The 890,880-nt window shown below is 68.6% G+C and carries 798 protein-coding genes, 3 tRNA genes, 1 other RNA gene, 3 pseudogenes and 1 riboswitch (1 of these 806 only partly in view); of the genes and pseudogenes, 439 read left to right on the top strand and 366 right to left on the bottom strand.

The window, feature by feature from the left end:
* Together ACOYR3_RS21590 and ACOYR3_RS21585 are read left to right on the top strand one after the other, a co-directional pair.
* Positions 1 to 292: the 3' end of an SGNH/GDSL hydrolase family protein gene (locus tag ACOYR3_RS21590; protein ID WP_422844352.1), read on the top strand. 854 nt of this gene lie to the left of the window's left edge; only the last 292 of its 1,146 coding nucleotides appear in the window; its start codon lies beyond the left edge, outside the window; its stop codon occupies positions 290 to 292.
* Between the two features lie 38 nt (positions 293 to 330).
* On the top strand, positions 331 to 1,002 hold the full coding sequence (locus ACOYR3_RS21585; RefSeq protein WP_422844351.1) for an OmpW/AlkL family protein: 672 nt from the start codon (positions 331 to 333) through the stop codon (positions 1,000 to 1,002).
* Positions 1,003 to 1,096: 94 nt separating this feature from the next.
* Here the strand turns inward: ACOYR3_RS21585 and ACOYR3_RS21580 are convergent, their stop codons facing one another.
* From ACOYR3_RS21580 to purE, 4 genes are all read right to left on the bottom strand, one after another.
* Positions 1,097 to 2,053, bottom strand: a complete 957-nt coding sequence (locus ACOYR3_RS21580) for an SGNH/GDSL hydrolase family protein (protein WP_422844350.1) — start codon at positions 2,051 to 2,053, stop codon at positions 1,097 to 1,099.
* Between the two features lie 229 nt (positions 2,054 to 2,282).
* Positions 2,283 to 3,296 carry an L-threonylcarbamoyladenylate synthase gene (locus ACOYR3_RS21575; protein ID WP_422844349.1) on the bottom strand — a complete coding sequence of 338 codons (1,014 nt, stop codon included), beginning with the start codon at positions 3,294 to 3,296 and terminating at the stop codon, positions 2,283 to 2,285.
* 2 nt (positions 3,297 to 3,298) lie between these two features.
* Complete coding sequence (locus ACOYR3_RS21570; RefSeq protein WP_422844348.1) at positions 3,299 to 4,468, bottom strand: 5-(carboxyamino)imidazole ribonucleotide synthase; 1,170 nt, start codon at positions 4,466 to 4,468, stop codon at positions 3,299 to 3,301.
* The gene (purE, locus tag ACOYR3_RS21565; RefSeq protein ID WP_422844347.1) at positions 4,465 to 4,959 is read right to left on the bottom strand and encodes a 5-(carboxyamino)imidazole ribonucleotide mutase; all 495 of its coding nucleotides are present in this window, start codon (positions 4,957 to 4,959) and stop codon (positions 4,465 to 4,467) included. Before purE ends, ACOYR3_RS21570 begins: the two co-directional genes overlap by 4 nt.
* Before the next feature lie 160 nt (positions 4,960 to 5,119).
* Here purE and trxA point away from each other — a divergent pair, with 160 nt between their 5' ends.
* Positions 5,120 to 6,028 (top strand): thioredoxin, encoded by a 909-nt coding sequence (gene trxA / locus ACOYR3_RS21560; protein WP_422844346.1) that lies wholly within the window; start codon positions 5,120 to 5,122, stop codon positions 6,026 to 6,028.
* Between the two features lie 162 nt (positions 6,029 to 6,190).
* Here trxA and ACOYR3_RS21555 read toward each other — a convergent pair whose 3' ends face one another.
* A complete protein-coding gene (locus ACOYR3_RS21555; RefSeq protein ID WP_422844345.1) occupies positions 6,191 to 7,111 on the bottom strand; it encodes a phosphoribosylaminoimidazolesuccinocarboxamide synthase in 921 nt (306 codons plus the stop codon).
* Positions 7,112 to 7,490: 379 nt separating this feature from the next.
* Between ACOYR3_RS21555 and hpf the strand changes: the two genes are divergently transcribed.
* The 3 genes from hpf (at position 7,491) to hprK (ending at position 9,417) form a co-directional block, all read left to right on the top strand.
* Positions 7,491 to 7,826, top strand: coding sequence for a ribosome hibernation-promoting factor, HPF/YfiA family (gene hpf / locus ACOYR3_RS21550; protein ID WP_422844344.1), 336 nt, complete (start codon positions 7,491 to 7,493; stop codon positions 7,824 to 7,826).
* A 114-nt stretch (positions 7,827 to 7,940) separates the two neighbouring features.
* Positions 7,941 to 8,408, top strand: a complete 468-nt coding sequence (locus ACOYR3_RS21545; RefSeq protein WP_291489923.1) for a PTS sugar transporter subunit IIA — start codon at positions 7,941 to 7,943, stop codon at positions 8,406 to 8,408.
* A 52-nt stretch (positions 8,409 to 8,460) separates the two neighbouring features.
* Positions 8,461 to 9,417: an HPr(Ser) kinase/phosphatase gene (gene hprK / locus ACOYR3_RS21540; protein ID WP_422844343.1), complete on the top strand. Its 957-nt coding sequence runs from the start codon at positions 8,461 to 8,463 to the stop codon at positions 9,415 to 9,417.
* 169 nt (positions 9,418 to 9,586) lie between these two features.
* Here hprK and fur read toward each other — a convergent pair whose 3' ends face one another.
* Positions 9,587 to 10,006, bottom strand: a complete 420-nt coding sequence (fur, locus tag ACOYR3_RS21535; protein ID WP_422844342.1) for a ferric iron uptake transcriptional regulator — start codon at positions 10,004 to 10,006, stop codon at positions 9,587 to 9,589.
* 89 nt (positions 10,007 to 10,095) lie between these two features.
* Here fur and bamE point away from each other — a divergent pair, with 89 nt between their 5' ends.
* The 6 genes from bamE (at position 10,096) to lptE (ending at position 16,218) form a co-directional block, all read left to right on the top strand.
* Positions 10,096 to 10,656 carry an outer membrane protein assembly factor BamE domain-containing protein gene (gene bamE / locus ACOYR3_RS21530; RefSeq protein ID WP_422844341.1) on the top strand — a complete coding sequence of 187 codons (561 nt, stop codon included), beginning with the start codon at positions 10,096 to 10,098 and terminating at the stop codon, positions 10,654 to 10,656.
* Positions 10,657 to 10,831: 175 nt separating this feature from the next.
* Complete coding sequence (gene dapB, locus ACOYR3_RS21525) at positions 10,832 to 11,596, top strand: 4-hydroxy-tetrahydrodipicolinate reductase (RefSeq protein WP_422846633.1); 765 nt, start codon at positions 10,832 to 10,834, stop codon at positions 11,594 to 11,596.
* 133 nt (positions 11,597 to 11,729) lie between these two features.
* Entirely contained in the window at positions 11,730 to 12,431 is a 702-nt protein-coding gene (locus ACOYR3_RS21520) for a MotA/TolQ/ExbB proton channel family protein (RefSeq protein ID WP_422844340.1), read from the top strand.
* A complete protein-coding gene (locus ACOYR3_RS21515; RefSeq protein WP_422844339.1) occupies positions 12,428 to 12,883 on the top strand; it encodes an ExbD/TolR family protein in 456 nt (151 codons plus the stop codon). Before ACOYR3_RS21520 ends, ACOYR3_RS21515 begins: the two co-directional genes overlap by 4 nt.
* Positions 12,884 to 12,996: 113 nt before the next feature.
* Positions 12,997 to 15,690 (top strand): leucine--tRNA ligase, encoded by a 2,694-nt coding sequence (gene leuS, locus ACOYR3_RS21510; RefSeq protein ID WP_422844338.1) that lies wholly within the window; start codon positions 12,997 to 12,999, stop codon positions 15,688 to 15,690.
* 24 nt (positions 15,691 to 15,714) lie between these two features.
* Positions 15,715 to 16,218: an LPS assembly lipoprotein LptE gene (gene lptE, locus ACOYR3_RS21505; protein WP_422844337.1), complete on the top strand. Its 504-nt coding sequence runs from the start codon at positions 15,715 to 15,717 to the stop codon at positions 16,216 to 16,218.
* Positions 16,219 to 16,456: 238 nt separating this feature from the next.
* Here the strand turns inward: lptE and rocF are convergent, their stop codons facing one another.
* On the bottom strand, positions 16,457 to 17,407 hold the full coding sequence (rocF, locus tag ACOYR3_RS21500; protein ID WP_422844336.1) for an arginase: 951 nt from the start codon (positions 17,405 to 17,407) through the stop codon (positions 16,457 to 16,459).
* A gap of 234 nt (positions 17,408 to 17,641) precedes the next feature.
* Here rocF and holA point away from each other — a divergent pair, with 234 nt between their 5' ends.
* A complete protein-coding gene (holA, locus tag ACOYR3_RS21495; protein ID WP_422844335.1) occupies positions 17,642 to 18,697 on the top strand; it encodes a DNA polymerase III subunit delta in 1,056 nt (351 codons plus the stop codon).
* Between the two features lie 18 nt (positions 18,698 to 18,715).
* On the top strand, positions 18,716 to 19,378 hold the full coding sequence (locus ACOYR3_RS21490; RefSeq protein WP_422844334.1) for a DUF6998 domain-containing protein: 663 nt from the start codon (positions 18,716 to 18,718) through the stop codon (positions 19,376 to 19,378).
* Between the two features lie 65 nt (positions 19,379 to 19,443).
* On the opposite strand, the gene ACOYR3_RS21485 is transcribed toward ACOYR3_RS21490, so the two are convergent.
* Positions 19,444 to 19,728, bottom strand: coding sequence for a hypothetical protein (locus ACOYR3_RS21485; RefSeq protein ID WP_422844333.1), 285 nt, complete (start codon positions 19,726 to 19,728; stop codon positions 19,444 to 19,446).
* 74 nt (positions 19,729 to 19,802) lie between these two features.
* Between ACOYR3_RS21485 and ACOYR3_RS21480 the strand changes: the two genes are divergently transcribed.
* The 5 genes from ACOYR3_RS21480 (at position 19,803) to ACOYR3_RS21460 (ending at position 27,804) form a co-directional block, all read left to right on the top strand.
* Positions 19,803 to 21,083, top strand: coding sequence for a glutamate-5-semialdehyde dehydrogenase (locus ACOYR3_RS21480; protein ID WP_422844332.1), 1,281 nt, complete (start codon positions 19,803 to 19,805; stop codon positions 21,081 to 21,083).
* A gap of 78 nt (positions 21,084 to 21,161) precedes the next feature.
* Complete coding sequence (trkA, locus tag ACOYR3_RS21475) at positions 21,162 to 22,658, top strand: Trk system potassium transporter TrkA (protein WP_422844331.1); 1,497 nt, start codon at positions 21,162 to 21,164, stop codon at positions 22,656 to 22,658.
* 15 nt (positions 22,659 to 22,673) lie between these two features.
* Entirely contained in the window at positions 22,674 to 24,140 is a 1,467-nt protein-coding gene (locus ACOYR3_RS21470; RefSeq protein ID WP_422844330.1) for a TrkH family potassium uptake protein, read from the top strand.
* A 98-nt stretch (positions 24,141 to 24,238) separates the two neighbouring features.
* On the top strand, positions 24,239 to 25,534 hold the full coding sequence (gene gshA, locus ACOYR3_RS21465) for a glutamate--cysteine ligase (protein WP_422844329.1): 1,296 nt from the start codon (positions 24,239 to 24,241) through the stop codon (positions 25,532 to 25,534).
* Between the two features lie 401 nt (positions 25,535 to 25,935).
* Positions 25,936 to 27,804, top strand: a complete 1,869-nt coding sequence (locus tag ACOYR3_RS21460; RefSeq protein WP_422844328.1) for a potassium transporter Kup — start codon at positions 25,936 to 25,938, stop codon at positions 27,802 to 27,804.
* A gap of 140 nt (positions 27,805 to 27,944) precedes the next feature.
* On the opposite strand, the gene ACOYR3_RS21455 is transcribed toward ACOYR3_RS21460, so the two are convergent.
* Positions 27,945 to 30,155: a malate synthase G gene (locus tag ACOYR3_RS21455; protein ID WP_422844327.1), complete on the bottom strand. Its 2,211-nt coding sequence runs from the start codon at positions 30,153 to 30,155 to the stop codon at positions 27,945 to 27,947.
* A 2-nt stretch (positions 30,156 to 30,157) separates the two neighbouring features.
* Here ACOYR3_RS21455 and ACOYR3_RS21450 point away from each other — a divergent pair, with 2 nt between their 5' ends.
* The 3 genes from ACOYR3_RS21450 to ACOYR3_RS21440 all read left to right on the top strand — a co-directional run bounded on the left by ACOYR3_RS21450 (position 30,158) and on the right by ACOYR3_RS21440 (position 32,275).
* Positions 30,158 to 30,391 carry a hypothetical protein gene (locus tag ACOYR3_RS21450; protein WP_422844326.1) on the top strand — a complete coding sequence of 78 codons (234 nt, stop codon included), beginning with the start codon at positions 30,158 to 30,160 and terminating at the stop codon, positions 30,389 to 30,391.
* Between the two features lie 229 nt (positions 30,392 to 30,620).
* Entirely contained in the window at positions 30,621 to 31,607 is a 987-nt protein-coding gene (locus ACOYR3_RS21445; RefSeq protein WP_422844325.1) for a LysR family transcriptional regulator, read from the top strand.
* Complete coding sequence (locus ACOYR3_RS21440; RefSeq protein WP_422844324.1) at positions 31,604 to 32,275, top strand: response regulator; 672 nt, start codon at positions 31,604 to 31,606, stop codon at positions 32,273 to 32,275. The genes ACOYR3_RS21445 and ACOYR3_RS21440 overlap by 4 nt, the downstream gene beginning before the upstream one ends.
* A gap of 129 nt (positions 32,276 to 32,404) precedes the next feature.
* Here the strand turns inward: ACOYR3_RS21440 and ACOYR3_RS21435 are convergent, their stop codons facing one another.
* The gene (locus ACOYR3_RS21435) at positions 32,405 to 35,086 is read right to left on the bottom strand and encodes a PAS-domain containing protein (protein ID WP_422844323.1); all 2,682 of its coding nucleotides are present in this window, start codon (positions 35,084 to 35,086) and stop codon (positions 32,405 to 32,407) included.
* 216 nt (positions 35,087 to 35,302) lie between these two features.
* Here ACOYR3_RS21435 and ACOYR3_RS21430 point away from each other — a divergent pair, with 216 nt between their 5' ends.
* Positions 35,303 to 36,673: a dicarboxylate/amino acid:cation symporter gene (locus ACOYR3_RS21430; RefSeq protein ID WP_422844322.1), complete on the top strand. Its 1,371-nt coding sequence runs from the start codon at positions 35,303 to 35,305 to the stop codon at positions 36,671 to 36,673.
* Positions 36,674 to 36,858: 185 nt separating this feature from the next.
* Positions 36,859 to 37,305 carry a DUF2214 family protein gene (locus ACOYR3_RS21425; RefSeq protein ID WP_422844321.1) on the top strand — a complete coding sequence of 149 codons (447 nt, stop codon included), beginning with the start codon at positions 36,859 to 36,861 and terminating at the stop codon, positions 37,303 to 37,305.
* 99 nt (positions 37,306 to 37,404) lie between these two features.
* Here the strand turns inward: ACOYR3_RS21425 and ACOYR3_RS21420 are convergent, their stop codons facing one another.
* The gene (locus tag ACOYR3_RS21420; RefSeq protein ID WP_422844320.1) at positions 37,405 to 37,797 is read right to left on the bottom strand and encodes a PsiF family protein; all 393 of its coding nucleotides are present in this window, start codon (positions 37,795 to 37,797) and stop codon (positions 37,405 to 37,407) included.
* Positions 37,798 to 38,042: 245 nt separating this feature from the next.
* On the opposite strand from ACOYR3_RS21420, the gene argS reads away from it, so the two are divergent.
* The 9 genes from argS (at position 38,043) to ACOYR3_RS21375 (ending at position 46,697) form a co-directional block, all read left to right on the top strand.
* The gene (gene argS / locus ACOYR3_RS21415; RefSeq protein WP_422844319.1) at positions 38,043 to 39,752 is read left to right on the top strand and encodes an arginine--tRNA ligase; all 1,710 of its coding nucleotides are present in this window, start codon (positions 38,043 to 38,045) and stop codon (positions 39,750 to 39,752) included.
* A 9-nt stretch (positions 39,753 to 39,761) separates the two neighbouring features.
* Entirely contained in the window at positions 39,762 to 40,457 is a 696-nt protein-coding gene (locus tag ACOYR3_RS21410) for an SPOR domain-containing protein (protein ID WP_422844318.1), read from the top strand.
* A 67-nt stretch (positions 40,458 to 40,524) separates the two neighbouring features.
* A complete protein-coding gene (locus tag ACOYR3_RS21405) occupies positions 40,525 to 41,181 on the top strand; it encodes a thiol:disulfide interchange protein DsbA/DsbL (RefSeq protein WP_422846632.1) in 657 nt (218 codons plus the stop codon).
* Between the two features lie 109 nt (positions 41,182 to 41,290).
* On the top strand, positions 41,291 to 41,944 hold the full coding sequence (gene lptA, locus ACOYR3_RS21400) for a lipopolysaccharide transport periplasmic protein LptA (protein ID WP_422844317.1): 654 nt from the start codon (positions 41,291 to 41,293) through the stop codon (positions 41,942 to 41,944).
* Positions 41,945 to 41,964: 20 nt separating this feature from the next.
* Positions 41,965 to 42,753, top strand: coding sequence for an LPS export ABC transporter ATP-binding protein (gene lptB / locus ACOYR3_RS21395; protein ID WP_422846631.1), 789 nt, complete (start codon positions 41,965 to 41,967; stop codon positions 42,751 to 42,753).
* Between the two features lie 31 nt (positions 42,754 to 42,784).
* On the top strand, positions 42,785 to 44,374 hold the full coding sequence (locus ACOYR3_RS21390) for an RNA polymerase factor sigma-54 (RefSeq protein ID WP_422844316.1): 1,590 nt from the start codon (positions 42,785 to 42,787) through the stop codon (positions 44,372 to 44,374).
* An 85-nt stretch (positions 44,375 to 44,459) separates the two neighbouring features.
* Entirely contained in the window at positions 44,460 to 44,897 is a 438-nt protein-coding gene (locus ACOYR3_RS21385; RefSeq protein ID WP_422844315.1) for an acyl-CoA thioesterase, read from the top strand.
* 38 nt (positions 44,898 to 44,935) lie between these two features.
* Positions 44,936 to 46,228, top strand: coding sequence for a THUMP domain-containing class I SAM-dependent RNA methyltransferase (locus ACOYR3_RS21380; RefSeq protein ID WP_422844314.1), 1,293 nt, complete (start codon positions 44,936 to 44,938; stop codon positions 46,226 to 46,228).
* Positions 46,218 to 46,697 carry a putative toxin-antitoxin system toxin component, PIN family gene (locus ACOYR3_RS21375; RefSeq protein ID WP_422844313.1) on the top strand — a complete coding sequence of 160 codons (480 nt, stop codon included), beginning with the start codon at positions 46,218 to 46,220 and terminating at the stop codon, positions 46,695 to 46,697. Before ACOYR3_RS21380 ends, ACOYR3_RS21375 begins: the two co-directional genes overlap by 11 nt.
* Positions 46,698 to 46,891: 194 nt before the next feature.
* Here ACOYR3_RS21375 and ACOYR3_RS21370 read toward each other — a convergent pair whose 3' ends face one another.
* Positions 46,892 to 47,737, bottom strand: coding sequence for a hypothetical protein (locus ACOYR3_RS21370; RefSeq protein ID WP_422844312.1), 846 nt, complete (start codon positions 47,735 to 47,737; stop codon positions 46,892 to 46,894).
* Positions 47,738 to 47,939: 202 nt separating this feature from the next.
* Between ACOYR3_RS21370 and ACOYR3_RS21365 the strand changes: the two genes are divergently transcribed.
* Positions 47,940 to 48,794: a UPF0149 family protein gene (locus tag ACOYR3_RS21365; RefSeq protein ID WP_422844311.1), complete on the top strand. Its 855-nt coding sequence runs from the start codon at positions 47,940 to 47,942 to the stop codon at positions 48,792 to 48,794.
* A gap of 233 nt (positions 48,795 to 49,027) precedes the next feature.
* Here ACOYR3_RS21365 and ACOYR3_RS21360 read toward each other — a convergent pair whose 3' ends face one another.
* The 8 genes from ACOYR3_RS21360 to ACOYR3_RS21325 form a co-directional block, all read right to left on the bottom strand.
* Positions 49,028 to 49,435: a GFA family protein gene (locus ACOYR3_RS21360; RefSeq protein ID WP_422844310.1), complete on the bottom strand. Its 408-nt coding sequence runs from the start codon at positions 49,433 to 49,435 to the stop codon at positions 49,028 to 49,030.
* 40 nt (positions 49,436 to 49,475) lie between these two features.
* Positions 49,476 to 49,964, bottom strand: coding sequence for a nuclear transport factor 2 family protein (locus ACOYR3_RS21355; RefSeq protein WP_422844309.1), 489 nt, complete (start codon positions 49,962 to 49,964; stop codon positions 49,476 to 49,478).
* A 51-nt stretch (positions 49,965 to 50,015) separates the two neighbouring features.
* Positions 50,016 to 51,893, bottom strand: a complete 1,878-nt coding sequence (locus tag ACOYR3_RS21350; protein ID WP_422844308.1) for a cyclic nucleotide-binding and patatin-like phospholipase domain-containing protein — start codon at positions 51,891 to 51,893, stop codon at positions 50,016 to 50,018.
* Positions 51,894 to 52,120: 227 nt separating this feature from the next.
* A complete protein-coding gene (locus tag ACOYR3_RS21345; protein WP_422844307.1) occupies positions 52,121 to 52,648 on the bottom strand; it encodes a CinA family protein in 528 nt (175 codons plus the stop codon).
* Positions 52,648 to 53,157, bottom strand: a complete 510-nt coding sequence (locus tag ACOYR3_RS21340) for a phosphatidylglycerophosphatase A (protein WP_422844306.1) — start codon at positions 53,155 to 53,157, stop codon at positions 52,648 to 52,650. Before ACOYR3_RS21340 ends, ACOYR3_RS21345 begins: the two co-directional genes overlap by 1 nt.
* 128 nt (positions 53,158 to 53,285) lie before the next feature.
* Positions 53,286 to 53,756: a universal stress protein gene (locus ACOYR3_RS21335; protein WP_422844305.1), complete on the bottom strand. Its 471-nt coding sequence runs from the start codon at positions 53,754 to 53,756 to the stop codon at positions 53,286 to 53,288.
* Between the two features lie 61 nt (positions 53,757 to 53,817).
* A complete protein-coding gene (locus tag ACOYR3_RS21330; protein WP_422844304.1) occupies positions 53,818 to 55,530 on the bottom strand; it encodes a DUF4139 domain-containing protein in 1,713 nt (570 codons plus the stop codon).
* A gap of 114 nt (positions 55,531 to 55,644) precedes the next feature.
* Positions 55,645 to 56,532 (bottom strand): LysR family transcriptional regulator, encoded by an 888-nt coding sequence (locus ACOYR3_RS21325; RefSeq protein ID WP_422844303.1) that lies wholly within the window; start codon positions 56,530 to 56,532, stop codon positions 55,645 to 55,647.
* Positions 56,533 to 56,801: 269 nt separating this feature from the next.
* On the opposite strand from ACOYR3_RS21325, the gene ACOYR3_RS21320 reads away from it, so the two are divergent.
* Positions 56,802 to 57,698, top strand: a complete 897-nt coding sequence (locus ACOYR3_RS21320; RefSeq protein WP_422844302.1) for an epimerase — start codon at positions 56,802 to 56,804, stop codon at positions 57,696 to 57,698.
* Positions 57,699 to 57,735: 37 nt separating this feature from the next.
* On the opposite strand, the gene ACOYR3_RS21315 is transcribed toward ACOYR3_RS21320, so the two are convergent.
* On the bottom strand, positions 57,736 to 59,817 hold the full coding sequence (locus ACOYR3_RS21315; protein ID WP_422844301.1) for a molybdopterin-containing oxidoreductase family protein: 2,082 nt from the start codon (positions 59,815 to 59,817) through the stop codon (positions 57,736 to 57,738).
* A gap of 126 nt (positions 59,818 to 59,943) precedes the next feature.
* On the opposite strand from ACOYR3_RS21315, the gene ACOYR3_RS21310 reads away from it, so the two are divergent.
* Positions 59,944 to 61,092, top strand: coding sequence for an ABC transporter substrate-binding protein (locus ACOYR3_RS21310; protein ID WP_422844300.1), 1,149 nt, complete (start codon positions 59,944 to 59,946; stop codon positions 61,090 to 61,092).
* Positions 61,093 to 61,203: 111 nt separating this feature from the next.
* Here ACOYR3_RS21310 and argE read toward each other — a convergent pair whose 3' ends face one another.
* Entirely contained in the window at positions 61,204 to 62,376 is a 1,173-nt protein-coding gene (argE, locus tag ACOYR3_RS21305; RefSeq protein ID WP_422844299.1) for an acetylornithine deacetylase, read from the bottom strand.
* Positions 62,377 to 62,453: 77 nt separating this feature from the next.
* Here argE and ACOYR3_RS21300 point away from each other — a divergent pair, with 77 nt between their 5' ends.
* The 4 genes from ACOYR3_RS21300 to ACOYR3_RS21285 all read left to right on the top strand — a co-directional run bounded on the left by ACOYR3_RS21300 (position 62,454) and on the right by ACOYR3_RS21285 (position 67,856).
* A complete protein-coding gene (locus ACOYR3_RS21300; RefSeq protein WP_422844298.1) occupies positions 62,454 to 63,665 on the top strand; it encodes a M20 aminoacylase family protein in 1,212 nt (403 codons plus the stop codon).
* 99 nt (positions 63,666 to 63,764) lie between these two features.
* Entirely contained in the window at positions 63,765 to 64,862 is a 1,098-nt protein-coding gene (locus tag ACOYR3_RS21295; RefSeq protein WP_422844297.1) for a M14 family metallopeptidase, read from the top strand.
* Positions 64,863 to 65,041: 179 nt separating this feature from the next.
* Positions 65,042 to 66,037, top strand: a complete 996-nt coding sequence (locus ACOYR3_RS21290; protein ID WP_422844296.1) for a response regulator transcription factor — start codon at positions 65,042 to 65,044, stop codon at positions 66,035 to 66,037.
* Between the two features lie 181 nt (positions 66,038 to 66,218).
* A complete protein-coding gene (locus ACOYR3_RS21285) occupies positions 66,219 to 67,856 on the top strand; it encodes a tannase/feruloyl esterase family alpha/beta hydrolase (RefSeq protein WP_422844295.1) in 1,638 nt (545 codons plus the stop codon).
* A 67-nt stretch (positions 67,857 to 67,923) separates the two neighbouring features.
* Here the strand turns inward: ACOYR3_RS21285 and ACOYR3_RS21280 are convergent, their stop codons facing one another.
* Complete coding sequence (locus ACOYR3_RS21280) at positions 67,924 to 68,391, bottom strand: DUF1348 family protein (RefSeq protein ID WP_422844294.1); 468 nt, start codon at positions 68,389 to 68,391, stop codon at positions 67,924 to 67,926.
* A gap of 89 nt (positions 68,392 to 68,480) precedes the next feature.
* Here ACOYR3_RS21280 and ACOYR3_RS21275 point away from each other — a divergent pair, with 89 nt between their 5' ends.
* A complete protein-coding gene (locus tag ACOYR3_RS21275; RefSeq protein ID WP_422844293.1) occupies positions 68,481 to 69,098 on the top strand; it encodes a TetR/AcrR family transcriptional regulator in 618 nt (205 codons plus the stop codon).
* A gap of 53 nt (positions 69,099 to 69,151) precedes the next feature.
* Here ACOYR3_RS21275 and ACOYR3_RS21270 read toward each other — a convergent pair whose 3' ends face one another.
* Entirely contained in the window at positions 69,152 to 69,691 is a 540-nt protein-coding gene (locus tag ACOYR3_RS21270) for a DUF922 domain-containing Zn-dependent protease (RefSeq protein ID WP_422844292.1), read from the bottom strand.
* Between the two features lie 50 nt (positions 69,692 to 69,741).
* Positions 69,742 to 71,355: a wax ester/triacylglycerol synthase family O-acyltransferase gene (locus tag ACOYR3_RS21265; protein ID WP_422844291.1), complete on the bottom strand. Its 1,614-nt coding sequence runs from the start codon at positions 71,353 to 71,355 to the stop codon at positions 69,742 to 69,744.
* A gap of 149 nt (positions 71,356 to 71,504) precedes the next feature.
* Between ACOYR3_RS21265 and ACOYR3_RS21260 the strand changes: the two genes are divergently transcribed.
* Positions 71,505 to 71,759 (top strand): acyl-CoA-binding protein, encoded by a 255-nt coding sequence (locus ACOYR3_RS21260; protein ID WP_422844290.1) that lies wholly within the window; start codon positions 71,505 to 71,507, stop codon positions 71,757 to 71,759.
* Between the two features lie 64 nt (positions 71,760 to 71,823).
* Here the strand turns inward: ACOYR3_RS21260 and ACOYR3_RS21255 are convergent, their stop codons facing one another.
* Positions 71,824 to 72,744 carry a hydroxymethylglutaryl-CoA lyase gene (locus ACOYR3_RS21255; RefSeq protein ID WP_422844289.1) on the bottom strand — a complete coding sequence of 307 codons (921 nt, stop codon included), beginning with the start codon at positions 72,742 to 72,744 and terminating at the stop codon, positions 71,824 to 71,826.
* A 225-nt stretch (positions 72,745 to 72,969) separates the two neighbouring features.
* Here ACOYR3_RS21255 and ACOYR3_RS21250 point away from each other — a divergent pair, with 225 nt between their 5' ends.
* On the top strand, positions 72,970 to 74,031 hold the full coding sequence (locus ACOYR3_RS21250; RefSeq protein WP_422844288.1) for an ornithine cyclodeaminase: 1,062 nt from the start codon (positions 72,970 to 72,972) through the stop codon (positions 74,029 to 74,031).
* A 19-nt stretch (positions 74,032 to 74,050) separates the two neighbouring features.
* Here the strand turns inward: ACOYR3_RS21250 and ACOYR3_RS21245 are convergent, their stop codons facing one another.
* Positions 74,051 to 74,428: a polyhydroxyalkanoic acid system family protein gene (locus ACOYR3_RS21245; protein ID WP_422844287.1), complete on the bottom strand. Its 378-nt coding sequence runs from the start codon at positions 74,426 to 74,428 to the stop codon at positions 74,051 to 74,053.
* Positions 74,421 to 75,617, bottom strand: coding sequence for an aminopeptidase (locus tag ACOYR3_RS21240; RefSeq protein ID WP_422844286.1), 1,197 nt, complete (start codon positions 75,615 to 75,617; stop codon positions 74,421 to 74,423). The genes ACOYR3_RS21245 and ACOYR3_RS21240 overlap by 8 nt, the downstream gene beginning before the upstream one ends.
* Before the next feature lie 82 nt (positions 75,618 to 75,699).
* Here ACOYR3_RS21240 and ACOYR3_RS21235 point away from each other — a divergent pair, with 82 nt between their 5' ends.
* Entirely contained in the window at positions 75,700 to 76,368 is a 669-nt protein-coding gene (locus ACOYR3_RS21235; RefSeq protein WP_422844285.1) for a DNA-3-methyladenine glycosylase I, read from the top strand.
* Positions 76,369 to 76,422: 54 nt separating this feature from the next.
* A complete protein-coding gene (locus ACOYR3_RS21230; RefSeq protein ID WP_422844284.1) occupies positions 76,423 to 76,788 on the top strand; it encodes a hypothetical protein in 366 nt (121 codons plus the stop codon).
* A 20-nt stretch (positions 76,789 to 76,808) separates the two neighbouring features.
* Here the strand turns inward: ACOYR3_RS21230 and ACOYR3_RS21225 are convergent, their stop codons facing one another.
* The 5 genes from ACOYR3_RS21225 to phnF are packed head-to-tail and all read right to left on the bottom strand — an operon-like array spanning position 76,809 to position 80,579.
* Positions 76,809 to 78,008, bottom strand: coding sequence for an MFS transporter (locus tag ACOYR3_RS21225; RefSeq protein WP_422844283.1), 1,200 nt, complete (start codon positions 78,006 to 78,008; stop codon positions 76,809 to 76,811).
* A gap of 39 nt (positions 78,009 to 78,047) precedes the next feature.
* The gene (gene arsC / locus ACOYR3_RS21220; protein ID WP_422844282.1) at positions 78,048 to 78,470 is read right to left on the bottom strand and encodes an arsenate reductase (glutaredoxin); all 423 of its coding nucleotides are present in this window, start codon (positions 78,468 to 78,470) and stop codon (positions 78,048 to 78,050) included.
* Between the two features lie 9 nt (positions 78,471 to 78,479).
* A complete protein-coding gene (gene phnN / locus ACOYR3_RS21215) occupies positions 78,480 to 79,085 on the bottom strand; it encodes a phosphonate metabolism protein/1,5-bisphosphokinase (PRPP-forming) PhnN (protein ID WP_422844281.1) in 606 nt (201 codons plus the stop codon).
* Positions 79,082 to 79,810 (bottom strand): DUF1045 domain-containing protein, encoded by a 729-nt coding sequence (locus tag ACOYR3_RS21210; RefSeq protein ID WP_422844280.1) that lies wholly within the window; start codon positions 79,808 to 79,810, stop codon positions 79,082 to 79,084. The genes phnN and ACOYR3_RS21210 overlap by 4 nt, the downstream gene beginning before the upstream one ends.
* Positions 79,800 to 80,579 carry a phosphonate metabolism transcriptional regulator PhnF gene (phnF, locus tag ACOYR3_RS21205; RefSeq protein WP_422844279.1) on the bottom strand — a complete coding sequence of 260 codons (780 nt, stop codon included), beginning with the start codon at positions 80,577 to 80,579 and terminating at the stop codon, positions 79,800 to 79,802. The genes ACOYR3_RS21210 and phnF overlap by 11 nt, the downstream gene beginning before the upstream one ends.
* 75 nt (positions 80,580 to 80,654) lie before the next feature.
* Here phnF and phnG point away from each other — a divergent pair, with 75 nt between their 5' ends.
* The 12 genes from phnG to ACOYR3_RS21145 all read left to right on the top strand — a co-directional run bounded on the left by phnG (position 80,655) and on the right by ACOYR3_RS21145 (position 90,421).
* Positions 80,655 to 81,167 (top strand): phosphonate C-P lyase system protein PhnG, encoded by a 513-nt coding sequence (phnG, locus tag ACOYR3_RS21200; RefSeq protein ID WP_422844278.1) that lies wholly within the window; start codon positions 80,655 to 80,657, stop codon positions 81,165 to 81,167.
* The gene (gene phnH, locus ACOYR3_RS21195) at positions 81,164 to 81,823 is read left to right on the top strand and encodes a phosphonate C-P lyase system protein PhnH (protein ID WP_422844277.1); all 660 of its coding nucleotides are present in this window, start codon (positions 81,164 to 81,166) and stop codon (positions 81,821 to 81,823) included. Before phnG ends, phnH begins: the two co-directional genes overlap by 4 nt.
* A 2-nt stretch (positions 81,824 to 81,825) precedes the next feature.
* Complete coding sequence (locus tag ACOYR3_RS21190) at positions 81,826 to 82,938, top strand: carbon-phosphorus lyase complex subunit PhnI (RefSeq protein WP_422844276.1); 1,113 nt, start codon at positions 81,826 to 81,828, stop codon at positions 82,936 to 82,938.
* The gene (locus ACOYR3_RS21185) at positions 82,935 to 83,855 is read left to right on the top strand and encodes an alpha-D-ribose 1-methylphosphonate 5-phosphate C-P-lyase PhnJ (protein ID WP_422844275.1); all 921 of its coding nucleotides are present in this window, start codon (positions 82,935 to 82,937) and stop codon (positions 83,853 to 83,855) included. Before ACOYR3_RS21190 ends, ACOYR3_RS21185 begins: the two co-directional genes overlap by 4 nt.
* Positions 83,852 to 84,313, top strand: a complete 462-nt coding sequence (locus tag ACOYR3_RS21180; RefSeq protein WP_422844274.1) for a GNAT family N-acetyltransferase — start codon at positions 83,852 to 83,854, stop codon at positions 84,311 to 84,313. The genes ACOYR3_RS21185 and ACOYR3_RS21180 overlap by 4 nt, the downstream gene beginning before the upstream one ends.
* Positions 84,310 to 85,098 carry a phosphonate C-P lyase system protein PhnK gene (phnK, locus tag ACOYR3_RS21175; protein WP_422844273.1) on the top strand — a complete coding sequence of 263 codons (789 nt, stop codon included), beginning with the start codon at positions 84,310 to 84,312 and terminating at the stop codon, positions 85,096 to 85,098. Before ACOYR3_RS21180 ends, phnK begins: the two co-directional genes overlap by 4 nt.
* Positions 85,095 to 85,829, top strand: a complete 735-nt coding sequence (phnL, locus tag ACOYR3_RS21170; protein WP_422844272.1) for a phosphonate C-P lyase system protein PhnL — start codon at positions 85,095 to 85,097, stop codon at positions 85,827 to 85,829. Before phnK ends, phnL begins: the two co-directional genes overlap by 4 nt.
* A complete protein-coding gene (locus ACOYR3_RS21165; RefSeq protein WP_422844271.1) occupies positions 85,826 to 86,980 on the top strand; it encodes an alpha-D-ribose 1-methylphosphonate 5-triphosphate diphosphatase in 1,155 nt (384 codons plus the stop codon). Before phnL ends, ACOYR3_RS21165 begins: the two co-directional genes overlap by 4 nt.
* A 110-nt stretch (positions 86,981 to 87,090) precedes the next feature.
* Positions 87,091 to 87,951: a phosphonate ABC transporter ATP-binding protein gene (gene phnC, locus ACOYR3_RS21160; RefSeq protein WP_422844270.1), complete on the top strand. Its 861-nt coding sequence runs from the start codon at positions 87,091 to 87,093 to the stop codon at positions 87,949 to 87,951.
* 63 nt (positions 87,952 to 88,014) lie between these two features.
* On the top strand, positions 88,015 to 88,962 hold the full coding sequence (phnD, locus tag ACOYR3_RS21155; RefSeq protein ID WP_422844269.1) for a phosphonate ABC transporter substrate-binding protein: 948 nt from the start codon (positions 88,015 to 88,017) through the stop codon (positions 88,960 to 88,962).
* A 39-nt stretch (positions 88,963 to 89,001) separates the two neighbouring features.
* The gene (phnE, locus tag ACOYR3_RS21150) at positions 89,002 to 89,808 is read left to right on the top strand and encodes a phosphonate ABC transporter, permease protein PhnE (RefSeq protein WP_422844268.1); all 807 of its coding nucleotides are present in this window, start codon (positions 89,002 to 89,004) and stop codon (positions 89,806 to 89,808) included.
* 13 nt (positions 89,809 to 89,821) lie between these two features.
* The gene (locus ACOYR3_RS21145; protein ID WP_422844267.1) at positions 89,822 to 90,421 is read left to right on the top strand and encodes a phosphonate degradation HD-domain oxygenase; all 600 of its coding nucleotides are present in this window, start codon (positions 89,822 to 89,824) and stop codon (positions 90,419 to 90,421) included.
* 39 nt (positions 90,422 to 90,460) lie between these two features.
* Here ACOYR3_RS21145 and ACOYR3_RS21140 read toward each other — a convergent pair whose 3' ends face one another.
* On the bottom strand, positions 90,461 to 90,922 hold the full coding sequence (locus tag ACOYR3_RS21140; RefSeq protein ID WP_422844266.1) for an Lrp/AsnC family transcriptional regulator: 462 nt from the start codon (positions 90,920 to 90,922) through the stop codon (positions 90,461 to 90,463).
* A 97-nt stretch (positions 90,923 to 91,019) separates the two neighbouring features.
* On the opposite strand from ACOYR3_RS21140, the gene ACOYR3_RS21135 reads away from it, so the two are divergent.
* Positions 91,020 to 91,964 (top strand): EamA family transporter, encoded by a 945-nt coding sequence (locus ACOYR3_RS21135; RefSeq protein ID WP_422844265.1) that lies wholly within the window; start codon positions 91,020 to 91,022, stop codon positions 91,962 to 91,964.
* A 218-nt stretch (positions 91,965 to 92,182) separates the two neighbouring features.
* Here ACOYR3_RS21135 and ACOYR3_RS21130 read toward each other — a convergent pair whose 3' ends face one another.
* The 6 genes from ACOYR3_RS21130 to ACOYR3_RS21105 all read right to left on the bottom strand — a co-directional run bounded on the left by ACOYR3_RS21130 (position 92,183) and on the right by ACOYR3_RS21105 (position 99,312).
* Positions 92,183 to 92,593, bottom strand: coding sequence for a RidA family protein (locus tag ACOYR3_RS21130; RefSeq protein ID WP_422844264.1), 411 nt, complete (start codon positions 92,591 to 92,593; stop codon positions 92,183 to 92,185).
* Positions 92,590 to 94,245 (bottom strand): AMP-binding protein, encoded by a 1,656-nt coding sequence (locus ACOYR3_RS21125; RefSeq protein WP_422844263.1) that lies wholly within the window; start codon positions 94,243 to 94,245, stop codon positions 92,590 to 92,592. Before ACOYR3_RS21125 ends, ACOYR3_RS21130 begins: the two co-directional genes overlap by 4 nt.
* A 4-nt stretch (positions 94,246 to 94,249) precedes the next feature.
* Complete coding sequence (locus ACOYR3_RS21120) at positions 94,250 to 95,446, bottom strand: acyl-CoA dehydrogenase family protein (protein ID WP_422844262.1); 1,197 nt, start codon at positions 95,444 to 95,446, stop codon at positions 94,250 to 94,252.
* A gap of 162 nt (positions 95,447 to 95,608) precedes the next feature.
* Positions 95,609 to 96,463 carry an enoyl-CoA hydratase family protein gene (locus ACOYR3_RS21115; protein WP_422844261.1) on the bottom strand — a complete coding sequence of 285 codons (855 nt, stop codon included), beginning with the start codon at positions 96,461 to 96,463 and terminating at the stop codon, positions 95,609 to 95,611.
* Positions 96,460 to 96,951, bottom strand: a complete 492-nt coding sequence (locus ACOYR3_RS21110; RefSeq protein WP_422844260.1) for a MarR family winged helix-turn-helix transcriptional regulator — start codon at positions 96,949 to 96,951, stop codon at positions 96,460 to 96,462. Before ACOYR3_RS21110 ends, ACOYR3_RS21115 begins: the two co-directional genes overlap by 4 nt.
* A 9-nt stretch (positions 96,952 to 96,960) precedes the next feature.
* Positions 96,961 to 99,312 (bottom strand): bifunctional salicylyl-CoA 5-hydroxylase/oxidoreductase, encoded by a 2,352-nt coding sequence (locus tag ACOYR3_RS21105; RefSeq protein WP_422844259.1) that lies wholly within the window; start codon positions 99,310 to 99,312, stop codon positions 96,961 to 96,963.
* 138 nt (positions 99,313 to 99,450) lie between these two features.
* Between ACOYR3_RS21105 and ACOYR3_RS21100 the strand changes: the two genes are divergently transcribed.
* Together ACOYR3_RS21100 and ACOYR3_RS21095 are read left to right on the top strand one after the other, a co-directional pair.
* Positions 99,451 to 100,788, top strand: coding sequence for a class I SAM-dependent methyltransferase (locus tag ACOYR3_RS21100; protein WP_422844258.1), 1,338 nt, complete (start codon positions 99,451 to 99,453; stop codon positions 100,786 to 100,788).
* Positions 100,749 to 101,075: a DUF1840 domain-containing protein gene (locus ACOYR3_RS21095; RefSeq protein WP_422844257.1), complete on the top strand. Its 327-nt coding sequence runs from the start codon at positions 100,749 to 100,751 to the stop codon at positions 101,073 to 101,075. Before ACOYR3_RS21100 ends, ACOYR3_RS21095 begins: the two co-directional genes overlap by 40 nt.
* A gap of 59 nt (positions 101,076 to 101,134) precedes the next feature.
* Here the strand turns inward: ACOYR3_RS21095 and ACOYR3_RS21090 are convergent, their stop codons facing one another.
* From ACOYR3_RS21090 to ACOYR3_RS21050, 9 genes are all read right to left on the bottom strand, one after another.
* Entirely contained in the window at positions 101,135 to 102,151 is a 1,017-nt protein-coding gene (locus ACOYR3_RS21090; RefSeq protein WP_422844256.1) for a Bug family tripartite tricarboxylate transporter substrate binding protein, read from the bottom strand.
* A gap of 210 nt (positions 102,152 to 102,361) precedes the next feature.
* Complete coding sequence (locus tag ACOYR3_RS21085; protein ID WP_422844255.1) at positions 102,362 to 103,354, bottom strand: tripartite tricarboxylate transporter substrate-binding protein; 993 nt, start codon at positions 103,352 to 103,354, stop codon at positions 102,362 to 102,364.
* 281 nt (positions 103,355 to 103,635) lie between these two features.
* The gene (locus ACOYR3_RS21080) at positions 103,636 to 104,883 is read right to left on the bottom strand and encodes a phenylacetate--CoA ligase family protein (RefSeq protein ID WP_422844254.1); all 1,248 of its coding nucleotides are present in this window, start codon (positions 104,881 to 104,883) and stop codon (positions 103,636 to 103,638) included.
* 231 nt (positions 104,884 to 105,114) lie between these two features.
* Complete coding sequence (locus tag ACOYR3_RS21075; protein WP_422844253.1) at positions 105,115 to 105,930, bottom strand: ABC transporter ATP-binding protein; 816 nt, start codon at positions 105,928 to 105,930, stop codon at positions 105,115 to 105,117.
* 305 nt (positions 105,931 to 106,235) lie between these two features.
* Positions 106,236 to 107,564, bottom strand: a complete 1,329-nt coding sequence (locus ACOYR3_RS21070; RefSeq protein ID WP_422844252.1) for an ABC transporter substrate-binding protein — start codon at positions 107,562 to 107,564, stop codon at positions 106,236 to 106,238.
* A gap of 48 nt (positions 107,565 to 107,612) precedes the next feature.
* Positions 107,613 to 108,689, bottom strand: coding sequence for a branched-chain amino acid ABC transporter permease (locus ACOYR3_RS21065; protein ID WP_291490052.1), 1,077 nt, complete (start codon positions 108,687 to 108,689; stop codon positions 107,613 to 107,615).
* Positions 108,690 to 108,726: 37 nt separating this feature from the next.
* Positions 108,727 to 109,656 (bottom strand): branched-chain amino acid ABC transporter permease, encoded by a 930-nt coding sequence (locus ACOYR3_RS21060; RefSeq protein WP_422844251.1) that lies wholly within the window; start codon positions 109,654 to 109,656, stop codon positions 108,727 to 108,729.
* A gap of 16 nt (positions 109,657 to 109,672) precedes the next feature.
* Positions 109,673 to 110,458 carry an ABC transporter ATP-binding protein gene (locus tag ACOYR3_RS21055; RefSeq protein WP_422844250.1) on the bottom strand — a complete coding sequence of 262 codons (786 nt, stop codon included), beginning with the start codon at positions 110,456 to 110,458 and terminating at the stop codon, positions 109,673 to 109,675.
* A 35-nt stretch (positions 110,459 to 110,493) separates the two neighbouring features.
* Positions 110,494 to 112,440 carry an AMP-dependent synthetase/ligase gene (locus ACOYR3_RS21050; RefSeq protein ID WP_422844249.1) on the bottom strand — a complete coding sequence of 649 codons (1,947 nt, stop codon included), beginning with the start codon at positions 112,438 to 112,440 and terminating at the stop codon, positions 110,494 to 110,496.
* A gap of 239 nt (positions 112,441 to 112,679) precedes the next feature.
* Between ACOYR3_RS21050 and ACOYR3_RS21045 the strand changes: the two genes are divergently transcribed.
* The 3 genes from ACOYR3_RS21045 to ACOYR3_RS21035 are packed head-to-tail and all read left to right on the top strand — an operon-like array spanning position 112,680 to position 115,924.
* Positions 112,680 to 114,401, top strand: coding sequence for an AAA family ATPase (locus tag ACOYR3_RS21045; protein WP_422844248.1), 1,722 nt, complete (start codon positions 112,680 to 112,682; stop codon positions 114,399 to 114,401).
* Between the two features lie 5 nt (positions 114,402 to 114,406).
* On the top strand, positions 114,407 to 115,270 hold the full coding sequence (locus ACOYR3_RS21040) for a general secretion pathway protein GspB (RefSeq protein ID WP_422844247.1): 864 nt from the start codon (positions 114,407 to 114,409) through the stop codon (positions 115,268 to 115,270).
* Positions 115,271 to 115,306: 36 nt separating this feature from the next.
* Complete coding sequence (locus ACOYR3_RS21035) at positions 115,307 to 115,924, top strand: LuxR C-terminal-related transcriptional regulator (protein WP_422844246.1); 618 nt, start codon at positions 115,307 to 115,309, stop codon at positions 115,922 to 115,924.
* Between the two features lie 20 nt (positions 115,925 to 115,944).
* Here the strand turns inward: ACOYR3_RS21035 and ACOYR3_RS21030 are convergent, their stop codons facing one another.
* Positions 115,945 to 117,726 carry a hybrid sensor histidine kinase/response regulator gene (locus tag ACOYR3_RS21030; protein ID WP_422844245.1) on the bottom strand — a complete coding sequence of 594 codons (1,782 nt, stop codon included), beginning with the start codon at positions 117,724 to 117,726 and terminating at the stop codon, positions 115,945 to 115,947.
* Positions 117,727 to 117,990: 264 nt separating this feature from the next.
* Here ACOYR3_RS21030 and ACOYR3_RS21025 point away from each other — a divergent pair, with 264 nt between their 5' ends.
* Together ACOYR3_RS21025 and ACOYR3_RS21020 are read left to right on the top strand one after the other, a co-directional pair.
* A complete protein-coding gene (locus ACOYR3_RS21025; RefSeq protein WP_422844244.1) occupies positions 117,991 to 118,692 on the top strand; it encodes a hypothetical protein in 702 nt (233 codons plus the stop codon).
* Between the two features lie 52 nt (positions 118,693 to 118,744).
* Positions 118,745 to 121,150, top strand: a complete 2,406-nt coding sequence (locus ACOYR3_RS21020; protein ID WP_422844243.1) for a glycosyl hydrolase family 18 protein — start codon at positions 118,745 to 118,747, stop codon at positions 121,148 to 121,150.
* A 36-nt stretch (positions 121,151 to 121,186) separates the two neighbouring features.
* Here the strand turns inward: ACOYR3_RS21020 and ACOYR3_RS21015 are convergent, their stop codons facing one another.
* Positions 121,187 to 122,389, bottom strand: a complete 1,203-nt coding sequence (locus tag ACOYR3_RS21015; protein ID WP_422844242.1) for an ABC transporter substrate-binding protein — start codon at positions 122,387 to 122,389, stop codon at positions 121,187 to 121,189.
* 221 nt (positions 122,390 to 122,610) lie between these two features.
* Here ACOYR3_RS21015 and ACOYR3_RS21010 point away from each other — a divergent pair, with 221 nt between their 5' ends.
* A complete protein-coding gene (locus tag ACOYR3_RS21010) occupies positions 122,611 to 123,336 on the top strand; it encodes a Crp/Fnr family transcriptional regulator (protein WP_422844241.1) in 726 nt (241 codons plus the stop codon).
* A 79-nt stretch (positions 123,337 to 123,415) separates the two neighbouring features.
* Here ACOYR3_RS21010 and ACOYR3_RS21005 read toward each other — a convergent pair whose 3' ends face one another.
* A complete protein-coding gene (locus ACOYR3_RS21005; protein ID WP_422844240.1) occupies positions 123,416 to 125,119 on the bottom strand; it encodes a methyl-accepting chemotaxis protein in 1,704 nt (567 codons plus the stop codon).
* A 780-nt stretch (positions 125,120 to 125,899) separates the two neighbouring features.
* On the opposite strand from ACOYR3_RS21005, the gene ACOYR3_RS21000 reads away from it, so the two are divergent.
* On the top strand, positions 125,900 to 126,628 hold the full coding sequence (locus tag ACOYR3_RS21000; protein WP_422844239.1) for a pseudouridine synthase: 729 nt from the start codon (positions 125,900 to 125,902) through the stop codon (positions 126,626 to 126,628).
* A 65-nt stretch (positions 126,629 to 126,693) separates the two neighbouring features.
* Here the strand turns inward: ACOYR3_RS21000 and ACOYR3_RS20995 are convergent, their stop codons facing one another.
* Positions 126,694 to 128,808: an InlB B-repeat-containing protein gene (locus ACOYR3_RS20995; protein ID WP_422844238.1), complete on the bottom strand. Its 2,115-nt coding sequence runs from the start codon at positions 128,806 to 128,808 to the stop codon at positions 126,694 to 126,696.
* Positions 128,809 to 129,238: 430 nt separating this feature from the next.
* Between ACOYR3_RS20995 and ACOYR3_RS20990 the strand changes: the two genes are divergently transcribed.
* Positions 129,239 to 130,174: an exopolyphosphatase gene (locus ACOYR3_RS20990; protein WP_422844237.1), complete on the top strand. Its 936-nt coding sequence runs from the start codon at positions 129,239 to 129,241 to the stop codon at positions 130,172 to 130,174.
* Positions 130,175 to 130,246: 72 nt separating this feature from the next.
* On the opposite strand, the gene aqpZ is transcribed toward ACOYR3_RS20990, so the two are convergent.
* Positions 130,247 to 130,984, bottom strand: coding sequence for an aquaporin Z (gene aqpZ / locus ACOYR3_RS20985; RefSeq protein ID WP_422844236.1), 738 nt, complete (start codon positions 130,982 to 130,984; stop codon positions 130,247 to 130,249).
* 186 nt (positions 130,985 to 131,170) lie between these two features.
* Between aqpZ and htpG the strand changes: the two genes are divergently transcribed.
* Positions 131,171 to 133,153 (top strand): molecular chaperone HtpG, encoded by a 1,983-nt coding sequence (htpG, locus tag ACOYR3_RS20980; protein WP_422844235.1) that lies wholly within the window; start codon positions 131,171 to 131,173, stop codon positions 133,151 to 133,153.
* Positions 133,154 to 133,264: 111 nt separating this feature from the next.
* Here the strand turns inward: htpG and ACOYR3_RS20975 are convergent, their stop codons facing one another.
* From ACOYR3_RS20975 to ACOYR3_RS20960, 4 genes and pseudogenes are all read right to left on the bottom strand, one after another.
* Positions 133,265 to 133,600, bottom strand: coding sequence for a hypothetical protein (locus ACOYR3_RS20975; RefSeq protein ID WP_422844234.1), 336 nt, complete (start codon positions 133,598 to 133,600; stop codon positions 133,265 to 133,267).
* 89 nt (positions 133,601 to 133,689) lie between these two features.
* Positions 133,690 to 134,373 (bottom strand): hypothetical protein, encoded by a 684-nt coding sequence (locus ACOYR3_RS20970; RefSeq protein ID WP_422844233.1) that lies wholly within the window; start codon positions 134,371 to 134,373, stop codon positions 133,690 to 133,692.
* A 200-nt stretch (positions 134,374 to 134,573) separates the two neighbouring features.
* Entirely contained in the window at positions 134,574 to 135,272 is a 699-nt protein-coding gene (locus ACOYR3_RS20965; RefSeq protein ID WP_422844232.1) for a response regulator transcription factor, read from the bottom strand.
* Positions 135,273 to 135,611: 339 nt separating this feature from the next.
* Positions 135,612 to 135,872: pseudogene (locus tag ACOYR3_RS20960) on the bottom strand (serine/threonine protein kinase); the annotation flags it as partial.
* A gap of 202 nt (positions 135,873 to 136,074) precedes the next feature.
* Between ACOYR3_RS20960 and ACOYR3_RS20955 the strand changes: the two are divergent.
* Positions 136,075 to 137,199 (top strand): IPTL-CTERM sorting domain-containing protein, encoded by a 1,125-nt coding sequence (locus ACOYR3_RS20955; RefSeq protein ID WP_422844231.1) that lies wholly within the window; start codon positions 136,075 to 136,077, stop codon positions 137,197 to 137,199.
* A gap of 30 nt (positions 137,200 to 137,229) precedes the next feature.
* Here ACOYR3_RS20955 and ACOYR3_RS20950 read toward each other — a convergent pair whose 3' ends face one another.
* The 9 genes from ACOYR3_RS20950 to ACOYR3_RS20910 all read right to left on the bottom strand — a co-directional run bounded on the left by ACOYR3_RS20950 (position 137,230) and on the right by ACOYR3_RS20910 (position 145,085).
* Positions 137,230 to 138,279 (bottom strand): serine/threonine protein kinase, encoded by a 1,050-nt coding sequence (locus ACOYR3_RS20950; RefSeq protein WP_422844230.1) that lies wholly within the window; start codon positions 138,277 to 138,279, stop codon positions 137,230 to 137,232.
* Positions 138,280 to 138,324: 45 nt separating this feature from the next.
* Positions 138,325 to 139,419, bottom strand: coding sequence for a DUF2855 family protein (locus tag ACOYR3_RS20945; RefSeq protein ID WP_422844229.1), 1,095 nt, complete (start codon positions 139,417 to 139,419; stop codon positions 138,325 to 138,327).
* Between the two features lie 184 nt (positions 139,420 to 139,603).
* On the bottom strand, positions 139,604 to 141,043 hold the full coding sequence (locus ACOYR3_RS20940) for a protein kinase domain-containing protein (protein ID WP_422844228.1): 1,440 nt from the start codon (positions 141,041 to 141,043) through the stop codon (positions 139,604 to 139,606).
* 45 nt (positions 141,044 to 141,088) lie between these two features.
* Entirely contained in the window at positions 141,089 to 141,847 is a 759-nt protein-coding gene (locus tag ACOYR3_RS20935; protein ID WP_422844227.1) for a metallophosphoesterase family protein, read from the bottom strand.
* Between the two features lie 150 nt (positions 141,848 to 141,997).
* The gene (locus tag ACOYR3_RS20930) at positions 141,998 to 142,372 is read right to left on the bottom strand and encodes a DUF1304 domain-containing protein (RefSeq protein WP_422844226.1); all 375 of its coding nucleotides are present in this window, start codon (positions 142,370 to 142,372) and stop codon (positions 141,998 to 142,000) included.
* Between the two features lie 3 nt (positions 142,373 to 142,375).
* Positions 142,376 to 142,792, bottom strand: a complete 417-nt coding sequence (locus ACOYR3_RS20925) for an organic hydroperoxide resistance protein (RefSeq protein WP_422844225.1) — start codon at positions 142,790 to 142,792, stop codon at positions 142,376 to 142,378.
* Between the two features lie 76 nt (positions 142,793 to 142,868).
* Positions 142,869 to 143,333: a MarR family winged helix-turn-helix transcriptional regulator gene (locus tag ACOYR3_RS20920; protein ID WP_422844224.1), complete on the bottom strand. Its 465-nt coding sequence runs from the start codon at positions 143,331 to 143,333 to the stop codon at positions 142,869 to 142,871.
* Between the two features lie 238 nt (positions 143,334 to 143,571).
* The gene (locus tag ACOYR3_RS20915) at positions 143,572 to 144,390 is read right to left on the bottom strand and encodes a crotonase/enoyl-CoA hydratase family protein (RefSeq protein WP_422844223.1); all 819 of its coding nucleotides are present in this window, start codon (positions 144,388 to 144,390) and stop codon (positions 143,572 to 143,574) included.
* 152 nt (positions 144,391 to 144,542) lie between these two features.
* Entirely contained in the window at positions 144,543 to 145,085 is a 543-nt protein-coding gene (locus tag ACOYR3_RS20910) for a PadR family transcriptional regulator (RefSeq protein WP_422844222.1), read from the bottom strand.
* A gap of 140 nt (positions 145,086 to 145,225) precedes the next feature.
* Between ACOYR3_RS20910 and ACOYR3_RS20905 the strand changes: the two genes are divergently transcribed.
* Together ACOYR3_RS20905 and ACOYR3_RS20900 are read left to right on the top strand one after the other, a co-directional pair.
* Complete coding sequence (locus tag ACOYR3_RS20905) at positions 145,226 to 147,319, top strand: FAD-dependent oxidoreductase (protein WP_422844221.1); 2,094 nt, start codon at positions 145,226 to 145,228, stop codon at positions 147,317 to 147,319.
* 29 nt (positions 147,320 to 147,348) lie between these two features.
* Positions 147,349 to 147,789: a nuclear transport factor 2 family protein gene (locus ACOYR3_RS20900; protein WP_422844220.1), complete on the top strand. Its 441-nt coding sequence runs from the start codon at positions 147,349 to 147,351 to the stop codon at positions 147,787 to 147,789.
* 107 nt (positions 147,790 to 147,896) lie between these two features.
* Here the strand turns inward: ACOYR3_RS20900 and ACOYR3_RS20895 are convergent, their stop codons facing one another.
* Positions 147,897 to 148,745 carry a 3-hydroxybutyryl-CoA dehydrogenase gene (locus ACOYR3_RS20895; RefSeq protein WP_422844219.1) on the bottom strand — a complete coding sequence of 283 codons (849 nt, stop codon included), beginning with the start codon at positions 148,743 to 148,745 and terminating at the stop codon, positions 147,897 to 147,899.
* A 113-nt stretch (positions 148,746 to 148,858) separates the two neighbouring features.
* Here ACOYR3_RS20895 and ACOYR3_RS20890 point away from each other — a divergent pair, with 113 nt between their 5' ends.
* Both ACOYR3_RS20890 and ACOYR3_RS20885 read left to right on the top strand, forming a co-directional pair.
* A complete protein-coding gene (locus ACOYR3_RS20890; protein WP_422844218.1) occupies positions 148,859 to 150,448 on the top strand; it encodes a GMC family oxidoreductase in 1,590 nt (529 codons plus the stop codon).
* Positions 150,449 to 150,627: 179 nt separating this feature from the next.
* A complete protein-coding gene (locus ACOYR3_RS20885) occupies positions 150,628 to 151,365 on the top strand; it encodes a hypothetical protein (protein ID WP_422844217.1) in 738 nt (245 codons plus the stop codon).
* Positions 151,366 to 151,368: 3 nt separating this feature from the next.
* On the opposite strand, the gene ACOYR3_RS20880 is transcribed toward ACOYR3_RS20885, so the two are convergent.
* From ACOYR3_RS20880 to ACOYR3_RS20870, 3 genes are read right to left on the bottom strand one after another with little or no spacing between them, the layout of a single operon-like run.
* Positions 151,369 to 152,721 (bottom strand): GAF domain-containing protein, encoded by a 1,353-nt coding sequence (locus ACOYR3_RS20880; protein ID WP_422844216.1) that lies wholly within the window; start codon positions 152,719 to 152,721, stop codon positions 151,369 to 151,371.
* Positions 152,718 to 153,224 carry a hypothetical protein gene (locus ACOYR3_RS20875; RefSeq protein ID WP_422844215.1) on the bottom strand — a complete coding sequence of 169 codons (507 nt, stop codon included), beginning with the start codon at positions 153,222 to 153,224 and terminating at the stop codon, positions 152,718 to 152,720. The genes ACOYR3_RS20880 and ACOYR3_RS20875 overlap by 4 nt, the downstream gene beginning before the upstream one ends.
* Positions 153,221 to 154,060, bottom strand: a complete 840-nt coding sequence (locus ACOYR3_RS20870) for an ABC transporter permease (protein WP_422844214.1) — start codon at positions 154,058 to 154,060, stop codon at positions 153,221 to 153,223. The genes ACOYR3_RS20875 and ACOYR3_RS20870 overlap by 4 nt, the downstream gene beginning before the upstream one ends.
* A gap of 80 nt (positions 154,061 to 154,140) precedes the next feature.
* Here ACOYR3_RS20870 and ACOYR3_RS20865 point away from each other — a divergent pair, with 80 nt between their 5' ends.
* From ACOYR3_RS20865 to cynS, 6 genes are all read left to right on the top strand, one after another.
* On the top strand, positions 154,141 to 155,349 hold the full coding sequence (locus ACOYR3_RS20865) for a PAS domain S-box protein (RefSeq protein WP_422844213.1): 1,209 nt from the start codon (positions 154,141 to 154,143) through the stop codon (positions 155,347 to 155,349).
* Positions 155,346 to 156,038: a response regulator gene (locus ACOYR3_RS20860; RefSeq protein ID WP_422844212.1), complete on the top strand. Its 693-nt coding sequence runs from the start codon at positions 155,346 to 155,348 to the stop codon at positions 156,036 to 156,038. Before ACOYR3_RS20865 ends, ACOYR3_RS20860 begins: the two co-directional genes overlap by 4 nt.
* Before the next feature lie 148 nt (positions 156,039 to 156,186).
* Positions 156,187 to 157,593 carry a CmpA/NrtA family ABC transporter substrate-binding protein gene (locus ACOYR3_RS20855; RefSeq protein ID WP_422844211.1) on the top strand — a complete coding sequence of 469 codons (1,407 nt, stop codon included), beginning with the start codon at positions 156,187 to 156,189 and terminating at the stop codon, positions 157,591 to 157,593.
* A gap of 148 nt (positions 157,594 to 157,741) precedes the next feature.
* Positions 157,742 to 158,611, top strand: a complete 870-nt coding sequence (gene ntrB, locus ACOYR3_RS20850; protein ID WP_422844210.1) for a nitrate ABC transporter permease — start codon at positions 157,742 to 157,744, stop codon at positions 158,609 to 158,611.
* The gene (locus ACOYR3_RS20845; protein ID WP_422844209.1) at positions 158,601 to 159,473 is read left to right on the top strand and encodes an ABC transporter ATP-binding protein; all 873 of its coding nucleotides are present in this window, start codon (positions 158,601 to 158,603) and stop codon (positions 159,471 to 159,473) included. Before ntrB ends, ACOYR3_RS20845 begins: the two co-directional genes overlap by 11 nt.
* A gap of 243 nt (positions 159,474 to 159,716) precedes the next feature.
* The gene (gene cynS, locus ACOYR3_RS20840) at positions 159,717 to 160,160 is read left to right on the top strand and encodes a cyanase (RefSeq protein ID WP_422844208.1); all 444 of its coding nucleotides are present in this window, start codon (positions 159,717 to 159,719) and stop codon (positions 160,158 to 160,160) included.
* A gap of 245 nt (positions 160,161 to 160,405) precedes the next feature.
* Here the strand turns inward: cynS and ACOYR3_RS20835 are convergent, their stop codons facing one another.
* The 5 genes from ACOYR3_RS20835 to ACOYR3_RS20815 all read right to left on the bottom strand — a co-directional run bounded on the left by ACOYR3_RS20835 (position 160,406) and on the right by ACOYR3_RS20815 (position 166,403).
* Positions 160,406 to 161,707: an FAD-dependent oxidoreductase gene (locus ACOYR3_RS20835; protein ID WP_422844207.1), complete on the bottom strand. Its 1,302-nt coding sequence runs from the start codon at positions 161,705 to 161,707 to the stop codon at positions 160,406 to 160,408.
* Positions 161,704 to 162,861 carry an acyl-CoA dehydrogenase family protein gene (locus tag ACOYR3_RS20830; RefSeq protein ID WP_422844206.1) on the bottom strand — a complete coding sequence of 386 codons (1,158 nt, stop codon included), beginning with the start codon at positions 162,859 to 162,861 and terminating at the stop codon, positions 161,704 to 161,706. The genes ACOYR3_RS20835 and ACOYR3_RS20830 overlap by 4 nt, the downstream gene beginning before the upstream one ends.
* Before the next feature lie 52 nt (positions 162,862 to 162,913).
* Positions 162,914 to 163,483, bottom strand: coding sequence for an OsmC family protein (locus tag ACOYR3_RS20825; RefSeq protein ID WP_422844205.1), 570 nt, complete (start codon positions 163,481 to 163,483; stop codon positions 162,914 to 162,916).
* Between the two features lie 103 nt (positions 163,484 to 163,586).
* On the bottom strand, positions 163,587 to 164,492 hold the full coding sequence (locus ACOYR3_RS20820; protein WP_422844204.1) for a sulfurtransferase: 906 nt from the start codon (positions 164,490 to 164,492) through the stop codon (positions 163,587 to 163,589).
* A gap of 270 nt (positions 164,493 to 164,762) precedes the next feature.
* Positions 164,763 to 166,403 (bottom strand): sigma-54 interaction domain-containing protein, encoded by a 1,641-nt coding sequence (locus tag ACOYR3_RS20815; protein ID WP_422844203.1) that lies wholly within the window; start codon positions 166,401 to 166,403, stop codon positions 164,763 to 164,765.
* 90 nt (positions 166,404 to 166,493) lie between these two features.
* On the opposite strand from ACOYR3_RS20815, the gene purT reads away from it, so the two are divergent.
* A complete protein-coding gene (purT, locus tag ACOYR3_RS20810) occupies positions 166,494 to 167,696 on the top strand; it encodes a formate-dependent phosphoribosylglycinamide formyltransferase (protein WP_422844202.1) in 1,203 nt (400 codons plus the stop codon).
* Between the two features lie 105 nt (positions 167,697 to 167,801).
* Here the strand turns inward: purT and ACOYR3_RS20805 are convergent, their stop codons facing one another.
* From ACOYR3_RS20805 to ACOYR3_RS20785, 5 genes are all read right to left on the bottom strand, one after another.
* Positions 167,802 to 168,743: an ATP-binding cassette domain-containing protein gene (locus tag ACOYR3_RS20805; protein WP_422844201.1), complete on the bottom strand. Its 942-nt coding sequence runs from the start codon at positions 168,741 to 168,743 to the stop codon at positions 167,802 to 167,804.
* A gap of 99 nt (positions 168,744 to 168,842) precedes the next feature.
* Positions 168,843 to 169,979, bottom strand: a complete 1,137-nt coding sequence (locus ACOYR3_RS20800; protein ID WP_422844200.1) for a GGDEF domain-containing protein — start codon at positions 169,977 to 169,979, stop codon at positions 168,843 to 168,845.
* A 58-nt stretch (positions 169,980 to 170,037) separates the two neighbouring features.
* Positions 170,038 to 171,519 (bottom strand): AMP nucleosidase, encoded by a 1,482-nt coding sequence (locus ACOYR3_RS20795; protein WP_422844199.1) that lies wholly within the window; start codon positions 171,517 to 171,519, stop codon positions 170,038 to 170,040.
* Positions 171,520 to 171,556: 37 nt separating this feature from the next.
* Positions 171,557 to 173,650: a putative bifunctional diguanylate cyclase/phosphodiesterase gene (locus tag ACOYR3_RS20790; RefSeq protein WP_422844198.1), complete on the bottom strand. Its 2,094-nt coding sequence runs from the start codon at positions 173,648 to 173,650 to the stop codon at positions 171,557 to 171,559.
* Between the two features lie 181 nt (positions 173,651 to 173,831).
* A complete protein-coding gene (locus ACOYR3_RS20785) occupies positions 173,832 to 175,547 on the bottom strand; it encodes a methyl-accepting chemotaxis protein (protein ID WP_422844197.1) in 1,716 nt (571 codons plus the stop codon).
* A 237-nt stretch (positions 175,548 to 175,784) separates the two neighbouring features.
* Here ACOYR3_RS20785 and ACOYR3_RS20780 point away from each other — a divergent pair, with 237 nt between their 5' ends.
* Positions 175,785 to 176,471, top strand: a complete 687-nt coding sequence (locus tag ACOYR3_RS20780) for a response regulator transcription factor (protein ID WP_422844196.1) — start codon at positions 175,785 to 175,787, stop codon at positions 176,469 to 176,471.
* 42 nt (positions 176,472 to 176,513) lie between these two features.
* Here the strand turns inward: ACOYR3_RS20780 and ACOYR3_RS20775 are convergent, their stop codons facing one another.
* Positions 176,514 to 177,647 (bottom strand): ATP-binding protein, encoded by a 1,134-nt coding sequence (locus ACOYR3_RS20775; RefSeq protein WP_422844195.1) that lies wholly within the window; start codon positions 177,645 to 177,647, stop codon positions 176,514 to 176,516.
* A 91-nt stretch (positions 177,648 to 177,738) separates the two neighbouring features.
* On the opposite strand from ACOYR3_RS20775, the gene dbpA reads away from it, so the two are divergent.
* From dbpA to ACOYR3_RS20740, 7 genes are all read left to right on the top strand, one after another.
* Entirely contained in the window at positions 177,739 to 179,142 is a 1,404-nt protein-coding gene (gene dbpA, locus ACOYR3_RS20770; protein ID WP_422844194.1) for an ATP-dependent RNA helicase DbpA, read from the top strand.
* A gap of 216 nt (positions 179,143 to 179,358) precedes the next feature.
* Positions 179,359 to 180,102, top strand: coding sequence for a GntR family transcriptional regulator (locus ACOYR3_RS20765; RefSeq protein WP_422844193.1), 744 nt, complete (start codon positions 179,359 to 179,361; stop codon positions 180,100 to 180,102).
* Between the two features lie 27 nt (positions 180,103 to 180,129).
* Positions 180,130 to 181,143: a tripartite tricarboxylate transporter substrate binding protein gene (locus tag ACOYR3_RS20760; RefSeq protein ID WP_422844192.1), complete on the top strand. Its 1,014-nt coding sequence runs from the start codon at positions 180,130 to 180,132 to the stop codon at positions 181,141 to 181,143.
* 2 nt (positions 181,144 to 181,145) lie between these two features.
* On the top strand, positions 181,146 to 181,967 hold the full coding sequence (locus ACOYR3_RS20755) for an amidohydrolase family protein (RefSeq protein ID WP_422844191.1): 822 nt from the start codon (positions 181,146 to 181,148) through the stop codon (positions 181,965 to 181,967).
* 135 nt (positions 181,968 to 182,102) lie between these two features.
* Positions 182,103 to 183,056, top strand: a complete 954-nt coding sequence (locus ACOYR3_RS20750; protein ID WP_422844190.1) for a cation diffusion facilitator family transporter — start codon at positions 182,103 to 182,105, stop codon at positions 183,054 to 183,056.
* Complete coding sequence (gene dtd, locus ACOYR3_RS20745) at positions 183,053 to 183,511, top strand: D-aminoacyl-tRNA deacylase (protein ID WP_422844189.1); 459 nt, start codon at positions 183,053 to 183,055, stop codon at positions 183,509 to 183,511. Before ACOYR3_RS20750 ends, dtd begins: the two co-directional genes overlap by 4 nt.
* A 199-nt stretch (positions 183,512 to 183,710) precedes the next feature.
* Positions 183,711 to 184,910 (top strand): MFS transporter, encoded by a 1,200-nt coding sequence (locus tag ACOYR3_RS20740; protein ID WP_422844188.1) that lies wholly within the window; start codon positions 183,711 to 183,713, stop codon positions 184,908 to 184,910.
* Between the two features lie 42 nt (positions 184,911 to 184,952).
* On the opposite strand, the gene ACOYR3_RS20735 is transcribed toward ACOYR3_RS20740, so the two are convergent.
* The 3 genes from ACOYR3_RS20735 to ACOYR3_RS20725 form a co-directional block, all read right to left on the bottom strand.
* Complete coding sequence (locus tag ACOYR3_RS20735) at positions 184,953 to 185,696, bottom strand: sulfite exporter TauE/SafE family protein (RefSeq protein WP_422844187.1); 744 nt, start codon at positions 185,694 to 185,696, stop codon at positions 184,953 to 184,955.
* Positions 185,697 to 186,021: 325 nt separating this feature from the next.
* Positions 186,022 to 186,483, bottom strand: coding sequence for an rRNA maturation RNase YbeY (gene ybeY / locus ACOYR3_RS20730; RefSeq protein ID WP_422844186.1), 462 nt, complete (start codon positions 186,481 to 186,483; stop codon positions 186,022 to 186,024).
* 81 nt (positions 186,484 to 186,564) lie between these two features.
* A complete protein-coding gene (locus ACOYR3_RS20725; RefSeq protein WP_422844185.1) occupies positions 186,565 to 187,518 on the bottom strand; it encodes a PhoH family protein in 954 nt (317 codons plus the stop codon).
* A gap of 47 nt (positions 187,519 to 187,565) precedes the next feature.
* Between ACOYR3_RS20725 and ruvA the strand changes: the two genes are divergently transcribed.
* From ruvA to ruvB, 3 genes are all read left to right on the top strand, one after another.
* A complete protein-coding gene (gene ruvA, locus ACOYR3_RS20720; protein ID WP_422844184.1) occupies positions 187,566 to 188,141 on the top strand; it encodes a Holliday junction branch migration protein RuvA in 576 nt (191 codons plus the stop codon).
* Between the two features lie 72 nt (positions 188,142 to 188,213).
* Positions 188,214 to 190,136: a trypsin-like peptidase domain-containing protein gene (locus ACOYR3_RS20715; protein ID WP_422844183.1), complete on the top strand. Its 1,923-nt coding sequence runs from the start codon at positions 188,214 to 188,216 to the stop codon at positions 190,134 to 190,136.
* Positions 190,137 to 190,146: 10 nt separating this feature from the next.
* Positions 190,147 to 191,211 (top strand): Holliday junction branch migration DNA helicase RuvB, encoded by a 1,065-nt coding sequence (gene ruvB / locus ACOYR3_RS20710; RefSeq protein WP_422844182.1) that lies wholly within the window; start codon positions 190,147 to 190,149, stop codon positions 191,209 to 191,211.
* Positions 191,212 to 191,249: 38 nt separating this feature from the next.
* Here ruvB and ACOYR3_RS20705 read toward each other — a convergent pair whose 3' ends face one another.
* The gene (locus tag ACOYR3_RS20705) at positions 191,250 to 193,061 is read right to left on the bottom strand and encodes a lysoplasmalogenase family protein (protein ID WP_422844181.1); all 1,812 of its coding nucleotides are present in this window, start codon (positions 193,059 to 193,061) and stop codon (positions 191,250 to 191,252) included.
* Between the two features lie 493 nt (positions 193,062 to 193,554).
* On the opposite strand from ACOYR3_RS20705, the gene ACOYR3_RS20700 reads away from it, so the two are divergent.
* Together ACOYR3_RS20700 and ACOYR3_RS20695 are read left to right on the top strand one after the other, a co-directional pair.
* Complete coding sequence (locus ACOYR3_RS20700; protein WP_422844180.1) at positions 193,555 to 194,919, top strand: ATP-binding cassette domain-containing protein; 1,365 nt, start codon at positions 193,555 to 193,557, stop codon at positions 194,917 to 194,919.
* Between the two features lie 22 nt (positions 194,920 to 194,941).
* On the top strand, positions 194,942 to 195,346 hold the full coding sequence (locus ACOYR3_RS20695) for a hypothetical protein (RefSeq protein WP_422844179.1): 405 nt from the start codon (positions 194,942 to 194,944) through the stop codon (positions 195,344 to 195,346).
* A 59-nt stretch (positions 195,347 to 195,405) separates the two neighbouring features.
* Here ACOYR3_RS20695 and ACOYR3_RS20690 read toward each other — a convergent pair whose 3' ends face one another.
* The 6 genes from ACOYR3_RS20690 to ACOYR3_RS20665 form a co-directional block, all read right to left on the bottom strand.
* Positions 195,406 to 196,575: a DSD1 family PLP-dependent enzyme gene (locus tag ACOYR3_RS20690; RefSeq protein ID WP_422844178.1), complete on the bottom strand. Its 1,170-nt coding sequence runs from the start codon at positions 196,573 to 196,575 to the stop codon at positions 195,406 to 195,408.
* A complete protein-coding gene (locus ACOYR3_RS20685) occupies positions 196,559 to 197,209 on the bottom strand; it encodes a histidine phosphatase family protein (RefSeq protein ID WP_422844177.1) in 651 nt (216 codons plus the stop codon). The genes ACOYR3_RS20690 and ACOYR3_RS20685 overlap by 17 nt, the downstream gene beginning before the upstream one ends.
* Before the next feature lie 39 nt (positions 197,210 to 197,248).
* Positions 197,249 to 197,929, bottom strand: coding sequence for a DUF4136 domain-containing protein (locus ACOYR3_RS20680; protein ID WP_422844176.1), 681 nt, complete (start codon positions 197,927 to 197,929; stop codon positions 197,249 to 197,251).
* A gap of 62 nt (positions 197,930 to 197,991) precedes the next feature.
* A complete protein-coding gene (ttcA, locus tag ACOYR3_RS20675) occupies positions 197,992 to 198,933 on the bottom strand; it encodes a tRNA 2-thiocytidine(32) synthetase TtcA (RefSeq protein ID WP_422844175.1) in 942 nt (313 codons plus the stop codon).
* A gap of 96 nt (positions 198,934 to 199,029) precedes the next feature.
* Positions 199,030 to 199,413 (bottom strand): dihydroneopterin aldolase, encoded by a 384-nt coding sequence (locus ACOYR3_RS20670; protein WP_422844174.1) that lies wholly within the window; start codon positions 199,411 to 199,413, stop codon positions 199,030 to 199,032.
* A 25-nt stretch (positions 199,414 to 199,438) separates the two neighbouring features.
* Positions 199,439 to 200,224 (bottom strand): SDR family oxidoreductase, encoded by a 786-nt coding sequence (locus ACOYR3_RS20665; protein WP_422844173.1) that lies wholly within the window; start codon positions 200,222 to 200,224, stop codon positions 199,439 to 199,441.
* Between ACOYR3_RS20665 and ACOYR3_RS20660 the strand changes: the two genes are divergently transcribed.
* On the top strand, positions 200,223 to 201,356 hold the full coding sequence (locus tag ACOYR3_RS20660) for a class I SAM-dependent methyltransferase (RefSeq protein WP_422844172.1): 1,134 nt from the start codon (positions 200,223 to 200,225) through the stop codon (positions 201,354 to 201,356). The two genes, ACOYR3_RS20665 and ACOYR3_RS20660, sit on opposite strands and share 2 nt — an antisense overlap.
* Positions 201,357 to 201,534: 178 nt before the next feature.
* Here the strand turns inward: ACOYR3_RS20660 and eutC are convergent, their stop codons facing one another.
* From eutC to ACOYR3_RS20630, 6 genes are read right to left on the bottom strand one after another with little or no spacing between them, the layout of a single operon-like run.
* On the bottom strand, positions 201,535 to 202,338 hold the full coding sequence (gene eutC / locus ACOYR3_RS20655; protein ID WP_422846630.1) for an ethanolamine ammonia-lyase subunit EutC: 804 nt from the start codon (positions 202,336 to 202,338) through the stop codon (positions 201,535 to 201,537).
* A gap of 26 nt (positions 202,339 to 202,364) precedes the next feature.
* Positions 202,365 to 203,762, bottom strand: coding sequence for an ethanolamine ammonia-lyase subunit EutB (locus ACOYR3_RS20650; protein ID WP_422844171.1), 1,398 nt, complete (start codon positions 203,760 to 203,762; stop codon positions 202,365 to 202,367).
* Positions 203,763 to 203,789: 27 nt separating this feature from the next.
* Positions 203,790 to 204,566, bottom strand: a complete 777-nt coding sequence (locus ACOYR3_RS20645; RefSeq protein ID WP_422844170.1) for a DeoR/GlpR family DNA-binding transcription regulator — start codon at positions 204,564 to 204,566, stop codon at positions 203,790 to 203,792.
* Between the two features lie 10 nt (positions 204,567 to 204,576).
* A complete protein-coding gene (locus ACOYR3_RS20640) occupies positions 204,577 to 206,250 on the bottom strand; it encodes an ABC transporter permease subunit (RefSeq protein ID WP_422844169.1) in 1,674 nt (557 codons plus the stop codon).
* Positions 206,247 to 207,254 carry an ABC transporter ATP-binding protein gene (locus ACOYR3_RS20635; RefSeq protein ID WP_422844168.1) on the bottom strand — a complete coding sequence of 336 codons (1,008 nt, stop codon included), beginning with the start codon at positions 207,252 to 207,254 and terminating at the stop codon, positions 206,247 to 206,249. The genes ACOYR3_RS20640 and ACOYR3_RS20635 overlap by 4 nt, the downstream gene beginning before the upstream one ends.
* 39 nt (positions 207,255 to 207,293) lie before the next feature.
* Positions 207,294 to 208,319 carry an ABC transporter substrate-binding protein gene (locus ACOYR3_RS20630; protein ID WP_422844167.1) on the bottom strand — a complete coding sequence of 342 codons (1,026 nt, stop codon included), beginning with the start codon at positions 208,317 to 208,319 and terminating at the stop codon, positions 207,294 to 207,296.
* Between the two features lie 209 nt (positions 208,320 to 208,528).
* Between ACOYR3_RS20630 and hisN the strand changes: the two genes are divergently transcribed.
* Together hisN and ACOYR3_RS20620 are read left to right on the top strand one after the other, a co-directional pair.
* A complete protein-coding gene (hisN, locus tag ACOYR3_RS20625) occupies positions 208,529 to 209,314 on the top strand; it encodes a histidinol-phosphatase (RefSeq protein WP_422844166.1) in 786 nt (261 codons plus the stop codon).
* Between the two features lie 53 nt (positions 209,315 to 209,367).
* Entirely contained in the window at positions 209,368 to 209,562 is a 195-nt protein-coding gene (locus ACOYR3_RS20620) for a DUF2905 domain-containing protein (RefSeq protein ID WP_422846629.1), read from the top strand.
* Between the two features lie 3 nt (positions 209,563 to 209,565).
* Here ACOYR3_RS20620 and otsA read toward each other — a convergent pair whose 3' ends face one another.
* Positions 209,566 to 210,948: an alpha,alpha-trehalose-phosphate synthase (UDP-forming) gene (otsA, locus tag ACOYR3_RS20615; protein WP_422844165.1), complete on the bottom strand. Its 1,383-nt coding sequence runs from the start codon at positions 210,946 to 210,948 to the stop codon at positions 209,566 to 209,568.
* Positions 210,949 to 211,077: 129 nt separating this feature from the next.
* Complete coding sequence (gene otsB, locus ACOYR3_RS20610) at positions 211,078 to 211,830, bottom strand: trehalose-phosphatase (protein WP_422844164.1); 753 nt, start codon at positions 211,828 to 211,830, stop codon at positions 211,078 to 211,080.
* 153 nt (positions 211,831 to 211,983) lie between these two features.
* On the opposite strand from otsB, the gene trxC reads away from it, so the two are divergent.
* On the top strand, positions 211,984 to 212,421 hold the full coding sequence (gene trxC / locus ACOYR3_RS20605; protein ID WP_422844163.1) for a thioredoxin TrxC: 438 nt from the start codon (positions 211,984 to 211,986) through the stop codon (positions 212,419 to 212,421).
* Positions 212,422 to 212,438: 17 nt separating this feature from the next.
* Here the strand turns inward: trxC and ACOYR3_RS20600 are convergent, their stop codons facing one another.
* The 4 genes from ACOYR3_RS20600 to ACOYR3_RS20585 are packed head-to-tail and all read right to left on the bottom strand — an operon-like array spanning position 212,439 to position 214,860.
* Entirely contained in the window at positions 212,439 to 212,915 is a 477-nt protein-coding gene (locus tag ACOYR3_RS20600) for a DoxX family protein (protein ID WP_422844162.1), read from the bottom strand.
* Positions 212,912 to 213,715: a DNA-binding domain-containing protein gene (locus ACOYR3_RS20595; RefSeq protein WP_422844161.1), complete on the bottom strand. Its 804-nt coding sequence runs from the start codon at positions 213,713 to 213,715 to the stop codon at positions 212,912 to 212,914. Before ACOYR3_RS20595 ends, ACOYR3_RS20600 begins: the two co-directional genes overlap by 4 nt.
* Positions 213,706 to 214,548 (bottom strand): DUF692 domain-containing protein, encoded by an 843-nt coding sequence (locus ACOYR3_RS20590; RefSeq protein WP_422844160.1) that lies wholly within the window; start codon positions 214,546 to 214,548, stop codon positions 213,706 to 213,708. Before ACOYR3_RS20590 ends, ACOYR3_RS20595 begins: the two co-directional genes overlap by 10 nt.
* Positions 214,549 to 214,569: 21 nt before the next feature.
* The gene (locus ACOYR3_RS20585) at positions 214,570 to 214,860 is read right to left on the bottom strand and encodes a DUF2282 domain-containing protein (protein ID WP_422844159.1); all 291 of its coding nucleotides are present in this window, start codon (positions 214,858 to 214,860) and stop codon (positions 214,570 to 214,572) included.
* Between the two features lie 208 nt (positions 214,861 to 215,068).
* On the opposite strand from ACOYR3_RS20585, the gene ACOYR3_RS20580 reads away from it, so the two are divergent.
* Complete coding sequence (locus ACOYR3_RS20580) at positions 215,069 to 215,614, top strand: sigma-70 family RNA polymerase sigma factor (protein WP_422844158.1); 546 nt, start codon at positions 215,069 to 215,071, stop codon at positions 215,612 to 215,614.
* A complete protein-coding gene (locus ACOYR3_RS20575; RefSeq protein ID WP_422844157.1) occupies positions 215,611 to 216,252 on the top strand; it encodes an NrsF family protein in 642 nt (213 codons plus the stop codon). The genes ACOYR3_RS20580 and ACOYR3_RS20575 overlap by 4 nt, the downstream gene beginning before the upstream one ends.
* A gap of 63 nt (positions 216,253 to 216,315) precedes the next feature.
* Here the strand turns inward: ACOYR3_RS20575 and ACOYR3_RS20570 are convergent, their stop codons facing one another.
* On the bottom strand, positions 216,316 to 217,578 hold the full coding sequence (locus ACOYR3_RS20570; protein ID WP_422844156.1) for a multifunctional CCA addition/repair protein: 1,263 nt from the start codon (positions 217,576 to 217,578) through the stop codon (positions 216,316 to 216,318).
* Between the two features lie 48 nt (positions 217,579 to 217,626).
* Between ACOYR3_RS20570 and ACOYR3_RS20565 the strand changes: the two genes are divergently transcribed.
* A complete protein-coding gene (locus ACOYR3_RS20565) occupies positions 217,627 to 218,082 on the top strand; it encodes a hypothetical protein (RefSeq protein WP_422844155.1) in 456 nt (151 codons plus the stop codon).
* Positions 218,083 to 218,145: 63 nt separating this feature from the next.
* Here the strand turns inward: ACOYR3_RS20565 and ACOYR3_RS20560 are convergent, their stop codons facing one another.
* The gene (locus ACOYR3_RS20560; protein WP_422844154.1) at positions 218,146 to 218,454 is read right to left on the bottom strand and encodes an NIPSNAP family protein; all 309 of its coding nucleotides are present in this window, start codon (positions 218,452 to 218,454) and stop codon (positions 218,146 to 218,148) included.
* Between the two features lie 8 nt (positions 218,455 to 218,462).
* Entirely contained in the window at positions 218,463 to 219,158 is a 696-nt protein-coding gene (locus ACOYR3_RS20555; protein ID WP_422844153.1) for a glutathione S-transferase family protein, read from the bottom strand.
* A gap of 255 nt (positions 219,159 to 219,413) precedes the next feature.
* Here ACOYR3_RS20555 and ACOYR3_RS20550 point away from each other — a divergent pair, with 255 nt between their 5' ends.
* Positions 219,414 to 221,228 carry a diguanylate cyclase domain-containing protein gene (locus ACOYR3_RS20550; RefSeq protein ID WP_422844152.1) on the top strand — a complete coding sequence of 605 codons (1,815 nt, stop codon included), beginning with the start codon at positions 219,414 to 219,416 and terminating at the stop codon, positions 221,226 to 221,228.
* Positions 221,229 to 221,813: 585 nt separating this feature from the next.
* Here ACOYR3_RS20550 and ACOYR3_RS20545 read toward each other — a convergent pair.
* A complete protein-coding gene (locus ACOYR3_RS20545; protein WP_422844151.1) occupies positions 221,814 to 222,386 on the bottom strand; it encodes a 5-formyltetrahydrofolate cyclo-ligase in 573 nt (190 codons plus the stop codon).
* A gap of 14 nt (positions 222,387 to 222,400) precedes the next feature.
* On the opposite strand from ACOYR3_RS20545, the gene ACOYR3_RS20540 reads away from it, so the two are divergent.
* Complete coding sequence (locus ACOYR3_RS20540; RefSeq protein WP_422844150.1) at positions 222,401 to 224,386, top strand: transglycosylase SLT domain-containing protein; 1,986 nt, start codon at positions 222,401 to 222,403, stop codon at positions 224,384 to 224,386.
* A 304-nt stretch (positions 224,387 to 224,690) separates the two neighbouring features.
* On the opposite strand, the gene ACOYR3_RS20535 is transcribed toward ACOYR3_RS20540, so the two are convergent.
* From ACOYR3_RS20535 to ACOYR3_RS20495, 9 genes are all read right to left on the bottom strand, one after another.
* Positions 224,691 to 225,623 (bottom strand): MBL fold metallo-hydrolase, encoded by a 933-nt coding sequence (locus tag ACOYR3_RS20535; RefSeq protein ID WP_422844149.1) that lies wholly within the window; start codon positions 225,621 to 225,623, stop codon positions 224,691 to 224,693.
* Positions 225,624 to 225,731: 108 nt separating this feature from the next.
* Complete coding sequence (gene rbsD / locus ACOYR3_RS20530; protein WP_422844148.1) at positions 225,732 to 226,121, bottom strand: D-ribose pyranase; 390 nt, start codon at positions 226,119 to 226,121, stop codon at positions 225,732 to 225,734.
* Positions 226,118 to 227,062 (bottom strand): ribokinase, encoded by a 945-nt coding sequence (locus ACOYR3_RS20525; protein WP_422844147.1) that lies wholly within the window; start codon positions 227,060 to 227,062, stop codon positions 226,118 to 226,120. The genes rbsD and ACOYR3_RS20525 overlap by 4 nt, the downstream gene beginning before the upstream one ends.
* Positions 227,059 to 228,078 (bottom strand): LacI family DNA-binding transcriptional regulator, encoded by a 1,020-nt coding sequence (locus ACOYR3_RS20520; RefSeq protein ID WP_422844146.1) that lies wholly within the window; start codon positions 228,076 to 228,078, stop codon positions 227,059 to 227,061. Before ACOYR3_RS20520 ends, ACOYR3_RS20525 begins: the two co-directional genes overlap by 4 nt.
* Positions 228,079 to 228,121: 43 nt before the next feature.
* Positions 228,122 to 229,114 carry an ABC transporter permease gene (locus ACOYR3_RS20515; protein WP_422844145.1) on the bottom strand — a complete coding sequence of 331 codons (993 nt, stop codon included), beginning with the start codon at positions 229,112 to 229,114 and terminating at the stop codon, positions 228,122 to 228,124.
* Entirely contained in the window at positions 229,111 to 230,772 is a 1,662-nt protein-coding gene (locus ACOYR3_RS20510; RefSeq protein ID WP_422844144.1) for a sugar ABC transporter ATP-binding protein, read from the bottom strand. Before ACOYR3_RS20510 ends, ACOYR3_RS20515 begins: the two co-directional genes overlap by 4 nt.
* Before the next feature lie 183 nt (positions 230,773 to 230,955).
* Entirely contained in the window at positions 230,956 to 231,909 is a 954-nt protein-coding gene (locus ACOYR3_RS20505) for a sugar ABC transporter substrate-binding protein (protein ID WP_422844143.1), read from the bottom strand.
* 391 nt (positions 231,910 to 232,300) lie between these two features.
* Entirely contained in the window at positions 232,301 to 233,986 is a 1,686-nt protein-coding gene (locus tag ACOYR3_RS20500) for an AMP-binding protein (RefSeq protein WP_422844142.1), read from the bottom strand.
* A gap of 137 nt (positions 233,987 to 234,123) precedes the next feature.
* Positions 234,124 to 234,873, bottom strand: a complete 750-nt coding sequence (locus ACOYR3_RS20495) for an FFLEELY motif protein (protein WP_422844141.1) — start codon at positions 234,871 to 234,873, stop codon at positions 234,124 to 234,126.
* A gap of 118 nt (positions 234,874 to 234,991) precedes the next feature.
* On the opposite strand from ACOYR3_RS20495, the gene ACOYR3_RS20490 reads away from it, so the two are divergent.
* On the top strand, positions 234,992 to 235,888 hold the full coding sequence (locus tag ACOYR3_RS20490) for an esterase/lipase family protein (protein WP_422844140.1): 897 nt from the start codon (positions 234,992 to 234,994) through the stop codon (positions 235,886 to 235,888).
* A gap of 971 nt (positions 235,889 to 236,859) precedes the next feature.
* Here the strand turns inward: ACOYR3_RS20490 and phhA are convergent.
* From phhA to ACOYR3_RS20465, 5 genes are all read right to left on the bottom strand, one after another.
* Complete coding sequence (gene phhA / locus ACOYR3_RS20485) at positions 236,860 to 237,699, bottom strand: phenylalanine 4-monooxygenase (RefSeq protein ID WP_422844139.1); 840 nt, start codon at positions 237,697 to 237,699, stop codon at positions 236,860 to 236,862.
* Between the two features lie 62 nt (positions 237,700 to 237,761).
* Complete coding sequence (locus ACOYR3_RS20480) at positions 237,762 to 238,730, bottom strand: Bug family tripartite tricarboxylate transporter substrate binding protein (protein WP_422844138.1); 969 nt, start codon at positions 238,728 to 238,730, stop codon at positions 237,762 to 237,764.
* Positions 238,731 to 238,813: 83 nt separating this feature from the next.
* A complete protein-coding gene (hppD, locus tag ACOYR3_RS20475) occupies positions 238,814 to 239,932 on the bottom strand; it encodes a 4-hydroxyphenylpyruvate dioxygenase (protein WP_422844137.1) in 1,119 nt (372 codons plus the stop codon).
* Between the two features lie 500 nt (positions 239,933 to 240,432).
* Positions 240,433 to 241,428 (bottom strand): lipase secretion chaperone, encoded by a 996-nt coding sequence (locus ACOYR3_RS20470; RefSeq protein WP_422844136.1) that lies wholly within the window; start codon positions 241,426 to 241,428, stop codon positions 240,433 to 240,435.
* Positions 241,425 to 242,357, bottom strand: coding sequence for an esterase/lipase family protein (locus tag ACOYR3_RS20465; protein WP_422844135.1), 933 nt, complete (start codon positions 242,355 to 242,357; stop codon positions 241,425 to 241,427). The genes ACOYR3_RS20470 and ACOYR3_RS20465 overlap by 4 nt, the downstream gene beginning before the upstream one ends.
* Positions 242,358 to 242,520: 163 nt before the next feature.
* Between ACOYR3_RS20465 and ACOYR3_RS20460 the strand changes: the two genes are divergently transcribed.
* The 6 genes from ACOYR3_RS20460 to fabB all read left to right on the top strand — a co-directional run bounded on the left by ACOYR3_RS20460 (position 242,521) and on the right by fabB (position 248,611).
* Positions 242,521 to 243,003, top strand: a complete 483-nt coding sequence (locus ACOYR3_RS20460) for an Lrp/AsnC family transcriptional regulator (RefSeq protein WP_422844134.1) — start codon at positions 242,521 to 242,523, stop codon at positions 243,001 to 243,003.
* 205 nt (positions 243,004 to 243,208) lie between these two features.
* On the top strand, positions 243,209 to 243,946 hold the full coding sequence (locus tag ACOYR3_RS20455) for a GNAT family N-acetyltransferase (RefSeq protein ID WP_422844133.1): 738 nt from the start codon (positions 243,209 to 243,211) through the stop codon (positions 243,944 to 243,946).
* Between the two features lie 99 nt (positions 243,947 to 244,045).
* Positions 244,046 to 244,921 carry an HlyC/CorC family transporter gene (locus ACOYR3_RS20450; protein WP_422844132.1) on the top strand — a complete coding sequence of 292 codons (876 nt, stop codon included), beginning with the start codon at positions 244,046 to 244,048 and terminating at the stop codon, positions 244,919 to 244,921.
* The gene (lnt, locus tag ACOYR3_RS20445; RefSeq protein ID WP_422844131.1) at positions 244,921 to 246,540 is read left to right on the top strand and encodes an apolipoprotein N-acyltransferase; all 1,620 of its coding nucleotides are present in this window, start codon (positions 244,921 to 244,923) and stop codon (positions 246,538 to 246,540) included. The genes ACOYR3_RS20450 and lnt overlap by 1 nt, the downstream gene beginning before the upstream one ends.
* Positions 246,541 to 246,866: 326 nt before the next feature.
* A complete protein-coding gene (gene fabA / locus ACOYR3_RS20440; RefSeq protein ID WP_422844130.1) occupies positions 246,867 to 247,391 on the top strand; it encodes a 3-hydroxyacyl-[acyl-carrier-protein] dehydratase FabA in 525 nt (174 codons plus the stop codon).
* Positions 247,388 to 248,611 carry a beta-ketoacyl-ACP synthase I gene (fabB, locus tag ACOYR3_RS20435; protein ID WP_422844129.1) on the top strand — a complete coding sequence of 408 codons (1,224 nt, stop codon included), beginning with the start codon at positions 247,388 to 247,390 and terminating at the stop codon, positions 248,609 to 248,611. The genes fabA and fabB overlap by 4 nt, the downstream gene beginning before the upstream one ends.
* 22 nt (positions 248,612 to 248,633) lie before the next feature.
* Here fabB and ACOYR3_RS20430 read toward each other — a convergent pair whose 3' ends face one another.
* The 4 genes from ACOYR3_RS20430 to ACOYR3_RS20415 form a co-directional block, all read right to left on the bottom strand.
* Complete coding sequence (locus ACOYR3_RS20430; protein ID WP_422844128.1) at positions 248,634 to 249,587, bottom strand: N-carbamoyl-D-amino-acid hydrolase; 954 nt, start codon at positions 249,585 to 249,587, stop codon at positions 248,634 to 248,636.
* A gap of 86 nt (positions 249,588 to 249,673) precedes the next feature.
* Positions 249,674 to 250,912 (bottom strand): Zn-dependent hydrolase, encoded by a 1,239-nt coding sequence (locus ACOYR3_RS20425; RefSeq protein ID WP_422844127.1) that lies wholly within the window; start codon positions 250,910 to 250,912, stop codon positions 249,674 to 249,676.
* A complete protein-coding gene (locus ACOYR3_RS20420) occupies positions 250,909 to 252,141 on the bottom strand; it encodes a diaminopropionate ammonia-lyase (RefSeq protein WP_422844126.1) in 1,233 nt (410 codons plus the stop codon). The genes ACOYR3_RS20425 and ACOYR3_RS20420 overlap by 4 nt, the downstream gene beginning before the upstream one ends.
* 78 nt (positions 252,142 to 252,219) lie before the next feature.
* Positions 252,220 to 253,101: a MurR/RpiR family transcriptional regulator gene (locus tag ACOYR3_RS20415; RefSeq protein ID WP_422844125.1), complete on the bottom strand. Its 882-nt coding sequence runs from the start codon at positions 253,099 to 253,101 to the stop codon at positions 252,220 to 252,222.
* A gap of 330 nt (positions 253,102 to 253,431) precedes the next feature.
* On the opposite strand from ACOYR3_RS20415, the gene ACOYR3_RS20410 reads away from it, so the two are divergent.
* The 4 genes from ACOYR3_RS20410 to ACOYR3_RS20395 all read left to right on the top strand — a co-directional run bounded on the left by ACOYR3_RS20410 (position 253,432) and on the right by ACOYR3_RS20395 (position 256,554).
* On the top strand, positions 253,432 to 254,229 hold the full coding sequence (locus tag ACOYR3_RS20410; protein WP_422844124.1) for a transporter substrate-binding domain-containing protein: 798 nt from the start codon (positions 253,432 to 253,434) through the stop codon (positions 254,227 to 254,229).
* A 117-nt stretch (positions 254,230 to 254,346) separates the two neighbouring features.
* Positions 254,347 to 255,009 carry an amino acid ABC transporter permease gene (locus ACOYR3_RS20405; protein ID WP_422844123.1) on the top strand — a complete coding sequence of 221 codons (663 nt, stop codon included), beginning with the start codon at positions 254,347 to 254,349 and terminating at the stop codon, positions 255,007 to 255,009.
* A gap of 10 nt (positions 255,010 to 255,019) precedes the next feature.
* On the top strand, positions 255,020 to 255,670 hold the full coding sequence (locus ACOYR3_RS20400) for an amino acid ABC transporter permease (protein WP_422844122.1): 651 nt from the start codon (positions 255,020 to 255,022) through the stop codon (positions 255,668 to 255,670).
* A 65-nt stretch (positions 255,671 to 255,735) separates the two neighbouring features.
* Positions 255,736 to 256,554, top strand: coding sequence for an amino acid ABC transporter ATP-binding protein (locus ACOYR3_RS20395; RefSeq protein WP_422844121.1), 819 nt, complete (start codon positions 255,736 to 255,738; stop codon positions 256,552 to 256,554).
* A gap of 36 nt (positions 256,555 to 256,590) precedes the next feature.
* Here the strand turns inward: ACOYR3_RS20395 and ACOYR3_RS20390 are convergent, their stop codons facing one another.
* On the bottom strand, positions 256,591 to 257,514 hold the full coding sequence (locus ACOYR3_RS20390) for a LysR family transcriptional regulator (RefSeq protein WP_422844120.1): 924 nt from the start codon (positions 257,512 to 257,514) through the stop codon (positions 256,591 to 256,593).
* Positions 257,515 to 257,691: 177 nt separating this feature from the next.
* On the opposite strand from ACOYR3_RS20390, the gene ACOYR3_RS20385 reads away from it, so the two are divergent.
* The 7 genes from ACOYR3_RS20385 (at position 257,692) to ACOYR3_RS20355 (ending at position 265,458) form a co-directional block, all read left to right on the top strand.
* Entirely contained in the window at positions 257,692 to 258,801 is a 1,110-nt protein-coding gene (locus ACOYR3_RS20385; protein ID WP_422844119.1) for a type II asparaginase, read from the top strand.
* A gap of 481 nt (positions 258,802 to 259,282) precedes the next feature.
* Entirely contained in the window at positions 259,283 to 260,188 is a 906-nt protein-coding gene (gene glyQ, locus ACOYR3_RS20380; protein WP_422844118.1) for a glycine--tRNA ligase subunit alpha, read from the top strand.
* A gap of 20 nt (positions 260,189 to 260,208) precedes the next feature.
* Positions 260,209 to 262,350 carry a glycine--tRNA ligase subunit beta gene (gene glyS, locus ACOYR3_RS20375; RefSeq protein WP_422844117.1) on the top strand — a complete coding sequence of 714 codons (2,142 nt, stop codon included), beginning with the start codon at positions 260,209 to 260,211 and terminating at the stop codon, positions 262,348 to 262,350.
* Positions 262,351 to 262,440: 90 nt separating this feature from the next.
* Positions 262,441 to 263,055, top strand: coding sequence for a D-glycero-beta-D-manno-heptose 1,7-bisphosphate 7-phosphatase (gmhB, locus tag ACOYR3_RS20370; protein ID WP_422844116.1), 615 nt, complete (start codon positions 262,441 to 262,443; stop codon positions 263,053 to 263,055).
* Between the two features lie 53 nt (positions 263,056 to 263,108).
* Complete coding sequence (locus tag ACOYR3_RS20365) at positions 263,109 to 263,894, top strand: lysophospholipid acyltransferase family protein (RefSeq protein ID WP_422844115.1); 786 nt, start codon at positions 263,109 to 263,111, stop codon at positions 263,892 to 263,894.
* 42 nt (positions 263,895 to 263,936) lie between these two features.
* A complete protein-coding gene (locus ACOYR3_RS20360; RefSeq protein ID WP_422846628.1) occupies positions 263,937 to 264,932 on the top strand; it encodes a M48 family metallopeptidase in 996 nt (331 codons plus the stop codon).
* A 103-nt stretch (positions 264,933 to 265,035) separates the two neighbouring features.
* A complete protein-coding gene (locus tag ACOYR3_RS20355; RefSeq protein ID WP_422844114.1) occupies positions 265,036 to 265,458 on the top strand; it encodes a rhodanese-like domain-containing protein in 423 nt (140 codons plus the stop codon).
* Between the two features lie 200 nt (positions 265,459 to 265,658).
* Here ACOYR3_RS20355 and lysM read toward each other — a convergent pair whose 3' ends face one another.
* A complete protein-coding gene (gene lysM, locus ACOYR3_RS20350; protein WP_422844113.1) occupies positions 265,659 to 266,144 on the bottom strand; it encodes a peptidoglycan-binding protein LysM in 486 nt (161 codons plus the stop codon).
* Positions 266,145 to 266,307: 163 nt separating this feature from the next.
* On the opposite strand from lysM, the gene ACOYR3_RS20345 reads away from it, so the two are divergent.
* Complete coding sequence (locus ACOYR3_RS20345; RefSeq protein WP_422844112.1) at positions 266,308 to 267,075, top strand: type III pantothenate kinase; 768 nt, start codon at positions 266,308 to 266,310, stop codon at positions 267,073 to 267,075.
* Positions 267,076 to 267,108: 33 nt separating this feature from the next.
* Here the strand turns inward: ACOYR3_RS20345 and ACOYR3_RS20340 are convergent, their stop codons facing one another.
* The 3 genes from ACOYR3_RS20340 to ACOYR3_RS20330 all read right to left on the bottom strand — a co-directional run bounded on the left by ACOYR3_RS20340 (position 267,109) and on the right by ACOYR3_RS20330 (position 269,417).
* The gene (locus tag ACOYR3_RS20340) at positions 267,109 to 267,885 is read right to left on the bottom strand and encodes a hypothetical protein (protein ID WP_422844111.1); all 777 of its coding nucleotides are present in this window, start codon (positions 267,883 to 267,885) and stop codon (positions 267,109 to 267,111) included.
* A gap of 54 nt (positions 267,886 to 267,939) precedes the next feature.
* A complete protein-coding gene (locus ACOYR3_RS20335) occupies positions 267,940 to 268,608 on the bottom strand; it encodes a TetR/AcrR family transcriptional regulator (RefSeq protein ID WP_422844110.1) in 669 nt (222 codons plus the stop codon).
* A gap of 221 nt (positions 268,609 to 268,829) precedes the next feature.
* The gene (locus ACOYR3_RS20330) at positions 268,830 to 269,417 is read right to left on the bottom strand and encodes a phasin family protein (protein ID WP_422844109.1); all 588 of its coding nucleotides are present in this window, start codon (positions 269,415 to 269,417) and stop codon (positions 268,830 to 268,832) included.
* A gap of 222 nt (positions 269,418 to 269,639) precedes the next feature.
* Here ACOYR3_RS20330 and ACOYR3_RS20325 point away from each other — a divergent pair, with 222 nt between their 5' ends.
* The 35 genes from ACOYR3_RS20325 to ACOYR3_RS20155 all read left to right on the top strand — a co-directional run bounded on the left by ACOYR3_RS20325 (position 269,640) and on the right by ACOYR3_RS20155 (position 304,588).
* Positions 269,640 to 271,625 carry an SDR family oxidoreductase gene (locus ACOYR3_RS20325; RefSeq protein WP_422844108.1) on the top strand — a complete coding sequence of 662 codons (1,986 nt, stop codon included), beginning with the start codon at positions 269,640 to 269,642 and terminating at the stop codon, positions 271,623 to 271,625.
* 110 nt (positions 271,626 to 271,735) lie between these two features.
* The gene (gene rfbB / locus ACOYR3_RS20320) at positions 271,736 to 272,839 is read left to right on the top strand and encodes a dTDP-glucose 4,6-dehydratase (protein ID WP_422844107.1); all 1,104 of its coding nucleotides are present in this window, start codon (positions 271,736 to 271,738) and stop codon (positions 272,837 to 272,839) included.
* Positions 272,836 to 273,726: a dTDP-4-dehydrorhamnose reductase gene (gene rfbD / locus ACOYR3_RS20315; protein ID WP_422844106.1), complete on the top strand. Its 891-nt coding sequence runs from the start codon at positions 272,836 to 272,838 to the stop codon at positions 273,724 to 273,726. The genes rfbB and rfbD overlap by 4 nt, the downstream gene beginning before the upstream one ends.
* Positions 273,727 to 273,742: 16 nt before the next feature.
* On the top strand, positions 273,743 to 274,627 hold the full coding sequence (rfbA, locus tag ACOYR3_RS20310) for a glucose-1-phosphate thymidylyltransferase RfbA (RefSeq protein ID WP_422844105.1): 885 nt from the start codon (positions 273,743 to 273,745) through the stop codon (positions 274,625 to 274,627).
* A gap of 11 nt (positions 274,628 to 274,638) precedes the next feature.
* Positions 274,639 to 275,184 (top strand): dTDP-4-dehydrorhamnose 3,5-epimerase, encoded by a 546-nt coding sequence (rfbC, locus tag ACOYR3_RS20305; RefSeq protein WP_422844104.1) that lies wholly within the window; start codon positions 274,639 to 274,641, stop codon positions 275,182 to 275,184.
* Positions 275,181 to 276,362, top strand: coding sequence for a DUF1972 domain-containing protein (locus ACOYR3_RS20300; RefSeq protein WP_422844103.1), 1,182 nt, complete (start codon positions 275,181 to 275,183; stop codon positions 276,360 to 276,362). The genes rfbC and ACOYR3_RS20300 overlap by 4 nt, the downstream gene beginning before the upstream one ends.
* Positions 276,359 to 277,300 (top strand): glycosyltransferase family 2 protein, encoded by a 942-nt coding sequence (locus tag ACOYR3_RS20295; protein WP_422844102.1) that lies wholly within the window; start codon positions 276,359 to 276,361, stop codon positions 277,298 to 277,300. Before ACOYR3_RS20300 ends, ACOYR3_RS20295 begins: the two co-directional genes overlap by 4 nt.
* A gap of 44 nt (positions 277,301 to 277,344) precedes the next feature.
* A complete protein-coding gene (locus ACOYR3_RS20290) occupies positions 277,345 to 279,033 on the top strand; it encodes a GspE/PulE family protein (protein ID WP_422844101.1) in 1,689 nt (562 codons plus the stop codon).
* A gap of 19 nt (positions 279,034 to 279,052) precedes the next feature.
* Positions 279,053 to 280,234, top strand: a complete 1,182-nt coding sequence (locus ACOYR3_RS20285) for a type II secretion system F family protein (protein WP_422844100.1) — start codon at positions 279,053 to 279,055, stop codon at positions 280,232 to 280,234.
* A 26-nt stretch (positions 280,235 to 280,260) separates the two neighbouring features.
* Positions 280,261 to 280,704, top strand: a complete 444-nt coding sequence (gene gspG, locus ACOYR3_RS20280) for a type II secretion system major pseudopilin GspG (protein WP_422844099.1) — start codon at positions 280,261 to 280,263, stop codon at positions 280,702 to 280,704.
* Positions 280,705 to 280,727: 23 nt separating this feature from the next.
* Entirely contained in the window at positions 280,728 to 281,252 is a 525-nt protein-coding gene (locus ACOYR3_RS20275) for a GspH/FimT family pseudopilin (RefSeq protein WP_422844098.1), read from the top strand.
* Positions 281,249 to 281,707: a type IV pilus modification PilV family protein gene (locus tag ACOYR3_RS20270; RefSeq protein WP_422844097.1), complete on the top strand. Its 459-nt coding sequence runs from the start codon at positions 281,249 to 281,251 to the stop codon at positions 281,705 to 281,707. The genes ACOYR3_RS20275 and ACOYR3_RS20270 overlap by 4 nt, the downstream gene beginning before the upstream one ends.
* Complete coding sequence (locus ACOYR3_RS20265; protein ID WP_422844096.1) at positions 281,704 to 282,315, top strand: PulJ/GspJ family protein; 612 nt, start codon at positions 281,704 to 281,706, stop codon at positions 282,313 to 282,315. Before ACOYR3_RS20270 ends, ACOYR3_RS20265 begins: the two co-directional genes overlap by 4 nt.
* Positions 282,312 to 283,235: a general secretion pathway protein GspK gene (locus ACOYR3_RS20260; RefSeq protein ID WP_422844095.1), complete on the top strand. Its 924-nt coding sequence runs from the start codon at positions 282,312 to 282,314 to the stop codon at positions 283,233 to 283,235. Before ACOYR3_RS20265 ends, ACOYR3_RS20260 begins: the two co-directional genes overlap by 4 nt.
* On the top strand, positions 283,169 to 284,233 hold the full coding sequence (locus ACOYR3_RS20255) for a PilN domain-containing protein (RefSeq protein ID WP_422844094.1): 1,065 nt from the start codon (positions 283,169 to 283,171) through the stop codon (positions 284,231 to 284,233). The genes ACOYR3_RS20260 and ACOYR3_RS20255 overlap by 67 nt, the downstream gene beginning before the upstream one ends.
* Positions 284,230 to 284,784, top strand: coding sequence for a type II secretion system protein GspM (gene gspM / locus ACOYR3_RS20250; protein WP_422844093.1), 555 nt, complete (start codon positions 284,230 to 284,232; stop codon positions 284,782 to 284,784). The genes ACOYR3_RS20255 and gspM (ACOYR3_RS20250) overlap by 4 nt, the downstream gene beginning before the upstream one ends.
* On the top strand, positions 284,781 to 285,296 hold the full coding sequence (locus ACOYR3_RS20245; RefSeq protein WP_422844092.1) for a hypothetical protein: 516 nt from the start codon (positions 284,781 to 284,783) through the stop codon (positions 285,294 to 285,296). Before gspM (ACOYR3_RS20250) ends, ACOYR3_RS20245 begins: the two co-directional genes overlap by 4 nt.
* 33 nt (positions 285,297 to 285,329) lie before the next feature.
* Positions 285,330 to 287,711 carry a type II secretion system secretin GspD gene (gene gspD, locus ACOYR3_RS20240; protein ID WP_422844091.1) on the top strand — a complete coding sequence of 794 codons (2,382 nt, stop codon included), beginning with the start codon at positions 285,330 to 285,332 and terminating at the stop codon, positions 287,709 to 287,711.
* 75 nt (positions 287,712 to 287,786) lie between these two features.
* Complete coding sequence (locus ACOYR3_RS20235; RefSeq protein ID WP_422844090.1) at positions 287,787 to 288,233, top strand: hypothetical protein; 447 nt, start codon at positions 287,787 to 287,789, stop codon at positions 288,231 to 288,233.
* Between the two features lie 172 nt (positions 288,234 to 288,405).
* Positions 288,406 to 289,305 carry a hypothetical protein gene (locus ACOYR3_RS20230; RefSeq protein ID WP_422844089.1) on the top strand — a complete coding sequence of 300 codons (900 nt, stop codon included), beginning with the start codon at positions 288,406 to 288,408 and terminating at the stop codon, positions 289,303 to 289,305.
* Positions 289,306 to 289,728: 423 nt separating this feature from the next.
* Positions 289,729 to 290,547, top strand: a complete 819-nt coding sequence (locus tag ACOYR3_RS20225) for an FG-GAP repeat domain-containing protein (RefSeq protein WP_422844088.1) — start codon at positions 289,729 to 289,731, stop codon at positions 290,545 to 290,547.
* Positions 290,544 to 291,464: a peptidylprolyl isomerase gene (locus ACOYR3_RS20220; RefSeq protein WP_422844087.1), complete on the top strand. Its 921-nt coding sequence runs from the start codon at positions 290,544 to 290,546 to the stop codon at positions 291,462 to 291,464. The genes ACOYR3_RS20225 and ACOYR3_RS20220 overlap by 4 nt, the downstream gene beginning before the upstream one ends.
* Before the next feature lie 163 nt (positions 291,465 to 291,627).
* Positions 291,628 to 292,605 carry a glycosyltransferase family 2 protein gene (locus tag ACOYR3_RS20215; protein WP_422844086.1) on the top strand — a complete coding sequence of 326 codons (978 nt, stop codon included), beginning with the start codon at positions 291,628 to 291,630 and terminating at the stop codon, positions 292,603 to 292,605.
* Positions 292,606 to 292,607: 2 nt separating this feature from the next.
* Entirely contained in the window at positions 292,608 to 293,831 is a 1,224-nt protein-coding gene (locus ACOYR3_RS20210) for a glycosyltransferase family 4 protein (RefSeq protein ID WP_422844085.1), read from the top strand.
* Positions 293,831 to 294,751, top strand: a complete 921-nt coding sequence (locus tag ACOYR3_RS20205) for an NAD-dependent epimerase/dehydratase family protein (protein WP_422844084.1) — start codon at positions 293,831 to 293,833, stop codon at positions 294,749 to 294,751. The genes ACOYR3_RS20210 and ACOYR3_RS20205 overlap by 1 nt, the downstream gene beginning before the upstream one ends.
* Entirely contained in the window at positions 294,748 to 295,578 is an 831-nt protein-coding gene (locus ACOYR3_RS20200) for an ABC transporter permease (RefSeq protein ID WP_422844083.1), read from the top strand. Before ACOYR3_RS20205 ends, ACOYR3_RS20200 begins: the two co-directional genes overlap by 4 nt.
* Before the next feature lie 4 nt (positions 295,579 to 295,582).
* The gene (locus ACOYR3_RS20195; protein WP_422844082.1) at positions 295,583 to 296,818 is read left to right on the top strand and encodes an ABC transporter ATP-binding protein; all 1,236 of its coding nucleotides are present in this window, start codon (positions 295,583 to 295,585) and stop codon (positions 296,816 to 296,818) included.
* Complete coding sequence (locus ACOYR3_RS20190; RefSeq protein ID WP_422844081.1) at positions 296,815 to 297,714, top strand: lysophospholipid acyltransferase family protein; 900 nt, start codon at positions 296,815 to 296,817, stop codon at positions 297,712 to 297,714. The genes ACOYR3_RS20195 and ACOYR3_RS20190 overlap by 4 nt, the downstream gene beginning before the upstream one ends.
* A complete protein-coding gene (locus tag ACOYR3_RS20185; protein ID WP_422844080.1) occupies positions 297,711 to 298,721 on the top strand; it encodes a class I SAM-dependent methyltransferase in 1,011 nt (336 codons plus the stop codon). The genes ACOYR3_RS20190 and ACOYR3_RS20185 overlap by 4 nt, the downstream gene beginning before the upstream one ends.
* 18 nt (positions 298,722 to 298,739) lie before the next feature.
* Positions 298,740 to 299,390 (top strand): acyltransferase, encoded by a 651-nt coding sequence (locus ACOYR3_RS20180; protein ID WP_422844079.1) that lies wholly within the window; start codon positions 298,740 to 298,742, stop codon positions 299,388 to 299,390.
* Complete coding sequence (locus ACOYR3_RS20175) at positions 299,387 to 300,094, top strand: lytic transglycosylase domain-containing protein (RefSeq protein WP_422844078.1); 708 nt, start codon at positions 299,387 to 299,389, stop codon at positions 300,092 to 300,094. Before ACOYR3_RS20180 ends, ACOYR3_RS20175 begins: the two co-directional genes overlap by 4 nt.
* A gap of 148 nt (positions 300,095 to 300,242) precedes the next feature.
* A complete protein-coding gene (locus ACOYR3_RS20170; protein WP_422844077.1) occupies positions 300,243 to 301,346 on the top strand; it encodes a glycosyltransferase family 4 protein in 1,104 nt (367 codons plus the stop codon).
* Between the two features lie 105 nt (positions 301,347 to 301,451).
* Positions 301,452 to 302,342, top strand: a complete 891-nt coding sequence (gene argB / locus ACOYR3_RS20165) for an acetylglutamate kinase (protein ID WP_422844076.1) — start codon at positions 301,452 to 301,454, stop codon at positions 302,340 to 302,342.
* 11 nt (positions 302,343 to 302,353) lie between these two features.
* Entirely contained in the window at positions 302,354 to 303,052 is a 699-nt protein-coding gene (locus tag ACOYR3_RS20160; RefSeq protein WP_422844075.1) for a response regulator transcription factor, read from the top strand.
* Between the two features lie 84 nt (positions 303,053 to 303,136).
* On the top strand, positions 303,137 to 304,588 hold the full coding sequence (locus ACOYR3_RS20155; protein WP_422844074.1) for an ATP-binding protein: 1,452 nt from the start codon (positions 303,137 to 303,139) through the stop codon (positions 304,586 to 304,588).
* A 12-nt stretch (positions 304,589 to 304,600) separates the two neighbouring features.
* On the opposite strand, the gene ACOYR3_RS20150 is transcribed toward ACOYR3_RS20155, so the two are convergent.
* Positions 304,601 to 305,923: an IS4 family transposase gene (locus tag ACOYR3_RS20150; RefSeq protein ID WP_422843399.1), complete on the bottom strand. Its 1,323-nt coding sequence runs from the start codon at positions 305,921 to 305,923 to the stop codon at positions 304,601 to 304,603.
* 287 nt (positions 305,924 to 306,210) lie between these two features.
* On the opposite strand from ACOYR3_RS20150, the gene slmA reads away from it, so the two are divergent.
* From slmA to ACOYR3_RS20060, 18 genes are all read left to right on the top strand, one after another.
* Entirely contained in the window at positions 306,211 to 306,873 is a 663-nt protein-coding gene (gene slmA / locus ACOYR3_RS20145; protein WP_422844073.1) for a nucleoid occlusion factor SlmA, read from the top strand.
* 141 nt (positions 306,874 to 307,014) lie between these two features.
* A complete protein-coding gene (locus ACOYR3_RS20140) occupies positions 307,015 to 307,752 on the top strand; it encodes a TetR/AcrR family transcriptional regulator (RefSeq protein WP_422844072.1) in 738 nt (245 codons plus the stop codon).
* Positions 307,753 to 307,757: 5 nt separating this feature from the next.
* Positions 307,758 to 309,554: an acyl-CoA dehydrogenase C-terminal domain-containing protein gene (locus ACOYR3_RS20135; RefSeq protein ID WP_422844071.1), complete on the top strand. Its 1,797-nt coding sequence runs from the start codon at positions 307,758 to 307,760 to the stop codon at positions 309,552 to 309,554.
* A gap of 45 nt (positions 309,555 to 309,599) precedes the next feature.
* The gene (locus tag ACOYR3_RS20130; RefSeq protein ID WP_422844070.1) at positions 309,600 to 310,037 is read left to right on the top strand and encodes a DUF2147 domain-containing protein; all 438 of its coding nucleotides are present in this window, start codon (positions 309,600 to 309,602) and stop codon (positions 310,035 to 310,037) included.
* Between the two features lie 66 nt (positions 310,038 to 310,103).
* Positions 310,104 to 312,506, top strand: a complete 2,403-nt coding sequence (locus tag ACOYR3_RS20125; RefSeq protein WP_422844069.1) for a 3-hydroxyacyl-CoA dehydrogenase NAD-binding domain-containing protein — start codon at positions 310,104 to 310,106, stop codon at positions 312,504 to 312,506.
* A gap of 13 nt (positions 312,507 to 312,519) precedes the next feature.
* Positions 312,520 to 313,032, top strand: coding sequence for a DUF4442 domain-containing protein (locus ACOYR3_RS20120; RefSeq protein WP_422844068.1), 513 nt, complete (start codon positions 312,520 to 312,522; stop codon positions 313,030 to 313,032).
* A 15-nt stretch (positions 313,033 to 313,047) separates the two neighbouring features.
* A complete protein-coding gene (locus ACOYR3_RS20115) occupies positions 313,048 to 314,247 on the top strand; it encodes an acetyl-CoA C-acyltransferase (RefSeq protein ID WP_422844067.1) in 1,200 nt (399 codons plus the stop codon).
* A gap of 323 nt (positions 314,248 to 314,570) precedes the next feature.
* Positions 314,571 to 315,464 (top strand): alpha/beta fold hydrolase, encoded by an 894-nt coding sequence (locus tag ACOYR3_RS20110; RefSeq protein WP_422844066.1) that lies wholly within the window; start codon positions 314,571 to 314,573, stop codon positions 315,462 to 315,464.
* A 27-nt stretch (positions 315,465 to 315,491) separates the two neighbouring features.
* A complete protein-coding gene (locus ACOYR3_RS20105; protein WP_422844065.1) occupies positions 315,492 to 316,352 on the top strand; it encodes an acyl-CoA thioesterase in 861 nt (286 codons plus the stop codon).
* A 7-nt stretch (positions 316,353 to 316,359) separates the two neighbouring features.
* On the top strand, positions 316,360 to 317,139 hold the full coding sequence (locus ACOYR3_RS20100; protein WP_422844064.1) for an enoyl-CoA hydratase: 780 nt from the start codon (positions 316,360 to 316,362) through the stop codon (positions 317,137 to 317,139).
* A 1,281-nt stretch (positions 317,140 to 318,420) separates the two neighbouring features.
* A complete protein-coding gene (locus ACOYR3_RS20095) occupies positions 318,421 to 319,197 on the top strand; it encodes a TetR/AcrR family transcriptional regulator (RefSeq protein WP_422844063.1) in 777 nt (258 codons plus the stop codon).
* A gap of 1 nt (position 319,198) precedes the next feature.
* Positions 319,199 to 320,179, top strand: a complete 981-nt coding sequence (locus ACOYR3_RS20090; RefSeq protein WP_422844062.1) for an SDR family oxidoreductase — start codon at positions 319,199 to 319,201, stop codon at positions 320,177 to 320,179.
* Complete coding sequence (locus ACOYR3_RS20085; RefSeq protein ID WP_422844061.1) at positions 320,176 to 321,789, top strand: acyl-CoA carboxylase subunit beta; 1,614 nt, start codon at positions 320,176 to 320,178, stop codon at positions 321,787 to 321,789. The genes ACOYR3_RS20090 and ACOYR3_RS20085 overlap by 4 nt, the downstream gene beginning before the upstream one ends.
* Positions 321,790 to 321,844: 55 nt before the next feature.
* Positions 321,845 to 323,020, top strand: coding sequence for an acyl-CoA dehydrogenase family protein (locus ACOYR3_RS20080; protein ID WP_422844060.1), 1,176 nt, complete (start codon positions 321,845 to 321,847; stop codon positions 323,018 to 323,020).
* Between the two features lie 396 nt (positions 323,021 to 323,416).
* On the top strand, positions 323,417 to 324,229 hold the full coding sequence (locus ACOYR3_RS20075; RefSeq protein ID WP_422844059.1) for an enoyl-CoA hydratase/isomerase family protein: 813 nt from the start codon (positions 323,417 to 323,419) through the stop codon (positions 324,227 to 324,229).
* On the top strand, positions 324,226 to 326,160 hold the full coding sequence (locus ACOYR3_RS20070) for a biotin carboxylase N-terminal domain-containing protein (RefSeq protein WP_422844058.1): 1,935 nt from the start codon (positions 324,226 to 324,228) through the stop codon (positions 326,158 to 326,160). The genes ACOYR3_RS20075 and ACOYR3_RS20070 overlap by 4 nt, the downstream gene beginning before the upstream one ends.
* The gene (locus ACOYR3_RS20065; protein ID WP_422844057.1) at positions 326,157 to 327,329 is read left to right on the top strand and encodes an acyl-CoA dehydrogenase family protein; all 1,173 of its coding nucleotides are present in this window, start codon (positions 326,157 to 326,159) and stop codon (positions 327,327 to 327,329) included. Before ACOYR3_RS20070 ends, ACOYR3_RS20065 begins: the two co-directional genes overlap by 4 nt.
* Before the next feature lie 18 nt (positions 327,330 to 327,347).
* Positions 327,348 to 328,241 (top strand): 3-keto-5-aminohexanoate cleavage protein, encoded by an 894-nt coding sequence (locus ACOYR3_RS20060; RefSeq protein WP_422844056.1) that lies wholly within the window; start codon positions 327,348 to 327,350, stop codon positions 328,239 to 328,241.
* 90 nt (positions 328,242 to 328,331) lie between these two features.
* Here the strand turns inward: ACOYR3_RS20060 and ACOYR3_RS20055 are convergent, their stop codons facing one another.
* Entirely contained in the window at positions 328,332 to 328,673 is a 342-nt protein-coding gene (locus tag ACOYR3_RS20055; protein ID WP_422844055.1) for a hypothetical protein, read from the bottom strand.
* A 120-nt stretch (positions 328,674 to 328,793) separates the two neighbouring features.
* On the opposite strand from ACOYR3_RS20055, the gene ACOYR3_RS20050 reads away from it, so the two are divergent.
* Entirely contained in the window at positions 328,794 to 329,369 is a 576-nt protein-coding gene (locus ACOYR3_RS20050; protein ID WP_422844054.1) for a hypothetical protein, read from the top strand.
* A gap of 15 nt (positions 329,370 to 329,384) precedes the next feature.
* Here the strand turns inward: ACOYR3_RS20050 and ACOYR3_RS20045 are convergent, their stop codons facing one another.
* Together ACOYR3_RS20045 and ACOYR3_RS20040 are read right to left on the bottom strand one after the other, a co-directional pair.
* The gene (locus ACOYR3_RS20045) at positions 329,385 to 331,556 is read right to left on the bottom strand and encodes a 3-hydroxyacyl-CoA dehydrogenase NAD-binding domain-containing protein (protein WP_422844053.1); all 2,172 of its coding nucleotides are present in this window, start codon (positions 331,554 to 331,556) and stop codon (positions 329,385 to 329,387) included.
* A gap of 281 nt (positions 331,557 to 331,837) precedes the next feature.
* On the bottom strand, positions 331,838 to 333,043 hold the full coding sequence (locus ACOYR3_RS20040) for an acetyl-CoA C-acetyltransferase (protein ID WP_422844052.1): 1,206 nt from the start codon (positions 333,041 to 333,043) through the stop codon (positions 331,838 to 331,840).
* Between the two features lie 191 nt (positions 333,044 to 333,234).
* Here ACOYR3_RS20040 and ACOYR3_RS20035 point away from each other — a divergent pair, with 191 nt between their 5' ends.
* Positions 333,235 to 333,537 carry a hypothetical protein gene (locus tag ACOYR3_RS20035; RefSeq protein WP_422844051.1) on the top strand — a complete coding sequence of 101 codons (303 nt, stop codon included), beginning with the start codon at positions 333,235 to 333,237 and terminating at the stop codon, positions 333,535 to 333,537.
* Between the two features lie 73 nt (positions 333,538 to 333,610).
* Here the strand turns inward: ACOYR3_RS20035 and ACOYR3_RS20030 are convergent, their stop codons facing one another.
* The 7 genes from ACOYR3_RS20030 to ACOYR3_RS20000 all read right to left on the bottom strand — a co-directional run bounded on the left by ACOYR3_RS20030 (position 333,611) and on the right by ACOYR3_RS20000 (position 342,023).
* Positions 333,611 to 334,774, bottom strand: coding sequence for an acyl-CoA dehydrogenase family protein (locus ACOYR3_RS20030; RefSeq protein WP_422844050.1), 1,164 nt, complete (start codon positions 334,772 to 334,774; stop codon positions 333,611 to 333,613).
* Positions 334,775 to 334,986: 212 nt separating this feature from the next.
* Positions 334,987 to 336,153, bottom strand: coding sequence for an ABC transporter substrate-binding protein (locus ACOYR3_RS20025; RefSeq protein WP_422844049.1), 1,167 nt, complete (start codon positions 336,151 to 336,153; stop codon positions 334,987 to 334,989).
* Between the two features lie 224 nt (positions 336,154 to 336,377).
* Positions 336,378 to 338,234, bottom strand: a complete 1,857-nt coding sequence (locus ACOYR3_RS20020; protein ID WP_422844048.1) for an AMP-dependent synthetase/ligase — start codon at positions 338,232 to 338,234, stop codon at positions 336,378 to 336,380.
* Between the two features lie 6 nt (positions 338,235 to 338,240).
* Entirely contained in the window at positions 338,241 to 339,059 is an 819-nt protein-coding gene (locus ACOYR3_RS20015) for an ABC transporter ATP-binding protein (RefSeq protein WP_422844047.1), read from the bottom strand.
* The gene (locus ACOYR3_RS20010) at positions 339,056 to 339,895 is read right to left on the bottom strand and encodes an ABC transporter ATP-binding protein (protein ID WP_422844046.1); all 840 of its coding nucleotides are present in this window, start codon (positions 339,893 to 339,895) and stop codon (positions 339,056 to 339,058) included. The genes ACOYR3_RS20015 and ACOYR3_RS20010 overlap by 4 nt, the downstream gene beginning before the upstream one ends.
* Positions 339,896 to 340,061: 166 nt before the next feature.
* On the bottom strand, positions 340,062 to 341,138 hold the full coding sequence (locus tag ACOYR3_RS20005; RefSeq protein WP_422844045.1) for a branched-chain amino acid ABC transporter permease: 1,077 nt from the start codon (positions 341,136 to 341,138) through the stop codon (positions 340,062 to 340,064).
* Positions 341,139 to 341,147: 9 nt separating this feature from the next.
* Positions 341,148 to 342,023 (bottom strand): branched-chain amino acid ABC transporter permease, encoded by an 876-nt coding sequence (locus ACOYR3_RS20000; protein WP_422844044.1) that lies wholly within the window; start codon positions 342,021 to 342,023, stop codon positions 341,148 to 341,150.
* A gap of 208 nt (positions 342,024 to 342,231) precedes the next feature.
* Here ACOYR3_RS20000 and ACOYR3_RS19995 point away from each other — a divergent pair, with 208 nt between their 5' ends.
* The 3 genes from ACOYR3_RS19995 to ACOYR3_RS19985 all read left to right on the top strand — a co-directional run bounded on the left by ACOYR3_RS19995 (position 342,232) and on the right by ACOYR3_RS19985 (position 344,390).
* On the top strand, positions 342,232 to 343,029 hold the full coding sequence (locus ACOYR3_RS19995; RefSeq protein WP_422844043.1) for a crotonase/enoyl-CoA hydratase family protein: 798 nt from the start codon (positions 342,232 to 342,234) through the stop codon (positions 343,027 to 343,029).
* 107 nt (positions 343,030 to 343,136) lie between these two features.
* Entirely contained in the window at positions 343,137 to 343,622 is a 486-nt protein-coding gene (locus ACOYR3_RS19990; RefSeq protein ID WP_422844042.1) for a thioesterase family protein, read from the top strand.
* A gap of 216 nt (positions 343,623 to 343,838) precedes the next feature.
* Positions 343,839 to 344,390 (top strand): bactofilin family protein, encoded by a 552-nt coding sequence (locus ACOYR3_RS19985; RefSeq protein ID WP_422844041.1) that lies wholly within the window; start codon positions 343,839 to 343,841, stop codon positions 344,388 to 344,390.
* A gap of 76 nt (positions 344,391 to 344,466) precedes the next feature.
* On the opposite strand, the gene ACOYR3_RS19980 is transcribed toward ACOYR3_RS19985, so the two are convergent.
* Entirely contained in the window at positions 344,467 to 345,180 is a 714-nt protein-coding gene (locus ACOYR3_RS19980; RefSeq protein WP_422844040.1) for a hypothetical protein, read from the bottom strand.
* A gap of 154 nt (positions 345,181 to 345,334) precedes the next feature.
* On the opposite strand from ACOYR3_RS19980, the gene ACOYR3_RS19975 reads away from it, so the two are divergent.
* On the top strand, positions 345,335 to 346,318 hold the full coding sequence (locus ACOYR3_RS19975; RefSeq protein WP_422844039.1) for a response regulator transcription factor: 984 nt from the start codon (positions 345,335 to 345,337) through the stop codon (positions 346,316 to 346,318).
* 28 nt (positions 346,319 to 346,346) lie between these two features.
* Here ACOYR3_RS19975 and ACOYR3_RS19970 read toward each other — a convergent pair whose 3' ends face one another.
* Entirely contained in the window at positions 346,347 to 346,781 is a 435-nt protein-coding gene (locus ACOYR3_RS19970; RefSeq protein ID WP_422844038.1) for an acyl-CoA thioesterase, read from the bottom strand.
* A 131-nt stretch (positions 346,782 to 346,912) separates the two neighbouring features.
* Here ACOYR3_RS19970 and ACOYR3_RS19965 point away from each other — a divergent pair, with 131 nt between their 5' ends.
* The 3 genes from ACOYR3_RS19965 (at position 346,913) to ACOYR3_RS19955 (ending at position 350,153) form a co-directional block, all read left to right on the top strand.
* Complete coding sequence (locus ACOYR3_RS19965; RefSeq protein ID WP_422844037.1) at positions 346,913 to 348,727, top strand: ABCB family ABC transporter ATP-binding protein/permease; 1,815 nt, start codon at positions 346,913 to 346,915, stop codon at positions 348,725 to 348,727.
* Positions 348,728 to 348,775: 48 nt separating this feature from the next.
* Complete coding sequence (locus ACOYR3_RS19960) at positions 348,776 to 349,708, top strand: 2-hydroxyacid dehydrogenase (protein ID WP_422844036.1); 933 nt, start codon at positions 348,776 to 348,778, stop codon at positions 349,706 to 349,708.
* Between the two features lie 106 nt (positions 349,709 to 349,814).
* Positions 349,815 to 350,153 (top strand): nucleotide pyrophosphohydrolase, encoded by a 339-nt coding sequence (locus ACOYR3_RS19955; RefSeq protein WP_422846627.1) that lies wholly within the window; start codon positions 349,815 to 349,817, stop codon positions 350,151 to 350,153.
* Between the two features lie 140 nt (positions 350,154 to 350,293).
* Here ACOYR3_RS19955 and dld read toward each other — a convergent pair whose 3' ends face one another.
* The 7 genes from dld to ACOYR3_RS19920 form a co-directional block, all read right to left on the bottom strand.
* A complete protein-coding gene (gene dld / locus ACOYR3_RS19950; protein WP_422844035.1) occupies positions 350,294 to 352,048 on the bottom strand; it encodes a D-lactate dehydrogenase in 1,755 nt (584 codons plus the stop codon).
* Positions 352,045 to 353,184 (bottom strand): FMN-dependent L-lactate dehydrogenase LldD, encoded by a 1,140-nt coding sequence (lldD, locus tag ACOYR3_RS19945; RefSeq protein WP_422844034.1) that lies wholly within the window; start codon positions 353,182 to 353,184, stop codon positions 352,045 to 352,047. The genes dld and lldD overlap by 4 nt, the downstream gene beginning before the upstream one ends.
* Positions 353,181 to 353,963, bottom strand: coding sequence for a transcriptional regulator LldR (gene lldR, locus ACOYR3_RS19940; RefSeq protein WP_422844033.1), 783 nt, complete (start codon positions 353,961 to 353,963; stop codon positions 353,181 to 353,183). Before lldR ends, lldD begins: the two co-directional genes overlap by 4 nt.
* Positions 353,964 to 353,987: 24 nt before the next feature.
* Entirely contained in the window at positions 353,988 to 355,679 is a 1,692-nt protein-coding gene (gene lldP / locus ACOYR3_RS19935; protein ID WP_422844032.1) for an L-lactate permease, read from the bottom strand.
* Positions 355,680 to 356,177: 498 nt separating this feature from the next.
* On the bottom strand, positions 356,178 to 357,215 hold the full coding sequence (locus tag ACOYR3_RS19930; RefSeq protein WP_422844031.1) for a DctP family TRAP transporter solute-binding subunit: 1,038 nt from the start codon (positions 357,213 to 357,215) through the stop codon (positions 356,178 to 356,180).
* 78 nt (positions 357,216 to 357,293) lie between these two features.
* Positions 357,294 to 358,592 (bottom strand): TRAP transporter large permease, encoded by a 1,299-nt coding sequence (locus ACOYR3_RS19925; protein ID WP_422844030.1) that lies wholly within the window; start codon positions 358,590 to 358,592, stop codon positions 357,294 to 357,296.
* The gene (locus tag ACOYR3_RS19920) at positions 358,589 to 359,149 is read right to left on the bottom strand and encodes a TRAP transporter small permease (protein ID WP_422844029.1); all 561 of its coding nucleotides are present in this window, start codon (positions 359,147 to 359,149) and stop codon (positions 358,589 to 358,591) included. The genes ACOYR3_RS19925 and ACOYR3_RS19920 overlap by 4 nt, the downstream gene beginning before the upstream one ends.
* Positions 359,150 to 359,396: 247 nt before the next feature.
* Between ACOYR3_RS19920 and ACOYR3_RS19915 the strand changes: the two genes are divergently transcribed.
* The 6 genes from ACOYR3_RS19915 to ACOYR3_RS19890 all read left to right on the top strand — a co-directional run bounded on the left by ACOYR3_RS19915 (position 359,397) and on the right by ACOYR3_RS19890 (position 364,849).
* Positions 359,397 to 360,329 (top strand): LysR family transcriptional regulator, encoded by a 933-nt coding sequence (locus ACOYR3_RS19915; protein WP_422844028.1) that lies wholly within the window; start codon positions 359,397 to 359,399, stop codon positions 360,327 to 360,329.
* 178 nt (positions 360,330 to 360,507) lie between these two features.
* Positions 360,508 to 361,404 (top strand): amino acid ABC transporter substrate-binding protein, encoded by an 897-nt coding sequence (locus ACOYR3_RS19910; protein WP_422844027.1) that lies wholly within the window; start codon positions 360,508 to 360,510, stop codon positions 361,402 to 361,404.
* A gap of 115 nt (positions 361,405 to 361,519) precedes the next feature.
* The gene (locus ACOYR3_RS19905; protein WP_422844026.1) at positions 361,520 to 362,419 is read left to right on the top strand and encodes a transporter substrate-binding domain-containing protein; all 900 of its coding nucleotides are present in this window, start codon (positions 361,520 to 361,522) and stop codon (positions 362,417 to 362,419) included.
* Between the two features lie 110 nt (positions 362,420 to 362,529).
* Positions 362,530 to 363,288 carry an amino acid ABC transporter permease gene (locus tag ACOYR3_RS19900; RefSeq protein WP_422844025.1) on the top strand — a complete coding sequence of 253 codons (759 nt, stop codon included), beginning with the start codon at positions 362,530 to 362,532 and terminating at the stop codon, positions 363,286 to 363,288.
* 1 nt (position 363,289) lies between these two features.
* Positions 363,290 to 363,958, top strand: coding sequence for an amino acid ABC transporter permease (locus tag ACOYR3_RS19895; RefSeq protein WP_422844024.1), 669 nt, complete (start codon positions 363,290 to 363,292; stop codon positions 363,956 to 363,958).
* A 153-nt stretch (positions 363,959 to 364,111) separates the two neighbouring features.
* Positions 364,112 to 364,849, top strand: coding sequence for an amino acid ABC transporter ATP-binding protein (locus ACOYR3_RS19890; RefSeq protein ID WP_422844023.1), 738 nt, complete (start codon positions 364,112 to 364,114; stop codon positions 364,847 to 364,849).
* A gap of 218 nt (positions 364,850 to 365,067) precedes the next feature.
* Here ACOYR3_RS19890 and ACOYR3_RS19885 read toward each other — a convergent pair whose 3' ends face one another.
* Complete coding sequence (locus tag ACOYR3_RS19885; protein WP_422844022.1) at positions 365,068 to 365,988, bottom strand: MurR/RpiR family transcriptional regulator; 921 nt, start codon at positions 365,986 to 365,988, stop codon at positions 365,068 to 365,070.
* Between the two features lie 99 nt (positions 365,989 to 366,087).
* Between ACOYR3_RS19885 and ACOYR3_RS19880 the strand changes: the two genes are divergently transcribed.
* The 5 genes from ACOYR3_RS19880 (at position 366,088) to htpX (ending at position 371,374) form a co-directional block, all read left to right on the top strand.
* Positions 366,088 to 367,260, top strand: a complete 1,173-nt coding sequence (locus ACOYR3_RS19880) for a M20 family metallopeptidase (protein ID WP_422844021.1) — start codon at positions 366,088 to 366,090, stop codon at positions 367,258 to 367,260.
* 58 nt (positions 367,261 to 367,318) lie between these two features.
* Positions 367,319 to 368,320, top strand: coding sequence for a Bug family tripartite tricarboxylate transporter substrate binding protein (locus ACOYR3_RS19875; protein WP_422844020.1), 1,002 nt, complete (start codon positions 367,319 to 367,321; stop codon positions 368,318 to 368,320).
* A gap of 142 nt (positions 368,321 to 368,462) precedes the next feature.
* Positions 368,463 to 369,515 carry a dihydroorotase gene (gene pyrC, locus ACOYR3_RS19870; RefSeq protein ID WP_422844019.1) on the top strand — a complete coding sequence of 351 codons (1,053 nt, stop codon included), beginning with the start codon at positions 368,463 to 368,465 and terminating at the stop codon, positions 369,513 to 369,515.
* Positions 369,500 to 370,282, top strand: coding sequence for a DUF3025 domain-containing protein (locus tag ACOYR3_RS19865; RefSeq protein ID WP_422844018.1), 783 nt, complete (start codon positions 369,500 to 369,502; stop codon positions 370,280 to 370,282). The genes pyrC and ACOYR3_RS19865 overlap by 16 nt, the downstream gene beginning before the upstream one ends.
* Before the next feature lie 210 nt (positions 370,283 to 370,492).
* On the top strand, positions 370,493 to 371,374 hold the full coding sequence (gene htpX / locus ACOYR3_RS19860; protein WP_422844017.1) for a protease HtpX: 882 nt from the start codon (positions 370,493 to 370,495) through the stop codon (positions 371,372 to 371,374).
* 88 nt (positions 371,375 to 371,462) lie between these two features.
* On the opposite strand, the gene ACOYR3_RS19855 is transcribed toward htpX, so the two are convergent.
* Positions 371,463 to 372,503: a zinc-dependent alcohol dehydrogenase family protein gene (locus ACOYR3_RS19855; RefSeq protein WP_422844016.1), complete on the bottom strand. Its 1,041-nt coding sequence runs from the start codon at positions 372,501 to 372,503 to the stop codon at positions 371,463 to 371,465.
* 137 nt (positions 372,504 to 372,640) lie between these two features.
* Here ACOYR3_RS19855 and ACOYR3_RS19850 point away from each other — a divergent pair, with 137 nt between their 5' ends.
* Positions 372,641 to 373,117 (top strand): Lrp/AsnC family transcriptional regulator, encoded by a 477-nt coding sequence (locus tag ACOYR3_RS19850; protein ID WP_422844015.1) that lies wholly within the window; start codon positions 372,641 to 372,643, stop codon positions 373,115 to 373,117.
* Between the two features lie 26 nt (positions 373,118 to 373,143).
* Here ACOYR3_RS19850 and ACOYR3_RS19845 read toward each other — a convergent pair whose 3' ends face one another.
* Positions 373,144 to 374,229 (bottom strand): GlxA family transcriptional regulator, encoded by a 1,086-nt coding sequence (locus ACOYR3_RS19845; protein ID WP_422846626.1) that lies wholly within the window; start codon positions 374,227 to 374,229, stop codon positions 373,144 to 373,146.
* Positions 374,230 to 374,349: 120 nt separating this feature from the next.
* Between ACOYR3_RS19845 and ACOYR3_RS19840 the strand changes: the two genes are divergently transcribed.
* Complete coding sequence (locus ACOYR3_RS19840; RefSeq protein ID WP_422844014.1) at positions 374,350 to 375,693, top strand: amidohydrolase; 1,344 nt, start codon at positions 374,350 to 374,352, stop codon at positions 375,691 to 375,693.
* 21 nt (positions 375,694 to 375,714) lie between these two features.
* Here ACOYR3_RS19840 and ACOYR3_RS19835 read toward each other — a convergent pair whose 3' ends face one another.
* Positions 375,715 to 376,548 (bottom strand): dienelactone hydrolase family protein, encoded by an 834-nt coding sequence (locus ACOYR3_RS19835; protein WP_422844013.1) that lies wholly within the window; start codon positions 376,546 to 376,548, stop codon positions 375,715 to 375,717.
* 84 nt (positions 376,549 to 376,632) lie between these two features.
* Here ACOYR3_RS19835 and ACOYR3_RS19830 point away from each other — a divergent pair, with 84 nt between their 5' ends.
* A complete protein-coding gene (locus tag ACOYR3_RS19830; protein ID WP_422844012.1) occupies positions 376,633 to 377,547 on the top strand; it encodes a LysR family transcriptional regulator in 915 nt (304 codons plus the stop codon).
* A 10-nt stretch (positions 377,548 to 377,557) separates the two neighbouring features.
* On the opposite strand, the gene ACOYR3_RS19825 is transcribed toward ACOYR3_RS19830, so the two are convergent.
* The 10 genes from ACOYR3_RS19825 to ACOYR3_RS19780 form a co-directional block, all read right to left on the bottom strand.
* Positions 377,558 to 379,270 (bottom strand): NAD(P)/FAD-dependent oxidoreductase, encoded by a 1,713-nt coding sequence (locus tag ACOYR3_RS19825; protein WP_422844011.1) that lies wholly within the window; start codon positions 379,268 to 379,270, stop codon positions 377,558 to 377,560.
* Positions 379,271 to 379,411: 141 nt separating this feature from the next.
* Positions 379,412 to 380,425 (bottom strand): lysylphosphatidylglycerol synthase domain-containing protein, encoded by a 1,014-nt coding sequence (locus ACOYR3_RS19820; RefSeq protein ID WP_422844010.1) that lies wholly within the window; start codon positions 380,423 to 380,425, stop codon positions 379,412 to 379,414.
* A 4-nt stretch (positions 380,426 to 380,429) separates the two neighbouring features.
* Entirely contained in the window at positions 380,430 to 381,671 is a 1,242-nt protein-coding gene (gene clsB / locus ACOYR3_RS19815) for a cardiolipin synthase ClsB (RefSeq protein ID WP_422844009.1), read from the bottom strand.
* Positions 381,668 to 382,453: an endonuclease/exonuclease/phosphatase family protein gene (locus ACOYR3_RS19810; RefSeq protein WP_422844008.1), complete on the bottom strand. Its 786-nt coding sequence runs from the start codon at positions 382,451 to 382,453 to the stop codon at positions 381,668 to 381,670. Before ACOYR3_RS19810 ends, clsB begins: the two co-directional genes overlap by 4 nt.
* Before the next feature lie 188 nt (positions 382,454 to 382,641).
* On the bottom strand, positions 382,642 to 383,559 hold the full coding sequence (cysK, locus tag ACOYR3_RS19805) for a cysteine synthase A (RefSeq protein WP_422844007.1): 918 nt from the start codon (positions 383,557 to 383,559) through the stop codon (positions 382,642 to 382,644).
* Positions 383,560 to 383,688: 129 nt separating this feature from the next.
* Positions 383,689 to 384,741 (bottom strand): RNA 3'-terminal phosphate cyclase, encoded by a 1,053-nt coding sequence (gene rtcA / locus ACOYR3_RS19800; protein ID WP_422846625.1) that lies wholly within the window; start codon positions 384,739 to 384,741, stop codon positions 383,689 to 383,691.
* Positions 384,728 to 385,504 (bottom strand): hypothetical protein, encoded by a 777-nt coding sequence (locus tag ACOYR3_RS19795; RefSeq protein WP_422844006.1) that lies wholly within the window; start codon positions 385,502 to 385,504, stop codon positions 384,728 to 384,730. Before ACOYR3_RS19795 ends, rtcA begins: the two co-directional genes overlap by 14 nt.
* Positions 385,505 to 385,650: 146 nt before the next feature.
* On the bottom strand, positions 385,651 to 386,868 hold the full coding sequence (locus ACOYR3_RS19790; RefSeq protein ID WP_422844005.1) for an RtcB family protein: 1,218 nt from the start codon (positions 386,866 to 386,868) through the stop codon (positions 385,651 to 385,653).
* A 31-nt stretch (positions 386,869 to 386,899) separates the two neighbouring features.
* Entirely contained in the window at positions 386,900 to 387,400 is a 501-nt protein-coding gene (locus ACOYR3_RS19785; protein WP_422844004.1) for a hypothetical protein, read from the bottom strand.
* A gap of 44 nt (positions 387,401 to 387,444) precedes the next feature.
* Entirely contained in the window at positions 387,445 to 388,578 is a 1,134-nt protein-coding gene (locus tag ACOYR3_RS19780; protein WP_422846624.1) for a slipin family protein, read from the bottom strand.
* Positions 388,579 to 389,281: 703 nt separating this feature from the next.
* Here ACOYR3_RS19780 and rtcR point away from each other — a divergent pair.
* Positions 389,282 to 390,841: pseudogene (rtcR, locus tag ACOYR3_RS19775) on the top strand (RNA repair transcriptional activator RtcR); the annotation flags it as partial.
* Positions 390,842 to 391,003: 162 nt separating this feature from the next.
* On the opposite strand, the gene ACOYR3_RS19770 reads toward rtcR, so the two are convergent.
* Positions 391,004 to 391,606 (bottom strand): class I SAM-dependent methyltransferase, encoded by a 603-nt coding sequence (locus ACOYR3_RS19770; protein ID WP_422844003.1) that lies wholly within the window; start codon positions 391,604 to 391,606, stop codon positions 391,004 to 391,006.
* Between the two features lie 52 nt (positions 391,607 to 391,658).
* Positions 391,659 to 392,918 (bottom strand): HD-GYP domain-containing protein, encoded by a 1,260-nt coding sequence (locus tag ACOYR3_RS19765; protein WP_422844002.1) that lies wholly within the window; start codon positions 392,916 to 392,918, stop codon positions 391,659 to 391,661.
* 133 nt (positions 392,919 to 393,051) lie between these two features.
* On the opposite strand from ACOYR3_RS19765, the gene rnpB reads away from it, so the two are divergent.
* Positions 393,052 to 393,491, top strand: an RNA gene (gene rnpB / locus ACOYR3_RS19760) — RNase P RNA component class A.
* A gap of 40 nt (positions 393,492 to 393,531) precedes the next feature.
* On the opposite strand, the gene ACOYR3_RS19755 is transcribed toward rnpB, so the two are convergent.
* From ACOYR3_RS19755 to ACOYR3_RS19735, 5 genes are all read right to left on the bottom strand, one after another.
* On the bottom strand, positions 393,532 to 394,683 hold the full coding sequence (locus ACOYR3_RS19755) for a M48 family metallopeptidase (RefSeq protein WP_422846623.1): 1,152 nt from the start codon (positions 394,681 to 394,683) through the stop codon (positions 393,532 to 393,534).
* A gap of 149 nt (positions 394,684 to 394,832) precedes the next feature.
* Positions 394,833 to 396,095 carry a DUF898 family protein gene (locus tag ACOYR3_RS19750; RefSeq protein ID WP_422844001.1) on the bottom strand — a complete coding sequence of 421 codons (1,263 nt, stop codon included), beginning with the start codon at positions 396,093 to 396,095 and terminating at the stop codon, positions 394,833 to 394,835.
* A gap of 250 nt (positions 396,096 to 396,345) precedes the next feature.
* Complete coding sequence (locus ACOYR3_RS19745; RefSeq protein ID WP_422844000.1) at positions 396,346 to 397,131, bottom strand: rRNA pseudouridine synthase; 786 nt, start codon at positions 397,129 to 397,131, stop codon at positions 396,346 to 396,348.
* Positions 397,132 to 397,305: 174 nt separating this feature from the next.
* A complete protein-coding gene (locus ACOYR3_RS19740; protein ID WP_422843999.1) occupies positions 397,306 to 398,985 on the bottom strand; it encodes an MBL fold metallo-hydrolase in 1,680 nt (559 codons plus the stop codon).
* Between the two features lie 16 nt (positions 398,986 to 399,001).
* Positions 399,002 to 400,204, bottom strand: a complete 1,203-nt coding sequence (locus tag ACOYR3_RS19735; RefSeq protein ID WP_422843998.1) for an MFS transporter — start codon at positions 400,202 to 400,204, stop codon at positions 399,002 to 399,004.
* A 128-nt stretch (positions 400,205 to 400,332) separates the two neighbouring features.
* Here ACOYR3_RS19735 and ACOYR3_RS19730 point away from each other — a divergent pair, with 128 nt between their 5' ends.
* A complete protein-coding gene (locus tag ACOYR3_RS19730; protein ID WP_422843997.1) occupies positions 400,333 to 401,217 on the top strand; it encodes a LysR substrate-binding domain-containing protein in 885 nt (294 codons plus the stop codon).
* Positions 401,218 to 401,252: 35 nt separating this feature from the next.
* Here the strand turns inward: ACOYR3_RS19730 and ACOYR3_RS19725 are convergent, their stop codons facing one another.
* Positions 401,253 to 401,450 carry a hypothetical protein gene (locus ACOYR3_RS19725; protein WP_422843996.1) on the bottom strand — a complete coding sequence of 66 codons (198 nt, stop codon included), beginning with the start codon at positions 401,448 to 401,450 and terminating at the stop codon, positions 401,253 to 401,255.
* A 152-nt stretch (positions 401,451 to 401,602) separates the two neighbouring features.
* Positions 401,603 to 402,313 (bottom strand): glutathione S-transferase N-terminal domain-containing protein, encoded by a 711-nt coding sequence (locus ACOYR3_RS19720; RefSeq protein ID WP_422843995.1) that lies wholly within the window; start codon positions 402,311 to 402,313, stop codon positions 401,603 to 401,605.
* A 129-nt stretch (positions 402,314 to 402,442) separates the two neighbouring features.
* On the opposite strand from ACOYR3_RS19720, the gene dapF reads away from it, so the two are divergent.
* The 4 genes from dapF to lepB all read left to right on the top strand — a co-directional run bounded on the left by dapF (position 402,443) and on the right by lepB (position 405,895).
* Complete coding sequence (dapF, locus tag ACOYR3_RS19715; RefSeq protein ID WP_422843994.1) at positions 402,443 to 403,336, top strand: diaminopimelate epimerase; 894 nt, start codon at positions 402,443 to 402,445, stop codon at positions 403,334 to 403,336.
* Positions 403,333 to 404,037 carry a DUF484 family protein gene (locus ACOYR3_RS19710; protein ID WP_422843993.1) on the top strand — a complete coding sequence of 235 codons (705 nt, stop codon included), beginning with the start codon at positions 403,333 to 403,335 and terminating at the stop codon, positions 404,035 to 404,037. Before dapF ends, ACOYR3_RS19710 begins: the two co-directional genes overlap by 4 nt.
* A 95-nt stretch (positions 404,038 to 404,132) precedes the next feature.
* The gene (locus ACOYR3_RS19705) at positions 404,133 to 405,098 is read left to right on the top strand and encodes a tyrosine recombinase XerC (protein ID WP_422843992.1); all 966 of its coding nucleotides are present in this window, start codon (positions 404,133 to 404,135) and stop codon (positions 405,096 to 405,098) included.
* A 116-nt stretch (positions 405,099 to 405,214) separates the two neighbouring features.
* Entirely contained in the window at positions 405,215 to 405,895 is a 681-nt protein-coding gene (gene lepB, locus ACOYR3_RS19700; protein ID WP_422843991.1) for a signal peptidase I, read from the top strand.
* 21 nt (positions 405,896 to 405,916) lie between these two features.
* On the opposite strand, the gene ACOYR3_RS19695 is transcribed toward lepB, so the two are convergent.
* From ACOYR3_RS19695 to ACOYR3_RS19675, 5 genes are read right to left on the bottom strand one after another with little or no spacing between them, the layout of a single operon-like run.
* The gene (locus tag ACOYR3_RS19695; RefSeq protein WP_422843990.1) at positions 405,917 to 407,683 is read right to left on the bottom strand and encodes a sensor histidine kinase; all 1,767 of its coding nucleotides are present in this window, start codon (positions 407,681 to 407,683) and stop codon (positions 405,917 to 405,919) included.
* The gene (locus tag ACOYR3_RS19690; protein ID WP_422843989.1) at positions 407,680 to 410,178 is read right to left on the bottom strand and encodes a PAS domain-containing protein; all 2,499 of its coding nucleotides are present in this window, start codon (positions 410,176 to 410,178) and stop codon (positions 407,680 to 407,682) included. The genes ACOYR3_RS19695 and ACOYR3_RS19690 overlap by 4 nt, the downstream gene beginning before the upstream one ends.
* A 23-nt stretch (positions 410,179 to 410,201) precedes the next feature.
* On the bottom strand, positions 410,202 to 411,020 hold the full coding sequence (locus tag ACOYR3_RS19685) for an ABC transporter substrate-binding protein (RefSeq protein WP_422843988.1): 819 nt from the start codon (positions 411,018 to 411,020) through the stop codon (positions 410,202 to 410,204).
* Positions 411,017 to 411,778, bottom strand: coding sequence for an HD-GYP domain-containing protein (locus ACOYR3_RS19680; RefSeq protein ID WP_422843987.1), 762 nt, complete (start codon positions 411,776 to 411,778; stop codon positions 411,017 to 411,019). The genes ACOYR3_RS19685 and ACOYR3_RS19680 overlap by 4 nt, the downstream gene beginning before the upstream one ends.
* The gene (locus tag ACOYR3_RS19675) at positions 411,775 to 412,158 is read right to left on the bottom strand and encodes a response regulator transcription factor (RefSeq protein WP_422843986.1); all 384 of its coding nucleotides are present in this window, start codon (positions 412,156 to 412,158) and stop codon (positions 411,775 to 411,777) included. Before ACOYR3_RS19675 ends, ACOYR3_RS19680 begins: the two co-directional genes overlap by 4 nt.
* Before the next feature lie 71 nt (positions 412,159 to 412,229).
* Between ACOYR3_RS19675 and ACOYR3_RS19670 the strand changes: the two genes are divergently transcribed.
* Both ACOYR3_RS19670 and ACOYR3_RS19665 read left to right on the top strand, forming a co-directional pair.
* Positions 412,230 to 412,952, top strand: a complete 723-nt coding sequence (locus ACOYR3_RS19670; RefSeq protein ID WP_422843985.1) for a response regulator — start codon at positions 412,230 to 412,232, stop codon at positions 412,950 to 412,952.
* Between the two features lie 61 nt (positions 412,953 to 413,013).
* The gene (locus tag ACOYR3_RS19665) at positions 413,014 to 413,754 is read left to right on the top strand and encodes a response regulator (RefSeq protein WP_422843984.1); all 741 of its coding nucleotides are present in this window, start codon (positions 413,014 to 413,016) and stop codon (positions 413,752 to 413,754) included.
* Positions 413,755 to 413,877: 123 nt separating this feature from the next.
* Here ACOYR3_RS19665 and ACOYR3_RS19660 read toward each other — a convergent pair whose 3' ends face one another.
* Both ACOYR3_RS19660 and ACOYR3_RS19655 read right to left on the bottom strand, forming a co-directional pair.
* On the bottom strand, positions 413,878 to 415,518 hold the full coding sequence (locus tag ACOYR3_RS19660; protein ID WP_422843983.1) for a methyl-accepting chemotaxis protein: 1,641 nt from the start codon (positions 415,516 to 415,518) through the stop codon (positions 413,878 to 413,880).
* A 39-nt stretch (positions 415,519 to 415,557) separates the two neighbouring features.
* On the bottom strand, positions 415,558 to 416,067 hold the full coding sequence (locus ACOYR3_RS19655) for a chemotaxis protein CheW (RefSeq protein WP_422843982.1): 510 nt from the start codon (positions 416,065 to 416,067) through the stop codon (positions 415,558 to 415,560).
* 165 nt (positions 416,068 to 416,232) lie between these two features.
* Between ACOYR3_RS19655 and ACOYR3_RS19650 the strand changes: the two genes are divergently transcribed.
* From ACOYR3_RS19650 to ftsZ, 21 genes are all read left to right on the top strand, one after another.
* On the top strand, positions 416,233 to 417,486 hold the full coding sequence (locus ACOYR3_RS19650; RefSeq protein ID WP_422843981.1) for a class I SAM-dependent rRNA methyltransferase: 1,254 nt from the start codon (positions 416,233 to 416,235) through the stop codon (positions 417,484 to 417,486).
* A 148-nt stretch (positions 417,487 to 417,634) separates the two neighbouring features.
* Positions 417,635 to 418,693, top strand: a complete 1,059-nt coding sequence (locus ACOYR3_RS19645) for a CobW family GTP-binding protein (RefSeq protein ID WP_422843980.1) — start codon at positions 417,635 to 417,637, stop codon at positions 418,691 to 418,693.
* A 173-nt stretch (positions 418,694 to 418,866) separates the two neighbouring features.
* On the top strand, positions 418,867 to 419,655 hold the full coding sequence (gene dksA / locus ACOYR3_RS19640) for an RNA polymerase-binding protein DksA (protein ID WP_422843979.1): 789 nt from the start codon (positions 418,867 to 418,869) through the stop codon (positions 419,653 to 419,655).
* Between the two features lie 48 nt (positions 419,656 to 419,703).
* A complete protein-coding gene (locus ACOYR3_RS19635) occupies positions 419,704 to 421,452 on the top strand; it encodes an STAS domain-containing protein (protein ID WP_422843978.1) in 1,749 nt (582 codons plus the stop codon).
* Between the two features lie 142 nt (positions 421,453 to 421,594).
* Positions 421,595 to 422,158: an ATP-dependent protease subunit HslV gene (gene hslV / locus ACOYR3_RS19630; RefSeq protein WP_291484286.1), complete on the top strand. Its 564-nt coding sequence runs from the start codon at positions 421,595 to 421,597 to the stop codon at positions 422,156 to 422,158.
* A 95-nt stretch (positions 422,159 to 422,253) separates the two neighbouring features.
* Entirely contained in the window at positions 422,254 to 423,579 is a 1,326-nt protein-coding gene (gene hslU, locus ACOYR3_RS19625) for an ATP-dependent protease ATPase subunit HslU (protein WP_422843977.1), read from the top strand.
* A gap of 261 nt (positions 423,580 to 423,840) precedes the next feature.
* A complete protein-coding gene (gene mraZ, locus ACOYR3_RS19620; protein ID WP_291484288.1) occupies positions 423,841 to 424,269 on the top strand; it encodes a division/cell wall cluster transcriptional repressor MraZ in 429 nt (142 codons plus the stop codon).
* A gap of 3 nt (positions 424,270 to 424,272) precedes the next feature.
* Positions 424,273 to 425,199, top strand: coding sequence for a 16S rRNA (cytosine(1402)-N(4))-methyltransferase RsmH (gene rsmH / locus ACOYR3_RS19615; RefSeq protein WP_422843976.1), 927 nt, complete (start codon positions 424,273 to 424,275; stop codon positions 425,197 to 425,199).
* Between the two features lie 132 nt (positions 425,200 to 425,331).
* Positions 425,332 to 425,652: a cell division protein FtsL gene (gene ftsL, locus ACOYR3_RS19610; RefSeq protein WP_422843975.1), complete on the top strand. Its 321-nt coding sequence runs from the start codon at positions 425,332 to 425,334 to the stop codon at positions 425,650 to 425,652.
* Positions 425,649 to 427,397 (top strand): peptidoglycan D,D-transpeptidase FtsI family protein, encoded by a 1,749-nt coding sequence (locus ACOYR3_RS19605; RefSeq protein WP_422843974.1) that lies wholly within the window; start codon positions 425,649 to 425,651, stop codon positions 427,395 to 427,397. The genes ftsL and ACOYR3_RS19605 overlap by 4 nt, the downstream gene beginning before the upstream one ends.
* Entirely contained in the window at positions 427,394 to 428,905 is a 1,512-nt protein-coding gene (locus tag ACOYR3_RS19600; RefSeq protein ID WP_422843973.1) for a UDP-N-acetylmuramoyl-L-alanyl-D-glutamate--2,6-diaminopimelate ligase, read from the top strand. Before ACOYR3_RS19605 ends, ACOYR3_RS19600 begins: the two co-directional genes overlap by 4 nt.
* Entirely contained in the window at positions 428,902 to 430,383 is a 1,482-nt protein-coding gene (locus tag ACOYR3_RS19595) for a UDP-N-acetylmuramoyl-tripeptide--D-alanyl-D-alanine ligase (RefSeq protein ID WP_422843972.1), read from the top strand. Before ACOYR3_RS19600 ends, ACOYR3_RS19595 begins: the two co-directional genes overlap by 4 nt.
* A 54-nt stretch (positions 430,384 to 430,437) precedes the next feature.
* Positions 430,438 to 431,616, top strand: a complete 1,179-nt coding sequence (gene mraY, locus ACOYR3_RS19590; RefSeq protein ID WP_422843971.1) for a phospho-N-acetylmuramoyl-pentapeptide-transferase — start codon at positions 430,438 to 430,440, stop codon at positions 431,614 to 431,616.
* Positions 431,613 to 433,685, top strand: a complete 2,073-nt coding sequence (locus tag ACOYR3_RS19585) for a Mur ligase family protein (RefSeq protein ID WP_422843970.1) — start codon at positions 431,613 to 431,615, stop codon at positions 433,683 to 433,685. Before mraY ends, ACOYR3_RS19585 begins: the two co-directional genes overlap by 4 nt.
* Entirely contained in the window at positions 433,682 to 434,950 is a 1,269-nt protein-coding gene (gene ftsW / locus ACOYR3_RS19580) for a putative lipid II flippase FtsW (RefSeq protein WP_422843969.1), read from the top strand. The genes ACOYR3_RS19585 and ftsW overlap by 4 nt, the downstream gene beginning before the upstream one ends.
* A gap of 79 nt (positions 434,951 to 435,029) precedes the next feature.
* Positions 435,030 to 436,100, top strand: a complete 1,071-nt coding sequence (gene murG / locus ACOYR3_RS19575) for an undecaprenyldiphospho-muramoylpentapeptide beta-N-acetylglucosaminyltransferase (protein ID WP_422843968.1) — start codon at positions 435,030 to 435,032, stop codon at positions 436,098 to 436,100.
* Positions 436,097 to 437,530: a UDP-N-acetylmuramate--L-alanine ligase gene (gene murC, locus ACOYR3_RS19570; protein ID WP_422843967.1), complete on the top strand. Its 1,434-nt coding sequence runs from the start codon at positions 436,097 to 436,099 to the stop codon at positions 437,528 to 437,530. The genes murG and murC overlap by 4 nt, the downstream gene beginning before the upstream one ends.
* The gene (locus ACOYR3_RS19565) at positions 437,527 to 438,543 is read left to right on the top strand and encodes a D-alanine--D-alanine ligase (RefSeq protein WP_422843966.1); all 1,017 of its coding nucleotides are present in this window, start codon (positions 437,527 to 437,529) and stop codon (positions 438,541 to 438,543) included. Before murC ends, ACOYR3_RS19565 begins: the two co-directional genes overlap by 4 nt.
* Positions 438,540 to 439,361 carry a cell division protein FtsQ/DivIB gene (locus tag ACOYR3_RS19560; protein ID WP_422843965.1) on the top strand — a complete coding sequence of 274 codons (822 nt, stop codon included), beginning with the start codon at positions 438,540 to 438,542 and terminating at the stop codon, positions 439,359 to 439,361. The genes ACOYR3_RS19565 and ACOYR3_RS19560 overlap by 4 nt, the downstream gene beginning before the upstream one ends.
* 102 nt (positions 439,362 to 439,463) lie before the next feature.
* Positions 439,464 to 440,693 carry a cell division protein FtsA gene (gene ftsA, locus ACOYR3_RS19555; RefSeq protein ID WP_291484300.1) on the top strand — a complete coding sequence of 410 codons (1,230 nt, stop codon included), beginning with the start codon at positions 439,464 to 439,466 and terminating at the stop codon, positions 440,691 to 440,693.
* Positions 440,694 to 440,844: 151 nt separating this feature from the next.
* Entirely contained in the window at positions 440,845 to 442,083 is a 1,239-nt protein-coding gene (ftsZ, locus tag ACOYR3_RS19550; protein ID WP_422843964.1) for a cell division protein FtsZ, read from the top strand.
* 149 nt (positions 442,084 to 442,232) lie between these two features.
* Here the strand turns inward: ftsZ and ACOYR3_RS19545 are convergent, their stop codons facing one another.
* Complete coding sequence (locus ACOYR3_RS19545) at positions 442,233 to 444,020, bottom strand: methyl-accepting chemotaxis protein (protein WP_422843963.1); 1,788 nt, start codon at positions 444,018 to 444,020, stop codon at positions 442,233 to 442,235.
* Positions 444,021 to 444,231: 211 nt separating this feature from the next.
* Between ACOYR3_RS19545 and lpxC the strand changes: the two genes are divergently transcribed.
* From lpxC to ACOYR3_RS19525, 4 genes are all read left to right on the top strand, one after another.
* The gene (gene lpxC / locus ACOYR3_RS19540; protein ID WP_291484018.1) at positions 444,232 to 445,155 is read left to right on the top strand and encodes a UDP-3-O-acyl-N-acetylglucosamine deacetylase; all 924 of its coding nucleotides are present in this window, start codon (positions 444,232 to 444,234) and stop codon (positions 445,153 to 445,155) included.
* A gap of 7 nt (positions 445,156 to 445,162) precedes the next feature.
* On the top strand, positions 445,163 to 445,345 hold the full coding sequence (locus tag ACOYR3_RS19535) for a hypothetical protein (RefSeq protein ID WP_422846653.1): 183 nt from the start codon (positions 445,163 to 445,165) through the stop codon (positions 445,343 to 445,345).
* A 35-nt stretch (positions 445,346 to 445,380) separates the two neighbouring features.
* Positions 445,381 to 445,511, top strand: a riboswitch (TPP riboswitch).
* A gap of 93 nt (positions 445,512 to 445,604) precedes the next feature.
* Positions 445,605 to 447,494 (top strand): phosphomethylpyrimidine synthase ThiC, encoded by a 1,890-nt coding sequence (thiC, locus tag ACOYR3_RS19530; RefSeq protein WP_422843962.1) that lies wholly within the window; start codon positions 445,605 to 445,607, stop codon positions 447,492 to 447,494.
* 168 nt (positions 447,495 to 447,662) lie between these two features.
* The gene (locus tag ACOYR3_RS19525) at positions 447,663 to 449,324 is read left to right on the top strand and encodes a methyl-accepting chemotaxis protein (RefSeq protein ID WP_422843961.1); all 1,662 of its coding nucleotides are present in this window, start codon (positions 447,663 to 447,665) and stop codon (positions 449,322 to 449,324) included.
* Between the two features lie 124 nt (positions 449,325 to 449,448).
* On the opposite strand, the gene ACOYR3_RS19520 is transcribed toward ACOYR3_RS19525, so the two are convergent.
* The 10 genes from ACOYR3_RS19520 to gspG (ACOYR3_RS19475) all read right to left on the bottom strand — a co-directional run bounded on the left by ACOYR3_RS19520 (position 449,449) and on the right by gspG (ACOYR3_RS19475) (position 459,329).
* On the bottom strand, positions 449,449 to 450,837 hold the full coding sequence (locus tag ACOYR3_RS19520) for a GspE/PulE family protein (RefSeq protein ID WP_422843960.1): 1,389 nt from the start codon (positions 450,835 to 450,837) through the stop codon (positions 449,449 to 449,451).
* Between the two features lie 28 nt (positions 450,838 to 450,865).
* Positions 450,866 to 453,463, bottom strand: a complete 2,598-nt coding sequence (gene gspD / locus ACOYR3_RS19515) for a type II secretion system secretin GspD (protein WP_422843959.1) — start codon at positions 453,461 to 453,463, stop codon at positions 450,866 to 450,868.
* A gap of 4 nt (positions 453,464 to 453,467) precedes the next feature.
* Positions 453,468 to 454,304: a type II secretion system protein N gene (gene gspN, locus ACOYR3_RS19510; protein ID WP_422843958.1), complete on the bottom strand. Its 837-nt coding sequence runs from the start codon at positions 454,302 to 454,304 to the stop codon at positions 453,468 to 453,470.
* On the bottom strand, positions 454,301 to 454,861 hold the full coding sequence (gspM, locus tag ACOYR3_RS19505) for a type II secretion system protein GspM (protein ID WP_422843957.1): 561 nt from the start codon (positions 454,859 to 454,861) through the stop codon (positions 454,301 to 454,303). The genes gspN and gspM (ACOYR3_RS19505) overlap by 4 nt, the downstream gene beginning before the upstream one ends.
* The gene (gspL, locus tag ACOYR3_RS19500; RefSeq protein ID WP_422843956.1) at positions 454,858 to 456,138 is read right to left on the bottom strand and encodes a type II secretion system protein GspL; all 1,281 of its coding nucleotides are present in this window, start codon (positions 456,136 to 456,138) and stop codon (positions 454,858 to 454,860) included. The genes gspM (ACOYR3_RS19505) and gspL overlap by 4 nt, the downstream gene beginning before the upstream one ends.
* 82 nt (positions 456,139 to 456,220) lie before the next feature.
* Complete coding sequence (gene gspK, locus ACOYR3_RS19495; RefSeq protein ID WP_422843955.1) at positions 456,221 to 457,228, bottom strand: type II secretion system minor pseudopilin GspK; 1,008 nt, start codon at positions 457,226 to 457,228, stop codon at positions 456,221 to 456,223.
* Positions 457,225 to 458,019, bottom strand: coding sequence for a PulJ/GspJ family protein (locus ACOYR3_RS19490; protein WP_422843954.1), 795 nt, complete (start codon positions 458,017 to 458,019; stop codon positions 457,225 to 457,227). The genes gspK and ACOYR3_RS19490 overlap by 4 nt, the downstream gene beginning before the upstream one ends.
* Positions 458,019 to 458,408 carry a type II secretion system minor pseudopilin GspI gene (gene gspI, locus ACOYR3_RS19485; protein ID WP_422843953.1) on the bottom strand — a complete coding sequence of 130 codons (390 nt, stop codon included), beginning with the start codon at positions 458,406 to 458,408 and terminating at the stop codon, positions 458,019 to 458,021. Before gspI ends, ACOYR3_RS19490 begins: the two co-directional genes overlap by 1 nt.
* The gene (locus tag ACOYR3_RS19480) at positions 458,405 to 458,923 is read right to left on the bottom strand and encodes a prepilin-type N-terminal cleavage/methylation domain-containing protein (RefSeq protein WP_422843952.1); all 519 of its coding nucleotides are present in this window, start codon (positions 458,921 to 458,923) and stop codon (positions 458,405 to 458,407) included. The genes gspI and ACOYR3_RS19480 overlap by 4 nt, the downstream gene beginning before the upstream one ends.
* A gap of 28 nt (positions 458,924 to 458,951) precedes the next feature.
* Positions 458,952 to 459,329: a type II secretion system major pseudopilin GspG gene (gene gspG / locus ACOYR3_RS19475; RefSeq protein WP_422846622.1), complete on the bottom strand. Its 378-nt coding sequence runs from the start codon at positions 459,327 to 459,329 to the stop codon at positions 458,952 to 458,954.
* Positions 459,330 to 459,457: 128 nt separating this feature from the next.
* On the opposite strand from gspG (ACOYR3_RS19475), the gene ACOYR3_RS19470 reads away from it, so the two are divergent.
* On the top strand, positions 459,458 to 459,913 hold the full coding sequence (locus ACOYR3_RS19470) for a type II secretion system protein N (protein WP_422843951.1): 456 nt from the start codon (positions 459,458 to 459,460) through the stop codon (positions 459,911 to 459,913).
* Here the strand turns inward: ACOYR3_RS19470 and ACOYR3_RS19465 are convergent.
* From ACOYR3_RS19465 to ilvA, 3 genes are all read right to left on the bottom strand, one after another.
* Complete coding sequence (locus ACOYR3_RS19465) at positions 459,903 to 460,538, bottom strand: histidine phosphatase family protein (RefSeq protein WP_422843950.1); 636 nt, start codon at positions 460,536 to 460,538, stop codon at positions 459,903 to 459,905. The genes ACOYR3_RS19470 and ACOYR3_RS19465 overlap by 11 nt on opposite strands.
* Positions 460,538 to 461,344, bottom strand: a complete 807-nt coding sequence (locus ACOYR3_RS19460; protein ID WP_422843949.1) for an adenosylcobinamide-GDP ribazoletransferase — start codon at positions 461,342 to 461,344, stop codon at positions 460,538 to 460,540. The genes ACOYR3_RS19465 and ACOYR3_RS19460 overlap by 1 nt, the downstream gene beginning before the upstream one ends.
* A gap of 82 nt (positions 461,345 to 461,426) precedes the next feature.
* Complete coding sequence (ilvA, locus tag ACOYR3_RS19455; protein ID WP_422843948.1) at positions 461,427 to 462,986, bottom strand: threonine ammonia-lyase, biosynthetic; 1,560 nt, start codon at positions 462,984 to 462,986, stop codon at positions 461,427 to 461,429.
* Between the two features lie 338 nt (positions 462,987 to 463,324).
* On the opposite strand from ilvA, the gene ACOYR3_RS19450 reads away from it, so the two are divergent.
* A complete protein-coding gene (locus ACOYR3_RS19450) occupies positions 463,325 to 463,774 on the top strand; it encodes an OsmC family protein (protein ID WP_422843947.1) in 450 nt (149 codons plus the stop codon).
* Between the two features lie 186 nt (positions 463,775 to 463,960).
* On the opposite strand, the gene coq7 is transcribed toward ACOYR3_RS19450, so the two are convergent.
* Positions 463,961 to 464,578, bottom strand: a complete 618-nt coding sequence (gene coq7, locus ACOYR3_RS19445) for a 2-polyprenyl-3-methyl-6-methoxy-1,4-benzoquinone monooxygenase (RefSeq protein WP_422843946.1) — start codon at positions 464,576 to 464,578, stop codon at positions 463,961 to 463,963.
* 315 nt (positions 464,579 to 464,893) lie between these two features.
* On the opposite strand from coq7, the gene ACOYR3_RS19440 reads away from it, so the two are divergent.
* The 9 genes from ACOYR3_RS19440 (at position 464,894) to ACOYR3_RS19400 (ending at position 477,504) form a co-directional block, all read left to right on the top strand.
* Positions 464,894 to 465,940, top strand: a complete 1,047-nt coding sequence (locus ACOYR3_RS19440; protein ID WP_422843945.1) for a porin — start codon at positions 464,894 to 464,896, stop codon at positions 465,938 to 465,940.
* Positions 465,941 to 466,313: 373 nt separating this feature from the next.
* Positions 466,314 to 467,894, top strand: coding sequence for an ABC transporter substrate-binding protein (locus tag ACOYR3_RS19435; protein WP_422843944.1), 1,581 nt, complete (start codon positions 466,314 to 466,316; stop codon positions 467,892 to 467,894).
* Positions 467,895 to 468,049: 155 nt separating this feature from the next.
* Positions 468,050 to 469,030, top strand: a complete 981-nt coding sequence (locus tag ACOYR3_RS19430; RefSeq protein ID WP_422843943.1) for an ABC transporter permease — start codon at positions 468,050 to 468,052, stop codon at positions 469,028 to 469,030.
* Complete coding sequence (locus tag ACOYR3_RS19425) at positions 469,030 to 470,247, top strand: M20 aminoacylase family protein (RefSeq protein WP_422843942.1); 1,218 nt, start codon at positions 469,030 to 469,032, stop codon at positions 470,245 to 470,247. Before ACOYR3_RS19430 ends, ACOYR3_RS19425 begins: the two co-directional genes overlap by 1 nt.
* 79 nt (positions 470,248 to 470,326) lie before the next feature.
* On the top strand, positions 470,327 to 471,913 hold the full coding sequence (locus ACOYR3_RS19420) for an ABC transporter substrate-binding protein (protein ID WP_422843941.1): 1,587 nt from the start codon (positions 470,327 to 470,329) through the stop codon (positions 471,911 to 471,913).
* A gap of 117 nt (positions 471,914 to 472,030) precedes the next feature.
* Positions 472,031 to 472,942 (top strand): ABC transporter permease, encoded by a 912-nt coding sequence (locus ACOYR3_RS19415; protein WP_422843940.1) that lies wholly within the window; start codon positions 472,031 to 472,033, stop codon positions 472,940 to 472,942.
* Between the two features lie 21 nt (positions 472,943 to 472,963).
* Complete coding sequence (locus ACOYR3_RS19410) at positions 472,964 to 473,950, top strand: ABC transporter ATP-binding protein (RefSeq protein ID WP_422843939.1); 987 nt, start codon at positions 472,964 to 472,966, stop codon at positions 473,948 to 473,950.
* Positions 473,947 to 474,990 carry an ABC transporter ATP-binding protein gene (locus ACOYR3_RS19405; RefSeq protein WP_422843938.1) on the top strand — a complete coding sequence of 348 codons (1,044 nt, stop codon included), beginning with the start codon at positions 473,947 to 473,949 and terminating at the stop codon, positions 474,988 to 474,990. The genes ACOYR3_RS19410 and ACOYR3_RS19405 overlap by 4 nt, the downstream gene beginning before the upstream one ends.
* A gap of 333 nt (positions 474,991 to 475,323) precedes the next feature.
* On the top strand, positions 475,324 to 477,504 hold the full coding sequence (locus ACOYR3_RS19400) for a hypothetical protein (RefSeq protein ID WP_422843937.1): 2,181 nt from the start codon (positions 475,324 to 475,326) through the stop codon (positions 477,502 to 477,504).
* A 31-nt stretch (positions 477,505 to 477,535) separates the two neighbouring features.
* Here the strand turns inward: ACOYR3_RS19400 and ACOYR3_RS19395 are convergent, their stop codons facing one another.
* Positions 477,536 to 478,381, bottom strand: a complete 846-nt coding sequence (locus ACOYR3_RS19395; protein WP_422843936.1) for a MurR/RpiR family transcriptional regulator — start codon at positions 478,379 to 478,381, stop codon at positions 477,536 to 477,538.
* 170 nt (positions 478,382 to 478,551) lie between these two features.
* Between ACOYR3_RS19395 and tal the strand changes: the two genes are divergently transcribed.
* Positions 478,552 to 479,499 carry a transaldolase gene (tal, locus tag ACOYR3_RS19390; protein WP_422843935.1) on the top strand — a complete coding sequence of 316 codons (948 nt, stop codon included), beginning with the start codon at positions 478,552 to 478,554 and terminating at the stop codon, positions 479,497 to 479,499.
* A 157-nt stretch (positions 479,500 to 479,656) separates the two neighbouring features.
* Here tal and ACOYR3_RS19385 read toward each other — a convergent pair whose 3' ends face one another.
* Positions 479,657 to 481,093 carry a sensor histidine kinase gene (locus tag ACOYR3_RS19385; protein ID WP_422843934.1) on the bottom strand — a complete coding sequence of 479 codons (1,437 nt, stop codon included), beginning with the start codon at positions 481,091 to 481,093 and terminating at the stop codon, positions 479,657 to 479,659.
* 139 nt (positions 481,094 to 481,232) lie between these two features.
* On the bottom strand, positions 481,233 to 481,949 hold the full coding sequence (locus ACOYR3_RS19380; protein ID WP_422843933.1) for a response regulator transcription factor: 717 nt from the start codon (positions 481,947 to 481,949) through the stop codon (positions 481,233 to 481,235).
* A 175-nt stretch (positions 481,950 to 482,124) separates the two neighbouring features.
* Between ACOYR3_RS19380 and ACOYR3_RS19375 the strand changes: the two genes are divergently transcribed.
* From ACOYR3_RS19375 to ACOYR3_RS19345, 7 genes are all read left to right on the top strand, one after another.
* Positions 482,125 to 483,378, top strand: a complete 1,254-nt coding sequence (locus tag ACOYR3_RS19375) for an ABC transporter substrate-binding protein (protein WP_422843932.1) — start codon at positions 482,125 to 482,127, stop codon at positions 483,376 to 483,378.
* Positions 483,379 to 483,513: 135 nt separating this feature from the next.
* Complete coding sequence (locus ACOYR3_RS19370) at positions 483,514 to 484,632, top strand: carbohydrate porin (RefSeq protein ID WP_422846621.1); 1,119 nt, start codon at positions 483,514 to 483,516, stop codon at positions 484,630 to 484,632.
* A 141-nt stretch (positions 484,633 to 484,773) separates the two neighbouring features.
* Positions 484,774 to 485,661, top strand: a complete 888-nt coding sequence (locus ACOYR3_RS19365) for a carbohydrate ABC transporter permease (protein WP_422843931.1) — start codon at positions 484,774 to 484,776, stop codon at positions 485,659 to 485,661.
* Positions 485,651 to 486,520 carry a carbohydrate ABC transporter permease gene (locus ACOYR3_RS19360; RefSeq protein WP_422843930.1) on the top strand — a complete coding sequence of 290 codons (870 nt, stop codon included), beginning with the start codon at positions 485,651 to 485,653 and terminating at the stop codon, positions 486,518 to 486,520. The genes ACOYR3_RS19365 and ACOYR3_RS19360 overlap by 11 nt, the downstream gene beginning before the upstream one ends.
* Before the next feature lie 15 nt (positions 486,521 to 486,535).
* Entirely contained in the window at positions 486,536 to 487,603 is a 1,068-nt protein-coding gene (locus ACOYR3_RS19355) for an ABC transporter ATP-binding protein (RefSeq protein WP_422843929.1), read from the top strand.
* Between the two features lie 184 nt (positions 487,604 to 487,787).
* Positions 487,788 to 488,768: a glucokinase gene (gene glk / locus ACOYR3_RS19350; RefSeq protein ID WP_422843928.1), complete on the top strand. Its 981-nt coding sequence runs from the start codon at positions 487,788 to 487,790 to the stop codon at positions 488,766 to 488,768.
* A complete protein-coding gene (locus ACOYR3_RS19345) occupies positions 488,765 to 489,181 on the top strand; it encodes a VOC family protein (RefSeq protein WP_422843927.1) in 417 nt (138 codons plus the stop codon). Before glk ends, ACOYR3_RS19345 begins: the two co-directional genes overlap by 4 nt.
* A 3-nt stretch (positions 489,182 to 489,184) precedes the next feature.
* Here ACOYR3_RS19345 and ACOYR3_RS19340 read toward each other — a convergent pair whose 3' ends face one another.
* The 4 genes from ACOYR3_RS19340 to ACOYR3_RS19325 all read right to left on the bottom strand — a co-directional run bounded on the left by ACOYR3_RS19340 (position 489,185) and on the right by ACOYR3_RS19325 (position 493,393).
* Positions 489,185 to 490,186, bottom strand: a complete 1,002-nt coding sequence (locus ACOYR3_RS19340; protein ID WP_422843926.1) for a tripartite tricarboxylate transporter substrate binding protein — start codon at positions 490,184 to 490,186, stop codon at positions 489,185 to 489,187.
* A gap of 54 nt (positions 490,187 to 490,240) precedes the next feature.
* Positions 490,241 to 490,606, bottom strand: a complete 366-nt coding sequence (locus tag ACOYR3_RS19335; protein WP_422843925.1) for an NIPSNAP family protein — start codon at positions 490,604 to 490,606, stop codon at positions 490,241 to 490,243.
* A complete protein-coding gene (locus tag ACOYR3_RS19330) occupies positions 490,596 to 492,365 on the bottom strand; it encodes an FAD-dependent oxidoreductase (protein ID WP_422843924.1) in 1,770 nt (589 codons plus the stop codon). The genes ACOYR3_RS19335 and ACOYR3_RS19330 overlap by 11 nt, the downstream gene beginning before the upstream one ends.
* 158 nt (positions 492,366 to 492,523) lie before the next feature.
* Positions 492,524 to 493,393, bottom strand: a complete 870-nt coding sequence (locus ACOYR3_RS19325; RefSeq protein ID WP_422843923.1) for an SDR family NAD(P)-dependent oxidoreductase — start codon at positions 493,391 to 493,393, stop codon at positions 492,524 to 492,526.
* A gap of 126 nt (positions 493,394 to 493,519) precedes the next feature.
* Between ACOYR3_RS19325 and ACOYR3_RS19320 the strand changes: the two genes are divergently transcribed.
* Positions 493,520 to 494,431: a helix-turn-helix domain-containing protein gene (locus ACOYR3_RS19320; protein WP_422843922.1), complete on the top strand. Its 912-nt coding sequence runs from the start codon at positions 493,520 to 493,522 to the stop codon at positions 494,429 to 494,431.
* A gap of 51 nt (positions 494,432 to 494,482) precedes the next feature.
* Here ACOYR3_RS19320 and zwf read toward each other — a convergent pair whose 3' ends face one another.
* Entirely contained in the window at positions 494,483 to 495,937 is a 1,455-nt protein-coding gene (gene zwf / locus ACOYR3_RS19315; RefSeq protein WP_422843921.1) for a glucose-6-phosphate dehydrogenase, read from the bottom strand.
* A 183-nt stretch (positions 495,938 to 496,120) separates the two neighbouring features.
* On the opposite strand from zwf, the gene pgi reads away from it, so the two are divergent.
* Positions 496,121 to 497,701 carry a glucose-6-phosphate isomerase gene (pgi, locus tag ACOYR3_RS19310; protein WP_422843920.1) on the top strand — a complete coding sequence of 527 codons (1,581 nt, stop codon included), beginning with the start codon at positions 496,121 to 496,123 and terminating at the stop codon, positions 497,699 to 497,701.
* 37 nt (positions 497,702 to 497,738) lie between these two features.
* On the top strand, positions 497,739 to 498,965 hold the full coding sequence (locus ACOYR3_RS19305; protein WP_422843919.1) for an AGE family epimerase/isomerase: 1,227 nt from the start codon (positions 497,739 to 497,741) through the stop codon (positions 498,963 to 498,965).
* Between the two features lie 27 nt (positions 498,966 to 498,992).
* Here the strand turns inward: ACOYR3_RS19305 and ACOYR3_RS19300 are convergent, their stop codons facing one another.
* The 3 genes from ACOYR3_RS19300 to ACOYR3_RS19290 all read right to left on the bottom strand — a co-directional run bounded on the left by ACOYR3_RS19300 (position 498,993) and on the right by ACOYR3_RS19290 (position 500,842).
* Positions 498,993 to 499,394 carry a carboxymuconolactone decarboxylase family protein gene (locus ACOYR3_RS19300; RefSeq protein ID WP_422843918.1) on the bottom strand — a complete coding sequence of 134 codons (402 nt, stop codon included), beginning with the start codon at positions 499,392 to 499,394 and terminating at the stop codon, positions 498,993 to 498,995.
* On the bottom strand, positions 499,321 to 499,800 hold the full coding sequence (locus ACOYR3_RS19295; RefSeq protein ID WP_422843917.1) for a MerR family transcriptional regulator: 480 nt from the start codon (positions 499,798 to 499,800) through the stop codon (positions 499,321 to 499,323). Before ACOYR3_RS19295 ends, ACOYR3_RS19300 begins: the two co-directional genes overlap by 74 nt.
* A 112-nt stretch (positions 499,801 to 499,912) precedes the next feature.
* A complete protein-coding gene (locus tag ACOYR3_RS19290; protein ID WP_422843916.1) occupies positions 499,913 to 500,842 on the bottom strand; it encodes an SMP-30/gluconolactonase/LRE family protein in 930 nt (309 codons plus the stop codon).
* Positions 500,843 to 501,213: 371 nt separating this feature from the next.
* Here ACOYR3_RS19290 and edd point away from each other — a divergent pair, with 371 nt between their 5' ends.
* The 3 genes from edd to ACOYR3_RS19275 all read left to right on the top strand — a co-directional run bounded on the left by edd (position 501,214) and on the right by ACOYR3_RS19275 (position 504,232).
* Positions 501,214 to 502,983, top strand: a complete 1,770-nt coding sequence (edd, locus tag ACOYR3_RS19285; RefSeq protein WP_422843915.1) for a phosphogluconate dehydratase — start codon at positions 501,214 to 501,216, stop codon at positions 502,981 to 502,983.
* 68 nt (positions 502,984 to 503,051) lie between these two features.
* A complete protein-coding gene (gene eda / locus ACOYR3_RS19280) occupies positions 503,052 to 503,681 on the top strand; it encodes a bifunctional 4-hydroxy-2-oxoglutarate aldolase/2-dehydro-3-deoxy-phosphogluconate aldolase (protein ID WP_422843914.1) in 630 nt (209 codons plus the stop codon).
* A gap of 251 nt (positions 503,682 to 503,932) precedes the next feature.
* On the top strand, positions 503,933 to 504,232 hold the full coding sequence (locus ACOYR3_RS19275) for a DUF805 domain-containing protein (protein WP_209817738.1): 300 nt from the start codon (positions 503,933 to 503,935) through the stop codon (positions 504,230 to 504,232).
* A gap of 107 nt (positions 504,233 to 504,339) precedes the next feature.
* Here the strand turns inward: ACOYR3_RS19275 and groL are convergent, their stop codons facing one another.
* The 4 genes from groL to argC all read right to left on the bottom strand — a co-directional run bounded on the left by groL (position 504,340) and on the right by argC (position 510,429).
* Positions 504,340 to 505,986 (bottom strand): chaperonin GroEL, encoded by a 1,647-nt coding sequence (gene groL / locus ACOYR3_RS19270; protein WP_422843913.1) that lies wholly within the window; start codon positions 505,984 to 505,986, stop codon positions 504,340 to 504,342.
* A gap of 82 nt (positions 505,987 to 506,068) precedes the next feature.
* A complete protein-coding gene (locus tag ACOYR3_RS19265) occupies positions 506,069 to 506,359 on the bottom strand; it encodes a co-chaperone GroES (RefSeq protein ID WP_011804151.1) in 291 nt (96 codons plus the stop codon).
* Positions 506,360 to 506,699: 340 nt separating this feature from the next.
* A complete protein-coding gene (locus tag ACOYR3_RS19260) occupies positions 506,700 to 509,177 on the bottom strand; it encodes an IPTL-CTERM sorting domain-containing protein (RefSeq protein ID WP_422843912.1) in 2,478 nt (825 codons plus the stop codon).
* A 313-nt stretch (positions 509,178 to 509,490) separates the two neighbouring features.
* A complete protein-coding gene (gene argC, locus ACOYR3_RS19255) occupies positions 509,491 to 510,429 on the bottom strand; it encodes an N-acetyl-gamma-glutamyl-phosphate reductase (RefSeq protein WP_422843911.1) in 939 nt (312 codons plus the stop codon).
* Positions 510,430 to 510,529: 100 nt separating this feature from the next.
* Here argC and ACOYR3_RS19250 point away from each other — a divergent pair, with 100 nt between their 5' ends.
* The gene (locus ACOYR3_RS19250) at positions 510,530 to 511,417 is read left to right on the top strand and encodes a LysR family transcriptional regulator (RefSeq protein WP_422843910.1); all 888 of its coding nucleotides are present in this window, start codon (positions 510,530 to 510,532) and stop codon (positions 511,415 to 511,417) included.
* 14 nt (positions 511,418 to 511,431) lie between these two features.
* Here the strand turns inward: ACOYR3_RS19250 and ruvC are convergent, their stop codons facing one another.
* From ruvC to ACOYR3_RS19215, 7 genes are all read right to left on the bottom strand, one after another.
* On the bottom strand, positions 511,432 to 511,980 hold the full coding sequence (gene ruvC, locus ACOYR3_RS19245; protein ID WP_422843909.1) for a crossover junction endodeoxyribonuclease RuvC: 549 nt from the start codon (positions 511,978 to 511,980) through the stop codon (positions 511,432 to 511,434).
* A gap of 59 nt (positions 511,981 to 512,039) precedes the next feature.
* A complete protein-coding gene (locus ACOYR3_RS19240; RefSeq protein ID WP_422843908.1) occupies positions 512,040 to 513,032 on the bottom strand; it encodes a phosphatidate cytidylyltransferase in 993 nt (330 codons plus the stop codon).
* 15 nt (positions 513,033 to 513,047) lie between these two features.
* The gene (locus ACOYR3_RS19235; RefSeq protein WP_422843907.1) at positions 513,048 to 513,809 is read right to left on the bottom strand and encodes a lysophospholipid acyltransferase family protein; all 762 of its coding nucleotides are present in this window, start codon (positions 513,807 to 513,809) and stop codon (positions 513,048 to 513,050) included.
* Between the two features lie 806 nt (positions 513,810 to 514,615).
* On the bottom strand, positions 514,616 to 515,350 hold the full coding sequence (gene mtgA, locus ACOYR3_RS19230; protein WP_422843906.1) for a monofunctional biosynthetic peptidoglycan transglycosylase: 735 nt from the start codon (positions 515,348 to 515,350) through the stop codon (positions 514,616 to 514,618).
* A gap of 42 nt (positions 515,351 to 515,392) precedes the next feature.
* Complete coding sequence (aroE, locus tag ACOYR3_RS19225) at positions 515,393 to 516,235, bottom strand: shikimate dehydrogenase (protein ID WP_422843905.1); 843 nt, start codon at positions 516,233 to 516,235, stop codon at positions 515,393 to 515,395.
* A 124-nt stretch (positions 516,236 to 516,359) separates the two neighbouring features.
* A complete protein-coding gene (locus ACOYR3_RS19220; RefSeq protein ID WP_422843904.1) occupies positions 516,360 to 517,220 on the bottom strand; it encodes an energy transducer TonB in 861 nt (286 codons plus the stop codon).
* A gap of 31 nt (positions 517,221 to 517,251) precedes the next feature.
* Positions 517,252 to 519,324, bottom strand: coding sequence for a ribonuclease catalytic domain-containing protein (locus tag ACOYR3_RS19215; RefSeq protein WP_422843903.1), 2,073 nt, complete (start codon positions 519,322 to 519,324; stop codon positions 517,252 to 517,254).
* Positions 519,325 to 519,420: 96 nt separating this feature from the next.
* Here ACOYR3_RS19215 and ACOYR3_RS19210 point away from each other — a divergent pair, with 96 nt between their 5' ends.
* Entirely contained in the window at positions 519,421 to 520,992 is a 1,572-nt protein-coding gene (locus tag ACOYR3_RS19210; protein ID WP_422843902.1) for a PglL family O-oligosaccharyltransferase, read from the top strand.
* A 72-nt stretch (positions 520,993 to 521,064) separates the two neighbouring features.
* Here ACOYR3_RS19210 and ACOYR3_RS19205 read toward each other — a convergent pair whose 3' ends face one another.
* On the bottom strand, positions 521,065 to 521,652 hold the full coding sequence (locus ACOYR3_RS19205) for a YqiA/YcfP family alpha/beta fold hydrolase (RefSeq protein WP_422843901.1): 588 nt from the start codon (positions 521,650 to 521,652) through the stop codon (positions 521,065 to 521,067).
* Positions 521,653 to 521,752: 100 nt separating this feature from the next.
* On the opposite strand from ACOYR3_RS19205, the gene ACOYR3_RS19200 reads away from it, so the two are divergent.
* From ACOYR3_RS19200 to ACOYR3_RS19150, 11 genes are all read left to right on the top strand, one after another.
* The gene (locus ACOYR3_RS19200) at positions 521,753 to 524,152 is read left to right on the top strand and encodes a protein kinase domain-containing protein (protein WP_422843900.1); all 2,400 of its coding nucleotides are present in this window, start codon (positions 521,753 to 521,755) and stop codon (positions 524,150 to 524,152) included.
* A gap of 51 nt (positions 524,153 to 524,203) precedes the next feature.
* On the top strand, positions 524,204 to 525,376 hold the full coding sequence (gene rodA, locus ACOYR3_RS19195; protein WP_422843899.1) for a rod shape-determining protein RodA: 1,173 nt from the start codon (positions 524,204 to 524,206) through the stop codon (positions 525,374 to 525,376).
* A 102-nt stretch (positions 525,377 to 525,478) separates the two neighbouring features.
* Positions 525,479 to 526,963 carry a metalloprotease TldD gene (gene tldD / locus ACOYR3_RS19190; protein ID WP_422843898.1) on the top strand — a complete coding sequence of 495 codons (1,485 nt, stop codon included), beginning with the start codon at positions 525,479 to 525,481 and terminating at the stop codon, positions 526,961 to 526,963.
* Between the two features lie 88 nt (positions 526,964 to 527,051).
* Complete coding sequence (locus ACOYR3_RS19185) at positions 527,052 to 528,272, top strand: sialate O-acetylesterase (protein WP_422843897.1); 1,221 nt, start codon at positions 527,052 to 527,054, stop codon at positions 528,270 to 528,272.
* A gap of 58 nt (positions 528,273 to 528,330) precedes the next feature.
* Entirely contained in the window at positions 528,331 to 530,160 is a 1,830-nt protein-coding gene (locus tag ACOYR3_RS19180) for a carbamoyltransferase (protein WP_422843896.1), read from the top strand.
* A 4-nt stretch (positions 530,161 to 530,164) separates the two neighbouring features.
* Positions 530,165 to 530,578, top strand: a complete 414-nt coding sequence (locus ACOYR3_RS19175) for an SxtJ family membrane protein (protein WP_422843895.1) — start codon at positions 530,165 to 530,167, stop codon at positions 530,576 to 530,578.
* A complete protein-coding gene (locus tag ACOYR3_RS19170) occupies positions 530,578 to 530,730 on the top strand; it encodes a DUF5989 family protein (RefSeq protein WP_291489566.1) in 153 nt (50 codons plus the stop codon). Before ACOYR3_RS19175 ends, ACOYR3_RS19170 begins: the two co-directional genes overlap by 1 nt.
* Before the next feature lie 4 nt (positions 530,731 to 530,734).
* A complete protein-coding gene (locus tag ACOYR3_RS19165; protein WP_422843894.1) occupies positions 530,735 to 531,883 on the top strand; it encodes an SGNH/GDSL hydrolase family protein in 1,149 nt (382 codons plus the stop codon).
* A 96-nt stretch (positions 531,884 to 531,979) separates the two neighbouring features.
* Positions 531,980 to 532,531 (top strand): hypothetical protein, encoded by a 552-nt coding sequence (locus ACOYR3_RS19160; RefSeq protein WP_422843893.1) that lies wholly within the window; start codon positions 531,980 to 531,982, stop codon positions 532,529 to 532,531.
* Positions 532,532 to 532,833: 302 nt separating this feature from the next.
* Positions 532,834 to 533,955, top strand: coding sequence for a 3-deoxy-7-phosphoheptulonate synthase (locus tag ACOYR3_RS19155; RefSeq protein ID WP_422843892.1), 1,122 nt, complete (start codon positions 532,834 to 532,836; stop codon positions 533,953 to 533,955).
* A gap of 114 nt (positions 533,956 to 534,069) precedes the next feature.
* On the top strand, positions 534,070 to 534,381 hold the full coding sequence (locus ACOYR3_RS19150; protein WP_422843891.1) for a hypothetical protein: 312 nt from the start codon (positions 534,070 to 534,072) through the stop codon (positions 534,379 to 534,381).
* A gap of 52 nt (positions 534,382 to 534,433) precedes the next feature.
* Here ACOYR3_RS19150 and mpl read toward each other — a convergent pair whose 3' ends face one another.
* Complete coding sequence (mpl, locus tag ACOYR3_RS19145) at positions 534,434 to 535,858, bottom strand: UDP-N-acetylmuramate:L-alanyl-gamma-D-glutamyl-meso-diaminopimelate ligase (RefSeq protein WP_422843890.1); 1,425 nt, start codon at positions 535,856 to 535,858, stop codon at positions 534,434 to 534,436.
* 171 nt (positions 535,859 to 536,029) lie between these two features.
* Between mpl and ACOYR3_RS19140 the strand changes: the two genes are divergently transcribed.
* The 7 genes from ACOYR3_RS19140 (at position 536,030) to ACOYR3_RS19110 (ending at position 543,040) form a co-directional block, all read left to right on the top strand.
* Positions 536,030 to 536,629 (top strand): hypothetical protein, encoded by a 600-nt coding sequence (locus ACOYR3_RS19140; RefSeq protein ID WP_422843889.1) that lies wholly within the window; start codon positions 536,030 to 536,032, stop codon positions 536,627 to 536,629.
* Positions 536,626 to 537,222 (top strand): TlpA family protein disulfide reductase, encoded by a 597-nt coding sequence (locus ACOYR3_RS19135; RefSeq protein WP_422843888.1) that lies wholly within the window; start codon positions 536,626 to 536,628, stop codon positions 537,220 to 537,222. The genes ACOYR3_RS19140 and ACOYR3_RS19135 overlap by 4 nt, the downstream gene beginning before the upstream one ends.
* Positions 537,223 to 537,370: 148 nt before the next feature.
* Positions 537,371 to 537,832, top strand: coding sequence for an acetyl-CoA carboxylase biotin carboxyl carrier protein (accB, locus tag ACOYR3_RS19130; RefSeq protein ID WP_422843887.1), 462 nt, complete (start codon positions 537,371 to 537,373; stop codon positions 537,830 to 537,832).
* Between the two features lie 168 nt (positions 537,833 to 538,000).
* Positions 538,001 to 539,350 (top strand): acetyl-CoA carboxylase biotin carboxylase subunit, encoded by a 1,350-nt coding sequence (gene accC / locus ACOYR3_RS19125; protein ID WP_291489575.1) that lies wholly within the window; start codon positions 538,001 to 538,003, stop codon positions 539,348 to 539,350.
* 150 nt (positions 539,351 to 539,500) lie between these two features.
* The gene (gene prmA / locus ACOYR3_RS19120; protein WP_422843886.1) at positions 539,501 to 540,409 is read left to right on the top strand and encodes a 50S ribosomal protein L11 methyltransferase; all 909 of its coding nucleotides are present in this window, start codon (positions 539,501 to 539,503) and stop codon (positions 540,407 to 540,409) included.
* 107 nt (positions 540,410 to 540,516) lie between these two features.
* On the top strand, positions 540,517 to 542,097 hold the full coding sequence (locus tag ACOYR3_RS19115; protein ID WP_422843885.1) for a DUF3426 domain-containing protein: 1,581 nt from the start codon (positions 540,517 to 540,519) through the stop codon (positions 542,095 to 542,097).
* 46 nt (positions 542,098 to 542,143) lie between these two features.
* Positions 542,144 to 543,040 carry a carbohydrate kinase family protein gene (locus ACOYR3_RS19110; protein ID WP_422843884.1) on the top strand — a complete coding sequence of 299 codons (897 nt, stop codon included), beginning with the start codon at positions 542,144 to 542,146 and terminating at the stop codon, positions 543,038 to 543,040.
* Positions 543,041 to 543,261: 221 nt separating this feature from the next.
* Here ACOYR3_RS19110 and ACOYR3_RS19105 read toward each other — a convergent pair whose 3' ends face one another.
* The 8 genes from ACOYR3_RS19105 to ACOYR3_RS19070 all read right to left on the bottom strand — a co-directional run bounded on the left by ACOYR3_RS19105 (position 543,262) and on the right by ACOYR3_RS19070 (position 553,793).
* Complete coding sequence (locus ACOYR3_RS19105; protein WP_422843883.1) at positions 543,262 to 543,855, bottom strand: histone; 594 nt, start codon at positions 543,853 to 543,855, stop codon at positions 543,262 to 543,264.
* Positions 543,856 to 544,040: 185 nt separating this feature from the next.
* Positions 544,041 to 545,237, bottom strand: coding sequence for a ribonucleotide-diphosphate reductase subunit beta (locus tag ACOYR3_RS19100; protein WP_422843882.1), 1,197 nt, complete (start codon positions 545,235 to 545,237; stop codon positions 544,041 to 544,043).
* A gap of 135 nt (positions 545,238 to 545,372) precedes the next feature.
* Positions 545,373 to 548,318, bottom strand: a complete 2,946-nt coding sequence (locus ACOYR3_RS19095; protein WP_422843881.1) for a ribonucleoside-diphosphate reductase subunit alpha — start codon at positions 548,316 to 548,318, stop codon at positions 545,373 to 545,375.
* Between the two features lie 543 nt (positions 548,319 to 548,861).
* Positions 548,862 to 549,503 carry a 1,6-anhydro-N-acetylmuramyl-L-alanine amidase AmpD gene (ampD, locus tag ACOYR3_RS19090; RefSeq protein ID WP_422843880.1) on the bottom strand — a complete coding sequence of 214 codons (642 nt, stop codon included), beginning with the start codon at positions 549,501 to 549,503 and terminating at the stop codon, positions 548,862 to 548,864.
* Positions 549,487 to 551,016: a sigma-54-dependent transcriptional regulator gene (locus ACOYR3_RS19085; protein ID WP_422843879.1), complete on the bottom strand. Its 1,530-nt coding sequence runs from the start codon at positions 551,014 to 551,016 to the stop codon at positions 549,487 to 549,489. Before ACOYR3_RS19085 ends, ampD begins: the two co-directional genes overlap by 17 nt.
* An 11-nt stretch (positions 551,017 to 551,027) precedes the next feature.
* Positions 551,028 to 552,704: a two-component system sensor histidine kinase NtrB gene (locus tag ACOYR3_RS19080; protein ID WP_422843878.1), complete on the bottom strand. Its 1,677-nt coding sequence runs from the start codon at positions 552,702 to 552,704 to the stop codon at positions 551,028 to 551,030.
* A gap of 58 nt (positions 552,705 to 552,762) precedes the next feature.
* Positions 552,763 to 552,999: a PP0621 family protein gene (locus tag ACOYR3_RS19075; protein WP_422843877.1), complete on the bottom strand. Its 237-nt coding sequence runs from the start codon at positions 552,997 to 552,999 to the stop codon at positions 552,763 to 552,765.
* On the bottom strand, positions 552,996 to 553,793 hold the full coding sequence (locus tag ACOYR3_RS19070) for a cytochrome C assembly family protein (protein WP_422843876.1): 798 nt from the start codon (positions 553,791 to 553,793) through the stop codon (positions 552,996 to 552,998). Before ACOYR3_RS19070 ends, ACOYR3_RS19075 begins: the two co-directional genes overlap by 4 nt.
* Positions 553,794 to 553,893: 100 nt before the next feature.
* Between ACOYR3_RS19070 and ffh the strand changes: the two genes are divergently transcribed.
* Positions 553,894 to 555,273 (top strand): signal recognition particle protein, encoded by a 1,380-nt coding sequence (ffh, locus tag ACOYR3_RS19065; protein WP_291489587.1) that lies wholly within the window; start codon positions 553,894 to 553,896, stop codon positions 555,271 to 555,273.
* A 139-nt stretch (positions 555,274 to 555,412) separates the two neighbouring features.
* Here the strand turns inward: ffh and mdoH are convergent, their stop codons facing one another.
* The 12 genes from mdoH to ACOYR3_RS19005 all read right to left on the bottom strand — a co-directional run bounded on the left by mdoH (position 555,413) and on the right by ACOYR3_RS19005 (position 569,851).
* On the bottom strand, positions 555,413 to 557,413 hold the full coding sequence (gene mdoH / locus ACOYR3_RS19060; protein ID WP_422843875.1) for a glucans biosynthesis glucosyltransferase MdoH: 2,001 nt from the start codon (positions 557,411 to 557,413) through the stop codon (positions 555,413 to 555,415).
* Positions 557,386 to 558,957, bottom strand: coding sequence for a glucan biosynthesis protein G (locus ACOYR3_RS19055; protein ID WP_422843874.1), 1,572 nt, complete (start codon positions 558,955 to 558,957; stop codon positions 557,386 to 557,388). Before ACOYR3_RS19055 ends, mdoH begins: the two co-directional genes overlap by 28 nt.
* A 181-nt stretch (positions 558,958 to 559,138) precedes the next feature.
* On the bottom strand, positions 559,139 to 560,554 hold the full coding sequence (locus tag ACOYR3_RS19050) for a sigma 54-interacting transcriptional regulator (protein WP_422843873.1): 1,416 nt from the start codon (positions 560,552 to 560,554) through the stop codon (positions 559,139 to 559,141).
* A 63-nt stretch (positions 560,555 to 560,617) separates the two neighbouring features.
* A complete protein-coding gene (locus ACOYR3_RS19045; RefSeq protein WP_422843872.1) occupies positions 560,618 to 561,325 on the bottom strand; it encodes a hypothetical protein in 708 nt (235 codons plus the stop codon).
* On the bottom strand, positions 561,315 to 562,775 hold the full coding sequence (locus tag ACOYR3_RS19040; protein WP_422843871.1) for an ATP-binding protein: 1,461 nt from the start codon (positions 562,773 to 562,775) through the stop codon (positions 561,315 to 561,317). The genes ACOYR3_RS19045 and ACOYR3_RS19040 overlap by 11 nt, the downstream gene beginning before the upstream one ends.
* 48 nt (positions 562,776 to 562,823) lie before the next feature.
* Positions 562,824 to 564,185 carry a tRNA (N6-isopentenyl adenosine(37)-C2)-methylthiotransferase MiaB gene (gene miaB, locus ACOYR3_RS19035; protein WP_422843870.1) on the bottom strand — a complete coding sequence of 454 codons (1,362 nt, stop codon included), beginning with the start codon at positions 564,183 to 564,185 and terminating at the stop codon, positions 562,824 to 562,826.
* Positions 564,186 to 564,304: 119 nt separating this feature from the next.
* The gene (locus ACOYR3_RS19030) at positions 564,305 to 564,748 is read right to left on the bottom strand and encodes a hypothetical protein (RefSeq protein ID WP_422843869.1); all 444 of its coding nucleotides are present in this window, start codon (positions 564,746 to 564,748) and stop codon (positions 564,305 to 564,307) included.
* 221 nt (positions 564,749 to 564,969) lie between these two features.
* Positions 564,970 to 565,046, bottom strand: a tRNA-Met gene (locus ACOYR3_RS19025).
* A 25-nt stretch (positions 565,047 to 565,071) separates the two neighbouring features.
* Positions 565,072 to 565,851 carry an enoyl-CoA hydratase gene (locus tag ACOYR3_RS19020; RefSeq protein WP_422843868.1) on the bottom strand — a complete coding sequence of 260 codons (780 nt, stop codon included), beginning with the start codon at positions 565,849 to 565,851 and terminating at the stop codon, positions 565,072 to 565,074.
* 125 nt (positions 565,852 to 565,976) lie between these two features.
* Positions 565,977 to 567,839, bottom strand: a complete 1,863-nt coding sequence (locus ACOYR3_RS19015; protein WP_422843867.1) for a M61 family metallopeptidase — start codon at positions 567,837 to 567,839, stop codon at positions 565,977 to 565,979.
* A 92-nt stretch (positions 567,840 to 567,931) separates the two neighbouring features.
* Positions 567,932 to 568,666: a DsbC family protein gene (locus ACOYR3_RS19010; RefSeq protein ID WP_422843866.1), complete on the bottom strand. Its 735-nt coding sequence runs from the start codon at positions 568,664 to 568,666 to the stop codon at positions 567,932 to 567,934.
* A 48-nt stretch (positions 568,667 to 568,714) separates the two neighbouring features.
* Positions 568,715 to 569,851, bottom strand: a complete 1,137-nt coding sequence (locus ACOYR3_RS19005) for an FAD-dependent monooxygenase (RefSeq protein WP_422843865.1) — start codon at positions 569,849 to 569,851, stop codon at positions 568,715 to 568,717.
* Positions 569,852 to 569,955: 104 nt separating this feature from the next.
* On the opposite strand from ACOYR3_RS19005, the gene ACOYR3_RS19000 reads away from it, so the two are divergent.
* The 3 genes from ACOYR3_RS19000 to ACOYR3_RS18990 all read left to right on the top strand — a co-directional run bounded on the left by ACOYR3_RS19000 (position 569,956) and on the right by ACOYR3_RS18990 (position 573,406).
* Positions 569,956 to 570,825, top strand: a complete 870-nt coding sequence (locus ACOYR3_RS19000) for an MOSC domain-containing protein (protein WP_422843864.1) — start codon at positions 569,956 to 569,958, stop codon at positions 570,823 to 570,825.
* Positions 570,826 to 570,905: 80 nt separating this feature from the next.
* Positions 570,906 to 572,000, top strand: coding sequence for a redox-regulated ATPase YchF (ychF, locus tag ACOYR3_RS18995; protein WP_422843863.1), 1,095 nt, complete (start codon positions 570,906 to 570,908; stop codon positions 571,998 to 572,000).
* A gap of 242 nt (positions 572,001 to 572,242) precedes the next feature.
* Positions 572,243 to 573,406: a diguanylate cyclase gene (locus tag ACOYR3_RS18990; RefSeq protein ID WP_422843862.1), complete on the top strand. Its 1,164-nt coding sequence runs from the start codon at positions 572,243 to 572,245 to the stop codon at positions 573,404 to 573,406.
* Between the two features lie 19 nt (positions 573,407 to 573,425).
* On the opposite strand, the gene ACOYR3_RS18985 is transcribed toward ACOYR3_RS18990, so the two are convergent.
* A complete protein-coding gene (locus ACOYR3_RS18985; protein ID WP_422843861.1) occupies positions 573,426 to 573,908 on the bottom strand; it encodes a YqaA family protein in 483 nt (160 codons plus the stop codon).
* Between the two features lie 182 nt (positions 573,909 to 574,090).
* On the opposite strand from ACOYR3_RS18985, the gene ACOYR3_RS18980 reads away from it, so the two are divergent.
* The 4 genes from ACOYR3_RS18980 (at position 574,091) to purH (ending at position 577,837) form a co-directional block, all read left to right on the top strand.
* Entirely contained in the window at positions 574,091 to 574,669 is a 579-nt protein-coding gene (locus tag ACOYR3_RS18980) for a D-Ala-D-Ala dipeptidase (protein ID WP_422843860.1), read from the top strand.
* A 190-nt stretch (positions 574,670 to 574,859) separates the two neighbouring features.
* Complete coding sequence (dusB, locus tag ACOYR3_RS18975) at positions 574,860 to 575,906, top strand: tRNA dihydrouridine synthase DusB (RefSeq protein ID WP_422843859.1); 1,047 nt, start codon at positions 574,860 to 574,862, stop codon at positions 575,904 to 575,906.
* Positions 575,903 to 576,136 (top strand): Fis family transcriptional regulator, encoded by a 234-nt coding sequence (locus ACOYR3_RS18970; RefSeq protein WP_015015597.1) that lies wholly within the window; start codon positions 575,903 to 575,905, stop codon positions 576,134 to 576,136. Before dusB ends, ACOYR3_RS18970 begins: the two co-directional genes overlap by 4 nt.
* Positions 576,137 to 576,232: 96 nt before the next feature.
* Entirely contained in the window at positions 576,233 to 577,837 is a 1,605-nt protein-coding gene (gene purH / locus ACOYR3_RS18965; protein ID WP_422843858.1) for a bifunctional phosphoribosylaminoimidazolecarboxamide formyltransferase/IMP cyclohydrolase, read from the top strand.
* A gap of 172 nt (positions 577,838 to 578,009) precedes the next feature.
* Here the strand turns inward: purH and pobA are convergent, their stop codons facing one another.
* On the bottom strand, positions 578,010 to 579,200 hold the full coding sequence (pobA, locus tag ACOYR3_RS18960; protein WP_422843857.1) for a 4-hydroxybenzoate 3-monooxygenase: 1,191 nt from the start codon (positions 579,198 to 579,200) through the stop codon (positions 578,010 to 578,012).
* Between the two features lie 216 nt (positions 579,201 to 579,416).
* Between pobA and ACOYR3_RS18955 the strand changes: the two genes are divergently transcribed.
* Positions 579,417 to 580,196, top strand: a complete 780-nt coding sequence (locus ACOYR3_RS18955; RefSeq protein ID WP_422843856.1) for an IclR family transcriptional regulator domain-containing protein — start codon at positions 579,417 to 579,419, stop codon at positions 580,194 to 580,196.
* Between the two features lie 36 nt (positions 580,197 to 580,232).
* Here the strand turns inward: ACOYR3_RS18955 and ACOYR3_RS18950 are convergent, their stop codons facing one another.
* From ACOYR3_RS18950 to thiD, 3 genes are all read right to left on the bottom strand, one after another.
* Positions 580,233 to 581,981: an alkaline phosphatase D family protein gene (locus ACOYR3_RS18950; RefSeq protein ID WP_422843855.1), complete on the bottom strand. Its 1,749-nt coding sequence runs from the start codon at positions 581,979 to 581,981 to the stop codon at positions 580,233 to 580,235.
* 306 nt (positions 581,982 to 582,287) lie between these two features.
* Positions 582,288 to 583,598 carry a glutamate-1-semialdehyde 2,1-aminomutase gene (gene hemL / locus ACOYR3_RS18945; protein WP_422843854.1) on the bottom strand — a complete coding sequence of 437 codons (1,311 nt, stop codon included), beginning with the start codon at positions 583,596 to 583,598 and terminating at the stop codon, positions 582,288 to 582,290.
* Entirely contained in the window at positions 583,582 to 584,532 is a 951-nt protein-coding gene (thiD, locus tag ACOYR3_RS18940) for a bifunctional hydroxymethylpyrimidine kinase/phosphomethylpyrimidine kinase (RefSeq protein WP_422843853.1), read from the bottom strand. The genes hemL and thiD overlap by 17 nt, the downstream gene beginning before the upstream one ends.
* 94 nt (positions 584,533 to 584,626) lie before the next feature.
* On the opposite strand from thiD, the gene ACOYR3_RS18935 reads away from it, so the two are divergent.
* From ACOYR3_RS18935 to ACOYR3_RS18905, 7 genes are all read left to right on the top strand, one after another.
* Positions 584,627 to 584,800: a rubredoxin gene (locus ACOYR3_RS18935; RefSeq protein ID WP_291489611.1), complete on the top strand. Its 174-nt coding sequence runs from the start codon at positions 584,627 to 584,629 to the stop codon at positions 584,798 to 584,800.
* Between the two features lie 66 nt (positions 584,801 to 584,866).
* Positions 584,867 to 585,265 carry a response regulator gene (locus tag ACOYR3_RS18930; protein ID WP_005796099.1) on the top strand — a complete coding sequence of 133 codons (399 nt, stop codon included), beginning with the start codon at positions 584,867 to 584,869 and terminating at the stop codon, positions 585,263 to 585,265.
* Positions 585,265 to 585,630, top strand: a complete 366-nt coding sequence (locus ACOYR3_RS18925; protein WP_291489612.1) for a response regulator — start codon at positions 585,265 to 585,267, stop codon at positions 585,628 to 585,630. The genes ACOYR3_RS18930 and ACOYR3_RS18925 overlap by 1 nt, the downstream gene beginning before the upstream one ends.
* 15 nt (positions 585,631 to 585,645) lie before the next feature.
* Positions 585,646 to 586,173 carry a chemotaxis protein CheW gene (locus ACOYR3_RS18920; protein WP_422843852.1) on the top strand — a complete coding sequence of 176 codons (528 nt, stop codon included), beginning with the start codon at positions 585,646 to 585,648 and terminating at the stop codon, positions 586,171 to 586,173.
* Positions 586,174 to 586,194: 21 nt separating this feature from the next.
* Entirely contained in the window at positions 586,195 to 588,474 is a 2,280-nt protein-coding gene (locus ACOYR3_RS18915) for a methyl-accepting chemotaxis protein (protein WP_422843851.1), read from the top strand.
* Between the two features lie 46 nt (positions 588,475 to 588,520).
* Positions 588,521 to 594,823 carry an Hpt domain-containing protein gene (locus ACOYR3_RS18910; protein WP_422843850.1) on the top strand — a complete coding sequence of 2,101 codons (6,303 nt, stop codon included), beginning with the start codon at positions 588,521 to 588,523 and terminating at the stop codon, positions 594,821 to 594,823.
* Positions 594,824 to 594,931: 108 nt separating this feature from the next.
* Positions 594,932 to 596,104, top strand: coding sequence for a PilT/PilU family type 4a pilus ATPase (locus ACOYR3_RS18905; protein ID WP_422846620.1), 1,173 nt, complete (start codon positions 594,932 to 594,934; stop codon positions 596,102 to 596,104).
* A 54-nt stretch (positions 596,105 to 596,158) separates the two neighbouring features.
* Here the strand turns inward: ACOYR3_RS18905 and ACOYR3_RS18900 are convergent, their stop codons facing one another.
* Complete coding sequence (locus ACOYR3_RS18900; protein WP_422843849.1) at positions 596,159 to 597,643, bottom strand: cryptochrome/photolyase family protein; 1,485 nt, start codon at positions 597,641 to 597,643, stop codon at positions 596,159 to 596,161.
* Between the two features lie 21 nt (positions 597,644 to 597,664).
* Between ACOYR3_RS18900 and ACOYR3_RS18895 the strand changes: the two genes are divergently transcribed.
* From ACOYR3_RS18895 to ACOYR3_RS18865, 7 genes are all read left to right on the top strand, one after another.
* Positions 597,665 to 598,264, top strand: coding sequence for a YqgE/AlgH family protein (locus ACOYR3_RS18895; RefSeq protein ID WP_422843848.1), 600 nt, complete (start codon positions 597,665 to 597,667; stop codon positions 598,262 to 598,264).
* Entirely contained in the window at positions 598,261 to 598,695 is a 435-nt protein-coding gene (gene ruvX, locus ACOYR3_RS18890) for a Holliday junction resolvase RuvX (RefSeq protein ID WP_422843847.1), read from the top strand. Before ACOYR3_RS18895 ends, ruvX begins: the two co-directional genes overlap by 4 nt.
* On the top strand, positions 598,692 to 599,219 hold the full coding sequence (pyrR, locus tag ACOYR3_RS18885) for a bifunctional pyr operon transcriptional regulator/uracil phosphoribosyltransferase PyrR (RefSeq protein ID WP_422843846.1): 528 nt from the start codon (positions 598,692 to 598,694) through the stop codon (positions 599,217 to 599,219). Before ruvX ends, pyrR begins: the two co-directional genes overlap by 4 nt.
* A 2-nt stretch (positions 599,220 to 599,221) precedes the next feature.
* Complete coding sequence (locus tag ACOYR3_RS18880; RefSeq protein ID WP_291489621.1) at positions 599,222 to 600,184, top strand: aspartate carbamoyltransferase catalytic subunit; 963 nt, start codon at positions 599,222 to 599,224, stop codon at positions 600,182 to 600,184.
* A gap of 198 nt (positions 600,185 to 600,382) precedes the next feature.
* Positions 600,383 to 601,678: a dihydroorotase gene (locus ACOYR3_RS18875; protein WP_422843845.1), complete on the top strand. Its 1,296-nt coding sequence runs from the start codon at positions 600,383 to 600,385 to the stop codon at positions 601,676 to 601,678.
* Between the two features lie 34 nt (positions 601,679 to 601,712).
* The gene (locus ACOYR3_RS18870; RefSeq protein WP_422843844.1) at positions 601,713 to 602,450 is read left to right on the top strand and encodes a lysophospholipid acyltransferase family protein; all 738 of its coding nucleotides are present in this window, start codon (positions 601,713 to 601,715) and stop codon (positions 602,448 to 602,450) included.
* Positions 602,451 to 602,737: 287 nt separating this feature from the next.
* Positions 602,738 to 603,970, top strand: coding sequence for a Yip1 family protein (locus ACOYR3_RS18865; protein ID WP_422843843.1), 1,233 nt, complete (start codon positions 602,738 to 602,740; stop codon positions 603,968 to 603,970).
* 120 nt (positions 603,971 to 604,090) lie between these two features.
* On the opposite strand, the gene ACOYR3_RS18860 is transcribed toward ACOYR3_RS18865, so the two are convergent.
* Positions 604,091 to 605,158 carry an ABC transporter ATP-binding protein gene (locus ACOYR3_RS18860; protein ID WP_422843842.1) on the bottom strand — a complete coding sequence of 356 codons (1,068 nt, stop codon included), beginning with the start codon at positions 605,156 to 605,158 and terminating at the stop codon, positions 604,091 to 604,093.
* A gap of 119 nt (positions 605,159 to 605,277) precedes the next feature.
* Here ACOYR3_RS18860 and ACOYR3_RS18855 point away from each other — a divergent pair, with 119 nt between their 5' ends.
* On the top strand, positions 605,278 to 606,903 hold the full coding sequence (locus ACOYR3_RS18855) for an ABC transporter permease (protein WP_422846619.1): 1,626 nt from the start codon (positions 605,278 to 605,280) through the stop codon (positions 606,901 to 606,903).
* Positions 606,904 to 606,946: 43 nt separating this feature from the next.
* Here the strand turns inward: ACOYR3_RS18855 and ACOYR3_RS18850 are convergent, their stop codons facing one another.
* From ACOYR3_RS18850 to ACOYR3_RS18805, 10 genes are all read right to left on the bottom strand, one after another.
* Positions 606,947 to 608,527 carry a PepSY domain-containing protein gene (locus ACOYR3_RS18850; RefSeq protein ID WP_422843841.1) on the bottom strand — a complete coding sequence of 527 codons (1,581 nt, stop codon included), beginning with the start codon at positions 608,525 to 608,527 and terminating at the stop codon, positions 606,947 to 606,949.
* A gap of 19 nt (positions 608,528 to 608,546) precedes the next feature.
* Positions 608,547 to 610,814 carry a TonB-dependent receptor gene (locus ACOYR3_RS18845; RefSeq protein ID WP_422843840.1) on the bottom strand — a complete coding sequence of 756 codons (2,268 nt, stop codon included), beginning with the start codon at positions 610,812 to 610,814 and terminating at the stop codon, positions 608,547 to 608,549.
* A gap of 140 nt (positions 610,815 to 610,954) precedes the next feature.
* A complete protein-coding gene (locus tag ACOYR3_RS18840; RefSeq protein WP_422843839.1) occupies positions 610,955 to 611,314 on the bottom strand; it encodes a DUF2946 family protein in 360 nt (119 codons plus the stop codon).
* 141 nt (positions 611,315 to 611,455) lie between these two features.
* Complete coding sequence (locus tag ACOYR3_RS18835) at positions 611,456 to 612,838, bottom strand: HAMP domain-containing sensor histidine kinase (RefSeq protein ID WP_422843838.1); 1,383 nt, start codon at positions 612,836 to 612,838, stop codon at positions 611,456 to 611,458.
* The gene (locus tag ACOYR3_RS18830) at positions 612,822 to 613,517 is read right to left on the bottom strand and encodes a response regulator transcription factor (RefSeq protein WP_422843837.1); all 696 of its coding nucleotides are present in this window, start codon (positions 613,515 to 613,517) and stop codon (positions 612,822 to 612,824) included. The genes ACOYR3_RS18835 and ACOYR3_RS18830 overlap by 17 nt, the downstream gene beginning before the upstream one ends.
* Positions 613,517 to 614,362: a MipA/OmpV family protein gene (locus tag ACOYR3_RS18825; protein ID WP_422843836.1), complete on the bottom strand. Its 846-nt coding sequence runs from the start codon at positions 614,360 to 614,362 to the stop codon at positions 613,517 to 613,519. The genes ACOYR3_RS18830 and ACOYR3_RS18825 overlap by 1 nt, the downstream gene beginning before the upstream one ends.
* A 605-nt stretch (positions 614,363 to 614,967) precedes the next feature.
* Positions 614,968 to 616,407 carry an aldehyde dehydrogenase family protein gene (locus ACOYR3_RS18820; RefSeq protein WP_422843835.1) on the bottom strand — a complete coding sequence of 480 codons (1,440 nt, stop codon included), beginning with the start codon at positions 616,405 to 616,407 and terminating at the stop codon, positions 614,968 to 614,970.
* Between the two features lie 71 nt (positions 616,408 to 616,478).
* Positions 616,479 to 617,429: a 2-hydroxyacid dehydrogenase gene (locus ACOYR3_RS18815; protein WP_422843834.1), complete on the bottom strand. Its 951-nt coding sequence runs from the start codon at positions 617,427 to 617,429 to the stop codon at positions 616,479 to 616,481.
* A gap of 92 nt (positions 617,430 to 617,521) precedes the next feature.
* On the bottom strand, positions 617,522 to 618,850 hold the full coding sequence (locus ACOYR3_RS18810) for an enolase C-terminal domain-like protein (RefSeq protein ID WP_422843833.1): 1,329 nt from the start codon (positions 618,848 to 618,850) through the stop codon (positions 617,522 to 617,524).
* Positions 618,851 to 619,014: 164 nt separating this feature from the next.
* Entirely contained in the window at positions 619,015 to 619,749 is a 735-nt protein-coding gene (locus ACOYR3_RS18805; protein WP_422843832.1) for a FadR/GntR family transcriptional regulator, read from the bottom strand.
* A gap of 121 nt (positions 619,750 to 619,870) precedes the next feature.
* On the opposite strand from ACOYR3_RS18805, the gene ACOYR3_RS18800 reads away from it, so the two are divergent.
* The 7 genes from ACOYR3_RS18800 to ACOYR3_RS18770 all read left to right on the top strand — a co-directional run bounded on the left by ACOYR3_RS18800 (position 619,871) and on the right by ACOYR3_RS18770 (position 627,234).
* A complete protein-coding gene (locus ACOYR3_RS18800; RefSeq protein ID WP_422843831.1) occupies positions 619,871 to 620,689 on the top strand; it encodes an NAD-dependent epimerase/dehydratase family protein in 819 nt (272 codons plus the stop codon).
* A 20-nt stretch (positions 620,690 to 620,709) separates the two neighbouring features.
* Complete coding sequence (locus tag ACOYR3_RS18795) at positions 620,710 to 621,594, top strand: SMP-30/gluconolactonase/LRE family protein (RefSeq protein WP_422843830.1); 885 nt, start codon at positions 620,710 to 620,712, stop codon at positions 621,592 to 621,594.
* 53 nt (positions 621,595 to 621,647) lie between these two features.
* The gene (locus ACOYR3_RS18790) at positions 621,648 to 622,625 is read left to right on the top strand and encodes a TRAP transporter substrate-binding protein (protein ID WP_422843829.1); all 978 of its coding nucleotides are present in this window, start codon (positions 621,648 to 621,650) and stop codon (positions 622,623 to 622,625) included.
* 71 nt (positions 622,626 to 622,696) lie between these two features.
* On the top strand, positions 622,697 to 623,185 hold the full coding sequence (locus ACOYR3_RS18785; RefSeq protein ID WP_422843828.1) for a TRAP transporter small permease: 489 nt from the start codon (positions 622,697 to 622,699) through the stop codon (positions 623,183 to 623,185).
* A gap of 52 nt (positions 623,186 to 623,237) precedes the next feature.
* Entirely contained in the window at positions 623,238 to 624,533 is a 1,296-nt protein-coding gene (locus ACOYR3_RS18780; protein WP_422843827.1) for a TRAP transporter large permease, read from the top strand.
* Between the two features lies 1 nt (position 624,534).
* Entirely contained in the window at positions 624,535 to 626,109 is a 1,575-nt protein-coding gene (gene garD / locus ACOYR3_RS18775) for a galactarate dehydratase (protein WP_422843826.1), read from the top strand.
* A gap of 192 nt (positions 626,110 to 626,301) precedes the next feature.
* Positions 626,302 to 627,234 (top strand): DMT family transporter, encoded by a 933-nt coding sequence (locus ACOYR3_RS18770; protein ID WP_422843825.1) that lies wholly within the window; start codon positions 626,302 to 626,304, stop codon positions 627,232 to 627,234.
* Positions 627,235 to 627,309: 75 nt separating this feature from the next.
* On the opposite strand, the gene ACOYR3_RS18765 is transcribed toward ACOYR3_RS18770, so the two are convergent.
* Positions 627,310 to 628,257, bottom strand: a complete 948-nt coding sequence (locus tag ACOYR3_RS18765) for a LysR family transcriptional regulator (RefSeq protein ID WP_422843824.1) — start codon at positions 628,255 to 628,257, stop codon at positions 627,310 to 627,312.
* A 142-nt stretch (positions 628,258 to 628,399) separates the two neighbouring features.
* On the opposite strand from ACOYR3_RS18765, the gene ACOYR3_RS18760 reads away from it, so the two are divergent.
* The 5 genes from ACOYR3_RS18760 to ACOYR3_RS18740 all read left to right on the top strand — a co-directional run bounded on the left by ACOYR3_RS18760 (position 628,400) and on the right by ACOYR3_RS18740 (position 634,242).
* Complete coding sequence (locus ACOYR3_RS18760; RefSeq protein WP_422843823.1) at positions 628,400 to 629,191, top strand: SDR family oxidoreductase; 792 nt, start codon at positions 628,400 to 628,402, stop codon at positions 629,189 to 629,191.
* An 80-nt stretch (positions 629,192 to 629,271) separates the two neighbouring features.
* The gene (locus ACOYR3_RS18755; protein WP_422843822.1) at positions 629,272 to 630,807 is read left to right on the top strand and encodes a DegQ family serine endoprotease; all 1,536 of its coding nucleotides are present in this window, start codon (positions 629,272 to 629,274) and stop codon (positions 630,805 to 630,807) included.
* A gap of 250 nt (positions 630,808 to 631,057) precedes the next feature.
* Positions 631,058 to 631,717, top strand: a complete 660-nt coding sequence (locus tag ACOYR3_RS18750) for a response regulator transcription factor (protein WP_422843821.1) — start codon at positions 631,058 to 631,060, stop codon at positions 631,715 to 631,717.
* Complete coding sequence (locus ACOYR3_RS18745) at positions 631,717 to 633,108, top strand: ATP-binding protein (RefSeq protein WP_422843820.1); 1,392 nt, start codon at positions 631,717 to 631,719, stop codon at positions 633,106 to 633,108. The genes ACOYR3_RS18750 and ACOYR3_RS18745 overlap by 1 nt, the downstream gene beginning before the upstream one ends.
* Positions 633,109 to 633,249: 141 nt before the next feature.
* The gene (locus ACOYR3_RS18740; RefSeq protein ID WP_422843819.1) at positions 633,250 to 634,242 is read left to right on the top strand and encodes a 2-dehydropantoate 2-reductase; all 993 of its coding nucleotides are present in this window, start codon (positions 633,250 to 633,252) and stop codon (positions 634,240 to 634,242) included.
* A gap of 17 nt (positions 634,243 to 634,259) precedes the next feature.
* Here ACOYR3_RS18740 and ACOYR3_RS18735 read toward each other — a convergent pair whose 3' ends face one another.
* A complete protein-coding gene (locus tag ACOYR3_RS18735; protein WP_422843818.1) occupies positions 634,260 to 634,769 on the bottom strand; it encodes an Lrp/AsnC family transcriptional regulator in 510 nt (169 codons plus the stop codon).
* Between the two features lie 96 nt (positions 634,770 to 634,865).
* Here ACOYR3_RS18735 and ACOYR3_RS18730 point away from each other — a divergent pair, with 96 nt between their 5' ends.
* From ACOYR3_RS18730 to ACOYR3_RS18720, 3 genes are all read left to right on the top strand, one after another.
* Positions 634,866 to 635,777, top strand: coding sequence for an EamA family transporter (locus tag ACOYR3_RS18730; RefSeq protein WP_422843817.1), 912 nt, complete (start codon positions 634,866 to 634,868; stop codon positions 635,775 to 635,777).
* Between the two features lie 230 nt (positions 635,778 to 636,007).
* The gene (locus ACOYR3_RS18725) at positions 636,008 to 636,232 is read left to right on the top strand and encodes a hypothetical protein (protein WP_422843816.1); all 225 of its coding nucleotides are present in this window, start codon (positions 636,008 to 636,010) and stop codon (positions 636,230 to 636,232) included.
* Between the two features lie 317 nt (positions 636,233 to 636,549).
* Positions 636,550 to 638,316, top strand: coding sequence for a kelch repeat-containing protein (locus ACOYR3_RS18720; RefSeq protein WP_422843815.1), 1,767 nt, complete (start codon positions 636,550 to 636,552; stop codon positions 638,314 to 638,316).
* A gap of 133 nt (positions 638,317 to 638,449) precedes the next feature.
* On the opposite strand, the gene ACOYR3_RS18715 is transcribed toward ACOYR3_RS18720, so the two are convergent.
* The 7 genes from ACOYR3_RS18715 to ACOYR3_RS18685 form a co-directional block, all read right to left on the bottom strand.
* Positions 638,450 to 638,524 (bottom strand) — tRNA-Arg (locus tag ACOYR3_RS18715).
* A 64-nt stretch (positions 638,525 to 638,588) separates the two neighbouring features.
* The gene (locus ACOYR3_RS18710; protein WP_422843814.1) at positions 638,589 to 642,965 is read right to left on the bottom strand and encodes a translocation/assembly module TamB domain-containing protein; all 4,377 of its coding nucleotides are present in this window, start codon (positions 642,963 to 642,965) and stop codon (positions 638,589 to 638,591) included.
* Positions 642,965 to 644,947: an autotransporter assembly complex protein TamA gene (locus ACOYR3_RS18705; RefSeq protein ID WP_422843813.1), complete on the bottom strand. Its 1,983-nt coding sequence runs from the start codon at positions 644,945 to 644,947 to the stop codon at positions 642,965 to 642,967. The genes ACOYR3_RS18710 and ACOYR3_RS18705 overlap by 1 nt, the downstream gene beginning before the upstream one ends.
* Positions 644,948 to 645,092: 145 nt before the next feature.
* Entirely contained in the window at positions 645,093 to 646,280 is a 1,188-nt protein-coding gene (locus ACOYR3_RS18700) for a vWA domain-containing protein (protein ID WP_422843812.1), read from the bottom strand.
* A gap of 18 nt (positions 646,281 to 646,298) precedes the next feature.
* Complete coding sequence (locus tag ACOYR3_RS18695) at positions 646,299 to 646,901, bottom strand: GNAT family N-acetyltransferase (protein ID WP_422843811.1); 603 nt, start codon at positions 646,899 to 646,901, stop codon at positions 646,299 to 646,301.
* A gap of 14 nt (positions 646,902 to 646,915) precedes the next feature.
* Complete coding sequence (locus ACOYR3_RS18690; RefSeq protein WP_422843810.1) at positions 646,916 to 647,152, bottom strand: hypothetical protein; 237 nt, start codon at positions 647,150 to 647,152, stop codon at positions 646,916 to 646,918.
* Positions 647,153 to 648,001: an AAA family ATPase gene (locus ACOYR3_RS18685; protein ID WP_291489657.1), complete on the bottom strand. Its 849-nt coding sequence runs from the start codon at positions 647,999 to 648,001 to the stop codon at positions 647,153 to 647,155.
* 100 nt (positions 648,002 to 648,101) lie between these two features.
* Between ACOYR3_RS18685 and ACOYR3_RS18680 the strand changes: the two genes are divergently transcribed.
* A complete protein-coding gene (locus ACOYR3_RS18680; protein ID WP_291489658.1) occupies positions 648,102 to 648,764 on the top strand; it encodes a c-type cytochrome in 663 nt (220 codons plus the stop codon).
* 177 nt (positions 648,765 to 648,941) lie between these two features.
* Positions 648,942 to 650,204 carry a putative Na+/H+ antiporter gene (locus tag ACOYR3_RS18675; RefSeq protein ID WP_291489659.1) on the top strand — a complete coding sequence of 421 codons (1,263 nt, stop codon included), beginning with the start codon at positions 648,942 to 648,944 and terminating at the stop codon, positions 650,202 to 650,204.
* A 22-nt stretch (positions 650,205 to 650,226) separates the two neighbouring features.
* Here ACOYR3_RS18675 and ACOYR3_RS18670 read toward each other — a convergent pair whose 3' ends face one another.
* Positions 650,227 to 650,661 carry a DUF1841 family protein gene (locus tag ACOYR3_RS18670; protein WP_291489660.1) on the bottom strand — a complete coding sequence of 145 codons (435 nt, stop codon included), beginning with the start codon at positions 650,659 to 650,661 and terminating at the stop codon, positions 650,227 to 650,229.
* A gap of 198 nt (positions 650,662 to 650,859) precedes the next feature.
* Between ACOYR3_RS18670 and ACOYR3_RS18665 the strand changes: the two genes are divergently transcribed.
* Positions 650,860 to 651,084 (top strand): hypothetical protein, encoded by a 225-nt coding sequence (locus ACOYR3_RS18665; protein WP_291489661.1) that lies wholly within the window; start codon positions 650,860 to 650,862, stop codon positions 651,082 to 651,084.
* A 33-nt stretch (positions 651,085 to 651,117) separates the two neighbouring features.
* Here the strand turns inward: ACOYR3_RS18665 and ACOYR3_RS18660 are convergent, their stop codons facing one another.
* Complete coding sequence (locus ACOYR3_RS18660; protein ID WP_422843809.1) at positions 651,118 to 651,939, bottom strand: IclR family transcriptional regulator domain-containing protein; 822 nt, start codon at positions 651,937 to 651,939, stop codon at positions 651,118 to 651,120.
* A 91-nt stretch (positions 651,940 to 652,030) separates the two neighbouring features.
* Here ACOYR3_RS18660 and ACOYR3_RS18655 point away from each other — a divergent pair, with 91 nt between their 5' ends.
* The 5 genes from ACOYR3_RS18655 (at position 652,031) to ACOYR3_RS18635 (ending at position 656,568) form a co-directional block, all read left to right on the top strand.
* On the top strand, positions 652,031 to 652,732 hold the full coding sequence (locus ACOYR3_RS18655) for a 3-oxoacid CoA-transferase subunit A (RefSeq protein ID WP_422843808.1): 702 nt from the start codon (positions 652,031 to 652,033) through the stop codon (positions 652,730 to 652,732).
* 8 nt (positions 652,733 to 652,740) lie between these two features.
* Entirely contained in the window at positions 652,741 to 653,424 is a 684-nt protein-coding gene (locus ACOYR3_RS18650) for a 3-oxoacid CoA-transferase subunit B (RefSeq protein ID WP_422843807.1), read from the top strand.
* Positions 653,425 to 653,456: 32 nt separating this feature from the next.
* Positions 653,457 to 654,668: a 3-oxoadipyl-CoA thiolase gene (gene pcaF / locus ACOYR3_RS18645; RefSeq protein ID WP_422843806.1), complete on the top strand. Its 1,212-nt coding sequence runs from the start codon at positions 653,457 to 653,459 to the stop codon at positions 654,666 to 654,668.
* Positions 654,669 to 654,670: 2 nt separating this feature from the next.
* On the top strand, positions 654,671 to 655,405 hold the full coding sequence (locus tag ACOYR3_RS18640; RefSeq protein WP_422843805.1) for an SDR family NAD(P)-dependent oxidoreductase: 735 nt from the start codon (positions 654,671 to 654,673) through the stop codon (positions 655,403 to 655,405).
* A 149-nt stretch (positions 655,406 to 655,554) separates the two neighbouring features.
* The gene (locus ACOYR3_RS18635) at positions 655,555 to 656,568 is read left to right on the top strand and encodes a Bug family tripartite tricarboxylate transporter substrate binding protein (protein ID WP_422843804.1); all 1,014 of its coding nucleotides are present in this window, start codon (positions 655,555 to 655,557) and stop codon (positions 656,566 to 656,568) included.
* A gap of 97 nt (positions 656,569 to 656,665) precedes the next feature.
* Here ACOYR3_RS18635 and ACOYR3_RS18630 read toward each other — a convergent pair whose 3' ends face one another.
* Entirely contained in the window at positions 656,666 to 657,268 is a 603-nt protein-coding gene (locus tag ACOYR3_RS18630) for a short chain dehydrogenase (RefSeq protein ID WP_422843803.1), read from the bottom strand.
* A gap of 128 nt (positions 657,269 to 657,396) precedes the next feature.
* On the opposite strand from ACOYR3_RS18630, the gene ACOYR3_RS18625 reads away from it, so the two are divergent.
* Positions 657,397 to 658,347 (top strand): LysR family transcriptional regulator, encoded by a 951-nt coding sequence (locus ACOYR3_RS18625; protein ID WP_422843802.1) that lies wholly within the window; start codon positions 657,397 to 657,399, stop codon positions 658,345 to 658,347.
* Here the strand turns inward: ACOYR3_RS18625 and ACOYR3_RS18620 are convergent.
* The 7 genes from ACOYR3_RS18620 to ACOYR3_RS18590 form a co-directional block, all read right to left on the bottom strand.
* Positions 658,307 to 658,780 (bottom strand): PaaI family thioesterase, encoded by a 474-nt coding sequence (locus ACOYR3_RS18620; protein WP_422843801.1) that lies wholly within the window; start codon positions 658,778 to 658,780, stop codon positions 658,307 to 658,309. The two genes, ACOYR3_RS18625 and ACOYR3_RS18620, sit on opposite strands and share 41 nt — an antisense overlap.
* Positions 658,777 to 659,469: a transglutaminase-like domain-containing protein gene (locus ACOYR3_RS18615; protein WP_422843800.1), complete on the bottom strand. Its 693-nt coding sequence runs from the start codon at positions 659,467 to 659,469 to the stop codon at positions 658,777 to 658,779. Before ACOYR3_RS18615 ends, ACOYR3_RS18620 begins: the two co-directional genes overlap by 4 nt.
* A 109-nt stretch (positions 659,470 to 659,578) precedes the next feature.
* Entirely contained in the window at positions 659,579 to 660,226 is a 648-nt protein-coding gene (locus tag ACOYR3_RS18610) for a trimeric intracellular cation channel family protein (RefSeq protein WP_422843799.1), read from the bottom strand.
* Positions 660,227 to 660,322: 96 nt separating this feature from the next.
* Complete coding sequence (locus ACOYR3_RS18605; protein ID WP_422843798.1) at positions 660,323 to 660,685, bottom strand: hypothetical protein; 363 nt, start codon at positions 660,683 to 660,685, stop codon at positions 660,323 to 660,325.
* The gene (locus ACOYR3_RS18600; RefSeq protein ID WP_422843797.1) at positions 660,682 to 661,482 is read right to left on the bottom strand and encodes a hypothetical protein; all 801 of its coding nucleotides are present in this window, start codon (positions 661,480 to 661,482) and stop codon (positions 660,682 to 660,684) included. The genes ACOYR3_RS18605 and ACOYR3_RS18600 overlap by 4 nt, the downstream gene beginning before the upstream one ends.
* 55 nt (positions 661,483 to 661,537) lie before the next feature.
* Positions 661,538 to 662,683 (bottom strand): PepSY-associated TM helix domain-containing protein, encoded by a 1,146-nt coding sequence (locus ACOYR3_RS18595; RefSeq protein ID WP_422843796.1) that lies wholly within the window; start codon positions 662,681 to 662,683, stop codon positions 661,538 to 661,540.
* Between the two features lie 135 nt (positions 662,684 to 662,818).
* The gene (locus ACOYR3_RS18590; protein ID WP_422843795.1) at positions 662,819 to 665,002 is read right to left on the bottom strand and encodes a TonB-dependent siderophore receptor; all 2,184 of its coding nucleotides are present in this window, start codon (positions 665,000 to 665,002) and stop codon (positions 662,819 to 662,821) included.
* A 309-nt stretch (positions 665,003 to 665,311) separates the two neighbouring features.
* On the opposite strand from ACOYR3_RS18590, the gene ACOYR3_RS18585 reads away from it, so the two are divergent.
* Positions 665,312 to 666,001 carry a hypothetical protein gene (locus ACOYR3_RS18585; protein WP_422843794.1) on the top strand — a complete coding sequence of 230 codons (690 nt, stop codon included), beginning with the start codon at positions 665,312 to 665,314 and terminating at the stop codon, positions 665,999 to 666,001.
* Between the two features lie 171 nt (positions 666,002 to 666,172).
* Here ACOYR3_RS18585 and kefC read toward each other — a convergent pair whose 3' ends face one another.
* Entirely contained in the window at positions 666,173 to 668,086 is a 1,914-nt protein-coding gene (kefC, locus tag ACOYR3_RS18580; RefSeq protein ID WP_422843793.1) for a glutathione-regulated potassium-efflux system protein KefC, read from the bottom strand.
* 399 nt (positions 668,087 to 668,485) lie between these two features.
* Between kefC and ACOYR3_RS18575 the strand changes: the two are divergent.
* The 5 genes and pseudogenes from ACOYR3_RS18575 to ACOYR3_RS18555 all read left to right on the top strand — a co-directional run bounded on the left by ACOYR3_RS18575 (position 668,486) and on the right by ACOYR3_RS18555 (position 672,994).
* Positions 668,486 to 669,800 (top strand): annotated as a pseudogene (locus ACOYR3_RS18575) (IS4 family transposase).
* A 50-nt stretch (positions 669,801 to 669,850) separates the two neighbouring features.
* Positions 669,851 to 670,489, top strand: a complete 639-nt coding sequence (locus tag ACOYR3_RS18570; RefSeq protein WP_422843792.1) for a LysE family transporter — start codon at positions 669,851 to 669,853, stop codon at positions 670,487 to 670,489.
* A 115-nt stretch (positions 670,490 to 670,604) separates the two neighbouring features.
* Positions 670,605 to 671,222 (top strand): AAA family ATPase, encoded by a 618-nt coding sequence (locus tag ACOYR3_RS18565; protein WP_422843791.1) that lies wholly within the window; start codon positions 670,605 to 670,607, stop codon positions 671,220 to 671,222.
* A 105-nt stretch (positions 671,223 to 671,327) separates the two neighbouring features.
* The gene (locus tag ACOYR3_RS18560; RefSeq protein WP_422843790.1) at positions 671,328 to 671,792 is read left to right on the top strand and encodes a MaoC family dehydratase; all 465 of its coding nucleotides are present in this window, start codon (positions 671,328 to 671,330) and stop codon (positions 671,790 to 671,792) included.
* A gap of 257 nt (positions 671,793 to 672,049) precedes the next feature.
* Positions 672,050 to 672,994: a LysR family transcriptional regulator gene (locus tag ACOYR3_RS18555; protein WP_422843789.1), complete on the top strand. Its 945-nt coding sequence runs from the start codon at positions 672,050 to 672,052 to the stop codon at positions 672,992 to 672,994.
* 84 nt (positions 672,995 to 673,078) lie between these two features.
* Here ACOYR3_RS18555 and ACOYR3_RS18550 read toward each other — a convergent pair whose 3' ends face one another.
* Both ACOYR3_RS18550 and ACOYR3_RS18545 read right to left on the bottom strand, forming a co-directional pair.
* A complete protein-coding gene (locus ACOYR3_RS18550; protein WP_422843788.1) occupies positions 673,079 to 673,606 on the bottom strand; it encodes a tRNA (cytidine(34)-2'-O)-methyltransferase in 528 nt (175 codons plus the stop codon).
* 62 nt (positions 673,607 to 673,668) lie between these two features.
* Complete coding sequence (locus tag ACOYR3_RS18545; protein WP_422843787.1) at positions 673,669 to 674,397, bottom strand: phosphoribosyltransferase family protein; 729 nt, start codon at positions 674,395 to 674,397, stop codon at positions 673,669 to 673,671.
* Positions 674,398 to 674,432: 35 nt separating this feature from the next.
* On the opposite strand from ACOYR3_RS18545, the gene ACOYR3_RS18540 reads away from it, so the two are divergent.
* From ACOYR3_RS18540 to ACOYR3_RS18505, 8 genes are all read left to right on the top strand, one after another.
* Positions 674,433 to 675,350 carry a biotin synthase gene (locus ACOYR3_RS18540; RefSeq protein WP_422843786.1) on the top strand — a complete coding sequence of 306 codons (918 nt, stop codon included), beginning with the start codon at positions 674,433 to 674,435 and terminating at the stop codon, positions 675,348 to 675,350.
* A gap of 151 nt (positions 675,351 to 675,501) precedes the next feature.
* On the top strand, positions 675,502 to 675,978 hold the full coding sequence (locus ACOYR3_RS18535; protein ID WP_422843785.1) for a DUF2244 domain-containing protein: 477 nt from the start codon (positions 675,502 to 675,504) through the stop codon (positions 675,976 to 675,978).
* Between the two features lie 55 nt (positions 675,979 to 676,033).
* A complete protein-coding gene (coxB, locus tag ACOYR3_RS18530) occupies positions 676,034 to 677,203 on the top strand; it encodes a cytochrome c oxidase subunit II (RefSeq protein ID WP_422843784.1) in 1,170 nt (389 codons plus the stop codon).
* Positions 677,204 to 677,232: 29 nt separating this feature from the next.
* A complete protein-coding gene (gene ctaD, locus ACOYR3_RS18525) occupies positions 677,233 to 678,867 on the top strand; it encodes a cytochrome c oxidase subunit I (RefSeq protein WP_422843783.1) in 1,635 nt (544 codons plus the stop codon).
* A 17-nt stretch (positions 678,868 to 678,884) separates the two neighbouring features.
* Positions 678,885 to 678,995 (top strand): cytochrome oxidase small assembly protein, encoded by a 111-nt coding sequence (locus tag ACOYR3_RS18520; protein WP_422846618.1) that lies wholly within the window; start codon positions 678,885 to 678,887, stop codon positions 678,993 to 678,995.
* 13 nt (positions 678,996 to 679,008) lie between these two features.
* Positions 679,009 to 679,647 carry a cytochrome c oxidase assembly protein gene (locus tag ACOYR3_RS18515; RefSeq protein WP_422843782.1) on the top strand — a complete coding sequence of 213 codons (639 nt, stop codon included), beginning with the start codon at positions 679,009 to 679,011 and terminating at the stop codon, positions 679,645 to 679,647.
* Positions 679,644 to 679,868 carry a DUF2970 domain-containing protein gene (locus ACOYR3_RS18510; RefSeq protein ID WP_422843781.1) on the top strand — a complete coding sequence of 75 codons (225 nt, stop codon included), beginning with the start codon at positions 679,644 to 679,646 and terminating at the stop codon, positions 679,866 to 679,868. The genes ACOYR3_RS18515 and ACOYR3_RS18510 overlap by 4 nt, the downstream gene beginning before the upstream one ends.
* Positions 679,869 to 679,932: 64 nt before the next feature.
* Positions 679,933 to 680,814, top strand: a complete 882-nt coding sequence (locus tag ACOYR3_RS18505; protein ID WP_422843780.1) for a cytochrome c oxidase subunit 3 — start codon at positions 679,933 to 679,935, stop codon at positions 680,812 to 680,814.
* Between the two features lie 80 nt (positions 680,815 to 680,894).
* Here ACOYR3_RS18505 and ACOYR3_RS18500 read toward each other — a convergent pair whose 3' ends face one another.
* Positions 680,895 to 681,119, bottom strand: coding sequence for a twin transmembrane helix small protein (locus ACOYR3_RS18500; protein WP_422843779.1), 225 nt, complete (start codon positions 681,117 to 681,119; stop codon positions 680,895 to 680,897).
* Between the two features lie 15 nt (positions 681,120 to 681,134).
* Between ACOYR3_RS18500 and ACOYR3_RS18495 the strand changes: the two genes are divergently transcribed.
* The 6 genes from ACOYR3_RS18495 (at position 681,135) to ACOYR3_RS18470 (ending at position 687,526) form a co-directional block, all read left to right on the top strand.
* A complete protein-coding gene (locus ACOYR3_RS18495; RefSeq protein WP_422843778.1) occupies positions 681,135 to 681,947 on the top strand; it encodes an SURF1 family protein in 813 nt (270 codons plus the stop codon).
* Complete coding sequence (locus ACOYR3_RS18490; protein ID WP_422843777.1) at positions 681,889 to 682,632, top strand: hypothetical protein; 744 nt, start codon at positions 681,889 to 681,891, stop codon at positions 682,630 to 682,632. Before ACOYR3_RS18495 ends, ACOYR3_RS18490 begins: the two co-directional genes overlap by 59 nt.
* A gap of 3 nt (positions 682,633 to 682,635) precedes the next feature.
* Complete coding sequence (locus tag ACOYR3_RS18485; protein ID WP_422843776.1) at positions 682,636 to 683,820, top strand: COX15/CtaA family protein; 1,185 nt, start codon at positions 682,636 to 682,638, stop codon at positions 683,818 to 683,820.
* The gene (cyoE, locus tag ACOYR3_RS18480) at positions 683,817 to 684,719 is read left to right on the top strand and encodes a heme o synthase (RefSeq protein ID WP_422843775.1); all 903 of its coding nucleotides are present in this window, start codon (positions 683,817 to 683,819) and stop codon (positions 684,717 to 684,719) included. Before ACOYR3_RS18485 ends, cyoE begins: the two co-directional genes overlap by 4 nt.
* Positions 684,720 to 684,724: 5 nt before the next feature.
* Positions 684,725 to 685,336 carry an SCO family protein gene (locus ACOYR3_RS18475; protein ID WP_422843774.1) on the top strand — a complete coding sequence of 204 codons (612 nt, stop codon included), beginning with the start codon at positions 684,725 to 684,727 and terminating at the stop codon, positions 685,334 to 685,336.
* Positions 685,337 to 685,726: 390 nt separating this feature from the next.
* Positions 685,727 to 687,526 (top strand): putative bifunctional diguanylate cyclase/phosphodiesterase, encoded by a 1,800-nt coding sequence (locus tag ACOYR3_RS18470; protein ID WP_422843773.1) that lies wholly within the window; start codon positions 685,727 to 685,729, stop codon positions 687,524 to 687,526.
* Positions 687,527 to 687,540: 14 nt separating this feature from the next.
* On the opposite strand, the gene ACOYR3_RS18465 is transcribed toward ACOYR3_RS18470, so the two are convergent.
* The 7 genes from ACOYR3_RS18465 to ACOYR3_RS18435 form a co-directional block, all read right to left on the bottom strand.
* Entirely contained in the window at positions 687,541 to 688,254 is a 714-nt protein-coding gene (locus ACOYR3_RS18465; protein ID WP_422843772.1) for a Crp/Fnr family transcriptional regulator, read from the bottom strand.
* Positions 688,255 to 688,413: 159 nt separating this feature from the next.
* Positions 688,414 to 689,430: a Bug family tripartite tricarboxylate transporter substrate binding protein gene (locus ACOYR3_RS18460; RefSeq protein WP_422843771.1), complete on the bottom strand. Its 1,017-nt coding sequence runs from the start codon at positions 689,428 to 689,430 to the stop codon at positions 688,414 to 688,416.
* 120 nt (positions 689,431 to 689,550) lie between these two features.
* Positions 689,551 to 690,492 carry an RNA polymerase sigma factor RpoH gene (rpoH, locus tag ACOYR3_RS18455; RefSeq protein ID WP_422843770.1) on the bottom strand — a complete coding sequence of 314 codons (942 nt, stop codon included), beginning with the start codon at positions 690,490 to 690,492 and terminating at the stop codon, positions 689,551 to 689,553.
* 204 nt (positions 690,493 to 690,696) lie between these two features.
* Positions 690,697 to 691,089, bottom strand: a complete 393-nt coding sequence (locus tag ACOYR3_RS18450; RefSeq protein ID WP_422843769.1) for a RidA family protein — start codon at positions 691,087 to 691,089, stop codon at positions 690,697 to 690,699.
* 152 nt (positions 691,090 to 691,241) lie between these two features.
* The gene (locus ACOYR3_RS18445) at positions 691,242 to 691,934 is read right to left on the bottom strand and encodes a class I SAM-dependent methyltransferase (protein ID WP_422843768.1); all 693 of its coding nucleotides are present in this window, start codon (positions 691,932 to 691,934) and stop codon (positions 691,242 to 691,244) included.
* A 51-nt stretch (positions 691,935 to 691,985) separates the two neighbouring features.
* Positions 691,986 to 692,606 carry a hypothetical protein gene (locus ACOYR3_RS18440; protein WP_422843767.1) on the bottom strand — a complete coding sequence of 207 codons (621 nt, stop codon included), beginning with the start codon at positions 692,604 to 692,606 and terminating at the stop codon, positions 691,986 to 691,988.
* A 13-nt stretch (positions 692,607 to 692,619) separates the two neighbouring features.
* Positions 692,620 to 693,576, bottom strand: coding sequence for a glycosyltransferase family 2 protein (locus tag ACOYR3_RS18435; protein ID WP_422843766.1), 957 nt, complete (start codon positions 693,574 to 693,576; stop codon positions 692,620 to 692,622).
* 333 nt (positions 693,577 to 693,909) lie between these two features.
* Between ACOYR3_RS18435 and ACOYR3_RS18430 the strand changes: the two genes are divergently transcribed.
* Complete coding sequence (locus tag ACOYR3_RS18430; RefSeq protein ID WP_422843765.1) at positions 693,910 to 696,963, top strand: hypothetical protein; 3,054 nt, start codon at positions 693,910 to 693,912, stop codon at positions 696,961 to 696,963.
* A gap of 71 nt (positions 696,964 to 697,034) precedes the next feature.
* On the top strand, positions 697,035 to 697,895 hold the full coding sequence (locus ACOYR3_RS18425) for a UbiA family prenyltransferase (protein WP_422843764.1): 861 nt from the start codon (positions 697,035 to 697,037) through the stop codon (positions 697,893 to 697,895).
* On the opposite strand, the gene ACOYR3_RS18420 is transcribed toward ACOYR3_RS18425, so the two are convergent.
* From ACOYR3_RS18420 to ftsY, 3 genes are read right to left on the bottom strand one after another with little or no spacing between them, the layout of a single operon-like run.
* On the bottom strand, positions 697,878 to 698,288 hold the full coding sequence (locus ACOYR3_RS18420) for a hypothetical protein (RefSeq protein ID WP_422843763.1): 411 nt from the start codon (positions 698,286 to 698,288) through the stop codon (positions 697,878 to 697,880). The two genes, ACOYR3_RS18425 and ACOYR3_RS18420, sit on opposite strands and share 18 nt — an antisense overlap.
* A complete protein-coding gene (locus ACOYR3_RS18415) occupies positions 698,276 to 700,732 on the bottom strand; it encodes a glycosyltransferase (protein WP_422843762.1) in 2,457 nt (818 codons plus the stop codon). Before ACOYR3_RS18415 ends, ACOYR3_RS18420 begins: the two co-directional genes overlap by 13 nt.
* 59 nt (positions 700,733 to 700,791) lie before the next feature.
* A complete protein-coding gene (ftsY, locus tag ACOYR3_RS18410; RefSeq protein ID WP_422843761.1) occupies positions 700,792 to 702,117 on the bottom strand; it encodes a signal recognition particle-docking protein FtsY in 1,326 nt (441 codons plus the stop codon).
* A gap of 28 nt (positions 702,118 to 702,145) precedes the next feature.
* Between ftsY and ACOYR3_RS18405 the strand changes: the two genes are divergently transcribed.
* The 4 genes from ACOYR3_RS18405 (at position 702,146) to coaD (ending at position 706,292) form a co-directional block, all read left to right on the top strand.
* On the top strand, positions 702,146 to 703,579 hold the full coding sequence (locus tag ACOYR3_RS18405; protein ID WP_422843760.1) for a M16 family metallopeptidase: 1,434 nt from the start codon (positions 702,146 to 702,148) through the stop codon (positions 703,577 to 703,579).
* A gap of 21 nt (positions 703,580 to 703,600) precedes the next feature.
* Positions 703,601 to 704,950 (top strand): M16 family metallopeptidase, encoded by a 1,350-nt coding sequence (locus ACOYR3_RS18400; protein WP_422843759.1) that lies wholly within the window; start codon positions 703,601 to 703,603, stop codon positions 704,948 to 704,950.
* Positions 704,947 to 705,630, top strand: coding sequence for a 16S rRNA (guanine(966)-N(2))-methyltransferase RsmD (gene rsmD, locus ACOYR3_RS18395; protein WP_422843758.1), 684 nt, complete (start codon positions 704,947 to 704,949; stop codon positions 705,628 to 705,630). Before ACOYR3_RS18400 ends, rsmD begins: the two co-directional genes overlap by 4 nt.
* Positions 705,631 to 705,791: 161 nt before the next feature.
* A complete protein-coding gene (gene coaD / locus ACOYR3_RS18390) occupies positions 705,792 to 706,292 on the top strand; it encodes a pantetheine-phosphate adenylyltransferase (protein ID WP_422843757.1) in 501 nt (166 codons plus the stop codon).
* Positions 706,293 to 706,362: 70 nt separating this feature from the next.
* On the opposite strand, the gene ACOYR3_RS18385 is transcribed toward coaD, so the two are convergent.
* Complete coding sequence (locus ACOYR3_RS18385; RefSeq protein ID WP_422843756.1) at positions 706,363 to 707,301, bottom strand: LysR family transcriptional regulator; 939 nt, start codon at positions 707,299 to 707,301, stop codon at positions 706,363 to 706,365.
* A gap of 107 nt (positions 707,302 to 707,408) precedes the next feature.
* Between ACOYR3_RS18385 and lysA the strand changes: the two genes are divergently transcribed.
* Positions 707,409 to 708,653: a diaminopimelate decarboxylase gene (gene lysA / locus ACOYR3_RS18380; RefSeq protein ID WP_422843755.1), complete on the top strand. Its 1,245-nt coding sequence runs from the start codon at positions 707,409 to 707,411 to the stop codon at positions 708,651 to 708,653.
* 410 nt (positions 708,654 to 709,063) lie between these two features.
* Here lysA and ACOYR3_RS18375 read toward each other — a convergent pair whose 3' ends face one another.
* The 4 genes from ACOYR3_RS18375 to ACOYR3_RS18360 all read right to left on the bottom strand — a co-directional run bounded on the left by ACOYR3_RS18375 (position 709,064) and on the right by ACOYR3_RS18360 (position 711,610).
* Positions 709,064 to 710,077 carry an NAD(P)H-dependent glycerol-3-phosphate dehydrogenase gene (locus tag ACOYR3_RS18375; RefSeq protein ID WP_422843754.1) on the bottom strand — a complete coding sequence of 338 codons (1,014 nt, stop codon included), beginning with the start codon at positions 710,075 to 710,077 and terminating at the stop codon, positions 709,064 to 709,066.
* A 217-nt stretch (positions 710,078 to 710,294) separates the two neighbouring features.
* The gene (gene secB / locus ACOYR3_RS18370; RefSeq protein WP_422843753.1) at positions 710,295 to 710,753 is read right to left on the bottom strand and encodes a protein-export chaperone SecB; all 459 of its coding nucleotides are present in this window, start codon (positions 710,751 to 710,753) and stop codon (positions 710,295 to 710,297) included.
* Positions 710,754 to 710,864: 111 nt separating this feature from the next.
* Positions 710,865 to 711,125 (bottom strand): glutaredoxin 3, encoded by a 261-nt coding sequence (gene grxC, locus ACOYR3_RS18365; protein WP_422843752.1) that lies wholly within the window; start codon positions 711,123 to 711,125, stop codon positions 710,865 to 710,867.
* Positions 711,126 to 711,202: 77 nt separating this feature from the next.
* Positions 711,203 to 711,610, bottom strand: coding sequence for a rhodanese-like domain-containing protein (locus ACOYR3_RS18360; RefSeq protein WP_422843751.1), 408 nt, complete (start codon positions 711,608 to 711,610; stop codon positions 711,203 to 711,205).
* 87 nt (positions 711,611 to 711,697) lie between these two features.
* On the opposite strand from ACOYR3_RS18360, the gene gpmA reads away from it, so the two are divergent.
* The 4 genes from gpmA to ACOYR3_RS18340 all read left to right on the top strand — a co-directional run bounded on the left by gpmA (position 711,698) and on the right by ACOYR3_RS18340 (position 715,364).
* Positions 711,698 to 712,441, top strand: coding sequence for a 2,3-diphosphoglycerate-dependent phosphoglycerate mutase (gpmA, locus tag ACOYR3_RS18355; protein WP_422843750.1), 744 nt, complete (start codon positions 711,698 to 711,700; stop codon positions 712,439 to 712,441).
* A gap of 121 nt (positions 712,442 to 712,562) precedes the next feature.
* Positions 712,563 to 713,999, top strand: a complete 1,437-nt coding sequence (locus ACOYR3_RS18350) for a S41 family peptidase (RefSeq protein WP_422843749.1) — start codon at positions 712,563 to 712,565, stop codon at positions 713,997 to 713,999.
* Between the two features lie 76 nt (positions 714,000 to 714,075).
* On the top strand, positions 714,076 to 714,825 hold the full coding sequence (locus ACOYR3_RS18345) for a HesA/MoeB/ThiF family protein (protein ID WP_422843748.1): 750 nt from the start codon (positions 714,076 to 714,078) through the stop codon (positions 714,823 to 714,825).
* 116 nt (positions 714,826 to 714,941) lie between these two features.
* Positions 714,942 to 715,364, top strand: a complete 423-nt coding sequence (locus ACOYR3_RS18340; RefSeq protein WP_422843747.1) for a response regulator — start codon at positions 714,942 to 714,944, stop codon at positions 715,362 to 715,364.
* 74 nt (positions 715,365 to 715,438) lie between these two features.
* Here the strand turns inward: ACOYR3_RS18340 and ACOYR3_RS18335 are convergent, their stop codons facing one another.
* Positions 715,439 to 716,071 (bottom strand): response regulator, encoded by a 633-nt coding sequence (locus tag ACOYR3_RS18335; protein WP_291489756.1) that lies wholly within the window; start codon positions 716,069 to 716,071, stop codon positions 715,439 to 715,441.
* A 125-nt stretch (positions 716,072 to 716,196) separates the two neighbouring features.
* Here ACOYR3_RS18335 and ACOYR3_RS18330 point away from each other — a divergent pair, with 125 nt between their 5' ends.
* From ACOYR3_RS18330 to ACOYR3_RS18305, 6 genes are all read left to right on the top strand, one after another.
* Entirely contained in the window at positions 716,197 to 717,606 is a 1,410-nt protein-coding gene (locus ACOYR3_RS18330) for a CHASE3 domain-containing protein (RefSeq protein ID WP_422843746.1), read from the top strand.
* Positions 717,607 to 717,906: 300 nt separating this feature from the next.
* Positions 717,907 to 718,071 (top strand): DUF1328 domain-containing protein, encoded by a 165-nt coding sequence (locus ACOYR3_RS18325; RefSeq protein WP_010463174.1) that lies wholly within the window; start codon positions 717,907 to 717,909, stop codon positions 718,069 to 718,071.
* Between the two features lie 87 nt (positions 718,072 to 718,158).
* Positions 718,159 to 718,554 (top strand): hypothetical protein, encoded by a 396-nt coding sequence (locus ACOYR3_RS18320; protein WP_422843745.1) that lies wholly within the window; start codon positions 718,159 to 718,161, stop codon positions 718,552 to 718,554.
* Positions 718,555 to 718,712: 158 nt separating this feature from the next.
* On the top strand, positions 718,713 to 719,030 hold the full coding sequence (locus tag ACOYR3_RS18315) for a BON domain-containing protein (protein WP_291489759.1): 318 nt from the start codon (positions 718,713 to 718,715) through the stop codon (positions 719,028 to 719,030).
* 171 nt (positions 719,031 to 719,201) lie between these two features.
* On the top strand, positions 719,202 to 720,311 hold the full coding sequence (locus ACOYR3_RS18310; RefSeq protein ID WP_422843744.1) for a zinc-binding metallopeptidase family protein: 1,110 nt from the start codon (positions 719,202 to 719,204) through the stop codon (positions 720,309 to 720,311).
* 72 nt (positions 720,312 to 720,383) lie between these two features.
* Positions 720,384 to 721,136 (top strand): alpha/beta fold hydrolase, encoded by a 753-nt coding sequence (locus tag ACOYR3_RS18305; protein ID WP_422843743.1) that lies wholly within the window; start codon positions 720,384 to 720,386, stop codon positions 721,134 to 721,136.
* A gap of 67 nt (positions 721,137 to 721,203) precedes the next feature.
* Here ACOYR3_RS18305 and panC read toward each other — a convergent pair whose 3' ends face one another.
* A complete protein-coding gene (gene panC, locus ACOYR3_RS18300; RefSeq protein WP_422843742.1) occupies positions 721,204 to 722,055 on the bottom strand; it encodes a pantoate--beta-alanine ligase in 852 nt (283 codons plus the stop codon).
* A 58-nt stretch (positions 722,056 to 722,113) separates the two neighbouring features.
* Positions 722,114 to 723,007 carry a 3-methyl-2-oxobutanoate hydroxymethyltransferase gene (panB, locus tag ACOYR3_RS18295; RefSeq protein ID WP_422843741.1) on the bottom strand — a complete coding sequence of 298 codons (894 nt, stop codon included), beginning with the start codon at positions 723,005 to 723,007 and terminating at the stop codon, positions 722,114 to 722,116.
* A 203-nt stretch (positions 723,008 to 723,210) separates the two neighbouring features.
* On the opposite strand from panB, the gene ACOYR3_RS18290 reads away from it, so the two are divergent.
* From ACOYR3_RS18290 to ACOYR3_RS18265, 6 genes are all read left to right on the top strand, one after another.
* Positions 723,211 to 723,747, top strand: a complete 537-nt coding sequence (locus ACOYR3_RS18290; RefSeq protein WP_422843740.1) for a MarR family winged helix-turn-helix transcriptional regulator — start codon at positions 723,211 to 723,213, stop codon at positions 723,745 to 723,747.
* Between the two features lie 85 nt (positions 723,748 to 723,832).
* A complete protein-coding gene (locus ACOYR3_RS18285) occupies positions 723,833 to 724,369 on the top strand; it encodes a VOC family protein (protein WP_422843739.1) in 537 nt (178 codons plus the stop codon).
* A gap of 20 nt (positions 724,370 to 724,389) precedes the next feature.
* Positions 724,390 to 725,703 carry a fumarylacetoacetase gene (fahA, locus tag ACOYR3_RS18280; RefSeq protein ID WP_422843738.1) on the top strand — a complete coding sequence of 438 codons (1,314 nt, stop codon included), beginning with the start codon at positions 724,390 to 724,392 and terminating at the stop codon, positions 725,701 to 725,703.
* A gap of 61 nt (positions 725,704 to 725,764) precedes the next feature.
* A complete protein-coding gene (gene nadC / locus ACOYR3_RS18275) occupies positions 725,765 to 726,637 on the top strand; it encodes a carboxylating nicotinate-nucleotide diphosphorylase (protein ID WP_422843737.1) in 873 nt (290 codons plus the stop codon).
* A 113-nt stretch (positions 726,638 to 726,750) separates the two neighbouring features.
* Positions 726,751 to 727,869 (top strand): quinolinate synthase NadA, encoded by a 1,119-nt coding sequence (gene nadA, locus ACOYR3_RS18270; protein WP_422843736.1) that lies wholly within the window; start codon positions 726,751 to 726,753, stop codon positions 727,867 to 727,869.
* Between the two features lie 62 nt (positions 727,870 to 727,931).
* The gene (locus ACOYR3_RS18265) at positions 727,932 to 729,755 is read left to right on the top strand and encodes a chorismate-binding protein (RefSeq protein WP_422843735.1); all 1,824 of its coding nucleotides are present in this window, start codon (positions 727,932 to 727,934) and stop codon (positions 729,753 to 729,755) included.
* A 44-nt stretch (positions 729,756 to 729,799) separates the two neighbouring features.
* On the opposite strand, the gene ACOYR3_RS18260 is transcribed toward ACOYR3_RS18265, so the two are convergent.
* The 5 genes from ACOYR3_RS18260 to ACOYR3_RS18240 form a co-directional block, all read right to left on the bottom strand.
* Entirely contained in the window at positions 729,800 to 730,159 is a 360-nt protein-coding gene (locus ACOYR3_RS18260; protein WP_422843734.1) for a 5-carboxymethyl-2-hydroxymuconate Delta-isomerase, read from the bottom strand.
* A gap of 72 nt (positions 730,160 to 730,231) precedes the next feature.
* On the bottom strand, positions 730,232 to 730,906 hold the full coding sequence (gene bioD / locus ACOYR3_RS18255) for a dethiobiotin synthase (protein WP_422843733.1): 675 nt from the start codon (positions 730,904 to 730,906) through the stop codon (positions 730,232 to 730,234).
* A 38-nt stretch (positions 730,907 to 730,944) separates the two neighbouring features.
* Entirely contained in the window at positions 730,945 to 732,531 is a 1,587-nt protein-coding gene (gene nadB, locus ACOYR3_RS18250) for an L-aspartate oxidase (protein WP_422843732.1), read from the bottom strand.
* 144 nt (positions 732,532 to 732,675) lie between these two features.
* On the bottom strand, positions 732,676 to 733,539 hold the full coding sequence (locus tag ACOYR3_RS18245) for a segregation and condensation protein A (protein ID WP_422843731.1): 864 nt from the start codon (positions 733,537 to 733,539) through the stop codon (positions 732,676 to 732,678).
* Positions 733,540 to 733,601: 62 nt separating this feature from the next.
* Positions 733,602 to 733,808 (bottom strand): DUF3460 family protein, encoded by a 207-nt coding sequence (locus ACOYR3_RS18240; RefSeq protein WP_422843730.1) that lies wholly within the window; start codon positions 733,806 to 733,808, stop codon positions 733,602 to 733,604.
* A gap of 42 nt (positions 733,809 to 733,850) precedes the next feature.
* Between ACOYR3_RS18240 and ACOYR3_RS18235 the strand changes: the two genes are divergently transcribed.
* Positions 733,851 to 734,363 carry an outer membrane protein assembly factor BamE gene (locus tag ACOYR3_RS18235; protein WP_422843729.1) on the top strand — a complete coding sequence of 171 codons (513 nt, stop codon included), beginning with the start codon at positions 733,851 to 733,853 and terminating at the stop codon, positions 734,361 to 734,363.
* 34 nt (positions 734,364 to 734,397) lie between these two features.
* Here ACOYR3_RS18235 and ACOYR3_RS18230 read toward each other — a convergent pair whose 3' ends face one another.
* Positions 734,398 to 736,083, bottom strand: a complete 1,686-nt coding sequence (locus ACOYR3_RS18230; protein WP_422843728.1) for a SulP family inorganic anion transporter — start codon at positions 736,081 to 736,083, stop codon at positions 734,398 to 734,400.
* A 182-nt stretch (positions 736,084 to 736,265) separates the two neighbouring features.
* Here ACOYR3_RS18230 and ACOYR3_RS18225 point away from each other — a divergent pair, with 182 nt between their 5' ends.
* Positions 736,266 to 736,889 (top strand): YitT family protein, encoded by a 624-nt coding sequence (locus ACOYR3_RS18225; RefSeq protein ID WP_422843727.1) that lies wholly within the window; start codon positions 736,266 to 736,268, stop codon positions 736,887 to 736,889.
* Between the two features lie 45 nt (positions 736,890 to 736,934).
* Here ACOYR3_RS18225 and ACOYR3_RS18220 read toward each other — a convergent pair whose 3' ends face one another.
* Together ACOYR3_RS18220 and ACOYR3_RS18215 are read right to left on the bottom strand one after the other, a co-directional pair.
* Positions 736,935 to 737,300, bottom strand: a complete 366-nt coding sequence (locus ACOYR3_RS18220; protein WP_422843726.1) for a hypothetical protein — start codon at positions 737,298 to 737,300, stop codon at positions 736,935 to 736,937.
* A 255-nt stretch (positions 737,301 to 737,555) separates the two neighbouring features.
* Positions 737,556 to 739,022 carry an efflux transporter outer membrane subunit gene (locus ACOYR3_RS18215; RefSeq protein WP_422843725.1) on the bottom strand — a complete coding sequence of 489 codons (1,467 nt, stop codon included), beginning with the start codon at positions 739,020 to 739,022 and terminating at the stop codon, positions 737,556 to 737,558.
* An 89-nt stretch (positions 739,023 to 739,111) separates the two neighbouring features.
* On the opposite strand from ACOYR3_RS18215, the gene ACOYR3_RS18210 reads away from it, so the two are divergent.
* From ACOYR3_RS18210 to ACOYR3_RS18185, 6 genes are all read left to right on the top strand, one after another.
* On the top strand, positions 739,112 to 739,729 hold the full coding sequence (locus ACOYR3_RS18210) for a TetR/AcrR family transcriptional regulator (protein ID WP_422843724.1): 618 nt from the start codon (positions 739,112 to 739,114) through the stop codon (positions 739,727 to 739,729).
* An 89-nt stretch (positions 739,730 to 739,818) separates the two neighbouring features.
* On the top strand, positions 739,819 to 740,940 hold the full coding sequence (locus ACOYR3_RS18205) for an efflux RND transporter periplasmic adaptor subunit (RefSeq protein ID WP_422843723.1): 1,122 nt from the start codon (positions 739,819 to 739,821) through the stop codon (positions 740,938 to 740,940).
* Complete coding sequence (locus tag ACOYR3_RS18200; RefSeq protein WP_422843722.1) at positions 740,937 to 744,017, top strand: efflux RND transporter permease subunit; 3,081 nt, start codon at positions 740,937 to 740,939, stop codon at positions 744,015 to 744,017. The genes ACOYR3_RS18205 and ACOYR3_RS18200 overlap by 4 nt, the downstream gene beginning before the upstream one ends.
* A 35-nt stretch (positions 744,018 to 744,052) precedes the next feature.
* Complete coding sequence (locus tag ACOYR3_RS18195) at positions 744,053 to 744,859, top strand: oxidoreductase (protein WP_422843721.1); 807 nt, start codon at positions 744,053 to 744,055, stop codon at positions 744,857 to 744,859.
* A gap of 47 nt (positions 744,860 to 744,906) precedes the next feature.
* On the top strand, positions 744,907 to 745,464 hold the full coding sequence (locus ACOYR3_RS18190; protein WP_422843720.1) for a PaaI family thioesterase: 558 nt from the start codon (positions 744,907 to 744,909) through the stop codon (positions 745,462 to 745,464).
* Between the two features lie 63 nt (positions 745,465 to 745,527).
* Entirely contained in the window at positions 745,528 to 746,232 is a 705-nt protein-coding gene (locus ACOYR3_RS18185; protein WP_422843719.1) for a Crp/Fnr family transcriptional regulator, read from the top strand.
* A gap of 108 nt (positions 746,233 to 746,340) precedes the next feature.
* Here ACOYR3_RS18185 and metG read toward each other — a convergent pair whose 3' ends face one another.
* From metG to ACOYR3_RS18170, 3 genes are all read right to left on the bottom strand, one after another.
* Positions 746,341 to 748,440: a methionine--tRNA ligase gene (gene metG, locus ACOYR3_RS18180; RefSeq protein WP_422843718.1), complete on the bottom strand. Its 2,100-nt coding sequence runs from the start codon at positions 748,438 to 748,440 to the stop codon at positions 746,341 to 746,343.
* A gap of 83 nt (positions 748,441 to 748,523) precedes the next feature.
* Positions 748,524 to 749,795: a patatin-like phospholipase family protein gene (locus ACOYR3_RS18175; RefSeq protein WP_422843717.1), complete on the bottom strand. Its 1,272-nt coding sequence runs from the start codon at positions 749,793 to 749,795 to the stop codon at positions 748,524 to 748,526.
* A 164-nt stretch (positions 749,796 to 749,959) separates the two neighbouring features.
* On the bottom strand, positions 749,960 to 750,538 hold the full coding sequence (locus ACOYR3_RS18170; protein WP_422843716.1) for a restriction endonuclease: 579 nt from the start codon (positions 750,536 to 750,538) through the stop codon (positions 749,960 to 749,962).
* A 118-nt stretch (positions 750,539 to 750,656) separates the two neighbouring features.
* On the opposite strand from ACOYR3_RS18170, the gene apbC reads away from it, so the two are divergent.
* The 15 genes from apbC (at position 750,657) to ACOYR3_RS18095 (ending at position 768,911) form a co-directional block, all read left to right on the top strand.
* Positions 750,657 to 751,748: an iron-sulfur cluster carrier protein ApbC gene (apbC, locus tag ACOYR3_RS18165; RefSeq protein ID WP_422843715.1), complete on the top strand. Its 1,092-nt coding sequence runs from the start codon at positions 750,657 to 750,659 to the stop codon at positions 751,746 to 751,748.
* A 159-nt stretch (positions 751,749 to 751,907) separates the two neighbouring features.
* On the top strand, positions 751,908 to 752,855 hold the full coding sequence (locus ACOYR3_RS18160) for a LysR substrate-binding domain-containing protein (RefSeq protein ID WP_422843714.1): 948 nt from the start codon (positions 751,908 to 751,910) through the stop codon (positions 752,853 to 752,855).
* Between the two features lie 194 nt (positions 752,856 to 753,049).
* The gene (locus ACOYR3_RS18155) at positions 753,050 to 754,948 is read left to right on the top strand and encodes an NAD(P)H-dependent oxidoreductase subunit E (RefSeq protein WP_422843713.1); all 1,899 of its coding nucleotides are present in this window, start codon (positions 753,050 to 753,052) and stop codon (positions 754,946 to 754,948) included.
* Positions 754,945 to 757,911 (top strand): molybdopterin-dependent oxidoreductase, encoded by a 2,967-nt coding sequence (locus ACOYR3_RS18150; RefSeq protein ID WP_422843712.1) that lies wholly within the window; start codon positions 754,945 to 754,947, stop codon positions 757,909 to 757,911. The genes ACOYR3_RS18155 and ACOYR3_RS18150 overlap by 4 nt, the downstream gene beginning before the upstream one ends.
* A gap of 66 nt (positions 757,912 to 757,977) precedes the next feature.
* Positions 757,978 to 758,544 (top strand): DUF3305 domain-containing protein, encoded by a 567-nt coding sequence (locus ACOYR3_RS18145; protein ID WP_422843711.1) that lies wholly within the window; start codon positions 757,978 to 757,980, stop codon positions 758,542 to 758,544.
* Positions 758,537 to 759,292 carry a DUF3306 domain-containing protein gene (locus tag ACOYR3_RS18140; RefSeq protein WP_422843710.1) on the top strand — a complete coding sequence of 252 codons (756 nt, stop codon included), beginning with the start codon at positions 758,537 to 758,539 and terminating at the stop codon, positions 759,290 to 759,292. The genes ACOYR3_RS18145 and ACOYR3_RS18140 overlap by 8 nt, the downstream gene beginning before the upstream one ends.
* Complete coding sequence (locus ACOYR3_RS18135; RefSeq protein ID WP_422843709.1) at positions 759,252 to 761,324, top strand: 4Fe-4S dicluster domain-containing protein; 2,073 nt, start codon at positions 759,252 to 759,254, stop codon at positions 761,322 to 761,324. Before ACOYR3_RS18140 ends, ACOYR3_RS18135 begins: the two co-directional genes overlap by 41 nt.
* The gene (locus ACOYR3_RS18130; RefSeq protein ID WP_422843708.1) at positions 761,321 to 761,974 is read left to right on the top strand and encodes a TorD/DmsD family molecular chaperone; all 654 of its coding nucleotides are present in this window, start codon (positions 761,321 to 761,323) and stop codon (positions 761,972 to 761,974) included. The genes ACOYR3_RS18135 and ACOYR3_RS18130 overlap by 4 nt, the downstream gene beginning before the upstream one ends.
* Before the next feature lie 145 nt (positions 761,975 to 762,119).
* Entirely contained in the window at positions 762,120 to 762,335 is a 216-nt protein-coding gene (locus ACOYR3_RS18125; RefSeq protein ID WP_422843707.1) for a formate dehydrogenase, read from the top strand.
* A gap of 14 nt (positions 762,336 to 762,349) precedes the next feature.
* Positions 762,350 to 765,319: a formate dehydrogenase subunit alpha gene (locus tag ACOYR3_RS18120; RefSeq protein WP_422843706.1), complete on the top strand. Its 2,970-nt coding sequence runs from the start codon at positions 762,350 to 762,352 to the stop codon at positions 765,317 to 765,319.
* A gap of 10 nt (positions 765,320 to 765,329) precedes the next feature.
* The gene (gene fdh3B / locus ACOYR3_RS18115) at positions 765,330 to 765,953 is read left to right on the top strand and encodes a formate dehydrogenase FDH3 subunit beta (RefSeq protein WP_291489791.1); all 624 of its coding nucleotides are present in this window, start codon (positions 765,330 to 765,332) and stop codon (positions 765,951 to 765,953) included.
* Entirely contained in the window at positions 765,950 to 766,189 is a 240-nt protein-coding gene (locus ACOYR3_RS18110) for a hypothetical protein (protein ID WP_422843705.1), read from the top strand. Before fdh3B ends, ACOYR3_RS18110 begins: the two co-directional genes overlap by 4 nt.
* An 8-nt stretch (positions 766,190 to 766,197) precedes the next feature.
* Positions 766,198 to 767,388, top strand: coding sequence for a formate dehydrogenase subunit gamma (locus ACOYR3_RS18105; RefSeq protein ID WP_422843704.1), 1,191 nt, complete (start codon positions 766,198 to 766,200; stop codon positions 767,386 to 767,388).
* 23 nt (positions 767,389 to 767,411) lie between these two features.
* The gene (locus ACOYR3_RS18100) at positions 767,412 to 767,813 is read left to right on the top strand and encodes a hypothetical protein (RefSeq protein ID WP_422843703.1); all 402 of its coding nucleotides are present in this window, start codon (positions 767,412 to 767,414) and stop codon (positions 767,811 to 767,813) included.
* A 171-nt stretch (positions 767,814 to 767,984) separates the two neighbouring features.
* Entirely contained in the window at positions 767,985 to 768,911 is a 927-nt protein-coding gene (locus ACOYR3_RS18095) for a formate dehydrogenase accessory sulfurtransferase FdhD (protein ID WP_422843702.1), read from the top strand.
* Here the strand turns inward: ACOYR3_RS18095 and ACOYR3_RS18090 are convergent.
* Entirely contained in the window at positions 768,908 to 769,363 is a 456-nt protein-coding gene (locus ACOYR3_RS18090; protein WP_422843701.1) for a MerR family transcriptional regulator, read from the bottom strand. The two genes, ACOYR3_RS18095 and ACOYR3_RS18090, sit on opposite strands and share 4 nt — an antisense overlap.
* 95 nt (positions 769,364 to 769,458) lie before the next feature.
* Between ACOYR3_RS18090 and ACOYR3_RS18085 the strand changes: the two genes are divergently transcribed.
* The 6 genes from ACOYR3_RS18085 to ACOYR3_RS18060 all read left to right on the top strand — a co-directional run bounded on the left by ACOYR3_RS18085 (position 769,459) and on the right by ACOYR3_RS18060 (position 776,466).
* A complete protein-coding gene (locus ACOYR3_RS18085; RefSeq protein WP_422843700.1) occupies positions 769,459 to 770,376 on the top strand; it encodes an MBL fold metallo-hydrolase in 918 nt (305 codons plus the stop codon).
* Between the two features lie 87 nt (positions 770,377 to 770,463).
* Complete coding sequence (locus tag ACOYR3_RS18080) at positions 770,464 to 772,983, top strand: ABC transporter permease (protein WP_422843699.1); 2,520 nt, start codon at positions 770,464 to 770,466, stop codon at positions 772,981 to 772,983.
* Positions 772,984 to 773,052: 69 nt separating this feature from the next.
* Positions 773,053 to 773,481: a group II truncated hemoglobin gene (locus tag ACOYR3_RS18075; protein ID WP_422843698.1), complete on the top strand. Its 429-nt coding sequence runs from the start codon at positions 773,053 to 773,055 to the stop codon at positions 773,479 to 773,481.
* A gap of 59 nt (positions 773,482 to 773,540) precedes the next feature.
* Positions 773,541 to 774,020: a RidA family protein gene (locus tag ACOYR3_RS18070; protein ID WP_422843697.1), complete on the top strand. Its 480-nt coding sequence runs from the start codon at positions 773,541 to 773,543 to the stop codon at positions 774,018 to 774,020.
* The gene (locus tag ACOYR3_RS18065) at positions 774,017 to 774,250 is read left to right on the top strand and encodes a DUF7661 family protein (protein ID WP_422843696.1); all 234 of its coding nucleotides are present in this window, start codon (positions 774,017 to 774,019) and stop codon (positions 774,248 to 774,250) included. Before ACOYR3_RS18070 ends, ACOYR3_RS18065 begins: the two co-directional genes overlap by 4 nt.
* Positions 774,251 to 774,396: 146 nt before the next feature.
* On the top strand, positions 774,397 to 776,466 hold the full coding sequence (locus tag ACOYR3_RS18060; protein WP_422843695.1) for a bifunctional 2',3'-cyclic-nucleotide 2'-phosphodiesterase/3'-nucleotidase: 2,070 nt from the start codon (positions 774,397 to 774,399) through the stop codon (positions 776,464 to 776,466).
* 90 nt (positions 776,467 to 776,556) lie between these two features.
* On the opposite strand, the gene ACOYR3_RS18055 is transcribed toward ACOYR3_RS18060, so the two are convergent.
* The 3 genes from ACOYR3_RS18055 to radC all read right to left on the bottom strand — a co-directional run bounded on the left by ACOYR3_RS18055 (position 776,557) and on the right by radC (position 779,291).
* The gene (locus ACOYR3_RS18055) at positions 776,557 to 777,228 is read right to left on the bottom strand and encodes a Smr/MutS family protein (RefSeq protein ID WP_422843694.1); all 672 of its coding nucleotides are present in this window, start codon (positions 777,226 to 777,228) and stop codon (positions 776,557 to 776,559) included.
* Between the two features lie 60 nt (positions 777,229 to 777,288).
* Positions 777,289 to 778,485, bottom strand: a complete 1,197-nt coding sequence (locus ACOYR3_RS18050) for an esterase-like activity of phytase family protein (RefSeq protein WP_422843693.1) — start codon at positions 778,483 to 778,485, stop codon at positions 777,289 to 777,291.
* Between the two features lie 92 nt (positions 778,486 to 778,577).
* Positions 778,578 to 779,291 carry a RadC family protein gene (gene radC, locus ACOYR3_RS18045; RefSeq protein WP_422843692.1) on the bottom strand — a complete coding sequence of 238 codons (714 nt, stop codon included), beginning with the start codon at positions 779,289 to 779,291 and terminating at the stop codon, positions 778,578 to 778,580.
* 90 nt (positions 779,292 to 779,381) lie between these two features.
* Between radC and ACOYR3_RS18040 the strand changes: the two genes are divergently transcribed.
* Both ACOYR3_RS18040 and ispH read left to right on the top strand, forming a co-directional pair.
* The gene (locus tag ACOYR3_RS18040) at positions 779,382 to 779,846 is read left to right on the top strand and encodes an FKBP-type peptidyl-prolyl cis-trans isomerase (RefSeq protein ID WP_422843691.1); all 465 of its coding nucleotides are present in this window, start codon (positions 779,382 to 779,384) and stop codon (positions 779,844 to 779,846) included.
* Positions 779,846 to 780,841 carry a 4-hydroxy-3-methylbut-2-enyl diphosphate reductase gene (gene ispH / locus ACOYR3_RS18035; protein ID WP_422843690.1) on the top strand — a complete coding sequence of 332 codons (996 nt, stop codon included), beginning with the start codon at positions 779,846 to 779,848 and terminating at the stop codon, positions 780,839 to 780,841. The genes ACOYR3_RS18040 and ispH overlap by 1 nt, the downstream gene beginning before the upstream one ends.
* A 91-nt stretch (positions 780,842 to 780,932) precedes the next feature.
* On the opposite strand, the gene ACOYR3_RS18030 is transcribed toward ispH, so the two are convergent.
* Positions 780,933 to 781,652, bottom strand: coding sequence for an HPP family protein (locus ACOYR3_RS18030; RefSeq protein ID WP_422843689.1), 720 nt, complete (start codon positions 781,650 to 781,652; stop codon positions 780,933 to 780,935).
* Between the two features lie 223 nt (positions 781,653 to 781,875).
* Here ACOYR3_RS18030 and ACOYR3_RS18025 point away from each other — a divergent pair, with 223 nt between their 5' ends.
* The 4 genes from ACOYR3_RS18025 (at position 781,876) to mnmH (ending at position 786,460) form a co-directional block, all read left to right on the top strand.
* A complete protein-coding gene (locus tag ACOYR3_RS18025; protein WP_422843688.1) occupies positions 781,876 to 782,817 on the top strand; it encodes a threonine/serine dehydratase in 942 nt (313 codons plus the stop codon).
* Between the two features lie 32 nt (positions 782,818 to 782,849).
* The gene (gene serS / locus ACOYR3_RS18020) at positions 782,850 to 784,169 is read left to right on the top strand and encodes a serine--tRNA ligase (protein ID WP_422843687.1); all 1,320 of its coding nucleotides are present in this window, start codon (positions 782,850 to 782,852) and stop codon (positions 784,167 to 784,169) included.
* A gap of 105 nt (positions 784,170 to 784,274) precedes the next feature.
* Positions 784,275 to 785,336 carry a selenide, water dikinase SelD gene (gene selD / locus ACOYR3_RS18015; protein ID WP_422843686.1) on the top strand — a complete coding sequence of 354 codons (1,062 nt, stop codon included), beginning with the start codon at positions 784,275 to 784,277 and terminating at the stop codon, positions 785,334 to 785,336.
* Between the two features lie 2 nt (positions 785,337 to 785,338).
* Positions 785,339 to 786,460 carry a tRNA 2-selenouridine(34) synthase MnmH gene (mnmH, locus tag ACOYR3_RS18010; RefSeq protein ID WP_422843685.1) on the top strand — a complete coding sequence of 374 codons (1,122 nt, stop codon included), beginning with the start codon at positions 785,339 to 785,341 and terminating at the stop codon, positions 786,458 to 786,460.
* Between the two features lie 77 nt (positions 786,461 to 786,537).
* On the opposite strand, the gene ACOYR3_RS18005 is transcribed toward mnmH, so the two are convergent.
* Positions 786,538 to 786,627, bottom strand: a tRNA-Ser gene (locus ACOYR3_RS18005).
* Positions 786,628 to 786,851: 224 nt separating this feature from the next.
* Between ACOYR3_RS18005 and ACOYR3_RS18000 the strand changes: the two genes are divergently transcribed.
* Positions 786,852 to 789,410, top strand: a complete 2,559-nt coding sequence (locus tag ACOYR3_RS18000; protein ID WP_422843684.1) for a choice-of-anchor U domain-containing protein — start codon at positions 786,852 to 786,854, stop codon at positions 789,408 to 789,410.
* 391 nt (positions 789,411 to 789,801) lie between these two features.
* On the opposite strand, the gene ACOYR3_RS17995 is transcribed toward ACOYR3_RS18000, so the two are convergent.
* Entirely contained in the window at positions 789,802 to 791,388 is a 1,587-nt protein-coding gene (locus tag ACOYR3_RS17995) for an Ig-like domain-containing protein (RefSeq protein WP_422843683.1), read from the bottom strand.
* Between the two features lie 430 nt (positions 791,389 to 791,818).
* A complete protein-coding gene (locus ACOYR3_RS17990) occupies positions 791,819 to 792,604 on the bottom strand; it encodes a glycosyltransferase (protein ID WP_422843682.1) in 786 nt (261 codons plus the stop codon).
* Here ACOYR3_RS17990 and ACOYR3_RS17985 point away from each other — a divergent pair.
* Genes ACOYR3_RS17985 through ACOYR3_RS17970 form a run of 4 tightly spaced genes read left to right on the top strand, consistent with a single transcriptional unit; the run spans position 792,599 to position 796,194 of the window.
* Positions 792,599 to 793,507, top strand: a complete 909-nt coding sequence (locus tag ACOYR3_RS17985) for a galactosyltransferase-related protein (RefSeq protein WP_422843681.1) — start codon at positions 792,599 to 792,601, stop codon at positions 793,505 to 793,507. The genes ACOYR3_RS17990 and ACOYR3_RS17985 overlap by 6 nt on opposite strands.
* Positions 793,504 to 794,184 (top strand): hypothetical protein, encoded by a 681-nt coding sequence (locus ACOYR3_RS17980; protein ID WP_422843680.1) that lies wholly within the window; start codon positions 793,504 to 793,506, stop codon positions 794,182 to 794,184. The genes ACOYR3_RS17985 and ACOYR3_RS17980 overlap by 4 nt, the downstream gene beginning before the upstream one ends.
* 1 nt (position 794,185) lies before the next feature.
* Complete coding sequence (locus ACOYR3_RS17975; protein WP_422843679.1) at positions 794,186 to 795,367, top strand: hypothetical protein; 1,182 nt, start codon at positions 794,186 to 794,188, stop codon at positions 795,365 to 795,367.
* Positions 795,364 to 796,194, top strand: a complete 831-nt coding sequence (locus ACOYR3_RS17970) for a glycosyltransferase (protein WP_422843678.1) — start codon at positions 795,364 to 795,366, stop codon at positions 796,192 to 796,194. Before ACOYR3_RS17975 ends, ACOYR3_RS17970 begins: the two co-directional genes overlap by 4 nt.
* A gap of 75 nt (positions 796,195 to 796,269) precedes the next feature.
* Here ACOYR3_RS17970 and ACOYR3_RS17965 read toward each other — a convergent pair whose 3' ends face one another.
* From ACOYR3_RS17965 to ACOYR3_RS17925, 9 genes are all read right to left on the bottom strand, one after another.
* Entirely contained in the window at positions 796,270 to 797,166 is an 897-nt protein-coding gene (locus tag ACOYR3_RS17965; protein WP_422843677.1) for a hypothetical protein, read from the bottom strand.
* Positions 797,163 to 798,404 carry a glycosyltransferase gene (locus tag ACOYR3_RS17960; RefSeq protein ID WP_422843676.1) on the bottom strand — a complete coding sequence of 414 codons (1,242 nt, stop codon included), beginning with the start codon at positions 798,402 to 798,404 and terminating at the stop codon, positions 797,163 to 797,165. The genes ACOYR3_RS17965 and ACOYR3_RS17960 overlap by 4 nt, the downstream gene beginning before the upstream one ends.
* Positions 798,405 to 798,876: 472 nt before the next feature.
* A complete protein-coding gene (locus ACOYR3_RS17955) occupies positions 798,877 to 801,207 on the bottom strand; it encodes a CHASE2 domain-containing protein (protein WP_422843675.1) in 2,331 nt (776 codons plus the stop codon).
* A gap of 64 nt (positions 801,208 to 801,271) precedes the next feature.
* On the bottom strand, positions 801,272 to 803,002 hold the full coding sequence (locus ACOYR3_RS17950; protein WP_422846617.1) for a FecR domain-containing protein: 1,731 nt from the start codon (positions 803,000 to 803,002) through the stop codon (positions 801,272 to 801,274).
* An 89-nt stretch (positions 803,003 to 803,091) separates the two neighbouring features.
* Positions 803,092 to 803,790: a response regulator transcription factor gene (locus tag ACOYR3_RS17945; protein ID WP_422843674.1), complete on the bottom strand. Its 699-nt coding sequence runs from the start codon at positions 803,788 to 803,790 to the stop codon at positions 803,092 to 803,094.
* Between the two features lie 69 nt (positions 803,791 to 803,859).
* Positions 803,860 to 804,945 (bottom strand): formylglycine-generating enzyme family protein, encoded by a 1,086-nt coding sequence (locus ACOYR3_RS17940; protein WP_422843673.1) that lies wholly within the window; start codon positions 804,943 to 804,945, stop codon positions 803,860 to 803,862.
* A 37-nt stretch (positions 804,946 to 804,982) separates the two neighbouring features.
* Positions 804,983 to 805,252, bottom strand: coding sequence for a hypothetical protein (locus tag ACOYR3_RS17935; protein ID WP_422843672.1), 270 nt, complete (start codon positions 805,250 to 805,252; stop codon positions 804,983 to 804,985).
* A gap of 251 nt (positions 805,253 to 805,503) precedes the next feature.
* A complete protein-coding gene (locus ACOYR3_RS17930; RefSeq protein WP_422843671.1) occupies positions 805,504 to 806,808 on the bottom strand; it encodes a tryptophan--tRNA ligase in 1,305 nt (434 codons plus the stop codon).
* Between the two features lie 55 nt (positions 806,809 to 806,863).
* Complete coding sequence (locus ACOYR3_RS17925; RefSeq protein ID WP_291489831.1) at positions 806,864 to 807,532, bottom strand: site-2 protease family protein; 669 nt, start codon at positions 807,530 to 807,532, stop codon at positions 806,864 to 806,866.
* 275 nt (positions 807,533 to 807,807) lie between these two features.
* Between ACOYR3_RS17925 and ACOYR3_RS17920 the strand changes: the two genes are divergently transcribed.
* The gene (locus tag ACOYR3_RS17920) at positions 807,808 to 808,962 is read left to right on the top strand and encodes a methyl-accepting chemotaxis protein (RefSeq protein WP_422843670.1); all 1,155 of its coding nucleotides are present in this window, start codon (positions 807,808 to 807,810) and stop codon (positions 808,960 to 808,962) included.
* Between the two features lie 22 nt (positions 808,963 to 808,984).
* Here ACOYR3_RS17920 and ACOYR3_RS17915 read toward each other — a convergent pair whose 3' ends face one another.
* Together ACOYR3_RS17915 and ACOYR3_RS17910 are read right to left on the bottom strand one after the other, a co-directional pair.
* Positions 808,985 to 809,620, bottom strand: a complete 636-nt coding sequence (locus ACOYR3_RS17915) for an L-threonylcarbamoyladenylate synthase (protein WP_422843669.1) — start codon at positions 809,618 to 809,620, stop codon at positions 808,985 to 808,987.
* Between the two features lie 34 nt (positions 809,621 to 809,654).
* On the bottom strand, positions 809,655 to 810,464 hold the full coding sequence (locus ACOYR3_RS17910) for a 3',5'-nucleoside bisphosphate phosphatase (protein WP_422846616.1): 810 nt from the start codon (positions 810,462 to 810,464) through the stop codon (positions 809,655 to 809,657).
* A gap of 202 nt (positions 810,465 to 810,666) precedes the next feature.
* Between ACOYR3_RS17910 and ACOYR3_RS17905 the strand changes: the two genes are divergently transcribed.
* On the top strand, positions 810,667 to 812,457 hold the full coding sequence (locus ACOYR3_RS17905; RefSeq protein ID WP_422843668.1) for a methyl-accepting chemotaxis protein: 1,791 nt from the start codon (positions 810,667 to 810,669) through the stop codon (positions 812,455 to 812,457).
* A 106-nt stretch (positions 812,458 to 812,563) separates the two neighbouring features.
* On the opposite strand, the gene recJ is transcribed toward ACOYR3_RS17905, so the two are convergent.
* Positions 812,564 to 814,279 (bottom strand): single-stranded-DNA-specific exonuclease RecJ, encoded by a 1,716-nt coding sequence (gene recJ, locus ACOYR3_RS17900; protein WP_422843667.1) that lies wholly within the window; start codon positions 814,277 to 814,279, stop codon positions 812,564 to 812,566.
* Positions 814,276 to 815,229, bottom strand: a complete 954-nt coding sequence (locus ACOYR3_RS17895) for a phosphoglycerate mutase (protein ID WP_422843666.1) — start codon at positions 815,227 to 815,229, stop codon at positions 814,276 to 814,278. The genes recJ and ACOYR3_RS17895 overlap by 4 nt, the downstream gene beginning before the upstream one ends.
* Before the next feature lie 82 nt (positions 815,230 to 815,311).
* On the opposite strand from ACOYR3_RS17895, the gene ACOYR3_RS17890 reads away from it, so the two are divergent.
* The gene (locus ACOYR3_RS17890; RefSeq protein ID WP_422843665.1) at positions 815,312 to 816,565 is read left to right on the top strand and encodes a lipoprotein-releasing ABC transporter permease subunit; all 1,254 of its coding nucleotides are present in this window, start codon (positions 815,312 to 815,314) and stop codon (positions 816,563 to 816,565) included.
* Positions 816,558 to 817,247: a lipoprotein-releasing ABC transporter ATP-binding protein LolD gene (gene lolD / locus ACOYR3_RS17885; protein ID WP_422843664.1), complete on the top strand. Its 690-nt coding sequence runs from the start codon at positions 816,558 to 816,560 to the stop codon at positions 817,245 to 817,247. Before ACOYR3_RS17890 ends, lolD begins: the two co-directional genes overlap by 8 nt.
* Positions 817,248 to 817,345: 98 nt before the next feature.
* Here the strand turns inward: lolD and ACOYR3_RS17880 are convergent, their stop codons facing one another.
* The 4 genes from ACOYR3_RS17880 to ACOYR3_RS17865 all read right to left on the bottom strand — a co-directional run bounded on the left by ACOYR3_RS17880 (position 817,346) and on the right by ACOYR3_RS17865 (position 821,528).
* Positions 817,346 to 818,389: a VWA domain-containing protein gene (locus ACOYR3_RS17880; protein WP_422843663.1), complete on the bottom strand. Its 1,044-nt coding sequence runs from the start codon at positions 818,387 to 818,389 to the stop codon at positions 817,346 to 817,348.
* A 36-nt stretch (positions 818,390 to 818,425) separates the two neighbouring features.
* Positions 818,426 to 819,484, bottom strand: coding sequence for a DUF58 domain-containing protein (locus ACOYR3_RS17875; protein ID WP_422843662.1), 1,059 nt, complete (start codon positions 819,482 to 819,484; stop codon positions 818,426 to 818,428).
* Positions 819,465 to 820,460 (bottom strand): AAA family ATPase, encoded by a 996-nt coding sequence (locus ACOYR3_RS17870; RefSeq protein WP_422843661.1) that lies wholly within the window; start codon positions 820,458 to 820,460, stop codon positions 819,465 to 819,467. Before ACOYR3_RS17870 ends, ACOYR3_RS17875 begins: the two co-directional genes overlap by 20 nt.
* Before the next feature lie 135 nt (positions 820,461 to 820,595).
* Positions 820,596 to 821,528 (bottom strand): S1C family serine protease, encoded by a 933-nt coding sequence (locus ACOYR3_RS17865; protein WP_422843660.1) that lies wholly within the window; start codon positions 821,526 to 821,528, stop codon positions 820,596 to 820,598.
* Between the two features lie 176 nt (positions 821,529 to 821,704).
* Here ACOYR3_RS17865 and ACOYR3_RS17860 point away from each other — a divergent pair, with 176 nt between their 5' ends.
* Positions 821,705 to 822,538 carry a TatD family hydrolase gene (locus ACOYR3_RS17860; RefSeq protein ID WP_422843659.1) on the top strand — a complete coding sequence of 278 codons (834 nt, stop codon included), beginning with the start codon at positions 821,705 to 821,707 and terminating at the stop codon, positions 822,536 to 822,538.
* A gap of 89 nt (positions 822,539 to 822,627) precedes the next feature.
* Here ACOYR3_RS17860 and ACOYR3_RS17855 read toward each other — a convergent pair whose 3' ends face one another.
* From ACOYR3_RS17855 to ACOYR3_RS17830, 6 genes are all read right to left on the bottom strand, one after another.
* Complete coding sequence (locus ACOYR3_RS17855) at positions 822,628 to 823,281, bottom strand: hypothetical protein (RefSeq protein WP_422843658.1); 654 nt, start codon at positions 823,279 to 823,281, stop codon at positions 822,628 to 822,630.
* Positions 823,282 to 824,151 carry a hypothetical protein gene (locus ACOYR3_RS17850; protein WP_422843657.1) on the bottom strand — a complete coding sequence of 290 codons (870 nt, stop codon included), beginning with the start codon at positions 824,149 to 824,151 and terminating at the stop codon, positions 823,282 to 823,284.
* Positions 824,148 to 824,693, bottom strand: a complete 546-nt coding sequence (locus ACOYR3_RS17845) for a hypothetical protein (protein WP_422843656.1) — start codon at positions 824,691 to 824,693, stop codon at positions 824,148 to 824,150. Before ACOYR3_RS17845 ends, ACOYR3_RS17850 begins: the two co-directional genes overlap by 4 nt.
* Complete coding sequence (locus ACOYR3_RS17840) at positions 824,690 to 825,322, bottom strand: hypothetical protein (protein WP_422843655.1); 633 nt, start codon at positions 825,320 to 825,322, stop codon at positions 824,690 to 824,692. Before ACOYR3_RS17840 ends, ACOYR3_RS17845 begins: the two co-directional genes overlap by 4 nt.
* A 24-nt stretch (positions 825,323 to 825,346) precedes the next feature.
* Positions 825,347 to 826,003 carry a hypothetical protein gene (locus ACOYR3_RS17835; RefSeq protein ID WP_422843654.1) on the bottom strand — a complete coding sequence of 219 codons (657 nt, stop codon included), beginning with the start codon at positions 826,001 to 826,003 and terminating at the stop codon, positions 825,347 to 825,349.
* Between the two features lie 136 nt (positions 826,004 to 826,139).
* Complete coding sequence (locus tag ACOYR3_RS17830) at positions 826,140 to 828,314, bottom strand: hypothetical protein (RefSeq protein ID WP_422843653.1); 2,175 nt, start codon at positions 828,312 to 828,314, stop codon at positions 826,140 to 826,142.
* Positions 828,315 to 828,810: 496 nt separating this feature from the next.
* Here ACOYR3_RS17830 and ACOYR3_RS17825 point away from each other — a divergent pair, with 496 nt between their 5' ends.
* The 8 genes from ACOYR3_RS17825 to ACOYR3_RS17790 all read left to right on the top strand — a co-directional run bounded on the left by ACOYR3_RS17825 (position 828,811) and on the right by ACOYR3_RS17790 (position 836,895).
* A complete protein-coding gene (locus ACOYR3_RS17825) occupies positions 828,811 to 829,389 on the top strand; it encodes a DNA-deoxyinosine glycosylase (protein ID WP_422843652.1) in 579 nt (192 codons plus the stop codon).
* A 10-nt stretch (positions 829,390 to 829,399) separates the two neighbouring features.
* Positions 829,400 to 830,167 (top strand): spermidine synthase, encoded by a 768-nt coding sequence (locus tag ACOYR3_RS17820; protein ID WP_422843651.1) that lies wholly within the window; start codon positions 829,400 to 829,402, stop codon positions 830,165 to 830,167.
* Positions 830,168 to 830,206: 39 nt separating this feature from the next.
* Complete coding sequence (locus ACOYR3_RS17815) at positions 830,207 to 832,000, top strand: GspE/PulE family protein (RefSeq protein ID WP_422843650.1); 1,794 nt, start codon at positions 830,207 to 830,209, stop codon at positions 831,998 to 832,000.
* 189 nt (positions 832,001 to 832,189) lie between these two features.
* On the top strand, positions 832,190 to 832,678 hold the full coding sequence (locus tag ACOYR3_RS17810; protein WP_422843649.1) for a tripartite tricarboxylate transporter TctB family protein: 489 nt from the start codon (positions 832,190 to 832,192) through the stop codon (positions 832,676 to 832,678).
* An 18-nt stretch (positions 832,679 to 832,696) separates the two neighbouring features.
* Complete coding sequence (locus ACOYR3_RS17805) at positions 832,697 to 834,208, top strand: tripartite tricarboxylate transporter permease (RefSeq protein WP_422843648.1); 1,512 nt, start codon at positions 832,697 to 832,699, stop codon at positions 834,206 to 834,208.
* Between the two features lie 126 nt (positions 834,209 to 834,334).
* Positions 834,335 to 835,639 carry a DUF3422 family protein gene (locus tag ACOYR3_RS17800; RefSeq protein WP_422843647.1) on the top strand — a complete coding sequence of 435 codons (1,305 nt, stop codon included), beginning with the start codon at positions 834,335 to 834,337 and terminating at the stop codon, positions 835,637 to 835,639.
* 106 nt (positions 835,640 to 835,745) lie between these two features.
* Positions 835,746 to 835,943 carry a hypothetical protein gene (locus ACOYR3_RS17795; protein ID WP_422846652.1) on the top strand — a complete coding sequence of 66 codons (198 nt, stop codon included), beginning with the start codon at positions 835,746 to 835,748 and terminating at the stop codon, positions 835,941 to 835,943.
* A 22-nt stretch (positions 835,944 to 835,965) separates the two neighbouring features.
* Complete coding sequence (locus ACOYR3_RS17790) at positions 835,966 to 836,895, top strand: DMT family transporter (RefSeq protein ID WP_422843646.1); 930 nt, start codon at positions 835,966 to 835,968, stop codon at positions 836,893 to 836,895.
* 50 nt (positions 836,896 to 836,945) lie between these two features.
* On the opposite strand, the gene ACOYR3_RS17785 is transcribed toward ACOYR3_RS17790, so the two are convergent.
* Both ACOYR3_RS17785 and ACOYR3_RS17780 read right to left on the bottom strand, forming a co-directional pair.
* Entirely contained in the window at positions 836,946 to 837,932 is a 987-nt protein-coding gene (locus ACOYR3_RS17785; protein ID WP_422843645.1) for a M48 family metalloprotease, read from the bottom strand.
* Between the two features lie 17 nt (positions 837,933 to 837,949).
* Entirely contained in the window at positions 837,950 to 838,567 is a 618-nt protein-coding gene (locus tag ACOYR3_RS17780) for an SH3 domain-containing protein (RefSeq protein WP_422843644.1), read from the bottom strand.
* A gap of 220 nt (positions 838,568 to 838,787) precedes the next feature.
* On the opposite strand from ACOYR3_RS17780, the gene ACOYR3_RS17775 reads away from it, so the two are divergent.
* From ACOYR3_RS17775 to ACOYR3_RS17765, 3 genes are all read left to right on the top strand, one after another.
* Entirely contained in the window at positions 838,788 to 839,618 is an 831-nt protein-coding gene (locus ACOYR3_RS17775; protein WP_422843643.1) for an SDR family oxidoreductase, read from the top strand.
* Positions 839,619 to 839,903: 285 nt separating this feature from the next.
* Positions 839,904 to 841,025 carry a TRAP transporter substrate-binding protein gene (locus tag ACOYR3_RS17770; protein ID WP_422843642.1) on the top strand — a complete coding sequence of 374 codons (1,122 nt, stop codon included), beginning with the start codon at positions 839,904 to 839,906 and terminating at the stop codon, positions 841,023 to 841,025.
* Positions 841,022 to 843,736, top strand: coding sequence for a bifunctional diguanylate cyclase/phosphodiesterase (locus ACOYR3_RS17765; protein ID WP_422843641.1), 2,715 nt, complete (start codon positions 841,022 to 841,024; stop codon positions 843,734 to 843,736). The genes ACOYR3_RS17770 and ACOYR3_RS17765 overlap by 4 nt, the downstream gene beginning before the upstream one ends.
* 33 nt (positions 843,737 to 843,769) lie before the next feature.
* Here ACOYR3_RS17765 and ACOYR3_RS17760 read toward each other — a convergent pair whose 3' ends face one another.
* Complete coding sequence (locus ACOYR3_RS17760; protein WP_422843640.1) at positions 843,770 to 844,669, bottom strand: DMT family transporter; 900 nt, start codon at positions 844,667 to 844,669, stop codon at positions 843,770 to 843,772.
* Positions 844,670 to 844,763: 94 nt separating this feature from the next.
* On the opposite strand from ACOYR3_RS17760, the gene ACOYR3_RS17755 reads away from it, so the two are divergent.
* Together ACOYR3_RS17755 and ACOYR3_RS17750 are read left to right on the top strand one after the other, a co-directional pair.
* Positions 844,764 to 845,750, top strand: a complete 987-nt coding sequence (locus ACOYR3_RS17755; protein ID WP_422843639.1) for a quinone oxidoreductase family protein — start codon at positions 844,764 to 844,766, stop codon at positions 845,748 to 845,750.
* Positions 845,747 to 846,565: an NUDIX hydrolase gene (locus ACOYR3_RS17750; RefSeq protein WP_422843638.1), complete on the top strand. Its 819-nt coding sequence runs from the start codon at positions 845,747 to 845,749 to the stop codon at positions 846,563 to 846,565. The genes ACOYR3_RS17755 and ACOYR3_RS17750 overlap by 4 nt, the downstream gene beginning before the upstream one ends.
* A gap of 132 nt (positions 846,566 to 846,697) precedes the next feature.
* On the opposite strand, the gene ACOYR3_RS17745 is transcribed toward ACOYR3_RS17750, so the two are convergent.
* The 11 genes from ACOYR3_RS17745 to ACOYR3_RS17695 form a co-directional block, all read right to left on the bottom strand.
* Positions 846,698 to 848,803: a hypothetical protein gene (locus ACOYR3_RS17745; RefSeq protein WP_422843637.1), complete on the bottom strand. Its 2,106-nt coding sequence runs from the start codon at positions 848,801 to 848,803 to the stop codon at positions 846,698 to 846,700.
* 518 nt (positions 848,804 to 849,321) lie between these two features.
* On the bottom strand, positions 849,322 to 850,974 hold the full coding sequence (locus ACOYR3_RS17740; RefSeq protein ID WP_422843636.1) for a Na/Pi cotransporter family protein: 1,653 nt from the start codon (positions 850,972 to 850,974) through the stop codon (positions 849,322 to 849,324).
* 326 nt (positions 850,975 to 851,300) lie between these two features.
* The gene (locus ACOYR3_RS17735; protein WP_422843635.1) at positions 851,301 to 852,137 is read right to left on the bottom strand and encodes a phosphodiesterase; all 837 of its coding nucleotides are present in this window, start codon (positions 852,135 to 852,137) and stop codon (positions 851,301 to 851,303) included.
* Positions 852,134 to 853,219, bottom strand: coding sequence for an ABC transporter ATP-binding protein (locus ACOYR3_RS17730; protein ID WP_422843634.1), 1,086 nt, complete (start codon positions 853,217 to 853,219; stop codon positions 852,134 to 852,136). Before ACOYR3_RS17730 ends, ACOYR3_RS17735 begins: the two co-directional genes overlap by 4 nt.
* Complete coding sequence (locus ACOYR3_RS17725) at positions 853,209 to 854,006, bottom strand: ABC transporter permease (RefSeq protein WP_422843633.1); 798 nt, start codon at positions 854,004 to 854,006, stop codon at positions 853,209 to 853,211. The genes ACOYR3_RS17730 and ACOYR3_RS17725 overlap by 11 nt, the downstream gene beginning before the upstream one ends.
* Positions 854,007 to 854,017: 11 nt before the next feature.
* On the bottom strand, positions 854,018 to 854,842 hold the full coding sequence (locus tag ACOYR3_RS17720) for an ABC transporter permease (protein ID WP_422843632.1): 825 nt from the start codon (positions 854,840 to 854,842) through the stop codon (positions 854,018 to 854,020).
* 20 nt (positions 854,843 to 854,862) lie between these two features.
* The gene (locus tag ACOYR3_RS17715) at positions 854,863 to 855,876 is read right to left on the bottom strand and encodes an ABC transporter substrate-binding protein (protein ID WP_422843631.1); all 1,014 of its coding nucleotides are present in this window, start codon (positions 855,874 to 855,876) and stop codon (positions 854,863 to 854,865) included.
* An 18-nt stretch (positions 855,877 to 855,894) separates the two neighbouring features.
* Complete coding sequence (locus tag ACOYR3_RS17710; protein ID WP_422843630.1) at positions 855,895 to 856,935, bottom strand: LacI family DNA-binding transcriptional regulator; 1,041 nt, start codon at positions 856,933 to 856,935, stop codon at positions 855,895 to 855,897.
* Between the two features lie 139 nt (positions 856,936 to 857,074).
* A complete protein-coding gene (gene lspA / locus ACOYR3_RS17705) occupies positions 857,075 to 857,578 on the bottom strand; it encodes a signal peptidase II (protein ID WP_422846615.1) in 504 nt (167 codons plus the stop codon).
* Positions 857,578 to 860,460 (bottom strand): isoleucine--tRNA ligase, encoded by a 2,883-nt coding sequence (gene ileS / locus ACOYR3_RS17700; RefSeq protein ID WP_422843629.1) that lies wholly within the window; start codon positions 860,458 to 860,460, stop codon positions 857,578 to 857,580. The genes lspA and ileS overlap by 1 nt, the downstream gene beginning before the upstream one ends.
* 103 nt (positions 860,461 to 860,563) lie before the next feature.
* On the bottom strand, positions 860,564 to 861,601 hold the full coding sequence (locus tag ACOYR3_RS17695; RefSeq protein WP_422843628.1) for a bifunctional riboflavin kinase/FAD synthetase: 1,038 nt from the start codon (positions 861,599 to 861,601) through the stop codon (positions 860,564 to 860,566).
* A gap of 167 nt (positions 861,602 to 861,768) precedes the next feature.
* On the opposite strand from ACOYR3_RS17695, the gene ACOYR3_RS17690 reads away from it, so the two are divergent.
* Positions 861,769 to 862,326, top strand: a complete 558-nt coding sequence (locus tag ACOYR3_RS17690; RefSeq protein WP_422843627.1) for an HNH endonuclease — start codon at positions 861,769 to 861,771, stop codon at positions 862,324 to 862,326.
* A 20-nt stretch (positions 862,327 to 862,346) separates the two neighbouring features.
* Here the strand turns inward: ACOYR3_RS17690 and ACOYR3_RS17685 are convergent, their stop codons facing one another.
* Positions 862,347 to 864,419 carry an ATP-binding protein gene (locus ACOYR3_RS17685; RefSeq protein WP_422843626.1) on the bottom strand — a complete coding sequence of 691 codons (2,073 nt, stop codon included), beginning with the start codon at positions 864,417 to 864,419 and terminating at the stop codon, positions 862,347 to 862,349.
* A gap of 79 nt (positions 864,420 to 864,498) precedes the next feature.
* Here ACOYR3_RS17685 and ACOYR3_RS17680 point away from each other — a divergent pair, with 79 nt between their 5' ends.
* From ACOYR3_RS17680 to ACOYR3_RS17670, 3 genes are all read left to right on the top strand, one after another.
* Positions 864,499 to 865,185 carry a response regulator transcription factor gene (locus ACOYR3_RS17680; protein WP_422843625.1) on the top strand — a complete coding sequence of 229 codons (687 nt, stop codon included), beginning with the start codon at positions 864,499 to 864,501 and terminating at the stop codon, positions 865,183 to 865,185.
* A 347-nt stretch (positions 865,186 to 865,532) separates the two neighbouring features.
* Positions 865,533 to 868,568: an IPTL-CTERM sorting domain-containing protein gene (locus ACOYR3_RS17675; RefSeq protein ID WP_422843624.1), complete on the top strand. Its 3,036-nt coding sequence runs from the start codon at positions 865,533 to 865,535 to the stop codon at positions 868,566 to 868,568.
* Between the two features lie 83 nt (positions 868,569 to 868,651).
* Positions 868,652 to 869,302, top strand: a complete 651-nt coding sequence (locus ACOYR3_RS17670) for a DUF3617 domain-containing protein (RefSeq protein ID WP_422843623.1) — start codon at positions 868,652 to 868,654, stop codon at positions 869,300 to 869,302.
* Between the two features lie 13 nt (positions 869,303 to 869,315).
* On the opposite strand, the gene ACOYR3_RS17665 is transcribed toward ACOYR3_RS17670, so the two are convergent.
* The 4 genes from ACOYR3_RS17665 to ACOYR3_RS17650 form a co-directional block, all read right to left on the bottom strand.
* Positions 869,316 to 870,704 carry an alpha/beta fold hydrolase gene (locus ACOYR3_RS17665; protein ID WP_422843622.1) on the bottom strand — a complete coding sequence of 463 codons (1,389 nt, stop codon included), beginning with the start codon at positions 870,702 to 870,704 and terminating at the stop codon, positions 869,316 to 869,318.
* Between the two features lie 136 nt (positions 870,705 to 870,840).
* Positions 870,841 to 871,956, bottom strand: coding sequence for an acyl-CoA dehydrogenase family protein (locus ACOYR3_RS17660; RefSeq protein ID WP_422843621.1), 1,116 nt, complete (start codon positions 871,954 to 871,956; stop codon positions 870,841 to 870,843).
* Positions 871,957 to 872,086: 130 nt separating this feature from the next.
* Positions 872,087 to 873,268 (bottom strand): acyl-CoA dehydrogenase family protein, encoded by a 1,182-nt coding sequence (locus ACOYR3_RS17655; RefSeq protein WP_422843620.1) that lies wholly within the window; start codon positions 873,266 to 873,268, stop codon positions 872,087 to 872,089.
* 46 nt (positions 873,269 to 873,314) lie between these two features.
* Positions 873,315 to 874,013, bottom strand: coding sequence for a YceH family protein (locus ACOYR3_RS17650; RefSeq protein WP_422843619.1), 699 nt, complete (start codon positions 874,011 to 874,013; stop codon positions 873,315 to 873,317).
* A 123-nt stretch (positions 874,014 to 874,136) separates the two neighbouring features.
* On the opposite strand from ACOYR3_RS17650, the gene purN reads away from it, so the two are divergent.
* Positions 874,137 to 874,736, top strand: coding sequence for a phosphoribosylglycinamide formyltransferase (purN, locus tag ACOYR3_RS17645; protein ID WP_422843618.1), 600 nt, complete (start codon positions 874,137 to 874,139; stop codon positions 874,734 to 874,736).
* 6 nt (positions 874,737 to 874,742) lie between these two features.
* Here the strand turns inward: purN and ACOYR3_RS17640 are convergent, their stop codons facing one another.
* Entirely contained in the window at positions 874,743 to 875,297 is a 555-nt protein-coding gene (locus tag ACOYR3_RS17640) for a hypothetical protein (RefSeq protein ID WP_422843617.1), read from the bottom strand.
* Positions 875,298 to 875,531: 234 nt separating this feature from the next.
* Complete coding sequence (locus ACOYR3_RS17635; RefSeq protein WP_422843616.1) at positions 875,532 to 875,789, bottom strand: DUF1653 domain-containing protein; 258 nt, start codon at positions 875,787 to 875,789, stop codon at positions 875,532 to 875,534.
* Positions 875,790 to 875,844: 55 nt separating this feature from the next.
* Between ACOYR3_RS17635 and ACOYR3_RS17630 the strand changes: the two genes are divergently transcribed.
* From ACOYR3_RS17630 to ACOYR3_RS17620, 3 genes are all read left to right on the top strand, one after another.
* Entirely contained in the window at positions 875,845 to 877,695 is a 1,851-nt protein-coding gene (locus tag ACOYR3_RS17630; protein ID WP_422843615.1) for a M48 family metallopeptidase, read from the top strand.
* Positions 877,696 to 877,742: 47 nt separating this feature from the next.
* Positions 877,743 to 879,017: an RsmB/NOP family class I SAM-dependent RNA methyltransferase gene (locus ACOYR3_RS17625; RefSeq protein WP_422843614.1), complete on the top strand. Its 1,275-nt coding sequence runs from the start codon at positions 877,743 to 877,745 to the stop codon at positions 879,015 to 879,017.
* Between the two features lie 133 nt (positions 879,018 to 879,150).
* Entirely contained in the window at positions 879,151 to 880,365 is a 1,215-nt protein-coding gene (locus tag ACOYR3_RS17620; protein ID WP_422843613.1) for a DesA family fatty acid desaturase, read from the top strand.
* Between the two features lie 64 nt (positions 880,366 to 880,429).
* Here the strand turns inward: ACOYR3_RS17620 and ACOYR3_RS17615 are convergent, their stop codons facing one another.
* Complete coding sequence (locus ACOYR3_RS17615; RefSeq protein ID WP_422843612.1) at positions 880,430 to 880,600, bottom strand: hypothetical protein; 171 nt, start codon at positions 880,598 to 880,600, stop codon at positions 880,430 to 880,432.
* A 502-nt stretch (positions 880,601 to 881,102) separates the two neighbouring features.
* Here ACOYR3_RS17615 and ACOYR3_RS17610 point away from each other — a divergent pair.
* Positions 881,103 to 882,617, top strand: a complete 1,515-nt coding sequence (locus ACOYR3_RS17610) for a PLP-dependent aminotransferase family protein (RefSeq protein WP_422843611.1) — start codon at positions 881,103 to 881,105, stop codon at positions 882,615 to 882,617.
* 86 nt (positions 882,618 to 882,703) lie between these two features.
* Here ACOYR3_RS17610 and rpmG read toward each other — a convergent pair whose 3' ends face one another.
* The 3 genes from rpmG to trxB form a co-directional block, all read right to left on the bottom strand.
* Positions 882,704 to 882,874 (bottom strand): 50S ribosomal protein L33, encoded by a 171-nt coding sequence (gene rpmG / locus ACOYR3_RS17605; protein ID WP_005797189.1) that lies wholly within the window; start codon positions 882,872 to 882,874, stop codon positions 882,704 to 882,706.
* 11 nt (positions 882,875 to 882,885) lie between these two features.
* Complete coding sequence (gene rpmB, locus ACOYR3_RS17600) at positions 882,886 to 883,119, bottom strand: 50S ribosomal protein L28 (protein WP_005797187.1); 234 nt, start codon at positions 883,117 to 883,119, stop codon at positions 882,886 to 882,888.
* Between the two features lie 188 nt (positions 883,120 to 883,307).
* The gene (gene trxB, locus ACOYR3_RS17595) at positions 883,308 to 884,261 is read right to left on the bottom strand and encodes a thioredoxin-disulfide reductase (protein WP_422843610.1); all 954 of its coding nucleotides are present in this window, start codon (positions 884,259 to 884,261) and stop codon (positions 883,308 to 883,310) included.
* 184 nt (positions 884,262 to 884,445) lie between these two features.
* Here trxB and ACOYR3_RS17590 point away from each other — a divergent pair, with 184 nt between their 5' ends.
* The 3 genes from ACOYR3_RS17590 to lolA all read left to right on the top strand — a co-directional run bounded on the left by ACOYR3_RS17590 (position 884,446) and on the right by lolA (position 888,227).
* On the top strand, positions 884,446 to 885,123 hold the full coding sequence (locus ACOYR3_RS17590; protein WP_422843609.1) for a Crp/Fnr family transcriptional regulator: 678 nt from the start codon (positions 884,446 to 884,448) through the stop codon (positions 885,121 to 885,123).
* A gap of 96 nt (positions 885,124 to 885,219) precedes the next feature.
* Positions 885,220 to 887,550 carry a DNA translocase FtsK gene (locus ACOYR3_RS17585; RefSeq protein WP_422843608.1) on the top strand — a complete coding sequence of 777 codons (2,331 nt, stop codon included), beginning with the start codon at positions 885,220 to 885,222 and terminating at the stop codon, positions 887,548 to 887,550.
* A 44-nt stretch (positions 887,551 to 887,594) separates the two neighbouring features.
* A complete protein-coding gene (lolA, locus tag ACOYR3_RS17580) occupies positions 887,595 to 888,227 on the top strand; it encodes an outer membrane lipoprotein chaperone LolA (RefSeq protein ID WP_422843607.1) in 633 nt (210 codons plus the stop codon).
* Between the two features lie 33 nt (positions 888,228 to 888,260).
* On the opposite strand, the gene ACOYR3_RS17575 is transcribed toward lolA, so the two are convergent.
* The gene (locus ACOYR3_RS17575; protein ID WP_422843606.1) at positions 888,261 to 889,256 is read right to left on the bottom strand and encodes a prenyltransferase; all 996 of its coding nucleotides are present in this window, start codon (positions 889,254 to 889,256) and stop codon (positions 888,261 to 888,263) included.
* A 113-nt stretch (positions 889,257 to 889,369) separates the two neighbouring features.
* On the opposite strand from ACOYR3_RS17575, the gene ACOYR3_RS17570 reads away from it, so the two are divergent.
* Positions 889,370 to 890,698, top strand: coding sequence for a replication-associated recombination protein A (locus ACOYR3_RS17570; protein ID WP_422843605.1), 1,329 nt, complete (start codon positions 889,370 to 889,372; stop codon positions 890,696 to 890,698).
* Positions 890,699 to 890,880 lie beyond the last annotated feature (182 nt).

Below are 890,880 nucleotides of genomic sequence, written 5' to 3'. Positions count from 1 at the left end.
CTACGCGTCCTTCAAGGACCAGGTGAACAACCCTGCCCAGTACCAGCTCTCCAACGCCACCACGCCGGCGTGCCCCGCCACGGGCGTGGGCGCGGACGGCCTGCCCACCTACAACTTCCCCACCTGCACCGCCTCGGCCCTGTCGGCCATGACGCCGCCGGCCGGCGCGACAGGGGGGGCAGACTGGTGGAAGAGCTATGGCTTTGCCGACAGCTTCCATCCGACGCCCTACGGGCACCAGCTGATGGGCCAGCTCGTATCGCGCTCGCTGTCCCGTGCGGGCTGGCTGTGAGCCACCGCGCCGCATTGCATCCCCACCAGGAGTACTTCATGCACCATTTTTCCAAGGCAGGTCTCGCGGCGGCAGCGCTGCTGCTGGGCACAGGCGCCATGGCGCAGGTCGCCGGCACGTTGAGCGCGCGCGCGGGCTTCACCCACATCGCGCCGCAGGTGGACAGCGGCAACCTCAGCGCCCCCGCGTTCCCCAACACCAAGGTGGACGTGGACGCCGCCACGTCGCTGTCGGGCGGCATCAACTACATGGTGACCGACCACTGGGCGGTGGACGTGCCGCTGGCCCTGCCGTTCAAGCACGACATCACGGGAGACGGCGCCATCGCGGGCGTGGGCAAGCTGGGCGAAACCAAGGTGCTGCCCTTCACGGTGTTCGCGCAGTACCGCTTCGGCGAGGCTGAGGCGCGGTTCCGCCCCTATGTGGGCGTGGGCGTGACCTACAGCCGGTTCTTCAAGAACCGCACCACGGCCACGCTCAGCGGCCTGACGGGCGGCACGCCGAGCCACCCCACCACGGCGTCCATCGACAACAAGTGGGGCATTACCCCGCAGATCGGCTTTGTGTGGAAGATCAACGACCGCTGGTTCGTTGATGCGGCCTACTACAAGAGCTTCCTCAAGACCACCACCCACCTGTCGTCGGGCCAGTCGATCACCACGCGGCTGAACCCCAACGTGATCGCCGTGGGCATCGGCTACCAGTTCTGACGTCCGGCCCGCCCGGCCCGTCCGGCTGGCGCGATCCATGCAAAAAGGCCGCCCGAAGGGGCGGCCTTTTTTTGCGTGCGGGGCGCGGCGGGGCTTACCAGCGCGCGCGCAGGCGGTCGTACGCGTAGGTGCCGAACTGGCGCTGCGCGGACGGGGTCAGGTACACCGGGTCGGCAAAGACGTAGGAGGTCTGGCTTGCGCCCGGCAGCAGCGTGGACGGCGAGCACAGGGCCGAATTGACCTGGCCCGCGCCGATGCCGATGCCGTTGGTCGCGTCCACCGAGGTGCACACGCCCGTGGTGGCGTTGTTGAAGCCGTAGTTGGCGGGCACGCTGGTGTACAGGTTCACGTAGTAGGCGGAATCCACGTACAGCACATTGCCGCCCAGGTCCACGATGCCCACGAGCAGGCCTTCGTTGAAGCGGGCGCTGGCATCGGCGAGCAGCGCTTCGCGGCCGATGGTCTTGGCCCAGGGCGTCTTGCTCAGGTCGTAGGTGCCGGTGACCACCACGTACTTGGCGCCGGCCGTGACCAGGCGGCGCACCTGCGCGGCGAAGTCCTCGCCCGCCTGGCGGGCCGCAGCCACCATGGCGGCCTCGGTCTGGGTGCCGCCTTGCACGGCCGCCATGCCGGCAATCACATCGCTGATGCCGCCGCTCAGGAACACCACGTCCTTGCTCCCGAACGTGCCGCCACCCGCCAGGAAGGTATCGATCTGCTCGGTGATGGTGGGCGTTGCGGCATTGCCGGCCGCGTCGGGCTTGAGCTTGATGCGCGCATTGCCCACGGCATAGCTCGTGCCGCCGGCCGAAACCGCCGCCAGCGGCTTGCCGTAGTTGGCAGCCACCTGCAGGGTCCAGTTGTTCACGCTGCCGTCGTTGACGGTATAGCGCGTGCCCTTTTGCCCCACGTCGCTGTGGGCATCGCCAAACGCAAGGAAGCGCTCGGGCGTGATGGCCGATTCGGTGGTGCTCGAACCACAAGCCGCGAGCAACGCGGCCGATGCAACTGCGGCGACCAGGGCGGTGCGGCGCATCCAATTAGCTGCCATGTATTTCTCCAGAAAAGGTGGCGGGTAGTTTAGCGGCGCCACGTCAACGCATGTAAAGCCGCCGGCCAGTGCAGGTTTGTCAATTTCGGCGTAGCGGTCACATTGGCACGATCCCAGGCCAGCGGCCGCCGCGCACGGGCCGCCCCGCCGCGCTGGCGGCGTCCCCCTGCCCGCAGAGCGCAGCTCTGCGAGAGCGGGGGGAAGGCGCGCAGCGCCTCAGGGGGGTGCCTCAGGATGCAGCGCGCTGCAAGCGGTCGCGCACGCCCTCCCATTCGGGCGTGGCGGGCGGGGTTTCGATCCAGATGAGTTTCACGCCATCGTCGTCAAAGCCGCGCAGCACGGCAAACAGCTGCTGGGCGGTGGCGGCGGCGTCGTCGGGCATGCGGCGCATCACGAGCCGGGACGATTTTGTGCGCAGCGGCGCGCGCGCGTACACCGCGATGTGCGCGGCCTCGGCGCCCAGCAGGTCCAGGCCCGTCTGCAGGGCCTTGGCGTCCATCAGGCGCACCTTGGCGGCGGGGGCGTAGTGCGACTCCAGTGTGCCGGAGGCGCGGGGCGTGTGCTCCGGCAGCTCCTCCTTGGACAGGGGCGCCATGCCGCAGGCCTGCGCAATCTGCTCGCGCGTGATGGCGCCGGGGCGCAGCAGCACGGGCACGCCGCGCGTGCAGTCCACGATGGTGCTCTCGATGCCCACCTGGCAGGGGCCGCCGTCCAGCACCAGCAGCTCGTCTCCCAGTTCGTCCTGCACATGCTGCGCGGTGGTCGGGCTCACGCGGCCGAAGCGGTTGGCGCTGGGCGCGGCCACGCCCCACACGGGCGGGCCGCCGGCCTCGGGGCCGTCGCCGGGGGCTGCGCAGGCCGCCAGCAGGGCATGGGCCACCGGGTGCGCCGGGCAGCGCAGGCCCACGCTGTCCTGCCCGCCGGTGGCGGCCGTGGCCACGCCGGGCAGGCGCGGCAGGATCACGGTGAGCGGGCCGGGCCAGAAGGCGTCCACCAGCTTTTGCGCAAATGCGGGCACCTCGCGGGCGAAGTGGGCAATGCCCTGGGCATTGGCCACGTGCACGATCAGCGGGTGGTCGCTCGGGCGTCCCTTGGCCGCAAAAATTTGCGCCACGGCCGTGTCGCTCGTGGCGTCGGCCGCCAGGCCGTACACCGTTTCCGTGGGCAGGCCCAGCAGGGCGCCGCTGCGCACCGCACGGGCCGCGGTGGCGATGGCCTGGGGGTCGTTGCCGTCAAGGACCATGGTCAGAACGGCGCGATGCCGAGCAGCCCGGCGGCCTTGAGGGCCGTGGCGCGCGCGGCCTCGGGCGTGGCAGCGGTGATGTTGAGGTGGCCCATCTTGCGGCCGCGCTTGGCGTCGCGCTTGCCGTACAGGTGCAGGTGGGTGCCAGGCAGGGCCAGTACCTGGGCCCAGGGCGGAGTCTGCGCCGTGTCGCCGCCGTGGGCAAACCACAGATCGCCCAGCAAATTGAGCATGACGGCCGCGCTGTGCTGGCGCGGCTGGGTGAGCGGCAGGCGGGCCAGGGTTCGCACCTGCAGCTCGAACTGCGACACGTCGCAGGCGTTCTGGCTGTAGTGGCCGCTGTTGTGCGGGCGCGGGGCGATCTCGTTGACCACCAGGCTGCCGTCCTGCAGCACGAAGAATTCGACGCAGAGCACGCCCACGTACTGCAGGCCTTCTGCTACAGATTTCGCAGCTGCCACCGCTTGTGCAGCAAGCGCTGGAGGCAGATTATGCTCATATACCTCGGTCACGGCCAGGATGCCGTCCCGGTGCAGGTTGCGCTGCACGGGCAGGTGCACCATGGCGCCGTCCGCGCCGCGCGCCACGATCACCGAGCATTCGAGCGCCAGCGGCAGCATCTTCTCCAGCACGCAGGGCACGCGGCCGACGGAATCCCAGGCGGCGGCCAGCCCGGCGGCGGTCTTCACGCGCACCTGGCCCTTGCCGTCATAGCCCATGCGGGCGGTCTTGAGGATGCCTGGAAGAAGATCCGTGGGCACCGCAGCCAACTGCTCCGTCGTCTCGATCACCGCATACGGCGCGCAGGGCACGCCGCAGCCTACGAAGTGGGCCTTTTCCCGGGCACGGTCTTGCGCCACGGAGACGGCGCTGGCGGCTGGAGACACGGGCCGTTGCGCGGCCAACGCGGCCAGCGCGGCGGCCGGCACGTTCTCGAACTCGGTGGTCACCGCGTCGGCCACGCGGGCCAGCTCGGCCAGGCCGGCCGGGTCTTCGTAGCCGGTGCGGATGTGATGGTGGCTCACCAGCCCGGCGGGGCTGTCGGGGTCGGCGTCGAGCACGGCCGTGAAGTAGCCCATGGCCTGGGCGGCGTGCACGAACATGCGGCCCAGCTGGCCGCCGCCGAGCACGCCCAGCGTGGACCCGGGCAAGAGGGGTTGGCTGGAAGTCATGCGGCGGGCGGCAGGGTCATGTTGCGTGCCACCTCGGTCTGCTCGGCGCGGAAGGCTTCCAGGCGCTGGCGCAGTTCCGGGTCTTCATTGGCCAGCAGGGCCACGGCAAACAGGGCTGCGTTGGCCGCCCCGGCGGTGCCGATGGCAAACGTTGCCACGGGAATGCCCTTGGGCATCTGCACGATGCTGTGCAGCGAATCCACGCCCTGCAGGTGGCGGCTGGCCACCGGCACGCCCAGCACGGGTACGGGGGTCTTGGCGGCGATCATGCCGGGCAGGTGGGCGGCGCCGCCCGCGCCCGCGATGATGGCCTTCAGGCCCCGGCCGGCGGCGGCCTCGGCGTAGGCGAACATGTCGTCGGGCATGCGGTGGGCCGAGACCACGCGGGCTTCGTGGCCAATGCCGAACTGCTCAAGAATCTGCACTGCATGCTGCATGGTGTCCCAGTCGCTGCTGGAACCCATGACCACGCCGATCTGGATGGTTTTCATGGTGGTTGCGGGTGCGCGGCAGCGGGGGCGCCCGCCGCACGGCTGTAGGTGGAACCCGCGATTTTACTTTTTGCGCTCCGCAACACGGCGCCAGCGTGCCGCCATGGGCCAAAATAGCGCCGACCCACAGTTGCACCGTTGGCTTCGGCCCCGACTCACCATGATTGACGTCACCGTAGAAAATTTTGAAACCGAGGTGATTGCCGCCTCGATGAACGTGCCCGTGCTGGTGGACTTCTGGGCGCCGTGGTGCGGCCCTTGCAAGTCGCTGGGCCCCGTGCTGGAGAAGCTGGAAACCGAATACGCCGGCCGCTTCAAGCTCGTCAAGATCGATTCCGACCAGGAACAGCAGCTGGCCGGCATGTTCGGCATCCGCAGCATCCCCACCTGCGTGCTGCTCATGAACGGCCAGCCCGTGGACGGCTTCATGGGCGCGCTGCCCGAGGGGCAGGTGCGGGCCTTCCTCGACAAGCATGTGCCCACCGCCGAGGAAATGGCGGCCGAGGCCCAGGAAGAAGAAGCCCTGGAAGCCCTGGCCGATGGCGACACCGACACCGCGCTGGAGAAGCTGCAGCACGCCGTGGTCACCGACCCGTCCAACGACGACGCGCGCTTCGACTACGTCAAGCTCCTGCTCCAGCTGGGCCGGGATGACGACGCCAAGGTGGCATTCGCCCCGGTGATCGCCAAGGCCGGCACCTCGCGCAAGCTGGGCGCCCTGAAGGCGTGGATGGATGCTATTGATTTTGTAGCTGTTGGCGCTTATGGGGAGGGCGCTGGAGCCGAATTTGATGCAAAGATCGCCGCCAACAAGCGCGACTTCGACACCCGCTACGCCAAGGCCCGCTGGCTGCTGGTGCGCCAGCGCTGGACGGACGCCATGGACGAACTGCTGGAAATCCTCATGCGCGACAAGGGCTGGAGCGACGAGGCAGCGCGCAAGACCTATGTGGCGATCCTGGAAATCATCGAGCCACCCAAGGTGAAGGTGGCCGACGGCCAGATTCCGCCGGACGATCCGCTGGTGGCCACGTACCGCCGCCGCTTGTCGAGCGTGGTGCTGAGCTGAGGTTTCCGCTTCTGCCAGGGGCGCTCACTTGAAAACTGGCGTGGTTCACGCCAGTGGCCACCGCGCAAGGGCTGCCCCGCCGCGCTGGTGGCGTCCCCCTTCCCGCATCGCGCAGCGAGGCGAGAGAAGGGGGAAGCGGCGCAGCCGCTCAGGGGGCCGTCTTCAACCTGTGAGCCGCTCCAGGGCTTCGCGGTACTTGGCAGCGGTCTTTTCGATCACTTCGCGCGGCAGGCGCGGCGCGGGGGCGGTCTTGTCCCAGGGCTTGCCGTTGACCTGCGCCTGCTCCAGCCAGTCGCGCACGAACTGCTTGTCGTAGCTGGGCGGGTTCTGGCCGGCGGCCAGCGCGGCCTGGTAGCCCTCCACCGGCCAGTAGCGCGAGCTGTCGGGCGTGAGCACCTCGTCCATCAGCACCAGCGTGCCGTCGGGCGCCAGGCCGAACTCGAACTTCGTGTCGGCAATGATCATGCCCTTGGTGAGCGCGATCTCGGCGGCTGCCTTGTAGATGGCGATGCTCAGGTCGCGGATGCGGGTGGCGAGGTCGGCGCCGATCATCTCCACCGTGCGCTCGAAAGTGATGTTTTCGTCGTGCTCGCCCACGGCGGCCTTGGCGGCCGGCGTGTAGATGGGCTCGGGCAGCTTGGCGGCGTTGGTCAGGCCCTCGGGCAGCGGCACGCCGCACACCGAGCGGCTCTCCTGGTACTCCTTCCAGCCGCTGCCGGCCAGGTAGCCGCGCACCACGGCCTCCACCGGAATGGGCTTGAGGCGCCGGACCAGCATGGAGCGGCCGCGCACCTGGGCCACCTCGTCGGGCTGCACCACGCTCTCGGGGGCCTCGCCCGTCAGGTGGTTGGGGCAGATGTGGCCCAGCTTGTCGAACCAGAACAGCGCCATCTGCGTGAGCAGCTCGCCCTTGCCGGGGATGGGCTCGCCCATGATCACGTCGAAGGCCGAGAGGCGGTCGCTGGCCACCATGAGGATGCGGTCGTCACCCACGGCATAGTTGTCCCGCACCTTGCCGCGGGCCAGCAGGGGCAGCGAAGTCAGGGCAGAGGTGTGCAGGGCGTGGGAGCTGGGCTGGTTCATGGTGTGGTCGGTCGGTTTTGCGCCGGCAAGGGGCCGCGGGGCGGCTGGCAGATAGATGGCGGCGGGGACAGGCGTGCGGGGGATGGGGGTCGATCAGGCGGCAAGCGCGCAACCCCGCAATTTTACGCGGAGGCCGGCGCGGCGCCCGCCCGGGCGGAGGACGGGCGGGAGGGGAGGCAACTCGCCCATTGTGCGTGGTTTTGGGGCGCTTGGCACCCCGGCGGCCATAACCCAGCAGGCCGGGGCGGAATGGGATTGCATTTCGGGGGAGCCCGGCGCATAGTGACTTCACGTCAACGGGATGCATCCAAGTTCGCCGGGCCGCCCTCTGACCCAGGGTGGCGTTTCTTCCACAGAGCGTGTTACAGGAGACTTATTTATGAACTTGACGATCAGCGGTCACCACCTCGAAGTTACCCCCGCCCTGCGCAGCTACGTGACCACCAAGCTGGACCGGATTACCCGCCATTTCGATCAGGTGGTCGACGTCAAGGTTCTGCTGACGGTAGAAAAGCAGAAGGAAAAGGAAAAGAGACAGCGAGCGGAATGCAATATCCACGTCAAGGGAAACGACCTGTTTGCGGAAAGCTCCCATTCCGACCTGTATGCGGCCGTGGACGAGTTGGTCGACAAGATGGATCGCCAGGTCGTGCGCCACAAGGACCGTTTGCAGGACCACCACCACGACGCCGCCAAGCGCGAACTGCACGCCTGATGCGCCAGCCCTGAGCCTGGCAGCCGCAGCCGCCCCCACCGGGCGGTTTTTTTGTGGCCTGCCGCGCGGCACTCAGGGTTTTCGCCGACATGTGCATAATTGTTACCCTTGACCATGAACCGACTCGCCTCCATCCTGCCCCCCGCTCAAGTGCTCGTGAGCGTGGACGCCACCAGCAAGAAGCGTGCTTTTGAAGAAGCGGGTCTGCTGTTCGAGAGCCAGCACGGCCTCTCCCGGGCATTGATCACCGACAGCCTGTTCGCGCGCGAGCGCCTGGGCTCGACGGGCCTGGGCCATGGCGTGGCCATCCCGCACGGGCGCATCAAGGGCCTGAAGGCGCCCATGGCTGCCGTGTTCCAGCTGCTGCACCCCATCGGGTTCGATGCGCCGGACGAAGCACCGGTCGGGCTGCTGATCTTTCTGCTGGTGCCGGAAGCGGCCACGCAAAAGCACCTGGAAATCCTGTCCGAGATCGCCGAACTGCTCAGCGATTCGGCCCTGCGCGAAAAGCTCAAGGCCTGCACCGACGCCCAGGAGCTGCACGGCATGATTGCCGGCTGGCAGTCCACCCAGGCCGCCTGAGCATTTTCCCTTCCCCCGGTACCGCCTTCTGCGCCACGTTGCGCCATTTGCCGTGAAACCCAATGTTGTCAGCGCCGATGTCCTGTTCGAGGAATTCCGCGGCCTCCTGAAATGGGAATGGGTCGCCGGGCTGGGTGCCTCCGAGCGGCGTTTTGACGAGGTGGCCGTGCGCTCGGCACGCTCCGGCGCCGATCTGGTGGGCTACCTCAACTACATCCACCCCTACCGCGTCCAGATCCTGGGCGAGCGCGAGATTGCGTACCTGGGCACGGCCTCTGCCGAGGACTGCAAGCGGCGCATCGCCCGCATCGTGACGCTGGAGCCGCCGGTGCTGGTGCTGGCCGACAACCAGACCGCGCCGGACGAGCTGGTGTCGATGTGCGAGCGCGCCCAGATCCCGATGTTCTCCACCCACGAGTCGTCGGCCTTTGTCATCGACGTGCTGCGGGCCTACCTGTCCAAGCATTTTGCCGACCGCACCACCATGCACGGCGTGTTCATGGACATCCTGGGGCTGGGGGTGCTCATCACGGGCGAATCGGGCCTGGGCAAGAGCGAACTGGGCCTGGAGCTGATCTCGCGCGGCAACGGCCTGGTGGCCGACGACGCGGTCGACTTCTACCGCATCAACCAGACCACCATCGAGGGCAAGTGCCCCGAACTGCTGCAAAACCTGCTGGAGGTGCGCGGCATCGGCCTGCTGGACATCCGCGCCATCTTTGGCGAGACGGCCGTGCGCCGCAAGATGCGGCTCAAGCTCATCGTCCACCTGGTCCGCAAGGAAACGCTGGAGCGTGAATACGAACGCCTGCCCTACGAGCCGCTCACCCAGGATGTGCTGGGCGTGCCCGTGCTCAAGGTGGTGATCCAGGTGGTTGCGGGCCGCAACATCGCCGTGCTGGTGGAAGCCGCCGTGCGCAACACCATCCTGCAGCTGCGCGGCATCGACACTTACCAGGAGTTCGTCGAGCGCCACCGCCGCGCCATGGAGCGCGACACCGGCGGCTAGTGCTGCATATTTGATAGCTGCCGGCGCTTGATGCGCAAGCGCTGGAGCCTCATTTGGATCGAAACTGCCACAACCGGCGCGGCCTCAGGCCAGTGCACCCGTGGAATCGGCTTTGCCGGGCCACCGGGTGCGTCCCCCTCTGGGGGAAGGCGCGCAGCGCCTCAGGGGGTTAGCTCTTTCCAGCGCAGGAAGCGCATTGCCCGTACAGCGCCATCGTGTGGTCCTGCACCACCCAGCCCTTGGCCTTGGCCACGGCGTGCTGGCGCTTTTCGATATCGGGGTCGTAGAACTCCTCCACCTTGCCGCACGAGGTGCAGATGAAGTGGTCGTGGTGCTGTCCCTCGTTGAGCTCGTAGACCGCCTTGCCGCTCTCGAAATTGCTGCGGATCAGGATGCCGGCCTGCTCGAACTGCGTGAGCACCCGGTACACGGTGGCCAGGCCGATGTCCGAACGCTCTTCCAGCAGCACGCGGAACACGTCTTCGGCCGTCATGTGGCGCTGTCCGCCTTTCTGGAAGATCTCCAGAATTTTCAGGCGGGGCAGCGTGGCCTTGAGACCCGTGCTTTTGAGTTCGTCAATGTTCGTCATGGCATGCTCTTTCCGGTTGCGTGGGGCCGTTCTCCTGGCAAAAGGCCTGCCGCTACAATGGGGCGATCATATCCTCAGCCTTTTTACCCATGCCCGTCAAAGCCCGTTGCAGCGCCCGCCTGGGCCTGGTCCTTTTGGCCGGTGCCGGCTTGGCTGCCCTGGCCGGCTGCAGCAGCCTGGATGGAGCCAGCACCCGCATCGCCAGCATCGTCACGCCCTACAAGGTCGACGTGGTGCAAGGCAACTTCGTCTCACGCGAGCAGGTCGAGGCCCTGCAGCCCGGCATGAGCCGGCAGCAGGTGCGCGAGATCCTGGGAACCCCGCTCGTCACCAGCCTGTTCCACGCAGACCGGTGGGAATACGTGTTCACCCTCAAGCGCCCCGGCGAGGACGCCCAGACGCGCAAGCTGACCGTGTACTTCAAGGGTGACGAGCTGGAGCGCTCCGAAGGCGACCCCATGCCCACGGAGACCGAATTCGTGGCCACCCTGGGAACGCGCGGCGCCAAGGGCAAGGTCCCCGTGCTGGAGGCTACGCCGGAGCAACTGGCCCGCTACCCCGCATCGCCCCGCCCGACCACGCCGCCCACCGCAGCGCCGCTGGAGCCCGCGTCGGTGAGCTACCCCCCGCTGGAATCGCCCGCGCGCTGAGCCCGCCCCGCAGCGGCCGGCCGGCTGGCGGCCGCAGGTTGTTGGCCCAGGCCGGCCGGATCCACCCCATACCAACCACAGGAATCTCATGACAGGGACACTCCCGCCCGCCGCCCCCCGCGCCTACACCCCCGAGAACCCTTGCCGCGTGGCCGTCGCCGGCGCATCCGGCCGCATGGGCCGGATGCTGATCGAGGCGCTGCGCGCTGCGGACGACTGCGTCCTGGCGGGCGCACTGGATGTGCCGGCCAGCCCGGCCATCGGCTCGGATGCCACGGCCTTTCTGGGCCACGCCAGCGGAGTCGCCATCACGTCCGACGTGGCGGCAGGCCTGAAGAACGCGGAGGTGCTCATCGACTTCACGCGCCCCGAGGGGACGCTGGCCCACCTGGCGGTGTGCTCCGACCTGGGCGTGAAGGCCGTGGTGGGCACCACCGGCTTTTCCGAAGCGCAGAAGGCCGAGATCGCGGCACTGGCGCGGCGCACGGCCATTGTCATGGCCCCCAACATGAGCGTGGGTGTCAATGTCACGCTCAAGCTGCTGGAAATGGCCGCCAAGGCCCTGGCCACGGGCTATGACATCGAGATCATCGAGGCCCACCACCGCCACAAGGTGGATGCCCCCTCGGGCACCGCGCTCAAGATGGGCGAGGTGATTGCCCAGGCGATGGGCCGCGACCTCAAGGACTGCGCCGTGTACGCCCGCGAAGGCGTGACCGGCGAGCGCGACCCGTCCAGCATCGGCTTTGCCACCATCCGGGGCGGCGACATCGTGGGCGACCACACCGTGCTGTTTGCAGGGGTGGGCGAGCGCATCGAGATCTCGCACAAGTCGTCCAACCGCGCCGGCTACGCCCAGGGCAGCCTGCGGGCCGTGCGGTTCCTGGTGTCGCACAAGACGGGCATGTTCGACATGTTCGACGTGCTGGGCTTGAAGTGACGCAACCCCTGAGATGCCTTGCGTCTGTCCCCTCCGGGGGACGCCACCCCGGGCCTGGCAAGGCCGGCTCCCCGGTGGCACGGATTTCGGCTGCACCCGTTGCGGGCCAAGCGCCAGGTAGCAGGAGGGCTTGATGGACGCGCTTCACTGGTGGCGCCAGGGCGATGCGGTCACCCAGGGGGCGGCTCTGGTCCTGCTGGTCATGTCCGTGGCCAGCTGGGTGGTCATCCTCTGGAAGCTGTGGCTCATGCACCGCGCCAGCGCCGACGTGGCGCGCAGCACGGCCGCGTTCTGGCAGGCCCCCTCGCTGGAGCTGGCCGTGCAGCGGCTGCAGTCCTTTGACCGCCCGGCGCTGGTGCTGCCCCTGGTGAGCGCGGCAAACGCCGTGGCCCGGGATGGCCAGCACGGCACGCTGGCCGGTGCCGGCAGCCTGTCGCAGCGGCTGACCCGCGTGCTGCGCGATGCCTTGCACGGGGTGTTGGGCCGGCTGCAGTTCGGCCAGGTGCTGCTGGCCACGGTGGGTTCCACGGCCCCCTTCGTCGGGCTGCTGGGCACCGTGTGGGGCATCTACCATGCGCTGACGGCCATGGCCGGTGCTGGCCAGATCACCATCGACCGCGTTGCGGGCCCCGTGGGCGAGGCCCTGGTGATGACCGCAGCCGGGCTGGCCGTGGCGCTTCCGGCCGTGCTGGCCTACAACGTGTTCGGCCGCCTGGTGGGCCGCATCGAGGCCGATCTGGAAGGCTTCGCGCGCGATCTGCGCGAATTGCTCATCGATGCGGCCCCTGCCACGGCCCCGGTGGAAACCGATCGCCCAAGCGGAGCGCGGCCATGAGCTTTGGCCGGCTGGAGCGCACCTCCGGTCCCCAGCCCATGAGCGACATCAACATGACGCCGCTGGTGGACGTGATGCTGGTGCTGGTGGTGATCTTCATCCTCACCGCGCCGCTGATGGCCAGCTCCATCCGGCTGGAGCTGCCGCGCACCCCGGGCGCCACGCCGGCAGGGACGCCGCCATCGGTGACGGTGGTGATCAACGCCGCCGGCCAGGCCTTCGTGCAGGACGAGCCGCTGTCCCAGGCAGCGCTGGCCGAGCGCCTGCGCCGCATCGGCGCCGAGCGCCCCGACACCGAAATCCAGCTGCGCGCCGATGCCGCCGTGCCGTACGGCCGCGTGGTCGAGGTCATGGGGGCGGCGCACCTTGCGGGCCTGCAGCGCATCGGCTTCGTGGCCGAGCCGCAGGACCCGGCGGCAAAGCCCGCCGCTGCGGCCGCACCCACGCGCTGACGCGGCTGCGCAGTATCCCGGCGCAGCGTGCGCTGCTGCGGTATTCCGGGCGCAGGGTCGCCTAAAATCTGCGCAGCGCGGCCCGCGGCTGCCCACTTCCCATCCCCCTGCCCATGCAAGACAAATACTCTCCCCAAGACGTCGAGCGCGCCGCGCACGACCACTGGACCGCACGCGACGCCTACCGCGTGACGGAAGACGCGAACAAGAAGAAGTTCTACGCCTGCTCCATGCTGCCGTACCCCAGCGGCAAGCTGCACATGGGCCACGTGCGCAACTACACCATCAACGACATGCTCACGCGCTACCTGCGCATGAACGGCTACAACGTGTTGATGCCCATGGGCTGGGACGCCTTCGGCCTGCCGGCCGAGAACGCGGCGCTCAAGAACGGCGTGCCACCGGCCAAGTGGACGTACGAAAACATCGCGTACATGAAAAAGCAGATGCAGGCCATGGGCCTGGCCATCGACTGGAGCCGCGAAGTCGCCACCTGCGATCCCGAGTACTACAAATGGAACCAGTGGCTGTTCCTGAAGATGCTGGAAAAGGGCATTGCCTACCGCAAGACCCAGGTGGTGAACTGGGACCCGGTGGACCAGACTGTGCTTGCCAACGAGCAGGTGATCGACGGCCGCGGCTGGCGCACCGGCGCGCTGGTGGAAAAGCGCGAGATCCCCGGCTACTACCTCAAGATCACCGACTACGCCGAGGAACTGCTGGGCTTTGTGACCGGCGACCAGCTGCCCGGCTGGCCCGAGCGTGTGAAGCTGATGCAGGAGAACTGGATCGGCAAGAGCGAAGGCGTGCGCTTTGCATTCACGCACGACATCAAAGGTGACGATGGCGTGCTGATCGGCGACGGCAAGATGTACGTGTTCACCACGCGTGCCGACACCGTCATGGGCGTGACCTTCTGCGCCGTGGCGCCCGAGCATCCGCTGGCCGCGCACGCTGCCAAGAGCAACCCGGCGCTCGCCGCCTTCATTGAAGAATGCAAGACCGGCGGCACCACCGAGGCTGAACTGGCCACGCAAGAGAAGAAGGGCGTGCCCACGGGCCTGTACGTGACGCACCCACTCACCGACGAAAAGGTGCAGGTCTGGGTCGGCAACTACGTGCTGATGGGCTATGGCGACGGCGCCGTGATGGGTGTGCCGGCGCACGACGAGCGCGACTTCGCATTCGCCCTCAAGTACGGCATCGAGATCAAGCAAGTGGTGCTGGTGGACGGCGAGACGTTCAACTACCACCAGTGGCAGGACTGGTACGGCGACAAGCAGCGCGGCGTGACCATCAACTCCGACAGCTTCAGCGGCCTCTCCTACAAGGACGCCGTGAACGCCGTGGCCCACGCGCTGCAGCAAAAGGGCCTGGGCGAGAAGAAGACCACCTGGCGCCTGCGCGACTGGGGCATCAGCCGCCAGCGCTACTGGGGCACGCCGATCCCGATCATCCACTGCGATGAACACGGCGCCGTGCCCGTGCCCGAAAAGGACCTGCCCGTGGTGCTGCCGCAGGACTGCATCCCCGACGGCTCGGGCAACCCGCTGCACAAGCACGAAGGCTTCCACGCGGGCGTGACCTGCCCCGTGTGCGGCAAGCCTGCCCGCCGCGAGACCGACACCATGGACACCTTCGTGGACAGCTCGTGGTACTTCATGCGGTATTGCGACCCCAAGAACGCGGACGCGATGGTGGCCGGGGGTGCGGATTACTGGATGCCGATGGACCAGTACATCGGCGGCATCGAGCACGCCATCCTGCACTTGCTGTACGCCCGCTTCTGGACCAAGGTGATGCGCGACCTGGGCCTGGTCAAGGTCGACGAGCCCTTCACCAAGCTGCTCACGCAGGGCATGGTGCTCAACCACATCTACAGCCGCCGCACCGCCAAGGGCGGCAAGGACTACTTCTGGCCGCACGACGTGGAGCATGTGCTCGATGAAGGCGGCAAGATCATCGGCGCCAAGCTCAAGAACGAAGCCACGAGCGGCGACGGCCTGCTGCCCGTGGGCACGCCCATCGACTACGAGGGCGTGGGCACCATGTCCAAGTCCAAGAACAACGGCGTGGACCCGCAGGACCTGATCGAGAAGTACGGCGCCGACACCGCCCGCCTGTACACCATGTTCACCGCCCCGCCCGAGGCCACGCTGGAGTGGAACGACGCGGCCGTGGAAGGCAGCTACCGGTTCCTGCGCCGCGTGTGGAACTTCGGCGTCAAGCTGTCTGCTATGGATATGGAAGCTGCCTGCGCAAGCGCAGCAAGCGCCGGCAGCCTGAAAGATGTGGAATTTGGCAAAGAGGCCAAGGCCCTGCGCCTGGAGATCCACACCGTGCTCAAGCAGGTGGACTACGACTACCAGCGCATGCAGTACAACACCGTGGTCTCCGGCGCGATGAAGATGATCAACGCGCTGGAAGACTTCAAGGCCACCGACTCGGCCGGCGCCCAGGTCGCGCTGATCGAAGGCTTCGGCATCCTGCTGCGCTGCCTGTACCCCGCCACGCCCCACATTGCTCACAGCCTGTGGCAGGGCCTGGGCTACGCCGGCGTGCTGGGCGACCTGCTGGACACGCCCTGGCCGCAGCCCGACGCGAGCGCGCTGGTGCAGGACGAGATCGAGCTCATGCTGCAGGTCAACGGCAAGCTGCGTGGCTCCATCCACGTGCCCGCGCAGGCCGACAAGGCCGAGATCGAGCGCATCGCGCTGGCCAGCGATGCCTTCACCACGCACGCCGCGGGGGCCGCGCCCAAGCGCGTGATCGTGGTGCCCGGCCGCCTGGTCAACGTTGTTGTCTGACCCTCAACCCACGGAGTGAAGACGATGCGCAAACGCACGCTGCTGCTGACCCTGGCCCCGGCCGCCCTGCTGGCCGCCTGCGGCTTTCGCCTGCGCGGCGTGCCCGAGTTCGGCTTTGACACGCTGTACATCGCCGCCCCCACGACGTCGGCCCTGGCGCGGGAACTGCAGCGCACGCTGGAGGGCTCCGGCGGCAAGCTGCAGGTGCTGCGCGACCCCGCGTCGCTGCCCCAGGCCCAGGCCATCCTCGATGTGCTGCAAGAGCAGCCCGAGCGCGTGGTGGTCGGCCTCAACGCCTCGGGGCAGGTGCGCGAACTGCAGCTGCGGCTGCGCATCCGCTTCAAGCTGCGCACGCTCGAAGGCACCGAGCTGATTCCCGAAACCGAGCTGCTGCAGCAGCGCGACATCAGCTACAACGAAACCATCGCGCTGGCCAAGGAGGCCGAAGAAGCGCTGCTGTACCGCGACATGCGGACCGACCTGGTGCAGCAGCTCATGCGGCGGCTGGCCGCGGCCAAGCGCTCCTAGAGCGCCTTGGATGGACGCTTCCAGGAGAGCAAGGTCTGGCGGCGCGAGGCTTCGACAGGCCCAGCCCGAATGGTGATGGAGGACGGCGCGCGTGCATTCGGATGCATGGCGCCTGTCCGTAAAAACTGGCGCGATCTAAGGCCAGTGCAGCCGCGCAAGGGCCGCCCCGACGCGCTGGCTGCGTCCCCCTTCCCGAATCGCATCGCGATTCGAGAGAAGGGGGAGGGCGCGCAGCGCCTCAGGGGGATCGCCGCATCAGCGTGCTCTTGCCAAACAGCGACTCCACCAAATCCACCGCCAGCTCGGCCGTGCGGTTGCGCACGTCCAGGGCGGGGTTCACTTCCACGATGTCCAGCGACGCCAGGCGGCCGCTGTCGGCAATCATCTCCATGCACAGCTGGGCCTCGCGGTAGGTCGGCCCGCCGGGCACCAGCGTGCCCACGCCGGGGGCGATGTCGGGGTCCAGAAAATCCACGTCGAAGCTCACGTGCAGGTGGGTGTGCTCGTCCACCCCGGCCAGCGCCTGCAGCATGGTCTGGCGCATGCCCACCTCGTCGATGTAGCGCATGTCGAACACCTCCAGCCCCTGTTCGTGCACAAAGCGCTTCTCGCCCGGGTCCACGCTGCGGATGCCGATCTCGCGGATCTGCGAAGGGTGCAGCGCGGGGCCGCCGCCGGGCATGCCGGCCAGGTGCGTCAGCTCCCGCGGGCCGAAGCCACACAGGCAGGCCACCGGCATGCCGTGCACGTTACCGCTGGGCGTGAGCGCGCTGGTGTTGAAGTCGGCGTGGGCATCCAGCCACAGCACGCGCAGCTTCTTGCCCGCCTCGGCGCAGTGGCGGGCCACGGCGCTGATGCTGCCCAGGCCCAGGCAGTGGTCGCCGCCCATCAGCAGGGGCAGGTGGCCGCGCTGCAGTTCGGCATACACGGCGTCGAACACGCGCTGGTTCCACGCCACCACCTCCTGCAGGTGGCGGTACCCCTGCTCGGGGGGCTGCCAGGGGTTGGCGGGGCCGCTCAGGTTGCCGCGGTCGAAGACCGTGAGGCCGTGGCTCTCCAGTGCAGGCTGCAGGCCCGCCACGCGCAGCGCCTCGGGGCCCATGGACGCGCCCCGCGCCCCCGCCCCGACGTCGGTGGGGGCGCCGATGAGGCAGACGGCGGGTGCCGCAGAGGTCAGGGGAGCATTCATGGGCAGAACCTTCGGGAGAGAAGACGGTAAGAAAGCCGGGGCGGCCGCGCCGCAGGGGCGCAGGTGGCGGCATTGTCGGCGCGGCGAATGCCAATGCAAAGTCGGACAGCTGCGCAATTCCCGGTTCCGTTTGCGCAAAGCGTGCGGTGGCGCTGCCGATGTGTGCAGCGCCGGGGCGGCATGCGGGTCGGCGTGCGGGGCGGCAGGCCGCAGCCCCGCGATAAACTTTGCCACATGCAAGTTGCCCTGGCCCAACTCTCTTCCCATCTCTCCCGGGGCCTGGCGCCGCTGTATGTGCTGCACGGCGACGAGCCGCTGTTGCAGCAGGAGGCGGCCGACACCATCCGCGCCACCGCCCGCGCCCAGGGCTATACCGAGCGCAGCAGCTACACCGTGGCGGGCGCCCACTTCGACTGGAGCGCCGTGCTGGCCGCCGGCGGCAGCTTGAGCCTGTTTGCCGAAAAGCAGATCGTGGAGATCCGCATCCCCTCGGGCAAGCCCGGCAAGGACGGCAGCGTGGCCCTGCAGCAGGTGGCCGACTCGGCCCGCGGCAACGACAGCACGCTCACGCTGGTGATGCTGCCGCGGCTGGACAAGGCCACCAAGACCGGCGCCTGGTTCGCCGCGCTGGAGGGCAGCGGCGTCTCGATCCAGATCGACCCCATCGAGCGCGGCATGCTCCCCCAGTGGATCGCCCAGCGCCTGGCCGCCCAGAGCCAGCGCGTGGTGGCGGGCGAAGAGGGCCAGCGCACGCTGCAGTTCTTTGCCGACCGCGTGGAAGGCAACCTGCTGGCCGCCCACCAGGAGATCCAGAAGCTTGCGCTGCTGCACCCGGCGGGAGAACTGACCCAGGCCCAGGTGGAAGCCGCCGTGCTGAACGTGGCCCGCTACGACGTGTTCAAGCTCTCCGAATCGGTGCTGGCCGGGCACACGGCCCGCGTGCAGCGCATGCTCGACGGCCTGCAGGCCGAGGGCGAGGCCGAGGTGCTGGTGCACTGGGCCCTGGCCGAGGACATCCGCGCCCTCAAGCGCGTGAAAGACGCCATGAACGCCGGCCGTCCCCTGCCCATGGCCCTGCGCGAGAACCGTGTCTGGGGCGCCAAGGAAAAACTGTACGAACGCATCCTGCCCAAGGCCAGCGACGCCGCGCTGGCGCGCCTGCTGCAGTCGGCCCACATCGTGGACGGCATCGTCAAGGGACTCAAGCAACCCGATTGGCCGACGGACGGGTGGCAGGCGCTGCAGAGGCTGGCGCTGCAGGTGTGCCGGTTGACGCAGGCGGCGCGGTGAGGCTTACGGGAGGAAGTGATGAGGAGCGCTGAGTACTTTTCGCTGTTTGCTTCAGAGGGCGATTTTTCGGTCGAAGCACGGCTGCAGGGGAGCGGGGCGGTCGCTGGGCGAAGGGCTGACGCCGGGGTGCTTTCGAGCCTGCTGAAGGCTCCGCCCTGCTCATTGACGTTCGACGATCATCCCCATGATGTCGTGCGCTACGAAATAGACCCGACCAACAAGAGGCTGCTGATACACGCCCGGCCACAGGGCGCTGCGCTGAGCAAAAACCAGCTGCTTTACGACAGATACCTGGAACTGGTGCGCTCGGAGATTGAGGAGTTTGGGGTCAAGCCCACGGCCATCCCGCATCTGATAGGGCGGCTGGGCGAGCTTCATTGCGCGTTGGCGGTGCAAGGCACGCTGGCGGATCTGACCAATCAGCCAGGGTTCGACGTAAAGTCGCCCGGCGGCAAAAAGATCAGCGTCAAAACGACCGCGCAAGTGTCGGGTTTCGTTTCCATTTCGGCGAGCACGTTGCTGAAGGCCGATGAGCTGATGCTGGTGCAATATTCGAACGGGCAGACGTCCACGATCTTTCACGGCAGCGTGCACAAGGCGGTCGCGGGCACTCGCATGTACGAAGGCCGGTACGAACTGGACATCGGCCGGGCCCGGAAGCTCGCAGCGTTGCCGGACTGAACGCCAGCCCTGCAGCAGGGGCAGGGGAGCCCACGGGCCATCGCAGCCTTGGCGCTGCGGGCAGCTCAGCCTTCGGCCAGTGCCCCCCGCGCCTTCTCCACCCACATCCCCAGATTCGCCACCAGATCCTTCTGGCTGAACGAGCAGCTCTCCTCCGAGAACAGCGCGCTCGATTCCAGCCGGTCCAGCAGGTTCAGCAGCACCTCGCCGTAGCGCGCGGGCAGGGCGGCGAGCAGGGCGGTCTGCTGGCGGGCCAGGGTGCCCAGGGCGGCGGCGGTGTGCTCGCCGCGCTCGAAGGCCTGCAGGGCCTGGGCGAAGGTGGCGAACTGGGCGGAGGCGGTGTCGGTCATGGGGAAAAGCGTACGGGCGCGCGGGTGGAAGGGCCAGGCTGCAAGGGTAAGGCCAAGTGCGGCAAAATCGGCGGATGAACGCCCTCAACGTCGCCGAATACACGCAAACCCTTGGCCTTCAGGCAAAAACAGCCTCTGCGCTGATGGCCAAAGCGCCGGCAGCTATCAAAAACAAAGCACTCAAGGCGCTGGCCCGGCTGCTGCGCGAGCAGACCGCGGCGCTGCAGGTGGACAACGCCCGCGATCTGGAACGCGCCCGGGCCGCCGGGCTGCCCGAGCCCATGGTGGACCGCCTCAAGCTCACGCCCAAGGTGCTGGAGACCTGCGCCCAGGGCTGCGAGCAGCTGGCGGCCATGCCCGACATCATTGGCGAGATCCTTGGCATGAAGCAGCAGCCCAGCGGCATCCGCGTGGGCCAGATGCGCGTGCCCATCGGCGTGTTCGGCATGATCTATGAGAGCCGGCCCAACGTGACCATCGAGGCCGCGTCGCTGTCCATCAAGAGCGGCAACGCCTGCATCCTGCGCGGCGGCTCGGAAGCCATCGATTCCAACAAGGCGCTTGCCAAGCTGGTACAGCAGGCGCTGGCCGAGGCCGGCCTGCCGCAGGACGCCGTGCAGCTGGTGCAGACCACCGACCGCGAGGCCGTGGGCCAGCTCATCGCCATGCCGCAGTTTGTGGACGTGATCATCCCGCGCGGCGGCAAGGGCCTGATCGAGCGCATCAGCCGCGATGCCAAGGTGCCCGTCATCAAGCACCTGGACGGCAACTGCCACACCTACGTGGACGACCCCTGCGACATCGCCATGGCCGTGAAGGTGGCCGACAACGCCAAGACCAACAAGTACAGCCCCTGCAACGCGAGCGAAGGCCTGCTGGTGGCGCGCGGCGTGGCGGCCGACTTTTTGCCCAAGATCGGCACCGTCTACGCCGCCAAGGGCGTGGAGATGCGCGGCTGCCCCGAATCGCTGGCCCTGCTGCAGCCGGTGCCCGGTGCCAAGCTGGTGCCCGCCACCGAGCAGGACTGGAGCGAGGAGTACCTCGCGCCCATCATCAGCATCAAGGTCGTGGCGGGCGTGGACGAGGCCATCGCCCACATCAACCGCTATTCCAGCCACCACACCGACGCCATCCTGACGCGCGACCACATGCACGCCCAGCAGTTCCTGCGCGAGGTGGACTCGGCCAGCGTGATGGTCAACGCCAGCACGCGCTTTGCCGATGGCTTCGAGTACGGGCTGGGGGCGGAAATCGGCATCAGCACCGACAAGTTCCATGCCCGCGGGCCGGTGGGCATCGAGGGGCTCACCTCGCTCAAGTACGTGGTGCTGGGCGAAGGCGAAGTGCGCGGCTGAGATTGCTCACGTTTTGATAGCTGCTTGCGCTTTTCCGGCAAGCGCTGCAGCCTAAAACAGTCTCAAGCCCTGTAGCCCATGAAAATCATCATCCTCGGGGCGGGCCGCGTGGGGGAGACGGTGGCCGACAGCCTGGTGTCCGAGCGCAACGACATCACCGTCATCGACACCGACGCCGAGCGCCTGCGCGATCTGGAGTCGCGTTTTGACCTGCGCGGTGTGGTGGGCAACGGCATCGAGCCGGCCGTTCTGGCCGAGGCCGGCGCGCAGGACACCGACCTGCTGATCGCCTGCGCCGCGCAGGACGAGACCAACCTGGTGTGCTGCAAGATCGCGCAGCTGCTGTTCAACATTCCCACCCGCATTGCGCGGGTGCGCTCCACCGGGCTGGAGGGCGACGAGCGCCTGCTGGGCAACGAGGGCTTTGCGGTGGACCGCATCATCTGCCCCGAGGAATCGCTCACGCGCTACATCGGCAAGCTCATCGACTACCCCGAGGCCATGCAGGTGCGCGAGTTTGCGGGCGGGCGCGCCTGCCTGGTCTCCGTGCGCGCGCGGCTGGGTGCGCCGATGGTGGGCGGCACCATTGCCGAGCTGCGCGCCGGCGCGCCGGATGTGGCGGTGCGGCTGGTGGCCATCTACCGCCGCTTTCCCGACGAACCCGACCGCTTCGTGGCCTGCGCGGGCGATACGCGCATCGAACCCGGCGACGAGGTGTTCGTGCTGGCCGCGCAGGAGCACATCGCGCATGTGCTGTCGGCCCTGCACCGGCGCGATGGGGCACAGGCCTCGCCCGTGCGCCGCATCATGATTGCGGGGGGCGGGCGCGTGGGGCTGCGCCTGGCGCAGCAGCTCGGCCAGCAGCAGGGGCGGTTCCACCTGAAGGTGATCGAGTCCGACCCGCAGCGCTGCGTGGAGCTGGCCGCGGTGCTGCCGCCAGACGTGCTGGTGCTGCAGGGCGACACCACCGACGAGGACCTGCTGGGCGACGAGGGCGTGGAAGAGGTGGACCTGTTCCTGGCCCTGACGGACGACGATGAGGACAACATCATGTCCTGCCTGCTGGCCAAGCGCATGGGCGCCAGCCGCGTGCTGGCGCTCATCAACCGCCGCAGCTATGCCGACCTGATGCACGGCACGCAGATCGACATTGCGCTGTCGCCCGCGCAGGCCATGCTGGGCGAACTGCTGGCCTTTGTGCGCCAGGGCGACGTGCAGGCCGTGCACAGCCTGCGCCGGGGCGTGGCCGAGGCGCTGGAGATCGTGGTGCGCGGCGACCGCAAGAGTTCGCGCGTGGTCGGCCGCAAGGTCAGCGAGCTGACCCTGCCGCGCGACGTGCACATGGGGCTCATCGTGCGCGGCCTGCCCGACGGCGCCCAGGCCGCGAGTGAAGTCGGTGAAGCGGGCGAAGGGCATGAAGCCGCCCAGGCGGCCGGCCTGCCCGCGCCGCAGGTGATCATCCCGCGCAGCGACACCGTGCTGGAGCGCAACGACCACGTGGTCTTCTTCCTGCCGCACAAGCGCCTGGTGCGCGACGTGGAAAAGCTCTTCCGCGTGAGCGCCACGTTTTTCTGACGCAGCGGGGCCGCCATGGTGGACATGTTTCCCGTGCTGCGTGTGCTGGGCATTCTGGTGATGACCTTTGCCTCTGCCCTGGCGCTGCCCCTGGCCGTGTCGTGGTGGACGCAGGACGGGCTGTGGTTTGTCTACCCGCAATGCATGGCGGCCACGGCCTTTGCCGGGGGCTGGCTGTGGTGGAGCTTTCGCGTCTTCCGGCGGGAGCTGCAGCCGCGCCACGGGGTGATGCTGGTGTCGCTGGTGTGGCTGCTGCTGCCGCTGTTTGCGGCGTTGCCGCTGATGCTGGCGGGGCACACCATCGGGCGGCCGATGTCGTTCACGCATGCGTACTTCGAGGCTGTCTCGGGCCTGACCACCACGGGTTCCACCGTCCTGAGCGGGCTGGACACGCTGCCCGTTTCCATCAATATCTGGCGCACCTTTTTGCAGTGGCTGGGCGGCATGGGCATTCTCATCCTGGCGGTGGCCGTGCTGCCGCTGCTGGGCGTGGGCGGCAGTCAGCTCTTCAAGGCCGAGGCCGCCGGGCCGGTGAAGGATGCCAAGCTCACGCCCCGGATGACCGGCACGGCCAAGGGGCTGTGGGGCGTGTACGCGCTGTTCTCGGTGGCCTGCGCCCTGGCGTACTGGCTGGGCGGCATGGCGCCGCTGGATGCCGTCATGCACATGTTCACCACGGTGAGCCTGGGCGGGCTGTCGCCTTACGAAGCGAGCTTTGGACACTTCCAGTCGCCGCTGCTCGAAGCCATCGCCATCGTTTTCATGCTGGTGGCCAGCTGCAACTTTGCGCTGTACTTCGTGGCGCTGCGCAAGGGCGACTGGCAGGGCTTCTGGCGCGACCCCGAGCTGCGCGCCACGCTGGGCACGCTGGTGGGCGGCGGGCTGGTGGTGTCGCTGCTGCTGTGGGCCAAGGGCGTGTACGAACCCCTGCAGGCCCTGCGGCACGGCATGTTCAACACCGTTTCGCTGGCCACCACCACGGGCTATGCCACGGTGGACTACCTGGGCTGGCCGGTGTTTGCGCCGGTGCTGATGCTGCTGCTGTCGAGCGTGGCCACCAGCGCGGGCTCCACCGGCTGCGGCATCAAGATGGTGCGCATGCTCATCCTCGTCAAGCAGGCCCGGCGCGAGATGACGCGGCTGGTGCACCCGCGCGCGGTGCAGCCCGTGCGGCTGGGCAGCAGCGTGGTGGACAACCGCGTGATCTTCTCGGTGCTGGCGTTCATGCTGGTGTACGGCGGCACCGTGATCGGCCTCTCCATGGTGCTGCTGCTGACCGACCTGGACCCGGTGACGGCGTTTTCTGCCGTGCTGGCCAGCGTGAACTGTGCCGGGCCCGGGCTGGGCGGCGTGGGCCCGGCGTCCAACTTCGCCGTGCTGACGGACTTCCAGGTGTGGGTGTGCACGCTGGCCATGCTGCTGGGCCGGCTGGAGATCCTGAGCTTCATGGCGGTGCTCACCCCGGCGTTCTGGCGGCGATAGGTGCGCGGGCGAGGGGGCCGGCGGCTTGCGAAACGCGGGCGCGGCCCCATCTTGTCATCTCTCTACAATCCGTCGCAATCGCTTCCCGAGGGCTTTCCATGGTTCCGCATCTCATCACGGCCCTCACGGGTCCGATCAACGAACTCGAACAGCGCATCCTTGACTCGATGCCCGCCATCGAGCGCTGGTTCCGGCTGGAATGGATGGAGCACACGCCCCCGTTCTACACCTCGGTGGACATCCGCAACGCGGGCTTCAAGCTGGCCCCGGTGGACACCAACCTGTTTCCCGGCGGCTGGAACAACCTGACCAAGGAAATGCTGCCCCTGGCCGTGCAGGCCGCCATGGCCGCCATCGAGAAGATCTGCCCCGAGGCGCGCAACCTGCTCATCATCCCCGAGAACCACACGCGCAACACCTTCTACCTGGCCAACGTGGTGCAGCTGCAGCGCATCTTCAACATGGCCGGCCTGAACGTGCGCGTGGGCTCCATCAGCCCCGAGATCAAGAAGCCCACGCTGATCGAGCTGCCCAATGGCGACTCGGTCACGCTGGAGCCCGTGATCCGCACCAAGGGGCGCCTGGGCCTCAAGAACTTCGACCCCTGCACCATCCTGCTGAACAACGACCTCTCGGCCGGCGCACCGGGCATCCTGGAAGACATCCACGAGCAGTACCTGCTGCCCCCGCTGCACGCGGGCTGGAGCGTGCGCCGCAAGAGCACGCACTTCAAGAACTACGAAGAGGTGGCCAAGCGCTTCGGCAAGATGCTGGGCATCGACCCCTGGCTCATCAACCCGCTGTACAGCCAGGTCGACGGGGTGGACTTTGCCGAGGACCAGGGGCTGGACAAGCTGCAGTCCTCGGTGGATGCGCTGCTGACCAAGGTGCGGCGCAAGTACAAGGAATACGGCATCAATGAAAAGCCGTTCGTCATCGTCAAGGCCAACAACGGCACCTACGGCATGGGCATCATGACCGTGCGCGACGCCAAGGAGCTCGATGCCGTCAACCGCAAGACCAAGAACAAGATGTCCGTCATCAAGGACGGCCAGCCGGTGCACGACCTGATCATCCAGGAAGGCGTGCTGACCCAGGAGCGCGTGCACGAGGCCGTGGCCGAGCCCGTGGTCTACATGATGGACCGCTACGTGGTGGGCGGCTTCTACCGCATGCATGCCGAGCGCGGCGTGGACGAAAACCTCAATGCGCCGGGGGCCAGCTTCGTGCCGCTGGCCTTCGAGCACAGCACCCACATGCCCCAGCCCGGCGTGCGCCCGGGCGTGAGCGCCCCCAACCGCTTTTACATGTACGGCGTGGTGGGGCGTCTGGCCATGCTGGCCGCCAGCTACGAGCTGGAAGCCACCAACCCGGACGCCGAGGTGTACGACTGAGAGCGGCTAACACAACCCCCCTGGCGTCGTTGTCCCGTCTTGTCGTACTGCTTGTACTGCCTGCGACGGAACGCCTAGCCAGGGCCGCTTCGCTGGGTTCTGTTAGCCGCTCTAAGTCGCAGGTCCGGGCCTGTTCACATGATTTTTGCTTGGTCAACCTAATGTGAACAGCCCGTGGCCGCACCCGGGGAGCGGCCGCCAGCCGCGCCTCCTCTCCCCGGGGAGGCGCCGCCCGCCGCGCAATTCCGGGCGCGCATGCCATGCCCGCGGCAGGTTGCCAAGGGCGAGTTGTTGCGCTGCAACATGGGGTTTTGCCTCCAGACGCTTGACCGGGGGCAGGCGCAAAATAGCGGTCTCAAACAGTAACGGAACCCTGCCAGGCACGGCCGCGGGGGTGGTCAGTGCAAAGCTCCAAGTCATCGCTCGCAGCGCTTACGCTGGGCGCCATCGGTGTGGTTTACGGCGACATCGGCACCAGCGTGCTGTACGCCGTCAAGGAAGTCTTCGGGTCGGGCCATGTGCCTTTCACGCAGGACAACGTCTACGGCATCCTGTCCATCTTCTTCTGGACGCTGACGGTCATCGTTTCGCTCAAGTACGTGGTGCTGGTGCTGCGCGCCGACAACCATGGCGAGGGCGGGCTGATCGCCATGCTGGCCCTGGCCTCCCAGGCCGTGAAGGACAAGCCCCAGCTGCGCGGCCTGCTGCTGGCCGTGGGCATCTTCGGGACCTCGCTCTTCTACGGCGACGGGGTCATCACCCCGGCCATCTCCGTGCTGTCCGCCGTCGAGGGCCTGGAGGTGGTGTCGCCCCACTTCAAGCAGTACGTGATTCCCATCACCCTGGTGGTGCTGTTTTGCCTCTTTGCCGTGCAAAAGCGCGGAACGGGCGGCATCGGGCGGTTTTTCGGCCCCATCACCCTGGTGTGGTTCGTCAGCATCGCGCTGCTGGGCATCTCGCACATCGTGGGCCATCCGGAGATCCTGTGGGCCCTGAGCCCGCACCACGCGCTGGGCTTCCTGTGGGCCAACCCGGGCATCAGCTTCGTCATCCTGGGCGCCGTGGTGCTGTGCGTGACCGGGGCCGAGGCGCTTTACGCCGACCTGGGGCACTTCGGCAAGCGGCCCATCCGCCTGGCCTGGTTCGGGGTGGCCATGCCGTCGCTCACGCTCAACTACTTCGGCCAGGGCGCGCTGCTGCTGGCCGAGCCCGAGGCCGTGAAGAACCCGTTCTACATGATGGCGCCCGACTGGGCGCTGATCCCGCTGGTGGTGCTGGCCACCATGGCCACGGTGATCGCTTCGCAAGCGCTCATCACCGGGGCCTTCAGCGTGACCAAGCAGGTCATCCAGCTGGGCTACCTGCCCCGCCTGAACATCCAGCACACCAGCGTGCGGGACACGGGCCAGATCTACATGCCGCTGGTGAACTGGGGGCTGTTCGTGGCCATCGTGCTGGCCGTGGTGATGTTCCGCTCGTCCAGCAACCTCGCGGCGGCCTACGGCATCGCCGTCACGCTGGACATGCTCATCACCACCACGCTCACGTTCTTCGTCATCCGCTATGGCTGGGGCTACCCGCTGGCGCTGTGCATCGCGGCCACGGGCTGTTTCTTCGTGGTGGACCTGGCCTTCTTCGCGTCCAACCTGCTCAAGCTGTTCCAGGGCGGCTGGTTCCCGCTGATGATCGGCGGCATCGTGTTCTCGCTCATGATGACCTGGAAGGAAGGCCGCCGGCTGCTCAACGACAAGCTGCGCGCCGATGCCATCGACCTCAAGGTCTTCCTGGAGTCTGTGTTCATCAGCCCGCCCACGCGGGTGGACGGCACCGCCGTGTTCCTCACGGCCGAGACCGGGGCCGTGCCCAACGCCCTCCTGCACAACCTCAAGCACAACAAGGTGCTGCACCAGCAGAACCTGTTCGTCACGGTGCACAACCACGAAACCCCGTGGATCGGGCTGGACAAGCGCCTGCAGGTGGAATCGCTGGGCCACGATTGCTGGCAGGTGGTGATCCACTACGGCTTCAAGAACGATCCCGACGTGCCCCGCGCCCTGGAGCTGCTGCGCGGCCGGGGCTGCGAGCTGGAGTCCATGACCACCAGCTACTTCCTGTCGCGCGACACCGTGATCCCCACGATGGGCGGCGGCATGGCGCCCTGGCGCGAAAAGCTGTTCGCCCAGATGCACCACAACGCCAGCGGCGCGGCGGACTTCCTGCACCTGCCCAACAACGCGGTGGTGGAGCTGGGGTCGAAGATCGAAATTTGATCTCTCGGCAGTCAGTCAGCCAGTCAGTCAAATTTCCAATAAAAATAGCTGCCAGCGCTTGTGGGACAAGCGCTGGCAGCTATTGTTTTATGAGCGCCAGACTGCAGGCTTGCAGGGCTGGCGCTGTCCGGTCGCCCCGCTCAGGCGGCTTGCGCGGCCTTCAGCTTCAGGCGCCAGGCGTGCAGCAGCGGCTCGGTGTAGCCGCTGGGCTGTTCCTTGCCCTTGAAGACCAGGTCGCACGCCGCCTGGTAGGCCATGCTGGTGTCGAAGTGGCCGGCCATGGGGCGGTACAGCGGATCACCGGCGTTCTGCTTGTCCACCTTGGCGGCCATGCGCTCGAAGGTTTCGCGCACTTGCGCCGCGGTCACCACGCCGTGGTGCAGCCAGTTGGCCATGTGCTGGCTGCTGATGCGCAGCGTGGCGCGGTCTTCCATCAGGCCCACGTCGTTGATGTCGGGCACCTTGGAGCAGCCCACGCCCTGGTCCACCCAGCGCACCACGTAGCCCAGGATGCCCTGCGCGTTGTTGTCCAGCTCCTGCTGCTTCTCGGCGTCGGTCCAGTTCGGGTTGGCGGTGACGGGGATGGTCAGCAGGCCGGTCAGCAGGTTGTCGCGCTCGGCGTTGGCGTCGGTCTTTTCCAGTTCGATCTGGATGTCCTGCACGTTCACCTGGTGGTAGTGCAGGGCATGCAGCGTGGCGCCCGTGGGGCTGGGCACCCAGGCGGTGTTGGCGCCCGCCTTGGGGTGGCCGATCTTCTGCTTGAGCATCTCGGCCATCAGGTCGGGCATGGCCCACATGCCCTTGCCGATCTGCGCCTTGCCCCGCAGGCCGCAGGAGAGGCCCACCAGCACGTTGCTCTTCTCATAGGCCTGGATCCAGGCGCTGGTCTTCATGTCGCCCTTGCGGATCATGGGGCCGGCCAGCATGGCGGTGTGCATTTCGTCGCCCGTGCGGTCCAGGAAGCCGGTGTTGATGAACGCCACGCGGCTGGATGCCGCGGCGATGCAGGCCTTCAGGTTGACGGAGGTGCGGCGTTCCTCGTCCATGATGCCCAGCTTGACGGTGCTGTCCGGCAGGCCCAGCAGCTTCTCGACGCGGCCGAACAGCTCGGCGGCAAAGCCCACTTCTGCGGGGCCGTGCATCTTGGGCTTGACGATGTAGACGCTGCCCTTGCGGGAGTTGCGGATGCCGTCCTTGCCATGGCCTTGCAGGTCGTGCAGGGCGATGGCGGTGGTGATGACGGCGTCCATGATGCCTTCGGGAATCTCGCGCACCGCGCCCTGGGCGTCGGTCCAGAGGATGGCCGGGTTGGTCATCAGGTGGCCCACATTGCGCAGGAACATCAGCGAGCGGCCGTGCAGGCGCACTTCGCCGCCGTTGGGGGCGGTGTAGATGCGATCTGCGTTGAGGCCGCGGGTCAGCTGCTTGCCGCCCTTTTCAAAGGTCTCCACCAGCGTGCCCTGGATGATGCCCAGCCAGTTGCTGTAGCCCAGCAGCTTGTCGTCGGCATCCACCGCCGCCACGGAGTCTTCCAGATCCAGGATGGTGGACAGGGCCGCTTCCAGCACCACGTCGCTCACGCCCGCGGCATCGCTCTGGCCGATGGGGGTGGCGCGGTTGATCTGGATGTCGATGTGCAGGCCGTTGTGCTGCAGCAGCACGGCGCTGGGGCTGGCGGCATCGCCCTGGTAGCCCTTGAACTGGGCGGGGGTCTTGAGGCCGGTGGTGGTGCCGTTGTTCAGGGCCACCACCAGCTGGCCGCCTTCCACGCGGTAGCCGGTGGCATCCTTGTGCGAGCCGCTGGCCAGGGGCGCGTTGTCGTCCAGCACCTGGCGGGCAAACGCAATCACCTTGGCGCCGCGCACGGGGTTGTAGCCCTTGCCCTTTTCCGCGCCGTCGGTCTCGGGAATCACGTCGGTGCCGTACAGCGCGTCGTACAAAGAGCCCCAGCGCGCGTTGGCCGCGTTCAGCGCATAGCGCGCGTTCAGGATGGGCACCACCAGCTGCGGGCCGGCCTGGGTGGCCAGCTCATCGTCCACGTTGGCGGTGGTGGCCTTCACCTCGGCCGGCTGGGGCACCAGGTAGCCGATCTTTTCCAGAAAGCTGCGGTAGGCCACCATGTTCTGGATGGGGCCGGGGTTGGCCTTGTGCCAGGTGTCCAGCTCGGCCTGCAGGCGGTCGCGCTCGGCCAGCAGGGCGATGTTGCGGGGGGCCAGGTCGGCCACGATGGCGTCAAAGCCCTTCCAGAACGCTTCGTTGCTGATGCCGGTGCCGGGCAGCACCTGGTCTTCCACAAAGCGGTACAGGTTGGTGGCCACTTGCAGGCCGTGGACGGTGGTGCGTGCAGTCATCGATGAAAAGCCTCGGTGAAGATGAAAAAAGCAGGAAAACAGGGGAGCGGCGGGGCCAGGGCGGCCAGCTTGAAAGCCACTGTATTGCAAATTTTTATGCCTATAAATGGCCGAAAAATCTCAAAACCAGTGACTTTTACGCAAAGGTGACGCAGGGCAAGGCGCAGGGTGATCAAGATTGCTTCAATTTTGATAGCTGTTTGCGCTTGTCTATAAAGGGCTGGAGGCCGATTTGACCTGATCTCAGATACCACTCCATCCGTTCGGGCTGAGCCTGTCGAAGCCAGGGCTTGCAGCGCGCGTGCAAGGCTTCGACAGGCTCAGCCCGAACGGGTGGGGAAGAGAAAGCGTCTGAGGTAGGTCGCTAATCAGGCAATTTGATCTTGAAACGGCCTGGCGTTTTCCCTGGCGGCCGCTGCACCGTGACGCCCGGGCCGGGCGCCCCCGCGCTCCATAATCCGCCCCATGGACAAACTCAAGGCCTTCGAATCCTTTGTGTCCGTGGCCACGCGCGGCAGCCTCACGGCCGCGGCCAAGGCCGAGGGCGTGGCGCCCGCCATCATGGGGCGGCGGCTCGACGCGCTGGAGGAGCACCTGGGGGTGAAGCTGCTGGTGCGCACCACGCGGCGCATTTCGCTCACGCACGAGGGGGCGGCGTTTCTGGAGGACTGCCAGCGCCTGCTGTCCGACGTGGCCAACGCCGAGGCCAGCGTGTCCGAAGGCGGGGTGAAGGCCACGGGCCACCTGCGCATCACCGCCCCGGCAGGGTTCGGCCGCCGCCATGTGGCGCCGCTGGTGCCGCGCTTTCGCAGCGCCCACCCCGACGTGACGATCTCGCTGAACCTGAGCGACCGCGTGGTGGACCTGGCCGGCGAAGGCTATGACTGCGCGGTGCGCGTGGGCGACCTGCCCGACTCCTCCCTGGTCAGCGTGCGCCTGGCCGACAACCGGCGCCTGTGCGTGGCCACGCCAGCCTACCTGCAGCGCCACGGCACGCCCCAGCACCCGTCCGACCTGCTGCAGCACGACTGCCTCACGCTGTCGAGCGAGGCCTCGCAGACGCGCGGCTGGGCGTTCCGCCTGCCGCGCGGCCGGGCGCGGGACCCGGAGCGGCTGCTGGCGGACGCGGGCCTGCCCGCGGAAGGCAGCTCGGAGGTGATGTTCCTCAAGCCCGGCGGGCCGCTGGACTGCTCGGACGGGCAGGTGCTGCACGACTGGTGCCTGGCGGGCTACGGCATCGCCTGGCGCAGCACCTGGGAGGTGGAGGCCGAGATCGCCGCCGGCCAGCTGGTGCCCGTGCTGGAGGACTTCGCCGCGCCGCCCAACGGCATCTTCGTCGTGTTCCCACAGCGCAAGCACATGCCGCTGCGCGTGCGGCTGTGGATCGACTTCCTCAAGCACCACTACGCCCAGCCCGCGTTCTGGGGCCGTCCGGACCCGAGCGCCCCATGACCGACGCCGCCCCTGCGCCTGCTGAGCCCGGCCCCACGCTGCTGGTGGCGGACGACCACCCGCTGTTCCGCGCCGCCGTGCTGCACGTGCTGCAGGGGCGCCTGCCGCAGTACCGCACCCTGGAGGCCGCCAGCGCCGCCACGCTGGGCGCGGCGCTGCAGGAGCACCCGGAGGTGGAACTGGTGCTGCTGGACCTGAGCATGCCCGGCACGCGCGGCTTCTCGGCCCTGCTGCATGTGCGGGGCGAGTACCCCGAGCTGCCCGTGGTGGTGATCTCGTCCAACGACCACCCGCGCGTCATCCGCCGCGCGCAGCAGTTCGGCGCGGCCGGCTTCATCCCCAAATCGGCCCCGGCCGAAGCCATGGGCGAGGCCATCGAGGCCGTGCTCGACGGCGGCAGCTGGTTTCCGCCCATGGCGGCCGAACGCTCCGAGGCCGACGCCGAGCTGGCGGCGCGCCTGGCCCAGCTCACGCCCCAGCAGTTCCGCGTGCTGCTGTGCCTGGCCGACGGCCTGCTCAACAAGCAGATCGCCGCCGAGCTGGGCCTGGCCGAGAACACCGTGAAGGTGCACGTCACGGCCATCCTGAAAAAGCTGGCGTGCTACAGCCGCACGCAGGCGGCGGTGCTGGTCAAGAGCCTGGAGACGGAAGAGGGCGGCGCCGGGTAGGCGGCCGTCCTGGCGTGCGGGCCGGGACGGAGCATTTGATCAAAATGGTCTCCAGCGCTTTGGCCGCAGGCGCTGGCAGCTATCAATTTTGAAGCAATCCTGGCGCGGGGCGGTTTCCTGTGCACCGCTTCAGGAGGGCGGGCTTTCCTGCAAGCGCAGCAGCGTCTGGCTCACCAGCGCCCGCAGCGCGGGCGCGCGCACCGGCTTGGCCAGAAAGCCCCAGCCCCGCTCGGCGGCCTGGCGGCGCAGCGTGGCATCGCGCTCGGCGGTGACCAGGATCACGGCGGGCGCCTGGCCCCAGCGCTGGCACAGCTCGGTGTAGACCTCGGGGCCGTGGTGGCCCGCGCCCAGGTGCACGTCCAGCAGCACCAGCTGCGGCGCATTGCCGGGCTGGGCCTGGGCCAGGGCTTCGGGCGCGCCGCCGGCCAGGGGCACGGTGCAGCCCCAGCGCTGCAGCAGGGCCTGCGTGGCGGCGCGGGTTTGCGGGTCGTCCTTGATCACCCAGGCGCTGCTGCCGTGCAGCGGCGTGTCGTCGGCCTGCTCGGGCGAGGCGGGCGGCGGCCCCAGGGCGGACACCGCGGCCGGGTTGCCCAGCGGCACGCGCACCCAGAACACGCTGCCGCGCCCCAGCTGCGAACGCAGGCCGATGGCGTGGCCCAGCAGCCGGCCCAGCCGTTCGACGATGGCTAGGCCCAGGCCGGCGCCGCGGTCGCCGTCCCCACCCTGGTCGAGGCGGCGGAACTCCTCGAAGATCTCCTTCTGCAGCGCTTCGGGAATGCCCGGGCCCTGGTCGTGCACCTCGATGCGCACATGGTCCGGGCCGTCGCGCCGGCAGCCCACCACGATGCGGCCGTGGCGGGTGTAGCGGATGGCGTTGGAGACGAAGTTCTGCACGATGCGCCGCAGCAGGTTCTCGTCGGTGCGCACCACGTGGTGCGTGGGCACGCAGCTGAGCTGCAGGCCGCGCTGCTCGGCCAGCACGCCGAAGTTGTGGCCCAGCACCTGCAAGAGCGGGCCCAGGGCCACGTCGTGGATGCGCACGTCCAGCTGGCCGGACTCCATGCGCGAGATGTCGAGCAGGCTGTTGAGGATGGCGTCCTGCGCGGCCAGTGCGCCGTCGATGCTGTCGGCCACGCGGCGGCCCGTGTCGTCGTGCAGGTGGCTGCGCAGCAGCGACGTGAACATGCGCGCGGCGTTCAGCGGCTGCAGCAGGTCGTGCACGGCGGCGGCGACGAAGCGGGTCTTGTAGCGGTTGGCGCGCTCGGCCTCCTGCCGGGCGGCGTCCAGGTCGCGGGTGCGGTCGGCAATGCGGCGCTCCAGCGCGTCGGCCAGCGAGCGCAGCTCGCGCGCGGCGTTCTTGTAGCTGGTGATGTCGGCGTAGCTGGTGACGAAGCCGCCCTCGGGCAGCGGGTTGCCGCGGATCTCCAGCACCGTGCCGTCGTCCTTGGCGCTTTCGTGCAGGTGGGGCGTGCCGCTGCGCAGGTGCGCCAGGCGGCGCTCGATGGCATCCTCCACCGGGCCGGGGCCCAGCAGGCCGCGCCGCGCGTTGTGCCGCAGCAGGTCGGCAATGGGCTGGCCCACGCGCATCAGGTCCGCCGGGTAGCGGAACAGCGCCACGTAGCGCGAGTTCCAGGCCACCAGGTTGAGCTGCGCGTCGATGATGACCACGCCCTGGGGCAGGTGCTCCAGGCTGCGCGAAAGGCCGGTGTCCGTGCGCTGCGCCGCCTGCTGGGCGGCCTGCACGATGCCGTCCTGCGCGGTGCGCAGCTCCTGCGCGTGCTGGCGCAGCACGGTTTCCAGCTCTTGCCGGCTGCGCTGGCGCAGGGCGGCCAGGCGCTGGCGCTGGCGCGCGAACAGCACCAGCAGCGACAGCGCCAGCCAGCCGCCGGCGCCGGCGGCCGCGGCCCAGCGGCTGTCGGCCAGGCTGCCCTGGGTTTCGTGCACCAGGTGCAGTTGCCACGGGGTGCCCGGCAGGGGCTGGCTGGCCCACAGCAGGCGGCCGGGCGGGGCCGGCAGGTCTGGCGTCTGCACGCGCACCAGGCGGCCGCCCTGCGCCAGCTGGTCGTCTACGCGCACGTCCAGGGGCCGCAGCGGCTGGTCGGCGTACTGGCGCGTGGCGTTCAGCTCGCGGCGTTCCGTGTCGGACAGCGGCGCCAGCAGCCGGTACCGCCAGGCGTCCTGGCTGGCCAGGAAGACCACGCCGTGCGCGTCCGAGGCCAGCACCGTGTCGGGCGTCTGCAGCCACTCGCGCTCCAGCTCCTGCAGCGCGATCTTGATAGCCACCAGCCCCAGGGGCTCGCCGTCCGGGCCGCGGATGGCCTGCGAGAGGAAGTACCCCGGCTGGCCCGTGGTCACGCCGATGCCGTAAAAGCTGCCCAGCCCCTGCGCCAGCGCCTGCTGTACGTAGGGGCGGAAGCTGTAGTCCACGCCCACGTTGCTGGTGGCCGTGCGCCAGTTGCTCGCCGCCACGGCCCACCCGTCGCGGTTGAGCAAGGTCAAGGTGGAGGACTGGCTGGCGCCGTTGGCCTGCTCCAGCTTGCGGTTGAGCTGCTCGACCTCCGCCGCCGTCAGGGGGCGGCGCAGCGCCTCCTGCAGCTGCGTGTCCAGGGCCAGCACCTCGGGCAGGGTGCGGTAGCGGTCGATGCGCTGCGCCAGCGCCTGGCCGTACAGCGCCAGCTGGCGCTGCACGCTGGTGTTTTCCGCCTGCAGCGAGCGGTGCCAGGCCCATTGGCTGGCCGCGAACATGCTGGCGGCCGTGCCGGCCAGCAGGATCAGCAGGGTGCGTAGTTTGCGCAGGCGCGGCGGGGTCATGGCGGAAAAGGGCAAAGGCGGTGCGTGGCGGCGGGGAGGGGCGTGGGCCTGCCCGCTCGGAGACTAGGTATTTTCCCTAGGTTGGGGCAGTTCGCGCCCTGGGGTGGGGCGTTCGTCTAATACCAATAGGTTATCGGCTCCAAAAGCGTGCAGCGGTACAAACGGCGCCTCGACGCACCCTTGGCGGTGCCGTCCCCTGATCTTTGGAGACCGTCCATGCATCCCCTGCCCGCCCCCACCGCCGCAACCCTGCGGCTGCCTTTCTACCGGCAACTGTACTTCCAGGTCGTTTTCGCCATCGTCCTGGGCGTGCTGCTGGGGCATTTCTACCCGTCCTACGGCGAGGCGCTCAAGCCGCTGGGTGACGCGTTCATCAAGCTGGTGAAGATGATCATCGCGCCGGTGATCTTCCTGACCATCGTGACGGGCATTGCCGGCATGTCGCAGCTCAGCAGCGTGGGCCGCGTCTTCGGCAAGGCCATGGCGTACTTCCTGTTCTTCTCCACGCTTGCCCTGGTGGTGGGCCTGGTGGTGGCCAACGTGGTGCAGCCCGGTGCGGGCATGAACATCAACCCCGCCGACCTGGACCAGACCGCCGTCAAAGGCTACGTGGCCAAGTCGCACGAGATGACGCTCACCGGCTTCGCGCTGGACATCATTCCCAAGACGCTGGTCAGCCCCTTCGTGGGCGACAACATCCTGCAGGTGCTGCTGGTGGCCGTGCTGTTCGGCGTCGGCCTGGCCCTGGTGGGCGACGCGGGCCGTCCCGTGCTGCACTTCCTGGACGCGCTGACCACGCCCGTGTTCAAGGTGGTGGGCATCGTGATGAAGGCCGCCCCCATCGGCGCGTTCGGCGCCATGGCCTTCACCATCGGCAAGTTCGGCCTGGGCTCGCTGGTCAACCTGGCGTGGCTGGTGGGCTCGTTCTACCTCACCTCGCTGCTGTTCGTGGTGGTCATCCTGGGCTTTGTGGCGCGCCTGTGCGGCTTCTCGGTGCTCAAGCTCGCCCGCTACCTCAAGGCCGAGCTGATGCTGGTGCTGGGCACCTCGTCGTCCGAATCGGCGCTGCCCTCGCTGATGGAAAAGATGGAGAAGGCCGGCTGCAGCAAGTCGGTGGTGGGCCTGGTGGTCCCCACGGGCTACTCCTTCAACCTGGACGGCACCAACATCTACATGACGCTGGCCGCGCTGTTCATCGCCCAGGCCACCAACACCGAACTGTCGCTGGGCCACCAGGTGGCGCTGCTGCTGGTGGCCATGCTGTCGTCCAAGGGCGCGGCAGGCGTGACCGGCGCGGGCTTCATCACGCTGGCCGCCACCCTGGCCGTGGTGCCGGAAGTGCCCGTGGCGGGCATGGCGCTGATCCTGGGCGTGGACCGCTTCATGAGCGAATGCCGCTCGCTGACCAACTTCATCGGCAATGCCGTAGCCACGGTGGTCGTGTCGCGCTGGGAAAATGCGCTGGACCATGAACGCCTGGACGCCGCGCTCAACGGCAAGGCGCTGCCCGCACCGGCCGCAGCCACGCCCGCCGCCGCGATGGCCGAGGTGCCGGTCGGCACGCCGGCCGTCCGCACCGCGGCCTGAGCGCCCGGCCGCAGGCCTGCGCACAGCGCGCGCCCGGGTGGCGCGCGCTTTCTTTTTGCGGCCGGCCCCGGGCGGCGGCCCCTGCGCGCCCCGGCGCGGCCCCGGCGCAACTCAAGCACAATGGAGCGGTCCGGGAACCTGTTGCGCACAGCCCCGCAGAACCGCCCCCCAAGGATGTATTGCCCATGACGCTTGAAGCCTTCCTCGCCGCTTTCCACCTGCTTGCCGTGCTGACCCTGGTCGTGTTTCTGACCAGCGAAGCCGCGCTGTGCCGCTCCGACTGGATGAACCCCGCCGTGGTCCAGCGCCTGGCGCGGCTGGACCTGATCTACGGCATCACGGCGGTGGTGCTGCTGGCCAGCGGGCTGGCGCGGCTGTATTTCGGGGTGAAGGGGGTTTCCTGGTACGTGTCGCAGCCCCTGTTCCACGTCAAGATCACCCTGTTCGTGCTGATGGGCCTGCTGTCCATCAAGCCGACGCTCACCTTCCGCCGCTGGCTCAAGGCCCTGAACGCCACCGGCGCGCTGCCGGCCGAGGCCGAAGTGCGCAGCACCCGCCGCTGGGTCATGGTGCAGTCCCACATCCTGCCCATCGTGGCCGTGATCGCCGTGTACTGGGCCCGGGGCTGGTAGCACGGGCGCCCTGCGGCACCGCCAAACAAAAAAAGCCCGCCAGGCTGGTGCCTGGCGGGCTTTCTTGTGGCGCGGCGGTTGAGGCCGCCGCTGGAGTTCTTACTTCTTGAGGCACTCGCTCATGAAGGACTTGCGTTCGGCGCCCTTGAGCGTCTTGGCCGTGGCATCGGCGTTGCAGGTCTTCATCTTTTCCTGCTGCGAGGCGGACTTGTTGCTCAGGCAGGTCTTCATGAAGGCGCGGCGCTCGTCACCCTTCTTGTCGCCCGCCTCGGTGTTGCAGGTGGCCATCTTGGACTGCTGCTTGGTGCGCGCACCGGCCGGTGCGGACGCCGGTGCAGCGGCGGCAGGCGCTGCAGCAGGCGCGGCGGCGGGTGCTGGAGCGGCCTTGGCAGCAGGGGCTGCGGCCGGAGCTGCGGCGGGGGCATCGGCTGCGTGGGCTGCGCTGAACGAAAGGGCCAGGCTCACGGCAGTCAGGGAAAGAAGCTTTTTCATAGGGGCTCCAGTAAGTGGATAAACATCACAACAACCAATCCGGTGCAGATGGTAGGGTTTTTAACGGCACTTGCGTGCGACGCGCTGACAAAACCGCTAGGGCGTGCACTTCTGTTACTTTTGGTTGCCAAAGAGGCGACGGAGCGCGCCGCTGGCACTGCGCAGTGTGCCGTGGGGCTGGGTTGCTGCAGGCATTGCGCGCCCCGCGCCCGGCCGGGCGCAGGGCCGCCCCGTAAAATCCGCCGATGCTCTCCGTCAAAAACGAACTGCTCGCCGCGCTCGCGGCCGAGCTGGAAAAACTCTCCCCCGGCTCGGGCGCCAAGGCCGCGTTCGAATCGCCCAAGGTGGCTGCCCATGGCGACTTCGCCTGCACGGCCGCCATGCAGCTGGCCAAGCCGCTCAAGCTCAACCCCCGTGCCTTGGGCGAGCAGCTCAAGGCCGCGCTGGAGGCCACGCCCGCCTACCAGCGCTGGGTGGACGCCATTGAAATCGCCGGCCCCGGCTTTTTGAACATCCGCCTCAAGCCCAGCGCCAAGCAGGAAGTGGTGCGCGAGGTGCTGGCCGCCGGCGACCGCTTCGGCTTTCAGCCAGCCAATGGCCAGCGCGTGCTGGTGGAGTTTGTCTCGGCCAACCCCACCGGCCCGCTGCACGTGGGCCACGGCCGCCAGGCGGCGCTGGGCGACGCGATCTGCAACCTGTTCAGCACCCAGGGCTGGAGCGTGCACCGCGAGTTCTATTACAACGACGCGGGCGTGCAGATCGACACCCTCACCAAGAGCACGCAGCTGCGCGCCAAGGGCTTCAAGCCCGGCGACGACTGCTGGCCCACCGACAGCGACAACCCGCTGGCCAAGAACTTCTACAACGGCGACTACATCGCCGACATCGCCGAGGCCTTCAAGGCCCAGGCCACCGTGAAGGCCGACGACCGCGAGTTCACGGCCAATGGCAACGTGGAGGATTACGACAACATCCGCCAGTTCGCCGTGGCCTACCTGCGCAATGAGCAGGACAAGGACCTGCAGGCATTCAACCTGCACTTCGACCAGTACTACCTGGAGTCCAGCCTGTACACCAGCGGCCGCGTCGAGGCCACCGTGAACAGGCTCGTGGCCAACGGCAAGACCTACGAGCAGGACGGTGCGCTGTGGCTCAAGAGCACGGACTATGGCGACGACAAGGACCGCGTCATGCGCAAGCAGGACGGTACGTACACCTACTTCGTGCCCGATGTGGCCTATCACATCGCCAAGTGGGAGCGCGGCTTCACCAAGGTCGTCAACATCCAGGGCACGGACCACCACGGCACCATCGCCCGCGTGCGTGCCGGCCTGCAGGCGGCCGACGTGGGCATCCCGCAGGGCTACCCCGACTACGTGCTGCACACCATGGTGCGCGTGGTGCGCGGCGGCGAAGAGGTCAAGATCAGCAAGCGCGCGGGCAGCTACGTCACGCTGCGCGACCTGATCGAGTGGACGAGCAAGGACGCCGTGCGTTTCTTCCTGCTCAGCCGCAAGCCCGACACCGAGTACACCTTCGATGTGGACCTGGCCGTGGCGCAGAACAACGACAACCCGGTGTACTACGTGCAGTATGCGCATGCGCGCATCCAGTCGGTGCTGCGGGCCTGGCAAGAGGCCGGCGGTGGCGGCGTGGCCGCGCTGAAGGATGTGGACCTGTCGGCGCTGGAAGGCCCGCAGGCCCAGGCGCTGATGCTGCAGCTGGCCAAGTACCCCGAGATGCTCACCGCCGCCACCGACGGCGAGGCGCCCCACGACGTCACGTTCTACCTGCGCGACCTGGCGGCCAGCTACCACAGCTATTACGACGCCGAGCGCATCCTGGTGGACGACGAGGCCGTGAAGAAGGCGCGCCTGGCCCTGGTCGCCGCCACCGCCCAGGTATTGCACAATGGCCTGGCCGTGCTGGGCGTGTCGGCTCCGGCCAGAATGTAAGCAGTTACTATGAAGAAACAACAGACGGGTGGGACCATCATCGGCTTCATCGTCGGGGTCATCGTGGGCCTGGGCGCCGCGCTGGCCGTGGCGGTGTATGTGACCAAGGTGCCGGTGCCCTTCCTGAACAAGGGCAATGGCCGTGGCGCCGACCTGGACGCCGCCGAGTCGCAGAAGAACAAGAACTGGGACCCGAATTCGCCGCTGTACGGCAAGAATCCGGCCCGTGCGCCGGTGGCCGCCGCGTCGGCGGCGGCATCAGCCCCGGTGGCAGCGGCGCCCGCACCCGCACCGGCGGCGGCCCCCGAGGTGCGGGCCGCGGCGCCTGCGGCGGCCGCCAGCAGTCCCGCCCCCGCGGCCAAGCCCGGCGCCAGCAAGCCCGAGCCGGCCAAGGCCGAGACCAAGCCGGGCTCGGATCCGCTGGGCGACCTGGCGGTGGCCAAGGCCGCGGCCAAGGGCAATGTGGATCCGTTTGACTACTTCGTGCAGGCCGGCGCGTTCCGCACCCAGGCCGACGCCGACGCGCAGCGTGCCAAACTGGCCATGCTGGGCTGGGAGGCGCGGGTCAGCGAGCGCGAGCAGAACGGCCGCCCCGTCTTCCGCGTCCGCGTGGGGCCGTTCACCAAGCGCGATGATGCCGAGCATCTCAAGGAGAAGCTGGACGGCGCCGGCGTGGAATCGGCCCTGGTGCGCGTGCAGCGCTGACGGTGGCTGAACTTTTTGCCGGGGCATGGCTCCATTCCCCCAACACCTGAACAGGAGAGTCTTTGTGATGAAACGCCGTGAGTTTTCTTTGTCCGCCGCATCGGCGGTCGCCGCTTCCGCCCTGGCGCTGCCCGTGGCCACCCCTGCGCTGGCCCAGCCCCGCCAGTTCAAGGAAGGCAAGGACTACAAGCGGCTGGACAAGCCCGTGGCGCCTGACGCGCCGGCCGGCAAGGTCGATGTGATCGAGTTCTTCTGGTACAGCTGCCCCCACTGCAATGTCTTCGAGCCCACGCTGGACGCCTGGGTGAAGGCCGCGCCCAAGGACCTGTCCATCCGCCGCGTGCCCGTGGCGTTCAACGCCAGCTTCGTGCCGCAGCAAAAGCTGTACTACACGCTCGAAGGCATGGGCAAGCTCGACGCCTTGCACGCCAAGGTCTTCCGCGCCATCCACGCGGAAAAGCAAAAGCTGGCCAAGGACGACGAGATCTTTGCCTGGGTGGCCCAGCAGGGCGTGGACGCTGCGAAGTTCAAGGAGGTCTACACCTCGTTCACCGTGTCGAACCAGGTGCGCCGCGCCTCGCAGCTGCAGGACGCCTACGGCGTGGAAGGCGTGCCTTCGATGGGCGTGGCCGGCAAGTACTACACCGACGGCACCATGGCCGGCAGCATGCAGAACGTGCTGCAGGTGGTGGAACACCTGGCCGCCACGGCGCGCAAAGCCTGACGCTTTTCCGCCCCGCGCGCAATCCCTCGGCCAAAAGCCCGCATGTGCGGGCTTTTTTCATGGAGGAACGCCAAGGCGTGGCTACAATCGTTTGCAAGATTCGTGCCCTATGAACCACCGCCTTTTTCCGATCCTCCTGCTCGCGGCCCTGGCCGGCGCCTTCGGTGCGGCCCATGCTGAAAAGGCCGACCGCGCCAAGCCCATGAACATCGAGGCCGATGCCCTGCGGCATGACGAGCTCAAGCAGACCAGCGTGTTCACCGGCCGCGTGGTCATGACCAAGGGTTCCATCGTGCTGCGCGGCGCGCGGCTGGACGTGCGCCAGGATGCCGAGGGCTACCAGCACGGCGTGGTCACGGCCGAGCCCGGCAAGCGGGCGTTCTTCCGGCAAAAGCGCGACACCCTGCCCGGCGCCCCCGACGAGTTCATCGAAGGCGAAAGCGAGGTCATCGAGTACGACGGCCGCTCCGACAACGTGCGCTTCGTCACCCGCGCGGAGTTGCGCCGCTACCGGGGCGCCGAGCTGAGCGACGAGATCACGGGTGCGGTCATCGTCTACAACAACCTCACCGACGTCTTCACGGTGGATGGCAAGCGCAACGCCGCGGGCGCGTCCGGCGAGACGCCGGCCCCGGGCAGCCGCGTGCGCGCGGTGCTGGCGCCCAAGGACCCGCCGGCGGCCAAGGCGCCGCCAGCCGCCGCAGCACCGGCTTCGGCGCCGGCGCTGCGGCCCAGCAACAGCCTTGGTGGCGGCTCCCAGTGAGCGAGGCCGCCGTCAACACCATCCCCGGCGCATCCGCGGGGAGCCGGTCCGGGCCGGACACCGCGGCGGGCAGCCGCCTGGAGGTGCAGCACCTGGCCAAGTCCTACGGCAGCCGCAAGGTGGTGCAGGACGTTTCGCTGGTCGTGCAAAAGGGCGAGGTCGTGGGCCTGCTGGGCCCCAACGGCGCGGGCAAGACCACCTCGTTCTACATGATCGTGGGCCTGGTGCGCAGCGACGCGGGCGACATCCGCATCGACGGCCAGTCGGTGGCGCACATGCCCATCCACCGCCGCTCGCGGCTGGGGCTGTCGTACCTGCCGCAGGAAGCGTCCATCTTCCGCAAGCTCAGCGTGGAGGAGAACGTGCGCGCCGTGCTGGAGCTGCAGCGCGGCGACGACGGCCAGCCGCTGTCGCGCGGCGCCATCGAAGAGCGGCTCACGGCCCTGCTGCAGGAGCTGCGCGTGGACCATCTGCGCGCGTCGCCGGCCCTGGCGCTGTCCGGGGGCGAGCGCCGCCGTGTGGAGATCGCCCGCGCGCTGGCCACGCAGCCGCGCTTCATCCTGCTGGACGAGCCGTTCGCCGGCATCGACCCGATCGCGGTGATCGAGATCCAGCGCATCATCGGCTTTCTCAAGGCGCGGGGCATCGGCGTGCTCATCACCGACCACAACGTGCGCGAGACCCTGGGCATTTGCGACCACGCGTTCATCATCAGCGACGGCCGCGTGCTGGCGCAGGGCACGCCTTCCGAGATCGTGGACAACGCCGAGGTGCGCCGCGTCTACCTCGGCGAACATTTCAGGATGTAGGCATGGCCTCCACGCTGGTCCTTTCGTGTCAATGAAACCGGGTCTTTCGCTGCGCGTCTCGCAGCATCTCGCACTCACGCCGCAGCTGCAGCAATCCATCCGGCTGCTGCAGTTGTCCACCCTGGAGCTGTCGCAGGAAGTCGAGCAGATGCTCGACGACAACCCTTTCCTCGAGCGCACCGCGGACGAGGCGCCGCGCGAGGAGTTCGGCCTGGACGCGGAGAACACCCCGGCCCAGCCCGACGACTACAGCGCCGAAGATGCTATCTATTCAGGAGCTGCCAGCGCAAGCAGCACCAGCGCGGAAGCCCCCTCGGAGTCCGAATCCCCGAGCGCTTCCGCCGAAGAGCCGGACTGGAGCGGCGACGGCACGGTGGACATGGCGCCCAACGACGCGGAGTGGGGCGGTGACGCACCGCCGCGCACGCGCAACGACGCGGAGGGCGACGAGGCCGACGCCACCGAACTGGCCCGCAGCCACGAATCGCTCACGGCCTTCCTGCACCGCCAGGCGCTGTCCCTGCGGCTGTCGGAGGTGGACACGGCCGCGCTGCGCTTCCTGATCGAATCGCTGAACGACGACGGCTACCTGGAAGACCCGCTGGAAGAGCTGGCCACGAGCCTGGCCGGCCCGGACGACCTGGAGCAGATCGAGGAGCTGGTGCACCGCTTCACCGTGGCGCTGCGGCTGCTGCAAAGCCTGGAGCCGGTGGGCGTGGGCGCGCGCAACCTGGCCGAATGCCTCACGCTGCAGCTTGCCGCGCTGGCCGCCGACGAGGACAGCGATGCCGATCCGGCCACCGTGCAGACCGCGCTGCGCATCTGCCAGCAGCCGCTGGAGATGCTGGCCCGCCGCGACATCCGCCGCCTGACGCAGCTGTGCGGCGATACCGAGGAGCGCACGCGCGCCGCCATGGCCCTCATCGCGCGGCTGGAGCCGCGGCCGGGCCGCCGGTTCGCCGACGTGGAACGCAACATCATCGTGCCCGACGTCATCGTGCGCAAAGCCGGGCGGGCCAACGGCAGCAGCGGGCAGCAGAACTTCATCGTCACCCTCAACCCCGACGTGATGCCGCGCCTGCGGGTGCACGACATCTACGCCGGCGCCTTGCGCGGCCACAAGGGCGGCGAGGGCCACCAGGGGCTGCAGCAGCGGCTGCAGGAGGCGCGCTGGTTCATCAAGAACATCCAGCAGCGCTTTGACACCATCCTGCGGGTCTCGCGCGCCATCGTCGAGCGGCAAAAGAACTTCTTCACCCACGGCGAGCTGGCCATGCGGCCGCTGGTGCTGCGCGACATCGCCGACGAGCTGGGCCTGCACGAGTCCACCATCAGCCGCGTGACCACCTCCAAGTACATGGCCACGCCCGTGGGCACCTACGAGCTGAAGTACTTCTTCGGCTCGGGCCTGGGCACCGAGACCGGCGGCAACGCGTCGAGCACGGCCGTGCGGGCGCTCATCAAGCAGTTCGTGGCGGCCGAGAACCCGTCCAAGCCCCTGTCGGACAGCCAGATCGCCGAGATGCTCAAGGAGCAGGGCATCGAATGCGCGCGCCGCACCGTGGCCAAGTACCGCGAGGCGCTCAAGATTGCGCCGGCCAACCTGCGCAAGGCGCTGTAGCCGGCCTTCGCGGCCTGGGCGCGCCGGCGGATTGGCTCCGTGCGCCGCAGCCGGACTTCTTTGATTTCACCGACCGTACGTCTCCATGGCCCGCATTGTTTTCGACCTTCCCGCCCACTTCGGCTTTGCCACCGAGCTGCAGATCTACATCAGCCACGTGAACCAGGGCGGGCACCTGGACAACGCCCAACTGCTCAGCCTGGTGTCCGAAGCGCGGGTGCGCTTCTTCCAGTCGCTGGGCTACCCCGAGGCGGACGTGGGCGGCCTGTCCATCGTGGTGGGCGATATCGTGGCCCAGTACAAGTCCGAGGCGTTCCACGGCGAAACCCTGCGGGTGGACATGGCGCCGGCGGACTTCAACCGCTATGGTTTCGACCTCGTGTTCCGCATGGCTGAAAAGGCCTCCGGCCGCGAAGTGGCGCGCGGCAAGATCGGGATCGTGTTCATTGGCCAGGCCGACCGCAAGGTGGCGCCGATTCCCGAATCCATCCGCCAGCTCCTGCTGGCGCGCGCGGCAGCCTGACCCCCCGCGCCTGCCGAGCGCGTATCCTCGCCTTTCCCATGAACCAACTCCAACTTTTTCTGCCTTGCGCTGCCGGCGTGGAAGGCTTCCTGGCCGACGAGGTGCACGGCATCACCGGACTCACGGGCCAGGACCTGCTGGTGGGCCGCGGCGGCGTGCTGCTGCGCGCCTCGTGGCGCGACGCGCTGCTGCTGAATCTGCACAGCCGCCTGGCGCAGCGCGTGCTGGTACAGCTGGCGCACCGGCCCTACCGCTCCGAAAACGACCTGTACGCCCTGGCCAGCGACGTGGCCTGGGAAATCTGGTTCACCACGCGCCAGACCTTCAAGGTGGAAGTGACGGCCCAGCACAGCCCGCTGACCAGCCTGAACTTTGCCGGCCTGCGCGTGAAAGACGCGGTGGCCGACCGCTTCCGCCACAAGAGCGGCGTGCGCCCCGACGTGAACACCCAGTGGCCCGACGTGCGCATCCACCTGCACCTGACCACCGACGAGGCCACGCTGTACATCGACACCAGCGGCGAGCCGCTGTTCAAGCGCGGCTGGCGCGAAGACAAGGGCGATGCCCCGCTCAAGGAAACCCTGGCCGCCGCCATGATCGCCGCCAGCGGCTGGGACCCGCACGGCGACGACCCCCGGCCGCTGTACGACCCCTGCTGCGGCAGCGGCACCATCGTCGTGGAGGCCGCGCAGATCGCCTGCCGCATCCCGGCGGGCCTGCAGCGGCGCTTTGCGTTCGAGAAGCTGCTGCCGTTCCAGGCCCATGTCTGGACTGCTATTAAAAATGAAGCTGCCGGCGCAGTGCAGGCAAGCCCCGTCCCCATTTTTGGCAGTGATGTGGCCTTCCGCATGGTCGACTTTGCCCAGCGCAATGCCGAGCGTGCCGGCGTGGCCCAGGCCGTGCAGCTGCGCGGCGGCGACGCGCTGCAGCGCATGCCGCCCTGCGATCAGCCCGGCGTGATGCTGCTGAACCCGCCCTACGGCGAGCGCATTGCCGCCGCCGGCAGCGCAGGCCGCAACGCCAGCGAACGCGCGGCCGACCGCGCCCGCGGCGAAGCCGTGGGCCGCGAAGCGGCGCAGACCGAGGACGGCGGCGAGTTCTTCAGCCAGCTGGCCGCGCACTGGAAGAAAAACTACAGCGGCTGGACGGCCTGGATGCTCACGCCCGACCTCAAGCTGCCCGGCAAGATGCGCCTGAAGGAGTCGCGCCGCGTGCCGATGTGGAACGGCCCCATCGAATGCCGCCTGTTCCGTTTCGACATGGTCAAGGGCGCCGTGCGCGAACGGGCTGCCAAGCCTGCCCCCGACGGCGGCCCGCGCCATGAAGGTTGAACTGCGCCTGCCCGCCGAGGCGCAGGCGAACGAGCCCGCGCGCCCCGTGGTGGTGGACACCAACGTCGCGCTGGACCTGCTGATCTTCAGCGACCCGCGCACCGCCCCCCTGTGCGCCCTGCTGGCCGCGGGGCGGCTGGCGTGGATTGCCACGCAGGTCATGCGTGATGAGCTGGAACGCGTGCTGGCCTATCCCCACATCGCAGAGCGCATGGACTACTACCGCGTGGGTGCGGCGCAGGTCCTCGCCGCGTTCGACGCGCAGGCGCACCTGGTGGACACCGCCCCCAAGGTGGCCTACGTGTGCAAGGACGCCGACGACCAGAAGTTCATCGACCTGGCGGCGGCGCACCAGGCGATCCTGCTGAGCAAGGACAAGGCAGTGCTGTGCATGCGCAAGCGGCTGGCGAACCTGGGGGCGGATGTGGCGACGGAGGTGGTGCTGGAGATGGGCGAGGCGCTCGCGTGAATTATGTCCACAGCGAGAGCTTGCCCCTGGGCCCGTACCGGAGTTTTTGAGCGGCGGCGCGTTTTGGCGTCTGTCACGGCCCCGACGCCGCCGTAGGTCGGGTTAGCGCAGCGTAACCCGACGCTTCTTTCCTGTATCAGCGTTGTACCGGCGGCCCGTCGGGTTGCGCCCCGCGGCCCCTCAGGCCTGGGGCCTCAGGCCAGCAAGTCATACGCCGCCCGCACGCGCTGCAGGTCCCGCCCCAGCTTGCGGCTGGGGGGCAAATGCCGCATCCAGGCCAGGCGCCGGACGCTGGTCGCCAGCACGGCGCGCATCTCGGCGCTGCCTTGCGCCGCCCAGGCCGCCCAGCGCGCGCGGCCTTCGTCCAGCGTGCCGCTGGCGTGCAGGTAGATGGCCGTGGAATGCGCGTAGCACAGCGCATCGCGCGCGTGGCACACCGGCAGCGGCAGCACGGCGGCAGGGTCGTCTTCAAAGTCGATGCAGGCCACCTCGCCGTCGGGGCAGCGCACCAGGTTGCGGGCGAAGGCCTGGCTGAGGCAGGCGCCCTCGCGGTGCACATGGGCCAGGGTGTCCAGCCCCTGCTGCCACAGGGCCAGCACGGCGGCCGGGTCGCGGGCCTGCACGGCGTGGTCGATCTCGTTGCCCAGCGAATGCGTTTCCTCGCCGGCGCGGCCCAGGTGGCGCATGGCAAAGCCCCGGGGCAGGGCGGCCAGCACCACCGGCACGCGGATGCCGCGCGCCGCAAGGTCGCGCAGGCGGCGCACTTCGGTGGCGATGGCGGCCTCGCCGCCCGGGTTGGGCACGGGGCGCAGCACCTCCAGGCGCAGCAGGCCGGCCAGCAGCGCCATGGCCCGGTAGCGGCCGGGGCCATGGGGTGCGCCCGCGCGCTTGATCCAGAGCTGCTCGTCCCCCAGCAGGTGGGGCATCACGCTGTGCGGCTGGTCCGCCAGCCGCGCCTGCAAAAAGGCGTCGTAGCGGGTTTGCGGCCCGGCCCGCCCGGCCTGCGGCGGTGGGCGGGGGGCGTCGTTCGGAGGGTGCATGGCGCGGGGCGAAGGGCTTGGAAAAATGCGGGCAGCGGGCGGGGCTACACTGCCGCCTTTGGGTATTGCCGGGTGTTGGCCCAGCGTGCGAGCGGCCGTTTCGGGTCCGCGCATCATAAAAGGTCGCAGTCTCCCGCCCGCCGCAGACCCCGTTGCTCTCCCCTTTCTCTCTTCTCTTTCTGGCCTGACGACAGGAGCCCTCATGACCCCCACCCCCTCCACCCCCCCTTCGGACGCTGCGGCCGGCGACGTGCCGGCGGCGCCCGCGCCCGCGCTCGGCCTGGACGAGCTGGAAGAGATCGACAACCTCCTCGACGACCTGCGCACGCGCGGCGAAGAAATCCCGCAGTGGGAGTTCTGCGACGGCTTCATGGCGGCCGTGATCTGCAGCCGCCGTCCCATTGCGCCCGCCGAGTACCTGCCCATGCTGCTGGGCGACGGCGCCGAACTGGAGGTGGCCGATGGCGAGCCGCTGCCGCTGCTGCCCGCGTTTGCCGATGCCGCCCAGCAGGCGCGCTTCCTGGAGCTGTGGGACCGCCGGTGGAACGAGGTCGTGGCCCAGCTCGACGCGGACGTGAAGACCCTGGACGATGACCGCACCTACCAGCCCGAGGCCATGGACATGCGCGGCGCGGTGGCCAGCCTGCCCGAGGCAGAGCGCGCCGAGATGGAAGGCCAGGAAGTCCCGTCCTTCGGCCAGGTGTGGGCGCTGGGCTTCATGTTCGCGGTGGAGAACTGGCCCGAGGACTGGGCCACCCCGCGCGACCAGGAGGCCGCGCAGTGGCTCGACGATGCGCTGGACCGCATCGTGGCGCTGACGGAGGACGACACCGGCAAGCCCGAGGTCTGCATGTACAGCGAGGACGGCCCGCCCAGCACCAGCCAGGCACGCGTGGAAGCGTTTGGCGAAGCCATCTGGGCGGTGTACGACCTGCGCCAGCTGTGGAAGAGCCTGGGGCCGCGCGTGGAAACGGTGCGCAAGGCGCCGGAGCCGGGGCGCAACGACCCGTGCCCTTGCGGCAGCGGCAAGAAGTACAAGAAGTGCCACGGCGCGTAAGCACGCCCAATAGCTATATTTTTGATAGCTGTTTGCGCTTGATGGTAGGGATGCTCTGCACGAATCGAGCGGCAAGTGGGCGCTGCGGATCGGGATGGGCTGCAAGACGCAAAGCGCAGCAATAGCCGGGCTATTGCGAGCATTTGCAACGCAGCAGACCGCCCGAGCCCGCAGATGCACACGGCGCGACGATTCGTGCAGAGCATCCCCAGGGCGCTGGCGGCCGGGGGGCGCTACGGTTGTTCGTCGAACGTGTCGGTGCCTTCGGGCAGGGCGACCCACGCGAGGCGCCTCCGCGTCCAGATCTGGCGCTGCGGCGCGCCCAGCGCGTGCCGCTGCGTGATGGTTCCGAGCCGCAGGGAGTAGGCCTGTGGGTTTTCGGCCGCGCAGGCATACAGCGAGCTGCCGCAGACGTCGCAGAAGGCCAGCACGCGCCGGTTGCCGCTGGCCGCCGTCTTGATGTACGTGCGGGGTGTGCCGCGGGTGAGCCGAAAGTCCGCCGCCGGCGCCTGGATGTTGGTCCGGAAGGCGGAGCCGGAATGCGCCTGGCAATCCGTGCAATGGCAGACCGTCGCCGTGCCGGGCTCCACCTGCGCTTCATAGGCGATTGCGCCGCAATAGCATTGGCCTTGCACCTGCATGGCTTCTCCTTGTGTGTTGTGTCCGCCGGCTGGCGGGGCATTAGCCCTGCGCCAGGAATTTCTTCAGATTGGCCGCCGCGGTGCTGCGCACCTTGCGCTTGAGGGATGGCGACCAGCCCAGCAGCAGGCCCGGGGCGCCCAGTGCCTGCCGTGCCCAGCGCCAGAAGTTGAAGCGGTCACGGTGCGTGGCGATCAGCCCCTCGGGCGTGAAGGTGAAGCGGCCGTCCACGATGTTGTGCACCGTGCGCCCGGTGGCGCTGAAGAGGTAGTGCGCCTCCCAGTGCGCCGTGCCGGCCTGGTCGTCGGCCTCGATGCCGCTGAAGGTGAGCTTCCAGTGCTCGGCCGCGCCCGGCCGTTGCGTGGCGGTGCACAGCATGCGCCACATGCCGGCCACCTGCTCGCGGCCGCGCAGCGAAAACGCCTCGTCGTCGAAGGTGGCGCCGGGTGCGTAGCACGCGGCCATGGTGGCGTGGTCCAGTTGCGCAAAGGCCGTGTAGAAGCGTTGCAGGGTCTGGGCGTTGGGGTGCATGGGGTGGTCTCCTCCGGGGCAGCCATGCTACACGCCCCGGGGCCGGGGTGCTCACGCAGGCCGCAGGCCGCCGATGCGCCGCCGGGCCTGGGCGTCCAGCCCATCCAGCACCTGGATGCCGTGCGCATAGCCCTGCTGCACGATCTGCTCGAAGCGGTTCCACTGCAGCATGCCCACGCGGTCCATCGGCGGGTTGAAGTACAGGTCGGTGAGCTGCTGCGACTGGCGCTGGCGCGACATGCTGTACAGGATGGTGACCTGCATCAGGTAGCTGGCGAGCGAGGGCAGCTTGTAGCGGCGCTTGGCGCGCGGGCGCAGCTTGTCGCGCAGCAGCGCCCAGCCGGTGGGCACGTCGTCCAGGTCGATGCGGCGCGGCTTGCGGAAGTTCAGGTCCACGCCGATCACCGTGCCCACGCCGCGCAGGCCGCGCATCACATCCACGGGAAAATTGTTGAACGTGCCGCCGTCGCACAGCAGGTCGCCCTCGTGCACCACGGGCGGCAGCGCGCCGGGAATGGAGATGCTGGCCAGCAGCGATTTCACCAGGCTGCCGCGGCGCACCACCTGCTCGCTGGCCTTGGAGTAGTTGGTGGCCACGCAGTAATAGTTCTTCCACAGGTCCTCGACCTGGGCGGGAAAGCCCACCAGCTGGCCCACGGCCTGCTGCAGGATGTGGCGCAGGCGGCGGCCCTTGATGAGCGACAGCAGGGGCAGCAGGCTCCAGTCGCCCGTGGGGTTGGTGCGGAACGCCTCGCGCGCGTTGGCCATCACCACGTCCAGCGGCCGGTCCGACGCCACGTATGCCGCCATGACGGAGCCGATGCTGGTGCCGCCCACGCAGTCGATCTCCACGCCCTCTTCCTGCAGCGCGCGGTAGATGCCCAGGTGGGCAAAGCCGCGCGCACCGCCGCCGGCCAGCACCAGGCCCACGGCGGTGCGGCTCTGGATGCGGGCCAGCCGCGCCATGTCGCGGTCCAGCGTGGGACGCACGTGCACGTGGTCGGCCACCGGGCGGCGCTGCAGCCACTGCTGCGTGCCGCGCGGGCACAGGGTGTCCGCCGGGTGCAGCAGCACCAGGATCTCGGCGGCCTCGGCCAGCGGGGCGCGGCGCATCAGGCAGTGTTCCTCGATGGGGTGGATGGCCGGCTCGGCCTGCGCGTCGGCCAGCAGCAGCAGTTCGTCGCAGTGCCGGCTCACGCGCCGCGTCCAGGGCGTGGGTTCGGGGTCGGCCAGCAGCAGCACGAAGTCGTTGCGGGCCTCGATCTCGTCCAGCAGCATGGCAATGCGCCGGTTGGCCGTGGCGTCGGCCCCTTCGCGCTGGGCGATGCCGGGCTCGTGCAACTCGGCGTCCACCGTGGCGGAGTCCACCACGCGCACGCGGCCGATGGCGCCCAGCTGGCGGGCCAGGCTCTGGCCGAAGTCCTGCAGGTCCACGCCGCCGGTGATGGGCAGCAGGCCCATGGCCACGGGCCGCTCCTGCGCGGCCACGGTGCCGGTGGTGCCGGACTGCAGGCGCTGGATGATCTGGCGCGTCAGGGCAATCGACACCTGGGCGCTGCCGGCCAGCAGGGTCTTGAAAACGCTCTTGGTCAGCCGCACCAGCACCGAATCGCGCACCGCCACGACGGTCGCGGAGCGGGGCGCGTCGGTGAACAGGCTGATCTCGCCGATCACCTGGCCGCGCCCCATGTCGGCCACGCGGCGCTGCTGGCCGTCGTCGCCGCGCACATAGGCGCGCAGCCGGCCGCTCACGGTGAGGTACATCGACTCCCCCGGCTCGCCCTGGGCCATCAGGGTACTGCCACCGGGCACTTCCACCCATTCCAGATGGGTGCGCAGCAGCTCGAGCGCGTCGGGCTCGATGCCTTGCAAAAAGCTGCGCAGGTGTTCGGTGAGCAGTTGGTTCTGGCTGGCGGTAAAGGCGTGCATGGTCGGGGCGCGGAATCGGCAGTCGGGTGGCAGGCGTGTTGCGGCCGCCGGCCCGGCTTTGGGCGGCGTGCACTGCACGGCGTGCGAAGGGGCGGATTCTAGGAACGCCGCCAGGCCGTGGCGCGCCATGGCCGGCACGCAGGCGCGGTGCGCGTGAACAAATGCACGGCGCCCGGAGCCCGTTGACGGCTCGCGGGGCCAGGCAGGGGGCGGTGACCGGCTGCGGCTCAGGCCGGCAGCCAGCCCAGCAGCCGCTGCAGCGCGTAGCGCACCGTGGCCGCGCGGATGGCGGCGCGGTCGCCGGCGAAGTGCTGCACCTCGCTGTGTGTGGCGCCGCCCACGCACCAGGCGAACCACACGGTTCCCACGGGCTTGGCCTCGCTGCCCCCCGTGGGGCCGGCCACACCTGTCACGGCCAGGCTGACCTGGGCCTGCGAGTGGGCCAGGGCGCCATCGGCCATGGCGCGGGCCACGGCTTCGCTCACGGCGCCTTCCTGCTCGATGAGCGCGGCGGGCACGCCCAGCATCTGGGTCTTGGCCGCGTTGGAATAGGTGACGAAGCCGCGCTCGAACCACTGGCTGGAGCCCGGCAGGTCGGTGCAGGCGGCGGCGATCATGCCGCCCGTGCAGCTTTCGGCGGTGGCCAGCATCCGGCGCTGCTGCAGCAGCCGCAAGGAGATTTGGGTCAAATTGGCCTCCAGCGCTTGTGCATCAAGCGCGGGCAGCTCACTTTTTGATAGTGAAACGGTTGCCATCAAAAAAACCTCCACAGCGCGATGACCAGCAAGGTGCAGAAGGCTGCCACAAAGTCGTCCCACAAGATACCCCAGCCGCCGCGCCAGCCAAAGCCCTTGAAGAGGCCGTCGGCCCAGCCCACCGGGCCGGGCTTGGCCGCATCAAAGAAGCGAAACAGCGCAAGGGCCACCAGCTGGCCCCAGAAGCCCATGGGCATGGCCAGCCACAGCACCGCCCAGAAGGCCACCACCTCGTCCCACACCACGGCGCCGGGGTCGGCCACGCCCAGGTGGCGCGCGGTGGCGGTGCAGGCCCACCACCCCACCAGCGTGCTGGCGGCGATCACCGCGCCCATCTGCAGGGGGGACAGCCACTGCTGCAGCACCAGGTAGCTGAGCCAGGCCCACAACGTGCCCACCGTGCCCGGCGCCTTGGGCGCCAGGCCCGCGCCAAACCCCAGGGCGATGAAATGGGCCGGGTGGGCCAGCAGGAAGCGCACGCTGGGGCGCAGGAGGGGAGAGGCGGACATGGCGGGGGGCGGGTGCAGAGAGAGTCGGGGCGAGGGGTGCGCGGAAGAAAAGGCTGCCCAATGGGCCGTGCGGACGGGCAGCGGGGTGCCTGCGGGTGCGGCGGCGTGGGGCTTGGCGGGGCCCGGCGTCAGGCCTGCCCGGCCTGCGCCGCCTGCTGGCGCACCAGCAGCACCGGCACGGGCGCGGTGCGCGCGATCTGTTCGGCGTCGCTGCCCATCAGCACGCGCGCCAGGCCGCGGCGGCCGTGCGTGCCCAGCACGATCAGGTCCGCGCCCCAGCTGCGGGCATGGTCCACCACCAGCTCGGCCACCCGCGCGTCCAGGTTCTCGAGCAGCACCGTGTCCACCGGCACGCCGCGTCGCGCCACCTGGGTGCGGGCGGCGTCCAGCAGGGCTTCGCCGGCGCGGCGCAGCCGGGGCAGCACCTCCTGCTGGTAGACCTGCGGCTGTTCAAAGCCGCTGATGTGGGCGATCGGGTCCATCACGTTCAGCAGCCGGACGCGCCCGCCCGTGGCCTGCGCGAGGTCCGCGGCCTGGGCAACGGCCTGGTCGGCGGTGGGGCTGCCGTCGACGGCGACAAGGATGTGTTGGTAGCTCATGGCAGTGGAGGTGGGAGTGGGGGTGAGGGTGGGAAGGGAAGAAGCGGGCGGCGCGGCGCCGTCACTGGCGTTCCCGCAGCTCGATGTCCTTGGGGTAGCGCAGCGTGTGCTCGGCGGTGAACTGCGCCATGGCGCCCGCCGCCAGGGGCTGCTGCCAGGCCACCATGCCGGGCGTGCGGTTCCAGGCCGTGTCGGCGGGCTCGGGCTGGTAGCGCGATTCGACCTCGATCTTCTCATGGCGCGACACCGGGGCCGCGTGCAGCACCTGCAGCGTGATGGCGCTCTTGTGGTGGTTCTCCACGCTGTAGGTCCGGCGGGTCTTGCGCTCGGTGCGCGCGCCGGTGAATCCGGCGCTGCCGGTGAGATCCTGCGGCGCCTCGGCGCGCACGGCCACCAGCTCGTCCCGCCCGAACGACAGGCTGGTGCTGCCCTGCGGCGCCCCGGCGCTGGGCGTGCCAAAGTCCACGCGCCCGTTGCCGACGAAGGCGCCGTCGCGGTACAGGCCCGCCGGGCCCGCAGGCCACACCCCGGGCGGCTGCGCCAGGTGGGCCACCAGATAGGCCGCCTCTTCCACGGCGGGTGCGGCGCGCGTGAGCAGCGTGGCGGGGGCCGTGAGGCTGCCCAGGGCCAGCGTCACGCGCTGGCCGCTGGAGGGCACGGTGATGCGCTGCGGCACGGCGAATTCGGTGGCAAAGCCTTTGTCGAAGGTGCTCACGTCAAAGGAGGGCAGGGGCTCGTCGGCCGCATTGCGCGCCCGCGCCAGCGGGGCGGGGGCCGGGACGGCCTCCAGCGCCATGGCGGGCGCGGCGGGCCTGGCCTGCGGCACGGGGGCCTCCACGTCCAGCGTCCAGGGGCGCGGCAGCCGGCCTTGCGTGGCGCGGCCCGGCTGGCCGGTGGACAGGGCCAGCTGCACATTGCTCCAGTCTTCGCCGCTGTTCTGGGCCACCAGGGCCTGGCGCTCGATCAGCACGGTGGACTTGGCGGCGTCCAGCGTGGCGCGGTAGGTGGGCTGCCACCCGGGGCCGCGCACCTGGTAGGACAGGCGCAGCTCGGCCTCGCGCTCGGTGGCGAGGTTGATGGTGACCGACACCACCCGCGCGCGCTGGCTGGCCACGCGGTCGCGCTCGGCCACCAGGGGCTTCAGGGCCAGCTCCAGCGCCTGCTGCTTGCGCTGGAGCTGGTGGGTGCGGGCGAAGGCGTCCTGCCCGGACTTGCGCAGCACCTCGGCCGTGGCGGTGATCTGCGCGGCCCCCGGCGCGGGCGTGCTGCGGGCCGGCGCGGCATCGTCCGGCACGTGGCTGCCGGCCACACTGCGCAGGTAGCTGTCCACCAGCTGCAGGGCGGAGACCTCGGCCTTCACGCCGGCAATCTGGTCCTCCAGCTCGCGGATGCGCCCGTCGAGCGGGCTGGCGCAGGCGCTCACCACGTCGCGGTCTTCCGTGAGCACGTTGAACTCGCCCACGCGCACGGCCGGGTCCGCGTTGATCTGCAGGCTTTGCGCGTCCAGCGAGGCCGGCAGGCAGGCCAGGGTGAGGCTGCGCGCCCCCGCCGGCACCCGGGCCACCCGCTCCACGGTGGCGCTGCCGGGGTAGACGGTGACGCGGGCGATGCGCGAGCTGTCCTGGGCCAGCACCGGTGCGGCGGCGCTGCACAGCAGGGCCAGGCCGGACAGGGCCACGGGCCGCAGCGGGGCGCCCGGGAGCAGGCGCGTCAGGGGGGACGACAGAGGGTTCACGGGGCTTCCTTGGGCGCGGTGGACAAAGGGAACCGGCATGCTAGCAGCCGTAGAGCCGTAGAGCCGTAGAGCCGTAGAGCCGCAGAGCCGCAGAGCCGCAGAGCCGCAGGCCGGCTTAAGGTGTGAGGCCGGGGTTGCGCAGGGGCGGTGCCGTCACAACCCATGCGGCACCTCCTGCGCCAGAAAGTCGTACACCGCCCGGATCTTGCGGCTGGTGCGGATTTCGCGGTGCACGGTCAGCCAGATGGGCAGCTCCGGCAGGGGCAACTGGGGCAGCACCGGCACCACGCCGGGGTCGGTGCGCGCCACGTAGTCGGCCACGAAGCCAATGCCCAGCCCTGCGCGCACGCCTTCCCAGTAGGCGATGAGGTCGTCGGTGCGGAACGCAAAGTGCTGGCGCTCCACGGCCGTGCCCAGGGCCATGAAGCCGCGCAGGATGTCCTCATTGCGGTCCGCGCCCACCAGCTCGTGCTGCAGCAGATCGGACGGCTGCCGGGGCGTGCCCTTGCGGCGCAGGTAGTCGCGGTGAGCGTAGGCGCCCAGCGTCACGGTGCCGATGCGCCGGGCCACCAGGCTGGCCTGGCCGGGGCGCACCATGCGCAGGGCGATGTCGGCCTCGCGGCGCAGCAGGTTGGCGACCTCGTTGCTGGCCACCAGCTCCACCTGCACGTCGGGCAGCGCCTGCCGCATGCGCGCGAGCACGGGCGGCAGCAGCACGCAGGCCACGGGCTGGCTGGCCGTGATGCGCACCGTGCCCGCCACGCCCGCTTCGGCACCCGACACGCTGCGCGCCAGCTGGTGCGCCCCGGCCTCCATGGCCCGTGCGGACTCGGCCAGTTGCAGGGCCACGGGCGTGGGCTGCAGGCCCCGCCCGGTGCGTTCAAACAGCACCACGCCCAGCTGGGTTTCCAGTTCCGCGATGTGGCGGCCCACGGTGGGCTGGCTGGTGCGCAGCACGCGCGCCGCCCCCAGCAGGCTGCCCTGGTCCAGCGCGGCCAAAAACGATTGCACCAGGCTCCAGTTGAAAGGCGAAGTGTTCATGCGGGCCCCGGAGGGAGGTATATGAATCTGAATACCTGTTATGGGAAGTTAGGCGATTGTGTGACCGCCCGGGGCTTTCCACAATGACGCCTGTGCTGCCGCGTGCAGTCCCTCATTTCTGGAGAACCCGCCATGCCTTCCACCCCGCTCCCGCACGACAACGCCCAGACCGTGCTGATCCTCGGCGGGGGGGGGGGGGGGGGGGGGGGGGGGGGGGGGGGGGGTTTGCGCAGGCCGGGTGGCAGGTGCTGGCCCAGGTGCGGCCGGGCGTGCGCAGCCAGGTCCTGCCGGCCGTTGCCGGCGTGTGGTGGCTGCCGGCCGAGGTGCACGACACCGCGGCCCTGGCCGCCCAGGCGCGCGGCGCCACCGTGGTGGTGCACGCGCTCAACCCGGCCTACACGCACAAGGCCTGGCGCGCGCAGGCGCCGGGCCTCATGGACGCGGCGATCGCCGTGGCCCGGCAACTGCACGCCACGCTGATGCTGCCGGGCAATGTCTACAACTTCGGCGAGGCCATGCCGCCCCTGCTGCGGGAGGGCACCCCCCAGGCCGCCACCGGATTCATGGGCCGCCTGCGGGTCACGCTGGAGCAGCGCCTGGCCGAGGCCACGCGCGACGGGCGCATGCGCGCGGTGGTGCTGCGCGCGGGCGATTTTTTCGGCAGCGGCACCGGCAGCTGGCTCGACCTGGCCATCGCCAAGGACCTGCCGCGCGGCCGCGTCACCTGGCCCGGCCCGCTGGACGTCGCCACGCCCTGGGCCTACCTGCCAGACCTGGCACGCGCCTTTGTACGGGTGGCGCAGGAACGGGACCGTCTGGCGCCCTTTGAGTGCCTGCACTTTGCGGGCCACACCGTCACGGCGCAGCAGTGGCTGCAGTGCTTTACCGCTGTGGCTGCCGAGCAGGGGTGGCTGCCGGCGTCAGGGGCGCTGCGCGTGGGCCGCATGCCCTGGCCGCTGCTGCGCCTGGCGGGGCTGGCCGTGCCCACCCTGGGGGCACTCGCGGCGATGCGCTACCTGTGGCGCACCCCGCACCGGCTGGACAACACCCGCCTGTGCGCCTTGCTGGGCGAGGAGCCGCGCACCCCGTTCGATCAGGCCGTGCGCCAGGCGCTTGCAGACCTGGGCCTGCTGGCGGGGCCAACGCCCCGCGCCGCCGTGGCATGAGCGCCGATGAACGCCGCGCCCCAGGGCCCCGGGGCGGCTAGGCGCCAGCGTGCGCCTGCACCTCGACCAGGCAGTCGTAGAACGTGGGGGCGCGGCCCAGGTCGGTGAGGGCCTGGCTGGTCACCTCGTTCACGTTGGTGCCGTTCAGCCCGAACTTGCGCCACCAGATCCCCAGGCCGTTGACCACGCCGGGCCGCGCGCGGCGCGAGACCACCGCGTGGCACAGGTAGCTGCCCCGGTCGTTGAACACCCGCACCACGGCATCGTTGCCAATGCCGCGGGCCTCCGCGTCGTCGGGGTGGATCTCCAGCACCGGACGGCCTTCGAGGGTGCGCAGGCTCTGCACGTTCACGAAGGTGGAGTTCAAGAAATTGCGTGCGGGCGGCGAGATCATGGCCAGCGGGTAGCGGGCGTCGGTGCCCTGCAGTTCGTGGTTGGGCAGGTGGCCGGGCAGGCCGTCCAGGCCCTGGGCGGCCAGGCGGGCGCTGTAGAACTCGCACTTGCCCGAAGGCGACGGGAAGTTGCCTTCGGCAAACGGCGCGTCGGGCAGCGCCAGCGTGGCAAAGCCTTGCGATTGCAGCAGCGCGTAGTCCACCGCGTCGCCAAACGCCTGGCGGCACAGGGCCTCGTCGCTGTCGGCAAAGCAGGGCTCGGTGAAGCCCATGCGCGCGGCCAGGTCGCGGAAGATCTGCGCGTTGCTGCGCGCCTCGCCCAGCGGCGCAATCGCCGGGCGGTTGAGCAGCACGTCGGTGTGGCCGTAGGAGAGGTGCACATCCCAGTGCTCCAGCTGCGTGGTGGCGGGCAGGATGTAGTCGGCGTAGTCAGCCGTGTCGGTGCGGAAGTGTTCCAGCACCACGGTGAACAAATCCTCGCGCGCAAAGCCTTGCACGACCTTGCCGGAGTCGGGCGCCACCGCCACGGGGTTGCTGTTGTAGACCACGATGGCCTCGACCTGGGGGCCGAACGCGGGCGAGGCCTCGCGCAGCAGGTCGTCGCCAATGGTGGACATGTTGATGGTGCGCGGCACCGTGCCTGCGGGGAGCAGGTCGGGCCGCTGCAGCACGCCCCGCTGCGCCGGGAACTGCCCCGAGCTGGACAGCAGCACGCCGCCCGCGCGGTGGCGCCACGCGCCCGTCAGCGCCGGCAGGCAGGCCACGGCCCGCACCGCATTGCCGCCGCCGCGCACGCGCTGCATGCCGTAGTTCAGGCGGATGGCGGCGGGCTTCGTGGTGCCATAGTCCCGGGCCAGTTGCCGGATTTGCTCTGCGGGAATGCCGCACACCTCGGCCGCGCGCTCGGGCGGCCACTGCAGGGCGCGTTCGCGCAAGGGCTCCCAGCCCAGCGTGTGGCGGGCGATGTAGTCGTGGTCCAGCCAATCATTGGCGATCAGCTCGTGCATCAGCGCCAGGGCCAGCGCCGCGTCGGTGCCGGGGCGCAGTTGGATGTGCTCGTGGCACTTGTCGGCCGTCTCGCTCTTGCGGGGGTCGATGCACACCAGCCTGGCGCCATTGCGCTTGGCCTGCTGGGCGTAACGCCAGAAGTGCAGGTTGCTGCCGATGGAGTTGCTGCCCCAGATGAGGATGAGCTGCGCCTCGGCAAAGAACTCCACCTTCATGCCCACCTTGCCGCCCAGCGTCTGCGTGAGTGCCTCGGCGCCCGCCGACGCACAGATGGTGCGGTCCAGCTGCGAGGCGCCCAGCTTGTGGAAGAAGCGGCGGTCCATGCTCTCGCCCTGCACCATGCCCATGGTGCCGGCGTAGCTGTAGGGCAGGATGGCCTCGGGGGCGCGGGCGGCAATCGCCTGCAGGCGCTGCGCGATGTCGCCCAGCGCGTCGTCCCAGCTCACGGGGGTGAACTGGCCGCTGCCCTTGGGGCCTGTGCGCTTGAGCGGCGTGAGCACGCGCTCGGGGTGGTAGGTGCGCTCGGTGTACTTGCTGACCTTGGCGCACAGCGCGCCGTCGGTGTGGCGGTGGTCGGGGTTGCCCTGCACGCGGGTGGCCACGCCGTGCTCGTCCACGGTGGTGAGCAGGGCGCAGGTGTCAGGGCAGTCGTGCGGGCAGGCGCCGCGCACCTGTGTCGGGGCGGTGTGCAGGGCTATTGCGGGGCGGGACGTGGGCATTTTTGTGTCTTGATCGTAAACTGCCGCCAGGGTTGGAACGGGCGTTCATAGGTGGGCACCGTCCGCGTGCCTGCCTATCCGGCGGCGCGGGGGATGCCCTCGATTCACAAGAGCAGGGATTTCACCATGAACCAAGCGGGTTGGGGACGCAGGCAGTTTTCCGTGGGCCTGGGCGCGGCAGCGCTGGCAGGGGCCGGGCTGGTGCGCGCGCAGGGCGAGGGGCGCATCGTGCTGGGCCAGTCGGCGGCCTTTACCGGCCCCGCGGCGCAGCTGGGGGTGCAGTTCCACCAGGGAGCCCAGCTGTTTTTTGACCAGCTGAACGCCCAGGGCGGGGTGGGCCGGCGCATGGTGGAAATCCGCACGCTGGACGACGGCTATGAGCCCGACCGCTGCGCCGAGAACACCCGCAAGCTGATTGCCGAGGACGTCTTTGCGCTGTTCGGCTACATCGGCACACCCACCAGCATGGCGGCGCTGCCGCTGTTCACCAAGGACAAGGTGCCGTTCTTCGGGCCGTTCACGGGGGCCGAGTCGCTGCGCCAGCCATTCAACCGGCTGATCTTTCACGTGCGCGCCTCGTACTACGACGAGACGGCGCTCATCGTGCGCCAGCTCACCAACCTGGGCCTGCGAAAAATCGCGGTCTTTCACCAGAACGATGCCTATGGCAAGGCGGGGCTGGACGGCGTGATGCGTGCGCTGACCGAACTGAAGCTGACCCCCGTGGCCACGGCCACGGTGGAGCGCAACTCCACCGACGTGAAGGCCGCGGTGGAGAAGCTGGCGCCCGCGGCGCCCGACGCGGTCATCCAGATCACGGCCTACGCCTCGGCCGCGGCCTTCGTGCGGGCGGCGCGCAAGGCGGGCTACGGCGGCACCTTCTACAACGTGTCGTTCGTGGGCACGCAGGCCCTGGCCGACGCGCTGGGCAAGGACGGCGCGGGCGTGGTCGTCTCGCAGGTGGTGCCCTCGCCCTACCAGCCTTCGCGGCCCATCACACGGGAATTTCTGGACGCCATCAAGAAGGGCGGCGACAAGGTGCAGCCCAACTACTCCAGCATGGAAGGCTACCTGGCGGCACGCATCTTTGCGGAGGGCCTGCGCCAGGCGCAGGCCAGCGGCAAGATCACGCGCGAGAGCTTCATCGCCGGCACCGAGGCCCTGGGCAGCCAGGTCATCGCGGGCTTTCCGGTGTCGTTCAGCGCCACCAGCCACGCGGCATCGAAGTTCGTGGAAATGTCGATGCTGACCGGCGACGGGCGCGTCAGGACTTGAGTCTCCCTGAGGCGCTGCGCGCCTTCCCCCAAGGGGGCGCCACCCGTGGCCTGGCGGAGCCCGTTCCATGGTGGCCCTGAGCCTGGGTTGCGCCGGTGGCGGCCCACGGACTCAGTCAATGGATGCGGTGCGCGCCAGCCCCTGCATGAAGGCTTCGCACCGCGCGAGCTGCTCCAGGCTCACGTACTCGTCGGGCTGGTGCGCCTGGCGGATGCTGCCGGGGCCGCACACCACGGTGGGGATGCCGGCGTTCTTGAACAGGCCCGCTTCGGTGCCAAAGGCCACCAGCGTGGTGCCTTGCTCGCCCGAGAGTTTCTGGGCCAGGCGCGTCACCGGGTCGTCCGGGCGGCCCAGGAAGCTCGGGATCTCGCAGATGGTCTCGAAGTCGAAGCCCGCCGCGGGCGCCACCTTCTTCATGGCCGGCTCCAGCGATCGGGCGTAGGCCACCACCTCGGCCTGCATCTGCGCGGCGTTGGCCGTGGGCAGGTCGCGGAATTCGTAGCGGAACTCGGCATCGCGCGGCACCACGTTGTCGGCGATGCCGCCGTGGAACTGGCCCACGCTGGTGGTCGAGAACGGCACGTCAAAGCCCTCGAACCGCGGCTCCTCGCGCTCGAAACCTTCCCCCATGTCCCGCAGGCGGCCCACCACGCGCGCCGCCATCTCGATGGCGTTGACCGAGTGCGGCGTGAGCGAGGAGTGCGCCTCCTTGCCGCGCACGCAGCACTTGTAGCGGTACACGCCCTTGTGCGCGATGGCGGGCACCATGCTGGTGGGCTCGCCCACGATGCAGGCCAGCGGCTGGATGCCGGCATCGCGCAGGTCGGCAATCAGTTCCCGAACGCCAAAGCAGCCGATCTCCTCCTCGTAGCTGAAGGCGTAGTGGATGGCGAAGGGAGCATTGCTGTTCAGGAACTGCTCGGCCTGCGACACGGCGATGCCGATGAAGGCCTTCATGTCCGCACTGCCCCGCCCGTAGAGGCTGGGGCCCTCCGGGCCTTCCTTCACCAGGGCGCTCAGCGGGTCCATGGTCCAGTCCTGGCCGTCCCAGGGCACGGTGTCGGTGTGGCCCGAGAGGATGACGCCGGCGGGCTTGCCTTCGCCCAGCGTGGCGAACAGGTTGGCCTTGGTCTTGCTTTCGTTGAAGGTCAGGTGGCTTTTCACACCAAGCTTCGCGAGGTGGTCGCGCAGGAAGTGGATCAGCTCCAGGTTCGAGTTCTGGCTGACGGTGTTCATGCGCACCAGGGTTTGCGCAAGTTCAAGGGCGTGCGGGGAAAGCGTCATGTTGCAGTGCAAATAAACCCGGGGTGGCGCAATGCTGGGCCGGCGGGCTAGACTCTGAGATCGTAAGGATGCATATCATGAACGTTATTGATTCCATCGTCACGCAGGCCGCGGGTATCGCTGCGGTGCGCCGGGACATTCATGCCCACCCCGAGCTGTGCTTTGAAGAGGTGCGCACGGCCGACGTGGTGGCGCAAAAGCTCACCGAATGGGGCATTCCCATCCACCGCGGCCTGGGCAAGACGGGCGTGGTGGGCATCGTGCAGGGCCGCGACGGCGGCGCCTGCGGCCGCGCCATCGGCCTGCGGGCCGACATGGACGCCCTGCCCATGCAGGAGTTCAACACCTTCGCCCACGCCAGCCAGCACGCCGGCAAGATGCACGCCTGCGGCCACGACGGCCATGTGGCCATGCTGCTGGCTGCGGCGCAGCACTTTGCCAAGCACCGCGACTTCGACGGCACCGTGTACCTGATCTTCCAGCCGGCCGAAGAAGGCGGCGGCGGCGCCCGCGTGATGATCGAGGACGGCCTGTTCGAGCAGTTCCCCATGGAGGCCGTGTACGGCATGCACAACTGGCCCGGCATGCCGGTGGGCACCTTTGCCGTGAGCCCCGGCCCGGTGATGGCATCGACCACCGAATTCAGGATCACCATCCGTGGCAAGGGCGGCCACGCGGCGCTGCCGCACACGGGCATCGACCCGGTGCCGATCGCCTGTGGCATGGTTCAGACCTTCCAGACCATCATCAGCCGCAACAAGAAGCCCGTGGACGCGGGCGTGATCTCGGTCACCATGATCCACGCGGGCGAGGCCAGCAATGTGGTGCCCGACAGCGTCGAGCTGCAGGGCACGGTGCGCACCTTCACCACCGAGGTGACGGACCTCATTGAAAAGCGCATGCGCCAGATCGCCGAGCACCACTGCGCCGCGCACGACGCCACCTGCGAATTCGAGTTCGTGCGCAACTACCCGCCCACCGTGAATTCGCCGGCCGAGGCCGAGTTTGCGCGCAAGGTGATGGCCGGCATCGTGGGCGAGGACAAGGTGCTGGTGCAGGAGCCCACCATGGGCGCCGAAGACTTTGCCTACATGCTGCAGGCCAAGCCCGGGGCGTACTGCTTCATCGCCAACGGCGACGGCGCCCACCGCGAGATGGGCCACGGCGGCGGCCCCTGCATGCTGCACAACCCGAGCTACGACTTCAATGACGACCTGATCCCGCTGGGGGCCACCTACTGGGTCCAGCTGGCCCAGGCGTGGCTGGCCCAGCCGGCCCGCGCGGCGTAAGCCCCACACCGCCCCGGGGGCACGAGCGGGCACGCCCGGCGCGGCCCGTGCCCCGGTTTTCCCGCTTCCTCCGCAACCCACCCGAAGAAAGCCCTGCCCATGACCGGTATCGCCGAAGCCTTTTCGCCCACCTACGCCCGCGCGCGCACCCAGTTCCTGGAGGCCGCGGCCACGGCGGGGTTGCCGATCGAGACGCACCTGCACCCTCTCAAGGGGCGCGACGGCGAAGACCTGGCCATGGACGTGGTCCTGGACGGGCCGCCGCAGGCCGAGCGGCTGCTGATCGTGAGCAGCGCCTGCCATGGCGTCGAGGGCTACTGCGGCAGTGGCGTGCAGGTCTATGCGCTGCGCGATGCCGAGTGGCGCGCCAAGGCGCGGGGGGCGGGTGTCGCCACGCTGTACATCCATGCGCTCAACCCGTACGGGTTCTCGCACCTGCGGCGCTTCACCCACGAAAACGTGGACCTGAACCGCAACTTCCAGGACTTCTCGCGCCCGCTGCCGGTGAACGAGGCCTACCGCGAGGTGCATCCGCTGCTGCTGCCGCCGCACTGGCCCCCGGGCCCGGAGAACGCCGCGGCCGTGCAGCAGTACATCGCCACCCGGGGCGAGGCCGCGTGGCAGGCCGCCATTTCGCGCGGCCAGCATGAGTTTCCGGACGGCCTGTTCTTTGGCGGCACCGAGCCGACCTGGAGCAACCGCACGCTGCGCCAGGTGCTGCGCCGCCATGGCGCGTCCGCGTCGCGCATTGCCTGGATCGACCTGCACACGGGCCTCGGCCCCAGCGGCCATGGCGAGCGCATCTACGCCGGCCGCGACGACGATGCGGCCGTGGCCCGCACCCGCCGCTGGTGGGACGGCGGCGGCGCCACGCCCGTCACGTCGATCTACGACGGGACGTCCACCTCGGCCTTTCTCACCGGGCTGATGTGGGGCGCCATCTACGACGAATGTCCCCACGCCGAATACACCGGCATCGCCATGGAGTACGGCACCGTGCCCGTGCTGGAGGTGATGGACGCGATCCGCGCAGAGCAGTGGCTGAACCTGCACCCCGAGGCCCCCGCCGAACAGGCCGCCCGGATCAAGTCGCACATGCTGGCCGCCTTCTACACCGACACGCCGCAGTGGAAGGGCCAGATCATCAGCCAGGCGCGCCAGGCCCTGTTCCAGGCCGTGGACGGCCTGGCCGGGTGAGCGGGACCGCCCCTGCGCCCGGTCGGGAGACGCTTCCGGCTTTTTTAATGAAATATGCCTCCAGCGCTTGTGCAGCAAGCGCAAGAAGCTATTGATTTAATAGCATTTGCGGGGCGGCTGGCGCCGCGCCGGCGGCAGGCTGTGGCCGCTACCATGTCCGGAAAAAATCTGGAGACACCATGGTCGTTGCCGAACCCGACGGATTGCGCAGCCTGCGCACCTTCAGCCGCAGCCTGTTGCGGCTGCTGGAACTTGCCCAGCAGGCCCCGCCGCAGGAACTGCTGCACCAGGCTTTGCAGACCCTGCGCGGCCTGGTGCCGTTCGACGCGGCCTGGTGGGGCGAAGTGTCGGCGGGCGGCGTGGAAGGCGGGCCCCGCAACTGGCTGCACGGCAGCATCGGCCTGAGCCGCAGTTTTGCCGAGGAGTGGAACGCGCTGGCGGCGGTGGACGTGTTCGGACAGCAGTCCATGCGGCAATTGGGCGTGGTGATCCGTGAGCGCGACGTGATGGACCATGCCCCCGAGCATCCGCAAGTCACGGCCTTCAGCCAGCGCCACGGCCTGCACCACTGCATGGCCCTCACGGCCGAGCTGCCGCACAGCGGACTGATGTTCTTCGTCTCGGTGTACCGGCCGCAGCAGCGCCCCGGTTTCTCGGATGCGGAGACGGTGCTGTTTGGCGAGTTTGTCGCCCACCTGCTGCAGCACTGGCACCTGCTGCTGCAGCGCCTGCAAAGCGGCGCGCCCGGCCGTCCCTGGGACAGCTTTGCACTGGCCGAGCCGTCCGGCGAACTGCTGTTTGCCGGCCTGCGCATCAGCCGGGCGCTGGGCGAGGCCTACCCCGGCTGGAACGGCACGCGCCTGCCGCCGCCAGTGGTGCAGGCGCTGGCCGGCGCCCCGTGCAACCTGGCCGCCGGCAGCAAGCCCTGCCGGCTGCGGCTGGAGCCCTGCGGGCCGCTGGTGGCCGTCAGCATGGCCTCGCGCCACGCCAAGTCCCCGCTGGCGCCCCGCGAGCTGAGCGCGGCCATGCTGTACGCACACGGCCGCTCGCACAAGGACATCGCGGCCACGCTGGGCCTTACGCCCGCCACGGTGCGCACCTACCTGCGCACGGCCTACGCGGCGCTGGGGGTGCGCAACAAGCTCGAGCTGGTCGCCGCACTGCGCGCCGCGTAGCCGCGCCGGCTCGGTAGTTTCCCGGGCCCTCTGCATTTGCAGAGGCTGCAACGGCGCCCCCTTTTCCTATCGTCCGCACCGGAGCCCGCAAGCCTGTCCGCACAGGCCCTGCGGTCTGCGGCGGCGGTACGGCGGCCGCAGGCCGGGCTCCTGAAAAACACCATTCCAGGAGACTTTTGCAATGTTCCCGAACCCTTCCCGCGCCGCCGTGGCGCAACGCCTTGGCAACCCGCCGGTCCCGCGTGGCGGATACCAGCGCACCGGCGCCCTGAGCCTGCTGGCCGCGCTGGCGCTGACCGCCTGCGGTGGCGGCGGCGATGCCAGTCCTCCGCTGGCCAGCAAGCCCCTGGCCGAAGCCTGCGCGGCCTACACCTCCACCGCGCTGCCTCACGGCGCCAAGGTCACGGGCACCGAGCTGCGCAAGGCCGAAGGCACGCTGCCCGATGTCTGCATCGTGCGCGGCCAGATCGTTTCTTCGCCGGAGTCCACCATCCGCTGGGCCGTGGAGCTGCCCACGCTGGCGCAGTGGAACGGCAAGACGCTGACCATCGGCGGCGGCGGCTTTGACGGCTTCATCCCCACCGACGACCCGTGGTACCAGCAGCTGGTGGGCCCGTCCGCCAACCCGTTCGTGAAGATCAGCTCCGACTCCGGCCACCAGGTCCGCGGCTTTGCCTGGGGCCAAAGCGATGTGGCGCTGCGCAATCACGCGTTCGATGCCAACCACTTCGTGCTGGAGGTCGGCACCGCCATCGCCACCGAGTTCTACGGCCGGCGCCCCGTGCGGCGCTACCACATGGGGCACTCCAACGGCGGGCGCTCGGGGCTCATCTCCACGCAGAAGTACCCCAAGGACTACGACGGCGTGGTGGCCATGGAGCCCGCCATCGCCCAGCAGGCGCACCAGGTCAACCTGGGGCCCACGGTGCTGCGCCACATCTTCAAGAGCCGCGACAACTGGATGAGCCCCGCCAAGATCGCGCTGTATGCCAAGGCCGAGGTGGCGGCGTGTGATGGCCTCGATGGCCTGAAGGACGGCATCATCGGCAACATCGAAGCCTGCCACTACGTGCCCACCGACCTGCTGTGCCAGGGCGCCGACAACGACAGCTGCCTCACGGCCGGCCAGATCGAATCCATCCGCCTCATCTACAGCGACCACCAGACGCCTGTGACCCTGTCGCGCGGCGCCGTGGGCTACCCGCGCTACGGCCGGGGCGGTGCGTCCACCTCGGACTGGCAGTCGTACATGTTCGGCACCAGCTTTGATGCGCCCGACTCGTTCAACCACATGGCCGTGACCGAAGCCGCGCGCCTGGTGGAGGGCAACCCCAACGCCAACATCCTCACCCACGACCCCACGCAGTACCAGGCCCAGTACCAACGCCTGGCCGAGATGATCGACGGGACGGACCCCGACATCTCCGCCTTTGCCGACAACGGCGGCAAGCTGCTGATCTGGTATGGCCTGGGGGACACCTGCGTGTCGCTGTACCGCACGGCAGACTATTTCGACTCGGTGAAGCAGCGCCTGGGCGCCAGCAAGGTGCAGGGCTTTGCGCGCATGGTCACCTCGCCCTCCAACGGCCATGACCTGGACGGCGCTGGCACCGAGCCACGCTCCATCGACCTGCTGGCCGCCATGGACGCCTGGGTGGAAAAAGGCACGGCCCCCGACAAGCTGGTGGCCACCCGGTTCGCTCCCGGCACCACCACGCCCGTGGCCCAGCGCCCGGTGTGCGAGTACCCCAAGTTCCCGCGCTACAACGGCGCGGGCGACCCGGCCAAGGCCGAGAGCTTTACCTGTTCTGCGACCTGAGCGCGGCGGGTGGAGCACGGGCACGCCTGCGGGCGTGCCGTGTGGCCGCTGCACGCGGCCTGAGGGCTTACAGCCCCAGGTCGCTCAGCCCCGGGTGGTCGTCGGGCCGCCGCCCCAGGGGCCAGAAGAACAGCCGGTCCGCGGCCTGGATGGGCCGGTCGTTGATGCTGGCGTGGCGCACGGCCATCAGGCCGGCGTCGTTGAACTCCCAGTTCTCGTTGCCGTAGCTGCGGTACCACTGGCCTGCGTCGTCATGCCATTCGTAGGCAAACCGCACGGCGATGCGGTGGCCGCTGAACGCCCACAGCTCCTTGATGAGGCGGTAGTCCAGTTCGCGCGCCCACTTGCGCTCCAGCAGCTGCCGGGCGGCCTCGCGGCCCACGGGGAACTCGGCGCGGTTGCGCCAGCGTGTGTCCTCGGTGTAGGCCAGGGCCACGCGGGCGGGGTCGCGCGAGTTCCAGCCGTCTTCGGCCAGGCGCACCTTCTGGACGGCGGTGGGGTGGGTAAAAGGTGGCAAAGGCGGGCGTGTTTCCATGGGGGTCTCGGTGGGTTGAAATGAATGTAGACAGATCTGTCTACGCGCCATCATAAAGCTGTGTAGACAGAATTGTCTACAATCGGCGAATGACCTTTGATCCCCTCCCCCCCGGCTGGAAGGACCTGCCCGCCCGAGATCGTCTGCTGCACACGGCGCACGCGCTGTTCTACCGGGACGGCATCCGTGCCACGGGCATCGACCGGGTGATTGCGGAGTCCGGCGTGACCAAGGTTACTTTCTACCGGCACTTCCCGAGCAAGAACGACCTGATCTGCGCGTACCTCGAGTACCGGCACACGGGCTGGATGGCCTGGTTTGGCGATGCGTTGCAGCGCTACGCGCACGCGCTGCCCGCAGGGGCTGATCGCACGCGGGCCTTGGCCCCCGCCCTGGCGGAGTGGTTGGGCAGTGCGCACTTTCGCGGCTGCGCCTTCATCAACAGCGTGAGCGAGCTGGGCGACACCGTGCCGGAGGTGCTGGAGATCGCGCAGCGCCACAAGCGCGACTTGACGGGGTTGCTGGCCACCCTTCTGCCCGCGTCCGTCCAGAAGGCCCAGAAGGCGCAGGATGCGCAGGCGCTCACCCTGGTGGTGGAGGGCGCCATCGTGCGTGTGCAGATGGGCGAACCCGTGGCGGCGGTGGTGGCCGCGGTGTCCCGCCTGGCGGATGCGCTGGCGGCTGCGCCTCTTCAGCGCAAGGGGTGAGCCTGGTCGGCCGATAGGAAAGGTGGGAGCGCTTCTGGCGGCCGCCCGCGCGGTCAGTCCAGCCGCGCGCCTTGTGTGGCGCCGTGGCGGGTGCGCTGGTCGTATTGTTCTTCGCGTGCCACATGGTCCTGCAGCAGTCGGCGCCCCAGGGCATTCGCCTCGCGTTCCAGCGTGGCGCAGTCGGGTGCCGCAGGCATCTGGCGGATGCCCTGGTCAATGGCCTGCGCTGCATCGCGGCCGATCTGCACATGGCCTTGTTCGTGGTCGGACAGGGCCCGCAGGTACCGGTCAAAGACTGCTTGCTGCTCCGGGCTCGCGGCCTGCAGCTGCGGCAGCTGCACCTCGGTGTGCAGCCGGGTGGTGACCTCGGTGATCGCGCAGCGGCCGGAGGCTTCCCGCCACCAGCGGAAGGTCCAGCGCACGTTCCAGCGGGTATAGCCGTGAAAACGCTGCCCACCCACCGCAATCGGAGTGGCGGCATGCAAGGCCGTCCACAGGCTCTCACCGGGCTGGGCGTGCACCACGTAGGGCCGCCGGGTGGCTTCTTCCTGCACCGCCGCGTGCACGCCGCAGGTGCCCAGCAGCAACGCCATCACCCACGCCCGGTGTGCCCAGGCGCGCAGCGGCAATGGTGCCCCGCCTGTCATTCGCCCCACGGCAGCATCAGCGTGAGCAGTGACAGCTGCGCGAACTCCGGCGCAAAGGCGTCGATGATCTGCTGGGGTTCGGGGCACAGCGTGGTGTCGGTGATCACGCCGAACTGCACGCCGCCGCCGTAGCTCAGGATGGACACCCCCAGGCCGATGTCGCCCGACTGCGGCACCCAGAACATGCATTGCGTGACGCGCGCGCCGCACAGCGTGAGCGCTTCCTTGGGCCCGGGCACGTTGGTCATCACCGCGGTGGTCTTGCGGCCGAACAGGTTGAGCAGCGCGTCCTGCGCGGGCTTGATCATCAGCCCCGCCGCCGCCAGCATGGCGAACGCCAGCAGGGGCTGGGTGCTGCCCTTGAGGGCATTCATCCGCTCGCGTACCGCGTACACCCGCTCGATGGGGTTGGCCACGCCGATGGGCAGCACCAGCGGCACCAGCCCGAAGCGGTTGCCCAGCTTCCAGGCCTCTTCCATCGGGCGCAGGTTGACCGGAATCATCGCGCGGATCTCCTGGCCCGTGGGGTCGTCCCCCAGGCTGCGCAGGTAGCCGCCGATGGCCCCGGCCACGCAGGACAGCAGCACGTCGTTGACCGAGCAGTTCAGTGCCTTGCCAATGGCCTTGACCTCGTCCAGCGGAATGGGCGGGCACCAGGCCACGCGCTTGGCGCGGCCGGGCCGGCCCTTCAGGCGGGTGGTGGAGTCGTCGGGCATCAGCGCCAGCGCCGCCGCGTCGCTGACCAGCTGGTAGGCCACGCGCGCCATGTCCGCCGTGCCGGACAGGCCGTGGTGCACGGCCTTTTCAGGCGCGGCCAGCAGCTTGAACGAGCGCGCCGCCCCGTCGCCCGCCAGGTCGAGCGCCTTCACCGTCAGGCCGGTGAAGGGCTTGATCAGGGCGTCGGCAATCCAGTCCTCGGCCGTCGCGGCGTTCTGGCCCGCACGGGACTTGCGCTGGGGGGGCTCCGCCCCCCCATCGACCAGGGACAGGGTGACCGAGATCAGCGCGATGCCGTCGGCAATGCAGTGGTGGATGCGCACGATGAGCGCGCTGCCCGCCTGGCCGTCCTCGCCCACGAAGTCTTCCACCAGGTGCATCTGCCACAGCGGGCGGCGCGGGTCCAGCGGCTGCACGGCCAGTTCGCCCACCCGGTCCTGCAGCGCGCGCTGCATGCTGCGGCCCTTGCGGTGGGGCAGGGTCTCGCGCAGCACATGGGCGCTCAGGTCGAAGTGGCGGTCCTCCACCCAGGTGGCGCCGGCCGCGTCTTCCAGCACGCGCTGGCGAAAGCGCGGGTACTGCAGCAGCCGCTGCTCCACCCGCTCGCACAGGGCCTCCCAGGTGATGCCCGGCGCCAGGGTCCACACCCCGTTGATCATCATGAGGTTGCTGGCCGAGTCCATGCGCAGCCACGCGGTGTCGACCTTGCTCATGCGCTCGCCCGAGAGGCCCAGCATGCCGGTGGCGGCGCGCCGCACGTTCTTTTGCACGGCGGTGGCGGCTTTGCGGGCGGCGGGCGGCAGGCCGGGGGTGCGCGGCGGGCGGGCCGCAGCTGCGGCGGTCGCGTGGGTGCCGTGGGCGCCTTGGGAAGCGGCTGGGATGCGGGTCACCATCGGATCTACACCTGTTGTGGTTGTTTTTGGGGGCTTGCCTCTATGGACGGCGCCGCTGAGAGCGGGGCGCAGCCCGTAAGATACAACGCAGCAAACGCTTGCCGACACCGTTCTTTCCCTCCCCCACCCGAACCCAAGGAGCAACCGACATGGCCGACCTGAACGCCACCTTCGAAGCCGCTGTGGCCAATTCCAAGAACCTCAGCGAGCGTCCCGACAACGCCACGCTGCTCAAGATCTACGCCCTGTACAAGCAGGCCACCGTGGGCGACAACAGCGAGAAGAAGCCCAGCTTCTCCGACATGGTGGGCCGCGCCAAGTGGGACGCATGGGAAAAGCTCAAGGGCACCGACGCCGACGCGGCCAAGCAGCAGTACATCGACCTGATCACCTCGCTGAGCTGATACGGCGGTTCTCTCCCAAGAAAAAGGCGACCGAGGTCGCCTTTTTCCTTGCGCTGCCGGTGCGTCAGCGTTGGGTCCAGCCCTTGGGCAACCCCGCCTCGGGCGTCATGCCATAGATCGGCTCGCCCGGCAGCCCGGCCTGCAGCGGCGCACGCGCCGCCAGGAGGCGCCCCAGGTCCACCCCGGTCGCAACGCCCATGGCCTCGAACATGAACACCAGATCCTCCGTCACCACATTGCCCGAGGCCCCGGGCGCATAGGGGCAGCCGCCCAGCCCGCCCAGCGAGGCGTCGAACGTGCGCACGCCCACATCGTAGGCGGCCAGGCAATTGGCCAGCCCCAGGCCCCGCGTGTTGTGCAGGTGCGCGGCCCCCGCCAGGTCGCCCAGCTCGGCGCGCAGGCGCGTGAACAGGCGGCGCACCTGCGCCGGGTTGGCCATGCCGGTGGTGTCGGACAGCCCGATCTCGTCCGCGCCTGCCTCCGCGCACAGCCCGGCCAGCCAGAGCACATCGTCCTCGGGCACCTCGCCCTGCAGCGTGCAGCCGAAGGCCGTGGACAGGCCCACCTCCACCCGCATGTCCGGCGCCCGCTCATCGCGCAGGCGGACCACGGCGCGCACCTCCTCGACCATGGCTTCCCGCGTCTTGCGCACGTTGGCCAGCGAATGGGCGGCGCTGGCCGACACGGGCAGCGTGACCTTGTGCACGCCCGCCGCCAGCGCCGCTTCGGCGCCACGCAGGTTCGGGGCCAGGGCCATCACGGTGATGCCGGGGTGGGTGAGCGCGTGGCGCACCACCTCGGCCACATCGGCCATCTGCGGCAGGAGCCGGGCGGGGACGAAGGAGCCGACCTCGATCTCGCGCAGCCCTGCCGCCACCAGGGCGTCGATCCACCGGAGCTTGTCCGCCGTGGGCATGGTGGCCTTCACGGACTGCAGTCCGTCGCGCGGGCCGACTTCGCTGATGAGAACTTGCGGAGATTGCATGGTTGGGGGGGCCGGAGAGGGCTGGGGGGCGGGAGGTGCGAAGAATAGCGCGGCCCGCCGCCCCATCGCCGTCTGCCATCCCTGGGCCGCTATCCCGCCCCGCGCAAAGTGGCAGTTTGCGCTGGCACAGCGCCCAGGCGGCGGCGCAGTGTGCGCACATTGGGCGATTCCCCTTGCTGCGGCGGCTGGCGACACTGTGTTCAACCCGATCCGGAGACACCTGCCATGCCTTCCCATGCCCCCGCCCACACCCTGTACCTCAGCACCCACGACGTGGCCGAACTGGTCCGCCGCCGGGGCCTGGAAGCCTGCCTGCGCGCCATTGCCGACAACCTGCGCGCCGACTTCCTGCGCTGGGAAGCGTTCGACAAATCGGCCCGGGTGGCCAGCCATTCGCGCGACGGCGTGATCGAGCTGATGCCCGTGGCCGACGCGCACCGCTATGCCTTCAAGTACGTCAACGGCCACCCCAAGAACCTGCAGCACGGGCTGCCCACGGTGATGGCGTTCGGCGTGCTGGCCGACGTGGCGACCGGCCTGCCCGTGCTGCTCAGCGAGCTGACCTTCACCACGGCCTTGCGCACGGCCGCCATGTCGGCCGTGGCCGCCCAGGCCCTGGCCCGGCCGGGCAGCCGCACCCTGGCCCTCGTCGGCAACGGCGCACAGGCCGAGTTCCAGGCGCTGGCGTTCCACCACCTGCTGGGCATCGACACCCTGCGCCTGTACGACACCGACCCCGCGGCCACCGCCAAGCTGCGCAGGAACCTGCAAGGCACCGGCCTGCGCACCGTGGCCTGCCGCAGCACCGCCGAAGCCGTGCGGGGCGCCGACATCGTGACCACGGCCACGGCCGACAAGGTGCACGCCAACCTGCTGACCGCCGGCATGCTCGCGCCGGGCCAGCACATCAATGCGGTGGGGGGCGACTGCCCGGGCAAGACAGAACTGCACGCCGATGTGCTGCGCCAGGCGCAGGTGTTTGTCGAATACGCCCCGCAGACCCGGGTCGAGGGCGACATCCAGCAGCTGCCAGCCGACTTCCCGGTGACCGAGCTGTGGGAGGTGCTCGCGGCCCGCCGCCCCGGCCGCACGGCGGATAGCCAGATCACCGTGTTCGACTCGGTCGGCTTTGCGCTGGAGGACTACGCGGCGCTGCGCTTCCTGCACGACGCCGCGGCCGAGCTGGGCCTGGGCCAGCGGATCGCGCTGGTGCCGGCGCTGCCCGACCCCAAGGACCTGTTTGGCGCCCTGCAGTCGCACGGGCCGCGGCTGCGCGCTGCCGCGTAGGCGGCCTGCGCCCGCCGGTTCAGGCCTTGCGGGGCTTGGCGGGCGGGGCAGCCTTGGCGGGCGCGCTGCGGGCCGCGGGTTTTTTGGCGGCGGCCTTGGCGCTGGCGGCAGGGCTCAGCAGTGCGTCCAGCTGCTCGCCGATCTCGGATTCGATGCGGTCCTTGAACGCGCTGAACAGAAAGCCGAGCTGGGCCTTCATCTCGAACTGGCGCGCATCCACCAGCAGCGTGCCCTTGACGCCCGAGCGGGTGAAGGTGAGCAGGTCTTCGGTGTCGCCCTCTTCGTAAACGCATTCCATGTCGAACTTTGCCTCGGCCTTCTCGGCCCACGTGAAAGCGATCTTGCGGGCCGCAGGCAGGCCCAGATGGTGTTCGCGATGGATATGGATGTCAGACACCGGGGCTCTCCTTGGGGCGGGGGGTGGTGATGGTGGTGGTCGTGGGGCCAGGGGGCTGCAGTGCGCGCAGGGCCTCCTGGCGCGCTTCGCGCGGCTGCCGGGCGAGCTGCCGCACGGCATCATAAAACCGGGCGAAGTCGCCGCCCTCGCGCTCGAACAGGGCAAGGAAAGCCGGAACCTGTCCGTCGTAGGCCGCCTGGGCGGCGAAGCTGGCATTGTTGGCCCGCGCCACCCAGCGGTCGTACCCCGCCACCTGGGCCGTGGTGGCCTGCGGCGCGCCCCCGTCTTGCGGCGCCAGCCACTGCGCGCGCAGCGCGGCGTAGTCGCTGTGAAAGCGCTGCATTGCTTCTTTTTTCATAGCTGCCAGCGCTTGCTCAGTAAGCGCTGGAGCCTCTTTTTGTTCATAAATCTGCGCCAGGCGCTCGCGGGTCGCACGCGTGAGGGCGCGGAACGCGCTGCGCCGTGCCTCGCTGGTGGCGTAGGCCGCGCGCGCCGCCGGGGTGGCGTTCGCCCCCAGCCAGCGCGCCACGCCGATGCGTTCGACGGCCGTGGCAAACGACTCGTTGAACAGCGTGTCGTCCTTGGCATAGGCCACCTGGTGCGCCAGCTCGTGGAACAGCAGCCGCACGAAGTCGCCCTCGGGCCAGCCGATGAAGGTGGACAGCAGCGGGTCGCCGCCGGCCCAGTTCATGTACCCCAGCGTGGAGTACGCGGGCACGCCGTACACCTCCACCTCCAGCCCCTGCTGCGCCAGCTGCGCGGCCTCGGCCTGGGCGCCCGCTTCGGTGAAATAGCCGCGGTAGCCAATGCAGCCCGTGATGGGAAAGCACCAGGTGTGCAGCGTCAGCGCATACGGCGGGGCCGCCACCACGTTCCATACCGCGGCGGAGCGCTGGAGGTCCGCATAGCGGCGGTAGCTGGCGTTGTCGGGGAGACCCAGCTCCCGGACTGCAAAGCTGCGGGCGCGCTGGGCCAGCAGCAGGCGCTCGCGCAGCGCGGGCGGGGTGTCCGGGCGCGCCACCCAGCGGTCGATGGGTTCGGCCGCCTGCATGAGCTGCACGTGCCCCCGCAGCGACTGCCAGTAGTAGCCCAGCGAGCCCACGGTGCTGGTGGTGCTGGCGCAGCCGGCCAGCACCAGGCAAGACATCAGGCTGAAAGCGGCCCGCAGGCGGGAAGGTGGCTGGCGCATGCGGTGCAGTTTATGGGCAGATCGAACCCTGTGCTTTCGTCCTGTCAGCAGCCTGGCTGCCGTGGTTTCTAGAATGCCGCGCATGACCCCTCCCACCGCTTCTGATCCTGCCCACCCACCCGCGCGGGCCGACGGCCTGTTTGCCGACGAGGCCGGGTGCCCGCGCTGCGCCTGGTGCCAGGCCACGCCGCTGTACCGCCATTACCATGACCACGAATGGGGCTTTCCAGTGGCGGACGACCGGCGGCTGTTCGAGAAGATCTGCCTGGAGGGCTTCCAGTCGGGCCTGAGCTGGCTCACCATCCTGAACAAGCGTGAAGGTTTTCGCGCCGCGTTTGCCCACTTCGATGCCGAGCAGGTCGCTGCCTTCGGCCCCGCCGACGTCGAGCGCCTGGTGCAGGACGCAGGCATCGTGCGCCACCGGGGCAAGATCGAGTCCACCATCAACAACGCGCGGCGCGTGCTGGAGCTGCGCCGCGAATTCGGCTCGCTGGCGCACTACGTGTGGCGCTACGAGCCCGATGCCGCCGACCGGCCCGAGCGCATCACCCGCGAGGTGGCGCGCACGTTGTCCACGTCCGCCGCGTCCATCGCAATGTCCAAGGACCTCAAGAAGCGCGGCTGGAGCTTTGTCGGCCCCACCACGGTGTACGCCTTCCTGCAGGCCATGGGCCTGGTCAACGACCACCTGGAGGGCTGCCATGCGCGCAGCGCAGCGCTGCAAGCCCGTACCGACTTTGTGGTTCCTTGACAGCCGCCGTACTGATCTGCTGTCATGGCGAATACCCCACTCGCCCCTGCGCTGATGAAACACCGATGCCCCCATTGCCAGAAGCCCGGCGTCACCCACGCCGCGCTGCGCTGGTCCACGCGCGAAAACCCGGCGCAATGCAGCTATTGCGGCGGGCTGTCGCATGTGCTGGCCAGCACGTCCAGCGGCATCGGCGTGTTCACGGGGATGGCGCTGATCGTGGGATGCACGCTGGCCGTGGTGCTCGCGTCCTGGCCCATCGCAGCGCTGGCCGTGCTGGTCGCCATCGGGGGCAACATGGCGCTGTGGCCGCGCTGCGAGCTGTTTCCAACCGATCGAAAAACCGCCCAGACAGCGAACCGCGTGGGGTGGGCGGCCGAAGCTGCGGCCTGGTTGATTATGCTGACGGGTCTGGGGTGAGCCAGGCGCGGCCCAAGCGATCACCCCTGCCGTGCCACCGGCCGCAGCGCCCACAACGCCGCCAGCGCTGCCAAGCCCAGTAGGGCGGTGGCCCACAGGGCGGCAGCGCCTGCGGCATCCAGCAGCAGGCCGAAGAGCACCGGCGCAAACGCCTGGGCCACGCGGGCGGGCACCATCATCAGGCCCTGGCGCGCGCCATAGCCCGCCGGCCCGAACAGCACCAGCGGCAGCGTGCCCTTGGCAATGGTCAGGATGCCGTTGCCCGCGCCGTGCAGCACGGTGAACACCGCCGCCGCGGGCCCGCCCAGCACCATCAGCAGCACTGCGCCCAGCGGGTGGGCGGCAGCGGCCAGCTGGGCCGACAGCAGCGGGTGCAGGCGGCGCAGAAAGCCAAACTCCAGCAGCCGCGCCGCCACCTGCGCCGGGCCCACTAGCGCCGCCAGGGCCACGGCAGTCTGCAGCGTGGTCCCGCTGGCTTGCAGCAGGCGCGGCAGATGGGCCGCCATGGCCGTGCTGGTGAACCAGGTGACGGCGAACACGAACGACAGCAGCACCGTGGTGCGCAGCGCGTGCTGCGGCTCGGGCGACGGCGAATGCGATGTTGCCGCGCTGGCGGGTGCACCTGACAGCGGCGGAGCCGGGGCGCGGTCTTCGCCTGCGACGCGCGGCAGCCAGGCGTTCAGTGGCACCCCCATCAGCAGGTGCAACACGGCCCAGCCCGCGCACGCGCCGCGCCAGCCCCACTGCGACTCCATCCAGGCCGACAGCGGCCATCCCACGGTGCTGGCAAAGCCCGCAATCAAGGTGATGCCGGTGATGGCGCCGCGCGCGCCCTGGCCGTACAGGCGCACCAGCGTGGCAAACGCTGCCTCGTACAGGCCCGACCCCATGGCCACGCCCATCAGCACCCAGGCCGCAAACAGGCCCACCGGGCCTTGCGCCAGGGCCATGCCTGCCAGAGCCGCCGCAAACAACAGGTTGGTGCCCACCAGCACCGGGCGGCCGCCGTGGCGGTCGATGGCACGGCCCGCGACCGGCCCCAGCAGGGCCGACACGACAAGCGCCACCGAGAACGCGGCGAACACCGTGGGCGTGGCCACGCCCAGGTCGCGCGCCATGGGCACGGCCAGCATCGCGGGCAGGTAGTACGACGAGGCCCAGGCCAGCGTCTGGGCCGTGCCCAGGCGCGCCACGGTCCAGCGCTGGGAGGGCGCGCTCATGCCGGGCCAGGGGCCACGGCGTGGCGGTGGGCCCGGGCGTCAGGCACGCTGGCCCTGGGCATTGACCACCACTTCGCCGTCTTCCTTGGTGAAGGCGCCTTGCTGCGGCGCGGGCAGGATGTCCAGCACCTTCTCGGACGGGCGGCACAGGCGCGTGCCCAGCGGCGTCACGACGATGGGGCGGTTGATGAGGATGGGGTGCTCCAGCATCGCGTCGATGAGCTGCGCGTCGGTCACGCCCGGCGCGTCCAGGTGCAGCTCGGTGAAGAGCGCTTCCTTGGTGCGCACGGCGTGGATCACCGGCTCGCCCGTGGCGGCAATCAGGGCCTCCAGCGTGGCGCGATCGGGTGGCGTCTTGAGGTATTCGATGACCTCGGGCTCCACGCCGCTGTTGCGGATCATGGCCAGGGTGTTGCGGGACGTGCCGCACTTGGGGTTGTGGTAGATGGTGATGGTGGACATGGGGAACGCTCAGGAACAGGCGGATGGCAGGGCCGAAAGTTTGCCACCGCGCGCAGGCCAGCCCGGCAGCTGCTCCAGCGCGGTCAGCAGCTGCTCGCCGGCATCGCCCAGCGCGCTGTCGTTGTGCACCTCCAGGCGGGCCGCGCCGGGGGGCGGCGTGTAGGCGAGCGCGCGCTGCACCCGGGCCTCCACTTGCGCGGGTGTCTCGCGGCGCCGCGACAGCAGCCGCGCGCGCAGCACCGCCGGGCTGGCGGTGATGTGCACGGCCACCAGGTCGGGAAATTGCACCAGGGCCTCGGGCAGGTAGGCGCGCGAGCCGTTGAGCAGCACCCATCGGCCCTGCGCCAGCGGCGCCAGCTGCGCATGCCGGATGCCATAGCCCAGGCCGTTGGCCTGCCAGTGCAGGGCAAACGCCTGGGCCTGCCGCAGCGCTGCAAACGCCTCGGGCGACACGACTTCATGGGCTTCGCCACCGGACGTGGCGGCGCGGCTGATGGTGCGCTGCGCCCAGTGCACGGGGCAGGGCGCGGGCAGGTGCGCGCGCAGCCAGTCCAGCAGGCTGTCCTTTCCCGCGCCGGAGGGGCCCATGCAGTAGACCAGCCGGCCCGCGGTCATGCGCCCATCTCCAGGTGGTCCAGCAGCACGAAGTCCGCGCCGGGCGTGGGCTCGGCAAAGATCGCGAGGCTGTTGAATTTCAGCGGCGGCAGGTCGGCAAAGAACTGCTGCGCCGCGTCCAGCACCAGCGCCTGCGTGGCCTCGTCCACCAGGCTGAGCGGGCCGGTCAGCGACAGGTGGAAGCGGAACTCCTCCAGCACGAACGGGTAGCCCCAGCGCTGCAGCAGCGCGTCTTGCCGGGGTGTGAGCCCGGCCGCGCGCCGGCGCGCAAGGTCGGCATCCGACAGGGGCGCGGCCAGGGGCTGCAGCGCCGTCACGCAGGTGGCGGCAGCCTCCTGGATCGCCGCATTGGCGGGGTGGTGCGGGGTGGGCACCAGCGCCAGGAAGTCGTCGATGCGCTGCACTTCCAGCGGCGGCATTGCAAAGGGGCGGAGGCCGCAGGCGATCTGCTGCACCGCGTGGTGCAGCGCGAGCCAGTCGGCGCCGGGCGCCAGCGCGAACGGGGCCTTCAGCGTGGCGTGCCAGCCGTAGCGGCGCGGTGCGGCGGTCAGGCGCTGCAGGTCGGCGGCGGCCACGCCGTGGATGTCCAGCTGCGGCAGGGGCTGCAGCTGGGCGGCGCAGCGGCCCAGCCAGTGGCTGCCAGCCAGCCAGCCCAGGGTGCCGGGGTGGGGCGCGTAGTACACCGCGTAGCGGTGGGCGGTGGCGGTGGTGGGTTCAGTCGGCATGGTGGTCAATGGTGAGTTTCACGCGGTCGCCAGCGAACCAGGCGCGGGCCCATTCGATGGGGGTGCCGCTGGTGTCCACGTTCAGGCTTTCCACCTGCAGCACGGGCCGCGCCGCGGGCTGGCGCAGCAGCTGCGCCACGTCGGGCGTGGGCAGCTCGGCGGTGATGCGGCTTTCGCGGCGGGTGTAGTCGGCCACGCCGTGGGCAGCAAAGCCGGCGGTGATGGAGCCCGTCTCGCGCACCACGTCGGCCAGGTGCTCGAAGCGGGGCAGGGGAAAGTACCGGTCGCTCACGTGCAGCGGCTGGCCTTCGGCGTCGCCCCGCACGCGCAGCGCCAGCAGCGGGCTGCGCGCGGGCACCTGCAGCGCCTTGGCCAGCGCCGCCGTGGCGCGCGTGGTCTGTGCCTGCAGCACCACCAGGCTGCCGCGCAGCCCCGCCTGCGCCAGGCCCTGCTGGTGGCGCGTGCGCTTGCCCAGAACCAGGTCCACGGCGAAGTCTTCCACATAGGTGCCGCTGCCCTGCGTGATGCGCACCAGGCCCTGGCTGCACAGGCTGGCGAGCGAGCGGCGGATCGTGTGGCGGTTCACGCCGAACTGCTCGGCCAGCGCGTGCTCCGAGGGCAGGCGCTGGCCCGGGGGGTAGACGCCGCTGCCGATGGCCTCGGCCAGCTCGGCGGCAATGCGTGTCCAGAAGCTGTCGCGCGCGGGGCGCAACGGTGGGGCGTGCGGGCCCTGCAAGGGGGCCGTGAGAGAAGTGGTGCTGGCTGTCATGAAACCTACATGCGCGCTCTTTAAGCTGGCGCCAGTTGTTCAATTTGTCTATACAACTTTCAGGGTACCACTTCCATGTTTCAAGCCTTTGACAACCCGGGGCCGGACCGCCCCCTCGGTCGCGCGCAGTGGATGGCGCTGCTGGCCCGGGCGCCGCTGGGGCTGCTCGAATCGGCCTTGCAAGAGCATGCCACGCGCCCCGCGCGCTGGCTGCGTGCGCCCGAGACCGGTCTGATGATGGTGCAGGGCCGCGCCGGGGGCTCGGGCGAGCGCTTCAACCTCGGCGAGGTCACCGTCACCCGCTGCGCGCTGCGCGTGGCTGACGCATCGGACGCTGCAGAGGCCACTGTGGGCGTGGCCTATGTGCTGGGCCGCTCGCACCGCCAGGTGCAACTCGCGGCCCTGGCCGATGCGCTGCTGCAAGACCCCGCACAACAACCGGTGCTGGACGCCCAGCTGCTGGAACCCATCCGCGCCCACCTGCGCACCACCCAGGCCGAGCGTCAGGCGCGTGCCGCCAGCACCAAGGTGGACTTTTTCACCGTGGCGCGCGAGAGCGGTACCGACAACGACGAGGACACCGAATGAGCGCGACCCCGATGACCCCAGTGACCCCTTTGGCATCCCTGGGTGCCGGATTCTCGAACGAAGCCTTCGGCAGCCAGGCGGTGTTCCGCGCCGTGCTGCAGGCGCTGTCGCACCCTGGTCGGACGGTGGCGGTAGAACACGACGCGCAGACTCCCGCCGTGGGGCATGCGGCATCGGCGGCCGTGCTGCTGGCGCTGCTCGACAGCGACTGCACGCTGTGGCTTTCGCCGCGCCTGGCGGCCGGTGATGCGGGTGCCTGGCTGCGCTTTCACACGGGCTGCACCCTGGTGAGCGAGGCCGCTCAGGCTCGCTTTGTGTGGGTGGCGCAGGGCGACTTGGTGCCGCCGCTCGACAGCCTCGCGCCGGGGTCCGACATCTACCCGGACCAGTCCGCGACCTGCGTGGTCGATGTCGTGCGCGCCACCGCCACCACGAAAGATTCCGAAGGTGCTTGGCAATTGCGCGGCCCTGGCATCCAGGAAGTGGCGGCCTTGCAGGTCGAGGGCCTGCCCGACGACTTCGAGGCCCGGTGGGCCGCCAACCACGCGGTGTTTCCGCGCGGCGTGGATCTGTTGCTGGCCACGGCAGGCCACATCGTGGGCCTGCCCCGCACCACGCGGGCGGCGCGCGTTGCCCCCGCCCTTCAGGAGGCCTGAGCATGTACGTTGCCGTCAAGGGCGGAGAAGCCGCCATTCTCAACAGCTACCAGTTGCTGGCCCGCCAGCGCCGGGGCGATGCCGCAGAGCCCGAACTCTCGGTGGCGCAGATCCGCCAGCAGCTCAAGCTGGCCGTGGACCGGGTGATGACCGAGGGCTCGGTGTACGACCCCGAACTCGCGGCCCTAGCCATCAAGCAGGCGGCGGGCGATCTGGTGGAAGCCATCTTCTTGCTGCGCGCCTACCGCGCCACGCTGCCGCGCCTGGGCACCACCTGCCCGCTGGACACCAGCCGCATGGCGCTGGACCGCCGCATCTCCGCCACCTTCAAGGACCTGCCCGGCGGCCAGGTGCTGGGCCCCACCTACGACTACACGCAGCGCCTGCTGGACTTCAAGCTGCTGGCCGAAGGGCCGCTGGCGCCCTCTGCGGTTGCGGCCGCTGTGGCAGCTGCGGTGCCGCCCGGCCCCACGCCGCGCGTGGTGGACCTGCTCAACCAGGAAGGCCTGATCGAAACCCGCCCCGTGCCCCCGGGCGACCCCGCGCCCACCGACCTGACCCGCGAGCCGCTGCGCTTCCCCGCCAACCGGGCCACGCGCCTGCAAAACCTGGTGCGCGGGGATGAGGGCTTCCTGCTCGCCATGGCGTATTCCACGCAGCGCGGCTACTCGCACTCGCATCCCTTTGTGGGCGAGGTGCGCCTGGGCACGGTGGCGGTGGAGATCGTGCCGGAAGAGCTGGGCTTTGCCATCGACATCGGCGACATCGAGATCACCGAGTGCGAGATGGTGAACCAGTTTGCCGGCAGCAAGAGCCAGCCCCCGCAGTTCACGCGCGGCTACGGCCTGGCGTTCGGCCACAGCGAGCGCAAGGCCATGGCCATGAGCCTGGTGGACCGCGCCCTGCGCGCCGACGAACTGGGCGAGCCGGTCGAGTCCCCCGCCCAGATGCAGGAGTTCGTGCTGGGCCACAGCGACAGCCTGGAGGCCTCGGGCTTCGTGCAGCACTTGAAGCTGCCGCACTACGTGGACTTTCAGTCCGAACTGGAGCTGGTGCGCAAGATGCGCGCCGCTGCCGCCCACCCCACCACCCCCGCCGAGGAGGACGCCGCATGAACGCGCCCATGGAACCCGCCGTGATGGGCCTGCCCGCCGACGCCGCGCCGGTGGACGGCCACTTCAACTTCGCCTACCTGGACGAGCGCACCAAGCGCATGATCCGCCGCGCCATCCTCAAGGCCGTCGCCATCCCCGGCTACCAGGTGCCGTTTGGCTCGCGCGAGATGCCCCTGCCCTACGGCTGGGGCACGGGCGGCATCCAGGTCACCGCGTCCATCATCGGCCCAGAGGACTGCCTCAAGGTCATCGACCAGGGCTCGGACGACACGGTCAACGCCGTCAACATCCGCCGCTTCTTCGAGCGCACCACGGCCGTGGCCACCACCACCCGCACGCGCGAGGCCACGCTGATCCAGACGCGCCACCGCATCCCCGAGACGCCGCTGACCGAAGGCCAGGTCATCGTCTACCAGGTGCCGGTGCCCGAGCCCATGCAGCGCCTGGAACCGCGCGAGACCGAGACACGCACCCTGCACGGCCTGGCCGAGTACGGGCTCATGCACGTCAAGCTCTACGAAGACATTGCGCGCTACGGCCACATCGCCACCACCTACGACTACCCGGTGTTGGTGAACGGCCGGTACGTGATGGCACCGTCGCCCATCCCCAAGTTCGACAACCCCAAGATGCACATGAACCCCGCACTGCAGCTGTTTGGCGCGGGCCGCGAGAAACGCATCTACGCTGTGCCGCCTTACACGCCGGTGGAAAGCCTGGGCTTTGAGGACCACCCCTTTGAAGTGCAGCGCTGGGATGCCGCCTGCGCGCTGTGTGGCGCTACGGACAGCTTTCTGGATGAGGTCATCACCAACGACCAGGGTGGGCGCATGCATGTGTGTTCCGACTCGGACTACTGCCAGGAGCGCCAGGCGCAGCAGGCTGAATCGGCGGTGGAACAAGGCGGCGCAGCATGAGCGCCGTGCAGATCCGCGAAGCCCGGCAGGCCGACCTGGAGGACGTGCTGGGCCTGTACGCCGCCATTGAAGACAGCCCCGCCGACGTGCTGGCGCTGGAAGAAGCCCAGGCCGTATGGGCCCAGTTTGCGCGCTACCCCAGCTACCGCCTGTGGGTCGCTTGCGACCCCGCGCAGCACGGCGCGGTGGTGGGCAGCTATGCGCTGCTCGTCATGCACAACCTGGCGCACCGGGGCGCGCCCTCGGCCATCGTCGAAGACGTGGTGGTGGCACAGCACCAGCAGGGCCGTGGCATTGGCCGCCAGATGATGGCCCACGCCATGCAGCAGGCGCGTGAGGCGGGCTGCTACAAGCTCGCGCTCTCGTCCAACGCCCGCCGCAAGGGCGCGCATGCCTTTTATGAATCCCTGGGCTTTGCACAGCACGGCCTGAGCTTTGTCGTCGAGAACCTTCCATGAATTACCCCGAATCTGCTGCGCCGCTGCTGAGCGTGCGCAACGTCAGTAAGCGCTATGGCGACCGCGTGGCGCTGCAAGGCGCGTCCTTTGACCTGTGGCCCGGCGAGGTGCTCGCCGTGGTGGGCGAGTCGGGCTCCGGCAAGTCCACCCTGCTCAACGCCATTGCGGCGCGCAGCGCCCCGGACGCAGGCACGGTGCAGTTCCGTCAGCGCAGCGGCGAGCTGCAGGACATCTACGCCATGACCGAAGCGCAGCAGCGCTTGCTGGCCCGCACCGACTGGGGCTTTGTGCACCAGAACGCGGCGGATGGCCTGCGCATGGAGGTGTCGGCCGGTGCCAACGTGGGCGAGCGCTTGATGGGCCTGGGCGAGCGCCACTACGGCCGCCTGCGCGCCACGGCCGTGGAATGGCTGCAGCGTGTGGAGATCGATGCGGCGCGCATTGACGACGCGCCGCGCACGTTTTCGGGCGGCATGCGCCAGCGCCTGCAGATCGCCCGCAACCTCGTCACCCAGCCCCGCCTGGTGTTCATGGACGAGCCCACCTCGGGCCTCGATGTGTCGGTGCAGGCGCGCCTCCTGGACCTGCTGCGCCAGCTCACGCGGCAGATGCAGCTGGCGGCCATTGTGGTCACGCACGACCTGGCCGTGGCGCGCCTGCTGGCGCACCGCATGGTGGTCATGCAGCGCGGCCGCGTGGTCGAGGCGGGCCTGACCGACCAGGTGCTTGACGACCCGCAACACCCCTACACCCAGCTCCTCGTTTCTTCGGTACTGCAGCCATGAACCAGCCTCCTTCCGTTGCGCCCATCCTCCAGATGCAAGGGGTGGCCAAGCGCTTCACCCTGCACCACCAGAACAGCATCGAGCTGCCCGTGCTCGCCCAGGTGGACCTGGCCGTGCAGCCGGGCGAGTGTGTAGTGCTTGACGGCCCCTCGGGCATGGGCAAGAGCACGCTGCTCAAGATGATCTACGCCAACTACCGGGCCAATGCCGGCCGCATCACGGTACGCTCGGCCGATGGCACCGTGGTGGACGTGACGCAGGCCACGCCGCGTGCGCTGGTGCAGCTGCGGCGCGACACCGTGGGCTATGTGAGCCAGTTTCTGCGGGTCATCCCGCGCGTGTCGGCGCTCGATGTGGTGGCCGAGCCGCTGGCCGAAGACGCGGGCGACGACGCCGCAGGTATCGAGGCCGCCCGCGAGGCCGCCCGCCAGTGGCTGACCCGCCTGCGCATCCCAGAGCGACTGTGGCACCTGCCGCCCGCCACCTTCTCGGGCGGGGAGCAGCAGCGCATCAACATCGCCCGCAACATGATCAAGCCCAAGCCGCTGTTGCTGCTGGACGAGCCCACCGCATCGCTGGATGCGGCCAACACCGAGACGGTGATCGCCATGATCCGCGAAGCCGTGGCGCGCGGCGCAGCCCTGGTGGGCATTTTTCACGACACCCAGGTGGGCGCCGCGGTGGCGACGCGCCGCGTGAACGTGGGCGACTTCCGGGGAGCATCGGCATGACCGCGACCGTGTTCAAGAACGCCCGCATGGTGTTGCCGGGCGAAGTGGTGCAGGGCAGCTTGCAGATGGAGGGCGGGTGCATCGCGTCGCTGGACAGCGGGGCCACCGCGGCCCTGCAGGGCATCGATCTGGGCGGCGACTACCTGCTGCCGGGCCTGGTCGAAATCCACACCGACAACTTCGAGCGCCACCTGATGCCCCGCCCCAAGGTGCAGTGGGCCGAGATGCCCGCGCTGCTGGCGCACGACGCCGAGATTGCGGCCGCAGGCATCACGACGGTGCTGGACGCGCTGGGTGTGGGCGAGGCCGATGTGGACAGCCTGCGCGGCAGCGCCTGGAACCGCGTGCTCGACACCATCGACACCTGCACCGAGCGCAACCTGCTGCGCGCCGACCACCACCTGCATGTGCGCTGCGAACTGCCCGCGCCCAACACCATTGATTTGTTCGAGCCCTTCCACGGCCACCCGCGCCTGTCGCTGATCTCGCTGATGGACCATACCCCCGGCCAGCGGCAGTGGGAGAACATCGAGCAGGCGCGCACCTACTACACCGGCAAAAAGGGCTGGAGCGCCGAGAAGTTCGAGCGCCAGGTGGAGCACGCCGCAACGCTGCAGGCGCAGTACGCCGAGCCGCACCGTGCGTACTTTGTGGACTACTGCCGAACGCACGGCATCTCGCTGGCCAGCCACGACGACACCACGGTGGCGCATGTGGAGCAGGCCCATGCCGAAGGAGCCGCGATGTCGGAGTTCCCGACCACGCTGGCTGCCGCCCAGGCCGCGCACGAGCGCGGACTGCTCACCGTGATGGGCGGGCCCAATGTGGTGCGGGGCGGTTCGCACTCGGGCAACGTGGCGGCGGCCGACCTGGCGCGCCGGGGGCTCTTGGACATCCTCTCCTCCGACTACGTGCCCGGCAGTTTGCTGAGCGCGGTGATGCGGCTGGTGCAGGACGACATCCTGCCCCTGCCGCAGGCCGTGGCCACCGTCACCCGCAACCCGGCCCAGGCCGCGGGCATGGCGGACCGGGGCGCGCTGGCGCCGGGCCTGCGCGCCGACCTGGTGCAGGTGCACCTGGCCGAACTGCCCGGTGGCGGCCGCCAGGCCGTGGTGCGGGGCGTGTGGCGGGAAGGGCAGCGGGTGCTGTAGAGCGCGTGCAAGTCTGTGCCTGACATCCAAACTTCTCCCAACTGTCAAAGCCCTGTCACGCCGGATCACCACACTCCGGTTGTCTAGACGACTTAACCCAGGAGGCCGCCATGACCGCCGCACTGCACATCCACCAACTGAACAAGCATTTCGCCAACGGCAAGCATGCCCTGCGCGACATCAACCTCACCCTGCAGCGCGGCGAGATGGTGGCGCTGATCGGTGCCTCCGGCTCTGGCAAGTCCACCCTGCTGCGCCATGTGGCGGGCCTGGTGGTGGCCGATGCGTCCAGCAACTCGCTGATCGAGGTCGATGGCCGCTGCGTGCAGCAGGGCGGCCGCATCCACGGCGACATCCGCAAGGTGCGTTCGCAGGTGGGCTTTGTGTTCCAGCAGTTCAACCTGGTGGACCGCCTGCCCGTGCTGATGAACGTGCTGGTGGGCCTGCTGCACCGCACGCCCTGGTGGCGCGGCTGGCTGCGGATGTTCAGGCCGCACGAGCGTGCGCTGGCGCTGGAGGCGCTGCACCGCGTGGGCATTGCCGAGTGCTATGGTCAGCGCGCGTCCACCCTGTCGGGCGGGCAGCAGCAGCGCGCCGCCATTGCCCGCACGCTGGTGCAGGGCGCCAAGGTGGTGCTGGCTGACGAGCCCATCGCCTCGCTGGACCCTGAATCGTCGCGCAAGGTGATGGAGATCCTCGCGCGCATCAACCGAGAAGACCGCTGCACCGTGGTCGTGTCGCTGCACCAGGTCGACGTGGCCATCAAGTACTGCCCCCGCGTGGTGGCGCTGCACCAGGGGCAGGTGGTGTACGACGGCCCTTCGGCCGCCCTCACGCCGGCACTGCTGCGCAGCCTGTATGGCGTGCAGGCCGACGAGATCCTGGCCGACGCGGCGGCCGCGCCCGCCGTGCCGGTGGCGGCCCCGGTGCCTGCGCCGCAGTGGGCGCCTGCCATGGTGCAGGCCGCCTGAGCTGTCTTTCGACTTCCCCCTTTCTTCTTCCCTTCCTACCCTTTCCTCTCTGGAGCTTTCCCCATGTTCAAGAAACTGTTTGCCGCCCTGACCGTCGGGCTGGGGCTGACCACGGGCGCGTTGGCCCAAGACATCAACTTCGGCATGATCTCAACCGAGGCTTCGCAAAACCTCAAGGCCGACTGGCAGCCGCTGCTGGACGACATGGCCAAGCAGACGGGCCTGAAGATCAACGCCTTCTTCGCGTCCGACTACGCGGGCCTGATCGAAGCCATGCGCTTCAACAAGATGCAGGTGGCCTGGCTGGGCAACAAGTCGGCCATGGAAGCCGTGGACCGCGCGGGAGGCGAAGTCTTCGCGCAGATGGTGAACGCCGACGGAACGCAGGGCTACTACTCGCACCTCATCGTGCACAAGGACAGCCCCCTGGCCAGCCTGGACGATGTGCTCAAGAACGGCAAGTCGCTGAGCTTTGGCAACGGCGACCCCAACTCCACCTCGGGCTTCCTGGTGCCCGGCTACTACGCCTTTGCACAGAACAAGGTGGATGCCAAGACGCATTTCAAGGTGGTGCGCAGCGCCAACCACGAGACCAACGCCCTGGCCGTGGCCAACAAGCAGGTGGATGTGGCCACCAACAACAGCGAGAACCTGGAAAAGATCAAGGAACGCCAGCCCGAGAAGTTCAAGGACATCAAGATCATCTGGACCTCGCCCCTGATCCCCCTGGACCCGCTGGTCATGCGCAAGGACCTGCCCGAGGCCACCAAGACCAAGATCCGCGACTTCTTCTACAACTACGCCAAGACCGATGCGCGCGAGAAGGAGATCGTCATGAAGATCTCCAAGCTGTCGGGCTTCAAGCCTTCCAGCAATGCGCAGCTCACGCCCATCCGCCAGCTGGACCTGTTCGGCAAGCGCAACAAGATCGAGGCCGACGCCACCCTGGCCGAGGCCGACAAGAAGACCCGCCTGGCCGAGATCGACCAGCAGCTGGCGTCGCTGAAGTAATTCATCCCATCGGTTGGTTGTTGTGGCCCGGGTGTCCCCATGTCCTCTGCTTTGAATCCTTCGCTGGCCACGCTGGCCAGTACCACCGCGCCCAAGCGCAGCCTGGCCTGGTACCTGTCGTGGGGCACCTTGCTGGTGCTGCTCGCGGCGTCGTGGAAGGGCGCCGACATGCGCCCGCTCGACCTGTGGAACGACTCGGGCAACATGGTGCGGTATGCGGCGGAGTTCTTTCCGCCCAATTTTTCGCAGTGGCAGATCTATGTGCAGGAGATGCTGGTCACGCTACAGATCGCGCTGTGGGGCACGGCCCTGGCCGTCATCACAGCGGTGCCACTGGCCCTGCTCGCGTCGTCCAACATCGTGCCCTGGTGGGTGTACCAGCCGGTGCGCCGCGTGCTGGACGCCTGCCGCGCCATCAACGAGATGGTGTTCGCCATGCTGTTCGTGGTGGCCGTGGGCCTGGGGCCCTTTGCCGGTGTGCTGGCGCTGTGGATCCACACCTCGGGCACGCTGGCCAAGCTGTTCTCCGAGGCCGTGGAGGCCATCGACCCGCAGCCCGTGGAGGACATCCGCTCCACCGGCGCCAGCGCGCTGCACGAGATCATCTACGGCGTGATCCCGCAGGTGATGCCGCTGTGGATCTCGTACACGCTGTACCGCTTCGAGGCCAACGTGCGCTCGGCCTCGGTGGTGGGCATGGTGGGGGCCGGCGGCATTGGCGTGGTGCTGTGGGAGATCATCCGCGGCTTCCAGTACGCCGAGACCTGTGCGGTGATGCTCATCATCGTCGTCACCGTGAGCGCGATCGACCTGGTGTCGGCCCGCATCCGCAAAGTCCTGATCTGACCGGAGGACCGCCATGGCGCTGACCCTGGAAGAGATCGAGCACGTGCTGGTTGCCCAAGGCCCCCACCAATACGGCCGCGAGGCCGTGAGCCAGCTGGAGCACGCCCTGCAGTGCGCGCAGCTGGCGGAGCAGGCGGGCGAGGCCCCCGCCACCGTGGCCGCATGCCTGCTGCACGACCTGGGCCACCTGCTGGCGCCGGGGGGCGAAGCGGATGCGCAGGCTGGGCGGGACGACCTGCACCAGTACGTGGCGCTGCCGTTCTTGCGCGGCCTCTTGCCGGATGAGGTGCTGGAGCCCATTCGCCTGCACGTGGATGCCAAGCGGTATCTGTGCGCGACGGAGCCTGGCTATTGGGAGTCCTTGTCGCCCGCTTCGCAGCACAGCCTGGTGCTGCAAGGCGGGGTGCTTTCCGGCCTGCAGGCGGAGCGCTTTGCCAGCCAGCCCTTTGCGCAGGAGGCCATCCGGTTGCGCCGCTACGATGACCATGCCAAGGTGCCGGGCCTGGCCACGCCCCCGCTGGCGCACTACCTGGGCACCGTGCGCGCCCTGGCGGGCCAGACGCTGCCGTCTCCAGTGGATGAATGCGCGGCTTGCGCCGCGCCCGCGGCGTAACGCGCATTGCGGGCGCGGCAGGCCGCGCCGCCGCTGCGTTCAATCGTTCTTGGCGGCGTTCATCCAGCCCAGGTCCAACGGCCGGTCCTCGAACTCGGTGTTCAGCACCACCGTGCTGGTGGTGCGGGCCACGCCGGCGATCGCCTTGATCTGGTAGAGCACGTCTTCCAGCCCGCGCGCGTGGGTGGTGCGGATCTTGGCCAGGAAGTCGTACTCGCCCGCCACGCTGTGCAGCTCTTCCACCTGGGGCATGGCCCGCAGTCGCGGCGCCACGTCGCGGCAGTGCACGCCGCCATCGTTGCGGATGGCCACGAACGCCGTGAAGTTCAGGCCCACGCGCTCCGGGTCCACGCTGATGGAAAAGCGGCGGATCACGCCCTTGTCCAGCAGCTTCTTCACCCGTTCGTGCACGGCCGCGGTGGACAGCCCGACCTCGGCCCCCACGTCGGCGTACGAACGCCGCCCGTCGGCCCCCAGTGCCGAAATAATTCTGGCGTCCATGTCATCTGTCTGAATATTTGCTTGCATAGTCGCCTGACTTTGGTAAGAATTCCGAAAACCTCGCGGTCTCCATCAATTTTTCGGTGAAGTGAAGAATATGCCGACAATTTTCCATGCGCAAGCGCGCACGCCCGCGCCGTGGGCCCTGGCAGCTGCCTTGGCGTTGGTCTACGTGGTGTGGGGCACCACGTATTTCGCCATCGGCATCGCGCTCACCAGCATGCCGCCGCTGTTGATGAATGCGCTGCGGTTCCTGTGCGCGGGTGGCGTGATGCTGCTCATCGCCCTGTGGCAGGGGCAGGCGCTGCCCACCGCCCGGCAATGGCGCAACGCGGCCCTGGTGGGCGGGTGCATGGTGTTCCTGGCCATGAACCTGACGGGCTTCGCGCAGAAGCTGGGCATTGGCTCGGGCCTGATGGCCACGGTGGTGACCACCATGCCCATGTGGCTTGCGCTGTGGTCGCGCCTGGGCGGCGAGCGCGTGCCCGCCACCAGCTGGATCGGCCTGGCGCTGGGCGTGGTGGGGGCTCTGCTGCTGGCGCTGGAGGGCGATTTCTCGGCCACCTGGCTGGGCGCGCTGCTGGCCTTTGGCGCGCCCCTGGCCTGGAGCGTGGGCTCGTACGCCTCGCGCAAGCTCTCGCTGCCCGCGCCCGCCATGGCCTCGGCCGCGCAGTGGCTGGTGGGTGGCGCCCTGGGCCTGCTGGTGGCGCCGTGGTTCGAGCCGGTCTCGTCCCTGGCCCAAGTGAGCGCCAAGTCCTGGGCGGCCTGGAGCTATCTGCTGGTGTTTGGCACGCTGCTCACGCTCAATGCCTATCTGTGGCTGCTGCAGAACACGTCGCCTGCATTGGCGGGGAGCTATTCGTTCGTGAACCCGGCGGTGGCCTTGGTGGTAGGGGTGGCGCTGGGGGGCGAGGTGTTGACGGGGTGGGTGTTTGCGGCGTTGCCGTTGATTGGGGCGGCGCTGGGGTTCATCTTGTATGGGCGGGTGCTGCAGGCGTGGTGGGTGGGGCGCAGGGGGGTGGTGGCACGGCCGGTGGGTTGAGGGGTTCGAGGCCTGAGTGGGCCAACGCGGGGCATTGACGTGAACTGTTCCGGCTGAGCTTGTCGGAGTCTTGGTGCGCTCGTCCGCAGGTTGGGGGCGCATGCTTGGTTTATGTGCGGAGGCCGGGCCGAGACCCGGCCTCCGACCTCAACTCCAGCATGCTTTTCGAACCAGCACGCCCGAGCTTCGCCAGACTCAGCCCGACCGGTGCAGCGCATTCACCCACCATCCGGCACCACCGCCGTCGCCTCAATCTCCACCTTCGCCCGCTCCTCCATCAACCCCGCCACCTGCACGCACGCCATTGCCGGAAAGTTCTTTCCCAGCACCTCGCGGTACACCCCCCCCAGTTCCTTCAGCCGCGCGTTGTATTCCTTGCGGTCCAGCACGTACCACGTCAGCCGCACCAGGTGCTCGGGGCCCGCGCCGCCCGCTTCCAGCACGGCCCGCACGTTCAGCAAGGTCTGCCGGGTCTGGTCGATGAAATCGTCGCTCTCGAACTGCTGCTGCGCATTCCAGCCGATCTGGCCGCCGGTAAAGACCATCGTGCCGCGCGCGGCCACGCCGTTGGCGTAGCCCTTGGGGGGCACCCAGCCTTCGGGCTGCAAAAGGGTGTGCTGGATCGTCATGGGGTGGCTTTTGAAGTCGGAGTGGCGGGAGCCACCGCCGCGCCCTGGCGCAGCTTGAAGCGCTGCAGCTTGCCGGTCTCGGTGCGGGGCAGCGCGGTGGCGAACTCCACGATGCGCGGGTATTTGTAAGGGGCGATGGTGGCTTTCACATGGTCTTGCAGCGCGCGCACCAGGGCGGCGTCGCCGGTGTGGCCGGGCTTGAGCACGCACACGGCCTTCACTACCATGCCGCGCTCTTCGTCCGGCACGCCGATCACGCCGCACTCGGCCACGGCCGGGTGGCGCAGCAGGGCGTCTTCCACTTCGGGGCCGCCCACGTTGTAGCCGGCGGTGATGATCATGTCGTCGTCGCGCGCCTGGTAGAAGAAATAGCCGTCGGCGTCCTGCACGAAGGCGTCGCCCGGGTAGTTCCAGCCGTCCTTCACATACTTGGCCTGGCGCGGGTCGTCGAGGTACTTGCAGCCCGTGGGGCCGATCACCGCGAGCTTGCCAACGGTGCCGCGCGGCACTTCGTTGCCCGCGTCGTCCACCACCTTGGCGGTGTAGCCGGGCACCACCTTGCCGATGGCGCCGCGGCGCACTGCATCGCCGGCCGACGAGATGAAGATGTGGAACATCTCCGTGGCGCCGATGCCGTCGGTCATCTCGATGCCCGTGGCGTCTTTCCACAGCTGGCGCGTGGCGTCCGGCAGGCCTTCGCCCGCGCTCACGCTGATGCGCAGCTGCGGCAGGCCGATCTTCTTGGCGAACGGCGCCATCTGCCGGTAGAAGGTGGGCGCGGTGTAGCTGATGGTGACGCCCGCGTCGCGCATCAGCACCACCATGGTCTCGGGCGTGTAGGGCTGGTCCGGAAAGTACACGCTGGCCCCGGCCCACATCGGAAACACCAGCAGGCCGCCCAGCCCGAAGGTGAACGCCAGCGGCGGCGAGCCCGCCACGACGTCGTCCGGCGTGGCCTTGAGCACATGGCGCGGCCAGGCCTCGCAGCCTGCCAGCACATCGCGGTGCGTGTGCACGGCGGCCTTGGGCGCGCCCGTGGTGCCGGAGGTAAACGCCATCAGCGCAATGTCATCCGCCGCCGTGGGGCAGGGCGGCGTGGTGCCGGGCTTGTCCCCGGCGCGCTGGAGCAGGTCGGCCGCATCGGGCGCGGTGTGGAAGGGCACGAGGGTGGCCAGCACCGGCTGCTGCGTTTGCGCGGCCTGCAGCTCGGCCAGCAGGCGGCCGTCGCACAGCGCCAGCGTGGGCTGGGCGCGCTCGATGATGCCGGCCAGCTCGCCCGCGCGCAGCAGCGGCATGGTGGCCACCGCCACCAGCCCGGCGTAGACCACGCCCAGCCAGGCCAGCGCCATCTCCACCGTGTTGCCGCCGCGCAGCAGCACGCGGTTGCCGGGCACCAGGCCGTGGTCTTGCGTCAGCACCTCGGCAATGCGCGCGGCTTCTGCGCGGGCCTCGCGGTAGGTGTAGGTGCGGTGCGGGCCGCGCAGCAGGGGGCGGTCGATGTTGCCGGCGCGCTCGGCCTGGTCGAACAGCGCCTGGACCAGGTTGGCCTGGTCGGGGATTTGCAGCTCGGGCAGTTCGTACTGCAGGGTGGGCCAGGCCTCGGGCGGCGGCAGGCGGTCGTGCACAAAGTGGTCGGGCTGGGCGGACTTCATGAAATCACTCCTGCAAGAGGCTTTTGCCGATGATGAGCTGCTGCACCTCGGTGGCGCCTTCGTAGATGCGCAGCGAGCGGATGTCGCGGTACAGCGACTCGACCTTGCTGCCCACCTCCACGCCGCGCCCGCCGTGCAGCTGCAGCGCCATGTCGATGACGCGCTGGGCGTTTTCGGTGGCGGTCATCTTGGCCATGGCTGCTTCTGCGGTGACGCGCGCCTGGCCGGTGTCGCGCAGCCAGGCCGCGCGGTAGGTGAGCAGCGCGGCGCTGTCCACCAGCGCCGCCATTTCGCCGATCTTGGCCTGGGTGAGCTGAAAGTCCGCGAGCGTCTGGCCGAACATGCGGCGCTGGCGTGCGTGGTGCACGGCCTCGGCCAGCGCACGGCGCGCCATGCCCAGGGCCGCGGCGGCCACGGAGGCGCGAAAGATGTCCAGCGTGCGCATGGCCAGCTTGAAGCCACCGTGCAGCTCGCCCAGCAGCGCGCTCGCGGGCACGGTGCAATCGGTGAACTGCAGCGTGGCCAGCGGGTGCGGCGCCATCACGTGGATGTGGCGCGAGGCGTCCAGCCCCGGCGTGTTCGCATCGACGATGAAGGCGCTGATGCCGCGGGTGCCGCCGGCCGGATCGGTCTTGGCGAAAACGCAATAGAAGTCGGCGATGCCGCCGTTGCTGATCCACGTCTTGGTGCCGTTCAAGCAAAAAGTGCCTGCAGCGCTTGCTGGGTCTACGCTGGAAGCTATGGTTTGCATAGCGCCCACGTCGGACCCTGCCTCGGGCTCGGACAGCGCGAACGCCGCAATCAGCTCCCCGTGCGCCACGCCCTGCAGGTAGTGCGCCTGCTGCGCGGGGCTGCCCGCCAGCGTGATCGCACCGCTGCCCAGCCCCTGCATCGCGAACGCAAAGTCCGCCAGCGGCGAGTGGTAGGCCAGCGTCTCGCGCAGCAGCACCAGCGCGCGCGAATCCAGCGCCGGCAGCGCGCCGCCGTGCGCGGCCGGCACGCAGTAGCGCAGCCAGCCGCCCGCGCCCAGGCGCTGTACCCAGTCGCGGCAGGCGGCGCGGTCGTCGGTTTCATCCACCTCTTGCGCGGCCGCCCAAGGCACCAGACCCTTGGCGAGTGCGCGGTGGGCATCGTCAAAAAATGGCAGGGCCAGGTGTGCCGTCGAAGGCGGGCAAGGGGCGGGGGGGGTCGCAACGTGCATGGTGGGTGAGTGGGCCTGTTTGAGTTTCACACCCGTTCGGGCTGAGTCTGTCGAAACCTTGCGCAGCGCTTCGACAGGCTCAGCGTGAACGGTTCGGTAGGTGCATTCCAGATCCGTAGGCGGTGGTAACGAGCTTCATGGGCTTTTGCACCCTCTTCATTCCTAATCTCCCTGGAACACCGGCTTCTGCTTGGCGGCAAACGCCTCGTACGCACGCCGGAAATCTTCCGTCTGCATGCAGATCGCCTGCGCCTGCGCCTCGGCCTCGATGGCCTGTTCGATCGTCATGCTCCATTCCTGCCCCAGCATGGTCTTGGTCATGCCGTGGGCAAACGTCGGGCCGTCGGCCAGCGCGCGCGCCGTGGCCTGCACGTTGGCCAGCAGGTCGGCGCTTTCATACAGGTCGTTGAAGAAGCCCCAGGCCAGGCCTTCGTGCGCCGTCATCGCGCGGCCGGTGAACAGCAGCTCGCTGGCGCGGCCCTGGCCGATCATGCGCGGCAGCAGCGCGCAGGCGCCCATGTCGGCGCCGGCCAGGCCCACGCGGGTGAACAGGAAGGCGGTCTTGGTGGACTCGGTGCCGTAGCGCATGTCGCAGGCCAGCGCCATCATCGCGCCGGCCCCGGCGCAGATGCCGTCGATGGCGCCCAGCACGGGCTGCGGGCAGACGCGCATGGCCTTGACCAAGTCGCCCGTCATGCGCGTGAACTCCAGCAGCTCGGGCATGGTCATGGTGGTGAGCGGGCCAATGATCTCGTGCACATCGCCGCCCGAGCAGAAGTTGCCGCCCGCGCCGGTGACCACGATGGCCTTCACATCGGTGGCAAACCGCAGCGCGTAGAAGAAGTCACGCAGCTCGGCATAGCTCTGGAAGGTGAGCGGGTTCTTGCGGTCGGGCCGGTTGAGCGTGACGGTGCCCACGCCGCCCGCAAAGCTCCAGCTGAAATGCTCCGCCACGTAGCTGGCCTGCGGGTTGAACTGCTCGCGCATGGGGTTGCTCGCCCCGATGTAGTGCTTCATTCGGCTGTCTCCAGAGAGTTATGTTGGGTGTGTTCCTTCACCTTGCCGAGCAGCCGGTACAGCGTGGCAATGTCGCGCTCGCCCAGCGTGGCAAAGGCTTCGACGATCCATTGCTCGTGCTGGTGCGCCATCTCGTTGAATTGCGCACGGCCCTGGGGCGTGAGGCGCACGCGGTAGGCGCGGCGGTCGCCCTCCACGTCCGTGCGCTCGACCAGCCCTTCGGCCACGAGCTGGTCGGTGATGCCGGTGATGTTGCCGCTGGTCACCATCATGCGGCGCGAGAGTTCCTTCATCTTCATGCCGTCCGGCGCGCGCTCCAGCTGCGCCATCAGGTCGAAGCGCGGCAAAGTGGTGTCGAACTGCGCGCGCAGGTGGCTGCGCACCTGCTTTTCGATGAGCTGCGTGCAGGTGAGCAGGCGCAGCCACAGGCGCAGGGCCTCGGGATGTTCGCTGGGGGCGGCGCCATGCAGGCGGGCTTCAAGATCCATAGGTGGGGTTTACTCGATTGCTTCAATTTTTGTAGCTACTTGCGCCGTACTGGAAAGCGCTGCAGCCTGTTTTTGTTTGGATATCTCGCGCAGCATCTGGTCGCGGCCGCTCCAGTACTGCACGGGCCAGTCGGTCTGCGCTGCGGCCACGGGGCTGAGCTGCGCGGCGGCGTGCAGCGTCCAGGCCGGGTCGGCCAGGTGGGGACGGGCGATGGCGCACAGGTCGGCCCGGCCGGCGGCGATGATGCTGTTGGCGTGGTCCGCCTCGGTGATGGCGCCCACGGCCATGGTGGCAATGCCCACCTCGTTGCGGATGCGGTCGGCAAACGGCGTCTGGTACATGCGGCCATAGACCGGGCGCGAGTCGCGCGTGGTCTGGCCGGAGGACACGTCGATCAGGTCGGCCCCCGCCGCCTTGAAACGCCGCGCGATGGCGATGGCGTCGTCGGCGGTGTTGCCATCGGGCAGCCAGTCGTGGGCCGAGATGCGCACGCTCATCGGCTTGTCGGCCGGCCACACGGCGCGCAGCGCGGTGAACACTTCCAGCGGGTAGCGGCAGCGGTTGTCCAGGCTGCCGCCGTAGTCGTCCGTGCGCTGGTTGGTGGCGGGGCTCAAAAAGCTGGCCAGCAGGTAGCCGTGCGCGCAGTGCAACTCCAGCCAGTCAAAGCCGCAGGCCACGGCGCGGCGGGCGCTGTCCACAAAGGCGGCGGTCAGGCGGTCCATGTCGGCGCGGGTCATGGCGGCAGGCGTCTGGTTCTGCGCGCCGTAGGCGATGGGGCTGGCGGCCAGCAGGGGCCAGTTGCCCGTCTCCAGCGGCTCGTCCGTGCCTTCCCAGCCCACGCGCGTGGAACCCTTGGGGCCGCTGTGCCCCAGCTGGAGGCCGATCTTGGCGGTGCTGCTGCCGTGGACAAAGTTCACAATGCGTGCAAAGGCGGCTTGCTGCGCATCGTTCCACAGCCCCGTGCAAGCGGGGGTGATGCGGCCCTCGGGCGTGGGGCTGGTCATCTCCACCATCACCAGCGCGGCTCCGCCCAGGGCGCGCGCGCCCAGGTGCACCAGGTGGAATTCCTGCGGCACGCCATCGACCGCGCTGTAGGTGGCCATGGGCGAGACGACGATGCGGTTCTTCAGCGTGAGGCCTTTCAGTGTGAAAGGCGTGAGCATGGGCGGAATCGCCGCCTTGCCACCTGCGAGCCATGCCTCGTAACCCTCCAGCCACGCCGCATCGCGCAGCCGCAGGTTCTCGTGGCTGATGCGCTGGCTGCGCGTGAGCAGCGAATACGTGAACTGCTCGATGGGCATGCCGGCGTAGCGCGCCACGTTTTCAAACCATTCGGTGCTGTTGCGCGCGGCGTTCTGGATCTTGAGCACCTCCACGCTGCGGCGCGCCTCGTAGTGCGTGAGCACCTCGTCGATGGGCAAGCCGGTCGCAAACTCGTTGGCGAGGTCGATGGCGTCTTCCAGCGCCAGCTTGGTGCCGCTGCCAATCGAGAAATGCGCGGTGTGCGCCGCGTCACCCATCAGCACGATGGGCACCTGCTTGCCGCCAATCGCTTCGCGGTGCACCCAGGTGTTGCAGATCACGCGCGGAAAGCGGATCCAGTTGGCCGAGCCGCGCAGGTGCGTGGCGTTGCTGATGAGGGCGTTGCCGTCCAGGTATTTCGCAAACAGCGTTTCGCAGAACGCAATCGCCTCGGGCTGCTCCATCTGGTCCAGGCCGTGGGCCTTCCACACGGCCTCGGGCGTTTCGACGATGAAGGTGGAGGTGTCGGCGTCGAACTGGTAGGCATGCGCCTGGAACCAGCCGTGCTCCGTCTGTTCGAAGGCAAAGGTGAATGCGTCGAACTTTTTCTTGGTGCCCAGCCACACGAATCGGCATTGGCGCAGGTCGATGTCGGGCTGGTAGGTGCTGGCGTAGCGCGTGCGGATGCGGCTGTTCAGGCCGTCGCTCGCAATCACCAGGTCCGCGCCGTACTGCGCGGCGAGCGCCTGGTCGTCGGCCACGTCGGTCTCGAACACCAGCTCCACGCTCAGCGCCAGGCAGCGGTCCTGCAGGATGTTGAGCAGCCGCTTGCGGCCGATGCCGCAAAAGCCGTGGCCGGTGGAGCGCACGCTGCGGCCCTTGAAGAACACCTCGATATCGTCCCAATGGTTGAACGCGTCGCCGATCAGCGCCGCCGTGGGCGCGTCGGCTGCGCGCAGGTTGGCCAGTGTCTGGTCCGACAGCACCACACCCCAGCCGAAGGTGTCGAACGGCCGGTTGCGCTCCACCACCGTGATGCGGTGCGCCGGGTTCTGCTGCTTCATCAGCAGGGCGAAGTAGAGGCCTGCGGGGCCGCCGCCGATGCAAAGGATGTTCATGTCAAAATAGTTTAGACCTAAACAAAGTGGTGTCAATGGGGCCGCCCCGGTGCCGTGGCGGGCCCTTGCTTGTAGGACACCGCCGCCTCCGCTGGCGCGGTGGTTGACGCGGCCCGGCTGCCCTCCAAAAATGCGGGCATGAAGCACCTGCTCCACTCCCTGGAGGGGCGGCTGGCAGCCTTGCCGGTGCCGCTGGCGGTGGAGCTGCCGGCAGGGCGGCAACTGGGCGCGCCCAACCCCGCGGTGACGCTGCGCTTTCGCGACCGGCTGGCGCTGGTGGCGCTGGCGACGGGCGAGATCGGCCGCGTGGGCGCCGCCATCGTCGAAGGCCGCGTGGCGCTGGAAGGCGGCATGCGCGACCTGATGGCCGGCGCGGCGGGACTGCTCACGCGCGACCCCGCCCGCGACGAGCACCACGGCTGGTGGCACCGCGTGCTGGCGCGGGCGCGCTCCATGGCGGCGCACACGCTCGCGCACGACGCGCGGCATGTGCAGTTCCACTACGACCTGTCCGATGCGTTCTACGCCCTGTGGCTGGACCCGCGCCGGGTGTACTCCTGCGCCTACTTTCGCAGCCCGGATCTCTCGCTCGCCCAGGCGCAAGAGGCCAAGCTGGACCACATCTGCCGCAAGCTGCGCCTGGCGCCTGGCGAGCGCTTCCTGGACATTGGCGCAGGCTGGGGCGCTCTGCTGCTCTGGGCGGCGGAGCACTACGGCGTGGACGCCACGGGCATCACGCTGTCGCGCAACCAGCATCAGCATGTGCAGCAGCTGATCGAGGCGCGCGGCCTGCAAGGCCGGGTGCGCGTGCAGCTGTGCGACTACCGCGAGCTGCAGGTGGTTGAGCCCTTTGACAAGATCGCCTCGGTCGGCATGTTCGAGCACGTGGGCCGCGCGCAGATGGAGCGCTACTTTGCCACCGTGGCGCGCCTGCTGCGCCCCGGCGGCCTGGTGCTCAACCACGGCATCACCGCGGGCGGCGTGGACAACGCCCAGCTGGGCGCGGGCATGGGCGAATTCGTGGAGCAGTACATCTTCCCCGGCGGCGAGCTGCTGCACGTGAGCACGGTGCTGCACGACATGGCCCGCGCCGGCCTGGAGATGGTGGACACCGAGAACCTGCGCCCCCACTATGCACGCACCCTGTGGGCCTGGTCGGACGGGCTGGAGGCCCAGCTGCCCGCGGCGCGCGCCGTGCTGGCGGCATCTGCCGGCGACAGCGACGCCGAGAAGATCCTGCGCGCCTACCGCCTGTACCTCGCGGGCAGCGCCCTGGGCTTTGAGCGCGGCTGGATGGCCCTGCACCAGATGCTGGCCGCCAAGCCCCACGGCGACACGGCCGCAGGCCCGGTGGCCGGGGCACAATCGGACTATCCGTTCACGCGCGACTACATGTATGGCGCGCCTTCCCGACCCGACCTTAACGCCGCAACCGCATGCTCTACAAATTCAAATCCCGCGCCGCCGCCGACCTGATCATGCTGGAACCCCAGGGCCGGCAAGTCGTCACCCTCATGGGCAAGACCCCCGGCGCCAGCGGCATCGTGACCGTGGCGCAGATCCCGGCCGCCATTGCCGCGCTGGACGCCGCCGTGGCCGAAGAGGAGGCTCGCCTGCAGGCCCAGGCGGCGGAGGACGGCGGCGACGAAGACGCGGCCGATGCCGGCAAGGACGCCGTGCGCCTGCGCCAGCGGGTGGTGCCGTTGATCGACATGCTCCAGCGCAGCGCGGCGGCCGGGGTCGACGTCGTCTGGGGCGTGTAAGAAGGCGTTCTCAGCCCCTCGCGCAGGGGGGGCGCAGCTGGGCTGCCGCCCCCCACCTTTCAGTCCACCTTGGCGCCCGAGGTCTTCACCACCTGCGCCCACTTCTTGTGCTCGCTGTCGATGTGCTTGGCGAACTCGGCCGGCGTATTGCCCCCCGGGATGGCGCCCTGGGCCACCAGCCGCTCCTTCATGGCCGGCGTGGCGAGCGACTTGGCCACTTCCTGCTGGATGCGGTTCACGATGTCCTGCGGCGTGCCGGCGGGTGCCAGCAGGCCAAACCAGGAGCTGGCCTCATAGCCCTTGAGCGCAGGGCCGCCGGCTTCCTCCACCGTGGGCACATCGGGCAGCGCGCTGGAGCGCGTGGAACTGGTCACGGCCAGCGCGGTGAGCTTGCCGCCCTTGATCTGCGACAGCGCCGACGGCAGGTTGTCGAACATCACGTCCGCATTGCCGCCCACCATGTCCATCAGGGCCGGGCCCGAGCCGCGGTAGGGCAGGTGCAGCATGTAGGTGCCCGTCATGCTCTTGAACAGCTCGCCCGCCAGGTGGATGGACGTGCCGTTGCCGCTGGAGGCCATGTTGAGCTTGCCGGGGTTGGCCTTGGCCACGCGGATGAAGTCCTGCACGTTGTGCACGCCCATGCTCTTGGCCTTGTCCGCGTTCATCACCATCACGTTGGGCACGGCGGCCACCAGGGTGATCGGGACAAAGTCCTTGATGGGGTCGTAGGGCAGCTTGGCATACAGCGCGCGGTTGATGCCGTGCGTGCCCACGGTGCCCATGAGCAGGGTGTAGCCGTCGGGTGCGGACTTGGCCACCACCTCCGCCCCCACGTTGCCGCCCGCGCCGGCGCGGTTGTCCACGATGAACTGCTGGCCAAACGCCCGCGAGAGCTCCGGCGCCATGGCGCGCGCGAGGATGTCGGTGGTGCCGCCCGGCGCAAAGGGCACGACGATGCGCACGGGCTTGGTGGGCCAGGGGGCCTGCGCGTGGGCTGAGGACAGCAGCGTGGCGCAACCCAGTGCGGTGCACAGCAGCAGGGCTGCCGCGCGGCGGCTGGCGATAGGGGACGTCATAGGGCGGTTTTCCTTTCGGGGAGGCTTCGTATGCATGCAAAGCTTTTTACGCGGCCGGCCGTGTTCCGTGCAGGTGGATTACCCCAAGGCTGCAGCGCTCCCTTCGCCGTAGGGCACCCAAAAAAAAGGCCGCAGGGCCTGAGCCCTGCGGCATGTGCTGGAGTCCCGCAGCGCGGGCCCGCAGACGTGGCGCGTGCGCAGCGGCGAAGCTTAGTCCGCGTAAGAGCCGGCGGCCTTGATCACGGCGCCAAACTTCTCGGTCTCGGACGCCACGAACTTCTTGTGTTCGGCGGACTCGATGCGCTTGTCGGTGGCCACCACGGCGCCCAGGCCTTCCTGCTTCTTGATGAATTCGGGGTCCTTCAAGGCCGCCTTCAAGGCGTCGTTGAGCTTGGCCACCACCGGTGCGGGCGTGCCCTTGGGCGCGTACAGGCCGTGCCAGATGGTCACGCTGAAGTCCTTCACGCCCGATTCCGCGAGCGTGGGCAGGTCCTTCAGGGCCGGGGTGGTCAGACGCTTGCTGGTGGTCACGGCATAGGCCTTGACCTTCTTGCCCTCGATTTGCGAGGTGGTGTTGGTGGTCTGGTCGCACAGCAGGTCGATCTGGCCGCCGATCAGGTCGGTGATGGCGGGTGCCGTGCCCTTGTACGGCACCGGGGTCATGTCGATCTGCAGCGCGCTCTGGTACATCAGGCCGCACAGGTGCGACGCCGAGCCCTGGCCGGCGTTGCCCAGGTTGATCTTGCCCTTGTTCTGCTGCAGCCAGGCGGACAGTTCCTTGTAGTTGTTCGCGGGCATGCTGGGGCGCGCGATCAGCGTCATGGGCACGTCATTGACGATGCCCAGGTACTCGAAGTCGTTGGCCACGTTGAAGGCCAGCTTGCGGTACATGGTGGGCATGGTGGCCATGCTCACGTGGTTCAGCAGCAGGGTGTAGCCGTCGGGGTTGGCGCGGGCCACCTTGGCGGTGCCGATGGTGCTGCCGGCACCGGCCGAGTTGTCGATGACCACGCTCACGCCGCCCAGGGGCTTGCGCATGGCCTCGGCCAGGTCGCGGGCCACGCGGTCGGTGGGGCCGCCCGCTGCGTAGGGCACCACGATCGTGATCGTCTTGTCCTTGGCCGGAAAATCCTGCGCGCTGGCGCCCATGGCTGCCGCGGCTGCGGCGGTGGCGACGAGCGCGAATTTCAGCACTTTTTTCATGGTGTCTCCTGTGAATGACGGCGCCATGATAGCCACGGGGGAGAGCCCAGGTATTGCGGATATTACGTAGCTGGATGCCACCATGTTCTTCAAGGTGAAAAGCCCTCCAGCACCCATCAATAAAGCGGTGAATGCTATGAATTCAGAAGCATTGGCCTAGGGTAAACACTGCGATCGCCCTCGCCGCCACGTGGGCATCTCTTGCGCTGGCGCAAGTGCGGGCCGCGGGTGAAAGCCTGCCGTCAGCGTGCGCGGGGCCGCAGCTGCGCGGCCCCCGGCTCCTACCGGTAGCTGCGCGCGTCCTCGATCACCTTGCCGTCGTTGGGTAGGGTGCCGGGCGGCACCATCTGCACCTCGCCGCGCAGCTTGGTCACCTCGCGGATGGCGTCGCTGAGCTGCCGTGCCAGGCCTTCGGCCGTTTCGGCGGTTTCCACCTGCAGCACCATCTGGTCGTTGGCCATCTCGCCGCTGACCACCAGGCGTGCGCGCAGCACCTGGGGAAAGCGCTTGGCAACGGCGGCCACCTGGCCCGGGTGCACGAACATGCCGCGCACCTTGGTGGTCTGGTCGGCCCGGCCCATCCAGCCCTTGATGCGGGTGTTGGTGCGGCCGGTGGGGCAGGCGCCGGGCAGCACGGCGGACAGGTCGCCGGTGCCAAAGCGGATGAGCGGGTAGTCGGGGTTGAGGGTGGTGACCACCAGCTCGCCCACCTCGCCCTCGGGCAACGGGTCGCCGGTGCCGGGGCGCACGATTTCGACGATCACGCCCTCGTCCAGCACCAGGCCCTCACGGGCGCTGGTCTCATAGGCAATCAGCCCCAGGTCGGCCGTGGCGTAGCACTGGTAGCCCGCGATGCCGCGCTCGGCGAACCAGTCGCGCAGGCTGGGCGGGAACGCCTCGCCCGAGACGAGCGCCTTGGTCACCGTGGGCAGGGCCACGCCCAGTTCGGCGGCCTTCTCGACAATGATCTTGAGGAAGCTGGGCGTGCCGATGTAGCCGGCCGGCTTCAGCTCGGCCATGGCCTGCACCTGCTGCTCGGTCTGGCCCGTGCCGCCGGGAAACACGGTGCAGCCCAGCGCGTGCGCGCCGGTTTCCATCATCGAGCCCGCCGGCACGAAGTGGTAGCTGAAGCTGTTGTGAATCAGCTCCCCGCGCCGAAACCCTGCCGCGTAAATGGCCCGGGCCATGCGCCAGTAGTCCGGCCGCGTGCCTTCGGGTTCGTAGATGGTGCCGGGGCTGGCAAACACGCGCGTCATGCCCGGCCCGAAGCCCAGCGCGCTGAAGCCGCCGAACACGTTGGCGGCCCGGCCCGCCTGCTGTCGCTCCAGCAACTCGTACTTGCGCGTCACGGGCAGCTGCGCCAGGGCCGCGCGGCTGGTGATGGCCGCCGCATCCACGCCCGCCAGGATGCTGGCAAACGCCGGCGACGCCGTCTGGGCATGGCCGATCTGCTGCGGCAGCGCCGCTATCAAGGCCGCTTCGCGCTCGGCGGGGCTGCGGGTTTCCAGGGCGTCATAGAACGTGCTCATGCCTGGGGTTCCTTGTGAGGTGGTGGTTTTGAATCAAATCGGCCTCTGGCGCTTATCCATAAAGCGCAAGCAGCTATCAAATTAAGAGTAAATTCGTCTGGCGTCTGCAAAGGATGACCGCCCTGGTCGCCCGCGCTGCCGAAGGCCAGCGCCACCGCGCAAGGGCCGCCCCGCCGCGCTGGTGGCGTCCCCCTGGGGGGGGAAGGCGCCGACGGCGACACAGGGGGCTTCTCAGGCCAGCCAGCGCTTGCGCCGCTTGTAGCTTTTGACATCCTTGAAACTCTTGCGCTCGCCGCCGCCCATGCCCAGGTAGAACTCCTTGACGTCCTCGTTGCTGGCCAGGTCGCTGGCGGCGCCGTCCATCACCACGCGGCCGCTTTCCATGATGTAGCCGTAGTCGGCGTACTTCAGGGCCATGTTGGTGTTCTGCTCGGCCAGCAGGAAGGTGACCTTCTCCTTGGAGTTCAGGTCCTTCACGATGTTGAACACCTCTTCCACGATCTGCGGCGCCAGGCCCATGGAGGGCTCGTCCAGCAGCACCATGCTCGGGTTGGCCATGAGCGCGCGGCCGATGGCGCACATCTGCTGCTCGCCGCCCGAGGTGTAGGCTGCCTGCGAGGTGCGCCGCGTCTTTAGCCGCGGAAAGTAGTTGTAGACCTTCTCCAGGTTCGCCGCGATCTCGGCCTTGCTGCTGCGGGTGTAGCTGCCCGTCATCAGGTTCTCTTCAATGGTCAGGTGGGCAAAGCAGTGCCGCCCCTCCATCACCTGCACCACGCCGCGCTGGACCAGGTCGGCCGGCGAGAGGTTTTCGATGCGCTCGCCCCGCAGCTCAATGCTGCCCTTGGTCACCTCGCCGCGCTCGCCCTTGAGCAGGTTGGAGATGGCGCGCAAGGTCGTCGTCTTGCCCGCCCCGTTGCCGCCCAGGATGGCCACGATGGACCCCTCGCGCACCTGCAGCGAGACGCCCTTGAGCACCAGGATCACATGGTTGTAGATGACCTCGATGCCGTTGACGTTGAGAACGATGTTGCTGTTGGAAGAGTCCATGGTGTTCCTTCGCTGTGCCAATCCAAAGAGCTGCCGCAGGTCGCAACTCTTTGGATTGGCGGTTGCCTGAAGGCAGGCAGCCGCCCCGTCACGGGCCCCTGAAACGGTCGCTGCGCTATCGCCAGTGACACCGTGGAACTGGCTTTGCCAGGCCACTGGTGTCGTCCCCCTTCCCGAATCGCGCAGCGCGAAAAGAGAAGGGGCTGAGGGCCGCGGCTCCAAGCCTGCCTGCGCAGGCTTGGACGGCCCCGAAGAGCTGCCGCCTCCGGCGGCTGCACCGAGCGGCGCCGCTCAGGGGGATGTACTTAGCTCTGGCAATCGGCCGCCTCGCGACGGGCCATCTTCTTGTCCGCCAGGTACTTGTCGGCCCCCGCCTTGATCATGGGCTTGAGGATCTGCTCATCGGCCTGGTACCAGTCGGACGAAAAGTTCCACTTGCTGCCGTCCCAGGTGTGCACGCGGGCCCAGGTGGAACCCATGTGGTCGGCGCAGCTGGTGGACAGGGGGCGCATCACGCCGCCAAAGCCCAGCGCGTCCAGCTTCTTCTGGTCCAGGGCCAGGTTTTCCATGCCCCAGCGCACTTGTTCGCCGGTCATGACCTTGCCCTTGCCAAAGCGCTCCTGCGCGCGGCGCACCGATTCGACCGCCAGCATCTGGATGATCACGCCGCGCGTGTACAGCACCGATCCCACTTCGTCCTTGGGACCCGTGCCCTGGCCTTTTTCATGCACGTGCTTCAGGATGTCCTGGATCACCTTGGGCTGCTGGCCCGAGGTGTTGAGCGCCAGCGCGTGGTAGCCCTTCGCGCCTTCGCCCACGTCGCGCACATCGGGCTCGGCACCGGCCCACCACACGCCATACATCTTGTCGCGCGGGTAGCCGGTGGCCTGGGCTTCCTTCAGGGCGGTGGAGTTCATCACGCCCCAGCCCCACAGCAGCACGTAGTCGGGGCGGCTCTGGCGCACCTGCAGCCAGGTGGCCTTCTGCTCCACGCCGGGGGCCGTCACGGGCAGCATCTGCAATTCAAAGCCGTGCATCTTGGCGCGCTCCTGCAGCAGCGGGATGGGCTCTTTGCCGAACGGGCTGTCGTGGTAGACCAGGGCGATCTTCTTGCCCTTGAGCTTGTCCAGCCCGCCGTTGGCCTTGCCCAGGTGCTGGATCAGGATGTCCGCGCCCGTCCAGTAGCTGCCCATGAACGGGAAGTTCCACTTGAAGGCCATGCCGTCCTGCGCCACCGACAGGCCATAGCCCAGCGTCATCAGCGGGATCTTGTCCACGGGCGCCTTCTCGGTCAGCGCGAAGGTGATGCCGGTGGCCTGGGGGTCGAACAGCGACACGCCGGGGCGGCTCTTGAGGCGTTCGTAGCACTCCACGCCCCGGTCGGTGGCGTAGCCCGTTTCGCACTCTTCAAAGGTGAGCTTCACACCGTTGATGCCGCCGTCGCGGGCGTTGATCATCTTGATGTAGTCCTGCTTGCCGTTGGCCCAGGGCACGCCGTTGGGCGCATACGGCCCCGTGCGGTACGACAGCAGCGGGAAGAACTGTTCCTTGGCTTGCGCGAAGGCGCTCGTCGCCACGGACGAGGCGCCGGCTGCAACCACCGCAGCGGCGATCACGATTTTCGAAAGCTTCATGGATGTCTCCTTTGGATGAATAAGTACTAGTGAAGCGCGGGGAAGAAATCAGTGCGGGAAGGGCCACAGACGCAGTTTCTGCTTGCCTGTGGACCACAGCTTGGCCAGGCCGTGGGGCTCGACGATGAGGAACCACACGATCAGCGCGCCGAAGATCATCAGCTCGGCGTGCGACACGCCGGCGGTGGAAATCTCCACGCCGAACAGGCCCATCAAGGCGGGCAGGAACTGGTTGAGCACGATGGGCAGCACCACGATGAACGCGGCGCCAAAGAAGCCGCCCATGATCGACCCCAGGCCGCCGATGATCACCATGAACAGCAGGCGGAACGACACCTCCACCGAGAACGCTGCCGGCTCCCACGCGCCCAGGTGCACGAAGGCCCACAGCGCGCCGGCCATGCCCACGATGAAGGAGCTGACGGCAAACGCGCTGAGCTTGGCGTACATGGGACGGATGCCGATCACGGCGGCCGCCACGTCCATGTCGCGGATGGCCATCCATTCGCGCCCGATGGCGCCGCGCACCAGGTTCTTGGCCAGCAGGGCCACCACCACCAGGATGGCCAGGCAGAACAGGTACTTGCTGGTGGCGCTCTCGATGGGCAGGCCCAGCACCTGCAGGTTGGTGACGGAGACCGAGCCGGAGTCGGAGTTGTTGGTGAACCACTTGATGCGCAGGAACATCCAGTCGCTGAAGAACTGCGCTGCCAGCGTGGCCACGGCCAGGTACAGGCCCTTCACGCGCAGGCTGGGCAACCCGAACAGGATGCCGAAGAACGTGGCGCACAGCCCGCCCAGGATCAGTGCCGGAATGAGCGGCATGCCCGGAAAGCGCACGAAGAAGTTGTAAGCCCCGTAGGCCCCCACGGCCATGAAGGCGCCCGAGCCCAGCGAGATCTGCCCGCAGTAGCCCACCAGGATGTTCACCCCCAGGGCCGCCAGCGCCATGATGACGAACGGGATCAGGATGGCGCGGAAGATGTAGTCGCTGGCCAGCATGGGCACGGCGATGAAGGCGATGGCCAGGATGATGCCGATGGCAAGGCGGTCCTGCGCAATGGGGAAGATCTGCTGGTCGGCGCGGTAGCTCGTCTTGAACTGGCCGTTTTCGCGGTAGAGCATGGTTGTCTCCTGTGCTTGTCGTTGTTGTCAGAGCCGTTCAGACGCGGTCAATGATCTTCTCCCCAAACAAGCCCTGAGGCCTGAAGAGAAGGAACACCAGCGCCAGCACATACGCAAACCAGATCTCGATGCCGCCGCCCACGAACGGGCCCAGGTACACCTCCGAGAGCTTCTCGCCCACGCCGATGATCAGGCCGCCGATGATGGCGCCGGGCACGGACGTGAGGCCGCCCAGGATCACCACCGGCAGCGCACGCAGCGCCACGGTGGTCAGCGAGAACTGCACGCCCAGCTTGCTGCCCCAGATCATCCCGGCCACCAGGGCCACGACACCGGCCACGCACCACACGATGACCCAGATGCGGTTGAGCGGGATGCCGATGGACTGCGCCGCCTGGTGGTCGTCCGCCACGGCGCGCAGCGCGCGTCCGGTGGAGGTCTTCTGGAAGAACACCGACAGCAGGGCCACGAGGCCCGCGGCGATGGCTGCGGCAATCACGTCCTCCTTGTTCACCAGGATGCCGCCCTGGAACAGGGACTCGAGCAGGAACACCGGGTCCTTGGGCATGCCCACGTCGATCTTGTAGATGTCGCTGCCGAACAGCGTCTGGCCCAGGCCTTCCATGAAGTAGGTGATGCCCAGCGTGGCCATGAGCAGCGTGGCGCCTTCCTGGTTGACCAGGTGGCGCAGCACCAGCTTTTCAATCAGCCAGGCCACCACGAACATGATGGCGCCGGCGATGACGAAGGCCGCCAGGTTGGCCATGATGGGGTTGTCGATGCCGGTCCACTTCGGGATCCACTCGGCGAAGCGGGCCATGGCCAGGGCCGCGAACAGCACCATCGCCCCCTGCGCGAAGTTGAACACGCCCGAGGCCTTGTAGATCAGCACGAAGCCCAGCGCCACCAGCGAATACAGCATGCCGGCCATCAGGCCGCCGATGAGGGTTTCGAGAAAGAATGCCATGTTGTTGTTCTCCCGATCAGTGCGAGGTGCCGAGGTAGGCGCGGATCACGTCTTCGTTGCTGCGCACCTCGTCGGGGCTGCCGTCGCCGATCTTCTTGCCGTAGTCCAGCACCACCACGCGGTCGCTGATATCCATCACCACGCCCATGTCGTGCTCGATGAGCACGATGGTGGTGCCGAACTCGTCGTTCACGTCCAGGATGAAGCGGCACATGTCCTGCTTCTCTTCCACGTTCATGCCGGCCATGGGTTCATCGAGCAGCAGCACCTGCGGCTCCATGGCAAGCGCCCGGCCCAGGTCCACCCGCTTTTGCAGGCCGTAGGGCAGCTGGCCCACGGGCGTCTTGCGGAACGCCTGGATCTCGAGGAAGTCGATGATGTGCTCCACGTACTCGCGGTGGCGGATCTCCTCGCGCTCGGCCGGGCCGATGCGCAGCGCCTGCATCAAGATATTGCTTTTGATCTTGAGGTTGCGGCCGGTCATGATGTTGTCGATCACGCTCATGCCCTTGAACAGCGCCAGGTTCTGGAAGGTGCGGCCGATGCCCATCTCGGCCACCTGGCGGCTGTTCATGTGGTCGAACGTCCTGCCGCGGAAGGTGATGGAGCCCTCCGAAGGGGTGTAGACGCCGTTGATGCAGTTGAGCATGGAGCTCTTGCCCGCGCCGTTGGGGCCGATGATGGCGCGGATCTCATGCTCCTTCACATTGAAGGAGATGTCGGTCAGCGCCTTCACCCCGCCAAACCGCAGGCTGATGTTCTTGACGTCCAGGATGACGTCGCCGATCTTCTTGGTGGTCATGGGGATTTGCTTCTCCGGCGGGTGCAGCGCGGGCTTCATGCGGCGGCCTTCACGGGGGGGAACATCTTGGCGTCCGAGAGCTTGAGCGTGGCGCTCACCTTGCCGGTGCGGCCGTCCTCGAACTTCACCTGCGTCTCGATGTACTGCTCGGTGCGGCCGGCGTACAGGGCGTCCACCAGCACGGCGTACTTCTCGGCAATGAAGCCGCGGCGGACCTTGTTGGTGCGGGTCAGCTCGCCGTCGTCGGCGTCCAGCTCCTTGTGCAGCACCAGGAAGCGGCTGATCTGGCTGCCCGCGAGCATGGCGTCGGTCGCCAGGTCGGCGTTGACCTTTTCAATGCACTCGCGCACCAGTTCGTACACCTCGGGCTTTTGCGCCAGGTCGGTGTAGCCGGCATAGGGCAGGTTGCGGCGCTCGGCCCAGTTGCCCACGGCGTCGAAGTCGATGTTGACCATCACGCAGACCCGCTCGCGCTGATCGCCCAGCGCCACGGCTTCCTTGATGTGCGGGAAGAACTTGAGCTTGTTCTCCACGTACTTGGGCGCGAACATGGCGCCGTCGTTGGCGCCGCCCGCCAGGCGGCCCACGTCCTTCACACGGTCGATGATCTTGAGGTGGCCGTGCGCGTCGATGAAGCCGGCGTCGCTGGTGTGGTACCAGCCGTCGGCGGTGAGCACTTCCGCGGTGGCGGTGGGGTTCTTGTAGTACTCCTTGAGCAGCCCGGCGGACTTGACCAGGATCTCGCCGTTGTCGGCCACCTTGATCTCCACGCCGCGGATGGGCACGCCCACCGTGTCGGCGCGCACCTCATGGTCGGGCTGCAGGCAGACGAACACGGCGGTCTCGGTGGAGCCGTACAGCTGCTTGAGGTTGATGCCGATGGAGCGGTAGAAGGTGAACAGGTCCGGCCCGATGGCCTCGCCGGCCGTGTAGGCCACCCGCACGCGGCTGAACCCCAGGTTGTTGCGCAGCGGCCCGTACACCAGCAGGTTGCCCAGGGCGTACTTGATGCGGTCGAGCAGGCCCACGTCCTGCCCGTCCATCAGGGCGGGACCCACGCGCTGGGCCACGGCCATGCAGGCCTGGAACATCTTGCGCTTGAGTGCGCCAGCGTCCTCCATGCGGATCATCACGCTGGTGAGCAGCCCTTCGAAGATGCGCGGCGGCGCAAAGTAGTACGTAGGGCCGACCTCCTTGAGGTCGATGGACACGGTGCTGGCCGATTCCGGGCAGTTGACCACGTAGCCGCAGGCCAGCCACTGCGCGTAGCTGAAGATGTTCTGCCCGATCCAGGCCGGGGGCAGGTAGGCCAGCACTTCTTCGCTGCTGGTGAGCTTGTCGAACTCGGCACCGGCCGTGGCGCGGTCCAGCAGCGTGCTGTGGGTGTGCACCACGCCCTTGGGATTGCCCGTGGTGCCGGAGGTGAAGAACATGGCCGCCACGTCGTTGGGCTGGGCCCGGGCCACCTCGCCCTGGAACCAGGCGGGGTTGCTGGCCACAAAGGCCTTGCCGGTCTCGAGCAGGGCGTCCACCGAGGCCAGGCCCTGCTCGCGGTAGTTGCGCAGGCCGCGCGGGTCGTCGTAGTAGATGTTGGAGATCAGCGGGCACTGGCCGCGGATCTCCAGCAGCTTGTCGACTTGTTCCTGGTCTTCGACCAGGCAAAAGCGCACCTCGGCGTTGTTCAGCGGGAAGATGCATTCCGCCGCCACGGCGTCCTGGTACAGCGGCACGGGAATGGCGCCCAGCGACTGCGCGGCCAGCATGGTGGCATACAGCCGCGGACGGTTGGCGCCGATGACCACCAGGTGCTCGTGCCGCTGGAGCCCGGCCTGGTGCAGGCCTGCGGCCAGCTGTTCGACCATGCGGGCCAGGCCGGACCAGCTGTGGGTCTGCCAGATGCCATATTCTTTTTCGCGCAGGGCCGGCGCGTCGGGGCGCCGGGCGGCATGCTGGAGCAGCAGTTGCGGGAACGTGGTCAACATTGCAGGTTCCTCAAAATGAAGAAGTGGGTGGGTCCGCCCGGGGGTGGCCGGGAGCGCTGCAGTGGTGGCGCGCCTTGGGTCCAATGCTAGGGATGACTTTGACGCCATCTTGTCTTGCCGACGACAATTTACGGGAAACTCCTCACTGGGTAAAACCCTGCCAGACGGCCGGGCCGCGCCGGCTGGCGCGGCCGTCTGTGGTTTGAGGGGGCTTCACGCCAGGGCGGTATCCTCAGGGCATGTACGCCCCGTTCTTCGGCTTGCAACAGCCGCCGTTTTCCATCGCGCCCGACCCGCGCTACCTGTTCATGAGCGAACGGCACCGCGAGGCGCTGGCCCACCTGCTCTACGGGCTGGACGCGGGTGGCGGGTTCGTGCTGCTCACCGGCGAGGTGGGCGCCGGCAAGACCACGGTGTGCCGCTGCTTTCTGGAGCAGATTCCGCAGCACTGCAACGTGGCCTACATCTTCAACCCCAAGCTCACCGTGCGCGAACTGCTGCGGTCCATCTGCGACGAGTTCGGCGTGCCGCACAAGCCCACCGTGCCCGGCGGCGTGGAGACCGTCAAGGACTACATCGACCCGCTGAACGCCTCGCTGCTGGCCGCGCACGGCGCGGGGCGCAACACCGTCCTCATCATCGACGAGGCGCAGAACCTCTCGGCCGACGTGCTGGAGCAGCTGCGCCTGCTCACCAACCTGGAAACCAGCGAACGCAAGCTGCTGCAGATCATCCTCATCGGCCAGCCGGAGCTGCGCGCCATGGTGGCCAAGCCGTCGATGGAGCAGCTGGCGCAGCGCGTGATCGCGCGCTTCCACCTGGGCGCGCTGACCCCGCAGGAGACGCAGCAGTACATCGCGCACCGCCTGGCCGTGGCGGGGCTCACCGGCCCGCTGCCCTTTGACCGCCGGGCCCTGCGGCGCGTGCACGCGCTCTCGCACGGCGTGCCCCGGCGGATCAACCTGCTGTGCGACCGCGCCTTGCTGGGCGCCTATGCCGTGGGCGCCCGCCAGGTGACGCGCTCCATCGTCAACCGCGCGGCGCGCGAGGTGTTCGACGCCCCGGCCCGGGCGCGCCAGGGGGCTGCAGGGCTGCCGCGCTGGGCGCTGGCCGGCCTGGGCGCGGTGGCGGGCGCCGCCGCGGTGGCGGCCGCAGGCTGGGCCCTGGGGCTGTGGCCGGGGGCGCCCGGCGGCGCGCAGCGCGCGGGCGACCGCCCCGCGGCTGCTCCGGCTGCAGCGGCGTCGCGGGCCTCGGCGGCGGTCCCGCCCGCATCGGCCGCTGCGGCCCCCGCCGCCGCGTTGCCGGCCAGCGCCGCCGCCGCAGCGCCCGTGGCGCGGGCTTCCGCGCTGGAACAGTTCGTGGCGGCGCAGGGCACCGGCGATGCGCCGGCCTGGCAGGCCCTGGCGTCCGCGTGGGGTGTGGCGCTGCCGGCCGGGGCCGACGCCTGCGCTGCCTTGCCGCGCGAAGGCCTGCGCTGCTATCGCAACCGCCGGGCCGGGCTGAACCTGGTGCGCCAGATCGACCGGCCGGTGCTGCTGGGGCTGTATGCCTCGCAAGACGCCGAGGCACCGGTGCCGGTGCTGTTGCGGGGGCTGGATACCGACACCGCGCTGCTGGAAGGCGGCGGGCGCTCGCTGCGGGTGCCGGTGGGCGAACTGGCCCAGGTCTGGCGCGGCGACATTGCCACGCTGTGGCGCGTGCCCGCCGGCATGCCCGAGCGGGGCGACATCACCGACACGCCGGCAGGCACGGCCTGGCTGGACCAGCGCCTGGCCAGCAAGGCTGCCGGGGGCACCGGCGCGGCCGGCCGGGCCACCACGCCTGCGCAGCGGCAAGCCCGCATCCACCGCTTCCAATTGGCCCAGGGGGTGACGCCCGACGGCCGGGCGGGCCCGCTGACCCTGATGCTGCTCAACCGCGCCACCGGCGTGAAAGAACCGCGCCTGCGCGCTGGAGGCTGATCCCCATGTCCTACATTCTCGACGCCCTGCGACGCGCCGATGCCGAACGTGGCCGGGGCGCCGTGCCGGGCTTGCACACGCCGGCCACGCCCACCGGCGGCCTGTCCGCGCCGTCCGACCGGGCCGGCCCCGTGCCGATGTGGCTGGTGGCGGCCGGTGCCGTGGGGGTGGCCGCCGTGGCAGCCGGCGGCACCTGGTGGGCCCTGCGGCCCGCAGCGCCCGCCCCGGGCCCGGCCTCGGCCGCGGTGGCCGCCGCGCCAGCAGCGCCCGCTGCGCCTGTGCCAGTCCCCGCACCCGCCCCGGCTGCGCCCGCGCCTGCCGCGCCGGCACCGGTTGCCGTCGCCCCCGTGCCCGCGCCGGCTCCCGCAGCGGTCCCCGTACCGGCTCCAGCGCCGGCCCGGGCGGCCGAGTCCCGCGTTGCGGCCCGCGTGGCCGAGCCGCGCAACAGTCCGCCGGCGCCGCGCGAGCGCGAGCCGCGCGATCGCGCCACGCCGCCTGCGGCAGCGCCCGCCCCAGCGCCATCGCGCAGCGCCGCCGCCGAGCCCGCCCGCCCGCGTGGCGCAGCACCGGCGCCCGCGCCAGCCCCTGCTGCGAACCGGGCCGCCCCGGAGGCCGCAGCGCAGCCGCCTGCGGGCGCCCCGGTGTTCACCCAGGGCGAGCTGCCCGAGGCGCTGCGCACGCAGCTGCCCACGCTCAAGGTCACCGGCGCCACCTATTCCACCAATCCGGCCTACCGCATGGCCATCGTCAACGGCCAGGTGCTGCACGAGGGCGACCCCGCGGCGCCCGGGCTGGTGCTGGAGCGGATCGAGCCGGGGCGTACGGTGTGGGCGTTTCGGGGGTACCGGTATGCAGTGCCGGCGCAGTAGCGGCGCCGCTGCGGGCCGCACAGGGCGGAGGCTGCGGTGAAGATCCTGCTGGCCGACGACCATGTGCTGTTCCGCGAGGGGCTGCAGTTCCTGCTCCAGTCGCTGGGGCCGCAGCCCGAGATGCTGTGCGCGGGCGACTACGCAGGCACGGCCGCGCTGTTCGCGCAGCACCCGGACGCCGCGCTCGCGCTGGTGGACCTGGACATGCCGGGGCGGGAGCGCGAGGGCGGCATCGAACGGCTGCTGGCCCTGGCGCCGACGGTGCCGGTGGTGGTGCTATCGGCCTGCGAGGACGGAGACGCCGTGCGCCGTGTGCTGGACGCCGGCGCCATGGGGTTCGTTCCGAAGCGGGAGCGGCCCGACGTCCTGCTGGGCGCGCTGCGCCTGGTGCTGGCCGGCGGTGTCTACGTGCCGCCCATGCTCCTGTCGTCGACGCCGCGCGCCGCGCCGGCGGCGGTGCTCACGCCGCGGCAGGTCGAGGTGCTGCAGTGCCTGGCCCAGGGCCAGGCCAACAAGCTCATCGCGCGCCAGCTGGGCATGACGGAGGCCACGGTGAAGGCGCACACCGGCGCCATCTTCCGCAGCCTGGAGGTGGCCAACCGCGCGCAGGCCGTGCTGGCGGCGCGGCGGCTGGGGCTGCTGCCGCCGGCTTAGAACGTCAGCACGTTCTTGGATCAGGCCGGCGCGGCTGCCGGGCGGCGGGTGGCCTGGCGCAGGAACGCCCGCAGGCGCGCGGCGGGCACGGGCTTGTGCAGCACCGGGTGTCCGCTGGCGCTGGCCTCGCGCAGCCGGTCGGGCGCGGTGTCGCCGGTGACGATCAGTGCCGCGATGGCGCTACCCCAGGCGCCGCGCACCTGCGCGATGGCCTCGGCGCCGGTGCGCTCGTCGCGCAGGCGGTAGTCGGCCACGATGGCGTGCGGCGCGTGGGTGAGACGGGCCAGGGCCTCGCTGGCGGAGCTGGCCAGCGTCACCTGGTAGCCCCAGTCGCCCAGCAGCAGGGCCATGGCGTCGCGCACGCCGGCTTCGTCGTCAATGACCAGGATGTGCGCGCCCGCAGCATCGGCCGGTGATTCGGGCACCGCTTCGGACGGCGAGGATGCGGCCTGCGCCGGCGCGGCGGCCCGCACGGGCAGCGCCAGCACGAAGGTGCTGCCCCGGCCGGGGGCGGAGTTCAGGGTGAGGGCATGGCCCAGCAGCTTGCCCAGGCGCTCCACCACGGCCAGGCCCAGGCCCAGGCCCTTGCTGCGGTCGCGCTCGGGGTTGTGCAGCTGCACGAATTCGCGGAACACCGCGCGGTGGTGCTCCGGGGCGATGCCCACGCCGGTGTCGCGCACCTGCAGCACGGTGGTGCCGTCCTGCGTGTACCACAGCAGCGCGACTTCGCCCGCGTGCGTGTAGCGCACGGCGTTGGACAGCAGGTTGCGCAGCATGGTTTCGAGCAGGACGGGGTCGGACTCGACCACCACGGGTGGCCCCTCGCAGCGCCACGCCAGGCCCTTGGCCTGCGCCAGTGGCGCAAACTCTGCCGCCAGCCGGTCGAGCAGCCCGTGCAGCGGCACGGGGCCGCGCTGGGGCTGCAGCACGCCGGCGTCCAGCCGCGAGACATCCAGCAGCGCGTTGAGCAGGCCTTCCAGCGCACCCACGCTGCCCGCGATGCGGTCCGCCAGGGCCTCCAGCCCGGACCCGCCGGCCCGCTGCTGCAGCGCGGTGACGAACAGCCCCAGCGCGTGCAGCGGCTGGCGCAGGTCGTGGCTCGCGGCGGCCAGGAAATGCGTCTTGGCCAGGCTGGCCTGCTCGGCCAGTTCCTTTTGCTGCTGCAGGCTTTCGGCCAGCGCGATCTTCTCGAACTGCAGGCGGATGGTCTCCATCGTCATGCCGTGCGCCTGGCCCATGATGCGGTAGAGGATGCCCAGGAAGAACACCAGCCCCACGCCCATGCCCACGCCGCCCTCGCTGCCTTGCAGGGCCAGCGCCAGGGCGGTGAGCCCCACGGAAGGCACGGCAAAGGCGAATTCGGAGCGGGGCCAGAACGAGGTGACGAAGATCGAGCCGGTGGAGGTGCCCACCACCATGGTGATCAGCAGCATCTGCAGCGCCGGGGAGTCGTGCACCAGGAACAGCATCCCGGCCACGCCCCAGGCCACGCCGTCCAGCAGCGCCGACACCGTGACCTCGTTGGCCCAGCGCACGGCGCTGGCGTGGTCCGTCACGCTGGCCGCGTAGCGGCGCACCAGCAGGTAGCGCAGCCCGGGCGCCAGCAGCGCCGCCAGCAGCCAGGCGCCCAGCTGCCAGCCGCCGCACCGGCTCCACAGCGCCCCGGCGGCCACCAGCGGCAGCGTGGGCATCAGCGGCATCGCGCCCACCAGCACGGCCTGCATGCGGCGGATCGCCTCCTGCTCGATGGCGGCTTGCGCCTGCGCTGGCGTTGCCGTCGGTGGTGTGCCCTCTGCGGCCATGGGCCTGTCTCCTGCGCGTGGTGCGGTGATCGGTTCTGCGGGGCCTTGCATTGTGCAGGCGCCCAGGTCGTACGACCGGGGCTTCGAAGTCGTAATCCTTCAGGCGAATGGACCGGCAGGGGGGCGCTTTCCACAATCGCTGCAACTCGGTGGCGGAGGCCGCCGTTCCGCCAGCGTGGCCGAATGCGCGGCCTGGTTGCTATTTATTTAATAGCTGCCTGCGCTTTATGGATAAGCGCTGGAGCCCATTTTTATTCAAAACCCATGGTCACACCTTTTCGCACTGCCCTTGCCGCCTTCGTCCTGTCGACCGCCGTTGCCACGGCGGCCGCCGCGCCCTATGCCACCACGTACACGGGCACGGTGGCCGATTCGACCATTCCCGAGGTGCGGGACGGCGACCGCTACAGCCTCACCCTGGTGATGGACAACGGCGGCGCCACGGCCCACGCCCAGACCTGGACCCCGGGCGATTTGCAGTGCGCCATCTGGCGGCTCGACAGCGGCGGCACGGCCGTCTTTCGGCACAGCCTGCGCGCGTTCCCGCTGGAGACGCTGGACGGCAATGTGGCCACCGATGCGGGCGGCGTGCTCACGCAGATGGCCAGCGCGCTGGTGTCCGACGGGCTGCGCACCGGCCAGTTCAGCGCCACCGGCGTCGCGCTGGTGCCGCCCGTGACGTGGGAGGCCGACGGCACCAACAACGTGTTCTTTGACCGCGGTGGCCCCGGCGGCCTGCCGCGCGGCTTTGGCGACGCGGCCGGGGGCGTGCAGATGGATCCGGCCCGCTGGAGCGCGCCCCGCGCGGTGGCGGGGCCTTGCGACGACACCCCGGTGGTGGCCGCGGCCCCCGCGGCCGTGCCCGCCGCCGGCGGACCCGCGCTGGGCCTGGCGGCGCTGGCGCTGGCCGGCCTGGGCGGGCTGCGGCTGCGCCGGCGTGCAGGACCACGGGGCCAGCGGTCTTGAACAGGTTTTGAGGGGACAACGACATGGACATTTTTTCTTGGGAGGTTTTCTGATGCATGTATCAAACGCACACGGCGGCCGCGGCCGCAGCAGCGGCGCCGCAGGGCCTGCCCCAGGGCGCCTGCGCACCTGGCTGCGTGCCTGGGCGGTGCCGGTGGTGGCTGCGCTGGCGTGGACCAGCGGCAGCGCCCTGGCGCAGGCTTGCGCACCCGGCCAATGGCTGGCCGAGTATTTCCCCAACACGGCCCTGTCCGGGCCGGCGGTGCTCACGCGCTGCGAGAACGGCCCCATCGACCGCTACTGGATGACGGACAGCCCGGACCCGCGGCTGCCCGTGGACAGCTTCTCGGCGCGTTGGTCGGCCACCTTGTCGTTCCCCGGCGGCAGTGCGACCTTCACCACCTTCACCGACGACGGTGTGCGCGTTCTGGTCGACGGCCGACCGGTCATTGACAACTGGACGCCGCATGGCATCACCATGGACACGGCCACCGTGCCGCTTTCCGCGGGCGAGCACACCGTGCGCATGGAGTATTTCGAAGCCGGCGGCGAAGGGCTGGCGCAGCTGGTGGTCGACGGCACCGGGCCGGCACCGGCCCCCGCGCCGCGCATCGTGTCGTTCCTGGCGGAGCCGGGCACCATCGACGCGGGCGGCGCCAGCACGCTGGGCTGGACCACCGAGGGCGCCGTGGGGTGCGTGGCCTCGGGCGGGTGGAGCGGCAGCCGCCCCGCCAGTGGCTCGGCCAGCGTCACGCCGGCCGCCACCACCACCTACAGCCTGGACTGCCAGAACGCGCAGGGCGACAGCACCAGCGCGTCCACCGTGGTCGTGGTGCGCGGCACGCCGCCAGGGGCGCCAAGCATTGCGCACTTCAGCGCCACGCCCGCCACCATCCGGCGCGGCGAAAGCGCCAGCCTGAACTGGCAGGCCGACAACGCGGCGGAGTGCACGGCGTCGGGCGGCTGGAGCGGCGCGCGCGCCACCCAGGGCAGCGAGCCGGTGAGCCCGTCGGCCACCACGGCGTATGCGCTGGTCTGCGCCAACAGCGCCGGCCAGACGGCCAGCGCCACGGTCACCCTGGCGGTGGAGGCCACCAACTCGCTGCCGCAGGTGGGCGGCGTGACGGCCAGCACCACGTCCCAAGGGGTGCGCCTGGGCTGGAACCCGGTGGCGCAGAGCGGCAAATGGGTCTATGGCTACTACGCCGGCTGGTACTGGCACACCTACCCGCCCGAGGCGGTGGACATGACGACCATGACGCACTTCGTCTTCGGGCGGTACGCCCCGGGCACCGGTCCGCTGGGCGGGCAGGCCGGCGACCTGGTGGAAGGTGCGGGCGGTGCGCACACCGAGGTCGAGGAGCCGCTGATCGCCAAGGCCCACGCCAGCGGCGCCAAGGCGGTGATGATGGTGGGCGGCGAAGGCGACGGCCCGGGCTTCCGTGCCGCCACCGCCGACCCGCAGATCCGCGCCCGGTTCATCAAGAACCTTCTGGACAAGGCCGAGCAGAAGAACTACGACGGCGTGGACATCGACTGGGAAGAAGGCCTGGACACCGACCAAAGCCGCGCCCAGGCGCTGGCCCTGCTGCGCGAACTGCGTGCAGCGTCGCAGCAGCGCCCCCGCTACCAGGCCACGCCGCTGGAAATCAGCTGGCCCGGCTTCTGGGTGAACGTGAACAACAAGGACGTGACCCAGTGGCATGCCGAGGTGGCTGCGGTGGTGGACCGCTTCAACCTCATGACCTACAGCATGACGGGCGACTGGGGCTGGCTGTCCTGGCACCATTCGCCGCTGTTCGGCGAAGGGCCGCTGCACCCGACCTCCGTGGCCTCCACCGTGCAGACCTACCTGGACGCCGGCATTCCGCGAGCCAAGCTGGGCATCGGCATCGGCCTGTACGGCGCGTACTTCAACAACCCGGTGACCGGCCCGCGCCAGAGCACGGCCGGCATGCAGGGCTGGATGAACAACGGCGACTGGATGAACAACTACCAGCGGCTGGTGGAGGACAACGCCTTTGGCCAGATCGGCGCCACCTACCACTGGGACGATGTGGCCAAGCAAAGCTACATCACCTACAGCCATCCGTGGTGGCGCGCGTCCGACGTGCCCGTCACGTACCTGAGCTACGAGGACGAGCGCTCCATTGCCGAAAAAGGCAAGTGGGTGCGCGAGCAAGGGCTGGGCGGCACGCTGGTGTGGACGGTGAACTACGGCTACCTGCCGTCGTCCGGCACCAACCCGCAGATGCAGGCCGTGAAGCAGTCGTTCATCGCCGGGGCCGCAGCAGGCTACCGGGTGTACCGGGACGGCGTGGCGATCGCCACCGCCACCAGCCCGGCCTACACCGACACCGGGGCGCCGTCCGGCAGCCACAGCTACCAGGTCAGCATGCTGGATGCTTCTGGCAACGAGGGGCCGCTGTCCAGCCCCGTGGTGGTCCAGGTGCCGTGAGCCTGGAGGGCCGCAAGCGGCTTGCCGCTTGCGGCGCTACCGCAGAAACCGCCCGTCGCGGCCCACCAGCGTCAGCTCCACGAAGCGCGACGCATTGCGGTCCGGGGTGGTGGCGTGGATCTCGAAGCCGCCCAGGTCCCACTTCTTGAGGCCCCACAGTGCATCCAGGAAGGCCGCGCGGCCGGGGTTGCGGCCCGCGCGCTGCAGCGCCTCGGCAAACACGCGGGCGTTGATGTAGCCCTCCAGCGCCAGGTGCGACGGTTCCGCCGTCGCGCCGGCCGCCTTCCACGCGGCCTGGAAGTCGCGCACCACCGGCATGACGACGTTCGACGGCAGCGGAACCACCTGGGAAATGGCCATGCCCGTGGCGTCCGGCCCCAGGGCCTTGACGGTTGCCGGCGTGCCCATGACGGACAGCGCATACAGCGCCACGCCGCGCTGGAGTGCGCGGAACGCCTTGACGAACTCGAGGGTGGGCTTGCCGGCCAGGCCGATCACCACCGCCTCCAGATGGCCCCCGGCGAGCTTGGCAGCGGCGGCGCCGGCATCCGAGGCGTTGTTCTCCACCGTCACGGCCAGGGCCTCGGGCAGCTTGAGCCGGTCCATCGACTGCCTGGCGGACTGGAACACCTCTTTGCCGAACGAATTGTTCTGGTACACGATGCCCAGGCGCTGGATGCCGATGGTCGAGAGGTGCTGCACGAGCTTTTCGGCCTCGTCGGCATAGCTGGCGCGGATGTTGAAGACGTTGCGCGCGCTTTTCACGCGGCTGAGTTGCGCCCCGGTGAAGGGCGCCACGAACGGCATGCCGCTGTCGATGACCTTGGGCAGCATCGCCTCGATCATGGGCGTGCCCATGCAGTTGAACAGCGCGAACAGGTCGCGGTCGGCCAGGAACTGGTCGACGTTGGCGAGCGCCTTGGGCACCTCATAGGCGTCGTCCAGGGTGACCAGCTCGACGGCCTTGCCGTGCACGCCACCCCGGGCGTTGATGGCGGCGAAGGCGGCCTTGGCGCCCTGGTGCATGGCGGAGCCGAGGTCGCCCAGTGGCCCGGTGAGGGCGGTGGACTGGCCGATGCGCACGGCGCCTTCCTGCGCGTGGGCGCGGCCCGCGCCCAGCCAGGGCGCGCAGGTGGCGGCAGCGGCAGCGGCCAGCCAGCGGCGGCGCGTGGCGTGCGCTGGGGGGAGGGCGGCAGTCAGGGTAGGCCGGGCGGCGGCCGGCAGATGCGGGGTGGACATCACGGGGTCTCCTCAAGAAATCCCGGGCAGCCGCAAGCGGCCCCGGGGAGGCGCCATCATCCCGTCAGAATTGGCATTTTTTTGTCGGTCTGACGACAATCTGGATCGTGGTATTCCCGGAGGCCCCCACCCGGCGCACCGTGCGCGAGCGGGGCCGCCCGGGTTCCTGCACCCCGCCGGCGGTCTCCTGCGAGATACTCGGCCCGCTCCCCGCCCTGCCCATGGACCACCGCACGCACCACGACCTGTCGCTGCACCAGCGCCGCCGCTCGCCCTCCGCCGCCGAGCTGGACGGCATTCCGTGGCTGGGGCTGCTGCAGCCGGCTGAGCGGGAGCGCGCGGTGGCTTCGCTGCTCGTGGGCGACGCCAATGCGGGCGACTACGTGTGCCGCGTGGGGCGCCCGGTGACGTACTGGTTCGGGGTGGTCGAGGGCCTGCTCAAGATGAGCAGCGACAACGCGCAGGGGCAGACCATGACCTACGCCGGCCTGCCGCCCGGCGGCTGGTTCGGGGAGGGCACGGCCCTCAAGCGCGAGCCCTACCGCTACAACATCCAGGCGCTGCGCAAGAGCGTGGTGGCCGGCCTGCCGGTGGACAGCTTCCACTGGCTGCTGGACCACTCCATCGGCTTCAACCGTTTCGTGATGAACCAGCTCAACGAACGGCTGGGGCAGTTCATCGCCGCGCGCGAGATCGACCGCCTGAACAACCCCGACGTGCGCGTGGCGCGCAGCCTGGCGTCGCTGTTCAACCCGGTGCTGTACCCCGGCGTGGGCGAGGTGCTGCGCATCACGCAGCAGGAGCTGGCCTACCTGGTGGGCCTGTCGCGCCAGCGGGTGAACGAGGCGCTGGCGGCGCTGGAGGCGCAGGGCGCCATCCGCGTGGAGTACGGCGGCCTGCGCGTGCTGGACCTGGCCGCCCTGCGGTCCAGTGTGACGCCCTCTTGAGACGCCGCGCGCCTTCCCGCGGGGGCGACGCTCTCGCTGCGGGGCGGCTTTCTCGCTGGCAAAAAAGCGTGAGCAATCCCTAGCTGCGCGGCAGTGCGGGCGCGCGGGAGGTGGCTGCAGCCAGGGGGCGCGGGGCTGCAGTGCGCGCAGGCGCTGGCACTGCCGCCTGGCTGGCCGTGCCCCAGCTGTCTTCGCTGCCGCCATCGTCGCGCGAGAGGCGGAACGCCCCCACCATCTGCGTGAGCCGCGCGGCCTGGTCCTTGAGGCTGTCCGCGGCGGCGGCGCCTTCTTCCACCAGCGCCGCGTTCTGCTGCGTCATTTCTTCCAGCTGCCCCACCGACTGGCTGACGTGGCCGATACGCTGGCTCTGCTCCTGCGTGGCGGCAGTGATCTCGCCCATGATGTCCGAGACCCGGCGCACCGACACCACCAGGTCTTCAATGGTCTGCCCCGCATGGTGGACCAGGCTGCTGCCTTCCTGCACCTGGTCGACGCTGGCGCTGATCAGTGCCTTGATCTCGCGCGCGGCCGTGGCCGAGCGGCCCGCCAGGCTGCGCACCTCGCCCGCCACCACGGCAAAGCCGCGCCCTTGCTCGCCGGCGCGCGCCGCCTCCACCGCGGCGTTCAGGGCCAGGATGTTGGTCTGGAACGCAATGCCGTCGATCACGCTGATGATGTCGGCGATCTTGCGGGAGCTGGCGCTGATGGTGTCCATGGTCTGCACCACCTGCGACACCACTTCGCCGCCGCGCGTGGCGGTGTCCGACGCGGCGGCGGCCAGCTGGTTGGCCTGGCGCGCGGAGTCCGCGCTGTGCGCCACGGTGCCGGTCAGGTCCCCCAGGGCCGAGGCTGCGCCCTGCAGGTTGTGCGAGGTCTGCTCGGTGCGCTGGCTCAGGTCCAGGTTGCCGGACGCGACCTCGGAGCTGGCCACGAGGATCGAGTCGGCGGCCTGCCCGATCTCGCCCACCAGGGCGCGCAGCCGCGCCTGCATGGCGGCAATGGCCTCCAGCAGCCGCCCGGTCTCGTCATGGATGCGCACCTCGACCTGCGAGGTCAGGTCGCCGCGCGCGATGCGCTCGGCCACCACCACGGCGCGGCCCAGCGGCGCCGTGATGCTGGCGGTGATGCGCCAGGCGATGAGTGCGCCCAGGCCGATGGCCAGCGCCACCAGCACCGCCGCCACCGTGCGGGCGCGCAGCTGGGTCTGTTCGGCGGAGGCCGTGGCCTCGGCGTTCAGCGTGTTCTGCAGGTCGATGAGCTCGCGCAGCTTGGCTCGCCATTGGGCTTCCGATGGGGCCACCCGCGTCATCAGCGCCAGCGTGGCGCTCACGGTGTCGCCATCGTCCGCTGTCTTGATGGCGCCTTCCAGTTCCGGGCGCGTCTTGTCCCGCAGCGCGCGAATCTCGCCCAGCAGCTGGGTTTCCGCAGGAGTGGCGGTGGCCGGCGGCAGCAGGTCGGCCAGCGCGGCTTCCTGGCGCGCGTAGTCCTGCAGCGTCTTGGCCACGGCGCTGATCTGCTCGCGTGCCTGCCTGGGGTCGATGTCATTGAGCATGGCCGCCGAGCGGGCCTGGATGCCGATGGCGCTCACGTTCTCCAGCATGCCGTTGACCAGCTTGGCCTTGGCGGCGCCGGCCCCGGTGATCAGCTGCATCTGGCCGTGCAATTTGCCCACCGAGAGCTGGCCCACGGCGGCCACGGCCACCAGCAGCGCCAGCAGGCAGCCAAAGCCCAGGCCCAGCCGGCTGGAGATGGACAGGGATTTGAAAATTCTGGCGGGCTGCATGGGGTTCCTCATCGGTCACGAAGACGGTGGGCGGGTGCAGAGGTCAAGCAACATCGATGCCCGCGGCCTGTTCGGGTGCGGGGCAGTGTAGGCACAAACCGCTGTGCGCGTGATGTGCCTTTGGGATCAGGCAATGCGCGATTGGCATGGCGTTTCGGTTACATGTTGGGTGCTCCGCAGGGCAAAAGGAGTGAACGCAGGGAGAGGGCGGTTGGGGATCCGGCGTTGTCGAGGATCCACTGATAGCTTTGCGAAATAAAGGCAGGATGCTATGCTTTTTGAAGAAAGCCCCAGCTGCAGGCCGTGGATGCCGTAGCGTCAACAAGATTGCTTCTTGTATAAATCAGTTACATCTGTGCGGACCTAGAGGGAACCCTTAAACCCCTCGTGCGCAGGGCTCCGCGGCGCGGCGTTGCCGGGGCGCAGAACGTGCCGCCAGCGCCCAGGTACCCGGCGCAGGGGACCCAGGCGAAAATACCGGCAATGTCCTCGTCTTCCTCCCGTCCGCCCGGCGCGCCAGCGGCGCCGCCGGCCCCGGCCTCCGCCACCGCCGCCCGTCCCGTCCTGCGCCGCCCCGTGCTGGCCCCCAAGCCTGCCCCTGCGGCGGGCCGTGGCGCCGCGCCCGTGCCGCCTGCACCCCGCAAGGGGCCGGCACCGGCACCCGTGCGCCCCCGCCCGGCCCCGTCCGGCTCCAGTGGCGGGCCCGTGCGCAGCGCCCCCGCGAAGGCTGCCGCGGCCGCAAACGGTGGGAGCGCCGGCGGTTCGCGGTTGAACAAGCGCATGGCCGAACTCGGGCTGTGCTCGCGCCGCGAGGCCGACGACTGGATCGCCCACGGCTGGGTCCGGGTCAACGGCCAGGTGGCCGAGATGGGCATGCAGGTGGGGCCCGGCGACCGCATCGAGGTCGACCCGGCGGCCCACGGGTTGCAGCAGCAGCGCGTGACCATCCTGTTGCACAAGCCCGTGGGCTACGTGAGCGGCCAGGCGGAAGATGGGCACACCCCGGCGGCAGCGCTCATCAACCCGCGCACCCACTGGCCGGGCGATACGAGCCGCCAGCGGTTCTCGCCCCCGCAACTGCGCGGCCTGGCGCCCGCAGGCCGGCTGGACATCGACTCCGTGGGGCTGCTGGTGCTGACCCAGGACGGCCGCGTGGCCCGCCAGCTGATCGGCGAGGATTCCACGGTGGACAAGGAGTACCTGGTCCGCGTGCAGTACGGCGAGGTCGCCACCAACGTGCAGGCGGTGTTCCCGGCCGCGCAGCTGGCGCGCCTGTGCCACGGCTTGTCGCTGGACGGGCAGCCGCTCAAGCCTGCCCGGGTCGAGTGGCAGAACCCCGAGCAGCTGCGCTTTGTCCTCACCGAAGGCAAGAAGCGCCAGATCCGCCGCATGTGCGAGCTGGTCGGCCTGAAGGTGGTGGGGCTCAAGCGCATCCGCATCGGCCGGGTGACGCTGGGCAACCTGCCGGTGGGGCAGTGGCGCTACCTGGCGCCGCACGAGCGGTTTTAAGTCAGCCTGGCGCGGGTGCGCGCCTGAGCATCTGCGGCGCGCGCCAAGCTGTTCGCACCGTGCGCTTACCTGCGGGCAAGAGCACGCCGCCCGACCATGGGCAAGAGCCCGGCCAGCAGCATCAAGCTCCACCACCCGAGTGTCGGGATGGGCTGCGCTGCCGGAGGCGGCACCCCCAGATACAGCGTCAGCGTGACGGAGGGCGCGGACTGGAACTGAGCGTCGCCCGCTTGAGACGCCACCAGCGTGCAAGCGCCCGCGGTGTGCATCGTCACGACGGCTCCTGCCACCGTACATACGGCCGGAGTGTTGCTACTGAAAACCACTGGCAACCCGGATCCCCCGCCCGTTGCGCCCACCGTGAAGGTTCCGCCAACGCTGTACGGCGGCACAGCAGGGGTCGCTTCGAACCCGGTGATCACCTGCGCGGCTTTGGCGGCGAACTGGCCCATGACGTTGAGGTCGGTGTGAATGGCCAGCGAAAGCGGGTTGACGCTTCCGCTGGCGTCGCCACTCCACTGCTGGAAGAACGCTCCGGCGTGCGGGTTGGCCGTCAGGGTGACGGATGCGCCCGTGGCAACAGGGCCGCTGGCCCCGCTCACGGTGCCGGGGCCGCTGACGGAAGTGGTCAGGCACCTGACACTCAGCGAAAGCGCGGCTGGCTGCGGGCCGGGGAGTGCCGCGTTCCCGTCCGCCAAGGCGTCGTTTGCGTTGCTCGCCGTGATGAGGGGCTGGGTATTGAACGTGCGGTCACCCGAGCAAAGTGCGTCCACCCGGGCGCGCAAGCGCACCGTCACTGCCTCTGCAGCCGCCAGGACGCCGCCTTGCGTGGCGTTGGCACCCAGCCCAAGGCGCACCGTCCAGCGCCGTGTAGCGGTGTCAAAGTCCGCGTCGTCGTCGCCGGCGCTGTCCGTTTTGGCGCCGGCGTTGGGACCCGCTGCAAAGACCAGTGAGCCCGGCACGTAACTCAAGCCCGCGGGCAGCACTTCCGATGCCACCACCCCAGAGGCTGCACTCTCCCCTTCGTTGCGGACGGTGACCGTGAGTTCGACGGTGTCACCGGGCATGAGAGCGCCTGCATTCAAGTCCGACATCGAAACGGTCCCGGCCAGCAGTGGCTGTGCGGTTTCAACGGCCGACACCAGAGTGGCGGCGAGAAAGGCGTCGCCAGAGGTTTCCATCTCTACCTGCGCAGTCGTGTCCCCCGCCGACAGCATGGGCGCGATATCCACAATGTCCAGGTCCAGGCCGCTCATGCTATTGGCCGTGCCGGCGAGCCGAGGCAAATCGCCCGCTGTGGAGACAGCTGCACCAAGGTGCGAGCGAGTGCTGTTGAAAAAGTTGTCGGCCGGGTTCAGCGCGTTCGACACGGCGGTGCCATTGACCAGCAGCCGGTCGCCGGAAATGGTGTCGTCACCCTCCAGGGCGGCAAGGCCCAGCTTCGCGGTGCCCACACTCGCCGGCACCAAGAACCCAGAGAGAGTGGTGTTGGCCGGCGCTCCTGTCGTCACCGCTTCAAAACCATCGTAGAGGGCCAGCGAGCGGACTGGCTCGCTGCTCAGTTCATAAAGCACCACCATCCACCAGGCCGCAAAGCGATTGCCATCGTTGATGTTCAGCAAGGCATCGGCATCCACACCGCTGAATCGGTACGCGCCAGCACCACGGGCACGGACAAGAGCCGTCACATCGGCAGCAGCTCGGTATCTTGTGCCACCCGAGACCACGATGTCACCCGGCAGTGCCGTGATCGTCTGGGAGCCGCCGCCCGGCAGGTCGAGTTGAACGCTCGGGCCTGTGCCTGAGACCTTGGACGCCGCCCAGTAAAGCCAGGCATGTGTCACGACAGCCCCCGCAGGCAGTGTGAGCACCGACGTTGTGCGTGCCTGCGCAGCGGTAATCGCGGTATTTGCTTCCGCGTTCCCTGTGGCCGGAGAATCAGCCCTCCAGAACACGTCTGGCGCAGTGTCGGCTGTGTTCGCCCCGCAGGGGCCTACGTTCCCGGTGATGGGAACCGACACACCCAGTGCGCAGTCTTGCGCCAACGTATTGCCAATCAGTACAAAATCGCCGCGCTGAATGGTCTGAGCGCGCAATGTCAGAGCGTGCGCGTCGCCCGCCAAGGCTGTCATCCAGCACAGCAACAGGGCACAGGCTGACCGCAAGAGGGTAGGGTTCATGAGGACTGACAGAAGGAGGAGGCTTGAAAAGGTCGCCTTTCACACCCCCGTGGCCAAGGCCCGGGCTGTGATGCGGTTCTGGTGGCGGCACACTGCTGCCCGCCGTCCATCGGGAGGAATTCTGGGAGGCGCATGTCTGGACTCTTGACTGGGCGTTCCAGCGGCGATTGACTGCCCGTCCCAACCGCTGCCTTACCTGGGTAGCCCACCCTGGCGCGCTTTCAGGGTTTGGCAAGAACCGCCAGACGGTGTATCAGCGCAGGGACTTCCGGACCGCAGGGAAAGCGCTGCTCTGGCCCCGCAGATGGTGGAGCGGCTGCAACGGTCCCTCGGGCTTCGGGTTGGGCGGCACTGTTTAATGCCGCACCGGACTTGCGGCTTGCAAGGGGGCCGGTACCATGGGGGCCAGCGATGTAACAAGGAGATACATGTGAGCAGCGAGAAGTACCGTCTGGTGACCCGCAGTGATTTCGACGGCCTGGTGTGCGCCGTATTGCTCAACGAACTGAACCTGATCGACGAGATCACGTTCGTGCATCCGAAAGACATGCAGGACGGCAAGGTGGCCATCACCGGCCGCGACATCACCACCAACCTGCCCTACGTGCCCGGCGCCCACCTGGTGTTTGACCACCACGAGTCGGAAACGGTGCGCAACTCGGGCCGGCGCGACACCAACCACATCATCGAGGCGCATGCCCCGTCGGCCGCGCGCGTGGTCTACAACCACTATGGCGGCAAGGCAGCGTTTCCCCGCATCACCGACGAGATGATGGCGGCCGTGGACCAGGCCGACTCTGCGCAGTATTCGCGCCAGGACATCCTGGACCCGCAGGGCTGGGTGCTGCTGAACTACATGATGGACTCGCGCACGGGCCTGGGCCGGTTCCGCGACTTCCGCATCAGCAACTACGCGCTGATGATGGACCTCATCAAATACTGCCGCGACCACACCATTGACGAGATCCTGGCGCTGCCGGACGTGCAGGAACGCGTTCAGCTGTACCGCGAACATGCCCCCAAGGCCCGGGAGCAGCTGCTGCGCTGCGGGATCCGCATCGGCAAGCTGGTGGTGCTGGACCTGCGCGAGGAGGAGACCATCTGGGCCACCAACCGGTTCATGATCTACGCGCTGTTCCCCGACTGCGACATCTCCATCCACGTGCTGTGGGGCCTGCAGAAGCAGAACACCGTGTTTGCCACCGGCAAGTCCATCCTGGACCGCGGCAACCCGGTGCACGTCGGCAACCTGATGCTGGAGTTTGGCGGCGGCGGGCACGCCGCCGCCGGCACCTGCCAGGTGGCCAACGACAAGGCCGACGGCATCCTGCAGACGCTGGTGCAGCGCATCACCGCCGGCGGCTAAGGCCGTGTTGACGATCCCCCCGCGAGATCGTCAACACGTTCGCAGGCCCGCGCGCGGCGGGCCTGCGACCTGTCACTCGTCGCTCAGCAGCAGGCGGTAGATGGCTGCGCCCAGCAGGGCGCCGGCGACGGGGGCCAGCCAGAAGAGCCACAGTTCCGACAGCGCGTAGGACGGGCCGAACAGCGCCGGGCCGGTGCTGCGCGCCGGGTTGACCGAGGTGTTGGTCACGGGGATGGACACCAGGTGGATCAGCGTGAGGCACAGGCCGATGGCCAGGCCGCCCATGCCACCCTTGGCGCGCTTGGCCGTCGACCCCAGGATGACGATCAGGAACACGGCGGTGAGGATGACCTCCGTCACGGCAGCCGACAGCAGGCCGTAGCCGCCCGGGGAATGGGCGCCGTAGCCGTTGGTGGCGAAGCCGCCCAGGACGGCCTCGGGCTTGCCGGTGGCAATCAGGTACAGCACGGCCGCTGCGGCGGTGGCGCCGGCCACCTGGGAGACCACATAGCCGGGCAGCTCGGAGAGCTTGAACCGGCCCGCCAGCACCAGGCCCGCGGAGACCGCGGGATTGAAGTGGCCGCCCGAGATCGGCCCCAGCGCATAGGCGCCCGTCAGCACGGTGAGGCCGAAGGCCAGGGAAACACCCAGGAAGCCGATGCCCAGCTGCGGAAAGGCGGCCGCCAGCACGGCGCTGCCGCAGCCGCCCAGGGTGAGCCAGAAGGTGCCAAGAAATTCAGCAGACCATTTTTGAAGGGATGTGGGCACGGTAGGACTCCTACGCAGGGAAATCAAAAGAAAAGGGGGCATGGGCGGTGTTGCGCCCGGACGTCGGGGGATGGTAGGGGGCCCGATGCGCTCCGGGCGGGCGGCTTTGTTGTCAGAACGTCAACAATGTTTGTGCGCGCGCGGGGCCCTTGCCCTTGAAATGCCGCTGTGCGCCCCGAATTAGCACGCGCGAACGCTTTCGCCATTCCCAAGCCCATTCAAGACACCATGAGCCAGAACAAACAGACCCTGTCTTTCCAGGCCGAAGTGGCCCAGCTCCTGCACCTGGTCACCCACTCGCTGTATTCCAACCAGGAAATCTTCCTGCGCGAGCTGATCTCCAACGCCTCCGACGCCTGCGACAAGCTGCGCTTCGAGGCGCTGAACAACAACGCCCTCTACGAAGACGCGCCCAACCTGGAAGTGCGCGTGAGCTTCGACCAGGCCGCCCGCACGCTCACCATCACCGACAACGGCATCGGCATGAGCCAGCAGGAGGCCATCGACCACCTGGGCACCATCGCCAAGAGCGGCACCAAGGACTTCATGGGCAAGCTCTCGGGCGACCAGAAGCAGGATGCGCAGCTGATCGGCCAATTCGGCGTGGGCTTCTACTCGGGCTTCATCGTGGCCGACAAGATCACCGTGGAATCGCGCCGCGCAGGCCTGAAGGCCGAGGAAGGCGTGCGCTGGGTGAGCAGCGGCACGGGCGACTTCGAGGTGGAGACCATCACCCGCCCCGAGCGCGGCACCAGCATCATCCTGCACCTGCGCGAGGATGCCGGGGAGTTCCTGAACGCCTGGAAGCTCAAGTCCGTCATCGCCAAGTACTCCGACCACATCAGCCTGCCCATCCTGATGGAAAAGGAAGAGTGGAAGGACGGCGAGCTCATCAACCCCAGCGACGAGAACGGCGGCCGCCAGCCCGGCGGCATGGTCAAGACCGGCGAGTGGGAGACGGTGAACAAGGCCAGCGCGCTCTGGACCCGCCCCAAGAAGGACATCACCGACGAGCAGTACGCCGAGTTCTACAAGTCCATCAGCCACGACCACGAAGCGCCGCTCACCTGGGCGCACAACCGCGTGGAAGGCAACACCGAGTACACGCAGCTGCTGTACATCCCCGCCAAGGCCCCGTTCGACCTGTGGAACCGCGACAAGAAGGCCGGCGTGAAGCTGTACGTGAAGCGCGTGTTCATCATGGACGACGCCGAGGCGCTGATGCCCACTTACCTGCGCTTCGTGAAGGGCGTGATCGACTCGGCCGACCTGCCGCTGAACGTGAGCCGCGAGCTGCTGCAGGAAAGCCGCGACGTGCGCTCCATCCGCGAAGGCTCGACCAAGCGGGTTCTGTCGATGCTGGAAGACCTGGCCAAGCACGACAAGCACGAGGCCGCCGGCGAAGGCACCGATGGCGTGACCGACGTGGTGAGCGAGGAAGACAAGGCCAAGGAAGGCAAGTACACCGCGTTCTACGCCGAGTTTGGCGCGGTGCTGAAGGAAGGCCTGGGCGAGGACTTTGCCAACCGCGAGCGCCTGGCCAAGCTGCTGCGTTTTGCCTCCACGCAGAGCGATGCCGTGACAGTCTCCTTTGCCGACTACAAGGCCCGCATGAAGGAAGGCCAGGAGGCCATCTACTACATCACCGCCGAAACGCTCGCCGCCGCCAAGAACAGCCCGCAGCTCGAAGTCTTCAAGAAGAAGGGCATCGAAGTGCTCCTGATGACCGACCGCGTGGACGAGTGGGCGCTGAACTACCTGCACGAGTTTGACGGCACGCCGCTGCAAAGCGTGGCCAAGGGCGCCGTGGACCTGGGCAAGCTGCAGGACGAGGCCGAGAAGAAGGCGGCCGAGGAAGCGGCCGAAGCCTTCAAGCCCGTGCTGGCCAAGCTGAAAGAAGCCCTCAAGGACAAGGCCGAGGACGTGCGCGTGACCACGCGCCTGGTCGACTCGCCCGCCTGCCTGGTGGTGCAGGACGACGGCATGAGCACGCAGCTGGCGCGCCTGCTCAAGCAGGCCGGCCAGCAGGCCCCGGCCACCAAGCCCGTGCTGGAAGTGAATGCCGAGCACCCGCTGGTCAAGAAACTCGATGGCAGCGTGCACTTCCACGACCTGGCGCACATCCTGTTCGACCAGGCCCTGCTGGCCGAAGGCGGCCTGCCGGACGACCCGGCGGCCTACGTCAAGCGCGTGAATGCCTTGCTGGCGTAGCGTGTGAAAAGGGTCTCTAGCGCTTGTGCATCAAGCGCTAGAAGCTATGAAAAATGTAGCAAACCCGGCGGTCCCGCACCGCCGGGTTTTTTTGTTGGGTGCGGCTGCCGTTCAGTCTTCTTCGGGCTGCGCCTGCTCCAGGATCCGGCTGTGCGCGCGGTTGCGCTCCTGGGGGTCTGCGTCCAGCAATTCCTTGAGGGCGCCCGCGGGCGCGCGCATTCCCTTGCGCCGGTCGTGCTTCACGGGCAGGTTGCGCCAGCCCGAGAGCACCAGCCAGTCCCACAGCTCGGGCGGAACCTCGTGCGTGACGAGCATCTTGACCGGGCCGCGCACCAGCGTGGCGCCCGGCGCGGGACGTGAGCCGACCGGCGCCGGCCGGCGTTGCTGCCGGATTGACAGCGCGTTGCGAATCCAGTCCTTCATGGGCGTGGTGAACCGCGAGGCCACGGAATGCTGAAAGAGCGGCCAGCATAGCGGAGATGGCGCCAGGGGGCTGCACCGCCCTCGGTGCACCGTCGACGGCCGGGGCTTTGCGCTCAGCGCAGCGGCATGCGCCGGCCGGCCAGCACCACCCCCAGCAGCACCATCAGGCCCGCCAGCGCGGTGCGGGCCCAGTCGCCCAGCGTGGGCACCTGGGACAGCGTATGGCGCGCCAGGAAGCAGCCCAGCGTGGCGAAGGCGGGGGCGTCGATCTGGCCGGCGGCGGTGGAGAACCGGCCACCCTCGGGCGCCGGACCGGGAGCGATGGCGTTGGTGACCAGCGACGCCGTCGCGCAGGCCTTGATGCCGTCCGCCGTCTTGGGCCAGGTGACTTCGGCGGTGATGGTGCATCCGCCGGGCGGGATGGTGGCGCTGTACAACTGCAGGCGGCTGCTGCCTGCAGCGGCGGCCAGGGCGCCGCCGGCACAGGTGTGCACCGCCTGGATGAGCTGCAGCGGCGCGGGCAATTCGTTGACCACGTTGGCGCCCGGCACGGGCGTGTCGAGATCGGGGTTGGCCAGCGTGATGGTCAGGGTGCTGTGTTCACCGGGTGCGACCGCGGCCGGGGCAAAGGTTTCGCTGACGCTGGGCGCGTCCTCTGCCTGGGGGGCGGTGCCGGGCCCGGTGCCGCCTTGCGCGGCTTGCCCCGCGGCCGCCAGGCTTGCGAGCGCTAGTGCCGCGAAGGCAGCGGCACGCAAAGCGGTGGAAGCGGCAGAAAAAAACGGGCGGCGTGAAGGCATCGTGAAACCCCTTGCAACGGGGTTTACCGATCTTCTCTTGCGGCTTCAGGTGGGGCAATGGAGCCCAGGGCTCACCGGCGCACCTTTGACATTTGTTGACGGCCCGCGTGTCCGCACCACCACGGCAGCGCGGGCATGCGGCTGTGCGCCGGGCGGGCCGCGCCGGCAGCGTGCCCGCCAGCGGGGAGGCGCCGCAGTGCTCAGCCCCGGGAGTCCATGGGCCCGATCACGTCCAGCCGGTACCCCATGCCGTAGAAGGCGTTGATGGTATAGCCGTTGTCGGGGCTCAGGTGCAGCTTGGTGCGCAGGCGCGAGACATGGGTGTCCAGCGAGCGCGAGGGCGAATCGCTGAACTCACCCCAGGCCGCTTCGCGCAGGTGCGAGCGCGACAGCAGGCGCCCGGCATTGCGGAACAGGAAGAGGGCCAGGTCGTACTCGCGGTTCTTGAGGGATATCAGCTCACCACGCAGCGTGAGATTGCGCTGCTCGGCATCGAAGCGGTAGGGGCCGAACACCAGTTGCTCGCTGTGCGCCTGCGGGTGCGAGCGGCGCAGCAGGGCGGCAACGCGTGCGGCCAGTTCGCCGGTGCGCACGGGCTTGACCATGTAGTCGTCGGCGCCCCGGCTGAGGGCCTCGATCACGTCGCGCTCTTCGCTGCGGCGGGTGATCACCAGGATGGGCAGATGCTGGCCCGTCATCTCGCGGATGCGCTGCACGACTTCGATGCCGTCGCGGTCGCGCAGATGCCAGCCCGCGATCAGCAGGTCAAAGGTTTCGTGCCGGAAGTCCTTGAGGAGGTTGGTGGCGTGAACGTAGAAGTGGCAGGAATGCTCGGGCTGGAGGTGAACCCGGATCTTTTCAAGCAGGACGGGATCGTCGTGGAATACCGCGATGCGCATAGTGAGAGTTTTTCGGGCGGTGCAATCTCGGTACAAATCAGAAAAGCCTCTTCCTATGAAGGGGCATGTTCCGATATTCCGCGACTTCTCACATTGGTGCAAACCCATTGACAATCGTTTGCAGAGGGTGCGAAAAGTACAACGCAGCCGGGGCTACAGGGGCGTGTCTCGGCTCTCAACCAGGCTCCGTGTAAACCCCGTGATGCTTTGTCCGCATTGCGGGGTGGTCGGAATGTGCAGGCAAGGTACAAAGCGCAGCAATAGCCGGAGGCTATTACCGCGCGGCAGACCGCCCGGACCCGTGAAGGCGCAAGGCGCGCTGGTTCGAGCAGTCGTACCCTAGGCTGCGAGCGGTGCCTCCTGCATCGCCTCGATCTGCTCGACCAGCATGTCCACCTGCCCGCGCCAATGGTCGCTGGTACCGAACCACGGAAAGTTGGCGGGGAAGATCGGGTCCTGCCAGCGGCGCGCCAGCCAGGCGCTGTAGTGGATGAGGCGCAGCGTGCGCAGCGGCTCGATCAGCGCCAGTTCGCGCTGGTTGAAGTTGCGGAACTGCTCGTAGCCATCGAGCAGCGCCCCAAGCTGGTGCGTGCGGTGGCGGGAATTGCAATTCACCAGTTGCCCGCTCTCATCGCGAACACTCCTTGAGTCTGGTCCTGCCAGCGGTTGAACCCCCAGCGGGGACAGCCCTGAATGGACGCCAGAACGCTTGGGTTTTTGACAATGGTTGACATTTCGCGTGCGAATTGTAGTAACGATATGCGGCGATGATTGACATCTCTTTACTCAGCAGTCATTCCTCATGCCCACGCTTTTTCGCCCATTCGCAGCCAGCGTGATCGCGCTGATCTGCAGCTACAGCGTTGCCCAGGAGGTGCCGGAAGTTCCCACGGTTTCCTGCACATCCAATCCGTCGTCCTTCAACACCGGTGTGAACGCTGACGGTTCCATGATCCCGGCGGGTTCGCCCGATTTGCAGTGGTGGGTGACGTCGGTCATGCAGAACAACGCTGCAAATATTCCGCCTCCCGCCAGTGCCGTTTGGAATCCTGCTTACGTGCCCACGGCGCCGCCGCCGTACGCACACCCTAGTCAGGCAAATTGGGTGTCACCGCAGCCGGGCGGGTACACCTATCCAAGAAACTCGCCTTACCCATGGCCCTATCCCACCCCCGTCACAAGCTACTACCGAACGCAGTTCATTCTGGCGCCTGAGGTACCGCCCTCAGCCGTACAGTTCACCATGAACTTTGTGGCTGACGATATAGCCCACGGTGCCTTTGTGAACGGCACACCCACAGCCAGCATTGCGTCACCACTTGTCCTTTCCGGACCTTGGCAGAGTGGCCTCAACACCATTGTTTTCCCGGTGGACGACATTGGCTGGAACACCGGCTTGGTACTCGACAGCCAACCGCCGGCCGCCTTCACGATCTGCAGCGTCTCTCCCATCCGCGTGCAGAAGACCATCTCACAGCCATCCTTCACGCCTGGAGCGACGGCAACCTACACCGTTCAAGTGACGAGCCTCGGGCTGCAACAGGCAACGGGCGTGCAACTGGCCGATCCAATACCCAGCGGTCTCAAGAACCCTGTGTGGAGTTGTTCCGCCAGTGCAGGAGCCGTCTGCCCGACGGTGACCGCAGGCCCGCCGTTTACCTTTGATCTTCCCGGGCAAAGTTCTTTGACGTTCACCTTGAGTGGCACTGTGGCCACAACTGGAAGCCTGAGCAATACCGCGACCATCAGTCCGGGTTCTGGCGTCTGTGCAGCAGATACCCCCACGCCGTGCAGTGCAACGTCTGATGCCGCCATCGGTGCGGTTCCAACGGTTGTGCCGACCTTGTCGGAATGGGCTTTGCTCAGTCTTTTCGGAGCGCTCGCGCTGCTCGGCGCCCGCAAGGTCGCACGACGTTCTGCCCGCTGAAAAGCCTGCGCGGTGCTTGGGCAGCCGGGTTCAGGCGTTTAGCGGTGCCTCCTGCATCGCCTCGATCTGCTCGACCAGCATGTCCACCTGCCCGCGCCAATAGTCGCTGGTACCGAACCACGGAAAGTTGGCGGGGAAGATCGGGTCCTGCCAGCGGCGCGCCAGCCAGGCGCTGTAGTGGATGAGGCGCAGCGTGCGCAGCGGCTCGATCAGCGCCAGCTCGCGCCGGTCGAAGCTGCGGAACTGCTCGTAGCCATCGAGCAGCGCGCTGAGTTGGTGCGTGCGCTGGCGCCGGTCGCCCGACAGCAGCATCCACAGGTCCTGCACGGCGGGGCCCGTGCGGGCGTCGTCCAGGTCCACGAAGTGCGGGCCGCCGCGGCCCCATTCGTCCAGCGGCGTCCACAGGATGTTGCCGGGGTGGCAGTCGCCATGCAGGCGGATGGGGGCGGCATCTTTCAAGCCAAACGAGGCTCCGGCGCTTGCTGGATAAGCGCTGGCAGCTATCAAATCAAGAGCTTTATCGCATTGTTCCTTCCAGGCGCCCTGCATGTCCAGCGGGATGATCTCTTTCGCGAGCAGCCAGTCGCGGGAGGCCGTGCCGAAGCTCTCCAGGTCCAGCGGCGGCCGGTGCACAAAGGGCTGCGCCGCACCGACGGTGTGGATGCGGGCCAGAAAGCGGCCGATCCATTCCAGCACCTCGAAGTCGTCCAGTTCCGGCTGGCGGCCGCCACGCCAGGGGCTGACGGAGAACGCAAAACCGTCGTGCCAGTGCAGCGTGCTGCCGTTCAGGACCAGCGGCCCCACGGCGGGCACCTCGGCGGCCATCAGCTCGGCGGCAAAGGCGTGCTCTTCCAGGATCTGCGCCTCGCTCCAGCGGCCGGGGCGGTAGAACTTGGCCACCACGCGCTCGCCGTCTTCCAGCGTCGCCTGGTACACCCGGTTCTCGTACGAGGACAGGGCCATCAGGCGCCCGTCGCCATACAGGCCCACGCTGGCCAGCGCGTCCAGCACGTGGTCGGGGGTGAGGCGGGCGTAGGGGTGGAGGTCGGGGGCGGCGGTCTCGGGGGGCAATGCGGTCATGCCCCATTGTCGCCGCCCGCCCCGGGGCAGCCCGCCCGCAGGGCGTCAGCTGGGCAGCATCGTGGCGATGTGCCCGGCGCGCGGGTCGCCGCCGCCCGCCAGCACGGCGGCAAACAGTGCCTGCGTGGCCTCGGGCCCCGCATGGTGCTGCACCACCATCCAGGGCTGGGGGCCGGCGGACACGGCGGTGCTGAACCGGGTCCAGGCCGCCACCAGCCGGTCGTTCAAGCCTTGCGGGCCCCAGTCGCCGTGGCGCTTTTTGACCTGGGCGGGCGCAAAGAACATCACCGGGCGCGGGCCCGGCAGCTGGCCTGCACCGCCCAGGTCCCCCACGTGGCTGGCGCCCACCGAGCAGCTGTAGTTCAGGCCCTTGAAGTGCCCGTGCACGCGCTGGCGCAGCCCCACGCTGCCGGCAAAGTCGATGTACACGCTGGGCGTGGCGCTGTCGAGGTGGCCGAGTGCGTCATAAGTGACCACGCGGTCGTAGCAGCCCAGGCTCTCGCAGAACGCCACATTGCCCGGCGACGTGAGGCCCACGACCTCGATGCCCTCCCGCTGCGCGAGCTGGAAGGCGGTGCCGTAGGCCGTCTTGCTCGACGCGCTGGACAGCAGCATGCGCTTGGCGCCAAAGAACTGCTGGTCCTCCAGAAAGTCGTCGATCAGCCACGAGGTGATGAACAGCGGCCGCAGCAGCGCCTGCACGTCTTCGTTGTCGGCGCGGTACAGCGGGTCGGTGGTGGTGCGCAGGTAGTGGTTGTAGACGGCATGCAGGCCCGCGCGGTGGGGCGCGCCATCGCTGAAGCCCGCGGCGTTGGCCCGCTGGGGCGACAGCACCGCCTGCGTGCCCATGGGCCAGTAGCCGTACAGGCGCTCCCCCAGCTCCACGTCCGGGTGCAACGACGCCGTGACGGTGCCGAACCCCCACACCGGCACGATGCCCCAGCCGGGCTCGCCGGTGGGATAAAAGTGCCAGTAGTTGAGCATGTCGCCCAGCGCGGCATAGGTGATGTTGTTGGCGGTGAGGGCAAAGGTATCGACCTGCACGCGGATCTCGCCGTCCTTCAGAGCGGGTTCGTCTGCGGTGACCAGGCGGGTGGCGGCCAGGTTGTCCTGGCGTACGAAGAGGGTGGTGGAGCTCATGCCCGCACGCTAAACGAAAGCGTCCCCGCGCTCAAGGTGGGGGCGGCGCGTGGGTGACATCCAGGCGCTGGCTACCGTCTGCCTTTCCCGCAGTCCTTGACCGTTCGGGCTGAGCCTGTCGAAGCCCAGCGCGAGGCTTCGACAGGCTCAGCCCGAACGACCGGGGGCGACTGAGCGCCTGCGATCAGCCGGGGGATGCCTGCCCCAGCTGCTCGAACGGCAGCGCCTGCTTGACCAGGATGACGGTGCACGGCGCATCGCGCGCCACGCGCATGGGCACGGTGGCGATGAAGCGCTGCATCTGCAGCCCGTGCGTGGCCGCGCCCAGGATCATCATGCTCACGTGGTTGGCCGCCGCGTAGCGCACCAGGGCCTGGGCCACGTCGCCGGCTTCGAGAACGTGGTAGCTCACCGGGTGGCCTGCCAGGTCCAGTCCCTGGGCCCACTGGCGCAGCCGGGCCATGTGCTGGCGGTGCAGCATGGTTTCGCTGCGCTGGCTGTCGCTGGTGCTGCTGGCCGAGGGCGAGATCACCGTCACGCAGGCCAGCCGCGCGCCGGGGCGGATGCCCAGCGAGCGGCCCACCGCCTGGCGCAGCGAGTACAGCGTGGCGTCGCTCACGTCGGCATGGGGCACGGCCACCATGAGGATGGGCGTGTCCTCGATCTGCTGCGCGGGCAGGGGGCTGGGCTGGTAGTGCATGCCGGCCGCGCGCAGCCAGTGGTGCAGGTGCGTGCGCCAGGGCGTGCCGCGCAGGCGCGTGCTGCGTTCGGTGAGCAGCACCTGGTCGGGATTGGCCAGGTCGAAGGCCAGGTGCGCGGCGGAGGGGTAGCGGTTGGACGCCTCGGGCTCCAGGCAGCGCAGGATGATTTCCTGCAGCCAGGGCGGCAGGTCCTTGCGGTGCTTGCGCGGTGGCGCGGGCGCCATCCACAGGCGCTGGCGCATGCCGCCGCTGGTGGTGGGCGCGCCAAAGGGCAGTTCGCCCGTGGCCAGTTCGTACAGCATCACGCCGATGGCGAAGATGTCGCTGCGCGGGTCGCCGCGCACGCCCACCACCTGCTCGGGCGCGATCCACGCGGGCGAGCCCACGGCCTGGCGCATCTCCTCGGCCAGCAGGTCGGGGTAGTGCGCGTGGCACGAGAGGCCAAAGTCCAGCAGCACCGCGGTGCCGTCTTCCTTGATGAGCACGTTGGCGGGCTTGAGGTCCAGGTGGCACACGTTCTGCTGGTGCAGGCTGTGCGCCGCATGCGCCGTGGCCGCGCCCAGGCGGGCTATTGCTTCGGTGTCGCAGCGGCCGGGGCCTTCGTCCAGCCAGTGCTGCAGCGTCTGGCCGGGGATGTACTCCATCACCAGGTAGGGCAGCCGCACCAGGTCGCCCGCCGCCACGAAGCGCGGCACGTGCGGGCCGCTGAGCACGGGCAGGATCTGCAGCTCCACCTCGAAGCTCACGATGGTCTCGGCGCCGTCGCCCACCGTCATGCGCGGGATCTTCATCGCCATCGGAAAGCCCGGGCTGCGGCCGGGCTGCGCGTATTCCACCGCATAGATATGGGCCATGCCGCCCGCGTGGATGCAGTCCAGCACGCGGAAGCCGTCGATCTCGGTGCCGGGTTCGAGCAGCTTCATTGGCGCTCCCTGGTCGGTGTTTTTGGAGTGGATTTTTTGGGGAGCCTAGACGCCGGTTTCAAGCCGGTCCGCGTAGAACGGCGGCAGGCCCGCGGCGCGGATGGCGGCGGCAGCGGCCAGATGGTCGTAGGGCACGCGGTAGAACGTGAGCTGGCGTGCCGCCTCGTCAAACAGTGCGTACATGGCGCGCGCGTCGCCATCGCGCGGCTGGCCCACCGAGCCCGCAATGCCCAGCCACTGGCGGTGCGGCGGCACCGGCACGGGCACGCCGGGCTCGGGCGCAAAGCGCATCAGCTTGGCCGTGGGTGTGAGGAAGTACAGCGCCTGCGCGTGCACGTGGCCACAGAACACGTAGCGGATGGCGGGGTCGATGGCTTGCGCGGCCGCCATGCTGCGCTCGGCGGCGTTGGAGTCTTCCACATAGCGCCACTGTTCGGGCGCGTCCACGCTGGCGTGCACCAGCAGCGCGCTTTGCCCCATGCGTGCGGTGAGCGGCCGGGATTGCAGGAAGGCGCGGTGTTCGGGGCCCAGGTGGTCGTGCGTCCACTGCGCGCCCAGCTCGCTGCGGGTGCGCGGCTGGGCGGGCGGCGCCAGGGCGATGGCGTCGTGGTTGCCCAGCACGCACAGCGCGCCGGCCTGGGCGAGCGCCATGGCCTGCTCGACCACGGCCACGGGGTCGCCGCCATAGCCGACCAGGTCGCCCAGCAGTGCGAACTGGTCGGCGCCGTGGGCGCGGGCGTGCTGCAGGCAGGCGTCGAGCGCCTGGCGGTTGGCGTGAATGTCGGACAGCAGGGCGATCTTCATGGGCTTTGTCTCCGTCCCCATCATCGCGCGGATCGCTGAATGACAGCTTGCACAAAAGCCGGGCCGCTGCCTACGCAATGTCCATAAAAATAGCTGCCGGCGCTTGCTGGACAAGCGCTGGCAGCTATTGTTTTTGATGCAAGCAGGTATTTAGCGCTGTGGCTTCTTGTCCAGTGCCAGCACCAGTCCCAGCGCAATGATCGCGGGCAGCGCCTGGCTGAAGAAGATCTTGGGCGCTGCGGTGGCGGCGCCAAACACCCCGGCCACGATCACGCAGGCCAGGAAGAAGATCTTGAACACCCGGTTGCCGGTGAACAGCCCGAAGAACAGGCCCGCGGCCAGAAAGCCGTTGTACAGCCCCTGGTTGGCCGCGAGCGTGGTGGTGGCGTTGGCAAACTCCTGGGTGAGGTTGAACGTCTTCATGCCCAGCGGCTGGTTCCAGAAGAACATTTCGAGCACGAGGATGTAGACATGCTCGATGGCCACCAGGGCCACCGCGATGCGGGGAAGCAACTGGCGGCCCATGGCTTACACCACCGTGATGGTCACGTCGATGTTGCCGCGCGTGGCGTTGGAGTAGGGGCAGACCTGGTGGGCAGCGTCCACCAGCTTCTGGGCCGTGGCCTTGTCCAGGCCGGGCAGGCTGACGTTCAGGCGCGCGGCGATGCCGTAGGCGTTGGGGATGGGGCCCAGGTCCACTTCGGCGTCGATGGACACGTCCTGCGGCACGGGGATGCCGATCTTGCCGCCCACGGCCTTCATGGCGCCGATGAAGCAGGCGGCGTAGCCGGAGGCAAACAGCTGCTCGGGGTTGGTGCCGGTGCCGGAGGTGCCGGGCGAGGACAGCTTGACTTCCAGGCGGCCGTCATCGGTCTTGGCGGCGCCGTCGCGGCCACCGGTCACGTGCGACTTGGCGGTGTACAGGACTTTTTCGAGTTGGGTCATGGTGTCTTCCTTGCGGTGGTTGCCCACGGTGGGCGGTGGAGGGAATCGGATCGGTTCTTGTGTTGCCTGCGGGCGGTCAGCGTTGTGCGCTGAGCCGGTCCCGCAGTTGCTTGAGTTCGTTGGTCAGGGTGGTCAGCTCGGCAATGGAGCACTGGCTGCTTTGCAGCACGCACCGCGGAATGGCCTCGGCCTGGTCGCGCAGGGCGCGGCCTTGGGCCGTGAGGGTGATGCGCACGCGGCGCTCGTCCTGCACATCGCGCAGCCGGGCAATGTGGCCCTGCGCCTCCAGGCGCTTGAGCAGCGGCGTGAGCGTGCCGGAGTCCAGGAACAGGCGCTCGCCCAGCTCGGACACCGTCACGCCGTCCTGCTCCCACAGCACCAGCATCACGAGGTACTGCGGATAGGTCAGGCCGATCCGGTCCAGCAGGGGCTTGTACAGCTTGGTCATCGCCAGCGAGGCGGAATACAGCGCAAAGCAGACCTGGTTGTCCAGCCGCAGGATGGCGGGGCTGGGAGGGAAGGGGGTGCTGGGGCTGGGCATGGGGCGAATTGTGCGGCGCAATTCGATTGCGTGCAATTGAATTGTGTAAAACCTTTGTGTGCGAGTGGGCTGGAGGCAAGGCCGGGCAAGAAAGCCCGGCGGGTGGTAGGCGCGCCTGCGCGGCGTGCAGTAATGTTTGCTACTGTATCGATAGCAGCTTGCGCTTGATGGATAAGCGCTAGAGGCTGTTTTACCTTGAACCCTGCAGCTGTCGGAGGGGGAGCGCGCCGCCTGCTGCCTACCGCCCGCTGAACCGCGCCGGCCGCCGCTCCACAAAGGCGCGCACGCCCTCGGCCGCGTCCTCGCTGTGGGCCAACGCTTTCTGCACGGGGATGAAGTCCGCCACCGCCGCGGCCTGTCCCTGTTCGATGGCCTTGAGCACGTTGAGCCGCGTGGCCACCACGGCGCGCGGCGCCTGGGCGGCGATCCGCTCGGCGATCTGCAATGCCTCCTCCAGCTCCTGCCCCGCGGGCACCACCTTCTGCACAAAGTTCAGGCGGTACGCCTCGGCGCTCCCGAACTCGTCGGCCGTCAGCAAATGCAGCAGCGCATTGCCCGTGCCCGCGCGCTCGGCCATGCGCAGCGTGGCGCCGCCCGTGGCCATGATGCCGCGCTGCACCTCCATCTGCGAGAAGCGGCAGTTGTCGGCCGCCACCACGATGTCCGCGCCCAGCATCAGCTCGATGCCCACGGTGAAGCAGATGCCCTTCACCGCGACCACCATGGGCTTGGCGCGCCTGCGGTAGCCCGGCAGGCCGTAGTCGTGCGGCTCCACCAGGCCCTCGGGGATGGCCTTCTCGCCGCGCTGCATGTAGGCGCTGACGGCCGGCAGATCGAGCCCGGCGGTGAAGTGGTCGCCGAACGCGTGCAGCACGCCCACGCGCAGGTCCGGGTCGTCATCCAGGCGCGTGTAGGCCTCGGCCAGCTGGCGGAACATGGGCGGCGTCCACCCATTGCGCTTGGCCGGGCGGTTGATGCCGATGAGCAGCGCATGGCCGATCACCTGCGTGTCGATGCAGCCTTCGGGCGGTGGCGTGGTGGGCGTGGGGGTGGGCATGGCGCTGAGGTCTCCTTTGCCGCGATTGAAATCGCAACGTGGGGCCCGGGCGGTCTCCCGTGGGACAGGCGCGTACCGCCGCGCAGCCGATCCGCTCCGGGCTGCGGGCGGGTTGCGGCGGTGCGCGGCCGGGGATGGCCTGGAAGGCCCCGTCACGCCCCCTGCGGCGGCTCGCGCAAGATCTGCAGGGCTTCTTTCGAGATGGCCAGCGAGAGTTCCTCCTGCAGGATGCCGGCCTTGAGCACCAGGTGCTGCAGCCGGCGCTCGCGGCTGGGGTCGCGGCCTGCAAAGTCGCGCTGCTCGATGTGCTGGTAGAGGGCGCGCTTGTGCTCATGCATGGCCATGCGCCGCGCGATTTCCTTTTCAAGCCCTGCCGGGCCGATCGCCGCTTCGGCGCGCAGCCGCACCATGAGCGCATCCCGCAGCGGCACCGGATCGTCCTGCTGCGCGATCCAGCGGCGCAGCTCCTTGCGGCCGGCGGGCAGCAGCCGGAACTGCCGCTTGCGGCCGCGCCCCGTCTCCGCGGGCAATGCCTCGATCCAGCCCGCTTCCTCCAGCCGCGCGAGTTCGCGGTAGATCTGCTGGTGCGTGGCGTGCCAGAAGTAGCCGATGGAACGGTCGAAGCGCTCGGCCAGTTCCGATCCGGAGCAGGGGTGCTCGACCAAGGCGGTAAGGAGGGCGTGGGGCAAGGACATGAGGCGGGCGCCAGACAACGGGGTTTGCAGACGCGCGATCTTGCCTCAACCGCGGCAGGGCTTCGTTAATGCAACCAGTTGCGCAAACGGTGGAGCACCGCTACATTCATGCAACTGGTTGCATAAATAAGAAGGACCCCATGCTCAACGCCCCTGTTTCCCCCACGCCCCCCCAGGCCGCGGTGCCCCGTGCCGGGGGCGCCGAAGCGGCAAGCCCCTATCCGCACCTGCACGCCCCGCTGGACCTGGGCTTCACCACCCTGAAGAACCGCGTGCTCATGGGCTCCATGCATGTGGGCCTCGAAGAGGTGGCCCACGGTTTCGAGCGCATGGCGGCCTTCTATGCCGAGCGGGCTCGCGGCGAGGTGGGGCTCATCGTCACGGGCGGCATCGCGCCCAACGAGCGCGGCCGGCCCATGCCGGGCGGCGCCATGCTGGTCAACGAGCACGAGGCCGGGCAGCACCGCAAGGTGACGCGCGCCGTGCATGCCGAGGGCGGGAAGATCGCCATGCAGATCCTGCACTTTGGCCGCTACGCCTACCACCGGGACCTGGTGGCGCCCAGCGCCCTGCGCGCACCCATCAACCCCCACGTGCCGCATGCGCTCACGGCCGACGAGGTGGAGCAGACCATCGAGGACTTCGTGCGCTGCGCCGCGCTGGCCCAGCATGCGGGCTATGACGGCGTGGAGATCATGGGCTCGGAGGGCTACCTGATCAACGAGTTCATCGCCGCACGCAGCAACCAGCGCGACGATGCGTGGGGCGGCAGCTATGCCAACCGCATCCGCTTCCCGGTGGAGATCGTGCGCCGAACCCGCGAGCGCGTGGGGCCGCACTTCATCATCATCTACCGCCTGTCCATGCTGGATCTGGTGGAGGGCGGCTCCACCCTGGCCGAGGTGATACAGCTGGCCCAGGCCATCGAGGCGGCGGGCGCCACGATCCTCAACACCGGCATCGGCTGGCATGAGGCACGCATTCCCACCATCGCCACCAAGGTGCCGCGGGCCGGATTCGCCTGGGTGACCCGACAGCTCATGGGCCAGGTGGGCATACCGCTCATCACCTCCAACCGCATCAACACCCCCGAGGTGGCCGAGCGCCTGCTGGCCGAGGGCTGCGCCGACATGGTCTCCATGGCGCGCCCGCTGCTGGCCGATGCCGACTTCGTGCGCAAGGCGCGACAGGGCCGGGCCGACGAGATCAACACCTGCATCGCCTGCAACCAGGCCTGCCTGGACCACACCTTCGGGGGCAAGATCACCAGCTGCCTGGTCAACCCTCGTGCCTGCCACGAGACGGAACTGGTCATCGCCCCGGCACCGGTCCGCAAGCGCATTGCGGTGGTCGGCGCCGGGCCCGCGGGCCTCAGCTTTGCCGTCACGGCCGCGCAGCGCGGGCACGCCGTGGTGCTGTTCGATGCGGGCAGCGAGATCGGCGGCCAGCTCAACGTCGCCAAGCAGGTGCCGGGCAAGGAAGAGTTTCACGAGACCTTGCGCTACTACCGCCGCCAGCTGGAGCTGCACGGCGTGGACGTGCGCCTGAACACCCGCGTGGAGGCGGGCGATCTGGCCGGCCACGGCTACGACGAGGTGGTGGTGGCCACGGGCATCCAGCCGCGCACGCCGGACATCGAGGGCATTGCCCACCCCAAGGTGCTGGGCTACCTGGACGTGCTGCGCGACAAGCAGCCTGTGGGACAGCGCGTGGCCGTGATTGGCGCGGGCGGTATCGGGTTTGACGTGGCCGAATACCTCACGCACGCAGGCGAAAGCGGTGCCCTCGCGCCCGCCAAGTTCAACGAGGAATGGGGTATCGACACCGCCTACGCCCAGGCTGGCGGCCTGCGCGCCGCGCGGGTGGAAGCCCCCGCGCGCCAAGTCCACCTGCTGCAGCGCAAGACCAGCAAGGTGGGCGACCAGCTGGGCAAGACCACGGGGTGGATCCACCGCACTTCGCTCAAGGCACGCAACGTGGGCATGAGCTCGGGAGTGGCCTATGAGCGTGTAGACGACGCGGGCCTGCACGTCCGCATCGACGGCGGGCCCTCCCAGGTGCTGGAGGTCGACCACATCGTGGTCTGCGCCGGCCAGGAACCGCTGCGCGCGCTGTACGACGCGCTGGTGGCCGCAGGGCAGAGCGTCCACCTCATCGGCGGTGCGGACGTGGCCGCCGAGCTGGATGCCAAGCGCGCCATCCTCCAGGGCACCACGCTCGCTGCCCGCATCTGATGCCCGCCCCACACGCCAGGAGACATTCCATGACAGAAGCCCCGAAGAACCTGCATCCCGCCGTCGCCCGCTCGCTCACGGCCTGGCACCACATGGTGGCCCGCCGCGACCTGTCGGATCTGCCGTCCATCGTGCACCCCGACGCAGTGTTCCGCTCGCCCATGGCCAACACGCCGTACGCCTCCGCGCCCGCGCTGCAACTGGCCTTGTCCACCGTCATACAGGTCTTTGAAGACTTCACGTACCACCGCCAGCTGGCCTCCGACGATGGCCTGAACATCGTGCTGGAGTTCAGCGCCCGCGTGGGCGACAAGCAGCTCAAGGGCATCGACCTGGTGCGCTTCAATGAGCAGGGCCAGATCACCGAGTTCGAGGTCATGGTGCGCCCCCTGAGCGGCCTGCAGGCGCTTGGCGCAGAGATGGGGGCCCGCCTGGGTGACAAGCTTCCGGCCTTCAAGGCCAAGGCCTGATGCGCTCTTGAGAAGACGGGGCCTGGGACAACGCCGGCCGCTGCCACGGCGCCCGCCGCAATGCCCCCCCGCGCGCCGCGCCGGGGGGGCTTCTAGTTGGCTGACGCTCAGTAGCTGTAGACGCCTTGCCCCGTCTTGCGGCCCAGGCGGCCGGCCGCCACCATTTCCTTGAGCAGCGGGCAGGGGCGGTACTTGCTGTCGCCAAACTCGTTCAGGTACACGTCCATCACGGCCAGGCACACGTCCAGTCCGATCATGTCGGCCAGCGCCAGCGGGCCGATGGGCTGGTTGCAGCCCAGCTTCATGCCTGCGTCGATGTCCTCGGGCGTGGCCAGGCCCTCGGCCAGCACGAAGAAGGCCTCGTTGATCATGGGCACCAGGATGCGGTTGACCACAAAGCCCGGCGCGTTCTTCACGGTGATGGGGCTCTTGCCCAAGGCTTCGGCCAGGGCCTTCACGGCATCGTGCGTGGCGTCGCTGGTCTGCAGGCCGCGGATGATCTCCACCAGCGCCATCATGGGCACGGGGTTGAAGAAGTGCATGCCGATGAAGCGGTCGGCGCGGCTGGTGGCGGCGGCCAGCTTGGTGATGGAGATGGACGAGGTGTTCGACGCAATGATCACCTCGGGCGCCACCAGCGCATCCACCTGCTTCAGGATCTTGAGCTTGAGCTCGTAGTTCTCGGTGGCCGCCTCGATCACGAGCTGCGCGGCCTTCAGGTCGTCGTAGCTGGTGGAGGTCCTGATGCGCGACAGCGCGGCGGCCTTGTCGGCCTCGGTGATCTTTTCCTTCTTGATCAGGCGGTCCAGGCTGCCGGCCACGGTGGCCAGGCCTTTTTGCACTGCAGCATCCGAGATGTCGACCATCACCACGCTGATGCCAGACACCGCGCAAGCCTGTGCAATGCCATTGCCCATGGTGCCCGCGCCGATGATGCCTACGGTCTGAATCGTCATATAGAGAGCCCTCTTCAAAGTGAAACGGATGGCGTGGATGGTAAGCCGAATCGCACGGCCGTTCGGTTATGGTGGGTCAGCTCCCGTGGACAGGGGGCAGGAGACACCACAGCATGTTCGACTACATCATCATCGGCGGCGGCTCCGCGGGCTGCGTGCTGGCCGGCCGCCTGAGCGAGGACCCCTCCGTGCGCGTATGTCTGCTGGAGGCCGGCCCGGCCGACGGCAGCGTGCTCATCCACTGCCCTGCGGGGCTGGCCGTGATGGCCAAGTTCGAGCTCAACGGCTGGGGGCAGAACACCACGCCGCAGCCCGGGCTCGGCGGCCGCCAGGGCTACCAGCCGCGGGGCAAGGTGCTGGGGGGCTCCAGCTCCATCAACGCCATGGTCTACGTCCGCGGCCAGCATGCCGACTACGACCATTGGGCTGCAGAGGGCAACCCCGGCTGGGGCTGGGAAGACGTGAAGCCGTACTTCCTCAAGGCCGAGCACAACGAGCGCGGTCCTGACGCCTGGCACGGCCAGGGCGGCCCGTTCAACGTGGCCGACCTGCGCAGTCCGCACCGCTTCAGCCACCTGTTTACCGAAGCCGGCGTGCAGGCCGGCGAGGTGCACAACACCGACTTCAACGGCGCTACCCAGGAAGGCGTGGGCCTGTACCAGGTCACCCACAAGAACGGCGAGCGCCACAGCACGGCCAAGGCCTACCTCACGCCGCACCTGGCGCGGCCCAACCTGCGGGTCGTCACCGGCGCCCACGCCACGCGCATCCTGTTCGAGGGCCAGCGTGCGGTGGGCGTGGAATACCGCCAGGGCGGCACGTTGCAGCAGGTGCGGGCCACGCGCGAGGTGCTGCTGAGCGCAGGGGCGCTGCTCTCCCCGCAGCTGCTGATGCTGTCGGGCGTGGGCCCAGGTGCGGCGCTGCAGCGCCACGGCATCCCCGTGCTGCACGACCTGCCGGGCGTGGGCGCGCACCTGCACGACCACCCCGACGTGGTGCAGGTGCTGGACGCGCCCAACCACCGCGACCTGTTCGGCCTGTCGCCCACCGGCATGGTGAATGCCCTGCGCGGCATCCGCGAATGGCGCCGGCACCGCACGGGCATCCTGACCACCAACTTTGCAGAGGCCGGCGGCTTCATCAAGAGCCATCCGGCCGAGCCCGCGCCCGACCTGCAGCTGCACTTCGTGGTGGGCAAGCTCGTGGACCACGGCCGCAAGACCGTGCTGGGCCACGGCTATTCGGTCCACGTGTGCCTGCTGCAGCCCAAGAGCCGCGGCGCCGTGACGCTGGCCAGCCGCGACCCGATGGCCCTGCCCCTGGTGGACCCGAACTTCCTGGCCGACCCGGACGACCTGCGGCGCCTGGTGCGCGGCTTCCAGCGCGTGCGCGAGATCCTGGCCCAGCCCGCGCTGGCGCGCTTTGGCGCCAGGGAGCTGCCCGCCTCGGCGGCGGCGCGCACGGATGCGCAGATCGAGCAGTTCATCCGCCAGTACGCCGACACCATCTACCACCCCGTGGGCACCTGCCGCATGGGCCCCGGGCCCATGGACGTGGTGGATCCGGAGCTGCGCGTGCATGGCCTGGCCGGCCTGCGCGTGGTGGACGCCTCCATCATGCCGCGCATCGTGAGCGGCAACACCAACGCGCCCACGGTGATGATTGCCGAGAAGGCGGTGGACCTGCTGCGCGCTGCCGCGTGAACGATTTCACATTCGGCGCGCGGAACGCGATTTTTAAGGTTTGCAAAGGGTCTGTTTAAGGAGTTTTTAACAGGCAAAAGCGCGTCGGATTTCTAGACTTCCTTGCATGGAAACGGGTGCATGGTGCTCCCGGCCCGGTGCCTCAAGAAGAGGCGCTGAGACATGAAAGAAAGACCCTCATGAAAATCGACGCCCGCGAAATCGCCGCACTGACCCAAGCCCAGCCTGCAGCCCCCCGCATGGACATGTACGCCACCATCCACAAGGCGCTGCGCGCCTTCATGGCCGACACCCTGCTGGGCCTGGGCCGCATGGATGTGGAGGACGACCTGGAGTTTGCAGAGACTTGCCAGCGCGTGATGCAGCTGCTGGACCTGTGCCGGTCGCACCTGCGGCACGAGAACAACTTCGTCCATGCGGCCATGGAGGCCCGCCAGCCCGGCTCCAGCCAGGCCGTCGCGGGCGAGCATGTGGAACATGAAGAAGCCATCGCGGCGCTGGCGGACGGCGTGAACCATCTGATCGCTTGCGCCAAGCCCGCGCGAGCAGCCGCCACGCAAGCGCTGTACCGCCAGCTGGCCCTGTTCGTGGCGCACAACTTCGAGCACATGCACGAAGAAGAGACGGCCCACAACCGCGTGCTCTGGCAGTGCTACACCGACGCGGAACTGGCGGGCGTGCACGACGCGCTGGTGGCCTCGATCCCGCCTGAGGAGATGATGCTGGTGGCCCGCTGGATGGTGCCCTTCATGGCACCGGCGGAACGCACGGCCATGCTGTCCGGGATGCAGCAGCACGCGCCCGCGCCGGTGCTGGCGGCCGTGCTCGCGCAGGTGCAGCCCCACCTCACGCAGCCCGAGTGGACCAAGCTCATGCGCAGCCTGGGTCTGCCCGTGGTGCCCGGTCTGGTGCACTGAGGCTCAGGCGTCTTCCAGCACCACGGGACGCAGAACGCACAGCCGAAAGCGCCCGCGCCCCGTTTTTTCGATGTGGATGTGCGGGCTGTTCTCCTGCAGGCGGCGCTGCAGCAGCAACAGCCGGGCCTCCAGGTTGTCGGCCACCTCGGGCAGCCGCAGGGCCGGGTCCAGGCGCAGTTCGCGGTTGGTGAAATCCACGCGGCCCGTCTGCTGGTGGTCGCGAAGCAGCTTCCAGAAGATGGCGCCCGCCACGCCCTTGATCAGGTAGTCGTCGTTGATGAACACGCTGTCGTTGGCCGCAAAGTGGCGCACCCGCAGCGCGCTGCCGCTCACCGGCGGTGCCGCAGTGGGGGCGGGCAGGGGCTCGGGCGCATCGGGCGCCGCCTGCAGCAGGTCGATGGCGGCGGCCAGCTGGCCCGCAATGGCCACCAGCAGGTCTTCATCCTCGAAGCCAAAGCGCATGTCCTCGGGGCTCTCCGCAAACAGCACGCCCAGCAAGCGCCCGGCCGACAGCAGCGGCACCGCCACCTGGCTGTGCGGCTCGGGCAGGCCGGGGTAGGGGATGTCCAGGCCGCGCAGCGGGGGCGCATCGGGTGCGGCATGCGCGTCCATGCTCTCGCGGATGGCGTGGCTGTAAAGGGCAGCGTGCGTCATGTGGCTGATGCGCACCGGCGTGCGCTCCCGCGCGGCCATGCCGATCACTCCCTGGCCCAGGCGGATCTCCGAGCCCACGCCCGAAGTGGCATAGCCGCAGCTGGCCACCGTGTAGAGCTGCTGGGCGCTGGCGTCCAGCATCAGCACCATGGCGTGTTCGATGCCCAGCTTGTGCTGCAGGCCCTGCAGCGCGCCTTGGAGCAGTTCGTCCAGCCCCGTACAGCGTGCGATGCTTTCGCTGCACAGGCGCAGCGTGTGCAGCAGCCCGGAGCGTGGCGCGGGTGCCGGCAGGCCTTCGCCCGCCACCGATTCGATGTGCTCGACGGCATAGATGTCGGCGCCCTTGAGCTCAAACACATCGGCCATGCCCGCATGCGATGCAATGCCCGCCAGCTGCGCGCGCATGCTCTCGAACACCGGGCCGCTGTCCTCGGTGCGTTCGTACCGCAGGTGCAGGCGGTAGAAATGGGCGGTGAGCGGATCCAGCACCAGTACCGATGCGCGTGGGTTGCGCAGGATGTTCTGGCGGGTCTTGTTGAAGAACTGGAACGACAGCGCGACATGCGCCGCATCCACATAGACCACCTGCGAGATGTAGGCCACGTTGGGTGTGCCGTCGGGGTCGCAGGTCGCCATGATGGCGGGAATCGCACCCTCCAGGCAGGGGCGGATGCTGTGCAGGGACGGGGCTGCGGTGCTCATGGCCGCGATACGGGAGGCGTGGGTGGTGCACACAGCTGCGCGCCTGCGCGCGGGCCTGGTGTCTGGTCGAACGCGCTGGTGGGCGTGAAGCTCACCGCCACCACATCCTGCAGCGGCGCTGCCAGCATGGCCGCCACATACTCCGGACCGTAGCCGACCTGGCCCACCTCCTGCACCATGGACCGCAGGTAGGCCTGCAACACGGGCAAGTCGCCGCCATGGGCCGGGCGCTGCGTGGCCCGGCGGGCCTTGAGCTGCAACGTCTGGTGGGTGGATGGCACGCTGAAGACCACGGCAATCTCGCCGGTGTGCGCAATGTCATGCAGCAGCTGTTCGGACTGGCTGCGCCGCAGGTACACCGTGACCTCCTGCCCATCGCCGCTGATGTGGCTGCCCACGGCCCGCATGATGCTCGGGCGCATGGCCCCATCGCGTGACGCCACGATGGCCGACACGCCCTTGGCCACCATGGCAATATGGCTGGGGCTGAGCAGCACGGTCATGCCTTGAAGCGCTTGCGGGTCAGGGCCAGGGCCACCCAGAAGGCCGCCACGGTGGTCACCACCAGCACCACGCCATGGCGCCACGGCTGGGCGGGCCACTGGTCCATGAACAGCGGGCGCACCAGCTCCACCGCGTTGGTCAGCGGCAGCCAGTCGGAGATGGCGCGCACCACGGGCGGCAGCTGCTCGCGCGGGAAGAACACGCCCGACAGGAACATCATGGGCGTGAGCACCAGCGTGAAGTAGTAGGTGAAGAAGTCATACCCCTTGGCCAGCGCGTTGAAGATCAGCGCGATGCTGGAGAACATGACCCCCACGAACAGCAGCACGGGCCAGGCCACCAGCAGCCGGGGGCTGTGGCTGATGCCCAGGGCCAGCATCACGCCCAGGATGGCCGTGACGGTGAACACCGCCTTGAAGGCGGCCCACAGCATTTCGGCCAGCACCACGTCGTCCAGGCTGACGGGCGCGTTCATGATGCCGTCCCAGGTCTTTTGCACGTGCATGCGCGAGAAGGCCGAGTACAGCGCCTCGAAGCTCGCCGCGTTCATGGCGCTCATGCAGATGGAGCCGCTGGCCAGGAACAGGATGTAGGCCACCTGGGTGTCCCCCACGTTCACCTGCCCGACCAGCGCGCCCATGCCGTAGCCAAAGGCCACCAGCCACATCAGCGGCTCGGCGATGTTGCCCACCAGGCTGGGAAGGGCCAGCTTGCGCCAGACCAGGAAGTTGCGCAGGAAGACGGGCCACCAGCGTGCGGACAGGCTGGGCGGGCGCCAGACGGACGGCGGGGGCGGGGGCGCAGCGGCCACGGGGGACGGGGTAACGGTCTGCATTGGCCTATTGTGCGGTGTCAGCGGGCCGGCGCACAGCCCCTGCGGCGTGCGCTGGGCACGGCCATTGCTTGGGTGCCCGCATGCCCGCCCACGTCCTGAACCTGCCCACCCGCGCCAGCGCGCTGTGGAAAGACCGCCTGGGGCTGCTGCTGGAATCCACGGGCGAGGGGGTGTTCGGTATCGACTTGGCTGGCAACTGCGTGTTCCTCAACCGGGCAGGGGCGCAGATGCTGGGCGTGACACCCGAAGAGGTGATGGGCCGCAACATGCACGCCGTCACCCACCACAGCCATGCCGACGGCAGTCCCTATCCCGACAGCGAATGCCCGATCTTCAACGCGTTTCGCCGGGGCCTGCCCTGCCGGGTGGACACCGAGGTGTTCTGGCGCCGCGACGGGTCTGCGTTCCCCGTCGAATATTCGAGCCACCCCATTCTGGAAGGCGATCAGGTGCAGGGCGCCGTCATCGCCTTTATCGACATCACCAGCCGCAAACGTGCGGCCGACGAACTGCAGCGCGCGCACGACGCGCTGGCGCGTGCCAACAACGAGCTGGAGCGGCGCGTGGCCGCCCGCACCCAGGAGCTGTCGCAGGCGCTGGCCCAGCTGCGCGAGCTGTCGGCCTATTCGGAACAGGTGCGCGAGGAAGAGCGCACGCGCATCGCCCGCGAGGTGCACGACGAGCTGGGCAGCCTGCTGGTGGCGCTGAAGATGGACGTGAACTGGCTGCACAAGCGCCTGGGCGAGCAGGGCGCGCGCACGCCCGAGGCCGCAGGCGACATGCGCACCCAGATGCGCTGCAAGTGCCAGAACATGAGCCGCCTGATCGAGACCGCCGTGGACAACGTGGGCCGCATCATCACCGACCTGCGTCCCAGCATCCTGGACCACCAGGGCCTGTGGGCCGCGCTGGAGTGGCAGGCGCAGGAGTTCGCCCAATCGGCCGAGCTGCGCCTGGCCTGGCACATGGACGTGCCGGAGACCCTGCACCTGCCGGGGCCTGCGGCCATGGCCGTGTTCCGCATCTTCCAGGAGATGCTGAGCAACGTGGGCCGCCATGCGCAGGCCAGCGCCATCGACATTGCCATTGACGTGCGGGACGCTGCGTTGCAGCTGAGCGTGCGCGACAACGGCGTGGGCGCCACCCGCCAGGCGCTGGAGGCGCCCACCGCCTATGGCGTGATGGGCATGCGCGAGCGTGCGCGGCAGCTGGGCGGGCGGCTCAGCATCACCAGCGCACCGGGCCAGGGGTCGAGCCTGCAATTGCTGATTCCACTGGAGCTTGCATGAATTCCACCGTTCGCGTGTTGATTGGGGACGACCACCGCATCGTGCGCGAGGGGCTCAAGCAGGTGCTGGGCGACCCGGCCAACGGAACGCCCGAGATCGTCGTGGCAGCCGAGGCCACCGAGGGCGCCGAGGTGCTGGCGCAGGTGAGCCAGCTGCTGGGCGCCGGGGGTGGGCAGCCGCTGGACGTGGTGCTGCTGGACATCGCCATGCCCGGCATGGATGGCCTCGAAGTGCTGCAAGCCCTGCGCAAGGCCTGGCCGGCGCTGCCGGTGCTGATGCTCAGCACCTACCCCGAGCGGCAGTACGCCGTGCGCTGCATCCAGATGGGTGCGGCGGGCTACCTGCACAAAAGCGCCGATCCCGACGATATGGTGGCCGCCGTGCGCAAGGTGGCCGCAGGCGGGCGCTACCTGACGGAGGCCACCGCCCAGGCGCTGGCCGGTGCGGTGGAACGCACCGGCGCGGTGCGGGCCGCCCAGGGCGCGCCCGCCGGGGTGGACGCGCTCTCGTACCGGGAGCACCAGGTGTTCCGCCTGCTCACCGCGGGGCAGAGCGTGAGCGAAATTGGTGCGCAGCTCAAGCTGGCGCCCAACACGGTCAGCACCTACCGCGCCCGCATTCTCGAAAAGACCGGCGCGCGCAACGACGTGGAGCTGGCGCTGCTGGCGCGCGGCACGCCCGCACAGTGAGGCACCGGCCCTCGCGGGCCTGGTTTGTAGTGCTGCCCCTACACGCTGTAGCAAAGGCACCCACGAATTCACGACACGGCCCCGGCAGGGCCCGCAGCTGGCCCATGCTTTGCGTAGGGCCTGGCATCAACGTCCCACGAGGTGTGCCATGTCCGAATTCTTCTCGCCCTACGATGCCGACCGCCCCTTGATGCTGAAATGCAGCTGCGGCCGCGACCACACGGTGGCCGACCACCACGCCGAGGTGTCGGCCGACGCGGCAGCGGCCACCTTGCGCCAGCGCAGCATGACCTCCGAGTTCGAGGCCTACAGCAACGAGTTCATCGAAGCCACGCTGGTCAAGGCGCTGTTCCCGCAGGACGCGGTGCGCCGCCGCTTCCTGCGCGCCGTGGGCAAGGGCACGGCCATGGCGGCCATTGCCAGCGTGCTGCCCGTGGCCAGCCTGCAGGCCATGGCGCAGGAGAAGCAGGGCGCGCTGGAGAAGACGAACCTCAAGATCGGCTTTATCCCCATCACCTGCGCCACGCCGCTCATCATGGCCCACCCGCTGGGCTTCTACAGCAAGCAGGGCCTGAATGTGGAGGTCACCAAGACGGCAGGCTGGGCGCTGATCCGCGACAAGATGATCAACAAGGAGTACGACGCCACGCACTTCCTCTCGCCCATGCCGCTGGCGATCTCCATGGGCCTGGGCTCGAACGCCACGCCCATGAACGTGGCCACGATCCAGAACGTGAACGGCCAGGCCATCACGCTGGCCTTGAAGCACAAGAACAACCGCGACCCGAAGAACTGGAAGGGCTTCAAGTTCGCGATTCCGTTCGAGTACAGCATGCACAACTTCCTGCTGCGCTACTACCTGGCCGAGGCGGGCCTGAACCCCGACACCGACGTGCAGCTGCGCGTGGTGCCACCCGCCGAGATGGTGGCCAACCTGCGCGCGGGCAACATCGACGGCTTCCTGGGCCCCGACCCGTTCAACCAGCGCGCGGTGTACGAAGAGGTGGGCTTCATCCACCTGCTGACCAAGGACCTGTGGAACGGCCACCCCTGCTGCGCGTTCGGCACCAGCACCGAATTCATCCAGAAGAACCCCAACACCTTTGCCGCGCTGTACCGCGCCGTGCTCACCTCGGCCGCCATGGCGCGCGACCCCAAGAACCGCGAGCTGATCGCCAAGGTGATTGCGCCCCAGGCCTATCTGAACCAGCCCGAGGCGGTGATCGCCCAGGTGCTCACGGGCAAGTTTGCCGACGGCCTGGGCAAGGTGCAGAACGTGCCCGACCGCGCCGACTTCGACCCCATACCCTGGCAGAGCATGGCCGTGTGGATGCTCACGCAGATGCAGCGCTGGGGCTACATCAAGGGCGACGTGGACTACCGGCAGATCGCCGAGAAGGTGTTCCTCCTCACCGACGCAAAGAAGCAGATGAAGGCCCTGGACCAGAAGGTGCCCGACGGCGCGTACCCCAAGTTCAAGATCATGGGCAAGGAGTTCGACGCCGCCAAGGCGGCGGAATACGCCAGGAGCTTCCCCATCCGCAAGGCAGCTTGATGAGGCACCCCCTGAGTCGCCTTCGGCGCCTTCCCCCTGAAGGGGGACGCACCCGGTGGCCTGGCGAAGCCAGTTCCACGGGCGCACTGGCCTGCGTAGCGCCCGTTTCGACCTTCGTCGCGCATTGCGACGCTACAGGAGAAGTAGGATGAATTCAGCCAAAAGCCTCAACCTGCGCGCGGGCCTGCTGTCCGTGCTGATCTTCCTCACGCTGCTGGGCGTGTGGTACGTGGCCACGTCGTCTTCCGGCGGCGGTGGCGGCACGGCGGGCATGACGGCCGAACAGATCGAGTACGCCAAGATGATGGGCAAGGACCCCGGCGCCAGTGCCAAGGGCAGCGGTTTTCCGTCGCTGGCCGACATGGGCAGCACGGTGTGGACCCATCTGTCCAACCCGTTCTACGACAACGGACCCAACGACAAGGGCATTGCCATCCAGCTCGCGCACTCGCTGGGCCGCGTGGCGCTGGGCTTTGGCCTGGCCTGCCTGGTGGCGATTCCGCTGGGCTTCGTCATCGGCATGTCGCCGCTGCTGCGCCGCGCGTTCGACCCGTTCATCCAGGTGCTCAAGCCCATCAGCCCGCTGGCGTGGATGCCGCTGGCGCTGTACACCATCAAGGACTCGTCGATCTCTGGCATCTTCGTGATCTTCATCTGCTCGGTCTGGCCGATGCTGGTGAACACCGCCTTTGGCGTGGCGTCCGTCAAGCGCGAATGGCTCAACGTGTCGGCCACGCTGGAGGTGCATCCGCTGCGCAAGGCCTTCCAGGTGATCCTGCCCGCCGCGGCGCCCACCATCCTCACGGGCATGCGCATCAGCATGGGCATTGCGTGGCTGGTCATCGTGGCGGCCGAGATGCTGGTGGGCGGCACGGGCATCGGCTACTTCGTGTGGAACGAGTGGAACAACCTGTCGCTCACCAACGTGATCTTCGCCATCCTGGTGATCGGCGTGGTGGGCATGTTGCTGGACCTGGCGTTCGGCCAGCTGCAAAAGGCGGTGACCTATGTGGAGTGACGTGACCCACCGCGCCGCCGCCGCGCCCGAAGCCGACGATTCCCCGCCCAGAAAGGCCGCCTCCGTGACTTCCGGATTCCTCCAGATCGACCGCCTCGCCAAGGCCTATGTGCCGGCCAAGCCCGTGTTTGCCGACGTGTCGTTCACCCTCGACAAGGGCGAGTTCGTCTGCATCATCGGCCACTCGGGCTGCGGCAAGACCACCATCCTGAACGTGCTGGCAGGGCTGGACACGGCCACGTCGGGCACCGTCATCATGGACGGCCGCGAGGTGGCCGGCCCCAGCCTGGACCGGGGCGTGGTGTTCCAGAGCCACGCGCTGATGCCCTGGCTCACCGTGCGCCAGAACATCGCGTTTGCCGTGAAGTCGCGCTGGCCCGGCTGGAAGGCCGCGCAGGTCGACGCGCATGTGGAAAAGTTCGTCGCGCTGGTGGGCCTGAGCCCGGCCATCGACAAGAAGCCCTCGCAGCTCTCGGGCGGCATGAAGCAGCGGGTGGGCATTGCGCGGGCCTTCTCCATTCAGCCCAAGATGCTGCTGCTGGACGAACCGTTCGGCGCGCTGGATGCGCTCACGCGCGGCACCATCCAGGACGAGCTGATGGCCATCGTGCGCCAGACGCAGCAGACGGTGTTCATGATCACGCACGACGTGGACGAGGCCATCTTGCTGGCCGACCGCATCCTGCTCATGAGCAACGGCAACGAAACCAGCGAGGGCTACCGCCCGGGCGGCGTGGCCGAGGTGGTGGTGAACCCGCTGCCGCGCGAACGCACGCGCACCAGCCTGCACCACCTGGACGGCTACTACGCGCTGCGCAACCACATCGTGGACTTTTTGGTGACCCGGGCAAAGGCCCACTGATCCGGCAGCGATGTGTTTGTACACCCTCCGCCCGTTCACGCTGAGCCCGTCGAAGCGCCGCGCGAGGCTTCGACAGGCTCAGCCCGAACGGTCCGGATGGATCGAGTGCGAGTCTGTTTGGCCCGGTCGGCTGAATGCCTCGCCGGCTTGACTGTTGATGCGGCGCGCCGACCACACCCTGAGTTTTACTTTTTTTTCCCCTCCTTTCATCTCCCTCTCCATCAATCCCAAGGAGCCATCCCCATGAACCGCAACGACGTTACCGAAAAGATCATCAGCACCAAGGTCGCCAAGGGCCTGCAATGGGATGCCATTGCCAAGAAGGTCGGCCAGTCCAAGGAATGGACCACGGCCCTGTGCCTGGGCCAGATGACCGCCACGCCCGAGCAGGCCAAGATCGTGGGCAAGATCTTCGGCCTCACGGCCGAGGAACAGAAGTGGCTGCAGGTGGTGCCCTACAAGGGCTCGCTGCCCACGCCCGTGCCCACCGACCCGCTGATCTACCGCTGGTACGAGGTGGTGAGCGTGTACGGCACCACCATCAAGGAGCTGATTCACGAGGAGTTTGGCGACGGCATCATGAGCGCCATCGACTTCAGCATGGACATACAGCGCGAGGCCAATCCCAATGGCGACCGCGTGAATGTGGTCCTGTCGGGCAAGTTCTTGCCGTACAAGCAGTATTAACCCCCTGAGTCGCCTTCGGCGCCTCGGTGCCGCCGCCAGAGGCGGCCGCTCTTCGTTGCCGTCCAGGCCTGCGCAGGCAGGCCTGGAGCCGAGGCACTCAGCCCCTTTTCTCGAATGGCTGCGCAATTCGGGAAGGGGGACGCTGCCAGCGGCTGGGCTTGAAAAGGCGGGCGACCCTTGCGAGGCGGTAGCTGGCGGAAACGACAAGAGACTGGGCAGCGCGCAGAGTGCGCGCCGCCTTGCTTTTAATGCAGCGTCAGCGGCCGGCTGGTGGTCTTCACGCGCACGACGGGCGTTGCCGGTTCGTAGGGGCAGGGCGTCTGGCCCAGGATGGCTGCCGCGGCGGTGCGGGCCTGGCGGGCGATGGGTTCGATGAAGCGGCTGCTCTGGCCGTGCACGCTGGCACAGTCACCCAGCGCGTAGATGCCGGCCACGCTGGACTGCAGCGTGGTGCCGTCCACGGCGATGCCGTCGGCCCAGGCAAGGCCTGCGCTGTGGGCCAGGCGCGTGGGCGTTGCGAGGCCGGTGGCAGCCACTACTTCGTCGGCGGCCAGGCGCTGGCTGCAGGCGGTGGTGATGCGCAGGCGCGTTCCGACGCGTTCCACCGACTGCACCTGCACGCCCCCCAGGAAGCGAATGGACAGGTCTTTCCAGGCCTGCAGCAATTGCGCACCGGCTTGCTGGTGCGACCAGCGGGCCAAAGGCTCGTTGGCGGTGTCCAGCAGGGTGATGCGGTGCCCGGCCAGTGCGAGGTCGTTGGCCAGTTCGCTGCCGATCAGGCCGGCGCCGACGATGGCCACGTCCCGTGGCTGCTCGCCCAGGCGGCTGCGCAGCTGCTGGTAGGCGGCCAGGTGGTTGACGCGCCAGCACAGCGCGGGCGGCAGCGCCTCGGGCAGCGCGGCCTGGGCGCCGTGTGCAAGCACCAGGTGCTGGTAGCGCAGGGTGCCGCGCGTGGTGCGCAGCTGGCGCGTGTCGGGGCAGATGCGCACGGCGTGCGTGTGCGCCATCAGCGTGACGCCCAGGCGCCGGGCGGCATCCGGCCCGGATTCGGTGACCAGCGATTGCGGGGCCAGGCCGCGCGCCACGGCCACGGACAGCAAGGGCTTGTCGTAGCGGTCGCCCGCGCAGGCGGTGACCAGCGTGATGGGCAGGCGGGCGTCGCCCTGGCGCAGGGTTTCTGCCAGCTGCCAGCCGGCCTTGCCCGCGCCGACGATGACCACCCCGGCCGCACCGCGCGCCTGGGGCGTTGGCGCGAGGCTGGCGTGCGCGGCCAGCGTGCCGGGCGTGGGCGCCACATAGGGCGCGAAGTCGGCCTTGGTCACGCCGCACAGCGGGCAGGCCCAGTCGTCCGGAATGTCGGCCAGGCGCGTGCCGGGCGGCAGGCCGCCGTCCGGGTCGCCCTCGGCCTCGTGGTAGATGTAGCCGCAGGCGTTGCAGATGTAGCTTTGCCAGGGCGGTTGCGCCGATGCGTCTGCCGCATAGGCGTTGCACAGCGCCTGCGACGCGGCGTTCAGGGCGGTCTCGGAAAATGCGGCGGGGGGCGTCATGCGGGCATCTCCTCGGTGCTCAGCCGGGCGATCTCCTTGCGCAGGTGCTTGATGGCGGGCGTGACGATGGCCACGAAGTGCGCCTCGCGCACGCGCCGCTGCACGTCGGAGCTCATGAGGTAGCCGCGCGCGCCCTGGTGCATCAGGGCCGATTGCGTGGCCCGCAGGCACAGCTCGGCGCCGTGGGCGCGGGCGTCCAGCACGTCGATGAAGAATTCGGTGCGGGTGTCGAACGGGGTTTCGGCCAGCTTCATTACCCGGGCGGCCAGCGCGTCCAGCTCGGCCTGCAGCGCGTCGGGCCGGTCTTCCAGGAACTGGTTGACGTGGCCCAGCTGCGGCTCCACCGCCCACATCGAGTCGATGGCGCCCTGCGCGATGCCCACGGCCATGCCGCACTGCAGCATCACGAAGGCGGCGCGGATGCGTGCGATGGTCGGCTTCGCGGGGTCTGCGATGGTGTCGGCGGCCCCCACGAAGTGGTCCTTCAGCCGCAGCGCGTACGTGCCCGTGCCCTCCATGGCCGAGAAGCTGGGGCACTCGCGCATCTCCACGCCGGGCGCGTCGCAGCGCAGCAGAAACATCAATTCGCGCTGGCTGGCGGCGCCCTCCGCCTCGACGACCGCCGCAATGGCGCCGCAGTAGTGGCCCGGCGCCAGGTTGCTCACCCAGGGCAGCGTGCCGTTGACGAGGTAGCCGCCCTCCACCGGCGTGGCCTTGAGCAGCAGGCTTTCGATCTGCGCGTAACTCTTCATGGGGTTGGACAGCGCCGTGCCGCCCATGCCCGCGCCGCTGGCGTGGCGCTGCAGCACCTCGCCCATCAGCGCCGGGTTGCCCGACTGCTGCAGGTACAGCCCGCACACCGCCTGGCACCACATCATGAAGCCGGTGGCGCCGCACACGCGCGAGGCCTCTGCCATGGCGCGGATGGCCAGGCCGTAGTCCGCCGGGCCGGCGGTGCTGTCCAGGTGCGCGCTCATGGCGCCCACGGCGGCCAGCTGCTGCAGCTCTGCGCAGGGGTAGTGGCCGGAGCGGTCGATGGCCTGCACCTGCGCGGCCAGCGGGCCCTGGGCAATGGTGCGCACGGCGGCCAGCAGGGCATCGCCCCGCAGGGCGCCGTCCTGGTGGAGTTGGGGGGGAAGGTCGGCAGGGTTCATGGCGGGTCCTTGGGGGCGCGAAGGGGCGAAGGGGGCGCGGGGGCTGCGAGGCTCAGTCCACGAGGCTGATCTCGAACGGAATGGGGTTGCGCATCGTGTTGGCCACCGGCGAGTAGAAATTGGCGTGCTGCACGATCTCGTCCAGCACCTCGCGGGGCGCGTCGCCTTCCACCAGCACCTTCACGCGGATGGCCTGGAAGCCCATTTCGGGCGGCGTCTTCTGCAGCGCGCCGCCAGCGCCCCAGGCCGCCGGGTTGCCGATGTCGCCTTCCATGAAGACCTCGATCTTGCTGAGCTTGACCTGCTTCCAGGTGGCCACGGCGGTGATGCCCACGGCTAGGCAGCCGCCCAGGCCCGACAGCACGATCTCGCCCGGCGCGGGCGCGGTGTCCTGGCCGAACAGGTGCAGCGGCTCGTCCACCACCACGGGGGCGTGGCTGCCCACATAGCTCAGCGAGCGGTACTGGCCCTCCATCACCGTGTGGACCTTGTTGGTGCCGCGGCTGGCGGGGTTGTTGCGGCCCTTTTCGGCAAACGCCATCAGGCCGTCGCGGTCGATGGGGCGCAGGTGCGTGTGCACGGTGGTGACGGGGGCGGTGGGTTCGAGCAGTGCGGAGGACATGGAGGGCCTTGAAGTAAGAGAAGGGAAGGGAAAGGAACGGAAAAAGGAAAAGGGGCTGGGGAAAAATCGCAGCAGGGAATGCAGGGGCGCGCGGCCGCGTCCCTCAGGCCGCCAGCGCCAGGGCCGGCTTCCTGGGGAACCGGACCAGCGGCAGCCCGCCCTCGATGGGCAGCTTCTCGTCGCGCGACCATTCGTTCCACGAGCCGAAGTACATGCGCACGTCGGTGAAGCCGGCCTGCTTGAGCGCCAGGAACGTGTTGGACGCGCGTGCGCCCTTGAAGCAGTACAGGTACACCGTGTCGGCCGGGCTGATGCCCGCGGTGGCGCACTCGGCGCGCACCTCGTCGGGCGACTTGAAGACGGGGCCCTGGGCCGACGGCTTCATGAAGCGATACCACTCCACCCACTTGGCGCCGGGCAGGCGGCCCTTGCGCGGGGCAAAGTCGCGGCCGTAGGGGCTGGAGCTTTCGCCGATCCACTCGTCCACGTCGCGCACGTCCAGCAGCACGGTGTCGGTGCCCAGGGCGGCCACCACGTCTTCCTTGGTCAGCATCACGTCGGCGGGGGGCAGGTCGGTGGGGAAGATGGCGGGCGCGGGCACCACGGCGTCGGTGGTGGTGGGCAGGCCCGCGGCCTTCCAGGCCGAGTAGCCGCCGTTCAGGACCTTGACCTTGGGGTAGCCCAGCCAGGTCAGCAGGTAGTAGCCCCGGCACGACTGGCCGTAGCCGCTGTTGAGCGCGTCTTCGTAGAACACGGCTGTCTCGGCGCCCGAGAGGCCGATGGCGCCCAGGTGTGCGGCAAAGGTGTCTTTCAGCTCCTGCAGCCCTTCGGGCGTGGAGGTGGCGAGGTAGGTGAAGGTTTCGCGCAGATTCACGGCGCCGGGGATGTGCCCCTGCGCATAGGTGTCGGCGTCGCGGGTGTCGATCAGCACCACAGGCTCTGCGGCTTGCAGGGCCTGCAGCTGGGTGGGCGAGATGAGGACGGCATCGGAAGCGGGGACGGTGCTCATGGGAAACCTTTCGCTGCGGTGGAGGGGCCAGGCGGGTGTGCCTGCCTCCCTTATCGCAACAGGTGTGCCAGCGCTTGATGGGAGATCAAGGTTTGAGCCAAATGGGCCGCTAGCGCTTGCTGGTAAAGCGCGGGCAGCTATCAAATTTGAATATCCGCCGGGTGGGCGGGCGCTACAGGGAAGCCCCGCCGCCAGCCTGCCAAACACTGTGTCGACAAAGTGGCGACACAGTGTCCACAGCGGGGGGCGGGGCGGCCGACCCCGCCGGTGTCAGCGCAGCCCGGCCTTGCGCAGCCGGTAGCTGAACTGGCGCAGGGTGAGGCCCATGGCCTGGGCGGCGCGCGTCTGGTTGCCGTGGTGTTCGGCCAGCGCGGCCTGCAGTTCCTGCGCGCTGTGGGAGTGCGCGGGCTGGTAGTCGCGCACCAGCGGGGCCGAGGCGGCGGTAGCGGGCGCTGGCGAAGGGAATGGCGGCGCGGATGGCGGCGGAGGTGGCGGCGGGGGCTGCGAAGGAGGTGGCGATAGGGCGGGCAGAAACCGCTCCAGCGTCTCGCCGGACACCAGCGTGCCCGGGGCCAGCAGCACCAGCCGCTCGATCACATTGCCCAACTCGCGGATGTTGCCGGGCCAGGGGTGCTCTTCCAGCCGGGCCAGCGCGTCGGGCAGCAGGTTGACGTTGCGCTGGTGTGCCTGGTTGGCGCGGCTCACAAAATGCAGGGCCAGCGCGCGGATGTCCTCGCGCCGTTCGGCCAGCGAGGGCAGGCGGATGGGGATGACGTTCAGGCGGTAGTACAGGTCCTGGCGGAAGCGCCCGGCCTCCACCTCCTGCGCCAGGTCGCGGTTGGTGGCGGCCACCAGGCGCACGTTCACCTTCACCTCGCGCTGGCCGCCCAGGCGCACCAGCGTGCCCTCCTGCAGCGTGCGCAGCAGCTTGGACTGCAGGGCCAGCGGCAGCTCGCCGATCTCGTCCAGAAAGATGGTGCCCGTGTCGGCCTGCTCGAACCAGCCCGCGCGCGCCGTGCTGGCGCCGGTGAACGCGCCTTTCTCGTAGCCAAACAGCTCGGACTCGAACAGCGTGTCCGGAATGGCCGAGCAGTTGACCTTGATGAACGGCCGGTCCCGCCGCCCGCTGGCCAGGTGCACGGCGCGCGCAAACAGCTCCTTGCCCGTGCCCGACTGGCCCAGCAGCAGCACGGTGGCCTGGGTTTGCGACACGCGCTCCAGCTCGCCCAGCGCCTGCAGCAGCGCGGGGGAGCTGCCGATGAGCCCGTAGCGCGCGCTTTTGGTGTTGAGCGCGTTGGCCAGCACGGCATTGCGCGCCTGCAGCTGCCGCGTCTGGTCGGCCACCAGGGCTTCGAGCTGCAGCAACTGCCCCACCAGCGTGGCCAGCACGCGCAGCACGGCCAGGTCGTCGTTCAGGTGGCGCTGGCGGCTGCGGATGCGGTGGCAGGCCAGCACGCCAATCGGCACGTTGTTGACCTCGATGGGCAGTGCGATGAAGGCCACCGTCTCGGGCGGCAACTGGCTGCGCGGCACCACGCGGCCCAGGAACAGCGGCTCGGCGTCGATGTCCTGCACGATCACCGGCTGCCCCGTGGCCAGCACCCGGCCTGTGATGCCTTCGCCCCAGGCGTAGTGCCCGCGCGCCACCTCGGCCTGGGTCAGGCCGTAGGCATGCTGGATGGATGCGGTGCGCTGCGTGCCTGGTGCGGCGGACGCGTCGTCCACCAGCACGATCCGCCCGCGGTTCAGGCCGAGCAGCTCGCTCATCAGGTGCAGCATCTCGCGCAGCACCAGGCCGGGCGCCAGGCTGCGGCCGATGAGGCGCATCACCTCGCGCATCAGCAGCAGCTCCTGCCGGTGCCAGTCGGCAGCGGGGCTGTGCGGGGCGGGTGGGGGCGGCTGGGCGGGCATGGGCGGGGTGTTGCAAGTTCTGCGCCCGGCTGGTTTACATTCGCGGGCGTCCGATTCCTCTCACTTCTCTCTTCACCCCGAAAGCACGCCATGACCACCCTTGGAACCCCCTTGTCCCCCCACGCCACCAAAGTCATGCTCCTGGGCTCGGGCGAGCTGGGCAAGGAAGTGCTGATCGCGCTGCAGCGCCTGGGCGTGGAAACCATTGCCGTGGACCGCTACGACAACGCCCCTGGGCAGCAGGTGGCCCACCATGCGCGCACCATCACCATGAGCGACCCGGCGCAGCTCAAGGCATTGGTCGAGGCCGAGCGCCCGCACCTGGTCGTGCCCGAGATCGAGGCCATTGCCACGCCCATGCTGGAGGAGCTGGAAGCCGCCGGCACCGTGCGCGTGATCCCCACCGCCCGCGCCGCGCGCCTGACCATGGACCGCGAAGGCATCCGCGTGCTGGCCGCCGAGACGCTGGGTCTGCCCACCAGCCCCTACAAGTTCTGCAATTCGCTGGAAGAACTGCAGGCCGCGATTGACGCGGGTATTGGCTACCCCTGCATCGTCAAGCCCGTGATGAGCAGCTCCGGCAAGGGCCAGAGCAAGATCGACGGCCCGGAGGGCGTGAAGAAGGCCTGGGACTACGCCATGGCCGGCGGCCGCGTGAGCCACGGGCGCGTGATCGTCGAGGGCTTCATCGACTTTGACTACGAAATCACCCAGCTCACCGTGCGCTCGGTGGGCGCGGACGGCCAGATCACCACCAGCTTCTGCGACCCCATCGGCCATGTGCAGGTGAGCGGCGACTACGTGGAAAGCTGGCAGCCGCACCCCATGCACCCGGCTGCGCTCGAAAAATCCCGCCAGATCGCCAAGGCCGTCACGGACAACCTGGGCGGCCAGGGACTTTTCGGCGTGGAGCTGTTCGTCAAGGGCGAGCAGGTCTGGTTCAGCGAAGTCAGCCCCCGCCCGCACGACACCGGCCTGGTCACGCTTTGCACCCAGCACCAGAGCGAATTCGAGCTGCACGCCCGCGCCATCCTGGGCTTGCCGGTGGACACCAGCCTGCGCAACCCCGGCGCCAGCGCCGTCATCTACGGCGGCGTGGAGGCGCAAGGCATCGTGTTCGACGGCGTGGACGAAGCCCTGCGCGTGCCCGGCACCGACCTGCGCCTGTTCGGCAAGCCCGAGAGCTTTGTGAAGCGCCGCATGGGCGTGGCGCTGGCGCGCGCGGCGGACGTGGAAACCGCGCGGGCCCACGCCAAGCTGGCGGCCAGCAAGGTCAAGCCACGCCGGGTGTGAGCCTCGGAGATTTAAGCAAAATTGGCCGCCAGCGCTTATGCAGCAAGCGCTGGCAGCTATCATTTTTGGTGGGGTCGGGTGAGCGCAGCGTGACCCGGCGAAGCCTCAACCATCCTCCCGGATCTGCCGCCCCGTGAGCTTGAGGAACAGGTCCTCCAGGTTGGCCGGGCGGTGCAGCGTGCGCAGGTGGGCGTGCTGTCCCAGCGCCCGCAGCAGCGGCTGCGCGCCGTGGGTGTAGAAGAACACCGTCTCGCCGCTGACCTCCACCCGGGCGGCCAGCGTGCGCACGGCGGCGTCGTGCGCCAGTGCCACCGCGCCGGCGCCAAACACCTCCACCACGTCAGGCTCCAGGTGCTGGGCGATCAGCTCGCGCGGGCGGCCCTCGGCGATCTTCTTGCCATGGTCCAGCACCAGCAGGCGCGAGCACAGGCGCTCGGCCTCGTCCATGAAGTGTGTGGTCAGCAGGATGGACTTGCCCTGCTGCAACAGCAGTTGCAGCCGCTCCCACATCAGGTGGCGGGCCTGCGGGTCCAGGCCCGTGGTGGGCTCGTCCAGCAGCAGCAGGCGCGGGTTGTTGACCAGGGCGCGGGCCAGTGACAGGCGCCGCTTCATGCCGCCGGACAGTTCGCCGGGCTTGGCGTCCGCCTTGTGGGTGAGGGCCGCAAACTCCAGCAGCGGCGCGACGCGCTCGTCCATCACCGGGCCCTTGAGGCCGAAATAGCGGCCGAACACGCGCAGGTTTTCGGCGCAGGTGAAGTCCGGGTCCAGGGTGTCGAACTGCGTGACCACGCCCAGCTGCGCCTTGATGGGCAGCGCGTCGCGCGGCATGTGCAAGGGCGCGGCGCCCGGCTGGGGGGTGAAGCGCACGGTCCCGCCGTCGGGCGCGGCCAGCCCCAGGCACATGCGGATGGTGGTGGTCTTGCCCGCCCCGTTGGGGCCGATGACGCCCAGGCATTCGCCCGGGGCAATGGCAAACGACACGTCGTCCACCACGGTGGTCTCGCCATAGCGCTTGCGCAGGTTCAGGGCTTCGAAGAGTGCGGTCATGGGCCGATTGTGTGCGAATGGGTGGGGAAGATGGCCGGAAGGCGCTTCAGTACTGCGCAAGGCGCTATGCAATGCATAGCGTAGCGCTGCGGCCGCGCGTCACGGCGCGGCCACCAGCCGGCCCCGCCCCTCGGTCTTGGCGTTGTACAGCGCTTCGTCCGCCCGGGCCATCAGCGCGGCCAGCGACGACTCGCCGGGCCGCAGCTGCGCCATGCCGGCGCTGTAGTCCAGCACAAAGCCCAGCTCCGCGGCGCTGGCGTCCCGCAGACGCTGGCGCAGGCGCTTGTCCAGGGCGCTGCCCGCGGGCGTGGCGTTGTGCATCAGCAGCACGCCGAACTCCTCGCCCCCCAGGCGCGCGATGAGGTCGCCGGTGCGGCAGGTGTCTGTGAGCAGCCGCGCAAACAGCTGCAGTGCCCGGTCGCCCGTCTCGTGGCCGTGCGTATCGTTGATCTGCTTGAAGTGGTCCAGGTCCAGCATCAGGGCCGTCACCGGCAGGCGGTGGCGCCACGCGTGCGCCAGCAGGGTGTCGCCCTGGGCATCAAAGCCGCGCCGGTTGAGCAGGCCGGTGAGGCCGTCGGTCATGGCCAGCGCGCGCAGCTTCTGCTCGGCCTCCGCGCGCCAGGCCACCAGCACCGCCACGGTGCCCAGCACCAGGCTCACGTTGGTGGCCACGGCCGCCGCGAGGTTGACGGGGTGCGGCGTGCGAAAGCTGGGGTACTGGTCGGTGAAGGCGCCCAGCAGCCCCCGCGCCAGGGTGAAGAAGGCGGAGGTGAGCAGGCACCCCAGCAGCAGCGTGCGCCAGCGGCCCTCCGACGGCGTCGCGGGGTACAGCGTGGCGCGGGCCACGGTGCACAGGATCGCGGCCAGCAGCCCGTTGGCCCAGCCCACGCGCCAGGCATAGTGGTCAAACCCCAGCGTGTAGCCCAGCGGCATCGCCACCACCAGCACCAGCAGCGTGCGCCGCAGGGGCCGCGGGCCCAGCCACTCCTCCAGCGCGCGGTACAGGGCCCATTGCGCGGTGGCCTGGCAAACCATCGCGACGGTCGACAGCGCCTGGTCCCACAGCGAGGAGGACGCGATGATGGCCGACCAGCCCACCGCCTGCAGCAGCAGGCTGGCCTGCACGTTGCGGGCGGCGCGGCTCACGTCCCGGCCCATGATCAGCGGCAGCGCGGCCGAGATCATGAACAGGTTCGCGGCCATGACGGCCATCAGCGTGAAGAAGTCCAGGGGCATGGTCGCGGCGGCGGCGGCGGCGGCGGCGGCGGGGCCTTGGGGCGGTCGGGCCGCGGCGCTACTGGAACGCCACTTCCGCAAAGCTGCGCAGCTTGCGGCTGTGCAGCCGCTCCACGCCGCCCTTGCGCAGGATCTCGATGGCCCGCATGCCGATGCGCAGGTGCTGGTCCACGCGCTCGCGGTAGAAGTGGTTGGCCATGCCGGGCAGCTTGATCTCGCCATGCAGGGGCTTGTCGCTCACGCACAGCAGCGTGCCGTAGGGCACGCGGAAGCGGAAGCCGTTGGCGGCGATGGTGGCGCTTTCCATGTCCAGCGCCACGGCGCGGCTCTGGCTGAAGCGGCGCTGGGGCATGTTGTCGGGCAGCAGCTCCCAGTTGCGGTTGTCGGTGCTGGCCACGGTGCCGGTGCGCATGAAGCGCTTGAGGTCGGCCTCGGGCACCTGGGTCACGTCGGCCACGGCCTGCTGCAGCGCGAGCTGGATCTCGGCCAGCGCCGGGATGGGCACCCACAGCGGCAGCTCTTCGTCCAGCACGTGGTCCTCGCGCACGTAGGCGTGGGCCAGCACGTAGTCGCCCAGCTGCTGGCTGTTGCGCAGCCCTGCGCAGTGGCCCAGCATCATCCAGGCGTGCGGGCGCAGCACGGCGATGTGGTCGGTGATGGTCTTGGCGTTGGACGGGCCCACGCCGATGTTCACCATGCTGATGCCGCTGTGGTCCTTGCGCACCAGGTGGTAGGCCGGCATCTGGGGCAGGCGCGGCGGGGCCACGCCCAGCTCGTCGCCGGCCTCCGCCGGCAGGCCGGCGCGGCGGGTGACCACGTTGCCTGGCTCGATGAAGGCGACGTACTCGCTGTCCTCCCGGGCCATCTCGGCATGGCCCAGGCGCACGAATTCGTCGATGTAGAACTGGTAGTTGGTGAACAGCACGAAGTTCTGGAACCACTCCGGCGCCGTGCCGGTGTAGTGCCGCAGGCGGTGCAGCGAATAGTCCACGCGCGGGGCGGTGAACAGCGATAGCGGCTGTGCCTCGCCGGGCCGCGCCTGCCAGGTGCCGTTGGCAATGCCGTCGTCCATGGCGGCCAGGTCGGGCAGGTCGAACACGTCGCGCATCAGCATGCGGCGCTGGGGGCTCAGCGTGCCTTCGATGTGGTCGTGCTCCGCAAAGGAGAAATGGATGGGGATGGGGTGGGTGCTGGTGCCCACCTCCAGTTCCACGTTGTGGCTGGCGCGCAGCAGGCGGAACTGCTCCAGGTAGTAGCTGGCGAACAGATCGGGCCGCGTGAGCGTGGTCTCGTACCGGCCCGGCCCTTCCACGAACCCGTAGGCGAGCTTGGAGTCCGCACGGGCCACGGTGGTCGTGTGCACGCGCACGAAGGGGTAGAACGCGCGCACCGGGCTGGCGGGCGTCTCACCGGTCACGAACCGGTGCATGGCGTCGCGCAGGTGGCCGATCTGTTGCTGGTAGATGCGCTGCACCTGGGCCAGCGCTTCGGCCGGGTCGGTGTGGCGGGTGGGGGCGATGAAGTCGGGGAGCAGGGGCATGGCCCCTATTGTCCACAAGCCGGCGGGGGGCCGGGGGTCAGAGCCCGCCGCGCGCTGGCGCCGGCAGGGCGCGCATCCAGCGCAGGATGCCGTCCGCGTCCAGCGGGGGCGATACGGCGTGGCCTTGCACCAGGTCGCAGCCCAGGCGCGCCAGCAGCTCCATCTGGGCCGGCGTCTCCACCCCTTCGGCCACCGTGCGGATCTGCAGCGTGCGCGCCAGCTGGATGATGGCCGTGACGATGGCCACGTCGTCGGCGCTGTCCGGGGTGTCCGCAACGAACGAGCGGTCGATCTTGAGCTTGTCGATGGGGTAGCGCTTGAGGTAGGCCAGCGACGAGTAGCCGGTGCCGAAGTCGTCGATGGCGATGCCGATGCCCAGCGCCTTCAGGGCGTTGAGCCGCTCCAGGGCCTCGCCCGTCTGGTGCAGCAGCACCGATTCGGTCAGCTCGATCTCCAGGAAATGCGGCGCCAGGCCGGTTTCGCCGAGCACGGTGGCGATCTCGCCGGCCACGTCGCGCTGGCGGAATTCGAGGGCTGACAGGTTCACGGCCACCGGCACCTGGGGCAGCCCCTGGTCCTGCCAGGCCTTGAGCTGGCGGCAGGCCTCGCGCAGCACCCAGCGGCCAATGGGGGTGATGAGCCCGCGCGACTCCGAGAAGGTGATGAATTCGTCCGGCCCCACCAGGCCGCGCTGCGGGTGGCGCCAGCGCACCAGCGCCTCGAAACCGCGCAACGCGCCGTCCGCCAGCCGCATCTGGGGCTGGTAGTGCAGAACGAAGGCGCTGTCGGCAATGGCCTGGCGCAGCAGCCGCTCGTGCTGCAGCACGTCGATGGCGCTGCCGTCCATGCGGGGGTCGTAGAACTGCCGGTTGCCGCGTCCGCTCTCCTTGGCATGCTGCATGGCAGCGTCCGCGCAGCGCACCAGCGCATCGGCCTGGTCGGCGTGGTCGGGAAACAGGCCGATGCCGATGGAGGGCGACACCGTCAGCGGCAGCTCGTTCACGGTGAACACGCGCTGCATGGAGGCCAGCAGCTTGTCGGCCACGCGGGCGGCGTCGTCCGGGCTGCGCACGTCGGTCAGCACCACCACGAACTCGTCGCCGCCCAGCCGCGCCACCACGTCGGCATCCCGCACGTCCTGGCGCAGCCGCTCGGCCACGCCGCACAGCAGCTGGTCCCCCGCGTGGTGGCCCAGCGAGTCGTTCACCGTCTTGAAGTGGTCCAGGTTGATGAACAGGACTGCGACGCTGCCGTGGCGCCGGCGGGCCAGGGCCAGCACCTGCGCGAGCTGCTCCATCAGGAAGTGGCGGTTGGGCAGCTGCGTGAGCGGGTCGTGCAGCGCAATGAAGGCCTCGCGCTGCTGCGCCTGCTTGCGCGCGGTGATGTCGCGCACCACCACGATGCGGTAGTCGGCGTGCTGCAGGGGCATGGTCTTGCCCACCACCTCCACGGGAATGGTGTGGCCGTCCTTGTGGCAGATGGTCACCTCGTACGGGTCTTCACGCCCGTTGCGCGTGTAGTCCAGCGCCACCGCCCGCCATTCGGGGCTGATGAAGTTGAAGATCGACAGGCCGATCACCTCCTGCAGCGCATAGCCCGTCAGGCGGGTGAGGGCCTCGTTGCCGTCGGTGATGAGGCCGTCGCGGTGGAACACGATGGCCTCGTCCGTGGCCTCGGTGAACTTGCGCATGCGCTCTTCGCTCTGGCGCACCGTGCGCTCGGCCCGCCAGCGTTCGGTGATGTCCGTGATGAGCACAAACGCGCCCAGCTGCTCCCGTCCGCCGGGGGCAAAGTGGGGGATGAGGTTCACCTCGATCATGCGCAGCTCGCCGTTGGGCAAGGTCTGCTCGCGCGTGTACTTGACGTGCTCGCGGCGAAGGCACCGTTCCACGTGGGGCTGGATCGCCTCCCACGCCTTGTCGCCAATGGCCTCCCGCACCGTGAGCCCCAGGATGGATTCCGTGGTGTGGCCGTTGTAGGCCGCATACCCCTGGTTGGCAAACTGGCAGTGCAGGCCCGGCAGGTCGTAGTACGCCATCAGCGCCGGCACGGAGTCCGCAATCAGCCGCAGCAGCGCATCGCTGGAGCCGCGGGATCCGGGGGCGAGGGTTGCGGGCACGGCGTCTTGCATGGGGGTGGCGCGGAGGTTGGCTTCGTTATAGCCGATCCATGGCAGGGCAGGCCAGGGAGACTTCCTGGAGCAGGAGCTCTAGACCACAGGCCGTTGCCGGGGTGCGTAACGCCCGGCCGCGGCGGGCGAAGTGGCCGGGGTGCGCCGCCCTCCAGGTGGTGGCGGGGCGGCGCGCCTGCCGTCAGTGGCCCGCAGAGTCCAGGGACGCGGCCTTGGCGGCCGGGGCCTGCAGGGAGGCCGGCCGGCCGGGGGCGCGGGCCCGCGTGGCCACCGGGCGCCGGGGCGCCGCCACCGGCGCCGGCCGGGCGGCCCAGGCGGCCGACGGGGCCTGCGCGTCGGCGAGCCGGAACACGGCCACGGCCTCCACCAGCTGCTGGGCCTGGCCCTTCATGCTGTCGGCCGCGGCGGCGCTTTGCTCCACCAGCGCGGCATTCTCCTGCGTGGCGCGGTCCATCTGGGTCACGGCTTCGCCCACCTGGGCCACCCCCGCGCTCTGCTCGGCGCTGGCCGCGCTGATCTCGCCCATGATGTCCGTCACGCGCTGGATGGCGCTCACCACTTCGGTCATCGTGGCGCCCGCCTGGTCCACCAGGGCAGAACCCTGCTCCACGCGCTCCACGCTGGCGCCGATGAGGTCCTTGATCTCCTTGGCCGCCTCGGCCGACCGGCCGGCCAGGCTGCGCACCTCCGACGCCACCACGGCAAAGCCGCGGCCCTGCTCGCCGGCGCGGGCCGCTTCCACGGCAGCGTTCAGCGCCAGGATGTTGGTCTGGAAGGCGATGCCGTCGATCACGCTGATGATGTCGGCGATCTTCTTGCTGCTGTCGTTGATGCCCTTCATCGTGGCCACCACTTCGCCCACGACGTCGCCGCCCTTGACGGCCACGGCCGTCGCGCCCTGGGCCAGCTGGTTGGCCTGGCGGGCGTTGTCGGCGTTCTGGCGCACCGTGGAGCTGAGTTCTTCCATGGAGGCGGCGGTTTCCTCGAGGGCCGAGGCCTGCTCCTCGGTCCGGGCCGACAGGTCGTTGTTGCCCTGGGCGATTTCCGCGCTGGCGGTGGCAATGCTGTCGGCCGAGCTGCGCACCTGGCCGATCAGGCGGGTCAGCTGCTGCTGCATCGTGCCCATGGACGCGAGCACGCTGCTGGCGGGGGCGCCCTCGGCGCCGCGCACCGGGCCCAGGTCGCCCTGGGCAATGCGCTGGGCAATGCCGCCCAGCTCCACCGGCTCGGCGCCCAGGGACGCGAGCAGGCGGCGGGTGATCAGAAAGCCCAGCACGGCAGCGATCAGGACGGCGACGGCGCTGATGGCCACCAGCAGGTTGCGCTGGGTGGCGTACTCGGCCGCGGACGTCTGGACGCTGCGCTCCGCCTGCTCCTTGCTGTAGCCGATGTAGTCTTCCACGGCCTTGAGCAGGGCGGCCAGCAGCGGGCGGCATTCGTTGTTCATCTTGTCCACGGCCTCGTCGTGCTTGCCGGAGGCGGCCAGCTCGACGATCGCCACGGCCACGGGCCCGTATTGCGACTCGATCTTGTCGATGGCGGCCACCAGCGCACGGTCGCGCTCGGTTGCATCGGCGGCCTTGCCCACCTGGTCCTTGAGCGCCTTCAGGCTCGCCTGCAGCGCCTGGTGCGCCTTCACCGCCATGGCCTTGGCGGAGGCCTGGTCGGCAGGGGTCTTGACGAGCACCATGTCGCGCACGCCGATGGCGCGGCTGCCGGCGAGGTTCTGCACCTCCGAGGCCAGCCGTTCGCGCTCTGCGGCACCGTCCACATAGCCGGCAAAGCGCCCGTCAGCGCTGCCCAGCCCGCGCAGGGACAGCAGGCTGACCACCAGGACCAACAGCGCCAGGGATCCGAAAGCCAGCGACAGGAGTTGCTTGATCGTGAGGTTTTTCATGGGGAGGGCCGGTCTGGCAAGGGAGTTGGGAGGTGGGAAAAAAGCCGGTGTCCCGCAGCCCAGGGAGCGCAAGTCAGGAAACACTGGCGATGAATGTAATGTGTGTAACAAAAATGCAATTTAGAAATATATTTGCACAAAGCAAATAAATGAGCAATCCAATTGCGCAACGCGGCCCCAGGTCGCGGCGACGGTGTGGTTAAACTGCACGCCCCCTGGAACCGCTCTGGCCGACGCATGCTGCCCAAAACCCTGACGCTCATTGACGATGACAGGGTGTATTCCCTGGGCCTGTCGCGCTTTCTGCAGGGGCTGGGCATCGCCGTCACCACCTTTGCGGACGGCCGCGAATTCCTGGCGCATGCCGACCCGTACGGCTTCGACTTCTACATTGCCGACCTGATGCTGCCGGGCATCGACGGCACGGAACTGATCCGCGTCCTGCGCCTGCGCTCCAATGCCGGCGTGCTGGTGGTGTCGGGGCGGGCATCCGCCGACACCTTCAAGGACGTCGTGCGGGCCGGCGCGGACATGTACCTGACCAAGCCCGTCAAGTTCGAGCAGGTGGCCCTGGCCATCGAAGCGGTGCAGCGGCGGGTGCATCCGGCGGATCCGGTCCAGAACGCCTGGCGGCTGGACCGGCGCGCAGGCCAGCTCACGGCCCCCGACGGCGCGGTGGTCGACCTGAGCGAGACCGACCGGACCCTCATGGATTGCTTTGCCGAGGCCGGTGGCGAGGTGGTGCCGCGCGAGACCCTGCTGCAGCGGCTGGGCCGGGCGGCGGACTTCGAAGCGTCCGGGGGATTGAACGGTGCCGTGTTCCGCCTGCGGCGGCGCATCGAGCGGGCGACACCCGGCAACGTGCCGCTGCAGACCAAGTCGGGCGTGGGCTACGTGTTCCGCGCTCCCGTGCGCGCGCAGTGAACGCCGGGCCGGCGCGGCCCGTGCAGCCAGGTCCCGGCCGGCTCAGGGTCCGCCATCGGTCTGGCAAAGCGTCAGCCGCAGGGTGACGCCGCCCGGGCCGTTGCGCACCACGTCCACGGAGCCGCCGTGCAGCTGCATGACCTGCCGGACGATGTAGAGCCCCACGCCGTGGCCGGCGTCCTGGCCGGCACCGCGCACACCGCGCGTGAACAGCCGGGGCAGCAGGTCGGCGGGAATGCCCGGCCCGGTGTCCTCCACGTCGATCAGCAACGCCGGCGGGTTGTCGGAGTCCGCGATGCGCACCACCACGGGCGACCCCGGGGGGCTGCACCGCAGGGCGTTGGACAGCAGGTTGCGCAGCGCAAGCCGCAGCAGGCTCATGTCCATCAAGACCGTGCGGATGGAGGTCTCTCGCACGCGCTGGATGCGGCCCTGCTGGCATTCCGGCAGGTCCGCAATCACGATGCGCAGCCAGGTGTCGATGTCGGTGTCCTCCTGGTGGATGGGGTTGGGCCGCGCCAGCAGGGAGGCCACCGCGATGGTGTTGTCGATGTTGCCCAGCACCTCGCCCAGCACCGCCTGGGCGTGGACCACTTCGTCGGACACCAGCGCATCGCCCGGGCCGCGCAAGGCAGCGTGGGCGCTTTGCAGCGCGGCCGAGGCGTTGTTCAGCGGCTGGCGGACCTCATGGGCCAGCACGTAGAGCATTTCCGTGCGCTCGCGCAGCAAGGCGCTGACTTCCGCCGCCTGCGCCTGCAGCTCGGCGCGGTACTCCTGCTCGCGGCGCAGCGCCTCCTGGGTCTGGCGCAGTTCGGTGAGCTCGGTGACCTGCACCAGGAATCCGCGCACGGTGCCGTCCACCACGTGCGGGATGTACTCGGCCAGGCTGTTGCGCTGCACGCCGCCGGGGCCGGGCACGATCCGCTCGAACACCTGGCGCTCTCCTGCCAGGGCGGCGCGGATGTGCGGCTCGTTCTTGGCAAACAGCTCCGGGCCGAGCAGGTCGCGGATGGAGGTGCCGATCAGGCGCTCGGGGTCCACGCCGAACCACCGCTCGTAGGCCTTGTTGGCAAAGCGGCAGAGCAGGTCGCTGTCCCAATAGGCCAGCATGGACGGCACGCGGTCGACCAGCAGCCGCACGTAGTACTGGGTGTCGGGATTGGGGCGGTGCGTCATGGGGCGGCGGCGGAAGGCGGGGCGGCCATTGTGGCGCGAAGCCCGCGCGCTGGGCTGGGCCCCGGCGGGGGCGGCCCGGATAATCAACGCCATGACCACCCCTGTTCCCTCCGCCAGCGCCGGCTTCGGCGCGCTGGCCCTGTCCCCCGCCATGCAGGCCAACCTGCAGCAGCTGGGCTACACCACCATGACGCCCATCCAGGCGGCCAGCCTGCCGCCAGCACTGCTGGGCAAGGACCTGATCGCCCAGGCCAGCACCGGCAGCGGCAAGACGGCCGCGTTTGCCCTGGCGCTGCTGGCCAACCTCAACCCCCGCCGCTTTGCCGTGCAGGCGCTGGTGCTGTGCCCCACGCGCGAGCTGGCCGACCAGGTCACCACGGAGATCCGCCGCCTGGCGCGCGCCGAAGAGAACATCAAGGTCGTGACCCTCTGCGGGGGCGTGCCGCTGCGCGGCCAGATGCTCAGCCTGGAGCACGGCGCCCACATCGTGGTGGGCACGCCCGGCCGTGTGATGGACCATCTGGAGCGCCAGCACCTGACGCTCGAAGCGCTGAACACCCTGGTGCTCGACGAAGCCGACCGCATGCTCGACATGGGCTTCTTCGATGACATCGTGACCGTGGCCCGCCAGTGCCCGAAAGAGCGCCAGACGCTGCTGTTCTCGGCCACGTACCCCGAGGGCATCGCCAAGCTGAGCGCGCAGTTCATGAAGTCGCCGATGCAGATCACGGTGCAGGCCCAGCATGCCGAAGGCAAGATCGAGCAGCGCTGGTACGAGGTGAAGAACAGCGAGCGGCTGCATGCCGTGTCGCAGCTGCTGAACCACTTCCGGCCGGAGTCGTCCATCGCGTTCTGCAACACCAAGCAGCAGTGCCGTGACCTGGTGGCCGTGCTGCAGGCGCAGGGCTTCAGCGCGCTGGCGCTGTATGGCGAGCTGGAGCAGCGCGAGCGCGACCAGGTGCTGGTGCAGTTTGCCAACAAGAGCTGCTCGGTGCTGGTAGCCACCGACGTGGCAGCGCGGGGCCTCGATATCGCCAACCTGGCCGCCGTCATCAACGTGGACGTGACGCCCGACCCCGAGGTGCACATCCACCGCATCGGCCGCACCGGCCGGGGCGAAGCGGAGGGCCTGGCGCTCAACCTCGCCAGCCTGGACGAGATGGGCTCCGTGGGCAAGATCGAGCAGCTGCAGGGCCGCGAGTCGCGCTGGTTTCCGGTGGCCGAACTCACGCCCACGGGCAGCGGCCCGCTGGTGCCGCCCATGGTCACCCTGCAGATCATCGGCGGCCGCAAGGAAAAGATCCGCGCGGGCGACGTGCTGGGCGCCCTGACCGGCGACATGGGCTACACCCGCGAGCAGGTGGGCAAGATCAACGTGAACGATTTTTCCACCTACGTCGCCGTGGACCGCGCCATCGGCGCGCAGGCCGTGGACCGGCTCAACAGCGGGCGCGTCAAGGGCAAGAGCGTGAAGGCCCGGCTGGTGACGGACTGACGCGGCGCCGGCCAGCGCCCGTACGCACCGTTCCTTCTGCCGCCGGACCGCCCGCCGAGGCGCCGCGGGCGCTGGAGCCACCCCTTTTTCTCCATGACCCCGCCGTGGCGCCTCGCCACGGGCAACGCACCGCGGCTGGCCATCGCTGGGAACGGCCGACCGGCGCAGGGGGATTTTTGCTTGTGCCAAGACCTATAGAGGACTATAGTTCTTGGCATGAATGCTTCGCCCAAAGTCACCCGCCTTGACGCCGCCCCGGGCCTGAGCCGCTACGCAGCCCTGGCGGCGGCGCTGCGCACGCGCGTGGTGGCCGGCGAGTGGCCGCCCGGCTCGGCCCTGCCGGCCGAAAGCCTGCTGGCCACGGAACACCAAGTGGCGCTGGGCACCATGCGCCGGGCGCTGGAGCTGCTGGTGGCCGAAGGCCTGGTGGAGCGGGTGCACGGCCGTGGCACCTTTGTGCGCCAGGGCATCGCGGGCGCGTCCATGCTGCGGTTCTTCCGCTTTGACGGCGGCAGTGGCGAGGTGCCGCGGTCGCTCATCCTCTCCCGCCAGCGCGCGGCGGCTCCCGCCGCCGTGGCCCGCCGTTTGGGCCTGGCCGCTGGCGAGATGGTGCTGCGGCTGCAGCGCCTGCGCCTGCTGGCCGACCAGCCCTGCCTGCTGGAAGACCTGTGGCTGCCGCTGGACGTGTTTGCGCCGCTGGCCGAAGGCAGCACCGATACCTGGGACGACCTGCTCTACCCCCTGTTCGCCCGCGTGTGCGGCGTCCATGTCCACCGGGCGGTGGACGAGATCGGTTTTGCCTCCCTTACCGCCGCGCAGGCGCGGCATCTCGGCCTGGCGGCAGGCCACCCGGGCGTGCTGGTCCAGCGCGCCGCCTACGACCTGGGCGGGCGCTGCATCGAGTGGCGCACCACCCGCGGGGATGCCAACGCCTTCCACTACACCGTGACCATCACTTGACTTGAAACCCGTACCAGGAGACAACGCATGACCTCTTTCCCCTCCACCCCGGCGGTCACGCCTGCCGTGCGGCGCCGCACGGCGCTGGCCGCCGTAGGCACCGCCTTGGCCGCACCCTGGGTGCATGCGCGCGCCGCCGGCCTGGGCGGCGGACGCACCGTGACGCTGGTGGTGTCCTACCCCGCCGGCGGCGGCGCCGACCTGATGGCCCGCATCCTTGCGCCGCGCATGGCCGAAGCCCTGGGCCAGGGCGTGGTGGTGGACAACAAGCCCGGCGCCAGCGGCCAGCTGGCCGCCGCCGCGGTGGCCCGCGCCACGCCGGACGGCACCACCCTGCTGCTGGACGCGTCTTCGTTCGCGGTCAACCCGTCGCTGTACCCCAAGCTGCCTTACGACAGCAACACCGCCTTCGTGCCGCTGGCGGTGCTGGCCACGTTCCCGAACGTGCTGGTGTGCCACCCCGGGTTTGGCGCCCAGTCGGTCAAGGACGTCATCGCACGCGCCAAGGCCAAGCCGGACGATGTGGCCTATGCCTCGTCGGGCAACGGCTCGGCGCAGCACCTGGCGGGTGCGTTGTTTGAAGACCGCGCGGGCGTGCGGCTGTCGCACATTCCCTACCGCGGCGGCGGCCCCGCCATGAACGATGTGATGGGCGGGCAGGTGCCGCTGTTCTTTGCCAACGTGGCCTCGTCGCTGGGCCACATCCAGGCCGGCAAGCTGCGCCCCCTGGCCGTGACCAGCGCGGTGCGCGCGCGCTCGCTGCCCGACGTGCCGACCATGGCCCAGGCCGGCGTGCCTGACTACGAGGTGCTGGAATGGAACCCGGTGCTGGCCCCCGCCGGCATCACACCGGATGTGCGCACCCAGCTGGTGGGCGCAATCCGCAAGGCGCTGGCCGACCCGGAAGTGCTGGGGCGCATCCGCGCGCTGGGCGGAGATGTCTTTGCGGACGCCACCCAGGCCAGCGCGGGCAAGTTCATCCAGGCGCAGCAGGCCCAGTGGGCCAAGGTCATCCGCGACCGCAAGATCACGGTGGGCTGACCGTGGGCGCATTGGCAACACCCGGGGCGTCCGGCACACCGGCGCACGGGGGGTGGGACGCGCACGTCCACGTCTTTGACGCCGCGGCACCCGTCCAGGCCGGGCACTACCGGCCCGCGCACCAGCCGCTGGAACGCATCGAGGCCGAGGCCGCCCGCCTGGGCGTGCACCACCTGGTGCTGGTGCAGCCCAGCGTGTACGGCACCGACAACCGGCTGCTGCTGCAGGCCCTGGCGCGCGAGCCGGGGCGCCACCGCGGCGTGGTCGTGGTGGATGCGGACATCACCGAAAGTGCCTTGCAGGCCCTGCACGCAGCCGGGGTGCGCGGGGTGCGTTTCAACTTGGTGTCGCCCGTGGGCAATGGCGCCCAGGCGATGCAGGCGCTGGCGCCGGCGCTGAAGGCGCTGGGCTGGCATGTGCAGTGGTACGCCGCCGCCGGGCAGCTGGCGCAGATCGCCGAGCTGCACGCGGCGACGGGACTGCCCTGCGTGCTGGACCACCTAGCGGGCCTGCACGCGGGGCTGGCGCCGGACGACGCGGCCTGGCAGGCACTGGCGCGCCTGGCCGACCAGGGCGCCTGGGTCAAGCTCTCGGGTTGGTACCGCCTGCAGGCCGAAGCGCCTTACGGCCCTCTGCTGGGCAATGTGCGCCGCGTGGCGGCGCTGGTGGGCGAGCGGCTGGTGTGGGGCTCCGACTGGCCCCACACGGCGTTCGCGCCGGACGCCTTGCCCGCCTATGCGAGCGTGTGGGCGCCGGTGGTGGAGGCGCTCGGGCCGGCGCGGGCCGCCCAGGTGCTCCAGGCCGGCGCGGCGCTGTATCGCTGAGGCGGCCGGGCGCGGCTGCCGGTAACGGCGCCCTGCGGGGCGGTGTGCCGGCGGGCGAAGAAAAGCCCCGCTTAAGATGGCGCTGGTGTAATCCCCGGCCCGTGTTTTTTTTCTGCCCGGCTTGCCGTACCGTCCATGTCGTCCGCTTCACCTGTCGTTTCCCATCCCTGGCTCTCGCCCCGCAACCTGCTCTGGGCCTCCGTGGCCGTGGCCGTGGTCACCATTGCGCTCAAGACGCTGGCCTGGGTGGTCACCGGCTCCGTGGGTCTGCTGTCCGACGCCATGGAGTCGTTCGTGAACCTGGCCAGCGCCATGTTTGCCCTGGCCATGGTCACCGTGGCCCAGCGCCCCGCCGATGACGACCACCCCTACGGACACCACAAGGCGGAATACTTCTCCTCGGGCTTCGAGGGCATCCTGATCGTGGGCGTCTCCGCAGGCATCCTGTGGGCCGCCGGCCACCGCCTGGTGGACCCGCAGCCGCTGGAGCAGGTGGGCTGGGGCCTGGGTTTGTCGGTCCTCAGTTCGGCTCTCAACGGGCTGCTGGCCTGGGTGATGTTCCGCTCCGCGCGCGAGCACCGGTCCATTGCGCTGGAGGCCGATGCGCGGCACCTGGTCACCGATGTGTGGACCTCGGCCGGCGTGCTGGTGGGCATTGCCGGTGCGGCCCTGACCGGCTGGCTGTGGCTGGACGCGCTGGCCGCCATCGCGGTGGCGCTGAACATCCTCAAGGAAGGGGCCGAGCTGGTGTGGCGCTCCTCGCAGGGCCTCATGGACGCCGCGGTCGAGCCCGAGGTGCAGGCCGCCATCGACAGCACCCTGGCGCAGTTCGTGCACTCCCAGCCGCCGGGCGCGCTGCGTTTTGACCATGTGTCCACCCGCCGCGCGGGCCAGCGCCAGTTTGTGGACATGCACTTGCACATGCCCGCGCACTGGACCTTGCGCCACGCCGCCGAGCTGCGCGGCCAGGTGGAGCGCGCGCTGATGGCTGCCGTGCCCGGCCTGCGCGCCACCATCGAGCTTCTGCCCACCGACGTGGAGGCGCATTTTGACGACCGGCCCGACGAAGACAAGGACGCCGTGAAGTGATCAGCGTATTGCAGCGCGTGCGCGAGGCACGGGTGGAGGTCGCCGGGCAGGCCGTGGGCGCCATCGGTGCGGGCCTTCTGGTGCTGGTGTGCGCCGAGCGCGGCGACACCGAGGCCGAGGCCGACCGGCTGTTGGCCAAGGTGTTGAAGCTGCGCATCTTCAGCGATGCGGCCGGCAAGATGAACCAGAGCGTGCAGGACGTGGGCGGCGGGCTGCTGGTGGTGAGCCAGTTCACCCTGGCCGCCGACACCACGGGCGGCAACCGCCCCAGCTTTACCCAGGCGGCCGCGCCCGCGGAGGGCCAGCGCCTGTACGACTACTTCGTGGCCCAGGCCCGCGCGGCCCACCCGGTGGTGGCCACCGGGCAGTTCGCTGCGGACATGCAGGTGCACCTGGTGAACGACGGGCCGGTGACCATTCCCCTGCGCATGGCTCCTGCCACGCCGGCGGCGTGAGCTCGCCGGCGCGGCCGCGCGCCGTCCCGCGGGGGTAACAGGCAATCCCAGGCGACAGGGCGGCCGGCGCAAACCCGGTAGGCTTGGAGTCCGCCGAGTTGACCCTTTCGCCCCGCCATTGCCACCGCTGCCGCCGCCCGTGACACGTCCTCCTGCTCCGCCTGCCGAATCCCCTTCGCTCCCGCGGCCCCTCTGGGCCATGTACCTGTGCCTGCTCTCCGCCTTCGCGCTGAGCCAGGCCTACCGCACGGTGACCAGCATCATCGCCCCCGGCCTGCAGGCGGACTTTGGCATTTCGGCGGACTCCCTGGGCGCCTTCGCGGGCCTGTTCGGCCTGTCGTTCGGGGTGGCTCAGTTGCTTATGGGGATCGGCATGGACCTGTACGGGCTGCGCCGCACCGTGCTCACGGCGTTTCCGCTGGCTGCGTTGGGTGCCACGGTGTCGGCCGCCGCCCCCAGCTACGGCTGGCTGATGCTGGGCCAGTTGCTGATCGGCGTGGGCTGCTCGCCGGCCTTTCTGGCCAGCACGGTCTTTGTGGCGCGGCACTTCCCGGCGCAGCGCTTTGCGTTCTTCTCGGGCGTGGGTATGGGAGTGGGTGGGCTCGGGCTTTTGTTCACCGGCACACCGCTGGCCTGGATGGTGCAGCACGGGGGCTGGCGCACGGGTTTCGGCTTGCTGGCCGCGCTTTCGCTGCTGTCGTGGCTGCTGATCTTCCTGCGGGTACGGGAGCCTGCCTTGCCCCAGGCGCCCCAGGAGCCGCGCGAGTCCTGGGCCCAGGCCGCGGGCCGCTTCGGCGCGCTGTTCAAGGTGCCGCACACCTGGGGCATCCTGATTCTGGGCATGTGCTGCTATGCGGCCTTCCTGTCCCTGCGCGGCCTGTGGCTGGGGCCGATGCTGATGGGGCGCTACGGCTTTTCCCTGGTCGAAACCGGCAACGTGGCCCTGGTGTTGTCGCTGATCTCGCTGTTCATGCCCGCGCTGTTCGGGCGCATGGACCCCGGCCCGGCTCGGCGCAGGGGCTGGATCACCCGCTTTTCGCTGCTCATGGGCGGCCTGTTTCTGGTGGTGGCTTTCACGCACCAGGCCGTGGCCACGGTGGCGCTCATTCTGGCCATGGGGCTGCTGTCGGGCTATGGCGTGCTGCAGTACGCAGACGTGCGCTCCTCGTACCCCGCGGAGATGACGGGGCGGGCCCTCTCGCTGTACACCATGTCGATGTTCCTGGGCGTGGCCTGGATGCAGTGGCTCACCGGCCTGCTGGCAGCCTGGGCCCAGCGCCAGGGTGCCGAGCCCTACCAGGCCGTCATGGTCTGCATTGCCTGCGTGTTGGCCGCGGCTTCCACGGCGTTCCGGTTTTTGCCGCGGTCGCCTTTGCTGGAGCGTGGCGCGCGCCACTGACACGGACGGCGCAGCCCCCGCCCGGTGAAGTCGGCCGGAGGTTCAGCCGCGCAGGAAGAACAGCCCCGCCATCACCAGCCCGGTGGCCACGATGCCCCAGCGCAGCCACTGGGGTGGTATGCGCCGCGCCACGCGCGCGCCGCCGTAGCCGCCGGCCGTGGCGGCCACCATCATCAGCAGCGCCTGGGGCCAAAGCACCACGCCGCCCGCGGCATAGATGGCCACGGCAATGGCGGTGAGCAGGGCGGAGACCCAGTTCTTCAGACCGTTCATGGCGTTGAGCTGCGTCTGCCCCAGCAGGCCGAACAGCGCCAGCAGCAGGATGCCCAAGCCGCCGTTGAAATAGCCGCCGTAGGCGGCCACCGCCAGCACCCCCACCGTGGCGCGGAGGGTGGAAGGCTGGCTGCCGCCCGCCAGGCGCTGGCGAATCCAGGGCCCGAATGCGAACAGCGCCGTGGCCGCCAGCAGCAGCCAGGGCACGACGCGGCGGAAGGTAGCGTCCGGCGTGACCAGCAGCAGCGCCGCACCGGTGGCGCCGCCCAGCAGCGACAGCACGACGATAAGCCGCATCGACAGCCCCGGCGGCGGGGCCGTGTCTTCCCGAAAGCCCCAGGCACCGGCGACGTAGCCGGGCAGCAGCGCCACGGTGCCGGTGGCATTGGCGACCACCGGCGGCACGCCGGTAAAGACCAGGGCGGGCAGGGTCAGGAAGCTGCCTCCGCCGGCAACGGCGTTGAGGGCGCCGGCGATGAAGGCGGCGGCGAGTAGCAAGGCGGTGTCGAACATCCGCCGATGGTAGGGGGTAGCGCCGCCGCCATTGGCGACGGCGCGGGTGCAACACTTTTGCGTGTGCCGGCGCGTGTCAGGTACCGTGGCCGGTCAATAGCCTTTACGGGAGGCGCAGCCGCCAGCAGGGTTCCGTCTACTGACAGGGCCACGCCGAAGCCAAGTGCTGCGGAGTACAAGGGAAGACAGGCACGCCGGTCATGTCGTCGAAGGTGCAGGTCTCGACTTTCATGGGCGTGCCGGAACTTGATGTCGGCCTGCGGGCGCTATGTGCCCCCGCTGCGGGTAAAAATTGCGCGGCCGCCTGTCGCTTTGCGGAGTCCGTTCAGGAGCTTGCGTACGGGTCCGCAAACCCCAGCTCGCGCAGGATGGCGGTTTCGTAGTCTTCCATCTCCTGCGCATCGGCCTCGCTGGTTTCATGGTCCCAGCCTTGGGCGTGCAAGGTGCCGTGTACCAGCATGTGGGCGTAGTGCTCTTCCAGGCTCTTGTTCTGCTCCCGGGCCTCGCGCTCGATCACGGGGGCGCAGAGCACCAGGTCGGCCGTCACCACCGGCTCCTGGGTGTAGTCGAAGGTGAGCACGTTGGTCGCGTAGTCCTTGTGGCGGTACTCGCGGTTGAGCTGGTGCCCTTCTTCAGCGCCGACGATGCGCACGGTGATCTCGGCATCTGTGGCCAGCGCGTGGCGGATCCAGCGGGCCACCTTGTGGCGGGGCAGCACCGCGCGGTGGGCTGCGGCGTTGTCGAAGCGGCCGAACTGCAGGGAGAGGGCAAGGTGGTTCAACGGCATGAGTAGCAGTGTTTTTGGCCTCTAGCGCTTGCTGGATAAGCGCTGGCAGCTATGAAAATGTGAGTATCGGGCGCGGTCGAATCACCCGCGCGCGGTGGAGGCAGCGCGGCGCGGGGCGTCGTAGGCGTCCACGATGCGCGCCACCAGCGGGTGGCGCACCACGTCGGCGCTGGTGAAGCGGGTGACCGAGATGCCCTTGACGCGCTTGAGCACGCGCTCGGCGTCGATCAGCCCGCTCATCGCGCCTTTGGGCAGGTCGATCTGGCTCACGTCGCCGGTCACCACGGCCTTGGCGCCGAAGCCGATGCGGGTGAGGAACATCTTCATCTGCTCGGGCGTGGTGTTCTGCGCTTCGTCGAGGATGACGAAGGCGTTGTTCAGCGTGCGCCCGCGCATGAAGGCCAGCGGCGCGATCTCCAGCGCGTTGCGCTCGAAGGCCTTTTGCACCTTGTCGTAGCCCATCAGCTCGTACAGCGCGTCGTACAGCGGCCGCAGGTACGGGTCCACTTTCTGCGCCAGGTCGCCGGGCAGGAAGCCCAGGCGCTCCCCGGCCTCCACCGCCGGGCGGGTGAGCACGATGCGCTGCACGCTGCTGCGCTCCAGCGCATCCACGGCGCAGGCCACGGCCAGGTAGGTCTTGCCCGTGCCGGCGGGGCCGATGCCGAAGGTGATGTCGTGCGTGGCGATGTTTTGCAGGTACAGGTTCTGCGTGGCCGTGCGCCCGCGCAGGTCGGCGCGGCGGGTGTTGAGCACCAGCGCGCCCTCGGGCGCGTCCACCAGCTCGGCGTCGCCCGCCAGCATGAGCTGCAGCGTGTCCTCCGAGATCGGGTGGTCCGCCATCTCGTACAGCGCCTGCAGCAGCTCCATGGCCTGCGTGGCGGCGGCCTTGGGTCCGTCCACCTTGAACTGCTCGTGCCGGTGCGCGATCGACACGGCCAGCGCCGTCTCGATGGTGCGCAGGTGCACGTCGGCCGGGCCGCACAGGTGCGACAGGCGGGTGTTGTTGTGGGGGGTGAAAGTGTGGCGCTGGATCACGCGGATAATTCCGGTTGGAGTGCCGCAGGATGCGGCAAAGGACACCAATGATAGGCAAACTGACCGGCACGCTGCTGGAGAAGAACCCCCCGGAAGTGCTGCTGGACTGCCACGGCGTGGGCTACGAGGTGAATGTGCCCATGAGCACGTTCTACAACCTGCCCGCCGTGGGCGAGCGCGTGAGCCTGCTCACCCAGTTCATCGTGCGCGAGGATGCGCAACTGCTCTACGGCTTTGGCACCGCGCCGGAACGCCAGGCGTTCCGGGAGCTGATCAAGATCAGCGGCGTGGGGCCGCGCACGGCGCTGTCCATCCTGTCGGGAATGGGCGTGGCGGACCTGGCGCAGGCGATTTCGCTGCAGGAGGCGGGCCGCCTGGTGAAGGTGCCCGGCATCGGCAAGAAGACGGCCGAGCGGCTGCTGCTGGAGCTCAAGGGCAAACTCGGGGCGGACATGGGCGCGGTGCGTGGCGCGGCCGCCACCGATGCGCAGGCCGACATCCTGCAGGCACTGTTGGCTTTGGGCTACAGCGACAAGGAAGCCGCCGCCGCCCTGAAGGCACTGCCCGCCGATGTGGGCGTGAGCGACGGCATCAAGCTGGCCCTGAAGGCCCTGGCGAAATAGTGCGTGGCCGGGGTTTGTCCGGCCCATGTTTTCGTGTTCAATGGCGGTTTTGACTGGAGCGGGAGAAAAAAAGTGAAACCTGGAGCAATGTGGCGGCTCACGGCCGCGTGGGGCGCGGCACTGGCCTTGTTGGCAGGCTGCGGCGGCAGCGGTACCGAAGTGGGTGCACAGGCCGCCGCCCCGGTCCTGAAGGTGGACGGCTGGGCCCAGCCCGCCAGCGCGGATCAGGGCGTGTCGAACATCAAGTCGCGCAGTGCCCTGGCGGCCACGCCCGAGCCGTCGCGCATCCGCCTGGGGGCGCTGGAAGCGAGCAAGACGGCCGCGCTGGCCGAGGTCAACGGCCGGCGGCTGGTGGGCCTGTCGCGCGACGTCTCCGCCACCCAGACCACGGCGCAGACCGCGCAGCAGCTCCAGTGGAAGCCCAGCGCCAGCGGCGGCCAGGTGGCCGCCATCAGCTTCTCGGCCGACGGTGCACACGGTCTGCGGCTGGGCGTGGTGGCACGCATGCTGCCGCCCGGCACGGTCCTGCGCGTCTACAGCCAGGCCCATGCCGGCACCGTGTTCCAGATTTCCGGCCAGGAGGTGCTGCAGCGCATCGAGCGCAACGCACAGGCCGGCGACACCACCCTGGACGGCCGCACCTGGTGGACGCCCGATGTGGGCTCGGACGAGGTCACGCTCGAGGTGGAAGTGCCGCCGGGCGCGGCGACCGACACGGTCGATCTCTCGGTGCCGCGCGTGTCCCACATCTTCGAGAACCTGGCGATCCCCACCCAGGACGAGCTGTCCGCCAAGATCAACGAGTCCGAGTCCTGCCAGCTGGACGCCAGCTGCTACGAGGCCTATGCCAGCCAGCGCAATGCCGTGGCGCGCATGATCTTCACCTCGGACGGCGGCACCTACGTCTGCACCGGCACGCTGCTCAACGACAGCCGCGCCTCGGGCACGCCGTACTTCCTCACGGCCAACCACTGCATTTCCAAGCAGGCCGAGGCTTCTTCGCTGCAGACCGACTGGTTCTACCGCGCGCCAGTGTGCAACAGCCGCACGCTGTCGAGCACGACCACCAAGCGCGTCAACGGCGCGGCGCTGCTTTATGCGTCGGCCTCCACGGACACCTCCTTCCTGCAGCTCAATGACGCACCGCCCGCGGGTGCCTATTTTGCGGGCTGGGATGCGGGCACGCAGCCCCTGGCTTCTGCCGTGGTGGGCCTGCACCACCCCAAGGGCGACTTGCTCAAGGCAAGCTTCGGTTCGGTGAGCAGCCTGACCTCCTGCGCCGCCACCAGCGGCACGCAGTTCCAGTGCAGCGGCTCTTCGGGCAACTACTACCGCGTGACTTGGACGGAAGGCACCACCGAAGGCGGCAGCAGCGGATCGTCCCTGTTCCGCAACGGCACGCATGTGATCGGCACGCTCTACGGCGGCGGCTCCAGCTGCGCGGCCCCCTCGACGCCGGACTACTATGGGCGCTTCGACATCGCCTACAACAACGCGCTCAAGAACTGGCTGTCGGCCGCCACGCCGCCCACCGGCCCGACCGGCCGCGTGCCCGTCTACCGCTTCTACAACATTGCCGGGGTGGAACACTTCTACACCAGCAACGTGGCCGAACGGGACCTGCTGCTGAACCAGTACGCGTCGAACTTCGTGTACGAAGGGCCGATCTTCTATGCGTATCCCAATGAAGGCGCCAACCTCTTCCCCGTCTATCGGATGGTGGACCTGGTCCGCAAGATGCACCTGTACACCGCCAACCCGGTGGAGCGCGACGCCCTGCGCAATACGGTTCCCTCGGTGGCCCTGGAAGGCACCGCATGGTGGGGCCAGGCCGCGCCGGGCAATGGCGCCGTGCCGGTCTACCGCTTCTTCAACCGCGGCACGCAAACCTACTTCTACACCACCAGCGCTGCCGAGCGCAGCTACCTCAACGCCAACCTGAGCCAGCAGTACCTGGAAGAAGGCATCGGCTTCTACGTCTGGGCAGACAAGTAAACGGAGCGGAATGACGATCCAGACCGACGACTTCGCCCCGGCTCCGGCCAAACGCGTCATCTCCGCCGCGCCCGCATCGCCCCAGGAAGAGGCGATCGAGCGCGCCCTGCGCCCCAAGCTCCTGCAGGAGTACGTGGGCCAGGCCAAGGCGCGCGAGCAGCTGGAGATCTTCATCGGCGCGGCCAGGAAGCGGGGCGAGGCGCTGGACCATGTGCTGCTCTTTGGCCCGCCGGGCCTGGGCAAGACCACGCTCAGCCATATCATTGCGGCCGAGCTGGGCGTCAACCTGCGCCAGACCAGCGGCCCGGTGCTTGAAAAGCCCAAGGACCTGGCGGCGCTGCTGACCAACCTCGAAAAGAACGACGTTCTCTTCATCGACGAGATCCACCGCCTCTCGCCCGTGGTCGAGGAAATCCTCTACCCCGCGCTCGAGGACTACCAGATCGACATCATGATCGGCGAAGGGCCGGCCGCGCGCAGCATCAAGCTGGACCTGCAGCCCTTCACCCTGGTGGGCGCCACCACCCGCGCCGGCATGCTCACCAACCCGCTGCGCGACCGCTTTGGCATCGTCGCGCGGCTGGAGTTCTACACCGCCGAAGAGCTGGCGCGCATCGTGCAGCGCAGTGCGGGCCTGCTCAACGCCCCCATGGACGAAGACGGCGGCTTTGAGATCGCCCGCCGCTCGCGCGGCACACCGCGCATTGCCAACCGCCTGCTGCGCCGCGTGCGCGACTACGCCGAAGTCAAGGGCAACGGCCGCATCACCAAGCCCATCGCCGACAAGGCCCTGGCCATGCTCGATGTGGACCCCCAGGGCTTTGACGTGATGGACCGCAAGCTGCTGGAGGCTGTGATTCACCGCTTCGACGGCGGGCCCGTGGGCCTGGACAACATCGCCGCCAGCATCGGCGAAGAGGCCGGCACCATCGAAGATGTGATCGAGCCCTACCTCATCCAGCAGGGCTTCCTGCAGCGCACCCCGCGCGGTCGCATCGCCACCCTGGCGGCCTTCCGCCACCTGGGTCTGCAGCCGCCGGCGCAGCGCGGCAGCCCGGACCTGTTCGGGGCCTGATTCGGGAGCGCGCCGGGCCAGGCGTCTGGCGCGGGCTCTCAGGCGGCCATGGCCGCGCTCGATGACGCTGCGGCAGTAGTGCCCGAAGGAGATGGGGCAGCTTGCTGCCCCCGCAACCACCCCTCCACCATCAACACCTGGGCCGCATAGTAGGTGGCCAGCACCCACAGCGGGGCCAGGGGCAGGGGTTGCACGAACCGGTTGATGGCCAGCAGGGAATCGCTGAGCATGAAGAACCCCGCGCCCACCGCGACCAGTGCCGCCGGCCCGTTGCGCAGCACTGTTGCGCGGCCCATGGCCTGGGCGGCCATCAGGGCGATCACCAGCACGTAGGCCGCCACCGGACCCCGCAGCGCGGGCGGCAGCCCGCCGGTCCAGAGCACGGCGTACATCGTGCCGCCCAGGGCCAGCGTGCCGGCCAGCGCCCCGCGGTGCGGAAACCACCGCTGCCCGCGATGGAAGAGCGCCAGGTAGCACAGGTGCGCGACCAGAAAGCTCACCAGCCCGGGGATGAAGAATCCCTCGAACATCAGAAACACGTCGCCCGCGAGCGACCCCGCCAGCGCGGCAGCCATCCAGCGGCGGGATTTGGGGTCAAATATGCCGCTAGCGCTCGTGGAATAAGCGCTAGCAGCTACCAAAAAAAGAGCAATAGCCATGGCCATCGGCTTGAACAGCGCGTGCCACTGCGTCCACCCCAGGGCGCTGGTGGCCGTGGCCAGGGCGCCGCATTGCAGCACCAGCGCCATGCCCATGCCCAGGCGGCCTTGCATCACCGCGCCCAGCGCCCACTGGCCCGCCAGCAGCACGGCAAACCAGATGGCGTTGTGGGCCAGCGGCGCGGTGTCGGCGTGCCAGAGGAAGGCCGCCACGCCCGCCAGCAGCAGGCCGAACTCCACCAGCGCAAACCACTGCACGGCCCGCGACATGGGCGGGTAGTACGGCGCTTGTTGCTGTGCTTGCGCCATGTCGAAGGCCGGCTTGGGAAACCGCTGCGCGACATCCTCCGGCCGCCAGCCCGGCGGCTTGAGCCACACCCTGAGCTTGTCCGCCCAGCGCCGCGCGTGCCAGCTGTCGTGCGCCAGCCCCGCGTACACCTGGGCGTTGGCCCACAGCGGGTCCCAGCTGTTGAGCAGGCCGCGCGTGCCATACACGCAGCGGTCGTGCGGGTCCTCGTCCTTGAAGGTGCCGAACAGGCGGTCCCACACGATCAGGATGCCGCCATAGTTCTTGTCCAGGTAGGCATCGTTCACCGCGTGGTGCACGCGATGGTTGCTGGGGCTGCAGAACCAGCGGTCAAACCACGCCCAGCGCCCCTGCAGGCGCGGCACGTGTTCGGTGTGCACCCAGAACTGGTAGAGCAGGTCGACCAGCCCCACCACCACAAACACCAGCGGCGGCACGCCCGCCAGCGCCATCGGCACAAAGAACACCCAGCCCAGCACGGCGCCCGAACTGGTCTGGCGCAGTGCGGTGGAAAGGTTGTAGTCCTGGCTCTGGTGATGCACCGCGTGCGCGGCCCACAGCACGGCCACCTCGTGCCCCATGCGGTGCAGCCAGTAGTAGCAGAAGTCGTAGAACAGCAGCGCCAGCACCCAGCCGGTGACGCTGGTCCAGAACGCATCGTTGCGCCACAGCGCCACGTGCTCGAACAGGGCGGTGTAGATGCCGATGCGCAGCAGCCCCGTGAACACCGCGCTGGTCTGGCTGAGCATGCCCAGGCTGACGCTGCTCACGGCGTCGGCCAGCCGGTAGGTGTTGCGCCGGCGCCGCCAGCCCACCGCCAGCTCCAGGGCCATGAGCAGCAGGAACGCGGGGGTGGCGAGGACGATGATCTGGCTGGGGCTCATGGCCCATTGTCGGGGCGCCGCGCCAGGGTGGAGCTAGGGAAAGACCGGGGCAGGGCAGTGGGACGATGGTGGTTAGCCCACCCTGACCGAGCCGCGCGCAAGCGCTGCCACGCCCCCACCACACTAGCACCACGCCTGCGATGGTAGGCGCAGCACACCTCGCCCACGGCAACCGCGGGGCTGCGCGGTGTGTGTACCGTGCAGCAGCCCACCCGGCGCGGCAGAGGTGCGCCTTGCCGCCCATCCCGATCCAGGGCCGCCGCATTGCGCAGACTCATGCAGCGTCGCTTTAAGCTTTGTGCAAGCTTGGCGTGCCATCATCCGCGCCCCGCCAAAAAACGAGCGGGATTTTGATCCAGCGCATCACCCCAGTTCTGAAATTTGCTAGCTGACCTGGGCATCCTTTCAAGGTCCTGGGCCAGGGTGTGCGGATCCTGTTGCTTCTCTTGCCTCTGCCTTCGGGCTGCAGGCGCATACACACCTCAATCACCCCATGAACAGCACGCACTGCCTGGAGGCAGCCGGCTTTGGCGTAGCCTTTGGCGCCAAAGTGGTTTTGGCGGACATCGAGCTGGTGTTGCCGCGCGGCAGCATCACGGCATTGCTGGGCCCTTCGGGGGCCGGTAAATCGACCTTGCTGCAAACGCTGGCGGGCCGGTACGCCCACCATCCCCGGCACGCCCAGCGGGGCACGGTGCTGTACGACGGCCGGCCGCTGGCCCCAGACCACCGGCCACGCCTGGTGCAGCAAAACGCCCAGCTCATGGCCGCCCCCGTACTGCATGCGCTGGCGGACCCGGTGCGTGAACGGCTGGGCCGCTCGCCCGCCGAAGTGCGCGCCTGGTGCGGCGCGCTGGTCCGCCGCATGGGCGTGCCAGAGCTGGAGGGCGCGCTCGACCAGCCCACGCTGGAGCTGTCTCCGATGCTCCAGCGCGCCGTGGCCATCCTGCGTGAAGCCGTGAACGAACCGGCGTTGCTGATGGTGGACGAGCCCACCGCCGACCTCTCGGACTACGAGGCCTACGTCCTGCTGGAGCTTCTGCGCGAAGTGGGCCGCACCAGCACGCTGCTGGTGGTGCTGCACAACCAGCGCCATGCGTCGCGGCTGGCCGACCGGATGGCCTTGCTGGCCGGCGGACGCGTGCAGGAAGCCCGGGAGATGGAGAACTTCCTGGCAGCGCCCGCCTCAGAGGCCGGGCAGCAGTTCGTGCGAACGGGAAGCTGCGCCGTGCCGGCCCCCGACGCCGACCCTGCCATGCTGGCCGACGGGGTCGTGCCCCCACCCCCGCTCGGCCCGTGGCCGGGCATTGCGGACTCCGCAGCGGCGCAGCCGCCGGTGAGCGGCCGCACCGAGGCCGCACGCAGCGCCGGCGCGGCCTCTGCGGCCGGGGCGCCGCACGGGTTTGCATGGCTGGAGCCCGGCCGCCTGGCCGGCACGCCCATGCCCGGGGTGGTCAACGAGATCGACCTCGACCTGGCGGCCCTCCGGCGCATGGGCATCACCCGCCTGATCACGCTCACCGAACGCGATCTGCCGCAAGCGGCGCTGCAGCGCCATGGCCTGACCAACCTGCACCTGCCTATCCGCGACCACGAGGCCCCCAGCACCGGGCAGATCCAGATGCTGCTCAAGCGCATGGAAACCTTCCTGGCCCAAGGTGAAGTCCTGGCCGTGCACTGCCTGGCCGGACGCGGCCGTACCGGCACGGTGCTTGCCGCCTGGTGGATCCGCGAGGGCCTGACCGCCCAAGAGGCTCTGCGCCGCCTGCGTCTGCGCGATGCCCGCTATGTGCAAAGCGCCGAGCAGGAAGCGTTTCTGCAGCGCTACGAAGACCTCATCCTGCAAAAGATTGTCTAACTGAAGAAGAAAGAAGATCCCCATGAGTTTTGATGCAGCCTTGAACCACGCCGCAGCCTCCGTCCCGGAGTGCGTCGCCGCAGGCTATGTGGACGTGGCTTCGGGTATGTTGCTGTCCCTGAAAACCGTGGACTCGCACCCCCAGCAAGTCATCGACCTGCTGGCCGCCGCCACCGCCGACATGTTCAACGGCCCCAACGTCAGCATGATCGAGCGGATTTTCAAGAAGGCCCGCGGGCTGGAAGACGACGGTTTCCACTACTTCCAGGAGATCATCGTCAACAGCGAAAACCTGATCCACGTCTTCCTGCGCGGCAAGACCAACCCCGAGTACGTCGCCGTGTTTGTTTGCCGCAAGACCGCCAACCTGGGCATGGCGCTGACCAAGGCGCGCTTGGCGATGCCCGCACTGGAGGCGGCCTTCTGAGGGCCTGATCCTCTGCGGCGACCGCGGGTGCGCCGCAGCCTACCGCGGAAGAGGGCGCCTCAGGTCAGCGCGCCCCGGGCATCCACCCGGATGATCCGCTCCACCACGCCCCCGGTCAGCCCGCCGCGCACGCCGATCAAGAAGTCGTACAGGTTCACCGTGGGGTCGCAATGGCCGGGGATGAGCCACAGCATGCGGCCCAGGCCGGGGAGGCGGGCTTCGGGGCCTTCGGCGTGGAGCAGGCCGTGTTCGTCGCCGCCATTGGCATAGCGCAGGGCGCGATCGGGCGGCAGCAGGGCCACGCGCGGCAGGCCGGAGTCGATGGCGTGGCTCTTGTGCCCGGCGTCGCACACGGCGTGCGTGTCGTGCACGGAAATCACCTGGGTCTTGATGAAGAGGGCGTGTTCGAACGCGGGCTGCGCGGGCTCGCGCTCGTTGCGGGCGTAGTCGGCGTCCATGAACAGGAAGGAGCCCGCCTGCAGTTCGCCAAACACGCCGCTCGCGGCCTCGTGCACCAGCGTGCCGGTGCCCGAGCCGGTGATGAGGGGCACGGTGAGGCCCTCCGCCTCGATGAGCTGGCGGGTGTGGTTGGCCGCGCGCACCACCTGTGCGATGGCCTCCTTGCGGCCCAGGCTGCTGGCCAGGTGCTGGGCGCGGCCGTGGTAGGCCTGCAGGCCCGCAAAGCGCAGGCGCGGGCTGCGCGAGACGGCCAGCGCCAGGGGCACGGCCGCTTCGCCGGGCGGCACGCCGCAGCGGCCCTGGCCCACGTCGATTTCCACCAGCACGTCGATGCCGGCATCGCTGCCCTGCTGGGCCATGGCCTCGGCCAGGCGCTCGATGCCCTCGGGGTGGTCCACAGCCAGGCCCAGGCGCCCGCCGCGCGCCGCCAGCTGGGCGGCCAGCCGCGCCACGCGGTGCAGCTTGGGCATGGCGATGACCTGGTTGGTGATGGTGATGTCCTGAACGCCGCCGGCAGCCAGGGCCTCGGCTTCGGACACCTTCTGCACGCACACGCCCTGGGCGCCCGCGTGCTGCAGCTGCAGGGCGAGTTCGGCGCTCTTGTGCATCTTGGCGTGGGGGCGCCAGCGCACGTGGTGCTTGCGCGCGAAGTCGGCCATGCGCTGGATGTTGCGCTCCATGGCGTCCAGGTCCACCACGGCGGCGGGCGTGTCGATGTGGTCCACGCGCTGGCCGACGGTGAACTGCAGGGCTTCAGGAATGGGCTTCATCGCGCGGGACGTTGTCGTTGTTGTTGTCGAGGTGCTGGGTGTCGGCCCAGCCGATCAGGGTGAGGCCGTCTTCGGTCCACAGCAGGCGGTTGATGGCGGCGTTGGACAGCTGCCAGGTGCGCGGGGCCTGGATGTCCTGGCGCGTCGCCAGGCGGTACAGCACGTCCAGCACGCCGCCGTGCGCCACCATTACCACCTGCTCGCCCACGTGGCGCTGCGCCAGCGTGGCGACGGTGCGCTCGATGCGCTCGCGCAGGGCAACGAGGGATTCGCCGCCGTCGGGGGCGTAGTGCGGGTCGCGCTTGCGCCAGCGCAGGGCGTCCTCGGGCAGCTCGGCCTCGATCTCGGCGAACGTGCGGCCCTGGAAGTGGCCGAAACTGCGCTCGCGCAGGCCCGGCTCGGCCGTCAGCGGTGCGCCGGTGGCGTGCGCCACGGCCTGGGCGGTGGTGTGGGCGCGCTGCAGGTCGCTGGTGTAGATGGCGGCAATGGGCTCGCCGGCCAGGGCCTGTGCCACCCGGGCGGCCTGCCACAGGCCGGTGTCGTTGAGCGGGATGTCCAGGTGGCCCTGGATGCGGGTGTCCACGTTCCAGGCGGTTTCGCCGTGGCGGATGGCAACGATGCGGGTGGCTTGCATGCGGTAGGGCGAGCGTGAGCGAGAGGAATAAGCGCCAGATCAGCGCGCGGGCGGGGTGGGGACGGCCACGCCCGGCTGGGCCGGCGCTGCGGCCGGGGCGGCCGGTGCATTGCCGGGAGCCGGGGGTAGTGGCAGCCGGACCTGGCGCGGGCCCTGCGGCGGCTGCGGAAAGCCCTGCAGCGCCGCGTCGAACAGCACGCCGTACACGGCCGGGTCGCTCACCCACACGTCTTCGTGCGTGGCAGAGGTTTCGTACACCACGGCCTGGGTGGCGGCATCGCGCATCACGACGCTGACCGCCCGGCGGTACAGCGGGGTGGGATCGTTGAAGCGCCATGCGCCATGGAAGCCCCAGCCGCGCCCGTACCAGCCCCCGAAGCCCCAGGGGGCCGGGCCGTACGGACCGGCAAACGGGTCATAGCGGGGCACGGTGTCGGCCTGCACGCCGATCTGCACCAGCAGCCGGGGGGCGGCATCGTCACGCTGCAGGCCCGCGCGGGCCAGGGCCTGGTCGGCCAGGGTGGCGATGGGGCCGAACGACGGCATCTGCTGCGAGGGCAGGCGGTCGATGCGGTAGGTGGCGGGGGCGGGCACGGCCGCCAGGGTGGAGAAGCTCTGCACCTGGCCCTCCACCACGCGCTGGGTGCTGCAGCCTGCCAGGCCGGCCACGGCGGCGGCGCACAGCAGCAGGGCGGGAATCCGAATCCATCGGCGCATCATGGGCGACTCCTCAAAGAACGGGACTCCGTTGTGACCGCCGTGCCCGCCGGAGGTCCATTCATTCACGAGAGCTGCACCACCTGCACGCCGCCGGGCAGCAGGGGTTGCGGCGCGGAGAACTCTTCCTTGTCGAAGGCCTTGTCGCCGTTCTCGTCCGCCACGCCGGTGGCGCGGGCGTTCTTGAAGTCGTACAGCCCGCCGTCCAGCAGGTGCGAGGGCACCACGTTCTGCAGCGCGTTGAACATGTTCTCCACGCGGCCGGGGAATTTCTTCTCCCACTCGCGCAGCATCTCGCCCACCTGCTTGCGCTGCAGGTTTTCCTGGCTGCCGCACAGGTTGCAGGGGATGATGGGGAAGTCGCGGTGCGCGGCCCAGCGGGCGGTGTCCTTCTCGGGCACGTAGGCCAGGGGGCGGATCACCACGTGCCGGCCGTCGTCGCTCACCAGCTTGGCGGGCATGCTCTTCATCTTGCCGCCGAAGAACATGTTCAGCAGCAGCGTCTGCAAGATGTCGTCGCGGTGGTGGCCCAGGGCGATCTTGGTGCAGCCCAGCTCGTCGGCCACGCGGTACAGGATGCCCCGGCGCAGGCGGCTGCACAGGCTGCAGGTGGTCTTGCCCTCGGGGATGAGCTTCTTGACGATGCTGTAGGTGTCCTCGTTCTCGATGTGGAACGGGATGCCCTGCGCGCGCAGGTAGTCGGGCAGCACGTGCTCCGGGAAGCCGGGCTGCTTCTGGTCCAGGTTGACGGCCACCAGGTCGAAGTGGATGGGCGCGCGGGCCTGCAGCTTGAGCAGGATGTCCAGCAGCGTGTAGCTGTCCTTGCCGCCGGACATGCACACCATGACCTTGTCGCCTTCCTCGATCATGTTGAAGTCGACGATGGCCTTGCCCACCTCGCGGCACAGGCGCTTTTCCAGCTTGTGGGTTTCGCGCTCGATCTTGAGATCGGTGCGCCCCGCGGCCACGGCGGGTTGTTCTGCGTCGGGTGTCCAGGCGGTACTCATGGCCCCGATTGTCTCATTCCGGCCGCAGTGCGCGCCTGCGCTGCGCGGCTTCACCGTGCGGTCCTGCGGGTTGCCCGCAGCGGCCTGCCCGCGCGGCTACCAGGTGCCGGCCTCCACGCGGATCGCCACCTCGCAGTCGTCAAAGATCTCCAGCTTGGCGATCTTCACGCGCACGCCCAGCACGCCGGGCAGCTGCATCAGCCGGTGGGCCAGCTTGCCGATCAGGCTCTCCAGCAGGTTCACGTGTTCGGCCGTGCACTCGTCGATGATGATCTGGCGCACCTTGCGGTAGTCCAGCACGTGGCCGATGTCGTCGTCGTGCGGCAGCAGGGGCTGCAGGCCCTGGTTCAGCTCGGCATCCACCTGGATGGGCTGGGGGGCGGTGCGCTCGTGGTCCAGGATGCCCAGGTTGGCGTCAAAGCGCAGCCCGGTGAGCGTGAGGATCTGGGTGCCGGAGGTGGGGGCAAAGGCGTCGTTCATCAGGGTTTCCAGCGTAAGCCGGTGCTCACATCATCGAAAAGTCGCGCTCGAACCGCATCAGGTGCTGGCCGCCGTCCACCAGCAGCGTGGTGCCGGTGAGCGAGCGGTTTTCCAGCGCGAAGCGCACCGTGGCGGCCACGTCTTCGGGCGTGGACGAGCGGCCCAGCGGGCTCAGGCTGTGCAGCTGGGCAAATTTCTCTTCGCTCAGCCATTCGCTGGTCAGCGTGAGGCCGGGCGCCACGCCCACCACCCGCACGCGGGGCGCCAGCGCCAGCGCCAGCATGGTGCCGGCGGCTTCCAGGGCCGCCTTGGACAGGGTGTAGCTCACAAAGTCGGGGTTCTGATTCCAGAGCTTCTGGTCCAGCAGGTTCACCACGGCGCCCTGGGCGTCGGCCTCGCCGGCGGCGGCGCGATCGGCCACATGGCGGTGCAGGGCCTCGGCCAGCAGCACGGGGGCCGCCGTGTTGCTGCGCAGGTGCTTTTCCAGCGCGGCAAAACCAAAGCTGTGCGCGGTGTCGTGCTCGAACAGCGAGGCGCTGTTGACCACCGCATCCACCCGGCCAAAGTGGGCCACCACACGGGGCAGCAGGGCGCGCACGGCGGCTTCGTCCTGAAAATCTGCATCAAAATGGGCGCTAGCGCCCGCCAGATCTGCGCAAGAAGCTACTGTTTCAATAGCGTCCTGCTGCGACGCGCGGTAGTGCACCGCCACCTGCCAGCCGCCCGCGGCCAGCGCCAGCGCAATGCTGCGGCCCAGGCGCCGGGCGGCACCCGTGACCAGGACGGTGCGGGGCGGGGAGGCGGAGGGCATGGGGCTCTGGGACAATGCGGCCGTGACGAAAAGACCCGACAGTTTAACGACCGCCCTGCACCAGCACATTGCCCGGGCCATCGCCGCCGCGGGCGGCTGGCTGGGCTTTGACCGCTTCATGGAACTGGCCCTGTACACCCCGGGCCTGGGCTACTACGCCAACGATTCCACCAAGTTCGGCGCCCTGCCCGAGTCCGGCAGCGACTTCGTGACCGCCCCCGAGCTCACGCCCCTGTTCGGCCAGACCCTGGCCGTGCAGGTGGGCGAGGCGCTGGCGCAGACTGGCACCGATGAGGTGTGGGAATTTGGCGCGGGCTCTGGCGCGCTGGCGCTGCAGTTGCTGGATGCCCTGGGCGACCAGGTGCAGCGCTACACCATCGTCGATCTGTCGGGCAGCCTGCGCGCGCGCCAGCAGGCCACGCTGGCGGCGCATGCACACAAGGTCCGCTGGGTGGACGCGCTGCCGGACCACTTCCGCGGCGTGGTGGTGGGCAACGAGGTGCTGGACGCCATGCCGGTGCAGCTGCTGGCGCGCCACGGCGGGCAGGCGCAGGGCGTGTGGCACGAGCGCGGCGTGGTGGTGGCCGAGGACGGCCGCTTCGCCTGGGCCGACCGCCCCACGCCGCTGCGCCCGCCCATCGACATCGAAGGCCCGCACGACTACCTGACCGAGATCCACGCCCAGGGCGAAGGCTTTGTGCGCATGCTGGCCGACCGCCTGGAGCGCGGCGCCGCCTTTCTGCTGGACTACGGCTTTGGCGAGGACGAGTACTACCACCCCCAGCGCCACATGGGCACCGTGATGTGCCACCAGGGCCACCTGGCCGACGGCGACCCGCTGGTGGAAGTGGGCCGCAAGGACATCACCGCCCACGTCAACTTCACCGCCATCGCCCTGGCCGCGCAGGAGGCGGGCCTGAACGTGCTGGGCTACACCACGCAGGCGCACTTCCTCATCAATTGCGGGCTGCTCCCAAAAATGGAGCAGCTTGCGCAAGCCCAGCGGGCGACGGCGTCCAAATTGATCATGGAACACGAGATGGGCGAGCTGTTCAAGGTGCTGGCCCTGGGCGCGGGCGAGCCGTGGGAGCCGCTGGGGTTTGCGCACGGGGACCGGTCGCACCGGCTGTAGGCGGCGATAGCGGTTTGGCTCCCTCTCCCCTTGTAGGGGAGGGTTGGGGAGAGGGGGCTGGCTTGGGCGCACTGCGGCTCATTGCCCCCCCTCTCCCCGGCCCTCCCCCGCGAGGGGGGAGGGAGTTTCGAGGCAGGGACTCGGCCTCCGGGAAATCGGCTACCGGGTAAGGGGAAAGCTATTTTTCGGCGCGTAGCTGCGCTGGCGCCAGGCTGCCAGCTCCCATTTCAGCCGCCAGCGTGAGCCCGTCGCTGCGGTCCTTGAGCCCCACGCCCGTTTGCCCCAGCTCCCGTGCCGCCCGGCACAGCCACCACAGGCGCGCGGCCGCCAGGGCCGGCTGCAGGCCTTCGGGCCGCACGTTGGAGATGCAGTTGCGCTCGGCGTCGCTGCGGCCCACCTGCGGTTGCCAGGTCAGGTAGATGCCCAGGCTGTCGGGTGAGCTGAGGCCTGGCCGCTCGCCGACCAGCACCGCCACCAGGCGCGCGCCCAGCAGCGCGCCCACCTCGTCACCCAGCGCCACGCGGGCCTGCTGGGCAATCACCACGGGGCCGAGGTGCCAGCCCGCCGGCGCCTGCTGGCGAAGGGCCTCGATGAGCGGTGGCGCCTGCCGCGCCACGGCCAGGGACGAGAGGCCGTCCGCCACCACCAGCAGCAGGTCGATGGGGGCGGCCGCTTGCGCGCGCAGCATCTGCGCATCCGCATCGCACAGCCGCCGGCCCAGGTCGGGGCGCAGCAGGTAGGTGGCGCGGTCGGGCGCGGCGCTGTGCACCGGCAGCGTGGTGCAGCCCAGGGCCTGCAACTGCGCGGCCAGCGCTTCGGCGTCCAGCGGAATGTGCACGGCATCGCGCGCCTGCGCGTGGGCCATGCCAAAGCGCAGCAGCTCGGCCGTGGGCAGCGCCGCGCCCGCGCGGCCCAGCGCCAGGCGGGCCTGGGTGTGGGCGCGCAGGTCGGCCCAGGGGTCGGGGGGGATGCCGTGGGGAATGCCGGGGGAAAAAGGCGGCTGGTCCGTCATGCGCCAATCCTCCATTGCCGCAGTTGCGTCAGAGCAGGGTGGCTGGCGCTGGCAGGCAGCAGGCGTCCGCCCGCATCGGTGATCTGCATGCGCTCCAGCCACGCAGCAAACTCCGGTGCGCAGCGCAGGCCCAGCACCTCGCGCAGGTACAGCGCGTCGTGGAACGACGTGCTCTGGTAGTTGAGCATGATGTCGTCCGCGCCCGGCACGCCCATGATGAAGGTCAGCCCCGCCGCGCCCAGCAGCGTCATCAGCGTGTCCATGTCGTCCGAATCGGCCTCGGCGTGGTTGGTGTAGCAGACGTCGCAGCCCAGCGGCACGCCCAGCAGCTTGCCGCAGAAGTGGTCTTCCAGCCCTGCGCGGATGATCTGCTTGCCGTCGTACAAATACTCCGGCCCGATGAAGCCCACCACCGTGTTGGTGAGCAGTGGGGAGAAAGCGCGGGCCACCCCATAGGCCCGCGCCTCGCAGGTCTGCTGGTCCACACCGTGGTGCGCGTTGGCCGACAGGGCGCTGCCCTGGCCGGTCTCGAAGTACATGACGTTGTCGCCCAGGGTTCCCCGTTGCAGCGACAAAGCCGCCTCGCGCGCTTCCTTTAGCAACGCCAGCGAAATTCCAAAGCCCGCGTTGGCCGCCTCGGTGCCCGCAATCGACTGGAACACCAGGTCCACCGGCGCGCCGTGCTCGATCATCTGCAGGGTGTTGGTCACATGGGTCAGCACGCAGGCCTGCGTGGGGATCTGCAGCGTGGCGATCACCTCGCCCAGCATCTGCACCAGCCCCGTGAGCGCGGCGATGCTGTCGGTGGCCGGGTTCACGCCGATCACCGCGTCGCCCGCGCCGTACAGCAGGCCATCGATCATCGAGGCCGCAATGCCGCGCAGATCGTCCGTCGGGTGGTTGGGCTGCAGCCGCACGGCCAGGCGGTCCGGCAGGCCGAGGGTGTTGCGAAACCGCGTGACCACGCGGCACTTGCGCGCCACGGCGATCAGGTCCTGGTTGCGCATGAGCTTGCTCACCGCCGCCGCCATCTCGGGCGTGATGCCGGGGGCCACGGCGGCCAGCGCTGCGCTGTCGGTGTCGTGCGCCAGCAGCCAGTTGCGGAAGTCGCCCACGGTGAGGTGGGCGATGGGCGCAAAGGCGGCGGTGTCGTGCGTGTCGAGGATGAGGCGCGTGACCTCGTCGCTTTCGTAGGGGATGACGGCTTCGTTCAGGAAGGCCTTGAGCGGCACCTCGGCCAGCGCCATGCGCGCGGCCATGCGCTCCACGGCCGACGCGGCAGCAATGCCCGCCAGCGCGTCGCCCGAGCGCAGGGGCGTGGCCTTGGCCAGCAGATCGCGCAGGCCGTCAAAGTGCCAGCGTTCGCCGCCGAAGGTGTGCTGGTAGGAGGCCATGGTGCGCGGCGCCTCGACGGAATGGGGTCAGGCCACCACGGTGTGGCAGCCGGCGGCCTGCAGGGCCGCCAGCGCGGGCAGCGACCGCGCACCCGCATCGGTGACCAGGGTGTCCACCTCGGCCAGGGGCGCGTAGGTGACGCGGCTGGCCTGCCCCACCTTGCTGTGGTCGGCCAGCACCACCAGCTGCCGGGCCTGCGCGGCCATGGCGCGGGCCACGGCGGCCTCGTGGTGTTCAAAGCTGGTGGCGCCGCTGTGCACGTTGATGCCCACGGGCGAGAGCAGCGCCACGTCGGCGCGGTAGCGATGGATTTCAGCCACGGTGGTGTCGCCGTGCGTGGCCTGCATGGCGGGGTCGGTGCGGCCGCCGAGCAGGATCACGTCGTTGCGTGCGCTGCGCCCGGCGTCGGCCGCCGCCAGCTTGAGCGCCACGTTCAGCCCGTTGGTGATGATGGTCAGGCCCGACAGGCCCGACAGCGCCTCGGCCAGCAAGGTGGTGGTGCTGCCCGCGTCGATGAGCAAGGTTTGCCCTGGCTGCACCAACTGCAAAGCGGCACGGGCGATGGCGCGCTTTTCGCGCTCGCGCACGGCCTGGCGCACGGCCAGCGGGGGCTCGGGCTCCGGCCCCTGGGCCACCACGCCGCCGTGCACGCGCCGCAGCAGGCCTTGCGACTCCAGCGCCAGGATGTCGCGGCGCACCGTCTCGCGCGATACCTCCAGGTCTTGCGCGATGCGCTCGGTGCTCACGCGCGAGAGCGTGGACAGCAGCGTGCGGATGCGGAGAAAACGTTCTTCTTGCAGCATGGGGGCGATGTTAGGCGGGCCTGGAGCTCCGTGGGCGGCGCTGCGTGCCCAGGTGCAGCAGCAACGCCAGCGCGCCCACCACCGCCATGATGCAGGTGGAGAACGCTGCCGCCTGCGAGGTCAGCCCCGCTTCGTCCAGGCGCATCACCGTCACCGCGCCCATGGGCAACGAGGGCGTGATGAGGAAGATGACCGCCGACAGCGTGACCATGGAGCGCATGAACAGGAACACCAGCACCGCCAGCAGGGTGGGCCGCAGGGCGGGCAGGTACACGTCGCGCAGCACCCGGGCCGTGCCCCCGCCCAGCACCGCGGTGGCGTCTTCCAGTGTGGCAGGCACGTGGCGCATGCCCGTCATCATGGTCATGAAACCCTGCGTGTGGTAGTGGTAGTAGTTGCACAGCGCCAGCAAGAGGGCCGTGCCGTACAGCAGGCCCCAGGGCCAGGTGGCGGTGTTGAAGGTGAACACATAGGCCAGCCCCAGCACCAGTCCCGGCACGCCCACCGGCAGGGCGGACAGCGCCGTGGCCGCCCGCGCTAGCCGCCCCGGCAGGCGGCGGATGCCAAAGCACAGCACGAACAGCATCACGGTGCCCACGCTGGCGGCCAGGGCCGACACCCACACTGACGTCCACAGCGGCGCGTAGCCGCCCGCGATGGTGATGTCGTAGTGCTTGAGCGTCAGGTCCAGCCGGTAGGGCCACAGCCGGATGAAGCTGGCCAGCACCACCGTGAGCACCAGCGCCGCGATGCTGCCCGCAATGCCCAGGCAGGCGAGGAGGAACGCGGCATCGCGCCCGGCGCGCCGCGTGGGCGTGGGTGGCAGGGCCGATTCGGCGCCCGCGCCGGCCCGCTGCGCGGCCAGGCGCTCGATGAACACCGACAGGGCTGCCGGCACCAGCAGCAGCATGCCCACCACCGCGCCCATGCCGAACTTCATCTGCCCGCTGACCTGGTTGTAGATCTCGGTGGCCAGCACGGCAAAGTTGCCGCCGATGACCACGGCGTTGCCAAAGTCGGTGATGGTGATGGTGAACACCACAAACCCCGCGCTCAGCAGCCCGTAGCGGGCCTGCGGCAGCGTGATGTCGCAAAACTGCCGCCACGGCGTGGCGCCCAGCACCTCGGCCGCGTCGTACTGCCGGGCGTCTCCCTGGCGCAGCGCCGTGCGCACGATGAGCACGGCCTGCGGCAGCGCGTAGAGCACGTCGGCGATCAGCAGGCCCCAGAAGCCGTAGATCTCGGGCCGCACGCCCAGCAGCTTGCCCACGATGCCGTTGCGCCCCAGCAGGAAGATCAGGCCCAGGCCCAGCACCAGGGACGGCGCCAGCATGGGCAGCGCCAGCGCCGCGGCCACGAAGCGGCGGCCGGGCATGCAGGTGCGCTCCAGGCCGAAGGCCACGACAAAGGCCAGCACCAGCGTGACCGCGGTGGTGGCGGCCCCCAGCAGCAGGCTGTGGGCCAGCGCCCGCCACACGCCGGGGGTGTCGAGCAGCGCGGCGTAGTTGCCCCAGCCGATGCCGCCGGTGTTGTCCTGCACCAGGCTGCGCCAGCCGATCGCCAGCATGGGCACGCCAAAGAACAGCACCAGCGCCGCCAGGGGCAGCAGGAGGCAGGCGCGCAGCAGCCAGCGCTCGCTGGCGTGCATGGGCGGCAGGTGGGCGGCGGGCGCGGCGGTGCTCATGCCTCGATCCAGGCGCAGTCCTGCGCGCTCACCGAGATGTCCACGCTTTGGCCCACCTCCCAGGTGCTGGCGCTGCTCGACTCGGCCAGCAAATCCAGGTCGTGCCAGCGCAGCCGTACGCGCTGGATGCTGCCCAGGAAGGTGGTGCCCGTGACGCGGCCCGCGCCCTGGGCGCTGGCCTGCAGCTGCAGCCGCTCGGGGCGGATGCACAGCAGGGCTGTGTCGGCCTTCATGTCCCCGGGGGCATCCCCCAGCGCGGGCTGCAACTGGCGCGCCTGAGCGGGCGGCAGCAGGTTGCTGTGCCCCATGAAGTTGGCCACGAAGCGGGTGCGGGGCGCCAGGTACAGCTCGCGCGGCGAGCCCGCCTGGGCAATGCGCCCGCCCTGCATGCAGACGATGCGGTCGGCCATCGCCAAGGCTTCTTCCTGGTCGTGCGTGACCATGATGGTGGGGATGCCCAGGCGGCGCTGCACTTCGCGCAGCTCGTGGCGCAGGTCGGCGCGCACGCGGGCGTCCAGGGCCGACAGGGGCTCGTCCAGCAGCAGCAGCGATGGGTTGACCGCCAGCGCGCGGGCAATGGCCACGCGCTGCTGCTGGCCCCCCGAGAGCTGCGCCGGATAGCGCGCACCGAAGTCGGCCAGCTTCACCATGTCCAGCAGCTCGGCCGTGCGCGCTCGCACCACGTCGGGCGGCGTGCGGCGGATGGCCAGGCCGTAGCCCACGTTTTGCGCCACCGTCATGTGCGGAAACAGCGAGTACGACTGGAACACGATGCCAAAGCCCCGGTCGCGCGCCGGCAGCGTGGCCAGGTCACGGCCGCCCAGGGTGATGCGGCCGCCGTCGGCGGGCAGCAGCCCCGCGATGATGCGCAGCAGCGTGGTCTTGCCGCAGCCGCTGGGCCCCAGCAGGCACGCGAACTCCGAGGCGTCCACCGCCAGGTGGATGCGTTCGAGCGCGACCTGGCCGTCAAAGCTCTTGTGCAGGTCGGTGATCTGCAGGGACATGGTGCAAAACCCTTGCGTGGTGCGGTTCAGGAATGTGTTTCAGCGGCCGATGGTCTTTTGCCAGGTGGCCAGGATGGCGTCGCGCTCCTTGGCGGACTTGGCAAAGTCCATGGGGTAGAGCACCTTGGAGAGGTCGGCCGGCAGGCCCGCCGCCGCGGCTGCCTTGGATTGCGGCACGCCGGGCACGGTGACGATTTCCTTGTACTTGGTGTAGAGCTGCGCCGCGCCGGCAGACAGCGTCCAGTCCAGAAAGCGCTTGGCGTCGGCCTTGTTCTTGGCGGCGGCCATCAGGCCCGAGGCTTCCAGCTCGTAACCCGCGCCATCGGTGGGGATCACCATCTTGACGGGGTAGCCCTCGTCCACCGACTGCATGGCCGCAAAGGCCAGCGACGTGCCGATGGCAAATTCGCCCGCCCGCGCCGCCTTGCAGGGCCGCGAGCCCGACTTGATGTACTGCGCGACGTTGCCGTCCAGGGACTTGATGAGCTTCCAGCCCTCGTCGCTGCCGCGCGACTGGATCAGCGCGGCAATCTGCAGGTAGCCGGTGCCCGAGGACACCGGGTTGGGCATGACCACTTCGCCCTTGTAGACGGGGTTGGCGAGGTCTTTCCAGGAGGTCGGCATGGGCAGCTTCTTGGCCTTGAGCACCTCCGTGTTCACGCAGAACGCCGCCATGTAGCCCGTGGTGGCAAACCACCTGCCGTCGGCCGCCTTGTCCTTGGCCGCCAGCTTGTCGGCGCCCTTGGGGGTGTAGGGCTCCAGCAGCGCGGTGATGCGCGGGTCCAGCGTGTTGGTCAGCGCCCATCCCCAGATCACGTCGTGCTGCGGGTTGGCGGCCTCGGCCAGGATGCGCGCGCCCAGGTCGCCGGTGGACAGGCGCAGCACCTTCACATCCACATCGGGCAGGTCTTTCTTGGCGGCGGCCAGGTAGTCCTTGATCTCGTCTTCCTCCAGCGCGGTGTACGCCGTGATGGTGCCCGCCTGGGCGGTGGTCAGTCCGCATGCCAAGGCGCCCAGCAGGGGCAGCAGGCGCAGGGCGGCAGAAAGAGGGGAGCGTGAGCGCATGAATTTCTCCAGAACGGTGCGTTGACGAAAGTCGGGGCGGAAGGACCGCGAGGGCTCAAGAAGGAGTTCACCAAAATTGTGCGTTTCATTGCACTTGTGCTATTTATTGTTTTTGCACGAAAATGCACAAGCACTAAATATGCCAACGTGCCAAAGCGGACGGCAGGCCAAAACTCCCGTTCTTTTCTTCTTCCTGTGAGACACCTTTCATGAACACTCTGGACGCCACTGCCTCTGCTTTCCTGCCGTTGGCCCATGCGCTGGCCGATGCGGCGCGTGTGCACTCGCTGCGGTACTTCCGCACCCCGCTGGATGTACTCACCAAATCGGATGAAAGCCCCGTCACCGTGGCCGACCGCGAGGCCGAGGCGGCCATGCGGGCGCTGCTGCAGGCCCACGTGCCTGCGCACGGCATCCTGGGCGAGGAGCACGGCCGCGAGCGGCTGGACGCGGACCATGTGTGGGTGATCGATCCCATCGACGGCACCAAGAGCTTCATCACCGGCTCCCCGCTGTGGGGCACGCTGGTGGCGCTGCTGCACCAGGGACGTCCGGTGCTGGGCCTGATGGACCTGCCCGTGCTGGGCGAGCGCTGGACGGCTGTCGCGGGCCAGCCGGCGCACTGCAACGGGCGGCCCATGCGCGCCAGCGGGTGCGCGCAGCTGTCGCAGGCCCGCGTGTACACCACGTCGCCCGATGCCTTTGGCCCGCAGGACTGGGCGCGCTTCGACCGGCTGAGCCGCCAGTGCGCGCTGCGCCGTTTCGGCGGCGACTGCTATGCCTACGCGCAGCTCGCGGGCGGGCATGTGGACCTGGTGGTGGAAGCAGGGCTGCAGCCGTATGACTACCTGTCACTGGTCTGCCTGGTGGAGGGGGCCGGCGGCCGCATCACCGACTGGCAGGGGCGCCCGCTCACCGTTGCGTCCGACGGCCGCGTGGTCGCCGCGGCCACGCCCGCGTTGCACGCGCAGGCGCTGTCGCAGCTGCAAGAGTGAGCCTGCGCGGAGCCGTGGGTGCCGGCGCGCCGCCCGCCCCCTACACTGCGGGCATGCTGCGCTGGTTCATCGTTGTCTTCCTGGCCCTGGTGCTCATCAGCGGGCTGTCGCCCCTGCTGCGCAAGCTGGGCTTTGGCCGCTTGCCCGGTGACTTCCGTTTTCGCTGGCTGGGGCGCGACTGGGACGTGCCGCTGGCGTCCACGCTGCTGCTGAGCTTTTGCGTGAGCCTGCTGGCCAAATGGCTGTGAGGACTACGATTCGCGCGCGTCTTGCAGCGCCGCGAGAAAGGTGTTGCGCCACCAGTGCACGTCGTGCTGGCGAATGCGCTCCATCAGTTTCTGGTGCCGCGCCTGGCGCTCGGCCAGGGGCATCTGCAGCGCCTGCTGGATGCTGTTGGCCATGCCCGCGGTGTCGTAGGGGTTCACCAGCAGGGCCTCCTTGAGCTGCTCGGCCGCTCCTGCAAAGCGTGACAGCACCAGCACCCCGGGGTCTTCCGGGTCTTGCGCCACCACGTATTCCTTGGCCACCAGGTTCATGCCGTCGCGCAGCGGCGTGACCAGCCCCACGGCCGCCGCGCGGCACAGTCCGGGCACGCGCTTGCGGGCCACCATGCGGTGGATGTAGCGCACGGGCATCCAGTCCAGCTCGCCGTAGTCGCCGTTCACCGAGCCGCACAGCCCCTCCAGCTCCTGGCGCAGGTCGGCGTAGGCATGCACGTCGTCGCGGCTGGGCGAGGCGATCATGATCATCGTCGCGCTGCCCCGGTTCTCGGGGTAGCGGTCCAGCAGCTCGCGGAAGGCGCGCACGCGGTGCGGAATGCCCTTGGAGTAGTCCAGCCGGTCGATGCCCAGCAGCAGCCGCCGGCGCGAGTATTCGGTGCGCATGCCGTGGAAGGTGTCCATGGCCTCGCTGGCCTCGGTGAGGCGGGTGAACTCGTCCACGTCGATGCCGATGGGAAAGGCCTGCACCACCACCGTGGCCCCGAAGGCCCGCACGCGCTTGTTCTCCAGCTCCTCGGCGCTGCCTTCGTTGCGCACATAGCGGGTGAAATGCGACACGTCGGCCTCGCTTTGCAGCCCCACCAGGTCGTAGGCAAACAGCGAGCGCATCAGCCACTCGTGCTGGGGGATGGCCGCCATGATGAGCGGCGGCGGCACGGGGATGTGCAGGAAGAAGCCGATGCGGTGCTTGCACCCCATGGCGCGCAGTTCGGCGGCCAGCGGAATCAGGTGGTAGTCGTGCACCCAGAGGATGTCGTCGTCCCGCAGCAGGGGCAGCAGCTTGCGGGCGAACATCTGGTTCACGCGCCGATAGCCTGCGACATAGCTGCTATGGAAGTCCGCCAGGTCCAGGCGGTAGTGGAACACGGGCCACAGCACGCTGTTGCTGTAGCCGTGGTAGTAGGCGTCGTGGTCCTCACGGCACAGGTCCACGGTGGCCAGCGTCACGGGCCCCGCCTGCCGAACGTGCAGTTCGCTCTCGCCGGGCGTGCCGTCCTCCACCACGGTGCCGCTCCAGCCAAACCACAGGCCGCCGGTCTGGTTCAGCGCTTCGCCCAGGGCCACGGCCAGGCCGCCGGCGGCGGGTTTTCGGGGGTCCGCCAGGCGGTTCGAGATCACGACAAGTCTGCTCATCGCCCGATCATCCGGGCGCTCCCGCCGGGCGCGTTGTCGGACACCGCCGCGAAGCCGTGTGTCCCAAAGGCGCTGAAGCGCCACGGGACCGCGGGTGCTGGGCAGCGGGCGGTGTGCTTTAAGAGGTTCTTACCGGCTGCGGGCCAGCGACGGCGGGCCCCACTGCGTGCGCGCGGCGGAGAGCCAGCCGCGAAGGGCCGCAGGCGTCATGCAGCGGTGCTGCGCCATGGTGGAGCCCTCGCCCACCTTGATGCCCCAGCCGCCCAGCGCCTGCACGGCGGCAAAGCCCGCTTCGTCCGTCACGTCGTCCCCCACGAACACGGGCACGCGGCCCGCAAAGGGCTGCTGGGTCATGAAGTCCAGGATCGCCTGGCCCTTGTGGACGCCGCGCGGCTTGGCTTCCAGCACGCATTTGCCGCGCAGCAGTTCCACGCCGTCCAGGTGGCGCACCACGCTGGCCAGCGCGTCGTGGCACAGCGCCTCCAGGTGGGGGACCAGCCGGTAGTGCAGCGCCACGCTGGCCCGTTTGCGCTCCACCAGCAGGCCGGGGTACTGCGCGGCCAGGCCCTCGGCCATGCGCAGCACGGGCTCCAGGTCCGGGGGGGTGACGGCCGGCACGGCGGTGTCGCCCAGGCGGTACTGGGCGCCATGTTCGCTGGCCAGCGGCAGGCGCAGCGGGGCGAGAAAGCCGTCGATGTCGGCCTCGGGCCGGCCCGTCACGATGGCGAGCGCGCCGCCCAGCTGGTCGTGCAACGCTGCCAGGGTGGGCACCAGGCCGGAGGCGATGCGGACAGCGTCCGGACGCGGGGCCAGTTCGGTGAGCGTGCCGTCAAAGTCGAGGAAAAGCGCGTGGGCGGGGGTCAAAAGGGGGAGCAGCCGCATGCGCAAACCTTAGCAGAGGCTGCGGGCGCGACAGGTAAGAAAAAGTGAGATCGCCGCGGCGGCGGCGCCCTACGTGCCGGCCCCGCCGCCCTTGAAACACGGCGCGCGCACCGCATCTGCAAGGCATCAGAACCTCTCCCCGCCGCGTTCACCATGTCCGAAGCCCTGCACATCGTTTGCCCCCACTGCCACACCACCAACCGGGTGCAAAGCGCCGACCTGGGCAAGGCGCCGGACTGCGGCCAGTGCCACCGCCCTTTGTTCACCGGCACGCCGGTGGAGCTGGACGCGGCGGGTTTTGACAAGCAGGTGGCCAAAAGCCACGTCCCCGTGCTGGTGGACTTTTGGGCGCCCTGGTGCGGGCCTTGCCGCCAGATGGCGCCGGCTTTTGCGCAGGCCGCGCGGGAGCTTGAGCCGCAGGTGCGCCTGGCCAAGCTCAACACCGAGGAGCACCAGGCTCTGGCGGCGCGCCATGCGATCCGCAGCATTCCCACCATGGTGCTGTTCCAGCAGGGGCACGAGGTGGCGCGCATCTCGGGCGCCTTGGGCGCAGCGGACATCGTGCGCTGGGTGCGCACGGCGGTGCGCTGATCCGGCGGCCCAGCGGTTTAGCGGATCCCCAGCAGGCGGTCCAGCGACATGGCGCCGGCGCCGCGCCCCGCCAGGTACAGCATCAGCCCCGCCCACGACAGGTGCGTGGGCCAGGCGTCGGGGTAGACGAACACCTGGATCACCAGCGTCATCCCCAGCAGCCCCAGCGCCGACAGGCGCGTGAACAGGCCCAGCACCAGCAGCACCGCAAAGCCGTGTTCGGCCACCGTGGCCAGCTGCGCCGCCAGCTCGGGCGGCAGCCAGGGCAGCCGGTACTCCTCGCGGAACAGCGCGTAGGCGCTGCCGGAAATGGTGAACCAGCCTTCGACCTTGGTCCGGGCCGAAAGCCAGAAGATGGCCGCGACGGCCACGCGGTTCACCAGCGCCAGCAGGCTGTGGGGGGTGAGCCAGGCGGCGGTGCAGGCCAGCCGGGCCAGCAGGCCGCGCAGGGCGGGCGCGGCGGCTGCGGGAAGGGGAGAAGTGGTCGTGTTCATGGTGTCTCCGCGGGGGAAGTCGGGGGGCGGTCGGGGCGGAGCACGGCCAGCGCGCCGGCGTCGAGCAGAGTGCCCAGCAGTTGCGTGAAATCGGTGCCCGGGTCGGCCGTCAGCGCGCGCGTGGCGGCGGCCTCCAGGGGCTCGCCAGCCGCACAAGCGTCCAGCAGCACACAGCCCGCCAGCGGCAGTGCGCACCAGGCCACAGCGGCCTGGGGGCGGGCGAGCAGGCCGCCATCACCCACCCAGGGCAGGGAGTCACCCCATGGCAGGCCTTCGCGGTGGTGTTGCCACAGGCGGTAGGCGGGATGGTCGGCGCACCAGGCCCAGCGCGCCGCGGGGTGGGGGCGCAGGTGCAGCGCGGCGAGCGCGCGGGCGTCTTGCCGGGCCCAGCCCGTACGGTTCAGCGCGGGCGCATCGGCCGCCAGGTGGCATTCGGTCCAGCACCGGTCCAGGCGCGCCACGGCGCCCAGGTAGGGCAGGCCGGCAGCGGGTGCAAACCCTGCGAGGAAGTCCGCGAACCCGGCGCCGTATTCCACCAGTGCGCCATGGTCTGGCGGCTCGGCACGGGCGTATACGGCCGCTGCGGCACGGAACCAGTTTTCGCCCACCAGCTGGCACACCGTGGGGTAGCTGGCCTGCAGGGCGTCGATACAGGCTTGCAGCACCGTGTTGCGGTACACGGCAAAGCCCGGCTGGGCCTGCAACGCAGCGATCCACGGGGCGTGCGCGGCGGCGGCTTCGCCCACGTCGCGCGCCCAAAGCGCCGCCGAAAAGCCGTCCTGGAAGGTGCTCAGGCGCATGGCGCTGTCTCCGTGGCGGCCAGCGCGTGGTGGGCCTGGCGGCGTTCGTCCAGCAACGTGCCGAGCGCTGGCAGGTTGCCGTCGCGCTCGATGAGCGTGGGCACGGGGCCGGTGTGCTTGATCACGCGCTGGTACAGCGCCCACACGGCGGGCACCACGGGCGCGTCGTGGCTGTCGATGAGCAGCGCGTCGCCGAGCGCCGGGTCCGCACGGTGGCCCGCGAGGTGGATCTCGGCCACGGCGTGCAGCGGAAAGGCGTCCAGGTACTGACGCGCATTGAAGCCCAGGTTGTGGGCGCTGAGGTACACGTTGTTCACGTCCAGCAGCAGGGCGCAGCCGGTGCGGCGCACCAGTTCGGCCAGGAATTCGGCTTCTGCCCAGTCGTGCCCGTCGATGTGCAGATAGTGCGTGGGGTTCTCGATGGCCAGGGGCCGCCCCAGCGCATCCTGCGCGCGGCCGATGTTGCCCGCGATGCGGTGCAGCGCGGCCTGCGTGCGCGGGAAGGGCAGCAGGTCGGGCAGGTAGTGCCCGCGCCAGGCGGACCAGGCCAGGTGCTCGGACACGAGGGCGGGCTCCACCCGGTGGGCCAGCGCGGCCAGGCGGGCCAGGTGCGCCGCGTCGGGCGGCGCGTCCGCCGCCAGCGACAGCGACACGCCGTGCAGCGCCACGGGGTGGCGCGCGCGGATGGCCTCCAGCCACGCCAGGCGCGGCCCGCCGTCGGCAAAGTAGTTCTCCGGGTGCACCTCCCACCACAGGCCGGGGGCCGTGCAGTCCAGGGCCTCGGCGTAGTGCTGGGGTTTGAGGCCCAGGCCGGCGGTGAGCAGGGGCGCCATGGCGTCAACGGTCCTGGTCGATCAGGACTTCATGGGCGCGAGCGAGCCCATGCCCTTGGGCGTCTTGAGGGTGGTGCAGGTGCCTGCGGGCACGAACTTCCACGCGTTGCCCTGGTAGTCCATCTTGGACGTACCTGCGCAGGTGGTGCCGGGGCCGGCGGCGCAGTCGTTCTTGCCGGCCATCGACACGCCGTAGCACTTCTCCATGGCGGGCTTGGCGGCGTCGGCCGGCTGGGTTTGGGCAAAGGCGGCGCTGGTGGCCAGGGCGGACAGGGCCAGGGCGCCGAGGCTGAGGGTGCGGGTGGTCGTCATGAAAGTTCTCCAATAAAGGTGTGGATGGTTGCGGGAAGACCGTTGCGCCGCGGCTCGCTGCTGCCAGCTGCCCGGCGCGTCCGATCTGCGCTGTAATTCGCCCTGGCCGCGCGCCCGGTTACAGCGGGCGGGACAACGGCGAGGAGAATTTTTTTGCCGGGGCTGTAACCTGCGAGCCTCCGAAGACGAATACCCCCTGGGAGAGTCCATGGACATAGAAGAGCGGCTGCGAGGGCTACTGCTGCAGGGGCTGGACGGCGACGCCGGGGCCTACCAGCGATTTCTGAAGGAGTTGAGTGCCCACCTGCGCGCGTTCCTGCGCCGCCGCCTGGCGCAGCGGCCGGATGAAGTGGAGGACCTGGTGCAGGAGACCCTGCTCGCGGTGCACAACCAGCGCCACACCTACCGCAGCGACATGCCCGTCACGGCCTGGGCGCACGCCATTGCGCGCTACAAGCTCATCGACTGGCTGCGTGCGCATGCGGCCCGGGAGGCGCGGCACGAGCCGCTGGACGACAACGCCGACGCGCTGTTCGCCACCAGCGACAGCGATGCGGCCGAGGCGCGGCGCGACCTGGGCCAGCTGCTGGGGCTGCTGCCGGACCGCCAGCGCCTGCCCATCGTGCACATGAAGCTCGAAGGCCTGTCGGTGGTGGAGACGGCGCAGCGCACCGGCCTGTCGGAGTCGGCCGTCAAAGTCGGCGTGCACCGGGGGCTGAAGGCCCTGGCCGCCAAGCTCAGGGGAATGGGATGAGAACCGATGACTTGATCCAACTGCTGGCCGCTGGTGCGCAGCCAGCGCCGTCGAACGCCATCGAGCGGCGCCTGGCCCTGGCGGTGCTGGCGGGCCTTGCAGGGGCGGGCGGGCTGCTGGCCTGGCAGTTCGGGGTGCGGCCCGATCTGGCGCAGGCCTTGGACCTGCCCATGTTCTGGGGCAAGCTGGCCTTCGCCGGCGCATTGGCCGCGGCGGGGCTGGCGTTGCTGCGCCGCCTGGCCCGGCCCGGCCTGGCCGCAGGGCGCACGGCGCGGTGGCTGGCGCTCCCGCTGCTGGTGGTGTGGGGCATGGCGCTGGTGGCGCTGCTGCAGGCGGCACCGGGCGAGCGGATGCCGCTCCTCCTGGGCCAGACCTGGCGCACCTGCCCGTTCAACATCGCGCTGCTGTCGGTGCCCGCGTTCGCTGCCTCCTTCTGGGCGCTGCGCGGGGGCGCGCCGACCCGGCCGGCCTGGGCCGGGGCCGGCGCGGGCTTGCTGGCGGGGGCGCTGGCCACGCTGGTGTACGCGCTGCACTGCCCCGAGATGGCCGCGCCCTTCCTGGCCGTGTGGTACGTGGCGGGCATGGCGATCCCTACCGCGCTGGGCGCCCTGGCCGGGCCGCGCTGGCTGCGCTGGTAGCGCTCGTAGCGCTGCCGCAGCGGCGCACCGGCAGGCGCGCGCCGCTGAGATCGTGAAGACGTTCTAGGCCGCAGGCGGCTGCGGCGGCTGATGCTGCAGCCACTGCGCCACCGCCTGCACCCGTGCGTTGTGGATCAGCGCGCCTACCTGCGGGCCGGCCTGGCCCCGCGCGGCCGCTTGCGCAGCGATGTCGCGCGTGACCACCGACTGCGCCGCCGCCAGCACCGCCAGCAGGCGCGGGCGCTGGGGGTAGGGCGCCTCCTCAAAGCCCAGCCGCCCGCGCGCGTCGCATTCGCAGGCGAGCAGCACGTCGGCAAAGCGCGCGGGCTTGCGCAGCGCGTCGCAGCGCTCCAGCAGGCGCACCAAGGCGGCGGGCGAGAGGTCGCCGCTGCGGTGGACGTGGCCGTGCTCGCGGGCCACCACCTCGGCCGTCTCGCGGCAGTCCACGGGCACGCGCAGGCGCTCGGCCACGTCCTTCAACAGGTCTGCGCTGCGCTCTTCATGGCCGATGTGGCGCGGCAGCACGTGGGCCGGGGTGGTGCCCTTGCCCAGGTCGTGCGCCAGGCAGGCAAAGCGCACGGCGAGCGGCGCCGAGAGCCGCGCCGCCATGTCCAGCACCATCATCAGGTGCACGCCCGTGTCCACCTCAGGGTGGTAGTCGGCGCGCTGCGGCACACCCCACAGGCGCGCCACCTCGGGCAGCAGCACGGCCAGCGCGCCGCAGTCGCGCAGCACCTCGAACATGCGCGAGGGCTTTTCTTCCATCAGCCCGCGCGCCAGCTCCTGCCAGACGCGCTCGGCCACCAGGTGGTCCGCCTCGCCATGGGCCACCATTTCGCGCATGAGCTGCATGGTCTCGGGGGCCACGGTGAAATCGGTGAAGCGCGCGGCAAACCGCGCCACGCGCAGGATGCGCACCGGGTCCTCGCGGAAGGCGTCGGTCACGTGGCGCAGCACGCGGTTGTGCAGGTCTTGCGCGCCGTTATATGGGTCAAAAACGGCTCCAGCGCTTATCCCATCTGCGCTGGCAGCTATCGCATTGATAGTAAGGTCGCGCCGCGAGAGGTCTTCCTCCAGCGTCACGTCGGGCGAGCTTTGCACCACAAAGCCCCGGTAGCCGCGCCCGCTCTTGCGCTCGGTGCGCGCCAGTGCGTATTCCTCGCGGGTTTCGGGGTGCAAGAAGACGGGAAAGTCGCGCCCCACGGGCAGGTAGCCCTGGGCCAGCATCTGCTCGGGCCTGGCGCCCACCACCACCCAGTCGTGATCGTTCACGGGGCGGCCGAGCAGCTGGTCGCGCACGGCGCCCCCCACCATGTAGATTTGCATGGGGGCAGTGTAGAACCTGGCCCCGGTGCGCGGTATTCTCGATGGCCTATGTCCCTGTCCTCCTCGCTCACCATCGCCCAGCTCAACCCCGACGGCAGCGTGCCTGTGCCCACGCCGCCGGACGCCGCTGCCAACGCGGCGGCCGAGGCGCTGCAGCGCGAGGCGCAGTTCGAGGCCCTGCAGGCGCAGGTGGACGATCTGCAGGAGATCCTGGCCAAGCCGCTCAATGAAATCCTGGCCGAGCGCGACAAGTTCAAGGAAGCGGCCGCCGCTTGGGACGCGTTTGGCGCGATGTGGATGCTCTCGCAGCGCGCCATGCGCCGCGTGGCGCTGGACCTGGCCGCGCAGCAGGGCCTGAGCGAGCAGGAGGTGGTGGCCCGCGCGCTGGCCTACGCCAACCAGGTGCTCAATGTCGAAGACGAAGACCTGGGCGGCAGCGTGGCGCCGGCCCAGCTGGCGCACATTGCGCGGCACAAGGCGTTCTTGCGCAAGCAGTTTCGGTAGGCCCGCCGAAACGCGTGCGGCGTTTCGACAGCCTTCGCCGGAGCGGGACAGAGCGCCCGGCGATCAGCGGAACACCGGCCGGAAAAAGCTCCGCTCGTAGCTCACGATGCACCCGGTTTCCTCGGCGTAGCGGAAGGCCGCCTGGCATTCGGCGTCCTGCATCGACCGTTCGCGGTACACCTCGTAGGCTGCGAGGCTGTCGAACGTGAACAGCGCCAGCGCGATGTTGTTGGCCCCTTCGCTGGGCAGGAAATAGCCGTGGTGCTGGCCGCCGAACTTCTCGACCAGCGGGATCCACAGCTTTCCGTAGTGCTCGAACTCCTTGAGCTTGCTCGTGTTGAGCACGTAGCGCAGGTAGATGGTGACGGCCATGGCGCGGCTCAGCCTTCCGTGCGGCGCAGGCGGTAGGGCTCCTCGAAGTCCAGGAAGTCCTTCTCGGCCAGGGCCTCGTCGATCCAAGCCTTCACGCCCGGCAGTTCGCGCACGCGCTGCACGTAGGCGGCGATGTGGGGCGGCACGGGCAGGCCGTAGGTGTGCAGGCGCATGCACACGGGGGCGAAGTAGGCATCGGCCACCGTGAACGCCTTGCCGAACAGCAGCGGGCCGCCGTGCTCCTGCAGCAGGGCGCTCCACATGTCCACCAGGCGCTGCACGTCGGCGCGCACGCCGGCCTTGTCGCGCCAGATCAGGGCGCCGGTGTCGGCAAGGTTCGCCTCGATGTTCATGGGGCAGTGGCTGCGCAGGGCGGTAAAGCCGCTGTGCATCTCGGCGCAGACGCTGCGGGCGCGGGCGCGCGCAGCGGTGTCCTGGGGCCAGAGGTGCCGGTCGGGGTGGGTCTCGGCCACGTACTCGGCGATGGCCAGCGTGTCCCAGACCACCAGGCCGCCGTCGACCAGCGCCGGCACCTTGCCGGTGGGGCTCACGGGGCCGATGGCGCGCTTGAATTCCGAGCCGGCGTCGAAGCTGTCAAAGCGCACGCGCACTTCCTCGAACGCGATGCCGGCCTGGCGCAGCAGCACCCAGGGGCGCATGGACCAGGACGAGTAGTTCTTGTTGCCGATGTAGAGCTTGAGCATGGTGAAAAAGCGCCGGGGGCGGGTGGATGAAGGGGCGGAGCGAAAGGGAGCTGCATCCTACCGCCGGCCCCGGCGTGGCTTCAATGCCGATTGGCCCGCTGTTTGATGCGCTGCACGCATCAAAGCCCCGGCCGGGCCCTGGGGCAACGGCGCGGCGCAGGCCGCCCGTCGGGCACAATCGGCCGCTTTTGCGGTGTCCTGTATGCACCCTTGCCGGCGCCGCCCGGCGGGGCCTCCGTTGCGATGACGCGCCTGTTGCTCTCCGTTCTTGTCCTGGCCTTGCCGTGGCCCGGCCCGCTACTGCGGCGGCTGGGGCGGGCGTTGCTGTGCGCGCTGGCGGGGGCGGCCTGCCTGGCCGCGGCCGCACAAGGGGGGCAGCCCCCGGCCCCGCGGGATGTGCCCGCACCGGTGGCCCGGCACGCGGGCGGCATGCTGGTGGTGCCCTACATGGGCGTGTGGGAGGACACGGCGCGCAACCTGGACATCGAGGCCGTGCGCGACCCGCGCAACGCCGACCGCTTTGCCTACCCCGACAACCCGCTCAAGGGCGCCGAGTCCGACCGGGTGCTGTGGTTCCGCCTGCGCCTGCAGCTGGCGGACCCGGCCGACGCCCTGCGCGAGTGGCTGCTGCTGGTGCCCACCGTGTCCACCCACGAGCTGCGGTTTTACGGCCCCTACGACAGCGAGGGCCGCGCGCTGGCCGAGCCGGTGGTCACGGGCATGCGCCACCCCTGGGCCACGCGGCCCGCAGCGTCCGAGCAGATGGCCTGGCGCTTCCAGCTGCCCGATGCCGGGGTGTACACGGTGTACTTCCGGGTGGAATCCACCTTTGCCCGCTTCTACGCCGCGCGCGTGTGGGACCTGCCGGACTACCTGCAGGCCACGCAGGACAAGCGCATGTTCGACGGCGTGTGCTATGGCCTGCTCATGGGCCTGGTGGTGTTCAGCACGGTGATGCTGCTGGTGTTCCGCGAGAGCATCTACGTGTGGTACCTGGTGTCGTGCGCGGGCGCGCTGCTGGCGCTGGCGGGCTTCAACGGCCACACGTTGCGCTACCCGTTTGCCCACTGGCCGGCGGCGGCGGAGTTCTTCTATGCCGTGGCGCCGCCGCTGTGGGCCATCTCCAAGCTGATGTTCGGGCGCAGCCTGCTGCGCCTGTCGTATTTCGCGCCGCGCCTGGACAAGGTGGTGCTGGCCATGGTGGCGGCGCTGGGGCTGGCCACGGTCTACGGGCTGGTGGGCGCCAACCCGCTGTGGCTGTTCCGCATGGTGCAGGCCTCGGTGATGCTGTCCACCGTGGTGCTGGTGGCGGGCGCGGTGACGGCCATGCGCCGGCGCTACTGGCCGGCGGTGCTGTACTGCGCGGGCGTGGCGCTGCTGCTGGTGGGCATCTGCGCCATCATCGTGGCCAGCTGGGGCTGGATGGCCTGGACGCCGGGGCAGATGGACCTGACGCAGACCGTGCTGGTGGCCGAGTCCATCGTGTTCGCGGCGGCCATGGCCTCGCGCGTGCGGCTGCTGCGCAACTCGGAAGAGGCGCTCACCGTGCGCACGCAGGAGCTTGTGGAGGCGCTGGGCACCGATGCGCTGACCGGCGCCGCCAACCGGGCCGGCCTCACGCAGCGGGCCGAGGCGGCCCTTCGCGACGGCCAGCCGTTTGCCCTGATCCTGCTGGACCTGGACGGATTCAAGGGCGTGAACGACACCCACGGCCACGCTGCCGGCGACGCCGTGCTGGTGGCCATGGTGCAGCGCCTGCGCACCCAGCTGCGCGCCGACGACCTGGTGGCGCGCCTGGGCGGCGATGAGTTTGCGGTGCTGGTGGCGGGGGCGCCCCCGCGCGACGTGATCGCCGGCATGGCCCGCCGCATGGCCGCCAGCGCGGTGCAGCCGGTGGTGTTCGAAGGCCGCTCGCTCACGGTGGGCATGAGCCTGGGCATCGCCTGCCACCCCGCAGACGGCGCCGCGCTGGCCGACCTGTTGCGCGCCGCCGACCGCGCCATGTACGCCTGCAAGCGCCGTGCGGCCGACGCCGAGTGCTACGCGTTTGCGTCAGAACTGCCTGCCTGAGAACGTAAACGCGGTCTGAGGTCGCCACCGCACGCAGGCGTTGCTATCGGCACGCCCGGGGCCAGGGCCGCCGTGGAACTGGCTTTGCCAGGCCGCTGGCGGCGTCACCCCGGGCAAGATGCAAGGCGACTCTGGGACGCGTTCGCCTCAGAACTTCCAGCCAGAGGATCTCTCGCACGCACGCGTTGCAACTGGCGCGCCCGAGGCCAGGGCCGCCGTGGAACTGGCTTTGCCAGGCCACTGGCGGCGTCACCCCGGGCAAGATGCAAGGCGACTCTGGGACGCGTTCGCCTCAGAACTTCCAGCCAGAGGATCTCTCGCACGCACGCGTTGCAACTGGCGCGCCCGAGGCCAGGGCCGCCGTGGAACTGGCTTTGCCAGGCCGCTGGCGGCGTCACCCCGGGCAAGATGCAAGGCGACTCTGGGACGCGTTCGCCTCAGAACTTCCAGCCAGAGGATCTCTCGCACGCACGCGTTGCAACTGGCGCGCCCGAGGCCAGGGCCGCCGTGGAACTGGCTTTGCCAGGCCACTGGCGGCGTCCCCCCTCCGGGGGGAAGCGGCGCAGCCGCTCAGGGGGGGGCCTCCTATACAGGCCAGACCACCCCGTTGTCATTCAGGATGGCATCCAGCGGCATGTCGAAATCCTCCGGCTCGAAGTCATCGATGAAGCCGTTGGTAAAGCCCAGCCCCACGGTGAACGGCCGGGGCTGCAGTGTGGCCAGCGTGCGGTCGTAGAAGCCGCCGCCATAGCCCAGCCGGTACCCGCCCGGGCCGTAGCCCACGCAGGGCACGAACAGCAGCGTGGGCACGATGACTTCCGTGTCCTTGGGCTTGGGAATGCCGTAGGCGTCTTCCTCCATCGGGCAGCCGGGGTACCACGCGTGGAAGGTCAGGGTCTTGTGCTGCTTGTTCACCACGGGCAGGCCGATGCGGCGGCGCAGCGGTTCGTCCAGCAGCTCGCCATCCTCCTTCCAGCGGTGCAGGGCGGGCAGGGGGTCGAACTCGCCCTTGATGGGCCAGTAGGCGCCGATCACGGTGTCGGGCCGGTTCACCAGCCAGATGCGCATCACCTGTTGTAACAGGTCGGCCCGTTGTAGGCGGTCGGGCAAGTTCAGGCGTTCTTCTACCAACGCCCGACGAAGGGCTGCTTTGTCCATCCGATAATTCCCCCATGCAATTACTCAGAGCCATTCTGACACCCCTTGTGGCCGCTGGCGTGCTGGCCGCTGCCGCCCCGCTCGCCCTGGCGCAAAACCGGGGCGACGACACCCTTGTGGAGATGCACCAGGCCTTCCGCAAGGGGGACCGCAAGAAGCTGGAGCAGTTGCTGCCCGCGGCGCGCGGCCATGTGCTGGAGCCCTGGGCCGCGTACTGGGAGCTGAAGCTGCGCCTGGCCGAGGCCTCGCCGCAGGAGATCCAGGCCTTCCTGCAGCGCTACGCCGGCACCTACCAGGAAGACCGCCTGCGCAACGACTGGCTGCTGCTGCTGGGCCAGCGGCGGGACTGGGCGCAGTTTGCCGAACAGCACGCCCAGTACCGCATGTCGGACGACCGCGAAGTGCGCTGCTACGCGCTGCTGATCGACCACCTGCGCGGCACGGCCCCGGCCGCGCTGCCCGACGACGTGCGCAGCACCTGGTATGCGCTGCGCGACGCCGACGACGGCTGCACCCATGCCGCGGGCGAGCTGTACAGCGCCAAGAAGCTGAGCGCGCTGGACATCTGGCGCAAGGCCCGGCTGGGCGCGGACGCCAACCGGCCCCGCGTGGTGCGCAGCGCCGTGGAAATCGTGTCGCCCGAATCGCTGCCGCAGGTGAAGGACGTGCTCGATGCCCCCAGCAAATACCTGCATGCCCGCGCCACGGCGCGGGGCAAGGTGCGGCAGGAGCTGGTGGTGCTGGCCCTGGTCAAGCTGGCCGGCAGCGACCCCGACGGCGCCGCCTACCAGCTGGACAACAAGTGGGGCGTGCACCTCTCGCCCGAAGAGCGCAACTGGACCTGGGGCGTGATCGGCAAGGCGGCGGCCCAGAAGCTCTCCGCCGATGCGGCGGGCTACTTTGCCAACGTCACCAAGGACAGCGACCTGAACGACGACCTGCTGGGCTGGAAGGTGCGCGCCGCCCTGCGCGCCAGCCAGTGGAAAACCGTGGGCAAGGCCATCGACGCGATGAGCCCCGAGGCCCGCCAGGACAGCACCTGGGTGTACTGGAAGGCGCGCGCGCTGCTGTCGGGCCGCGTGACGGACGCCGAGCGTGCCGAAGCGCGCCAGCTGCTCGAAGGCATTGCCGGCACGCGCGGCTTCTATGAACAGCTGGCGCTGGAGGAGTTGGGCCAGCGCGTCACCGTGCCCCCGGCACCGGCGCCGCTCACGGCCGAGGAAAAGGCCGCCGCGCGGGCCAACCCCGGGCTGAACCGCGCGCTGTACGCCATCCTGCTGGGCCTGCGCGGCGAAGGCGTGCGCGAGTGGAACTACACCACCAACCTGCACCAGAGCGGCGGCATGGGCGACCGCGAACTGCTGGCGGCCGCCGACTTCGCCTGCCAGCGCGAGGTCTGGGACCGCTGCATCAACACCAGCGAGCGCACCAAGAGCGTGGTCGAGAGTTCGCAGCGCTTTCCCACGCCGTTCCGCCAGACCGTGGTGGAGCGCGCCAGCGGCATCGGGCTGGACCCGGCCTACGTCTACGGCCTGATCCGCCAGGAAAGCCGCTTCATCATGGACGCGCGCTCGCATGTGGGGGCCTCGGGCCTCATGCAGGTCATGCCCGCGACGGCACGCTGGACGGCCAAGAAGATCGGCCTGCCCAACTTCACGCCGGACCAGCTGGGCGACCGCGACACCAACATCACCATCGGCACCGCCTACCTCAAGCTTGCGCTGGACGACTTTGCCGGCTCCATGCCGCTGGCCGCCGCGGCCTACAACGCCGGCCCCGGCCGCCCCCGCAACTGGCGCAACGGGCCCGTGCTCGAGGCCGCCATCTGGGCCGAGAACGTGCCTTTCGCGGAAACGCGCGACTACGTGAAGAAGGTGCTGGCCAACACCACCAACTACGCGGCCCTGCTCACCGGCCAGCCGCAGTCCCTCAAGAGCCGCCTGGGCACCATCGGCCCGCGCGACGCAGCGGCGCCCGAGGTGAACAAGGACCTGCCCTGAGGTAAATTGCTATCAAAATAATAGCTTCCAGCGCTTTGCCATAAAGCGCTGGAGTGCTTTTTGCCTGATTAGTTACTTGTCTCAAATACCCCTCCATCCGTTCGGGCTGAGCCCGTCGAAGCCAGGGCTTGCAGCGCGCGTGCAAGGCTTCGACAGGCTCAGCCCGAACGGGTGGGGAAGAGAAAGCGTCTGAGGTAGGTCGCTAATCAGGCTTTTTTGATCTGATTCCGCCAAGGGCCGCCGGGCCTGCGCCGGGGCGCTGCCCGGCACTTCCCAAGGCTTCATGGCGCTTCCTCGGCCGCTGTCACACGTTGTGCAGCGTGTCGCCCTCGCGCAGGGCCGCGCCGGAGCGCACCAGTTCATCGGCCAGGCTTTGCAGCCACATTGGCTGCGGGCTGTCGCCAAAATGCCGGCGGTGCAGCATGCCGAAATACGGCGTGGCCTGCGCCCAGGCGGTGAGGTCGTCCATGCGGATCTGCTGCCATTCCAGCAACTTGTATTTCAGCAGCACCTTGGCGGCGTAGAGCGCGTGTTTGGACGGGTTGCGTACAAAGCCGTCCAGCCGGCGGCGGGCGGCGTCGATGGCGCGCGGGGCGTCGGCAAACACCGGGCCGTGGCCCGGGATCACCACGCGCGGGGCGAGCCGCTCGATCAAGTCCAGCGTGGCTGCGACGGCGGCGAAGGCATCGTCGCCCTCCAGCTCGGGAAACACCACGCCGAATCCGTTTTCCCACAGCGCGTCGGCAGAGATCAGCACCCGGTCCTGCGGGTTGAACAGCACCACCGAATGCGGATCGTGCCCCGGCGCGGCGTGCACCTGCCAGGGCTTGTCTCCCAGCAGCACGCAGGAGCCCGGCATGAGCAAGGTGTCGGCGCGAAAGGGCGGGCATTCCTGCCCGGTGGGTGTGTAGCTCAGGGCATAGGCGTCCCATTGCCGCACATGGTCGGCCTGCCCGGGCGGGATGGCGGTGAGCACCCCCGGCCAGGCCTGCTGCAGCGCGGCGTTGCCGCCGCAATGGTCGCTGTGCAGGTGGGTGTTGAGCACGCGGTCGAGGGGGCGGCCGCCCAGGGCGTTGCGCACCAGTTCCACGGTCTGCGCCGCATGGGTGCAGTAGCCCGTGTCGACCAGGGCGGTGTCCCGGTGGCCGGCAAAGAGGATGTTGTTGGCCGACAGCCAGCCGCGTTCCAGGACGGTGATTTCGGGGGGGAGCAGATCGTGGGGCGCGGAGCTGGGCATGGGGTAGAAGGGCGGTGACGGCCCAGCGTACCGCAGCTGCGCGGCGCGGGGCGTTCTCCAAAACCCGCAACGCCCAGGCCCGCTGCGGGCCCGGGCTGTATCAAAACGTCAGAACGTGACGCCGGCCACCAGGATCACGTTGGCGTACGGCGTGCACTCGCCCGTGCGCACCATCACGCGCGCCTGCTGCGTGCGGCGCTTGAATTCCTCGTGCGGGACCGCCTGGGGCTCCATGGGCAGGGCGCACCAGGCGGGCAGCGTGCCGCCGCTGCGCTCCACGGCCTCGGTGGCGATCAGTGCGCTTTCGACCTGCATCTCCGCCAGCACCACGCGCAGCACGTCCGCCACGGCCGGGATGCCGGGGGTCAGGGCCAGGTCGATGCGCCGCGGGCCGGGCGGGATGGGCAGGCCCACGTCGCCGATGACCAGCATGTCGCCGTGGCCCAGGCTGGCGATGGCGTGGGAGAGTTCGGCGTGCAGCAGGGGGGTGCGTTTCACAGGGGGCTCCAGGCGGGCGGTTGGGGGCTTTGCGCCACGGCGGCGCGGGTGGGGATGGAGGGCTGCGCGCCGGGTTGGGTGACGCAAAGGGCCGACGCGCGGATGCCTTCGCGCACGCCGGCATCGAGCGGCTCGCCGCGCGCAAGGGCCACGGCCAGCGCGCCCAGGAAGGTGTCGCCGGCGGCGGTGGTGTCCACGGCCTGCACGGCGAGGCCGGGGTGGTAGCGGCAGCCTGCGGCGTCGGCCGCCACGGCACCGGCGGCGCCCAGGGTAACCACGACCTGCGCCGGGCCCCGGCCGCGCAGCGCCTGTGCGGCGGCGGCGGCGTCCTGGGGCGTGGCCACCGCCACGCCGGCCAGGGCTGCGGCCTCGACCTCGTTGACCACCAGCGTGTGCACCAGCGGCCACAGCGCGTCGGGCAGGGGCTGGATGGGCGAGGGGTTGAGCACCACCGGGCAGCCCGCGGCGTGGGCCTGCTGCGCGGCGGCCACGACCTGGGGCATGGGCGTCTCGAGCTGCACCACCAGCCCGCCCGCGCCCTCCAGGGCAGCGCCCAGCGCCACCGGGTCGAGCACGAAGCGCCCGTTGGCGCCGGGCACCACCACGATGCGGTTCTGGCCCGTGGCCTCCACGGTGATGGCGGCCACGCCGGTGGTGGTCTCGGCATCGGTCTGCACGCCGCGGTGGTCGATACCGTCGGCGTCGAGCCCGGCGCGCAGCGTGTGGCCGTAGCCGTCGTTGCCCAGGCGGCCGAACAGCGCCACCTGGGCGCCCTGGCGCGCACAGGCCACGGCCTGGTTGCCGCCCTTGCCGCCGGACACCAGGTGCAGCGCGTCGGCCAGCACGGTCTCGCCCGGTCCGGGGGCGTGCTGTACCTGCAGCACCAAGTCCATGTTCAGGCTGCCGACCACGGCGATGCGGGGGGCGTTCGTCGTGCTCATGCCGCGCCTCCGGGGGCGCGGGCGGTGGAGGCCCGCACGCGCAGCTCGGGTTGCAGCATCACCTGGCGCGCCTCCTGGCGCTTGCCGTCGATGCGCTCGAGCAGCATGTCCACCGCCAGCGCGCCAATGCGCTGCTTGGGCTGGGCCACGGTGGTGAGCGGCGGGCTGGTGAAGGCGGCCAGCTCGATGTCGTCAAAGCCCACGATGGACAGCGCCTCGGGCACGCGCAGGCCGCGCTCGTGCGCGGCGCACAGCGCGCCCATGGCCATGAGGTCGTTGCAGACGAAGACGGCGGTGGGGGGCTCGGGCGCGCGCAGCACGGCGTGCATGGCGTCGTAGCCGCCCTGGCTCGTGAAGTTGCCGTGCCACAGCAGGCCGTCGCCGTGGCCGCAGCCGGCCTCGGCCAGCGCGGCGCGCCAGCCGGCGATGCGCTGCTCGCTGGGCGGCAGCCCCACTGGCCCGCCGATGCAGGCGATGCGGCGGTGGCCCTGCTCCAGCAGGTGGCGGGTGGCCAGCTGGCCGCCCTGCATGTGCGCGGTCTCGACCAGGTCGCAGGGCTGCTCGGCGATCTCGATCTCGCGGTCCACCAGCACGGTGGGGATGGACAAGCCCGCCAGCTGCGTGGGCAGCGTGGCGTCATGGCCGGTGGAGACGACGATCAGCCCGTCGATGCGCCGCTCGGCCAGCACCTGCAGGTAGCTGCCCTGGCGGTGCGCCTCGTCGTTGGTGTTGCACAGGATGACGTTGTAGCCCGCGCCGAAGCAGCGGTCCTCCACGCTGTGAACGATCTCCGCGAAGTACGGGTTGGAGCTGTTGGGGATCAGCATGCCCAGCGTGCGCGTGTTGTTGCTCTTGAGGCTGCGCGCAATGGCGCTGGGCACATAGCCCAGGGCGCGGATGGCGGCCTCGACGCGCGCGCGGCCCTCGGGGCTCACGCGGCGCGTGCCGTTGACCACGTGCGACACCGTGGTGACCGAGACTTCGGCGTGGCGCGCAACGTCCTTGATAGTGGCCATGGGAAAGGAATGACGGAATGCGGTGCAAAGAGGGGCGTGATGCTCAGGCCGCGGCGCGGCGCTGGCGCAGCGTGTCAACGATGACGGCGGCCACGATCACGCAGCCCGTGATGATGCGCTTGCTGGGTTCGCTGGCGCCCACCTGGGCCAGGCCGGCTTCGAGCACCGCGATGATCAGCACGCCGAACGCGGTGGTCACCACCGAGCCGCGCCCGCCCATGAGGCTGGTGCCGCCGATCACCACGGCGGCGATCACCTGCAGCTCCATGCCGGTGCCAGCATTGGGGTCGGCCGCTTCCAGGCGCGCCGATTGCATGAGGCCCGCCAGCCCTGCCAGCAGGCCGGTGAGCGCAAACACGATGATGCGCACCGGGCGCGGGTCCACGCCGGCCAGGCGCATGGCTTCCTCGTTGGTGCCGATGCCCACCACCGAGCGGCCGAACACCGTGCGCGTGAGCACCATCTGCGCCACCACCACCAGCACCAGTGCGATCAGGAAGGCCACCGAGACGCCGCCGAAGAACGGCGCGGCCAACCACGAGATGGCGTCGCCCACGTACTGCGTGCGCGAGTCGGTCACCAGGTAGGCGCTGCCGCGCACGGCTTCCAGCATGCCCAGCGAGACGATGAACGAGGGCAGCCGCCAGGCCACCGAGATGGCGCCCGTGATGGTGCCGCACACCAGGCCCGTGGCCAGGGCCAGTGCGGCGGCGGCGGGCACCGTCCAGCCCCACTGCAGGATGGCGGCGGCAGACGTGGCGGCCGACAGCGCCATCACCGAGCCGACCGACAGGTCGATGCCCGCGATGATGAGCACGAAGGTCATGCCCACGGCCATCACGGCCAGGGCCGGGATCTCGTTGGCGATGGTGACGAAGGTCTCGGTGCTCCAGAAGAATTCGGACAGCCACGAAAACAGGCCCACCATGCCGGCCAGCACGGCCAGCAGCCCGAGGTAGGTGCCCAGCTGGCTGCGCCACACCGGCGTGGCGCGGGGGGCGGGCGAGGCGGGGGAGGAGGAGGCTGCGGCGTTCATGCGTTGGCGGAAGAAGGTGCGGGGGAGGCAGGGGAAGAGGGGGCGGCGGATGCCGCGGCGCGGCCCGCCATGTCGGAGAACGCGGCGGCCAGCAGCGACTGCTCGGACCACTGGCCGCGCTCGAACACGGCCACCAGGCGGCCGGCGCTCATCACGCCGATGCGGTCGGCCATGGCCATGAGTTCGCGCAGGTCGGACGACACCATGAGCAGCGCCCGGCCCTCGCCGGCCATGCGGTCCAGCTCGGCGTAGATCTCGGCGCGCGCGCCCACGTCCACGCCGCGCGTGGGCTCGTCCAGCAGCAGCACGCGCACGGGGCGGTGCAGCCAGCGGGCGAACACGACCTTTTGCTGGTTGCCGCCCGACAGCTGGCCCACGGGCTGCTCGCCGCTCTTGCAGCGGATGCTGAGCGTGCGCACGAAGCCTTGCACCAGCCGGTGCTCCAGCGCCCGCTGCAGCCAGCCGCCGCGCGAAACGGCCGACAGGTCGGACAGCGTGGCGTTGACGCGGATGGGCTGGGCCAGCAGCAAGCCCTGCGACTTGCGGTCCTCGGTCACCAGGCCGATGCCGGCGCGGATGGCCGCCAGGGGCGAGGCAAAGCCCCGGGGGATCTTTGTTTTTGCTATTGTTTGTATAGCTGCTTGCGCTTGTCCATCAAGCGCTGGAGGCTGATTTGATTCAAATTCTGGTGCGTGCAGCGTGATGCTGCCCCGGTCGGCGCGGTCGGCGCCGAACAGCAGGCGGACCAGCTCGGTGCGGCCCGAGCCCACCAGGCCCGCCACGCCGAAGACTTCGCCCGCGCGCAGCGAAAGGTTCACGTCCTGCACGGCTGTGCCGCGGCCGATGCCGTGCACGTCCATCACCACCGGGCCGGCGGGGCGGCGCGGGCGGTGCTCCAGGTCGTTGACGGAACGGCCCACCATGCGGCGCACCAGGTCGTCTTCAGACAGGCCGGCCATGGGCAGCACGTCCACCAGCCGGCCGTCGCGCAGCACGGCCACGCGGTCGGCGATGCGGCGCAGCTCTTCAAGCCGGTGCGACACGTACACGATGGCCACGCCCCGGGCCGTGAGCCGCGCGATCTGGTCGAAGAGGTACGTGGTCTCGCGCGGCGTGAGCATGGCCGTGGGCTCGTCCAGCACCAGGATGCGCGTGTCGTCCTGCAGGTTGCGGGCGATCTCCACCATCTGCTGCTGGCCGATGCCCAGCTGCGACACCGGCGTGGCCGGGTCGATGGATTCCAGGCCGATCTTGGCCAGCTGCGTGCGCGCCGCGGCATGCAGCACGTCGCGCTGCAGCCAGCCTGCGCGGTTCGGCAGGCGGCCCAGCAGCAGGTTCTCGGCCACCGTGAGCGTGGGCACCAGGCCCAGCTCCTGCATCACCATGCGCACGCCGTGCTGCTCGGCCTCGCGGCGCGAGGCCGGGGCAAAGGTCTGCCCCGCCAGCCGCATGCCGCCGCGCGTGGCGGGCGTGAGCCCGCAGACGATCTTGGACAGCGTGCTCTTGCCCGCGCCGTTCTCGCCGGTGAGCGCCAGCACCTCGCCCGCGTTGAGCGCCAGCGTCACGCCGTCGAGCACGGTGGTGGCGCTGTAGTCCTTGCCCACCGCGTCGATGCACAGCAGCGGGGTGGGCGGTTGGGTCGTGGGCGTCGCGGGCATGGGCTGAATGTTGTGTCTCGAGAGGCAGTGCCCCCACCGTTCGGGCTGAGCCTGTCGAAGCCGGGGCGCTAATGCAGCGCTCCCCTGGGGCGGGTCCAGGACGGGCTTGTCAGAGCCTCGCGCGGCGCTTCGACTGGCTCAGCGTGAACGGTTTCGAAGGGGCAGATGCCGACCCGGCAGGGCTTACTTGCTGTCCTTGGTCACCAGCACCACGTCGGTCTTCACCGTGGCGGGCAGTTGGTTCTGGGGCGTCTTGGCGGCCAGGGCCTTCTGGGCCAGCTCGATGCCGAACACGGCCTGCTTGGCGGCGTACTGGTCGGCGGTGGCCAGCACGCGGCCGTCCTTGAGCATGGGCTTGATGGCGTTGATGTTGTCGTAGCCCACCACCTGCACCTTGCCGGTCTTGCCGGCGGCCTTCACGGCGGCCACGGCGCCCAGCGCCATGCTGTCGTTGCCGGCCAGCAGGGCCACCAGGTCGGGGTGCTCGCGCAGCATGCCGGCGGCCACGGTGTTGCCCTTTTCAATCTCCCACTGGCCGGACTGCACGCCCACCACGGTGATATTGGCGGCCTTCATGGCGTCCTGGAAGCCCAGGGTGCGCTGCTGCGCGTTGAAGGTGGTGGAAACACCTTCGATGATGCCCACCTTGTCGCCGGCCTTCAGGCTCTTGGCCAGGTAGTCGCCCACCAGCTTGGCGCCGGCGCGGTTGTCGGGGCCCACGAAGGGCACGGTGATGTTCTTTTCCTTGAGCGCATCGGCATCGAGCTGGTTGTCGATGTTGACCACGATCACGCCTTTGTCGATGGCAGCCTTGACGGCGGGCACCAGGGCCTTGGAATCGGCCGGGGCCAGCACGATGGCGCTGGCCTTCTGTGCCACGGCCTGCTCGACCATCTTGATCTGCGCGGCGGTGTCGGTCTCGTTCTTGATGCCGTTGGCCACCAGCGTGTACTCGCTGGCGTGCGCCTTCTGGTGCGCCTTGGCGCCGTCTTCCATGGTGCGGAAGAACTCGTTGGCCAGCGACTTCATGACCAAGGCGATCTTGGGCTTGTCCTGCGCGATGGCCGGGCTGGCCAGCATGCCGCCCAGGACGGCAAGGGCGGCGGCGGTTTGAAGGGAACGGCGGGTGAACTGCATGGTGTCTGTCTCCAGGTTGGAATGGTGGACGAAGGCAACCGACAGTGGCGCGAAGGCCGCGCCCCCGGCGTGGGAAAACGCCGGGGTGCGCAAAGCCTGTTGCCTTGTCGCCCGCCGATCATAGCGAAAGCAAACGTTTGCGCAAACGTTTGCTGCTCGGTGATAACCCCAACACGGGGGTATGCGTCAGCGCGTTGGTGAGGGGGGCGTGGCGGGTGGCCGCCGGGGAGGGTGGCTGGCCGCAGGGCTGTCTGCGGCGGCGGGCGCGCGGGTGCGGCCCGCTGTATGCGCAGGGTAGCCAGGCGTCCTGGCGTGGGAGAGGGGTGTGGTGGCTACCGGCCTCCGCCAGCGGCCGTTGCGGCCGCCCTCCCGGGCGGGGCTGCCGCGGCGCTCAGGGGGCGGCTCTCAACTGCCGCCGCAGGATCTTGCCCACGTTGCTCTTGGGCAGCTCGTCGCGGAACTCGATGTACTTGGGGCGCTTGTAGCCGGTGAGGTTGTCGTGGCAGTAGCGGATCACGTCGTCCTCGGTCAGGGCGGGGTCGCTCTTGATCACGAACACCTTGATGGACTCGCCCTGCTTCTCGTCCGGCACGCCGATGGCGGCACATTCCATCACGCCCGGGCACAGGCTGATGACCTGCTCCAGCTCGTTGGGGAACACGTTGAAGCCGCTCACCAGGATCATGTCCTTCTTGCGGTCGATGATGCGGGTGAAGCCCCGTGCATCCATGATGCCGACGTCGCCCGTGCGCATGAAGCCGTCGGCGGTGAACGCCTTGGCGTTCTCCTCGGGCTGGTTGTAGTAGCCGGTCATCACGTTCGGGCCGCGGATGCAGATCTCGCCGGACGCGCCCTGGGGCAGGCTGTTGCCTTCGTCGTCCTTGATGGCAATGTCGATGCCGGGCAGCGGCAGCCCGATGGTGCCGCTGAACTCGGTGCTGTCCACCGGGTTGTTGGTGCCGATGGCGCAGGTCTCGCTCATGCCCCAGCCTTCGATCATGGTGCTGCCGGTCACCTTCTGCCACTGCTTGGCCGTGCCCTCGCTGGCCGCCATGCCCCCGGCCTGCGACACGCACAGGTGCGAGAAGTCCAGCGTCTTGAACTGCGGGTTTTGCAGCAGCGCGTTGAACAGCGTGTTCACCGCCGGCAGCATGTGGAAGGGGCGCTTCTTGAGTTCGGCGATGAACTTGGGTATGTCGCGCGGGTTGGGGATCAGCGTGAGGCTGGAGCCCTGGCGGATGGCCAGCAGGCACAGCGTGAGCGCGAAGATGTGGTACAGCGGCAGCGCGGCGATGGAGTTGGCCTTGCTGAGGTCGCCGATCTTGGCCAGCGCCGGGGTGAACCAGGCCTCGGCCTGCAGCGTGGCGGCCACGATGTTGCGGTGGGTGAGCACCGCGCCCTTGGAGAGGCCCGTGGTGCCGCCGGTGTACTGCAGGAAGGCAATCGAGTCGAGCGTGGCCTGGCTGGGCGCGAGGGCCTTGCGCTCGCCCAGCGACAGCGCCTTCTTGAAGGTGACCACCTTGCGGCCGCCCGTCAGCGGCAGGTCGTAGGCGGGCACCATCTTGGCCAGGTGGCGCACGGCAAACGTGATCCAGGTGCCGAACACGGCGCCCAGCAGGTCGCCCATGGACGCCATCACCACATGCTGGACGGCGGTGTGCTCCACCACCTCGGCCAGCGTGTGGGCGAAGTTCTCCAGGATCACGATGGCGGTGGCGCCCGAGTCCTTGAGCTGGTGCTCCAGTTCGCGCGCGGTGTACAGCGGGTTCACGTTCACGCAGGTGTAGCCCGCGCGCAGCACGGCGGCCATGGTCACGCCAAACTGCGGGATGTTGGGCAGCATGATGGCCACGCGCGCACCGGGCGCGAGGCCCAGGCTCTGCAGGTAGGCCCCCAGCGCGGCCGAGCGGCGGTCCAGCTCGCCATAGGTCATCCACTGGTCCATGCAGACCGAGAACGGGCTGCTGGCGTGCTTGCGAAACGACTCCTCCAACAGGTGGGCTACAGAGCGGTATTGCTCGGGCTGCACGTCGTGGGGAACACCCGGGGGGTAGCTCTTGAGCCAGATTCTTTCCATGCGCTTGGTTCCTTTTGTTGTTCTCCGGGGGGCTGCGCAGCCGGGGCGCTGCAGGCGCGTGCCGGGGTGCCGCGGCCCCCAAGGGGCTTGCCGGTGAAAGGGTGGGCACCGATTGTGGAAGCGCCCGGAGCCGCCCGTTACCGGGCTTGTCCTAGGGTGCGGGCCAGTTCGGTCTCGCAGGCGACAGGGGCTGCGTGGAACAGCAGCTCCATCAGCGCGGTCTCCCGCTGTTCGATGGCGGCCAGGAACTGCTCCACGCCGCCGCGCTGGCGGGCAAGCTGGCCGAAAGTGTCGAACCCGGCTTCCAGGAACGTCTGCAGCGCGCCCATGCCGGCCGCCTGCGCGGGCCTGCGCATCATGCGCAGCATGGTGCGCAATCCCGGCGTGCGCGTGAGCCGCGCCAGATCAGCGCCCATGGCCTGCACGCGCTGCAGTTGCTCCTGCCGGCCGTGCTGCTGGCCCACGGTGCGCCAGGCGGCGGCATAGCGCGCTGCGGGACTCAGGCCCTGGCCGCCGTCCGGCTGCGCCAGCCAGGCCCGGCCCATGTCCTGGTCCAGCGCCTCGGTCTGCGCGTGCAGCACGGCCAGGGCCACGGCCGTGGCCACCACGGGCTGGGGAAACAGCGTCTGCAGCGTGCCGGCAATGCGGCCGAACTGGTGGTCGCGCTCGGTGTAGTCGCTGTCGCCGTACAGCTCCTCCAGGAAGAACCGCGCCGCGGGGCCGGCGGCGGGCGACGCCAGCAGGTCCGCGTAGGTGCCGCGAAAGCGCCGGGCCTGCAGGGTCTTGATGTGCCCCACCGCAGCGCCCAGCGCCGGGTCGCCCGCGCGGTGCAGGCGCAGCGCGGTCACGTCGGCGATGGCGTTGCGGATGGTCTGGGCGGCATCCATGGGAGGGCTTTCTTGGGGCGGGTTGTCGCGCCAGCGGTTGCGTGCGGTGGCAGGCCGCACAATGCGGCGCTGCGTTCTCTTTGTTCGTTCATTCATTACACCATCCGAAAACCACACCATGATTGCGCGCTGGCAAAGGGCTTTCGTTCTGTTCACCCTGGCCGCCATGGCGGGCTGGCTGGCGTGGCAATGGCCGCAGTCGCCCGGGCGGGCGGTTCTGGGCGCGGCGTTGCCGCTGGGCATCTACCTGCTGGTCATGGCGCTGGAGTTTGCGCTGATGCACGCGGCCAACCGCCGTGACGCGGCCCCCCGTGCCCGCCTGCCGCAGGTGCTGGCGGCCTGGTGGGCCGAGGTGCGAACGGGGCTGGCCGTGTTCTGCTGGCGCCAGCCGTTTCGCCACCGCGCCCTGCCCGACTGGCTGCCCGCGCAGCCCACGGGCCGGCGCGGCGTGGTGCTGGTGCACGGCTTCATGTGCAACCGCGGGCTGTGGCTGCCCTGGCTGCCGCTGCTGCGCGAGCGCGGCCACGCGCACGTGGCCGTGAACCTGGAGCCGGCGATGGGTTCCATCGACGCGTACGCCAACATCATCGAGGACGCCGTGCGCCAAGTGACCGCCGCCACGGGCCAGGCCCCGGTGCTGCTGTGCCACAGCATGGGCGGGCTGGCGGTGCGGGCGTGGCTGCGGGCCCACCAGGCCGATGGGCGCGTGCACCGTGTGCTGACGCTGGGCACGCCCCACGGCGGAACGTGGCTGGGCCGCTTCAGCCGGGCCGTGAACGGGCGGCAGATGAGCCTGGCGGGCGACTGGGTGGTGGCGCTGCAGCGGGCCGAGCCGGCGGGGCGGGCGGCGCTGTTCACCTGCTGGTATTCCAACTGCGACAACATCGTCTTCCCGGCGACCACGGCGGCGTTGGCGGGGGCGGAGCACCGCTTCGTCGAAGGGGTGGCGCATGTGCAGATGGCGTTTGATCCTGGGGTGGTGCGGGGGTGTCTGGAGGAGATCGGGCGGGGGTAGGGTTTTGGGTGTTTTTGGGCTCTAGCGTTTGTCTGGAGGGCGCTGGCAGCTATGTTTTTGATAGTTTTGCGGTTCCGGTAGCCGGCTCGGGGTGAGCGTATCGAGGCTGGGGCAATCGCTCGCTCGCGGTTCTGGGCGGCGTGCTTGTGCGGAGGGCGGGAGCCGGGATGCGCGCCCGGCGGCGCGGTGACTTTCTCTTGTTTCGCCAAGAGAAAGTCACCAAAGAGAAGGCGACCCCCAGTCTGCGACCCCTGCGCTGCGCTCCGGGGCAAACCTGCGGCGGGGCGGTTGCGGGGTGCGCCGTGGAACTCGCTTTGCGCTGGCGCGCGCCGCTCGGACAACCACGGCGAGTCAGTTGACGAAGCACGGGCGCTCCGACGCCCGTGCCACCCCGCAACCGCCCCGCCGCAGGCGCAGCCAGCAGGGGTGGGACAGCCGAACAGCCAGCCGGGCCATCGCTACGCTCGGCCTGGCGCCGCGCGGCGCAAAGCGCCTGCGCCCTTTGGGGCCGAGCGCAGCGATGGCCCGGATGGGCTCCCCGGGTTCCCTTCAGGATGTGCCGAGGAGCGCAGGGCAGGGGGCGTGTGCGTGTGCCGCAGGACACACGCACTTCGTGCTCTGACTCACCGCAGTTGTTCGAACGGAGCTGCGAAGCAGCGCAGTGAGTTCTGCGGTGGCGCCCCCTGACCGAGCACCGCAGGTTGCCCGGAGCAGAGCGGAGGGACGCAGCCTGTAGGGTCGCCCTTTCTTTGGTTCCTTTCTTTCGGCGACGCGAAAGAAAGGGACTCGCCGCCGGGCGACTCCCGGCCTCCGCCTTCGGCGAGGGCATGCAGTGCAGATTTGGGAGCGAGCGATAGTGCCCCGGCTTCGACAAGCTCAGCCCGAACGGTTGGCGAAAAACCAGGGGCTACGAAATCAATAGCTGCCAGCGCTTTCCACATAGGCGCTAGAGGCCCTTTTGATAAAAAAGATCAGGCCGCCACAGCGTCCCGCTCATCCGCCGCAAACTCCGGCAAGCCCCGCAGCCGCTCGTAGATCGGCGCAAAGTCCGCCGCCGTCATGTCGAACAGCTGCTCAAAGCTGTCGATCACAAAATACGTCTGCTGGTAGGTGTCGATCTTGTAGCGCGTGCGCATGGTGCGCTCCAGCTGCAGCGGCAGGCGCTGGGGCTCGGGGCTGCGCACCGAGTGCGCCAGTTCCCCCGACGAGCTGAGGATGCCCGCGCCGTAGGCCCGCAGGCCGGCGGGCTCGCGGATGAGGCCGAACTCGATGGTGTACCAGTACAGGCGGCTGAGCATCTCGCAGGCGCCCAGGCCCTCGGCCTTGAGGCCGCCCTGGCCGTAGCGCTGCACGTAGTCGGCAAACACCGGGTTGAACAGCAGCGGCACATGGCCGAACAGGTCGTGGAAGATGTCCGGCTCGACGATGTACTCGAACTCCTCGGGCTTGCGGATCCAGTCCGTCACCGGGAACTTGCGGTTTGCCAGCAGCGTGAAGAAGGGCACTTCGGGGATCAGCCCCGGCACGCCCACCAGCTCCCAGCCGGTGGCCTGGTACAGCCGTTCGTTGACTTCCTCGAACCGCGGAATGCGGTCGCGGGCGCCCAGCAGGGGCAGGGCGTCGATGAAGGCCTGGCTCGCCAGGCCGGGCAGCAGCGCGCACTGGCGCTCGTAGAGCCTGCGGTAGGTGTCGTGGTCCGCCTCGGTGTAGCTCGCGTAGTCCTGCGGGCAGGTGTAGTCCGCGCTGGCGCGCGAGTAGTCGCCACGGGGCGGGCGGTTGGATTGGCCGTAGACGACGGGGGCTTGTCCCATGTTGGTACTCCTGTGCCGCCGTGGCCGCGCGCCGGACGGGCGCGCTCCTGCCCGTGCGGCGGCTAATCGATCTTGATCTTTGCGGCCCGGATCAGGAATTCGTACTTGCTGTTTTCCGAGCGCACAAACTGCGCAAACCCGTCGAGCGTGAGCTCTTCAGGCGCGATACCCATCTTCTTGAACTTCTCCTTGCCGGCCGGCGACTGCATGGCGTTCAGGAACGCGGTGGCGTAGCGCCGCGCGTCCGCATCCGGCAGCGTGGCCGGCGCAAACAGGCCGAACCAGGTCGACACGTTGAAGCCCTGCACGCTCTCGTTGATGCTGGGAACGTTGGGCAGGGCCTCGTTGCGGCTGAGCGTGGTCACGCCCAGGGCCAGCAGCTTGCCGGACTGGATCTGGGGCAGGGCCGACGCCAGGTTGTCGAACACCAGCAGCACCTGGCCCGACTCCAGCGCCGCCAGTGCGGGCTTGGACCCCTGGAAGGGGGTGTGCCCCATCTTGGTGTTGGTGAGCGACTTGAACATCTCGGCCGAGATGTGGCCGATGCTGCCGTTGCCGCCCGAGCCGTACTTGAGCTGGTCGGGGTTCTTCTTGAGGTACTGCACCAGGTCGGGCGTCGTCTTGATGCCCAGCTTGCCTGCCTGCTCGGCGTTCACCACCAGCACGTTGGGCGTGCGCGCCACCAGGACGAGGGGCTTGAAGTCCTTGAGCGGGTTGTAGGGGAAGTTCTTGTACAGCCAGGGGTTGACCGCGTGCGTGGCCACGGCGCCCATCAGCACCTGGTTGCTGGTCTTGGAGGCCTTGGCCACCTGGTCGGCGCCGGTGTTGCCGCCCGCGCCCGGCTTGTTCTCCACGGTGATGGCGCCCAGCTGGGCCGCGGCGCCTTCGGCCAGGATGCGCGCCGAGGTGTCCAGCGGCCCGCCCGCGGGGTACGGGACCACCAGCTTGAGCGGGGCGGAGGGGTTCTGGGCCAGGGCAGAGGCGGCCAGGCAGGCCAGGCCAACACCGAACAGGAGGCTGCGCAACGACATCGGGAATCCTTGTGAGTTCCAGGGAGCGCGCAGTATAGGCATCCGTTCAGGGTTAACCCTTGACCTTGTAGGGTCAGGCGTCCTCAGGCGTTCTGGTTCAGGACGCCGCGGCGGATCTGGTCGCGTTCCAGCGATTCGAACAGCGCCTTGAAGTTGCCTTCGCCAAAGCCCTCGCGGTAGTCGCCGCGGCGCTCGATGAACTCGAAGAACACCGGGCCCAGCATGGGGGTGGAAAAGATCTGCAGCAGCAGGCGGGGCGTGCCGTCGGCCGTGGTGCCGTCCAGCAGGATGCCGCGCGACTGCAGCGCCGCCACGTCGGTGCCGTGCCCCGGCAGGCGCGTGTCCAGCATTTCGTAATAGACATCGTTGGGCGCGGTGGCCAGCGGCACGCCCGCCAGGCCCAGCTTGTCCACCACCTCGGCCAGGTTGTCGCAGATCAGCGCGATGTGCTGGATGCCCTCGCCGTTGAACTGCATCAGGAACTCCTCGATCTGGCCGCCGCCCTGCTTGGACTCCTCGTTCAGGGGAATGCGGATCTTGCCGTCTGGCGCCGTCATGGCCTTGGACGTGAGGCCGGTGTACTCGCCCTTGATGTCGAAGTAGCGCAGTTCGCGGAAATTGAACAGCTTTTCATAGAAGCCGGCCCAGAAGCCCATGCGTCCGCGGTACACGTTGTGCGTGAGGTGGTCGATCTCGTTCAGGCCGTGGCCCGCGGGGCGGCGGTCCACGCCGTCGATGAACTCGAAGTCGATGTCATAAATGGACTTGCCGTCCTCAAAGCGGTCGATCAGGTACAGCGGCGCGCCGCCGATGCCCTTGATGGCCGGCAGCCGCAGTTCCATGGGGCCGGTGGGGATCTCGATGGGCTGGGCGCCCAGCGCCAGCGCGCGGTTGTAGGCCTTGTGGGCGTCCTTCACGCGGAACGCCAGGCCGCAGGCCGACGGGCCGTGCTCGGCGCCAAAGTAGGCGGCCTGGCTGTTCGGCTCGCGGTTCAGGATGAAGTTGATGCCGTTCTGGCGGTACAGCACCACGTCCTTGGAGCGGTGCTTGGCCACGGGCGTGAAGCCCAGTTTTTCAAACACGTTTTCCAGCAGGCCGGGCGTGGGCGAGGTGAATTCGACAAACTCGAACCCCATCAGCCCCATCGGGTTCTCCCAGGCGGAAACTTCTTGCAGGGCAGCAGAGGGCAGGGCGGCGTTCATGGGGTGCGTCTCCGGAAAAGTGGTTGTAGAACAACGCACTGTAGGGGCGTGCACCGTCATGATTCCGGCGTACTGCGTCCCGAAGTTGCTGCAATGCGCAGGAAACTTGCGCGCCGTCAAGGTGTGGCGCGCGGCGCCGTCGTAATCTGGACGGTTTGCCGCGGCCCCGGAGCGCGCCGGAGGCAGTCGGGCCTGCGCGGCCCGGACGGCCTTTTCCTTGCGCCGGACCTTAGAACCTGTTCAAGGTCTTTTCGGGGATCGCATTGGAGTGCCATCGGGATGGGTGGATGCTTCGGATGCGCCGCATGGGCTCATGCCCATGCAAGCAGCCGGGGCGTGCACCCGCCCGATTTCACTCCAACCCTTCGGACAAGCGCCTTGCCGGGCGGTCTGCTGCGTTGCGGCGCTTGCCAATAGCCGGGCTATTGGCTGCGCACCGCGCCTTGCATCCCATCCCGGCAAGGTGCTTGTGCGACCCCGAAAAGATCTTGAACAGGTTCTTACCGCGCCGCGGCCGTGCGCAGGGCCAGGGCGGCGTTCAGGCGCAGCTGTTCCTGGGGGCTGAACAACTGATCGCGCAGGGCGCCCAGCTGCGCGGGGTTGCGCCCCTCGGCCCGGGCCTGCGCGTACTGGTCCACCCGCTGTTGCCAGGCCTGCTCGTCGCGGTCCAGCTGCGCCAGCGCCAGGGCGGCATCGTTGCCGTACGCGGCGGCGCGTGCCGTGTGGCGGGCGTAGGCGTCCAGCCCTTGCTGCTCGAAAGCCTGGGTCTGGGCGGCGGCCACCAGGTGCTCGGTGGCTTCGCGGCGCTGTGCACGTTGCTCGGGCGGCAGCAGGGTTTCCTCGGCGTCCTTCAGGGCACGCTGCTTCTGGGCGTCGCTCAGGTCGGGGTTGTGCAGCACTTCCAGGCGGGCCAGGGTGTAGTGGTCCAGCTGGTCCTCGCGGGCAAACAGGGCGTCGTATTCCTCGGGAGCAAAGTGGCGTTCGCGCACGCCGCGCCGCGCGTCCAGCACCCGGCGCAACGCGCGCGGATCGTCCGGCCCGGCCCCGGGCAGCGCGCCCAGGGCCACGCGGTAGTCCACGTAGCGCTGGGCCAGTGCCAGGGCGCGGGCGGTCAGCGGGGGCGGGAAGTGCTTGGCGGCCAGGGCCTCCAGCCGCTGCTTGAGGGCCTCCGGCGTGGCGGCATCGCCCGCCTCCAGCAGCAGGGCCTCCAGGCGGGCGCGCAGGTCGGGGGTGAAGAACGGGTCTGCCGCAGCCGCCCGGGCCTCGGTGCCTGCCACCGCGGGGGCGCCGCCGGCCGGGCTGGCACCGCCCGCCCCGGTGCCGGGCAGGGCGGCGTGGAGCGCGGGCCTGGCTCCGGCGGCAGTGGCCGGGTCTTGCCCGCTGGGGGCCGGCGCGCGGCCCAGCCACCACGCGGCCAGGCCCATGGCGGCCAGCACCCCGGCGGCCAGGGCCCACCGGGCACGGGCGGCGGGGCGCGGGCCGGCGGGCTGCCTCACAGCCCGGCCTTCTGGAGCCGGTTGGCGTGCTGGCGGTACAGCGCCACCGGGTCGGCCGAGAACCAGTCGCGCAGGCCCACCATCTGGTTGACCTCATCCAGGTGGTTCTGGCGGTAGTCGCCCAGGTGCGTGCCCAGGCGCGACGAGCACGCCGAGACCAGTCCGTCGTTGGCCTCGCCAAACACCCATCCCAGGGTGACGAGGAAGGCGTCGGTGGGGTCCAGCAGGTTGGTGCCGGTGCGGGTGCCCGTCCAGGAGTAGTAGCGCACGCCGTTCACCAGCTCGGGGCCACTGCCGCAGCCACTGGGCAGGCCCTGCGGAAAGCGCTGGTTGAACTGGGCGGCGCCAGCGGTGGTGAGCGAGTCCAGCGCGGCCGTGGGCATCTGCGGCAGGCCCGTGCCCCCGGACAGCAGGTTGATCATGCCCACCAGCGCAGAGGCGGCGGCGTTGGCCACCGCCTCGCTGACCGAACCGGCCGGGGCCACGCCGCGCACGATGTCGGCCACGCGCGAGCCGCGGTTCACCCCCGCCACCGAGGTGGCCGAGGCCACCAGCTGCGGCGCCACGCCGGCGACGTAGCGGATGGTGGGGCCGCCGTGCGAATGGCCGATCAGGTTGACCTTGGAGGCGCCCGTCAGCGCCAGGATGGTCTTCACCTGCGCCAGCAGCTGTTCGCCGCGCACCTCGGTGCTGTTGGCGGCTGACACCTGGGCTACATAGACCTTGGCGCCACCCTGGCGCAATGCGTCGGGCACGCCGTAGAAGTAGTCCACGCCCAGCAGGGAGTCGAAGCCGAACAGGCCGTGGACCAGCACGATGGGGTAGCGGGTCTGGGTGTACCCGCTTTGCGCGTGGGCCGCGCCCGCCGCAGCAAGGCAGCACAGGGCCAAGACGAATTGCCGCCACAGGCGGCGCAGGGATGCGTTCATGGGTTGTCTCCGGTGTGTTGTCGTTGTACTCACAAAAAAGAACGGTCGTTCGTTTTTGTACGGAGAATTGTTAGGGAGGGTCGGTAGCTGTCACTATCGGGACATACCCTGTCATGCTGCACAAGTGGATGGATGGCGCCAAATCTTCGTAAAATATTGCGCCATGACCCCTGAAAGCGCACTTGACAAGCTCGATGTCGCAATTTTGCGCCGTCTGCAGGAGAACGGCCGGGAGACGTACGACGTCATCGGCGCGCAGATCGGCCTGTCGCCCAGCGCGGTGCTGCGGCGGGTCAAGCGGCTGGAGGAGTCGGGCGTCATCGACCGCTATGTGGCGCTGGTGCGGCCCGAGGCCGTCGGGCTGGGGCTCACGGCGTACCTGAACGTGCGGCTGGAAAAGCACACCGAGAGCCACAAGCGCAACCCCATGGACCTGTTCCGCGCGAGCGTGCAGACTTGGCCCGAGGTGGTGGAGTGCGCGTCCCTCACCGGCGAGATGGACTACCTGCTGCGCGTGGTGGTGGCCGACATGGCCCACTACAGCCGCTTCATCATGGACACGCTCCTCAAGCACCCCAGCGTGCAGGACTGCAAGACCAGCTTCGTGCTCGACCGGGTGAAGGCCACCACGGCCGTGCCGGTGTAGGCGGCCCTGGCTGAGCGCCACCTCTGGACGCCGCCTCCGGGCGCCACCCGCCGCGCCCCGGCGACACCGGGGGCTTGCCCCGCAAGAGGGCCCGCTATACGCTGCGTCTCCCAAAAGGCACGGCATTCCAGGCGTTTCCCTCTAATTTGTTGCGTTGCAACATTTTTGCTGGAAATGATCAGGGAAAACCCTTATATTCCCCGGCATGTATGCAACGAAAGACTGGCTCAAGGCATCCTGGCACGCCGGCCGGGACATGCTGCGCCCTGTCGCGGGCGGCCCGGCTGCCAATCCCATCCGCGCCAAGCAGGAGGTCCCCGTGATGGTTCCAATTCGGGCTTTGGGCCCTTCTTACCGCGAGCGGATCGCGCAGCACCTGCTGCAGCTGGAGCCCGCCGACCGCTACCTGCGCTTTGGCTACGCGGCCAATGACGAGCAGATCCGCCGCTACGTGGAGCAGCTGGACTTTGACCGGGACGAGATCTTCGGCATCTACAACCGCCGCCTGGAGCTGATCGCGGTGGCCCACCTGGCCTTCTCGCAGCACCCGGAATACCAGCACTGCGCGGAGTTCGGCGTGTCGGTGCTCAAGAAGGCGCGTGGCCGGGGCTTTGGCGCCCGGCTGTTCGAGCGCGCGGTGATGCACGCCCGCAACGAGGGCGTCAACATGGTGTTCATCCACGCGCTGTCGGAGAACACGGCGATGCTCAGGATCGCCCGCAACGCCGGCGCCACCGTGCGCCGCGACGGCTCGGAATCCGAAGCCTACCTGCAGATCGTTCCGGGCAGCCTGGACAGCCGCATGGCCGAGATCGTGGAGCAGCAGTTTGCCGAGGTGGACTACCAGATCAAGAAGCAGGCCAAGCAGTTCTGGGATTTCCTGGCCAGCGTGCAGGAAGTGCGCAGCGGCGTTCGGGACGCACGCCACCAGTCCGCCGAATAGCGGCCCACCGGCCGGCCCGCGAGGGCCGCCGGCAGCGCGGGAGGTGGCCCGTCATGACAATCCGCTATCCTAGGGGCCTGTTCACTACCGCACACGACAGTGTCCGATCCCCACCCCGGGCGCCCGCCCGAAAAGGAAGACAAGCGCACCTTCTTGCAGAAGGTCGCCGAATTCATCCACCCCGGTCCCGATTCCATGCAGGAGCTGATCGAGACCCTGGCGGAGGCCGAGGACAACGAGGTCATCGAGCCCGAGTCGCGCGTGATGCTCGAGCGCGTCATCCGCATGGCCGACATGACCGCGGGGGACGTGATGGTGGCGGCCCCGCGCATGGACCTCATCAACATCGATGCGCCCTATGACGAGCTGCTGCACCTCGTCATCAACACCGCGCATTCCCGCTTTCCCGTGTACCAGGAGCGGCGCGAGAACATCATCGGCATCCTGCTGGCGAAGGACCTGCTCAAGCTGCAGCGCGCTCCCGAGCTCAACATCCGCGCGCTGCTGCGCCCGGCCGTGTTCGTGCCCGAGAGCAAGGGCCTGAACGACCTGCTGCGCGAGTTCCGGGGCAACCGCAACCACCTGGCCATCGTCATCGACGAGTTCGGCCGTGTGGCCGGGCTGGTCACCATCGAGGACGTGCTGGAGCAGATCGTCGGCGAGATCGAGGACGAGTTCGACATCCCCGAGGAAGACGGAGACATCTTCGGCCTGGCCGACCGCACCTACCGCGTGAGCGGCGACACCTCGGTGGAGCGCGTGGCCGAGGCTTTCGAAACCCAACTGCAGGGCAGTGACCCGCAGGCCGGCTTTGACACCATTGGCGGCCTGATCGCGCACGAGATGGGCCACGTGCCGCGGCGTGGCGAGCACCTGCAGCTGGGCGGCCTGCACTTCGTGGTCCTGCACACCAAGGGCGGCGCGGTGCGCTGGTTCAAGGTGTCGCGTGCCGAAGCCGCTGGCGCCGGCGGCTGATGGGACCGGCCGCCACCACACGGGGCCTGCCGTGGATGTTGCAAGCGCTGCTCGCGGCCGTGGCCGGGGCGGCGCAGGCCGCCTCGCTCGCGTGGCCGGGCAGCGGTGCGCCGTTGTGGTGGCTGCAGGGGCTGTCGATGGCCACGCTGGCCTGGCTGGTGCGCCCCGGTGCGGCCGGGCGGCCGACCTGGCGCCGCGGCGCGGCGCTGGGGTGGCTGTTTGCCACGGCATGGCTGGCGGGGACCTTCTGGTGGCTGTTCATCTCCATGCACACCTATGGGGGCCTGGCCGCCCCGCTGGCGGTCGCGGCGGTGCTGGGCCTGGCCCTGTTCCTGGGCAGCTACTACGCCGTGGCCTTGGGGCTTTTTTGCCGCCTGGCGCCCGTCCACCGTGCGGGGGCCGCTATCACTTTCGCAGCGCTCTGGCTGCTGGCCGAACTGGCCCGCGGCACCTTGTGGACGGGCTTTCCCTGGGGCGCCGGGGGCTACGCCCACGTGGACGGGCCCCTGGCCGTGTTTGCGCGCTATGTCGGTGTCTACGGCGTGGGGGCGGTGGCGGCGCTGCTGGCGATGCTGGCGGTGCAGGTGCGGCGGCGGGACCTGCGCAACGGGTGGGCCTGGGCGCTGGTGCTGGCGCTGGCCGCCTGCTGGGGCGGGGCTGCGGCGCAGCGCTTCTGCGCGGTCGAGCTGTGCCACACGCCCGCCCAGCCCCGGCCCCCGGCCCTGAGCCTGGAGCTGCTGCAGGGCAATATCCCCCAGGACGAGAAGTTCCAGCCTGGCAGCGGCGTCCCCGTGGCCCTGCAGTGGTATGCCGAGGCCCTGCGCAACGCCCGGGCGGAGCTGGTGGTGGCGCCGGAGACTGCCATCCCGCTGCTGCCCCAGCAGCTGCTGCCCGGCTACCTGGAAGGGCTGCAGCGGCGCTACGCGGGCGGGGGCCAGGCGGCGCTGCTGGGGATTCCGCTGGGCGACGAAGTGCAGGGCTACACCAACTCGGTGCTGGGCCTGGGGCCTGGCACGGCGGCAGAGCCCTACCGCTACGACAAGCACCATCTGGTGCCGTTCGGCGAGTTCGTCCCGCCGTTCTTCAAGTGGTTCACGGCCTTGATGAACATTCCCCTGGGCGACTTCAACCGGGGCGCGGTCGGCCAGCCTTCCTTTGCCTGGGCGGGCCAGCGCATTGCGCCCAACATCTGCTACGAAGACCTGTTTGGCGAGGAGCTGGGCGCGCGGTTCATCGACCCGGCGCAGGCCCCCACGGTGCTGGTGAACCTCAGCAACATCGGCTGGTTTGGCGATACCCTGGCCATCGACCAGCACCTGCACATCAGCCGCATGCGCTCGCTGGAGCTGGAGCGGCCCATGGTGCGCGCCACCAACACGGGCGCCACGGCGGTCATCGACCACCGGGGCCAGGTCACCCACCAGCTGGCCCGGACCACCCGCGGCGTGCTGCGCGCCGAGGTGCAGGGCCGGGGGCTGGACGCCCGCACGGGCTGGCAGATCACGCCCTATGCCTGGTGGGTGTCGCGCTGGGGCCTGGCGCCGCTGTGGATCGCCGCAGGGCTGGCAGCCGCTGGCGCGGCGCTGGCTGCGCGGCGGCGCACGGCGGGCGGGAACTGATCCAGGTCAATGCGCGGGCCCTGGTGACCTGCCCCGGCCCTGGGTCAAACGCCGGGTGGGGCGCCGCACCCTGGATAATGGAGCCCCTCAAGGGATCCTCTGCGCGAATCGTCGCGCCGTGTGCATCTGCGGTCTCGGGGGGGCTGCTGCGCAAGCAAAGCCTCGCAATAGCTGCGGCTATTGCTGCGTTTTGCGCCTTGCAGCCCCTCCCGATCCGCAGCGCACACTTTCCGCTCGATGCGTGCAGAGCATCCCAGGCGGGGCCTTGATTGCCGACAACAATGACTTGAAAGCGGGCACACCGCGGTTCTGGAGCACGACTGAAGATGGCTGATTCCTTTTCCTACGAACAACTGATTGCCTCCGGCGAGGGGCGGCTGTTCGGCGCTGACAGCGGGCGCCTGCCGCTGCCGCCCATGCTGATGTTCGACCGCATCACGCACATCGACAGCGATGGGGGCGCGCACGGGCTGGGGAAGATTCGGGCCGAGCTGGACGTCAAGCCCGACCTGTGGTTCTTTGCATGCCACTTCCAGGGCGACCCGGTCATGCCCGGCTGCCTGGGGCTGGATGCCATGTGGCAGCTCATCGGCTTTTACCTGACCTGGCTGCGCCTGCCGGGCCGTGGCCGCGCCCTGGGCGCGGGCGAGGTCAAGTTCACCGGCGAAGTGGGGCCTGACGTGAAGCTGGTCACCTACGAAATCGACATCAAGCGCGTGATCAAGCGCAAGCTGGTCATGGCCATCGGCGATGCCCGCCTGCTGGCCGACGGCCAGGAAATCTACGTCGCCAACGACCTGCGCGTGGGCCTGTTCAAGCGCGAGGGCGACGACAAGGACGCAGCACAATGACCACCAAGAAGCGCGTAGTCATCACCGGTGCCGGCATCGTCTCGTGCATCGGCAACGACCTGGCCACCGTGGAGGCCTCGCTGCGGGCCGGCAAGAGCGGCATCAGGGCCGTGGAGAAGTTCAAGGAGCTGGGCCTGCGCAGCCAGGTGGGCGGCGCGCCTGAGATCGACATCGAGGCGCGCATCGACCGCAAGCAGCTGCGCTTCATGGGCGATGCGGCCGCGTACGCGCAGATCGCGCTGGAAGACGCGATCCGGCAGGCCGGCTTGACGCCCGAGCAGGTCAGCCACCCGCGCACCGGCCTCATCATGGGCTCGGGCGGCGGCTCGCCGGCCAACCAGATCGAGGCGGCCGACACGCTGCGCGAAAAGGGCATCCGCCGGGTGGGGCCGTACCAGGTCACGCGCTGCATGAGCTCCACCGTGTCCGCGTGCCTGGCCACCAACTTCAAGGTCAAGGGCATCAACTACTCCATCACCTCCGCCTGCTCCACGTCGGCGCACTGCATCGGCGCTGCTGCGCAGCAGATCGCCTGGGACGTGCAGGACGTGATGTTCGCGGGCGGCGGCGAAGAGCTCTCCTGGGGCATGTCGCTGCTGTTCGACGGCATGGGCGCCATGTCCAGCAAGTACAACGACACGCCCGAGAAGGCCTCGCGCGCCTACGACGCGAACCGCGACGGCTTCGTGATCGCGGGCGGCGGCGGCGCCGTGGTGCTGGAGAGCCTGGAGCATGCCCAGGCGCGCGGCGCGACCATCCTGGCCGAGGTGGTGGGCTTTGGCGCCACCAGCGACGGCGAGGACATGGTGGCCCCGTCGGGTGACGGCGCCATTGCCTGCATGAAGCAGGCCATGGAAGGGCTGGACGCCCCCATTGACTACATCAACACGCACGGCACGTCCACGCCCGTGGGCGACATGCAGGAAGTGCGCGCCATGCAGGCGCTGTTCGGCGACAAGGTGCCGCCGTTCTCCTCCACCAAATCGCTCACCGGCCACTCGCTGGGCGCGACGGGCGTGCAGGAGGCCATCTACTGCGTGATCATGCTGAACCAGGGCTTCATCGCCGGTTCGGCCAACGTGGAAACGCCCGACCCGGCCCTGGGCTCCATGCCCCTGGTCACGCAGACGCGCGACGCCCAGCTGACCACGGTGCTGTCCAACAGCTTCGGCTTTGGAGGCACCAACGCCAGCCTGGTGCTGCGCCGCTGGGGCGCCTGAGCTCCTCTCTCCGCCCGCCCCGTCAGTCCCGCCAGGGGCTGCCGTCGGCGGACAGCGTCTCGCCCTTCTTTTGCACGATCAGCCCGTAGCACTCGGGGTGGCGGTGCAGGTCGAAGTTGAAGGTGGTGCGCTTGTACACGGCGCAAAAGTCCAGGTCGCAGCGGCCGAGCACCACCTCGTCGTCGCGGGTGGTGCAGCGTGCCACCACCTCGCCCGACGGCGCCACCAGCAGGCTGCCCGCGATGCTGTCCACCCCTTCCTCGATGCCGCCCTTGGCCACGCTGGCCACCCAGCAGCCGTTCTGGTAGGCGCCGGCCTGCACGGACAGCTGGTTGTGGAACAGTGACAGATCGTCGTGCTGGGGGGCCGGTGCGTTGTGCACCGGCGTGTTGTAGCCAATGAAGATCATCTCCGCGCCCTGCAGCGCCATGACGCGGTAGGTCTCGGCCCACCGGCGGTCGTTGCACAGCGCCATGCCCACGGTGCCGCCAAAGGCCTGGTACACGCCAAACGAGGCGCCCGGCTTGAAGTAGCGCTTTTCCAGGTGCTGGAACCGGCGCCAGGGCTCGTGCTCGAAATGGCCCGGCACATGGATCTTGCGGTACTTGCCGACGGTGCGGCCCGTGCGGTCGACCAGGACGGCGGTGTTGTACCGCGTGAGCTGGCCGGCCTCCTCGGCCAGCTCGGCGTAGCCCAGGTAGAAGCCCACGCCCAGCTCGCGCGCCAGGTCAAACAGGGGCTGTGTCTCGGCGCTGGGCATGCTGCGCTCGAAATAGCGGTGCAGCTCCTCCGGATCTTCCAGGTACCACCGGGGAAAGAAGGTGGTCAGCGCCAGTTCGGGGTAGACGATGACGTGCGCGCCCAGGCTGTGGGCTTCACGCATCATGGCGCACAGGCGCCGGACGACGGCGGTGCGGCTGTCGGCGCGCTGGACGGGGCCCAGCTGGCCCAGGGCGACGTTGACGGTGCGGGTCATGGGAAGGTTCTTTCTGCAAAATTGATAGCTGCTTGCGCTTATTCCACGGGCGCTAGAGGCTGATTTGGTTCAAATTTCCGGCGGCGTCACGCGCGGTCGGCCCGCTCCAGCATCACCTGCAGCAGCAAGTTCGCGCCTTGCTCCAGCTGCCGTGCATCGGTGTGCTCGCGCACGTTGTGGCTCAGCCCGCCGGCGCTGGGCACGAACACCATGGCGGTCGGGCACACGCGGGCCAGCATCTGCGCGTCGTGCCCTGCGCCGCTGGGCATGCGCAGCGTGGACAGGCCCGCCGCCCGGGCGTGGCGCTCCACGCTGTCGACCAGCGCGGCGTCAAACTGCACCGGAGCAAAGTCGGCCAGGGTGCGGTGGCTGAACTGCACGCCGTGCTCGGCCGCCAGCCGCCGGGCGTGGGCCAGAACTTCAGCCTGCGCCGCCCGCAGCAGTGCGCCATCGGTGTTGCGCAGATCGACCGTCACCGTGGCGCGCCCCGGAATCACGTTGATCAGGTTGGGCTGCAACGTCACCGCGCCCACCGTGCCCAGCTGGCGTCCGCCGTAGCGCGCTACCAGCTCGTGCACAAAGGCCGCGCAGCGCATGGCCGCCATGCCGGCATCGGCCCGCAGTGCCATCGGTGTGGTGCCCGCGTGGTTGCTGTGGCCGGCAAAGCTGAACTCCATCCAGCAAATGCCCTGCACGCCTTCGACCACGCCGATGTCAATGCCCTCGCGCTCCAGCACCGGGCCCTGCTCGATGTGCAGCTCGACAAAGCTGTCCACGCGCGGCGCGCCCACGGCCGCGGACCCGGCATAGCCGATGCGTGCCAGCTCGGCGCCCAGCGTGGCGCCATCGTCCACGGCCACCGTGGCCAGTGCGTCCGCCAGCGGCAGGCCGCCCACGTGCACCAGGCTGCCCAGCATGTCGGGCTGGAAGCGCGCGCCTTCTTCGTTGGTAAAGAAAGCCACCTGCAGCGGCCGGCGCGTGCGCACGCCTGCGTCCCGCAACGCCGCCACCACTTCCAGCCCCGCCATGACGCCGTAGTTGCCGTCGTACAGGCCGCCGGTGCGCACGGTGTCGATGTGGCTGCCCGTGGCCACGGGTGCCAGGTCGGTGGTGCCGGCGCAGGTGGCCAGCACGTTGCCGATGGCGTCGATTGCGACGTGCATGTCCAGGGCACGCATCTGCTGCACCGTCCAGTCGCGCGCGGCGCGGTCGGCGTCCGACAGGGCCAGGCGGTTGGTGCCGCCCCCCGGCAGGGCGCCGAACCGGCCCAGGTCGGCCAGCCGCTGCAGGAGCCGCGGTCCGTTGATGCGCGGCGCGCTGCTCATGCGCGGGCCCCGGCGCGCGCGGCGACGGCCTCGGCGGGCTCTCCCACCAGTTCTGCGTACAGCTGCGGATCGGTGGCGCCCTCGGTGCCGAAAAACAGCAGGCGGCTTTCGGCGGTGAGCCCCAGCGCCTGGCGGGCGGCCGGGTTCTGGCAGGCGGCCACGGCAGCGGCCACGCCGGCCACGGCGGACTCGCCCGCCACGATCACCGGGTCGCTGCCGAGCGGGTGGGCCAGCAGCCGCATCGCCGCGACGGCGGCCTGGTCGCTGATCACGCAGAAGGCGTCGGTGCCGTGCTCCAGGATCTCCCAGGCCAGGTGCGACACCTCGCCGCAGGCCAGGCCGGCCATCAGCGTGTCGATGTCGCCGGTGACGGCGGTGAGCCGGCCGGCCTTCGCGCTCTGTGCCAGGCAGTCGGCGCGGTCGGGCTCGACCACCACGAACACCGGGCGGGCGCCGCCATCGCGCTCCCAGAAATAGGCGCACGCCGCCGCTGCCACGCCGCCCACGCCGGCCTGCACAAAAACGTGCGTGGGGCGTTGGGCCAGCTGGCGCGCGGCCTCGTCCACCATCAGCTGGTAGCCCTGCATCACGTCGCGCGGCACGTCCATGTAGCCGGGGTAGGACGTGTCGGAGATGACGAAGCGGCCGTGCAGCTGCGCGTCGGCATCGGCCTGGCGCACGGCGTCGTCGTAGTTGCCGGCGGTGCGCACCACTTCGGCGCCGTAGCGGGCGATGGCGGCCCGGCGGCCCTCGCTCACCGTGGCGTGGATGTAGATCACGCAGCGGCAGCCGAACAGCTGCGCGCCCCAGGCCACGGAGCGGCCGTGGTTGCCGTCCGTGGCGCAGGTGACCGTCAGCTCGCCGCACAGCGCGCGCACTTCGGGGGCTTGCAGATCTTCGGTGGTGAGCGTGCGGCCCAGGCGGGCGCCCAGCTCGCGGCACAGCAGGCGTGCCACGGCATAGGCCCCGCCCAGGGCCTTGAAGCTGCCCAGGCCGAAGCGGCCGCTCTCGTCCTTGTAGTGCACGGCGGCCACGCCCAGCGCCTGCGCCAGCGCGGGCAGGGGCTGCAGCGGCGTGGCGGCGTAACCCTGCCAGTGGGTCAGGTCACGCTCGGCCTGCGCGAGCGCCGGGGCGCCCAGGATCGTGCCGCGGTGCGCGCCGTAGGGCGCCTGGCGGTCGGCGGCGGGGTTGCGGAAACATTCGGCGGCAAGGGCGGGAAGGGAAGGCATGCAGAACTTTCGGTGGATGAAGCAAAGAGGAAGGGGAAAGGGGAGCGGGGAAAGACGGGCAGGGTCCGGGTCCTTCGGCTACAGCTGCGGCTCCAGGTCGTCGAGCACCGCGTGCAGCTGTTCGATGCGTTGCAGGCGTGCGCGCGTGCCGGTCTTGGCCTGCGTGGCAAACGCGGCCGCCAGAAAGTTGATCAGGCTGATGGCGCAGACATAGGAGTCGAACAGCCCGTCGGGGTCGCTGGCGCCGCAGCGCAAGACCACGCGGGCCTGCAGGGCCAGGGCGGACACCGGGGCATCGGTCAGCAGCAGCACTTGCGCGCCCATGCTGCGTGCGGCCGCCAGCACGGTGGGCAGCCGCGTGCTGCGGCGGCGGAAGTCCACGGCCAGCACCACGTCCCGGTCGCTGGCGCCGGCCAGCAGTTCCGCCTCCCGGCCGCTGGCATCGTTGAGGCTGGCCACATCGCTGCGCACCTGGGCCAGCAGCGCCTGCGCATACCCGGCCGTCACCTGGCTGTGGCGGTAGCCCACGACCCAGACCTTGCGCGCCCGGGACAGCAGCGCCAGGGCAGCCTGCACCTGCGCCACGGCCAGGGCGTCGGCCCAGTCCGTCAGGCGCTGGGCGTCCTGGTGCAGGTGGGCGTGCAGCTGCCGGCCCAGGGTGTCCTTGCGCTGGACCTGCGCCATGCGCGCCAGCGGCGACTGGCGGGCGTGGTGGGCACGCACCTGCTGGCGGAACTCGTCAAAGCCCGAAAACCCCGCCCGGCGAAAGAAGCGCGCCGCCGTGGACTTGGAGGTGCCCGCCAGCTGCGCCAGTTCGGTGGCGGTGTAGCCGAGCAGCGCGTCGTGCCGCGCCAGCACCACGTCGGCGAGCTTTCGCTCGGCGTCCGAGAGGTCGCCATACATCTGGCGCACGCGCGCCTCCGGCGACGATGCGGCTGCTGCGGTGTCGGTCCCTGCCATGGCGGTTGCTCCCCGGAATTGGGCGCCGCTCCCCAGCTTGGGGCGGCAGCGCACGGTTGTGAAACATGCGTGCCGAATTTTCGGGTCGAAGAAACGTTCGTTTCACATCGGCACGCGCCCTGTTGAGCAAGAACGGTGCCCGCAGCCTGGTGTGCGTAGGCCTGGTGCGCGCCGCTTCCCTGTGCGGCCCCCTCTGCTGTGCAGGGGCGCGCCGCACCCGTGCATGAAACAAATGCGGCCGTGCGGGACGGGGCCTGCAACAGCGGTTTCACAGCCTGGCACGCAATGTGCTCAAAGGCTGGCACCTCTTTTTCATTCTCGGAGTGCCTCATGAAATTCAGTCGCAGAGCTTTCGCCGCCGGTGCCGCTGCCCTCGCCATCACCTTGCCGCTGGGGGTCAGTGCCCAGCAGGACGGATCGCTCAAGGCCGTGCAGGACAAGGGCAGCATCGCCCTGGGCATCCCCACGGACTATCCGCCTTACGGTTTCATGGGCCCCGACTTCAAGCCCACGGGCGTGGACGTTGCCGTGGCGCAGCTCATTGCCGACAAGCTGGGCGTCAAGGCCGAACTGGTGCCCGTGAGCACGCCCAACCGCATTCCCTACCTGCAGTCGCGCAAGATCGACGCCATCGTCTCCGCGCTGGGCAAGAACGAAGAGCGCCAGAAAGTCATCGATTTCTCCGTGGCCTATGCGCCGTTCTTCCAGGCCGTGTTCGGCCCGAAGAACCTGGAGGTCAAGAGCTTTGCCGACCTGGCCGACAAGACCCTGGCCGTGACGCGCGGCACCATTCAGGACGATGCGCTGGTGAGCCTGGCGCCCAAGACCCTGAAGATCCAGCGCTTCGAGGACGACAACGCCACCATGGCGGCGTTCATGACGCAGCAGACCCAGTTTGTCGCCGTGGGCGCGGCCGTGGCCGCGGCGGCGCTGCAGAAGAACCCCAAGGTGCAGGCCGAGTACAAGCTGCTGATCAAGGATTCGCCCAACTACGTCGGCGTGCGCAAGGGCGAGACCGCCTTGCTCAACAAGATCAACGAGATCCTGCGCGCGGCCAAGAAGGATGGGACGCTGGAGTCGTATTCGCAGAAGTGGCTGGGCCGCGGCATGGGCAACCTGCCGGACTGAGCCGGCAGCCCGTCCGGGCCTGGCGCTGCGCGGACCTGCTGGCTCGCGCCGCAGCCGCCGGGCCGGGCCGGGCCGGGGGCTTCCATCTTTCTTGATTCCTGATGTCGGAGGGCGCGCATGGCCTTGGATTTCGCAACGGTGCTGGGCCAATGGCCCATGCTGGCCCACGGGCTGCTGTTGACGGTGGTACTGACGGGCGTCGCCATTCCGCTGGGCATCCTGCTGGGCATTGCATGCGCCTGGTGTCGGCTGTACGGCGCGGGGCCGCTGCGCTTTGGGGTGGCGGCCTATGTCGAGGTGTTTCGCAACACGCCGTTCATCATCCAGCTGTTCTTCCTGTTCTTCGGACTGCCGTCCCTGGGGCTACGGCTGTCGCCCGAGGTGGCCAGCGTCCTGGCCATGGTGCTGAACCTGGGCGCCTACGCCTGCGAGCAGGTGCGCGCCGGCATCGAGGCCACGCCCCGCGGGCAGGTCGAGGCCGCGCAGTGCCTGGCGCTGTCGCCCTGGCACATCTTCACCCGCGTGGTGCTGCCGCCGTCGCTGGGCCGCGTGTGGCCTTCGCTGGTGGGCCAGGCCGTCATCGTCATGCTGGGCTCCTCGGTGTGCAGCCAGATCTCCACCGAAGAGATCTCCTATGCCGCCAACCTGATCTCGAGCCGCACCTTCCGCAGTTTCGAGTCCTACATCCTGGTGACGGCGGTCTACCTCGCCCTGGCGGTTGCGCTGCGCCAGTTGCTCAACTGGGCCGGCCCGCGCTGGGTGTTCGGCCGGCGCGCCTGAAAGGGACCCGATGACCGATTTCACGTTCTGGGACATTGCCAAACAACTGCTGCTGGCCCTGCGCTGGACGGTGGGGCTGTCGCTCATCGCGTTTGCCGGCGGCAGCGTGCTGGGCATGGCCCTGCTGGTGCTGCGGCTGGCCCGCCTGCCGGGGGCCCAGCGCCTGGTGGCCGCCTACATCCAGATCTTCCAGGGCACGCCGCTGCTGATGCAGCTCTTCCTGACCTATTTCGGCCTGGCCATGGTGGGCATCGAGACCTCGCCGCTGCTGGCCGCCTGCGTGTGCCTCACGCTGTATTCCAGCGCCTACCTGTGCGAGATCTGGCGCGGCTGCGTCGAAGCCGTTCCCAAGGGGCAGTGGGAGGCCTCCGCCAGCCTGGCCATGGGCTTCACGGAACAGCTGCGCCACGTGATCCTGCCGCAGGCGCTGCGCATGGGCATTGCCCCCACGGCCGGCTTCAGCGTGCAGATCATCAAGGCCACGGCCCTGACCAGCGTGATCGGCTTCATCGAAATCACCAAGGCCGGCCAGCTGATCGCCAATGCCACGTTCGAGCCCTTCCTGATCTACGGCTGCGTGGCGGCCCTGTACTTTGCGCTGTGCTTCCCGCTGTCGCTGTGGAGCCAGCACCTCGAACGCCGGCTGCGCCCGGCGCGCTGACCGCCCCAGGCTGCGCCGCGCACAGGCCCGTCCCGCCGACCCGATCCCACTTTCACATGCCTGCCATGACCTCTGCCTCCACCGCCCGTCATTCCGCCACACCACCGGCCGCAGCCGCGCAGCCCGCGGCGGGCATCGTTCCGCTGGTGCACATCCAGGGCCTGCGCAAGCGCTACGGCGACACCGAGGTGCTCAAGGGCGTGGACCTGCAGGTGCAGCGCGGCGAGGTGATTTCCATCATCGGCAAGAGCGGCTCCGGCAAATCCACGCTGCTGCGCTGCATCAACGGGCTGGAGCAATACCAGGACGGCGCGCTGTGCGTGCACGGCCAGGAGGTCAACGCGGGCGGCGCGCAGGCCCTGCGTGAGCTGCGCAAGAACGTGGGCATGATCTTCCAGAACTTCAACCTGTTTCCCCACCTCAGCGTGGGGCGCAACGTGATGCTGGCGCCCACGCTGGTCACCCGCCAGCCCAAGGACGCCGCGCGCCACAACGCCCAGCGCCTGCTGGCCCGCGTGGGGCTGGCGGAAAAGTTCGATGCAATGCCCGAGCAGCTCTCGGGCGGCCAGCAGCAGCGCGTGGCCATCGCGCGCGCCCTGGCCATGGATCCAGAGATTCTGCTGTGCGACGAGGTGACGTCCGCACTCGACCCGGAGCTGGTGGGCGAGGTGCTGCAGGTGGTGGAAAGCTTGGCCGAGCAGGGCATGACGCTGATCATGGTCACCCATGAAATGGGCTTTGCCCGGAAGGTGAGCGACCGGGTGGTCTTCATGCACCAGGGCCGGGTGCACGAAACCGGCGCGCCCGAGCAGCTGTTCGGCAACCCGCAGACCCCGGAGCTGCGCCAGTTCCTGGGGATGCTGCCTGCTGGGGCCGGCGCCTGAGAACGTCAATACGGTCTGAGGCCGGCCCCCGGGCCGTCAGCGGGGGGCGGGCGGAGCGGCGTTCCGCGCGGACAGAACCTCGTGCAGCACCCCTGGCAGCATGGCCAGCATGCGGGTGGCCTGCAGGCCGGGCGGGTGGTTGCCCGCGTGGTAGCTGTACAGCGACATGGGCGGCAGGTCGGGCAGCGGCACCGCCACCATGTGGGCCGGGTCCAGGCGGATGGCCGTGAGGAAATCCACCACCGTCCAGCCCATGCCCAGCCGCACCAGTTCCAGCGCCAGGCGCGAGGTCTGCACCTGGATGCCGGGGCCGCCCGGCGTGCCCAGGCGGTCGGCCGTGTGGTCGATGGACTGGCGCATGGGGTCATCCCCCACCAGCCGGATGGCGGGCACCTGCGCCAGCCGTGCGGCCATGCCGGCGGCGCGCGGCGCACGGTCCCACACGGTGCGGGCCACGGCCAGCGACAGCCGCCCGCTCACCAGCAGCTCGCTGTGGATCTGCGGGTGCGGGTGCTCGAAAAAGCCCAGCCCGAAGTCCACGCTGCGCGTGAGCAGTGCCTGCGTCATCTGGTCCTGGTGGATGGTGCGCACCTCCACGCCCACCTGCGGGTGCTTTTGCGCGTGGCGGTGCAGCAGCGAGGGCAGGAACTCGTGCGTGACGGACGGAATCGCGGCCAGCCGCACGTCGCCCAGTTCGGTGGTCGCCAGGTTGCGCGCCGTGCGCTGCAGGGCGTCCAGCTGGCGGTGGATGCTGCCGGACTCCACGGCCAGTACCTGCGCCTCGGGCGTGGGGGTGAGGCCGGCGGGCGTGCGGTTGAACAGCCGGTAGCCCAGCTGCAGCTCGGTGTGGGCCACGGCCTTGCTCACGGCCGAGGGCGTGATGCACAGCAGCCGGCCGGCGGCGCTCATGCTGCCGGTCTGCAGGACGGCCTGGAACACCTCAAGCTGGCGCAGGTTCATGGCAAAAAAACCGGAAATGGGGTGTGAATTCAATTCACAGGGTGACGCCAATTATTCCACTTGGCTGTGTGTGGATTTCTCATAGGATGCCGCACCGTCCGCCACCCTATCGGGCCGGACGGCGGCGGAAAGCAGCGCACCCTGGCTGCTTCCGAAGAATGATCCGGAGACACCACCATGCGAATTTCCTTCCCTTCCCCCACTTTCTCGTTGGCTTCCTCCCCGTCCTCCACCGCGCGCCGCTGGCTCGCAGGCGTGGTGCTGTCGGCCCTGTCCACCGTGGCCCTGGCCCAGGCGGCCAAGCCCAACGTGGTGGTGCTGGCCACGGGCGGCACCATTGCCGGCGCGGGCGCCTCGGCCGCCAACAGCGCCACCTACGCCGCCGCCAAGGTGCCGGTGGACAAGTTGCTGGCCGGCCTGCCGGAACTGGCCAACGTGGCCAAGGTGACGGGCGAGCAGGTGTTCCAGATCGCCTCGGAGAGCTTCACCAACGAGCACCTGCTGCGGCTCGGCCAGCGCGTGTCCGCCCTGTCCAAGCAGGCGGATGTGGACGGCATCGTCATCACCCACGGCACCGACACGCTGGAGGAGACCGCGTACTTCCTGAACCTGACGGTGCACACCAGCAAGCCCATCATCGTCGTGGGTTCCATGCGCCCCGGCACGGCGCTGTCGGCCGACGGCGCGCTGAACCTCTACAACGCCGTGAGCGTGGCCGCCAGCAAGGATGCTGCCGGCAAGGGCGTGCTCGTCACCATGAACGACGAGATCCAGAGCGGCCGCGACGTGAGCAAGACCATCAACATCAAGACCGAGGCCTTCAAGAGCCAGTGGGGCCCGCTGGGCATGGTGGTGGAAGGGCGGAACTACTGGTTCCGCGCCCCGGTCAAGCGCCACACCACCAGTTCCGAGTTCAACATCGACGACATCAAGGCGCTGCCCGCCGTGGACATCGTGTACGGCTACGGCAACATGAACACCACCGGCATCGACGCCTATGGCAAGGCCGGCGTGAAGGCGCTGGTGCATGCCGGCACGGGCAACGGCTCGGTGGCGGCCCAGGCGGTCGATGCGCTCAAGGCCTTGCGCGGCCAGGGCGTGCAGATCATTCGTTCGGCCCGCGTGCCCGACGGCTTTGTGCTGCGCAACGCCGAGCAGCCTGACGACAAGTACGACTGGGTGGTGGCCCACGACCTGCGCCCGCAGAAGGCCCGCATCCTGGCCATGGTGGCTTTGACCAAGACCAGCGACAGCAAGGAGCTCCAGCGCATATTCTGGGAGTATTGAAGCTCCCCCTGAGCGGCTTCGCCGCTTCCCCCTCTCTCGTCTCGCTGCGCGAGTCGGGAGGGGGACGCCCCCAGCGCGGCGGGGCGGCCCTTGCGCGGGGGCACTCGCCTCGAGCTGCGCCCTGTGGTGGCGCTGAGCCAGTGCAGTGGATAGTTGATTTGACTTGGCGCACCACATGTGCGCCGACAGGCTGCCCGCAACGGTGGTCACCGGTGCGCACCGGCTCATAGCTCGCGTGACTGGTTGGGAAGGCTGGGGCTCCAAAAGGGCTCCAGCCTTTTTTCATGGGCGCGGGCGAATGTTGCCGGGCCGTGCGGCAGCACGTGCGGCTCCCCGCCGTAAAATCACCGGTTTGCGCGCGCGATGCCCGCCCTTGTTGTCTTTTGGGGCGGCGGGTGTCGGGTTCAGCTCACGCACCGCGTTGCTCCTTTTCCCCTTACTTGCCCGGCCCTGGCTTGCCAGTGCCCCAGCCACAGACGCCATGTTGACATTCCAGCAAATCATTCTGAAGCTGCAGTCCTATTGGGACGCGCAGGGTTGCGCCCTCTTGCAACCCTATGACATGGAAGTGGGCGCCGGCACCTCGCACACCGCGACCTTCCTGCGCGCGATCGGCCCCGAGCCGTGGAAGGCCGCCTACGTGCAGCCCAGCCGCCGCCCCAAGGACGGCCGCTACGGCGAGAACCCCAACCGCCTGCAGCACTACTACCAGTACCAGGTGGTCTTGAAGCCCGCGCCGGCCAACATCCTGGAGCTGTACCTGGGCTCGCTGGAGGCTCTGGGCTTCGACCTGAAGAAGAACGACATCCGCTTTGTCGAGGACGACTGGGAGAACCCCACGCTGGGCGCCTGGGGCCTGGGCTGGGAGGTGTGGCTCAACGGCATGGAGGTCACGCAGTTCACCTATTTCCAGCAGGTCGGCGGCATCGACTGCAAGCCCGCCACGGGCGAGATCACCTATGGCCTGGAGCGCCTGGCCATGTACCTGCAAGGCGTGGACAACGTCTACAACCTGCAGTGGACCGACACCCTGAAATACGGCGACGTGTACCACCAGAACGAGGTGGAGCAGTCCACCTACAACTTCGAGCACAGCGACGCCGACTTCCTGTTCACCGCCTTCAACGCGCACGAAAAGCAGGCCAAGTACCTCATGGAGCAGCAGCTGGCGCTGCCGGCGTATGAGCAGGTGCTCAAGGCCGCGCACAGCTTCAACCTGCTGGACGCGCGCGGCGCCATCAGCGTGACCGAGCGCGCCGCCTACATCGGCCGCATCCGCAACCTGGCCCGTGCCGTGGCGCAAAGCTACTACGAGAGCCGCGAGCGCCTGGGCTTCCCCATGGCGCCGCGCGCGTGGGTGGAGCAGATGCCGAAGAAGGCAGCGTGAACGAGCGAAAGAACAAGAACATGACGACCCAAAACCTCCTCGTTGAACTGTTTGTCGAAGAACTGCCCCCCAAGGCGCTGCAAAAGCTGGGCGATGCCTTTGCCACGGTGCTGGGCGACCAGCTCAAGGCCCAGGGCCTGGCGATGGCCGCTTCGGTGGTCACGGCGTACGCCTCGCCGCGCCGCCTTGCAGCCCATGTGACCGCCGTGGCCGACAAGGCCGCCGACAAGGCCGTGCAGCAAAAGCTGATGCCCGTCTCCGTGGGCCTGGACGCCGGCGGCAACGCCACGCCCGCGCTGCTGAAAAAGCTGCAGGCCCTGGGCGCCGATGTGTCCAACCCCGCCGCCGCCGTGGCGGCGCTCAAGCGCGCGCAGGACGGCAAGGCCGAAGCCCTGTTCTACGACAGCGTGGTGCCCGGCGCGAGCCTGCAGGACGGCCTGCAAAAGGCGCTTCATGAGTCCATTGCCAAGCTGCCCATCCCCAAGGTGATGAGCTACCAGCTCGAGACCGACTGCGAGCTGCCTGGCTGGACCAGCGTGCACTTCGTGCGCCCGGCGCACGGGCTGGTGGCGCTGCACGGCAGCACCGTGGTGCCCGTGAAGGCGCTGGGCCTGACGGCCGGCAACCGCACGCAGGGCCACCGCTTTGAAGCCGCCGTGTCGCCCGTGGTGCTGGCGGATGCCGACAGCTACGCCGCCACGCTGCAACAAGACGGCGCGGTGATCGCCTCCTTTGCCGAACGCAAGGCCGAGATCGCCCGCCAGCTCGCCGCGGCCGCCGCGAAGGTGGGCAACGGCGCCCGCCCCATCGAGGACGACGCGCTGCTGGACGAAGTGACGGCGCTGGTGGAGCGGCCCAACGTGCTCATCTGCCAGTTCGAGGAGCAGTTCCTCGATGTGCCGCAGGAGTGCCTGATCCTCACGATGAAGGCCAACCAGAAGTACTTCCCCCTGCTGGACGCTGCGGGCAAGCTGACCAACAAGTTCCTGGTGGTGAGCAACATCCGCCCCGAAGACACGAGCTTTGTGACGGGCGGCAACGAGCGCGTGGTGCGCCCGCGCCTGGCCGATGCGAAGTTCTTCTTTGACCAGGACCGCAAGAAGACTTTGGAGTCACGCGTGGCGGGTCTCTCCAAAGTCGTTTATCACAACAAGCTGGGCACGCAAGGCGAGCGTATGGAACGCGTTTGCTCCATCGCCAAGTTCATTGGTGAGAAGCTGGGGGGCTCGGAGCTTGCTGAAAAGGCCGTGCTCGCTGCGCGTTTGTCTAAAGCCGACTTGCTGACCGATATGGTGGGTGAGTTCCCTGAGCTGCAGGGCATCATGGGCAACTACTACGCCCGTAACGATGGCTTGAGTGAAGAGATTGCAAATGCGATCTCTGATCACTATTGCCCACGTTTTTCTGGCGATTTCCTGCCTACCAGCTTGGTTGGGGTTTCTGTGGCCCTGGCCGACAAGCTGGAAACCCTGGTGGGCATGTTCGGCATCGGCAACCTGCCTACCGGCGACCGCGACCCGTTCGCGCTGCGCCGCCACGCGCTGGGCGTGATCCGCATGCTGGTCGAGAAGGACCTGCCGCTGGACCTGGACGCGCTGCTGGCCGGGGCCGTGCCCGCGTTTGGCGACAAGATCACCGATGCCACGCCGGCGCTGGCCGACTTCATCTACGACCGCCTGGCCGGCAGCCTGCGCGAGCAGGGCTACCGCGCGCAGGAAGTGGACGCCGTGCTGGCCCTGCGCCCGCAGCGACTGGCCCTGGTCGAGAAGCAGCTGGCGGCCGTGCGCGCCTTTGCCGCGCTGCCCGAGGCCCCGGCCCTGGCGGCGGCCAACAAGCGCGTGGGCAACATCCTGAAGAAGGCCGAGGTGGAAGGCCCGGTGGATGCCCATGTGAACCCCGAACTGCTGCGGGAACAGGCCGAGCAGGATCTGTTCACCGCGCTGCAGCGCTTTGTGCCCGAGGCCAATGCGCAGTTCGACGCGGGCGACTACACCGCCAGCCTGCAGACCCTGGCCGTGCTGCGCGCGCCGGTGGATGCGTTCTTTGACGACGTGATGGTCAACGCCGAGCAGATGGACCTGCGGCTGAACCGCCAGGGCCTGCTCAAGACGCTGCACGAGGCCATGAACCGCGTGGCGGACCTGTCGCGCCTGGCGGTGTGATGCGTCCCCCTGTGGCGCATCCGCCAGAGCCCGGCCTCTGGCACCGCGCCGGCGCCTTCTGCTAGTCTGGCGGCTGCACAAGGGACCTCCATGAAACTCGCCATTCTCGACCGCGACGGCACCCTCAATCCGCTGGGCGACGGCTACGTCACGTCGCCCGAGGAGTGGACGGCCATGGCCGGCGCCCTGGAGGCCATCGCCCGGCTGAACCACGCGGGCTGGCATGTGGTGGTGGCCACCAACCAGCCGGGCCTGGGCCGGGGGCTGTTCGACGTGATGGCGCTCAACGCCATCCATGCCAAGATGCACCGGCAGGTGGCGGCACTGGGCGGGCGCATCGATGCGGTGTTCTATTGCCCCCACGCGGCTGACGAGGAATGCGCCTGCCGCAAGCCGGCGCCCGGCCTGCTGGAGCAGATCAGCGACCGCTACGGCGTGGAGCGCCAGGAGGTGCAGGTGGTGGGCAGCTGCGCCGCGCACCTGCAGGCCGGCGCCGCGCTGGGCGCGCAGTTGCACCTGGTGTGCACCGGCCCGTCCGCCCACCTGCACCCCGGCATGCCGCTGCCGGCCGACATGCCGCCCGGCACGCGGGTGCATGCCAGCCTGGGCGACTTCGTGGACCAGCTGCTGCCCGCCGCCGCACCGCCGCTGGCGGCCACCCCGCTGCCGCCGCTGGCGGGCGGCATTTCTCTGGATGCTATTTAATTGATAGCTGCTCGCGCTTGCTGAATAAGCGTTGGCGGCCCAAAAGACTCACAATGGCCTTTCTTCGCTCCGTCATTCACATGCTCTGGATGGGCATCACCGTCGTGCCCTATGCGCTGACCATCATGCTGGGAACGCTGCTGGGGGTGCGCGGCATGCCGCTGTACCGCATCGCCCGGGCCTGGCTGTCGCTGTGCATCAGCAGCGCGCGCGTTCTCCTGGGCATCCGGGTCGAGATCACGGGTATGGAACACCTGCCCCAGGGCGAAACGGCGGGGGCGGTGCTGCTGGTCAAGCACCAGTCCACGTTCGAGACCTTCCTGATGCCGTCGATCATGCCGCACCCGCTGGCCTACGTGTTCAAGAAGGAGCTGCTGTACGTGCCCTTCTTCGGCTGGGCCATCGGCCGGCTGGACATGATCCACATCGACCGCGGCCAGGGTTCCCAGGCGTTTCGCAAGGTGGTGCAGCAGGGCCGCGACCTGCTGGCCAAGGGCGTGTGGGTCATCATGTTCCCCGAGGGCACCCGCATTGCGCGCGGCCAGAAGGGCCAGTACAAGACGGGCGGCACGCGCCTGGCCATCGCCACGGGCGTTCCGGTGGTGCCGATTGCCGTCACCTCCGCCAAGGTGTGGCCGCGCAAGGCATTCGTGAAGCGGCCGGGCGTGGTGGACGTCTCCATCGGCAAGCCGATTCCCAGCGTGGGCCGCCACGCGGACGAACTGATGCAAGAGGTGGAGGCCTGGATCGAAGCCGAGATGCGCCGCCTGGACCCCGGCGCCTATCCCGAGGCCGCGGCGCAGCCCCCGGCTCCGGCCCCTTCGGACGCGGACCACTGACCGCCGCGAACGCGCACCGCCATGGCAGGCAAGGGGCTGGACGTGCACAAGCTGGTGCAACTGGCGCTGGACTTTTTCGACCCGCCCGCGGCCGCACCGCAGCCCGCGCGGGCAGAGGTTTTTGCACCAGATAAACCTCCAGCGCCCGCCAATTCTGCGCAAGGCGCTCCTGAAAATATAGCAACTGCGCCGCTGCCTCCGGCGCCGCCGGCGGTTCCCTTGCCGTCATTGCTGGCGCCTGCCGAGTTTCGCCACCCCCGTGCCAACCGCGAGGTGCTGCTGGGCGAGGCCGTCGTGGCCTATGCGTTGCAGCGCGCGCGGCGGCGCAGCATCGGCTTTACCGTGGGCCCGGACGGGTTGTCGGTGCGCGCCCCCAGCTGGGTCACGCTGTCGGGCGTGGACGCTGCGCTGCGCGAGAAATCCGGCTGGATCCTGCGCAAGCTCTCCGAAGCGCGCGAGCGCCAGCAGCGCGTGGAGGGCGGGCGCATCGAATGGGCCGACGGCGCCGAGCTGCCCTACCTGGGCGCGCCCCTGCGCGTGGTGCTGGACCCGAGCCACGGGTTCAGCGGCAAGGGCGGGGCGCTGCTGCCCGCGGCCGGCCCGGCGGGGCAGGGCGAGGGTGGCAGCAGCGGCAGCACCGGCAGCACTGCGCTGTGCCTGCACATCGGCCTGCCGCGCAGCGCCGGCCCCGCGCAGATCCGCGACGCGGTGCAGGCCTGGCTGATGCGCGATGCGCGCCGCCACTTCACCGCACGGCTGGAGCACTTTGCGCCGCTGCTGGGCGTGCGCTGGACCAGCCTGCGCCTGTCCAACGCCAACACCCGCTGGGGCAGCGCCAAGGCCGACGGCTCCATCCGCCTGAACTGGCGCCTGCTGCACTACCCGCCCGCCATCATCGACTACGTGGTGGCCCACGAACTGGCCCACCTGCGCGTCATGGACCACAGCCCGCGCTTCTGGGACACGGTGGCCACCGTGGTGCCGGACTACGCGGCGCTGCGCGACCACCTGCGCGACGAGCCCGCGCCTTTATGGTGAGGCTCCTTGTGCGCCGACCGCGGCCCCCCCTGTGCCGCCGCCGGCCCAGGACGCGCTGCATGAAACGCTGTGACGAAAGAAACCCCGTGAAAGGACAGAACCCATGGCAACGACGCTCTCTTCCGTTTCCCCCGCCGATGGCTATGCCGGCGACGTGACGCCCCAGCAAGCGTGGCAATGGGTGCAGGCCGGCCAGGCCGTGCTGGTGGACGTGCGCAGCGATGCCGAGCGCGAGTGGGTGGGCCAGGTGCCCGGTGCCGCTGCCGTGGCCTGGAAGCAGTGGCCCGGCATGGCGATGAACGCGGACTTCGACGCGCAGATCCGCGCGGCCGTGCCCGCCGGCACGCCTGCCGTGCTGTTGTGCCGCAGCGGCGTGCGCTCCATTGCGGCCGCCCGCCGCGCCACCGAACTGGGCATCACGGCGTACAACATCCTGGAAGGCTTTGAGGGCGATGCCGATCCGCAAGGCCAGCGCGGCAAGCGTGGGGGCTGGCGCTTCCATGGCCTGCCCTGGAAGCAAAACTGAGGTTATCCCCTGAGCGGCCGGGCCGCTGCCGCGTCTTCCTGAATCGCTGGGGCGATCCCTCGCCGCGAGGGGGCGCCCTCGCCAGGCATCCCGGGCGCAGTGGGCGCCGGTTCCTGATTTTTTTTGCTATGAGTAAAAGAGCTGCCAGCGCTTGTTGTGCAAGCGCTGGCAGCTCTTTTGGCTTCAAAGCCCGGAGTGGACTACGCCAGCGGCGGGATGCGGAGCTTCTGGCCGGGGTAAATCTTATCGGGATGGGTGAGCATGGGCTTGTTGGCCTCGAAGATCACGGGGTACTTGTTGGCGTCGCCATAGAACTTCTTGGCAATGGCGCTGAGCGTGTCGCCGCGCACCACGTCGTGGTACTGGGCTTCGGGCTCGGGGTTGGTCACGCTCATCTGGTTGTCCACGCTGGTCACGCTGGCCACGTTGCCGCAGCACAGGGTGACTTTTTCCTTCACGGCTTGCGTGGGGGCGGTGCCCTGCACCGTGACCTTGCCCTGGCTGCCGTCGAAGGCGACCTGCACGCCGGTGGCGCCCAGGTTCTGCGATGCGATGTAGGTCTCGATGGCCCGTGCGGCCGTGGTGTTGAGTTCATCCTGCGAGGGCGCTGCGGCCGTTGCCGCCTGGGCGTCCTTGCCGCCGAACAGTTTTTCGCCGGCTTCCTTGATGAAACTGAAAAGACCCATGGGGAACCTCCTGGAGTTGCTGAAACAGGGAAGGCCACTGTAGCGGCAATGCCTGGCGCGGTGGTGTCGGACGGAGGCGCGAGACGTTTTTTCACATTCCTGCGTCCGCGTGCTGACGCCAGCGCGCCAGGGGCTGCAGGGCAAAACTCGGGATAATCCGGCCATGACTTTTCTGGCCATCGACGTCGGCAACACCCGTCTCAAATGGGCTCTGTACGACGGTCCCCGCCCCGGAGCCGCGCTGCTGGCGCACGGCGCCGAGTTCCTGGACCACATTGACCGCCTGAGTGAGAGCAGCTGGGCGAGCCTGCCGCACCCTGCGCGCATGCTGGGCTGCGTGGTGGCCGGCGATGCGGTCAAGCGCCGCGTGGAAGAGCAGATGGAGCTGTGGGACATCACGCCCTCGTGGGTGGTCTCGTCCCCGGAGGAGGCGGGCCTGGTCAATGGCTACGACCACCCCTCGCGCCTGGGCTCGGACCGCTGGGTGGCCATGATCGGCGCGCGCCACCACGTCCTCGCCCGCGGCCCCGCGCGGCCCCTGGTGGTGGTGATGGTGGGCACGGCCGTGACGGTGGAGTGCATCGACGCGGAGGGCCGCTTCCTGGGCGGCCTCATCCTTCCCGGCCACGGCATCATGCTGCGGGCGCTGGAGTCCGGCACCGCCGGGCTGCACGTGCCCACGGGCGAGGTGCGCCTGTTCCCCACCAACACCAGCGATGCGCTGACCAGCGGCGGCACCTACGCCATTGCCGGCGCGGTGGAGCGCATGTTCCAGCACCTGCGCCAGCACTGCGGCGAAGACCCGGCCTGCGTGATGACCGGCGGCGCCGGCTGGAAGATGGCCCCCAGCATGACACGCCCGTTCGAGCTGGTGGACAACCTGATCTTTGACGGCCTGCTGGAGATCGCCGCGCGTCGGTTCGGGGGCTGAGGGCCGCAGGGGACGTCCTTACAGGGGACGTCCTTACTCCTCTTCCAGTTCCGCCCGCGCCATTTCCACGTCCAGGCGCTCCATGGCATCCATGGGCTCGCAGGCTGCGGCCTTTTCGTACAGCGCCGTGGCCTCCTTCATTTTCTTGTCGCCCTCCAGCATGACCAGGGCATTGGCGTACTCGATCATGCCGATGGCCGAGCCGGGGTTGAGCTTGAGCGCTTCCTGGAACAGCTTGAGCCCCACGTCCTTCTTGGCGCCATAGGTCATGCCGCCGATCAGCGCGCCCACCTTGTCGATCACCTCGGCGTGGAAGGCGCCCAGCGCGATGCGCGCGTCGGCATGCTGGGGCGACAGCGCAATGGCCTTTTCCAGCGACTCCTTGACCTTGCCGCCCAGGCCTTGCGCCAGCGCCTTGGCCACGCTGATGCCCTGGCTGTAGCGGCCCAGCGCGTAGGCCCGCCAGTACCAGGCATTGGCGTTGCCGGGCTCGCTGGCGGCCTGCGCCTCGGCCCGCTCGGCCACCTGCAGGAACAGGTCCAGCCGCGTTTTTTCCTTGGGTTCGAGGTAATTGGCGTAGATGGCCGTGGCCTTGTTCGCCACGGTGATGCCCGCACCGCCGGCGGCCAGCCCGGCGGCGGCGGCCTGTTCAAAGTCGCCGTTGTGAAACAGCGCCCACGCCTGCAGCACGGCTGCGTCCTTGGGGCAGGGCTCGGCATCGCCGCCATGCAGCCGGGCCCAGTGCTTCTTGGCACTGGCGGCGGTGAAGCTGTAGTCGCCGGCGTGGGGAAAAAGGGTCCATTGGGCCATGGTGTGTCTCCGATAGATTTCTTTTGGGGTGTGGCGGGCGCAGCGGACCGGGGCTCACCCCCCGGGCGGGGCGGGGGTGTAGGCGCCCACCAGTTCCAGCAAATGGGCCCGCTGGCTGCCTTCCAGGTAGGGCACCAGCAGGTTCAGCACATGGTGCGCGCCCCGCAGCAGCGCGGCCTGGGCGCTCTCGGGCTCCAGCGCGCGGCGCGGATCGCGCACGTACTCGAAGCTCAGCCAGTAGGTCAGCACCACCACCATGCTGGTCGCGGTGGCCTCCTGGTCGCGCAGGTCCATGTGCAGCGCGCCGGCACGGCCCATGCCGTCCAGCAGGGCCCGCACGGCGCGGGTCTTGTTCTTCAGGATGGCCTGGAAGTGCGTCTCCAGCCGCCGGTTCTTGGACAGCAGGTCGTTCAGGTCGCGGTACAGAAAGCGGTACTGCCAGATCAGCTCGAAGAGCGTGTGCAGGAAGAACCAGGCGTCCTCCACATTGCGCACGCCGTCGCTGGCGGCCAGCAGTTCGGTGAGGGCGCTTTCGTAGCGATCAAACAGCGCGTTGATCAGCTCGTCCTTGGCCGGGTAGTGGTAGTACAGGTTGCCGGGGCTGATGCGCAGCTCGGCGGAGATGAGGGTGGTGGAGACGTTGGGCTCGCCGAACCGGTTGAACAAGTCCAGCGTCACTTCCAGTATGCGTTCTGCGGTGCGGCGTGGCGCTTTCTTCACCATGGGTGCGGACCCCTTCGCTTCAATGGTTATTCTGGTCTCCGGGGGTTACTCTAACCCACGCGCAAATGCTGCACTGCCGCAAAGCGGAGCGGGCGCTGCCCCTGTGCCACGCAGGGCCGCCGCGCCGGCGCTGCGCAAAAAAGGCCCGGACACCGGAGGTGTGCGGGCCGCGGGGCGGGCGCTGCGCGCTGCGGGGCAGCGCAGTGCCTCTCGTATCTCTGTCAGTTCGCGCTGCCGGCGCCCGCGTCACCGGAGGAGCGTGCGGGGGCCTTCTTTGCAGCAGCCTTCTTGGCGGCTGGCTTGACGGCCGCGGCGGCTTTGGCCGGTGCTGCTTTCTTGGCGGGCGCCTTTTTGGCGGCAGCAGACTTGGCCCCGGGCTTTGCCGCGGCCGTCTTGGTGGCAGCGGGCTTTGGCCCCTTGCTCAGGGCATCCACCCGTGCGGTCAGGGCCTGCAGGTCGCGCGCCGAGGGCACGCCGAGTTTCGACAACGCTTTGGCCACGCGGTCTTCAAAGATGTTCTCCAGCTTGTCCCACTGGCCCTGGGCCCGCGAGCCGATGTCGTTGGCCATGCTGGTCACGCGGCTGGTGGCCTCGGTGATCTTTTCTTCGGCGGCGGCCTGGGTCTTGCGCTGGATGGTGAGGCCTTCCTTCACCAGGGCCTCGAACACCTTGCCGCCTTCTTCCTGGGCCTTGGAGAAAGCCCCCAGGCCGGCCAGCCAGATCTGCTGTGCGGAGTCCTTGACGGTACTGGAGAGTTGGGCGTTGCTCTTTTTGTTGTCGGCACTGAGTTTCTGCAGTTTCTTGACCATAAGGCCTCCGGTTGTACGGGTGGTTGAAAGTGCCGGGGTGCACGCCCCGGGCGCATGGCCTGCACTGTACGACGCAGGGTGCGGCGGGTGTAGGCGCAGGGTTCTAAAAACCTAGAGCGTACCGTCTATGCAGCGGCTTGACCACCGGCGCGCGGCGCGGGTTTGTGCTGAATCGGGGCCCCGGGGCCTTGGGCAAGAATGCCCGTTCTCAGAGGAGTCGTCATGCAGTATTTCGTCACGGGTGCTACGGGGTTCATCGGCAAGCGGCTGGTCAAGAAGCTGCTGGAGCGCAAGGGGGCGGTGGTGCACTTCCTCATCCGCCAGGAGAGCGCCGACAAGGTGGCCGGCCTGCGCAGCTACTGGGGCGTGGGCGCTGCGCGCGCGGTGCCCGTGTATGGCGACCTGACGGCCAAGAAGCTGGGCGTGTCCGCGCAGGACATCAAGGCGCTCAAGGGCCAGGTGGACCACTTCTTCCACCTGGCTGCCGTGTACGACCTGGCCGCCGACGAGGAAACGCAGGTGGCCGTGAACATCGAGGGCACGCGCAACACGGTGGACCTGGCCCGGGCCATTGACGCCGGCCACTTCCACCACGTGTCGTCCATCGCGGCCGCGGGCCTCTACGAGGGGGTCTTCCGCGAAGACATGTTCGATGAGGCCGAGGGCCTGGACCACCCGTACTTCCAGACCAAGCACGAGAGCGAAAAGATCGTGCGCCAGGACTGCAAGGTGCCCTGGACGGTGTACCGCCCCGCCATGGTGGTGGGCGACAGCCAGACCGGCGAGATGGACAAGATCGACGGCCCGTACTACTTCTTCAAGCTCATCCAGCGCATGCGCGAGCTGCTGCCGCCATGGATGCCCACGGTGGGCCTGGAGGGCGGGCGCGTGAACATCGTGCCCGTGGACTTCGTGGTCAACGCCCTCAACGCCATCAGCCACCAGAAGGACATCGCCAAGAAGTGCTACCACCTGGTGGACCCGGTGGGCTACCGGGTGGGCGATGTGCTGGACATCTTCAGCCGTGCCGCCCATGCGCCGCGCATGAACCTGTTTGTGAATGCCGCACTGCTCGGCTTCATCCCCAAGGGGTTGAAACGAAGCCTGATGGCGCTGGCGCCGGTGCGGCGCGTGCGCAATGCGGTGATGAAGGACCTGGGCCTGCCCGAGGACATGCTCACGTTCGTCAACTACCCCACGCGCTTCGATTGCCGCGAAACCACGGCGGCGCTCAAGGGCTCGGGCGTGGCCTGCCCCAACCTCAAGGATTACGCCTGGCGGCTGTGGGACTACTGGGAGCGCCACCTGGACCCCGAGCTGTTCATCGACCGCACGCTCAAGGGCACGGTGGCGGGCAAGGTGGTGCTGGTGACGGGCGGTTCGTCCGGCATCGGCCTGGCCGCGGCCCACAAGTTTGCCGAGGCGGGCGCCACCACCCTGATCTGCGGGCGCGACCAGGACAAGCTCGACGAGGCCTGCGCCGAGGCCCGGGCCCGAGGCTATGCGTTCATTGCCTATTCCGCCGACATTGCCGACATGGCCGACTGCGACCGTTTCGTGCAGCTGCTCATCGACAACCACGGCGGCGTGGATTTCCTGATCAACAACGCGGGCCGCTCCATCCGCCGGGCCATCGAGTCGAGCTACGACCGCTTCCACGACTACGAGCGCACCATGCAGCTGAACTACTTTGGCTGCCTGCGCGTGACCATGGGCCTGTTGCCCGGCATGGCGGAAAAGCGCAAGGGCCACGTGGTGAACATCAGCTCCATCGGCGTGCTGACCAACGCGCCGCGCTTCTCGGCCTATGTGGCCAGCAAGGCGGCGCTGGACGCCTGGACGCGCTGCGCCTCCAGCGAGTTTGCGGACCAGGGAATCACCTTCACCACCATCAACATGCCGCTGGTGCGCACGCCCATGATCGCGCCCACCAAGATCTACAACAACGTGCCCACCCTCAGCCCCGAGGAGGCGGCCGACATGATCGCCCAGGCCTGCATCTTCAAGCCGGTGCGCATCGCCACCCGGCTGGGCATCACCGGCCAGCTGCTGCACGCGCTGGTGCCGCGCGTGGCGCAGATCACCATGAACACCAGCTTCCGCATGTTCCCGGACTCGTCCGCCGCCAAGGGCGGCAAGGACGCCAAGCCCCAGCTCTCCGCCGAAGCGGTGGCCCTGCAGCAGATGATGCGCGGCATCCACTTCTGATCGGCGCCGGTTCCCCGGGGCGGCTCGGGGTTGAACTCTGTTACCGGGCGGCTGGGCGGGGTGGGATAATCCCTGGTTCTGCCGAGCTGGCATTACACACAGCCCTCCCTATGATTCTGGTTACTGGCGGCGCGGGTTTCATTGGCGCCAACTTCGTTCTTGACTGGCTTGCCGCCTCCGGCGAGCCGGTGGTCAATCTGGACAAGCTCACCTACGCGGGCAACCTGCACAATCTGGACAGCCTCCAGGGCGACGCACGGCATCTGTTCGTGCAGGGCGACATTGGCGACGCGGCCCTGGTGTCGCGCCTGCTGGCCGAGCACCAGCCCCGCGCGGTGGTCAACTTCGCCGCCGAATCGCATGTGGACCGCTCCATCCACGGGCCGGAGGACTTCATCCAGACCAACATCGTGGGGTCCTTCCGCCTGCTGGAGGCCGTGCGCGGCTATTGGACTTCGCTGGCGCCCGAGGCGCGCGCCGCCTTCCGCTTCCTGCATGTATCCACCGACGAGGTGTATGGCTCGCTGGAGCCGGCCGAACCCGCCTTTGCCGAGACCCGCGGCTACGAGCCCAACAGCCCCTACAGCGCTAGCAAGGCCGCCAGCGACCACCTGGTGCGCGCCTGGCATCACACCTACGGCCTGCCGGTGCTCACCACCAACTGCAGCAACAACTACGGGCCTTACCACTTCCCCGAGAAGCTGATCCCGCTGATGATCGTCAACGCCCTGGCCGGCAAGCCGCTGCCCGTGTACGGCGACGGCATGCAGGTGCGCGACTGGCTGTACGTGAAGGACCACTGCAGCGCCATCCGCCGCGTGCTGGAGGCCGGCCGGCCCGGCCAGACCTACAACGTGGGCGGCTGGAATGAAAAGCCCAACATCGAGATCGTGAACATGGTCTGTGGCCTGCTGGACGAGCTGCGCCCCCGTGCGGACGGCCAGAGCTACAAGACCCAGATCACCTATGTGAAGGACCGCCCGGGCCACGACCGCCGCTACGCCATCGACGCGCGCAAGATCGAGCGGGAACTGGGCTGGAAGCCCGCCGAAACCTTCGACACCGGCATCCGCAAGACGGTGCAGTGGTACCTGGAGAACGCAGAGTGGGTGGCCAGCGTGCAGACGGGTGCCTACCGCGAATGGGTGCAGACCCAGTACGCGCCGGAAGCCTCCGGCGCTGCCACTGCCACGGCTGTGGGCGCTGGCGCATGAAGATCCTGCTGTTCGGCAAGGGCGGGCAGGTCGGCTGGGAACTGCAGCGCAGCCTGGCGGTGCTGGGCGAGGTCACGGCCCTGGACCACGATAGTGCCGAACACTGCGGCGACTTTGCCAACCCGGCGGGCGTGGCCGACACCGTGCGCGCATTGCGCCCGGACGTCATCGTCAATGCAGCGGCCCACACGGCCGTGGACAAGGCCGAAAGCGAACCGGAATACGCGCGCACGCTCAATGCCACCGCCCCCGGCGCCATCGCGCACGAGGCCGCGCGGCTGGGCGCCTGGCTGGTGCACTACAGCACCGACTACGTTTTCGACGGCAGCGGCACCCGCCCCTGGGTGGAGACGGATACGCCGGCGCCCTTGAGCGTGTACGGACGCACCAAGCTGGAAGGCGAGCAGCTCATCGCCCAGGCCGGCGGGCGCCACCTGATCCTGCGCACCAGCTGGGTCTATGCCGCACGCGGCGGCAACTTCGCCAAGACCATGCTGCGGCTGGCGCAGGAGCGCGAGCGCCTGACAGTCATCGACGACCAGTGGGGGGCGCCCACGGGCGCGGACCTGCTGGCCGACGTGACGGCCCACGCGCTGCGCCACCTGCAACAGCGTCCGGAGGACGCGGGCCTGTACCACTGCGTCGCCGCGGGCGAGACGCACTGGAATGCCTATGCAAAATTCGTTCTGGAGCAGGCGCAGAAAGCGCAGCCAGCTATCAAAATGAAAGCAACCGAGGTGGCGCCGGTGCCCACGAGCGCGTTTCCGACACCCGCCGTGCGGCCCCACAACTCGCGCCTGGACACCCGCAAGCTGCAGGCCACCTTCGGCCTGCAGATGCCGCATTGGCGCCAGGGCGTGGCGCGCATGCTCGCGGAAATTCTCTGAACCCCACCCACAGACCATGACGCAACGCAAAGGCATCATCCTGGCCGGAGGCTCCGGCACCCGGCTGCACCCCGCCACGCTGGCCATCAGCAAGCAACTGCTGCCGGTGTACGACAAGCCCATGATCTACTACCCGCTGAGCACGCTGATGCTCGCGGGCATCCGCGACATTCTCATCATCAGCACCCCGCAGGACACGCCCCGGTTCACCCAGTTGCTGGGCGATGGCAGCCAGTGGGGGCTGAACCTGCAGTACGCGGTGCAGCCCAGCCCGGACGGTCTGGCGCAGGCCTTCCTCATCGGCGAGTCGTTTTTGAACGGCGCGCCCAGTGCCCTGGTGCTGGGGGACAACATCTTCTACGGCCACGACTTCCATGAGCTGCTGGGCAACGCGGACCAGCGCACGGCCGGTGCCACGGTGTTCGCCTACCACGTGCACGATCCCGAGCGCTACGGCGTGGCCGAATTCGACACCCAGGGCAGGGTGCTGTCGCTGGAGGAAAAGCCGGCGCAGCCCAAGAGCAGCTATGCCGTCACCGGCCTGTATTTCTACGACGACCAGGTGGTGCAGCTGGCCAAGGGGCTCAAGCCCTCGCCCCGGGGCGAGCTGGAGATCACCGACCTCAACCGCCTGTATCTGGACCAGGGGCAGCTGGCGGTGGAGATCATGGGCCGTGGCTACGCATGGCTGGACACCGGCACGCACGAAAGCCTGCTGGAAGCCAGCCAGTTCATCGCCACGCTGGAACACCGCCAGGGCCTGAAGATTGCCTGCCCCGAAGAAATTGCCTGGCGCTCGCGCTGGATCGACAGCGCCCAGCTGGAGCGGCTGGCCCAGCCGCTCGCCAAGAACGGGTATGGCCAGTACCTTCAGCGCCTGCTGAACGACAAAGTCTATTGATCTCCTTCTTCATGCACGCCATCCCGCAATCCATTCCAGACGTTTTCCTCATCGAGCCCAAGGTGTTCGGGGACAGCCGCGGCTTCTTCTACGAAAGCTTCAACCAGCAAGCGTTCCAGGAGGCCACGGGCGTGCGCTGCGACTTCGTGCAGGACAACCACAGCCGCAGCAGCCAGGGCGTGCTGCGCGGCCTGCACTACCAGCTGCCGCCCAAGGCCCAGGGCAAGCTCGTGCGCGTGGTGCGCGGCGCTGTGTTCGACGTGGCGGTGGACATCCGCAGGGGCTCTCCCACGTTCGGCCAATGGGTGGGGGCCCTGCTGACGGAAGACAACCACCGCCAGCTGTGGGTGCCACCCGGCCTGGCGCACGGCTTCCTCGTGCTTTCGGAATCTGCCGATTTCCTCTACAAGACCACCGACTACTACAGCCCGGCCCATGAGCGCTGCATCCGCTGGGACGACCCGCAGCTGGCGATTGCCTGGCCGGCGGTGGAGGCGCCGATCCAGCTGTCCGCCAAGGACCAGGCAGGGCGCTTGCTGGCCGAGGCAGATCTTTGACATCCTGCACGTCTGAAACGGGGTTGCAGGGAGCGGCGGGACGGCCGGCTGCGCTGCGCGTCGCCATCCTGGGGACCAAGGGCATTCCGGCCAGCTACGGCGGGTTTGAAACCTTTGCCGAGCAGCTCTCCACGCGGCTGGTGGCTCGCGGCCACCAGGTGACCGTCTATGCCGAGGCGGACGGCCCGCCGCCCGCAGACCAGTTTCACGAGGGCGTGCGGGTGCGCTACCGGCGCCGCCCGCACTGGGGCCCCGCATCCGTGCTGGCCTACGACTGCGCCAGTCTGTGGGATGCACGCCGCGGCTACGACCTGGTCTACATGCTGGGCTACGGGGCGGCCTGGGCGTGCTGGTGGCCGCGCCTGTTTGGCACGCCGGTGTGGATCAATGTGGATGGCCTGGAGTGGGCGCGCAGCAAGTGGGGGCGGGGCGCACGCGCCTACCTGCGCTGCATGGAGTGGCTGTCCACCAAGACCGCGACGCGCCTCATTGCCGACGCCGAAGCCATCGCGCAGCGCGTGCGGTCCGTCTACCCCCGGTCTGCGCCCACCAGCTTCATCGCCTACGGTGCGCAGGAAGTCCGCGCGCAGGACGTGGATCCTCGGGCGCTGTCCGCGTGGGGGCTGGAGCCCGGCGGCTACCTGCTGGTGGTGGCCCGGCCCGAGCCTGAGAACCATGTGCTGGAGATCATTCAGGGTTACCTGCTCCACGCCGGCGCGCTGCCCCTGGTCATCGTGGGCAGCGTGACCGACGCCACCCCGTACCAGCGCCAGCTGAAGTCGCTGGCCAGCGAGCGGGTGCGGTTCGTCGGCGGCGTGTACGACGCACAGCGGCTGCAGAGCCTGCGCGTGCATGCCGCGGCCTACCTGCACGGCCACTCCGTGGGGGGCACCAACCCCTCGCTGCTGGAGGCGCTGGCGTGCGGCAGCCTGGTCATTGCCCACGACAACCCCTTCAATCGCGAAGTGGCGCAGGGCGTGGCCGACTATTTCGGCACGCCCGCGGAGCTGGCTGTGTGCCTGCAGCGGCTGCAAGCCCGCTCGCAAGACGACATCACGCGGCTCAGCCAGGCCGCGCGGGACCTCATTGCGCGCCGTTACACCTGGGACGGTGTGACGTCGGCCTATGAAGCACTGATGCGCGACGAGTGCGCCGGCCGCGCACGGGAGGCTGCATGAGCGACGTCATCCTGGCGCCGGTCGCGTCCTCCGGGAGCACGCGCATCTTTGCGGTAGTTGTTACCTTTCGTTGCGAACTGGACCGCCTGGTGGCGCAGTTCGAGCGGCTGTTGCGCCAGGTCGATCACATTGTCTGGGTGGACAACGGGTCAGGGGTGGACCTGCGGCCCTGGCTGCGGCAATGGCCCGCGGACCGCGTGCACCCGCTGTGGCTGGCACAGAACCACGGCATCGGGTACGCGCAGAACCGTGGCATCGAATGGGCGCTGGAGCAGGGCGCCACCCATGTGCTGCTGATGGACCACGACAGCCTGCCGGCGCCGGACATGGTGGGCCTGTTGATGGACGCGCTGCGCGACCATCCCGATGCCGCGGCCGTGGGGCCGCGCTATGCGGACCCGCGCCGCCAGTCCGACCGCACGCCCTTCTTCCGCATGGAAGGCTGGTCCCTGCGCTGGCTCGACTGCAACGACCCGGCCCGGGTGTGGGAGGTGGACCACGTCATTGCCTCGGGCTGCCTGATGCCCGCCCCCGCCCTGCGGCAGGTGGGCCTGCTCCGGGAGGATTACTTCATCGACTGGGTCGATGTCGAATGGTGCTTGCGTGCCCGGGACCAGGGCTTCAAAATCTACGGCGTGTGTGCCGCGACCCTGGAGCACCGGCTGGGTGATCAGGTGGCCTGGGTGCTGGGGCGCGAGGTTCCCTTGCATGCGCCATGGCGGCATTACTATCAGTCCCGCAACGTCGTTCTGATGCTGCGGTCGACCCGCGCCAATTTCCCGACCAAACTGCACCACGCAGTCCAGCAGCTCAAGCGGCTGGTGGTCTTTTCCGTGTTCGTGCCCGGGCGCGGGAAGTATTTCAAGATGTGGATGAAAGGCCTGCTCCACGGTGTGCTGGGCAAGCGCGGCACCCAGGTCCGGCCGGGTTCCGTGTAAACCAAGGACAATCCAGGTGCAAACATGCTGAAGGCAACGAATTGATGGAAGAACAGGACCAGCCCCGGAAACTGGGCGAAATGCTGCTGTCGGACGCGAAGCTCTCGCGCAACGATCTGGAGCGGGCGCTGGAGGTCCAGCGCTCCATGGGAGGGCGCCTGGGCCGGCTGTTGATCAGCCTGGGGCTGGTGTCCGAGGTCGATGTGTATGCCGCGTTGTCCCGCCAGGCGGGCCTTCCCCTGGTGCGCCAGGACGCGTTCCCCAAGGAAAAGCCCCCCACCGCCCGGCTGAACACCAGCTTTCTGCTGGCCAACAACCTCTTGCCGCTGGGCGAAGCCGAGGACGCCGAGGCCCTGCCGGACTTTGCCTCGGTGGACCCCCGCAGCCCGGCCCTGCGCGATGCGCTGCGGCTGGTGTTTGGCCAGGTCCCAAACCTGTATTTCGGCCTGGAATCCGAAATCTCCAGCCAGCTCAACGCCTGGTATGTCCAGGAGTCGGAGCCCGAAGGCGATGCGGTCGCGGACCAGTTCGAGGCCACGGAATTCATCGAGCACCTGCGGGACATGGCGTCCGAGGCGCCCATCATCCAGCGCGTGAGCCAGATCCTCTCGCAGGCCGTGGCGGCCCAGGCTTCGGACATCCACATCGAAACCTACGAAGAAAAGTCGGTGGTCCGCATCCGGGTGGACGGTGAGCTCTACCCCATCGACGAGATCGACAACAAGGACGCTCCCGCCGTCGTCTCCCGGATCAAGATCCTCTCGCAGCTGGACATCGCCGAGCGCCGCATGCCCCAGGACGGGCGCACCAAGCTGCGCGTGCACGGCAAGGAAATGGACTCCCGGGTGTCCACCATTCCCACCATGTTTGGCGAATCGGTGGTCATGCGTTTGCTGGAGAAGAATTTCGACCTGCTTTCGCTGGAGAGCCTGCACTTCACGCCGCCGACGCTGAAGACGATGCGGCAGCTTCTCAGCGTGCCGCACGGGATTTTTCTGGTCACCGGCCCCACCGGTTCGGGCAAGTCCACCACCTTGTATGCGTCCATGCAGGAACTGGAGGGCGAGAACCTCAAGATCCTGACGGTGGAAGACCCGGTGGAATACCGGCTGCAATGGCTGAACCAGGTGCAGGTGCAGCCCCAGATCGGCCTGACCTTCGCCAAGGTGCTGCGCTCCTTCCTGCGCCAGGACCCGGACGTCATCATGATCGGGGAAATGCGCGACGGCGAAACCGCCGAAATCGCGGTGCAGGCGGCGCTGACCGGCCACTTGGTCATGTCCACGCTGCACACCAACAGCGCGCTGGGCGCCATCGTCCGGTTGATCAACATGGGCGTGGAACCGTACCTGATCACGGCGTCGGTCATCGGCGTGCTGGCCCAACGCCTGGTGCGCAAGCTGTGCGAGGAATGCAAGGTGCCACTGCAGCCGGACCCGGCGCATGCCGCCGCTGCATCGCTGGGGCTGCCACTGCCCGAAGGGCAGGTGATCTACCGCGCCGTGGGTTGCCCGGCTTGTCGCGGGACGGGTTACCGGGGCCGGCTTGCCGTCCATGAATTGCTGGTCATGACGGAAGATGTAAAGAAGGTGGTGCTTGAACGGGGCTCATCCCTGGGCAGCGGCGACGGTGCCTATGCAGGAGGGAACTTGTTGCAGGATGGCGCCACCAAGGTTTTCCAGGGTTTGACCACGGCCGAAGAAGTGCTGCGCGTTGCGCGTCAACATGATTGAATTCCGATACGAAGGTGTGATGTCCGATGGCAAAGCCTGCCAGGGGACGGTGCGCGCCGCGAACGTGGAAACCGCGCGGCTGCGGCTGATCGGGCAGGGCGTGACGCCCGTGCGGATCACCGACGACTCTGCTGGCGCCACCCAGGCCGAGCCCCAGCGGCGCAGTGCCAAGCTCAAGCGCAGCGACATCCTTCTGTTCAGCCGCGAGATGGCCCACCTGAAGCAGGCCAACATGCCGCTGGACAAGGCGCTGGCCATGCTCAAGGAGACCGCGGACACCGAGCGCCTGAAGGCCTTCATCACGAAGGTGGAAGAGGGCGTGCGCGGAGGCAAGTCCCTCTACCAGTCCCTGCTGCCGTTCGAGCAGGACCTGGGCCGGCAATACCTGGTGCTGATACGCGCCGGCGAGACCTCGGGCTCGCTCCATGTGGTCTTGAAGGAGCTGACGGTCCAGCTCGAGGCCGAGGACAAGCTGCGCAACTACGTCATCTCGTCCATGACCTACCCGGTCATTCTGCTGATCGTCGCCGTGTTGTCCGTGACGCTGCTTCTGGCGTTTGTGGTGCCCCAGTTCCGCGAGATCTTTGACTCCATGGGTGACAAGCTGCCGTACTCCACCCGGATGGTGGTCAACCTCAGCGACACCATCCGCTTGCATTGGATGGCGATCCTCCTGGGCCTGACGGTGGTGCTGTTCCTGGGCTCGCGCTGGGCTGCGACACCGGCCGGGCGGCTGCGGCTGGATGGGACGCTGCTGGGCCTGCCCTTGCTGGGCAAGGTGCTCAGCAATCTGCAATTCGCCATCTACTTTCGTACCTTCGGTATCCTGCTGCAGCGGGGCGTGCCAATGGTCGATGCATTGCGCATTGCCATCGATACGCTGACCAACACCGCGCTGCGCAAGGATATCGAGCCGCTGGTGGGCATCGTGAAGGCGGGCAAGCGGCTGTCTTCCGGGTTTGCATCGCCGTATCTGGGCAAGTCCAGCACGCCGCAGCTCATTCGCGTGGCGGAAGAGACGGGCCAGCTCGACATCACGCTGCTCGGCCTTGCCGACCGCTATGAAGAGGAGGGCCGGCGTACCATGGGCCGTGTGCTGGCTGCCATGGAGCCGCTGATCATCATTGTGCTGGGCGCCCTGGTGGCGTTCATCATCATTGCAATTCTGGGCGGCGTGCTGTCCATTAATGAGACGATTTGATTTTGGATGTTCGGAGCAAGTTTGATATGAATATGAAGAGTTTGGGCCGCTTCGGTGCGGCGCGGGTGCGTCGTTCTTCCGGCTTTACCCTGATCGAGTTGCTGGTCGTGCTGGTCATCTTGACGCTGCTGGCAGGGCTGGTGGGGCCCAAGGTGCTGGACCAGCTGGGCGGCGCCAAGTCGAAGACGGCGCGCGTCCAGATCGCGGAGCTGGAGCAGAGCCTGGACCTGTTCAAGCTGGATGTTGGCCGGTACCCCACGGACGCCGAGGGCCTGCGGGCCCTGGCCGAGCGTCCCGGTACGGCGCAGGGCTGGAACGGCCCTTACGTGAAGAAGGGCCTGCCGCCGGATCCCTGGGGCGCCGCATACCTCTACAAGAACCCTGGCCGCAATGGCGGGCCGGACGTGTTCACCCTGGGTGCCGACGGCAAGCCGGGCGGAGACGGCGAAAACTCGGACGTCTACAACTGAGCCTTCTTTCCTGCCATTTTTCCGTGCAGTGGCTTCCTGGTTTGTTTTGCGCGTGCCCGTCGTCGCGGGCACCTTCGCGCCGTGGCGCCGGCTTTACGCTGCTGGAGCTGTTGATCGTGCTAGTGGTGGCCGCCATCGCGGCCACGGTGGCGGGCCTGAGTGGCCAAGCCTACCTGGACCGGGCGCGGTACAGCCAGACCGTACGGGACCTCGCCAGCCAGCTCCAAAGGGCTCGCACGCTCAGCGTGCAGGACGGGCGGCCCGTGACGGTCAGCTACGAGCCGGGCAGCCGCCAGCTTTTGGTGGATGGTGCTCCTGCCTTGCAGGTGCCGGAACCCTTGTCGGTGCAATGGCAGGCCGTTGAGCGCGGCGCCCGCGCGCGCCAAAACGCGCCGGAAGCTGCAGGGCAACCCATCTTTGTCTTCAATGCCGACGGTGGCGCCCGGGGCGGCCGGATCGCTGTGCTGCGGGGGGCGCTGGGCACTGCTTTCCACGTGAACTGGCTTTTCGGAACGCTGGAGCAAACCGCAGCTGCGGCGCAGTCATGAGCAACGTCGCGCTGTTCCTTGGCTCCGCCGCACGGCGGCTGCCTCTTGCACTACGGCTGTCGTCTGCACGCAGGGCGCAGGGCTTCAGCCTGCTGGAAGCACTGGTGGCGATGGCCATCGCCTCCATCGCGCTCGCCAGTCTTTACCGCAGCGTGGGGCAAGGGTCCAAGAACGTGGTGGACGTGGAGGCGCGCGTGCAAGCCACCTTGGTGGCGCGGTCGGCGCTGGCGGCAGGAACCTTCGCGGAAGACCTGATACGACAGGACTCCGGCCAGTCCGGCCCGTGGCAATGGCATATCCAGGTGTCGCCGGACCAGGTCCCGGTGGTGGAAGAAGATGGCCGCCCCGCCCCCGGCGGGCCTTTGCATGCCGCCAGGGTGACGGTGGAAGTCCGCAAGGACGGCGTGCCGGTGTCCACCTGGACCACCTGGAAACCCTACAGGGCCGCGCCATGAGCCGCACCGTGCGCACCCCGTCCCGGGGCTTTACCCTGTTGGAACTGCTGATCGGCCTGGCTGTCACGTCGGCCGTGGTGGCGCTCATGTTCGCAGGGGTGGGGGTGATCGGGCGTTCCGAAGAGCGCAACCAGCGCGTGATCGAGCGCACCGACCGCATGCTGGTGGTCAGCCAGTGGCTCGGGCGCAAGTTTGATGCCTTGCGCCTGCTGAGCCGGCGCAACGAGAACACTTTTGTTAACTTTTTCAGCGGCAATGCGGCCGGCCTGCTGTGGGTGGCTCCATTACCGGAGCGGGGCGAGGCGGGCGGGCTGTACGTGTTCCGCATGAACCCCTTGCGCCACGACAACGGCAGCGTGGACCTGTCGGTGGAGGCGGTTCCGTACGATGGCGCCCTCATGGACCTGGACTGGAAGCAGGCCTTGCGTGAAACGCTGATGGCCGATGTGCGCACCCTGCAGTGGCACTACCAGGACGGGCAGACGGGTCAATGGACGCAGCAGTGGGACGCTGCCAAGCCTGCGTACCCGGCACGCATCCGCCTGGACATTGGCGATGCGCAGGGGGACTGGCCTCCCCTGATATTTCCTTTGATCCGGGCCCGATGATGACCGAACCCAACAAGGCCCTGCGCAGCAGGGGGGCGGCATTGATCCTGGTGCTGTGGCTGGTGGCAGCGTTGTCGCTGGTCGTCATGGCCAGCGCACGGGGCATACGCCAGCAGACCCTGCGCGCCGGGCTGGACCTGGAGCGGTTGCGGGCGGAGTCCGTGCTCGATGCCGCGATGCAGCTCACGACGCAGCGCCTGATGGTGGAGCGCGGACCGGAGAGCCGCTACCGAATCCAGCGCCAGTCCTTCGGTGGGCAGGAGGTCTGGGTCGAGGTCACACCATCGGGCGGCCTGGTGGATGTGAACGTGGCCAGCGAAGCCCTGCTGCAAGCCCTGTTCCAGCGGGCGGGTGGCCTGTCTGCGGGCGAAGCGGCCATCATGACGTCCCGCGTGCGCGACTTCATCGACCCGGACGATACGCCGGGAGGCGTGGGCGGGGCGGAGGCGGCGCAATACCGTGCGGCCGGCTGGCCTTCTCTGCCGCGAAATGGGGCCTTGGACGACCTCTCCGAGCTGCGCTCCGTGCTGGGAATGACCCCAGAGCTGTATGAGATAATCGCGCCCCATTTGGGTATCAACGGGCAGCAACGCATCGAGATCGATTCAGCTCCCCCCGCCTTGATCGACGCCCTCACAGGGCAACCTGGCTTGGGGGTGCGCATTCAACATTCCCCACCCGAAAACCGGGCCGGCGTGCTCATGAGCGGAGCCGCTGCCGAGTTCTTTTCGCCTGCCCGCTCGAGCGGCGGCCAGACGATGCGCCTCAGGGCGTATGTTCGGACCGAGGGGGATCGATGGTGGCAAAGGGAAGCATGGGTTGACCTCGGAGAACGGCCTGGCGGATCGACGCCTTGGACGATGCTCTCGTTGGAGCCGACGCGCCGCTTAAACAAGTCGGAACAGGAATTCAAGCCATGACAGGTTGGGGGCAGCTCTCTCTTCGCGCACAGACCATGCTGGACCGCATAGGCTGGGGCTTTGGCGATTTCAAACGGGTCTTGATGGAACATGGCGCCTGGCCCGCCTTGTCTGCAGCGGCCGTCGCGGCGGATGGCACGCGGTGGTCTGTTACTGGCACGCGCGCCCGTCCGCGGTCGGGCAGCGGCAAGGCCTCCTGCCTGCTGGTGGGGGAGTCGGATTGCCTTTGGGGCACGATGCAGTTGCCCGACATGCCGCGGCGCGCCCTGGCCGGAGGCATCGATGAGGCCTTGTGGCGGGTATCGCCCATGCCGCCGGAACAGATTGTGGCGGCCTGGCATGCCGAACCTCAGGCCCAGGGCGGCTGGTCGGTCGAGTGGGGCATGTGCCGACGCAATACCCTGGCCCAGCAGTTGGAGCAGCAGGGACTGTCCGAGAACGCCCCGGTGTATCTGGTGCGCCAAGGGCGGGCCTATCCCGTGCGCGCAGCGGCATGGCGAAAGCTGGACGCCCGCCAGCGCTGGATGGACTGGGGTGGGATGGTGCTGGTGGTGCTTGTGCTCGCCGCGTTCTCGCTGCCGGCATTGATGCCCTTGGTGCTGAAGCGCCAGGCCGTCGTGCGCGCGGTGGAGCATGTCAGCATGCTCGAGCCCAAGGCGGGCCCGTTGCGCCAGAAGATGGACGAACTGCGCCACCAGGCCGAATTGGCGGAAGAGCTGCGCAAGAGCGTCAACGCGGATTTGCCGCTGGCCAGCGTGATCGAGGCACTGTCCACGTCGATTCCCTCCGACGCCTGGCTGGACCGCATTGAGGTCAACGGCAGCGAAATCCGGGTCACGGGCCTCACGGGCAACGCCTCCGAACTGATCGGGCACCTGGGACGCCAGCCCGGCCTGGCCGATGTGCGAGCCACGGGGGCCAGCGTGCGGGACGCAACCCTGAACAAGGAGCGTTTCACCTTTGAAATGCGGTGGCGCGGCGAGGGAGCAAAACCATGAAGATGAACGTGTGGCGCCGCCGCTCCATGGTGCTGTTGCTGGTGCTGTTGGCCGGGGTGCTGGCGGGGGCGGCACTGGCCTACAGGGCTCTCTGGGTTCGCTATGACAACGCGCTGCAGCAGCTGGAGCCCCGCAGTGAGCGGCTGGAGGGGGTCGTGAATGCCGGCGACGAGATCGAGACGCTGCTCGGCGCGGCCAGTGGCGCCGTGGCGCCCATGCTTCACCCGGCGGGCGAAACCGCGCAAAACGACGTGCAGCAGAAACTGCGGCAATTGATCGTCGCCTCCGGCAGCACCCTGGTGTCCTCGCAGGTGGCATTGGAACCGGGGGAGGGCGGGAAGCTCGCGCGCATACGCCTTACGGCAACGGTCAGTGGCGAGTGGGTCAAGCTGGTGGGCTTCATGGAAAACTTGCAGACGCACCGCCCGCCGTTCTGGGTGCGCACCGCCAATATCACGCGTGAGGGCACCGCGGCAGGGCCGGGCCCGCAAAACGCTCGGCTGACGTTGCAACTGGAGGCTCCGCTGGCGCCAGAAAAGGCCAAGCCATGATCAAGTCTTGGTACCTGGGCCCCATCGTGGGAGTGGCTGCGTTGGCCGCCAGTGCGTACTGGTGGAATGCCGAAAAAGACCGCTGGTCCCCGCCCGCACCGCGCAAGCCGGATCTTCCAAAGGTCGAGCCCATGCCGCAGGCGATCAAGGTCCGCGCCAAGCAGGCCGTCGAACGGCCCGTGCTGTGGTCCGCCCGGCGCCCTGTAGCGGTGGAGGAGAAGAAGACCAGCCTGGTGACGGAGCTGATGCAGTCCCGTCTGACGGCTGTGTTCGAGTCGGGCAAGGAGCGCGTCGCCGTGTTGCAGCGTGCCGACGGAAGCACGCTCAAGATCACCGCGGACACCAAACCTTGGCGCATCGATTCTTTTGACGGCCGCAAGGCACTTTTCATCTCGGCCGATGATCAGCGGGTGGAGCGCCCGCTGGAAGCCGGGAGCGCGCCGCCGCCCGCGAAAGCCGGCGGCAGCCCCGTCGGAGAGCGGCAGCGCCGCCCCGCACCCAACAATCGGTAAGCCCTTGCGGTACACCTTTCCGGAGCAATTTCTATGAACATTCGGCCATCCATCCTCTTGCTGGCGCTGCTGGCTTCGGGCTGTGCCAGCACGCAAGGTGGGCCGGCTGCCGCGCCGTCCTCTCCCGCGGATACCAAGACTGCGGCGGCTGCGGCAGCAGTGCCCGCTGCAGCGCCAGCATCTGCGGTGCCTGCGGCCCCGAATCCCGCGCCGGCAGATGCCGCCGCCAAAGATTCGGCCAAGGACCCAGCCAAAAAGCCGACCACTTCCAACAGCAAGGTGTTCCCGGGCAACGACCAGTTCGTCAAGGGTGATGTGGCACCGAAAGTGGACCCCGTCCTGGCGCGTGGCGACAAGGTTTCCCTCAATTTCGAGAACGTCACCGTCGCCAATCTGGCCGTGGCTTTGCTGGGCGACCTGCTCAAGCTGAACTACACCATTGATGCGGGCGGGGATACCGTGGTCAGCCTGAGCACCCGGCAGCCGTTGGCGCGCAACCAGGTGCTGGACGTGCTGGACGCCGTGCTGCTGCCACACGACTTGGCCATCGTCCGCGACAACGCCGGCGTGTACCACGTGACCAAGCGCACGGTCACCATCGGCGCGCGGCCGGTGGTGGGGTCTTCCAAATTCAAGGACCTCGCGGGCGCGGGCACGGTCATCGTGCCGCTGAACCACATTGCCGCGGCCGAGATGGCCAAGATCCTGGCGCCCCTGGCGCCGCGAGAAGCCATTGTCTATGTGGACTCGATGCGCAACCTGCTCGTGTTGCAAGGCAGCAAGGCGCAGCTGGGTGGCTGGCTCGAAATGGTGGAAGCCTTCGACGTCGACTTCCTCTCCGGCATGTCTCTGGGCGTCTTTGTGCTGGAAAACGCCAATGTCAACGTGGTGCGCGATGCGCTGCAGGCCATGCTGGGTAACGACAAGTCGTCCGACCCCTATGGCGGCGGCGGTGCTTCGTCGTCGGGCGGAGCCCCCGCAGGCGCAGCCGGCGCTGCGGGCAGTGGAGGTGCAGGCGCCGCCAGCAGCATGGGCGCCCAGATCGCCAACCCGCTGGGCGGGCTGATCCGCCTGTTCCCGGTGGAGCGCCTCAACGCCATCGTGGTGGTCACGCCGCGCAGCCATCTGTTGGCCCAGGTGGAAACCTGGATCCGGCGCCTGGACCGGCCAACCGATGCCATGGAGGCTGGATTGTTCGTCTATCCCGTGCAGAACGGTTCCGCGCTGCAACTGGCGGAAATGCTCAACGGCTTGTTCAGCGGGCAGTCGGGTTCAGCGCGCTCTGGCGGGGTGGCAGCGGGGTCTGCGCCGACGCAGTTTGGGCAAGGGGGCGGCTTGGGGACCGGGACAGGCAGTACAGGTGTGCTCGGAAATAGCGGCAGCACAGGGTCGGGCACCAGCCCCATGGGCACCGCGTTCGGCGTGACAGGCAACAAGACAGCCTCGAATAACACATCGCTCACATCAACCAGCCAGTTGGAAGGCAATGTGCGCGTGGTTGCTGACGAAAAGCGCAACGCGCTGTTGATCCGTGCGCCGCGCACTGAATACCGCCGGATCGAGCAAGCCCTGCGCGAACTGGACAAGGCCCCGATGCAGATCCTGATCGAAGCCAGCATTGTGGAGGTGAGCCTTACGGGCAATCTTGCCTACGGTATGGAGTGGTACCTGCAGAACAGTCTCAGCAATGGACGTGAGGGGCAGGCGTTGTTAAATATGAACAACAGCGGTTCGATTGCTGCCAAGCAACCGGGCTTTTCTTACACCATCCTCAACAAGGCGAATGTGGTGCGCGCCACTCTCAACGCCCTCAGTGAGAAATCCCAGGTGCGGTTGCTATCTAGTCCCTCGGTACTGGTCTTGAACAACCACAGTGCCACCATTCAGGTCGGTCAGCAGCAGCCGATCAAATCGTCGACTTCTGTTACCACGGGCAATTTGGTCACAGAGTCCATCGTGTACAAAGACACTGGCGTCCTGCTTTCTGTCACCCCGTCGGTTAATGCGGGAGGTTTGATCACCTTGGACATCTCTCAGCAGGTGACCGATGTGGGTGAGGAAGACACCACGACAAAACAGCGGTCTTTCCAGACGCGGCAAATTCAGACCCGTGTTGCTGTGCGCTCGGGCGAACCCATCGTGCTGGGGGGGTTGATCCGCGAAAACGACAGTGGGTCTCGTGCTGGTGTGCCGGGGCTTGCAGATGTTCCGTTGTTGGGTGCCCTGTTCTCGACCACGACAAATAAGCGTGCTCGCACAGAACTGCTGGTATTGATGACGCCGCGAGCCCTGGAAGATGACGACCAGCTCCGCTCTGCCAGTGCTGAGCTGCGCGAACGCATGCGTTCTCTGGCTCTGCAGGCTCAGCCCATGGGCGTCAAGCCGGCAGACACCCCGCTGCAACCGTGGCGTTGAAAAGTGTGCAGGGGCGGATCACGTTGTTCTCGCCCCACACATATATATAACGATAGTCAACCAGGAGATTCATTCATGACAACAACTATCAGCCGCCGTCATCTGATCCTGGCGGCACCGGTGCTGATGACGGGCCTGGGTGGTTGTGCAGCCACCAGCGGCGTTGCCGCTTCAGGTGAAGGAGGCGAGGCGGCGCTGCTCGAGCGCGCCAAAGCCTACTGGGCGCTGATCCGCAAAAACGACCGCGTGGCAGCCTGGGCCTATGAGGAGCTTTCCAAGGACCCGAGCGCCACCCTGGAGGCCTACCTTAAGCGTGGGGGCATTTCGTACGAAGCCGTGGAAGTGCGTGGCGTGAAAAGCACTGACGGCGATCGCGCCATTCTCAATGTGTGGGTCCGGTACTCGCTACCCCTGCTGAGGGTGAAGCGGCAGGAATCCACCGTCGAAGATGAGTGGCGCAAGATTGGTGGCGTGTGGCACCATGTGCAGCGCCGCAGTTCGTTCTTTCCAACACCCGAGTGACACTTCGTTGTTTGAGTGCAACAAACAAGCATGCGTTGGGTTTCTGGTGGAAATTGGTTGAAAAAATCGAAGGTATCAGTATAAGATTGCACCAACCCAAACGGAGTACGGATGGGTTGCAGATCCCGCACAGGGTGGGAAAGCTTCCTTCAATTATCTAAGGACTGAGAAGATGAAAAAATTTGCAATGGCAGCCGTTGCAGCCGCTGCGCTGAGTGCTGGTGTGGCGCAGGCGTACACCGTGGGTACGTTCAGCAATGGTCTCGTTGTTCCCAACGTGATCCACAACGGTGACGCCGACACCACCGCTGTCGGTATCATCAACCAATCCGCCGGCACTGTTGGCGTGTTCTGGACCTTCTTCGATGCGAACTCCAACCACGTCACCGACGGTTGCTTCGCAATGACCGCTAAGGACTACGAGCCCTTCATCTGGTCGCAACAGTCTGGTACCGGCCTGGCTGGCACGCGTGGCTACCTGGTGTTTGCTGTGGGTGCTAACACCGCAGCTGGCAGCGCTGCTGCTGCTTGCGCTCCCTCCAACGCTGTTGTGCCTGCTGCCGGCTCTACCGGTCTGATCAGCGGCAACGCATTCCACGTGAACGCTGCTGCTCAAGACGTGGCCTTTGTGCCCGTGATCGACGGCAACCTGACGTTCTCTGCGCCCTCCACGGATCTGACGAACCTGGGTCCTGACAGCCTGGTTGGCGTTGCAGGTGCACGTTCGCTGACCACGCCTGCTACGTTCAGCATGCGTTACGCTGTGGACGGCACCCTGAACGCTGGCCTGGAAACTCGCATCGTTGTGTGGTCGACTGGCGATCAAAAGGGTACGCACACGGTCAACATGTACGATGCTGCACAGAACCGCAAGTCTGTGAACTTCGCACTGGCTGAGTCCGAACTGTCGTTCTTCAACCCTGAAACGATCCCCGGCCGTCCTGCCAACTTCACCGATGGTTTCATCGAGTGGACTCCTACGTTCGCTTCCACGGGCGCTGCGTTCACGTACAGCCTGATCACCGCTCCTGCTTTCGGTGCAACGCAATCCGTCCTGGGTTCGCACAACTAATTTTTCTCTCATGCTGCGGCGCCCTGGCGCTGCAGACTAGAGAAAGATGCGATTTGGTGATGCCCTGCGGGGTGTTGCCAAAAAAAATGGCGCCATATGGCGCCATTTTTTTTGGCTTCTGGAGGTGCTATGCAATTGTTCCGTTCTGTGCGCTTGGGCTGTTTGGGGTTGGCTGTCTCGGTACTTGTGGGTTGTCAGGCACTGCCAACTTCTGAGCCTGCGACTGATTCATCCCCCCCAGCGGCACAGGCACCTTTAGGTGGAGCTGCTCGTATCAAGCTGGAGGCTCCCATGGCGTGGGGAGGCGAAGCCCGGTGCGCGGCCACCACTGGTTGCAGATTAATCCTTGTTGAGCATGAGGAGGGGCGGGTGGCGTTGCACCAGGTTGGGGGGCGAAGCTCGCGACTTCTGGATCGCCAGCCGGTGGCCTATCATCCGGACTCCGCCAAATGGCTGTCCGACAATCTGGTGGTGGCCGCAGTGGAAAACGCGGGAAGCTTGGATTTTTTCCGTGTTGAAAATGAGCGCTTGGTGCGCATTCACCAAGCGCATGTCGGGTTTGCGCCTCGCGATGTCATCCTGGTCAGTGCGTCACAGGGTCACTACAAGTTGTTGGCCACGCCCTACGGGGGCAAGGAAGTCGCTTGGGTTGATTGGTACGAAGACAACCGGGCGGCGGCCTCTGTCAAGAGAACACGCTGGTGCGAGGCGCCTTGGCATCCAGTGCGGCTGAGCCAGCTTCCAGCGGCGCAAGGCGCAGGGTTTGCCGCCGCATGCCTGGATGACCGGAAGGTCGTGGCGGTGTCGGAATCCGATCCCCTGGCACCTCCACGGGTGCTCGCGAGCTTCAATGCTGTGGCGCGCCAAGCGCGGCCCTCCCCCTCGGGGCAGTGGCTGTATGTGTCCCTGGAGACGGGGGGGCGCAATGCGCGCATCCATATGCAAACCGGGGAACTCCAATGGATCGCATCCCCTCTGACCGGCAGCGTTGCAGTGGCACCTCTTTCGGATGATTTGGTCGCCTGGGGAGAAGACGGCAAGTTGTACCTCCAGCGGCTGGATGCTGACGGCAAGGTGGTGGAGACGCGATGGATCAAGACCAGTGGTTTTTCCACGGGTCTGCAGTTGATCGATCTGGACGGGGATGGTGAGCGCGACGTGGTCGTGCTCAACTCTGCAGATCCTGTAGCGGATGTGATCTATGGGCCGTTGTGGGACCGCGCAGCCGAACGTTTGAAATGAATCGCTCTTTCTTGAATATTGCTATGCGTAAATTTTTGCGGAACGGGACTTTGGCTCGAATGGCTGCAGTTGCTCTTCTGTCAGCGGCAGTCTCGATGGCTTCGGCCGCCGAGCCGTTGGTGAAGCTCGCCAACGGCGAATCGATCACCCAGGAAGATGTCTCTGCGTATCTTGAGCGGAGAGTAGACCTGCAGGGCACGGCACGGAACGTCTGGGGGCTTCAGACTGCGCTGCGTGAAATGGCATTGGTCCGGGCCCTGACGCTAGAGGGCGCCAGTCTGGGCGTTCCGCGGGAAGCGGGAAAAAGCGATCTGCGGTTTGACGATGTGTATGCGCAAGCGATCTACACCAAGCTTGCTCCTGCTTGCAAGCCACCTGCAGACGAAGCCGAATCGCGCAAGTTCTTCAAGGACCATCCCCAGGCTTTCCGCGTGCCGGCAATGGCTCGGCTCAGTCGAGTGATCCTTCCGGCCTCAGAAAAAGTGGAAGGTGAGCCTGCTGCTGCATGGCTGATGAAGGAGGCGGAAGCCGTTGCTTCGGGTAAGAAAACGTTTGAGGACTTGGCCAAGCAAGCTGAGGGGATCTACAGGCTGGATCCTCAGGGTGACCTCGGTTGGATCACGCTGTTTGAGGAGGATGTGAGCGTGCTGCGCGTCTTGGCTGCCGCCAAGCAGGGAGAGATGGTGGGCCCGGTGCGCGAGGGTGACTTCGCCTACCTCTTCAAGGTCAACGAAAAGCGCGACGCGCAGCAGCTCGGGTGGGACGCTGTCGCTATCTCGGTGCCGACCCGGGCGGTCACGTTTTGTCGCCAGGAAGCCAGCAAAAAAATTCGCGAAGACCTGTTCAAAAAGTATGGCGTAGAACTGGACGGTGCCGCTATTCGGGCCCTGTTTACGAAACAGTCTGCAGCAAAATAATTGGCGCTGCGAAGGGTTGGGCCTGTTGCGGGGTGGGTTCGGAAAGGGGCTCACATTACAATGGTTGGTTTTGCAGATTGACCGCAGCCATGCGCCTCACCGATGCCGTGGGCTCACCGTCCGGGAAATTCCCCGGGCACGATCAGCGACCACCCACTAGACAATGACTGACATACGCGCCTCCGTATTGATCCCCGTCAAGAACGGAGGGCCCTTTCTGGGCAAAGTGCTGGACACGGTGCTGGCCCAAGAAGCGCCATGGCCTTTCGAGGTTCTGGTGATGGACTCCGGATCTTCCGATGGCTCGGTGGAGTGTGCCCGGCAACGTGGCGTGCGGGTGGAAACCATCCCCGCCTCCGAATTCGGGCATGGGCGGACGCGAAACCAATTGGCTTCGATGGCCCGGGGTGAGTTTCTGGTGTTCATTACCCAGGATGCGCGGCCGGCCAGCCCCCATTGGCTTCGCAACATGGTGCAGGGCTGTGACGCACAGCCCGACGTGGCGGGGGCTTTCGGTCCCCATCGCGCACATCCCGAAGCGCGGTATGTGACCCACAAAGAACTGGATCAGCACTTCGCAGGCTTTGGCGACACGCTCTCGGTCGTTCGCCTGGAAGACCGCGCGAGGTTTGCCAGCGATCCCGGGTACCGCCAGTGGCTGCACTTCTTTTCCAGCAACAACTCCTGTATCCGGCGGTCGGTTTGGGAGCAGTTGCCCCTGCCTGAGGTGGCATTCGCCGAAGACCAGACTTGGGCACTGCGTGCCATCGAGGCGGGCCATGCCAAGGCTTTTGTGCCGGATGCCGTGGTCTACCACTCGCATGACTTTGGGGTGTGGGAAACGCTGCAGCGCAATTTCGACGAGGCGCGTTCGTTCAACCGCTATTTCGGCTATCGCCTGCAGGGCAGCTTGGCCCAGGCGTTGAAATCGGTCGTGTACCTGGCCCGGCGGGATTTCGGGTGGTTGCGCAGCGGGGGCTTGCGTGGCTGGCGCTTGCTCAAGGATGGCTTGTACATGGCGTTCATCGAAATGGCCCGCGTGGCGGGGCAATTTCTGGGCACGCGGCACGAGCGCCTGCCGCAGTGGCTGTTGCGTTCCATTTCCCGCGACGAGCAGTTGCAGCGTGCGGGAGGGGCCTGACCATGGGCTGGAATCTCCGGCAGAAGGTTTGGCGCGTGAAGGAGATGGCGCGCAAGGAAGGCGTTTTTGCCGCTCTGCGCGCGGTGGTGCGGCGCTTGCGCCAGGGGCCCGCACACCAGATCAATGTCTTTCGGCACTATGAGTTTGCCCTGCCTTACGTGCTTCCCGTCCAGTCTGGCCAGGCTGCGGTGGGTACCTTGTTGTGGTTTATTCCGGACTTCAACATCGGTTCCGGCGGGCACCTGAACATCTTCCGCACCATCTGGCACCTGGAGCAGATGGGGTACACGTCGACCATCGTGATTGCGACACCGGTGCGGCACCACGAGGCGGATGTGGCGCGCGAAGCCATCCGGGATCATTTTTTCCCGCTGCAGGCCCAGGTGTTGCTTGGTACGAATGCACTTCCTCCGTGCGAGTTTGCAATAGCCACGGGATGGGATACGGCCTACGCCGTGCGGGCTTTCGCTGGTGCGACCCGGAAGCTGTACTTCGTGCAGGACTACGAGCCCCACTTCTATCCGGTAGGAACGGAGTCGGTGCTCGCGGAAAATACTTACCACTTCGGATTCTTTGGCGTCACGGCAGGAGGCTGGCTTGCCCACAAGCTGTCGCAGGACTATGGAATGGCCACGCACCCCGTGGGCTTTGGCGTGGAACTGGACCGGTACCGCCGTTTGCCGCGCCGCGAGCCGAAAATCCGCAGGGTGTTCTTCTATGCCCGACCGCCCACGCCCCGCCGAGCGTTCGAACTCGGACTTCTGGTCCTGAATGCCGTGTGGGAGCGCATGCCCGACACGCATTTCGTCTTGGCAGGATGGGATACGGCGGCGTACCACATTCCCTTTCCGCACCTTGCCTGCGGGACTTTGGCCCTGGATGATTTGCCGGATCTCTACAGCCAGTGCGATGTGGCGCTGGTGCTGTCGTTGACCAACGCTTCATTGCTGCCCCTGGAACTCATGGCATGCGGTTGCACCGTCGTCTCCAACCGCGGGCCGAACGTGGAATGGCTGCTCGACGACAAGGTGGCTGTGCTGGCCGAATCGTCGCCGGAAGGCCTGACCGAAGCAGTTTGTGAGTTGCTGCGGGACGACGCGCGACGCCAGGCTTTGAGCGCCAGGGGAGAAGCCTTTGCGCGCGCGCAGACCTGGGATGCCGTTGCCCAGGAGTTTGAGGCCGCCTTGCTGCATGCGCGTGGCGAGGGTCAGAAAGGCACACCTTGATGCGCTGCGTGATCCTGGGAGGCGCGGGCTTTCTCGGCCGCCACATCGGCCGGGCCATGGCCGACGAAGGTGCCCTGGTGTGGTCGGTGGACCGCTGCCCGCCCGCAGACGTCCGCGCGCCCTGGCTGGCAGGGGAGGTGCAGGCCGATTGTTTTGACCTGGCCTCCTGGTGGGACCAGGTGGGCGGCGCCGATCTGGTGGTCCACCTGGCGTCTTCCACGGTACCGGCTACGGCCAGCGAGGACCCCATCCGCGACGTACAGACGAACCTGGTGGGTACGCTGCGCCTCCTGCAGGACTTGCGCCTGAAGGCGGCGCGCCCCCGGCTGCTGTTTGCTTCGTCCGGCGGGGCCGTGTATGGCCGGCCGCAGGCGGTGCCGTTGAGCGAATCCCATCCGACTCTGCCCATGGGAGCCTACGGCGCGACCAAGCTGGCCATTGAGCACCACCTGCGTATCGAAGAGGCGCAGCATGGCTTGCCAGTGCGGATTCTGCGCCTGAGCAATCCTTACGGCGAATGGCAGCAGCCCCACGGGGTGCAGGGCGTGATCGCGGTGTTTGCGCACCGCGCGCTCCATGCGCAGCCCCTGTATGTGTGGGGAGATGGTTCCGTGGTGCGGGATTTTGTCTATGCCGCAGATGTAGGCCGCGCGTTTGCCGCCGCGTCCCGCCACGAGGGCGAGACGCGGATCTTCAATGTGGGTGGCGGAACCGGCCACAGCGTCAACGACATCGTGGGTATCCTTGAGCAATTGCTCGGGCGCAGGGTAGAGCGCCGGGTGTTCCCCGCGCGCCCCTTCGACCCTCCGGTGAACGTGCTGGACATCTCGCGTGCGCGGGATGAGTTGCACTGGACCCCGACGGTGGCCTTTGAAGACGGTGTGGCCCGGGCGGTCGAGTGGCTGAGGACGGTCGCATGACGTTGCCAACGCCAACATCCCGTTCCACGGCTGTGTCGTCGGCCACGCCCCGCAATCCGCGCCAGCTGTGGGTGCTGTGGCGCTACTGGATGATGCGGGAGTTCAAGACCCGCTATGCCGGCTCCGTGCTGGGTTTTGCCTGGGCCTTTGTGCAGCCGCTGGCCACGCTCGCGATCTTCTACGTGCTGTTTGGCCTTGTGCTGGCCGTGCGCGTGCCGGGGCTGGCGGCTGACAATGGCTATCTGCTGCATCTGCTGGCGGGGCTGGCGGTGTGGTTGCCGTTCACGGATGCCATCGGCCGGGGCGTAGGAAGCCTTGCCGCGTACGAGGACTTCCTGCGCAAGCAGCCCATGCCTGCGGAGATATTGCCTGCCGTATCGGTCGGCGGCAGCCTGCTGGTGCTGGGCATTGGCTACGCATTGCTGCTCGTGCTGTCCCTCGCGCAGGGCGTGGGGCCTTATGCCTCGATGGCATGGCTGCCGGTGCTGGTGCTGGCGCAGATTGTTCTCACGTTTGGCCTCACTTTGCTGCTGAGCATGGCGCACTTTCTCTGGCGCGATGTCGGGTCCATGGTGGCCTTTGCACTGCAACTGTGGTTTTACCTGACCCCGGTGGTGTACCCCCTGGCCCAGGTGCCGGAGCGATTCCATCAATGGTTCCTGCTGAATCCGCTGGCCTGTCTGGTGCTCATGGTGCAAAGCACCGTGCTGCATATGCCGGCGCCGGCCGGCACGCCGGTGGCGCTGGCGGTGTGGGTTGTCCTGCTGGGCGGTGGGGGCTGGTGGTTCTTCCGATCCATGAAATCGGCCTTGGGCGAGGCCTTGTAACGCCATGACCATCCGGTTCGAAGGTATCGAAAAGACCTACACGGTCTATGCCCGTCCCCAGGACAGGCTCTGGGAGTGGGTGACGCGCACGCCGCGCCACCGGGTGCACGTGGCCCTGACCGGCGTGGATTTTGAGGTCCGCGCGGGAGAGACGTTCGGCCTCATTGGCGAGAACGGCGCGGGCAAGAGCACCCTGCTGAAGATTGCCGCCGGGACCATCCGCCCCACGCGCGGGACGGTTTCGCACGAAGGCCGGGTGGCAGCGCTGCTTGAGCTGGGGGCCGGCTTCCACCCCGAGGAGTCGGGCTATGACAACATCCGCTTCATGGCGGCATTGCACGGCCTGGAGGGCGAGCCCATGGAGGACTTCGTTGTCCGGGCGACCGCATTCTCCGAACTGACCCGTGAGACCCTGGAGCGGCCGGTCAAGACGTATTCGTCCGGCATGTTCATGCGCCTGGCGTTTGCCGCGGCGACTGCCATCGACCCGGACGTGCTGATCGTGGACGAGGCGCTGTCTGTCGGCGACCTGCACTTTCAGAAGAAAAGTCTCGACCGCATTCTGGGATTGCGCGAGCGGGGCGCAACGGTACTGTTTTGCTCGCACAACCTTTACCAGGTGCGCAGCCTGTGCCAGCGGGCCGCCTGGATTCATGGCGGCCATGTGGAAGCGCTGGGCAGCACCGAAGATGTCGTGACCGCCTACGAGGCTCATGAGCGCCGGCGCTACGCCCATTTGCGCGCGCAGGCGCCGTCTGCAACGGCTTCTGAGCAGGCGACAACGCCGCTGCAGGCGAGTGCCGAGCCGCTGGCAGCCAGCACACCTCTGGTCAAGATCGTGCGGATCACGACCGAAACAGGCGATGGCGTCAATCCGGCCCAGGTCGATTCGTTCCAGGATCTTTCCGTCGAAATCGAAGTGGAGGCTTACACCGATGCGCCCTTCCATGTGGCGGTCTTCATCGTGCGGCCGGACAAGGACAATGTTTTCGGGACCGGAACCCAATTCCGCGGGCCCGGTGCTGCGCTGCGAGGCGTGGGCGTGCACCGTGTGCGCGTGAAGTTCCCGCGCTTGCCCCTGTTGTCGGGCGAGTATCTCTGGAGCGTCTATACGCTGGATGACACGGCGATCCAGATGTTGGACATGGCGGAACTGGTGCAGCCCTTCACCGTTTTGAACATGCGCAATACCGAGTTTGGCTTGGTGGCCCTGGACCATGAGTGGGTGGCGGTTGAATGAGCCACGACTGGAGGATGCAGTGGGGCTACCCCGGGCTGGCCGGCTTGCCCGGAACGTTGCCCTGGAAGCTGGCGCCATACTTGGGACGCGACCCAGGGGAGGCGCGCCGGGCCACGGAAGATTTCTTGTGCATGCGTTTCGGTCAGGTGTTTCCGGAGTCCACACCCACGCAGCGTGCCGAGTGGGCCCGGGCCCACATGGATATGGTGGCCTTGGAGATGATGGACGGCATTGCCTTGCACCGGCTTGGCGGGGTTAACGGCCCGGCCATTGAGCTTGCTGGCTGGGAGCACGTGCAGGCATTGGCGGAGCGTAAAACGGGCTTCATCGTCGTCCTAAGCCACTTTGACCGGCTCATGACAAGCTTGGTGGCGCTTGCCCGCCAGGGGTTGGTGATGAACGCCCTGACGATGCCGGTCCTGGACAATCCTGATCTGAGCCCGGTGCACCGCCGGTTTCTGACCCGCAAGGTCAACAACCTCGTCAGCGTTATCCACGGGCAATACCGCAGCACGAGCGAGAGCCTGCGTCCGGTGCACGAAGGATTGCTGGCGGGAGATGTGTGGATTATTCTGGCGGATGTCTGGCAGCCGCATTTCGGCCGCTTGCGCAAGCACCCCTTCCTTGGCGGCGAAATCAGCTTGCCCACTGGCATTGAGCGCTTGGCAAAATCCACGGGCGTTCCCTTGGTGCACGCCATCACCTATTCCCAGGGGGCATCACGCTTGAAAGTAGAGGTGGACCCGTTGCCGGAAGATCCCAAAGAGGCGGTGGACGCCGTGATCCAGCGGTTGGAGAAAGACGTCCGTGCGCGCCCCTGGGCATGGTGGCAGTGGGGCGTCTGGGACCACATGTGGCGGCGCGCCGGGCAGACAGATGGGGAGGAGAGGCTTTGACGGATATTGGCAGATACAACTACGCCTTCGATCCCGACGGAGAGGAATGGGCGGCACGACTGTTGCGCCGTGTGCCGCCGGACGCGGGCTCGGTGCTGGAACTCGGCCCGGGCCCCGGTGCCATGACCCGTGTCTTGCGGTCGCGGGGGCATCGGGTGACCGTGGTGGAAAACGATCCTCAGGCCCTGGAGGTGCTGCGAACGCTGGATGTGGAGATCATTTCGGGGGACCTGGAAGGCACCGGATGGCTGGACACGATTGCAGGCCGGCGTTTCGATACCGTGCTGGCCTGCGATGTGCTGGAGCATCTGAGGCGCCCCGAAGAGGTGCTGCAGCGGCTCGGCGACCTGCTGGCGCCCATGGGGCGCGTGGTGATCTCGGTGCCGAACATCGCCTATGCCGGGGTCCTGGCGTCAATGCGCGGCGGGGTCTTTGACTATTCGGACAAAGGTCAACTGGACCGTACGCATGTGCGTTTCTTCACCAAGCGCAGCCTGGAAAAGATGCTGCTGGACTTGGGCTGGGCGCCGCGGGGCTGGGAGGCCAACCGGGTGCCTGTTGAGAGCAGCGAATTCGCCGGCTATTGGAGCGCCCTGTCGGGCGACCAGCGCCAGGCGTTGCTGGCGGGCTGGCAGGACTTTGATGCGTACCAATGGATGGTTGTCGCCACGCTGGCCGCGGACGCACCCCGGTGGGAGCTTGTGGAGGCGCGGGGCGACGTGGACAAGCTGCGTGAGGAACTACAGGCGTTGACGGTGGTGCACCAGCGCGAGCGTGCCTCGCTGCTGGAGCACCAGAAGGCCTTTGCCGAAGCCAAGGACGCTATCGCAAAAATGCAATCGGAGATTCGGGGTCTTTGCGCCGACATGGAAGTGCTGCGGGTGGAAAAGCGAATGGTTGAAGCCGAGTTGGCGGCTTTGCAGGCCCAGCCCCAACCAGAGCCGCCTCCCCAGAATCCCTGGGTGCGGCGGTGGAACAGGCTCCTGGGCCGTTCGGCTGGGCATTGACGGCGCCGGAGCACACGGATGTTGCTGGGGATTCCTGATTTTGTCGCGACCCATGTGGGCATCGACAGCCTGGGCGCGGAGTGCCGAGTCGATCCGACGGTGTCGGTCATGCGGTTCGGAGAGCGGGCCGGCGTGGTGGCGCTCGCGGAGGGGGTGAGCCTCTACGCGCAAACCCGTCTGGTGCTGGGGGATGTGGTGGCAGACCCTTGCGTAGGAATACGGATCGGGGCGCGCACCATTGTCAATGTGGGCTGCTACCTGTCCGGCGAGGGGGGGCTCGAGATTGGCGAAGATGTACTGATCGGCCCCCACGCAAAGCTGCTGTCTGCGGGCCATGCGATCGATGAAGGCGATGCCATCATTGCGCGCAACCGCATTACCCGCGGAACGATCCGCGTGGAAGACGGCGCCTGGATCGGCGCGGGCGCCATTGTGCTGGAAGGGGTGACCATCGGCCGCGGCGCAGTGGTGGCCGCGGGCGCCTTGGTGCGGCAGGATGTGCCGGCGGGCATGGTGGCGGCAGGGATGCCTGCACGGCTGGTTCGGTCGCGCCGTGGGGATGCCTGGCCGGCGGCGGTGCCGGTCCCTCAGGAGCCGGCGTCGGGGTTGCGCCGGATGCGCGCGCTGGTGCGGGATGTTGTATGCAAAGGACGCAGGGTTTCCAAATGACGTCACAGTCGCTGTTGCGCCAAGACAAGGCAGAGCGGGGAGTTCGCCACCGGCGTACCGCGCTGCGCCGGTGGGGCGCGCTTTGCCTGGCGCTGCTGGCCGGCCTGACGGCCCCGTTCGCCTGGGCCAACCAGATCTGGGAGTTTGTCGACGGCGATGGTGTGACGCACATCGGCAATGTTCCCCCGTCGGCGGCCGCTTCGCGTGGCGTGGTGTGGCTGGGCCAAGTGCCTGCCGCTTCGTTGAAGGGTAAAGGCGGCAGCGTTTCCGCCACGCGGCTACCGGGCTATGAAGACGTCAAGCAGCATCTGGAGGACGCGGCCGCGGCGCAGTCGCTGGATCCTGCCTTCGTGATTGCCGTCGCGGCGGCGGAATCGGCCTTCAATGTCAAGGCGGTCTCCCGCAAGGGCGCGTTGGGGCTCATGCAGGTGATGCCGGCGACGGCCGAGCGCTACGGTGTGGCGGCGCGTCCCTCCTCTGCCGGCGAGCATGCTGCGATGGAGCCCAAGGTGAACGCGCAGATTGGCACCCGCTACCTGGCGGACCTGCTGCGAATGTTCGATGGGGACAAGGAACTGGCATTGGCGGCCTACAACGCCGGGGAAGGGGCCGTGCTCAAGTATGGCCGCCAAATCCCGCCCTACCCGGAAACCCAGCAGTACGTGGAAAAGGTCATGCGGTTCTATCGCAGCCTGCTCCGGTAGCCCCGGCCTCTCCTCCCGTGGCTGCTTCTTTGCATCTATTGCTGCCCACCTGCTCTGACCGGGTCGGGACGGCTCTGCCGGGTCGCGGCGCGAGCGTCGAACAGGCTCTTACAGGCGCCCACTTCACTGCGAGTACCATCGGCCGCTCATGATCTGGTTATCCGTGGTGGCGTTCATCGTGGCGGCTTTGGCTGCAGGTTTCATCGTGCGATGGATGCGCAGCCATGCTTCGGTGTACGGCAACGGGATGCCGCAGCGCTTCCATCTGGGGGACGTTCCGCGCCTGGGCGGCGTGGCCCTGCTGATGGGGATTGCGTTCGGCTGGGGCCTGGGCGTGCTGCAATCGCTGCGCTGGGGGGACCCGGGCTCGCTCAAACTGGGCTGGTGGGCGTGTGGCTGGCTGGTGGCGCTGTTGCCGGCCGCACTGGGCGGGATTGCCGAAGACATGACCCAGCGCCTGTCGGTGCGCTACCGCCTGAGTCTTACCGGCGCCTCCGGCGTGCTCGCGGTGCTCCTGCTCGATCTGGCGTTGCCGCGCACCGGCTGGCCCTGGCTCGATTCCCTGCTGGCCGCGGCGCCCTGGCTCGGGATGGCCATCGTGGTGCTGGCGGTGGCGGGCTTGCCCCATGCGTTCAACATCATCGACGGGTACAACGGACTGGCGGGCATGGTGGCGTTGATCGTCTGCCTGGCGCTGGCCCACGTGGCGTTGCAGGTGGGCGACCGGGCACTGGCGGCGCTGCTGGTGTCCACCGCGGCGGCCACCGGGGGCTTTCTGGTGTGGAACTACCCCCGCGGCATGCTGTTTGCCGGCGACGGCGGAGCCTACGTGTGGGGCGGGGTGATCGCGCTGGCCAGCATTTCGCTAGTGCAGCGCAACCCGGACGTTTCGCCGTGGTTTCCCATGCTGCTGTTGATCTATCCGGTGTGGGAAACCCTGTTCTCGATCTACCGCAAGGCGGTGCGCGGCGTGTCCCCCGGCGTGGCGGATGCCCTGCATTTTCACCAGCTCATCTACCGGCGCATCGTGCGCGGCGTGTTCCACGACGACGAGTCGCGCCGCGTGCTGATGCGCAACAACCGCACCTCGCCCTACTTGTGGGGCTTCACCCTGCTCACCGTGGTGCCGGCCGTGCTGTTCTGGGGCAACACCCCCTTGCTGATGGCGTTCTGCTGCCTGTTTGTCATCAGCTACGTGATGGCGTATTTCGCCATCGTGCGCTTCAAGGTCCCGAGCTGGCTGCGCCACTGAGCGCCCCGACTGCCTGCCGCGCCCGCCGGGGGCATGCCCTGGGCGGCGTGCGAATGCGGCACAATTTGCGCCTCACCGTTTTTCATCTCTGGATGGCCCGCCTCCATGACCGACCTTCTTTCGATTGCCCCGCGCGACAAGGCTGAAATCCTGGCCCAGGCGCTGCCTTACATCCGCAAGTTCCATGGCAAGACCATGGTCATCAAGTATGGCGGCAACGCCATGACCGACCCGGCGCTGCAGGCCGACTTTGCCGAAGACGTGGTGCTGCTCAAGCTGGTCGGCATGAATCCCGTGGTGGTGCACGGCGGCGGCCCGCAGATCGAGACCGCCCTCAACCGCCTGGGCAAGAAGGGCCAATTCATCCAGGGCATGCGCGTGACCGATGCCGAAACCATGGAAGTGGTCGAGTGGGTGCTGGCCGGCGAGGTGCAGCAGGACATCGTGGGCCTGATCCACCAGGCCGGCGGCAAGGCCGTGGGCCTGACGGGGCGTGACGGCGGCATGATCCGCGCGCAAAAGCTCAAGATGGTGGACAGCAAGGACCCCACCATCGAGCACGACGTGGGCCAGGTGGGCGACATCGTCTCCATCGACCCGAGCGTGGTCAAGGCGCTGCAGGACGATGCCTTCATCCCCGTCATCAGCCCCATCGGCTTTGGCGAGAACAACGAGAGCTACAACATCAACGCCGACGTGGTGGCCAGCAAGCTGGCCACGGTGCTGCAGGCAGAAAAGCTCATGCTGCTGACCAACACGCCCGGCGTGCTGGACAAGCAGGGCAACCTGCTGACCGACCTCTCGGCGCGCGAGATCGATGCGCTGTTCGCCGACGGCACCATCTCCGGAGGCATGCTGCCCAAGATCGCCGGCGCACTGGATGCGGCCAAGGCCGGCGTGCACGCGGTGCACATCATTGACGGCCGCGTGCCCCACGCCATGCTGCTTGAAATCCTGACCGATCAGGCCTACGGCACCATGATCCGGTCGCACTGACCTTCCGCACCATGCGCCTGCTTCTGGTCGAGGACGATGTGATGGTCGCCAGCGGCATCAAGCTGGGCCTGACCGATGCAGGCTACGCCGTGGACTGGGTGGGCAGCGGCGAGCGGGCCGAGGAGGTGCTGCGCAGCGAATCCTTTGACGCCGCCATCATCGATATCGGCCTGCCGGCCATGGACGGGCTGGAACTGACCCGGCGGTTGCGCCGCCCGGACATGGTGAGCCATGCCATGCCGGTGCTGATCCTCACCGCGCGCGACGCCTTGCACGACCGCGTGCAGGGGCTGGACCTGGGCGCCGACGACTACATGGTCAAGCCGTTCGAGCTGCCCGAGCTGCTCGCGCGCCTGCGCGCCCTGCTGCGCCGGTCGCAGGCGGCCACCACCGCCGTGCTGAGCTTCGGCCCGCTGGAGCTGGACACCGCGGGGCGCCGCGCAAGCGTGCGCACCCCGGCGGGCGAGTCCGTGGTGATCGAGCTGGGCCCCCGCGAGTGGACGGTTCTTGAATACCTGCTGATCCATGCGCCCAAGCCCGCCAGCAAGGACAAGCTGCTGCAGGCGCTGACCGGGTGGGACAAGGAGATCACGCCCAACGCGGTCGAGGTCTACGTCTCCCGCCTGCGGGGCAAGCTGGAGCCGCACGGCGTAGCGCTGCGTTCGATCCGGGGGTTCGGCTACCGGCTTGAGCTGCAGGCGAGCGCCTGATGCCTTGACGGCCCCGCTGCGCCCAGCACCACTGCCATGCGCTCATCCAGGCCACCGCAAACCCCCCGGCCCGGGCTGCGGGCCATGACCTCCGACCTGCGCAACCGGCTGCTGCTGCTGCTGGTGCTCCCGCTGTGCCTGTTGGCGCTGGCCGGCGTGTGGCTGGACTACCGCTCGGCCGACGAAGCGGCGGGCCAGCACGACCAGCGGCTGCTGCGCCTGCTGCCCGCGCTGGCCGACTCGGTGCTGGCGCCCGCCATCCGTGACAACGAACCACCCCTGCTGCTGCTGGCGCCGCCTGTGGAGGACTTTCTGCGCCAGAAGCCCGGGTTTTCGGGCTACAGCGTGCGCGACCTGCAGGGCAGGCTGCTGCTGGGCGATGACTGGGTGCAAGGGGCGGTGCCGACTACCCACGCGCCGGAGTTCCACAGCGTCGAATTTGGCGGCGTGACCTACCGCATCGCGGCGCAGCGCGGCCGCACCGGCGCGGGGGAACTGGTGGTGGCCCTGGCCGACGGCTCCGACCCACGGCAGCAGTGGGCGCAGCAGCTGTTGCTGCGCGTGCTGCTGCCCAACCTGGTGCTGGTGGCGGCCGCGGCGCTGGCCATCCACTGGGCGGTGGGCCGTGCGTTCAAGCCGCTGGTGGACCTGGCCGAGGCGGTCGAGCACCGGTCCCCGCGGGACCTCAGCCCCATCGACGAAGCGGCATCCCCCACGGAGGTGCGTCCCTTGGTCCATTCCCTGAACCGGCTGTTCGCACTGGTCAACGCCCAGGCCGAGGGGCAACGCCGGTTCGTTGCCGACGCCGCGCACCAGTTGCGCACGCCCCTGGCCGGCCTGCAGGCCCAGGTGGAGGCGTGGGCCATGATGGCCAAGGCGGCAGCCCCGCCGCGCGCGCCTGTGCAAGAGTTGGATCAAAAAAAGCCTCCAGCGCTTGATGGACAAGCGCGAGGCGCTATTGTTTTAGGAGTTGACCAGATCGAGAAGCTGCGCAACGCCACGCGCCGCACCTCGCAGCTGGCGCACCAGTTGCTGGCGCTGTCGCGCGCCGACGCGCGCAGCCTGGACGCGCAGCCCCCGCAGCGGGTGGACCTCAAAGACCTGTGCGAGACGCTGCTGGAGACCTTTCTCGACCCGGCCATGGGCAAGGGCCTGGACCTGGGCCTGGAAGTCCAGCCCGTACACGTCACGGGCCACGGCTGGCTGCTGCGCGAGCTGATCTCCAACCTCATCGACAACGCCATCAAGTACACGCCGGCAGGCGGCGTCGTCACCATCCGCTGCGGCATGCGGCAGGGACGGGCGGGGCCGCCCCGGGTGTTTGTCGAGGTGGAGGACGACGGCCCCGGCGTGCCCGAGGCCGAGCGCGCCCGGGTGATGCAGCGCTTTTACCGCGTGCCCGGCACGGTCGGGGAGGGCACGGGCCTGGGCCTGGCCATTGCCGATGAGATCGCGCGGGTGCACCGGGCTGCATTGACGCTGGGCAGCGGCCCCCAAGGGCGCGGGCTGGTCGTCACGGTGGTCTTTCCGTCCTAAGGATCATCCGTTTCAAGGTCTTTTCCCGGCAGCCTTCTTAAGCAAGCGAGCGGTAGAGAAGTGGGCGCGAGCGATGGCGCCGCCGACGTAGCCTTTGGCTTGAGCGACCTTGGGCTTGCGTTTGGAGGTGGCCAGTTGTTTGGGGCTCATGAGGCTGGCCAGGCGCAGCAGGCGTTCGAGCAGTCGCCCGACATCGCCGCCGGGGCGAGGCAGTTGCTCGGGTGGCAGCATTCGCAGCATCGTCCCGTAATCGGCCGCGATGTCCACCGCCAGATGGTAGGTGGATACGTCCAGTTCCGGATGGCTTTGGCGATGCGCATGTTCGATGAGTTGTTTGAGCACCGCCAGCACGTTGTACGCCAGCACCGCCACCGCAAATCCCAGCAGCGCCGCACGCGGGTGGCCCAGCGTCTTGATTTCGCTGTTCAGCACGGATTCCAGGCGGCCGAACAGACCTTCAATGCGCCAGCGCTTGCGGTACAGCTGCGCGATGGTGGCTGCGTCGACCTCGGGCGGCAGGTTGCTCCACAGCACGAGGGCCTGGTCGCCGGACTCGGTGGGCGTGTGCAGCGTGAGTTCGATGCGTCGCCACTGCCGCAGGGCTCCTTCGTGGGGTTCGGCCAGCTCGATAGCCTGCTCGCGCACCCCGCCCGTCTCGATGGCGGTGGCCTCGCTCCACGGCCCGCAGCCGCGCAGCCGCGGATGGCGCGCGTGCTCGCGCACGATGCAACCCGCACCGCGCTCGGCCAGCCCTTGCACGATGGCCCGGGTGCAGAAGTGCCGGTCGCCGATCCACACCTGCTGAGCCTGCGCCTGCTCAATCAGCGCCGCCGCGCCCGTGCGCTCGCTCTCGTGGGCGTCCTCGCAGGCCACGATGTCGCACACCAGCGCGCTGTCCGGGTCGTACACCACCAGCGTGTGGCCTGGCAGCGCCGCGCCCCGTAGTCCGCGCAAGGGGCCCAGCCGCTTCTCGCTGGCCGGCAGATGATTGCCGTCGAACACCCGCAACTGCCAGCCCGGCAGGCTTTGCCGCTCGGGCATGCCGCTCACCAACGGCGCCAGACGCCGGGCGCTGCCTTGCACCAGCGCCCGCAGCACGGCAGGCTCGGTGCGCTGGACCTTGGCATACAGTGCGGCCAGCGACACCGGCAGCTGCCGGGCCATCTTGCGCGCGGCCGCATGCAGCGAAGGCCGCAGTCCCAAGGTGACCAGCAGCATCAGCTCCACCACGCTGGAGAACAGCAGCTCCCGGGGGTACTGCCGTTGCCGGTGTGCCTGGAACACTTCGTCTATCCAGCTCGCTGGCAAGGCCTGTTCCAGTGCCAGGTGCGCCATCACCGCGCCCGGTGCCTGCTCCTCAAACCGCTCAATGATTTCCCGCCAGATTCTTTGCTCCCAGGTCCCACGATCCCCGTGAAATCAGAAGCTTAGATGATCAAACTCCAAAGACCTTGAAAGGGATGGTCCTAAGGATGCTTTGCACGAATCCTGGGTCCAGGCGGGCCCGGCGGGCCGTGCACAGGGCTGTGCGAGAATCATTTCCACACATCACTTACGCCCTGCCGTGCCGGCCTGGGCGCTTGCGCTACCGGCCCCACGGGCCTTTTCAGAGCTCCATCCGCATGTCCGAACTCTCGCCCCTTCCCGTGCCAGCCCGCAACGACGGCGAGGCCGAAGCCCCCGCCGCGCGCAAGCGGCCCAAGCCCGGCGAGCGGCGCGTTCAGATCCTGCAGGCCCTGGCTGCGATGCTGGAGCAGCCCGGGGCTGAGCGCATCACCACGGCTGCGCTGGCGGCGCGCCTGTCCGTGAGCGAAGCCGCCCTGTATCGCCACTTCGCCAGCAAGGCGCAGATGTTCGAAGGCCTGATCGACTTCATCGAGCAGACCGTCTTCACGCTGGTGGCGCAGATCACCGGCCGCGACGTCCCCGACCCCGCGCAGGCGCCCGAGGCGGGGGCCCGCCAGGCCGCACGCATCGTGGCCCTGCTGCTGCAGTTTGGCGAGCGCAACCCGGGCATGGTGCGCGTGATGGTGGGCGACGCGCTGGTGTTCGAGCACGAGCGCCTGCAGCAGCGCATGAACCAGTTCTTCGACCGCATCGAGTCCACGCTGCGCCAGTGCCTGCGCCCGGCCGCGGCCGCGTCGGCCACACCCACCGTGGACGCGCAAGTGGCCGCCAGCGTGCTCACGGCGTTTGCCGTGGGGCGCCTGCAGCGCTATGCGCGCTCAGGGTTCAAGCGGCTCCCGTCGGAGCACCTGGAAGCCAGCCTGGCACTGATCCTGTAGCCGCGCCGCGCCTGGGCTCCGGCGCGGGGCCGGTGGCGCCCCTGCAACGCGCGCTGGGGTTCTCTCCCTATTTTTGCCAAGGGTTTTGGCCCGTCATGGAATTTGCTGCAAAATAGAACGAACGTTCGTTTTATTTGCCGCATGTCCGCCGCCCTCGATCCCCGTCCGGCCACCCGTGTCCCGCGCGCGCGCAGCGGCAACGGGCGCGCCCTGCAAAAAGGTCAGCAAACCAAGGCTGCCATCGTCGAGGCGGCGCTGGGCCTGGCCACGCACATCGGGCTGGAAGGCCTGTCCATCGGGGCGCTGGCCGATGTCACCGGCATGAGCAAGTCGGGCGTGTTCGCCCACTTCGGCTCGCGCGAAGAGCTGCAGATCTCCGTCATCCGCGAATACCACACCCGCTTCGAGCAGGAGGTGTTCTACCCCGCCATGACCGCGCCGCGCGGCGTGGCCCGGCTGCGCGCGCTGTTCGACAACTGGATGAAGCGCACCTCCATCGAAATCGACTCGGGCTGCATCTACATCAGCGGTGCGGTGGAGTTCGACGACCGCACCGGCCCCGTGCGCGACGCGCTGGCCAGCTCGGTGCTGACCTGGCACGCCGCCATGCGCCGCGCCATCGAGCAGTGCAAGGAGCTGGGCGAGCTGCGCACCGACACCCATGCCGAGCAGATGCTGTTCGAGATCCATGGCCTCATCCTCGCGCTGCACTACGAGGCGCGCTTCCTGCAGACGCCGGGCTCCATGGCCCGTGCCATCCAGGGCTTTCAGAACATCCTGGCGCGCTACAGCGCCGAGGCGCCGACCGCCGCGGCATCCGCAGCCCCTGCCGTTGCCAAGCGCCGCAAAGTTTCCAACCAAACCACCTCCAAGGAGTAACCCCCATGCCTACGTACACGCCGCCGCTGCGCGACATGCAATTCGTGATGCACGAAGTGTTCAAGGTCAGCGATGAATTCAAGGCCATGCCCCCGCATGCCGAGGTGGACGTGGACACCATCAACGCGGTGATCGAAGAGGCCGGCAAGTTCGCCTCGGAAGTGATCTTCCCCCTGAACATCAGCGGCGACACCGAAGGCTGCGTGCTCGACAAGACCACGCACGAGGTCAAGACCCCCACGGGCTTCAAGGAAGCCTACGACCAGTACGTGGAAGGCGGCTGGGCGGCCCTCTCGTGCGACCCCGCCTACGGTGGCCAGGGCCTGCCCTTCGTGCTGAACCAGTGCCTGTACGAGATGATGAACTCGGCCAACCAGGCCTGGACCATGTACCCCGGCCTGAGCCACGGCGCCTACGAGGCCCTGCACGCCCACGGCACCGACGAGCAGAAGAAGCTGTACCTGCCCAAGCTGACCAGCGGCGAGTGGACCGGCACCATGTGCCTGACCGAACCCCACTGCGGCACCGACCTGGGCCTCTTGCGCACCAAGGCCGAGCCCCAGGCCGACGGCACCTACAAGATCACCGGCAACAAGATCTTCATCAGCGCCGGCGAGCACGCCATGGCCGCCAACATCGTCCACCTGGTGCTGGCCCGCCTGCCCGATGCACCCAAGGGCAGCAAGGGCATCAGCCTGTTCGTGGTGCCCAAGTACCAGGTCAATGCCGACGGCGCGTTGGGCGAACGCAACCCGGTGTTCTGCACGGGCCTGGAGCACAAGATGGGCATCCACGGCAACGCCACTTGCCAGCTGAGCCTGGACGGCGCCGTGGGCACCCTGGTGGGCCAGCCCAACAAGGGCCTGGCCGCCATGTTCGTGATGATGAACGCCGCCCGCCTGGGCGTGGGCAACCAGTCGCTGGGCCTGACCGAAGTGGCCTACCAGAACGCCCTGGCGTACGCCAAGGACCGCATCCAGATGCGCTCGCTCAGCGGCCCCAAGGCCCGCGACAAGGACGCCGACCCCATCATCGTGCACCCCGACGTGCGCAAGATGCTGCTCACCGCCAAGGCGTATGCCGAAGGCGGCCGGGCGCTGCAGATCTACTGCACGCTGCTGCTGGACAAGGTGCACAGCCACCCCGATGAAAAGGTGCGTGCCGAATCCGAGGAGCTGGTGGCGCTGCTGACCCCTATCGTGAAGGCCTTCATCACCGACAACGGGCACATTTCCACCAACGCCTGCATGCAGGTCTTTGGCGGCCACGGCTTCATCAAGGAATGGGGCATGGAGCAGTTCGTGCGCGACAACCGCATTAACATGATCTACGAAGGCACCAACACCGTGCAGTCGCTGGACCTGCTGGGCCGCAAGGTGCTGGGCAACAACGGCGCCACGCTCAAGAAGTTCGGCAAGCTGGTGGGCAAGCTGGTGGAGGAAGAGGGTGTGAACGAGAAGATGGCCGAGTTCATTAACCCCATCGCCATGCTGGGCGACCAGATGACCAAGTTCACCACCGAGATCGGCTTCAAGGGCATGCAGAACCCCGATGAAGTGGGCGCCGCCGCCGTGGACTACCTGCGCGTAGCCGGCCATTTGGTGTTCGGCTACATGTTTGCACGCATGGCCCAGGTGGCCCTGCGCGAGATCGCTGCCGGCAACACCGACCCGTTCTACCAGGCCAAGCTGCAGACGGCGCGCTTCTACTTCGCCAAGCTGTTCCCCGAGACTGCCACGCTCATGCGCACGGCCCGCGCCGGCAGCAAGGTGCTGATGGACACCGATCTGGCCCTGGCCTGATCGGTGACGCAAGCGGATTTCAAGCCTTTTTGCCACGGAGCGCTTATGTACAAAGCGGTAGCAGCTATTGTTTTGGTAGCGAGTGCGTTGCCGGCCTGGGCGCAGATGACGCCCGAAGGCCTGTGGCGCAACATCGACGACAAGACCGGCGAGGCCAAGGCCGAGATCCGCATCCGCGACACCGGGGGCGGCGTGCTGAACGGGGCGCTGGAAAAGCGCCTGCTCAAGGATGCCAAGCCCGACGACGTCTGTGACGAATGCTCGGACGACCGCAAGGGCAAGCCCATCCTGGGGCTGGAGATCATCCGCGGCGCCCGCAAGGCCGAGGGCAAGGACGTGTGGGAAGGCGGCAAGATCCTCGACCCCGAGAACGGCCGCAACTACACCCTGCGCATGACGCCCATCGAAGGCGGCAAGAAGCTCGAAGTGCGCGGCTCGATCGGCCCGTTCGGCCGCACGCAAACCTGGATCCGCGTCCAGTAAACCCCATTCCCGTGGCCGTGCGCGCCCCAGCGGTGTCGCGCCGCGCCCCAACCAGGAACCCAACCCATGTCCCGATTCCAAGTGAAAAAAGTCGCCGTGCTCGGCGCAGGCGTGATGGGCGCGCAGATTGCGGCCCACCTCGTCAACGTGAAGGTCCCCGTGGTGCTGTTCGACCTGCCCGCCAAGGACGGCCCCAAGAACGGCATCGTCACCAAGGCCGTGGAAGGCCTGAAGAAGCTCAAGCCCTCGCCCCTGGGCGTGGCCGACGATGCGGCGCTGATCCAGCAGGCCAACTACGAAGAGCACATGCACCTGCTCAAGGAATGCGACCTCGTGATCGAGGCCATTGCCGAGCGCATGGACTGGAAGCTGGACCTCTACACCAAGATCGCGCCCCACGTGGCCAAGCACGCCATCCTGGCGTCCAACACCTCGGGCCTGTCGATCACCAAACTGAGCGAAGTGCTGCCTGAGAGCATCAAGCCGCGCTTCTGCGGCATCCACTTCTTCAACCCCCCGCGCTACATGACGCTGGTGGAGCTGATCAACACGCCCACCACCCGGCCCGAGGTGCTCGATCAGCTCGAAGCCTTCGTCACCAGCGGCCTGGGCAAGGGCGTGGTGCGCGCGCACGACACGCCCAACTTCGTGGCCAACCGCGTCGGCATTGCCGGCATGCTGGCCACCATGAAGGAGGTCGAGAACTTCGGCCTGACCTTTGACGTGGTGGACGACCTCACGGGCAAGAAGCTGGGCCGCGCATCGAGCGGCACCTTCCGCACCGCCGACGTGGTGGGCCTGGACACCATGGCCCACGTCATCAAGACGCTGCAGGACAACCTGAGCCTGGAGACCGACCCCTTCTACGAAAGCTTCGGCACGCCCGCCGTGCTGAAGAAGCTGCTGGAGCTGGGCAACCTGGGCCAGAAGGCCAAGGCCGGCTTCTACAAGAAGGTGGGCCGCGACGTGATGCGCTTCGAGCTGGAAAGCGAAGAGTACGTGCCCGCCGGCCAGAAGGCCGACGAGGTGTACGCCCGCATGCTCAAGAAGCCCGCCGCCGAGCGCCTGCGCCTGCTGCGCAACGCCGAAGGCGCACCCGGCCAGTTCCTCTGGGCCATCCTGCGCAACAGCTTTCACTACGCCGCCGTGCACCTGGGCACGATTGCCGACAACGCCCGCGACGTGGACCAGGCCATGCGCTGGGGCTTCGGCATGAAGCAAGGCCCCTTCGAGCTGTGGCAGGAAGCCGGCTGGCTCGAAGTCGCCAAGATGATCCAGGAAGACATTGATGCGGGCAAGGCCCTGTGCAAGGCGCCGCTGCCCGCGTGGGTCTTCAAGGGCCCCGTGGCCGAAGCCGGTGGCGTGCACACCGCGCAAGGCTCGTGGAGCGCCTCGCAGAAAAAGTTCGTGCCCCGCCGCCAGCTGCCCGTGTACGAACGCCAGCTCTTCCCCGAGCCGCTGCTGGGCGAGACCAGCCTGCCCGACTGGCGCACGGCCGGCACGACCCTTGCCGAGTCCAAGGCGCTGCGCACCTGGACGCTGGACGGCCAGGTCCTGATCGCCAGCATCAAGAACAAGATGCACGCCATCAGCCCCGAGGTGATGGAAGCCCTGATGGAAGCCGTGGAACTGGCCGAGAACGAATACCAGGGCATGGTCATCTGGTCCGGCGACGCGCCTTTCAGCGTGGGCGCCGACCTGGAGGCCACCATGCCCGCCTTCGTGGTGGGCGGCCCCGACGCGATCGAAAGCGTGGAGCAGGAACTGCAGAACCTGATGCTGCGCATCCGCTATGCGCAGGTGCCCGTGGTGGCAGCCATCCACGGCATGGCGCTGGGCGGTGGTTGCGAGCTGGCCGTGTATTCGGCCAAGCGCGTGGCGCACATGGAAAGCTACATCGGCCTGGTGGAAGTGGGCGTGGGCCTGGTGCCGGGCGCCGGTGGCCTGACCTACATCGCCCGCCGTGCGGCCGAGAACATGGCCGCTTCGACCAGCAAGGACATCCTGCCCTTCCTGACCGAAGGCTTCACCGCCGCCGCCATGGCCAAGGTGGGCACTAGCGCACTCGAGTCGCGCAAGCTGGGCTACCTGCTGGACAGCGACATCATCGTGCCGCACAAGGACGAGCTGCTGTTCGTGGCCATCAACGAAGCCAAGTCCCTGGCCGCCAGCGGCTGGCGCGCGCCGCACAAGCGCCTGTTCCCCGTAGCGGGCCGCAGCGGCCTGGCCACCATCAAGGCGCAGCTGGTGAACATGCGCGACGGCGGCTTCATCAGCGCCTACGACTTCAAGATCGCCGCGATGATCGCCGAGGTGGTCTGCGGCGGCGATGTGGACCCCGGCTCGCTGGTGAGCGAGGAATACCTGCTCACGCTGGAGCGCAGGGCGTTCTGCCACCTGATCGCCCAGCCCAAGACGCATGAGCGCATTCTCGGAATGCTCTCCACCGGTAAGCCTGTGCGCAACTGACACCGGCATCACCATGACCAGCCAAGCCCCCAACAAACTCCAGCGCTCGCTGATGCGCCTGGACGAGGCCCCCGCCTTCCTGCGGGGCTTCGTGCAGAACGTCATCCTGCGCCGGGCCGTGCCCTTCACCGGCACGGCCGGGGTGCGGTTTGTGTCGCTCACGCCCGAGCGTGTGGAGGTGCATCTGGCCAACGAGCACCGCGTGCAGAACCACATCGGCGGCGTGCACGCCTCGGCCATGAACCTGCTGGCCGAGACGGCCACCGGCATGGTGGTGGGCATGAACGTGCGCGACGACTGCCTGCCGCTGGCCAAGGAGTTCAGCATGGCGTTCAAGAAGCGCGCCACGGGCGGTCTCAAGGCCGTGGCCACGCTCACCGCCGGGCAGCGCGCCGCCATGCAGGCCAGCGACAAGGGCGAGGTGCAGGTGGCGGCCACCGTGACCGACGAAGCCGGTGCGGAGCCGGTCGAATGTGTATTTACGTGGGCCTGGGTTCCCTCCAGCCGCCCCGTTCCGAAGAATTGAAGGAGTTTCAACACCATGGCCCAGAAACAAGTCCAGGACGCCTACATCGTCGCCGCCACGCGCACGCCCATCGGGCGCTCGGGCCGCGGCTATTTCAAGAACACCCGCCCCGACGATCTGCTGGTCGCCGCCGTCAAGAGCGCCATGCTGCAGGTGCCCACGCTGGACCCCAAGGCGATTGAAGACGCCATCATCGGCTGCTCCTTCCCCGAGGGCGAGCAGGGCATGAACATGGCGCGCATTGCCATGGGCCTGGCGTTTGACCACCCCGTGGGCGGCGTGACGGTGAACCGCTTTTGCGCATCGGGCATCACCGCGCTGCAGATGGCCGCCGACCGCATCCGCGTGGGGGAGGCCGACGTGCTGATCGCCGGCGGCGCCGAGTCCATGAGCCTGGTGCCCATGGGCGGCAACAAGCCCTCGTTCAACGCCGAGATCTTTGCGAAGGACGAGAACGTGGGCATTGCCTACGGCATGGGCCTCACGGCAGAAAAGGTCGCCCAGCAGTGGAAGGTGAGCCGCGAAGCGCAGGACGCGTTCGCCCTTGAATCCCACCTGCGGGCCATCAAGGCGCAAAAGGCCGGTGAGTTCACCGACGAAATCACGCCCATCGAGATCGTGGAGCGTTCGCCCAACCTCGTCACCGGCGAAGTGGTGGAAAAGCGCCGCACCGTGAACCTGGACGAAGGCCCGCGCCCCGACACGTCCCTGGAAGGCCTGGCCAAGCTCAAGCCCGTGTTTGCCGCACGCGGCAGCGTCACGGCGGGCAACAGCTCGCAGACCAGCGATGGCGCCGGTGCGCTCATCGTGGCCAGCGAAAAGGCCGTGAAGCAGTTTGGACTGACGCCCCTGGCCCGCTTTGTGAGCTACGCCGCACGCGGCGTGCCGCCCGAGATCATGGGCATCGGCCCGATCGAGGCGATCCCGGCCGCGCTGCGCTATGCGGGCTTGAAGAGTGACGACATTGGCTGGTACGAGCTGAACGAGGCGTTTGCAGCCCAGTCGCTGGCCGTGATCAACACGCTGGGCCTGAACCCCGCCAACGTGAACCCGATGGGCGGCGCCATTGCGCTGGGGCATCCGCTGGGCGCGACCGGTGCGATTCGCGCGGCGACGGTGGTGCATGCGCTGCGCCGCCACAAGCTGAAGTACGGCATGGTCACGATGTGCGTGGGTACCGGACAAGGCGCTGCCGGAATTATTGAAGCGCTGTGAGTTAGCTGGCTACTGCGCGGGCCATCTGCGTCGTTGGGCGGTGCTCGGAATCCTCACGTACAGGAAGTACGTTCCGGTTACTGCGCTCCGTCCGCCTGGCCTGCAAGCCGCTCGCTACGTCCTGGAGGGCGGGGTGTGAAGGCAGGAAGGCAAAAAGGTAGTAGAGAAGGGTGTTACCCCACCCGTTCGGGCTGAGCCTGTCGAAGCGCGGAGCGCGAACCCCCACCGTTCGGGCTGAGCCTGTCGAAGCCAGGTCCCATCCCTCAGCGATACTTCTTTTCTTCAAGCCGGCGCAGATCGGTTTCGACACAAGGAGACAAGCGTTGGACAAGCAAACCTTGCAGGTCAACGGGGCAGTGTCTTTGGCGCTGCGTGTCTATGAACCCGAGGGCGCTCTGCGCGCCAGCGTTGTCATCGGCGGCGCGATGGGCGTGCGGCAATCCTTCTACGAGGCCTTTGCGCGGTGGATGGCGCAGCAGGGGTTTCGGGTCACCACCTTCGACTACCGGGGCCATGGCGATTCGCTGCAGGGCCCCATGCGCGATGTGAAGGCGGACCTGTTCGACTGGGCCGAGGATTACGAGGCGGTGATCTCCGCCGCCAAGGCCGCGCAGCCCTCGCTGCCGCTGTACTTGCTGGGGCACAGCCTGGGCGCGCAGCTGCCGGGCTTGCTGAAAAAGCCCGAGCAGGTGGCGGGCCTGCTGAGTGTGGCCGCCGGCAGCGGCTACTGGCGCGACAACGCGCCGCAGCTCAAGCGCATCGTCCCGTATTTCTGGTGGGTGCTGGTGCCCGTGGCCACGCGGCTGTGCGGGTACTTTCCGGGGCGAACGCTCAAGAAGGTGGGCGACCTGCCGGCGGGTGTGATCCTGCAGTGGCGCCGCTGGTGCCTGCACCCGGCCTACAGCGTGGGCGCGGAGGGGCCGGCCGTGGCGCAGCGCTATGGCGCGGTGCGGTTCCCGGTGCTGGCGCTGTCGATGGCCGACGACGAGCTGATGACCTTGCGCGGCACGCACAACCTCGTCAACCTGTACGCCAACACCGAGCGCCGGGTGGAAAGCATCACGCCGGCCGACCTGCAGGTGCGGCGCATCGGGCACTTCGGGTTTTTCCGCGACCAGTTCCGCCAGAGCCTGTGGCCGCGGGCGGCGGCGGCCCTGGCGGCGCTGGGCGGCGGTACCCTGGCGGCCCGCCAGGAAGTCTCCGGTACGACGGCTTGAGCGGCCGTTTCGCGGCACACTTGCAGCATGACTTCCTCTTCCAATCCTTCTTCGTCCTCCGCCCGGCATCCGCTGGACGAGGCGGTGCAGCTGGCTCCTGCGCAGGGGGCTGCTGACCAGTACCAAGGCCAGACGCACCCGGGCTACTGGAACATGGTGGGCCCCTTTGGCGGCATCACCGCCGCCACGCTGCTGCAGGCCGTCTTGCAGCACCCCGACCGGCTGGGCGACCCGCTGTCGCTCACCGTCAACTACGCTGGCGCGTTGACCGCCGGGCCGTTCACGGTGCAGGCGACGCCGGTGCGCACCAACCGATCCACCCAGCACTGGACGCTGTCGATCCTGCAGGCCGATGCCGACGGCGCCCCGGTGGTCACCACCACCGCCACGGCGGTGACGGCCGTGCGCCGCGAGACCTGGAGCGTGGGCGACATGCCCATGCCCGAGGTGCCGCCCGCCGTGGAGCACAAGGCCATCGTCGCACCCCTGGGCGCTGTGGAGTGGCTCAACCGGTACGAGATGCGCCCCGTGACGGGCTTCATCCCGCGCAACTGGGACGGCAGTGGCGACCACAGCCTCACGCAGCTGTGGATGCGCGACGCGCCGCCCCGGCCGCTCGACTTTGCCGCGCTGGTCGCCTTGGCCGATGTGTTCTTCCCGCGCGTGTGGCTGCGCCGCGCGCGCCAGGTGCCGGCGGGTACGGTGTCCATCACCGTGTACTTCCACGCCACGGCCGCCCAATTGCAGGCCACGGGGACCGGCTTCCTCCTCGGCCAGGCGCGCGGGCAGGAGTTCCGCAACGGCTTCTTCGACCAGACCGTGCAGCTGTGGAATGAGGCCGGCACCATGCTGGCTACCAGCCACCAGATCGTTTACTACAAGGAATAACCGCACCATGAGCACGACGACGACCTCCGACGTCCTGGTCCACACCGAAGCCGGTGTCGCCACGATCACTTTCAACCGCGTGGACAAGAAGAACTCCATCACCCGCGACATGTACGCCGCCATGGCCGACGCCCTGGACGCCGCGCAGGCCGACGCCAGCGTGCGCGTGGTGGTGTTCCAGGGCGACGTGGCCATCTTCAGCGCGGGCAACGACATCGGCGACTTTTTGCAGCAGCCTCCCGCCACGCAGGATTCGCCCGTCTTCCGCTTCCTGCGCGCCATCGCCACCTTCCCCAAGCCCGCGATCGCCGCCGTGTGCGGCCCGGCCGTGGGCATTGGCACGACGATGCTGTTCCATTGCGACCTGGTCTATGCCGGCGACAACGCGGCGTTCTCCATGCCGTTTGTGAACCTGGGCCTGTGCCCCGAGGCTGGATCGAGCCTGCTGGTGCCGCAGATGCTGGGCTACCACCGTGCGGCCGAAGCCCTGCTGCTGGGCGAGCCCTTCATGGCCGAGGCGGCCCTGGAGGTGGGGCTGGTGAACCGCGTGGTGCCACCCACCGAGTGCAATGCCTACGCCCAGGCGCAGGCCCGCAAGCTGGCGGCCAAGCCGCTGTCGTCGCTGATCGAAACCAAGCGGTTGATGAAGGGCGGACAGCAGGCGAAGGTGCTGGAGGTGATCGCGGAAGAGGGCGTGAGCTTTGGGCGCATGCTGCGCGAGCCGGCAGCGCGCGAGGCGTTCTCGGCGTTTATGGAAAAGCGCCGTCCCGACTTCAGCGCAGTCTGAAGTCGGTAGCCGCGTGAGCGGCGCGGACTGCGTAGCAGGCCGACGAACTTTCGACAAAAACGCAAGCCTGATTTCAGCAAGAGCTGAAATCAGGCCGCTGCGTGAGCAGCGAGGACCGCGAAGCGGGCTGGTGGTCTTTCGGTAAAAGCGCCGTCCCGACTTCAGCGCAGTCTGAAGTCGGTAGCCGCGTAGGTCGGGTTGGCCTGCAAGGGCGTAACCCGCCGCTTGCGCCGCATGTGCGTTCTGCATCTTCTTGCCGTATAGCGATTGATGGATAAGCGCGGGCCGCTATTGAAAAGATAGCTACTGTGTCGCGTTCAATCGGGTTGGCCTGTGCGAGCCTTTGGCGCTTCCCCACCCGTTCGGGCTGAGCCTGTCGAAGCCAGGGCGCGATCATCTGCTCGCTGATCTGGGCAGCGTGCCTTTGCCGAGGTCGGAGGCCGGGATGTCGCCCCGGCGGGCGACTCACTTTTCTTTGCTTCGCCAAAGAAAAGTAAGCAAAAGAAAGGCGACCCCCAGTCTGCGACCCCTGCGCTGCGCTCCGGGGCAAACCTGCGGCGGGGCGGTTGCGGGGTGCGCCGTGGAACTCGCTTTGCGCTGGCGCGCGCCGCTCGGACAACCACGGCGAGTCAGTTCACGAGGCATGCGTCGCTCCGACGCGCATGCTCACCCCGCAACCGCCCCGCCGCAGGCGCAGCCAGCAGGGGTGGGACATCCAAACAGCCACACTGGCCATTGCTTCGCTCGGCCCAGCCTTCGCGGGCGCAAGCGCCACGCGCTGCGAAAGCCAGGCCGAGCGCAGCGCAGCGAAGCAATGGCCCGTGTGGATGCCCGCCCCCCGGGTTCCCTTCAGGATGCGCCGAGGAGCGCAGTGGGCGGGGTGGCCTGTGTGCCGAAGGACACACAGGCTTCGTGAACTGACTCGCTGCGGTTGTCCGAGCGGCGCGCGCAGCGCAAAGCGAGTTCCGCAGCGCACCCCGCCCGCGAGCACCGCAGGTTGCCCGTAGCGAAGCGAAGGGACGCAGCCTGTAGGGTCGCCCTTTCTTTGGTTCCTTTCTTTCGGCGACGCGAAAGAAAGGGACTCGCCCGCCGGGGCGACATCCCGGCCTCCGCCCTCATCGGAGGCATGTTGCACAGATCAGAGAACGAGCCTGCGTGCCCTGGTTTCGACAGGCTCAACCCGAACGGTCGGCGCAAAGAAACTTCGCCATGAGCAAACACTCCGATATTTTTGCAAAGCAATTGCTTGCTAAAAATAAACCGTTTTGCTATCGTGCCCGCATGGACTCCCCCCTCCGCCGCCCCCGCGCCTCCGCACCCCAGGCCGCCCTGGCCCCAGCCCGCACCCGCAAGCCCGCAACGCCTGAGCCGCCCGCCGCAAACGAAGCCGAAGAAAACCAACCCCCCCGCCGCCCCCGCGGCCGCCCCCGCAAGACCGCCGAAGAGCTGGACGACGGCAACCGCCGCCGCAAGCTCATGGACACCGCCGCCAAGCTCTTTCTCACCCAGGGCTTCGCGGCCACCAGCACGCGTGACATCGCCGCGGCCGTGGGCATGCACAGCGGCTCGCCCTTCTACCACTTCGAAAGCAAGAGCGCGCTGCTCTTCGCCGTGATGAACGAAGGCATGGCCACCGCCTTGCAAAGCCAGCAAGCGGCCCTGGATGCGCTGGCGCAAAGCCAGCCCCGGGCCAGCGCGCGCGAACGGCTGCGCGTGCTCATCCGCCACCATTTCGAGGTGCTGCTGGGCCCGCACAGCGGCTTTATCCCGGTGATGCTGTACGAGTGGCGCTCGCTCACGCCTGCGCAGCGCAAGAGCATCGCCCGCGTGAAGGACGCCTACGAGGCCGTGTGGATGCCCACGCTGGAAGCCCTGGCGCGGCAGAAGGCGTTGCAAGGCGACCCGGCCGTGGCGCGGTTGTTCATCTTTGGCGCGCTCAATTGGGCGGTGCAGTGGTTTGCGGCGCCCAAGAAGGGCAGTAGCAGCAACCCCAAGCAAGGCAAGTCGCTCGACGGGCTGACCGAAGAGGCCCTGGCGCTGTTTATCCGCGAGGTGTGAGATGGCCGCAAGTTCCTGCCCCTCTTCGTCTTCGACTAGCGCTTCCGCCGCCACCGCCTACCAATCCGTGTTCGCCCCCGGGCTGTTCGAGGGCCAGGTGGTCATCGTCACCGGCGGCGGCTCGGGCATTGGCCGCTGCACCGCGCACGAGCTGGCCCGGCTGGGCGCGCACGTGGTGCTGGTGGGCCGCAAGCCCGACAAGCTGCAGGCCGTGCAGGCGGAAATCACGGCCGATGGCGGCCGCGCCTCCTGGCATGCCTGCGACATCCGTTCCGAAGACGCCGTGGCCCTGCTGGTGCAGCAGGTGCTGGCTGCGCAGGGCCGCATCGACGGCCTGGTGAACAACGCGGGCGGGCAGTTCATGGCCATGCTCGAATCCATCAGCGCCAAGGGCTGGGAGGCGGTGCTGAACACCAACCTCACCGGCGGCTTTCTCATGGCGCGTGAGTGCTACCGGCAGTGGATGGCCGCGCAGGGCGGTTGCATCGTCAACATCGTGGCCGACATGTGGGGCTCCATGCCGGGCATGGGGCACAGCGGCGCGTCCCGCGCGGGCATGGTGAGCTTCACCGAAACCGCCGCGCTCGAATGGGCCTGCAGCGGCGTGCGGGTGAACGCCGTGGCGCCGGGCTACATCGCGTCCAGCGGCATGGACAACTACCCGCCCGCGGCCGCGCACCTGCTGCGCTCCATGCCGCAGACGGTGCCGCTGGGCCGCTTTGGCAACGAGGCCGAGGTGTCGGCCGCCATCGTGTTCCTGCTCAGCCCGGCCGCCAGCTTCATCAGCGGCAGCACCTTGCGCGTGGACGGCGCGCGGCCCCAGGTGCGCCTGGGTTGGCCGCTGCGGGTGCCCGATGCGGCCGTGCAGCAGCGCGCCGCCATCCGGCCGTTTGCGGGTTTTCACCGCGCGCAGGTGCCGCGCGTGTTCGCAGCGGCGCCCGCAGGGCCAGCGGCCGGCAGCGCAGCCAAGGATTCCGCATGAGCAACGCCTTTGCCTCGCGTTTCAACCCCGGCACCGCCGAGGCGCAGAGCCGCCGCGCTGCATCCCTGGCACGGCTGGAGGCGCTGCGCGCGCTGGAAGAGCGCGCCGCCGCGGCCTCGGCCCGCTCGCTCCCCCAGTTTGAAAAGCGCGGCCAGCTGCTGCCGCGCCAGCGCGTGGCGCTGCTGCTGGACGCCGGTGCGCCCTGGCTGCCGCTGTGCACCCTGGCCGGTTACCTGCAGGATGTGAAAGACCCCGCGAAGTCCGTGCCCGGGGGGGGCATGGTCGCGGGCATCGGCTTTGTCAGCGGCGTGCGCTGCATGGTGGTGGCCAGCGACTCGGGCATCGAGGCCGGTGCCATCCAGCCCATGGGTCTGGAAAAGATCCTGCGCGTGCAGGAGATCGCGCTGCACAACCGCCTGCCGTTCATCCATCTGGTGGAGAGCGCGGGCGCCAATCTCATGCGCTACCGCGTGGAAGGTTTTGTGCACGGCGGCACGCTGTTCCGCAACCTCGCGCGGCTGTCGGCAGCGGGCATTCCGGTCATCACCGTGCAGCACGGCTCGGGCACCGCGGGCGGCGCCTACATGCCGGGGCTGTCGGATGTGGTCATCATGGTGCAGGGCCGCTCGCGCGCCTTTCTGGCCGGGCCGCCGCTGCTCAAGGCCGCCACGGGCGAGATCGCGACGGAAGAAGAACTGGGCGGGGCCGAGATGCACACCGCCATCTCCGGCCTGGGCGAGTACCTGGCGCAGGACGACCGCGAGGCCATCGGTCTGGCGCGCGATGTGGTGGCACAGCTGGGGTGGAACACCGCGCCCCGCACGGGCGCGCCTGAGACCACCTGGCCCGCCGACGACCTGCTGGCCCTGATGCCCGCCGACCTGCGCCAGCCCGTGGACATGCGCGAGGTGATGGCGCGGCTGGTGGACGGATCGGAGCTGCTGGAATTCAAGGCCCGCTACGGCGTGGCCACCGTATGCGCGCAGGGCCGCATCCAGGGCCATGCGGTGGGCTTCATCAGCAACAACGGCCCCATCGACGTGGCGGGCGCCAACAAGGCCACGCACTTCATCCACTGGATGTGCCAGCTGGGCCACCCCATCATCTACCTGCAGAACACCACGGGCTACATGGTGGGCAAGGACAGCGAGCAGGGCGGCATGATCAAGCACGGCAGCAAGATGATCCAGGCCGTGACCAACGCCACCGTGCCGCAGATCACCATCCAGTGCGGCGCCAGCTTTGGCGCGGGCAACTACGGCATGTGCGGGCGGGGCTATGCGCCGCGCTTTTTGTTCAGCTGGCCGGGCGCCAAGACGGCGGTGATGGGCGGCGAGCAGGCCGCGCGCACCATGCAGATCGTGACCGAGGCGGCGCTGGCGCGCAAAGGCATCGCGCCCGACCCGGTCGAATCGCAGGCCCAGTTCGACAAGATCGTCGCCATGTTCGAGGCGCAGGCTGATGCGTTCTATACCAGCGGCCTGCTGCTGGACGACGGCGTGATCGACCCGCGCGACACCCGCTCCGTGCTGGCGTTTTGCCTGGACACCGTGGCCGAAGGCGCAGCGCGTACGCCCAGGCCCATGCAGTTCGGGGTAGCGCGCATGTAGTCCACGCACCGCCCCGGCCCGCTCGCTCACAAAAACCATCACGGAGACAAGCACCATGCAGTTCACGCACGAGCACCGCGAGATCCAGAAGACCCTCAAGCGCTTCATCGACGAAGAGATCAACCCCCATGTGGACGAGTGGGAGGCGGCCGAGATCTTCCCCGCGCACGAGGTCTTCAAGAAGATGGGCAACCTGGGCCTGCTGGGCTTGTGCAAGCCCGAGGAATACGGCGGCCAGGGGCTGGACTATTCCTACAGCCTGGCCATGGCCGAGACGCTGGGCCACATCCACTGCGGCGGCGTGCCCATGGCGATTGGCGTGCAGACCGACATGTGCACGCCCGCGTTGGCGCGTTACGGCAGTGACGAACTCAAGCGCAACTTTCTGGCCCCCGCGATTGCCGGCGACATGGTGGGCTGCATCGGCGTGAGCGAGCCCGCCGCGGGCAGCGATGTGTCGGGCATCAAAAGCGTGGCACGCAAGGATGGCGATGACTATGTGATCACCGGCCAGAAGATGTGGATCACCAACAGCCTGCAGGCCGACTGGATGTGCATGCTGGTCAACACGGGCGACGGACCCGTGCACAAAAACAAGAGCCTGGTGATGGTGCCGATGCGCGACGGGCCCGGCGGCAAGCTCACGAAGGGTATTGAGGTGGCGCAAAAGATCCGCAAGATCGGCATGCACAGCAGCGATACCGGGCTGATCTATTTTGACGAAGTGCGCGTGCCGCAGCGCTACCGCATCGGCGCCGAAGGGCAGGGCTTCATCTACCAGATGCAGCAGTTCCAGGAAGAGCGCCTGTGGTGCGCCGCCAGCACGCTTGAATCGCTGAACCACTGCATCCAGTGGACCATCGACTACGCGCAGGAGCGCAAGCTGTTTGGCAGCACGCTGGCAGACCAGCAGTGGGTGCAGTTCAAGCTGGCCGAGTTGAAGACCGAGGTGGAGGCGCTGCGCGCACTCACCTACCGCGCCTGCGACCTGTATGTGAACGGGCAGGACGTGCTGGAGCTGGCCAGCATGGCCAAGCTCAAGGCCGGCCGCCTGAACCGCGAGGTGCCCGACACCTGCCTGCAGTTCTGGGGCGGCATGGGCTTCACGCTGGAGAACAAGGTTTCGCGCATGTACCGCGACGGGCGGCTGGCGTCGATTGGCGGCGGGGCCGACGAAGTGATGCTGGGCATCCTCGCCAAGCTCATGGGCATTGCGAAGCGGCCTGTATGAGGGAGAAATACTTCCCCCCGCAGCTTGCAGCGCGCGTGGTACAGCCCCTCGCCCCTCGCGGGAGAGGGGTTGGGGAGAGGGGGGTGATCAGGCACCGCGCCCCAATCCGAAACCCCCTCTCCCCAGCCCTCTCCCGCGGGGTGAGAGGGAGTGACTGCCGCCCGCTGCGCGCGCGCAATGGATCACGGAAATGAATCCCGAAGTTTTGTTGAAGACCCCATGCCGCAGCAAGACGCGGTGCGCCGCATTGCCCCTCTCCCCTTGCGGGAGAGGGGTTGGGGAGAGGGGGGTGATCAGGCACCGCGCCCCGGTCCGAAACCCCCTCTCCCCAGCCCTCTCCCGCGGGGGGAGAGGGAGTGACTGCCGCCCGCTGCGCGCGTGCAACGGATCACCCCAATGACCCACACCCCTTTGCTCATCGACCGCGCACCGCTACCCGGCGGCAGCGTGGAAACCTGGACGCTCAACGACCCTGCCAGCCGCAATGCGCTGTCCGAGGCCATGGTGGACGCCCTGCTGGCCGCATGCGAGCGCGCTGCGGCCGATGCCGGCCTGCGTGGCGTGGTGCTGCGCGGCGCGGGCGGGCACTTCTGCGCGGGCGGCAGCCTGGGCGGCTTTGCCAAGACCATCGGCCAGCCCCTGGCGGCCGGCGAAGCCGACCCGCTGGTGCCGTTGAACCGCCGCTTTGGCACGCTGCTGCAGGCCCTTTGCGCGCTGCCGCAATGGCTCATCGTGGCGGTGGAGGGCGCGGCCATGGGCGGCGGCTTTGGCCTGGTGTGCTGCGCCGACCAGGTGCTGGCCCACAGCGGCGCGCAGTTCGCCACGCCCGAGGTCACGCTGGGCATCGTGCCCGCGCAGATCGCGCCGTTTGTCGTGCGGCGCCTGGGCCAAGCGGTAGCGCGGCGGTGTTTGTTGACAGGCGAGCGCTGGGATGTCGCGACGGCTCAACGTGCGGGGCTGGTGGATGAGGTGGTAGCTGGCGACATGGAGGCTGCTGTGCAGACCGCCATCGCGCGCCACGCCGCTGCGGCGCCGCAGGCCGTGGCCGCCACCAAACGTTTGTTGCAGGCCCAGACTGATACGCCGTTGCCCGCGCTGCTGGATGCGGCGGCGATGGCTTTTGCGCAAGCGCTGCGGGGGCCTGAGGCCCTGCAAGGGCTGGCGGCGTTTGCTGCGCGCAAGGCGCCGCCCTGGAGTGCGAAGCTATGAAAAAGCTACTGATCGCCAATCGCGGCGAGATCGCTCGCCGGGTGATTCACACCGCCCAGCGCATGGGCATTGAAGCGGTAGCCGTCTACTCCGACCCCGATGCCAACGCCCTGCATGTGCGCGAAGCCACGCAGGCCATTGCACTGGGCGGCGCGGCCAGCGCCGACACCTACCTGCGCACCGACAAGCTGCTGGCCGCCGCCCGCGCCACGGGCGCCGATGCGGTGCACCCCGGCTATGGCTTCCTCAGCGAGAACGCCGACTTTGCCCAGGCGGTGGTCGACGCGGGCCTGACCTGGATCGGCCCATCGCCCGCCGCCATCCGCGCATTGGGCAGCAAGTCCGGCGCCAAGGCACTGGCCCAGACGCATGGCGTGCCCTGCCTGCCCGGCTACGCGGGCGACGACCAGAGCGACGAACGCTTTGCCGCCGAGGCCGCGCGCATCGGCACGCCCCTCATGGTCAAGGCCGTGGTGGGTGGGGGAGGGCGCGGCATGCGCCTCGTCACCGACCTGGCGCAGTTGCCCGCTGCGCTGGCGAGTGCCCGGTCCGAGGCGCTGGCGGGTTTTGGCTGTGGCGACTTGCTGATCGAACGCGCACTGCTGCAGCCGCGCCATGTGGAGGTGCAGATCTTTGCCGACGCTAACGGCGCATGTATCCACCTGGGCGAGCGCGATTGCTCGGTACAGCGCCGCCACCAGAAGATCATCGAAGAGTCCCCCAGCCCCGCCGTGGACGCCGCGCTGCGCGAGCGCATGGGCGCCTGCGCCGTGGCGCTGGCCCAGGCCGCGGGGTATGTGGGGGCGGGCACGGTGGAGTTCTTGCTCGACGGCAGTGACTTCCACCTCATGGAGATGAACACCCGCCTGCAGGTGGAGCACCCGGTGACCGAAGCGCTTACCGGCCTGGACCTGGTGGAGTGGCAAATCCGCGTGGCGCGGGGCGAGCCGCTGCCGCTCACGCAAGACCAGGTGCACCTGCAGGGCCACGCCATCGAGGTGCGCCTGTGTGCCGAAGACGCGCATTTCCGCCCCCACACGGGCCGCGTGCTGCAGTTCAGCGCGCCACCCGCCACCGCGTTTGAACGGGCTGCGTCCGGCGCGCTGCGCTTTGACCACGCGCTGGAGGAGGGGGCCGAGGTTACCCTCCACTACGACGCCATGCTGGGCAAGCTCATCGTGCACGCGCCGACGCGGGCCGAGGCCATTGCCACGCTGGTGCGTGCGCTGCACAGCACCCGCGTGCTGGGCCTGCCCACCAACCGCGCGTTTCTGGCCGCCTGCCTGCAGCACCCGGTATTTGCCAGCGGGCAGGCGCTGGTGCCGTTCCTGTCCGAACATGCCGCAGATTTGCAAGATTTGCTATTGAAAAGTGAGCTTAAAGCGCTTGCCCACTGCGCGGTAGAGGCTATTTTTTCTTCAAAAATTTCGTCTGACTTGCCCTGTGCGCTCGCCCGCCCGATGCGCCTGCGCCACCAGGGCCAGGTGCATGCCGTGGCCGTGCGGGAGTTGGGTGGTGGGCGGCTGCAGGTAGAGCAGGCTGGGGCAGAACCTGTGAATTTGCAGCTGCCCCAGCACGGCGTGCATTGCGTGGCAGTGGGCCCCCGGTGTTGGCACTGGCAGTCGGGCGGTGTGGACGGCTGGGTGGAAGACGCATCGTGGGAGCCCGCAGCACGCGCCGATGCGGCGGGCGGCGCCACGGAGCTGCGCGCCCCCTTCAACGGCAAGGTGGTCGCGCTGCCCGTGGCTGCAGGCCAGGCGCTGGTAGCGGGCGACACCGTGGTGGTCATCGAATCCATGAAGCTCGAACACAGCCTGGCCAGCCCGGCCGCCGCCACCGTGGCCGAGCTGCTGGTCGCACCTGGCCAGCAGGTCTCGCCCGGCCAGGTGCTGGCCCGCTTTGCACCCGCCACGCAAGGAGCGCCCGCATGACCACCCCATCCGCAGCGACCTCTGTGAGCGAAGAAGACCGCACCGCCCTCGCCGACACCGTCACCCGCTTCGCCCGCGCCGAAATCGCCCCGCATGTGGACGCTTGGGACGCTGCCGGTGAGTTCCCTCGCAGCCTGTACCGCCGCGCGGCCGACCTGGGCCTGCTGGGCCTGGGCTACCCCGAGGCCTACGGCGGCACGCCCGCCAGCTACCAGCTGCGCCTGCCGCTGTGGCGCGCGCTCAGCCGCCACGGGGTCAGCGGCGGCGTGCTGGCCAGCCTGCTCTCGCACAACATCGGCCTGCCGCCCGTGCTGGCGCATGGCAGCGACGCCGTGTGTGCCGAGGTCATCCCGCCCGTGCTGGCTGGCGAGCAAATTGCTGCGCTGGCGATTACCGAGCCCGGTGGCGGGTCTGACGTGGCCCAGCTCAGGACCACAGCGCGGCGCGAGGGTGATGACTACATCGTCAACGGTGAAAAGGTATTCATCACCTCCGGCATGCGCGCGGACTGGATCACCGTGGCGGTGAGGACCGGGGAGGCCGGAAGCAAGGGCAGCGCAGGCATCTCGATGCTGCTCGTCCCCGGCCACAGCGCAGGCCTCTCGCGCACGCGCCTCGACAAGATGGGCTGGCTCTGCTCCGACACCGCCCACCTGCGTTTTGACAACGTGCCCGTGCCTGCACGCTACCTGCTGGGCGAAGAGGGCGCGGGCTTTCGCATCATCATGGCCAACTTCAACGGCGAGCGCTTTGGCCTGGCCGCATCGGCCCTGGGCTTTGCCGAGGCCTGCTACGACGAGGCCCTGGCCTGGGCCCGCCAGCGCAAGACCTTTGGCGCCGCGCTGGTGGAGCACCAGGTCATCCGCCACAAGCTGGTGGACATGCAGATGCGCATCCAGTCCACCGCCGCGTGGTGCGAATCCGTGGCCGCGCAAGCAGACGTGGGCCGCACCGGACCGGAATGGGTAGCGAGTGTGTGCCTGCTCAAGAACCACGCCACTCAAACCATGCAGTTCTGCGCCGACCAGGCCGTGCAGATCCTGGGCGGCATGGGCTTCATGCGCGGCATCGTCAGCGAGCGCATCTACCGCGAGGTCAAGGTCATGATGATCGGCGGCGGTGCGGAAGAAATCATGAAGGACCTGGCTGCCAAGCAGTTGGGCATTTGAAGCAAGGAGACAGGCCCCATGCACAGCACCGACCCCAGCCACAAAGCCATCATCACCTGCGCCATCACCGGCGTGCTGACAGACCCGGGCCAGCACCACGTGCCCGTCACGCCCGAGCAACTGGCCAAAGAGGCCCGCCGCGCCTACGACGCAGGCGCCGCCGTGGTCCACGTGCACTTTCGCAACCAGGAGCCCGGCAAAGGCCACCTGCCCAGCTGGGACCCGCAGGTGGCGCGCGACTGCGTGCAAGCCATGCGTGAGGCCTGCCCCGGTTTGATCATCAACCAGACCACCGGCGTGGTCGGCCCCAATTACCAGGGCCCACTCGACTGCCTGCACGCCACCCGCCCCGAGATGGCCGCGTGCAACGCCGGATCGCTCAACTACCTGAAGGTGCGCAGCAACGGCACCTGGGCCTGGCCGCCCATGCTGTTCGACAACCAGCCCGCCAAGGTCAAGGACTTCATCGACGTGATGCTGGAAACCGGCACGCTGCCCGAGTTCGAGTGCTTTGACGTGGGCATCGTGCGCTGCGTGGAGATGTACGTTCAGACCGGCATGTACACCGAGCGCCTGCCCGAGTACAACTTTGTGATGGGCGTCGAATCCGGCATGCCTGCCGACCCGGACCTGCTGCCCATCCTGCTCAAGCTGAAAATCAAAGACGCCCCCTGGCAAGCCACCGTCATCGGCCGCAGCGAGATCTGGCCCGTGCACCAGCGCGTGGCCGAACTGGGCGGACATTTGCGTACGGGGCTGGAGGACACGTTCTATCTGCCGGATGGGGCCAAGGCGGATTCGAACGGGCCGTTGATTGAGAAATTGGCGGAGTACGCGCGCAATGCGGGGCGGGAGGTGGCGTCGCCGCAGGAGGCGCGGGGGATGTTGGGGTTGAATGTGGGTATTCAGTGAGAGGGGAGCGCCCAGCGCCTTAGATCGGGTTAGCTGGTGGCGCCAGCTGACACTCTGCCCTGCGATGGAGGGGCCTCGGATTACGCTGCGTTAACTCGACGAAGGGTCTTGGCACACCCGCCGCGCAAGAAACCAGGCTACCACAAGGCTCACAGCTGCCGATAGCAAGAATCCGTAAATCACCACCATCCGGGAAAGGCGATGTTTTTCCCAATGCGCGTCTTCGTTGTATTGGATGAAGCGCTTGAATTCGTTCAACTCCCTGATCTGCGCAGAATTCAGCTGGTCGCGGCGCACATATTTTCTGTCGATGTTTTCGACCATCCCAATGGTGTCCATCTTGATCATTGGAGAGTGAAATACCATGAACACGCCCGCTACACAGACAGAGAGAACTGCTTGGCCAATATGTACATAAACGAGCTTCTTCACTATTTTTGGTGTCATCTCTACCGAGCATTTAAGGTGACTGAGTACGCAGGACCGTAACGAGTCCGTTCGAACTGGACAAATCACATGAACGTCTTCTACAGCTGGTGAAGGGGAAAGTCCGTGACGCAGTCCTCCTCGGACCTCAAGGGATTTGCCGCGCTGTCGTATCGTGACCCCGCGGTGGTTCTGCGTGAACTCCGCCAGATTGAGTCTCAAATGGTAGGCGCAAACTTGTCCCCACAAGTCCGCAATCTACGAACCAACGGCTTGAAGCCCATACGCGAGTTTCGCCATGCTGCGCTTTTTTGCCATGGCATGTCCCTGCGCCTGGGGCACCAGGTCCTGTTTTCTCCCGTGGAATCAAGTGACTATGACTTCGTTGCTACATGGCGGATTGCTGATGTTCAGCACTTTGCGCGGGTGCAACTCAAGGAGTTGGTGCCGGCGCATTTGAACGAAGGTGCAACTGTCCAGGCACTGGTCGATGGATTGAGCAAGTATTCCGGCGATGATTTGATAGTGGCAATCTTTCTCAACAGAGAGGGCCGTTTCTCTCTAGAGGAGGTTGTGTTTCCCGCCCTGCACATTGCAGAGTTGTGGTTCGTGTTCGCGACAACCCCAGACCAATATATGTGGCAGTTGGTCGGGGATGCATTGCGTGAGCCTGAAGTGAGCTCCTTCAGGTATCCGACTTGAAGGGCCCAGGTTCAGTCAATAGCGTGGCTGAAAGCCGCGGATGGCATCTCGGACTTTTGTTTCTAACGTGAACCCCGAGCCGTATTTCGCCGCCAGTTCATCCGCACGCTTCAAGAACGCCTCAACACCCGTTCCATAAATGAACTGCATCGCCCCCCCCGTCCACGCCGGAAACCCAATCCCAAATATCGACCCAATGTTCGCGTCATGCACGCTGGTCAGCACGCCCTCGGCCAGACAGCGCGCAGTCTCGATGGCCTGGCGGTAGAGCAGGCGGTCCTGGATCTCCTGCACGCTCCATTCCACACCGGGCTTTTCGAACAGAGGTTTCAGCTCCGGCCACAGGTGCTTCTTGGCGCCTGCGGGGTAGTCGTAAAAGCCGCCGCCCCCGGCGCGGCCCGGGCGCTTCAGTTCCTTGACCATGCGCTCCACCAGCAGCTCGCCGGGTGTGGCGGTGTAGGTTTTGCCTTCGGCCGCGTAGTCGGCACGGGTCTGCTCCAGCACGTGCACGCTCAGGGTCAGGGCGGTTTCGTCCAGCACGGCCAGCGGGCCCACGGGCAGGCCAGCCTGCATGGCGGCGTTTTCAATCGCGGCGGCGGGGATGCCTTCGCCCAGCATGGCGGCGCCTTCCATCACAAAGGTGCCAAAGGTGCGGCTGGTGTAAAAGCCGCGTGAGTCGTTGACCACGATGGGCACTTTGCCCAGGGCCTGCACGTAGTCGAAGGCGCGGGCCACGGTCTCGTCATCCGTTTGCTTGCCGCGGATGATCTCCACCAGCTTCATCTTGTCCACGGGGCTGAAGAAGTGGATGCCCACAAACTTCTCGGGCCGGCTGCTGGCCGTGGCCAGGCCGCTGATGGGCAGGGTGGAGGTGTTGCTGGCAAAGAAGCCGCCGGGCGCCAGTTGCGGCTCAGCCTCTTGAGTGACTTTGGCCTTGAGGTCGCGGCTTTCGAACACGGCTTCGATGATGAGGTCGCAGCCTGCCAGGTCGGCCGCGCTGGCGGTGGGCGTGATGCGGGCCAGCAGCGCCTGCTGCGCCTCGGCCGTCATGCTGCCCTTGTCCACGCGGGCCTGGGTGAGCTTGGCGCTGTAGGCCTTGCCGGCCTCGGCCTTTTCCGCGCTCACGTCCTTGAGCACGGTGGCGATGCCTTTGCTCGCCTGGGCCCAGGCGATGCCCGCGCCCATCATGCCGGCGCCCAGGATGCCGACCTTTTGGGGTTTGTAGCGGGGAGCATTGCCGGGGCGTGACTTGCCGCTCTTGATCGCGTTCATGTCGAAGAAGAACGTGTTGATCATGTTGCGCGCGACGGGGCCGGTCATCAGGCGGGCGAGGTAGCGGCTTTCGATGCGCAGGGCGGTGTCATAGTCCACCAGAGCGCCTTCGACCATGGCGGCCAGCGCAGCCTCGGGCGCGGGGTAGCGGCCGCGCGTGGTCTTCTTGAGCATGGCGGGCGCCACCGTCAGGGCACTCGCGATCTTGGGGTTGGCGGGTGTGCCGCCGGGCATTTTGTAGTTCTTGTCATCCCACGGCTGCACGGCGTGCGGGTGGGTGGCGATGTGGGCCAGGGCGGCGGGCAGCAGTTGCTCGCGCGTGGCGACCAGCTCGTGCACCAGTTGCAGCTCCAGCGCCTCTGCGGGGTTGAAGAGCTTGCCTTCCAGGATGTAGGGCTGTGCGCCCATCAGGCCCAGCAGGCGCGTCATCTTGGTCACGCCGGTGGCGCCGGGCATCAGGCCCAGCGTCACCTCGGGCAGGCCGAACTGGATCTTGGGGTCGGCCACGGCGATGCGGTAGTGGGCGACCAGGGCCACTTCCCAGCCGCCGCCCAGCGCCGCGCCATTGAGGCAGGCCACCACCGGCAGCCCCAAAGTTTCGAGCGTGCGGAAGTGCTTCTTCATGCGCTCGATTTCGCTGAACACGGCAGGAGCATCCGCAGGTGTCAGGCGCATGGTGGCCTTGAGGTCGGCGCCCGCAAAGAAGCTGGTCTTGGCGGATGCGAGCACGATGCCCTTGAGCGCTGCGCCCAGGCGCTCGCGGTCGCCCAGCACCTGCGCGGTGACTTCGCCCAGCTCTTGCTGCCACTGGCGGCACATGGTGTTGACGGGCGAGTTGGTTTCGTCAAACGTGATGACGGCGACCTGGCCTTCGGTGCCCTGGGCGGGGATGAGTTCGTAGCGGATGGTTTGCATGATGTTCTTGTCTCCTGGGTGCGGTGGTGTCTCGCGGCAAGGAACGGGGCGTTGTGGCGGGTGTGCCCTGGCTTCGACGGGCTCAGCCCGAACGGTTGGGCGAGGGGAGAGGAAGCGTGGGATGGATGGGCGTCAACCTCTCTACTGTCCGTTCAGCCTGAGCTTGTCGAAGGCCGGCACTTGGTGCGTCGGTCCGAAGGGTGATTCATGCCCTGGCTTCGACAGGCTCAGCCCGAACGGAAGGGGAAAGTCGAGGGCGAGTGCGTGGCGGCGGGCACGGGTCACAGCCTTTCCACAATCGTGGCAATGCCCATGCCGCCGCCCACGCACAGCGTAGCCAGGCCATAGCGCTGGCCCCGGCGGTGCAGCTCGTCAATCAAGGTGCCCAGGATCATGGCGCCCGTGGCGCCCAGCGGGTGGCCCATGGCGATGGCGCCGCCGTTCACGTTGACCTTGTCGTGCGGTACGCTCAGCTCGCGCATGAAGCGCATGGGCACGGCCGCAAAGGCCTCGTTCACTTCAAACAGGTCGATCTGCTCGACGGTCATGCCCGCGCGGGCCAGCGCCTTCTTGGCGGCGGGCACGGGGCCGGTGAGCATGATGGTGGGGTCGGCGCCGCTCAACGCCGTTGCCACGATGCGTGCGCGCGGCGTGAGGCCGTGGGCCTTGGCGGCGGCCTCGTTGCCGATGAGCACGGCGGCGGCGCCGTCCACAATGCCGGACGAGTTGCCCGCGTGGTGCACGTGGTGGATGCGCTCCACCTGCGGGTAGCGCTGCAGCGCCACGGCGTCAAAGCCCATGCCGCCCAGTTGCTCGAACGAGGGCTTGAGCGCGCCCAGGCCTTCGAGCGTGGTCTGGGGCTTGATGAACTCGTCCTCGGCCAGGATGGTCTGGCCGATGAAGTCGCGCACGGGCACGACCGAATTCTTGAAATACCCCGCCGCGCGCGCCGCGGTGGCGCGGCGCTGCGATTCGAGCGCGAAGGCGTCCACGTCGGCGCGGGTGTAGCCGTCCAGCGTGGCGATCAGGTCGGCGCCGATGCCCTGGGGCACGAACAGCGTGGCGGAGTTGGTGGCGGGGTCCTGCGCCCAGGCGCCGCCGTCGGAGCCGATGGGCACACGGCTCATGCTCTCCACGCCGCCGGCCACCACCAGGTCTTCCCAGCCGCTGCGCACCTTTTGCGCGGCCAGGTTGACGGCTTCGAGGCCTGATGCGCAAAAGCGATTGACCTGCACGCCCGCGCAGCGAAAGTCCCACCCCGCCTTGAGCGCGGCCACCTTGGGCAGCACCGCGCCTTGCTCGCCTACGGGTGAAACGATGCCCATGACCACGTCGTCCACCGCGGCGGTGTCAAAGCGGTGGCGCGCTTGCAGCTCGGTCAGCAGGCCCACCAGCAGGTCGATGGGCTTGACCTCGTGCAGGGTGCCGTCCTTCTTGCCCTTGCCGCGCGGGGTGCGCAGCGCGTCGAAAACGTAGGCTTCGGTCATGGTGAATGGTCTCCGGTGGTCTTGAACGATTGAAAATCGCGGTGGTTGGGGCGACGGCGTCGTGTTGTGCACCGTCAGGCAGGTTGGCGGTAGGGGGCTCCTGTGCGGCCCACGCCATCACAGCACGCTCTCTGACGCGGATACAGTGGCTGTTGCACTATCTTTCTGCAGTTGCTCTTCAAATTCTGGCTATGAAACGAAATCCAACCCCCGCCCTGCAGCGCATGGTCCGTGGCGCTATTGAATACGACGACACCCGCGAAGGCTTTGCGCTGGAACACCAGGTGGTCCTGGCGGCCTCCAGCGCGCTGGCCGTGGCGGCTTTCATGGCCCCCAGCCGCAGCGCGGCGGCGATCCGGGGCATTGGCGCAGGGGTGCTGCTGATGCGGGCCTTGAGTGGCAGCCAGGGCGTGCGCGCCTGGCTGAATGTGACGGACCGCCGCCCGGGCGCACCCCTCAGCCCCGAAGAAGCCCGCGCCCACTGGTATCTGTGACGGTTGCGGTTCGGCCTGCGGCGCGCCGAGCGCGGCGCGCTGGAGGGCGGTCTCCGTGCCGGGGGCCATGGCGCTATTTGCCCAGGCCCATGGCACGCGCGATCACCTCTTTCATGATCTCGTTGGTGCCGCCGTAGATGCGCTGAACGCGCGCATCGGCATAGGCGCGGGCAATGGGGTATTCCCACATGTAGCCATAGCCGCCAAAGAGCTGCACGCATTCGTCCATCACCTTGCATTGCAGATCGGTGGTCCAGTACTTGGCCATGCTGGCGGTCTGGGTGTCGAGCTGGTCTTTCAGGATCAGCTCGCAGCATTTGTCCACGAATACGCGGGCTACCTGCACCTGGGTCTGCAGCTCGGCCAGGGTGTGGCGGGTGTTCTGGAACGCCGCCACGCTCTGGCCGAAGACCTTGCGCTCTTTGACATAGTCCAGCGTCCAGTCGATGGCGGCCTGCGATGCGGCCACGGCGGTGATGGCGATCTGCAGCCGCTCCCACGGCAACTGCTCCATCAGGCAGATGAAGCCGCGCCCTTCCATGGCGGGGCCGCCCAGCAGGTTGCCGGCGGGCACCTTCACGTCGTTGAAGAACAGCTCGGACGTGTCCTGCGCCTTCATGCCTACTTTCTTCAGACGCTGGCCTTTTTCAAAGCCGGGCATGCCGCGTTCGACGAGGAACAAGCTGGTGCCCTTGGCGCCCGCGGCCGGGTCGGTCTTGGCGACCACGATCACCAGGTCGGCATGCCAGCCGTTGGTGATGAAGGTCTTGCTGCCGTTGAGCACGTAGTGGCTGCCGTCCGCGCTCTTGAGGGCCGTGGTCTTGATGCCTTGCAGGTCGCTGCCGGCGGCAGGCTCGCTCATGGCGATGGCGCCCACCAGTGCCCCGGTGGCCATCTGGGGCAGGTACTTTTGCTTCTGCGCCTCGGTGCCGTAGTGCAGGATGTACGGGGCCACGATTTCGCTGTGCAGCCCAAAGCCGATGCCCGTGGTGCCAGCGCGCGCCAGCTCTTCCATCTGCGCCACCGCGTAGAGCTTGTCGGCCCCGGCGCCGCCGTACTCCTCCGGCAGGCTCATGCACAGAAAGCCGTTGGCCCCGGCCTGGCGCCACACCTCGCGCGCGACGTAGCCCTGGTCTTCCCACGCGGCGTGGAAGGGGGTCACCTCCTTGTCGATGAAGCGGCGAAAGCTGTCGGCAAACGCCTGGTGCTCGGGCTGGAAGAGGGTGCGTTCGATCATGGCTGCGACGATCCTGCTTATTTATTTATGCAAAGTTACTGCTTGGTTAAATTCATTGTGCCACCGGCGCTGCCGAAACGCATCTCCTGAAACGCAAAAAGCCGCCCGAAGGCGGCTGGTTGGTTGCGCTCAGCGACCTGCTCACCGTTCGAGCTGGGCTTGCCGAAGCCCTGCGCGGCGCTTCGGCAAGCGCAGCGTGAACGGCCTGGGCCTCAGGGCTTGACGTAGTCCGACACCACTTTCCACTTGCCATCCTGGATCTGCGACAGGCGCGAAAGGTCGCTGCCCAGGCGCTTTTGCGGGCCGTAGGTGGCCTCGGCGCTGCCGAACATGTCGGGCGGGATCACCATGGTGTCCATGGCCTTGATGAAGCTCTCGGTGGTGAGGTTGGTGCCGGCCTTCTGCGCGGCCTTGATGAAGGCGTCCACCGCGCCGTAGCCATACACCGAGAACACCGTGGGGTCTTCATTGAACTTGGTCTTGTACTTGTTGGCCCAGAAGCGGATGGGCTGGCTGGCCTCGTCCAGGTAGGGGTGCTGCACCGTCATGGTGGCGTACAAGCCGTCCATGGGCTTGCCGCCCAGCTTGTGGATGAGGTCGGTGTAGGCGGCGCTGGAGCCCAGGAACGTGGGGTTGAAGCCGGTCTTGCGCGCCTCGCCAATCGTGCCGATGGTCTCGCGGATGATGGTGCCCAGGATCACGAAGTCGCAGTCCGCCGATTTCATCTTGGCGACCTGGGACGAGAAGTCGGTGGCGCCGCGCTTGTACGAGGTCTTCTCGGCGAACTCCATGCCCAGGGACTTGAGCGCGGCCTCGCCGCCGCGCATCACCTCCAGGCCGAACTCATCGTCCTGGTAGATGGTGCAGACCTTCTTGGCGCCCTTTTCCTTGATGAGCTTGGGCGCGGCCAGGCGGATCTGGTCGTAGTAGGTGGCGGCAAACGAATACTTGAGCTTGTGGAAGGGCTCGTACATATCGCGTGCGGCCGTCACGGGGAAGAAGTTGATCACGTTCTTGCTGAACTGCACCGGCATGGCGGCCAGGTTCTGCGCCGTGCCGATGTGCGCGATCATCATGAAGATCTTGTCCTGGTTCACCAGTTTCTGCGCGGCCAGAACGGCCTTCTTGGGGTCGTAGCCCGAGTCCTCCACCTTGAGGTCGAGCTTGCGGCCGTTGACGCCGCCTTGCTCGTTGGCCTCGTCCACGCGCAGCATCATGCCCAGGCGCACCTGCTTGCCAAAGCCCGCCAGCGGGCCGGACAGATCCTGGATGGAGCCCAGCGTGATGGTGTCCTTGCTCACGCCCTGGGTCGCCTGCGCGTGCGCCGCGCCGGTGGCCAGGGCCACGGCCGCGAGGGCGGCGATGGAATGCAGTTTCATGGCACGTCTCCTTCGGTTGGATCGAACACGATCGCTCGTTATAGAACGGTGCCCGGGGCGGGGCACCAGCACTTTCCCTATCTCGAACTGCCCGTCTGGTTGCAGTGCGCCTGGCTTCGACAGGCTCAGCCCGAACGGTTGGGGAGGTGGTGAACAGCCTCGGGGTTCGTCCCAGCAGTCGCCAACCCCCACCCGTTCAGCCTGAGCCTGTCGAAGGCCAGCACCTACCGGTACATCGCTTCAATCTGCGCCGCATATTTCTGCTGCACCAGCTTGCGCTTGAGCTTCATGGTCGGCGTCAGCTCTTCATCCTCGGCCGTGAGCTGCGTGTCCAGCAGGAAGAACTTCTTGATCTGCTCCACGCGCGCGAACTTCGCGTTCACCCGGTCAATCTCGCCCTGGATCAGCTCCTGCACTTCGCGCGTGCGGGTCAGGCTGGCGTAGTTGGAAAACGGCACGTCGTGGTCTTGCGCAAACTTCTCCACGTTCTCCTGGTCGATCATGATGATCACCGTGAGGTAGGGCAGCTTGTCGCCAATCACCACGGCATCGGTCACGTAGGGGCTGAACTTGAGCTCGTTCTCCAGCTCGCTGGGCGTGATGTTCTTGCCGCCAGCCGTGATGATGATGTCCTTCATGCGGTCGGTAATGCGCAGGTAGCCGTCGGCGTCGACCACGCCCACGTCGCCCGTGTGCAGCCAGCCGTCGGCGTCGATGGTCTCGGCGGTCTTCTCCGGCAGGTTGAGGTAGCCCTTGAACACGTTGGGCCCGCGCACCAGGATCTCGCCCGTGGCCGGGTCGATCCGCACCTCGTTGTAGCTGGCCGCCGGGCCGATGGAGCCGGGCTTGATGCGGTTGGCCGGCACGCCGGTGGCGGCGCCACAGGTCTCGGTCATGCCCCACACCTCCAGCATGGGCACGCCCAGGGCCAGGTACCACTTCACCAGCTCGGGCGAGATGGGCGCGGCGCCCGTGACGAGAAAGCGCGCGCGGTGGATGCCGATGAGCTTGCGCACATTGTTCAGCGCCAGAAAACGCGCCAGCAGGAATTGCGCCTTCAGCAGCCCGCCCACGGGCTGGCCTGCCAGCACCTTCTCCGCAATGCGCGTACCCACGCCGATGGACCAGGCGTACGCCGCCTGCTGCAGCCGCGTGGATTCCTTCAGGGCAATCATCACGCCCGAGTAGAACTTCTCCCACACGCGTGGCACGGCGGTGAAGACCGTGGGCGCGATCTCGCGCACGTTCTCGGGCACCGTGTCCGGGTTTTCGACGAAATTGAGGCGCGAGCCGGTGTACAGCGAGAAATATTCGCCGCCCATCCGCTCGGCAATGTGGCACAGGGGCAGAAAGCACATGGCCTCGTCATCCTCCGTGCGCGAAATCAGCGTGTTGTAGCCCCGCACGGTGTAGGTGAGCGCGGCGTGCGTGTGCATGGCGCCCTTGGGCTTGCCGGTGGTGCCGGAGGTGTAGACGAGGATGGCCACGTCCTCGGGCTGGCAGGCCTGCACGCGCAGCTCCAGCGCGCCGGGGTTCTGCTGGTTCCAGGCGCGGCCCAGTTCGCGCAGCGTTGCCAGGCTCAGCACGTGCGGGTCGTTCAGGCCGCGCAGGCCTTCCATGTCAAACACGATGATCTTGTGCAGCAGCGGCAGTTGCGCGCGCACCTCCAGCGCCTTGTCGAGCTGCTCATCGTCCTCCACAAACAGCACGCGGGTGGCAGAGTCTTCGCTCAGGTAATGCACCTGCGCCGCAGCGTCGGTGGGGTAGACGCCGTTGGCAATGCCGCCGCAGCTGAGCACGGCCAGGTCGGCCAGCACCCATTCGATGTTGGTGTTCGACAGGATGGAGGCGCAGTCGCCCCGGGCAAAGCCCAGCGCCATCAGCCCGCCCGCGATCTCGCGCACGGCCTCCGCAGTCTGGTCCCAGGTCCAGCTCTTCCAGATGCCCAGCTCCTTCTGCCGCATCCACACGTTGGGGCCGCGCAGGGCCACAGCGTTCCAGAACATGGCGGGGATGGTGCTGCCGGCCAGCACGTCGGTGCCGGCGGGCTGGATGTGATCGAGGTCCCAGAGGTTAGACATGTGCGCTCATCTCCAGGTCTTTTTCTTTTTCCACCGCCGCTCGCCGCGTACACCTTCGTCCTTCATGCCCAGGTAAAACTCCTTGATGTCGTCCTTTTCGCGCAGGCGCTCGCAGCTGTCTTCCATCACGATGCGGCCGTTCTCCAGCACGTAGCCGTAGTCCGACGCATTGAGCGCCATGTTGGCGTTCTGCTCCACCAGCAGGATGGTGGTGCCGCGCTCGCGGTTGATGCGCACGACGATCTCGAAGATCTCCTTGGTGAGCTTGGGGGAGAGGCCCAGGCTGGGCTCGTCCAGCAGGATCAGCTCAGGGTTGGCCATGAGCGCGCGCGAGATGGCCAGCATCTGCTGCTGGCCGCCCGAGAGCAAACCAGCGTCCTGCGCGGCGCGCTCCTTGAGGATGGGGAAATAGCCGAACACGGTCTCGATGTCGCGCGCCACGCCGTCCTTGTCGGCGCGGGTGTAGGCGCCCATCAGCAGGTTGTCCTTGACCGACAGCAGGGGAAATACCTCGCGCCCCTCGGGCACGTGCATCAGGCCCCGGCGCACGATGGCGGCCGGGTCGCGGGCGGTGATGTCCTGGCCGTGGAACTCGATGGTGCCCTTGCGGGGGTCGATGATGCCGCTGATGGTCTTGAGGATGGTGGTCTTGCCCGCGCCATTGCTGCCCAGCACGGCCGCGATCTCGCCGCGCCGCACCTGCAGGCTCACGCCCCGGATCGCCTTGATGGGGCCGTAGGCGCTCTCCACGTTCTGCAGGCGCAGCAGGGGCTGGTCCGCCACGGCAGCGGCGGACGAGGCATTGGCGGCCGGCACGGCGCTCATGCGCGGACTCCCGCATGGGAACCCGCCGGGCGGCGCAGGTTGCTCACGTCGTCGATGGTGCCCAGGTACGCCTCCACCACGCCGGGGTGCGTCTGCACCTCGCGCGGGCTGCCCAGGGCCACCACCTCGCCCTGGTTCATGGCCAGCACGCGGTCGGACACCTTGGAGACCAGCGACATGTCGTGCTCCACCATCAGCACCGTAATGCCCAGCTCGTGCTGGATGTCCTGGATCCAGAAGGCCATGTCGTCGGTCTCCTCCACGTTCAGGCCGGACGATGGCTCGTCCAGCAGCAGCAACTGGGGCTCGGTGCACAACGCGCGGGCCAGTTCCACCACCTTGCGCACGCCGTAGGGCAGGCCAGCCACCAGGGTGTCGCGGTAGTGCTGCAGTTCCAGGAAGTCGATGACCTGCTCGGCCTTTTCGCGCGCCTGCACTTCCCCTTCGCGCACCGTGCGGGTGAAGAACATCTCGGACCACAGGCCATGGTGCTGCCGTGTGTGGCGGCCGATCAGCAGGTTGTGCAGCACGCTGGCGTGCTCAAACAGCTCGATGTTCTGGAAGGTGCGCGCAATGCCCAGGCCCGCCACCTTGTGCGGCGGCTGCGCGGTCAGCGGCAGCATCGCGCCGTCGGGGCCTGCATAAGTGATGGTGCCGGTGGTGGGCGTATAGATGCGGCTGATGAGGTTGAACACCGTGGTCTTGCCCGCGCCGTTGGGCCCGATGAGGGTGAACACCTCGCCGCGCCGCACGTCGAAGCTCACGTTGTTGACCGCCAGCACGCCGCCGAAGCGGACGCTGAGGTTCTGGGCGCTCAGAAGCACGTCGGTCGTCATGGTCCCTCCATGGCGCTCGTACTGTTGCGGGGGGGTTGAGACTGGCGTGGCCCAGACCGGGAACGCCGAGCAAGGGCCGCCCCGCAGCGAGGGCGTTGTCCCCCTGCCCGCGCAGCGCAGCGAAGCGAGAGCGGGGGGAAGGCGCGAAGCGACTCAGGGGGGTGTCTCATTTCAACCTGTCGGATTTTTGAAAGGACTTCTGCCGCTTGAACATGCCCTTGCGGTAGAACGGGAACATCTGCAGCCAGGTGCGCACCTTGAGCCAGCGGCCGTACAGGCCCATGGGCTCGAACAGCACGAAGGCGATCAGCACCGTCCCGTACACCACCGCCTGCAGGCCCGGCGACTGGCCGATCGAGTCAGGCAGCCAGTCCTTGCCCAGCGAGATGAGCTGCGGCATGGAGATCAGGAAGATGGCGCCCAGGAAGGCGCCGTGCACCGAGCCCAGGCCGCCGATCACGATCATCAGCAGCAGGTCGATGGACTGCAGGATGTTGAACTGGTCCGGCGAGATGAATTGCAGCTTGTGCGCATACAGCGCGCCGCCAATGCCGGCCAGCGCGGCCGAGAGCGAGAACGACAGCGTCTTGTAGCGCGCGAGGTGGATGCCCATGCTCTGCGCCGAGATTTCCGAATCGCGGATGGCCACGAAGGCGCGGCCCGTGGGGGCGCGCAGCAGGTTCAGGATGGCCAGCGTGCACACCACGGTGATGCCCAGGCACAGAAAGTAGAACGACTCGGTCGATTCAAACGAATACCCCGCGATCTGCGGCGGCAGCAGGTGCTTGCCCGAGTTGCCGCCCGTCACCGACTCCCAGCGCGCGAACACCTCTTCGACGATGAAGCCGAACGACAGCGTGGCCATGCCCAGGTAGATGCCCTTGACGCGCAGCGCGGGCAGGCCCACCACCACGCCCACCGCGGCCGACAGCCCCGCGGCGCATGCGAGCGACAGCGCAAACGGCCAGCCCATGCCTGTGAGCACGGCCTGCGTGTACGCCCCCACGCCCAGGAAGGCCGCATGCCCCAGCGAGAACAGCCCCGTGAAGCCCGCCAGCAGCATCAGCCCCAGGCCCACGATGGCATAGATGAGCACGAACGTGAGCTGAGCCAGCCAGTATTCGGGCGCCACCCAGGGCGCGGCGACGAGGGCCAGGCACAGCAGGCTGTACCAGAAAACGTGGCCGCCGTGCTTGGCCAGGCGGATGTCTTGCGCGTACGAGGTCTTGAAGATGAAACGCATGGTTGTCCTTCAGACCTTTTTCCTGAGCTTTTCGCCGAACAGCCCGTTGGGCTTCACCATCAGCATGATCAGCACCACGATGTACGCCGCCGTGTCCTTGAAGCCGTCGGGCAGGTAGAAGCCCGAGAGCGATTCGACGATGCCGATGACCAGCCCGCCGACGATGGCGCCCGGCAGGCTGCCAAAGCCGCCCACCACCGCGGCCGGAAAGGCCTTGAGCCCGATGAAGCCCATGTTGGCGTGCACGAAAGTGATGGGCGCCAGCAGCAGCCCTGCCACCGCCGCCACCGCAGCCGCCAGGCCCCAGGCCAGGCCGTTGAGCCGCTGCACGGGGATGCCCATGTAGTAGGCCGCCAGCTGGTTCTGCGACGCGGCCTGCATGGCAATGCCCAGCTTGCTGTAGCGGAACATGGCGAACAGCAGCACGCACAGCACGCCCGTGGCACCGATCACCACCAGCTGCTCGGCGTTGAGCACCAGTGCGCCCAGGCGGAACGACAGGTCCTTGTAGGGCACGGGCAGCGTGTGGGTGTCGGTGCCGATGTTGGGGATCATCGTGACCAGCCCGCGCAGCACGTAGCCGATGCCGATGGTGAGCATGACGATGGAGAACGCGGGCTGGCCGAGGATGGGGCGGATCACCGCGCGCTCCAGCACCACGCCAAAGCACCCCATGGCCGCAATGCTGGCCAGCACCGCCACCCAGAAGGGAAAGCCCAGCACCGTCATCAGCGCCAGGCCGCAGAAGGCGCCCAGCATCATGAGTTCGCCCTGCGCAAAGCTCACGGTTTCGGTGGCCTTGTAGATGAGCACGAAGCCCAGCGCGATCAGCCCGTAGATGCAGCCCTGGGAGATTCCGCTGATCAACAGTTGCACGAATTGCACGCGGGGGCTCTCCAGAAGATTTTTACAAAGCGGTTGCTTTGCATAAATAATGCTGCCTGTGACCGCTGCTCGCTGCACTCGGGGCTAACCCTGACGGGCGAGGCTGGCGTGGGGTGCATTTCGGGCCGCGGCGGATATTGACGCAGCGCTGCACCCAGCGCAATAGGAGTTACGTCGGGTGAACCAGGCCCGGCCACAGGAGAACCCCATGTCCGTGACGGTAGAAACGTACGATCGTGTCACGCTGGTGACACTGCACCGGCCCGGTGTGCGCAACGCGGTGGACGCCGAGACTGCGCGTGCGCTGCATGCGGCCTTCGTGGCCTTTGACGACGACGCGGGCGCCGATGTGGCCGTCTTCCACGGCGCGGGCGGCCATTTCTGCGCGGGCTGGGATTTGCAGTCGGGCGCGCGAATGCTGGCGCAAGGCGTGGCGCCCGAGGCCCTGGCGGCATCGCTGGACTACGCCGCTGCCGACACGCACCCGCCGGGGCCCATGGGCCCCAGCCGCCTGCAGCTGAGCAAGCCGGTGATCGCCTCCATCGAAGGCGCCGCCGTGGCGGGCGGCATGGAACTGGCGCTGTGGTGCGACCTGCGGGTGATGGCCGAGGATGCCTACATGGGCGTGTTCTGCCGCCGTTTCGGCGTGCCGCTGATCGATGGCGGCACGGTCCGGCTGCCCCGGCTGATCGGGCTCGCGCGCGCGCTGGACTTGATCCTCACCGGCCGCAAGGTCGATGCGGCCGAGGCCTTGCACATGGGCCTGTGCAACCGCGTGGTACCCGCGGGCCAGTCGTTGCAGGCCGCGCTGGCGCTGGCCCGGGAGCTGGCGGCCTTCCCGCAGGCCACGCTGCGCGCAGACCGCGCCAGCGCGCTCGCGGGCGAGGGGCTGCCGCTGCCGCAGGCGCTGCGGCAGGAATGGGCGGGCGGGCAGCAATGCCTGGCCGAGGCCCTGCGTGGCGCCGCACGGTTTGCAGCGGGGCAGGGCCGCCACGGCGAGTTTTAGGTCAAAATGGCCTCTAGCGCTTATCTATCAAGCGCTAATAGCTATAAAAATAGGAGCGATGAGGGCGCGCGCCTTCGCAGCACACCCGCACGGTACCCAGGAGAACCATGAGCAAACCCGCAATCCCCGCGCCGCAGGCGTTCGAGCCCGAGTTCATCGCCGGGCTCAAGACCATCTTTGAAGAGAAGATCGTGTTCAACCAGGTGCTGGGCCTGAAGATCACCAGCCTGCGCCCCGATGGCGTGGCCGGGCGCATCGACATGAAGCCCGAGCTGGTGGGGCACTACGCCTACAACCGCGTGCACGGCGGCGTGATCAGTGCGGGGCTCGACGCCATGGGCGGCCTGGCCGTGATGGCCGCCATCGGTGCCAAGCACCTGGACGAGGCGCCCGAGCAGCGCCTGCACCGCTTTGCCAAGCTGGGCACCATCGACCTGCGCATCGACTACCTGCGCCCGGGCATCGGCAGCCACTTCGAGCTGCGCGCCCAGGTGCTGCGCCTGGGCTCGCGCGTGGCCACCACGCGCATGGAATTCCTGGGGCCGGACGGGCAGATCATGTCGGCCGGGGCGGCGGCCTATATCGTGTCCTGAGGCGCGCAAAAGGCCCACTCAGCGCCACCGCCCAAACGCCGGCGGCGCAGGTGGTCTGCCTTGCAGCCTTTGCGCTGGGCAAAGGCGTCGGCTGTGTGGTCTTGCAAGCCCTGCAAGCGCATGCAACCGCGGAACCGTCTCGTTACCGTTCTTGCGTAACGTTGGCATCTTTTGCCGGCGCCCAAACCTACGATGGCCTCTTTTCAAGGAGATCTGATGGCCGTGCAAAACCCCTTCTTTGGCAAGCGTGAACCTGAATCGTTCCAACCCCGCCACAGCGCAACGTCATCCAATGGGCTGACCAGCACATCAGCCACCAGCACCCCCGTCCCCGCCGCCAGCCCCGCCACCACGGCCCCTGCGGCGGCCAGCGATTCCACGGGCAGCAAGCTCACCGTGGGACCCAACATCAAGCTCAAGGGCGTGGAGATCACCGACTGCGACACGCTGGTGGTGGAAGGCACCGTGGAGGCCACCATGGATTCGCGCGTGATCCAGATCTCGCACAACGGCGCATTCAAGGGTTCGGCCGAGATCGACATCGCCGAGATCCATGGCGAGTTCAGCGGCACGCTCACCGTGCGCCAGAAGCTGGTGATCTACAGCACCGGCAAGGTCACGGGCAAGATCCGCTACGGCAAGCTGGTGGTCGAAGAGGGCGGCCAGCTCGCTGGCGAGATCGAGGCGGGCTTTGCGTCGGGTGCAGGCGCGGCCCAGCGCGCACCGTCGGCACCGCTGCGGGCCGAGCCCACGGCCATGGCGGCCTGAGCCAGAAAGGCCGGCAGCGACACGGGTTCCCATAGCCCGGTTACACCGCGGGGCGCTGCACAGCGCCCCGCTGCGTTCAGGCCTTGCGGCCCGCGGCAGAGGTGCTCCGCAGGCGGCTGCGCCCGGCCCAGGCCAGCAGCGCCGCCAGCAGCCCCAGCGTGCCCCCGGACAGGGCGGGGATGGCCGCCGCCCCGCCGCCCGGGGAGGGCGGCACCACGGTGGCGTCGCACACCCGCTGCGAGGGGCGCGGGGCTGACCAGTCCGCAGGCGCCATGCGGATGCCATTGCCAGCCGCCTCGGAAAACCGGCGCGTGCCGATCATCAGCACGGGGTTGAAGCCGTGCGCGTACCAGCGCACATTGGACAGTAGCGTGCTGCTGAAGCCGGCCGTGGTGTAGGTGAAGACCGGGGCCGAGTACACCATCGACAGCATGTCCACCAGCGCACCGCTGCCATCGGTGGCGATGGTGCCCACGACGCCCACATTGCTGCCCAGCGTGATCGGCTGCGCCAGGCGCACATCGCCCGCATCGTTCATGCGCCAGTAGGCGCACTGCAGGTGGCTCATGTCCCAGGTCTGGCCTTGCGCGGTGGTATTGCCGTTGTCGAGCACCAGGGTCAGCTCAAAGCGTTCTCCGTTGTGGATCTCGGCGTAGTTGCTCTGGGCGATGGTGCCGGTGAAGGTGATCTCGAAGGGCTCGGCGACGGCCGCCGTCCCTGCGGCCAGGAGCAGCAGCCCCACCGCCGCGGTGCAAGCGCGGCGCTGCGCAGCAAGTCGTAATGCGTTCATAGGCCTCCGATGGTGCGGGCCGCCACCCGGCGGGGGAATACCCCATGGTGCGGTAGGGCGGGCGGTGCGTGCCGCGGCGGTCACCGGCGTGGGCCGGTGCCAGTGCAGTGCCCCTGGGGCGGCAGTGCCAGGGCGCCTGCCGTATCCTGCGCGCATGCCTGCCTCCGCAGATGTTTCCTCGGCCGCCAGCTTCGCGGTGTCGCTGCTGCGTGCGGCGCGCACGCAAGGGTGCGAACGCTTCCAGCACCAGCTGCTGCGCAGCTTGCTGGACCGCTTCGGCGCGGATCACGGGGCCATCAACACCCTGCACCCGGCCGGGTTTGTGGCGTCTGTGGGAGAGGGCTACGACCTGGCGGCCATGAGCGCGCAGTGGCATGCGGTCGGCGGAGCGCAGCTGGACCGCCTCACCCGCCGGTTGCACGCACAGCCCGGGCGGGCGCTGTGCGTGAACGAAGGTTCTGCGGAGCGCGCCCAGGACGCCGCGCCGTGGCGTGACTTTCTGGCGCGCTACGCCATCGGGCACCAGATGGGCGTGACGCTGGCCTTTGACGGCAGCGATACCGTGGCGCACCTGTACCTCAACCGGCATGCGGCGTCCCCGCCGTACGGGGCCGCCGAGGCCCGGGCACTGACCCGCCTGGCGCCGGCCCTGCGCGAGGCCTTGCTGGTGAACCGGCTGGCCGCGGCCGCGAGCCATGCGCCCGAGGAGCCGGGCGCGGCCCTGGCGGTGACGGATGCGAACGGGTGGATCCTGTTTGCCGATGACGGCTTCTGCGATGCCTGGGATACGCTGGCGGCACACGGCCGCCTGACGGCACCGCGCGTGCCCGGTGCCTGGCTGCGGGGCACGCCCCCGGCCGTGCGCCAGCTGGGCGCGCTGGGGTGGCAGGTCAACGTGGCGCGCCTGGGCGAACACCGCCGCGTGGCGTTCCGCCGCCTGGCCGCCGGGGACGATCTGCAGGCGCTGACGGCGCGGCAGCTGGAGGTGGCCCGGCTGTACTGCCAGGGGGCCACGCACAAGCACATCGGGGCGCGGCTGGGCCTGTCGCCCGCCACGGTGCGGGTGCACCTGCGCAACGCCTACCAGCGGCGCGGGGTGAGCGACCGCGCGGCCCTGGCGGCGTCGCTGGGGCTCTAGAAAATCGCCGTGCGCGAAGGAAGAGGCTTTACTGAGCGGCGGCCGGGTCTGCCGCCGGGCGGGGCACGGGCCGGGGACGGCCCTTCTCGTCAATCGCCACGTAGGTCAACCGCGCCTCGGTGACCTTGACGTACTGGCCCTGGGCGGAAAAGCGCTCGGCATAGACCTCGACCTCCACGGTGACCGAGGTGTTGCCCACGCGCGTGATGGCCGAGAAGAACGACAGGATGTCGCCCACTCGCACCGGCTGCTTGAAGATGAACTCGTTCACCGCCACGGTGGCCATGCGCCCCTGGATGTAGCGCGCGGGCAGCACCGAGCCGGCCAGGTCTACCTGGGCCATCACCCAGCCGCCGAAGATGTCGCCGTTGCCGTTGGTGTCGGCGGGCATGGGGATGACCTTGAGCACCAGTTCCTTGTCGGTGGGCAATGCGGCGGCGGGCGGGCTGAAAACGGCAGACATGGGCACAATCTCGGTTGGGGCTGAGCCAATCCTTGTCGGAACCTGGGGTTCTTGCAGGGCGGCGGGCCCCCCAAAAACCACCGGGGCTTCAGCCGGGTCGGTAAAAACAACAACAACTGGAATTGTCTCCCATGCGCCACCACGGCGAAACCGCTCCCTCCCTGCCCGGCGCGCCTGCGCCGGCCCGCTCCGACTGGGCCACGCTGCGCCGCCTGCTGCCGTACCTGTGGCACTACAAGTGGCGCGTGCTCGCCGCCATTGCGTTCATGGTGGGGGCCAAGCTGGCCAACGTCGGCGTGCCCGTGCTGCTCAAGACGCTGGTGGACGCCATGGACCTGAAGCCGGGCGACGCCACCACCTTGCTGGTGGTTCCGGTCGGTCTGCTGCTGGCCTATGGCGCGCTGCGGCTGTCCACCTCGCTGTTCACCGAGCTGCGCGAGCTGGTCTTCGCCAAGGCCACGCAAGGGGCGGCGCGCGCGATTGCGCTGCAGACGTTCGAGCACCTGCACGCGCTGAGCCTGCGCTTCCACCTGGAGCGCCAGACGGGCGGCATGACGCGCGACATCGAGCGGGGCGTGCGCGGCATCGAGTCGCTGATCTCGTTCTCGCTGTTCAACGTGTTCGCCACGCTGATCGAGGTGGTGCTGGTGCTCAGCGTGCTGGCCGTCAAGTTCGACGCCTGGTTCGCCTGGATCACGCTCACGGCGCTGGTGCTGTACATCGCCTACACCGTGCTGGTGACCGAGTGGCGCACCAAGTTCCGCCGCGAGGCCAACGAATTCGACTCGGCCGCGCACACCAAGGCCGTGGACTCGCTGCTGAACTACGAAACCGTCAAGTACTTCAACAACGAAGCCTTCGAGGCCCGCCGCTACGACGAAAGCCTGGAGCGGCTGCGCCGCGCGCGGCTCAAGAGCCAGACCACGCTGTCCATGCTCAACACCGGCCAGCAGCTCATCATCGCCACCGGCCTGGTGGCCATGCTGTGGCGCGCCACCCAGGGCGTGGTGGACGGGCGCATGACGCTGGGCGACCTGGTCATGGTCAACGCCTTCATGATCCAGCTGTACATCCCGCTGAACTTCCTGGGCGTGATCTACCGCGAGATCAAGCAGAGCCTCACCGACCTGGACAAGATGTTCACCCTGATGGACAAGGAGCGCGAGGTGGCCGACCCGCCCGGCGCGCAGCCGCTGTCGGGGCTGGAGCACCCCTCCGTGCGGTTTGAGGACGTGCACTTTGCGTACGACCCCGCGCGGCCCATCCTGCAGGGCGTGAGCTTCGAGATCCCCGCCGGCAAGACCGTGGCCGTGGTGGGGCCCTCGGGGTCGGGCAAGTCCACGCTGGCGCGGCTGCTGTTCCGCTTCTATGACATCCAGCAGGGCCGCATCACCATCGCGGGGCAGGACATCCGCGGCGTGACGCAGGCCAGCGTGCGGCAGGCGATCGGCATCGTGCCGCAGGACACCGTGCTGTTCAACGACACCGTGGCCTACAACATCGCCTATGGCCGCCCCGGCGCCGCGCAGGCGGAGGTGGAGGCCGCGGCCCGCGCTGCGCGCATCCACGGCTTCATCAGCGCCACGCCCAAGGGTTACGGCACCATGGTGGGCGAGCGCGGGCTCAAGCTCTCGGGCGGCGAAAAGCAGCGCGTGGCCATTGCGCGCACGCTGCTCAAGAACCCGCCCATCCTCATCTTCGACGAGGCCACCAGCGCGCTGGACTCGGCCAACGAGCGCGCCATCCAGGCCGAGCTGCAAAGCGCGGCGCAGAACAAGACCACGCTGCTGATCGCGCACCGCCTCTCCACCGTGGTGGACGCGCACGAGATCCTGGTCATGGATGCGGGCCGCATCATCGAGCGGGGCACGCATGCGCAGTTGCTGGCGATGAACGGCCGCTACGCCAGCATGTGGTCTCTCCAGCAAAGCGATGCGGCGGCCTGAGCCCCGCGCATTTCTCTCCCTTCCTTCTCTTTCATGATGTCCGCTCCCATGAAGCCTGTCCTGCTTGCTCTCACCTTCCTGTCGGAAGAACACCGCGCCCAGATGGCCGAGGTGTTTGAAGTCCTCTACGCGGCCGATGCACCATCCGCCGCAGCCGCCATTGCCCAGCACGGCTCCCGCGTGCGGGTGGCGCTCACCATTGGGGCCATCGGTTTGTCGCCCGCGCAGATCGATGCGCTGCCTGCCCTCACGCTGATCTGCGTGCTGGGCGCTGGTTATGAAAACGTGGCGGTAGACCACGCCAAGGCGCGTGGCATCGTGGTGGCCACCGGTGCGGGCACCAACGACGACTGCGTGGCAGACCACACCTGGGGCCTGCTGATTGCGGCGCAGCGCCGCATCCTGCCGCTGGACAAGGCCACGCGGGCCGGGGTGTGGCGCACGGCGCTGCCGCTGCCGCCCAACGTGTCGCACAAGCGCCTGGGCATCATTGGCCTGGGCACCATCGGCAAGAAGATTGCTCAGCGCTCGCTGGGCTTTGAGATCGAGGTGGGTTACCACAACCGCAGCGCCCGCACCGATGTGCCTTACCGCTACTTTGCCGATGTGGCGGCGCTGGCCGAGTGGGCAGACTTTCTCGTCATCGCCACGCCCGGAGGCGCGGGCACTAAGCATCTGGTCAACGCTGCCGTGCTGAACGCGCTGGGCCCGCGCGGTGTGGTGGTCAACATCGCCCGCGGCAGCGTGATCGACACAGCCGCCCTGGCCGCCGCGCTGCGCGAAGGCCGCATCGCCGCTGCGGGGCTGGACGTGTACGAGAGCGAACCTGCGCCCCCGGCCGAGTTGCTGGACCTGGACAACGTGGTGCTCACGCCCCATGTGGCGGGCTGGTCGCCCGAAGCGGTGCAAAACTCGGTGGACCGCTTCATGGAAAACGCCCGCCGCCACCTGGCGGGCGAAGCACCTGTGACGCCACTATGAGAATGAAATTGGCCTCTGGCGCTTTATCAATAAGCGCGAGAGGCTATGAAATTTATAGCATTTGCGCGCCGCACCTTGCGGGTCGTGCCAGGGGCGCCGCATGACGCTGGACCTGGCCGGCCTGCAGCAGCGCCTGCGCGCCTTCGCCGCAGCCCGCCACTGGCAGCCGTACCACACGCCCAAGAACCTGGCCATGGCGCTGATGGTGGAGGCGGCCGAATTGCAGGAGCTGTTCCAGTGGCTCACGCCTGAAGAATCACAGCAGCTCACCGCCGACCCGGCGCAGAAGGAGCGTGTGGGCGAGGAGATGGCCGACGTGCTGCTCTACCTGCTGCAGCTGGCCGACCACACTGGCGTGGACCTGCGCGACGCGGTGGAGCGCAAGCTGGTGAAGAACGCCCTCAAGCATCCAGTGCCGCCCGCTGGCCCGGCTTCGGTGGATTGACCCGGGAGGCCGACCTGGGAGGCTGCGCTCCCCCATCCGTTCACGCTGAGCCTGTCGAAGCGCTGCGCTAGGCTTCGACAGGCTCAGCCCGAACGGAACGGCGTGGGACGAGACGGCTCGGTCTAGGGGGCCGACCCGCGTCACGCGTTTTCTGAATACCCCTTGGGCCAGCCGCCGCTGGCGTGGTTGCATTCCTGCCAGCCGCGCCCGCGCGGCGTGTGGCCGATGCCGGGGTTGAAGGTGTTGGTGGGGTCCAGCGCCTTGTAGAAGCCCGCCAGCGCGGGCTTGGCCACGTACAGGTGGCCGACGTTGTGCTCGGCGGGGTACTCGGCGCGGCGCGCGTCCAGCAGCTGCCACATGCGGTGCTCCATGGCCAGCGGGTCCACGCCCTTCTTCACGATGTAGTCCTGGTGGAACACATGGCAGAAGAAGTGGCCGTAGTACAGCTTGTGCACGGTGTCGCGTTCCACGTCGTCGGGCAGCGTTTCCACCCAGGCGCGGTCGTTGCGGCGCAGCGCCACGTCCAGCGCCACGATGTCTTCCACGGCGGCGCGGTGCACCGCGCGGTAGCGGATGGCGGCGCCCGCAATGGCAAAGCGGTGCAGGAAGGCCTTGCGCCCTTCCTCCGCGTCGCACTCGAACCAGCCGCCGGTGGGGCTGTTGCCAAAGTGCTGGGTGAGGAAGGCGCGCGTGGCGTCCGCCGTGTCGTTCGACACGCGCACCAGCAGGTGGTGCTCGTAGCGCTGGCGCCACTCGCCCATGCGCGCGGGCAGGTGGCGGGGCAGCAGGTTGGTGAAGGCCTGCAGCAGGTGGTCGGTCACGCCGCGCAGTCCCAGGCGTTCCAGGAAGCCGTCCACGCGGCTCTTGAGCGCAAAGGCCGCGGGCACCCGTGCCGTGCCAAAGCGGTCGATGAGCAGGAACGTGTCCTTGCCGTACTTCTCGCCAATGTCGTAGGCCGTGCGGTGGATGTACTCGCCCGCAATCGGCAGGCGCGGCAGTGCCGTGAGCAGGTGGCGGCGCACGGCCGTGAGGTCGTCGGGCGCGTTGCTGCCGATGTAGAACACCGTGCTGGGCTCCTTGGGAAAGGTGTCCAGCCGCACGGCAAACAGGCACAGCTTGCCGGCCGAACCCGAGGCCTCGAACAGGCGCGACGGGTCGGCGTTGAAGCGCGCGGGCGTGTCCTCGTCCACGGCGCGCACGTCGTCGGCGTAGCGCGTGTCCGATGCGGCGCGCTGCGGGTCGCTGGCCACGTCGGCCTCGGTGTAGCGGCCGTCCTGCAGCCGGGTCAGGATCTCCTCGGGGGAGCTGCCGAGGGCAATGCCCAGGTGGTTCACCAGCTCCAGCGTGCCGTCATCCTTCACGCGGGCGTACAGCGCCAGCTCGGTGTAGGCGGGGCCCCGGCGCACCAGGGCGCCGCCCGAGTTGTTGCAGATGCCGCCCAGCACCGAGGCGCCAATGCACGACGAGCCGATGACCGAGTGCGGCTCGCGCCCCAGCGGCGCCAGCGTCTGCTCCAGGCGGTCCAGCGTGGCGCCGGGCAGGCACACCACCTGCGCGCCGCGCTGGATCACCTGCACGCCGGTGATGCGCAGGGTGTTGATGAGCACGATCTCGCGGTCGTAGCCCGCGCCATCGGGGGTGGAGCCGCCCGTCAGGCCGGTGTTGGCCGCCTGCATGATGACGATGCGGCCAGCCGCCACGGCCGCCTGCAGCACCTTCCACTGCTCCAGCAGCGTGCCGGGGCGCACCACGGCCAGCACCGGGCCTTCGCCCGTGCGGTGGCCCTTGCGAAAGCGCCGCGTGGCCTGGTCGCTGGTCAGCACGTGGGCGGCGCCCACGGCGCTGCGCAGCTGCGCGAGCAGCGCCTCGCGCGTGACTTGGGGAGCGCCGCTCATGCTTCGCGCACCAGCAGGTCGCCCGTGATGTCGGCCACCTTGGCCACGCTGGTCAGCGTCATGGCCACGCGCATTTCCTTTTCCAGCAGCTCCAGCAGGTGCTTGACGCCCGCCTCGCCGGCAGCCGCCAGCGCATAGATGTAGGCGCGGCCGATCATGGCGCAGTCGGCGCCCAGCGCAATGGCGCGCACCACGTCCAGCCCGTTGCGGATGCCCGAGTCGGCCAGGATCTTGATCTGGCCCTTCACCGCGTCGGCAATGGCCGGCAGCGCGCGGGCCGACGACAGCACGCCGTCCAGCTGGCGGCCGCCGTGGTTGGAGACGATGATGCCGTCCGCGCCAAAGCGCACGGCGTCCTTGGCGTCCTCGGGGTCGAGGATGCCCTTGATGACCATGGGGCCCTTCCAGAAGGCGCGGATCCACTCCAGGTCTTTCCACGAAATGGAGGGGTCGAAGTTGGCGCCCAGGTAGCCCATGTAGTCCGCCAGGCCCGTGGGGCTGCCCCGGTAGGCGGAGATGTTGCCCAGGTCGTGCGGGCGGCCCAGCAGACCCACGTCCACGGCCCAGCGCGGGTGCGTCATGGCCTGCCAGTAGCGGCGCAGCGGGGCGTTGGGGCCGCTCATGCCCGAATGCGCGTCGCGGTAGCGGGCGCCGGGCACGGGCATGTCCACGGTGAACACCAGGGTGGTGCAGCCGGCGGCCTGCGCGCGCTCCAGCGCGTTCTGCATGAAGCCCCGGTCCTTCAGCACGTACAGCTGGAACCACATCGGGCGCTGGATCTTGGGCACCACTTCTTCAATAGGGCAGACCGACACGCTGGACATGGTGAACGGAATGCCGTGCGCATCGGCCGCGCGGGCGGCCTGCACCTCGCCACGGCGGCGGTACATGCCGGTCAGGCCCACGGGCGACAGGGCCACGGGGATGCTGAGCTTCTCGCCAAACAGCTCGATGCTGGTGTCCAGCTGGCTCATGTCCTTGAGCACGCGCTGGCGCAGGGCCACGGCGGCCAGGTCGTCCACGTTGCGGCGCAGCGTCTGCTCGGCATACGCGCCGCCGTCGATGTAGTGGAACAGGAAGGGCGGGAGGAACTTTTGCGCCGCCATGCGGTAGTCGGCGCTGGAAGAGATGATCATGGTGGTGGCTGTCTCAGGTCTTGGGGGGCTAGATCCAGGGGCAGGCGCATGGAGCGTTCGCGCCGGGCGCGGTCTTCGTCCATGCGCTGGATGGTGGTGCGCACGTGCTCCAGGTGTTCGCCGATGCATTCGCGCGCGCGCTGCGGGTCGCCATCCAGGATGGCCTGCATCAGCGCCTGGTGCTGCGCCGTGAGCGCCTGCAGCGTGACGGGCGCGCTCAGGCGGAACATGTCGTGGCGGTTGCGCTCCACGGTGGAGAGCACCACGGTGAACAGGCTGTGCATCACCTGCACCAGCACCAGGTTGTGCGAGGCTTCGGCAATGGCCAGGTGGAACTGCGCGTCCGCGCGCGCGGCCAGCTCGGCGTGGCCGCTTTGCTGGTGCTGCAGCATGACTTCAAAGCAGCGCTGGATGTGTGCCTTGTCCTGCGCGGTGGCGCGTTGCGCGGCCAGCCAGGCGGTGCTGGTCTCCAGCGCGTGGCGCGTCTCCAGCACGTCGTAGCGGTAGTGCGGGTCGGCATCCATCAGGCCGGCCAGGGGCTGCATGGCTTCCTGCAGCCAGTGGGCGGTGGGGCGCGACTGCACGTAGGTGCCGTCGCCGCGCCGCGCCGAGAGCACGCCCTGGCTGACCAGCTTCTGGATGGCCTCGCGCACCGAGGTGCGCGACACCCCCAGCTCCTCGGCCAGCTGCCGCTCGGCGGGCAGCTTCTGTCCGGGCTGCAGTCCGCGGTCTTGCACCAGGGCAAGGAGTTTTTCGACAACGTGATCGGCCAGGCGCATGGGGGGCTCTCGGATTCCAGGGTTTCAGTGACCCGGAATCATCCACGTAAACACGTAGGCCTGGAGCGTGCAAAGAATGCCGATGATGGCGGCGAACACCAGGCTGTGCTTGACGGTGAAGCGGAACAGGTCCGATTCCTTGCCCGCCAGGCCCACGGCGGCGCAGGCAATGGCGATGGACTGGGGCGAGATCATCTTGCCGGTGACGCCGCCCGTGGTGTTGGCCGCCACGGTGAGCACGGGCGGCAAGCCCAGCTGGGTGGCCGTGGTGGCCTGCAATGCGCCGAACAAGGCGTTGGCCGACGTGTCGGAGCCCGTGAGGAACACGCCGATCCAGCCCAGGAAGGGCGAGAAGAACGTGAAGGCCTTGCCCGTGTGGGCCAGCGCCAGGGCCAGCGTGGCCGACAGGCCGGAGTAGTTGGCCACGAAGGCAAAGGCCAGCACCATGCCGATGGAGTAGATGGGGATGACCAGCTCGCGCACCGTCTCGCCCAGCGTGGCCACGGCCTTGGCGGGGGAGAAGCGGGCGAGGGCAATGGTCAGGATGGCGGCAATCAGGATGGCCGTGCCGGTGGCGGCCAGCCAGTTGAAGGTGTACACGGCGCCATAGGGCGTGGCCTGCGCCACCACCGGCGGCATCTTGGCGACCAGCTTGTCCAGCAGGGGCACGGGAATGTTGATGATGGTCGATGCCAGGGGGCCGCCTGCGGCAAACAGCGCCTTGAAGGGCTTGATGCTCCAGATCGTGACCATGGCGGTCAGGATGGTGAAGGGCGACCAGGCCTTGGCGATGGCGCCTGCGGTGAGGGGCGCCTGCGCCTGGATCGACGGGGCTGCACGCTTGGCGGCGGCCTGGCTCTGGGGCGCGCTGCTGCTGTCGTCAAAGCGGAAGATGCGCTTGGGCTGCCACACCTTGAGGAAGGCCGTCAGGGCGATCAGCGAGACGATGGCGGAGGTGATGTCCGGCAGCTCGGGGCCAATGTAGTTGGCGGTGAGGAACTGCATCACGGCGAACGAGCCGCCGCCCACGAGCACGGCAGGCCAAGTTTCCTTGACGCCGCGCCAGCCGTCCATGATCGCCATGATCCAGAACAGCACCAGGATGGTCATGAAGGGCAGCTGGCGCCCGGCCATCTGGCCGATGAGGAAGGGGTCGATGCCCGACACCTGGCCGGCCACGATGACCGGAATGCCCATCGCGCCAAACGCCACGGGGGCGGTGTTGGCGATCAGGCACAGGCCCGCGGCGTACAGCGGCTTGAAGCCCAGCCCCACCAGCAGCGCCGCGGTGATGGCCACGGGGGCGCCGAACCCGGCCGCGCCTTCCAGGAAGGCGCCGAAGCAAAAGCCCACCAGGATGAGCTGCAGCCGCTGGTCGTGCGTGACCGACAGGATGGAACTGCGGATCACGTCGAACTGCCCGGTCTTGACCGACAGCTTGTACAGGAACACGGCGGCCACGATGATCCAGGCGATGGGCCACAGGCCGTAGAAGAAGCCGTACACGGCCGAGGCCAGCGCGGCGCTCACCGGCATTTTGTAGAACAGCAGCGCCACGCCCAGGGACAGCAGCACCGTCACGGTGCCGGCCTGGTAGCCCTTCAGCCGCAGCTTGGTCAGCGCAAGGAAGAAGAAGACGATGGGAATGAGCGCGACCAGCGCGGACAGCCAGATATTCCCGGCCGGGTCGTAGTTTTGTTGCCAGAGGGTTTGCATAGCGAAAGGACAGGCATTGACACGCGGGCACGGGCGGGGCCCATGAATTTGCTCCCCACCGGGAACGCGCCGGACACCCGGCAGGGTCTGCGCAAGCTCCCACCGGGACGGTGGGCCAGGTGTCGGTTTGTTGTGAAAGAAGCGCGTTGGCGCCTGCGTTCACTCGTAGACTTCAGCCATATTGGTATGACCAATGTGGCTGATTGGTGCGAAGTGGTCGGATTTTGTGGTCTTGCCTAAGGCAATACTCTAAGGGTAAATACTGGTTTTGCTGAGAGTTTCCTGTCATATCGCATATTGGTATGACCAATTTATGGCTTGGGTGGCGTGGTGCGCGGGTGTCACTCCGATGGCGAGGTTGCACAGGCCCTGACGGGGCCCGCGCTCTGCGGTTCCTGCGGGCAGAAGCGGAATTGGGCATAAAAAAAGCTCCCGGCGCTTGCTGGGCAAGCGCCGGGAGCTATGCATTCAGGAGCGCCAGGCCGGGCGGCCTGCGGGTCAGCGCTTGCGCGCGGCGATCGCTTTCTCGGCGGCAGTCACCAGGTCGGCGCCGATCTGGTTCTTCCACTTGTCGTAGACGGGGCGCGTGGCCTTCACGAAGGCTTCGCGCTCGGTGGCCGACAACTGCGTCACCGTGACGCCGTTGGCGGCAATTTCCTTGAGCAGGGGCTTGTCGGCCTCCACCATGCCCTTGCGCGCGATGGCGATTTCTTCCTTGCCGGCGTCGATGGCGGCCTGCTTGACGATCTCGCGGTCGGCCGGCGTCCAGCTGTTCCAGATCTCCTTGTTCACCACGAACACGAGCGGGTCGTTCACGTAGCCCCACATGGTGATGTGCTTCTGGGCCACGGTGTGCAGCTTGGCGGCCTGGTACACGGCAATCGGGTTCTCCTGGCCGTCCACGGCGCCGCTGGCGAAGGCGGGCTGCGCATCGGCCCAGCTCATCTGCGTGGGGTTGGCGCCCAGGGCCGTGAAGGTGTCCAGGAACAGCGGCGAACCCACGACGCGGATCTTCAGGCCCTTGAGGTCGGCGGGGCTCTTGATGGCCACCTTGGAATTGGAAATTTCGCGGTAGCCGTTTTCGCCCCAGGCCAGAGGCACCACGCCCGCCTTGTCCAGCGTGGCGAAGATCTGCTTGCCCACGTCGCCCTGCGTCACGGCGTCCACGGCGGCGTAGTCGGGAAACAGGAAGGGCAGCGAGAACAGGTTGAGCTGCTTGACCTGGGGCGACCAGTTGATGGTGGAGCCCACGGCCATGTCGATCACGCCCTGGCGCAGCGCGCTGAATTCGCGCGTCTGGTCGCCCTGGATCAGCGACACGCCGGGGTACAGCTTGATGTTGATGCGGCCATTGGTGCGCTCGCGCACCTTGTTGGCCCACAGCTCGCCGCCCTTGCCCCAGGGGAAGGCCGTGCCCAGCACCAGGGACATGCGGTATTCGCTCTTGTACGCGGTCTGTGCCAGGGCCGCGGGGGCGGTGAAGGCCAGCGCGGCAGCGGCGGCCACGGCAGAGGTGAGGAAGGTGCGCAGTTTCATGGGGTCTCCTTGCTATAAAAAACAGAGCTGCTTGCGCTTGTTGGATAGACGCTAGCGGGTGATTTGATCAATATTCCTTCAGTAGCCAAGCCGCGCCGGCAGCCACAGGGCCAGCTGCGGGAAGGCGATCACGGCCACCATCACCAGGAACATGGCCAGCAGCATCCAGCCCACCCAGCGCACGGTGGACTCCATGCGCACCCCGGCGATGCGGCAGGACACCATCAGGTTCACGGCCAGCGGCGGGGTGAACTGGCCCAGGGCCACCTTGAGCGTGAGGATGACGCCGAACCACACCGGGTCCCAGTGGTAGTGCTGCATGATGGGCAGCAGCAGCGGCACGAAGATCAGGAAGATCGAGATGCCGTCCAGGAACATGCCCACGGTGATCAGCAGCACGATGAGCAGCGCCAGCACGCCGTATTCGCCCAGGCCCGAGTTCACGATGGCGTTGGCCACCGGGTCGATCACGCCCAGCGTGGACAGCGAATAGGCAAAGATGCCCGCGAGCGAGACCACGATGAGGATGACTGCCGACAGTTCGCCCGATTCGCGCAGGATCGGGAACAGGTCGCGCACGGTGATCGTGCGGTGGATCACCATGCCCACGAACAGGCCGTAGAACACCGCCACCACGGCCGCTTCGGTGGGGGTGAACCAGCCGGCGCGCATGCCGCCCAGGATGACCACGGGCGCCGCCAGGCCCCAGGTGGCCTCGCGCAGGCTCTTCCAGAACGGCGGGCGGGGCATTTCGGCCTCCAGCGCGCCCATCTTGTGCCTGCGCGCCATCCACACGGCAGGCACGATCAGCGCCACGCCGGCCAGCACGCCGGGCACCATGCCCGCGGCAAACAGGGCCGGCACCGATGCACCGGGCACCAGCACCGAATAGATGATGAACGCCACCGAGGGCGGGATCAGGATGTCGGTGGCGGCGGCCGCGCCCACCACGCTGGCCGAGAACGAGGGCGGGTAGCCCGCGCGCGACATGGCAGCGATCATCACGCCGCCCACGGCCGCGGCATTGGCGGGGCCGGACCCCGAGATGCCGCCCAGGAACATGGCCACGGCGATCGCCACCAGCGGCAGCATGCCCGGGCCGCGGCCGACAATGGCTACGGCAAAGTTGACCAGACGCAGGGCGACGCCCGAGCGGTCGAAGATGGAGCCCACCAGCACGAACATCGGGATGGCCAGCAGCGGGTACTTGCCCAGGCCGGCGTAGAAGTTCTGCGGCACGGCCAGCAGGCCGAACCACTGGCTGTCGCCGTTGGCCAGCGCAATGGCCGCGGCGCCCGCCAGGCCCAGCGCGGCGCCAATCGGCACGCCCACGAACATCAGGCCCAGGAAGGCCACGAACAGCAGGGTGGCGATCATGCGGGCGTCTCCTGGTCGTCGGCGTCCGCGCCGGTGTGCCGGATGCGGCGCACGAACAGGCCCACGGCACGCGCGGTGATGAGCGCGGCGAACACGGGCAGCCAGATGGAGTACCACCACTGCGGCACGCCAATGCCGGGCGACGTTTCGCCAAAGCGGTAGTCGTCCCACACCACGCGCACGCTCAGCACGGCAATCACGCCAAACAGCAGCGCCACGGTGGCGGCGCCCAGCAGCGCCAGACGCCGTCTGCGCCGGGCGGAGCCGCCTTCGGCAAAGTACTCGATGCGGATGTGCTGGTCTCGCGCCACGGCGGCGGAGCCGGCCACCAGGGCCAGCACGATCATCAGGAAGACCGAGATCTCCTCCGTCCACGCGAAGGAGGAATTGGTGAAGTAGCGCACCAGCACGTTGGCAAACGTGATGAGCGCGAGCAACGCCATCACGATGACGGTGAGCCAGTCTTCAAGGCGCAGCGAGCGCGGTTCGGAGGGGGCGGCGGCGCTGGCGGCCGCGGGCTCGGGCGCAGCGGGCCTGGGGTGGGGCGAAGAGGACATGGGCAAGGTGGCAAAGGACGACACGGCACCGCATGACGGGCATGCGCATGCCACAGGCCCCGCCCTGCGGCGTTGTGCGCCACGGGCCTGGGGCGTGTGCCGCCCCGGGCGTGAGAAGCGGGCGCGATCGGCGCCGCAACCCGCCATTATGCGTTGGCCTGCCGGCCCGCCCGCGCCGCCTGGCGCCCCACGGGCGCTGTGAAAACCCTCAAGGCGTGGCCCCGGGCGGGGGCGGATAATGCGCGCCATGGAAACCAAATGGCTTGAAGATTTCGTCAGTCTTGCGGAAACCCGCAGCTTCAGCCGCTCCGCCCAGTTGCGCCATGTGACGCAGCCTGCCTTCTCCCGGCGCATCCAGGCCCTGGAGGCCTGGGCCGGGACCGACCTGGTGGACCGCAGTTCCTACCCCACCCGCCTCACGCCCGCCGGCAAGACGCTGTACGACCAGGCGCTGGAGATGCTGCAGGCGCTGCAGAACACGCGCGCCATGCTGCGCGCGCACACCAGCGCCGGCAAGGACATGATCGAGTTCGCCGTGCCCCACACGCTGGCGTTCACCTTCTTTCCGGCCTGGGTGTCCAGCCTGCACGACAAGTTCGGGCCGTTCAAGAGCCGCCTGATCGCCCTCAATGTGCATGACGCCGTGATGCGGCTGGTCGAGGGCGGGTGCGACCTGCTCATCGCCTACCACCACCCCTCGCAGCCCTTCCAGCTCGACGCCGACCGCTACGAGATGGTGAGCCTGGGGCAGGAGGTGATCTCCCCCTACAGCAAGGCCGACGCCGACGGGCAGCCCGTGCACCGCCTGCCGGGCCGCGCCGGGCAGCCGCTGCCGTACCTCGGGTACGCCCCCGGCGCCTATCTGGGCCGCGTGACGGAGCTGATCCTCAAGGAATCCGCCACCCCCATCCACCTGGAGCGGGTCTATGAGACCGACATGGCCGAGGGCCTCAAGGCCATGGCGCTGGAAGGCCACGGCGTGGCGTTCCTGCCCCACAGCGCGGTGAAGAAGGAGCTGCGCTCGCGCCGCCTCGTCAGTGCCGCCCCGGCGGGCACCGAGGGGCTGCAGATGACCATGGATGTGCGCGCCTACCGCGAAAAGCCCGCCGGCAAGGAGGCGCCCAAGGGCACGGCCCAGGCCCTGTGGATGTACCTGCAGTCGCAGGGCGGGTCATGCTAAGGGTAAATACCAATATAAATATTTTGCATAGTTGGGCGCGCAAACGGCATTGGAGTTTCGCGGTTGCGGCACGTACAGTTCGCGCCATCGCTGGGTCGGCTGCCGCAGCGTGCGCCTCCCAAGGCCCCATGGTGGCACGAACGTTGCATATCCGATCCATTCACGGACCACGACACGTATGAGAGTTCAGCACTGGGGAATCGTCGCGAGCCTGGCTGCCAGCTGCTGCCTTGCCGCGCCGGGCGCGCAGGCGTCGGTGCTGGAGCGCATCGCCGCGGGCGGCAAGCTGGTGCTGGCGTACCGCGAATCGTCGGTGCCGTTCTCGTATGTGGATGCGCAGACGGGCAAGCCGGTGGGCTACGCGCTCGACCTGTGCCTGCGGCTGGCCGACGTGGTGCGCAAGAAAACCGGCCGCAAGGACATGGAGGTCGAGTACCTGCCGGTCACGCCGGCCAACCGCATTGCGATGATCGAGGAAGGCAAGGCCGACCTCGAGTGCGGCTCCACCACCAACAATGCCGAGCGCCGCCAGAAGGTCGCCTTCACGATCCCCCACTTCATTACCGGGGCCCGGCTGCTGGTGAAGGCGGCCAGCACGGTGGACAGGGTGGAAGACCTGCAGGGCAAGAAACTGGTGTCCACCAAGGGCACCACGCCGCTCAAGGCCGCCGAGCAGGCCAACCGCGAGCGCCTGCTGGGCATCACGCTGCTGGAAGCCCCCGACCATGCCAAGGCCGTCGAGATGGTGGAAAAGGGCGAGGCCGACGCCTTCGTGATGGACGACGTGCTCCTGTACGGCCTGGCCGCGGGCCGGCCCGACCCCAAGGCGCTCAAGGTGGTGGGGCGGTTCATGACCACCGAGCCGCTGGCCATCATGCTCCCCAAGAACGACCCCGAATTCAAGAAGCTGGTGGATGAGGAAATGCGGCGCCTGATCACCAGCCGCGACATCTATCCCGTTTACGACAAGTGGTTCCTCAAACCCATTCCGCCGGGCAACACGGTGCTGAACCTTCCGGTCAGTTACCTGTTGCGCGACTTTTGGAAGTACCCTACCGACCAGGTGCCGTTCTAACTACCATTCCTGGTCTAGGTTCCTGATTTTTTGAGGACTCCGGGCGGCCCGGTTTTTCCGGCGCCAGGATTCCTCGGAATTTCCCTTCTTTCGCTTCACACTCAAGGAGATACCAATGAAGAAGCATTTGCTCGCGATTGCTGTGACCGCCCTGGCTGCAGGCAGCGCATTCGCCCAGGCCAACGATACCCTGGCCAAGATCAAGGCCTCGGGCAGCGTCACGCTGGGGGTGCGGGAGTCTTCGGGTCTTTCCTACACGCTGGGCAACGGCAAGTATGTGGGCTTCCACACCGAGATGGGTGAGATCGTGCTGCACGATATCCAGAAGCAGCTCGGCCTGGCCAAGCTGGACATCAAGTACCAGCCCGTGACCTCGCAAAACCGCATCCCGCTGGTGACCAACGGCACCGTGGACCTGGAGTGCGGCTCCACCACCAACAACGCCGCCCGCCAGAAGGACGTGGCCTTCGCCGTGACCACCTACGTGGAAGAAGTGCGCATCGCCACCAAGGCCAGCTCGGGCATCAATTCCATCAAGGACCTGAACGGCAAGACCGTCGCGACCACCACGGGCACCACCTCGGTGCAGACCCTGCGCAAGCACGAGCGCGCTGGCGGCGTCGACTTCAAGGAAGTGTTCGGCAAGGACCACGCCGACAGCTTCCTGATGCTGGAAACCGGCCGTGCCGACGCGTTCGTGATGGACGGCTCCATCCTGGCCGCCAACATCTCCAAGTCCAAGAGCCCCGCCGACTACAAGATCGTGGGTGAAGTCCTGAGCGTGGAGCCGATCGCCTGCATGCTGCGCAAGGACGACCCCGCCTTCAAGAAGGCCGTGGACGACTCCATCAAGCGCCAGATCGCCGATGGTTCGCTGGCCAAGCTGTACGACAAGTGGTTCATGCAGCCGGTGCCCCCGACCAACGTGAAGATCGGCCTGCCCATGTCCGACGCCACCAAGGCGGCCTGGGCCAGCCCCAACGACAAGCCCATGGAAGACTACGCCAAGAAGTAATTCCGACAATGCTTGCGCCCCTTCGGCCAGCCGGTTTGAAGGGGCTTTTTTGTTGGGCGCGCCCAGGGGGGCTGCCCAGCTTTTCCTCCAAGAATTAAAGGGGTGCTCCTATGAGTTGGGATTGGCAGGTGTTCTGCCAGGACACCATGGACCGGGAAGTCGTGCAAAGCTGCTTTGGCAAGGGCGGCGACGTCACGTACCTGGACTGGATGCTGTCGGCCTGGGGCTGGACGGTGTCCGTTTCGCTGCTGGCACTGGTGCTGGCGTTGGTGCTGGGATCGGTGATCGGGACGCTGCGCACCTTGCAGGACCGGCCGTTCATCGTGCGCCTGGGCAATGCCTGGGTGGAGCTGTTTCGCAATATTCCGCTGCTGGTGCAGATCTTCCTGTGGTACCACGTGCTGCCCAGCTTGTTCCCGGTGCTCAGGGGCGTTCCAGGCTTTGCGCTGGTGGTGCTGGCGCTGGGCTTCTTCACCTCGGCGCGGATCGCCGAGCAGGTGCGCTCGGGCATCCAGGCCCTGCCGCGCGGCCAGCGGTATGCCGGCCTGGCCATGGGCTTCACCACGTTCCAGACCTACCGCTATGTGCTGTTGCCCATGGCGTTTCGCATCATCATTCCGCCGCTGACCAGCGAGACGATGAACATCTTCAAGAACTCGTCCGTGGCGTTCGCCGTGTCGGTGGCCGAACTGACGATGTTCGCCATGCAGGCGCAGGAAGAAACCTCGCGCGGCATCGAGGTCTATCTGGCGGTGACGGCGCTGTACGTCATCTCTGCCTTCGCCATCAACCGGATCATGGCCTTCATCGAGAAGCGTGCGCGCATCCCCGGCATGTCCATCGCGGGCGCATCGGGCGGGGGGCACTGAGATGATGAACCTCGATTTTTCGTTCTACAACTGGGACCTGATCTCCAACTTCGTGCTCAAGGGGCTGTACTTCAGCCTGCTGCTCACGTTCATCGCCACGCTGGGCGGCGTGTTGTTCGGCACCCTGCTCGCGCTCATGCGCCTGTCGGGCCGCAAGTGGCTGGACGTGCCGGCCACCCTCTACGTCAACGGCATGCGCTCCATTCCGCTGGTGATGGTGATCCTGTGGTTCTTCCTGCTGGTGCCGGCCATCATCGGCCGCCCCATCGGCGCGGAGGTGTCGGCCATCATCACCTTCATCGCGTTCGAGGCGGCGTACTTCAGCGAGATCATGCGCGCCGGCATCCAGTCCATTCCGCGCGGCCAGGTGTATGCCGGCCAGGCGCTGGGCATGACGTACGGCCAGAACATGCGGCTGGTGGTGCTGCCCCAGGCGTTCCGCAACATGCTGCCCGTGCTGCTCACCCAGACCATCATCCTGTTCCAGGACACGTCGCTGGTCTACGCGATCGGCGCCTACGACATGCTCAAGGGCTTCGAGGTGGCGGGCAAGAACTTCGGCCGGCCCATCGAGGCCTACCTGGCCGCGGCGGTGCTGTATTTCGTGATGTGCTACTCGCTGTCCTGGATGGTCAAGCGCCTGCACCAGAAGATCGCAATTATTCGGTAGCCCCCCTGAGTCGCCTTCGGCGCCTTCCCCCCAGGGGGACGACGCCTGTGGCCTGGCAAAGCCAGTTCCACGGCGTCTGCTGGTGACGGCAGCGCCGGTTGGACGGGCCAGTGCCCGGGACCAGTGACAAGAGAAGAGATTGGAGAAAGAGAAATGATCGAACTCAAGAACGTATCCAAGTGGTATGGGCCGGTGCAGGTGCTCAACGAGTGCTCGGCCACCATCCACAAAGGTGAAGTGGTGGTGGTGTGCGGCCCGTCGGGTTCGGGCAAGTCCACGCTGATCAAGACCATCAACGCGCTGGAGCCTTTCCAGAAGGGCGAGATCACGGTGGATGGCGTGAAGCTGCACGACCCCGGCACCAACCTGCCCAAGCTGCGCAGCCGCGTGGGGATGGTTTTCCAGCACTTCGAGCTGTTCCCTCACCTGTCGGTGACGGACAACCTGACGATCGCGCAGATCAAGGTGCTGGGCCGCAGCGCCGACGACGCCAAGAAGCGCGGGCTGAAGATGCTCGAACGCGTGGGCCTGATCGCGCACAAGGACAAGTTCCCCGGCCAGCTCTCGGGCGGCCAGCAGCAGCGCGTGGCCATTGCGCGCGCGCTGTCGATGGACCCCATCGTGATGCTGTTTGACGAGCCCACGTCGGCGCTGGACCCCGAGATGGTGGGCGAAGTGCTGGACGTGATGGTGGGCCTGGCCAACGAAGGCATGACCATGATGTGCGTGACCCACGAAATGGGTTTTGCCAAGAAGGTGAGCAACCGCGTGATCTTCATGGACGTGGGCGGCCGCATTCTGGAGGACTGCTCCAAGGAGGAGTTTTTCGGCAACCCCGACGCCCGCCAGCCGCGCACCAAGGACTTCCTCAACAAGATCCTGGCGCACTGACCACCCCCTGAGTCGCCTGCGGCGCTTTGGTGCCGCGGCCCTCAGAGCCCCCAAGGGGGGCGCCGCCAGCGCGGCTGGGCGGCCCTTGCGCGGCGGCTGCGCGTGCGGGCCGCGCCAGTGGCGTGCGGCGGGGGGTACCTTGCATGCGAACCAAAGCGCTCCTCGGAGCGCTTTTTTCATGGGCCCGCGGTGCGGGGCAGCCTGTCGAGGCCTGCAGGCTAACGCTTGCCGCGGCGTGCGGCAGGCGCCGGTCCGTCCACGATGAGCTGCGACTCGAAATGCGTCCACAGGCCGTCGCGCCGCTTCAGGGCTTCGGAGACGGCCTCGTGGCGCAGCTGGGCCACGGCCGAGACGAGGGCGTTGCACAGGAAGAAGGCGGCGGTGTACGAGTCGAACGGCGACGCATTGGACGTGCGCACCTGCACCCGGTGGTGGGCCAGGGCGGCCAGCGGCGCGGCCGGGCTGTCGGTGATGGCCAGCACCTGCGCGCCCGCGTCGCGGAACCGCTGGGCCACCTTCACCGGGCCGCTGGCATAGCGGCGGATGCTGAAGGCCAGCAGCGTGTCCTCGGGCTGCACCCACAGCAGCTGGTCGGTGGCGGCGATGGCGCCTGCGCCCAGCTCGTGCACGCCGGGCCGGCACATGTTCAGGTGCAGTGCCAGCCAGGCGGCCACGGGCGCGCTGTTGATCTGGGCGAGCACGAACACCCGGCCCGGGCCTTGCGCGATGCGGGTGGCCAGGGCTTCGAAGGCCGCCATGTCCAGGCCCTCGCGCGTGGCGGCGATGTTGTGCTGGTCGTGCAGCAGCGCATCGTCCACACATTGCTGCAGGCTGCGCTGCGTGCCGATGGTCACGCTGGCGCGCTGGCCGGCCGTCTGCAGCAGGGCGGTCACTTCCGCGCGGGCTTCGCGCTGCGCTTCGGCATAGCTGGCGTAGCCCAGCTTGGCAAACAGGCGCACCACGGTGGACGCGCTGGTGCCCGTGCGGGCGGCCAGCGCGGTGGCCGACTCCAGCAGCGCGTGCGGGTAGTCCCGGCCCAGGGCATCGGCCAGGGCGCGCTCGCTGGCCGTGAGGGCGGTGCCGTGGCGGGCCAGCCGCCCGGGCAACAGGTCGGCGGGTGTCTGCAATGGTGGTTGCATTTACGTCTCCATTGTGAAATGCGTATTGCAAAATGCTGCGCTGCGTGCAACACTTCGACCCAACGGGCCTGCGTCCTGGCGGTGCCCACTTCGGAAGAAATGCAGCATACCGTGGAAGAAGCACAACGTCCCTCGGCGCGTGAGCGCGTTCTGGACTGGCTGGCCGGCCAGTCCCAGGCCATGCAAGAGCTGTTGCAGCAGATCGTCAACATCGACAGCGGCAGCCGCAACGAGGCCGGTGTGACGGCTGTGGCCGAGGCGCTGCGCGCGCGGCTGCAGGCGGCGGGCATTGCCGTGCAGTTCGAGCCGGTGCCCGGCTATGGGGTGCTGCTGCACGCCCAGGTGCCGGGTGCCGAACCCGGGCCACCCATCGTGCTGATGGGCCACATGGACACCGTGTACCCGGCGGGCACGGCGGCGCGCCGGCCGTTCCGCGTGGAAGACGGCCGTGCCTACGGTCCCGGCGTGGCGGACATGAAATCCGGCCTGGTGCTGAACGTGTTCGTGGCCGAGGCATTGGCGCGGTGCGGGGGGCTCAAGGGCCCGCTGCACCTGTTCTTCTCGTGCGACGAGGAGATCGGATCGCCCGCCACGCGTGATCGCATCATGGCCCAGGTGCGCGGCGCCAGGGCGGTGTTCAATGCCGAGCCCGGCCGCGTTAGCGGCAACCTGGTGACCAGCCGCAAGGGCTCCATGGTGGTGGCGTTCGAGGTGGAGGGCGTGGCGGCCCATGCCGGCATCAACCACGCCGCAGGCGCCAGCGCCATCGAGGCCCTGGCACGCAAGACGCTGGCGCTGCACGCGCTGACCGACCCTGCCACCGGCACCACCGCCAATGTGGGCGTGGTGCAGGGCGGCATCGTGCCCAACATGGTGGCGCCCCACGCCAAGGCCGAGGTGGACCTGCGCTTCACCGCCGACACCGATCCCGAGGCGCTGCTGGAGCGGGTGCGTGCCATCGTCGAGGAAGAGTCCGTGCCCCGCACCAAGGGCCGCATCACCGAATCGCGCGGCACGCTGCCCATGAAGCCCACGCCCGGCGAACTGCTGGCGCTGTACCAGCGCGGCGCGCGTTCGCTGGGCTTCGAGGTGCAGGGCGAATTCACGGGCGGCGCGGCCGACAGCGGCCTCACGGCCTCGGTGGGCGTGCCCACGCTGTGCGGCACCGGCCCGGTGGGCGGCCACGCGCACACCGAGCGCGAATACTGCGAGCTGTCCACCTTCGTGCCGCGCGCCCAGGCCGTGGCGCTGGCCGTGCTGGACCACCCCTGATCCGGCTCCTGCCGCCCAAAACTGCTTTTCGTGTTTTTTTGAAGAGAAGACCCCCACCATGCAATCCGAATCCTCCCGCCGCCGCCACCTCCTGTCTGCCGGACTGGCCCTGGGCCTTGCCGCCGCAGCGGTGCCGCTGGGTGCGCTGGCCGAAGAGAAATACCCGTCGCGCCCCATCACGCTCGTGGTGCCGTTCCCGCCCGGCGGGTCGGTGGACATCATGGCGCGCCAGTATTCCGAGCCGCTCGCGCGCGTGTTGGGCGTGCCCATCGTGGTCGAGAACCGCGCCGGCGCCGGCGGCTCGGTGGGTGCGCAGTACGTGGCGCGCGCCAAGCCCGACGGCTACACCCTGGTCGTGTCGTCGCAAAGCAGCCACCTGGCCAACCCGCTCACGCAGCCCAAGATCGGCTATGACCCGGTCAAGGATTTCGAGAACATCGCGATCCTGGGCCGCCAGCCCAACGCGCTGGTGGTGCACAGCAGCCTGCCCTTCAAGACCTTTGCCGAGTTCGTGGAGTACGCCAGGAAGAACCCCGGCAAGCTCAACTACGGCAGCGGCGGCGTGGGCAGCATGGGGCAGCTCAACGTCGAGATGTTCAAGGCGGCCACCGGCGCCTACACCACCCACATCCCGTACCGCGGCGGCACGCCGCTGATCACGGCCGTGCTGGGCAACGAGGTGCAGTTCATCCTGGACAACCTGGTCATCATGCTGCCCCACATCCAGTCCGGCAAGGTGCGTGCCCTGGCCGTGGCCGCCGACCAGCGCCTGCCCCAGCTGCCCGACGTGCCCACCCTGGCCGAGGTCGGCTACCCGCAGCTCAACCTCACCTCCTGGACCGGCCTGGCCGCGCCCGCCGGCACGCCCGAGGCGGTGGTGCAGACCCTGTACAAGGCGGTGCGCCAGGTGGCCACCTCGCCGGCCATGGTGGCCAACCTCAAGGACCGCGGCGTGATCGCCCCCGAAGAGATGACGCCCGCCCAGTTCGAGAAAATGATGGCCGAGCGCATGGTGAAATTTGGCGAAGTGGTGCGCAAGGCCCACATCACGGCCGAGTGAACGGCCCCGGCCGTGCACCGGCCGGGTTTCTCTGCTCCGGCTTGAGGTCAAATTGGCCGCCAGCGCTTATCTGGAAAGCGATAGGAGCTATTAAAATAATAGCAATGCGAGTGCCGGGTAGCGCAATGGGACAATGGCGCCCATGACCGCCGCATCCCCCACTTCCGTGAACACCCTCACCATCACCCGCCCCGACGACTGGCACCTGCACGTGCGCGACGGCGAGCCGCTCTCGACCGTGGTGCCGCACACTGCCGCACAGTTCGGCCGCGCGATCATCATGCCCAACCTGCGCCCGCCCGTGACCACGGCGGAGCAGGCACTGGCGTACAAGCAGCGCATCCTGGCCGCCGTGCCGGCCGGTGTGCAGTTCGAGCCGCTGATGACGCTGTACCTCACGGACAACCTGCCGCCCGAGGAAATCGCGCGCGCCAAGGCGGCGGGCGTGGTCGCCTGCAAGCTCTACCCCGCGGGCGCCACCACCAACAGCGACGCGGGCGTCACGGACATCCGCAAGACCTACAAGACCCTGGAGGCCATGCAGAAGGCGGGCCTGCTGCTGCTGGTGCACGGCGAGGTGACCAGCAGCGACATCGACCTGTTCGACCGCGAGGCGGTGTTCATCGAGCAGCAGCTCATCCCGCTGCGCCGCGACTTCCCCGAGCTCAAGATCGTCTTCGAGCACATCACCACCAAAGACGCGGCCGACTACGTGCAGCAGGCCGACCGCTTCACCGCCGCCACCCTCACCGCGCACCACCTGCTGTTCAACCGCAACGCCATCTTCGTGGGCGGCGTGCGGCCCCACTACTACTGCCTGCCCGTGCTCAAGCGCGAGACGCACCGCGTGGCCCTGGTGCGCGCCGCCACCAGCGGCAGCCCCAAGTTCTTCCTGGGCACCGATAGCGCGCCGCACCCCGCGCACCTGAAGGAACACGCCACCGGCTGCGCCGGCTGCTACACCGCGCACGCCGCGATGGAGATGTACGCCGAGGCCTTCGACAGCGTGGGCGCACTTGACAAGCTCGAGGGCTTTGCCAGCTTCCACGGCCCCGACTTCTACGGCCTGCCGCGCAACACCGGCACCATCACCTTGCGCCGCGAATCGTGGACGCCGCCCGAGAGTTTTGCGTTTGGCGAAGCCAACCTCAAGCCCCTGCGCGCGGGCGAGGCGCTGCCGTGGCGGCTGGTCTAGCCGAGGGCGCGGACACCTCCTGCCCGTGGGGCCGCGTGGATTGGTCGGCCCCCTGGCTCGCGCCCTGGCGGACGGTGGGCGAGCCGCTGGCACAGCAGGTGCAGCGTGGCCTGCCGGTGAGCCAGGCCCTGGGCGGCTCCCATGCTGCCGCGGCACCTGTGGGTTTTGCCCCCCAGGCCGAGCTGCCCGAAGGCGTGGCCTACGAACAGTTCATCTTCGAGTCGCGCCGCGTGCCCACGCGCGACAACCTGCACGACTTCTTCAACGGCCTGGTGTGGCGGCAGTTTCCGCAGACCAAGCGCCGCCTGAACCAGTTGCAGGCGACGGCCATCGCGCGCGACGGTGTCGGGGCCGTGCGCGGCCCGCTGCGCGACGCCATCACGGTGTTCGACGAAAACGGCGCCGTGCTGGCCGCGCCGCCCGCCCTGTGGGCCGCGCTGGCGGCGCGCGAGTGGCAGCGCCTGTTCGTGGAACTGCGGCCGCTGTGGCGCGAGGCCCGGCTGGTGCTGTTCGGCCACGCGCTGCTCGAAAAACTGGTTTCACCCCGAAAACCCATGGTAGCCCATGTGTATCCTGCGCCAGAAGCTATGACTTCCATAGCAGACCTGGATGCCTGGCTGGCCCGTGACGTGCAGCCGGCCACCTGGGCCGCCAAGCCTTTCGCGCCCCTGCCGGTGCTGGGCGTGCCGGGCTGGTGGCCGGCCAACGAAGCGCCGGGCTTCTATGACGACCCCGATGTCTTCCGGCCGCCGCGCGCGCAGGCGTAGGCCCGCGCTAATTCCCAACAAGGCTTGTGTGATAAGGCCCCGCCAGGGGTTTGCACCTACCATTGCGCGATGAAATCGCGGCCAGTCTGGAGGACAGGGCCGGCCTGCTGGCACTGCGGCGCAACGGCGCCCCGGCTTGAAGCGCGCCGCCCGGCCCCCATTTGGACCAGCGAATACCTTTTGTTGTTGACCCCACGGAGAACTCAGTCCATGAAGCGGATCCTCTTGTTTGTGATGACCAACCTGGCCGTCGTCGTCGTGCTCGGCGTGGTGGCCAGCCTGTTGGGCGTGAACCGCTACCTCACGGCCAACGGCCTGAACCTGGGCGCGCTGCTGGGCTTCGCGCTGGTGATGGGCTTTGGCGGCGCGATCATCTCGCTGCTCATCAGCAAGCCCATGGCCAAGTGGACCTCGGGCGTGCGCGTGATCGACGGCTCCGGCTCGCCCGACGAGCGCTGGATCGTGGAGACGGTGCGCAAGTTCGCCACCGAAGCCAAGATCGGCATGCCCGAAGTCGGCATTTTTGAGGGCGACCCGAACGCCTTCGCCACGGGCGCGTTCAAGAACTCTGCGCTGGTGGCCGTGTCCACCGGCTTGCTGCAAGGCATGACGCGCGAGGAGGTCGAGGCCGTGATCGGCCACGAGGTGGCCCACATCGCCAACGGCGACATGGTGACCATGACGCTGATCCAGGGCGTGATGAACACCTTCGTGGTGTTCCTGTCGCGCGTGATCGGCTACGCGGTGGACAGCTTCCTGAGCAAGAACGACGAAAACCGCTCCGGCCCCGGCATCGGCTACTACGTGACCACCATCGTGCTGGACATCGTGCTGGGCTTCCTGGCCGCGATGATCGTCGCCTGGTTCAGCCGCCAGCGCGAGTTCCGCGCCGACGCGGGCTCCACGCAGCTCATGGGCCGCCGCCAGCCCATGATCAACGCCCTGGCCCGCCTGGGCGGCATGCACCCGGGCGAACTGCCCAAGAGCATGGCCGCCATGGGCATCGCGGGAGGCATCGGCAAGCTGTTCAGCACCCACCCGCCCATCGAAGAGCGCATTGCCGCGCTCCAGAACGCGCAGCAGCAGCCGTAACGCCGGCCGCGGCGCTGGTTGCCGCTCCCAAGTCCTAGGCCTTCAGGCCGCCACAGTCCGCCGCAGGGCACTGTGGCGGCCTTTCTTTTTAGAACTCCGTCACCACCGTGGCACCGGCCACGGCGAAGCGGTCCATGTTCATCAGCGCATCAATGGACTGCGCGAGGCTGATCCTCTCGCCAATGAGCTTCTCGGGCGCGAGCTTGCCGGACCCGATCATGGCCAGCATCGCGCCGTAGCGGTGGGCCTGCATGCCGTGGCTGCCCAGGATCTCCAGCTCGTGCGCGATCACGCGGCTCATGGGCACGGCCGGCGTGGTGTGCTCGCCCAGCATCAGGCCCACCTGGATGTGCTTGCCGCGCTTGCGCAAGTTGGCGATGGAGTTGAAGCAGGTGGTGGGGTGGCCCAGTGCGTCCAGCGACACATGGGCGCCGCCGCGCGTGATGTCGCGCACGGCCTCCACCACGTCGGCCGCCTGCGTGGCGTTCACCGTGGCCACCGCGCCCATGGCGCGGGCCAGGGCCAGCTTGTCGTCGGCGATGTCGATGGCCACCACGTTGGCGCCCAGCGCGTGGGCGATCATGATGGCCGACAGGCCCACGCCGCCGCAGCCGTGCACGGCCACCCATTGCCCGGCCGAGGTCTTGCCCTGGTCCACCACGGCGCGAAACGATGTGGCGAACCGGCAGCCCAGGCTGGCCGCGGTGGCAAAGTCCAGCCCCGGCGGCAGGGCCACCAGGTTGAGGTCGGCCTGGTCGATGGCCACGTACTCGGCAAACGAACCCCAGTGCGTGAAGCCCGGCTGGAACTGGTGGTCGCACACCTGCTGGTGGCCCGCATGGCATTCCGGGCAGTGCCCGCAGGCCGCCACGAACGGCACCGTGACGCGGTCGCCGCGCTTGTACTTCTGCACCTGGCTGCCCACGGCCTCCACCACGCCCGAGAACTCGTGGCCCGGCACGTGCGGCAGCGCAATGTCCGTGTCGTGCCCTACCCAGCCGTGCCAGTCGCTGCGGCACACGCCCGTGGCCATCACCCGGATGACAACGCCGTGGGCGGTGGGCGTGGGGTCGGGCACCTGGGTCAGGCGGGGCGGTGCATTGAATTGTTCGTAGAGGACGGCTTTCATGATGGGCTGGCTGTGTGAATGAATCCTCCAGTCTATGGAAATTGGGTGAAGCATGTTTTCATTTTCAAAGCCTGGGCGGAGGGGGTGCAGATAAACTTCTTCACCCCCTGCCGCGCTGCTGAAGGAATCTTTCACCCATGGATGCCCTGGACAAAACCGACCTCGCCCTGCTGGACAGGCTGCAGCAGGATGGCCGCGTGGCCAACACCAAACTGGCCGAAGAGCTGGCGCTGAGCGAGGCCTCGTGCTGGCGGCGGCAAAAACGGCTGGAAGAGCAGGGCGTGATCGAGGGCTACCAGGCCCTGCTCAACCGCCGCAAGCTGGGCATCGGCGTCATGGCGTTCGTGCAGATCGTCTGCACGCAGCACGGCGAGGAGGTCACCGCCCAGTTCGAGCGCACCATCCGCGCCTGCCCCAATGTGGTGGACTGCCACAACATCACCGGCGAGGCCGACTTTCTGCTCAAGGTGGTGGCCCGGGACCTGGACGACTACAGCCGCTTCGTGGACCGCGTGCTGCGCCGCCTGCCGGGCGTGCTCAGCATCCGCTCCAGCATCTCGCTGCGCGAGATGAAGGCCACGCACCGGCTGCCGGTGCTGGACCTGCTGGGCTGAGATCGCCAACAAGCCGCTGACGGCGGCTACTTCATTTCCACCCGCCAGCGCCGCCGTGGAGCCCGCAGCGCGTGCCGCTGGCGGTATTCCGACGGCGCCATGCCCGTATAGCGCGCAAAGATGCGCCGGAAGGCCGCCGGATCGGCATAGCCGCAGGCCGTGGCAATGCTGGGCACGCTCTCCAGCGTCACCTCCAGCATCACCCGTGCGCGCGCGCAGCGCAGGCCGTGCAGGTAGTCGAGCGGCGACTGCGACAGCTCCTGCTGGAAATGCCGCAGCAGCGTGCGCGGGCTGACCGCCGCGGCCTCGGCCAGCCGGGGCAGGCTGTACGGCGCGTCCAGGTGGGCCTCCATCCAGTCGATGGCGCGGGCCAGCGTGCTGTCGCGCGTGGCGGGGATGTGCTGCTGCGCATTGGCCTGCAGCGCGGCGCGGGCGCGCTGGTGGTCGGGGCCCATCACGCTTTCGCAGGTGGCGGCCAGCGCGTCCCCCAGCGCGTGGCGCACCAGGGCAATGGCCAGCAGGTGCAGGCTTTGCGGCAGCGCGCAGCTCAGCCACGGGCCGTCCTCCGACCAATCGCGGCCCAGGCTGTGGTGGATGGCAGGGAAGTCGCGCTTGAAGCCCGCCACATAGAACCACGGCAGGCTGGCGTGGCACCCGTTCAGCCGCCCGCTGTGCGCCGCCAGCCAGGCACCGTTGCCCACCGTGAGCAGCTGGTGCCCGGCGTCCAGCGCGACGCCCACGCGGCGCGACAGGGCGCTGTGGCGCGCTGCCACGGCGCGGATGGCCGGGATGTCCGTGGCATGCAACGATGGGATGAACAGGGCCTGCGCCAGCGTGCCGGCCGGCTCCTGCTCCGGGAAGTAGGCGGCCAGGCAGGATGCCAGAGGGCCGCTGCCCGGCGGCAGCGGCGTGCCCTGCGCGTCCACCAGCCGCCAAGCCATGCGCGGCGCCTGGGCCCCCAGGCGCAGGCGGGCCAGCAGGTTGGCGCTGCGAAGAAGGTCGATGAACTGCAGCGCATTGCCGGCGGCCGATTCGGGCAGCAGCGGAATGTCCACGCAAAAGGCCGGTGGCGGCGCGGCCGGGGCGGGGGAGAACGCAGGTGACGGCGGCATGGCGGTATTGGCTCGGTGGATGGCCATTTTCGCGTGTCCTTGCGCGGCGCGCCGCTTTTAGCATGGAAAGCGCTTTTCCGCTTTTCCTTTTCACCGCTGCTTTTTTCTAGGAACCTGCCCATGCACCCACGTCTCTCCTCGATCGCGCTCGCTGCCGGCCTGGCCGCGGGCGGGCTGACTGTTGCGGCCTCCGCCCAGGCCCAGGCGCTGGACGCCGCCGGCCTGCAAACCCTGGAGGCGGCGGTGAACGCCGTTGCGCCCAAGATGGTGAGCTGGCGGCGCGACATCCACGCCCATCCCGAACTCTCCGGCCAGGAGCAGCGCACCGCGCAACTGGTGGCCGAGCACCTGAAGAAGCTGGGCATGGAGGTGCAGACCGGCGTGGGCGGCACCGGCGTGGTGGGCACGCTGCGCGGCGCCCGGCCCGGCAAGGTGGTGGCGCTGCGCGCCGACATGGACGCGCTGCCCGTGCAGGAAAACACCGGCCTGCCGTTTGCCAGCCAGGCCAAGGCCACCTACCTGGGCCGGGAAGTGCCGGTGATGCACGCCTGCGGGCACGATGCCCACACGGCCATGCTCATGGGCGTGGCCGAGGTGCTGGCGGGCATGAAGGCCCAGCTGCCCGGCACCGTCAAGTTCGTCTTCCAGCCTGCGGAAGAGGGTGCGCCCGTGGAGCCCGACGCCAACGGCAAGGTGCCCAGCTTCGGTGCCAAGGCGATGATCGAGGCGGGCGCGCTCAAGGACGTGCAGGCCATCTACGGCCTGCACATCACGGCCAACCTGCCCTCGGGCGTGGTGGGCTACCGCAGCGGGCCGCTGATGGCCGGATCGGACAACATCGCCATCCAGATCGAGGGGCGCGGCGGGCATGGCTCGGCGCCCTGGTCCGCCGTGGACCCGATCGTCGCGGCCAGCCAGGTCGTGCTGGGGCTGCAGACGGTGGTGAGCCGCCAGCTCAATATCAGCCAGGAGCCGGCCGTGATCACCATCGGCCAGATCCAGGGCGGCACGCGCTACAACATCATCCCGGACAAGGTCGAGATGCTGGGCACCCTGCGCACCTTTGACGAAGGCATGCGCCAGGAGGCGCTGCAGCGCATCACCACGACGGCCGAGTCCATCGCGGCGTCCAGCGGCGCCAAGGCCAAGGTGCGCTTCGGCCCGGTGGCCTATCCGGTCACCACCAACCCGGCCGCGCTGACGCAGGCCTCGCTGCCGGCCCTGAACCTGGCCCTGGGCGGCAAGACCATGGTGATTCCCAAGGTCAGCGCCTCGGAAGACTTCTCGGAATTCCAGAAGGTGGTGCCCGGGTTCTTCTACATGCTGGGCGCACCGCCCAAGGGCAAGGATTTCACCAAGGCGCCGTCCAACCATTCGCCCCTGTTCGACCTGGACGAAGACCAGATGCCCGTGGGCGCGCGCAGCCTGGCAGCACTGGCGGTGGACTTCCTCCAGCGGCCCTGAGCCGCGGGGCCGCGGCCCCGTTCAAGGCAGCCGGAACACGTCCCGCAGAAAGCCCGCCACCGGGTGGCGCGCCGCCGGCAGGTTCAGCACCGTGTGCGGCGCGCCGGGAATCAGCACGATGCTGGCTTGCTTGTGGTGGCGCAGGGCCGCGCCGCAGTGCCCGAGCGCCGCGGGGTTGCCCAGCCAGGTGTTGGCGGGCGAGAAGTACGGGTCGGTCAGGCTGATGATGTTGAGCACCGGCTTGTCTTCGGGCAGGGCGGTGCCGTGGCTGCGCACGAAGTAGTTGTCCTCGCAGCTCCACGAGTAGACGATGCGCCCGGCAAATTCGGTGCCGCGGTAGCGTGCCACCGCCGTGGCGCCCTCGCTGGTGCCGGCCAGCACCCAGCGGGTGGGGTCGGCCCAAGGGGCCTGCGCCAGCGCCTGCACGGCCAGCGAAATCTCCGACAGCCGCAGGGCGTGGACCTGCTCGTACAGGCCCTGCGGCACCGGCGACTTGTAGGTAAGCCGGTCGGGCAGCGCAAACGAATCGGGGGCCACGCTGGCAATACCCTGGCGGGCCAGCCACTGCTGCCATTCCCCGATGGCCGGCAGGCCCAGGCCCGAGGAGCCGTGCAGGAACACCACCACCGGGGCACGTTCGCGCACCTGGGTGGGGGCGTCTTTCCAGCGCCCGGTGAAAACCGGCCCGCCGGTGACCTGCGCGGGCAGCACCACGGCCGCCTGCTCCACGACGGCGCGCGCCGACGCGGGCGTGTGGACCAGGGCCGAGCCCTGGGTGCTGCCGGCGGGCGCCTGGCCCCAGGCCAGGGGGAGCGCCAGCGCCAGCGGCAGCGCGATCCAGTGGTGCAATCCCATGTGTGGTTCCTCCTGCCGGGCACTGTAGGTGCGCGTGGATCATGCGTCCAATGCATTCATTGGCCTCATTCATAATCCTGCCGCATGAATCTGAGCGAGCGCCAGTTGCGCCTGTTTGTGACCACGGCGGCGCTGGGCAACATCTCCCGCGCGAGCGAGGCCCTGCACCTGAGCCAGCCGGCGCTCACACGCGCCATTGCCGCGTTCGAGGCGCAGCTGGGCACGCGGCTCTTCGCGCGCACCACGCGGCGCGTGGCGCTCACCCCGGAGGGCGAGGCCTTCCTGCCCACGGCCAAGCGGCTGCTGGAGGACCTGGAGGAGGCCGGGCGCATGTTCGCGCCGCAGGGGCGGCAGGGCGTGCGGGGGCGGGTGACGGTGGCCGTGGGCAGCTCGTTCGGCTCCATCGTGCTGCCCGGCGCCGTGCGGGCGTTCCAGGCCGCGCACCCGGCCGTGCGGCTGCGCTTGGTGGACGACAACAGCGAGGGCATCGTGCGCAGGGTGCGCCAGGCCGACGCGGACCTGGGCATCGGCTCGCCGGTGGGCGACGTGGATGCGCTGGCGTGCCGCCGCCTGCTGCGCGCGCCGCTGGGGCTGCTGGCGCCGCGTGCCCACTTCCGCCTCACCCGCGCGGACGTGCAGGGCGTGCCCCGGCTGCCGCTGCTCAAGGAAAGCGCCGACACCAGCATCCTGCAGCTGCTGCGCATGCACGGTTCCGCGTTGCTGGCGCCCATGGAACAGGGCGTGGAGGTCTCCAGCCTGAGCATCCAGCTGGCTCTGGCGCAGGCCGGGGTGGGCGTGGCGGTGCTGTCTGCGCTCGGGGCGTCGCACCCGTCGGCGCGCGGCATGCAGTTTGTGCCCTTGCAGCCGGCGGTGCAGCGCGAGCTGTTCCTGATGCGCCGGCGCGACCGGCCCCTGACCTCCGTGGCGCACGCCTTTGAAGACGCCGTGCTGCGCCACCTGCCCGCGGCCGCCTTGCGGCCGGAAGTGCTGCTGGACTAACGCTGCTGGACTAACGCGCCAGCAGGCTGCGCGCGACGGCCTCGCCCACCTTGATGCCGTCCACACCGGCCGACAGGATGCCGCCCGCGTAGCTGGCGCCCTCGCCGGCAGGGTACAGGCCCGGGGTGTTGAGGCTCTGGAGGTCCTCGCCGCGCCCGATCTTGAGCGGCGACGAGGTGCGTGTCTCCACGCCCGTCAGCACCGCGTCGTGCATGTCAAAGCCCTTGATCTTGCGGCCGAACACGGGCAGTGCCTCGCGCAGTGCCTCGATGGCGTAGCCGGGCAGGGCCGCGTGCAAATCGCCCAGGGCCACGCCGGGCTTGTACGAGGGCTCCACGCTGCCCAGCTGGGTCGAAGGCTTGCCCGCGATGAACTCGCCCACCAACTGGCCCGGCGCGCTGTAGTCGCGCCCGCCCAGCACAAACGCATTCGATTCCAGCTGGCGCTGCAGCACGCTGCCCGACAGCGGGTGGAACTGCCCGGGGGCCAGCCGCTCGACGCCGTAGGTCTGGCCGAGGTGGGTTTCAAACGCCTGCGCGTCCTGCGGGTAGTCGCGCGGGTCGATGCCCACCACCATGCCCGCGTTGGCATTGCGCTCGTTGCGCGAGTACTGGCTCATGCCGTTGGTCACCACGCGGTTCGGCTCGCTGGTGGCGGCCACCACGGTGCCGCCGGGGCACATGCAGAAGCTGTACACCGCGCGGCCGTTTTGCGCGTGGTGCACCAGCTTGTAGTCGGCCGCGCCCAAGAGCGGATGGCCCGCGTGGCGGCCCCAGCGGGCGCGGTCGATGACGCTTTGCGGGTGCTCGATGCGAAAGCCGATGGAGAAGGGCTTGGCCTCCATGGCCACGCCGCGCTCGTACAGCATGGCAAAGGTGTCGCGCGAGCTGTGGCCCAGGGCCATCACCACATGGTCGGCCCGCAGCTCCGTGGTTTCGCCCGTGGCCTGGTTCAGCACCTTCAGGCCGCGCAGGTGGCGGTTCTCCCCCGTGCCTTCGATGATCACGTCCGTCACGCGCTGCTCGAAGCGGATCTCGCCGCCCAGGGCAATGATCTGCTCGCGCAGGTTCTCCACCACCTTCACCAGCTTGAAGGTGCCGATGTGCGGGTGGGCGACGTAGAGGATTTCCTCCGGCGCACCGGCCTTCACGAACTCGTTCATCACCTTGCGGCCCAGGTGGCGCGGGTCCTTGATCTGGCTGTACAGCTTGCCATCGCTGAACGTGCCGGCGCCGCCCTCGCCAAACTGCACATTGCTTTCGGCATGCAGCTCGCGCTTGCGCCACAGGCCCCAGGTGTCCTTGGTGCGCTCGCGCACGGTCTTGCCGCGCTCCAGCACGATGGGCTTGAACCCCATCTGCGCCAGCACCAGCGCGGCAAAGATGCCGCAGGGGCCAAAGCCCACCACCACGGGCCGCAGGGGCAGCTCGGCCGGGGCCTGGCCCACGGGGTGCCAGGCCATGTCGGGCGTGGGCTGGAGGTGCGGGTTGCCCGCAAACTTTGCCAGCAGTGCGGCTTCGCGCTCCGGCCGGGCCAGCGTGATGTCCACGATGTACACGGCCAGCAGGTCGGCCTTGCGGGCGTCAAAGCTGCGCTTGAAGACGTGCAGGTGGGCGATGTCGGCGTCGGCCAGGCCCAGGATCTGGGCGGCAGCGGCGCGCAGGGGCGCCTCGGGGGCTTCGGCCACGGTGAAGGGCAGCCGGATTTCGGAGAGTCGGATCATGGTGTTGCGGGCCCGTGTCGATCGGGCGGGTGCAATGGCGTGGGGCGCCGATTTTACCGGGGGCTGCGGGATGGGTGCCGGAATGCTTCAAAAAGCATAGCTGCTTGCGCTTTGTAGATAAGCGCTAGAGCCTGTTTTTGCTCAAAACTCTGGGGTGGCCTGCGGCGCGGCACCGTCCGCCCGGCGCCAGCGCAGCTCGGCCACGCCAAACGCCAAGCCCGCCAGCACCAGCGGCACAAAGTAGTACAGCGCCCGGTAGGCCAGCAGCGCGGCCAGCACTTGCTCCTGGCCCAGCGTGGGGGTGGTGAGCAGGGCCACGCCCACGGCCTCCAGCACGCCCAGGCCCGCGGGCACGCGCAGCACCAGCCCGGCCACGGCGCCCAGCATCACCGCCGCCAGGGCGGAGGGGTAGGGCACGGCACCCTGCAGCACGGTGTACAGCGCGGCGCCCATCAGCATCCAGTTCAGGGCCGACACGGCCACCTGCCACAGCGCCACGGGCCAGCGCGGCAGCGGAAAGGCATGGCCGCGCAGCGTGAGCGCGCGGCCCGAGCGCAGCGCGCACAGCACCCCATAGGCCACCGCCAGGCAACCCAGCAGGGCGCCGCCCGCGCGCAGCTGCCAGGGCGTGGCCGCCCAGCCGGCCAGCGCGGGCGGCTGCCACAGCCAGGGCAGGGCCGCCATCAGCAGCAGGTAGCCCACCCAGTTGGTGAGGATGCTGGTGCCCACCACCTGGCCGATGGTGCCCGGGTCCACGCCACGCCGCGCGTACAGCCGGTAGCGCACGCCCACGCCGCCGATGAGCGAGCCCAGGTTGAGCGTGAAGGCGTAGCTCGTCATGGCGATGCCCAGCGTGGTGCGGCGCGGCAGGCCGTGGCCGGTGCAGTGGCGGCCCACCCAGTCAAACGTGCCGTAGGTGAAATGGCTCAGCAGGGCCAGCGCGCCGGCCCCGGCCAGCACGCCCACGGGCAGGGCGCGGAGCGCCTGCAGCACGGCAGGCCAGTCCACGGTGCGGGCCTGGCGGAAGATGAGCGCAGCCACCACCGCAAAGAAAGCGGCGGCCACGCCCCGCCCGACCCAGGGCCACCAGGGGCGCTGCGCCAGGCCGCGCCATCCGTGCCGCTCCGGCGCCGTGGCAGCACGCGAGCGGGCCATGGGTTCAGGCCGCCGCGCTGGCGGGGCGGTCCGGCTCGCCCTGCGCTGGGGGCTGCGCCAGGGTGATGGTGGGCTGGTGGCGCGGCAGCCAGCCCGCCCAGGTCGGGAACCAGCGCATCAGGTGGAACACCGCATAGCTGCGCAGCAGCCGCAGGCCCTGCCAGCGACCGGGGGGCTGCGCCTCCACCTGCGTGCAGCTGTTCTCCATCAGGTGGGCCAGGCGCCGGTGCAGCGCCGCGTTGAAGCCCCGGTCCTGGATGACCACGTTGGCCTCCAGGTTCAGGGACAGGCTCAGCGGGTCCAGGTTGCTGGAGCCCACCGTGGCCCATTCGTTGTCCACCAGCGCCACCTTGCCGTGCAGCGGGCGGTCGCAGTACTCGTAGATGCGCACGCCGGCGCGCAGCAGGTGGTCGTACAGCAGCGTGGCGGCCGTGCGCACGATGGGCATGTCGGGCCGGCCCTGCAGGATGAGCCGCACCTCCACGCCCCGCAGCGCGGCGCGGCGCATCTCGCGGATGAACCGGTAGCCGGGAAAGAAGTACGCGTTGGCGATCACCACGCGCTGGCGCGCGGCGCGCAGGGCCACGCGGTAGTGCCGCTCGATGTCGTTGGTGTGCCGGTGGTTGTCGCGCGTGACGAAGATGGCGTGCGCGGTGCCGGCGTGCGGGCGCCCGGTAGCGGGCGCCGGGGCCGGGCGCCGCTTGCGTTCGGCGCGCGCGAGCACGGCCTCGCGGGTGAACTGGTGCATGTGCGCCACGATGGGGCCGCGCACCAGCACGGAGTAGTCCTGCTTGGCTTCGGGGCCGTAGTCCGCCAGGTGGTCGGCCGAGTAGTTGATGCCCCCGATGAAGCCCAGGTGGCCGTCCACCACGACGATCTTGCGGTGCATCCGCCGCAGCAGGTTCAGGCGCTGCCCCAGGAACTGCCGCCCCGGATCGAAGATGCGGAATTTCACGCCCGCCTCGACCAGGCTGCCCAGGAACGCGTCGGAGAGGTCGTGCGAGCCGAAGCCGTCCACCAGCACATGCACGTCCACCCCCCGCCGGGCCGCCGCCAGCAGTGCCGCATGCAGCTGCTGGCCGACCTTGTCTTCCCACAGGATGAAAGTCTCCACCATCACTTCGCGCTGGGCGGCCGCAATGGCCTCGAACACGCGCGGGAAGAACTCCTCGCCGTTCTCCAGCAGCTCGAAATGGTTGCCCGGCACCCAGCGGGACGACCTTGGCGGGCGGAATGCGCGGGTCACAGCAAAATCTCCGCCGCCAGCGGCGCATGGTCCGACAGCTTGTTCCAGGGCCGCTTGGGCAGCTGCAGCGGCGTGTGCACCGTGGCGTTGCGGACGTAGATGCGGTCCAGCGCCAGCAGCGGCATGGACGCCGGAAACGTGCGCACCGCCCGCCCGAAGGCCTGGACAAACACCTCCTGCAGCCCGGCGCCGCGCTGCAGGATGGTGTGGGCGCGGTGGCGCCAGTCGTTGAAGTCGCCGGCCAGCACCACGGGCTCCCCGGCGGGGAAGGTGTTGAGCAGCTCGCACACGCGGCGCAGCTGGATCTGGCGGTGTGCCTCCTGCAGCCCCAGGTGCACGCAGACCGCATGCACGGGCAGGTGGTGGCCGGGCGGCTGCAGCACGCAGTGCAGCATCCCGCGCCGCTCGGGCCCGCTCACCGAAATGTCGTGGTTCTCGTAGTGCGTGATGGGGAACTTGGACAGCAGCGCGTTGCCATGGTCGCCGTTGTCGTATACCGCATTGCGGCCATAGGCGTATTGCGACCAGATCGTGTCCGCCAGGAACTCGTAGTGCGGCACCTGCGGGAAGTTGGCCAGCCGGCTCGCATGCCGGTGGTGCGTGCCCTGCACCTCCTGCAAGAACACCAGGTCCGCCGCCACGCCCCGCACGGCCTCGCGCAGTTCGTGCAGCATGAAGCGCCGGTTAAAGGTGGTGAAGCCCTTGTGCACGTTCACGGTGAGCACCTTGAACGCGATGGGCTGCCCGGCAGGGGAAGAAAGCGCGGATGGGGAAGTGGCCATGGCAAGACAATCGAGGTAGGGGCCTTGGCAGCGCGCCGCCACTGGCGGGCCAAGGGGTTGCATCGATTGTTGGCGCCACGGACCGCGCCCGCTGTAGGACGGCTGGCCGTGGACTTGTGCTGTGCCGGCCAAAAAAAAGGGGCCGCTGCGGGCCCCTGGTCACCGCGCCCACGGGCGCACGCGGTGCGTCACGCTGGCAGGAAACCCTCCACCGACAGGTAGCGCTCGCCCGTGTCGTAGTTGAAGCCCAGCACGCGCGCGCCGGCGGGCAGCTCGGGCAGCTTTTGGGCAATGGCGGCCAGCGTGGCGCCCGACGAGATACCCACCAGCAGGCCTTCCTCGCGCGCGGCACGGCGCGCAAATTCGCGGGCGGGCTCGGCGTCCACCTGGATCACGCCGTCCAGCACGCTGGTGTCCAGGTTCTTGGGAATGAAGCCCGCGCCAATGCCCTGGATGGGGTGGGGCGCGGGCTGGCCGCCCGAGATCACGGGCGAGGCCGTGGGCTCCACCGCAAACACCTTGAGCTGCGGAAACTTGGCCTTGAGCACGCGCGCGGTGCCCGTGAGGTGGCCGCCGGTGCCCACGCCGGTGATGAGCGCGTCCAGCCCGTCGGGGAAGTCCGCCAGGATTTCCTGTGCCGTGGTGCGCACGTGCACGTCGATGTTGGCGGGGTTCTCGAACTGCTGCGGAATCCACGAGCCCGGCGTCTGCGCCTGCAGCTCCTGCGCGCGGGCAATTGCGCCCTTCATGCCCTTTTCGCGCGGCGTCAGGTCGAACTGCGCGCCGTAGGCCAGCATCAGGCGGCGGCGTTCGATGCTCATGCTGTCGGGCATCACCAGGATCAGCTTGTAGCCCTTGACGGCCGCCACCAGCGCCAGCCCGATGCCGGTGTTGCCGCTGGTGGGCTCGATGATGGTGCCGCCCGGCTTGAGCGCGCCGGACTTCTCGGCGTCTTCCACCATGGACAGCGCAATGCGGTCCTTGATGGAGCCGCCCGGGTTGCTGCGCTCGGACTTCACCCACACATTGGCGCCCGTGCCAAACAGGCGGTTGATGCGCACGTGGGGCGTGTTGCCAATGGTCTGCAGAATGTTCTCAACTTTCATGGCGTCTCCTGTGAAGTGTCGGGTTGGACCAACGAGAAAGGAATGTGTCGCGCATTCTGAACCAGTTGTTCTACAGCCCTCGCCATATGGATATAGCCAGGATGTCGGTCGTGCTGCATTGCGCCGGGGTCAGTGCGCGGGGCGGATCTCCACCCGCATCGCCCGCGCCACTGGCGTGATCTGCACCAGCACCGGCAGCCCCAGCGCAATCGTCTGCGCGTTGGTTTCCGTGTGCGGCGTCATTTCGCTGCAGGTGTAGCTGGCGGCCTGCCCGCTTTGCCACACGGCCAGCGCCAGCGGCAGCATCCACTGGTCGGCCAGGTGCGAGCCCAGTGCGCCGCTGCTGAGCTGGTAGGCGCGAATCTCGTCCGCCAGCCGCTTGGCCACCTGCTCGGCCGACAGGCTGCGCTCGCCCAGCTGGCAGAACACCTCGGTGACGTGCGCGTATTCCAGCGTGGCGATCAGCGCATTGCCCGGCCCCTCGTTCTGCCGCGTGGCCGGCTGCCGTAGCTGGCCCGCTTCAAAGGTCCAGCCCATGCGCTGGCCCAGGGTTTCCAGCTCGCGGTGGGCAATGTTGCGGGCCAAGCCCGGCGCCAGCGCCTCTGCCCAGCCGTTCAGCAGTGGGCCGCGCGCCAGCACGTCCACGGGCGCCAGCGGCCGGGCGGCGGGGGTGATGTGCGCCACCAGTTCGCCACCGCCCGCGGGGAAGAAGCCACGCCGCTGGAGCTGCAATTCCAGCCCCACGCCCAGGCGTCGCACCAGCGGCGCAAACGCCCGCTCCAGAAAATCAAACGGCGGCGCCATTGGGTTGTGCGTGCCGCCTGCCAACTCCACGCGGCTCGCCCCATCGGCCAGCATCAACGCGGGCAGCACCGTCTGCAGCACCAGCAGGCAGCTGCCTGCCGTGGCGATCTGAAAACGGTAGTGGCCCGCACGCACTGCGCCGGGTGTGAACACCAGCGTTTGCGAATTCAGCTCGGCCCCTTCGGCCTGCCCGCCACACACGGCCACCGCCGCCTGCACGCAGGCCAGGTGCTGGCGCATCAGCCCCGGCTTGGGCCGCCCGGCGCGGATGCGCGTCATGTGCAGCGGCTGGCCGGTGACCATGGACAGGGCGAGGCCGGTGCGCAGGATCTGGCCGCCGCCTTCGCCGGTGGAGCCGTCGAGCCTAATTTGCTCCATCAGCGGCCCCATTCTTTGCATTGATTCGTTCGAATACTTCCAGAAGCAGTGCTTCATAAGCACACAGCGTATCTCGCGTGATTTTTAGCTGCGTCCGCATGAGCCGAAACGTTGGGGCGTGCTGAAGAGGGTCATGATCACCATACGCATAGCTGAGTACAAACCCGTTTTGGCCTACTGGCTCAGCTGAAGCGCCGTCACCTCGGAAAGCGTAGGAATCTGCTGGCTTGTATTGGCGTTTAACGAACGGAATCACTCCCATTTCGAAGCGGGGAGCAATGCTATGGCTCGCTGCATTTCTGTAGTTCAGCGTTTCCATTCGCAAAGTCTCGTCATCGAGCAACTGCAGCTTCTCGATCACTGAGTCGGCTGTTCTCCAACCACCTCGGAAACTCAGCTTCGTGATTTCCTCGTTAAGTCGTGAGCGTAGTAAATAGCGCGGTTTGGACTTGCCATTCTTGAGCGCGGCTATCTCGCTCCGATCTGCCTCAAGTTCGTCCCGGTACCCTGTCTCTGTCGAAAGGTTGGCGTGATGCAGTAAGAAGTAGAGAGCACTTGAAAAGCGATCCCGCATTGCACTGGGCTCGAGCATGCATCGATGGGCGATCGGATCTACGAACTCGATTCGTAAGTCCCACCGTTCATCTGTATCGTAGTCGTCGAGGATGGGTAACCATGCCTGCCATTTCCGCATTTCTGTGACCCAGGCATTAAAGCAATTGATCAGCGATTGCAGGTCGTGGATGACCTGCATATTGACCATGGGAGTTTTGAAATGTGGGGCCAGTCCTTCCTCATCACATAGCTTGTAAGGGTGGTAACGGAGGATGCTAGGCCCACAGGGATCCGTTGAGTCTCGCGCCATAAGGTGGCGCTGGTATGCGGTGAGCAGAAATTCTTGATGCATATCTACCCTTTCACGCACACCACCTGCCTGAGGGTGTAAACCACCTCCACCAGGTCCTCCTGCGCTGCCATCACCGCGTCGATGTCCTTGTAAGCCATCGGAATCTCGTCAATCACGTCGGCATCCTTTCGGCATTCCACTCCTTCGGTGGCCTTGATCTGGTCTTCCACGGTGAACAGCTTCTTCGCCTTGGTACGGCTCATCGTTCGCCCCGCTCCGTGGCTGCAGCTGTTGAAGCTCTCGGGGTTGCCTTTTCCGCGCACGATAAAGCTCTTGGCGCCCATGCTCCCCGGGATGATCCCCAGCTTGCCTTGCTCGGCACTCACCGCGCCCTTGCGGGTCACGAACACGTTGTGCCCGAAGTGCGTTTCGCGCTGCACGTAGTTGTGGTGGCAGTTCACCGCTTCCACGTGCGTCTCGAACGGCTTGGTGATCACCTTGCGCAGCGCGGCGATCACGCGGCCCATCATCACCTCGCGGTTGGCGGCGGCAAACTTCTGCGCCCACCCTACGGCCTTCACGTAGTCGCCAAAGTACTGCGCGCCTTCTTCGAAGTACGCCAGGTCTTTGTCGGGCAGGTTGCGCTGGTTCATCTCGGCGTCTTTCTTGGCCAGCTCGATGAAATGGGTGCCGATGGCGTTCCCCACGCCGCGCGACCCGGAGTGCAGCATTACCCACACGGACTGGTGTTCGTCCAGGCAGATCTCGATGAAGTGGTTTCCTGTTCCCAGCGTTCCCAGATGCTTGTAGTTGTTGGTGTTCTTGATGCGCGGGTGCGCGTCGCAGATTTCATCGAACTCATCCACCAGCGCGGCCCAGGCGCGGTCGGTTTCTTCAGGCGGCGTGTCCCAGCTTCCCTTGTCGCGGCCAAAGCGCTTGGGGGTCAGGCCCACCGGCACGGCGCGCTCGATGGCGGCGCGCACGCCAGACAGATTGTCCGGCAGGTCGCTGGCTGTGAGCGTGGTCTTGCACGCCATCATTCCGCACCCCAGGTCCACCCCCACCGCCGCGGGGATGATGGCCTTGAGGGTGGGCACCACCGAACCGATGGTCGCGCCGATCCCCAGGTGCACATCGGGCATCACCGCCACGTGCTTGAACACGATGGGCAGGCGCGCGATGTTGCGCAGCTGGTTCCTGGCGTCTTCCTCCACGGGTACGCCGCTCGTCCACATTTTCACGGGCACGCCATTCGGGATTTCGAGTTGCTCGTAGTTCATGGCTTGTTCTTCTTTCATCATCGTTTCACTATCACGGTTGGGTAGGAGGCAGGGATCGTTTGTGCAGCGCGATCGACAGGCTTTCGTAGTCCTTCTGCGGAAAGTCGTGCTCAATCCACAGCTCGCGATATCGTTTTGCTCCCACTTCAACATCCATGCGTTGCAATATGCCGTGAATGTTGCGGACCAGTTCGTGGCGCAGGATCTCGCCGCGCGCCACCACAACGTGGTCGTCTACCGCGACGATGCCCCAGCTGGCCCAGTCGCTGTATTCGCGCAGCTCGTACTGCAGCGTGTCCTTGGCGCCGGTGACCACGAGCGTTACCTCTCCGGGCTCATTCATGAACACCGCCTCGGCCTGCGTGGCGCCCTTTTGCAGGGCGAGGCCTATTTTGGCCAAGTCGCCCAGTGAATCGTGGAGGTAGCTCACCGCACAACGAAAAGGCTGTGGCTGCGCCTGCACGCGAAGTTCCGCCCAGCCTGCACCGTCCAATTGATAGGCGATCAGTTCTTGCTTTTGTTCTTTCATCATTTCGCTCTCTCGTGATGTGCATGGCCCAATTTCTCGGGCCTCGTTCAGCGCATCTTCACCAGGCCATTCAGCACCTGGTCCAGGCCGCCGAAGACGGAGATCTTGTCGATCCGCTCTGCCACACGTTCCAGCGTCTCCAGCTCCTTCATGCGCAGGGCGACGGGGTTGTCCTCCATCACCTTGGCGGTGTTGAGCAGCGAGCGCGTGGCAGCGGTTTCCTCGCGGCGGCGGATCACGTTGGCCTCGGCCTGCTTCTGGGCCTGCACCACCTGGGTCAGGATGGTTTTCATCTCGCCGGGCAGCACGATGTCCTTCACGCCCACGCTTTCCAGCTGCAGGCCATAGGGCTGCAGCTTGGCGGCCATGTGCGCGGTCACCACTTCGTCGATCACCGTCTTGTTCTCCAGCAGCTCGTCGAGCGTGCGGGTTCCCACGGCGGCGCGCAGCGCAAACTGCAGTTCGCGGTACAGGTAGTCGGCGGGCTTCTGCAACTGGGCATAGGCCTTGAGCACATCCGCAAAGCGGTAGGTGGCGCACAGGTTCAGGCGCAGGCTCACCTTGTCGCGGGTCATGATGTCCTGGCCCGATACCTCCACGGCTTGCAGGCGCAGGTCCACCATCTCCACGGCCACGGTGCGGCCGTACTTCCAGAACGCGTAGGCGCCAGCGGTCAGCAGGCGCTCGACCTTGCCGTCCACTGTCAGCAGTGCGCACTGGCCCTCGGGCACCTGTACCTGCAGCACGCCGGCCAATCCGGTCACGCTGCGCTGGCGCAGCTGGGTTTGCGTCAATCGCGCCACGAGTGCGGCGGGCAATTCAGCGCCCGCTTGCAGGTCCACCACTTGCACGTTCACCTCCACCAGGCCTTTCCAGTACAGGCGGCGGGTGCCGGGGGGCAGGATCTCGACCAGCACGCCGTTCTCGCTGCGCAGGCCCACTTCGGTTTCCGAGAGGTTCACCTGTACGAACTCGGCGGCCACCACGGCGGGCTCTTGCGCCATCAGGTACTCGGCCAGGCCGTGGGTGAAGGCGGTTTGTTCGAGGGCGAAGGTTTCCACGCGTAGCTGGTCGGTGCCCGCAAACAGCCAGTAGGTGCCGCTGTGCAGCACGCGGTCGAAGCTGCCGTTGCGCAGCAGCAGGGCGCGTTCGTTCTTCTTGACGGTGGCGCGTTGGAACATCTTGTTCAGCATCTCTTTTTCCTCTCTCTACTTCGTTGTCGTATCGGGTTGCCGTTACAGCGATGGCGGGGTGCCAGGGGGCGCAGCCTGGGCCGTGCAGTGCGCCTTGCAAGCTGCCCCGCAAGCGGGGTGGCAGCGCGGCTGGCTGCGGGCGCGGGCTGTGCCGGGTGCTGGCACAAACCGCCACCGGCTGACGGGGTGAAGCCCTTGCGGTTGCGGCGCAACCTCCGGGCTTCTCCCCGCATTCGGCGGGTGGTCTTTCGACCGGTACTTCCAAGTACGGCCTTGCGGCCATGGGCAGGAATCGAACCTGCGACAACCGCCTTTCGGCGGGGCTCTACCCAACTGAGCTACCAGTGGTGGCAAGCCGGGAGTCGAACCCGGCACGTCCTCTTGCGAGGCGTCACCCGACCTTGCCGTGACCCAGGGTTCGCGGTGTGCGGCATGCAAGAAATCGACAGGGCGTTGAGAGCCCGGACTCCCTGCACCGGCGGGGCGAACGTTGGTCCTAACCCCGGCCTGTGAGCGGTCACCGCTTGCGCTGGATGCCTTGTCTATTGCCAGATGCGTGCCAACCGAAGTTTTGCGGCGCCAAATTTTTTAAGGTATTGATTTGTATGGAAAATTTTCCATGCCTACTGGGCCGCGATTTTTTGTGGGTGCAAAATAACTAGAGTAAAAGCTAACTAAATAGATAAATAGCATGCGCAAAAACAAGGTCGTCATCGGGTTCCTGGGCACCCAGCTCGACTCCGGCAGAGGGGCGGGGCGGTGGGAAAAATGGCGCCCCACCGTGTCGCTGGTGCAGCATGAAGACATGGCGATAGAGCGGCTGGAGCTGCTCTACACGCCGCCCCACAAGGACCTGGCGCAGCAGGTCTGTGCGGACATGAAGACTGCCTCACCCGAAACCACGGTGAACTTGGTGCCGCTGCCCATCGCCGACCCGTGGGACTTTGGCGAGGTCTATGCCCAGCTGTTCGACTGGACGCAGGGCTACCACTTCGACACCGCGCGTGAGGAGTACTGGACGCACATCACCACCGGCACGCACGTCGCGCAGATCTGCCTTTTTTTGCTGGTGGAGTCGCGCCGCATTCCTGGCGTGCTGGTGCAGACCTCCCCACCCAAGCGCCAGCGGGCCGGCGACCCGGGCAGCTACACGTTGATCGACCTGGACCTCTCGCGCTACGACGTGATCGCCCAGCGCTTTGGCGCGGAGCAGCAGGATGCGGTGCAGTTCCTCAAGAGTGGCATCGCCACGCGCAATGCGCGCTTCAACGCGCTGATCGACGAGGTGGAACGCGTGGCAGTGCGCTCGCGCGCGCCCATCCTGTTCACCGGCCCTACTGGCGCGGGCAAGTCGCACCTGGCGCGGCGCATGTACGAGCTGAAGAAGTCCCGCCACCAGGTGGAGGGCGAGTTTGTGGAGGTGAACTGCGCCACGTTGCATGGCGACGGCGCGGCGTCCACGTTGTTCGGCCACAAGAAGGGCGCGTTCACCGGCGCTGCGGCCGACCGCGCGGGCCTGCTGCGCACGGCGCACAAGGGCGTGCTGTTTCTGGATGAGATTGGCGAGCTGGGCCTCGACGAGCAGGCCATGCTGCTCAAGGCCGTGGAAGAAAAACGCTTCTACCCCCTGGGCAGCGACCGCGAGGTGGAAAGCGATTTCCAGCTGGTGGCGGGCACCAACCGCGACCTGCGCACCGAGGTGGCCGCAGGGCGCTTTCGTGAAGACCTGTTCGCGCGAATCAACCTCTGGAGCTATGTGCTGCCGGGCCTGGCGCAGCGGCCCGAGGACATCGAACCCAATGTGGATCACCTGCTACGGCGCGCAGCCGAAGAGCTGGGCCGCAGCGTGCGCTTGTCCAGCGAAGCGCGCGCCGCCTACCTGCGCTATGCCCAGTCGCCCGAGGCGCAGTGGACCGGCAACTTCCGAGACCTGTCGGCCAGCGTGACGCGCCTGGCCACGCTGGCCGACAGCGGACGCATCGGCCTGCCGCTGGTCGAGGCCGAGATTGCGCGCCTGCGCTGGCTGTGGCAGCCTGCGAACGATGCGCGCCATGGCCTCGCACCTGCGGGCGGCGCGGTGGGGCGCGACGAACTCGCGGCCTTGCTGGGTGACGAAGCGGTGGAGTCCATGGACCTCTTCGACCAGCTGCAACTGGCCGCCGTGCTGCAGGTCTGCCGCCAGTCGCGCACCTTGTCGGATGCGGGGCGCCTGCTGTTCCAGGCCTCGCGCACGCAGCGCACGGTGGTCAACGATGCGGACCGGCTGCGCAAATACCTAACCAGGTTTGGCCTGGATTGGGAGCGGGCTGCCCGGCGTTGAGCGGGGACGATGTTGGCATGGCGGTGGGGCAGAAGAAGGTCAAATTGGCCCACAGAGCCCGCCAGTCTTGAGAAATATGCTATCAAATTTGCACTATGGCTTGCGCCCCGTCATCAGGAACAGTGGGTAGTCCCGTCCGTTGCGCTGGTGCAGGCGCAGGATTTCGGTGAAGGCGATGTCGCGCAGCCCGGCCTGTTCGGCCAGCGCCTGCAGGGCCGCGGGCTCAAAGCCGAAGTGCTGCACGCCCTTGGCGGCGTTGTCGCCGTGGAAGCTGCCGTCTTCGGCGTACAGGTCCACCAGGGCGATGCGTCCGCCGCTGTGCAGCGCGCCGGCAAAGGCCCGCATCAGGGCGCCGGTGTCCGCGACGTGGTGCAGGGCCATGCAGCTCACGATGGCGTGGTAGCGCCCGGGCAGCCCGGCAAAGATGTCGCCGCAGTGCGGGGTGATGTTGGCGTGGCCCTTGCCCTGCAGCACCTCCAGCATGGCGGCGCTGGTGTCCAGGGCCGTGACTTGCGCCACCCGCGGCGCGATCTGCGTGGCCAGCAGGCCCGTGCCCGCGCCAAAGTCCAGCACATGGTCGGTGGGGGACAGCGGCAGCTGCGCCAGCAGGCGCGGCGCGACGGCGGCCAGTTGCTGGGAGGTGGGGCGCTGGTCCCAGTCGCGGGCGGCGGTGTCGAAATGGGTGGGGGCGGTCATGGAAGAAAAGGTAGAGAAAGAGAAGGCGGGGGCGTGGTCGTCGGAAGGTGGTTCACACCAGGATGTCGAAATGCCGCTGCACCATGCAGGTCATCAGCGCGCGGGTGGCTGCCTCGTCCAGGCCTTGCAACTGGCGGTACAGCGCTGGCGCCAGCCGGCTGAAGGTGTCGAGCACGGTGGGGTCGAAGTGGCTGCCACGGCCGTCCTGCAGGGTCGCCATCACCAGGGCAAACGGCTGGGGCTCCTTGTAGGGGCGCCGCGAACTGAGCGCGTCGAACACGTCGGCCACGGCAAAAATGCGCGCCGGCAGCGGGATGGCGTCGCCCGCCAGGCCCTGCGGGTAGCCGCTGCCGTCCCACTTTTCATGGTGGTTGCCGACCACGTCGCGGGCCCCGTCGAGCCAGCCGGCGCCGGTGACGATGTCTTCGCCCAGCGCCACATGGGTGCGCATGGTGGCCATTTCGGCCTCGTCCAGGCGCCCGGGCTTGAGCAGGATGGCGTCGGGGATGCCGATTTTGCCCGCGTCGTGCAGAAAGGCGCCGGCAATCAGCGACTGCATGGCTGCGCCCCGCAGGCCCAGCGCCTCGGCCACGCTGGCAGCCAGCCAGGCCACGCGGTAGTTGTGCGCGCCGGTGTCGGAATCGCGCTTGGCAATGGCCCGGCCCAGGGCCTCCATCATGGCGATGTGCGAGTCGAGCACCTGCTGCGCCTTGTGCTCGTTTTCCTTGGCCAGGTGCACCACCACGGGGTAGATCGCGGCGCCGCACGCCAGCGAGGCCAGGCACACCATCAGGCTGGCGATGAATGCGTCCGACAGGATCTGCCGGTGCTGCCAGCCGGGGATGGTGCGCACCCCCTCGAAGTAGCCCGTGATGGCAGCGGCGGGCGTCTCCCGCAGCGGCACAAACACCCGCAGCGCCCACTCGCCGCCCGCAAGCTCCAGGCTCTCGTACGACGATTGTGTGTACCGGGGCGTGCCGTGCCGGGGCAGCCGCTGCTCCAGCGCATGGCCCGTGGGCGTGACGGATTCGGCCAGCTTGCGGCCGTCGGCGCCGTAGATTTCTGCAATCTCGAACAGCCCGCCGGTGAGCAGCCGCGCCGCCTGCCGGGCCTGGGCAGCGGCCTGCGGCCCGTCCAGGCGTACGCTGCCTTGGCCCGCCAGCACGCGGCGCGATTCCTCCTGGGCAAAGGCCACCACCTGCTGCTCGGCGTTCTCGCGCGAGACCTGCCAGGCCAGGGGGCTGGCGCAAGCGGCCAGCACCAGCGTCACGGCGGCAATGCGCCCGGCGGTTTTGCGTTGAAAGGTCTTCATGCCAGATTTTTGGGAATCGTTGGGGCCACTATGCCTGCGGAGGCTTAAGAACGTGTTTACGATCTCGCAGGGGACCCTTGGGAGATCGTAAACACGTTCTAGGAAAGCCGGGCAATGCAATAATCCGCGCCGTGAAGCACGCCAGACCGCCGCTGGTGCAATCTGGGAAACCAGGCACTGGAGGAACGTCCGGACTGCACAGGACAGCGTAGCAGCTAACGGCTGCCCACCGTGAGGTGAGGATCAGAGCAACAGAGACGAGTCCGGGTGGAAACTACCTGCCACGGAGTGTTCTGTGAGGCGCCAGCGCAAGCTGGCGAGAGGACAGCGAGAGCTGTCCGAACCCGGCGAAAGCCGGGTCCGAACAGCCACCCCGAGCGGGCAAGCCCGCTCGGGGTGAAACGGGCAATCTCTACGCGCAGCAATACCAAGTAGGCCAACGTTGATGTGGTTCCGCAGAGTTGGCGGGTAGGTAGCACCGAGCCGGGTGGGCGACCCCCGGCCCAGATTAATGGCGGTCACACTGCGGGCAACCGCGGTGCACAGAATCCGGCTTATCGGCGCGCTTCACACTTTATTTTTTTCTCACCAGCCCAGCGGCGCCCGCGCCCCGTCAGTTGTTGGCGCAGTGCGGGGCGTGGCCCCGTTCCAGTTCGGTGGCGCGCTCCACGGTGTCGGGGTGGCTGCTCAGCAGCGACCAGACCGGGTGCGAGGCCAGGTCTTCGGCAGCCCTGCGCTGGCTTGCGCTGCCGGGCGCGCTGGCGCCGGACGCCGGGGTGGATGCGCCGCTTGCGGGGGCTTTGCCCCCGTCTTTCTTCTGTGCGTCCTTGTCTTCGTCGTCCTCGTGCGCAATGGCCAGCAGCAGCTGGCCCATGGGCGCCGTGGGCAGCGCGGCGTGCGCCATGAGTGCAATGGCGTAGCAGTCGGCCTCGCGCTCGTGCGCGCGGCTGTACGACAGGCCGGTGAGCACCGAGGCGCCGGTCGAGACAACGCCCGAAACGTCGCCCAGCGCCAGCCCCAGGCCCATGCTGAGCACGCCCTGCTGCACCACCATGCGCGTGGTGTGGCGCTGCACCACGTGACCCATTTCGTGAGCCAGCACGCCGACCAGGGCATCGTCGGTCAGGCCCTTGTCGGCCGCGGCTTTCACGATGCCATCGGTCATCACCACCTTGCCACCCGGTAGCGCGAAGGCGTTGGCGCCCATGCCGGAGCGGAACTCCAGGCTCAAGGGCGGCCGGTAGCCGGGGTAGCGCTGCAGGCCGGGCGGCACCTGCCGCGCCAGCGCGTCGAAACGCGCCTTGAGCTGGTCCTGCCGCTCCCGGGGCAGCTTGCTGGGCTTGAGCGTGCCGGCGTCCATCTGCTGGAGCACGTTCTCGGCCACGCTGGTCTCCCAGGCCAGCGGCACGAAGCGCGTGAGCTGGGTGGCGGCCCAGGGCGTGCCGTAGCGGTAGAACAGCGTGAGGCCGACGGCCGCGGCCGCCGCCACGCCCAGCAGCACCGGCCAACGGGTCTGCATGCGCTGCGCGACGCTGGGACGGTCCCCCGCCGCGGCCAGGGCCGCGCGCCACTGGGCCACGGCATCGATTTCCAGGCTGCCGTGGTCGCGCAGGTCCACCACCACCCGGGGCGGGGGCTTGCGCTCGTTCCAGGCCTCCGGCCACCCCACGTCTTTCCATGCGAAGACGGCCGGCTCGGCGCCCGGCTGCGAGAGCGGGTGCAGCACCAGCGACGGGCCCTGCGGCGTGGGCTGCAGGCCCACCATCACGGGCCGGGCCTTGCTGCTCAGGCCGTCAAACCAGCGGCCAGGCAAGACGGGGGCATCCCCCTGGGCCGCAGCGCGGCTTCCCGCTTCTCCCGCTTCCCTCGCTTCGCGGGAAGGCGGGTCAGGGGTTTGCGCAGAGGACGTGCCCATCATCCGATCAAGTCGAGGCCGGCCGCGTCCGCCAGGGCATCGCCCAGGCCGCCTTGCTGCTGGCGCACCAGCGTGCCGGCCACCTGCTCCACGCCGCCCTTGACGTGCAGCGTGACGGATTCGCACTTCATCCGGTACTCGCTCACGCGGGCGAAGGGGCGGTACAGCCCCAGCGTCAGCAGCGTGAGCAGCATGTTCTTGAGGCGCAGGCCCACGTAGCGCCCGCTCTTGAGGTGGCACTTGAAGCGCGCCACCTGGCTCACGCCGATGTTGTTCCACATCAGCTGGAACATGCGCGCCTCGCGGTAGGCGCGGGCGGGTGCCGAGGCCAGCACCAGCATGAAGATGCCGGCCACGATGGACACCATGATCACCACGAACAGCCACAGCCCCATGCGGCTGCTCTGGCTGGCCACCAGCGCGATGGAGCTGCCCGCGAGCAGGCCGATGAGCAGCGAGAACCCGACCACGCACAGGATGAACACGGCCACCGTGGCCAGCCACACCTTCACGAAGTCCATGTACACCGGCTTCCAGCGTCCCTTTTCTGCGCCCACCTGGGTCTTGAGCACCAGCAGGCTCTTGTAGTTGTATTCCAGCCGGATGAAGCACAGCACCGTGAGCGCCAGGCCCAGGAGCAGCAGGGCGCCCATGGCCGGGGTGAACGCGGGCATCTTGGGGCGGGCGGCTTCTTCCTCGACCTCCTCCAGCACTTGCGCCAGCTCGGGCGACAGCATCTGCAGGCCGAAGAACACGCCGAACCACACCAGGGCCAGGGCAAACAGCGGCCAGCTGGCCAGGTAGACCTCTTTCCAGCTGGCGGTGAACTGCAGCCGCAGCCCGCGCCAGCGCGTGGAGCCCAGCCGGAAGCGCATCGCGCTGCCCCAGATCAGCGGCGAGAGGGCCGCGCCGCCGAGCAGCAGCAGCCCCACGGCAGCGTCCTGCCCCGTGTTGGCGGCGATGTTGTAGGCCAGGGTGATGAGCATCAGCAGCACGAAGCCCACCACCATCTTGCGCTGCTGCGCGGTGAATTCGAGCGGGCTGCCCGCCACCAGCGTGTGGCTGTAGAAGTACTGCGCCGTGCGCCGCCGCGCCCACGGCGTGTAGAAGCCCAGCGTGACGATGCTGAGCAGCACGTTGACGATCCACACCCGGAAATACTCGCCACCGCTGCCGGTGAACTCGAGCGGATGCGCGTCGATGTTCTGTGGCATGAAGGTGGACACCTGTGCAGCCGCACTGTCGAAAGCCTGTTGGCGCATGAACTCCCTCCTGTTGTGGCGCGCAGTGTAGCAGCGGGCCTAGAAGAGAATTTCAAGCAAGATTGGCCTCTGGACCTTTCGTATCAAGCGCTGACAGCTATCTTTTTAGTAGCTGACAGAGTGTTGCCCGCACACCGGCAGGAGCGCTTGCCGGGGGCGCTCCTCCGCCAGTGCACCCGTGGAACTGGCTTCGCCAGGCCACTGGGTGCGTCCCCCTGGGGGGAGGGCGCCGAAGGCGCCTCAGGGGGGGTCAAAACCTCTCCCAAGGCTGCAAATAGCGCCACTGCCCCTCCGGCACCTTGGCCAGCGGCACGCGGCCGATGCGGATGCGCTTGAGGCCCACCACCGACAGCCCCACCGCTTCGCACATGGAGGGCACCTGGCCCGGGCGGATGCCCTTGAGTGCAAAGCGCAGCTTGTGCTCGCTTTGCCAGCTGACCTTGATGGGCGGCAGCGGGCGGCCGTTGAAGGACAGGCCGTGGCACAGGCGCTGCAGGCCGCCGGTGGCGATTTCGCCGGCCACCTCCACGATGCACTCCTGTTCCAGCGCCTCGATGTCCTCGGCCAGCTTGCGCGCCACGCGCTTGTCCTGCGTGTACACCACCAGGCCGCTGGCCTCGGTGGGCAGCGGCGTGTAGCACTCCAGCTGCTTGAAGTGCCGCTGCAGCACGCGGATGCCCGAGGCGTCCTCCGCCAGGTGGGACGCGGCGCCCAGCAGCGACACCGCCTGCGGCGCGCCCTGGCTGCGGCTGCCGTGTGCGGCGGGCCCGGCGGGCAGGCCCAGCCCGGCTTCAAAGCCTGCGGGCTTGTGCAGCAGCAGGGTGACCGGGGTCAGCGCCAGCAGGCTGGCGTCTTGCGCCACCGTCACCATCTGGTCGGGGCGCACGCGGGCGCCGGGGGCTTCTTCCACGCGGCCGTCCACGCTCACAAAGCCGCCTTCAATGAATTGCTCGGCCGTGCTGCGCGAGCAGTTCAGTTGCTCGGCCACGCGCTTGGCCAGGCGGATGTGGGTGGGGTCGGGGTGTTGGTCGGTCATGGAAGAGAGGCTTTGGCGAGGAATGGGCTGACGCCGGGGGGATGGTTTAAACAATCGTCACGCCGGAACCGGCATGTACCGTTCGTGCTGAGCCTGTCGAAGCATTGCGCGGCGCTTCGACGGACTCAGCGCGAGCGGTTTTGCCATATCAACCCAGGGAGAAAAGGTTTCGGCTCAGTCGTTGCCGGGCTGCAGTGATCGGATGCGCTCCACATGGGCCAGCAGCGAGCGCTGCGCCACCGGCCACATGCGCTCGGGCACGTCGTCGTAGGCGTGGCGTACCCAATCGTCCATGGTGCCCTCGGGCAGCGCCTGCAGGGCGGCCAGCACCTTGGCCTCGCGGGCCAGGCGGTGGGCCTTCAGGCGGGCGATGGCGCTGCGGGCGTCGCCGATCACGTAGCCGTGGGCGGGCAGGATGAACTCCACGCCCTGCGCGGCGCACAGGGCGTCGAGCCGGTCCAGCGAATCCAGGTAGTCGGCCATGTTGCCGTCCGGCGGGTCCACCACCGTGGTGCTGCCGTTCAGGATGTGGTCGCCGCTGAAGAGCAGGGCGTCTTCCACCAGCAGCAGGCACAGGTGGTTGGCCGCGTGGCCGGGGGTGTGGACCACCTGCAGGGTATGGGTGATTTCGCCCTCTGGCCCTTTACCAGAAAGCGCGAGCAGCTCATTATTTTGTAGCGACCGGTCGGGCGTGAACTGGCTGGCGGCGCGTGCGGTGGGGGCCGAGGGCAAGCCCAGGATGGGCGGCCGCGCCCGGCCCGCCTGCACGCACAGCGCCTGCAGCGGCGCGGCGCCGGGCGCATGGTCGGGGTGCGAATGGGTGCATACGATCATGCGGATGTCGCCGCCCGCTGCGCGCCAGAGCTTGTCCAGGTGGTCGGTGTCGGCCGGGCCGGGGTCGATGGCGGCGTAGCCCGTGGCCGGCTCGCCCACCAGGTAGCTGTTGGTGCCGGGGCCGGTCATCACGCCCGGGTTGGGGGCCGTGAGTCGCTGCACGTTGCGCAAGAGCGGCACGGGGCGCTCGGTCTGCCAGTCCAGCGGGTGGGCGATCTGCCCGTCGGGGCACACCAGGGCCAGCTCGCCGTAGGGCAGGTCGCCTTCCATGTAGCGCGCCTCCTTGCCGGCCAGGGTGCCGGCGCGGGGGCAACTGGTCCACAGCGGCTGCTCGTCGGCCAGCGCGTCGAACACGGCCTGCGTGGTGGCAAACGCGGCCAGCCGCCGCAGCGTGCGGATGGTCGGGAAGATCATGAAGAACTGCCCCGCCTCGTGCCGCGCCAGCGCGTCGGCCGGGCGCACCCACACGGGCTCGAACTGCTCGGCCTCGTCGGCCACGGGCTCCTGGCCTGCGGGCATGCGGGCCACCAGGAAGGGCACGTCGAAGCGGCGCGGCAGGTCGCGGTCGGTGGTCCAGTGGGCCAGCAGGAACACGCTGTCGGCCGCCAGCCGCAGGCCGCGCGCGCTGCACTGCGCCACGAAGGGCTGGTGGCGGTCCAGGGCGGCGATGTCGCTGGCGCCGGCCCAGCGCCCGTCGGCCGCGTGCCGCGCCAGCAGCACGCCCAGCTCCTCGAAACTTTCGCGGATGGCGGCGATGGCCTGCGTCAGGTGCAGGTCGCTCTGCGTGGGGCGGCGGTCGGCCGCGGCGTGGGTTTCGGGGGCCGCGTCCAGCGCGTCGATGCCGCCGCCGGGGAACACGTAGGCGCCCGGCGCAAAGCTGGCCTGGTCCGACCGCCGGGTCATCAGCACCTCGATGCCCCCCTGCGCGCCGGTGGCGTCGCGCAGCAGCAGCACGGTGGCGGCGGGGCGGGGCGCGACGGGCTCGCGGTGGGGGTGCAGTTGTTGGCGGGTGCGGGGCATCGGGCCATTATCGGGCTCAGTGCGCCGCGGGCACAGGGCGGCCGCTGCGGGCCGGGACGCCGCCGCGCCGGTCCAGCACGCCGCTGCAGTGCGTGAGGCCCAGCGCCACCAGCACCACCAGCGCGCCGATCCACGGCGTGTGCATCAGCCCCCAGTGCGTCACGATCTGGCCGCCGGCCCAGGCGGCGCCGGCAATGCCCAGGTTGAAGGCCCCGATGTTCAGGCCCGAGGCCACGTCCACCGCACCGGGCGTGCAGCGCTCGGCCTGCTGGACCACATAGACCTGCAGCCCCGGCACATTGCCGAACGCCACCGCACCCCACAGCAGCACGGTGCCCACCACCAGCCAGGGATGGGGCGCGGTGAACTGCAGCAGCAGCAACACGGCGGCCAGCAACGCAAAGAGGATGCGCAGCGCCGGGATGGGCCCCAGGCGGTCGGCCAGGCGCCCGCCCCACAGGTTGCCCGCTGCCACCGACGCGCCGTACACCAGCATCACCCAGCCCACGGCGCCCGCACTGAACCCCGCAATGTCGGTGAGGATGGGCGCCAGAAAGGTGAAGGGGATGAACGTGCCGCCGTAGCCGATGGCCGTCTTGGCGTACACCAGCAGCAGCCGCGGCTCGGCCAGCACGCGGGCCTGCTGCCGCAGCGTGGCGGGCGGGGTGTGCGCAATGCCGCGCGGCACGAACAGCGCGCTGCCGGCGAAGGCCAGCACGCCCAGTGCCGCCACGGCCAGGAAGGTGTCGCGCCAGCCGAAGTGCTGGCCGATGAAGGTGCCCAGCGGCACGCCCGTCACCAGGGCCACCGTAAGGCCGGTGAACATGATCGCAATGGCGCTGGCGGCCTTCTCGCGCGGCACCAGGCCGGTGGCGATGGTCGATCCGATGGAGAAGAACACGCCGTGCGCCAGCCCGGTGAGCACGCGCGCGGCCACCAGCGCGGCGTAGCTCGGGGCCTGCCAGGCCAGCAGGTTGCCGGCGGTGAACAGGGCCATCAGCGCCAGCAGCAGCGTCTTGCGCGGCACGCGGCCGGCCAGCGCCGTGAGCACGGGCGCGCCCACGGCCACCCCCAGGGCGTACAGGCTGACCAGCAGGCCTGCCGAGGGCAGGCTGATGGCGAGGTCCGCCGCCACGGTGGGCAGCAGGCCCACGATCACGAATTCGGTGGTGCCGATGGCAAAAGCGCTGAGCGTCAGCGCGAACAAGGCAATGGGCATGAAAGCACTCCTGGTGAAAACGCCCGGAGTGTGGCCCTCTGGTCCTTGTAGAAAAAGTGGTGAATCGGCAGAAAATACTTGCGCACAAGTCAATAATTGGCCGTGCGGAGCTTGCGCAGGAGAATCCCTTGAAAACCACCCTCGAAGAACTCCAGGCCTTTGTGGCCGTGGTGGAGAGCGGCTCCCTCACGGCGGCTGCCGAGCGCCTGGGCCAGACGGTTTCCGGCACCAGCCGGGCGCTGGCGCGGCTGGAGAAGAAGCTGGACACCACGCTGCTGCGCCGCACCACCCGCCGCACCGAGCTGACGGAGGAGGGCCAGGGCTTCCTGCAGCGCACGCGCGCCATCCTGGCCTCCATCGAAGAGGCCGAAGAGCACCTGGCGGCCCGCCGCCAGCAGCCCGCCGGCCGGCTGCGCGTCAACGCCGCCACGCCGTTCATGCTGCACGCCGTGGTGCCGCTGGTGCCGGCGTTTCGCCGCGCCTACCCGCAGATCACGCTGGAGCTGGATACGGACGAGTTGAACATCGACCTGCTGGCGCGCCGCACCGACGTGGCCATCCGCATCGGCCCGCTGCGCGACTCCACGCTGCATGCGCGGCCGCTGTGCACCGGCCGCGTTCGCGTGCTGGCCAGCCCCGCCTACCTGGAAGCCCGCGGCAAGCCGCGCTCCGTGCAAGACCTGGAGCGGCACACCCTGCTGGGCTTCACGCAGCCCGAATCCCTCAACCGCTGGCCGCTGCGAGGCGCCCATGGCGACGAGTGGCCCGTGGCCCCGGCCCTGACCGCGTCCAGCGGCGAGACCCTGCGCCAGCTGGCGCTGCAGGGGGCGGGGGTGGTGTGCCTGTCGGATTTCATGACCGCGGCCGACCGGGCGCGCGGCGACCTGGTGCAGGTGCTGGCCCGGGAGACGGTGGACGTGCGCCAGAGCATCAGCGCGGTGTACTACCGCAACACGCAGCTGGCGGCGCGGATCGCGTGTTTTCTCGATTTCCTGCAGGAGCGCCTGGGCTAGGGATCTGGCCGGGGCCGCTGCCGCCCCGGGCCGGCTCAGCGCTGTGCGCGCAACTGCTGCAGCCGCTGCAGCACGGCGTCGATGACGGCGCCGGCCCCCTCCAGTTCGCAGCTCCACAGCATCTCCAGCAGTTCGATCAGCGCGATGGCATCACTTTCCTGCAGGGCTGCCTGGGCCGCGGCCTGAAGGTTGCGCGCGCCCAGGTCCTCCAGTACGTCGACGGTCAGTCCCATGGGTTCTCCCTGTTGAGAAAAGGGGGTCATGGTAGGTGGCAACCGGCGCTGCGGCGGCCCCGCCGACCTGATCGAAATCAAAGGCGCATGAAAAAGCCGGCCGCCTTGGAAGCCGTTCAAAGTCTTTTGGGGGACCGTATTGGGACAGGGTCTTAGCCGCGCGCCGGAATGGCCAGCCCCCGGGCCACGGCCGGGCGGGCGACGAAGGCGTCCAGCACCCGCTGCACTTCGGTGAACTGCCCGAACTCCACGAGGTCGCCCGCGCCGTAGAAGCCCACCAGGTTGCGCACCCAGGGGAAGATGGCGATGTCGGCAATGGTGTAGCTGTCGCCCATCACCCACCGGCGGCCCTGCAGGCGCTGGTCCAGCACCTTGAGCAGGCGCTGGGACTCGGCCACGTAGCGGTCGCGGGGGCGCTTGTCCTCGTAGTCCTTGCCGGCGAACTTGTGGAAGAAGCCGAGCTGCCCGAACATCGGGCCCAGGCCGCCCATCTGCCACATCACCCACTGCAGCGTCTCGTAGCGCCCGGCCGTGTCCTGCTGCAGCAGCTGGCCCGTCTTGCTGGCCAGGTACACCAGGATGGCGCCGGACTCGAACAGCGCCAGCGGCCGGCCGTCCGGGCCGTTGGGGTCCAGGATGGCGGGAATCTTGTTGTTGGGATTGAGCGAGAGGAACTCGGGCGACAACTGGTCGCTGGTCTCGAAGTTCACCAGGTGGGGCTCGTACGGCAGGCCCAGCTCCTCCAGCGCGATCGACGCCTTCACGCCGTTGGGCGTGGGCAGCGAGTACAGCTGGATGCGGTCGGGATGCCGGGCGGGCCACTTGCGGGTGATGGGGAAGGCTGAGAGAGCGGGCTGGGCCATGCTGAAAAATCCTTCGGGTTGCGGCCGGTGGGCCAAAAAAGCGCAAGCCTAAACTGGAGCGCCCGCCCTTGCACGGCAGGGCCTTGCCAGGCCGCCGGCGCTGGCGGCGCCGCGGGCGATAATCGCGGCATGAAGATTCGCTTCACCAAGATGCAGGGCGCGGGCAACGATTTCGTGGTGCTCGACGAGACCGCCGGCCCCCTGGGCCTGTCTGCGGCCCAGTACCGTTTCCTGGCCGACCGCCACTTCGGAGTGGGCGCCGACCAGATCCTGACCGTGCGGCCCCCCAGCCCCCGTGCGGCGGCCGAGGGCGTGGACTTTGAATACGTGATCCACAACGCCGACGGCGGCGAGGTGGAGCAGTGCGGCAACGGCGCGCGCTGCTTTGCGCGCTTCGTGCACGACCGGGGCCTGACCGGCAAGGACACGATCCGCGTGCAGACCAAGAGCGGCGTGATCTCCCCGCGCCTCACCGGCGACGGCCGGGTCACGGTGGACATGGGCAGCCCGCAGTTCGAGCCCGCCAAGGTGCCATTCGACGCATCGGGCCTGGCGCCCGTGGCCCAGGGTTCAGGGCAAAAATGGCCGCTGGCGCTGGATGGGCAAGCGCAAGGCGCTACGGTTTTGGTAGCGGTTGTCTCCATGGGCAACCCGCATGCGGTGCAGCTGGTGGACGACGTGGACGCGGCGCCGGTGGCGCTGACGGGGCCGCTGATCGAGCGGCATGCCCGCTTTCCGCAGCGCGTGAACGCCGGCTACCTGCAAGTGGTGGACCGCAGCCATGTCCGGCTGCGGGTGTTCGAGCGGGGCGCGGGCGAGACGCTGGCCTGCGGCACCGGCGCCTGCGCGGCGGTGGTCTCGGGCATCCGCCTGGGGCTGCTGGACACCACCGTGGACGTGCAGACCCGGGGCGGTCGCCTGACCATTGCCTGGAGCGGCCGGGAGGCCGACTCCGTTTTCATGACCGGCCCGGCCACCACCGTGTTCGAAGGCCAGATCGACATTCCCGACACCCCCGTATGACGACCTCCCACATTCCCCCGATCACCGAAGACGACATCGCCCAGTTCCTCACGAACACGCCGGGCTTCTTCGAGCGCCATGCCGAGGTGCTGGCCAGCGTGCAGATCACCAGCCCCCACGGCGCCCGCGCCGTGAGCCTGCAGGAGCGCCAGGCCGAGATGCTGCGCGAGAAGATCAAGGGCCTGGAGCACCGCATCATGGAAATGGTGCGCAACAGCACGGAGAACGCCGCCATTGCGCACAAGGTGCACCAGTGGACCAGCGCGCTGCTGCAGGTGCGCGATCCCTTCGACCTGCCCCAGGCGGTGGTGGACGGGGTGCGCTCCCTGTTCGATGTGCCCCAGGCCGCCGTCCGCGTGTGGGAAGTGGCGGCGCCGTACATCGATGCGGATTTCACCCAGGGTGCCAGCGACGACGCGCGCGCCTTCGCCTCGTCCCTGACCATGCCGTTCTGCGGCCCCAACCTGGGGTTCGAACCCGCCGGCTGGCTGGCGCAGCAGGCCCAGGAAGAAGGCGGCGAGCCCGCCCAGTCGCTGGCGCTGCTGCCGCTGCGCGCGGGCGCCATCGACAGCGCCACGCCGGCGTTCGGCCTGCTGGTGCTGGGCTCGCCCGACCCGCAGCGCTTTGACGCCACCATGGGCACCGACTTCCTGGCGCGCATGGCGGAGCTTGCCAGCGCGGCCTTGCTGCGCTTGCAATGAGCCACCTCCCTGCGGCGTTGCGCGCCTTCCTCCCGCTCTCTCTGCGCTTCGCTGCGCGGGCGGGCGCCGCGCGCCGTTAATAGGACCGCAGCGGGATGCCGGAGGCACAGCCCGACCCGCACGTGCTGCGCTACCTGGAGCATGTGCGCGTCGAAAAGCGGCTGGCGGCGCGAACGCTCACTCTCTACACCCTCGACCTGGAAAAGCTGGCGCAGTTCGCGGCCGGCGTGAACCTGCCGCTGCTGCAGCTCACCAGCGCCCACATCCGCCGCTTCGTGGCGCAGATGCACAGCGCCGGGCGCAGCGGCCGCGGCATTGCGCTGGTCCTGTCGGGCTGGCGCGGCTTTTTCACCTGGGCGGGCCGCCAGGGGCTCGTTGCGCACAACCCGGTGCAGGACGTGCGCGCCCCCAAGGCGCCCAAGCCACTGCCCAAGGCCCTGGGGGTGGACGACGCGGTCCGCCTGGCCGAATACGACAACCCGGGGGCCGACCCCTGGCTGGAGGCGCGCGATGCGGCCCTGGTCGAGCTGCTGTACGGCTGCGGCCTGCGCGTTGGCGAAGTGGTGGGCCTGGATGTGGCGCCCGGCGCCGACACGCAGCGCCAGGGCCGGGGCTGGGTGGACCTGCAGGCGGGGGAAGCCCATGTGTTTGGCAAAGGCAGCAAGCGCCGCAGCGTGCCCGTGGGGCGTGCCGCCGTGGCCGCGCTGCAGGCCTGGCTGGCGCTGCGTGCGGTGCCCTTCGGCGGCGAAGGTGCAGCGCGGCTGGACGCGGCGCTGTTCGTGGGCCAGCGGGGCGCCCGGCTCACGGCCCAGTCCATCTGGCTGCGCTTGCGCCAGCGCAGCCAGCAAGCCGGCTTGACCACGCCCGTGCACCCGCACATGCTGCGCCACTCGTTTGCGAGCCATGTGCTGCAAAGCAGCGGCGACCTGCGCGCCGTGCAGGAGCTGCTGGGCCACGCCAACATCACCACCACCCAGGTTTACACGCGGCTCGACTTCCAGCACCTGGCGCGGGTCTACGACGCCGCCCACCCCCGCGCACGCAAGAAGCCTGCGGACTGACCGCTGCGCGACCCCTGGGAGATCGTAGACAGGCTCTTCGGGAACCAAATCGGCCGAATCGCCTCGGACGCCGGTGCGGCCGCTTCTGTGTTCGGGCCGCCGGGAGGGCTTTCTGCATGCGTCAATGGATCCGTACCGGCCTGCGGGCCCACCGGGGCTTTATCGTCTTTTTGCTGTGCCTGGGGGTGTTCCGCACCGCCATCGCCGACTGGAACCCCATCCCCACGGGCTCCATGCGCCCCACGCTGCTGGAAGGCGACGTGGTGTTCGTCAACCGGCTGGCCTACGACCTGAAGCTCCCATTGACCGACGTGGTGCTGGCGCACCTGGGGGAGCCCCGGCGGGGCGACGTGGTCACCTTTGCTTCGCCGCTGGACGGCACGCGGCTTATCAAGCGCATTGCCGCCCTGCCGGGCGATACCGTGGAAATGCGCGACGAGGTGCTCTATCTCAATGGCGAGCCAGCCCGCTACGATGCCCCGGAGACGGTGGTGGAAGCGCTGTCCGAAGTGGGCGCCCAGGTGCCCGCCGTCCGGTGGACCGAGCACCTGCAGGGACATGAGCGGCGCGTCCAGTGGCTGCAGGGGGTCTCGGCCCGCAAGAACTTCGGCCCTGTCACCGTGCCGCCGGCGCAGTACCTGGTGCTGGGCGACAACCGGGACAACAGTGCCGATTCGCGCTACATCGGCTTCGTGCCGCGCCACCTGCTCATCGGCCAGGCCCGGCGGGTGATGGTGTCGGCCGACATCCTCACGAACTGGCTGCCGCGCTGGGACCGCTTCGGCCGCGGGATCTGAGAACGTAAACACGTTCTGAGGTCAGGCCGGCGCGGATTCCCCCGGGGCCGCCAGCGGCGCGTGGGCGGGCAGCGAAAGCGTGAACGTGGAGCCCTCGCCAACCTGGGACTCCACCGACAGCGTGCCCCCCAGCAGCCGGGCGAGCGCACGCGACAGCGACAGGCCCAGCCCCGTGCCCCCGTGCTCGTAGCTGATGCGGGCGTGGCCCTGGCTGAACTTCTCGAAGATGACGTCGTGCAGCTCGCGGGGGATGCCCGGGCCGGTGTCCGTCACGCGCAGCAGCACCTGCTGCCCGCTGGCGTCCAGGCTGACCACCAGCCGCACCCCGCCGGACGGTGTGAACTTGATCGCATTGGACAGCAGGTTGTTCAGGATCTGCTTGAGCTTGAGCCGGTCCGTCACCACCGTCTGCGGGACCGCCGGAGCGGTGGCCACCTCCAGCGCCAGCGACTTGGCCGCCGCGCTCACGCGGAACAGTTCCACCACCTCGTTCACCAGGTCCCGCAGGGGCACCGGCTCGGGGTGCGTGGGCATGGCGCCGGCCTCGATGCGGGCCAGGTCGAGGATCTCGGTGAGCAGGGCGTTCAGATGCTCGGCGCCCTGGCGGATGTAGCCCGCCTGTTCGCGCGTCTGCGGGTCCTTGCTGCGCAGTTCCATCAGTTCGGCAAAGCCGCGGATGCCGGTCAGCGGGGTGCGCAGCTCGTGCGACATGGCGGCCAGGAACTCGCTCTTGGCCTGGTTGGCGCGCTGGGCTTGTGCCTCGCTGTGCTCCAGGGCCGCGTGGCTGACGGCCAGCCGGCGGATGCTGCCCAGAAACACCGCGACAAAGGCCACCACCATGATGCTCAGCAGCACCGTCAGCCACAGCACGGTGTTGCGTGTGGTGCGCCAGGGCGCAAAGGCCTGCTCCTCCGACGTGCCGCTGAGCACGGCCAGCGGGTAGCTGCCGACCCGGCTGAAACCGATGATGCGCGACAGCCCATCGGAGGACCCCGCCAGCAGGGCGCCGCTGTTCTTGTTGCGTACCGCGGTGAGCAGTGCATCCGGCAGCGGCCTTTCCACGCTGGCGGTGGCCCCGCCCAGGACCCGCACGCGGATGGCGCCGTCCAGGCCCGCCAGCACCACGCCGCCTTCGCTGCCCAGCTCCACGCCGCGGTACACCTCGGCGAAGTGCGAAGGGTTGAGCGAGGCCACCACCACGCCCAGCGTGCGCCCGTCTGCCCCGACCACCTTGCGCGAGAGCTGGATGGTCGATACGCCCGAGACTTTGCCCAGCACCGCCCGGCCCACGAAGAGTCCGTTGTGCAGCATGCCCTGAGGGCCGGGCGCCTGCCCGGGCGGCAAAAGGTGCACGCCGATGTGGTTGCGCTCCAGCAGGTTCACATGGTTGCTGCGTGAACCGTCGGGGTCGAGGTTGCTGCCCTGGAAGCGGCCTTCGGCGTCCACGAAGGACAGCTGGGTCAGGATGTGCGGCACCATGCCGGTTTCGTTGGCGATGCTGATGAAGTCCTGGCTTTCCAGCGGACCGTCCCGGGCCGTGTTCTCCAGCCGCGACATGGCCTGGTCCACCGTGTCCAGGATGCGCAGGGTGTGCTCCTTCAGGGCCAGGGCGGTGTTGGTGTTCTGGCGCATTTCAGCGCTCAGCGTCTCGTTCCATTGCCAGCGCAGCAGCGCCGCCATGGTGGCCCAGGCGCTCAGCAGCACCAGCGCGCTGAAGACGCAGGCCACCACGAAGTACATCTGGGCGGGGTTGCGCCGCCACCGGGTGAGGCGGGGGAGCCGGATCATGTGAGCGTGGCCGGCATGGTGTCGGTGTACTCGGCGGTGAGCAGCATGATGTGGAAGATGGTACCCCCATCCGGCGCATTGGTCGCATGGATGCGGCCGCCGTGCGCGGTGAGGATCTTGCGGCAGATCGCCAGGCCCAGGCCCGTGCCGCCCGAGCCGTCGCGCGTCTTGCTCGACTGCACGAAGGCCTGGAACACCGTCTCAAGTTCGGCAGGCGGGATGCCCGGCCCCTGGTCGCGCACCTGGATGTGGATGCTGTGGTCGGCGGCGATGCCGGCCTGGATGTCGATGATGGTGTCCTCGGGCGAGAACTTCACCGCGTTGCCGAGCACGTTGCGCACCACCTGCTGGAAGCGTGCGGGGTCCACCTTGGCCACCAGGGGCATGCGGCCCAGGCGCAGGCTCAGGCTCAGGCGCTTGGTGCCGAGCAGCAGTTCCATCTCGCCGGCCACGTCCTCGATGAGGTCGCGCACGTCCGCGCGCTCGAAATGGAAGGCGCCGACGGTGCTTTCGATCTTGGCGATGTCCAGCAGGTCATTGACCAGCACCAGCATGCGCTGGCCCGCGTCGTGGATCTCGCCGAACATGGAGGCCAGCTTGGTCTGGTGCCGCCCCCGCGCCGTGCCCAGCTCCGAGAAGCCCAGGATGGACTGCAGCGGCGTGCGCAGCTCGTGGCTGATGTTGGCCACGAATTCCGACTTGGCGCGGGACGCCTCTTCGGCAAGGTCGCGGGCGGCCAGGAATTCGGTGATGTCCATGGCGGCCGTCAGGATGCCCACCGGCTGGTGGCCGTGGGCGGTGACGAGCACCTTGGTGATCTGCACGTCCCGGTAGCTGCCATCGGGGCGGCGCAGGCGTTCCTCGTAGCGGATGCGGCCACCCTGGCGCAGCAGCTGGTCGTCGTGCGCACCGTAGGCCTGGGCCTCGTGGGGGGGCAGCACGTCGGCGTTGCGGCGGCCCAGCACGTCGGCGCGGTCCAGCGCCGTGAAATCCTCCCAGGCCTGGTTGACCGACAGCAGGCGCCCGTCCGGCGCCGTCATGCAGATGGGCAGCGGGCTGCACTCCAGGACCTGGGCGGTGAACTCCAGTTGCTCCTGCAGGCGCTGCTGCACGGCCAGCAGGTCGGTCACGTCGGCGGCGCTGCCGGCAAAGCCGCGCAGCTTGCCCGTGCGGTCGCGCAGTGGCACGACCGAAATGTCCAGCGCACGCGTCTCGCCTTCGGGGCCGCGCAGGTGCACCTGGGCCATGCGCACCCCGGCCGGCCCGGCGGCATCGAACAGCGTGTCGATGGCGGCGCGGTCCTCGGGGTCGACCACGTCCCGCAGGTACTGGCCGCGCGCGGCTTCCGGGGGCTGGCTGGTGATGGCATGCCAGCGCGGGTTCACGAAGCGGATCATGCCCTCGGCGTCGGTGCGGAAGATGAGCTCCTGCACGCTCTTGAACAGCACGGAGAGTTCCTGCTCCCGGCGTGCCGTTTCCTGCTGGGCCTCGTCCCGCTCACGCTGGGCGGCTTCCCGCGCGCGGGTATTGCGCCACGATGCCCGGGTCAGCAGGCCGATCACGGCCAGCGTCGCCACGATGAACAGCAGCGGCCCGCGCAGCGAGCGCAGCCATTGCTGGGTGGTGGCCGCATAAGGCTGCTCCACGAGGGTCACCACCGGGTGGCTGTTGGAAAGGTGCCAGGCGCCCAGGCTGGATTCGGGCCGGAACGTGGGCAGCGGTCCGTAGGTTCCTTTGTGTCCTGGAAGGGGATTCTTGAACAATGGATGCACCCCCAGATCGCCGCTGGGGGCCAGGGTGTCGTTGCCGACCTGCGTCAGCAAGGTGCCGTTGTCCAGGACCAGCAGCACCTGGGTGCGGGCGGGGGCGGCCTCCATCAGCTGCTGCTGGTAGGTCGCCAACGCGTCGGGGCTGATCTGTGCGATGAGCAGCACCGACGACGCCGGCGACAGCTGCACGCGCCGTGCAACGGGAATGAACCCCAGGCCGGCGGGCACGGCCGGGCTGCGGTCGCCCTGCGCCAGCGTGCGCCCACCCACCCACGGCCCGATGACCACGCGGTCGCCGTCCAGGGCCCCCAGGTGCAGGCGCTGCAGGTCGACCCGGGCCCCGCGGTCGGCGGGGGTGGTGGAGGCCAGCACCTGGCCCTGCGGGCTCACCACCGCAATGCTGCGCAGGAACGGCAGGCCCTGCAGGCGGTTGGACTGCTGCGCCTCCAGCTGCGCGAGGGACTGGCCCTCTGCGCCGAGGCCCTTGGCCAGGGTGTCCAGCGCCAGCTTGGTGTTGTCAAACACCTGCGTGCTGTGCGCCTCCATCACGCTGGCCAGCAGTTCCAGCTGCCGGCGGTCGTTTGCCTCGGTGCGGCGCAGCTCCAGCCACATCAGTCCCGCCGTGCCGATGAGCACGCACAGGATGAGCAGCAAGCCGCTGGTCAGGACCCTGCAGCTGGCAAGGTCGGCGAAGCGGCGCTGGAGGGTGGGAAAAGGGCGTTTCATAACGGGGGCGTAGGGGGAGTCGGTCAGTTCAGGAGGATGCGTTCGAGCCCGTGGTGCCGGGCGGCGGCGCCCAGCCGGCCGTCCTGGCGCACGCGTTCGATGAACGCGTTCAAAGCGGCCAGCCACTCCGGATCGCCGGGCTTGATGGCATGGGCATAGGGCAGCACGTGGAAGGGCTTGGGCGGGCTCAGCAAGGCTGCCCATTCCGTGCTTTCGGTCAGCGCGCGGCCGTAGGCGTAGTCGGTCATGAAGACATCCACGCGGCCGGCCGCCAGTTCCCGTTCGCGCGTCTCGGGCGGCCGGATGGACACCAGGCCCGCGTACTGCAGCCGCTGGCGCAGCACGGTTTCCATGAACGTGCCGGCCTGCACGCCCACCAGCACGCCCGGCTGGTCGATGTCGCTCCACTGGCGCACCACCCGGCTGGTGCGGGTGGTCACCGCGTAGATGTCGCTTTGCAGGTAGGGGGTGGCGAACTGCAGCTGTTCCGTGCGCCGGGCCAGCATGGCGATGCCGAACATGGCCACGTCGCAGGTGCTGGACAGGAGGTCGGGCACCAGGGTCACGAACGACGAGTCCACAAAGCGCAGCCGCACCCGCAGGTCGGACGCCAGGGCGGTGGCCAGGTCGATGTCCAGGCCGCCGAGCTGGCCCGAACGCGGGTCGCGGAAGCTGATGCGCTGGTACTCCGGCCAGATGCACACCCGCACCTCGCCGCGGGCGTGCACGCGGTCCAGCACCTCGCCGGCGGTGGCCGGCGGGCGGGCCAGGGTCCACAACGCTGCCAGCGCAGCCAGCGCGGTGGCCCATGCCCGGCGGCGGGGCAGGAGTTGCGCCGTCATGCGGCCTCCGGCGGAATGTCCGCCAGGTCCGAAAACGTCATGCGGGTGCGTGTGACGCGCTCGCGCAGTGCCCGGATGGCGGTGCTGTGGCGCACAAAGCAGTCCACGATGTCCGGGTCGAAGGCCTTTCCCCGCTCCGCCTGCACCATCTCCACGGTCTTCTCGTGGCTGAGCGCCGACCGGTACACCCGGTCCATGGTCAGGGCGTCGTAGTAGTCCACCAGCGACACGATGCGCCCGGACAGCGGAATGGCTGGGCCCGCCAGCCGGTTCGGGTAGCCGCTGCCGTCCCACCGCTCATGGTGGGTGAGGGCGATCTCGGCCGCCATCTGGAACAGCGCAATGCGCGACTTGCCCAGGATGTCCGCGCCGATCAGCGGGTGCCGGTTCATGACCGCGCGCTCCTGGGGGGTGAACGGGCCGGGCTTTTTCAGCACCTGGTCCGGGATGCCGATCTTGCCGATGTCGTGCATGGGCGCGGCCTTGCGCAGCGTGAGCGCATAGTCCTGCGGCTGGCCCAGGAACAAGGCCATCGCCTCGGCGAGGAACCCGATGCGCACAATGTGCACGCCAGTGTCGTCGTCCTTGTATTCGGCCGCCTGCGCCAGCAGAAAGAGCGCCTCATGGTGGGCGCGGGCCACTTCCTGCAGCGCCTGGTTGCGCTCCTGGTACATGCGCCCCAGGTCCGAGATGATCGCCTCCATCTGGACCGCCGCGGCCGGCGCAAACTGGGTGGTCTCGCGGGTGGGCGGCGTCATGACGTGGCGCCCGCGGTGCCCAGGCTGTTGATGGTCTCGATCAGCTTCAGGGGGCTGAAAGGCTTGAGCAGGTAGGCGTCGGCGCCGGCCATCATGCCGGCCTCGATGTCCTGGCTCTGCCCCCGGGCCGTCAGCAGCACCACCCAGGGGCGGCCCAGCGCCGGGTCGCTCTTGACCCGCCGGCACAGCTCCAGGCCGTCCATGCTGCCGGGCATCATCACGTCCAGCAGCAGCAGCTGGGGGCGCCATTGCTGCACGGCGGCCAGGCCCTCGTCGGCATTGACCGCCTCGTGGATCTCGTGGTCCTCGAACTCCAGGGTCATGCGGATCAGGCGGCGAATGTCCGCATGGTCTTCAATAATCAGGATGCGTTGGCTCATGGCGGGAGGTTGTTCTTGAATGTATCAATTTTATCATAAAAATGATTTCTTGAAGTGATAAAATCTGACGCATGGAATCAAGCCAATGGGACTCTTTGCCGGCGGACTGCAGCACGCGTGACGTGGCGCGGGTCCTGGGCATGGCCGTGCGGTCCGTGCAACTGATGGTGGACCGCGGCGAACTGGATGCCTGGAAGACGCCGGGCGGCCACCGCCGCATTGCCAAGGCCTCCGTCGAGCGGTGGCTGGCCCAGCGCCAGGCGCCGCCCGGGGCTGGCCCGGCCCCAGGCGCCGCGGCGCCGCTGCCGGCCGCCGGTGCCCGCGGGGCGGCTGCCGCGCCGGCACCGGCCGCGCTGCCGCCCGAAGGCCGTGGCACTGACCGGGGCGCCGCCGCGCAGCGCGTGCTGCTGATCGAGGATTCGGTGCACTTTCAGACGCTGGTCAAGCTGCTGATGTCCCACCATTTCCCGGGCATCGAACTGCATGTGGCGGAAGACGGGATCGTCGGGCTGGCCATGGCGGGCGAACTGCAGCCGGAGGTGCTCATCGTCGACATCCTCCTGCCCGGCATTGATGGCGCCACGCTGATTGCGCGCCTGCGCAGCCACCCCCAGTTCCAGCGCAGCCGGCTCATCGTCGTGACGTCGCTGGACGAGGACCAGCGCGGCCCCTATGCCTTTGCGCTGGCGGGGCTGCCCGTGGTGCACAAGCCCTTGCTGGCGCAAGAGCTGCCGGCGTTGCTGGCCGGCCTGCTGGCGCAACCGCCCGCGAAACAGCCCGCGCAAAGGCCCTGAGCTCCCGGCCGCGGTCACGGCGGCTTGGCCATTCTTCGGCCCGCTCCCTGAAAGGACTGTGATGGTGACGATGCTGCCGCGCGTTTTGCTGGTGGAGGATGACGCCCATGTGCGCCGGTTCGTCCAGCTGGCGCTGGAGGACCTGGACATTGCCCTCGTGCCCTGCGCCACGCTGGCCGAAGCGCGGCGCGCGTGGAGCGCGGGCCCGGCAGCGATGGTGCTGACCGACCTCACCCTGCCCGATGGTTCGGGCCTGGACCTGCTGTCCGGGCTGGCCGGGACGCAGGCAGAGGGGCCCGCCGCGGCGTGCCGGATGGTGGTTTTCAGCGGCGGCGTCGATGGTGCCGTCGAGCGCCAGCTGGCGGCGCTGAAGGTCTGGCGCGTGCTGCGCAAGCCGGCCTCTGTGGGGGCCCTGGTGGGGTGCGTATCGGACGCGCTGGCCAGCCTGGCTGCGACGCCTGGGAAGGCCAGCGCACCGCCGGCCGCCCCGGTGCAAGACCCGGCCGTGGCGTTCTTCGGGGGCGACCGCGCGCTCTATGCCGCCTACCGCCAAGCGTGCCTGGCCCAGTTCGCGCACGACCTGGCGGCGGGCGATGCGGCCATGGCCGCGGCCGACGTTGCCGCCGTGCAGCGCGTGGCGCACAACCTCAAATCGGTACTGACGATGCTGGGGGAAGCAGACGCTGCCCGCCTGGCGCGTGCCGCCGAAGAGCTGGCCGCGGGGGGCGCGGCCGGCGCGCCGCTGGCCGAGGCCTGGCTGCGCCTGCGCGAGCAGGTGGCCGCGGTGGCAGCAGCGGGCTGAGCCGCGTGGCGCTTGGCGCCGGGCCGGGACCTTGCCGCAAAAGCCCCGCCCGGATCCAGCACAAAAAAAGCCACCCGAAGGTGGCCAAGAGGGATGCACAGGGAAAGGAGTGGGCCGCAGGCGCTACCCGTTGTAGGCAAGGCGGCCGGGCGCCGCCTGCGGGGCGGGGCTGGCGTAGCCGGACGGTGGCAGGGCGCCGTGGCGCGCGGTGTCCGCCGCCGCCACCTTGAACGCCGACACCACGTTCACCAGCTCCGCCGCCTGGTGGTTGAGGCTGGTGGCCGCGGCGGCCATTTCTTCCACCAGGGCGGCGTTCTGCTGCGTGGCCTGGTCCATCTGCGTGACGGCCTCGTTGACTTGGTCGACGCCCTGGCTCTGCTCGGAGCTGGCCGCGCTGATCTCCGCCATGATGTCGGTGACGCGGGTGATGGCGGTCACCACATCGCTCATGGTCTGGCCGGCGCGGTCCACGAGCGCGGAGCCTGCTTCCACGCGCTCCACGCTGGCGCCGATCAGCGACTTGATTTCGCGGGCGGCCTCGGCAGAACGGCTGGCCAGGTTGCGCACTTCGCTGGCAACCACCGCGAAGCCGCGGCCCTGCTCGCCGGCGCGTGCGGCTTCCACCGCGGCATTCAGGGCCAGGATGTTGGTCTGGAAGGCGATGCCGTCGATGACGCCGATGATGTCGGAGATCTTGCGGGAGCTGTCGTTGATGTCCTTCATGGTGCGAACCACGTCGGCCACCACATCGCCGCCCTGCGTCGCCACTTCCGATGCGTTGCGGGCCAACTGGTTGGCGTGGCGCGCGTTTTCGGCGTTCTGGCGCACGGTCGAGTTGAGCTGCTCCATGGAGGCGGCCGTCTCCTGCAGGGCGCTGGCCTGGTTCTCGGTGCGCGCCGACAGGTCGCCGTTGCCTGCAGAGATTTCCGCGCTCGCGGTGGCCACGCTGTCGGACCCCTGGCGCACCTGGGACACCACGCGGATCAGCGACGCCTGCATGTCGGCCAGGGCCTTGAGCAGGGGGCTGAACTCGTCGTTGGCGGTGTCCACCACTGGGCCGGTCAGGTCCCCGTCGCGCACCCGGGCCGCCACCGTTTGGGCCTGGGCGACGCGGCGCTGCAGCACGCGGCCTACGTACCACGCAAAAAGCAGCAGGCCCGTGGCAAGGGCCGCCACGGCCGCCACCAGGCTGTTGAGCGTCTGCTTGGCGTCCGCTTCGATGTGCTCCAGGCTGGCGGTCAGGGCCGCGCTCTGGCGGTGCTTTTGCTTGCTCAGCATTTCCAGCACCACGTTGCGCGCGGGAATCGTCTTGGCCACCAGGAAGTCGAAGGCCTCTTCCTTGTTGCCTTGCTCGATCAACTGGACGTTCTGTCCGGCAAATTGCCAGAAGCCGACGAAGGCCTGCACCAGGGCCGCGTACTCGGCCTTGTCTTCGGCCGTGACGGCGGCCTTTTCCAGGGTGGCCTGGTCCGCGTCGATCAGCTTGCGCTTCTCGCCGATGTCCGCCAGGGTCGCCTTGAGGTCCGCGGGCGTGCGCACCAGGATGGCGTGGCGCAGCTGCAGCGAGGTGCGCGTCACGTTCAGCTCCATGGTGGCCAGGCGCAGCTGGTGGGGCACGGACTCCGTGGCCACGCTGCGTGTCTGGCGGGTGACTTCGGAAATGTTGTTCCAGGCCAGCAGGGCGACCAGCGCCAGCCCGCCGATCAGCGCAACGGATACGAGGTACAGGCGCTGGGTGATGCCAAAGGCGTTGAAGAATTTCATGACGGATCCATCGGGGGATAGGTTGAGGGGGCTGTGGGCTTAGTGCCCCGTGGGGTGGCTGGCCAGTGCGGGGGCCAGGAGCTTTTCAATGTCGAGCAGGATGAGCATGCGGTTGTCCACCGAGCCGATGGCGAGCAGGTGGTCGCGGTCCTGGTCCATGTCCAGGGTCGGCACCGGACGCAGCTGCTCGCGTTCCAGCGTCAGCACGTCCGAGACGCTGTCCACCACCACGCCGACCACGCGCTGGCCGATGTTGAGCACGATCACCACCGTCAGGTGGTCGTAGCGCGCTTCCTGCAGGCCCAGCTTCAGGCGCAGGTCGATGATGGGGACGATGACGCCGCGCAGGTTCACCACGCCCTTGAGCTCGGCGGCCGCGTTGGCGATGGCGGTGGGCTTCTCGTACGAGCGGATTTCCTGCACGCGCAGGATGTCGACGCCGTACTCCTCGGAGCCGATCTTGAAGGCCAGGAATTCGCGCAGGTCCGTCAAGGCGTTCGGAAGGCCGTCGGCCGAGGGCCGCGTGGCTGCGGTGGGGAGTGCGGTCATGTTTGATAAAAATGATAATTTTGGCAATTGTAAGGAGTTGAAATCAATTTTGTCAATTGAAACCAGGGAAAATTGATAAATTGGCGTTTGCTGTTGCGGGCGCCGCCGTGTGGGCGGGGGGCTCGGGCAGTGGGCGTCGGAGGGAGGGGCGGCACAATCCGGGCCATGAAAACCCTTCGCCTTCGCCCTGGCAAAGAGCGCTCTCTCCTGCGCCGCCATCCCTGGATCTTTGAATCGGCCATCGCCAAGGGCGGCGGCGACAGCGGCGAAACGGTGCGGGTGGAGTCGCACGAAGGCCAGTTCCTGGCCTGGGCGGCCTACAGCCCCAGCTCGCGCATCCGGGCGCGGGTGTGGAGCTTTGACGAGGCGCAGCGCATTGATGCTCCATTTTTCATAGCTGCTTGCGCCCGCTCCATCATCGCTAGAGCCCGTTTTGATATCCAAAGCGACGGCGTGCGGCTGGTGCACGGCGAATCCGACGGCCTGCCCGGGCTCATCGTGGACCGCTATGGCGACACGCTGGTGGCCCAGTTCACCAGCGCGGGCACCGAGCGCTGGAAGGGGGTGATCGCCGACGCGCTGCTGCGCGAGACGGGCCTTGCCAAGCTGTACGAGCGCTCGGACGCCAGCGTGCGCGCGCTGGAGGGGCTGGCCCCTGCCACGGGCTGGCTGCGCGGCGGCGAGGCCCGGCCCGGCGAGACGCCCCCGCCGCTGGAGCTGGCCATCCAGGAACACCAGTGGCGCCTGACGCTGAACATCGCCGAAGGCCACAAGACCGGCTTCTACCTGGACCAGCGCGACAGCCGCAAGCGCTTTGCCGACTACGCGCGGCGGCTGGGCTTTCAGCGGGTGCTCAACTGCTTCAGCTACACGGGGGGCTTCACCGTGGCGGCGCTGGCGGGCATGCGGGCGGCCGAGGCCGCTGGGCTGGGCGGGGGCGCCGGTGCGGCGGCCGGGCAGGTGATTTCCATCGACTCCTCGGGTCCCGCCCTGGAGCGCGCGCGCGCCCATGTGGCGCTCAACGGATTTGACGTGAACCGCGCCAGCTTCATGGATGCGGACGTGAACGCCTCGCTGCGCCAGTTCCTCAAGGAAGGCCAGCGCTTTGACGCCATCATCCTGGACCCGCCCAAGTTCGCGCCCACGGCCACGCACGCCGAGCGGGCCGCGCGCGCCTACAAGGACATCAACCGGCTGGCGCTGCAGCTGCTGTCGCCGGGCGGGGTGCTGTTCACGTTTTCGTGCTCGGGCGGCATCAGCGCCGACCTGTTCCACAAGATCGTCGCGTCCGCGGGGGCCGACGCGGGCGTGGACGGCTACATCCTGGAGCGCCTGGGCGGCGCGCCCGACCACCCGATGACGCTGGAATTCCCCGAGGGCGAGTACCTCAAGGGCCTGGTGGTGATGCGCAAGGGGTGAGCGGCGGGTGGGCCGGGTGCCTGCGGGGGCTTGACACCCTCGCTACACTGAAAAGTTACTCCCTTGCTGCACGCGCATCGCGCCCCTGCGCTGGCTCCGGCCGCCGGGCGCCGCAGCAGGCCCCGATCACGCATTGAAAGACCCCTCCATGGCACTGATCCCCGTCACCATCCTCACCGGCTTCCTGGGCTCGGGCAAGACCACCCTGCTCAAGCGCCTGCTCTCCGAAGCCCACGGCCAGAAGATCGCCGTCATCGAAAACGAGTTCGGCGAAGAGAACATCGACAACGACATCCTGGTGACCGAGTCCAAGGAGCAGATCGTCCAGATGAGCAATGGCTGCATCTGCTGCACCATCCGCGAGGACCTGCGCGAGACGCTGCAGCTGCTGGCCGCCAAGAAGCGCAAGAACCTGCTGGAGTTCGACCGCATCGTGATCGAAACCACCGGCGTGGCCGACCCCGGCCCCGTGGCGCAGACCTTCTTCATGGACGAAGAGATCGCCGAGACCTATCTCATCGACTCCATCATCACGCTGGTGGATGCCAAGCACGCGCCCCAGCAGCTCAACGACCGGCAGGAGGCGCGTCGCCAGGTGGGCTTTGCCGACCAGATCTTCCTGTCCAAGACCGACCTGGTGTCCCAGGAAGAGACCGACGCGCTGATCCACCGCCTCAAGCACATGAACCCGCGCGCGCCCATCAAGGCGGTGCACTTCGGCGAAGTGCCGCTCAACGAGGTGCTGGACCTGCGGGGCTTCAATCTGAGCGCCAAGCTGGACATCGACCCCGAGTTCCTCAAGGAAGAAGAGGGCCATGGCGACCACGACCATGACCATGTGCACGGCGAGCATTGCAACCACCCGTCCCACCAGCACGGCCACGACCACGGGCACCACCACCACCACGATGACGACGTGAAGAGCTTTGTCTTCCGCTCCGACCGCCCGTTCGACCCGGTCAAGCTGGAGGACTTTCTGGGTGCCATTGTCAACATTTATGGTCCGCGCATGCTGCGCTACAAGGGCGTTCTCCATATGAAGGGCACCGAGCGCAAGGTGATCTTCCAGGGCGTGCACCAGCTCATGGGCAGCGACCTGGGGCCCCAGTGGGCCGAGGGCGAGGCGCGTACCAGCAAGATGGTGTTTATCGGCATCGACCTGCCCAAGGACATCTTCCTGCAGGGCCTGGAGCAAAGCCTCGCCTGAAACACCGCGCCGCAGGGGCCGCCGCGGGGCGGTTTGTGTTGTATCTGCAACGTTTCTGCTGGCGCCAGCCCAGGTCGATACAATCGCGCCCCGGTAAAACCCCGGAAGGCTTGCCACCCGCCCCTGTCTGCTCGCGCGGCCGGGGCCCGCCCGTATTGCGAGGAGACCAGGAAGTGAAAGCCGACACCAGCAAATCCAAGGGGGCCACCAAAGCAACCCCGGCCGCGGCCAAAAGCACTGCCGCAGCCCCGTCGGCGCCCAAGGCGGCAGCCAAGGGCGTTGGCGGCAAGGCGGCGGCTGCAGCACCCAAGGTCTCGGCGCCCCCCGCCGCAGCACCGGCGCAGGCGGATTTGCAGGTACCCGTGCGCACAACCCGGCCTTCTTCCCGATTGGCCCAATTGACCGTACCATCCATGGCGCAGGCAGTGGCTTCAACCGCCGCCAAAGCCAGTTACCAACACACCATGCCCACGACCGCGCAAGCGCAGCCCTCTGTGATCGCTGCCAAAAAAGACCCCAAGCTGGCGAACAACTGGAAGACCAAGTCCGCCGCCGAGTTGACTGACGCCGAAGTCATGGCCATGCCTGACAGCGAGTACATGAACGAGAAGCAGATGGCGTTCTTTCGCCACAAGCTCGTGCAGCTCAAGCAGGACATCCACAACAGTGCGGGCGAGACCACGGAGCACCTGCGGGAAGACACCGTGGTGGTGCCCGACCCGGCCGACCGCGCCACCATTGAAGAAGAACACGCGCTGGAACTGCGCACCCGCGACCGCGAACGCAAGCTGCTCAAGAAGATCGAGCAGTCGATTGCGCGCATCGACGCGGGCGACTACGGCTACTGCGACGAAACCGGCGAACCCATCGGCGTGGGCCGCCTGATCGCCCGCCCGACCGCCACCTTGTCGCTGGAAGCGCAACAACGCCGCGAGCTGAAGCAGAAGATGTTCGGTGATTGATCCGGCCGCCTGCGGCCTGATTCATCCCATTCCAGAGCACCCCGAGCCATGAGCAAGGAAGAAACCACCCCTGGCGGACTGCTATCGAAGGTGGTGCGGTTCGTGAAGAACCCGACGGTGAACTGGACCGAGCTGGACTCCATCCAGGACGACCGGGAGAGCCAGTACAGCAAGCAGATGCTCAAGGAGATGATCGAGCGCAAGCGCCGCAACGACTTCGTGCGGCGCCGGGAGTTCGATCAGCTGCGCAAGCTGCGCCGGCGCGAGGCCCTGCAGGGGCAGCGCACGGAAGATCCCACCGCCCGGCCCTCGTTCTTCCAGAGCAGCATGGCGTCGCCGGACGACCGCGCCGTCACGCTCAAGAAGATCGACGAGATCGAAGCGCAGATGTCGCAGCAGTGGTGGAAGAGCAAGCAGGGCGCCGACGCACCCACGCAGCCCGCCACGGTGTCGGCGGCCGGCGGCGCTGCGGACATCACCGAATCGCAGCACGCCCGGGCCTATGCGCCCACCGCGCCCGGCAGCCTGCCGGCACCCGTGGAGGGCAAGGCCAGCGTGCCGCCCCTGTTCGCGGACGACAGCATGGCGGTGGGGCAGTTCGGCGCCAGGGATGCGCAGATGCTTGCCAGCACCGGCGCCGATGAAGCCGCCCTCGGCACCGCGGCCATTTACACGCCAACGCCAACGCCCCCGCCCGAACCGGAGGAATTCGTGCACGAACCCGACCTGGAAGAAGCGGCCATCCGGTTTGCCAACGGCGACCATGCCGGCGCGGAAGCCGGCCTGCTGGATGTGCTGGCCCAGCACCAGCAGGACCCGCCGGAACAGCAGCTGGAAATCTGGATGACCTTGTTCGACTTGTACCGTGCCACGGGGCAGCAGGACAGGTTTGAAACCCTGGCCATCGACTTCGCGGCCCGGTACAGCCGTTCCGCGCCGCTGTGGTTCTCGATGCCCGAACAACTGGGCATGGCGCCCGTGACGGCACAGGCCGCTGCGCCCAGCCCCGCCGCTGTGCCCGTGCGCCGCGACTTCCACTGGAATGCGCCGGGCACGCTGGCCGTGTCCTCGGTGGCGGCGCTGCAGGCCTCGCTGGCGCGCGCGGCATCGCCCTGGACGCTGTCGTGGGCGCGGCTGGTGTCCATCGATGAAGCCGCCGTGCCGCTGCTGGCAGACCTGTTCACGCAGTGGGGCGACCGGGACGGCCAGCTGGTGTTCTCGGGCGTGGAAAAGCTCAACGCCCTGCTGGAGGCCAAGACCCAGTCCGGCGACCGCGCCACGAGCCCGGAATGGTGGCGGCTGCGCATGGCGGCACTGCGCCTCATGGGCAAACCCGAGGAATTCGAGCTGGTGGCCCTGGACTACTGCGTGACCTACGAGGTCTCGCCGCCCTCCTGGGCCTCTCCGCGCTGCGGCTACTCTGACAACGAGGGTGTTTCGTCCGGCGCTGCGCCGCTGGCGGCCGACAGCGACTTTGCGGCCTCCGACCTGGGCGAGAGCGCCGCTGCGCAGGAGGCCGCCCCCGTGGCCCAGCTCAGCGGCCACGTGGAGGGCGATGCGGCGCCGCTGCTGGAGCCCTTCCAGGCGCTGCTGCGTCCCGGCGTGCCCTTCACCATTGCCTGCGACAAGCTCATCCGTGTTGATTTTGCGGCCGCTGGCTCCGTGCTGAACTGGGCGGCCGAGCAGCAGGGGCAGGGCCATGTCGTCCAGTTCCACAACCTGCAGCGGCTGGTGGCGATCTTCTTCAACGTGATCGGCATCAACGAGCACGCCTGGGTGGTCCCGCGCAAGAACTGACGCGCGCCGACGCAGCGGCCCTGCCCACGGCGCCACGGCGCCATGCCGGCCTGGCGGGCCGGCGCGTGTGGCTGCCCGGCGCCGGGGCCTGAAGCCTCGCCCCGCTTGAAAGCGGGCGCGAGCGCCCCCATCTGCGGCAGCTATGGATTCTTCTCAAAACACCCCGGTCTTTCACGGCACCACCATCCTGAGCGTGCGTCGCCAGACGCCTGACGGCGTGCAGGTCGCCATTGGCGGCGACGGCCAAGTCACCCTGGGCAACATCGTGGTCAAGGGCTCGGCGCGCAAGGTGCGCAAGCTCTACCACGGCAAGGTGCTTGCGGGTTTCGCGGGCGCCACGGCGGATGCCTTCACGCTGTTCGAGCGCTTCGAGGCCAAGCTGGAAAAGCACCAGGGGCACCTGACCCGCGCCGCCATCGAGCTGACCAAGGACTGGCGCACCGACCGCGTGCTGCGCAAGCTCGAAGCCATGCTGGCCGTGGCCGACGCGAGCGCGTCGCTCATCATCACCGGCAACGGCGACGTGCTGGAGCCCGAGCAGGGCATCGTGGCCATCGGCTCGGGCGGGGCCTATGCCCACTCGGCCGCCAAGGCGCTGCTCAACCACACGGACCTGTCGGCCCAGGACATCGTCAAGAAGTCGCTGGAGATCGCGGGCGAGCTGTGCATCTACACCAACATGCACCACACCATCGAGACGCTGTGATGTACCACCGGGCAGGCGGCTGCCTGGTATCTTTTTGATAGCTGCCAGCGCTTGCTGTATAAGCGCTGGAGCCTGATTTGACTGAGATTTCTGCTATGTCGTCCATGACCCCCCAGGAGATCGTCTCCGAACTCGACAACCACATCGTGGGCCAGGCCGGCGCCAAGCGCGCGGTGGCCATCGCGCTGCGCAACCGCTGGCGCCGCCAGCAGGTCGAGGGCAGCCTGCGCCAGGAGATCACGCCCAAGAACATCCTCATGATCGGCCCCACCGGCGTGGGCAAGACCGAGATCGCGCGCCGCCTGGCGCGGCTGGCCGACGCGCCCTTCATCAAGGTGGAGGCCACCAAGTTCACCGAGGTGGGCTACGTGGGCAAGGACGTGGACTCCATCATCCGTGACCTGGCGGAGATGGCCGTCAAGCAGACGCGCGAGTCCGAGATGAAGAAGGTGCGCGTGCGCGCTAAGGATGCCGCCGAGGACCGCATCCTGGACGTGCTGGTCCCCCAGGCCCGCACCGCCGCAGGCACCGAGCCGGCCGCCGACAACACGGCGCGCCAGGTGTTCCGCAAGAAGCTGCGCGAGGGCCAGCTGGATGACAAGGAGATCGAGATCGACGTGGCCGAAGCGCGGCCGCAGCTCGAAATCATGGGCCCGCAGGGCATGGAGGAAATGACCGAGCAGCTGCGCGGCATGTTCAGCCACCTGGGCCAGGACAAGCGCAAGACGCGCAAGCTCAAGATCGCCGAGGCGCTCAAGCTCCTGACCGATGAAGAGGCCGGCAAGCTCGTCAACGAGGAAGAGATCAAGACCCGCGCCATCGCCAACGCGGAGCAGAACGGCATCGTCTTCATCGACGAGATCGACAAGGTGGCCGCCCGCCAGGAAACCAGCGGCGCCGACGTGTCGCGCCAGGGCGTGCAGCGCGACCTGCTGCCGCTGGTGGAGGGCACCACGGTGTCCACCAAGTACGGCATGGTCAAGACGGACCACATTCTGTTCATCGCCTCGGGCGCGTTCCACCTGTCCAAGCCCAGCGACCTGATCCCCGAGCTGCAGGGGCGATTTCCGATCCGCGTGGAGCTGGAGTCGCTGTCCGTGCAGGATTTCGAGGCCATCCTGACCCAGACGCACGCCTCGCTGGTCAAGCAGTACCAGGCGCTGCTGGCCACCGAAGGCGTCACGCTGGTGTTTGCGCCCGAGGGCATCACGCGCCTGGCGCACATTGCCTTCAACGTGAACGAGCGCACCGAAAACATCGGCGCCCGCCGCCTAGCCACAGTGATGGAGCGCCTGCTGGACGAGGTCAGCTTCGACGCCACCCGCCTCTCGGGCCAGACCGTGACGGTCGATGCCGCCTATGTCGATGCCCGCCTGGACAGCCTGAGCCAGGACGAAGACCTCTCCCGCTACATCCTGTGACCACTGCGTCAAGCCCGGCGAGGGCTTGAGAGTTCACTTCCACAGGCTTTCGTAAGTTCTTCTTTTTCAACGACTTTTGCCGCGCCCTCGCTTGCGAAGGCGCGGCTAAGTCGTTGATTTCATTGCAAAAGTTTCTGTCACACCCCTTGTTCGGTGTGCTTTTCCTGCTACAGTGCAAAAAAGTGCAATTAAGTGGTGAAAAGTGCCCTTGGAGCGCCAATTCGGCCTCCGAGGATTCCAACCCAACTGGGAATCTCGTCCGTGTTTCAAGGTGCCTCGTCGCTGAGTCTCGATGCGAAGGGTCGGCTGTCCGTGCCGACCCGGCACCGTGACGTGCTCGCGGCCACCGCTGCGGGCCAGCTCACGATCACCAAGCACCCCCACGGCTGCCTGATGGTGTTCCCCCGCCCCGAGTGGGAGAAATTCCGCGAGCGCATCGCCCAGCTGCCCATGTCCGCCCAATGGTGGAAGCGCATCTTCCTGGGCAATGCCATGGACGTGGAGATGGACGGCACCGGCCGCGTGCTGATCTCGCCCGAGCTGCGCCAGGCCGCCGGCATCAGCAAGGACACCATGCTGCTGGGCATGGGCAACCACTTCGAACTCTGGGACAAGGCCACCTACGACGAGCAGGAGGCCCAGGCCATGCAGGGCGAGATGCCGGACGTGTTCAAGGATTTCTCCTTCTAGACCATGGCCGACACTGCTTTGCAACACACCACCGTCCTGCTTCAGGAGGCCGTGGATGCGCTCCTCGGGGGCGCGGGGCCGTCGCCCGGCGGCACCTGGGTGGACGCCACCTTCGGCCGCGGCGGGCATTCGCGCCTCATCCTGCACCGGCTGGGGCCCGAAGGCCGACTGGTGGCCTTTGACAAGGACCCCGAAGCCATCGCCGAAGCAACGCGCATCACCGATGCGCGTTTTTCCATCCGGCACGAAGGATTCCGCCACTTGGCCGAGCTGCCTGCCGCCAGCGCGGCCGGCGTGCTGATGGACCTGGGCGTGAGCTCGCCCCAGATCGACAGCCCCGGGCGGGGTTTCAGTTTCCGTTTTGACGGCCCTCTGGACATGCGCATGGACACCACGCGCGGCACCAGCGTGGCCGATTGGCTGGCCACGGCCGAAGTCGGGCAGATTGCAGAGGTGATACGTGACTACGGTGAAGAACGGTTTGCTGGCCCCATTGCAAAGGCGATTGTTGCTCGGCGCGAAGAACGGGGTGCTCTTGCAACCACCGCCGAACTGGCCGAACTCGTGGCTGGCGCGGTCAAAACCCGCGAGCCGGGCCAGAACCCTGCAACGCGCACATTTCAAGCTCTTCGGATTTTCATCAACGCCGAGCTTGAAGAGCTGCAACAGGCGCTAGAGGCCAGCCTCTTGGTGCTGCAGCCGGGCGGGCGGCTGGTGGTCATCAGCTTCCACTCGCTGGAGGACCGCATCGTCAAGCAGTTCATCGCCCAGCATTCCAAGGAGGTGTACGACCGCCGCGCCCCCTTTGCCAAGCCGCAGCCCATGAAGCTCGTGGCCCTGGACCGCATCAAGCCCAGCGCGGCCGAGGTGGAGGCCAACCCGCGTGCGCGCAGCGCCATCATGCGCGTGGCCGAGCGCACGGAGGTCTGACATGCAGCACCTCCTGAGCCGCTTCGCGCCGTCCCCCTGCAAGGGGGCGACGCCCTCGCTGCGGGGCGGCCCGTGCTCGGCGTCCCCCGCCGGGGCCGCGCCCGTCTCCATTGATGCTGGAGGTAGCGGGGCATGACCAGGCTCAACGTCGTCCTGCTCATGGCCGTGCTGGCCAGCGCCATCTATTTGGTGCACACCCAGTACGAGTCGCGCCGCCTGTTCACCGAGCTGGACCGCGCCACGGCCGAGGCCCGCCGGCTGGAAACCGAGAACCAGCGCCTGCAGGTGGAAAAGCGCGCACAGGCCACGCCGCTGCGCGTGGAGAAGATTGCGCGCGCCCAACTCAACATGCGCACGGCCACGCCGGCCATCACGCAGTATGTGTCCGACCCGCAGGGCGCAGCGGCCGCAGCGGCTGCCGCACCGGCCAGCGCCGCAGGGGGGTCGCCATGAGCCGCCGCAGCGTGGTCTACACCGCCAGCCCCCTGCTGGCCAGCAAGACGCCCGTATGGCGCAGCAAGTTCATCGTGGCCGCGATCGCGCTGGGCTTTCTGGGCCTGGCCGGGCGTGCCGCCTATGTGCAGGTGTTTGGCAATGCGTTCTTCCAGCGCCAGGGCGAGGTGCGCTTTGCGCGCACGCTGGAGCTGCCCGCCAACCGCGGCAAGATCCTGGACCGCAACGGGCTGATCCTGGCCTCCAGCGTCCCCGCGGCCAGCATCTGGGCCATTCCCGAAGACGTGGAGCATGACAAGCCCGAGGTGCAGGCCAAGCTCAAGGAGCTGGCCAAGCTGCTCGACATGCCCTTGGCCGAGCTGCAGAAAAAGCTGGCCGACGAGGACAAGACCTTCGTCTGGGTCAAGCGCCAGCTGGACTGGGACGTGGGCCAGCAGATCGCCAAGCTGGACATCAAGGGCATCTACCAGCGCAAGGAATACAAGCGCCAATACCCCGAGGGCGAGGCCGCCGCGCACGTGGTGGGCTTTACCAACGTGGAAGACCATGGCCAGGAAGGCATGGAGCTGGCGTTCGACAAGGACCTGGCGGGCAAGCCCGGTTCGCGCCGCGTGATCAAGGACCGCCTGGGCCGCGTGGTCGAAGGCGTGGGCGAGACCGTGCCGCCCGTGGATGGCAAGGACATGCAGCTGTCCATCGACAGCAAGGTGCAGTTCTTCGCCTACCAGAAGCTGCGCGACCAGGTGACCGCGCACAAGGCCAAGGCCGGCAGCGTGGTGGTGCTGGACGCCCACACCGGCGAGCTGCTGGCGCTGGCCAACTACCCCAGCTACGTGCCCGACAAGCGCCAGAACCTCACCGGCGAGCAGCTGCGCAACCGCGCGCTCACCGACGTGTTCGAGCCCGGCTCCACCATGAAGCCGTTCACCATCGGGCTGGCGCTGGAGACCGGCCGCGTGCGCCCCGACACCATCGTGGACACCAACCCGGGCCGCATCACCATCACGGGCTCCACCATCTCGGACACGCACAACTACGGCGTGCTCACGGTGGAAGGCGTGATCCAGAAGTCCAGCAACGTGGGCACCACCAAGATCGCCATGCAGATGCCCGCGCGCGAGATGTGGGAGACCTTCTCGGCCGCGGGCTTCGGGCAGAAGCCGCAACTGCACTTCCCGGGCGTGGTCACGGGGCGGCTGCGGCCCTACAAGACCTGGCGCCCGGTGGAGCAGGCCACCATGTCGTATGGCTACGGCCTGTCGGCCAGCCTGTTCCAGATGGCGCGCTCGTACACCGTGTTCGCCAACGGCGGGCGGGTGATTCCCGCCACCATGCTCAAGACCAGCGAGCCCGCCGTGGGCGTGCCCGTGTTCTCCGAGCGCACGGCCGACCAGGTCCGCAAGATGCTGCAGATGGCCGCCGGCCCCGGCGGCACCGGCCAGAAGGCCCAGACGCTGGGCTACTCGGTGGGCGGCAAGTCCGGCACGGCGCGCAAGCAGGTGGGCAAGAACTACGCCTCGGGCAAGTACCGGGCATGGTTCACCGGCATGGCGCCCATCGACAAGCCGCGCATCATCGTGGCCGTGATGATCGACGAGCCCAGCGCCGGGCAGGTGTACGGCGGCCTGGTGGCCGCACCCGTGTTCAGCGAGGTGGTGCAGCAGACGCTGCGCATGATGGGCGTGCAGCCCGACATGGCCGTCAAGCCGCAGATCGTGGCCAACGCGGTGGAGGAATCGCTATGACGCCGTCCACGGTGCCCTTGCTGGCCTCGGTGCAGGAAGCCGTCGCCTGGCTGCGCGAGCGTGTCACGGGCACGCTGCAGACCGACAGCCGCCTGGTTCGCCCGGGCGATGCGTTCATCGCCTGGCCCGGAGCTGCGACGGACGGCCGCGCGCACATTGGCGACGCACTGGCGCGGGGTGCCGTGGCATGCCTGGTCGAGCAGGACGGGGCGGACGCCTTTGTGCTCAACGGCCTGCCCGTGGCGGCACTGGGCGGCCTGAAGGCTGCCACCGGCCTGATTGCGGCGGAATGGTTCGAGCAGCCCAGCCAGCGCCTGGACGTGCTGGCCGTGACCGGCACCAACGGCAAGACCAGCACCGCATGGTGGCTGGCCGAGGCGCTGAATTTGCTATCAAAAAAAGAGCTGGTTGCGCAGGGGGGATGCGCGCTGGTGGGCACTTTGGGCATGGGTACGCCGCCAGCCCTCAGCAGCACCGGCATGACCACGCCCGACCCCGTGCGGCTGCAGCGCGCCTTCCAGCAGTTTGCCGACGCGGGCCGCACAGCCTGCGCCATCGAGGCCTCGTCCATCGGCCTGGCCGAGCACCGGCTGGTGGGCACGCGCATCCGCGTGGCGCTGTTCACCAACTTCACCCAGGACCATCTGGACTACCACCCGGGCATGGCCGCCTACTGGCAGGCCAAGAGCATCCTGTTCGACTGGCCGGGGCTGCAGGCGGCCGTGGTCAACACCGACGATCCGCGTGGCGCCGAGCTGCACGCCTCGCTGGCCGGACGCATGCTGGACCTGTGGAGCATCTCCATCACCGGCCCGGCCCGCCTGGCCGCGCGCGACATCGCCATGGGCGAGGGCGGCCTGCGCTTCACCGTCGCCGAGGGCGTGCACACGCATGTGCTGCAGACCCGCGTGATCGGGCTGTACAACGTGTCCAACCTGCTGGGCGTGCTGGCCGGCCTGCGCGCGCTGGGCGTGCCGCTGGAGCATGCGCTGTATGCCTGCGCCCAGCTCACGCCCGTGCCCGGCCGCATGGAGCAGATCCATACCTCCGGACACCCCCTGGTGGCCGTGGACTACGCCCACACGCCCGACGCGCTCGACAAGGCCCTGCTGGCGCTGCGCCCCATTGCGCAGGAGCGCGGGGGCCAGCTGTGGTGCGTGTTCGGCTGCGGCGGCGACCGCGACGCCGGCAAGCGCCCGCTGATGGGCGCCGTGGCCCAGCGGCACGCCGACCGTGTGGTGGTGACCAGCGACAACCCGCGCAGCGAAGACCCCGCCGCCATCCTGCACCAGATCCTGCAGGGCACGATTGCCGGCAGCACCGTGCAGGCCGAACCCGACCGCGCCGCCGCCATTGCGCAGGCCATTGCCGAAGCCGGCCCCGCCGATGTGGTGCTGATCGCCGGCAAGGGCCACGAAGACACCCAGGAGACCGCGGGCGTGCGCGTTCCGTTCTCCGACCTGGCCCATGCGCGCGCCGCGCTGCAGGCCCGAGGAGCCGCCGCATGACCGCCCCAACTGGCACGATGTTGACCCTGCAGCAGGCCTTGGCCCTGGTTCAGCCCCGCGTGCCCGCCGCGCGCCTGGTGGGCGACGGCGCCACGCCGCTGGCGCGTGTGCACACCGACACGCGCACGCTGCAGGCGGGCGACCTGTTCGTGGCCCTTAAGGGCGAACGCTTCGATGCCAACGCCTTCCTGGCCGATGCGCGCGCCGGCGGCGCCGCGGCGGCCCTGGCCCACGGCGGGCTGGAGGCGGCCGGGCTGGCCGGCATCGAGGTGCCCGACACCCTGGCAGCCCTGGGCGCGCTGGCCACCGCGTGGCGTGCGCAGCGCAGCCTGCCGCTGATCGGCGTGACGGGCAGCAATGGCAAGACCACGGTCACGCAGATGATCGCGTCCATCCTGCGCGCCTGGCAGGGCGACGCGGCCTTTGCCACCCAGGGCAACTTCAACAACGACATCGGCGTGCCGCTGATGCTGCTGCGCCTCACGGCCGCCCACCGCGCGGCCGTGATCGAGATGGGCATGAACCACCCGGGCGAGATTGCCCGCCTGGCCGCCATGGCGCAGCCCACGGTGGCGCTGGTGAACAACGCGCAGCGCGAGCACCTGGAGTTCATGCACACGGTGGAGGCGGTGGCGCGCGAGAACGGCTCGGTGTTTGCCAGCCTGCCCGCCGACGGCGTGGCCGTGTTCCCCGCAGGCGATGCCTTTACCGGCCTGTGGCAAACGCTGGCGCAGGGGCGCCGCACGCTCACCTTCGGCGACGCCGGCGACGTGACCTGCCGGCGGGCGGCCTGGGAGCAGGGCGCCTGGGCCGTCGAGGTGGGCACGCCGCAGGGCGGCTTCTCTACCCGCCTGCACATTGCCGGGCGCCACAACGTGACCAACGCGCTGGCCGCTGCCGCCTGCGCCCTGGCGGCGGGCGTTCCGTTGCCGGCGATCGCGCAGGGGCTGCAGGATTTCGTGCCGGTCAAGGGCCGTTCGCGCGCTTTCAGCCAGCGTGTCGCGGACCGCGACATCACCGTGGTGGATGACACCTACAACGCCAACCCCGACTCCATGCGCGCCGCCCTCGACGTGCTGGCCGAACTGCCCGGCCCGCAGCTGATGGTGATGGGCGACATGGGCGAGGTGGGCGACCAGGGGCCACAGTTCCATGCCGAGGCGGGTGCACATGCGCGCGCCGCCGGCATTGCGCACTTGTTTGTGCTGGGGGCGCAGTCGGCGCATGCCGCAGCGGCCTTTGACAGCAGCGGCAGCGGCAACAGCGCCCGGGTTTTCAACGATATGGGCGCACTGCAGGCCGCAGTGCGCGACGCCCTGCCCACCGTGGGCAGCGTGCTGGTCAAGGGATCGCGATTCATGAAGATGGAACAGGTGGTGGAGGCGATCGCCTCTGCCGCAGCCGTGCCGCAGCAGGCACCAGAACAACAACAACCACGCAATGCGGCAACGGAGGGGCACCATGGCGCAACTGCGTGACTCTGCCCGCGCCCCGCACGGCGCCACCGCCCAGCGCAGGGCCGGAGGTGCGCCATGCTGCTGATGCTGTCGCAATGGCTGCAGGGCCTGTCGCCCGAGTTCGGCTTCTTCCGCGTGTTCCAGTACCTCACCTTCCGTGCGGTGATGGCGGCCATGACGGCGCTGCTCATCGGCCTGGTGGCCGGCCCCAAGGTGATCCGCGTGCTCACCTCGCTCAAGATCGGGCAGCCCATCCGCGGCTACGGGCTGCAGACGCACCTTTCCAAGAGCGGCACGCCCACCATGGGCGGCGTGCTGATCCTGCTGTCGATCGCGATCTCCACGCTGCTGTGGTTCGACCTGTCCAACCGTTTCGTGTGGATCGTGCTCATCGTCACGCTGGGCTTTGGCGCCATCGGCTGGGTGGACGACTGGCGCAAGGTGGTCAACAAGGACCCCGAGGGCATGCGCTCGCGCGAGAAGTATTTCTGGCAGTCGGTCATCGGCCTGCTGGCTGCGCTGTACCTGGCGTTCAGCATTTCGGAGAGCTCCAACGCCAAGGTGTGGGAGCTGTTCGTCGCCTGGGTGCAGTCGGGCTTCTCTCTCGATCTGCCGCCCAAGGCCGGGCTGCAGCTGCCGTTCTTCAAGGAGATCAGCTACCCGCTGGGCGTGCTGGGCTTCGTCGTCATGACCTACCTGGTCATCGTGGGTTCCAGCAATGCCGTGAACCTGACCGACGGCCTGGACGGCCTGGCCATCATGCCCGTGGTGATGGTGGGTTCCGCCCTGGGCGTGTTCGCCTACGTCACCGGCAGCTCGGTGTATTCCAAGTACCTGTTCTTCCCGCACATCCCCGGCTCGGGCGAGCTGCTGATCTTCTGCGCGGCCATGGCGGGCGCGGGGCTGGCCTTTTTGTGGTTCAACGCGCACCCGGCCCAGGTCTTCATGGGCGACGTGGGCGCACTGGCGCTGGGCGGGGCCCTGGGCACCATCGCCGTCATCGTGCGCCAGGAAATCGTGCTGGCCATCATGGGCGGCATCTTCGTCGTTGAGGCGCTGTCGGTGATGCTGCAGGTCACCTGGTTCAAGTTCACCAAGAAGCGCTATGGCGAGGGCCGGCGGCTGCTCAAGATGGCGCCGCTGCACCACCACTTTGAAAAGAGCGGCTGGAAGGAGACCCAGGTGGTCGTGCGCTTCTGGATCATCACCATGCTGCTGTGCCTGATCGGCCTGTCCACCCTGAAGCTGCGATGAACACCGACGACACCCTGCCCCCCGGCGCGACCGCCGTGCCCGCCCCCTTGCCGCCTGCGGCCGGGCTGGCGGCGCCGGTGCGCGCCGCAGAGCCGCAGCCCGTGCCGGCGGAGCCGCCCTCGGTGCAGGACGGCAGCGTGCCTGCCGCGGCCGTGGACACGGGCGTGGCCGCTGACGTGGTGGCGCAGCAGGACCCTGGGCCGTCGCCCGCCGAGCCCGCGCCGGCCCCTGCCGCCGCGGCCGGCAAACCCGCGTGGGACCCGGAGAAGCCGCCCGCAGTCTCGGCCGCCAAAGCTGCCGCCGACTTTGTGGCCCAGATCTTCGCGGACGTGAACGCTCCCGAGGCCCCCGCGGCCGAACCGCCCGAGCCAGCGGCCGACGCCCCGGCCGCCGACGCCCCGCAGGCCCCGGAACCCCCGGCCGCCTCCGCTACCGACGTGCTGGCGCAGCTGCTGCAAGGCCAGCGGGTGCTCATCCTGGGGCTGGGCGCCTCCGGCCTGGCCATGGCGCGCTGGTGCGTGCGCTGCGGCGCCGACGTCACCGTGGCGGACACGCGCGAGGCGCCGCCCCAGCGCGGGGTGCTGGCGCAGGAGCTGCCCCAGGTGCGCCTGGTGTGCGGCGCGTTCGACGCCGGCCTGGTCGAGGGCCAGGCGCTGGACGCGGTGTTCCGCTCGCCGGGGCTGAGTCCGGCTGCGATTGCTCCTGTTGTGATAGCTGCCAGCGCTTGTGGGACAAGCGTTGGAGGCGAATTGGACCTGTTTTCGTCGGCCCTGCACGCGCTGCGCGTGTCGCAGGGCTACACGCCCGCCGTGCTGGCCATCACCGGCACCAACGGCAAGACCACCGTGACTTCGCTCACGGGGCAGCTCATCGAACGCTCAGGCCGGCGCGTGGCCGTGGCGGGCAACATCGGCCCGACGCTGCTGGACACGCTGGCGCAGCATGTGGACGCGGGCCTGCTGCCCGAGGTCTGGGTGCTGGAGCTGTCGAGCTTCCAGCTCGACGGCGTGCGCAGCGGCGAGGGTGGCTTCGAGCCTACCGCCGCCGCGGTGCTGAACGTCACGCAGGACCACCTGGACTGGCACGGCGACATGGCCGCGTATGCCGCAGCCAAGGCGCGCATCTTCGGCCAGGGCGCGCTGATGGTGCTCAACCGCGACGACGCCGAGGTGATGCGCATGCTGCCGCCGCCCGGCCGCCCGAAGGCGGCAGCGGCCCCCCTGGGGGGCAGCGCAGCACACGCAGTGGCAAGCGTGGGGGCTGCCCAGCCTGTGCCGCCGCCCGCGAAGGTCAAGCTGCAAAAGCCGCAGCTGCGCCCCCATGTCACCTTCGGGGCCGACCTGCCGCAGCGCCCCGGCGACTTCGGCATCGAGGTCATCAGCGGCATGCCCTGGCTGGTGCGCGCGATGGACGGCGACGAGACCCGCAAGCGCGGCCGCAGCGACGCGGTGGAAGACCTGCACCTGCAGCGCCTGATGCCGTCCGACGCCTTGCGCATCCGTGGCCGGCACAACGCCCTGAACGCCCTGGCTGCCCTGGCCCTGGCGTCGGCCGCGGGTTGCACGCTGGCCCCGCAGCTGTACGGCCTGCGCGAGTACCGGGGCGAGCCGCACCGCGTCGAGCCGGTGGCCATCGTCCAGGGCGTGGAGTACTTCGACGACAGCAAGGGCACCAACGTGGGCGCCACCGTGGCGGCCCTCTCCGGCCTGGGGGCCGAGCGCCGCATCGTCGTCATCCTCGGCGGCGAGGGCAAAGGACAGGATTTCACCCCGCTGGCCGCGCCCGTCGCGCGCCACGCCCGCGCGGTGGTGCTGATCGGCCGGGACGCGCCGCAGATCCGCGCCGCACTGGCCGATTGCGGCGTGCCGCTGGTGGATGCCACCACCTTGCCCGAGGCCGTCGGGCTGGCCGCGCGGCGGGCCCATGCAGGAGACGCCGTGCTCCTGTCGCCCGCCTGTGCCAGCCTCGACATGTTCCGCGACTACGCCCACCGCGCCCAGGTGTTCTGCGACGCGGTGCGTGAACTGGCCGACGAGGCCGGTGCGCCCGCGCAAGGAGGCATGGCATGAACGTGTCCGCCAGCGCCCTCGTGCAGCGCCTGACCGGCTGGTTCGGCGGCGCGTCCCCCCAGGCCGTGGACGTGCTGCCCGTGCGCGTGGGCGGCACCGAATACCGGCAGTCTTCCAGCACCCCCGCCAGCGTGCTGGGGTTTGACCAGGCCCTGCTGTGGGTCGTGGTGGCCCTGCTGGCCTGGGGCACGGTGATGGTGTATTCGGCTTCCATCGCCATGCCGGACAACCCGCGCTTTGCCAACTACGCCTCCACGCACTTCCTTACGCGCCACGTGATGTACCTGGTGGTGGGGTTCGTTGGCGCGCTGCTGGCCTTCCAGATTCCCATGGCCCTGTGGGAGCGCATGGCCCCCTGGCTGTTCGTGGCCGCGCTGGTCATGCTGATCGCTGTGCTCATCCCGGGCGTGGGCAAGGTGGTCAACGGCGCGCGCCGCTGGCTGTCGGTCGGCCCGGTGGGCTTCCAGCCGTCCGAGGTGGCCAAGCTGGCCGTGCTCATCTACGCCGCCGACTACATGGTGCGCAAGATGGAGGTGAAGGAGCGCTTCTTCCGCGCCGTGCTGCCCATGGGGGCGGCCGTGGCCATCGTGGGCGTCCTGCTGCTGGCCGAGCCCGACATGGGCGCCTTCATGGTGGTGGCCGTGATCGCCATGGGCATCCTGTTTCTGGGCGGGGTGAATGCCCGCATGTTCTTCCTGATCGCAGGGGTGCTGGTGGCTGCCTTCGGCATCATGATCGCCAGCTCGCCCTGGCGGCGCGAGCGCGTGTTCGCCTACCTGGATCCGTTCAGCGAAGCGCATGCGCTGGGCAAGGGGTACCAGCTCTCGCACTCCCTGATTGCGATTGGTCGTGGAGAGATCTTTGGCGTGGGGCTGGGCGGCAGCGTCGAAAAGCTGCACTGGCTGCCCGAGGCCCACACCGACTTCCTGCTGGCCGTGATCGGCGAGGAGTTCGGCCTGGTCGGGGTGCTCACGCTCATCGTGCTCTTCCTGTGGATGACCCGCCGCATCATGCACATCGGCCGCCAGGCCATCGCGCTGGACCGCGTGTTCTCGGGCCTGGTGGCCCAGGGCGTGGCCATCTGGATCGGCTTCCAGGCCTTCATCAACATGGGCGTGAACCTGGGCGCGCTGCCCACCAAGGGGCTCACGCTGCCGCTGATGAGCTTTGGCGGGTCGGCGATTCTGATGAACCTGGTGGCGCTGGCCGTGGTGTTGCGCGTGGATTACGAAAACAAGCTCCTCATGCGCGGAGGCCGCGTATGAAGAGGTTGTTTCGTCAAAACAAGCTGCTGCAGCGTGCAACGCTGCCGAATGCGCAGCATTCGATGCGCGGAGGCCGCGTATGAGCGCGCAGAAAACCGCTTTGATCATGGCGGGTGGCACCGGCGGCCACATCTTCCCAGGCCTCGCCGTGGCGGAAGAGTTGCGCGCGCGCGGCTGGCGTGTGCACTGGCTGGGAGCGCCCGGCAGCATGGAGTCGCGCATCGTGCCCACGCACGGCTTCGCTCTCGAGTTGATCGATTTCTCCGGCGTGCGCGGCAAGGGCCTCGCCACGCTGGCCTTGCTGCCGCTGCGCCTGCTGCGCGCATTCTGGCAGGCCCTGCAGGTGGTGCGGCGCGTGAAGCCGGACGTGCTGGTGGGCCTGGGCGGCTACATCACCTTCCCCGGCGGCATGATGGGCGTGCTGGCCGGCAAGCCGCTGGTGCTGCACGAGCAGAACTCGGTGGCCGGCATGGCCAACAGGGTGCTGGCAGGGGTGGCCGACCGTGTGTTCACGGCATTCCCCAATGTGTTCAAGCAGGGCCAGTGGGTGGGCAACCCGCTGCGTGCCGCGTTCACCCGCCAGCCCGGCCCGGCCGAGCGGTTTGCCGGCCGCACCGGTCCGCTGCGCCTGCTGGTGGTGGGCGGCAGCCTGGGCGCGCGGGCGCTCAACGAGATCGTTCCGCAGGCGCTGGCGCTGATGCCTGCCGAGCAGCGCCCCGTGGTGCTGCACCAAAGCGGCGCGACGCAGATCGACGCACTGCGCGCCAACTACGCCGCCGCGGGCGTGGAGGCCGAATGCACGCCGTTCATTGAGGACACCGCCAGCGCCTTTGCCGAGGCCGACGTCATCGTCTGCCGTGCCGGGGCCAGCACCGTGACCGAGATTGCCGCCGTGGGAGCTGCCGCACTGTTCGTGCCCTTCCCCTCGGCGGTGGACGACCACCAGACCGCCAATGCCCGCTTCCTGGTGGACGCTGGTGGCGGCTGGCTGGTGCAGCAGCGCGACCTGACGCCCGAGGGGTTGTCGCAAATGCTATTGAAATTGGAGCGCCCTGCGCTTATAGATATTGCGCTGAAGGCCAAAAACATGCAAAAAATCAACGCCACCCGCGAGGTGGCGACCGCCTGCGAGGAGCTTGCAGCGCCATGAAGCACGCCATTCGCCACATCCACTTCGTCGGCCTGGGCGGCGCCGGCATGAGCGGCATCGCCGAGGTGCTGTTCAACCTGGGCTATGCCATTTCGGGCTCGGACCTGGCCGACAGCGCGACGCTGCGCCGCCTGCAGGGCCTGGGCATCAAGACCTGCCTGGGCCACGCGGCGGCGCACATCGAGGGCGCGGACGCGGTGGTCACCTCCACGGCGGTGACGGCCGACAACCCGGAGGTCCTGGCCGCGCGCGAGAAGAAGATTCCCGTGGTGCCGCGGGCACTGATGCTGGCCGAGCTGATGCGCCTCAAGCGCGGCATCGCCATTGCCGGCACCCACGGCAAGACCACCACCACCAGCCTGGTCACCAGCGTGCTGGCCGAGGCCGGGCTGGACCCGACCTTCGTCATCGGCGGCAAGCTCAACAGCGCCGGCGCCAATGCCAAGCTCGGCAGCGGCGAGTACATCGTCGTCGAGGCAGACGAGTCCGATGCGTCCTTCCTGAACCTGCTGCCCGTGATGGCCGTGGTCACCAACATCGATGCGGACCACATGGACACCTACGGCCACGATTTCGGCCGCCTCAAGGGCGCGTTCGTGGACTTCCTGCACCGCATGCCGTTCTACGGCACGGCCATCCTGTGCGTGGACAGCCCCGCCGTGCGCGACATCCTGCCCAGCGTGACCTGCCCGGTCACGAGCTACGGCTTTGCCGAAGACGCGCAGGTCCGCGCCATCAACGTGCGCGCCGCCGGTGGGCAGATGCACTTCACCGTGCAGCGGCGCAACGGCGTCACGCTGCCCGACCTGGACATCGTGCTCAACCTGGCCGGCGAGCACAACGTGCTCAATGCTCTGTCGGCCATTGCCGTGGCGGTGGAGCTGAGCATTCCCGACGACGCCGTGCAGCGTGCCCTGGCGGGCTTCAAGGGGGTGGGCCGGCGCTTCCAGCGCTATGGCGACCTGCCCGCCAAGGACGGCGGCACCTTCACCGTGATCGACGACTACGGCCACCACCCCGTGGAAATGGCCGCCACCTTGGCCGCGGCGCGCGGCGCCTTCCCCGGGCGGCGGCTGGTGCTGGCCTTCCAGCCGCACCGCTACAGCCGTACGCGCGACTGTTTCGAGGATTTCGTGAAGGTCATCGGGCAGGCCGACGCCGTGCTGCTCACCGAGGTGTATGCCGCCGGCGAGGCCCCGGTGGTCGCCGCGGACGGGCGCTCGCTGGCGCGCGCGCTGCGCGTGGCCGGCCGGGTGGAGCCCGTGTTCGTGGACGACGTGGCCGATCTGCCGCAGGCCATCGCGGCGAATGCGCGCGGCGGGGACGTGGTGATGTGCATGGGTGCCGGTTCCATCGGCGCCGTGCCCGGAAAGGTCGTCGATTTGCTACAAAATAATGAGCTTCATGCGCTGGAAGGAAGCGCGCCATGACACCATCCCAATCCCAATCCCAAACCGCCATTGATGTGAAGTCGCTGGGCAAGGTCGCCGTGCTGATGGGGGGCACCTCGGCCGAGCGCGAGGTCTCGCTGATGTCTGGCACCGGCGTGCTGCAGGCATTGCGTTCGCAGGGGGTCGATGCCCACGCCTTCGACCCCGCCCACCAGAGCCTGAGCGACCTCAAGCGCGACGGCTATGCCCGCTGCTTCATCGCGCTGCACGGCCGCCATGGCGAGGACGGCACGGTGCAGGGCGCCCTGGAACTGCTGGGCATCCCGTACACGGGGCCCGGCGTGATGGCCTCGGCCATCGCCATGGACAAGGTGATGACCAAGCGCGTGTGGAGCGCCGAGGGCCTTCCCACGCCGCGCTACGTGTGGCTGGCGCCCGACCGCCAGCAGCGCGAGGTGGTGCGCACGGTGCCGGACGAGCTGGGCCTGCCCCTGATCGTGAAGCCGCCGCGCGAAGGCTCGTCCATTGGCGTGACCAAGGTGCGCGGCTACTCCGACATGCAGGAGGCGGTGGCCCTGTCGGCGCGCTACGACCCCGACGTGCTGTGCGAGGAGTTCATCGAAGGCGAGGAAGTGACTTGCCCCGTGCTGGGCGAGGGCGCCGGTGCGCGGGCGCTGCCGGTGATCCGCATCGTGGCGCCGGACGGTGCCTATGACTACCAGAACAAGTACTTCACCGACGACGTGAAGTACCAGTGCCCGAGCGGGCTGCCCGAGGCCGAGGAGCGCGAGATCCAGCGCATCGTGCTCGCGGCCTACCGCGCCCTGGGCTGCCGCGGCTGGGGCCGGGCGGACCTGATGATCCGCGCGAGCGACCGCAAGCCCTTCCTGCTGGAGATGAACACATCCCCCGGCATGACCGGGCATTCGCTGGTGCCCATGTCCGCACGGGCCAGCGGCATCAGCTATGAGGCGCTGTGCCTGCGCATTCTGGCGGCCGCCACCCTGGACACGCCCGCAGGCGCGGAGCAGCAAGGAGCGGCGCAGCCATGACCTCCACGCTGCCGGCGCCCCTGGACGTCAAGCTCATGAACCTGACCGCCTCGGTCTTGTTCTCGGGCTGCGTCCTGCTCGTGCTGGCGGCGGGGGTGTGGTGGGTGATGCGCTACCCGGGCTTTGCCATCGCGCGCATCGTGGTGCAAGGGGAACTGGTGCACAACAACGCGGTGACGCTGCGGGCCAACGTGGCGCCCCACCTGGCGGGCAATTTTTTTACCGTGGATCTGCAGGCGGCCCGCAAGGCCTTCGAGCAGGTGCCGTGGGTGCGCCGCGCGCAGGTGCGGCGCGTGTACCCGGGCAGCCTGCGCGTGGAACTGCAGGAACACGACGCGGTGGCGTACTGGGGGCCGGAATCCGGCTCGGCCATGGTCAACAGCGAGGGCGAGGTCTTCGAGGCCAACGTGGGCGACGTGGAGCAGGAAGGGCTGCCGCGCCTGCAGGGCCCCGACGGCAAATCGGCCGAGGTGCTGCAGATGTACGGGCTGCTGCAGCCCGTCTTCGAGCCGCTGGGTGCGGAGCTGGACGAGCTGGTGCTGACCGGCCGCGGCGGCTGGCGCGTGCGCCTGGACAGTGATGCCGTGATCGAGCTGGGCGGCGGCACGCCGCAGGAGGTGGTGCAGCGCACCCAGCGCTTCACGCGCACGCTGTCCCAGGTGGCGGCGCAGTACGGGCGGCGCGTGGATGCCCTGGAATCGGCCGACCTGCGCCACAGCGGCGGGTATGCGCTGCGCCTGCGGGGCGTGGCCACGGTGATTCCGGATGCCGCCGGCGCGGTTGCGGGCGCCACAGGCGGCGTGCGCCGGCGCAGGTGAAGGCCATGGCGCACCACCGGCAGGCAAGGACAAGGATGGCGTGGGAAGGAAAGCGGGCCGCGGCGCGGCGGCGCGTTGGAACAGAAAAGGGCAGAGGCTGATATGGCAAGAGAGTACAAAGACGTGGTGGTAGGGCTGGACATCGGCACGGCCAAGGTCATGGCCGTGGTGGCCGAGGTGCTGCCCGGCGGCGAGCTCAAGCTGGCCGGCCTGGGCGTGGCCCCCAGCAACGGCCTCAAGCGCGGCGTGGTGGTGAACATCGACGCCACGGTGCAGAGCATCCAGCAGGCCTTGAAGGAGGCCGAGCTGATGGCCGACTGCAAGATCCAGCGCGTGTACACCGGCATCACCGGCAGCCACATCCGCGGCCTCAACTCGAGCGGCATGGTCGCCGTCAAGGACAAGGAAGTCACCTCCGCCGACGTGGCGCGCGTGGTGGAGACCGCCAAGGCCATCAACATCAGCAGCGACCAGCGCCTGCTGCTGGTGGAGCCGCAGGAATTCGTGATCGACGGGCAGGACGTGAAGGAGCCCATCGGCATGAGCGGCATCCGCCTGGAGGCCAAAATCCACATCGTGACCGGCGCGCAGAGCGCGGCCGAGAACATCATCAAGTGCGTGCGCCGCTGCGGCCTGGAGGTGGAGCAGCTCATGCTCAACCCGCTGGCCAGCAGCCAGGCCGTGCTCACCGACGACGAGCGCGAGCTGGGCGTGGTGGTGGTGGACATCGGCGCGGGCACGACCGACGTGGCCATCTTCACCGGCGGTGCGATCCGCCACACCGCCGTGATCCCGATCGCGGGCGACCTCATCACCAGCGACATCGCCATGGCGCTGCGCACGCCCACCAAGGACGCCGAGGACATCAAGGTGGAAAGCGGCTATGCCAAGCAGCTGCTGGCCGACCCCGAGGCGCAGGTGGAGGTGCCCGGCCTGGGCGACCGCAGCCCGCGCATGCTGAGCAAGCAGGCCCTGGCCGGCGTCATCGAGCCGCGGGTGGAAGAGATCTTCTCGCTGGTGCAGCAGGTGGTGCGCGAGTCGGGCTACGAGGAAGTGCTGTCCTCGGGCATCGTGCTCACGGGCGGCAGCTCGGTGATGCCCGGGATGATCGAGCTGGGCGAGGACATCTTCCTCAAGCCCGTGCGGCGCGGCATTCCCAAGTACTCCAGCGCGTTGTCCGACATGGTGGCCCAGCCCCGTGCCGCCACCGTGATGGGCCTGCTCGAAGAAGCCCGGCTGGCGCGCCTGCGGGGCTTCAAGGTGGCGCAAAAGAGCGGCTCGGTGAAGACCGCCTTTGGCCGGTTCAAGGATTTCATCGTGGGGAACTTCTAGCCATGAAGCATCCCCTGTGGCTTGCCCGTGGCAGCCCGCACCGAAACCCGCGAAAGCGATGGCGATGTACCGGACCGCCACGCTTTGCAGATTTCACACCCCCATTTCCCAATTTGGCAATTGCATACGAAGTTAGAACAGGAGCTCCAAGATGACCATCGAAATGATCGAAGCCGAAGAATTCAACCAGGGCACCCAGATCAAGGTGATCGGCGTGGGCGGTGGCGGCGGCAACGCCGTTGAACACATGATCGCGCGCAACGTGCAAGGCGTGGAGTTCGTGAGCGCCAATACCGACGCGCAGGCGCTGACCCGCACTTCTGCCCATCGCGTGATCCAGCTGGGCGGAAGCGGCCTGGGCGCGGGCGGCAAGCCGGAAAAGGCCCGTGAAGCCGCAGAGGCTGCGGTGGCCGACATCCGCGACGCCATCCAGGGCGCGCACATGCTGTTCATCACGGCCGGCATGGGCGGCGGCACGGGCACGGGCGCCGCGCCCGTGATCGCGCGCGTGGCCAAGGAAATGGGCATCCTGACCGTGGGCGTGGTGACCAAGCCCTTCGACTGGGAGGGCGGCCGCCGCATGAAGAACGCCGACGACGGCCTGGCCGAACTGGAAGCCAACGTCGACTCGCTGATCGTGGTGCTCAACGAAAAGCTGCTGGACGTGCTGGGCGACGACATCACCCAGGACGAAGCTTTCGCCCATGCCAACGACGTGCTCAAGAACGCCGTGGGCGGCATTGCCGAAATCATCAACGAGTACGGCCAGGTGAACGTCGACTTCGAAGACGTGCGCACCGTGATGGGCGAGCCCGGCAAGGCCATGATGGGTACGGCCACCGCCAGCGGCCCGGACCGTGCCCGCATCGCTGCCGAGCAGGCCATCGCCTGCCCGCTGCTCGAAGGCATCGACCTGTCGGGCGCCAAGGGCGTGCTGGTACTGGTCACGGCCAGCAAGGGCAGCCTCAAGCTGTCCGAGTCGCGCCAGGCCATGAACACCATCAACGCCTACGCGTCCACCGATGCGCACGTGATCTTCGGCGCTGCCTATGACGAAACCCTGGGCGACGAGATCCGCGTTACGGTGGTGGCCACGGGCCTGTCGCGCGCCAATGCGCGCCGCCAGCCGATTTCGGTGGTGCAGGGCGGCCTGCGCACCGGCACGGACAACATGGCCTACCAGATCCCGGTGGCGGGTGTGGGCGCGCTGGGCGCGGCCGCCGGGGTGCAGGGCGGCCATGCCGGGGCACAGGCCGACTACGGCAGCATGTCCGTGCCCAGCGTGTGGCGCACCAACCGCACGCAGGCCGCCGCCCGCGTGGACGCCCTGTCGTCCGGCGGCATGGACGACCTGGAGATTCCGGCCTTCCTGCGCAAGCAGGCGGACTGAAGAAACGGCGGGGGCGGCACGCACGCCGCCGCACGCCGGGTTCTCGCGCGACCCCAAAAGAAAACCCTGCGGTGGCATGCCACCGCAGGGTTTTTTCATGGGAGCGGCGGGAAGGCCGGCCTCAGCCCGGCCGCCGGGTCAACACATTCTCAGAACGACTCCCAGTCGTCGTTGTCGCGGGACGCGGGTGCCGCCGCAGCCCGGGCGGGGCTGGGCGCCGACAGCGCCGGTGCGGTAGCGGCCTTGGGGCGGGCGGCCGCACGGGGGGCCGCGGCGGCCGCCAGGGAAGGTGCGCGCCGGGGCGCTGCCGGCGGGGCCGGCCGGGGCGCCGGGCGCGGCGCCAGCGGGGAGGCCGGCGCGGCCGCCTGCGTGCTGCCGTTGACGCGGAACAGCGCCACCACCTGGGTGAGCTTCACCGCCTGCTCGCGCAGGCTGTCGGCCGCGGCGGTGGACTCCTCCACCAGCGCCGAGTTCTGCTGGGTCATCTGGTCCAGCTGGTTCATGGCCGTGTTCACCTGGGCGATGCCCTGGCTCTGCTCGGCGGTGGCCGAGCGGATCTCGCCAATGATGTCCGTCACCCGCTGCACGCTGTCGACGATCTCCGTCATGGTGGCGCCGGCGCGGCCCACCAGCTGCGTGCCCGACTCCACCTTCTCGACGGACGCGCCAATCAGCGCCTTGATCTCCTTGGCCGCCTCGGCACTGCGCCCGGCCAGGCTGCGCACCTCGCTGGCCACCACGGCAAATCCGCGGCCCTGTTCGCCCGCGCGCGCCGCCTCGACGGCCGCGTTCAGCGCCAGGATGTTGGTCTGGAAGGCGATGCCATCGATCACGCCGATGATGTCGCTGATCTTGTTGCTGCTGGCATTGATCTCCTGCATCGTGGCCACCACCTGGGCCACCACCTCGCCGCCGCGTGCGGCCACCGAGGCGGCCGAGGTGGCCATCTGGTTCGCGGTCTGGGCGGAGTCAGAGGTCTGCTGCACGGTGCTGGTCAGCTCTTCCATGCTGCTGGCGGTGCTTTGCAGGTTGCTGGCGGTGTCTTCGGTGCGGTGGGCCAGGTCGTTGTTGCCCTGCGCGATTTCGCTCGACGCGGTGGCAATGTTCTCGCTGGCCGAGCGCACTTCGGTCACCAGGCGCCGCAGCGAGACCACCATGTGCGCCAGCCCGTCCAGCAGCGAGCCGGCCGGGGCCGCGGGAATGGTGGTGTCCAGGTTGCCCTGGGCGACCTCGGACATGGCGGCGATGGCGTCGCGGGGCTCGCCCCCGATCTGCCGCAGCACCGAGCGGGCGACCAGCATCCCGGCGGCTCCCACCACCACCATCACCACCAGCACGATCGCCAGGTTCGACAGCAGCTTGTTGCGCACCAGCAGGTCGATGTCATCGGTGTACAGGCCCGAGCCCACCATCCAGTTCCATCCGTCCACCTTGATGAGGTATTGCAGCTTGGGCACGGGCGTGGTTTGCCCGGGGCGCGAAAACCTGGTGAACACGAACGCCTTGCCATCCTTGCTGGCGCGCATGCCCTCCACCAGCAGCGAGATGACATCCACGCCGGCGCCGTCCTTGACCTTGCCCACCATGTTCTGGCCTTCCCACTCCGGCTTGATGGGGTGCATCACGCCCACGCCATCGAGAGTCCAGATGTACATGTACTCGCTCTTGCCCTCCGGGCCGCCGTACCGGGACACCCGCAGGGCCTCCCGGGCGGCCTTCTGGGCCTCTTCCACCGGCATGGCGCCGCTGGCGGCCTTGGCCTGGTAGGCGGCAACGATGCTGTGGGCGGATTGCACGGCCGTGGTCAGCAGTTCGCGGCGTGATTCCACAATCTGCGCCCGCTGCTGCAGCAGGGAGCTCGCGGCCATGAACAGCAGCGCGCCCATGGCCGTGGCAAGCATCAGCAGGACCCTGCTTCGAAAACTGAGTTGGCTCATGAGACCTCCTGGGAAGGAAAAAAGGCGCCGCAACGCATGCGCGCGGCAGGGGACGGGGGGAGTTCCTGTGAACGGGTCGGCATTGTGAAGGCCAAAGGTTGTAACTAATTGTCAGATACCTGACGCGCCGCGTCGAGAGGGAAAACGTGGGGGCGGCGGGGCTTCTGCGCGCTGCCGGCCCAAGGCGGCACGGGCCACTTAAAATCACCCCATGCTCAAGCAACGCACCCTCAAGACCCTGACCCGTGCCGTGGGGGTGGGTTTGCACAGCGGCCAGCGCGTCGAATTGACGCTGCGCCCGGCCCAGCCCGACACGGGCATCGTCTTCCGGCGCGTGGACCTGCCCCAGCCCGTGGACATCCCGATCTGCGCGGAAGCCGTGACCGACACCCGCCTGGCCTCCACCATCGCCGTGGGCAACGCCAAGGTGCACACGGTGGAGCACCTGATGTCGGCCTGCTCCGGCCTGGGGCTGGACAACCTGTACGTGGACATCACCGCCGAGGAAGTGCCCATCCTCGACGGCTCCTCGGCGTCGTTCGTGTTCCTGCTGCAAAGCGCCGGCATCGAGCTGCAGAACGCGCCCCGGCGCTTCATCCGCGTGAAGCGCCCGGTGGAGGTGCGCGAAGGCGAGGGCGCCCACGCGAAATGGGCGCGCCTGACGCCCTACCACGGCTACAAGCTCAGCTTCGAGATCGACTTTGACCACCCGGCCGTGGATTCCACCGGGCAGCGCGTGGAGTTCGATCTGGGCCAGGGAAACTACAGCCGCGACATTGCGCGCGCGCGCACCTTCGGCTTCACGCGCGACGTGGAGATGATGCGCTCCAACGGTCTGGCCCTGGGCGGCGGGCTGGACAACGCCATCGTGATGGACGACTACAAGGTCCTCAACAGCGACGGCCTGCGCTACGACGACGAGTTCGTCAAGCACAAGATACTGGACGCAATGGGCGACCTGTACCTCATCGGCAAGCCCCTGCTGGCCGCCTACAGCGCCTTCCGCTCGGGCCACGCCATGAACAACCTGCTGCTGCGCGAGCTGCTGGCCCAGCGCGATGCCTGGGAGGTCGTCACCTTCGAGGACGAGCGGCAGGCACCCGCAGGCTTCGCGCAGCCGGCGCGGGCCTGGTAAAGGCATCGTGGCGATGCTTCTGTTCCGCTGGGCTGTCATGGCGCTGCTGCTGGTGGCGGCGGTGTCGTTCGCGTTCTACGCCGGCACCGGCAACCCGCGCTTCAAGCGACTGGGCATGGTCGTCCTCAAGTGGACGGTGATCGCCACGGCGTTCTTCTTTGCCGTGCTGCTGATTTCGCGGCTGGGTTGACCTCTGGCAAGCCGGCCGGCACAGCCCCTATACTCGCGGTTGCTCCGGGGTGCACGTAGGAGCCCAACCCTTGGGCTCCTGGGCGTGCTGAGACGGCGGACCCAACCGCCGGAACCGCGAACTTGATCTGGTTAGTACCAGCGTAAGAAGAGCTGCAGCCACTGGCGCACCTGCGTCCCCTTTTTCGTGCGGGGGCGGAGCCTGCGCGCAGGGCCGATGGCGGAGCACTTTTCCATCCCCCGACAGGAGAGTGCCCGCCATGAACGCCCCCGACAAGTTCGCCCACCTGCTCGCGCTGACGCGCGAACCCTTCCCCGCCTCCACCAAGAGCTACCTCACGGGCAGCCGCGCCGATCTGCGCGTGCCGGTGCGCGACATCGCCCTCACCAACGGCGAGGTGGTCAGCGTGTACGACACCTCCGGCCCCTATACCGATCCCACCGCAAGGATTGACGTGCGCCAGGGCCTGGCCAGCGTGCGCGGCGCCTGGATTGCCGAGCGCGCCGACACCGAAAGCTACGAAGGCCGCGTGCGCAAGGCGCTGGACGACGGCCAGAAGGCCGACGACGGCGACCGCCTGGCCCAGCTGCGCGCCGAGGCCGCCGCCCTGCAGCGCCAGCCGCTGCGCGCCAAGAGCGGCGCCAACCACACCGGCAATGTCACCCAGATGCACTACGCCAAGAAGGGCATCATCACCCCCGAGATGGAATACGTGGCCCTGCGCGAGAACGGCCGCCGCGAATGGATGGCGCAGTACCAGCAGGACACGGCGCGCGAGCGGCGCCTGGCCGGCAACCCGCTGGGCGCCAGCATTCCCAAGATCATCACGCCCGAGTTCGTGCGCGACGAGGTGGCGCGCGGCCGCGCCATCATCCCGGCCAACATCAACCACCCCGAAGTGGAGCCCATGGCCATCGGGCGCAACTTCAAGGTCAAGATCAACGCCAACATCGGCAACTCGGCCGTCACTTCCAGCATCGAGGAAGAGGTGGAAAAGCTGGTCTGGGCCATCCGCTGGGGCGCCGACAACGTGATGGACCTCTCCACCGGCAAGGCCATCCACACCACGCGCGACTGGATCGTGCGCAATTCGCCCGTGCCCATCGGCACGGTGCCCATCTACCAGGCGCTGGAAAAGGTGGGCGGTATCGCCGAGGACCTGACCTGGGAGATCTTCCGCGACACGCTCATCGAGCAGGCCGAGCAGGGCGTGGACTACTTCACCATCCACGCGGGCGTGCGCCTGGCCTACATCCACCTCACGGCGCAGCGGCGCACGGGCATCGTCTCGCGCGGCGGCTCCATCATGGCCAAGTGGTGCATGGCGCACCACCGCGAGAGCTTCCTGTACGAGCACTTCGAGGACATCTGCGACATCATGAAGGCGTACGACGTGTCCTTCAGCCTGGGCGACGGCCTGCGGCCCGGCTGCGCCAGCGATGCCAACGACGAAGCCCAGTTTGCCGAGCTGCACACGCTGGGCGAGCTGACGCAGATCGCCTGGAAGCACGACGTGCAGACCATGATCGAGGGCCCCGGCCACGTGCCCATGCACATGATCCAGGCCAACATGGCCGAGCAGCTCAAGACCTGCCACGAGGCGCCGTTCTACACGCTGGGCCCGCTGACCATCGACATCGCGCCCGGCTACGACCACATCGCCTCCGCCATCGGCGCGGCCATGATTGGCTGGATGGGCACGGCCATGCTGTGCTACGTGACGCCCAAGGAACACCTGGGCCTGCCCGACCGCGACGACGTGAAGCAGGGCATCATTGCCTACAAGATCGCCGCGCACGCCGCCGACGTGGCCAAGGGGCACCCCGGCGCCCGCTCGCGCGACGACGCGCTCAGCCAGGCGCGGTTCGACTTCCGCTGGCAGGACCAGTTCAACCTGGGCCTGGACCCCGACACCGCCAAGGAATACCACGACGAGACCCTGCCCAAGGACAGCGCCAAGGTGGCGCATTTCTGCTCCATGTGCGGGCCCAAGTTCTGCTCCATGAAGATCACGCAGGAAGTGCGCGACTTTGCAGCGCAAAAGGGGCTCGACGAGCAGAAGGCGCTGGCCCAGGGCATGGAGGCCAAGGCGGCGGAGTTTCAGCAGGGCGGCGGCCAGCTCTACATTCCCGTCAAGCCGATTGCATAAGGCGCTCTACTGGCCCCGAGGATTCCCTCGGGGCCGTGCTTACCCTGTGCGGCGGGTGGCATGGCTGGCTCTATAGTCCCGCCCACTTCCGGTTCAAAAGACCGGGTGGGTGTGTGGCACCAAATTTGCTATGCTGATGTCGTCTGTTAATAAATGTAAGGAAGAGCCATGAACGCTCTCGGCCGCTTCTCCATCCGCACGCGCCTGTACTTCGGGACGGTGTTTTCCCTGGTTCTTCTGGTGGTGATCGGCGCCATGGGCTACGGAGCACTGGACCGTACGCGCGCCACGCTGCAGGTGCTGTTCTCGCAACGCGTGCAGACCCTCACCGACATGGCGGACCTGCGCACCACCTTGGGCGAGCTGCGCCGCACCGAAAAAGACATCATCATCAACTTCAACAACTCGGTCGAGGTGTCTGCGCTGCGCGAAACCTGGGCGAAGACGCTGGCTGCGCTGCGCAAGAGCCTGGGCGACGTGCGCCAGGTGCAGGCGGGCGATACCGAGTTCGTGGGCGCGATCGACCAGGCGCTGCAGGAGATCAAGCAGTACGAAACCGGGATCTCCCCGATCTTCGAGCAGATCGAGCGGGCGCAGCTGGACGGCGCCGGCGGCGGCGCGTACGCCGAGCGCTTCAAGGGCCACATGGAAGCCACGGACAAGCTGCTGTCCGGCCTGGCGGCGTCGGCACGGGCGCAGATGGACGAGGCCCGCGCCGGCGTGGAATCGCGCACGGCGGCGATGTCCGGCCTGATCGGCATCGGCTTGCTGCTGGGGCTGGCGGTGCTCATCCCGCTCACGTTCTTCAGTGTGCGGTCCATAACCAAGTCCCTCACCCAGGCGCAGGAGCTGGCCGAGCGCATAGCCAGCGGCGACCTGTCGAGCGACGTGGCCGCCATGAACCAGGACGAGGTGGGCCAGCTGGTCGCCGCCATGGGCCGCATGCAGGAAGCGCTGCGCGGCCTGGTGCGCGAGGTGCAGGACGCGGCCGGCAACATCACCACGGCCAGCTCGGAGATCGCCACCGGCAACCACGACCTGAGCCACCGCACCGAGCAGACGGCGGCCAACCTGCAGGAAACCGCGTCGTCGATGGAACTGCTGACCAACACGGTCCAGCACAGCGCGCAGTCCTCGCGCCAGGCCAGCGACTTCGCGTCGTCGGCCGCCGAGGTGGCGGCGCGCGGCGGCGAGGTGGTGTCGCAGGTGGTGACCACGATGGACCAGATCACCGCCAGTTCGCGCAAGATCGCCGACATCACCGGCGTGATCGACTCCATCGCCTTCCAGACCAACATCCTCGCGCTGAACGCGGCCGTGGAAGCCGCCCGTGCGGGCGAGCAGGGCCGCGGCTTTGCCGTGGTGGCCAGCGAGGTGCGCAGCCTGGCCCAGCGCAGCGCCGAGGCGGCCAAGGAAATCAAGGGGCTGATCGGTTCGTCGGTGGACCGGGTGGAAGACGGCTCGCGGCTGGTGAGCCAGGCGGGCGAGACCATGAACGAGATCGTCAGCAGCGTGCGCCGGGTGTCCGACATCATTGCCGAGATCACGGCATCGTCCGCCGAGCAGAGCGAGAACATCGGCCAGATCAGCCAGTCGGTGAGCCAGCTGGACCAGATGACGCAGCAGAACGCCGCGCTGGTGGAACAGTCCACGGCCGCCTCCGAGTCGCTGCGCGAGCAGGCCGTGCACCTCAAGAGTGCCGTGAGCCAGTTCAAGCTGCAGGACGGCCTGCTGGCGGCGGCAGAGCCGGCCGGCTTTGCCCCGGGCGTGGCCCGCGCAGCCGCGCCGGCGGTGGCGGCGCCCCGCCGCGCTGCGCTGCAGATCCGCTAGCGATTCGCTGGGGGCAGGGGATTTTGGCCTCTAGAGCTTATTGGATAAGCGCTGGCAGCTATAAAAATAGGAGCAATCCGTGCGGCCGCGGGGTCGGCCGCAGGCTGCGGCCGGCGCTCTCGCCCTAGTCCCGGGTGACCCGCAGCACCTCTTCGCGGCTGGTGATGCCGGCCGCGATCAGCCGCTCGCCGTCCTCGCGCATCAGCGCCATGCCGCCGGCCAGGGCCGCCGCGCGGATGTCGGCCTCGGCCGCCTGGTTGTGGATCTGCGCGCGGATCGCGTCGTTGGTCACCAGCAGTTCGAACACGCCGGTGCGGCCCGTGTAGCCGGTGTGGCCGCAGTGCTCGCAGCCCGTGCCATGGCAATGCGCGCAGTATTTGCGCACCAGGCGCTGCGCCAGCACGCCCAGCAGGGACGACGACAGCAGGAACGGCTCCACGCCCATGTCCGTCAGGCGCGTGACGGCGCTGGCCGCGTCGTTGGTGTGCAGCGTGGCCAGCACCAGGTGGCCCGTGAGCGAGGCCTGGATGGCGATCTGCGCAGTCTCGAAATCGCGGATTTCGCCGATCATGATCACGTCCGGGTCCTGCCGCAGGATGGCGCGCAGGGCCTTGGCGAAGGTGAGGTCGATCTTGCTGTTCACCTGCGTCTGGCCCACGCCCGGCAACTCGTATTCGATGGGGTCTTCCACCGTCATGATGTTGTTCTTGGTGGCGTCGAGCCGGCCCAGCGCCGCGTACAGCGTGGTGGTCTTGCCCGAGCCCGTGGGGCCGGTCACCAGGATGATGCCGTGCGGCTGGCCGATCAGGCCCTCGAAGCGCGCGAGCGTCTCGCCCTGCATGCCCACGGCTTCCAGGCTCAGCTTGCTCTCGCTCTTGTCCAACAGGCGTAGCACGGCGCGTTCGCCATGCGCGCTGGGCAGGGTGGAGACGCGCACGTCGATGGCGCGCGTGCCCAGGCGCAGGCTGATGCGGCCGTCCTGGGGCAGGCGCTTTTCGCTGATGTCCAGGTCGGCCATGATCTTCAGGCGCGAGATCAGGGCGGCGTGCAGTGCGCGGTTGGGTTGCACCACCTCGCGCAGCGTGCCGTCCACGCGAAACCGCACGCTGCTGTGGCGCTCGTAGGGCTCGATGTGGATGTCGCTCGCGCCGTCGCGCGCGGCCTGCGTGAGCAGGGCGTTGAGCATGCGGATGATGGGCGCGTCGCCGGCGGACTCCAGCAGGTCTTCCACGGCCGGCAGCTCCTGCATCATGCGGGAGAGGTCGGCATCGCTTTCCACCTCGCTCACCACGGTGGCGGCGCTGGATTCGCTGTGCGAGTAGGCCGCGCTGATGCGCTGGGCCAGCGCGGGCGCGTCCAGCGACAGCAGCTGCTGCACCGGGTGCTTGCGCAGCACTTCCGACAGCGCCCCCGTGTCGGGGCTGGGGCCATGCCACAGCACAAGCTGGTGGCCGTCGTCCTCCAGCAGCAGCTGGGCGGTGCGTGCGAAGGCGTAGGGCAGGGGATGGCGCATGGGCTCGGGGCTTGTCCTGGTGGGGCTCTTACAGGGGCTGGGCGGCCACCGTGGCTTGCAGGGCCAGTTGCCCGCGCAAGGTGGTGGCTGCGGCCTGGGCGGCGTCTTCCGTGGCGAACGGGCCGACGCGCACGCGGGTGGCCTTGCCCCGGTTGGTCTCCACGGCCTGCTCGGACACGGGCAGGGCCGTCTCCCGCAACTTGGCCAGCGTGCCGCGCGACTGCGCGTCCTGGCCGAAGATGCCCAGGTTCACGTAGTACAGCGGCGCCGGGGCCTGGGCCTGCGGCGTGGCCGGTGCGGCGGCGGGCGCGCTGCCTTGCGGCGCTGCGGCCGGGCCGGGCTGGACGGCCGGGGCCTGTGGCGTGAGCTGCTGCATGGGCGCCGGCACGGGCTGCGCAGGAGCCGGCGCGGCAGGCGCGCTGCGGTCGGGCAACGCGGGCAGCACGGGCGCGCCCGAGACGGAGTTCATCATCACGCTGGGCGCCGGCTGCGTCACCTGCTGCAGCGCGCGGATGGCTTCGTAGCGGTCCACCATCAGCGCGTCGCTGGTGGCGTTGTCGCGCACCACGATCGGGCGCAGGAACACCATCAGGTTGGTCTTGTTGCGCGTGCGGTTCTCGCTGCGGAACAGGCCGCCCACCACGGGCAGGTCGCCCATCACGGGCACCTTGTCCTGGCCCTGCTGGTAGCTGTCCTCCAGCAGGCCGCCGATGACGATGATGCTGCCGTCGTCCACCACCACGTTCGACTCGATGGAGCGCTTGCTGGTGGTGGGGCCGTTGGTGTTGTTCAGCGTACTGCCGTCGATCTTGGAGACCTCCTGGTAGATCGACATCTTCACCGTGCCGTTCTCGCTGATCTGCGGGCGCACCTTGAGCATCAGGCCCACGTCCTTGCGCTCCACCGTGGTGAAGGGGTTGACCGTGCTGCTGCCCGTGGAGTTGGCGTAGGAGCCCGTGACGAACGGCACGTTGTTGCCGATGATGATGCGGGCCTCTTCGTTGTCCAGCGTCATCAGGTTGGGGGTGGAGAGCACGTTGGCGTCGCCGCTGTTCTGCAGGAAGTTGGCCAGCGCGCCCAGGTAGTACTGGCCGTTGATGCGCGGGGCGAGCCCGATGTTCATGCCCTTGCCCAGGCCGCCGTTGCCCGTCAGGCCGGCGACGTTGCCGGTGGCGACCGCGGCTGCTGCATTGAGGATGTTCATGCCCGCCTGGCCGGAGTTGGTGCCGATGACGCCGACGGTGCCGTCGCCCTGCTTGCCCAGGATGCCCTGCCACTGGATGCCGAACTCGGCCAGCTTGGAGGCCGTGACCTCGACGATGAGGCTTTCCACCAGCACCTGGGCGCGCCGCCCGTCGAGCTTGTCGATCACCGCGCGCAGCTGCCGGTACAGGGGCTCGGGCGCGGTGATGATGAGCGAGTTGGTGGTGGGGTCGGCCTGGATCTGGCCGCCCGTGGAGGGCTGGTTGTTGTTGGTGGCGCCGGTGCCCATGCTGCTGCCGCTGCCCAGGCCCGCGTTGTTGCCGCCGGACAGGCCCGTGCCGGTGGACAGCATGTTGCCGCTGGTGCCGCCGCCCAGCCCGCCGCTGGGTGCGGCCGGCGCCGGGCTGCTGCCGATGCTGGCGCCGCCGCTGCTGGCCGAGGCGCCCGAGCCCATGGCCGCCATGGCGGCACGCAGCGTGGTGGCCAGCTTGGTGGCGTCCGCGTTCTTCAGGTACACCACGTGGATGTTGCCGGAGGACGCGCTGCTGCCCGGGGCGGGCGCCTGGTCGAGCCGGTCCACCAGCGCCCGCACCTGGGCCACGCGGGCGGGGTTGGCGGCGCGCAGGATGAGCGAATTGCTGCGCGGCTCGGCCAGCAGGGTCGTCTTGAACGAGGTGTCGGCCTGCCCTTGCACGGCGGGGGCCGTGCCGCTGCCGCCGTCGATCAGGCGCGCCACCAGCGGCGCGAGGTCGGTGGCGACGGCATTGCGCAGCGGAATCACTTCCACGTCGCTGGCGTTGGAGACGTCCATGGCCGCGATGATGCGGGCCAGGCGCTGCAGGTTGTCGGCGTAGTCCGTGATCACCAGCGAGTTGTTGCCGGGGTTCACGTTGATGGTGTTGTTGGGGCTGATGAGCGGGCGCAGCACCGGCACGAGGTTGGCCGCGTTCTCGAAATTGAGCTTGAAGATCTGCGTGACGATCTGCCCCCCCGACGGCACGCTGCCCGCACCGCCCTGCACCACGCTCACGCCGCCGCTTTGCAGCTTGGCGTCGGCCTCGGGCACCACCTTGTAGAGCCCCGCGGCCTCCACCACCGTGAAGCCCTGCAGCCGCAGTGCCGCCAGGAACTGCTGGAAGGCGGCGGCGGGGGTGACGGCGCGCTCGGTCACCAGGTTGAGCTGGCCTTTCACGCGCGGGTCCACCACCACGTTGCGCCCGGTGATGGTGGCCATGGTGCGCGCCACGGCCTCGATCTCGGCATTGGCAAAGTTCAGCGTCACGGGCTCGCCCGCACGCACGCTGCCCGTGCCGGTGTGGATGGCGGTTTGGGCAAGTATTTGGCCGCTAGCGCATGCCAGCAAAGAGCTAGCAGCTATTGTTTTGATAGTGAGTTGCAGGCGGGGCGAAAACGAGGAAGTCATAGGATCAACCCACGGTGATGATGGAGCGCGCGCCATTGCGCCGTCCGATGATGTTCAGGAGATTGGACAGGGCCGCCTCGCGCTCGGGGGCGGCGCTGGCCTCGCCCGCAAACCGCAGGCGGTTGCCCACCCACTGGCCGCTGCCGCTGAGCTGCAGGTGGCCGTCCAGCGTGCTGAGCGTGAGGGTGGGCGCCTCGCCGCCCTGCACCACCACCCGGTAGCTGCCCATGGGGCGCAGGGTGGACAGGCGCGAGGACAGGGCCAGGGCGTCCAGCTGCAGCTGCCCGGCCAGGGCCATGCGCCCGGCGGTCCAGTTCACTTCCAGCGCCTGGGTGCGCAGGGCCAGCTGGCCCTGGGGCTGCACGGTGTTCCACGGGGTTCCCAGGCCGGTCAGCAGCGCCGCCGGCCATTGGCTCTGGCTGTCCGCCACGGTCAGGCGCGCGCCCGCCCAGCGGGCGTGCAGCTGCGCCTGCAGCGGCTGGGCGGTGCAGCAGCCGGCCTGCAATTGCAGCCGCAGGCCGCTGAGCGTGGGGCGCAGTTGCCAGTCCACGCGGCCGGGCAGGGCGGCGCGGTCGTGGCTGGTGCCGCCGCCGGTCAGCACCAGCTGCGCCGAGCCGGTCCACACCGTGCCGCGCGCCTGCTGCAGCAGCACCTGTCCGCCACTGGCGCTGGCCACGCCCTGCGCCAGCCAGCGCGCGGGCGCAAACACGGCCACGGCCGGCAGAGCGCCCGCCAGCACGCCTGCAAGCGCCCAGCCCCAGGCGCTGCGCGGCGCAGAGGCGGAAGCGGCAGGGCGGCGGTGGCGAGGGGCGGTGGGCACGTTGGATCGGCTCAGGCTCACGGTTGGCTGGGCGGCAGGGCCAGGACCAGCGTGCCGTCCCAGCGCGGCATGGCTGCGGCCGGCGTGCCCAGCACGGGCGCTGCATTGGCGGCCGCGCCCGTGGGGGCCGCGGCGGTGCTGCGGGTCAGCCGCGCCTCGACCGGAACCGTGCGGGCGTTGCTGCGCGCCTGCGCCAGCCATTGGCCGAGCGCGTCGGCCGGCGCGCCCTTGAGGGTGACCGTGGCGCGGTCGCCCGCCAGGTGGAGCTGGGCCGTGTTGCCCAGCCGCTGGGTGAGCGCGGAGCGCAGCGCGCCGGCGGCGTCGCCGCGCGCGCTGCGCGGGGCGGACTGCAGCTGCTGGGCCTCGGCGCGCAGGCTCTGCATGTGCTGCAGCTGGGCGTCGAGCTCGGCATGGCGGGCCGGGGCCGCCCGCAAGGTGCCCAGTGCGGGCGCCAGGGCCACCCACCACAGCAGGGCCAGGCCGACCACGCTGGCGGCCGCCAGCACCAGGGTCTGCTCGCGCGGGGCCAGGGCCTGCCAGCGGGCGCGCAGGGCGGAGGAGCTCGGGGTGCGGGTCATGGCGTGCCTCCAGCGCGCAGCAACAGGCTGCCGTCGTCTTGCCGCATGCGGTAGCCGGCCGCCTGCAGGCGGGCGGAGAACGCGGCTTCGTCCTCGGGGGCGAGCGGGACGCCCCGCAGCCGCAGTTCGCCGGGGGTGTATTCGATGCCGGTGGGCTGGCTGCCGGCAGGCAGGGCGGAGCCTGCGGCGGCCAGCAGGGGTTCCAGGTCGCGCGCCGAGACGCTGCCGGCCGCCTGCCGCAGCTGGGCCAGCTCCCGCTCCATCTGCACGGGGGCGTCCACCACCACCTGGACCTTGGGGAAGGTCTGCGTCAGCGTGGAGCGCACGGCCGCCTGCTTGGCGGCGAGCGCCTGGCGTTCCTGCCAGGCCCAGGCGTTGAGCCCCACCAGGTGCGCCACCACCAGCAGGCCGGCGCCCCAGCGGGCGGCGCGCCACTGGGGGGCATTGAGCAGTGCGCTGGCCACGCTGCCGGCCTTGCGCAGGGCCCGGGTGCGGCCGGTGCTGGCCAGGTCGAACTGGGCCAGGTCCCAGTCGCTGCGCGCCGCGTCCAGCGCGCGCTGGCTGGCGGTGTGCAGGGCCACGCGCTGGCCCAAGGTGCGTTCGGCCAGCGCCGCCACGGCAGGCTCGGCGCGCACGGCCAGGGCGTTGTCGTCGTCGGCACCGGCCTGCGGGGCGCCGGGCTCGGGGGCACCCGCGCGGGCCATGGCCAACGCCATGGGGGTCAGGGGCAGCACTGCCACGCCCAGGTCCGCGCCGAGGCCGGTCAGCACCGCGCTGGCGTCCTCCGGGGTGCCCAGGGCGGTCAGTTCCGGGCGGCCGGTGGCCGTGGGGCCGGGGGCGAATTCCGGCACCACGCGGGCCACGCGGCGGCCGGCGGCCTCCAGCGCCTGCAGGTGTTCGCGCAGCCAGCCGCGGTCGCACACGGCCACCCACACGGGCTCCGCGGCGCGTGCGCCCGGCTGCAGCGCAAAGTGCAGCTGCGCGGCGTCGTCGAGCACCCGGTCTTCCAGCAGGCCTTCGAGCACCGACCGCAGGCGGGGCGTCTGCTGGCCGGTGCCCACGGGCAGGCCCGGCGGCAGCTGCACCCGTTGCCAGGACAGCGCGCGCGCGGGCACCACGGCGACCACTTCGCCGCCGGGGCGCGTGGGCTCGGGCAGCAGGGCGGGCGCTGCGGCGGCGTGGCGTAGAGCGGTGTGGCCGTCCGCCGTCAGCGTGTAGCTGTATTCGGTGGCGGGGCCCGGACGGGCCGGCGGCAGAGAAAGGATGAGGGTGCTCATGGATGGGTTTTGCGGGCCATTTTAGGGGGAGGGCTTGACGGTTGGCGCCTCGCCCGCGCAGGGGCCGCGCAGGTGTCGCTTTTCAGCGCAAGGCGGGCGGTGGCGGCTGGGGGGCTTCGGGGTCGAAGGCGCCGCGCTCGCGCCACAGCGTGGTGACCTCCATCCCCAGTTTGCGCACCAGGGAACGCTCGTCCACGACGGCATCGCCCAGCCGCAGCCGCCCTCGCACTTCAAAATAGTTGGAGGTCACGGAGTGCGAGCTTTCGTTGATGTCGACCCGCGTTCCCAGCAGGTCGCGCACGTCGCTGAGCGTGCGGAAGTGCCGCGCCTCGCGGGTTTGCAGCATGCGCTGCGCGCTGGCCTCGTCCAGGCCGTCGATGGCGGCCACCAGCACGTCCAGGCCGGCGGTGTTCAGGTTGACCGGCGTGCGCACGGGCAGCAGCGTCACGTGCGGCGCCAGCCGGGCCACGGTGGCGGGCTGCAGGCCCAGCCAGCCCAGCTGCGAGACGGTGGGCGGCATCAGCGGCGCCGTGGCGCTGTCGGTCCCGGTGGTGGCCTGCGTGCGCCGCAGGGCATCGGCCAGCAGCGCCAGCTCCTGCGGCGGCAGGCCCAGGCGTTCGAACAGGCGGGTGAACTGCCGCAGCGCCACCGTCTGCCCGGGGCCGGTGGCGGCCAGGTTGGCCAGGTTCAGCCGCCCCTGCAGGTCCGAGATCTGTCCCGAGAGAAAGGCCTCGGTGGTGTCCGTGCTGGCGTCGTCGACCTGGCTCACGTTCTTGTCGGCCGCGAGAAACGTGGACAGGCGCGCCTCCTGCAGCGGCACGGCCCAGGGTTCGGCCAGATGGTCCGCCCCGCCCGAGCGGCCGTCCTCGCGCAGGATCAGGCGCGACCAGTCCAGCGCACCCACCAGGATCCACGCCGATTGCACCCGGGCGCGCTCGGCCGTTTCAACCTCCACCGCCCGCCACTGCTGCCACATGGCCGCGGCGGCAAAGGTGGCCACCAGCGTGACGGTGAGCATGGCCATCAGCAACGCCGCGCCGCGGGCCGGACGGCGCTTGCCCGGCCGGGGCCGGCCTGGACGGCGGGTCATGACCGGCCCCCGCCCAGCACCGGGTTCACCCAGTCGCGCGTGAGCTGCCCCACCAGGGCCTGCCCCGGCGGCAGCTCCAGCTGCAGGCGGATGCCGTCCGGTAGCGTGGTGGCGGGAGTCCCCGGCGCGGCGGCCACCGGGGTGCCGGTGCTCGACAGCGGGTTGGACCAGGCACCGCCCCGGTAATAGAAGATCTGCCACTGGGCCAGCGGCATCAGGCCGGTTTCAAAGCGCCGTTCGGCATCGCCCGGGGTGCGGGCCCACTGCCCCGCCGTCTGCCAGGCCTGCTGCCACTCGGCGCGGGTGCGCACGGGCGGCGACTGCCAGCGCATCCATTGGCCCGAGCCCTGCGTGCCGCGCAGCGTCCAGGCCACCACCAGTGCCCCTTCGTCGGGCACGGCGCTGCTGCGCCGCGTGAGCCGCAGCACCTGCCCGTCCCAGTCCAGGGGCGTGGTGTTGGCAATGGGCATCATCGCGTCCAGGTCGGCGCCCCACTGGCCCAGTGCCGCCTGCAGCACCAGCAATTCGTCCGCGCGCTGGCGCGTGGTCTCCTGCGCCCGCACCATGCCGTCCAGCCCGCGCCAACTGAGGATGGCCAGCAGCCCCATCACGGCAATGGCCAGCAGCAGCTCGACCAGGGTGAAGCCGTGATGGCCCCGGCGCTTCCCGGGACCTTGCGCGGGACGCCCCGCAAGGGCCGCCCCGCAGCGAGGGCGTCGTCCCCCTTCCCGCAGCGCGCAGCGCTGCGAGAGAAGGGGGAAGGCGCGCAGCGCCTCAGGGGGATGTCTCATCAGTACCTTCCGACAATGGTGGAGATGCGCAGGATGGAGCTGTCCCCGTCCAGCACCTGCGCGTCCACGCGGCGAAAGCTCGGGTTGGGCGTGGGGCGCACGATCACGGCCACCGTGAGCTGGCGCCCCGCCTGCTGGCAGGTGACGGTGCTGTCGCCCACGCTGGGCATCTGGCGCGACAGCCGTGCGTAGACCAGCTCGTTCTCTGCACACAGCTGGGCCAGCACGATGTCGCTCTGGCGCAGCGCATTGCGGGTCAGTGCGGTGGTGGCCTGCAGCCCGGCCATGAGCGCAATCGCCACGATGCTCAGGGCGACCAGCACCTCGACCAGGGTGAAGCCGCGGTGCCGGGGCTGCGCGCGGCGGCGCAGGCGTGGGGCGGGGCTCACTGCTGGGGCTCTACGGTGAAGGGCCGCACGCCGTCGGTGGCCACCCGCAGCGTGCGTTCCGGGTAGGACTGGTGGCTGATCAGCACCTGCTGCGGGCCGATCAGCGGCTCCGGGCCCAGCACCAGCATGGCGGGCGCACGCACCACGGTGCCGGCGTCCAGCCATTGGTGGGGCAGTGCGGCCTGGGCGCTGGGCGGCAGGCCTTCAAAGCGGAATCCGCCGGCTTCGGCGCGCCACCGCACGGGCAGGCCGCCCGCGCGGGCCTGCGCCCGTGCAGATTCCAGCAGGGCGGCCAGCCGCGCGGCTTCGCGCTCGACCAGGGTCTGGCCGCTGTCCCGCAGCGCCAGCCCCACCCCGGCCGTGGCTAGCGCGATGATGCTGATGACCACCAGCAGCTCCAGGAGCGTGAAGCCCACCTGGGCCGTTGCGCGGCGCTCCCCCACCGCGGGACGCCGCCCGCGGCGTGGCAGAGCCAGTTCGGCGGTGGCACGGGCCTGCGGCTGCGCGGGTTTCATGCGCCTTGGAGGTGGGGGGGCTGGGAGGTCACTGCCAGCTGCCGATGTCGGCGTCCTTGCCTTCGCCGCCCGACTGGCCGTCCGCGCCGAAGGACATCACGTCGATCTCCCCCTTGATGCCGGGGTTCAGGTATTGGTAGGGGCGGCCCCAGGGGTCGTTGGGCAGCTTCTCCAGGTAGAGCTTCCAGTTGTTGGGCACCGGCCCGGAGGTGGGCTTCACCACCAGGGCCTGCAGGCCTTGCTCGGACGTGGGGTAGCGCTGGTTGTCCAGGCGGTACAGCTTGAGCGCCTGCATGATGTTGGTGATGTCGGTGCGCGCGGCCGTCACGCGGGCGTCGTCGGCACGTTCCAGCACGTTGGGCACGATCAGCGCGGCCAGCACGCCGATGATGACCAGCACCACCATCAGCTCGATGAGGGTGAAGCCCTTGGCCAGGCTGCGGCGGGCTGAGCGCACGAGGAGGGGGAAGGAGGTGTTCACTGCGGCAGTCTCGGGAAAGGGGATGGTCGAATCGCGTGAATCATAATCTCCGCATGGTGACCAATACGTACAGCAAATGGGGCGTGCGCCTGGGGACTCTGGCGCTGTGGGCCGCTGCAGGCGCCAGCGTCGTGTTCTGGGGGCTGCGCCTGTCGGCGCCGCCGGCGTCCGGCATGGTGCCCGTGGCGCCACCGGCCCCGCTGGCCCCCGATGCGCAGGCGCTGGCGCGGCTGCTGGGAGCGGCGCCTGCCCAGGCGGCAGCACCCTCGGCGGCGCCCGTGGCACCGCTGGCCAGCCGCTTCACGCTGGTGGGGGTGCTGTCGGGCCGCAACAGCGGCGGGGGCGCGGCGCTGATCGCCGTGGACGGCCAGCCCGCCAAGCCGTACCGGGTGGGCGCCGTGGTCGCCGAGGGACTGGTGCTGCAGGCGCTGGGGCCGCGCCAGGCGCAGCTGGGCGCGGCCGCGGACGGCCCGGCCAACGTGACCCTGGACATGCCGCTCAAGCGCTGAGGCGCCCTGCGGCCGGCAGTTGGACCTGCTGCCAGGCGCCCCAGGCAGGCGCGGCCACCGGCCAGTCCTGCGACCGGGGCAGCACGCCCGGGCCCTGGGCCAGCAGCCACGTCACGCAGCGGATGACGCCGGCGTGGGTGATCCAGACCACATCGCGTTCCCCTTCCGGTGCGCCGGGTGCGGCCCCGGCCGGCAGCCGCGCGGCGTGCTGCAAGGCGGCCGCCACCCGCGCCAGCATGGCCTGCAGGGGCTCGCCGCCGCCGGGCGGGTAGTGGGGGAAGGCGGCCGTCCAGGCGTCGATGGCGCTGCGGTCCACGGCGTCCCAGGCCCGGCCCTCCCAGCTGCCAAAGTCCATTTCGCGCAGGCGCGCATCGGGTTTTGATGCCAAATCGGGCCGCAGCGCTTGCAGAGCAAGCGCGAGGTGCTCACATCTTTGTAGCGTTGAATGCCACACGCTGGCCCGTGCCGGCAGCGCTTCGGCCAGGCGCCGGGCCGCGTCGTGCGTGGCCTGCGCATCCGCGGGCACGTCCAGCGCCCCGTAGCAGGTGCCGGGCGCCACCAGCGGCTGTGCGTGGCGCACCAGCCACAAGCGGGGGCCGACGGGGGCGGGGGCCACGGCCGCCATCACACCCAGCGCAGGGCCAGGGCGGCGCCCAGGTAGAAGCCGATTTCGCTGACCTGCTGCGTGGCCCCCAGGCAATCGCCCGTGAAGCCCTGCAGCCGGCGCGCGAACCAGCGGGCCATCCAGGCCGCGGCCACGCCGCTCAGGCCGGCGGCTGCTATCAAAAATGGAGCTGGTTGCGCCCATCCCACCAGCGCCAGGGGCGCAAAGCACCACATATGCGCCACCGCCAGCGCGCCGGCCGAGATCTGGTCTGCCAGCGGCTTGCTCTTGGAGCGGGCCGTGTCCCCCACATGCGGCAGGCCGCGCACGATGAGCAGCGGCCAGAAGCGGGACAGCACGTGCCCTCCCGCCAGCGCCAGCAGCGCCGCCTGCAGGCTGTGGGCGCCCAGCAGGGCCAGCAGGCTGGTCTTGGCCAGCAGCGCCAGCACCAGGGCCATGGCGCCGAAAGCACCGAGGCGCGAGTCCTTCATGATGTCCAGCGCCCGTTCGCGGTCGGCAGCGCCGCCCAACCCGTCCACCACGTCCGCCAGGCCGTCCTCGTGAAAGCCGCCGGTCATCCACACCGTGGCCACCGTGCAGAACACGGCCGCCACCGCCGGTGCCAGCGCCTGCGGCGCGAGCGCTGCGTGCAGCGCGGCATACACCCCGGCCGACAGCAGGGCCGCCAGCCAGCCCACACCCGGAAAGTGCGCGGCGCTCGCGCGCAGCATGGCCGGGCTGTACCCCACCCACGCCGCCAGCCGCCCGGTGACCGGGATGCGGGTGAAGAACTGCACAGCCAGCAGGTAGTGGCGCAGGGTTTGCACGGCGGAGTTCAGGTTGCTCTTGTTTTGATAGCTGTCAGCGCTTGATGGATAAGCGCTGGAGGCCGATTTGGCGTCTGGCCTGCTATTTGGAGCGCAAGAACAGCCGGTAGGCCGGGTTGTGCGTCTCCTCGACACAGGGGTAGCCCAGCGTCGCCAGGAAGGCGTCGAAGGTGGCGGCGTCTTCCGGCGGCACCTGGATGCCCACCAGGATGCGGCCGTAGTCCGCGCCCTGGTTGCGGTAGTGGAACAGGCTGATGTTCCAGGTGGGCTGCATCAGGCTCAGGAACTTGAGCAGCGCGCCCGGCCGCTCGGGGAAGGTGAAGCGCAGCAGGCGCTCGTCCTGCGCCAGCGCCGAGTGTCCGCCCACCAGGTGGCGCAGGTGTTCCTTGGCCAGTTCGTCGTGGGTCAGGTCCAGCGTCTCGAAGCCCTGGCGGGCGAAGTTCTTTGCGATCTTCTCCGACTCCCCCTTGCCGTGGGTGGCCAGCCCCACAAAGACATGCGCCCGGGCGGCGTCGCTGATGCGGTAGTTGAACTCCGTCACGTTGCGCGGGCCGCCGGGCAGGCTGCCCACGGCCTCGCAAAAACGGCGGAAACTGCCGCGTTCCTCGGGGATGGTGACGGCGAACAGCGCCTCGCGCTCCTCGCCCACCTCGGCGCGCTCGGCCACGAAGCGCAGGCGGTCGAAGTTCATGTTGGCGCCGCACAGGATGGCGGCGTATGTCTCGCCCTTGGTCTTCTTCTCGGCCACGTACTGCTTGATGGCCGCCACGGCCAGGGCGCCCGCGGGCTCCACGATGCTGCGCGTGTCCACGAAGATGTCCTTGATGGCGGCGCAGACGGCGTCGGTGTCCACGATCACGAAGTCGTCCACCAGGCCGCGGGCCACGCGGAAGGTCTCTTCGCCCACCAGCTTCACGGCCGTGCCGTCGGAAAACAGGCCCACATCGGCCAGCGTGACCCGCTCCTGCGCCCGCACCGACTGGGCCATGGCATCGGAATCGTTCATCTGCACGCCGATCACCTTGATCTCCGGGCGCACGGCCTTGATGTAGTTGGCCACGCCCGAGATCAGTCCGCCCCCGCCGATGGCCACGAACACTGCGTCCAGCTGGTGGCTGCCCAGGCTTTGCAGCTGGCGCAGGATCTCCATGGCGATGGTGCCCTGGCCGGCAATCACGTCCGGGTCGTCAAAGGGGTGGACAAAGGTCAGCCCTTGCTCCTGCTCCAGCGTCACCGCATGGCCGTAGGCATCGGAGTAGCTCTCGCCAAACAGCACCACCTCGCCGCCCAGCGTCCGTACGGCGTCCACCTTGAGCTGGGGAGTGGTCGTGGGCATCACGATCACGGCGCGGGTGCCCAGCTTGTGGGCGCTCATCGCCACGCCCTGGGCGTGGTTGCCCGCCGAGGCGCAGATCACGCCCCGCTGCAGCTGCTCGGCCGAGAGGTGGGCCATCTTGTTGTAGGCCCCCCGCAGCTTGAAGCTGAAGACGGGCTGCTGGTCCTCGCGCTTGAGCAGCACCTTGTTGTGCAGGCGGCGGCTGAGGTTCTTGGCGGGCTCCAGCGCCGACTCCAGGGCCACGTCATAGACGCGGGCGGTCAGGATCTTCTTCAGGTAGTCGGCGGGCGTGAGATGCAGGGTCATGGCAGGCAGGTGAGGCCGCCCCCGGGCGGCGGGGGCACATCATAGTGGAGGGCCGCCACAGGGCGCCGGCGGGGCGAGGCCCACGGGCGGCCGGAGCAAAAAAAAGCCCCGGGCCGTGAGGCCAGGGGCTAATCCATCCTTTGAGGAGATGGAGGAGACAATCGGTGCGGGCGAGGCCCTGGGGCCCCTGCCATCTGCGCAATCGTTTTCTATTCGATTGGCAGCGCATGGGCGAAGTGTAGCGCGAGACTTGCTGCGATGCAGCAAAATCTTTGTCAAATCGAATCGCCGGCACCAAACCGTGCGAAAAAAACCACGTATCACCTGGAGAACACACAATGGAATGCACAGTCAGCTGGACCGGCGGCGCGGGAACCCGCTCCGGCATGGGGTTTGTTGCCGAAACCGGCAGCGGCCACATCCTGGCCATGGATGGCGCGCCGGATGCGGCCAACCCGGCCAACGGCGGCCAGAACCTTGCACCTCGTCCCATGGAGACCGTCCTGGCTGGAACGGGCGGGTGCACGGCCTACGACGTGGTGCTGATCCTCAAGCGGGGCCGGCACGACGTGCGGGGCTGCTCGGTCAAGCTCACCTCCGAGCGTGCCGAAACCGACCCCAAGGTCTTCACCAAGATCCACATGCACTTCACCGTCACCGGCCGCGGCATCCCGTCCGCAGCCGTCGAACGGGCCATCGCCATGAGCCACGACAAATACTGCTCGGCCAGCATCATGCTGGGCAAGACGGCCCAGATCACGACCGGGTTCGAGATCGTGGAAGGCTGAGGCGGCCGGGCCTGCTGCTGCGACCGTTGGGAACGCAGCGCGACAGGTTCCTTGGGTGGCTTGGCTCAAATCGTCGCGCCGTGTGCGCCCGCGGCCTCGGGCGGTCGGCCGCGCAAGCCAATCCGCGCGATAGCCGGGGCTATTGCTGCGTTGCGCCTCGCCCCTCTTTGTGATCCCAGCCCGCACTTACAGGTAATGGGCCGTGGTCGTCATCACCTTGGCGGCGGCCCGCATGGCCGCGCGGGCGGGGCGGGGCAGTTGCAGTGCGCCGGCCGTCCGGGCCTGCGCCGCGTGCCGTTCCTCATCTTCCTTCATGCGCGCCACCACCGCGCGCGAGGCCGCGTCCTGCTCGGGAAGGCGTGCCAGGTGGCCGCGCAGGTGCGCCGCCACCTGGTCCTCAGTCTCAGCCACGAACCCCAGGCTGGTGCGGTCGCTGACCTTGGCCGCCACCACGCCCAAGGCAAAGGCGCCGGCAAACCAGAACGGGTTGAGCACGCTCGGCCGCGCTCCCAGGGCGTCCAGGCGCTGCCGTGTCCAGGCCAGATGGTCCGTTTCTTCCCGCGCCGCGGCCAGCAGGTGGTCGCGCAGCTGCGGGTCTCGCGTGACGGCCGCCTGCCCGGTGTACAGCGCCTGGGCGCACACCTCTCCCACATGGTTGACGCGCATCAACGCGCCCGACAGCTGCTTCTGCGCTGGGGTGAGCGCGCCTTCGGCAATCCCGTGCGCGGGCGTGCGTTCGTGGGCCTGGGGCACGGCGAACAGCGTGCGCAGGGCGGTATCGGCGGCAATCAGCAGGGAATCCATGGGGGCTTTCAAGAGAACCAAGGTTAAAGAAACAAAATTTTCACCTTGATACAGGTGGCAGATATGGGGCCGCAACCGCCCCGCGGCCGATCCGGCGATTTTGCCGGGCCTTCCGGAAATGTTGCAACACTGCAACGATTTTCCCCTTTCGGCCCGTTTGTGGGTGAATTCCTTTGCGAAACCCGGCCGGGTCTGGTGCAATAAGAGCAACTTCCCCACCAGGAGGTTGGCCCGGGGAACCGGCGGGACTGTGCAGGTGCTTCACCATAGACCCCCCGTACCGGCGCCCTATGTTTAACCTTGGAGTAACTCGCAATGAAAAAATCCCTGATTGCCCTGGCTGTGCTGGCTGCTTCCGGCGCTGCAATGGCTCAATCGTCCGTGACCCTGTTCGGCGTGGTCGACGCAACCTACGCTTACGGCTCCGGCAGCGTCGCCAACAAGTCCCAGCTGACCAACTCCGGCTACAACAGCAGCCGTCTGGGCTTCCGCGGCGTGGAAGATCTGGGTGGCGGCCTGTCCGCTTCGTTCTGGCTGGAAGCTGGCCTGAACAACGACAACGGTACCGGCGGCGTTACCAACACCAACAACCAAGCAGCTACCAGCACCGGCGGCGGCCTGACCTTCAACCGTCGTTCGACGGTCAGCCTGAACGGCGGCTTCGGTGAAGTGCGTCTGGGCCGTGACTACACCCCCCAATTCTGGAACCTGACCGTGTTCGATCCGTTCGGCACGAACGGCGTTGGCACCACCCAAACCCTGAACTCCAGCCTGGGCGGCCCCACCACCATCCGCGCTTCGAACGCCATTGGTTACTTCCTGCCTGGCAACCTGGGCGGTTTCTACGGCCAAGCCCAGTACTACATGGGTGAAAACCTGAGCAACACGGCCAACAAGAAGGACGGCAACGGCCTGGCAGCTCGTGTTGGTTACGCTAACGGCCCCATCAACGCCGCTATCGCTTTCTCCGAAACCAAGTACCTGGCTGGCAACATCAAGTCGTGGAACCTGGGTGGCCAGTACGATCTGGGCATGGCCAAGATCATGGCTCACTACAGCGAAGACAAGATCAGCGGTGGCAACGATGGCAAGGGCTTCCTGATCGGTGGTCTGGTGCCCGTGGGCGCTGGCGAAATCCGTCTGGCTTACTCCACCTACAAGGTTGACACCGTTGGTGCCGATCCCCGTACCAACAAGATCGCTCTGGGCTACGTGCACAACCTGTCCAAGCGCACGGCTCTGTACGCTACGTACGCTCACGTGAACAACAAGAACGGCGCTTCTCAAGCTCTGAACGGCGCTGTGACCGGTGTGAACGACAACTCCAACGGTTACGACTTCGGTATCAAGCACAGCTTCTAATATCGACGCTGGCTTCACGCCAGCTGTAGATAGCAAAGCTTCAAAAGCCGCCTTCGGGCGGCTTTTTTTTGGCCATTCTCTTGGCGCCGGCAGGTGCGCATGAATCCGGGAGGGTTGAGAAGGGTGTTGCAGAGGGGTGTAACCCGGGACACATGGGGCAGGGAGGTTTATGTCGCCCCGTGGTTGGTGGACGGTGGTGATGGTGGTGTGTGCCTCGCCGCTTTGGTGCATGACGGTTGGCACCATCCTTGCGTGCCCGGAGGCACGGCCCACCCTGGAGGGAGGCCCTTCGCACTGTCCGGGATTCAGGGATTTCCCGTTGGCTAGGGTGCAACGTTTACTGCATAGTAAAACTTTCAACCGAGAGGGTTCCATGAAACTCAAATACAGCTTGCTGTCTGTAGCCGCAGCCGTGGCATTGCTCGCAACCCCGGTGATCCACGCCAAGCCCTTCAAATGGGCCAGCCAAGGCGAGATTGCCACCTGGGACATTCACTCGCAAAACAACGCGCTGCAAAACGGCCTTCATGCCAACGTGTATGAGAGCCTGGTGTACTACAACAGCAAGACGTTTGAGGTGGAGCCCGTCCTGGCGACGGCCTGGAAAGAGATCAGCCCGACCCAGGTGCGCTTCACTTTGCGCCAGGGGGTCAAGTTCCACGACGGATCTGCATTCACCGCCGACGATGCGGTGTTTTCCATCCAGCGTGCGATGGCCAAGACCTCCAATTTCACACCCTACACCGTGGGTATCAGCAAGGTGGTGAAGGTGGACGCCAACACGGTGGATGTGTTCCTGTCCGCGCCCAACCCGGTGCTGCTGCGGCAGATGACCGAACTGCGCATGATGAGCAAGGCCTGGGCGGAGAAGTACAAGTCCGTGGAGCCCAAGGACATCAAGGGATCGGACGAAAACTATGCGCACCGCAATGCCATGGGCACCGGGCCGTACACGCTTGACTCGTGGCAGCCCGACGTGAAGATGGTCTTCAAGCGCAACCCCAACTGGTGGGGCAAGATGGACGGCAACGTCACGGAAATTGTCTACACCCCCATCAAGTCCGCCGCAACCCGCATCGCGGCCCTGCTGTCGGGCGAGGTGGACATGGTGCTGGACCCCACGCCCCAGGATCTCGGGCGCTTGCGCGCCAACCCGGACCTGAAGGTGATCGACGGCCTGGAGAACCGCACCATCTTCCTCGGCATGGACCAGTTCCGCGAGGAACTGCCCGGCTCCAACATCAAGGGCAAGAACCCGCTCAAGGACGTGCGCGTGCGCAAGGCCCTGTACCAGGCCATCGATGCCGACACGATTTCGCGCAACATCATGCGCGGCTTGGGCAAGCCCACCGGCACCATCATTGCGCCCCAGGTGGCCGGCTACACCGAGGCCGTGGGAAAACGGTTTCCCTACAGCGTGGACGCTGCGAAAAAGCTCCTGGCCGAGGCCGGCTATGCCGATGGGTTTGAAGTGGACTTCGCCTGCCCCAACAACCGGTACATCAACGACGAAGCCATCTGCCAGGCCGTCACGGCCATGTGGTCGCGCATCGGGGTGAAGGCCAAGCTGCGCACGCTGCCGTTGGTCAACTACTTCCCGATGATTCAGCGCTACGAGGCTAGCATCTACATGCTGGGTTGGGGCGTGCCCACGTTTGACGCGCTGTACAGCCTGCAATCGCTGGTACGCTCCGTGGGCCAGGGGGGTGATGGCAATTACAACGTGGGGCGCTACAGCAATCCGCGCATGGATTACCTGGTGGACCGTATCAAGGTGGAAACGGACGCACCGGTCCGCAGCCGCATGCTCACGGAGGCGCTTCAGCTGTCCAACGACACCGTGTCGCACATTCCGCTGCACGACCAGGTGATTCCCTGGGCCATGAAGAAGAATATCGAGGTGGTGCACCGCGCCGACAACCGTGTGGACATGCGCGCGGTCAAGGTGAATTGACGGTTTCCAGCCACACTGGCAATCTGTGCGGAGAGCAAGGGCGCACAACCCTTGCTCTCCTTGGTTTTGTTCAACCGTTTGACGTATCGTTGACTGGCGCACCGTCACCACAAGTGGCGCGCACGCCTTCATCGAACCCTTAGCCGACTTTCCGAATGCTCGCCTTTATCCTGCGCCGCCTGATCCAGGCTGTGATTGTCATGGTCACGGTGGCCTTTATCTCCTTCATGCTGTTCCAGTACGTCGGAGACCCCGTGGTGTTCCTGCTGGGCCAGGATGCCACCCCCGACCAGATCCGCGAATTGCGCACCGCGCTGGGGCTCGACAAGCCGTTCTTCGTCCAGTTCTGGCACTTCCTGGTGAACGCCGCCCAAGGCGAATTCGGCCTGAGCCTGCGCCAGGGCGCCAAGGTATCCCGCCTGATTGCCGAGCGCTTCCCCGCCACGCTGGAACTCGCCCTGGTGGCCGCCGTGCTGGCCCTGGTGATCGGCGTGCCCATGGGGGTGTATGCGGCGCTCAAGCGCGGCACGTTCACCAGCCAGGTCTTCATGACGTTGTCGCTGCTGGGTGTGTCGCTGCCAACGTTCCTGATCGGCATCCTGCTGATCCTGGTGTTTTCCGTCACCCTGGGCTGGTTCCCCAGCTTCGGGCGGGGCGAGGTCGTGCAATTGGGGTGGTGGAGCACCGGCCTGCTCAAGGCCAAGGGCTGGTACCACATCACGCTGCCGGCCATCACGCTGGCCATCTTCCAGCTCACCCTCATCATGCGGCTGGTGCGTGCGGAAATGCTGGAAGTGCTGCGCACCGACTACATCAAGTTTGCCCGCGCCCGAGGCCTGTCCAACCGGGCCATCCATTTTGGGCATGCGCTCAAGAATACGCTGGTGCCTGTGATGACCATCACTGGGCTGCAGCTGGGCGGCCTGATTGCCTTTGCCATCATTACCGAGACCGTGTTCCAGTGGCCCGGCATGGGGCTGCTCTTCATCCAGGCCGTCACCTTTGCCGACATCCCGGTGATGGCGGCTTATCTGTGCCTGATCGCACTGATCTTCGTGGTCATCAACCTGGTGGTTGATCTGCTGTACTTCGTGGTGGATCCGCGCCTGCGGGTCGGCAAGGCGGGAGGCCACTGATGCAAGGCCCTCGACTGAAAGCGGGCGGCCGCGCCTTTGCGCACATCGCGCAGTTCCACCCCGAACTGACCGCACTGCGGCGGGACCTGCATGCCCACCCCGAGCTGGGGTTTGAAGAGGTCTACACCAGCGCGCGGGTGAAAGAGGCGCTCAAGCTCTGCGGCGTGGACGAAATCCACGATGGCATCGGCCGCACGGGCGTGGTGGGGCTCATCCGGGGCCGGAGCACCTCTAGCGGCAGCATGGTGGGGCTGCGCGCCGACATGGATGCGCTGCCGCTGGCGGAGCACAACGATTTCTCCTGGAAGTCCTGCAAGTCCGGGCTCATGCACGGCTGCGGCCATGACGGCCACACCGCCATGCTGGTGGGCGCGGCCCGCTACCTGGCGGAGACGCGCAACTTCGACGGCACGGCCGTCCTGGTGTTCCAGCCGGGTGAGGAAGGGCTCGCGGGTGCGCGGGTCATGATGGAAGATGGCCTGTTCGAGCGCTTTCCGGTCCAGTCCATCTATGCCATGCACAACTGGCCCGCGATGAAGCCCGGCACCGTGGGGCTGAACTCCGGGCCCATGATGGCCGCGGCGGACCGGTTCACCATCGAGATCACCGGCCGCGGCGGACACGGTGCCCATGCCTACCAGACGGTGGACGTGGTGCTGGTGGCCGCGCACATCATCACGGCCGCGCAGAGCATCGTGTCGCGCAACGTGCGGCCCATCGAGAGCGCCGTGCTCAGCATATGCGCCGTGCAAGCGGGGGACCTGGGCGCCTTCAGCGTGCTGCCCGGCACTGCCACGCTGGTCGGCACCGTGCGCACCTTCGACCCGCAGGTGCAGGAAATGGTGGAAAAGCGCCTGAAGGAATTGTGCAACGCCATCGCCCTGGGGTTTGGCGCCACCGCCACGGTGCACTACGAGCGCATCTACCCCGCCACCATCAACAGCGAGAGCGAGGCGCTCTTCGCGGGCGACGTGGCCGAGTCGCTGGTCGGCGCCGACCATGTGGTGCGTGACCTGGAGCCCAGCATGGGGGCCGAGGACTTCGCATTCATGCTCCAGACCCGGCCGGGCGCCTACCTGCGCATCGGACAGGGCACCGGCGCAAGCGGCAGTGCGTTGCACAACAGCCGCTACGATTTCAACGACGACATCCTGCCCCTGGGCGCGGCGCTGCACGCCAGCCTTATCGAGCAGTCCATGCCGCTGCCGGCCGCGTGAGGCGCGGCTTCGTCCCCATCGTTCTTTGCTTGCATTTCACCTTGCGTTGTCGCACCCGTTTTCACACCAGGAGAGTTCCATGAAGATCCAGAGAAAAGTTGCCGTTACCGCATTGTTCGCCGCCATGGCCACGGCCAGCCTGGTGGCAGGCGCGCAGACCATCCGGGTGGCCAACCAAGGCGATGCGCTCTCCCTCGACCCCCATTCGCTGAACGAATCGCTGCAGTTGTCCGTGGACCTCAACGTCTACGACGCGCTGACCGAGCGCAACAAGGATCTGAGCCTGGCCCCTGGGCTGGCCACCGCCTGGAAGCAGACGTCGCCCACCGTATGGCGCTTCGAACTGCGCAAGGGCGTGAAATTCCATGACGGCACGCCTTTCACGGCCGATGACGTGCTGTTCAGCATCACCCGCGCAGCGGGCGATGGCTCGGATGTGAAGGCCAAGGTCAACGACATCAAGGAAGTGCGCAAGGTCAACGACTACGCGGTCGATATTGAAACCAAGGGCCCCTTCCCCATCCTGCCGGACGTGCTCTCCGACCTGGCCATCATGAGCAAGAAGTGGTGCGAGGAAAACAAGGCGGAAAAGCCCGTCGACCGCCGCAAGGGCATCGAGAACACGGCCTCGTTCAAGGCCAACGGCACGGGCCCGTTCCGCGTGCGCGAGCGGCAGCCGGACGTGCGGACGGTGTTCGTGCGCAACCCCAGCTACTGGGGCAAGATCGAGGGCAATGTCCAGGAAGTGATCTTCACCCCGATCGCCAACCCGGCAACGCGTGTGGCGGCACTGCTTTCGGGTGAGATCGACGTGATGGAACCCGTTCCTGTCCAGGACGTGGCACGCCTGAACGCCAGCGGCAACGCACGGGTCGTGACCGGCCCCGAGCTGCGCACCATTTTCCTGGGCATGGACCAGAAGCGCGACGAGCTGCTGTACTCCAGCGTCAAGGGCAAGAACCCCTTCAAGGACAAGCGTGTGCGCCAGGCGTTCTACCAGGCCATCGACATCAACAGCATCCAGCGCACCGTCATGCGCGGCGCATCCCGTCCCACGGGCCTCATGGTCGGCCCAGGCATCAATGGCTGGACGGCCGAGCAGGACAAGCGTCTGCCTTACGACGTGGAAGCCGCCAAGAAACTCATGGCGGATGCGGGTTACCCCAACGGTTTCGAGGTGGCCATGAACTGCCCGAACGACCGCTATGTGAACGACCGCCAGATCTGCGAAGCCGTGGCTGCCAACCTGGCCCGCATCAACGTCAAGATCAACCTGCAGGCGGAGACCAAGGGAACGTACTTCCCGAAGATCCTGCGCCGCGATACGAGCTTCTACATGCTGGGCTGGACGCCCACGACCTATGACTCGCACAACGCCCTGGATGCGCTGATGCGCTGCCCCAACGACAAGACGGGCGATGGCCAGTTCAACCTGGGCTCGTATTGCAACCCCAAGCTGGACGAGGCGATCGCCAAGATCAAGTCCAACACCGACCCCGCGCAGCGCAATGCCCTGATCAAGGAAGCTTTTGCCATGCACGCGGACGACGTGGGCCACCTGCCGCTGCACCAGCAATCGCTGGCCTGGGGCGTCAGCAAGAAGGTGTCGCTGACCCAGCGCGCCGACAACTTCATGCCGTTCAAGTGGATGAGCATCACCAAGTAAGCGCCGCCAGCGAAGACGCTTTGAACGCGGGCCGCGCCCACCGGCGCGTCCCGCCCGTTCCTTGAAAGACGCACCGGCGCGGAGCCACCCTGCGCCGGGGCTTGTTCACCTCCCACGATGAAAACTACCCTTGCCCGCTGGCTTGACAGCGACATTGGCCACAGCTTCCGCACCTCGCCGGTGGCGATCCTGGCCGCCGCGATTGCGCTGGTCTGCGTGTTTTGCGCCGCCTTCGCCGGATGGGTTGCTCCGCACAACCCTTTTGACCTTGCCACGCTGGAGCTCAGCGACGCGCGGTTGCCTCCCGGCTGGAGTGCCGAAGGCTCCTGGAAATACCCCCTGGGCACGGACGACCAGGGCCGGGACATTCTCTCGGCCTTGATCTACGGGGCCCGCATCTCGCTGGTGGTGGGGGTTGCGTCGGTCGTTCTGTCGGTGGTTTTCGGGGTCGCGTTCGGGCTGCTTGCGGGCTTTCGCGGCGGGTGGGTGGACGCGGTGCTCATGCGCCTGTGCGACGTGATGCTCTCCTTCCCCGCCATCCTGGTGGCCCTGCTGATCGCCGGCGTTGGCCGGGCGCTGTTTCCCAATGCGCACGAGTCGCTGGCCTTCGGGGTGCTGATCCTCTCGATTTCACTGACCGGCTGGGTCCAGTACGCCCGCACGGTGCGCGGTTCCACGCTGGTGGAGCGCAACAAGGAATACGTGCAGGCCGCCCGCGTCACGGGCGTGCCGTCGCTGCGCATCATGCGCAAGCATGTGCTGCCCAATGTGCTGGGGCCGGTCCTGGTGCTCGCCACCATCCAGGTGGCCACGGCCATCATCACCGAGGCCACTCTGTCGTTCCTGGGCGTGGGGGCGCCGCCCACCTCGCCCTCGCTGGGCACGCTGATCCGCATTGGCAACGACTACCTGTTCTCGGGCGAATGGTGGATCACGGTATTCCCGGGCGCCATGCTCGTGCTGATCGCACTGTCCGTGAACCTGCTGGGAGACTGGCTGCGCGACGCCCTGAACCCCAGGCTGCGCTGAACAAGAACCTGTGACTACCCCATGAGCCTTCTAGAAGTCAAAAACCTCGTTGTCGAATTCCCCGGCCGCCGCGGTACCCTGCGCGCCCTGGACGACATCTCCTTCTCCATCGCGCCCGGAGAGATCCTGGGCGTGGTGGGGGAGTCCGGCGCGGGCAAGTCGCTCACGGGCGCGGCCATCATCGGCTTGCTGGAGCCGCCGGGCCGGGTGGCCTCGGGCCAGATCCTGCTGGAGGGCCAGCGCATCGACAACCTGGACCACGAGGCCATGCGTCACATCCGCGGCCGCCGCATTGGCGCCATCTTCCAGGACCCGCTGACCTCGCTGAACCCGCTGTACACCGTGGGCCGCCAGTTGACCGAGACGATCCTGACCCACTTGCCGGTGACCCCGGCCGAAGCGCGCCGGCGTGCCATCGAGCTGCTCAAGGACACGGGCATCCCTGCCGCCGAAGAGCGTATCGACCACTATCCGCACCAGTTTTCGGGGGGCATGCGCCAGCGCGTGGTGATTGCCCTGGCCCTGGCGGCGGAGCCCAAGCTCATCGTGGCCGACGAGCCCACCACAGCGCTGGACGTGTCCATCCAGGCGCAGATCATCACGCTGCTCAAGAACATCTGCAAATCGCGCGGCGCTGCCGTCATGCTGATCACGCACGACATGGGCGTGATCGCCGAGACGTGCGACCGCGTGGCCGTGCTGTACGCGGGCCGCGTGGCCGAGATCGGGCCCGTGCACGACGTCATCAACCATCCCGCCCACCCCTACACCGCCGGGCTCATGGCCTCCATCCCCGACATGGAGCAGGACCGCGAGCGCCTGAACCAGATCGACGGCGCCATGCCGCGCCTGAACGCCATTCCCCGCGGCTGCGCCTACAACCCGCGCTGCCCCAAGACCTTTGACCGCTGCATGAACGAACGCCCTGACCTGATGGACGCAGGTACCACCCGCGCAGCCTGCTGGCTGCACGCGGACCGCTCGGAAAACACGGGGGTGCCCGCATGAACACCGCTACCGCCACCGCCTCAGCCACCCCCGTGGCCGCCGCTGCAAGCCAGCCGCTGGTCCAGGCCCATGACCTGGCCAAGACCTTCGACGTCTCTGCACCGTGGCTCAACCGCGTGCTGGAACGCAAGCCCCGCACGCTGCTGCACGCCGTGGACGGCGTGAGTTTCGAGATCGAGAAGGGCAAGACGCTGGCCCTGGTGGGCGAGTCCGGTTGCGGCAAGAGCACCGTGGCCCGCCTGCTGGTGGGCCTGTACGAGCCCACGCGGGGCGGCCTCACCTTTGACGGCCAGGACGCTCACGCTGCCTTCAAGGGCAGCAATGCCAAGGCCATGCGCCGCCGCATCCAGATGATCTTCCAGGACCCCTACGCGAGCTTGAACCCGCGCTGGCTCGTGGAAGACATCATCGGCGAGCCACTGCGCGAGCATGGGCTCATCACCGACAAGGCGCAGCTCAAGCAGCGCGTGGGCGAATTGCTCCAGTCTGTCGGCCTTTCGCCGCTGGACATGGCCAAGTACCCCCACCAGTTCTCGGGCGGCCAGCGCCAGCGCATCTCCATCGCGCGCGCCCTGGCCACCGAGCCGGAATTCCTGGTGTGCGACGAGCCGACGTCGGCGCTGGACGTGTCGGTGCAGGCCCAGGTCCTCAACATCATGAAGGACCTGCAGCGCCAGCGCCACCTCACCTACCTGTTCATCAGCCACAACCTGGCCGTGGTGCGCCACGTGAGCGACCAGGTGGGCGTGATGTACCTCGGGCGTCTGGTGGAGCTGGCCGACAAGCACCAGCTGTTTGACCGCCCCCGCCATCCGTACACGCGGATGCTGCTCGACGCCATTCCCAAGATGCACGACACGGGCAAGGCCCGCACGCCGGTCCAGGGCGAAGTCCCCAACCCGCTGAATCCCCCCGCCGGCTGCGCCTTCAATCCGCGCTGCCCCCATGCCAACGAGCGCTGCCGGGCCGAGCGCCCGCAGCTGCTCAGCCTGGGGGGCATCCGCATCGCATGCCATGCGGTGGAAGAGGGCCGTATCTGAACCCGTGGGGGCGCCTCTCCAATAAAGCAGAGGGATAGACCCCGGGCGAAACCAAGCCCCGCGCGCAGGCTTGGCCGGAGGGCGCTTGATGGAGGGCTGGGGCGCCGCGCGAGGCTGCCTGCGTCGGCCGAACTCCGCTGAGTGCATCAGCAGTTGCCCCGCCGGCTGGCACGCTGTTGCGTCGCAGGCGCGCGTGCCAAAACTTCCTTGGTGAAAGTCCGCCAAGTTTGTAATATCCGCCGTTACAACAGCAACGGATCGCAACGGCCGGGCTGTGCTGCTGCGAATCCCCTGGCGTGCCTGGCCGCGCCGGCCTCTTCTTCTTTTTGATCCATGCCTGCCCTTTCGATCCTGGAGAGCCTGGCCTCTCAGCTTTGTCTGCGCGTCCGCCGCAGCGTCCTGGCGCTGGCCTGGGGCGCTTTGGTGCTGCTCCTGTCCACCACGGCCGCGCACGCCGCCGTCGAATTGCGCACCCTGATCGACAGCGACAACAACCCGGCCACCGGCTGCTCCGTGGCGACCCCGGCGGGCACCTTCGCGGGCGTTGACCAGGCGGCCGTCACCCGCGTCGATCTTTCCGTGGCGGACCCGGTGGGCGACGTGTCGCGCGAGATCTGCCAGGGCGGCGCGCTGGTACCCGACCCCGGCTTTGTCCCGCTGGCGCCGCTGCGCTGGCCCGTGGGCGTGGCGGGCGCTGGGGTGCAGACCGATGTGGTGGAGAGCTACACGCAGCTCCTCACGCCGCCGTCGGTGCTCCGGCTGGGCTTTGTTTCCCAGACGACGGACGGCAGTACCGCCCCAAGTGCCGTGCTGACGCCGGATGGCAGCGGCAATGGAGGCGGCGATGGAAGCGGTGGTGGCGGCGGCATTCAGATCGTCGCCCCGGCGGCGCCGCCCGCCGCTCTGCCGGTGCCCGGGCTGGGCCGGGCAGGGCTGCTGCTGGTGGCTGGCCTGCTGGTGGCAGCCACCTACCGGTTTGCACGGTTGCGCCGCTATGCGGCGAGCTGCCTGGCACTGGGCCTGCTGTTTGCCGTCGGATACGCCTGGGCGGCCATCGTGCGCGACGGGGTGCCCGCCGATTGGGGCAGCACGCCGCCCATCGCCACGGCGCCGACCACGGGGCCGCTGCAAATCTCGGCCGTGTATGCGCAGCTGGAAGGCAACGTCTTGCACCTGCGGTACGACCTGGACCTGGGGGTGCGCGGCGGCTCCACGCAGGACGACGGCCCTTTCAATGCCACGGTGGGCAGCGCCCTGCCGGTGGTGGCGCCGGGCGTCCTGGGCAACGATACGCTCGGCGTGCCGCCCATGGAAGTGCGCGAGTTCCGCGTGCAGGGCGCGGCCACCAACACACCGGCCGGCGGCACCGTCCCGTTCGCGGGCAGCACGCTCACGGTGCGCCCCGACGGCAGTTTCATGGTGGGCGCGCCGACGGCGGCGGGCACCTTCAAGTTCGAATACCGGGCCCACAACCTCCTCACGCCCGGCGGCTGGAGCGTGGCAACCGTCGACGTGGCGCAGGCGCCGGTGTGCGGCGACGGGGTGCGCGCCGGTGCGGAAGTCTGCGATGACGGCAATACCGTCTCGGAAGTCTCCTGCCCCTACGGCCAGACGAGCTGCACGGCCTGCAATGCCAGCTGCACCGAAGTCTTGCACCTGAGCGGCGCTTTTTGCGGGGACGGCATTCCCAACGGGGCCGAGGTCTGCGATGACGGAAACACCCTGACCGAAACCGCCTGCCCTTACGGCGAGCCCACCTGCATCCGCTGCAATGCCACGTGCACGGCCACCTTGCCCCTGACGGGCGCGTTCTGCGGAGACAGCGTGGTCAGTGGCGCGGAGGTGTGCGATGACGGCGACGCCGTCACCGAGACCAGTTGCCCGTACGGCCAGGAGAATTGCACACGCTGCAATGCCACCTGCACCCAAGTCCTGCACCTGACCGGACCCTTCTGTGGGGACAGTGTTCTCAATGCCGCAGAGGTCTGCGATGACGGGAACAAAATCAACGAGACCGAGTGCCTCTACGGCGAGGCGACCTGCACCCGCTGCAACGGCAGCTGTACGGGCACCTTGTCCTTGACGGGCGCGTACTGCGGGGACTACGTGGTCAGTGGCTCCGAGGTGTGCGACGACGGCGATGCCGTCACCGAGACCAGCTGCCCGTACGGCCAGGAAAATTGCACGCGCTGCAACGCGACCTGCACCGAGGTCCTGCACCTGACCGGGCCTGTCTGTGGGGACGGCATTCTCCAGGCCGCCGAGGTCTGCGATGACGGGAACAAGATCAACGAGACAGAGTGCCCCTACGGCGACGTGACCTGCACCCGCTGCAACGCCAACTGCACGGCCATCTTGTCGCTCACCGGCGGGTACTGCGGGGATGGCGTGGTCAGCAGCACGGAAGTGTGCGACGACGGCAACGCCACCACGGAGACCGCCTGCCCGTTGGGCCAGGCGAGCTGCACGGTCTGCAACGCCACGTGCAACGCCACGGTGCAGCTGAACAACTGACGCCCCGGTCTGGCGGATCGCGCCAGGGGCGTCAGGCGTACCGTTTGGCCCGCAGGTTCTCTTTCATCTGCTGCAGGATGGGCTGCAGCGAGCTGCCGATGCGCAGCGCCACGCAGGTGGCCAGCACGTCGATGATGAGCAGGTGCATCAGGCGCGACACCATGGGGCTGTAGCGGTCGTAGCCCTCGGGATGGTCGGCCGCCAGGTGGATCTGGCAGGTGCTCGCCAGGGGCGAGCCGCTGGCCGTGATGGCGATGGTGGTGGCGCCGTTCTTGCGCGCAATGTCGGCGGCGTCCATCAGGTCGCGCGTGCGGCCGGAGTTGGAAATGATCACCGCGCAGTCGCCCGGCCCCAGCAGGGTGGCGCTCATCACCTGCATGTGGCCGTCGCTGGTGGCGATCGAGGTTACGCCCAGGCGGAAGAACTTGTGCTGTGCATCCTGCGCCACGATGCCGGAGTTGCCCACGCCGTAGAACTCGATGCGCTTGCCCTTTTTCCAGGTGTCTGCAATGGCCTCGGCCGCGCGCTCCAGCGCCACCGTGCTGGCGGCGTTGCGGTACTGCAAAAAGGCGGCCACGGCGTTGTCCACCACCTTCACCAGCACGTCGCCCGTCTTGTCGTCGGCATCCACGCTGCGGTGGATGAAGGGCACACCCTCGCTCACGCTGCCCGCAAGCTTCAGCTTGAAGTCGGCCAGCCCGTCGTAGCCCATGCTGCGGCAAAAACGCACGACGGTGGGCTTGCTCACGTGGGCGCGCTCGGCCAGCTCGCGCACCGGCAGGCGGGCAAACGCGCGGGGGTCGCTCAGCACCAGCCGGGCGACCCGTTGCTCGGCGGGGGCCAGGGACGAAAGCGAGGCGGTGATGCGATCAAGCATGGAGCGGGTTTCCTGGCAATGGCGCGGGTGGCAAGGGCACGGAGGCAAGAAATGGTAACTGCGTTCCATCGCCGTGGCACCTGTCTATTCAGAGACCGGGCAAGGACATCCTTCCACGGCGCGTCGGTGGCCGGCGGCAGGCCCCGGGGCCGATGCGGAATAATGACGCCATGAACCAACTCGACGCCCTCAAACAGTTCACCACCGTGGTTGCCGACACCGGCGACTTCAAGCAACTGGCGCAGTTCCAGCCCCGGGATGCGACCACCAACCCGTCGCTGATTCTCAAGGCCGTGCAAAAGCCCGAGTACGCGCCGCTGCTGCAGGAAACCGTGGCCCACTGGAAGGGCCGGGCCATGGACGAGATCATCGACCGCCTGCTGGTGCGCTTTGGCTGCGAGATCCTGGCCACCATCCCCGGCCGCGTGTCCACCGAGGTCGATGCCCGGTTGAGCTTTGATACCGACGCCACCGTGGCCCGCGCCGAACGCATCATCGAGCTGTACCAGGCCGAGGGCGTGCACATCGACCGCGTGCTGATCAAGATCGCCTCCACCTGGGAAGGCATCCAGGCGGCCGAGAAGCTCGAGCGCAAGGGCATCCACACCAACCTCACGCTGCTGTTTGCCTTCTGCCAGGCCGTCGCCTGCGGCCAGGCCAAGGTGCAGCTGATCTCGCCCTTCGTGGGCCGCATCTACGACTGGTACAAGAAGCAGGCCGGCGCCGGCTGGGACGAGGCCGCCCGGAGCGGTGCCAACGACCCGGGCGTGCAGTCGGTCACGCAGATCTACAACCACTACAAGCGCTTCGGCATTGCCACCGAGGTGATGGGCGCGAGCTTCCGCAATGTGGGCCAGATCACGGCCCTGGCCGGCTGCGACCTGCTCACCATCGCCCCCGAGCTGCTGGCGCAGCTGGCCGCCAGCGACGCGCCGCTGCAGCGCGCCCTGCACGCCGACGCCGCCAAGGCCATGGACCTGCCCGCGGTGAACTACGACGAGGCGGGCTTCCGCTTTGCGCTGAACGAAGACGCCATGGCCACGGAAAAGCTGGCCGAAGGCATCCGCGCCTTTGCGGCCGATGCGGTCAAGCTGGAAAAGCTGATCCTCGCTCTCTGAGCCGGAGCACCCCGCGCGCCTTGTGAGCCCCCGTGCATGCCGCGGGGTGTGGGCAGCGCCTTTTTGTCTGGCGTAGCGGGGTTGCGCAGGGTTTCAAGGGTTTTTGGGCTCTGGCACCCATGCGGCAAGCGCCGGCAGCTATTAAAAATATAGCAAACTACGCCGCTTGAACCTTGCCCAGCGGCAGGCGCAGCCCCACGCGCAGCCCGCGCATGCCGTTGGCCTCGGCCACGGTTTCGCCGCCGTGGCGCAGGGCGATTTCCTCCACGATGGACAGGCCCAGGCCGCAGCCTCCGGCCTTGTCGGAGCCGCGCCAGAAGCGCGCAAACAGGTCGCCCAGGTGCTCGGCCGGCACGCCGGGTCCGTCGTCTTCCACCAGCAGCAGCGCCCCGGGGCGGGTGTCCGGGGCCTCGCCGGCCGCTGCGGGTGCACGGGCCGCGCGCACCGTCACGTTGGCCCCCGGGCCTGCATAGTGCAGGGCGTTGTCGATCAGGTTGTTCAGCGCCTCGCGCAGCAGCAAGGGGTGGCCTTGCACGGGCAGGGCATCGTCGCCTTCGTAGCCCAGGTCCATGCCCTGCGCCAGGGCCCGCGCGGCCCATTCGCGGGCCACCTCGCGCGCCAGCGCCGCCAGGTCCACGGGCTGCATCTCCACGTTCGACTCCGACCGCGCCAGCTGCAGCAGCTGGTGCACCAGGTGGGCGCTGCGCTGCGCCGCCGACAGCACCTTGAGCAGCCGGTCCTGCACGGCGGGCTCCCGGCTCTCGTGCAGCGCCAGCTCGGTCTGCCCGATCAGGCCCGCCAGCGGGGTGCGCAGCTGGTGGGCGGCGTCGTTGAGGAAGCGCTTTTCCTTCTGCTGGGCGCGGGCCACCGTCTCCAGCAGGCGGTTGATGGTGCTGGCCAGCGAATACACCTCCTGCGGCGCGGACGTCAGCTCGATGGGGTGCAGCGCAAAGTCGCCGCTGCGCTGGGGCGGGGCGCCCGCCCGGTCGATTTGCGCCTCCAGGCGCTTGAGGGGCTGCAGCCCGCGCAGCACGCCCGCGTACACCACCGCGCTCAAGGCCAGGCCCATCAGCCCCATGGGCAACAGCATCTGCTGCAGCAGCTCCTGTGCGATGCGCTCGCGCACGGTCAGGCTTTGGGCCACCTGCACCCGGAGCGTCTGGCGCGACTGCGGGGTCCCGTAGTCCACATCCAGCAGGGCCACGCGAACGGCCTTGCCGTCCAGCCGCGCGTGGTAGAGGTAGGGGTCTCCCACCTGCACCGTGACGGGCGGGGGCGGCGGCAGTTGCGCATTGCCCAGCAGGAAGCGCCCGGGCGGCGACGACACCATGTAGGTCACGCGGTCGGTCGGGTCCTGCTCCAGGATGTCCTGCGCGGCTTTCGGAAAGTCCACCAGCAGGCCGTCGCCGATCGGCTTGATCTGCCGCGCCAGGGCGCGCACCGACTGCGTCAGCGTCTGGTCGATGCCCTTCTCGCCGTTTTGCAGCGCCACCCGCCACGCCAGGAACCCGCCCGACAGCCACAGCACCAGCTGCGGCAGCAGCAGCCACAGCAGCAGCTTGCGTTGCAGGGAGACGCCCGGGACATGGCGCATGTCAGCGGGTGCCTCCGACGCATGGGATGCTCTGTACGCACCGAGCGGAAAGTGCGCGCTGCGGATCGGGAGGAGCTGCGTGAAGAGGATACCCAGCCCCCGGCGCGGCCCCCGCGAAGCGGCTCAGGGCGGACTTCATTCAGGGCCTGTTCAGCATGTACCCGAGCCCGCGGATGTTGCGGATGCTCAGGGGCGACGCGTCGAGCTTCTTGCGCAGCCGGTGCACATAGACCTCCAGCGCGTTGGAGTTGAGCGGTGCGGCGGTCTGGCCGGGCTCCGGCGGGCCGGCGCGCCAGGCGGCCAGCACGTCGTCGCGGGTGACCACCTCGCCGCACCGGTGCACCAGCAGTTCCAGCAGTTCCCACTCGCGCTGCGTCAGGTCCAGCGGCGTGCCGTTGAGGGCCGCCGTGCGCGCCGTGTGGTCCAGCATCAGCGGGCCCAGCGCCGTGGGCAGGGACACGGCCGCGGTGCTGGGCTGGGTGAACGCGGGCTGGCGGGCCCGCCGCAGCATGGCCTGCAGCCGCGCCTGCAGCTCCTGCATGTTGAAGGGCTTGGTGAGGTAGTCGTCCGCACCGGCATTGAGGCCCCGCACCCGGTCGTCCACGCCATCGCGCGCCGTGAGGATGAGGACGGGCAGGCCCGCGATCTGGCGGCGCACCCAGGTCAGCAGCTCCATGCCGTCGGGGCCGGGCAGGCCGAGGTCGAGAATGATGCCGTCCACCGCGTGGGACTGCAGCACCGTGATGGCGCTGGCCACCGTAGAGGCGGTGCAGACGCTGTACTGCTGCTGTTGAAGTTGGCCGGTCAGCGCGTCGAGCAAAAGAGCGTCGTCTTCGACAATCAGAATCGTGGCCATGCGAATGAGCATATCAAACAGCCCGATTTTCCCGCGCCCAGGGAGTGAGGGAAAGTCCTGAGTGGAAAATTAATTATTGTAATTAAAGTACCGGCTTGCGTTGGTTGGGACCGGGAGGACCACGGCGCGCGAAGCAGACCGAACCGTGGTTCATGACATCGAAGGAGACATGCGTATGTGGAAGATGAAACGAGTGGCCGCCGTGGTGGCGCTGGGCTGGGCAGCCGCGCTGTCCGCCAGCGCGGGCGAGGTGGAGGTGCTGCACTACTGGACCTCGGGCGGCGAGGCCAAGTCGGTTGCCGAGCTCAAGAAGATCATGCAGGCCAAGGGCCACACCTGGCGCGACTTCGCCGTGGCCGGTGGCGGCGGCGACAGCGCCATGACGGTGCTCAAGAGCCGTGTCATCTCGGGCAACCCGCCCTCGGCCGCGCAGACCAAGGGCCCGGCCATCCAGGAGTGGGCCTCCGAAGGCGTGCTGGCCAACATGGACGCCCTGGCCAAGGCCGAGAAGTGGGACGAGCTGCTGCCCAAGGTGGTCGCCGACGTGATGAAGTACAAGGGCGCCTACGTGGCCGCTCCGGTCAACGTGCACCGCGTGAACTGGATGTGGGGCAGCTCCGAGGCGCTGAAGAAGGCCGGCGTGGCCGCGATGCCCAAGACCTGGGACGAGTTCTTCGCCGCCGCCGACAAGCTCAAGGCCGCGGGCCTGGTGCCGGTGGCGCATGGCGGCCAGAACTGGCAGGACTTCACCACCTTTGAATCCGTGGTGCTGGGCGTGGGCGGGGCCAAGTTCTACCAGGACGCGCTAGTCAAGCTGGACAACACCGCGCTCACCAGCGACACGATGAAGAAGTCGCTGGAAACCTTCCGCCGCATCAAGGGCTACACGGACCCCGGCGCCCCCGGCCGCGACTGGAACCTGGCCACGGCCATGCTGATCCAGGGCAAGGCGGGCTTCCAGCTGATGGGCGACTGGGCGAAGGGCGAGTTCCTGGCCGCCGGCAAGGTGCCGGGCAAGGACTTCCTGTGCGCTGCGGCACCGGGCTCGGCCAACGCGTTCACCTTCAATGTGGACTCGTTCATCCTCTTCAAGCTCAAGGACGCCGCGGCGCAGAAGGCGCAGAGCGACCTGGCCAGCGCCATCATGAGCCCCGCGTTCCAGGAGGTGTTCAACCTGAACAAGGGATCCATCCCGGTGCGCGCCGGCATGCCCATGGACAAGTTTGACGACTGCGCCAAGGCGTCGGCCAAGGACTTCGTCGACGCGGCCAAGAGCGGTGGGCTGGTGCCCAGCGCGGCCCATGGCATGGCCATCGCTCCCGCCACGGAAGGCGCCATCAAGGACACCGTCAGCCAGTTCTGGAACGACGACAAGATCACTGTCGCCGATGCCATGAAGAAGATCGCGGCCGCCGCGAAAACCAAGTGAGACACGGCGCGTGCAGGCCGCGCAGGCGGCTGCAGCGCACGCGCTGAAACCAACAAGAGGGGACCCATCATGAAGACAAGAAACCGCCTCACGGCGGTGGCTTTGGCCGCCGCATGCGCGAATGGCGCCTATGCCATGGACGTGGCAGGCTTTGAGCTCAACGGCTACTCGCGCGGTGGCCCGGTGTTCAAGCACGAAGACGGCGTCAAGGGCAACCTGACGCTGGGCGGCGAGCTCCAGAAGTTCCGCCTGGGCAACGAGGGCGACAACGGCATCGAAGTCAACTTCGCCCGGGGCTTCGAGGCCGGCGGCATCAACTGGAAGGTGAACTACATGCCTGCCAAGTGGGGCAGCGGCGACATCACCACCGAGCAGGCCTACGTGGAAATGAGCGGCTTCTCGTTCTCGCCCGAGGCAAAGTTCTGGGTGGGCCAGCGCCGCCTGCGCATCCAGGACGTGCACATCGTCGATTACTTCCTGCTGAACTACGGCGACAACATCGGCGCAGGCGTCACCGACATCCCGGTGGGCGGCATGAAGCTGGGCCTGGGCGTGTTCACGGGCGACAAGTTCGACCACAACGAACCCAACAACGTGAAGGCGCGCCGCTTCAACGCCGATCTGTCCGAGATCAACACCAACCCCGGCGGCAAGCTGCGGGTGCTGCTGACGGCCGTGGGCGGCTCGGGCCAGGTCAACGGCGGGTCGGGGTCGGGCATCTCGCTGATGCACACGCAAAAGGAGTTCCTCCTGCCCAGCATCACCAACACGCTGTACCTGCAGACATCGCGCGGCCACGCTCGCATTGACGGGGAGTTTGAAGCCATCGACGGCACCAGCGCCGGCCGGCGGTCCACGCGGATTGCCGACGCCATCAACTGGCAAAGCGGCCCCTTTGGCGGCCAGGCCCTCATCGGCTACCAGACCAACAAGGCAGACCTGACCGTCGTGGAGACCAAGGACTTCTCGCTGGGCGGGCGCGGCTCCTACGCGTTCACCAAGAACTTCAAGGGCCTGCTGGAGTTGTCCACGACCACCCGCAAGGGCTCGGGCGCGGACCAGCGCCTGTCCAAGGTCACGCTGGCGGGCGCCCTGGCCCTGAACGAGGACTTCTGGTCCCGCCCCGAGCTGCGCCTGTACGTGACCAAGGCGAACTGGAACCAGGCGGCCGCGCTCGCCAACGCCAGTACCTTTGGCGCCAATGGCAAGACCTCGCGCACGCTGGTGGGCGTGCAGTACGAGGTGTGGTGGTGAGGGCCGGCAACGCCGGACCCGTGTAAATAGCGAGTTAATAGCGATCCAGAGGTTGCTTTGTTCTTGGGGGGCCGCCGCGCCCCCCCCCTTTTTTTGCGGGGGCAGTGCGGCTGCTGCCCCGAGGTTTCCAAACAGCCAACGATGACAATGAAGAAGAACACCTTGGAAGCACGGCTGCCCCAGCTGGTCGTGGCGCCGGCCTTTGTGCTGGGCTTTGCCTTCATTTACGGCCTGATGGTGTGGAACGGCGTGCTCAGCCTCACCGTCTCGCGCATGCTGCCCAACTACGAATGGGCGGGCCTGGCGCAGTACGAGCGGCTGTGGGAGATGGACCGCTGGTGGGTGGCCCTGAAGAACCTGGGCATCTTTGGCGGGGGCTACGTGGGCGGGTCGCTGCTGATCGGCGTGCTGCTGGCCGTGCTGCTGGACCAGAAGATCCGTGCCGAAGGCGCGCTGCGCACCATCTACCTGTACCCCATGGCCCTGTCGTTCATCGTGACCGGCACGGCCTGGAAGTGGCTGCTGAACCCCGGCCTCGGCATCGAGAAAATGGTGCGCGACTGGGGCTTCCCCAACTTTGAGTTCGGCTGGCTGGTGGACACCGAGATGGCCATCTACTGCGTGGTCATTGCCGGCATCTGGCAAAGCGCGGGCTTTGCCATGGCGCTGTTCCTGGCCGGGCTGCGCGGCATCGACGACAGCATCATCAAGGCCGCGCAGGTCGACGGCGCGTCGCTGCCGCGCATCTACTGGCGCATCGTGCTGCCGGCGCTCAGGCCCGTGTTCTTTTCCACCCTGATGGTGCTGTCGCACCTGGCCATCAAGAGCTTCGACCTGGTGATGGCCCTCACGGCCGGCGGCCCGGGCTTTGCCACCGACGTGCCGGCCACCTTCATGTACACCATGTCGTTCTCGCGCGGCCAGATCGGCCTGGGCGCGGCCAGCGCCACCATGATGCTGGCCACCGTGGCGGCGCTGGTGGTGCCCTATCTCTACAGCGAACTGAAAGCCAAGCCCCATGACCGCTAAGCCCTTGCTGTTTCCGTCGCTGGGCCGCCTGCTGGTCTATGCCGTGCTGGCGCTGGCCACGGCGTTCTTTCTGCTGCCGCTGTACGCCATGCTGGTGACCTCCTTCAAGGACGCCGAGGAGATCCGCACCACCTCGCTGCTGGCGCTGCCCGGCAGCCTGGACGGCGCGGCCTGGTCTACGGCCTGGTCCACCGCCTGCACGGGCGTGGACTGCAACGGCCTGCGTCCGTTCTTCTGGAACTCGGTGGCCATGGCCGTGCCGGCGGTGCTCATCTCCACCGTGTGGGGCGCTGTCAACGGCTACGTGCTCAGCCTGTGGAAGTTCCGCGGCAGCGACGTGCTGTTCGGCCTGCTGCTGTTCGGCGTGTTCATGCCCTTCCAGGTGGTGCTGCTGCCCATGAGCCAGGTGCTGGGCTGGCTGGGGCTGTCCAGCTCCATCACCGGGCTGGTGCTGGTGCACTGCCTGGCGGGCCTCGCGGGCACCACGCTGTTCTTCCGCAACTACTACGCGGCCATCCCCAAGGAGCTGGTGAACGCGGCGCGCATGGACGGCGCAAGCTTCTGGCAGATCTTCTGGCGCATCGTGCTGCCGCTGTCCACGCCCATCGTCATGGTCACGCTGATCTGGCAGTTCACCAACATCTGGAACGACTTCCTGTTCGGCGTGGTGTTTTCGGGCACCGATTCCAAGCCCGTCACGGTGGGCCTGAACAACCTGGCCAACACCAGCTCCAGCGTGAAGGCCTACAACGTGGACATGGCGGCCGCCATCATCGCGGGCCTGCCCACCATGGTGATCTACGTGCTGGCGGGCAAATTTTTCGTGCGCGGGCTGACGGCCGGCGCGGTCAAGGGTTAAAGAGGTTAAGCAATCATGGCGTCTTCATTGGATATTGCCGGCATCAACAAGCGCTTCGGCAAGGGCGACAAGAGCGTGGAGGTGCTGCGCAAGGTGGACATCCACGTCGCACCCGGCGAGTTCCTGATCCTGGTCGGCCCCTCGGGCTGCGGCAAGTCCACGCTGCTCAACATCATCGCGGGCCTGGACGAGCCCACCGAGGGCGAGATCCGCATTGGCGGCAAGAACGTGGTGGGCATGCCCCCGCGCGACCGCGACATCGCCATGGTGTTCCAGAGCTACGCGCTGTACCCCACGCTCAGCGTGGCCGACAACATCGGCTTTGCGCTGGAGATGCGCAAGATGCCCAAGGCCGAGCGCCAAAAGCGCATCGACGAGGTGGCGGCCATGCTGCAGATCAGCCACCTGCTGGACCGCCGGCCCAGCCAGCTCTCGGGCGGCCAGCGCCAGCGCGTGGCCATGGGGCGGGCGCTGGCGCGCCAGCCGCAGCTGTTCCTGTTCGACGAGCCGCTGTCCAACCTGGACGCCAAGCTGCGCGTGGAGATGCGCGCCGAGATCAAGCGCCTGCACCAGGCCAGCGGCATCACCAGCGTGTACGTCACCCACGACCAGGTCGAGGCCATGACCCTGGGCTCGCGCATCGCGGTGATGAAGGGCGGCGTGGTGCAGCAGCTGGGCACGCCCGACGAGATCTACAACCGGCCGGCCAACACCTACGTGGCCACCTTCATCGGCTCGCCCACCATGAACCTGCTGCGCGGCGGCGTGCTGGCGGGCGGGCAGTTCGGCATCCAGGGCGCAGCGCTCGACCTGTTGCCCCCGGCCGGCCCGGCCGACATGTTGCTGGGCGTGCGGCCGGAGCACCTGGTGCTGCAAGAGGACGCGCCCTGGCGCGGCCAGGTCAGCGTGGTCGAGCCCACGGGCCCCGACACCTATGTGATGGTGGACACCGCAGCCGGGACGGTCACCTTGCGCACCGACGCGCAAACCCGCGTGCGCCCGGGCGACCGCGTGGGCTTGTCGGTGGCGCCCGCGCACGCCCACTGGTTTGACGCCCCTTCCGAGACGCGCATTGCCGCCTGACCCAGAGTTGTGCAGGAATCCCTGAGGCCTGTGCGGGCGGCCCGCTGGGCGAAGCCATTGCCGCCTTCCGGGACTTTGGTCTTTGCGCAGGCCGGCGGTTGCAGTAAAAAGAGGCTCCTGCGCTTGTGCATCAAGCGCGACAAGCTATAAAAAGCATAGCGGCAAAGTGCCGCCCATCTGGAACATGAACCACCCACTGCGCCTTCTTGCCGACATTGGCGGCACCAACATCCGCCTGGCCTGGCAGGCGGCCGCGGGCGCCCCGCTCAATGACACGCGCGTGCTGCCCTGCGCGCAATTCCCGACGGTGGACGCCGCACTGTCGGCCTATCTGCACGAAGTGGGCCTGCCCACGCCGCAAGAGGCCGCCTTTGGCATTGCCAACCCGGTCACGGGCGACGCCATCCGCATGACCAACCACAGCTGGAGCTTCTCGCAGCGGGCCGTGCGCGAAGCGTTCGGGTTCGAGCGGCTGGTGGTCATCAACGACTTCACCGCGCTGGCCCTGGCGCTGCCCCTGCTGACGCCGGACCTGCTGCGGCAGGTGGGTGGTGGCGAGGCCGTGGCGGGCAACGCCGTGGCCTTGCTGGGGCCCGGCACGGGGCTGGGCGTGTCGGGCCTGGTGTTTCCGCCGGGGTCGCTACAGGGCGTGCCGCTGTCGGGCGAAGGCGGGCACGTCACGCTGGCCGCGCAGACGCGCCGCGAGTTCGAGGTGCTGGCCATCCTGCAGGAGCGCTACGGCCACGTGTCCGCCGAGCGGGCCGTCTGCGGGGCCGGGCTGGTGGACCTGTACCACGCGCTGCGCCGCCTGGCCCAGCGTGGCGGCAAGGAAGTCAGCTCGGCTGCCGAGGTGACCGAGCTGGCCCTGCAGTCGGGGGACCCGCTGGCCCTGGAGGCCCTGGAGCTGTTCTGTGGCTTTCTGGGCAATGTGGCCGGCAACCTGGCGCTCACGCTGGGCGCGCGGGGGGGCGTGTACATCGGTGGCGGCATCGTGCCGCGCCTGGGGGCGTGGTTCGACCGGTCGGCGTTTCGCGCGCGGTTCGAGGGCAAGGGGCGCTTCCAGCCGTACCTGGCCACCATTCCCTGCTGGGTGATCGACCCCACCGCCACGCCAGCGCTGTACGGCGCCTCGCGCGCGCTGGACATCGCGGGCGCACAGGCATGACCGGCGCCGCCGAGCGCCCCGGGCTCGCCGTGCGCGGCCTGCACCACGTGGCCGTCATTGCCAGCGACTACGCACGCTCGCGGCACTTCTACGTGGAGGTGCTGGGCCTGCGGGTCGTGAACGAGGTGTTCCGTGCCGAACGCCGGTCGCACAAGCTGGACCTGCAGCTCCCGGACGGGACGCAGGTGGAGCTGTTCTCGTTTCCCCACCCGCCGCCGCGGCCGTCCTACCCCGAAGCCTGCGGCCTGCGGCACCTGGCGTTGCGGGTGGCCGACATGCCCGCGAGCCTGCGCGCCCTGGCGGCGCACGGCGTGGCGGTGGAGCCGGTGCGCACCGATCCATTCACCGGCGCGCTGTTCACGTTCTTTGCCGACCCCGACGGCCTGCCCATCGAGATCGTGGCGCCGGCCTGAGTCTCAGTCGACCGCGATGCGGCGCTCGCGGATCAGCGCCGACAGGAGCTGCGTCTCGGCCGCGATGGTCTGCTGGAAGGTGGCCGCATCCTGCACGATGGGCTCGGCCCCCAGGTCGGCAAAGCGGCCCTTCACTTCCGGCAAGGCGACCGCCTTGGCGATTTCGCCCGCCAGGCGGGTGACGATCTCGTTGGGCGTGCCGGCGGGCGCGAACACGCCAAACCAGTTGCCCAGTTCCACGCCCTTGATGCCGAGCTCCGTCAGCGTGGGGGCTTCCGGAAAGAAAGCGGAGCGCTTGGTGCCGGTGACGGCCAGCAGCCGTGCCCGCCCCTCGCGGATGTGCTGGAAGCCCGTGGCGGGATCGAAGTAGTAGTCCACCTGCCCGGCCAGCACGTCCTGCAGCGCGGGCGCAGCCCCGCGGTAGGGAACGTGCACCGCTTCGAAGCCGGCCTGCTGCTTGAAGAGTTCGCCCACCAGGTGCATCTGCGTGCCCGGGCCGCCCGACGCGTAGCTGAGCTTGCCCGGCGCCGCCTTGGCCAGGGCCACCAGGTCGGTGGCGCTTTGCACGGGCAGGGATTTCTTGGCCACCAGATACAGCTGCGCATAGCCCAGGCTGGCCACGGGGCGCAGGTCGCGTTCGGGGTTCAGTGCGGGCTTGAACAGGAACGGGTTGGCCGTCTGCACGGAGATGGGGGCCACCATCAGCGTGTGGCCGTCCGGGGCCGCCTTGCTGGTTTCCATCACGCCCAGGTTGCCGCTGGCACCCGGCTTGTTGTCCACCACCACCGGCTGGCCCAGCGACCGCGCCAGTGCCGCGCCGGCCACGCGGGCCATCACGTCGGTGGTGCCGCCGGCCGGAAAGCCCACCACCAGCCGGATCGGCTTGCTGGGCCAGGCGGGCGGCTGGGCCAGGCCGGTGCCTGCGGCTGCGAACAGGCAGGCCGCCGCGCTGGCGCGCAGCAGGCTGCGGCGGGGGATGCGGGTGCGAAGGGGGGATGCGTGCATGGTGTGTCTCCTGGTGTTGATCTGCGTTTTTTTGCGGTGGGGAAAGATGGGGGCTCAGGGGGGCGGCGGCGCCCTCCAGCCCGGCATGGGGATGGCGCGCACCAGCCGGGTTTCCTGCGCGGCGATCAGGTGTTCGGAAGCGGCCAGGTAGGCTGCAAAGTCCGGGTGGCTGTCGCGGGCCTGGCAGCGGCGCTCGTAGTCGGCCAGGTCGTCGTAGGCCCACAGGTGCGTGAACTGGTTCAGGGGGCCGACATGGCTCACGTAGAAGCCCACGGGATGCGCGAGCGTCTGCATCAGCACGGGCATGGCCATGCGGTTGAAGACCTCCAGAAACTCCCCCATCTTGCGCAGCCGGATGGTGTAGACGCGGTGGTCCACCAGCGGCTTGGACAAGGGGCGGGACAAGTGCTCATGCGGCATGGCATGCCTCCCGGGTTGCGGCCTGCGCCGGTGTCCGTGCCGTGCCGGGCGGCCATGCGCCTGCCACGTGGCGGCCGGTGATCCAGCCGAAGGTCATGGCGGGCCCGAGGGTGATGCCCGCGCCGGGGTAGTTGCCGCCCATGATGCTGGTGCGGTCGTTGCCCACGGCGTAGAGCCCGGGCACGGCCTGCCCGTCGGCGCGGAGCACCTGGCCTTCGGTGGTGGTGCGCAAGCCCTCGAAGGTCCCCAGGTCGCCCATCACCACCTTCACGGCGTAGTAGGGCCCGGCGCCGATGGGGGCCACGCACGGGTTGGGCTGCTGGTCCGGGTCGGCCAGGTAGCGGTTGAATGCGGTGGTTCCGCGGCCAAACTGGCGGTCCTCGCCGGTGCGGGCGCCTTCGTTGTAGGCGCGCACGGTGGCCTCCAGCCCGGCGGGGTCGATGCCGGCGGCCTGGGCCAGCGCGGCCAGCGTGCGGCCCTTGAAGAGGTAGCCTTTGCGGACCAGTCCGCCCACCGGCATGGGCGCCGGCTTGGCGTAGCCCAGGCCGTACTTGGAGAGCGTTGCCTGATCGCAGAGCAGCCACATGGCGGTCTCGTCCTGGCCGCGGCAGGCGTCGATCATCGCCGCGCCCACGTCGTGGTACGAGTGGGATTCGTTGGTGAAGCGCCGGCCGTTGCGCAGCACGCCGATGATGCCGGGCTTGTACCGGTCCAGCAGGTGCGGAAAGAGTCCCGTGCGGCCCGGCCCCATCGGCACGCGGGACACCGGCATCCATGCGGCGGTGCCCGTGCCGTCAAACCGCTCGTCCACCAGCCCGCCCACCTGCTCGGCCAGGCGCAGGCCGTCACCCGTGTTTTCCGCCGGAACGGGGGAATGGTGCTCGCCGCCGCGCGCCAGGTGCGGATAGCGGCGCGTGGTGCGCGCCACGTCATGCGGGTAGCCGCCGCACGCGAGCACCACGCCCCGGCGGGCATGGATGCGCAGTTCGCCCTGGGGCGTGCGAACCCGCGCACCCTCCACCCGGTCGCCCGTGCGCAGCAGCTCGCGGGCCTCGGCCTCGGTGTGGATGGGAATGCCCAGGTCGAAGCAGCTCTTGGCCAGCCGGGCGGCCAGGGCATTGCCGCTGGTCACCTGCACGCCACGGCGGTAGCGCAGCAGATCCAACAGGTGCCCCCCCAGCCGCCGCGCCACATAGGCGGCCGATACCAGCGACTTGGTGGCACGGAAGAAATGCTTGAGGTCGGCGTTGGACGAATTGAACATCATGCCCACGAAGGTGATCGTGGACAGCGGGGGGCGCAGCCGCGCCAGCTCCGGCCCCAGCTGGCTCGCGTCGTAGGGTGCGGCCAGGATGGAACGGCCGACGGGCGCCCCGCCCGGTGCGTCGGGGTGGTAGTCGGGGTAGAGCGTGGGAACAAAGCGCACGGCGGTCTCGCGCTCGAACCAGGCCACCATCTCGGGCGCATGGTCCAGAAACGCCTCGATGGCCGCCGGCTCGTAGAAGGCGCCGGTCTGGTCCTTCAGGTAGGCCCGCTGGGCTTCGCGGCTGTCGGGCGCGGCGCACTGCGTGTTGCCGGGGATCCACAGCACCCCGCCCGAGAAGGCGGTGGTGCCGCCAAAGCAGGGCGCTTTTTCGATCACGACCACATCGAGGCCGTGTTTGCGGGCCGTGATGGCGGTCGACAGGCCGCCGGCGCCGGAGCCAACGACCAGCAGGTCGCACGTGAGATCCTGGCGGGCAGGCAGGGAAGAGGTCATGGGGCAGTCTCCTTGGTAGAGGGGGGGCCTCGCGCGCAGCACCTGGGGCGGCCCATGCGGCAGCCCGCACCGTGTGTGCGCGGCTCGAGGCGGCTCGAGGCGGCTCGAAACGGCTGGACGCGGCGGGTGCGTTGCGGGGGGCGAGAGGGATCGGTGCGTCAGGCGGCCTGGGCCGCCGGCGTGTGGTTGAAGCCCGGGCGGGGCACCATGTCCATCAGCATGCAGCCCAGCCCGCCGTCCACCACCAGCTCCGCACCGTTCACATAGGCCGAGCGGTCGCTGGCCAGGAACAGCGCCGGCTCGGCAATGTCCTGCGGTTCGCCCACGCGGCGGCTCGCCGTGGCCGCGGCGCGGCGGGCCTCGAAGCCGGGCTCTTCATAGAAGCGGGCGGACAGCGCGGTGCGAATCATCCCGGGGCAGAGGGCGTTGCTGCGCACGCCGCGCGGGCCCCACTCCGCGGCCAGCTGGCGCGACAGCAGCAGCACCCCCGCCTTGCTGGCGCTGTAGGCGCCGCTGGCCGTTTGCGGATGCAGGGCCGACACCGAGGCCACGTGGACCAGCGCGCCGCGCCCGGCCTGCAGCATGTGCTGTCCGAACGCCCGCGCGCACAGCAGGTAGCCCGTGAGGTTGACGGCCAGCACGGCGTTCCAGTCGGCCAGGGCGACGTTGTCGAGGTTGCCCGGACGAAGCAGGCCCGCGTTGTTCACCAGGACGGCCGCCGGGCCCAGGCTTTCGCGCACCAGTTCGGCGGCGGCGAGCACGGCGGGTTCGTCGACGATGTCGCACGGCACGGCCAGGGCGCGGCCGCCTTGCGCTGCCAGCCGGCCGGCCACCTGCCGGGCGGCGTCCCCGTTGCGGTCCAGCACGGCCACCTGGGCGCCTGCGGCGGCAAAGGCCTCTGCCATGGCCGCTCCGATGCCGCTGCCGGCCCCGGTCACGACACAGACGCGCCCCTGCAGGCCCAGCCAGTCCCGGTCGAATGTGGGCGCTGCACCGAGGTGCGCCGTGCGGGTGTCGGTGGAATGCATGGTCCGTTGTCTCCTTGTTTTGATGGGGTGAAGCATCTCGCACAAGGCGGTTTCCCTCAATCGACAAAGCGGGCGATGAACAGGACAATTCGTGCATTTCCACCACTGCGGGGATCCGTACAAACCATGAGAATCGAGCCAGGCACCGTGCGCCAGTTTGCGCTGTACGGCACGCCGGATGCATCGCCGGCCTGGGCGGACCTGGTGCATCTGGAACGCGTACCCGAGCGCTCCAGCCTGTTTGGCTGGGAGATCGATCTGCACTTTCACGAGGGGCTGATCCAGGTGCTGTACCTCACCTCGGGCGGGGATGGCGGCAGTGCGCTGATGGACGGAAAGCGCTGGCCGCTGCATCCGCCCTGCCTGGTGGTGGTGCCGGCGCGCACCGTGCACGGCTTCAGCTTCCACCCGGGCACGGATGGCCCGGTGATCACCGCCGCCCAGAAGCCCCTGGAGTCGCTGGCCGCGCTGGCGGCGCCGGAGCTGCTGGAACACATCCGCCGCCCGCTGGTGCTGCCCGTGGACCCCGACGGGCGCCACGCGCAAGCGCTGCAGCCCTTGTTCCAGGTGATCGACCAGGAGGCCCACGTGGACGGCGGGGTGCGTGCCGCCGGCATGCCGCTGCTGGTGGCGCTGTTCGTGCAGATCGCCCGGCTGGCCCAGTCCGCCACGGCGCTGCCCGAAGCCTTGCCGTCCCGCAGGGCGGGGCAGATCGAGCGGTTTCGCGCCCTGCTGGACACCCACGTGCGGCAGCACACGCCCGTGCACTACTACGCGCAGGCGCTGGGCATTTCGGTGGGGCAGCTCTCCCGGCTGTGCCGCGAAGTGCTGGGGGTCTCGGCGCAGGAGGTGGTCAACGCCCGCGTGGTGCACGAGGCCCAGCGCGAGCTGGTGTACTCCTCGCTTTCGGTCAAGCAGATCGCCGCAGAGCTGGGCTTTGGCGACGAGGCGTACTTCGGGCGCTTCTTCAAGCGGCAGACCGGCCAGCGCCCGACCGACTTCCGGCGCGAGGCGCGGGCCCAGCTGGCGGGTGCGTAGGCTGCGCGGCGGCGGCAGAACACGGCGGTGCGCAGCCGCGGCCTCCCCTGGTCACATCTCTTCGCTCCAGCAGTGGCCGTCGCGCGCAATCATCGCGCTGGCAGCGCGAGGCCCCCAGCTGCCGGCCGCATAGAGGCGGGGGCCGGCGGGGTCGTTCTTCCAGTACTGAAGGATGGGCTCCACCCAGCGCCAGGCTTCCTCCTGCTCGTCGCTGCGCACGAACAGGTTCAGGCGCCCGGCGATCACGTCGAGCAGCAGGCGCTCATAGGCGCCCACGCGCTCGGCGCCAAAGCGCTGGTCAAAGTCCAGGTTCAGGTGCACCTGCGACAGGGCGGGCTCCGTCTGGTGCTGGGCCGCCCCTTGCGCCATCAGGTGCAGCTCCAGCCCGTCCCGCGGCTGCAGGTTGATCACCAGGCGGTTGGCGGCGCCCGCGGGCGTCTTGAAGATCGGGTGGGGCACGGGCCGGAAGTTGACGACGATGTGCGCATCGCGCCCGGCCAGCCGCTTGCCGGTGCGGATGTAGAAGGGTACCCCGGCCCAGCGCCAGTTGCTGATCTCGGTGCGCAGGGCCACGAAGGTCTCGGTGGTGCTGGCGGGGTTCACGCCCTTTTCCTGCAGATACCCTGGCACCGGGTGGCCCTGGTGCGTACCCGCGACATACTGGCCGCGGATCACATGCTGCCCGATGGTCTCCAGAGTCCAGGGCTTGAGCGCCTGCAGCACCTTGAGCTTTTCGTCGCGAATGGCGTTGGCACTGGAGTTGATGGGCGGCTCCATGCCGATGGCGCACAGCAGCTGCAGCGCATGGTTCTGCACCATGTCGCGCAGTGCGCCGGTCTGGTCGTAGAAGGCTCCGCGCGTTTCCACGCCCAGTTCTTCGGCAATGGTGATCTGGATGTTGGCAATGGTTTCGCGCCGCCACAGGGGCTCGAACAGCGTGTTGCCAAAGCGCAGCGCAAACAGGTTCTGCACCGAGGGCTTGCCCAAGTAGTGGTCGATGCGAAAGACCTGCTCTTCCTTGAGCACCCGCCGCAGCGTGTCGTTGATGGCCTGATTGGACGCCAGGTCGTGCCCCAGGGGCTTTTCCAGTACCACGCGGGTGTTCGGGCCGTTCAGGCCCACGGCCGCGATCTGCTCGCACACGTTCGTGAACAGGCTGGGCGCGGTCGCCACGTACATCACCACCGAATCCGCATTGCGCTCGCGCAGCATGGCGGCCAAGCGCTCGTAGTCGGCGCTTTGCGACAGGTCCATGCGCAGGTAGTGCAGCAGCGCGCCAAAGCGCTCGAACTCGTCGGGGGTGGGGCGCTTGGCCAGTTCCACGCTGTCAAACCGCGACTGGATCAGGCTGCGGTATTGTTCATGGCTGTGCTCGTCGCGCGCGACGGCGATGATGCGGCCCCCCTCGGGCAGTGTCCCGTGGCGAAACGCCTGGAACAGGGCTGGCATCAGCTTGCGCCAGGCCAGATCACCGGTTCCGCCGAACAGGACAAGGTCAAAACTCATGGGGGGTCTCCGTGCGTGGGCTGAAGTTGTGTTGGGCTCAAAATTGTAATCTCGTTACATTATTTTTGGCGAGCTGTTGTCCTACAAAGATTTGATTCAGAGGATTGCAACAAAGTATCGGCGCATTTTTGTAATCAAGTTACCATTGCGCGCTGCTGTTCTGTGATCCCATCCCCGTTAGCCATGCACCTTCGATGTGACCAAACTCCCGCGTGGGCTGCGCTGCAGGCCGCGTTTGACACCGCCGGGCGCGCGTTCGACCTGCGCCAGGCCTTTGCGCCGGCCGCGGGCTCCAGCCGCTTTGAGCACTTCAGCCAGACGGCGCCCGGCGTGTTTGCCGACCTGTCGAAGAACCTGTGGGACGAACCCACCGAGGCCCTGTTGCTGGACCTGGCCCGCGCCTGCGATCTGCCCGCACAGCGCGACGCCATGCTGGCCGGCCAGCCCATCAACACCACCGAAGGCCGCGCCGTGCTGCACACCCTGCTGCGCCGCCCCGCCGGCCTGGCGCTGCCGGGCGATGCGCCCCAGGTGGCGGCCGACCTGGCCGCCGTGCACGCCACGCTGGACGCGATGCTCGCCTATGCCGAGGCCCTGCGCGCCGACGACGCCATTACCGACGTGGTGAACATCGGCATCGGCGGCTCGGACCTGGGCCCGCACATGGCGGTGCTGGCGCTGGAGCAGCAGCGCACCCCCGGCAAGCGCTTTCACTTTGTCTCCAACGTGGACGGGCACGAACTGCACAGCGTGCTGCGCACCCTGCGGCCTGAGGGCACGCTGTTCCTGGTCGCCTCCAAGACCTTCACCACGGCCGAGACCATGACCAACGCACGCTCGGCCCTGGCGTGGTTTGCCGCGCAGGGTGGGCGCAACGTGGCGCGCCACTTTGCTGCGCTCACCACCAACGTGCAGGCCGCGAGCGCCCTGGGCATCACCACCACCTTCGGCTTCTGGGACTGGGTGGGCGGGCGCTACTCGCTGTGGTCCGCCATCGGCCTGCCGATGGCCATCGCCATCGGTGCGCAGGGCTTTCGCGAGCTGCTGGCCGGCGCGCACGCCATGGACGAGCACTTCCGCACGGCCCCGCTGCAAGCCAACCTGCCCGTGCGCCTGGGCCTGCTGGACGTGTGGTACCGCAACTTCCACGGTTTCACCAGCCGCTGCATCGCGCCCTACCACGCGGCGCTGCGCCGCCTGCCGGCCTACCTGCAGCAGCTGGAGATGGAGAGCAACGGCAAGCGCGTGGCGAGGAACGGCACGCCGCTGACCGTGGCCACCTCGCCCGTGCTGTGGGGCGAGCCCGGCACCAACGGCCAGCACGCGTTCTTCCAGATGCTGCACCAGGGCACGGACGTGATCCCGCTGGAGATCATTGCCGTGCGCCAGCCCACGCACCCGCTGCCCGGCCACCAGGACAAACTGCTGGCCAACGCCTTGGCCCAGGCCCAGGCGCTGATGGTGGGCAAGGCGGGCGAGGACGCGCACCGCCACTTCCCGGGCAACCGGCCCAGCACCTTTTTGCTGCTGGATGAACTGAACCCCGCATCGCTGGGCGCGCTGATCGCGCTGCAGGAGCACCGGGTGTTTGTGAGCGGCGCCCTGTGGGGCATCAACAGCTTTGACCAGTGGGGCGTGGAACTGGGCAAGGTGCTGGCCAAGGATATCGAGGCGCGCCTGGGCAGCGGGGATGTGGCGGGGCTGGATGGCTCGACGGCAGGCCTGCTTGCGCGTTTGCGCAGCGTGCAAGGATGCGGCGGATAGCCCGCCTCGGGCCCGAACGGTTCAGGAGACAACCACCATGACCGCGTCCCTGCCGGACTTTCGCTCCGCCGCCTTTTTGCGCCAGCATCTGCGCGACACCATGGCGTTCTATGACCCCGTCGCCACCGACCCCACGGGCGGCCAGCACCACTTTTTTCTGGACGACGGCACGGTGTACGACACGCGAACCCGCCACCTCGTCAGCGCCACGCGCTTCGTGGTCACGCACGCCATGCTCTACCGCGCCACGGGCGAGGCGCGCTACGAGGCGGGCATGCGCCATGCGCTCGCGTTTTTGCGCACGGCCTTCCTGGACCCTGCCACCGGCGGCTACGCGTGGCTGATCGACTGGCACGGGGGCCTGGCCACTGTGCAGGACGCCACGCGGCATTGCTATGGCATGGCCTTTGTAATGCTGGCCTACGCCCGCGCCTGCGAGGCCGGCGTATCCGAAGCCCGCGCGTGGCTGGCCGAGGCCTTCGACACCGCCGAGCTGCACTTCTGGCAACCCGCCGCGGGCCTGTATGCCGACGAGGCCAGCTCCGACTGGCAGCTCACCGGCTACCGCGGCCAGAACGCCAACATGCACGCCTGCGAAGCCATGATCTCGGCCTTCCGCGCCACGGGCGAGCGCCGCTATATCGAGCGTGCCGAACGGCTGGCCCAAGGCATCTGCCAGCGGCAGGCCGCGCTGTCCACCCGTGCGCTGGCCCCCGCGGCCGAAGGCTGGGTGTGGGAGCATTTCCACGCCGACTGGTCGGTGGACTGGGACTACAACCGCCACGACCGCAGCAACATCTTCCGCCCGTGGGGCTACCAGATCGGCCACCAGACCGAATGGGCCAAGCTGCTCTTGCAGCTGGATGCGCTGCAGCCCGCCGACTGGCATCTGCCCTGCGCACGGCGCCTGTTCGATGCCGCCGTGGAGCGCGGCTGGGACGCCGAGCACGGCGGCCTGTACTACGGCATGGCGCCCGACGGCAGCATCTGCGACGACGGCAAATACCATTGGGTCCAGGCCGAGAGCATGGCCGCCGCTGCGATGCTCGCCGTGCGAACGGGCGACGATCAGTATTGGCAGTGGTACGACCGCATCTGGGCCTACTGCTGGGCGCATTTTGTGGACCACGAACACGGCGCGTGGTTTCGCATCCTGCACCGCGACAACCGCAACACCACCCGCGAGAAGAGCAACGCGGGAAAGGTGGACTACCACAACATGGGCGCGTGTGACGACGTGCTGCGGGCCCTGCGGGCGGGCTAGCCGCGGCACGAGCCGCCGCCAGAAGCTTCACGCAGCGGCCGTCTCGGCGTCGAGCGCTGCGAACACCTCCCGCGCAGCAGCCAGCCCGTTGAGGGCTGCGGGAAAGCCCGCGTAAACGGCCATCTGCATGAGGACCTCGACGGTTTCCTCCCGCGTGACGCCGACGTTCAGCGCCGCCCGCAAATGCACCTTGAGCTGCGGTGTGGCGTTGCCCAGTGCCGTGAGCGCTGCGACCACCGCGATCTCGCGGCTGCGCAGGTCCAGGCCGGGGCGGGAATAGATGTCGCCGAACGGGAATTCGATGAGGTAGCGGGCAAAGTCGGGCGCAATACCGTCCAGGCTGGCAACGACGTGCTCACCGGCCTGGCCGTCGATTTCGCGCAGCTTGGCGAGGCCTCGCAGGTAGCGTGGATTGGTTTCGGGGGACATGGGAACTTCCTTGGCGGGTGGGTGGCGGGGTGGTGCGCAGGGAGGTTTCCTGATCCTGGTAGTGCGCAATCTTGCTGCGCAGCACCTGTGCGGCTTGTGCCATGGTGGCGATTGCCGCCTCCACCGCTGCCAGGTGCCGCTCCAGCAATTCGCGCCGCTCGGAGGTGGTCGCGCTCCCTTCGCTGCGCAGCCGCGCAAACACCTGCATCTGCCCGATGGGCATCCGCGTGTCGCGCAGGCGCAGCAGGAATCCGATCCACTCCATGTCCGAGGCCGCATAGCGGCGCTGGCCGCCCGCGGCGCGCGGCACCGGTGCGATCAGGCCCGCGCGCTCGTAGTAGCGCAGCGTGTGCGCCGTCAGGCCCGTGCGCTCGGCAACTTCGGCAATGGTGAGGAGGGAGTCCATGGAGCGATTCTGAAAGTTTGAGCGCACTCTAAGTCAAGCGCCTTGCAAGCGCTTGCCGCCACTGGGGCACAAAATCCCCGCAGCCCCGCCCCGGGGCACACCGCGCAGGCGTTCAGCCGCGGAAGCAATTCACGGGCAGCCCCGCCACCGCCACCGGGGTGCTGAACAGCGACCCCGCCGGGACCGCCGCCTGCTGTTCCTCCACCGGCCTTCCGGCCCGCGCCGACGTGATGTACAGCGTCCGCAAGTCCTCTCCCCCAAAACACACCATGGTCGGGCACTGCACCGGCACCGCAATGCGCTGCAGCACCTCGCCGGCGGGCGACAGCTGCATCACGCACGCCCCTTCGTACATCGCCACCCAGTAGTTGCCCTGCACGTCCACCGCCGCACCGTCGGGCCGCCCGCCGTAGGGCCGGCCTTCCACCTTGCGGTCGAAGTGCACCCAGGGGCGGCGGTTCGTGATCTCACCCGTGGTCACGTCAAAGTCGAACCGGTCGATGCGGTGCTCGGGCGTGTTCGACCAGTACATCGTCCGGTCGTCCGGGCTGAAGGCCAGGCCGTTGGCGGTGAAGTTGTCGCCCGCCCTGCGGCGCACGCTGTAGCCCGTGGCGCTGGCCGGGTCGGCCTGCAGGCACCACAGCGCGGCGTTTGGCGCTGTGCGCGGCGTGATGACCGAGCCCGCCCAGAAGCGGCCTGCGGTGTCGCAGCGGCCGTCGTTCAGGCGCAGCACGGCGGTGTCGTGCTGGTCGGCGGGCAGCAGGGCCAGGCAGGTGAGGGCGGTGGGGTCGGCGCTGTCCTTCGAAGTGTCGAGCCGATAGAAACCGTCTCGTAACCCGATTACCAGTCCGCCGCCAGCCACCGGGGCGCAACAGCCCGGCTCGCTGGGCATGTGCCATTGCCGATGGTGTCCGCTCTCGGGCTGCCATGCATGCACTGCGTGTCCCTGAATGTCACACCAGTAAAGGGATTTTTCGGCCGGATGCCAGAACGGCGATTCACCGAGTTCGGACGGCGGCAAAGGCAAGGTTTGCAGGGGCATGGGTTGAAGCGGGCTGGTTATCGAGTTACATTCTAGGGCGTAGAACCTGCTCAAACTCTTTTCAGGGATCGCATTGGAGTGGAATCGGGATGAGTGGATGCCTCGGGTGCGCCGCATGGGCTCGTGCCCATGCAAGCAGCCGGGGCGTCCAATCGCCCGATTTCACTCCAACCCCACGGGCAAGTGCCTTGCCGGGCGGTCTGCAGCGTTGCAGCGCTTGCCGATAGCCGGGCTATCGGCCGCGCACCGCGCCTTGCATCCCATCCCGGCAAGGTACTTGTGCGACCCCGAAAAGAGCTTGAGCAGGTTCTAGATAACAGGCGCCAGGCATGCTGACCTGCCGCCGTGCCACCCCACCGATGGAGACTTCCATGCATCCAGTTGTAGCGCGCGTGACCGAACGCATTGTCCAGCGCAGCGCAGACACCCGCGGCGCCTACCTTGCCGGCATCGATGCCATGATCGCCCGCAAGCCCGCGCAAGACCGCATGGGCTGCGCCAACCTGGCCCATGCGTATGCCGCGTTGCCGGGCTCTGACAAGTTCAAGGTCACGGTGGAGAAGGCGCCCAACATCGGCATCGTCACGGCCTACAACGACATGCTGTCGGCCCACCAGCCGTACCAGGGCTACCCCGCCATCCTGCGCGACGAGGCGGGCAAGCTGGGCGCCACGGTGCAGGTCGCGGGCGGTGTGCCGGCCATGTGCGACGGCGTGACGCAGGGCACGCCCGGCATGGAGCTGTCCCTGTTCTCCCGCGATGCCATTGCCATGGCCACTGCGGTAGCGCTGTCCCACGATGTGTTCGATGGCGCGCTGCTGCTGGGCGTGTGCGACAAGATCGTGCCCGGCCTGCTGATCGGCGCGCTGCACTACGGGCACCTGCCCTGTGTGTTCGTGCCGGCGGGGCCCATGGGCTCGGGCCTGTCCAACAAGGACAAGGCCAAGGTGCGCGAGCAGTATGCGCAGGGCCTGGTGGGGCGCGACGAGCTGCTCAAGGCCGAATCGGCCGCGTACCACAGCCCCGGCACCTGTACCTTCTACGGCACGGCCAACAGCAACCAGATGCTGCTGGAGGCCATGGGCCTGCACGTGCCCGGCGCGGCGTTCGAATCCCCCGGCACCGAGACGCGCGAGGCCTTCACGCGGCAGGCGCTGCGCACGGTCCTCGACATCGGCAAGCGCGGCCACCGCTTCACGCCCATCGGCAAGCTGGTGGACGAGCGCTGCATCGTCAACGCCATGGCTGCACTGCTGGCCACGGGCGGCTCCACCAACCACCTGATCCACTGGGTGGCCATCGCGCGCAGCGCGGGCATCCTCATCGACTGGTCGGACTTCGACGAGCTTTCGTCCGTGGTGCCGCTGCTGGCCCGCGTGTACCCCAACGGCGACGCCGACGTGAACCAGTTCCAGGCCGCGGGCGGCCCGCCGTGGATCCTGCGCGAACTGCTGGCCCACGGCCTGATGCATCCCGATGTGCTGAGCGTGAATGCGGGCGGCATTGCCGACGGCGGCCAAAGCGCGCCGGCGGTGTCGGGCGACACCGCGGTGCTGCGGCCGGTGAGCGCCCCGTTCTCGCCCACGGGCGGCCTGCGCCTGCTGCAGGGCCGCCTGGGCCGGGCGGTGATCAAGGTCTCGGCCGTGCCGGAAGACCGCCACATCATCGAGGCACCCGCGCGCGTGTTCGATTCGCAGGAAGCGCTGCTCGCGGCCTTCAGCGCGGGCGAGGTGAACCAGGACATGGTGGCCGTGGTGCGATTCCAGGGCCCGCAGGCCAACGGCATGCCCGAGCTGCACAAGCTCACCCCGCCGCTGGCGGTGCTGCAGAACCAGGGCTTCAAGGTGGCGCTGGTGACCGATGGGCGCATGAGCGGCGCCTCGGGCAAGGTGCCCGCCGCCATCCACGTCACGCCCGAGGCGCTGGCCGGCGGCCCGCTGGCCAAGGTGCTGGACGGCGACATCGTGCGGGTGGACGCGGTGGCGGGCACGCTCGACGTGCTGATCGACGAAGCCACCTGGGCGGCCCGCCCCGTGGCCCCGTACATCGCAGCCCCCGCCACCGGCTTTGGCCGGGAACTGTTCACCAACTTCCGTCGCCATGCCGGGGGGGCGGAGCAGGGCGCCTGTACCTGGTTGTAGGGCGGTGCCACCGCCTTCCCAATTCCTGCGCCACTGTCTCGGCCCACCGTCACAAGGAAGAAGAAACCATGAACCCGCTTGATATCGCCAGCTACGGCCCCGTTGTTCCCGTCATCGTCATCGACCGCGTCGATGACGCCTTGCCCCTGGCCGAGGCGCTGCTGGCCGGCGGCGTGAAGGTGCTGGAGGTGACGCTACGCACGCCGGCCGGCCTGCCCGCCATCGAAACCATTGCCCGCCACCTGCCCGAAGCCGTGGTCGGCGTGGGCACGGTGCTGAACGCCGACGATGCGCGCCGCGCCAGCGAAGCCGGTGCGCGCTTTGCGGTGAGCCCCGGCTACACGCCGGAGGTGGGCGCCGCCTGCAAGGCGCTGGACCTGCCGCTGTTGCCCGGCGTGGCCACGTCCAGCGAAGTCATGGCCGCGCTGGCCGATGGCTTCAGCTTCCTCAAGCTCTTCCCGGCCGAGGCCGCGGGGGGCATTCCCTTGCTGAAGGCCTGGGCCAGCCCGTTTGGAGCGGTCAGCTTCTGCCCCACGGGCGGCATTACACAGGCCACGGCACCCCAGTACCTGGCGCTGCCCAATGTGCGCTGCGTCGGCGGCTCGTGGCTGACGCCGGCCGACGCGGTGCGCGCGGGCGACTGGGCGCGCATCACCGAACTGGCCCGCGCCACCCAGGCCCTGCGCACGGGCGCTTGACTGCGAAGCCGGGGCGTGCAGCTCATTCAGTGCCAAAAACGCCTCTGGCGGCCGTCTGGCAAGCGCGGGACGCTATCAAAATAAGAGTTGCTTCCTGGCAAGAGTCCGCTGCGCTCGGGGCGCGCACCTGCCGGGCGCGCTGCCCAAAACCTCTTGGGCTTTGCCCTGCAGTCCCTCTATCATGGCGCGGGGCCCTTGCGGGCTCCGTCACCTTGCAACGTTCAACGTTTCACTAAGAGAGGGAGTTTGGTATGGATTTTGTGTCGGCTGTGAAAAGCTGCCTGGGGCAGTACGCCACCTTCTCGGGCCGCGCTGTGCGGTCGGAGTTCTGGTGGTTTTTTCTCTTCCAGATCATCGTGGTGGTCGTCGCCAGCTTTGTGAGCGAATTGGCGGCCAACCTGGCGTCGCTGGCCTTGCTGCTGCCCGCGCTGGCGGTGGGCGCGCGCCGGCTGCATGACATCGGCCGGTCGGGCTGGTGGCAGTTGCTGACCATTACCGGCATCGGTTTCCTGGTGCTGATCTACTGGTGGGTGCAGCCCAGCGGCGAATAAGCGCCCGCAGCGCTGCCAAGTAAAAAACCCGCCGGCCGTGAGGCCTGCGGGTTTTTTCTTGCTTGGGTCCTGCGCAGCCCCGGGGACTGCGCAGAGGCCGGGCCGTCTTACATGCCCATGCCGCCCATGCCGCCCATGCCGCCCATGTCGGGCATGCCAGCAGCAGGTGCGTCGTCCTTCGGAGCCTCAGCCACCATGGCTTCGGTCGTCAGCAGCAGCGAAGCCACGGAAGCGGCGTTCTGCAGGGCCGTACGGGTCACCTTCGTCGGGTCCAGGATACCCATTTCGATCATGTCGCCGTAGGTGTCGTTGGCGGCGTTGAAGCCGTAGTTGCCCTTGCCGTTCAGCACGGCGTTCACCACCACCGAAGGCTCGCCGCCGGCGTTGTAGACGATCTCGCGCAGGGGGGCTTCGATGGCCTTCAGGATCAGCTTCACGCCGGCGTCCTGGTCGGCGTTGTCGCCCTTGATGTCACCAGCAGCCTGGCGTGCGCGCAGCAGGGCCACGCCACCGCCGGCCACGATGCCTTCTTCCACTGCAGCGCGGGTGGCGTGCAGGGCGTCTTCCACGCGGGCCTTCTTTTCCTTCATTTCGACTTCGGTCGCAGCGCCGACCTTGATCACTGCCACGCCGCCGGCCAGCTTGGCCACGCGCTCTTGCAGCTTTTCACGGTCGTAGTCGCTGGTCGCTTCTTCGATCTGGATGCGGATTTGCTTCACGCGGGCTTCGATGTCGGCAGCAGCGCCAGCACCGTCGATGATGATGGTGTTTTCCTTGCCCACTTCGATGCGCTTGGCTTGGCCCAGGTCGGCCAGCGTGACCTTTTCCAGGGACAGGCCCACTTCTTCAGCGATGACCTTGCCGCCCGTCAGGATGGCGATGTCTTCCAGCATGGCCTTGCGGCGGTCGCCGAAGCCAGGAGCCTTCACGGCCACGACCTTCAGGATGCCGCGGATGGTGTTGACCACCAGCGTTGCCAGGGCTTCGCCCTCGACTTCTTCGGCAATGATCAGCAGGGGACGGCCGGCCTTGGCGACTTGTTCCAGCGTGGGCAGCAGGTCGCGGATGTTGCTGATCTTCTTGTCGAACAGCAGCACGAAGGGGTTGTCCAGCAGGGCGGCCTGCTTTTCGGGGTTGTTGATGAAGTAGGGCGACAGGTAGCCGCGGTCGAACTGCATGCCTTCGACGACATCCAGCTCGTTTTGCAGCGACTTGCCGTCTTCCACGGTGATCACGCCTTCCTTGCCGACCTTGTCCATGGCGTCAGCAATGATCTGGCCGATGGATGCGTCGGAGTTGGCGGAGATCGAACCCACTTGGGCGATTTCCTTGGAGGTGGTGGTGGGCTTGGAAGCCTTCTTCAGCTCTTCCACCAGGGCGGCCACGGCCTTGTCGATGCCGCGCTTCAGATCCATGGGGTTCAGGCCGGCGGCCACGTACTTGGAGCCTTCGCGCACGATGGCCTGGGCCAGCACGGTGGCGGTGGTGGTGCCGTCACCAGCGTTGTCGCTGGTCTTGGAGGCCACTTCCTTCACGAGCTGGGCGCCCATGTTCTGCAGCTTGTCCTTGAGTTCGATTTCCTTGGCCACGGACACACCGTCCTTGGTCACGGTGGGGGCGCCGAACGAGCGCTCCAGCACCACGTTGCGGCCCTTGGGGCCCAGGGTCACCTTGACCGCGTTGGCCAGGATGTTCACGCCTTCAACCATGCGTGCGCGGGCTTCGCCGCCGAAAACTACGTCTTTTGCTGCCATGTTTGGAGCTCCTGAAAATTTGAATCAAATGGGCCGCCAGCGCTTATTCAGCAAGCGCGAGCAGCTATGAAATTGGGAGTAATTACTTCTCGACGACCGCGAACAGGTCGTCTTCCTTCATCACCAGCAGTTCGTCGCCATTGACCTTGACGGTCTGGCCCGAGTACTTGCCGAACAGAACGCGGTCGCCGACCTTCACGTTCAGGGCGATCAGTTCGCCCTTGTCATTCTTCTTGCCGGGACCTACGGCCAGCACTTCACCTTGATCGGGCTTTTCAGCAGCGTTGTCAGGGATCACGATGCCCGAAGCGGTCGTGGTTTCGCTTTCGATACGCTTGACGATCACGCGATCGTGCAGAGGGCGAAGGTTCATTGCATTGCTCCTGTGTGAGAAAAAAGCCTGGGAATTCGGACACCCGGAAAGCCCGGGTACCATCAAAAGCTACAGCAGGTGTCGTGTTGTTAGCACTCGACCGCAGCGAGTGCTAATGATACGGGCATTTGTGGCAGTTTCAAGACCATGCCGCGGCCGGCCGGCCAAACTGCGGCGCGACCCACATCCCCATGAGGCCATGCCGCCCCCCCGGCTGGCTTGCGCGCAGGGCGGCAGCAACCCTTCGTCGCTGGCAGCAGGGCGGCAACGAGGCGCGCGGTTGCCAATGTTCCCTGTGCATCAAATCGTCCTGCAGCGCTTGCGCAGCAAGCGCTGGCCGCTATCGTTGCGAGAGCGCCCGACGGCGCACCGCCGCCAGCCCCCCCGCCAGCAGCGAAAGCAGCGCCAGCGCCCAGGGGCCGAGCGCGGGGACGGCCTGCGGGGCCAGCAGCACGGGCAGGCCGGGGTCGGTGATCTGGTGGGGCACGGAGTCGCTGTCGCCCATGCCGCCATCGGCCAGGGTGAAGGTCACGCTCAGGCCGTCGGGCGCAAACTGCGCGCCGGGCAGCGCATACCAGTGCGGCTGCGCGCAGGCAGCGCCGGTGCAGCCCAGCCCGTCGGGGCTGGGGCCGTATTTGTAATACATGGCCCCCTGCGGCACGGGGGTGGTGAAGTGCACGGTCACTTGCGCATCGCCATGGCCAGCGGCACGCCCCAGCACCAGCCCCAGCGGCGCGTGCACCGCCCGCACATGGGGCAGCAAGGGTGCGGGCAAGGCGGAGGCGAAGGCGGCGCTGCGGATCTCCCAGCCGTTCGCGCTGTCCACCTCCACCGCACCCAGATTGCCGTTGCCACCCGCGCCCTGCCACGGTGCGCTGCACTGCTGCGCCGCACCGCCATGTTCACCGCTGCACTGCCACGTGTATTGGCCGCTGGCGGATAGCACGGCACCTGCCGTGCCCGTGGCGCACAGATTCGCGCTGGGCTTGAAGGCTGCAGCGTCGTTGGCCGCTGAGCCGCAGGTGGCATCGAGCGGGTCGCGGGTGAAAGTGGCGCTCACGCTGCGCGGCGCGGTCACGTTGGTGAGCTGGCAGATGCCCGTGCCCGAGCAATCGCCCGTCCAGCCGGTGAAGTGGTAGCCCGTATCGGGCGTGGCCGTGCAGCTTGCATCCTGGCCGTGGGTGACGGGGTTGGGCGTGCAGGTGACTGTGCCTTTGGAGGGGGAGGGGGCAATGCCGATGGAATAGGTGTTGAGCACAAACATGGCGCTCACGCTGCGCGGCGCGGTCACGTTGGTGAGCTGGCAAGTGCCCGTGCCCGAGCAATCGCCCGTCCAGCCGGTGAAGTGGTAGCCCGTATCGGGCGTGGCCGTGCAGCTTGCATCCTGGCCGTGGGTGACGGGGTTGGGTGCGCAGGTGACTGTGCCGTTGGCGGCGGTAGGGGTGGCGATGGCGTGGGTGTCGGGCGCGAAAGTGGCCGAGATGGCAAGCGGCCGGGTCACGCTGGGGAAATAGCACGTGGGGCTGCTGCCAGAGCCTGCGCAATCGCCCGACCAGCCGACGAAGTGGTGGTCAGGCAAGGGTGTGGCGGCGCACATGGTGGTTTGGCCGTGGGGCACGGGGCTGGGGGTGCAGCTGACCATGCCGCCGCTGACCGGGGCGATGCTGATGCCGTGGGTGGTGAACTGGAAGGTGGCGCTTACGTACTGCGGGCTGGTGACGTTGGTGAGCTGGCATGGCCCGGTGCCAGCGCCGGTGTTCTGACAGTCACCCAGCCAGCCGATGAACTGATGGCCAGGGTTGGGCATGGCGGTGCAGTTGGCAGTCCCGCCGTGGGGCACGGGGTTGGGCGTGCAGGTGACCATGCCGTCGGTGGCGGAAGTGGCGATGGCGTAGGTGTTGGGCGTAAAGACGGCGCTGACGGTGCAGTCGCTGTAAATCACCCCCGTGGTGAATGTGCTGCCCACCAGCGCGCCGTTGCAGCCGCTGGCCGAGGCGGTGTGATTCGGCGGGATGGTCAGGTGGAACGTGGCCGTCTGCCCGCCGGTGACCAAGAAGCCCGCAGGGATGCTGCCGCCGCCGCTGGCTTGGGTTTGGACGGTGTAGCCGCGCGGCGCGCTGCATTGGGCGTTGCCACCGCCCGCCAGGCCCAGGCACTGCCATGCGAATTGGCTGGGGCCTTGGGCGACGGTGTCCAGCGTGCCTGCGGCGCACGCGGCAGTGCCTGTGGGTGCGGTGGCGATGGCGCTGACGCCATGGGCGCTGCCGCAGGCGCCTGCGACGGGCGGCTGTGTGCCTTGGATGCGCATGCCGAAGGTGATTAGCTTGCTGGGGCTCCATTTGGTGCCGTTGTCGGTTGTCTGGGCCAGCCCGCTGGAATCACTGTGCAGTTGTGTTTGTATGGTGCTGTAGTCCGGGTAGACCATGGTCGGGGTGCGCATCACCACCCATGCCAAGTTGCCCGCTGCAACGACGTGGTTGCCGGAGAAGCTGCGCAGGCCGGCAATGGTCGCATCGGGCGCAAAGGGGGTGCATGGACCGGCGTAGGGCGTGGCGCTGGCTGGGGAGGTGTCACACACCTCCACCTGCAGGCCATTGAAGATGTCCACCGCAATCTGCACGGATTCAATGCGCATGGGCGTGGGGTTCACGGGGATGCGGTTGGCGAAGCGGCGGTCGGTGTAGAAGGTGCTCGACTCGCTCAACGACATCGTCCCGGTGGTGGAGCCAAGGTTGTCGAACAGAACGTCCGCACCAGCAGACACGGAAGCCGCCGCTGTCAGCAGCAGCGAGGCAATCCGAAGGGCAAGGGTTTTCATGGCGATGGGGTGGGTGGGCGGAACGGCGTTCCACCCAGCCGCGATCGGCCATGAAAAATGCTTCCAGCGCTTGTGTATCAAGCGCTGGAAGCTATCTTTATGGAAGCATGCGGCACGGGTGGGTGCGCACGGCCGGCGATCTTGCGGGCGCGCAGCCCGGGCGGCTTGACTGTGCGTTCTGCAGCGCTTGACAGGCCGTTTCAGACGTGCAGGCTGAGCAGCCGGTCGGCGTGCTCGGCCGGCGCGGGGGTGGAGGGCGTGGGCGGCGCCATGCGGCGTCGCCGGCTGAGAGCGCCTGGCACGCGCTCTGGCATCAGGCCGCACCACCCAGCATCAGGTCCAGGTTCTGCACGGCTGCCCCCGAGGCGCCCTTGCCCAGGTTGTCAAACACGGCGCTCAGCAGCACCTGGCCGTGCCGGGCGTTGCTGAACACGCCCAGCTGCAACCGGTTGGTGCCGTTCAGAGCCTGCGGGTCCAGGTGCTCGGCCGCTGCGGCGGTGGCGGAGGGCATCACCTCGACAAAGCGGGCGTCGGCGTAGTGCTGCTGCAGGCAGGCGCGCAGGTGCTCGCCTTGCGTGCCCGGCGCGAGCTGCCGCAGGTGCAGCCCGATGGTCAGCACGATGCCCTGGCGGAATGCGCCGTACGAGGGCAGGAAAAACGGGCGCTGCGACAGCCCGGCATGTTGCGCGATCTCGGGCGTGTGCTTGTGCTCCAGTTGCAGCCCATAGACCTGGAAGGCGGGCGCGTGGGCTGCCTCGGGGCCTTCGTGCGCTTGCACGCGGGCCCGCCCACCGCCGGAGTAGCCCGACACCGCATGGATGTTGAGCGCATGGTCGGCAGGCAGCAAGCCGGCCTGCACCAGGGGCCGCAGCAGGGCGACGGCGCCTGTGGGGTAGCAGCCGGGGTTGCTGACGCGCTGCGCGCTGGCGATGCGCGCGGCCTGCGCAGCGTCCATTTCCGGAAAGCCATAGACCCATTGCGCGTCCGTGCGGTGGGCCGAGCTGGCGTCGATCACGCGCACGGCGGGGTTGCGGATGGCGGCCACGGCGTCGCGGGCTGCAGCATCGGGCAGGCACAGGATGGCGATGTCGCAGCTGTTGAGGGCTTCGGCGCGGCGCGTGGGGTTCTTGCGGTCGGCCTCGGGCAGTGTCAGCAGCTGCAGGTCGGTGCGGCCGTGCAGGCGCTGGTGGATTTGCAGGCCGGTGGTGCCTTGGTCGCCGTCAATGAAAACGAGGGGCTGGTTGGTAGTCATGGTGCGGATTCCTGGCGTGGGGGATGCGGAATCTTCGGCGCCGGCCTAAACTTTGAAAAGTTGAATTTCACAAACATCAAGATCAGTTCTGCTGAACGTCATGCGCGAACTCAGTCTCGACCGGCTGCGCACCCTGGTCACCATCGCTGACCTCGGGTCCTTCGCCGAAGCTGCCCGCACGCTGCACCTGGCGCCGCCCACGGTCAGCCTGCACATTGCGGACCTGGAGGCGTCGATCGGTGCGCCGTTGCTGGTGCGCAAGCGGGGCGAGGTGCGGCCGTCCGGCGCGGGAGAGGTGCTGGTGGAGCGGGCCCGGCGCCTGCTGGCCGATGCCGACGAGGCCATAGACCTGGTGCGGCGCCAGGTGCAGGGGCTGGAGGGGCGGGTGCGGCTGGGCGCATCCACCGGCGCCATCGCGCACCTGCTGCCCCAGGCGCTGGAGGTGCTGGGCCGACAGCACCCCGGCATCGATGTGCAGGTGGCGGTGCTCACGTCGCAGGAGACCGTGTCGCGGCTGGCGCTGGGGACGCTGGACGTGGGCCTGGTGGCCTTGCCCATGGCCTCGGTGCGTGGGGTGGCGGTGATGCCCTGGCGGCGCGACCCGGTGATGGCGTTCGTCCCCTCGGCCTGGGCGGCGCCCGGAAGGGTCACGCCCCGGTGGCTGGCGGGTCAGCCGTTGATCCTGAATGACGACGGCACCAGCCTGTCGCGCCTGACGGGCGAATGGCTTGCCTTGGCGGGCGAGCAGCCCAAGGCGCGCATCCAGCTCAACTACAACGATGCCATCAAGAGCCTGGTGGCGGCCGGCTACGGGGCGACGCTGCTGCCGCACGAGGCCTCCACCGCCACGCCGCTGGACCCGCGCATCCGCATGCTGCCCGTGCAACCCCGGCTGTGGCGGCCCCTGGGCATTGCCCACCGCGCGGGCCCGGTGGAGCGCGCCACCCAGCATGTGCTGGATGTGCTGTGGCAGCAGAAACAGGCGTGATGCGACCCGCGGCCTCAGTAGCTGCGCCCGCCCTTGTACATCGCATGCTGGCGCCGGTTCAGCGTGGCCACCTCGCCCAAGCGGCCCATGGCCGCGCCGGCGTGGGCGTGGGTGATGGCCAGGCCCAGGCCGTCGGCAGCGTCCGTGCCGGGCAGGCCCGGCAGGCGCAGCAGGCGGCGCACCATTTCCTGCACCTGGCTTTTGGCCGCGCGGCCGTGGCCGACCACGGCTTTTTTCATCTGGAGCGCGGTGTATTCGGCCACGGGCAGGTTGCTGGCCACCAGGGCCGTGATGGCGGCACCCCGCGCCTGGCCCAGCAGCAGCGTGGACTGGGGGTTGACGTTGACGAACACGATTTCCACCGACGCCACGTCCGGCTGGTAGCGCGCCGCCACTTCGGTGATGCCGTCGAAGAGCACCTTCAGCCGGCCCGGCAGGTCACCCAGCGCGAGGCTGGTGGTGCGGATGGTGCCGCTGGCCACGTAACTGAGCTGGTGGCCCTCCACATCCACCACGCCGAAGCCGGTGGTCTGCAGGCCGGGGTCGATCCCTAGAATGCGCATTTGCTATTTATTTGATAGCTGCTTGCGCTTGCTGGTAAAGCGCTGGCGGCCAATTTTATTCAAAGACCAAAGTACCAGCGTGCCGAGTGGAAGAACACCGGCGCGGCAAAGCACAGCGCGTCCACACGGTCCAGCAGCCCGCCGGCGCCGGTGACCGACAGGCCCTGCATGCCCCAGCTGGTGATGCCGCGGTCGCGCTTGAGCGCCTTCATCACCAGGTGCCCGAGGCTGCCCGCCAGGCAGGCCAGCAGCGCCATGCCGAGCGCCTGGCCGGGCTTGAACGGGGTGATGAAGGTGAGCAGCGCGCCGGCCAGCCCGCCGGCAGCCACCCCGGCCAGCCAGCTCGGCCACTGGAAGCTCTGGCTGACCTGCGGCGCCACGGGCTTGTGCGGAAAGCGCCGGCCCAGCAGGTGCTGCACGACCATGCAGGTCTGCACCACGAACACCAGGAAGAACACCAGGAACGCCCCCTTGTCCCGGTACCCCGGGAAGTCCAGCAGCAGCAGCGCGGGCACGTGGCTCATGCCGTAGACGCACACCATGATGCCCCACTGCAGCTTGGCGTTGCGCTCCAGGAAGCGCTCCGGGTCGTTGGCCAGGGCGCTCGCCACGGGCAGCGCCAGGAACACATACACCGGGATGAACACGGTGAACAGGTCGAACATCCTGCTGCCCACGATCCAGAACTGCAGGGGCAGCACCACGAAGAACGCCAGCACCAGGCTGCGGTGGTCGCCCCGCCGCGTGGGCGAGAGGGTGATGAATTCGCGCAGCGCAAAAAACGCGACGATGGCAAACAGCACCGTGGCCACGGTCTCGCCCAGCACCCAGCCCACCCAGAAGACGGTGGCCATCACCCACGAGGTCTTGAGCAGCCCCCAGAAGCGCTTGGCTTCCAGCGCGCGGGCTTCGGCGCCGGGCTCCTGGCTGGCTGTCTCGCGCAGGGTGCGCGCGAAGGCCCAGACGGTCACCGCCGACAGGAGGCCGAACACCACCAGGAAGAGGGCGCCGATCTGCTGCGTGGCCGTGAGGTTGCGAAGAAAGTCGTTCATGCGGGGGCTGCCTGCTCACACGTCGCGCAACGCGATTACCGCCTGGCGCGCGCGGTCCAGAAAGGGGCGGCGCTCTTCGCCCGGCTCCAGCTGCACCGGGGCGCCGAAGGTCACCGAGCACAGGATAGGCACGGGCACCACTTCGCCCTTGGGCATCACGCGCTGCACGTTGTTGATCCACGCCGGCACCAGCACCACCTGCGGAAACATCTGCGCCAGCTTGAACAGGCCGGACTTGAACGGCTGCGGCTCGCCCCCATGGCCGCGCGTACCTTCGGGGAAGATCACGATGGAGTCGCCGCTTTCCAGCGCGCGCACCAGCGGCACCAGCGGGTCGGCTTCTGGCAGGGCGGCGCGCAGCGCCTCGGGGCTGGGCGGGGGCGGCGGCGTGTCGGGGGACGGATCGGGGCCGCCCGCCATGGCGGTGGCGGCATCGGCGGAGGCGGCGGCCAGGGCGTCCGGCGGGGCGGCGGCGGGCGCCGGGGGGCGCGCGGGCGTGGCCTGCCGGTCCACGTACACGGCGTTGAACACGGCGGTGGTGATCCACTGCCGAAACGGCGTCTTGGTCCAGTAATCCTTGGCCGCGATGGGCCGCGTGATGGTGCGCAACTCCTCGGGCAGCGCGGCCCAGATCAGCACCATGTCCGCGTGGCTCTGGTGGTTGGCGAAGTAGATGCGCTGCTCGGCCTTGGGCGGGCAGCCATACCAGCGCGCCTGGGAGCCCGTGAGGAACCGCACGATTCCGAGCAGCAGGAGACTCATCAACTTGGCAAGCATGGCGCCGATGATACGTGGCGGGGCTTTGCCGCATGCCGCTGCGGCGGCGGGGTGAGCCGACCCGTGGCCATTGCATAGAATCGCCAGCGTTGCCATGGGCCGCTCCTTGCGGGTGCCTGCCCATTCTTCCGGCCGGCATTCCGGGCCGGGCCCGCGTGAACCGGCGGAACGCCGGACGCACCTCCCCTTTCCCTTATCACTGATTTCCGCTCGCCTATGGTTGGAGATGCTGTTGTGGCGCCGTGCTGGCGTCCGCCGAGTGCGTGGCTGCAGCGCACGCCGTGGCCCCGTGCGACGGCGGGCTTGCTCGGGGGCGTGCTGGGCGCTGCGGCCTGGTTGGGCGGGATGCCCGCGCCGGCCCAGGCCCAGGGCCTGCCACCCGCTCCGACCGTGGCCAGCGCATTGCCGGCGCCGCAGCCCTCCGCGGCACCGGCGGGCGTTGCGGCTGTGGGGCGCTTGTTTGTGCGCCCGCTGGGGCACCTGTTGATCGTGGGAGGCGGCGAAACACCGCTGAGCGTGCAAAAGCGGTTCGTGGCGCTGGCGGGGGGCACCCCAGCTCATTGGCGTGGGCATTGACGAGGAAACCGCCCTGCTGGTGCGGCCCGAAGGCACCTGGGAGGTGCTGGGCAACTACCACGTCAAGCGTCTTCGACGCCCGCCGCGCGCAGATCGTGGACGACGAGGGGCCCATGGCCAAGGCGGCCGACATCCGCATGCATGTGCTGCCCGAGGGCGGCTTCTTCGATCCGCTGCGGCGCAAGGTGACCTTCCAGGAAACCCACTTTCCCTGAGCGGGCCGGGGGGCATCAAGGCAGCTCTGCGCTTCCCATGCGCGCCAGGATCGTGCGCGTGCGCCCCGCCAGGTAGGCCGACCCCGGCGCCTTCTCGAAGCGCTTGGGGGCGGGCAGCATGACGGCCAGGCGGGCGGCCTCGGCCGCGCCGAGCTTGCTGGCGCTCTTGCGGAAGTAGTGCTGCGCGGCGGCTTCGGCGCCGAACACGCCTTCGCCCCACTCCACGTTGTTCAGGTAGATCTCCAGGATGCGCTGCTTGGAGAGCAGCTGCTCCAGGGCCAGCGTCAGCACGAACTCCTGGCCCTTGCGCAGCAGGGTGCGCTCGCCCGAGAGCAGCAGGTTCTTGGCCAGCTGCTGGGTGATGGTGGAGCCGCCGCGGATCTTGGGCGCGCGCTGCGGCCGGTCGGGCGCGCGGGCCAGGGCCTTGCTGGCCTGGGCTTCGGCCTTGGCGTTGCGTTCCCAGGCTTTTTCGATGGCGTTCCAGTCCACGCCGTCGTGGTTGACGAAACCGTCGTCCTCCGAGGCGATCACGGCCCGCTTGAGGTGGTCGGAGATATCGGCATAGGGCACCCATTGCTGGCGCCAGGGCACATGGCCCGTGCTGGACAGCAGCGTCCAGGCCTCGGAGCGCTGGAAGGTGGTGGACTGCGGGTTGACCACCACCATGGCCGCGATGCGCAGCACAAAAAACAGCTGCAGCGCCACCAGCGACAGCAGCACCCAGCCAAGCCAGCGCAGCACGGCTTTCATGGCGGGGTGGCCCGGTAGCATTGCATGGCGGTTGCGCGGCGTTTATGCGGCCGCGGCCTGCAGTTCCGCCAGCACCTGGCCCGAGGGCGGGCGCACGCCGCGCCACAGCAGGAAGGCTTCCGCGGCCTGTTCCACCAGCATGCCCAGGCCGTCGCGCGGCACCGCGCCGTGCTGGCGGGCCCAGCCCAGAAAACCCTGGGCCGCGGGGCCGTACATCATGTCGTAGGCCAGGCTGCCGGGGCGCAGCACCTGGGCCGGCACCGGCACCCCGGCCCCGGCCAGGCTACTGGCGGTGGCGTTGATTATCACATCAAAATCGGCCTCCAGCGCTTGTGGTTCCTGCGCAAGCAGCTCTGCTTTTTGTAGCGCCGCCAGGGCGCTGTGCGTCTGCACCAGGGCCTGGGCCCGGGAGAGCGTGCGGTTGGCCACGGTGACGTGGCGCACGCCCGCCTGCAGCAGCGGGCCCAGCACGCCCGCGGCCGCGCCGCCGGCTCCCACCAGCAGCACGTCGCGCCCGGCCAGGGACACGCCGGCGTTGCGGGTGATGTCGGCCACCAGGCCCAGGCCGTCGGTGTTGTCGGCGTGGAGGCTGCCGTCGGGGCCAAAGCTCAGCACGTTGGCGGCGCCGGACAGGTGCACGCGCTCGCTGCAGGTGGTGGCCAGGGCCTGCGCCTCGAACTTGAAGGGCACGGTGATGTTGCAGCCGCGCCCGCCCTCGGCCCTGAAGTCGCGCACGGCCTGGGCAAAGCCGTCCAGCGCCACCAGGCGGCGCTCGTAGCGCAGGCGCTGGCCGGTGAGTTCGGCAAAGCGGGCGTGGATGGCGGGCGAGCGGCTGTGGGCCACGGGGTTGCCCATCACGCAATAGAGGTCGGTGGAGGAGGTCATGAGGCTTGTTGCTGCGTGCATCGCTGGAAGAGGGGGCCCAAGCCGGGGGCGCCGCGGAACCGGCTTCGCCCGGCCACTGGCGGCGTCCCCCGGGGTGGAAGGCGCCGCAGGGGCTCAGAGGGGGCTACCTCACACTCGTTTCAAGGGTCTGTTCGCGGGTGAACTTGAAGCGCGCCACCATGGCGATCTGGTCGGCCTTCTTGCGCATTTCGGGGGAGAAGGTGCCAAACGGGCCGGCGGCGCGAGCGATGGCCTGGGCGCGGCGGTCCAGCGTGGCGTTGCCGGAGCCCTGCACGACCTCGGTGTCCAGCACGCGGCCGTCGTGGTTCACCGTGACGATCATGGTCAGTTCGCCGTAGAGCTTCTTGCCGCCCTGCTCGGGGAAATTCTCGGTGCCCTTGTCTTCCACCTTGTGGCGCAGCGCGTCGTAGTACAGGGCATAGGCCTCTTCGCGCGTGGCAGGGCTGATGTAGCGCTTCTTGGGCCGCGAGTTTTCCTCGTTGATGCGCTTTTCAATCTCGGCCAGCAGCTTGACCAGCTGGCGCCGCTTTTCCTGCTCGCTGGCCTGCTCGGCGCTCTGGGCGGCCTGGCGCGGGTCGGGCACCGGCATGGTGGCCAGCTGCTTGCGCAGCTGCGCCAGCAGCTGCGCCTGCTGCTCCTGCATCGCATCCATCTTGCGCTGCGCTTCCTCGAAGTCGTCGCCGAGGGTCGTGAGCGCCGTGTACGGCAGCGGGCTGGTGGCGCGGCCCTTGTCGGCATCGCCGCCGCCGGCCAGGTTGGCCTGGGCAATGGCCTGGGCCTTGTCGGGGCGGTCGTTCGACTTGGCGTTGACCAGGATGACCTCCAGCGGCGTGTCCTGGAACACGCGGTTGAAGCCCTCGGGGTCGATGAAGCGCACGGAGATGAGCGCGGCATGCACCGCCACCGAGACGCCCAGCGCCAGTTGCAGCGTGCTGAAGGTGCGGAGGAAGGCAGGAAGTTTCATCGCCCGCGATTATCAGGGGGGATCCGGGGGCTCAGGCGGCGTTGGCTGCGGCGTCGGCCGGCGCTTCGTTCACGTCCACCGCAATGGCGATGGGGCCGGCCACGGCGTCGTCATCGTCCTCGGCATCGTCCACCGGGCCGTCGTCGCTGGTGTCCGCCGGGTCGTCCAGGCGCTCGATCACGGTGCCGTGGATATCGAGCGTGATCTCGTCCACCTCGCCCAGCTTGACCTTCAGGCGCGCGCCGCGCGGCAGGTTCTGCGCGCCCAGCACCGGGAAGACCAGCGGAATGTCGTCCGCCCGCACCAGGAAGCTGCCGCCCGGCCCTTCCTTGAAGACGGTGGCGTTCAGCTCGGTGATGCCGTTCTGCTCCACGTACTTCAGCGTCCAGAAGCGCTCCATGCCGGCCTGGTAGCCGTTGTAGGCGCTGTAGGCGGCGTCAAAGCTGCTGATGATGGAGAACAGGTCGGCGTCCTTGGGCTTGAAGGGCGCGGCCAACGCGGCCGTCTTGCCGTGGCGCGCGCAGGCAATGATCTGCCACTGGTTGACCAGGTCGGTGTAGCGGCGCAGAGGCGAGGTGGCCCACGAATAGGCCTTCACGCCGATGCCCGCATGCGGCAGCGCCTTGGTGCCCATGCGCACCTTCACGCCCGGCGCCATGCTGGCCTGGCTGCGGTAGATGCCCGGCACGCCCAGCTCGGCCATCCAGCTGCCCCAGGTGCTGTTGGCCACGATCATGGCCTCGGCCACGATCAAATCGAGCGGCGCGCCGCGCTGGCGCACGCTGATCTGCACCTGCTCGTTGCCCGTGGGCTCGGCGCCGTTGTTGCCGACCAGGCGGAAGTTGTAGTCCGGCCGGTTGAAGGTCTCGGGCTTGCCGCGCACGACTTCGCGGCGGGCCTTGAGGTCCTTGGCGAGGTGGTATAAAAAGGATAGCTGCTCGCGCAGTCCAGACAAGCGCTGCGGGTCGTTTTGATGCTCAAACGCCGGGTTTGTGAGCCATTCTTCCGTCACCACGCTGTCGAGCTGGTCGTGGCGCAGGTTGGCGGCCACGTGCACGCGCTCGAGCTTGGTCTCCGAGCCCTTGAACTCCAGCGTGGCCTCGTCAATGGTCACGTACAGCGACACGGCCGGGTTGGCGCGGCCTTCGTCCAGCGTGTAGGTCTGCACCACGTCGTCGGGCAGCATGGTGATCTTGTAGCCGGGCATGTACACCGTGGACAGGCGCGCACGGCCGAGCTGGTCGATGGCGCTGCCGGGCTGGATGGCCAGGCCCGGCGCGGCGATGTGGATGCCCAGCACCACGGTGCCCGTGCCCAGGCCCTGCACGGACAGGGCATCGTCGATTTCGGTGGTCTGCGAGTCGTCGATGGAGTAGGCCTGCGCTGGCGACAGCGGCAGCTCGTCCGCAATGGCGGGCGCCGTCAGCGCCGGGAAGCCCGTGCCCTTGGGGAAGTTCTCGAACAGGAAGCGCTTCCAGTGGAACTGGTAGGCCGAGTCGATGGCGCCGGCCTTTTGCAGCAGATCGAGCGGCGCGGTGTGCGTGGCGCGGCTGGCCTCGACCACGGCCTTGTACTCGGGCGCGTTCTTGTCGGGCTTGAACAAGATCTTGTAGAGCTGCTCGCGGATGGGCTGCGGGCACTCGCCCCGGCCCAGGGCCGCGGCCCACTCGTCAATCTGCGCGAGGAGGGCCTTTTTCTTCTCGATGGCGGCCAGCGCCTGCTGCAGGATTTCGGCCGAGGCCTTCTTGAACCGGCCCTTGCCCGCACGGCGGAAGTAGTGCGGCGCCTCGTACAGGCGCAGCAGCGCACCCGCTTGCTGCGCCAGCGTGGCGTTGTCGGAGAAATAGTCCCGCGCCAGGTCGGCAAAGCCGAACTCGTCCTCGGGGGCGAACTCCCAGGCCAGGTCGAGCTCGATGGTCTCGGCCACGGCCTGCGCCTGGGCGATGAACTCCGCGGGGGCGGGCTTTTCGAACTTCAGGAGGACGTTGGCGGCCTTGACCTTCACCCGCTTGCCGGAATCGAGCTCGACCTGGGCGGAGGTGTCGGCTTCCGACAGGATACGGCCGGCCAGGAACTTGCCGGCTTCTTCAAACAGTGCATGCATGGCGAGGATTCTCCCATGGGTGGGCATGCCGGCCGGTGCGCCGCTGGCCAGCACCTATGATCCAGGGCTTTGCCCGACGGGCCGCTGGAAAGCCCCATGTTGTTTGATGCCATTGCCGCGCCGCTGGCCATGTTGGCGGTGGCTCTGCCGTTTCTTTTCGCGGTCACGGACGCGCCGATGTCCAATTTCTGGCCGCTGGTGGCCTCGTGGACCTGCGTGGCCGTGTTGCTGCTGCTCGGGGCGGTGTCGGCGCACCCGGCGCCTGGGCACGCGCGCCGTGACGCGCGCTGGTGGGCGCTGGTGCTGGCCGGCGGGCTGGGCGGGGCTGCGGTGCTGGCCAGCGGCATCGGGCTGGTCCAGTACTGGGTGGGCGACGTGGGGCTGGGGCCGTGGATCCATGCCTCGGTGCCGGGGCAGGCGGTGGGCAACCTGCGCCAGCGCAACCAGCAGGGCACCCTGCTGAGCCTGGGCGCCTGGGCCTGGCTGTGGTGGACGCTGCATGCCCGGCCGCTGAACGGCCAGGCCCTGGGCACGGCGGGACCGCCGGCGCGCGGCATGTCCCCGGCCTGGGGCGTGGCTGCCGCGGTGGCGCTGGCGGTGCTGGCCGTGGGCGCGGCGGCCACGGCGTCGCGCACGGTGGCGCTGCAGTGGGCGCTGCTGCTGGGGCTGGTGGCCCTGTGGCACGGGGCGGGCAAAAGCGCCGCGCTGCGCTGGGCCGCCGTGGGACTGGCGCTGTTCCTCCTGGCGGCCTGGGTGCTGCCCGAGGCGCTGTGGCGCTGGCAGGGCGTGCGGGCGGATGCGCTGTTCCACCGCTTTGCCGACGGCTCCCGTGCGTGCACGAGCCGCCGGGTGCTGTGGTCCAACATGCTGACCCTCATCGCGCAGAAGCCCTGGCTGGGCTGGGGCTGGGGCGAGCTGGACTACGCGCACTACGTCACCCTGTTTCCCGGCGAGCGGTTTTGCGTGCTGCTGGACAACGCCCACAACCTGCCGCTGCACCTGGCGGTGGAGCTGGGCCTGCCCACGGCGCTGGTGTTGTGCGGTGGCGCACTGGCGCTGTGCGTGTGGGCGCGGCCCTGGCGCGAAACCCAGCCCGCACGCCAGTTGGCCTGGGGGGCGCTGGCCTTCATCGGGCTGCACAGCCTGCTGGAGTACCCGCTGTGGTACGGGCCGTTCCAGCTGGTGGCGCTGTTGTGCCTGGCGATCCTGGCCTGGCCGCGGCAGCGGGAGCTGCGTGTGCCAGCGGCCGTGCTGGCGGGCGCTGCGCTGGCGGTGGCCAGCGCCTGTGCCGTGGCCGCGTGGGACTACCACCGCGTGAGCCAGATCTTCAAGCCCGCCGCACAGCGGGCGGCGGCCTACCGCGAGAACACGCAGGCCAAGGTGTCGCGGTCCCTGCTGTTTTCCAGCACCCTCGACTTTGCCCGGCTGACGACCACGGGCCTGACCCGCGAGAACGCCGCGGAGCTGAACACCCTGGCCCGGCAGCTGCTTCACTACTCGCCCGAGCCGCGTGTCATCGAGCTGCTCATTGAAAGCGCGGTGATGCTGGGCCGGGACGACGAGGCGGCCTTCCATCTGCAGCGCTACCGCATCGCCTACCCCGACGACTACCGCCGCTGGAAGGGCGCGCCCGCGGCGCCGCCCGCCGCGGGCGCTTCCGGCCCTTGATGTACGCGAAGCCCGTCGGCAGTGCGCACCGTGCACCGGAGCACCGCAGGGGCGCAAGCGCCGGGCTGTGGGTCAGCGCGCGAGTTCCAGGAAGGCGGCCACCTGGGGCAGGTAGTCCGCAAAATTCGACAGTGCGTGGTCCCCGCCCGCCTGCACCACCTGCCGGGCCTGCGGGTAGCGGGCCGCCATCTCGCGCCAGTCCAGCACCTCGTCGCCCTGGGCGATGAGCGCCAGCTCCGGGCCCGCCGCAGGCTGGCCCGAGACGTCCAGCGCCCGCAGTTCCTCAATGAACTCGGGCCGGAAGAAAAAGCGCTCGGCAGGATCGTGCCAGGCCGTCTGCTCGCCGATGTAGCGCGCCAGGTCGCGCGCCGGGTGCACGGCCGGGTTGATGAGCACGCTGGCACACCCCTTGTGCTGCGCCACCCAGCTTGCATAAAAGCCGCCCAGCGACGAGCCGATCACCGCCATCGCAGCGCCCGGCCACCCGGCGATGCCCTGCGCGACCTGTTCCATGGCCTCCCGGGGCGAGGGCGGCAGCTGCGGGCACCAGAAGGTGACGGCCGGATGGTGCTGCGCCACGAAGGCCGCCATCAGCCGGGCCTTGGCCGATTGGGGCGACGAGCGAAAGCCGTGCAGGTACAGCAGGTGGGTGGTGGTCATGGGGCAGGGGAATCACCGCTATGGAAGGGGATGGGCGGGGCATAAGATGAGCGCATGCGCTCCGTATTTCGGGGCTGAGCCCGATCCTCGATCCCCCGCCATGACCGATTTTGCCCCGCTTTCCGCCGCCAAACGCTGGGCTCTGGGATCCCCCGCCGACAAGCCCCCGGCCGCCGTAGGCCGCTTCGTATTGCAAAGGCTGCTGGGCCGCAGCGCGCAGGCCAGCGTGTGGCTGGCGCGCGACCCGCGCCTGGAGCGCGACGTGGTCATCAAGCTGCTGCAGCCCCTGCCGCAAGAAGACCCGTTGCTGCTGGCGCAGTGGCTGCGCGAGGCGCGCCACGTGGGGCGGCTGGCGCACCCTTTCATCGTGCCCGTCTTCGAGGCCGACGTGCAGGGCCGGCAGCCCTTCCTCGTCTTCGAGTACGTGCCAGGGTGCACGCTGGCCGAGCACCTGGCGCAGCAAGGCCGCTGCGCCCCGCACGACGCCGTGGCCCTGCTGGTGGACGTGCTTGACGGCCTGCAGGCCGCGCACCAGGCGGGCATCGTGCACCGCGACCTCAGGCCCTCCAACATCATGATCGACACCCAGCGCCATGCCCGGGTGATGGACTTCGGCATGGCCGCGCCGGTGGCTCCGGCCGCGTCCGCCGGCACGCCCTGGGCTGGCGGCACGCCTGCGTACCAGGCGCCCGAGGCGGCCGCCGGAGCCGCGCCCACGCCCGCGATGGACGTGTATTCCGCCGCGCTGGTGCTGGTGGAAATGCTCACCGGCCAGCCGGCCCCGCCGGGGCCTGGGGCGGACCTCGGGCCGGGCGCGGACGACGGGCTGCGGGCCATCGTGCAGCGGGCGCTGGCGCGCGAGCCCGGCGGCCGGTACGCGTCGGCCGCGGAGTTCCGCGACGCCTTGCGCGCCTGGGCCGCGCCCGCCAGCGCGCCCACGGCCGCCAGCAACGCGACGCTGGATTTCCTGCTGCGCCGCATGCGGCACAAGAGCGACTTCCCGGCGCTGTCGGACTCGGTGGCGCGCATCCAGCGCGTGGCCACGTCCGAAGATGACAGCATCAGCGACCTCACGCACGAGATCCTCAAGGACGTGGCGCTCACCCACAAGCTGCTGCGGCTGGTCAACAGCGTGCACTATGCCCACGCGAGCCGGGGGACCATCAGCACCGTCTCGCGCGCCGTGAGCCTGGTGGGGTTCAACGCCGTGCGCAACATGGCGCTCAGCCTGGTGCTGCTGGACCACATGCAGGACAAGGCGCATGCAAGCCAGATGCGCGAGGAGTTCCTGCGGGCCATGATGGCCGGGTCGGTGGCGGCAGAGCTGTGCACGGCGGCGCAGGCGGCCGAGGAGGCGTTCATCGGCGCCATGTTCCAGAACCTGGGGCGCATGCTGTGCGAGTTCTATTTCCCCGAGGAGGCGCGCCAGGTGCGTGCCCTGCTGGCGTCTGGCCGGTCTCAGGGCGAAGAGTCGGCGGCGCTGCAGGTGCTGGGCCTGGGGTTTGAAGACCTGGGCGTGGGCGTGGCCCGTGTCTGGGGACTGCCCGAGAACCTGCAGCGCTGCATGCGCAAGCCGCTGGGCTCGCCCACGCAGCGGCCGCCGGAGCAGGGGGCCGAGCGGCTGCGCTGGGTGGCCCTGGCCGCCAACGAGGTGGCCAGCACGCTGCTGGCGAACGATCCCGTGCGGGTGGCGCCCCTGCTGGGCCAGATCGGCACCCGCTATGCGCGCACCCTGGGGCTGTCTGCCGAGGCGATCGGGGACGCCACCCTGCGCGCCCGCCACAAGCTGGTGGCCTTGGCCGACGCGCTGGAGCTGCGGGTGGAGCCCGGGGCCGCGGCGGCCCGGCTGCTCCAGCTCCCGGCGGCATCGCCGGACGGGGCGCCGGTGCCGGAGGACGGGCTCGAACCCCTGGAGCTGCGCGCCGGCACCGCCCCGGCGCTGCCGGCGGTGCTGCAGCCGCAGGCCGGTGGCGCCGTGTCGCTGGCGCAGGTCAACGATGTGCTGACCGCCGGCATCCAGGATGTGACCAACGCCATGGTCGAGACCTTCCAGCTCAACGACGTGCTGCGCATGATCCTGGAAACCATGTTCCGCGCACTGGGCGTGCGGCGCATGGTGTTCTGCCTGCGCGAAACCCGCAGCGAGACGCTGACCGGGCGCTTCGGGCTGGGCGAGGGCAGCGAAACCGCGGTGCGGGCGATGAAGATTCCCCTGCGGGCCGCGGGCGACCTGTTCGCCACGGTGTGCCTGCGCGGCGCGGATACGCTGATCAACGATGCGACCGACCCGCGCATGCAGGCTCGTTTGCCGCAGTGGTACCGCACGGGGCTCAACGCACCGTCGTTCCTGCTGCTGCCGCTGCAGATCAAGGGGCAGACGTTCGCACTCATCTACGCGGACCAGGCCGTGCCCGGGGGTATCGTGGTGGATGACAAGGCCCTGGGCCTGCTGCGGACCTTGCGCAACCAGGCCGTGATGGCCTTTCGCCAGGCGGGATGAGGCGCGCCGGACGGGGGGGGGCTGCGCGGTGCGCGCCCCGATAATTGCGCCATGGCCGTCGTTTTTGAAAAACCCACGCTTGCCCAGCGTTTTGTCCCGCTGTTCCGCGGGTTCGATCTTCCCCTCATCCTGGTCGTGCTGCTGCTCGCCTGTGCCGGGCTGCTGGCCATGTATTCCTCGGGCTACGACCACGGCACGCGCTTTGCGGACCACGGGCGCAACATGCTCATTGCCGCGGCCATTCTGTTCATGGTGGCGCAGGTGCCGCCCCAGAAGCTGATGGCGTTTGCCGTGCCGCTGTATGCGGCGGGCGTGGCCCTGCTGGTGGCGGTGGCGCTGTTTGGCATCACCAAGAAAGGAGCGCAGCGCTGGATCAATGTCGGCGTGGTGATCCAGCCCAGCGAGATTCTCAAGATCGCCATGCCGCTGATGCTGGCCTGGTGGTTTCAGAAGCGCGAGGGCACGCTGCGCCCGCTGGACTTTGCTGCCGCCGGCGTGCTGCTGGCCCTGCCCGTCGGGCTCATCATGAAGCAGCCGGACCTGGGAACGTCGCTGCTGGTGCTGGCGGCGGGGCTGTCGGTTATCTTTTTTGCCGGCCTGTCCTGGAAGCTGGTGCTGCCGCCCGTGCTGCTGGGAGGGGCTGGCATCCTGGCGCTGGTCCTGCTGGGCGACCAGCTGTGCGCCGACGGCGTGCGCTGGCCGGTGCTGCACGACTACCAGCAGCAGCGCATCTGCACGCTGCTGGACCCCACGCGCGACCCGCTGGGCAAGGGCTTCCACATCATTCAGGGCATGATCGCCATTGGCTCGGGCGGCGTGTGGGGCAAGGGCTTCATGGCGGGCACGCAGACGCACCTGGAGTTCATTCCCGAGCGCACCACCGACTTCATCTTCGCGGCGTTTTCCGAGGAGTTCGGCCTGGCGGGCAACCTGTTCCTGATCGTGTGCTTCCTGCTGCTGGTCTGGCGCGGGCTGGCCATTGCGGCGGGGGCCACCACGTTGTTCAGCCGGCTCATGGCCGGTGCCGTCTCGATGATCTTCTTCACCTATGCCTTCGTGAACATGGGCATGGTCAGCGGCATCCTGCCGGTGGTGGGAGTGCCCCTGCCTTTCATCAGCTATGGCGGAACGGCCATGGTGACGCTGGGCCTGGCCCTGGGCATCCTGATGTCGGTGGCGCGCGCGCAGAAGCAGGAGCCGCAGGAGGCGCCACCCGCGCTGTAGGGCGCCTGGCCCCGTGCGCCCATGCACCCCGCGCGCGCAGGCGGCATAGGGGTATCGCCTGCGCGGGCCGGGGCGCGCAAGCCCGCCCCCTAAAATGCCTGGATGACTTCCCGCTCCTCCCTTGCCGCGCCGCAGCGCGCAGCCACCAGCCAGCGCATCGACATTGCCCGTGAACTCCTGTTGACGCCTTTCGGACTCGACGAGAGCCACCTGGCCCGCGCGCTGGCCGAGATCCGCGCCCACCGGGTGGACGACGCCGACCTGTACTTCCAGTACACGCGCAGCGAGGGCTGGAGCCTGGAGGAGGGCATCGTGAAGACGGGCTCCTTCAGCATCGACCAGGGCGTGGGCGTGCGCGCCGTGAGCGGCGAGAAGACAGCCTTTGCCTATTCCGACGACATCTCCGAGGCCTCGCTGCTGGATGCCGCCCGCACGGTGCGGTCTATTTCGGCTGCAGCCCAGGGTGGTAAAGCGCGAGTAGCTCCTAAAAAGATAGCTGCAGCGCGCAGCCTCTACCCCGGCCTGGACCCCATCGCCTCGCTGGACAGCACCGCCAAGGTGGCGCTGCTGGAAAAGCTGGAGCGCCGTGCCCGCGCCAAGGACCCGCGCGTCGTGCAGGTGATGGCAGGCCTGGCCAGCGAATACGACGTGGTGCTGGTGGCCCGGGCGGACGGCACGCTGGCCGCCGACGTGCGCCCGCTGGTGCGCCTGTCGGTGACGGTGATCGCCGAGCAGAACGGGCGCCGCGAGGTGGGCTCGGCCGGAGGTGGCGGGCGCTTCGGCCTGGCGTATTTCGACGACGAGCAGATGGGACGCTACGTGGACGAGGCGGTGAACGCCGCCCTGGTGAACCTGGAGTCGCGCCCCGCCCCGGCGGGAGAGATGACCGTGGTGCTGGGCTCGGGCTGGCCCGGCATCCTGCTGCATGAAGCCGTGGGCCATGGACTGGAGGGCGACTTCAACCGCAAGGGCTCCAGCGCCTTCAGCGGCCTGATCGGCCAGCGCGTGGCGGCCAAGGGCGTCACGGTGCTCGACGATGGCACCATCGCCGACCGCCGCGGCTCGCTCAACGTGGACGACGAGGGCCATGCAAGCCAGCGCAACGTGCTGATCGAGGACGGCATTCTCAAGGGCTACATCCAGGACTCGCTGAACGCGCGCCTGATGGGCGTGGCGCCCACCGGCAACGGCCGGCGCGAAAGCTATGCCCACATCCCCATGCCGCGCATGACCAACACCTACATGCTGGGCGGCGACAAGGATCCGCAGGAAATCATCGCCAGCATCCAGAAGGGCCTGTACGCCAGCAACTTCGGCGGCGGGCAAGTGGACATCACCTCCGGCAAGTTCGTGTTCTCGGCCAGCGAAGCCTACTGGGTGGAAAACGGCAAGATCCAGTACCCCGTCAAGGGCGCCACCATCGTCGGCAGCGGCCCCGAATCGCTCAAGAAGGTGACGATGATCGGCAACGACATGCGCCTGGACAGCGGCGTGGGCACCTGCGGCAAGGAAGGCCAGAGCGTGCCCGTCGGCGTGGGCCAGCCCACGCTGCGCATCGAAGGGCTGACGGTGGGCGGCACAGCTTGAGTGGGCTGTCCCCATGGAGATCCGCACCATGCTGCAGAGCCCGATCGCGCGGCATCAGCCAGCGTTCGGGTTGACATGAGGCTACGGAATGCAGCGCGGTGATTTCCCTGGCGATCGAGAAATGAAAAAAAGATGGACTCCACAAAATTATTTGTGTAGAGGGCTCTTTTTTGTCGCCATTTCCTTTGCATCGTGTGGTGCAGCCCATTCGCAAAGTTGCTACCCGGCGCCTGCTGATAGGAATCTGCCCATACGCAGCCTGTATGTAGTTGCGGGACAGTCAAATGCCGTGGGGCTTGCCACCGTCAAGGATTTCGTGTCGGGGAAATTCGATGTGGCCCGAAAAGCTGCGGTATACAAAAATGTGAAGATTTACGGGATACTCGGCGCCCCCATGGGGGTTGCGGGGAATGACGATGACAAGAAGTCAAGGCATGTTCCCTGGAGTAGGTATGCGCAATGGCATGTCGCTCAAGCCGGGTTTGGCTACAAAAATGTTGCGGAAAATTTGTCGCACTTTCCGTTTGGCGTGACGGCAAGCGATTCTTTTGGGCCCGAGCTTTCGTTGGCCTACATGTTGAATGATAAGCCGCCATATGACCATTACATCGCAAAGCTGGCTGTTTCAAATACTTCTTTGCATTACGACATTGCCGCAGATAATTGGAGCCCCTCGGGCCGGCTGTATGCTGAGTTGCTGAGGGTGGTTGCTGGGGCCCATAACTCGAAAATAGACAGTGTGCGTCTGAACGTTGTTGGCATATTTTTCATGCAAGGTGAAACGGATGCCTTGCGTGAAAATTGGGCGAAAGCGTATCGGAGTAATATTAAGGATTTTGTTGAAAAAATCAGAGACGACCTCTATCGGATGGGGTGCACGGAGGATCCGACGGTTCCCGTGGTGATTGGTCGGGCGCAAGATAACAAATTATGGACGTACAGAAAACATGTCCGCTCTGCGCAAAATGAGTTGGCCGAGCTTTCTCCGAAGGTTGAGGTTGTCGATACCGACGGTTTTTCCAGCCACTTGGCCGTTGGCGGAGTGCATTTCGATGAGTATGCACAATTTTCGCTTGGAAAGATGGCCTACCAGGCCTTTGCAAAGTTGGGTGCACGAAACAGGGCAAATTTTGGCGTAGGGGTGAGTCCGAGGCCCGGCGTCAAGTCTTCGGCAATTGCTGATGGCGTCTGGAAATTCCATTGCTGTGATGCGAAGGCTGGGCAGCGTTGGCTCACCCAGGATGCACTGCCGATGACATATCGATACGACGGCGTTTGCAAAAGCGCTTCGTGTGCGGTCGTTTGGTAGGCTTGTCCGCGGTGTTTTTTGGGCTTTGCATCAGATGAATTTGAATAAGGCGTAAGCTGTGAATATATTGGGGATTTCTTCGTATTACCACGACAGCGCAGCCGCGCTGCTTCGTTCAGGTGAAATTATTGCGGCCGCGCAAGAGGAGCGATTCACAAGAAAGAAGCACGACGCGGGATTTCCCAGCAATGCGGCTCGTTATTGCCTGCAGGAGGCGGGCGTTGATGTGGGGTCCTTGGATTCCATTGTCTTCTATGACAAGCCCATTTTAAAATTTGAGCGGTTGCTGGATACCTATCTCAGCTATGCGCCGCGCGGATTCAAGTCGTTCGTGACCGCGTTGCCGGTGTGGCTCAAGGAGAAGCTGTACCTGAAGAGGACGCTCCAGAAGGAGCTGGCCGCGCTGATGTCATGCAAAGAGGCTGATTTGCCTCCGATTCTTTTCGCTGAGCACCATGAATCCCATGCTGCCTCCGCCTTCTATCCGAGTCCGTTTGAAAATGCGGCTGTGCTGTGCCTGGATGGTGTCGGTGAGTGGGCTACCACCTCGGCGTGGATGGGGCAAGGGGCCGAGCTGAAACCGTTGTGGCAGCTGGATTTTCCGCACTCCTTGGGGCTGTTGTACTCCGCATTTACCTATTATCTCGGGTTTAAGGTGAACTCTGGAGAATACAAGCTGATGGGGCTTGCGCCCTATGGCAAGCCGGTTCATGCCCAACTAATACGAGACAATCTTCTGGACCTGAAGGACGATGGTTCCTTCCGATTGAATCTGGACTATTTCGACTACTGTACGGGCCTACAAATGACAAATCAGAAGTTTGCTGATTTGTTTGGCGCGCCTCCGCGCGACCCGGAAAGTGTGCCCACGCAGCGGGATATGGATCTGGCAGCCTCCATCCAGGTGGTCACGGAAGAGGTGGTCCTCAAGCTGGCCCGGCAGCTCAGGAAAGAGACCGGCGCGGATTACCTCTGCATGGCCGGCGGCGTGGCACTCAATTGCGTTGCCAACGGGCGCTTGTTGCGCGAAGGGATTTTCAAGGACATCTGGATCCAGCCCGCCGCGGGTGACGCGGGGGGGGCGCTGGGCGCTGCCTATGCTGCGTACCACACGTATCGCAAGCAGGAGCGGGTTTATGTGCCCGGCGGCGACCGCATGCAGGGATCGCTCCTGGGCCCGCGCTACGCCGAGCAGGACATCGTGGCGACCCTGGACAAACTGGGTGCCCGGTACGTCGTGCAAGAAGCGGACGCGTTGTATGACGTGGTGGCAGGCCTGCTGGCGGAGGAAAACGTCGTGGGCTGGTTCCAGAACCGGATGGAGTTTGGTCCCCGCGCTCTGGGGGCCCGGTCCATCCTGGCGGACCCCCGCTCGAGTGCCATGCAGTCGCAGTTGAACCTGAAAATCAAGTTCCGCGAATCATTCCGACCTTTTGCTCCGGCGGTCAAGGAGGAAGCGGTCGGGCAGTATTTCCACTTGGACAGACCGAGCCCCTATATGCTCCTGGTGGCGCAGGTCCACGATACCATCCGCCACGAGCCGAACGAGTCTCTTCAGGGGTTGGAGCAGCTTTACCAGACCCGCTCGAGCATTCCCGCAGTGACCCACGTTGACTACTCTGCACGGGTGCAAACGGTGAACGAGCGAAGCAATCCGGAGTTTTATCGGCTGCTGAGCGCTTTTGAGCGAAAGACCGGGTGCCCTGTCTTGGTGAATACTTCTTTCAATGTGCGTGGAGAGCCTATTGTGGGGTCTCCGGAGGACGCCTTCCGGTGTTTCATGGGCACGGACATGGACTATCTGGTGCTCGGAAATGTCCTTCTGAGGAAGGCGGACCAGGTGGATTTGAAGATTGTTCCTCGCACAGGGGCGCTGGCCCTGGACTGAAGAAATGGTGAAGATGGCAAATATAGATGTCGTTCAGAGGGCGGAGCTGCGCAAGTTCGGCTATGTCATGGCCGGATTTTTTGGCCTGGTGGTCGGTGCTTTGCTGCCATGGTGGTGGTCTCTCAAGTGGGCCTACTGGCCTTGGCTTGTAGCGGCTCTTTTTTTAGTCCTGGCCATCCTGTGGCCTTCGGCTCTGGGCGGCGTGCACCGGGTTTGGATGCGCCTCGCAAGGGTGTTGGAATGGATCAATACCCGGATTGTCCTGGGGGTCGTATTTTTCCTGGTATTTACCCCCTTGGGTTTTCTGATGCGGATGTTGCGCCGGGATACCCTGAAAAAGGCCTGGGACCGCAGTGCGGTCACCTACCGGACGGATCGGCAGGCCAGAAAAGAAAATCATATGGAAAGGCAATTCTGATGTTGGAACTTGTGAAGGAGCTTTTCCTTTTTTTTCGCGAGCACAAGAGGTACGTCCTGATTCCCATCTTGCTCGTCCTGCTGTTGCTGGGGACCTTGATTGTCTTTGGGCATGGTTCGGTTTTCGCGCCGTTTATCTACACCCTGTTCTGATCGAATGAAAAAGATTGCTTACATACTGCTGCCTTCGCTGATCTTGTGCGGGTTGGTGGCGGCAGGGTATGGGGTGGGCCGTTACGTGGCCGGTGAGCGATTCAAGAAAGTCATTTCCTGGGTGGAGAAAGGCGAGAACCTTGCGAGCGTCCTGGCCGTGTCACCCTTGAATGACGAGCAGCGCAACAACTACGCAAAAGCGTACACGGCTGCCTCTGTCGATGCGGGTGCCATCAGCTGGTCGGTTCCAAACCAGCCTACCCCGTTTGTCGGAACGGCTCCTTCGCCGGGGCAGCACCTCAACGCATACATCAACTCCTGGCAAATGCGAAACAAGCAGGAGTTGCAAATGCCCAAGCAGAAAGGTGTTTACCGCATCTTTCTGACGGGCGGCTCCACGGCGTATGGTTCGGGCGCGCCCAGCCAGGAGTCAACCATCGGGAGCCTGTTGGAAAAGCGATTGAATGACGAGCTTTCCAAAAAAAATAACCTGCATTACGAAGTCTTCACATTCGCCAATCCTGCCTGGGCTTCCACGCAAGAACGGATTGCCATTGAGAACTACCTTTCGGAGTTGCAGCCGGATTTGATTTTGTCCCTGTCGGGAAACAATGATGTTTTCTGGGGGGATGCAGGCCGCAATGTGCTGTGGTTCAGTGCGTTCGCCGATGACTATTTCCGGACGCTGGCCAACGAGGGCTTGCTCATGGCCGGCCGCAAGGAGTTGGCAGACCTTCCGCATGCCAAGCCGGTTGAAGGACCGGTGCCGTCAGAAATGGTGGCGTACCGGTTGGAAAAGAACACGCGCTTGGGGGCGCATGCCCTGGAGAACATGGGGGTGCAATGGATTTTCTTCCTGCAGCCAACGCTTTCAGTGACGAAAAAGCCGCTGACGCCGCGGGAGCGGGATTTCTTGTCCAAGTCCAAGAAGTACTATGAAGAATGCTACCAAGCCATCGTTAAAAGACTTTCCGTGGTAGATGCCCGGAATTTCAAATTTGTGAATTTGGCTGGAATTTTTGACCAGTACGGGTCTGCGGAAGACATGTTCCTGGATCAATTCCACTTCGGTGACAAAGGCAACGCGGTGATTGCCAACGCCATGTTCACAACGCTGCTGCCCCGGCTGGGTAGTACCCCGCAAGCCGATTGACAGGCCATCGGCCCATTTCCCGCTGTTTTGCGAATTAGGGCGTCAGTGGCCGCGTGAATCGGCGACGGCGGCACCATTCCCGCGCAAAATGGCGCCATGCCCGCCACGCGCCCCAGTAGCCAGCTGCTGACCCTTCAGTCGTTCGGCGACATCAGCCGCTTCCTGCGCGAAGGGGTGGCCGATGAAGAGTCGCGGCAGTTGCGCGACAGCCTGGGGGCGCTGTCGGTGCATATCGACGAGGCGGTGCGCGCACGCCGTACCAGCAAGGACACGCCGACCATCATGCTTCGTGTTGCGGCGCTTTCGCAATGTGCCCGGGAGCACCAGCTGTTCCTGACCGGCCTGGGCTCGGCCTGGCATGCGCTGTACGAGTTCGGCGCCTACCAGCGGGCGCTGCGCGAACTGCGCCACGCCATTGCGGACTGGCAGCAGATGCTGGAGCGACGCAGCGCCAAGGAGCGCGCGAGCTTTGACCAGTTCGAGCTGCTGGCCTGGCGCACCCTGGGCGAGGCCCTGCTGCTGGTCGACATGTACGAGCACCAGAGCAACCCCCACAGCGATCTGCCGCAAGGCGCTTTGCCGATGGCGCCACCACGGTCCGCGCTGCAGCGCGTGCGCGCGTGGTGGAAACGCTGGCGCGGCGGTTGAGCCCGCGCCGCCGCCCGGTTCGGTTGCGGACCGTGTCGCGCAATCGCAACAGGCCGAACTTGCTGCAGTGCGGCACTCCTGTGCTACATTGGCTGCCATGCAAGTTCGCAGCGCGTTTTACTTTTGGTTTTTTATCTCGGTCCCCGGCGGATGAGAGGAAGACGCGCAAGCCAACACAAGCTCCCCTTACCAACCGCCGACGCTGCAAAGCCCGGCGGTTTTTGTTTTTCTGGCCCTCTCATTCCGTTTTCGTTTTCATCGTTTCACCCACCTCCAACACAACTCCAAGAGGAAGCAACACCATGACCGCAGCCACCAACCCCGCCAGCGATGCCTGGTACCGCAGCGTCGAGAAAACCAGCCAGACCGACGACGAACGTATCCAGGACATCACCGTGTTGCCTCCTCCAGAACATTTGATCCGCTTTTTCCCGATCCGCGGCACGGCGGTCGAGGCGCTGATCACGCAGACCCGCAAGAACATCCACAACATCATGGCCGGCAAGGACGACCGTCTGCTGGTCGTCATCGGCCCTTGCTCCATCCACGACCCCGCAGCGGCGCTGGAATATGCGCGTCGCCTGAAGGCGGCACGCGAGCAGTACAAGGACACGCTGGAGATCGTGATGCGCGTGTACTTCGAAAAGCCGCGCACCACGGTCGGCTGGAAGGGCCTCATCAACGACCCCTACCTGGACGAGAGCTACCGCATTGACGAGGGGCTGCGCATTGCCCGCCAGCTGCTCATCGAGATCAACCGCCTGGGCATGCCGGCCGGCAGCGAGTTCCTGGACGTGATTTCCCCCCAGTACATCGGCGACCTCATCAGCTGGGGCGCCATTGGCGCGCGCACCACCGAAAGCCAGGTGCACCGCGAGCTGGCCTCGGGCATTTCTGCCCCCATCGGGTTCAAGAACGGCACGGACGGCAACATCCGCATTGCTACCGACGCGATCCAGTCGGCCAGCCGGGGCCACCATTTCCTGTCGGTGCACAAGAACGGCCAGGTCGCCATCGTCAACACCAAGGGCAACAAGGACTGCCACGTGATCCTGCGCGGCGGCAAAGCGCCCAACTACGATGCGGCCAGCGTGGCCGCTGCGTGCAAGGAGCTGGAAGCCGCCAAGCTGCCTGCGACGCTGATGGTGGACTGCAGCCACGCCAACAGCAGCAAGCAGCACGAAAAGCAGCTGGACGTGGCGCGCGACATTGCCGCCCAGATTGCCGGCGGCTCGCGCAGCGTGTTCGGACTCATGATCGAAAGCCATCTCACGGCGGGAGCGCAAAAGTTCACGCCCGGCAAGGACCAGCCCGCGGCGCTGGAGTATGGCAAGAGCATCACCGACGCCTGCCTGGGCTGGGATGACTCCCTGGCCGCGCTGGCGGATCTGTCGCAAGCCGTCGTGGCCCGGCGCGCGCGCTGACTGCGCCGACCGGACGGCACGCTGGCCGCACGCGCGGTCGGCGTTGCCCTAAACTCCAGGCCACAGCCCGCTGCCCGTCATGGCGCGGGCACGGCATCGAAGAAAGGAAACACCATGCACAGCGAAGTGTCGGTCCATCTGGCCGCGAACCAGGAATTCCGTTTCGACCTGGAAGGCGCCGAGCCCATGGGCCACGAGGCCGGCAGGCGCTGGCTAGATGAGCAGTTCACCGCGCTCGACTGCGAGCCGCTGCGCGCCAGCGGCAAGGTGCTGCTGGCCGACAAGGTGCTGACGGTGGCCCGCGCTGCGGGAACGCAATTGCTGGCCGACCCCGCCTGGTCCCGCGACTTTGCGCGCGCCGCCAGCGCCGCCCTGGCCAAGCCCGTGGTGCGCGTGGATGTGCCCGGGATGGCCGTGACGTTCTAAGCTCTTTTCAAGCCAAAATTGGCCCTTGCGCTTGCCTGGTAAGCGCAAGGTGCTATTGTTTCTGTAGCGAATTCAGCAGCTTGGCGTGGATGCCGCCAAAGCCGCCGTTGCTCATGCAAACAATGTGGTCGCCGGCGCGCGCCACCTGCACCACCTGCTGCACCAGCGTGTCGATATCGCCCGCGATCTGTGCCCGCCGGCCGGGGCCGACGCCCAGCGGCGACAGCGCCTGGGCAGCGTCCCAGTCCAGCCCGGCCGTGTTGCAGAACGCCAGATCGGCCGGCTCCAGCGCCCAGGGCAGCTGCGACTTCATGGCGCCGAGCTTCATGGTGTTGCTGCGGGGCTCGAACACGGCCAGGATGCGGGCGCCGGGGCCCAGGCTGCGGCGCAGCCCGTCCAGCGTGGTTCGCAGCGCGGTGGGGTGGTGCGCAAAATCGTCGTACACCGCGATGCCCCGCACCGTGCCGCGCAGCTCCATGCGCCGCTTCACGTTCTGAAAGCGGGCCAGTGCGGCGGCGGAGTCCGCCGGGGCGACCCCCACGTGGTGGGCGGCGGCTATCGCGGCCAGCGCGTTGAGCTGGTTGTGCAGCCCCGTCAGGGTCCATTCCACCCGGGCCACCGTGCGTCCCTGGTGCAGCACGTCGAACGCCTGGGGTTCGCCCTGGGCTGAAAAATCGCCGGTCACGTCGCCAAAGCGGGCCACCTCGCTCCAGCAGCCGGCGTGCAGCACCCGGGCCAGGCTTTCCTCCAGGCCGTTCACCACCACGCGGCCCGACGGCGGCACCGTGCGGACCAGGTGGTGGAACTGCCGCTCAATGGCGGCCAGGTCGTCGAAGATGTCCGCGTGATCGAATTCCAGGTTGTTCAGCACCGCGGTGCGCGGCCGGTAGTGCACGAACTTGCTGCGCTTGTCGAAAAAGGCCGTGTCGTACTCGTCCGCCTCGATCACGAACAGCGGCGCCGACCCGAGCGGCGACGGGCCGGGCTGGGGCCTGCGGCCTGCGCCCAGGCGGGCCGACACCCCGAAGTTCAAGGGCACTCCGCCAATCAGGAAGCCGGGCTGCTGCCCGGCGCTGTCCAGGATCCACGCCAGCATCGACGTGGTGGTGGTCTTGCCGTGCGTGCCGGCCACGGCCAGCACATGGCGGCCCTGCAGCACATGGTCGGCCAGCCACTGGGGGCCGCTGGTGTAGGGCAGGCCCGCGTCGAGGATGGCCTCCATCAGCGGGAACTTGGGAGATCCGTCGGCCAGCCGCGCGCGGCTGACCACGTTGCCGACCACGAACATGTCGGGCGCCAGGCCGAGCTGCTCTGCCCCGAATCCCTCGATCAGGTCGATGCCCAGCGCCCGCAGCTGGTCGCTCATCGGGGGGTAGACGCCGGCGTCGCAGCCCGTCACCTTGTGCCCGGCTTCACGTGCCAGCGCGGCCAGGCCCCCCATGAACGTGCCGCAGATGCCGAGGATGTGTATATGCATGGGCGCAGATTCTACGGTCCAATGCAAAATGCCCTGCAGCGCTTGACCGACAAGCGCGGACAGCTATGAAAATAGTAGTATCCCTTGGGTGTCCTGGGATGTGCCTGCCGCCCGGGGCGCCGCTGGGGCCACAATGCGGGTTTCCCCTGCACCGGTTCGCCGTTCGTTGCCATGCACACCCCCTTGAGCGAAGAGATCGCCCACACCGCCGCCCGGCTGGTGGTGGAGGAAGGCCTGGAATGGGGCCCCGCCAAACGCCGGGCGGTGCGCCAGATGGGGCTGCCCGCGCGCACGCTGCTGCCCGACAACGACCAGCTGGACGACGCCGTGCGGGAATACATCCAGCTGTTCTGCGCCGACACCCAGCCGCGCGAATTGCGCGCCTTGCGCCAGCTGGCCCTGGTCTGGATGGAGCGGATGGCGGCGTTCCGCCCGCACCTTGCGGGCGCGGTCTGGCAGGGGACGGCCACGCGCCTGTCTGATATTTATCTGCAGTTGTTTTGCGATGACCCCAAATCTGCAGAGATCGCGCTGATCGATCACCATGTCGATTACGAACCGCGCACCGTGACGGGATTTCATGGCGAGCCGGTCGAGGCCCTGAGCCTGGCCAGCAAATCGCCCGAACTTCAGGAGATGATCGGTGTGCACCTCATGATCTACGACCTGGACGACCTGCGGGGGGCGTTGCGGCCCGACGCCAAGGGCCGCGTGGCGCGCGGCGACCTGACCGCTGTGCGGCGCCTGCTACAGGAAACCGAGCTTCCATGACCACTTCTTCTTCCTCTTCTGCTTCGTCGCCGACCACGGCGGCGGCCGTTGCGCCGGGCGCTCCCGTTTCTGCCACCCGGCGCCGCCTTCTGGTCGCCGGGGTGGCCGGCGCGGCGGCGGTGGCCGGTGCGGGCGTGGCGTGGTGGAAGTTCAGCCCGCACGCGCTGAGTCCCGGCGCCGAGCAGGCGCTGTGGGCCCTGGAGTTCGAGCAACCCGGAGGGGGAACGCTGGCGATGAAGACCTTTCTCGGCAAGCCGTTGCTGCTGAACTTCTGGGCCACCTGGTGCCCGCCGTGCGTGGAGGAGTTGCCGCTTCTCAATGCCTTCTTCCGCGAACAAGCCGCCCATGGCTGGCAAGTGGTGGGCCTGGCCATTGACCAGCCCTCTTCCGTGCGCAAGTTCCTAGAGCGCATCCCCCTGGCCTTCCCTGTGGGGCTGGCGGGCTTGGGCGGCACGGATCTGGGGCGATCCCTGGGCAATCTCACCGGGGGCCTTCCCTTTACCGTGGTGCTGGGCGCCGAGGGACGGGTGCTGCACCGTAAAATGGGGCAGGTGAGCCCGCAGGATCTGGCGCTCTGGACGCCCTTGCGCTGACCGGGCGGAGCGTCCCAGGCCCCGCCGGTGGGTGCTACAGGCCTTTTTTGGCTGATGTAGTTCATGAAAATTGCGCGTGGAAGACCGAGATAGGCCGAAATTGGAGTAAATTCGCGCCCTATTTAGTTTTATAGCCGTTGGAGCTTCCATGGATCTGCGAAAACTCAAGACCCTGATCGACCTCGTGTCCGAGTCGAATGTGTCCGAACTCGAAATCACCGAGGCGGAGGGCAAGGTCCGCATCGTCAAGAGCATGGGCGGCGTGGTGCAGCAGTACGTTGCTGCCCCCGTCCAGGCCCCCGTGGCCGCCGCCGCTGCGCCGGCTGTAGCCCAGGTGGCCGAACTGCCCGCCCCCTCGGCGCCCGCCGCGCCTGCCGGGCACGTCGTCAAATCGCCCATGGTGGGCACGTTTTACCGTTCCGCCAGCCCCGGCGCGAAGCCGTTCGTGGAAGTGGGCAGCCAGGTCAAGGAAGGCGAGACCGTCTGCATCATCGAGGCCATGAAGATCCTCAACGAAATCGAAGCCGACAAAACCGGCACCATCACCCGCATCCTGGGTGAAAACGGCCAGGCCGTCGAATACGGCCAGCCGCTGTTTGTCATTGAATGAACGCGCGCCACCCCCTGAGCGGCCGGGCCGCTTTTCTTCCTGTCCCGCGGCTTGGGCCCGGCGGGAAGGCGCCGCCGGCGCGGGGCGATCGCCTTTGCACAGACGCCTGCGGGCGGCCGGTGCATCCGTTTCAAGCGTTGCGGGCAGCGCGCACTGTGGACAACCTATATGTTTAAAAAGATTCTGGTCGCTAACCGTGGAGAGATTGCTCTGCGCATCCAGCGTGCCTGCCATGAACTGGGCGTGAAGGCCGTCATGGTGTACTCCGAGGCGGACCGCGACGCCAAGTACGTCAAGCTGGCCGAGGAAGCCGTGTGCATCGGCCCCGCGCCGTCGCCCCTGAGCTATCTCAACATGCCGGCCATCATCTCGGCCGCCGAGGTCACGGACGCCGAAGCCATCCACCCCGGCTATGGCTTCCTGTCCGAAAACGCCGACTTTGCCGAGCGCGTGGAAAAGAGCGGCTTCCAGTTCATCGGCCCCACGCCCGAGTCCATCCGCATCATGGGGGACAAGGTGTCGGCCAAGCAGGCCATGATCCGCGCGGGCGTGCCCTGCGTGCCAGGCTCGGAGGGCGAATTGCCCGATGACCCGGTGCAGATCCGCCGCGTGGCCAAGGCCATCGGCTATCCGGTGATCATCAAGGCGGCCGGCGGCGGCGGCGGCCGCGGCATGCGCGTGGTGCACACCGAGGCGGCGCTGGTCAATGCCGTGCAGATGACCAAGGCCGAGGCCGGGGCGGCCTTTGGCAATCCGGCCGTGTACATGGAGAAGTTCCTCCAGAACCCGCGCCACATTGAAATCCAGGTGCTGGCCGACAAGTTCAAGAACGCGGTGTACCTGGGCGAGCGCGACTGCTCCATGCAGCGCCGCCACCAGAAGGTGATCGAGGAGGCGCCGGCGCCCGGCATTCCGCGCAAGCTGATCGAGAAGATCGGCGAACGCTGCGTGGCCGCCTGCAAGAAGATCGGCTACCGCGGTGCGGGCACGTTCGAGTTCCTGTACGAGAACGGCGAGTTCTACTTCATCGAGATGAACACCCGCGTGCAGGTCGAGCACCCGGTGACCGAATGGATCACGGGCGTGGACATCGTGAAGACGCAGATCATGGTGGCCGCGGGCGAGAAGCTGCCGTTCACCCAGCGGCAGATCGAGATCCGCGGCCACGCGATCGAGTGCCGCGTGAATGCCGAGGACCCCTACAAGTTCACGCCCTCGCCGGGTCGCATCACCACGTGGCATCCGCCCGGCGGCCCCGGCGTGCGCGTCGACTCGCATGCCTACACCAACTACTTCGTGCCGCCCAACTACGACTCGATGATCGGCAAGATCATCGTGCACGGCGACACCCGCGAACAGGCGCTGGCCCGCATGCGCACCGCGCTGTCCGAAACCGTGATCGAAGGCATCAACACCAACGTGCCGCTGCACCGCGAGCTGATGGTGGACGCCAAGTTCATGGCCGGCGGCACCAACATCCACTATCTGGAAGAGTGGCTGTCGCAGCACAAGCGCTGATCCGGCCCGCTGCTTGCAGGCCGCGGTGCTGCGGCCTTTTTGCGCGGGGCGGTTGCGGCGCCGGGCAGCGTCTGGCGCGGCACATGGCCGTTTCTGTTTCACAGGCCCCCGGCAACGGGGGCATTCATTTTTGTTGAGAGGCATTCGCCTATGTTCGAGTTGAGCCTGATGTGCCCGGAAGACCGCATCGAAGCGGTCAGCGATGCACTGGACGCGCTGGATGCGCTGTCCGTGTCGGTGGAGGATGCGGATGCACAGACCGACGCCGAGCGGGAGCTGTTCGGCGAGCCGGGCATGCCTCCGCCCAAGGAAGGATGGCAGCGCAGCAGGGTCGTCGCGCTCTTCGCCTCGGAAGAGGCGGCGCGCGAAGCGCAGCAGCTGCTGGCCGTCCAGGACTTCTTCGCGGGCTGCCAGGTGCTGGGCGTGTCCCATGTTCCGGAGCAGGACTGGGTGCGACTCACCCAGTCGCAGTTTGCGCCTGTGGAGATCACACCGGACTTCTGGATCGTTCCGACCTGGCACGAACTGCCGCCGCAGGCGCTGCGCAGCATTCGCCTGGACCCGGGGCTGGCGTTCGGCACGGGCACGCACCCCACCACGCGCATGTGCCTGCGCTGGATCGCCCGCCACGGGGCCCAAGGGACTTCGGGCAGCGGCAGCAACCCGCTGGGCCGGGTGCTCGACTACGGCTGTGGCTCGGGCATTCTGGCCATTGGTGCGGCCAAGTTTGGCGCCACGGACGTGGACGCGGTGGACATCGATCCCGCCGCGGTCGATTCCACGGTGCTCAACGCACAGGCCAATGAAGTGCAGCTGCACGCGGGCTTGCCTGACAAGGCCACCGGTACGTACCAGACCGTGCTCGCCAACATCCTGGCCACGCCGCTGCGCGTGCTGGCGCCGCTGCTGTGCGGCCATGTTGCACCCGGCGGGAACCTGGTGCTGGCCGGCATCCTGGAGCGCCAGGCCAGCGAGCTCCAGGAGGCCTATGCGCCCTGGGTCGCGCTGGAGGTGGCGGACTCGGAGGACGGCTGGATTCTGATGACCGCCCGGCGCTGAGCCCGCTTGCACGGCTTTCGCCCGCCTGCACGCGGGCTTGTCCTGCAGCGCCGTGCTGCCGCTGATGCCGCCCAGGCGGCATGGGTCGACCCTACAATCCACCGCTGATGAGCCAGATCACCCGCTGCCCGTCCTGCTCCACCACGTTCAAGGTCGTGGCGGACCAGTTGCGCATCTCGGAAGGGTGGGTGCGGTGCGGCCAGTGCAAGGAAGTCTTTGACGCGTCGGCCCACCTGCTGGCGGTGGCGCCCGCGGCGCTGCTGCCCGATGTCTCGCTGACCGATGTGCGCCCCCCGCCCGTGCCGGTGCCTCGCGCGGTGGATGTGGGTCGGGTCTGGGGTGCCCCGGCAGCCGCCGGGGCGAATGCCGCGCCACCACGGGTGCCTGCACCTTCGTCTGCGCCTTCAGTGCCTGCGCCGGCCGCCGGGGATGTTCCGCCCGGCGACCTGCCGGACAGTGCGCTTCCGCCCTGGGAGCCGGTCGCCGAAGCGGACTCTCCGCAGGAGGATGCCGTCCCGGTCCTGGAGGTTCCCCAGCCTGCCGTCCCTGCGTTCCTCTCCGCGCGGGGGGGCGAGGCGGCGCAGCAGCCGCCAGGGCTGGAGGCGGGGCTTCTGGATGCATTCTCCTGGCGGCCCAGCGCTGCGCCCGTCGAGGTGCAGTCCGGCGTCGAAAGCCGGGTCCCCGGTGCCGAGAACCTGGTCCCGCCGCAGGCGATAGAAAGGGCCGGGCTGCCGGAGGCCGGCGCCGAGCCGACGACCCTGCCGCCCCTGGCTGCGGGATACGAATTGCCTTCGGCCACCCTGCCGGACGACGAGGAGTTGCCCCCGGAGCCGGAGCTTGCCGCGGACCCGCTGCCGCCCATCGATCCCGAGCCCGACCTGCCGGCCCCCGCGGCTGTGGAGACGGAGCCGCCCCCAGCGCCCGTGCTGGACGACGGGGAAGCACTAGAGCCGCCGGCCGCTGCCCCTGGGCAAGGCACTGCCACGCCCTTGCCGCCGGTGGATTTTGTGCCTGCGCCGCCGGCTCCGGTGCCGGAGACCCTGGCCCTGGTCGACGAGCGCACGCCAGCCCGGGTACTGCGCGCCCGTACTGCCAAGCCTTCTGCGGCCGACGCAGACGCGGCGCCGCAGGGCGAAGACCGCAGTGCCGAGGACGAAGCGCCGGCCGATCACGAGGAGGTCAGCTTCGTCGTGGCGGCGCGGCGCAAGGCGTTCTGGCGCAGGCCACTGGTACGCGGTGTCCTGGTGCTGCTGGTCCTTGCATCGCTGGCGGGGCTGGGCCTGCAGGTTGCGGTGCAGGAGCGCGACCGGCTGGCCGCCATGAATGTGCGCTTGCAGCCCTGGCTGCTGGCGCTGTGCGAGCCGCTGCGCTGCGAGGTTGCGCCCTACCGCCAGATTGCGGACGTGGTCATTGACAGCTCATCGTTCAACAAGGCCCGGGGCGACAGCTACCAGCTGGCGCTGACCATGAAGAACCTGGCCGCCATTCCCGTGGCCACGCCGGCGGTCGAGTTGACCCTGACCGACGCCCAGGACCAGCCGGTGCTGCGCCGGGTGCTGTTGCCGGCCGACCTGGGCGCTTCCGGCGAACTGCCGGCCCGCGGCGAATGGAATGCCTCGGTGTCGGTGCTGGTGACCACGGGGGGCGCGCGCGTGGCCGGCTACCGGCTGCTTGCGTTCTATCCCTGAGCGGCCTTCCCGCTTTTTCCCTTCTTTACCTACTTGTCCTTCTGATATGGCAGCCCTTATTTGCGGTTCTCTCGCGTTCGACACCATCATGACTTTCGAGGGACGCTTTGCCGAGCAGATACTGCCCGACCAGCTGCACATCCTGAATGTCTCTTTCCTGGTTCCTTCGCTGCGGCGCGACTTCGGCGGATGCGCCGGCAATATTGCCTACAGCCTCAAGCTGCTGGGCGGGGAGCCCCTGCCCATGGCCATGCTGGGCAGCGATGGTGCGGACTACCTGCAGCGGCTGGAGTCGCTGGGCATCAGCACGCGCCATGTGGGCCAGGTGCAAGAGACCTACACGGCCCAGGCCATGATCATGACCGACCGGGACAACAACCAGATCACCGCCTTCCACCCGGGCGCGATGATGCAGGCGCACCGCAACCGCATCGAAGCAGGCGGGGGCGTGCAGGTCGGCATCATTGCACCCGATGGGCGCGATGCCATGCTGGAGCACGCGGCGCAGTTTGCAGCGGCCGGAATTCCCTTTGTGTTCGACCCGGGCCAAGGGCTGCCCATGTTCAACGGCGAGGAGCTGGCCCGGTTTGTGGAGCAGGCCGCCTGGGTCACGGTGAACGATTACGAGGGAAAGATGCTGTGCGACCGCACCGGCTGGACTCTGGCGGAGATTTCGCGCAAGGTGCGCGGACTGGTGGTGACGCTGGGCGCCGAGGGCTGCGAGGTCTGGGTGGACGGAGCAAAGACCCATGTGCCGGCCGTGGTGCCTGCCGCCGTGGTCGACCCGACGGGGTGTGGCGATGCCTGGCGCGGTGCGCTGCTGTTCGGCCTGGAAAAAGGCTGGCCGCTGGTGCGTTGCGCCGAGCTCGGCAACCGGGTGGGGGCGCTGAAGATCGCGCAGCGCGGGCCGCAGAATTACACGCTGGATTTCGTGCCCCAGTAACGTTCTGCGAGCGCATGTTGGGCCGCGGCGTTTTCATTGCGCGGCAACGGTGGCTCTGCGGTGGGCGTCCAGGTTCAGGACCCGGTGGCCAGACGGCGGCCCGCCTTCTGGCGCCGGTGCTCCGTGAGCAACCCGGGCCAGCGCCTGACGGACTGCGCGTTGCACCCATAAAAAAACCCGGCGCGTTGGCGCCGGGTTGAGGAACGCGCGCGGCGTTCGTCTTAGGGCTTGTTGCCCGTAGGGAAAGGCCAGGCTGCCTGAGGGTTCAGCGTGGTCTGGGCGGCGGGGGCCGCAGCAGGGGCAGGGGCAGGCGCCTTGGCGGCCTTCTTGGGGGCTGCCTTCTTAGCGGGAGCCTTGGCAGGGGCAGCCTTCTTCGCAGCGGCAGGAGCCTTCTTCGCAGGTGCTGCAGCCTTCTTGGCAGGAGCGGCCTTCTTCGCTGCTACGGCCTTCTTGGCAGGAGCGGCTTTCTTGGCGGGTGCTGCTGCCTTCTTGGCGGGAGCGGCCTTCTTCGCTGCTACGGCCTTCTTGGCAGGAGCGGCTTTCTTGGCGGGTGCTGCTGCCTTCTTGGCGGGAGCGGCCTTCTTCGCTGCTACGGCCTTCTTGGCAGGAGCGGCTTTCTTGGCGGGTGCTGCTGCCTTCTTGGCGGGAGCGGCCTTCTTTGCTGCTACGGCCTTCTTGGCAGGAGCGGCCTTCTTGGCGGGTGCTGCGGCCTTCTTGGCGGGTGCAGCTTTCTTTGCTGCGGCTGGCTTGGCAGCGGTTGCAGCTTTCTTCGCGGGGGCTGCCTTCTTGGCGGCCGGTTTTTTCGCAGTTGCCATCATGTTCTCCTTGGGTCAATTTGCAAAGAGCACTCCCTGTCTGCAGTGGACAGGAAGCGATCCATGGGGATGGAGACTGGGTCCATCCCCATGAACACGGAAACGCCCCACAGGGCCGCGCCATGGGGCGCTGGCGGTGTGGGGCGTGGTGTGCAAGCCATGGTGGTGTGATGCGGAAAAAGGCGCTAGTCCCAGGACAGCGCACCACCGGACTGGTATTCGATCACGCGGGTCTCGAAGAAGTTACGTTCCTTCTTCAGATCAATCATCTCGCTCATCCAGGGGAACGGGTTCTCTTCGTTGGGGAACAGCGTTTCCAGCCCGATCTGCGTCGCCCGGCGGTTTGCGATGTAGCGCAGGTAGCCTTTGAACATGGACGCATTGAGCCCCAGCACCCCGCGGGGCATGGTGTCCTCCGCGTAGCGGTACTCCAGCTCCACCGCCTTGAGGAACAAGGCCTTGATCTCGGCCTTGAACTCGGCGGTCCACAGGTGCGGGTTCTCCAGCTTGAGCTGGTTGATCAGGTCGATGCCGAAATTGCAGTGCATCGATTCGTCGCGCAGGATGTACTGGTACTGCTCGGCAGCGCCCGTCATCTTGTTCTGGCGGCCCAGGGCAAGGATCTGCGTGAAGCCGACGTAGAAGAACAGGCCTTCCATCAGGCAGGCGAAGACGATGAGCGACTTGAGCAGCGTCTGGTCGCTTTCGGGCGTGCCGGTCTTGAAGTTGGGGTCCATGATCGCGTCGATGAACGGGATCAGGAATTCATCCTTGTCGCGGATGGACGCAACTTCGTTGTACGCGTTGAAGATCTCGCCCTCGTCCAGGCCCAGAGACTCCACGATGTACTGGTAGGCGTGGGTGTGGATGGCTTCCTCGAAGGCCTGGCGTAGCAGGAACTGGCGGCATTCCGGGGCCGTGATGTGGCGGTAGGTGCCCAGCACGATGTTGTTGGCCGCCAGGGAGTCCGCGGTGACGAAGAAGCCGAGGTTGCGCTTGATGATGCGGCGCTCGTCTTCCGACAGGCCGTTCGGGTCCTTCCACAACGCGATGTCGCGCGTCATGTTCACCTCTTGCGGCATCCAGTGGTTTGCGCACGTGGCCAGGTATTTTTCCCAGGCCCACTTGTACTTGAACGGCACCAGTTGATTGACGTCGGTCTGGCCGTTGATGATGCGCTTGTCGGCCGCGTTGACACGGCGGTGTGCGGCAGCCGATGCGGAGGTCTGCGCGCTGGAAGCGGGCGTTGCGGTGGTGGCCACGGGCTGCAACGACGGGGTCTGAAAAGACAGGGGCGGTTGCCCCGCCTGGCGGTTGTTTTGCAGACCGCCGTCCAGTTGATTTTGCGATGAGGGCTTGACTTCTTCGTCCCAGGTCAACATAGATTTTCCAGTGTTCGGATTATGAAAGCAGTGCTGCGAAAAGAAAAGCACCGAAGCGTTGCGCAGCAAGGATTTGTTGCTTCACAGCACCGTTGCGACGCACCAGGTGCACCCGGTGCGTCGCAGGCGAAACCTTTATTGGCAGGCTTCGCAGGTGGGGTCGTCGATGGCGCAGAACTTGATGTCGGTGGCGGGCAGTGCCGCTGCCTGCGCTGCAGCCGCCGCAGCCGCTGCTTCCAGAGCGCTGGGCTGGGCCTGGGCCGGCGCTGCGGCCTGTGCTGCCGCGCCGCCGTCGTGCCCCGAGGAGACTGCATTGAGCTGGCGCGTGTTCACCGTGCTCATCTCCACGTGGGTGGCGCTTTGCGTGCGCAGGTAGTAGGTGGTCTTCAGGCCGCGCACCCAGGCCAGCTTGTAGGTGTCATCAAGCTTCTTGCCCGATGCGCCGGCCATATAGATGTTCAGGCTCTGGGCCTGGTCGATCCACTTCTGGCGGCGCGATGCGGCTTCGACCAGCCAGCGGGGCTCCACCTCGAAGGCGGTCGAGTACAGGGCCTTGATGTCCTGGGGAACGCGGTCGATGGGGTGCAGCGAGCCCTTGAAGTGCTTGAGGTCCATGATCATCACGTCGTCCCACAGGCCCAGGCGCTTGAGGTCGCGCACCAGGCAGCCGTTGATCACGGTGAACTCGCCCGACAGGTTCGACTTCACGGACAGGTTGCCGAACGAGGGCTCGATCGACGCGTCCACGCCGATGATGTTGGAGATCGTGGCGGTGGGCGCGATGGCCACGCAATTGGAGTTGCGCATGCCGTCCCGGGCGATCTTCTTGCGCAGGGCGTCCCAGTCGAGCGTGGCGGAGCGGTCCACTTCCACATAGCCGCCGCGGGCCTGCGCCAGCAGGTCCAGCGTGTCCAGGGGAAGGATGCCGCGGTCCCACAGCGAGCCCTTGTAGCTGGAGTACTGGCCCCGTTCGCGGGCCAGTTCCGTGGACGCCCAGTAGGCGTAGTAGCAGATGGCTTCCATCGAGCGGTCGGCAAATTCCACGGCCTCTTGCGATGCGTAGGGGATGCGCAGTTCGTACAGGCTGTCCTGGAAGGCCATGAGGCCCAGGCCCACCGGGCGGTGGCGCAGATTGGAGTCGCGGGCCTTGTTGACCGCGTAGTAGTTGATGTCGATGACGTTGTCGAGCATGCGCATCGCCACCGTCACGGTCTTCTTGAGCTTCTCGTGGTCGATCTGGCCGTTCTTCAGGTGCTGCAGCAGGTTGACCGAGCCGAGGTTGCACACGGCGGTTTCGGTGTCGCTGGTGTTCAGCGTGATCTCGGTGCACAGGTTGGACGAGTGCACCACGCCGGCGTGCTGCTGGGGCGAGCGCACGTTGCAGGCGTCCTTGTAGGTGATCCAGGGGTGCCCGGTCTCGAACAGCATGGTCAGCATCTTGCGCCACAGGTCCGTGGCCTGCACGGTCTTGGACGGCTTGATCTCGCCGCGGGCGGCCTTCTCTTCGTAGGCCACATAGGCCTTTTCAAAGTCGGCACCGAACAGGTCGTGCAGGTCGGGCACGTTGGAGGGGGAGAACAGCGTCCAGGTGCCTTTTTCCATCACGCGGCGCATGAACAGGTCGGGGATCCAGTTGGCCGTGTTCATGTCGTGCGTGCGGCGGCGGTCGTCGCCGGTGTTCTTGCGCAGCTCCAGGAACTCCTCGATGTCCAGGTGCCAGGTTTCCAGGTACGTGCAGACGGCGCCCTTGCGCTTGCCGCCCTGGTTGACGGCCACGGCCGTGTCGTTGACGACCTTGAGGAAGGGCACCACGCCCTGCGATTCGCCGTTGGTGCCCTTGATGTGGGAGCCCAGGGCGCGCACCCGGGTCCAGTCGTTGCCCAGGCCGCCCGCGAACTTCGATAGCAGCGCGTTTTCCTTGATGGACTCATAGATGCCGTCCAGGTCGTCCGGCACGGTGGTCAGGTAGCAGCTGGACAGCTGGGAGCGCAGGGTGCCGCTGTTGAACAGCGTGGGCGTGCTGGACATGAAGTCGAACGACGACAGGACTTCGTAGAACTCGATGGCGCGGCCCTCGCGGTCGCTCTCGTTCAGGGCCAGGCCCATGGCCACGCGCATGAAGAACGCCTGGGGCAGTTCGATGCGGGTTTTCTTGACGTGCAGGAAGTAGCGGTCGTACAGCGTTTGCAGGCCCAGGTAGTCAAACTTCAGGTCACGGTCGGCCTTCAGGGCCGCGCCCAGGCGCTGGAGGTCGTACTGCAGCAGGCGCTTGTCCAGCAGCTCGTTGTCCACGCCCTTCTGGATGAACTCGGGGAAGTAGCTGACATAGGCCTCGCCCATGGCGGCCTGGGGCACCTCACGGCCGAGCACCTCGCGCACGATGGTGTGCAGCAGCAGCCGGGCGGTGGCGTAGGTGTAGTCCGGGTCCTTCTCGATCAGCGTGCGCGCTGCGAGGATGGAGGCCTTGTAGACCTCTTCCATGGGCACGCCGTCGTACAGGTTGCGCATGGTTTCGGCCACGATGGGGTCGGCCTTGACGTCCGCGCCCAGGTTCACGCAGGCCGACTCGATCAGCGCCTGCAGGTGCAGGGGGTCCAGGGCGACGCGCTTGCCGCCGTCCAGCACATGCAGCTGGGGGGCGGACTGCGCTTGCGCCTGCTGCTCCACCTGGCGGGCGCGCTCCTGGGTGCGGCGCTCCCGGTACAGCACGTACGCGCGGGCCACCTCATGGTGCTCGCCGCGCATCAGGCCCAGCTCCACCTGGTCCTGCACGTCTTCGATATGGAACGTGCCGCCTGCGGGCCGCGAGCGGACCAGGGCGCGCACAACGTTGTGGGTCAGCAGGTCCACGACTTCCCGCACGCTGGCGGACGCTGCGCCCTGGGTTCCATGCACTGCCAGGAAAGCCTTCATCAGGGCCACCGCAATCTTTTGCGGCTCAAAGGGCACCACCGCGCCGTTGCGCCGGATGATCTGGTAATGCGCCAGGGAGTTGGCTGCGGTGGACGCGTCGGAGGGCGCGGCGGGCGCCTCCGCGGGGGTGGCATGGGCGGGGGAAGGCGTGTTCAAACCAGCTTGCATGGGGAGTCCTCTTCTTTGGGCTGTCTGGGGGAAGTGCGCGCGGACTGCGGGCCGCCATGCCGCGGTGGCTGCGGCGGGCGGTGGTCTGGCGCACACTATATATGGTGTGTCTGATGCGTTCAAGACACTACCGGTAGTGTACCGCCCCCGGCGCTCCGAAAAAGCGAAACAGCATGTACCAGGCGACCAAAGGGCCCTGCCGTGCCGCGCGCCAGGCCGCGGCACGGCTGAAAAAGCGCCCCGCAACCCGCGCCAGCACAGGCTTCGCCGGCGGGTTTGCCCTGCAAAGCGGCGTGCCCTCTGGGGGCAGCGTTTTGTGCGGTTGCACAAAGAAAAAAATCCGGAGCGCGGCGCGGGCGCGACACGCCCGCCAGCATCCCTAGGGATGCTCTGCACGCGTCGTCGCGCCGTGTGCATCTGCGGGCTCGGGCGGTCTGCTGCGTTGCAAATGCTCGCAATAGCTCGGCTATTGCTGCGCTTTGCGTCTTGCAGCCCATCCCGATCCGCAGCGCCCACTTGCCGCTCGATTCGTGCAGAGCATCCCTAGGGTTGTGCCGGGAACGGGGCCCGGACCGCCGCCGGAAAGCGATGGGCCGGCCACTGCAGGCCCGCTTGCAGGCGCGCCCAGTCGAAGCCGGGGCCGGGGTCTTGCTTGCGGCCGGGGGCAATGTGCTCGTGGCCGGCGATGTGCGCGATGGGGTAGCGCTGCTGGATTGCCTGGCACAGCCGGGTCAGGGCCTGGTACTGGGCGGGCTCGAACGGGCCGCCTTCCAGGCCCTCCAGCTCGATGCCGATCGAGTCGTCATTGCATTGGCTGCGCCCGCGGTAGGACGACTGTCCGGCATGCCAGGCCCGCAGGTCGCAATCCACGAACTGCCACACGGCCCCCGAGCGCTCGATGAAAAAATGGGCAGAAACCTCCAGCCCGCGGATGCCTTGGTAGTACGGGTGGGCGTCCCAGTCCAGGGTGTTGGTGAACAATTGTTGAACCGCGCCGGTCCCGTATTCGCCCGGGGGCAGGCTGATGGAATGCACCACGATGAGGTCGATGGCAGACACCGCCGCAGCGGGGCGGGCGCCGTGGTTGGGGGAGTCGAGCCGCGTAGCGCCGCGCAGCCATCCGCCCTGCCATCCCGGCTGCCACGGGCCCGCTGCGGGCATCGCTGCCTCAGCCGGCGTCGTCATGCGCATCCTGGTCGTTGGGGACGGCGATGTTCAGCCGCGCGATGCGGTAGCGGATCTGCCGCAGGCTGATGCCCAGGCGCGCCGCCGTGGCGGTCCGGTTGAAGCCGGACTCGCGCAGGGCGCGCACCAGGATGTCGCGCTCCTGATGGTCCAGCCAGGCCTGCAGATCATTGGGCAGCGGCACCGTGCTGCCGGGGTTGCTTGCCGCCACGGCGTCGGACTGGCCGTGCTGCGGTTCGGCCAGGTACGGCGCATTCGCCGCGGTCCCGGCCGGGGGGCGCGGCTCTGCAGGCTCGGCCCCCCCGGTCCCGCACGGCCAGTCGATGTGCAGTTCGTCGCCGTCGCTCAGGGCGACGGCGCGGTGCAGCAGGTTTTCCAGCTCCCGCACGTTGCCGGTGAGCGGGTGGGCCGCCAGGGCCTGCAGGGCTTGGCCGGACAGCGCCGGGACGGGCAGGCCGGATTCGTGGGCAATGCGCGCGAGCAAGGCGGTGCACAGCACCGGCAGGTCCTCGCGGCGCTCGCGCAAGGGGGGGATCACGATCTCGATGACGTTGAGACGGTAGTACAGATCCTGCCGGAAACGGCCCGCCTGCACGTCGGCCGCGAGGTCGCGGTGCGTGGCGCTGACAATGCGCACGTCCACCGTCTCCTCCTGGGTGGAGCCCAGGGGGCGCACGCTGCGCTCCTGGATGGCGCGCAGCAGTTTGGACTGCATTGGCAATGGCAGGTCGCCGATTTCGTCCAGGAACAGCGTGCCGCCGCGTGCCGCCTGGAAGTAGCCGTCGCGGTCCTGGGTGGCCCCGGTGTAGGACCCCTTGCGCGCGCCGAAGAACTCTGCCTCCAGGAGGTTTTCTGGAATGGCGCCGCAGTTCACGGCCACCAGCGGGCCGTCGGCCCGCTGGCTGCTCGCGTGCAGCGCCTGGGCCACCAGCTCCTTGCCGGTGCCCGATTCACCGTGGATCAGCACGGGCGCCATGCCGCGGGCCACCTTGGCCACGCGCTGCTTGACGTTGAGGATGGCTTCGGAGGTGCCCACCAGCCGGTCCAGGGCGGTGCCGGCCGTGGGCGATTCCACCGCGGCGCTGGCCTGCCGCCCCTGCATGCCGCCGGTGCGGGCCGCCCGCGGCGGCGGCACGCCGCCGGTGCCCTGCACGGCGGACGCGACCACCGAGCGGAACTGCTTGAGGTCGACCGGCTTGGTCAGGTAGTCGAATGCGCCGGAGCGCAAGGCCTCCACCGCGTTCTCCGCCGATCCGTAGGCCGTCATGACCACGCAGCGCTCGCGGCGCTGCTGGTCGCGCAGGTCCTGCAGCAGTTCCATGCCGAACCCGTCGGGCAGGCGCATGTCGGTGATGACGGCGTCGAAGCGTTGGGCCTGCAGCTGGTTGCGGGCCTCCTGCAGGTTGGACGCCGTTTCCACGCGGTAGCCCTCGCGCAGGAGCGTCAGTTCATACAGGGTGCGCAGATCGGGTTCGTCGTCCACGACGAGGATGGAGGCGGCTGGTGCGTTCATGGCAAAAGGTTTCAGACCACGATGGTGTCAAACAGCGTGGCGGCGTCGGTGGGGCGGGTCGTGCGGCGAAAACCCACCGTGAAGGCGTTGCCCCCGATGTCGCCGCGCGGGGTGCTCTGGGTCAGCCGCTGGTAGCTGATGGAGGCGCCGTGGCGCTGGCACAGCTCCCGGCAGATGTACAGGCCCAGGCCGCTGGAGCGGCTTTCGGACGAGAAGAAGGGCTCGAAGAGGTGGCGTTCCACCGATTTGTCCATGGGGGCGCCGTCGCTCCAGACCTGCAGGCTGGCCTGGCCCGCCGCAGAGGTGCGGGTGGTCACCCGCAGGGAGTCGGGCTCCTGGCCCATGTAGCGCAGCGCGTTGTCCAGCAGGTTCACGAGCACGCGCCGCAGGTGCTCCGTGTCGAACTCGACCTGGACCCCGCTGGCTTCCAGGCTCACCACGGCGCGGCGGCGGGCGGGGTCTTGCGCCTGCCAGTCGTTCCAGACCAGGGCCACGGCCTCGTCCAGCGCCAGGGTGGATGCCGGCGCATGGCTGATCTGGTGCTGCACGCGGGCGATGTCCAGCACTTCTTCGGCAATGCGCGCCAGGCGGTCCGCGTTCTGCTGCACCATGTGGGTCAGGCGCTTGTGTCCCGGGTCCTGCAGGTCCTCCTCCAGCAGGGCATTGGCCTGCACGATGGCCGCCAGCGGGTTGCGGATCTCGTGCGCCACGGCCGCCGACATGCGGCCCATGGCGGCGAGCTTTTCCGTGCGCAGCCGCGCTTCCATCTCGCGCAGGTCGTGCAGGAACATCACGCACAGCCGTTCGGTCTGGGCCTGGCGCGCGGCCTCGCGGGTGGAGGTGAGCCAGGTGCGCACATGCAGTCCGGTCGGGCTTTGCCCCGGGTGCAGCAGGTCGACGTCCGCGGTCTGCGAATGCTCCTGCCGGAACGTGCGGCGCGCCAGGATGACCAGGGGCTGCCAAGGAGGTTGCGCGGCCAGGGAGAAGGGCAGCTCGGGCGGGGACCCGGCCGCAAGCAGCTGCAGCCCCGCGGGGTTGGCGATGCGCACGGTGTCGCTTTCGTCCACCACCAGCACGCCGTCGGTCAGGTTCTGGATCACCAGCGCGCTCACCTGCGCCTGCACGCGCGCGGCCATCTGGCTTTGCTGGGCCAGTTCCTGCTCGCGCGCCAGCCGGCTGGCCAGCTGGTGCACGAGGTAGCTCACGATGAAATAGCCGGTGCCGGTCAGCGCGCTTTGCAGGTAGCGGGGCGCATCGTCGCCGGTGGAGCCGGTGGACAACCAGGCGGCCCAACCCAGCAGCAGCAGGGTGACCGCCGCCGTGGTGCCCAGGGCCAGCGTCAGCGAGCCGAGCACGGCTGCCATGAGGATGGGCAGGCCGAACAGCGGCGTGTAGTTCATGCTGCCCGCGTGCAGCAACTGCAGCGCGGAGATGGCCGCCAGATCCACCCCGATGGAGAGCAGCCAGTGCGGGCCGGTGTGCGGCGCGGGCGGTCGGTTGCGCCCCAGCACGCGCAGCACGACCGTGGCCCCGAGGTAGGCCACGCACACGCCCAGCACGGCAGGCTCGGCGGCCTGGTTGACGGCCTGCCCCACGCCCTGCAGCACCACCAGCGCCAGCGCCACCATCACGCGGCCGGTCAGGAACCCGCGCCACAGCCGCAAGAAAGGGGTGTCTGCCAGAGGCATAGGAACGCGGAGACTGAAAAAAGGAAGAAAAGAGTTGGCGATCGGCGCCGGGTCCGGCTCAGGCGGGGCCCCGCGCGCGGTGCTCCGCGCAGCAGTAGGGGCGGTTGCCGGCCATCAGGGCATCGGCCTGGGGAACATGCACGCCGCAGTGCGCGCAGGCCAGCATGGCCTGGGGCAGCGCGGCGGCCGGGGGCCGGGCGGCGTGCCGGGGCGGCACAGGCGCATCCTTGGCGCGGCGGTTGCGCCACATGCCATACGCCACGGCCAGCACCGCCAGCAGCACCAGGTATTTCATGCGCTGCGCCCCAGGACGACTTCCAGCACAAAGCGCGAGCCCACGTAGGCCAGCAGCAAGAGCGCCGAGCCGGTGTACAGCACCCGCACGGCGCTGCGCCCGCGCCAGCCGAACCGCGCGCGTCCCAGGAGCAGGCCTGCGAACGTGACCCAGGAGAGCACGGAGAACACGGCCTTGTGGTCCCAGCGCCAGGCCTTTCCGTACAGCGTTTCTCCAAACAGCCATCCGGCCAGCAGCGTGGCGGTCAGAAGGATGAAGCCCGCAGTCACGAAGCGGAAGGTCAGCCGTTCCAGCGTGAGCAGGGGGATGCCGCTGTGCGGGTCTTCGGCGTGGCGGATGCGCTGCTCCGCGCGGGTCATGAGCCAGGCGTGCACGACGGCGGCGGCAAACAGCCCGTAGCAGGCAATCCCCAGGGCCAGGTGCAGCGGCAGCCAGGCCGAGGCGCTCACATGCAGCGGCTGGCCGGGGAACAGCAGGGCCAGCACGATGGCCAGCGCGCCCAGCGACGCCAGGACCCAGCGCGACTGCATCTGCGGGAACAGCTGCCGCTCCACCGCGTAGACCGTCAGCACGAGCCAGGCCGTCATCGACAGCGCGGGGGCGAAGCCAAAGCGGGGCGCGTCGCCCCACAGGCCCCACACCAGCACCGCGCCGTGCAGCAGCCAGGCCACCAGCAGCGCGTTGCGCGCGGCTGCGGCGCCCAGCTGCCGGGCCGCCGCGGCGGGCACGGCGTATGCCAGGGCAGCGGCCAGGGCCAACAGCCAGCCGATGGGAGAGCTACTCGGTAAAATCATGGCTGACAGTTTAGCCTTTCAGCCCCACCGCCAGCCCCTTGGCGGCCTGCGCCCGCAACCGCCGCGTTGACGCTGCGCAGGCAACACCGGAACTCTCTTTATGGCCTCCGCCCTTACCGACAAACTCACGCGCCTCGTCAAGGAGATGCGCGGCCAGGCCCGCATCACCGAGTCCAACGTGCAGGACATGCTGCGCGAGGTGCGCATGGCCTTGCTGGAGGCGGACGTGGCGCTGCCCGTGGTGCGCGATTTCATCGCGCGGGTCAAGGACAAGGCGCTGGGCCAGGAGGTGCTGGGCTCGCTCAAGCCGGGACAGACGCTGGTGTCCATCGTCAACCGCGAGCTGGCCGCGACCATGGGCGAGGGTATTTCCGACATCAACCTGGCGGCGCAGCCGCCGGCGGTGATCCTGATGGCGGGCTTGCAGGGGGCGGGCAAGACCACCACCACGGCCAAGCTGGCCAAGCACCTGATTGAAAAGCGCAAGAAGAAGGTGCTCACGGTGTCCGGCGACGTCTACCGCCCCGCCGCCATCGAGCAGCTCAAGACGGTGACCCGGCAGGCCGGCGCCGAGTGGTTCCCAAGCACCCCGGACCAGAAGCCGCTGGACATTGCCCAGGCCGCCCTCGACTACGCGCGCAAGCACTATTTCGACGTGCTGCTGGTCGACACGGCCGGCCGCCTGGCCATCGACGAAGCCTTGATGAAGGAAATCAAGGACCTGCACGCGGCGCTGAACCCGGTGGAGACCCTGTTCGTGGTGGACGCCATGCAGGGCCAGGACGCCATCAACACCGCTCGTGCCTTCAAGGAGGCGCTGCCCCTCACCGGCATCGTGCTGACCAAGCTCGACGGCGACTCGCGCGGCGGTGCGGCGCTGTCGGTGCGGCAGATCACCGGCGCGCCTATCAAGTTTGCGGGCGTCTCCGAGAAGATCGACGGGCTGGAAGTGTTCGACGCCGAGCGCCACGCCGGCCGCATCCTGGGCATGGGCGACATCGTGGCCCTGGTGGAGCAGGTCACGGCCGGGGTGGACCTGGAGGCCGCCCAGAAGCTGGCGGCCAAGGTGAAAAGCGGGGACGGCTTTGACCTGAACGACTTCCTGGCCCAGATCCAGCAGATGAAGCAGATGGGCGGGCTGTCCAGCCTCATGGACAAGCTCCCTGCGCAGCTCACGGCCAAGGCCGGTGCCGTGGACATGGACAAGGCCGAGAAGGACATCCGCCGCAAGGAAGGCATCATCCAGAGCATGACGCCGCTGGAGCGCCGCAAGCCCGAGCTCATCAAGGCCACCCGCAAGAAGCGCATCGCCAGCGGTGCGGGCGTGCAGGTGCAGGAGGTCAACCGCCTGCTCAAGGAGTTCGAGCAGATGCAGGGCATGATGAAGAAGATGAAGGGCGGCGGCCTCATGAAGATGATGAAGCGCATGGGCGGCATGAAAGGCCTGGGCGGCGGCGGCATGCCCAAGATGCCGTTCTGAGGGTTTCAAGCATTTTTGCCCTCTGGCGCCCGTGGAATAAGCGCAAGACGCTATCAAAATGTGAGCAAAAAAGAGCCGGCACATGCCGGCTCTTTTTCGTGGTGCGCGGGCGGGCCCGCTGGCCCGGTGCGGGCGCGGGTCACGCCGCCTTCAGCGCCGGGGCCGCGAGCCGGCTCGCGTGGAGCCAGGCGCGGCGCAGCACCGGGGGCGACCACGATTCCTCCGGGATCAGCAGCAGCCGCCGGGCGCGCAGCGACTGGCCCAGCGCGATCTGGCTGGTGAGCACGGCCAGCGGAATGGCCAGGGCCAGCGGCAGGCCCACGGGCATGAGCCACAGCAGGGCGCTGCTGTCGATGGCTGCCACGCCCAGGGCCAGCAGGCCGATGACGGCGCTCATGGGCGCCAGCTGGCGCACGGCGTGGCGCCACGGCACGGCCTGCGCTTCGCGCGGGGGCGACTTCCATTCCAGCTTCAGGCCGGTCAGGGCGATCAGCACGAACAGCGAGTGCGCCAGCATGCGGATCGGCGCCTGCAGGATGGCCAGCACGCTTTCCAGCGCGGCGCTCTTGAGCAGGCTGAAGCCACCGCCGTACTGCTGCTGCTCGCGTCGCATGAACACGGCGGCCACCCCCAGCGCGCGGGGCAGGAACAACAGGCACAGCGTCCAGGCCCACAGCGACAGCAGCTCGGCCGGCAGCACATGCCAGTCGGCCACCAGCCGCGCGCCCGAGAGCCACAGCGCCGTGCCCAGCGTGAGGAACGCGAGCCACAGCGGGGCCGACAGGTAGGCCATGGCACCGGTCAGGAACATGGTGCGGTGCACGGCATGGATGCCAGGCTCGGCCACCAGCTGGGCGTTTTGCAGGTTGCCCTGGCACCAGCGGCGGTCGCGTTGCAGTTCGGCCAGCAGGTCGGGCGGCTGCTGCTCGTAGCTGCCCACCAGGTCGGCCGCCAGCCACACGTGGTAGCCGGCGCGGCGCATGAGCGCGGCTTCGACGAAGTCGTGCGACAGGATGCCGCCGGCAAGGCCTCCCTTGCCCTGGATGGGCGCCAGCGCGCAGTGCTGCATGAAGGGCGCCACGCGGATGATGGCGTTGTGGCCCCAGTAGTGGGATTCGCCTAGCTGCCAGTACTGCATGCCCAGCGTGAACAGGCGGCCGGTGACGCGCGAGGCGAACTGCTGCGCCCGCGCGTGCAGGGTGACGTGGCCGATGGCCTGGGTGGCCGTCTGGATGATGCCGGCGGTGGGGTGCGCTTCCATCAGCTTGGCCATGGAGACGATGCAGTCGCCGCTCATCACGCTGTCGGCGTCCAGCACCACCATGTAGCGGTAGTCCTTGCCCCAGCGGCGGCAGAAGTCGGCCACGTTGCCCGCCTTGCGGTGCGTGCGGCGCGCGCGCAGCCGGTAGTACACCTGCACCTGCGGCTGCTGCGCGTGCTGCGCCAGCGCGGTGCGCAGCGCTTCCCAGGCCGCGCGTTCGGCGCGGACGATGGCGGGGTCGTAGCTGTCGGACAGCACGAACACGTCGAACGTGGAGCCATGGCCGGTGGAGGCCACCGATTCGCAGGTGGCCCGCAGGCCCGCGAAGACCGTGGCCACGTCCTCATTGCAGATCGGCATGATGATGGCGGTGCGCGCGTCCGCGGGCAGCCCATGCTCCAGCACGCTGCGCGCCGTCAGGGCGTGGCGGTCGCCCCGCAGCATCACCCAGAACCCCATCAGCCCGGTGAGGAAGCCGGTGACGACCCAGGCCGACAGCAGCGCGAACAGGGCCACCTGGCCGTAGCCCAGCCAGGCGTTGTCGTAGTCGGGCTGGACTGCGGCAAACAAGGTGCTGGCCAGCGCCGTGGCCAGCACGGTGAGCAGCGCAAACGTCCACCGGCGCTGCCGCGCGGCGCGCTGCCAGGGTTCGGCGGGCGCGGCGGCGGTGGCCGAGGCGCCTTCTGCGCCGGTGCGGCCCGTGAGCCGCAGCAGCACGGCGGTGCCCAGGCTGTTCCAGAAACCGCGCCACTGCACGGGGACCATGGAGCCGCGGTGCAGCGGCGGAGCGGTCACGGAGTTGGGGTGGCGCTCCTCGCGCAAGGCGCTGCGCCGGCCCGTGGAAGCGGAGCTCACTCGGGAAGAAGGATGTGTGTCCATGTTTCGCTCACAGCGTGGTTGTCGTGTTGAAGAAAGGCGCGCAGCTCGACCGGCCGGTCGGCCTTGAGACGCTGCACGCGAACGGTCATGCGCCACTGCCCGGTGGCGGGGTTGCGGTAGGCGATGCTTTCCAGCACCTTGCCGTTGGCATCGCTGCTCACGACGGCCGGGACGGCGGCGTTCTCCGGCAGGGCCTTGAGCGCGGGGCCGTCGAAATCGATCACGTACTGCGCCTGCTGGCGCAGGGCGTCGGGGCTCTGCTTCGTGTAGCCCATGCCCCGGCGCGATTGCGTGGCCCAGGCGCCGGGCGGGCGCTGCTGCTCGTCGCCCTGCCAGCTCAGCTCGTAGGCAAACTCCAGAGGCTGGCCGGGCGCCGGCAGCTGGGCAGGCACCCAGTACGCCACGATGTTGTCGTGGGTTTCGTCGGGCGTGTTCAGCTGCACCAGTTCCACCCGGCCCGCGCCCCAGTCGTGCAGGGGCCGCACCCAGGCGCTGGGCCGGCGTTCGTACCGGGCTTCCACGTCCTCGTAGCTGGGCCACTGGCGGTCGCGCTGCATCAGCCCGAAGCCCTTGGGGTTCTTGGTGGCGAACGAGGTCACCAGCGTCTGCTGCGGGTTTTGCAGCGGGCGCCACAGCCACTCGCCCTCGCCCGTGGCCACCATCAGGCCGTCGGAGTCGTGCACCTCCGGCCGGAAATCCTCCTTGCGCGGCTGGTTCTCGCCAAAGAAGAACATGCTGGTCAGCGGGGCAATGCCCAGGGTGGCAATGGGCTTGCCGGCGCCCGGGCGCACAAAGATCCGGCTGCGCACCGTGGTGGTGGTGTGCACGCCGGGCTGGATGTCAAAGCGGAAGGCCCCGGTGGCGCGGGGGGAGTCCAGCAGCGCGTACACCGTGACCTGGGTGGCCAGCGGCTCCGGGCGCACCAGCCAGAACTCCGTGAAGCGCGGAAATTCCTCGCCGCGGCCGCCCACGGTGTCGATGGCCAGGCCCCGCGCCGACAGCCCGTATTGCTGGCCCTTGCCCAGGGCACGGAAATAGCTGGCGCCCTGAAACACCACCAGCTCGTCCTTGTAGGCGCTGGAATTGAGGTGGTTGTGCAGGCGGAATCCCGCAAAGCCCAGGTCGCCCCAGGCCTTGGGGTTCAGCGTGTTCTTGCCGTAGTCGAAGTCGGCCCGGTCGTAGGCCACGTGGCGCACGCCCTGGGGGGTGACTTCGTTGATCAGCACCGGCTCTTTCTGGTACAGGCCCAGGTGGAAGAACATGGCCTCGAAGGGCAGCTTCTCGGCGCGCCACAGGGCCCGCTCGGGCCGCCAGCGGATGTCGCGCACGCCGTCGTAGTCCAGCCGCGCCAGGTCGGCCGGCAGTTTGCCGTTGGCTGCGCGGTACGGCTGGGCCGCACGCTCGCGGGCCAGGCGCGTGACGCTCTCGAAATCAAAGCCCTGCGCGTGGGCCGCAGCGCCGGTCCACAGCGCCAGGGCCACCGCCCAGGCGGGCTGTGCCAGCAGGCGCCGGGGGCGCAGGAGACGGGAGAAAACAGCTTGCATGCCTGACCCAGGGCAAACCCTGTGCCAGGTCTGAAAAGCGCTTTGAAATCAAGTGGTTAGCGGCGGCTCTGCATGTAAGCAGTTGTGCGGCGCGGGTTTCGGCGGCCGCTGGGGCGGTTTTTGTCGTGGTTCAGCGACAGCTTGCCCGGTGCAGGCAAAAAAGACCAGCGAAATCAACGGCTTAGTCTTGTCGCTCGGTGGCGACATCGTCGCCGTCGCCCGCGTCGGCCTTGAAATGGCCGGGCGTCAGCGCGTGTTTTTGCAGCAGGCGGTAGAACTCGGTGCGGTTGCGTTGCGCCAGGCGCGCGGCGTCGGCCACATTGCCGTCGGTCATCTTCAGCAGCCCCACCAGGTAGTCGCGCTCGAAGCGCTGGCGCGCCTCCGCAAAGCTGAGGACCTGCGTGGACGGCGTGCGCAGCGCGCGCTGCACCAGCGTCAGGGGCACCAGCGGCGTGGTGGACAGGGCGCACACCTGTTCCACCACGTTGTAGAGCTGGCGCACGTTGCCGGGCCAGGCCGCCGTCGTCAGGGCCTTGAGCGCTTCGGGCGCGAAGCCCGACAGGCGCTTGTCGTACTTGCGCGCGAGCTTGTCCAGGAAATGGTTCGCCAGCAGGGCGATGTCTTCGCGCCGGTCCGCCAGCGTTGGCAGCGCCAGCGTGACCACGTTGAGCCGGTAGTACAGGTCTTCGCGGAACTGGGCGGCCGCCATGGCCGCCTCCAGGTCGCGGTGGGTGGCCGAGATGATGCGCACGTTCACGGGGATGGACTGGCTGGCGCCCACGGGCCGCACGGCCCGCTCCTGCAGCACCCGCAGCAGCTTGACCTGCAGCGCCGGGGGCATGTCCCCGATCTCGTCCAGCAGCAGCGTGCCGCCGTCCGCGGCCTGGAACAGCCCCTTGTGGTTGCTCACGGCGTCGGTAAAGGCTCCCTTGACGTGGCCGAACAGCTCGGACTCGAGCAGGGTCTCGGGGATGGCGCCGCAGTTCACGGCAACAAACGGGTGGCGGGCGCGCGGGCTGGCCCGGTGGATGGCCTGGGCCAGCAGTTCCTTGCCCGTTCCGCTGTCGCCCAGCAGCAGCATGCTGGCATCGGACTGGGCGACCATGTAGGCCTCGGCCAGCAGGTCGGTCATCCGGTTGGAGCGGCTCACGATTTCAGCGCGCCAGGCTTCGTTGGCCTGGGCGTGGGTGACCGCCGGGGCGCTCAGGGCCAGCGCCTGTGCGATTTTTTCCAGCAGCTCCTTGCCGTCGTAGGGCTTGGTCAGGTAGGTGAACACCCCGCGGGAGGTGGCTTCCACCGCATCGGGGATGGTGCCGTGGGCGGTGAGCAGGATGACCGGCAGGGACGGGTGCCGCGACCGCACCTCGTCAAACAGCGCCAGCCCGTCGCGGCCCGGCAGCCGCACGTCGCTCAGCACCAGCTGCGGGCGGGCCATGTCGAGCTGGGCCAGCGCCGCCTCGGCCGAGCCCACGGCCACCACCTCGTACCCCGCCGCCTGCAGCCGCAGCGACAGCAGGCGGAGCATGTCCGCATCGTCATCCACCACCAGGATGCGGGCCGAAGGCGTTGCGCGGGAGGGAGCGTGGGCTGCGGGCATGGATCTGGGCATCGGGGCGGTTCAGGGCGGGTGCGGGCGGATGGGACGGGCGCCAGGGGCGCGTCAAGGGGCGGGCCGCTGCGGGCCGCTGCCTGCCGGGGCGGGCGGGCTGGACGGCAGCGCTGCGGGGCGGGTGGTCAGGCTGCGTTCGATGGCGCGCACGGCCTCCAGGCGTTCGTTGAGCTGGTCGTTGCGCCGCTGGGCATCGCGCAGCTGCTGGGCTTGGCGCTCCAGCTGGTCTTCCAGGCGGCGCTGCTGCAGCAGGCGCGCCTCCATCAGCCGTGCCAGCGGGTGCAGGGCTTGCGCGGGCGCGGTGCTGCTGCCCAGCACCCGCTGCACCAGGCCGAGCGCACGCGCCGTATCCACCGGCTGGCGGGTCTGCGCCAGGGCGGTGGCCAGCAGCAGCGGGGTGTCGGGCGATGCGTCCTCGGCCTCGCCCAGGCGGGCCACTTCGCGGGCCAGCTCTGCCGGCGGCAGGCGCAGGACGCGGTCGCTGTAGGCCAGCACTTGGTCTAGCGCGGTCCCGGCCTGCGGCGCCGGGGCCGCGGGCGGGCGGGCGGGCTCGGGGGCCGGCGCGGCCGCAGGCTCTGCGGCGGGCGCAGCCGCCGTCCCGGCGGGCTCGGCCGTGCGGGCCGGTGCGGGTTCGGGCGACGCTGCCGCGCGGGGGGCCGTGGCGCTGCAGCCCGCCAGCAGCAAGGCTGCCGCCAGCAGCAGGCCCCGGGCGGGGCCGGCCGGTGTGGCGGCGTGGGAGGGGAAGCAATCAGGCGGCATCGGGTAGTTCCATGCGAAAGAAGGAGTGCACGCCCTCTTCGACCAGCCGCACGCGGCCGCCGTGGGCGACGACGTACTCCTGGACGATGGACAGCCCGATGCCGGTGCCGCGCACCGCGCCCTCGGGTTGGCGCACGCCCCGGTAAAAGGGCTCGAAGACGCGGTCGCGGTCGGCCTGGGCCACGCCCGGGCCCTGGTCCGACACGTCCACGAACACCCGGTCGCCGTGGCGCGAGAGGGTCAGCCGCACCGTTCCCCCCTTGGGCGAGAAACGGATGGCGTTGGACAGCAGGTTGCTGACGGCGGAGGCTATTTTCTCGGCGTCGATCTGCAGGGTCGCCGGCGTGCCTTCCACCAGCACCCGCAGCCCCCGCGCCTGCCACTGCAGCCGCTGCGCCTCGACCTGGGCTTCCAGCAGCGCCAGCAGGTCGGTGTCCTGGCGCCGCAGCTGCCGGGCTTCGAAGGCCGCGGCGTTGAAGCGCAGCAGGGCCTCGATCTCCTCCTGCAGCACCAGCGTGTTGTGGTGCAGGATCTGCGCGACCTCGCGCTGCCCGGCGTTGAGCTCGCCCGTCACCCCGTCCTGCAGCAGCGCCACACCCTCGCGCAGCGCGGCCAGCGGGGTCTTGAGCTCGTGCGACACATGGCGCAGGAAACGCGCCTTGTCGGCGTCCAGCTCCAGCAGCCGCAGGCGCAGCCATTCCAGCTGCTGGCCCACGCGCCGCACGTCGTCCGGGCCGTAGATGGCCACGGGCGCCTGCAGCTGGTTTTCGCCCAGGCGGCGTATGGCGCGTTCCAGCCGCTTGAACGGGCGGGCCAGCCAGATGCCCAGCGCCAGGGCCAGCACCAGCGCCAGCACGATCACGCCCACCACCTGGTGCGTCACGCTGCGCCGGCTGGCTTCCAGCCGGTCCTGCAGCTCGCGGATGCGCTGGGTGTTCAGCTCCTGCACCGACTGCGCGATGGCGGTGTGCAGCGCTTCCAGCGACACGAATTCCTCCGCAACGCGCTGCTCGTTCTCCAGCGCACGGTCGGGCGCGGCGTCCAGCAGCGCCTTGACGGCGTCGAGATGGGTATGCCATGCGGCGGACTGGTCCTGCGCCAGCCCGCCCTTGCGCAGCTGCTCCAGCAGCCCTGCGGCCTCCACCGCCATCTCGTCAAAGCTGCGGCGCAGGGGCGCGTCGCGCAGCACCAGGGACTGCCGGGCCGCGCGCTCCAGGGCCTGGCCGCGCTGGCTGAGTGCCTGGGCCGCGGTGCTGAGCGCGGTGGCCTGCGCGGCGCCCAGGCGGCTTTGCAGCATCAGCTGTTCCAGCGTGTACAAGGCGCGCAGCGAGCTCACGCCCAGCAGCCCCGCAATCAGCAGGAAGGCCAGCAGCAGCAGCTGCTGGAAGGACAAGCCGTGCAGCCACCCCTCGGGGCGCGTGCGGGGCGGGGTGGGCGGGGACGTCTCCACAGGGCGGCGCTGAGGGGAAAAGAAAGGCGGGTGCTGCTGCGGCGGCGCTCAGCCCGCCGCGGCGGCGGCTTCGGGCTGCGCGTGCGGCAGCTGCACCACTTCACCGCGCAGCGTGTAGGCCTTGGCCTCGGTGACGTGCACGTCCACCATCTGGCCCACTAGGCGCGGGTGGCCCGCAAAGTTGACCACGCGGTTGCATTCGGTGCGGCCCATGAGTTCGTTGGCATCGCGCTTGGACGTGCCTTCCACCAGGATGCGCTGCACGGTGCCGACCCGGCTCTCGCTGATGGACTTGATGTTGGCGTTGATGACTGCCTGCAGCTCCTGCAGGCGGCGCAGCTTCACGTCGTGCGGCGTGTCGTCGTGCAGGCCCGCGGCGGGCGTGCCGGGGCGCGGGCTGAAGATGAAGCTGAAGCTGTTGTCGAAGTGGATGTCGTCGATCAGCTTCATCATCTTGTTGAAGTCGTCCTCGGTCTCGCCGGGGAAGCCGACGATGAAGTCGCTGCTCATGGCCAGGTCGGGGCGGATGGCGCGCAGCTTGCGCACCGTGCTCTTGTATTCCATGGCGGTGTAGCCGCGCTTCATGGCCATCAGGATGCGGTCGCTGCCGTGCTGCACGGGCAGGTGCAGGTGGCTGGCCAGCTTGGGAATCCGGGCGTAGGCGTCAATGAGACGGGGCGTGAACTCGTTGGGGTGGCTGGTGGTGTAGCGGATGCGCTCGATGCCCGGGATGTCCGCCACGTATTCCAGCAGCAGGGCAAAGTCCGCCACCTCGGCCGTGCCGCCCATCTTGCCCAGGTAGGCGTTCACGTTCTGGCCCAGCAGGGTGACTTCCTTCACGCCCTGGTCGGCCAGGCCCGCCACCTCCACCAGCACGTCGTCAAACGGGCGGCTCACTTCCTCGCCGCGGGTGTAGGGCACCACGCAGTAGCTGCAGTACTTGCTGCAGCCTTCCATGATGGAGACAAAGGCGCTTGCACCCTCCACCCGCGCCGGAGGCAGGTGGTCGAACTTCTCGATCTCGGGGAAGCTGATGTCCACCTGCGGTTTGTCCAGGCGCTCGCGCTGGTTCAGCATCTCGGGCAGGCGGTGCAGCGTCTGCGGGCCGAACACCACGTCCACGTAGGGGGCGCGCTTGATGATCTCCGCGCCCTCCTGGCTGGCCACGCAGCCGCCCACACCGATCTTCACGCCCCGCGCCTTCAGGTGCTTGATGCGGCCCAGGTCGCTGAACACCTTTTCCTGCGCCTTCTCGCGCACGGAGCAGGTGTTGAAGAGGATCAGGTCGGCCTCGTCCACGTTCTGCGTGGGCTCGTAGCCCTGGGCCGCGCCCAGCACGTCGGCCATCTTGTCCGAGTCGTACTCGTTCATCTGGCAGCCGAAGGTTTTGATGAAGACTTTTTTGGCCATGGCGGGCTCGCAATCGGGCAATCGGAAAAGGAACAACGGGGCGGCACGCCGCAGCGCACCGCCGGTACGGGGCCGCCCGCGCGCCCGTGGGCGGGGCGCGGCGGCTGCGCGGTCGGCGCTTACTTCTGGACGGGGTCGGACTCGGCGCGGAAGTTCCGCTCGACCATGTCGCTGCCCTTGCGGGGCTGTTCGGCTTCGCCCTGCGTGAGGATCCACGCGGTCAGCAGCATGCCGGTGCTGTTTTCGATGACGTAGTTCACCTTGTAGCTCTGGCCCAGCACGGAGTGGATCATCACCAGCGTGTTCTGGGGGCTCAGCAGGCGCATGCCGGGGGCCATGCGGATGGTGCGGCCGTTGAGCGTGGCCTCGGTCGCCGAATTCAGGGTCAGGTTGCCGCGCAGGGCCGCCTCCGGGAATGTGCGCACGCCGCCGAGCCCGGGCTGCACCTGGGCGGCCGCGGGCAGGGCGCACAGGGCGAGCGAGCAAGCCAGTCCGGCGAGAAGCCCGCGGGACCGGGGGGTGAAGGAGAAGACGGAGCGCGAGGTCGTGGTGCAGCGGTTCATGGTGTACATCCAGGGGCTGAAGCAGCGATTCTAAGAGGGGGCCCGGCGGCGGATGGTAGCCCGGGTAGGGTCAAAAAAGATAGCTGTTCGCGCTTGTCTGGAGCGGATTCCAAGGCATTTTGGTGCCAGAAAGCAGCCTCATCCAGCGGCAGCAGCTCCTCTTTTTGAAGCAGCGCCCCAAGAAAAAAACCCACAGTGCGCGGGCACTGTGGGTTGGTATGTGGTGGTGGTACCGGGACTTGAACCTGGGACATCAGCATTATGAATGCTGCGCTCTAACCAACTGAGCTATACCACCGAAGCCGCAAATTATAGAACAGAAATTATTGGTGCGTAAAGTTCGCCGCGCGCTTGTTCATGAAAGCGTCCATGCCTTCCTTCTGGTCCTGGGTGGCGAACAGTGCGTGGAAGAGGCGGCGTTCGAACATCACGCCGTCGGAGAGGGTGCCTTCGAAGGCACGGTTCACCGATTCCTTGGCGGCCATCACGGCGATCTGGGAGAACCCGGCAATCACCAGGGCGGCGCCCAGCGCTTCGTCCATGAGCTTGTCGTAGGGCACCACGCGGCTGACCAGCCCGGCGCGCTCGGCCTCGGCCGCGTCCATCATGCGGCCCGTCAGGGCCATGTCCATGGCCTTGGCCTTGCCCACAGCGCGCGGCAGGCGCTGCGTGCCGCCGGCGCCGGGGATCACGCCCAGCTTGATTTCGGGCTGGCCGAACCGGGCGTTGTCCGCGGCGATGATGAAGTCGCACATCATCGCCAGTTCGCAGCCGCCGCCCAGGGCGAAGCCGCTCACCGCGGCGATCACGGGCTTGCGCACCGAGCGGATGGTTTCCCAGTTGCGGGTGATGTAGTCGCCCTTGTACGTGTCCGCAAAGGTGTACTTGGCCATGGCGCCGATGTCCGCGCCGGCGGCAAACGCCTTTTCGCTGCCGGTGAGGATGGTGCAGCCGATCTTCTCGTCCGCATCGAAGGCCTTGAGCGCCGCGCCCAGCTCGTTCATCAGCTGGTCGTTCAGGGCATTCAGCTGTTTGGGACGGTTGAGCGTGATGACGCCGACCTTGTCCGCTTCGACGCGGACCTCGATGGTTTCGTAGGCCATGGGATCTCCTGGGTTTATAGGGGTTGTGACAGCCGAACGACTATACCCAAGGCCGGCAGGCCGCCGCAGGCGTAGGTAGAACACCGTAGGGCGCCGGTGCAGCGGCGCGCGGAAGCGCCGGCGCTTCAGCCCAGCCAGCGCTGCAGGGCGGCGGTGTCGCTGACCGACAGGCTGATGGTGTCGGGCGGGTTCGGCGCCGGGACAGCGGCAGCGGCCTTGGCGGTTCGCGCCGTTTTGGCGGCGCTGCGCTGCGGTTTCGGCGCTGGCGCTTGAGGGCCGCGGCCGGGCAGCTCCAGCGCCAGGCGCAGCAGCCGCCCGTCGCGGGCCACCAGGGCGGTCACGGTGGCCGCCGTGCCGGCATAGAAGGCCACGTCGTCCAGCTTGCTGATGCGCCAGCCCTGGCCGTCGGCCTCCAGCCCCAGCCATTCGTCGCCGGGCACCATGCCGGCCTTCTCGGCCAGCCCGCCGCGCAGCACGGTCTTGATGTGCACGCTGTGGGTTTCCGACACCCGCAGCCCGAGCCGCTGCGCCCACTGCGGCGCCTCGGCCTTGAGCTGCACGCCGTGCGCCTGCAGCAGCTGGGCCAGGGGCAGCTCGGTGGTGCTGTGCACCCACTGGTCCAGTTCCGCGTCGAACGCCCGGCCGGCCAGGTCGTGCAGCGCGGCGCGCAGGTCGGCCTCGGTCACGGGGCCGCCCTGGCTGCGCGTCCACAGCATCCGCAGGGCTTCGTCCAGGCTGGCCCGGCCACCTGCGCCGCCGCTGCTGCGCAGCGCCAGGTCCAGGCACAGGGCCACCAGCGAGCCCTTGGTGTAGTAGCTCACCGTCGCGTTGGGGGTGTTCTCGTCCTGGCGGTAGTACTTCACCCAGGCGTCGAAGCTGGCCTGCGCCACCGTCTGCACGAAGCGGCCGGGGGTCTGCAGCACCTGGTTGACCGTCTTGGTGATGAGCCGCAGGTAGGTCGCGTCGTCGATCAGGCCGGCGCGGCGCAGCAGCAGGTCGTCGTAATAGCTCGTGAAGCCCTCGAAGAACCACAGCAGCTCGGTGTAGTTCTCGCGCGCATAGTCGTACGTGGCGAACTCGGCCGGGCGCAGGCGCTTGACGTTCCAGGTGTGGAAATATTCGTGGCTGATGAGCCCCAGCAGCGTGGTGTAGCCCTCGCTGGCACGGGCTTCGCCCAGGCGCGGCAGGTCGCGCCTGCCGCAGATCAGCGCGGTGGAGTTGCGGTGCTCCAGGCCGCCGTAGCCGTCGCCCACGGCGTTGAGCAGGAACAGGTAGTTCTTGAACGGCGGCTTGCCCTCGCCGTGCCAGAAGCGGATGGCGGTCTCGCAGACCTTGCGCGCGTCGTCCAGCAGGCGCTTGCCGTCAAACGACGGCGCCGCGCCGGCCACCACGAAGCGGTGGGGCACGCCGCACGCGGTGAACCGCCCCACCCAGAAGGTGCCCATTTCCACCGGGCAGTCGACCAGCTCGTCATAGTTCGCCGCTGCATACAGGCCGAAGCCCTTGCGGTCCACCTGCAGTGCAGGCAGGCCGGTGGCCGCAGACCATTCGGCGGTGGCCGGCGTGCGGGCGATCTCCAGCGTGTGGCGCTGGGCTTCCTGTCCGTGCACGCGCAGGCACAGGCTGGTGCCGTTGAAGAACCCCCGCGAAGCGTCGAGCCAGGCGGTGCGCACCGAGGTGTCGTAGGCGCAGACTGCATAGGTCAGCACCAGGGGCGCGCCGGCGGTGCAGTCGGCCTGCCAGCGGTGCTTGTCCCGCTGGGTCAGCCGCACCGTGGCGCGGCCCTGGGTGGCCCGCAGCTCCTGCAGGTTCTTGGAAAACTCCCGCACCAGGTAGCTGCCCGGAATCCAGACCGGCAGCGAGACCTCCTGCCCCGGCGCGGGCCGCGCGATGGTCAGCGTGACGCGGAACAGATGGGCCAGGACGTCCGAGGGCTCCACACGGTAGTGAACGCCGGCGGGGGCTTTGGGCGGGCGGGAAGTAGGCATGCGGAGACGGCGGTTCGGGCGGCCGCCCGAAGCGGGCGGGCGGTGGGCGGGCTGGGACCGCGGGCGGCGCGCATGCCGCGGTCCGCGGTGGATCAGTTGGTGGCGGTCGGCTCGGTGCCAGCGCCGGCTTCTGCGAGCCGCTTTTCCACGTCCTTGGCGCCGATGGCGCCGGGCACGCGGGCTCCGTTGGCGAAAATCAGGGTCGGCGTTCCGGTGATCTTGTGCTTGCGGCCCAGGGCCAGGTTGCGCTGCAGGGCGCCAGTGTCGCAGCTCGCGGCGGGGGCGGCCTTGTCACGCACCATCTGGTCTTGCCAGGCGGTCACCGGGTCCTTGGAGCACCAGATGTTGCGCGACTTCTCGGCGGAATCCGGGCTCAGTATGGGGTACAGGAACAGGTACACCGTCACGTTGTCCACGTTCTGCAGGTCGCGCTCAAAGCGCTTGCAGTAGCCGCAGTTGGGGTCTTCGAACACCGCCACCTTGCGCTTGCCGTCGCCGCGCACGATGGTGATCGCGTCCTTGAAGGGCAGCGCGGCAAAGTTGATGGCGGTGAGCTTGGTGATGCGGTCTTCCGTCAGGTTGCGGCGCATCTTGGTGTCGATCAGCTCGCCCTGGATCACGTAGTCGCCCTTGGCGTCGGTGTAGAACAGGTCCGTCCCGATGCGCACTTCGTACAGGCCCTTCATGGCCGTGGGGCGCACCTCGTCAATCTTGTCCATCTGGGGAATGCGCTCGGCGAGCGCCTTGCGGATGTCCGCTTCTTGTGCGGAAGCGGCAAAACCGCAAGCCAGGGTGGCGGCGGCGAGCAGGGAGGGAATCAGTTTCATGGAGTTCTCGTTCAACGTTGGGGGCTCTGCAGGGAGTCCGCCGGGGGATCAATAGTTTCCCATGGCCTGCCGGGCCACGAAATTCTTCAGGAGGTTGCTGCGCTCGAAACCCTTCATGCCCCAGTTGCGCAGCGATTGCAGCGCGCCTTCGGGCCGGGAGAAGAGCTGCTGCAGCCCGTCCGTGGCCAGCCCCATGGGTACCAGGGCCGCCTTGCGCTCCCGCTCGTACTGCCGCAGCAGCCGCAGATCGGCCACGCTGCGCCAGTAGTCCCTGCCGTGCAGCACGCGGGCGAGCGCCTGGGCATCGGCCAGGCCCAGGTTCAGCCCCTGGCCGGCCAGGGGGTGCACGTTGTGCGCGGCGTCGCCGGCCAGCACCCAGCTGCGCGCGGCCTTGCCGCCCGCCGGGGGCAGGCTGCCGCACCAGCGGTCGGCGCGGGCCAGCTGCAGGGGCCAGGCGGCGCGTTCGGCGCTCAGGGTCAGCGTGCCGAGGGCGTGCTGGCTGGCTTCGCCCAGCCGCTGGGCGAAATCCTCGGGCGGCAGTGCCAGCAGCGCTGCGGCCTCGCCTTGGGGCACCGACCAGACGACGGCGACGGAATGCCCTTGCGGCCCGCCCAGGGGCAGGAACGCCAGGATCCCGTCGGGCAGGAACCACTGCCGGGCCACCTGCCCGTGCGGGCGTTCGCACTGCAGCCGGGTGGCGATGGCGTGCTGCGGATACGGCGTGACGTGGAAGGTGGCGCCAAACTCTTCGCGGGTGCTGCTTGCGCGCCCTTCGCACACCACCGTCAGCGCGGCCGGCGCGGGGGCGGCCACCACTTCCACCTGCGGCTGGTAGCGCACGGCCTCGGCCAGGCGCGCCTCCAGGGCGGGCACATCCACGATCCAGGTCAGGGCATCCACCCCCTGGGTGGCGGCGTCGAAGTGCACGGCGCCGTCCTGGTCGCCCTGCACGTGCATGGACCGCACGGCGGTGGCATGTTCGGCGTCCGGCCAGCTGCGCAGCGATTCCAGCAGCTGCCGCGATGCCGCATTCAGCGCATAGGCCCGAACGTCCGACAGGGCCGGGCCCGCGGCGCCCGGCACCGCCACCAGGGCCACTTTCAGCCGCTCCCGGGCCAGCAGCAGGGCCAGGGTCTTGCCCACAATGCCGCCGCCGCGAATACAGATATCAAAGGTTTGGGCCATGGGCGCATTGTAGGAGGGGCCTTCGCGCGGCGGCGGCAGAGCACAATCGGGCTCCGCCCCTTTGCGAGGGCGGCTGTGTGTAGAGCGTAGAGGAGCGACGCCGCGTGACCTTTCCCACCGATTCCGACCTGTCCGGCACCATTGCCCGCCTGTTCGTGTACCCCGTCAAATCCTGCGCCGGCATCGAGGTGCAGGAAGCCTTGCTCACCGAAACCGGGCTGGACCTGGACCGCGCCTGGATGGTGGTGGATGCGGACGGCAGGTTCCTGACGCAGCGCGCGCTGCCCCGCATGGCCCTGGTCCGGCCGCAGCTCAAGAGCGACGAGATGGTGTTGCGCGCCCCGGGCATGCTGGCGCTGCATGTGGCGCTCGACGCCGTGGAAGCGCCCGCCACCGTGACCGTGTGGCGCGACACCGTGCCTGCCTGGGACATGGGCGCCGTGGCGGCCCAGTGGTTCTCGGACTTTCTGGGGCAGCCTTGCCGGATGGTGCGCTTCGACCCCGAGCACCGGCGGCTGTCCAGCCTGGAGTGGACCGGCGGCATCGAGGTGCCCAACCAGTTTGCGGACGGGTTTCCGCTGCTGGTGGCCAGCGAGGCGTCGATGGACGAGCTCAACGCGCGCCTGCAGGCCGCCGGGCATGCGCCGGTGGGCATCGAGCGGTTTCGGCCGAACGTGGTGCTGGGCGGGGTGGGCGCGCACGATGAGGACCGGGTGGACCTGCTGCGCGTGGACGATGCCGCTGGCGAAGTCCACCTGCAGCCCGTGAAACCTTGCGCACGCTGCCCCATTCCGGACATCGATCCCGCCACGGCCGAGCGCTCGGCCAGCGTGGGCGCCACCTTGCGCACCTACCGGCAGGACAAGCGGCTGGACGGCGCCATCACCTTCGGCATGAATGCCATCGTGCGGCAGGGCGCGGGCCAGGTGCTGCGGGTGGGCCAGCGCGTGGCGGCGGACCTGCGTTTCGAGTGACGGGCGGGCCCGCCAGCGGGCGGGACATGCCGGCCCCGTAAAATCAGCGGTTTGTCCCCGAATTCCCAGAAAGCCACGCCATGAGCCTCCAATGCGGCATCGTGGGCCTGCCCAACGTTGGCAAGTCCACCCTTTTCAATGCGCTGACCAAGGCCGGCATCGCCGCCGAAAACTACCCCTTCTGCACCATCGAGCCCAACACCGGCGTGGTGGAGGTGCCGGATCCGCGCCTTTCGCAGCTGGCCGAAATCATCCACCCCGAGCGCATCGTCCCCGCCATCGTCGAGTTCGTGGACATCGCGGGCCTGGTTGCGGGTGCTTCCAAGGGCGAAGGCCTGGGCAACCAGTTCCTGGCGCACATCCGCGAGACCGACGCCATCGTGAACGTGGTGCGCTGCTTTGAAGACCCCAACGTGATCCACGTGGCGGGCCGCGTGGACCCCATCGCCGACATCGAGGTCATCCAGACCGAGCTGTGCCTGGCCGACCTGGGCACGGTCGAGAAGGCGCTGAACCGCTACAGCAAGGCGGCCAAGTCGGGCAACGACAAGGAGGCGGCCAAGCTCGTCTCGCTGCTCACGCCCATTCAGGCGGCGCTCAACGAAGGCAAGCCGGCCCGCAGCGTCCCGGTGAGCAAGGAGGACGCTCCGCTGCTCAAGCAGTTCTGCCTGATCACCGCCAAGCCGGCGATGTTCGTGGGCAACGTGAGCGAGGATGGGTTCGACAACAACCCGCTGCTCGATCGCCTCAAGGAATACGCCGCCGCCCAGGGCGCGCCGGTGGTGGCCATCTGCGCCAAGATCGAGGCCGAGATGGCCGAGATGAGCGACGAAGACCGCGACATGTTCCTGCAGGAAATGGGCCTGGAAGAGCCCGGCCTGAACCGCCTGATCCGCGCGGGCTTCAGCCTGCTGGGCCTGCAGACCTATTTCACGGCCGGCGTGAAGGAAGTGCGCGCCTGGACCATCCACGTGGGCGACACGGCGCCCCAGGCCGCCGGCGTGATCCACGGCGACTTCGAGCGCGGTTTCATCCGGGCCCAGACCATCGCGTTCGACGACTTCATCGCCTACAAGGGCGAGCAGGGCGCCAAGGACGCGGGCAAGATGCGCGCCGAAGGCAAGGACTACGTGGTCAAGGACGGCGATGTCCTGAACTTCCTGTTCAACGTCTGAGCCCCGGCCGCCGCTGGGCGGTTTGCGTCCGGCCGCAGGGCCGGGACACCCCAGACCCCCGAGAAGCCCGCGCATTTTGTCCAAGATGCGCGGGCTTGTTTGTCAGGGGTCAACGCCGACAGTGATGTCGCTGTGGTGAAATGCCCCTTCTACGAACTGGGGCTTGTGCCCGCCTCCGCATGTTTTTTCGTCGCAAGAATCCGTTTTCGGCGACGGACGCTTTTCCGCTGTCCGAAGCTGTCATGGAGTTCGATGACTCGTCTTCCGTGGCCGTGCGGCCTGCCCGCCGGGCCATGGACGGGATGGGGCCGCAGGGCGGGCAGAGCGCCGTGCGGCAGTGGCTGCACGCGGGTGGGCTGATCAGTTTGTACGTGCTGGCGCTGGCCGGCTTTGCCGCCCTGGGGGTGGTGGAGCTGCCGGTGCTGGCGGCGCTGTGCGCGCTGGTGGCCGTGGGCTGCGGCGTGTTCTGGGTCGTGTTCAGCACCGGCCTGTACAAGAAGGTGCGCCACAGGCACCTCAAGCTGGCCATGGTGGCGACGGCCATGGCGGCCATGCTGGGCGTGGCCTACCTCGCGCCGGTCACCCAGATCCTGCTGGCTCCCTTTGCCTTCGTGGCCGTGGCCTACGGCATCTTCACGGTGCCGCGCACGGCACTGCTGGCGCTCACGGGCGGCCTGCTGGCGCTGTATGCCGGGGTGGTGGGCCTGCATGCGGTGCAGCAGCCTGGCAGTGCGCTGCTGCGTCTGGGCATGCTGCACTGGCTGTCGCTGGCCTTGTCGCTGCCGGCGTTCATCGTGCTCATGGGGCGGGTGCAGCGCCTGTACCGCAGCCTCTACCACGCCAGCCGCAAGATCAAGAACATCCAGGAGGATGCGCAGCGCGATCCGCTGCTCGGGTGCTTCAACCGCCGCTACATCCTGGCGGCGCTGGAAGAGCAAAAGCAGCTGGCGGACGAGAGCGGCATTCCGCTGTGCCTGGCGGTGCTGGACCTGGACCACTTCAAGCGCATCAATGACGAGCTGGGCCACCTGGAGGGGGACGAAGTGCTGCGCGGCTTTGCCCGCATTGCGCAGCAGGGAGTGCGCGGCGGGGACGTGTTCGGCCGCTATGGGGGCGAAGAATTCTTGCTGATCTTCCCCGCCACCACGCTGCTGCCCGCGCTCAACACCTGCGAGCGCATCCGTGCCCAGGTGGAAAACCACGCCTGGAGCGGGCTGCTCAAGGGGCGCGTCACCGTCTCGGTGGGCGTCACCCAGTACGTGATGGGCGAATCGGTGCTGGAGTTCTTCTCGCGGGCTGATACCGCCATGTACTTGGCCAAGGAGGGCGGGCGCAACCAGGTGGTGGTCGAGGAGCCCGTGGCGCGCGACGATTCGCTGCTGCCCGAGGCCGCGGGCGCCGCCTGACGGCGGGCGCGGCGGCCGCTCACACGGCGAGGTGGCCGGGCAGGGCGTACAGCAGCGCGCTGGTCATCGCCAGGTAGCGCAAGAACTTGCCCACGGCCATGTAGGCCAGGCAGGGCCAGAACGGCAGCTTGAGCCAGCCGGCCACGGCGCACAGCGGGTCCCCCACCACCGGCAGCCAGCTCAGCAGGCAGGCGCGTGCGCCAAAGCGCCGCAGCCATTGCAGGGCGCGCACCTCCGTGGCGCTGCCGCGCGCCTTGTCCACCACCTTGTGGGCACCCAGGCCCATCCACCAGCTCACGGCGCCCCCCAGGGTGTTGCCGACCGTGGCCACCAGGATGGCCGGCCAGAAGAGGTCTGGATTGAGCTTGACAAGGCCGAACACAGCCGGCTCGGACCCCAGCGGCAGCAGCGTGGCCGAGATGAACGACACGACGAGGACCGTGCTCAGGCCGAATTGCGGCAGGGCGAGCCATTGCAGCAGCTGGTGCATCCAGATTTCCATACGCGCCGAGTGTAGGCGGGCGCTGCCCGTGCATCGGTACCAGGCGGCGCCGTCCTACGCAGGCTGGCGGCGAACACGCATGCGCCGGCAAAGGGTGCGCCACTATCGTGGAAGCCTGTTCCCGTGTCCCTGCAAGGAGGCACGGCGACCACCCCAGACGGACCGTACCAGGAGGAGGCCCCATGCACCGTGAACCATGCCAAGGCGCCCATACCCATCGCAGGCAGGCGGCCATGCCGCCGGGCATGCGGTGGCCCTCGGCGCTGCTCGCCCTGCTGCTGGCAGCCTGCGTCCACAGCCCGCAGGCGGCGGTGCCGGCTGCGGCCGGCGGGCAGTGGACATCGGCAGAGCCGGCGGCCTGCACGCAACAGGTGGCGCAGGCCTCCGACGGACTGGGCGCAGCGGCCCGGGAGCTGGCGCAGCAGGGCATGGCCCTGGAGGCCACCTGCCCCGGTGCCGGCCCCGGCTGGGTCGTGCGGGTGCGCGTGGTGGACGGCATGAAGGCCCGCAAGGTCGTGCGCGGCCCGCTGGCGGATGGGCAGGTGGTGGACATGGGCACCCCCGCCGGGGTGCTGCAGCCGGGGGCGGAACGCAGCGCGCAGGGCTACTCGCCCGACGTGCTCTACAACCGGGAGTGGCTGCGCACCCTGATGGCGCGCCACCAGTGGGATGGTGCGGCCGAAGCCTGGTGGCGGTTTGCCCGGCGCGCCCCGGCGGCGGTGCCTGCTAACGCGGCGGACACGGACCTGGCCGCCCGCTGAGGCGCGGGGGGGGCGTGCGCCGCGCCGCGGTACGGGCTGGCGCGCAGCGGCGGCACAGGCGGGGGCGCCGGCCCGTCTGCCTTGGAAGCTGAGCGGATCGTTTCATCATTTCATTTGCTGAAATTTTGAGCAGGTACAATCCTGCCTCCTTTTTCAGCATCCGCTGCTGCCCCCCACCCCTTCCCGCCCCATGCAGATCGGCCACATTCCCCTGGCGAACCGGCTGTTCGTCGCCCCGATGGCGGGCGTCACCGACCGGCCCTTCCGCCAGCTGTGCAAGGCGCTGGGCGCGGGGTATGCGGTGAGCGAGATGGTGACCTCGCGCAAGGACTTGTGGAACAGCCTCAAGACCTCGCGCCGGGCCAACCATGCAGGGGAGCCGGGTCCCATTGCCGTGCAGATTGCCGGCACCGATGCGCCGATGATGGCCGAGGCCGCGGTCTACAACGTGGAACGCGGCGCGCAGATCATCGACATCAACATGGGTTGCCCGGCCAAGAAGGTCTGCAACAAGTGGGCGGGTTCCGCCCTGATGCAGAACGAGGCCCTGGCGGTGGAGATCGCCGCCGCGGTCGTCGAGGCCTGCGCGCCTTTCAACGTGCCCGTCACTTTGAAGATGCGCACGGGCTGGTGCCAGCAGCACAAGAACGCGGTCACGCTGGCGCGGCAGTTCGAGTCCGTGGGCATCCAGATGCTGACGGTGCACGGCCGCACGCGCGAGCAGGGCTACAAAGGCCAGGCCGAATACGACACCATCGCGGCGGTGAAGTCCGCGGTGAAGGTGCCCGTGGTGGCCAACGGCGACATCAAGTCGCCCGAAAAGGCGCGCGATGTGCTCGCCATCACCGGGGCGGACGCGGTCATGATTGGCCGCGCAGCCCAGGGCCGGCCGTGGATCTTCCGCGAGATCGGCCACTTCCTGGCCACGGGCGAACACCTGGCGCCACCGCTGGTGGCCGAGGTGCGCCGCCTGCTGCTGGACCACCTGCAAGACCACTACCACCTGTACGGCGAGCAGACCGGCGTGCGCAGTGCGCGCAAGCACATTGCCTGGTACCTGCGCGCGCTGCCGGGTGGCGAGGCCTTGCGGCAACACATCAACACCATTGAAGACTGCGCCACGCAGTGGCAGGCCGTGGCCGACTATCTGGATGCCCTTGCGCAGCAGATGGACCGGCTGCCCGCCGCCACCGCCGCGGACGCCGACACAGAAGAACAAGAGGGATTGGCTGCATGAGCAAGAAACACATCGAGGAATGCGTGCGCGAGAGCCTGCAGGGCTACTTCCGCGACCTGGGCGGCGAGACGCCCGATGGCATGTACGACATGCTGGTGCGCGTGGTCGAGCGCCCGCTGCTGGAAGTCGTGATGCAGCAGGCCGACAACAACCAGTCGCGCGCGGCCGAATGGCTGGGCCTGAACCGCAACACGCTGCGCAAGAAGCTGGTCGAGCACAAGCTGCTGTGAGCCGGATGTCAGGCATTTACTATTGATTTGATAGCTGTTTGCGCTTGATACATAAGCGCTGCAGCCCGTTTTTATTCAAAACTCTGCACCACCACCATGAACGCACTCCTCTCCGTCTCCGACAAGACCGGCATCGTCGAATTCGCGCAAGCGCTGCACGCGCTGGGCATCAGGCTGCTGTCCACCGGCGGCACCGCCAAGCTGCTGGCCGACAACGGCCTGCCCGTGACCGAAGTGGCCGAGGTCACGCAATTCCCCGAGATGCTCGACGGCCGCGTGAAGACGCTGCACCCCAAGGTGCACGGCGGCCTGCTGGCCCGCCGCGATGTGCCCGCCCACATGGCCGCGCTGAAGGAGCACGGCATCGACACCATCGACCTGCTGGTGGTCAACCTCTACCCGTTTGAAGCCACCGTGGCCAAGGCCGGCTGCACGCTGGCCGATGCCATCGAGAACATCGACATCGGCGGCCCCGCCATGGTGCGCAGCGCCGCCAAGAACTGGCAGGACGTGGGCGTGATCACTTCGGCCGACCAGTACGAGGCCGTGCTGGCCGAGCTGAAGGCCGGCGGCAAGCTCAGCGACAAGTTGCGCTTCGCGCTGTCGGTGGCGGCATTCAACCGCATCGCGCAGTACGACGGCGCGATCAGCGACTACCTCTCGTCCGTCACCTTCGATGAAGACAAGCTGTCGGAAACCTACGTGCCCACGCGCACCCTGTTCCCCGGCCAGAGCAACGGCATCTTCACCAAGGTGCAGGACCTGCGCTACGGCGAAAACAGCCACCAGCAAGCCGCGCTGTACCGCGACCTGCACCCCGCGCCCGGCTCGCTGGTCACGGCCGAGCAGCTGCAGGGCAAGGAGCTGAGCTACAACAACATCGCCGACGCCGACGCGGCCTGGGAATGCGTCAAGAGCTTTGACGCCGCGGCCTGCGTGATCGTCAAGCACGCCAACCCCTGCGGCGTGGCCGTGGGCCTGGACGCCCTGGATGCCTACAGCAAGGCCTTCAAGACCGACCCGACCAGCGCGTTCGGCGGCATCATCGCCCTGAACCGCGCGCTGGATGGCGCCGCAGCCGCGCAGATCAGCAAGCAGTTTGTGGAAGTGCTGATGGCGCCCGACTTCACGGCCGAGGCGCTGGAGATCTTCAAGAGCAAGGTCAACGTGCGCCTGCTCAAGATCGCGCTGCCACCGGCCCACGGCGGCAAGACGGACTGGGAGCGCGGCCGCAATGCCATGGACGCCAAGCGCATCGGCTCCGGCCTGCTGCTGCAGACGGCCGACAACCACGAGCTTTCGCTGGTGGACCTGAAGGTCGTCACCAAGAAGCAGCCCACGCTGGAAGAAATGGAAGATCTGCTGTTCGCCTGGAAGGTGGCCAAGTACGTCAAGAGCAACGCCATCGTCTTCTGCAAGGGCGGCATGACCATGGGCGTGGGCGCCGGCCAGATGAGCCGCCTGGATTCCGCCCGCATCGCCAGCATCAAGGCCGGCCACGCCGGCCTCACGCTGCAGGGCACGGTGGTGGCCAGCGACGCCTTCTTCCCCTTCCGCGATGGTCTGGATGTGGTGGTGGACGCGGGCGCGACCTGCGTGATCCAGCCCGGTGGCTCGATGCGCGACAACGAAGTGATTGACGCTGCCAACGAGCGCGGCGTGGCCATGGTCTTCAGCGGCGTGCGCCACTTCCGGCATTGAATTCGGTACATCCCCCTGAGGCGCTGCGCGCCTTCCCCCTTCTCTCGAATGGCTGTGCCATTCGGGAAGGGGGACACCGCCAGCGCGGCGGGGCGGCCCTTGCGCGGCGGTCGCTGGCCTGGGCCGCGCGCGTTCTACCGGTCCTGGCGCGCGCGAAGAACCCTGGGTTTAGCTACCGGTTCGCTCCAAAGTTCATCGGCAACCCCACATAGTTTTCGGCCAGCGACACGGAGGCAGCCCGTGAGTTCACCAGATAGTCCAGTTCGGCCTCCTGGATCTTCTGGCCGAACTCGCCGGTCTCCGGGAAGCGGTGCATCAGCGAGGTGAACCACCACGAGAACCGCTCGGCGCGCCACACGCGGCGCAGGCAGCGGTCGGAGTAGGTGTCGATGCCGGCGGCGGACTTCTCCTGGTAGAACTCGGTCAGTGCCGACCACAGATAGCCCACGTCGCTGGCGGCGAGGTTCAGGCCCTTGGCGCCCGTGGGCGGCACGATGTGAGCGGCATCGCCGGCCAGGAACAGGCGGCCAAAGCGCATGGGTTCGGCCACGAAGCTGCGCAGCGGGGCAATGCTCATTTCCAGCGCCGGGCCGGTGACGAGGTTGGCGCGTGCTTCGGGGTCCAGGCGGTTGCCCAGCTCGGCCCAGAACTGATCAATGCTCCAGTTCTCGACCTTGTCGGTGTTGGGCACCTGCACGTAATACCGGCTGCGGGTGGTGCTGCGCATGCTGCACAGCGCAAAGCCCCGCTCGGTGTTGGCATAGATCAGTTCGTGCGAGACGGGTGGCACGTCGGCCAGCACGCCCAGCCAGCCGAAGGGGTACACACGCTCGTAGGTCTTGAGCAGATCCGCCGGGGCGCTGGCGCGGCACACGCCGTGGTAGCCGTCACAGCCCGCGATGAAGTCGCAGTCCAGGGTGTGGGTCTGGCCGTCCTTCTCGTAGGTCACGCGTGGGTGCTGGCCATCGAAGTCGTGCACGCTCACGTTGTGGGCTTCGTACACCGTGGTCAGCCCCTCCGCGGCGCGCGCATCCATCAGGTCGCGGGTCACTTCGGTCTGGCCGTATACCGTCACGCGGCTGCCGCCGCTGAGCGCATGCAGGTCGATGCGGTGGCGCGCACCCTTGAAGAGCAGCTCGATGCCGTCGTGCGGCAACCCCTCGGCATGGGCGCGTGCACCCACGCCGGCCTGGTCGAGCAGGTCCATGCTGACCTGCTCCAGCACGCCGGCGCGGATGCGGCCGAGCACGTAGTCGGGGCTGCGCTGCTCGATGATGACGGCGTCGATGCCGGACTTGAATAGCAACTGGCCGAGCAGCAGGCCGGCGGGGCCTGCGCCAATGATGGCAACCTGGGTACGCATGGAAAACACCTCACAAAGCAATGGCGGGGGCAGGGCGGCGGACGCCTTGGGGGCCGCCGCCTGGCTGATTGATGTGGGTCAAGCGTAGGTTGATGCAAATCAAACCGCGAGGCCGCGGGGCGGATTGCGTGCGGTTGCTGAACTGCTTGTGCGATCATCGCGCACTTGTCGCAGTGCCCGGCACGGGCGGTTTTATCGGCCCTTCGTTACCAATCCATGAGCAGCGTCCCCATCGCCAAGGCAGACTTCATCGAAGGCATGGCCAAGGGCCTGGCCGTGCTGGAGAGCTTTGACACCGAGCGCCAGCGGCTGAACGCCACGCTGGCCGCGCAGCGCACGGGCCTCACGCGGGCGGCGGCGCGGCGGCACCTGCTCACGCTGGCGCACCTGGGCTACCTGGAAACGGATGGCAGCTACTTCTGGCTGGCGCCCAAGGTGCTGCGGTTCTCGGGCAGCTACTTGGCCTCGGCCCGGCTGCCGCGCGTGCTGCAACCCACGCTGAACCGGCTGGCCGCGCAGACGCAGCAGTCGTTCTCGGCCGTGGTGCTGGACGGGGACGAGGTCGTGATCGTGGCGCGCAGCGGCGTGTACGGCGCGCCGGCGCGGGTGCTGGCGTACGGTCTGCACCTGGGGGCGCGGCTGCCGGCGCACCCCACGTCCACGGGGCGCGTGTTGCTGGCCGCGCTACCGCCCGCCGAGCTGACGGCCTGGCTCAAGGGGCGCACGCTGCAGCGGCTCACGCCCCGCACCATCACGCAGGTCGGGCCGCTGCGCCAGGTGATTGCCCAGGCGCGGCGCGACGACTACTGCCTGGCCGTGGAGGAGCACGAACTGGGCGTGCACGCCCTGGCCGTGCCGCTGCGCAACCTGCAGGGCCGCACCGTGGCGGCGCTGAACGTGGTGGCGTCCCCCAAGCAGATCGACGAGGGCAGCCTGCAGCGTGACATGCTGCCGCTGCTGCAGGACGCCGCGCGGGAGCTGCGCGGGCTGCTGTAGTGGCGCGCAGCGCGGGGAGCGGCCGCTCGCGCTGCGTCAGGCGGCGACGATGCGGCCCGCGCCGGCTGCGCCGGCCACCACCTTGAGCGACTTGTCCGTGCTGGCCGTGTAGTTGCGGCTGGTGATGGTGCTGACGTACACCCAGTCCGCACGGCATTCGCTGGCCGTGGCCGTGAGCACCAGGTAGCCGCGGCGCGCGGTGTCGCAGTATTTCAGTGGGGCAATCATCTGCTGCAGCGCGCTCGCCAGCATGGCAGGGTTTTCGTTGGGCAGGTATTCCTCAAACCCTGGCGATGTCACGGAGGACGTGGCGAACTCCACGCCCACCGCGTTGCCGTTGCGGTCCTGCAGCTCGTTGGCCCAGGCGTTGTGGGTGTCGCCCGACAGCACGACCAGGTTCTTGCCCAGGCTGCGCGAGGTGGCCAGCACCGTCTCGCGCGCGGCCTGGTAGCCGTCCCAGGCGTCCAGGTTGTAGGGGATGGCGGGCTGGGCCAAGATGGCCTGCTCGGCGGGCGTGAGGCTGCCGGGATTGGTGCGTGCACGGGCCGCCAGCGCGGCATATTGGCCGAAGGAAAGCCCCGTGCCGGGCTGCACGGTTTCCATGAGGATGGGCGCGGGAATGTTCATGCGGCCCATCAGCACCTGCTGGCCCAGCACCTGCCAGGTGGCGGCGGAGCTTGCCATCTGCTGTTGCAGCCACTGGGTCTGGGCCGTGCCCATCAGCTGGCGGCCGGGGTGGCCCACGGCCGCGGTGAAGCCTGCCGCGTCAAGGCCGCCGGCGGTGAGGAACTTGCCATAGCTCAGCTGCTCGTCGCGGCCCACGACGCGGGTGTCCAGCATGTGCAGGGCCACCAGGTTGCCGAAGGCGAAGCTGCGGTAGATCAGCTCCGGCTGCGCGTTGCGGGTGGGCATCCACTCGTGGTAGGCCTGCATGGCCGCGGCCTTGCGCGTGCCGAAGCTGCCTTCGGTGGCGCTTTGGTGATTGTCCGCACCCTCGCGCCAGGTGTCGTTGGCGATTTCGTGGTCGTCCCACACGGCGATCATGGGTGCCGCGGCATGCAGGGCCTGCAGGTCGGGGTCTGTCTTGTACTGCGCGTGGCGCTGGCGGTAGTCGGCCAGGCTCACGATTTCCTGGGCGGGAGCGGAGAGGCGGCCCAGGGCGCCCGCGTTGGCCGAGGCATAGCCCCCCTGGCCGTATTCGTAGATGTAGTCGCCCAGGTGCACGGTGGCATCCAGGTCGTTGCGCCGGGCTGCATCGGCATAGACGTTGAAGTACCCGGCCGGGTAGTTGGCGCAGGAGAAGACCGCCAGCTTCACCTGGGCCACGCTGCCCGTGGGCAGGGTGCGGGTGCGTCCCGCGGCGGAGGTGGCCGCGTACGCGCGGAAGCGGTAGTAGTACACCGTGGCGGGCTTGAGCCCGGTGGCATCCACCTTCACGGTGAAGTCCTTGCCCGCAGCGGCCGTTGCCTGGCCGTGCGCCACCAGGGTGGCGAAGGCCCTGTCGGCCGCCACTTCCCAATCCACGGGGATGTCGCCGGTGTGGCCCGCGGGCGGCGTGACCCGGGTCCACAGGATCACGCGGTCCGCCAGCGGGTCGCCACTGGCGATGCCGTGCGCAAACTGGACGGCGGGCGCGTCGTCGCCACCGCCGCACGCGGTCAGCGGCAGCGCGCCCAGGGCCGCGGCCGCCGCGCCCAGCTGGCGCACAAAACGGCGCCGGCCGGGGTCTGCCGCGGCGGCGTCGCGAATCGGATGGGAAGAAAAGGGAGGAAGAGGGTGTGTCATGGCGCCGTGTACGTGGGACAAACACCCAAGCGTGCACACCCCCCATGACGGCCGTATGAAACACGGCCGCACGCCGCGGAGCGCCGAGGCCCGCGGCAGCATTTTGGTCTTTTGGCCTGATTAGTTACTTGTCTCAGATACCACTCCATTCGTTCGGGCTGAACCCGTCGAAGCCAGGGCTTGCAGAGCGCGTGCAAGGCTTCGACAGGCTCAGCCCGAACGGGTGGGGAAGAGAAAGCGTCTGAGGTAGGTCGCTAATCAGGTCTTTTGGCCCTTCAGCGCTTGATAGATAAGCGCCAGCAGCTATTATTTTGGTAGCAGCTGGAACACTTCGCGCGCAGCGGCGACCGTGGTGGCAATGTCCTCTGCCGTGTGGGCGGCGCTCACGAAGCCCGCCTCGTACAGGGCGGGCGCGATATAGACGCCACGGTCCAGCAGGCCGTGGAACAGCGCGTTGAAGCGCGCGCCATCGGTCTTGAGCACCTGGGCGTAGTTCTGCGGCAGCGCTGGTAGCAGGAAGAACCCGAACATGCCGCCCTCGCAATCGGCGCTGAAGGGCACGCCCTCGGCTGCGGCCGCGCCGGCCAGGCCATCGACCAGCGAACGGGTGCGGGCGGCCAGCGCGTCGAAGAAGCCCGGCTTCTTGATCTCGCGCAGCGTGGCCAGGCCGCAGGCCGTGGCCACCGGGTTGCCCGACAGCGTGCCCGCCTGGTACACCGCGCCCAGCGGCGCCAGGTGTTCCATGATGGCGCGCGGGCCGCCAAAGGCCGCCAGCGGCATGCCGCCGCCAATCACCTTGCCCAGCACCGTGAGGTCGGGCTTGAAGCCGGGGATGCTCTTCGCATACACGCTCTGCGCGCTGCCCAGCGCCACGCGGAAGCCCGTCATCACTTCATCCAGCACCAGCAGCGCGCCGTACTCGGTGCACAGCTCGCGGCAGCGCTTCATGAAGGGGATGCTGGCGCGCACGAAGTTCATGTTGCCCGCGATGGGCTCGATCATCACGCAGGCCAGGTCCTTGCCGTGCAGGGCGAAGGCTTCCTCCAGCTGGGCAACGTTGTTGTATTCCAGCACCAGCGTGTGCTGCACCACCTCCGGCGGCACGCCCGCGCTGGTGGCGTTGCCGAACGTGGCCAGGCCCGAGCCGGCCTTGACCAGCAGCGAGTCGGCATGGCCGTGGTAGCAGCCTTCGAACTTGATGAACTTGCTGCGGCCGGTCGCACCGCGCGCCAGGCGGATGGCGCTCATGCCGGCTTCGGTGCCCGAGCTGACGAGGCGGATCATCTCCATGGAGGGCACCAGGCCCAGGATCTCCTCGGCCAGGTCGACCTCGCGCTCGGTGGGCGCGCCGAAGCTGAAGCCCTCCAGGGCGGCCTTCTGCACGGCCTCCAGCACGGCGGGGTGGCCGTGGCCCAGGATCATGGGGCCCCAGGAGCCGATGTAGTCGATGAAACGCTGGTCGTTGGCGTCCCAGAAGTAGGCGCCCTGCGCACGCTTGACGAACCGGGGCGTGCCGCCCACGGCCTTGAAGGCCCGCACGGGCGAGTTCACGCCGCCGGGGATGAGCGTCTTGGCGCGTTCGAACAGGGGAATGTTGAGGTCAGTGCTTGGTGTCATGGGGGGGCATCACAAAGCCTTCGAGGGCCTGTGCTTCATCAATGGCGGTCTCTTCTTCTTCGGTGTCGTCGTCGGGCTGGGCCCAGAACATGCGGTCGGGCACGATGTGCCCCATGCCCGGGCGAAAGCCCGCGTCCAGGCAGCGGTCGAGGTAGCTCAGGGCTTCGCTGGTGGCCTCGCCCAGGTCGTTGCCGGCGGCCACCAGGGCGGTGAGCGCAGCGGACAGGGTGTCGCCCGCGCCCGAGAAGGTGGCGTCGAACAGCTCGAACTTCCCCGTGCCCAGCACCATCTGTGGCGACGCCAGCACGTTCTCCACGAACTGCTCGGGCAGGGGGATGCCGGTGACCAGGGTGTAAGGCACGCCCATGTCCGAGGCAGCCCGGGCCAAGTCCCGCGCCGTGGGGCTGCGGTCGCTGTTCCAGTCCGGAAGCAGCCAGCGCCACAGCGTGCTGTGGTTTCCAACCAACACCGAAGTCTGCGGCAGCAACAATTCCCGGAAGGCGTCGAGGTACTCGTCGATCAGCTCTTCTCGCCACCAGGACAGGTTGGGCATGTACGCGATGACCGGCACCTCGTCGTAGTCCGTGGTGATCTCCGCGACGGCGCTCACGTTTTCCGCGCTGCCCAGGAAGCCGACCTTGATGGCCTGCACGGGCAGGTCCTCCAGCACGGCGCGCGCCTGCTCGGTCACCGCCTCGTCTTCGAAGCTGAAGTGGTCAAAAATCTGGGCGGTATCGCGGGCATAGGCGCCGCAGGCCACCGCCACCGGGTGCCCACCCACCGATGCGATGGTGGTGATGTCTGCGGTCAGCCCGCCGGCGCCGCTGGGGTCGCTGGCGTTGAAAACCAGTACGCAGGCGGGGGTCGCTTCCTCCGAACCGTCATCTTCGCCGTCTATGATTTCCGAGGGGGAGAGGGAGGCTTTGTCGGTCATGGACCAGATCCTGCAAGAGGGGTGGCACCAATGCCGCGGCCCATGGAGATGACTAGATACAATCGTTGCATTCTATGTGAAGGCCCTTTAAGCTGTGACCGACTCTAAAACTTGGATGTGTCTGATTTGCGGTTGGATTTATGACGAAGCAGCGGGTTCACCAGAGCACGGCATCGCACCCAATACGCCCTGGGACCAGGTCCCCATGAACTGGACCTGTCCCGAATGCGGGGCCCGCAAAGAAGACTTCGAGATGGTCCAGATCTGAGGCGTACCAGCACCATCCATCATGGTGCTGCTGCGTTGTTTATTTTCCCATCGGGAGCGGTAACAATTGACTACAACAGGCGCATCTTTCAAAGTGCTCGTGGTGGATGACAGCAATACCATTCGTCGAAGCGCCGAGATTTTTCTCAAGCAGGGGGGGCACGAAGTCTTGTTGGCAGACGACGGCTTTGATGCTTTGGCCAAGGTCAATGATTACCAGCCCCAGCTGATTTTCTGCGACATCCTCATGCCCAAGCTCGACGGGTACCAGACCTGCGCGATTATCAAGCGCAACGCCCGTTTTGCAGATACTCCGGTGGTGATGCTGTCCTCCAAGGACGGCGTGTTCGACAAGGCGCGCGGGCGCATGGTCGGCTGCCAGGAATATCTCACCAAACCGTTTACCAAAGACCAGCTGCTGCAGGCTGTGCAGCAGTTTGGCAATTCCCAACAAGGAGCGATGTAATGCCCATCCAGAAAGTATTGGTCGTCGACGACTCGAAGACCGAGTTGATGTTCCTGACCGACCTGCTCCAGAAAAAAGGCATGCAGGTGCGTACGGCAGAAAATGCCGACGAAGCGTTCCGCCGCCTGGCCGAGGAAAAGCCCGACCTGATCCTGATGGACGTGGTCATGCCCGGCCAGAACGGTTTCCAGCTCACCCGTGCCATCACGCGGGACCCCGCCTACGCCGACGTGCCGATCATCATGTGCACCAGCAAGAACCAGGAGACCGATCGCGTCTGGGGAATGCGGCAGGGAGCGCGTGGCTATATCACCAAGCCCGTGGACCCCGCTGAACTCCAGGCCAAGATTGACGCCCTGAACTGAGGCTGCGGCGCGTTCATGGCCAACCGCGAAGCCCTGCGAGAGCTCCAGACCCGGCTTGCCAGCCGCCTTCAGGCTGCAAGAACCGAAGGAACCTCTGTGTCGTCCTGGCTGGCTGTCGAGTCCGCCGGGAAATTCTATTTGCTGCCGCTGGGCCAGTCCGGGGAGATCTTTCCCTGGGTGCCGGTCCAGGCGGTCCCCTACACCCAGCGCTGGTTCCTGGGCGTTGCCAACCTGCGCGGCGGCCTGGTGGGGGTGGTGGATCTGGCGGGCCTGCTGGGCTCCGAGGTAGCGCGGACGGAGCAGGGGCTGGCCGAGGCCAGCCTGCTCGCGTTCAACGCCGCCCTGGACGTGAATGCCGCGTTGCTGGTGGACCGGCTCGCGGGTCTGCGCGGGACCGAGGCCTTTGTCGGGTCCGAGCCCCCGGCCGAGGATGCGCCCGCCTTCTTCGGGAGCGCCTATCTCGATTCCAGCGGCACGCGCTGGCAGGAGCTGAACCTGCAGATCCTGTCCCAACATCCTGCTTTCCTGAGCATCAGTGCTTGAGTTTTTCTGTAAGGCTGCACCATGTCCGTCGTCAATCAATTTGGAAAACTGTTCAACCGGAAACCCGCCACGCCGGAAGCCGGCGCGGCGGCTGGCGCCGCTGACGACGGGCAGGACCCGCTTGCCGCGGGTGCAAGCGCATTGCGCGAGACCTACCAGGCAGAGGCCCTGAACAGCGTCCAGGGCGACCCGGACGGCTACCCTTCGGAGCTGTCCGCGCCCGAAGCCGAGGAAGACCTCATTGCGCTGCCCATCCTGGGGCGCGCCACCGCGGCGGCGCACCAGCGGCGCCTGCTGGGGCTGCTGGGCGTGGGCGTGGTGGTGCTGGCGCTGATTGCTGCCTGGGTGCTTCGCCAGGCCGACCGCTCGGCGCAGCAGCTTGCCGCTACCGGCCAGTCGCTCATGCAGTCACAGCGCTTGGCCAAGTCGGTGTCGCAGGCGCTGGTGGGTAGCCCCCAGGCATTCCCTGACGTGGTGGAAAGCTCCGGCGTGCTGGCGCGCAACGTGCGCGCCCTGAACGCGGGCGACGAAGAGCTGGGCGTGCAATCCCTGGGCGAGCCCTACAAGCCCGACCTGGAAGCCGTGAACCCCCTGATGGAGCGCGCCGAGCGCAACGCCAGCGTGGTGATGGGCCAGCAAAAGATCCTGACCCAGGTGGGTGACGCGCTGCGGACCATCAACCGCCAGTCGTCCGACCTGCTGGAAATCGCAGAAACCGTCTCGTCGCTCAAGCTGCAGCAAAACGCGCCTGCGGCCGAGATTTCCGCAGCTGGCCAGCTGGTGATGCTGACGCAGCGGATCGGCAAGTCGGCCAACGAATTCCAGACCATGGAAGGCGTGAGCCCTGAGGCCGTGTTCCTGCTGGGCAAGGACTTGAACTCGTTCAAGGAGATTGCCCAGGGCCTGCTGGACGGCAGCCCCGAACTGCGCCTGACGGCCACCAAGGACGCCCAGACCCGCGAACAACTGGAAGCGCTGGTGAAGCTGTACGAGCAGACCCGCACCCAGGCCAGCGCCATTCTGGGCAACCTGCAGGGCCTGGTGTCGGCCCGCGAAGCACAGTCCGCCATCATTGCCGACAGCGAACCGCTGCGCCGCCAGCTGGAAAACCTGCAAACCAAGCTCTCGGCCCAGACGGGCGTGGGCGGCGGCCAATTGGCCGCCCTGGCGCTGGCCGGCCTGTTCGTGATTCTTTGCGGCGTGGGCATTTCCCGCGTGCAGCTGCTGGACAGCCGTGGCCGCCAGGCGGCTGCTGAAATGCAGCAGCGCGATGCCAAGCGCCAGGAGCAGGAAGCCAAGCGCGTCAACGACGCGAACCAGGCGGCCATTTTGCGTTTGATGAACGAACTGCAGGCGGTTGCCGAGGGTGACCTGACGCAGGAAGCCACCGTGACGGAAGACATCACCGGCGCCATTGCCGACTCGGTGAACTACACGGTGGAAGAGCTTCGCCAGCTGGTGGGCAGCGTGCAGAACACGGCCACCCGCGTGGCCCAGACGACCGCCCAGGTGGACAACACCTCCACGGAACTGCTGGCCGCTTCGACCGAACAGCTGCGCGAGATCCGCGAAACCGGCCGCTCCGTTCTGGACATGGCGACCCGAATCAACGAGGTGTCTACCCAGGCGCAAGAGTCCGCCACGGTGGCCCGCCAGTCGCTGCAGGCAGCCGACTCCGGTCTGCAGGCCGTGCAGAACGCCATCGGCGGCATGAACTCCATCCGCGACCAGATCCAGGACACCTCAAAGCGGATCAAGCGCCTGGGCGAATCGTCGCAGGAGATCGGTGAAATCACCGAGCTGATTTCCGACATTACCGAGCAGACGAACGTGCTGGCCCTGAACGCAGCCATCCAGGCCGCATCCGCTGGTGAAGCCGGCCGCGGCTTCTCGGTGGTGGCGGAAGAAGTGCAGCGCCTTGCTGAACGTTCCGCAGACGCCACGCGCCAGATCTCGGCGCTGGTGAAGGCCATTCAGACCGACACCCAGGATGCCGTGGCCGCTATGGAGCGCTCCACGCAGGGTGTGGTGGAAGGGGCCCGCCTGTCCGACAGCGCCGGTACCGCACTGACCGAAATCGACCGCGTGTCGCGCCGCCTGGCAGAACTGATTGAACAGATCTCGTCGTCCACATCGCGCGAAGCCGTGCTGGCCAACGAGGTGGCAGACAACATCCAGCACATTTTTGCGGTGACCGAGCAGACGGGCGAGGGCACGCGCACCACGGCGCAGCAGGTGCGTGAGCTGTCTCACATGGCCGAGGAACTGCGCCAGTCGGTGGCCCGGTTCAAGATTGCCTGACGCTTAGTCTTCAACCATCTGGCTCGAAGCAGCCGGGGACGAATCCATGTCATCTATTGATGTCAATATTGCACCGGCTGTGGATGGCGCTCAGGGGGATCAGGACCTCGGCCCCCTGGCGTGGGTGCTTGACGAATTGCGCAAATCCCTTGACGGAGCCGTCAAGGCCATGCGCCGCTTTGTTCGCGACGCAGAAGCTGCCCGCGAGTCCGATCTGGCCGCGCTGGACGCCGGCCCCCTGCGCATTGCGCGCCAGCAGTTGCATCAGGCTTGCGGCGCTCTGGAAATGGTGGGCATGGGCCCGCCCGCGCTGGTTCTGCGGGCCATGGAGTCCGCCGTGCAGAAGTTTGTGCAGCGGCCCGAAAGCTGCAGCGACGAAGCCGCCGCCGTCATTGAGCGGGCCAGCTTTGCGCTGATCGAATACCTCGAAACCGTGCTGGCCGGCAAGCCGGCCTCGCCGGTGGCGCTGTTTCCCCAGTACCGCGACGCCCAGGCACTGGCCGGCGCGGACCGGGTGCACCCGGCAGACCTGTGGCCCGTGGAGCGGCGTTTCCGCGAGCCCGAAGGCGTGGTTGCGGCCGCGCCGCTGGCCTATGGACCGCAGGCGCGCGGGCGTCTGGACTCGGCCGTGCTGCGCATCGTCAAATCGGGCGATCCCAAGGCCGCCCTGAGCCTGCGGGACACCTGCCTGGGTTTCGTGGCCGCCCAGCAGGACCGCCAGTCCCGGGCGTTCTGGAAGATCTGCGCCGGCTTCTTCGAAGCGTTTGGCACCGGCCTGCTGCCGGCGGACGTCTACGTCAAGCGGGTGGCGTCCCGGGTGCTGATGCAATACGCAACGCTGGCCAAGGGCGACGCGACGATTGCCGACCGCCTGGTCCAGGACCTGCTCTTTTTCTGTTCGCAAGCCAAGCCGGCCGATCCGGCGGCCCAGGACGTGCCCGCCCTGCGGGCGGTCCGGCAGGCCTTTGCGCTGGACCGGTTCAAGCCGGTGGACTACGAGTCGGCCCGTTTCGGCCGCTTTGACCCGGCCTTGCTGGCCCAGGCGCGCAAGCGGATTGCCGCGGCCACGGAGACCTGGTCGGCGCTGGCGGGTGGCGACCGCAACAAGCTCAAGCCGGCGGCAGACCAGTTCAGCCTGGTGTGTGATTCGCTGCGCAAGCTCCAGCCCGGCAGCGAGAGCCTGGCCCAGGCCCTGACGCGCGCGCTGGATGCGACCACGCGCTCCGGTGAGCCGCCTTCGGCCGCGCTGGCCATGGAAGTGGCCACCTCGGTGCTGTACCTGCAGGCCGCATTCGAAGAGCTGGATGCCGCGGACGACCAGATGGAAGCCCGTGCCAGCCGGCTGGCCGAACGCCTGGATGCCGTGCGGGCGGGCGCGGAGCCTGAGCCGCTGGAGCCGTGGATGGAAGAGCTGTACCGCAGGGTCAGCGACAACCAGACCATGGGCAGCGTGGTGGACGAGCTGCGCGCCACCCTGGCCGAGGCCGAAAAGGCGATGGACCAGTTCTTCCGCAACCCCCAGGACACGGCGGTGCTGGCCACCGTGCCGGGCCACCTGGCGCAGATGCGGGGCGTGCTGTCCGTGCTGGGGCTGGACCAGGCCTCGCTGGCCGTGGTCCGCATGCGGGACACGGTGGAGCGGCTGCTCATCAACGAAGTGCCTGAAGCCGACCGGCAGGGCGTGTTCGAAAAGCTGGGCAACAGCCTCGGCGCGCTGGGGTTCCTGATCGACATGCTCAGCTACCAGCGCACGATGGCGCGCAAGCTGTTCGTGTACGACGAAGAGCTGGGCGAGCTGCGCATCCTGATGGGCAAGACCCGGCGGCGCGCCTCGGACGCCGCGGAAGACACGCCGCCCCCGCTGGAAGAACGCGCCGCCATCCCGGTCCCGGATGTGCTGCCCCGTTTCCCGGTGCAGGAGCCCGCCAGCGCGCCCACCGATTTCGGGTCGCTGCCGTTCCTGGCGGATATACCGCCTGCACCCGCCAGCACCCCCGTGGAGCCGGTGGCGGCCGGCGCGCTTGCGCCGGACTTCTCCTTTGATCTGGAGCTGCCTGCGCCCGCGGCCGAGGTCGTCCCGGCACCAGCGCCCGCGCCCGTGGCGCCGGTCGCCGCGCAAGAGCCCGAGGTCGAGGACGAACTGCTCGACGTCTTCCTGGAGGAAGCCCGGGAGGTGGTGGGCAATGGCTTGGCCGCCATCGAAACCCTGCGCAGCGAGCCGGCGGACCTCAGTGAGCAGACCACGCTGCGCCGCGCCTTCCACACGCTCAAGGGCAGCTCGCGGATGGTGGGCCTGAACGACTTTGGCGAAGCGGCCTGGTCCATGGAGCAGGTGCTCAATGCCTGGCTGGCAGAGCAAAAGCCCATGCAGCCCGGCTTGCTGCAGCTGTCGTCCGACGCGCTGCAAGCCTTTGGCCGCTGGGCCGACGATATTGCAGCGGGCACCGCGTCCGGCTGGATGCCGGAGGCGTTCCGCAAGTCCGCAGATGCCATGCGCCTGCAGGGCACGCTGGTGCCGCTGTCGCTGGCGTCCGCCGGTGTGGAACCCGCCGAACCCGCGGCGGCAGCAGAGCCGGCCGAGCCTGTCGTGGCAGAGGTTGCGCCGCAGGAACTGCCCGAGGTGGCGGTGGAGACGGTAGAGACCCCAGTGGAACCGGCGGAGCCCGCAGACCTGGAGGTTCAGGACTTCGCGGCCACCGAAATTCCCGAAGAAGGTTTTGCCGGCACGGAGCCTGCCCCCGAGGTCACCGAGGACATCGATTTTTCCGAGTTCGAGGCCGCCCTGGACAACACGCCAGCCGAGCCAGAGCCTGCAGAGGCCCTGGGTGCCGATTTTGTGCTGGACCTCGAACTGCCCGACCTGGAACCCGCGGCCGTGGCTGCGGCGCCGCAGGACGAAGCACCGGAACTGGCCGGCCTGACGCCCGCGGAAGAGGGTGTGGCCGAGGCAGCCGCCGCCGAGGCGCTTGCGTTGCCTTCGCTGGAATCCGAGGAGCTGCCTCCGCTGGAGGTGCTGCTGCCGGGCGAAGTGCCTGCCGCGGCGGCCCCGGCGCCGGAGCCGCTGCTCGCCGAAGACGATATGCTGGCCGCACTGGCCGGCGAAGCGCAGCCCGGACTGGCTCAGGAACCCGCGCAGGCCGTGGAGGCCCCGGCGCCCGCGCCGGTCGAAGAGCCCGTGCCGGTGGCTGAATCCGCCCCCGCGCCGGCGGAAGAGCCCGCGCCCGTGGCGGCCGAAGCCCTGCCGCCCGAGGAGCAGGACGGTGGCGATGAGGCGGTGAAGGTGATCGACACCTTGCGCATCGGCATCCCGCTGTACAACGTGTACCTCAACGAGGCCGACGAGTGGTCCCGTCGCCTGGCGACCTGCCTCCAGGAATGGTCGCTGGAACTGCACGAGCCCCTGCCCGACACGGCCGTGGCGCTGGCCCATTCGCTGGCCGGCGCCTCCGCCACCGTGGGCTTCACGGCCCTGTCCGAGCTGGCACGGGTGCTGGAGCATGCGCTGCAGCACGTGACCCTGCAGTCCGGCGGTACGCAGGACCAGGCCCAGGCGTTCATGGCGGCCGCCGAAGACATCCGGCGCCTGCTGCACCAGTTTGCTGCCGGCTTCCTCAAGGAGCCGAGCCAGGACGTTCTGGAGCAACTGCGCCAGATCCTGGAAACCGAGGTGGACAACACCTTGTCTCCGCCCGAAGAGGAGGCCGCCCAGGCGCTGCTGGCACCCGAGGCGGCGCCCAGCGATGCCCCCGTGGCCGCCGGCGAGGCGTTGCTGCAGTCCCTGGCGGAGGAGCCGGCCCCTGTGGCGGTCGCCCCCAGCACAGTGGCGCCAGCGCTGTCTGCCAATGTGCCCGACCACGACCAGCGCGTCGACCACGCCATCGCACAGGCCGTCGCGCGCGCCTCGGATGTGGACGATGACATCGATGCCATCGACGTCATCGACCCCGACCTCTTCCCCATCTTCGAGGAGGAGGCGGCCGAACTGTTGCCCCAGCTTGGCGGCGCCTTGCGGCAGTGGGCCGCACGCCCGGACAACCTGGGGGCGCGCAACGAAGTGCTGCGAGCACTGCACACGCTCAAGGGCAGCTCGCGGCTGGCCGGCGCCATGCGGCTGGGCGAAATGGCCCACCGGCTGGAGTCCGCCATCGAGCAGCTGGATGCCGAAACGGTGACGGCGGACCAGATCGAGCCGCTGCAGGCGAGTTTCGATGCGCTGCAAGCGGGCTTCGATGCGCTGCGGGCCATTGGGCAGAGCCCTGCCGAGCCCGCCATGGCGGCACCGGTGGAGGACATCCATGTCCATCTGGCGGCCGCCCCCGAGGCTTCTTCGCAGGTCGCTGCGGCGGCTTCCGTGCCAGCGGCCGGCGCCCCTGCGGTGCCCGCCGCGGGCGCTCCGGCACCAGCGGCGCTGCGTGCGCCAGTGGCGGCACAGCTGGCCCCGCTCCGCGCGGCAGCCAGCCAGTCGGTGCGGGTGCGTGCCCAGCTGCTGGACCGCCTGGTGAACCAGGCGGGCGAAGTGATGATCAGCCGCTCGCGGCTGGACGCACGGATGGGCCAGTTCCGCAGTTCGCTGGCCGATCTGTCGGGCAACCTGGACCGCCTGCGCCAGCAGTTGCGCGACATCGAAGTGCAGGCCGAGACGCAGATGCAGTCGCGCCTGGCACTGTCCAAGGATTCCGCAGCCGGCTTCGATCCGCTGGAGTTCGACCGCTTCACGCGGGTGCAGGAACTCACGCGCATGATGGCCGAGTCGGTGAACGACGTGGCCACGGTGCAGCGCAACCTGCAGCGGGCGATGGAAGGGGCGGAAGACGACCTCATCGCCCAAGGCCGGCAAGCGCGTGAACTGCAGCGCGATCTGCTGCGCACCCGCATGGTGGAGTTCGAAGGCATTGCGGAGCGCCTGTATGCGGTGGTTCGCCAGTCGTCGAAGGAAATGGGCAAGCAGATCAAGCTCGACATCACGGGCGGCTCCATCGAGATGGACCGCGGCGTGCTGGACCGCATGACGCCCGCGTTCGAGCACCTGCTGCGCAATTGCGTGGCCCACGGTATCGAAAGCCCCGAAGACCGCGTCGCGGCCGGCAAGCCTGCCTCGGGCACCATCACGGTGGATCTGCGCTACGAGGGCAACGACGTGTCGGTGGAGTTCCGCGACGACGGCGCCGGCCTGAATGTTCCGCGCATCCGCGAGAAGGCGGTGGCACAGGGCCTTATCGCTCCCGACGCCGAACTGAGCGACGCGGAAGCGGGCAACCTGATCTTCATGCCGGGCTTCTCCACCGCCACGGAAGTGACGGGCCTGGCGGGGCGCGGCATCGGGATGGACGTGGTCCGCTCGGAAATCAACGCGCTGGGCGGTCGCATCGAGACCTCCACCCAGGCCGGCAAGGGCGCCGCGTTCCGCATGGTGCTGCCGCTGACCACGGCTGTCACGCAGGTGGTGATGCTGCGCTCGGGCGATCTGGCCATCGGCGTTCCGGCCAACGTGGTCGAGATCGTGCGCCGCACGTCGGGGCCGGAGCTGGAAGAAGCGTACCGCACCGGCCTGTTCGACGACGGCATGGAAAAGCTGCCGTTCTTCTGGTCGGGCGCGCTGCTGCAGGCTTCTGCGCGCAGCAACGAGCCGGCGGGCAAGACGCGTCCGGTCGTGATCCTGCGCAGCGCCTCGCAGCGCATCGCCATGCACGTGGACGAAGTGCTGGGCAACCAGGAAGTGGTGGTGAAGAACCTGGGGCCGCAGCTGTCCCGGCTGCCCGGCCTGGCCGGCATGTCGGTGCTGGCATCGGGCGCCGTGGTGCTGATCTACAACCCGGTGGCCCTGGCCACGGTGTACGGCGACCAGGTGCGCGCCGCCACGGCGGGCCTGCCGCCGGTGCTGGAGGCAGGTGCCGAAGCGGCCGCGGTTGCGGGCGGCGGCAAGTCGGTGGTCTCGCCCCAGCTGGCGGGACCGAGCCAGGTGCCGCTGGTCCTGGTGGTGGATGACTCCATCACCGTGCGCCGGGTCACGCAGCGCCTGCTGCAGCGCGAAGGCTATCGCGTCGCGCTGGCGGCGGACGGCCTGCAGGCGCTGGAACGCCTGCAGGAGGAGCGCCCCACCGTCGTGCTGTCCGATATCGAAATGCCCCGCATGGACGGTTTCGACCTGGCGCGCAACATCCGCGCCGACGGCGCCCTGCGGGATCTGCCGATCATCATGATCACCTCGCGGATCGCCGAGAAGCACCGCGAACATGCCATGGAGCTGGGCGTCAACCACTACCTGGGCAAGCCGTACTCCGACGAGGAGCTGCTGAGCCTGATCCAGCACTACGCCCGGGCAGCTGCAGCGGCAGCGGCCGAGGCCTGACACCATGCAGGCCCGCTCCCGACCCCGCGAGTCTGCCTGGGTCGGGAGTGCTCTCTTGCTGCCTTGCCTTGCGTGCTGCGCATGGAAAAGGCAGGCCAGGTCACCGTGATGGACCCGCTGGCCCCATCCCCTTCCCCCGATCCCCGGCTGCTGGCCTGCCTGGCCTTGGTGGCGCGTGAGCAGGCCTCGGACCTGTTTCTGCTGGCGGGTGCTGCACCCACCATCAAGCGGCAAGGGGCCTTTGTTCCCATCGCGCCGCAGGTCCTGGCGGCCGACGATGTGCGGCAGATGGCCTATTCCATTCTGCGTGAGGCCCAGCGCAAGGAGTTTGAGGCCACCCTGGAGTGCGACCTCTCGCTGCAGACCACGGAGGGTGAGCGCTTTCGCGTGAACGTGCACAGGCAGCGGGGGCAGGTCGGCATGGTGATCCGCCACGTGATCGCCCGGATCCCGACGCTGCAAGAACTGGGGTTGCCGCCCGTGCTCCAGCGGCTGGCGTCCCTCAAAGGGGGGCTGGTCTTGACGGTGGGCTCCGCAGGCTCGGGCAAGACCACCACGCTGGCCGCACTGCTGGACCATCGCAACACGCACACCAGCGGGCACATTCTCACGGTGGAAGACCCTATCGAGTATTTGCACACGCACAAGAAATCGCTGGTGACGCAGCGCGAGGTGGGGCTCGATACCCTGTCGTATGACGAAGCGCTGCGCCGGGCCATGCGCGAGGCGCCCAACGTGATCATGATCGGCGAGATCCGCGACCGCGCCACCATGCAGCATGCGCTGCACTATGCGGAGTCCGGCCACCTGTGCGTGTCCACCCTGCACGCCAACAATGCCAACCAGGCAGTGCAGCGGATCGTGAATTTTTTTCCCGAGGACGCCCACCGCCAGCTACTCATGGACCTGTCCCTCAACCTGCAGGCGGTGGTGGCGCAGCGCCTGGTGCGGGGCCTGGCGGGCCGCCTGGTCCCCGCGACCGAGATCATGCTGCTCACGCCGTATGTGTCCGAACTGATCCAGAAGGGCCAGATCGACGAGCTCAAGACCGCCATCACCCGCAGTGGCGAGCAGGGCATGTGGAGTTTTGACCAATCCCTGCTGGGCATGGTGGAGGCGGGCGCGATATCGCCCGAGGAAGCCATTGCCAACGCCGACAACCGCACCGACGTGCGCCTGCGCCTGCGGCTGGCTGCGGGGGCGTCGCTGGGCGGCGATGGCATGCAGATGACGCCGGAAGAACCCCCGCCAGGCGATCCGCCACCGCCGGGGCATCGCTGACCTCCCCAGGTCCGGGCTTTGGCCGCGGGGTTCTACCCCAGGCACTGCGCGGTATCAGCCTGCGGCCGTCTTGACCACCGCATAGCGCTCCAGCGTACGCTGCCGTGCGGCATCGTGCTCCACCACGGGCAGGGGGTAGGTGTCGCCCAGGCGTACCCCGGCTTCCTCCAGCTCCAGGGGCCGTGCCAGCCAGGGGGCATGCAGGGCCTTGGCCGGGAGTGCCGCCAGCTGGGGCAGGTACCGGCGGATGAACTTGCCCTCCGGGTCGAACTTTTCGCTCTGGCTCACCGGGTTGAAGATGCGGAAGTACGGCTGCGCGTCGCATCCGCTGGAGCTGGCCCATTGCCAGCCGCCGTTGTTGGCGGCCAGGTCGAAATCGTTGAGCTGCCGGGCAAAGTAAGCCTCGCCCCAGCGCCAGTCCACCCCCAGGTCTTTCACCAGGAAGCTTGCGGTCACCATGCGCAGGCGGTTGTGCATGTAGCCCGTCTGGTTGAGCTGGGCCATGGCCGCATCCACCAGCGGGTAGCCGGTGCGCCCCTCGCACCAGGCGGCAAACAGGGCCTCGGCCTGCGGGCCGGATTCCCACCGGATCGCGTCGTACGCGGGCTTGAAACTGCGGCCCACCACATGCGGGTGGTGGTGCAGGATCTGGAAGTAGAAGTCCCGCCAGATCAGCTCGTTCAGCCACACGGCGGCACCGGCGCTGCCCTCCTGCATGCGCTGGTGGGCAGTGCGGGCCAGAAGGCGTGGGGAGATGGTGCCGAAACGCAGGTGCACGCTCAGGTAGCTGGGGCCTTTGACGGCCGGGAAGTCGCGGGTCTGCCCGTAGCGGTCGATGCGGCCCAGGAAGTCGTCGAAGAGCTGCCGCGCCCCCCGGGCGCCGCCGGGCAGCCGCGCCGCGGACCCGTCCCCGGCCTGGAAACCCAGCGCCGCCAGCGAGGGCACCGGTTGGCGGCAGTCCGCTGGCCGGGGCGCCAGGCGGTGGGCATGGCGCTGCACCGGGTAGGCGCTGAGCTGGAAGGCGTCGATCCGCTTCAGCCAAGCGTTCTTGTAGGGCGTGAACACGCTGTAGGGCTGGCCTGCCTGGGTGAGCACCTCGCTGCGCTCGAGCACCGTATGGTCCTTGAAGGTATGGAACGCCCGCCCCGCGGCCGCCAGGCGGGTGCGCACCCGGCGGTCCCGCTCCAGCGCCTGGGGCTCGTCGTCGTGGTTGGCAAACACGGCGTGCGCGCCCACCGCCTGCGCCAGCGCGGGAATGGCTTCGCTGGCCGTTGCGTGCAGCACGATCAGCCCGCCGTGCGGGTGGCCGCACAGCGCCGCCAGCGCGCCGTGAAGCTCCTCCACCGCCTCGCGCAGGAAGGCCACCCGCCGGTCGGCGCGGGGCAGCGGGTCGAGGATTTCGCGGTCGAACACAAAGGCACAGTGCACCTGTTCGCACTGGGCCAGGGCCCGGTACAGCGCGGCCTGGTCGTCGGCACGCAGATCGCGGCGGAACCAGACGAGGCCGCAGGGGTAGGAAGGCTCGGAGGGGGGCGCCATGTTCACCGTTAAAATTGCCACATGTCTTTTGATTCTGCGCCCATCAACCTGACGCATCATTTCCTGATCGCGATGCCCGGTCTGGAAGATGCGTCTTTTGCGCGCAGTGTGGTCTACCTGTGCGAGCACAGTGAACGCGGTGCGCTGGGGCTCATCATCAACAAGCCCTCCGACATCACCCTCAAGAGCCTGTTCGACAAGGTGGACCTGTCCTTGCGGCGCGAGGACCTGAGCCGCGAGCCCGTGTTCCAGGGCGGGCCGGTGCAGACCGAGCGCGGATTCGTGCTCCACGAGCCGATCCTGGTGGACAAGGCCGAGGCCGACGAGCCCGTGTACGCCTCCACCATGACCATTCCGGGCGGGCTGGAGATGACCACGTCCAAGGACGTGCTCGAAGCCCTTTCCACCGGCGCCGGGCCGCGCCGCGTGCTGATCACGCTGGGCTACTCGTCGTGGGGCGAGGGCCAGCTGGAGTCCGAGCTGGCCGAGAACGCCTGGCTCACCGTGGCGGCCGACCTGTCCGTGATCTTCGACACCCCCGTGCCCGAGCGCTACGACCGGGCCCTGTCGCTGCTGGGCCTGCAGGCCTGGATGCTGTCGCCCGAGGCGGGGCACGCATGACCGGCTTGTCGCCCGCTCAGCCGACCCCGCAGCCCGCCGTTCCCGCGCATTTCCAGACCTTTCTTGCTTTTGACTTTGGCCAGAAGCGCACGGGCGTGGCCACGGGCAACCGCATGCTCAAGAGCGCCACGCCGCAGCGCACCATCCAGGCCGAGGGCGACGCCCGCTTTGCCCAGGTGGCCGAGCGCATCAAGGAATGGCAGCCCGACGCCCTGGTGATCGGCGTGCCCTACCACCCCGACGGCGCGAGCCACGAGAACACCGCACGCGCCCTCAAGTTCGGGCGCCAGCTGCGCGGCCGCTTTGGCTTGCAGGTGTTTGAAGTGGACGAACGCTACAGCACCACCGAAGCCCTCGCGGGAGGCGCCAAGGATGCGGATGCTGCGTCGGCCTGCATCATCCTGGAACAGTTTTTGAGGAATCTTCCATGAGCCAACCTTCCCATCCGGCATCCAGCGTGGGGGCGCTGGCCCTCGACGCCGAGGCGCTGTACCGCGAACTGCTGCGCGGCGTGCGCAGCATGCGCACCCCCACCACGCGCCTGGCCGGCATTGCCTCCGGCGGCGCCTGGCTGGCCGAGCGCCTGCAGAAAGACCTGGGCCTGGACGGGCCCGCGGGCGTGCTGTCTTCGGTGATGCACCGCGACGACTTTGCCCAGCGCGGCCTGTCGGCCAGCGCGCAGACCGCGCTGCCCTTTGACGTGAACGGCGCCGACGTGCTGGTGCTGGACGACGTGCTCTACACCGGCCGCACCATCCGCGCCGTGCTCAACGAGCTGTTCGACTACGGCCGCCCCGCCAGCGTGCGCCTGGCCGTGCTGGTGGACCGGGGCGGGCGCGAGCTGCCCGTGCAGGCCGACTTCGCGGCGGCGCGCGTGGCCCTGCCGGCGGCGCAGTCGCTGGCGCTGGCGCGCGACGACAGCGGCAACTTCCAATTCCAAGTCAAAGAGGCCTGACCGTGCTGCACAAGCGCAACCCCCAACTCAACCAGAACGGCGAGCTGATCCACCTGCTGTCCATCGAAGGGCTGCCGCGCGACATCGTCACGCACATCCTGGACACGGCCGCCAACTTCGTGAGCGTGAACGACCGCGAGGTGAAGAAGGTGCCCCTCTTGCGCGGCAAGAGCGTGTTCAACCTGTTCTTCGAGAACAGCACGCGCACGCGCACCACGTTCGAGATCGCGGCCAAGCGCCTGTCGGCCGACGTGATCAACCTGGACATCGCGCGCAGCTCGGCCAGCAAGGGCGAGTCGCTGCTGGACACCATCGCCAACCTGAGCGCGATGGCGGCCGACCTCTTCGTGGTGCGGCACAGCGAATCCGGCGCGCCGTACCTGATCGCGCAGCACGTGGCGCCCCATGTGCACGTGATCAATGCGGGCGACGGCCGGCATGCCCACCCCACGCAGGGGCTGCTGGACATGTACACCATCCGCCACTACAAGAAGGACTTTTCCAACCTCACCGTGGCCATCGTGGGCGACGTGCTGCACTCGCGCGTGGCGCGCTCGGACATCCACGGCCTGACCACGCTGGGCTGCGCCGAGGTGCGCGTGGTGGGCCCGCGCACGCTGGTGCCGGGCGACATGGCGCAGATGGGGGTGCGCGTGTGCCACACGCTCGAAGAGGGTATCAAGGACGCGGACGTGGTCATCATGCTGCGCCTGCAGAACGAGCGCATGAGCGGCGCGCTGCTGCCGTCCAGCCAGGAATATTTCAAGAGCTTCGGCCTCACGCAGGAAAAGCTGCAGCTGGCCAAGCCCGACGCCATCGTGATGCACCCCGGCCCCATCAACCGCGGCGTGGAGATCGACTCCGCCGTGGTCGATGGCAAGCAGAGCGTGATCCTGCCGCAGGTGACCTTCGGGATCGCGGTGCGCATGGCGGTGATGTCCATCGTTGCCGGTAACGAAGCGTGACCCCCCTGAGCCGCTTCGCGTCTTCCCCCCAAGGGGGACGCCACCGGTGGCCCGGCGAAGCCGGTTCCACGGTGGCACTCGCATGGGGGCTGCGGCGGTGCGAGCGGCGGTTGAAATGTTGAGTGGTGTGTTTGCTCTGTTTTTGATAGCTGCTAGCGCTTATCCAGTAAGCACTGGCGGCCAATTTGGCTTGAAATCATGAAAATCCTGATCCAGAACGGCCGCGTCATCGACCCCGCCTCGGGCTTCGATCAGACCTGCGACATCGCCATCGCTGCGGGCCGCATCGTCGGCGTGAACCGTGTGCCGCCCGACTTTGCGCCCACGCGCACCGTCGATGCCGCGGGCTGCATCGTGCTGCCCGGCCTGGTGGACCTGGCCGCGCGGCTGCGCGAGCCGGGCCACGAGCACGAAGGCATGCTCGAATCCGAGATGGCGGCGGCTGTGGCCGGCGGCGTGACCAGCCTGGTCTGCCCGCCCGACACCGACCCGGTGCTGGACGAGCCGGGGCTGGTGGAGATGCTCAAGTTCCGCGCCGAGAAGCTGCACCAGTCGCGCCTGTTCCCGCTGGGCGCGCTCACCCGCGGGCTGGAAGGCGAGGTGCTGACCGAGATGGCCGAGCTGACCGAGTCCGGCTGCGTGGGCTTCAGCCAGGCCGACGTGCCGCTGGCCAGCACCCAGGTGCTGCAGCGCGCGCTGCAGTACGCCGCCACCTTCGGCTACACCGTGTGGCTGCGCCCGCAGGAGATGCACCTGGGCAAGGGCGTGGCGGCCAGCGGCCCGCTGGCCACGCGCCTGGGTCTGTCGGGCGTGCCCGTGGCGGCCGAGACCATTGCGCTGCACACCATCTTCGAGCTGCTCAAGACCACGGGCGCCCGCGTGCACCTGTGCCGCCTGTCCAGCGCGGCGGGCGTGGAGCTGGTGCGCCGCGCCAAGGCCGAGGGCCTGAAGGTCACGGCCGACGTGAGCATCAACTCGCTGCACCTCACCGACGTGGACATCGGCTTCTTTGACAGCCGCGCCCGCCTGTCGCCCCCGCTGCGCCAGCAGCGCGACCGCGACGCGCTGAACGCCGCCCTGGCCGACGGCACGCTGGACGCGCTGGTCTCCGACCACACCCCGGTGGACGAAGACGCCAAGACCCTGCCCTTCGCCGAGGCCGAGCCCGGCGCCACGGGGCTGGAGCTGCTGCTGTCGCTGGCGCTCAAGTGGTCGCAGGACAGCGGCGTGCCGCTGGCGCGCGCGCTGGCCACCGTCACCAGCGAGCCGGCCCGCGTGCTGGGCGGCGCCCTGGGCACGCTGCAGGCCAGCGTGGGCCAGATCGTGGAAGGCGGCGTGGGCGACCTGTGCATCTTCGACCCGCAGGCCGCCTGGACCGTGCAGGCCGACGCGCTGCGCAGCCAGGGCAAGCACACGCCGTTCTCGGGCTACGAACTGCCGGGCCGCGTGCGCATGACGCTGGTGGGTGGCCAGATCGCTTTCGACCAAGGTTGAACCAGCGTCCGCGCTGCATGCCAGGTCTGCCGTGATGCGATCCCTGCGCGCCTGCTGGCGCCTGCTGCGCATGCTGGGCCATATCGCCAAGGGGCTGTGGATCGTGGCGCTGCGCTTTCCCGCGCTCGCGCCCGACCAGCAGCATGCGCATGTGCAGGCCTGGTCGCTGCAGCTGCTGGCGCATGCGGGCATCCACCTGCGCATCCTCGGCACGCCGCCCGTGGCCGGGCCGGTGATGCTGGTGGCCAACCACATCTCGTGGCTCGACATTCCGGTCATGCACGCGGCGCGGCACTGCCGCTTTGTCTCCAAGTCCGACGTGCAGGGCTGGCCCCTCATCGGCACGCTGGCCACGGCGGCGGGCACGCTATACATCGAGCGCGCCTCGCGCCGCGATGCGCTGCGCATGGTGCGCACCATGCAGGAGGCCCTGCAGCGTGGCGAGGTGCTGGCCGTGTTCCCCGAAGGCACCACGGGCGACGGCCGCGCCATGCTGCCCTTTCACGCCAACCTGCTGCAGGCCGCCGTGCTCGCCCAGGCCCCGGTGCAGCCCGTGGGTCTGCGCTTTGCCGACCAGACCACGGGCGCCACCAGCTTTGCGCCCAGCTACATCGGCGACGAGACGCTGGTCGGCTCCATCTGGCGCACGCTGAGCGCGCCCCCGATTGAGGCCGTGGTGCACTACGGCACGCCCGAGCAGGCCGACGGCCGCGACCGCCGCGCCTGGACCCAGCACCTGCACGACACGGTGGACCGGCTGCGCCAGGCCTGAGAACCGTCGCCGTGATGGCGTGGCCGAAAGCGTGCATATTCCACGCTTTCGGGCGCCGCGTGCGGCGCTCCGCGTGGCAAATCCGGCCACTGCGCGTATCGTCCCGGGCTTCGGCCTGGCGGGGCGTATGGATGCGCCGGCGGGCCTCTTTTCGGAATCCGCACCCCGCCTCCGTCCGTTCACGCGGAACCTGCCGAAGCGCTGCTGCGCAAGGCTTCGACAGGCTCCGCCCGAACGGGCGGCAAGGGCTTTTCCGTGCGGACCCACACCCATTGGCCGGAGGACCCATGAACCTGATCGAGCGCGTGCAGCGCATTCTTTTGCAACCCAAGGACACCTGGCGCGACATCGAGGCGGAGCCCACGGACGCCCGCACGCTGTTCACCCGGTACGCCATGGTGCTGGCGGCCATCCCGGCGGTCTGCGGCTTCATCGGCATGTCGCTGATCGGCCTGGGCGGCTTAGGCATCACCGTCCGCGTGCCCTTCGTGGCAGGCCTGGTGAACATGGTGGTGTCTTACGTGATGAGCCTGGCCGGCCTGTTTGTGCTGGGGCTGATCATCGACGCGCTGGCCCCCACGTTCGGCGGGCAGAAGAACCCGCAGCAGGCGATGAAGGTGGCGGTGTACGCCAGCACCGCGGCGCTGCTGGGCGGCGTGTTCAGCCTGCTGCCGGCGCTGGCCATGCTTGGCCTGCTGGCCGCGCTGTACTCCATCTACCTGCTTTACACCGGTCTGCCCGTGCTGATGAAAAGTGCGCCCGCCAAGTCGGTGGCCTACACCGTGGTGGTCATCATTGCCGCCCTCGTGGTGGGCGTGGTCATCGGCGCGGTGAGCACGCTGGTGCTGCCCGGCACGGGCGCGCTGATGGGCAGCGGTGCGGCCGTCAGCGTGAACACCCCGGGCGGCAAGGTGTCGGTGGACACGGCGGGGCTGGAAGCCGCGGGCAAGCGGATGGAAGAGGCCGCGCGCAAGATGGAGTCCGCCCAGAAGAGCCAGGACCCGGCCGCCATCGCTGCAGCCACCGGCGAGGCCGCCCAGGCCGCGGCAGGCGCGCTGGGGGCCGGCGGCGGGGTGATTGCCGCCCAGTCGCTCAAGGCGGCCCTGCCCGACAAGCTGGGCGGGCTGCCCCGCACCGGCCTGGAGGTGCAGGACGGCGCCGCGCTGGGCCTGCCCACCAGCCAGGCCAGTGCGCAGTACGGCAGCGACGACAAGCAGGTGCGCCTGGAGATCGTGGACCTCGGCGGCCTGGGCCAGATGGCGGCGCTGGCCATGGGCATGGCCCAGGGCGAGAAGGAAGACACGACCAGCGCCGAGAAGACCTGGCAAGAGGGCGGCCGCACGCTGCACCAGCGCTATGAAAAGGACGGCAGCCACGCCGAGTTCAAGACGGTGCTGAAGAACGGCCTGGTGGTGAGCGTCGAGGCCGACCAGCTGGCCGTGAAGGACCTGCGGGGCTTTCTCTCGCAGGTGGACCTGAACGCCCTGGAAGGCCTGCAGCGCAAGGGCGGCAAGTCCTGACGGGGGGGCGCCCCCCGCAGCGCTTCCGGTGCGTCGCAGAGTGCGGCCGAATGCTTCAAAAATAATAGCTGCTCGCGCTTTCTGAATAAGCGCTGGCGGCCGATTCTTCTAAAAACAGAGCTACTGCGCGCGGGGGAACGTCACCACGTGGTCCACCTGCGCGCGGATGCCGATCCATTCGCCCAGGGCGTGGTCGTGGTGGCTGGGCACATGGGCCAGCACCGTGTGGCCGTCGGCCAGGCGCAGGGTGTACAGGAACTCCGACCCACGAAACGACTTGCGCACGATCTGCGCCTGCACGGCGGCATGGTCGTCGTGCACGATGTCGTCGGCGCGCAGCAGCACATCGCATTCCCCGCCGGGGTAGCTGCCGGGCAGGGGGCATTCCTGCAGGTCGGTCAGCTCGCCCAGCGGCGTCTGGGCCACCACATGGGTGCCCTGCTGCACCAGCGTGGCGGGGGCAAACACGCCATGGCCGATGAAGTCGGCGACGAAGCGCGTGGCGGGGCGGTGGTACAGGGTGTACGCGTCGTCCCACTGGTGCAGCTGGCCCTCGTGCATCACGCCGATCACGTCGCCAATGGCAAAGGCCTCGAACTGGTCGTGCGTGACGAACAGGGCCGTGGCGCCCGCGGCCTTGAGGATGCCGCGCACCTCGTGCGCCAGGCGCTCGCGCAGGTCCACGTCCAGGTTGGAAAACGGCTCGTCCAGCAGCATGAGCTGCGGCCGCGGCGCGAGCGCCCGGGCCAGCGCCACGCGCTGCTGCTGCCCGCCCGACAGCTCGTGCGGATAGCGCTGCTCGCTGCCCTCCAGTCCCACCAGGCGCAGCACCTCGGCCACGCGCGCGGCCTGCTCGGCCCGGGGCAGCTGGTGGATGCCAAACGCCACGTTGCGGCCCACCGAGAGGTGCGGGAACAGCGCGTAGTCCTGGAACACCATGCCGATGCGCCGCAGCTCGGGCGGCACGTTCAGCGTGGCGCTGCCCACCACGCTTCGGGTCAGGCGGATCTCGCCGGCGGTCACCGGCTCCAGCCCCGCCACCGCGCGCAGCAGCGTGGTCTTGCCGCAGCCGGACGGGCCGATCAGCACGCCGATGTCGCCGGCACGCAGGCCCAGGGTGACGCCCTGCACGGCGGCCTGCGCGCGGCCGCGGTAGCGCACTTCGAGTTGGGAGACCTCAAGAAACATGCACGGATTCTAGGCGGCGTACGTAAATGCTTAAAATTCGCATTTGCATCCTGCGCGTTGCCCGGCGCCTTTGCCGGGCCGGTGTGCGTTCCGTTACCTACCGCTTTGCCCCCTCTGCCTTGCGCCGCACGCCCTTCGCCCTTCGCACCCTTCCCCTGATCCTGTTCGCAGGCTTTCTGGCGCTGCCCGTGCTGGCGGTGCTGGCCGCATGGCTGCCCTTGGGGCCGGACGGCGCGCAGGCCGGCGCCATCCTGCGCGAGATGGCGGCCACCGTGCTGCCCGGCTACGTGGCCACCACGCTGTGGCTGAGCGTGCTGGTGGCCCTGGGTGCGGCCGTGGTGGGCACGGGGGCTGCCGCCACCGTCACGCTGTTCGACTTTCCGGGCCGCCGCACGTTCGAGTGGCTGCTGCTGCTGCCGCTGGCCATGCCGGCCTATGTCACCGCGTATGCCTACACCGACTTCCTGCAGTTCAGCGGCCCGCTGCAGGTGGGCCTGCGCAACGCCTTCGGGCTGGAGGGCCGCCTGCTGCCCGAAGTGCGCAGCCTGGGCGGCGCGGTGTGGGTGTTCATCTTTTCGCTGTACCCGTACGTGTACCTGCTGGCGCGCACGGCGCTGGGCGAGCGGGCCGCGCACCTGATGGAGGCCGCCCGGCTGCTGGGCGCGCCGCTGCCGCGCCGCATCGCCGTGGTGGCCCTGCCGCTGGCGCGCCCCGCCGTGGCGGCCGGCGTGGCGCTGGTGCTGATGGAGACGCTGGCCGACTTTGGCGTGTCCAGCTACTTCGGCATCCAGACCTTCACCACGGGCATCTACAAGGCCTGGCTGTCCATGGACAACCGACTGGCCGCCGCCCAGCTGGCCACCATGCTGCTGGTGCTGGTGCTGCTGCTGCTGCACCTGGAGCACCGGGCCCAGCGGCGCATGCGGTTTGCCGCCGGGGGCGGGCGCGCCGGCTCGGCCGAAGCGCAGCCGCTGGCGCTGCGGGGCGCGCGCCGCTGGCTGGCCTGGGGCGTGTGCGCCGTGCCGGTGGTCATGGGGTTTGCCGCGCCGGTGGCGTTCATGCTGCGCCCGCTGGCGGCCGACTGGTCGGTCCTGCCCTGGGAGCGCTTCATGGAATGGGCCTGGCACAGCGTGCGCCTGGGCGGCATCACCGCGGCCCTGGCCGTGGCGGCCGCCCTGGCGCTGGCCTTCGGCGTGCGGCGCCACCCCGACGCGGTGACGCGCGGCGTGGTGCAGCTGGCCAGCGTGGGGTATGCGGTGCCGGGCGCCGTCATCGTGGTGGGCCTGCTGCTGCCGGTGGGCTGGCTGCAGGCCGTGGCGCCGCAGTGGGGCGTGGGCGGGCTGGTCACGGCCACGGCCTTCGGCATCGTGTGGGCCTACTTGGTGCGGTTCTGCGCGGTGGCCCTGCAGTCGGTGCAAAGCGGCTATGCGCGCATCCCCCCCAGCCTGGACGATTCGGCGCGCATGCTGGGCGTGGGCAGCGCCGGACTGCTGGCGCGCGTGCACTGGCCGCTGCTCCAGCGGTCCGCGGCCGCCGCGGCGCTGCTGGTGTTTGTGGACGTGATGAAGGAGCTGCCCGCCACCATGGTGCTGCGCCCCTTCAACAGCGACACGCTGGCCGTGGTGGCCTACCAGCTCGCGCGCGACGAGCGCCTGGGCGAGGCCGCGCTGCCCTCGCTGGCGCTGGTGGCCGTGGGGCTGGTGCCGGTGATCCTGCTCAGCCGCACCTTGCGCAGCAGGGGCTGAGGAAGGGCCTGCTGCGCCAGGCAAAACCTCGCAACAGCACCCGCTATGGCTGCGTTGTGCGCCTTGCAGCCCATCCCGAGCCGCGGCGCACACGGACCGCTAGACCCGTGCAGAACATCCCCAGCCTGCGCCAGCCGATCACCACGCCGGTCAGGCTCAGCGCCGCGCCGCCCAGGCTCAGACCGATGAGCACGATGTCCCACAGCGGCCGGCGCTCCAGCAGCGGCTGCCAGTCCCAGCTGTGCAGCATGGCAAACAGCCAGCGGCTGGCGCGGCGGTGCCGGTCCGTGCGGCCCAGCAGGGCGCCGGTGTGGGGGTCGATGTGGACCCAGGTGGCGTGCGGGTCGTCGAACACCACGCGCAGCACGGGCAGCGGTTTGTCGGCGCCGCCCGACATGGTGTGCGGCGCACGGTCGTAGTAGTGCAGGTCATACGCCTGCAGCGTCTCCGTGCGGGCCACCGGGTAGGTCAGCAGCCGCGCTGCGGCCTGCAGCAGCGCGCCGTCGCCCCAGGCGTGGGACTGGGCGGTGGCCGCTTCCAGCACCTGGGGGGCGCCTGCCGGGCCGCGGGCCAGCACCAGGGTGTGGCCGGCGGTGCGCGTCCACTGCAGCTCGCGGGTGTTGGGCGAGGCCGTGGCCAGCAGGGCCTGCACCGTGGCCGGCTGCGGCGGCAGCGCCAGGGCGCCTTGGTGCATGGCCTGCAGGCGCAGCGGCGGGGCCCCGCCGTCCAGCACCTTCCAGGGGTTCATCGACATCAGGCCGCTGAAGATCCAGGTGGTGGTGGTCAGCGCAAACAGCAGGCCCAGCACATGGTGCCAGCGCATCACGCCCCCGCGGTACGGGCTGCGCGAGCCGCTCTTGTAGCGCCCCGCGAAGCGCCACCGCAGCACGCCCACCACCGTGCCCGCCAGCGCCGCGGCGATGCCGGCAAGGGACAGCCAGTTCACCACATCGGCCCAGTAGGCGTCGAACAGCCCACCCCGCAGCGGGTACAGCCAGTGCAGCCACGCCCCGGCGTAATTCCACGCGCGCTCGGTGCGGGAGGCATCGCGCACCACCTCGCCCGTGGTGCCCGAGACGTACACCACCGTGCCGTCGCGGTCCCCCAGCGCCAGCCGGTGCAGCGGCCGGTGCGCGTCCAGCGCGCGCGAGTGGGTGAAGGCGTCTTCGCCGACCACGTCCAGGTACGCCACGCCCGCGCCGCCGCCCGGCGCAAAGGCCTGGGCCGACGCGACGGCATGGGCGCGGTCCACGCGGCGCAGCACTTCGCCGGTATTCGCGTCGATGACGGTGGCGGCGCGGCCTCTGCGTTTGCGGGGCGCACCGGCTTCGTCCGGCGTGGCGGGCGTGGCCAGGTAGACGGCCCGGCCGCCGCTGGCCTGGGCCAGGCGCAGGTCCTGCAGCGGGCCGCCCAGCCCGGCGCGTGCCAGGGCCTGCGCGGGCTCCAGCCCCACTGCGGCCGGGCGCAGGGGCGGCAGGTGGGCCAGGCGCTCGGCCGGCGTGAGCTTGGGATAGCCCACGTACATCATCACCACCCCCGAGACAAACCACAGGGCAAAGAAGGCGCACAGCAGCACGCCCAGCCAGCGGTGGAGGAGGAAGAGCCAACGTTTGGCGTGTTGCATGGCGTGCTCCTTCGCGGCCTCAGAACGCCATCTGCAGCGTGACGTCCAGCGTGCGCGGCGCGCCCAGGTAGAGCTGGCCGCTGCGCGCATCGGCCGCATAGAGGCGGTCCGTGGCGTTGCGGATGCGCCCGGTGAGCGTGGCGCTGCGCGTGGCCTTCCAGGCCAGCCCCAGGTCGAGCAGCGTGTAGCCCGGCCGGTGCAGGGTGTTGGCCGCGTCGGCATACACCTTGCCGACATAGCGCGTGCCCGCACTGGCGGTCACGGCGGGCGTGATGGCGTACGACAGCCACAGGTTGGCCACGGTCTGCGGCGTGGAGGTGGGCACCTTGCCCGCCAGCGAGACGCCGCTCTGCACGAAGTTCTCGTACCGCGCGCGGGTGTGCATGAGGTTGCCCTGCACCTGCCAGCGCGCGGTGGGCCGCAGGCCCGCCGCCAGCTCCACGCCGCGCGAGGACTGCTCGCCCACCAGAATCGTCACGCCGGGGTTGTTCGGGTCTTGCGAGGCGATGTTGCGCCGGCGGATGTCGAACACCGCCAGCGTGGCCGTGCCCTTGCCGTCCCAGAAGTCGAGCTTGCTGCCCACCTCGACCTGGCGGCCCGTGGTCAGCTCGCTGTTGTTGCGCACGTCGCCAAACGTGGCCGTGGACAGCGAGCCCGACGGCGGGTCGGCCGCCGTGGAAAGCTGGGCGTACAGGTTGGCGCCCGGCACCACGTCCCACACCACGCCCAGCCGGCCGGTGGTGGGGCGGTAGCCGCGGCTGAAGCCGGCCGGGTTGGCGGCCGTGACCTCGCGGCGGTTCACCAGGTCCAGGGCGATGCGTTCGTGCCGCAGCGCGGTGACCAGGTTCACGTCCGGGCGCAGGGCCGTGCGGTTTTCCAGGTACAGCGCGGTGGTGGTCACCTTGTTGTCCCGGTCGGGCCGGAAGCCCGGCGCCATGCCGGGAATGTCGAAGAAGTTCTCGGGCGTGAACTGGTACGGATCGACCGTGCTCACCGTCAGGCCCAGACTGTTCGGAAAGCGCGTCTGCCGGTTCACGCTCACATCCACGCCAAAGGCCCAGTCGCTGCGCCGGCCCGCCAGCGTGCCCTGGTAGGTGCCCTCCACCCGGTCGCCCACCACCGTGTGGTCGTGGCGCTGCAGCAGCACGCCGCTGCGGGCCACCGCGGTGTTGCCGGCGTTGAAGCGGTACGTCTCCACGTTGCGGTAGTCGCGCAGCGCGTCGTACACGTAGAAGGTGTTGCGCCACTGCAGCGCGTCCGAGGCCCGCCACTGCGCCACCGACCGCAGCCACTGCACGTGCTGGGCGTACAGGCCGTCGGCGCTGTTGTAGTTCTGAAAGCGCGTGCGTTCGTCCACGCGCAGCAGGCCGGCCGCCGGGTTGAGCACGGGCGTGCCCCAGTAGGGGCGGTCCACGTGCTCGTGCTGGTATTCATAGGCCAGCGTGTGCGTGAGGCCGCCGCCCAGGTCGGACAGCAGCGAGGCGGCCAGCTGCGTGGCCTGCGTGCGCGTGCCCACGGTCCAGCTGCCGGCGTCGCGGTGGTTCAGGTCCAGCCGCACGAAGTGCGCGTTGCCCGGCGCATCCGCCGCGCCCGCGATGCGCCGGTTCAGGCCCACGGAGGCTTCCTTCAGGTCGTAGGAGCCCAGGCGCAGGCGCGCCTCGGTGAAGTCGCTGCGCTCGGCGGTCTTGGTGATGTAGTTCAGCGAGCCGCCCACGCCGCCCGAGCCGTACAGAAAGCTCGACGCGCCGCCGATGGCCTCCACCCGGTCGTAGATCCAGCTGTCCACCGCGCGGGAGGCGATGACGTAGTGGACGGTGATGCCGTTGTAGAGCTGCGTGACCGAGCCGCCGCCAAAGCCCCGGTAGCTGGTGCCGATGGAGCCCGGCGCGTTGTGCGCGGTGACGCCGGGCACGGACTGCAGGATCTCCTGCGTGTCCTGCGCCCCGCGCGCCTCGATGGTGGCGCGGTCCACCACGGTGACGGAGGCCGGCGTCTCGCGCGGCGTCAGGCCCAGGCGGCTGCCGGTCTCGGCCGGGGTGTCCAGGTTGAGTTTGCCGTTGGGGCTGGGCGCGGGCTCCACCACGTCGACGGTGTGCAGCACCGGGTCGCCGGCGCCGCCCGCGCCCGGCTGGGCATGGCCCGGCGGCGCGGCCAGCAGGCCGGCGAAGGCGGCCAGCAGGCTGGCGTACAGGGGAGGCCGCGGAAACCGTGGAAAGGCAGACGGGCACGCCGGGGCGGCGCAAGCTGGCGCGGCCGCGCCAGCGCGGCAAGAGAAGACAGGAGACATGTTGGCAACGCTCGTGAAAGCAACGGCGCCGCCACCGCGCCCCGATGGGCGGCGGCGGCAGCAGGCCCGCTGCGGAACCGACAAGGAAAAGAAGGCGCAGCACCCGCCCACCAGGTCCGGGTGCCGCGCAAGGCGTCAGTTCAAGAGCGTGCCGGCGGCCCGCGCGCGGGCAGCGGCGCGGCCGTGGCGGCCGCAAGGCGGGCCGCCTCCACGGGCTGCAGCGCGTGGGCCAGCGGCTGGGGTGGTGCCAGCGGCAGCGCTGGCACCGGCGGGGGCGCGCTGGCCGTGGAGCACAGCGGGCAGTCCATGCCCATGGCCCCCATTTCCACCGTGCCGTCGTCGGTCTGCACCAGCAGCTTGATGGTGCCGGCCCCCGAGCAGATGACCTCGATGGACTGGGGGTGCACGAGCGGTGACGCGACGGCCACCCCCAACGACGCCACGAACCACGCCAGCACCCACAGGCGCAGGGCAGAGAAGGTTCGTCGGGCGGCGGTCATGGGGCGCGATGATACTGCGCCCCGGTGCGCGTGCGCCGCCTGGGGTAAGTAGCGGTTGCTCTGAAAATGATAGCTGCTTGCGCTTGGTACACAAGCGCTGGAGGCCAATTTTGCTTGAAGCAGCCTGGGCCGCGGCATGCGTCATGGGTGGGCCTCTTGGGGCGAGGGGCGCGCGCAGGGCGCCGCGGCGGGCCCTGCGACACGGAAACGCAGGCCGGGCGAAGCTGGCTCTGCGCTGATCTGCCATCCGTGCGCCACCGCAATTTCCTGGCAGATGGACAGCCCCAGCCCCGCCCCCTTGTCGCGCCGGTGCGCAGCACGCCAGAACCGCTCGAACAGGCGGGGCAGGTGTTCCGCGTCCACCCCCGGCCCGCCATCGCGCACGCAAAAGCAGTGGCGCTGCACCTCCACCGCGACCGTGGAGCCCGGCGGGGCATGCTGGATCGCGTTCTCCAGCAGGTTCTTGAGCAAGGTGAACAACGCGCTGCGGTCGGCGTTCCATTCCACGCCCCCGGTACCGTGGTCCTCCAGCACCAGGCGCACGTCCGCCGCTTCGGCCATGCGCTGCAGCCAGGCCAGGGCGTCGCGCGCGACCTGGGCGATGCCTGTCGGGGCGAAGCGGTAGTTGCGGGCTTCGCTGGCCTCGGCGAGCATCAGCAGTTGCTGAACCTGGCGCGTCATGTATTCGACGTCCTCGAGCAGCGAGGACGCGTCGCCCGGGCCGTCCAGCTCGATCTGCGCGCGGATCAGTGCCAGCGGGGTCTTGAGTTCGTGCGCGGCGTGGCCGAGAAACTCCTGCTGCATCCGGTAGCCCTGTTCCAGCCGTTCCAGGGCCCGGTTGAAGCTCTCGACCAGGGGCGCGATTTCCGCCGGCACGCCCTCGGTCTGGAGCCGCGCATGGAGAGAGCGGGGGGAAATGGCGGCGGCGGACTCCGACACCGCCCTGAGCGGCGCGAGCGTGTAGCGCAGCGTGAAGTACGCGCACAGCCCGAACGTGACCAGCAGCACCAGGCTGAACACGCCGGCGCCGGCCACGGGCAGCGCGACGCGGCGCAGCAGTTTCATCAGGCGCGCGTGGGCGGCAACCTGCAGGTACCAGACGCGCTCGCCCCGCTGGATCGGCTCGGTGGCGCCCAGGACGGCCTGCCCGCCCTGGTCGAACTCGAAGCGCCCGCGGGACAGGCGCAGCGCTTCGCCGCTGGCGGGCCAGAAGCTTGCGCCCGCCGGCGAGAGCAGCGCGACCTTGCCCGCATCGTCCAGCACGCGGTAGGCCGCTTGCGCGCGCAGGCTCTCGAACACCCAGGCCAGCTGGTCCTCGCCGGGGTCCAGCGCGGCAGGGCGGCCTTCGGCGTCGAAACGGACCATGGCGGCCATGTCCTCGGCGGTATCCCTGAGGTCGATGCGTGGCAGCACGTTGCCCTGCAGCAGCCCCATGGCCGCCAGAAACAGCAGGCCGATGCTGAGCGCCATGCCCGCCAGATACGCCAGCGCGACCTTGGCGCCCAGGCTATTGAAGCGCTTCATCGCCGCTGCCGCACCGCAGTGCATAGCCCAGGCCACGGACGTTGACGATCCGCTGGCGCGACCCCATGGCCGAGAGCTTGCGGCGCAGGCGGTGCAGGGCCACGTCCAGCGCGTTGGGGGTGACGGCGTCCCCCAGGCCCCAGGCTGCGGCCTCCAGCGCGGTGCGGCGCACGACCTCCTCGTGCCTGCGCAGCAGCAACTGCATGATCTGCACCTCCGCGGGCGCCAGGATCACGCGCTCGCGGCCGCAGCGCAGCAGGTTGCCGCCGGCCGACAGCGTGAGGTCGCCCCCGCTCGTGTCCAGCCCCTGGAACTCCACCGGCCGCCGCAGCAAGGCGCGCACGCGCGCCACCATCTCATCCATGGCGAACGGCTTGGGCAGGTAGTCGTCGGCGCCGGCCTCCAGCCCCTCCACCCGGTCGTGCAGGGCGTCCCGCGCGGTCAGAACGAGGCAGGGGGTGCGCACTCCGGCCTGGCGCATCCTTTGCAGCAGGAAGATGCCGTCGCCATCGGGCAGGCCGCGGTCGAGCACGAGGGCCTGGTAGGGCATCTGCTGCAGGGCGGCCCAGGCCCCGCCCATGTGGCCGCACACGTCCACGCCCACGCCGGCGGCCATCAGGCCCTTGCGGATCAGCCGGGCCAGCCGTTCGTGGTCTTCCACCAGCAGGACGCGGCTCATCAGAAGCGGTACTGGTAGCCCAGCATCACACGGTTCTCGGCCGAGCGGCCGACGACAGGGCTGTTGCGAATCGCCGGGCCGAGGGACTTCGCACCGGCCTGCAGCACCAGCGATTGCTGCCGGTCCCAGCGGTAGACGGCCGCGAGGCTGGCGACCAGGTTCACGGCGGACGGGCCCGCATACGCCGGCCGTCCCGGCGCGGCCTCGTTGTCCAGCACGCCGTAGTAGTAGTTCACGTAGTTCTCGTCCACCCACTCGACTCCTGCATGGGGTACCAGCGTCACGTTGGGGCCCAGGTTCCAGCGGCGCTCCAGGCCCAGGGACACCCGCCGCCCCTTGCTGCGGCCGGACGCATCCGCAAGCAGTTCGAGCTGGACGTCCGCGAAACCATTGTCCCATTTCACCGTGGGACCGATCCACGCGCCGGACTTGCGCTCGGCCATGCCCGCCAGCGCAGGCGAATCGCTGCTCTCGTAGCCCCCTTCGCTGAAAAGCCGCGCCCGCAGCCCGAAATGCAGGCGGCTCGATGCGCTCAAGACCAGGCTGGGCAGCTTCAGGTCCACGTTGGGGCTGGACAGCCGGACGTACCGGTTCTCGTACGACAGCAGGGGCAGGGCGATGGCCTTGCGTCCCATCCCGCGATAGGGCTTCTGGACACTGCCCACCGCCAGGCCCAGGGCCCACGCTGCGTCGGCTTCGCCCGGGCCAGGCTTCTCGTGCGGCGCCTGGGCCCGGGCCGCGCCCGAGCCGGCCAGCAGCAGGGCCGCGGACCAGGCGGAGGCAGCCTTCCACACGAGGGCGGGCACCGTGCGGGTGATGGTGGGACGGGGCAGGGCGATGGACATGGGCGTGGCCGTATCGGTGTGAACAGGCCGCCATGGTCCCGCCCCGTCCATTACCCAACACTTACTCGGCGCGCACCGCTGCCCAGCGGCGGGCGTAAGTGTGCGGAAAGCCCCGTGCGCGGACAGTCGGGGCGTTTGCTGCCCGGAGGATGGAGGCGCGCCTGGCCTGCCTGCGGGGCTGCGCCTTTGCTCCCGCTGTCCATGAACACGACCACCAACTTCCTTGAGCTTGCGGGGGCCGGCCTTGCGGCGGGCCTGATCGCGATGAGCTTTTCGCCGGCCTGGACGGACGCGGCGCACCGGCCGGCGGGCGCCCGTACGGCGGGCTCCTTCCCTTCCGCCGTCCCTGCCGTCCAGCCGGACGGTGCGCGGTGCCCCGCCACCGCAGGGGGTGGCCGGGGCGCAGGCGCGCGGAGGGACGCAGCGGCCGCCACCAGCAGACCCGGCATGCCAACGGCCGCTGCGCTCGCAATCCCTTCCACGCCGGAGGGCCTGGTGCGATCCGCCGTGCCGGGCGCCACCTGTCCGCCGGCGGCACCTGGACGGCGGCCTGCCCGTCGCGCGACCCCTGGGAGATCGTAGACAGGCGCTGAGAGGCGTGCGGATCAGGCCTGCGTGTACGCCGTCTTCACCGTGGTGTAGAACTCCGCCGCATAGCGGCCCTGCTCCCGCGGCCCGTAGCTGCTGCCCTTGCGGCCGCCGAAGGGCACGTGGTAGTCCACGCCCGCCGTGGGCAGGTTCACCATCACCATGCCGGCCTGGGCGTGGCGCTTGAAGTGCGTGGCGTGCTTGAGGCTGGTGGTGGCAATGCCGCTGGCCAGGCCGAAGGGCGTGTCGTTGGCCAGGGCCAGGGCCTCTTCGTAGTTCTTGGCGCGCAGCACGCTGACCACCGGGCCGAAGATCTCCTCGCGGTTGATGCGCATGCCGGGCGTGGTCTCGGTGAAGAGGGCGGGGCGCAGGTAGTAGCCGGGCGCGCCGTCAGCGTTCTTCTCCAGCGCTTCGCCGCCATGGGCCAGCTTGGCGCCTTCCTGCTGGCCGATGCCGATGTATTCCAGGTCTTGTGCGAGCTGGCGGTCGTCCACCACAGGGCCGATGTCGGTGCCGGCCTTGCGGGCGTCATCCACCTTCAGCGTTTTCATTTTTTCGACCATGGCGGCCACGAAGCGGTCGTGGATGCCTTCGGTCACGATCACGCGGCTGCTGGCGGTGCAGCGCTGGCCGGTGGAGAAGAAGCCGCTGTTGATGGCGGCGCCCACGGCCACGTTCAGGTCGGCGTCGTCCAGCACCACGAACGGGTTCTTGCCGCCCATCTCCAGCTGCACCTTGGCGCCGCGCGGCACACAGGCGGCGGCCACGCGCTGGCCGGTGCCGACCGAGCCTGTAAAGCTCACGCCCGCAATGCGCTCGTCCTCCAGCAGCACCTGGCCGACTTCGGAGCCGCGGCCCATCACCAGGTTGAGCACGCCGGCAGGCAGGCCCGCGCGGTGCAGGATGTCGGCCAGCGCCCAGGCGGAGCCGGGCACCAGCTCGGCGGGCTTGAACACCACGCAGTTGCCATAGGCCAGGGCCGGGGCGATCTTCCAGGCCGGGATGGCGATGGGGAAGTTCCACGGGGTGATGAGCCCGATCACGCCCAGGGGCTCGCGCGTGATCTCGATGCCCACGCCGGGGCGCACGGACGGGATCAGCTCGCCGCCGGGGCGCAGCGCCTCGCCCGCGAAGAACTTGAAGATGGCGGCGGCGCGGCCCACTTCGCCAATCGCTTCGGGGAGCGTCTTGCCTTCCTCGCGCGCCAGCAGGTCGCCCAGCTCGGCCTTGCGGGCGATGATCTCGTTGCCCGCTGCGTCCAGGATGTCAAAGCGCTGCTGGGGCGTGGACACGCTCCAGGCCGGGAAGGCTGCGTGGGCTGCTGCCACGGCGTCCAGCGCCTGCTCGCGGCTGGCCACGGCGTAGTCGCCGATCACGTCGCGCGTGTCCGAAGGGTTGGTGTTGCGGTAGGTGCGGACGCCTTCGGTCCAGGTGCCGCCGATCAGGTTGTGCTTCATCATCAGGGTTCCGTTCAACAGACTAAAAATGGGTAGGGTGCGCGCCGGGCGCGGCGCGGCAGGCTGCCAGCTCAGGCCGCGCTGACCAGCCCCGTGCCCGCCGCAAAGCCCGCCAGGTTGTCCAGCACGCGCTGGGCCATGGCCTGCCGGGTTTCGTGGGTGGCGCTGGCAATGTGCGGCAACAGCACCACGTTGTCCAGCCCCTGCAGGGCTTCGGGAACGTGGGGCTCGTTGGCAAACACGTCCAGGCCCGCGCCGGCAATGCGCTGCAGGACCAGGGCGTCCACCAGCGCCTGCTCGTCCACCACCGAGCCCCGGGCCACGTTGACGAGAAAGCCCTGCGGGCCCAGGGCTTGCAGGACGTCCGCGCCGATCAGGTGGTGGGTGGCGGGCCCGCCGGCAGTGATCACCACCAGGAAGTCGCACCAGGCGGCCAGCGCCGCCAGCGAGGGTTCGTGCGCCCACGGAACGCCCGCCACGGGCCGGCGCGTGTGGTAGCGCACCGGCATGTCAAACCCCGACGCCCGGCGCGCGATGGTTTGCCCGATGCGCCCCAGGCCCACCACGCCCAGGCGGGCCCCGCTGACCTTGCGCCCCAGCCCGAAGCTGTTGCCGCCCAGCCGCGCCCAGTGGCCGGCGCGCACGAAGCGGTCGGCCTCGGCCACGCGGCGCGCCACGGCGAGCAGCAGGGCGAATGCCGTGTCGGCCACGCAGTCGTTGAGCACGTCGGGCGTGTAGCCCAGCGCAATGCCGCGCTCGCGCGCGGCCTGCACCGGCAGCTTGTCCAGGCCCACGCCGAAGCTGGAGATGACCTGCACGGCAGGCAGCGCCTCCAGCTGGTCCGCGCTCAGGCCCACGGCCGCGCTGGTGACGACGGCATCGAAGGTGGCGCCCCGTTCCGCCAGGAAGGCGTGCGCGTCAGGGGCGTCGATGAGCCGCTGCACGGCATAGCGATCGCGCAGCGCCTGCTCCAGGCTGGGCAGCAGCTTGCCGATCTGCAGAAGGTGGTGAATGGTGGGCATGAGCACGGGATGGAGAAGGAGGCGGCGGAGGACGGCGTTTGCGGCGCAGTGTTGGCGGAGTGCGTGTGGGGGCGTTCTAGTGTCCAGCGACACTAGCGCACCAGGCAGGGGCGCTTGGGGTCGAACGTCCAGCCCGGCACCAGCGCCTGCATGGCGATGCTGTCGTCGCGCGCGCCCAGGCCGTGCTCCAGGTAGCGCTGGTGCGCGGCCTCCACCGCCGCCATGTCCAGTGCCACGCCCAGGCCGGGGCGGGTGGGCACGGCCACTTCGCCGTTCACGATCTGCAGCGGCTGCTGGGTGAGGGCCTGGCCGTCCTGCCAGATCCAGTGCGTGTCGATGGCCGTCAGGCGGCCGGGGGCCGCGGCCGCGGCGTGGGTGAACATGGCCAGCGAGATATCGAAGTGGTTGTTGGAGTGCGAGCCCCAGGTCAGCCCGAAATCACGGCAGGTCTGCGCCACGCGCACGGCGCCTTGCATCGTCCAGAAATGCGGGTCCGCCAGCGGGATGTCCACGGCCTGCAACGACAGCGAATGCACCATCTGCCGCCAGTCTGTGGCCACCATGTTGGTGGCCGTGGGCAGGCCCGTGGCGCGGCGGAACTCGGCCATCACCTCGCGGCCGGAAAAGCCGCCTTCGGCGCCGCACGGGTCTTCGGCATAGGCCAGCACGCCGTGCAGGTCGCGCAGCAGGCGCACCGCATCGCTCAGCAGCCAGCCGCCGTTGGGGTCCAGCGTGATGCGGGCCTGGGGAAAGCGCCGCTTCAGTGCGCGCACGGCCTCGACCTCGGCCTCGCCGGGCAGCACGCCGCCCTTGAGCTTGAAGTCCTGGAATCCGTAGCGGGCCTGTGCGGCCTCGGCCAGCGCCACCACGGCCTCGGGCGTCATGGCCTCTTCGTGCCGCAGGCGCAGCCAGGCGTCCTCGGCGCCGGGGGCGCTGTCGTAGGGCAGGGCGGTCTTGCGGCGGTCGCCCACAAAGAAGAGGTAGCCCAGCATGGGCACGCTGGCGCGCTGCTGCCCCTCGCCCAGCAGCGCGCACACGGGCACTTCCAGGTGCTGGCCCAGCAGGTCCAGAAAGGCCGTTTCCACGGCGGTGGCGGCGTGGATGGTGGTGCGCAGGTCAAAGGTCTGCAGGCCGCGGCCCCCCGCGTCGCGGCTGGCAAAGGTGGTGTGCACCGACTGCAGCACACGCTGCCAGTCGCCCACCCGGGCACCCAGCAGCAACGGGCGCGCGTCTTCCAGCGTCTGGCGGATCGGCTCGCCCCCGGGGACTTCGGCCACGCCCGTGCGGCCCGCACTGTCGGTCAGGATCAGCAGGTTGCGGGTGAAGAAGGGCGCATGGGCGCCCGACAGGTTGAGCAGCATGCTGTCGCGCCCGGCAACGGGAACGACGCGTGCGTGGGTGACGCGGGGTGTGGCGGTCATGGCGGAGTGGGGTGCACGGACGGGAAGCGGGCGCTGCGGCCTGGGAAGGATCTGGCCCGGGGGAAATATGTTGTATGTCATCGTACAACAATCCAGAAATGCCGGCCACCGGGGAAACCACGTAGGCGGGACGCAGCCCCGGTCCGAGCCGGCCGCCGCCCGGGTCAGGAGCCAGCGGTCTCGGCCTGTGCGCGGCGGCGGCGCTCGCGGCTGTTGGCCAGGTGGGTGCGCATGGCCGCGCGGGCGGCCTCCGGATCCTGGCCGACGATGGCGTCGTAGATGCTCTCGTGCTCGCCGTTCACGCGGCGCAGGTACTGGCGGCGCTCGTCGTTCAGCGCGTCGCTGGCGTCCAGCCGCGCGCGGGGAATGATCATGCTGCCCAGCGTGCCCATGAGTTCCGAGAAGTGGCTGTTCTGCGTGGCGCGCGCGATCTCCAGGTGGAACTGGAAGTCCGCGGCCACCGCGTCGCGGCCGGCGTCCACCGCGCTGGCCACCGCGTCCAGCGCCGCCCGCATGGCGCGGACGTTGGCGTCGGTCCGGCGCTGGGCCGCCAGGGCCGCGGCCTCGGTCTCCAGGCCGATGCGCAGTTCCAGCACGGCGATCACGTCGCGCAGCGTGCTGAATTGCTCGGGCGTGATCTTGAAGCCGGGCGCCTGGCCCAGGCCCAGCACGAAGGTGCCGATGCCGTGGCGCGTCTCCACCAGGCCCGAGGCCTGCAGCTTGGAAATGGCCTCGCGCACCACCGTGCGGCTGACGTTGAACTCGGCCATGATCGCCGCCTCCGTGGGCAGCTTGTCGCCCAGCGCCAGGCGCCCGTCGCGGATGCGGTCTCCCAGGGTTTCAACCACCTCCAGGGCGAGGGTGCGGGGCTTGCGGCGGAGCGGGGTGTCGGTGGTCATTTCTTGGTGTTATCCCTATGCGGCCGTGGGGCGGAAGCCGGTACATTGCCCATTGTTGTACGACAACTGATGACGTGCAACAGCTTGTCTCATCACTGTACCAAGAAGCTCCGCGATTGCCATGCCCTGCCACCCGACCCCTCTGCGGTTTGCCCGCCTGCTGCTGACCGGCGCCGCCGGCGGGCTGGGCGCCGAGCTGCGCACCCGCCTGAAGGCCTATTGCGATGTGCTGCGGTTGTCCGACATCGCCGACCTGGGCGCGCCGCGCCCCGGCGAAGAGCTGCGGCCCGCCCGGCTGGAGGACGCGGCCGCGGTGCACGCCCTGCTCGACGGCGTGGAGGCGGTGGTGCACCTGGGCGGCGTGTCCACCGAGCAGCCGTGGGAGCCCATCCTGCAGGCCAACATCATCGGCGTGTACCACCTGTACGAGGCCGCCCGCAAGCAGGGCGTGCGGCGCGTGGTGTTTGCCAGTTCCAACCACGTGACGGGCTTCTACCGGCAGGACGAGGTGGTGAGCCCGCGCGACCCGGCCCGGCCCGACGGGCTGTACGGCGTCTCCAAGGCGTTTGGCGAGGACCTCTCGCGCTTTTACTTCGACCGCTACGGCATCGAAACGGTGTGCCTGCGCATCGGCTCGTCCTTTCCCGCGCCGCGCAACCGCCGCATGCTCGCCACCTGGATGAGCTACGACGACCTGGAGCGCCTGGTGGTGGCCAGCCTCACGGCCCCTGTCGTGGGCCACAGCATCCTCTACGGCATGGGCGACAACACCACCACCTGGTGGGACAACACGCCCGCGCGCCACATCGGCTACCGCCCGCAGGACAGCTCCGAGCCTTACCGGGCACAGATCGAGGCGGCCGACCCCCACCCGGACCTGAGCGATCCCGCCGCCATCTACCAAGGGGGGCCGTTCGTGCGCACCGGTCCTTTTGAGTGAGCGTGCGGCGGGAGCCCCGAATGGACCTGCTGCTGCCAGACCATCGCGACCAGGTGGGCGAGAGCCCGGTGTGGAGCCCCGCCGAGCAGGCGCTGTACTGGGTGGATATTGAAGGCCGCCAGTTGCACCGCTGGCGCAGCGCGGACCAGCGCGTGCACAGTTGGCAGACGGCCGAGCGCCCGGCGTGCATTGCGTTGCACGCGGCCGGCGGGCTGGTGGCGGGCATGGACTCGGGGGTGTTCCATCTTCAGCCAGGCGAAGGCGGCGAACTCCACGCCACGCGGTTGGCCGCCGTGGACCACCCGCAGCCCGGCATGCGCTTCAACGACGGCCGCTGCGACCGCCAGGGGCGCTTCTGGGCCGGCACCATGGTGCGCGACATGTCGCTGGCGCAGCCCGCGGGCAGCCTGTACCGCATGGACGCACAGGGTGGCCTATCGGCCCCGCTGGTGCACGGCCTGGTCACGCAGAACGGCCTGGGCTTCAGCCCCGACGGCAAGACGATGTACCTGAGCGACAGCCACCCGAGCGTGCAGCAGATCTGGCAGTTGCCGCTGCGGGATGACGGCACGCTGGGCGAGCGCGCGCTGTTCGTGGACATGCGCGGCCTGCCTGGGCGACCCGATGGCGGGGCGGTGGATGCCGACGGCTGCTACTGGATCTGCGGCAACGACGCCGGCGTGGTGCACCGCTTCACGCCCGAGGGCCGCCTGGACCGGTCCATCGCCGTGCCCACCAGCAAGCCCTCCATGTGCAGTTTCGGCGGCCCCGGGCTCGACGTGCTGTTCATCACCTCCATCCGCCCGGGCCAGCCCCAGGGTGACGACGTGGCGCTGGGCGGCGCGCTCTTTGCCACCCGGCCCGGCGTGGCGGGGCTGCCGGAAACCCCCTACGGCGGCGCCTGAGACGCCGCGACCAATCCCCTCATTTCCAAACCATTTCAACGAGGAGACAACCCATGAACATCCCGCATCTGTTCGGCCGCGTGGCGCTTGCTGCCAGCCTGGCGCTCGGCAGCCTCGCTGCGCAGGCCACGGAATTCCGCTCGTCCGACATCCACCCCGAGGACTACCCCACCGTGCTGGCCGTGCGCCACATGGGCGAGACGCTGTCCAAGGCCACGGGCGGCAAGCACAGCATCAAGGTGTACGCCAAGGGCTCGCTCGGCATCGAGAAGGACACCATCGAGCAGACCAAGCTGGGCGCCATCGCCATGACGCGCGTGAACGTGGCGCCCATGAACAACATCTGCCCCGCCACCATGGTGCCCACCATGCCCTTCCTGTTCCGCGACAAGGAACACATGCGCAAGGTGCTGGACGGCGCCATCGGCGACGAGATCCTGAAGGACTGCGAATCCCAGGGCTTCGTGGGCCTGGCGTTCTATGACTCTGGCGCGCGTTCGATCTACACCGTCAAAAAGCCTATCAAGACCCTGGCCGACGTGAAGGGCCTGAAGGTGCGCGTGCAGCAGAGCGACCTGTGGGTCTCGCTGCTGGAAGCCATGGGCGCCAACGCCACCCCCATGCCCTTCGGCGAGGTCTACACCGCGCTCAAGACCGGCCTGGTGGACGCCGCCGAGAACAACTACCCCAGCTACGAAAGCTCGCGCCACTTCGAGGTGGCCAAGTACTTCAACAAGACCGAGCACTCCATGGCGCCCGAGATCCTGCTGTTCAGCAAGCGCGTGTGGGACACCCTGAGCGCCGACGACCAGAAGGCCATCCGCGCCGCGGCCAAGGAGTCCGTGGGCTACATGCGCAAGATCTGGGACGAGCGGGAGGAGAAGTCCCTCGCCACCGTGAAGGCCGGCGGCGCGCAGATCGTCGAAGTGGACAAGGCCGCCTTCAAGGCCGCGATGAAGCCCGTGTATGACAAGTTCCTGAAAGACCCGAAGCTGCAGGACATGGTCAAGCGCATCGACGCGGTGCAGTGACCCTGGCGATCCTTGCCGCCGGGCGGTGTGCTCTGCGGCGGGTTCCTCTTTTCGTCTTTTGATCGCTCTCTATGTACACGCGTCTTTGCGCCTTCATTGCGCGCACCTGCCTGCAAGTCGGCGTCGGCGGCCTGGTGCTGCTGGTCTGCGCCGTGCTCTACCAGGTCATCGGCCGCTACATCTTCAACGACACCCCCACCTGGGCCGAAAGCGGCGCCGTGCTGCTGGTGCTGTACGTCACCATGCTGGGCATGGCCGTGGGCGTGCGCGACGCGGGCCACATTGGCCTGGAATCCTTCCTGGTGCTGGCACCGGACTGGCTGCGCACCAAGCTCGAGTTGCTGATCCACGCACTGGTGCTGCTGTTCGGCATCGTCATGGCCTGGAACTGCGGCGTGCTGGCCGAATCGGTGGCGCCGTACAAGATCCCCACGCTGGGCATCTCCGAAGCCTTCAAGTACGTGCCGCCCGCCATGGCCGGCGTGCTGGTGGCCATGTTCTCGCTGGAACACATCATCGCCATCCTGCGTGGCACGGAAGTAGAGCCCGCCTGGCATTGAGCGGCCTCAGTTTCCGTCTGCCCCCTAACGTCCCTACAAAGATTCCACCACCATGGCGTTGACCATCCTGTGCGTGAGCTTCACGCTATTGCTGCTGCTGGGCGTGCCCGTGGCCTTCTCCATCGGCCTGTCGTCGCTGGCTACCATCCTGTACGAAGGCCTGCCGCTGGCCGTGGGCTTCCAGCAGATGATTTCGGGCATGAACCCGTTCTCGTTCCTGGCGATTCCGTTCTTCATCTTTGCCGGCGAGATCATGATGTACGGCGGCATTGCCGACAAGATCGTGGACTTTGCCAAGAGCGTGGCAGGCCACGTGCGCGGCGGCCTGGGCATGAGCAACGTGCTGGCCTGCACGCTGTTCGGCGGCGTCTCGGGCTCGCCCGTGGCCGACGTGTCCGCCATGGGCGCCGTTCTCATCCCGCAGATGAAGAAAGAGGGCTACCACGCCGACTACGCGGTGAACGTGACCACGCATGCCTCGCTGGTGGGCGCGCTCATGCCCACGTCGCACAACCTCATCATCTTCACGCTCGCGGCTGGCGGCAAGGTGAGCATTGCCGCCCTGATCCTCGCGGGCATCGTGCCCGCGCTGCTGCTCACCCTCTGCAACCTGGCGGCCGCCTACTTCGTGGCCGTCAAGCGCGGCTATCCGGCCGGCACCTTTCCCGGCTGGGAGATCGTGTGGATCTCGTTCCGTGCCTCGCTGCCGGGGCTGGCCGTGGTGGCGATCATCATTGCGGGCATCCTGTCGGGGGCGTTCACGGCCACGGAGTCGGCCTCGGTGGCGGTGCTGTGGGCGTTGATCCTGTCGATCTTCGTCTACAAGCGCCTGACGCGCGAGCAGTTCATGAAAGCCGCGTCCAAGGCCGTCAAGACCACGGGCACGGTGCTGCTGCTCATCGGCATCTCGTCCATGTTCGGCTACCTCATCGGCCTGTACGGCGTGGCCGAACTCACGGGCGATGCGCTCAAGTCCATGAGCACGTCGCCCTGGGTGATCTTCCTGTCGGTGAACATCATCCTGTTCGTGCTGGGCACCTTCCTCGACATGGCGGCCACCATCCTGATCTGCACGCCCATCTTCTTGCCCCTCTGCCAGCAGTTCGGCATGAGCACCGAGCAGTTCGGCATCGTCATGCTGATCAACTGCGCGCTGGGCCTGAACACGCCGCCCGTGGGCACCACGCAGTTCATCGGCTGCACCATCGGGGGCATTTCGGTGGGCGAGGTGATGAAGACCATCCTGCCGTTCTACAGCGCGCTCATCGCGGCGCTGATGCTGGTGACCTATGTGCCCCAGTTTTCGATGTGGCTGCCAGACCTGGTGCTGAAAGGAGGCACCCCCTGACATGAGCACTCCCCTCACCATCCGCATGCATGCGGACGACAACGTCGCCATCGTCGCCAACGACGGTGGCCTGCCCGCCGGCACCGTGCTGCCCCAGGGCGTGCCCGGCGCGGGCCTTGCGCTGCGCGACAAGGTGCCGCAGGGCCACAAGGTGGCGCTGGCGGACCTCCCCGAAGGCGGCGTGGTGCGCCGCTACAACGTGCCCATCGGCTATGCGTTGAAAGCCATCCCGGCCGGCAGCTGGGTGCACGAGCGCCTGCTGCAGATGCCCTCTGCCCGCACGCTCGAAGGCCTGCCCCTGGCCACCGTGAAGCCGCCGGTGCTCGAACCGCTCACGGGCTACACGTTCGAGGGCTACCGCAACGCCGATGGCTCGGTGGGCACGCGCAACCTCCTCGCCATCACCACCACCGTGCAGTGCGTGGCCGGGGTGGTGGCGCAGGCCGTGCGCCGCATCAAGGCCGAGCTGCTGCCCCAGTACCCGAACGTGGACGACGTGATCGGCCTGGAGCACACCTACGGCTGCGGCGTGGCCATCGATGCGCCCGACGCCGTCATCCCCATCCGCACGCTGCGCAACATCAGCCTCAACCCCAACTTCGGCGGCGAGGTCATGGTGGTCAGCCTGGGCTGCGAAAAGCTGCAGCCCGACCGCCTGCTGCCCCCCGGCAGCTTCCCCATCGTGGACGAGCGCGACCCGGCGCTGGGCCCCGAAAAAGTCTGTCTGCAGGCCGACCACCACGTGGGCTTCGTGTCGATGCTGGACGACATCGTGCAAAGCGCCCGGCCGCACCTGGAACGCCTGAACGCGCGCCGCCGCGAGACCATCCCGGCGAGCGAGCTGGTGGTGGGCGTGCAGTGCGGTGGCAGCGACGCGTTCTCGGGCGTCACCGCCAACCCGGCCGTGGGCTTTTGCGCCGACCTGCTGGTGCGCGCCGGCGCCACCGTGATGTTCAGCGAGAACACCGAGGTGCGCGACGCCGTGGAGCAGCTCACCAGCCGCGCCGCCACGCCCGCAGTGGCCGAATCCATCGTGCGCGAACTGGGCTGGTACGACCGCTACCTGGACCGGGGCCGCGTGGACCGCGCCGCCAACACCACGCCGGGCAACAAGGCGGGCGGGCTGTCCAACATCGCCGAAAAGGCCATGGGTTCCATCATCAAGAGCGGCACCGCGCCCATCGCGCACGTGCTGTCGCCCGGCGAAAAGCTGCGGCGCGACCAGCGCGGCCTGGTGTATGCCGCCACGCCCGCCAGCGACTTCATCTGCGGCACGCTGCAGCTGGCTGCGGGCATGAACCTGCACGTGTTCACCACCGGCCGGGGCACGCCCTACGGCCTGGCCGAATGCCCCGTGGTGAAGGTCGCCACGCGCAGCGACCTGGCGCGCCGCTGGCACGACCTGATGGACGTGAACGCGGGCCGCATCGCCGATGGCGAAGCCACCATCGAGGAAACCGGCTGGGAGCTGTTCCACCTGCTGCTCGACGTGGCCAGCGGGCGCAGGAAGACCTGGGCGGAGCAGTGGAAGCTGCACAACGCGCTGGTGCTGTTCAACCCGGCTCCTGTCACTTGATCGGTCTGACCACCTGTCCCGACAACCGTTCGGGCTGAGCCTGTCGAAGCCCTGCGCGGCACTTCGACAAGCTCAGTGCGAACGGAGTTGGCTTTTTTTGAGGTGCCGATCGGCAAGACAAGATCTGCAGATATTTCATCTCCACAGCCCGTCCTTGCACGGGCTGCGTCACTGGCGAGAGAACAAACACCCATGGGTCACACCCGCTTTTCCGACCGCAAGGTCGTCGTCGCGCTGGCGCTGCTGTGCTGCCTGCTCTGGGGCAGCTCGTACCCCGCCATCAAGACCGGGTACGCCTGGTTCGGCATTGCGCGCGGCGACATCCCCACCCAGCTGGTGTTTGCCGGCTGGCGCTTTCTGGGCGCGGGGCTGATCCTGCTGGCCTGGGCGCTGAGCCAGCGCAAGGCCATCGTCAACCTGGGCGCGGGCAGTGCGCGCCAGCTGGTGGTGCTGGGCCTGGCGCAGACCACGCTGCAGTACGTGTTCTTCTACGTCGGCCTGGCCCACACCACGGGCGTGAAGGGTTCGATCATGAACGCCACGGGCACGTTCTTCAGCGTGCTGCTGGCGCACTGGGTCTACCACGACGACCGGCTGAGCCACGCCAAGCTCTGGGGCTGCGGGGTGGGCTTTGCGGGCGTGATGGTGGTGAACCTGGGGCGCGGCACGCTGGACCTGGACTTCACGCTGCTGGGCGAGGGCTTTGTGGTGATTGCGGCCTTCGTGCTGGCTGCGGCCAGCATCTACGGCAAGCAGGTGTCGCAGCGCATGGATTCGGTGGTGATGACGGGCTGGCAGCTTGCCATCGGCGGCGCGGCGCTGCTGGCCATCGGCGGGGCGCTGGGGGGCTCGCTCACGGGCTTTGCATGGGGTTCGACCACGCTGCTGGTGTACCTGGCGCTGCTGTCCTCGGCCGCGTTCTCGCTGTGGAGCCTTTTGCTCCAGCACAACCGGGTGAGCCAGGTCACGGTGTTCAACTTCACGGTGCCGGTTTTTGGCGCGGCGCTGTCGGCGCTGTTCCTGGGCGAGGCGCTTTGGGAGTGGAAGAACCTGCTGGCCCTGGTTCTGGTGTGCGCAGGCATCTGGTGGGTGACGCAGGAGCCCCGCGCACCGGGCCCACGGTAGCCGGCGGCAGAGGCCGCGCCATGGCGCAATGCAAGCATTTTTGGCCTGCAGCGCTTGCTGGTAAAGCGCAAGCAGCTATCGTTTTGATAGTGACTGCGACTTGGCGGCAGGCGCTTCGCTGCGCAGGTGCGCCTGCACCACCTCGGCCAGCCAGTCCATCACCACCCGCACGCGCTGGGGCAGGTGGCGGCGGTGGGCGTACAGCAGCGTCACCGGCATGGGCGGGGCAGGGTGGTCTGGCAGCACCTCCACCAGCAGGCCCCGGTCGATCAGCTCGCGCACGCCCAGCAGCGGCGCCTGGATCAGGCCCAGCCCGGCGGCGCAGGCGCCCAGGTACGCCTCGGCGCTGTTGACGGTGACGCGCCCGGCCATGGCATGGAACCGGGCGTTGCCGCTGCCGTCCTGGGTCTCAAACCCTGCCGAGCGGGTGCCCAGCGTGCTCACGTAGTGCACCAGCTCGTGCTGCGCCAGGTCCTCCAGGCTGCGCGGCGTGCCTTTGCGGGCCAGGTAGGCGGGGCTGGCGCAGGTGGCCACGCGCACCAGGCCCAGCGGGCGCGCCACCAGCCCGGGCTCGGCCACCGGGCCCACGCGGATCACGCAGTCAAACCCCTCGCGCACCAGGTCCACGCGGCGGTCGGTGCTGCTCAGCTCCACCTCCAGCAGAGCATGCCGCTGCAGCAGCTCGGGCAGGCGGGGCAGCACCAGCTGGCGCGCGATGCCGGTGGACATGTCGATGCGCACGCGTCCGCGCAGGGCGGCGCCCTCGGGCTGGGCGAACAGGGTCTGCAGCTCTTCCACATCGTCCAGCAGGTCCTTGCAGCGCTCGTAGTACACCTGCCCGTCCTGCGTGAGCTGCACGCGCCGCGTCGTGCGGTGCAGCAGGCGCGTGCCCAGCTGCGCCTCCAGCTGCTGCACCGCCAGCGAGGCGTTGGCCTTGGGAATGCCCAGCACCTGGGCCGCCTGCGTGAAGCTGGCCAGTTCAGCCACGCGGGCAAAGATCTGCATGCGGTCCAGGGGGTTCATTGGTATTTTTGGTTGAACAATCAATTCAATTTTGCCTGGTTTATGGCTTGCTTGCCGCTCAATAAAGTCCTGCCCATGCCTGCTGCACGGTGCGGTGGGCGCCCAACCCCCAACTCTCAACCCCTGACCCAGGAGCCTTGCCATGACCGCATCCCCTCACACGCTTCCTCCCGCTTCCGTTACCCCCATCGTGCTCATCACCGGCGGCAGCCGGGGCCTGGGCCGCAGCGCGGCGCTGGCCGCTGCGCGCGCCGGCATCGACGTGGTGCTCACCTACCGCCAGCAGGCCGCCGAGGCCCAGGCCGTGGTGGCCGAGATCAAGGCCCTGGGCAGCCGCGCCGTGGCCCTGGCGCTGGACGTGGGCGATGCCGGCAGCTTCGGCGCCTTTGCCGGCCAGCTGGCGCAAGCCTTGCAGGGCACCTGGCAGCGCGAGCGCTTTGACTTTCTGGTCAACAACGCCGGCATGGGCGTGCACGCGCCCTTTGCCGAGACCACCGAGGCGCAGTTCGATGCGCTGGTCAATGTGCACCTCAAGGGCGTGTTCTTCCTGACCCAGCGCCTGCTGCCGCTGATGAACGACGGCGGCCGCATCCTCAACCTGTCGTCCGGCCTGGCCCGCTTTGCCCTGCCGGGCTACGCGGCCTATGCGGCGATGAAGGGCGCGATCGAGGTGCTGAGCCGCTACCTGGCCAAGGAGCTGGGCCCGCGCGGCATCGCCGTGAACGTGGTGGCCCCGGGCGCCATCGAGACCGACTTCGGCGGCGGCGCCGTGCGCGACAACGCGCAGCTCAACGCCTTCATCGCCGGCCAGACGGCGCTGGGCCGCGTGGGCGTGGCCGAGGACATCGGCCCGCTGGTGGCCGCGCTGCTGCAGCCCGCCACGCGCTGGGTGAATGCGCAGCGCATCGAGGCGTCCGGCGGAATGTTTCTGTGAGGACCTGCGCCTAAGCCTCGTCTAAGTCTGCGTTCCCACACTGCCTTCCATCGCAATCAGCCCAGGAAAGGCAGACCACCATGAACACCGTCGTCGCAATCACCCCCCGCCGCCTCCTCCTGGCCCTGGTGGCCGCAGGCGTCATCGGCGGCACCGGGGCGGGGATCGTCGTGGGGCACCGCGCGCAGGCCAACCCGGCGCCGGTCACCCTCGGCACGCCCGCCATCCAGTCGGCCGCGCCCGGCGCCGCCGCCCTGCCCAGCTTTGCGCAGATCACCGCGCAGAACGGCCCGGCCGTGGTCAACATCAGCGTGACCGGCAGCACCAAGACGGCCATGGCGGACGACGGCGAGGAGGAGGACGACCCGCAACCCGCAGCCCGCCAGCACGGCGGGCCGCGCATGGACCCGAACGACCCGTTCTACGAGTTCTTCCGCCAGTTCGGCATTCCCGCGCCCGGCATGCAGCAGGCACCCCGCAACGTGCCCACGCACGGCCTCGGGTCGGGCTTCATCGTCAGCCCCGACGGGCTGGTGCTGACCAATGCGCACGTGGTCAAGGGCGCGAGCGAAGTGGTGGTCAAGCTCACCGACCGGCGCGAGTTCCGCGCCAAGGTGCTGGGGGCCGACCCCAAGACCGATGTGGCCGTGCTCAAGATCGACGCCAAGAACCTGCCCACCGTGCGCCTGGGCAGCACGCGCGACCTGCAGGTGGGCGAGTGGGTGCTGGCCATCGGCTCGCCCTTCGGCTTTGAAAACAGCGTGACGGCCGGCGTGGTCAGCGCCAAGGGCCGCTCACTGCCCGACGACAGCCTGGTGCCCTTCATCCAGACCGACGTGGCGGTGAACCCCGGCAATTCGGGCGGCCCGCTGTTCAATGCGCGTGGCGAGGTGGTGGGCATCAACTCGCAGATCTACAGCCGCTCGGGCGGCTACCAGGGCGTGTCGTTCTCCATCCCCATCGAGCTGGCCAGCAAGATCAAGGACCAGATCGTCGCCACCGGCAAGGTGCGCCACGCGCAGCTGGGCGTGGCCGTGCAGGAGGTGAACCAGGCGTTTGCCGAATCCTTTGCGCTGGACAAGCCCGAAGGCGCGCTGGTGGCCAGCGTCAGCCCCGGCAGCCCGGCAGAGAAGGCCGGCCTGCAGCCCGGCGACGTGATCCGCCAGGTGGACGGCCAGCCCATCGTGGCCTCGGGCGACCTGCCGGCCTGGGTGGGCCAGGCACAGCCCGGCCAGCAGGCCAAACTGTCGGTGTGGCGCCAGGGCAAGCCCGTGGAGCTGACGGCCACGCTGGGCGATGCCAGCGACAAGTCGTCCACCAAGCAGGCGCGCAACGACGATGCGGTGGGCAAGGGCCGGCTGGGCTTGTCGCTGCGCCCGCTGGACCCGCAGGAACGCCGTGAGGCAGGGGTTGCCGACGGCCTGGTGATCGAGCAGGCGCGCGGCCCCGCCGCAGCCGCCGGCGTGCAGCCCGGTGACGTGCTGCTGGCCATCAACGGCGCGCCCGCCAAGAACATCGAGCAGGTGCGCGCGGCCATGGCCAAGGCGGGCAAGTCGGTGGCCCTGCTGATCGAGCGCGACGGCAACAAGATCTTTGTGCCGGTGCGCCTGGGTTGAGCGGGCTGAGGAGGCGCGTCGCGGCGGTTCGGCGCTGCGCCGCGCCGCACACCACCCGTTCGGGCTGGGTCCGTCGAAGCCAGGGCACAGATCGCAGCACTTCGACAAGCTCAGTGCGAACGGACGGGGGCACTACCCGGCGTCGGCCGAGTTCGCCTCGGCATTCCGCCCCACCCCCACCCGTTCGGGCTGAGCCTGTCGAAGCCAGGGCGCAGCCCTTCGACCCGCCATTGGCTATGCTTGCCCCACCATGCGCCTGCTCCTCGTAGAAGACGACCCCATGATCGGCGAAGCCGTGCAGGACCTGCTGCGCGCCGAGCAGTACGCCGTGGACTGGGCCCGCGACGGCGAGGCCGCCGACACGGCGCTGCGCACGCAGCCGTATGACCTGGTCCTGCTGGACCTGGGCTTGCCCAAGCGCGACGGCCTGGCCGTGCTGCGCGACCTGCGCACCCGCAAGGACCGCACCCCCGTGCTGGTGGCCACCGCCCGCGACGCGGTGGCCCAGCGCATCGAGGGGCTGGACGCGGGGGCCGACGACTACGTGCTCAAGCCCTATGACCTGCATGAACTGCTGGCCCGCATCCGCGCCCTGCTGCGCCGCGCGGCCGGCCGCGCCGAGCCGGTGTACGAGCACCAGGGCGTCAGCATCAACCCCGCCACGCGCGAGGTGACGGTGCGCGGCGCGCCCGTGGTCCTTTCGGGCCGCGAATGGGCCGTGCTGGAGCCGCTGATCGCCCGGCCCGGCATGGTGCTGTCGCGCCAGCAGCTTGAAGACAAGCTCTACGGCTGGGGCGACGAGGTCAGCAGCAACGCGGTGGAGGTCTACATTCACGGCCTGCGCAAGAAGCTGGGGCCGGATCTGGTGCTCAACGTGCGCGGCGTGGGTTATCTGGTTCCGAAGATGTGATGGAAAAACTCTCGCACGCCTTGCGGGGCTGGCTCCCGCGCTCCCTGCGCATGCAGCTGCTGGCGTTCCTGCTGGCCGCCGTGGTGCTGGCCGGCGCCGTGCAGGGTGCGCTGGCCTACCGCAGCGCGCTGGACGAGGCCGATGCGCTGTTCGACTACCACATGCAGCAGACCGCGCTGGCCCTGCGCTCGGGCCTGCCGGTGGACGCGCAGGGCCTGGGCCCGGGGCTGGACCCGCAGGACGAGAACCACGAATTCATCGTGCAGGTGTGGACCAACGAAGGGCTGCGCATCTTTGAATCCGCCGTGGGCGCGGCCCTGCCGCAGATCGCGGTGCTGGGCTTCACCAACGTGCAGGCGCGCGGCGGCACCTACCGCGTGTTCTCGATGCAGACACGCTCGCAGGTCATCCAGGTGGCGCAGAACATGGCTGCGCGGCAGGGCATGGCCCGCAGTCTGGCGCTGCGCACCTTGGCGCCGCTCGCCTTCATGGTACCGCTGCTGGTGCTGGCCGTGTGGTGGGGCGTGAGCCGCTCGCTGGCGCCGGTGGAGCGCGTGCGCCGCCAGCTCGCCCAGCGCCAGGCCGACGACCTTTCGCCCGTGAGCGACGCGCAGCTGCCCGACGAAGTGCAGCCCCTGGTGAGTGAACTCAACCTGCTGTTCGAGCGCGTGCAGCGCGCCTTCGAGGCCCAGCAGCACTTTGTGGCCGACGCCGCGCACGAGCTGCGCTCGCCCCTGGCCGCGCTGAGCCTGCAACTGCAGGTGCTGCAGCGGGCGGGGGACGACGCGGCGCGGGCTGCAGCGGCCGAGCGCTTGTCCGCCGGCATCGACCGCGCCACCCGCCTGGTGGAACAGCTGCTGGCCCTGGCCCGGCAAGAAGCCGCAGCCACCCCCGCCGAACCGGTGGACCTGCGCGCGGTGGCGCAGCTGGCACTGGCCGATGTGGCGCCCGCCGCCCAGGCCCGCGGCACGGACGCGGGCCTGCTCGATGCCGGCGCCGCCACCGTGCCCGCGATCGTGCAGGGTAGCGCCGAGGCCCTGCGCATGCTGGTGCGCAACCTGCTCGACAACGCCATCAAGTACACCCCGCCCGGCGGCCAGGTGGATGTGCAGGTGCGCACCGAGGCCGACGGGCAGGCTGTGCTGCTCACCGTGGAAGACAGCGGCCCCGGCATTGACCCCGAACACCGCGACCGCGCCCTGCAACGCTTTGTGCGCGTGGGCAACGGCGACAGCAGCGCCGCCGCCACGGGCAGCGGCCTGGGCCTGGCTATCGTGCAGGCCATTGCGCAGCGGCACGGCGCCGTGGTGGAGCTGGGGGCCTCCGACCGCCTGGGAGGCCTGCGCGCAGGGGTGCGGTTTGCTATTAAAAATATAGCTGCTAGAGCTTGATAGATAAGGGATAGAGGCCAAAATTGATTGAAACTCTACGATGCGCGCTGAGCGTCGCCTGGGCGCCAGACGGCGTGGGCGGAGGCGCCGCACAATGCGGCGCGGGGCACCCGCCCGCTTTCTGTAGAGGACTTCTCAGCCATGCATTTCATTGTTCTCGGCGCCGGCGCCATCGGCTGCTATGTGGGCGGCCGCTTGGCGGCCCACGGCCAGGCCGTCACGCTGGTGGGGCGCGCCCACGCCCTGCAGCCCATCGCCGCGCAGGGCCTGCGCGTGACGGACCTGGACGGCTTTGATCGCACCGTGCCCCCCGGTGCAATGCGGCTGGCCGCCAGCCTGGCAGAGGCTGCTCCGGGCGCAGACTGCACCATGCTGCTGTGCGTGAAAAGCGGCGCCACCGAATCCGCCGCGCGCGAGCTGGCGGCCGTGTGCGCGCCCGGCACGCCCGTGCTCTCGCTGCAGAACGGCGTGGACAACGTGGCCCGCATCGCGGCCCAGGCGCCCGCACTGCGCGTGCTGGCGGGCATGGTGCCGTACAACGTGGTGCTCCGCGGCGCGCACGTGCACCGTGCCACGGCGGGGCCGCTGCAGCTGCAGCGCGATGCGGCGACCGAGCGCGTGGCGCCCCTCTTCGAAGCCGCGGGCCTGGCCACCCTGCTGCCGCCCGACATCCGCGCCGTGCAGTGGGGCAAGCTGCTGCTCAACCTCAACAACCCGGTCAACGCGCTGTCCGACCTGCCCCTGCGCCAGGAACTGCTGGACCGCGACTGCCGCCGCGTGTTCGCGGCCCTGCAGTCCGAAGCCCTGGCCGTGATGGCCCGCGCGGGCCTTCGGCCGGCCAAGGTCACCGCGGTGGCCCCCGCGCTCCTGCCCCACGTGCTGCGCCTGCCCAACGGCCTGTTCACCCGCCTGGCCCGGCGCATGCTGCAGATCGACGCTACCGCCCGCTCCTCCATGTGGGACGACCTGGAGGCCGGGCGGGTGACGGAGATCGACGCGCTGTGCGGGGCGGTGGTGCGGCTGGCGGCGCAGCACGGCATGGCGGCGCCGCTGAATGCGCGGATGTGCGGGCTGCTGGCGGGGCCGCGGCTGCGTTTGTCTGGCGCGCAGTTGCGGCACACGCTGGGGGTGTAGGCGGGTGGAGTGTCGGGTTACGCCGCGCCAACCCGCCCTGCGGGGCCGGGCTCCGTCCCCAGCGGCACCCTGAGCCCCGCCTTCAAACACCCCAGCGCCACCGACGTCCGAAACCGCCGCACGTTGTCGTCGCCCTCGAACAGCCGCCGCGCCAGCGCCTCGTAGTCGGCCATGGAGGCCACCGCCACCACCAGCAGGTAGTCCGCCTCGCCGGTCACGCTCCAGCACTGCTGCACGGCCTCTTCGGCGGCGATGCGTGCGCGCAGCGGGGCGGTGCGGTCGGGGCGCTCGTTTTCCAGGTGCACCTCGACAAGGATCGTCAGGGGCTTGCCGACTTTTTCCGGGTCCAGCACGGCCACGTTGGCGCGGATCACGCCGGTGCCTTGCAGCCGCTGGATGCGCCGCTGCACGGCCGGGGCCGAGAGATTCACGGCCTGGGCAATCACGCGCTGGGGCGTGGTGTTGTCGGTCTGCAGGATGTCCAGGATGGCGAGGTCGAAGCGGTCGAGTGCGGCGGCAGAAGGCATGAAGAACAACACCTCGCAGGGGCAGTGAGTGAAAGTTGCGTCTGGCCCGCCAAAACAGAGCCAAAAGCGCGGCGAATGCGCACTACATTTTTGCGCATGCGTGTTTTTGCTGCTGCTTCCGTCTCCCCCGCCGTCCACCGCTTTCTGCCCTTTCTGGCGGTGCTGGGTTCCGTCACCGCGCTGGGCATCGGCACCTCGTGGGCCAAGCACTGGCTGTTTCCTGCCGTGGGAGCGCAGGGCACCACGGCGCTGCGCGTGGGCTTCTCGGCGCTGCTGGTGCTGCTGCTGTGGCGGCCCTGGCGCTGGCACCTGTCGCGGGCGGACGCGAAGGCGGTGGTGCTGTACGGCGCAGCCCTGGGCGGCATGAACCTGATGTTCTACCTGTCGCTGCGCACGCTGCCGTTCGGCCTGGCCGTGGCCATCGAGTTCGCGGGCCCGCTGGCCGTGGCGATCGGGTCGTCGCGCCGGGCGGTGGATTTTGTGTGGGTGCTGCTTGCCGTCGCGGGGTTGGGGTTGCTGCTGCCGCTCGGGCTGAGCGGCAGCCCGCTGGACCCGGCGGGCGTGGCCTTTGCGTTGGGCGCGGCGGTGTTCTGGGCGCTGTACATCGTGTTCGGCAAGCGCGCCGGGCATTTGCACGCAGGGCATTCGGTGTCGCTGGGCCTGCTGGTGGCCGCACTGGTGGTGGTGCCGGTGGGCGTGGCGCATGCGGGGGCGGCGCTGCTGTCGCCCGGCCTGCTGCTGATCGGCGTGGCGATGGCGGCCGTGTCCAGCGCCGTGCCGATTTCGCTGGAGATGATGGCCTTGAAGCGCCTGCCCAAGGAGGCCTTCGGCATCATGATCAGCATGGAGCCGGCGGTGGCCGCGCTGGTGGCCATGGCGCTGCTGGGCGAGCACCTGAGCGCCGTGCAGTGGCTGGCCATCGGCTGCATCATGGCGGCCTCGATGGGCAGCGCGGCCACGGCGGCCCGGCCGGTACCGCCCGCTGAACGGCGCGCCCACGCGGCCTGAAGGCCGCCGCAGTTCCCGCCGCCAGTCAGCCGCTGCGGCGGGGCGCTCCCCGCCGACGCCACGTGTAAGCCGGCGCCTACGCACGGCCCTGGCCCGGCGGCCTAGGCTGGCCGCATGCACCGGTGCCCCTGCGCGTGACGGGCGATGGCACGCCGCCATCCTGCGCGCCGCGGGGGCCCGCAAATGGGCCGGCGACACCGTCGCTGGCAGATCAAGCCAGGAGCCACCCCATGCGCACCCCCGACGTCCCGGATTCGAAAGTCCAAGAGGCTGAACGCAAGGTCAGCGCCGTGCTGCAAGACCTGGAGCGCACCACCGATTCGGAAGTGCAGCGCATTGCCCTGGAAGAGGTGGTGGAAACCGACCCCGCCAGCGGCCGCCCGGCAGTGCACCAGGCGGTGGACATTACCGTGCAGCCCCGCGCACGGCGCCGGTGGCTGTCTTCCGGCAAGTGACGCGGTGAGGTGGGCGCAGCGTCCCGGCCTGCCAGCGCCAGCCGGCGGGCGCAGCGTATAGGCCCAGCCCATCCGCGCGGCCGGTGGGTGAGAAGGCTCCCCCCACGCTTCCTTGGCCCGCCGGACCGGCTGCGACGGCGTTGTCAAGAAGCCCGGGGCAGCATCCCTGATGCGGAAAAGGGCAGAACACCGATGGATACAAACCAGGTAGGCTGGCGCCGCCTCGCGCAGGCCGCGTCTCCCACCGACGGTGGGGGCGCTGGCGGCGCCTCCCCCGCTTCACGAGCCGTGCCAAAGGAGTCCCCTTGAATCCACCCATGACCCCTGCAATCCTTGTCCGGCAATGGGCGCGCCCAGCGGTTGTGGGCTTGGCAGCCTGGTGGTGCCAGCTTCCAGCGTCCGCCGCCGTGGGCTGGAACGTGGATGCGCCGCTGGCGACCGAGCGGGGCCAGCATGCTGGCGCGCTGCTGGACGATGGCTCGGTGGCGGTGTTCGCCGGGGTCCACCGCTTCGGGTTCCTGACGAACGGCGAGCGCTATACGGCGGGCGCGTGGTCGCCCATTGGCAGCCCCGGGATCATTGGCAACGTGACCGAAGCCGTCACACTGGGAACCGGCCAGGTGCTGGTGCGTTCGGACGGTTCCGCGGATGCGCGGCTGTACGACCCGGTGGCCAACACCTGGCTGGCCGGGGGCACCCAGTCGGCAATGCGCACCCTCCCGTCGATGACGCTGCTGGCCAGCGGCAAGGTGCTGGTGGCTGGGGGGAGCAACTTGAATTCGGCCGAGCTGTACGACCCCGAAACCCGCACCTGGACGGCCACCGGCAGCATGTCGGAGACGCGTCGGGCGCACAGCGCCGTGCTGCTGCGCGACGGCCGTGTGCTGGCGGTTTCCGGGTTCAAAACGGGCGGCGAAGTGCCCACAGCCGAGCTGTACGACCCCGTGTCGGGCACCTGGTCGCCGGCCGCGCCCCCGTTGGTGCCGCGCCACTACGCCAGCCTCACGCTGCTGCCCGATGGCCGGACCTTGCTGGCCGGGGGCTTCACGGCCGGTGGCGTCACCACGCATGCAGAAATCTACGACCCCGTGGCCAACACCTGGACCGCCACGGGCGCCCTGAACTTTCCCCGCAACGGGGTGATGGGCTCGCCGATGGGCCAGGCACCCTTGCTGGCGTCCGGCCAGGTGCTGATCGCAGGGGGCGCCGATGGCGCGAGAAACCCGCAGCCGATGGCCGAGCTGTACAACCCGCTGACGGGTACCTGGTCGCTGGCCGGCTCCATGGGCGTGGGGCGCGAGAATGGCACGGCCCAGCTGCTGCCCAGCGGCGACGTGCTCTTCACGGGAGGATTCAGCTCCACGCCTTCGACCACGTTCTTCCCGCTGGTAGACCGGTACACCCCCGCGGTGCCTCCTGGCCCGGCGCCGGTTTTGGACCCGCTCAGCCTGCTGCAGCGCGCGGGCACGGCGTTGACCCTGGCAGGCACCGGGTTTGCCGGAGGCTCGGGCTCCAGCACTCCCCAGCTGCAACTGCAGCGGGTGGAAAACGGCGCGCTGAGCTCCTGGGCTCCCGCCAGCTACACGGCCACCAGTTTCACGTCGCCCCCGCTGGGCGCGCTGCCGGCGGGCCTGTACATCGCGCGGCTGGTGGTCGATGGCGTTCCGTCGGCCGGGCAGCTGATCCGCTTCACCGACCCCGCCGGGACGCCCGGCGGAACACCGGGCAACGGGCAGGTCACCGTGACCTGGACACCCCCCGTGGACACCGGCGGCAACCCGCCAGACAGCTACACCGTCACCTCCAATGCGGGGCCGGGCTGCACCGTGGCGGCCCCCGCGACCAGCTGCACGGTCACCGGGCTGGCCAACGGCACGCCCTACACCTTCACCGTGCAGGCGCAGCATCCCAACGGCCCCGGTCCCGCGTCCGCAGCCTCGGCCGCGATCACGCCCACTGCCGCGCCAGGGCCCGGCCCCCGGCCGGTGCCGGGCCTGTCCCCCCTGGGGGTGGCGCTGACCGCTTTCCTGGCCGCCGCCTGGGCGGGCTGGCGGCGCAGGGGCATGTTGCGGTTGCGCCGCTGAGCATCAGGGGCAGCGCGCGGGCAGAGCTGTGTGAGAGCTTCTTCGGCCCTCGACAGCAGCGCGCAGCCCTATCTGTTCCCAGCACGAAAAAGAAAAGGCCGTAAGCGTCGCGGACGCTGTCGGCCTTTGGGTGTGGTCCCCTCGACAGGAATCGAACCTGTATCTAGCGCTTAGGAGGCACTCGTTCTATCCATTGAACTACGAGGAGAAGGGCAGCCGCGCATTGTAGAGGCTGTGCAGCGGCGCCGAGGGCGGTGCCCTGCGTGGCTGCTTCAGTCGTACTTCACGGTGTAGATGAGGTCGACAGCGCTCTTTTCGCCCGTCTGGCCGCGCAGGGTGAGCCGGCGCGAGAGGTCGTAAAAGATGTACAGCGTGCCCAGCGTTCCGGAAAGGCTGCGCTCGTAGGTCACGTACAGGTCTTGCGACAGCCGCTTGCCGAAGGTGAGGGCGGCGGCGCTGGCGTCGTCTCCGGCACCGGGGCCGCGAAAGCCGATTTCGTCCAGGCCGATGCGGCTGGCCATGTTGCCTGCGCCGGCGTTGCCGCCGCCCCGGCGGCCCAGCAGGGTGAGCGCCGCCTGCTGCAGCACGGCGGCCTCGGCGCCGCCCGCGGAGGCATTGCGGCCGAGCACCACCCACGACAGCTTTTCGGCGTCGGGCAGTTCGGGGTCGGAGTACAGCGTGACCCGGGGCGCCTGGGCGCTGCCGGTCACCTGCACCCCGGCGCGCACGCTGATGTTGGGCCGCAGCGCCAGGATATCGAGCGAGGGGTTGTTGTATGGCCCGTTGAATCGGATCAGGCCGGTTTCCACATTCAGCATCTGGCCCCAGGCGCGGTAGCGGCCCTCGTCGGTGCGCACTTCGCCGGTCACGCGCGGCGGCGCGCCGGCCACGGCGTTGCTGCGGATGTCGACCTCGCCCGTCAGGCGCGTGGTGATGCCGTGGCCGGAGAGTGCGAAGTCGCGCCCCAGGTTGAGGGTGATGGCGATGTCGGGCGGCTTGGCGGTTTCGGCCTGGGCGGCCTTCTGGTTGGCTTGGGCGGCGGCCTGCGCCTTGGCCTGGTCTTCGCGGTCCTTGGCGGCAGAGCGCACCACCACGTCCGAGCCCAGGGTGGGCGCCGTCTCGTCGGGCAGGATGATGGTAGCGCGGTCGGTGGTGAGCTGGCCGCGCAGGCGCAACTGGCCCTGCTGCAACTGGGCCTGCAGCTGGCCCGAGACGCTGACCTGCCGGTCCGCACGCACCAGCACCTGCAAGGCCTGGGCCTGCGCCTGCATGGACATGGTGATGCCCGATGCGCCCTGGGTGGCCGGGTCCCAGGTGATGCGCCCCGTGCCGCTGAGGGTGCCGCCGTCCTGCGGCGCTGCGGTGCGGTTGCCGCTGAAGCCGGCAATGCGGGCGCCACTGCCGCGCCCGCCTTGCAGGCGGAATTCGGTGATGTCCAGCTGGTTGCCGCGCAAGGTGGCGCGCAGGCGGCCGCCCTGCAGGTCCACACCGTCGACCACGGAGCGCACGGCCAGGCCGTCGGCCCCGAGCGTGCCGGCCCAGCGGGGCGCGTCGCGCGTGCCGGACAGGGTGGCGTTGGCGTCGAAGGTGCCGCGCACGCGCCAGCCGGGTGGCGCCAGGGCGGACCAGACGCCGGCATCGGGCAGGCGGGCGCGCAGCGTGCCGGCCAAGGGCGCATCGGCCGCCCAGGTGATGGCGGCCAGGTCGGTGCCGGCGCCTGGGGCGCCTCCCACGCCCGAGAGCCGGGTGCTGGCGGTGGCGTCGATGTCGCCCGCGCGTTCGCTGGCCCAGGCCAGCCGGGCGCGCAGCGCATCGCCCTCGACTTCAACGGAGACCTCGGCCTGGCGCACGCCGGCGGGCGTGCCGGCTGCCCCTGCGGATGAGGCTTCGGTGGCGATCACGGTGGTGGCGCCTGCGCCGGCCCCCTGGCCGCTGCTGTGCACGGCGGTCACGGCGGTGGGGTCGCCCGCCAGGATGCGCAGGTCGCCGTTGGCCCGCCGCAGGCTCGCGCTGGCGCGCAGGGGGCTGGTGGTGTCCACGTTCCACTGCCCGTCCAGCACAAGGGTGCTGGCCAGGCCCATGCGGGCCAGCAGCGGTTGCGCCGGGCGGCCGGCTGCAGCGGGGGTGCCGCCCATGCCCAGCGCGTCCACCCAGGCCATGGGCAGGCCTTGCAGGGTGCCCTGGGTCTGCACCTGCAGGGCGGTGCCGGTGGTCACGCGCACGGGCTGCCAGCGCAGCGCCACGGTGCCGGGCTGCGGGCCGGTCAGACGGGCTTGGCCGGCAGAGGTCTGGAGCGTCACGGGGGCGCTGGGCGCAGGTTTGCCGCCCGCCGCGCGCCGGGGAGCGCCGGCCGTGCCAGAGGCCGTGTTCACGGTGACGGACAGCGGCTCGGCCAGTTGCAAGGTCCACGGGCCGGGCCGCTGTGCATCCTGGGCCTGCAGGCGCAGTTCGCTGATCTGCGCGCGCCATTGGGCGGGCGCTGCCAGGCCGCCCGAGCCACGGGCCTGCAGACTGGCGCGCTGCACCTGCTGGGCCTGGCCGGCGTTGAGGCGCGCTTCGCCTTCCAGCGACGCGGTGGCCTGTAGCAGGTTGCCCGACAACTCGGCCTTCAGGCCACGCAGCTGCACCGCCGTGGGCCGGCTGCCGCGGTCCTTGGCGGGGGGCAGGACGAGGTCGAGCTGTGGCGTGGCCAGTGTGGCCTGCAGCGCAAAGGCATCCTTGCCGGCGGGCAGGGCACCGCCAGCGCTGGCGGCCTGCAGCTGGCGCGCCAGCGTTTGCCAGCCACCCTTCCAGCGTGCGGTGACCGAGGCGGCGCCCTGGGCCGTGGCGCCTTGCAGGGCCGACGGCACCGCGCCGCCCACCCAGGGCAGGCTGGCGAGCCAGCGCTGGGTGGCTTCCACACTCGTCCACTGCAACTGCAGTTCGCCAGTGCCCGTGGCGGGCGCGAGGCTGCCTTGGGCGCGGGCGGTGGCGCCGGGCACGGTGACGGCCAGCTGGCCCTGCACGGCGGGCCCGGCCAGGCCAATGCGCAGGGCGGTGGCTTCGGCGCGCGCCTGCAGGGCGTCGACCAGCAGGCGGTCCAGCAGCACGGTGCCGCCGGCCGCGGCGTTGCCCGATGGGGCGGGCTGCCAGCGGCCTTGCGCGGCCAGGGCCTGGATGCCGAGCCGGGCCGGGCGGCCCGGGGCGGCGCGTGCAGGCGCTGCGGCGGACCCGGTGGCGCGGATGTCGGCGTTGAAGCGCACCTGGTCGTCCCGCATCTGCGCGCTGATACGGCCGGCCAGCGGCGTGCCCGCCATCGCGGTGTGCAGCAGGTCGGGGCGCAGGTTGCGCAGCTCGGCCTGGCCTTCCAGCGCCTGGGTGGCGGGCGTGTAGCGGCCCTGCAGCGTGGCGGTGCCCTGCCCAGCGGTGGCCACGGCGTGGGGCACGGACCAGTGCGTGCCGTCGTAGCGGGCCTCGGCCTGCAGGGCGGACAGCGGCAGGCGCCCCTGGTCCCAGGGGCCGGGCAGGTCGTTGCGCAGCTGCGCCAGCAGGGACCAGCCGGGGCCGGTGGGCGGTGGCGCGCTGGCCGCGGGCTTGGGCGGGTTGCTGCTGCCCGCCACCTCCGCCGGCCCGGCCTGCACGGTGCCCTGCAGCTGCGTGCGGGGCGCCTGCGGCCACAGCGCGGCCAGGTCCACGGCGCGCAGCGTTGCCGTGGCAGCCTGCAGAGGCTGGGCGGCCCAGGGCGCGAGCGTGGCCGCAAGGTCGGCCTGCATGGCGGGCTCCGCAGCGGGCGATGCCGCCGCCGCAGCGGCGGTGGCGGGGCTGATGTGTGCCTTCAGCTCTAGCCGCGCGCCGGGCGCGGCCAGGGTGCCCTGCAGCGTGGCCTGGGCGCCCAGTTGCAAAGGGGCGCCGCCACCCGGCACGGAGGCCTGCACAGTGCCGTCCACGGTGGCGGCCAAGGCCATGGGTGCGTCGGCCTGCAGGGTGGCGCTGGCGGTGTAGCGGCCCTGCGCCAGCTCCACATGGTCGATCTTCAGCCGGTGCTCCCGGCCGTCAAAGCGGTAGTCGCCCTGCAGGCCCAGCACCTGCACGTTCTGCGGGCCTGCCCATTCGAGGGTGTCCACGCGGAAGGGCACGCCGATCTGCAGCGGCAGCTGGAGCTGCGTGAGCGGCGCACGCGGCTCGGTGCTGGGCGGTGCATCGGCTGCGGGCATGATCTGCACGCGGGCGGCGTGCACCTCGCCCAGTTCCAGGCGGCGCTGCAGCAGGGGCATGAGCTGCCAGCCCAGTGCGATGTCGTTCACCTCCACCGCGAGTGCCGGGCTGCTCCAGCGCAGCCAGCCGATGCGCCCGCCGCTGCGCAGCGACCCGCTCACGTCGCGGCTGTCCAGCTGCTGCCCGGCGGGCAGGTACTGCGCGGCGCGGGCCAGGGCCGCGGCCAGCGAGGTGCTGCTGCCCGCCCACCACCACAGCGCGGCGGCCGCAGCGATGAGCAGCACCACCAGGCCGGCCAGCAGCCATCCCAGGCCCCGCAGCACGCGGCGCGTGCGGGACCGGGGCCGCCGGGGCGGCCGCGGCGCGGACGAGGCCCCGGCGCTGAAGTCCGAAGACGGGGTGCGCGCGAGCGGGACGGGCGCGGTGGTGGTGGCGGGCGGGCGGGTTTCGGCCATCAGAAGCTGAACCCCAGCCGCAGGTGCAGCCGCAATTCCTTGGTCTTCACGCCATAGGCCAGGTCGGCCTGCAGCGGGCCCACCGGGCTGCGCCAGCGCACGCCGGCGCCCACGCCCACGCGGGGGTCCAGGTCGCCAGCGTGGTCGGCCACGGCGCCCGCGTCCACGAACAGGGTGCTTTCCCAATCGGTCATCGCGCCCTTGTAGACGATGGGGCGCTGCCATTCGACGCTGCCCACGGCCAGGTAGCGGCCGCCGTACAGCTGGCCGTTGTCGGTGCGCGCGCCGATGCTGCGGTAGCCGTACCCGCGCACCGTGGTGTCGCCCCCGGTCAGGAAGAGTTGCGTCACCGGCACCTGGGCGCCGTCGCGCGCCAGGACGGCGCCGGCCTCGGTGCGCACGGCGATGCGTGCATTGCGGCCCTGGCCCGCGTCGTCCTGCACCCGGCCCGCGGGGATAAAGGTCTGCCAGCGCACCAGCGCGCGCACGAACGGATCGCGCTCGGGCCGCAGCGTGGTGCCCAGGCCCAGTTCCACGGCGATGCCATGGCCGCGCGTGGGAGCCGTGAGGCTGTTGAAGTAGCGGCCCGTCCAGCCGTAGTTCACGCTCACCGCCGTGCCGGAGGGCGGGGCGTTGGGCCCTTGGCTGTTGGCGTAGTCGTACTGCAGGAAGTAGCTGCGGTCGATGGTCTTGGTGCTCTTGCTGCGGCCCGAACGCAGGCGGCCGCTGTTGGTTTCGTAGTCGCCCGTGTCTTCGCGCTGCAACTGGCCGCCGGCAAACCAGCGCCATCCGTTGTTGTCCGGCAGGGCCGTCCACTCGGTGCTGGCGAGCTTGGCCTTGCGGTCCAGCGACAGCTTGCTCACCGCGCGCCAGCCAATGCCGGGCAGGCGGTTGTGGATGTGCTCCAGCGACAGCCGGGCGCCGCTGTCGGTGGAAAAGCCGGGGCCGAACACCAGCTTCTGCAGCGGCGCTTCGCGCACATGGGCGACCACGGGGGCCGCCTGCGGGTCGGCGCCGTCGGTGTCCAGCGCCAGGAACACGGCGTCGTAATAGCCGCTGCTGGCCAGCCGCAGTTGCGCGTCCAGCATCTCGGCTTCGTCGTACACCGATCCCGTGGGCAGGCGGGCCAGGCGGCGCGCGCCGTCCGGGTCATAGCGCTCGCTGCCTTGCACGCGCAGGGCGCCGAAGCGGTAGGCGGGGCCGGGGTCGTAGGTCACGCTGAGCTTGGCTTCGTGCGTGTCGGCATCGACCTCGGCGCGGCTGTTGGCAATGCGGGCCGCAGGGTGGCGGCGTGCCTGCAGCTGGCGCAGGCCGTCGTTTTTTGCACTGTCCCACGCGGCCTGCGTGAAGGGCTGGCCCGGCTGCAGGGACCAGTCGCGCTGCACGCGCTGTTGCTGGCGCAGGCTGGCTTGCTGCTGCCGGTCTTGGCCACTCTGCGGGGCCGCAGCGCTCTCTGCCGGCGCGGGGGCGTCGGCGGGGCGGGTGAAGTCGATGGCCGCGCTGGCAATGTGCGTCTGGGGTCCTGGCTCCACCGTGACCACGACGGTGCGCGGCGCGGCCTGGCTGGCCGGGGTTTCGGTCAGCTCCACGGTGATGGTGGGGGCGAAATAGCCCATCGTGCCCAGCAGTTCGCGCGCATTGGCATCCGTGGCGCCCAGCAGGCGCTGCAGTTCGCTGGGGTGCAGGTCGGGCAGGTGCCGAAACCGCTGCAGTTCCAGGTGCCGCTCCAGGGTGCCGCGCACGGTGTCGGGCGCACGCACTTCCACCGCGAATGCGGGCGTGCCCGGGGCTTCGGCCTCCGGCGCGCCGGGGTCTGCGGGCGCGGCGCGGTGGGGCAGCAGGCTGCAGCCGGGCAGGGCCAGCAGCGCAGCCGAAAGCAGCAACGCCGGCCACGGGGCCGGCGTTGAAGATCGGGCGGAGAGGGGGCGCAACACGCGGGACAGCACAGCGGGAGGAAGGGGGTGAAGGACGAAATGGTACATGCGCGCACGCTGGGCGCCGCCCTTGCGCCTGTCCGGCAGCGCCTGCGGCACCGCCACTATGCACCGAAAGCCAGGCCGCGCGTGTCAGACAGGAGCGCGCCATGCCCCGCGCCGCCGCCCCGCAGGGCAGCCCGGCCGCGCTGCGTCACTTGGACAGCAGGCGCATCGTCTCTTCCAGCCCCTTGAGCGACAGCGGGTACATGCGGTTGCCGATGAGCTGCTGGATGATGCTGATGCTCTGGCGGTACTGCCACACGCCCTGCGGCTCGGGGTTGATCCAGGCGTGCTTGGGGAAGGCGTGCGTCAGGCGCTGGATCCACTCGGCCCCGGGTTCCTCGTTGTTGTATTCCACGCTGCCGCCGGGCTGCAGGATCTCGTACGGGCTCATGGTCGCGTCGCCCACAAAGATCAGCTTGTAGTCCTTGTTGTACTTGCGGATGATGTCCCAGGTCGGGAACTTCTCGGCAAAGCGGCGGCGGTTGTTCTTCCACATGAAGTCATAGACACAGTTGTGGAAGTAATAGAACTCCAGGTGCTTGAACTCGCTCTTGACCGCGCTGAACAGCTCCTCGACGCGCTGAACGTGTTCGTCCATGGTGCCGCCCACGTCCATCAGCAGCAGCACCTTCACGTTGTTGTGCCGCTCGGGCACCATCTTGATGTCCAGGTAGCCCGCGTTGGCCGCCGTGCTGCGGATGGTGTCGGGCAGGTCCAGCTCCAGCTCGTGCCCTTCGCGCGCAAACTTGCGCAGGCGGCGCAGCGCCACCTTGATGTTGCGCGTGCCCAGCTCCTGCTGGTCGTCGTAGTCCTTGTAGGCGCGCTGCTCCCACACCTTCACGGCGCTCTTGTTCTTGCCCGCGCCGCCGATGCGGATGCCCTGCGGGTTGTAGCCGCCGTGGCCGAACGGGCTGGTGCCGCCCGTGCCGATCCACTTGCTGCCGCCCTCGTGGCGCTCCTTCTGTTCTTCGAGGCGCTTTTTCAGCGTCTCCATCAGCTCGTCCCAGCCCATCTTCTCGATGGCGGCCTTTTCCTCGGGCGTGAGCTCTTTTTCCAGGATCTTGCGCAGCCAGTCGGCCGGGATGTCCTTGGTGAAGTCGGCCACCATCTCCACGCCCTTGAAGTAGGCGCCGAAGGCACGGTCGAACTTATCGTAGTGCTTCTCGTCCTTGACCAGCGTGAGGCGCGAGAGGTTGTAGAAGTCGTCCAGGCTCCATGCGTCCTCGGACTTGGGGCCCACCACGCCGGCCTGCAGGGCTTCGAGCAGCGTGAGGTACTCCTTCACGGACACCGGCAGCTTGGCCGAACGCAGGGTGTAGAAGAAGTCGATCAGCATAGTTTTGGCCTCCAGCCCTTACTGGGCGTGCGCGCGGCGCTCCAAAAGGTATAGCAATTGGGCCCGGGCTTCCGGCCACTCGCCGGCGCGCATGCTGTACATCACGGTGTCGCGGATGGTGCCGTCGCGCCGCAGCGCGTGGCCGCGGATCACGCCGTCCTTCTTGGCGCCCAGCCGCTCGATGGCGCGCTGCGATGCAAAGTTGAAGTTGTCGGTGCGCCAGCCCACCACATGGCAGCCCAGCGTGTCGAACGCGTGGCCCATCATCAGGAGCTTGGCGGTGGTGTTGACGTGCGTGCGCTGCACGCTCTGGCGGTACCAGGTGTAGCCGATCTCCACGCGCTTCACGGCGGGCAGGATGTCGTGGTAGCTGGTGGTGCCCAGCACGGTGCCGGTGGCGTCTTCCACCACGGCAAAGGCGAAGCGGTTGCCATCGTCGCGCATGCGCAGCGCATCCTCGATGTACTTGCGCGTGTTCTCGGGCTCGGGCACCGAGGTGACGCGCAGGTTCCACAGCGCGCCATCGGCGGCGGCGGCGCGCAGGCCGTCTTCGTGGGCCAGTGCCAGGGGCTCCAGGCGAATGCCGCGGTCGCGCAGCGTGACAGGTTCTACAAAAGCCATGCGTCCTTACCTCATCAATCCTTGGGCGGCTGGGGGCGGCTGCGCTGCCACCACCGCGCTCCGTGCAGCCCCAGGCCGCCGCCCAGGCCCACCAGCGCGATGCCGATCAGGCTGGCCGTGCCGTAGCCCGGTGCAAAAATGTCCATGCCCAGCAGTTGGCCCAGCCAGAACCCCAGCAGCGCGCCACCCACAAAGCCGACCGCGTCGGCCACGCCCTGGGCCAGCAGACGGTGGGGGTCCTGCGGCGCCATTTAGCGGTTGCGCTGGTTCATGAACACGAGCTTCTCGAACAGGCTCACGTCCTGTTCGTTCTTCAGCAGCGCGCCCACCAGCGGCGGCACGGCCACCTTGTTGTCGGCGCTTTGCAGGGCCGACAGCGGAATGTCCTCGGCCACCAGCAGCTTGAGCCAATCGATCAGCTCGCTGGTGGAGGGTTTCTTCTTGAGGCCGGGCAGGTTGCGCACGTCGTAGAACGTCTTCATCGCCACGGTGAGCAGCTCGCTCTTGAGCGTGGGGAAGTGCACGTTCACGATCTGGCGCATCGTGTCCGCCTCCGGGAATTTGATGAAATGGAAGAAGCACCGGCGCAGGAAGGCGTCGGGCAGCTCCTTCTCGTTGTTGGAGGTGATGAACACCAGCGGGCGGTGCTTGGCCTTGATGAGTTCCCGCGTCTCGTAGCAGTAGAACTCCATGCGGTCGATCTCGCGCAGCAGGTCGTTCGGAAACTCGATGTCGGCCTTGTCGATCTCATCGATCAAGAGCGCCACGGGGCGGTCGGACGTGAAGGCCTGCCACAGCACGCCCTGCACGATGTAGTTGCGGATGTCCTTGACCTTGTCGCTGCCGCCTTCGAGCTGGCTGTCGCGCAGGCGGCTCACCGCGTCGTATTCATACAGGCCCTGTTGCGCCTTGGTGGTGGACTTGATGTGCCATTGCAGCAGCGGCATGTCCAGCGCCTGCGCCACTTCCTCGGCCAGCATCGTCTTGCCGGTGCCGGGCTCGCCCTTGATGAGCAGCGGGCGCTGCAATGTGATGGCCGCGTTCACTGCGAGCATCAAGTCCTGGGTGGCGACGTAGTTCTGAGAACCTTGAAATTTCATGAGGGAAATCACCGAAACATTGATGAATGGGCTTGACAGGCGCTGGCTATAATCATCAGTCGAGCAGAGCCCCGAACTTCCACGAGATTGTGCGCGCAAAATGAACAAAACGTTGACCACGCTATTCGCCCTGGCTGTCGCTTCCGTGACCGCCATCTCCCATGCCCAGGAAGCCAAGGGCGACGTGGAAGCCGGCAAGCAAAAGATCGCCATGTGCATCGGCTGCCACGGCATTCCGGGCTATCAAGCCAGCTTCCCGGAAGTGCACAAGGTGCCCATGATTTCGGGCCAGGGGGCCAAGTACATCGCTTCCGCACTGGTCGCCTACCAGAAGGGGGACCGCAAGCACCCCACCATGCGCGGCATCGCCGAATCGCTGAGCGAGAAGGACATTGCCGACGTCGCCGCCTACTACGAGCAGCACGGCAAGACCGGCACGGAACTGCCGGCCAAGGCGGGCCGCGAGCCCAGCGTGCAAGTGGCCGCGCTGCTGCAAAAGGGCGCCTGCGTGTCCTGCCACGGCGACAACTTCGCCAAGCCCATCGACCCGTCGTACCCCAAGATTGCCGGCCAGCATGCGGACTACCTGTTTGTGGCGCTCAAGTCGTACAAGGTGGAGAAGAACGCCAACGTGGGCCGCAGCAACGCCATCATGGGCGGCGTGGCCAAGCAGTTCACCAACGCCGAGCTGAAGGCCCTGGCAGGCTACGTTGCCAGCCTGGACGGCGACCTGCACACCGTGCCCCAGTCGCGCTTTCGCTGAACGGCCCGCACTGCGCGCCTCGGCCCGACAAAAACCCGGCTCCGCCGGGTTTTTTTATGCCCCTCTGGGGCGGCTTGATAAACGTCAGCGTTTTAGAATGCGCACCGGGTGTCGCAGCCGCGGGGGCTCGGCAGGTTCATGCGCTGGTCGGGCCGCCGCGCGGCTTTGCCACGACCCATGAACGCATCTCCCACCCTGATCCAGGCCATTGGCGCCCTCCTGTTCGGCCTGGCCATCCTCCACACCTTCTCCACCCGGTATTTCGAACACCTGGCCCACACGCAGCCGCGGCACGCGGGCATCTGGCATCTGCTGGGCGAGGTGGAGGTGGTGTTCGGATTCTGGGCGCTGGTGCTCATGGTGTTCATGTTTTCCCTGGAAGGGAAGAGTGAAGCCACGGCGTACCTGGATTCGCGCAACTTCACCGAGCCGCTGTTCGTCTTCGCCATCATGGTGATCGCGGCCACGCGGCCCATCCTGCAGCTGGCGGGTGCCATGGTGCGGCTGCTGGCGCGGTGCCTGCCGTTCCAGCGCGGCGTGGCCATGTATTTCGTGGTGCTGTCGGCGGTGCCGCTGCTGGGCTCGTTCATCACGGAGCCCGCCGCCATGACGTTGGCGGCGCTGATGCTGCGGGACCTCCTGTTCTCGCAGCCGCTGTCGAGCAAGCTCAAGTACTCCACCATTGGCGTGCTGTTCGTGAACATTTCCATCGGCGGCACGCTCACGCCGTTTGCAGCCCCGCCGGTGCTGATGGTGGCCGGCCAATGGGGCTGGGACCTGTGGTTCATGGTGTCCCACTTCGGCTGGAAGGCCGCTGTGGCCGTGGGGGTCAACGCCGGGGTGGCCACGCTGCTGTTCCGCCACCAGGTCGGGCACATGGGGCGCAAGATCGTAGCCGACGAGTTGCCCGTGCCGTTGTCAGTGATCGCCGTGCACCTGGTGTTCCTGACGCTGGTGGTGCTCTTTGCGCACCACCCGCCGGTGTTCCTGGGGCTGTTCCTGTTCTTCATGGGCTTTACCCATGCCTACCAGCGCTACCAGAACCCGCTGATCCTGCGGGAAGCCCTGCTGGTGGCTTTCTTTCTGGCCGGGCTGGTGGTGCTGGGCGGTTTGCAGCAGTGGTGGTTGCAGCCGGTGCTGATGAAGATGGATGCCAACGCCGTGTTCTTCGGCGCGGCGGCGCTGACGGCCTTTACCGACAACGCGGCGCTGACCTACCTGGGGTCCTTGGTGGAGGGGCTGAGCCACGAATTCAAGGTGGCGCTGGTGGCTGGCGCGGTGACGGGCGGCGGCCTGACGGTGATCGCCAATGCGCCCAACCCCGCGGGCGCGGCCATTCTGAAGGAGAAGTTCGCCGACCAGGCCATCCATCCTCTGGGGTTGCTGCTGGGTGCGCTGCCGCCCACGCTGGTGGCGGTGCTGGCGTTCCAGCTGCTGTGAGGGGGCGCGCGGCGCCTGCGGGTCAGTCCCGCGTGGCGCGCCGCTGCACGCAGGCGATGTAGGCGTCGCCGTCGGGGGGGCGGCCTGCGCGCTGGCTCTCCCAGAGCATCTCTCCGAGGCATTCCATGGCGGCATGGTGGGCGTCGTGCAGCGAATCCAGGCGCGCCGTCAGCAGCTCCACCGCCTGGCGAATGCCGCGGGGCTGGTCGATGCTGCATTGCTCGCTGATGGACAGGTGCATCGACAGGTGCAGGAACGGGTTGGTCTGGCCGGGCGTTTCGTCGTAGTTGCGCGCCACGGCGGCATCGGCGTCCGAGAGGTCGGCGTGGTACTCGGGGTGCTCGGCAATCCACAGACTGGCCAGCGTCTCGATGGCTTCCATGGGAGCGCCGGCCTGGGTCTTGCTGTGCACGCCGCACAGAAAACGGCGCACGTCGGCTTGGGAGGGGCTGAACATGGGCCGAGCGTAGCACGGGCACTCTTCGCTCCGGGTGGGCGGGGACACCGGCGCACCGGCCCGGGGTGCTGCATGCCGCGGCGGCGTCCTACGCGCCGCGGCCTTGCGGCCCCCTACATTGGCGGAGCGCAGAGATGAGGGCGGGGGCCGCTGTGCACTATTCACCAGTCCAGTCCCCGGTGCAGGGAGATATCTGCCATGAATGCAATGCGTATCGTCGGTGTCCTGTTGCTGCTGCTGGGCCTGGCTGCGTTCTGGGCCGGTGGCAGCCCGTATGCGCGCGAGCCGGCCCCGGCAGCGCTGTCGCCGGTGCAATGGATGGTGCAGGAGCAGCAGGACGCCTTCGTGATCCCGCAGTGGGCGAGCCTGGGCGCGATGGTGCTCGGCGGTGCCGCGTTGGTGCTGGGGTTTCGCCGGCGCTGACCGTAGGTGCGTCCAGCTTTTCACCGGCCTCAGCTAGCGCAGCGGTGCCCCCATCCGGTGTGAAATGGCCGCGGCGGCGCGCAGGAGCGCCGGCAGCATGTGCTCGCGCATGTGGGCCTCGCTGGTGCGGTTGGCCTGGCCGCTGATGTTCAGGGCCGCCACCGTGCGGCCGCTGCGGTCCGTGAGCGGTGCGGCGATCGAGATCAGACCTTCCTCCAGCTCCTGGTTCACCAGGCACCAGCCCTGGGTGCGCACGGCGCGGATGCGCTCCAGCAGCCCATCCCGATCGGTGGTGGTGTGCTCGGTGTGGCGCGCCAGCGGCACGGAGGCCAGCCGCGCCTGCAGCGTGTCGTCGGGCAAGGCCGCGAGCAGCACCCGCCCCATGGACGTCCACAGCGCGGGCAGGCGCGAACCCACGCCCAGGGTGGTGCGCATGATCTTGTGCGTGGGCACGCGCAGCACGTAGACGATGTCCAGGCCGTCCAGCACGGCGGCAGAGGACGACTCGCGCACCGCCTCCACCAAGTCTTCCATCACCGGCTCGGCCAGATTCCAGATCGGCAGCGAGGACAGGTACGCAAAGCCCAGATCCAGGATGCGCGGGCTCAGCCGGAACAGTTTGCCGTCCGTCTCCACATAGCCCAGCGTCTGCAGCGTGAGCAGGATGCGGCGCGCGCCGGCGCGGGTCAGGCCGGTGCGGGCCGCCACCTCGCTCAGCGTCTGCTCGGGCGTGGCCGCGCTGAACGAACGGATGACCTCCAGCCCGCGCGCGAACGACTGCACATAGCTGTCGCTGGGTTTCGGGTCCGTCGTTCGCGCGGCAGGGTCTTTGCCTTCGGGCATTTGGGAATTCATACGTGTGCCAACTATAATTCTTTTAGCGAACATTTGTTCTATATGCGAACAAATACGAAAGAGACAACAGAGTAACCAAGAAAGCGTTGCAATGATCAACAAACTGGCGGACTCGGTGGCCCAAGCCCTTCAGGGGGTGCAGGATGGTGCCACGGTGTTGATTGGCGGGTTCGGCACAGCCGGCATTCCCGGCGAGCTGATCGACGGCCTGATCGCACACGGTGCCCGCGACCTCACGGTGGTGAACAACAACGCCGGCAACGGCGACCAGGGCCTAGCCGCGCTGCTGCAGACCGGCCGCGTGCGCAAGATCATCTGCAGCTTTCCGCGCCAGGTGGACAGCCATGTGTTCGACGGGCTGTACCGCAGCGGCAAGCTGGAGCTGGAATTGGTGCCCCAGGGCAACCTGGCCGAGCGCCTGCGCGCAGCGGGGGCCGGCATCGGCGCGTTCTTCTGCCCCACGGCCTATGGCACCGAACTCGCAGCCGGGAAGGAAACGCGCGAGATCAATGGCAAACACTACGTGCTCGAATACCCCATCCATGGCGACGTGGCGCTGATCAAGGCCGAGCAGGGCGACCGCTGGGGCAACCTCACCTACCGCATGTCGGCGCGCAACTTCGGCCCCGTGATGGCCACCGCCGCCAAGACCACCATCGCCACCGTGCACGAGGTGGTGGAGCTGGGCGCCCTGGACCCCGAGGCCATCGTCACCCCCGGCATCTACGTGACCCACGTCGTGAAGATCGAGCGCACGGCCACGCAGGCGGGCGGCTTCAAGCAATCTGCGTGAGGTTTTGAATGAAATCGACCTCTAGCGCAGAAGGGACAAGCGTGAACAGCTATCAAAAACGCAGCAAAGACGAGTTGGCGAAGCGCGTGGCGCAAGACATCCACGACGGCGCCTACGTCAACCTGGGCATCGGCCAGCCCACGCTGGTGGCCAACCACATTCCCGCGGGGCGCGAGGTCATCCTGCAAAGCGAGAACGGCATCCTGGGCATGGGGCCCGCGCCGGCGGCGGGGCGGGAGGACTACGACCTCATCAACGCCGGCAAGCAGCCCGTGACGCTGCTGCCCGGCGGCGCGTACTTCCACCATGCCGACAGCTTCGCCATGATGCGCGGCGGCCACCTGGACATCTGCGTGCTGGGCGCCTTCCAGGTGTCGGCCACGGGCGACCTGGCCAACTGGAGCACGGGCGAGCGCGGCGCCATCCCGGCCGTGGGTGGCGCCATGGACCTGGCCATCGGCGCCAAGCAGACCTGGGTGATGATGGACCTGCTCACCAAGCAGGGCGCGAGCAAGGTTGTCGAGCGCTGCACGTATCCCCTGACCGGTGTCGCGTGCGTGAAGCGCATCTACACCGATCTGTGCACACTGGCCTGCACGCCCGCCGGGCTGCAGCTCATCGACACCGTGCCCGGCCTGTCGCTGGCCGAGCTGGAGCGGCTGGTGGGCCTGCCCATCCGTGCCGCCGCCTGACGAATCCCCCCAAGAACCGAGGAGACAACACCATGAGCCCCCAACGCCAAGCCTTCATCTGCGACGCCATCCGCACCCCCTTCGGCCGCTACGGCGGCGCTTTGAGCAGCGTGCGCACCGACGACCTGGGCGCCATCCCCATCCAGGCGCTGATGGAACGCAACCCCGGCGTGGACTGGGCGGCGGTGACCGACGTGCTCTACGGCTGCGCCAACCAGGCTGGCGAGGACAACCGCAACGTGGCCCACATGGCCAGCCTGCTGGCGGGCCTGCCGATCGACGTGCCCGGCGCCACCATCAACCGCCTGTGCGGCTCGGGCCTGGATGCCGTGGGCACCGCAGCGCGGGCCATCAAGGCGGGCGAGGCCGGCCTGATGATCGCGGGCGGCGTGGAGAGCATGAGCCGTGCCCCCTTCGTCATGCCCAAGGCAGAGTCGGCATTCAGCCGCAACAACGCGGTGTATGACACGACGATTGGCTGGCGCTTCGTCAACAAGCTGATGAAGGAAAAGTACGGCGTGGACTCCATGCCCGAAACCGCCGAGAACGTCGCGACCGACTTTGGCATCGAGCGCGAAGCGCAAGACCGCATGGCCCTGCGCAGCCAGCTCAACGCCGTGGCCGCCATCCAGGCCGGCCATCTGGCGCGCGAGATCGTGCCCGTGCGCATCCCACAGAAGAAGGGCGACGCCCTCATCGTCAGCCAGGACGAGCACCCGCGCGAGACCAGCCTGGAAGCGCTGGCCAAGCTCAAGGGCGTGGTGCGGCCCGATGGCACCGTGACGGCGGGCAACGCCAGCGGCGTGAACGACGGCGCCTGCGCCCTGCTGCTGGCCGACGAAACCAATGCTGCCAAATATGGCCTCAAGCCCCGCGCCCGCGTGGTGGGCATGGCCGTGGCCGGGGTGGCGCCGCGCATCATGGGCTTTGGCCCCACGCCCGCCACGCAGAAGGTGCTGGCGCAGACGGGCCTGACCATCGACCACCTGGACGTGATCGAGCTGAACGAAGCCTTTGCCGCGCAGGGCCTGGCCGTGCTGCGCGCGCTGGGCATCCAAGACGACGACGCGCGCGTCAACGCGTGGGGCGGCGCCATTGCGCTGGGCCACCCGCTGGGCGCCAGTGGCGCGCGGCTGGTCACCACCGCCGTCAACCGCCTCCACGAACACGCGGGCCAATACGCGCTGTGCACCATGTGCATCGGCGTGGGCCAGGGCATTGCCGTGATCCTGGAGCGCGTGTGAGCATGGCGGACCCACGCACACCCGTCACCGTCGTCACCGGCGCCAGCAACGGTATTGGCAAGGCCATCGCCGAGGCGCTGCTGGCCCAGGGCCGCGCCGTGGTCAACCTGGACTACGTGCTGCCCACGTGGAGCCACCCCCAGCTCACCTCGTACCAGGGCGACCTGACCGACGAAGCATCGACCCGCGAGCGCGCCGCCGAGATTGCGGCCCGGCACCACGTCACGGCGCTAGTGAACAACGCGGGCGCCACGCGCCCCGGCACCATCGACACCGCCACCACCGCGCAGCTGGATGATGTTGTGGGCCTGCACCTGCGCGCGCCTATGCTGTTGGTGCAGGCCTTTTTGCCCACCCTGCGCGCCAGCGGCCAGGGCCGCATCGTCAACATGTCGTCGCGCGCCGCCTTGGGCAAGGGCGAGCGCATCGTCTACTCGGCCACCAAGGCGGGCCTGATCGGCATGACGCGCACGCTGGCCATGGAACTGGGGCGTGACAGCATCACCGTCAACGCCATTGGCCCCGGGCCGATTGCCACGGAACTGTTCCGCCAGAGCAACCCCGACGGCGCGCCGCAGACGCAGCGCATCCTGAACAGCATCGCTGTGGGCCGCATGGGCACACCGGAGGACGTGGCGCGCGCGGCGCTGTTCTTCCTCTCGCCCGACAACGGCTTTGTGACGGGCCAGGTGTTGTACGTGTGCGGCGGCACCACGCTGGGGGTGGCGCCTGTTTGACAGCCTGACCTGATTCCCACGTCACCCCCTGAGGGGTGAACCAACGACTCTCGCCCGGGGGCATCCGCACCCGGTTGAGGCCATGGCGCGGCCGGCTCGGCACCTGCGGCGCTGAAGTATTTCATCCACCTTCTTGAAGGAGACAAACCATGACCCATTCCCTCCACGCCACCCGCCGCTTCGCGCTGTCGGCCGCGGCATGCGCTGGCATCGCCGCCATCGCAGGTGCTGGCCTGCTGGGCAGCAGCGCCGCCCTGGCCCAGGCCTATCCCACCAAGCCCGTCACCATCGTCGTGCCTTTTGCGGCAGGCGGCACCACCGACATCCTGGCCCGCATCATCGGCCAGGCGCTGACCACCGAGCTGGGCCAGTCCGTCATCGTGGACAACCGCGCGGGCGCAGGCGGCAACATCGGCGGCGCCCTGGCGGCCAAGTCCCCGGCAGACGGCTACACGCTGTTCATGGGCACGGTGGGCACGCACGCCATCAACGCCAGCCTGTACAAGAAGATGCCGTTCGACCCCGTGAAGGACTTTGCGCCGCTCACGCGCGTGGCCAACGTGCCCAACCTGCTGGTGGCCAACCCGGCCCAGCCGTTCAAGACGGTGAAGGAACTGATCGCCTACGCCAAGGCCAACCCGGGCAAGGTGAACTTCGGCTCGTCGGGCAACGGCAGCTCCATCCACCTGTCGGGCGAGCTGTTCAAGAGCCTGGCCAAGGTGGACATGGTGCATGTGCCCTACAAAGGCAGCGCCCCCGCCGTGACGGACCTGCTGGGCAACCAGATCGCCATCATGTTCGACAACATGCCCTCGGCCATTCAACACGTGCGCAGCGGCAAGCTGGTGCCGATTGCGGTGACCACGGCCAAGCGCTCGCCCGAGCTGCCCAACGTGCCCACCATCGCCGAAGCGGGCGTGCCCGGGTACGAGGCCACGTCGTGGTTCGGCATGTTTGCCCCGACCGGTACGCCGGCGCCCGTGGTGGCCCAGCTGAACAAGGCCATCGTGAAGGTGCTGAACCAGCCGGACGTGAAGAAAAAGATCAACGAGCAGGGCGCCGAGACCTATGGCGAAACGCCCGAGCAGTTTGCTGCCTTTATCCAGGCGGAATCCGTCAAGTGGGGCAAGGTGGTCAAGGAGTCGGGCGCGAGTCTGGACTGATCTGCGCAGGCATTGACGACCGCCCCCCACGGACGGCGGCGACCGTTTGCGCGACAAGCGGTCGCAGCTGTTTTCATTGCAGCGGAGGGTTCCGTGCTCACTGCACGCGGTACACGCGCCCGGTCTGCGCGCCTTCCACGCTGCGCTGGTAGGCCCGCGCCACGCGCTCGGCGGGCACGGACTCGAAGCCGGGGAAGAACGGGCCGTAAGTCGCCGCCGACTCCGTGACGATGGTGGGGCTGACGGCGTTGATGCGCAGGCCGCGCGGCAGCTCGATGGCGGCGGCCATCACAAAGCCCTCAATCGCCGCGTTCACCGTGGAGGCGCTGGCGCCGTTGGGGATGGGCTCCACCGCAAGAATGCCCGAGGTGAGGGTGATGGAGCCCCCGTCGTTGAGGTACTGCTGGCCCAGCAGTGCCAGCTGCACTTGCCCAAGCAGCTTGTCCTGCAGGCCCAGGTTGAACTGCTCGGGGGTCATGCCCGCGAGGGGGCCGAAGTGCACGTTGCCGGCAGTGCTCACGATGGCGTCTACCTTGCCCACTGCGGCGAACAGGGCGGCCAGGGCGCCCGGCTGGGCGAAGTCTGCACGGTGCGTGCCGCTGCGGCGGCCTGCGGTGATCACGTCGTGGCGCGCGCCCAGGTTGGCCTGCACGGCTTGGCCGAGGGTGCCGCTGGCGCCGATGAGAAGAATCTTGGACATGGATGTTTCCTTTGCGTGGTGGAGGAAGAGGTCAGACAGGCCGCCATTGTTTTGCGAATCACGCGGCGCATAAAGTACAGTGCGGTTCTTCCACTGCTAACCAATAATTAGGAATAGGGGTCGCCGCCATGGACAAGCTGCGCAACATGGAAGTGATGGTGGCCGTGGTGGAGGCCGGCAGCTTTGCGGCCGCCGCGCGCCAGCTGGGTATCTCGGCGGTCATGGTGGGCAAGCACATCCAGCAGTTGGAGGCGCACCTGGGCGCCCGCCTGCTGCAGCGCAGCACGCGCCGCAGCAGCCTGACCGAGGTGGGCGCCGCGTTCTACGAAGACAGCAAGCGCGTGCTGGAGCAGGTGCGGTGGGCCGAGTCCGCCGTGGAGCGCAGCCGCGCCGTGCCGCAGGGCCTGCTGCGCGTGAGCGCGCCCTTCACCCTGGGCAGCCACGTCATCGCGCCGCTGGTGGCGGATTTCCTCCAGCGCCATCCGCAGGTGCGCGTGGACCTGCACCTCTCGGACAGCGTGGTGGACGTGGTGGGCGAGGGGTTCGACGCGGCCGTGCGCATCGGCCGGGTGGCCGATGAAGGCCTGGTGGCGCGGCCCCTGCGGCCGTATGGCATGGTGATCGCGGCGTCCCCGGACTACCTGCGCCGCCACGGAACGCCCCGCAGCGCGGCCGACCTGGCGCACCATCAGTGCCTGAGCCATTCGGTGTGGCAGCGCCGGGTGGAATGGACGCTGCACGACGGGGGCGCGGAGTTCTTCTGGCCCGAAAACGCACGCTTCATCTGCAACCAGGGCGAAGGCCTGCGCCAGGCGGCGCTGCAGGGGCTGGGCCTGGTCATGCAGCCCGAGGTGCTGCTGGCCGACGCCCTGGCCACGGGGGCGCTGGTGCCGGTGATGCAGCACTGCCTGCCCGTGCCGCGCCCCGTGCACCTGGTCTATGCGCCCGACCGGCGGCAGCTGCCCAAGCTGGCGCGGTTCGTGGAGCATGTGGTGGCGGCGCTGGCCTTGCCGCCCGAGCAGCCCGCGCCTGCAGCGGTCAGTCCCCGGCGCCGGGCGGCGTCGCCGGCCCGATCTTGAACACCCCGCTCACCCGCGCGCAGGCCTCGCCGTCGGCGGTGACGAGGCCTTGGGCAAACACCAGCGATCGCGTGATGCGCAAGGGCGCGGCCTCGCCCTGCACCCACATGCTCACGTGCGCGGGGGCCAGGTAGTCGACCTGCAGGCTGACGGTGGGAAGGAAGCGGCCCGCCAGCTCCGTGGTCTTGTAGTGCACCGACAGCGGCAGCAGCATGTCGCAGAACGTGGCCATCATGCCGCCGTGCAGGTTGCCCAGGGTGTTCACATGGCGTTGCTCCACGCGAAAGCCGAACTGCACGGCGCTGCCCTCGCGCCGCACGTACAGCGGGCCGTTGTTCTGGATGAACGGCCCGCCCAGGGTCAGCCGTTCAAAACCCGCGGGGACTGCGGGCGCCCCGCCCGGCGCGGCGGCGTGGGTCTCCGCGCCGGTCACTGCACGGCCTCGCGTGCCACGTCCGCATCGAAGCTGGCGCCGTGCAGGGCGCTGGTGGTGCCGCCGCCACCCAGCCACCCCCCGTACACCGTCTGGAAGTCCGCCACGATCCGTGCCAGCGGCAGGTCGTCGAACGCGCCGCGTTGGTGCACGTATTCCATGTGGCGCTGGCCGCTCTTGTCGAACGGGTGGTAGATGGAATCGTGCGCGCCGTCGAACTCCAGGGGCAGCAGCCCGAAGCGGTCGCACAGCTCGATGTTGAACGCCGGCGTGGCCTTGCGCCACTGGCCGTCGAGCCAGATATCGGCGTAGCCGTGCCAGATGAAGAGGTCGGTCTTCATCGTTTCGCGCATGCGTTCGGTGGAAAGATGGTTGCGCACGTCGGCAAAGCCCATGCGCGCCGGAATGCCGGCTGCCCGGCATGCCGCGGTGAGCAGCGCAGCCTTGGGCACGCACCAGCCGTAGCCGTTGGCCAGCACGCTGCTGGCCTTCATGCCGTGGGGCGACAGGTCGATGCGGTAGGGGTCGTAGCGAAAGCCGTCGCGCACGGCCAGGTACAAGGCCACGGCGCGTTCGCGGTCGGTGGCGCCGCGCGCGTGTTCGGCGGCAAAGGCCTGGACGGCGGGGCTGTCGCTGTCGATCAGCGGGGTGGGGGCCAGGGAGGCGGGGGAGGGCGGTACCGTGGTCATCGGGGCGGGTTCTCCTGCGGTCGGATGGGCCCAGTGTGCGGGCCTCGGGCGCCCCATGCTGTCACGGGTGCGCCAGCGGCGTGTGGCGGCAGGGGCAAACCCCTGCGGGTCACACCCGCCAGGCCGGCAGTTCCCAGTTGCGCCACAGCGCCAGCCCGCGCAGACCCGCGGTGAGCAACACGCAGGCCGCCAGTGGCGCCCAGTCGGGCGCGTGCAGCTGGCGTAGCGCCACATCGGCCCAGCCGCCGGCAAACGCACACAGGGCATACGGCCGATGGTCGCTGAAGGCCTGGGGCACCTCGTTGCACAGCACATCGCGCAGCACGCCGCCAAACACGCCGGTGGTCACGCCCATCATCACGCTGATGATGGGCGCCATGCCGATGGCGTGGGCGATGTCCACGCCCACGGCGGCAAACAGGCCCAGGCCGATGGCGTCGGGCAGCAGCATGGTGCGCTCGGTGGGCAGAAAGTGCCGCTGGCGCATGAACAGCATGGCGCCCACGCACAGCGCCAGGATGCCCCAGACGAATTCGGTGTGGCGGATCCAGAAGAAAGGCCGCTGGTCCAGCAGCAGGTCGCGCAGCGTGCCGCCGCCAAACGCAGCCACGAAGGCCACCACGCACACGCCCACGGCATCCAGCCGCTTGCGCGCTGCGGCCATCACGCCCGACAGCGCGAAGGCCACCGTGGCGGCCACTTCCAGAATGAAGCGAAGGGTGTTGACCCAGGGGGCGTTGAGCAGCGACGGATCCATGCCCGCGATTGTGCCGCGCCAAATGATTGCTACTAATAGCTGCTGGCGCTTGCTGGTAAAGCGCTGGAGGCCAATTTCTTTCAAATCCTGGGTGGGTCAGCCCATAAGGCGCCACCCGAAAGAGCCCAGCGCCACCGCGCACCCCACACACCCCAGCACCCCCAGCCGCACCGCCCAGCGCTGCGCCGCCGCCGGCCACTGGTTCATGCCCAGCACCAGCAGCCAGCCCAGCCCCATCCACGCCGCTAGCACCAGAGCCACTCCGGCGGCCGGCCCCGCTGCGGTCGCGGCCGTGGCCGTTTGCAGCACCAACGTGGCCAGTGCCACGGCGCCCGCCCGCACGCGCGCCGCCCCGCGCACGCCGTCGCCCCAGGCGCGCGTGGACACGGCCTGGGCGCCCTGGGCCAGGGCCAGCAGCGATGCCAGCGCGGCGCTGGCACCGATGAGCTCTTCGGTCATGCGGCCCCCGCGGACTGGGCCTGGCGGGCGGCGGGGCGTTGGCTGCGCAGCGCCCGGCGTGCGCGCAGCTTCCACCACAGCCGGGGGCCCGCAGCCGCCAGCGCGCACAGCGCGGACGCCGCGGCCCACTGCCACAGCCCGGCCTTGGCCGCCAGGCCGCCATAGGCCAGCGCGGCCAGCAGCCACAGCGCGGCAGCGGCGCGGGGCGCCCAGGGGCGTACGGTGGCCGCAGGCAGGGCCACAAAAAAGGCCAGCAGCAGGCCCAGCATGCCCGAGGGGCGCGCTGGCCCTGTGGCCACGATGTGGGCCAGGCGGAACGACTCCACCGCCAGCACGCCGCACAGCCAGAACGGCAGGTGCGCTGCCTGGCGCGCCCAGCGGCGCCCCGGCCGCGCCAGCAGGGGGGAGCGCTGCGGCGCCGGCACTGGCCTGCGCCGGGGCGCGTGCACCCGCTGCGGCCCGATGTACACCGCCAGCCCCGCACAGGCCAGCCCCACGGCGCCCAGGCCTGCCGCCATGGCGGGCGCCAGCGCACTGCCCAGCGCCAGCCCGGCCAGTGCGGCAATGCCCAGCAAGGCCCCGGCGCCCGCCAGCGCCACGCGCCACAGCGCCAGCGCGCGCAGCGCCCGCGCCGCCACCGCCGACAGCAGCAGCCACACGCCGATCAGCACCCACACGGCCCACACCGGCCGCTGCGCCAGCGAGGGCAGGCCCGGCGGCGCCCAAAAGTGCACGAGCACCGCCACGGCCAGCGCGGCAGGAATAGTGGCGTGCAGGGCAAGGAAGAAGCGGTGCATGGGGGCCTGTTGGAGCAGCGGCAAAAAAAGGAGAAACAAGGAAGGGATGCGCGGATCAGCCCGCTGCGGCCACGCCCTCGGTGCCCGGCGGTGCAGCGCCCGCTTCGCGCAGGCGCTGCTGCCGCGCATCCAGCCAGATCAGCGTGCCCGAGATCGACAGGAACGCCGGGGTCATGCCCAGGAAGAAATACAGCCACTTCAGCGCCAGCCCGCCGAAGTCGCCAAAGTGCAGCGGCTCCATGAGCCCGTTGACCAGCGACCAGAAGCCCGCCGTGCGCGGGTCGTGCACCTTCTTCGGCACGCCGGTGGCGGCGTTGATGTCCACCCGCGCCGTGCTGGCCAGGTGGCCCTGCAGGTTGCCGGTGAAGCCCGCCTCGGCCGCGCTGGTGCCCCAGCGGCGCAGGGACACGTACCGCGCCTCCAGCCCCGGCACGGCCCGCTGCGCGGTGGCGTACAGCGCGTCCAGCGACTGCATGGGCGCGGCGCGCTCGCCGCCCTCGGCCTGGCGCGCGGGCTTGGGGACTGCCATGGCGGCGGGGGAGGCGAGATAGTGGTAGCCCTGCTCGAACAGTGGCGCCAGCCCCATCCACGCGCCCGTGGCCGCGATCAGCAGGTGAAAGCCCAGCCCCCAGATGCCCGCGGACTTGTGCAGGTCCGACATCACCAGGCGAAAGCTGCGGCCCCAGCGCAGCGTGAACAGCTCGGCTAGGATTTTGCGGTGGATGACGATGCCCGTGGCAATCAGCACCAGCATGGCCACGCCCAGGAAGCCCACGATCCAGCGCGGCCCGAAAAACAGGAACACGTGCAGCATGCGCAGGTACTGGCCCAGCTGGCTGTCCACCGGCCCCACCACCGCGCCGGTGTCCGAGCGCAGGGCCACCTTGGTGCGCGTGCCGGCCGGCGCGCCGCGCTCGCGCACAAAGGCGAAATAGCTGGGGTTGATGGCGTCGGGCAGCGCAATCGTCTCGACCGTCGCGCCCGGGTAGCGCGCGTGCAACTGGGCCAGCACTGCGTCGAGCGGGGCTGGTTTGTCGGAGCGCGGCAGCCGGGCCAGCGACGGGTTGGCCCACAGGTCGATCTCGTTCTTGAACACCACCACTGCGCCCGAGAAGCACACGATGAACAGCAGCAACCCCGTGACGATGCCCGCCCAGGAGTGCAGGGTGAACAGGCGTTGGAGCGTGCGCTGGCTGGTCATGGTGGCGGCTATGGGTGTGGGTTCATTTCCCAACCGTTCGGGCTGAGCCTGTCGAAGCCAGGGCGCGCTGCGTGAAGCCCTTCGACAAGCTCAGGGTGAACGGCGGTGGGGAAACGCGAGCGGTCAACACGGCGGTCAGAAGAAGTACGTCAGCCCCAGGCTGAAGTTGCGCGGCAGCGCGGGCGAGACCACGTTCGCATTGATCGCGCCGTCGTAGTAGGCCTTGTTGAACACGTTCTTCACGCCGGCCGTGAGGCGGTAGTTCTCGCCCAGGTAGGCGACGGACGCATCGGCCACCACATACGACGGCAGCGTGAACGGGTACGAGCCGATCTGCTCGCTCACATACCGCCCGCCCACCCCCAGCGTCACGCGCTGGTATTGCGGCAGCTTGTACGTGGCCCAGGCCGTGAGCGTATGGCGCGGCGTGAGGTTCAGCGGCAGGCCCACGAGGGCGGCATTGGTGTCGCGCGTCACCTGGGTCTGCGTGTAGGTGTAGGCGCTGGTCAGCTTCCAGCCGTTCTTCAGGTCGGCGCCCAGCTCCACCTCCAGCCCGCGGGCGCGCTGCTCGCCGGTCTGCACGCTGAAGCCCGTGTTCACCGGGTCGGCCGTGGTCACGTTCCGGCGCACCAGGTCGAAGACGGCGAGCGCGCCGGTGATCTGGCCGCCCGGCGACTCGTACTTCACGCCGGCTTCCCACTGCTTGCCGGTTTCGGGCACAAAGGGCGATCCCGCAAACGTCAGGCCCGACTGGGGCAGGAAGGACTCGCCATAGCTGCCATACGCGGCCCAGCCGGGCTTGAACTCGTACACCAGCCCGGCCGACAGCGTGGTGGCGTTGTCCTTCTGGCGCGTCTGCGTGCCAGCCACGCGGTTGTCGGTGTCGTTGGTGGACCAGTCGCGGCGCAGGCCCACCAGGGCCGTCCAGCCCTGGCCGAACTTGATCTGGTCCTGCGCATACAGGCCCAGCACGGTGAGCTTGGACGGTGCGTCGCTGGTCAGCGCCTCCGGGCAGGTGGCCTGCATGCCGTACACGGGCGCAAACAGGTCCAGCGCGCCGATGCGGCAGGTGCGGCTGGCCAGCAGGCTGGTGCCGGTGCGGGCGTCCAGCCCCGTCACCAGCTGGTGGCGCACGCCCAGTGCCTCGAAGCGCGACAGCAGCGAGGTGTCGGTGGCCAGCAGGTCGTAGTCCATATATTGGCGCGAGGCCTGGCGGTTCTGCAGCCGCTGGTTGGCCTGCAGCGCCTGGTTGGAGACAAAGTTGCCCGTGCCCTTCTCGGTCTCGTAGCGCACGTTCTGGCGGAAGGTCATCGCATCCGACAGCCGGTGCTCCAGCGCATAGCCCACCGTGGTGCTCTCCACGTCGTACACGCCAAAGCTCGGGTCGCCCGTGAACAGGGTGCGCGGCAGCGTGCCATTGCGGTTGGGCAGCAGCGTGCCATACGGCGTGATGCCCTGCTGGCGCAGCCACTCGCTCTGGCTGTAGGTGGCAAACAGCACCAGGTCGGTCTGTGCGCCCAGGTCGATGGACAGCGACGGCGCAAACCACCGGTCCTTGCGGTAGACGAATTGCGTGGGGTCGTCGGCATTGGACACCTGCGCGTTGATGCGCAGCGCCGTTTTCCCAGACTCAGACAGCGGCCGGTTGATGTCGGCCTGCAGCGTGCGCTGGCCGAAGCTGCCCACTTCCACGCCCACTTCGCTCAGCGCCTCTTTCTTGGGCCGCTTGCTCACCGCGTTGACGATGCCGCCCGGCTGCACTTGCCCATAGAGCACGGAGGCCGAACCCTTGAGCACCTCAAACCGCTCGTACCCATACGGCTGCAGCTTGGCCCACATGCCCGGGCTTTGCACCAGACCATCAACCAGGATCGACTCGGTGGAGCGAAAGCCCCGGATGTTCAGGTCGTCAAACCCCCGCCGGCCGAAGTTGACCGGGCTCACCCCCGCCACGGTCTGCAGCGCCTGCTGCACGTTGGTGATCTGCCGCGACTCCATCTGCTCGCGCGTGACCACGCTGACGGATTGCGGGGTTTCCAGCCGGCGCATGGGCGCCTTGCTGGCGGTCTGGGCCTCCACCGGGGCAAAGCCCATGTCCTTTTCGGTGCTGGCGTTGATGCGGACTTCCTGCAGCTGGGGGGCGGCCGTTGCGGCGGCGTCCGGTGCGCTGGCCTGCTGCGCCAGGGCGGCGTGGGCAAGGCACAGGGCCAGTGGCGTCAGGGCAAAGAGGGCGGTCTGGCGGGCGGACGGCCGTGGGAACGAAGGAAGACGGGCGAGCGAAGAACGCGGCGACAGCACACGCGAGGGCTGAGAAGACATGGAGGTCCCGGTGGAGAGAAAGACGGACGAACGCGGGGGCGCTGGCTCGCGTGACCTTCGGGACGCTGGCTGGCAGAGGTTGGGATTGTAATGAGAATTATTATTGATTGTGGAGCGGCAAAAAGCGCCTGCAATGCGCGAGCGCCTCTGTATCGCTACGTGCCGGCCCGCGTCCGTGGTCCGGTGGCAGGGGCACTGCAAACAATGTTGTGCGCTCAGCAGCTTTGGCTGTTGCAGAGGTAAGCTGGCCTGCAGCCGCCTGCAAGCTCCACGTCGGGCCTTGGGCGGGAAGTAATGACAACACACACCATGAAAAAACGATTTCTGCTGCTTTCAGTTCTCACCTTTGCTTTGGCCCTCAGCGGATGTGCCACCCGGACAAACATGGCGTTGCAGGACGATGCTGCGCCACTGACGGAAAAGAGCAAGCCGGTCTTTCTCCTCACCGCGACCATTAAGAACGTCTACCGGCCCACCTACCAGCCGCAACTCCGCGTGGTGCATGTCGAGAAGCCAGGGGCGAAAGAAGCGGCAGACCACCTCAATTTCATAATGGACGAGAAGGCCAAGCAGGAAACCGGTTCCGTCGAGTCCGGAAACAGCTACCTGTTGCGACTCGAACTGGAGCCCGGCCAGTACGAACTCCGAGGCCTCACCAGTTTTGCGGGCTCTTTCCCCATCCATGCCGCGTTCTTCGCGCCGATCCATTCCAGCTTGGAGGTCAGCGGTAACGGCGTGTTCTACCTTGGGCACATCGCGGCAACGGTGCGTGAGCGCCAAGGAAATGAATTCAAGGCAGGGCCGTCGATCCCGTTGCTGGACCAGGCGGTTGCCGGCGCTTCCGGGGGGACATTTGATGTGGTCATCACGGACCAGTTCGAGGTCGATGAGCGTGCCTTCCGCGCCAAGTTCCCCGCGCTGGCGGGTGTCCCCATCAAGAAGGCGATTCTTCCCGCATTTGATCGGGCGAAGGCTCAGCAATGGTGGGAGGCGCATTGAAGTTGGGCGCGACGTGGTGGCGGGGTGAATGAGCGGCCACCGCGCGTGATGGCGAGCCCTCGCCTCGCGCGCCACGTTGGTCGCGCTTCTGGGTGCCACGAGAAATCAACATCTCCCCGGACTTCTGGTTTGATATCAAATTGATAGCTGCCAGCGCTTTACAGATAAGCGCTACGGCTTGTTTCTAACCAAATCTCCGCGCTGGGCGGCTTTCTCGCCTTCGCCCGCACCCTCCACCCCGCCATACCCCGGGTATTCCGCCCCCGCAGCCTTCAGTGCCGCGCTCTCCTGCCGCTCCCGCGCCATTTGCTCCGCGAACTGGTTGCGGCCTTCGCGCGCTACGGCGATGAACTTGGCGCGGTCCTTGTGGTGCGGGTACATGCGGTCGGCCAGCGCGATGTTGTGGGTGCGAAAGCGCTGGGTGATGGCGGTGGCTTGCGCGGCGGGCAGGCCCATCAGCTCCAGCACGGTGTGGGCGCTTTGCAGGCTGGACTCGAACAGCTCGCGCTGCACCAGCGTCACGCCCAGGTCGCGCAGCTTGTTCCAGTGCGTCACGTCGCGCGCGCGGGCCACGATCTGCAGGTGGGGGAAATGCTCGCGCGCGAGCTTGGCGAGCTTGAGCGACTGCTCCGCGTCGTCCACGGCGATCACCAGGATCCGCGCGTGCTCGGCCCCGGCGATGCGCAGCAGGTCCAGCCGGGTCGCATCGCCGTAGAAAACGCGGTAGCCGAAGGTGCGCGCCACCTCCAGCATCTCCACGCTGTGGTCCAGCACGGTGGTGGGGAAGCCCTGGGCCAGCAGCACGCGCGAGACGATCTGCCCGTAGCGGCCGAAGCCCGCGATGATGATGGGCGCCTCTTGCGGCTCGGAGATTTCCTCGGCCTGGGGCGCGGATTTGAGCTGTGCATAGCGGCGCAGCAGTACCCGGTCCAGCAGCACCAGCAGCAGCGGGCTGAGCAGCATGGACAGCGCCACCGCGCCGATCAGCAGCGATGCCGTCTCCGCCGAGAACACCTGCGCGCCGGCGGCCGCCTGGAACACCACGAAGGCGAATTCGCCGCCCTGCGCCAGCAGCAGGGTGAACACGGGGCGCTCCTGGTAGGGGATGTCCACCTGCCGGGCCAGCAGGTAGATCACCAGCGCCTTGGCCGCCAGGAACGCGGCCAGCACCGCGGCCATGACGCCGGGCGAGCGCAGGATCACGCCAAAGTCGATGCTCATGCCCACGGCAATGAAGAACAGCCCGAGCAGCAGGCCCTTGAAGGGCTCGATGTCGGCCTCCAGCTCGCGCCGGTATTCGCTCTCGGCCAGCAGCACGCCGCCCAGAAAGGCGCCCAGCGCCATGGACAGGCCGGCCAGCACCATCAGGTAGGCCAGGCCCACCACCAGCAAGAGCGCTGCGGCGGTGAAGATCTCCGGCGTGCGGCTCTTGGCGATCCAGCGCAGCACGGGCCGCAGCAGCAGCCGCCCGCCCAGGATGATGGCGCCGACCACGCCCACGATCTTGAGGGCTTCCAGCGCCAGGTCGCCCGGGGCGTGCAGCGGGCTGTCTGCGCCCCCCGCGGCGGCGGCCAGCAGCGGCAGCAGGGCCAGGATGGGAATGGCGGCCACGTCCTGGAACAGCAGGATCGAGAACCCCGCCTGCCCGCTCTGCGTGCGCAGCAGGTTGCGCTCGCTCAGCGACTGCAAGGCAATCGCGGTGGACGACAGGGCCAGGCCCAGCGCTCCCACCAGGCTGGTGCGCCACGGCAGGCCCGCCACCGCCCCCAGCCCGAACAGCACTGCGGCGCAGCCCAGCACCTGCGCGCTGCCCATCCCGAAAATGGGCCGCCGCAGCGCCCACAGGCGGCTGGGCTGCAGTTCCAGGCCCACCAGGAAGAGCATCAGCACCACGCCGAATTCCGCAAAGTGCAGGATGTCCTGCACATTGCGGACCAGGCCCAGTCCCCAGGGGCCGATGGCGATGCCTGCCGCCAGGTACCCGATGATGGCCCCCAGGCCCAGCGCCTTGGCGATGGGCACGGCCAGCACGGCGGCCGCGAGGTACAGAAAACCGTAGGTGAGCCAGGTGGGAGCGTGTTCCATGGACGAAAGGCGAGGGCGGGAGCGAGCGTGACGGGGCCGCAGGTGCGGGTGCGGGGGATGCGTGGATTTTGCCTGCCGGAGGCGATTCGTGCGGGGCGGCTGGGTGCTATCTTATCGATAGCTTCCTGCGCTTTTGCGGCGGCGCTTGCTGGCCGTTTTACGCCGTGGTGGGGGCGTTGCCCTGCGGTGGCAGCCCCCGGCGGTTGGGGCGGGGCTCGTGTCCGGCGGCGTGTTCGGGCTTCCTGCGCGCTCATCAACAGGCCCTAAGAGCCATCCCTTTCAAGGTCTTTGGAGTTTGATCATCTAAGCTTCTGATTTCACGGGGATCGTGGGACCTGGGAGCAAAGAATCTGGTGGGAAATCATTGAGCGGTTTGAGGAGCAGGCACCGGGCGCGGTGATGGCGCACCTGGCACTGGAACAGGCCTTGCCAGCGAGCTGGATAGACGAAGTGTTCCAGGCGCACCGGCAACGGCAGTACCCCCGGGAGCTGCTGTTCTCCAGCGTGGTGGAGCTGATGCTGCTGGTCACCTTGGGACTGCGGCCTTCGCTGCATGCGGCCGCGCGCAAGATGGCCCGGCAGCTGCCGGTGTCGCTGGCCGCACTGTATGCCAAGGTCCAGCGCACCGAGCCTGCCGTGCTGCGGGCGCTGGTGCAAGGCAGCGCCCGGCGTCTGGCGCCGTTGGTGAGCGGCATGCCCGAGCGGCAAAGCCTGCCGGGCTGGCAGTTGCGGGTGTTCGACGGCAATCATCTGCCGGCCAGCGAGAAGCGGCTGGGCCCCTTGCGCGGACTACGGGGCGCGGCGCTGCCAGGCCACACGCTGGTGGTGTACGACCCGGACAGCGCGCTGGTGTGCGACATCGTGGCCTGCGAGGACGCCCACGAGAGCGAGCGCACGGGCGCGGCGGCGCTGATTGAGCAGGCGCAGGCTCAGCAGGTGTGGATCGGCGACCGGCACTTCTGCACCCGGGCCATCGTGCAAGGGCTGGCCGAGCGCGGTGCGGGTTGCATCGTGCGCGAGCACGCGCGCCATCCGCGGCTGCGGGCCGTGGAGCGAGGCCACCGCCATCGAGACGGGCGGGGTGCGCGAGCAGGCTATCGAGCTGGCCGAACCCCACGAAGGAGCCCTGCGGCAGTGGCGACGCATCGAACTCACGCTGCACACGCCCACCGAGTCCGGCGACCAGGCCCTCGTGCTGTGGAGCAACCTGCCGCCCGAGGTCGACGCAGCCACCATCGCGCAGCTGTACCGCAAGCGCTGGCGCATTGAAGGTCTGTTCGGCCGCCTGGAATCCGTGCTGAACAGCGAAATCAAGACGCTGGGCCACCCGCGTGCGGCGCTGCTGGGATTTGCGGTGGCGGTGCTGGCGTACAACGTGCTGGCGGTGCTCAAACAACTCATCGAACATGCGCATCGCCAAAGCCATCCGGAACTGGACGTATCCACCTACCATCTGGCGGTGGACATCGCGGCCGATTACGGGACGATGCTGCGAATGCTGCCACCCGAGCAACTGCCTCGCCCCGGCGGCGATGTCGGGCGACTGCTCGAACGCCTGCTGCGCCTGGCCAGCCTCATGAGCCCCAAACAACTGGCCACCTCCAAACGCAAGCCCAAGGTCGCTCAAGCCAAAGGCTACGTCGGCGGCGCCATCGCTCGCGCCCACTTCTCTACCGCTCGCTTGCTTAAGAAGGCTGCCGGGAAAAGACCTTGAAACGGATGGCTCTAAGATGCAAGCCCCCTTTTGCTTTTGTGCGTGCTCTCATGGATTTGCAGACCTGGCTTGCGTTTTTTGCGGCCTCGTGCCTTATTGCCGTCTCCCCCGGGTCCGGGGCCGTGCTCTCCATGAGCCATGGGCTCTCGTACGGGGTGCGCAAGACCACCGCCACCATTGCCGGGCTGCAGCTGGGCCTGTTGCTGATCCTGGTGATCGCCGGGGCGGGCGTGGGGTCGCTGCTGCTCGCGTCCGAGGTGGCGTTCAGCGTGGTCAAGGTGCTGGGGGCCTGCTACCTGATCTATGTCGGCTTCAGCCAGTGGCGGGCGGGCGACGCCTCGCCCCTGCAGGGCGACGAGGCCGCCCCGGCCGGGCCCTGGCAAAAGCGCTGCCTGACGGGCTTTCTCACCAACGCCACCAATCCCAAGGGCATCATCTTCATGGTCGCCGTGCTGCCCCAGTTCATGACCGACACGCGCCCCCTGTGGAGCCAGCTGCTGGTGATGGCCGCCACCACGGTGGCGGTGGACGTGGTGGTCATGCATGGCTACGCTTTCGGCGCCAGCGCGTTGCGCAGTCTCATGCGCAGCGCCCGCGCCATGCGCACCCAGAACCGCGTGTTCGGCGGGCTGCTGATGGCGGTGGGCGCCGGGCTGTTCTTCGTGAAGCGGGGCGGGCAGCACGCGTGATGGGCCAGCAGGGGTGATGGTTTGCTCTTGTTTTGATAGCTGCTGGCGCTTATCCATAAAGCGCTAGAGCACGATTTGGCTGTTATTTCGTCAAAACGGTGAGGAGGAAGTCGCCATGCCAGTGATCGTTGTCGCCAACCCGAAGGGCGGCGTGGGCAAGTCCACGCTGTCGACCAACGTGGCGGGGTACTACGCCAGCCGGGGGCATGCCGTGCTCCTGGGTGACACCGACCCGCAGCAGTCGGCCCGCCTGTGGCTGGGATTGCGCCCGGCGGCGGCTCGCCCGATCGGGAGCTGGGACGCGAGCGCAGACCTCGTCGCCCGCCCGCCGCGCGGCACCACCCATGCCGTGCTCGACACGCCGGCGGGCCTGCATGGCTGGCGCCTGAACGACGTGCTCAAGCTGGCCGACAAGATCATCGTCCCCTTGCAGCCCAGCGTGTTCGACATCTTTGCCACGCGCAGTTTTCTGGACAAGGTGGCGGAACACCGCCACGGGGCCGGGGTGCCGGTGGGCATCGTCGGCATGCGGGTGGACGCGCGCACCAAGGCCGCAGAGCAGTTGCACCACTTTGTGGACACCCTGGGCTTCCCCGTGCTGGGGTACCTGCGCGACACGCAGAACTACATCCACCTGGCCGCCCACGGCCTCACGCTGTTTGACGTGGCGCCGGGCCGTGTTGCGCGCGATCTGGAACAGTGGCAAGGAATCTGCACGTGGCTGGATGCATGACCGCCGAGGCGCTGCGCGCCGCGTCTGCAGAGGCATCGGGCGGCGCCGCGCCCGGGTGTCTCGCGCCAGACAAGGCGCGCTCCGCGGCAGCGCTACATTGGGGCGATGAAAATTTTCCGCTCCTATTCCGAAGTCAGCGCCTGCGTGGGCCAGGAGGTCGCCGTGACCGACTGGATCACCATCACGCAGGAACAGGTCAACCTGTTTGCCGATGCCACGGGCGACCACCAGTGGATCCATGTGGACCCGGAGCGCGCCAAGGCCGGGCCCTTTGGCGCACCCATCGCGCACGGGTTTCTCACGCTGTCGCTGATCCCGCAGTTTTTCGAGAAGGGCCTGCTGATCGAAGGTGCGCGCATGGGCGTGAACTATGGCCTCAACCGGGTGCGTTTCACCGCGCCCGTGCCGGTGGGCAGCCGCTTGCGCGCGCGCCTCACCCTGCAGGCGGCCGAGCCCATCGCGCCCGACGGCATGCAGATGACCTGGCTGGTGACGGTGGAGCGCGAGGGCAGCGACAAGCCCGTGTGCGTGGCCGAATCGCTGGCGCGCAACTTCGGCGCCCCGGCGTAGAAGGACAACCCCCTGAGCGGCTGCGCCGCTCGGTGCCGCAGCCAGAAGCGGCGGCTCTTCGGGCACGTCCCTGCCTGCGCAGGCAGGCATGGAGCCGCGGCGCTCAGCCCCTTCTTTCGAAGGGCTGCACCCTTCGGGAAGGGGGACACCGCCAGCGCGGCGGCGCGGCCCTTGCGCGGCGGTCGCTGGCCTGGATCGCGCGTGTTCCGCGGACTGCATTCTCTTTAGAACGTGTTTTTGGGCAGGAGGCCTGAGCCATGGACCGACTGCAAGCCATGAAAGTCTTCGAGCGCGTGGTGGAGGAGGGCGGCTTTGCCGCTGCCGCCCGCGCCATGGACATGTCGCCGCCCGTGGTCACGCGCATGGTGGCCGAGCTGGAGCAGCACCTGGGCACCCGCCTGCTGCAGCGCACCACCCGCAAGCTCGCCCTGACCGATGCGGGAGAGGCCTACCTGCAGCGCGTGCGGGCCATCCTGCACGAGATTGACGACGCCGAGGCCGCTGCGGCCGCCAGCACCCGCGATCTCAAGGGCACCATCCGCATCGTCACGTCGCCGGTGCTGGCCACCAATTTCCTGGCGCCCATGGTGGCGCTCTGGCATGCGGGCTTTCCCAAGCTGATGCTGGACATCAGCATTGATGCGTTTGCTGCCGCCCGCGTGGACGAGTTCGATGTGACGCTCATGGTGGCCGGCGAGGACTTTGACGCCAACATCGTGGCCCGCCCGTTGCTGCATGGCGAAGCGATCGTGGTGGCCTCGCCCCAGTATCTGGAGCGCCGCGGCATCCCCCGCGAACCCCAGGACCTCGTCCACCACGACCATTTGCGCGACTCCGGCATGGCCGCCCGGTCGCAGAGCGGGCCGGGGCGCAAGCTGCGCCTGCAGCCATTGCGCGGCGACGGGGAGGCGCAGGAGGTCGACATGCCCCCCGTGCTGCAGTCGGTGAGCACGGAATTGCTGTTGCGCGCCGCAGTGGACGGCGCAGGGGTGGCCGTCACCTCGCGCTTCCTGGCCGAGGAGCACCTCGCCCGCGGCGAGCTGGTGCATATCCTGCCGGAGTGGATCTTCTCGCGCTACACCGTGTATGCGGCATTGCCCTCGGGCCGCATGCTGCCGGCACGGACCCGTGCGTTCCTGGACTTTCTCAGCCAGCAGGTGGCCGAGGACATGGCCGGGCCGCGCGGGCAGCAACGGGCCTGACTGCGGTAGTGGGGCCGCAAGGCGCGGGCGGCCGGGCGCCGGCTGTTTCCGGGCCGGGCCGCTGCGCCCGGCCTCCTTCAACCCTCAGCCCAGCTGCGCAAAGCCGCTGATGATGGTGCCCTCGGGCTCCACGGGCACCTCGCCCCCCGGCATCGCAAAGCTGTTCTGGCGCCAGGCCTCGAACACGGTCACCGCTACGGCGTTGGAGAGGTTCAGGCTGCGCTGGCCTGCCACCATGGGCAGGCGCAGGCGTTGTGCGGGCGGAAAGGTTTCGCGCAGCTCCGGGGGCAGGCCGCGCGTTTCCGCGCCGAACACCAGCCAGTCGCCCGGCAAAAAGCAGGTGGAGTGCACGGGCTGCGAGCCGTGTGTGGTCATCGCGAACATGCGTGCCGCATCGGGCTGGGCGTCGCGCAGGAAGGCCGTCCACCCCGCATGCACCTGCACCTGGGCGTACTCGTGGTAGTCCAGCCCTGCGCGGCGCAGCTGCCGGTCTTCCAGCGAGAACCCCAGGGGCTCGATCAGGTGCAAGGTGCATCCGGTATTGGCCGCCAGGCGGATCACGTTCCCGGTGTTGGGCGGGATCTCCGGCTCGACGAGAACGATATGGAACATGGGGGCCATTGTGAACGTTCGTGTCGCGCGGCGCGCAACCGCTCGTAATCAAAAGTATCCCGTCAGTCCGGGCTGGTGCGGGCCAGCACCACCGCCGTCACGTGCGCCACGCCGGCCTCGCGCAGAGCGAGCGTGGCCGCATGCAGCGTGGCACCCGTGGTCATCACGTCGTCGATCAGCACCACCCGCTGCCCGCGCAGCGCGGCAGCCCGGTGCGGTTCCACGGCAAAGGCGCCGCGCAGGTTGCGCAGGCGCTGGGCGCGCGGCAGGCTGCTTTGTGCCTCGGTGGCGTGCAGGCGCAGCAGGGTGCGCGCGTCCGTCTTGGCCCGCGCCAGGTGCCGGGCCAGCAGTGCCGCCTGGTTGAAGCCGCGCTCGCGCAGGCGGTCGGTGGACAGCGGCACGGGCAGCACGCGGTCGGCGGCCTCCAGGGCCGGTTCCATCCACGGCGTGCTGCGCATCAGCAAGGCCAGGGTGGCCGCCCACCCCGCGTCGCCACGGAACTTGAAGTCCGCCACCGCGTCGGCCCAGGGGTATGCGTAGTCCACCGCGGCAAGGCAGCGGTCAAAGCTCGGCGGCTCCTTCACCTTCAGGCAGGCTCCGCATACCGCCACCCCGGCGGGAACCCGCAGCGCGCAGCGCTGGCAGCGCGGCGCGGGCTGGGCAAACCGCGCGACGCAGGCGTTGCACACGCGCCGCGACGGCCAGGCGTGGCAGCAGGCGCACTGGCTGGGAATGGCATCCACCCAGGCGTGGAGCCGGCGCGAAAACCCTGGCAGCCCGGAAAAAAGCATGAGTCAATATACTCGCGCGTCCTTGCCGCCTGCCCATGCCACTGTCCCCCACTTCCCCTGCCGAGCGCCCACCCACCATCGATTCCGTGGCAGCCACCCGCTGGCACGCTGCGGCGCCGGCCATGTCGCCGTGGCTGCACGAGGAGGTGGCCCGCCGCATGGAAGAGCGCCTGCAGTGGATTCGGCAGGCGCCCGCGTCGTGGTGCCATTGGGATGCGGTGCGGGGCGGGCTGCAGGCCCATGCGCTGGTGAGCGCCCGCTATCCCCAGGCGCGATGCCATGTCCATGAAACCGCGACCCACTGCGCGCAGGTGGCCCGGCAGGCCCTGGCCAAGCCGTGGTGGTCGCCGGGGCGCTGGAGTCCGGCGCGCCCGCAATGGGGGTTGCCGGAAGACGGCGGCGTCCAGATGCTGTGGGCCAACATGGCGCTGCACACGGCCGCCGATCCGCAGGCCTTGATCGCGCAATGGCACCGCGCCCTGGCGGTGGATGGGTACCTGATGTTCTCCTGCCTGGGGCCGGACACGCTGCGCGAGCTGCACGCGGTCTACGCAGCGCTGGGCTGGCCGCCGGCGGGCCACGCCTTTACCGACATGCACGACTGGGGCGACATGCTGGTGCATACCGGCTTTGCCGAGCCGGTGATGGACATGGAGCGGATCACCCTCACTTTTGCCAGCGCCGAGCGCCTGGTGCAGGAGCTGCGCGAGCTGGGTTGCAACCTGCACCCTGATCGCTTTCCCTCATTGCGCGGAAGGCGCTGGCGCGACAAGCTGTATGCCGCGCTGACAGAGCGGCTCGCTACCGAGTCGGGAGGTCAGTTGGCACTGACTTTCGAAATCATCTATGGCCACGCTGTCAAGCCCGTTCCCCGCGTACGAATGGGCGCCAGCAGTTCCGTCTCTTTGCAGGACATGCGCACACTGTTGCGCGGCAGCGGCGGCAAAGCCTGAGCCTATTTGCCTTGTCAATGACATAGAACAAGGCAGGCTACAATTCTTTAAAAAAAGAGATTCGGGCATCTTCCCGCGCAACTTTGCCGGCAGTGCCCGCCCCGCCTGCGGCGGGCGGAGCGCCAGCTGGGCAGTCTTGTGAGCACTTCCGGTGATGGGCTTGGTTTTTCGTTTTGCCACGGTGTCGGGCCAGCGCATTGACTGGCGCCTTGTCCGCAACTGCTCGGTGAGTCCGGCGCAGTTGGGCTGGATGTACCTTGGCCTGTGCCTTCTGTCACTGGGCATTGCTGCGGGCTTCTGGATGCTGGGCGCGCGGCTGGTCCTGCCTTTTGCGTGGCTGGAAGTCGTGGCGCTCGGTGTTGCGTTCGCCGTTTACGGTCGCCATGCGGCGGATGGCGAGAGGATTTCGCTGCAGGGTTCGCGCCTTGTGGTGGAGCGGGAGACAGCCGGCAAGCTGGAGCGCGCAGAGTTTGATCGCCACTGGGTTCGCGTCGAACCCAAGACGGGCGATCGATCGCTGATCCTGCTGTCGGCCCAGGGCCGTTCGGTCGAGGTGGGGCGCTACATGCGCCCGGAACTGCGCCCGGCCTTGGCATCGGAGATCCGCATGGCCCTGCGCGCAGCCTGACCCCTGCAGGCCGCGCAAGGGATTGGTAATTGAGGCTTAGAAGTAAGTGAGAACTATGAAGAGCATTTCCAACAAGCTGGCTTCTCTGCTGCTGATGGCCGGTGCATGGGTGGGCAGCGCAGCCCATGCCGTTCAGGATCTACCTGGGGGCCCCGCCGTCAACCAGCTGAACCTGGCGCCTCCCGTCACCAGGATTGCGGAAGAGCAGCACTTTCTGCATTGGATGATGCTGATCATCTGCACGGTGATCTTCGTGGCGGTGTTCTCCGTGATGTTCTATTCGATCTGGAAGCACCGCCGCTCGCGGGGCGCCCAGGCGGCCAATTTCCATGAGTCGGTCACCGTCGAAGTCGTATGGACGGTGATTCCCTTCATCATCGTGATCCTGATGGCCCTGCCCGCCACCAAGGTGCTGGTGGCGCAGAAGGACACCACCAACGCCGATCTCACCATCAAGACCACCGGATACCAGTGGAAGTGGGGCTACGACTACATTGCCGGCGAGGGCGAGGGCATCGGTTTCATCTCCACGCTGGACAGCAGCCACCGCGTGATGTCCGATAGCGGCAAGGTCCAGGATGCGCCGCCGGACTACCTGCTGAAGGTCGACAACCCCATGGTCGTTCCCGTGGGCAAGAAGGTCCGCATCATCACCACCGCGAACGACGTGATCCATGCATTCATGGTGCCGGCCTTCGGCATCAAGCAGGACGCCATCCCCGGGTTCGTGCGCGATACCTGGTTCCGTGCCGAGAAGGTGGGCGACTACTATGGCCAGTGCGCCGAGCTGTGCGGCAAAGAACATGCGTACATGCCCATCCACGTGAAGGTGCTCACCGCCGAGGACTACAGCGCCTGGGTGGCCGAGCAGAAGAAGAAGGCCGCCGCCAAGCTGGACGATCCCGCCAAGGTCTGGGCGCTGGACGACATCCTCAAGCGGGGCGAAAAGGTCTATGCCGCCAACTGCGCAGCCTGCCACCAGCCCAACGGCAAGGGAGCCGGGCCCATCAAGCCGCTGGACGGTTCGGCCATCGTGCTGGATGCCGACCATGCCAAGCAGATCCAGGTGGTGCTCAAGGGCGCCTTGAACGGTGCGATGCCCTCGTGGGCCCAGCTGAGCGACACCGATATCGCGGCCGTCGTGAGCTACACGAAGAACGCGTGGTCCAACAAGACGGGCCAGCTGGTGCAGCCGGCTGAAATCGTGGCCCAGCGTGGCAAGTAATCACCGCCCATTGCATTGAGGAATCCAACATGAGCGCAGTTCTCGACAACCACGGGCACGCGGGCGGTCACGCACACGACGGCCATGACCATCACCACGGTCCCACGGGCTGGCGCCGGTGGGTGTTCGCCACCAACCACAAGGACATCGGCACGCTGTACCTGCTGTTCTCGTTCACCATGCTCATGGTGGGCGGCGTGCTGGCGCTGCTGATCCGTGCCGAGCTGTTCCAGCCCGGCCTGCAGCTGGTGAACCCCGAGCTGTTCAACCAGCTCACCACCATGCACGGCCTGATCATGGTGTTCGGCGCCATCATGCCGGCCTTCGTGGGCTTTGCGAACTGGATGATCCCGCTGCAGATCGGGGCCTCCGACATGGCCTTCGCGCGCATGAACAACTTCAGCTTCTGGCTGATGATCCCTGCCGCGCTGATGCTGGTCAGCTCGTTCTTCATGCCTGGCGGCGCACCCGCCGCGGGCTGGACGCTGTATGCGCCGCTGACCTTGCAGATGGGCCCGTCCATGGATGCCGGCATCTTTGCCATGCACATCCTGGGCGCCAGCTCCATCATGGGCTCGATCAACATCATCGTGACCATCCTGAACATGCGCGCACCCGGCATGACGCTGATGAAGATGCCCATGTTCTGCTGGACCTGGCTCATCACCGCCTACCTGCTGATCGCAGTGATGCCCGTGCTGGCCGGCGCGATCACCATGACACTGACGGACCGCCACTTCGGCACCAGCTTCTTCAACCCCGCCGGTGGCGGTGACCCGGTCATGTACCAGCACATCTTCTGGTTCTTCGGCCACCCCGAGGTGTACATCATGATCTTGCCGGCCTTCGGCATCATCAGCCAGATCGTCCCCGCGTTTGCCCGCAAAAAGCTCTTTGGCTACGCGTCCATGGTGTACGCGACCTCGTCCATCGCCATCCTGTCCTTCATCGTGTGGGCCCACCACATGTTCACGACGGGCATGCCGGTCACGGGCCAGCTGTTCTTCATGTACGCCACCATGCTGATCTCCGTCCCCACGGCCGTGAAGATCTTCAACTGGGTGGCCACGATGTGGCGCGGCTCCATGACGTTCGAAACCCCCATGCTGTTTGCCGTGGGCTTCATCTTCGTGTTCACCATGGGCGGTTTCACGGGCCTGATCCTGGCCATGGCTCCCATCGACATCCAGCTGCAGGACACCTACTACGTGGTGGCGCACTTCCACTATGTGCTCGTGGCCGGCTCGCTGTTCTCCATGTTCGCGGGCGTCTACTATTGGCTGCCCAAGTGGACGGGCCGCATGTATTCCGAGACGCGCGGGCAGATTCACTTCTGGGGTTCGCTGATCACGTTCAACATCACGTTCTTCCCGATGCACTTCCTGGGCCTGGCCGGCATGCCCCGCCGCTATGCGGACTATCCCATGCAGTTTGCGGACTTCAACGCCATCGCCTCGGTGGGCGCGCTCGGCTTCGGCCTGATGCAGGTGTATTTCTTCCTGGCCGTGGTGCTGCCCGCCATGCGCGGCAGCGGTGCGCAAGCGCCCGCCAAGCCGTGGGATGGTGCCGAAGGCCTGGAGTGGGAAGTGCCTTCTCCCGCACCCTTCCACACGTTTGAAAATCCGCCCAAGCTGGACGCCACGGCCACGCGCGTGATTGGCTGAGGAAACCTGCGATGCCGATGACCCCCGAGCAAAAGAAGAGCAACCTGCGCATGGCGCTGATCCTGGCGTCCGTCGCTGCGGTGTTCTTCGTGGGGTTCATGGTCAAGGTCGTGTGGCTGTCCCGTTGAACGGCGCCTTGCCATGAACCTGCAGCGCGAAAACACCAAGATGGTCGGCAAGCTGGTCGTGGTTGCGGCCGGAATGTTTGCCTTTGGCTATGTGCTGATCCCCATCTACAAGCATATTTGCGAGATGACGGGGATCAACATCCTGTCGCTTTCCGAGCGACAGGTGCCGGGGGCCGGCGCGGCGGGCAAGGATGTGAAGGTGCCGGCCAATACCCAGGTGGACACCAGCCGCACCATCACGGTGGAGTTTGATGCCAATGCCCGCGGACCGTGGGACTTCAAGCCGGCGCAGCGGTCGGTGAAGGTGCATCCCGGCGAACTCACGACCGTGATGTACGAGTTCCAGAATGTGCAGAACCGCCGCATGGCGGCCCAGGCCATTCCGAGCTATGCACCGCGCCAGGCGGCGGCGCACTTCAACAAGCTGGAATGCTTTTGCTTCAACCAGTACACGCTGGAGCCAGGCGAGAAGAAGGCCTGGCCCGTGGCGTTCGTGATCGACCCGCGCATTTCCAAGGACGTGACGACGATCACCTTGTCGTATACCTTTTTTGAGGTGGGGGGCAAGACGCCGCCCGCGCCGGAAGGCCGCAGCGCCGCCTTGCAGCAGCCCGTGCACGCGGCGGCCAATGGCGCAGGAGTGGGCTCATGACCCAGCGGCACGACCCATCCGCCCCGAACGCCGCGAAGCGCCAGGGGTCGCTGCCCCGGACGGTGCGGGCCGTGGCGTGGTCGCTCATCGGCTTGCGCAAGGGAAGTGAATACCAGCAGGATGTCGAGAAGCTGAACCCGATCCACATCATCGCGGTGGGCCTGGCGGCGGTGTTTCTGCTGGTGCTTGGTCTGATCGCGTTAGTGAACTGGGTCGTATAGCGGGCGGCTGGAGCCCTTGCCGATCCCCGCCCGTCAACAGAGATTTTGAGAGTCAGGAGCTGAAATGAGTGCATCAACCCACGGCGCAACCCCTTACTACTATGTGCCTGCGGAGTCCCGCCATCCGGTGATGGCGGCCGCAGGCCTGTTCTTCGTCATCCTGGGCGCGGGCCAATGGATCAATGGCCACGAATGGGGCAAGTACTCGCTGGCGCTGGGGCTGGTGTGGTGGCTGTTCACCCTGTACCAATGGTTTGGCGATGCCGTGCGCGAGAGCGAAGGCGGCCTGTACGGCCACAAGATCGACCTGTCTTACCGCTGGAGCATGAGCTGGTTCATCTTTTCCGAAGTGATGTTCTTCGGGGCCTTCTTCACCGCGCTGTGGTGGGCACGCTCGCATTCCGTGCCGGCGCTGGGAAGCCTGGACAACGCGCTGCTCTGGCCCAACTTCAAGGCCGTGTGGCCCAGCATGGCGGCGGGCGCAACGGCGTCCCCCGCGGGCATTGTCGAGCCGTTCCAGACCGTGGGCCCCTTCTGGCTGCCGACCATCAACACGGCCCTGCTGCTGACCTCGGGGGTGACGCTGACCATCGCCCACCACGCCTTGCGCGAGAACCAGCGCGGCAAGACCATCGCTTTCATGTGGGCGACCGTGCTGCTGGGCTTTGTCTTCCTGCTGGTGCAGGGGTACGAGTATTTCCACCTCTACACCGACCTGAACCTCAAGCTCAGCTCGGGAGTGTTTGGCTCCACCTTCTTCATGCTCACCGGCTTCCACGGCTTCCACGTGTTCCTGGGCATGCTCATGCTGCTGGTCATCACCCTGCGCCTGCAAAAGGGCCACTTCACGGCAGACAAGCACTTCGGTTTCGAGGGTGCTGCCTGGTATTGGCACTTCGTGGACGTGGTGTGGCTGGGCCTGTACGTCCTGGTGTACTGGATGTAACCCGGACCAGGCCACGCTGCCTGGGGCAACAAAAAAGCGCCGCAAGGCGCTTTTTTGTTGGGCCTGCGCGGGGCAGCCGCTCAGCGGGCGGTGGCCGGCAGGCCGGTGGGCTGGATATAGCCCAGCTGCCAGGCGATCAAAATGCACAGAAACAACGCGATGGAGAGCCCTACACGCACCGCCAGCGCCTTGGCCATGCGGTTGCCCGTGGACTTGTCATTGCGCCCGTTGCGCATCATGAAGAACAGGGCCGACGCCAGGCTGGCCACAATGGCGGCAAACGCCAGCACTACTAGGTATTTCATGGAGTTCATTATCCCGTGACCCTCGATCGCCGTCCTGCGGGCCTGCGCTTCTGGCTGATCACCCTCGCTGCGGTTGTGGGTATGGGGGTGACTGCGTCGCTGGGGCGCTGGCAGTTGTCGCGCGCTGCGGAGAAAGAAGCGCTGCAGCATCTGCTGGACGAGCGTGCCCGCCTGCCTGCCGTGGACGCAGCGAGCCTGCTGGCCGCGCGCCCCTCCGCCGGCGCCGATCTGGCTGCCGTGCTGCACCGCGCCGTGGTGCTGGAGGGGTACTGGGTGCCCGAGCACACCGTGTACCTGGACAACCGGCAGATGCAAGGCCATCCGGGCTTTTTTGTGCTGACGCCTTTGCGGCTGGCGCGGCCTGAAGCCGGGCAGGAGCGCGGGAAGGAAGGCGCGGCGGAGCCCGGCGTGGTGCTGGTGCAGCGGGGCTGGGTGGCCCGCAACTTCCAGGACCGTCAGCAGCTGCCGGCCGTGCCGACCCCCGCGCAGCGGGTGCGCATCGAGGGCCGTGTGGCTGCGGCGCCCTCGCGCCTGTACGAATTCCAGGACCGGCAGGACGGCCAGGGTTTTTCACGCATCCGGCAGAATCTCGACCTGGCGGCGTTTCGCACCGAAACCGGCCTGGCGCTGGCCCCCTTCACCGTGCTGCAAACCGGGGCGGCCAGCGACGGCCTGCTGCGCGATTGGCCCGTGGTCGGCACGGGCGTCGAAAAACACTACGGTTACGCATTTCAATGGTTCGGTCTCTGCGGCCTGATGGCTCTTCTTTATGTCTGGTTCCAAATCGTCCGATGGTTCATTCGCCCGCGCCGCCAGCCTGCCGCCTGAGGTGGCCGGGGACCATCCCCTGGGCCTCACGGTGCACACGCTGCCCGAGGCCGCCGGCGCCGTGGATCTGGTGCAGCGCACGCGGTACGGCCGCTGGAAGATGCTGGCCGTGCTGCTCATCTGTGCGGCGCCGGTGATCGCCTCGTATTTCACGTACTACGTGATCCGGCCGCAGGGGCGGCACAACTACGGCGAGCTCATCGAGCCGCAGCGCACCGTGCCCGATCTGGTGGCCGTTGCCCCGGATGGCGCTGCGGTTCCGCTCGCCCAGATGAAGGGGCAGTGGCTGCTTGTCAGCGCTGCAGGCGGCGCCTGCGACGCAGCGTGCCAAAAGCACTTGTACCTGCAGCGCCAGCTGCGGGAAAGCCTGGGCAAAGAAAAGGAGCGGGTGGACTGGGTGTGGCTGGTGACGGACGACGCCCCCCTGCCCGCAGGGCTGGCGCCGGCGCTGCAGAAGGCGACCGTGCTGCGGGTGGACGGTGCCGCGCTGGCCCGCTGGCTGGCGCCGGCGCAGGGCCACCAGCTTGCGGAGCACCTGTACGTGGTGGACCCGATGGGCAACTGGATGATGCGCTTTCCCGCGGCGATGGATACGGCCGGTGCGGCCAAGGCCAAGCGCGATCTGGAACGCCTCTTGCGCGCCTCGGCGTCCTGGGATGAGCCCGGGCGCCCACCGAAGCCCTGAGCCATGGACGCACCGTTGCTTTACGACCTGGCTCCCGCCGCGCGCCTCATGCTGCTGGGCGTGCTGATCGCCCTGGGCCCCCTGGCCTGGGTGGGCTGGCGCAACCGCGGCGGCTCGTCCATGCGCCGGCTGCAGGCCTTGACGGTGCTGACGCTGTTTCTCACGTTTGACCTGGTCCTGTTCGGCGCCTTCACGCGGCTGACGGATTCGGGCCTGGGCTGCCCGGACTGGCCGGGTTGCTATGGCAATGCCAGTCCGGTCGGCGCGCGCACCGAGATTGCCGCCGCCCAGCACGCCATGCCCACCGGCCCGGTCACCCACGGCAAGGCGTGGGTCGAGATGATCCACCGGTACCTGGCCACCAGCGTCGGGGTGCTGATCATCGTGCTCACGGTGGCGACGTGGGTGCAGCAGCGCCGCGCGTTGCGCAGCCCGGGTGGCGAGGCGTTGCCGCCGCTCAGCCCCTGGTGGCCCACCGTGACCTTGGTCTGGGTCTGCCTCCAGGGCGCGTTTGGCGCGCTGACGGTGACGATGAAGCTGTTCCCGGCCATCGTCACGCTGCACCTGCTGGGCGGCCTGGTGCTGCTGGTGCTGTTGTGTGTGCAAGCCGTACGCCACACCCATGCCGCCCAGGGCCGCGCGCCCGAGCACCTGGCGTCCGGGCTGCGGTGGGGCCTGGCGGCAACCGCCGTGCTGGTGGGGCTGCAGGTGGCATTGGGCGGCTGGGTCAGCACCAACTATGCGGTGCTGGCCTGCACCACCTTCCCGGCCTGCCAGGGCAGCTGGTGGCCTGCCATGGATTTCCGCCAGGGCTTTGAGCTGTGGCGCCCCTTGGGGTTGCTGCAGGACGGCAGCCACATCAGTTTTGCCGGGCTCACGGCGATCCACTATGCCCACCGGCTGATGGCCTACGCGGTGCTCGCTGCATTGGCCGCCTTGTGGTGGCGCCTGCGCCAGGCCGGCGCGCTGCAGGGCCCGGCCCGCTGGCTGGCCGGGCTGGGGCTGCTGCAGTTGCTCACCGGGTTCTCCAACGTCGTGCTGGACTGGCCGCTGGTGGCCGCCGTGCTGCACACGGGCGGCGCTGCCGCGCTGGTGATGGTGTTGACCTGGGCCTGGGTGTCCAGCCGCGCGGCGAGCGCGCGCCAAGAGTTTTCTGCGCCCTCGGGCGCGCCGAGAGTGTCCGCATGAGTGCTGCAAACCCTGGCGTCGCGTCTGCGCCGTCACGCCTGTCCCAGTTTTACGCGCTGACCAAGCCGCGCGTGGTCCAGCTCATCGTGTTCTGCGCCCTCATCGGCATGGTGCTGGCCGTGCCGGGCATGCCCTCGGCCGCGCAGTGGGGGCTGATGGCACTGGCGTGCGCCGGGGTGTGGCTGGTGGCGGGCGCCGCGGCGGCGTTCAACTGCATCGTGGAGCAGGGTATTGACGCCAAGATGAAGCGCACCGCGTGGCGCCCGACGGCCAAGGGCCAGCTGTCCAATGCGCAGACGCTGCTGTTCTCTGCGGTGCTGTGCGGGCTGGGGTCGGCGCTGCTGTATTTCTGGGTGAACCCGCTGACCATGTGGCTCACCTTCGCCACCTTCGTGGGCTACGCTGTCGTCTACACCGTGATCCTCAAGCCGCTCACGCCGCAGAACATCGTGATCGGCGGCGCTTCGGGGGCCATGCCGCCGGTGCTGGGCTGGGCCGCGATGACCAATGACGTGGGGCCCGAGGCCCTGATCCTGTTTTTGATCATCTTCCTGTGGACGCCCCCGCACTTCTGGGCACTGGCCCTGTACCGCGTGGAGGACTACCGCAAGTCCGGCCTGCCCATGCTGCCGGTGACCCATGGCAACGAATTCACCCGGCTGCAGGTGTTCCTCTACACCCTGATCCTGTTTGCAGGGTGCCTGATGCCCTTTGTCTACGGCATGAGCTCCTGGCTCTACCTGGTGGCCGCGGTGGTGCTCAGCGTGGGTTTTTGCGCCTACGGCTTTGCGCTGTGGCGCAACTACTCGGACGCCCTGGCGCGCAAGACTTTCCGTTTTTCCCTCATCCACCTGAGCGCGCTGTTTGCGGCCCTGCTGGTGGACCACTACGTGATGTAATCGCCATGCAGAAACGAAATGCTCTCAAATTGATAGCTGCTACCGCTTATTCCATAAGCGCTGCAGGTGTTTTGGCGGCTTGCTCTGAAAAGAAGGCCGAGTTCCGCGGGGTGGACATCACCGGCGCAGACTATGCCCGCGACCTGCCGCTGACGGACCACAACGGCCAGCCGCGCCACATCAAGGATTTTGCGGGCAAGGTGGTGGTGGTGTTCTTTGGATACACGCAGTGCCCGGATGTCTGCCCCACTTCGCTGCAGGAGCTTGTCGAGGTGAAAAAGCTGCTGGGCCAGGACGGGGACCGGCTGCAGGGCATCTTCGTGACGGTGGACCCGGAGCGGGACACGCCGGAGATGCTCAAGGCCTACATGGCCAATTTCGACCCCACCTTCCTGGCCCTGCACGGCACGCCCGAGCAACTGGCGGCCGTGGCCAAGGACTTCAAGATCTACTACAAGAAGGTCGACGGCAAGACGCCCACCAGCTACACCATGGACCATTCCGCGGGCAGCTACGTGTATGACACGGCCGGGCGCCTGCGGGTGTACAACCGCTACGGCAGCGGCGCCCAGGCGCTGGCTTCGGACGTCAAGGCGCTGCTGGCCGAGGCGGGCTGACCCGCCCAGGCCGCCGGCGCGCTGGCGGCCCGGGGCGCTGCAAGTGTCGTGGATTTGCTGCACTGCGGCTGCAGCAAAGTGATGCATGTCACATTCGCATCAAGTTGCGTGGCGAACCCGGGGCCGCCAGGGTGCCAACGCAAGCCCGATTCTCTAGAGTGGCAGAAGCTGTCCCGGGCACGCCGGGCACCGGCTCCGGGACGGCCCACCGGTTTCATCTGCGTTCACTCTCTCCTGTAGGAATCTGGCACCGATGCGTTTGTTGATCGATGCGCCCCGTCCCCAAGGATGGCTGGCGAGAAAGTCGAACCCCGTTGTTTGCGAACCCCGCAGTCCGGCCGGGGGCTGCCAGGGGGCCGTCCAGCGGTTCCCGTTCCGAAAGGCTGCTGCATGAAGGCCGCCGCGGCCGACACGGCGGCTCGCGCGGCGCTTGATGCTGGCGCCGCGGACACCACCGCCCCGCAAGCCTGGCCGTTCTCCACCACAGGCGATGCGGCCCTGGTGCTGGCGGCGATGGGTGCGGCCCCCGACGGGATCCTGCTGGTGGACCGCCAAGGCTGCATCGTCATGGCCAACACCGCCATGGAAGAGATCTCGGGCTATTCGGCGGACGAGCTGTGCGGCAGTCCGCTGGGCCTGCTGTTGCCCTCGCCCCTGCGCGAGGCCCATGTGCACCATTTCCAGAGCTACTTCAACGCGCCCTCGCGCCGTCCCATGGGGATGGGGCGCAACCTGTGGATCGCGCGCAAGGACGGGCGGCTCACGCCGGTGGACATCGCGCTGGGCTACACCGAAGCGCAGGGCGGCACCGCGGTGGCTTTTGTGCGCGACATCTCGGCGGTGCGCCGGCTTGAGGCGCAAATGCACTTCCAGGCCACCCACGACACCCTGACCGGGCTGGTCAACCGGTGGCAGTTTGGCCAGCAGCTGGAGCATGCCATTGCGGAATCCACACGCACCGGCCAGCCCTTTGCGCTGCTCCTGCTGGACCTGGACGACTTCAAGGCAGTCAACGATGGCTACGGGCACGCCGCGGGCGATCGCGTGCTGCTGGAGGTGGCACGCAGGCTCAAGGGTGCCCTGCGGCCGGGCGACACGCTGGCCCGGCTCGGGGGCGATGAGTTCACGGTGCTGCTGCCCCAGGTTGCGCATGCGCAGGAGGTGGAGGCGGCTGCCGGCCGGCTGCTCCAGGCCCTGTGCCAGCCGTACCAGATGCACGGCTTCGAGCTCGATTCCGGGGCCAGCCTGGGCATTGCCATGTGTCCTGGTGACGCGCAGGACGCGGCAACGCTTTTGCGCTATGCCGACATGGCGATGTACCACGCCAAGGAGGCGGGGCGCGCCCAGTACGCTTTTTACGAGCCGCGCCTGGGCCTGCGGATGGCCGAGAAGCTGCAATTGCACGAGCGCCTGAAGCTGGCCTTGGCCTATGACGGGCTGAAGCTGCACTACCAACCCCAGGTGGACGTGGCCACGGGCGAAATCCAGGCCGTGGAGGCCTTGCTGCGGTGGCACGACCCCCAGCTGGGCGAGGTGCCGCCCGATCGCTTCATCCCGGTGGCCGAGGCCACGGGGCTCATCCTGGCGCTCGGGGCTTGGGTGCTGGATGCGGCGTGCCAGCAGATCGCCGCGTGGGTCGATGCCGGAACGCCCTTGCGGATCGCGATCAACCTGTCGGTGCAGCAGCTGCGCCAGGCGGACCTGGTGGAGCAGGTCGAGCGCAGCCTGGCACGGCACAACGCGCCCCCGGGACTGCTGGAGGTCGAAGTGACGGAAACCCAGGCCATGGCCGACCCCGAGCAGGCGCGTGCCGTGCTGTGCCGCCTGCAGGCGCTCGGAGTGTGCATCGCGCTGGATGACTTCGGCACCGGCCACTCGTCGCTGGCCTACCTGAAGCAGCTGCCGGTGTCCCGCATCAAGATTGACCGGGAATTTGTCCATCCGCTGCTGCAGAGCCCGGAAGATGCGACGTTCGTGCGCGCCATCATCGTGCTGGCGCAAACGCTGGAGCTGCACGTGGTGGCCGAGGGCGTCGAGACCGCCGAGCAACTGGGCATGCTGGCCCAGTACGGCTGCGATGCGTACCAGGGCTGGCTGTTTTCCCGCGCCGTGCCGGCAGCCCACATCGCCCAGCTTCTGCGGGCGCAGCGGGAGACCCCTTCAGACGAGGCGCCGCTTCGGCTGGAGTAACCTCGAACGGGCTTTTAAGGCGGCGGCGCGGAGGCGGCCACCCACCCCATCAGCGCGTCGCGCTGGACTTCGCAATGCCAGCGATCGCGGCGTACCACTCCCCCGCGGGCGTTGAGCTGGCCCAGGGTGCGCGCAATCGTCTCGCGCGAGGTGGAGAGCAGGTCGGCCAGCAGCTGCTGGCTGGGCAGGCGCACCAGGGTGCTGCGCTGCAGCTGGGCCAGTTCCAGCAACGTGGCCGCCAGCTGCCCCTGCACGCCTTTGATGCGGACGATGCGGGCCCAGTCCGCGATTCGCGCGTTGGTCTGGGCGTAGCACTGCGCCAGCCCGCGCAGGAAGCCCGGGTCCGCCAGCAGGCCGTGCCGCGTCGCGCAGGCAATCGGCACCTCGCAGATGCGCCCGGCCGTGAGCGTACGGCATGACAAGGGGGCCGGGTGGTCCAGCAGCGCGGTGGTACCCAGGGGCTGGCCCGGTCCGGACAGTCCCACCGGCCGTTCCACGCCGTCTTCGCCGCTGCGCAGCAGCACCACCGTGCCGGTCTTGACGATCTTGAACACGCGCGAGGCGGTGTGCCCTTGCTGCAGCAGCAGTTCGCCCTTGCGCACGGAGCGTTCGGTCACCAGCGCCGCCCACTGCTGCCGCTGGGCCTCGTCCAGCCGACCCAGCATGCACAGCTGCTGTCCAGCGCAATGGGCGCAACCTCCGTCAAAAGCCGTGGGGATGGGTGACATGGGGCGGTGGCGTGCAGACGGACGGCAAGGCGAACGGGCGGACAACGGTGCTGGCCGGGTTCTGCGCGGGCAGCGCAGTCCGGCGGCTGCATGCACCTTACCGTGGTTGTCGGTAAGTTGCAACAAAATGTTTGTAATGAGGGACGCGCCCCTCGCCCGTCACTCGGCCTTGATGCCCCGCATGGCAATCACGCCGCCCAGCAGGGCGGTGTCGGTCTTGATGCGGTTGGCCAGACCTTCGGGCGAGGTGCCCGCCACCTGCCACCCTTGCTGGAAGAGCTTGGTGCGCATTTCCGGGGTGCGGGCGATCTCGCCGATCACTGCCGCCAGCTTGGCCTGGATGGGCTTGGGCATGGTGGCTGGCGCGGCAAAAGCATTCCAGATTTCCAGGCTGAAGCCGCGAATCCCCGCCTCGGCAAGGCTGGGGATTTCAGGGGCGAGCGGGCTGCGCCCTGCGGACGTCACCCCCAGCGCGCGGAGCTTGCCGGAGCGCACCTGCGCCTGGGCCAGCGCGGGGGGCAGCAGAGCCATCTGCAGCTGCCCGCCCAGCATGGCGGTGGCCACCTGCGGATAGCCGGGGTAGGGTACGTGCACAGGGTTGATGTTGCTGCGCGCCTTGAGCAGTTCGGTGCCAATGTGGCCCACCGTGCCGACCCCCGGCGTGCCATAGCTCCACTTGTCACCGGCATTGCGGGCGGCCACAAAGAACGCGCGTGTATCCGCCGTTGCCGGCACGCCCGGCTGGCTGACGGGGGCTGTCAGTACCAGCGGGGAGGTGCCGATCAGGCTCAGCGGAGCGAGGTCCTTGAGCGGGTCGTACGGCACGGCCGGATTGATCATCTTGGCGATGGTCATGTTGCCGTTGATCATCAGCCCGATGGTGTGGTCGTCGCGGGCCTTGGCCACGGCGTCCGCTCCGATATTGCCTCCCGCGCCGATCTTGTTCTCCACGATGACCGGCTGTCCGAGGGCTTTTGCCAGCGGCTCGGAAAACGCACGGGCGGTCAGGTCCGGGGACGAGCCCGCCGGAAACCCCACGATGATCTTGAGCGGCTTGCTCGGCCAGCCGGGCACGGCGGTTGCGGCAGGACTGGTCTGGGCCAGGGCCCACGGCGTTGCAGAGGCGGTCACAAGGGCCATCAGCAGCGAGGCGCGGCGAGAAACAGGGCGTGACATAGAGGCGGTCTCCAAAAAGCGGTCGAAACAAACAATCAGGGACAAACGAAACGGGGCCCCGGAAACGGGGCCCCGTAGGGCTGTGTCTGCGACACGCTGGATATTAAGGCAACCGCGGCCTCAGGCGTATTCAGCCAGCGCCTTCTTCATCTTCTTCATGGCCGCCACCTCGATCTGTCGGATGCGCTCGGCGCTCACGCCGTAGACGGCCGCCAGCTCGTGCAATGTCATGCCGCCCGAGCCATCGTCGTTCACCTTCAGCCACCGCTCTTCCACGATGCGGCGGCTGCGGTCATCCAGGCTTTCCAGCGCCGTGGCGATGCCGTCCGAGGCCAGCGCGTCCCGCTGGCGCGACTCGATCATGGCCGTGGGCTCGTGCGATGCATCCGCCAGGTAGGCAATGGGCCCAAAAGCCTGTTCGCCATCGTCGGAGGGTGCCGGGTCCAGCAGCACGTCGCCACCGGCCATGCGGGCTTCCATCTCGATGACTTCTTCGCGCTTCACGTTGAGCTGCGCTGCCACCGAGTCGATTTCGCGGTCGGAGAGCGTGTCCCGGTGCGTCGCGGCATCGGCGGCGGCAGCGTCGGCCTTGAAACCTTGCTTCATGGAGCGCAGATTGAAGAACAGCTTGCGCTGGGCCTTGGTGGTCGCCACCTTGACCATGCGCCAGTTCTTCAGGATGTACTCGTGAATCTCTGCCTTGATCCAGTGCATGGCGTAGCTCACCAGGCGCACTCCCTGGTCCGGGTCAAAGCGCTTGACGGCTTTCATCAGGCCGACATTGCCTTCCTGGATCAGGTCACCCTGGGGCAGGCCGTAGCCCAGGTACTGGCGCGAAATGGAGACCACCAGGCGCAGGTGCGACATCACCAGCCGGCCGGCGGCGTCCAGATCGTTGTGCTCTTTGAGGCGGCGTGCGTACGTCTGCTCCTCCTCGTGCGTGAGCAGCGGCAGGCGGTTGACGGCGGAAATGTACGCGTCTAGATTGCCCAGGGGGGGCACCAGCGCCCAGGGGTTGGCCGGCGCCAAAGTGGTCGTCACGGTTCCAGACTGAATGTTCATTCCAGAAATCCTTTCCTCTAATCCGTCATGTTAGCACTCTCTCTGATGGAGTGCTAAAGCGATAGTTCCGTTCCATTTCCCGCTTCCAGCGCGCTGGGCACAAGGGGGAATGGGCTTCGTTGGTTAGAGCGTTGGCGGGTGCAAAAGATCCGTAACGCTCTGATTTGTATGGCGGTTTGCATGCCCGCCTGCGCTGGCGGCTGTTCAGGCGGGCAGCTTGGCGATCACCTTGATCTCGAACTGGAAGCCGCTCAGCCACGTGACCCCGACACCCGTCAGGGCCGGGAAGGGCGCTTCGCCCCAGTAGTCCGGCACGACCTGCCAGATCCGCTCCAGGTTCTTTTCGGGGTCGACCACGAACACGGTGACGTCGACCACGTCCGCGAAGCTGCAACCGGCGGCAGCCAGCACGGCGTTCAGGTTGTCGAAGGCAAGGCGGACCTGGGCCTGCAGATCCGGTTCCGGCGTGCCGTCTTCACGGCTGCCGACCTGGCCCGAGACAAAAAGGAAGCCGTTGGAGCGCACGGCCGGTGAGTAGCGGTTCTTCTCGTAAAGCGCCTGTCGGCCTGCAGGAAAAACAACGTCGCGTGGGGGCATCGGACACCTTTCTTGAAGCGAGGGTGTTCACTGTAGGCCGTGCGTCGCCCCGGATAAACAGCGAAGTGGGGCCCACACTGTTTGCAGAATCTGAACAATCCGCCCAGCCCAGGGCTTCGGGTATCACGCGCGGCCCCTTCGCGGTCGCGGCCTCAAGGCAGCACGCCATAGGCCCATTGAAGCTTGCGGTTGCGCTCGGGGTCGTCACGGGTCTGGAACTTGCCGAAGTACCGGTCCGCCCACGTTCTTTCCGTGACCCGATCAAAACCGCAATCAAAGGCCATATCGCGGATGCACGCTGGATTGGGCGACCAGAAGTTGGTCACATCGTTTGCCAGGGTCGCTTGCCGGTAATAGCGTGCGACGGCCTCGTGGGTGGGCAGGTCGTTGGCGGCATGGCTTTCCAGGTACAGGGTTCCGTGGCACAGGGAGCGAACGATGGCCAGCGCCCGCACCATATCGGGAAGGTGGTAGAGAATCCCAAGAAAAAGGACATGGTCGAATGTTCCCAGGTCCTTCGGGTTCAGGTCATAAACATTGCAGCAGCGGTAATCAAAATCACACCCGGTGATTTGTTCCATCGCGCCGAACCCATGGGAGTTCTTGGGACGGTAGTCCACCGCGACCACCTCGGCACCCCGGCGGCGCGCCTGTAGCGAGAAGAAGCCGTCGGATGGGCCAATGTCCAGCACCCGCTGCCCGTGAAGATCTGCCGGGAACCCGATATCGTCCAGAAGAAAGCCGGGATCGTAGGCGCCGGGCGTGGTGAGGCCGGGATAGATCTCAAAGGCGTGGTGCCAATGACCGACGGATTCCACCAGTTGCTTGGCTGTTGCGAAGTTCAAATCGGCTCCCGGAAGTGAAGTCGTCAGGGTACAAGATGATCGCGGCCGGACTCAATCCGGCGGCGCCTGCGGCGTGCACAGGTAGTCGGGCACGGCGGTGTTATGGGCAAAAGGGTCGACGAGGTCCTGCGTATAGGCGCCCGCTATCAGCCGCCGTGGAGGCAGCAAGTGGGCGCGGAAAAACCGGCTGAACCGGGCGAGGCGATCGCCGCGCGGTGTCAGGCGCAGGCAATTGGCGGCGTCAATCTGCACGGTGCCCGATTGCAGTTGCTCGGTCAATCGCACGTCCATCAGGCGGTGTTCGCGCACGTACTCTTCCTGAAAGACCTTGTCCAGATGCTGAACCTGGATGCCTCCGCCCCGTTGTTGAAGTTTCTCAAGGATGTAGAACGACAACGAGCGATCGATCACCGTCGGAAACGTCAAGGCCAGGGTATATCCAAGCAGTGCGCAGATCACCAGGTTTTGCGCCTTCTCGAGTGGGCTGAAATCCCGTGCAAGCGGGAGTGCGAAGACCAGGGCGCCGTAAACGAAGAGCGCCAGGCAGGCCGCCCAGACCGCCGCGTACAGAACCACGTCGACCGGAAACAGGTGAATGTAGGCCCAGTACGTGAGGACCGTGAGGGCGGCATACAGTGCCACTCCCGCCAGGGACAGGGCAAAGCGGGCCATGAGGCGGTGCGTCTCAGGCACTGCAGGCGCTTGCGTTGTCCACGGCCGATGGAAACGGTTTTTCCAGCTGCCAGCCCGCCGGGGGAAGAGCGTGGGGCCGGGCCAGGCGTGCCGACAGGGTGGCCGAGATGGCCGCCCCCAGCGCCGCGGCCATTTGCACGGCTGCCAGCGCTGGCAGGAATTCGGAGGCCTGGCGCGAACCGGCCGCAGCCATCCCTCCCCAGTACAGGCTGCACAGCAGGGCCACGCCGGCACAGATGCGTTTCGCCTTGGCGAGGCGCTGCTGCGCGACCGGGCCGAGCACGGCCAGGGACGTCACGCCGTGGCGCACCAGCGTGCGCAGGTTCATCTTGGAGCGGCCCGCATACCGGCGGCCCCGGTTCACCTGCACCTTTTGCACCCGCAACCCGGACGCGAGCACCGTGCCGGCCAGATGCCTCGGCAGGGTGCTCATCGTGCACAGCCGTTGCACCGCCGAGCCCCGCAGCAGCATGAAATTGCCAAAGTTCATGCACTGGCCCGTCAGACACAGGAAAAGAGCCTTGTAGCCCAGGTACAGGGTCTGGAACAGCGGCCCGTCATTGCGCTTTCCGCGGGAGGCCACGGCGACGTCGAAATGATCTTCCAGGCTGGCTGCCAGGGTATTGATCGCCTGTGGAGCGTCTTCGCCATCGGAGTCCATGACGATGACATGCTGGCGGGCCGACACATGCTGGGCAATGTATTGCAATCCGATCGAAATCGCTGCCTGGTGGCCCAGGTTGCGGTTCAGCCGCAATAGATGGAGGTGCCGGTTCGGATGGACTTCCCCCGGGGGCGTGAAGGGATTCGTGCGCGATCCGTCGTCGACCACCACCACCGTATAGGGCCCGCGGACGTGGGCATCGAGGTGGTGCAGCAGGCACAGGCACGCCTCCCGGTCCTCATAGACAGGCATGAGCACGACCAGGTCCTGCAGCGACTCAGGCATGAGCCGTCCCCCGTGGACCCGCAAAAAAATGCGCCCAACGCGAAGGGGCCCGGGCATGCATGCCTGCCAAGGGTTCCGAGCGGCGCAGGGACGCTGTGGGTGTGCAGCGGGGGCTCGGTGATCTGGGCATGGCGCAGGGTGGTTGTCGTCGCGGGAAATTTGTACTTATTGTTACACTAGGGTGCAGCCATGCCAGCATTCCCGTCGCGGGAATGCACCGCCGCGGCGCACGGCGCTGCTGCAATGTCGCGTATCGTCGTAAAAAAGCCGCCTGGCGCGGGCGTATCACCTGTTTCCGGCAGGGTCATACCTCGCCACTGCCCCGACGACGCGATGAACCCAGACTCCTCCCGCTGTGCAAATCCCCTGCGCCGGGGCCGCGATGGCCTCGTTGCGCTGCTGCTTCTGGTGGCGTGCCTGCTGGTGTTCAACAGCAATCTGCGCACGGTCGGCGCGGCAGATACCTATGCCGCGCGGTATTTGCCGCTGTCCCTGTGGAAGCATGGAAGTCTGCTTCTGGACCCGGTGGCACTGCACGTGGCCCAGGGTGCCCGCCCGCCCCAGAAGGCTGGTCAGATCGGGGAGGCCTGGTGGATGCTTCGGACCACGGACGGCCACCTGGTGTCCATGTATCCCCCCGTCACGCCCGTCCTGGTCGCGCCGCTCTATGTGCCGGCGGTCTTGTATTTGAATGCGACCGACTGGGGGCTACAGCGTGTCGAGCGCGTGGGCCGCATCATGGAAAAGCTGGCGGCCTCACTGCTTGCCAGCGCCAGCGTGGCCCTGATGTTCCTGCTGCTCCGCCGCGAGGCCGGCACCCGAACGGCCGTTGGCCTGGCATTGCTGTTCGGCTTGGGAACGTCCACCTGGGTCGTCAGCAGCCAGGCGCTGTGGATGCACGGTGTGGGCCAGTTGCTCGTCGTCGGGCTGCTTTGGCTGGCCCTCCTTCCTCAGCGCACACGGTGGGGGACTTTTCTGGCGGGGCTGTTATGCGCCTTGCTGGCCTGCAACCGGCAGCCCGATGCCCTCCTGGCAGCGGGCTTTGCGGTGTATTGCCTGGTCCAGGACCGCGGGAACTGGCGGTTCTTCCTGGCCGGCGGCGCGATTCCCGTGCTGGCCATCCTGGCCTACAACCTGGGCGTGGTCGGGCACTGGGTGGGGGGGTACGGGCTGGCCATCCAGGGCGAGAAGGTCGAGGTGTCCGTTCTGGGAACGGTCCGGGGGCTGGCCGGGCTGCTCTTCAGCCCTGTGCAAGGGTTGTTCGTGTTCTCGCCCTTTCTGCTGTTTGCCCCGCTCGGCTTTCTTCACCGCGTGCGCAACCCTGCATCGCGGCTGCTGGCTAGCGTGCTGGCGGGAGCCGTGGTCCTGCAACTGGTCTTTTATGCGGCCGTGCACTGGACCTCGGGTATCAGCTGGGGGCCGCGGTTTCTGACGGATCTCCTGCCCATCCTGCTGTGGGCGCTGGTGCCCGTGGTGACGCAACTGAGCCGCGCAATGCGCGGGGTCTTCGCGGCGTTGTCCCTGCTGGCTATGACCAGCGCAGCGGCGGGTGCCTTCGGGTACACGGGCGCCGCACATGCGGAATATCTGTTTGCCCATCCTCCCCAGAATGCCGCCGAGCGGATCGCGGTCGCCGAGCAGGCGGCCTGGCAGTTGGGCAACTCCCCGTGGAAGAACTCGCCGGCCGCTTTCAACGATCTGTTCCCGGGCCTCTACGGATCGATTGACCGGTTGAGCGTTTCGCCCGACGGACTGGCCACCGTGGAAGGGTGGGCGCTGTTCGGCGACCGCCAACCCTTCGACGTCCACCTGCTCATCGACGGAGTGCGCGTGCCCGGCGGCACCTCCCAGTTTGCCTACCGCGAGGATGTGGCGAAATTCATGGGCAACTCTGCGGCAGGCGCCTGGAAGATCTCGTTTCCCGCCAAGCTGATGACTTCGGGCCGCCCTGTGTTCAGCGCCCTGGTGCGCTCCCACCCGCAAGCCATGCCCTGGATCCTGCAAGCCTTCGAACTGCCCGTGCCCGCGGCACAGCCGGAGGGACCTGCCGCGGCAACGGCGTGGCACGGAGCGATTGACGCCGTCCGGGTGTACCCGGGCCGCGGCCTGGACGTGGTGGGATGGGCCGCCCGGGCGGGCCAGGCGCCGCCGCGGCTGGAGCTCTGGCTCGACGGCGCGCTGGCGGGGAGCGTGGACACCTTTTTCCGGCGGCCGGATGTGGAGCGGGCCCGGGGGATCGCCATGCCCGGGGGATGGCGGGTGCGCCTGCCGGAGCGCGGGCTTCCCGCGGGTGAGCACACGATGGCGGTGGCGTTGCCTTCCGATGCTCCGTCCGCGGCCCCGCAGTACCTTGCCTCCAAGACCTTCACAGTCCGGGCCGAGGCCGCACCGCCGCCGTGGTCGCAGAACCTGCCGACCTCCGGCCTGGCGAAGTTCGCCCTCTGGAGCTTGCAGCACCGGCAGGACCCCGAGGGCTACTGGCTCACGGACTTTACCGACGGGATGCAGTTTCTCGACCCCAGTCCGGAACTGAACGTTTTTTCGACGGCGGCCATCACGGACCTGCTCAGCCCCGTGAACGAGCGCCTGGAGTTGGGGGGCATGCTGGACAAGGCGCGGCACTTTCTTTCGCAGCAGATCGAGGAGACCGGACTGGTGCGCTACCACGGGCGTGCCGATCGACCCTCGCACGGCGTCATGGGGTGCCGAATCACCCCGGATGCGGACGACACCGCACTGGTCTGGCGCCTGGCCCCGCTGGCGAACGCGCCGCTGCAGGCCGGAGCGCGGGCCACGCTGGAAGCGTTCAAGACGCCGGACGGCCTGTACCGCACCTGGCTGGCCACCCCGGACCGCTATGAGTGCATCGATCCGGGGAAGGATCCCAACCCCCCCGACATCGGCATCCAGATCCACGTGCTGATGTGGCTCCACCGGGCCGACGCTGCGGCGGCGCAAAAGCTCTGCCAGGCCCTGCAGGCACGCGCCGACGATGCGTCGCTCTGGGTGTACTACCGGCGCGCACCCGCGGCGGTGGCGTGGCGGCTGCAGGACTTGCAGAGCATGGGGTGTCCCTTGAAACTCCCGCGCGCGCAGCTCACGGTGCAGGACCCGGACCAGCAACGCTGGCTCAAGGTCATCGAGCAAATCCACCGGACAGAGGCTTCGCGCGACCGCAGCCAGCTCCAGGCCAACGAGGAGCTTCTGCGCCAGCTTGCTGACGACCGGTTCCGCCGTGTCTGGCAAGCCCCGGTGCTGTACTTCCACAACGACCTGACCGCCACCGTGCGCCGCTACTACTGGTCTCCCGAGCTCGGGCTGGCGCTGTGGCTTCGCCTGTACGCGGCGACGGAGGCAGCTCGCCAGGCGACTGCGGATTCCCGGTGACGGAGGTACACCCCGCACGCCCGCGTTCATGGCGCAGATGGCTGCAGTGCGTGCGCCTGGATGAGGTCGCCGTGCTCCAAGGCACGCCGCTGGTCGGCTTCGCGTTTGCGCTGTGCCAGGCGCCCGCGATCGGGGGGCGCGATGCGTTGCGGCTGCTGTTCGCTCTGGTGGGGGCCAGTGTCTGCCTGGTGGCCCACATCATCGTCCTGAACGACTGGGCGGGGATCGACGGGGATCTCAAGGACCCTCACCGCAGCGGACGCACCTTTCTGGAGCTGGGCGTTTCCCGGCGCGAGATGGGCTTTCTGGCGCTATTCTGGGCTGTGCTGGGGCTGGCCTTCGCCGCGTGTCTGGGCCTGCAGGCCTGCTGGATTGCGGTGGCCATGCTGGCCACCAGCGCCCTGTATTCCTGGCCCGGCCTGCACCTCAAGGGCGTACCCCTTGCCGGGTCGTTGCTGCACCTTGCGGGCGGCAGCCTGCACTTCATGCTGGGCTATCTTGCGATGGGCACACCCGGTCCGCAGAGCCTTCTTTTCGCCGCGTACTTTGGCGTGGTCTTCGCTGCCGGGCATCTGATGCACGAGGTGCGCGGCTTCCGGGCGGACGCTGGCAACGGCATCCGCACCAACGCGGTGGTGTTCGGGCCCCGCGCCACCTTCGCCGCCGCCTTTGGCCTGTTCAGCGTGGCCTACGCGCTGGTGGCCTTGTGGGCTGCCCTGGAGCACGTCTGGCTGTTGCTGGGCCTGTCGGCCGTTGCGTACCTGCGCCATGTGGCGACCTCCTGGCGAGTGCACCGCTCGGGGCTGGCGCCGGCTCCCCTGGTGCAGCTGCAGCGGCACTACCGCGGTCACTTTGCGCTGATGGGGCTCGTGCTTCTGGGCACCTTTGCCTGGCCCTACCTGCGCGGGCTGCTGTCAGCCCCGGCCGGGTAGCAGGCCGTAGATCCAGCGCAGTGGCCGGGTGATGCGCCAGGAGCGGGACTGCAGCAGTGCGTCCACGCGGGATTGCAGCTCGCCGCGTTCCCTCCGATCCGCCAGCAGCGCCTGGGTCTGATGCCGCGCGGCCGAAAGCGCCCGGTGAAGGGCCAGCATCTCGGCATGCATGTCGGCCCCTGCGCGTTTGAGGCGCCGGCATTCCTCCCGGGCATCGAGCAAATCGATTTCCAGGCCCAGGCTGGGCCTGGCGCCACAGGCCCCGCACCGCTCGGCGGTGCCGTGCTGCAAGGGTGACGGGGCGGCAACCGCATCTGAAGCCGCTGGGCCCGAGGCGGCGCGTACGCCCGGCAGCGGCGAGTCGGCAGTGGGGTGGTGGGTCACGGTTTCCATGGCCAGACCTTTCGCAGAAGGGGGGACGATGGCCGGTCGGCCGCACGGTCGCCATGCCGTGCTGGCGGCCGCAGCGCCAGGACTTCCTCGATGCGCTCTCGCATCCGCTGGCCGCAGGCGTCCAGGCCATGCTGCCGTTGCAGCAGCGCTCGCGCGTTGCCGGCGCGCCGGGCGGCCTCTTCCGGAAACTGCCACACCGAGCGCATCTGCCAGGCCGCATGGGCTTCGTCGGGCTCCGCCCAGACCTGGCCGGCATGGAACGGGTATTCGCCTTCCCGCACAGGGACCAGCCGGTAGTCCACCGGCCAGCCCGTCTGATGGGTTACCAGCTCGGTGGTGGCCGAATAGTCCGTGGCAATGACCGGCTTGCCCAGGTGCATGGCTTCGGAGATCAGCAAGCCCAGCCCTTCGCTGCGGTGCAGTGACACCACTGCGTCGCAGCAGCCGACGAGTTGCAGGGTTTCGTGCCGGGCCAGGGTGCGCTCGATGAGCTGGACATCCGGATCCCTGCGCAGGGCCTCCAGCCAGGCGGGGGGCTGGTCGCCCAGCTTGTCGGAATTGAGCGCCTTGATGACCAGCCGGGCTTTTGCCGTGGGCGCTGTCCCCCGAAAGGCCGTGTGGAACGCGCGGACGACTGCCATGGGGTTCTTGCGCTCCACAAAGGAGAAGCAGTCGAAGGAGAAGAAAAAGATGAAAGCCTCGCTGTCCAGGCCGAAGGCCGCGCGCTCTGCGGGCGGTGGAGGGGTAAAGGTGAGCGGCAGCGGCATGTAGCGCACCGGTGTGCCCGTGCGCTGCGCCAGCATGCGCTCGATGAAGCGGGTGGGCGCCCAGACCTCGTCAACCAATGCCAGCGCCTGCAGCCAGGGCGAGGGGAACTGCTCCAGCTCCCAGAAGGGCATCACGGTGCGCCACGCCCCGGGCTGCAGCGAACCCTTGAGCGTGTTGAGCACCAGGGGCAACTGGTCCGCATTCACATTGAAGATTTCCACCGGCGCGCGGGATTGCTCGACGAACAGCGGCTCCTGCTCCTGGCCCACCTCTTCAGACAGCGTTCGAATGCGGATAGGCAGGCCTTGCACCGGAACTTGTCCGTGGTGCAAGGCGCGCAGCACCTGGCGGCCCGCCTCGCCCACGCCCAGCGCCAGCCGCAGGTACCCCACCACGGTGGCCTGCGGCGGCCTTTCGTTCGCCGCCGCATCCGTGAGCGTTGGCAGGGCGTGCGCAGGTGCGGGCGGGGCGGCCGTGGGCCGGGGCTCCAGCGCGGAGCGCCCGTCGAACCTGTGGCGCGCGTGGTCCCGGAACCACTGGAGGTAGCGGTCCACGCCGTGCGGGCTGGAGAGGTCGAACGCGTGCTGCAGCCACGGCTCCTGGCGGCGTACCTCGGCCATCAGTTGCGTGACCTGGCCCGTGGCGCCGGCGCAGGCGTCCGGGCTGGGCAGGTGCAGGTACTCCTCGTAGGTGGCAAAAGGGTCGCCGCCCAGCCAGCGCACGTGGCGGTCGCGGAACATGCGGCGCACGAAGTTCGGAATGGGTGCCCCCGAGGCAAACCGCCCGTAGGCATAGATGCCCGCGGGAATAGTCCCGTGCCCCCGCCCGAGTACCCGCGACGCGTAGTCCTGCATCAAGGCCGCCAGCGGGGCGGAGATTTCGGCTCCGCGGAACGCCTGGGAATGCTTGGACAGCTGGTGCAGATTGCGCGGGTCGATGCCGCTGAAATGGAAGAACCGCAGCGGGTTCCCGTCGACCTGCCAGGCGCCTGGGGCTCCGGACAGGCTGCGCTGGTGAAGGTTCCAGTACGCGACGTTGTACGCGGTATCCCGCAGGATATGCACGCCGGGCGAGAATCCCGGCACCAGGTCCATGAACTTCTGGTCGACAAAGCGGCCCGAATCCGGCTCGTTGACGCACTCGTATTGCAGCCGGCGGGACCACCACCGAAGCAGTTTCTCGGTGTCGGGAGCGCCGCCCACGCCCAGGAACCCGAGGTTGTAGACCCCCGCGCGCATGATGCCGATGTCGTCGGGAAACGCATCGCGTTCGGCGGGCTCGGTGAGATGGGGCGTCAGCACGAACGAGGCGCCCGCCTCCAGCGGCGCGAACACGCCGTCCAGGGGGGCATACAGCTCGATGTCGGGATCGAGGTAGACCACGTGCTGGTGGCCGCGGTCGCGCAATGCACGGAACATGAACGGCTTGACCGCCGTGTTGAATTCCATGATGTCGTACCGGAAGGCGAACGCCGCGAAATCGTCGATGCCCAGGCGGTGGGCCTCAAGCACCTCGCAGGCGCCGGGGTAGTCCACCAGCTCCGGCTGCATCTTGTCGGCCAGGCACAGGTAGACGGCAGCCTCCGGATGGTGCCGCTGCACGCTCTCCAGAAGCACCCGCGCCATCGGCACGTAGTTGTTGGAGCAGATGGTGAAAATCGCGCGGGGTGCCGCCATGGTGTTCGGTGAGGTGGGCTTGCGCTATGGCGGCAGGGGCCCGCGTGGGCGCTGCCGAGTCAGGTCAGCAGTGCCTGGGCAAACTCGCGGGCGTTGAAGGTTTCCAGGTCTTCCAGCTTTTCGCCAACGCCGATGAAATAGACGGGCACCGGCCGTTCCTGGGCGATGGCGGCCAGCACGCCGCCCTTGGCGGTGCCGTCGAGCTTGGTCACGATCAGCCCTGTCAGCTGCAGCGCGTCGTCGAACGCGCGCACCTGGGCCAGCGCGTTCTGGCCCGTGTTGCCGTCGATGACCAGCAGCACCTCGTGCGGGGCGGTGGCATCTGCCTTGGTCACCACGCGGCGGATCTTCTTGAGCTCTTCCATCAGGTGCAGCTGCGTGGGCAGCCGGCCCGCGGTGTCCACCAGCACGACGTCCTTGGCCCGGGCCTTGCCGGCGGTGACGGCGTCGAAGCTCACGGCGGCGGGGTCGCCGCCCTCCTGGCTCACGATCTCGACGGTGTTGCGGTCGGCCCAGACGCCCAGCTGCTCCCGCGCGGCGGCGCGAAAGGTGTCGGCCGCGGCCAGCAGCACGGCGGCGCCTTCATCGGCCAGGTGCTTGGTGAGCTTGCCGATGGAGGTGGTCTTGCCTGCGCCGTTCACGCCGGCCACCATGATGACGGTGGGCGTGTGCTCGCCGATGACCAGGGGCTTTTCCAGCGGCCGCAGCAGGTCGGCCAGCGCATCGGCCAGCAGGCCCTTGACGGCGGCGGGCTCGGTGGCCTTGGCTTCCTTCACGCGGCGCTTGAGGTCGGCCAGCAGGTGCGTGGTGGCCTTCACGCCCGTGTCGGCCATGAGCAGCGCCGCCTCCAGTTCTTCGTACAGCGCGTCGTCGATCTGCGTGCCGGTGAAGACCGTGGTGATGCTGGTGCCTGTCTTGCGCAGCCCGGCTTTGAGCCGGTCCAGCCAGCCCTTGCGTTCGGCGGGCGCGGCCGCCGGCACGGGCAGGGCGGCGGGGACGGGTTGCGGGGCCGGGGCGGTGGGAGCAAGGGCGGGCGCTGGGGGCGCGGCCGGCGTGGGGGCCCGGGCCGTCACAGGTGCCGGGGCCGGGCTGGGGACCGCTGGAGCGAGCGCGGGTGCTGCGGCCGGGGAGGGGGCCGCGGCGGGAGGGGGAGCGGGAGAAGCCTCGGGTGCCTTGGACGCAAACGGGTTGCGCAGCCATCCGAACGCGGACGTCGCGCCTGCCGCCGGTTCGGCGGGTGCTGGCGCTGGCGCGGGGGCTGCGGTCGGCGCGGGCTGTGCGGGTGCCGCAGAGACGGGCGCGGTCTCCGCAGCGGGCGCGGGCGGGGCGGCGTCGGTGGGCGGCGCAGGCTGGGGGGCAGGCTTCTTCTTGAAAAAACTGAACATTGGCGGGTTCTTAGAATCACTGCATTCTATGAAACGCGCCTTCACCCTACTGGCCCTGGTGGCCTGCCTCGCGTCCGGGGCTGCCCTGGCGGCCACGACGCCAGCCGTCCCGCCTTCCGCAGCCCCCTCTGCCAACGCCTCCGGGGCACAGCAGTTCACCCTCAAGAACGGCATGCAGCTCATCGTGCAGCCGGACCACCGGGCTCCCACCGCCGTGCACATGGTCTGGGTGCGCGTAGGCTCCCTGGACGAGGTGGATGGCACCTCGGGCGTGGCCCATGTGCTGGAGCACATGATGTTCAAGGGCACCAAGTCTCTGCCGCCGGGCGAGTTCTCGCGCCGTGTGGCGGCCCTGGGCGGGCGCGAGAACGCCTTCACCAGCCGCGACTACACGGGCTACTACCAGCAGATTCCGGCGAACCGGCTGGAAGACGTGATGAAGCTGGAGTCGGACCGCTTTGCCCACAACCACTGGCCGGACGACGAGTTCCAGAAGGAAATCGAGGTGGTGAAGGAAGAGCGCCGCCTGCGCACCGAGGACCAGCCCCGTGCGGTGCTGGCCGAACAGCTGTTTGCCACGGCGTTCGTGGCCTCGCCCTACCGCCGGCCCATCGTGGGCTGGATGAGCGACCTGGACGCCATGACCGCCGACGATGTGCGCGCCTTCCACCGCCAGTGGTACACGCCCACCAATGCCGTGGTGGTGGTGGCCGGCGACGTGCAGGCCGACCAGGTGCGGGCGCTGGCCGAGAAGTACTACGGCAGCCTGCCGGTGCATGCGCTGCCCGTGCGCAAGCCGCGCACGGAGCCCACGCAGCAGGGCCTGCGGCGCATTGCCGTGAAGGCCCCGGCCGAGCAGGCCTACGTAGCGCTGGCCTTCCGCGCGCCCAGCCTGCGGCGGCTGGACGCGCTGGCCGACACCGACCGCGATGCGCTGGCGCTGATGGTGCTGTCGGCGGTGTTCAGTGGCTACGACGGCGCGCGGCTGGACCGCGCGCTGACCCAGGGCGAGAACCGCGTGGCCGACAGCGCCAGCAGCTCCGCCATGGTCACCGGCCGCGGGCCCAGCCTGTTCATGCTCAGCGGCGTGCCGGCCGCGGGCAAGACGGCCCAGCAGGTGGAAGACGCCCTGCGCTCCGAAGTGGCCCGCGTGGCGCTGGGCGGCGTCAGCGAGGCCGAACTCAACCGCGTCAAGACGCAGTGGATCGCCTCCACCGTGTACGAGCGCGATTCGGTGATGAGCCAGGCCCAGGAGCTGGGCGGCAACTGGGTGCAGGGCTTTCCGCTGGACGCCAATGACCGGCTGCTGGCGCTGCTGCGCACCGTGACCCCGGCGCAGGTGCAGGCCGTGGCCGCCAAGTATTTCGGGGACGACCAGCTCACCGTGGGCACCTTGCTGCCCCAGCCGCTGGATGCGCCGCGCGCGCGCACCACGCTGCCGCCCGGTGCGGTGATCCGTTGAACCCGCAGGGGCCTTTTGCGCATGATTACTATCAAAAATATAGCTGCCCGCGCTTTCCTGGTAAGCGCTGGAGTCGTTTTTTATGCAAACTCCGCCTGGGCGCTGCTGCCCATCCAGCACTGGACGGAGGCGAGCGGAGCCCAGGTGTACCTGGTCGAAAGCCCCGTGATTCCCATGGTGGACGTGCAGATCGACTTTGACGCCGGCAGCCGCCGCGACCCGGCCGGCCGCGCGGGCCTGGCCACCGCCGTGGCCGCGATGGCGTCCAAGGGCGTCAAGGAGCAGGACGGTGCCCCGGCGCTGGACGAGAACGGCCTGGGCGAAGCCTGGGCCGACCTGGGCGCAAGCTTCGAGGCCAGTGCCGACAACGACGCCTTGCACTACACCTTGCGCTCCCTCACCGATCCGCCGCTGCTGGAGCAGGCCGCCCGCCTGGCCGCGCGCCAGATCGGCGAGCCCAGCTGGCCGGCCGACGTGTGGCCGCGCGACCGGGCGCGCTGGATCGCCACCCTCAAGGAAGCCAACACGCGCCCGGCCACGGTGGCGGGCTACGCCTTTGCCGCCGCCGTGTACGGCAGCCATCCCTATGGCGCGCGCACCACGCCGGAGACGCTGATGCGCGTGGGCGTGGAGGACATGCAGGCCTTCCACGGCCAGCACATCGCCGCCTGCCGCGCCAAGGTCAGCATCGTGGGCGCCGTGTCCCGCACCCAGGCCCAGGCGCTGGTGGCCACGCTGCTGTCGCGGCTGCCGGCCGCCGCGGGCTGCGCGCCGCTGCCGCCGGTGGGCGAGATCGCGTCGCTGTCCGCGCCGGTGGAGGAGAACATTCCCTTTGCCTCTGCCCAGGCCCATGTGCTGATCGGCCAGCCGGGCTTCCAGCGGCGCGACCCGGACTTCCTCGCCCTGCTGGTGGGCAACCACATCCTGGGCGGGGGCGGGTTTGTCTCGCGGCTCACGCACGAGGTGCGCGAAAAGCGCGGCCTTTCCTACAGCGTCTACAGCTACTTCGCCGCCGGCCTGCACGCGGGCGCCTTCACCGTGGGCCTGCAGACGCGCCCTGACCAGGCCACCCAGGCCGTGCAGGTCTCGCGCGACGTGATCGCCCGCTTTGTGGCCGAAGGCCCCACCGAGGACGAGCTGCGCGCCGCCAAGGACAACCTGATCGGCGGCTTTGCCTTGCGCATCGACAGCAACAAGAAGCTGCTGGCCAACGTGGCCAACATCGCCTGGAACGACCTGCCGCTGGACTACCTGGACCAGTGGGCGCGCAAGGTCGAGGCGCTCACGGTGGCCGATGTGCGCGCCGCCATCGCGCGCAAGCTGCAGCCCGAGCGCATGGTGACGGTGGTGGTGGGGGGGCGCCAGCCATGAGCCGCTCCACCCTGCGCGGCAGCGCCATTGCCGCCGAGATCCGCAAGGCCCAGGCGGCAGCGGCAGCCCCGGCAGCCGACCCGAAAAAGGCCCGGCCCAAGCCCGCAGCGGCGGCAGCCGCCCCCAAGGGCGCGGGCGAAATCCGCATCATCGGCGGGCAGTGGAAGCGCACCCGCCTGCCCGTGGCCCAGCGCCCCGGCCTGCGGCCCACGCCCGACCGCGTGCGCGAAACCCTGTTCAACTGGCTGGGCCAGGACCTGGCCGGCTGGCGCTGCCTGGACGCGTTTGCCGGCACGGGCGCGCTGGGGCTGGAGGCCGCCTCGCGCGGCGCGGCCTCGGTGCTGCTGGTGGAGAACGACGCGGCCCTGGCGGCGCAGCTCATCACACTGCAGCAGCGCCTGCAGGCCGGCGCCGTGCGCGTGCAGCGCGGCGACGGCGTGACGGCCCTGCAGCAGGCGGCGCCCGCCAGCCTGGACCTCGTGCTGCTCGACCCGCCGTTTGACGGCCCGTTCTTCGCGCCCGCGCTGCAGGCCGCGGCCCGGGCGGTGGCCGCCCGAGGGTTCGTCTACCTGGAGGCGCCCCGCGCCTGGACCGATGAAGACCTGGCCGCGGCCGGCCTGGCGGTGCACCGCCACCTGAAGGCGGGGGCCGTGCACGCGCACCTGCTGCGGCGCGCCTGATACCGCCCTCGGCGGCCGTTCCCCCCGGGCTGCCCACGGCGGTGGCCGGCGCCATGTTGCACTGCACTGCATAATGCGCGCACGCGGCCCGCAGGCTCCTCACCGGGGAAGAACCTGGAGGCCCGGGCCACCGTCATTCGCCAGACAGGAGACAACCAGCCATGGCCCAGAACGTGCTCGCCGTATACCCCGGAACTTTCGACCCCATCACCCTGGGCCATGAAGACGTGGTCCGCCGGGCCACCCAATTGTTCGAGCGCGTGATCGTGGCCGTGGCCGCCGGCCACCACAAGAAGACGCTGTTCACGCTGGACGAACGGATCGACATGGTCCGCGAGGCCGTCAAGATGTACCCGCAGGTGCAGGTCGAGGCGTTCTCCGGCCTGCTGCGCGACTTCGTGGTGGAGCGGGGCGGCAAGGCCATGGTGCGCGGCCTGCGCGCGGTGACCGACTTTGACTACGAGTTCCAGCTCGCCGGCATGAACCGCAGCCTGATGCCCCAGGTGGAGACGGTGTTCCTCACGCCCAGCGACAAATACCAGTTCATCAGCAGCACCTTCGTGCGCGAGATCGCGGTGCTGGGCGGCGAGGTCCACAAGTTCGTCTCTCCCTCGGTGCAGGACCGCCTGGTCGAAAAGGTGCGCACCCTCACGCCGCCCTGATGGGTTTTTGAGTAAAAAAGGGCTCCAGCCCTTTGTGGGTAAGCGCTGGCAGCTATCAAAATAATAGCGTCTACGGCAGCGCCTGCAGCTGCTGCGCCCTGTCGGCCGCCTCGGCGCGCAGGGCCTGCAGCATGGGTTCCACCTCCGGCAGTGCCGGGCGGTACAGGGGCAGCACGGCGGCCACGCTGAACGGGATGGAAAACGCCAGCCGCCGCACCACCAGCCGGCCACCGGCCGCCGCGGTCAGGGCCGTCAGCGGGTTGACGATGGCCAGCCCCAGGCCGTGCTCCACCATGGCGCACACGGCGGCGGCGCTGTGGGTTTCGGTGCGCAGCGTGCGCGGCACGCCGGCCTGGGCGAAGCGGGCGTCGATCAGGCGGCGGTAGGGGTCGTCGGCCGAGAGGCTCACAAACGGCTGGTCCGCAAAGTCCGCCAGCTGCAGCCGGGCCTGCTGCGCCAGCGCATGCCCGGCGGGCAGCACGGCCACTTCGTCCAGCGTGAGCAGCACCTCGGCCCGCGTGCCGGGCGGGGCGCTGGCCTGTTCGCACAGGCCCAGGTCGAAGCGCTGGGCGCTGATCCATTCTTCCAGCAGGGGCGATTCCTGGGGCGTGACCGACAGCCGCGCCTGCGGGCAGGCCTGCACCAGCCGCGCCGCCGCGCCCGGCAGCAGGGCGTGGGCCAGCGCGGGCAGGCAGAGCACGGACAGCTGCACCGCGTCCGCCCGGCCCAGCGCCACCGCGCGCTCCACCACGCGCTCCAGGCCCTGCCAGGAGCGCTGCACCTCGTCCCACAGCGCCAGCGCCCGGGCGTTGGCGCGCAGGCGGCCCTGAACCCGCTCAAACAGCGCATAGCCCAGCAGCGATTCCAGCCGCGCCAGTTCCCGGCTCACGGTGGGCTGGGAACTGTGCAGCAGGTCGGCCGCGCCCGTCGCGCTGCCCGCGGCCATCACGGCGCGGAACACTTCGATATGGCGGTGGGTGATGCGCTGGGCCAGGGGTGCATCGGGCATGGGTATATCCAGATTGAATTGATGGTGCTATTCAAAGTATTAGACCAAATACCGCAGGGCGCGCATCATCCAGGCTTCGTTGTGCCGTAACTGCCTGGAGACGCTCCATGTCCAACCCTTTCACGCCCGCCCAGCTCTGGGCCCTGGCCGACCAGTTCGGCACCCCGCTGTGGGTGTACGACGCGGCCACCATCCGCCAACGCATCGCCCAGGTCTCCAATTTCGAGACCGTGCGCTTTGCGCAAAAGGCCTGCTCCAACATCCACATCCTGAAGCTCATGCGCGAGCAGGGCGTGAAGGTCGATGCCGTCTCGCGCGGCGAGATCCTGCGTGCGCTCGCCGCGGGCTACCAGGTGGGCGGCGAGCCGTCGGAGATCGTGTTCACCGCCGACCTGTTCGACGCCGCCACGCTGGACTGCGTGGTGGAACACGGCGTGCCGGTCAACGCGGGCTCCATCGACATGCTGCACCAGCTGGGCGCGCGCTCGCCCGGCCACGCCGTGTGGCTGCGCATCAACCCCGGCTTCGGCCACGGGCACAGCAACAAGACCAACACGGGCGGCGAGCACAGCAAGCACGGCATCTGGCACACCGACCTGGAGGCCGCGCTGGCGGCCATCGCCCAGCACGGGCTGAAGCTGGTGGGCCTGCACATGCACATCGGCTCGGGGGTGGACTACAGCCACCTGGCCGAGGTCTGCGGCGCCATGGTGGGCCTGGTGCGCACCACCCACGCAGCGGGGCACGACCTGCACGCGATTTCGGCGGGCGGCGGCCTGTCCATTCCCTACCGCAGCGGCGACCCGGTGGTGGATACCCAGCATTACCACGGCCTGTGGGATGCCGCGCGCCAGCAGGCCGAGGCCATCGTCGGCCATCGTCTGGCGCTGGAGATTGAGCCCGGCCGCTTCCTGGTGGCCGAATCGGCAGTGCTGCTGGGCCAGGTGCGCGCCACCAAGAACGCGGGGCGCAACCACTTCGTGCTGGTGGATACGGGCTTCAACGAGCTGATGCGCCCCTCGATGTACGGCGCCTTCCACGCCATGGAGCTGTTGCGCCGCGACGGTTCGCAGGGCGCTGCGCAGCCCACGGTGGTGGCTGGCCCGTTGTGCGAATCCGGTGACGTGTTCACCCAGGGCGACGGCGGCGTGGTGCTGCCGCGCGAGCTGCCCGCCGCGCAGGTGGGCGACCTGCTGGTGATCCACGACGCGGGCGCCTATGGGGCCTCCATGTCCTCCAACTACAACACGCGGCCGCTGGCTGCCGAGGTGCTGGTGGACGGGGCGCAGGTCCGCCTCATCCGCAAGCGCCAGACGGTCGAAGACCTGCTGGCGCTCGAACAGGGCCTTTGACGCCCGCTGGGGCCCGGCGGCCAGCAAGGGCAGGCGGGGGCGGTCAGGAGGGGTCAGGAGCGCTCAGGGGCAGTAGGCAGGGGACTACGCGCAGGACCACCGATGGCGCACACGGGGCGCGGGGGGGCGGGCGATAAGGTGGCACCACCTACCTACTCACCCTTTCAAGGAGATCACCATGCCCATCATTCTGTGGCTGCTCGGCGTCCCACTGTCCGTGGTTCTGTTGCTCATGCTGTTCGGCGTGTTCTGACCCCCGCAGCCGCTGCGGACTCCGGTCCGCGGGCCGTGGCGGAACGGGCGTGAATCACCCCCACGCCCCGCACGCAAGAATGCCGCAGGCGCCCCCGGCCCTGCGGCGTTTTTGCGTGTCTTGAGCGTTTCCGCCAGCCCTGCGTTTTAGCCAGCCTTCAGACTTCGCCGCGCGGGCCCCGGCCCATTAATTGGGCCACGGCCTCGGCCGGGCGGAGCTGGCCATCGAGCAAGGCCACGGCGGCCTCCGCAATGGGCATGTCCACGCCCAGGTGGCGGGCGCGCTGCACCACGGTGCGGGCGGAGTACACGCCCTCGGCCACATGGCCCAGGGACTCCACGGCCTGCGCCAGGGTCTGCCCCTGCGCCAGCAGCATGCCCACGCGCCGGTTGCGCGAGAGGTCGCCCGTCGCCGTCAGCACCAGGTCGCCCAGCCCCGACAGGCCCATGAACGTCTCGGCCCGCGCCCCCAGCGCCAGGCCCAGCCGCGTCATCTCGGCCAGGCCGCGGGTCACCAGCGCGGCGCGGGCGTTCAGCCCCAGGGCCAGGCCATCGCACAGCCCGGTGGCAATGGCCAGCACGTTCTTCACCGCGCCGCCCACTTCCACGCCCACGATGTCGTCGTTGGCGTATACGCGCACGCTGGGGCTGTGAAAGGCGAGGACGAGTGCTTCGCGCACCGCCGCGTGGGCGCTGGCGGCCACCAGGGCGGTGGGCTGCCCCAACGCCACTTCCTGGGCAAAGCTGGGGCCGCTGAAGACGCCAGCTATCAAATCAGGAGCTGCCTGCGCTTGCACCTCGTGCGCCAGCAGGCCAAAAGATGCAGAGTCGGCGCCGGCAGGCACTGCCTCGAACCCCTTGCAGAGCCACGCCACCGGTGCCGCGCAGCCGATCAGTGCCTGCAGCATGCCGCGCAGCGCCGCCATCGGCGTCGCCACGATGACGAGGTCCGCGCCTGGCAGCAGCGGGGCAAAGCGGCCGTCTGCGATGGAGAGGGAAGGGGGAAAGTCGATGCCCGGCAGATAGCGCGCGTTCTGGCGCGCCGCGCGCATGGCGCTGGCCTGGCCCGCGTCGCGTGCCCACAGCGTGACCGCATGCCCGGCAGGGTGCTGGGCCGCACTCATGGCGAGTGCCGAACCCCAGGCACCTGCACCCAATACTATGATTTTCATAGCTGCTTGCGCTTTCCAGACAAGCGCTGGAGCCCAAAATGATGGGTGATTGAGACCCCTTTGGTCATGCTTTGGACGCATTCTGCAAAACGGGCACGGCCCAAGGCGAGGTAGCCGCGGAACTGGCTCTGCCAGGCCGCTGGCTGCGTCCCCCTCCCGAGCGCGCAGCGCGACGAGAGAGGGGGAAGGCGCGAAGCGCCTCAGGGGGAGCTTTAAATCACTGCGTGATGATCGGCGAACCCTGGCCGGCGGCCTGGGCTTGCTGCTGCTCGTACATGGCCTGGAAGTTGATTTCTGCCAGGTGCACGGGCGGGAAGCCGGCGCGGTTGACCAGGTCGGCCACGTTGCCACGCAGGTAGGGGTACACGATCTGCGGGCAGGCGATGCCCATGATGGGGCCCATCTGGTCTTCGGGGATGTTGCGGATCTCGAAGATGCCGGCCTGCTTGGCCTCGACCAGGAACACGGTCTTGTCCTTGATCTTGGTCTGCACGGTGGCCGTCACGGCCACTTCAAAGATGCCCTCGGCCACGGGCGTGGCTTCCACGCCGAGCTGGATGTCCACGCTGGGCTGCTCTTGTTCCAGCAGGATGGCGGGCGAGTTGGGCTGCTCCAGCGACATGTCCTTCAGGTAGACGCGCTGGATCTGGAACACGGGGTTTTCTTGGTCGGCCATGGTTGACAAGTCTCTTTGCTGCTTACGAAATGCTGGCAAAACAAAACCCGCCCGGGAAGAGCTCCCGCAGCGGGCACATGGGGCTGCATTATGCAGTGCCCCGGGGAGGGGTCAGGCGGCGCCCAGCAGGGGCATCAGTTCGCCGCGGCCGTCCAGCGCCACCAGGTCGTCGTGGCCGCCCACGTGGGTGCTGCCGATGAAAATCTGCGGCACCGTGCGCCGGCCGGTGATCTCCATCATGTGGGTGCGGGCGGCGGGATCCATGTCCACGCGGATCTCCTCGATCTGCTCCACGCCCTTGGACTTGAGGATCTGCTTGGCACGGACGCAGTAGGGGCAGACGGCGGTGGTGTACATCTTCACGGGTTGCATGGCGGTCTTCCTGTGTTCCTGGGAGTCATCAACGAATGAGGCCCAAGCCTATCGGTGATGGAATAACTGGGGGCGGATCAGGCTTTTTCCACCGGCAGGCTGGCGTCGCGCCAGGCCTTCAGGCCGCCGGCCAGGCTTTCGGCCTTTTCGTAGCCCAGCTTGCGGGCGATTGCCGCCGCGCGGGTGGAGCGGGCACCGCTGGCGCACACCAGCACCACCGGCACGGCCTTGTTCTTGACCACGGAGGGCAGGCGCTCCTCCAGCTGACCCAGCGGAATGTTCTTGGCGCCGCCCACATGGCCGGCCGCAAACTCCTCGGCCTCGCACACGTCGATGACCACGGCTTTCTCGCGGTTGATGAGCTGCACGGCGTTCGCAGGGGTGAGGGCGCCGCCACTGGCACTGCGCAGCACCGGCCACAGCAGCATGCCGCCCGAGGCCAGCGCAACAAAAACGAGATACCAGTTGTCAATGATGAATTTCACGAAGATTCCTTGGGTTGGCGAACTGCGTAATTTTAGAATGCCTGGTTTTGGCCCGTATTTCTTAGACCCGCCTTTCCTGGGGAAACCATGTACAAGCTCGTTTTGATCCGCCACGGCGAATCCACCTGGAACCTTGAAAACCGCTTCACCGGCTGGACCGATGTCGACCTCACGCCCACCGGCGTGTCGCAGGCCATGTCGGCCGGCAAACTGCTCAAGGCCGAAGGCTACGAATTTGACCTGGCGTTCACCAGCGTCCTCAAGCGCGCCATCCACACCCTGTGGTACACGCTGGACGAGATGAACTGCACCTGGCTGCCCGTGGTGAAGGACTGGCGACTGAACGAGCGCCACTACGGCGCCCTGCAGGGCTTGAACAAGGCCGACATGGCCAAGCAGTACGGCGACGAGCAGGTGCTGGTCTGGCGCCGCAGCTACGACACCCCGCCGCCCGCGCTGGAAACCACCGACCCCCGCAGCGAACGCGGCGACCGCCGCTACGCCGGAGTGCCCGAGGGCAGCGTGCCGCTGACCGAATGCCTCAAGGACACCGTGGCCCGCGTGCTGCCGTTCTGGAACGACGCCATGGCGCCCGCCATCCGCTCGGGCAAGCGCGTGGTGGTGGCCGCGCACGGCAACTCCATCCGCGCCCTGGTGAAGTACCTGGACAACATCTCCGACGCCGACATCGTGGGCCTGAACATTCCCAACGGAATCCCGCTGGTATACGAGCTGGACGCCAACCTCAAGCCCCTGCGCCACTACTATCTGGGCGACGCTGAAGCGGCCGCCAAGGCGGCGGCGGCGGTGGCGTCGCAGGGCAAGGCGTAAAGCCTGTGTAAAGACCGGCGAAACCGGGCGATATCCTCTTCAAAGCAAGTGCCGGCGCGGAACCGCCAAGGGTCCGCGCCTTCCAAGGTGTATATTGGTTCGTTGCGGTAAAAGGTGTTGTATGGGGCACAAACTCAAAATTGCAGGATGGGTGTCGGTCGGTGTGGTGGCAGGAGCGTTGACAACGATTTCGTTGCAGACCGTGGCCCGCGGCGCCATGACCCCGCTGCCACTGGAAGAAATCCAGCAACTGTCGGCGGTCTTTGGACTGGTGAAGACCGACTATGTCGAGCCGGTGGACGACAAGAAGCTCATCACCGATGCCATCTCCGGCATGGTGTCCAGCCTGGACCCGCACTCGCAGTATTTCGACAAGAAGTCCTTCAAGGAATTCCGCGAGGGCACGTCCGGCCGCTTCGTGGGCGTGGGCATCGAGATCACCCAGGAAGACGGCCTGATCAAGGTGGTGTCGCCCATTGAAGGCTCGCCCGCGTTCCGCGCCGGCCTGCTGACCAACGACCTGATCACCAAGATCGACGAGACGGCCGTCAAGGGCCTGTCCCTGAACGACGCCGTCAAGCGCATGCGGGGCGAGCCCAACACCAAGGTCACGCTCACCATCTTCCGCAAGGACGAGAGCCGCACCTTCCCCGTGACCATCACGCGCGAAGAGATCAAGACCCAGTCCGTCAAGGGCAAGGTGGTGGAGCCCGGCTACGGCTGGATCCGCCTGTCCCAGTTCCAGGAACGCTCGGTGGACGACTTCGTGCGCAAGATCGAAGAGATCTACAAGCAGGAGCCCAACCTCAAGGGCCTGGTGCTGGACCTGCGCAACGACCCCGGCGGCCTGCTGGACGCCGCCGTGGCGGTGTCGGCGGCCTTCCTGCCCGAGAACGTCACGGTCGTCACCACCAACGGCCAGCTGGCGGACAGCAAGGCCACGTACAAGGCCTCGCCCGACTACTACCTGCGCCGCGGCGGCGGGGACCCGCTGCGCCGCTTGCCTGCGGCCCTCAAGATGGTGCCGCTGGTGGTGCTGGTCAACGAAGGCTCCGCCTCGGCCAGCGAAATCGTGGCGGGCGCGCTGCAGGACCACAAGCGCGCCACCATCATGGGCAGCCAGACCTTCGGCAAGGGCTCCGTGCAGACCGTGCGGCCCCTGGGCCCGGACACCGGCATCAAGCTCACCACCGCGCGCTACTACACGCCCAGCGGCCGTTCCATCCAGGCCAAGGGCATCGTCCCGGACGTGATGGTGGACGAGTCCGAGGAGGGCAGTCCCTTCGCAGCCCTGCGAATGCGCGAGGCCGACCTCGACAAGCACCTGGGCAGCGGCCAGGGCGAGGAAAAGAAGGACGAGGCCCGAGAAAAGGCCCGCGACGAAGCCCGCAAGCGCCTGGAGGAAGAGGCCAGGAAGCCCACCCCCGACCGCAAGCTGCCCGAGTTTGGCTCGGACAAGGACTTCCAGCTGGCGCAGGCCCTCAACCAGCTCAAGGGCCGCACGGTGATGGTGAGCAAGACGCTGACAGAGCGCAAGGAAGAAAAGAAAGAAAATTGAGCTTCCGCTCTCCAGGTTCCCCAAGCCGGATTCCCGCGGAATCCGGCTTTTTTCTTTGTCCGTGCCACGCCGCCCCATGACCGACGACCAGCTTCTGCGTTACTCCCGCCACATTCTTCTCGACGAGATGGGCATCGAAGGCCAGGAGCGCGTGCTGGCGGCCCGCGCACTCATCATCGGGGCCGGAGGGCTGGGCTCGCCCGCAGCGCTGTACCTGGCGTCCGCAGGTGTCGGCCACATCACGCTGGTGGACGACGATGTGGTCGACCTGACCAACCTCCAGCGCCAGATTGCCCACACCACGGCCCGCGTGGGGCAGCCCAAGGTGGCTTCGGCCGCGGCGGCCATGGAGGCCATCAACCCCGACGTGAAGGTGACGGCGCTGCAGATGCGGGTGGACGCCGAGGCGCTGGGGGCGCTGGTGCAGGACGCGTCGGTGGTGCTGGACTGCAGCGACAACTACGCCACGCGCCACGCCGTCAACGCAGCGTGCATGCGCCACGGCAAGCCGCTGGTGGCGGGCGCGGTGATCCGTTTTGACGCCCAGATCACGGTGCTCGACCCGCGGGATGCACGGTCCCCGTGCTACGCCTGCATCTTTCCGCCCCAGGCGGAATTCGAGGAAGTGCGCTGCTCCACCCTGGGCGTGTTTGCCCCGCTGGTGGGGGTGGTGGGCGCCATGCAGGCGGCCGAAGCGCTCAAGCTGCTGGCGGGCGTGGGCACGTCGCTGGCCGGCCGCCTGCTGATGCTGGACGGGCGGACCATGGAGTGGAGCACCCTGCGCCTGCAGCGTGCGGAGCACTGCAGCGTGTGCGCCACAAGGTAGGAAAGCTCCTACAGCCTGCGCGTGTGGTGGCTGGCAGAATGGCTTCGCAATAGCCCCTACATTCGAGGCTAGACCCTTGCCATCCCTCAGGGGGGTCGTGAATCTGGATACCGCCCGTGAAACTCCGCACCTACATCGTTGAAGACAACGCCACCATCCGCGAGAACCTGATCGGTACGCTCGAGGAACTGGCGTCGGTGGAGGCTGTGGGCGTGGCGGAGACCGAGGACGACGGCAAGAACTGGCTGCTGGCCCACCCCGGCGAATGGGACTTGGCCATCGTCGACCTGTTCCTGCGCCAGGGCAGTGGTTTGGGGGTGCTTGCCGCCTGCCGTGATCGCAAGCCCGGCCAGAAGATGGTGGTGCTCAGCAACTACGCCACGCCCGATGTGCGCATGCGCTGTGCGCAGCTGGGCGTCGATGCGGTCTTTGACAAATCCAATGAGATCGATGCGCTGGTGGACTACTGCATCCAGAACAGCGCGCCCGCGGGGATGAACCTCAATCCTCCCATGCCTGCCTCCGGGCAGGCGGCCTGAGCCGCCGGCGCGGCGGGCCGGCGCAAAGGCCATCGGGCGCCCCGGAACCTTCGGCCCCGGGCGCTGTTTCCATGTCAGTCAATCAGGCGGTTCTTGAGCGCGTAGTACGTCAGGTCGCTGTTGGACGACAGGCTCATCTTCTCCATCAGCCGCGTGCGGTAGGTGCTCACCGTCTTCACGCTCAGCGACAGCGCCTTGGCAATGTCGCCGGCCGTCTCGCCCTTGGCGAGCTTGAGGAACACCTGGAATTCGCGCTCGGACAGTTGCTCGTGCGGCGGGGCATCGTCCTTGCGGTTGAGCTGCTGCGCCAGAAGCTCCGCCACGGCGGGCGTGAGGTACCGGCGGCCCAGGGCGATGGTGCGGATGGCCTCGACAATTTCCGCGGGGTCGCATTCCTTGTTCAGGTAGCCGCTGGCGCCTTGCCGGATGAGGTTGATGGCGTAGTGTTCCTCGGGGTAGCCGCTCAGGATCAGGATGCCCATGTCCGGCGCCTTGGCACGCAGCATGGCCAGGGCGTCCAGACCGCTTTGCCCGGGCATGGAGAGGTCCATCAGCAGAACGTCGATCTCCTTGTTGCGCACCAGGTCGATGGCCTCGCGGCCGTTGGCCGCCTCGCCTTCCACGCGCAGGTCCACGTGTTCCGACAGGAATTGCCGCAGCCCGGAGCGAACAATCGCGTGGTCATCCACAATGCCAATTTTGATCATCGAACTCTCTTTCGCAGGGCGGTGATTCCGCGCCTGATGTTGTTGAAGGGAAGGGTTCTCGGGCACGCTGTCTCTGCGAAAGAGGAACGTGCCGGGGGGCTCGCACATTATCCAGAATACCGCGTATGAGCCTTAAAGAAAACACCCGCATCTGGCTGCCCAAGGTTCGCAAGATGGCGCTGAGCCTGCCGATGGCGCTGCTTGCGGCCATGGTGCTTGTGGGGATTAACGAGACCGGCCACATGCGCTCGCAGGACGCGGTGGAGCAGATGACCCACGGCATCAACACGCGCAATGCGGTGAACCAGCTGCTGCAGAGCATGCTCGATGCCGAGACCGGGCAGCGGGGCTATCTGCTTACCGGCAACGACACGTACCTCGAGCCCTACGACACCGCGGTGGCCAGCGTGCAGTCCGACCTGGACGGCTTGCGCAAGCTGTTCATGGATGCGCCGGACGACATGCAGGAGTTTGCGTTGTTGTCGCGGCAGATCTCGCGCAAGCTCGCCGAGATGGAGCTGAGCCTGCGGCTGCGCCGCCAGGGCAACGAGGATGCGTGGAAGTTCATCCTGCACACCGACGTGGGCAAGGAGCACATGGAGGCGATCCGCAAGCATGCGATGGAGCTGATCGCCCGCGCGGACGTGCACGTGCGCCAGGGCAAGGAGCAGATCGAGCAATCGCTCATGCTCTCGCGCATTGGCATTGCCACGGTGACGGCCATCGGGTTGCTGGCGTTCTACATGTACCTGCGCCAGGCCCAGGCGCTGAATGTCGTCAACCAGCGCGAGCAGGCCCTGCTGGAGCGCGAACGCGACCGGCTCGAGGGCCTGGTGAAGCTGCGCACGGCCACGCTGTCCGAGCTGGCCGCCCACTTGCAGCAGGTGCGCGAAGAGGAGCGGGGCCATCTCGCGCGCGAGCTCCACGACGAGCTGGGCGCATTGCTCACGGCCGCGAAGCTGGACGTGGCCCGCCTCAAGTCCAAGCTGGACCCTCAGATGACGGAGGTGGCCGAGCGGCTCAAGCACCTGACCGAGACGCTCAACAGCGGCATCGCGCTCAAGCGGCGCATCATCGAGGACCTGCGGCCCTCGTCGCTGTCCAACCTGGGCCTTACGGCCGCCATCGAGATCCTCACGCGCGAATACGCCGAGCGCGCGGGCATCGAGGTGGAGACGAGCCTGGAGGCCGTGCAGTTGCCCGACGCATCGCAGCTCACCGTCTACCGCATGGTGCAGGAGGCCCTGACCAACATCGGCAAGTACGCCAAGGCGTCGAAGGTGCTGGTGTCGGTCCACGGCTACCCCACCCATGTGGCCGTGCAGGTGCGCGACAACGGCCAGGGCTTTGATCCTGCTTCGGTGCGGCCCACGTCCCACGGTCTCTCGGGCATGCGCCACCGCGTGGAGTCGGCTGGGGGCCGGCTGTCCATCACCTCGCGCCCGGGGGGCGGCACCCTGGTGTCCGCCGTGCTGCCGCTGCAGCCGGCCCGTGCCGACGAACTGCCGGCCAGCCCGCCGCCGCCCGCGGCCTGACCGGCCCAGGCAGCGGCCCGCTGCTCCTGCCGCTCTCAGCCCGCTCCACCACATCCCATCCCACTGCGCCGCAGCCGGTGCAGGACAGCGGTGCTGTGCTGCCCACGTTCGGCGGGCTCTCGCGCCCATGCCCGCGCTGCAGGTGCTCTCCTACATCCGGCCCGCTGCGCCGCCGACAGGCCTGCGCGCCGGGGGCCGGCAGCCTGCGGGCCGCGTCCTGCCTACAGTAAACCGCAGGCGCAGAGCTTTCCTGTGCCCTCAACAACGCCGGCAGCCCGGCCCCGCAAAAGGAGAAGACAAATGTTGCACTATGCAGTGGTGTTTCTGGTGATCGCATTGATTGCGGCGCTGTTCGGTTTTGGCGGCATCGCCGCGGGTGCGGTGGGCATCGCCAAGATCCTGTTCTTCGTGTTCGTGATCATGGCCGTGGTGACCTTTGTCCTGGGGCTGCTCAAGAAGGGCTGACGCCCGCCCGCTGATCTGGCGCCGTGCGGAGCACGCCGCATGCGTCCCTTCCTCCCTTTTTGTTTCCCGGTTCAAAGGAGTCCCCTCATGAGCATTCAGACCGCTACCGACAAGGCCGCCAACGGCGCCCGCAACCTGGCCGACGACGTGCTGCAAAGCGCCCAGGACGCCGTGCAGACCACGCGCGCCGCAGCCCACTCCACGCTGGAGAAGGCGGAAGAGGGCGTGCGTTCGCTGCGCAGCCAGGCCGACCCGGTCATTGACGACCTGGCGGCGCGCGCGCAGGAGCTTGCGTCCCGCAGCATCGACTACTGCGCCGAAACCGGCGCCAAGGCCCGCCAGAAGATCAACGAAGCCACCGAGGCCACTACCCGCTATGTGGCGGAGCAGCCGGGCAAGTCCATGGTGATTGCCGCGGCCTCGGGCGCAGCCCTGGCGACGCTGGTGCTGTGGATGTCGCGCCGCCGGCACGCCGCCTACTGAGCAGGTCTTTGGGCCTAAGATGGCCGCATGGGGTGCTTGGCCTGTATCGCCAGCCCGTTCCCCTCAGTCCGCCGGCCGCGGAGGGTGCTAACACCGGCAGATTGCCCACCGATTAGCACCCGTGACCCCTTCTTATTTTGTCAACAAAGGAAAACATCATGAAATACGCACGTGCCCTTGCCTTCGCCGCCATGGCCGGTATCACCATCGTCACGGCCACCGGCTGCTCGGTGGCGCGCAACCAGCAGACCGTGGGTTCTTATGTGGATGACGCCGGCATCACCACGGCGGTCAAGGCCCGCATGGCCGAAGACAAGTCGGTGTCGGCCACGGCCATCAGCGTCGAAACGCTGAACGGCACCGTGCAGCTGTCGGGCTTTGCCAAGTCGCAAGCCGAGAAGAACCAGGCCGAAGCCATTGCGCGCAACACCAAGCATGTGCGCGAAGTGCGCAACAGCATCGTCGTGCGTCCCTGAGCCGGAACGCTCGCGGCGGCCTACCCCGGAAGGGGAGCGGCGCCGCGGTGATGCTTGAGAGGCCTTTGACCACCGGGGGCCTCGGGAAAAAAGGCAGAAGACGCGCCGCGTTCTTCTGCCTTTTTTGCTGCTGGGGCGCGCGCCCCACAGGGATGTGTATAAGCTCGCCCCATGCGTGTATTCAACTGCGACCATTGCGGTCACGTCGTGTTTTTTGACAGCGTGCAATGCCTGCATTGCGGCAGCACGTTGGCCTTTTTGCCCGACTCCTTCACGATGGCGGCGCTGGTGCCCGTGCCCGAGGAAGGCCCCGGCCTGTGGCGCCGTGTGGACCCGCGCGGCGACGGGCTGCAAAGCGGGCGGCGCTACCGCATGTGCCGCAACCACACCGCGCACCAGGCCTGCAATTTCGCGCTGCCGGCGCACCACCCCGGCGACCTGTGCGTGTCGTGCTGCCAGACCCGGGTGCTGCCCGACCTGTCCCACGCGCCCAACGTGCGCCGCTGGAAGCAGATCGAGGCGGCCAAGCGCCAGCTGTTCTACACCTTGGCGCGGCTGGGCCTGGAGCCCGCGCCGGGCGGTGCGGGGCCGGTGTTTGAGTTCCTGGCCGACCTGCCGGGCGGCCCACCCATCCTCACGGGCCATCTGGGCGGCACCATCACCTTGAACATTGCCGAGGCGGACGATGACGAGCGCGCGCGCCGCCGCATAGCGCTGGGCGAGCCGTACCGCACGCTCATCGGCCATCTGCGGCACGAGTCGGGCCACTTCTACTGGGACCAGCTGGTGCGCGACGGCGGCCGCCTGGAGAGTTTTCGCCAGGTGTTTGGCGACGAGCGCCAGGACTACGCCGCCGCGCTTCAGGCGCACTACGCGCGCGGCGCCGCGGACGCCGACTGGGCTGCCCGCCACGTCAGCGCCTACGCCGCGGCCCACCCGTGGGAGGACTGGGCCGAGACCTGGGCCCACTACCTGCACATGATCGACCTGCTGGAGACGGCAGCCAGCTACGACGCCGCGGTGACCGTGCCCGACCCCCACGCCGCCGTTCGCCAGCGTGTCTCGGACCCGTTCGCGGTGCCGCGCCCCGCGTTCCAGGACATGGTGCGCCAGTGGGTGCCGCTGACGCTCATGCTCAACAGCCTGAACCGCAGCCTGGGGCAGCACGACGCGTACCCCTTCGCGCTGTCTCCGGGGGCCATGGTCAAGCTGCGGTTCGTGCACGACCTGGTGCAGGGCCTGGCCGTTCCCGCGTGCCCGGTGCCGTTCGGGGCGCACTGAAAAAAAGACGGCTGAAGGCCGTGAAAGGCCGGCGTGGGGCGCGCGGCGGCGTTCTTTGCGACACTCGGCGCCATGACGACGACTGCCCCCACCACTGCTTCTTCTTCCGTGCCCCAGCTGGTGCTCATCCCCGGCCTGGCGGGTGATGCAACCATGTGGCGCGCGCAGCAGCCCGCGCTGCCGGCCGCCCTGCGGCCCGTGGTGGCCACGGCCCACGCCCATCCCTCGGCGCAGCGCATCGAGGACATGGCCGCGCTGCTGCTGCAGGCGCATGCCGGCCCGCTGCTGCTGTGCGGCGCGTCCATGGGCGGCATGATCGCCATGGAGGCAGCCCGCCAGGCGCCCGCGCGCGTGGCGGGCCTGGCGCTGCTGGGCACCACCGCCCGGCCGGAAACGCCGGAGATGCGCGGCCTGCGCGAGGCGGCGATCGAGCTGTTTGCCCAGGGCCGCGTGCGCGAGGTGATCGAGCCCAACGTGGCCTTTGCCTTCCACCCCGCCAATGCCGCCCGGCCCGCGCTGGTGCAGTCGTACCTGGACTTCGTGCTGCGCGCGGGGTCCGAGCAGCTGGTGCGGCAGAACCAGGCCGTGATCCACCGGCCCGATGCGCGGCCCCACCTGCCGCGCGTGGCCTGCCCCACACTGGTGGCGTGTGGCGAGGCGGACCAGCTCACGCCGCCGGAGTGCTCCGAAGAAATCGCCGCGCTGGTGCCGGGGGCGCGCCATGCCGTGCTGCCCACCTGCGGCCACATGCTCACCATGGAGCAGCCCGATGCCGTCAACCAGCTGCTGCGGGAGTGGATCGCGCAGGCCGGCTGGGCGGAGTGAGTTTTTGATAAAAATGGCTGCTAGCGCTTGCTGAATAAGCGCTGGCAGCTATTGTATTGATAGCGTTCTAGAACTCCAGATTGTCGATGAGCCGTGTGCCGCCCAGGCGCGCGGCGCCCAGGGCCACCAGCGTGCCCGGCCCGTCGCCGGCCGTGGGCGGCTGCAGGTCGCTGCGGCGGCGCACGGTGAGGTAGTCGGGCTGCCAGCCCCGCGCGCGCAGTGCGTCCAGGGCCTGCTGCTCCAGCGCCAGCGCATCGGCCCCGCCGGCCAGCGCGGCCCGCCAGCGCTCTGCCAGCTGCCGCAGCGCCTGGGACAAGGCCACGGCTTCCTGCCGCTCTTCCAGGCCCAGGTAGCCGTTGCGCGAACTCAGCGCCAGGCCGTCGGCCGCGCGGCGCGTCTCGCCTGCCACGATGGTGATGGGCAGCGCGAACTGCTCCACCATCTGGCGGATCACCAGCCACTGCTGGTAGTCCTTCTTGCCGAACACGGCGGTGCCGCCGGTGGCGCCCAGCACGCAGGCAAACAGTTTCATCACCACCGTGCTCACGCCCGTGAAGAAGCCGGGGCGGAACTGGCCCTCCAGCAGGTCGGCCAGCGCCGGGTCGGGCTGCACCTTGAAGGTCTGGGGCCGGGGGTACAGATCGGCTTCGGGGGGCGCGAAGAGCACGTCGCAGCCGGCGGCCTGCAGCTGGGCGCAGTCGGCCTCCCAGGTGCGGGGGTAGCTGTCGAAGTCCTCGTGCGGCAGGAACTGCAGGCGGTTGACGAAGATGCTCGCCACCGTCACGTCGCCCAGCGGCTTGGCCTGGCGCACCAGGGCGATGTGCCCGTCGTGCAGGTTGCCCATGGTGGGCACGAAGGCGGGGTGGCGATAGGGCGCGAGGGCGTCGCGCAGGTCGGCAAGGGAGCGGGCGATCAGCATGGGCGGGGAACAGTCAAGTCAAGGAAATCCGTCGGGGGCTTGGAACGTCAACGCTTTCTTACCAGGCGTGCAGCGCGTTGTCGGGGAAGCGGCCTTGTTTCACGGCCTGCACGTACGCCGCGATGGCGCCGCGCACGCTGCCCGCGTCCTGCATGAAGTTGTGCACGAACTTCGGCATCTTTCCCAGGTTCATGCCCAGCATGTCGTGCAACACCAGTACCTGCCCGGCCGTGCCGTGGCCCGCGCCGATGCCGATGGTGTGGCAGTGCGGCAGCTCTGCCGTCAGGTCGGCGGCCAGCGCGGCGGGCACCATCTCCAGCACCAGCATGGCGGCGCCTGCGTCCTGCAATTCGTGGGCCTCCCGGCGCAGCGTGCGGGCCGCGTCGTCGGTCTTGCCCTGCACGCGGTAGCCGCCCAGCGCGTGCACGGTCTGGGGCGTCAGGCCCAGGTGGGCGCACACGGGCACGCCGCGCTGCACCAGAAATTCGACCGTGGGCGCCGTCCAGCCGCCGCCTTCGAGCTTGACCATGTGGGCGCCCGCCTGCATCAGCACGCAGGCGCTGCGCAGGGCCTGCTCGGGGCTTTCGGCATAGGTGCCGTAGGGCAGGTCGGCCACCAGCCAGGCCGTGCCTTGCGCCCGCTGCAGGCCGCGGGCCACGCTGGCCGTGTGGTAGGCCATGGCGTCCAGCGTTACGCCCACGGTGCTGGGCAGACCCTGGCAGACCATGCCCAGCGAGTCGCCCACGAGGATGCAGTCCACCCCGGCCGCGTCCGCCACAGCGGCAAAGGTGGCGTCGTAGGCGGTGAGCATGGCGATTTTTTCGCCCGCTTCCCGCATCTGCGCCAGGCGCGGCAGGCTCACGGGGCGGCGCTGGGGCAGGGGCGCCGCAGGGGCGAACGTGCCGTAGGGCGTGGCAGCCGTCGCGGGGCTGGAAGGGGTCGCAGCAGTCATCGAAAGTCCAGGCAGCGAAAAGGGACGCCAGTCTATGCGAAGGTGCGGGGCACCCCTGCGCTGGGCGCGCGCGCGGCGCGGCCTGCTGGCGTCAGGGTTATTAACTAGTTGCGCGCGCAACTAGTTGTGGCACCATGGAGCCCTGCGCCAGCCGGTGGCGCTCGCCATTTGCCGTCCCTTCTGCCCTCCGCTGGAGTTGTTGCATGCCACGCCCTCCCACACCGCCCGCTGGTGCTGCGCGCCCGGACGCTCCAGCGCCGCAGGACCTGTTTGCGGTGCCGCTGAACCGGTCGTTCACCTACCGGTTCCACCAGCTGAGCAAGCTGTCCGACCCGGTGAGCCACCAGGCCTACCTGGACGAGGCGGGGCTCTCGCTGAGCGACGGGCGCTGCCTGTCGACCATCGGGTCGTTCGAGCCGCTGTCCGTAAAGGACCTGGCGCGCCTGTCCAACCTGAACAAGAGCCAGGCCAGCCGCGCCGCGCAGGCCCTGGTCGAGCAGGGCCTGGTCGTGAAGCTGGGCAGCGAGGCCGACGGGCGCGGCGTGGTGCTCATGCTGTCGCCCGAGGGGCGGGGCCGCTGGAGTGCCATCGCGCAGCTCGTGGCGCGGCGCAACCGCGAGATCTTCGGCTGCCTGAGCGCGCGCGAGCTGGCCACCCTGGACCGCCTGCTGGACCGCCTGGTGGCGCACAACGAGCGCGGCGCCGGTGCCGATGCGCCGGCCGACCGCCTGGTGGCCTGATGGCCTGATCGATTCACCCGGCCTTGCGCGGCGCCGTGCCTCCTGCACGGCGCCGCGCAAGGCCCTTTACCCCAAGGAGACTTCCATGCTGATCCAGAAAATCCACCACGTTGCCTACCGCTGCAAGGACGCCAAGGAAACCGTCGAGTGGTACGTCAAGCACCTGGACATGAAGTTCGTGCTGGCGATTGCCGAGAACGAGGTGCCCTCCACCAAGGCGCCCGATCCCTACATGCATGTGTTCCTGGACGCGGGCGGCGGCAACGTGCTGGCCTTCTTCGAGCTGCCCAGCCAGCCGGCCATGGACCGCGACCGCAACACCCCCACCTGGGTGCAGCACCTGGCCCTCAAGGTCGACTCCATGGACACGCTGCTGGCCACCAAGGCGCGCCTGGAGGCCGCGGGCATCGAGGTGGTGGGGCCGACCGACCACACCATCTTCAAGAGCATCTACTTCTTCGATCCCAACGGCCACCGCCTGGAACTGGCGGCCGACGTGGGCACGCCCGAGATGTATGCCAAGCTCGACGAAGTGAAGTGGGACATGCTCAAGGAATGGAGCGAAACCCGCCGCGCACCCCGCCACGCCGCCTGGATGCACGACGGCAGCTTGGCGCAATGAGCATGGGCCCAGCACAGACGATGACCTTGCTCAACGAGACCCACGACGCCCGGCTGCGCAGCTGGGTGGCCAGCGCCAACGCGGCGGGCTGCGATTTCCCCCTTCAAAACTTGCCGTTTGCCGTGTTTCGCCGCAAGGGCGGCGGCGAGGCGTTTCGGGGCGGCGTGGCCATTGGCGACCAGATCCTGGACCTGGCCGCCGTCGCCGCCAGCGGCGTGCTGCAGGGCCAGGCCGCTGCGGCGGCGCAGGCCGGCGCACAGGACAAGCTCAACGCCCTGATGGCGCTGGGGCAGGGGGCCTGGAGCGCCCTGCGCCTGGCGCTGTCGCGTGCGCTGCGCGAGGGCAGCGCCCAGCAGGCCGCACTGCAGGGCTGCCTGGTGCCCCAGGCCCAGGCCGAGTACGACGTGCCCGCGCGCATTGGCGACTACACGGATTTCTACACCTCGGTGCACCACGCCACCAACATCGGCAAGCAGTTCCGGCCCGACAACCCGCTGCTGCCCAACTACAAATGGGTGCCCATCGGCTACCACGGCCGGGCTTCGAGCATCGTCGTGTCCGGCCAGTCTTTCCACCGGCCCAAGGGGCAGACCCTGCCGCCCGGCGCCCAGACGCCCGTGGTGGGGCCCTGCAAGCGGCTGGACATCGAGCTGGAGCTGGGCATCTTCGTGGGCGAGGGCAACGCCCTCGGGCACCCCGTGCCCATCGCGCAGGCCGAGCAGCATGTGTTCGGCATCTGCCTGCTCAACGACTGGTCGGCGCGCGACATCCAGGGCTGGGAATACCAGCCGCTCGGGCCGTTCCTGTCCAAGAATTTCGCCACCACCGTCTCGCCGTGGGTGGTGACGCTGGAGGCTCTGGCGCCGTACCGCGTCGCCTTCAACCGCCCCGAGGGCGACCCCGCGCCGCTGCCCTACCTGGACTCCGAGGCCAACCGCGAGGCTGGCGCGTTCGACATCCAGCTGCAGGTGGGCCTGCGCACCCCCGCCATGGCAGCGGCCGGCCAGGCCGACGCCACCCTTTGCCGCACCAGCTACCGCCACGCCTACTGGACCGTGGCGCAGATGCTCACGCACCACACCGTCAACGGCTGCAACCTGCAGCCGGGCGACCTGCTGGGCAGCGGCACGCTGTCGGGCCCCACGCTGGACCAGGCGGGCGCGCTGATCGAGCTGACCAGCGGCGGCAAGAACCCCGTGCAGCTGCCCGGCGGCGAACAGCGCGTGTTCCTGGAGGACGGCGACGCCGTGGTCCTGCGGGGCTGGTGCGAAAAGCCCGGCGCTGCCCGGGTGGGCTTTGGCGAGTGCTGGGGGACGGTGCTGCCGGCGCTCTGACCGCGGCGCACGCCGCCGCCGCCAGGACCCGCCGCGCCCAATGCGGCTATGCTCGCGCACCATGACCGATGTGAGCATTGACCTAGAAAATGGCGCGGCGGTAGCCGCCCTGGCCCAGGCCGACGTGGCCCGCGCCCTGGCCGAGGACGTGGGCGCGGGCGACCTAACGGCCGGCCTGATCGACCCCGCCCGCCGCGCGCGCGCCCGCATCCTGGCGCGCGAAGAAGCCGTCATCTGCGGCGCCCCCTGGGCCGAGGCCGCCCTGCGCGCGCTGGACCCCACGGCGCAGATCACCTGGCACGTGGCCGAAGGCCAGCGCTGCGCCGCCGACCAGGTGGTGCTGGAGATCGAAGGCCAGGCCCGGGCACTGCTGAGCGCCGAGCGCACGGCGCTCAACTTTTTGCAGTTGCTGTCGGCCGTGGCCACCAAGACGCGCACCTATGTGGATGCCGTGGCCGGCACCCGCGCGCAGATCGTGGACACGCGCAAGACCCTGCCCGGCCTGCGCCTGGCGCAAAAGTACGCGGTGCGCGTGGGCGGCGGCACTAACCACCGCATCGGCCTGCACGACGCGGTGCTCATCAAGGAAAACCACATCGCGGCCGCCGGCGGCGTGACGGCCGTGCTGCGGGCTGCGCAGGCCGTGGCCGCGCAGGCCAAGTTCATCGAGATCGAAGTGGAAACGCTGGAGCAGCTGGCCGAGGCGCTGGCCGCCGGTGCCACCATGGTGCTGCTGGACAACATGCCCCTGCCCACGCTGTGCGAAGCCGTGCGCATCAACGCGGGCCGGGCGATTCTGGAAATCTCCGGTGGCGTGACGTTGGCAGGCCTGCGCGAGCTGGCCGAGACGGGGGTGGATCGCATCTCGATTGGGACGCTCACCAAGGACGTGAAGGCGACGGACTTCTCCATGCGCCTGCAGGAGCTTCAGTGAGCCCCCCCCCTGAGCCGCTGCGCGGCGGGGCGGCCCTTGCGCGGCGTCCGCTGGCATCGTGCGTGCCTGTTTGACGTGCGGGTGGACTCTGTGCAACGCAATGGAACCATGCCATGACTACCGTGATTGATATTGAATACGAGCAGCCCGGTGAAGCGGCTGGCGGCGCTGTCTGCTCCACCAAGCACGCCTGGGCGCGCGTGCCGCCCGAGCCCACGCAGGCCGAGCGCGCGGCGCTCAAGGACAAGATCCGCCGCCTGCTGAAGGAAAAGAACGCGGTGATGGTGTCGCACTACTACGTGCACCCCGACCTGCAGGACCTGGCCGAGGAAACCGGCGGCATCGTGAGCGACTCGCTGGAGATGGCCCGCTTTGGCCGCGACCACGCCGCGCAGGCCCTGGTGGTGAGCGGCGTGCGCTTCATGGGCGAGACGGCCAAGATCCTGAGCCCGGAAAAGACCGTGCTCATGCCCGACCTGGACGCCACCTGCAGCCTGGACCTGGGCTGCCCCATCGGCGAGTTCAGCGCGTTTTGCGATGCCCATCCCGACCGCACCGTGGTCGTGTACGCCAACACCAGCGCGGCCGTGAAGGCGCGGGCCGACTGGCTCGTCACGTCGAGCTGCGCGCTGGAGATCGTGAGCGCCCTGAAGGCGGCCGGCCAGAAGATCCTGTGGGCGCCCGACCGTCACCTGGGCGCGTACATCCAGCGCGAGACCGGGGCCGACATGGTGTTCTGGAACGGCGCCTGCATCGTGCACGACGAGTTCAAGGCGCTGGAACTGGAACTGCTGAAAAAGGAGCACCCCCAGGCCAAGGTGCTGGTGCACCCCGAAAGCCCCGCCGAGGTGGTGGCCCTGGCCGATGCCGTGGGCTCCACCAGCGCCATCCTCAAGGCCGCGCGCGAGATGGCGGCCACCGAGTTCATCGTGGCCACCGACAACGGCATGATGCACAAGCTGCGCACGCTCAACCCCGGCAAGACCTTCTACGAAGCGCCCACCGCGGGCAACAGCGCCACCTGCAAGAGTTGTGCGCACTGCCCCTGGATGGCGATGAACGGCCTGGCCGACGTGGCCCGCGTGCTGGAGACCGGCGCCAACGCCGTGCACGTGGAGCCGGCGCTCATCCCCCGCGCGCGCCAGCCGATTGACCGCATGCTGGCCTTCACCGCGGCGCTTAAAAACGGGCAGTCCACCACGCACCTGGTGCCCCATCTGGGCGCGGCCTGAGAAGTTTGCTATTAAAATAATAGCTATTTGCGCTTGCTAAATAAGCGCTGGAGCCTGATTTGATGGGGATTTCCCTGATCGACTTCGCGCAGCCGCTGCAGGGCCCGGCGGCGCCCCGGCTGCGGCACGCGTTCGGCACGCCGCGCCGCGTGTGGGTGGCCCGCACGCTGGCCGAGGTGCGACCCGTGCTGGAGGCCGTGCACGCCGCCGCGCAGCAGGGGCGCTGGTGCCTGGGCTACGTGCGCTACGAGGCGGCGGCCGCGTTCGACCCCGCCCTGCGCACCCATGCGGCCGACGGCCCGCTGGCCTGGTTTGCCGAGCACGACGCGCCTGCGCCCTGGCCCGAGGCGGCCGATCGCAGCGGCCCGCCGGCCCAGGTGGCGTGGACCCCGGCGCTCACGCGGGCCCAGTTTGACGGCGCCCTGCAGCGCATGCAGGCCGCCATCCGCGCGGGCGAGCTGTACCAGATCAACTTCACCGCGCCGCTGCACGGCGTGCTGCAGCAGGGCGACGGCGCGGCGCTGTTCGCGGCCCTGCAGCGGGCCCAGCCCGGCGGCTACGCCGCGCACATCGACGCGGGCGGCGAGCAGGTGCTGTCGGTCTCGCCCGAGCTGTTCTTCGACTGGCGGGACGACGACCCCGCGGCCGGCCACATCCTGGCCCGCCCCATGAAGGGCACGGCGCCGCGCGGCGCCACGCCCGCGCAGGACGCGGCCCATGCCGAGCACCTGCGCACGGCGCCCAAGGAGCGCGCCGAGAACGTGATGATCGTGGACCTGCTGCGCAACGACCTCTCGCGCATTGCGCTGCCGCGCACGGTGCAGGTGCCCGCGCTGTTCCACACCGAGCCGCTGCCCACCGTGTGGCAGATGACCTCGGACGTGACGGCCCGCACGCGGCCGGGCACCACGCTGGCCGACGTGTTTGCGGCGCTGTTCCCGTGCGGCTCGGTCACCGGCGCGCCCAAGGTGCGCGCCATGCAGCTGATCCGCGAGCTGGAGGCCGCGCCCCGCGGCGTCTACTGCGGCGCGGTGGGCGTGGTGCGCCCGGCCGGGCCGCCCGGTGCGCAGGGCCACTGCGCAGTGGCGGCCACCTTCAACGTACCCATCCGCACCGTGGTGCTGCGCACGGCGGCGGACCGCAGCGGGGCGGTAGCAGCCACCTGCGGCATCGGCAGCGGCATCACGGCCGACGCCGGTGCGCAGGCCGAGTGGCTGGAGTGGCGCCACAAGCGCGCGTTTGTTGAAAGGGCCAGCATGCCGTTCGAGATCCTGGAAACCCTGGGCCTGCACGAGGGCAAGTTCCCCCACGCCGACCTGCACGTGCGCCGCATGGGCGAGGCCGCGGCGCATTTCGGCTATGCCTTCAACGCCCATGCCGTGCGGCAGGAGCTGCAGGTGACGGCCCTGCGCCACCTGCGCGGCCACTGGCGCGTGCGCCTGCTGCTGGCGCCGGACGGCAGCGCCCGGGCCGAGGCCTTTGCGCTGCAGCCCACGGCCGAGCCCGTGCGGCTGCAACTGGCCGCCCAGCCGTTCGAGGCCGCGCACAGCGAGTTCGTGCGCTACAAGACCACGCGCCGCGAGCACTATGCGGCCTTTGCGCCCACTACGCCGGGCGTGTTCGACACAGTGCTGTGGAACCCCGCGGGCGAGATCACCGAGGGCACCTTCGGCAACCTGGCCGCCCAGCTTCAGGATGGCCGCTGGATCACGCCGCCGCTGTCCTGCGGCCTGCTGCCCGGCGTGGGCCGTGCGCTGGCCCTGCGCGAAGGCCGCGTGACCGAGGCCGTGCTGCGCGTGGACGACCTGCCGAGCGTGCGCGCCTGGGCGTTCATCAACAGCCTGCGCGGCTGGCTCGCGGCCGAGCTGCAGCCTGCGGCCCCGTAACGCCGCGGGTTCCGGCGGCGCCGGGGTGGTCCGGCGGCCGCCGGTTACAGCCGTTCCTTGGCGTACGACCCGCGGTCCATGTCCACCACTTCCACGCTGAGCTGCACCATCACGCCCTGGGGGCGGGGTGTGCGCTCGCGCAGCACGTCGGCGATGCGCGCGGACAGTTCCTTCTTCGCCTCGGGCGAGCGGCCGGCCAGCAGGCGCAGCTGCGCGTGGACAAAGGCGCGCTGGGCCGGCGCGGTGCCGATCTCGAAGCTGTCTGCCACGATGAAGCGGCTTTTCAGGTCGGCCTCGTCCTGCACCTCCGGATGGGCGCAGAGGGCGGCGTTCAGCGCCGCCAGGGTCTCTGCCTCGGGGTAGTGGGGCAGGTTGGCGGAGTATTCAATGGTGAGGTGGGGCATGGGAGGTCCGTTCGGTACCGCGAGGGCGGCGCGCCAGTGTACGGGCGGGGCCGGGCCGCTGGCGGCCGCGGGTCATGCCCAGTGCGGCGGCAGGGCCAGGGCCAAGCTGCGCGCTTCCGGCAGGTCCTGGTAGGGCACGTCGGCCCACAGCGGTGCATCCAGCCGGGCGCGCAGGCAGGCCACGGTCTCGTCGGCGGCCTCCACGCCAGGCTCGGTGCGGTTGGCCGCCCAGCCGGCCAGTGTGAGCCCGCGCGCGCGAACCGCCTCGGCGGTGAGCAGCGCATGGTTCAGGCAGCCTGGGCGCAGGGCCACCACCAGCACCACCGGCAGGGCCAGGGCCTGGGCCAGGTCGGCGCCGGTGAGCGTGTCGGAAAGCGGCTCCAGAAAGCCGCCCGCGCCCTCCACCACCACCGCGTCGGTATGGGCCGCCAAGGTCTGGTAGGCCCCGACCAGCGCGGCCAGGTCCACTTGCACGCCGGCCCGTGCCGCCGCGATGTGGGGCGGCAGGCAGTCGTGCAGCAGCACCGGGTTGTCCAGTGCCGGCGGCGCGGCCACGGTGGAGGCGGTGCGCAGGGCGATCACGTCTTCGCTGGCCCAGTCCTCGCCCCACGGCACCACGCCCGTGGTCACGGGCTTCATGCCCACCACGCGGCGGTGGTGGCGTGCCAGGGTGTGCAGCAGGGCCGCTGCCACCAGCGTCTTGCCGACGCCGGTGTCGGTGCCGGTCACAAAACATCCAACCGTCATCGTGCGGTATCCTCCTCGGGATTGTTCGGGGGGGCCGCTCAGGCGGCGGGCGGCACGAGGATGGTGGGGGCCGCCGGCGCCGCCAGGTCGGGGTAGTCGCGGCTGTAGTGCAGGCCCCGGCTCTCGCGGCGCAGCTGGGCGCTTTTCACGATCAGGCCGGCCACCTGCACCAGGTTGCGCAGCTCCAGCAGGTCGCGCGTGACGTGGAAGTGCGCGTAGAACTCCTGGATCTCGGCCTGCAGCATGGCGATGCGGTGGGCCGCGCGCTCCAGGCGCTTGTTGGTGCGCACGATGCCCACGTAGTCCCACATGAAGCGGCGCAGCTCGTCCCAGTTGTGCGAGATGACCACGCACTCGTCGGCATCGGTCACGCGGCTGTCGTCCCATGCGGGCACGGCCGGCAGTTCTGTGGTTGGGGCTGCCGCGATCGCCTGGGCGGCGGCTCGGGCGAACACCATGCATTCCAGCAGCGAATTGCTGGCCAGCCGGTTGGCGCCGTGCAGGCCGGTGCAGGCCACCTCGCCCACGGCATACAGGCCGGGCAGGTCGGTGCGGCCGGCCAGGTCGGTCAGCACGCCGCCGCAGGTGAAGTGGGCGGTGGGCACCACGGGGATGGGCTCGCGGGTGATGTCGATGCCCAGCGACGCGCAGTGCGCCAGGATGTTCGGGAAGTGCTCTTGCAGGAAGGCGGGGCTCTGGTGCGAGATGTCCAGGTGCACGCAGTCCAGGCCGTGCTTCTTCATCTCGAAGTCGATGGCGCGTGCCACCACGTCGCGCGGGGCCAGTTCGGCCCGCGGGTCGTGGTCCAGCATGAAGCGCTTGCCGCCGGCCGAGGGGGGCAGCTTGAGCTGCCCGCCTTCGCCGCGCACGGCCTCGCTGATGAGGAAGGACTTTTCGTGCGGGTGGTACAGCCCCGTGGGGTGGAACTGGATGAACTCCATGTTCGCCACGCGGCAGCCCGCGCGCCAGGCGGCGGCAATGCCGTCGCCCGTGGCGGTGTCGGGGTTGGTGGTGTACAGGTACACCTTGCCCGCGCCGCCGGTGGCCAGGATGGTCTGCGGCGCGCGGAAGGTGACCACCTCGTCGGTGTCGCTGTCCAGCGCATACAGCCCCAGGCAGCGGTGGCCGGGCAGGCCCAGCTTGCGCGTGGTGATCAGGTCCACCAGCGTGTGCTGCTCGAACAGCGTGATGCCGGGCGTGCTGCGCACCACGTCGATCAGCGTGCGCTGCACGGCCGCGCCCGTGGCGTCGGTCACGTGGGCGATGCGGCGCGCGCTGTGGCCGCCCTCGCGCGTGAGGTGCAGCTGGTCGCCTTCCAGCGTGAAGGGCACGCCCAGGCCGCGCAGCCAGGCGATGGACTCGGGCGCGTTCTCCACCACGAAGCGCGTGGTGGCCAGGTCGCACAGGCCGGCGCCCGCGACCAGCGTGTCCTGGATGTGGGCGGCAAAGCTGTCGTCGTCGGCCAGCACGGCGGCAATGCCGCCCTGGGCCCAGGCGCTGGAGCCGTCGTGCAGGGTGCGCTTGGTGATCACGGCCACGCGGTGCGTGGGCGCCAGGTGCAGCGCGGCCGAAAGGCCGGCAAGGCCGCTGCCTACGATGAGGACGTCGAAATCGTGGGATGCCATAGAGGTCCGTCGTTGCCTTGGAAAGGGGCGCGACTTCAGGCGGGGGCCACCGTGGAACTGGCTTCGCCAGGCCACCGGTGGCGTCCCCCTCCCGAAGGAGAGGGGGAAGGCGCCGAAGGCGACTCAGGGGGTGTCATGCCGGTGTCATGCCGGGGTATAGGCGAGGCGCACGTAAATGGGGGCGAAGGCCTCGGCCTGCGTGATCTCGATCAGCGTTTCCTTGGCCAGCTCCAGCAGCGCGATGAAGGTGACCACCAGCACGGTGCTGCCGTCTTCGGGGTGGAACAGCTCTTCAAACTCCACGAAGCGCCGGCCTTGCAGGGTCTTGAGCACCATGCTCATGTATTCGCGCACGCTCAGCTCTTCGCGCGTGATCTTGTGGTGCTGCACGAGCTTGGCGCGCTTCAAAATGTCGCGCCAGGCCTCCTGCAGGTCCACCACGTGCACGTCCGGAAAGCGCGGCTGCAGGCTTTGCTCGATGTACACCTGCGCCTTCAGGAAGTCCCGCCCGTACTGCGGCAGGTTGGCCAGGCGCATGGCGGCCATCTTCATCTGCTCGTATTCGAGCAGGCGGCGCACCAGCTCGGCGCGCGGGTCCTCGGGCTCCTCGCCGCCCTCCTGCTTCTTGGGCGGCAGCAGCATGCGCGACTTGATCTCGATGAGCATCGCCGCCATCAGCAAATACTCGGCCGCCAGCTCCAGGTTGCGGCTGCGGATCTCATCCACATACGCCAGGTACTGCTTGGTCACCCCCACCATGGGGATGTCCAGGATGTTGAAGTTCTGCTTGCGGATCAGGTAGAGCAGCAGGTCCAGCGGGCCTTCGAAGGCCTCGAGGAACACCTCCAGCGCGTCGGGCGGGATATACAGGTCCTGCGGCAGCGCAAACAGCGGCTCGCCGTACAGGCGCGCCAGCGCCACCTGGTCGACCACCTCGGGCATGCCGGCGGCGTCCAGCGCAGCGCCCAGCGGCGAATCGGCCCCGTCGGCGTCGTTCGCGGTAGTCATGGTGCTATGATTTTGTTAGCGTCCAGCGCTTGTCAGGCAAGCACTGGAGGCCGTTCGGATCATCAGTCCGCGTTGGTCTGGTAGACGTAGGGCTTTTGCACCACGCGGCCTTGGCGGTACTCGTTCCAGATGGTGCGGTCCACCTGCTTGTCCCACAGCAGCGCGCGGCCCGCCTGCTGCTGCTGTTCCAGCTCGGGCCGGCTGGCCTTGAGCTGGTTGATGAACTGGGTGGCGTCGGACTGATAGTCGGGGCGGCGGAAAATGGACATGGACAGTTAACCTCTTTCGATGAATTTTACCGGGACGAATCTATGCGCTTGAGAATCCGTGCCGCGGCACTGGCCGCCGCCACCGTGGGCCTGCTGGCCCTGGCCGCCTGCGACCCGCAGCGTATCAGCGAGCTGAAGGAGGGCGTTTCCACCGAAGCCGACGTGCGCGACCGCTTTGGCGCCCCCGAAAACGTGTGGGACGAACCCGGCGGCGCCCGCACCTTTGAATACAACCGCCAGCCGGCCGGCCAGGTCAACTACATGATCACCCTGGGTGCCGACGGCCGGCTGGTGGGCGTGCGCCAGGTGCTCACGCCCGAGAACTTCGCCCGGGTGCAGCCCGGCATGGGCATGGACGCCGTGCGGCGGCTGCTGGGCAAGCCCGCCAAGGTCACGCCCTACGAGCTCAAGCGCGAAACCCATGCCGACTGGCGCTACCTGGAGGCGCCCAACCAGTCCAAGGTGTTCACCGTGGTCTATGGGCCCGACCACACCGTGCTGCGCACCCAGACGGGCGAGGACCTGGACGCGCCGGAATTCAAGGGCGGCAAGTAAGGCCGTCCCAGGGCGCCCACCCGGTCCGTGCAGATCAGACCGGCAGGTCTTCCAGCCCCTGCGCGGCCAGCCGCGCGGCAAAGCCCGAGCGCTGCATGAGCGAGCGCGGCTGCTCGGGCGCGTTCTGCACGGACAGCCGGCCGCCGCGCGCCGCCACCGCCTTGAGGACTTGCGCCAGCGCGTCCAGCCCCGTGGTGTCCAGCACCACCAGGTCGCGCGCATCCAGCACCACGTCCATGCCGGGCGGCCCGGCCTCCACCGCCTGCAGGATGGGGTCGATCTTGGCGGCTGCGCCAAAGAACAGCGCGCCCCGCAGGCGCCAGGCGGCCACGGGGCGCGGGCCCGGCGGCAGGGCGGCATCCCCGGCGGGCAGCGGCGGCTCCGGCAGCCGCTCCACGCGGAACTGCTCGCCCATGCGCCGCACGAACAGGGCGCAGGCCATGAACAGGCCGACCTCCACCGCCACCGTCAGGTCGAACACCACGGTCAGGAAGAAGGTGCCCAGCATCAGCAGCCGGTAGTGGTTGGTGAAATGGCGCAGGCGCAAGAACTCGTGCCATTCGCCCATGTTCCACGCCACGGACAGCAGGATCCCCGCCAGCACGGCCAGCGGAATGTGCAGCGCCAGCGGCGCCGCCACCAGCACAATCACCGCCAGGGTGAGGGCATGCACCATGCCCGCTACGGGCGAGGTGGCGCCGGCGCGCAGGTTGGTGACGGTGCGCGCAATGGTGCCGGTGGCCGGCATGCCGCCAAAGAAGGGCACCACCAGGTTGGCCATGCCCAGGGCCACCAATTCCTGGTTGGGGTCGTGCTTCTGGTGGTGCGGGTCGGTGGCCAGCTGGTCGGCCACGCGGGCGCACAGCAACGATTCGATGGCGCCCAGCAGCGCGATGGTCACCGTGGGCGTTACCAGCAGACGCACCGTGTCCCAGGAGAAGTCGGGCAGCACAAAGGCCGGCAGCGCCTGCGGAATGCCGCCAAACCGGGTGCCGATGGTCTCCACGGGGAGCTTCAACGCCCAGGACAACAGGCTCAGCGTGACCAGCGCCACCACCGGCGCGGGCACGCGGGCAAAGGTGCGCACCGTGTGGCGCTCCAGCACCTGCATCACGGGCGAGCCCTTCATCATGAGCCGGGGCCACACGAAGAGCCCGGCCACGCACGCCGTGCCCAGGCCGAAAGCGTAGGGGTTGAAGCTGTCCAGGTGCCGCGCGAGCGTGTCGATCTGCGAGAAGAAGTTGCCCGGCATGCGGTCGATGGACAGGCCCAGCCAGTCCTTCACCTGCGACAGCGCAATCAGCACCGCAATGCCGTTGGTGAACCCGATGACGATGCTCACCGGCACGAAGCGCACCAGCGTGCCCAGGCGGAACAGCCCCAGCAGCACCAGCAGCACGCCCGCGCAGGCGGTGGCAATCAGCAGGTTGGCCAGGCCGTAGCGCTCGACGATGCCGTACACGATCACGATGAACGCGCCCGCAGGCCCGCCGATCTGCACATTGGTGCCGCCCAGGGCCGAGATCAGGAACCCCGCGATGATCGCCGTCCACAGCCCCGCCTCGGGCTTGAGGCCGCTGGCAATCGCGAAGGCCATGGCCAGCGGCAGCGCCACGATGCCCACCGTGACACCCGCCCCCACGTCGGCCAGCCAGCGGTTGCGGTCGTAGTGGCGCAGGGCATACAGCAGGCGGGGGTGGAAAGCGGGGGAAAACGGCATGGCCCATCCAGTGTAGTGAGCCGGCCTTGAAGTGCAACCGGCAGCGCCGGTTCGCCCACAATCACCCCGTCAGCCCGCGGCCACCGCCAGGGGCCCATGCGCCGCCCTGGCATGTGGCTTGCAATGCCTGTGTCCTGCTCTTGCCACGCGCCGAACCGACCGCCACCATCCTGCCATTCGCCATGCCCCTCCCCGACGCTCCTCCGCCCCCTTCGCTGCGCCACGGCACCTTTGAAGATGCGCAGGCCTTGTTTGCCGGCACGCTGTTCGTCGCCATGGCGCTCATGCTGTTCAACCAGGCGGGGCTGCTGGTGGGCGGCACGGCCGGGGTGGCGTTCTTGCTGCACTACGTGACGGGTATTTCGTTCGGCAAGCTGTTCTTTGCGGTGAACCTGCCGTTCTATTGGTTTGCCTGGACGCGCATGGGGCGCGAATTCACTGTCAAGACCTTCCTGTGCGTCGGCCTGCTGTCGCTGCTGACCGAGCTGTTCCCGCACGTCCTGCACGTGGACTACCTCAACCCCCTGTTTGCCGCCGTGCTGGGCGGGCTGCTGCTGGGCACGGGCTGCCTGTTCCTGGCCCGCCACCACTCCAGCCTGGGGGGCGCCACCGTGGTGTCGCTGTACCTGCAGCACCGCTACGGCCTGCGCGCGGGCATGGTGCAGATGATGATCGACGGCACCGTGGTGCTGGCCGCCCTGTTCGTGGTGCCGATGGAGCGCGTGGCCTACTCGGTGCTGGCCGTGCTGGTGATGAGCGGCTTTCTGTGGATCAGCCACCGGCCGGGGCGGTACGTGGGGCACTAGTGTGCCGAGATGGTCTGCCGCGTCCCCCTCCGACCGCCTGGCCGATCACGCATCCTTGAGGTTCACGTAGAAGACGCCGTCGTCGTCCTCGTCCACCTCCAGGGCCACCTGTCGCTGTCCGGTGGCACGAAAGCGCGACCACGCCGTGTTGGCGATGGTGCCGTGGTAGGCCAGCACCAGGCCCAGCAGATCGGCGGGGCTGTGGTCCACGGGCCGGGGGGTACCACTGTGCAGGGCGGCCGGGTGCCAGGTGACTGCCACATCAATGTGCTCGCCGCCCTCGGCGCAGTCGATATGGATCTGCGGCGCGGTGCGGTTGAGCGGGGTGGCGCCCGGCCCTGCGGGGCCGCTGCTGCGCCAGCAGGCTGCGCACCACGTCCAGCGCGGCGCCGGGGTCTTCCTCGCCGGCAATCGAGCCGCGCAGGTGGGGGGCCGACAAAGTTGGGGTCTTGGGCAGTTTCATGGCGACCTCGCGGGGCAGAACGGCGGCGCCCGCCAGCGTTGTGCCTTGGGGCAGTTGTCGCGGCTTGTCTGGAGCGCCTCCACGCTCTCATTGAGCCCCCGGCGCCGCACCGGCGTTGTCGGAAATCGCCGTGCGTGCAGGTCGGCGTGCTTCCCTGGCGAGCGTCCCCGCGTGCAGGCTCCCGATCCGCTGGGCGCGGGCGGCTACCGCTGTGCCACGGGCCCCAGTTCGGCGGGCTCCCAGCCGCCGCCCAGGGCCTTGAAGGTGGCCACGGCGGCGCGCGCTGATTCGGTTTGCGCTTGGATGCGGGCGTCGGCCGCCCGCAGGAGCTGTTCGTCCGCCTGCAGCACTTCCACCCGGCTGGCGACACCCTTGCGGTACGCGGCGAACGCCGCGCCCCGCGCGCGGCCCAGCGCGTCCACCCCCTGGTTCAGCATGGCGGCCTGCTCTTCGCGCCGGCTCCGTGCCGACAAGGCGTTCTCCACGTCTTCGGTGGCCCGCAAGGCCGCCAGCCGGTAAGCCGCCAGCAGTTCAGCTTCCTGGCCCCGGGCCTGCGCGATCTGCGAGTCGATGCGCGCGAAGTCGAACAGGCGCCAGCGCAGGCCCAGCACGCCGGCGGCCTGGCTGGCGCCGGCGGTGAACAGGTGGCTGCCCGACACGGACGTGGCGCTGCCGACCATGCCCGCCAGCGAGAACTGGGGGTAGTACTCGGCAACCGCCATGCCGATGCGCGCGTTGGCAGCGGCCAGGCGGCGCTCTGCCGCAACCAGGTCCGGCCGGCGCCGCAGCAGGTCGCCAGGCGTGCCGGTGGCCGCGATGCGCGGGGCGGCGGGAATGCCGGCCGCCGGGTCCAGCTCGCTGCGGTGGGTGCCGGGCGCCGAGCCCAGCAAGACGTCCAGGGCGTTCGCAGCCACGTCCAGGCCCGTTTCCAGCACCGGGATGGCGGCCAGGGCCTGGGCCAGGGCGCCTTCGGCCTGATCCACCTGCAGGTCTGCGGCCAAGCCCTTGCCGCGCAGCAGACGGACAAGCGCGAGCATGTCCTGCTGTGTCGTCTCCTGCTGCCGGGCAACGCCCAGGCGGGCCTGCAACCCGCGCGCGGTGAGGTAGGTGTCGGCTGTCTGCGCCGCCACGGCCAGGCGCGCGGCCAGGGCGCCGGCTTCGGACGACTGGTATTCGGCCAGCGCGGCCTCGCGCCCCCGGCGCAGGCCGCCGAAGAGGTCCAGCTCCCAGCTGGCGCCCAGGTTCGCTTCGTACGCGCTGCCATGGCGGTCAAACCCCGGCGCGGCGTTCAAGACCTGCCCCAGCGGGGTTTCCACCGACGGGTAGGTCCGGCTGGCCTGCCCGGACACCGTGCCGATCGGCAGCAGAGCGGCGCTGGCAGCCCCCAGCCCGGCGCGCGCTTGCGCCACGCGTGCAGCTGCCTGCGCGAGGTCGAGGTTCTGCTCCAGTGCCAGCGCGACGTACCGCGCCAGCTGCGGGTCGCCAAACCCCGTCCACCACGTGGCGAGATCGGCTTGGCGGCTGCCAGACCTGGCGGGCTGGACCGCGGCTTGCTGGCCGTGGAACCGCTCGGGCAGTGGCAGGCCGGGCTGAAGGTAGTTGGGGCCCACGGCGCAGCCAGACAACAGACTGGCGGCCAGGAGCGCGGCAAGGGGGCGGTGGGAGGACATGGGTGTGCGCAGTGGACTGTTAGGTTGTGACCATAATACTAAATAGTCACTTGTTGTCTAGTCTCCCTCCATCGCGTAAGCTGGCGCCCATGACCAAGACCAGTTCTTTGCCCGGGGCGCCCCGCGGGCCTGCCGACCATGAGGTGCGAAGCCAGATCGTGGCCGCCGCCACCGAGCACTTCAGCCGCTATGGCTACGAAAAAACCACCGTTTCCGATCTTGCCAAGGTCATCGGCTTCTCCAAGGCCTACATCTACAAGTTCTTCGAGTCCAAGCAGGCCATCGGCGAAATGATCTGCGCGAACTGCCTGGGCGGTATCGAGAGCGAGGTCCGCGCCGCCGTGGCGCAGGCCGAGCGCCCGCCGGAGAAGCTGCGGCGCATGTTCAAGGCCATTGTCGAATCCAGCCTGCGCCTGTTCTTCCAGGACCGAAAGCTCTACGAGATCGCGGCGTCCGCGGCCACGGAGCGCTGGCAGGCCACCGTGGTGTACGAGGAGCGGCTGCAGGCGCTGCTGCGGGAGATCCTGCAGGAGGGGCGGCAATCCGGCGATTTCGAGCGCAAGACGCCCCTGGACGAAACCGTGGCCGCCATCCACCTGGTGATGCGCCCCTATTTGAATCCGCTGATCCTGCAGCACAGCCTGGACTGTGCCGAAGAGGCGCCCGCCCAACTCTCCAGCCTGGTGCTGCGCAGCCTGTCGCCGTAGCTTGCTGAGAAATTTTGATTGTGACTATTGACTAAACTGGTCACAAGAATAAAAATGAAAGTCCCGATCCATTTGCTCAAGGGACTTTCATGCCTCGGCTTCGCCTTGCTTCGTTTTTCATGTGTGCCGTGCCGTGGGCCCTGGTGGCCTGCGGCGACGAGGCGCCCCCCGACCCCCGCACCGAGGCGCCCCTGGTGCGCACGGCCCTTGTGCAGGACGCGCCCGCAGGTTCGCGCGCGTTCACGGGCACCGTGGCGGCGCGGGTGCAGAGCGACCTGGGATTTCGCGTCCCGGGCAAGGTGCTGGAGCGGCTGGTGGACGCGGGCCAGGCGGTCAAGCGCGGCCAGCCCCTGCTGCGCCTTGATCCTGCCGACCTGAGGCTGGCGGCCCATGCGCAGCAAGAGGCAGTTGCCGCCGCGCGCGCCCGGGCGCGCCAGACGGCCGAGGACGAGGCGCGCTACCGCGACCTGCGCGGCACCGGTGCCGTCTCCGCCACGGCCTATGACCAGGCGAAAGCCGCAGCCGACGCTGCCCAGGCGCAGCTCAGCGCGGCCGAGGCCCAGGCCGACGTCGCCCGCAACGCCAGCCGCTACGCGGAGCTGGTGGCCGATGGCGACGGCGTGGTCGTGGAAACGCTGGCCGAACCCGGCCAGGTCGTGGGCGCCGGACAGCCCGTGGTCCGCCTGGCCCACGCGGGCCGCCGCGAAGCGCTCATCCAGCTGCCGGAGACACTGCGCCCCGCCGTGGGCTCCACCGCGCAGGCCTCCTTGTTCGGCAGGGAAGGCAAGGCGACCACGGCCACGTTGCGGCAGCTGTCCCAGTCGGCCGACCGGCTGACGCGCACGTTCGAGGCGCGCTATGTGCTCGACGCGGAACTGGCCAGCGCCCCGCTGGGCGCCACGGTGGTCGTCCGCATCCCTGACGGGCGCTTGGCGGGGGAGGGTGGCGCGCCGGTGCTGCAGGTGCCCCTGGGCGCGCTGTTTGATGCGGGCAAGGGCCCGGGCGTGTGGGTTCTGCGGGGCGAGCCCGCCACGGTAGCCTGGCAGCCCGTCGCGGTGCAGCGCCTGGACGACGCGGCGGCCAACGTCGTGGGCAAGATCCAGCGGGGGGAGCGGATCGTCGCGCTCGGGGCGCACTTGCTGCGCGAGGGTGAAACCGTCCGGGTGGCGGAGCTGGCTGCGGCCCGCCCGGCCGAAGGAGCGCGTCCGTGAACCCAGGCCGTTTCAACCTGTCGGCGCTCGCGGTGCGCGAGCGGGCCATCACGCTGTTCCTGATCTTCCTGGTCTCTGCGGCGGGCATTCTGGCGTTCTTCAAGCTCGGCCGCGCGGAAGACCCGCCGTTCACGATCAAGCAGATGACGGTCATCACCGCCTGGCCGGGCGCAACGGCGCAGGAGATGCAGGACCAGGTGGCCGAGCCGCTGGAAAAGCGCTTGCAGGAGCTGCGCTGGTACGACCGCACCGAGACCTACACCCGCCCCGGGCTCGCGTTCACCATGGTGTCCTTGCTGGACAGCGCGCCGCCGTCGGAGGTCCAGTCCGAGTTCTATCAAGCCCGCAAGAAGATTGCGGACGAGGCCCGCAAGCTGCCCGCCGGCGTCATCGGCCCCATGGTCAACGATGAATACGCGGACGTGACGTTTGCGCTCTTCGCGCTCAAGGCCCAGGGCGAGCCGCAACGGCTGCTGGTGCGCCAGGCGGAGGCACTGCGCCAGCAGCTGCTGCATGTGGCCGGCGTGAAGAAGGTCAACATCATCGGGGAGCAGGCCGAGCGCATCTTCGTGTCGTTTTCCCACGAGCGCCTGGCGACGCTGGGCGTTGCGCCGCAGGATATTTTCGCGGCGCTCAACGGCCAGAACCTGCTGACCCCCGCCGGCTCCATCGAGACCCGGGGGCCGCAGGTCTTCCTTCGCGTCGAGGGCGCCTTCGACAACCTGGAGAAGATCCGGCAGACGCCGGTCGTCGCCCAGGGCCGCACGCTGAAGCTGGTGGACGTAGCCACCGTGGAGCGCGGCTACGAGGACCCTGCCACCTTCCTGGTGCGCAACGGCGGCGAACCCGCCCTGCTGCTCGGCGTGGTGATGCGCGACGACTGGAACGGGCTGGACCTGGGCAAGGCGCTGGAAGCGGAAGTCACCCAGATCAACGCGGCGCTTCCACTGGGCATGACGCTGACCAAGGTGACCGATCAGGCCGTCAACATCCGCTCGGCGGTGGATGAGTTCATGGTGAAGTTCTTTGTCGCGTTGCTGGTCGTCATGCTGGTGAGCTTCGTCAGCATGGGCTGGCGCGTCGGCATCGTGGTGGCCGCGGCTGTCCCGCTGACGCTGGCTGCGGTCTTTCTGGTGATGTACGCCAGCGGCAAGAACTTCGACCGCATCACGCTGGGCTCGCTGATCCTGGCGCTCGGGCTGCTGGTGGACGACGCCATCATTGCCGTCGAAATGATGGTGGTGAAGATGGAGGAGGGCTACAGCCGCATCGCCGCCTCCGCCTACGCATGGAGCCTGACCGCCGCGCCCATGCTGTCCGGCACGCTGGTCACGGCGGTGGGCTTCATGCCCAACGGGTTCGCGCGGTCCACGGCAGGCGAATACACCAGCAACATGTTCTGGATCGTCGGCATCGCGCTGATCGCCTCGTGGGTGGTCGCGGTTGTCTTCACCCCCTATCTGGGCGTCAAGCTGCTGCCGGACATCAAAAAGACCCACAGCAGCCATACCGCGCTCGCCGCTGCCCTCTACGACACCCCCCGCTACAACCGCTTTCGCCAACTGCTGGGGCGCGTCATCGCGCGCAAATGGATGGTGGCCAGCACCGTGGTCGCGCTGTTCGTGGTGTCGGTGCTCGGCATGTCGTGGGTTGGAAAGCAGTTTTTCCCCACCTCCGACCGGCCGGAGGTGCTGGTGGAAGTGCAGATGCCCTACGGCACGTCCATCGGGCAGACCAGCGCCGCGACGGCGAAGGTCGAGGCCTGGCTGGCGCAGCAGAAGGAGGCCCGGATCGTGACGTCCTACATCGGCCAGGGCGCGCCCCGCTTCTTCCTGGCCATGCCGCCGGAGCTGCCCGACCCCTCGTTCGCCAAGATCGTCGCACTCACGGGCAACGACCAGGAGCGGGAGGCGCTCAAGTTCCGGCTGCGCGAGGCCGTGGCCGCGGGGCTGGCGCCCGAGGCGCGGGTGCGTGTCACCCAGATTGTGTTTGGCCCCCCGTCGCCTTTTCCGGTGGCCTACCGCGTCATGGGGCCGGACCCCGCCAAGCTGCGCGAGATCGCCGCGCAGGTCGAGGCCGTGCTGCACGCCAGCCCCATGATGCGCACCGTCAACACGGACTGGGGTTCGCGGGTGCCCAGCCTGCACTTCGCGCTCGACCAGGACCGGCTGCACGCCGTCGGCCTGAGCGCCAGCTCCGTTGCGCTGCAGCTGCAGTTCCTGCTGAGCGGGGTACCGCTGACGGACGTGCGCGAGGACATTCGCTCGGTGCAGGTGGTCGGCCGCGCGGCGGGCGGCATCCGGCTCGACCCCGCGAAGATCGCCGGCTTTTCGCTGGTGGGATCGGCGGGGCAGCGCATCCCGCTGTCCCAGGTGGGCACGGTGGACGTGCGCATGGAAGACCCCGTGATGCGCCGGCGCGACCGGGTGCCCACCATCACCGTGCGCGGCGACATTGCCGAAGGCCTGCAGCCGCCCGATGTGTCGGCGGCCATCACCCGGCAGCTGCGCCCCGTCATGGACCAGCTGCCCAGCGGCTACCGCATCGTCGAGGCGGGCTCCATCGAAGAGTCGGGCAAGGCGACGGTCGCGATGCTGCCGATCTTCCCCATCATGCTGGCGGTCACCTTGCTCATCCTCATCGTGCAGGTTCGCTCGATTCCGGCAATGGTGATGGTCTTTCTGACCAGCCCGCTGGGCCTGATCGGCGTGGTGCCCACGCTGCTGCTGTTCCAGCAACCCTTTGGCATCAACGCGCTGGTGGGGCTGATCGCGCTCTCGGGCATCCTGATGCGCAACACGCTGATCCTGATCGGCCAGATCCGCGAGAACGAGCACGCCGGGCTGGACCCCTTCCGCGCCGTGGTGGAAGCCACGGTGCAGCGGGCCCGCCCCGTGATCCTGACGGCCCTGGCCGCCGTGCTGGCCTTCATCCCGCTGACGCACTCGGTGTTCTGGGGAACGCTGGCCTACACCCTGATCGGCGGCACGCTGGCCGGGACGGTGCTCACGCTCGTGTTCCTGCCGGCCATGTACTCCATCTGGTTCGGCATCCGCCCGGCCAGCCCCTCCGCTTGATCCGCCACCCCTGCCAACCTTTTGAAGGAACTGCCATGTCGAATTCCAAAGTCATCCTCATCACCGGCGTGTCTTCGGGCATCGGCCGCGCGGCCGCCGTGCAGTTTGCCCAGCAGGGCTGCCGGGTCTTCGGGACGGTGCGCAACCCGGCCAGCGCCCAGCCCATTCCCAACGTCACCCTGGTGGAGATGGACATCCGGGACGACGCGTCCGTGGAGCGCGGGGTCCAGAGCGTTGTTGCGCAAGCCCAGCGCATCGACGTGCTGGTCAACAGCGCCGGCGTGACCTTGCTGGGGGCGGCGGAAGAGACCTCCGTGGAGGAGGCCAAGGCGCTGTTCGACACCAATCTTTTCGGCCTGCTGCGCGTGGTCAAGGCCGTGCTGCCGCACATGCGCCGCCAGCGGTCGGGCCGCATCGTCAACGTGAGTTCGGTGCTGGGCTTCCTGCCCGCCCCCTACATGGCGCTCTACGCAGCGTCCAAGCACGCGGTGGAAGGGCTGGCCGAGACGCTGGACCATGAAGTGCGCCAGTTCGGCATCCGGGTTTCGCTGGTGGAGCCCTCCTTCACCCGGACGAATCTGGACCTCAACGCACCCCAGGCCGCGGCCCGCATCGCCGACTACAGCCAGGAGCTGGACACTGTGTCGAAGGCGATCCAGAACAACGTGCAGAAGGCGCCGGCGCCGGAAGGCGTGGCCGCCACCCTCGTCAAGGCCGGGCTGGGGCGCTGGCAGATGCGCCACACCCCCCGGGGCGAGGCCTCGGTGCTGGCCAAGCTGCGCCGCTTCATGCCGGCCGGCCCGGTGGAAAAGGGCTTGCGCAAATCCTTCGGGCTGGCATGAGCCGCGTGAAGACCAATGAGTCCATTCCTTGCAACGGAGAGCCCCGTATGAAAGACGATCAGCAAGCCCCTCGCACCTGGGGCCGCCAACAATCCGAAGCGCTGCAGCGCATGCACGACGGAGGGGGCTTTGCGGGCCTTGCGCGCCCGGAGCAGCTGGCGGGAAAGATCGGGCGCGAAATCCTGGGCGCCATGGTGTCCGGCGAGCTGCCGTACCCGCCCATGAACGAAACCATGAACATGACCCTGCTGGAGGTGGGCGAGGGCCGGGCGGTGTTCCAGGGTGTCCCGCTGCGGCACCACTACAATCCCATGGGCACGGTGCATGGCGGGTGGTTTGCCACCCTGTTGGATTCCGCGCTGGGCTGTGCGGTGCAGTCCGTGCTGCCGGCGGGGCGGTCGTACACGACGGCCGAGCTGGGCGTCCGGATCGTGCGGCCTGCCACCGGCAAGACCGGCCCGTTGCGCGCAACGGCACGGCTGGTCCATGGCGGCGAGCGTCTCTTGACGGCGGATGCGCGGGTAGAGGATGAACAGGGCCGGCTCTACGCCCATGCGACGACCACCTGCGTTGCGTTCGATCTTGCGAAAAAAAGCGGCGATTGAGCTCAACCGTTGGGCACGGAGCGCGGCACCACTACCGGCCCTTTGCAAATGAAAGATCCCACTGTGCGACTGACCCCAGACAGCCTGTCCGAAACCCTGGTGAGGAGGCTGCGCAGCTGCCGGCTTTTTGACGGGATGGACGATGCCCGGCTGGCCGAGGTCGCACGCCTGTGCTCCTGGCAAAACCTGCAGCCCGGGCAAATTGCCGCGGGGTGCTCGCAGGGCACCTTCTTCATTGTCTGCCACGGCAGGATGCGCGTATCGGCGCTCGCCCCCAACGGCCGGGAACTGCTGCTCGCGGACTTCGAGCGGGGAGCGCATTTTGGCGGCATCAGTGTGCTGGGGGCGAGTGCCGCGACCCTGCAGGCACAGGCGCTGGACGCCTCGTTGCTTGCCTGCCTGGAGCGCGAAGATTTCATGCAGCTGCTGCGCCAGGACGCCGTGCTGGGCGGGCAGCTGGTGGAGGCGCTGCGGACGGTCACGGAGCAGCTGGTCAGCCGGGTGATCGAGCTGGGCATCCTGAAGATCCCCGGGCGGCTGTGCAGCCATTTGCTGGAGCTTGCCAAGGCTGCGGGTGTGCAAGACAACCAGGCCACCATCGAGCCGGCACCCCGGCATGTCGATCTGGCGGCGCGCATCGCGGCCTCGCGCGAGGAGGTCAGCCGGGAACTGGCGCGGCTTCGCCAGCTGGGGCTGGTGACCTCGACCCGGCAAAAACTCGTGGTGCAAGACGTCGAGGCCCTGGAGCAGCGGCTGCTCGATCTCTGATGCCCGGCCCGCGGGCGCCCGGGCTCCCAGGCAGAAGCAGCCGCTCAATGAGACCCCGGCCGCGACAGCGGAAAGGGCCAGAGGTGCAGGAGACGGGTTCCCGCCGCCTCAGCGCACGCGCATGCCGGGCGTGGCGCCGGGCCAGGGGTTCAGCACGTAGATGCCGGGTTGGGCCTTTTCGTCGCCATGGCTGGCGGCCAGCACCATGCCTTCGGAGACGCCGAACTTCATCTTGCGCGGGGCCAGGTTGGCCACCATCACGGTGTGCTTGCCCACCAGATCTTCCGGCTTGTAGGCGCTGGCGATGCCCGAGAACACGTTGCGCGTGCGGCCTTCGCCCACGTCCAGCGTCAGGCGCAGCAGCTTGGTGGAGCCTTCCACCGGCTCGCAGTTCACGATCAGCGCGATGCGCAGGTCGATCTTGGTGAAGTCGTCGATGGTGATGGTGGGGGCCAGTTCCTCGCCACCGGGGTGGCCGTTGGATGCTACTGTTTCTGTAGCTGCTTGCGCAGGTGCAGCCTGCGCTGGGGCCTCAAACAATGACTCAAGCTGCTCGGGCGTCACGCGCTGCATCAGGTGGTTGTAGGGCTGGATGGCCTGCACATTGCCATCCACGGCCCACTGCGCCATGCTGCGGCCCACAAAGCTTTCCACCGCGCGCGAGAGGCCGGGCAGCACGGGGGCCAGGTAGCGGGTGAGGGCGTCGAACGCGTTGATGAGCACCGAGCACACCTGGTGCAGCGCCACGTTGTTGGCGGCGTCCTTGGCCAGGTCCCAGGGCTTGTTCTGGTCCACGTAGGCGTTGATGCGGTCGGCCAGCAGCATGATTTCGCGGGTGGCCTTGCCGTATTCGCGGGCCTCGTACAGCTGGGCCAGCGTGTCGCGGGCGCCACGCACTTCGGCCAGCAGGGCGCTGCCGGCGGCGTCAAAGTCGCTGGTCAGCTTGCCGTCAAAACGCTTGGTCAAAAAGCCCGCCGCGCGGCTGGCAATGTTCACGTACTTGCCAATCAGGTCGCTGTTCACGCGCAGCATGAAGTCCTCGGCGTTGAAGTCGATGTCTTCGTTGCGGGCGCTGAGCTTGGCGGCCAGGTAGTAGCGCAGCCATTCGGCGTTCATGCCCAGGCTCAGGTACTTGAGCGGGTCCAGGCCGGTGCCGCGGCTCTTGCTCATCTTCTCGCCGTTGTTCACCGTGAGGAAGCCGTGCACGAACACGCTGTTGGGCGTCTTGCGGCCGCTGAAGTGCAGCATGGCGGGCCAGAACAGGGTGTGGAAGGTGACGATGTCCTTGCCGATGAAGTGGTACTGCTCCAAGGCCGGGTCGGCCATGTAGGCGTCGTAGCTCACGCCGCGCTTTTCCAGCAGGTTCTTCAGCGACGCCAGATAGCCCACGGGCGCGTCCAGCCACACGTAGAAGTACTTGCCGGGCGCGTCGGGAATTTCAATGCCGAAGTAGGGCGCGTCGCGGCTGATGTCCCAGTCGCCCAGGCCTTCGCTCTGCGTGCCGTCCGGGTTGGTGCGGACGGTGAACCATTCCTTGATCTTGTTGGCCACCTCGGGCTGCAGCTTGCCGTCCTGCGTCCAGTGCTGCAGAAAGTCCACGCAGCGCGGGTCCGACAGCTTGAAGAAGAAGTGCTCGGAATGCTTGAGCTCGGGCTTGGCGCCCGACAGGGCCGAATAGGGGTTGATCAGGTCGGTGGGGGCGTACACCGTACCGCACACCTCGCAGTTGTCGCCGTACTGGTCCTTGGCGTGGCACTTGGGGCATTCGCCCTTGATGTAGCGGTCGGGCAGGAACATGTTCTTCTCGGGGTCGAAGAACTGCTCGATGGTGCGCACCTCGATCAGGCTGCCGTCGGCGCGGTCGCGCAGGTCGCGGTAGATCTGGCGGGCCAGCTCGTGGTTTTCGGGCGCGTCGGTGCTGTGCCAGTTGTCAAAGCTGATGTGAAAGCCGTCCAGGTATTGCTTGCGGCCGGCGGCAATGTTGGCCACGAACTGCTGGGGCGTGATGCCCGCCTTTTCGGCGGCGATCATGATGGGCGCGCCGTGCGTGTCGTCCGCGCCCACGAAGTTGACGGCGTTGCCCCGCATGCGCTGGAACCGCACCCAGATGTCGGCCTGGATGTATTCCATGATGTGGCCGATGTGGAAGTTGCCGTTGGCGTACGGCAGGGCGGTGGTGACGAAGAGTTTGCGGGCGGGTTGCGTCATGGAAATGCGGCTTTCTCAGGCGGAACCTGCAATTTTAAGGGGGCGGCCGCACACCGCGCCCATTCCCGGCGCACCCGGGCCTTTCAGGTGTGGAGCTTCGTCTGCACTTCGGCGCCGGTGTCCGTCCAGCCGAAGAAGCGGCACACCTGCGCGCGCATGGCGAGGGTGTCCGCCCGGCCCAGGGCCATCAGCTCCTGCGTGTAGCCGGCCTCGAACAGCAGGTAGCTGGCCAGCGCCGCGCTGCGCACGTCGGCCATGTTCGAGGTGACGCCCAGGGCGCCCAGCATGGTGCGCACCGGCGCGGGCAGGTCGCCCACGTGGCGGGCGGCCACGGCGTCCAGCCGCTGGGACGGCGCGATCACCAGCAGCTCGATGGGCCGCAGCGTGCTTTGCGAGCGCACCTCGGGCGGGATGAGCGAGAGCGTCTGGTTGATGCGCTGCACCCGCTCCACGTCCACCGACAGCGCATCCAGAAAGATGTTGGACAGCGCGTGGCCCGCAATCTGCGCCAGCGACGGGTAGGTGGGCGTGGGGTTGGCGGCCGCGTCGCCCTGGGGCTCGTGCATGCGGCCCGCGCCGATGACCAGGATGCGTTCGGCCCCCAGGTGGATGGCTGGGGCGATGGGGGCTGACTGGCGCATGGAGCCGTCGCCAAAGTACTCGGTATGGTCCCCCACCGCGATGCCCTTGGCCGGGAAGATGAACGGAATGGCCGACGAGGCCAGCAGGTGCTCGTGCGTGATGCGGTCGCGCGCCGCCTTGCGCTGCGAGCGCACCCAGGGCTGCACCGGTCCGGCCGTTTCAAAAAAGGTGACGTGCTCGCCCGAGCTGTAGCTGGACGCCGTCACCGCCAGCGCGGTGAGGTGCCCCTTGCGGATGAGCCGGGGCAGGCGCACCAGGGGCACCATCTTGACCAGCAGTTTCTCCAGCGGCTTGTTGTCCAGCAGCGACTGCGGGCGCATGCGCCGCCAGCGCGCCAGCGCCCAGCCAATGGACATCAGCGTGAGCCAGCGGGCCCCGCTGCGCATCACCGACAGCGAATCGGCCCCGTAGATCTGGCTGGCGTGGAACTGGCGCCAGACGCGGGCGATGCGGCGCACGGCGCGGTCAAAGTGGTCTGCCCCGCAGGCCAGCGCGGCGGCGTTGATGGCGCCGGCCGAGGTGCCCGTGATGATGGGGAACGGGTTGGGCCCGCCGCCCTCGCCGCAGGCGTTGCGCAGGTCGGCAATGGCCTCCAGCACCCCCACCTGGTAGGCCGCGCGGGCTCCGCCGCCGGTGAGCAGCAGGCCGGTGGCGGGGCGTTCGCCGTCAATGGTGCTGGGGCGGGCGCGGGAGGCGCGGGGAGTGGACGGCATCGCAAAGCGGGCAAAAAATTGAAGGGTGGGGACGTGCGCGGGGCCCTGGCAAAGACCCTCAGTGTGGAGGGGCCTGGGGGCCCCGCCATCTGGGGAAACCCCAAAGCGCCGGGCCGTGCGGTCGCAAGGCCGGGCGCCTGCGAGCGGCCGCACGCGCCGCCCGGTCAGCGCGCATTGAGCAGCATCTGCGCCAGGGCCTCGGCCTGCAGTACGGCAATGCCGTGGTCCCGCGCAAAGATGCGGGCGTTGTCGCTGAGCTGCCCCTGCGTGACCACATACACGCCGGCCGGGGCGCCGCGCGCCTGCATGGCGGCGTGCAGCTCGCGCAGCGGCTCCACGCCGTGGGTGGCGGCCTTCCAGCGGCGGGCGCTGACCAGCGTGGTCTGGCCGCCCTTGGCCAGGGCCAGGTCGGCCGCGCCGCCGGCGGGCAGGCGCTCCACCGTGCAGCCTTCGCGGGTCCAGGCGGCCTCCAGCGTGTCGGCAAAGCTGCGCCAGGGCATGCTTTGCACGGCGTCCAGCATCTCGGCCACTTTGGCGGGGCTGGGCGCGCGCAGCTGGCGCCAGGCGGCGATGCAGCCCACCACGAAGATCGGCAAGCCCGCCAGCGCGCCCACCACGAAATACTCCCGGGGCAGCAGCGCCCCGGCTGCCAGCACCACCAGCCCCACCACCACAAAGCTCACCCACCAGGGCGAGCGCAGCAGCAGGGCAAACAGGGACTTTTCGGCCATCTTGAATTTCACGGGGTCCTCTTTGGCGGGTTGGGCAGGTGTCGGGCGGGGGAAAGGGTGGCGCATTGTCCTTCAGTCGCCAGGGCCAGCGGCCAACGAATAGACTACCCGCCCCACAGGAGTGAATGGAATGGCTGTCACCGAACAAGACCTGCTGGCCGCGCTGGCCGGCGTGAAAGACCCGCACACGGGCAAGGATTTCGTCAGCACGCGCGCCCTGCGCAACGTGCAGATCACCGGCGGCGACGTGGCCTTCGAGGTGGAGCTGGGCTACCCCGCCAAGAGCCTCGTGCCCGAGCTGCGCCGCCAGCTGGTGGCGGCCGCCAAGGGCGTGGCCGGGGTGGACAACGCCTCGGTCAACATCACCACCAAGGTCATCGCCCACGCCGTGCAGCGCGGCGTGCAGCTGCTGCCGCAGGTCAAGAACATCATCGCCGTGGCCTCGGGCAAGGGCGGCGTGGGCAAGAGCACCACGGCCGCCAACCTGGCCCTGGCCCTGGCCGCCGAGGGCGCCAGCGTGGGCGTGCTGGACGCCGACATCTACGGCCCCAGCCAGCCCATGATGCTGGGCATCAACCGCCGCCCCGAGAGCGAGGACGGCAAGACCATGGAGCCGCTGGAGAACTACGGCGTGCAGGTCATGTCCATCGGCTTCCTGGTGGACCAGGACGAGGCCATGATCTGGCGCGGCCCCATGGCCACCCAGGCGCTGGAGCAGCTCTTGCGCCAGACCAACTGGAAGGACCTGGACTACCTCATCATCGACATGCCCCCCGGCACCGGCGACATCCAGCTCACCCTGAGCCAGCGCGTGCCCATGACCGGCGCCGTCATCGTCACCACCCCCCAGGACATCGCCCTGCTGGATGCCAAGAAGGGCATCAAGATGTTTGAAAAGGTGGGCGTGCCCATCCTGGGCATCGTCGAGAACATGGCCGCCCACGTGTGCAGCAACTGCGGCCATGTGGAGCACATCTTTGGCGCCGACGGCGGCAAGAAGATGGCCGCCGAGTACGGCATGGACTACCTGGGCGCGCTGCCGCTGAACATGAGCATCCGCCTGCAGGCCGACAGCGGCAAGCCCACCGTGGTGGCCGACCCGGACGGCGAGGTCGCCCAGATCTACAAGAAGGTGGCGCGCGACGTGGCGGTGAAGATCGCCCAGCAGGCCAAGGATTTTTCGAGCAAGTTCCCGACGATCTCGGTCAGCAAGAACACCTGATCGGGTTTGCGCGCCGCGCGGAATCGTCCCACAAGCTGTTGGACGATTCCGCAAAGGTCGATCCAAGCTTCACGCAGCAGCCCAAGTGCTCCTGAAAAGTGAGCTGGTGGCGCTTGATGCATAAGCGCTACAGCCCAATTTGACGGCAAATTCACCTTCATGAACCTGCTCGCCTCCCTGCGCTACCTGGTCGCGCTGCACGAGCACCGGCACTTTGGCCGGGCGGCTGCGGCCTGCCACATCACGCAGCCGGCCCTGTCCAATGCGCTGCGCGCGCTGGAAAAGGAGTTTGGCGTGGTGGTGGTGCGCCGGGGCCGCAGCTTTGAGGGCTTCACGCCCGAGGGCGAGCGGGTGCTGGCTTCGGCCCAGCGCATGCTGCACGAGCACCAGCTGCTGCAGCAGGACCTCGTGAGCGACGCCGCCCATCCGCGCGGCACGCTGCGCCTGGGGGCCGTGCCCACGGCCATACCCATCCTGGCGCGGTTTGCGGCGCAGCTGCAGGCGCGGCACCCGGGCATCGTGGCGGTGGTGCTGTCGATGAGTTCGCAGGCGCTGGAGGCCGGCCTGGAGTCCATCGCCCTGGACCTGGCCCTGGGCTACACCGACCGCATGCCCGCGCGCGGCGGGCAGCTGCGGGCCTGGCCGCAGTATGTGGAGCACTACTTTTTGCTGCGCCGTGCCGTGGGGCCGCGCCAGCGCGGGCTGCAGATGGGCCCGCCCACGGGCTGGGCCGATGCGGCGCGACTGCCGCTGTGCCTGCTCACGCCCGAAATGCACAACCGCAGCCTGGTCGATGGCGCGTTCCGCAGCGCCGGCGCCACGGTGCGCCCGGCCATGGAGACGGATTCCGTGCTGACCCTGGCGCTGAGCGTGGTGGCGGGCGAGCTGTGCAGCGTCCTGCCCGGTGCGCTGGTCGATGCCGTGCGCGGCCACGACGGCCTGGAAGCCCAGCCCCTGGCCAGCCCGGTGCTGACCACCCCCATCGGCTTCATGTCGCACCGGCAGGTGCAACCCACGCGGGCGCTCGACGCAGCCCTGGCGCTGGCGCAAGACGCGCAGTGGCTGCGCCACGCCCAGGCCCACAGCGGGCTGCTGGCGCCGGACTGAGGCGCCGCGCCGCGGGGGCGGCGGCGTCATTCGCGGCCCGCACGGTCGGCGGCCGTTTCATTTGTTTTTGTGATCGCCCCATGTGCATCGGCAATTTGACGCACGCGGCCGCTGTGCCGGACACTGCGGCGCACCCGCGCCCTATGCAGGCGCCTTCATACCAAGAACCCACCGACGCCCCCGTCCCCCGGTCCATGAACCTTGCTTCCGAAGCGCCCACGGTGGCTGCCGTGTCCGTCAACGACCTGCGCGAGCGCATCCGCCGCAAAGGCCGCCTGAAGGGCCGCCAGCCCGAAGAGGCCGCCCTGGCCGATGTGGCACAGCTGCTGGGCCCGCGCCCGGCCGAAGGCTACCGGCGCGACCTGCTCATCGAATACCTGCACCGCCTGAACGACCACTTCGGCGTGCTGCACGACCGGCATCTGGTGGCGCTGGCACGGCAGATGAACCTGCCCATGGCCGAGGTGTACGAGGTGGCCAGCTTCTACCACCACTTCGACATCGTGCGCGGCGAAGAGGCCCAGGCGCCGCGCCTGGTGCTGCGCGTGTGCGACAGCCTGAGCTGCAGCATGGCCGGAGCCCGCGCGCTGCTGGCCGCATTGCCCGAGCGGCTGCGCGCAGCCGGGCAGGGCGATGTGCAGGTGCAGGCCGTGCCCTGCGTGGGCCGCTGCGAACAGGCGCCGGTGGCCGTGGTGCACCAATGCCCGGTGCCGCACGCCACGGTGGATGGGGTGATGGAAACGGTCCGTTCGAAGCCCAATCGGGCTGCAGCGCTTCACCCGCAAGCGCCAGCAGCTATCAATTTTGATATTTCGGGGCTGGCAGAGCACAGCGTGCCTGCGCAGCCCGAAGGCATCAGCCCGGCCCACACCGACCTCGCCACCTACCGCGCCCACGGCGGCTACCAGACGGCTGCTGCGCTGGTCAATGGCGAGATGGACGCTGAGGCAGTGCTGGCCGCCATGGAAGACTCGGGCCTGCGCGGCCTGGGTGGCGCAGGTTTCCCGGCCGGGCGCAAATGGCGCATCGTGCGGGACCAACCTGCGCCGCGCGTGATGGCCGTGAATATCGACGAGGGCGAGCCAGGCACCTTCAAGGACCGTACTTACCTCGAACGCGACCCGCACCGCTTTCTGGAGGGTGTGCTCATCGCCGCCCAGGTGGTGGGCACCGAGGCGGTCTACATCTACCTGCGCGACGAATACCACGGCTGCCGCGCGCTGCTGCAGGCGGCGCTGGAGGACCTGCGCGCCGAGCCGCCGTGCCCGCTGCCCCACATCGAACTGCGCCGTGGCGCAGGCGCGTATATCTGCGGCGAAGAGTCCGCCATGATCGAGAGCATCGAAGGCAAACGCGGCGAGCCGCGCATGCGCCCGCCCTACATCGCGCAGGTGGGCCTGTTCGGCCGGCCCACGCTGGAGCACAACTTCGAGACGCTGTACTGGGTGCGCGACATCGTGGAGCGCGGGCCAGAGTGGTTTGCCAGCTTTGGCCGCCACGGCCGCAAGGGGCTGCGCAGTTTCAGCGTCAGCGGCCGCGTGAAGCACCCGGGCGTCAAGCTCGCGCCCGCGGGCATCACCGTGCAGGAACTCATCGACGAATACTGCGGCGGCATGCTGGACGGCCACCAGCTCTATGCCTACCTGCCCGGCGGCGCCTCAGGCGGCATCCTGCCTGCCCGGCTGAACGACATCCCGCTGGACTTCGACACGCTGCAGCCGTACGGCTGCTTCATCGGCTCGGCCGCCGTCATCGTGCTCAGCCAGCACGACCGTGCGCGCGATGCGGCGCTGAACGTGATGCGCTTTTTTGAACACGAAAGCTGCGGCCAGTGCACGCCCTGCCGCGTGGGCACGGCCAAGGCGGCCACGCTGATGCAGGCGCCGCAGTGGGACGAAGAGCTGCTGGACGACCTGGCGCAGGTGATGGCCGACGCCTCCATCTGCGGCCTGGGCCAGGCGGCGCCCAACCCCATCCGCTGCATCCACAAGTACTTTGCGCACGAGGTGGGCGAGGGTCCCTGGCCGGGCGACCTGCCCAAGCCGCGCAACAGCCCGCTGGCCGAGCAACTGCCCAAGGGAGCCCAGCCATGAGCCGCTTGCAAGCAACCGGCGGCGTGGCGTTTGAGCTGGACGGCCAGCCCGTCACGGCGCAGCCGGGCGAGACCATCCTCAAGGCCGCGCAGCGCCACGGCGTGGAGATCCCGCACCTGTGCTACACCGACGGCCTGCGCCCCGATGGCAACTGCCGCGCCTGCGTGGTGGAGATCGCGGGCGAGCGCACGCTGGCGCCCAGCTGCTGCCGCGCGCCGACCGTAGGGATGAAGGTACAGGCCGCCAGCCCGCGCGCCCGCAAGAGCCAGCAGATGGTGGTGGAGATGCTGCTGTCGGACATGCCCGATGGGGGCTACCGCTGGAACGATGACAAGGAAGATGCTCCTGAATTGGTAGCTGTCAGCGCTTATCCATCAGGCGCTGGAGGTCCATTTGATTCAAATTCTCCCGAAGCGGTGGGGCAACACGGCGAGCTGAGCCAATGGGCGGATCGGATGGGGGTTGCGGTGCGCCCCGCATTGAAAGCCCTGCGCCGCGAGCAACCCGCGCCGGACCTGAGCCACCCCGCGATGGCCGTCAACCTGGACGCCTGCATTCAGTGCAACCGCTGCGTGCGCGCCTGCCGCGAGGAGCAGGTCAACGACGTCATCGGCTACGCGCTGCGCGGTGCCCAGAGCAAGATCGTCTTCGACCTGGACGACCCCATGGCCGAGAGCACCTGCGTGGCCTGCGGCGAATGCGTGCAGGCCTGTCCCACGGGCGCGCTCAGCCCCAAGACGCACATCGGCTCGCAAAAGGTGGACCGCAAGGTCGATTCGGTCTGCCCGTTCTGCGGCGTGGGCTGCCTCATCACCTACAACGTGCGCGATGAAAAGATCATCAGCGTGGAGGGCCGCGACGGCCCGGCGAACCATGGCCGCCTGTGCGTGAAAGGGCGCTTTGGCTTTGACTACGCCCACCATCCGGACCGCCTGACGGTGCCGCTGGTCCGCAAGCCCGGCGTGCCCAAGGAGGTGCGCCCCTACGGCGCCGACTGGCGGGACACCTTCCGCGAAGCCACGTGGGACGAGGCGCTGGACCTGGCCGCAGGCACGCTCAAAAACCTGCGCGACACGCACGGCCCCAAGGCGCTGGCGGGCTTCGGCTCGGCCAAGGGCAGCAACGAAGAGGCCTACCTGTTCCAGAAACTCGTGCGCACCGGCTTTGGCAGCAACAACGTGGACCACTGCACCCGCCTGTGCCATGCGTCCAGCGTGGCCGCGCTGCTCGAAGGTGTGGGCTCGGGGGCCGTGAGCAACCCGGTAAACGACGTGGAACATGCCGAGCTGATCTTTGTGATCGGCTCCAACCCCACGGCCAACCATCCCGTGGCGGCGACCTGGATGAAGAACGCGGCCAAGCGCGGGGCCAGAATCGTGCTGGCCGACCCGCGCGTGACGGACATCGGCCGCCACGCCTGGCGCACCCTGCAGTTCAAGGCTGACACCGACGTGGCCATGCTCAACGCGCTGATCCACACGGTGATTGACGAAGGTCTGGTGGATGAGGCTTTCATCAAGGAGCGCACCACCGACTTTGAAGCGCTCAAGGCCAACGTGCTGGCCTGCAGCCCCGAGGCCATGGCGCCCGTGTGCAGCATTCCGGCCGAGACGCTGCGCGAGGTCGCGCGGGCGTTTGCCACGGCCAAGTCTTCCATGATCCTTTGGGGCATGGGCGTGAGCCAGCATGTGCACGGCACCGACAATGCGCGCTGCCTGATCGCGCTGTGCGCCGTCACGGGCCAGATTGGCAAGCCCGGCTCGGGCCTGCACCCGCTGCGCGGCCAGAACAATGTGCAGGGCGCGAGCGACGCGGGGCTGATCCCGATGATGTTCCCCAACTACCAGCGCGTGGACAACGCGGGGGCGCATGCGTGGTTCGAAGGCTTCTGGGGCACCAAGCTCGACGAGGCACCGGGCTACACCGTGGTCGAGATCATGCACAAGGCCTTGGCGCCGGACAGTGACCCCCACAAGGTGCGCGGCATGTACATCATGGGCGAGAACCCCGCCATGAGCGACCCCGACCTGAACCACGCGCGCCACGCACTGGCCAGCCTGCAGCATCTGGTGGTGCAGGACATCTTCCTGACCGAAACCGCCTGGCTGGCCGACGTGGTGCTGCCCGCCAGCGCCTGGCCCGAAAAGACGGGCACCGCGAGCAACACCGACCGCATGGTGCAGATGGGCCGCCGCGCGCTGAATCCGCCGGGGGACGCGCGCCCCGACCTGTGGATCATTCAGCAGATCGCGCAGAGAGTGGGCCCCCACGCTCCGCACCTCGTGTCGTCGCTGCCCCCCGAGGGGGCCGGCCCCGCCTTGGGGCGGCCCGGCGGCGGGGCGGGTCTGAACTGGAACTACGAGGGCGAGGAATCCGGCGTGGCCGCCGTGTACGACGAAATGCGCCAGGCCATGCACGCGAGCATCGAGGGCATCAGCTGGGACCGGCTGGAGCGCGAGTCCAGCGTGACCTACCCCTGCCTCACGCCGGACGACCCTGGCCAGCCCATCGTGTTCAAGGAGCAGTTCCCCACGCCCACGGGCCGCCTCAAGCTCGTGCCCGCCAGCGTGATTCCAGCGGCCGAAAAGCCCGATGCCGACTACCCCCTGGTGCTCATCACCGGCCGCCAGCTGGAGCACTGGCACACCGGCAGCATGACGCGGCGCAGCACCGTGCTGGACGCCATCGAGCCCATGGCCACGGCCTCGCTGCACGGTGAAGAGCTGGCGCGGCTGGGCGTGGCGCCGGGCGCGCTGGTGGGCATCCGCTCGCGCCGCGGCATGCTGCAGGTGCGCGTGCGGCGCGACGACGGCACGCCCCGCGGCACGGTGTTCATGCCGTTCGCCTACGTGGAGGCGGCAGCCAACCTGCTCACCAACGCGGCGCTGGACCCGTTCGGCAAGATTCCGGAGTTCAAGTACTGCGCCGTGGCCGTCGAGAAACTCGAGGCCGCCGCCAACTGACGGCGCGCAAAGGGGCTTTGTGGAAATGGCGGCCCACGGTGCGGCGCCGGGGTACATTCCACGCCCATGACCGAACGCCCCTTCACCGACGTGGCCGTGATCATGCGCTGCGAGCGCATCGACAACCGCTGGCAGCCCTGGCGGTGGTCGCTGGCCGAGGTGGTGGTCCATGAACCCACCTTCGGCACCGAACCCCGGCCGCTGATCCAGGACGAGCGCGAGCAGCGCTGGCTGTTCCCCGGCTTTCGCGTGGAACTGTTCCGCGACGACGCGGAGGGCTACCACCTCAACCTCACCTCCCCGGCCCCCTGCTGGTTTGTGATGTGGCGCCGCGATGAAGACCCCGGCACCGAGGCAATCCCCTTGGCCCGCCCCGTGGCGGTGAGCCTGAGCTACCACGACGCCGGCCGTTGGCTGGACGCGCAGGAAACCGTGGAGCAGGTGCCCGCGGCACCGGAGGTGCTGGAGGTGCTGCGGGCCTTTGTGGCCGAGCACTACCAGCCCGAGCCCAAGCGCCGCAAGCGCCCCGACAGCTTCCGCCCGCTGCAGGACCGCTTTGGCAACCCCGCGTCGGTCAGCACGGAGAAACAGCGCGGTGGCGGCGGCCACGCCGGAGGTGCCGGCCATGGCTGACGGTTTCCTGGGCCGCTGGTCGCGCCGCAAGCAGGATGCGCGCGAAGGCAAGCCGCTGGCGCAAGAGCCTGCGGCCCCGGCCGTTCCCCCGGCGGCGGCGGGGGGGGCTGCACGCGCGCCAGCCGCGCAGACCAGCGCCGTTCCGCGCGCACCGGCCGTGCCGGCTTCCGCCCCTGCGGCACCCGTTGCTGCGCCGCCCGCAGAGGCACCGCCCCTGCCCACGCTGGCCGATGCCCAGGCCTTGACGCCTGCGTCGGACTTCAAGCCCTTCGTGGCGCGGGCCGTGCCGCCCGAGGTGCGCAACCTGGCCCTGAAGAAGCTCTTTGCCGACCCGCACTTCAACGTGATGGATGGGCTGGACATCTACGTGGGCGACTACACCCAGCCCGACCCGCTGCCCGCCGGCATGCTGCGCCAGATGGCCAGCGCCCATGCGCTGGGTCTGTTCGACCACGAGAAAGAGGCGCAGGCGCCGGCCCAGCCAGGGAACGCGGCCCAACCCGCTGCAATAGCCCCCGGCCCCGCTCAGCCTCGGGAAGCCGCGGGGGCGGCCGGTGCGCCGGACGTGGCACAGTCGGGGGTATGCACCGCTGTTCCTAGCGCTGCCCCCAGCGAGCCGGAGCCCGGCGCCGCCCCCAGGGCGGCCGCAGCGCCCGCCAGCCAACCCGAACATGACCACGACGCTTCTTTGCGATTGCAACCAGACCATGCCCCTCAGCGCGAAGGCGCTGGGCGCGGCACTGCATGAGGATGGGCTGACCGTCCATTCCACCCTGTGCCGCCGCGAGGCCGGGGCCTTCCAGAAAGCCATCCAGTCCGGCGAGGACGTGGTGGTGGCCTGCACCCAGGAACAGCGCCTGTTTGGCGAGCTGGGCCAGCAGACCGAGGGGGCGGTGTCGCCCATCCGCTTCGTGAACATCCGCGAGACGGGCGGCTGGAGCCGCGATGCCGCGCAGGCCAGCCCCAAGATCGCGGCCCTGCTGGCCGCGGCCCGCCTGCCCGAGCCCGAGCCGGTGCCCACCGTCACCTACCGCAGCGCCGGGCGCGTGCTCATCATCGGCCCGCTGGACCAGGCCGAGCAGGCCGCGGCCCTGGTGTCGGATGTGCTGGAGGTGACCCTGTTCACCCAAGGCCCGGGCAACGCGGGCGGCGCGCAGGCGCGGCGCTACCCGGTGCTGGGCGGGCGCATCACGGGCCTCACGGGCTGGCTGGGCGCGTTCGAGCTGCAGTGGCGTGCCGACAACCCCATCGACCTGGACCTGTGCACCCGCTGCAATGCCTGCGTGGCCGCCTGCCCCGAGAACGCCATCGGCCTGGACTACCAGATCGACCTGGCGGCCTGCCAGTCGCACCGCGCTTGCGCCGGGGTGTGCCAGGTGGCGGGCGCCATCGATTTCAGCCGCGACGCTGGGCTGCAGACCGAGCGCTTCGATCTGGTGCTGGACCTGCGCCCGGCCAACGCCACGCCCACCTTCCTGCAGCACGCGCTGCCGCAGGGCTACTTCCGCTGGGACGGCAGCGACATGGCGGCCTTGCTCCGGCTGCGCGAACTGGTGGGCGAGTTCGAGAAGCCGAAGTTCTTCGTCTACAAGCAAAAGCTCTGCGCCCACAGCCGCAACGAAACCGTGGGCTGCAACGCCTGCGTGGACATCTGCTCGGCCGAGGCCGTCAGCAGCGACAAGAGCCACCAGCGCGTCGTGGTGAACCCCAACCTGTGCGTGGGCTGCGGCGCCTGCACCACGGTGTGCCCCACCGGCGCGCTGACCTATGCCTACCCGCGTGCGGCAGAGCAGGGCAACAAGCTCAAGACGCTGCTGTCCACTTATGCCGCGGCCGGCGGCAAGGACGCGGTGCTGCTGCTGCACAGCCAGGAGCGCGGACAGGCGCTGGTGGAGGAACTGGGCCGTGCCGCGCAGCTGAAGCTGGCGCACGGCGTGCCCGCCAACGTGATCCCCGTGGCCCTGTGGCACACGGCCAGTACCGGCGTGGACCTGTGGCTGAGCGCCATCGCCTACGGCGCCTCGCGGGTGGTGGTGCTCGGCACCAGCGAGGAAGCCCCGCAGTACCTGGACGGCCTGCAGGCCCAGATGGACGTGGCGCAGACGATTCTTCGCGGCCTGGGCTACACCGGCACCCACCTGAAACTGCTGCGAGCCACCCACCCCACCGAGCTGGACGCGGCCTTGCAGGCGCTGGCGCAGACGCGCCAGAAGATCCCCGCCGTGGCGGCGCGCTTTGCGGTGGCGCAGGAAAAGCGCAGCACCCTCGATATGGCGCTAGACCACCTGGTGGAGCAGGCGCCGTTGCCCCCGGCCGAGCGGCCCGCCGCCATCGCGCTGCCGGCTGCGGGCTCGCCCCTGGGCACGATCGAGGTCCACAAGGACCGCTGCACCCTGTGCCTGAGCTGCGTGGGCGCGTGCCCGGCCAGCGCCCTGCAGGACAACCCGCAGGCGCCCCAGCTGCGCTTCATTGAAAAGAATTGCGTGCAATGCGGCCTGTGCGCCGCCACCTGCCCGGAGGACGCCATCACCCTGCAGCCGCGGCTGCTGCTGACGCCCGAGCGCTCGCAGCCGCGCGTGCTCAACGAGGCCCAGCCCTGGGCCTGCGTGCGCTGCGGCAAGCCGTTCGGCACGGTCAAGGCCATCGAAGCCATGCTGGGCAAGCTCGCGGGGCACGCCATGTTCCAGGGCGAGGCGCTGGAGCGCCTGAAGATGTGCAGCGACTGCCGCGTGATCGACCTGTACTCCGCCCAAAACGAAAAGAAAGTGACCGACCTGTGAGCGAACCGTTGAGCGCCACCTCCACCGCCCCCCTGGCCCCCCGCGGCAGCAGTGCCGCGCTGGACGAAGAGACCGCGCGGGCCGAGCTGTACGGGCTGCTGTCGCAGCTGTACTACGCGGTGCCGGGCGCGGACCTGCTGGCGGCCCTGCGCGTGGCCGTGACGGAGGCGCCCAGCGCCGGCGGTTTCCTGCAGGAACCCTGGCAGCAGCTGGTGGGCGCCGCGCGCGCGCAGTCCGATGCCGACATCGCGCGCGAGTTCGACCGCCTCTTCGGCGGCGTGGGCAAGCCCGAGGTGTACCTGTTCGGCTCCCACTACCTGAGCGGCTTCCTCAACGAGAAACCGCTGGTCCGCCTGCGTGCGGACCTGGACCGCCTGGGCCTTGCCCGCGACGAAGCCGCCATGCCCGAGACCGAGGACCACGTGGCCTACCTGTGCGAGGTCATGCGCTACCTGATCGCGGGCGACGACATGGCTGTCTGCAACCTGACGGCGCAGCGCGATTTTTTTGCCGCGCATCTGCAGCCCTGGCTTGCGGCGCTGTGCGATGCACTGGCGTCGCACCCGCAGGCGCGCTTTTATGCCGCGGTGGCCCAATTCACGCGGGCCTTCGCCGCGGTGGAAACGCAAGGGTTCGACATGCTGGAATGAACCTTCGCGCCCAGGCCGCTTGCGCCGGGTGCTATCAAAGATGAGTAAGACAGTCGGGGGTGTAAAGCGCCATTGCAGGGATTTACACGGTGGCATAGACTGTATGAATTTCGTTTCATAGCTGCCAGCCCTTCTGGAGACAAGCATGCAGAACAGCCAGCCCCATTCCTCGCGCCGCAGCTTCTTTGCCGGCGCCGCCACGGTCGGTGCCGCCGCCGCTGCCGTGGCCACGCTTCCCCATGCCGTGCCTGCCGCTTCAGACGACCTGGCCGCAGCGCCCGCCCGGCCCGTGCCCGAAAACGGTGGTGGATACCACCTGTCGGCGCATGTGAAGCAGTACTACAAGACCACCCAGATCTGACCGCGGGACGCGCCATGTTGCTTACCAAGAAGTCTCCCCACACCCCGCAGAGCCCCGCCTCTGCGGCGTCTCCCTTTGTTCACAGCCTGCGCCGGGGCTTGTCCCACGCGCTGCCCACCATGGACCGCCGGTCTTTCCTGCGCCGCTCCGGACTGGGCGTTGGCGTCGGCCTGGCCGCGTCGCAGCTCACGCTGGTGAAAAAGTCCCAGGCTGCCGAGGGCACCAAGGTGGGCCTGGGCGACAGCAAGCTGGAAGTGCGCCGCACCGTGTGCACCCACTGCTCGGTGGGCTGCGCGGTGGACGCCGTGGTCGAGAACGGCGTGTGGGTGCGGCAGGAGCCGGTGTTCGACTCGCCTATCAACCTGGGATCGCATTGCGCCAAGGGCGCGGCCCTGCGCGAGCACGGCCATGGCGAGTACCGCCTGCGCTACCCCATGAAGCTCGTCAACGGCAAGTACGAGCGCATCAGCTGGGACACGGCCCTCAACGAGATCACGGCCAAGATGCAGGAGCTGCGCAAGGCCAGCGGCCCCGACAGCGTGTACTTCGTGGGCTCGTCCAAGCACAACAACGAACAGGCCTACCTGCTGCGCAAGTTCGTGAGCTTCTGGGGCACCAACAACTGCGACCACCAGGCGCGTATCTGCCACTCCACCACCGTGGCGGGCGTGGCGAACACCTGGGGCTACGGGGCCATGACCAATTCGTACAACGACATGCAGAACAGCAAGGTCGCCCTGTACATCGGCTCCAACGCGGCCGAGGCCCACCCGGTGTCCATGCTGCACATGCTGCATGCCAAGGAAACCGGCTGCAAGATGATCGTGGTGGACCCGCGGTTCACCCGCACGGCCGCCAAGGCCGACGAATACGTGCGCATCCGTTCGGGCACCGACATCCCGTTCCTGTTCGGCCTGCTGTACCACATCTTCAAGAACGGCTGGGAAGACAAGCAGTACATCCACGACCGTGTCTACGGCATGGACAAGGTGCGCGAAGAAGTCCTGGCCAAGTGGACCCCCGACAAGGTGGAAGAGGCCTGCGGCGTCAAGGAAGACCAGATGTTCAAGGTCGCCAAGATGCTGCACGACAACAACCCCGGCACCATCGTCTGGTGCATGGGCCAGACGCAGCACACCATCGGCAACGCCATGGTGCGCGCCTCGTGCATCCTGCAGCTGGCGCTGGGCAACGTGGGCAAGTCCGGCGGCGGCACCAACATCTTCCGCGGCCACGACAACGTGCAGGGCGCCACCGACGTGGGCCCCAACCCTGACTCGCTGCCCGGCTACTACGGCCTGGCCGAAGGCTCTTGGAAGCATTTCGCCGCTGTGTGGGGCGTGGACTACGAGTGGATCAAGAAGCAGTACGCCTCGCCCGCGATGATGACCAAGAACGGCATCACCGTGTCGCGCTGGATTGACGGCGTGCTGGAGAAGAACGAGCTCATCGACCAGGACTCCAACCTGCGCGGGGTGTTCTTCTGGGGGCACGCGCCCAACTCGCAAACCCGTGGCCTCGAGATGAAGCGCGCCATGGACAAGCTGGACCTGCTGGTGGTGGTGGACCCGTACCCGTCGGCCACCGCCGCCATGGCCGCCATGCCGGGCAAGGCCGAAGACCTCAACCCCAACCGCGCGGTGTACCTGCTGCCGGCCGCCACGCAGTTCGAGACCAGCGGCTCGTGCACGGCGTCCAACCGCTCCATCCAGTGGCGCGAGAAGGTGATTGAGCCCCTGTGGGAGAGTCGCAGCGACCACATGATCATGTACCAGTTCGCGCAGAAGCTGGGCTTTGCCGACGAGCTGGTCAAGAACTACAAGCTGCAGAAAGTGAAGGGCATGGACGAACCCGTGCCCGAGGACATCCTGCGCGAGATCAACCGCAGCGTCTGGACCATTGGCTACACCGGCCAGAGCCCCGAGCGCCTCAAGGCCCACATGAAGAACATGCACCTGTTCGACGTGAAGACCCTGAAGGCCAAGGGCGGCAAGGACAAGGACACGGGCTACGACTTCACGGGCGACTACTTCGGGCTGCCCTGGCCCTGCTACGGCACGCCCGAACTCAAGCACCCCGGCTCGCCCAACCTGTACGACACCTCCAAGCACGTCATGGAAGGCGGCGGCAACTTCCGCGCCAACTTCGGCGTGGAAAAGGACGGCGTGAACCTGCTGGCCGAGGACGGCTCGCATTCGCTGGGCTGCGAGATCACCACCGGCTACCCCGAGTTCGACCACGTGCTGCTCAAGAAGCTGGGCTGGTGGGACGACCTCTCGGACGCCGAGAAGGCCAAGGCCGAGGGCAAGAACTGGAAGACCGACCCCACGGGGGCCATCATCCGCGTGGCCATGAAGCACGGCTGCCACCCGTTTGGCAACGCCAAGGCGCGCGCGGTGGTGTGGAACTTCCCCGACGCCATTCCGCAGCACCGCGAGCCGCTGTACGGCACGCGTCCTGACCTGGTGGCCAAGTACCCCACGCACGACGACAAGAAGGCCTTCTGGCGCCTGCCCACGCTGTACAAGACCGTGCAGGAAAAGAACGTGGCCGACAAGGTGTCCGAGAAGTTTCCGCTCATCCTCAGCTCGGGCCGTCTGGTGGAGTACGAGGGCGGCGGCGAGGAAACCCGCTCCAACCCCTGGCTGGCCGAACTGCAGCAGGAGGCGTTCGTCGAGATCAACCCCAAGACCGCAGCCGACCGCAGCATCCGCAACGGCGAGCGTGTGTGGCTGAGCTCGCCCACGGGGGCCCGCATCAACGTGCAGGCGCTGGTCACCGAGCGCGTGGCGCCCGACACGGTGTGGATGCCGTTCCACTTCTCGGGCCGCTGGCAAGGGGCCGACCTGCTGGCCTACTACCCCAAGGGGGCCGCGCCGGTGGTGCGCGGCGAGGCGGTGAACACTGCCACGACCTATGGCTACGACAGCGTGACCATGATGCAAGAAACCAAGACCACGATCTGCAACGTGGAACGCGCTTAAGGAGGCAGCGATGGCACGAATGAAATTCATCTGCGACGCCGAGCGCTGCATCGAGTGCAACAGCTGCGTCACCGCCTGCAAGAACGAGCACGAGGTGCCCTGGGGCGTGAACCGCCGCCGCGTGGTCACGCTCAACGACGGCGTGCCCGGCGAAAAGTCCATCTCGGTGGCCTGCATGCACTGCAGCGACGCGCCCTGCATGGCGGTCTGCCCGGTCAACTGCTTCTACCGCACCGAAGAGGGCGTGGTGCTGCACGACAAGGACGTGTGCATCGGCTGCGGCTACTGCAGCTATGCCTGCCCCTTCGGCGCGCCGCAATTCCCGTCGCAGGGCACGTTTGGCGTGCGCGGCAAGATGGACAAGTGCACGTTCTGCGCCGGCGGCCCCGAAACCCACGGCAGCCAGGCCGAATTCGAGAAATATGGCCGCAACCGCCTGGCCGAAGGCAAGCTGCCCGCCTGCGCCGAGATGTGCTCCACCAAGGCCCTGCTGGCCGGCGACGGCGACGTCGTGGCGGACATCTTCCGCAACCGGGTCGTGCAGCGCGGCAAGGGCGCCGAAGTCTGGGGCTGGGGCACGGCCTACGGTTCGCAACAAGCGGGGCAACCGCCCGCAGGAGGCAACAAGTCATGAACAGCCGCACCGCTACCACCCTGATGGCCGTGCTGGCCGCTGCCGCGCTGGCGGCTTGCGGCGAAAAGCCGCAGACCGGCGCAGGCATCCGCAGCGATGCGCCACCCTACGCCGGTACCGGAAGCAACTTCACCCAGGCGGGCTGGAAAGCGGGCGACAAGGCCAGCTGGGAGTCCGAGCTGAAGGCGCGCCAGCAGTACGGCCAGAACGAATACACCCGCACGCAGACCAAGTGAGGCCCGCCATGCAACACATCCTATGGTCGGTGGCGCTGGCGGCGGGCCTGGCCTGGGGCACGGCCGGGGCGCAAGCCCCCGCTGCACCGGAGCCTGCGGTGCCCGCTGCGGCCGCGCCTGCGGGCATCCAGAGCCAGAACATCTTCGAGGTGAAGCCCGACGCCAGTGCCGATCCGCACTACACCGAGCAGACCAATGGCGAGCGCGCCAAGGTCCAGCCCGGCAACAACGCCCCCATGTGGCGCCAGGTGGGGCAGGGCGTGACGGGCTACAGCAGCCTGCCCAAGAGCCAGGCCCCCGAGGCGGGCAACCTGATCCAGTCCTTCGTGCAGTACCCCGGATCGCGCTACACCAACGCGGGCGAGGCCTGGCGCCAGGTGCGCAACCAGTGGATCATCCCGTATGGTGCAGCGCTGCTTGCCATCGTGCTGCTGGCCCTGGCCATCTTCTACTTCGTGAAGGGCCCTCTGGGGCACGACCACCCAGACGGATCGGGCGCGCGCCGCATCGAGCGCTTCACGCCGTTCGAGCGCGCGGCCCACTGGGCCAATGCGTTCGCCTTTCTTGCGCTGGCGGCCTCGGGCATCGTCATGGCGTTTGGCAAGTTCTTCCTGCAGCCCGTCCTGGGGGCCACGCTGTTCGGCTGGCTCACCTATGCGCTCAAGAACGTGCACAACTTCATGGGTCCGCTGTTTGCCGTGTCCCTGCTGGTGATCATCGTCACCTTCGTCAAGGACAACATCGCCAACCGTGCGGACTTCATCTGGCTCTCCAAGGCCGGCGGCATGCTGGGCGGCGACCACCAGGTGCCTTCCCACCGCTTCAACGCGGGCGAGAAAGGGCTGTTCTGGTGGGGCATCACCATCCCGGGGATCTTCGTGGTGGGCTCGGGGCTGGTGCTGGACAAGCTCATCCCGGGGTTCGGCGACGTGCGCGGCGACATGCACATCGCCCACATGGTCCACGCCACGCTGGCGATCTGGATGGTGGCGCTGATCTGCGGCCACATCTACATGGGCACGGTGGGCATGAAGGGCGCCTACAAGGCCATGAAGACCGGCTACGTGAGCGAGGGCTGGGCCCGGGAGCACCACGAGCTCTGGTACGAGGACATCCAGGCCGGCAAGATCCCGCGCGAGCGCAGCACCGAAGCCAAGGCCCCCGGCCAGGCACCGGCCAACCCCACCGTTCAGGCATGAGGTTTTCCATGGCGAAGTTGACGATGACGAAACCGATCCGCACCCGCGCGTGGCGCACCGCGGCAGCGCTGGGCGCGGCCGCGCTGTGCACGCTGGCTTCGGCCAAGCTGCCCCCGCCGTCCCCCGAGGCCGCGGCCAAGGCCGCCGAAGCTGCCGCCAAGGCCGGCTGGAGCGCCAAGGTGGACAACTACAAGCTCTGCCAGGCCCAGGACCGCGTGGCCGCCCACTACCGCAAGACCACGCCGTCGGCCAAGCCGGCCACGGCCGCGGGCGCTGCGTGCATGGACCCGGGGCCCTTTGCCTACACCCCTCCCGAGGCCAAGCCCCTGGAGGCCGCGGGCGCGCACTCGCCCACCGGCACGGCGGCAAGCCCGCACAACACCGCGGTGCCAGCCGCAGCAGGCGCCTCGGCCCCCAAGCCCTGAGCGGCCGGCGCCTCCCGGCGCGGGAACCGCACGTCCCTGCCGCGGGCCTGCCCTGTTGTCCCCCATGCCGCGCTGCAGCCCCTGCAGCGCGGCTTTGTTTTTGGTGCGCTGTGCGAGCCAGGGCGATCCCCGGTTTCAGCATCCCTTGTCCGCAATGCGTACATTTGGCCCATGACCGCCCCGATTTCCTCCCCTGATCCTGTTGTGGCTTCTCCCGTGGCCCCCGGGCCGCGCCTGACCGCGGCGCACGCGCCCTTGACGCACAGCGTCACGGTCGTCAATGAGCATGGCCTGCAGGAAACGGTGCAGATCCCGGCTGAGCGGCCGCTCACGGTGTATGTGGACCGGCGCGAGCTCGTCACCCTCATGACGCTGGGTGCGCACCCCGAACTGCTGGTGCTGGGCTACCTGCGCAACCAGCGCCTGGTGGATTCGGTGTCGGACATCGAGTCCATCACGGTGGACTGGGAGGTGCATGCGGCCGCCGTGCGCACGCGCCACGGCATCGCACGGCTGGACGAGCGCACGGCCACCAAGGTGGTGACCACCGGCTGCGGCCAGGGCAGCGTGTTCGGCGGCCTGATGGACGCGGTGGACCGCATCGCCCTGCCCGAGGCCCGGCTCACGCAAGGCCAGCTGTACGGCATCGTGAACGCCATCCGGCTCAAGGAGACCACCTACAAATCCGCCGGGTCGGTGCACGGCTGTGCGCTGTTCCGCGGCGAGGAACTGCTGGTGTTCGTGGAAGACGTGGGCCGGCACAACGCCATCGACACCATTGCCGGCTGGATGTGGATGAACCCCGAGCCGGCCGGTGGCGCCGGCCCCGCGCAGGCCCCCATGTCCGGCACGGACAAGGTGTTCTACACCACCGGCCGCCTGACCAGCGAGATGGTCATCAAATCCGCCCAGATGGGCGTGCCCATCGTGGTGTCGCGCAGCGGCATGACGCAAATGGGCCACGCGGTGGCGCAGCAGCTGGGCCTGTGCGCCATCGGGCGTGCAACCAACCGCCGGTTCGTGTGCTACAGCGGCGCGCACCGGCTGGTGCTGCAACCGGAATTGGCGCAGCCGGCGGCGGCCGCCACGGCGGGCTAAGAACGCCTGCCTTCGCTCCTTGCGAAGGCGCGCCGTACCACCGCCACGCCCGCCCCGCTGGCGCTGTCGGGTGCCGTTGCGTGCGCCGTGGAGACGGGCCGGCGCGGGTCGCATTGCAGCGCGTCGAAGGTGGCGTGGAGCTCTTTTTTCAGCGTTCTGAGCTGTGTCATGTGGGCGTCGATCTGCGCAAGCTTGGCCTTGAGCTGCTGTTCGATCTCGGTACGGCCGAACGTGCCTTGCGCCAGTTGGGGCTGGATGGCTTGGATCTCTGCCAATGAAAATCCCAACCCTTGCGCACCGCGCACAAATTGCAGCGCAGCCACGTGGGCCTGGCTGTAGGTGCGGTAGCCATTGGCCTGGCGCTGCGGCGGGGGGATGAGGCCTTGCTTTTCGTAGTAGCGAACGGTGTCGGCCGAGACCCCGACCGCCTGGGCGATTTGACTGACGTTCATGGTGGCGCGGGTGGAAATGCGTTTGCAATGCGGCCTTGACATTGGAGCATAGACCAAGCTTTACGCTGCGTCCCTTTGGCTCCTACGACAAAACCATGCCCTGCTTTCGCACCCGCTTTTGCACGCTCCTCGCCTCGGCTTTCATGGCCGTCGCGGCGCATGCCCAGACTCCCGTGCCGAGCCCTGCCACGCTCCCGGACGTCGGCTTTGCCATCATCAAGACATCGCAAGTCGCCGTGCCCGAAGTGCTGCTGGTGCCCGGCGGCAGCGTGACCCGGCAGGTGCACTCCAACTTCTCCGCGTTCCTGGTCAAGCACCACAACGACTTTCTGCTGTTCGACACCGGCATGGGCAGCCAGATCGACCGCCAGTACCAGCAGGGGATGCCGCTGTGGTGGCGCCCCTTCTTCAAGTACGACAAGCCCGTGGCAAGCGCCCGCGCGCAGCTGGACCAGGCGGGCATGCCGCCGCTCAAGCGCGTGATTCTCAGCCACAGCCATTGGGACCATGCGGGCGGTGTGCAGGACTTTCCCGAGGCGTCGGTGGGTGTTGCCGCCGCGGAGCTCGTCCGGGTACACGCCCCCAGCACCGGGCCCGGGGGCACCTGGGAATCGCAAATCGGGGCAGCTTCCATTCAATGGGAGCCTTTGGTGTTCCAGCCCGTGCCTTTCAAGGGCTACCCGGAAAGCCTGGATGTCTTCGGGGATGGCGCCGTGGTGCTGGTGCCGATGCCGGGCCACACCCCGGGCTCCGTGGGGTTGTTTGTCACGGTGGATTCCGGCAAGCAGTATTTCCTGGTGGGCGACGTGGTCTGGACCATGGCAGCCCTGCAGCAGGGGGCGCCCAAGTTCTGGGTGGCCGGCAAGCTGGTGGACGACGACGCACTGCAAACGCAGGCCAGCCTGGAAAAGCTGCGGAGGCTGGTGCAGTCCGAGCCGGACCTGGTCGTGATCCCCGCGCACGACAGCGCCGTACAAGATCCCTTGGGGTACTTTCCGGCCTGGGTGCGATGAACTGATCGGGGACTCTGCTGCCCCCGGCATCCTTGGCCAAACACCCCGCAGACCGTTGGCCCGTTCCCTTTGCGATAAGGTAATGGGATGAATTTCTCTTTTCTGCGCCTGGGCTGGCGCACCCTGGTGCGCGATCTGCGCGCCGGCGAGTTGCGGTTGCTGATCGTGGCGGTGGCGCTGGCGGTGGCGGCGCTGACGGCCGTGGGCTTCTTTGCCGACCGGCTGCAGGGCGGCCTGCAGCGCGATGCGCTGCAACTGCTGGGCGGCGACGTGGTGGTGGCCAGCGACAACCCCACGCCCACAGCGTTTGGGGAGCGGGCGCAGGCGCTGGGCTTGCAGGCGGTGACCACGGTGGGCTTTCCCACCATGGGCCGCGCCAGCGATGCGCAGGGCGGTGCAAGCAAGCTGGTGGCCCTCAAGAGCGTGCCCCCGGGCTACCCGCTGCGCGGCAGCCTCACCGTGGCCGATGCGCCGGGCGCCATCGACCAGCCCACGCGCGACATTCCCGCGCGCGGCGAAGTGTGGGTGGATGCGCCCCTGCTGGAGTCGCTGAACCTGGGCATGGGCGACAAGCTGCTGCTGGGCGATTCGCAGCTGCGCATCGCGCGCATCATCGTCATCGAGCCCGACCGGGGGGCCGGGTTCATGAGCTTTGCGCCCCGCGTGATGATCAACGAGGCCGACCTCCCGGCCACCGGCCTGGTGCAGCCGGCCAGCCGGCTGACCTACCGCTTCGCCGTGGCCGGCCCGGCAGGCGCCGTCAAGGCCTTCAACGAATGGGCCGTTGCCGAAGCCAGGAAGCCCGAGGTGCATGGCGTGCGCGTGGAGTCGCTGGAAAGCGGGCGCCCAGAAATGCGCCAGACGCTGGACAGGGCGCAAAAATTCCTCAGCCTCGTGGCCCTGCTCGCCGCGCTGCTGTCGGCCGTGGCCGTGGCGCTGGCCGCGCGCGGCTTTGCGGCCGAGCACCTGGACGCTTCGGCCATGCTGCGCGTGCTGGGGCAGAGCCAGCGCACCATCGCAGGCGCCTACACCGCCGAATTCGCGCTGGTCGGCCTGTTTGCCAGCGCGCTGGGGGTGGCGATGGGCTACGGGGTGCACTACGCCTTTGTGCTGCTGCTGGCGGGCCTGGTCGAGTCGGCCCTGCCGCCGCCCAGCCTGTGGCCGGTGGCGTTCGGGCTGGGCATGGGGCTCACGCTGCTGTTCGCGTTTGGCCTGCCGCCCGTGCTGCAGCTGGCCCAGGTGCCGCCGCTGCGCGTCATCCGCCGCGACGTGGGCGGGCTCAAGCCGGCGTCGCTCGTGGTGCTGGGCGTGGGCATCGCCGGCTTTGCCGCCCTGCTGCTGGCCGTGAGCAGCGACCTCAGGCTGGGCGCCATTGCCGTGGGGGGCTTTGCAGGGGCCGTGGCCCTGTTCGCGGGGTTGTCGTGGGTGGCGGTGAAGCTGCTGCGCAGGAGCGTGAATGAAACGACCGCGCCGCGCTGGCTGGTGCTGGCCACGCGGCAGATCTCGGCCCGGCCGGCCTACGCCGTGGTGCAGGTCAGCAGCCTGGCCGTGGGCCTGCTGGCGCTGGTGCTGCTGGTGCTGCTGCGCACCGACCTGGTGGACAGCTGGCGCCGGGCCACGCCGCCCGATGCGCCCAACCGCTTCGTCATCAACGTCATGCCCGACCAGGCCGATGCGTTCCAGCAGGCGCTCAAGGACGGCGGCGTGGCCCGGTACGACTGGTATCCCATGATCCGCGGGCGCCTGGTGGCCGTGAACGGCGAGCCCGTGGGCCCCGACCACTACACCGACGACCGCGCCAAGCGCCTGGTGGACCGCGAGTTCAACCTCTCCAACGCGGTGCAGGCGCCGGCCCACAACCCCATCGTGGCAGGGCAGTGGACGCCCGGGGAGCAGGGCGCCATCAGTGTGGAGGAAGGCATCGCCGAGACGCTGGGCCTGAAGCTGGGCGACCGCCTGCGGTTCGACATGGGCGGCGTGCTGAGCGAGGCGCGCATCACCAGCCTGCGCAAGGTGGACTGGGGCTCCATGCGGGCCAACTTCTTCGTGATGTACCCGGTGGCGGAGCTCCCGGACGTGCCCGTCACCTACCTGGCGGCCTACCGGGCGCCGGAGGTGCATGGCTTTGACAACGCCCTGGTGCGGCAGTTTCCCAACATCACCAACGTGGACATGGGTGCCACCATCGCGCAGGTGCAGCGCGTGCTGGACCAGGTGATCCGCGCCGTGGAGTTCCTGTTCGCCTTCACGCTCGCGGCCGGGCTGGTGGTGCTGTTTGCCGCCGTCACCGCCACGCGCGAGGAGCGTGCGCGCGAGTACGCCATCATGCGCGCCGTGGGGGCGCGGGCCAGCCTGCTGCGCCAGGTGCAGCGTGCCGAGCTGGCCGGCGTGGGCCTGCTGGCGGGCTTTCTGGCCAGCGCGGTGGCCGTGGGCGTGGGCTGGGCGCTGGCGCGTTTCGTCTTCGACTTCACCTGGACCGCCGCGCCCTGGGTGCCCCTGGCGGGCGCCGTCGCCGGGGCCGTGCTGGCGCTGGCGGCCGGCTGGTGGGGGCTGCGCGAGGTGCTGCTGCGGCCGGTGGTGGACACCCTGCGGCGCGCCGCCGAGTGAGGGTGGCTGGATACTATAAAATTGATAGCTGTTTGCGCTTGCTGCAAAAGCGCTGGAGCCTGATTTTCCATGAATGTTGATTCCACGGACGCATCTTCCGCCCCGGCAGCGCAGCCGGCAGCCACGCCGTACGAGTGGATCGGCGGCGAAGCGCGCGTGCATGCGCTGGTCGAGCGCTTCTACGACCTGATGGACCTGGAGCCCGCCTACGCCGAGCTGCGCGCCGCCCACGGCAGCGAGTTGGACTCCGCGCGCCAGAAGCTGTTCTGGTTTCTGTGCGGCTGGCTGGGCGGGCCTGACCACTACCAAAGCCGCTTCGGGCACCCGCGCCTGCGCATGCGGCACCTGCCGTTTTCCATTGGCATCAAGGAGCGCGACCAATGGGTGGCCTGCATGGACCAGGCCATGGGCGAGACCGGCGTGCCGCCGCAGCTGCGTGCGCGGCTGAAGGAGAGCTTCATGGGCACGGCCGACTGGATGCGCAACAAGGGCGTGTGACCCGCGCAGGCTGCCGGCGGCCCGGCACCGTTCGTTCAACCCAAGGAGCGAAAGACACCATGACCTTGTCCCGCGATGCCCGCTTTCAGGAACAGGCGCTGGCCCTGGGGTACAGCTTTGATGGAGAGATCAAGATCGGCGGCAACTACGTGCCGCTGGTGCGCGACGGCCGCCACGTCTACCTGAGCGGCCAGATCCCGCGCGTGGGCGACACCGTGGTGGTGACCGGCGCGGCCGGGGCGGGGGCGTCCCTGGCCGATGCGCAGAAGGCCGCCAAGGTGTGCGCGATGCGCGCGCTGGCGCTGCTGCAGCGCGCGCTGGGCTCGCTGGATGCCGTGCAGTCCATCTTGCGCATCACCGTGTACGTGCAGTCCGCGCCCGCCTTCACGCAGCAAAGCGAGGTGGCCGACGGCGCCTCGGACGTCCTGTTCACGGTGCTGGGCGAGGCCGGTGCCCACACGCGCACCTCGGTGGGGGTGCTGCAGCTGCCCAAGAACGCCACCGTGGAGGTGGACCTGATCGCATCGGTGGCGGCATGAGCGCGCCAGCGCCGCAGCATCCGCGCTTCAACGTCTTTGGCCGCACGGTGGAAGTGCGCCGCGAGGGCGCGCTGTGGCAGGCCTACCGCGTGGGCGCCGATGGCAAGCGCACGCCCGCAGGCTTCGTGATTCCCGACTTTGTGTCCGAGCACGAGCTGGCGCAGTTCCTGGAAGACCTGTTCCACGAAAGCGCCTCCCCGCACAACGGCGACGTGCACCGCATCGGTTGAGTTGCCGCCGCCGCCAGGCCCGGTGACCGGGGCCTGCAGTGCGGGTGGGGGGCGGGTGATGCTGGTGGTGCGCCGGCCTTGCCGCGTCACACCGCTGTCAAACCCGGCCCAGACACTCGGTCCCTTGTTTCAAACTGGGACTGTTCATGTCTGAACGCACTCTGGGCTTTCTGATTTCTCGTTCGCAGGTTTCACGCCGTGTGGCTGCACTGGGCGTGGTGGCGCTGGCTGCATCGCTGGTGGCCTGCGGTGGCGGCAGCGATGGCGACAACGCCGCCGCCGCCGGCGCCACCGCCACGCTGGCCGTGCTGGAGACCACCGACCTGCACTTCAACGTGCGCAGCTACGACTATTTCAAGCTGGCCGACGACAAGAGCTATGGCTTTGAGCGCACCGCCACGCTGGTGCGCGCCGCGCGCAAGGAGTTCGCCAACACCCTGCTGGTGGACAACGGCGACACCATCCAGGGCACGGCCCTGGCCGACTACGAGGCCACCGTCAACCCCATTCCGTGCACGCAGCAGCTGTCCATGTACAAGGCCATGGGCGCTTTGGGCTTTGACGCGGGCACGCTGGGCAACCACGAGTTCAACTACGGCCTGCCCTTCCTGAACCAGGTGCTGGGCGGCGGGCTGGACGTGGACGGCGTCGATGCCGCCAAGAAGTGCGCCGGCGCGGGCTACCCCATCGTGCTGGCCAACGTGGTCAGCAGCAAGACGAAGAAGCCGCTGGTGCAGCCCTACACGCTGCTGGAGCGCACGCTGGTGGCCAAGGGCGCTGACGGCAAGGAAGTGAAGCTGCCCATCAAGATCGGCGTGATCGGCTTCACCACCCCCGGCATCATGAACTGGGACAAGCGCTACCTCGAAGGCAAGGTGAGCACCGAAGGCGCGGTGGAAGCCGCTACGAAGTACGTGCCCGAGCTGCGGGCCAAGGGCGCCGACATCGTTGTGGCGTTGCTGCACGGCGGGCTCGATGGCGCGGCCTATTCACCCACCATGGAGAACCCCGGCCTGCACCTGTCCAAGGTGGCGGGCATTGATGCCATGGTGATGGGCCACCAGCACGGCGTGTTCCCCGACACGGCGGCCACCCCCAGCTTCAACCTGCCCGGCGTGGACCACAAGGCCGGCACGGTGAACGGCGTGCCCGCCGTCATGGCCAGCTCCTGGGGCAAGGCGCTGGGCGTGGTGCAGCTCGCGCTGCAATGGGACGGCAGCAAGTGGGTGGTGAACAAGTCCGCCAGCAAGGCGGAGCTGCGCAATATCCAGAGCAAGAACGCCGCGGGCGCCACGGTGACGGTGGACGCCGACCCCGCCATCGCCCCGCTGATCGAGACGCAGCACCAGGCGGCCATCCGGTACGTGAAGACGCCCATCGGCCAGACCGACTTCCGCATGAGCACGCTGTTCGCCGACGTGGGCGACCCCGGCGCGATCCAGATCGTCAACCAGGCCCAGCAGGCCTACGTCGCCGCGTACCTCAAGGCCAGCCTGCCGCAGTATGCGCAGCTGCCCGTGCTGTCGGTGAGCGCGCCGTTCAAGAGCGGCTTCCAGGGCGGTGCCGACTACACCGACGTGGCCGTGGGCCCGCTGGCCATCAACAACGCGGCCGACCTGTACCTGTACCCGAACACGGTGTACGCGGTGAAGGTGAACGGTGGCGACATCAAGAACTGGCTGGAGGCGGCCGCCAAGCGCTTCAACCAGATCGACCCCGCCAAGACCACGGAACAGGCGCTCATCAGCACGTTCCCCGGCTACAACTTCGACATGTTCACCACGCCGGACGTGCAGTACGAGATCGACGTGACCCAGCCCGTGGGCAGCCGCATCAAGAACCTGGCGTACCTGGGCAAGCCCATCGACGTGGCGCAGGAGTTCGTCATCGCCACCAACAACTACCGCGCCACCAGCGGCAAGAGCTTCATCGACAAGCTCGACGGCTCGGGCACCATCTGGGCCTCGCCGGACGCGAACCGCGACGTGGTGATCGACTACATCCGCAAGAACCCCGCCGTGACGCGCGCCGCCAACGGCGCCGCCAAGAGCTGGCGCTTTGCCAAGGCGAACGTGGCCGGCCCGGTGGTGTTCAGTTCGGGCGCCAACGCGCTGCCCGTGGCGCAGGCCGCGGGCCTGTCGAATGTGTCGCTGGTGGCGGCCGACGACGGCTCGGGCAAGGGCACGGCCAAGTACCGCATCGACCTGTCGAAGTGATGTAGGGCGGGTGCAGGGCAGCTGGTCGCTCTGCATTTGATAGCTGCTTGCGCTTGTTGGGCAAGCGCTGCAGGGCAATTTGACTAAAACCTAGGAGCCACCGCCCAGCCGCCGGCGCCCCGGCTGCAGCAGCACCACCAGCGCGCCCGCCCCGCCGTCCGCCGGGCGGGCCTGCACAAAGGCCAGCACCTCCTTTTTTTGCACCAGCCAGCGCTGCACCCGGCCCTTGAGCACGGGCGTCTTGCCCGGCGAGCCCAGGCCCTTGCCGTGCACCACGCGCACGCAGCGCAGGCCGGTGCGGTGGGCCAGGCGGATGAAGTTGCCCAGCGCCTCGCGCGCCTCGTCGGTGCGCAGGCCGTGCAGGTCCAGCTGGCGCTGGATGCTCCAGTGCCCGGCGCGCAGCTTGTGCGTCACGTCGCGGCCGATGCCGGTGCGGCGAAAGCTCAGCTGGTCGTCCACGTCCAGCAGCGTGGACACGTCGAACTCGTCGCTGATGGATTCGCGCAGCACGCGCTCCTCGTCCAGCCAGTGCTGCACGGGCAGGGGCTCGGGCGGCTCGGGGGTGTGCCAGCGGCGGTCGTGCTGGCCCTTGAGGGCCTGCACCGGGCCCACGGCGGTCTGGAACAGGTTCTGCTCGGCCCGGGCGCGGCGCTCGGCCTCGGCGCGCTCCTGCTGCAGCCGGGCTTCGCGCGCGGCGCGGTCTGCCAGCGCCTTGCGCAGAACTTGCAGGTCTTGCAGGGATCGGGCTTGGAACGCGCTCATGGAAGGTTCGGTTGTACCGCATGCCGGGGCCGGGGCGGCCCGGGGGCCGCTTTCTCCCCGTCAGTGCACCCGGTATTCCGCCGCGATGAACTGCGTGGTCTGCGCGGGGTTGAAGTTGTCGTCGCTCACGAACACCAGCACGCGCGCGCCCCCGGCCTCGGGCGGCAGCGGCGGTCCCCAGGCCATGCCCTCGATGTTGTCCACGTGCGGCAGGCCCAGCTGCGCAAAGTCGGCCACCAGGGCCTTGGCGGCGGGCGTGTGGTTGCCGGCGGCCAGAGCGGGCAGGCCCAGCGTGTCGCTGGCGCTGGCCAGGGCGATGCGGTACAGGCGCACCGAGGTGCCCACGCCCAGCGTGTAGGCGCGTTCCAGCACCAGCAGGTGGTCTGTGCCATCGGCCAGGATCTCGCTCACGCCGTTGGTGGTGTAGCCGCCCGGCACGGGGCTGGCGTGCGGCACCGGGTCCAGCGGGTAGGCGATCTGGCGCAGGGCGCGGCCGGTCTCCACGTCGATGGCGGTGATGCGCACCGGAGCGCCGCCGCTGGCGGGGGTGGCGCGCGGGCCGTCCTGCATCCAGGGGCCTTCCATGGCCAGCCACGCGGTGCGCTCGTCGGGCGACAGGGCCAGGCCCTCCAGCGTGGCGTTGTCGCGCGGGCCGGACTTCTCGCCCTTGGCGGGCGGGGCCGACTTCTCGCCCTTGGCGGGCGCGAAGGCAGCGGGCAGCGCGTAGTCGCGCAGCAGCGCGCCGTCGGCGGCCCGGGTGGCGCGCAGGGCGGGGCCGAAACCGCGGGCGAAGTCGCCTTCGCTGGTCCACAGGAAGGCGCCGCCGCCAGGGAGCCAGCGCACGGCTTCGGGGTCGGGCACCTCCACGCCGTCCACGGCACGCAGGCGCGACGCGTAGGGCTGGCCGGAGGGGCCGCGCAGGGTGATGACGCCGGTGAACGTGGGTGGGGCCAGCGTATCGGCGGTGTAGCGGATGCGGGCGGTGTAGGCGCGGGCGGGGTCCACGGCCGAGCGGTCGTCGGACAGCAGCAGGTACTGGTCGTGGGCCGCGTCGTAGTCCACGCCCGAGAGGCCGCCCACGGCGGTGCCGCCCACGTTCCAGCGGTGCGGCAGCGCCACCGCGCCAATGAGGCGCAGGCACGGCGCGGCCTGCTGCGCCCCGCAGTCGGAGGGCGTGGCTTGCGGCGTGGGCGGCACGGCGGGCGCGGTGCAGGCGGGCAGCAGCAGGGCGGTGGCGGCCCACAGGGCGGCCAGCACGGCGGCGGCCAGGCCGCCAGTACGCAGCCGTGGCCGTGGCCGTGGCCGTGGGCGGCGGGGCGGGGACGCAGGAGCGTTCGGGGGCATGGGCTTCAGACCAGACCCTGCTCGGCCATGGACAGCGCCTGGCCGGGGGCCACGATGACGTGGTCGAGCACGCGCACATCGACGAGGGCCAGCGTGCTCTTGAGCGTTTGCGTCAGGGCCTCGTCGGCCCGGCTGGGCTGAACGCTGCCGCTGGGGTGGTTGTGGGCCAGCACCACGGCGGCGGCCTGGTGGTGCAGGGCGCGCAGCACCACCTCGCGCGGGTACACGCTGGTCTGGGTGAGCGTGCCGCGAAACAGTTCCTCCATGGCCACCAGGCGGTTTTGCGCGTCCAGGAACAGCACCGCGAACACCTCGTGCCCCTTGGGCGCCAGGTGCAGCTGCAGGTAGTGCTGGACGGCCTGCGGCGAGCTGAACACTTCGCGCTCGCGCAGCTGCTGAGCCAGTGCGCGGCGGGCCAGTTCCAGCACCGCCACCAGCTCGGCGCGCTTTGCGGGGCCCAGGCCCTTGATGCGCTCCAGGTCGGCAGCGCTGGCGTGCAGCAGCCCGGCGATGCCCCCAAAGCCACCGCGGACGGCGCCGGTGGCAGCGTCCACGGCCGGGGGCTCCAGCAGCTCCTCGGCCATCTGCAGCACGCCCTTGCCGACGATGCCGGTGCGCAGCAGGATGGCCAGCAGCTCGGCGTCGGCCAGCGCGGCGGGGCCGCGGGCCAGGAGTTTTTCACGGGGCTGGGCGTCGGCGGGCAGGTGCTTGATGGCCATGGAACAGGAGGACAGGGGACGCGCCCGCGGCGGAGGCGGGGTAGGGTTTTGCCCGGTTTTCTACAATCGCACGAGTTTATCGAGACTGCCATGACCACTACCGCTGCCGCTTTGCCCACTGTCCAGCCGGGCTCCTTCCTCACGTTGCACTACCGCCTTGCGGGCCCTGCCGGCGATGTGATCAACACCTTTGCCGACAAGCCGGCCACCCTGTCGCTGGGCACGGGCGAGCTGTCGCCGGCGATGGAGCAGCGCCTGCTGGGCCTGGCCGAGGGCACGCGCACCACGTTCGAGCTGCCGGCCGGCGAGGCCTTTGGCGAGCGCAATGCCGACATGGTCCAGTGGGTGGCGCGCAAGCTGCTGAACGAACTGGGCGACCCCGACGAGCAATACAGCGTGGGCGACGTGGTGCAGTTCCCCACGCCCGACGGGCAGGGCAGCTACGCCGGCGCGGTGGCGCAGGTGCGCGAGGACGGTGCCGTGCTGTTCGACTTCAACCACCCGCTAGCCGGCCAGCCGGTGACGTTCGAGGTCGAACTCATCGGGGTCCTGTGATGCCGGGACCGCAGGAAATCCTGCTGGCGGAGCCGCGCGGCTTTTGCGCCGGCGTGGACCGCGCCATCGAGATCGTCGAGCGGGCCATCCAGAAATTTGGTGCCCCCATCTACGTGCGCCACGAGATCGTGCACAACACCTATGTGGTGAACGACCTCAAGGCCAAGGGCGCGATCTTCATTGAGGAGCTGTCGGAGGTGCCCCCCGGCGCGACGCTGGTGTTCAGCGCCCACGGCGTGAGCCGCGCCGTGCAGCAGGAAGCCCAGGCGCGCGGCTTCAGCATCTTCGACGCCACCTGCCCGCTGGTGACCAAGGTCCACGTCGAGGTGGCCAAGCTCGCCAAGGAAGGCTACGAATTCATCATGATCGGCCACAAGGGCCATCCCGAGGTGGAAGGCACCATGGGACAGCTGGACCATGGCATCCACCTGGTGGAAGACGTGCAGGACGTGGCCCGCGTGCAACCCGCGCAGACCGCCAAGCTGGCCGTGGTGACGCAGACCACCCTGAGCGTGGACGACGCCGCCGAGATCACCGCCGCCGTGCGCGCGCGCTTTCCCAGCGTGCGCGAGCCCAAGCAGCAGGACATCTGCTACGCCACGCAAAACCGGCAGGACGCCGTGAAGCTGCTGGCCCCGCAGGTGGACCTGGTCATCGTGGTGGGCAGCCCCACCAGTTCCAACAGCAACCGCCTGCGCGAGCTGGCGGCGCGGCTGGGCACGCGCGCCTACATGGTGGATTCGGCCGAGGAGCTGCGCACCGAGTGGTTCGAGGGCGCGGCCCGCGTGGGCCTCACGGCCGGTGCCTCCGCCCCCGAGGTGCTGGTAAGCGCCGTGGCCGACCGCATCAAGGCGCTGGGCGCGGTGTCGGTGCGCAAGATGGACGGCATCGAGGAAACCATCAAGTTCCCCCTGCCCAAGGGCCTGAAGATCGACGCGGCCACGGGCCTGCAGATCACCCAGCGCACCCCCGAAACCGGCCCGGCCGCGCGCTGACGCGCCGCGCCGGGTTGGTTTGCTACTAAATTTATAGCTGCTTGCGCTTACTGGACGGGCGCTAGAGGCTATTTTTCCTTGTAGTGCGGGGCTACAGCGACACCGCAGGCCCGATCCACAGGTCCAGCGGCGGGTCGGACGCCACCGCCCGCAGGATGTCGGTGCGCGAGATGAAGCCCGTCAGCAGCCCCGCCTCGTCCGTCACCGGCAGACCGGGCAGGCCGGTGTCCAGCAGCACGGCGGCCACGCGGCGCAGCTCGGTGTCGGCCGCCACGGTGGGCACGGGGCTCACCATCACCTGCGACACCGGCCGGCGCGCCAGGTCGATGGCCTGCTTGACGGCGCCCGGCTCGGGCAGCAAATCCAGCGGCGCCATGTCGGCCCGCAGCAGCAGCCCGATCACGCGGCCCTGCGCATCCACCACCGGGGCCTGGGCCACCTGGTGCTCGGCCAGGGTCTGCCAGGCGTCGTTCACCCGCACGTCCGGGCGCACGCCCAGGCCGCCGGAGGTCATCACATCGCGCACCTTGGTCAGCGGCTGGCGCGCAGGCTGCGGGCCCTGCCCGGTCTGGGCGTAGGCGCTCACGGCGTCCTGCGTCCGCAGGTTCACCGCCGGCGGCGGCGGGGCCGCGGCGCGGCCGGGTGCGGCGGCCCCCGGCGCGAAGGCGGGCACGGTGTCGCCCGGCGCACCGTCCAGGACCCGGGTGCGCAACGCCTGCGGCCGCTGCACGCGCCGCACCGGCGCGATCTGGGCGAGGTTTTCCGGACCGCCCCGGTACATCTGGCCCGAGGGGCCGAACACAAAGAACATGCTTTTCTCCTGCTGGCGGGCCGGTGAACCGCGCAGGGTTCGCGCCAGGGCCGCCCAGGCATGTTATCGGCAGGGCCGCGCCGCCGCTGCAGCGCGGGGGTGTATCCGCGTGTTGCAACCCCGGGCTGCGTGGGGCGGGGCAGGGCGCAGACCCCGCGCCGCGCAGGGGCCGGGTGTTGCCCTACACTGCCCGGCTTTGCCCGCACGCGCCCTGGAGTACCGCATGATCGACCGCCCCGCCATCGCGGCTGCCCGCCAGCAGCTTGTCGCCCGCCCCGACTTCCTGCGCACCACCCCGCTGATGCGCCTGTCGGGCCGGTCGCTGGGCGTGGACTGTGCCGAGGTCTGGCTCAAGCTGGAGCACCTGCAGGTGGGCGGCAGCTTCAAGGCGCGGGGCATGCTCTACCGCCTGCTGGCCAACCCCGTGCCCGACAGCGGCGTGATCATCGCCTCGGGCGGCAATGCCGGCATTGCCGTGGCCGCCGCGGCGCAGGCCCTGGGCGTGCGCTGCGAGGTGTTCGTGCCCGAGGTCTCGCCCGAGGCCAAGCGCCAGCGCCTGCGCGCGCTGGGCGCCGAGGTGGTGGTGACCGGCGCCGCCTATGCCCAGGCGTACGAGGCCTGCGTGGCCCGCCAGCAGGCCACGGGCGCGCTGCAGGCCCACGCCTACGACCAGCCCGAGGTGGTGGCCGGTGCCGGCACCCTGGCGCTGGAGATCGAGGAGCAGGCCCGCCGCCTGCCCGACAGCGTGCTGGTGAGCGTGGGCGGCGGCGGCCTCATCGGCGGCGTGGCCGCCTGGGTGGAAAGCCGCGCCCGCGTCATCGCCCTGGAGCCCGAGCGCGCGCCCACGCTGCACGCGGCCCGCACCGCCGGCCAGCCGGTGGACATGGAGGTGGGCGGCATCGCCGCCGACTCGCTGGGCGCGCGCCGCATCGGCGCCCTGGGCTGGGCGGTGAGCCAGCGCCATGTGCACGACGCGCTGCTGCTGCCGGACGACGCCATCCGCGCGGCGCAGCTGTGGCTGTGGAAAGAACTGAAACTGGCCGTGGAGCCCGCCGCCGCCCTGGGCCTGGCGGCGCTGCAGACCGGCACCTACCGCCCTGCGCCGCACGAGACCGTGGCCCTCATCCTCTGCGGCGCCAATTTCGATCCCGCCAGCCTGTGCTGAGCCAGGGCCGACCACCCCTTTAAAATCCTGCAATGCTTGACATCCTCCTCCTCCGCAAAGACCTCGACACCGCCATCGCGCGGCTGGAAACCCGCAAAAAGCCCCAGGCCTTCCTGAACGTGGAAGCCTTCCAGGCCCTGGAGTCCGAGCGCAAGACGCTGCAGACCCGCACGGAGGAGCTGCAAGCCCAGCGCAACCAGCTGTCCAAGCAGATCGGCATGCTGATGGGCAAGGGCGACAAGGACGGCGCCGAGGCCGCTAAGGCCCAGGTGGCCGCGTCCAAGGTGGAGCTGGAACAGTCCGCCGCCCGCCTGGAGCAGATCCAGGCCGAGCTGCAGGCCATGCTGGTGGCCGTGCCCAACCTGCCGCACGAAAGCGTGCCCGTGGGCAGCGACGAGCACGGCAACGTGGAAGTGCGCCGCTGGGGCACGGTGCCCGCGTTCGATTTCGAGGTCAAGGACCACGTGGACGTGGGCACGCCGCTGGGCCTCGATTTCGACATGGGCGTCAAGCTCTCGGGCTCGCGCTTCACCGTGATGAAGGGCCCGATTGCCCGCCTGCACCGCGCATTGAGCCAGTTCATGCTGGACGTGCAGACGCAGGAGCACGGCTACACCGAGTGCTATGTGCCCTATGCCGTGAACGCCGATTCGCTCAAGGGCACGGGCCAGCTGCCCAAGTTTGAAGGCGACCTGTTCGCCGCCAAGAAGGGCGGCCAGGATGGCGAGCCGGTGCCCGACAACGCGGCGCTCTACCTCATCCCCACCAGCGAGGTGCCGCTGACCAACTTCGTGCGCGACGTGGTGGTGGCCGAAGCCGACCTGCCCATCAAGCTCACCGCCCACACCCCGTGCTTCCGCTCCGAGGCGGGCAGCTACGGGCGCGACACGCGCGGCATGATCCGCCAGCACCAGTTCGACAAGGTCGAGATGGTGCAGATCGTGCACCCCGACAAGAGCTACGAAGCGCTGGAAGAAATGACGCGCCACGCCGAGGCCATCCTGCAAAAGCTGGGCCTGCCCTACCGCGTGATGAGCCTGTGCACCGGCGACATGGGCTTTGGCGCCGCCAAGACCTACGACCTGGAAGTGTGGCTGCCCGCGCAGAACACCTACCGCGAGATCAGCTCGGTGAGCAACTGCGAAGCCTTCCAGGCCCGCCGCCTGCAAGCGCGCTTCAAGAACGCCCAAGGCAAGAACGAGCTGCTGCACACCCTGAACGGCTCCGGCCTGGCCGTGGGCCGCACCCTGGTGGCCGTGCTGGAAAACTACCAGCGTGCGGACGGAACCGTCGAGGTTCCGGCCGTTCTCCGCCCTTACATGGGCGGAGTGTCGGAGCTTGCTCCGACCTGAGCGGATGGTTTCTGTGCAGGCTCACTTTTTGGCCCCGGTGGCCTGACGGGCCCAGCGTTGCGGCGCCGCAATGGAAGCGGCCCGCAGTTTCGGGACAATCGGGGGATGACCTCCTCTGCCTCCCCTTCCGACAACGCGCCCATCCGCCTCACCCAGTACAGCCACGGCGCGGGCTGCGGCTGCAAGATCAGCCCCAAGGTGCTGGACGTGATCCTGGCGGGCAGCGGCGCCCAGCACCTGGACCCGCGCCTGTGGGTGGGCAACGCTTCGCGCGACGACGCGGCTGTGTATGCGCTGGATGACGAACGCGGCGTGGTGTCCACCACCGACTTCTTCATGCCCATCGTCGACGACCCGTTCGACTTCGGCCGCATTGCCGCCACCAACGCCATCAGCGACATCTACGCCATGGGCGCCGACCCGCTCATGGCCATCGCCATCCTGGGCTGGCCGGTGAACCTGCTGCCGCCGGAGGTGGCGCGCGAAGTGGTGCGCGGCGGCCGGGCGGCCTGCGACGCGGCCGGCATTCCGCTGGCGGGCGGGCACTCCATCGACGCGCCGGAGCCCATCTTCGGCCTGGCCGTGACCGGCGTGGTGGAGCGGCGCCACATGAAGCGCAACGACACCGCCACCGAGGGCTGCCGCCTCTACCTGACCAAGCCGCTGGGCATCGGCATCTACACCACGGCCGAAAAAAAGGCCCTGCTGCGCCCGGAGGATGTAGGCGTGGCGCGCGATGTGATGTGCATGCTCAACCAGCCCGGCAGCCGCTTTGGCAAGCTGGCGGGCGTGACGGCCATGACCGATGTCACCGGCTTTGGCCTGCTGGGGCACCTGGTCGAAATGGCGGACGGCAGCGGCCTCACGGCCATCATTGATTCTGCTGCTGTGCCCCGCCTGCCGGGGGTGGCGCACTACCTGGAGCAGGGCTGCGTGCCCGGCGGCACCCTGCGCAACTTCGACAGCTATGGCGCGCGCATTGCCCCGCTGGCTGACGCGCAAAAGCACCTGCTGTGCGACCCGCAGACCAGCGGCGGCATGCTGGTGGCCGTGGCGCCGGACGGTGAGCGCGAGTTTCTGCGCACCGCGGCGGAGTGCGGCCTGGCGCAGCTGCAGCCCATCGGGCACCTGGTGGCCCAGCAAAGCCACGCCGTGGTGGTGGCTTGACCATGGAGACCGTGGCCGACTACCGGCACCTCTTCCTGGCCGATGTGCCGCTGATGGACGTGCGCGCCCCGGTGGAGTTCGGCCAAGGTGCTTTTCCCGGCGCCATCAACCTGCCGCTGATGAACGACAGCGAACGCCAGCAGGTGGGCACCTGTTACAAGCAGCGAGGCCAGCAGGCAGCCATTGCTTTGGGCCACACGCTGGTGTCCGGCGAGGTCCGGAGCGCCCGCATCGCGGCCTGGGCGGCGTTTGCGCGGGCCCATCCGCACGGCGTGCTTTATTGCTTTCGTGGCGGCCTGCGTTCGCAGATCACGCAGCAATGGCTGCAGGCCGAGGCTGGTATCGCCTACCCCCGCGTGGCGGGCGGTTACAAGGCGCTGCGCGGCTTCCTGCTGGACACGACGCAGCAGGCCGCGGACGCATGCGCCTTCGTGGTACTGGGCGGCCTCACCGGCACCGGCAAGACCGAGCTGATCGCCCAGCTGCCCTGCGGGCTTGACCTGGAGCACCATGCCAACCACCGGGGCTCCAGCTTCGGCCAGCGCGTGACCGGGCAGCCCGCCCAGATCGACTTTGAAAATCAGCTGGCCATCGACCTGCTTCGCAAGCGCGCGGCCGGCCACCCGGGCTTTGTCGTCGAGGATGAGGGTCGCCACATCGGGCGCTGCGCGGTGCCGCTGCCCCTGCGCCTGCGGCTGGAGCAGGCGCCGCTCGTGCTGCTGGAAGAGCCGTTTGATGCCCGCGTCGAGCGCATCCTGCGCGACTACGTGGTGGACGCATGCGCGCAATTCCAGGCCGCGCTGGGCCTGCAGCCCGGTTTCGCCGCGTTCTCGGCCCGCTTGCTGGAGAACCTGGACAAACTGGCCAAGCGCCTGGGCGGCGACCGCCACCAGGCCTTGCGCTCCACCATGGTGCGCGCGCTTGCCGCGCAGTCCGCCCATGGCGAGGTGGCCGCCCACCGCGACTGGATCGCCACGCTGCTGCGCGGCTACTACGACCCCATGTACGCCTACCAGCGCCACCACCGCGCCGGCCGCACCGCGTTCCAGGGCGATCGCGCCGCCGTGCTGGCCTATCTGCAGAGCCGAGAGGATTTGCAGGCACCGGCCCTGCCGGGCGCATGATGCGGCCGGATTTTCACCCGCAGCCGCAAAGAAAAAGGCCCTGCGCTATGTCTTCCATAGCTGCAGGGCCTTGATGCTGGCGGAGAGGGTGGGATTCGAACCCACGGTAGTGTTGCCACTACGCCTGATTTCGAGTCAGGTACATTCGACCACTCTGCCACCTCTCCTGTGTGTCGAAGCCTTTGAGTATAGCAGGGATTTTTCGCTCGTTCGTGGGTGTGACGACCGGGTGCAGAGGGCGAGCGATGGCTTGGCGGCATGCCCCACCTGGGCGCGATGGGGCAAGGGGACATCCGCCGGGGTGGTATTCGTCGTCTCTATCAATGAGAATGGCCGCGGCGGCAATTGAGGGTGTCCGCCTGCATTTTGCCAAAACCGGGAGGTTGTCAGCATGGTTTTCATCAAGCACCTTGCAAGAAGGGGGCGGCTCATTCTCGCTCTGCTCTTCGCGATAGGGTTCCTCTCGATTCCACAGGCCCGTGCTGCCTTCGCCACCCGTGCGGTGCATGCCACCGGCTACACCGGCTTGTTCATTTCGATGGCGCTTGATGCGGCGCAACGGCCGATCATTTCATTTTTTGATTTTTCGACCACCGATCTTCAGATCCTGTTTTGCGCTGATCGCCAGTGCAGCGCGGCGACCGTGAAGACCCTGGACCTGAATGCCGGTGCGGTCGGGCGGTATGGGTCGCTCGTTCTCAATGCAGCGGGCCACCCGGTGGTGAGCTACTACGACAGCACGGGGCAACGGCTCAAGCTGGCGATCTGCGCGGATCCCGGTTGCGACGCAGTGACCACCGTGATCCTTGATGACTCCGCTGCAGATGTCGGACAGTACACCTCCCTGCAGCTCTCGCCTGCGGGGAATCCCATGGTGTCGTACTGGGACGTGACCAATCGGGACTTGAAGCTCGCGGTCTGCGCCGATCCGATGTGCTCCTCGGTCACGACCACCGTGGTGGACGGTAGTGCTTCGGTTGTGGGGGAGTACAGCTCAATGCAGTTGAATGCCGCCGGCAACCCCGTCATCGCCTACCTCGACGGAGGCGCTTTCAGCCTCAAAATCGCAACGTGCAACGCTCCCACATGCAGCGCCCCGCTGATTCGCACGCTGGATCCTGGCCCTTTTGCGGGGCTCTATCCCTCCCTGCGCCTGGATGCCGCCGGCAACCCCGTGGTCGCATATGCCGGAAACTCGGCCTCGAAAATCGTGCAGTGCCAGGACGCCACCTGTACGGCAAGCACCATCCATTTTTTGGACCAGACGACGGTTGGCGTCGGTATTTACGCTTCCTTGCGGCTGTTGTCTGATGGAAGGCCCATCGCCAGCTATTTCAATAGCAACGGCAGCGATCTGCGGGTGGCCAGTTGCGTTGACGTCGCTTGCAGTGCCGCAACGGTCGAGGTGGTGGCTTCTGCGGGCTCCATCGGCTACTACAGCTCGCTGCGCCTGGTGGGCGACCGGCCGGTGATTGCGAGCCATGAAGGCAACAATGGCGATCTCATGTTCAGCTACAAGGCGCCGGGCGTGACGTCGGTATCGGTGCCTGCAAGCGGCACCTATCGTGCGGGCCAGAACCTGGATTTCGCCGTGCATTGGGACGAGCCCGTTACCGTGGTGGGAGCGCCAACGCTGGGCCTCACGCTGGGAAGTGGCAGCGTGAACGCAAGTTACCTCGGAGGATCCGGGGGGACGGAGTTGACCTTCCGCTACACCGTTCAGCCCGGGGATATAGATGCCGATGGCATTGCCGTGGGTGCGTTGGGGGCACCCCCGGGCACGATCCACGCCGATGGCTATGATGCGCTGCCCGCCCTGAATGGCGTGGGCAGTACGGCGGGCATCCTGGTGGACACGGCGGCGCCTGGGGTGGTGTCCGTGGCACCGCCCCCCAGCGGCAATTACCTCACCGGCCAGGCGATGGATTTCAGCGTGAGCTTTGACGAGCCCGTGACCGTGGACGCCAGCGCAGGCACGCCCCGGCTCGAACTCACGGTGGGCGCAGCCAGTGTTTTTGCCGACTATGTTGCTGGATCGGGCAGCGCGACCCTCGTCTTTCGCCACACGGTCGCAGCCGGTGAAAACGACAACGATGGAATTGCCGTGGGTGCGCTGCAACTCAACGGCGGGACCCTTGCCGACGCCGCATCCAATCCGGCTGCAATATCCCTCGCGGGCGTGGGCTCGACCGTGGGCGTGTTGGTGAACCGCAGTTACCAGGTCACCGCCAGCGCCGGAAGCAATGGCTCCATCGTGCCGGCGGGCACCCAGGCAGTGGCCCAAGGGGCCTCGCTGACTTTTTCGCTGGCGCCCCAGCCCGGTTACGCTGCCAGTGTGGGCGGCACCTGCGGCGGCACACTGGCGGGCAATACTTTCACCACGGCAGCGATTGTGGCGGACTGCACGGTCGTGGCCAGCTTTGCGCTGGTGCCTGTCAGGAGCTACACCGGCCCGTCGGCCACGGGGGAGGGGGCTATCACTGCTTCATTTACTGGTGGTGGCGCCACCTGTTCTTTCGATACGCCGCAGTACATACCGCTGACGGGGCACGCGCACAGCCCTCCTGCGGGCAGCGCGCCGCCCGGAGAGGCTTTTCCGCATGGACTCTTTGACTTCCGCGCTGTGGAATGTGGGGCGGGGGAGACGATCACCATGACCATCACCTACCCGTCGCCCGTGCCCCCCGCCAGCCGCTACTGGAAGTACGGCCCGACCCCGTCCGAGCCGGCGCCGCATTGGTACATTCTTCCCGCCACGATTGCGGGCGCCACCGTCACCTTCAGCATCACGGATGGGGGGCTGGGCGACGACGACTTGGCGGCCAACGGCACCATCGTGGACCCAGGAGGGATTGGCTATCTGGTGTCTCCGGTGCCCGTGCTGTCGGCCGGGGCTGTGTGGCTGCTGGCGCTGATGCTTGTTCTGCTGGCAGTGCGCCAGCGGTACTGATCTGCGAGCGCCCGCCGGATGGGGCGGGTGGGGCGCAAGACTTGTGGGCTGTAGCCATACGCGCGGGCAAGCGCACAGCGATTGATTCAAAGCGCGAGCTTCCGATCGCTTCAAAAGGCCAGCGGCTCAGGGTTGGCGAAACGGCAGCCTTGGTTCACGCGCATCCTTTTCACGAATCGTCGCGCTGTGTGCATCTGCGGTCTCGGGTGGCCTGCGGCGTTGCAAATGCTCGCAATAGCACCGGCTATTGCGGCGCTTTCCGCCTTGCGGCCCATCCCGTTCCGCGGCGCAACCCCAGTCAAGCGCCGGAAGCCACGAATTTGATGGCAACCGACATTTGCGAAGTCTCAGGGCTGCCGAGAGGCAGACGCGCCTTCACGCTCGGGTGGGGCTACTCTCGCTTGTTGGTGCGATCATTTCGGCGGCGGGGCACCCAGACGCCCATGCCGGCCAGCAAGGCGGACAAGCTGGCTGCGCCCCATCCGCTTAGGGCGGGGACGGGTCGCACCGTCGTGACGGGCGGGTCGACCGGAGGCGCGGCAGTGACGGTAATAGTTACCTTGCCGGGATATTTCGCCAACGACTTGCCCTGTGCATCGAATTCTTCGAGTTCATAGAGGAACTCGTCGACACCGACATAAGCCGGGTCGGGCACATAAACATAGGCGCCGGTATTGGGATCAAAGGAAACCAATTGGCCATGCGCTGGCTGCGAAGTAGAGTGGAACTGGCCGCTCACCATGCCGGCCAGCCGGTCGTTGGGTGCAACGCCCGCTGAGAGCTGCTGACCTGCCACGACGGATGCCACATCATCCACCACGCGAGAAAGGACGGTGATATTTACGGTCGCGAAAGTATTGCTGGAGTGGCTGGCTCCTTGGGAGTCGACCCAGCCTTGCCGCAATTCATATTTGAACTGGTCGGTACCGAAAAATCCCGGCTGAGGTTCATACAGGAACCTCCCGGCGAAATCCATGGTGAACGTTGCTGCATGCGCAGGAGTCGAGCCCGGATCCAGGATGCCATCAACGTCTGCATCAGCACCTGCCGCTATGGAGTACCAGCTCACGGAAGGATGAAAATCGTCATTTCCCTTGACGTTCGCCTGAATATACTGGCCGGCGTACAGCCCATAGGCATCATCCGCCGCGGCATATGAGCCCACAGGAGCTGGCGGAGAAGGTGGCACGGAAACAGGAGGGTTCGTTGCACCGCCAGAAGAATTCACGGTAACACTGACCGGTGCAAAGGACGTTTTGTACAGTGCTGCCCCATCCGTATTCAGAAGGGAGTAATAAAAGCGGTCGACTCCTGTAAAGCCGGGATCAGGATAGTAGACAAAAGAAGCCGGACCGCTGGGAAACTGGCTCTCATCAGGATTTCTGACCACCATTCCATGCTGGGGCTGAACCAAGAGTGAGAGATCAACAATGACATTCGCGGTGTTCAATTGCACGCCAATGTCATTGCTAAGGGGAAAAATAGTGACAGACTTGTCTGCAACCGTTGTCGCGGCATCAGGCTGTGCCTGGGGATTGGCGGGATTGATCTGGATACTGACGGATGCGGAACTGCTGCTGCTACCCTCTACCAGAGAATAGCCAAGCCAGTCGTTCATGACGGTGTCGCCCGGATTGGGCGGCGCGACATAGCTGAAGGCGCCCGTGGCAGTATCAGTCAGCGTAAAAGTGCCAACCTGGGCTGGAGCGGCCTGGAAAACAGGCGACTGTGCAGGGTCCAGATTGTCATTGGTTCCCAGGCTTCCCGAGATCGTGCCGCCCGAAGGGGCGAACACCTGATCGTAGACGGCAGGCCCGGCCTTTGCAGTCTGGGATGCCGCGGTGACCAGCAACCCCAGGGCAACCAAGGCAGAAGGCGCCGGGCGCAAAAGCCGGCCGCTTGCCGAGCTTCCTTCCTCCGGTGCGGAGAGCTCGGTGCCCGAGGGGCCGGAGGATTCTTGAAGACTCTTGGACTGCATGGGACTGGATTAATTCAAAGCTAGACACGGCAACGGGGTGTCACCCAACGCAAGCGAACGCGCAGGGAGATCGGAGCTCAGCGGGATGCGGGTATCGAGCCAGCCGGCCCAGGCGACGCGAATCTGTGAACTGGCTTGTTTTATCCCCAGCCCGGGCTATGGCCATCCCGCGTAAAAAATTATCCACCGAAGTCGGGAAAATCGACGATGCAATCTCCCGGTTGATTTTTTAACAATTGTTAACTTGCCGGCGCTGATGGCTTATTGGGGTGGCCGTTGTGCTCGCATCCTTGTGGGGGGCATATTCGGCGGGCCTCTTTCGTCACCGTGGCACTCGCCGCATTTCGCCAGCGCCGCAATCGCCCAAATAGGCTCCCTCGCGCCTTCTATGGCAGGCGCTCATGCTAGGCGCGTGAGGCTTGCGGCCGGGTCAGGGTATTTGCAACTGCACCAGCGTCCCACTGGCCCGGATCTGGGTATATGGCACAAGGTCGTTGTACTCGCCGATGCGTGCACGCAGTTGCGCTTTCTTCGCCGTCACAAAAGCCAGTGGCATTTGCTTCAACTCTGAAATTGCGTGGTGATGATGGGCATTCCAGACGTTGTTGCCGTGAAAGGTGTAGATGTAGCACCAGCCGCAATGGCGCAGCCGGGTGATGGCGTGGCCGGCGGCGAGTATCGCCAGGCAAAGCCCGGTGTCTTCTCCGCGTGGAACTTCCGGATAGGCTGGCATCTTCTCTCGCTTGCCAAGCAAGGTGCCCTGGACAAAGTTCAGCGGATAGGCCTCGCTGTTCCAGTCATCCCAGACCAGGGTACGCTCCTGGGCAAATCCGTGCAGCTGGTCGCTGAGGAAACAGAAGTCTGCGTTCGCTTTCTGAAGCGCCTCGAGCTGCAAGGCTATGCGCAGGGGGTGGTAGCGGTCATCGTCATCCCATTGACAAACCAGATCACCCTGCGCCAGGCTGACGGCCTGGTTTCTCAGCGATCCCAGGGTATGGCCTGCCGCAAGCTGGTGCACTGTGATTTTGGTTGCGGTTTCCGTGCGCTCAGGAGCATGCGCAACCCAGCGACTCAGCAAATCGTCAAAAGCATTATCCCCGTCATGAGCGATCAGGAGATCCCGGTCGGGATGGCTTTGTCGGCAGAAATCGGCGATGGCCAGCTGTGCCATTTCCAATCGGCTGGGGAATGTCACCATGATGCCGGTCACATGCATGAGTTAAATTCTTTCATCTGGCTACTGGCGCGGTATCTGGATGATATTGTTGGACATTGTGCACTGGCGCTGCCGAGAGGCAAGCGTCAAATTTTCATCCTCTCTTCGCAGGCAATGAATGTTTCCATATTGATGACCTATCGTGAGACGAGCCCTCAGCGGCGCAGAAATCTGCTGACCACGCTGCAATGGCTCGCGCACGAGGTGCCGGACGTCAAGGCGCTGGTGCTTGAACAAGACTCCTATCCGCGATTGCAGGGTGGATTGCCGCACGGCAACCATCAGGCCGTTTTTGCCTACAACCCCCATCGGTTCAACAAATCGTGGGGCTTGAACGTGGCCATGCGCGTTTCGGGCGCGTCCATTGCAGTCTTCACGGATGCCGATCTGATCGTTGCCGGTGGCGTCCGGGCGCTGATCCAGGCTTGCGGACAGCGCAGCCCTGTCGCCAAGCCTTATCGTGACGTGCTGGACCTTTCGGAGGAGGAGAGTGAGCGCGTGCACCGCGGTGAGCATGGCTTTCGCCCAGCGCCACGGCCCGGGCGCCAAGCCCGCAACGAACATCTGGTCCTGTGTGGTGGCATGTTCGCCATCCGCGCCGATGCTTTCTATCACGTAGGCGGCTGGGATGAGCGCTTTGTCGGCTGGGGCGGCGAAGACGATGCGCTGAGCCTGAAGATCCAGCGTGCGAACATGCAGGTCGCGGCGCGGAACGGTGTGGCCCTGCACCTATGGCATCCGCGCGCGGTGGAGCAGATGGAACGGCGGCACTATCTTGAGAATGTGGCGCTGCTTGAAAGCTTGCGCGCCAACTCGGATGTGCAGCTTCACCGCATGGCGGAGGTGCAGCGCCAGGTGATCGGCCACCGGGAAAAATACCGTCCGATGGAGGGGGCGCAATGAGCGACAGTCAGGCTGCGCCCGCCGCGCCGCAAAAGCCGCATCTCATGATTGCAACGCCTGCCTATGGCGGCATGCTGCACATGGACTATCTGAATTCGCTGCTGAACTACCAGCGCGAAGGCATTGAGTTCACCTTGGCCACCATCGGCAATGAGAGTCTGATCACGCGGGCGCGTAATACGCTGCTTTCGCTGTTCTGGGCCAATCAGTCCTGCACGCACCTGCTGTTTCTTGATGCTGACGTGAGCTTGGAGTCTGCCGGGCTCAGGCACATGCTTGCGCAGCGGCGGGACGTCATTGGCGCACCGGTTGCCTTGAAGGGGCGCAACCCGCACGGGCAGCGCATCTTCAATGTCGGCAAATGTGTTGGAGAGGCTGGCGAACAGATCCTTGTCGAGCACGTCGGTACGGCGGCGCTGCTGCTCAGCCGCCGGGCGGTGGGTGCCCTGGTTGAGCAGGCGATCGCACGAGGCGACGTCTATGCGCCAGCCAGAGCAAACCTGCGCGGCAGCTACGACGAGAACGCCCTGATGTACGACGTGTTTCAGGTGGGCGTGGTCGATGGCGTCTACCTTTCGGAGGACTACTGGGTCTGCCGGGCGCTGCGTCAGCTTGGCTTCGACATCCATGTGCAGCTTGATGCCCTAACCAAGCACCATGGCACCATGGCAGCCTGACATGCAGATCATCAGTTTTCTGGCGCCCGGCGAGCCATCGCAACAGCCCGACCTGTCCCTGCTTGCCATCCGGTATGTCCGGGCGCTCGTTAACGCGCAAGTGCCTGTGTACTGGCAGGTGCTGGCCGCACCGGGGGCGGCAATTGCGTTTACATCCACCCTGGCGCCGAGGGCCTTGACGGCTGAAGCGGTGATGCGGATCAGCGAGATCGACAGCGCCCTGGGGGACCTGAGAGACCTGTTCCAGGCGACGCGTGAGCCTGTCGGGGGCGGTGTGACTCTCGCCATGACTGCGCCCCAGTGGTGGCCCGCGCTGCTGGCACCGCTGCAAGGCCGCCGTATCGCGTACCTGGAGCCGAGTCCCTTCCTGCTGGCGGAGCAGATCGCACCCTATTGCAGCTATCCCGACGAAGTGTGGTTGCCTGATGAGGACCTGGCGCAGCCATTGCTGCGACATCAGCCCGGCTTGCTGACCAAGGCCCTGCCTCCGGTGCGCCGGCTTGCGGTGCAGCAGGACATTTCTGTCGAACGCCTTGCCGCTTTCCGGCAGATGATGGGTGTCGGTGAAAAAACCTTTGTGTTCTATGCCATGCTGGACGCACATTCGTCGGAATGTTGCGCAGACTTGCTCAGGGCCTATTCGCTGGCATTTGACGGGGAAACGAAGGCCGATGTGGCATTGGTGGTCCAATGCCCGCCGGAGTTCGTTGATCCCCTGCGGGACGGCGCACCGATGCCTGCTGTGCAATTCGTCGAAGGATTGCTGGCCGGGATGCCTTCGTCGCGCGGGCACGACAGGCCGAAAATCGTCTTGTTGGACAAGAACCTGAACTCCACAGGACGGGATCTGCTGCACGCCTGCGGCAACGCCTTGCTGGTGCCGCGCAGCGGCGATGCCCTCGGATTGCGCGCGATCGATGCCGCCGAAGTCGGCAACGAGGTGATAGGCCCAGCCGAAAGGAGTCTTGAATTTCTGCTGGGCACCGCGTGGCAAGCGCTTGCGGGCCCGCACTCCTCGGCCGGATTTGTGCAAGCGCTGGCGCAGGCCATGAGAGAGGTCTGGCTGCGCCGCGATGGCTACGGCGGTGATCGCGATAGGGTCCAGTGGCATGTGGCCAACGCACTGTCAGAGGCGGCATTTGTCCTCCGTGTTCAGGGTCTGCTGGGAGGCGCCGAAGCATGAACAAGCGGTTTCACTTCATCTTTGGCTTGCGCCCGCAGACAGAGCCATTTCACCTGGTCCACTACCTGTGCCTCTCGTCATGTATCGCCGTGAACCAGCCCCAGGAAGTCAGCCTCCACTTGCGGTATGAGCCTTTCGGGCCCTGGTGGGACCGGATCAAGGGCAGGCTGAACCTGCGCGGCGTCGATGACCGGCGGTCGTCGGGCTTCAACGAGGCACTTTACGGGCGCACCGAGGAGGGGCGCGTCATCGCCGGGCAGGGCATCAGCTACGCACACGAAGCGGATTTCATCCGGCTGTCCTTGCTCAGGGAGGAAGGCGGCGTGTATGCCGACATGGACACCCTGTTCGTCAGGCCGTTCCCCGACTTCCTCTATGAGCAGGCATGCGTGCTTGGCGAGGAGGACGCCTACCGCGGAGACAACGGCGTTGTGCAGCCATCGTTGTGCAACGCCGTCATCTTTTCGCAGCCTGGCAGCATGTTTGTATCGCACTGGCAAGAGCAGGCGATGCAGGTGTTTGACGGCACATGGAGCAAGCATTCATGCCAACTGGCGGCCCGGCTCTGGCAGCGAATGCCCCAACATGTGAGTGTCGCCCCGCGTCAATGGTTCTACCACTTCGGAGTGAGTCCTGCCGGCATCCGGGCCCTGTTGGAGGAAAAAGCCATGATCCCCCGCCAATTGCTCAGCATGCATCTGTGGGCGCATCTGTGGTGGTCGGAGCGGCGGACCGACTTCACCAGATTCCACGCCGGCTTGCTGGACGAGGCCTATGTTCGCCAGGGGGCCAGCACCTATGCCTGGGCGGCGAGGCAATTCCTTTGACCGGCAAAAGCACCCGGCGGCCTCTTGCAGGGTGGAGTCCGGGCGCAAGGCTGGCCCGTGCTGGGAAAAACGCCCTCAGAACGGCATGCTGACCCGGGCCGTTGCGCTGGTGTACCGGTACGAGCCCGTGCGGCCGGACAGCAATGGCGCGGCGTTGCTGGCTTCGAGCCCAGCGAACCATTGGACGGCACTGCGGCGGCGGGCGCCGATGCCGAGGCTGCCGCGCCACAGCGGGTCGGAACCTCCGTCGATGCGCTGCCGCCCTGTGTCGATGCTGGCGCTCAGCACGAAGGCCTCGGCGACCTCGAACCGCGACGACAGGCCTGCGGATGCTTCTTGCAGGCGGTCCGGCGAAAAATACTCGGGGCGGTACGGGTTCGTGTTGTGGTAGTTGCGCGTCTTGACGTAGGCGTTCAGGCCATAGCGCTCATCCAGCGAGTAGTTCCAGCGCGTGCGCAGCATGGGCCGGTGGTTGTCGTTGGAAAACAGCGCCGTGCCGGCCGCGATACCGACGTTGAACCGCTCGGAGAACGCATGGTCCAGCACCAGCGCCAGCGCCGTGAAATGGGTGCCGCTGTCGATGCCCCGGATGGAGTTCACCAGGTCGCGCTCCAGGCTCACGCCCAGGGCGGTGGCGGGGCTGAGCTGCTCCATGTAGTCCAGGCCTCCGACCACATAGCTGGTGCCGGCGATGCGGGCCGTGCCCAGGTGGGCTTCGATGGTGCGTTCCTTGTTCGCCTGCTTGTACGTGGCTTCGGCGAGGTTGCCGCTGGCAGCCCAGCCGGGGGCGGTGTAGCGCAGCGCGCCCACGCGTGCACCCCAGCCGGCAGCGTTGGCGTACCCCAGGGTCTGGCGGGTCTCGTGAAAGCCGTCCGAGTCGTGGCTGGCGAACAGTGCACCCGACACCGACTGCGCCTGCGCTCCGCAGGCGGACAGCATCGCCAGTGCCGCGATCAGCCGTGCCGCGGTCATTTGGTCCCCCAGTTCTTGGAGCGGCTCACCAGTTCCTTGATGTAGCCCAGCACGCAGGCCGGCTGCAGCACCACGCTGTAGAACAAGGCATAGAAGACGAAGCCCAGCACATTGCGGCGGACCTTGAGCCCTTGTTCGATGAACATCTTGGATTGGACGGCAAACATGAGGTAGTTGACGATCATAGCCAGCGGCAGGACCAGCAGCGTCATCGGTCCGGCGATCCAGTACACGCCGAACAGCGCGAGAACCAGGCCCGGCACAAAGGCGAAGGTGTAGACCAGGTCCATGTAGGGAAACAGCAGGTTCCACCAGATGAACAAAGTGCTCATGCGCGCCTTGAATAGCAGCCGCCAGTGCAGCTTGAAGGCTTCAACGAGGCCGCGCGACCAGCGCTGGCGCTGGCGTATGAACTGCAGCCAGGTTTCGGGCGCGTTGGTAAAGAGGCAGGCGTTCTCCGCAAAGCCCACGCGGTGTCCGCGCTCCAGGATCGCCCAGGTCAGAACGATGTCTTCACCCACTGTGTGGGCCCACCCGCCCAGTTCCCGCAGCAGGGCTGTGTCATAGATGGAGAACGCGCCCTGAGCCACGAGCGTGCCCTGGTACAGGCTCTGCAGGCGCTTGATGGCCGCGATGCCGTGGAAGTAGTCCCATTCCTGGATGGCGGTGACCATGTTCTTGCGCGAGTTGCGCACCAGCACGGCGCCGGCGACCGCCCGGGTCGTCGGTGGGTCGCTCAGGTAGCGCCGCACCAGGTTGCTCAGTGCGTTGTGGTGCAGGTAGGAGTCGCCGTCCACCGTCACGGTCAGCCGGTGGCGGACGAGCTTCAGCCCGGCGTTCAGGGCGTTGGCCTTGCCCACGTTGCGCTCCAGGTTGAGCACCTGGAGCCAGGGGTAGTCCAACTGCGCCAGCTTCCGGGCGGTGGCGTCCGTCGAGCCGTCGTTGATCACCAGCACCTGCAATGGCCCGGGGTACTGCTGGCGGGCAATGCTCTCGATGGTGGAGGCGATGTTGGCCTCTTCGTTGTACGCCGCCACCAGGATGGAGAGGCCCGGCAGCGTCGCCACGGCATGGTTTGCGGCCGGGCGCCGGTCCAGCAGCAGGCTGACCACCAGAAAGGCGTTCATGAAGCCGGGAACCACGGCAATGCCATAGATCACGGGGTAGGCCACCCAGGGACTTACCACGTGCCCCAGGTCGCGTATCCATGCGTCCGCTGCGTAGATGGAGAAACCCATCCACATGATCCCGGCCAGGAGCGCAAACGTGAATTTCCAGCGCACCGGGATGTAGCGCGTGGTCCGCGCTGCGGTGCCCGGGCTTGTGGCACGTTTTTCGTTTGGAGAAGGGGCGCTGCGCGCCTGTTGGTTCCGGGGTGCGCTGCCTCGCAGCGCCATCGTTGAGAGGGAAACAGGGGGCGTCATGCCAAGCGTTCGCAGCCCGGTGCCCGCGCAAAAAGCGTCACTTAAGTGCTCTAAATGTAAACAAAAGAAACTAAAGTGTACAAAATTTGGCAGCACCTTGCTGCGCCTCAAGCCGGCAGAGGCTGCGGGCCCATGCGTAGCTGGTTTCAGGCGGGGAACGCCTTGCCTGCCGTGTGCCAGCAGAACCGTGCACGGGCCGCGAAAGCGCGGCCCCGGGGGGGACGAACCCAAGCTTTAGAACGTGTTCACGATCTCGCGCGACCCCCGGGAGATCGTGAACACGTTTTTAGGCCTGCACGGGAAGCAACAGGACGAACTCCGCTCCTTGGCCTACTTCGCTGTTCACCTGCAGCACGCCGCCGTGCCGCTCGACCACGGTGCGTACCAGGGCCAGGCCCAGTCCCACACCCGCAATGCCCGGGTGGCTGCGCTCGTGCAGCCGTTTGAATGGGCCGAACAGTTGGTCCTGTTTCTCGGGGGCGATGCCGGGGCCTTCGTCGCGAACGGAGACGGCCCAGTATTTCCCCCGGTCGAGGATGGCGCATCGCACAGTGCCGCCCGCGGGACTGAACTTGATGGCGTTGTGCAGGATGTTGGTCACCGCTCGCGACAGCAGGCCACGGTCTCCCAGGGTGTTCGCGGCTTCCGGCGCATGGGTGACGACCAGCGCCACCTCATGCTCCTTGGCGAGGGCCCACAGGTCGTCCACGGCCTCCGCCAGCAGGGCAACCAGGTCCACCGGCTCCCGGCGGTACTCCTGCGACTCGGCGCTTGCGAGCTGAACGAAGCTCTCGGCCATGCTCAGCGACTTGCGTGCATAGCGTTCGATGCGCTGCACCAGCTCCGCGCAATCGAGGTGCCCGGGGTAGGCGCGCTGCATTTCAAGAAGGGTCAAGATGGAGGCGTTGGGCGCACGGATGTCATGCGAGATGAAGTTCAGCGCCTGGTCCCGCTGCAGCTGTGCACGCCGCATCTCCGTCAGATCCACCAGCGTCAGCAGCCAGCCCGCCTGGGCCAGGTCGGTAAAGGGGCTGCATTGCACCAGCAGGCTCCGCTCCTGGGCGTCGCGTGCCTCGGTGTGGCGCGGCAAGCTGCGGTTGCGCAGCGTGTCGTGCGTGATCAGGGGCTGTTCGGTGCCGGGCAGGACCAGGTCGCGCAGCAGTTCGACCGCGGATTCGCCTTGCAGGTTGGCTGCCGGGTGCATGATGCCCAGGTGCCGCCGGGCCGCTGCGTTGGTGAGGAGGATGCGCCCTTGGGGATCGCAAACCAGGATGGGCGTAGGCAACTGTTGCAGGCTTTCGCTGACGAAATGGTGCAGGTCGCGCAGGTGCCGGGAGGCGCGCTCCACGGCATTGATGCGTTTTTCCAGGAAATCGCGGGAGTCGCTGGCACCGTCGGGCAGCCGCAGGGACAGGCCCTCGCGTTGCAGGCGGTCCAGCTCCAGGCGCAGAAAATGCGCGGCGGCGCTGAGCCGCCGCCAGCTCCACAGCGGGTAGGCCAGGGCCAGACCGGCCAGCGCGCCCGCCGGGGCAAACTGCAGGCCCGCCCAGGCAGGTAGCGCGAGGCTCAGCAGCAGCGTGGCGGCGGCCAGCCCAGCGCAGGTGAGCAGCCCTGCCAGCGGGCCGGCCAGCAGCAGCACCACCAGTGCGACCGCCACGGGCACCAGGTTGAAGGCCGCGTTCAGCACCGGGCTGGCGGGGTCGATGCGCACACCGGACAGCCGTGAATCCAAAACATGGGCCACCACCTCCACGCCCGGCATCAGGCGCGATTCGTGGCCGACCGGGGTGGCGAACATGTCGCCCAGGCCGGAGGCGGCTGCGCCCACCAGCACGTATTTGCCCTGGAACGCGGTGGGCGGCACTTGGCCTCTGAGTACGTCAATGTAGGAGTAGGTGGTGAAATGGCCGGGGCCGCCCCCATAGGCGATCAGGCGGCGGTCTGCGCGCTGCCAGGCGTTTCCCTGAACGGAGGGTGGATGGGCCTGGCCGGGCTGCGCAGTGGGCTCCCGGGTGCTGCACGGGGGGGCGGAGGGCTCTGCAACGCACAGCAACGCCAGGCTGAAGTGGCGCCACGGCGCTGCCGCCGGCCCTTCCGACAGGTACAGGCTGCGCACCACGCCGTCCGGGTCGGGGGCCACATACACATGGCCCAGGCCCGCTGCGGCGTCGGCGAAGGTGCGCCAGGGCAGGTCGGAGCTGTCTGCGGCCGGGCCATGGCCGCGCTGCAGCACCGGCAGTACCACGCGGCCGCTGCGCGACAGCGCGTCGGCCAGCAGCACGTCGTCCTGGGGGTAGTCCAGGTCTTCTTCGTTGAACAGGACGTCCATGCCGATGGCCAGCGGCTGCTGCGCGCTGATCCGCGAGATCAGCTCGGCATGCAAGGCCCGGCGCCAGGGCCAGCGGCCAATCGCGGCGATGCTGGCATCGTCGATGGCCACGATCACGATATTGTCAGGGGTTGGCCGCGCAACCCATCGCAGCCCCGCGTCCTGCACGATGTGGTTGACGCGGTCCAGGCTGGTGCCGAGCCAAACCACCAGGCCCAGCAGGGCCGCGGACAGCAAGGCCCATTCAATATGCCGCTGGAGGCTGCGGGTGCGGGCGATGCTCCACATGGCTTAGCGGTGCGGCGGCGGGCAGCGCGGCGTCAACTGGCGTGGCGCGGAAAAGGCCGGCCGCTCAAGGGCGGCTGACCGGCTGGCCGTCGGAGGTCGAAACCGGCAGGCCACCCCCTGAGCGAATTCCCGAGCCCACCCGGATCAGGCGCGGCTGCGAAAAATCGCTTTGCAGGCCTGTGGGGTCCAGTACCTGGATGCGCACGAGGTATTCGCCCGGTGCGAGGTGGCTGGCGGCCCATTCCGGGGTCTCCAGCACGGTGTCGTGCAGTACGTCGGCGAACGCGGGATCGGCGGCTGCCGCCAGTTGCAGGCGGAACCGCTGTCCCGGCTGGGCGGGCCAGTGCACGCGCACGGCTGGGTCGCCGTCTTGCGCCTGCAGGGCCTTCAGGGGCACGGTGCCCGGGCGGTCGGCAACCGTGAAAGGCTGCGGCTGCGCAAATGGCCCTTGGTCCACCTCATCCAGCGCGGGGGTGGGCAACTGGCTGGCGGTGCGCCAGAAATACCGGCCCGCCGGCAGCGAAGCCAGGGACAGGCGGCAGTCGGCCAGCCGCTGCGCGTCCAGGGCGGTCTGGGTGAACTCGGGGTCGGCAGCCACCTGGATGCGGTACCAGCTCACCCCCGGCACCTGCGTGCAGCGCAGCTCGCCCGCGCCCGTGGGCAGCACGGTGCCCGGGGCGGGCTGCTGGTACAGCGGGGGCACCGGCCGGGTCTTGAGGGAAAACGTCGACACGCCCGGGAGGCCGGGAATTCCTGCGTCGTCCAGCGCGCGGACCGCCAGGTAGTAGGTGCCGTCCTCCAAGGTCGGCCACTGCAGGTGGCTGTCGGCAAAGCGGCCATGGCGCAATACCTTGGTGAAATCCGCGTCGTAGGCGACCTGGGCTTCGTAGGCCGCCGCGCCGGCGAGCGCTGGCAGGTCGATGGTCACCGTGCCGGCGTCTTGCGGCACGGCGACGAGGTGGCCGGTATCGGGCGCCGGCAGCAGCGGCCGCGGGGCGCCCAGCGTGCCATCGGAGGCAACGGCCAAGCCCTGGCCCGGCCTCAGCAGCGCGCCGCCACTGTCGGCTGCCGCGCCCTGGCGGGACTGAACGGCCACCGAGCCGTCCAGCACCGAGGCCACGGTTTGCCCGGCCTCGTTCACGCTCACGCTGTAGCGTGTGCCGCGCACGCTCGTCACCGCACGGGGGGTGCGCAGTTCAAAGCGGCGAGCGGTCTCCCCGTTAGGGGGGATCGTGGATTCCACGGCGCCGCTGCGCATTTCCAGCACCGATTGCAGGCTGCCGGCGCGACCACGGCGGCGCAGCTGCCGCAGTTGCAGCTCGGAGCGGGCCCGCACCCGCACCACGGTGCCGTCGGCGAGCTTGACGGCTACGAAGGCATCTGGGCCGACCTGCAGCACCGAGCCTTCTTCCACCCGCCCGCCGGGCGCCACCGGCACGGGGGCTCCGCCGCCGTGCGGCCGCAAAGTGGCTTGCCCTTGAACAAACGCGATCGTCGCAGCCTCCGACGGCTGCAAGCGCACGGGAATCCAGACCACCGAGCCCGGCTGCAGCCGGCGCGGATCGCTGACCTTGTTGCGGACCTGGAGCAACGGCCATTGGCTGGGGGCGTTGAGGTAGGTTCTGGCCAGGGCTTCCAGCGTGTCACCCTGTTGCACTGTGTGGGCAATCTCGTCGCGCTGCGGGGCTTCTGGCGCGGTCCGTGCGTCGGTCGCGGCCCAGGGCAGGCCCGCGAAGCCTGCGAGTGTCAGCGCGGTCGTGGCGCGCAAGGTCCAGCGGTGGCGGCCAGGGTTCATTGCCAAGTCATTCTCCTTCGTGCCACACGGGCGGGCGAAGCATTGCCGGCCCGGTGGGCACGGCGGGGTTGTGGGGGAAGAACGGCTTTTCAGGTCTTTGGCTCGGCGTCGATGGCTTCGAAACGGTAGCCCACGCCGTACACCGCGGACAGGATGAAGCCGTTGGAGGGCCGCAGGTCCAGCAGGGTGCGCAGGCGCGAGATGTGGGTGTCCAGGGACCGGGACATGACGTCGCCCACCTGGCCCCAGATGATTTCCTTGAGGTGGTCGCGCGACAGCAGGCGTCCCATGTTCTGGAAGAGGAACAGGGCCAGCTCGTATTCGCGGTTCTTCAGCTCCACCGCGGCGCCGTCGATTTCAATGGCCCGCGTGTCCGAGAGAAAGCGGTAGTGTCCGAACTCCTGGACGCCTCCGGTCGTGGCGGGGTAGGCACGGCGCAGCAGGGCCGACACGCGGGCCGTCAGCTCGCCAATGCGCACGGGTTTGACCATGAAGTCATCAGCCCCGCTGCCCAGCCCTTCGACAATGTCGCGCTCCGTCTGACGGTTCGTGACGAACAGGATCGGCAGTTGCGGGCCGATGTGCTGCCGCACCCAGCGAACCACTTCCGGGCCCGCCATGTCCGGCAGTTCCCAGTCCACGATCAGCAGATCAAAGGTCTCACGGCGCAGCGCTCGCAGCAGGTCGCCACCCTGGAGATAGGTGTGGCAGGCATGGCCCATGGCTTCCGTGGCCTGCTTGATGAGATCAAGTTGGAGTGCGTCGTCGTCCAGCGCCGCGATGCGCATGGTGTCTTCCTTTGAACATGCAGTTGACGATTATTTTCGATATCGGCCGGTTGGCCGCGTCATGCGAGGCTACTGCATATTGGTTTTGACATTTGTTGACGGAGTGTCGCGTACAGGGCTGATTTCGCGCACCAGCCGCATGCCTACCAGCGTATAGCGGGTCTGGGGGGTGTTCCAGTTGCGGTAGCCGCAGCGGGCATAAAACGCCCAAGTGTGCCAGGACCCACCGCGGCGCACGCGCACGCTGCCGCTGGCGGGGCCTTGCGGGTCCTTGCGCGGAGCGTGGGCGTAGTAGGTGTCCCCGTGCCAGTCGGATACCCATTCCCAGGCGTTGCCCAGCATGTCGTGCAGGCCGAAGGCGTTGGGGGCGTAGCTGCCTACGGGGGCGGTGAAGGCGTAGCCGTCGCTGCCGGGCAAGGCGTGCTGGCGCCAGCGGGGCCAGAATGGGGTGGCTTCCTGGTCAAAAGTGTTGGCCGTGCGCAGCAGGCCGCCGGGGTCATCGCCGTGCGGGTAGCGGGTGCGGGTGCCGGCGCGGCAGGCGTATTCCCACTCGGCTTCGGTGGGCAGGCGGTAGCGGTGGCCTTCGGTGCGGGTCAGCCAGCGCGCCAGGGCCTGGGCATCGTTCCAGGTGATGTTGACAACCGGGTGGTCGTCGCCCTGCGCAAAGCCCGGGTTGCGCCAGGAGTACCGCGGGTCGCGTCCTTCGAAGGCATCGCCGCGCCGCGTGGTGGAGGGATCGTACTGGGGGTTGTAGCCGTATCCGCCGGTGCCGTCGGCTTCCGATTCGGGCTGGTACCCCGAGGCTTCGAGAAAACGGCGGAACTGCCCCACGGTGACTTCATGGCGGCCCAGGTAGAACGCTCGGGTGATCTGCACCGTGTGGGCCGGGCCTTCGTCGGCCAGTTCGGTGAAACGGCGGAACTCCAGATCGGGATAGGCCTGCGCCAGGGCTTCTGGCGCCTCGACGCCTCCCATGGTGAAGCGGCCTGCCAGGATGCGCTGGAAGACCATGCCGAGGCTGTTGGTCCAGGTGGAAGGCGGCGCCGGGGGGCCTGCGCCGTGGGAGGGCGCGGCGCAGGCGAGCAGCCATCCCGCGGCCAGCCACCGGGCTGCCTGGGGTGCGCTGCGGAGCGAAAAGCGGCGAGGCGGAGCCATGGTGGCAGCGCTGCGGGGTGACGCTCGGGGCTGGCGCTCAGGGTTGGCGGTCAGGGGCCTCGCTCACACACTCGAAGATCAGGCGCGAGCCGTCGTTGCGCAGCAGCTTGGGGAACAACGCGAGCTGCTGGCATTCGCGCGTGGCGGCGGCATAGGCGGGCGAGGTGTCCAGCCCGTGCACGGGGACACTGAATGTCCGGTCGCGGCCGGATGCCATGGGGCCGGAAGGATGGTGGGGCAGGGTGGCACTGTCGCAGCCGGCCAGCAGGGCGGCTGCACAGACAAGGGCAGCAGGCGTCAGTTTCATCGGAGCCTCCAATGTGCAGGAGGCCAGTGTATGCGCAGCACGGGCGGCCCGGGCGCTTCGTGGTGGCAGTCCCGGCCAAGGCCGCGGCGCTGGCCACACCCGGCCCAGGGCTGCAGTGCGGCATGGGCCATCGGATGCAAATTTTCAGTGATTTTGGACCGCAGCGCTTGATGGGAAAGCGCTAGCTGCTATCAAAAAATGACTGCCAGGCCTTCCGGCACGGTGGTGGCCTCCGGCGTGGCGCCGGGGGGCTACGCGGCGGCGGCAGCGTCGGCCAGGGCCTGCAGCGCGGCGGCCACGTCGGCGGGCGCCACGCCTTCCACCGGGACCAGCCGCGGGGCCAGGTCGTGCAGCGCCTGAGGGTTCTTTTGCAGCTGCGCGATGGCCTGGCCGGCTTCCTTGGGGGCCTCGAAGCCCGTGCTTTGCAGCAGCAGGCGGCCCTCGGCGTCCACCAGCTTGAAGTAGAACTTGCCGTCCGCCTCGCGGTACTGCTTGAACGAAGGCAGCGCCGCCTTGGCCGCCTTGGCGGCCTTTTGCGGCGCGGCGGCCTGTGCCAGGCTGCGCAGGCCCACGGCGGCACGCAGTTCGCGGATGAACGGCGTGGCCAGGGCACGGGCGCGTTCCGCGCCGGCCAGCAGCGTGGTTTCGATGCGCGCTGGGTGGGCCATCAGCTCCTCGTAGTGCGCGCGCATGGGGGCAATGACCTGGTCCACACGCTCGAACAGCACCTGCTTGGCGTCGCCCCAGGCAATGCCGTCGGCATAGGCCTTGCGCAGCGCGTCGGTTTCGTCGGCGGTGGCAAAGGCCTGGTAGATCTGGAACAGCGCGGAGCCCTCGGTCTCCTTGGGTTCGCCGGGCGCGCGCGAGTCGGTCAGGATGGAGCCAATGAGTTTCTTGAGCTGCTCGCGCGAACTGAAGAGCGGGATGGTGTTGTCGTAGCTCTTGCTCATCTTGCGCCCGTCCAGCCCGGGCAGTGTGGCCACGTGCTCGTCGATGGCCGCCTCGGGCAGCACGAAGTGCTCGCCGTACAGGTGGTTGAAGCTGGCACCCATGTCGCGCGCCATCTCGATGTGCTGCACCTGGTCGCGCCCCACGGGCACCTTGTGGGCCTTGAACATCAGGATGTCGGCGGCCATCAGCACCGGGTACATGAACAGGCCCGCGGTCACGCCATCATCTTGCTCGCGGCCGGCGGCGGTGTTCTTGTCCATGCTGGCCTTGTAGGCGTGGGCGCGGTTGAGCAGGCCCTTGCCGGTCACGCAGGTCAGCAGCCAGGTCAGCTCGGGAATCTCGGGGATGTCGGACTGGCGGTAGAAGGTGACGTGCTCGGGGTTCAGCCCCGCCGCCAGCCAGCTGGCCGCGATCTCCAGCGTGGAGCGCTGGATGCGCACCGGGTCCTCGCACTTGATGAGCGCGTGGTAGTCGGCCAGGAAGTAAAAGCTTTGCACGCCGGACGTGAGGCTGGCCGCCACCGAGGGGCGGATGGAGCCCACGAAGTTGCCCAGGTGGGGCGTGCCCGTGGTGGTGATGCCGGTGAGGTAGCGCGTGGTGCTCATGGAAACGAAAACTGCGTAGTAACAACAAGAAGGGAGAAAAGCGTCCCAGGCGCGCTCAGCGGATCAGGGCCGTGAGCGGGGTGAGCAGCAGGTTGATGGCGCTGTAGCCCAGCGACATCAGCGGGCGCAGCCACAGGGTGCCCACCACCCCGGCGATCACCAGGCCCATGACGATGAAAAAGCCCCAGGGCTCGATGCGCGACACCATGTGCGCCTGGCGCCAGGGCAGCAGGCCCACCAGGATGCGTCCGCCGTCCAGCGGCGGCAGCGGAAACAGGTTGAACGCCCACATGACCAGGTTGACCAGCACGCCGGCGCGCGCCATCTCGATGAAAAAGCGTTCGTCCACGCCCAGCCCCACCAGGGCCACCAGCAGCACGGCCCAGACCACGGCCTGGAAGAAGTTGGACGCCGGCCCGGCCAGCGCCACCCAGACCATGTGCTGCTTGGGGTTGCGCAGGTTGCTGAAATTGACCGGCACCGGCTTGGCGTAGCCGAACAGGAAGGCGCCCGACGTTGCGAAGTACAGCAGCAGCGGCATCAGGATGGTGCCCACCGGATCAATGTGCTTGATCGGGTTGAGGGTGACGCGCCCCATCATGTAGGCCGTGTTGTCGCCAAAGTGGCGCGCGGCATAGCCATGGGCCGCCTCGTGCACGGTGATGGCAAACAGCACCGGCAGGGCGTAGATCAGAACGGTTTGGATAAGGTTGGCAAGGTCCACCCGCCGATTGTCTCAGACCGCGCGCAGGGTCCGCGGCCAGCGTCCGCAGCGGGCCTACGGTGAGATTGTCAACCAGCGCCCGGGCGCGATTGGGGGTAGTACGTACACCGGGAGTGCGCCGCGGCCGGGCAATCGTTGCTAGCATCGTGCGGGCGCACCCGGTGCGCCAGGCGCCCCCGCGGGGCGGCCATGACAAGACGAAGAACGTGTTGACGACCCGTGCGAGATCGCAGCACGTTCTCACAAGACAACATACCTACGGAGACTCCCCCCACATGCTGAACCATCTGAAGATCGGAACGCGCCTGGCGCTGGCTTTTGGGGGCATGGCCTTGCTGGTCTTGTGGCTTGCAGGCGCGGCGTTGTCCGGGATCGGCGAGGCCGAGCAGGCCCTGCGCGGCGGCACGGCCACGGCCCAGGCGCAGGCGGCGCTGGCGCACCTGCACAGCACGCGCGGGTGGGTCATCGGCTGCAGCGGCGTGGCGCTGGTGCTGGCGCTGGTGGCCGTTTTCGTCTTGCGCAAGAGCATCGTGGTGCCGCTCAACCAGGCCATCCTGATTGCGGAGACGGTGGCATCGGGCGACCTGAGCCAGGAATTCGAATCGGAGCTTCGGGGCGATTTCGGCCGGCTGCTGAATGCCCTGGGCACCATGGAAGACACGCTGACCGACCTGGTCACGCGCATCAAGCAGGATACCGACGCGGTCACCGCGTCGGTGGTGGAGATTGAACAGGGCAACACCGACCTCTCCCGGCGCGCCGAAGACCAGGTCAGCTCCCTCACGCAGACGGCGGCCAGCATGGAGCAGCTCACCGCCACGGTGCGCCAGAACGCCGACCGCGCGCGTTCCGCCAGCGGCCTGGCGGTCAAGGCCTCGGCCATCGCCGAGCAGGGCGGCGCTGTGGTGGGCGAGGTGGTGCACACCATGCAGGCCATCAGCGGCAGCTCGCGCAAGATCGTGGACATCATCCAGGTCATCGAAGGCATCGCATTCCAGACCAACATCCTGGCGCTGAACGCCGCCGTGGAGGCCGCCCGCGCGGGCGATCAGGGCCGGGGCTTTGCCGTGGTGGCGAGCGAGGTGCGCAGCCTGGCGCAGCGCAGCGCCGTGGCGGCGCGCGAAATCAAGGCGCTGATCAGCGCCTCCGTCGAGCAGGTGGAGAGCGGCGCCGGCCAGGTGGGCCAGGCCGGCTCCACCATGGCCGAGATCGTCACCGCCGTGGGTCAGGTAAGCGCGCTGCTGGGGGAAATCTCCACGGCCTTGCACGAGCAGAGCGAGGCCATTGGCCATGTGAACGGCGCCGTGTCCCACATGGATGGCACCACCCAGGAGACGGCGGCGCTGGTGCAGCGTGCCGTGGACACCGCGGCCTCGCTGAGCATGCAAGCCCGCGGCCTTGAGCAGGCGGTGGGGGCGTTCCGGCTCTAAACCGGTTGGTTCTACACGAGCTTCAAAGCCCCAGCGCCTGCAAGCTGCCGCGGCCTTCGCGTACGACCACCGGGTCGCCGCCCGTGCCCATGGGCGTCAGGTCCACGACGGTGGTGGGCTCCAGCGGGCATGCGCCCGCGTCCACGATGGCTTCCAGCACCTTTTCGTAGCGCGCCCGGATCTCCTCCGGGTCGTTCAGCGGCTCGGTCTCGCCCGCAGGGATCAGCGTGGTGGCCAGCAGCGGGGCGCCGTGCAGCTCCAGCAGCAGCTGCAGACCCTTGCGGTCGGGCACGCGCAGGCCGATGGTCTTGCGCGAGGGGTGGCTCACCCGGCGGGGCACTTCCTTGGTGGCCTCCAGGATGAAGGTGTACGGCCCGGGCGTGGCCTGCTTGAGCAGGCGGTACTGGCGGTTGTCCACGCGGGCGTAATTGGCCAGCTCCGACAGGTCGCGGCACAGCAGCGTGAGGTGGTGCTTCTCGTCCACCTGGCGGATGCGGCGCAGGCGGTCCGCCGCGTCCTTGTCGTCCAGATGGCAGACCAGCGCGTAGCTCGAGTCCGTGGGCACGGCCAGGATGCCGCCTTTTTGCAGCAGCATGGCGCCTTGCTTGAGCAGGCGCGGCTGCGGGTTGTCGGGGTGGACTTCGAAGTACTGGGCCATGGGTGCGGTGCAGGTCGGTGCGGCGCGCGCCTGCTCAGGCGGCAGGCCGCTGAATGCGGTGGGCCAGCAATTCCCACACGGGCGTGAGGGCGCCCGGCAGCGGGGGCAGCGTGCCCAGGTCGGTGTGCGATTCGTCGGGGCTGTGGAAGTCGCTGCCGCGCGATGCGGCCAGGCCGAACTCCTGCGCCATGTCGGCATAGGTGACGAACTCGGCCGCCGTGTGGCTGCCCGTGACGACTTCCACGCCGCGTCCGCCGTGCTGCTTGAATTCGGAGAAAAGCGCGTATTCCTCGGTGGCGGTAAAGCGGTAGCGGGCCGGGTGCGCAATCACGGCCATGCCGCCCGCCTCGGTGATCCAGCGCACGGCGTCTCCCAGCGTGGCCCAGCGGTGCGGCACGTAGCCCGGCTTGCCTTCGGTCAGGAAGCGGCGGAACACCTCGGCCGTGTCCTTGCACACGCCGGTCTCCACCAGGTAGCGCGCGAAATGCGTGCGCGAGATCAGGTCGGGGTTGCCCACGAACTTCAGCGCGCCCTCGAACGCGTCGCGGATGCCCACCTGCGCCAGCTGGGCGGCCATTTCCTGGGCACGCTCGGCACGGCCGCCGCGGGTGGCTGCCAGCCCGCGGGCCAGCTGCGCGTCGTCGGGGTCGAAACCCAGGCCCACGATGTGCACCGTGGTGTCGGCAAAGGTGACGGAAATTTCGGTGCCGGTGAGGTAGGCCATGCCCTGGGCATGGGCCGCGGCCCGGGCGCGGTGCTGGCCGCCGACCTCGTCGTGGTCGGTCAGCGCCCACAGCTCTACGCCGTTGGCCTTGGCGCGGGCCGCCAGATCCTCGGGCGACATGGTCCCGTCGGACACCCTGGAATGGCAGTGCAGGTCGGCATTGAGGTAAGTCACTGATTCATTCTACGGGTTTGTCCCTGGCGCCGCCTGTCGGGCCAAGATGGCTGCCTGGGAAGTTAATGCTTGTCAATGGTGTAAGCGCATGTAAACTGAATTGCAGATAGGCCCGTTGTCCTGCGGGTTTGGAAGAAAGACGTTTTTTATGCAACTCGACAACATCCGTGTCTCGCGCAAACTCTGGGGCGCTTTCCTGCTGCTCATGCTGGCGATGCTGGTGATCTCCAGCTTCCAGCAGTACCGGGCCAACAACTCCATGTCGCAAGCCATGGACACGGTGGTGGAGATCGAGGAGCGCATCTCCACGGCCATCCGCTGGCGCGGGGCCACTGAAACGGCCGTCACCATGGTCATGGGCGGGGCCGTGACCACCGATGCCGTGCTGGCCCAGCAGTACGACGCCAAGGTCAAGGAAATCATCGGCAACATCAACAAGATCCAGGAGCGCGTCGTGGCCTCGGCCACCGCGCCCGAGGAGAAAGCCGCCCTCGCCAACGTGCAGGAAGCCCGCAAGCGCGTGCTGGCCGCCACCGCCAAGACGTGGGAGCTCAAGGGCGCGGGTGACGCCGTGGAGACGCAGCGCTATGCCGACAACGAGTTCACTCCGCTGGTGGCGAGCTACCTCAAGGCGCAGGACGAATTCGTGCTCATGCTGCAAAAGCGCCGGGACGCCATCCGCGCCGAGACGGCCGAACGGCGCGTGGCCTTCGCCCTGCAGGGGCTGGCGGTGTCAGCCGCCGTGGTGGTGGTGATCCTGCTGCTGGTGCGCAAGCTCGTGCACTCCATCACCGACCCGCTGAACCGTGCCGTGCAGACGCTGGACGCGATTGCGGACGGCGACCTCACGCGCGAGCTGCAGTCGGCCCGCCAGGACGAGTTCGGCCACATGCTGCGTTCGCTCTCGGCCATGGCGGCGCGCTTGCGCGGCGTGGTCAGCGAGGTGCGCACGGGGGTCGAATCGGTGTCGGCCGCCTCCATCGAGATTGCCAACGGCAACCAGGACCTGTCCGCCCGCACGGAGCAGACGGCCTCCAACCTGGAGGAAACCGCCGCCAGCATGGAAGAACTCACCGCCACCGTCAGCCAGTCGGCCGACACGGCGCGCCAGGCCAACCAGCTGGCCGGCTCGGCCGCCCAGGCCGCGGCGCGCGGCGGCGAAGTGGTGGGCCAGGTGGTCACCAGCATGCAGCAGATCACCGACAGCTCGCGCAAGATCAACGACATCATCGGCGTGATCGACGGCATCGCCTTCCAGACCAACATCCTGGCGCTGAACGCGGCCGTGGAAGCCGCCCGCGCGGGCGAGCAGGGCCGCGGCTTTGCTGTGGTGGCCAGCGAGGTGCGCAGCCTGGCCCAGCGCAGCGCCGAGGCCGCCAAGGAGATCAAGGCGCTGATCGGCAAGTCGGTGGAGAACGTCGAGGTCGGCTCGGCCCAGGTGGCGCAGGCCGGCCAGAGCATGCAGGAGATCGTGGCCAGCGTGCAGCGCGTGAGCGACCTGATCGGCGAGATCACGGCATCGTCCACCGAGCAGCGCGACGGCATCGCCCAGGTGAACCAGGCCGTCACGCACCTGGACCAGATGACTCAGCAGAACGCCGCGCTGGTGGAGGAATCCACCGCCGCTGCCGCCTCCATGCGCGACCAGGCCCAGCGCCTGGCCGAGGTGGTGGCCGTGTTCAACGTGGGCGCCGTGGCCCTGGCCCGCGCGCCTGCTGCGCCCCGCCGGGCAGCGCCAGCCCCCGGCCCGCGGCCCGCCGCCAAGGTGGCCGGCCCTGCACCCGCAGCGGCCACGGCGCGGCTGGCGGCAGCGTCCCGCCCCGCAGCAACGGCCTCTGCGCCGTCATCCTCGGCACCGGCAGCGCCCGGCGCGGCCAAGCCTGCCGCCAGCCCTGCGGCCCCGGCGGCAGGCCAGGATGATGATTGGGAAAGCTTCTAAATTGATAGCTGCCAGCGCTTTCTGGATAAGCGCTGGAGCCCGATTTCTATAGAAAATCGAGGGGCCCGCGAGGACGCTTCCTGTCCGGTGCGCGGGCGTATGCGGCCTACACCTGCGCCCCCTCCACCAAAAACTGCACCCGCCGCTCGCCCTTCCACTCATTCACATCCAGCCGAAACGCCAGCACCACCCGCGCGGGCAGCGGCTCGGTGCGGCCGAACCAGATGGCGTCCACCGGGTTGCCCTGGTGGATGATCTTGATGGACAGGTGGTTCTTGGCCTCGCCCACCAGGCGCTGGCTGAGTACCTGCACCTCTTCGCTGAAGGTGGGCGGCGCAAAGCCCTGGCCCCAGACCTCGCGGTGCAGCAGGTCCACGATGTCGGCGCGCACGTGCTCGGGGGCCAGCGGGCCGTCGGTCTCGATGCGGCGGGTGAGCGTGGCGGCGTCCAGCCACTCCTGCGCCACCTGGGCGAAGGCCTGCTCGAACACGTCGAACGCTTCCTCGGCCACGGTGCAGCCGGCGGCCATGGCGTGGCCGCCGAACTTGAGGATCACGCCCGGGTGGCGCTTGGCCACCAGGTCCAGCGCGTCGCGCAGGTGAAAGCCGGGGATGGAGCGGCCCGAACCCTTGAGCTCATGCTCCTTGCCCGGCGCGCTGCTGGCCGCGAACACGAAGGTGGGGCGGTGCAGCTTGTCCTTGATGCGGCTGGCCACGATGCCGACCACGCCTTCGTGGAAGTCGGGGTCGAAAACGCTGATGGCGGGCGGCGGCTCCTCGCTCTCGTCAAACAGGCTCTCGGCCATCAGCATGGCCTGCTCGCGCATGCCGCTTTCAATGTCGCGGCGCTCGCGGTTGATGCCGTCCAGTGTGGCGGCCAGTTCGGCGGCGCGGCTGGCGTCATCGGTCAGCAGGCATTCGATGCCCAGCGTCATGTCGGCCAGGCGGCCCGCGGCGTTGATGCGCGGGCCCAGGGCGAAGCCGAAGTCGAAGGTGGTGGCGGCCGGCGCCTTGCGGCCTGCGGCGTGAAAGAGCGCGGCCACGCCGGCCGGCATCTGGCCCGCGCGGATGCGCTTCAGGCCCTGGGCCACCAGGCGGCGGTTGTTGGCGTCGAGCTTGACCACGTCGGCCACCGTGCCCAGGGCGACCAGCGGCAGCAGCGGGTCGAGCTTGGGCTGGGTGGTTGCGTCGAAGATTCCCCGCGCGCGCAGTTCCGCGCGCAGCGCCAGCAGCACGTAGAACATCACGCCCACGCCGGCCATGGACTTGCTCTCGAAGGTGCAGCCCGGCTGGTTGGGGTTGACGATGGCGTCGGCGGCGGGTAGCGCCGGGCCGGGCAGGTGGTGGTCGGTGACCACGACGGTGAGGCCCAGGGCCTTGGCCTCGGCCACGCCTTCGACGCTGGCGATGCCGTTGTCCACGGTGATGAGCACGTCGGCACCGCGCTCCTTCACGCGCCGGGCAATCGGGGGCGTGAGGCCGTAGCCGTCGGTCACGCGGTCGGGCACCAGGTAATCCACCTGCTGCGCACCCAGCAGCCGCAGGCCGCGCACGCCCACGGCGCAGGCGGTGGCGCCATCGCAGTCGTAGTCGGCCACGATCACCAAGCGCCTGTTGTGCGCCATGGCGTCGGCCAGCAGGCGGGCGGCGGCGTCGATGCCTTTCAAGCCCGAAGGGGGCAGCAGGCGGCCCAGGCCGTCGTCCAGCTCGTCCTTGGCCAGCACGCCGCGTGCGGCGTACAGCCGCGCCAGCAGCGGATGCACGCCCGCCTGCTCCAGGGCCCAGGCGGCGCGGGGGGGAATGTCTCTTGCTATTATTTTCATAGCTGGTTGCGCACGTCCATAAAGCGTTGGGGCCTGAAAAGGCTTTGAAAACGCTGGGCCAGCGAGCGCGGCGCGCTGTGGAAGGCCGCCGCGCCGCGCTCGCCGCACAGCGTCAGCTGCACGGGCGCACCGGCCTCGGCCTGGCGCAGCAGGTCGGCCACGGGGCCGGCGTCCAGCGCCGCCCAGGCCTGGGCCCAGGCGCGCCAGTCTTCGCGCAGGGCGGCATCGCGCAGCGTGGTGGGCACGGCGGGTGCCGTGGCGGCGGGCGCCGGCTGCGGCAGCGCGCCCGCGCCGTGCACCCAGAACGAGTTGACCAGCGGCAGGCCGCGCGCGGTGCGCTCGTCGTTGAAGGCATGGGTGTACAGCAGCATCTGCATTTCGCTGTGCAGGCGGCGCAGGGTGCGGGCCTGCCGCGCATCGGGCATCCAGGCGCGCACGTCGCGCAGCAGCACGCGCTCCAGCGAGGCGGTGGCCAGGTCGGCCAACAGCGGGCCGCTGGCCAGCCAGCGCGTGGGCTCGTCGTAGTGCAGGGTGATGCCGTCTTCGGCAAACCACGGCGCCACGATGGCCAGCAGCGCGCGCGAGGCGGTGTCATCCAGCCCCAGCTGTGCCGGGTCGCGCAGGGTGACGTGGTCGGTGCTCACCTGCCACTGGCAGGGCGTGACAAAGGCCCAGGCCTGGCCGTCGGCGGGCGCGCCCTGCTGGTGGCGGTGCCAGGCGGCCCAGGGTGTGCGGCCGTCCTCGGCCGGCAGGCCCAGGGCGCGGGCCAGGGCGCGCTCGTGGGGCGTGGAGAAGCTGGTTTCCTCGGCGCTGTCGCTGCCCGCAGGATGGGGGCTGAGCCGGGCCAGCAGCCGGTCCAGGTGGGGCAGGGCCAAGCCCTGCAGGGCTTGCTGGCATCCGTCAGCGGCACTGGCCGCGTGGGGGATGAGCAAATGGTGGGTGTCTGACATGGGCCTATTGTCCGGGATGCCACAATCTGCCCCGGCCCGGGCCCGGCATTCCGCCGCAGTCCACGGTCTTCTTTCCTGATCCATGCAAATTCCTTACGAACTGGCCTTGGGCTGGCGCTACACGCGCGCGGGCCGCGCCACGCGGCGCAACGGCTTCATCTCGTTCATCTCGGGCGTGTCCATGCTGGGCATTGCGCTCGGGGTGGCGGCGCTCATCATCGTGCTGTCGGTGATGAACGGCTTTCAGAAGGAAGTGCGCGACCGCATGCTCAGCGTGGTGTCGCACATCGAAATTTTTGCGCCCCAGGGCGCCGCGCTGCCCGACCCGGCCCGTACGCTGGCGGAGGCCCAGCAGAACCCCAACGTGGTGGGCGCCGCGCCCTTCGTGGCGGCGCAGGCGCTGCTGGCGCGCGGCGAGGACATGAAGGGCGCGCTGGTGCGCGGCATCGACCCGGCGCTGGAGGGCGCGGTGACCGACCTGGCGGCCACCAACACGCAGGTGCTGCAGCAGCTGGTGCCGGGCGAGTTCCGCGTGGTGCTGGGCAGCGAGCTGGCGCGCATGCTGGGCGTGCGCACGGGCGACGTGGTGACGCTGATCGCGCCGGCCGGCCAGGTCACGCCGGCCGGCGTGGTGCCGCGCCTCAAGCAGATGACGGTGGCGGGGCTCTTCAACTCGGGCCACTACGAATACGACTCGGCCCTGGTGCTGCTGCACCACGAGGACGCGCAGCGCATCTTCCGCCTGGAAGGCCCCACCGGGGTGCGCCTGAAGCTCAAGGACCTGCACCAGGCGCGCGAGGTGGCGCAGCAACTGGCGCAATCCCTGAGCGGCAACCTGCTGATCCGCGACTGGACGCAGCAGAACCGCACCTGGTTTGCCGCCGTGCAGGTGGAAAAGCGCATGATGTTCATCATCCTCACGCTTATCGTGGCGGTGGCCGCGTTCAACCTGGTCTCCACGCTGGTGATGACGGTGACCGACAAGCGCGCCGACATCGCCATCCTGCGCACCCTGGGCGCCAGCCCCAAGAGCATCATGGGCATCTTCGTGGTGCAGGGCGCCATGGTGGGCGTGATCGGCACGGCCGTGGGCCTGCTGCTGGGCCTGGGGATCGCGTTCAACATCGACGTGATCGTGCCGGCCATCGAGCGGGCGCTCCATGCCGACTTCCTGCCCAAGGACATCTACCTCATCAGCAAGATGCCCAGCGAGCCGCAGAGCAGCGACATCGTGCCCATCGGCGTCATCTCCCTGGTGCTGGCCTTTGTTGCAACCTTGTACCCCAGCTGGCGCGCCAGCCGTGTGAACCCCGCTGAGGCGCTGCGCTATGAATGATCAGAAAGTTGGAGTGGTGGTGTTGGAGGCCAAGAGCCTCACCAAGCGCTTTACCGAAGGCCGCCTGGACGTGACGGTGCTCAAAGGCGTGGACCTGCAGATCCGCGCCGGCGAGACCGTGGCCATCGTCGGCGCCTCGGGGTCGGGCAAGAGCACCTTGCTGCACCTGCTGGGCGGGCTGGACGCGCCCACCGCCGGGGCGGTGCGCCTGCAGGGGGCCGAGCTGTCGGCGCTGTCGCCCCAGCAGCAGGGGCAGTTGCGCAACCAGCACCTGGGCTTCATCTACCAGTTCCACCACCTGCTGCCCGAGTTCAGCGCGCTGGACAACGTGGCCATGCCGCTGCGCATCCGCCGCCTGCCCCTGGCGCAATGCCATGCCGAGGCCGAGCGGGTGCTGGCGTCGGTGGGGCTCAAGGAGCGTTTGCAGCACCGGCCCGCCGAGCTGTCGGGCGGCGAGCGCCAGCGCGTGGCGATCGCCCGTGCGCTGGTGACGCGGCCGGCCTGCGTGCTGGCCGACGAGCCCACCGGCAACCTGGACCGCGGCACCGCCGACACGGTGTTCGAGCTGATGCTGCAGCTGGCGCGCAGCCAGGGCACGGCGTTTGTGATGGTGACGCACGACGAGTCGCTGGCCGCGCGCTGCGACCGGGTGCTGCGGCTGGTGTCCGGAGTGCTGGGGTAACAGTGGCGGGCGCAAGCCGCGCAGGGTGGCGGGTTTTGATATGCTATTGAAAATATAGTTGCCAGCGCTTGTCCATCAAGCGCTGGAGGCCAAAAAAATCACAAGATCCGCCCGTGCCACCACACCGACAGGCCGGCCGCCAGCACGGCCAGCAGTGCCCCGGCCAGGGCCAGCAGCGCCGAGATTTCGGTCTCCTTCTTTTCCACCGTCAGCCGTGAGCTGAGGGTCTCGTACACCTTCTTCAGATCGGCCGCGGTGGCGGCGTGGAAGTACTCGGCCTGGGTGCGGGCCGCCACTTCCTTGAGGGTTTCCTCGTCCAGCCGCACGCGCATGGACCAGCCTTCAAAGCCAATGGTCTCGCCCTGCACCGTGCCCACGCCCACGGTGTACACCCGCACGCCGCGGTCGGCGGCCCACTTGGCGGCTTCCAGCGGGTCCACGCCGGTGGTGCGCTGGCCGTCCGTCAGCATGATGATGGCGGCCGAGGTGTACGAGCCCGGCGCCACGGGGGTGAAGGGCTTGGCGGGGTCCTGCTTGCTGATTTCGTCCAGCGACCGGGGGCGCATGGACTGGCGCCCGCCCAGGGCCGCGATGTCGATGCCCGCGTCGGGGAACAGGGTGGCCAGCGACAGCATGATGCCGTTGCCCGTGGCCGTGCCGCGCTGCAGCTGGAAGCTGTCAATGGCCTTGACCAGGTCTTCCCGGTTCTGGGTGGGCAGCTGGGCCAGCTGCGCGCTGCCGGCAAACGCCACGATGCCTACGCGCACATGGCGCGGCAGTTCCGCGATGAAGGCCTTGGCTGCGTTCTGCGCCGCGGTGATGCGGTCGGGCTCCACGTCGGCCGCGCGCATGCTGCCCGACACGTCCATGGCCAGCATGATGGTCTGGTTCTGCGCGGGCAGCGTGATGACGGCCAGCGGCCGGGCCGCCGCCAGCAGCAGCGCCGCCAGGGCCAGCAGGAACAGCACGGGGGGAATATGGCGGCGCAGCTGCCGGCGCGGGCCCAGCGCTTCGCGCACCAGCGACAGGCTGGGGTAGCTCAGCGCCAGCTTCTTGCGCCGGCGCTGCAGCCACCAGTACAGCAGCACCAGCAGGGGCACCAGCAGGAGGAGCCAGAGCAGCGAGGGCCAGAGAAAAGCCATGGTGGGGTGGTTCCTTCGTGGCGGGGCGGGTGGTCGTCAGGCCGCGCGCGCGGTGCGCACGCGGCGCTGCCGCAGGTCCATGAAGCGCAGCAGCGTGTCCAGCAGGTCGTCGTCGGTGCGCAGCTCCAGCGCGTCGGCGCCCGCGCGGGCCAGGCTTTCGCGCAGGGCGGCTTCGCGCTCGGCGGCCAGGCGGGCAAAGCGGTGGCGGAAGCCCGCGTCGTGCGTGTCCACCGGCAGCTGTTCGCCGGTTTCGGCATCGCGCAGGGTGACCAGGCCCAGATCGGGCAGCTCCAGCTCCAGCGGGTCCAGCAGGCGCACGGCCACCACGTCGTGCCGCTGTGCGAGCTGGGCCAGCGGCTTGTCCCAGCCCGGTGCGCTGATGAAGTCCGACACCACGAACACGGTGGAGCGGCGCCGCAGGTGCGAAAGTCCGGCCTGCAGCAGCAAGCGCAGCTCCGTGCCCGCACCGGGCGCTTCGGCCGTGCCCGCCGCCGGCGCGGCCGAAGCGATCAGCCGGTGCACCAGGTGCAGCACGTGGGCACGGCTGCTGCGGGGGGGCAGAACGGCGTCCACGGTGCGCGCGCCACGTGCGCCACGTGCGCCACGTGCACCCTGTGCGCCGGGTGGGCCCACGGGTGCTGCCGGCGTGCCGGCGCCATACAGCACCGCGCCCACGCGGTTGCCGTGGCGGGTCAGCAGCCGCGCCAGCACGGCCACGAAGCCGGCGAGGATGTCGCGCTTGGCATGCCCCTCGGGGCCAAAGCTCACCGAGGGGCTCAGGTCCAGCAGGAACCAGGCGGCCATCTCGCGGTCTTCGGTGAACACGCGCACGTGGGGGGCGGCCAGGCGGGCGGTCACGTTCCAGTCGATGTGGCGCACGTCGTCGTGGGGCTGGTATTCGCGCAGGTCGGCCAGGTCCAGCCCGCTGCCGCGCACCAGCGTGCGGTAGTCGCCCTGCAGCAGCCCGTCCAGCCGGCGGATCACCTTCCACTCCAGCTCGCGCAGCAGCCGCTCGGCCCGGCCGGGGATGCCGGGCAGCGCGTGGATGGTGGCCGGCGCGGGCGCGGCCGGGGCGTCAGGCAGCCTTTTGCGCATGGTGCAGCGGCCTTGCGGGCGTGGGAATGCGGGCCATGATGCGGGTGATGAGCGCGTCGGCGTCCAGCCCGTCGGCCAGCGCTTCGTAGGACAGCGTGATCCGGTGGCGCAGCACGTCGGCCGCCAGGTCGGCAATGTCCTCGGGCAGCACGTAGTTGCGCCCGCGCAGCATGGCCAGGGCCTGCGCGCCTTCGGCCAGGGCAATGGTGGCGCGCGGGCTGGCGCCACAGCCGATGAACCCGGCCAGGTCCTTCAGGCCGTACTGGGCCGGCGCGCGGGTGGCGGCCACCAGCTTCACCGCGTATTGCAGGAGCGACGGGTCCACGTACACCGCGCGGCATTCCGACTGCAGCGCCGCCAGCTGGGCCGTGGTGGCCACGGGCAGCACCTGCACCGGCATGTCCAGCGCGCGCTGGGCAATGACGAATTCCTCCTCTTCGGTGGGGTAGGAGAGCAGCACCTTCATCATGAAGCGGTCCACCTGCGCCTCCGGCAGGGCGTAGGTGCCCTCGGTTTCGATGGGGTTTTGCGTGGCCATCACCAGGAAGGGCTCGGGCACCTTGTGCGTTTCGCCGGCAATGGTCACCTGGCGCTCCTGCATCACTTCCAAGAGCGCGCTCTGCACCTTGGCGGGGGCGCGGTTGATCTCGTCGGCCAGCAGCAGGTGCGTGAACACCGGGCCCAGCGCGGTGCTGAATTCGCCCGTCTTCTGGTTGTACAGGCGCGTGCCCACCAGGTCGGCGGGCACCAGGTCGGGCGTGAACTGAATGCGCTTGAAACTTCCCTGGATGGTGCTGGCCAGCGTCTTCACCGTGAGCGTCTTGGCCAGGCCGGGCACGCCCTCCACCAGCAGATGGCCCTGGGCCAGCATGGCCACCATCACCCGCTCCAGGAAACGGTCCTGCCCGACCACCACGCGCTTGACCTCGTAGAGCACCTGTTCCATCAGCGTGGCGGTTTGCGATGTGGTTTCCATGGCTTGGGGTTCCTTGTCTTTTGGGCTCGTGCAAATCCGGGGTGCAACGCCCGCCCTCCTGGTGGTTCCGTGCCGCTGCGGCGGGAACGCGGCGGGAAGCGGCAAGAGCGGCGCCGCCGCTGTGGCGGGCTTGCGCTAGAACGGTGGCATCCCCACGGCGGCGGCGGCGTTCTCGATGGGCACCGCGAAGCCGATGCCGATGAAGGTGCGCGCGGACGTGGGGTTGAGGATGGCCGTGACAATGCCCACCACCTCGCCGTCCATGGTGATCAGCGGCCCGCCCGAATTGCCGGGGTTGGCCGCCGCGTCGAACTGGATCAGGTTGCTCAGCTGCCGCTTGCCCTCGGGGGACATGAATTCGCGCTCCAGGCCCGACACCACGCCCGCAGACGCCGAGGGCCCGATGCCAAACGGAAAGCCCACCGCGGCCACCGGGTCGCCCGGGCGCAGGTCCTGCGTGGAGCGCAGCGGTGCAGCCTCCAGGTCGTCGGGAACCTTGTGTGCCTGCAGCACGGCCAGGTCGTTCTCGGCCTGCACGCCGGTAATGCGGGCCGTGGTTTCCGTGCCGTCGTGGAAGGTGACCGTGATGCGGTCCGAGCCGGCCACCACATGCAGGTTGGTGAGGATGATGCCCGTGTCCACGATGACCACCCCGGTGCCGATGCCGCGTTCCACCTCCTCCTTGCCCTTCTTGGCGCGGCCATATCCGGCCACGCGCACCACGGAAGGTGCCACGGCCTCGACGGCCCGGGTCACGGCGGACGGCAGGGTGGTGGTCTCCAGCGTGCGCAGCACGGCGTCGTCGATGTCCTTCTGGCTGAGCTGGGGTGCGGGCGGGCTCTGGTGCAGCAGGCTGGCCACCAGCAAGGCCGCCAGCAGCAGAACCAGCGCCCATGCGGCGTGCGCAGAGGGGGGCCAGCGCCGCCCAGGCGCGGCCTGCCCGACCGGCGGGGTCGGCGCGGCGGGCGGGGCGTCGCCGGAGGTGGCCTGCGGGGGCTGCTGCGCTGGCGCGTCCGCCCGTCCCGGGCGGCGGGGGGCAGAACTGCTGTAGATGGCGGGCCGGGGCATCCTGTCACCTTTCTGCGGGGCGCGCCGTGGCACGGCAGGTCGTGGCGACCAGGGGTCCGGCGCACGAGGGCGGGGAGGGAGGATTTCACGTTAGCACGGATCGGCGGCGCCTGCACTTGGCGGCGGAAGAACCTGCTTTCAGAACGTAACAGGCGCCTATCGGGCATCATCCCCGCATGCACGCCTGGATCGACACCCATTGCCACCTGGACGCCCCCGAGTTCGACCCCGACCGCGACGCGGTCCGCCAGCAAGCGCGGGCGCTGGGCGTGGTGCACTGCGTCCTGCCGGCGGTCGAGCGCGGCAACTGGGAAGCCGTGCGCGCGCTGGCGCACCGCCATGGGGACAGCTATGCGCTGGGAATCCATCCGCTGTGCACCCCCACCGCAGGGGACGACGACCTCGACGCGCTGGCGCAGGCCCTGCAGCAGCACCGCAACGACCCCCGCCTGGCGGCCATCGGCGAGATGGGCCTGGATTTCTTCGTGCCGGGCCTCGACCCCGCGCGGCAGGAGCGGTTCTACCGGGGGCAGCTCCAGTTGGCGCGGCGGTTTGACCTGCCGGTGATCCTGCACGTGCGCCGTTCGGCCGACAAGCTGCTCAAGGGGCTGCGGGAGTTGCCGGTGCCGGGCGGCATCGCGCACGCCTTCAATGGCAGCCTTCAGCAGGCGCAGGCTTTCATCGGCCTGGGCTTCAAGCTGGGATTTGGCGGGGCCATTACGTACGACCGTGCGCTGCAATTGCGCCGCCTGGCCGCCGAACTGCCCGAAGACGCCCTGGTGCTGGAAACCGACGCCCCCGACATTCCCCCGCACTGGCTCTACACCACGGCGGCGGACCGCGAGGCCGGCGCTCCCCAGGGCCGCAACGCACCCGGCGAATTGCCCCGCATTGGCCAGGAGCTGGCGCGGTTGCGGGGCATGCCGGTGGAGGCCCTTGCCGCCACGACTACGGCAAACGCCCGCGCCGCCTTGCCCCGGCTGGGGGCTTGTGAAGGAGGGCCTGCCTGACTTCCCGGGGTCCGACCCGCACTACCGCGGCCTCGCGAGGGTGAAGCAAAACATCCTTGTGCGACCCCGAAAAGTTCTTCAACACCTGCTCAGAGCGTGGTGGCCGTGTAGGTCACGGTGTTGCCATACGTGCCTGCCAGCAAGCCTGTGGGCGCGAAGCCTGTGCTGTAGGTGAAGGTGCCCGTCATGTTGGTCATCATGGGGATGGGGGTGGTGACGGCGCCGGTGCAGGCGTCCAGACTGGTGCCCGGGTGCTGGACGGTGCCAGCGCCGCCGCTGCCCACCACAATGTCACTGCGGCCGGGCACGCCCGCAGCGGTGGCACCGCTCACCAGGGCGGTGGCGCCTGCCAGAGGGCCCAGTGTGCAGGCCAGGGTGGTGCCTGTGACGTTGGTGTAGGCGGCAACGGCCAGCGCCCCCGAGGTGGAGGTGGGGTTGGTGGTCGACGTAGTGACCATGAGGCCGGGTGCGATGCTGCCGCTGTAGGCTTGGCTGTTGCCGGCCGGGCGCACCGGGCTGAAGTCGACCGCGAAGTTCACATCGCTGACGGTGGCATCGGCGTTTCCCACGCGCAACGAAACGAACTTGCCCACCGCAATGTTGAAATTGAGCTGCACGCTGGCGCTGAGGGTGCCAAAGTTGCCCGAGACCACCTTCTGGTCCGCCCAGGCATTGCAGGCAGCCAGGCAGGCCAGCAAGGCCGTGCCCAGCTGGAGGGCCGCACGCTTGCGCAGGGCGCTCATCTACTTGAACTCCGCATTCACCTTGAAGCTCCCGTTTTCCCAATCCAGGCTGCCGGACGAGGTGATCGGGAAGGTGAACTTGGGGACTGTCTGGTCGGCCAGCGCCCGGGGTTGCAAAGCAATGGTGCGTGTCTGCCCGGGCATGATGGGGGTTCCGTCGGGCACCAGCTCGAAACGAAGGTCTCGGGCGTCCTTGGCGTCCAGCGCGCCGTCAAGCCGGCCGTGTGCCAAACCCGTGTTGCTGACGGTGACCGCGGGCAGGCGTTGCCCGTCCTGCGTGACGGTTTCCGCCTGCTGCATGCTCAGTCGGGGCTGCGCACCGTTGACGCCGACATAGACCGCCACGGCAATGCGTCCGTTGACCGGCAAGCTCAGGTTGGCAGAGCCCCCTTGCAACACGGACTCGTAGGCGGGCTGCGCGCCCTCAATGGCCAGCATGAACCGGCATTCACCCACGGCCGCATCGGAAGGCACATCGACCTGGAAGCGGAAGGCAACTTTGTCGCGGGCGCCGACTTTGACCAATCGCCGCTCCAGCGTGACCCAGGGACGGCAGCTGTCGGGGCGAAGCTCGTCGAAGAACTTCAATGCCCCGCTCTCGGAGAACGTCCAGTCCAGCGTGCGCACCGACAGTTCGGTGGACTGGCTGGACTGGTTGTAGATGTTGAGGGTCTGGCCCAGCCTTGCGCCGCTTTTGGCTTCCAGCTCAAAGCGCGACGGCGACACGGCGACATCGAAAGGCCCGCCCATTGCGGAGCCGATGCCCCCGGCCAGACAGGCCCAGGCCACCAGTCCGCGGATGAGCCGGTGGGCAAGGTGAGCGGGGCGCGAGGGACGGGAGAGAGGGGGCGTTGGGAGCAGGGAGGTCATGGTCCGACTTCAATTTCGAAATAGCATTCGACCGCCACGCCCTTCTGGGCCTGGGGCAGCAGTTCGCGCAGCGCAAACTCCATCCGAAGCGCCAGGGCTTCGTTCATGAAAGCCTGGCGCACGGGCCCGCTCCAGACGGGGATCCGGTCACCGGGGCGGCCGGAGCCTGATGCAAAGCTGCCTTCACTGCGCCAGCTGACCACCAGGCCCTGGGGGGACTTCAACACGGCGGGCAGGAGCGGGACAACCAGAAAGATCCGCGCATTTTTTCCGACGTATGGGGCGGTGGCCAGCCGGTATTCAATGCGGCCAAAATCCACAATAGCCCGCTGCGCAGCCGGGGCGCCGGGCACGTACTCGTTCAAGGGGTATCCATGCTCGGAGACCATTTGCGTCGACTGCACGATGGCCCTTGGAGAGGCCGAGTCGTCCAGCCGCACCGGGGCTGCAACGCTGTGGGAAACCGCCATGACCGCGCTGGCAGCACACAGCAGGCGGACCACCTGCCGTGACCACGGGGCTGAACGGCGCAAGGTGTTCATGGCAGGCTGGCGGTGTAGGTCACCGTGCCGGTGTACGTGCCAGCCGGGTAGGCGACGGTGTTGGCGTAGGTGAAATTCATGGTGGACGTGACGTCGACGGCACTTCCACCGCCGAAGGTGACGACAAAGTTCAGCAGGGTCTGGGTGCCGCCGCCGGCGAACGTTCCGTTTTGCAGGTCGAACGCCGCATTGGGTCCTGACGGTGCGGGCGACACCGTCCAGCTGATGGAGGAAAACGGGATCGAGTAGCCCGTGCAGTTGCCCCCCGTGCATGTCAATGCGGCTGGCGACGTCACCGTGGTGGTCATCGCCTGGGAGAGGCTGCCAATGGGCAATTGCATGGACATGCGAAAGGCCACGCCGCCACTGCTGGCGGCAATGGCGGTGCCGTTGCCCTGGATGGGCGCGGCGGCGGGCAGCGAGTTTCCGGTGCCGGGCCCGACCACATTGAACTGCACGGTATCGACACCCGCAGTGGACCCTACGCGCAAGGTCAAGGTGCGTGGGCCGAAATAACCCCCCGTGATGGTGACGACAGCCCCGGCCTGGCTGCTGGCTGCCGCCAGGCTCAGGAAGACGAAGGCCATGCGCAGATGCAGCGCGTGCGGAGAGCCGGTTGGAGTGCGCATGGCGGGGCCTCGGGGCTGCCGTTGTTACAGGGTGGTTGCCGTGTAGGTCACGGTGGTGCCGTAGGAGCCTGCGGCAATCGCGCTGGCGGTAAACGCGGTGCTGTAGGTGAACGTGCCGGACAGGGCGGTGAGGGCCGCGATGGTCGAGCTGATCGTGCCGTCGCAACTGGCCAACGAGGTACCTGGGTGCGCGGGGGTGGTGCCCGCCACCAGAATGTCCGCCGTGCCGGGCACGCCCCCAACGGTGGCGCCGGTGGCAAATGCCGTGGTGGCGCCGCCCGTTCCCGACAGTGCGCAGGTGAGTCTGGCGCCACCGGACACGTTGGTCCAGGCACCCGTGGTCAGCACGCCGGCCGTTGTCGTGGGGTTGGTGGTGGCGACCGTGGTGGCCAGCGTCGGTGCAATAGCGCCGGTGTAAGGCAGGGAGTTGCCTGGAGCGCCCGCGACGGCCGGGGTCACGCCGTAGGTGAAGACAACGTCGCTGATGGTCGCGTCGGCCGCGCCCACCCGCAGAATGACGGTCTTGGGCACGGTCACCCGCACGTTCACGCGCGCCGTCGCGATCGCAGGCGTTGCGCCCGCATTCTGGATGCCGATGGTTTGCTCGGCGTGGCCCAGGCTGGTGGCGAGTGCCAGGACGGCGCCCAGGACGAGGGATGGCTTGTGGATTTGCTTGATCATTGCGATTTCCTTGTGTTGACGAGTTGCATATAACTACCGGGTGTCCGCAAGCAACGCCATGCCGTTGACAACCCTCTCGCGTGTGCCCCCTGAAACTCGGAAGGGGTCGGTGGCACACCGTTGCTCCTGCGCGGCATCACTCTCCTCCTACCCGGATGACCGGGATACGTGGGTAGCTAGTGCCGCGCAAGGGAACCTCTACGCTGTTGTCACGGGCCTGCGTGGCGCCCCAGGGCAGGGGGACGCTTTCGGGCCGCAATGACAGACGGTGGCCACCCGCGGCCACCATCGGAAACTCGAATTGGCCGGCCGCATTGGTCACAGCCCGATAACGGCCGTCCAGGAAGACTTCAACGTTGGGAACGCCGTCTTCGCTGGCCTGTTGTTCTCCATCGTTGTTGGCATCAAAGAACACGGTGCCCCGGATGCTCCCGCCGCCCGCACCGCGGGCCTCCCCCTGGCCTGCGACACGCAGGGCTTCGCCGCTGCTGCCGTCCCAGCGCAGGTAGATGTAGGCCGACTTGTCGTTGCTGCGGCTGACCAGCGGCGTGGGTAGGCCCGTGAGGGTTTGCGTTTCGATGCGGGCCTGGTTGAGCTGGATCGAGGCGCCCAGGTGCCAGCCGGCGCTCAACTGCGCTTCGGTATTCACGCTGCCCGAAAGCCCACGGCTGGTGGCCAGATTTCCGCTTCGGGAGGTATAGCGCAGCGTCCCCCCGAGGTTCCAGGTGGGGTTGATCCAAAAGCGTGCCATGACGCTTGCGGTCGGGTACGTCTGGGGGGTGTTGCCACCGCGGTCGCGTGCCAGGCCCAGCGTGGTGGTGAGTTCGGGGCGCTGGGTCTCGTACTTGCCGCGGATCCAGTCCTGCTCCCACTCGACTTCTTCCCCTGTGGCTTGCGTATCGTTGGCCACCAGCGCCTGGTTGCGCCAAAGGTTCACCCGCAGTCGGGTCGGGGCCCAGTCCATGAAGCGCGTCTGGTAGAAGCCGCTGGCCTGCAGGCTGCGCTGTCCGTTGGGCGCGCTATCTGACGCGCTGAAGCGGCGCAGGGAGGTCCAGTGGCCGTTCACGCCGATCAGGTTGTGGCGGTCAATGCGGTAGTTCAGGTTGCTATCCAGGCCCCATTGCCGCGCGTTGTAGCGGGCGGGGTCGTGGCCTGGGTTGTATTGCACCGCGTCGAGGCCTACGCCCCAGGACAAGCGGGCGGAATTGCCATCGACGCGCCAGTACGCACCGCGGTTAGCGGAGGCCACGGGGTTGTCGCCGAAACGCAGGTTGGGGCCGGCCTGGTAGAGGCCGAATTCGTGCCGCAGCCCGGCGACCCGCCAGGCACCGTCGATGTAGGCGCCGGCTGCACCGTTGTTCCTGCCTGCAATGGAGGCGCTGGTCTGGCTGTGCAGCAAGACCAGGCGGAGCCGGTAGTCCCCGTCCTTGACCGGATCAACCCCGTAACCCACGGCGGCTGCGAAGGAGGACACGTCCTCCCGGGACGCCAACCCCTGTCCGTACGCGGAGCCCGCCGCGTAGTCGCTGGAGGTTTGCGCAACACCGTGGGCCTGGTTGATTTGCAGGCCTGCGAAATAGCCGTTGCTCCAGCGCCGGCTGGACCCCAGCCACGCCAACGTTCCGCCGCTGGACTCAAAGCCGGCGAAGGGCCCGCCGACCAGCCGGCCTCGCTGACCGAGCCCGGCGGAGACGTCGAAATCAGGGCCGTAAACGCGGGTGGCGGTGCCGCGCAGCGCACTGGTGCCCAAAGACAAGCGGTAGTTGCGCTGAAGCGCGTCGGTGGCTTCGCTGTACTGGTCTCCCAGCGTTGTGTCTGCAAACACCTGGTGGCCCAGCGGTAGCGCGTAATTTCGCAAGGTCAGCCGCTCGCTGCTGCGTTGGAGGCCATAGCCCAGAGGCTCGCTGGTGAACTCGGAGTCGCCCTGGCGCTGGCGGGTGTCCATCAGCAGGCTCCACTCGCCGTGGTTGAAGGTCTGCAGCGTGTACTGGCTATGCAGACCCCACTCGCTGGCGCGCGAGTGCCATCCTTCGCTGCCACCGCTGCTTGAAAAGCCATACCGTGCTTCAAGTCCGTAGGTGCGCAGCCCGAGGGGGGAGGCGGCTGCTGAAGCTTGTTCGTCGGGGCTTGGCATGGCGGCGTCGCCGGATTCCATGAATTTGTCTTGGTAGGCCGCAGGTTGGCTGGCCAACTGCTTGCGCAGTCGTTCTTGCTCTGTTTCAAACCGATCGAGCGACTGAATCTGAGCGACGGTCGTGCCTGCCTCTGCAGCGCGGGCGTTGCTGGCCAGCACCCCGATAAACGACATCAAGGCGAGCAGAGGCCACCCACCGGGCCGATCAAGGCACGGGCGTGGTTTCAGCGGATGCCGTGCCGGTACGCAACTCACCATGGACTCACATCTATCGAGGCGCTGGTTTTGCTGGCGGGCAGCGCTGACGAAAAATCGCTTTAACTTTGGATAATAAAAATGCTAATGGTGTTGCTGGGCAGCTGAATACGCTGCACGGCATCGAAAATCTTCTTGGGGTTACTGCGGTGTGTTACAAAACGGCAGACCAATCGAGGCGCAAACATATGCTGCCGAGATTCGTGCGTAGAATACCTGGAGTAATATTTCGGCATTCTCAACAATTGCAAATTTCGCCAATTAACATTAATTTAAAATCTGGCGGCATATTGATATATGCCAATTGACATTGGTCAATAATCTGTCAATCGATATTTGTTGTATTTCAAGGGGGGCTTCTCAGGCTCTTAGAAGGTGCGCCACCGGCACCATGCGCGTTCGGTCCAGAATCGGCCCCATGTTGGAAATCCCTGCGCCTTGGCCTGAGCCCGCTGCCACCGGCACCCGGTGGCAGGGGTTGCCGCCTGTAGCCTCCGACGCCACCGTGGTGCTCGTGCTGGGCAGCTTTCCCAGCGTGGCCTCGCTGCGGGCCCAGCAGTACTACGGCCACCCGCAGAACCAGTTCTGGCGAATACTGCAGGCGCTGTGGCCCCAGCATCCCCTGCCGCCGGCTGCGGGGCATTACGCGCAGCGGTGCGCCTGGCTGCTGGAGCGCCGCCTGGGTGTGTGGGACGTGTACGCCAGTTGCGAGCGCCAGGGCAGCCTGGACAGCGCGATACGCCAGGCGCAAGTCAACGACTTCCACCACCTGCTGCAGGCCTGTCCGTCCCTGGCGGCCATCGCGCACAATGGTGCACAAAGCTACAAGCACGCGCCGGCGGTGCTGCGCAGCCTGCAGGAGGCCGGCGGGACCGCCTCGGTGCGGCAGCTTGAATCCGTTAAGCTGCCTTCCACCAGCCCCGCCAACGCCGCCTGGAGCTTCGAACGCAAACTGGCCGCCTGGGGGGCGTTGATGGCGGCCCACGGCCTGCTCTGACTGTTGATGAATGACCCGAAAAAAAGAAAAAACCCAAGAACTGCCTGAAGTCAGCGTGTCCGACGATGGCGAGGTCCGCCACCTGCACCTGGGAACGCCCTGGATCCAGGGCTCCATGCGCATTGCCGAACCGTTCGCGCTGGAGCTGGAATACGTGCAGCGCATGATGGCCTGGCTGCTGTTTGCCGACCTCTCCCAGGTGAGCAAGGGGCACGCCATGCAGCTGGGCCTGGGGGCGGGCGCCCTGACCAAGTTCTGCTACAAGAAGCTGCGCATCTGCACCACGGCGATCGAGCTCAATCCCCAGGTGCTGGCCGTCTGCCGGCACTGGTTCAAGCTGCCGCCCGACGGCCCCAAGCTGCGCGTGGTGCTGGCCAACGCCGCGCAGGAGATCAGGAACCCCATGTGGCAGGGCACGGTCGACGCCCTGGCGGTGGACCTCTACGACCACGAGGCTGCCGCGCCGGTGCTGGACAGCCCGGACTTCTATGCCGACTGCCGCGCACTGCTGACCGAGACGGGCTGCATGACCGTGAACCTGTTCGGCCGGTCTTCCAGCTTTGACCGCAGCCTGCAGAGCATGGCGGCGGCGTTTGGCGAGCAGGCCCTGTGGGCCTTCAAGCCCACCCGGGAGGGCAACACCGTGGTGCTGGCCCAGAAGACGCCTTCGCGCCCCAAGCGCGCGCTGCTGGCCGAGCAGGCCGAAGCTATCCAGGCGCGGTGGGAGCTGCCCGCCACCAAGTGGCTGCGAGTGTTCAAGCCCGTGGTGGCCGTGTAGTCGCCGCTGGCCTGTGACCGTGTTCCGGAAAGGTTTTTGATGAAAGCAACCCCCGTTTCTTCGGACGGCAGCGCCGCGCGCCCCTTCGTGGGGCCGCTGCACTGGCGGCATGTGGTGCAGTGGCTCAGCGACGACGGGGTCATCTCGCACGAAGAGGCGCAGCGCACCATTGCCCGCTGTTCGCAGGCCGAAAGCTCGCAGCACGCCCTGGTGCGCCTGGCCAATGTGGCGATGGAGCGCGTCAGCGACGGCAAGCCGCTGGACATCGAATCCCTCACGGAGTACCTGGCCAAGCGCTCGGGCCTGCCGTACTTGCGCATCGACCCGCTGAAGGTGGATGTGGGCCGCGTCTCCGACACCATGAGCGCCACCTATGCGGAGCGGCACAAGGTGCTGCCCGTGCAGGTGACCACCAAGGAGGTGGTGGTGGCCACGGCCGAGCCGTTCATCGACGACTGGGTGGCCGAAGTGGAGCGCCAGTCGCGCCGCACGGTGCGCCGGGTGGTGGCCAACCCGCTGGACATCCACCGCTTCACCGCGGAATTCTTCGCCCTGGCCAAGTCGGTGCGTGCCGCGCAGAAGGCGGGGGGCAACGCGGGCGGCAGCAGCTTCGAGCAGCTGGTGGAGCTGGGAAAGAGCAACAAGCAGCTCGACGCCAACGACCAGGGCGTGGTCAAGGTGGTGGACTGGCTGTGGCAGTACGCCTTCGACCAGCGCGCGAGCGACATCCACCTGGAGCCCCGGCGCGACCAGGGCGTGATCCGCTTTCGCATCGACGGCGTGCTGCACCCGGTCTACCAGATGCCCATGGGCGTGCACAACGCCATGGTCTCGCGCATCAAGCTGCTGGGCCGCATCGACGTGGTGGAAAAGCGCCGCCCGCAGGACGGCCGCATCAAGACCCGCAACCAGCGCGGCGACGAGGTGGAAATGCGCCTGTCCACGCTGCCCACCGCCTTTGGCGAAAAGATGGTGATGCGGATCTTCGACCCCGACAACGCGGTGAAGGACCTGGACGCGCTGGGCTTTTCGCAGCACGACGCCGAGCGCTGGGAAGCCCTGGTCAAGCGGCCCCACGGCATCGTGCTGGTGACCGGACCCACCGGCTCGGGCAAGACCACCACGCTGTACTCCACCTTGAAGCGCGTCGCCACCGAAGAGGTGAACGTCAGCACGGTGGAAGACCCCATTGAAATGATCGAGCCCAGCTTCAACCAGACGCAGGTGCAGCCGCAGCTCGATTTCAATTTCGCCGAAGGGCTGCGCGCCCTGATGCGCCAGGACCCGGACATCATCATGGTGGGCGAAATCCGCGACCTGGAGACGGCCGAGATGGCGATCCAGGCGGCGCTGACCGGGCACCTGGTCTTCTCCACGCTGCACACCAACGACGCGCCCTCGGCCATCACCCGCATGATGGAGCTGGGCGTGCCGCCGTACCTGATCAATGCCACGCTGCTGGGCGTGCTGGCCCAGCGGCTGGTGCGCACGCTGTGCAAGCAGTGCAAGCAAAAGGACGACACCGCGCAGCGCGAGATGCTGCTGGCCGCCGTCAAGCCCTGGAAGCTCGGCGGCGGCTACCACCCCTACAAGCCTGTGGGCTGTGTGGACTGCCGCATGAGCGGCTTCCGCGGCCGCATGGGCTTGTACGAGCTGCTCACCGTCACCGAGGCGCTCAAGGAAAAGATCAACCAGGCCCCTTCCATCGACATGCTGCGCCGCCAGGCCGTGCACGATGGCATGCGGCCGCTGCGCCTGGCGGGCGCGCTGCGGGTGGCCGAGGGCGTGACCACGCTGGACGAGGTGATCACCGCCACGCCGCCGCTGGAATGACGGGCTGAGACGGCCGGGAACGCGCTGGCAACCCCCGCCAGGCGGGGGCCGGCGGATGCCTCGGGCGGGGCCGATTGCGCTACAGGCGACGGCGCCGGGACGTTACGGGATGTAGGTGGAATCCACATCCGTGCGCACCCCGGTTGACCTCACAATCGCGCAGTCGAGAATTCCGTCAAGGAGACATTCGTGAAAATCAAGAGTCAAAGAGACTTTTTTTCCGGCCTCATGTTCATGGGCGTCGGAGTGGCGTTTGCGTGGGGAGCCACCACGTACAACGTCGGCAACGGCGCGCGCATGGGCCCCGGCTACTTTCCCCTGTTGCTGGGGATCTTGCTGGCGTTGATCGGCTCCCTGATCACGTTCAAGGCGCTGACCGTCGAAACGCAGGATGGGGACAAGATCGGCAAGTGGGCCTGGAAGCCGCTGTTCTTCATCCTTGCGGCCAATTTCGCCTTCGGCATCTTGCTGGGCGGATTGCCCAGCGTGGGCATCCCCGCCATGGGGCTCATCGTGGGAATCTACGCGCTGACGTTCATCGCCAGCCTGGCGGGCCATGAATTCAATGCCAAGGCCGTGTTCATTCTGGCCACGGTACTCGCCGTGGGCAGCTACGTGGCATTCGTCTGGGCACTCAAGCTGCAGTTCCCTGTGTGGCCGAGTTTCATCACGGGTTGAGCAGCAGGAGTACCGACCATGGATTTGTTTAACAACCTGGCGATGGGTTTTGGCGTCGCGTTCACGTTCCAGAACCTCATCTACTGTTTCGTCGGCTGCCTGCTGGGCACCCTGATCGGCGTGCTGCCGGGCATCGGCCCCGTGGCCACCATCGCCATGCTGCTGCCGGCCACCTACGCGCTGCCTCCCGTGGCCGCGCTGATCATGCTGGCCGGTATCTATTACGGCGCGCAATACGGCGGCTCCACCACCGCCATCCTGGTGAACCTGCCCGGCGAATCGTCGTCGGTGGTGACGGTGATTGACGGCTACCAGATGGCCCGCAAGGGCCGTGCCGGCCCTGCGCTGGCGGCGGCCGGCCTGGGCTCGTTCTTCGCAGGTTGCGTGGGCACGCTGATCCTGGCGGCCTTTGCGCCCCCGCTGACCGAAGTGGCCTTCAAGTTCGGCCCGGCGGAATACTTCTCGCTGATGGTCCTGGGCCTGATCGGCGCCGTGGTGCTGGCATCGGGCTCGCTGCTCAAGGCCGTGGCCATGATCGTGCTGGGCCTGCTCATGGGCCTGGTGGGGACCGACGTGAACTCGGGCGTGGCCCGTTTCAGCTTCGACATTCCTGAACTGACCGACGGCATCGGGTTCGTGACCATTGCCATGGGCGTGTTCGGCTACGGCGAGATCATTGCCAACCTGGCCCGTCCCGACGACGACCGCGAAGTGTTCACCGCCAAGGTGCAGGGCCTGTTCCCGACCAAGGACGACTTCAAGCGCATGATTCCCGCCGTTTTGCGCGGCACCAGCCTCGGGGCAGCCCTGGGCATCCTGCCTGGCGGTGGTGCACTGCTGGCGGCTTTCGCGGCCTACACGGTCGAGAAGAAGACCAAGCTGAGCCCCGGTGAGGTGCCGTTCGGCCAGGGCAACATCCGCGGCGTGGCAGCGCCCGAGTCCGCCAACAATGCCGGCTCGCAGACCTCCTTCATTCCGCTGCTGACGCTGGGCATTCCGCCCAATGCCGTGATGGCGCTGATGGTGGGCGCCATGACCATCCACAACATCCAGCCCGGCCCGCAGGTGATGACCAGCAACCCCGAGCTGTTCTGGGGCCTGATCGCCTCGATGTGGCTGGGCAATGCCATGCTGGTGATCCTGAACCTGCCGCTGATCGGCATCTGGATCAAGCTGCTCACGGTGCCGTACCGCTGGCTGTTCCCGTCCATCGTGCTGTTCTGCGCGGTGGGCGTGTACTCCACCAACAACAACACCTGGGATATCTGGATGGTGGGCGGGTTTGGCCTGATCGGCTATATCTTCCACAAGCTGGGCACGGAGCCTGCGCCCCTGCTGCTGGGCTTCATCCTGGGGCCGATGATGGAAGAGAACCTGCGCCGGGCGCTGCTGCTGTCGCGTGGCGACTGGAGCGTGTTTGTCACGCGCCCCCTGTCTGCGGGCCTGCTGGCCGCTGCCGCCCTGCTGCTCATCATCGTGCTGCTGCCGGCCGTGAAGAACAAGCGGGAAGAGGCCTTCGTCGAGGACTGACCCCCGAACAGGGCGGCTTGCCGCCCCGTTGGAAACCCACGGCGCCTTCGGGCGCCGTTGTTTTTTGGTGATCCGGGCCGTCGGTGCGCCGTGCGCGGCAGTACACAATGGCGGGCAGAGGTCCGCATGTCCACGCCACTGCATCTGTCCCAGCATCCCCACCGGGTGGTGCTGCACAACGAAATCCACGCGCGCCCGCCCGAGGCCATGGCGGCACCGCTGGCCATTGCCCACGTCGTGATGCTGGCCGACGCGGCGCAGCGCGATGCGAGCCGTGCGCACATTGCGGCGCTGCTGCGCGACCACCACCTGGCCTTGCCGGACGCGCACACCACCCACCTGCGCATGGACCTGGGCGCCTACCGCATCCGGTGGGAACTGCACACCGAGTTTGTGTCCTGGACCTTCATGGTGCCGCTGGCGGCCGAGGCGTTCGGGGAGCGCGAGCCCGCCAGTGCCGTGGACGCCGTGCCGAGCGGCTGGCTGGCGGCCTTGCCGGGCCAATGCCTTTGCAGCCTGAACCTGTGGGTGCTGCCCACGCAGACCTTCGGCTCGGGCTCGCTGGTCAAGCATGTGCTGCACGAAGACACGCTGGTCGCGTCCACCGTGGCCGACGGGTATGGCGAGGTCTACACGGACTTTGCCATCCATGCCGACGGCTTCTCGCGCATGGTGCTGCTGGCCGGCGGCATGGCGCCGCGCCGACTGGGCCGCCTGGTGCAGCGCCTGCTGGAGATCGAGACCTACCGCATGGCCGCCCTGCTGGGGCTGCCGGCCGCGCGCGAGGCCGCAACCGTGCTGGCCTTCGCCGAGCGGGAGCTGGCCGCGCTGGCCGATGCCATCCGCACGGCCAACCGCGATGACGAGCCCGCCCTGCTGGACCGGCTGACGCGGCTGGCCGGGCAGGTGGAGAGCCAGTACGCCGCCACGCACTCGCGCTTCTCGGCCAGCAGCGCCTATTTCGAATTGCTGGACCGGCGCATCGAAGACATCGCCGAGTCGCGCCTGGCGGGCCTGCAGACCATCCGCGAGTTCATGGACCGGCGGCTCACCCCCGCGCGCAGCACCTGCGAATGGGCCACGCGCCGGCAAGATGCGTTGTCGCAGCGGGTCTCGCGCATGAGCAACCTGCTGCGCACGCGGGTGGAGATCGAGCAGCAGCAAAGCAGCCAGGCCCTGCTGGCCACCATGAACCACCGCCAGGATCTGCAGCTCAAGCTGCAGTCCACCGTGGAGGGGCTGTCGGTCGCGGCCATCACCTACTACATCGTGGGGCTGGTGAGCTACCTTGCCAAGGCGGCGCAGAAGCTGGGCTGGCCGTGGTCCGCCGAAACGACGGCGGCCGTGGCGATCCCGGTGGTGGCGGCCGGGGTGTGGTGGTCGCTGCGGCGGCTGCACCACCGCATGTTCCACCGGGCTGCGCAGCGCTGACCCCGGGGGCGGTGCGGTGCGGCGGCCGGGCACGTACCGAAAGCCAGAGCGCCACGGGCCGGGCCGACAGTCCGGCCTGTCCGCGCGGGGGGCCGAGCCATCGCCCATGGAGGTGACTCCCGCGCAAATGCTCGATGACGCGGGCTGGGCGTCCCGTGCCAAACTCATCGGCACGCACCCGGCGCAGGATTTCGCAGCAGGCAATCCGGCCCAAGGCGGCACCATCTGCCGCATGGCCGCCGACGAGGCCGCCGGGCGGTCCGCGCCGCGATGGCCACACGGCGGCCACACGGCGGGCTATTGATGCACAAGGATTTGGATAAAAAGTGTCTGTAACCCAATCTGGGCAAGCGCAAGAAGCTAGCAAAAATGTAGCAACAGGCCTCACGCTCGCGCTGCTGGGCTCGATCGCTTTCAGTGGCAAGGCCATCATCGTCAAGCTGGCGTACCGCTACGGCGTGGATGCCGTCACGCTGATCATGTACCGCATGCTGTTCGCGCTGCCCATCTTTGCCGTGATGGCCTGGTGGGCCAGCCGAGGCCAGCCGCCGCTGTCCCGGCGGGACTGGCTGGGCGTGCTCGGGCTGGGGGTGACGGGGTACTACCTGGCGAGCTTTCTGGACTTCGCCGGCCTGGCCTACATCAGCGCGAGCCTGGAGCGGCTCATCCTGTACCTCAACCCCACGCTCGTGGTGATGCTGGGCTGGGTGCTGTACCGGCGCGGCATCGGCTGGGGGCAGGCCCTGGGCATGCTGATCAGCTACGGCGGCGTGGTGCTGGTGTTTGGCCACGAGGCCAATCTGCAGGGCTCCCACGCGGCCTGGGGCGCGCTGCTGGTCTTCCTGAGCGCGATCAGCTACGCCATCTACCTCGTCTACAGCGGCGAGATGGTGCGGCGCCTGGGCTCGCTGCGGCTGGTCGGGCTGGCCACCACCGTGGCCTGCCTGTGCTGCCTGCTGCAGTTCGTGGTGTTGCGGCCGCTGAGCGCGGCGGTGGTGGCGCCGCAGGTGATCTGGCTGTCGGTGCTCAACGCCACGCTGTGCACCGCAGCGCCGGTGCTGATGGTGATGATGGCGATCGAGCGGGTGGGCGCGGGCATGACGGCCCAGACCGGCATGGTCGGCCCGCTGTCCACCATCCTCATGGGCATCTGGATCCTGGGCGAGCCGTTCACCGTGTGGGTGGCGGCCGGCACGGCGCTGGTCATCGCGGGCATCTTCGTGTTCACCCGCATGGCGCGGCGCCAGGCACCGTGACCCCTGCGGGCGTCGCGGCAGGGGCCGTCTTCTTGCGGCCCTAGGGTGCCTTAGCCGGCCTTCTTGGCGCCAGGGCGGCCGCCGGGCGCGGGCGCTGCCCCGTTGGCCGGGGTGGCTGCGGCGCCGCCCAGGCGTTGCGCAATGGGCGTGCGCGACCCGCCGAGTCCGTCGAACTGCCGGCCCATGGATTGCTCCAGATAGTCCAGCCGGGCCTGTGCCGGCGGGTGGGTGGACATGGTGAAGGTGAACATCGGGTTGTCCGGCGCCACCGTGCGCAGCTGCTGCAGCACCGACACCAGACCGTACGGGTCGAAGCCCGACCGGGCGGCCAGCGACACCCCGGTGCGGTCGGCCTCGAACTCGTCGGTCTGGCTCAGGCCCTTGGTGTACACGGTGCGGAACAGCGACAGCAACTGGTCTTTCACCAACTGCCCGGCCATGTTGTTGGTGCGCAGTTGCGACGCCAGCACCTGCGTGCCCAGCCCCGCCATGGCGCTTTGGCGGATGGCTTGCAGGTGGTGCTTGGCGGTGACGTGCGTCACCTCGTGCGCCAGGATGCCTGCCAGCTCCGACTCGTCCGCGCAGCGGTCCACGAGCCCCTTGGTCACGAACACATAGCCGCCCGGCGCGGCGAACGCGTTGTAGCCCGCGTCATCGAGCACGACAAAGGTCCAGGGCAGGCCGGGCCGTGGCGACTGCAGGCTGATCCAGCGGCCCAGGCGGTTGACGTAGCGCTGCAGCGCCGCGTCCGGGTGCGCGGGCTTGGCGCCCAGCAGCAGGGCGGCCAGCTGGCGGCCGATCTCGATCTCCTTGGCCTCATCGATGTTCTCCATCGACTGGGTCAGCAGGCTGATCAGGTCGTCGCCCTGTGCTGCGGCGGCGGGCTTGTTGCCGGTGATGGCCGACCCCAGGCCGCCGCCCAGGGAGTTCAGCAGGTTCATCACGTTCTGGCTGTGTGCCGCCAGGGGGGCTGCCGCCAGGGCTGCGCACAGGGCGGCCACGCGGGCAGGGCGCTTCCAGGGGGAATTGCGGTTCATGGGCGTGTCCTCGTCGTTCAGTTGGCACTGTAGTTGGGGTCGGACGGGTTGCCGGAGCCGCTGCCGCTGCCGCCCCCGCGGCTGGAGGTGGGCAGCGCCGGCTGCGCCAGGGCGGGCACCTCGCGGGGCTGCAACGCGGCCGCGCTGGCGAACTGCCGCGCCTGGTCCGCATTCACCCGCAGGCCCTCTGCCTGGCCGACGGCGGCCGGGTTGGGCTGCGCGTTGGCAATGTCCTCGGCGCCCAGGCCGCGGATGCCCACCGTGGAGGTGGCGGTGGTGGTGGCGCCGCTGTTGCCGCCAAACAGGCCGCCCAGGCTGCGCAGGCCGCTGGTGGCTGCGTTGTTGCCGGGCGCGGCCGCGCCCGACTGCGGGCCCAGGTCGAACATGTGGACCCAGCCCGTGGCGCCCTGCGCCGTGCTCACGCGGGTCCAGGCTCCCTTGCGCTCGTTGCTGCGCGTCACCACGGTGTTGGCCTCCAGCGGCGCCACGCTGGCGCCTGTTTCAGCCGGGGCGTCCCGCAACTGGGTTGCGCGCTTGACGACGGCGGCTTCCTGCGCCTGCGCGCCGCCGCTCACGGAAGCCAGTACGGCCCAGGCCAGCCCAGCGGCCCAGGCTCCACGGTGCAGCCAGTTCATGATGCAACTCCCAACGTATGATGATTTGTGAGAACGTGTTGACGCCTTGACGCCACTTCGCTGGCATCATCCGCCCGCGCCAGCCAGCAGTGGCGCGCGGCGCAAGGACCAGGGCGGGCGCAATGGATGGAAGAAAGCGGATTTCTGCAGACCCTGCAGAGCAGTCCGCACCCTCGGAACACAGGGCTGCAGGCGCAGTCGTCAGAAAACGGAGATTGTTATGGATTTGTGTATTGCAGGCAAATGGGCGCTGGTGTGCGGCGCCAGCAAGGGGTTGGGCTTTGGGTGCGCGCAGGCGCTGGTGCGCGAAGGCGTGAACGTGGTCATCAATGCCCGCAACGCCGACGCCTTGCACGCGGCAGCTTCACAATTGATAGCTGAAAGCGAAGCAGCCGCCAGCGCTGGCGGCCAAAAACTGCCGCAGGCCAAGGTGCTGGCCGTGGCCGCAGACATCACCACGGCCGAGGGGCGTGCCGCCGTGTTTTCCGTGGAAGGCGGGCCGGGCCGCGACTTCGACATCGTGGTCACCAACGCGGGCGGCCCCCCCACCGGCGATTTCCGGGACTGGGACCGCGACGCCTGGATCCGGGCCGTGGACGCGAACATGCTCACGCCCATCGCGCTCATCCAGGCCACGGTGGATGGCATGGCCGCGCGGGGCTTCGGCCGCATCGTCAACATCACCTCCAGCGCGGTGAAGGCGCCCATCGACATCCTGGGGCTTTCCAACGGCGCGCGCAGCGGGCTGACCGGCTTCGTGGCCGGCGTGGCGCGCAGCCGCATCGCGGCGCGCGGGGTGACCATCAACAACCTCTTGCCCGGCAAGTTCGACACCGACCGCCTGGCGGCCACGGTGACGGCGGCAGCGGGCAAGACTGGACAGCGCGTGGAGGACGTGCGCCAGGCCCAGCAGGCGCAGATCCCGGCCGGCCGCTACGGCACGGCGCAGGAGTTCGGGGCGATCTGCGCGTTCCTGTGCAGCCAGCACGCGGCCTACATCACGGGGCAGAACGTGCTGGCGGACGGCGGGGCGTATCCGGGCACGTTTTGAGCGGCCCGGCGTCTTGCCCCACCATGGTGCGGCGGGAGGCGGTTCTTTCTGGGCGTGGTGTTTTGCTGACAGCCCGCCCGCAGGGGCGAAAATTGTGAAGAATGCTTTTCTCGCGCACCTCTCCAAGAATGACCAGAAGATGAACTCCGCGCGTCGAATCCGCCGTGCGGCCTCGCATGCCTTTGCGGCCCCAGCCGCTGCCGCGGAGCAGGCTTTTGCCGCAAGCCCAGGCGGGCGGGCTGCGCTCTCGGCGCTGCCGGCCATGGTCGTTCACCGGACCCTTCCATGCAGCGGTCAAGGCGCTCTCTGATGCAGGGGCTGGGCGCACGCGCGGCCGCGGCCTGGGCGGTGCTGGCGTGCGGCCTGCCTGCCTGGGCGGCCCCGCCTGCGCCGGCGCTGCCGCCGGCCCCGCCTGCGGTGGTTGCTGCGCCCTACAAGTTGCGTGTGGTCGGCGGGCTGGCGGGCATCAACCAGTACACCCGCCAGGAAGAACCCTTCTGGAGCAAGGAGCTCAAGCGGCTGAGCGGCGGGCGGTTTGACGCCGAGATCGTGCCGTTCGACCGGGCGGGCGTGCCCGGGTCGGAGATGCTGCGCTTGCTGCAGCTGGGGGTCGTGCCCTTCGGCACCACGCTCATGAGCTCGTTCACGGCCCAGTACCCGGAGTACACCGCTCCCGACCTGGCCGGCCTCAACCCCGACATCGCCACGCTCAAGTCCACGCTGGCAGCGTTTCGCCCGTACCTGGAAAAGAGTCTGCGCGACCAGCACGGCGTGGAGGCGCTGGCGATCTACGTCTACCCGGCGCAGGTGGTCTTCTGCAAGAGGCCGCTGCGGGGGCTGGCCGATCTGGCGGGGCGCCGCACGCGGGTGTCGTCGTCCACCCAGGCGGATTTCGTGGGGGCCCTGGGCGGTGTGCCGGTGCTGACCAGCTTTGCGCAGATCGTGCCCAGCCTGACCGAGGGCAACACCGAGTGCGCCATCACCGGCACCATGTCGGGCAACACCCTGGGGCTTGCCACGCTCACTTCGCATGTGCACGCCTTGCCGGTGACCTGGGGGCTGGCGGTCTTTGGCGCCAACCGCGCGGCCTGGGACTCCCTGCCGCCGGAGCTGCGCATGCTGCTGCGGCGCGAGCTGCCCCGGCTGGAGGCCGCCATCTGGCAGGAGTCCGAACGCGAAACGGCCGAAGGCATGGCCTGCAACCGTGGCGATGCCAGCTGCACCAGCGGGCGCAAGGGCAAGATGGTGACGGTGCCGGTCTCGGCCGAGGATGAACGCCGGCGCCAGGAGATCCTGGCGTCCACGGTGCTGCCGCGCTGGGTGCAGCGCTGCGGCGTGCGCTGCGCCCAGGCCTGGAACCAGACCATCGGTCCGGTCCGCGGGCTTCCCGTGGGCACCGGAAAATGACGGACTCCTCCGTCACCCCGCTGCGCATCCGGGCCTTTGTGTGGGCGGCGGCCACGGTGTTCATGGGGGCCGTGGTGGCGGTGGCGGCCGCGCTGGTGTGGAACGCCCGGCAGGTGGCGCTGGAGGACTACCAGGCGCAGGCCACGCGCTTCGTGACCGGGGCGGAGGCCGCGCTCAACCGGTCGCTGCTGGCCGTGGATGTGCTGCTGGCTAGCATGGATGAATTGCTGGGCTTGTCGGTGGCCGTCAATGAATGGATCGATCCGGGCCTGGCCAGCGAGCGGCTGCGCAGCTCGGCCCGGCAAAACCTGATGGTGCGCTACGTGGCTTTGCTGGATGCGCGGGGCACCACGCTGGCCTCCTCGGATGCCGCGGGCAGCGAGCTGCAACTGCAGCTGCCGCCCGGCTTCCTGGCTTCCGTGCTGGAGCAGCCGGTCTCGACGCTTATGGTCAGCCCGCCGGTGGTCAGCTTCACCACCGCCGAGCGCGTCCTGTACTTTGCACGCCACCTGCGGCTGGCCGATGGCGCGCGGGTGGTGGCGGTGGCCGAAGTGCCGGTGGGGGCCCTCAGCTCGGTGCTGGTCCAGGGCGTGGACATCGGCGGCCTGCAGGTGACCCTGGAGCGGGCGGGCGGGCAACTGCTGCTGAGCGTGCCCAACCGGGAGGAAGCCGCCGCCACCGTGCTGAGCCCGCCCTTGCACGAGGTGGCCTCGGCCGGGGAGGACTGGCGGGCGCCTGCACGGCTGACGAGCGAGCCGGCGCTGGTGGTGTACCGGCCGGTCCTGTACCAGGATCTGCGCATCTCCGCGAGCATTCCCCTGCGCGACGCCCTGGCGGGCTGGCGGGACCAGCGCAACGCCATCACGCTCACCGGGCTGCTCTTTGTGGCGATGATCGTGGTGGCAGGGCACCTGGCGCTGCGCTACCTGGACCGCCTGTCGCAGGCGCGCGCCGCCATTGCCCAGTCCAAGGCCACGCTGGACCAGGCGCTGGAGTCGATGGTGAGCGGCTTTCTGCTGCTGGACAGCCAGCACCGCGTGGTGCAGTGGAACCGGCGGTTCGAGGAGATCTTCCCCTGGCTGCGCGGGGCCATCGCGCCGCTGGTGCCGTTCCGCCAGATCATGGAGGAAAACGCGCGGCACTACCTGCCCCGCGCCACGGACGACGAGCGCACGCGCTGGGTGGACCTGCGCCTGCTCAAGCAAAGCCAGCACCTGGAACCCCACGAGCAGGTGCTGCCCGGCGGCATCACCATCCAGACGACCGAGCGGCCCACGCCCGAGGGCGGCATCGTCATCACTTACCACGACGTGACCGCCCTGCGGCGGGCCAGCGCGGAGATCGAGAGCCTGGCGTTCTACGACCCCCTGACCAACCTGCCCAACCGCCGCCTGCTCATGGACCGCATGCAGCAGGTGATTGCGGCCAGCGTGCGCAACGGCCAGTACGGCGCGCTGCTGTTCCTGGACCTGGACCATTTCAAGACGCTCAACGATACGCGGGGCCACGAGGTGGGGGACCTGCTGCTGTGCCAGGTGGCCGAGCGCCTGAAGATCTGCGTGCGCCGCGAGGACACGGTGGCGCGCCTGGGCGGCGACGAGTTCGTGGTCATGCTGCACGAGTTGTCCCCGCGCAGCGAGGAAGCCGCGGCGTTTGCGCGGCGGGTGGGCGAGAAGATCCTGCGCGCGCTCAACATGCCGTACTCGCTGGGGGGCATCAGCTATCACAGCACGCCCAGCATCGGCGCCACCCTGATGGGCGGAGCGCAGCAGCAGCCGGGCGTGGACCCGCTCAAGCAGGCCGACATCGCCATGTACCAGGTCAAGTCGCAGGGGCGCAACGGGCTGTGCTTCTTTGATCCGCAGATGCAGATCGCCATCAGCGTGCGGGCCCAGCTGGAGGCGGACCTGCAGACAGCCCTGGCGTCGCGGCAGTTCGTGCTGCACTACCAGCCACAGTTCCACCTGGACGGGCGCATCGTGGGGGCCGAGGCGCTGATCCGGTGGCTCCACCCCGAACGGGGCCTGGTGGCGCCCGGTTCCTTCATTGCCGTGGCCGAGGAGAGCGAACTCATCGTGCCCATGGGCCACTGGGTGCTGCGCACCGCGTGCGAGCAGCTGGCCGTGTGGCAGCGCGATGCGCGCTTCCGGCATGTGCAGCTATCCGTGAACGTGAGCGCGCGCCAGTTCCGCCAGCGGGACTTCGTGGCCCGGGTGGTCGAAGTGCTGCGGGAAACCGGCGCGCGGCCCCATCTCCTCAAGCTCGAGCTCACCGAGTCGCTGGTGCTGGACGATGTGGACGACACCATCGCCAAGATGGGCCTGCTCAAGACCAAGGGCGTGCGCTTTTCGGTGGACGACTTCGGTACCGGGTATTCCTCGCTCGCCTACCTCACGCGGCTGCCGCTGGACCAGCTCAAGATCGACCAGTCCTTCGTGCACAACCTGGGTGTGCGCCACACCGACGACGTGATCGTGCAGACCATCATCGGCATGGCGCGCAACCTGGAGCTGGACGTGATTGCCGAGGGGGTCGAGACCGCGGCGCAGAAAGCCGTGCTGGCGGACTACGGCTGCCAGCTGTTCCAGGGCTACCTGCTGGGCATGCCGGGGCCGGTGGAGGCGCTGGAAGTACTGCTGCAGGAGCATGCCCACGCGGTGGAGCCGCCAGTGGCCGCGGCCGCCGCGGAAGGGCCCGCCGCCGCTGCCTGAAGACGCCTTGCGGCCCCCGGCCCGGCGGCGCGGTTAGCGCCGCGAGGACACGACGATGCCGCCCACGATCAGTGCGAACGCCAGGCCGTGGAACAGCTGTGGCGTCTCGCCCAGAAAGGCTGCGGACAGGATGCCCGCAAACAGCGGCGTCAGGTTCACGAAGAAGCCCGCCACGGCCGGCCCGGCGCGCTGCACGCCCACGCCCCAGCAGCGGTACGCCAGCACCGCCGGGCCCACGGCGATGAAGGCCAAGGCCGCCGCCAGCGGCCAGCCCCAGGCGATGTGGGTGCGCCCGCTGGCCCATTCCACCCCGGCAAAGCTGCCCGACCAGGCCAGGCCGAACACCAGCTGGGCCATCAGAAAGCCCGCCCAGTCCGCGCGGATGGCTGCCGGCTCGCTGGTGCGCGACAGCAGCCAGCTGTAAAAGGCCCACGACACGGTGGCCAGCAGCATGAACACGTCGCCCGGCACCAGCCGGAAGGCCAGCAGCTGCGCCCACTCGCCCCGGCTCATCACCAGCAGCACGCCGCACATGGACAGCAGCGCGCCCAGCAGCTGCCGCCGAGTCACCTGGGCCCCGAAGAACAGCGCGCCCACGGCCAGCATCCACACCGGCATGCTCGAGCCGACCAGCGTCACGTTGATGGGCGTGGACGTTTGCAGCGCCAGGTACTGCAGTGCGTTGTACAGGCCGATGCCCAGCAGCCCCAGGAGCGCGTAGCGCCGCCAGTGCGGCCATAGCGGGCTGCCCGGGCGCAGCACGCCGTGCGCCAGCGGCAGCAGGATGGCAAAGGCGAGCACCCAGCGGAGGAAGTTCAGCGTGATGGGCGGGATGAGATCGTGGACCAGCCGGCCCGTCACGGCGTTGCCGGCCCACAGCAGCGGCGGTATCACCAGCAGTGCCGCCGTGCCGGGCGTGAGTCGTTGCGTCATGCCCCGCACTGTACCGGTGCATCCCCAGCAAGCCTTGCAGATTCATGGCAGGATGGCCGCCGTTGTGTCCCTCCCGTTACAGGAATCGCCTGCCATGAGCCTCGCCGTCCAGATCCGCCAGCATGGCGGCCCCGAAGAACTCCACCTTGTCGACGTTGCCGTGGGCCAGCCCGGCCCGGGCGAAGTGCGCATCCGCCACCACGCCATCGGCCTGAACTTCATTGACGTGTACCACCGCACCGGCCTGTACCCGCTGAACATGCCCGCCGGCATCGGCATGGAGGGCGCGGGCGTGATCGAGGCGGTGGGCGAGGGCGTCACGCACCTGGCGGTGGGCGACCGCGCCGCCTACGCCAGCAACCCGCCCGGCGCGTACTGCGAGGTGCGCGTGATGCCGGCCAAGTGCGTGTGCCGGCTGCCCGACGCCATCAGCTTTGAAACCGGCGCCGCCATGATGCTCAAGGGCCTGACGGCGCAGTACCTGCTTAAGAAGACGCTGCCGGTGGAGGGCCTGCAGCCCGGCGACGCTGTGCTCTTCCATGCGGCGGCCGGTGGCGTGGGCCTGATTGCCACGCAGTGGGCCAAAGCCCTGGGCCTGCAACTCATCGCCACCGCCGGCTCGGACGCCAAGTGCCAGCTGGCCCTGGCCAATGGCGCGGCGCATGCGATCAACTACGCCACCGAAGACTTTGCGGCGCGCGTGAAGGCCATCACCGGCGGCAAGGGCGTGAAGGTGGTGTACGACTCGGTGGGCAAGGACACCTGGGACAAGTCGCTCGAATGCCTGCGCCCCTTCGGCCTGATGGCCAGCTTCGGCAACGCCTCGGGGCCCGTGCCGCCATTTGCGCCGGGCAGCCTGGGGGCCAAGGGTTCGCTGTACGTCACGCGCCAGACCCTGTTCACCCACATTGCCACGCGCGAGGCCACGCAGGCCATGGCCGACGACCTGTTTGCCGTGGTGGCCAACGGCCAGGTGAAGATCCACATTGACCAGCGCTACCCGCTGGCCGAAGTGCAGCAGGCGCACCGCGACCTGGAAGCGCGCAAGACCACGGGCTCCACCATCCTGACGCTGTCGTGAGCGCGGCACTGCAGGCCTGGCTGCAGGCGGCGCGCCTGCGGGCGCAGCAGCCGCCCGCCCAGCCGCGGGTGCCCTTGCGCGTGGCCGGGCACACCGTGGGCTCGGTAGCGCAAGGTCTTTTGGAAGAAATTGGCCTCCAGCGCTTGCTGGATAAGCGCTACCAGCTATTAAAAGAGGAGCATTCTGGTGCCGCTGCCTGGAGCTTGCAGGTGGCGCCTGCAGAGGCCTCGGACGCCCTCAATGCCCTGGCGGCCGCGCTGCGCGACGCCGGCCGCTGCGGTCCCTGGCGGGACGAGCAGCTGGCGGTATGCAACGCCGCCGGTGAGGTGGTGGGCACCGTGGAGCGCGGGGCCGTGCGCGTGCTGGGCGTGGCCACGCGGGCGGTGCACCTGGTGGGACTGGCGCCAGACGGGCGCATGTGGGTGCAAAAGCGCTCCCTCACCAAGCCCAACAACCCCGGCCTGTGGGACACGCTGATGGGCGGCATGGTCTCCGCCGCGGATTCGCTGCCGCAGGCGCTGGCCCGGGAAACTTGGGAAGAAGCCGGCCTGCGGGTGGACGACTTGCGCCCGGTGGTGCATGGCGGGCAGGTGCTGTTCAGCCGGCCCAGCCGCGAGGGCGGCGGCGTCGGCTACATGATCGAACGCATCGACTGGTTCCGCGCGACCGTGCCGGAAGGCATGGCGCCGCAGAACCAGGACGGAGAAGTCGAACGGTTTGACCTGCTGCCGCTGGATGCCGTGTGCGAGCAGGTGGCACAGGACTTGTTCACGCTGGAAGCCAGCCTGGTGATCGGCGGGTTCCTGGGGTGGTAGCCGCCGCCGCGGCGGTCGCTCGGGCCGGGCTCCGCCCCGTGCCCTCGCGCCCTGCCCGGCGCCACCCGTGTCCCTTGCGTGTCTCTTGCCTTTGCCGCCCGGACGTCTGGGTGCCCGGGCGGCCTGCCGCGCTCAGCGGCTGTTTTTTCTGGGGCGGCGACGGCTGAAGGCGCCGAACGCCCCGAGCCCGGCGGTCAGCAGGGCGGTGCCGAAGCTGCCGAGCGCCGGCACCGGCTTTGCGCCGTCGTTGTCGGTGATGGTGACCACGGCCTGGGCGGTGCCGAGTTCGTAGCCTCCGCCCGCCACCAGCGACAGGATGGCCGGCACATTGCCATCGCCCGCCACGGTGTTGGGCACGGCGGTAACCGTGCAGCTGGCTGTGGTGGCCCCTGCGGGCACTACCAGCGCGGAGGCGCAGGTGGTGGTGTAGCGGTCGCTGGCGGGCGGCGGCACCAAGGCCACGCTGACGCCCCCCGGACCCGCAGCGGTGCTCAACGTCACCTGGCAGGTCGCCACCTGGTTTTCCGCATCGGCCAGCGTGCTGGGCGTGCACGAGAGGCTGAGAACCGGCAACGCCGCCACGCTGTCATCGTCGGAGATGAGCACCGAAGCCGCGCTCGGCGTGCCGAGCTGGTAGCCGCCGGCCGGGGCTGCCAGAGCCAGGGCCGCCGCCACGTTCCCATCGCCCGGGGTGGTGTTCGGCGTGGCCGTGATGGTGCAGGTGGTGCTGCTGGCGCCCTCCGCAATCAGGGCGCTGGCGCCGCAGGTGCTGGTATAGCGGCCGCTGGCGGCGGGCGGCGTCAGGGCCACGCTCAAGCCGCCGGCGGGCGCCGGTGCGTTGGAGGCAATGGTGCAGGTGGACACCTGGTTGGCCGAGTCCACCAGGGCGCTGGGGGTGCATGCCATGGTGACCGTGGGCAGGTCGTCGTTTTGTACCAGGACGCTGGCACTGGTGAGCGCCCCGAGCTCGTAGTCGGCGAGTGGGTCTGGCGTGGCCAGCGCAATGGCTGCGGTGACATCGCCGTCGCCCGGCACGGTGTTGGGCGTGGCCACGATGGTGCACTGCGCCGTCGTGCTGCCGGCCGCCACGGTGAGGGAGGAGCCGCACGTCGTGGTGTAGCGGGTGCTGCCGGCCGGGGGCGTCAGCGCCACCACCACGCCGCCGGCGGGTGCCGGCTGGTCCAGGGTTACCGAGCACGTGGACACGTTGTTGTCGGCATCCACCAGCGCAGTCGGCGTGCAGACCAGCTGCGCCTGGAACTTGGGCAGGCAGGCCGCGCCGTCGCTGCTGTCGCTCATGGTGGTGCTCTGCGGCGCGCCCAGCGTACCGCCGGGCAGCGTCATGAGCTGCGTGGACAGGGTGTTGTAGAACGCCATCTGGCCGCTGAAGAGCCTGCCGGCGGCCCCAAAGGGAAAGAACCCCAGGTTGGTTGCCAAGGAGGTCACTGCGCCGGTCGCCAAATCAATGCGGTAGCTGGTCGAAATGCCCCCAGACGCTCTTGCAATGCCGTAGGCGAACTGCCCGCTGGCATCGATTGCAAAGTCCCCGGATTGACCCCCCGGAATGGGCGCGCTGAGGGTCAGGGTGCTGAGGTATTTGGGCGGGGTCTGGGTGACGTCGATGCGGTACAGCTGGTTCAGTGCGCCCCCGGTCTGGAAGTTCGCCAAGTACATGACGCCGCTCACCGGGTCGATGTCGGCGGCATTGAAGTTGGGCCCCAGCCGCAGGTCTACCGCCCCCGTGACCTGGGTCGTGGCGTCGCTGGCAATGGTTCGGTAGGTGCCCAGGCCGTCCACGATGCCGAGGTTGTCCACGCCCGAACGCCCGTAGCGCAGCATTTCGTAGAAGCGGGTGTGGGTTCGCCATTCGGTCGACCAGGCGCCGCCCTGCAAATCCCAGCCGGGCTCCTGGGTCCCCAGGGCCCGCATGGCGTAGATATAGCCGTCCTTGCCCATGCCGGCGGCCACCGTGGCGCCCGCATTTTTGGACAAATCCCGGGGAGATGCCGTGGGCGCGGTCTGGCCGTCCCAAATGGTGGTGAGTGCCACGGCGCCCGTCGGGGGAATGGTGGCCAATTCAAGAACCGTCTTGGGGGCGGTATTGGCCGTGGTCGCCTCGATATACCGCATGAGATAAAACGACTGCGACGTGGGGGAGCAGCGGGGCAGCGGCGCCCCTGCAGACGCTGCGGCATCCAGCGGAAACAGCTGGGTGAGGGTGGCGGCAGTGCCGGCCAATAAAACTGATGTGAGGGAATATTTGCGAGGGAGCATTTTAGTAACCACTCTCTGGGAAGATCGTGGTCACTTTACTGGCGGGCCTGCTATTGCAGATAGTCCAATATTGCTCAGTTCACCGTGTTTTGCAGAGTTTTAACGTTTGTTTGCAAATAGCCGGAACTCGAAGAAAATATCCGGGTGGCTTTGTATTTTGAGGGTCGAAATGGAGATTAATTGATTTGATGAAGATATCGATAGGATCAATATTTCTGCATTTTGATGGAGCCATCAAAAAATGTGATCGGAGCCTCGGGGGACGCGTATCGTTCAGACCGAGCGGGGCTTTCCGAACGCTCGCCGAAGGGTTGGAGTGAAATCGGGCCGCCGAACTTGGAGCTTTGGCGCCCCGCCTGCTTGCAGGGCGTGAGCCCATGCAAGCAGCCGAAGCTTCCACCCATCCCGATTCGCACTCCAATGCGATCCCCGAGAAATTTTTGAACAGCTCCTAACGGTGCGGCGACGGGGGCTGGCCGGCCTCAGGCCTGGTCCGCCATGGCCCGCAGCCGACTGGGCGCGAGTGCGCCGGCCGATTCGAGGATGGGGTAGGCCACCGAGCACAGCAGCGAGTTGATGCGCTTGAGTTCGCTGATCAGGTCGATGTGCAGCGAGCTGGTTTCAATGCTCTGCACCGTGTTGTCCGACAGGCGCGCCAGGTGCGTGGCGGAATACGCGTGCTCCAGGTCGCGAAAGCGGGCCTTTTCCTCCAGCAGCTTTTGCGCGTCGCGCACGCTGCCGTTGAGGAACACGCTCATCGCCAGCCGCAGGTTGTCGATCAGCCGCGCATGCAGTTCGTTGATCTCCTCCATGCCGGCCTCGGAGAACTGGCGGCCCTTCTTGATCTTCTTGTCCTCGATGTCGATGAGCACGCGCTCGATGATGTCGCCGATCTGCTCCATGTTGATGGTGAAGCTGATGATGTCGGCCCAGCGCCGGCCTTCGCGCTCGTCCAGCGCCTCGCGCGAGATCTTGGTCAGGTAGTACTTGATGGCGGAGTACAGGCCGTCCACCTCGTCGTCGAGCCTGCGCAGGTCCTGCGCCAGCTGCAGGTCGTCGGTGCGGATGACCTTGTGCAGGCCCAGCAGCATGGACTCCACCACATCGGCCTGGTGCAGCGCCTCGCGGGCCGCGCACGAGATGGCCAGCGAGGGCGTGGCCAGGGCCGACGGGTCCAGGTGGTGGGGCCGCGTGCCGGCGGCGGAGCCTTGCTCCTGCGGCAGCAGGCGCTGCACCGCCCGGGCGACCGTGCCGGTCAGCCCGATGCACACCAGGCCCACCACGGCGTTGAACGCCAGGTGGAACAGCACCACCAGGGTGGCGGTTTCCGGCACGTAGGGCCGCACATGCCGCAGCCACAGCCCCGTGAGCGGCGCCATGATGGCCACGCCGATGATCTTGAAAAGCAGGTTGCCCAGGGGCACCTGGCGGGTCTGCACGTTGGCTTTCAGCGTGGTCAGCACCGCCAGCACGCCGCTGCCCAGGTTGGCGCCCAGCACCAGGCCAAGCGCCACGTCGGGCGGGATGCCGCCCGAGCCTGCCAGTGCGGCCGTGAGCAGCACCGTGGCCAGGCTGGAATAGGCCACGATGGCCAGCACGGCGCCCGTGAAGATCTCCAGCAGCAGATCACTGGTGAGTGCGCCCAGCAGCGTGCGCACCGTGGGCGACTGGGTGAGCACCGTGGTGGACTCGGTGATGAGCCGCAAGGCCAGCAGCATCAGGCCCAGGCCGATGAGCACCCGGCCCACGCGGCCGGCGGCCGTGTCCTTGCGCGAGATGAAGAGCACCACCCCTGCGAAGATGAACAGCGGCGATAGCCAGGAAAGGTCCAGCGAGAACACCACGGCCATCACGCTGGTCCCCACGTCGGCGCCCAGCATCACGGCCAGCGCGGCCGGCAGGCCCACCAGCCCCTGGCCCACGAACGAGGAGACGATGAGGGCCGTGGCGGTGCTGGACTGCACCACCGCCGTCACGCCGATGCCTGACAGGACGGCCGTGAACCGGTTGCTGACGCTGCGCGCGATGAGCTGGCGCAAGTTGGCGCCGAACACCCGCAGAATGCCGGTGCGCACCAGGTGGGTGCCCCAAATGAGCAGCGAGACGGCTGCCAGCAGATTCAACAGATGCTTCATGAAATACCGCGTTTGTTCTTCTTGTCCGAACGCCACCCAGCATGCGCCATGCCCCGCGCCGGCACAAGCAGCGGGGCTGCCTGCACCTGCTCGCCGAGGCGACGGGTTCATGCATTTCTGTGCCCGTAGGCAGCAGCGGTCCAGCCAGGGGTGGCCGTGCGGCTTCCGGGAGAAGAGCGCCTGCCACCAAGAGCATGCGGCCCGGATCGTTTGTCACAAAATTGACACACAAGCATACTCCTGATCAAGGGGTGCTGCTGTGATGACCCCGCTGCCCCTGCGGGGTGTGTGACGCGCCGGCCCGGAGGGCGGCACGGCCGGCAATGTCAGTCGATGAGCTGGCCGCCCTCGTGGAACGGGTAGGGGCCAGGGTACTGCCCGCTGGCCGCGGTGTGGCTCACCAGCCGTCCGCCCTCGGGCAGCGCATGCAGGGCAAAGCCGGGGGGCTCCAGAACCCAGGCGGAAGCGGCGTCGGGCGCGACGTCCAGGCACACCTGGTGCGCCGGCGAAGGGGCGGTGGCTGCGATGCTGCCGCCAAAGCGCACCTGGATCGTGCGGTGCAGGTGGCCGCAGATCAGGCGTTCCACCTGCGGGTGGCGCGCCACGATGTCCTCCAGCGCGTTGGCACCTTCGAGCAAGCCGATGGCATCCATGTGGCCGATCAGCGTGCGAAACGGCGGGTGGTGCAGGGCAATGACCACCGGGCGCGCGGGGTGGCGGGCCAGTTCGGCCTCCAGCCACTGCAGGCGCGCCGGGCACAGGCCGCCTTCGCTGGCGCCAGGCACCACGGTATCCAGCGCAATGAGCTGCAGGCCGCCCACGGGCACGCTGTACTGGATGAAGCCGTCCAGGCCGCCGCTGGCCAGGTAAGGGTGGTCGGGGAAGGAGGCGAGCAGTTGCTCGCGGCTGTCGTGGTTGCCGGGCAGCAGGTACACGGGCATGGGCAGCGGGGCCAGCAGGGTGCGCAGGTGCGCGTACTCGGCCGCACGGCCAAAGTCGGTCAGGTCACCGGTGATCACCACGGCATCGGGCGCCTGGGGCAGTCGCCCGATGCTGGCCACAGCCTGGGCCAGATAAGGGGCGGTGTCGATGCGGCCGTAGGCCAGCCGCCCGGGTTCGCGGATATGGGGGTCGGAGAGTTGCAGCAGCAAGGTGGTGGTCATGGGCTCGGCTCCATCGTTCCGTTGGCCGCTTCCAGGCAGGGCATCAGGCGCCCGGGTGCGATGCGCACGGCCACGGTGTCGCCGGTCCGCGCCGGGTGGTCGCGCGCCACGTCGGCGCACAGCGGGGCCTGGTCGGCCAGGGCCAGCGTCAGTTGCACCCGGTCGCCCAGGAAACTGCGGCGCAGGACCTCGGCCTGGCCCCAGCCCTGGCCTGGGTTTGCCGGGCCGACCTCAACGTCCTCGGGCCGTACCAGCAGGGCGGCGTGGCCCTGCAGGGCCGGCGGGCAGGGCAGGTGCCAGCCGCCCAGCGGCAGCCCGTCGGCGGGGCCGGTCTTGCCGCGCTCCAGCCGGTTCACCCGGCCCAGGAACTGCGCCACAAAAGGGTGGGCCGGCGTGCGGTACAGCGTTTCGCCATCGCCCACCTGCACCACCCGGCCCGCGTGCATCACGGCCAGGCGGTCGGCCAGGGCCAGGGCTTCCTGCTGGTCGTGCGTGACGTGGATGGCGGTGATGTGCAGGCGGCGCAGCAGCTCGGCCAGTTCGTCGCGCAGGGATTCCTTGAGCTTGGCGTCCAGCGCGGTGAGCGGCTCGTCCAGCAGCAGCACGCGCGGGCGCACGGCCACGGCCCGGGCCAGGGCCACGCGCTGGCGCTGGCCGCCGGAGAGTTCGGCCGGGCGCTTTTTCTCCAGGCCGTTCAGGCGCACCAGGTCCACCAGCTCGCCCACCGTGCGGCGGCGCTCGTCCTCGGCCACGCCGCGGATCTTGAGGCCGTAGCCGATGTTGGCCTCCACGCTCATCTGCGGGAACAGTGCGTAGTGCTGGAACACCATGCCCACGCCGCGCTGTTCGATGGGGATGTGGGTCACCTCGGTGCTGCCGAAGGTGATGCGGCTGCCCGCGTCGGGCGCCTCCAGCCCGGCCACCAGGCGCAGCAGCGTGGTCTTGCCGCAGCCCGAGGGGCCCAGCAGCGCCAGCACTTCGCCGGGCTCCACGGTCAGGTCGGTGGGCTGCAGGCCGCGCGTGCCGTCGGCATAGGTTTTGGCGCAGTGGGCAATGTCCACGCGCGTGCGTTCAAGTTGCATGGTGTTTTTCGATCAGGGTGCCCAGGGCCTGCAGGCCCCACAGCACGGGCAGGATGACGGCCAGGAAGATCAGCGTGTAGGCCGAGCCGATCTCGATGCGCATGGACGCATAGCTGTCGGCCAGCCCCACGGGCAGGGTGCGGGTGAGCGGGGTGTGCAGCATCCAGGTGAGGTTGAATTCGCCCACCGAGAGCGTGAACACCATCAGGCTGCCGGCCACGATGGCCGGCAGCACCGCAGGCACCAGCACGCCCAGAAAGCGCTGCGCAAAGCTGGCGCCCAGGGAGCGCGCCGCTTCTTCCAGCGCGCGCAACTCGTGGCGCTGGAAGGCCGCGCCCACGGTGCGCACCATGAAGGGCAAGGTGAACACCATGTGCCCGACCAGGATGAAGGCAAAGCTCTGGCGAAAGCCCTGCCAGCTGCCGTAGGCCAGGATCAGCGCCAGCGCGCTGGCCAGGCCGGGCACGGCCACGGGCAGGGTGAGCAGTTCTTCCAGCAGCCGCGCCGCGCGCGAGCGGCTGCGCGCCAGGGCGTAGGCGCAGGGCACACCCAGCAGCAGGTTGCCCAGCACGCACAGCAGCGCCAGGGCAAGCGACCAGCCCACGGTACCGCCGTACAGATCCCACACCTCGCCCAGCCAGCGCGTGGTCAGGCCGCTGGAAATGCCGGTGCTGTAGTTGTGGACGAGGCCGGCCACCACCGAAAGGGCAATGGGGGCGAGCATGAACGCCGCCACCAGCGCGGTGAGCGCCAGCAGGGGCAGGGAGGCTTGTCGTGCAGTGCGCATGGAATCAGCTTTCAGGCACCCGCAGCGGCCACCGGTCCCGCCACCCGGCGGGACAGCCACAGCACCAGCCAGGTGATCAGCCCGAGGGCAATGGACAGGCTGGCCGCCAGCGCGAAGTTGGCGTAGTTAGTGAACTCGTTGTAGATGGTGATGGGCAGCACTTCGTACTTGGCCGAGAGCGTGAAGGCCGTGCCGAACGCGCCCATGGCCGTGGCGAACACGATGGCGCCGCACGAGAGCGTGGTGGGCGCGAGTTCGGGCAGCCACACGTCGCGCACCACGCGCCAGCGCGGCGCGCCCAGCGAGCGGGCGGCTTCCTCCAGTGCCGTGTCCATGGCCCCAGCCGCCGCCGTGTAGCTGGCGATGGCGCGCGGCAGCGAGAAGTACAGGTAGGCCAGGAACAGCCCCGTGAGCCCGTACGCGAACGTGATGCGCCCCAGGCCCAGGGCATCGGCCCACTGGGCCACCAGGCCCTGGCGTCCGCCCAGCAGGATCATGAAGAAGCCGATGATCACGCCCGGGAACGACAGCGGCAGCGTGAGCAGCGACAGCAGCAGCCGCCGCCCCGCAAAGCGCTGGCGCGCCAGCGTGATGCCCACCGCCGCGCCCAGCACCAGCGTGGCCAGCGTCACCGCCAGCGACAGGCCCAGCGTCTGCAGCAGGCTTTGCAGATAGCGCGCGTTCGTGAGCACCACGAAGTAGGTCTCCCAGCCTTTGCCGGCGGGCAGCGCCATCAGCTGGGCGATGGGCAGCAGCCAGAACGCGGCGAAGAAGGCCGCCGCGGGCGCGGCGCAGGCCAGCAGCAGCGGGCGCGAGGGGGTGAAAGCAGGTCGCATGGCGGCGGCGGGGCGCAGGCTTACTGCACGTCCTTCAGATAGCGGTCCGAGAAGGCCTTCTGCACGGCGGCCATCTTGCCGTAGTCCACCGCCTTGGCGCGGGCGTATTCAGCGGCGGGGAGGAAGCGGGCCTGCACGTCCTTGGACATGGCGCTGGCGCGCACGGGGCGCAGGTACGCGTTGGCCCACAGGGCCTGGCCCTCGTCCGAGAGCACGAAGTCCAGCACCTTCTTGCCGTTGTCGGCGTGCGGCGCGTTGGCCACCAGGCTCATCACGTAGGGCACGACCACCGTGCCTTCGGCCGGAATGACGAACTGCACGTTGGCCTTGTCCTTGTACTTGGCGCGGTAGGCGTTGAAGTCGTAGTCCAGCAGGATGGCGATCTCGCCCGACAGCACGCGCGCATACGAGGTCTGCTTGGGCACGATGGGCTCGTTCTTCTGCAGGGCCTTGAAGTAGTCGATGCCGGGGCCGAAGTTGTCCAGCGTGCCGCCGCGCGCCTGGTTCACCGCCACGGCGCCCACATAGCCCACGAAGGCCGAGGCCGGGTCCAGGTAGCCGATCAGGCCCTTGTAGTCGGGCTTGAGCAGGTCGGCCCAGGACTGGGGCACGGGCTTGCCCTTGAGCGCATCCACATTGACCATGAAGCCCAGCGTGCCGGAGTGGATGGTGAACCAGTGGCCGGCCGGGTCCTTCAGGCCGTCGGGGATCTCGGCCCAGGCGGCAGGCTTGTAGGCGGCCACCACGCCGTCCTTCTGCGCCTGGATGGCAAAGGTGACGCCCAGGTAGGTCACGTCGGCCACGGGGCTGGCCTTCTCGGCCACCAGCTGGGCCAGTGACTGGCCGGAGTTCTTGTTGTCCGGCGGTACGGTGATGCCGGTCCTGGCCTTGATGGCCTTGATCTGGCTGCCCCAGTCGGCCCATTCGGGCGGGCAGTTGTAGCAGATGGCGTTTTGCGCCAGGGCTGCGGCGCTGGCGGCCAGGCCCCAGGCCAGCAGCGTGGTGCGGGCTATGCGGTGCAGGGTGGATTTCATGGTGGTGGCTCCTTGGGTTCAGGGGTGGGGAGAAACAGGGGAAGGCGAAGAGATGGGCTGGAGACCAGCGGGTGGCGCGCAGGATTCGCCGGCGCGGAAGGTGTGCGCGAGGGTGAGGCCCGTCTCCGGCCCCAGCGGGCAATCGCCTGCGATGGCCCGGGCCAGCAGTTCCACGCAGCGGCGGCCGATGTCGGTGTTGGGCTGCACCACGGTGCCCAGCTGGGGCGTGAGGTCCTGCCCCAGGGCGATGCCGTCAAAGCCCAGCACGCTCAGGTCGCGCGGCACGGAAAGGCCCGCCAGGTGCGCGGCGCGGATGCTGCGGATGGCCAGCAGGTCGTTGGAGCAGATGAGGGCGGTGGGTCGCCCGGCCGGCAACAGGGCCTTGCCCAGCAGCTCGGGGGCGGCCGTCACAAAGGGAACCTGCAGCACGGGCTGCGCCGGCAGCCCTGCGCGCGCCATGCCCAGGGCATAGCCCCGGCAACGCTGCTGTGCGCGGTCGGACGCCTGCAGCAGGCCGCTGACCATGGTGATGCGCCGGTGCCCCAGGCCGGCCAGCCGGGCCACGGCCTCGGCCACGGCCTCTTCGCTGTTCACGGACACGCAGGGGTGGCCGGGGTGCCGGTTGTAGGCCAGCACATAGGGCAGGCCTGTTGCTGTCAGGCGCTGCAGCGCGGTGGAGGTGGCGGGGTTGGACACCACCAGGACCATCCCGTCCACGTCGCCCGCGAGCAGCAGGTTCACCGCCTGGTCCTCCCGCGACACGCGGTAGTCGGTGGTAAACGGCAGGATGGCGTAGCCGTGGGCCGCAGCCGCCTGGGCAATGCCGTCCAGGCACTCGGCGAACACCGGGTTGGTGAGTGTGGGCAGCACCACGCCCAGCACCCGGCTGCGCTGCGTGCGCAGTGTGCGCGCGCTGGCGTTGGGCAGGTAGCCCAGGGTGCGGGCCACCTGCTGCACATGTTCGCGCGTGGCAGGGGCCACCTTGTCGGGCAGGTTGAAGACGCGCGAGACGGTGGCGACCGAGACGCCGGCCTCGCGGGCCACTTCCAGGATGCTCATGGCGGGGCGGTTGATGTAAACGATTACATTGCAACCGCCGGGTGTGACGCGCGCATGACATTGCGCGCCGGGCCTCCAAACACAACAGCCCGCACGGGGCGGGCTGTTGTCGTCGGGGTCACCGGTTTCTTTGCTGGCGCTAGCGCTCGCGCCGCATGCGCAGCAGCTCGTCCAGGATCAGGCAGGCTGCGCCGATGGTGATGGCCGAGTCGGCAAGGTTGAACGCAGGGAAATGCCAGCCCGCGGCGTGGAAGTCCAGAAAGTCCACCACATAGCCGTGCATCAGCCGGTCCACCACGTTGCCCACGGCCCCGCCCAGGATGCTGGACAGCGCGAAGCCGAACAGCTTCTGCCCTGGGTGCGAGCGCAGCTGCCACACGATGAAGACGGTGGCGGCCACGCCGATGCCGGTGAACAGCCAGCGCTGCCAGCCACCCGCGTCCGACAGGAACGAGAAGGCGGCGCCCGTGTTGTGGGCGCGCACGATGTTGAAGAAGCTGGTGAGGTAGGTGGCGTCGCCCAGCTGGTAGTGCTGCAGGATCAGCGACTTGGTGAACTGGTCGGCCGCCACCAGCACCACGGCCCAGGCCAGCCACGGCCACATGCCGGCGCCGGGGCGCCCTGCCCGGGACAGCGGTGCCATCATGCGTGCGCCCGGCTTTCGCCGGCACCGAACAGGTTGCTGGTGCAGCGGCCGCACAGCGTGGGGTGGGCCGTGTCGTGGCCCACGTCGCCGCGGTAGTGCCAGCAGCGCTCGCATTTGGCGTCCGAACTGGCCTTGACGCTTATCTGGAGCGCGCTACCAGCTATCAATTCGATAGCAGATGTGATGAACACGAACTTCAGGTCGTCCCCCAGGCTGGCCAGCAAGGCATGGTCTTCAGGCGCGGCGGTGAGCGTGACGCTGGCCTGCAGCGACGAGCCCACTTGGCCGGCGGCGCGCAGGGCCTCGATCTCCTTGTTCACCGCGTCACGGATCTCGCGCAGGCGGGCCCACTTGGCCAGCAGGCCTTCGTCGGCACCTGCCACGGCTCCGGGAACATTGCTGTAGGTTTCCAGGAAGATGGAGTCGGAGCTGCCGAACACCTTCCACGCCTCTTCGGCCGTGAACGACAGGAACGGGGCCATCCAGCGCAGCATGGCGTGCGTGACCTGGTAGAGCGCGGTCTGCGCGCTGCGGCGCGCCAGGCTCTTGGGCGCGGTGGTGTACAGGCGGTCCTTGAGCACGTCCAGGTAGAAGCCGCCCAGGTCTTCCGAGCAGTACAACTGCAGCTTGGCCACCACGGGGTGGAACTCGTACACCTTGTAGTGCGCCAGCACTTCGGCCTGGAACTCGGCCGCGCGCGACAGGGCGTAGCGGTCGATTTCCAGCATCTGGTCGAACGGCACGGCGTCCTTGGCCGGGTCAAAGTCGCTCACGTTGGCCAGCAGGAAGCGCAGCGTGTTGCGGATGCGCCGGTAGGCGTCCACCACGCGTGCCAGGATCTTCTCGTCGCCCGCGATGTCGCCCGAGTAGTCGCTCGCGGCCACCCACAGGCGGATGATCTCGGCGCCCAGCTTCTTGTTGATCTCCTGCGGGTCGATGCCGTTGCCCAGCGACTTGCTCATCTTGCGGCCCTGGCTGTCCACGGTGAAGCCGTGGGTCAGCAGGCCGCGATAGGGTGCACGGCCTTCGAGGGCCGAGGCCAGCAGCAGCGAGCTGTGGAACCAGCCGCGGTGCTGGTCGTGGCCTTCCAGGTACAGGTCGGCCTCGGGGCCGGTGTCGTGGTGCACATTGGGGTGCGTGCCGCGCAGCACGTGGCTGAAGGTCGAGCCGGAGTCGAACCACACTTCCAGGATGTCGGTGCTCTTGGTGTAGTGCGGCGCGTCCTCGGCGCCCAGGATTTCTTCGGTCGTCACGCGGCTCCAGGCCTCGATGCCGCCCTTTTCGACGATGTCGGCGGCCTGGTCCATGATCTCCAGGGTGCGGGGGTGCAGTTCGCCCGAGTCCTTGTGCAGGAAGAACGGGATGGGCACGCCCCAGCTGCGCTGGCGCGAGATGCACCAGTCGGGCCGCCCGGCGATCATGTCGTGCAGGCGGGCCTTGCCGTTCTCGGGGTAGAAGCTGGTGTGCTCGATGGCCTCCAGGGCGATCTGGCGCAGCGTCTTGGCGGGCTTCAGGCCGGGCTTCGTGAACACGCCTTCGCCTTCGTCCATGCGGATGAACCACTGGGCCGCGGCGCGGTAGATCACCGGCGTCTTGTGGCGCCAGCAGTGCGGGTAGCTGTGCGTGATGTCCTTGGTGGTCATCAGGCGGCCCGCGTTGCGCAGGGCCTCGATGACCACGGGCACGGCCTTCCAGATGTGCTGGCCGCCAAACAGGGGGAAGTCGGCCGCGTAGGTGCCGTTGCCCTGCACGGGGTTCAGGATCTCGTCCAGCGCCATGCCGTGCGCGCGGCAGGAGTTGAAGTCCTCCAGGCCGTAGGCGGGCGAGGAGTGCACGATACCCGTGCCGTCGTCGGCCGTGGCGTAGTCGGCCAGGTACACGGGCGCGAGGCGGCGGTAGCCAAAGCTGCCGTCTTCGCTGGCCACGTCGTACAGCGGGTGTTCGAATTCGAGGCCGCCCAGCTTTTCGCCGGCGGTGGTGGCGATCACCGTGCCGGTGAGGCCGTAGCGCTCCAGGCACTGCTCCACCAGGGCTTCGGCCAGCACCAAGTAGCCTTTGGGCGTGTCCACCAGCGCGTACATGAGCGCGGGGTTCAGGTTCAGGGCCTGGTTGGCCGGGATGGTCCAGGCCGTGGTGGTCCAGATGACGATGAAGGCGTCCTTGGCCAGGGCCGGCGTGCCGAAGGCAGCGGCCAGCTTGGCGGGCTCGTGCGCCTTGAAGGCGACATCGAGCGTGGTGCTCTTCTTGTCCTGGTATTCGATCTCGAATTCGGCCAGCGACGAGCCGCAGTCGAAGCACCAGTAAACGGGCTTGAGGCCCCGGTACACGAAGCCGCGCTCCATCACGCGCTTGAACGCGCGGATCTCGCCCGCCTCGTTGGCCGGGTTCATGGTCTTGTAGGGGTTGTCCCATTCGCCCAGAACGCCCAGGCGCTTGAAGTCTTCCATCTGCTGCGCGATCTGCTCGGTGGCGTACGCGCGGCTCTTGGCCTGCATGTCGTCGCGGCTCAGGTTGCGGCCGTGCTTCTTCTCGATGGCGTTCTCGATGGGCAGGCCGTGGCAGTCCCAGCCGGGCACGTACAGCGCGTCAAAGCCCTCCAGCTGGCGCGCCTTGGTGATCATGTCCTTCAGGATCTTGTTCACCGCGTGGCCCATGTGGATCTGGCCGTTGGCGTAGGGCGGGCCGTCGTGCAGGATGAACTTGGGGGCGCCGCAGCGGGCGTCGCGCAGGCGCTTGTACAGGCCCTTGTCTTCCCATTCCTTCACCCAGCCCGGCTCGCGCTTGGGCAGGTCGCCGCGCATGGGGAAGGGGGTGTCGGGCAGGTTCAGGGTGGCGCGGTAGTCGGTACCGGAAGGGCTGGGGCTGGAGGTGTCGGACATGAGGGCAAGACCTTGGTGGCAGGCCGCGCCGGGCGGGCCGGAACGGCGAAAAGCGGGAGGACGGCGGTGGGGGTGCGCTGCCGGCGGGGTGGCCGGCACGCCGTCAAATTCGGTCGCGCGTGGTCTGGCGACGGGTCTCGGTGTGGGTTGACGCAAAGTACGCGCGCGCCTCGGCGCAGTCCCGGGCGATGCCCGTGGTGAGGGCGTCGAGACTGTCGTACCGAAGCTCGTCGTGCAGTTTGTGCAGCAGTTCCACCCGGATGATTTTACCGTACGCCCCTTCGGCACCCAGGTGCGCGGGCCAGTCCAGGCAATGGGTTTCCAGCAGCACGCGGCCGCCGTTGACATCGGTCGGGTCCAGGGACGGGCGCACGCCCAGGTTGGCAACGCCCTGCAGAGGCTGTTCGGCCAGGCCATGGACCAGCACCGCAAAAATGCCGTTGGCGGCGGGCTTCCAGTGGGCAAAGCGCAGGTTCAGCGTGCGAAAACCGTCGCCTGCGCCCGCCTGGGTGGCGCCCAGCTCGCGCCCGAGCTTGCGCCCGTGCACCACGTGGCCGCTGATGGTGTAGGGCCGCCCCAGCAGGCGGGCGGCGGCCTCCATGTCCCCCGCAGCCAGGGCCTGGCGCACGGCCGAGCTGGACACGCGCAGGCCGTGCACCTCGTAGCTGTTCATGCGCGCCACATCGAAGCCCTCGCGCTGGCCGGCAGCGTCCAGCATGGCGTAGTCTCCCGCCCGCTGGCGGCCGAAGCGGAAGTCGTCGCCCACCAGCACGTAGCGGGCGCCCAGTCCGCGCACCAGCACTTCGTCAATGAAGGCCTCCGGCGCCTGGGCCGCCAGTCGGGCGTCGAACGGCAGCACCACCGTCTGCTGCACGCCGCAGCGGTCCAGCTCGGTGAGCTTGTCGCGCAGCGTGCCGATGCGCGCCGGGGCCAGTTCGGGCTTGTGCAGCGCGCCGGCGAAGTAGTCGCGCGGGTGGGGCTCAAAGGTGAGCACGCAGCTTTCCACGCCGCGGTGGGTGGCCTCGTTGTTCAACAAGGCCAGCATCGCCTGGTGGCCCCGGTGCACGCCATCGAAGTTGCCGATGGTGAGCGCGCAGGCGCGGGCGATGCCGGGGTGGTGGAAGCCGCGAAAGATCTTCATCGGTTTGGTATCTTTTTGATAGCAGCTGGCGCACGCCCTATAAGCGCAGGACGCCAATCTGTCATGAATTGGGAGTATATTGTGGCCCACGGGCTGCTCCTGCGCAGGGGCGCCCGCGAGACATCTGCGTTCCGAATCCTTGTTAGCTCGTCTTGCAGGAGGGTGCTTTGAAGGTCTTGAAGCTGTCAGCCCAGGGGCTGCCCCAGTCGTGGATTTCGCTGGAGCAGGCGGTGATTCATTACGCCGCCGGGGAGGTGCGCTGGGAGTCTGGCGCACAGATTGCCCGCTTCCGCGGCGGGCACAACGCAGTCTCGGGCGAGCAGTCGGTCATCGCCGTGAACAGCATCATCGGCACGAAGGGGGTTCCCGGCATCAACCCCTTCGACCTGAAGCCCAACCTCACCAACAGCAAGCTGTTCGCCCGCGACCGCAACGTCTGCGCCTACTGCGGCGGGCATTTCCCTGAGGAAGACCTCACCCGCGAGCACATCGTGCCCTTTGCGCGCCACGGGCAGGACCACTGGATGAACGTGGTGACGGCCTGCCGGCCCTGCAACCACCGCAAGGGGCCGCGCACGCCCGAACAGGCCCGCATGCCCCTGCTGTACGCGCCCTATGTGCCCAGCTTGTGGGAGGACTTCATCCTGCGCAACCGGCGCATCCTGGCCGACCAGATGGAATTCCTGATGGCCCACGTGCCCAAGTCGTCGCGCCTGCTGGCGTAGCAGCGGGCCGGCGGCCGGCATCACGAATTTGCGCGCAGCATGCGCTGGGGCGCCAGGGTGAGGGTGAAGCAGGCGCCCTGGTCCAGTTGCGATTCCACCGTGATGTCGCCGCCGTGCAGCCGGGCCACCCGCCGGGCCACCCACAGCCCCAGGCCGAAGCCCCGCGTCTGGTCCGTGCGGTCTCCCCGCTCAAACTGGGCGAAGATCCGGCCCATCACTTCCAGGGACATGCCCGAGCCCTCGTCGGCCACCGAGATCTCCAGCATGTGGGCGTCGTTCTTTCTCGCTGCAATGAAGATCTCGCCCTCGCGGGCGTACTTCACGGCGTTGTCCACCAGGTTGGACAGCGCGATGCGCACCAGCGCCTGATCGCACACCCACTCCAAGGGAGCGGATTCCGTGAACAGGTGCAGCCGGTGGCGCGGGGACCAATGCACCAGCTGCGCGGCGTGTTCCAGCAAGGCGGCCACATTGGCGGGCGCGGCCTGCAAGGTGAACCCGACGGAATCGAGCCGTTCGCTGATCAGGCAGCTGTCGACCAGCGAGGTCAGGCGGCGGCATGCGCGGCGGATCTGGTGGGCGCGGTCGATCTGTGCCTGCAGGTCCGGCGTCGGGAAGGTCTGCTGCTGGGCCGCTGCGCTGTCCACCACCGCCAGCGGGGTGCGGAACTCGTGGCTGATCATGTGAAAGAACTGCCGCTGCTCCTCGCGCAGTTCCCTTTCGCTCTCCAGCGCCGTCTTGAGGGACTGCTGCGCTTCAAAGAGCTCCTGGGTGCGCTGCTCGATCCGGTCCTCCAGCACGTGCTCTGATTCGGCGAGCAGGGCGATGGCCCGGTCTTTGGACTGCTGTGCCTGGCGGTACCGGAGCACCATGCCGATAAAAACGGCGCTGGCGATCAGGACCGTGAACACCAGGGCCTGGAACTGCCACAGGCTGCTGACGTCCATGCGCAGCTGAACCAGGCCCGTCATCACGGCCGAAGTCGGCACGCCGCCCAACAGGTGGGTTCCGTAGGCGCAGAGCAACAGGGCATGCGGAACGGTGCGTTCGCGCTGGCGAATGGCCTTGAGGCACAGCGCCACCGCGATCACGTCGCCCACCACGAGCGACAGCAGATTAAGCCAGGCCACATCGGGGTAGAAGCCCAGGGGCGCGCTTACCGTGCCGAGGAGGTTCATCACCGCCAGCCCCGTGAGCACGCGGTGGGCCGTGCGGTAGGGTGTGCCGCGGGTCAGCTGCTCGCGGATTTGCCATGCCAGGACGGCCGCGATCGCAAACGCCCCGATACCCACTGCATGGCTCGCCCAGACGGTCCACGCGGCCGGGACGACGAGGCTCAGATAGCCCCGCACGTTCAGCACATGCAGGACGCTGGCCGTGACCAGGGCCGCCAGCGAATACAGGCTGCGCGTGCGGAACACGGCCGTGGCCGCCCAGATGCCCAGGAGCAGCGCCACCATGGCGCCGAAGTACAGCCCCAGGACCCCTTCCTCCTCCGCCAGGGCCGCCCCCAGCGCTTCGGTGCTGGGAAAGACGGTTCCGCGGAACTGCACCGCGCTGCTGGTGTGCAGGCGCACCAGCGCGACCTCGCCCGGAACCAGGCGGAACAGGTGCTGCCGTACCGGGGCTTTGTCCCGCGCAGGCACGTGGTCGCCGCTGTGCTGCGCTGTCCATGCGCCGGTGGCGGCGTCGCGCTGGTACAGCAGCACGGAATCGAGGTAGGTGGGCAGCGCCAGCAGCCAGGCGGGGTCCCCCGCTTTTGCAGCGGGGGGCACCACGAATTTCAGCCAGACCACCCGCCGCAGGTACCCCGCATTCAGCGGCTGGTGCAGCGCCTGCCATGCGTCCGGCGCGGGCGCCGCGGCCGTGCTGGCCAAAACCTCCTGGGGGGTCAGCCGTCCGGCTGGGTCGTCCAGCCGTTGCAGCGGCAGGTCCCAGCCCAGCGCCTGCGCCTCGGGAGCCGGCGCCGCACCCGCGTGGCGCGGTGCCGCGGCGAAAACGAGGACCGCCAGGCACAGCGTCAGCCAGGCGCCCGCGCGGCAAGCCTTTGGGCGGAGCTTGTGTAACGTGAGCAATTGTGAGGATTTGTGCATGGCTGGCGGGTGGTTCACCCGGGGAGAATAGTCCTTATTCAGTATCCAATTGTTTACTTTGTAACAACGGCTGCCACCCATGCCCCAAGAATCCATCGTCGCCGTGGTCGAAGACGACGAAGACATCCGCACCAATGTGTGCAGCTACCTTGAGCGCTCGGGTTTCGTGGCGTGGGGTGCGGAGTCTGCCGAAGACTTTTATGTCCGGTTGCTCCGGGACCGCGCGGACCTGGTGGTGGTCGACATCGGCCTGCCCCGGGAGGATGGCCTCAGCCTGGTGAGCCGCCTGGCGAGCCAGGCCGTACCCACCGTGCTCATGACGGCCCGCGCCGATCTGGACAGCCGGATTGCCGGCCTGGAGGCGGGGGCGCTGCAGTACTTCGTCAAGCCCGTCGATATGCAGGAGCTCGTGGCAGGCATTCGCTCGCAGCTGCGCAACCGGGGGCCCCGGGCCGCCGTCGCGGTCAGCGAATCGCTGGCACCGTGGCGCCTCGATCGCGCCTTGGCCCGGCTGGTGGCCCCCAACCAGCAGGCCGTGGATCTGACCAGCCGTGAGCTGGAACTGCTGGGCTGCCTGATGGCGGAGCCCGGCACGCTGGTTTCCAAGCAAAGCCTCACCGAGGCCGTGGGTGCGGAGGACGCGGAAGACGGCTTCCACCGCATCGAGTCGCAACTCAGCCGATTGCGTCGCAAGACCTTGACGGCCACCGACATGCCCCTGCCTGTGCGGGCCGTGTTCGGCAAAGGCCTTGTTTTTGTCCCCTGATTTTTCTTGACCGGTCCGCGTCAGTGGCCGCCTGCGGATGTGCAGGGGGGTCAGCGCGCCTGTTTGGCCCGTGCGGGCCGGGCCCAGGCGCACAAGAGGGCGTCCGTTCCGGCCGGCTGGGCCGTCGGCAACGGGCGTGGAAAGCAGTGTTTTGGTTGCTAGAGGAGCGTGATCTCGTGAATGAAAAAATGAGTTTGTGGCGCGCCGCGAAGGCCGGAATCCGTGAGGCGCTGGCACGCAGCCGCGCCCATGGACGGCGCAGTGCGTGGGCGCTGGCCTTGGCCTGCACGGCGGTGCCGGGTGCGCATGCCGGGTTTGTCAACGGCGGGTTCGAGGATGGCACCACCATGCCACCGTCCGGGTGGACGCACAGGACCTACACCCGCAGTGCCGTATTGCCGGCCTCGCCGCCGGTGCCCAATGCCACCACCGGCATCACCCTGGGCCAGCTGGGCCTGACGGGCGCTGCTTTGGGCAACGGGGCCAGTGCCGTGGTTTCGGCGCCGGTCTTCGACGTGCCGTCCACGAACCCCGGCACACTCACGGCCCCGCGTTGGGGCAACAATGCCTTCAAGCTCAACGATGTCGGCTCGCAGCAGGCGTCGTCCATCGAGCAGGTCGCCACCATGACGGTGGCGGACGTGGACCCGGTGGACAACAAGGTGCATATCCGCTTCGGCATGGCGCCGGTGCTGGTGGACGGCGGCCACGGCCCGACGGAGCAGCCCTACTTCTATGTCGAGGTGCGCAACCTCACCAAGAACCGGGTGATGTTCCACACCTACAACTATGCCAACCAGTCTGGCGTGCCGTGGCAGACGCAGTCGGTCGGCAGCTACAAGTACACCGACTGGCAGGGCTTTGACATCGCGCCGGGCAACGGGCTGCTGGACGTGGGCGACCAGGTGATGCTCATCATCTATGCCTCCAACTGCGAGCCCGGCGCAGCCGCGCACGAGGCGCGGGTGTACATGGATGCCGTGGGCGCGTTCATGCCGGGCCTGTCCATCACCTCGACCGGCGCGTCGACCACCAAGCCGGGCGAGCAGGTCACCTACACCTACAACTACGCCAACAATAGCGGCGTGATCGCGCTGGGCTCCAAGGTGCGCGTGGCCGCGCCCAAGACCGAGGACGGGCTGTTCACCGCATTCGTCCCCGGCTCCTGGCCCGCCTCCTGCACCGGACCCCACCCGGGCACGGCGCCCCGGTCGGACTACCTTGAGTGCGAGGTGGGCACCGGCGGCATGCTGAACGACGGGCAAAGCGGCAGCTTCAACGTGAGTTTCGAGGTGCCGGCAGGCGCCGCCACATCCGGCCCCAATGCCGTAGTGAACAACGGCGACTACGACGTCCGTTCCGACACGGCAAGCCCCTTCATCGGCCCCCTGGTCAAGACCAACATCGTGGCGGCCGCGGTCCCCACCACCGACCTGGGCGTGGTGGTGAGCAATGGCGGTTTCGCGTCCTATTCTGCGGGCGATATTCCCGTCTACACGGTGACAGTCACCAACCACAGCGCCGCGGACGCGGCGGGCGTTTCCGTCAGCCAGGCACTGTCCGGCATCACCGGCGGCACCTGGACCTGTGTGGTTCCCTCCGGCAGCACGGCCAGCTGCGGCGCGGTCGCCAGCGGTTCGGGACCGATCGTCACCAACACGGCGGACCTGCCCGCAGGGCAGAGCCTGGTGTACACCTACACCGGCGACGGGCTCAGCGGCGCGGGCACACCCGCGAACACGGTGGTCACCGTGGCCCCTGCCGCCGGTACGCAGGACACCTACCTGGCCAACAACACGGCGGGTATCAACACGTCCGTGGGTACCTTGCGCAACGTGACGGCGAACGCTGCGGGCAGTGGTTCCGGCTATGTGCTGGCCGTCCCCAGCGGGCTGGCCTGCGGTAACGTGGGCACGCCTTGCACCCCGGCAGGTACCACGCAATCCGTTGCAGAAAATGACGAGGTGCGACTGACCCCCGTGGCCCTGGCGGGCTCGGTGTTCAAGGGCTGGACGGGCTGCACCAGTGTCAGCGGGAATGTGTGTGTCATCACCGTGGGTGGCAGCGACCTGACGGCCACGGCCGAGTTCGCCAAGGCGTATCTCGTCACGCCCTCGGTCACCGGCGGCGGCTCCATCGGGCCTTCCTCCGCGCCCGCCCAGGCCGAAGAGAACGGCACGCTGGTCTACCAGCTGACCCCCGATGCGGGCTTCTTCCCGACCATCGCACCGCCTGCATCCGGCGCGGCCTGTACCGGTTCGCTGGACACGAACACCACCCCTGCGACGTACACGGTCACCCCCGTGACGGCCGACTGCGGCTTCACGGTGGCCTTTGTGACCGGCGTGACGCTGACGTCGTCTGTCGTCGGCGGCAACGGGACCATCACGCCCCTGGGCGCCACCGCTTCGCTGGCCCCGGGTGCCAACAGCACGGTCTTCACGCTCAACCCCAGCGCGGGCTATGCGCCGCTGGTCGGCGGAACCTGCCGCGGCACCCAGGACGTGGTGGCCAACACCTACACGGTGGTGAATGCCACGGCGGACTGCACGGTCGTGGTGTCCTTCACCAACGACGCCGTGACGGTCACGTCCTCGGTGGCGGGCGGCAACGGCGGCATCGACACCTCCGGTACCGTGAACCTGGCGCGGGGCGGCTCCCGCGTCTACACCCTCACGCCGGCGCCGGGGTTCCACCCGCTGGTGACGGGCAATTGCCCGGGCAGCCTGGTGGGCAACACGTACACCGTCGCGGCGGTGAACGCGGACTGCGCATTCAGCGTGGCCTTTACGGACCAGACGGTGAACATCACGGCCTCGGTGACGGGCGGCATGGGCACGGTCAGCCCGAGCGGCACCTCCACAGTGGCGCGGGGCAGCAGCCACGCGATCACGGCGGCGCCGGCCCTCGGCAGCGTGCCGGTGTTCGGTGGCACCTGCAGCGGCGTGCGTGACGCGAACCAGTTCGTGGTGGGCAATGCCCAGGCTGACTGCAACGTGGACGTGAAGTTTGTCCCGGCCGCCAGCGCCGTCACCGTGACCGCGACGGTCCCGGGGGGCAACGGCACGGTCACCACCCCGGGGCAGAACGCCGCTGGCGAGACCGTCCTGGAAGTGGGCGACACGCGGGTCTGGACCTTCACCCCTGCGGTCCCGGGCATGGTTCCCCAGGTGCTGCCAGGCTCCACCTGCACGGGCACGCTGAGCAAGACGGCGCCTTACACCTACACGATCACCAACGCCGCGGCGGCGTGCCAGGTGGCCTTTGCCTTCGCGGCGGCCCCGGCTGCGTCCATCCCGACGCTGAGCGAATGGGGCCTGATCGCCCTGGCGCTGCTGATCGGGCTGGCAGCAGTGCGCGCGCCGCGCTACCGCCGAGGATAAGCAGGCCATGAACCAGACCAGCGGCGCCGCGTGCGCCGCTGGTCTTTTTTCTTTGGGATGACCATCCCGTTGCAGAGGACACCATGCAGTTTGCCAAGAGCTTTTTTGCACTCGCAGTCGGTCTGGCGTGGGGCGGGGCCTGCGCTGCCGCCCAGGACGTTCACCCCGGCGCCCATGCGCATCCCTCCCCGGACCTTCACACGGCCAAACCCAAGACATCCGCCCTGCCGGCCCGCAAGAGCGGGCTGTGGGAGGTGAGGGTACGCAAGGACGACCTGGCCGGTCCGCGGCAGGGCCCACAGGCCTCGCGCGCGCCAGCCACCGTCTTGCAGTGCACCAGCCCAGAGGCCGAGCCGGCCATGCTGCTGGCCGTCGTGCCGGGGCAGGAGGATTGCAGCGCCCCGCGGGTGGCATCCCGCCGCGGCGCGGGCCGGGAGCGCACCTACGATGTCAGCACCGTGTGCTACGTGCACGACAACCGGGTCAACGCACGCATAACGTTGTCGGGAGACTTGCAGTCGGCGTACCGCGGCACGTTCGACGTGCAATATGCCCGCACGCCCCAGCACGACACCGGTCCCATGGTGTTCGAGGGCCGTTGGCTGGGGGCCTGCCAAGCCGGGCAGCGGCCCGGCGACATGGTGCTGCCCAATGGCGTCACCGTGAACGTGGTGGACGACCTGCAGCGAGCCCAGCACCAGGACCACCAGGACCACCAGGGGCACCGGCACTGAGCCGTGGCCGGGCCTACTGGCTGATCTCCAGCACCACCACCCGCCCCTCACCCGCCGGCCAGGTCTGTCCCACCACCCGTTCGCCATTGAACTCGGCGGCGATGGGCCGCTGGCCGCCCGAGGGCTTCACCTTGGAGGATGCCACCCCGGCGCCCGCGGGCACCCCCGGGGGAGGAGCGCCGTCCAGCAGCATCTTGTCGCGTGCCGGGTCCAGGTAGCCGCGCGGGCGGACCAGGGTGACGAGGGAGTCCGCACCCTTGTCTGCCTCCGCGATGCGTTCGGGCCGCAGGTGGATGAGGCTGCTGCTGCGCGGGAAGCCGCTGCGGTAGATGTGGGTGGTGGCATAGCCGGATGCGGAGACCACGAATTCCAGCGGGGCCCCCGGCCGTGTGGCCAGCGGCCCCCACAGGCCATCGGCGCCCACCGTCTTGCGCAGCAGGGCGCCGCCCACCCGGGCACCGGTGGCTGCATCGGTGGCATAGACCTCCAGCCGGGCGCCCGGCAGCGGCAGGTTGTTGCTGAAATTGCCGCTCCTGGGGTCGGCCGGGTCCACGCCCAGGCCGGTGATCTTGCCGTTGAGCACGACCGTCTTTTCGGGGGCGATGTCGGTGCAGGCAGGCGGTTTGCCGGTGAGGAAGCGGTAGGTGGCCTCGAAGGCGGCAGCGGAGTAGGCCGTCTCGCGGTGGTCGATGCCCGGGATCACCACGTTGGTGGCGCCTTTGAGCTCCGGGCCGGCGGCCGTGACGTGGGTGGCCGTGCCCTTGGCGCCGATCCACACGCCATCGGGCTGGGCGAACTTGTCGTTGTGGTCCGACCGGATGGTCATCCAGCGCACCGGGCCGCTCACTTCATCGCCTGCAGCATTCTTGGGCACGTTCAGGCCGCGCAGGAAGGGGCCGGTGCCCGAGAACTCGTTGCCTTCGCGGAAGCCGGGAATGGCCCACACGCCGTGGTTGGGCGTGCCGCCCAGGATGGCGTGGCTCACGGTCTGGTCGCCGCCGCCGTTGTAGACGTAGTTGCGGATGGCGTTGCCGCCCCGCGAGTTGCCCACCAGCACCACCTGGCGGGCGCCGGTGGCGTGGCGCACTTTGTCCACCTCCGCCTTCAGGTAGGCCATGTGCTCCGCGGCCGAGGTGCGGCCCGGCTGGGGTTTGGCATCGTCGTCGCGTGCGAGCGGGTAGGGCACGTCAATGGCGTACAGGCGCTCGCGCGGCCACCCGTTGGATTCAAAACGCCACACCGTGGTCTGCCACAGCGCGGCCGTGTCCCCGTTGCCGTGCACGAAGACGATGGGCGGCGCCTCGGCGAGGCTGGGGCTTTGGGTGGCGCAGCCGGCCAGGGCCAGGCTGGCTGCCGCGGTGGCTGCGAGCGCCCATCGGCGCGAAAGTAAGAGCGTATGCATCGGAGGTCTCCTGAGCGCGCCAGCACGCTCTGAAAAAAATGCCCGTGGACCGGGGAGTCCACGAGCATCGCAGGCCGGTGTGACGTGCGCAGGTCAGCCAGCCGCTGGGGCCGGCGGCCCCGCGCCGGTGCGGGCCTCAGGCAAACACGCCGGCAGTGTCCTGCATGCGGGCCGAAACCTCGCCCAGGTGGTGCAGCGTGTCGCCGTAGGTCATCTCCAGCTGCGTGAGCTTCTTGAAATAGTGGCTCACGATGTACTCGTCCGTCACGCCGATGCCGCCGTGCATCTGCACGGCCTGCTGGCCCACAAAGCGCATGGACTGGCCCAGCTGCACCTTGGCCCGCGCGATGGCGCGGCGGCGTTCGTCGGCAGGGGCGCCCAGCTTCAGGGTGGCGTAGTAGCTCATGGAGCGGGCCAGTTCCAGCTGCATTTTCATGTCGGCCGCGCGGTGGCGCAGGGCCTGGAAACTGGCGATCGCCACGCCGAACTGCTTGCGCTGGTTCAGGTAGTCGAATGTGACGGCCGCGGTCTTGTCCATCACCCCGACGGCTTCGGCGCACAGGGCGGCAATCCCCACGTCCACCGCCAGCTCCAGCGCTGCCAGGCCGTCGGCGGCAATCAGCGTGGCGGGGGTGTTGGCCAGTTGCACTTCGGCCGCGCGGCTGCCGTCCTGGGTCACATACCCCTGCGTGCTCACCCCGGCGGCCGAGCGCTCCACCAGGAACAGGGCGGTCTTGCCGTCCAGCTGCGCCGGCACGATGAAGGCGTCGGCCTGGTCACCGGCGGGTACTATGTTTTTGATAGCTGTTAGCGCATATCCAGATTGGGCTGGAGCCGCTTTTGCATCAAAATTGCCCAGGCGGTAGCGCGCGTTGCGTTCCTGGTGGGCCAACACCACCAGCGCCTCGCCGCTGGCGATCTTGGGCAGCCAGGCGGCCTGCACGTCCTGGGCGGCAAACTGCGAGAGCACGCTGCTTGCCATGAAGGCCTGCGCCAGGGGCTCCAGCACGATCCCGCGGCCCAGCTCTTCCATCACCACCATGGCGTCCACCGGGCCCTGGCCCATGCCGCCGTGCTCTTCGGGCACCGTGAGGGCCGTGAGGCCCAGTTCGGCCAGCTCGTTCCAGGCGGCGCGGTCGAACCCGCCATTGCGCACCGCGGCCCGGCGGCGTTCAAACGTGTAGCCCTTGTCCACCCACTTGCGCACGGCGTCGCGCAGTTGGTCCTGGTCGTCAGAAAAATCGAAATCCATGTGTCTCTCCTTGTGCTGGCTTGTGGCGCCGCGGCGCCTTCAAGACCCAGCGAAGCTCTAGCTGGAACCCCCTCCCGGAGGGGGCACGGGGCAGCAGTCCTGTCGTGCAAAGCGCGGACCGTTCTCGGCGTCAGCCGAGCACCGTCTGCGCAACGATGTTGCGCTGCACTTCATTGCTGCCACCGTAGATCGTGGTCTTGCGCAGGTTGAAGTAGGTGGAGGCCAGCGGCGCATTGGCCACCACGCCGCCGGGGAAGTTGCCCTGCCAGCCGGCTTCCATGGCTTCCTCGATGAAGGGCAGGCTGAAGGGGCCGGCGGCCAGCATCATCAGCTCGGCATAGCGCTGCTGGATTTCGCTGCCCTTGATCTTGAGCAGGCCGGCGATGTCCAGCGAGTTCTTGCCCGACTTCTCGGCCGACAGCACGCGCAGCACCAGCATCTCCAGCGCCACGATGTCCACTTCCAGCAGGGCAATCTGGTCCCGGAAGCGCAGGTCATCCCACACGCCTTCGGCCTTGGCGATGCGCTTGAGGCGTTCCAGCTCGCGCTTGCTGCGGTTCACGTCGGCAATGTTGGTGCGCTCGTGGCTGAGCAGGTGCTTGGCGTAGGTCCAGCCCTTGTTCTCCTCGCCGATCAGGTTCTCGGCGGGCACTTCCACGTTGTCGAAGAACACCTCGTTGACTTCGCACTCGCCATCCAGCAGCTTGATGGGGCGCACGGTCACGCCCTTGGACTTCATGTCCAGCAGCAGGAACGAGATGCCGGTCTGGGGCTTGCCCTCGGTGCTGGTGCGCACCAGGTTGAACATCCAGTCGCCGTACTGGCCCAGGGTGGTCCAGGTCTTCTGGCCGTTGACGATGTACTTGTCGCCCACGCGCTCGGCGCGGGTCTTGACGCTGGCCAGGTCCGAGCCCGAGCCCGGTTCGCTGTAGCCCTGGCTCCACCACACCTCGCCGCTGGCGATGCCGGGCAGGAAACGCTTTTGCTGCTCGGCATTGCCGAAGGCCATGATCACGGGGGCCACCATCACGGGGCCGAAGGGCACGATGCGCGGCGCGCCGGCCAGTGCGCATTCCTCTTCGAACAGATGCTTTTGCACGGCCGTCCAGCCCGGCCCGCCGAATTCCTTGGGCCAGCCAAAACCCAGCCAGCCTTTCTTGCCCAGGATCTTGGCCCAGCCTTGCATGTCGGCCCGCGTCAGGCGCAGGGCGTTGTGCACCTTGTGCGAAATTTCCTTGGGCAGGTTGGCGTGAACCCACGCGCGAATCTCTTCGCGGAAGGCCTGTTCTTCAGGGGTGAATGCGAGATCCATCGGTATGTCTCCAAGTGATCCCGCAGTTGTAGCACGGTCGTTCGTTTTAGTCCTGTCCGGGTGGCGACATCGCAGCGGCGCCGGGGGCAATCCCCTGTTCGGAGCACAACCGCTGCACCGTGGCCTGCAGTGCGGCGACCTGGGCCTCCAGTGCCTCCACACGCGCCTGCAGCGCATGCGGCGCAGGGCTCGCCGCGGGCGTTGCGCTGGGGAGCGCGCTTACATCCACCGGCCCGCACAGCAGGTGGGCCCAGCGCTGCTCGCGCGCGCCTGGCGCTCGGGGCAGCTGCACCACCAGGGGGCCGCCTTTTTCCGGGCTGCGCTCCTGCAGTTCGTCCAGGAAGGCCTCCACCGACGAGATATCGGCAAAGCGGTACCAGCGCTCGGCGTTGATGCGCAGTTCGCCCGCTGTCTGCGGGCCGCGCAGCATCAACAGGCCCAGCAGCACGGCCGACTGCTCGGGCACGCCCAGGCCGCGCTGGAAGTTGTGCTCCCAGCGGGTGGTGCGGTTGCCGCTGGTCTCAAAGGCCAGCGTCAGGCGCTTGAGCTCGTCCAGCGCCTCCTGCGCCTCGGCCTCGCTCAAGGTCATCACCGGGTCGCGGCTGCTTTTCTGGTTGCAGCCGGTGACCAGGGCATTGAGCGACAGCGGGTAGCTGTCGGGCACGGTGCGGGCCTTTTCCATGAGGGTGGCGAGCACGCGGGCTTCGTGGGCGGTCAGGGGGCGGGCGGAGGGATCGAAGGGCATGGTGAGAAGGCTGTCGGGCTGGATGGGCGCTGCGTTGCGCCCTGGAGTATGCCGGCAGTGTCGCCCAGGCTCTGCTGCACGACCTGCGGGCCGCCTGGGGGCCTCCTGGATAATCCGGGCCCAATGATGAAGAACAACGTCCCCAAGAACATCGTGGTTTTGATCTCCGGCGGGGGCTCCAACATGGCCGCCATCGTGTGCGCCGCGCAGCAGGAGAACTGGCACGAACGCTATGGCGCCCGCGTGGCCGCGGTGGTCAGCAACAAGGCGGACGCCGGGGGCCTGGATTTTGCCCGGCAGCATGGCATTGCCACCGAGGTGCTGGACCACAAGGCCTTTGCCAACCGCGAGGCGTTTGACGCGGCGCTGGCCGATGCGATCGACCGCTACCAGCCCGCGCTGGTGGTGCTGGCAGGCTTCATGCGCATTCTGACGCCGGGCTTCGTGGCCAGGTATGCGGGGCGGCTGGTCAACATCCATCCCTCGCTGTTGCCCGCCTTCACCGGGCTGAACACGCACCAGCGTGCCATCGACGCGGGCTGCAAGGTCGCAGGGGTCACCGTGCACCAGGTGACGGCGGAACTGGACGTGGGCCCTATCCTGGACCAGGCCGTCGTGCCCGTGCTGCCGGGGGATACCGCTGACACCCTCGCGGCCCGCGTGCTCACGCAGGAGCACATCATTTATCCGCGGGCCGTGCGCACGCTGCTGCCCCTGCTGTGAGGCCCGTTACAGGGTAGTCAGGACTTCGCTGGCTTCCCGTTCCAGCACGGCCTTGACCTTCTCGGTCTGCGCCGGGTCCACGGGGTGGGCCACTACGGCCCAGTGGTTGTGGCGCAGGGCCGAACGCACGTGGGTGATCATGCGGATGTGGTCGGGGCGCAGCGACAGCAGTCCCGCAAGCAGCATGCCGAACGTGGTGCCGAAACCGACCAGCGCGATGAACGAGAGCAGGGGGCTGCTCAGGATCATGGGATGGGCGGCGCGGAAAAACCACGCAAACACGCCCAGCCCCAGCACGCCGCCAGCCGCGCCGAACACGATGTGGCTCTGGAAGAAGGTGCGCGCCATGCCGGTGGGTTCCGGCTCCATGGAGCGCGAAAAGATCTCGCGCCGCGGCGCGTGCGCGTGCTGCGGGCCCAGCAGACGCACCTGCCCCGCCTGCAGCCCCGCCGTGCGCAGCACCTGCGCCATCGTGTTTTCTGCCTGGCTCCGCTGGTTGAACAGGCCGGCGACCTTGGTGAGGGAGCGTTCTCCGAACAGCCCCTGAAGCAAATAGCCCATAGAACCTCCTCGTAAGTGGCGCCGCGGCTGCCGCGGAGGCGAAGCGGGCGGCTTCGCCCCCGGCAGTTCGGGTCGCACCGTCACAGTAGGCGCCGGCGGCGTGCCTGGCTGTAGGACGTGCCTGGGCACGGCGGTAGGCGGGCCTTGCGGCCAGGTGCCAGGAAAGCTGGCCTAGACCGGCCGCACCAGCTTGTCCTCGGAGTGTGTGGGGATATATCGCCTGCGAGGTCCAGGCTACGGATTGGGCTCCTCGGCCGTAGCGCATTTTTCAAACCGGGGCCGAAGCACGCCGTCGATGCATACCCGCTCCTCAAACATGGCGGCCGGCCGCACCCACAGGGCGTGCTCGCCGTACAGCGCCCGGTAGAGCGTCATCGGCTCCAGGGTCTCGCTGTGGCGTGCCGTGCCGATCACCTCATAAAGCCCACCCTTGTAATGGCGGTACCGGCCTGGCGGCGTGGTGGCGAGCGGGGGCAGGTCGTTGTCGTTCATGGTTCGTTCGATACGATGTCGGGCTGTCAAAAAAATCCGAGAGTGGGGGAAGCACGTGGACCAGGCAGATTTTGTGCACATGGTGCGCATGAGCGAGCATGCCAGCGCCGAGAACAGCCGCGCTTACCGCCGCAGTGTGGCGGCCTTTGCCGCGCTGGGCTATGCCTGGGTGCTTGGATGCATGGTGCTGGCCGCGGGCCTGTTGCTGTGGGCCGGCTCGCAGATGCTGCACGGCCGCTTCCGGTTTTCCATGGTGTGGTTGCTGCTGGGCGCGGCTGGCCTGTTCTGGGTGAGCCTGCGCGCCCTGTGGGTGCGCCTGGAGGAGCCCGATGGCGTGGAGATCACCGCGCAGGACGCCCCCGAGCTGTTCGAGGCCCTGGAGCGCATCCGCCGGAAAATCAAGGGGCCGGCGCTGCACAAGGTCCTCCTCAATGACGAGTTCAACGCCAGCATTCAGCAGGTGCCGCGCTTGGGGTTGCTGGGCGGCGCGGTCAACCACCTGAGCATCGGCCTGCCCCTGTTGATGGCGCTGGACCGCCCCCGGTTCCTGGCCGTGCTGGCCCACGAGTATGGGCACTTGCGGGGAGACCACGGCCGCTTTGCCGCATGGATCTACCGTACCCGCCTGTCCTGGATGCGCCTGAACCACAGCCTGGCCGACGACGAAGGCCCCGCCGCCGCGGCTACGCATGCGTTCATGCGCTGGTACTTTCCGCGCTTTTCCGCCAAGACCTTTGCCCTGGCCCGGCAGGACGAATACGAGGCCGACCGGATTGCCGGCAAGCTGCTGGGCCGCGAGGTGGCGGCCGCGGCGCTGGCCGAGATCGAGATCCGCGGGGCCTCGCTGCAGGAGTTCTGGGGCGATCAATGGTGCGCCGCCGCGGGCAACCCGCTGCCGGTGGGCCCGTACCGCAGCCTGCGCCGCTACCTGGCCAAGCCGCCCGAGCCCACCTTTGCCAATGACGCCCTGCGCCAGGCACTCAAGCGCCTGAGCAACGTGGACGACACCCATCCGGGCCTGCGGGACCGTATCGAAGCCCTGGACGCCACCCCCACGCTGCCGGAGTGGTCGCGCGGCAGCGCGCTGGCCATGCTTGGCCCGGACGCCAAGCGGTGGGTGGCGCACTTTGACAAGCAATGGTGCCGCGACAACGCCACCGAGTGGAAGCAGCACCATGCCTGGCTTGCGCGGGTGCGCGCCCGCGCCGAGGTGCTCGGTGCCATGGCGGCGCAGGCCAGCGCGGCGGAACTGGTGGAGCTGGCCCGGCTGCGGCGCCACCTCGATCCCCGTGCAGACGTGCGCGGCCTGTATGAACTGGCCTTGGAGCGCAGCCCCGAGTACCCCGCCGCGCTGCGTGGGCTGGTGCCCTGCCTGCCGGACGACGACCGGCACGGCAAGCTGCTCCTGCTCCACCGGCTGTGGGAAGCCGGCAGCAGCGACCGCTACTGGGCCGCACGGACTGCGCTGGCGGAACTGGAGACGCCCCGCCTGGGCATGGACCATGACGCAGCCGCCTTCAAGCAGTGGCGCAAGCGCCTGGAGCGGGCGCAGGAGTCGGAAGAGCGCGCATGGGAGGAGCTGTCCGGCAGCTCCTTCTTCAGCCAGATCAGCCGCCATGACCTCAGCGACTTCGAGCTGGCCGAGCTGCAGTCCGAACTGGCCCGCTGCGCGCCGCTGGCGCGCTGCTGGCTGGTGCGCAAGAACCTGCGCGAACACCCCCAGCGCCGGGCGTACCTGGTGTTCGTGGACCTGCCGGATCTGGACGACGAAAGCCGCTACCACCTGTGCCGCTCGCTGGAGCGCCATCTGGGCCTGCCCGGCCCGGCGCTGGTGTTGTGGGCCGGCGAGTCCCCGAGCCTCAAGGAAATCCAGCGCTACGCGTTCGACCCGGTCTACACCCGTTGAGGGGCCTTGGGCACCGCCGGGGCGGTGTGCAGTGGGACAATGAAGGCATGCATCCCAAAGTTCTTCTCGATGCCTGCGCCGAGCTGGTCAGGCTGACCCTTACCTTCGAACACCCTGCCGACGCAGTGGTGTCGCGCTTCTTCCGGGACCACCGGGGGCTGGGCCCGCGTGAGCGGGCCACCCTGGCCGAGACGGTCTACACGGTGCTGCGCAAGAAACTGCTGTTCGATCACCTCGCGCCCTCGGGCAGCGGGCCGCGGGAACGCCGCCTGGCCATCCTGGGCTTCCACGGGCCGCGCGACTTCCTCAAGAGCGCCTTGTCCGAGCAGGAAAAGCGCTGGCTGGATGGGTGCGACGCCATCCGCCCAGCCGACCTGCTGGAGCGGCACCGCCACAACCTGCCGGAATGGCTGGTGCAGCCTTTGAAAGACCAGCTGGGAGACGGCTTCTGGCCGCTGGTGGACAGCCTGGCGTACAGCGCTCCGCTGGACCTGCGGGTGAATGTGCTCAAGGAAAAGCGCGCGGACGTGCTCAAGGAACTGGCGCAGGCCGGCATCAAGGCCGCCGCCACACCGTATTCGCCCTGGGGGCTGCGGGTGGAAGGCAAGCCCGCGCTGACCCGGCTGGACGCTTTCACCCGGGGCGCCATCGAGGTCCAGGACGAGGGCTCGCAGCTGCTCGCCTTGCTGCTGGACGCCAAGCGCGGCGAGATGGTGGTGGACTTCTGCGCAGGGGCCGGCGGCAAGACGCTGGCCATCGGCGCGGGCATGCGCAGCACGGGGCGGCTGTATGCGTTTGACGTGTCTGCGCACCGGCTCGACGCGCTCAAGCCCCGGCTGGCCCGCAGCGGGCTGTCCAATGTGCACCCGGCTGCCATTGCCCACGAGCGCGACGACCGCGTGAAGCGGCTGGCCGGCAAGATGGACCGGGTGCTGGTCGACGCGCCTTGCTCGGGCCTGGGAACGTTGCGGCGCAACCCCGACCTCAAGTGGCGCCAGTCGCCACAGTCCGTGGCCGAACTGGTGGCCAAGCAGACGTCCATCCTGGCCAGCGCCGCCCGCCTGGTCAAGCCGGGCGGGCGGCTGGTGTACGCCACCTGCAGCGTGCTCCCGCAGGAAAACGAGGAAATTGCCGAGGCCTTTAGTGCCGCCCACCCCGACTTCCAGCCGGTGGATGCCGGGGAGCTGCTGGTCCAGCTCAAGGTGGAGCAGGGAGCGGCGCTGTGCCGTGGGGGTGCATCCGGCAGCATGTACCTGCGCCTATGGCCGCACCTGCACCAGACCGATGGCTTTTTTGCAGCGGTTTGGACGAAAAAGGGCTGAGATTCACCTCTAATGGCGGCAAAAAACGCGGAGTTACCGAGATTTCCCTGAACTCCACGGCAGCCAGACCCTCTAAAATCGGAAACCCGCTCCGTTGGTGAGCGGGTTGTTTGTCATTGAAGGTTTCTTGAATATGCTGTTACCCGATTGGGCTGTACTGAACGCTGCTGTGGACTGGCTGGGCCATGGGTTGTGGAACCTGGCCTGGTGGCAGATCGTGCTGTACACCCTGGCGACCACCCACATCACGATTGCGGCGGTCACCATCTTCCTGCACAGGTCCCAGGCGCACCGCGCGCTGGACTTGCACGCCATCCCCTCGCACTTCTTCCGCTTCTGGCTGTGGATCGGCACGGGCATGGTCACCAAGGAATGGGTGGCCATCCACCGCAAGCACCACGCCAAGTGCGAAACGGTGGACGATCCGCACAGCCCCCAGACGCGCGGCCTGAACACGGTGATGTGGCGCGGCGCCGAGCTGTACCGCGCCGAATCGCGCAATGCCGAGACGCTCAAGAAGTTCGGCCACGGCACGCCCGATGACTGGATGGAGCGCAACGTGTACACCCGCTACGGCTGGCAAGGCGTGGGCCTCATGCTGATCCTGGACCTGGCCTTGTTTGGCGCCGTGGGCGCCACGGTCTGGGCGGTGCAGATGCTCTGGATTCCCTTCTGGGCCGCAGGGGTGGTCAACGGCGTGGGCCACTTTTGGGGCTATCGCAATTTCGAAGCGCAGGACGCCAGCACCAACCTCGTGCCCTGGGGTCTGATCATCGGGGGCGAAGAGCTGCACAACAACCACCATACCTATCCCACCTCGGCCAAGTTCTCGGTCAAGCCCTACGAGTTCGACGTGGGCTGGGTGTATATCCGCTGCATGCAGAAGCTGGGCTGGGCCACCGTGAAGAAGGTTCCGCCCAAACTGCAGCTGGGCGACGTGAAGCCGGTCGCGGACGAGAAGACGCTGGAGGCGCTGATCGCCAACCGCTATGAGGTGATGGCCGGGTACGCCCGCGGCGTGCGCCAGGCGTGCAAGGAAGAGATTGCGGCCCTCAAGGCGCGCCAGGCGGACGTCTCCGTGCTCAAGGCGGCCAAGCGCTGGCTGCACCGCGACGCCGAGAAGGTGCCCGCGCTGGCCTTGCCCGAGCTGGCCCAGGCTCGGGCGGCCTATCCGGCGCTCGACAAGATGGTCACCATGCGCGAGGAACTGCGCCAGCTGTGGCTCAACACCTCCCACTCGCGGGAACAGCTGACCGCCGATTTGCAGGCCTGGTGCCGCCGCGCGGAAGAAAGCGGTATTGCTGCGCTGCGCGAGTTCTCGCTGCGGCTGCGGGCAGCCCAGGCCTGACCAGGGCGGCTGCTTGCACGGTAAGGCCTTGCCAGTCGGCAAGGCCTTTTTCTTTGGGCGGCTGCTACCGCGGTGTTGGGCATGCGTCCAGCCCTGGGGCCTTGCGCCCCTGGCGCCGGCCTGCCAGCAGGTGGCGCAGCCGCCGCACCAGCAACGGCAGCGTGCCGGGTGGCGGCGGCGCCGTTTGCATCACCTGGACCTCGGCGGACTGGCGCACCGGGTTGCTCAGTTGCACCCAGAGGGCGGTATGTCCCGGGGTGGGGCAGGGCAGGTGTTCGCCGGGCCCGAGCACGGCTTGTGGCGGCGTGTGCAAGACCAGGCCCAAGGACTGGGGCCCGAAGCGCACTGCGATCTCCCCGCGGGTGGTGCGCAGGGTCTCTCCGGGTGCGAGGCAAAGCCAGAGGCTCTGGCCGGGGGGCAGTGCCGCTGTCAGGCGTGAAGGCGGGGGCGAAGCAGGGCGGGCGTGTGGATGCATGGTGTGGTACTCCAGGGAGCCGCGCAAGGGCGGCAAGGTCCTCCAAGCGTAGGAAATACCGCGCCGGCGCGGCAGGTACACGGCCCCATGGAAAGGGGTAGAACAGCAGCGGTTGCCGGCGTGCTGTTATGGTTCGTCCCCGGCCATCCTGTATCTGTACCCGGGGCTCGCGTTCGGGCACCATGCGGGGGCTGCCCAGGCGCCGCGCTGCGGCGCACCCCCTGTCCTGTATCCACCCGCACCGTCCCGTTTCTGCATCCACATGTCACATTGGCCCGAACCCCGGGATGTTCCGCTGTACCGCCGGCTGGCCGGCCTGTACGAACAGGCCATCGCCACGGGCAGCCTCGCGCCCGGCATGCGGCTGCCGTCGGTGCGGGAGCTGTGCCAGCGGCACCAGGTGAGCCTGACCACGGCGCTCCAGGTGCTGCGGCACCTGGAGTCGCAGGGCTGTGCGGAGGCGCGGGAGCGGGTGGGCTACTTTGTGCGGGAGCCGGGCGGCGTGGCGCTGCCCGGGGCGCGCGAGCCGGAGCTGCACGAGCCGCTGGCTCAGGACCCGCAGGTGTTCGCGGGCATCAACGAACGCATCTCCGGCTTTCTCGAGAAGGCGCGCCGCGCGGGCCCGGTGCCGCTGGACCTGGGCAGCGCCATGCCTGCGCCCAGCCTGTTCGACGCCGCGGCGCTCAACCGCCTGGCCCACGCGCTGTTGCGCGAACAGCCGGACATCCTGGTGTATGGCCCTTCGGCCCCGACCACCCACCCCGAGTTCCAGCAGGCGATGGCGCGGCACGCGCTCACCTTTGGCGTGTGCGTGGCGCCCGCCGACATTGGCGCGACGCTCGGGAACTCGGAAGGCGTGAATCTGGCCCTGGATGCCGTGGCCGGGCCGGGCGACGTGGTGGCAGTGGAGTCCCCCACGTTTTTTGGCATCCTCCAGGCGATCGAGGTGCGCGGCCTGCGCGCGCTGGAAATTCCGAGCAGCCCGCGCACTGGCATGTCGCTGGAGGCCCTGGAGCTGGCCGCGCGCAACGAATCGAGGCTCAAGGCCGTGGTGGTCGTGCCCCACCTGCAGATGCCCTTGGGCAGCGTCATGCCCGATGCGCACAAGGAGCGGCTGGTGGCCCTGTGCGTGGAGCACGGGCTGGCCCTGATCGAGGACGACATCTACCGCGAATTCGTCGAGTCTCCGCACGTGCTGCGTCCTGCCAAAGCCTGGGACCGTCCCGGGGATGCTGGCCAGGTCATCTACTGCGCGTCCCTCAGCAAGAGCTTTGCGCCCGGCCTGCGCCAGGGCTGGATGAGCGCCGGCCGCTGGCAGGCCCGGGTGCAGATGCTCAAGTTCGCACGCACCCGCAACATGCAGACCTGGTCGCAGTTGCTGGCGGCGCGCAGCGTGGCTTCGCCGGCCTATGAGCGCCACTTGCGCCGCATGCGGGCGCAACTGCGCCTGCAGCGTGAGCAGGCGGCCCGGGCGGTGGCCCGCTACTTCCCGCCGGGGACGCGCCTGAGCCTGCCGCCGGGCGGCTTGAGCCTGTGGCTGGAGCTGCCCGCAGGGGTTTCGTCCACGCGCCTGTATGACCAGGCCCTGCACAGCGGCATCCGCGTGGCGCCAGGGCCCATGTTCTCCAATACCGGCCGGTACGAGCACTTTCTGCGCCTGAGCTGCGGCATGCCGTTCACGGCCGAGGTCGAGGCGGGCTACCGCACACTGGGTGCGCTGATGGCCGCGCAGCTGGCGCAGGGCGAGGGCGCCGCAGCTCCCCGCCGGGCCGCCTGACGCCGGCCGTCGGGGACGGTGCGCCCTTCGGTGCGGGCATAAAAAAACCGCCCAGCGGGCGGCTTTTTTGGGGGAAATCGGCTGAATTACTTCAGCTTCATTTCCTTGTACTCGACGTGCTTGCGAGCCTTGGGATCAAACTTCATGATCGCCATCTTCTCGGGCATCGTCTTCTTGTTCTTGGTCGTCGTATAGAAGTGGCCGGTTCCTGCGGTGGATTCCAGCTTGATCTTGTCGCGTCCGCCTTTGCTTGCCATGGTGCTACTCCTTAAGCCTGGCCACGGGCACGCAGGTCTGCGAGCACCGAGTCGATACCGTTCTTGTCGATCAAACGCAGGGCAGCGCTCGAAACGCGCAGGCGCACCCAGCGGTTTTCGCTCTCGACCCAGAAACGGCGGTATTGCAGGTTCGGCAGGAACCGGCGCTTGGTTTTGTTGTTGGCGTGGGAAACGTTGTTCCCGACCATGGGCTTCTTGCCCGTTACGTCGCAGACGCGTGCCATGAGGACACTCCGATACTTTTATAACGGCCGTTCGCTGGGCCCTGGGGACGTTGGCGCCCCAGGATGGCTTGCGGCCTCACCTCGCCAGAAAGGGTGGCGGTAACCCGATTGTTGATCGCCAAGAACCGCCAAAAAGGCGGATCAGAATCAGCAAAGCCGCAGATTATAGCCTGCCGCCCAAATTTTGATCAACCCTCTTGTTCCAGGAAGCGTTGGGCGTCCAGCGCGGCCATGCAGCCCGTGCCGGCGCTGGTGATGGCCTGGCGGTAGACGTGGTCCTGCACGTCGCCCGCGGCAAAGATGCCCGGCACGCTCGTCTGGGTGGCAAAGCCCTTGAGCCCGCCCTGGGTGACGATGTAGCCGTTGTCCATCTGCAGCTGGCCCTGGAAGATGTCGGTATTGGGGGCGTGGCCGATGGCGATGAAGCAGCCCTTGAGCTCGATGTCCTGGGTGCTGCCGTCCTGCGTGCTCTTGATGCGGATGCCGGTCACGCCGCTGTCGTCGCCCAGCACCTCGTGCAGGGTGTGGAAGAGCTTGAGCTCGATCTTGCCGGCGGCAACCTTGTCGTTGAGCTTGTCCACCAGGATGGGCTCGGCCTTGAACTTGTCGCGGCGGTGCACCAGCGTCACCTTGCGGGCGATGTTGGACAGGTACAGCGCCTCTTCCACGGCGGTGTTGCCGCCGCCCACCACGCACACGTCCTGGTCGCGGTAGAAGAAGCCGTCGCAGGTGGCGCAGCCGGAAACGCCGCGGCCCATGAAGGCCTCTTCCGAGGGCAGCCCGAGGTACTTGGCCGAGGCGCCGGTGGCGATGATCAGCGAGTCGCAGGTGTAGGTGCCGTTGTCGCCCGTGAGCGTGAACGGGCGCTGGCTGAAATCGACCTTGTTGATGTGGTCGAAGATGATCTGCGTCTTGAAGCGCTCGGCGTGCTCCAGGAAGCGCTGCATCAGGTCGGGCCCTTGCACGCCCTGCACGTCGGCGGGCCAGTTGTCCACCTCGGTGGTGGTCATCAGCTGGCCGCCCTGGGCCATGCCGGTGATGAGCACCGGATTCAGGTTGGCGCGCGCCGCATAGACGGCCGCCGTGTAGCCGGCGGGGCCCGAGCCGAGAATCAGAACTTTGGCGTGTTGGGTGGTGGACATGGTAAAAGCCTGTGTTTTGCGTCCGCTACATGGGGCGCTGTTGGGAAAGCTGGGGTTGGGGCGGGTGAGTATCAACCGGCGGCCGCTCCCGCAGCCTGCCATTTATTCAATCACGGCGATTGTAAGAACCCATTGAAAACCCGTGCGACGCCGGATGGGTCGCGCGCTCTGAGGAGATGTTTGCATGTCGACGATGTTGTCCAACCTGGACCTGCTGCGCCGGGTTCCCTTGTTCTCGCTGCTGACGGTGGCCCAGGCCGAGGTGGTCAGCGGGGCGGTGGTCAAGCGCCGTTTCAAGCGCGGCGAAGTGCTGGTGGAGCAGGGGCAGAAGTCCAACGCCCTGTTCATCCTGCTCACCGGGCGCGCGCGCGTGATGACGGCCGACAGCCGGGGGCGCGAGGTCATCCTGGCGACGCTGGGCCAGGGCGACTACCTGGGGGAGATGAGCATTATTGACAATGAGCCGCATTCGGCCACCGTGCGCGCCGAGGTGCAGACTGACGTGCTGATGCTGGGGCGGACCGAGTTTGCGCGCTGCCTGGCGGAAAACACCTCCATGTCGCTGGTGGTGATGCGGGGGCTGGTCAAGCGCTTGCGCCACGCGGACCGCAAGATCGAATCGCTGGCGTTGCTGGATGTGTATGGCCGCGTGGCCCATGCGCTGCTGGACTTTGCCCAGCCGGACGCCCAGGGCCAGCGGTTGATCAAGGAAAAGATCTCCCGGCAGGACCTGGCCAAGATGGTCGGCGCCTCCCGCGAGATGGTCAGCCGCGTGATGAAGGACCTGGAGGAGCGCGGGTTCATCGAGGTGCTGCCCACCGGTGCCACCCTGCTCAAGGAGCGCCTGAACGCGCTGGGCTGACCACGCACCAGACCGCGCGCCAGACCGCGCACGCATGCCCGCAGGCGCGCCGGCCGCCTGCACCGGATGCATGGGGTAAGCTTGCCCGGCACGCTTATGACCTATTCCCTCAATACCCTGAACGCATCGTCGGCGGCCAAGTCGCAGCCGCGCACGGGCGCGGCCCGTTTCGGCCATGAAATCGCCCTGGTGATCGGGCTGCTGGCCCTGGTTTTCTGGTTGCTGTCCCTGTTGAGCTATTCCGCGCAGGACGCCGCCTGGTCTACGTCGGGGGCGCGAGACCCGCGCATGGTCGGCAACTGGGCCGGGCGCCTGGGGGCCTGGCTGGCGGACGGCAGCTATTTCGCGCTGGGCTTTTCCGTCTGGTGGTGCGTGGCGGCCGGGGTGCGGGCGTGGCTTGCGTCGCTGGCGCGCTGGATGCGCGGGGGCGAGTCCGTCCCCGGTGCGGCAAGCGCCTTGCAGCGCCGTGGGCTGTTCTGGCTGGGACTGGTGCTGTTGATGTGCGCCAGCACGGCGCTGGAGTGGTCGCGGCTGTACCGTTTCGAAGTCTTCCTGCCCGGGCACGCTGGCGGCGTGCTGGGCTACATCGTGGGGCCCGCCAGCGTGAAGTGGCTGGGTTTCACGGGCTCGGGGCTGCTGGCCATCGTGCTGGCGGTGCTGGGCGCGGCCCTGGTGTTCCGGTTCTCGTGGGGCCAGGTCGCGGAATTTGTCGGCGGGCGCCTCGATGCGCTCGTGCAGTCGCGGCTGGCGCAGCGCGAGGTGGCCAAGGACGTGGCCGTGGGCCGCAAGGCGGCCCGCGAGCGCGAGGTGGTGGTGCTGGAAGAGCGCTCCGAGAACGAGGTGCAGCACCCCGAGCCCATCCAGATCATCGAGCCGGTGCTGGTGGACGTGCCGCAAAGCACCCGCGTGGTGAAGGAGCGCCAGAAGCCCCTGTTTACCGACATGCCCGACAGCAAGCTGCCGCAGGTGGACCTGCTGGACGGCGCGCAGCTGCGCCAGGAGACGGTGGCGCCCGAGACGCTGGAGATGACCAGCCGCCTCATCGAGAAGAAGCTCAAGGACTTTGGCGTGGAGGTGCGGGTGGTGGCCGCCATGCCCGGCCCGGTGATCACGCGCTACGAGATCGAGCCCGCCACCGGCGTGAAGGGCTCGCAGGTGGTCAACCTGGCCAAGGATCTGGCGCGTTCGCTCAGCCTGGTGTCGATCCGTGTGGTGGAAACCATTCCGGGCAAGAACTACATGGCGCTGGAGCTGCCCAATGCCAAGCGCCAGTCCATCCGGCTGTCGGAGATCCTGGGCTCGCAGATCTACCACGAGGCCAAGAGCCTGCTCACCATGGGCCTGGGCAAGGACATCGTGGGCAACCCGGTGGTGGCCGACCTCGCCAAGATGCCGCACGTGCTGGTGGCGGGCACCACGGGTTCGGGCAAGTCGGTGGGGATCAACGCCATGATCCTCTCGCTGCTGTACAAGGCCGAGGCGCGGGACGTGCGCCTGATGATGATCGACCCCAAGATGCTGGAAATGTCGGTCTACGAAGGCATTCCGCACCTGCTGTGCCCTGTGGTGACCGACATGAAGCAGGCTGCCAACGGCCTGAACTGGTGCGTGGCCGAGATGGAGCGCCGCTACAAGCTCATGAGCAAGCTGGGGGTTCGCAACCTGGCGGGGTACAACCAGAAGATCGACGAGGCCAAGGCGCGCGAGGAGTTCATCTACAACCCCTTCAGCCTCACGCCGGAGGAGCCCGAACCGCTGCAGCGCCTGCCGCACATCGTGGTGGTCATCGACGAGCTGGCCGACCTGATGATGGTGGTGGGCAAGAAGATCGAGGAGCTGATCGCCCGCCTGGCGCAGAAGGCCCGCGCGGCCGGCATCCACCTGATCCTGGCCACCCAGCGGCCCAGCGTGGACGTGATCACCGGCCTGATCAAGGCCAACATTCCCACCCGCATCGCCTTCCAGGTGAGCAGCAAGATCGACAGCCGTACCATCCTGGACCAGATGGGCGCCGAGGCCCTGCTGGGCATGGGTGACATGCTCTACATGGCCAGCGGCACGGGCCTGCCGATCCGGGTGCACGGCGCGTTCGTGTCGGACGATGAAGTACACCGTGTCGTCAGCTACCTCAAGGCACACGGGGAGCCGGACTACATCGAAGGCGTGCTCGAAGGCGGAACTGTGGATGGCGACGGCGATCTGTCAGGGGACGGCGGCGGCGAAGGGGGCGAAAAGGACCCCATGTACGACCAGGCCGTGGAAGTGGTGCTCAAGGACCGCAAGGCCAGCATCTCCTACGTCCAGCGCAAGCTGCGCATTGGCTACAACCGGTCGGCCCGGCTGCTGGAGGACATGGAGAAGGCGGGGCTCGTCAGCGCCCTCACGGCCAGCGGCCAGCGCGAAGTGCTGGTGCCCGCGCGGGAATAAGCCGCCGCGCGCCGCGGGCCATTGGCCGGACTACAAGGAACTGCATGAAACGTATTTTTGCTGCAATATTGATAGCTGCTTGCGCAGGTACAGCAAGCGCTGACGGCCTGAAAAGTTTGGAATCTTTCATGAAGGGCGCGCAGGCCGGGCGTGCGGAGTTCAGCCAGACCGTGACCGCGCCCCCGAAGGACGGGCAGGCGGCGCGCACTAAGACCTCCAGCGGCAGCTTCGAGTTCCAGCGCCCGGGCCGGTTCAAGTTCACGTACAAGAAGCCTTTTGAGCAGACCATCGTGGCCGACGGGCAAACGCTCTGGCTCTATGACGTGGACCTGAACCAGGTGACCCAGCGCTCGCAGGCGCAGGCCCTGGGCAGCACGCCGGCCGCGCTGCTGGCGTCCGCACCGGACCTGGCCGCGCTGAAGGCCGATTTCACGCTGGAAAACGGCCCGGACCAGGACGGCCTGCAATGGGTGCAGGCCACGCCCAAGGCCAAGGACGGCCAGCTCAAGAGCGTGCGCGTGGGCTTTGCCGGCGAGCAGCTGGCGGCGCTGGATATCCAGGACAGTTTTGGCCAGCGCTCGGTCATCCGCTTCTCGGGGCTGCAGGCGCTGCCGTCGCTGCCGGCCTCGGTGTTCCAGTTCAAGCCCCCGGCAGGTGCCGACGTCGTGAAGCAGTGACACCCCGCGCCTGCGCCAGGGCGCGGCGCGGCTTCAGCGGCCCACTGTCGCCACGCCGGCGGCCATGGCCAGGGCATGCAGGATGGCCGCGGCAATGGTGAGCACGATGGCCGGCCGCAGGCGCTGGGGCTGCCTGGCCCGGCGCACCAGCAGGGCGGCGCCAGCCAGCGACAAGGGCAGCGAAACAAGCCCCCACAGCGCCTCGCGCGGCGGAATCAGCAGCCACACGGCCGCCGCCAGCCAGACGTGGGCCAGCAGGGCCAGACCCAGGTAAAGCCACGCCGTGCCTTCCGCGCCCAGGCGCACCACCAGCGTGTTCTTGCCCACCTGCGCATCGGCGGCCGCATCGGGCACGCCGTTGATCAGCAAAATGTTGGCGACCAGCAGCGCAAAGCTGACCGCCGAGACGGCCGGGATCACAAAAAACTGGCGGCGCTGCACGTAGTCCGCACCCACCACCACCAGCCACCAGGCTGCCGCCACCGCCAGCTCCCCGAATCCGCGCGACATCAGCTGCAGCGGCGGGGCGGAATAGGCCCAGGCCAGCAGCAGCCCCGCCATGCCCACCAGCAACAGCCCGCCGCCGCTGTAGAAGGCCAGCAGCAGGCCGGCCGGCACCAGCACCAGCAGCAACACCGCGGCCCAGCGCGCCGTGTCCGCCTCGGACACTTGGCCGGCCTGGATGAGGCGCGAGCCGCCCGAAAACGGAAACAGCCCCTGCTGGTTGGCCGCGTCCGCGCCGTTGCGGGCGTCGTGGTAGTCGTTGAGCACATTGGCGCCGGCGTGGGCCGTCACGGCCAGGAGCAGCGTGGCGGCGGCCTTCAGGCCATCAAAGCCGCACCCGCAGGCCAGCGCGAAGGACATGCCCAGCAGGCAGGCCGCCACCGTCAGCAGCAGAAAGCCCGGCCGCGTCATGCGGATCAGCATGCCCAACCCCGGTGGGGGCGGCGCAGCAGGCGTGCCGGCAGCGGATGGTGGCTGGGGCGAAGGTGACGAAGGGGATGGCGGGTGCGGGGAGGGCAAGACCATGGCAGTAGAAGGGGCGACGCGCCATTGTCCTGCCTGCCGCCGCCGGAGCGCTTGCGTGCGCTCAAGCCGCATGGTGGCATGATCGACACCCCCCTCTGCGGGGCAGTTTCACCATGACCGATGCCTCTTTGGCGGCCGCCGCGCCGCGCAACCATGTTCCCCTGGCCGAGCGCCTGCGGCCGCGCACGCTTGCCGACGTCATCGGCCAGCAGCACGTGCTGGGCCCGGGCATGCCGCTGCGGCTGGCGTTTGAGTCCGGCCGGCCCCACAGCTGCATCCTCTGGGGCCCGCCCGGGGTCGGCAAGACGACGATTGCGCGGCTCATGGCCGATGCCTTTGACGCGCAGTTCATCAGCATCAGCGCCGTGCTGGGCGGCGTCAAGGACATTCGGGAGGCGGTGGAGCGCGCCGAAGCCGCCCGCGACGGCCTGATGCAGCAGCGCACCATCGTCTTCGTGGACGAAGTGCACCGCTTCAACAAGAGCCAGCAGGACGCCTTCCTGCCGCACGTGGAGAGCGGCCTGTTCACCTTTATCGGCGCCACCACCGAGAACCCGTCGTTCGAGGTGAACTCGGCGCTGCTGTCGCGCGCAGCGGTGTACGTGCTGCAGCCCTTGTCCGAAGAGGACTTGAAGCAAATAGTGGCCCTGGCGCAGGCGGAGCAAGCGCTGCCAGCTATCGAAAGCGTAGCAATCGACCGCCTGGTGGCCTATGCCGACGGGGATGCGCGCCGGCTGCTGAACACCCTGGAGACGCTGGCCATGGCGGCCGCGCAGGAGAAGCTGTCCGAGATCACCGACGTGTGGCTGCTCAGGGTGCTGGGCGAACGCATGCGCCGCTACGACAAGGGCGGCGAGCAGTTTTACGACACCATCAGCGCGCTGCACAAGTCCGTGCGCGGCTCCGATCCCGATGCGGCGTTGTACTGGCTGGTGCGCATGCTCGACGGCGGGGCCGACCCCCGCTACATGGCGCGCCGCCTGGTGCGCATGGCCAGCGAGGACGTCGGCCTGGCCGACCCGCGCGCCCTGCGCCTGGCGCTGGATGCGGCCGAGGTGTACGAGCGTCTGGGCAGCCCCGAGGGCGAGCTGGCGCTGGCCGAGTGCGTGGTGTACCTGGCGGTGGCGCCCAAGTCCAACGCGGTCTACAAGGCCTACAACGCGGCCCGCGCCTGGGTGAAGAAGGACGGCACGCGGCCCGTGCCCATGCACCTGCGCAACGCACCAACAAAGCTCATGAAAGAGCTCGACTACGGCAAGGGCTACCGCTACGCGCACGACGAGGAAGGCGGCTTCGCGGCCGGGGAAACCTACCTGCCCGAAGGCATGCCGGAGCCGGGGTTCTACGCGCCGGTGGAGCGGGGCCTCGAAATCAAGATCGCACAGAAGTTGCGTGAACTGCGCGAACGCAATGCCGCCGCCGGGCAGGGCGGAGCGGCGTAAGTTCCTCACCCGCCAGGACTTTTACAACTTATGCCAGTTTTGCATGAGACTGGTAATAAGTTTGCACATCAATTTTCCTGCTTGTATCAAAAAGCCTTATGAACGGCGTCGCCGCCTGATGCCGCCGGAATTCAAGGGAAAACCCCTCCCGGCCACACGGAGGGCGGTTGTGTCTACTCGCT

The organism is Acidovorax sp. M2(2025) (genome assembly GCF_049330835.1).
Taxonomy (GTDB): domain Bacteria; phylum Pseudomonadota; class Gammaproteobacteria; order Burkholderiales; family Burkholderiaceae_C; genus Acidovorax.
Note: the sequence above shows the minus strand (reverse complement) of the source record. Positions and strands in the feature narration are given on the sequence as shown.

What these genes read in the sequence shown, in the direction of transcription:
- ACOYR3_RS18485 (WP_422843776.1), top strand. Translation starts at nt 682,636, where the DNA reads ATGGACGCACCGTTGCTTTACGACCTGGCTCCCGCCGCGCGCCTCATG.
- groL (WP_422843913.1), bottom strand. Translation starts at nt 505,986, where the DNA reads ATGGCAGCAAAAGACGTAGTTTTCGGCGGCGAAGCCCGCGCACGCATG.
- ACOYR3_RS19305 (WP_422843919.1), top strand. Translation starts at nt 497,739, where the DNA reads ATGACCGCGTCCCTGCCGGACTTTCGCTCCGCCGCCTTTTTGCGCCAG.
- ACOYR3_RS18990 (WP_422843862.1), top strand. Translation starts at nt 572,243, where the DNA reads ATGGAGTTCGATGACTCGTCTTCCGTGGCCGTGCGGCCTGCCCGCCGG.
- lldP (WP_422844032.1), bottom strand. Translation starts at nt 355,679, where the DNA reads ATGCAAACCCTCTGGCAACAAAACTACGACCCGGCCGGGAATATCTGG.
- ACOYR3_RS18670 (WP_291489660.1), bottom strand. Translation starts at nt 650,661, where the DNA reads ATGTTCAGCCCCTCCCAAGCCGACGTGCGCCGTTTTCTGTGCGGCGTG.
- ACOYR3_RS21075 (WP_422844253.1), bottom strand. Translation starts at nt 105,930, where the DNA reads ATGGACTCTTCCAACAGCAACATCGTTCTCAACGTCAACGGCATCGAG.
- ACOYR3_RS21085 (WP_422844255.1), bottom strand. Translation starts at nt 103,354, where the DNA reads ATGAAAAAAGTGCTGAAATTCGCGCTCGTCGCCACCGCCGCAGCCGCG.
- rpmB (WP_005797187.1), bottom strand. Translation starts at nt 883,119, where the DNA reads ATGGCACGCGTCTGCGACGTAACGGGCAAGAAGCCCATGGTCGGGAAC.
- ACOYR3_RS18375 (WP_422843754.1), bottom strand. Translation starts at nt 710,077, where the DNA reads ATGAAAATCATAGTATTGGGTGCAGGTGCCTGGGGTTCGGCACTCGCC.
- ACOYR3_RS18790 (WP_422843829.1), top strand. Translation starts at nt 621,648, where the DNA reads ATGAACATCCCGCATCTGTTCGGCCGCGTGGCGCTTGCTGCCAGCCTG.
- ACOYR3_RS18720 (WP_422843815.1), top strand. Translation starts at nt 636,550, where the DNA reads ATGACCCCTGCAATCCTTGTCCGGCAATGGGCGCGCCCAGCGGTTGTG.
- ACOYR3_RS20520 (WP_422844146.1), bottom strand. Translation starts at nt 228,078, where the DNA reads ATGGCCACTATCAAGGACGTTGCGCGCCACGCCGAAGTCTCGGTCACC.
- ACOYR3_RS19290 (WP_422843916.1), bottom strand. Translation starts at nt 500,842, where the DNA reads ATGCCCCTGCAAACCTTGCCTTTGCCGCCGTCCGAACTCGGTGAATCG.
- ACOYR3_RS20325 (WP_422844108.1), top strand. Translation starts at nt 269,640, where the DNA reads ATGCAGTATTTCGTCACGGGTGCTACGGGGTTCATCGGCAAGCGGCTG.
- ACOYR3_RS17670 (WP_422843623.1), top strand. Translation starts at nt 868,652, where the DNA reads ATGCAGTTTGCCAAGAGCTTTTTTGCACTCGCAGTCGGTCTGGCGTGG.
- ACOYR3_RS21520 (WP_422844340.1), top strand. Translation starts at nt 11,730, where the DNA reads ATGGACGCGCTTCACTGGTGGCGCCAGGGCGATGCGGTCACCCAGGGG.
- ACOYR3_RS20130 (WP_422844070.1), top strand. Translation starts at nt 309,600, where the DNA reads ATGTACAAAGCGGTAGCAGCTATTGTTTTGGTAGCGAGTGCGTTGCCG.
- ACOYR3_RS19335 (WP_422843925.1), bottom strand. Translation starts at nt 490,606, where the DNA reads ATGCCGCATGAGCACTTGTCCCGCCCCTTGTCCAAGCCGCTGGTGGAC.
- ACOYR3_RS17845 (WP_422843656.1), bottom strand. Translation starts at nt 824,693, where the DNA reads ATGAACACCTTGCGCCGTTCAGCCCCGTGGTCACGGCAGGTGGTCCGC.
- zwf (WP_422843921.1), bottom strand. Translation starts at nt 495,937, where the DNA reads ATGAGTTTTGACCTTGTCCTGTTCGGCGGAACCGGTGATCTGGCCTGG.
- ACOYR3_RS17635 (WP_422843616.1), bottom strand. Translation starts at nt 875,789, where the DNA reads ATGAACGACAACGACCTGCCCCCGCTCGCCACCACGCCGCCAGGCCGG.
- ACOYR3_RS20970 (WP_422844233.1), bottom strand. Translation starts at nt 134,373, where the DNA reads ATGCCTTCACGCCGCCCGTTTTTTTCTGCCGCTTCCACCGCTTTGCGT.
- lptA (WP_422844317.1), top strand. Translation starts at nt 41,291, where the DNA reads ATGAACCACCGCCTTTTTCCGATCCTCCTGCTCGCGGCCCTGGCCGGC.
- ACOYR3_RS20600 (WP_422844162.1), bottom strand. Translation starts at nt 212,915, where the DNA reads ATGAACACGACCACTTCTCCCCTTCCCGCAGCCGCCGCGCCCGCCCTG.
- ACOYR3_RS20680 (WP_422844176.1), bottom strand. Translation starts at nt 197,929, where the DNA reads ATGATGCGCCGATGGATTCGGATTCCCGCCCTGCTGCTGTGCGCCGCC.
- ACOYR3_RS21110 (WP_422844260.1), bottom strand. Translation starts at nt 96,951, where the DNA reads ATGGATCTTGAAGCCCGCCTGCATGGCGCCGCCCCCAGCGAACATCCC.
- hslU (WP_422843977.1), top strand. Translation starts at nt 422,254, where the DNA reads ATGTCGTCCATGACCCCCCAGGAGATCGTCTCCGAACTCGACAACCAC.
- purE (WP_422844347.1), bottom strand. Translation starts at nt 4,959, where the DNA reads ATGAAAACCATCCAGATCGGCGTGGTCATGGGTTCCAGCAGCGACTGG.
- gmhB (WP_422844116.1), top strand. Translation starts at nt 262,441, where the DNA reads ATGAAACTCGCCATTCTCGACCGCGACGGCACCCTCAATCCGCTGGGC.
- ACOYR3_RS20590 (WP_422844160.1), bottom strand. Translation starts at nt 214,548, where the DNA reads ATGGCGCCCCTGCTCACCGCCGGCCTGGGCCTCAAACCCCAGCACTAC.
- mdoH (WP_422843875.1), bottom strand. Translation starts at nt 557,413, where the DNA reads ATGGACACACATCCTTCTTCCCGAGTGAGCTCCGCTTCCACGGGCCGG.
- ACOYR3_RS19545 (WP_422843963.1), bottom strand. Translation starts at nt 444,020, where the DNA reads ATGAGCCAACTCAGTTTTCGAAGCAGGGTCCTGCTGATGCTTGCCACG.
- ACOYR3_RS19425 (WP_422843942.1), top strand. Translation starts at nt 469,030, where the DNA reads ATGCAAGGCCCTCGACTGAAAGCGGGCGGCCGCGCCTTTGCGCACATC.
- gspD (WP_422843959.1), bottom strand. Translation starts at nt 453,463, where the DNA reads ATGACTTCCTCGTTTTCGCCCCGCCTGCAACTCACTATCAAAACAATA.
- ACOYR3_RS20105 (WP_422844065.1), top strand. Translation starts at nt 315,492, where the DNA reads ATGACTTCCTCTTCCAATCCTTCTTCGTCCTCCGCCCGGCATCCGCTG.
- ACOYR3_RS20070 (WP_422844058.1), top strand. Translation starts at nt 324,226, where the DNA reads ATGAAAAAGCTACTGATCGCCAATCGCGGCGAGATCGCTCGCCGGGTG.
- gspM (WP_422843957.1), bottom strand. Translation starts at nt 454,861, where the DNA reads ATGACCCGCACCCCGAGCTCCTCCGCCCTGCGCGCCCGCTGGCAGGCC.
- ACOYR3_RS18075 (WP_422843698.1), top strand. Translation starts at nt 773,053, where the DNA reads ATGAATGTTGATTCCACGGACGCATCTTCCGCCCCGGCAGCGCAGCCG.
- gspG (WP_422846622.1), bottom strand. Translation starts at nt 459,329, where the DNA reads ATGGTGGTGCTGGTCATCATCGGCGTGCTGGCCGCGCTGATCGTGCCC.
- rocF (WP_422844336.1), bottom strand. Translation starts at nt 17,407, where the DNA reads ATGAATGCTCCCCTGACCTCTGCGGCACCCGCCGTCTGCCTCATCGGC.
- ACOYR3_RS18540 (WP_422843786.1), top strand. Translation starts at nt 674,433, where the DNA reads ATGCCACTGTCCCCCACTTCCCCTGCCGAGCGCCCACCCACCATCGAT.
- ACOYR3_RS17965 (WP_422843677.1), bottom strand. Translation starts at nt 797,166, where the DNA reads ATGACCGCGGCACGGCTGATCGCGGCACTGGCGATGCTGTCCGCCTGC.
- ACOYR3_RS17780 (WP_422843644.1), bottom strand. Translation starts at nt 838,567, where the DNA reads ATGAACTGGCTGCACCGTGGAGCCTGGGCCGCTGGGCTGGCCTGGGCC.
- ttcA (WP_422844175.1), bottom strand. Translation starts at nt 198,933, where the DNA reads ATGAGTACCGCCTGGACACCCGACGCAGAACAACCCGCCGTGGCCGCG.
- phnH (WP_422844277.1), top strand. Translation starts at nt 81,164, where the DNA reads ATGAGCGCGACCCCGATGACCCCAGTGACCCCTTTGGCATCCCTGGGT.
- ACOYR3_RS18910 (WP_422843850.1), top strand. Translation starts at nt 588,521, where the DNA reads ATGTCATCTATTGATGTCAATATTGCACCGGCTGTGGATGGCGCTCAG.
- ACOYR3_RS17735 (WP_422843635.1), bottom strand. Translation starts at nt 852,137, where the DNA reads ATGACCACCACCTTGCTGCTGCAACTCTCCGACCCCCATATCCGCGAA.
- ACOYR3_RS19440 (WP_422843945.1), top strand. Translation starts at nt 464,894, where the DNA reads ATGAAAAAATCCCTGATTGCCCTGGCTGTGCTGGCTGCTTCCGGCGCT.
- ACOYR3_RS17725 (WP_422843633.1), bottom strand. Translation starts at nt 854,006, where the DNA reads ATGCGCACTGCACGACAAGCCTCCCTGCCCCTGCTGGCGCTCACCGCG.
- ACOYR3_RS18760 (WP_422843823.1), top strand. Translation starts at nt 628,400, where the DNA reads ATGACCGCATCCCCTCACACGCTTCCTCCCGCTTCCGTTACCCCCATC.
- ACOYR3_RS18610 (WP_422843799.1), bottom strand. Translation starts at nt 660,226, where the DNA reads ATGGATCCGTCGCTGCTCAACGCCCCCTGGGTCAACACCCTTCGCTTC.
- ACOYR3_RS18225 (WP_422843727.1), top strand. Translation starts at nt 736,266, where the DNA reads ATGCCCCTCCCCGACGCTCCTCCGCCCCCTTCGCTGCGCCACGGCACC.
- ACOYR3_RS19665 (WP_422843984.1), top strand. Translation starts at nt 413,014, where the DNA reads ATGGTGACGATGCTGCCGCGCGTTTTGCTGGTGGAGGATGACGCCCAT.
- ACOYR3_RS19595 (WP_422843972.1), top strand. Translation starts at nt 428,902, where the DNA reads ATGACCGCCCCAACTGGCACGATGTTGACCCTGCAGCAGGCCTTGGCC.
- ACOYR3_RS18745 (WP_422843820.1), top strand. Translation starts at nt 631,717, where the DNA reads ATGGAAAAACTCTCGCACGCCTTGCGGGGCTGGCTCCCGCGCTCCCTG.
- ACOYR3_RS18150 (WP_422843712.1), top strand. Translation starts at nt 754,945, where the DNA reads ATGAGCCGCTTGCAAGCAACCGGCGGCGTGGCGTTTGAGCTGGACGGC.
- ACOYR3_RS20920 (WP_422844224.1), bottom strand. Translation starts at nt 143,333, where the DNA reads ATGCCCAGCCCCAGCACCCCCTTCCCTCCCAGCCCCGCCATCCTGCGG.
- ACOYR3_RS20215 (WP_422844086.1), top strand. Translation starts at nt 291,628, where the DNA reads ATGACTGACATACGCGCCTCCGTATTGATCCCCGTCAAGAACGGAGGG.
- ACOYR3_RS21580 (WP_422844350.1), bottom strand. Translation starts at nt 2,053, where the DNA reads ATGGCAGCTAATTGGATGCGCCGCACCGCCCTGGTCGCCGCAGTTGCA.
- ACOYR3_RS18090 (WP_422843701.1), bottom strand. Translation starts at nt 769,363, where the DNA reads ATGAACGTCAGTCAAATCGCCCAGGCGGTCGGGGTCTCGGCCGACACC.
- otsB (WP_422844164.1), bottom strand. Translation starts at nt 211,830, where the DNA reads ATGCGGCTGCTCCCCCTTTTGACCCCCGCCCACGCGCTTTTCCTCGAC.
- ACOYR3_RS21230 (WP_422844284.1), top strand. Translation starts at nt 76,423, where the DNA reads ATGAAACACCGATGCCCCCATTGCCAGAAGCCCGGCGTCACCCACGCC.
- ACOYR3_RS17835 (WP_422843654.1), bottom strand. Translation starts at nt 826,003, where the DNA reads ATGATCAAGCAAATCCACAAGCCATCCCTCGTCCTGGGCGCCGTCCTG.
- ACOYR3_RS18345 (WP_422843748.1), top strand. Translation starts at nt 714,076, where the DNA reads ATGACCGACGACCAGCTTCTGCGTTACTCCCGCCACATTCTTCTCGAC.
- ilvA (WP_422843948.1), bottom strand. Translation starts at nt 462,986, where the DNA reads ATGACCCTGCATCTCACGCCCGCCGACTACCTGAAGAAGATCCTGACC.
- ACOYR3_RS20505 (WP_422844143.1), bottom strand. Translation starts at nt 231,909, where the DNA reads ATGCAGTTCACCCGCCGTTCCCTTCAAACCGCCGCCGCCCTTGCCGTC.
- ACOYR3_RS20560 (WP_422844154.1), bottom strand. Translation starts at nt 218,454, where the DNA reads ATGGCCGTCACCATCTACCTGCGCTACGTGCTCAACACGAGCAAGCTC.
- ACOYR3_RS21210 (WP_422844280.1), bottom strand. Translation starts at nt 79,810, where the DNA reads ATGCCGACTGAACCCACCACCGCCACCGCCCACCGCTACGCGGTGTAC.
- ACOYR3_RS21285 (WP_422844295.1), top strand. Translation starts at nt 66,219, where the DNA reads ATGTTCCCGAACCCTTCCCGCGCCGCCGTGGCGCAACGCCTTGGCAAC.
- ACOYR3_RS20285 (WP_422844100.1), top strand. Translation starts at nt 279,053, where the DNA reads ATGTCCGATGGCAAAGCCTGCCAGGGGACGGTGCGCGCCGCGAACGTG.
- ACOYR3_RS19810 (WP_422844008.1), bottom strand. Translation starts at nt 382,453, where the DNA reads ATGGCCACTTCCCCATCCGCGCTTTCTTCCCCTGCCGGGCAGCCCATC.
- ACOYR3_RS17685 (WP_422843626.1), bottom strand. Translation starts at nt 864,419, where the DNA reads ATGCACAAATCCTCACAATTGCTCACGTTACACAAGCTCCGCCCAAAG.
- dusB (WP_422843859.1), top strand. Translation starts at nt 574,860, where the DNA reads ATGCAGATCGGCCACATTCCCCTGGCGAACCGGCTGTTCGTCGCCCCG.
- rtcA (WP_422846625.1), bottom strand. Translation starts at nt 384,741, where the DNA reads ATGGAGCAAATTAGGCTCGACGGCTCCACCGGCGAAGGCGGCGGCCAG.
- ACOYR3_RS21310 (WP_422844300.1), top strand. Translation starts at nt 59,944, where the DNA reads ATGAACCAAGCGGGTTGGGGACGCAGGCAGTTTTCCGTGGGCCTGGGC.
- ACOYR3_RS21445 (WP_422844325.1), top strand. Translation starts at nt 30,621, where the DNA reads ATGGACAAACTCAAGGCCTTCGAATCCTTTGTGTCCGTGGCCACGCGC.
- ACOYR3_RS19185 (WP_422843897.1), top strand. Translation starts at nt 527,052, where the DNA reads ATGCAGCGCGGTGATTTCCCTGGCGATCGAGAAATGAAAAAAAGATGG.
- ACOYR3_RS17860 (WP_422843659.1), top strand. Translation starts at nt 821,705, where the DNA reads ATGCACGCCTGGATCGACACCCATTGCCACCTGGACGCCCCCGAGTTC.
- ACOYR3_RS20235 (WP_422844090.1), top strand. Translation starts at nt 287,787, where the DNA reads ATGACAACAACTATCAGCCGCCGTCATCTGATCCTGGCGGCACCGGTG.
- ACOYR3_RS20060 (WP_422844056.1), top strand. Translation starts at nt 327,348, where the DNA reads ATGCACAGCACCGACCCCAGCCACAAAGCCATCATCACCTGCGCCATC.
- ACOYR3_RS18100 (WP_422843703.1), top strand. Translation starts at nt 767,412, where the DNA reads ATGACGAAACCGATCCGCACCCGCGCGTGGCGCACCGCGGCAGCGCTG.
- ACOYR3_RS18385 (WP_422843756.1), bottom strand. Translation starts at nt 707,301, where the DNA reads ATGCCCGATGCACCCCTGGCCCAGCGCATCACCCACCGCCATATCGAA.
- phnG (WP_422844278.1), top strand. Translation starts at nt 80,655, where the DNA reads ATGTTTCAAGCCTTTGACAACCCGGGGCCGGACCGCCCCCTCGGTCGC.
- ACOYR3_RS20580 (WP_422844158.1), top strand. Translation starts at nt 215,069, where the DNA reads ATGGACATAGAAGAGCGGCTGCGAGGGCTACTGCTGCAGGGGCTGGAC.
- ACOYR3_RS17625 (WP_422843614.1), top strand. Translation starts at nt 877,743, where the DNA reads ATGCATCCCAAAGTTCTTCTCGATGCCTGCGCCGAGCTGGTCAGGCTG.
- ACOYR3_RS20925 (WP_422844225.1), bottom strand. Translation starts at nt 142,792, where the DNA reads ATGACCCAACTCGAAAAAGTCCTGTACACCGCCAAGTCGCACGTGACC.
- ACOYR3_RS21385 (WP_422844315.1), top strand. Translation starts at nt 44,460, where the DNA reads ATGGCCCGCATTGTTTTCGACCTTCCCGCCCACTTCGGCTTTGCCACC.
- dld (WP_422844035.1), bottom strand. Translation starts at nt 352,048, where the DNA reads ATGAGCGGCGCTCCCCAAGTCACGCGCGAGGCGCTGCTCGCGCAGCTG.
- ACOYR3_RS19720 (WP_422843995.1), bottom strand. Translation starts at nt 402,313, where the DNA reads ATGGCCCAGCCCGCTCTCTCAGCCTTCCCCATCACCCGCAAGTGGCCC.
- ACOYR3_RS18925 (WP_291489612.1), top strand. Translation starts at nt 585,265, where the DNA reads ATGCCCATCCAGAAAGTATTGGTCGTCGACGACTCGAAGACCGAGTTG.
- ACOYR3_RS18755 (WP_422843822.1), top strand. Translation starts at nt 629,272, where the DNA reads ATGAACACCGTCGTCGCAATCACCCCCCGCCGCCTCCTCCTGGCCCTG.
- phnD (WP_422844269.1), top strand. Translation starts at nt 88,015, where the DNA reads ATGTTCAAGAAACTGTTTGCCGCCCTGACCGTCGGGCTGGGGCTGACC.
- glk (WP_422843928.1), top strand. Translation starts at nt 487,788, where the DNA reads ATGAACCACCCACTGCGCCTTCTTGCCGACATTGGCGGCACCAACATC.
- ACOYR3_RS18080 (WP_422843699.1), top strand. Translation starts at nt 770,464, where the DNA reads ATGAATTTCTCTTTTCTGCGCCTGGGCTGGCGCACCCTGGTGCGCGAT.
- ACOYR3_RS20935 (WP_422844227.1), bottom strand. Translation starts at nt 141,847, where the DNA reads ATGAAGATCGCCCTGCTGTCCGACATTCACGCCAACCGCCAGGCGCTC.
- ACOYR3_RS18725 (WP_422843816.1), top strand. Translation starts at nt 636,008, where the DNA reads ATGCGCACCCCCGACGTCCCGGATTCGAAAGTCCAAGAGGCTGAACGC.
- ACOYR3_RS19880 (WP_422844021.1), top strand. Translation starts at nt 366,088, where the DNA reads ATGCAGCATACCGTGGAAGAAGCACAACGTCCCTCGGCGCGTGAGCGC.
- ACOYR3_RS17660 (WP_422843621.1), bottom strand. Translation starts at nt 871,956, where the DNA reads ATGGATTTCGATTTTTCTGACGACCAGGACCAACTGCGCGACGCCGTG.
- ACOYR3_RS21265 (WP_422844291.1), bottom strand. Translation starts at nt 71,355, where the DNA reads ATGGTGACCCGCATCCCAGCCGCTTCCCAAGGCGCCCACGGCACCCAC.
- ACOYR3_RS17980 (WP_422843680.1), top strand. Translation starts at nt 793,504, where the DNA reads ATGAGCGACAGTCAGGCTGCGCCCGCCGCGCCGCAAAAGCCGCATCTC.
- ACOYR3_RS18860 (WP_422843842.1), bottom strand. Translation starts at nt 605,158, where the DNA reads ATGTTTCTTGAGGTCTCCCAACTCGAAGTGCGCTACCGCGGCCGCGCG.
- ACOYR3_RS18915 (WP_422843851.1), top strand. Translation starts at nt 586,195, where the DNA reads ATGTCCGTCGTCAATCAATTTGGAAAACTGTTCAACCGGAAACCCGCC.
- ACOYR3_RS20035 (WP_422844051.1), top strand. Translation starts at nt 333,235, where the DNA reads ATGAAACGAAATCCAACCCCCGCCCTGCAGCGCATGGTCCGTGGCGCT.
- ACOYR3_RS19765 (WP_422844002.1), bottom strand. Translation starts at nt 392,918, where the DNA reads ATGAAGACCTTTCAACGCAAAACCGCCGGGCGCATTGCCGCCGTGACG.
- tldD (WP_422843898.1), top strand. Translation starts at nt 525,479, where the DNA reads ATGACTTCCCGCTCCTCCCTTGCCGCGCCGCAGCGCGCAGCCACCAGC.
- ACOYR3_RS18635 (WP_422843804.1), top strand. Translation starts at nt 655,555, where the DNA reads ATGACCCATTCCCTCCACGCCACCCGCCGCTTCGCGCTGTCGGCCGCG.
- ACOYR3_RS21300 (WP_422844298.1), top strand. Translation starts at nt 62,454, where the DNA reads ATGAACGTTATTGATTCCATCGTCACGCAGGCCGCGGGTATCGCTGCG.
- ACOYR3_RS17570 (WP_422843605.1), top strand. Translation starts at nt 889,370, where the DNA reads ATGACCGATGCCTCTTTGGCGGCCGCCGCGCCGCGCAACCATGTTCCC.
- ACOYR3_RS17940 (WP_422843673.1), bottom strand. Translation starts at nt 804,945, where the DNA reads ATGGCTCCGCCTCGCCGCTTTTCGCTCCGCAGCGCACCCCAGGCAGCC.
- ACOYR3_RS18055 (WP_422843694.1), bottom strand. Translation starts at nt 777,228, where the DNA reads ATGAGCGCGTTCCAAGCCCGATCCCTGCAAGACCTGCAAGTTCTGCGC.
- ACOYR3_RS19265 (WP_011804151.1), bottom strand. Translation starts at nt 506,359, where the DNA reads ATGAACCTTCGCCCTCTGCACGATCGCGTGATCGTCAAGCGTATCGAA.
- ACOYR3_RS17650 (WP_422843619.1), bottom strand. Translation starts at nt 874,013, where the DNA reads ATGCCCTTCGATCCCTCCGCCCGCCCCCTGACCGCCCACGAAGCCCGC.
- ACOYR3_RS20525 (WP_422844147.1), bottom strand. Translation starts at nt 227,062, where the DNA reads ATGAGCACGACGAACGCCCCCCGCATCGCCGTGGTCGGCAGCCTGAAC.
- ACOYR3_RS21255 (WP_422844289.1), bottom strand. Translation starts at nt 72,744, where the DNA reads ATGCAATCTCCGCAAGTTCTCATCAGCGAAGTCGGCCCGCGCGACGGA.
- lysM (WP_422844113.1), bottom strand. Translation starts at nt 266,144, where the DNA reads ATGGGTCTTTTCAGTTTCATCAAGGAAGCCGGCGAAAAACTGTTCGGC.
- ACOYR3_RS19525 (WP_422843961.1), top strand. Translation starts at nt 447,663, where the DNA reads ATGAACGCTCTCGGCCGCTTCTCCATCCGCACGCGCCTGTACTTCGGG.
- ACOYR3_RS20355 (WP_422844114.1), top strand. Translation starts at nt 265,036, where the DNA reads ATGGCAACGACGCTCTCTTCCGTTTCCCCCGCCGATGGCTATGCCGGC.
- ACOYR3_RS21020 (WP_422844243.1), top strand. Translation starts at nt 118,745, where the DNA reads ATGCATGTATCAAACGCACACGGCGGCCGCGGCCGCAGCAGCGGCGCC.
- ACOYR3_RS18400 (WP_422843759.1), top strand. Translation starts at nt 703,601, where the DNA reads ATGATTACTATCAAAAATATAGCTGCCCGCGCTTTCCTGGTAAGCGCT.
- phnF (WP_422844279.1), bottom strand. Translation starts at nt 80,579, where the DNA reads ATGACAGCCAGCACCACTTCTCTCACGGCCCCCTTGCAGGGCCCGCAC.
- ACOYR3_RS20150 (WP_422843399.1), bottom strand. Translation starts at nt 305,923, where the DNA reads ATGGCGCACCTGGCACTGGAACAGGCCTTGCCAGCGAGCTGGATAGAC.
- ACOYR3_RS18285 (WP_422843739.1), top strand. Translation starts at nt 723,833, where the DNA reads ATGCTGATCCAGAAAATCCACCACGTTGCCTACCGCTGCAAGGACGCC.
- ACOYR3_RS19050 (WP_422843873.1), bottom strand. Translation starts at nt 560,554, where the DNA reads ATGCCCGCAGCCCACGCTCCCTCCCGCGCAACGCCTTCGGCCCGCATC.
- ACOYR3_RS19710 (WP_422843993.1), top strand. Translation starts at nt 403,333, where the DNA reads ATGACGACCTCCCACATTCCCCCGATCACCGAAGACGACATCGCCCAG.
- ACOYR3_RS20245 (WP_422844092.1), top strand. Translation starts at nt 284,781, where the DNA reads ATGATCAAGTCTTGGTACCTGGGCCCCATCGTGGGAGTGGCTGCGTTG.
- ACOYR3_RS19400 (WP_422843937.1), top strand. Translation starts at nt 475,324, where the DNA reads ATGCCTGCCCTTTCGATCCTGGAGAGCCTGGCCTCTCAGCTTTGTCTG.
- ACOYR3_RS19600 (WP_422843973.1), top strand. Translation starts at nt 427,394, where the DNA reads ATGACGCCGTCCACGGTGCCCTTGCTGGCCTCGGTGCAGGAAGCCGTC.
- ACOYR3_RS17755 (WP_422843639.1), top strand. Translation starts at nt 844,764, where the DNA reads ATGAGCCTCGCCGTCCAGATCCGCCAGCATGGCGGCCCCGAAGAACTC.
- ACOYR3_RS18335 (WP_291489756.1), bottom strand. Translation starts at nt 716,071, where the DNA reads ATGATCAAAATTGGCATTGTGGATGACCACGCGATTGTTCGCTCCGGG.
- ACOYR3_RS20750 (WP_422844190.1), top strand. Translation starts at nt 182,103, where the DNA reads ATGTCGTCCGCTTCACCTGTCGTTTCCCATCCCTGGCTCTCGCCCCGC.
- ACOYR3_RS19410 (WP_422843939.1), top strand. Translation starts at nt 472,964, where the DNA reads ATGAGCCTTCTAGAAGTCAAAAACCTCGTTGTCGAATTCCCCGGCCGC.
- ACOYR3_RS18585 (WP_422843794.1), top strand. Translation starts at nt 665,312, where the DNA reads ATGAAAAAACGATTTCTGCTGCTTTCAGTTCTCACCTTTGCTTTGGCC.
- ACOYR3_RS18120 (WP_422843706.1), top strand. Translation starts at nt 762,350, where the DNA reads ATGTTGCTTACCAAGAAGTCTCCCCACACCCCGCAGAGCCCCGCCTCT.
- ACOYR3_RS20330 (WP_422844109.1), bottom strand. Translation starts at nt 269,417, where the DNA reads ATGGTCAAGAAACTGCAGAAACTCAGTGCCGACAACAAAAAGAGCAAC.
- ACOYR3_RS21105 (WP_422844259.1), bottom strand. Translation starts at nt 99,312, where the DNA reads ATGAACATCCTTTGCATCGGCGGCGGCCCCGCAGGCCTCTACTTCGCC.
- ACOYR3_RS20515 (WP_422844145.1), bottom strand. Translation starts at nt 229,114, where the DNA reads ATGAACGCCGCAGCCTCCTCCTCCCCCGCCTCGCCCGCCCCCCGCGCC.
- ACOYR3_RS19220 (WP_422843904.1), bottom strand. Translation starts at nt 517,220, where the DNA reads ATGAAACTTCCTGCCTTCCTCCGCACCTTCAGCACGCTGCAACTGGCG.
- fabB (WP_422844129.1), top strand. Translation starts at nt 247,388, where the DNA reads ATGACCACCAAGAAGCGCGTAGTCATCACCGGTGCCGGCATCGTCTCG.
- ACOYR3_RS18060 (WP_422843695.1), top strand. Translation starts at nt 774,397, where the DNA reads ATGTCTGAACGCACTCTGGGCTTTCTGATTTCTCGTTCGCAGGTTTCA.
- ACOYR3_RS20860 (WP_422844212.1), top strand. Translation starts at nt 155,346, where the DNA reads ATGAATTCCACCGTTCGCGTGTTGATTGGGGACGACCACCGCATCGTG.
- ACOYR3_RS21145 (WP_422844267.1), top strand. Translation starts at nt 89,822, where the DNA reads ATGGCGCTGACCCTGGAAGAGATCGAGCACGTGCTGGTTGCCCAAGGC.
- lolA (WP_422843607.1), top strand. Translation starts at nt 887,595, where the DNA reads ATGAAACGTATTTTTGCTGCAATATTGATAGCTGCTTGCGCAGGTACA.
- lspA (WP_422846615.1), bottom strand. Translation starts at nt 857,578, where the DNA reads ATGGCACCGCTGTCCCGGGCAGGGCGCCCCGGCGCCGGCATGTGGCCG.
- trxC (WP_422844163.1), top strand. Translation starts at nt 211,984, where the DNA reads ATGTCCGAAGCCCTGCACATCGTTTGCCCCCACTGCCACACCACCAAC.
- coq7 (WP_422843946.1), bottom strand. Translation starts at nt 464,578, where the DNA reads ATGGATTCCCTGCTGATTGCCGCCGATACCGCCCTGCGCACGCTGTTC.
- ACOYR3_RS18175 (WP_422843717.1), bottom strand. Translation starts at nt 749,795, where the DNA reads ATGCCGTCCACTCCCCGCGCCTCCCGCGCCCGCCCCAGCACCATTGAC.
- ACOYR3_RS20290 (WP_422844101.1), top strand. Translation starts at nt 277,345, where the DNA reads ATGGAAGAACAGGACCAGCCCCGGAAACTGGGCGAAATGCTGCTGTCG.
- ACOYR3_RS17675 (WP_422843624.1), top strand. Translation starts at nt 865,533, where the DNA reads ATGCCACCGTCCGGGTGGACGCACAGGACCTACACCCGCAGTGCCGTA.
- ACOYR3_RS18460 (WP_422843771.1), bottom strand. Translation starts at nt 689,430, where the DNA reads ATGTCACGCCCTGTTTCTCGCCGCGCCTCGCTGCTGATGGCCCTTGTG.
- ACOYR3_RS20075 (WP_422844059.1), top strand. Translation starts at nt 323,417, where the DNA reads ATGACCCACACCCCTTTGCTCATCGACCGCGCACCGCTACCCGGCGGC.
- ACOYR3_RS20015 (WP_422844047.1), bottom strand. Translation starts at nt 339,059, where the DNA reads ATGAGCGCCGTGCCGGCCGCCAATGCCTCGTCCGCCGCTGCCGTGGCG.
- ACOYR3_RS19375 (WP_422843932.1), top strand. Translation starts at nt 482,125, where the DNA reads ATGTGGAAGATGAAACGAGTGGCCGCCGTGGTGGCGCTGGGCTGGGCA.
- ACOYR3_RS19240 (WP_422843908.1), bottom strand. Translation starts at nt 513,032, where the DNA reads ATGAACGACTTTCTTCGCAACCTCACGGCCACGCAGCAGATCGGCGCC.
- ACOYR3_RS17590 (WP_422843609.1), top strand. Translation starts at nt 884,446, where the DNA reads ATGTCGACGATGTTGTCCAACCTGGACCTGCTGCGCCGGGTTCCCTTG.
- ACOYR3_RS18605 (WP_422843798.1), bottom strand. Translation starts at nt 660,685, where the DNA reads ATGACCGAAGAGCTCATCGGTGCCAGCGCCGCGCTGGCATCGCTGCTG.
- ACOYR3_RS20335 (WP_422844110.1), bottom strand. Translation starts at nt 268,608, where the DNA reads ATGGTGAAGAAAGCGCCACGCCGCACCGCAGAACGCATACTGGAAGTG.
- ACOYR3_RS19975 (WP_422844039.1), top strand. Translation starts at nt 345,335, where the DNA reads ATGCCTGCCTCCGCAGATGTTTCCTCGGCCGCCAGCTTCGCGGTGTCG.
- ACOYR3_RS20540 (WP_422844150.1), top strand. Translation starts at nt 222,401, where the DNA reads ATGCAATTACTCAGAGCCATTCTGACACCCCTTGTGGCCGCTGGCGTG.
- ACOYR3_RS17800 (WP_422843647.1), top strand. Translation starts at nt 834,335, where the DNA reads ATGTCCACGCCACTGCATCTGTCCCAGCATCCCCACCGGGTGGTGCTG.
- ACOYR3_RS19605 (WP_422843974.1), top strand. Translation starts at nt 425,649, where the DNA reads ATGAGCCGCCGCAGCGTGGTCTACACCGCCAGCCCCCTGCTGGCCAGC.
- ACOYR3_RS20800 (WP_422844200.1), bottom strand. Translation starts at nt 169,979, where the DNA reads ATGCCCCTGGACTTCTTCACGCTGATGGCCGTCATGGCCGCGAACCTG.
- ACOYR3_RS21485 (WP_422844333.1), bottom strand. Translation starts at nt 19,728, where the DNA reads ATGACCGACACCGCCTCCGCCCAGTTCGCCACCTTCGCCCAGGCCCTG.
- gshA (WP_422844329.1), top strand. Translation starts at nt 24,239, where the DNA reads ATGGTTCCGCATCTCATCACGGCCCTCACGGGTCCGATCAACGAACTC.
- ACOYR3_RS18785 (WP_422843828.1), top strand. Translation starts at nt 622,697, where the DNA reads ATGTACACGCGTCTTTGCGCCTTCATTGCGCGCACCTGCCTGCAAGTC.
- ACOYR3_RS21270 (WP_422844292.1), bottom strand. Translation starts at nt 69,691, where the DNA reads ATGGCGTTGCTGCTGGGCACCTGCGGCGTGCACGCGGCGGTGCAGGAA.
- phnK (WP_422844273.1), top strand. Translation starts at nt 84,310, where the DNA reads ATGAATTACCCCGAATCTGCTGCGCCGCTGCTGAGCGTGCGCAACGTC.
- ACOYR3_RS21140 (WP_422844266.1), bottom strand. Translation starts at nt 90,922, where the DNA reads ATGGACGCCAGAATTATTTCGGCACTGGGGGCCGACGGGCGGCGTTCG.
- ACOYR3_RS20735 (WP_422844187.1), bottom strand. Translation starts at nt 185,696, where the DNA reads ATGTTCGACACCGCCTTGCTACTCGCCGCCGCCTTCATCGCCGGCGCC.
- ACOYR3_RS20465 (WP_422844135.1), bottom strand. Translation starts at nt 242,357, where the DNA reads ATGAACGCATCCCTGCGCCGCCTGTGGCGGCAATTCGTCTTGGCCCTG.
- pcaF (WP_422843806.1), top strand. Translation starts at nt 653,457, where the DNA reads ATGAGCCCCCAACGCCAAGCCTTCATCTGCGACGCCATCCGCACCCCC.
- metG (WP_422843718.1), bottom strand. Translation starts at nt 748,440, where the DNA reads ATGACGCAACCCGCCCGCAAACTCTTCGTCACCACCGCCCTGCCGTAC.
- ACOYR3_RS20930 (WP_422844226.1), bottom strand. Translation starts at nt 142,372, where the DNA reads ATGGGCCGCCAGTTGCTTCCCCGCATCGCGGTGGCCCTGGTGGCCATC.
- ACOYR3_RS18350 (WP_422843749.1), top strand. Translation starts at nt 712,563, where the DNA reads ATGGGGCACAAACTCAAAATTGCAGGATGGGTGTCGGTCGGTGTGGTG.
- ACOYR3_RS21340 (WP_422844306.1), bottom strand. Translation starts at nt 53,157, where the DNA reads ATGTCCGCCTCTCCCCTCCTGCGCCCCAGCGTGCGCTTCCTGCTGGCC.
- ACOYR3_RS19155 (WP_422843892.1), top strand. Translation starts at nt 532,834, where the DNA reads ATGACCGCAGCCACCAACCCCGCCAGCGATGCCTGGTACCGCAGCGTC.
- ACOYR3_RS19740 (WP_422843999.1), bottom strand. Translation starts at nt 398,985, where the DNA reads ATGCCCCGCACCCGCCAACAACTGCACCCCCACCGCGAGCCCGTCGCG.
- dapF (WP_422843994.1), top strand. Translation starts at nt 402,443, where the DNA reads ATGAAGATTCGCTTCACCAAGATGCAGGGCGCGGGCAACGATTTCGTG.
- ACOYR3_RS18240 (WP_422843730.1), bottom strand. Translation starts at nt 733,808, where the DNA reads ATGTCCATTTTCCGCCGCCCCGACTATCAGTCCGACGCCACCCAGTTC.
- apbC (WP_422843715.1), top strand. Translation starts at nt 750,657, where the DNA reads ATGGCTGTCACCGAACAAGACCTGCTGGCCGCGCTGGCCGGCGTGAAA.
- mraY (WP_422843971.1), top strand. Translation starts at nt 430,438, where the DNA reads ATGCTGCTGATGCTGTCGCAATGGCTGCAGGGCCTGTCGCCCGAGTTC.
- ACOYR3_RS20120 (WP_422844068.1), top strand. Translation starts at nt 312,520, where the DNA reads ATGACCAGCCAAGCCCCCAACAAACTCCAGCGCTCGCTGATGCGCCTG.
- ACOYR3_RS18560 (WP_422843790.1), top strand. Translation starts at nt 671,328, where the DNA reads ATGAAAATTTTCCGCTCCTATTCCGAAGTCAGCGCCTGCGTGGGCCAG.
- ACOYR3_RS18735 (WP_422843818.1), bottom strand. Translation starts at nt 634,769, where the DNA reads ATGCCTTCTGCCGCCGCACTCGACCGCTTCGACCTCGCCATCCTGGAC.
- ACOYR3_RS17930 (WP_422843671.1), bottom strand. Translation starts at nt 806,808, where the DNA reads ATGAGCACCACGCGCTACCTCACCGGCATCACCACCACGGGCACGCCC.
- ACOYR3_RS19430 (WP_422843943.1), top strand. Translation starts at nt 468,050, where the DNA reads ATGCTCGCCTTTATCCTGCGCCGCCTGATCCAGGCTGTGATTGTCATG.
- ACOYR3_RS18545 (WP_422843787.1), bottom strand. Translation starts at nt 674,397, where the DNA reads ATGCTTTTTTCCGGGCTGCCAGGGTTTTCGCGCCGGCTCCACGCCTGG.
- ACOYR3_RS17905 (WP_422843668.1), top strand. Translation starts at nt 810,667, where the DNA reads ATGCAACTCGACAACATCCGTGTCTCGCGCAAACTCTGGGGCGCTTTC.
- ychF (WP_422843863.1), top strand. Translation starts at nt 570,906, where the DNA reads ATGAGCCTCCAATGCGGCATCGTGGGCCTGCCCAACGTTGGCAAGTCC.
- ACOYR3_RS18040 (WP_422843691.1), top strand. Translation starts at nt 779,382, where the DNA reads ATGACCACTACCGCTGCCGCTTTGCCCACTGTCCAGCCGGGCTCCTTC.
- ACOYR3_RS21130 (WP_422844264.1), bottom strand. Translation starts at nt 92,593, where the DNA reads ATGACGATCCAGCACACCCTTTTGCAGCCCGAAGGCTGGGTGCCCCCC.
- ACOYR3_RS19010 (WP_422843866.1), bottom strand. Translation starts at nt 568,666, where the DNA reads ATGAAACTGATTCCCTCCCTGCTCGCCGCCGCCACCCTGGCTTGCGGT.
- hslV (WP_291484286.1), top strand. Translation starts at nt 421,595, where the DNA reads ATGGATTCTTCTCAAAACACCCCGGTCTTTCACGGCACCACCATCCTG.
- ACOYR3_RS21290 (WP_422844296.1), top strand. Translation starts at nt 65,042, where the DNA reads ATGGTCGTTGCCGAACCCGACGGATTGCGCAGCCTGCGCACCTTCAGC.
- fur (WP_422844342.1), bottom strand. Translation starts at nt 10,006, where the DNA reads ATGACGAACATTGACGAACTCAAAAGCACGGGTCTCAAGGCCACGCTG.
- ACOYR3_RS20400 (WP_422844122.1), top strand. Translation starts at nt 255,020, where the DNA reads ATGACCGATTTCACGTTCTGGGACATTGCCAAACAACTGCTGCTGGCC.
- ACOYR3_RS20885 (WP_422844217.1), top strand. Translation starts at nt 150,628, where the DNA reads ATGAAAATCGACGCCCGCGAAATCGCCGCACTGACCCAAGCCCAGCCT.
- edd (WP_422843915.1), top strand. Translation starts at nt 501,214, where the DNA reads ATGCATCCAGTTGTAGCGCGCGTGACCGAACGCATTGTCCAGCGCAGC.
- ACOYR3_RS19900 (WP_422844025.1), top strand. Translation starts at nt 362,530, where the DNA reads ATGAGTTGGGATTGGCAGGTGTTCTGCCAGGACACCATGGACCGGGAA.
- ACOYR3_RS19415 (WP_422843940.1), top strand. Translation starts at nt 472,031, where the DNA reads ATGAAAACTACCCTTGCCCGCTGGCTTGACAGCGACATTGGCCACAGC.
- ACOYR3_RS21165 (WP_422844271.1), top strand. Translation starts at nt 85,826, where the DNA reads ATGACCGCGACCGTGTTCAAGAACGCCCGCATGGTGTTGCCGGGCGAA.
- rpmG (WP_005797189.1), bottom strand. Translation starts at nt 882,874, where the DNA reads ATGGCAAGCAAAGGCGGACGCGACAAGATCAAGCTGGAATCCACCGCA.
- ACOYR3_RS18590 (WP_422843795.1), bottom strand. Translation starts at nt 665,002, where the DNA reads ATGTCTTCTCAGCCCTCGCGTGTGCTGTCGCCGCGTTCTTCGCTCGCC.
- ACOYR3_RS20785 (WP_422844197.1), bottom strand. Translation starts at nt 175,547, where the DNA reads ATGAAAAACCTCACGATCAAGCAACTCCTGTCGCTGGCTTTCGGATCC.
- ACOYR3_RS18920 (WP_422843852.1), top strand. Translation starts at nt 585,646, where the DNA reads ATGGCCAACCGCGAAGCCCTGCGAGAGCTCCAGACCCGGCTTGCCAGC.
- ACOYR3_RS20455 (WP_422844133.1), top strand. Translation starts at nt 243,209, where the DNA reads ATGTATGCAACGAAAGACTGGCTCAAGGCATCCTGGCACGCCGGCCGG.
- ACOYR3_RS19695 (WP_422843990.1), bottom strand. Translation starts at nt 407,683, where the DNA reads ATGATCCGGCTCCCCCGCCTCACCCGGTGGCGGCGCAACCCCGCCCAG.
- ACOYR3_RS17710 (WP_422843630.1), bottom strand. Translation starts at nt 856,935, where the DNA reads ATGAGCATCCTGGAAGTGGCCCGCGAGGCCGGCGTCTCGGTCGCCACC.
- ACOYR3_RS19360 (WP_422843930.1), top strand. Translation starts at nt 485,651, where the DNA reads ATGACCGCTAAGCCCTTGCTGTTTCCGTCGCTGGGCCGCCTGCTGGTC.
- argS (WP_422844319.1), top strand. Translation starts at nt 38,043, where the DNA reads ATGCTCTCCGTCAAAAACGAACTGCTCGCCGCGCTCGCGGCCGAGCTG.
- purH (WP_422843858.1), top strand. Translation starts at nt 576,233, where the DNA reads ATGAACGCACTCCTCTCCGTCTCCGACAAGACCGGCATCGTCGAATTC.
- ACOYR3_RS18515 (WP_422843782.1), top strand. Translation starts at nt 679,009, where the DNA reads ATGAACCTGCAGCGCGAAAACACCAAGATGGTCGGCAAGCTGGTCGTG.
- ACOYR3_RS20865 (WP_422844213.1), top strand. Translation starts at nt 154,141, where the DNA reads ATGCCCGCCCACGTCCTGAACCTGCCCACCCGCGCCAGCGCGCTGTGG.
- mtgA (WP_422843906.1), bottom strand. Translation starts at nt 515,350, where the DNA reads ATGAAAGCCGTGCTGCGCTGGCTTGGCTGGGTGCTGCTGTCGCTGGTG.
- ACOYR3_RS21350 (WP_422844308.1), bottom strand. Translation starts at nt 51,893, where the DNA reads ATGCACGCCTTTACCGCCAGCCAGAACCAACTGCTCACCGAACACCTG.
- ACOYR3_RS20965 (WP_422844232.1), bottom strand. Translation starts at nt 135,272, where the DNA reads ATGCGCATCGCGGTATTCCACGACGATCCCGTCCTGCTTGAAAAGATC.
- rfbB (WP_422844107.1), top strand. Translation starts at nt 271,736, where the DNA reads ATGATTCTGGTTACTGGCGGCGCGGGTTTCATTGGCGCCAACTTCGTT.
- fdh3B (WP_291489791.1), top strand. Translation starts at nt 765,330, where the DNA reads ATGGCACGAATGAAATTCATCTGCGACGCCGAGCGCTGCATCGAGTGC.
- ACOYR3_RS18750 (WP_422843821.1), top strand. Translation starts at nt 631,058, where the DNA reads ATGCGCCTGCTCCTCGTAGAAGACGACCCCATGATCGGCGAAGCCGTG.
- ACOYR3_RS18695 (WP_422843811.1), bottom strand. Translation starts at nt 646,901, where the DNA reads ATGGCTTTTGTAGAACCTGTCACGCTGCGCGACCGCGGCATTCGCCTG.
- ACOYR3_RS21240 (WP_422844286.1), bottom strand. Translation starts at nt 75,617, where the DNA reads ATGCGCCAGCCACCTTCCCGCCTGCGGGCCGCTTTCAGCCTGATGTCT.
- ACOYR3_RS20570 (WP_422844156.1), bottom strand. Translation starts at nt 217,578, where the DNA reads ATGCAAATCTACATGGTGGGGGGCGCCGTGCGCGACCAGCTGCTCGGC.
- ntrB (WP_422844210.1), top strand. Translation starts at nt 157,742, where the DNA reads ATGAATTCAGCCAAAAGCCTCAACCTGCGCGCGGGCCTGCTGTCCGTG.
- dapB (WP_422846633.1), top strand. Translation starts at nt 10,832, where the DNA reads ATGGGCCGGATGCTGATCGAGGCGCTGCGCGCTGCGGACGACTGCGTC.
- ACOYR3_RS18700 (WP_422843812.1), bottom strand. Translation starts at nt 646,280, where the DNA reads ATGCTGATCGACTTCTTCTACACCCTGCGTTCGGCCAAGCTGCCGGTG.
- ACOYR3_RS18470 (WP_422843773.1), top strand. Translation starts at nt 685,727, where the DNA reads ATGAAGGCCGCCGCGGCCGACACGGCGGCTCGCGCGGCGCTTGATGCT.
- mnmH (WP_422843685.1), top strand. Translation starts at nt 785,339, where the DNA reads ATGGAGACCGTGGCCGACTACCGGCACCTCTTCCTGGCCGATGTGCCG.
- ACOYR3_RS18595 (WP_422843796.1), bottom strand. Translation starts at nt 662,683, where the DNA reads ATGACCAGCCAGCGCACGCTCCAACGCCTGTTCACCCTGCACTCCTGG.
- miaB (WP_422843870.1), bottom strand. Translation starts at nt 564,185, where the DNA reads ATGGCCAAAAAAGTCTTCATCAAAACCTTCGGCTGCCAGATGAACGAG.
- ACOYR3_RS20340 (WP_422844111.1), bottom strand. Translation starts at nt 267,885, where the DNA reads ATGGCCCAATGGACCCTTTTTCCCCACGCCGGCGACTACAGCTTCACC.
- panC (WP_422843742.1), bottom strand. Translation starts at nt 722,055, where the DNA reads ATGCTGATCGCCCGCTCCCTTGCCGACCTGCGCGACGCCCTCGCGCCC.
- ACOYR3_RS20200 (WP_422844083.1), top strand. Translation starts at nt 294,748, where the DNA reads ATGACGTTGCCAACGCCAACATCCCGTTCCACGGCTGTGTCGTCGGCC.
- ACOYR3_RS20585 (WP_422844159.1), bottom strand. Translation starts at nt 214,860, where the DNA reads ATGACGACCACCCGCACCCTCAGCCTCGGCGCCCTGGCCCTGTCCGCC.
- ACOYR3_RS21295 (WP_422844297.1), top strand. Translation starts at nt 63,765, where the DNA reads ATGACCGGTATCGCCGAAGCCTTTTCGCCCACCTACGCCCGCGCGCGC.
- ACOYR3_RS18820 (WP_422843835.1), bottom strand. Translation starts at nt 616,407, where the DNA reads ATGAAGCACAACCTGATCGGCGGCACCTGGACCGAAGGCGTCCGCACC.
- ACOYR3_RS19985 (WP_422844041.1), top strand. Translation starts at nt 343,839, where the DNA reads ATGGCCGTGCAAAACCCCTTCTTTGGCAAGCGTGAACCTGAATCGTTC.
- lldD (WP_422844034.1), bottom strand. Translation starts at nt 353,184, where the DNA reads ATGATCATCTCTTCCAGCGCCGACTACCGCATGGCGGCGCAAAAGTTC.
- ACOYR3_RS21410 (WP_422844318.1), top strand. Translation starts at nt 39,762, where the DNA reads ATGAAGAAACAACAGACGGGTGGGACCATCATCGGCTTCATCGTCGGG.
- ACOYR3_RS20870 (WP_422844214.1), bottom strand. Translation starts at nt 154,060, where the DNA reads ATGCAGACCGTTACCCCGTCCCCCGTGGCCGCTGCGCCCCCGCCCCCG.
- glyS (WP_422844117.1), top strand. Translation starts at nt 260,209, where the DNA reads ATGACGACCCAAAACCTCCTCGTTGAACTGTTTGTCGAAGAACTGCCC.
- ACOYR3_RS17895 (WP_422843666.1), bottom strand. Translation starts at nt 815,229, where the DNA reads ATGTCAGACACCCACCATTTGCTCATCCCCCACGCGGCCAGTGCCGCT.
- ACOYR3_RS21055 (WP_422844250.1), bottom strand. Translation starts at nt 110,458, where the DNA reads ATGACCACCAAGAAGATCGGCGACGTCATCCTGGACGTCAAGAACATC.
- ACOYR3_RS19560 (WP_422843965.1), top strand. Translation starts at nt 438,540, where the DNA reads ATGACCTCCACGCTGCCGGCGCCCCTGGACGTCAAGCTCATGAACCTG.
- ACOYR3_RS19330 (WP_422843924.1), bottom strand. Translation starts at nt 492,365, where the DNA reads ATGACCTCTTCCCTGCCTGCCCGCCAGGATCTCACGTGCGACCTGCTG.
- ACOYR3_RS20040 (WP_422844052.1), bottom strand. Translation starts at nt 333,043, where the DNA reads ATGACCGAAGCCTACGTTTTCGACGCGCTGCGCACCCCGCGCGGCAAG.
- ACOYR3_RS19370 (WP_422846621.1), top strand. Translation starts at nt 483,514, where the DNA reads ATGGACGTGGCAGGCTTTGAGCTCAACGGCTACTCGCGCGGTGGCCCG.
- lptE (WP_422844337.1), top strand. Translation starts at nt 15,715, where the DNA reads ATGCGCAAACGCACGCTGCTGCTGACCCTGGCCCCGGCCGCCCTGCTG.
- ACOYR3_RS18845 (WP_422843840.1), bottom strand. Translation starts at nt 610,814, where the DNA reads ATGTCTCCTGTCTTCTCTTGCCGCGCTGGCGCGGCCGCGCCAGCTTGC.
- ACOYR3_RS21585 (WP_422844351.1), top strand. Translation starts at nt 331, where the DNA reads ATGCACCATTTTTCCAAGGCAGGTCTCGCGGCGGCAGCGCTGCTGCTG.
- ACOYR3_RS17960 (WP_422843676.1), bottom strand. Translation starts at nt 798,404, where the DNA reads ATGGGTTTCTCCATCTACGCAGCGGACGCATGGATACGCGACCTGGGG.
- ACOYR3_RS20760 (WP_422844192.1), top strand. Translation starts at nt 180,130, where the DNA reads ATGACCTCTTTCCCCTCCACCCCGGCGGTCACGCCTGCCGTGCGGCGC.
- coxB (WP_422843784.1), top strand. Translation starts at nt 676,034, where the DNA reads ATGAAGAGCATTTCCAACAAGCTGGCTTCTCTGCTGCTGATGGCCGGT.
- phnC (WP_422844270.1), top strand. Translation starts at nt 87,091, where the DNA reads ATGACCGCCGCACTGCACATCCACCAACTGAACAAGCATTTCGCCAAC.
- lysA (WP_422843755.1), top strand. Translation starts at nt 707,409, where the DNA reads ATGTCCAACCCTTTCACGCCCGCCCAGCTCTGGGCCCTGGCCGACCAG.
- ACOYR3_RS21005 (WP_422844240.1), bottom strand. Translation starts at nt 125,119, where the DNA reads ATGCAGCCCGCCAGAATTTTCAAATCCCTGTCCATCTCCAGCCGGCTG.
- ACOYR3_RS19480 (WP_422843952.1), bottom strand. Translation starts at nt 458,923, where the DNA reads ATGAAACCCGCGCAGCCGCAGGCCCGTGCCACCGCCGAACTGGCTCTG.
- ACOYR3_RS21345 (WP_422844307.1), bottom strand. Translation starts at nt 52,648, where the DNA reads ATGGCAACCGTTTCACTATCAAAAAGTGAGCTGCCCGCGCTTGATGCA.
- ACOYR3_RS18000 (WP_422843684.1), top strand. Translation starts at nt 786,852, where the DNA reads ATGGTTTTCATCAAGCACCTTGCAAGAAGGGGGCGGCTCATTCTCGCT.
- ACOYR3_RS21280 (WP_422844294.1), bottom strand. Translation starts at nt 68,391, where the DNA reads ATGGAAACACGCCCGCCTTTGCCACCTTTTACCCACCCCACCGCCGTC.
- ftsW (WP_422843969.1), top strand. Translation starts at nt 433,682, where the DNA reads ATGAACGTGTCCGCCAGCGCCCTCGTGCAGCGCCTGACCGGCTGGTTC.
- ACOYR3_RS19170 (WP_291489566.1), top strand. Translation starts at nt 530,578, where the DNA reads ATGTTGGAACTTGTGAAGGAGCTTTTCCTTTTTTTTCGCGAGCACAAG.
- ACOYR3_RS19825 (WP_422844011.1), bottom strand. Translation starts at nt 379,270, where the DNA reads ATGATCCGACTCTCCGAAATCCGGCTGCCCTTCACCGTGGCCGAAGCC.
- ACOYR3_RS18830 (WP_422843837.1), bottom strand. Translation starts at nt 613,517, where the DNA reads ATGAGCCGCGTCCTGCTGGTGGAAGACCACGAACGGCTGGCCCGGCTG.
- ACOYR3_RS18315 (WP_291489759.1), top strand. Translation starts at nt 718,713, where the DNA reads ATGAAATACGCACGTGCCCTTGCCTTCGCCGCCATGGCCGGTATCACC.
- ACOYR3_RS21365 (WP_422844311.1), top strand. Translation starts at nt 47,940, where the DNA reads ATGACCCCCACCCCCTCCACCCCCCCTTCGGACGCTGCGGCCGGCGAC.
- murC (WP_422843967.1), top strand. Translation starts at nt 436,097, where the DNA reads ATGAAGCACGCCATTCGCCACATCCACTTCGTCGGCCTGGGCGGCGCC.
- argE (WP_422844299.1), bottom strand. Translation starts at nt 62,376, where the DNA reads ATGACGCTTTCCCCGCACGCCCTTGAACTTGCGCAAACCCTGGTGCGC.
- ACOYR3_RS17610 (WP_422843611.1), top strand. Translation starts at nt 881,103, where the DNA reads ATGTCACATTGGCCCGAACCCCGGGATGTTCCGCTGTACCGCCGGCTG.
- ACOYR3_RS17825 (WP_422843652.1), top strand. Translation starts at nt 828,811, where the DNA reads ATGTTGGAAATCCCTGCGCCTTGGCCTGAGCCCGCTGCCACCGGCACC.
- ACOYR3_RS18195 (WP_422843721.1), top strand. Translation starts at nt 744,053, where the DNA reads ATGTCGAATTCCAAAGTCATCCTCATCACCGGCGTGTCTTCGGGCATC.
- ACOYR3_RS18675 (WP_291489659.1), top strand. Translation starts at nt 648,942, where the DNA reads ATGAACGCATCTCCCACCCTGATCCAGGCCATTGGCGCCCTCCTGTTC.
- ACOYR3_RS19015 (WP_422843867.1), bottom strand. Translation starts at nt 567,839, where the DNA reads ATGCCTACTTCCCGCCCGCCCAAAGCCCCCGCCGGCGTTCACTACCGT.
- gpmA (WP_422843750.1), top strand. Translation starts at nt 711,698, where the DNA reads ATGTACAAGCTCGTTTTGATCCGCCACGGCGAATCCACCTGGAACCTT.
- argB (WP_422844076.1), top strand. Translation starts at nt 301,452, where the DNA reads ATGACCGACCTTCTTTCGATTGCCCCGCGCGACAAGGCTGAAATCCTG.
- ACOYR3_RS19100 (WP_422843882.1), bottom strand. Translation starts at nt 545,237, where the DNA reads ATGTTGACCTGGGACGAAGAAGTCAAGCCCTCATCGCAAAATCAACTG.
- ACOYR3_RS18290 (WP_422843740.1), top strand. Translation starts at nt 723,211, where the DNA reads ATGCCACGCCCTCCCACACCGCCCGCTGGTGCTGCGCGCCCGGACGCT.
- ACOYR3_RS17840 (WP_422843655.1), bottom strand. Translation starts at nt 825,322, where the DNA reads ATGCGCACTCCAACCGGCTCTCCGCACGCGCTGCATCTGCGCATGGCC.
- ACOYR3_RS18630 (WP_422843803.1), bottom strand. Translation starts at nt 657,268, where the DNA reads ATGTCCAAGATTCTTCTCATCGGCGCCAGCGGCACCCTCGGCCAAGCC.
- purN (WP_422843618.1), top strand. Translation starts at nt 874,137, where the DNA reads ATGATGAAGAACAACGTCCCCAAGAACATCGTGGTTTTGATCTCCGGC.
- ACOYR3_RS18125 (WP_422843707.1), top strand. Translation starts at nt 762,120, where the DNA reads ATGCAGAACAGCCAGCCCCATTCCTCGCGCCGCAGCTTCTTTGCCGGC.
- ACOYR3_RS18465 (WP_422843772.1), bottom strand. Translation starts at nt 688,254, where the DNA reads ATGTCACCCATCCCCACGGCTTTTGACGGAGGTTGCGCCCATTGCGCT.
- ACOYR3_RS21090 (WP_422844256.1), bottom strand. Translation starts at nt 102,151, where the DNA reads ATGACGTCCCCTATCGCCAGCCGCCGCGCGGCAGCCCTGCTGCTGTGC.
- ACOYR3_RS21045 (WP_422844248.1), top strand. Translation starts at nt 112,680, where the DNA reads ATGTACGCCCCGTTCTTCGGCTTGCAACAGCCGCCGTTTTCCATCGCG.
- ACOYR3_RS18230 (WP_422843728.1), bottom strand. Translation starts at nt 736,083, where the DNA reads ATGCCGTTTTCCCCCGCTTTCCACCCCCGCCTGCTGTATGCCCTGCGC.
- ACOYR3_RS20020 (WP_422844048.1), bottom strand. Translation starts at nt 338,234, where the DNA reads ATGTCTAACCTCTGGGACCTCGATCACATCCAGCCCGCCGGCACCGAC.
- lnt (WP_422844131.1), top strand. Translation starts at nt 244,921, where the DNA reads ATGGGACCGGCCGCCACCACACGGGGCCTGCCGTGGATGTTGCAAGCG.
- ACOYR3_RS18955 (WP_422843856.1), top strand. Translation starts at nt 579,417, where the DNA reads ATGAGCAGCGTCCCCATCGCCAAGGCAGACTTCATCGAAGGCATGGCC.
- ACOYR3_RS18215 (WP_422843725.1), bottom strand. Translation starts at nt 739,022, where the DNA reads ATGTCCTCCCACCGCCCCCTTGCCGCGCTCCTGGCCGCCAGTCTGTTG.
- ACOYR3_RS20650 (WP_422844171.1), bottom strand. Translation starts at nt 203,762, where the DNA reads ATGGCCTCCTACCAGCACACCTTCGGCGGCGAACGCTGGCACTTTGAC.
- ACOYR3_RS19980 (WP_422844040.1), bottom strand. Translation starts at nt 345,180, where the DNA reads ATGAACGCATTACGACTTGCTGCGCAGCGCCGCGCTTGCACCGCGGCG.
- ACOYR3_RS20915 (WP_422844223.1), bottom strand. Translation starts at nt 144,390, where the DNA reads ATGCCCACCCCCACGCCCACCACGCCACCGCCCGAAGGCTGCATCGAC.
- ACOYR3_RS19490 (WP_422843954.1), bottom strand. Translation starts at nt 458,019, where the DNA reads ATGAGACATCCCCCTGAGGCGCTGCGCGCCTTCCCCCTTCTCTCGCAG.
- lpxC (WP_291484018.1), top strand. Translation starts at nt 444,232, where the DNA reads ATGCTCAAGCAACGCACCCTCAAGACCCTGACCCGTGCCGTGGGGGTG.
- ACOYR3_RS21125 (WP_422844263.1), bottom strand. Translation starts at nt 94,245, where the DNA reads ATGAAGTCCGCCCAGCCCGACCACTTTGTGCACGACCGCCTGCCGCCG.
- otsA (WP_422844165.1), bottom strand. Translation starts at nt 210,948, where the DNA reads ATGAGCAGACTTGTCGTGATCTCGAACCGCCTGGCGGACCCCCGAAAA.
- ACOYR3_RS20740 (WP_422844188.1), top strand. Translation starts at nt 183,711, where the DNA reads ATGTACCTGTGCCTGCTCTCCGCCTTCGCGCTGAGCCAGGCCTACCGC.
- ACOYR3_RS18950 (WP_422843855.1), bottom strand. Translation starts at nt 581,981, where the DNA reads ATGACACACCCTCTTCCTCCCTTTTCTTCCCATCCGATTCGCGACGCC.
- ACOYR3_RS21185 (WP_422844275.1), top strand. Translation starts at nt 82,935, where the DNA reads ATGAACGCGCCCATGGAACCCGCCGTGATGGGCCTGCCCGCCGACGCC.
- ACOYR3_RS18685 (WP_291489657.1), bottom strand. Translation starts at nt 648,001, where the DNA reads ATGAAATTTCAAGGTTCTCAGAACTACGTCGCCACCCAGGACTTGATG.
- ACOYR3_RS20385 (WP_422844119.1), top strand. Translation starts at nt 257,692, where the DNA reads ATGCGAATTTCCTTCCCTTCCCCCACTTTCTCGTTGGCTTCCTCCCCG.
- ACOYR3_RS20395 (WP_422844121.1), top strand. Translation starts at nt 255,736, where the DNA reads ATGACCTCTGCCTCCACCGCCCGTCATTCCGCCACACCACCGGCCGCA.
- ACOYR3_RS18815 (WP_422843834.1), bottom strand. Translation starts at nt 617,429, where the DNA reads ATGCCCACCATTCACCACCTTCTGCAGATCGGCAAGCTGCTGCCCAGC.
- ACOYR3_RS20220 (WP_422844087.1), top strand. Translation starts at nt 290,544, where the DNA reads ATGAATCGCTCTTTCTTGAATATTGCTATGCGTAAATTTTTGCGGAAC.
- ACOYR3_RS19905 (WP_422844026.1), top strand. Translation starts at nt 361,520, where the DNA reads ATGAAGAAGCATTTGCTCGCGATTGCTGTGACCGCCCTGGCTGCAGGC.
- ACOYR3_RS19320 (WP_422843922.1), top strand. Translation starts at nt 493,520, where the DNA reads ATGAGAATCGAGCCAGGCACCGTGCGCCAGTTTGCGCTGTACGGCACG.
- htpX (WP_422844017.1), top strand. Translation starts at nt 370,493, where the DNA reads ATGAAGCGGATCCTCTTGTTTGTGATGACCAACCTGGCCGTCGTCGTC.
- ACOYR3_RS18795 (WP_422843830.1), top strand. Translation starts at nt 620,710, where the DNA reads ATGGACCTGCTGCTGCCAGACCATCGCGACCAGGTGGGCGAGAGCCCG.
- ACOYR3_RS18600 (WP_422843797.1), bottom strand. Translation starts at nt 661,482, where the DNA reads ATGCACCGCTTCTTCCTTGCCCTGCACGCCACTATTCCTGCCGCGCTG.
- ACOYR3_RS20645 (WP_422844170.1), bottom strand. Translation starts at nt 204,566, where the DNA reads ATGCTGCAAGAAGAACGTTTTCTCCGCATCCGCACGCTGCTGTCCACG.
- ACOYR3_RS19200 (WP_422843900.1), top strand. Translation starts at nt 521,753, where the DNA reads ATGACCGATTTTGCCCCGCTTTCCGCCGCCAAACGCTGGGCTCTGGGA.
- ACOYR3_RS19365 (WP_422843931.1), top strand. Translation starts at nt 484,774, where the DNA reads ATGACAATGAAGAAGAACACCTTGGAAGCACGGCTGCCCCAGCTGGTC.
- ACOYR3_RS21335 (WP_422844305.1), bottom strand. Translation starts at nt 53,756, where the DNA reads ATGAGCTACCAACACATCCTTGTCGCCGTCGACGGCAGCCCCACCGCC.
- ACOYR3_RS17695 (WP_422843628.1), bottom strand. Translation starts at nt 861,601, where the DNA reads ATGAAGATCTTTCGCGGCTTCCACCACCCCGGCATCGCCCGCGCCTGC.
- ACOYR3_RS19345 (WP_422843927.1), top strand. Translation starts at nt 488,765, where the DNA reads ATGACCGGCGCCGCCGAGCGCCCCGGGCTCGCCGTGCGCGGCCTGCAC.
- ACOYR3_RS20160 (WP_422844075.1), top strand. Translation starts at nt 302,354, where the DNA reads ATGCGCCTGCTTCTGGTCGAGGACGATGTGATGGTCGCCAGCGGCATC.
- aroE (WP_422843905.1), bottom strand. Translation starts at nt 516,235, where the DNA reads ATGACCTCCTCCACCGACCTCTATTGCGTGATGGGCAACCCCGTGGCC.
- ACOYR3_RS17760 (WP_422843640.1), bottom strand. Translation starts at nt 844,669, where the DNA reads ATGACGCAACGACTCACGCCCGGCACGGCGGCACTGCTGGTGATACCG.
- ACOYR3_RS20700 (WP_422844180.1), top strand. Translation starts at nt 193,555, where the DNA reads ATGAACAGCACGCACTGCCTGGAGGCAGCCGGCTTTGGCGTAGCCTTT.
- ACOYR3_RS18875 (WP_422843845.1), top strand. Translation starts at nt 600,383, where the DNA reads ATGAAAATCCTGATCCAGAACGGCCGCGTCATCGACCCCGCCTCGGGC.
- ACOYR3_RS20685 (WP_422844177.1), bottom strand. Translation starts at nt 197,209, where the DNA reads ATGCAAGCCACCCGCATCGTTGCCATCCGCCACGGCGAAACCGCCTGG.
- ACOYR3_RS20115 (WP_422844067.1), top strand. Translation starts at nt 313,048, where the DNA reads ATGGCCCAGAAACAAGTCCAGGACGCCTACATCGTCGCCGCCACGCGC.
- ACOYR3_RS19875 (WP_422844020.1), top strand. Translation starts at nt 367,319, where the DNA reads ATGCAATCCGAATCCTCCCGCCGCCGCCACCTCCTGTCTGCCGGACTG.
- ACOYR3_RS18550 (WP_422843788.1), bottom strand. Translation starts at nt 673,606, where the DNA reads ATGTTCCATATCGTTCTCGTCGAGCCGGAGATCCCGCCCAACACCGGG.
- ACOYR3_RS18895 (WP_422843848.1), top strand. Translation starts at nt 597,665, where the DNA reads ATGTCTTTTGATTCTGCGCCCATCAACCTGACGCATCATTTCCTGATC.
- ACOYR3_RS20135 (WP_422844071.1), top strand. Translation starts at nt 307,758, where the DNA reads ATGCCTACGTACACGCCGCCGCTGCGCGACATGCAATTCGTGATGCAC.
- ACOYR3_RS18245 (WP_422843731.1), bottom strand. Translation starts at nt 733,539, where the DNA reads ATGACTACCGCGAACGACGCCGACGGGGCCGATTCGCCGCTGGGCGCT.
- ACOYR3_RS19745 (WP_422844000.1), bottom strand. Translation starts at nt 397,131, where the DNA reads ATGACCGACCAACACCCCGACCCCACCCACATCCGCCTGGCCAAGCGC.
- ACOYR3_RS19690 (WP_422843989.1), bottom strand. Translation starts at nt 410,178, where the DNA reads ATGAAACGCCCTTTTCCCACCCTCCAGCGCCGCTTCGCCGACCTTGCC.
- ACOYR3_RS21405 (WP_422846632.1), top strand. Translation starts at nt 40,525, where the DNA reads ATGAAACGCCGTGAGTTTTCTTTGTCCGCCGCATCGGCGGTCGCCGCT.
- ACOYR3_RS21235 (WP_422844285.1), top strand. Translation starts at nt 75,700, where the DNA reads ATGACCCCTCCCACCGCTTCTGATCCTGCCCACCCACCCGCGCGGGCC.
- ACOYR3_RS19105 (WP_422843883.1), bottom strand. Translation starts at nt 543,855, where the DNA reads ATGGCAACTGCGAAAAAACCGGCCGCCAAGAAGGCAGCCCCCGCGAAG.
- ACOYR3_RS18705 (WP_422843813.1), bottom strand. Translation starts at nt 644,947, where the DNA reads ATGTACCATTTCGTCCTTCACCCCCTTCCTCCCGCTGTGCTGTCCCGC.
- ACOYR3_RS20155 (WP_422844074.1), top strand. Translation starts at nt 303,137, where the DNA reads ATGACCTCCGACCTGCGCAACCGGCTGCTGCTGCTGCTGGTGCTCCCG.
- ACOYR3_RS17865 (WP_422843660.1), bottom strand. Translation starts at nt 821,528, where the DNA reads ATGCCCCGGCCCGCCATCTACAGCAGTTCTGCCCCCCGCCGCCCGGGA.
- ACOYR3_RS20855 (WP_422844211.1), top strand. Translation starts at nt 156,187, where the DNA reads ATGTCCGAATTCTTCTCGCCCTACGATGCCGACCGCCCCTTGATGCTG.
- ACOYR3_RS18835 (WP_422843838.1), bottom strand. Translation starts at nt 612,838, where the DNA reads ATGAAGCGCTTCAATAGCCTGGGCGCCAAGGTCGCGCTGGCGTATCTG.
- ACOYR3_RS18065 (WP_422843696.1), top strand. Translation starts at nt 774,017, where the DNA reads ATGAGCGCGCCAGCGCCGCAGCATCCGCGCTTCAACGTCTTTGGCCGC.
- ACOYR3_RS17955 (WP_422843675.1), bottom strand. Translation starts at nt 801,207, where the DNA reads ATGTGGAGCATCGCCCGCACCCGCAGCCTCCAGCGGCATATTGAATGG.
- ACOYR3_RS18985 (WP_422843861.1), bottom strand. Translation starts at nt 573,908, where the DNA reads ATGGAAATCTGGATGCACCAGCTGCTGCAATGGCTCGCCCTGCCGCAA.
- ACOYR3_RS17770 (WP_422843642.1), top strand. Translation starts at nt 839,904, where the DNA reads ATGCAGCGGTCAAGGCGCTCTCTGATGCAGGGGCTGGGCGCACGCGCG.
- ACOYR3_RS20005 (WP_422844045.1), bottom strand. Translation starts at nt 341,138, where the DNA reads ATGCGTTTCATCTTCAAGACCTCGTACGCGCAAGACATCCGCCTGGCC.
- ACOYR3_RS19085 (WP_422843879.1), bottom strand. Translation starts at nt 551,016, where the DNA reads ATGAACGCACCAGCCGCCTCCATCCTCGTCGTGGACGACGAACCCGAT.
- ACOYR3_RS20535 (WP_422844149.1), bottom strand. Translation starts at nt 225,623, where the DNA reads ATGCCCAGCTCCGCGCCCCACGATCTGCTCCCCCCCGAAATCACCGTC.
- ACOYR3_RS19755 (WP_422846623.1), bottom strand. Translation starts at nt 394,683, where the DNA reads ATGGTGGGCCTGCAGCCCACGCCGCAGGGCCCGTCGCTGGTGCTGCAC.
- ACOYR3_RS20260 (WP_422844095.1), top strand. Translation starts at nt 282,312, where the DNA reads ATGATGACCGAACCCAACAAGGCCCTGCGCAGCAGGGGGGCGGCATTG.
- ACOYR3_RS20620 (WP_422846629.1), top strand. Translation starts at nt 209,368, where the DNA reads ATGCTGCGCTGGTTCATCGTTGTCTTCCTGGCCCTGGTGCTCATCAGC.
- ACOYR3_RS20705 (WP_422844181.1), bottom strand. Translation starts at nt 193,061, where the DNA reads ATGAGCCCCAGCCAGATCATCGTCCTCGCCACCCCCGCGTTCCTGCTG.
- ACOYR3_RS19140 (WP_422843889.1), top strand. Translation starts at nt 536,030, where the DNA reads ATGCACACCCCCTTGAGCGAAGAGATCGCCCACACCGCCGCCCGGCTG.
- pyrR (WP_422843846.1), top strand. Translation starts at nt 598,692, where the DNA reads ATGAGCCAACCTTCCCATCCGGCATCCAGCGTGGGGGCGCTGGCCCTC.
- ACOYR3_RS17805 (WP_422843648.1), top strand. Translation starts at nt 832,697, where the DNA reads ATGGATTTGTTTAACAACCTGGCGATGGGTTTTGGCGTCGCGTTCACG.
- ACOYR3_RS21015 (WP_422844242.1), bottom strand. Translation starts at nt 122,389, where the DNA reads ATGTCCACCCCGCATCTGCCGGCCGCCGCCCGGCCTACCCTGACTGCC.
- rfbD (WP_422844106.1), top strand. Translation starts at nt 272,836, where the DNA reads ATGAAGATCCTGCTGTTCGGCAAGGGCGGGCAGGTCGGCTGGGAACTG.
- ACOYR3_RS19925 (WP_422844030.1), bottom strand. Translation starts at nt 358,592, where the DNA reads ATGATCGCCACCCTGCTGTTCGTGGCCTTCCTGGGCCTGATGTTCGTG.
- ACOYR3_RS18980 (WP_422843860.1), top strand. Translation starts at nt 574,091, where the DNA reads ATGCACCGTGAACCATGCCAAGGCGCCCATACCCATCGCAGGCAGGCG.
- ACOYR3_RS20595 (WP_422844161.1), bottom strand. Translation starts at nt 213,715, where the DNA reads ATGCGCCTGAGCACCTTCCAGGACGGCTTTTCGGCGGCGCTTTGGGCG.
- ACOYR3_RS20495 (WP_422844141.1), bottom strand. Translation starts at nt 234,873, where the DNA reads ATGGATGCCGCCCAGACCATCCGCAACGCCATCGCCGACGTGACCGCG.
- ACOYR3_RS18305 (WP_422843743.1), top strand. Translation starts at nt 720,384, where the DNA reads ATGACGACGACTGCCCCCACCACTGCTTCTTCTTCCGTGCCCCAGCTG.
- ACOYR3_RS19850 (WP_422844015.1), top strand. Translation starts at nt 372,641, where the DNA reads ATGGATGCCCTGGACAAAACCGACCTCGCCCTGCTGGACAGGCTGCAG.
- ACOYR3_RS20045 (WP_422844053.1), bottom strand. Translation starts at nt 331,556, where the DNA reads ATGCAAACCATCCGCTACGAACTCATCCCCGCCCAGGGCACCGAAGGC.
- rsmH (WP_422843976.1), top strand. Translation starts at nt 424,273, where the DNA reads ATGGCCGACACTGCTTTGCAACACACCACCGTCCTGCTTCAGGAGGCC.
- ACOYR3_RS17910 (WP_422846616.1), bottom strand. Translation starts at nt 810,464, where the DNA reads ATGTCGCCCGAGGATCTGGCGGCCCGCGCCAAGGCCAACGGCGTAGAG.
- ACOYR3_RS18110 (WP_422843705.1), top strand. Translation starts at nt 765,950, where the DNA reads ATGAACAGCCGCACCGCTACCACCCTGATGGCCGTGCTGGCCGCTGCC.
- ampD (WP_422843880.1), bottom strand. Translation starts at nt 549,503, where the DNA reads ATGACGACGCCGGCTGAGGCAGCGATGCCCGCAGCGGGCCCGTGGCAG.
- ACOYR3_RS20820 (WP_422844204.1), bottom strand. Translation starts at nt 164,492, where the DNA reads ATGAGCACCGTCCCCGCTTCCGATGCCGTCCTCATCTCGCCCACCCAG.
- ACOYR3_RS17985 (WP_422843681.1), top strand. Translation starts at nt 792,599, where the DNA reads ATGCATGAGTTAAATTCTTTCATCTGGCTACTGGCGCGGTATCTGGAT.
- ACOYR3_RS19895 (WP_422844024.1), top strand. Translation starts at nt 363,290, where the DNA reads ATGATGAACCTCGATTTTTCGTTCTACAACTGGGACCTGATCTCCAAC.
- ACOYR3_RS18190 (WP_422843720.1), top strand. Translation starts at nt 744,907, where the DNA reads ATGAAAGACGATCAGCAAGCCCCTCGCACCTGGGGCCGCCAACAATCC.
- ACOYR3_RS21080 (WP_422844254.1), bottom strand. Translation starts at nt 104,883, where the DNA reads ATGAGCACGTTCTATGACGCCCTGGAAACCCGCAGCCCCGCCGAGCGC.
- ACOYR3_RS19920 (WP_422844029.1), bottom strand. Translation starts at nt 359,149, where the DNA reads ATGTCCTCTTCGCCCCACCCCAGGCCCGCTGCGCCCGAGCCCGCGGCC.
- ACOYR3_RS19055 (WP_422843874.1), bottom strand. Translation starts at nt 558,957, where the DNA reads ATGCAAGCTGTTTTCTCCCGTCTCCTGCGCCCCCGGCGCCTGCTGGCA.
- purT (WP_422844202.1), top strand. Translation starts at nt 166,494, where the DNA reads ATGACCACCCTTGGAACCCCCTTGTCCCCCCACGCCACCAAAGTCATG.
- ACOYR3_RS20180 (WP_422844079.1), top strand. Translation starts at nt 298,740, where the DNA reads ATGTTGCTGGGGATTCCTGATTTTGTCGCGACCCATGTGGGCATCGAC.
- ACOYR3_RS20630 (WP_422844167.1), bottom strand. Translation starts at nt 208,319, where the DNA reads ATGCGCTCACGCTCCCCTCTTTCTGCCGCCCTGCGCCTGCTGCCCCTG.
- ACOYR3_RS18440 (WP_422843767.1), bottom strand. Translation starts at nt 692,606, where the DNA reads ATGGCCCGCTTTGCCCTGTCCCTGGCGGGAGTGGCACTGTATGCCGCC.
- ACOYR3_RS17740 (WP_422843636.1), bottom strand. Translation starts at nt 850,974, where the DNA reads ATGAAGCATCTGTTGAATCTGCTGGCAGCCGTCTCGCTGCTCATTTGG.
- phnE (WP_422844268.1), top strand. Translation starts at nt 89,002, where the DNA reads ATGTCCTCTGCTTTGAATCCTTCGCTGGCCACGCTGGCCAGTACCACC.
- ACOYR3_RS21450 (WP_422844326.1), top strand. Translation starts at nt 30,158, where the DNA reads ATGAAAAGCCTCGGTGAAGATGAAAAAAGCAGGAAAACAGGGGAGCGG.
- gspM (WP_422844093.1), top strand. Translation starts at nt 284,230, where the DNA reads ATGAAGATGAACGTGTGGCGCCGCCGCTCCATGGTGCTGTTGCTGGTG.
- prmA (WP_422843886.1), top strand. Translation starts at nt 539,501, where the DNA reads ATGTTCGAGTTGAGCCTGATGTGCCCGGAAGACCGCATCGAAGCGGTC.
- ACOYR3_RS18905 (WP_422846620.1), top strand. Translation starts at nt 594,932, where the DNA reads ATGGACCCGCTGGCCCCATCCCCTTCCCCCGATCCCCGGCTGCTGGCC.
- leuS (WP_422844338.1), top strand. Translation starts at nt 12,997, where the DNA reads ATGCAAGACAAATACTCTCCCCAAGACGTCGAGCGCGCCGCGCACGAC.
- ACOYR3_RS21060 (WP_422844251.1), bottom strand. Translation starts at nt 109,656, where the DNA reads ATGGCATTCTTTCTCGAAACCCTCATCGGCGGCCTGATGGCCGGCATG.
- ACOYR3_RS18650 (WP_422843807.1), top strand. Translation starts at nt 652,741, where the DNA reads ATGAAATCGACCTCTAGCGCAGAAGGGACAAGCGTGAACAGCTATCAA.
- ACOYR3_RS19790 (WP_422844005.1), bottom strand. Translation starts at nt 386,868, where the DNA reads ATGAACTACGAGCAACTCGAAATCCCGAATGGCGTGCCCGTGAAAATG.
- ACOYR3_RS19735 (WP_422843998.1), bottom strand. Translation starts at nt 400,204, where the DNA reads ATGCCCATTGCCTTGTTCGCGCTGACGCTCAGCGCTTTTGCCATCGGC.
- ftsA (WP_291484300.1), top strand. Translation starts at nt 439,464, where the DNA reads ATGGCAAGAGAGTACAAAGACGTGGTGGTAGGGCTGGACATCGGCACG.
- ACOYR3_RS17915 (WP_422843669.1), bottom strand. Translation starts at nt 809,620, where the DNA reads ATGGCCCAGTACTTCGAAGTCCACCCCGACAACCCGCAGCCGCGCCTG.
- ffh (WP_291489587.1), top strand. Translation starts at nt 553,894, where the DNA reads ATGGCCTCCGCCCTTACCGACAAACTCACGCGCCTCGTCAAGGAGATG.
- ACOYR3_RS20025 (WP_422844049.1), bottom strand. Translation starts at nt 336,153, where the DNA reads ATGAAACTGCATTCCATCGCCGCCCTCGCGGCCGTGGCCCTGGCCACC.
- ACOYR3_RS18825 (WP_422843836.1), bottom strand. Translation starts at nt 614,362, where the DNA reads ATGTCCATCGCCCTGCCCCGTCCCACCATCACCCGCACGGTGCCCGCC.
- ACOYR3_RS20950 (WP_422844230.1), bottom strand. Translation starts at nt 138,279, where the DNA reads ATGACCGCATTGCCCCCCGAGACCGCCGCCCCCGACCTCCACCCCTAC.
- ACOYR3_RS19295 (WP_422843917.1), bottom strand. Translation starts at nt 499,800, where the DNA reads ATGGACTCCCTCCTCACCATTGCCGAAGTTGCCGAGCGCACGGGCCTG.
- ACOYR3_RS19660 (WP_422843983.1), bottom strand. Translation starts at nt 415,518, where the DNA reads ATGAAATTCTTCAACGCCTTTGGCATCACCCAGCGCCTGTACCTCGTA.
- ACOYR3_RS19260 (WP_422843912.1), bottom strand. Translation starts at nt 509,177, where the DNA reads ATGAAAACCCTTGCCCTTCGGATTGCCTCGCTGCTGCTGACAGCGGCG.
- fahA (WP_422843738.1), top strand. Translation starts at nt 724,390, where the DNA reads ATGACCTTGCTCAACGAGACCCACGACGCCCGGCTGCGCAGCTGGGTG.
- ACOYR3_RS21190 (WP_422844276.1), top strand. Translation starts at nt 81,826, where the DNA reads ATGTACGTTGCCGTCAAGGGCGGAGAAGCCGCCATTCTCAACAGCTAC.
- ACOYR3_RS20100 (WP_422844064.1), top strand. Translation starts at nt 316,360, where the DNA reads ATGAGCACGACGACGACCTCCGACGTCCTGGTCCACACCGAAGCCGGT.
- ACOYR3_RS19885 (WP_422844022.1), bottom strand. Translation starts at nt 365,988, where the DNA reads ATGCAACCACCATTGCAGACACCCGCCGACCTGTTGCCCGGGCGGCTG.
- ACOYR3_RS21000 (WP_422844239.1), top strand. Translation starts at nt 125,900, where the DNA reads ATGGCCGAACTCGGGCTGTGCTCGCGCCGCGAGGCCGACGACTGGATC.
- ACOYR3_RS18570 (WP_422843792.1), top strand. Translation starts at nt 669,851, where the DNA reads ATGGATTTGCAGACCTGGCTTGCGTTTTTTGCGGCCTCGTGCCTTATT.
- ACOYR3_RS17620 (WP_422843613.1), top strand. Translation starts at nt 879,151, where the DNA reads ATGCTGTTACCCGATTGGGCTGTACTGAACGCTGCTGTGGACTGGCTG.
- ACOYR3_RS17765 (WP_422843641.1), top strand. Translation starts at nt 841,022, where the DNA reads ATGACGGACTCCTCCGTCACCCCGCTGCGCATCCGGGCCTTTGTGTGG.
- ACOYR3_RS20205 (WP_422844084.1), top strand. Translation starts at nt 293,831, where the DNA reads ATGCGCTGCGTGATCCTGGGAGGCGCGGGCTTTCTCGGCCGCCACATC.
- ACOYR3_RS19650 (WP_422843981.1), top strand. Translation starts at nt 416,233, where the DNA reads ATGAAAACCCTTCGCCTTCGCCCTGGCAAAGAGCGCTCTCTCCTGCGC.
- ACOYR3_RS18680 (WP_291489658.1), top strand. Translation starts at nt 648,102, where the DNA reads ATGAACAAAACGTTGACCACGCTATTCGCCCTGGCTGTCGCTTCCGTG.
- ruvX (WP_422843847.1), top strand. Translation starts at nt 598,261, where the DNA reads ATGACCGGCTTGTCGCCCGCTCAGCCGACCCCGCAGCCCGCCGTTCCC.
- rfbC (WP_422844104.1), top strand. Translation starts at nt 274,639, where the DNA reads ATGCACGCCATCCCGCAATCCATTCCAGACGTTTTCCTCATCGAGCCC.
- ACOYR3_RS17820 (WP_422843651.1), top strand. Translation starts at nt 829,400, where the DNA reads ATGACCCGAAAAAAAGAAAAAACCCAAGAACTGCCTGAAGTCAGCGTG.
- ACOYR3_RS20640 (WP_422844169.1), bottom strand. Translation starts at nt 206,250, where the DNA reads ATGAGCACCGCCGCGCCCGCCGCCCACCTGCCGCCCATGCACGCCAGC.
- ACOYR3_RS21570 (WP_422844348.1), bottom strand. Translation starts at nt 4,468, where the DNA reads ATGACTTCCAGCCAACCCCTCTTGCCCGGGTCCACGCTGGGCGTGCTC.
- ACOYR3_RS19705 (WP_422843992.1), top strand. Translation starts at nt 404,133, where the DNA reads ATGCCGGAGGCACAGCCCGACCCGCACGTGCTGCGCTACCTGGAGCAT.
- ACOYR3_RS21375 (WP_422844313.1), top strand. Translation starts at nt 46,218, where the DNA reads ATGAAGGTTGAACTGCGCCTGCCCGCCGAGGCGCAGGCGAACGAGCCC.
- ACOYR3_RS18030 (WP_422843689.1), bottom strand. Translation starts at nt 781,652, where the DNA reads ATGTTCTTTGTGTTCGGCCCCTCGGGCCAGATGTACCGGGGCGGTCCG.
- ACOYR3_RS19135 (WP_422843888.1), top strand. Translation starts at nt 536,626, where the DNA reads ATGACCACTTCTTCTTCCTCTTCTGCTTCGTCGCCGACCACGGCGGCG.
- ACOYR3_RS19655 (WP_422843982.1), bottom strand. Translation starts at nt 416,067, where the DNA reads ATGACCGCACTCCCCACCGCAGCCACGCGGCCCTCGGCCGACGGCCTT.
- ACOYR3_RS20230 (WP_422844089.1), top strand. Translation starts at nt 288,406, where the DNA reads ATGAAAAAATTTGCAATGGCAGCCGTTGCAGCCGCTGCGCTGAGTGCT.
- lepB (WP_422843991.1), top strand. Translation starts at nt 405,215, where the DNA reads ATGCGTCAATGGATCCGTACCGGCCTGCGGGCCCACCGGGGCTTTATC.
- ACOYR3_RS19645 (WP_422843980.1), top strand. Translation starts at nt 417,635, where the DNA reads ATGGCACTGATCCCCGTCACCATCCTCACCGGCTTCCTGGGCTCGGGC.
- ACOYR3_RS19215 (WP_422843903.1), bottom strand. Translation starts at nt 519,324, where the DNA reads ATGCATGCACTGTTTGAAGAAGCCGGCAAGTTCCTGGCCGGCCGTATC.
- ACOYR3_RS19840 (WP_422844014.1), top strand. Translation starts at nt 374,350, where the DNA reads ATGCACCCACGTCTCTCCTCGATCGCGCTCGCTGCCGGCCTGGCCGCG.
- ACOYR3_RS20575 (WP_422844157.1), top strand. Translation starts at nt 215,611, where the DNA reads ATGAGAACCGATGACTTGATCCAACTGCTGGCCGCTGGTGCGCAGCCA.
- arsC (WP_422844282.1), bottom strand. Translation starts at nt 78,470, where the DNA reads ATGTCCACCATCACCATCTACCACAACCCCAAGTGCGGCACGTCCCGC.
- ACOYR3_RS19725 (WP_422843996.1), bottom strand. Translation starts at nt 401,450, where the DNA reads ATGGGACTGACCGTCGACGTACTGGAGGACCTGGGCGCGCGCAACCTT.
- ACOYR3_RS19150 (WP_422843891.1), top strand. Translation starts at nt 534,070, where the DNA reads ATGCACAGCGAAGTGTCGGTCCATCTGGCCGCGAACCAGGAATTCCGT.
- ACOYR3_RS18435 (WP_422843766.1), bottom strand. Translation starts at nt 693,576, where the DNA reads ATGCCTGAGTCGCTGCAGGACCTGGTCGTGCTCATGCCTGTCTATGAG.
- ACOYR3_RS18655 (WP_422843808.1), top strand. Translation starts at nt 652,031, where the DNA reads ATGATCAACAAACTGGCGGACTCGGTGGCCCAAGCCCTTCAGGGGGTG.
- panB (WP_422843741.1), bottom strand. Translation starts at nt 723,007, where the DNA reads ATGACTGCTGCGACCCCTTCCAGCCCCGCGACGGCTGCCACGCCCTAC.
- ACOYR3_RS18310 (WP_422843744.1), top strand. Translation starts at nt 719,202, where the DNA reads ATGCGTGTATTCAACTGCGACCATTGCGGTCACGTCGTGTTTTTTGAC.
- ACOYR3_RS18205 (WP_422843723.1), top strand. Translation starts at nt 739,819, where the DNA reads ATGCCTCGGCTTCGCCTTGCTTCGTTTTTCATGTGTGCCGTGCCGTGG.
- ACOYR3_RS21555 (WP_422844345.1), bottom strand. Translation starts at nt 7,111, where the DNA reads ATGAACCAGCCCAGCTCCCACGCCCTGCACACCTCTGCCCTGACTTCG.
- cyoE (WP_422843775.1), top strand. Translation starts at nt 683,817, where the DNA reads ATGAGTGCTGCAAACCCTGGCGTCGCGTCTGCGCCGTCACGCCTGTCC.
- ACOYR3_RS19990 (WP_422844042.1), top strand. Translation starts at nt 343,137, where the DNA reads ATGAGCAAACCCGCAATCCCCGCGCCGCAGGCGTTCGAGCCCGAGTTC.
- ACOYR3_RS21435 (WP_422844323.1), bottom strand. Translation starts at nt 35,086, where the DNA reads ATGACCCCGCCGCGCCTGCGCAAACTACGCACCCTGCTGATCCTGCTG.
- ACOYR3_RS21430 (WP_422844322.1), top strand. Translation starts at nt 35,303, where the DNA reads ATGCATCCCCTGCCCGCCCCCACCGCCGCAACCCTGCGGCTGCCTTTC.
- ACOYR3_RS18665 (WP_291489661.1), top strand. Translation starts at nt 650,860, where the DNA reads ATGAATGCAATGCGTATCGTCGGTGTCCTGTTGCTGCTGCTGGGCCTG.
- ACOYR3_RS19175 (WP_422843895.1), top strand. Translation starts at nt 530,165, where the DNA reads ATGGTGAAGATGGCAAATATAGATGTCGTTCAGAGGGCGGAGCTGCGC.
- ACOYR3_RS19070 (WP_422843876.1), bottom strand. Translation starts at nt 553,793, where the DNA reads ATGATTTTACCGAGTAGCTCTCCCATCGGCTGGCTGTTGGCCCTGGCC.
- ACOYR3_RS19115 (WP_422843885.1), top strand. Translation starts at nt 540,517, where the DNA reads ATGAGCCAGATCACCCGCTGCCCGTCCTGCTCCACCACGTTCAAGGTC.
- ACOYR3_RS21065 (WP_291490052.1), bottom strand. Translation starts at nt 108,689, where the DNA reads ATGCTCTACCGCGAAAACGGCCAGTTCAAGACGAGCTACCGCGCCGAC.
- trxB (WP_422843610.1), bottom strand. Translation starts at nt 884,261, where the DNA reads ATGTCCACCACCCAACACGCCAAAGTTCTGATTCTCGGCTCGGGCCCC.
- ACOYR3_RS17945 (WP_422843674.1), bottom strand. Translation starts at nt 803,790, where the DNA reads ATGCGCATCGCGGCGCTGGACGACGACGCACTCCAACTTGATCTCATC.
- rodA (WP_422843899.1), top strand. Translation starts at nt 524,204, where the DNA reads ATGGCCGTCGTTTTTGAAAAACCCACGCTTGCCCAGCGTTTTGTCCCG.
- ftsL (WP_422843975.1), top strand. Translation starts at nt 425,332, where the DNA reads ATGACCAGGCTCAACGTCGTCCTGCTCATGGCCGTGCTGGCCAGCGCC.
- ACOYR3_RS20790 (WP_422844198.1), bottom strand. Translation starts at nt 173,650, where the DNA reads ATGCAAGACGCCGTGCCCGCAACCCTCGCCCCCGGATCCCGCGGCTCC.
- ACOYR3_RS18900 (WP_422843849.1), bottom strand. Translation starts at nt 597,643, where the DNA reads ATGGCGCCCCCCTCCGAGCCTTCCTACCCCTGCGGCCTCGTCTGGTTC.
- dbpA (WP_422844194.1), top strand. Translation starts at nt 177,739, where the DNA reads ATGACCACCCCTGTTCCCTCCGCCAGCGCCGGCTTCGGCGCGCTGGCC.
- nadC (WP_422843737.1), top strand. Translation starts at nt 725,765, where the DNA reads ATGACCGATGTGAGCATTGACCTAGAAAATGGCGCGGCGGTAGCCGCC.
- ACOYR3_RS20940 (WP_422844228.1), bottom strand. Translation starts at nt 141,043, where the DNA reads ATGAAGCTGCTCGAACCCGGCACCGAGATCGACGGCTTCCGCGTGCTG.
- ACOYR3_RS20080 (WP_422844060.1), top strand. Translation starts at nt 321,845, where the DNA reads ATGCAGTTCACGCACGAGCACCGCGAGATCCAGAAGACCCTCAAGCGC.
- ACOYR3_RS18500 (WP_422843779.1), bottom strand. Translation starts at nt 681,119, where the DNA reads ATGAAATACCTAGTAGTGCTGGCGTTTGCCGCCATTGTGGCCAGCCTG.
- ACOYR3_RS21050 (WP_422844249.1), bottom strand. Translation starts at nt 112,440, where the DNA reads ATGTTGACCACGTTCCCGCAACTGCTGCTCCAGCATGCCGCCCGGCGC.
- phnL (WP_422844272.1), top strand. Translation starts at nt 85,095, where the DNA reads ATGAACCAGCCTCCTTCCGTTGCGCCCATCCTCCAGATGCAAGGGGTG.
- ACOYR3_RS20405 (WP_422844123.1), top strand. Translation starts at nt 254,347, where the DNA reads ATGGCCTTGGATTTCGCAACGGTGCTGGGCCAATGGCCCATGCTGGCC.
- ACOYR3_RS20830 (WP_422844206.1), bottom strand. Translation starts at nt 162,861, where the DNA reads ATGAACCCTGCCGACCTTCCCCCCCAACTCCACCAGGACGGCGCCCTG.
- lldR (WP_422844033.1), bottom strand. Translation starts at nt 353,963, where the DNA reads ATGCGCCTGGCCGATCACGTTGTCGAAAAACTCCTTGCCCTGGTGCAA.
- ACOYR3_RS21470 (WP_422844330.1), top strand. Translation starts at nt 22,674, where the DNA reads ATGGTGGACATGTTTCCCGTGCTGCGTGTGCTGGGCATTCTGGTGATG.
- ACOYR3_RS20420 (WP_422844126.1), bottom strand. Translation starts at nt 252,141, where the DNA reads ATGCCTTCCCTTCCCGCCCTTGCCGCCGAATGTTTCCGCAACCCCGCC.
- ruvC (WP_422843909.1), bottom strand. Translation starts at nt 511,980, where the DNA reads ATGCGCATTCTAGGGATCGACCCCGGCCTGCAGACCACCGGCTTCGGC.
- ACOYR3_RS19165 (WP_422843894.1), top strand. Translation starts at nt 530,735, where the DNA reads ATGAAAAAGATTGCTTACATACTGCTGCCTTCGCTGATCTTGTGCGGG.
- ACOYR3_RS21390 (WP_422844316.1), top strand. Translation starts at nt 42,785, where the DNA reads ATGAAACCGGGTCTTTCGCTGCGCGTCTCGCAGCATCTCGCACTCACG.
- ACOYR3_RS17665 (WP_422843622.1), bottom strand. Translation starts at nt 870,704, where the DNA reads ATGCATACGCTCTTACTTTCGCGCCGATGGGCGCTCGCAGCCACCGCG.
- ACOYR3_RS20845 (WP_422844209.1), top strand. Translation starts at nt 158,601, where the DNA reads ATGTGGAGTGACGTGACCCACCGCGCCGCCGCCGCGCCCGAAGCCGAC.
- ACOYR3_RS18160 (WP_422843714.1), top strand. Translation starts at nt 751,908, where the DNA reads ATGAACCTGCTCGCCTCCCTGCGCTACCTGGTCGCGCTGCACGAGCAC.
- ACOYR3_RS20365 (WP_422844115.1), top strand. Translation starts at nt 263,109, where the DNA reads ATGGCCTTTCTTCGCTCCGTCATTCACATGCTCTGGATGGGCATCACC.
- fabA (WP_422844130.1), top strand. Translation starts at nt 246,867, where the DNA reads ATGGCTGATTCCTTTTCCTACGAACAACTGATTGCCTCCGGCGAGGGG.
- gspD (WP_422844091.1), top strand. Translation starts at nt 285,330, where the DNA reads ATGAACATTCGGCCATCCATCCTCTTGCTGGCGCTGCTGGCTTCGGGC.
- ACOYR3_RS20480 (WP_422844138.1), bottom strand. Translation starts at nt 238,730, where the DNA reads ATGTCGTTGCGCAGCCTCCTGTTCGGTGTTGGCCTGGCCTGCCTGGCC.
- ACOYR3_RS17730 (WP_422843634.1), bottom strand. Translation starts at nt 853,219, where the DNA reads ATGCAACTTGAACGCACGCGCGTGGACATTGCCCACTGCGCCAAAACC.
- ACOYR3_RS18810 (WP_422843833.1), bottom strand. Translation starts at nt 618,850, where the DNA reads ATGACCGCCACACCCCGCGTCACCCACGCACGCGTCGTTCCCGTTGCC.
- ACOYR3_RS18070 (WP_422843697.1), top strand. Translation starts at nt 773,541, where the DNA reads ATGACCTTGTCCCGCGATGCCCGCTTTCAGGAACAGGCGCTGGCCCTG.
- ACOYR3_RS18415 (WP_422843762.1), bottom strand. Translation starts at nt 700,732, where the DNA reads ATGGCGGCACCCCGCGCGATTTTCACCATCTGCTCCAACAACTACGTG.
- ACOYR3_RS17655 (WP_422843620.1), bottom strand. Translation starts at nt 873,268, where the DNA reads ATGGATCTCGCATTCACCCCTGAAGAACAGGCCTTCCGCGAAGAGATT.
- pgi (WP_422843920.1), top strand. Translation starts at nt 496,121, where the DNA reads ATGCACCTTCGATGTGACCAAACTCCCGCGTGGGCTGCGCTGCAGGCC.
- ACOYR3_RS18155 (WP_422843713.1), top strand. Translation starts at nt 753,050, where the DNA reads ATGAACCTTGCTTCCGAAGCGCCCACGGTGGCTGCCGTGTCCGTCAAC.
- ACOYR3_RS17995 (WP_422843683.1), bottom strand. Translation starts at nt 791,388, where the DNA reads ATGCAGTCCAAGAGTCTTCAAGAATCCTCCGGCCCCTCGGGCACCGAG.
- ACOYR3_RS18235 (WP_422843729.1), top strand. Translation starts at nt 733,851, where the DNA reads ATGCGCTTGAGAATCCGTGCCGCGGCACTGGCCGCCGCCACCGTGGGC.
- ACOYR3_RS18865 (WP_422843843.1), top strand. Translation starts at nt 602,738, where the DNA reads ATGAACCTGATCGAGCGCGTGCAGCGCATTCTTTTGCAACCCAAGGAC.
- ACOYR3_RS19380 (WP_422843933.1), bottom strand. Translation starts at nt 481,949, where the DNA reads ATGGCCACGATTCTGATTGTCGAAGACGACGCTCTTTTGCTCGACGCG.
- ACOYR3_RS21180 (WP_422844274.1), top strand. Translation starts at nt 83,852, where the DNA reads ATGAGCGCCGTGCAGATCCGCGAAGCCCGGCAGGCCGACCTGGAGGAC.
- ACOYR3_RS21250 (WP_422844288.1), top strand. Translation starts at nt 72,970, where the DNA reads ATGCCTTCCCATGCCCCCGCCCACACCCTGTACCTCAGCACCCACGAC.
- ACOYR3_RS18420 (WP_422843763.1), bottom strand. Translation starts at nt 698,288, where the DNA reads ATGGAAACCGTGACCCACCACCCCACTGCCGACTCGCCGCTGCCGGGC.
- ACOYR3_RS18085 (WP_422843700.1), top strand. Translation starts at nt 769,459, where the DNA reads ATGCCCTGCTTTCGCACCCGCTTTTGCACGCTCCTCGCCTCGGCTTTC.
- ACOYR3_RS19235 (WP_422843907.1), bottom strand. Translation starts at nt 513,809, where the DNA reads ATGCTTGCCAAGTTGATGAGTCTCCTGCTGCTCGGAATCGTGCGGTTC.
- ACOYR3_RS18430 (WP_422843765.1), top strand. Translation starts at nt 693,910, where the DNA reads ATGAACCCAGACTCCTCCCGCTGTGCAAATCCCCTGCGCCGGGGCCGC.
- ACOYR3_RS20295 (WP_422844102.1), top strand. Translation starts at nt 276,359, where the DNA reads ATGAGCGACGTCATCCTGGCGCCGGTCGCGTCCTCCGGGAGCACGCGC.
- ACOYR3_RS21370 (WP_422844312.1), bottom strand. Translation starts at nt 47,737, where the DNA reads ATGCACCCTCCGAACGACGCCCCCCGCCCACCGCCGCAGGCCGGGCGG.
- ACOYR3_RS20815 (WP_422844203.1), bottom strand. Translation starts at nt 166,403, where the DNA reads ATGCCCGCCCAGCCGCCCCCACCCGCCCCGCACAGCCCCGCTGCCGAC.
- ACOYR3_RS19855 (WP_422844016.1), bottom strand. Translation starts at nt 372,503, where the DNA reads ATGAAAGCCGTCCTCTACGAACAATTCAATGCACCGCCCCGCCTGACC.
- ACOYR3_RS20425 (WP_422844127.1), bottom strand. Translation starts at nt 250,912, where the DNA reads ATGAGCAGCGCGCCGCGCATCAACGGACCGCGGCTCCTGCAGCGGCTG.
- ACOYR3_RS18260 (WP_422843734.1), bottom strand. Translation starts at nt 730,159, where the DNA reads ATGCCCCACCTCACCATTGAATACTCCGCCAACCTGCCCCACTACCCC.
- ACOYR3_RS20390 (WP_422844120.1), bottom strand. Translation starts at nt 257,514, where the DNA reads ATGAACCTGCGCCAGCTTGAGGTGTTCCAGGCCGTCCTGCAGACCGGC.
- ACOYR3_RS20875 (WP_422844215.1), bottom strand. Translation starts at nt 153,224, where the DNA reads ATGACCGTGCTGCTCAGCCCCAGCCATATTGCCATGGTGGCCAAGGGC.
- ACOYR3_RS18765 (WP_422843824.1), bottom strand. Translation starts at nt 628,257, where the DNA reads ATGAACCCCCTGGACCGCATGCAGATCTTTGCCCGCGTGGCTGAACTG.
- ACOYR3_RS19340 (WP_422843926.1), bottom strand. Translation starts at nt 490,186, where the DNA reads ATGCACGCATCCCCCCTTCGCACCCGCATCCCCCGCCGCAGCCTGCTG.
- hemL (WP_422843854.1), bottom strand. Translation starts at nt 583,598, where the DNA reads ATGACACCAAGCACTGACCTCAACATTCCCCTGTTCGAACGCGCCAAG.
- ACOYR3_RS19995 (WP_422844043.1), top strand. Translation starts at nt 342,232, where the DNA reads ATGTCCGTGACGGTAGAAACGTACGATCGTGTCACGCTGGTGACACTG.
- ACOYR3_RS17970 (WP_422843678.1), top strand. Translation starts at nt 795,364, where the DNA reads ATGAACAAGCGGTTTCACTTCATCTTTGGCTTGCGCCCGCAGACAGAG.
- ACOYR3_RS18140 (WP_422843710.1), top strand. Translation starts at nt 758,537, where the DNA reads ATGGCTGACGGTTTCCTGGGCCGCTGGTCGCGCCGCAAGCAGGATGCG.
- recJ (WP_422843667.1), bottom strand. Translation starts at nt 814,279, where the DNA reads ATGAAAATAATAGCAAGAGACATTCCCCCCCGCGCCGCCTGGGCCCTG.
- ACOYR3_RS18510 (WP_422843781.1), top strand. Translation starts at nt 679,644, where the DNA reads ATGACCCAGCGGCACGACCCATCCGCCCCGAACGCCGCGAAGCGCCAG.
- ACOYR3_RS20905 (WP_422844221.1), top strand. Translation starts at nt 145,226, where the DNA reads ATGCTCAACGCCCCTGTTTCCCCCACGCCCCCCCAGGCCGCGGTGCCC.
- ileS (WP_422843629.1), bottom strand. Translation starts at nt 860,460, where the DNA reads ATGTCCGACACCTCCAGCCCCAGCCCTTCCGGTACCGACTACCGCGCC.
- ACOYR3_RS19780 (WP_422846624.1), bottom strand. Translation starts at nt 388,578, where the DNA reads ATGTTCCAACGCGCCACCGTCAAGAAGAACGAACGCGCCCTGCTGCTG.
- ACOYR3_RS18025 (WP_422843688.1), top strand. Translation starts at nt 781,876, where the DNA reads ATGATCGACCGCCCCGCCATCGCGGCTGCCCGCCAGCAGCTTGTCGCC.
- ACOYR3_RS18690 (WP_422843810.1), bottom strand. Translation starts at nt 647,152, where the DNA reads ATGGCGCCGCAGGACCCCCACCGTCTGCTGGCCCAGGGCGTGGCCGAC.
- ACOYR3_RS19520 (WP_422843960.1), bottom strand. Translation starts at nt 450,837, where the DNA reads ATGCGCCATCCCCTGCCCTACGCCTTCGCACGCACCGCCCAGCTGCTG.
- ACOYR3_RS19795 (WP_422844006.1), bottom strand. Translation starts at nt 385,504, where the DNA reads ATGGTCAATATGCAGGTCATCCACGACCTGCAATCGCTGATCAATTGC.
- ACOYR3_RS21115 (WP_422844261.1), bottom strand. Translation starts at nt 96,463, where the DNA reads ATGAAGCACTACATCGGGGCGAGCAACCCCATGCGCGAGCAGTTCAAC.
- ACOYR3_RS20670 (WP_422844174.1), bottom strand. Translation starts at nt 199,413, where the DNA reads ATGAACGACGCCTTTGCCCCCACCTCCGGCACCCAGATCCTCACGCTC.
- ACOYR3_RS19635 (WP_422843978.1), top strand. Translation starts at nt 419,704, where the DNA reads ATGAGCAAGGAAGAAACCACCCCTGGCGGACTGCTATCGAAGGTGGTG.
- ACOYR3_RS18490 (WP_422843777.1), top strand. Translation starts at nt 681,889, where the DNA reads ATGTCTGGTTCCAAATCGTCCGATGGTTCATTCGCCCGCGCCGCCAGC.
- ACOYR3_RS21275 (WP_422844293.1), top strand. Translation starts at nt 68,481, where the DNA reads ATGACCTTTGATCCCCTCCCCCCCGGCTGGAAGGACCTGCCCGCCCGA.
- ACOYR3_RS19585 (WP_422843970.1), top strand. Translation starts at nt 431,613, where the DNA reads ATGAACACCGACGACACCCTGCCCCCCGGCGCGACCGCCGTGCCCGCC.
- ACOYR3_RS20775 (WP_422844195.1), bottom strand. Translation starts at nt 177,647, where the DNA reads ATGACGCACCGCCCCAATCCCGACACCCAGTACTACGTGCGGCTGCTG.
- ACOYR3_RS19325 (WP_422843923.1), bottom strand. Translation starts at nt 493,393, where the DNA reads ATGCATTCCACCGACACCCGCACGGCGCACCTCGGTGCAGCGCCCACA.
- ACOYR3_RS18325 (WP_010463174.1), top strand. Translation starts at nt 717,907, where the DNA reads ATGTTGCACTATGCAGTGGTGTTTCTGGTGATCGCATTGATTGCGGCG.
- ACOYR3_RS19750 (WP_422844001.1), bottom strand. Translation starts at nt 396,095, where the DNA reads ATGCGCCAACAGGCTTTCGACAGTGCGGCTGCACAGGTGTCCACCTTC.
- ACOYR3_RS17990 (WP_422843682.1), bottom strand. Translation starts at nt 792,604, where the DNA reads ATGCATGTGACCGGCATCATGGTGACATTCCCCAGCCGATTGGAAATG.
- holA (WP_422844335.1), top strand. Translation starts at nt 17,642, where the DNA reads ATGCAAGTTGCCCTGGCCCAACTCTCTTCCCATCTCTCCCGGGGCCTG.
- rpoH (WP_422843770.1), bottom strand. Translation starts at nt 690,492, where the DNA reads ATGAACATTCAGTCTGGAACCGTGACGACCACTTTGGCGCCGGCCAAC.
- ACOYR3_RS19160 (WP_422843893.1), top strand. Translation starts at nt 531,980, where the DNA reads ATGCCCGCCACGCGCCCCAGTAGCCAGCTGCTGACCCTTCAGTCGTTC.
- ACOYR3_RS17585 (WP_422843608.1), top strand. Translation starts at nt 885,220, where the DNA reads ATGACCTATTCCCTCAATACCCTGAACGCATCGTCGGCGGCCAAGTCG.
- tal (WP_422843935.1), top strand. Translation starts at nt 478,552, where the DNA reads ATGAACCAACTCGACGCCCTCAAACAGTTCACCACCGTGGTTGCCGAC.
- ACOYR3_RS18740 (WP_422843819.1), top strand. Translation starts at nt 633,250, where the DNA reads ATGCATTTCATTGTTCTCGGCGCCGGCGCCATCGGCTGCTATGTGGGC.
- gspL (WP_422843956.1), bottom strand. Translation starts at nt 456,138, where the DNA reads ATGAGCACCCTCATCCTTTCTCTGCCGCCGGCCCGTCCGGGCCCCGCC.
- mpl (WP_422843890.1), bottom strand. Translation starts at nt 535,858, where the DNA reads ATGCATATACACATCCTCGGCATCTGCGGCACGTTCATGGGGGGCCTG.
- ACOYR3_RS20995 (WP_422844238.1), bottom strand. Translation starts at nt 128,808, where the DNA reads ATGAACCCTACCCTCTTGCGGTCAGCCTGTGCCCTGTTGCTGTGCTGG.
- ACOYR3_RS20895 (WP_422844219.1), bottom strand. Translation starts at nt 148,745, where the DNA reads ATGACGATTCAGACCGTAGGCATCATCGGCGCGGGCACCATGGGCAAT.
- thiD (WP_422843853.1), bottom strand. Translation starts at nt 584,532, where the DNA reads ATGACCGACAAAGCCTCCCTCTCCCCCTCGGAAATCATAGACGGCGAA.
- ACOYR3_RS20490 (WP_422844140.1), top strand. Translation starts at nt 234,992, where the DNA reads ATGATTGCGCGCTGGCAAAGGGCTTTCGTTCTGTTCACCCTGGCCGCC.
- ACOYR3_RS20500 (WP_422844142.1), bottom strand. Translation starts at nt 233,986, where the DNA reads ATGGAAAGAATCTGGCTCAAGAGCTACCCCCCGGGTGTTCCCCACGAC.
- ACOYR3_RS20345 (WP_422844112.1), top strand. Translation starts at nt 266,308, where the DNA reads ATGACTTTTCTGGCCATCGACGTCGGCAACACCCGTCTCAAATGGGCT.
- ACOYR3_RS19910 (WP_422844027.1), top strand. Translation starts at nt 360,508, where the DNA reads ATGAGAGTTCAGCACTGGGGAATCGTCGCGAGCCTGGCTGCCAGCTGC.
- ACOYR3_RS18710 (WP_422843814.1), bottom strand. Translation starts at nt 642,965, where the DNA reads ATGGCCGAAACCCGCCCGCCCGCCACCACCACCGCGCCCGTCCCGCTC.
- ACOYR3_RS18640 (WP_422843805.1), top strand. Translation starts at nt 654,671, where the DNA reads ATGGCGGACCCACGCACACCCGTCACCGTCGTCACCGGCGCCAGCAAC.
- ACOYR3_RS17950 (WP_422846617.1), bottom strand. Translation starts at nt 803,002, where the DNA reads ATGAACCCTGGCCGCCACCGCTGGACCTTGCGCGCCACGACCGCGCTG.
- ACOYR3_RS19355 (WP_422843929.1), top strand. Translation starts at nt 486,536, where the DNA reads ATGGCGTCTTCATTGGATATTGCCGGCATCAACAAGCGCTTCGGCAAG.
- ACOYR3_RS20085 (WP_422844061.1), top strand. Translation starts at nt 320,176, where the DNA reads ATGAGCAACGCCTTTGCCTCGCGTTTCAACCCCGGCACCGCCGAGGCG.
- ACOYR3_RS17890 (WP_422843665.1), top strand. Translation starts at nt 815,312, where the DNA reads ATGCAAATTCCTTACGAACTGGCCTTGGGCTGGCGCTACACGCGCGCG.
- ACOYR3_RS19020 (WP_422843868.1), bottom strand. Translation starts at nt 565,851, where the DNA reads ATGGCCTACGAAACCATCGAGGTCCGCGTCGAAGCGGACAAGGTCGGC.
- selD (WP_422843686.1), top strand. Translation starts at nt 784,275, where the DNA reads ATGACCTCCTCTGCCTCCCCTTCCGACAACGCGCCCATCCGCCTCACC.
- ACOYR3_RS20660 (WP_422844172.1), top strand. Translation starts at nt 200,223, where the DNA reads ATGGGGCTCTGGGACAATGCGGCCGTGACGAAAAGACCCGACAGTTTA.
- ACOYR3_RS21515 (WP_422844339.1), top strand. Translation starts at nt 12,428, where the DNA reads ATGAGCTTTGGCCGGCTGGAGCGCACCTCCGGTCCCCAGCCCATGAGC.
- ACOYR3_RS19685 (WP_422843988.1), bottom strand. Translation starts at nt 411,020, where the DNA reads ATGACGGCGCAACTCCTGCCCCGCCGCCGGGCATGGGCCACCGCGCTG.
- ACOYR3_RS17815 (WP_422843650.1), top strand. Translation starts at nt 830,207, where the DNA reads ATGAAAGCAACCCCCGTTTCTTCGGACGGCAGCGCCGCGCGCCCCTTC.
- ACOYR3_RS20195 (WP_422844082.1), top strand. Translation starts at nt 295,583, where the DNA reads ATGACCATCCGGTTCGAAGGTATCGAAAAGACCTACACGGTCTATGCC.
- ACOYR3_RS18520 (WP_422846618.1), top strand. Translation starts at nt 678,885, where the DNA reads ATGACCCCCGAGCAAAAGAAGAGCAACCTGCGCATGGCGCTGATCCTG.
- cysK (WP_422844007.1), bottom strand. Translation starts at nt 383,559, where the DNA reads ATGAAAGTTGAGAACATTCTGCAGACCATTGGCAACACGCCCCACGTG.
- ACOYR3_RS17575 (WP_422843606.1), bottom strand. Translation starts at nt 889,256, where the DNA reads ATGGTCTTGCCCTCCCCGCACCCGCCATCCCCTTCGTCACCTTCGCCC.
- ACOYR3_RS21425 (WP_422844321.1), top strand. Translation starts at nt 36,859, where the DNA reads ATGACGCTTGAAGCCTTCCTCGCCGCTTTCCACCTGCTTGCCGTGCTG.
- ACOYR3_RS18565 (WP_422843791.1), top strand. Translation starts at nt 670,605, where the DNA reads ATGCCAGTGATCGTTGTCGCCAACCCGAAGGGCGGCGTGGGCAAGTCC.
- ACOYR3_RS20825 (WP_422844205.1), bottom strand. Translation starts at nt 163,483, where the DNA reads ATGTCCTCCGCACTGCTCGAACCCACCGCCCCCGTCACCACCGTGCAC.
- ACOYR3_RS19680 (WP_422843987.1), bottom strand. Translation starts at nt 411,778, where the DNA reads ATGACGCCGCCCACCCGCGAGACCACCCAGTTTGCGCCGGCCGCGGCG.
- bamE (WP_422844341.1), top strand. Translation starts at nt 10,096, where the DNA reads ATGCCCGTCAAAGCCCGTTGCAGCGCCCGCCTGGGCCTGGTCCTTTTG.
- ACOYR3_RS20125 (WP_422844069.1), top strand. Translation starts at nt 310,104, where the DNA reads ATGTCCCGATTCCAAGTGAAAAAAGTCGCCGTGCTCGGCGCAGGCGTG.
- ACOYR3_RS20010 (WP_422844046.1), bottom strand. Translation starts at nt 339,895, where the DNA reads ATGACGACCGACGTGCTTCTGAGCGCCCAGAACCTCAGCGTCCGCTTC.
- ACOYR3_RS18730 (WP_422843817.1), top strand. Translation starts at nt 634,866, where the DNA reads ATGCGTGTTTTTGCTGCTGCTTCCGTCTCCCCCGCCGTCCACCGCTTT.
- grxC (WP_422843752.1), bottom strand. Translation starts at nt 711,125, where the DNA reads ATGCAACCCGTGAAGATGTACACCACCGCCGTCTGCCCCTACTGCGTC.
- ACOYR3_RS19435 (WP_422843944.1), top strand. Translation starts at nt 466,314, where the DNA reads ATGAAACTCAAATACAGCTTGCTGTCTGTAGCCGCAGCCGTGGCATTG.
- ACOYR3_RS21040 (WP_422844247.1), top strand. Translation starts at nt 114,407, where the DNA reads ATGTCCTACATTCTCGACGCCCTGCGACGCGCCGATGCCGAACGTGGC.
- ACOYR3_RS17850 (WP_422843657.1), bottom strand. Translation starts at nt 824,151, where the DNA reads ATGACCTCCCTGCTCCCAACGCCCCCTCTCTCCCGTCCCTCGCGCCCC.
- ACOYR3_RS21440 (WP_422844324.1), top strand. Translation starts at nt 31,604, where the DNA reads ATGACCGACGCCGCCCCTGCGCCTGCTGAGCCCGGCCCCACGCTGCTG.
- ftsY (WP_422843761.1), bottom strand. Translation starts at nt 702,117, where the DNA reads ATGTTCAGTTTTTTCAAGAAGAAGCCTGCCCCCCAGCCTGCGCCGCCC.
- ispH (WP_422843690.1), top strand. Translation starts at nt 779,846, where the DNA reads ATGCCGGGACCGCAGGAAATCCTGCTGGCGGAGCCGCGCGGCTTTTGC.
- ACOYR3_RS21025 (WP_422844244.1), top strand. Translation starts at nt 117,991, where the DNA reads ATGGTCACACCTTTTCGCACTGCCCTTGCCGCCTTCGTCCTGTCGACC.
- ACOYR3_RS19095 (WP_422843881.1), bottom strand. Translation starts at nt 548,318, where the DNA reads ATGCAAGCTGGTTTGAACACGCCTTCCCCCGCCCATGCCACCCCCGCG.
- murG (WP_422843968.1), top strand. Translation starts at nt 435,030, where the DNA reads ATGAGCGCGCAGAAAACCGCTTTGATCATGGCGGGTGGCACCGGCGGC.
- ACOYR3_RS20065 (WP_422844057.1), top strand. Translation starts at nt 326,157, where the DNA reads ATGACCACCCCATCCGCAGCGACCTCTGTGAGCGAAGAAGACCGCACC.
- ACOYR3_RS21030 (WP_422844245.1), bottom strand. Translation starts at nt 117,726, where the DNA reads ATGGCCGCAGAGGGCACACCACCGACGGCAACGCCAGCGCAGGCGCAA.
- ACOYR3_RS20910 (WP_422844222.1), bottom strand. Translation starts at nt 145,085, where the DNA reads ATGTCCTTGCCCCACGCCCTCCTTACCGCCTTGGTCGAGCACCCCTGC.
- ACOYR3_RS20510 (WP_422844144.1), bottom strand. Translation starts at nt 230,772, where the DNA reads ATGCCCGCGACGCCCACGACCCAACCGCCCACCCCGCTGCTGTGCATC.
- ACOYR3_RS20780 (WP_422844196.1), top strand. Translation starts at nt 175,785, where the DNA reads ATGCTGCCCAAAACCCTGACGCTCATTGACGATGACAGGGTGTATTCC.
- coaD (WP_422843757.1), top strand. Translation starts at nt 705,792, where the DNA reads ATGGCCCAGAACGTGCTCGCCGTATACCCCGGAACTTTCGACCCCATC.
- ACOYR3_RS19395 (WP_422843936.1), bottom strand. Translation starts at nt 478,381, where the DNA reads ATGCTTGATCGCATCACCGCCTCGCTTTCGTCCCTGGCCCCCGCCGAG.
- ACOYR3_RS19420 (WP_422843941.1), top strand. Translation starts at nt 470,327, where the DNA reads ATGAAGATCCAGAGAAAAGTTGCCGTTACCGCATTGTTCGCCGCCATG.
- radC (WP_422843692.1), bottom strand. Translation starts at nt 779,291, where the DNA reads ATGGCCATCAAGCACCTGCCCGCCGACGCCCAGCCCCGTGAAAAACTC.
- ACOYR3_RS19045 (WP_422843872.1), bottom strand. Translation starts at nt 561,325, where the DNA reads ATGCCGCCTGATTGCTTCCCCTCCCACGCCGCCACACCGGCCGGCCCC.
- ACOYR3_RS18805 (WP_422843832.1), bottom strand. Translation starts at nt 619,749, where the DNA reads ATGACCACCGACACCCCGCTCCGCCGCAAGCCCCGCACCCTCGCCCTG.
- ACOYR3_RS19465 (WP_422843950.1), bottom strand. Translation starts at nt 460,538, where the DNA reads ATGGCGGCCGTGGCCCCCGCCCCCGTCGGCCCCCGCTTGTGGCTGGTG.
- ACOYR3_RS17935 (WP_422843672.1), bottom strand. Translation starts at nt 805,252, where the DNA reads ATGAAACTGACGCCTGCTGCCCTTGTCTGTGCAGCCGCCCTGCTGGCC.
- ACOYR3_RS18970 (WP_015015597.1), top strand. Translation starts at nt 575,903, where the DNA reads ATGAGCAAGAAACACATCGAGGAATGCGTGCGCGAGAGCCTGCAGGGC.
- ACOYR3_RS19110 (WP_422843884.1), top strand. Translation starts at nt 542,144, where the DNA reads ATGGCAGCCCTTATTTGCGGTTCTCTCGCGTTCGACACCATCATGACT.
- ACOYR3_RS20175 (WP_422844078.1), top strand. Translation starts at nt 299,387, where the DNA reads ATGACGTCACAGTCGCTGTTGCGCCAAGACAAGGCAGAGCGGGGAGTT.
- ACOYR3_RS20795 (WP_422844199.1), bottom strand. Translation starts at nt 171,519, where the DNA reads ATGCCCCTGCTCCCCGACTTCATCGCCCCCACCCGCCACACCGACCCG.
- ACOYR3_RS20695 (WP_422844179.1), top strand. Translation starts at nt 194,942, where the DNA reads ATGAGTTTTGATGCAGCCTTGAACCACGCCGCAGCCTCCGTCCCGGAG.
- ACOYR3_RS18870 (WP_422843844.1), top strand. Translation starts at nt 601,713, where the DNA reads ATGCGATCCCTGCGCGCCTGCTGGCGCCTGCTGCGCATGCTGGGCCAT.
- thiC (WP_422843962.1), top strand. Translation starts at nt 445,605, where the DNA reads ATGAACGCCCCCGACAAGTTCGCCCACCTGCTCGCGCTGACGCGCGAA.
- ACOYR3_RS19835 (WP_422844013.1), bottom strand. Translation starts at nt 376,548, where the DNA reads ATGGGATTGCACCACTGGATCGCGCTGCCGCTGGCGCTGGCGCTCCCC.
- ACOYR3_RS21480 (WP_422844332.1), top strand. Translation starts at nt 19,803, where the DNA reads ATGAACGCCCTCAACGTCGCCGAATACACGCAAACCCTTGGCCTTCAG.
- ACOYR3_RS21355 (WP_422844309.1), bottom strand. Translation starts at nt 49,964, where the DNA reads ATGCACCCCAACGCCCAGACCCTGCAACGCTTCTACACGGCCTTTGCG.
- ACOYR3_RS19405 (WP_422843938.1), top strand. Translation starts at nt 473,947, where the DNA reads ATGAACACCGCTACCGCCACCGCCTCAGCCACCCCCGTGGCCGCCGCT.
- ACOYR3_RS17640 (WP_422843617.1), bottom strand. Translation starts at nt 875,297, where the DNA reads ATGGGCTATTTGCTTCAGGGGCTGTTCGGAGAACGCTCCCTCACCAAG.
- ACOYR3_RS21010 (WP_422844241.1), top strand. Translation starts at nt 122,611, where the DNA reads ATGGACCACCGCACGCACCACGACCTGTCGCTGCACCAGCGCCGCCGC.
- ACOYR3_RS20410 (WP_422844124.1), top strand. Translation starts at nt 253,432, where the DNA reads ATGAAATTCAGTCGCAGAGCTTTCGCCGCCGGTGCCGCTGCCCTCGCC.
- ACOYR3_RS19080 (WP_422843878.1), bottom strand. Translation starts at nt 552,704, where the DNA reads ATGCCTCTGGCAGACACCCCTTTCTTGCGGCTGTGGCGCGGGTTCCTG.
- ACOYR3_RS18145 (WP_422843711.1), top strand. Translation starts at nt 757,978, where the DNA reads ATGACCGAACGCCCCTTCACCGACGTGGCCGTGATCATGCGCTGCGAG.
- ACOYR3_RS19845 (WP_422846626.1), bottom strand. Translation starts at nt 374,229, where the DNA reads ATGCCGCCGTCACCTGCGTTCTCCCCCGCCCCGGCCGCGCCGCCACCG.
- cynS (WP_422844208.1), top strand. Translation starts at nt 159,717, where the DNA reads ATGAACCGCAACGACGTTACCGAAAAGATCATCAGCACCAAGGTCGCC.
- ACOYR3_RS20430 (WP_422844128.1), bottom strand. Translation starts at nt 249,587, where the DNA reads ATGACCCGCACCGTCAACGTCGCCCTGGGCCAGCTGGGCCCCGTCCAG.
- ACOYR3_RS19785 (WP_422844004.1), bottom strand. Translation starts at nt 387,400, where the DNA reads ATGATGAAAGAACAAAAGCAAGAACTGATCGCCTATCAATTGGACGGT.
- aqpZ (WP_422844236.1), bottom strand. Translation starts at nt 130,984, where the DNA reads ATGCCCCCTTTTCTTTTGATTTCCCTGCGTAGGAGTCCTACCGTGCCC.
- ACOYR3_RS19470 (WP_422843951.1), top strand. Translation starts at nt 459,458, where the DNA reads ATGGTGACCAATACGTACAGCAAATGGGGCGTGCGCCTGGGGACTCTG.
- ACOYR3_RS21070 (WP_422844252.1), bottom strand. Translation starts at nt 107,564, where the DNA reads ATGAAGCTTTCGAAAATCGTGATCGCCGCTGCGGTGGTTGCAGCCGGC.
- ACOYR3_RS20880 (WP_422844216.1), bottom strand. Translation starts at nt 152,721, where the DNA reads ATGAGCACCGCAGCCCCGTCCCTGCACAGCATCCGCCCCTGCCTGGAG.
- ACOYR3_RS19205 (WP_422843901.1), bottom strand. Translation starts at nt 521,652, where the DNA reads ATGACCACCACCCACCTGCTGTACCTGCACGGCTTTCGCTCGTCGCCC.
- ACOYR3_RS18555 (WP_422843789.1), top strand. Translation starts at nt 672,050, where the DNA reads ATGGACCGACTGCAAGCCATGAAAGTCTTCGAGCGCGTGGTGGAGGAG.
- ACOYR3_RS21360 (WP_422844310.1), bottom strand. Translation starts at nt 49,435, where the DNA reads ATGCAGGTGCAAGGCCAATGCTATTGCGGCGCAATCGCCTATGAAGCG.
- ACOYR3_RS19675 (WP_422843986.1), bottom strand. Translation starts at nt 412,158, where the DNA reads ATGAGCCAACGCATCCTGATTATTGAAGACCATGCGGACATTCGCCGC.
- ACOYR3_RS20210 (WP_422844085.1), top strand. Translation starts at nt 292,608, where the DNA reads ATGGGCTGGAATCTCCGGCAGAAGGTTTGGCGCGTGAAGGAGATGGCG.
- ACOYR3_RS19965 (WP_422844037.1), top strand. Translation starts at nt 346,913, where the DNA reads ATGCGCCACCACGGCGAAACCGCTCCCTCCCTGCCCGGCGCGCCTGCG.
- ACOYR3_RS20565 (WP_422844155.1), top strand. Translation starts at nt 217,627, where the DNA reads ATGTCCCTGTCCTCCTCGCTCACCATCGCCCAGCTCAACCCCGACGGC.
- ACOYR3_RS17855 (WP_422843658.1), bottom strand. Translation starts at nt 823,281, where the DNA reads ATGAGCGCCCTGCGCAAGCGTGCGGCCCTCCAGCTGGGCACGGCCTTG.
- accC (WP_291489575.1), top strand. Translation starts at nt 538,001, where the DNA reads ATGTTTAAAAAGATTCTGGTCGCTAACCGTGGAGAGATTGCTCTGCGC.
- ACOYR3_RS19820 (WP_422844010.1), bottom strand. Translation starts at nt 380,425, where the DNA reads ATGGCCCGCTCGCGTGCTGCCACGGCGCCGGAGCGGCACGGATGGCGC.
- ACOYR3_RS20945 (WP_422844229.1), bottom strand. Translation starts at nt 139,419, where the DNA reads ATGAGCTCCACCACCCTCTTCGTACGCCAGGACAACCTGGCCGCCACC.
- ACOYR3_RS20140 (WP_422844072.1), top strand. Translation starts at nt 307,015, where the DNA reads ATGTCCGCCGCCCTCGATCCCCGTCCGGCCACCCGTGTCCCGCGCGCG.
- nadA (WP_422843736.1), top strand. Translation starts at nt 726,751, where the DNA reads ATGACTACCGTGATTGATATTGAATACGAGCAGCCCGGTGAAGCGGCT.
- secB (WP_422843753.1), bottom strand. Translation starts at nt 710,753, where the DNA reads ATGGCCGACCAAGAAAACCCCGTGTTCCAGATCCAGCGCGTCTACCTG.
- eda (WP_422843914.1), top strand. Translation starts at nt 503,052, where the DNA reads ATGAACCCGCTTGATATCGCCAGCTACGGCCCCGTTGTTCCCGTCATC.
- ACOYR3_RS21420 (WP_422844320.1), bottom strand. Translation starts at nt 37,797, where the DNA reads ATGAAAAAGCTTCTTTCCCTGACTGCCGTGAGCCTGGCCCTTTCGTTC.
- lolD (WP_422843664.1), top strand. Translation starts at nt 816,558, where the DNA reads ATGAATGATCAGAAAGTTGGAGTGGTGGTGTTGGAGGCCAAGAGCCTC.
- rfbA (WP_422844105.1), top strand. Translation starts at nt 273,743, where the DNA reads ATGACGCAACGCAAAGGCATCATCCTGGCCGGAGGCTCCGGCACCCGG.
- ACOYR3_RS19565 (WP_422843966.1), top strand. Translation starts at nt 437,527, where the DNA reads ATGACACCATCCCAATCCCAATCCCAAACCGCCATTGATGTGAAGTCG.
- ACOYR3_RS19275 (WP_209817738.1), top strand. Translation starts at nt 503,933, where the DNA reads ATGGATTTTGTGTCGGCTGTGAAAAGCTGCCTGGGGCAGTACGCCACC.
- ACOYR3_RS18320 (WP_422843745.1), top strand. Translation starts at nt 718,159, where the DNA reads ATGAGCATTCAGACCGCTACCGACAAGGCCGCCAACGGCGCCCGCAAC.
- ACOYR3_RS19030 (WP_422843869.1), bottom strand. Translation starts at nt 564,748, where the DNA reads ATGAACCGCTGCACCACGACCTCGCGCTCCGTCTTCTCCTTCACCCCC.
- ACOYR3_RS19670 (WP_422843985.1), top strand. Translation starts at nt 412,230, where the DNA reads ATGGAATCAAGCCAATGGGACTCTTTGCCGGCGGACTGCAGCACGCGT.
- ftsZ (WP_422843964.1), top strand. Translation starts at nt 440,845, where the DNA reads ATGACCATCGAAATGATCGAAGCCGAAGAATTCAACCAGGGCACCCAG.
- pyrC (WP_422844019.1), top strand. Translation starts at nt 368,463, where the DNA reads ATGACCGCCGCATCCCCCACTTCCGTGAACACCCTCACCATCACCCGC.
- ACOYR3_RS17975 (WP_422843679.1), top strand. Translation starts at nt 794,186, where the DNA reads ATGCAGATCATCAGTTTTCTGGCGCCCGGCGAGCCATCGCAACAGCCC.
- slmA (WP_422844073.1), top strand. Translation starts at nt 306,211, where the DNA reads ATGTCCGAACTCTCGCCCCTTCCCGTGCCAGCCCGCAACGACGGCGAG.
- ACOYR3_RS17875 (WP_422843662.1), bottom strand. Translation starts at nt 819,484, where the DNA reads ATGCGCAAAAGGCTGCCTGACGCCCCGGCCGCGCCCGCGCCGGCCACC.
- ACOYR3_RS20545 (WP_422844151.1), bottom strand. Translation starts at nt 222,386, where the DNA reads ATGGACAAAGCAGCCCTTCGTCGGGCGTTGGTAGAAGAACGCCTGAAC.
- ACOYR3_RS19250 (WP_422843910.1), top strand. Translation starts at nt 510,530, where the DNA reads ATGCGCGAACTCAGTCTCGACCGGCTGCGCACCCTGGTCACCATCGCT.
- ACOYR3_RS18475 (WP_422843774.1), top strand. Translation starts at nt 684,725, where the DNA reads ATGCAGAAACGAAATGCTCTCAAATTGATAGCTGCTACCGCTTATTCC.
- argC (WP_422843911.1), bottom strand. Translation starts at nt 510,429, where the DNA reads ATGACTACCAACCAGCCCCTCGTTTTCATTGACGGCGACCAAGGCACC.
- htpG (WP_422844235.1), top strand. Translation starts at nt 131,171, where the DNA reads ATGAGCCAGAACAAACAGACCCTGTCTTTCCAGGCCGAAGTGGCCCAG.
- ACOYR3_RS21490 (WP_422844334.1), top strand. Translation starts at nt 18,716, where the DNA reads ATGAGGAGCGCTGAGTACTTTTCGCTGTTTGCTTCAGAGGGCGATTTT.
- ACOYR3_RS17680 (WP_422843625.1), top strand. Translation starts at nt 864,499, where the DNA reads ATGCCCCAAGAATCCATCGTCGCCGTGGTCGAAGACGACGAAGACATC.
- ACOYR3_RS21330 (WP_422844304.1), bottom strand. Translation starts at nt 55,530, where the DNA reads ATGCCGGTTCCCTTTGTCCACCGCGCCCAAGGAAGCCCCGTGAACCCT.
- ACOYR3_RS18780 (WP_422843827.1), top strand. Translation starts at nt 623,238, where the DNA reads ATGGCGTTGACCATCCTGTGCGTGAGCTTCACGCTATTGCTGCTGCTG.
- ACOYR3_RS20090 (WP_422844062.1), top strand. Translation starts at nt 319,199, where the DNA reads ATGGCCGCAAGTTCCTGCCCCTCTTCGTCTTCGACTAGCGCTTCCGCC.
- ACOYR3_RS21260 (WP_422844290.1), top strand. Translation starts at nt 71,505, where the DNA reads ATGGCCGACCTGAACGCCACCTTCGAAGCCGCTGTGGCCAATTCCAAG.
- glyQ (WP_422844118.1), top strand. Translation starts at nt 259,283, where the DNA reads ATGTTGACATTCCAGCAAATCATTCTGAAGCTGCAGTCCTATTGGGAC.
- ACOYR3_RS20835 (WP_422844207.1), bottom strand. Translation starts at nt 161,707, where the DNA reads ATGACGCCCCCCGCCGCATTTTCCGAGACCGCCCTGAACGCCGCGTCG.
- rsmD (WP_422843758.1), top strand. Translation starts at nt 704,947, where the DNA reads ATGAGCCGCTCCACCCTGCGCGGCAGCGCCATTGCCGCCGAGATCCGC.
- ACOYR3_RS20460 (WP_422844134.1), top strand. Translation starts at nt 242,521, where the DNA reads ATGACCCCTGAAAGCGCACTTGACAAGCTCGATGTCGCAATTTTGCGC.
- ACOYR3_RS19930 (WP_422844031.1), bottom strand. Translation starts at nt 357,215, where the DNA reads ATGAAACTGCGCACCTTCCTCACCTCTGCCGTGGCCGCCGCTGCCGCG.
- ACOYR3_RS17775 (WP_422843643.1), top strand. Translation starts at nt 838,788, where the DNA reads ATGGATTTGTGTATTGCAGGCAAATGGGCGCTGGTGTGCGGCGCCAGC.
- ACOYR3_RS20415 (WP_422844125.1), bottom strand. Translation starts at nt 253,101, where the DNA reads ATGGCAGGGACCGACACCGCAGCAGCCGCATCGTCGCCGGAGGCGCGC.
- ACOYR3_RS18135 (WP_422843709.1), top strand. Translation starts at nt 759,252, where the DNA reads ATGCCCCTCAGCGCGAAGGCGCTGGGCGCGGCACTGCATGAGGATGGG.
- ACOYR3_RS21325 (WP_422844303.1), bottom strand. Translation starts at nt 56,532, where the DNA reads ATGAACACTTCGCCTTTCAACTGGAGCCTGGTGCAATCGTTTTTGGCC.
- ACOYR3_RS20265 (WP_422844096.1), top strand. Translation starts at nt 281,704, where the DNA reads ATGAGCCGCACCGTGCGCACCCCGTCCCGGGGCTTTACCCTGTTGGAA.
- ACOYR3_RS17870 (WP_422843661.1), bottom strand. Translation starts at nt 820,460, where the DNA reads ATGGAAACCACATCGCAAACCGCCACGCTGATGGAACAGGTGCTCTAC.
- ACOYR3_RS18405 (WP_422843760.1), top strand. Translation starts at nt 702,146, where the DNA reads ATGAAACGCGCCTTCACCCTACTGGCCCTGGTGGCCTGCCTCGCGTCC.
- ACOYR3_RS19960 (WP_422844036.1), top strand. Translation starts at nt 348,776, where the DNA reads ATGAAGCCTGTCCTGCTTGCTCTCACCTTCCTGTCGGAAGAACACCGC.
- ACOYR3_RS19005 (WP_422843865.1), bottom strand. Translation starts at nt 569,851, where the DNA reads ATGGCCCAAACCTTTGATATCTGTATTCGCGGCGGCGGCATTGTGGGC.
- accB (WP_422843887.1), top strand. Translation starts at nt 537,371, where the DNA reads ATGGATCTGCGAAAACTCAAGACCCTGATCGACCTCGTGTCCGAGTCG.
- ACOYR3_RS20805 (WP_422844201.1), bottom strand. Translation starts at nt 168,743, where the DNA reads ATGACCGCACTCTTCGAAGCCCTGAACCTGCGCAAGCGCTATGGCGAG.
- ACOYR3_RS19210 (WP_422843902.1), top strand. Translation starts at nt 519,421, where the DNA reads ATGTTGTTTGATGCCATTGCCGCGCCGCTGGCCATGTTGGCGGTGGCT.
- ACOYR3_RS20635 (WP_422844168.1), bottom strand. Translation starts at nt 207,254, where the DNA reads ATGTCCCTGCAGATCACCGACCTGCACAAGAGCTTTGACGGCCAGGTC.
- ACOYR3_RS18210 (WP_422843724.1), top strand. Translation starts at nt 739,112, where the DNA reads ATGACCAAGACCAGTTCTTTGCCCGGGGCGCCCCGCGGGCCTGCCGAC.
- ACOYR3_RS19770 (WP_422844003.1), bottom strand. Translation starts at nt 391,606, where the DNA reads ATGACCGCCCCCACCCATTTCGACACCGCCGCCCGCGACTGGGACCAG.
- nadB (WP_422843732.1), bottom strand. Translation starts at nt 732,531, where the DNA reads ATGGCATCCCACGATTTCGACGTCCTCATCGTAGGCAGCGGCCTTGCC.
- ACOYR3_RS19385 (WP_422843934.1), bottom strand. Translation starts at nt 481,093, where the DNA reads ATGCGCCATGTCCCGGGCGTCTCCCTGCAACGCAAGCTGCTGCTGTGG.
- ACOYR3_RS17785 (WP_422843645.1), bottom strand. Translation starts at nt 837,932, where the DNA reads ATGAACCGCAATTCCCCCTGGAAGCGCCCTGCCCGCGTGGCCGCCCTG.
- gspG (WP_422844099.1), top strand. Translation starts at nt 280,261, where the DNA reads ATGAATATGAAGAGTTTGGGCCGCTTCGGTGCGGCGCGGGTGCGTCGT.
- ACOYR3_RS19075 (WP_422843877.1), bottom strand. Translation starts at nt 552,999, where the DNA reads ATGAAATACCTGGTGCTGCTGGCGGTGCTGGCCGTGGCGTATGGCATG.
- ACOYR3_RS18770 (WP_422843825.1), top strand. Translation starts at nt 626,302, where the DNA reads ATGGGTCACACCCGCTTTTCCGACCGCAAGGTCGTCGTCGCGCTGGCG.
- ACOYR3_RS19915 (WP_422844028.1), top strand. Translation starts at nt 359,397, where the DNA reads ATGGAAACCAAATGGCTTGAAGATTTCGTCAGTCTTGCGGAAACCCGC.
- ACOYR3_RS20890 (WP_422844218.1), top strand. Translation starts at nt 148,859, where the DNA reads ATGTTCGACTACATCATCATCGGCGGCGGCTCCGCGGGCTGCGTGCTG.
- ACOYR3_RS20765 (WP_422844193.1), top strand. Translation starts at nt 179,359, where the DNA reads ATGAATGCTTCGCCCAAAGTCACCCGCCTTGACGCCGCCCCGGGCCTG.
- ACOYR3_RS18330 (WP_422843746.1), top strand. Translation starts at nt 716,197, where the DNA reads ATGAGCCTTAAAGAAAACACCCGCATCTGGCTGCCCAAGGTTCGCAAG.
- pobA (WP_422843857.1), bottom strand. Translation starts at nt 579,200, where the DNA reads ATGCGTACCCAGGTTGCCATCATTGGCGCAGGCCCCGCCGGCCTGCTG.
- hpf (WP_422844344.1), top strand. Translation starts at nt 7,491, where the DNA reads ATGAACTTGACGATCAGCGGTCACCACCTCGAAGTTACCCCCGCCCTG.
- ACOYR3_RS17720 (WP_422843632.1), bottom strand. Translation starts at nt 854,842, where the DNA reads ATGCGACCTGCTTTCACCCCCTCGCGCCCGCTGCTGCTGGCCTGCGCC.
- garD (WP_422843826.1), top strand. Translation starts at nt 624,535, where the DNA reads ATGAGCACTCCCCTCACCATCCGCATGCATGCGGACGACAACGTCGCC.
- ACOYR3_RS20900 (WP_422844220.1), top strand. Translation starts at nt 147,349, where the DNA reads ATGACAGAAGCCCCGAAGAACCTGCATCCCGCCGTCGCCCGCTCGCTC.
- ACOYR3_RS18840 (WP_422843839.1), bottom strand. Translation starts at nt 611,314, where the DNA reads ATGACCGCCGCCCGACGAACCTTCTCTGCCCTGCGCCTGTGGGTGCTG.
- trkA (WP_422844331.1), top strand. Translation starts at nt 21,162, where the DNA reads ATGAAAATCATCATCCTCGGGGCGGGCCGCGTGGGGGAGACGGTGGCC.
- hisN (WP_422844166.1), top strand. Translation starts at nt 208,529, where the DNA reads ATGAACACTCTGGACGCCACTGCCTCTGCTTTCCTGCCGTTGGCCCAT.
- hppD (WP_422844137.1), bottom strand. Translation starts at nt 239,932, where the DNA reads ATGAACGCCGCCCTGCCCTCTGCTGCCCTGCAAGAAGTTTCCGCCTGG.
- gspK (WP_422843955.1), bottom strand. Translation starts at nt 457,228, where the DNA reads ATGACCCGCCGTCCAGGCCGGCCCCGGCCGGGCAAGCGCCGTCCGGCC.
- ctaD (WP_422843783.1), top strand. Translation starts at nt 677,233, where the DNA reads ATGAGCGCAGTTCTCGACAACCACGGGCACGCGGGCGGTCACGCACAC.
- ACOYR3_RS17715 (WP_422843631.1), bottom strand. Translation starts at nt 855,876, where the DNA reads ATGAAATCCACCCTGCACCGCATAGCCCGCACCACGCTGCTGGCCTGG.
- ACOYR3_RS17880 (WP_422843663.1), bottom strand. Translation starts at nt 818,389, where the DNA reads ATGGCTTTTCTCTGGCCCTCGCTGCTCTGGCTCCTCCTGCTGGTGCCC.
- ACOYR3_RS21380 (WP_422844314.1), top strand. Translation starts at nt 44,936, where the DNA reads ATGAACCAACTCCAACTTTTTCTGCCTTGCGCTGCCGGCGTGGAAGGC.
- ruvB (WP_422844182.1), top strand. Translation starts at nt 190,147, where the DNA reads ATGACGATCCAGACCGACGACTTCGCCCCGGCTCCGGCCAAACGCGTC.
- ACOYR3_RS20665 (WP_422844173.1), bottom strand. Translation starts at nt 200,224, where the DNA reads ATGCCCTCCGCCTCCCCGCCCCGCACCGTCCTGGTCACGGGTGCCGCC.
- ACOYR3_RS18095 (WP_422843702.1), top strand. Translation starts at nt 767,985, where the DNA reads ATGACCGCCCCGATTTCCTCCCCTGATCCTGTTGTGGCTTCTCCCGTG.
- ACOYR3_RS18105 (WP_422843704.1), top strand. Translation starts at nt 766,198, where the DNA reads ATGCAACACATCCTATGGTCGGTGGCGCTGGCGGCGGGCCTGGCCTGG.
- serS (WP_422843687.1), top strand. Translation starts at nt 782,850, where the DNA reads ATGCTTGACATCCTCCTCCTCCGCAAAGACCTCGACACCGCCATCGCG.
- ACOYR3_RS20030 (WP_422844050.1), bottom strand. Translation starts at nt 334,774, where the DNA reads ATGATCGAACGCACCCTCTTCCAGCCCGAGCACCAGGCGTTTGCCGAC.
- bioD (WP_422843733.1), bottom strand. Translation starts at nt 730,906, where the DNA reads ATGACGGTTGGATGTTTTGTGACCGGCACCGACACCGGCGTCGGCAAG.
- ACOYR3_RS20955 (WP_422844231.1), top strand. Translation starts at nt 136,075, where the DNA reads ATGCCCACGCTTTTTCGCCCATTCGCAGCCAGCGTGATCGCGCTGATC.
- ACOYR3_RS20555 (WP_422844153.1), bottom strand. Translation starts at nt 219,158, where the DNA reads ATGCTCAAGCTCTACATCGGCAACAAGAACTACTCGTCCTGGTCCATG.
- ybeY (WP_422844186.1), bottom strand. Translation starts at nt 186,483, where the DNA reads ATGCCGTTGAACCACCTTGCCCTCTCCCTGCAGTTCGGCCGCTTCGAC.
- ACOYR3_RS20095 (WP_422844063.1), top strand. Translation starts at nt 318,421, where the DNA reads ATGGACTCCCCCCTCCGCCGCCCCCGCGCCTCCGCACCCCAGGCCGCC.
- ACOYR3_RS18625 (WP_422843802.1), top strand. Translation starts at nt 657,397, where the DNA reads ATGGACAAGCTGCGCAACATGGAAGTGATGGTGGCCGTGGTGGAGGCC.
- ACOYR3_RS20170 (WP_422844077.1), top strand. Translation starts at nt 300,243, where the DNA reads ATGATCTGGTTATCCGTGGTGGCGTTCATCGTGGCGGCTTTGGCTGCA.
- ACOYR3_RS19300 (WP_422843918.1), bottom strand. Translation starts at nt 499,394, where the DNA reads ATGTCCCCCGAAACCAATCCACGCTACCTGCGAGGCCTCGCCAAGCTG.
- ACOYR3_RS21545 (WP_291489923.1), top strand. Translation starts at nt 7,941, where the DNA reads ATGAACCGACTCGCCTCCATCCTGCCCCCCGCTCAAGTGCTCGTGAGC.
- ACOYR3_RS20690 (WP_422844178.1), bottom strand. Translation starts at nt 196,575, where the DNA reads ATGAAGCCCATTCCTGAAGCCCTGCAGTTCACCGTCGGCCAGCGCGTG.
- ACOYR3_RS18615 (WP_422843800.1), bottom strand. Translation starts at nt 659,469, where the DNA reads ATGACCACGGTACCGCCCTCCCCCGCCTCCCTGGCCCCCACCCCGCTG.
- ACOYR3_RS19890 (WP_422844023.1), top strand. Translation starts at nt 364,112, where the DNA reads ATGATCGAACTCAAGAACGTATCCAAGTGGTATGGGCCGGTGCAGGTG.
- ACOYR3_RS18850 (WP_422843841.1), bottom strand. Translation starts at nt 608,527, where the DNA reads ATGCAACACGCCAAACGTTGGCTCTTCCTCCTCCACCGCTGGCTGGGC.
- ACOYR3_RS21455 (WP_422844327.1), bottom strand. Translation starts at nt 30,155, where the DNA reads ATGACTGCACGCACCACCGTCCACGGCCTGCAAGTGGCCACCAACCTG.
- ACOYR3_RS21095 (WP_422844257.1), top strand. Translation starts at nt 100,749, where the DNA reads ATGCTCTACAAATTCAAATCCCGCGCCGCCGCCGACCTGATCATGCTG.
- ACOYR3_RS21120 (WP_422844262.1), bottom strand. Translation starts at nt 95,446, where the DNA reads ATGCACGTTGCGACCCCCCCCGCCCCTTGCCCGCCTTCGACGGCACAC.
- ACOYR3_RS21575 (WP_422844349.1), bottom strand. Translation starts at nt 3,296, where the DNA reads ATGGTCCTTGACGGCAACGACCCCCAGGCCATCGCCACCGCGGCCCGT.
- ACOYR3_RS18450 (WP_422843769.1), bottom strand. Translation starts at nt 691,089, where the DNA reads ATGCCCCCACGCGACGTTGTTTTTCCTGCAGGCCGACAGGCGCTTTAC.
- phhA (WP_422844139.1), bottom strand. Translation starts at nt 237,699, where the DNA reads ATGGGACAAGCCCCCGTCGTCTACGGCCAATCCAACCGCCCGCCCCGT.
- ACOYR3_RS19830 (WP_422844012.1), top strand. Translation starts at nt 376,633, where the DNA reads ATGAATCTGAGCGAGCGCCAGTTGCGCCTGTTTGTGACCACGGCGGCG.
- ACOYR3_RS17920 (WP_422843670.1), top strand. Translation starts at nt 807,808, where the DNA reads ATGCTGAACCATCTGAAGATCGGAACGCGCCTGGCGCTGGCTTTTGGG.
- ACOYR3_RS17795 (WP_422846652.1), top strand. Translation starts at nt 835,746, where the DNA reads ATGGAGGTGACTCCCGCGCAAATGCTCGATGACGCGGGCTGGGCGTCC.
- ACOYR3_RS18800 (WP_422843831.1), top strand. Translation starts at nt 619,871, where the DNA reads ATGCCCTGCCACCCGACCCCTCTGCGGTTTGCCCGCCTGCTGCTGACC.
- ACOYR3_RS21225 (WP_422844283.1), bottom strand. Translation starts at nt 78,008, where the DNA reads ATGAGCGCGCCCTCCCAGCGCTGGACCGTGGCGCGCCTGGGCACGGCC.
- ACOYR3_RS21100 (WP_422844258.1), top strand. Translation starts at nt 99,451, where the DNA reads ATGAAGCACCTGCTCCACTCCCTGGAGGGGCGGCTGGCAGCCTTGCCG.
- trxA (WP_422844346.1), top strand. Translation starts at nt 5,120, where the DNA reads ATGATTGACGTCACCGTAGAAAATTTTGAAACCGAGGTGATTGCCGCC.
- ACOYR3_RS20270 (WP_422844097.1), top strand. Translation starts at nt 281,249, where the DNA reads ATGAGCAACGTCGCGCTGTTCCTTGGCTCCGCCGCACGGCGGCTGCCT.
- ACOYR3_RS20190 (WP_422844081.1), top strand. Translation starts at nt 296,815, where the DNA reads ATGAGCCACGACTGGAGGATGCAGTGGGGCTACCCCGGGCTGGCCGGC.
- ACOYR3_RS18660 (WP_422843809.1), bottom strand. Translation starts at nt 651,939, where the DNA reads ATGAATTCCCAAATGCCCGAAGGCAAAGACCCTGCCGCGCGAACGACG.
- ACOYR3_RS19970 (WP_422844038.1), bottom strand. Translation starts at nt 346,781, where the DNA reads ATGTCTGCCGTTTTCAGCCCGCCCGCCGCCGCATTGCCCACCGACAAG.
- ACOYR3_RS21135 (WP_422844265.1), top strand. Translation starts at nt 91,020, where the DNA reads ATGCCGACAATTTTCCATGCGCAAGCGCGCACGCCCGCGCCGTGGGCC.
- phnN (WP_422844281.1), bottom strand. Translation starts at nt 79,085, where the DNA reads ATGACCGCGGGCCGGCTGGTCTACTGCATGGGCCCCTCCGGCGCGGGA.
- ruvA (WP_422844184.1), top strand. Translation starts at nt 187,566, where the DNA reads ATGATAGGCAAACTGACCGGCACGCTGCTGGAGAAGAACCCCCCGGAA.
- kefC (WP_422843793.1), bottom strand. Translation starts at nt 668,086, where the DNA reads ATGGAACACGCTCCCACCTGGCTCACCTACGGTTTTCTGTACCTCGCG.
- ACOYR3_RS18265 (WP_422843735.1), top strand. Translation starts at nt 727,932, where the DNA reads ATGGGGATTTCCCTGATCGACTTCGCGCAGCCGCTGCAGGGCCCGGCG.
- ACOYR3_RS19450 (WP_422843947.1), top strand. Translation starts at nt 463,325, where the DNA reads ATGGAATGCACAGTCAGCTGGACCGGCGGCGCGGGAACCCGCTCCGGC.
- ACOYR3_RS18505 (WP_422843780.1), top strand. Translation starts at nt 679,933, where the DNA reads ATGAGTGCATCAACCCACGGCGCAACCCCTTACTACTATGTGCCTGCG.
- ACOYR3_RS21315 (WP_422844301.1), bottom strand. Translation starts at nt 59,817, where the DNA reads ATGCCCACGTCCCGCCCCGCAATAGCCCTGCACACCGCCCCGACACAG.